The organism is Sporosarcina sp. 6E9 (assembly GCF_017921835.1).
GTDB lineage: Bacteria > Bacillota > Bacilli > Bacillales_A > Planococcaceae > Sporosarcina.
In genome coordinates this window covers 459,055-1,381,800 of record NZ_JAGEMN010000001.1, presented here as the reverse complement: position 1 = coordinate 1,381,800, position 922,746 = coordinate 459,055, and the positions used below count along the sequence as shown (strand labels likewise).

942 protein-coding genes, 3 tRNA genes, 2 other RNA genes, 15 pseudogenes, 9 riboswitches and 7 other annotated features (2 of these 978 cut by a window edge) are annotated in these 922,746 nt (G+C 39.1%); of the genes and pseudogenes, 538 read left to right on the top strand and 424 right to left on the bottom strand.

Features of this window, described 5'->3' with window-relative positions:
* The 3 genes from tkt to J4G36_RS07220 all read left to right on the top strand — a co-directional run.
* A protein-coding gene (gene tkt, locus J4G36_RS07230; RefSeq protein WP_210469357.1) for a transketolase crosses the window boundary here: on the top strand, window positions 1-1,697 show its 3' portion. The gene continues 307 nt to the left of window position 1, outside the view; only the last 1,697 of its 2,004 coding nucleotides appear in the window; its start codon lies beyond the left edge, outside the window; it ends in the stop codon at window positions 1,695-1,697.
* Window positions 1,698-1,934: 237 nt separating this feature from the next.
* Entirely contained in the window at window positions 1,935-2,378 is a 444-nt protein-coding gene (gene sirA, locus J4G36_RS07225; protein ID WP_246880544.1) for a sporulation inhibitor of replication protein SirA, read from the top strand.
* 84 nt (window positions 2,379-2,462) lie between these two features.
* The gene (locus tag J4G36_RS07220) at window positions 2,463-2,708 is read left to right on the top strand and encodes a YneF family protein (protein ID WP_210469355.1); all 246 of its coding nucleotides are present in this window, start codon (window positions 2,463-2,465) and stop codon (window positions 2,706-2,708) included.
* Between the two features lie 21 nt (window positions 2,709-2,729).
* Here J4G36_RS07220 and J4G36_RS07215 read toward each other — a convergent pair whose 3' ends face one another.
* Both J4G36_RS07215 and J4G36_RS07210 read right to left on the bottom strand, forming a co-directional pair.
* Window positions 2,730-3,671, bottom strand: a complete 942-nt coding sequence (locus J4G36_RS07215) for an alpha/beta hydrolase (protein WP_210469354.1) — start codon at window positions 3,669-3,671, stop codon at window positions 2,730-2,732.
* 16 nt (window positions 3,672-3,687) lie between these two features.
* Window positions 3,688-4,590, bottom strand: a complete 903-nt coding sequence (locus J4G36_RS07210) for a hydroxymethylglutaryl-CoA lyase (protein ID WP_210469353.1) — start codon at window positions 4,588-4,590, stop codon at window positions 3,688-3,690.
* Between the two features lie 83 nt (window positions 4,591-4,673).
* Between J4G36_RS07210 and J4G36_RS07205 the strand changes: the two genes are divergently transcribed.
* The 9 genes from J4G36_RS07205 to J4G36_RS07165 all read left to right on the top strand — a co-directional run bounded on the left by J4G36_RS07205 (window position 4,674) and on the right by J4G36_RS07165 (window position 14,524).
* On the top strand, window positions 4,674-5,858 hold the full coding sequence (locus J4G36_RS07205) for an acetyl-CoA C-acetyltransferase (protein ID WP_210469352.1): 1,185 nt from the start codon (window positions 4,674-4,676) through the stop codon (window positions 5,856-5,858).
* 20 nt (window positions 5,859-5,878) lie between these two features.
* The gene (locus tag J4G36_RS07200; protein WP_210470461.1) at window positions 5,879-6,133 is read left to right on the top strand and encodes a DUF3886 domain-containing protein; all 255 of its coding nucleotides are present in this window, start codon (window positions 5,879-5,881) and stop codon (window positions 6,131-6,133) included.
* 124 nt (window positions 6,134-6,257) lie between these two features.
* On the top strand, window positions 6,258-7,250 hold the full coding sequence (locus tag J4G36_RS07195; RefSeq protein WP_483315884.1) for a M23 family metallopeptidase: 993 nt from the start codon (window positions 6,258-6,260) through the stop codon (window positions 7,248-7,250).
* Window positions 7,251-7,479: 229 nt separating this feature from the next.
* Window positions 7,480-8,478: an ABC transporter ATP-binding protein gene (locus tag J4G36_RS07190; RefSeq protein ID WP_210469351.1), complete on the top strand. Its 999-nt coding sequence runs from the start codon at window positions 7,480-7,482 to the stop codon at window positions 8,476-8,478.
* The gene (locus J4G36_RS07185) at window positions 8,471-9,502 is read left to right on the top strand and encodes a dipeptide ABC transporter ATP-binding protein (RefSeq protein WP_246880542.1); all 1,032 of its coding nucleotides are present in this window, start codon (window positions 8,471-8,473) and stop codon (window positions 9,500-9,502) included. Before J4G36_RS07190 ends, J4G36_RS07185 begins: the two co-directional genes overlap by 8 nt.
* An 87-nt stretch (window positions 9,503-9,589) precedes the next feature.
* A complete protein-coding gene (locus tag J4G36_RS07180) occupies window positions 9,590-11,419 on the top strand; it encodes an ABC transporter substrate-binding protein (protein WP_368668732.1) in 1,830 nt (609 codons plus the stop codon).
* Between the two features lie 74 nt (window positions 11,420-11,493).
* A complete protein-coding gene (locus tag J4G36_RS07175) occupies window positions 11,494-12,459 on the top strand; it encodes an ABC transporter permease (protein ID WP_210469349.1) in 966 nt (321 codons plus the stop codon).
* An 11-nt stretch (window positions 12,460-12,470) separates the two neighbouring features.
* A complete protein-coding gene (gene opp4C, locus J4G36_RS07170) occupies window positions 12,471-13,394 on the top strand; it encodes an oligopeptide ABC transporter permease (RefSeq protein ID WP_483315883.1) in 924 nt (307 codons plus the stop codon).
* 101 nt (window positions 13,395-13,495) lie between these two features.
* Entirely contained in the window at window positions 13,496-14,524 is a 1,029-nt protein-coding gene (locus J4G36_RS07165) for a DUF2332 domain-containing protein (protein ID WP_210469348.1), read from the top strand.
* 59 nt (window positions 14,525-14,583) lie between these two features.
* On the opposite strand, the gene J4G36_RS18830 is transcribed toward J4G36_RS07165, so the two are convergent.
* Entirely contained in the window at window positions 14,584-15,531 is a 948-nt protein-coding gene (locus tag J4G36_RS18830) for a polysaccharide deacetylase family protein (protein ID WP_210469347.1), read from the bottom strand.
* A 254-nt stretch (window positions 15,532-15,785) separates the two neighbouring features.
* Between J4G36_RS18830 and J4G36_RS07155 the strand changes: the two genes are divergently transcribed.
* Window positions 15,786-16,928 carry an MFS transporter gene (locus tag J4G36_RS07155; protein WP_210469346.1) on the top strand — a complete coding sequence of 381 codons (1,143 nt, stop codon included), beginning with the start codon at window positions 15,786-15,788 and terminating at the stop codon, window positions 16,926-16,928.
* 55 nt (window positions 16,929-16,983) lie between these two features.
* Here J4G36_RS07155 and J4G36_RS07150 read toward each other — a convergent pair whose 3' ends face one another.
* On the bottom strand, window positions 16,984-17,358 hold the full coding sequence (locus J4G36_RS07150) for a VOC family protein (protein ID WP_246880430.1): 375 nt from the start codon (window positions 17,356-17,358) through the stop codon (window positions 16,984-16,986).
* 2 nt (window positions 17,359-17,360) lie between these two features.
* Entirely contained in the window at window positions 17,361-18,110 is a 750-nt protein-coding gene (locus J4G36_RS07145) for a metallophosphoesterase family protein (protein ID WP_210470456.1), read from the bottom strand.
* A gap of 827 nt (window positions 18,111-18,937) precedes the next feature.
* Here J4G36_RS07145 and J4G36_RS07140 point away from each other — a divergent pair.
* The 3 genes from J4G36_RS07140 (at window position 18,938) to J4G36_RS07130 (ending at window position 21,102) form a co-directional block, all read left to right on the top strand.
* Window positions 18,938-19,528, top strand: coding sequence for a YdeI/OmpD-associated family protein (locus J4G36_RS07140; RefSeq protein WP_210469345.1), 591 nt, complete (start codon window positions 18,938-18,940; stop codon window positions 19,526-19,528).
* On the top strand, window positions 19,525-20,151 hold the full coding sequence (locus J4G36_RS07135; protein WP_210469344.1) for a hypothetical protein: 627 nt from the start codon (window positions 19,525-19,527) through the stop codon (window positions 20,149-20,151). The genes J4G36_RS07140 and J4G36_RS07135 overlap by 4 nt, the downstream gene beginning before the upstream one ends.
* A 78-nt stretch (window positions 20,152-20,229) precedes the next feature.
* On the top strand, window positions 20,230-21,102 hold the full coding sequence (locus J4G36_RS07130; protein ID WP_210469343.1) for a DMT family transporter: 873 nt from the start codon (window positions 20,230-20,232) through the stop codon (window positions 21,100-21,102).
* 257 nt (window positions 21,103-21,359) lie between these two features.
* Here J4G36_RS07130 and J4G36_RS07125 read toward each other — a convergent pair whose 3' ends face one another.
* Window positions 21,360-21,695, bottom strand: coding sequence for a L,D-transpeptidase (locus J4G36_RS07125; RefSeq protein WP_210470455.1), 336 nt, complete (start codon window positions 21,693-21,695; stop codon window positions 21,360-21,362).
* 413 nt (window positions 21,696-22,108) lie between these two features.
* On the opposite strand from J4G36_RS07125, the gene J4G36_RS07120 reads away from it, so the two are divergent.
* Window positions 22,109-22,678, top strand: a complete 570-nt coding sequence (locus J4G36_RS07120; protein WP_210469342.1) for a DUF4256 domain-containing protein — start codon at window positions 22,109-22,111, stop codon at window positions 22,676-22,678.
* Between the two features lie 113 nt (window positions 22,679-22,791).
* On the opposite strand, the pseudogene J4G36_RS07115 reads toward J4G36_RS07120, so the two are convergent.
* Window positions 22,792-23,160: pseudogene (locus J4G36_RS07115) on the bottom strand (iron chaperone).
* Window positions 23,161-23,447: 287 nt separating this feature from the next.
* Between J4G36_RS07115 and J4G36_RS07110 the strand changes: the two are divergent.
* The 3 genes from J4G36_RS07110 to J4G36_RS07100 all read left to right on the top strand — a co-directional run bounded on the left by J4G36_RS07110 (window position 23,448) and on the right by J4G36_RS07100 (window position 27,523).
* Window positions 23,448-24,401, top strand: a complete 954-nt coding sequence (locus J4G36_RS07110; RefSeq protein ID WP_210469341.1) for a calcium/sodium antiporter — start codon at window positions 23,448-23,450, stop codon at window positions 24,399-24,401.
* A gap of 204 nt (window positions 24,402-24,605) precedes the next feature.
* Window positions 24,606-25,166: an AAA family ATPase gene (locus J4G36_RS07105; RefSeq protein WP_210469340.1), complete on the top strand. Its 561-nt coding sequence runs from the start codon at window positions 24,606-24,608 to the stop codon at window positions 25,164-25,166.
* A gap of 233 nt (window positions 25,167-25,399) precedes the next feature.
* Entirely contained in the window at window positions 25,400-27,523 is a 2,124-nt protein-coding gene (locus J4G36_RS07100) for an ATP-dependent Clp protease ATP-binding subunit (RefSeq protein WP_210469339.1), read from the top strand.
* A gap of 46 nt (window positions 27,524-27,569) precedes the next feature.
* Here the strand turns inward: J4G36_RS07100 and J4G36_RS07095 are convergent, their stop codons facing one another.
* The 6 genes from J4G36_RS07095 to J4G36_RS07070 form a co-directional block, all read right to left on the bottom strand.
* The gene (locus J4G36_RS07095) at window positions 27,570-27,878 is read right to left on the bottom strand and encodes a cytoplasmic protein (protein ID WP_210469338.1); all 309 of its coding nucleotides are present in this window, start codon (window positions 27,876-27,878) and stop codon (window positions 27,570-27,572) included.
* A 17-nt stretch (window positions 27,879-27,895) separates the two neighbouring features.
* A complete protein-coding gene (locus tag J4G36_RS07090) occupies window positions 27,896-28,588 on the bottom strand; it encodes a GTP pyrophosphokinase (protein ID WP_483315882.1) in 693 nt (230 codons plus the stop codon).
* A gap of 243 nt (window positions 28,589-28,831) precedes the next feature.
* Window positions 28,832-28,993 (bottom strand): sporulation histidine kinase inhibitor Sda, encoded by a 162-nt coding sequence (gene sda / locus J4G36_RS07085; protein WP_210469336.1) that lies wholly within the window; start codon window positions 28,991-28,993, stop codon window positions 28,832-28,834.
* Window positions 28,994-29,182: 189 nt separating this feature from the next.
* A complete protein-coding gene (locus tag J4G36_RS07080; protein WP_210469335.1) occupies window positions 29,183-29,467 on the bottom strand; it encodes a phospholipase in 285 nt (94 codons plus the stop codon).
* 345 nt (window positions 29,468-29,812) lie between these two features.
* Window positions 29,813-30,616: a VLRF1 family aeRF1-type release factor gene (locus tag J4G36_RS07075; RefSeq protein ID WP_210469334.1), complete on the bottom strand. Its 804-nt coding sequence runs from the start codon at window positions 30,614-30,616 to the stop codon at window positions 29,813-29,815.
* A gap of 122 nt (window positions 30,617-30,738) precedes the next feature.
* Entirely contained in the window at window positions 30,739-30,891 is a 153-nt protein-coding gene (locus J4G36_RS07070; RefSeq protein ID WP_210469333.1) for a YfhE family protein, read from the bottom strand.
* A 124-nt stretch (window positions 30,892-31,015) separates the two neighbouring features.
* Between J4G36_RS07070 and J4G36_RS07065 the strand changes: the two genes are divergently transcribed.
* The gene (locus J4G36_RS07065) at window positions 31,016-31,246 is read left to right on the top strand and encodes a group-specific protein (RefSeq protein ID WP_210469332.1); all 231 of its coding nucleotides are present in this window, start codon (window positions 31,016-31,018) and stop codon (window positions 31,244-31,246) included.
* 53 nt (window positions 31,247-31,299) lie between these two features.
* Here the strand turns inward: J4G36_RS07065 and J4G36_RS07060 are convergent, their stop codons facing one another.
* On the bottom strand, window positions 31,300-32,214 hold the full coding sequence (locus J4G36_RS07060) for an urea transporter (protein ID WP_256439561.1): 915 nt from the start codon (window positions 32,212-32,214) through the stop codon (window positions 31,300-31,302).
* A 219-nt stretch (window positions 32,215-32,433) separates the two neighbouring features.
* On the opposite strand from J4G36_RS07060, the gene J4G36_RS07055 reads away from it, so the two are divergent.
* The 5 genes from J4G36_RS07055 (at window position 32,434) to J4G36_RS07040 (ending at window position 35,598) form a co-directional block, all read left to right on the top strand.
* On the top strand, window positions 32,434-32,631 hold the full coding sequence (locus J4G36_RS07055; protein ID WP_210469330.1) for a hypothetical protein: 198 nt from the start codon (window positions 32,434-32,436) through the stop codon (window positions 32,629-32,631).
* A 240-nt stretch (window positions 32,632-32,871) separates the two neighbouring features.
* Entirely contained in the window at window positions 32,872-32,994 is a 123-nt protein-coding gene (locus J4G36_RS18700; RefSeq protein WP_256439560.1) for a hypothetical protein, read from the top strand.
* A 266-nt stretch (window positions 32,995-33,260) separates the two neighbouring features.
* Complete coding sequence (locus J4G36_RS07050) at window positions 33,261-34,433, top strand: hypothetical protein (RefSeq protein ID WP_210469329.1); 1,173 nt, start codon at window positions 33,261-33,263, stop codon at window positions 34,431-34,433.
* Between the two features lie 29 nt (window positions 34,434-34,462).
* The gene (locus J4G36_RS07045; RefSeq protein WP_210469328.1) at window positions 34,463-34,687 is read left to right on the top strand and encodes a hypothetical protein; all 225 of its coding nucleotides are present in this window, start codon (window positions 34,463-34,465) and stop codon (window positions 34,685-34,687) included.
* A gap of 20 nt (window positions 34,688-34,707) precedes the next feature.
* A complete protein-coding gene (locus J4G36_RS07040; protein WP_210469327.1) occupies window positions 34,708-35,598 on the top strand; it encodes an aminoglycoside phosphotransferase family protein in 891 nt (296 codons plus the stop codon).
* A 51-nt stretch (window positions 35,599-35,649) separates the two neighbouring features.
* Here J4G36_RS07040 and J4G36_RS07035 read toward each other — a convergent pair whose 3' ends face one another.
* The 4 genes from J4G36_RS07035 to J4G36_RS07020 form a co-directional block, all read right to left on the bottom strand.
* Window positions 35,650-36,480, bottom strand: a complete 831-nt coding sequence (locus J4G36_RS07035) for a S1C family serine protease (protein WP_210469326.1) — start codon at window positions 36,478-36,480, stop codon at window positions 35,650-35,652.
* 130 nt (window positions 36,481-36,610) lie between these two features.
* Window positions 36,611-37,135, bottom strand: coding sequence for a type 1 glutamine amidotransferase domain-containing protein (locus J4G36_RS07030; protein ID WP_210469325.1), 525 nt, complete (start codon window positions 37,133-37,135; stop codon window positions 36,611-36,613).
* 74 nt (window positions 37,136-37,209) lie between these two features.
* Complete coding sequence (locus J4G36_RS07025; RefSeq protein ID WP_210469324.1) at window positions 37,210-38,565, bottom strand: tripartite tricarboxylate transporter permease; 1,356 nt, start codon at window positions 38,563-38,565, stop codon at window positions 37,210-37,212.
* Entirely contained in the window at window positions 38,562-39,008 is a 447-nt protein-coding gene (locus tag J4G36_RS07020; protein ID WP_210469323.1) for a hypothetical protein, read from the bottom strand. The genes J4G36_RS07025 and J4G36_RS07020 overlap by 4 nt, the downstream gene beginning before the upstream one ends.
* Before the next feature lie 168 nt (window positions 39,009-39,176).
* On the opposite strand from J4G36_RS07020, the gene J4G36_RS07015 reads away from it, so the two are divergent.
* The gene (locus J4G36_RS07015; protein ID WP_246880540.1) at window positions 39,177-39,392 is read left to right on the top strand and encodes a transcriptional regulator; all 216 of its coding nucleotides are present in this window, start codon (window positions 39,177-39,179) and stop codon (window positions 39,390-39,392) included.
* Entirely contained in the window at window positions 39,392-39,730 is a 339-nt protein-coding gene (locus J4G36_RS07010) for a YolD-like family protein (protein ID WP_210469321.1), read from the top strand. Before J4G36_RS07015 ends, J4G36_RS07010 begins: the two co-directional genes overlap by 1 nt.
* A 42-nt stretch (window positions 39,731-39,772) precedes the next feature.
* On the opposite strand, the gene J4G36_RS07005 is transcribed toward J4G36_RS07010, so the two are convergent.
* On the bottom strand, window positions 39,773-40,306 hold the full coding sequence (locus tag J4G36_RS07005) for a hypothetical protein (protein ID WP_210469320.1): 534 nt from the start codon (window positions 40,304-40,306) through the stop codon (window positions 39,773-39,775).
* A 55-nt stretch (window positions 40,307-40,361) separates the two neighbouring features.
* Window positions 40,362-41,153, bottom strand: a complete 792-nt coding sequence (fdhD, locus tag J4G36_RS07000; RefSeq protein WP_210469319.1) for a formate dehydrogenase accessory sulfurtransferase FdhD — start codon at window positions 41,151-41,153, stop codon at window positions 40,362-40,364.
* Between the two features lie 129 nt (window positions 41,154-41,282).
* Between fdhD and fdhF the strand changes: the two genes are divergently transcribed.
* The 4 genes from fdhF (at window position 41,283) to J4G36_RS06980 (ending at window position 46,768) form a co-directional block, all read left to right on the top strand.
* Window positions 41,283-44,216 (top strand): formate dehydrogenase subunit alpha, encoded by a 2,934-nt coding sequence (gene fdhF / locus J4G36_RS06995; RefSeq protein WP_210469318.1) that lies wholly within the window; start codon window positions 41,283-41,285, stop codon window positions 44,214-44,216.
* A gap of 6 nt (window positions 44,217-44,222) precedes the next feature.
* Window positions 44,223-44,705, top strand: a complete 483-nt coding sequence (locus J4G36_RS06990; protein WP_210469317.1) for a helical membrane plugin domain-containing protein — start codon at window positions 44,223-44,225, stop codon at window positions 44,703-44,705.
* Window positions 44,706-44,790: 85 nt separating this feature from the next.
* Window positions 44,791-46,227 (top strand): DEAD/DEAH box helicase, encoded by a 1,437-nt coding sequence (locus J4G36_RS06985; RefSeq protein WP_210469316.1) that lies wholly within the window; start codon window positions 44,791-44,793, stop codon window positions 46,225-46,227.
* A 79-nt stretch (window positions 46,228-46,306) separates the two neighbouring features.
* Entirely contained in the window at window positions 46,307-46,768 is a 462-nt protein-coding gene (locus J4G36_RS06980; RefSeq protein WP_210469315.1) for an alpha/beta fold hydrolase, read from the top strand.
* A 67-nt stretch (window positions 46,769-46,835) separates the two neighbouring features.
* Here the strand turns inward: J4G36_RS06980 and J4G36_RS06975 are convergent.
* Together J4G36_RS06975 and J4G36_RS06970 are read right to left on the bottom strand one after the other, a co-directional pair.
* Window positions 46,836-47,216: pseudogene (locus J4G36_RS06975) on the bottom strand (MGDG synthase family glycosyltransferase); the annotation flags it as partial.
* 21 nt (window positions 47,217-47,237) lie between these two features.
* On the bottom strand, window positions 47,238-47,378 hold the full coding sequence (locus J4G36_RS06970; protein WP_210469313.1) for a hypothetical protein: 141 nt from the start codon (window positions 47,376-47,378) through the stop codon (window positions 47,238-47,240).
* 732 nt (window positions 47,379-48,110) lie between these two features.
* On the opposite strand from J4G36_RS06970, the gene J4G36_RS06965 reads away from it, so the two are divergent.
* The 7 genes and pseudogenes from J4G36_RS06965 to J4G36_RS06935 all read left to right on the top strand — a co-directional run.
* Entirely contained in the window at window positions 48,111-48,329 is a 219-nt protein-coding gene (locus tag J4G36_RS06965) for a hypothetical protein (protein ID WP_210469312.1), read from the top strand.
* A 58-nt stretch (window positions 48,330-48,387) separates the two neighbouring features.
* Window positions 48,388-49,104, top strand: a complete 717-nt coding sequence (locus J4G36_RS06960; protein WP_210469311.1) for an ATP-binding cassette domain-containing protein — start codon at window positions 48,388-48,390, stop codon at window positions 49,102-49,104.
* Complete coding sequence (locus J4G36_RS06955; RefSeq protein ID WP_210469310.1) at window positions 49,061-50,437, top strand: hypothetical protein; 1,377 nt, start codon at window positions 49,061-49,063, stop codon at window positions 50,435-50,437. The genes J4G36_RS06960 and J4G36_RS06955 overlap by 44 nt, the downstream gene beginning before the upstream one ends.
* Entirely contained in the window at window positions 50,434-50,718 is a 285-nt protein-coding gene (locus tag J4G36_RS06950) for a hypothetical protein (RefSeq protein ID WP_210469309.1), read from the top strand. Before J4G36_RS06955 ends, J4G36_RS06950 begins: the two co-directional genes overlap by 4 nt.
* The gene (locus J4G36_RS06945; protein ID WP_210469308.1) at window positions 50,708-51,079 is read left to right on the top strand and encodes a metalloprotease family protein; all 372 of its coding nucleotides are present in this window, start codon (window positions 50,708-50,710) and stop codon (window positions 51,077-51,079) included. Before J4G36_RS06950 ends, J4G36_RS06945 begins: the two co-directional genes overlap by 11 nt.
* Before the next feature lie 21 nt (window positions 51,080-51,100).
* A pseudogene (locus J4G36_RS06940) lies at window positions 51,101-51,385 on the top strand (DUF899 family protein); the annotation flags it as partial.
* 20 nt (window positions 51,386-51,405) lie between these two features.
* Window positions 51,406-51,723, top strand: a pseudogene (locus J4G36_RS06935) (DbpA RNA binding domain-containing protein); the annotation flags it as partial.
* Between the two features lie 127 nt (window positions 51,724-51,850).
* Here J4G36_RS06935 and J4G36_RS06930 read toward each other — a convergent pair.
* Complete coding sequence (locus J4G36_RS06930; RefSeq protein ID WP_210469305.1) at window positions 51,851-53,053, bottom strand: AI-2E family transporter; 1,203 nt, start codon at window positions 53,051-53,053, stop codon at window positions 51,851-51,853.
* 326 nt (window positions 53,054-53,379) lie between these two features.
* Here J4G36_RS06930 and J4G36_RS06925 point away from each other — a divergent pair, with 326 nt between their 5' ends.
* From J4G36_RS06925 to J4G36_RS06905, 5 genes and pseudogenes are all read left to right on the top strand, one after another.
* Window positions 53,380-54,276 carry a DUF899 family protein gene (locus J4G36_RS06925; protein WP_210469304.1) on the top strand — a complete coding sequence of 299 codons (897 nt, stop codon included), beginning with the start codon at window positions 53,380-53,382 and terminating at the stop codon, window positions 54,274-54,276.
* Window positions 54,277-54,308: 32 nt separating this feature from the next.
* Window positions 54,309-54,476, top strand: a complete 168-nt coding sequence (locus J4G36_RS06920; RefSeq protein ID WP_210469303.1) for a zinc ribbon domain-containing protein — start codon at window positions 54,309-54,311, stop codon at window positions 54,474-54,476.
* Between the two features lie 3 nt (window positions 54,477-54,479).
* Complete coding sequence (locus tag J4G36_RS06915; RefSeq protein ID WP_210469302.1) at window positions 54,480-54,893, top strand: hypothetical protein; 414 nt, start codon at window positions 54,480-54,482, stop codon at window positions 54,891-54,893.
* Window positions 54,894-54,996: 103 nt separating this feature from the next.
* Window positions 54,997-55,104, top strand: a riboswitch (SAM riboswitch).
* 71 nt (window positions 55,105-55,175) lie between these two features.
* Window positions 55,176-56,236, top strand: a pseudogene (locus tag J4G36_RS06910) (LLM class flavin-dependent oxidoreductase).
* A gap of 14 nt (window positions 56,237-56,250) precedes the next feature.
* On the top strand, window positions 56,251-57,192 hold the full coding sequence (locus tag J4G36_RS06905; protein ID WP_210469301.1) for an ATP-grasp domain-containing protein: 942 nt from the start codon (window positions 56,251-56,253) through the stop codon (window positions 57,190-57,192).
* Window positions 57,193-57,260: 68 nt separating this feature from the next.
* Here J4G36_RS06905 and J4G36_RS06900 read toward each other — a convergent pair whose 3' ends face one another.
* The gene (locus J4G36_RS06900; RefSeq protein WP_210469300.1) at window positions 57,261-58,217 is read right to left on the bottom strand and encodes a polysaccharide deacetylase family protein; all 957 of its coding nucleotides are present in this window, start codon (window positions 58,215-58,217) and stop codon (window positions 57,261-57,263) included.
* Window positions 58,218-58,281: 64 nt separating this feature from the next.
* Entirely contained in the window at window positions 58,282-58,614 is a 333-nt protein-coding gene (locus J4G36_RS18825) for a DUF5658 family protein (protein ID WP_368668731.1), read from the bottom strand.
* Window positions 58,615-58,810: 196 nt separating this feature from the next.
* Here J4G36_RS18825 and J4G36_RS06895 point away from each other — a divergent pair, with 196 nt between their 5' ends.
* Window positions 58,811-59,335, top strand: coding sequence for a DUF420 domain-containing protein (locus tag J4G36_RS06895; protein ID WP_210469299.1), 525 nt, complete (start codon window positions 58,811-58,813; stop codon window positions 59,333-59,335).
* Between the two features lie 69 nt (window positions 59,336-59,404).
* Here J4G36_RS06895 and J4G36_RS06890 read toward each other — a convergent pair whose 3' ends face one another.
* Window positions 59,405-60,121, bottom strand: a complete 717-nt coding sequence (locus J4G36_RS06890) for a 3-ketoacyl-ACP reductase (RefSeq protein ID WP_210469298.1) — start codon at window positions 60,119-60,121, stop codon at window positions 59,405-59,407.
* 90 nt (window positions 60,122-60,211) lie between these two features.
* Window positions 60,212-60,511, bottom strand: coding sequence for a DUF3219 family protein (locus J4G36_RS06885; RefSeq protein ID WP_210469297.1), 300 nt, complete (start codon window positions 60,509-60,511; stop codon window positions 60,212-60,214).
* A 142-nt stretch (window positions 60,512-60,653) separates the two neighbouring features.
* Here J4G36_RS06885 and J4G36_RS06880 point away from each other — a divergent pair, with 142 nt between their 5' ends.
* From J4G36_RS06880 to J4G36_RS06815, 14 genes are all read left to right on the top strand, one after another.
* Window positions 60,654-61,133: a metal-dependent hydrolase gene (locus tag J4G36_RS06880; RefSeq protein ID WP_210469296.1), complete on the top strand. Its 480-nt coding sequence runs from the start codon at window positions 60,654-60,656 to the stop codon at window positions 61,131-61,133.
* Between the two features lie 91 nt (window positions 61,134-61,224).
* Complete coding sequence (locus J4G36_RS06875; protein WP_210469295.1) at window positions 61,225-61,719, top strand: GNAT family N-acetyltransferase; 495 nt, start codon at window positions 61,225-61,227, stop codon at window positions 61,717-61,719.
* A 193-nt stretch (window positions 61,720-61,912) separates the two neighbouring features.
* On the top strand, window positions 61,913-62,359 hold the full coding sequence (locus J4G36_RS06870; RefSeq protein WP_210469294.1) for a GNAT family N-acetyltransferase: 447 nt from the start codon (window positions 61,913-61,915) through the stop codon (window positions 62,357-62,359).
* A 92-nt stretch (window positions 62,360-62,451) separates the two neighbouring features.
* Window positions 62,452-63,006, top strand: coding sequence for a GNAT family N-acetyltransferase (locus tag J4G36_RS06865; RefSeq protein ID WP_210469293.1), 555 nt, complete (start codon window positions 62,452-62,454; stop codon window positions 63,004-63,006).
* A gap of 176 nt (window positions 63,007-63,182) precedes the next feature.
* Entirely contained in the window at window positions 63,183-64,109 is a 927-nt protein-coding gene (locus J4G36_RS06860; RefSeq protein WP_210469292.1) for a hypothetical protein, read from the top strand.
* Window positions 64,102-64,545 (top strand): ASCH domain-containing protein, encoded by a 444-nt coding sequence (locus tag J4G36_RS06855; RefSeq protein ID WP_210469291.1) that lies wholly within the window; start codon window positions 64,102-64,104, stop codon window positions 64,543-64,545. The genes J4G36_RS06860 and J4G36_RS06855 overlap by 8 nt, the downstream gene beginning before the upstream one ends.
* 157 nt (window positions 64,546-64,702) lie before the next feature.
* A complete protein-coding gene (locus J4G36_RS06850; protein ID WP_210469290.1) occupies window positions 64,703-65,569 on the top strand; it encodes a mechanosensitive ion channel family protein in 867 nt (288 codons plus the stop codon).
* 59 nt (window positions 65,570-65,628) lie between these two features.
* The gene (locus J4G36_RS06845) at window positions 65,629-66,279 is read left to right on the top strand and encodes an SIMPL domain-containing protein (RefSeq protein ID WP_210469289.1); all 651 of its coding nucleotides are present in this window, start codon (window positions 65,629-65,631) and stop codon (window positions 66,277-66,279) included.
* Between the two features lie 163 nt (window positions 66,280-66,442).
* Window positions 66,443-67,591 carry an acyl-CoA dehydrogenase family protein gene (locus J4G36_RS06840; protein WP_210469288.1) on the top strand — a complete coding sequence of 383 codons (1,149 nt, stop codon included), beginning with the start codon at window positions 66,443-66,445 and terminating at the stop codon, window positions 67,589-67,591.
* 22 nt (window positions 67,592-67,613) lie between these two features.
* On the top strand, window positions 67,614-68,192 hold the full coding sequence (locus J4G36_RS06835) for a histidine phosphatase family protein (protein ID WP_246880429.1): 579 nt from the start codon (window positions 67,614-67,616) through the stop codon (window positions 68,190-68,192).
* A 218-nt stretch (window positions 68,193-68,410) separates the two neighbouring features.
* The gene (locus J4G36_RS06830) at window positions 68,411-68,608 is read left to right on the top strand and encodes a hypothetical protein (RefSeq protein WP_210469287.1); all 198 of its coding nucleotides are present in this window, start codon (window positions 68,411-68,413) and stop codon (window positions 68,606-68,608) included.
* Between the two features lie 120 nt (window positions 68,609-68,728).
* A complete protein-coding gene (locus J4G36_RS06825) occupies window positions 68,729-69,484 on the top strand; it encodes an exodeoxyribonuclease III (protein ID WP_210469286.1) in 756 nt (251 codons plus the stop codon).
* A 24-nt stretch (window positions 69,485-69,508) separates the two neighbouring features.
* Window positions 69,509-69,982 carry an SRPBCC family protein gene (locus J4G36_RS06820; RefSeq protein ID WP_210469285.1) on the top strand — a complete coding sequence of 158 codons (474 nt, stop codon included), beginning with the start codon at window positions 69,509-69,511 and terminating at the stop codon, window positions 69,980-69,982.
* A gap of 112 nt (window positions 69,983-70,094) precedes the next feature.
* The gene (locus J4G36_RS06815) at window positions 70,095-70,538 is read left to right on the top strand and encodes a YusW family protein (RefSeq protein ID WP_210469284.1); all 444 of its coding nucleotides are present in this window, start codon (window positions 70,095-70,097) and stop codon (window positions 70,536-70,538) included.
* Between the two features lie 45 nt (window positions 70,539-70,583).
* Here the strand turns inward: J4G36_RS06815 and J4G36_RS06810 are convergent, their stop codons facing one another.
* Window positions 70,584-71,612, bottom strand: a complete 1,029-nt coding sequence (locus J4G36_RS06810; protein WP_210469283.1) for a multicopper oxidase domain-containing protein — start codon at window positions 71,610-71,612, stop codon at window positions 70,584-70,586.
* Between the two features lie 328 nt (window positions 71,613-71,940).
* Between J4G36_RS06810 and J4G36_RS06805 the strand changes: the two genes are divergently transcribed.
* The 35 genes and pseudogenes from J4G36_RS06805 to J4G36_RS06635 all read left to right on the top strand — a co-directional run bounded on the left by J4G36_RS06805 (window position 71,941) and on the right by J4G36_RS06635 (window position 107,562).
* Window positions 71,941-73,035: a GerAB/ArcD/ProY family transporter gene (locus J4G36_RS06805; protein WP_210469282.1), complete on the top strand. Its 1,095-nt coding sequence runs from the start codon at window positions 71,941-71,943 to the stop codon at window positions 73,033-73,035.
* A gap of 27 nt (window positions 73,036-73,062) precedes the next feature.
* Complete coding sequence (locus tag J4G36_RS06800) at window positions 73,063-74,517, top strand: spore germination protein (protein ID WP_210469281.1); 1,455 nt, start codon at window positions 73,063-73,065, stop codon at window positions 74,515-74,517.
* On the top strand, window positions 74,514-75,656 hold the full coding sequence (locus J4G36_RS06795; RefSeq protein WP_210469280.1) for a Ger(x)C family spore germination protein: 1,143 nt from the start codon (window positions 74,514-74,516) through the stop codon (window positions 75,654-75,656). The genes J4G36_RS06800 and J4G36_RS06795 overlap by 4 nt, the downstream gene beginning before the upstream one ends.
* A 119-nt stretch (window positions 75,657-75,775) precedes the next feature.
* On the top strand, window positions 75,776-76,489 hold the full coding sequence (locus J4G36_RS06790; protein ID WP_210469279.1) for a DUF2161 domain-containing phosphodiesterase: 714 nt from the start codon (window positions 75,776-75,778) through the stop codon (window positions 76,487-76,489).
* A 306-nt stretch (window positions 76,490-76,795) separates the two neighbouring features.
* Window positions 76,796-77,740 (top strand): 1,2-phenylacetyl-CoA epoxidase subunit PaaA, encoded by a 945-nt coding sequence (paaA, locus tag J4G36_RS06785; RefSeq protein WP_210470453.1) that lies wholly within the window; start codon window positions 76,796-76,798, stop codon window positions 77,738-77,740.
* Between the two features lie 18 nt (window positions 77,741-77,758).
* Entirely contained in the window at window positions 77,759-78,106 is a 348-nt protein-coding gene (gene paaB, locus J4G36_RS06780) for a 1,2-phenylacetyl-CoA epoxidase subunit PaaB (RefSeq protein WP_210469278.1), read from the top strand.
* A complete protein-coding gene (paaC, locus tag J4G36_RS06775) occupies window positions 78,103-78,912 on the top strand; it encodes a 1,2-phenylacetyl-CoA epoxidase subunit PaaC (RefSeq protein ID WP_210469277.1) in 810 nt (269 codons plus the stop codon). The genes paaB and paaC overlap by 4 nt, the downstream gene beginning before the upstream one ends.
* A 26-nt stretch (window positions 78,913-78,938) precedes the next feature.
* On the top strand, window positions 78,939-79,439 hold the full coding sequence (gene paaD, locus J4G36_RS06770; RefSeq protein ID WP_210469276.1) for a 1,2-phenylacetyl-CoA epoxidase subunit PaaD: 501 nt from the start codon (window positions 78,939-78,941) through the stop codon (window positions 79,437-79,439).
* 11 nt (window positions 79,440-79,450) lie between these two features.
* Complete coding sequence (locus tag J4G36_RS06765) at window positions 79,451-79,756, top strand: EthD family reductase (protein WP_210469275.1); 306 nt, start codon at window positions 79,451-79,453, stop codon at window positions 79,754-79,756.
* Complete coding sequence (locus J4G36_RS06760) at window positions 79,753-80,529, top strand: enoyl-CoA hydratase/isomerase family protein (protein ID WP_210469274.1); 777 nt, start codon at window positions 79,753-79,755, stop codon at window positions 80,527-80,529. The genes J4G36_RS06765 and J4G36_RS06760 overlap by 4 nt, the downstream gene beginning before the upstream one ends.
* 11 nt (window positions 80,530-80,540) lie before the next feature.
* Window positions 80,541-81,314: an enoyl-CoA hydratase-related protein gene (locus tag J4G36_RS06755; protein WP_210469273.1), complete on the top strand. Its 774-nt coding sequence runs from the start codon at window positions 80,541-80,543 to the stop codon at window positions 81,312-81,314.
* 12 nt (window positions 81,315-81,326) lie between these two features.
* A complete protein-coding gene (locus tag J4G36_RS06750) occupies window positions 81,327-82,844 on the top strand; it encodes an aldehyde dehydrogenase family protein (protein WP_210469272.1) in 1,518 nt (505 codons plus the stop codon).
* Between the two features lie 72 nt (window positions 82,845-82,916).
* Window positions 82,917-83,765, top strand: coding sequence for a 3-hydroxyacyl-CoA dehydrogenase (locus tag J4G36_RS06745; RefSeq protein ID WP_210469271.1), 849 nt, complete (start codon window positions 82,917-82,919; stop codon window positions 83,763-83,765).
* An 83-nt stretch (window positions 83,766-83,848) separates the two neighbouring features.
* Window positions 83,849-84,664, top strand: a complete 816-nt coding sequence (gene paaX, locus J4G36_RS06740; protein WP_210470452.1) for a phenylacetic acid degradation operon negative regulatory protein PaaX — start codon at window positions 83,849-83,851, stop codon at window positions 84,662-84,664.
* A 221-nt stretch (window positions 84,665-84,885) separates the two neighbouring features.
* Entirely contained in the window at window positions 84,886-85,320 is a 435-nt protein-coding gene (locus J4G36_RS06735) for a thioesterase family protein (RefSeq protein WP_210469270.1), read from the top strand.
* On the top strand, window positions 85,321-86,463 hold the full coding sequence (locus J4G36_RS06730) for a Leu/Phe/Val dehydrogenase (protein ID WP_305792221.1): 1,143 nt from the start codon (window positions 85,321-85,323) through the stop codon (window positions 86,461-86,463).
* 21 nt (window positions 86,464-86,484) lie between these two features.
* Window positions 86,485-87,537 carry a pyruvate dehydrogenase (acetyl-transferring) E1 component subunit alpha gene (gene pdhA / locus J4G36_RS06725; RefSeq protein WP_210469269.1) on the top strand — a complete coding sequence of 351 codons (1,053 nt, stop codon included), beginning with the start codon at window positions 86,485-86,487 and terminating at the stop codon, window positions 87,535-87,537.
* A 5-nt stretch (window positions 87,538-87,542) separates the two neighbouring features.
* On the top strand, window positions 87,543-88,562 hold the full coding sequence (locus J4G36_RS06720) for an alpha-ketoacid dehydrogenase subunit beta (RefSeq protein WP_246880425.1): 1,020 nt from the start codon (window positions 87,543-87,545) through the stop codon (window positions 88,560-88,562).
* A 12-nt stretch (window positions 88,563-88,574) separates the two neighbouring features.
* A complete protein-coding gene (locus tag J4G36_RS06715) occupies window positions 88,575-89,774 on the top strand; it encodes a dihydrolipoamide acetyltransferase family protein (RefSeq protein ID WP_210469268.1) in 1,200 nt (399 codons plus the stop codon).
* Window positions 89,775-91,193 carry a dihydrolipoyl dehydrogenase gene (lpdA, locus tag J4G36_RS06710; RefSeq protein WP_210469267.1) on the top strand — a complete coding sequence of 473 codons (1,419 nt, stop codon included), beginning with the start codon at window positions 89,775-89,777 and terminating at the stop codon, window positions 91,191-91,193.
* Between the two features lie 178 nt (window positions 91,194-91,371).
* Complete coding sequence (locus J4G36_RS06705) at window positions 91,372-92,364, top strand: ABC transporter substrate-binding protein (protein WP_210469266.1); 993 nt, start codon at window positions 91,372-91,374, stop codon at window positions 92,362-92,364.
* A gap of 18 nt (window positions 92,365-92,382) precedes the next feature.
* Window positions 92,383-93,429 carry an ABC transporter permease gene (locus tag J4G36_RS06700; RefSeq protein ID WP_210469265.1) on the top strand — a complete coding sequence of 349 codons (1,047 nt, stop codon included), beginning with the start codon at window positions 92,383-92,385 and terminating at the stop codon, window positions 93,427-93,429.
* Window positions 93,404-94,201: an ABC transporter ATP-binding protein gene (locus J4G36_RS06695; RefSeq protein WP_210469264.1), complete on the top strand. Its 798-nt coding sequence runs from the start codon at window positions 93,404-93,406 to the stop codon at window positions 94,199-94,201. The genes J4G36_RS06700 and J4G36_RS06695 overlap by 26 nt, the downstream gene beginning before the upstream one ends.
* 116 nt (window positions 94,202-94,317) lie before the next feature.
* Window positions 94,318-95,430, top strand: a complete 1,113-nt coding sequence (locus J4G36_RS06690; RefSeq protein WP_210469263.1) for a mandelate racemase/muconate lactonizing enzyme family protein — start codon at window positions 94,318-94,320, stop codon at window positions 95,428-95,430.
* The gene (locus tag J4G36_RS06685; RefSeq protein WP_210469262.1) at window positions 95,427-96,119 is read left to right on the top strand and encodes a GNAT family N-acetyltransferase; all 693 of its coding nucleotides are present in this window, start codon (window positions 95,427-95,429) and stop codon (window positions 96,117-96,119) included. The genes J4G36_RS06690 and J4G36_RS06685 overlap by 4 nt, the downstream gene beginning before the upstream one ends.
* 198 nt (window positions 96,120-96,317) lie before the next feature.
* Window positions 96,318-97,130 (top strand): basic amino acid ABC transporter substrate-binding protein, encoded by an 813-nt coding sequence (locus J4G36_RS06680; RefSeq protein ID WP_246880424.1) that lies wholly within the window; start codon window positions 96,318-96,320, stop codon window positions 97,128-97,130.
* An 83-nt stretch (window positions 97,131-97,213) separates the two neighbouring features.
* Window positions 97,214-97,912 carry an amino acid ABC transporter permease gene (locus tag J4G36_RS06675; protein ID WP_483315881.1) on the top strand — a complete coding sequence of 233 codons (699 nt, stop codon included), beginning with the start codon at window positions 97,214-97,216 and terminating at the stop codon, window positions 97,910-97,912.
* Window positions 97,913-97,916: 4 nt separating this feature from the next.
* A complete protein-coding gene (locus J4G36_RS06670) occupies window positions 97,917-98,639 on the top strand; it encodes an amino acid ABC transporter ATP-binding protein (protein ID WP_210469260.1) in 723 nt (240 codons plus the stop codon).
* A gap of 177 nt (window positions 98,640-98,816) precedes the next feature.
* Window positions 98,817-101,804: an efflux RND transporter permease subunit gene (locus J4G36_RS06665; protein WP_210469259.1), complete on the top strand. Its 2,988-nt coding sequence runs from the start codon at window positions 98,817-98,819 to the stop codon at window positions 101,802-101,804.
* Window positions 101,805-101,976: 172 nt separating this feature from the next.
* Window positions 101,977-102,516: a GNAT family N-acetyltransferase gene (locus J4G36_RS06660; protein ID WP_210469258.1), complete on the top strand. Its 540-nt coding sequence runs from the start codon at window positions 101,977-101,979 to the stop codon at window positions 102,514-102,516.
* Window positions 102,517-102,590: 74 nt separating this feature from the next.
* A pseudogene (asnB, locus tag J4G36_RS06655) lies at window positions 102,591-104,436 on the top strand (asparagine synthase (glutamine-hydrolyzing)).
* A gap of 22 nt (window positions 104,437-104,458) precedes the next feature.
* Window positions 104,459-105,916, top strand: a complete 1,458-nt coding sequence (locus J4G36_RS06650) for an amidase (RefSeq protein ID WP_210469257.1) — start codon at window positions 104,459-104,461, stop codon at window positions 105,914-105,916.
* 68 nt (window positions 105,917-105,984) lie between these two features.
* Entirely contained in the window at window positions 105,985-106,554 is a 570-nt protein-coding gene (locus J4G36_RS06645; RefSeq protein ID WP_210469256.1) for a YdcF family protein, read from the top strand.
* 27 nt (window positions 106,555-106,581) lie between these two features.
* Entirely contained in the window at window positions 106,582-107,112 is a 531-nt protein-coding gene (locus J4G36_RS06640; RefSeq protein ID WP_210469255.1) for a hypothetical protein, read from the top strand.
* A 3-nt stretch (window positions 107,113-107,115) separates the two neighbouring features.
* On the top strand, window positions 107,116-107,562 hold the full coding sequence (locus tag J4G36_RS06635) for an SRPBCC family protein (protein WP_210469254.1): 447 nt from the start codon (window positions 107,116-107,118) through the stop codon (window positions 107,560-107,562).
* Between the two features lie 53 nt (window positions 107,563-107,615).
* On the opposite strand, the gene J4G36_RS06630 is transcribed toward J4G36_RS06635, so the two are convergent.
* A complete protein-coding gene (locus tag J4G36_RS06630) occupies window positions 107,616-108,344 on the bottom strand; it encodes a glycerophosphodiester phosphodiesterase (protein WP_210469253.1) in 729 nt (242 codons plus the stop codon).
* A 212-nt stretch (window positions 108,345-108,556) separates the two neighbouring features.
* Here J4G36_RS06630 and J4G36_RS06625 point away from each other — a divergent pair, with 212 nt between their 5' ends.
* The 9 genes from J4G36_RS06625 to J4G36_RS06585 all read left to right on the top strand — a co-directional run bounded on the left by J4G36_RS06625 (window position 108,557) and on the right by J4G36_RS06585 (window position 116,620).
* Window positions 108,557-109,330, top strand: a complete 774-nt coding sequence (locus tag J4G36_RS06625; RefSeq protein WP_210469252.1) for a 3-hydroxybutyrate dehydrogenase — start codon at window positions 108,557-108,559, stop codon at window positions 109,328-109,330.
* A 45-nt stretch (window positions 109,331-109,375) separates the two neighbouring features.
* Window positions 109,376-110,659: a GntP family permease gene (locus tag J4G36_RS06620; protein ID WP_210469251.1), complete on the top strand. Its 1,284-nt coding sequence runs from the start codon at window positions 109,376-109,378 to the stop codon at window positions 110,657-110,659.
* Window positions 110,660-110,772: 113 nt separating this feature from the next.
* A complete protein-coding gene (locus tag J4G36_RS06615; RefSeq protein WP_210469250.1) occupies window positions 110,773-111,894 on the top strand; it encodes an NAD(P)/FAD-dependent oxidoreductase in 1,122 nt (373 codons plus the stop codon).
* 92 nt (window positions 111,895-111,986) lie between these two features.
* Complete coding sequence (locus J4G36_RS06610; protein WP_210469249.1) at window positions 111,987-112,670, top strand: Crp/Fnr family transcriptional regulator; 684 nt, start codon at window positions 111,987-111,989, stop codon at window positions 112,668-112,670.
* A gap of 326 nt (window positions 112,671-112,996) precedes the next feature.
* The gene (locus J4G36_RS06605) at window positions 112,997-113,146 is read left to right on the top strand and encodes a cytochrome c oxidase subunit 2A (protein WP_210469248.1); all 150 of its coding nucleotides are present in this window, start codon (window positions 112,997-112,999) and stop codon (window positions 113,144-113,146) included.
* 12 nt (window positions 113,147-113,158) lie between these two features.
* Complete coding sequence (locus tag J4G36_RS06600) at window positions 113,159-113,626, top strand: cytochrome c oxidase subunit II (RefSeq protein ID WP_210469247.1); 468 nt, start codon at window positions 113,159-113,161, stop codon at window positions 113,624-113,626.
* Between the two features lie 15 nt (window positions 113,627-113,641).
* The gene (locus J4G36_RS06595; RefSeq protein ID WP_210469246.1) at window positions 113,642-115,351 is read left to right on the top strand and encodes a cbb3-type cytochrome c oxidase subunit I; all 1,710 of its coding nucleotides are present in this window, start codon (window positions 113,642-113,644) and stop codon (window positions 115,349-115,351) included.
* 78 nt (window positions 115,352-115,429) lie between these two features.
* Window positions 115,430-116,059, top strand: coding sequence for an SCO family protein (locus tag J4G36_RS06590; protein ID WP_210469245.1), 630 nt, complete (start codon window positions 115,430-115,432; stop codon window positions 116,057-116,059).
* 3 nt (window positions 116,060-116,062) lie between these two features.
* Window positions 116,063-116,620 carry a hypothetical protein gene (locus J4G36_RS06585; protein ID WP_210469244.1) on the top strand — a complete coding sequence of 186 codons (558 nt, stop codon included), beginning with the start codon at window positions 116,063-116,065 and terminating at the stop codon, window positions 116,618-116,620.
* A 698-nt stretch (window positions 116,621-117,318) separates the two neighbouring features.
* Here J4G36_RS06585 and J4G36_RS06580 read toward each other — a convergent pair.
* Complete coding sequence (locus tag J4G36_RS06580; protein ID WP_368668730.1) at window positions 117,319-117,885, bottom strand: thioredoxin family protein; 567 nt, start codon at window positions 117,883-117,885, stop codon at window positions 117,319-117,321.
* Between the two features lie 206 nt (window positions 117,886-118,091).
* On the opposite strand from J4G36_RS06580, the gene J4G36_RS06575 reads away from it, so the two are divergent.
* The 6 genes from J4G36_RS06575 to J4G36_RS06550 all read left to right on the top strand — a co-directional run bounded on the left by J4G36_RS06575 (window position 118,092) and on the right by J4G36_RS06550 (window position 122,286).
* On the top strand, window positions 118,092-119,174 hold the full coding sequence (locus J4G36_RS06575; protein WP_210469243.1) for a branched-chain amino acid aminotransferase: 1,083 nt from the start codon (window positions 118,092-118,094) through the stop codon (window positions 119,172-119,174).
* A 168-nt stretch (window positions 119,175-119,342) separates the two neighbouring features.
* The gene (locus J4G36_RS06570) at window positions 119,343-119,804 is read left to right on the top strand and encodes a DinB family protein (RefSeq protein ID WP_368668764.1); all 462 of its coding nucleotides are present in this window, start codon (window positions 119,343-119,345) and stop codon (window positions 119,802-119,804) included.
* 11 nt (window positions 119,805-119,815) lie between these two features.
* A complete protein-coding gene (locus J4G36_RS06565; protein WP_210469241.1) occupies window positions 119,816-120,130 on the top strand; it encodes a thioredoxin family protein in 315 nt (104 codons plus the stop codon).
* A 100-nt stretch (window positions 120,131-120,230) separates the two neighbouring features.
* Window positions 120,231-121,370 (top strand): YeiH family protein, encoded by a 1,140-nt coding sequence (locus J4G36_RS06560; RefSeq protein ID WP_210469240.1) that lies wholly within the window; start codon window positions 120,231-120,233, stop codon window positions 121,368-121,370.
* 62 nt (window positions 121,371-121,432) lie between these two features.
* A complete protein-coding gene (locus J4G36_RS06555; RefSeq protein WP_210469239.1) occupies window positions 121,433-121,588 on the top strand; it encodes a hypothetical protein in 156 nt (51 codons plus the stop codon).
* Window positions 121,589-121,701: 113 nt separating this feature from the next.
* Window positions 121,702-122,286: a YhcN/YlaJ family sporulation lipoprotein gene (locus J4G36_RS06550; protein WP_210469238.1), complete on the top strand. Its 585-nt coding sequence runs from the start codon at window positions 121,702-121,704 to the stop codon at window positions 122,284-122,286.
* A 64-nt stretch (window positions 122,287-122,350) separates the two neighbouring features.
* Here J4G36_RS06550 and J4G36_RS06545 read toward each other — a convergent pair whose 3' ends face one another.
* On the bottom strand, window positions 122,351-123,253 hold the full coding sequence (locus tag J4G36_RS06545) for an aldo/keto reductase (RefSeq protein ID WP_210469237.1): 903 nt from the start codon (window positions 123,251-123,253) through the stop codon (window positions 122,351-122,353).
* A 71-nt stretch (window positions 123,254-123,324) separates the two neighbouring features.
* Here J4G36_RS06545 and J4G36_RS06540 point away from each other — a divergent pair, with 71 nt between their 5' ends.
* The 12 genes from J4G36_RS06540 to J4G36_RS06485 all read left to right on the top strand — a co-directional run bounded on the left by J4G36_RS06540 (window position 123,325) and on the right by J4G36_RS06485 (window position 133,670).
* Complete coding sequence (locus J4G36_RS06540; RefSeq protein WP_210469236.1) at window positions 123,325-123,867, top strand: NUDIX hydrolase; 543 nt, start codon at window positions 123,325-123,327, stop codon at window positions 123,865-123,867.
* A 57-nt stretch (window positions 123,868-123,924) separates the two neighbouring features.
* Window positions 123,925-124,440 carry a hypothetical protein gene (locus J4G36_RS06535; protein WP_210469235.1) on the top strand — a complete coding sequence of 172 codons (516 nt, stop codon included), beginning with the start codon at window positions 123,925-123,927 and terminating at the stop codon, window positions 124,438-124,440.
* A gap of 91 nt (window positions 124,441-124,531) precedes the next feature.
* Window positions 124,532-124,984 carry a ferric iron uptake transcriptional regulator gene (fur, locus tag J4G36_RS06530; RefSeq protein WP_210469234.1) on the top strand — a complete coding sequence of 151 codons (453 nt, stop codon included), beginning with the start codon at window positions 124,532-124,534 and terminating at the stop codon, window positions 124,982-124,984.
* A gap of 59 nt (window positions 124,985-125,043) precedes the next feature.
* Window positions 125,044-125,946 carry a site-specific tyrosine recombinase XerD gene (gene xerD, locus J4G36_RS06525; protein ID WP_210469233.1) on the top strand — a complete coding sequence of 301 codons (903 nt, stop codon included), beginning with the start codon at window positions 125,044-125,046 and terminating at the stop codon, window positions 125,944-125,946.
* A gap of 22 nt (window positions 125,947-125,968) precedes the next feature.
* A complete protein-coding gene (deoB, locus tag J4G36_RS06520; protein ID WP_210469232.1) occupies window positions 125,969-127,171 on the top strand; it encodes a phosphopentomutase in 1,203 nt (400 codons plus the stop codon).
* Complete coding sequence (locus J4G36_RS06515; RefSeq protein ID WP_210469231.1) at window positions 127,168-128,472, top strand: pyrimidine-nucleoside phosphorylase; 1,305 nt, start codon at window positions 127,168-127,170, stop codon at window positions 128,470-128,472. The genes deoB and J4G36_RS06515 overlap by 4 nt, the downstream gene beginning before the upstream one ends.
* A 224-nt stretch (window positions 128,473-128,696) precedes the next feature.
* Window positions 128,697-129,050, top strand: coding sequence for an anti-sigma factor antagonist (locus J4G36_RS06510; protein ID WP_210469230.1), 354 nt, complete (start codon window positions 128,697-128,699; stop codon window positions 129,048-129,050).
* The gene (gene spoIIAB / locus J4G36_RS06505; protein ID WP_210469229.1) at window positions 129,040-129,486 is read left to right on the top strand and encodes an anti-sigma F factor; all 447 of its coding nucleotides are present in this window, start codon (window positions 129,040-129,042) and stop codon (window positions 129,484-129,486) included. The genes J4G36_RS06510 and spoIIAB overlap by 11 nt, the downstream gene beginning before the upstream one ends.
* A 3-nt stretch (window positions 129,487-129,489) precedes the next feature.
* Window positions 129,490-130,269, top strand: coding sequence for a SigF/SigG family RNA polymerase sporulation sigma factor (locus J4G36_RS06500; protein WP_210469228.1), 780 nt, complete (start codon window positions 129,490-129,492; stop codon window positions 130,267-130,269).
* 15 nt (window positions 130,270-130,284) lie between these two features.
* A complete protein-coding gene (locus J4G36_RS06495) occupies window positions 130,285-131,733 on the top strand; it encodes a spore germination protein (RefSeq protein ID WP_210469227.1) in 1,449 nt (482 codons plus the stop codon).
* Window positions 131,734-131,803: 70 nt separating this feature from the next.
* Window positions 131,804-133,132 (top strand): diaminopimelate decarboxylase, encoded by a 1,329-nt coding sequence (gene lysA, locus J4G36_RS06490; protein ID WP_210469226.1) that lies wholly within the window; start codon window positions 131,804-131,806, stop codon window positions 133,130-133,132.
* 175 nt (window positions 133,133-133,307) lie between these two features.
* Window positions 133,308-133,670, top strand: a complete 363-nt coding sequence (locus tag J4G36_RS06485) for a GNAT family N-acetyltransferase (protein WP_210470447.1) — start codon at window positions 133,308-133,310, stop codon at window positions 133,668-133,670.
* A 32-nt stretch (window positions 133,671-133,702) separates the two neighbouring features.
* Here J4G36_RS06485 and J4G36_RS06480 read toward each other — a convergent pair whose 3' ends face one another.
* On the bottom strand, window positions 133,703-134,215 hold the full coding sequence (locus tag J4G36_RS06480) for a DUF309 domain-containing protein (protein ID WP_210469225.1): 513 nt from the start codon (window positions 134,213-134,215) through the stop codon (window positions 133,703-133,705).
* A gap of 49 nt (window positions 134,216-134,264) precedes the next feature.
* On the opposite strand from J4G36_RS06480, the gene J4G36_RS06475 reads away from it, so the two are divergent.
* The 12 genes from J4G36_RS06475 to J4G36_RS06420 all read left to right on the top strand — a co-directional run bounded on the left by J4G36_RS06475 (window position 134,265) and on the right by J4G36_RS06420 (window position 146,441).
* Window positions 134,265-135,050, top strand: coding sequence for a segregation/condensation protein A (locus tag J4G36_RS06475; protein WP_210469224.1), 786 nt, complete (start codon window positions 134,265-134,267; stop codon window positions 135,048-135,050).
* Window positions 135,043-135,654, top strand: coding sequence for an SMC-Scp complex subunit ScpB (gene scpB, locus J4G36_RS06470; protein WP_210469223.1), 612 nt, complete (start codon window positions 135,043-135,045; stop codon window positions 135,652-135,654). The genes J4G36_RS06475 and scpB overlap by 8 nt, the downstream gene beginning before the upstream one ends.
* Window positions 135,651-136,649, top strand: coding sequence for a D-alanyl-D-alanine carboxypeptidase family protein (locus J4G36_RS06465; protein WP_210469222.1), 999 nt, complete (start codon window positions 135,651-135,653; stop codon window positions 136,647-136,649). The genes scpB and J4G36_RS06465 overlap by 4 nt, the downstream gene beginning before the upstream one ends.
* A gap of 142 nt (window positions 136,650-136,791) precedes the next feature.
* Window positions 136,792-137,523 carry a pseudouridine synthase gene (locus tag J4G36_RS06460; protein WP_210469221.1) on the top strand — a complete coding sequence of 244 codons (732 nt, stop codon included), beginning with the start codon at window positions 136,792-136,794 and terminating at the stop codon, window positions 137,521-137,523.
* A gap of 100 nt (window positions 137,524-137,623) precedes the next feature.
* The gene (gene resA / locus J4G36_RS06455) at window positions 137,624-138,169 is read left to right on the top strand and encodes a thiol-disulfide oxidoreductase ResA (RefSeq protein WP_210469220.1); all 546 of its coding nucleotides are present in this window, start codon (window positions 137,624-137,626) and stop codon (window positions 138,167-138,169) included.
* A 12-nt stretch (window positions 138,170-138,181) separates the two neighbouring features.
* Window positions 138,182-139,831 carry a cytochrome c biogenesis protein ResB gene (gene resB / locus J4G36_RS06450; protein WP_210469219.1) on the top strand — a complete coding sequence of 550 codons (1,650 nt, stop codon included), beginning with the start codon at window positions 138,182-138,184 and terminating at the stop codon, window positions 139,829-139,831.
* The gene (gene ccsB, locus J4G36_RS06445) at window positions 139,831-141,015 is read left to right on the top strand and encodes a c-type cytochrome biogenesis protein CcsB (RefSeq protein WP_210469218.1); all 1,185 of its coding nucleotides are present in this window, start codon (window positions 139,831-139,833) and stop codon (window positions 141,013-141,015) included. Before resB (J4G36_RS06450) ends, ccsB (J4G36_RS06445) begins: the two co-directional genes overlap by 1 nt.
* 153 nt (window positions 141,016-141,168) lie before the next feature.
* Window positions 141,169-141,882 (top strand): response regulator transcription factor, encoded by a 714-nt coding sequence (locus J4G36_RS06440; RefSeq protein ID WP_210469217.1) that lies wholly within the window; start codon window positions 141,169-141,171, stop codon window positions 141,880-141,882.
* A complete protein-coding gene (locus J4G36_RS06435; RefSeq protein WP_210469216.1) occupies window positions 141,879-143,648 on the top strand; it encodes an ATP-binding protein in 1,770 nt (589 codons plus the stop codon). The genes J4G36_RS06440 and J4G36_RS06435 overlap by 4 nt, the downstream gene beginning before the upstream one ends.
* Window positions 143,649-143,699: 51 nt before the next feature.
* Complete coding sequence (locus J4G36_RS06430; protein WP_210469215.1) at window positions 143,700-144,206, top strand: RNA polymerase sigma factor SigX; 507 nt, start codon at window positions 143,700-143,702, stop codon at window positions 144,204-144,206.
* Window positions 144,207-144,212: 6 nt separating this feature from the next.
* Complete coding sequence (locus tag J4G36_RS06425) at window positions 144,213-145,448, top strand: hypothetical protein (RefSeq protein ID WP_210469214.1); 1,236 nt, start codon at window positions 144,213-144,215, stop codon at window positions 145,446-145,448.
* A 78-nt stretch (window positions 145,449-145,526) separates the two neighbouring features.
* Window positions 145,527-145,660: riboswitch (FMN riboswitch) on the top strand.
* Between the two features lie 196 nt (window positions 145,661-145,856).
* Window positions 145,857-146,441: an ECF transporter S component gene (locus tag J4G36_RS06420; protein WP_210469213.1), complete on the top strand. Its 585-nt coding sequence runs from the start codon at window positions 145,857-145,859 to the stop codon at window positions 146,439-146,441.
* Between the two features lie 52 nt (window positions 146,442-146,493).
* On the opposite strand, the gene J4G36_RS06415 is transcribed toward J4G36_RS06420, so the two are convergent.
* Window positions 146,494-146,745, bottom strand: coding sequence for a 4Fe-4S domain-containing protein (locus J4G36_RS06415; RefSeq protein ID WP_172369422.1), 252 nt, complete (start codon window positions 146,743-146,745; stop codon window positions 146,494-146,496).
* A gap of 111 nt (window positions 146,746-146,856) precedes the next feature.
* On the opposite strand from J4G36_RS06415, the gene J4G36_RS06410 reads away from it, so the two are divergent.
* The 37 genes from J4G36_RS06410 to J4G36_RS06230 all read left to right on the top strand — a co-directional run bounded on the left by J4G36_RS06410 (window position 146,857) and on the right by J4G36_RS06230 (window position 179,757).
* Entirely contained in the window at window positions 146,857-147,918 is a 1,062-nt protein-coding gene (locus J4G36_RS06410) for a YpbB family protein (RefSeq protein WP_210469212.1), read from the top strand.
* Window positions 147,894-149,333, top strand: a complete 1,440-nt coding sequence (locus tag J4G36_RS06405) for a RecQ family ATP-dependent DNA helicase (protein WP_210469211.1) — start codon at window positions 147,894-147,896, stop codon at window positions 149,331-149,333. The genes J4G36_RS06410 and J4G36_RS06405 overlap by 25 nt, the downstream gene beginning before the upstream one ends.
* 77 nt (window positions 149,334-149,410) lie before the next feature.
* The gene (locus J4G36_RS06400) at window positions 149,411-150,142 is read left to right on the top strand and encodes a LysM peptidoglycan-binding domain-containing protein (protein WP_210469210.1); all 732 of its coding nucleotides are present in this window, start codon (window positions 149,411-149,413) and stop codon (window positions 150,140-150,142) included.
* Between the two features lie 145 nt (window positions 150,143-150,287).
* Window positions 150,288-151,013 carry a metallophosphoesterase gene (locus J4G36_RS06395; protein WP_210469209.1) on the top strand — a complete coding sequence of 242 codons (726 nt, stop codon included), beginning with the start codon at window positions 150,288-150,290 and terminating at the stop codon, window positions 151,011-151,013.
* Window positions 151,014-151,025: 12 nt separating this feature from the next.
* Window positions 151,026-152,015 carry a YpdA family putative bacillithiol disulfide reductase gene (locus J4G36_RS06390; RefSeq protein ID WP_256439559.1) on the top strand — a complete coding sequence of 330 codons (990 nt, stop codon included), beginning with the start codon at window positions 151,026-151,028 and terminating at the stop codon, window positions 152,013-152,015.
* A gap of 19 nt (window positions 152,016-152,034) precedes the next feature.
* On the top strand, window positions 152,035-152,712 hold the full coding sequence (gene prsW, locus J4G36_RS06385) for a glutamic-type intramembrane protease PrsW (RefSeq protein ID WP_210469207.1): 678 nt from the start codon (window positions 152,035-152,037) through the stop codon (window positions 152,710-152,712).
* Window positions 152,713-152,820: 108 nt separating this feature from the next.
* Entirely contained in the window at window positions 152,821-153,606 is a 786-nt protein-coding gene (sleB, locus tag J4G36_RS06380) for a spore cortex-lytic enzyme (RefSeq protein ID WP_210469206.1), read from the top strand.
* Window positions 153,607-153,679: 73 nt separating this feature from the next.
* The gene (locus tag J4G36_RS06375) at window positions 153,680-154,966 is read left to right on the top strand and encodes a PepSY1/2 domain-containing protein (protein ID WP_210469205.1); all 1,287 of its coding nucleotides are present in this window, start codon (window positions 153,680-153,682) and stop codon (window positions 154,964-154,966) included.
* A gap of 92 nt (window positions 154,967-155,058) precedes the next feature.
* Entirely contained in the window at window positions 155,059-155,736 is a 678-nt protein-coding gene (cmk, locus tag J4G36_RS06370) for a (d)CMP kinase (RefSeq protein WP_210469204.1), read from the top strand.
* Complete coding sequence (locus J4G36_RS06365) at window positions 155,733-156,314, top strand: lysophospholipid acyltransferase family protein (protein WP_210469203.1); 582 nt, start codon at window positions 155,733-155,735, stop codon at window positions 156,312-156,314. Before cmk ends, J4G36_RS06365 begins: the two co-directional genes overlap by 4 nt.
* Window positions 156,315-156,394: 80 nt before the next feature.
* Window positions 156,395-157,537, top strand: coding sequence for a 30S ribosomal protein S1 (gene rpsA / locus J4G36_RS06360; protein ID WP_210469202.1), 1,143 nt, complete (start codon window positions 156,395-156,397; stop codon window positions 157,535-157,537).
* Between the two features lie 135 nt (window positions 157,538-157,672).
* On the top strand, window positions 157,673-158,983 hold the full coding sequence (der, locus tag J4G36_RS06355) for a ribosome biogenesis GTPase Der (RefSeq protein WP_210469201.1): 1,311 nt from the start codon (window positions 157,673-157,675) through the stop codon (window positions 158,981-158,983).
* A gap of 30 nt (window positions 158,984-159,013) precedes the next feature.
* Window positions 159,014-160,036 (top strand): NAD(P)H-dependent glycerol-3-phosphate dehydrogenase, encoded by a 1,023-nt coding sequence (locus J4G36_RS06350; protein ID WP_210469200.1) that lies wholly within the window; start codon window positions 159,014-159,016, stop codon window positions 160,034-160,036.
* Window positions 160,037-160,132: 96 nt separating this feature from the next.
* Complete coding sequence (locus J4G36_RS06345) at window positions 160,133-160,336, top strand: DUF2768 domain-containing protein (RefSeq protein WP_210469199.1); 204 nt, start codon at window positions 160,133-160,135, stop codon at window positions 160,334-160,336.
* Window positions 160,336-161,061 (top strand): hypothetical protein, encoded by a 726-nt coding sequence (locus J4G36_RS06340; RefSeq protein WP_210469198.1) that lies wholly within the window; start codon window positions 160,336-160,338, stop codon window positions 161,059-161,061. The genes J4G36_RS06345 and J4G36_RS06340 overlap by 1 nt, the downstream gene beginning before the upstream one ends.
* A gap of 190 nt (window positions 161,062-161,251) precedes the next feature.
* Entirely contained in the window at window positions 161,252-162,730 is a 1,479-nt protein-coding gene (gene spoIVA / locus J4G36_RS06335) for a stage IV sporulation protein A (RefSeq protein WP_210469197.1), read from the top strand.
* Window positions 162,731-162,911: 181 nt separating this feature from the next.
* Entirely contained in the window at window positions 162,912-163,184 is a 273-nt protein-coding gene (locus tag J4G36_RS06330) for an HU family DNA-binding protein (protein WP_210469196.1), read from the top strand.
* Between the two features lie 178 nt (window positions 163,185-163,362).
* Window positions 163,363-163,932 (top strand): GTP cyclohydrolase I FolE, encoded by a 570-nt coding sequence (gene folE, locus J4G36_RS06325; protein WP_210469195.1) that lies wholly within the window; start codon window positions 163,363-163,365, stop codon window positions 163,930-163,932.
* Window positions 163,933-164,000: 68 nt separating this feature from the next.
* The gene (gene mtrB / locus J4G36_RS06320; protein ID WP_210469194.1) at window positions 164,001-164,234 is read left to right on the top strand and encodes a trp RNA-binding attenuation protein MtrB; all 234 of its coding nucleotides are present in this window, start codon (window positions 164,001-164,003) and stop codon (window positions 164,232-164,234) included.
* A 40-nt stretch (window positions 164,235-164,274) separates the two neighbouring features.
* A complete protein-coding gene (locus J4G36_RS06315; RefSeq protein WP_210469193.1) occupies window positions 164,275-165,012 on the top strand; it encodes a heptaprenyl diphosphate synthase component 1 in 738 nt (245 codons plus the stop codon).
* 18 nt (window positions 165,013-165,030) lie between these two features.
* Window positions 165,031-165,726 carry a demethylmenaquinone methyltransferase gene (locus J4G36_RS06310; RefSeq protein ID WP_210469192.1) on the top strand — a complete coding sequence of 232 codons (696 nt, stop codon included), beginning with the start codon at window positions 165,031-165,033 and terminating at the stop codon, window positions 165,724-165,726.
* A gap of 27 nt (window positions 165,727-165,753) precedes the next feature.
* Entirely contained in the window at window positions 165,754-166,728 is a 975-nt protein-coding gene (locus J4G36_RS06305; protein WP_210469191.1) for a polyprenyl synthetase family protein, read from the top strand.
* 84 nt (window positions 166,729-166,812) lie between these two features.
* Window positions 166,813-167,259, top strand: coding sequence for a nucleoside-diphosphate kinase (gene ndk / locus J4G36_RS06300; protein ID WP_210469190.1), 447 nt, complete (start codon window positions 166,813-166,815; stop codon window positions 167,257-167,259).
* Window positions 167,260-167,480: 221 nt separating this feature from the next.
* The gene (gene aroC, locus J4G36_RS06295; RefSeq protein WP_210469189.1) at window positions 167,481-168,662 is read left to right on the top strand and encodes a chorismate synthase; all 1,182 of its coding nucleotides are present in this window, start codon (window positions 167,481-167,483) and stop codon (window positions 168,660-168,662) included.
* Between the two features lie 2 nt (window positions 168,663-168,664).
* Window positions 168,665-169,765 carry a 3-dehydroquinate synthase gene (aroB, locus tag J4G36_RS06290; RefSeq protein WP_210469188.1) on the top strand — a complete coding sequence of 367 codons (1,101 nt, stop codon included), beginning with the start codon at window positions 168,665-168,667 and terminating at the stop codon, window positions 169,763-169,765.
* Window positions 169,762-170,127, top strand: a complete 366-nt coding sequence (aroH, locus tag J4G36_RS06285; RefSeq protein WP_210469187.1) for a chorismate mutase — start codon at window positions 169,762-169,764, stop codon at window positions 170,125-170,127. Before aroB ends, aroH begins: the two co-directional genes overlap by 4 nt.
* 29 nt (window positions 170,128-170,156) lie before the next feature.
* Window positions 170,157-171,257: a histidinol-phosphate transaminase gene (gene hisC / locus J4G36_RS06280; protein WP_210469186.1), complete on the top strand. Its 1,101-nt coding sequence runs from the start codon at window positions 170,157-170,159 to the stop codon at window positions 171,255-171,257.
* Complete coding sequence (locus J4G36_RS06275) at window positions 171,254-172,354, top strand: prephenate dehydrogenase (protein ID WP_210469185.1); 1,101 nt, start codon at window positions 171,254-171,256, stop codon at window positions 172,352-172,354. The genes hisC and J4G36_RS06275 overlap by 4 nt, the downstream gene beginning before the upstream one ends.
* Before the next feature lie 15 nt (window positions 172,355-172,369).
* Complete coding sequence (gene aroA, locus J4G36_RS06270; protein ID WP_483315880.1) at window positions 172,370-173,668, top strand: 3-phosphoshikimate 1-carboxyvinyltransferase; 1,299 nt, start codon at window positions 172,370-172,372, stop codon at window positions 173,666-173,668.
* A gap of 57 nt (window positions 173,669-173,725) precedes the next feature.
* On the top strand, window positions 173,726-174,991 hold the full coding sequence (locus J4G36_RS06265; protein ID WP_210469183.1) for a tetratricopeptide repeat protein: 1,266 nt from the start codon (window positions 173,726-173,728) through the stop codon (window positions 174,989-174,991).
* A 2-nt stretch (window positions 174,992-174,993) separates the two neighbouring features.
* Window positions 174,994-175,548 carry a ReoY family proteolytic degradation factor gene (locus J4G36_RS06260; RefSeq protein WP_210469182.1) on the top strand — a complete coding sequence of 185 codons (555 nt, stop codon included), beginning with the start codon at window positions 174,994-174,996 and terminating at the stop codon, window positions 175,546-175,548.
* A gap of 49 nt (window positions 175,549-175,597) precedes the next feature.
* On the top strand, window positions 175,598-176,041 hold the full coding sequence (locus tag J4G36_RS06255; protein WP_368668729.1) for a DUF2487 family protein: 444 nt from the start codon (window positions 175,598-175,600) through the stop codon (window positions 176,039-176,041).
* Window positions 176,042-176,266: 225 nt separating this feature from the next.
* Window positions 176,267-176,770, top strand: a complete 504-nt coding sequence (locus tag J4G36_RS06250) for a QcrA and Rieske domain-containing protein (RefSeq protein WP_210469181.1) — start codon at window positions 176,267-176,269, stop codon at window positions 176,768-176,770.
* Between the two features lie 23 nt (window positions 176,771-176,793).
* Window positions 176,794-177,468, top strand: coding sequence for a menaquinol-cytochrome c reductase cytochrome b subunit (qcrB, locus tag J4G36_RS06245; RefSeq protein ID WP_210469180.1), 675 nt, complete (start codon window positions 176,794-176,796; stop codon window positions 177,466-177,468).
* 53 nt (window positions 177,469-177,521) lie between these two features.
* Entirely contained in the window at window positions 177,522-178,295 is a 774-nt protein-coding gene (locus J4G36_RS06240) for a menaquinol-cytochrome c reductase cytochrome b/c subunit (protein WP_210469179.1), read from the top strand.
* A gap of 115 nt (window positions 178,296-178,410) precedes the next feature.
* Complete coding sequence (gene lhaT / locus J4G36_RS06235) at window positions 178,411-179,013, top strand: lipoprotein heptaprenylglyceryl N-acetyltransferase LhaT (RefSeq protein ID WP_210469178.1); 603 nt, start codon at window positions 178,411-178,413, stop codon at window positions 179,011-179,013.
* A gap of 69 nt (window positions 179,014-179,082) precedes the next feature.
* Window positions 179,083-179,757 carry a zinc metallopeptidase gene (locus J4G36_RS06230; protein ID WP_210469177.1) on the top strand — a complete coding sequence of 225 codons (675 nt, stop codon included), beginning with the start codon at window positions 179,083-179,085 and terminating at the stop codon, window positions 179,755-179,757.
* A 61-nt stretch (window positions 179,758-179,818) separates the two neighbouring features.
* Here the strand turns inward: J4G36_RS06230 and J4G36_RS06225 are convergent, their stop codons facing one another.
* Window positions 179,819-180,691, bottom strand: coding sequence for a YitT family protein (locus tag J4G36_RS06225; protein WP_210469176.1), 873 nt, complete (start codon window positions 180,689-180,691; stop codon window positions 179,819-179,821).
* Between the two features lie 143 nt (window positions 180,692-180,834).
* On the opposite strand from J4G36_RS06225, the gene J4G36_RS06220 reads away from it, so the two are divergent.
* The 15 genes from J4G36_RS06220 to J4G36_RS06150 all read left to right on the top strand — a co-directional run bounded on the left by J4G36_RS06220 (window position 180,835) and on the right by J4G36_RS06150 (window position 195,348).
* Window positions 180,835-181,167, top strand: a complete 333-nt coding sequence (locus tag J4G36_RS06220) for a nucleotide pyrophosphohydrolase (RefSeq protein ID WP_210469175.1) — start codon at window positions 180,835-180,837, stop codon at window positions 181,165-181,167.
* 3 nt (window positions 181,168-181,170) lie between these two features.
* Entirely contained in the window at window positions 181,171-181,971 is an 801-nt protein-coding gene (dapB, locus tag J4G36_RS06215; protein WP_210469174.1) for a 4-hydroxy-tetrahydrodipicolinate reductase, read from the top strand.
* Between the two features lie 24 nt (window positions 181,972-181,995).
* Window positions 181,996-183,129, top strand: a complete 1,134-nt coding sequence (gene bshA, locus J4G36_RS06210) for an N-acetyl-alpha-D-glucosaminyl L-malate synthase BshA (RefSeq protein ID WP_210469173.1) — start codon at window positions 181,996-181,998, stop codon at window positions 183,127-183,129.
* Window positions 183,126-184,316, top strand: coding sequence for a CCA tRNA nucleotidyltransferase (locus J4G36_RS06205; protein ID WP_210469172.1), 1,191 nt, complete (start codon window positions 183,126-183,128; stop codon window positions 184,314-184,316). The genes bshA and J4G36_RS06205 overlap by 4 nt, the downstream gene beginning before the upstream one ends.
* Window positions 184,306-185,274, top strand: coding sequence for a biotin--[acetyl-CoA-carboxylase] ligase (locus tag J4G36_RS06200; RefSeq protein ID WP_368668728.1), 969 nt, complete (start codon window positions 184,306-184,308; stop codon window positions 185,272-185,274). The genes J4G36_RS06205 and J4G36_RS06200 overlap by 11 nt, the downstream gene beginning before the upstream one ends.
* Window positions 185,275-185,517: 243 nt before the next feature.
* Complete coding sequence (gene panB / locus J4G36_RS06195) at window positions 185,518-186,360, top strand: 3-methyl-2-oxobutanoate hydroxymethyltransferase (RefSeq protein WP_210469170.1); 843 nt, start codon at window positions 185,518-185,520, stop codon at window positions 186,358-186,360.
* 3 nt (window positions 186,361-186,363) lie between these two features.
* Window positions 186,364-187,239, top strand: a complete 876-nt coding sequence (panC, locus tag J4G36_RS06190; RefSeq protein ID WP_210469169.1) for a pantoate--beta-alanine ligase — start codon at window positions 186,364-186,366, stop codon at window positions 187,237-187,239.
* On the top strand, window positions 187,217-187,597 hold the full coding sequence (panD, locus tag J4G36_RS06185) for an aspartate 1-decarboxylase (protein ID WP_210469168.1): 381 nt from the start codon (window positions 187,217-187,219) through the stop codon (window positions 187,595-187,597). Before panC ends, panD begins: the two co-directional genes overlap by 23 nt.
* A gap of 162 nt (window positions 187,598-187,759) precedes the next feature.
* Complete coding sequence (gene dinG / locus J4G36_RS06180) at window positions 187,760-190,543, top strand: ATP-dependent DNA helicase DinG (RefSeq protein WP_210469167.1); 2,784 nt, start codon at window positions 187,760-187,762, stop codon at window positions 190,541-190,543.
* Window positions 190,544-190,581: 38 nt separating this feature from the next.
* A complete protein-coding gene (locus J4G36_RS06175; protein ID WP_210469166.1) occupies window positions 190,582-191,061 on the top strand; it encodes a cell wall elongation regulator TseB-like domain-containing protein in 480 nt (159 codons plus the stop codon).
* 13 nt (window positions 191,062-191,074) lie between these two features.
* The gene (locus tag J4G36_RS06170; protein WP_246880422.1) at window positions 191,075-192,268 is read left to right on the top strand and encodes a pyridoxal phosphate-dependent aminotransferase; all 1,194 of its coding nucleotides are present in this window, start codon (window positions 191,075-191,077) and stop codon (window positions 192,266-192,268) included.
* 34 nt (window positions 192,269-192,302) lie between these two features.
* Window positions 192,303-193,598 (top strand): asparagine--tRNA ligase, encoded by a 1,296-nt coding sequence (asnS, locus tag J4G36_RS06165; RefSeq protein WP_210469165.1) that lies wholly within the window; start codon window positions 192,303-192,305, stop codon window positions 193,596-193,598.
* Between the two features lie 43 nt (window positions 193,599-193,641).
* Window positions 193,642-194,349, top strand: a complete 708-nt coding sequence (locus J4G36_RS06160; RefSeq protein ID WP_210469164.1) for a DnaD domain-containing protein — start codon at window positions 193,642-193,644, stop codon at window positions 194,347-194,349.
* A 9-nt stretch (window positions 194,350-194,358) separates the two neighbouring features.
* Window positions 194,359-195,012 (top strand): endonuclease III, encoded by a 654-nt coding sequence (nth, locus tag J4G36_RS06155; protein WP_210469163.1) that lies wholly within the window; start codon window positions 194,359-194,361, stop codon window positions 195,010-195,012.
* On the top strand, window positions 195,013-195,348 hold the full coding sequence (locus tag J4G36_RS06150) for a YpoC family protein (RefSeq protein ID WP_210469162.1): 336 nt from the start codon (window positions 195,013-195,015) through the stop codon (window positions 195,346-195,348).
* 124 nt (window positions 195,349-195,472) lie between these two features.
* Here J4G36_RS06150 and J4G36_RS06145 read toward each other — a convergent pair whose 3' ends face one another.
* Window positions 195,473-198,016, bottom strand: coding sequence for a penicillin-binding protein 1A (locus J4G36_RS06145; protein ID WP_210469161.1), 2,544 nt, complete (start codon window positions 198,014-198,016; stop codon window positions 195,473-195,475).
* 9 nt (window positions 198,017-198,025) lie between these two features.
* Complete coding sequence (gene recU, locus J4G36_RS06140) at window positions 198,026-198,646, bottom strand: Holliday junction resolvase RecU (RefSeq protein ID WP_210469160.1); 621 nt, start codon at window positions 198,644-198,646, stop codon at window positions 198,026-198,028.
* Between the two features lie 175 nt (window positions 198,647-198,821).
* Between recU and J4G36_RS06135 the strand changes: the two genes are divergently transcribed.
* The 11 genes from J4G36_RS06135 (at window position 198,822) to J4G36_RS06085 (ending at window position 213,714) form a co-directional block, all read left to right on the top strand.
* Complete coding sequence (locus J4G36_RS06135; RefSeq protein WP_210469159.1) at window positions 198,822-199,193, top strand: YppE family protein; 372 nt, start codon at window positions 198,822-198,824, stop codon at window positions 199,191-199,193.
* Window positions 199,190-201,472: a DEAD/DEAH box helicase gene (locus tag J4G36_RS06130; RefSeq protein ID WP_210469158.1), complete on the top strand. Its 2,283-nt coding sequence runs from the start codon at window positions 199,190-199,192 to the stop codon at window positions 201,470-201,472. The genes J4G36_RS06135 and J4G36_RS06130 overlap by 4 nt, the downstream gene beginning before the upstream one ends.
* A 16-nt stretch (window positions 201,473-201,488) precedes the next feature.
* Window positions 201,489-202,712, top strand: a complete 1,224-nt coding sequence (locus J4G36_RS06125; protein ID WP_210469157.1) for a ribonuclease H-like domain-containing protein — start codon at window positions 201,489-201,491, stop codon at window positions 202,710-202,712.
* Between the two features lie 105 nt (window positions 202,713-202,817).
* Window positions 202,818-203,114, top strand: a complete 297-nt coding sequence (gene gpsB / locus J4G36_RS06120) for a cell division regulator GpsB (protein ID WP_210469156.1) — start codon at window positions 202,818-202,820, stop codon at window positions 203,112-203,114.
* Between the two features lie 58 nt (window positions 203,115-203,172).
* An RNA gene (gene rnpB, locus J4G36_RS06115) (RNase P RNA component class B) lies at window positions 203,173-203,565 on the top strand.
* Window positions 203,566-203,805: 240 nt separating this feature from the next.
* Complete coding sequence (locus J4G36_RS06110) at window positions 203,806-204,933, top strand: THUMP domain-containing class I SAM-dependent RNA methyltransferase (RefSeq protein WP_210469155.1); 1,128 nt, start codon at window positions 203,806-203,808, stop codon at window positions 204,931-204,933.
* A gap of 64 nt (window positions 204,934-204,997) precedes the next feature.
* Complete coding sequence (locus tag J4G36_RS06105) at window positions 204,998-206,905, top strand: ATP-dependent DNA helicase (protein WP_210469154.1); 1,908 nt, start codon at window positions 204,998-205,000, stop codon at window positions 206,903-206,905.
* 174 nt (window positions 206,906-207,079) lie between these two features.
* Entirely contained in the window at window positions 207,080-208,579 is a 1,500-nt protein-coding gene (locus J4G36_RS06100; RefSeq protein WP_256439557.1) for a carboxypeptidase M32, read from the top strand.
* Window positions 208,580-208,679: 100 nt separating this feature from the next.
* Complete coding sequence (locus J4G36_RS06095) at window positions 208,680-212,288, top strand: dynamin family protein (protein WP_210469153.1); 3,609 nt, start codon at window positions 208,680-208,682, stop codon at window positions 212,286-212,288.
* Window positions 212,289-213,110, top strand: coding sequence for a sulfurtransferase (locus tag J4G36_RS06090; protein ID WP_210469152.1), 822 nt, complete (start codon window positions 212,289-212,291; stop codon window positions 213,108-213,110). It abuts the gene before it with no gap.
* 13 nt (window positions 213,111-213,123) lie between these two features.
* A complete protein-coding gene (locus tag J4G36_RS06085; RefSeq protein ID WP_210469151.1) occupies window positions 213,124-213,714 on the top strand; it encodes a metallophosphoesterase family protein in 591 nt (196 codons plus the stop codon).
* 27 nt (window positions 213,715-213,741) lie between these two features.
* On the opposite strand, the gene J4G36_RS06080 is transcribed toward J4G36_RS06085, so the two are convergent.
* Window positions 213,742-214,131, bottom strand: coding sequence for a reverse transcriptase-like protein (locus tag J4G36_RS06080; protein ID WP_210469150.1), 390 nt, complete (start codon window positions 214,129-214,131; stop codon window positions 213,742-213,744).
* Between the two features lie 111 nt (window positions 214,132-214,242).
* Here J4G36_RS06080 and J4G36_RS06075 point away from each other — a divergent pair, with 111 nt between their 5' ends.
* Entirely contained in the window at window positions 214,243-214,431 is a 189-nt protein-coding gene (locus tag J4G36_RS06075) for a zinc-finger domain-containing protein (RefSeq protein WP_210469149.1), read from the top strand.
* A gap of 45 nt (window positions 214,432-214,476) precedes the next feature.
* On the opposite strand, the gene J4G36_RS06070 is transcribed toward J4G36_RS06075, so the two are convergent.
* Window positions 214,477-214,689 carry a cold-shock protein gene (locus J4G36_RS06070; protein ID WP_210469148.1) on the bottom strand — a complete coding sequence of 71 codons (213 nt, stop codon included), beginning with the start codon at window positions 214,687-214,689 and terminating at the stop codon, window positions 214,477-214,479.
* A gap of 144 nt (window positions 214,690-214,833) precedes the next feature.
* On the opposite strand from J4G36_RS06070, the gene J4G36_RS06065 reads away from it, so the two are divergent.
* Window positions 214,834-215,490 carry an HD domain-containing protein gene (locus J4G36_RS06065; RefSeq protein WP_210469147.1) on the top strand — a complete coding sequence of 219 codons (657 nt, stop codon included), beginning with the start codon at window positions 214,834-214,836 and terminating at the stop codon, window positions 215,488-215,490.
* Between the two features lie 135 nt (window positions 215,491-215,625).
* The gene (locus J4G36_RS06060) at window positions 215,626-215,844 is read left to right on the top strand and encodes a hypothetical protein (RefSeq protein WP_210469146.1); all 219 of its coding nucleotides are present in this window, start codon (window positions 215,626-215,628) and stop codon (window positions 215,842-215,844) included.
* Window positions 215,845-215,961: 117 nt separating this feature from the next.
* On the opposite strand, the gene J4G36_RS06055 is transcribed toward J4G36_RS06060, so the two are convergent.
* Window positions 215,962-217,335, bottom strand: a complete 1,374-nt coding sequence (locus J4G36_RS06055; protein WP_246880421.1) for an amidase — start codon at window positions 217,333-217,335, stop codon at window positions 215,962-215,964.
* 184 nt (window positions 217,336-217,519) lie between these two features.
* Between J4G36_RS06055 and J4G36_RS06050 the strand changes: the two genes are divergently transcribed.
* Both J4G36_RS06050 and J4G36_RS06045 read left to right on the top strand, forming a co-directional pair.
* A complete protein-coding gene (locus tag J4G36_RS06050; protein ID WP_210469145.1) occupies window positions 217,520-218,077 on the top strand; it encodes a GNAT family N-acetyltransferase in 558 nt (185 codons plus the stop codon).
* A 22-nt stretch (window positions 218,078-218,099) separates the two neighbouring features.
* Window positions 218,100-218,336, top strand: a complete 237-nt coding sequence (locus J4G36_RS06045; RefSeq protein WP_210469144.1) for a TFIIB-type zinc ribbon-containing protein — start codon at window positions 218,100-218,102, stop codon at window positions 218,334-218,336.
* A gap of 24 nt (window positions 218,337-218,360) precedes the next feature.
* Here the strand turns inward: J4G36_RS06045 and J4G36_RS06040 are convergent, their stop codons facing one another.
* Window positions 218,361-218,897: a transcription repressor NadR gene (locus J4G36_RS06040; RefSeq protein ID WP_210469143.1), complete on the bottom strand. Its 537-nt coding sequence runs from the start codon at window positions 218,895-218,897 to the stop codon at window positions 218,361-218,363.
* A gap of 84 nt (window positions 218,898-218,981) precedes the next feature.
* Entirely contained in the window at window positions 218,982-220,274 is a 1,293-nt protein-coding gene (locus J4G36_RS06035) for a replication-associated recombination protein A (RefSeq protein ID WP_210469142.1), read from the bottom strand.
* Between the two features lie 127 nt (window positions 220,275-220,401).
* On the opposite strand from J4G36_RS06035, the gene cymR reads away from it, so the two are divergent.
* From cymR to mtnN, 15 genes are all read left to right on the top strand, one after another.
* A complete protein-coding gene (gene cymR / locus J4G36_RS06030; protein ID WP_210469141.1) occupies window positions 220,402-220,821 on the top strand; it encodes a cysteine metabolism transcriptional regulator CymR in 420 nt (139 codons plus the stop codon).
* A 12-nt stretch (window positions 220,822-220,833) separates the two neighbouring features.
* Window positions 220,834-221,976 carry a cysteine desulfurase family protein gene (locus tag J4G36_RS06025; RefSeq protein WP_210469140.1) on the top strand — a complete coding sequence of 381 codons (1,143 nt, stop codon included), beginning with the start codon at window positions 220,834-220,836 and terminating at the stop codon, window positions 221,974-221,976.
* 22 nt (window positions 221,977-221,998) lie between these two features.
* Window positions 221,999-223,120, top strand: a complete 1,122-nt coding sequence (mnmA, locus tag J4G36_RS06020; RefSeq protein ID WP_210469139.1) for a tRNA 2-thiouridine(34) synthase MnmA — start codon at window positions 221,999-222,001, stop codon at window positions 223,118-223,120.
* Window positions 223,121-223,133: 13 nt separating this feature from the next.
* Window positions 223,134-223,793: a tetratricopeptide repeat protein gene (locus J4G36_RS06015; protein ID WP_210469138.1), complete on the top strand. Its 660-nt coding sequence runs from the start codon at window positions 223,134-223,136 to the stop codon at window positions 223,791-223,793.
* Window positions 223,794-223,808: 15 nt separating this feature from the next.
* Window positions 223,809-226,268 (top strand): SF1B family DNA helicase RecD2, encoded by a 2,460-nt coding sequence (gene recD2 / locus J4G36_RS06010; protein ID WP_210469137.1) that lies wholly within the window; start codon window positions 223,809-223,811, stop codon window positions 226,266-226,268.
* A 328-nt stretch (window positions 226,269-226,596) separates the two neighbouring features.
* Entirely contained in the window at window positions 226,597-229,227 is a 2,631-nt protein-coding gene (alaS, locus tag J4G36_RS06005) for an alanine--tRNA ligase (protein ID WP_210469136.1), read from the top strand.
* Window positions 229,228-229,306: 79 nt separating this feature from the next.
* Window positions 229,307-229,579, top strand: a complete 273-nt coding sequence (locus J4G36_RS06000; protein WP_210469135.1) for an IreB family regulatory phosphoprotein — start codon at window positions 229,307-229,309, stop codon at window positions 229,577-229,579.
* The gene (ruvX, locus tag J4G36_RS05995; RefSeq protein WP_210469134.1) at window positions 229,576-229,998 is read left to right on the top strand and encodes a Holliday junction resolvase RuvX; all 423 of its coding nucleotides are present in this window, start codon (window positions 229,576-229,578) and stop codon (window positions 229,996-229,998) included. Before J4G36_RS06000 ends, ruvX begins: the two co-directional genes overlap by 4 nt.
* A 10-nt stretch (window positions 229,999-230,008) precedes the next feature.
* Entirely contained in the window at window positions 230,009-230,305 is a 297-nt protein-coding gene (locus tag J4G36_RS05990) for a DUF1292 domain-containing protein (protein ID WP_210469133.1), read from the top strand.
* A 98-nt stretch (window positions 230,306-230,403) separates the two neighbouring features.
* Window positions 230,404-231,546, top strand: a complete 1,143-nt coding sequence (mltG, locus tag J4G36_RS05985; protein ID WP_210469132.1) for an endolytic transglycosylase MltG — start codon at window positions 230,404-230,406, stop codon at window positions 231,544-231,546.
* Window positions 231,543-232,226 carry an O-methyltransferase gene (locus J4G36_RS05980; protein ID WP_368668763.1) on the top strand — a complete coding sequence of 228 codons (684 nt, stop codon included), beginning with the start codon at window positions 231,543-231,545 and terminating at the stop codon, window positions 232,224-232,226. Before mltG ends, J4G36_RS05980 begins: the two co-directional genes overlap by 4 nt.
* 56 nt (window positions 232,227-232,282) lie before the next feature.
* A complete protein-coding gene (udk, locus tag J4G36_RS05975; RefSeq protein ID WP_210469131.1) occupies window positions 232,283-232,945 on the top strand; it encodes a uridine kinase in 663 nt (220 codons plus the stop codon).
* A gap of 78 nt (window positions 232,946-233,023) precedes the next feature.
* Window positions 233,024-233,500: a transcription elongation factor GreA gene (gene greA, locus J4G36_RS05970; RefSeq protein WP_210469130.1), complete on the top strand. Its 477-nt coding sequence runs from the start codon at window positions 233,024-233,026 to the stop codon at window positions 233,498-233,500.
* 117 nt (window positions 233,501-233,617) lie between these two features.
* Window positions 233,618-234,280, top strand: coding sequence for a YrrS family protein (locus J4G36_RS05965; protein ID WP_210469129.1), 663 nt, complete (start codon window positions 233,618-233,620; stop codon window positions 234,278-234,280).
* Between the two features lie 30 nt (window positions 234,281-234,310).
* Entirely contained in the window at window positions 234,311-235,003 is a 693-nt protein-coding gene (mtnN, locus tag J4G36_RS05960; RefSeq protein WP_210469128.1) for a 5'-methylthioadenosine/S-adenosylhomocysteine nucleosidase, read from the top strand.
* Window positions 235,004-235,194: 191 nt separating this feature from the next.
* Here mtnN and sigK read toward each other — a convergent pair whose 3' ends face one another.
* Complete coding sequence (gene sigK / locus J4G36_RS05955; RefSeq protein ID WP_210469127.1) at window positions 235,195-235,896, bottom strand: RNA polymerase sporulation sigma factor SigK; 702 nt, start codon at window positions 235,894-235,896, stop codon at window positions 235,195-235,197.
* Window positions 235,897-236,076: 180 nt separating this feature from the next.
* On the opposite strand from sigK, the gene J4G36_RS05950 reads away from it, so the two are divergent.
* From J4G36_RS05950 to J4G36_RS05900, 11 genes are all read left to right on the top strand, one after another.
* A complete protein-coding gene (locus tag J4G36_RS05950) occupies window positions 236,077-236,592 on the top strand; it encodes a YqeG family HAD IIIA-type phosphatase (RefSeq protein WP_210470441.1) in 516 nt (171 codons plus the stop codon).
* A gap of 2 nt (window positions 236,593-236,594) precedes the next feature.
* The gene (gene yqeH, locus J4G36_RS05945) at window positions 236,595-237,692 is read left to right on the top strand and encodes a ribosome biogenesis GTPase YqeH (RefSeq protein ID WP_210469126.1); all 1,098 of its coding nucleotides are present in this window, start codon (window positions 236,595-236,597) and stop codon (window positions 237,690-237,692) included.
* Window positions 237,693-237,704: 12 nt separating this feature from the next.
* Complete coding sequence (gene aroE, locus J4G36_RS05940; protein ID WP_210469125.1) at window positions 237,705-238,547, top strand: shikimate dehydrogenase; 843 nt, start codon at window positions 237,705-237,707, stop codon at window positions 238,545-238,547.
* The gene (gene yhbY, locus J4G36_RS05935; RefSeq protein WP_210469124.1) at window positions 238,534-238,824 is read left to right on the top strand and encodes a ribosome assembly RNA-binding protein YhbY; all 291 of its coding nucleotides are present in this window, start codon (window positions 238,534-238,536) and stop codon (window positions 238,822-238,824) included. Before aroE ends, yhbY begins: the two co-directional genes overlap by 14 nt.
* A 12-nt stretch (window positions 238,825-238,836) precedes the next feature.
* A complete protein-coding gene (locus J4G36_RS05930; protein WP_210469123.1) occupies window positions 238,837-239,421 on the top strand; it encodes a nicotinate-nucleotide adenylyltransferase in 585 nt (194 codons plus the stop codon).
* On the top strand, window positions 239,396-239,968 hold the full coding sequence (yqeK, locus tag J4G36_RS05925) for a bis(5'-nucleosyl)-tetraphosphatase (symmetrical) YqeK (RefSeq protein ID WP_210469122.1): 573 nt from the start codon (window positions 239,396-239,398) through the stop codon (window positions 239,966-239,968). Before J4G36_RS05930 ends, yqeK begins: the two co-directional genes overlap by 26 nt.
* The gene (gene rsfS, locus J4G36_RS05920; RefSeq protein WP_210469121.1) at window positions 239,968-240,315 is read left to right on the top strand and encodes a ribosome silencing factor; all 348 of its coding nucleotides are present in this window, start codon (window positions 239,968-239,970) and stop codon (window positions 240,313-240,315) included. The genes yqeK and rsfS overlap by 1 nt, the downstream gene beginning before the upstream one ends.
* Window positions 240,312-241,052, top strand: a complete 741-nt coding sequence (locus J4G36_RS05915; protein WP_210469120.1) for a class I SAM-dependent DNA methyltransferase — start codon at window positions 240,312-240,314, stop codon at window positions 241,050-241,052. The genes rsfS and J4G36_RS05915 overlap by 4 nt, the downstream gene beginning before the upstream one ends.
* 46 nt (window positions 241,053-241,098) lie before the next feature.
* Window positions 241,099-241,773, top strand: coding sequence for a helix-hairpin-helix domain-containing protein (locus tag J4G36_RS05910; RefSeq protein ID WP_210469119.1), 675 nt, complete (start codon window positions 241,099-241,101; stop codon window positions 241,771-241,773).
* A 41-nt stretch (window positions 241,774-241,814) separates the two neighbouring features.
* Window positions 241,815-242,378 (top strand): ComE operon protein 2, encoded by a 564-nt coding sequence (locus J4G36_RS05905; RefSeq protein WP_210469118.1) that lies wholly within the window; start codon window positions 241,815-241,817, stop codon window positions 242,376-242,378.
* A gap of 173 nt (window positions 242,379-242,551) precedes the next feature.
* Window positions 242,552-244,663: a DNA internalization-related competence protein ComEC/Rec2 gene (locus J4G36_RS05900; RefSeq protein WP_210469117.1), complete on the top strand. Its 2,112-nt coding sequence runs from the start codon at window positions 242,552-242,554 to the stop codon at window positions 244,661-244,663.
* 55 nt (window positions 244,664-244,718) lie between these two features.
* Here the strand turns inward: J4G36_RS05900 and J4G36_RS05895 are convergent, their stop codons facing one another.
* Window positions 244,719-244,853, bottom strand: coding sequence for a YqzM family protein (locus J4G36_RS05895; RefSeq protein WP_172369321.1), 135 nt, complete (start codon window positions 244,851-244,853; stop codon window positions 244,719-244,721).
* Between the two features lie 161 nt (window positions 244,854-245,014).
* On the opposite strand from J4G36_RS05895, the gene holA reads away from it, so the two are divergent.
* Window positions 245,015-246,031, top strand: a complete 1,017-nt coding sequence (gene holA / locus J4G36_RS05890) for a DNA polymerase III subunit delta (RefSeq protein ID WP_210469116.1) — start codon at window positions 245,015-245,017, stop codon at window positions 246,029-246,031.
* A 53-nt stretch (window positions 246,032-246,084) separates the two neighbouring features.
* On the opposite strand, the gene rpsT is transcribed toward holA, so the two are convergent.
* Complete coding sequence (gene rpsT / locus J4G36_RS05885) at window positions 246,085-246,339, bottom strand: 30S ribosomal protein S20 (RefSeq protein ID WP_210469115.1); 255 nt, start codon at window positions 246,337-246,339, stop codon at window positions 246,085-246,087.
* A 217-nt stretch (window positions 246,340-246,556) separates the two neighbouring features.
* On the opposite strand from rpsT, the gene gpr reads away from it, so the two are divergent.
* The 10 genes and pseudogenes from gpr to J4G36_RS05840 all read left to right on the top strand — a co-directional run bounded on the left by gpr (window position 246,557) and on the right by J4G36_RS05840 (window position 258,142).
* Window positions 246,557-247,594 (top strand): GPR endopeptidase, encoded by a 1,038-nt coding sequence (gpr, locus tag J4G36_RS05880; RefSeq protein ID WP_210469114.1) that lies wholly within the window; start codon window positions 246,557-246,559, stop codon window positions 247,592-247,594.
* Between the two features lie 50 nt (window positions 247,595-247,644).
* A complete protein-coding gene (gene spoIIP / locus J4G36_RS05875; protein ID WP_210469113.1) occupies window positions 247,645-248,502 on the top strand; it encodes a stage II sporulation protein P in 858 nt (285 codons plus the stop codon).
* A gap of 190 nt (window positions 248,503-248,692) precedes the next feature.
* On the top strand, window positions 248,693-250,516 hold the full coding sequence (lepA, locus tag J4G36_RS05870; RefSeq protein ID WP_210469112.1) for a translation elongation factor 4: 1,824 nt from the start codon (window positions 248,693-248,695) through the stop codon (window positions 250,514-250,516).
* 70 nt (window positions 250,517-250,586) lie between these two features.
* Entirely contained in the window at window positions 250,587-251,720 is a 1,134-nt protein-coding gene (gene hemW / locus J4G36_RS05865) for a radical SAM family heme chaperone HemW (protein ID WP_210469111.1), read from the top strand.
* A 95-nt stretch (window positions 251,721-251,815) separates the two neighbouring features.
* Window positions 251,816-252,775, top strand: a pseudogene (gene hrcA / locus J4G36_RS18930) (heat-inducible transcriptional repressor HrcA); the annotation flags it as partial.
* Window positions 252,761-253,303: a nucleotide exchange factor GrpE gene (grpE, locus tag J4G36_RS18925; protein WP_483315889.1), complete on the top strand. Its 543-nt coding sequence runs from the start codon at window positions 252,761-252,763 to the stop codon at window positions 253,301-253,303. The pseudogene hrcA and the gene grpE, both read left to right, overlap by 15 nt.
* Before the next feature lie 43 nt (window positions 253,304-253,346).
* Window positions 253,347-255,179 carry a molecular chaperone DnaK gene (dnaK, locus tag J4G36_RS05855; protein ID WP_210469109.1) on the top strand — a complete coding sequence of 611 codons (1,833 nt, stop codon included), beginning with the start codon at window positions 253,347-253,349 and terminating at the stop codon, window positions 255,177-255,179.
* A gap of 138 nt (window positions 255,180-255,317) precedes the next feature.
* Window positions 255,318-256,436: a molecular chaperone DnaJ gene (dnaJ, locus tag J4G36_RS05850; protein ID WP_210469108.1), complete on the top strand. Its 1,119-nt coding sequence runs from the start codon at window positions 255,318-255,320 to the stop codon at window positions 256,434-256,436.
* A gap of 15 nt (window positions 256,437-256,451) precedes the next feature.
* Window positions 256,452-257,396 (top strand): 50S ribosomal protein L11 methyltransferase, encoded by a 945-nt coding sequence (gene prmA, locus J4G36_RS05845; RefSeq protein ID WP_210469107.1) that lies wholly within the window; start codon window positions 256,452-256,454, stop codon window positions 257,394-257,396.
* A gap of 5 nt (window positions 257,397-257,401) precedes the next feature.
* On the top strand, window positions 257,402-258,142 hold the full coding sequence (locus J4G36_RS05840) for a 16S rRNA (uracil(1498)-N(3))-methyltransferase (protein ID WP_210469106.1): 741 nt from the start codon (window positions 257,402-257,404) through the stop codon (window positions 258,140-258,142).
* A gap of 443 nt (window positions 258,143-258,585) precedes the next feature.
* On the opposite strand, the gene sspO is transcribed toward J4G36_RS05840, so the two are convergent.
* The gene (gene sspO / locus J4G36_RS05835) at window positions 258,586-258,720 is read right to left on the bottom strand and encodes a small acid-soluble spore protein O (RefSeq protein WP_368668727.1); all 135 of its coding nucleotides are present in this window, start codon (window positions 258,718-258,720) and stop codon (window positions 258,586-258,588) included.
* Between the two features lie 384 nt (window positions 258,721-259,104).
* Here sspO and J4G36_RS05830 point away from each other — a divergent pair, with 384 nt between their 5' ends.
* The gene (locus J4G36_RS05830) at window positions 259,105-260,112 is read left to right on the top strand and encodes a hypothetical protein (RefSeq protein WP_210469104.1); all 1,008 of its coding nucleotides are present in this window, start codon (window positions 259,105-259,107) and stop codon (window positions 260,110-260,112) included.
* A gap of 114 nt (window positions 260,113-260,226) precedes the next feature.
* Here J4G36_RS05830 and J4G36_RS18455 read toward each other — a convergent pair whose 3' ends face one another.
* Together J4G36_RS18455 and J4G36_RS05820 are read right to left on the bottom strand one after the other, a co-directional pair.
* On the bottom strand, window positions 260,227-260,388 hold the full coding sequence (locus J4G36_RS18455) for a hypothetical protein (protein WP_368668726.1): 162 nt from the start codon (window positions 260,386-260,388) through the stop codon (window positions 260,227-260,229).
* Between the two features lie 288 nt (window positions 260,389-260,676).
* A complete protein-coding gene (locus J4G36_RS05820; RefSeq protein ID WP_210469103.1) occupies window positions 260,677-261,891 on the bottom strand; it encodes a sugar diacid recognition domain-containing protein in 1,215 nt (404 codons plus the stop codon).
* Window positions 261,892-262,055: 164 nt separating this feature from the next.
* On the opposite strand from J4G36_RS05820, the gene J4G36_RS05815 reads away from it, so the two are divergent.
* The 3 genes from J4G36_RS05815 to J4G36_RS05805 are packed head-to-tail and all read left to right on the top strand — an operon-like array spanning window position 262,056 to window position 265,796.
* Window positions 262,056-263,033 carry an ornithine cyclodeaminase family protein gene (locus J4G36_RS05815; RefSeq protein WP_210469102.1) on the top strand — a complete coding sequence of 326 codons (978 nt, stop codon included), beginning with the start codon at window positions 262,056-262,058 and terminating at the stop codon, window positions 263,031-263,033.
* 44 nt (window positions 263,034-263,077) lie between these two features.
* Complete coding sequence (locus J4G36_RS05810; RefSeq protein ID WP_210469101.1) at window positions 263,078-264,238, top strand: NAD(P)/FAD-dependent oxidoreductase; 1,161 nt, start codon at window positions 263,078-263,080, stop codon at window positions 264,236-264,238.
* Window positions 264,239-264,287: 49 nt separating this feature from the next.
* Window positions 264,288-265,796 (top strand): sodium/proline symporter, encoded by a 1,509-nt coding sequence (locus J4G36_RS05805; protein WP_210469100.1) that lies wholly within the window; start codon window positions 264,288-264,290, stop codon window positions 265,794-265,796.
* Window positions 265,797-265,945: 149 nt separating this feature from the next.
* On the opposite strand, the gene J4G36_RS05800 is transcribed toward J4G36_RS05805, so the two are convergent.
* From J4G36_RS05800 to J4G36_RS05785, 4 genes are all read right to left on the bottom strand, one after another.
* Window positions 265,946-266,284, bottom strand: a complete 339-nt coding sequence (locus J4G36_RS05800; RefSeq protein ID WP_210469099.1) for a hypothetical protein — start codon at window positions 266,282-266,284, stop codon at window positions 265,946-265,948.
* A complete protein-coding gene (locus J4G36_RS05795) occupies window positions 266,268-268,178 on the bottom strand; it encodes a recombinase family protein (RefSeq protein WP_210469098.1) in 1,911 nt (636 codons plus the stop codon). Before J4G36_RS05795 ends, J4G36_RS05800 begins: the two co-directional genes overlap by 17 nt.
* Before the next feature lie 210 nt (window positions 268,179-268,388).
* Window positions 268,389-268,904 (bottom strand): ImmA/IrrE family metallo-endopeptidase, encoded by a 516-nt coding sequence (locus tag J4G36_RS05790; RefSeq protein WP_246880416.1) that lies wholly within the window; start codon window positions 268,902-268,904, stop codon window positions 268,389-268,391.
* A 114-nt stretch (window positions 268,905-269,018) separates the two neighbouring features.
* Window positions 269,019-269,378: a helix-turn-helix domain-containing protein gene (locus J4G36_RS05785; RefSeq protein WP_210469097.1), complete on the bottom strand. Its 360-nt coding sequence runs from the start codon at window positions 269,376-269,378 to the stop codon at window positions 269,019-269,021.
* Window positions 269,379-269,650: 272 nt separating this feature from the next.
* On the opposite strand from J4G36_RS05785, the gene J4G36_RS05780 reads away from it, so the two are divergent.
* The 29 genes from J4G36_RS05780 to J4G36_RS05640 all read left to right on the top strand — a co-directional run bounded on the left by J4G36_RS05780 (window position 269,651) and on the right by J4G36_RS05640 (window position 297,444).
* Complete coding sequence (locus tag J4G36_RS05780) at window positions 269,651-269,818, top strand: hypothetical protein (RefSeq protein ID WP_210469096.1); 168 nt, start codon at window positions 269,651-269,653, stop codon at window positions 269,816-269,818.
* 116 nt (window positions 269,819-269,934) lie between these two features.
* A complete protein-coding gene (locus J4G36_RS05775) occupies window positions 269,935-270,864 on the top strand; it encodes a transcription termination/antitermination NusG family protein (protein WP_210469095.1) in 930 nt (309 codons plus the stop codon).
* The gene (gene recD2 / locus J4G36_RS05770; RefSeq protein ID WP_210469094.1) at window positions 270,861-273,077 is read left to right on the top strand and encodes an SF1B family DNA helicase RecD2; all 2,217 of its coding nucleotides are present in this window, start codon (window positions 270,861-270,863) and stop codon (window positions 273,075-273,077) included. Before J4G36_RS05775 ends, recD2 (J4G36_RS05770) begins: the two co-directional genes overlap by 4 nt.
* 7 nt (window positions 273,078-273,084) lie before the next feature.
* The gene (locus J4G36_RS05765; RefSeq protein ID WP_210469093.1) at window positions 273,085-273,732 is read left to right on the top strand and encodes a MarR family transcriptional regulator; all 648 of its coding nucleotides are present in this window, start codon (window positions 273,085-273,087) and stop codon (window positions 273,730-273,732) included.
* Window positions 273,733-274,717: 985 nt separating this feature from the next.
* Window positions 274,718-275,488 carry a hypothetical protein gene (locus J4G36_RS05760; protein ID WP_210469092.1) on the top strand — a complete coding sequence of 257 codons (771 nt, stop codon included), beginning with the start codon at window positions 274,718-274,720 and terminating at the stop codon, window positions 275,486-275,488.
* A 509-nt stretch (window positions 275,489-275,997) separates the two neighbouring features.
* Complete coding sequence (locus tag J4G36_RS05755; RefSeq protein ID WP_210469091.1) at window positions 275,998-276,450, top strand: metal-dependent hydrolase; 453 nt, start codon at window positions 275,998-276,000, stop codon at window positions 276,448-276,450.
* A 19-nt stretch (window positions 276,451-276,469) separates the two neighbouring features.
* Complete coding sequence (locus J4G36_RS05750; RefSeq protein WP_210469090.1) at window positions 276,470-277,531, top strand: ParM/StbA family protein; 1,062 nt, start codon at window positions 276,470-276,472, stop codon at window positions 277,529-277,531.
* Window position 277,532: 1 nt separating this feature from the next.
* Window positions 277,533-277,901: a hypothetical protein gene (locus J4G36_RS05745; RefSeq protein ID WP_210469089.1), complete on the top strand. Its 369-nt coding sequence runs from the start codon at window positions 277,533-277,535 to the stop codon at window positions 277,899-277,901.
* Between the two features lie 18 nt (window positions 277,902-277,919).
* On the top strand, window positions 277,920-278,294 hold the full coding sequence (locus tag J4G36_RS05740) for a hypothetical protein (RefSeq protein ID WP_210469088.1): 375 nt from the start codon (window positions 277,920-277,922) through the stop codon (window positions 278,292-278,294).
* A gap of 15 nt (window positions 278,295-278,309) precedes the next feature.
* Window positions 278,310-278,753, top strand: a complete 444-nt coding sequence (locus J4G36_RS05735) for a DUF5348 domain-containing protein (protein ID WP_210469087.1) — start codon at window positions 278,310-278,312, stop codon at window positions 278,751-278,753.
* Window positions 278,754-278,771: 18 nt separating this feature from the next.
* Window positions 278,772-279,467 carry a hypothetical protein gene (locus J4G36_RS05730; protein ID WP_210469086.1) on the top strand — a complete coding sequence of 232 codons (696 nt, stop codon included), beginning with the start codon at window positions 278,772-278,774 and terminating at the stop codon, window positions 279,465-279,467.
* Window positions 279,468-279,527: 60 nt separating this feature from the next.
* Window positions 279,528-279,749 (top strand): hypothetical protein, encoded by a 222-nt coding sequence (locus tag J4G36_RS05725; RefSeq protein ID WP_210469085.1) that lies wholly within the window; start codon window positions 279,528-279,530, stop codon window positions 279,747-279,749.
* 49 nt (window positions 279,750-279,798) lie between these two features.
* Window positions 279,799-280,947: a conjugal transfer protein gene (locus J4G36_RS05720; protein WP_210469084.1), complete on the top strand. Its 1,149-nt coding sequence runs from the start codon at window positions 279,799-279,801 to the stop codon at window positions 280,945-280,947.
* Between the two features lie 83 nt (window positions 280,948-281,030).
* Window positions 281,031-281,252 carry a hypothetical protein gene (locus tag J4G36_RS05715; protein WP_099670960.1) on the top strand — a complete coding sequence of 74 codons (222 nt, stop codon included), beginning with the start codon at window positions 281,031-281,033 and terminating at the stop codon, window positions 281,250-281,252.
* A gap of 109 nt (window positions 281,253-281,361) precedes the next feature.
* On the top strand, window positions 281,362-282,051 hold the full coding sequence (locus J4G36_RS05710; protein WP_368668762.1) for a TcpE family conjugal transfer membrane protein: 690 nt from the start codon (window positions 281,362-281,364) through the stop codon (window positions 282,049-282,051).
* Window positions 282,052-282,166: 115 nt separating this feature from the next.
* A complete protein-coding gene (locus J4G36_RS05705; protein WP_210469082.1) occupies window positions 282,167-284,752 on the top strand; it encodes an ATP-binding protein in 2,586 nt (861 codons plus the stop codon).
* A 32-nt stretch (window positions 284,753-284,784) separates the two neighbouring features.
* Window positions 284,785-285,330, top strand: coding sequence for a hypothetical protein (locus J4G36_RS05700; protein ID WP_210469081.1), 546 nt, complete (start codon window positions 284,785-284,787; stop codon window positions 285,328-285,330).
* Window positions 285,331-285,425: 95 nt separating this feature from the next.
* Entirely contained in the window at window positions 285,426-287,915 is a 2,490-nt protein-coding gene (locus J4G36_RS05695; protein WP_368668725.1) for a CD3337/EF1877 family mobilome membrane protein, read from the top strand.
* A 55-nt stretch (window positions 287,916-287,970) separates the two neighbouring features.
* On the top strand, window positions 287,971-288,708 hold the full coding sequence (locus J4G36_RS05690) for a hypothetical protein (protein WP_210469079.1): 738 nt from the start codon (window positions 287,971-287,973) through the stop codon (window positions 288,706-288,708).
* A 54-nt stretch (window positions 288,709-288,762) separates the two neighbouring features.
* Entirely contained in the window at window positions 288,763-289,788 is a 1,026-nt protein-coding gene (locus J4G36_RS05685) for a peptidoglycan DD-metalloendopeptidase family protein (RefSeq protein WP_210469078.1), read from the top strand.
* A 300-nt stretch (window positions 289,789-290,088) separates the two neighbouring features.
* Complete coding sequence (locus J4G36_RS05680; RefSeq protein WP_210469077.1) at window positions 290,089-290,772, top strand: hypothetical protein; 684 nt, start codon at window positions 290,089-290,091, stop codon at window positions 290,770-290,772.
* A gap of 270 nt (window positions 290,773-291,042) precedes the next feature.
* Window positions 291,043-292,092, top strand: a complete 1,050-nt coding sequence (locus J4G36_RS05675; protein WP_210469076.1) for a replication-relaxation family protein — start codon at window positions 291,043-291,045, stop codon at window positions 292,090-292,092.
* A 79-nt stretch (window positions 292,093-292,171) separates the two neighbouring features.
* Window positions 292,172-292,378 (top strand): hypothetical protein, encoded by a 207-nt coding sequence (locus J4G36_RS05670; protein ID WP_210469075.1) that lies wholly within the window; start codon window positions 292,172-292,174, stop codon window positions 292,376-292,378.
* A gap of 5 nt (window positions 292,379-292,383) precedes the next feature.
* On the top strand, window positions 292,384-292,878 hold the full coding sequence (locus tag J4G36_RS05665) for a hypothetical protein (RefSeq protein ID WP_210469074.1): 495 nt from the start codon (window positions 292,384-292,386) through the stop codon (window positions 292,876-292,878).
* 150 nt (window positions 292,879-293,028) lie between these two features.
* Window positions 293,029-293,502 carry a hypothetical protein gene (locus J4G36_RS05660; RefSeq protein WP_210469073.1) on the top strand — a complete coding sequence of 158 codons (474 nt, stop codon included), beginning with the start codon at window positions 293,029-293,031 and terminating at the stop codon, window positions 293,500-293,502.
* Between the two features lie 136 nt (window positions 293,503-293,638).
* Window positions 293,639-294,052 carry a hypothetical protein gene (locus J4G36_RS05655; protein WP_210469072.1) on the top strand — a complete coding sequence of 138 codons (414 nt, stop codon included), beginning with the start codon at window positions 293,639-293,641 and terminating at the stop codon, window positions 294,050-294,052.
* A gap of 21 nt (window positions 294,053-294,073) precedes the next feature.
* Window positions 294,074-295,753, top strand: coding sequence for a type IV secretory system conjugative DNA transfer family protein (locus tag J4G36_RS05650; RefSeq protein WP_246880415.1), 1,680 nt, complete (start codon window positions 294,074-294,076; stop codon window positions 295,751-295,753).
* 41 nt (window positions 295,754-295,794) lie between these two features.
* Window positions 295,795-296,637 carry a S1 RNA-binding domain-containing protein gene (locus tag J4G36_RS05645; RefSeq protein WP_210469071.1) on the top strand — a complete coding sequence of 281 codons (843 nt, stop codon included), beginning with the start codon at window positions 295,795-295,797 and terminating at the stop codon, window positions 296,635-296,637.
* A gap of 66 nt (window positions 296,638-296,703) precedes the next feature.
* Window positions 296,704-297,444 (top strand): hypothetical protein, encoded by a 741-nt coding sequence (locus J4G36_RS05640; RefSeq protein ID WP_210469070.1) that lies wholly within the window; start codon window positions 296,704-296,706, stop codon window positions 297,442-297,444.
* Between the two features lie 198 nt (window positions 297,445-297,642).
* On the opposite strand, the gene J4G36_RS05635 is transcribed toward J4G36_RS05640, so the two are convergent.
* The gene (locus J4G36_RS05635) at window positions 297,643-298,422 is read right to left on the bottom strand and encodes a hypothetical protein (RefSeq protein WP_210469069.1); all 780 of its coding nucleotides are present in this window, start codon (window positions 298,420-298,422) and stop codon (window positions 297,643-297,645) included.
* Window positions 298,423-298,966: 544 nt separating this feature from the next.
* Between J4G36_RS05635 and J4G36_RS05630 the strand changes: the two genes are divergently transcribed.
* The 9 genes from J4G36_RS05630 (at window position 298,967) to J4G36_RS05590 (ending at window position 307,527) form a co-directional block, all read left to right on the top strand.
* Window positions 298,967-300,247 carry a RecT family recombinase gene (locus tag J4G36_RS05630; RefSeq protein WP_210469068.1) on the top strand — a complete coding sequence of 427 codons (1,281 nt, stop codon included), beginning with the start codon at window positions 298,967-298,969 and terminating at the stop codon, window positions 300,245-300,247.
* Window positions 300,248-300,249: 2 nt separating this feature from the next.
* Window positions 300,250-301,035: a hypothetical protein gene (locus J4G36_RS05625; RefSeq protein WP_210469067.1), complete on the top strand. Its 786-nt coding sequence runs from the start codon at window positions 300,250-300,252 to the stop codon at window positions 301,033-301,035.
* Between the two features lie 69 nt (window positions 301,036-301,104).
* A complete protein-coding gene (locus tag J4G36_RS05620; RefSeq protein ID WP_210470439.1) occupies window positions 301,105-301,581 on the top strand; it encodes a single-stranded DNA-binding protein in 477 nt (158 codons plus the stop codon).
* 83 nt (window positions 301,582-301,664) lie between these two features.
* The gene (locus tag J4G36_RS05615; protein ID WP_210469066.1) at window positions 301,665-302,372 is read left to right on the top strand and encodes a PD-(D/E)XK nuclease family protein; all 708 of its coding nucleotides are present in this window, start codon (window positions 301,665-301,667) and stop codon (window positions 302,370-302,372) included.
* A 244-nt stretch (window positions 302,373-302,616) separates the two neighbouring features.
* Window positions 302,617-303,063, top strand: coding sequence for a hypothetical protein (locus tag J4G36_RS05610; protein WP_210469065.1), 447 nt, complete (start codon window positions 302,617-302,619; stop codon window positions 303,061-303,063).
* 344 nt (window positions 303,064-303,407) lie between these two features.
* Window positions 303,408-303,656: a hypothetical protein gene (locus J4G36_RS05605; protein WP_210469064.1), complete on the top strand. Its 249-nt coding sequence runs from the start codon at window positions 303,408-303,410 to the stop codon at window positions 303,654-303,656.
* A gap of 15 nt (window positions 303,657-303,671) precedes the next feature.
* A complete protein-coding gene (locus J4G36_RS05600; RefSeq protein WP_210469063.1) occupies window positions 303,672-304,034 on the top strand; it encodes a hypothetical protein in 363 nt (120 codons plus the stop codon).
* A 121-nt stretch (window positions 304,035-304,155) separates the two neighbouring features.
* Entirely contained in the window at window positions 304,156-304,818 is a 663-nt protein-coding gene (gene radC, locus J4G36_RS05595) for a RadC family protein (protein ID WP_210469062.1), read from the top strand.
* Between the two features lie 1,542 nt (window positions 304,819-306,360).
* Complete coding sequence (locus J4G36_RS05590) at window positions 306,361-307,527, top strand: DNA cytosine methyltransferase (RefSeq protein ID WP_210469061.1); 1,167 nt, start codon at window positions 306,361-306,363, stop codon at window positions 307,525-307,527.
* A gap of 153 nt (window positions 307,528-307,680) precedes the next feature.
* Here J4G36_RS05590 and J4G36_RS05585 read toward each other — a convergent pair whose 3' ends face one another.
* Both J4G36_RS05585 and J4G36_RS05580 read right to left on the bottom strand, forming a co-directional pair.
* Window positions 307,681-308,445, bottom strand: a complete 765-nt coding sequence (locus J4G36_RS05585) for a hypothetical protein (protein ID WP_210469060.1) — start codon at window positions 308,443-308,445, stop codon at window positions 307,681-307,683.
* A 185-nt stretch (window positions 308,446-308,630) separates the two neighbouring features.
* Window positions 308,631-309,623: a restriction endonuclease PLD domain-containing protein gene (locus J4G36_RS05580; RefSeq protein ID WP_210469059.1), complete on the bottom strand. Its 993-nt coding sequence runs from the start codon at window positions 309,621-309,623 to the stop codon at window positions 308,631-308,633.
* Window positions 309,624-310,346: 723 nt separating this feature from the next.
* On the opposite strand from J4G36_RS05580, the gene J4G36_RS05575 reads away from it, so the two are divergent.
* From J4G36_RS05575 to J4G36_RS18695, 6 genes are all read left to right on the top strand, one after another.
* Window positions 310,347-311,282 carry an HNH endonuclease gene (locus J4G36_RS05575; RefSeq protein WP_210469058.1) on the top strand — a complete coding sequence of 312 codons (936 nt, stop codon included), beginning with the start codon at window positions 310,347-310,349 and terminating at the stop codon, window positions 311,280-311,282.
* A 323-nt stretch (window positions 311,283-311,605) separates the two neighbouring features.
* Window positions 311,606-311,839: a hypothetical protein gene (locus J4G36_RS05570; protein ID WP_210469057.1), complete on the top strand. Its 234-nt coding sequence runs from the start codon at window positions 311,606-311,608 to the stop codon at window positions 311,837-311,839.
* A gap of 19 nt (window positions 311,840-311,858) precedes the next feature.
* On the top strand, window positions 311,859-313,742 hold the full coding sequence (locus tag J4G36_RS05565; RefSeq protein ID WP_210469056.1) for a hypothetical protein: 1,884 nt from the start codon (window positions 311,859-311,861) through the stop codon (window positions 313,740-313,742).
* On the top strand, window positions 313,732-314,661 hold the full coding sequence (locus J4G36_RS05560; RefSeq protein WP_210469055.1) for a hypothetical protein: 930 nt from the start codon (window positions 313,732-313,734) through the stop codon (window positions 314,659-314,661). Before J4G36_RS05565 ends, J4G36_RS05560 begins: the two co-directional genes overlap by 11 nt.
* Window positions 314,658-315,425, top strand: a complete 768-nt coding sequence (locus J4G36_RS05555; protein WP_210469054.1) for a DUF6339 family protein — start codon at window positions 314,658-314,660, stop codon at window positions 315,423-315,425. Before J4G36_RS05560 ends, J4G36_RS05555 begins: the two co-directional genes overlap by 4 nt.
* A gap of 428 nt (window positions 315,426-315,853) precedes the next feature.
* Window positions 315,854-315,985, top strand: a complete 132-nt coding sequence (locus J4G36_RS18695) for a hypothetical protein (protein WP_256439597.1) — start codon at window positions 315,854-315,856, stop codon at window positions 315,983-315,985.
* 451 nt (window positions 315,986-316,436) lie between these two features.
* Here the strand turns inward: J4G36_RS18695 and J4G36_RS05550 are convergent, their stop codons facing one another.
* The gene (locus J4G36_RS05550) at window positions 316,437-317,039 is read right to left on the bottom strand and encodes a recombinase family protein (RefSeq protein WP_210469053.1); all 603 of its coding nucleotides are present in this window, start codon (window positions 317,037-317,039) and stop codon (window positions 316,437-316,439) included.
* 317 nt (window positions 317,040-317,356) lie between these two features.
* Here J4G36_RS05550 and J4G36_RS05545 point away from each other — a divergent pair, with 317 nt between their 5' ends.
* Window positions 317,357-317,494 carry a hypothetical protein gene (locus tag J4G36_RS05545; RefSeq protein WP_210469052.1) on the top strand — a complete coding sequence of 46 codons (138 nt, stop codon included), beginning with the start codon at window positions 317,357-317,359 and terminating at the stop codon, window positions 317,492-317,494.
* Window positions 317,495-317,751: 257 nt separating this feature from the next.
* Here the strand turns inward: J4G36_RS05545 and resA (J4G36_RS05540) are convergent.
* A pseudogene (gene resA, locus J4G36_RS05540) lies at window positions 317,752-318,259 on the bottom strand (thiol-disulfide oxidoreductase ResA).
* Between the two features lie 253 nt (window positions 318,260-318,512).
* On the opposite strand from resA (J4G36_RS05540), the gene J4G36_RS05535 reads away from it, so the two are divergent.
* The 13 genes from J4G36_RS05535 (at window position 318,513) to J4G36_RS05475 (ending at window position 332,514) form a co-directional block, all read left to right on the top strand.
* Complete coding sequence (locus J4G36_RS05535; protein ID WP_246880414.1) at window positions 318,513-319,874, top strand: sensor histidine kinase; 1,362 nt, start codon at window positions 318,513-318,515, stop codon at window positions 319,872-319,874.
* Window positions 319,875-319,893: 19 nt separating this feature from the next.
* Entirely contained in the window at window positions 319,894-320,571 is a 678-nt protein-coding gene (locus J4G36_RS05530; protein ID WP_210469051.1) for a response regulator transcription factor, read from the top strand.
* 12 nt (window positions 320,572-320,583) lie between these two features.
* A complete protein-coding gene (locus tag J4G36_RS05525) occupies window positions 320,584-321,504 on the top strand; it encodes a F510_1955 family glycosylhydrolase (protein ID WP_210469050.1) in 921 nt (306 codons plus the stop codon).
* A 23-nt stretch (window positions 321,505-321,527) separates the two neighbouring features.
* Window positions 321,528-322,262, top strand: a complete 735-nt coding sequence (locus J4G36_RS05520) for an urease accessory protein UreH domain-containing protein (RefSeq protein ID WP_210469049.1) — start codon at window positions 321,528-321,530, stop codon at window positions 322,260-322,262.
* A gap of 63 nt (window positions 322,263-322,325) precedes the next feature.
* Window positions 322,326-323,036 carry a cytochrome c biogenesis CcdA family protein gene (locus tag J4G36_RS05515; RefSeq protein ID WP_305792218.1) on the top strand — a complete coding sequence of 237 codons (711 nt, stop codon included), beginning with the start codon at window positions 322,326-322,328 and terminating at the stop codon, window positions 323,034-323,036.
* A 304-nt stretch (window positions 323,037-323,340) separates the two neighbouring features.
* Window positions 323,341-324,990, top strand: coding sequence for a cytochrome c biogenesis protein ResB (gene resB / locus J4G36_RS05510; RefSeq protein ID WP_210469048.1), 1,650 nt, complete (start codon window positions 323,341-323,343; stop codon window positions 324,988-324,990).
* Window positions 324,990-326,174: a c-type cytochrome biogenesis protein CcsB gene (gene ccsB / locus J4G36_RS05505; RefSeq protein ID WP_210469047.1), complete on the top strand. Its 1,185-nt coding sequence runs from the start codon at window positions 324,990-324,992 to the stop codon at window positions 326,172-326,174. The genes resB (J4G36_RS05510) and ccsB (J4G36_RS05505) overlap by 1 nt, the downstream gene beginning before the upstream one ends.
* A 435-nt stretch (window positions 326,175-326,609) precedes the next feature.
* The gene (locus J4G36_RS05500; RefSeq protein WP_246880413.1) at window positions 326,610-327,533 is read left to right on the top strand and encodes a plastocyanin/azurin family copper-binding protein; all 924 of its coding nucleotides are present in this window, start codon (window positions 326,610-326,612) and stop codon (window positions 327,531-327,533) included.
* A 49-nt stretch (window positions 327,534-327,582) separates the two neighbouring features.
* The gene (gene spoIIP, locus J4G36_RS05495) at window positions 327,583-328,398 is read left to right on the top strand and encodes a stage II sporulation protein P (RefSeq protein ID WP_210469045.1); all 816 of its coding nucleotides are present in this window, start codon (window positions 327,583-327,585) and stop codon (window positions 328,396-328,398) included.
* Window positions 328,399-328,660: 262 nt separating this feature from the next.
* Complete coding sequence (locus J4G36_RS05490; protein WP_210469044.1) at window positions 328,661-329,236, top strand: redoxin domain-containing protein; 576 nt, start codon at window positions 328,661-328,663, stop codon at window positions 329,234-329,236.
* A 129-nt stretch (window positions 329,237-329,365) separates the two neighbouring features.
* Entirely contained in the window at window positions 329,366-329,653 is a 288-nt protein-coding gene (locus J4G36_RS05485) for a metal-sensitive transcriptional regulator (protein ID WP_210469043.1), read from the top strand.
* 89 nt (window positions 329,654-329,742) lie between these two features.
* Window positions 329,743-329,946, top strand: coding sequence for a copper chaperone CopZ (gene copZ, locus J4G36_RS05480; RefSeq protein ID WP_246880412.1), 204 nt, complete (start codon window positions 329,743-329,745; stop codon window positions 329,944-329,946).
* A gap of 153 nt (window positions 329,947-330,099) precedes the next feature.
* Window positions 330,100-332,514, top strand: coding sequence for a heavy metal translocating P-type ATPase (locus J4G36_RS05475; RefSeq protein ID WP_210469042.1), 2,415 nt, complete (start codon window positions 330,100-330,102; stop codon window positions 332,512-332,514).
* 103 nt (window positions 332,515-332,617) lie between these two features.
* Here the strand turns inward: J4G36_RS05475 and J4G36_RS05470 are convergent, their stop codons facing one another.
* Window positions 332,618-333,007 carry a cupredoxin domain-containing protein gene (locus tag J4G36_RS05470; protein WP_210469041.1) on the bottom strand — a complete coding sequence of 130 codons (390 nt, stop codon included), beginning with the start codon at window positions 333,005-333,007 and terminating at the stop codon, window positions 332,618-332,620.
* 223 nt (window positions 333,008-333,230) lie between these two features.
* Here J4G36_RS05470 and J4G36_RS05465 point away from each other — a divergent pair, with 223 nt between their 5' ends.
* The 7 genes from J4G36_RS05465 to J4G36_RS05435 all read left to right on the top strand — a co-directional run bounded on the left by J4G36_RS05465 (window position 333,231) and on the right by J4G36_RS05435 (window position 340,301).
* Window positions 333,231-334,721 (top strand): multicopper oxidase family protein, encoded by a 1,491-nt coding sequence (locus J4G36_RS05465; protein WP_210469040.1) that lies wholly within the window; start codon window positions 333,231-333,233, stop codon window positions 334,719-334,721.
* 215 nt (window positions 334,722-334,936) lie between these two features.
* Window positions 334,937-335,263: a four-helix bundle copper-binding protein gene (locus J4G36_RS05460; RefSeq protein ID WP_210469039.1), complete on the top strand. Its 327-nt coding sequence runs from the start codon at window positions 334,937-334,939 to the stop codon at window positions 335,261-335,263.
* A gap of 113 nt (window positions 335,264-335,376) precedes the next feature.
* Window positions 335,377-335,940, top strand: coding sequence for a YdhK family protein (locus tag J4G36_RS05455; RefSeq protein WP_210469038.1), 564 nt, complete (start codon window positions 335,377-335,379; stop codon window positions 335,938-335,940).
* 468 nt (window positions 335,941-336,408) lie between these two features.
* Window positions 336,409-337,302, top strand: a complete 894-nt coding sequence (locus J4G36_RS05450) for a DUF6744 family protein (protein ID WP_210469037.1) — start codon at window positions 336,409-336,411, stop codon at window positions 337,300-337,302.
* A 24-nt stretch (window positions 337,303-337,326) separates the two neighbouring features.
* Complete coding sequence (locus J4G36_RS05445; protein WP_210469036.1) at window positions 337,327-337,521, top strand: hypothetical protein; 195 nt, start codon at window positions 337,327-337,329, stop codon at window positions 337,519-337,521.
* An 87-nt stretch (window positions 337,522-337,608) separates the two neighbouring features.
* On the top strand, window positions 337,609-338,775 hold the full coding sequence (locus J4G36_RS05440; protein ID WP_210469035.1) for an AAA family ATPase: 1,167 nt from the start codon (window positions 337,609-337,611) through the stop codon (window positions 338,773-338,775).
* 83 nt (window positions 338,776-338,858) lie between these two features.
* On the top strand, window positions 338,859-340,301 hold the full coding sequence (locus tag J4G36_RS05435) for a VWA domain-containing protein (protein WP_246880411.1): 1,443 nt from the start codon (window positions 338,859-338,861) through the stop codon (window positions 340,299-340,301).
* 135 nt (window positions 340,302-340,436) lie between these two features.
* Here J4G36_RS05435 and J4G36_RS05430 read toward each other — a convergent pair whose 3' ends face one another.
* From J4G36_RS05430 to J4G36_RS05420, 3 genes are all read right to left on the bottom strand, one after another.
* Complete coding sequence (locus tag J4G36_RS05430; protein WP_210469034.1) at window positions 340,437-341,069, bottom strand: hypothetical protein; 633 nt, start codon at window positions 341,067-341,069, stop codon at window positions 340,437-340,439.
* 286 nt (window positions 341,070-341,355) lie between these two features.
* On the bottom strand, window positions 341,356-342,396 hold the full coding sequence (locus tag J4G36_RS05425; protein WP_210469033.1) for a hypothetical protein: 1,041 nt from the start codon (window positions 342,394-342,396) through the stop codon (window positions 341,356-341,358).
* Between the two features lie 405 nt (window positions 342,397-342,801).
* The gene (locus J4G36_RS05420) at window positions 342,802-343,047 is read right to left on the bottom strand and encodes a hypothetical protein (RefSeq protein WP_210469032.1); all 246 of its coding nucleotides are present in this window, start codon (window positions 343,045-343,047) and stop codon (window positions 342,802-342,804) included.
* A 342-nt stretch (window positions 343,048-343,389) separates the two neighbouring features.
* Between J4G36_RS05420 and J4G36_RS05415 the strand changes: the two are divergent.
* Window positions 343,390-344,581: pseudogene (locus J4G36_RS05415) on the top strand (IS110 family RNA-guided transposase).
* Window positions 344,582-344,743: 162 nt separating this feature from the next.
* Here the strand turns inward: J4G36_RS05415 and J4G36_RS05410 are convergent.
* Window positions 344,744-345,106 (bottom strand): YhjD family protein, encoded by a 363-nt coding sequence (locus tag J4G36_RS05410; RefSeq protein WP_210469031.1) that lies wholly within the window; start codon window positions 345,104-345,106, stop codon window positions 344,744-344,746.
* 128 nt (window positions 345,107-345,234) lie between these two features.
* On the opposite strand from J4G36_RS05410, the gene J4G36_RS05405 reads away from it, so the two are divergent.
* The 17 genes from J4G36_RS05405 (at window position 345,235) to recO (ending at window position 359,871) form a co-directional block, all read left to right on the top strand.
* Entirely contained in the window at window positions 345,235-345,681 is a 447-nt protein-coding gene (locus J4G36_RS05405) for a hypothetical protein (protein WP_210469030.1), read from the top strand.
* 335 nt (window positions 345,682-346,016) lie between these two features.
* Complete coding sequence (locus tag J4G36_RS05400; RefSeq protein WP_210469029.1) at window positions 346,017-346,214, top strand: hypothetical protein; 198 nt, start codon at window positions 346,017-346,019, stop codon at window positions 346,212-346,214.
* A 591-nt stretch (window positions 346,215-346,805) separates the two neighbouring features.
* On the top strand, window positions 346,806-348,164 hold the full coding sequence (gene mtaB / locus J4G36_RS05395; RefSeq protein WP_210469028.1) for a tRNA (N(6)-L-threonylcarbamoyladenosine(37)-C(2))-methylthiotransferase MtaB: 1,359 nt from the start codon (window positions 346,806-346,808) through the stop codon (window positions 348,162-348,164).
* 82 nt (window positions 348,165-348,246) lie between these two features.
* On the top strand, window positions 348,247-348,918 hold the full coding sequence (gene deoC, locus J4G36_RS05390; RefSeq protein ID WP_210469027.1) for a deoxyribose-phosphate aldolase: 672 nt from the start codon (window positions 348,247-348,249) through the stop codon (window positions 348,916-348,918).
* A gap of 174 nt (window positions 348,919-349,092) precedes the next feature.
* The gene (gene rpsU, locus J4G36_RS05385) at window positions 349,093-349,263 is read left to right on the top strand and encodes a 30S ribosomal protein S21 (RefSeq protein WP_210469026.1); all 171 of its coding nucleotides are present in this window, start codon (window positions 349,093-349,095) and stop codon (window positions 349,261-349,263) included.
* 205 nt (window positions 349,264-349,468) lie between these two features.
* On the top strand, window positions 349,469-350,800 hold the full coding sequence (locus tag J4G36_RS05380; RefSeq protein WP_210469025.1) for an NfeD family protein: 1,332 nt from the start codon (window positions 349,469-349,471) through the stop codon (window positions 350,798-350,800).
* Window positions 350,800-351,804 (top strand): flotillin-like protein FloA, encoded by a 1,005-nt coding sequence (gene floA, locus J4G36_RS05375; RefSeq protein WP_246880410.1) that lies wholly within the window; start codon window positions 350,800-350,802, stop codon window positions 351,802-351,804. The genes J4G36_RS05380 and floA overlap by 1 nt, the downstream gene beginning before the upstream one ends.
* A gap of 67 nt (window positions 351,805-351,871) precedes the next feature.
* Window positions 351,872-352,345 carry a hypothetical protein gene (locus tag J4G36_RS05370; RefSeq protein WP_210469024.1) on the top strand — a complete coding sequence of 158 codons (474 nt, stop codon included), beginning with the start codon at window positions 351,872-351,874 and terminating at the stop codon, window positions 352,343-352,345.
* Between the two features lie 49 nt (window positions 352,346-352,394).
* Window positions 352,395-352,652: a hypothetical protein gene (locus tag J4G36_RS05365; protein WP_210469023.1), complete on the top strand. Its 258-nt coding sequence runs from the start codon at window positions 352,395-352,397 to the stop codon at window positions 352,650-352,652.
* Complete coding sequence (locus J4G36_RS05360) at window positions 352,642-353,736, top strand: sporulation protein YqfD (RefSeq protein ID WP_210469022.1); 1,095 nt, start codon at window positions 352,642-352,644, stop codon at window positions 353,734-353,736. Before J4G36_RS05365 ends, J4G36_RS05360 begins: the two co-directional genes overlap by 11 nt.
* Window positions 353,729-354,688: a PhoH family protein gene (locus J4G36_RS05355; RefSeq protein ID WP_210469021.1), complete on the top strand. Its 960-nt coding sequence runs from the start codon at window positions 353,729-353,731 to the stop codon at window positions 354,686-354,688. Before J4G36_RS05360 ends, J4G36_RS05355 begins: the two co-directional genes overlap by 8 nt.
* 80 nt (window positions 354,689-354,768) lie before the next feature.
* Window positions 354,769-356,895 carry an HD family phosphohydrolase gene (locus J4G36_RS05350; RefSeq protein ID WP_210469020.1) on the top strand — a complete coding sequence of 709 codons (2,127 nt, stop codon included), beginning with the start codon at window positions 354,769-354,771 and terminating at the stop codon, window positions 356,893-356,895.
* Between the two features lie 20 nt (window positions 356,896-356,915).
* Window positions 356,916-357,386 (top strand): rRNA maturation RNase YbeY, encoded by a 471-nt coding sequence (ybeY, locus tag J4G36_RS05345; RefSeq protein ID WP_210469019.1) that lies wholly within the window; start codon window positions 356,916-356,918, stop codon window positions 357,384-357,386.
* 4 nt (window positions 357,387-357,390) lie between these two features.
* Window positions 357,391-357,741, top strand: a complete 351-nt coding sequence (locus tag J4G36_RS05340; protein WP_210469018.1) for a diacylglycerol kinase family protein — start codon at window positions 357,391-357,393, stop codon at window positions 357,739-357,741.
* A 16-nt stretch (window positions 357,742-357,757) separates the two neighbouring features.
* Entirely contained in the window at window positions 357,758-358,168 is a 411-nt protein-coding gene (locus tag J4G36_RS05335) for a cytidine deaminase (protein ID WP_210469017.1), read from the top strand.
* Window positions 358,152-359,066: a GTPase Era gene (era, locus tag J4G36_RS05330; RefSeq protein WP_210469016.1), complete on the top strand. Its 915-nt coding sequence runs from the start codon at window positions 358,152-358,154 to the stop codon at window positions 359,064-359,066. Before J4G36_RS05335 ends, era begins: the two co-directional genes overlap by 17 nt.
* 25 nt (window positions 359,067-359,091) lie before the next feature.
* Window positions 359,092-359,871, top strand: a complete 780-nt coding sequence (gene recO, locus J4G36_RS05325; protein WP_210469015.1) for a DNA repair protein RecO — start codon at window positions 359,092-359,094, stop codon at window positions 359,869-359,871.
* Between the two features lie 34 nt (window positions 359,872-359,905).
* Here the strand turns inward: recO and J4G36_RS05320 are convergent, their stop codons facing one another.
* Window positions 359,906-361,276: a glycine--tRNA ligase gene (locus J4G36_RS05320; protein WP_210469014.1), complete on the bottom strand. Its 1,371-nt coding sequence runs from the start codon at window positions 361,274-361,276 to the stop codon at window positions 359,906-359,908.
* Window positions 361,277-361,633: 357 nt separating this feature from the next.
* Between J4G36_RS05320 and ccpN the strand changes: the two genes are divergently transcribed.
* The 8 genes from ccpN to J4G36_RS05280 all read left to right on the top strand — a co-directional run bounded on the left by ccpN (window position 361,634) and on the right by J4G36_RS05280 (window position 369,963).
* Complete coding sequence (gene ccpN, locus J4G36_RS05315; RefSeq protein WP_210469013.1) at window positions 361,634-362,263, top strand: transcriptional regulator CcpN; 630 nt, start codon at window positions 361,634-361,636, stop codon at window positions 362,261-362,263.
* Window positions 362,264-362,273: 10 nt separating this feature from the next.
* On the top strand, window positions 362,274-363,089 hold the full coding sequence (locus tag J4G36_RS05310; RefSeq protein ID WP_210469012.1) for a pyruvate, water dikinase regulatory protein: 816 nt from the start codon (window positions 362,274-362,276) through the stop codon (window positions 363,087-363,089).
* Between the two features lie 193 nt (window positions 363,090-363,282).
* Window positions 363,283-365,106, top strand: a complete 1,824-nt coding sequence (gene dnaG / locus J4G36_RS05305; protein ID WP_210469011.1) for a DNA primase — start codon at window positions 363,283-363,285, stop codon at window positions 365,104-365,106.
* Window positions 365,107-365,139: 33 nt separating this feature from the next.
* Window positions 365,140-366,273, top strand: coding sequence for an RNA polymerase sigma factor RpoD (rpoD, locus tag J4G36_RS05300; RefSeq protein ID WP_210469010.1), 1,134 nt, complete (start codon window positions 365,140-365,142; stop codon window positions 366,271-366,273).
* 130 nt (window positions 366,274-366,403) lie between these two features.
* On the top strand, window positions 366,404-367,546 hold the full coding sequence (locus J4G36_RS05295; protein ID WP_210469009.1) for an acyl-CoA dehydrogenase family protein: 1,143 nt from the start codon (window positions 366,404-366,406) through the stop codon (window positions 367,544-367,546).
* 138 nt (window positions 367,547-367,684) lie between these two features.
* Complete coding sequence (locus J4G36_RS05290; RefSeq protein WP_210469008.1) at window positions 367,685-368,056, top strand: c-type cytochrome; 372 nt, start codon at window positions 367,685-367,687, stop codon at window positions 368,054-368,056.
* Between the two features lie 93 nt (window positions 368,057-368,149).
* Complete coding sequence (locus J4G36_RS05285; protein WP_210469007.1) at window positions 368,150-368,848, top strand: tRNA (adenine(22)-N(1))-methyltransferase; 699 nt, start codon at window positions 368,150-368,152, stop codon at window positions 368,846-368,848.
* Complete coding sequence (locus J4G36_RS05280) at window positions 368,845-369,963, top strand: Nif3-like dinuclear metal center hexameric protein (RefSeq protein WP_210469006.1); 1,119 nt, start codon at window positions 368,845-368,847, stop codon at window positions 369,961-369,963. The genes J4G36_RS05285 and J4G36_RS05280 overlap by 4 nt, the downstream gene beginning before the upstream one ends.
* A gap of 39 nt (window positions 369,964-370,002) precedes the next feature.
* Here J4G36_RS05280 and J4G36_RS05275 read toward each other — a convergent pair whose 3' ends face one another.
* On the bottom strand, window positions 370,003-370,974 hold the full coding sequence (locus J4G36_RS05275; RefSeq protein ID WP_210469005.1) for a 4-hydroxy-3-methylbut-2-enyl diphosphate reductase: 972 nt from the start codon (window positions 370,972-370,974) through the stop codon (window positions 370,003-370,005).
* Window positions 370,975-371,042: 68 nt separating this feature from the next.
* Window positions 371,043-371,516 (bottom strand): VrrA/YqfQ family protein, encoded by a 474-nt coding sequence (vrrA, locus tag J4G36_RS05270; RefSeq protein ID WP_210469004.1) that lies wholly within the window; start codon window positions 371,514-371,516, stop codon window positions 371,043-371,045.
* Window positions 371,517-371,632: 116 nt separating this feature from the next.
* Between vrrA and J4G36_RS05265 the strand changes: the two genes are divergently transcribed.
* The gene (locus J4G36_RS05265; RefSeq protein ID WP_210469003.1) at window positions 371,633-372,928 is read left to right on the top strand and encodes a DEAD/DEAH box helicase; all 1,296 of its coding nucleotides are present in this window, start codon (window positions 371,633-371,635) and stop codon (window positions 372,926-372,928) included.
* The gene (locus J4G36_RS05260; RefSeq protein ID WP_210469002.1) at window positions 372,925-373,830 is read left to right on the top strand and encodes a deoxyribonuclease IV; all 906 of its coding nucleotides are present in this window, start codon (window positions 372,925-372,927) and stop codon (window positions 373,828-373,830) included. The genes J4G36_RS05265 and J4G36_RS05260 overlap by 4 nt, the downstream gene beginning before the upstream one ends.
* A gap of 61 nt (window positions 373,831-373,891) precedes the next feature.
* On the opposite strand, the gene J4G36_RS05255 is transcribed toward J4G36_RS05260, so the two are convergent.
* On the bottom strand, window positions 373,892-374,140 hold the full coding sequence (locus J4G36_RS05255) for a hypothetical protein (protein WP_210469001.1): 249 nt from the start codon (window positions 374,138-374,140) through the stop codon (window positions 373,892-373,894).
* Window positions 374,141-374,238: 98 nt separating this feature from the next.
* Between J4G36_RS05255 and J4G36_RS05250 the strand changes: the two genes are divergently transcribed.
* The 3 genes from J4G36_RS05250 to J4G36_RS05240 are packed head-to-tail and all read left to right on the top strand — an operon-like array spanning window position 374,239 to window position 376,282.
* Entirely contained in the window at window positions 374,239-375,009 is a 771-nt protein-coding gene (locus tag J4G36_RS05250; protein ID WP_210469000.1) for a metal ABC transporter ATP-binding protein, read from the top strand.
* Window positions 375,006-375,872, top strand: coding sequence for a metal ABC transporter permease (locus J4G36_RS05245; RefSeq protein WP_210468999.1), 867 nt, complete (start codon window positions 375,006-375,008; stop codon window positions 375,870-375,872). Before J4G36_RS05250 ends, J4G36_RS05245 begins: the two co-directional genes overlap by 4 nt.
* Window positions 375,869-376,282, top strand: coding sequence for a Fur family transcriptional regulator (locus tag J4G36_RS05240; RefSeq protein WP_210468998.1), 414 nt, complete (start codon window positions 375,869-375,871; stop codon window positions 376,280-376,282). Before J4G36_RS05245 ends, J4G36_RS05240 begins: the two co-directional genes overlap by 4 nt.
* Window positions 376,283-376,422: 140 nt before the next feature.
* Here J4G36_RS05240 and J4G36_RS05235 read toward each other — a convergent pair whose 3' ends face one another.
* The 4 genes from J4G36_RS05235 to J4G36_RS05220 form a co-directional block, all read right to left on the bottom strand.
* Window positions 376,423-377,010: a hypothetical protein gene (locus J4G36_RS05235; RefSeq protein ID WP_210468997.1), complete on the bottom strand. Its 588-nt coding sequence runs from the start codon at window positions 377,008-377,010 to the stop codon at window positions 376,423-376,425.
* Entirely contained in the window at window positions 377,007-378,131 is a 1,125-nt protein-coding gene (gene ispG / locus J4G36_RS05230; protein ID WP_246880409.1) for a flavodoxin-dependent (E)-4-hydroxy-3-methylbut-2-enyl-diphosphate synthase, read from the bottom strand. The genes J4G36_RS05235 and ispG overlap by 4 nt, the downstream gene beginning before the upstream one ends.
* 92 nt (window positions 378,132-378,223) lie before the next feature.
* The gene (locus tag J4G36_RS05225; protein ID WP_210468996.1) at window positions 378,224-378,550 is read right to left on the bottom strand and encodes a hypothetical protein; all 327 of its coding nucleotides are present in this window, start codon (window positions 378,548-378,550) and stop codon (window positions 378,224-378,226) included.
* Between the two features lie 58 nt (window positions 378,551-378,608).
* Window positions 378,609-379,109, bottom strand: coding sequence for a DUF1189 family protein (locus tag J4G36_RS05220; protein WP_210468995.1), 501 nt, complete (start codon window positions 379,107-379,109; stop codon window positions 378,609-378,611).
* A gap of 182 nt (window positions 379,110-379,291) precedes the next feature.
* Between J4G36_RS05220 and J4G36_RS05215 the strand changes: the two genes are divergently transcribed.
* From J4G36_RS05215 to J4G36_RS05175, 9 genes are all read left to right on the top strand, one after another.
* Window positions 379,292-380,923, top strand: coding sequence for a Na/Pi cotransporter family protein (locus tag J4G36_RS05215; RefSeq protein WP_210470432.1), 1,632 nt, complete (start codon window positions 379,292-379,294; stop codon window positions 380,921-380,923).
* Between the two features lie 27 nt (window positions 380,924-380,950).
* Window positions 380,951-381,433, top strand: coding sequence for a DUF456 domain-containing protein (locus J4G36_RS05210; protein ID WP_210468994.1), 483 nt, complete (start codon window positions 380,951-380,953; stop codon window positions 381,431-381,433).
* A gap of 84 nt (window positions 381,434-381,517) precedes the next feature.
* Window positions 381,518-382,120, top strand: coding sequence for a superoxide dismutase (locus J4G36_RS05205; protein WP_210468993.1), 603 nt, complete (start codon window positions 381,518-381,520; stop codon window positions 382,118-382,120).
* Window positions 382,121-382,210: 90 nt separating this feature from the next.
* A complete protein-coding gene (locus J4G36_RS05200; RefSeq protein ID WP_210468992.1) occupies window positions 382,211-384,439 on the top strand; it encodes a peptidoglycan D,D-transpeptidase FtsI family protein in 2,229 nt (742 codons plus the stop codon).
* Window positions 384,440-384,546: 107 nt separating this feature from the next.
* Window positions 384,547-384,696, top strand: coding sequence for a 50S ribosomal protein L33 (rpmG, locus tag J4G36_RS05195; RefSeq protein ID WP_075528000.1), 150 nt, complete (start codon window positions 384,547-384,549; stop codon window positions 384,694-384,696).
* 59 nt (window positions 384,697-384,755) lie between these two features.
* Window positions 384,756-385,337, top strand: coding sequence for a 5-formyltetrahydrofolate cyclo-ligase (locus tag J4G36_RS05190; RefSeq protein ID WP_210468991.1), 582 nt, complete (start codon window positions 384,756-384,758; stop codon window positions 385,335-385,337).
* Window positions 385,334-385,525 carry a YqgQ family protein gene (locus J4G36_RS05185; protein WP_210468990.1) on the top strand — a complete coding sequence of 64 codons (192 nt, stop codon included), beginning with the start codon at window positions 385,334-385,336 and terminating at the stop codon, window positions 385,523-385,525. The genes J4G36_RS05190 and J4G36_RS05185 overlap by 4 nt, the downstream gene beginning before the upstream one ends.
* Before the next feature lie 146 nt (window positions 385,526-385,671).
* Complete coding sequence (locus J4G36_RS05180) at window positions 385,672-387,579, top strand: LTA synthase family protein (protein WP_210468989.1); 1,908 nt, start codon at window positions 385,672-385,674, stop codon at window positions 387,577-387,579.
* A 64-nt stretch (window positions 387,580-387,643) separates the two neighbouring features.
* On the top strand, window positions 387,644-388,723 hold the full coding sequence (locus tag J4G36_RS05175) for a YqgU-like beta propeller domain-containing protein (RefSeq protein ID WP_210468988.1): 1,080 nt from the start codon (window positions 387,644-387,646) through the stop codon (window positions 388,721-388,723).
* Between the two features lie 64 nt (window positions 388,724-388,787).
* On the opposite strand, the gene J4G36_RS05170 is transcribed toward J4G36_RS05175, so the two are convergent.
* The gene (locus tag J4G36_RS05170; protein WP_172369255.1) at window positions 388,788-388,964 is read right to left on the bottom strand and encodes a DUF2759 domain-containing protein; all 177 of its coding nucleotides are present in this window, start codon (window positions 388,962-388,964) and stop codon (window positions 388,788-388,790) included.
* A 163-nt stretch (window positions 388,965-389,127) separates the two neighbouring features.
* Between J4G36_RS05170 and J4G36_RS05165 the strand changes: the two genes are divergently transcribed.
* Complete coding sequence (locus J4G36_RS05165) at window positions 389,128-389,766, top strand: MBL fold metallo-hydrolase (RefSeq protein WP_210468987.1); 639 nt, start codon at window positions 389,128-389,130, stop codon at window positions 389,764-389,766.
* A 112-nt stretch (window positions 389,767-389,878) separates the two neighbouring features.
* On the opposite strand, the gene J4G36_RS05160 is transcribed toward J4G36_RS05165, so the two are convergent.
* Window positions 389,879-390,121, bottom strand: a complete 243-nt coding sequence (locus tag J4G36_RS05160; protein WP_172369253.1) for a DUF2626 family protein — start codon at window positions 390,119-390,121, stop codon at window positions 389,879-389,881.
* A gap of 333 nt (window positions 390,122-390,454) precedes the next feature.
* Here J4G36_RS05160 and comGA point away from each other — a divergent pair, with 333 nt between their 5' ends.
* The 11 genes from comGA to fabI all read left to right on the top strand — a co-directional run bounded on the left by comGA (window position 390,455) and on the right by fabI (window position 400,029).
* On the top strand, window positions 390,455-391,456 hold the full coding sequence (gene comGA / locus J4G36_RS05155) for a competence type IV pilus ATPase ComGA (protein WP_210468986.1): 1,002 nt from the start codon (window positions 390,455-390,457) through the stop codon (window positions 391,454-391,456).
* The gene (gene comGB, locus J4G36_RS05150; protein ID WP_210468985.1) at window positions 391,453-392,502 is read left to right on the top strand and encodes a competence type IV pilus assembly protein ComGB; all 1,050 of its coding nucleotides are present in this window, start codon (window positions 391,453-391,455) and stop codon (window positions 392,500-392,502) included. Before comGA ends, comGB begins: the two co-directional genes overlap by 4 nt.
* A gap of 13 nt (window positions 392,503-392,515) precedes the next feature.
* Window positions 392,516-392,827: a competence type IV pilus major pilin ComGC gene (comGC, locus tag J4G36_RS05145; protein ID WP_210468984.1), complete on the top strand. Its 312-nt coding sequence runs from the start codon at window positions 392,516-392,518 to the stop codon at window positions 392,825-392,827.
* The gene (locus J4G36_RS05140; protein WP_210468983.1) at window positions 392,811-393,401 is read left to right on the top strand and encodes a type II secretion system protein; all 591 of its coding nucleotides are present in this window, start codon (window positions 392,811-392,813) and stop codon (window positions 393,399-393,401) included. Before comGC ends, J4G36_RS05140 begins: the two co-directional genes overlap by 17 nt.
* A gap of 11 nt (window positions 393,402-393,412) precedes the next feature.
* Complete coding sequence (locus tag J4G36_RS18690) at window positions 393,413-393,538, top strand: hypothetical protein (RefSeq protein WP_256439552.1); 126 nt, start codon at window positions 393,413-393,415, stop codon at window positions 393,536-393,538.
* A 22-nt stretch (window positions 393,539-393,560) separates the two neighbouring features.
* Window positions 393,561-393,995, top strand: coding sequence for a competence type IV pilus minor pilin ComGF (gene comGF / locus J4G36_RS05135; protein WP_210468982.1), 435 nt, complete (start codon window positions 393,561-393,563; stop codon window positions 393,993-393,995).
* 191 nt (window positions 393,996-394,186) lie between these two features.
* Window positions 394,187-394,702 (top strand): shikimate kinase, encoded by a 516-nt coding sequence (locus tag J4G36_RS05130; RefSeq protein WP_210468981.1) that lies wholly within the window; start codon window positions 394,187-394,189, stop codon window positions 394,700-394,702.
* Between the two features lie 214 nt (window positions 394,703-394,916).
* Window positions 394,917-395,008: riboswitch (glycine riboswitch) on the top strand.
* Between the two features lies 1 nt (window position 395,009).
* A riboswitch (glycine riboswitch) is annotated at window positions 395,010-395,089 on the top strand.
* A 58-nt stretch (window positions 395,090-395,147) separates the two neighbouring features.
* The gene (gcvT, locus tag J4G36_RS05125) at window positions 395,148-396,245 is read left to right on the top strand and encodes a glycine cleavage system aminomethyltransferase GcvT (protein WP_210468980.1); all 1,098 of its coding nucleotides are present in this window, start codon (window positions 395,148-395,150) and stop codon (window positions 396,243-396,245) included.
* A 32-nt stretch (window positions 396,246-396,277) separates the two neighbouring features.
* Window positions 396,278-397,645 (top strand): aminomethyl-transferring glycine dehydrogenase subunit GcvPA, encoded by a 1,368-nt coding sequence (gene gcvPA / locus J4G36_RS05120; protein WP_210468979.1) that lies wholly within the window; start codon window positions 396,278-396,280, stop codon window positions 397,643-397,645.
* A complete protein-coding gene (gcvPB, locus tag J4G36_RS05115) occupies window positions 397,638-399,098 on the top strand; it encodes an aminomethyl-transferring glycine dehydrogenase subunit GcvPB (protein ID WP_210468978.1) in 1,461 nt (486 codons plus the stop codon). The genes gcvPA and gcvPB overlap by 8 nt, the downstream gene beginning before the upstream one ends.
* Window positions 399,099-399,249: 151 nt before the next feature.
* Window positions 399,250-400,029 carry an enoyl-ACP reductase FabI gene (gene fabI / locus J4G36_RS05110; protein ID WP_210468977.1) on the top strand — a complete coding sequence of 260 codons (780 nt, stop codon included), beginning with the start codon at window positions 399,250-399,252 and terminating at the stop codon, window positions 400,027-400,029.
* Window positions 400,030-400,093: 64 nt separating this feature from the next.
* Here fabI and J4G36_RS05105 read toward each other — a convergent pair whose 3' ends face one another.
* Window positions 400,094-400,423, bottom strand: coding sequence for a rhodanese-like domain-containing protein (locus J4G36_RS05105; RefSeq protein ID WP_210470431.1), 330 nt, complete (start codon window positions 400,421-400,423; stop codon window positions 400,094-400,096).
* Window positions 400,424-400,576: 153 nt separating this feature from the next.
* On the opposite strand from J4G36_RS05105, the gene J4G36_RS05100 reads away from it, so the two are divergent.
* From J4G36_RS05100 to J4G36_RS05080, 5 genes and pseudogenes are all read left to right on the top strand, one after another.
* Window positions 400,577-401,413, top strand: coding sequence for a lipoate--protein ligase family protein (locus tag J4G36_RS05100; RefSeq protein ID WP_210468976.1), 837 nt, complete (start codon window positions 400,577-400,579; stop codon window positions 401,411-401,413).
* Window positions 401,414-401,582: 169 nt separating this feature from the next.
* A pseudogene (locus J4G36_RS05095) lies at window positions 401,583-402,374 on the top strand (ribonucleotide reductase N-terminal alpha domain-containing protein); the annotation flags it as partial.
* Window positions 402,375-402,481: 107 nt separating this feature from the next.
* Window positions 402,482-403,468 (top strand): LAGLIDADG family homing endonuclease, encoded by a 987-nt coding sequence (locus tag J4G36_RS05090; protein ID WP_210468974.1) that lies wholly within the window; start codon window positions 402,482-402,484, stop codon window positions 403,466-403,468.
* A 436-nt stretch (window positions 403,469-403,904) separates the two neighbouring features.
* Window positions 403,905-404,525 (top strand): annotated as a pseudogene (locus J4G36_RS05085) (vitamin B12-dependent ribonucleotide reductase); the annotation flags it as partial.
* 279 nt (window positions 404,526-404,804) lie between these two features.
* Window positions 404,805-405,923 (top strand): annotated as a pseudogene (locus J4G36_RS05080) (vitamin B12-dependent ribonucleotide reductase); the annotation flags it as partial.
* 63 nt (window positions 405,924-405,986) lie between these two features.
* Here the strand turns inward: J4G36_RS05080 and J4G36_RS05075 are convergent.
* Entirely contained in the window at window positions 405,987-406,973 is a 987-nt protein-coding gene (locus J4G36_RS05075) for a DUF1385 domain-containing protein (RefSeq protein WP_210468972.1), read from the bottom strand.
* A gap of 128 nt (window positions 406,974-407,101) precedes the next feature.
* Here J4G36_RS05075 and J4G36_RS05070 point away from each other — a divergent pair, with 128 nt between their 5' ends.
* From J4G36_RS05070 to spo0A, 23 genes are all read left to right on the top strand, one after another.
* Window positions 407,102-407,512 carry a hypothetical protein gene (locus tag J4G36_RS05070; protein ID WP_210468971.1) on the top strand — a complete coding sequence of 137 codons (411 nt, stop codon included), beginning with the start codon at window positions 407,102-407,104 and terminating at the stop codon, window positions 407,510-407,512.
* A 78-nt stretch (window positions 407,513-407,590) separates the two neighbouring features.
* Entirely contained in the window at window positions 407,591-408,031 is a 441-nt protein-coding gene (gene aroQ, locus J4G36_RS05065) for a type II 3-dehydroquinate dehydratase (RefSeq protein ID WP_210470429.1), read from the top strand.
* Window positions 408,028-409,095 carry a M24 family metallopeptidase gene (locus J4G36_RS05060; RefSeq protein ID WP_210468970.1) on the top strand — a complete coding sequence of 356 codons (1,068 nt, stop codon included), beginning with the start codon at window positions 408,028-408,030 and terminating at the stop codon, window positions 409,093-409,095. Before aroQ ends, J4G36_RS05060 begins: the two co-directional genes overlap by 4 nt.
* A 20-nt stretch (window positions 409,096-409,115) precedes the next feature.
* The gene (gene efp, locus J4G36_RS05055) at window positions 409,116-409,673 is read left to right on the top strand and encodes an elongation factor P (protein ID WP_210468969.1); all 558 of its coding nucleotides are present in this window, start codon (window positions 409,116-409,118) and stop codon (window positions 409,671-409,673) included.
* Between the two features lie 136 nt (window positions 409,674-409,809).
* A complete protein-coding gene (locus J4G36_RS05050) occupies window positions 409,810-410,016 on the top strand; it encodes a SpoIIIAC/SpoIIIAD family protein (RefSeq protein WP_172369233.1) in 207 nt (68 codons plus the stop codon).
* A complete protein-coding gene (locus J4G36_RS05045) occupies window positions 410,016-410,393 on the top strand; it encodes a hypothetical protein (protein ID WP_210468968.1) in 378 nt (125 codons plus the stop codon). Before J4G36_RS05050 ends, J4G36_RS05045 begins: the two co-directional genes overlap by 1 nt.
* A gap of 16 nt (window positions 410,394-410,409) precedes the next feature.
* Window positions 410,410-411,309 (top strand): stage III sporulation protein AE, encoded by a 900-nt coding sequence (locus J4G36_RS05040; RefSeq protein WP_210468967.1) that lies wholly within the window; start codon window positions 410,410-410,412, stop codon window positions 411,307-411,309.
* A gap of 247 nt (window positions 411,310-411,556) precedes the next feature.
* Window positions 411,557-411,979: a hypothetical protein gene (locus J4G36_RS05035; RefSeq protein WP_210468966.1), complete on the top strand. Its 423-nt coding sequence runs from the start codon at window positions 411,557-411,559 to the stop codon at window positions 411,977-411,979.
* Entirely contained in the window at window positions 411,969-412,508 is a 540-nt protein-coding gene (locus J4G36_RS05030) for a SpoIIIAH-like family protein (protein ID WP_210468965.1), read from the top strand. Before J4G36_RS05035 ends, J4G36_RS05030 begins: the two co-directional genes overlap by 11 nt.
* 151 nt (window positions 412,509-412,659) lie before the next feature.
* Window positions 412,660-413,154 carry an acetyl-CoA carboxylase biotin carboxyl carrier protein gene (accB, locus tag J4G36_RS05025; protein ID WP_210468964.1) on the top strand — a complete coding sequence of 165 codons (495 nt, stop codon included), beginning with the start codon at window positions 412,660-412,662 and terminating at the stop codon, window positions 413,152-413,154.
* 13 nt (window positions 413,155-413,167) lie between these two features.
* On the top strand, window positions 413,168-414,517 hold the full coding sequence (gene accC / locus J4G36_RS05020) for an acetyl-CoA carboxylase biotin carboxylase subunit (protein WP_210468963.1): 1,350 nt from the start codon (window positions 413,168-413,170) through the stop codon (window positions 414,515-414,517).
* A gap of 20 nt (window positions 414,518-414,537) precedes the next feature.
* Window positions 414,538-414,939 carry an Asp23/Gls24 family envelope stress response protein gene (locus J4G36_RS05015; protein ID WP_210468962.1) on the top strand — a complete coding sequence of 134 codons (402 nt, stop codon included), beginning with the start codon at window positions 414,538-414,540 and terminating at the stop codon, window positions 414,937-414,939.
* Window positions 414,940-415,047: 108 nt separating this feature from the next.
* Window positions 415,048-415,437 carry a transcription antitermination factor NusB gene (gene nusB, locus J4G36_RS05010; protein WP_210468961.1) on the top strand — a complete coding sequence of 130 codons (390 nt, stop codon included), beginning with the start codon at window positions 415,048-415,050 and terminating at the stop codon, window positions 415,435-415,437.
* A 15-nt stretch (window positions 415,438-415,452) separates the two neighbouring features.
* Window positions 415,453-416,316 (top strand): bifunctional methylenetetrahydrofolate dehydrogenase/methenyltetrahydrofolate cyclohydrolase FolD, encoded by an 864-nt coding sequence (gene folD / locus J4G36_RS05005; protein ID WP_210468960.1) that lies wholly within the window; start codon window positions 415,453-415,455, stop codon window positions 416,314-416,316.
* Between the two features lie 67 nt (window positions 416,317-416,383).
* A complete protein-coding gene (gene xseA / locus J4G36_RS05000) occupies window positions 416,384-417,739 on the top strand; it encodes an exodeoxyribonuclease VII large subunit (protein ID WP_210468959.1) in 1,356 nt (451 codons plus the stop codon).
* The gene (locus tag J4G36_RS04995; RefSeq protein ID WP_210468958.1) at window positions 417,740-417,985 is read left to right on the top strand and encodes an exodeoxyribonuclease VII small subunit; all 246 of its coding nucleotides are present in this window, start codon (window positions 417,740-417,742) and stop codon (window positions 417,983-417,985) included.
* The gene (locus J4G36_RS04990) at window positions 417,975-418,859 is read left to right on the top strand and encodes a polyprenyl synthetase family protein (RefSeq protein WP_210468957.1); all 885 of its coding nucleotides are present in this window, start codon (window positions 417,975-417,977) and stop codon (window positions 418,857-418,859) included. Before J4G36_RS04995 ends, J4G36_RS04990 begins: the two co-directional genes overlap by 11 nt.
* 96 nt (window positions 418,860-418,955) lie before the next feature.
* Window positions 418,956-420,857, top strand: a complete 1,902-nt coding sequence (dxs, locus tag J4G36_RS04985) for a 1-deoxy-D-xylulose-5-phosphate synthase (RefSeq protein ID WP_210470428.1) — start codon at window positions 418,956-418,958, stop codon at window positions 420,855-420,857.
* Window positions 420,857-421,675: a TlyA family RNA methyltransferase gene (locus J4G36_RS04980; protein WP_210468956.1), complete on the top strand. Its 819-nt coding sequence runs from the start codon at window positions 420,857-420,859 to the stop codon at window positions 421,673-421,675. Before dxs ends, J4G36_RS04980 begins: the two co-directional genes overlap by 1 nt.
* A gap of 55 nt (window positions 421,676-421,730) precedes the next feature.
* A complete protein-coding gene (gene ahrC, locus J4G36_RS04975; protein ID WP_210468955.1) occupies window positions 421,731-422,180 on the top strand; it encodes a transcriptional regulator AhrC/ArgR in 450 nt (149 codons plus the stop codon).
* A gap of 15 nt (window positions 422,181-422,195) precedes the next feature.
* Window positions 422,196-423,887: a DNA repair protein RecN gene (gene recN / locus J4G36_RS04970; RefSeq protein ID WP_210468954.1), complete on the top strand. Its 1,692-nt coding sequence runs from the start codon at window positions 422,196-422,198 to the stop codon at window positions 423,885-423,887.
* Between the two features lie 112 nt (window positions 423,888-423,999).
* Entirely contained in the window at window positions 424,000-424,968 is a 969-nt protein-coding gene (locus tag J4G36_RS04965) for a SpoIVB peptidase S55 domain-containing protein (RefSeq protein ID WP_210468953.1), read from the top strand.
* Window positions 424,969-425,167: 199 nt separating this feature from the next.
* Window positions 425,168-425,959 carry a sporulation transcription factor Spo0A gene (gene spo0A / locus J4G36_RS04960; RefSeq protein WP_210468952.1) on the top strand — a complete coding sequence of 264 codons (792 nt, stop codon included), beginning with the start codon at window positions 425,168-425,170 and terminating at the stop codon, window positions 425,957-425,959.
* A gap of 40 nt (window positions 425,960-425,999) precedes the next feature.
* On the opposite strand, the gene J4G36_RS04955 is transcribed toward spo0A, so the two are convergent.
* Entirely contained in the window at window positions 426,000-426,251 is a 252-nt protein-coding gene (locus J4G36_RS04955) for a DUF2627 domain-containing protein (RefSeq protein WP_210468951.1), read from the bottom strand.
* A gap of 128 nt (window positions 426,252-426,379) precedes the next feature.
* On the opposite strand from J4G36_RS04955, the gene J4G36_RS04950 reads away from it, so the two are divergent.
* The 11 genes from J4G36_RS04950 (at window position 426,380) to meaB (ending at window position 441,417) form a co-directional block, all read left to right on the top strand.
* On the top strand, window positions 426,380-428,413 hold the full coding sequence (locus J4G36_RS04950) for a sigma 54-interacting transcriptional regulator (protein ID WP_210468950.1): 2,034 nt from the start codon (window positions 426,380-426,382) through the stop codon (window positions 428,411-428,413).
* 15 nt (window positions 428,414-428,428) lie between these two features.
* Window positions 428,429-429,352 carry a phosphate butyryltransferase gene (gene yqiS, locus J4G36_RS04945; protein ID WP_210468949.1) on the top strand — a complete coding sequence of 308 codons (924 nt, stop codon included), beginning with the start codon at window positions 428,429-428,431 and terminating at the stop codon, window positions 429,350-429,352.
* A 17-nt stretch (window positions 429,353-429,369) separates the two neighbouring features.
* A complete protein-coding gene (locus tag J4G36_RS04940; protein ID WP_210468948.1) occupies window positions 429,370-430,464 on the top strand; it encodes a Leu/Phe/Val dehydrogenase in 1,095 nt (364 codons plus the stop codon).
* 34 nt (window positions 430,465-430,498) lie between these two features.
* Window positions 430,499-431,581, top strand: coding sequence for a butyrate kinase (gene buk, locus J4G36_RS04935; protein WP_210468947.1), 1,083 nt, complete (start codon window positions 430,499-430,501; stop codon window positions 431,579-431,581).
* A gap of 26 nt (window positions 431,582-431,607) precedes the next feature.
* The gene (gene lpdA, locus J4G36_RS04930) at window positions 431,608-433,035 is read left to right on the top strand and encodes a dihydrolipoyl dehydrogenase (protein ID WP_210468946.1); all 1,428 of its coding nucleotides are present in this window, start codon (window positions 431,608-431,610) and stop codon (window positions 433,033-433,035) included.
* 16 nt (window positions 433,036-433,051) lie between these two features.
* Window positions 433,052-434,059 (top strand): thiamine pyrophosphate-dependent dehydrogenase E1 component subunit alpha, encoded by a 1,008-nt coding sequence (locus J4G36_RS04925; RefSeq protein WP_210468945.1) that lies wholly within the window; start codon window positions 433,052-433,054, stop codon window positions 434,057-434,059.
* Window positions 434,059-435,042: an alpha-ketoacid dehydrogenase subunit beta gene (locus J4G36_RS04920; protein ID WP_210468944.1), complete on the top strand. Its 984-nt coding sequence runs from the start codon at window positions 434,059-434,061 to the stop codon at window positions 435,040-435,042. The genes J4G36_RS04925 and J4G36_RS04920 overlap by 1 nt, the downstream gene beginning before the upstream one ends.
* A gap of 20 nt (window positions 435,043-435,062) precedes the next feature.
* Window positions 435,063-436,364: a dihydrolipoamide acetyltransferase family protein gene (locus J4G36_RS04915; protein WP_210468943.1), complete on the top strand. Its 1,302-nt coding sequence runs from the start codon at window positions 435,063-435,065 to the stop codon at window positions 436,362-436,364.
* 115 nt (window positions 436,365-436,479) lie between these two features.
* Complete coding sequence (locus J4G36_RS04910; protein WP_210468942.1) at window positions 436,480-438,180, top strand: methylmalonyl-CoA mutase family protein; 1,701 nt, start codon at window positions 436,480-436,482, stop codon at window positions 438,178-438,180.
* Window positions 438,167-440,326: a methylmalonyl-CoA mutase gene (scpA, locus tag J4G36_RS04905; RefSeq protein ID WP_210468941.1), complete on the top strand. Its 2,160-nt coding sequence runs from the start codon at window positions 438,167-438,169 to the stop codon at window positions 440,324-440,326. The genes J4G36_RS04910 and scpA overlap by 14 nt, the downstream gene beginning before the upstream one ends.
* Complete coding sequence (gene meaB / locus J4G36_RS04900; protein ID WP_246880406.1) at window positions 440,326-441,417, top strand: methylmalonyl Co-A mutase-associated GTPase MeaB; 1,092 nt, start codon at window positions 440,326-440,328, stop codon at window positions 441,415-441,417. The genes scpA and meaB overlap by 1 nt, the downstream gene beginning before the upstream one ends.
* Before the next feature lie 86 nt (window positions 441,418-441,503).
* On the opposite strand, the gene mgtE is transcribed toward meaB, so the two are convergent.
* On the bottom strand, window positions 441,504-442,496 hold the full coding sequence (gene mgtE, locus J4G36_RS04895) for a magnesium transporter (RefSeq protein WP_210468940.1): 993 nt from the start codon (window positions 442,494-442,496) through the stop codon (window positions 441,504-441,506).
* A 191-nt stretch (window positions 442,497-442,687) separates the two neighbouring features.
* A riboswitch (M-box (ykoK) riboswitch) is annotated at window positions 442,688-442,856 on the bottom strand.
* Window positions 442,857-443,000: 144 nt separating this feature from the next.
* Here mgtE and J4G36_RS04890 point away from each other — a divergent pair.
* Complete coding sequence (locus tag J4G36_RS04890; protein WP_210468939.1) at window positions 443,001-443,441, top strand: BrxA/BrxB family bacilliredoxin; 441 nt, start codon at window positions 443,001-443,003, stop codon at window positions 443,439-443,441.
* A 67-nt stretch (window positions 443,442-443,508) separates the two neighbouring features.
* Here J4G36_RS04890 and prli42 read toward each other — a convergent pair whose 3' ends face one another.
* A complete protein-coding gene (gene prli42, locus J4G36_RS04885) occupies window positions 443,509-443,601 on the bottom strand; it encodes a stressosome-associated protein Prli42 (RefSeq protein ID WP_210468938.1) in 93 nt (30 codons plus the stop codon).
* A gap of 118 nt (window positions 443,602-443,719) precedes the next feature.
* Between prli42 and mce the strand changes: the two genes are divergently transcribed.
* The 5 genes from mce to rnz are packed head-to-tail and all read left to right on the top strand — an operon-like array spanning window position 443,720 to window position 449,007.
* A complete protein-coding gene (gene mce / locus J4G36_RS04880; protein ID WP_210470426.1) occupies window positions 443,720-444,130 on the top strand; it encodes a methylmalonyl-CoA epimerase in 411 nt (136 codons plus the stop codon).
* 4 nt (window positions 444,131-444,134) lie between these two features.
* Window positions 444,135-445,682: an acyl-CoA carboxylase subunit beta gene (locus J4G36_RS04875; RefSeq protein ID WP_210468937.1), complete on the top strand. Its 1,548-nt coding sequence runs from the start codon at window positions 444,135-444,137 to the stop codon at window positions 445,680-445,682.
* Window positions 445,683-445,696: 14 nt separating this feature from the next.
* Window positions 445,697-446,818: a M20/M25/M40 family metallo-hydrolase gene (locus J4G36_RS04870; protein ID WP_210468936.1), complete on the top strand. Its 1,122-nt coding sequence runs from the start codon at window positions 445,697-445,699 to the stop codon at window positions 446,816-446,818.
* Between the two features lie 34 nt (window positions 446,819-446,852).
* On the top strand, window positions 446,853-448,037 hold the full coding sequence (locus J4G36_RS04865) for a DNA polymerase IV (RefSeq protein WP_368668724.1): 1,185 nt from the start codon (window positions 446,853-446,855) through the stop codon (window positions 448,035-448,037).
* Window positions 448,038-448,065: 28 nt separating this feature from the next.
* Window positions 448,066-449,007, top strand: a complete 942-nt coding sequence (rnz, locus tag J4G36_RS04860) for a ribonuclease Z (RefSeq protein ID WP_210468934.1) — start codon at window positions 448,066-448,068, stop codon at window positions 449,005-449,007.
* A gap of 142 nt (window positions 449,008-449,149) precedes the next feature.
* Here rnz and namA read toward each other — a convergent pair whose 3' ends face one another.
* Together namA and proC are read right to left on the bottom strand one after the other, a co-directional pair.
* Window positions 449,150-450,169: an NADPH dehydrogenase NamA gene (namA, locus tag J4G36_RS04855; protein ID WP_210468933.1), complete on the bottom strand. Its 1,020-nt coding sequence runs from the start codon at window positions 450,167-450,169 to the stop codon at window positions 449,150-449,152.
* A gap of 107 nt (window positions 450,170-450,276) precedes the next feature.
* Window positions 450,277-451,086, bottom strand: a complete 810-nt coding sequence (gene proC, locus J4G36_RS04850) for a pyrroline-5-carboxylate reductase (protein WP_210468932.1) — start codon at window positions 451,084-451,086, stop codon at window positions 450,277-450,279.
* Between the two features lie 416 nt (window positions 451,087-451,502).
* Here proC and J4G36_RS04845 point away from each other — a divergent pair, with 416 nt between their 5' ends.
* Together J4G36_RS04845 and J4G36_RS04840 are read left to right on the top strand one after the other, a co-directional pair.
* Window positions 451,503-452,447, top strand: a complete 945-nt coding sequence (locus J4G36_RS04845) for an MBL fold metallo-hydrolase (RefSeq protein WP_210468931.1) — start codon at window positions 451,503-451,505, stop codon at window positions 452,445-452,447.
* On the top strand, window positions 452,434-453,186 hold the full coding sequence (locus tag J4G36_RS04840) for an SDR family NAD(P)-dependent oxidoreductase (protein WP_210468930.1): 753 nt from the start codon (window positions 452,434-452,436) through the stop codon (window positions 453,184-453,186). Before J4G36_RS04845 ends, J4G36_RS04840 begins: the two co-directional genes overlap by 14 nt.
* Window positions 453,187-453,274: 88 nt before the next feature.
* Here the strand turns inward: J4G36_RS04840 and J4G36_RS04835 are convergent, their stop codons facing one another.
* The 3 genes from J4G36_RS04835 to J4G36_RS04825 all read right to left on the bottom strand — a co-directional run bounded on the left by J4G36_RS04835 (window position 453,275) and on the right by J4G36_RS04825 (window position 456,343).
* Window positions 453,275-453,925 (bottom strand): hypothetical protein, encoded by a 651-nt coding sequence (locus tag J4G36_RS04835; protein ID WP_210468929.1) that lies wholly within the window; start codon window positions 453,923-453,925, stop codon window positions 453,275-453,277.
* Window positions 453,926-454,054: 129 nt separating this feature from the next.
* Window positions 454,055-455,176, bottom strand: a complete 1,122-nt coding sequence (locus tag J4G36_RS04830) for a Lar family restriction alleviation protein (RefSeq protein ID WP_210468928.1) — start codon at window positions 455,174-455,176, stop codon at window positions 454,055-454,057.
* Window positions 455,177-455,200: 24 nt separating this feature from the next.
* Window positions 455,201-456,343: an SPFH domain-containing protein gene (locus tag J4G36_RS04825; RefSeq protein ID WP_210468927.1), complete on the bottom strand. Its 1,143-nt coding sequence runs from the start codon at window positions 456,341-456,343 to the stop codon at window positions 455,201-455,203.
* Between the two features lie 145 nt (window positions 456,344-456,488).
* Here J4G36_RS04825 and J4G36_RS04820 point away from each other — a divergent pair, with 145 nt between their 5' ends.
* From J4G36_RS04820 to J4G36_RS18445, 5 genes are all read left to right on the top strand, one after another.
* A complete protein-coding gene (locus tag J4G36_RS04820) occupies window positions 456,489-457,412 on the top strand; it encodes a DUF4349 domain-containing protein (protein ID WP_210468926.1) in 924 nt (307 codons plus the stop codon).
* Between the two features lie 82 nt (window positions 457,413-457,494).
* Window positions 457,495-458,241, top strand: coding sequence for a DUF4097 family beta strand repeat-containing protein (locus tag J4G36_RS04815; RefSeq protein WP_210468925.1), 747 nt, complete (start codon window positions 457,495-457,497; stop codon window positions 458,239-458,241).
* A gap of 132 nt (window positions 458,242-458,373) precedes the next feature.
* Complete coding sequence (locus J4G36_RS04810) at window positions 458,374-459,627, top strand: Y-family DNA polymerase (RefSeq protein ID WP_210468924.1); 1,254 nt, start codon at window positions 458,374-458,376, stop codon at window positions 459,625-459,627.
* 159 nt (window positions 459,628-459,786) lie between these two features.
* The gene (locus tag J4G36_RS18450) at window positions 459,787-459,882 is read left to right on the top strand and encodes a putative holin-like toxin (protein ID WP_246880404.1); all 96 of its coding nucleotides are present in this window, start codon (window positions 459,787-459,789) and stop codon (window positions 459,880-459,882) included.
* A 459-nt stretch (window positions 459,883-460,341) separates the two neighbouring features.
* Entirely contained in the window at window positions 460,342-460,437 is a 96-nt protein-coding gene (locus J4G36_RS18445) for a putative holin-like toxin (RefSeq protein WP_246880403.1), read from the top strand.
* A 182-nt stretch (window positions 460,438-460,619) separates the two neighbouring features.
* Here J4G36_RS18445 and ilvA read toward each other — a convergent pair.
* Window positions 460,620-461,889, bottom strand: a pseudogene (ilvA, locus tag J4G36_RS04805) (threonine ammonia-lyase IlvA).
* 238 nt (window positions 461,890-462,127) lie between these two features.
* Here ilvA and J4G36_RS04800 point away from each other — a divergent pair.
* The 5 genes from J4G36_RS04800 to J4G36_RS04780 all read left to right on the top strand — a co-directional run bounded on the left by J4G36_RS04800 (window position 462,128) and on the right by J4G36_RS04780 (window position 467,375).
* A complete protein-coding gene (locus J4G36_RS04800; protein ID WP_210468923.1) occupies window positions 462,128-463,882 on the top strand; it encodes an ABC transporter ATP-binding protein in 1,755 nt (584 codons plus the stop codon).
* Window positions 463,882-465,669, top strand: a complete 1,788-nt coding sequence (locus J4G36_RS04795; protein ID WP_210468922.1) for an ABC transporter ATP-binding protein — start codon at window positions 463,882-463,884, stop codon at window positions 465,667-465,669. The genes J4G36_RS04800 and J4G36_RS04795 overlap by 1 nt, the downstream gene beginning before the upstream one ends.
* Before the next feature lie 144 nt (window positions 465,670-465,813).
* Complete coding sequence (locus tag J4G36_RS04790; RefSeq protein WP_210468921.1) at window positions 465,814-466,524, top strand: cytochrome c biogenesis CcdA family protein; 711 nt, start codon at window positions 465,814-465,816, stop codon at window positions 466,522-466,524.
* Between the two features lie 22 nt (window positions 466,525-466,546).
* Window positions 466,547-466,876 carry a thioredoxin family protein gene (locus J4G36_RS04785; protein WP_210468920.1) on the top strand — a complete coding sequence of 110 codons (330 nt, stop codon included), beginning with the start codon at window positions 466,547-466,549 and terminating at the stop codon, window positions 466,874-466,876.
* Window positions 466,869-467,375, top strand: a complete 507-nt coding sequence (locus J4G36_RS04780) for a CcdC family protein (protein ID WP_256439550.1) — start codon at window positions 466,869-466,871, stop codon at window positions 467,373-467,375. The genes J4G36_RS04785 and J4G36_RS04780 overlap by 8 nt, the downstream gene beginning before the upstream one ends.
* A gap of 18 nt (window positions 467,376-467,393) precedes the next feature.
* Here the strand turns inward: J4G36_RS04780 and J4G36_RS04775 are convergent, their stop codons facing one another.
* A complete protein-coding gene (locus J4G36_RS04775) occupies window positions 467,394-467,846 on the bottom strand; it encodes a DUF2621 family protein (RefSeq protein WP_210468919.1) in 453 nt (150 codons plus the stop codon).
* A gap of 117 nt (window positions 467,847-467,963) precedes the next feature.
* Here J4G36_RS04775 and J4G36_RS04770 point away from each other — a divergent pair, with 117 nt between their 5' ends.
* The 5 genes from J4G36_RS04770 to J4G36_RS04750 all read left to right on the top strand — a co-directional run bounded on the left by J4G36_RS04770 (window position 467,964) and on the right by J4G36_RS04750 (window position 470,004).
* A complete protein-coding gene (locus J4G36_RS04770; RefSeq protein WP_210468918.1) occupies window positions 467,964-468,182 on the top strand; it encodes a DUF1659 domain-containing protein in 219 nt (72 codons plus the stop codon).
* Between the two features lie 24 nt (window positions 468,183-468,206).
* Window positions 468,207-468,425, top strand: a complete 219-nt coding sequence (locus tag J4G36_RS04765; RefSeq protein WP_210468917.1) for a DUF2922 domain-containing protein — start codon at window positions 468,207-468,209, stop codon at window positions 468,423-468,425.
* 66 nt (window positions 468,426-468,491) lie between these two features.
* Entirely contained in the window at window positions 468,492-468,620 is a 129-nt protein-coding gene (locus J4G36_RS04760; RefSeq protein ID WP_210468916.1) for a YvrJ family protein, read from the top strand.
* Between the two features lie 109 nt (window positions 468,621-468,729).
* The gene (locus J4G36_RS04755) at window positions 468,730-469,323 is read left to right on the top strand and encodes an SCO family protein (protein ID WP_210468915.1); all 594 of its coding nucleotides are present in this window, start codon (window positions 468,730-468,732) and stop codon (window positions 469,321-469,323) included.
* Between the two features lie 18 nt (window positions 469,324-469,341).
* The gene (locus J4G36_RS04750) at window positions 469,342-470,004 is read left to right on the top strand and encodes a lytic transglycosylase domain-containing protein (RefSeq protein WP_210468914.1); all 663 of its coding nucleotides are present in this window, start codon (window positions 469,342-469,344) and stop codon (window positions 470,002-470,004) included.
* Window positions 470,005-470,031: 27 nt separating this feature from the next.
* On the opposite strand, the gene J4G36_RS04745 is transcribed toward J4G36_RS04750, so the two are convergent.
* A complete protein-coding gene (locus tag J4G36_RS04745) occupies window positions 470,032-470,283 on the bottom strand; it encodes a GlsB/YeaQ/YmgE family stress response membrane protein (protein WP_210468913.1) in 252 nt (83 codons plus the stop codon).
* A gap of 92 nt (window positions 470,284-470,375) precedes the next feature.
* On the bottom strand, window positions 470,376-470,921 hold the full coding sequence (locus tag J4G36_RS04740) for a cysteine hydrolase family protein (RefSeq protein WP_210468912.1): 546 nt from the start codon (window positions 470,919-470,921) through the stop codon (window positions 470,376-470,378).
* Window positions 470,922-471,211: 290 nt separating this feature from the next.
* On the opposite strand from J4G36_RS04740, the gene acnA reads away from it, so the two are divergent.
* The 3 genes from acnA to J4G36_RS04725 all read left to right on the top strand — a co-directional run bounded on the left by acnA (window position 471,212) and on the right by J4G36_RS04725 (window position 474,734).
* Window positions 471,212-473,926: an aconitate hydratase AcnA gene (gene acnA, locus J4G36_RS04735; RefSeq protein ID WP_210468911.1), complete on the top strand. Its 2,715-nt coding sequence runs from the start codon at window positions 471,212-471,214 to the stop codon at window positions 473,924-473,926.
* 80 nt (window positions 473,927-474,006) lie between these two features.
* Complete coding sequence (locus J4G36_RS04730) at window positions 474,007-474,432, top strand: acyl-CoA thioesterase (RefSeq protein WP_210470424.1); 426 nt, start codon at window positions 474,007-474,009, stop codon at window positions 474,430-474,432.
* Complete coding sequence (locus tag J4G36_RS04725) at window positions 474,432-474,734, top strand: hypothetical protein (RefSeq protein ID WP_210468910.1); 303 nt, start codon at window positions 474,432-474,434, stop codon at window positions 474,732-474,734. The genes J4G36_RS04730 and J4G36_RS04725 overlap by 1 nt, the downstream gene beginning before the upstream one ends.
* 68 nt (window positions 474,735-474,802) lie before the next feature.
* Here J4G36_RS04725 and J4G36_RS04720 read toward each other — a convergent pair whose 3' ends face one another.
* Window positions 474,803-475,096, bottom strand: a complete 294-nt coding sequence (locus tag J4G36_RS04720; RefSeq protein WP_210468909.1) for a HesB/YadR/YfhF family protein — start codon at window positions 475,094-475,096, stop codon at window positions 474,803-474,805.
* Between the two features lie 37 nt (window positions 475,097-475,133).
* On the bottom strand, window positions 475,134-475,736 hold the full coding sequence (gene plsY / locus J4G36_RS04715; protein WP_210468908.1) for a glycerol-3-phosphate 1-O-acyltransferase PlsY: 603 nt from the start codon (window positions 475,734-475,736) through the stop codon (window positions 475,134-475,136).
* Window positions 475,737-475,973: 237 nt separating this feature from the next.
* Here plsY and parE point away from each other — a divergent pair, with 237 nt between their 5' ends.
* From parE to J4G36_RS04700, 3 genes are all read left to right on the top strand, one after another.
* On the top strand, window positions 475,974-477,947 hold the full coding sequence (gene parE / locus J4G36_RS04710) for a DNA topoisomerase IV subunit B (protein ID WP_210468907.1): 1,974 nt from the start codon (window positions 475,974-475,976) through the stop codon (window positions 477,945-477,947).
* Window positions 477,944-480,376, top strand: coding sequence for a DNA topoisomerase IV subunit A (parC, locus tag J4G36_RS04705; protein WP_210468906.1), 2,433 nt, complete (start codon window positions 477,944-477,946; stop codon window positions 480,374-480,376). The genes parE and parC overlap by 4 nt, the downstream gene beginning before the upstream one ends.
* Window positions 480,377-480,488: 112 nt before the next feature.
* A complete protein-coding gene (locus tag J4G36_RS04700) occupies window positions 480,489-481,709 on the top strand; it encodes an MFS transporter (RefSeq protein WP_210468905.1) in 1,221 nt (406 codons plus the stop codon).
* A 423-nt stretch (window positions 481,710-482,132) separates the two neighbouring features.
* Here J4G36_RS04700 and J4G36_RS04695 read toward each other — a convergent pair whose 3' ends face one another.
* From J4G36_RS04695 to J4G36_RS04685, 3 genes are all read right to left on the bottom strand, one after another.
* Window positions 482,133-483,269, bottom strand: a complete 1,137-nt coding sequence (locus J4G36_RS04695) for an LAGLIDADG family homing endonuclease (protein ID WP_210468904.1) — start codon at window positions 483,267-483,269, stop codon at window positions 482,133-482,135.
* Between the two features lie 153 nt (window positions 483,270-483,422).
* A complete protein-coding gene (locus J4G36_RS04690) occupies window positions 483,423-483,578 on the bottom strand; it encodes a DUF1540 domain-containing protein (RefSeq protein ID WP_172369161.1) in 156 nt (51 codons plus the stop codon).
* A 52-nt stretch (window positions 483,579-483,630) separates the two neighbouring features.
* Window positions 483,631-484,278, bottom strand: a complete 648-nt coding sequence (locus J4G36_RS04685; protein ID WP_210468903.1) for a hypothetical protein — start codon at window positions 484,276-484,278, stop codon at window positions 483,631-483,633.
* 154 nt (window positions 484,279-484,432) lie between these two features.
* Here J4G36_RS04685 and J4G36_RS04680 point away from each other — a divergent pair, with 154 nt between their 5' ends.
* Window positions 484,433-484,816, top strand: coding sequence for a DUF2500 domain-containing protein (locus J4G36_RS04680; protein ID WP_210468902.1), 384 nt, complete (start codon window positions 484,433-484,435; stop codon window positions 484,814-484,816).
* Window positions 484,817-484,969: 153 nt separating this feature from the next.
* Here the strand turns inward: J4G36_RS04680 and J4G36_RS04675 are convergent, their stop codons facing one another.
* From J4G36_RS04675 to mvk, 7 genes are all read right to left on the bottom strand, one after another.
* The gene (locus J4G36_RS04675) at window positions 484,970-485,134 is read right to left on the bottom strand and encodes a hypothetical protein (RefSeq protein ID WP_210468901.1); all 165 of its coding nucleotides are present in this window, start codon (window positions 485,132-485,134) and stop codon (window positions 484,970-484,972) included.
* Between the two features lie 207 nt (window positions 485,135-485,341).
* Window positions 485,342-485,740, bottom strand: coding sequence for a hypothetical protein (locus tag J4G36_RS04670; protein WP_210468900.1), 399 nt, complete (start codon window positions 485,738-485,740; stop codon window positions 485,342-485,344).
* Window positions 485,741-485,886: 146 nt separating this feature from the next.
* A complete protein-coding gene (locus J4G36_RS04665) occupies window positions 485,887-486,072 on the bottom strand; it encodes a hypothetical protein (RefSeq protein ID WP_210468899.1) in 186 nt (61 codons plus the stop codon).
* 139 nt (window positions 486,073-486,211) lie between these two features.
* Window positions 486,212-487,246: a type 2 isopentenyl-diphosphate Delta-isomerase gene (gene fni / locus J4G36_RS04660; protein ID WP_210468898.1), complete on the bottom strand. Its 1,035-nt coding sequence runs from the start codon at window positions 487,244-487,246 to the stop codon at window positions 486,212-486,214.
* Window positions 487,247-487,283: 37 nt separating this feature from the next.
* Entirely contained in the window at window positions 487,284-488,369 is a 1,086-nt protein-coding gene (locus J4G36_RS04655; protein WP_210468897.1) for a phosphomevalonate kinase, read from the bottom strand.
* A 2-nt stretch (window positions 488,370-488,371) separates the two neighbouring features.
* Complete coding sequence (mvaD, locus tag J4G36_RS04650; protein ID WP_210468896.1) at window positions 488,372-489,373, bottom strand: diphosphomevalonate decarboxylase; 1,002 nt, start codon at window positions 489,371-489,373, stop codon at window positions 488,372-488,374.
* A 36-nt stretch (window positions 489,374-489,409) separates the two neighbouring features.
* On the bottom strand, window positions 489,410-490,363 hold the full coding sequence (gene mvk / locus J4G36_RS04645; protein ID WP_210468895.1) for a mevalonate kinase: 954 nt from the start codon (window positions 490,361-490,363) through the stop codon (window positions 489,410-489,412).
* Window positions 490,364-490,542: 179 nt separating this feature from the next.
* On the opposite strand from mvk, the gene J4G36_RS04640 reads away from it, so the two are divergent.
* On the top strand, window positions 490,543-490,896 hold the full coding sequence (locus J4G36_RS04640; RefSeq protein ID WP_210468894.1) for a YuzC family spore coat inner layer protein: 354 nt from the start codon (window positions 490,543-490,545) through the stop codon (window positions 490,894-490,896).
* A 43-nt stretch (window positions 490,897-490,939) separates the two neighbouring features.
* Window positions 490,940-492,079, top strand: a complete 1,140-nt coding sequence (locus J4G36_RS04635; protein WP_210468893.1) for a glycosyl hydrolase family 18 protein — start codon at window positions 490,940-490,942, stop codon at window positions 492,077-492,079.
* A 75-nt stretch (window positions 492,080-492,154) separates the two neighbouring features.
* Here the strand turns inward: J4G36_RS04635 and J4G36_RS04630 are convergent, their stop codons facing one another.
* The 5 genes from J4G36_RS04630 to J4G36_RS04610 all read right to left on the bottom strand — a co-directional run bounded on the left by J4G36_RS04630 (window position 492,155) and on the right by J4G36_RS04610 (window position 496,607).
* Entirely contained in the window at window positions 492,155-492,958 is an 804-nt protein-coding gene (locus J4G36_RS04630; protein WP_210468892.1) for a DUF4097 family beta strand repeat-containing protein, read from the bottom strand.
* Window positions 492,959-493,048: 90 nt separating this feature from the next.
* On the bottom strand, window positions 493,049-493,777 hold the full coding sequence (locus J4G36_RS04625; protein WP_246880402.1) for a YwaF family protein: 729 nt from the start codon (window positions 493,775-493,777) through the stop codon (window positions 493,049-493,051).
* 163 nt (window positions 493,778-493,940) lie between these two features.
* Window positions 493,941-494,342 (bottom strand): MarR family winged helix-turn-helix transcriptional regulator, encoded by a 402-nt coding sequence (locus J4G36_RS04620; RefSeq protein ID WP_210468891.1) that lies wholly within the window; start codon window positions 494,340-494,342, stop codon window positions 493,941-493,943.
* A 65-nt stretch (window positions 494,343-494,407) separates the two neighbouring features.
* Window positions 494,408-495,580, bottom strand: coding sequence for an AI-2E family transporter (locus J4G36_RS04615; RefSeq protein WP_210470422.1), 1,173 nt, complete (start codon window positions 495,578-495,580; stop codon window positions 494,408-494,410).
* Between the two features lie 67 nt (window positions 495,581-495,647).
* Window positions 495,648-496,607: an LCP family protein gene (locus J4G36_RS04610; RefSeq protein ID WP_210468890.1), complete on the bottom strand. Its 960-nt coding sequence runs from the start codon at window positions 496,605-496,607 to the stop codon at window positions 495,648-495,650.
* Between the two features lie 225 nt (window positions 496,608-496,832).
* Here J4G36_RS04610 and J4G36_RS04605 point away from each other — a divergent pair, with 225 nt between their 5' ends.
* Window positions 496,833-496,931, top strand: a complete 99-nt coding sequence (locus J4G36_RS04605) for a YjcZ family sporulation protein (RefSeq protein WP_210468889.1) — start codon at window positions 496,833-496,835, stop codon at window positions 496,929-496,931.
* A gap of 127 nt (window positions 496,932-497,058) precedes the next feature.
* Window positions 497,059-497,589, top strand: a complete 531-nt coding sequence (gene msrA, locus J4G36_RS04600) for a peptide-methionine (S)-S-oxide reductase MsrA (RefSeq protein ID WP_210468888.1) — start codon at window positions 497,059-497,061, stop codon at window positions 497,587-497,589.
* Between the two features lie 59 nt (window positions 497,590-497,648).
* Here the strand turns inward: msrA (J4G36_RS04600) and J4G36_RS04595 are convergent, their stop codons facing one another.
* Entirely contained in the window at window positions 497,649-498,842 is a 1,194-nt protein-coding gene (locus J4G36_RS04595; RefSeq protein ID WP_210468887.1) for an MFS transporter, read from the bottom strand.
* Window positions 498,843-498,956: 114 nt separating this feature from the next.
* Here J4G36_RS04595 and J4G36_RS04590 point away from each other — a divergent pair, with 114 nt between their 5' ends.
* Both J4G36_RS04590 and J4G36_RS04585 read left to right on the top strand, forming a co-directional pair.
* Window positions 498,957-500,552 (top strand): ABC-F family ATP-binding cassette domain-containing protein, encoded by a 1,596-nt coding sequence (locus J4G36_RS04590; RefSeq protein WP_210468886.1) that lies wholly within the window; start codon window positions 498,957-498,959, stop codon window positions 500,550-500,552.
* Window positions 500,553-500,649: 97 nt separating this feature from the next.
* Complete coding sequence (locus J4G36_RS04585; protein WP_210468885.1) at window positions 500,650-501,336, top strand: hypothetical protein; 687 nt, start codon at window positions 500,650-500,652, stop codon at window positions 501,334-501,336.
* 122 nt (window positions 501,337-501,458) lie between these two features.
* Here the strand turns inward: J4G36_RS04585 and J4G36_RS04580 are convergent, their stop codons facing one another.
* On the bottom strand, window positions 501,459-501,662 hold the full coding sequence (locus tag J4G36_RS04580) for a cold-shock protein (RefSeq protein WP_075527843.1): 204 nt from the start codon (window positions 501,660-501,662) through the stop codon (window positions 501,459-501,461).
* 212 nt (window positions 501,663-501,874) lie between these two features.
* A complete protein-coding gene (locus J4G36_RS04575; protein WP_210468884.1) occupies window positions 501,875-502,168 on the bottom strand; it encodes a DUF1033 family protein in 294 nt (97 codons plus the stop codon).
* Window positions 502,169-502,386: 218 nt separating this feature from the next.
* Here J4G36_RS04575 and J4G36_RS04570 point away from each other — a divergent pair, with 218 nt between their 5' ends.
* Window positions 502,387-503,052 (top strand): 5-bromo-4-chloroindolyl phosphate hydrolysis family protein, encoded by a 666-nt coding sequence (locus J4G36_RS04570; protein ID WP_210468883.1) that lies wholly within the window; start codon window positions 502,387-502,389, stop codon window positions 503,050-503,052.
* On the top strand, window positions 503,039-504,235 hold the full coding sequence (locus J4G36_RS04565) for a toxic anion resistance protein (protein ID WP_210468882.1): 1,197 nt from the start codon (window positions 503,039-503,041) through the stop codon (window positions 504,233-504,235). The genes J4G36_RS04570 and J4G36_RS04565 overlap by 14 nt, the downstream gene beginning before the upstream one ends.
* A gap of 88 nt (window positions 504,236-504,323) precedes the next feature.
* Here J4G36_RS04565 and J4G36_RS04560 read toward each other — a convergent pair whose 3' ends face one another.
* The 6 genes from J4G36_RS04560 to J4G36_RS04535 all read right to left on the bottom strand — a co-directional run bounded on the left by J4G36_RS04560 (window position 504,324) and on the right by J4G36_RS04535 (window position 512,745).
* The gene (locus J4G36_RS04560) at window positions 504,324-506,216 is read right to left on the bottom strand and encodes a hypothetical protein (RefSeq protein WP_210468881.1); all 1,893 of its coding nucleotides are present in this window, start codon (window positions 506,214-506,216) and stop codon (window positions 504,324-504,326) included.
* Window positions 506,217-506,235: 19 nt separating this feature from the next.
* Window positions 506,236-507,099 (bottom strand): AAA family ATPase, encoded by an 864-nt coding sequence (locus tag J4G36_RS04555; protein ID WP_210468880.1) that lies wholly within the window; start codon window positions 507,097-507,099, stop codon window positions 506,236-506,238.
* A 57-nt stretch (window positions 507,100-507,156) separates the two neighbouring features.
* Window positions 507,157-507,354, bottom strand: a complete 198-nt coding sequence (locus J4G36_RS04550; RefSeq protein WP_210468879.1) for a DUF6501 family protein — start codon at window positions 507,352-507,354, stop codon at window positions 507,157-507,159.
* A gap of 64 nt (window positions 507,355-507,418) precedes the next feature.
* Window positions 507,419-508,630, bottom strand: a complete 1,212-nt coding sequence (odhB, locus tag J4G36_RS04545; protein ID WP_210468878.1) for a 2-oxoglutarate dehydrogenase complex dihydrolipoyllysine-residue succinyltransferase — start codon at window positions 508,628-508,630, stop codon at window positions 507,419-507,421.
* 28 nt (window positions 508,631-508,658) lie between these two features.
* Window positions 508,659-511,475 carry a 2-oxoglutarate dehydrogenase E1 component gene (locus tag J4G36_RS04540; protein WP_210468877.1) on the bottom strand — a complete coding sequence of 939 codons (2,817 nt, stop codon included), beginning with the start codon at window positions 511,473-511,475 and terminating at the stop codon, window positions 508,659-508,661.
* 193 nt (window positions 511,476-511,668) lie between these two features.
* The gene (locus J4G36_RS04535) at window positions 511,669-512,745 is read right to left on the bottom strand and encodes an undecaprenyldiphospho-muramoylpentapeptide beta-N-acetylglucosaminyltransferase (protein WP_210468876.1); all 1,077 of its coding nucleotides are present in this window, start codon (window positions 512,743-512,745) and stop codon (window positions 511,669-511,671) included.
* Window positions 512,746-512,860: 115 nt separating this feature from the next.
* Here J4G36_RS04535 and J4G36_RS04530 point away from each other — a divergent pair, with 115 nt between their 5' ends.
* Entirely contained in the window at window positions 512,861-514,207 is a 1,347-nt protein-coding gene (locus tag J4G36_RS04530; protein WP_210468875.1) for an MATE family efflux transporter, read from the top strand.
* A 48-nt stretch (window positions 514,208-514,255) separates the two neighbouring features.
* On the opposite strand, the gene J4G36_RS04525 is transcribed toward J4G36_RS04530, so the two are convergent.
* The 23 genes from J4G36_RS04525 to J4G36_RS04415 all read right to left on the bottom strand — a co-directional run bounded on the left by J4G36_RS04525 (window position 514,256) and on the right by J4G36_RS04415 (window position 534,879).
* Entirely contained in the window at window positions 514,256-515,335 is a 1,080-nt protein-coding gene (locus J4G36_RS04525) for a Ger(x)C family spore germination protein (protein WP_210468874.1), read from the bottom strand.
* The gene (locus J4G36_RS04520) at window positions 515,332-516,330 is read right to left on the bottom strand and encodes a GerAB/ArcD/ProY family transporter (RefSeq protein WP_368668761.1); all 999 of its coding nucleotides are present in this window, start codon (window positions 516,328-516,330) and stop codon (window positions 515,332-515,334) included. Before J4G36_RS04520 ends, J4G36_RS04525 begins: the two co-directional genes overlap by 4 nt.
* 17 nt (window positions 516,331-516,347) lie before the next feature.
* A complete protein-coding gene (locus J4G36_RS04515) occupies window positions 516,348-517,784 on the bottom strand; it encodes a spore germination protein (RefSeq protein ID WP_246880400.1) in 1,437 nt (478 codons plus the stop codon).
* 190 nt (window positions 517,785-517,974) lie between these two features.
* Window positions 517,975-518,724: a CAP domain-containing protein gene (locus J4G36_RS04510; RefSeq protein WP_210468873.1), complete on the bottom strand. Its 750-nt coding sequence runs from the start codon at window positions 518,722-518,724 to the stop codon at window positions 517,975-517,977.
* 336 nt (window positions 518,725-519,060) lie between these two features.
* On the bottom strand, window positions 519,061-519,966 hold the full coding sequence (locus tag J4G36_RS04505; RefSeq protein WP_210468872.1) for a CobW family GTP-binding protein: 906 nt from the start codon (window positions 519,964-519,966) through the stop codon (window positions 519,061-519,063).
* 90 nt (window positions 519,967-520,056) lie between these two features.
* Window positions 520,057-521,577, bottom strand: a complete 1,521-nt coding sequence (locus tag J4G36_RS04500) for a lmo1851 family serine protease (protein ID WP_210468871.1) — start codon at window positions 521,575-521,577, stop codon at window positions 520,057-520,059.
* A gap of 129 nt (window positions 521,578-521,706) precedes the next feature.
* Window positions 521,707-522,411 (bottom strand): purine-nucleoside phosphorylase, encoded by a 705-nt coding sequence (gene deoD, locus J4G36_RS04495; protein ID WP_210468870.1) that lies wholly within the window; start codon window positions 522,409-522,411, stop codon window positions 521,707-521,709.
* Window positions 522,412-522,503: 92 nt separating this feature from the next.
* A complete protein-coding gene (locus J4G36_RS04490; RefSeq protein WP_210468869.1) occupies window positions 522,504-522,734 on the bottom strand; it encodes a YozE family protein in 231 nt (76 codons plus the stop codon).
* A 25-nt stretch (window positions 522,735-522,759) separates the two neighbouring features.
* Window positions 522,760-523,179, bottom strand: coding sequence for a peptide-methionine (R)-S-oxide reductase MsrB (msrB, locus tag J4G36_RS04485; RefSeq protein WP_210468868.1), 420 nt, complete (start codon window positions 523,177-523,179; stop codon window positions 522,760-522,762).
* Window positions 523,176-523,706 (bottom strand): peptide-methionine (S)-S-oxide reductase MsrA, encoded by a 531-nt coding sequence (gene msrA, locus J4G36_RS04480; protein ID WP_210468867.1) that lies wholly within the window; start codon window positions 523,704-523,706, stop codon window positions 523,176-523,178. The genes msrB and msrA (J4G36_RS04480) overlap by 4 nt, the downstream gene beginning before the upstream one ends.
* A 12-nt stretch (window positions 523,707-523,718) precedes the next feature.
* Complete coding sequence (locus tag J4G36_RS04475; RefSeq protein WP_210468866.1) at window positions 523,719-524,291, bottom strand: YpmS family protein; 573 nt, start codon at window positions 524,289-524,291, stop codon at window positions 523,719-523,721.
* A 12-nt stretch (window positions 524,292-524,303) separates the two neighbouring features.
* Entirely contained in the window at window positions 524,304-525,119 is an 816-nt protein-coding gene (locus J4G36_RS04470; protein WP_210468865.1) for a GDSL-type esterase/lipase family protein, read from the bottom strand.
* A 38-nt stretch (window positions 525,120-525,157) separates the two neighbouring features.
* Window positions 525,158-525,997, bottom strand: a complete 840-nt coding sequence (locus J4G36_RS04465; RefSeq protein WP_210468864.1) for a DegV family protein — start codon at window positions 525,995-525,997, stop codon at window positions 525,158-525,160.
* A gap of 106 nt (window positions 525,998-526,103) precedes the next feature.
* Window positions 526,104-526,583 carry a dihydrofolate reductase gene (locus J4G36_RS04460; protein ID WP_210468863.1) on the bottom strand — a complete coding sequence of 160 codons (480 nt, stop codon included), beginning with the start codon at window positions 526,581-526,583 and terminating at the stop codon, window positions 526,104-526,106.
* 16 nt (window positions 526,584-526,599) lie between these two features.
* Entirely contained in the window at window positions 526,600-527,541 is a 942-nt protein-coding gene (locus J4G36_RS04455) for a thymidylate synthase (RefSeq protein WP_210468862.1), read from the bottom strand.
* Between the two features lie 78 nt (window positions 527,542-527,619).
* Window positions 527,620-528,195, bottom strand: a complete 576-nt coding sequence (locus J4G36_RS04450; RefSeq protein ID WP_368668723.1) for a YpjP family protein — start codon at window positions 528,193-528,195, stop codon at window positions 527,620-527,622.
* Window positions 528,196-528,466: 271 nt separating this feature from the next.
* Window positions 528,467-529,249: a class I SAM-dependent methyltransferase gene (locus J4G36_RS04445; protein WP_210468861.1), complete on the bottom strand. Its 783-nt coding sequence runs from the start codon at window positions 529,247-529,249 to the stop codon at window positions 528,467-528,469.
* Window positions 529,246-529,683 carry a BrxA/BrxB family bacilliredoxin gene (locus tag J4G36_RS04440; protein ID WP_246880399.1) on the bottom strand — a complete coding sequence of 146 codons (438 nt, stop codon included), beginning with the start codon at window positions 529,681-529,683 and terminating at the stop codon, window positions 529,246-529,248. Before J4G36_RS04440 ends, J4G36_RS04445 begins: the two co-directional genes overlap by 4 nt.
* A gap of 86 nt (window positions 529,684-529,769) precedes the next feature.
* Entirely contained in the window at window positions 529,770-530,567 is a 798-nt protein-coding gene (locus J4G36_RS04435) for an N-acetylmuramoyl-L-alanine amidase (RefSeq protein WP_210468860.1), read from the bottom strand.
* A gap of 113 nt (window positions 530,568-530,680) precedes the next feature.
* Window positions 530,681-531,397 carry an N-acetylmuramoyl-L-alanine amidase family protein gene (locus J4G36_RS04430; RefSeq protein ID WP_210468859.1) on the bottom strand — a complete coding sequence of 239 codons (717 nt, stop codon included), beginning with the start codon at window positions 531,395-531,397 and terminating at the stop codon, window positions 530,681-530,683.
* Between the two features lie 172 nt (window positions 531,398-531,569).
* Window positions 531,570-532,700 carry a conserved virulence factor C family protein gene (locus J4G36_RS04425; RefSeq protein WP_210468858.1) on the bottom strand — a complete coding sequence of 377 codons (1,131 nt, stop codon included), beginning with the start codon at window positions 532,698-532,700 and terminating at the stop codon, window positions 531,570-531,572.
* A gap of 13 nt (window positions 532,701-532,713) precedes the next feature.
* Window positions 532,714-532,974, bottom strand: coding sequence for a NifU N-terminal domain-containing protein (locus J4G36_RS04420; protein WP_210468857.1), 261 nt, complete (start codon window positions 532,972-532,974; stop codon window positions 532,714-532,716).
* A 24-nt stretch (window positions 532,975-532,998) separates the two neighbouring features.
* The gene (locus tag J4G36_RS04415; RefSeq protein WP_210468856.1) at window positions 532,999-534,879 is read right to left on the bottom strand and encodes an ABC-F family ATP-binding cassette domain-containing protein; all 1,881 of its coding nucleotides are present in this window, start codon (window positions 534,877-534,879) and stop codon (window positions 532,999-533,001) included.
* A 240-nt stretch (window positions 534,880-535,119) separates the two neighbouring features.
* Between J4G36_RS04415 and J4G36_RS04410 the strand changes: the two genes are divergently transcribed.
* The 6 genes from J4G36_RS04410 to J4G36_RS04385 all read left to right on the top strand — a co-directional run bounded on the left by J4G36_RS04410 (window position 535,120) and on the right by J4G36_RS04385 (window position 539,899).
* On the top strand, window positions 535,120-535,563 hold the full coding sequence (locus tag J4G36_RS04410; RefSeq protein WP_210468855.1) for a LytTR family DNA-binding domain-containing protein: 444 nt from the start codon (window positions 535,120-535,122) through the stop codon (window positions 535,561-535,563).
* A 12-nt stretch (window positions 535,564-535,575) separates the two neighbouring features.
* Window positions 535,576-535,995, top strand: a complete 420-nt coding sequence (locus tag J4G36_RS04405) for a hypothetical protein (protein ID WP_210468854.1) — start codon at window positions 535,576-535,578, stop codon at window positions 535,993-535,995.
* The gene (locus tag J4G36_RS04400; protein ID WP_210468853.1) at window positions 535,988-536,917 is read left to right on the top strand and encodes an ABC transporter ATP-binding protein; all 930 of its coding nucleotides are present in this window, start codon (window positions 535,988-535,990) and stop codon (window positions 536,915-536,917) included. Before J4G36_RS04405 ends, J4G36_RS04400 begins: the two co-directional genes overlap by 8 nt.
* A complete protein-coding gene (locus tag J4G36_RS04395; protein WP_210468852.1) occupies window positions 536,901-537,755 on the top strand; it encodes an ABC transporter permease in 855 nt (284 codons plus the stop codon). The genes J4G36_RS04400 and J4G36_RS04395 overlap by 17 nt, the downstream gene beginning before the upstream one ends.
* Before the next feature lie 308 nt (window positions 537,756-538,063).
* Window positions 538,064-539,554, top strand: a complete 1,491-nt coding sequence (locus J4G36_RS04390; protein ID WP_210468851.1) for a peptide MFS transporter — start codon at window positions 538,064-538,066, stop codon at window positions 539,552-539,554.
* Between the two features lie 84 nt (window positions 539,555-539,638).
* Complete coding sequence (locus tag J4G36_RS04385) at window positions 539,639-539,899, top strand: PepSY domain-containing protein (RefSeq protein WP_368668760.1); 261 nt, start codon at window positions 539,639-539,641, stop codon at window positions 539,897-539,899.
* Between the two features lie 63 nt (window positions 539,900-539,962).
* Here the strand turns inward: J4G36_RS04385 and J4G36_RS04380 are convergent, their stop codons facing one another.
* Together J4G36_RS04380 and J4G36_RS04375 are read right to left on the bottom strand one after the other, a co-directional pair.
* Window positions 539,963-541,093 carry a glycerate kinase gene (locus J4G36_RS04380; protein WP_210468849.1) on the bottom strand — a complete coding sequence of 377 codons (1,131 nt, stop codon included), beginning with the start codon at window positions 541,091-541,093 and terminating at the stop codon, window positions 539,963-539,965.
* A 133-nt stretch (window positions 541,094-541,226) separates the two neighbouring features.
* Complete coding sequence (locus J4G36_RS04375; protein ID WP_210468848.1) at window positions 541,227-541,469, bottom strand: hypothetical protein; 243 nt, start codon at window positions 541,467-541,469, stop codon at window positions 541,227-541,229.
* A gap of 273 nt (window positions 541,470-541,742) precedes the next feature.
* Between J4G36_RS04375 and J4G36_RS04370 the strand changes: the two genes are divergently transcribed.
* Both J4G36_RS04370 and J4G36_RS04365 read left to right on the top strand, forming a co-directional pair.
* Window positions 541,743-542,165 carry a DUF948 domain-containing protein gene (locus tag J4G36_RS04370; RefSeq protein WP_210468847.1) on the top strand — a complete coding sequence of 141 codons (423 nt, stop codon included), beginning with the start codon at window positions 541,743-541,745 and terminating at the stop codon, window positions 542,163-542,165.
* A gap of 2 nt (window positions 542,166-542,167) precedes the next feature.
* A complete protein-coding gene (locus tag J4G36_RS04365; protein ID WP_210468846.1) occupies window positions 542,168-542,611 on the top strand; it encodes a DUF948 domain-containing protein in 444 nt (147 codons plus the stop codon).
* A 27-nt stretch (window positions 542,612-542,638) separates the two neighbouring features.
* On the opposite strand, the gene J4G36_RS04360 is transcribed toward J4G36_RS04365, so the two are convergent.
* Both J4G36_RS04360 and J4G36_RS04355 read right to left on the bottom strand, forming a co-directional pair.
* The gene (locus J4G36_RS04360; protein ID WP_246880398.1) at window positions 542,639-543,181 is read right to left on the bottom strand and encodes a DUF948 domain-containing protein; all 543 of its coding nucleotides are present in this window, start codon (window positions 543,179-543,181) and stop codon (window positions 542,639-542,641) included.
* A gap of 27 nt (window positions 543,182-543,208) precedes the next feature.
* Window positions 543,209-543,628, bottom strand: coding sequence for a DUF948 domain-containing protein (locus J4G36_RS04355; RefSeq protein WP_210468845.1), 420 nt, complete (start codon window positions 543,626-543,628; stop codon window positions 543,209-543,211).
* A 127-nt stretch (window positions 543,629-543,755) separates the two neighbouring features.
* On the opposite strand from J4G36_RS04355, the gene J4G36_RS04350 reads away from it, so the two are divergent.
* The 5 genes from J4G36_RS04350 to J4G36_RS04330 all read left to right on the top strand — a co-directional run bounded on the left by J4G36_RS04350 (window position 543,756) and on the right by J4G36_RS04330 (window position 548,676).
* Window positions 543,756-544,772 carry a DUF1646 family protein gene (locus tag J4G36_RS04350; protein WP_210470416.1) on the top strand — a complete coding sequence of 339 codons (1,017 nt, stop codon included), beginning with the start codon at window positions 543,756-543,758 and terminating at the stop codon, window positions 544,770-544,772.
* Between the two features lie 96 nt (window positions 544,773-544,868).
* The gene (locus J4G36_RS04345; protein WP_210468844.1) at window positions 544,869-545,618 is read left to right on the top strand and encodes an arylamine N-acetyltransferase family protein; all 750 of its coding nucleotides are present in this window, start codon (window positions 544,869-544,871) and stop codon (window positions 545,616-545,618) included.
* Window positions 545,619-545,642: 24 nt separating this feature from the next.
* On the top strand, window positions 545,643-546,275 hold the full coding sequence (locus J4G36_RS04340; RefSeq protein WP_210468843.1) for a glycerol-3-phosphate acyltransferase: 633 nt from the start codon (window positions 545,643-545,645) through the stop codon (window positions 546,273-546,275).
* Between the two features lie 20 nt (window positions 546,276-546,295).
* A complete protein-coding gene (locus J4G36_RS04335; RefSeq protein WP_210468842.1) occupies window positions 546,296-547,063 on the top strand; it encodes an NRDE family protein in 768 nt (255 codons plus the stop codon).
* 116 nt (window positions 547,064-547,179) lie between these two features.
* Entirely contained in the window at window positions 547,180-548,676 is a 1,497-nt protein-coding gene (locus J4G36_RS04330) for a catalase (RefSeq protein ID WP_210468841.1), read from the top strand.
* A gap of 41 nt (window positions 548,677-548,717) precedes the next feature.
* On the opposite strand, the gene J4G36_RS04325 is transcribed toward J4G36_RS04330, so the two are convergent.
* The 5 genes from J4G36_RS04325 to cyoE all read right to left on the bottom strand — a co-directional run bounded on the left by J4G36_RS04325 (window position 548,718) and on the right by cyoE (window position 553,502).
* The gene (locus tag J4G36_RS04325; RefSeq protein WP_368668722.1) at window positions 548,718-549,716 is read right to left on the bottom strand and encodes a S66 family peptidase; all 999 of its coding nucleotides are present in this window, start codon (window positions 549,714-549,716) and stop codon (window positions 548,718-548,720) included.
* Window positions 549,717-549,874: 158 nt separating this feature from the next.
* Window positions 549,875-551,677, bottom strand: a complete 1,803-nt coding sequence (locus J4G36_RS04320) for a LysM peptidoglycan-binding domain-containing protein (protein ID WP_368668721.1) — start codon at window positions 551,675-551,677, stop codon at window positions 549,875-549,877.
* Between the two features lie 128 nt (window positions 551,678-551,805).
* Window positions 551,806-552,141, bottom strand: a complete 336-nt coding sequence (locus J4G36_RS04315) for a hypothetical protein (RefSeq protein WP_210468838.1) — start codon at window positions 552,139-552,141, stop codon at window positions 551,806-551,808.
* 15 nt (window positions 552,142-552,156) lie between these two features.
* Window positions 552,157-552,393 carry a DUF2249 domain-containing protein gene (locus J4G36_RS04310; protein WP_210468837.1) on the bottom strand — a complete coding sequence of 79 codons (237 nt, stop codon included), beginning with the start codon at window positions 552,391-552,393 and terminating at the stop codon, window positions 552,157-552,159.
* A gap of 164 nt (window positions 552,394-552,557) precedes the next feature.
* Window positions 552,558-553,502 carry a heme o synthase gene (gene cyoE / locus J4G36_RS04305; protein ID WP_210468836.1) on the bottom strand — a complete coding sequence of 315 codons (945 nt, stop codon included), beginning with the start codon at window positions 553,500-553,502 and terminating at the stop codon, window positions 552,558-552,560.
* Between the two features lie 229 nt (window positions 553,503-553,731).
* Between cyoE and J4G36_RS04300 the strand changes: the two genes are divergently transcribed.
* The 4 genes from J4G36_RS04300 to J4G36_RS04285 all read left to right on the top strand — a co-directional run bounded on the left by J4G36_RS04300 (window position 553,732) and on the right by J4G36_RS04285 (window position 556,500).
* The gene (locus tag J4G36_RS04300; RefSeq protein WP_210468835.1) at window positions 553,732-554,469 is read left to right on the top strand and encodes a methionine ABC transporter ATP-binding protein; all 738 of its coding nucleotides are present in this window, start codon (window positions 553,732-553,734) and stop codon (window positions 554,467-554,469) included.
* Window positions 554,469-555,131 carry a methionine ABC transporter permease gene (locus J4G36_RS04295; protein ID WP_210468834.1) on the top strand — a complete coding sequence of 221 codons (663 nt, stop codon included), beginning with the start codon at window positions 554,469-554,471 and terminating at the stop codon, window positions 555,129-555,131. Before J4G36_RS04300 ends, J4G36_RS04295 begins: the two co-directional genes overlap by 1 nt.
* Window positions 555,132-555,148: 17 nt before the next feature.
* The gene (locus J4G36_RS04290; protein ID WP_210468833.1) at window positions 555,149-555,970 is read left to right on the top strand and encodes a MetQ/NlpA family ABC transporter substrate-binding protein; all 822 of its coding nucleotides are present in this window, start codon (window positions 555,149-555,151) and stop codon (window positions 555,968-555,970) included.
* Window positions 555,971-556,200: 230 nt separating this feature from the next.
* Complete coding sequence (locus J4G36_RS04285; RefSeq protein ID WP_483315888.1) at window positions 556,201-556,500, top strand: YunC family protein; 300 nt, start codon at window positions 556,201-556,203, stop codon at window positions 556,498-556,500.
* Between the two features lie 80 nt (window positions 556,501-556,580).
* On the opposite strand, the gene pssA is transcribed toward J4G36_RS04285, so the two are convergent.
* Complete coding sequence (gene pssA / locus J4G36_RS04280; RefSeq protein ID WP_210468831.1) at window positions 556,581-557,114, bottom strand: CDP-diacylglycerol--serine O-phosphatidyltransferase; 534 nt, start codon at window positions 557,112-557,114, stop codon at window positions 556,581-556,583.
* A gap of 60 nt (window positions 557,115-557,174) precedes the next feature.
* Between pssA and J4G36_RS04275 the strand changes: the two genes are divergently transcribed.
* On the top strand, window positions 557,175-557,954 hold the full coding sequence (locus J4G36_RS04275) for a phosphatidylserine decarboxylase (protein ID WP_210468830.1): 780 nt from the start codon (window positions 557,175-557,177) through the stop codon (window positions 557,952-557,954).
* A gap of 177 nt (window positions 557,955-558,131) precedes the next feature.
* A complete protein-coding gene (locus J4G36_RS04270; protein WP_210468829.1) occupies window positions 558,132-558,347 on the top strand; it encodes a hypothetical protein in 216 nt (71 codons plus the stop codon).
* A gap of 174 nt (window positions 558,348-558,521) precedes the next feature.
* On the opposite strand, the gene J4G36_RS04265 is transcribed toward J4G36_RS04270, so the two are convergent.
* The 3 genes from J4G36_RS04265 to J4G36_RS04255 are packed head-to-tail and all read right to left on the bottom strand — an operon-like array spanning window position 558,522 to window position 564,057.
* The gene (locus J4G36_RS04265; RefSeq protein WP_210468828.1) at window positions 558,522-559,511 is read right to left on the bottom strand and encodes a helix-turn-helix transcriptional regulator; all 990 of its coding nucleotides are present in this window, start codon (window positions 559,509-559,511) and stop codon (window positions 558,522-558,524) included.
* 14 nt (window positions 559,512-559,525) lie between these two features.
* Window positions 559,526-560,296 carry a hypothetical protein gene (locus J4G36_RS04260; protein WP_210468827.1) on the bottom strand — a complete coding sequence of 257 codons (771 nt, stop codon included), beginning with the start codon at window positions 560,294-560,296 and terminating at the stop codon, window positions 559,526-559,528.
* Window positions 560,284-564,057 carry a DEAD/DEAH box helicase gene (locus tag J4G36_RS04255; protein ID WP_210468826.1) on the bottom strand — a complete coding sequence of 1,258 codons (3,774 nt, stop codon included), beginning with the start codon at window positions 564,055-564,057 and terminating at the stop codon, window positions 560,284-560,286. Before J4G36_RS04255 ends, J4G36_RS04260 begins: the two co-directional genes overlap by 13 nt.
* Before the next feature lie 291 nt (window positions 564,058-564,348).
* Between J4G36_RS04255 and J4G36_RS04250 the strand changes: the two genes are divergently transcribed.
* Window positions 564,349-565,170: a squalene/phytoene synthase family protein gene (locus tag J4G36_RS04250; RefSeq protein ID WP_210468825.1), complete on the top strand. Its 822-nt coding sequence runs from the start codon at window positions 564,349-564,351 to the stop codon at window positions 565,168-565,170.
* A gap of 232 nt (window positions 565,171-565,402) precedes the next feature.
* Here J4G36_RS04250 and J4G36_RS04245 read toward each other — a convergent pair whose 3' ends face one another.
* The 11 genes from J4G36_RS04245 to hisS form a co-directional block, all read right to left on the bottom strand.
* A complete protein-coding gene (locus J4G36_RS04245; protein WP_210468824.1) occupies window positions 565,403-567,076 on the bottom strand; it encodes an ABC1 kinase family protein in 1,674 nt (557 codons plus the stop codon).
* A gap of 130 nt (window positions 567,077-567,206) precedes the next feature.
* Window positions 567,207-568,085 carry a patatin-like phospholipase family protein gene (locus J4G36_RS04240; RefSeq protein ID WP_210468823.1) on the bottom strand — a complete coding sequence of 293 codons (879 nt, stop codon included), beginning with the start codon at window positions 568,083-568,085 and terminating at the stop codon, window positions 567,207-567,209.
* Window positions 568,086-568,157: 72 nt separating this feature from the next.
* Window positions 568,158-568,844, bottom strand: coding sequence for an LrgB family protein (locus J4G36_RS04235; RefSeq protein ID WP_483315879.1), 687 nt, complete (start codon window positions 568,842-568,844; stop codon window positions 568,158-568,160).
* Window positions 568,837-569,235: a CidA/LrgA family holin-like protein gene (locus tag J4G36_RS04230; protein WP_210468822.1), complete on the bottom strand. Its 399-nt coding sequence runs from the start codon at window positions 569,233-569,235 to the stop codon at window positions 568,837-568,839. Before J4G36_RS04230 ends, J4G36_RS04235 begins: the two co-directional genes overlap by 8 nt.
* 309 nt (window positions 569,236-569,544) lie before the next feature.
* Window positions 569,545-570,777 carry a quaternary amine ABC transporter ATP-binding protein gene (locus tag J4G36_RS04225; protein ID WP_210468821.1) on the bottom strand — a complete coding sequence of 411 codons (1,233 nt, stop codon included), beginning with the start codon at window positions 570,775-570,777 and terminating at the stop codon, window positions 569,545-569,547.
* The gene (locus J4G36_RS04220) at window positions 570,774-571,634 is read right to left on the bottom strand and encodes an ABC transporter permease (RefSeq protein WP_210468820.1); all 861 of its coding nucleotides are present in this window, start codon (window positions 571,632-571,634) and stop codon (window positions 570,774-570,776) included. The genes J4G36_RS04225 and J4G36_RS04220 overlap by 4 nt, the downstream gene beginning before the upstream one ends.
* A gap of 93 nt (window positions 571,635-571,727) precedes the next feature.
* Window positions 571,728-572,759 carry an ABC transporter substrate-binding protein gene (locus J4G36_RS04215; RefSeq protein WP_368668720.1) on the bottom strand — a complete coding sequence of 344 codons (1,032 nt, stop codon included), beginning with the start codon at window positions 572,757-572,759 and terminating at the stop codon, window positions 571,728-571,730.
* Between the two features lie 259 nt (window positions 572,760-573,018).
* A complete protein-coding gene (locus tag J4G36_RS04210; protein WP_210470413.1) occupies window positions 573,019-573,786 on the bottom strand; it encodes a tRNA threonylcarbamoyladenosine dehydratase in 768 nt (255 codons plus the stop codon).
* Window positions 573,787-573,884: 98 nt separating this feature from the next.
* A non-coding RNA gene (gene ssrS / locus J4G36_RS04205) (6S RNA) lies at window positions 573,885-574,067 on the bottom strand.
* A gap of 88 nt (window positions 574,068-574,155) precedes the next feature.
* A complete protein-coding gene (gene aspS, locus J4G36_RS04200) occupies window positions 574,156-575,916 on the bottom strand; it encodes an aspartate--tRNA ligase (RefSeq protein ID WP_210468819.1) in 1,761 nt (586 codons plus the stop codon).
* Between the two features lie 25 nt (window positions 575,917-575,941).
* Complete coding sequence (gene hisS / locus J4G36_RS04195; protein WP_210468818.1) at window positions 575,942-577,216, bottom strand: histidine--tRNA ligase; 1,275 nt, start codon at window positions 577,214-577,216, stop codon at window positions 575,942-575,944.
* Window positions 577,217-577,266: 50 nt separating this feature from the next.
* Window positions 577,267-577,499, bottom strand: a binding site (T-box leader).
* Window positions 577,500-577,615: 116 nt separating this feature from the next.
* Here hisS and J4G36_RS04190 point away from each other — a divergent pair.
* Window positions 577,616-579,139 (top strand): N-acetylmuramoyl-L-alanine amidase family protein, encoded by a 1,524-nt coding sequence (locus tag J4G36_RS04190; RefSeq protein ID WP_210468817.1) that lies wholly within the window; start codon window positions 577,616-577,618, stop codon window positions 579,137-579,139.
* A gap of 122 nt (window positions 579,140-579,261) precedes the next feature.
* On the opposite strand, the gene dtd is transcribed toward J4G36_RS04190, so the two are convergent.
* From dtd to glcT, 9 genes are all read right to left on the bottom strand, one after another.
* The gene (gene dtd / locus J4G36_RS04185; RefSeq protein WP_210468816.1) at window positions 579,262-579,702 is read right to left on the bottom strand and encodes a D-aminoacyl-tRNA deacylase; all 441 of its coding nucleotides are present in this window, start codon (window positions 579,700-579,702) and stop codon (window positions 579,262-579,264) included.
* A gap of 18 nt (window positions 579,703-579,720) precedes the next feature.
* Window positions 579,721-581,919, bottom strand: a complete 2,199-nt coding sequence (locus J4G36_RS04180; RefSeq protein ID WP_210468815.1) for a RelA/SpoT family protein — start codon at window positions 581,917-581,919, stop codon at window positions 579,721-579,723.
* A 173-nt stretch (window positions 581,920-582,092) separates the two neighbouring features.
* The gene (locus J4G36_RS04175; RefSeq protein ID WP_210468814.1) at window positions 582,093-582,605 is read right to left on the bottom strand and encodes an adenine phosphoribosyltransferase; all 513 of its coding nucleotides are present in this window, start codon (window positions 582,603-582,605) and stop codon (window positions 582,093-582,095) included.
* Entirely contained in the window at window positions 582,602-584,956 is a 2,355-nt protein-coding gene (recJ, locus tag J4G36_RS04170) for a single-stranded-DNA-specific exonuclease RecJ (RefSeq protein WP_368668719.1), read from the bottom strand. Before recJ ends, J4G36_RS04175 begins: the two co-directional genes overlap by 4 nt.
* Before the next feature lie 126 nt (window positions 584,957-585,082).
* Window positions 585,083-585,418 carry a LapA family protein gene (locus J4G36_RS04165; RefSeq protein WP_210468813.1) on the bottom strand — a complete coding sequence of 112 codons (336 nt, stop codon included), beginning with the start codon at window positions 585,416-585,418 and terminating at the stop codon, window positions 585,083-585,085.
* Between the two features lie 142 nt (window positions 585,419-585,560).
* Window positions 585,561-587,837 (bottom strand): protein translocase subunit SecDF, encoded by a 2,277-nt coding sequence (gene secDF, locus J4G36_RS04160; protein WP_210468812.1) that lies wholly within the window; start codon window positions 587,835-587,837, stop codon window positions 585,561-585,563.
* A 118-nt stretch (window positions 587,838-587,955) separates the two neighbouring features.
* Window positions 587,956-588,279 carry a post-transcriptional regulator gene (locus tag J4G36_RS04155; RefSeq protein ID WP_210468811.1) on the bottom strand — a complete coding sequence of 108 codons (324 nt, stop codon included), beginning with the start codon at window positions 588,277-588,279 and terminating at the stop codon, window positions 587,956-587,958.
* Between the two features lie 180 nt (window positions 588,280-588,459).
* Window positions 588,460-590,493, bottom strand: coding sequence for a glucose-specific PTS transporter subunit IIBC (gene ptsG / locus J4G36_RS04150; protein ID WP_210468810.1), 2,034 nt, complete (start codon window positions 590,491-590,493; stop codon window positions 588,460-588,462).
* A 243-nt stretch (window positions 590,494-590,736) separates the two neighbouring features.
* Window positions 590,737-591,582 carry a glucose PTS transporter transcription antiterminator GlcT gene (gene glcT / locus J4G36_RS04145; RefSeq protein ID WP_210468809.1) on the bottom strand — a complete coding sequence of 282 codons (846 nt, stop codon included), beginning with the start codon at window positions 591,580-591,582 and terminating at the stop codon, window positions 590,737-590,739.
* 158 nt (window positions 591,583-591,740) lie between these two features.
* Between glcT and J4G36_RS04140 the strand changes: the two genes are divergently transcribed.
* On the top strand, window positions 591,741-593,267 hold the full coding sequence (locus tag J4G36_RS04140; RefSeq protein WP_210468808.1) for a putative polysaccharide biosynthesis protein: 1,527 nt from the start codon (window positions 591,741-591,743) through the stop codon (window positions 593,265-593,267).
* Here the strand turns inward: J4G36_RS04140 and J4G36_RS04135 are convergent.
* From J4G36_RS04135 to J4G36_RS03950, 38 genes are all read right to left on the bottom strand, one after another.
* Window positions 593,261-593,902: a DUF421 domain-containing protein gene (locus J4G36_RS04135; protein WP_210468807.1), complete on the bottom strand. Its 642-nt coding sequence runs from the start codon at window positions 593,900-593,902 to the stop codon at window positions 593,261-593,263. The two genes, J4G36_RS04140 and J4G36_RS04135, sit on opposite strands and share 7 nt — an antisense overlap.
* Before the next feature lie 126 nt (window positions 593,903-594,028).
* Window positions 594,029-594,292, bottom strand: coding sequence for a preprotein translocase subunit YajC (gene yajC / locus J4G36_RS04130; RefSeq protein ID WP_210468806.1), 264 nt, complete (start codon window positions 594,290-594,292; stop codon window positions 594,029-594,031).
* A gap of 38 nt (window positions 594,293-594,330) precedes the next feature.
* Complete coding sequence (gene tgt, locus J4G36_RS04125; RefSeq protein WP_210468805.1) at window positions 594,331-595,473, bottom strand: tRNA guanosine(34) transglycosylase Tgt; 1,143 nt, start codon at window positions 595,471-595,473, stop codon at window positions 594,331-594,333.
* On the bottom strand, window positions 595,470-596,525 hold the full coding sequence (gene queA, locus J4G36_RS04120) for a tRNA preQ1(34) S-adenosylmethionine ribosyltransferase-isomerase QueA (RefSeq protein WP_210468804.1): 1,056 nt from the start codon (window positions 596,523-596,525) through the stop codon (window positions 595,470-595,472). The genes tgt and queA overlap by 4 nt, the downstream gene beginning before the upstream one ends.
* A gap of 18 nt (window positions 596,526-596,543) precedes the next feature.
* Window positions 596,544-597,551, bottom strand: coding sequence for a Holliday junction branch migration DNA helicase RuvB (ruvB, locus tag J4G36_RS04115; RefSeq protein WP_210468803.1), 1,008 nt, complete (start codon window positions 597,549-597,551; stop codon window positions 596,544-596,546).
* A 49-nt stretch (window positions 597,552-597,600) separates the two neighbouring features.
* A complete protein-coding gene (gene ruvA / locus J4G36_RS04110) occupies window positions 597,601-598,203 on the bottom strand; it encodes a Holliday junction branch migration protein RuvA (protein WP_210468802.1) in 603 nt (200 codons plus the stop codon).
* A 456-nt stretch (window positions 598,204-598,659) separates the two neighbouring features.
* Window positions 598,660-599,064, bottom strand: coding sequence for a hypothetical protein (locus tag J4G36_RS04105; protein ID WP_210468801.1), 405 nt, complete (start codon window positions 599,062-599,064; stop codon window positions 598,660-598,662).
* 378 nt (window positions 599,065-599,442) lie between these two features.
* Entirely contained in the window at window positions 599,443-600,165 is a 723-nt protein-coding gene (locus tag J4G36_RS04100; protein ID WP_210468800.1) for a YebC/PmpR family DNA-binding transcriptional regulator, read from the bottom strand.
* A gap of 12 nt (window positions 600,166-600,177) precedes the next feature.
* Window positions 600,178-601,047: an aminoglycoside phosphotransferase family protein gene (locus tag J4G36_RS04095; RefSeq protein WP_210468799.1), complete on the bottom strand. Its 870-nt coding sequence runs from the start codon at window positions 601,045-601,047 to the stop codon at window positions 600,178-600,180.
* A gap of 6 nt (window positions 601,048-601,053) precedes the next feature.
* Window positions 601,054-602,379, bottom strand: coding sequence for a LysM peptidoglycan-binding domain-containing protein (locus J4G36_RS04090; protein ID WP_210468798.1), 1,326 nt, complete (start codon window positions 602,377-602,379; stop codon window positions 601,054-601,056).
* Window positions 602,380-602,511: 132 nt separating this feature from the next.
* Window positions 602,512-603,399 carry a prephenate dehydratase gene (gene pheA / locus J4G36_RS04085; protein ID WP_210468797.1) on the bottom strand — a complete coding sequence of 296 codons (888 nt, stop codon included), beginning with the start codon at window positions 603,397-603,399 and terminating at the stop codon, window positions 602,512-602,514.
* A 19-nt stretch (window positions 603,400-603,418) separates the two neighbouring features.
* The gene (locus tag J4G36_RS04080) at window positions 603,419-603,874 is read right to left on the bottom strand and encodes an ACT domain-containing protein (protein WP_210468796.1); all 456 of its coding nucleotides are present in this window, start codon (window positions 603,872-603,874) and stop codon (window positions 603,419-603,421) included.
* Window positions 603,875-603,901: 27 nt separating this feature from the next.
* Complete coding sequence (gene obgE, locus J4G36_RS04075; protein WP_210468795.1) at window positions 603,902-605,188, bottom strand: GTPase ObgE; 1,287 nt, start codon at window positions 605,186-605,188, stop codon at window positions 603,902-603,904.
* Between the two features lie 11 nt (window positions 605,189-605,199).
* Entirely contained in the window at window positions 605,200-605,718 is a 519-nt protein-coding gene (locus J4G36_RS04070; RefSeq protein WP_210468794.1) for a Spo0B domain-containing protein, read from the bottom strand.
* Window positions 605,719-605,908: 190 nt separating this feature from the next.
* Complete coding sequence (gene rpmA, locus J4G36_RS04065; RefSeq protein WP_210468793.1) at window positions 605,909-606,199, bottom strand: 50S ribosomal protein L27; 291 nt, start codon at window positions 606,197-606,199, stop codon at window positions 605,909-605,911.
* Between the two features lie 12 nt (window positions 606,200-606,211).
* Window positions 606,212-606,541 (bottom strand): ribosomal-processing cysteine protease Prp, encoded by a 330-nt coding sequence (locus J4G36_RS04060; protein WP_210468792.1) that lies wholly within the window; start codon window positions 606,539-606,541, stop codon window positions 606,212-606,214.
* Between the two features lie 6 nt (window positions 606,542-606,547).
* A complete protein-coding gene (rplU, locus tag J4G36_RS04055; RefSeq protein ID WP_210468791.1) occupies window positions 606,548-606,856 on the bottom strand; it encodes a 50S ribosomal protein L21 in 309 nt (102 codons plus the stop codon).
* A gap of 12 nt (window positions 606,857-606,868) precedes the next feature.
* Window positions 606,869-606,943, bottom strand: a sequence feature (ribosomal protein L21 leader region).
* 41 nt (window positions 606,944-606,984) lie between these two features.
* Entirely contained in the window at window positions 606,985-607,599 is a 615-nt protein-coding gene (locus tag J4G36_RS04050) for a site-2 protease family protein (protein WP_210468790.1), read from the bottom strand.
* On the bottom strand, window positions 607,596-608,138 hold the full coding sequence (locus J4G36_RS04045) for a hypothetical protein (RefSeq protein ID WP_210468789.1): 543 nt from the start codon (window positions 608,136-608,138) through the stop codon (window positions 607,596-607,598). Before J4G36_RS04045 ends, J4G36_RS04050 begins: the two co-directional genes overlap by 4 nt.
* A 631-nt stretch (window positions 608,139-608,769) precedes the next feature.
* Window positions 608,770-609,570 carry a septum site-determining protein MinD gene (gene minD / locus J4G36_RS04040; RefSeq protein ID WP_210468788.1) on the bottom strand — a complete coding sequence of 267 codons (801 nt, stop codon included), beginning with the start codon at window positions 609,568-609,570 and terminating at the stop codon, window positions 608,770-608,772.
* Between the two features lies 1 nt (window position 609,571).
* Complete coding sequence (gene minC / locus J4G36_RS04035; protein ID WP_210468787.1) at window positions 609,572-610,246, bottom strand: septum site-determining protein MinC; 675 nt, start codon at window positions 610,244-610,246, stop codon at window positions 609,572-609,574.
* 27 nt (window positions 610,247-610,273) lie between these two features.
* Window positions 610,274-610,798 carry a rod shape-determining protein MreD gene (gene mreD / locus J4G36_RS04030; RefSeq protein ID WP_210468786.1) on the bottom strand — a complete coding sequence of 175 codons (525 nt, stop codon included), beginning with the start codon at window positions 610,796-610,798 and terminating at the stop codon, window positions 610,274-610,276.
* Window positions 610,795-611,688: a rod shape-determining protein MreC gene (gene mreC, locus J4G36_RS04025; protein WP_210468785.1), complete on the bottom strand. Its 894-nt coding sequence runs from the start codon at window positions 611,686-611,688 to the stop codon at window positions 610,795-610,797. The genes mreD and mreC overlap by 4 nt, the downstream gene beginning before the upstream one ends.
* Window positions 611,689-611,772: 84 nt before the next feature.
* The gene (locus tag J4G36_RS04020) at window positions 611,773-612,789 is read right to left on the bottom strand and encodes a rod shape-determining protein (RefSeq protein ID WP_210468784.1); all 1,017 of its coding nucleotides are present in this window, start codon (window positions 612,787-612,789) and stop codon (window positions 611,773-611,775) included.
* Between the two features lie 91 nt (window positions 612,790-612,880).
* Window positions 612,881-613,591 (bottom strand): RadC family protein, encoded by a 711-nt coding sequence (gene radC, locus J4G36_RS04015; RefSeq protein WP_246880395.1) that lies wholly within the window; start codon window positions 613,589-613,591, stop codon window positions 612,881-612,883.
* A gap of 175 nt (window positions 613,592-613,766) precedes the next feature.
* Window positions 613,767-614,420, bottom strand: a complete 654-nt coding sequence (locus tag J4G36_RS04010) for a hypothetical protein (protein ID WP_210468783.1) — start codon at window positions 614,418-614,420, stop codon at window positions 613,767-613,769.
* 216 nt (window positions 614,421-614,636) lie between these two features.
* Window positions 614,637-615,392: a prepilin peptidase gene (locus J4G36_RS04005; protein ID WP_210468782.1), complete on the bottom strand. Its 756-nt coding sequence runs from the start codon at window positions 615,390-615,392 to the stop codon at window positions 614,637-614,639.
* Window positions 615,393-616,115: a hypothetical protein gene (locus tag J4G36_RS04000; RefSeq protein ID WP_210468781.1), complete on the bottom strand. Its 723-nt coding sequence runs from the start codon at window positions 616,113-616,115 to the stop codon at window positions 615,393-615,395.
* A complete protein-coding gene (locus tag J4G36_RS03995) occupies window positions 616,112-616,708 on the bottom strand; it encodes a PilN domain-containing protein (RefSeq protein WP_210468780.1) in 597 nt (198 codons plus the stop codon). Before J4G36_RS03995 ends, J4G36_RS04000 begins: the two co-directional genes overlap by 4 nt.
* Window positions 616,698-617,684 carry a type IV pilus biogenesis protein PilM gene (pilM, locus tag J4G36_RS03990; protein ID WP_210468779.1) on the bottom strand — a complete coding sequence of 329 codons (987 nt, stop codon included), beginning with the start codon at window positions 617,682-617,684 and terminating at the stop codon, window positions 616,698-616,700. The genes J4G36_RS03995 and pilM overlap by 11 nt, the downstream gene beginning before the upstream one ends.
* Before the next feature lie 128 nt (window positions 617,685-617,812).
* Window positions 617,813-618,283, bottom strand: a complete 471-nt coding sequence (locus J4G36_RS18755; RefSeq protein WP_305792216.1) for a prepilin-type N-terminal cleavage/methylation domain-containing protein — start codon at window positions 618,281-618,283, stop codon at window positions 617,813-617,815.
* 92 nt (window positions 618,284-618,375) lie between these two features.
* Window positions 618,376-619,584, bottom strand: coding sequence for a type II secretion system F family protein (locus J4G36_RS03980; protein WP_210468778.1), 1,209 nt, complete (start codon window positions 619,582-619,584; stop codon window positions 618,376-618,378).
* Entirely contained in the window at window positions 619,584-620,624 is a 1,041-nt protein-coding gene (locus J4G36_RS03975; protein WP_210468777.1) for a type IV pilus twitching motility protein PilT, read from the bottom strand. The genes J4G36_RS03980 and J4G36_RS03975 overlap by 1 nt, the downstream gene beginning before the upstream one ends.
* A gap of 13 nt (window positions 620,625-620,637) precedes the next feature.
* Window positions 620,638-622,302: a GspE/PulE family protein gene (locus tag J4G36_RS03970; RefSeq protein ID WP_210468776.1), complete on the bottom strand. Its 1,665-nt coding sequence runs from the start codon at window positions 622,300-622,302 to the stop codon at window positions 620,638-620,640.
* Between the two features lie 19 nt (window positions 622,303-622,321).
* Window positions 622,322-623,659, bottom strand: a complete 1,338-nt coding sequence (locus J4G36_RS03965; RefSeq protein WP_210468775.1) for a VanW family protein — start codon at window positions 623,657-623,659, stop codon at window positions 622,322-622,324.
* A 399-nt stretch (window positions 623,660-624,058) separates the two neighbouring features.
* Entirely contained in the window at window positions 624,059-625,801 is a 1,743-nt protein-coding gene (locus tag J4G36_RS03960; protein WP_210468774.1) for a sensor domain-containing diguanylate cyclase, read from the bottom strand.
* 24 nt (window positions 625,802-625,825) lie between these two features.
* Window positions 625,826-627,529, bottom strand: a complete 1,704-nt coding sequence (locus J4G36_RS03955; protein WP_210468773.1) for a sensor domain-containing diguanylate cyclase — start codon at window positions 627,527-627,529, stop codon at window positions 625,826-625,828.
* A gap of 119 nt (window positions 627,530-627,648) precedes the next feature.
* Window positions 627,649-628,854 (bottom strand): bifunctional folylpolyglutamate synthase/dihydrofolate synthase, encoded by a 1,206-nt coding sequence (locus tag J4G36_RS03950; protein WP_210468772.1) that lies wholly within the window; start codon window positions 628,852-628,854, stop codon window positions 627,649-627,651.
* Between the two features lie 280 nt (window positions 628,855-629,134).
* Here J4G36_RS03950 and J4G36_RS03945 point away from each other — a divergent pair, with 280 nt between their 5' ends.
* The 5 genes from J4G36_RS03945 (at window position 629,135) to J4G36_RS03925 (ending at window position 633,581) form a co-directional block, all read left to right on the top strand.
* Window positions 629,135-629,545, top strand: coding sequence for a type IV pilus modification PilV family protein (locus tag J4G36_RS03945; protein ID WP_210468771.1), 411 nt, complete (start codon window positions 629,135-629,137; stop codon window positions 629,543-629,545).
* Window positions 629,538-630,032, top strand: a complete 495-nt coding sequence (locus J4G36_RS03940; protein WP_210468770.1) for a hypothetical protein — start codon at window positions 629,538-629,540, stop codon at window positions 630,030-630,032. The genes J4G36_RS03945 and J4G36_RS03940 overlap by 8 nt, the downstream gene beginning before the upstream one ends.
* A gap of 2 nt (window positions 630,033-630,034) precedes the next feature.
* Window positions 630,035-631,804: a hypothetical protein gene (locus J4G36_RS03935; protein WP_210468769.1), complete on the top strand. Its 1,770-nt coding sequence runs from the start codon at window positions 630,035-630,037 to the stop codon at window positions 631,802-631,804.
* Window positions 631,805-631,920: 116 nt separating this feature from the next.
* A complete protein-coding gene (locus tag J4G36_RS03930; RefSeq protein WP_210468768.1) occupies window positions 631,921-632,787 on the top strand; it encodes an ATP-grasp domain-containing protein in 867 nt (288 codons plus the stop codon).
* A gap of 59 nt (window positions 632,788-632,846) precedes the next feature.
* Complete coding sequence (locus J4G36_RS03925; protein WP_210468767.1) at window positions 632,847-633,581, top strand: ATP-grasp domain-containing protein; 735 nt, start codon at window positions 632,847-632,849, stop codon at window positions 633,579-633,581.
* A gap of 226 nt (window positions 633,582-633,807) precedes the next feature.
* Here J4G36_RS03925 and J4G36_RS03920 read toward each other — a convergent pair whose 3' ends face one another.
* The 17 genes from J4G36_RS03920 to J4G36_RS03840 all read right to left on the bottom strand — a co-directional run bounded on the left by J4G36_RS03920 (window position 633,808) and on the right by J4G36_RS03840 (window position 655,410).
* Window positions 633,808-635,232: a pilus assembly PilX N-terminal domain-containing protein gene (locus J4G36_RS03920; RefSeq protein WP_210468766.1), complete on the bottom strand. Its 1,425-nt coding sequence runs from the start codon at window positions 635,230-635,232 to the stop codon at window positions 633,808-633,810.
* A complete protein-coding gene (locus J4G36_RS03915) occupies window positions 635,225-635,698 on the bottom strand; it encodes a PilW family protein (protein ID WP_210468765.1) in 474 nt (157 codons plus the stop codon). The genes J4G36_RS03920 and J4G36_RS03915 overlap by 8 nt, the downstream gene beginning before the upstream one ends.
* Complete coding sequence (locus J4G36_RS03910) at window positions 635,691-636,152, bottom strand: prepilin-type N-terminal cleavage/methylation domain-containing protein (RefSeq protein WP_210468764.1); 462 nt, start codon at window positions 636,150-636,152, stop codon at window positions 635,691-635,693. The genes J4G36_RS03915 and J4G36_RS03910 overlap by 8 nt, the downstream gene beginning before the upstream one ends.
* Window positions 636,153-636,381: 229 nt before the next feature.
* Window positions 636,382-637,523, bottom strand: a protein-coding gene (locus J4G36_RS03905; RefSeq protein ID WP_483315878.1) for an IS3 family transposase whose coding sequence is annotated in 2 segments (ribosomal slippage) — window positions 636,382-637,250 and window positions 637,250-637,523 — 1,143 coding nt in all. Because the reading frame shifts where the segments join, the coding sequence is not laid out codon by codon here.
* 121 nt (window positions 637,524-637,644) lie between these two features.
* A complete protein-coding gene (locus J4G36_RS03900; protein WP_210468763.1) occupies window positions 637,645-640,296 on the bottom strand; it encodes a valine--tRNA ligase in 2,652 nt (883 codons plus the stop codon).
* A gap of 51 nt (window positions 640,297-640,347) precedes the next feature.
* Window positions 640,348-640,578, bottom strand: a binding site (T-box leader).
* Between the two features lie 208 nt (window positions 640,579-640,786).
* Window positions 640,787-641,461: a hypothetical protein gene (locus J4G36_RS03895; RefSeq protein ID WP_210468762.1), complete on the bottom strand. Its 675-nt coding sequence runs from the start codon at window positions 641,459-641,461 to the stop codon at window positions 640,787-640,789.
* Between the two features lie 557 nt (window positions 641,462-642,018).
* A complete protein-coding gene (gene hemL, locus J4G36_RS03890) occupies window positions 642,019-643,311 on the bottom strand; it encodes a glutamate-1-semialdehyde 2,1-aminomutase (protein WP_210468761.1) in 1,293 nt (430 codons plus the stop codon).
* A complete protein-coding gene (gene hemB / locus J4G36_RS03885; RefSeq protein ID WP_483315877.1) occupies window positions 643,312-644,301 on the bottom strand; it encodes a porphobilinogen synthase in 990 nt (329 codons plus the stop codon).
* Entirely contained in the window at window positions 644,285-645,052 is a 768-nt protein-coding gene (locus J4G36_RS03880) for a uroporphyrinogen-III synthase (protein ID WP_210468759.1), read from the bottom strand. Before J4G36_RS03880 ends, hemB begins: the two co-directional genes overlap by 17 nt.
* A complete protein-coding gene (hemC, locus tag J4G36_RS03875; protein WP_210468758.1) occupies window positions 645,039-645,974 on the bottom strand; it encodes a hydroxymethylbilane synthase in 936 nt (311 codons plus the stop codon). Before hemC ends, J4G36_RS03880 begins: the two co-directional genes overlap by 14 nt.
* Window positions 645,975-646,001: 27 nt before the next feature.
* The gene (ccsA, locus tag J4G36_RS03870) at window positions 646,002-646,832 is read right to left on the bottom strand and encodes a cytochrome c biogenesis protein CcsA (RefSeq protein WP_210468757.1); all 831 of its coding nucleotides are present in this window, start codon (window positions 646,830-646,832) and stop codon (window positions 646,002-646,004) included.
* 107 nt (window positions 646,833-646,939) lie between these two features.
* Window positions 646,940-648,304, bottom strand: coding sequence for a glutamyl-tRNA reductase (gene hemA, locus J4G36_RS03865; protein ID WP_210468756.1), 1,365 nt, complete (start codon window positions 648,302-648,304; stop codon window positions 646,940-646,942).
* Window positions 648,305-648,619: 315 nt separating this feature from the next.
* Window positions 648,620-649,201, bottom strand: a complete 582-nt coding sequence (gene yihA, locus J4G36_RS03860) for a ribosome biogenesis GTP-binding protein YihA/YsxC (protein WP_210468755.1) — start codon at window positions 649,199-649,201, stop codon at window positions 648,620-648,622.
* Complete coding sequence (lon, locus tag J4G36_RS03855) at window positions 649,188-651,524, bottom strand: endopeptidase La (RefSeq protein ID WP_368668718.1); 2,337 nt, start codon at window positions 651,522-651,524, stop codon at window positions 649,188-649,190. The genes yihA and lon overlap by 14 nt, the downstream gene beginning before the upstream one ends.
* 102 nt (window positions 651,525-651,626) lie before the next feature.
* Window positions 651,627-652,892: an ATP-dependent protease ATP-binding subunit ClpX gene (gene clpX, locus J4G36_RS03850; protein WP_210468753.1), complete on the bottom strand. Its 1,266-nt coding sequence runs from the start codon at window positions 652,890-652,892 to the stop codon at window positions 651,627-651,629.
* Between the two features lie 148 nt (window positions 652,893-653,040).
* On the bottom strand, window positions 653,041-654,327 hold the full coding sequence (gene tig / locus J4G36_RS03845) for a trigger factor (protein WP_210468752.1): 1,287 nt from the start codon (window positions 654,325-654,327) through the stop codon (window positions 653,041-653,043).
* Window positions 654,328-654,435: 108 nt separating this feature from the next.
* The gene (locus J4G36_RS03840; protein WP_210468751.1) at window positions 654,436-655,410 is read right to left on the bottom strand and encodes a tetratricopeptide repeat protein; all 975 of its coding nucleotides are present in this window, start codon (window positions 655,408-655,410) and stop codon (window positions 654,436-654,438) included.
* A 310-nt stretch (window positions 655,411-655,720) separates the two neighbouring features.
* Here J4G36_RS03840 and J4G36_RS03835 point away from each other — a divergent pair, with 310 nt between their 5' ends.
* Window positions 655,721-656,914: a chromate transporter gene (locus tag J4G36_RS03835; RefSeq protein WP_210468750.1), complete on the top strand. Its 1,194-nt coding sequence runs from the start codon at window positions 655,721-655,723 to the stop codon at window positions 656,912-656,914.
* A gap of 51 nt (window positions 656,915-656,965) precedes the next feature.
* Here J4G36_RS03835 and J4G36_RS03830 read toward each other — a convergent pair.
* The 4 genes and pseudogenes from J4G36_RS03830 to J4G36_RS03815 all read right to left on the bottom strand — a co-directional run.
* Window positions 656,966-657,163: pseudogene (locus J4G36_RS03830) on the bottom strand (DUF2935 domain-containing protein); the annotation flags it as partial.
* A gap of 56 nt (window positions 657,164-657,219) precedes the next feature.
* Complete coding sequence (locus tag J4G36_RS03825) at window positions 657,220-657,789, bottom strand: manganese catalase family protein (RefSeq protein ID WP_210468749.1); 570 nt, start codon at window positions 657,787-657,789, stop codon at window positions 657,220-657,222.
* 16 nt (window positions 657,790-657,805) lie between these two features.
* A complete protein-coding gene (locus J4G36_RS03820; RefSeq protein WP_368668717.1) occupies window positions 657,806-658,078 on the bottom strand; it encodes a spore coat protein CotJB in 273 nt (90 codons plus the stop codon).
* Window positions 658,075-658,293, bottom strand: coding sequence for a spore coat associated protein CotJA (locus J4G36_RS03815; RefSeq protein ID WP_483315876.1), 219 nt, complete (start codon window positions 658,291-658,293; stop codon window positions 658,075-658,077). The genes J4G36_RS03820 and J4G36_RS03815 overlap by 4 nt, the downstream gene beginning before the upstream one ends.
* A 332-nt stretch (window positions 658,294-658,625) precedes the next feature.
* Between J4G36_RS03815 and J4G36_RS03810 the strand changes: the two genes are divergently transcribed.
* Window positions 658,626-658,850 carry a hypothetical protein gene (locus J4G36_RS03810; protein WP_210468747.1) on the top strand — a complete coding sequence of 75 codons (225 nt, stop codon included), beginning with the start codon at window positions 658,626-658,628 and terminating at the stop codon, window positions 658,848-658,850.
* Window positions 658,851-658,910: 60 nt separating this feature from the next.
* Here J4G36_RS03810 and J4G36_RS03805 read toward each other — a convergent pair whose 3' ends face one another.
* The 9 genes from J4G36_RS03805 to J4G36_RS03765 all read right to left on the bottom strand — a co-directional run bounded on the left by J4G36_RS03805 (window position 658,911) and on the right by J4G36_RS03765 (window position 669,025).
* Entirely contained in the window at window positions 658,911-659,648 is a 738-nt protein-coding gene (locus J4G36_RS03805; protein WP_210468746.1) for an MgtC/SapB family protein, read from the bottom strand.
* Between the two features lie 76 nt (window positions 659,649-659,724).
* Complete coding sequence (locus J4G36_RS03800) at window positions 659,725-660,336, bottom strand: protein kinase family protein (protein ID WP_210468745.1); 612 nt, start codon at window positions 660,334-660,336, stop codon at window positions 659,725-659,727.
* A 327-nt stretch (window positions 660,337-660,663) separates the two neighbouring features.
* Window positions 660,664-661,182, bottom strand: coding sequence for a hypothetical protein (locus J4G36_RS03795; RefSeq protein WP_210468744.1), 519 nt, complete (start codon window positions 661,180-661,182; stop codon window positions 660,664-660,666).
* 202 nt (window positions 661,183-661,384) lie between these two features.
* Entirely contained in the window at window positions 661,385-662,176 is a 792-nt protein-coding gene (locus J4G36_RS03790; protein ID WP_246880391.1) for a DUF2935 domain-containing protein, read from the bottom strand.
* A 101-nt stretch (window positions 662,177-662,277) separates the two neighbouring features.
* Window positions 662,278-663,900: an FAD-dependent oxidoreductase gene (locus J4G36_RS03785; protein WP_246880390.1), complete on the bottom strand. Its 1,623-nt coding sequence runs from the start codon at window positions 663,898-663,900 to the stop codon at window positions 662,278-662,280.
* Window positions 663,901-664,060: 160 nt separating this feature from the next.
* Window positions 664,061-664,840, bottom strand: a complete 780-nt coding sequence (locus tag J4G36_RS03780) for an alpha/beta fold hydrolase (protein ID WP_210468742.1) — start codon at window positions 664,838-664,840, stop codon at window positions 664,061-664,063.
* A gap of 209 nt (window positions 664,841-665,049) precedes the next feature.
* Complete coding sequence (locus tag J4G36_RS03775) at window positions 665,050-665,790, bottom strand: ABC transporter ATP-binding protein (RefSeq protein WP_210468741.1); 741 nt, start codon at window positions 665,788-665,790, stop codon at window positions 665,050-665,052.
* Between the two features lies 1 nt (window position 665,791).
* Window positions 665,792-667,423, bottom strand: coding sequence for an ABC transporter permease (locus tag J4G36_RS03770; RefSeq protein ID WP_210468740.1), 1,632 nt, complete (start codon window positions 667,421-667,423; stop codon window positions 665,792-665,794).
* Window positions 667,424-667,960: 537 nt separating this feature from the next.
* Window positions 667,961-669,025, bottom strand: a complete 1,065-nt coding sequence (locus J4G36_RS03765) for a Fe(3+) ABC transporter substrate-binding protein (RefSeq protein WP_210468739.1) — start codon at window positions 669,023-669,025, stop codon at window positions 667,961-667,963.
* Between the two features lie 213 nt (window positions 669,026-669,238).
* Here J4G36_RS03765 and J4G36_RS03760 point away from each other — a divergent pair, with 213 nt between their 5' ends.
* Entirely contained in the window at window positions 669,239-669,901 is a 663-nt protein-coding gene (locus J4G36_RS03760; RefSeq protein ID WP_210468738.1) for an endonuclease V, read from the top strand.
* A gap of 55 nt (window positions 669,902-669,956) precedes the next feature.
* Here the strand turns inward: J4G36_RS03760 and J4G36_RS03755 are convergent, their stop codons facing one another.
* Window positions 669,957-671,504, bottom strand: a complete 1,548-nt coding sequence (locus J4G36_RS03755) for an AbgT family transporter (RefSeq protein ID WP_246880388.1) — start codon at window positions 671,502-671,504, stop codon at window positions 669,957-669,959.
* A gap of 424 nt (window positions 671,505-671,928) precedes the next feature.
* Window positions 671,929-672,040: riboswitch (SAM riboswitch) on the top strand.
* 89 nt (window positions 672,041-672,129) lie between these two features.
* On the opposite strand from J4G36_RS03755, the gene J4G36_RS03750 reads away from it, so the two are divergent.
* Genes J4G36_RS03750 through J4G36_RS03730 form a run of 5 tightly spaced genes read left to right on the top strand, consistent with a single transcriptional unit; the run spans window position 672,130 to window position 676,328 of the window.
* On the top strand, window positions 672,130-672,417 hold the full coding sequence (locus J4G36_RS03750) for a hypothetical protein (RefSeq protein WP_210468737.1): 288 nt from the start codon (window positions 672,130-672,132) through the stop codon (window positions 672,415-672,417).
* 34 nt (window positions 672,418-672,451) lie between these two features.
* Window positions 672,452-673,828, top strand: coding sequence for an LLM class flavin-dependent oxidoreductase (locus J4G36_RS03745; RefSeq protein WP_210468736.1), 1,377 nt, complete (start codon window positions 672,452-672,454; stop codon window positions 673,826-673,828).
* Between the two features lie 28 nt (window positions 673,829-673,856).
* The gene (locus J4G36_RS03740) at window positions 673,857-674,672 is read left to right on the top strand and encodes a MetQ/NlpA family ABC transporter substrate-binding protein (protein ID WP_210468735.1); all 816 of its coding nucleotides are present in this window, start codon (window positions 673,857-673,859) and stop codon (window positions 674,670-674,672) included.
* 11 nt (window positions 674,673-674,683) lie between these two features.
* Window positions 674,684-675,685: a methionine ABC transporter ATP-binding protein gene (locus J4G36_RS03735; RefSeq protein ID WP_210468734.1), complete on the top strand. Its 1,002-nt coding sequence runs from the start codon at window positions 674,684-674,686 to the stop codon at window positions 675,683-675,685.
* On the top strand, window positions 675,675-676,328 hold the full coding sequence (locus J4G36_RS03730; protein ID WP_210468733.1) for a methionine ABC transporter permease: 654 nt from the start codon (window positions 675,675-675,677) through the stop codon (window positions 676,326-676,328). The genes J4G36_RS03735 and J4G36_RS03730 overlap by 11 nt, the downstream gene beginning before the upstream one ends.
* Window positions 676,329-676,411: 83 nt before the next feature.
* Here the strand turns inward: J4G36_RS03730 and J4G36_RS18685 are convergent, their stop codons facing one another.
* The 15 genes from J4G36_RS18685 to J4G36_RS03660 all read right to left on the bottom strand — a co-directional run bounded on the left by J4G36_RS18685 (window position 676,412) and on the right by J4G36_RS03660 (window position 686,037).
* Window positions 676,412-676,546 (bottom strand): hypothetical protein, encoded by a 135-nt coding sequence (locus tag J4G36_RS18685; protein WP_256439547.1) that lies wholly within the window; start codon window positions 676,544-676,546, stop codon window positions 676,412-676,414.
* Window positions 676,547-676,672: 126 nt separating this feature from the next.
* Window positions 676,673-676,746, bottom strand: a tRNA-Arg gene (locus tag J4G36_RS03725).
* A gap of 313 nt (window positions 676,747-677,059) precedes the next feature.
* Window positions 677,060-677,797, bottom strand: a complete 738-nt coding sequence (locus J4G36_RS03720; protein ID WP_210468732.1) for a tryptophan-rich sensory protein — start codon at window positions 677,795-677,797, stop codon at window positions 677,060-677,062.
* Between the two features lie 404 nt (window positions 677,798-678,201).
* Window positions 678,202-678,275 (bottom strand) — tRNA-Arg (locus tag J4G36_RS03715).
* 243 nt (window positions 678,276-678,518) lie between these two features.
* Window positions 678,519-678,592: transfer RNA gene (locus J4G36_RS03710), tRNA-Arg, on the bottom strand.
* 74 nt (window positions 678,593-678,666) lie between these two features.
* The gene (locus J4G36_RS03705; protein WP_210468731.1) at window positions 678,667-679,161 is read right to left on the bottom strand and encodes a YfcE family phosphodiesterase; all 495 of its coding nucleotides are present in this window, start codon (window positions 679,159-679,161) and stop codon (window positions 678,667-678,669) included.
* Complete coding sequence (locus J4G36_RS03700) at window positions 679,162-679,770, bottom strand: XTP/dITP diphosphatase (RefSeq protein WP_210468730.1); 609 nt, start codon at window positions 679,768-679,770, stop codon at window positions 679,162-679,164.
* Complete coding sequence (rph, locus tag J4G36_RS03695; RefSeq protein WP_210468729.1) at window positions 679,767-680,528, bottom strand: ribonuclease PH; 762 nt, start codon at window positions 680,526-680,528, stop codon at window positions 679,767-679,769. The genes J4G36_RS03700 and rph overlap by 4 nt, the downstream gene beginning before the upstream one ends.
* 93 nt (window positions 680,529-680,621) lie before the next feature.
* Window positions 680,622-681,416: a glutamate racemase gene (gene racE, locus J4G36_RS03690; RefSeq protein ID WP_210468728.1), complete on the bottom strand. Its 795-nt coding sequence runs from the start codon at window positions 681,414-681,416 to the stop codon at window positions 680,622-680,624.
* Between the two features lie 9 nt (window positions 681,417-681,425).
* A complete protein-coding gene (locus J4G36_RS03685; RefSeq protein ID WP_210470405.1) occupies window positions 681,426-681,833 on the bottom strand; it encodes a MarR family transcriptional regulator in 408 nt (135 codons plus the stop codon).
* Window positions 681,834-681,953: 120 nt separating this feature from the next.
* The gene (locus tag J4G36_RS03680; protein ID WP_172368968.1) at window positions 681,954-682,178 is read right to left on the bottom strand and encodes a helix-turn-helix domain-containing protein; all 225 of its coding nucleotides are present in this window, start codon (window positions 682,176-682,178) and stop codon (window positions 681,954-681,956) included.
* Window positions 682,179-682,250: 72 nt separating this feature from the next.
* Window positions 682,251-682,694: an acyl-CoA thioesterase gene (locus tag J4G36_RS03675; protein WP_210468727.1), complete on the bottom strand. Its 444-nt coding sequence runs from the start codon at window positions 682,692-682,694 to the stop codon at window positions 682,251-682,253.
* A gap of 112 nt (window positions 682,695-682,806) precedes the next feature.
* Window positions 682,807-683,613, bottom strand: coding sequence for a succinate dehydrogenase iron-sulfur subunit (gene sdhB / locus J4G36_RS03670; RefSeq protein ID WP_210468726.1), 807 nt, complete (start codon window positions 683,611-683,613; stop codon window positions 682,807-682,809).
* Window positions 683,614-683,617: 4 nt separating this feature from the next.
* Complete coding sequence (gene sdhA / locus J4G36_RS03665; protein ID WP_210468725.1) at window positions 683,618-685,372, bottom strand: succinate dehydrogenase flavoprotein subunit; 1,755 nt, start codon at window positions 685,370-685,372, stop codon at window positions 683,618-683,620.
* Between the two features lie 56 nt (window positions 685,373-685,428).
* Complete coding sequence (locus tag J4G36_RS03660) at window positions 685,429-686,037, bottom strand: succinate dehydrogenase cytochrome b558 subunit (RefSeq protein WP_305792213.1); 609 nt, start codon at window positions 686,035-686,037, stop codon at window positions 685,429-685,431.
* A 210-nt stretch (window positions 686,038-686,247) separates the two neighbouring features.
* Between J4G36_RS03660 and J4G36_RS03655 the strand changes: the two genes are divergently transcribed.
* Entirely contained in the window at window positions 686,248-686,661 is a 414-nt protein-coding gene (locus tag J4G36_RS03655; RefSeq protein WP_210468724.1) for a YslB family protein, read from the top strand.
* A 44-nt stretch (window positions 686,662-686,705) separates the two neighbouring features.
* On the opposite strand, the gene J4G36_RS03650 is transcribed toward J4G36_RS03655, so the two are convergent.
* The 13 genes from J4G36_RS03650 to zapA all read right to left on the bottom strand — a co-directional run bounded on the left by J4G36_RS03650 (window position 686,706) and on the right by zapA (window position 701,980).
* Window positions 686,706-687,926 (bottom strand): aspartate kinase, encoded by a 1,221-nt coding sequence (locus J4G36_RS03650; RefSeq protein ID WP_210468723.1) that lies wholly within the window; start codon window positions 687,924-687,926, stop codon window positions 686,706-686,708.
* A gap of 89 nt (window positions 687,927-688,015) precedes the next feature.
* A riboswitch (Lysine riboswitch) is annotated at window positions 688,016-688,194 on the bottom strand.
* Window positions 688,195-688,262: 68 nt separating this feature from the next.
* On the bottom strand, window positions 688,263-690,053 hold the full coding sequence (gene uvrC, locus J4G36_RS03645; protein WP_210468722.1) for an excinuclease ABC subunit UvrC: 1,791 nt from the start codon (window positions 690,051-690,053) through the stop codon (window positions 688,263-688,265).
* A gap of 63 nt (window positions 690,054-690,116) precedes the next feature.
* A complete protein-coding gene (trxA, locus tag J4G36_RS03640; protein ID WP_210468721.1) occupies window positions 690,117-690,431 on the bottom strand; it encodes a thioredoxin in 315 nt (104 codons plus the stop codon).
* A gap of 907 nt (window positions 690,432-691,338) precedes the next feature.
* Entirely contained in the window at window positions 691,339-692,313 is a 975-nt protein-coding gene (locus tag J4G36_RS03635; RefSeq protein WP_210468720.1) for an electron transfer flavoprotein subunit alpha/FixB family protein, read from the bottom strand.
* A gap of 34 nt (window positions 692,314-692,347) precedes the next feature.
* Entirely contained in the window at window positions 692,348-693,121 is a 774-nt protein-coding gene (locus J4G36_RS03630) for an electron transfer flavoprotein subunit beta/FixA family protein (protein ID WP_210468719.1), read from the bottom strand.
* 27 nt (window positions 693,122-693,148) lie between these two features.
* Window positions 693,149-693,922 carry an enoyl-CoA hydratase gene (locus J4G36_RS03625; protein WP_210470403.1) on the bottom strand — a complete coding sequence of 258 codons (774 nt, stop codon included), beginning with the start codon at window positions 693,920-693,922 and terminating at the stop codon, window positions 693,149-693,151.
* 29 nt (window positions 693,923-693,951) lie between these two features.
* Window positions 693,952-694,533, bottom strand: coding sequence for a fatty acid metabolism transcriptional regulator FadR (locus J4G36_RS03620; RefSeq protein ID WP_210468718.1), 582 nt, complete (start codon window positions 694,531-694,533; stop codon window positions 693,952-693,954).
* 91 nt (window positions 694,534-694,624) lie between these two features.
* On the bottom strand, window positions 694,625-696,328 hold the full coding sequence (locus tag J4G36_RS03615) for a long-chain-fatty-acid--CoA ligase (protein WP_210468717.1): 1,704 nt from the start codon (window positions 696,326-696,328) through the stop codon (window positions 694,625-694,627).
* Window positions 696,329-696,556: 228 nt separating this feature from the next.
* Complete coding sequence (locus J4G36_RS03610) at window positions 696,557-696,970, bottom strand: DUF350 domain-containing protein (protein ID WP_210468716.1); 414 nt, start codon at window positions 696,968-696,970, stop codon at window positions 696,557-696,559.
* Window positions 696,971-697,039: 69 nt separating this feature from the next.
* Window positions 697,040-699,394: an endonuclease MutS2 gene (locus J4G36_RS03605; RefSeq protein WP_210468715.1), complete on the bottom strand. Its 2,355-nt coding sequence runs from the start codon at window positions 699,392-699,394 to the stop codon at window positions 697,040-697,042.
* 16 nt (window positions 699,395-699,410) lie between these two features.
* Window positions 699,411-701,117, bottom strand: coding sequence for a DNA polymerase/3'-5' exonuclease PolX (gene polX / locus J4G36_RS03600; protein WP_210468714.1), 1,707 nt, complete (start codon window positions 701,115-701,117; stop codon window positions 699,411-699,413).
* Between the two features lie 55 nt (window positions 701,118-701,172).
* Window positions 701,173-701,712, bottom strand: a complete 540-nt coding sequence (locus J4G36_RS03595; RefSeq protein WP_210468713.1) for a CvpA family protein — start codon at window positions 701,710-701,712, stop codon at window positions 701,173-701,175.
* 7 nt (window positions 701,713-701,719) lie between these two features.
* Complete coding sequence (zapA, locus tag J4G36_RS03590; RefSeq protein WP_210468712.1) at window positions 701,720-701,980, bottom strand: cell division protein ZapA; 261 nt, start codon at window positions 701,978-701,980, stop codon at window positions 701,720-701,722.
* 92 nt (window positions 701,981-702,072) lie between these two features.
* Here zapA and rnhC point away from each other — a divergent pair, with 92 nt between their 5' ends.
* The 3 genes from rnhC (at window position 702,073) to J4G36_RS03575 (ending at window position 703,926) form a co-directional block, all read left to right on the top strand.
* Window positions 702,073-703,005 carry a ribonuclease HIII gene (rnhC, locus tag J4G36_RS03585; RefSeq protein WP_210468711.1) on the top strand — a complete coding sequence of 311 codons (933 nt, stop codon included), beginning with the start codon at window positions 702,073-702,075 and terminating at the stop codon, window positions 703,003-703,005.
* Window positions 703,006-703,050: 45 nt separating this feature from the next.
* The gene (locus tag J4G36_RS03580; RefSeq protein WP_210468710.1) at window positions 703,051-703,620 is read left to right on the top strand and encodes a hypothetical protein; all 570 of its coding nucleotides are present in this window, start codon (window positions 703,051-703,053) and stop codon (window positions 703,618-703,620) included.
* A 75-nt stretch (window positions 703,621-703,695) separates the two neighbouring features.
* On the top strand, window positions 703,696-703,926 hold the full coding sequence (locus J4G36_RS03575) for a hypothetical protein (RefSeq protein ID WP_210468709.1): 231 nt from the start codon (window positions 703,696-703,698) through the stop codon (window positions 703,924-703,926).
* Between the two features lie 97 nt (window positions 703,927-704,023).
* On the opposite strand, the gene J4G36_RS03570 is transcribed toward J4G36_RS03575, so the two are convergent.
* Both J4G36_RS03570 and J4G36_RS03565 read right to left on the bottom strand, forming a co-directional pair.
* Window positions 704,024-704,491, bottom strand: a complete 468-nt coding sequence (locus tag J4G36_RS03570) for a DUF6241 domain-containing protein (protein WP_210468708.1) — start codon at window positions 704,489-704,491, stop codon at window positions 704,024-704,026.
* Between the two features lie 293 nt (window positions 704,492-704,784).
* Window positions 704,785-705,393, bottom strand: coding sequence for a CPBP family intramembrane glutamic endopeptidase (locus tag J4G36_RS03565; RefSeq protein WP_210468707.1), 609 nt, complete (start codon window positions 705,391-705,393; stop codon window positions 704,785-704,787).
* Window positions 705,394-705,478: 85 nt separating this feature from the next.
* On the opposite strand from J4G36_RS03565, the gene J4G36_RS03560 reads away from it, so the two are divergent.
* Window positions 705,479-705,745, top strand: a complete 267-nt coding sequence (locus J4G36_RS03560) for a DUF2277 domain-containing protein (RefSeq protein WP_210468706.1) — start codon at window positions 705,479-705,481, stop codon at window positions 705,743-705,745.
* 18 nt (window positions 705,746-705,763) lie between these two features.
* Here J4G36_RS03560 and J4G36_RS03555 read toward each other — a convergent pair whose 3' ends face one another.
* The 5 genes from J4G36_RS03555 to J4G36_RS03535 form a co-directional block, all read right to left on the bottom strand.
* Complete coding sequence (locus tag J4G36_RS03555; protein WP_210468705.1) at window positions 705,764-706,702, bottom strand: MBL fold metallo-hydrolase; 939 nt, start codon at window positions 706,700-706,702, stop codon at window positions 705,764-705,766.
* A gap of 166 nt (window positions 706,703-706,868) precedes the next feature.
* Window positions 706,869-708,050 (bottom strand): MFS transporter, encoded by a 1,182-nt coding sequence (locus J4G36_RS03550; protein ID WP_210468704.1) that lies wholly within the window; start codon window positions 708,048-708,050, stop codon window positions 706,869-706,871.
* A gap of 36 nt (window positions 708,051-708,086) precedes the next feature.
* Window positions 708,087-708,950 (bottom strand): DMT family transporter, encoded by an 864-nt coding sequence (locus tag J4G36_RS03545; RefSeq protein ID WP_210470402.1) that lies wholly within the window; start codon window positions 708,948-708,950, stop codon window positions 708,087-708,089.
* Between the two features lie 115 nt (window positions 708,951-709,065).
* Window positions 709,066-709,974 (bottom strand): formyltetrahydrofolate deformylase, encoded by a 909-nt coding sequence (purU, locus tag J4G36_RS03540; protein ID WP_210468703.1) that lies wholly within the window; start codon window positions 709,972-709,974, stop codon window positions 709,066-709,068.
* 90 nt (window positions 709,975-710,064) lie between these two features.
* Window positions 710,065-710,748: a YjjG family noncanonical pyrimidine nucleotidase gene (locus J4G36_RS03535; RefSeq protein WP_210468702.1), complete on the bottom strand. Its 684-nt coding sequence runs from the start codon at window positions 710,746-710,748 to the stop codon at window positions 710,065-710,067.
* Window positions 710,749-710,840: 92 nt separating this feature from the next.
* On the opposite strand from J4G36_RS03535, the gene J4G36_RS03530 reads away from it, so the two are divergent.
* Window positions 710,841-711,320, top strand: coding sequence for a DUF3888 domain-containing protein (locus J4G36_RS03530; protein WP_210468701.1), 480 nt, complete (start codon window positions 710,841-710,843; stop codon window positions 711,318-711,320).
* Window positions 711,321-711,382: 62 nt separating this feature from the next.
* Here the strand turns inward: J4G36_RS03530 and pheT are convergent, their stop codons facing one another.
* The 3 genes from pheT to J4G36_RS03515 form a co-directional block, all read right to left on the bottom strand.
* Window positions 711,383-713,794, bottom strand: coding sequence for a phenylalanine--tRNA ligase subunit beta (pheT, locus tag J4G36_RS03525; protein WP_210468700.1), 2,412 nt, complete (start codon window positions 713,792-713,794; stop codon window positions 711,383-711,385).
* A gap of 12 nt (window positions 713,795-713,806) precedes the next feature.
* Entirely contained in the window at window positions 713,807-714,844 is a 1,038-nt protein-coding gene (gene pheS, locus J4G36_RS03520; RefSeq protein ID WP_210468699.1) for a phenylalanine--tRNA ligase subunit alpha, read from the bottom strand.
* A gap of 189 nt (window positions 714,845-715,033) precedes the next feature.
* Window positions 715,034-715,271, bottom strand: a binding site (T-box leader).
* A 250-nt stretch (window positions 715,272-715,521) separates the two neighbouring features.
* Window positions 715,522-716,286 carry a TrmH family RNA methyltransferase gene (locus J4G36_RS03515; protein ID WP_210468698.1) on the bottom strand — a complete coding sequence of 255 codons (765 nt, stop codon included), beginning with the start codon at window positions 716,284-716,286 and terminating at the stop codon, window positions 715,522-715,524.
* A gap of 91 nt (window positions 716,287-716,377) precedes the next feature.
* Here J4G36_RS03515 and sspI point away from each other — a divergent pair, with 91 nt between their 5' ends.
* Window positions 716,378-716,590, top strand: a complete 213-nt coding sequence (gene sspI, locus J4G36_RS03510; RefSeq protein WP_210468697.1) for a small acid-soluble spore protein SspI — start codon at window positions 716,378-716,380, stop codon at window positions 716,588-716,590.
* Between the two features lie 54 nt (window positions 716,591-716,644).
* Here the strand turns inward: sspI and treR are convergent, their stop codons facing one another.
* The 14 genes from treR to J4G36_RS03440 form a co-directional block, all read right to left on the bottom strand.
* On the bottom strand, window positions 716,645-717,358 hold the full coding sequence (gene treR, locus J4G36_RS03505) for a trehalose operon repressor (RefSeq protein ID WP_210468696.1): 714 nt from the start codon (window positions 717,356-717,358) through the stop codon (window positions 716,645-716,647).
* A 12-nt stretch (window positions 717,359-717,370) separates the two neighbouring features.
* Entirely contained in the window at window positions 717,371-719,029 is a 1,659-nt protein-coding gene (treC, locus tag J4G36_RS03500; RefSeq protein ID WP_210468695.1) for an alpha,alpha-phosphotrehalase, read from the bottom strand.
* Between the two features lie 32 nt (window positions 719,030-719,061).
* Window positions 719,062-720,468, bottom strand: coding sequence for a PTS system trehalose-specific EIIBC component (gene treP, locus J4G36_RS03495; protein WP_210468694.1), 1,407 nt, complete (start codon window positions 720,466-720,468; stop codon window positions 719,062-719,064).
* Window positions 720,469-720,486: 18 nt separating this feature from the next.
* Entirely contained in the window at window positions 720,487-720,984 is a 498-nt protein-coding gene (locus tag J4G36_RS03490) for a PTS sugar transporter subunit IIA (RefSeq protein WP_210468693.1), read from the bottom strand.
* Window positions 720,985-721,199: 215 nt separating this feature from the next.
* Window positions 721,200-722,939, bottom strand: a complete 1,740-nt coding sequence (locus tag J4G36_RS03485; RefSeq protein WP_210468692.1) for a CocE/NonD family hydrolase — start codon at window positions 722,937-722,939, stop codon at window positions 721,200-721,202.
* Between the two features lie 13 nt (window positions 722,940-722,952).
* Entirely contained in the window at window positions 722,953-723,825 is an 873-nt protein-coding gene (locus J4G36_RS03480) for a glycine betaine ABC transporter substrate-binding protein (protein ID WP_210468691.1), read from the bottom strand.
* Between the two features lie 24 nt (window positions 723,826-723,849).
* Window positions 723,850-724,677, bottom strand: a complete 828-nt coding sequence (locus J4G36_RS03475; protein ID WP_210468690.1) for an ABC transporter permease — start codon at window positions 724,675-724,677, stop codon at window positions 723,850-723,852.
* Window positions 724,674-725,879, bottom strand: a complete 1,206-nt coding sequence (locus J4G36_RS03470) for a quaternary amine ABC transporter ATP-binding protein (RefSeq protein WP_210468689.1) — start codon at window positions 725,877-725,879, stop codon at window positions 724,674-724,676. Before J4G36_RS03470 ends, J4G36_RS03475 begins: the two co-directional genes overlap by 4 nt.
* A gap of 493 nt (window positions 725,880-726,372) precedes the next feature.
* A complete protein-coding gene (locus tag J4G36_RS03465; protein ID WP_210468688.1) occupies window positions 726,373-726,819 on the bottom strand; it encodes a small multi-drug export protein in 447 nt (148 codons plus the stop codon).
* A gap of 3 nt (window positions 726,820-726,822) precedes the next feature.
* The gene (locus J4G36_RS03460) at window positions 726,823-727,314 is read right to left on the bottom strand and encodes a hypothetical protein (protein WP_210468687.1); all 492 of its coding nucleotides are present in this window, start codon (window positions 727,312-727,314) and stop codon (window positions 726,823-726,825) included.
* Window positions 727,304-727,519: a helix-turn-helix transcriptional regulator gene (locus tag J4G36_RS03455; protein ID WP_210468686.1), complete on the bottom strand. Its 216-nt coding sequence runs from the start codon at window positions 727,517-727,519 to the stop codon at window positions 727,304-727,306. Before J4G36_RS03455 ends, J4G36_RS03460 begins: the two co-directional genes overlap by 11 nt.
* A 133-nt stretch (window positions 727,520-727,652) precedes the next feature.
* On the bottom strand, window positions 727,653-728,618 hold the full coding sequence (gene argF / locus J4G36_RS03450) for an ornithine carbamoyltransferase (protein WP_210468685.1): 966 nt from the start codon (window positions 728,616-728,618) through the stop codon (window positions 727,653-727,655).
* A 237-nt stretch (window positions 728,619-728,855) separates the two neighbouring features.
* A complete protein-coding gene (locus J4G36_RS03445; RefSeq protein ID WP_210468684.1) occupies window positions 728,856-729,944 on the bottom strand; it encodes a M42 family metallopeptidase in 1,089 nt (362 codons plus the stop codon).
* A 239-nt stretch (window positions 729,945-730,183) separates the two neighbouring features.
* Window positions 730,184-731,170 (bottom strand): diaminopimelate dehydrogenase, encoded by a 987-nt coding sequence (locus tag J4G36_RS03440; RefSeq protein WP_210468683.1) that lies wholly within the window; start codon window positions 731,168-731,170, stop codon window positions 730,184-730,186.
* Window positions 731,171-731,291: 121 nt separating this feature from the next.
* On the opposite strand from J4G36_RS03440, the gene J4G36_RS03435 reads away from it, so the two are divergent.
* From J4G36_RS03435 to J4G36_RS03420, 4 genes are all read left to right on the top strand, one after another.
* Window positions 731,292-732,455 (top strand): MFS transporter, encoded by a 1,164-nt coding sequence (locus J4G36_RS03435; protein WP_368668715.1) that lies wholly within the window; start codon window positions 731,292-731,294, stop codon window positions 732,453-732,455.
* Window positions 732,456-732,482: 27 nt separating this feature from the next.
* Window positions 732,483-732,526, top strand: a riboswitch (PreQ1 riboswitch).
* Between the two features lie 79 nt (window positions 732,527-732,605).
* On the top strand, window positions 732,606-733,103 hold the full coding sequence (gene queF, locus J4G36_RS03430; protein ID WP_210468681.1) for a preQ(1) synthase: 498 nt from the start codon (window positions 732,606-732,608) through the stop codon (window positions 733,101-733,103).
* A 16-nt stretch (window positions 733,104-733,119) separates the two neighbouring features.
* Window positions 733,120-733,761 (top strand): queuosine precursor transporter, encoded by a 642-nt coding sequence (locus J4G36_RS03425; RefSeq protein WP_210468680.1) that lies wholly within the window; start codon window positions 733,120-733,122, stop codon window positions 733,759-733,761.
* Window positions 733,762-733,816: 55 nt separating this feature from the next.
* Complete coding sequence (locus J4G36_RS03420; protein WP_210468679.1) at window positions 733,817-734,362, top strand: DUF488 domain-containing protein; 546 nt, start codon at window positions 733,817-733,819, stop codon at window positions 734,360-734,362.
* A gap of 77 nt (window positions 734,363-734,439) precedes the next feature.
* Here the strand turns inward: J4G36_RS03420 and recQ are convergent, their stop codons facing one another.
* From recQ to J4G36_RS03405, 3 genes are all read right to left on the bottom strand, one after another.
* On the bottom strand, window positions 734,440-736,221 hold the full coding sequence (gene recQ, locus J4G36_RS03415) for a DNA helicase RecQ (RefSeq protein WP_210468678.1): 1,782 nt from the start codon (window positions 736,219-736,221) through the stop codon (window positions 734,440-734,442).
* Window positions 736,222-736,307: 86 nt separating this feature from the next.
* Complete coding sequence (locus tag J4G36_RS03410) at window positions 736,308-736,724, bottom strand: hemerythrin domain-containing protein (RefSeq protein WP_210468677.1); 417 nt, start codon at window positions 736,722-736,724, stop codon at window positions 736,308-736,310.
* 95 nt (window positions 736,725-736,819) lie between these two features.
* Entirely contained in the window at window positions 736,820-737,647 is an 828-nt protein-coding gene (locus J4G36_RS03405) for a DUF368 domain-containing protein (protein ID WP_210468676.1), read from the bottom strand.
* A 211-nt stretch (window positions 737,648-737,858) separates the two neighbouring features.
* Between J4G36_RS03405 and J4G36_RS03400 the strand changes: the two genes are divergently transcribed.
* Window positions 737,859-738,065, top strand: coding sequence for a helix-turn-helix transcriptional regulator (locus J4G36_RS03400; RefSeq protein ID WP_210470401.1), 207 nt, complete (start codon window positions 737,859-737,861; stop codon window positions 738,063-738,065).
* A complete protein-coding gene (locus J4G36_RS03395; protein ID WP_210468675.1) occupies window positions 738,062-738,544 on the top strand; it encodes a hypothetical protein in 483 nt (160 codons plus the stop codon). Before J4G36_RS03400 ends, J4G36_RS03395 begins: the two co-directional genes overlap by 4 nt.
* A gap of 69 nt (window positions 738,545-738,613) precedes the next feature.
* On the opposite strand, the gene trhO is transcribed toward J4G36_RS03395, so the two are convergent.
* A complete protein-coding gene (gene trhO / locus J4G36_RS03390; RefSeq protein ID WP_210468674.1) occupies window positions 738,614-739,591 on the bottom strand; it encodes an oxygen-dependent tRNA uridine(34) hydroxylase TrhO in 978 nt (325 codons plus the stop codon).
* 284 nt (window positions 739,592-739,875) lie between these two features.
* Here trhO and J4G36_RS03385 point away from each other — a divergent pair, with 284 nt between their 5' ends.
* The 3 genes from J4G36_RS03385 (at window position 739,876) to J4G36_RS03375 (ending at window position 742,962) form a co-directional block, all read left to right on the top strand.
* Window positions 739,876-741,366, top strand: coding sequence for a polysaccharide deacetylase family protein (locus J4G36_RS03385; protein ID WP_210468673.1), 1,491 nt, complete (start codon window positions 739,876-739,878; stop codon window positions 741,364-741,366).
* Window positions 741,367-741,496: 130 nt separating this feature from the next.
* Complete coding sequence (locus J4G36_RS03380) at window positions 741,497-741,859, top strand: GntR family transcriptional regulator (RefSeq protein WP_246880385.1); 363 nt, start codon at window positions 741,497-741,499, stop codon at window positions 741,857-741,859.
* Window positions 741,856-742,962, top strand: a complete 1,107-nt coding sequence (locus J4G36_RS03375) for a DUF1648 domain-containing protein (protein ID WP_210468672.1) — start codon at window positions 741,856-741,858, stop codon at window positions 742,960-742,962. The genes J4G36_RS03380 and J4G36_RS03375 overlap by 4 nt, the downstream gene beginning before the upstream one ends.
* Window positions 742,963-743,009: 47 nt before the next feature.
* Here J4G36_RS03375 and J4G36_RS03370 read toward each other — a convergent pair whose 3' ends face one another.
* The 3 genes from J4G36_RS03370 to J4G36_RS18680 form a co-directional block, all read right to left on the bottom strand.
* Window positions 743,010-743,993 carry an NAD(P)/FAD-dependent oxidoreductase gene (locus tag J4G36_RS03370; protein ID WP_210468671.1) on the bottom strand — a complete coding sequence of 328 codons (984 nt, stop codon included), beginning with the start codon at window positions 743,991-743,993 and terminating at the stop codon, window positions 743,010-743,012.
* A 127-nt stretch (window positions 743,994-744,120) separates the two neighbouring features.
* Window positions 744,121-744,411, bottom strand: coding sequence for a DUF6509 family protein (locus J4G36_RS03365; protein ID WP_210468670.1), 291 nt, complete (start codon window positions 744,409-744,411; stop codon window positions 744,121-744,123).
* 158 nt (window positions 744,412-744,569) lie between these two features.
* Window positions 744,570-744,698, bottom strand: a complete 129-nt coding sequence (locus tag J4G36_RS18680) for a cation-transporting P-type ATPase (protein WP_210468669.1) — start codon at window positions 744,696-744,698, stop codon at window positions 744,570-744,572.
* A 203-nt stretch (window positions 744,699-744,901) separates the two neighbouring features.
* Between J4G36_RS18680 and J4G36_RS03355 the strand changes: the two genes are divergently transcribed.
* Window positions 744,902-746,560 carry a M3 family oligoendopeptidase gene (locus tag J4G36_RS03355; RefSeq protein WP_483315887.1) on the top strand — a complete coding sequence of 553 codons (1,659 nt, stop codon included), beginning with the start codon at window positions 744,902-744,904 and terminating at the stop codon, window positions 746,558-746,560.
* 48 nt (window positions 746,561-746,608) lie between these two features.
* Here the strand turns inward: J4G36_RS03355 and J4G36_RS03350 are convergent, their stop codons facing one another.
* Window positions 746,609-748,288, bottom strand: a complete 1,680-nt coding sequence (locus J4G36_RS03350; RefSeq protein WP_210468666.1) for a formate--tetrahydrofolate ligase — start codon at window positions 748,286-748,288, stop codon at window positions 746,609-746,611.
* A gap of 169 nt (window positions 748,289-748,457) precedes the next feature.
* Between J4G36_RS03350 and J4G36_RS03345 the strand changes: the two genes are divergently transcribed.
* The gene (locus tag J4G36_RS03345; protein ID WP_210468665.1) at window positions 748,458-749,882 is read left to right on the top strand and encodes a tyrosine phenol-lyase; all 1,425 of its coding nucleotides are present in this window, start codon (window positions 748,458-748,460) and stop codon (window positions 749,880-749,882) included.
* 41 nt (window positions 749,883-749,923) lie between these two features.
* Here J4G36_RS03345 and J4G36_RS03340 read toward each other — a convergent pair whose 3' ends face one another.
* The 6 genes from J4G36_RS03340 to J4G36_RS03315 all read right to left on the bottom strand — a co-directional run bounded on the left by J4G36_RS03340 (window position 749,924) and on the right by J4G36_RS03315 (window position 755,556).
* Window positions 749,924-750,907, bottom strand: a complete 984-nt coding sequence (locus J4G36_RS03340) for a zinc-binding dehydrogenase (RefSeq protein ID WP_210468664.1) — start codon at window positions 750,905-750,907, stop codon at window positions 749,924-749,926.
* A gap of 5 nt (window positions 750,908-750,912) precedes the next feature.
* Window positions 750,913-751,845: an ArsA family ATPase gene (locus J4G36_RS03335; RefSeq protein WP_210468663.1), complete on the bottom strand. Its 933-nt coding sequence runs from the start codon at window positions 751,843-751,845 to the stop codon at window positions 750,913-750,915.
* A 29-nt stretch (window positions 751,846-751,874) separates the two neighbouring features.
* Window positions 751,875-752,120, bottom strand: a complete 246-nt coding sequence (locus tag J4G36_RS03330) for a cory-CC-star protein (RefSeq protein ID WP_210470399.1) — start codon at window positions 752,118-752,120, stop codon at window positions 751,875-751,877.
* An 80-nt stretch (window positions 752,121-752,200) separates the two neighbouring features.
* Window positions 752,201-753,943 carry a carbon starvation CstA family protein gene (locus J4G36_RS03325; protein WP_210468662.1) on the bottom strand — a complete coding sequence of 581 codons (1,743 nt, stop codon included), beginning with the start codon at window positions 753,941-753,943 and terminating at the stop codon, window positions 752,201-752,203.
* A 267-nt stretch (window positions 753,944-754,210) separates the two neighbouring features.
* Window positions 754,211-755,047 carry a metallophosphoesterase gene (locus tag J4G36_RS03320; protein ID WP_210468660.1) on the bottom strand — a complete coding sequence of 279 codons (837 nt, stop codon included), beginning with the start codon at window positions 755,045-755,047 and terminating at the stop codon, window positions 754,211-754,213.
* A 23-nt stretch (window positions 755,048-755,070) separates the two neighbouring features.
* A complete protein-coding gene (locus tag J4G36_RS03315; protein WP_210468658.1) occupies window positions 755,071-755,556 on the bottom strand; it encodes a dUTP diphosphatase in 486 nt (161 codons plus the stop codon).
* A 92-nt stretch (window positions 755,557-755,648) separates the two neighbouring features.
* Between J4G36_RS03315 and J4G36_RS03310 the strand changes: the two genes are divergently transcribed.
* Complete coding sequence (locus tag J4G36_RS03310; protein ID WP_210468656.1) at window positions 755,649-756,026, top strand: sigma-w pathway protein ysdB; 378 nt, start codon at window positions 755,649-755,651, stop codon at window positions 756,024-756,026.
* 49 nt (window positions 756,027-756,075) lie between these two features.
* Here J4G36_RS03310 and J4G36_RS03305 read toward each other — a convergent pair whose 3' ends face one another.
* The 27 genes from J4G36_RS03305 to citZ all read right to left on the bottom strand — a co-directional run bounded on the left by J4G36_RS03305 (window position 756,076) and on the right by citZ (window position 780,963).
* Window positions 756,076-756,366: a DUF1294 domain-containing protein gene (locus J4G36_RS03305; RefSeq protein ID WP_210468654.1), complete on the bottom strand. Its 291-nt coding sequence runs from the start codon at window positions 756,364-756,366 to the stop codon at window positions 756,076-756,078.
* Between the two features lie 116 nt (window positions 756,367-756,482).
* A complete protein-coding gene (gene rplT, locus J4G36_RS03300) occupies window positions 756,483-756,842 on the bottom strand; it encodes a 50S ribosomal protein L20 (RefSeq protein WP_210468652.1) in 360 nt (119 codons plus the stop codon).
* 42 nt (window positions 756,843-756,884) lie between these two features.
* Window positions 756,885-757,085: a 50S ribosomal protein L35 gene (gene rpmI / locus J4G36_RS03295; RefSeq protein ID WP_210468650.1), complete on the bottom strand. Its 201-nt coding sequence runs from the start codon at window positions 757,083-757,085 to the stop codon at window positions 756,885-756,887.
* Between the two features lie 31 nt (window positions 757,086-757,116).
* Complete coding sequence (infC, locus tag J4G36_RS03290; RefSeq protein WP_210468648.1) at window positions 757,117-757,620, bottom strand: translation initiation factor IF-3; 504 nt, start codon at window positions 757,618-757,620, stop codon at window positions 757,117-757,119.
* 301 nt (window positions 757,621-757,921) lie between these two features.
* Window positions 757,922-759,853: a threonine--tRNA ligase gene (thrS, locus tag J4G36_RS03285; RefSeq protein ID WP_210468646.1), complete on the bottom strand. Its 1,932-nt coding sequence runs from the start codon at window positions 759,851-759,853 to the stop codon at window positions 757,922-757,924.
* Between the two features lie 115 nt (window positions 759,854-759,968).
* Window positions 759,969-760,103, bottom strand: coding sequence for a hypothetical protein (locus J4G36_RS18675; protein ID WP_256439546.1), 135 nt, complete (start codon window positions 760,101-760,103; stop codon window positions 759,969-759,971).
* A 130-nt stretch (window positions 760,104-760,233) separates the two neighbouring features.
* A complete protein-coding gene (locus tag J4G36_RS03280) occupies window positions 760,234-761,139 on the bottom strand; it encodes a hypothetical protein (protein WP_210468644.1) in 906 nt (301 codons plus the stop codon).
* Window positions 761,140-761,177: 38 nt separating this feature from the next.
* The gene (dnaI, locus tag J4G36_RS03275; RefSeq protein WP_210468642.1) at window positions 761,178-762,128 is read right to left on the bottom strand and encodes a primosomal protein DnaI; all 951 of its coding nucleotides are present in this window, start codon (window positions 762,126-762,128) and stop codon (window positions 761,178-761,180) included.
* A gap of 1 nt (window position 762,129) precedes the next feature.
* The gene (locus J4G36_RS03270) at window positions 762,130-763,488 is read right to left on the bottom strand and encodes a replication initiation and membrane attachment family protein (RefSeq protein WP_210468640.1); all 1,359 of its coding nucleotides are present in this window, start codon (window positions 763,486-763,488) and stop codon (window positions 762,130-762,132) included.
* A gap of 18 nt (window positions 763,489-763,506) precedes the next feature.
* Complete coding sequence (gene nrdR / locus J4G36_RS03265) at window positions 763,507-763,971, bottom strand: transcriptional regulator NrdR (protein ID WP_210468638.1); 465 nt, start codon at window positions 763,969-763,971, stop codon at window positions 763,507-763,509.
* 270 nt (window positions 763,972-764,241) lie between these two features.
* Window positions 764,242-764,910, bottom strand: a complete 669-nt coding sequence (locus tag J4G36_RS03260; RefSeq protein WP_210468636.1) for a DNA alkylation repair protein — start codon at window positions 764,908-764,910, stop codon at window positions 764,242-764,244.
* Window positions 764,911-765,031: 121 nt separating this feature from the next.
* Window positions 765,032-765,373 (bottom strand): NIPSNAP family protein, encoded by a 342-nt coding sequence (locus J4G36_RS03255; protein ID WP_210468634.1) that lies wholly within the window; start codon window positions 765,371-765,373, stop codon window positions 765,032-765,034.
* A gap of 104 nt (window positions 765,374-765,477) precedes the next feature.
* Window positions 765,478-765,843 (bottom strand): hypothetical protein, encoded by a 366-nt coding sequence (locus J4G36_RS03250; protein WP_210468632.1) that lies wholly within the window; start codon window positions 765,841-765,843, stop codon window positions 765,478-765,480.
* A gap of 134 nt (window positions 765,844-765,977) precedes the next feature.
* Window positions 765,978-766,136 (bottom strand): DUF4083 family protein, encoded by a 159-nt coding sequence (locus J4G36_RS03245; RefSeq protein ID WP_210468629.1) that lies wholly within the window; start codon window positions 766,134-766,136, stop codon window positions 765,978-765,980.
* A 286-nt stretch (window positions 766,137-766,422) separates the two neighbouring features.
* Window positions 766,423-766,929: a GrpB family protein gene (locus J4G36_RS03240; RefSeq protein ID WP_210468627.1), complete on the bottom strand. Its 507-nt coding sequence runs from the start codon at window positions 766,927-766,929 to the stop codon at window positions 766,423-766,425.
* 489 nt (window positions 766,930-767,418) lie between these two features.
* Window positions 767,419-768,441: a glyceraldehyde-3-phosphate dehydrogenase gene (locus J4G36_RS03235; RefSeq protein ID WP_210468624.1), complete on the bottom strand. Its 1,023-nt coding sequence runs from the start codon at window positions 768,439-768,441 to the stop codon at window positions 767,419-767,421.
* Between the two features lie 124 nt (window positions 768,442-768,565).
* Window positions 768,566-769,162: a dephospho-CoA kinase gene (gene coaE, locus J4G36_RS03230; RefSeq protein ID WP_210468622.1), complete on the bottom strand. Its 597-nt coding sequence runs from the start codon at window positions 769,160-769,162 to the stop codon at window positions 768,566-768,568.
* 33 nt (window positions 769,163-769,195) lie between these two features.
* Window positions 769,196-770,068: a bifunctional DNA-formamidopyrimidine glycosylase/DNA-(apurinic or apyrimidinic site) lyase gene (gene mutM, locus J4G36_RS03225; protein WP_210468620.1), complete on the bottom strand. Its 873-nt coding sequence runs from the start codon at window positions 770,066-770,068 to the stop codon at window positions 769,196-769,198.
* 10 nt (window positions 770,069-770,078) lie between these two features.
* Window positions 770,079-772,703, bottom strand: a complete 2,625-nt coding sequence (polA, locus tag J4G36_RS03220) for a DNA polymerase I (protein WP_210468618.1) — start codon at window positions 772,701-772,703, stop codon at window positions 770,079-770,081.
* Window positions 772,704-772,824: 121 nt separating this feature from the next.
* Window positions 772,825-773,823 (bottom strand): protease modulator HflC, encoded by a 999-nt coding sequence (gene hflC, locus J4G36_RS03215; protein ID WP_210468616.1) that lies wholly within the window; start codon window positions 773,821-773,823, stop codon window positions 772,825-772,827.
* Window positions 773,823-774,788, bottom strand: a complete 966-nt coding sequence (hflK, locus tag J4G36_RS03210; RefSeq protein WP_210468614.1) for an FtsH protease activity modulator HflK — start codon at window positions 774,786-774,788, stop codon at window positions 773,823-773,825. Before hflK ends, hflC begins: the two co-directional genes overlap by 1 nt.
* 49 nt (window positions 774,789-774,837) lie before the next feature.
* Complete coding sequence (gene pnpS, locus J4G36_RS03205) at window positions 774,838-776,259, bottom strand: two-component system histidine kinase PnpS (RefSeq protein WP_210470398.1); 1,422 nt, start codon at window positions 776,257-776,259, stop codon at window positions 774,838-774,840.
* Window positions 776,259-776,966, bottom strand: coding sequence for a response regulator transcription factor (locus tag J4G36_RS03200; RefSeq protein ID WP_210470397.1), 708 nt, complete (start codon window positions 776,964-776,966; stop codon window positions 776,259-776,261). Before J4G36_RS03200 ends, pnpS begins: the two co-directional genes overlap by 1 nt.
* Before the next feature lie 11 nt (window positions 776,967-776,977).
* The gene (locus J4G36_RS03195) at window positions 776,978-777,454 is read right to left on the bottom strand and encodes a MaoC/PaaZ C-terminal domain-containing protein (protein WP_210468612.1); all 477 of its coding nucleotides are present in this window, start codon (window positions 777,452-777,454) and stop codon (window positions 776,978-776,980) included.
* 66 nt (window positions 777,455-777,520) lie between these two features.
* Window positions 777,521-778,459, bottom strand: coding sequence for a malate dehydrogenase (gene mdh, locus J4G36_RS03190; RefSeq protein WP_210468610.1), 939 nt, complete (start codon window positions 778,457-778,459; stop codon window positions 777,521-777,523).
* Between the two features lie 57 nt (window positions 778,460-778,516).
* Complete coding sequence (gene icd / locus J4G36_RS03185) at window positions 778,517-779,785, bottom strand: NADP-dependent isocitrate dehydrogenase (RefSeq protein ID WP_210468609.1); 1,269 nt, start codon at window positions 779,783-779,785, stop codon at window positions 778,517-778,519.
* A gap of 62 nt (window positions 779,786-779,847) precedes the next feature.
* Window positions 779,848-780,963, bottom strand: a complete 1,116-nt coding sequence (citZ, locus tag J4G36_RS03180) for a citrate synthase (protein WP_210468608.1) — start codon at window positions 780,961-780,963, stop codon at window positions 779,848-779,850.
* 180 nt (window positions 780,964-781,143) lie between these two features.
* Here citZ and J4G36_RS03175 point away from each other — a divergent pair, with 180 nt between their 5' ends.
* Window positions 781,144-782,118: an AI-2E family transporter gene (locus J4G36_RS03175; RefSeq protein WP_210468607.1), complete on the top strand. Its 975-nt coding sequence runs from the start codon at window positions 781,144-781,146 to the stop codon at window positions 782,116-782,118.
* Here J4G36_RS03175 and J4G36_RS03170 read toward each other — a convergent pair.
* The 8 genes from J4G36_RS03170 to J4G36_RS03135 form a co-directional block, all read right to left on the bottom strand.
* On the bottom strand, window positions 782,108-782,491 hold the full coding sequence (locus tag J4G36_RS03170; protein WP_210468606.1) for an FxsA family protein: 384 nt from the start codon (window positions 782,489-782,491) through the stop codon (window positions 782,108-782,110). The genes J4G36_RS03175 and J4G36_RS03170 overlap by 11 nt on opposite strands.
* Before the next feature lie 61 nt (window positions 782,492-782,552).
* Complete coding sequence (gene pyk, locus J4G36_RS03165; RefSeq protein WP_210468604.1) at window positions 782,553-784,313, bottom strand: pyruvate kinase; 1,761 nt, start codon at window positions 784,311-784,313, stop codon at window positions 782,553-782,555.
* Between the two features lie 47 nt (window positions 784,314-784,360).
* Window positions 784,361-785,320 (bottom strand): 6-phosphofructokinase, encoded by a 960-nt coding sequence (gene pfkA, locus J4G36_RS03160; RefSeq protein WP_210468602.1) that lies wholly within the window; start codon window positions 785,318-785,320, stop codon window positions 784,361-784,363.
* A gap of 130 nt (window positions 785,321-785,450) precedes the next feature.
* Entirely contained in the window at window positions 785,451-786,404 is a 954-nt protein-coding gene (gene accA, locus J4G36_RS03155; RefSeq protein ID WP_210468600.1) for an acetyl-CoA carboxylase carboxyl transferase subunit alpha, read from the bottom strand.
* A 1-nt stretch (window position 786,405) separates the two neighbouring features.
* The gene (accD, locus tag J4G36_RS03150; RefSeq protein ID WP_210468599.1) at window positions 786,406-787,263 is read right to left on the bottom strand and encodes an acetyl-CoA carboxylase, carboxyltransferase subunit beta; all 858 of its coding nucleotides are present in this window, start codon (window positions 787,261-787,263) and stop codon (window positions 786,406-786,408) included.
* Window positions 787,244-787,918, bottom strand: a complete 675-nt coding sequence (locus J4G36_RS03145) for a FadR/GntR family transcriptional regulator (RefSeq protein ID WP_368668714.1) — start codon at window positions 787,916-787,918, stop codon at window positions 787,244-787,246. Before J4G36_RS03145 ends, accD begins: the two co-directional genes overlap by 20 nt.
* A 234-nt stretch (window positions 787,919-788,152) precedes the next feature.
* Window positions 788,153-791,233: a DNA polymerase III subunit alpha gene (dnaE, locus tag J4G36_RS03140; protein ID WP_210468598.1), complete on the bottom strand. Its 3,081-nt coding sequence runs from the start codon at window positions 791,231-791,233 to the stop codon at window positions 788,153-788,155.
* A 22-nt stretch (window positions 791,234-791,255) separates the two neighbouring features.
* Window positions 791,256-792,191, bottom strand: coding sequence for a DHH family phosphoesterase (locus tag J4G36_RS03135; RefSeq protein ID WP_210468597.1), 936 nt, complete (start codon window positions 792,189-792,191; stop codon window positions 791,256-791,258).
* A gap of 97 nt (window positions 792,192-792,288) precedes the next feature.
* Here J4G36_RS03135 and J4G36_RS03130 point away from each other — a divergent pair, with 97 nt between their 5' ends.
* Window positions 792,289-792,606: a YtpI family protein gene (locus tag J4G36_RS03130; protein WP_210468596.1), complete on the top strand. Its 318-nt coding sequence runs from the start codon at window positions 792,289-792,291 to the stop codon at window positions 792,604-792,606.
* A 41-nt stretch (window positions 792,607-792,647) separates the two neighbouring features.
* On the opposite strand, the gene J4G36_RS03125 is transcribed toward J4G36_RS03130, so the two are convergent.
* The gene (locus J4G36_RS03125; RefSeq protein ID WP_210468595.1) at window positions 792,648-793,955 is read right to left on the bottom strand and encodes a DRTGG domain-containing protein; all 1,308 of its coding nucleotides are present in this window, start codon (window positions 793,953-793,955) and stop codon (window positions 792,648-792,650) included.
* A 97-nt stretch (window positions 793,956-794,052) separates the two neighbouring features.
* The gene (locus J4G36_RS03120; RefSeq protein ID WP_210468594.1) at window positions 794,053-794,733 is read right to left on the bottom strand and encodes a metal-dependent hydrolase; all 681 of its coding nucleotides are present in this window, start codon (window positions 794,731-794,733) and stop codon (window positions 794,053-794,055) included.
* Window positions 794,734-794,852: 119 nt separating this feature from the next.
* Between J4G36_RS03120 and J4G36_RS03115 the strand changes: the two genes are divergently transcribed.
* Window positions 794,853-795,953, top strand: coding sequence for a M24 family metallopeptidase (locus J4G36_RS03115; RefSeq protein WP_246880383.1), 1,101 nt, complete (start codon window positions 794,853-794,855; stop codon window positions 795,951-795,953).
* Between the two features lie 156 nt (window positions 795,954-796,109).
* Here the strand turns inward: J4G36_RS03115 and ald are convergent, their stop codons facing one another.
* A complete protein-coding gene (ald, locus tag J4G36_RS03110) occupies window positions 796,110-797,228 on the bottom strand; it encodes an alanine dehydrogenase (RefSeq protein ID WP_210468590.1) in 1,119 nt (372 codons plus the stop codon).
* A 236-nt stretch (window positions 797,229-797,464) separates the two neighbouring features.
* Between ald and J4G36_RS03105 the strand changes: the two genes are divergently transcribed.
* The gene (locus J4G36_RS03105) at window positions 797,465-797,920 is read left to right on the top strand and encodes a universal stress protein (protein ID WP_210468588.1); all 456 of its coding nucleotides are present in this window, start codon (window positions 797,465-797,467) and stop codon (window positions 797,918-797,920) included.
* A gap of 46 nt (window positions 797,921-797,966) precedes the next feature.
* On the opposite strand, the gene J4G36_RS03100 is transcribed toward J4G36_RS03105, so the two are convergent.
* Genes J4G36_RS03100 through sppA form a run of 5 tightly spaced genes read right to left on the bottom strand, consistent with a single transcriptional unit; the run spans window position 797,967 to window position 802,313 of the window.
* Window positions 797,967-799,157 carry an acetate kinase gene (locus J4G36_RS03100; RefSeq protein WP_210468586.1) on the bottom strand — a complete coding sequence of 397 codons (1,191 nt, stop codon included), beginning with the start codon at window positions 799,155-799,157 and terminating at the stop codon, window positions 797,967-797,969.
* Window positions 799,158-799,191: 34 nt separating this feature from the next.
* The gene (locus J4G36_RS03095) at window positions 799,192-800,109 is read right to left on the bottom strand and encodes a class I SAM-dependent methyltransferase (protein WP_210468583.1); all 918 of its coding nucleotides are present in this window, start codon (window positions 800,107-800,109) and stop codon (window positions 799,192-799,194) included.
* Between the two features lie 51 nt (window positions 800,110-800,160).
* Window positions 800,161-800,667 (bottom strand): thiol peroxidase, encoded by a 507-nt coding sequence (gene tpx / locus J4G36_RS03090; protein WP_210468581.1) that lies wholly within the window; start codon window positions 800,665-800,667, stop codon window positions 800,161-800,163.
* A 32-nt stretch (window positions 800,668-800,699) separates the two neighbouring features.
* On the bottom strand, window positions 800,700-801,293 hold the full coding sequence (locus tag J4G36_RS03085) for an RDD family protein (protein ID WP_210468579.1): 594 nt from the start codon (window positions 801,291-801,293) through the stop codon (window positions 800,700-800,702).
* 12 nt (window positions 801,294-801,305) lie between these two features.
* The gene (gene sppA, locus J4G36_RS03080; RefSeq protein WP_210468577.1) at window positions 801,306-802,313 is read right to left on the bottom strand and encodes a signal peptide peptidase SppA; all 1,008 of its coding nucleotides are present in this window, start codon (window positions 802,311-802,313) and stop codon (window positions 801,306-801,308) included.
* 105 nt (window positions 802,314-802,418) lie between these two features.
* Here sppA and J4G36_RS03075 point away from each other — a divergent pair, with 105 nt between their 5' ends.
* A complete protein-coding gene (locus J4G36_RS03075; RefSeq protein ID WP_368668713.1) occupies window positions 802,419-803,219 on the top strand; it encodes an NAD kinase in 801 nt (266 codons plus the stop codon).
* 153 nt (window positions 803,220-803,372) lie between these two features.
* On the opposite strand, the gene rarD is transcribed toward J4G36_RS03075, so the two are convergent.
* The 7 genes from rarD to ezrA form a co-directional block, all read right to left on the bottom strand.
* On the bottom strand, window positions 803,373-804,278 hold the full coding sequence (gene rarD, locus J4G36_RS03070; protein ID WP_210468575.1) for an EamA family transporter RarD: 906 nt from the start codon (window positions 804,276-804,278) through the stop codon (window positions 803,373-803,375).
* Between the two features lie 83 nt (window positions 804,279-804,361).
* Window positions 804,362-805,930, bottom strand: a complete 1,569-nt coding sequence (gene mbcS, locus J4G36_RS03065) for an acyl-CoA synthetase MbcS (protein WP_210468573.1) — start codon at window positions 805,928-805,930, stop codon at window positions 804,362-804,364.
* A 114-nt stretch (window positions 805,931-806,044) separates the two neighbouring features.
* Window positions 806,045-806,251, bottom strand: coding sequence for an alpha/beta-type small acid-soluble spore protein (locus tag J4G36_RS03060; RefSeq protein WP_210468571.1), 207 nt, complete (start codon window positions 806,249-806,251; stop codon window positions 806,045-806,047).
* Window positions 806,252-806,403: 152 nt separating this feature from the next.
* Complete coding sequence (locus tag J4G36_RS03055) at window positions 806,404-806,607, bottom strand: alpha/beta-type small acid-soluble spore protein (RefSeq protein ID WP_210468569.1); 204 nt, start codon at window positions 806,605-806,607, stop codon at window positions 806,404-806,406.
* 111 nt (window positions 806,608-806,718) lie between these two features.
* A complete protein-coding gene (thiI, locus tag J4G36_RS03050; protein ID WP_210468567.1) occupies window positions 806,719-807,921 on the bottom strand; it encodes a tRNA uracil 4-sulfurtransferase ThiI in 1,203 nt (400 codons plus the stop codon).
* Window positions 807,908-809,053, bottom strand: coding sequence for a cysteine desulfurase family protein (locus tag J4G36_RS03045; protein ID WP_210468565.1), 1,146 nt, complete (start codon window positions 809,051-809,053; stop codon window positions 807,908-807,910). Before J4G36_RS03045 ends, thiI begins: the two co-directional genes overlap by 14 nt.
* A 102-nt stretch (window positions 809,054-809,155) precedes the next feature.
* Window positions 809,156-810,865 carry a septation ring formation regulator EzrA gene (ezrA, locus tag J4G36_RS03040; protein ID WP_210468563.1) on the bottom strand — a complete coding sequence of 570 codons (1,710 nt, stop codon included), beginning with the start codon at window positions 810,863-810,865 and terminating at the stop codon, window positions 809,156-809,158.
* 185 nt (window positions 810,866-811,050) lie between these two features.
* Between ezrA and J4G36_RS03035 the strand changes: the two genes are divergently transcribed.
* Window positions 811,051-811,530: a GAF domain-containing protein gene (locus J4G36_RS03035; RefSeq protein WP_210468562.1), complete on the top strand. Its 480-nt coding sequence runs from the start codon at window positions 811,051-811,053 to the stop codon at window positions 811,528-811,530.
* Between the two features lie 311 nt (window positions 811,531-811,841).
* Here J4G36_RS03035 and megL read toward each other — a convergent pair whose 3' ends face one another.
* On the bottom strand, window positions 811,842-813,056 hold the full coding sequence (gene megL / locus J4G36_RS03030; RefSeq protein ID WP_210468561.1) for a methionine gamma-lyase: 1,215 nt from the start codon (window positions 813,054-813,056) through the stop codon (window positions 811,842-811,844).
* 341 nt (window positions 813,057-813,397) lie between these two features.
* Here megL and rpsD point away from each other — a divergent pair, with 341 nt between their 5' ends.
* Window positions 813,398-814,003 carry a 30S ribosomal protein S4 gene (rpsD, locus tag J4G36_RS03025; protein ID WP_210468560.1) on the top strand — a complete coding sequence of 202 codons (606 nt, stop codon included), beginning with the start codon at window positions 813,398-813,400 and terminating at the stop codon, window positions 814,001-814,003.
* 198 nt (window positions 814,004-814,201) lie between these two features.
* On the opposite strand, the gene J4G36_RS03020 is transcribed toward rpsD, so the two are convergent.
* The gene (locus J4G36_RS03020) at window positions 814,202-814,456 is read right to left on the bottom strand and encodes a hypothetical protein (RefSeq protein WP_210468559.1); all 255 of its coding nucleotides are present in this window, start codon (window positions 814,454-814,456) and stop codon (window positions 814,202-814,204) included.
* A gap of 221 nt (window positions 814,457-814,677) precedes the next feature.
* On the opposite strand from J4G36_RS03020, the gene J4G36_RS03015 reads away from it, so the two are divergent.
* Window positions 814,678-815,490, top strand: coding sequence for a cobalamin-binding protein (locus J4G36_RS03015; RefSeq protein WP_210468558.1), 813 nt, complete (start codon window positions 814,678-814,680; stop codon window positions 815,488-815,490).
* Between the two features lie 49 nt (window positions 815,491-815,539).
* Here J4G36_RS03015 and tyrS read toward each other — a convergent pair whose 3' ends face one another.
* Window positions 815,540-816,805: a tyrosine--tRNA ligase gene (gene tyrS, locus J4G36_RS03010; protein ID WP_210468556.1), complete on the bottom strand. Its 1,266-nt coding sequence runs from the start codon at window positions 816,803-816,805 to the stop codon at window positions 815,540-815,542.
* A gap of 51 nt (window positions 816,806-816,856) precedes the next feature.
* Window positions 816,857-817,054, bottom strand: a binding site (T-box leader).
* A gap of 109 nt (window positions 817,055-817,163) precedes the next feature.
* Between tyrS and J4G36_RS03005 the strand changes: the two genes are divergently transcribed.
* A complete protein-coding gene (locus J4G36_RS03005) occupies window positions 817,164-820,118 on the top strand; it encodes a transglycosylase domain-containing protein (protein ID WP_246880382.1) in 2,955 nt (984 codons plus the stop codon).
* 68 nt (window positions 820,119-820,186) lie between these two features.
* Here the strand turns inward: J4G36_RS03005 and acsA are convergent, their stop codons facing one another.
* Window positions 820,187-821,869, bottom strand: a complete 1,683-nt coding sequence (acsA, locus tag J4G36_RS03000) for an acetate--CoA ligase (RefSeq protein ID WP_210468555.1) — start codon at window positions 821,867-821,869, stop codon at window positions 820,187-820,189.
* Window positions 821,870-822,047: 178 nt separating this feature from the next.
* On the opposite strand from acsA, the gene J4G36_RS02995 reads away from it, so the two are divergent.
* From J4G36_RS02995 to J4G36_RS02985, 3 genes are read left to right on the top strand one after another with little or no spacing between them, the layout of a single operon-like run.
* Window positions 822,048-822,680, top strand: a complete 633-nt coding sequence (locus J4G36_RS02995) for a GNAT family N-acetyltransferase (RefSeq protein WP_210468554.1) — start codon at window positions 822,048-822,050, stop codon at window positions 822,678-822,680.
* A 23-nt stretch (window positions 822,681-822,703) separates the two neighbouring features.
* Window positions 822,704-823,348, top strand: a complete 645-nt coding sequence (locus J4G36_RS02990) for an acetoin utilization AcuB family protein (protein WP_210468553.1) — start codon at window positions 822,704-822,706, stop codon at window positions 823,346-823,348.
* A complete protein-coding gene (locus tag J4G36_RS02985) occupies window positions 823,321-824,514 on the top strand; it encodes an acetoin utilization protein AcuC (RefSeq protein ID WP_210468552.1) in 1,194 nt (397 codons plus the stop codon). Before J4G36_RS02990 ends, J4G36_RS02985 begins: the two co-directional genes overlap by 28 nt.
* Window positions 824,515-824,588: 74 nt before the next feature.
* Here the strand turns inward: J4G36_RS02985 and ccpA are convergent, their stop codons facing one another.
* The 11 genes from ccpA to J4G36_RS02930 form a co-directional block, all read right to left on the bottom strand.
* Complete coding sequence (gene ccpA, locus J4G36_RS02980) at window positions 824,589-825,584, bottom strand: catabolite control protein A (RefSeq protein WP_210468549.1); 996 nt, start codon at window positions 825,582-825,584, stop codon at window positions 824,589-824,591.
* 70 nt (window positions 825,585-825,654) lie between these two features.
* On the bottom strand, window positions 825,655-826,731 hold the full coding sequence (locus J4G36_RS02975) for a bifunctional 3-deoxy-7-phosphoheptulonate synthase/chorismate mutase (RefSeq protein ID WP_210468546.1): 1,077 nt from the start codon (window positions 826,729-826,731) through the stop codon (window positions 825,655-825,657).
* Between the two features lie 215 nt (window positions 826,732-826,946).
* Entirely contained in the window at window positions 826,947-827,615 is a 669-nt protein-coding gene (locus J4G36_RS02970) for a YtxH domain-containing protein (RefSeq protein ID WP_246880380.1), read from the bottom strand.
* Window positions 827,616-827,655: 40 nt separating this feature from the next.
* Complete coding sequence (locus tag J4G36_RS02965; protein WP_210468543.1) at window positions 827,656-828,102, bottom strand: DUF948 domain-containing protein; 447 nt, start codon at window positions 828,100-828,102, stop codon at window positions 827,656-827,658.
* 161 nt (window positions 828,103-828,263) lie between these two features.
* Window positions 828,264-829,574 carry a UDP-N-acetylmuramate--L-alanine ligase gene (murC, locus tag J4G36_RS02960; protein WP_210468541.1) on the bottom strand — a complete coding sequence of 437 codons (1,311 nt, stop codon included), beginning with the start codon at window positions 829,572-829,574 and terminating at the stop codon, window positions 828,264-828,266.
* A gap of 105 nt (window positions 829,575-829,679) precedes the next feature.
* Window positions 829,680-832,310 (bottom strand): DNA translocase FtsK, encoded by a 2,631-nt coding sequence (locus tag J4G36_RS02955; protein WP_210468539.1) that lies wholly within the window; start codon window positions 832,308-832,310, stop codon window positions 829,680-829,682.
* Between the two features lie 111 nt (window positions 832,311-832,421).
* On the bottom strand, window positions 832,422-833,027 hold the full coding sequence (gene ytpR / locus J4G36_RS02950; RefSeq protein ID WP_210468537.1) for a YtpR family tRNA-binding protein: 606 nt from the start codon (window positions 833,025-833,027) through the stop codon (window positions 832,422-832,424).
* A 4-nt stretch (window positions 833,028-833,031) separates the two neighbouring features.
* A complete protein-coding gene (locus tag J4G36_RS02945; protein ID WP_210468535.1) occupies window positions 833,032-833,844 on the bottom strand; it encodes a DUF1444 domain-containing protein in 813 nt (270 codons plus the stop codon).
* Window positions 833,845-833,922: 78 nt separating this feature from the next.
* Window positions 833,923-834,429, bottom strand: a complete 507-nt coding sequence (locus J4G36_RS02940) for a hypothetical protein (RefSeq protein ID WP_210468534.1) — start codon at window positions 834,427-834,429, stop codon at window positions 833,923-833,925.
* Window positions 834,430-834,514: 85 nt separating this feature from the next.
* The gene (locus tag J4G36_RS02935; RefSeq protein ID WP_210468533.1) at window positions 834,515-835,045 is read right to left on the bottom strand and encodes a DUF84 family protein; all 531 of its coding nucleotides are present in this window, start codon (window positions 835,043-835,045) and stop codon (window positions 834,515-834,517) included.
* Between the two features lie 67 nt (window positions 835,046-835,112).
* Window positions 835,113-836,186, bottom strand: coding sequence for a M42 family metallopeptidase (locus J4G36_RS02930; protein ID WP_210468532.1), 1,074 nt, complete (start codon window positions 836,184-836,186; stop codon window positions 835,113-835,115).
* Window positions 836,187-836,381: 195 nt separating this feature from the next.
* Here J4G36_RS02930 and J4G36_RS02925 point away from each other — a divergent pair, with 195 nt between their 5' ends.
* The gene (locus J4G36_RS02925; protein ID WP_210468531.1) at window positions 836,382-836,696 is read left to right on the top strand and encodes a hypothetical protein; all 315 of its coding nucleotides are present in this window, start codon (window positions 836,382-836,384) and stop codon (window positions 836,694-836,696) included.
* A 56-nt stretch (window positions 836,697-836,752) separates the two neighbouring features.
* Here the strand turns inward: J4G36_RS02925 and J4G36_RS02920 are convergent, their stop codons facing one another.
* Window positions 836,753-837,607 carry a YtnP family quorum-quenching lactonase gene (locus J4G36_RS02920; protein WP_210468530.1) on the bottom strand — a complete coding sequence of 285 codons (855 nt, stop codon included), beginning with the start codon at window positions 837,605-837,607 and terminating at the stop codon, window positions 836,753-836,755.
* 23 nt (window positions 837,608-837,630) lie between these two features.
* Window positions 837,631-838,485 carry a D-amino-acid transaminase gene (gene dat, locus J4G36_RS02915; RefSeq protein WP_210468529.1) on the bottom strand — a complete coding sequence of 285 codons (855 nt, stop codon included), beginning with the start codon at window positions 838,483-838,485 and terminating at the stop codon, window positions 837,631-837,633.
* Window positions 838,486-838,740: 255 nt separating this feature from the next.
* On the opposite strand from dat, the gene J4G36_RS02910 reads away from it, so the two are divergent.
* Window positions 838,741-839,007: a DeoR family transcriptional regulator gene (locus J4G36_RS02910; RefSeq protein WP_210468527.1), complete on the top strand. Its 267-nt coding sequence runs from the start codon at window positions 838,741-838,743 to the stop codon at window positions 839,005-839,007.
* A 37-nt stretch (window positions 839,008-839,044) separates the two neighbouring features.
* Here J4G36_RS02910 and J4G36_RS02905 read toward each other — a convergent pair whose 3' ends face one another.
* Both J4G36_RS02905 and J4G36_RS02900 read right to left on the bottom strand, forming a co-directional pair.
* Window positions 839,045-839,764 (bottom strand): pseudouridine synthase, encoded by a 720-nt coding sequence (locus J4G36_RS02905; protein ID WP_210468525.1) that lies wholly within the window; start codon window positions 839,762-839,764, stop codon window positions 839,045-839,047.
* 10 nt (window positions 839,765-839,774) lie between these two features.
* A complete protein-coding gene (locus tag J4G36_RS02900; RefSeq protein WP_210468523.1) occupies window positions 839,775-841,388 on the bottom strand; it encodes a putative polysaccharide biosynthesis protein in 1,614 nt (537 codons plus the stop codon).
* A 121-nt stretch (window positions 841,389-841,509) separates the two neighbouring features.
* Here J4G36_RS02900 and J4G36_RS02895 point away from each other — a divergent pair, with 121 nt between their 5' ends.
* A complete protein-coding gene (locus tag J4G36_RS02895; RefSeq protein ID WP_210468520.1) occupies window positions 841,510-842,778 on the top strand; it encodes a BaiN/RdsA family NAD(P)/FAD-dependent oxidoreductase in 1,269 nt (422 codons plus the stop codon).
* 136 nt (window positions 842,779-842,914) lie between these two features.
* Here J4G36_RS02895 and leuS read toward each other — a convergent pair whose 3' ends face one another.
* The 4 genes from leuS to J4G36_RS02875 all read right to left on the bottom strand — a co-directional run bounded on the left by leuS (window position 842,915) and on the right by J4G36_RS02875 (window position 848,614).
* Entirely contained in the window at window positions 842,915-845,329 is a 2,415-nt protein-coding gene (gene leuS, locus J4G36_RS02890) for a leucine--tRNA ligase (RefSeq protein WP_210468518.1), read from the bottom strand.
* A 44-nt stretch (window positions 845,330-845,373) separates the two neighbouring features.
* Window positions 845,374-845,595 (bottom strand) — a binding site (T-box leader).
* A 42-nt stretch (window positions 845,596-845,637) separates the two neighbouring features.
* A complete protein-coding gene (locus tag J4G36_RS02885; protein ID WP_210468516.1) occupies window positions 845,638-846,297 on the bottom strand; it encodes a 3-oxoacid CoA-transferase subunit B in 660 nt (219 codons plus the stop codon).
* Window positions 846,298-846,320: 23 nt separating this feature from the next.
* Window positions 846,321-847,007 (bottom strand): CoA transferase subunit A, encoded by a 687-nt coding sequence (locus J4G36_RS02880; protein ID WP_210468514.1) that lies wholly within the window; start codon window positions 847,005-847,007, stop codon window positions 846,321-846,323.
* Between the two features lie 422 nt (window positions 847,008-847,429).
* Window positions 847,430-848,614, bottom strand: coding sequence for an MDR family MFS transporter (locus tag J4G36_RS02875; protein ID WP_210468512.1), 1,185 nt, complete (start codon window positions 848,612-848,614; stop codon window positions 847,430-847,432).
* Between the two features lie 132 nt (window positions 848,615-848,746).
* On the opposite strand from J4G36_RS02875, the gene mnmL reads away from it, so the two are divergent.
* Together mnmL and mnmM are read left to right on the top strand one after the other, a co-directional pair.
* On the top strand, window positions 848,747-849,706 hold the full coding sequence (gene mnmL, locus J4G36_RS02870) for a tRNA modification radical SAM protein MnmL/YtqA (RefSeq protein WP_210468510.1): 960 nt from the start codon (window positions 848,747-848,749) through the stop codon (window positions 849,704-849,706).
* Window positions 849,703-850,275 (top strand): tRNA 5-(aminomethyl)-2-thiouridylate-methyltransferase MnmM, encoded by a 573-nt coding sequence (gene mnmM, locus J4G36_RS02865; RefSeq protein WP_210468508.1) that lies wholly within the window; start codon window positions 849,703-849,705, stop codon window positions 850,273-850,275. Before mnmL ends, mnmM begins: the two co-directional genes overlap by 4 nt.
* A 43-nt stretch (window positions 850,276-850,318) precedes the next feature.
* Here the strand turns inward: mnmM and J4G36_RS02860 are convergent, their stop codons facing one another.
* From J4G36_RS02860 to J4G36_RS02850, 3 genes are all read right to left on the bottom strand, one after another.
* Entirely contained in the window at window positions 850,319-851,041 is a 723-nt protein-coding gene (locus J4G36_RS02860) for an SDR family NAD(P)-dependent oxidoreductase (RefSeq protein WP_210468506.1), read from the bottom strand.
* A gap of 3 nt (window positions 851,042-851,044) precedes the next feature.
* Window positions 851,045-851,590, bottom strand: a complete 546-nt coding sequence (locus J4G36_RS02855) for a DUF4825 domain-containing protein (protein WP_210468504.1) — start codon at window positions 851,588-851,590, stop codon at window positions 851,045-851,047.
* Window positions 851,591-851,849: 259 nt separating this feature from the next.
* On the bottom strand, window positions 851,850-852,653 hold the full coding sequence (locus J4G36_RS02850; RefSeq protein WP_210468502.1) for a 3D domain-containing protein: 804 nt from the start codon (window positions 852,651-852,653) through the stop codon (window positions 851,850-851,852).
* A gap of 121 nt (window positions 852,654-852,774) precedes the next feature.
* Between J4G36_RS02850 and J4G36_RS02845 the strand changes: the two genes are divergently transcribed.
* The 5 genes from J4G36_RS02845 to J4G36_RS02825 are packed head-to-tail and all read left to right on the top strand — an operon-like array spanning window position 852,775 to window position 856,393.
* Window positions 852,775-853,290, top strand: coding sequence for a GNAT family N-acetyltransferase (locus tag J4G36_RS02845; RefSeq protein WP_210468500.1), 516 nt, complete (start codon window positions 852,775-852,777; stop codon window positions 853,288-853,290).
* A gap of 17 nt (window positions 853,291-853,307) precedes the next feature.
* Window positions 853,308-854,408, top strand: a complete 1,101-nt coding sequence (locus tag J4G36_RS02840) for an RtcB family protein (protein WP_210468498.1) — start codon at window positions 853,308-853,310, stop codon at window positions 854,406-854,408.
* Window positions 854,409-854,438: 30 nt separating this feature from the next.
* The gene (locus J4G36_RS02835; protein WP_210468496.1) at window positions 854,439-855,011 is read left to right on the top strand and encodes a VanZ family protein; all 573 of its coding nucleotides are present in this window, start codon (window positions 854,439-854,441) and stop codon (window positions 855,009-855,011) included.
* 47 nt (window positions 855,012-855,058) lie between these two features.
* On the top strand, window positions 855,059-855,670 hold the full coding sequence (locus J4G36_RS02830; protein WP_210468494.1) for a glyoxalase: 612 nt from the start codon (window positions 855,059-855,061) through the stop codon (window positions 855,668-855,670).
* Window positions 855,671-855,730: 60 nt separating this feature from the next.
* Window positions 855,731-856,393: a GntR family transcriptional regulator gene (locus J4G36_RS02825; RefSeq protein WP_210468493.1), complete on the top strand. Its 663-nt coding sequence runs from the start codon at window positions 855,731-855,733 to the stop codon at window positions 856,391-856,393.
* A 316-nt stretch (window positions 856,394-856,709) separates the two neighbouring features.
* On the opposite strand, the gene J4G36_RS02820 is transcribed toward J4G36_RS02825, so the two are convergent.
* From J4G36_RS02820 to J4G36_RS02785, 8 genes are all read right to left on the bottom strand, one after another.
* Window positions 856,710-856,937 (bottom strand): hypothetical protein, encoded by a 228-nt coding sequence (locus J4G36_RS02820; RefSeq protein ID WP_210468492.1) that lies wholly within the window; start codon window positions 856,935-856,937, stop codon window positions 856,710-856,712.
* Window positions 856,938-857,041: 104 nt separating this feature from the next.
* On the bottom strand, window positions 857,042-857,212 hold the full coding sequence (locus J4G36_RS02815; protein ID WP_210468489.1) for a Fe3+ hydroxamate ABC transporter substrate-binding protein: 171 nt from the start codon (window positions 857,210-857,212) through the stop codon (window positions 857,042-857,044).
* Between the two features lie 83 nt (window positions 857,213-857,295).
* A complete protein-coding gene (locus J4G36_RS02810) occupies window positions 857,296-857,487 on the bottom strand; it encodes a DUF6366 family protein (RefSeq protein ID WP_210468487.1) in 192 nt (63 codons plus the stop codon).
* A gap of 96 nt (window positions 857,488-857,583) precedes the next feature.
* The gene (locus J4G36_RS02805; protein ID WP_210468485.1) at window positions 857,584-857,901 is read right to left on the bottom strand and encodes a hypothetical protein; all 318 of its coding nucleotides are present in this window, start codon (window positions 857,899-857,901) and stop codon (window positions 857,584-857,586) included.
* Window positions 857,902-858,030: 129 nt separating this feature from the next.
* Window positions 858,031-858,495, bottom strand: coding sequence for a hypothetical protein (locus J4G36_RS02800; RefSeq protein WP_210468482.1), 465 nt, complete (start codon window positions 858,493-858,495; stop codon window positions 858,031-858,033).
* Between the two features lie 217 nt (window positions 858,496-858,712).
* On the bottom strand, window positions 858,713-860,071 hold the full coding sequence (gene brnQ / locus J4G36_RS02795; RefSeq protein ID WP_210468480.1) for a branched-chain amino acid transport system II carrier protein: 1,359 nt from the start codon (window positions 860,069-860,071) through the stop codon (window positions 858,713-858,715).
* A 195-nt stretch (window positions 860,072-860,266) separates the two neighbouring features.
* The gene (locus tag J4G36_RS02790) at window positions 860,267-863,356 is read right to left on the bottom strand and encodes an AAA family ATPase (RefSeq protein ID WP_210468478.1); all 3,090 of its coding nucleotides are present in this window, start codon (window positions 863,354-863,356) and stop codon (window positions 860,267-860,269) included.
* A 1-nt stretch (window position 863,357) separates the two neighbouring features.
* A complete protein-coding gene (locus tag J4G36_RS02785) occupies window positions 863,358-864,509 on the bottom strand; it encodes an exonuclease SbcCD subunit D (RefSeq protein ID WP_210468477.1) in 1,152 nt (383 codons plus the stop codon).
* Window positions 864,510-864,650: 141 nt separating this feature from the next.
* Window positions 864,651-864,754, top strand: a riboswitch (TPP riboswitch).
* A 107-nt stretch (window positions 864,755-864,861) separates the two neighbouring features.
* Between J4G36_RS02785 and tenA the strand changes: the two genes are divergently transcribed.
* Genes tenA through J4G36_RS02765 form a run of 4 tightly spaced genes read left to right on the top strand, consistent with a single transcriptional unit; the run spans window position 864,862 to window position 868,010 of the window.
* Complete coding sequence (tenA, locus tag J4G36_RS02780; protein ID WP_210468475.1) at window positions 864,862-865,563, top strand: thiaminase II; 702 nt, start codon at window positions 864,862-864,864, stop codon at window positions 865,561-865,563.
* Window positions 865,550-866,299, top strand: coding sequence for an ABC transporter ATP-binding protein (locus tag J4G36_RS02775; protein ID WP_210470392.1), 750 nt, complete (start codon window positions 865,550-865,552; stop codon window positions 866,297-866,299). Before tenA ends, J4G36_RS02775 begins: the two co-directional genes overlap by 14 nt.
* Window positions 866,296-867,036 (top strand): ABC transporter permease, encoded by a 741-nt coding sequence (locus J4G36_RS02770; RefSeq protein ID WP_210468473.1) that lies wholly within the window; start codon window positions 866,296-866,298, stop codon window positions 867,034-867,036. The genes J4G36_RS02775 and J4G36_RS02770 overlap by 4 nt, the downstream gene beginning before the upstream one ends.
* Entirely contained in the window at window positions 867,033-868,010 is a 978-nt protein-coding gene (locus J4G36_RS02765; protein WP_246880379.1) for an ABC transporter substrate-binding protein, read from the top strand. Before J4G36_RS02770 ends, J4G36_RS02765 begins: the two co-directional genes overlap by 4 nt.
* A 115-nt stretch (window positions 868,011-868,125) precedes the next feature.
* On the opposite strand, the gene J4G36_RS02760 is transcribed toward J4G36_RS02765, so the two are convergent.
* The 3 genes from J4G36_RS02760 to J4G36_RS02750 form a co-directional block, all read right to left on the bottom strand.
* On the bottom strand, window positions 868,126-869,388 hold the full coding sequence (locus J4G36_RS02760; RefSeq protein WP_210468471.1) for a hypothetical protein: 1,263 nt from the start codon (window positions 869,386-869,388) through the stop codon (window positions 868,126-868,128).
* Window positions 869,389-869,451: 63 nt separating this feature from the next.
* Window positions 869,452-869,826, bottom strand: coding sequence for a nucleotide excision repair endonuclease (locus J4G36_RS02755; RefSeq protein ID WP_210468470.1), 375 nt, complete (start codon window positions 869,824-869,826; stop codon window positions 869,452-869,454).
* A gap of 76 nt (window positions 869,827-869,902) precedes the next feature.
* The gene (locus J4G36_RS02750) at window positions 869,903-870,748 is read right to left on the bottom strand and encodes a TetR/AcrR family transcriptional regulator (RefSeq protein WP_210468469.1); all 846 of its coding nucleotides are present in this window, start codon (window positions 870,746-870,748) and stop codon (window positions 869,903-869,905) included.
* 381 nt (window positions 870,749-871,129) lie between these two features.
* Here J4G36_RS02750 and J4G36_RS02745 point away from each other — a divergent pair, with 381 nt between their 5' ends.
* Entirely contained in the window at window positions 871,130-874,279 is a 3,150-nt protein-coding gene (locus J4G36_RS02745) for an efflux RND transporter permease subunit (RefSeq protein ID WP_210468468.1), read from the top strand.
* Between the two features lie 194 nt (window positions 874,280-874,473).
* Window positions 874,474-874,749 (top strand) — a binding site (T-box leader).
* A 104-nt stretch (window positions 874,750-874,853) separates the two neighbouring features.
* The gene (locus J4G36_RS02740; protein ID WP_210468466.1) at window positions 874,854-875,714 is read left to right on the top strand and encodes an SAM hydrolase/SAM-dependent halogenase family protein; all 861 of its coding nucleotides are present in this window, start codon (window positions 874,854-874,856) and stop codon (window positions 875,712-875,714) included.
* Between the two features lie 39 nt (window positions 875,715-875,753).
* On the opposite strand, the gene J4G36_RS02735 is transcribed toward J4G36_RS02740, so the two are convergent.
* Window positions 875,754-876,164, bottom strand: a complete 411-nt coding sequence (locus tag J4G36_RS02735) for a YkvA family protein (RefSeq protein ID WP_210468464.1) — start codon at window positions 876,162-876,164, stop codon at window positions 875,754-875,756.
* Between the two features lie 112 nt (window positions 876,165-876,276).
* Window positions 876,277-877,230 carry a threonine ammonia-lyase gene (locus J4G36_RS02730; RefSeq protein WP_210470391.1) on the bottom strand — a complete coding sequence of 318 codons (954 nt, stop codon included), beginning with the start codon at window positions 877,228-877,230 and terminating at the stop codon, window positions 876,277-876,279.
* 85 nt (window positions 877,231-877,315) lie between these two features.
* Here J4G36_RS02730 and J4G36_RS02725 point away from each other — a divergent pair, with 85 nt between their 5' ends.
* Both J4G36_RS02725 and J4G36_RS18670 read left to right on the top strand, forming a co-directional pair.
* The gene (locus J4G36_RS02725; RefSeq protein WP_368668712.1) at window positions 877,316-877,744 is read left to right on the top strand and encodes a PdaC/SigV domain-containing protein; all 429 of its coding nucleotides are present in this window, start codon (window positions 877,316-877,318) and stop codon (window positions 877,742-877,744) included.
* Between the two features lie 9 nt (window positions 877,745-877,753).
* Window positions 877,754-877,927 (top strand): RsiV family protein, encoded by a 174-nt coding sequence (locus J4G36_RS18670; RefSeq protein WP_368668759.1) that lies wholly within the window; start codon window positions 877,754-877,756, stop codon window positions 877,925-877,927.
* Window positions 877,928-877,977: 50 nt separating this feature from the next.
* On the opposite strand, the gene J4G36_RS02720 is transcribed toward J4G36_RS18670, so the two are convergent.
* Together J4G36_RS02720 and J4G36_RS02715 are read right to left on the bottom strand one after the other, a co-directional pair.
* Window positions 877,978-878,697: an NAD-dependent protein deacylase gene (locus tag J4G36_RS02720; protein WP_210468462.1), complete on the bottom strand. Its 720-nt coding sequence runs from the start codon at window positions 878,695-878,697 to the stop codon at window positions 877,978-877,980.
* A 17-nt stretch (window positions 878,698-878,714) separates the two neighbouring features.
* On the bottom strand, window positions 878,715-879,389 hold the full coding sequence (locus tag J4G36_RS02715) for an SOS response-associated peptidase (protein ID WP_210468460.1): 675 nt from the start codon (window positions 879,387-879,389) through the stop codon (window positions 878,715-878,717).
* Between the two features lie 96 nt (window positions 879,390-879,485).
* Here J4G36_RS02715 and J4G36_RS02710 point away from each other — a divergent pair.
* Window positions 879,486-880,195, top strand: a pseudogene (locus J4G36_RS02710) (metallophosphoesterase family protein).
* A 26-nt stretch (window positions 880,196-880,221) separates the two neighbouring features.
* The gene (locus J4G36_RS02705) at window positions 880,222-880,647 is read left to right on the top strand and encodes a protein-tyrosine phosphatase family protein (RefSeq protein ID WP_210468458.1); all 426 of its coding nucleotides are present in this window, start codon (window positions 880,222-880,224) and stop codon (window positions 880,645-880,647) included.
* A gap of 39 nt (window positions 880,648-880,686) precedes the next feature.
* Here J4G36_RS02705 and J4G36_RS02700 read toward each other — a convergent pair whose 3' ends face one another.
* The 3 genes from J4G36_RS02700 to J4G36_RS02690 all read right to left on the bottom strand — a co-directional run bounded on the left by J4G36_RS02700 (window position 880,687) and on the right by J4G36_RS02690 (window position 884,876).
* On the bottom strand, window positions 880,687-882,288 hold the full coding sequence (locus J4G36_RS02700; protein ID WP_210468456.1) for a BCCT family transporter: 1,602 nt from the start codon (window positions 882,286-882,288) through the stop codon (window positions 880,687-880,689).
* A 131-nt stretch (window positions 882,289-882,419) separates the two neighbouring features.
* The gene (locus tag J4G36_RS02695) at window positions 882,420-883,595 is read right to left on the bottom strand and encodes an MFS transporter (RefSeq protein WP_210468455.1); all 1,176 of its coding nucleotides are present in this window, start codon (window positions 883,593-883,595) and stop codon (window positions 882,420-882,422) included.
* A 69-nt stretch (window positions 883,596-883,664) separates the two neighbouring features.
* Window positions 883,665-884,876 (bottom strand): MFS transporter, encoded by a 1,212-nt coding sequence (locus tag J4G36_RS02690; protein WP_210468452.1) that lies wholly within the window; start codon window positions 884,874-884,876, stop codon window positions 883,665-883,667.
* 144 nt (window positions 884,877-885,020) lie between these two features.
* Between J4G36_RS02690 and J4G36_RS02685 the strand changes: the two genes are divergently transcribed.
* Window positions 885,021-885,590, top strand: coding sequence for a nitroreductase family protein (locus J4G36_RS02685; RefSeq protein WP_210468450.1), 570 nt, complete (start codon window positions 885,021-885,023; stop codon window positions 885,588-885,590).
* A gap of 187 nt (window positions 885,591-885,777) precedes the next feature.
* Here the strand turns inward: J4G36_RS02685 and J4G36_RS02680 are convergent, their stop codons facing one another.
* Window positions 885,778-885,987 (bottom strand): hypothetical protein, encoded by a 210-nt coding sequence (locus J4G36_RS02680; RefSeq protein WP_210468449.1) that lies wholly within the window; start codon window positions 885,985-885,987, stop codon window positions 885,778-885,780.
* A 130-nt stretch (window positions 885,988-886,117) separates the two neighbouring features.
* On the opposite strand from J4G36_RS02680, the gene J4G36_RS02675 reads away from it, so the two are divergent.
* Window positions 886,118-887,038, top strand: coding sequence for a ketopantoate reductase family protein (locus tag J4G36_RS02675; RefSeq protein ID WP_210468447.1), 921 nt, complete (start codon window positions 886,118-886,120; stop codon window positions 887,036-887,038).
* 130 nt (window positions 887,039-887,168) lie between these two features.
* On the opposite strand, the gene J4G36_RS02670 is transcribed toward J4G36_RS02675, so the two are convergent.
* Both J4G36_RS02670 and J4G36_RS02665 read right to left on the bottom strand, forming a co-directional pair.
* Window positions 887,169-888,107: a ring-cleaving dioxygenase gene (locus J4G36_RS02670; RefSeq protein ID WP_210468445.1), complete on the bottom strand. Its 939-nt coding sequence runs from the start codon at window positions 888,105-888,107 to the stop codon at window positions 887,169-887,171.
* Window positions 888,108-888,327: 220 nt separating this feature from the next.
* Window positions 888,328-888,912: a histidine phosphatase family protein gene (locus J4G36_RS02665; protein ID WP_210468443.1), complete on the bottom strand. Its 585-nt coding sequence runs from the start codon at window positions 888,910-888,912 to the stop codon at window positions 888,328-888,330.
* Window positions 888,913-889,086: 174 nt separating this feature from the next.
* Here J4G36_RS02665 and J4G36_RS02660 point away from each other — a divergent pair, with 174 nt between their 5' ends.
* Entirely contained in the window at window positions 889,087-890,682 is a 1,596-nt protein-coding gene (locus tag J4G36_RS02660) for a catalase (protein WP_210468441.1), read from the top strand.
* Window positions 890,683-890,741: 59 nt separating this feature from the next.
* Here the strand turns inward: J4G36_RS02660 and J4G36_RS02655 are convergent, their stop codons facing one another.
* From J4G36_RS02655 to J4G36_RS02635, 5 genes are all read right to left on the bottom strand, one after another.
* Entirely contained in the window at window positions 890,742-891,308 is a 567-nt protein-coding gene (locus J4G36_RS02655; protein WP_210468440.1) for a GyrI-like domain-containing protein, read from the bottom strand.
* 214 nt (window positions 891,309-891,522) lie between these two features.
* Window positions 891,523-892,749: a dicarboxylate/amino acid:cation symporter gene (locus J4G36_RS02650; protein ID WP_210468439.1), complete on the bottom strand. Its 1,227-nt coding sequence runs from the start codon at window positions 892,747-892,749 to the stop codon at window positions 891,523-891,525.
* Window positions 892,750-892,893: 144 nt separating this feature from the next.
* Window positions 892,894-893,202: a DUF4870 domain-containing protein gene (locus J4G36_RS02645; protein WP_210468438.1), complete on the bottom strand. Its 309-nt coding sequence runs from the start codon at window positions 893,200-893,202 to the stop codon at window positions 892,894-892,896.
* A gap of 68 nt (window positions 893,203-893,270) precedes the next feature.
* The gene (locus tag J4G36_RS02640) at window positions 893,271-893,660 is read right to left on the bottom strand and encodes a DnaJ family domain-containing protein (RefSeq protein WP_210468437.1); all 390 of its coding nucleotides are present in this window, start codon (window positions 893,658-893,660) and stop codon (window positions 893,271-893,273) included.
* A 22-nt stretch (window positions 893,661-893,682) separates the two neighbouring features.
* Entirely contained in the window at window positions 893,683-893,922 is a 240-nt protein-coding gene (locus tag J4G36_RS02635; protein WP_210468436.1) for a hypothetical protein, read from the bottom strand.
* A 131-nt stretch (window positions 893,923-894,053) separates the two neighbouring features.
* On the opposite strand from J4G36_RS02635, the gene J4G36_RS02630 reads away from it, so the two are divergent.
* Entirely contained in the window at window positions 894,054-895,313 is a 1,260-nt protein-coding gene (locus J4G36_RS02630) for an erythromycin esterase family protein (protein WP_210468435.1), read from the top strand.
* A 2-nt stretch (window positions 895,314-895,315) separates the two neighbouring features.
* On the opposite strand, the gene J4G36_RS02625 is transcribed toward J4G36_RS02630, so the two are convergent.
* Window positions 895,316-895,918, bottom strand: coding sequence for a nucleotidyltransferase family protein (locus J4G36_RS02625; RefSeq protein WP_210468433.1), 603 nt, complete (start codon window positions 895,916-895,918; stop codon window positions 895,316-895,318).
* Window positions 895,857-896,909 (bottom strand): XdhC family protein, encoded by a 1,053-nt coding sequence (locus tag J4G36_RS02620; protein WP_210468431.1) that lies wholly within the window; start codon window positions 896,907-896,909, stop codon window positions 895,857-895,859. The genes J4G36_RS02625 and J4G36_RS02620 overlap by 62 nt, the downstream gene beginning before the upstream one ends.
* A gap of 154 nt (window positions 896,910-897,063) precedes the next feature.
* On the opposite strand from J4G36_RS02620, the gene J4G36_RS02615 reads away from it, so the two are divergent.
* The 5 genes from J4G36_RS02615 to J4G36_RS02595 are packed head-to-tail and all read left to right on the top strand — an operon-like array spanning window position 897,064 to window position 901,857.
* Window positions 897,064-897,939, top strand: a complete 876-nt coding sequence (locus J4G36_RS02615) for a YIEGIA family protein (protein ID WP_210468429.1) — start codon at window positions 897,064-897,066, stop codon at window positions 897,937-897,939.
* Window positions 897,940-897,951: 12 nt separating this feature from the next.
* The gene (locus J4G36_RS02610; RefSeq protein ID WP_210470534.1) at window positions 897,952-898,143 is read left to right on the top strand and encodes a capping complex subunit for YIEGIA; all 192 of its coding nucleotides are present in this window, start codon (window positions 897,952-897,954) and stop codon (window positions 898,141-898,143) included.
* A 32-nt stretch (window positions 898,144-898,175) separates the two neighbouring features.
* Complete coding sequence (locus J4G36_RS02605; protein WP_210468427.1) at window positions 898,176-900,521, top strand: xanthine dehydrogenase family protein molybdopterin-binding subunit; 2,346 nt, start codon at window positions 898,176-898,178, stop codon at window positions 900,519-900,521.
* Complete coding sequence (locus J4G36_RS02600; protein ID WP_210468425.1) at window positions 900,518-901,357, top strand: FAD binding domain-containing protein; 840 nt, start codon at window positions 900,518-900,520, stop codon at window positions 901,355-901,357. The genes J4G36_RS02605 and J4G36_RS02600 overlap by 4 nt, the downstream gene beginning before the upstream one ends.
* Window positions 901,354-901,857 carry a (2Fe-2S)-binding protein gene (locus J4G36_RS02595; protein ID WP_210468424.1) on the top strand — a complete coding sequence of 168 codons (504 nt, stop codon included), beginning with the start codon at window positions 901,354-901,356 and terminating at the stop codon, window positions 901,855-901,857. Before J4G36_RS02600 ends, J4G36_RS02595 begins: the two co-directional genes overlap by 4 nt.
* Before the next feature lie 18 nt (window positions 901,858-901,875).
* Here the strand turns inward: J4G36_RS02595 and J4G36_RS02590 are convergent, their stop codons facing one another.
* Both J4G36_RS02590 and J4G36_RS02585 read right to left on the bottom strand, forming a co-directional pair.
* Entirely contained in the window at window positions 901,876-902,262 is a 387-nt protein-coding gene (locus J4G36_RS02590) for a hypothetical protein (RefSeq protein ID WP_210468423.1), read from the bottom strand.
* Window positions 902,263-902,393: 131 nt separating this feature from the next.
* Complete coding sequence (locus J4G36_RS02585; protein WP_246880377.1) at window positions 902,394-902,882, bottom strand: PaaI family thioesterase; 489 nt, start codon at window positions 902,880-902,882, stop codon at window positions 902,394-902,396.
* A gap of 149 nt (window positions 902,883-903,031) precedes the next feature.
* Between J4G36_RS02585 and J4G36_RS02580 the strand changes: the two genes are divergently transcribed.
* Window positions 903,032-903,475, top strand: a complete 444-nt coding sequence (locus tag J4G36_RS02580) for a hypothetical protein (RefSeq protein WP_210468422.1) — start codon at window positions 903,032-903,034, stop codon at window positions 903,473-903,475.
* A 261-nt stretch (window positions 903,476-903,736) separates the two neighbouring features.
* Here the strand turns inward: J4G36_RS02580 and J4G36_RS02575 are convergent, their stop codons facing one another.
* Window positions 903,737-904,252 (bottom strand): GNAT family N-acetyltransferase, encoded by a 516-nt coding sequence (locus J4G36_RS02575; protein ID WP_210468421.1) that lies wholly within the window; start codon window positions 904,250-904,252, stop codon window positions 903,737-903,739.
* A gap of 36 nt (window positions 904,253-904,288) precedes the next feature.
* Window positions 904,289-905,086, bottom strand: a complete 798-nt coding sequence (locus J4G36_RS02570) for a class I SAM-dependent methyltransferase (protein WP_210468417.1) — start codon at window positions 905,084-905,086, stop codon at window positions 904,289-904,291.
* A gap of 98 nt (window positions 905,087-905,184) precedes the next feature.
* On the opposite strand from J4G36_RS02570, the gene J4G36_RS02565 reads away from it, so the two are divergent.
* Together J4G36_RS02565 and pepF are read left to right on the top strand one after the other, a co-directional pair.
* Window positions 905,185-905,484, top strand: coding sequence for a hypothetical protein (locus J4G36_RS02565; RefSeq protein ID WP_210468414.1), 300 nt, complete (start codon window positions 905,185-905,187; stop codon window positions 905,482-905,484).
* Between the two features lie 139 nt (window positions 905,485-905,623).
* Entirely contained in the window at window positions 905,624-907,441 is a 1,818-nt protein-coding gene (gene pepF, locus J4G36_RS02560) for an oligoendopeptidase F (protein ID WP_210468411.1), read from the top strand.
* A gap of 76 nt (window positions 907,442-907,517) precedes the next feature.
* Here the strand turns inward: pepF and J4G36_RS02555 are convergent, their stop codons facing one another.
* The 3 genes from J4G36_RS02555 to J4G36_RS02545 all read right to left on the bottom strand — a co-directional run bounded on the left by J4G36_RS02555 (window position 907,518) and on the right by J4G36_RS02545 (window position 909,107).
* Window positions 907,518-907,673, bottom strand: coding sequence for a hypothetical protein (locus J4G36_RS02555; protein WP_210468409.1), 156 nt, complete (start codon window positions 907,671-907,673; stop codon window positions 907,518-907,520).
* The gene (locus tag J4G36_RS02550; protein WP_210468407.1) at window positions 907,670-908,539 is read right to left on the bottom strand and encodes a GNAT family N-acetyltransferase; all 870 of its coding nucleotides are present in this window, start codon (window positions 908,537-908,539) and stop codon (window positions 907,670-907,672) included. Before J4G36_RS02550 ends, J4G36_RS02555 begins: the two co-directional genes overlap by 4 nt.
* A gap of 142 nt (window positions 908,540-908,681) precedes the next feature.
* On the bottom strand, window positions 908,682-909,107 hold the full coding sequence (locus tag J4G36_RS02545; protein WP_210468405.1) for a VOC family protein: 426 nt from the start codon (window positions 909,105-909,107) through the stop codon (window positions 908,682-908,684).
* Window positions 909,108-909,220: 113 nt separating this feature from the next.
* On the opposite strand from J4G36_RS02545, the gene J4G36_RS02540 reads away from it, so the two are divergent.
* Window positions 909,221-909,796, top strand: a complete 576-nt coding sequence (locus J4G36_RS02540) for a uracil-DNA glycosylase (protein WP_210468403.1) — start codon at window positions 909,221-909,223, stop codon at window positions 909,794-909,796.
* Between the two features lie 380 nt (window positions 909,797-910,176).
* Window positions 910,177-912,681 (top strand): PIG-L family deacetylase, encoded by a 2,505-nt coding sequence (locus J4G36_RS02535; protein WP_210468401.1) that lies wholly within the window; start codon window positions 910,177-910,179, stop codon window positions 912,679-912,681.
* Window positions 912,682-912,816: 135 nt separating this feature from the next.
* Here J4G36_RS02535 and J4G36_RS02530 read toward each other — a convergent pair whose 3' ends face one another.
* Complete coding sequence (locus tag J4G36_RS02530) at window positions 912,817-913,545, bottom strand: MerR family transcriptional regulator (protein ID WP_210468399.1); 729 nt, start codon at window positions 913,543-913,545, stop codon at window positions 912,817-912,819.
* An 88-nt stretch (window positions 913,546-913,633) separates the two neighbouring features.
* Here J4G36_RS02530 and J4G36_RS02525 point away from each other — a divergent pair, with 88 nt between their 5' ends.
* On the top strand, window positions 913,634-914,338 hold the full coding sequence (locus tag J4G36_RS02525; RefSeq protein ID WP_210468397.1) for a CPBP family intramembrane glutamic endopeptidase: 705 nt from the start codon (window positions 913,634-913,636) through the stop codon (window positions 914,336-914,338).
* 249 nt (window positions 914,339-914,587) lie between these two features.
* On the opposite strand, the gene J4G36_RS02520 is transcribed toward J4G36_RS02525, so the two are convergent.
* The 10 genes from J4G36_RS02520 to J4G36_RS18820 all read right to left on the bottom strand — a co-directional run.
* Window positions 914,588-915,403 (bottom strand): hypothetical protein, encoded by an 816-nt coding sequence (locus J4G36_RS02520; protein WP_210468395.1) that lies wholly within the window; start codon window positions 915,401-915,403, stop codon window positions 914,588-914,590.
* Complete coding sequence (locus J4G36_RS02515; protein WP_210468393.1) at window positions 915,396-915,935, bottom strand: RNA polymerase sigma factor; 540 nt, start codon at window positions 915,933-915,935, stop codon at window positions 915,396-915,398. The genes J4G36_RS02520 and J4G36_RS02515 overlap by 8 nt, the downstream gene beginning before the upstream one ends.
* Window positions 915,936-916,093: 158 nt before the next feature.
* Complete coding sequence (locus tag J4G36_RS02510; protein WP_210468391.1) at window positions 916,094-916,441, bottom strand: hypothetical protein; 348 nt, start codon at window positions 916,439-916,441, stop codon at window positions 916,094-916,096.
* 153 nt (window positions 916,442-916,594) lie between these two features.
* Entirely contained in the window at window positions 916,595-916,804 is a 210-nt protein-coding gene (locus J4G36_RS02505) for a hypothetical protein (protein ID WP_210468389.1), read from the bottom strand.
* Window positions 916,805-916,810: 6 nt separating this feature from the next.
* A complete protein-coding gene (locus tag J4G36_RS02500) occupies window positions 916,811-917,122 on the bottom strand; it encodes a hypothetical protein (RefSeq protein WP_210468388.1) in 312 nt (103 codons plus the stop codon).
* Window positions 917,123-917,610: 488 nt separating this feature from the next.
* The gene (locus J4G36_RS02495; protein ID WP_210468387.1) at window positions 917,611-918,420 is read right to left on the bottom strand and encodes a carbohydrate ABC transporter permease; all 810 of its coding nucleotides are present in this window, start codon (window positions 918,418-918,420) and stop codon (window positions 917,611-917,613) included.
* Window positions 918,421-918,438: 18 nt separating this feature from the next.
* Entirely contained in the window at window positions 918,439-919,392 is a 954-nt protein-coding gene (locus tag J4G36_RS02490; RefSeq protein WP_210468386.1) for a carbohydrate ABC transporter permease, read from the bottom strand.
* A 59-nt stretch (window positions 919,393-919,451) separates the two neighbouring features.
* Complete coding sequence (locus tag J4G36_RS02485; RefSeq protein WP_368668711.1) at window positions 919,452-920,765, bottom strand: sugar ABC transporter substrate-binding protein; 1,314 nt, start codon at window positions 920,763-920,765, stop codon at window positions 919,452-919,454.
* A gap of 60 nt (window positions 920,766-920,825) precedes the next feature.
* Window positions 920,826-921,983, bottom strand: coding sequence for an ROK family transcriptional regulator (locus J4G36_RS02480; RefSeq protein WP_210468385.1), 1,158 nt, complete (start codon window positions 921,981-921,983; stop codon window positions 920,826-920,828).
* A gap of 69 nt (window positions 921,984-922,052) precedes the next feature.
* A protein-coding gene (locus tag J4G36_RS18820) for a family 4 glycosyl hydrolase (RefSeq protein WP_210468384.1) crosses the window boundary here: on the bottom strand, window positions 922,053-922,746 show its 3' portion. The gene runs 590 nt beyond the window's last position; 694 of the gene's 1,284 nt are visible here — the last part of the coding sequence; its start codon lies off the right edge, out of view — the gene reads right to left on this strand; its stop codon occupies window positions 922,053-922,055.

The window sequence follows — 922,746 nt, the reverse complement described above, 5'->3', positions numbered from 1 at the left end:
CAGAGTATGGGCATACGGTCGGTGTTGAAGCAACAACTGGACCACTAGGTCAAGGAATTGGAATGGCTGTCGGAATGGCAATGGCTGAGAAGCACCTAGCAGCAACATACAATAGACCTGGATACGAAGTCGTCGATCATCATACGTATGCGCTATGTGGTGATGGCGATTTAATGGAAGGTGTTGCGGGAGAAGCAATCTCTTTGGCGGGCCATTTACAATTAGATAAATTAATCATTCTTTATGACAGCAATGATATTTCACTTGATGGTGAATTAGACATGTCATTTACGGAGAATATCAAAAAGCGTTTTGAATCATATGGTTGGAACTACATCCGTGTTGAAGATGGAAATGACGTTGAACTTCTATCAAAAGCGATTGAACAAGCGAAACAAAATGAAGGCGGACCAACAATGATTGAGATTAAAACAGTCATCGGATACGGTTCACCGAATAAGTCCGGAAAATCCGCAGCACACGGCGCGCCACTTGGCGAAGATGAAATGAAACTTACAAAAGATTATTACAAATGGACATTTGAAGAAGACTTCTTTGTTCCAGAAGGCGTTTATGAAGCATTCCAAGAAGGAACTGAAAAACTCGGCGTTCAAAAAGAACAAGAGTGGAATGAGCTTTTCAAAAAATATGAAGCAGAACATGCTGATTTAGCAAAACAATTACTGGATGCAATTGATGGAAAATTACCTGAAGGTTTTGCGGAATCTCTTCCAACATATACAGAAGGTACATCATTAGCAACACGTGCAGCATCAGGGGATGCAATCAATGCGATTGCACCGATTCTTCCATCACTTTTTGGCGGTAGTGCGGACCTAGCAGGTTCAAACAATACAACCATCAAGGAATCAGGCGATTTCTTACCATCTGATTATTCAGGTCGTAATATTTGGTTCGGCGTACGTGAATTTGCAATGGGTACAGCGTTAAATGGAATGGCACTACACGGTGGTTTACACGTATTTGGTGGAACGTTCTTCGTATTCAGCGATTACGTTCGTCCGGCTGTTCGTTTATCAGCACTTATGAATGTTCCTGTAACTTATGTATTCACGCACGACAGCGTGGCAGTAGGCGAGGATGGACCTACTCATGAGCCGGTTGAACAGTTAGCATCACTTCGTGCAATGCCAGGATTATCCATTATTCGTCCTGCTGATGCAAATGAAACAGCTGCTGCTTGGAATATGGCGCTATCCTCAAGAAAGAATCCAACAGTTCTTGTCTTGTCGCGCCAAAACTTGCCTGTTCTCGCTAAAACGGCTGAACTAGCACACGATGGCGTTTCAAAAGGAGCATACATTGTATCTCCAGCTACGAAAGAAAAAGCGGATGCAATTCTACTGGCTTCGGGATCTGAAGTAAGTCTCGCAGTAGCCGCTCAAGAAAAATTAAAAGAAGAAAATATTGACGTAAGCGTCGTATCAATGCCTTCATGGGACTTGTTTGAAAAACAAGATGAAGCATATAAACAAAGCGTTCTTCCAAAAGACGTGAAAAAGCGTCTTGGCATCGAAATGGGTGCATCACTTGGATGGCATAAATATGTCGGCGATGAAGGTGATATTTTAGCAATTGACACATTTGGTGCAAGTGCCCCAGGAAATATTGTTCTTGAAAAATACGGTTTCACTGAAGAAAATGTTGTTTCGAAAGTGAAAAATTTACTGTCATAATTAGCAGTTTTAGCTATTCTGAGAGCCGATTTCCAAATACGGCTCACAGAATAGCTTTTTCTTGCATTAAGCAAATCTGTACTAAAGGTGGTTTTTATGGTAAAATGACTGAAAATACAGGAAACAATTTTCTGTTTCAAAATTCGACAAAAATAGTTAGGAACTATTTCACAATGTGACAGTCTTTTCGGAATTAAACAGATACACTTCACTTATGAGGAGGTGGGAGTCGTGCGCATGTACGGAATCTATAAAGTGAAAAAGGAATACGAACCATTTGTAATTGGACGAGAACAACTTTTATACGATTTACTAAAAGGGAACGGAGAGCAAAGTAATGATTTAAAAGAAATTCATTATCTTTGCGATATCATTGAGCCAGAGGTAATCGATGAAGCTATCCTATCGAATCTTAGTAAAGTGTTTGAAACAATTGAAAGAGAAAACGGGGAGTATAAATTGACTCATCCTGTGAAAGGTTCTATTCTAATCTCACTTTCTGCTTATTCTCTTTCAGTTTTTTGTGATGGATCTCGAATGTTGGACTTGGACTTATTTGTCGCGTTGTCCGAAGTGGATAGTCGTTTTTTTGCAGTTATGGACAATAACGGCGAGTGGGGATGGTTGAAACCAATCAAGTTTTCAGACAGTCAAAGAAAAACTGCTGCGATTTTTCGATGAAAAGGTAGTATATCAGTCAATAGTATTGTATAATCCTTCATGGAACCGTAAAAACGGACAACTGAAGTGAAGGAGGTATAGCGGATGATTTGGTGGATATTAGGAATCGTCGTCGCGCTATTAGCTGGTGTGGCCCTCGGATTTTTCATTGCACGTCAATATATGATGAAATACTTAGAAGAGAACCCGCCGATTAATGAAGATATGCTACGAATGATGATGATGCAGATGGGTCAAAAACCTTCACAAAAAAGGATTAACCAGATGATGAGTCAAATGAATAAGGTTAGCGAGAAGGAAAAGAAAGACAAGAAAAAGAAAAAAAAGTAATAGGAAAACACCCGCTAATCACTAGCGGGTGTTTAATTTTGCGATGAAACCAAATCGCTGAAGAAATTCTTTTACGGTCTTTTCATACGATTCGGGATTATCATTAAATGATTTTGCATGGGCCCCTTTTTCGAAAAGTTTCAGCATTTTATCGCCAGGTTTCGCTTGATATAATTCTTTTGTCATATAGGGCAATATAAATTCATCTTTCATACTATGGATAAACAACATGGGCTTTTGAACATTTTCAATTACTTCGCGAGGTGAAACCAGATTCAGTGTGTAACCATCTCTCATTTTCAAAAAAAGATTTGCAATACGTAAAGCCATCGTACTTCGGAGCGGCGTCTCCATTCGTAGAACATGAAGGACCTGTTCTGTAAAATCGGAAAAAGGACAATCTACAATGTGAAAATCTGCGTCATCATCAAATGTTCCGGCGTAAAGAATCGTCGTTGCTGCACCCATTGACTCCCCGTGAATACCAAGCAAAGCATCTTCACCAATCTTCTCGCGAATTGCTTGCACAATTGCCTGTAAATCCAACTTCTCATAATAACCGAAACTGGTCGTTTTTCCACCTGATTCACCGTGTCGTCGATGATCATAAATGACAGAGTTAAAACCCAGGCGTTCAAATAATCGAGCATATTTGATTGAATTCGTTTTATTTTCCGTCACACCATGACATATTATTACAGTGTTCTTTGTATTTAGCGGTTTTAAAAAAACAGTATTTAATAAATAATCATTTGGCGAATGGATCCATAGGCCTTCTTTTCGTACGGTTTCATACCACTTTTCATCGAAACGTTTCGCCAATATTTCACGTTTCATGATTACATCAGGATCCTTCATTTTTAAATACATAAGCCTGTTCGTCGCTAGAAATCCGAATAAAGTAAAGAAAGCAGCAACTACGCTCGAAATAATTCCGGTTATAAAGATAATACGCCGTTTCACAAAATTCTCCTCCTACTTACAGCTGACCATTACTAAACAACCGATACATACCTGTTTCGATCGGTCTGGATATATGCGGCGCAACGAGTGCGACAGCCTCGCAAACTTTTTTAACATCAATCCCAGTTGCAATGCCGAGTGTATCCAGCATATTCACAACATCTTCCGTTGCCACATTCCCGGTGGCGCCGGGAGCGAAAGGACAACCGCCTAAACCGCCGGCGGACGTATCGAAACGATCAATGCCAGCTTGAAGCGCAGCATATATATTCGCCATCGCCATTTTGCGTGTGTCATGAAAATGCGCAGTGATTAATGTGTTTGGAAATGCATCTTTTAAAATTTTGAATAAGGCATAGCTTTCTTGTGGATTGGCCATACCAATGGTATCTGCCACACTAAGTTCATCTGCCCCCATTGCGACGAACTTGTTACATAATTCAACAACTGCATCACTTTCTATTTTACCTTCGTATGGACAGTAAAATGCGGTGGAAATACACGCCCGAATAAAAATTCCTTCCTCTTTCAATCGAGCAAGAACGGGTACGAGTGCATCCATGCTTTCGTCAGTTGAACGATTAATGTTTTTTTGATTGAATGAATTGCTCACACCTACAAACACAGCAATACTACGTGCGCCTGCTTCCAGTGCTAATTCAGCACCCTTTGCATTTGGCGCTAGGACAAATTGCCGTCCGTGAGCTGGTGTATCTTGCAAAATTTCATTGGCATCTGCCATTTGTGGAACCCATTTTGGAGAAACGAAAGAGGTTAACTCCATTTCTTTAATATTTGCCCCTTGTAATGCCCTTATAAACCTTAATTTATCCTTTTTATGAACATGTTTGCTTTCATTTTGGAGCCCATCACGTGGGCCGACCTCGATTATTGTTGCTTTGTTTGGTAAAATAAACATACCATCCCTCCTCATTGTTATTATAATGATGAGATGGAGTGACAAGCAAATTAAGTAAACAATAGTTAAGGGGGAATTTAGAAATGGAAAATGAAGTAGTCATTGTAAGTGCGGTTAGAACTGCGATAGGATCATTTCTTGGTTCATTAAAAGATGTATCTGCAGTTGACTTGGGGGCAACCGTTATTAAAGAGGCACTAGAACGTGCCGGGGTTTCACCGGAGCACGTTGATGAAGTCATTATGGGGAATGTCTTACAAGCCGGGCTCGGACAAAATACAGCTAGACAATCCGCAATTAAAGCAGGACTGCCGGAGACGGTTCCAGCAATGGCGATAAACAAAGTATGCGGTTCAGGATTGAAGGCGGTTCATCTTGCGCGACAAGCAATTGTTTCGGGCGATGCTGATATTATCGTTGCTGGCGGAATGGAAAATATGAGCCAGTCACCTCATTTATTAAAGGGGTCTCGGGAAGGCTATAAAATGGGCGATCAAAAAGTCGTCGACAGCATGATTTCCGATGGTTTATGGTGCGCATTCAATGATTATCATATGGGCGTTACAGCGGAAAATTTATGCGACCGCTATTCAATAACACGTGAAGAACAAGATGAATTTTCAGCGAAATCGCAGAAAAAAGCGGCTGCAGCAATTGAAGCAGGAAAGTTCAAAGATGAAATTGTTGCCGTAGAGATTCCAGTGCGTAAAGGCGATCCAATCATATTCGATACGGATGAGTATGTGAGAGGGAGCTCCACTGCTGAAAAATTAGGGAAACTCCGACCTGCATTTAAACGTGAAGGAAGTGTTACTGCAGGAAACGCTTCTGGTATCAATGATGGTGCCGCGGCATTTGTTATCATGTCAAAAAGAAAAGCGGATGAACTCCGTTTAACTCCACTCGCAACGATTGAAGCGAATGCAAATGCCGGTGTCGAACCATCAGTCATGGGAATCGGCCCGGTTCAAGCAGTGAAAAATGTATTGGCTCGCGCAAATATGGATTTGGCTGAAATTGACTTAATCGAAGCCAATGAAGCATTTGCAGCTCAATCCATTGCAGTCGACAGAGAACTCGAGTTTGATCATGAAAAACTGAATGTGAACGGCGGCGCAATTGCGCTTGGACATCCCATTGGTGCCAGTGGTGCTCGGATACTTGTAACATTACTCCACGAGATGAAACGCCGAGATGCAAAAACTGGACTCGCAACACTCTGCATCGGAGGCGGACAAGGTGTCGCCACAATTGTAAAACGTCCTTGATTGAAGGAAGGTGAATTTTGATGTCAGCAAAAAGTAAAAAAGGTAATCGACAACATGTTGCCAAAATAGAAAATACGACACCAACACTATCTGATGCCCTTGATGATGATCTACTTGCAAAATTAAAATCAGTAAAAACCGATTTAACAAAGGTGGAACGTCAAAACGAAGAAGAGCGTCAAGAAAAACTTCGCCTCGAACGAAAAGAACGTGAAAAAAATAAAAGTTTTGAAGAACTTTTAAATGAATACGGCGATGTCGGTAAGAAATATTAATAGTTCACAAGTTAGTGCCCAAGAAGCATATTCTTGGGCGCTTTTTTCTGAAACGTTTTCCATTCATGTAAAAATTAAAATTGGGAACGCTAAATAATATCATCGAAGAAAGGAGGTTTTTTGTTTGAGTGTTTGTACGCGTATATTGTTTTTCGCATTCGCACTATTCCTCTTTTCAACGCATCAGGCATTAGCTGAAGAGGAACAAACAAGAGAACAAGAATTAGAAGAGAGGATGGCGTATTACGTAAAATACAGCAATCCAATTTTACCTTGGTATTACTTGGCTGCAATCGACCAATTTGAACGAAATATACAATCAGTACGTTCTGATATCCCAAAAAGCGAAGGCCCGATTTCTATATACTATCCGAGTGAATTTTGGAACGGTGCGCTGAACCCAGCAACCGTAGACACGTCTGAGGTTGCCATTACTTTTTTCAATGGATATGGACGTGATGGTAACAACGATGGAGTTGTCGATGTGGAAGATCCTGACGACAAACTCTATACGCTAGCTACATATCTCAGTTCTTATGGGGCCACGGAACAAGGTGTGAAAAAAGCTTTAATGGATTATTATGACCGTAAAGAAACCGTTAAACAGATTATGACGATTTCAACACTTTATAAGCATTTTCAAACATTAAATCTAGACCTAAGAGCTTTTCCTCTGCCCGTTCACGCCAACTATAGTTATCGAAGTACTTGGGGCGTTAGCAGAGGGTGGGGCGGCAGGCGAATTCACGAAGGTACAGACCTATTCGCCGGCTATGGTGTGCCAGTTCTTTCAACTTCATATGGAATTATTGAAGTCATGGGGTGGAATGATTATGGTGGTTGGCGAGTAGGCATTAGAGATATGTACAATACGTATCATTACTACGCACATCTATCCGGTTTTAATAAAGAAGTTAAAGAAGGCGACATTGTTGAACCTGGTACATTGCTAGGTTACGTCGGAAGTTCAGGATACGGTAAAGAGGGAACGTCCGGACGATTTGCACCGCATCTCCATTACGGGATGTACAAATATAACGGAAGAACTGAATGGGCTTTTGATCCGTTTCCTTATTTGCGGCTTTGGGAAAGAGAAGATAAAAATAAAAAACAATAACCATCATCCCCGAAAATGGTACAATCTACCATGGTCGGGGATTTTTTTAGTAAATAAACGTTTTATACAAATTTCGACAAAATATTCAGTATTTTTAAAAAGATTAATCGAAAACAGATTGACAATTTAGATAGTTACAAATACAATGTAGTCAATTGTCGCAATAATGTAACCAAATATAACGTTCAATTTCTTCTGAGAGTAAAATAGTTTCGAATGGAGTGTTCTTATGAGTTTACGGCCTATACTAGACGTCGAAGAATTGAAAACCTATTTTTACTTGAACCAAAATCAAGTTGCCAAAGCCGTTGATGGCATTTCATTTTCTGTTTTTCCAGGCGAGACTGTCGCTCTTGTTGGAGAGTCTGGAAGTGGAAAAAGTATTACCGCATTATCAATCATGCAACTTATTAATAAACCAGGGAAAATTGTTGAAGGTTCGATTTCGATGAATAATCAGGAGCTATTAAAATTAAAACCAAAACAAATGACATCGATTCGGGGAAATGAAATCGGAATGATTTTCCAAGAACCGATGACCGCACTAAATCCAGTATTCACAATTGGAAATCAGATAACGGAAATCATTAGAAAGCATAAAAAAGTGAATCGACGAGAAGCCGAAATTCGAGCAATTAGCCTGTTAAAAGTCGTTGGCATTCCGCGTCCCAAAGAAATCATGAAAGAATATCCACACCAATTGTCAGGGGGGATGCGCCAACGAGTTATGATTGCAATGGCCATATCATGCGATCCGCAGCTTTTAATAGCTGATGAACCCACGACGGCATTAGATGTTACGATACAAGCGCAAATTCTAGACTTAATGGTTGAAATGCAAAAGAAGTTTCAAATGGCACTTTTACTTATCACGCATGATTTAGGCGTTGTCTATGAATATACGGATCGTGTCATGGTCATGTACGGTGGGCAAATTGTCGAACAAGCCCCTACTAAACAACTATTAAAACTTACTAGACATCCTTACACACAAGGTTTATTGGCCAGTTTACCAAAGATAGACGAAGACGTGGAACGCCTGGGGACGATTAAAGGGACGGTTCCACCTTCATATAACTTCCCCAAAGGTTGTCGTTTTGCAACTCGTTGTCCGTTTGTAATGGACAAATGTAAAGAATCAAACCCAGAGTTAAAGGAACTGGATACAGGCCATTTTGTCCGTTGTTATCTTTATGTGGACGGAGGAAGTATAAATGACGATGATTGAACGAAACTTGGAAAGTTCTAATCTAGAAAATAGAACCGATAAAGATATTTTGTTAGAAGTTAAAGATTTAAAAAAGTATTTTCCGATAAAGGGAGGTATTTTAAAAAGAACGGTCGGCCAAGTCAAAGCGGTGGACGGTGTCTCTTTTTCTATTATCAAAGGCGAGACATTGGGTGTCGTTGGTGAATCAGGGTCCGGAAAATCAACATTGGGACGCGTGATTTTACGACTACTTGATCCGACAGAAGGCAATGTGATTTTTGATGATGTGGATATTTCCTACTTAAGCCAACGAAAAATCCGGCCGCATCGAAAAGATATGCAAATCGTTTTCCAAGATCCATTTGCCTCTTTAAATTCAAAAATGAGCGTCGGTCAACTTGTTGAAGAACCTTTAATTGTACAAGGGCTTCTATCTAAAAAAGAACGCATGAAACAAGTCACAGAAATTATTACTAAAGTAGGGCTGCGAAAAGGTGATTTGCAAAAATATCCGCATGAATTTTCAGGCGGACAAAGACAGCGGATAAGCATTGCCCGAGCGCTAGTTGTGAATCCGAAATTTGTCATTTGCGATGAACCAGTATCCGCATTGGATGTTTCTATCCAAGCGCAAGTATTAAATCTTATGAAGGATCTTCAAGAGGAACTAGGGCTTACTTATTTATTCATCGCGCATGATTTAAGTGTGGTCAAGCATATTAGTGATAGAGTGGCCGTTATGTATTTAGGTAGATTTGTAGAACTTGCATCTAAAAAAGCACTCTACAGCAATGCACTACATCCTTATACACGCGCACTTCTATCCTCAATACCTGTGATTGATATTGATAAAGATCCAGCAAAAAAAGTCGAAAAGATTAAATTGCAAGGGGATCTTCCAAGTCCCGCAAACCCGCCGACGGGCTGCACTTTTAGGACAAGATGTCCATATGCATATGAACGTTGTACATCTGAAATACCCGAACTGATTGAGTTGGAGGAAAATCATTTTGTTGCTTGCCACTTATACACAAAGGATTGATTTTTATTACCTTTAGGGGGTGATGTGTGCTTTGCAAGTGTTAAGAAAAATAGAATTTTGAGTAAAAAATGAAGAGGGGGAACTATTTTGTTGAAACGTTATAGGAGTAGCCTGTTTTTGCTTATTTTTGTATTGATGTTCGGTTTAGTGCTTGTAGCATGTAATGCAGAAAACGGTGACAAAGATTCGGAGAAGCCAGACGATGCGGAAACAGAAGACACGTCCACAGATGGCGAGGACGAAGAAGCAACGGATGACGATGGTCCTAAAGAAGGCGGTACGGTAACAGGTGCGATGCATACAGCACCAGCAGGTATGTTCAACCCTATTTTTTATGAAGAAGCTTATGAAGCGAACATTCTTGACTTTACACATGAAGGCCTCACATCACAAAATGAGAAACTTGAATTCATCCCTGGATTAGCGAAAGAATGGAAAACGAACGACGATCAAACCGAGATTACGTTTACGCTAGAAGAAGGCGTCAAATGGCATGATGGGGAAGAGTTTACTGCGCATGACGTAGTGTACACATACACGGCAATCGCAGATCCTGATTACGTATCTGCAGGCGGAGTTCGTACAAACTATGTAGAGCCGCTTTTAGGATATGAGGATTATGTTTCCGGAGAGTCAGATGAGTTTCCTGGTGTTGTAGCGGATAGTGACTACCAAGTTACGTTCAAATTCGCAGAGCCTAATGTAATGCCGCTCTATTACACAGGTTTCCCAATTATTCCAGAACATATTTTCAAAGACATTCCTGTAGCTGATATTCCGGCAGCAGTAGAGTCTACACAACCTGGAAAGGTTATTGGAACTGGACCATTTAAATTTTCGGATATGATTGAGCGCGAACAATATACGCTTGAACGTCACGACGAATACTGGCAAGATAAACCGCATTTAGACAAAATTGTTTGGAAAATTGTCCAGCAGTCCGTTATGACAGGTTTACTTGAAAAAGGAGAAATCGACTTTATCGCTGCTCCAGGCGGAATTAACCCTGCAGACTACGATATGGTCAATGATTATGACAACGTGAAAATTGCCGAACAAGCAGACTTTGGTTACCAGCTATTAGGATTCAAGATGAACCACCGTACTGCAGAAGATGTTGCAGGTGGCGTGATTGAACCAGATAATTGGGTTCCAAACAAAAAAATTGCCGATCCAAAAGTCAGGCAGGCCATTGCCTGGGCAATTGACAGAGAAGGTCTTGTTGGGAAAGGGCATGGTGAAGGATTACTTCATGGTCGCGGCCAACCAATCAACTCGCCAATTGCAGTTCAATTCTGGGCGTATGATGAAAATGCAGGAACAAACTACACATACGATCCGGATAAAGCAGAAGAAATGCTAGATGAGCTGGGCTATGTCGATAAAGATGGTGACGGCTACCGTGAAGATCCAGACGGAAACGAATGGGTTCTAAATATGGAATATCCAGTCGGAAACGAAATCCGTGAAAGATCGGCGCCATTGGTCGTTAAGTATCTTGACGATGTTGGCATTAAAGTTGACCTTCGTCAGCCGAAAGATATGTCAGTCTACGTTGATGGACTTACAAAAGACAATTCAGACTGGGATCTTTACTTGATTGGCTGGAATTTGGGCAGCGCGGATCCTGATCCACTAGGTCTATGGGGCATTAAAGATGCTTATAACTTCTCGCGTTGGAACAACCCGAAATCGGATGAGTTGCTCTACAAAGCAATTAAGGCGCCAGAAGCATTTGACCAGGACTATCGTACAGAAGTTTATCAGGAATGGCAGAAGTACTTCTCAGAAGATTTACCGGCATTCCTGCTTTATGCGCAAAACAGCATTTGGGCATACAATGATCGTATTCAAAACGTCCAAATCTTGCCGCAAACTATGTACAGAGATTCACATACTTGGTGGGTTAACGATTAATAATAACTAGAAGGAAAGAAAATGAGAGTATGCGATTAACCGCATACTCTCCTCCTTCAAGGGAGGATCGTCGTATGTACCAATATATTATTAGAAGAATATTAGTATTTATCCCTATGTTATTAGCGTTGTCCATTATTGTATTCGGCTTGGCTAAGGCAGCACCCGGTGACCCGTTTACTGGAAAGATTTTAGACCCGAACATAAACCCCAAGGTATATGAACAGCAAAGGGAAGCACTGGGTCTTAACAAACCAGTTCCTATCCAATATCTAAATTGGGCCAAGGAAGTATCACGGGGAAACTTTGGTGAGTCAATTACTTTTAACGGTCGTTCCGTTCAAAGTTTGATAAAAGAACGAATCTTGAACACCGTATACTTAGGACTAGTCGCATTAGGCATCACGTTAGTCGTCGCAATCCCGATAGGTATCTATTCAGCCCGAAAACCTTACTCATTATTGGATTACGGTGCAACGACTTTTGGATTTGCGGGACTAGCGATACCAAACTTTTTCTTTGGACTTGTTGTCATTTATCTATTGTCGATAAAAATGGATTGGTTCCCAGCGCAAGGAACTTTATCGTCGAATGACCTTTCAGGATTCGCAGAGTTTAAAGATCGAATTCATCATATGATCCTTCCTGGTTTAACATTAGGGCTTGCTAGTACGGCTTCCTATATGCGCTATATGCGTTCGGAAGTGTTAGATGTCCTTGGCAGTGATTATATACGAACCGCAAAGGCTAAAGGCATGAGTGACCGTAACGTACTCTATAAACATACATTGCGAAATGCAATGATTCCGATTATTACACTGATGGGCTTTGAATTCGGTGCGATTTTAAGCGGTGCGATTATTACAGAACAAGTCTTTAACTTTCCGGGATTAGGGACGTTATTCATCAACGCAATAACGAACCGGGATTATCCTATTGTAATGGCGATCGCTCTTTTATTGGGGGTAGCAATACTCGTCGGAAACTTAATAGCAGATATTTTCTATAGTATTGTAGATCCGAGAATTCGTTATGATTGAGGTGGATATGTATGGTTCAACCGACTCCAATTGATTCAATGAGTGTAGATCCGAACGAAGAAGTGGTTTTAGACCGAAAGCATAGAAGTCCGCTTCAATTGGCGATGCGACGTTTTCTGAAAAATAAATTGGCGATTTTAGGTCTGGTCGTTTTTTTTATCATTATTTGCATGGCTGTATTTGCACCGTTCTTAACGGATCACGATCCTACAGAACCTAATTTATTATTAATTGAACAAAGTCCTACCAGTGAACATATTTTGGGAACAAACAGCGTAGGGCATGATAACTTTTCACGGTTGCTTTACGGCTCTAGAGTTTCATTAATTGTCGGTTTTAGCGCAATGTCATTTACCTTAATAATTGGGCTTATAACAGGTGCCGTAGCCGGCTATTACGGCGGGGTAGTTGATAATATTATAATGAGATTAACAGATTTAGTACTTGCGTTACCGTTTTTAGTATTAGCACTCACAATCATTGCCTTAATGGAAAAGATTACGATTGGTATATTTGTCACAATTATCGCGATTACCTCGTGGCCGACCTTGACCCGGATAGTTAGGGGAACCTTTCTTTCCCTTAGGGAGCAAGAGTTTGTCTTAGGTGCCAGAGCGATAGGTGCAAGCGATACAAGAATAATTTTCAAACATTTCATCCCAAACGCCATTGGTCCAATCATTGTTAACGCGACATTGATGATGGCATCGATGATAATAATTGAATCTGCCCTAAGTTTTATTGGTTTTGGAATACCACAACCTACACCGACATGGGGGAATATGATATCCGAAGCACAAAGTATACGTATCCTCCGCTATCATCCAGAAGCATGGATTCCACCTGGACTAGGCATATTGGTGACCGTACTAGCGATTAACTTTATCGGGGATGGGCTGCGTGATGCATTCGATCCGAAGAGTGATGGCAGATAAGAAACGAATAAAAGTAAGTTGAAAATATACCCCGAGTCCACTCTCTTTGAAAAGAGTTATGGAACGGGGTGTTTGCATTAAAACGATCGGAGGACATTATTGTGGATATTGCCCGATTATCAAATGAGTTTAAGGTTTTTGCAGAAGCAGAATGCAAAGGCTCAAGCATTCTTTATGAATATCTATCCAATCAAATTGCAGGTGATACTGATTTACTAACCCTGAGTTCTTTCGCTAGGGAAGGGCAACCTGTGCCTAACTTATTTTTTGGCGCTGTTCAGTATTTATTACATAAGGGGGTTGAACATTCATTAAGTGACTATTATTCAAGCATGGTAGAACATCCAAAGAATTATAAAGAATCTTTTTCACACTTGAAAGATTTTTGTTTCCACTATCGTGAAGAAATAATTTCACTTTTGAAAGAAAAATTAGTACAAACAAATGAAGTGAAGCGGTGCGGATATCTCTATCCCGTATTTTCGTATGTTTATAATAAAACGCACAAACCATTTGCTTTAATTGAAATTGGAACGAGTGCGGGCTTTCAGCTACTTTGGGATCAATATAGTTATACTTATCAAACGGAAATCATTTATGGTAATCGCCAATCTGATCTCCGTATTCAATCAAAAGTAAAAGGAAATAACTTCCCAAAATTATACATGGAAAGTCCACCAGTCACACACAGAATCGGGATTGATCTACACATTAATGATGCCGCAAATGATGAAGACGCACTGTGGTTGAAATCATTAATTTGGCCGGAGCATGAGGCAAGAAGGGAACTCTTCAACCACGCGATAAACTGCCTGACACAAAACAAACATAAAATTGAGTTCATCGAGGGAGATGGCGTGGAGTGTCTACCGAAAATTGCAGAACAAATTTCGAATGATGCGGTGCTTTGTGTATTTCATACCCATGTGGCCAATCAACTACCAGAGGCTATGAAATACAAACTATTGGATACCATTAAGAAGAGTGGGGAGAAAAGAGATATCTTCCACATCTACAATAATATATGGGATGGAAAGCTTCATCTAGATTACTTCATGAAACAAATCGAATATAAGAATGTAGTTGGTGAAACAGATGCGCACGGTAGATGGTTTACCTGGAATCTCTAGAAAAGATGGAGTGACAAATAAATGCCCCTAAACAAGTCTTGTGATTTGTTTAGGGACATTTATTTATGAACATATTCAACAAACGTATCAAATGTTGTACCTGCTAAAATATTAAACCTCGGTAGTTCATACAGATGGTCATCGGGAGATGCTGCGCGATCTTCAGTTGTAAATGCCATTTTAAACCCTAATTCCTTTACAATACTAATTGTCGAAGGCGCGTATTCGCCATAAGGATAAGCAAATGCAAGATTTTCACCATTCAAATTGTGGATGCTACTTTCAATATCAGTCATCACTTCCTTGTCAGTTCTGGAATTTAAATAAGAAACTTCTATATTTTGCACAATCTTTTCACGTCTATGATAGTTATATGTGTGGCTTTGATAGTCAAAAACATCACATGCCTTAGATAACTCTTTTATACTAAAGTATTGAACATGTTTCGGGGTAAATGGTTGAACTCTTTTTGTGACTGCGCCAGTAATAACGAAGTTTACAGCTTCAAAATCATATTTCTTCAACAAAGGATAGGCTTCAATAATATTATCCTTATAGCCATCATCGAAAGTTAACAAAACACTTTTATCCGGAATATCCAATTCACCTATCAGAAATAAATAGAGTTCCGACAAGTTTATCGTGACGAAGTTATTTTCTTTTAGATAGTTCATTTGTTTTGTAAACTCTTCTTTCGTCACAACCTTTGGATTAAGTACGCCGTCGATATAATGCTGTTTACTAATATTGGACCCTTTGACAATGCGGTGGTACGTAAGAACAGGCACAGTTGAAGCTGGTTTTCCCTCAATTGAAAAAGCTCGCTCTTTTTTTTGTGAACCCGCCTCACAATTATTTAGCGGAAATTGATGACTTGTCGGAAAAAGGCCGGCATGTTCTTTTGATAATAAGTAATAATCCTTAATGATGAATATAGTTATAAAGATAAGTGCTCCAAACAACGTAAAAAGTCCAGATACGAATGTTATTCTATGGAATAGGTTCACATTCTTTTTGGTCAACACACTGTTCCTTTCTTTCGATCTGATTCCACTTCCGAGGAGGAAAAAATACATCCCAAAGACGCTTTCCATTCATTTTTACTTACTATTTATATGAGTTGACAAGCTGACTTATGTTGAAAGTTGAGGAGAACATAGATTTGTCCGACAAAAAGTCCTGCTGTCGCAATTCAATTAAGTTAAAAACTTTTCAATTTCATGTATGATAGAAGGGAAGAATAGTTGAAAGGAATTAGTTCATGACTAGAATGCTTTATTTTATTATTATGGTTTCTTTTCTGGATACATTTATCCAGTTACCAATTATCACACCTTACGCACTACAGTTAGGCGCATCTAATATACTAGCCGGCGGAATTGTGGCAATTTACTCCTTAACAAATATGGTTGGTAATATTATCGGCGGCCATTGGATTGATAGGTTTGGTCGCAAAAGGATGCTATTTATCGGCATGTTTGCGGCATCGATTATATTGCTCCTTTATCCTTATGCTCAGACTGGTGAACAACTCTTTGTGATTCGGTTTCTGCACGGATTGGCAGGTGGGGTATTGATACCTGCGGCGTTTGCATACGTTGGTGATCAAACAAGCAAACGTTCCAGAGGAAAAGCCATGGCGATTACTGGTGCATGCATCGGAACAGCGGCTATTATTGGTCCAGCCATAGGCGGAATTATGGCGGCGCGGTCCGAGGTTGAGTATGTTTTTGTACTCGTAGCGGTATTATTTTTCATCACGACATTATTGTTATTAAAGTTTGTGAAAGAATCATTTTCGGAAACGGAAAGAAGTGCAGTGTCTATTAAACACTTTATGCCGTTGTTGAAAGACCCATTATTGCTCCAAGCGTCTCTGGCGGCATTTGCATTAATGGTCAGTAATGGGACATTGGCATTTGCACTCCCATTAAAAGTCGCAGACATGGGAATGGACTCCGAAACAACAGGCCTGTTATTGAGTACATTCGGCATAGTTGCCTTAATCGTTTTCTTAACGCCACTAAATCGTATGTATGATCGTTTTGAGCCAATCACTTTAGTCGTCATTGGTCTATGCTTAATTGCGTTTGTTCACATCATGTTAAACTTTACAATGAATTCAACAATTGGATATGTCCTAATGTGCGTGTACGGCGTAGGATTTGCATTTGTATTCCCGTCGATGAATAAAATTGTGGCAGATGCTTCGTCGAAGATTGATCGCGGAAAAGCCTATGGTATTTTTTACGCATTCTTTTCTTTCGGGGCAGTCGCTGGTTCATTTATCTCGGGTGCAGCTGCTGAAATCATCGGTTTTCCATTCTCCTCAAGTGCGACAATCATGCTCGCCATTGGATTGTTTTTGCTTTACTTTTCAAGAAAAACAAAGCGATCACTTTAAAAAGTACCAGGTTCATAACGACGATAACTGTCGTCGGAACCCGGTACTTTTTTAGTTAGCTTTTCATGGCAGAATCAGTCGGTTCCCATAGCTCAATCTTATTTCCTTCCAAATCCAAAATATGCGCGAACTTTCCATAGATTTCAACTTGCAATTCCCCAACAACCTCAACACCTTTTGCTCGAATTACCTCAAGATATGAAGCCAAATCATTCACTCGAAAGTTAATCATAAACTCTTTATCTGATGGGCTAAAATAAGTTGTATCTTTGGCAAAAGGCGCCCAAACAGAACTTCCTTCGGTGTCACCCCATAAAAAAGTTTTTCCGTATTGATCCGATGTTAACCCAAGCTTTTCTTGATACCATTCACGCAACTTGTCCGGGTCATTGCACTTAAAAAACACGCCACCTAATCCAGTAATACCCATAATTATTCACTCCTCTTTAGCTGATTCCCGTGAAATGCCTTCAATATAAAATTACGAGTTGGAACTTTTAGTTTTTCATAAGACAGTAGAAACTCCGTGTTATCATACGGCGCTTCAACCAACTCTACTTGGATTTCATTTACTTCAATCGTAACAACCGCATATCTAGCAACTGAATCCTCAGCACAACCTAGAGAACCGGGGTTTAAATAAGTCGTATGCGCGCCCTTAAAAAAATGAACGGGATGATGATGACCAAAGCAGATTAAATCGACATCTTGCGGACCAAACAACTTTTCCATGTTCTCAAGACTCGGCTGAACAATCCTTGCATAAGGATCATCGCTAATATGAGCATCGATCTTCTTGTCCTCCACATGATAATGAGTGAAATAGACCGAATGTCCTAACATGTCTTTTCGAATAAAACGCGGCAACTCATCAAGTTTACTGATAAATTTCTTGTCCATTCCTTTAGCAATCCATTCATGATGTTCTTTCACATGCGGATGACTTAAAGGATGTGGCTCACCTTTAATAATGGCTAGTACCGCTTCATCATGATTGCCTGTAATCATCGAAATATCATCTCGAGAAAATAACAATTCCAAGACAGCGTTCGTATCAGGTCCAATTGCAATCATGTCGCCAAGGGAATAGATATGTTCTATATCCTTGCGGTTATCGATTTCATAAAGAACGGCCTGTAAAGCAGGCGCATTTCCGTGGATATCAGCAAGAACAGCAAACATCAAAAGAATTCACTCCTATCAAAGTTCATAATCGCTTGTTTTTACTGTACTTATTCAATAATAGTTGGTGGAATCCCTTTTTTAGAATATGAAAGTTTACATCTAAAGAAGCCTTCGTTTCTTTCATGACAAAATAAAGTAGCACAATTAATTGAGTGCACTGAAAGAGTGCACTTCTATTTCGCACTTCGCTGATTCCGCGGGAGTCTCAAGACTGCGCACTAAATCGGAGAATAATGATATGAAATACATATTTACATACTTTTACAGTGACCTCCAATTAATTGGAGCAGCATTTTATTTTAGCTTGCGTATTCACAATCCAGGATTTACAGACAAGGCGTTCACAATGACATCCTCCGGTACAAAAACTTCATCAGTATGATTATAATTTGTGAAAATATGTTTGTTCTAATCGATTTGATGGATTTCAAGGATATAATTCGAAGTTGCAACTGTCGTCGATTCTTGGGCAACGACTAAATAGGTGGTACAGGATCCCCCCTAATCTTCAATCAAAAGCTGTGAATTATCAGACAAATGAACTGCTAACTATGGTAGAATGAAAATATCATACAATATCTTACAATTCTCACCAAATTCGAAGACACACTCATCAATCAGCTCGACTATGATCAAGCGATTATTCCGAATGTCGAAGCGATTCAATCAAATTATTATCTATAACGGTAACTTGTTGTGAAGCAGATGGGATTATTAAAAGAAATAATCGGGAATTAGTAGATAATAACGGCTAACAATGAGTATAAGATACGGTGGAATTATGAGAGAAATCGATTTTCAAAAATGACAAGGCGGGTTCCTAGATGACAAATGATAAAACGAATTCCAAGGTTGATCAATATATAAGTAAATCTAAAAAGTGGCAAGAGGAATTTGTAGCTCTAAGAAATATCGTTCTTGACTGCAAGCTGACTGAAGAATTTAAATGGGGCCATCCATGTTATACGTTTGGGGATAAAAATGTTGTTTTAATCCATCGATTTAAAGAGTATTGTGCGTTTCTGTTTCACAAAGGTGCCTTGATACAGGATAACCATGGGATTCTAATCCAGCAAACGGAGAATGTACAAGCGGCGCGTCAGATTCGGTTTACAAATGTTCAAGAAATCCTAGAGATGGAAGTTGTTTTGAAAGACTATATTTATGAAGCGATTGAAGTTGAAAAAGCCGGATTAAAAGTTGAAAAGAAAACAGAAATCATCATTCCAGAAGAACTCCAGAGCAAATTCGATGAAATCCCTGTCTTTAAAACTGCTTTTGAAGCATTGACGCCGGGAAGACAACGAGCGTACGTACTTTACTTTTCACAAGCCAAACAGTCTAGTACCCGAACAACAAGGGTTGAAAGATATATGCAACACATTTTTGACGGGAAGGGGTTAAACGACAAATGACTTCAAACCATAATAAGCCGATTAAAACCCACTCATGGCCGCTGATTATTTTTCTACTAATTATATTTTGGCCGATAGGTGTTTATTTTCTAGTCAGGAAACTTAGCGTTGATAAAAAAGCGTCATTGACTTCCGGACGAAAAATGACGATTTGGGGATGGATCATTGCAGCCATGGGGGTAATCTCATGGACGTCATTGATGGAAGATGGATTCATAGATGGAACACTTGGTATGTTGTTTTTTGTTTTCTTGGGTCTGACTTTAGTCTATCTTGGTAAAAAGTCATCGATAAATGCGGATAAATATAAAAAATACATCGATATAATTGTGAATAAAAGAGTACGATCGATTGCGACGATTTCATCCGCTATTCCCGTATCACATGATATTGCCATTAAGGATATTCAAGAAATGATTCATAAAGGTTTTTTTGAAGATGCCTATATTAATTATAATCAAGATGCAATTGTTTTTTCGACAGAAGATGAAGTTGATGAAAGAGTTAAGAATCATAAAGTAGATATGAAAGTCGTATCTTGTAACGGTTGCGGAGCAAATAGCAAGGTGGAAAAAGGAAACGTTGAAGAATGCCAATACTGCGGGTCGCTCATTGGTGGATGATAAAGTGAAAAATATGTCTGGATCTAGTTTATTGGTATGAAGGTAGGTTGATAAACACCACTTTCACAAGGGGGTAGCATGAATAAATATGTATACGGATTGCTTGTCATTTTAACTACATCATTAATGGGTTCTGCTTTTGCAATAGGGAAAATAGGTTTACTCTATTTTTCTCCTATTTTACTTGTCGCCTTGCGCTTTACGATTGCAGGAATATTGATGGCTATTTTCGTTGTTTTTTGGAAGCGGCCTCATCCTCGTTCTTTACAAGATTGGTGGAAAGTTTTTATTATCGGGTTCTTTCAAACCGCTGGTGTGATGGGTTGTATTTTCGTTAGTTTGAAAACGATAAAAGCCGGTGAATCTTCTATTCTTACATTTACAAATCCTTTGCTTGTCGTCATTTTAGGTACTATTTTTTTGAAGCTTACATACAAAAGATTGCAATGGATTGGTGTTGTGGTCGGCTTTTTAGGGGTGTTTATTACTTTTGGCGCTCACTTATCTATTAAAATCGGAACATTACTAGGGTTTCTTTCGGCAGTTTCCTGGGCGATCGGAACACTATTAATCAAAACATGGGGACAAACAATAAATGTGTGGGTGTTAACTGCCTATCAAATGTTGTTTGGGGGACTGATCCTCTTTGGCGGAAGTTTTATCTTAGAAGAACCATTTTTCGAACCAAATATCATTTCTATTTTTATTCTTTTATGGTTGGCTATTATGGCTTCAGTAGTACAATTTGCAGTATGGTTTTATTTACTTACAATTGGGGATCCAGGAAAAACAAGCGCTTTTTTATTTTTAGCTCCATTCTTTGGTGTCATCTCGGGTTGGCTTCTCTTAGACGAACCAATCCATTGGTATGTAATGCTTGGGGGCGTCTTTATATTTATCGGAATTTTCATGGTGAACTGGGTTCCGAAAATAAATCTTAAACGCATATGAATGTTGGCGCGCGTAGAAATGAGACAAGTCGAAAAATACGAATACCGTGGGTCGCTCACTAGTGGATGATGAATGGCGTAATAGAGGCGGTGTCGATTCATCGGTGCCGCTATACACCGTGCAATTTTAGCAAATGATATTTCCGAATGAAAATAAAAATGGAAGCTAATCAAATTTGATTGGCTTCCATTTTTCGTTAATGCAAGTGTAGTGGAACTCACAATAACGCAGATAAAGGTTGTGGGATTCAAATCCTATCATTTGTGAATATAGACAGTTGTTCCAAGCAACACCCTAGATGCTAAGTCTAATACATCTTTGTTATACATTCGTATACATCCGTGTGACACGTTTTTTCCGATAGAGGAAGGATTATTTGTGCCGTGTATCCCATAATGGGGTTTTGATAATCCCATCCAAAACACGCCGAAAGGGCCGCCTGGATTCAGTTGTTTATTTATAATTTTGTATTTTCCCAAAGGAGTTGATGTCACCATTTTTCCCACAGCGACTGGGTAAGTTTTGATGAGATGTTGATCATTGTATAGTCTTAAACGGTGTTTTCGTGTGGATATATCAATCCAAAGTTTAATAAGATCGCCTCCATACCAAATGATTGTTAACTTATTGTATGGGCGAAAACTTCAGAGAGCAGGGCTTGATGTTCGTGATTTCTTATTATTGTTTTACGATTCGAAAGTTTTATTGCAAGAGAACTTAATTAACGTACCGGTTTTCCAAACCTTAAAGAATACTATTTAAACACAAAAAATAACCCATCATTGAGTTGAAGGCTCAGATGGGTTATCACTAACAGAACAGCCGACACCGTTTATTCAAGTTCTATATATTATACAATTCGAAAATGTCTATTGTAAGTGGAGCTAATTTACGAACCGATTTGCCAAAGTTTCATGAATAATTGGTGCGCAGGTACGATTTTAAAAACGAAAAATGCTATACTTATGGTGTAAATTGAACCGATTTTAATTAGGAGGAAGCTAATATGACAAGCGAAAATAATAAGGAATTATCAATAGAACAACGAGAAGAATTAATCGAGAATTTGAAGGTTCGGTTTGAAAGAAATATGAACCGCCATGAAGGTCTTGCGTGGGATAAAGTCCAAGAAAAGCTGGATGCTAATCCTGAAAAACTATGGTCGCTAAATGAAATGGAGAGAACTGGAGGAGAACCAGATGTTGTGGACTATGATATAAAGAATGAAATTTACGTTTTTCATGATTGTTCGGCGGAAAGTCCTAAAGGTCGTAGAAGTGTTTGTTACGACCGTGAAGCGTTAGAATCAAGAAAAAAACATAAACCAGAAAATAGCGTTATTGATATGGCAACTGCTATGGGCATTGAACTTTTAACGGAAAATCAATATCGAGCGTTACAGGAACTTGGAAAATTCGATATGAAAACATCGAGTTGGGTGCAAACACCATCTAACATTAGAGAACTCGGTGGTGCTATTTTTTGCGATCGTCGCTATGACACTGTTTTTGTGTATCACAATGGGGCCGAGTCCTACTATGCGGCTAGAGGATTTCGTGGCTCGTTAAGGGTCTAGATTTACTGGTGGCCATCATTTCTAGATCCATCCGCAAGTTCATGGCTAGGATGGGGTGTCCGTCAATCGATTTAACGGATCGGCGGACATTTTAGATTAGGCGTGTTTTGTTCCTATCGCCAAAAGCTCGTATAACCGGCCTTATCTTGAATATTAAAATCAATCATCTTCCCAAGTAATTCATAGTTAACGGGTTCATTCCACGGAATTCGAAACAAGCCCTTGGTAGCGCTATAACCAGCTTGTGCAATGTCATCGGAAAATAGCGTTATGCCTACTGGTTCCGGCGAAACGCTTAAATGATGCTTCGCTGTTGAAAAACCGATAATAAATGTGTCTTGGTGCGTAAACATTGGCGTATTCCACTTGATTTGCGGTTCAAGATTCGGAAATTTATCAGCAACCCACGTCAATATTTCCTTTGTTTAATCATGGTGGTCGGGATTATCAATACCTGTTAAATACTTTTCAAAAACCTCCATGACTTCCTCCTTCAATTCAACAAAATAATTGCTTCTTCACATTATACAATTCAGGCATATCTCTTACAAGGGGACGTTCTTTAATCACAATACAGAATGATCTCGAGTGTAGAATGTATTTATTTAACGCATTAATGTTTGAGGTAACTTTAGAAACATTGAGTAAAATGAAATAGATTGTCGACTTTTACATTATCCGTTTTTTTATTGCGTAATAATGTAGTATGTAAGCAAAGTAATCAGAAGATGATAGTAATCATACATGAACCGGATAGAGGTAAAAACCAATGGCATATATTATATTAATTGTTGGATTTGCATTGTTGATCAAAGGCGCTGACTTTTTTGTTGACGGGTCTTCCAATATTGCGAGACTGCTTCAGGTCCCGCCTATTTTAATCGGCTTAACAATTGTCGCATTGGGAACAAGTTCCCCGGAGGCGACTGTCAGTATTATTGCAGCTCTTGAAGGAAATGCAGAAGTTGCAGTGGGAAACGTAGTCGGAAGCAATATTCTTAATACTACGCTCGTTGTAGGCGTGACTGCTTTTCTGTATCCATTGATGGTTCAAAGTGAGACGATTAGAAAAGAAATCCCGTTTACAATACTCGCAAGTGTGGCATTGCTTATTCTTATGAGTGATATTGCATTACAGGGATTCAGTAGCAACATGATAACACGCAGTGATGGTTTGATCCTCTTGTTGTTTCTTTCGATCTTTATGTATTATGTGATTGAGATTGGGCTAAAAAGCCGAAAAAATGCAGCGAACGTACCAGCACCAAAGAATATCAGCTGGGGTAAAAATATATTCATTACGATAGTAGGGCTGGTTGGAATTATATTTGGAGGGAACTTGGTCGTAGAAAACGGCATGGAAATTGCTTTTTCCCTTGGCATGAGTGAAACATTGGTAGGACTAACGATTATTGCAATCGGAACGTCACTTCCTGAACTAGTCACTTCTATTTCAGCGGCACTGAAAAAAGAAAGTGAAATCGCGCTTGGAAATATTGTTGGAAGTAATATTTTCAACATTTTGTTTGTACTCGGTGCCTCGGCTACAATTTCTCCATTAGCGGTGAACGATAAAGTATTTAGTGACGTCGTGTTTATGATTGTACTGACTGTTGTATTATTGATTTTTTCAAGGACCAGTTTCAAAGTTGGAAAGCGTGAAGGGGTGGTGCTTGCCGCCGCCTACATTATTTATTTAGTCTATATAATATTACGAAATTAATGGCGTCAATTATGCCTAGGGATATTGTATATAATTTGACAACTGTGCAAGAAACTAACTCGATTGTTTGATCATTCAAGAATGTTTATTGCACAGGTATGATTTTAAGTTGATAAAGAGTAAAAAATAATGAAATGACTGTGGTATTAGTGGGTGAGAAACTTTTAGTAGTTACTTTAATTTCATCAGAATGGAGTTTAAATTATGCAAAGATTTGCCATCATGACTGTCGGTAAGACCCATAGCGGAAAAACTACATTTTCGAAAGTATTGGAACAACAGTTGCACAACTCATTGGTAGTCGACCAAGATAATCACGCGGAATTCATCAATGCGTATTATAAAACTTTAATGCCTAAGGAAGGGCCAAACACATTCAAGTACGCGATTTCCAAAACAGTTATAGATTATGCAATAGATCAAACTGATTTTCATCTGATCTTAAGTAATGCAAATCGTGGGCTGAAGGGGCGAGTGAGTTTACTAGAATACCTGAAGAGCAAGGGGTTTATCAGCATTATCGTTAATTTCGATATTCCGGATCATGTTCTACTGGAACGCATTTCAGCGAGTCAACGTAGCACAACAATATTTAGAACCGCATCGACATTTGAGGAAGTTCTTAAACGACAACAAGCTGAGACTGAAAAAGATGGTGTGATAGAACCTCGGGAAGGCGAAGCAAATTATTTATTTGGGATTAAAAGCTCCGATGATGTGCCAGCTGTTATTTCAGAAATTGTAAAAGCCGTGCAAAACTTATGAAATCTTTAATAAGTTAGTAGTGGAATTTTGCATTTTAGTTATCTTAAACCGTCTGTAATCTTAAGAATATCCAATTGAAAGTCGCTTGCAGAATGATTTCTGTGAGCGACTTTTTTAATGTAAGCAGGATTCTTGAAAGTCAAACTAGGTCAGTGTATAATAAATGTATAGTCAAAGATAGTCAAAGTCAGACACGGAAGATATATATCAAGATTACCAAGGAGGAAACATATATGAAATGTCAACTATGTGGTCAAAATGGAGCAACGATGAATCTGAGACTCCGGATGAATCAGCAAAATATGCAATTGAACATGTGTCATACATGTTTCGGTCAAATACAAGGTCAATTGAATGCAGGCAAGATGCCGTCATTGGGTAATGAAGGAAATCACTTTTTCCAAGCAAACGGCGGAGGGCAGGCACGAACTCAGACACAACAAGTTGAGGAAAATATAGAGCATGGCTTGTTAGATCAATTAGGGAAAAACATCTCAAACGACGCGAGGGAAGGGCTAATTGATCCAGTTATCGGGCGCGATCAAGAAGTGAAGCGCGTAATTGAAACTTTAAATAGAAGAAATAAAAACAATCCCGTGTTAATCGGAGAACCTGGTGTCGGTAAAACAGCAATTGCTGAGGGCCTTGCAGTCAAAATTCATGAAGGCAATGTACCGATGAAACTGATGAACAAAGAAGTGTACTTGTTAGATGTCGCTTCACTTATCAGTAATACAGGTATTCGAGGTCAGTTTGAAGAAAGAATGAAGGAATTAATCGAAGAACTTCAAACACGGACAGACGTTATTTTATTCATCGATGAAATTCACTTACTTGTTGGTGCAGGACAGACTGAAGGCTCACAAATGGATGCCGGAAATATTTTGAAACCAGCATTGGCACGCGGTGGCTTGCAACTCATCGGTGCGACGACATTAAAAGAATATCGTCAAATTGAAAAAGATGCTGCGCTTGAACGTCGATTCCAGCCAATCATCGTTAACGAACCGTCTGCAGAAGATACGATTAAAATCTTGAACGGGATTAAAAATCGTTACGAAAATTTCCACGAAGTACGTTATTCTGATGAGGCGGTTCAAGCTTTTGTTACATTGTCTGAGCGCTATATTCAAGACCGATTTCTACCAGATAAAGCAATTGATTTGATGGATGAAGTTGGATCACGTTTAAATCTTGAACATGTAGTAGCTGATTCGAACTTGATTGAAACACGTTTGAACGAGGTTATTCGAGAAAAAGAAGAAGCGGCAGATGTGGAAGATTATGAAAAAGCAGCAAATTTACGACATGAAGAAATTAAGCTTAATAAACAATTAGAGGAATCGAAACAAAACGGGGAAGCCGGAATTGTAGAAGTTACTGTTGCTGATATTGAATTGATTGTCGAAGAAAAAACAGGGATTCCTGTCACAAAACTACAAGCGGCGGAACAAGCAAAGATGAAGGGCATCGCTGAAAATCTTGGCAAAGAAATCATTGGTCAAGAAGAAGCGGTCGATAAAATTGCAAAAGCGATACGTCGCAGTCGTGCGGGGCTCAAATCAAAAACCCGTCCAATTGGATCTTTCTTATTTGTGGGGCCAACGGGTGTCGGTAAGACGGAAATTACAAAAGTCTTAGCAGAAGAGCTATTCGGTTCACGCGACTCGTTAATTCGTCTTGATATGAGTGAATATATGGAGAAACATGCGGTGTCTAAAATTATCGGTTCACCTCCAGGTTATGTAGGTCATGAAGAAGCCGGTCAATTGACTGAACAAATTCGTCGTAAACCGTATTCAATTTTACTTCTGGATGAAATTGAAAAAGCGCATCCGGATGTTCAAAATATGTTCCTGCAAATTATGGAAGACGGCCGTTTAACAGATTCACATGGTCGTACCGTCAGCTTTAAAGATACAGTCATCATTATGACGAGTAACGCCGGAACGGGTGAGAGAAAAGTAAGCGTCGGATTCAATCAAACAGAACATGAATCGGTTACGACGCTCGAAACATTAGGTAATTATTTCAAACCTGAGTTTCTCAACCGTTTCGATGCAATTGTATCATTCAATGAATTGACAGAAGAGAATTTACTAGAAATCGTTGACTTGATGCTTGTGGATTTACAAGAAACAATCGAAGAAAATGATATTAATATTACGATTTCGGATGAAGCAAAACAAGTCTTGGTGAAACTAGGCTATGACAAACGATTCGGAGCTCGACCACTTCGTAGAGTGATTCAAGACAAGATAGAGGATCCATTAACGGATCTCATTTTAGAAGAGGAAAGCGTTGAAAAAGTCCATGTCGATGTTGTGGAAGAAGAGATTGTAGTTTCAAAAGTATAAGTAACCCGAAAAACCACTGAAAAACATTATCAGTGGTTTTTCAAATTTATTTTTTTATAGAGGCAACAGCATGATAACTTGCGTAGTTCAGATGGGAAACCTGAACGCTCACAATTACATTTCGGATTGATTTTTGTAAAAATGGTTTGACTCTTCCTGTATAGTCTTCCAAAGACTTACATTCATAGCTTCGCGGAAGAAGCGCTACATACTTGCAAATTGTTTTACCTGGTAAATCATATTCTGAAGGTATTTCTTCTATTACCTCTAGCGCAATCGTTTTCCTCTTAAGTTTCTTGCTAGTCATTTTTTTGTCGTTTGATAAAAACGTCACAACACCGCTTGCATAAATCATTTATTTCACCCTATATTTTAATCATTACTTTTAGTCAGCAATTCCAAAAAGTTAATCGGGAAGTCGAATTCAGTTAGCCCATCCAATGTATGAATAGAATCATCCGTTTGTTTAATTTTTAGGATTTCCTTATGTAAATGCGCCATTTTGTTGTCCAATTCATTAGCAGATTCGGCAGCCTCTGCCAGTTCTTTTGTAATATTTTCAGGAACGGCTTTATTGTATTTATAGAAAATTTTATGTTCCAAACTTGCCCAAAAATCCATCGCAATTGTTCTAATCTGTACTTCGACGAAGACATTTTCAACACGATCAGACATAAAAACAGGGATTTTCAGGATTAAATGCAGACTTCTATACCCATTGGGTTTTGGGTTTTTAATATAATCTTTGCATTCTACTACTTCAATATCTTGTTGCTTTTGAATCATTTCGCTCAATTTGTAAATGTCAGCGTTAAAGGAGCAATTAATGCGAACGCCTGCAATGTCTTGGATGTTTTCTTTAATCGACGGTAAAGATAATTCAATGTTTTTGCGTTGCGCTTTGTTAATAATACTTTCTGGAGTTTTTAAACGGGTATTGATGTGTTCAATCGGATTATAATCGTGGATCAATTTAAACTCTTGTTCTAATATATTAAGTTTTGTACTGATTTCATCTAGAGCAAATTTGTAGGCAAGCATAAAGCGCGTAATTTCTTTTTTCATTGTATTCAGCTGCATATAATTTACTTCATTGCTAAGGGTCATATTAATTCAATTCCTCCATTGTTTCTACTCCCTCTATATTACCATGAATCGCCTAATTAATATAAAAATCCGTGTTGATATAGAAAACAAAAAACACCCCGATTTTATTGAGCGGAGTGTTCCAATGAAATATTTCATTCCTGAACGTCATTTTTCCGATTTAGGTCTTCAATTATTTGTTTATCAAGTATGATAAAATGCCTAAGGGAGCGATTCTTTAGTTTTTTGCTGTACGCCTTTATGTATGTTGATTAGACGTCTATTGAGTGCTGCTTCTAGTTGCTGAATGAATTCAGGATCAAGCCCTAATTCCTTGGCTTGAAAATAAGCTTTTTTTAGCTCTTCATCTGATAATCTTCTCATGTTGATTTACTTTGGTTCTCCTTTCTATAAGCCCATAAACGATTTGTTAGTCAGCGTATTGTGCGGTAGACGCACGACATTGACAAACTAGTTATACCCGAAGCCTATAGGCTATAAACCTGTTATGTGAAGACCTCTTTTCATTGAATAATATCCGCGAATTCTGTTGGGCCACTAAGTTGTTCATAACTACCATTTATTGCAAGAGAAGATTGTTTGCATTTTCATATAATGATAAAGCAGTCGTGCATGCCTTCCTTGTTGCGTATTTGAATTTATACTGGGACGTAGTCGATTGAGAAATTCTTGATCGCATTCACAGCGATGTCTACCTCTTCGGTAACAAGCATCATGCGCTTTACAAGCCGCATCCACTTCGTTTATAGGCGCACCTGGTCCGTTGCAACCTGGTTCACACCAGTTATAACCCGGCAAGACACAAAAACGGAATCTATTATTTCTTTTTTGTGGCATCACCAAAACCTCCTTTACTTTAGGGTATTCAGATTAGAACAAAATTGTATAAGCTGCCACCCATGTATATTACAATTAATTTAAGCAAGAAGTTTGTGATACCATGAAATAAAGATAAGTTTTTTTAGGGGGATTTTAGACGATGTTTGGTTTTTTTAAGACGAAATGTGCGATGTGTAAACGCAGAACGAGGGAGTTTCAAAGTTATCGGAAACCCTCCGAAGAAAATGTAAAATTATGTTTAGCCTGCTCCGAATACGCTGAACGTCGTGCTTACAGAAGAGTTTAAAGTAATAAAAACTAACTACCCAATTTGATGTTGGGTAGTTAGTTTGTCTCGACTTTTTATTTTTCAAAAACCTGATGAATTACATCATTCGCTTTGCTTTTATTTAGATTTTTGTAAATGCAACTCGCTGGTTTTTCTCGTAAAGTTTCGGCAAAAGCATTGGCTAATTCTGTTTCGCCAGATACATGTATTTCGTGCCAGCCGCGTTCCTTCTTTAGCTTTTCAATAACCTTGTCCATTCCTTTAAAGAATCCTTTAATTTGGGTTCTCGGCCGTACTTCTAATGCAGGGCCAGCGGTGGTTTTCTTTCCATTTCCGCGGTCATGATTAGCTGATTCTATTTTCCGGATTTTCCAAGCCTCCACGCCCGAGTCAAATTCATACACAAGTTCATCTTTCACCGCTCCCATGGCGGTATCTAAAATGCGGACTTCCCCATAACTCGGTAAAATAACGCCCGACTCGGGATATGCTTTGTACATGTACTCCATCTCTTCAGTCATGGGAAGATTCTCCCAGTGGAAACTGGTCTTAACGGGGACTTGCACATAGTGGACTGACCATAATTCAGGCTCTATCGCGGCAAAAATTACAACACTTTTGCTTAAGTTATTCTTTTTGCTTTCCACTTCTTCTGTAACTTTCTTCTTGAGTTCATTAAATGCTTTCAATTCTTTTTCATTTTCTGAAGCGGTAATATACTCGCCAATTCGCTTTAATCCTGTCTTTAAATGAATTCTCCACCCGCCGTTTAATTGCTGCGGATCACCGGGATAGGTATTCAAGTATACACTCAATACACAACGGTCGTTCTCACAGTGAAATTGTTTCAAAACCTCAAGCTCTTTACTTAATGACATTTATTAGATATCCCTCCTTAAGTTAAGATACGCTTTTAGTATGCCCATTTTAAGAAAACAATTTTAAAACTGCGATTTTCAGAAACGGAAAATCGCAGTAGCTTGTAAAAGGTAGACCTTGGTTAACTTTTGCGGTTTTGACGTTCTGCTTTTGTATCATTTTTAACGGCATTATCAGCTTTTTTAAACTCGTTCTGGTACGTAACTTCTTGCGCGGAAGATAATCCATTGTTTTTCTCCGTCATTTTTTCATGCGGCATTTTTTTCTCGCTCATCAATAAATTCACCTCTATATTAGCTTTTCCATATCCATGATAATTAGTCATCAATTTGCTGAATAATGGTATGATGAAGTGAGAGTCAGATTTAAAAGTATTTTTTGAAAAGGGGATGATATAAATGAGTACATGTAATTTGAATCATACTTTGGAGGATGTAACAAAGAAGTTATCCGAACAAAAATCATTTCTCCCGGCAGACTTATTTATTGTGAGTAATCAGTTATTGGAGAAAAGACCTAATCAGAATACACTCAATGAGTTATTTCATTTTCTAAAAAAGTATGACTTGGCTTCAAAAGAAGAACAAGCAGAAAGAAATGTAGGGATTAAAAAACTAACCAATAGATAATAATAGTGACTTTACTTGCAAATTCCTTTTGTAAGTGAAGTCACTATTTTTAATCAAGGGGTTATTTTTCGTATGATTAAAAAAATCCAAGTACTAATGATAAAAGGAGATGTCAAAGCAGGCAGACCAATTGGATTGAGAAGAGCATCCATGCCAGCAGTTATTGGGACAGTCATTGCGGCGGCCAATATTCCATAAAGTAAATAATTTCTTTTATCATCAAATAACAATCCTACTGCAATGACTGTCAGTACGGCATTGTAATTATAGAGACCCAAATCCAATGATTCAGTATCAACGCCTAAAGATCGTGCAGTAAGCCATGAAATGAATGTTCCAAAGACGGCATACACCCCGAATCTCCAACCAGCGACAAAAAGAGCGATAAGAATAAACAAACCAGCCCAAAATGAGTCGATAATAAAAACTTCTCCAACGCCTTTGATTAATCCGAGAATGAAATTTGGTTTCCCTTCTGATGGGATATTCCATTTTACCGGTGAACTAGTAATGAATGCCGGATTTTTGTGTAAAAAGTTAATCGGGTATGTTACGAGTAGCCCAATCCAGGTTATCGCGACAAAGGGAGTTGTTAAAACAGGTATCTTCCACCGGATAACTATCATTGATAAAAAGTACATTAAAAAAGCTGAGGAAGCTGCAGCAATTAGAGCGATAATCCACCGCCAATCGCCATGTAAAAACAGCATGGCTGCAACGCCACTCAAGATTGAGTTGAATCCATATATGCCTTTCTTTGCAGTTTCTTTATCCTTTAAAAGTCCAATACTTGTCCCGACGATCGACGAGAGAAGCGCCATGAGACCGAGATATGGAGAGTGTAATATAAGACCTAACAAAATCAACCCACCAGAAAATCTGTTTTCCATTAACATAACCTGCGAAAATCCTTTAAGTGAAAAAAGGATTAAAGGTTTTATTTTTTGGATCTCGAGCCTGTGGCGCATATATTCCACCCCTTCGGAAAAATGACTTTAGCATATACCATATACGTAAAGATACCATTTTACCGCGAAAATTGGATAGTTTTTTATGGGACGATCTATATTCAGCACTTCCAATTTATTATACGCAATATGTTTTTAAAATTAGGCACATTTCTGAATTAGATTTAGTGACTAAGCCATATTAATTAGGAACGAAAACGAAAAAAAGGAGGTTTTATAATGGGAAATCAATTTAAAGGCGCTAGTAGAAATTCTGGTTCTCTGCCACAAACACCAAAAAACCAGAAGATTAAACCTAATAAAATAAAAGAAGAAATTTCAATGGAACTTGCTGAATTGGGGAACCTGAATCCCAAGCACGATCCAATGACGCCAAATCAACGACAAAAAAGAGAATCAGAAAAAACGTATAAGTAAGTTAAGATTTAGCGATAAAGATTCTAAATATAGACCTTCCCAGTCCAGGGAAGGTTTATTCTTTAAATTTTTTTGTAATATAGCGAGGTTACTGATATATAAATCATCCCCAGACTGGTTCTATAGTCTAATTCACTTTGCACTATGGAACACTTGTTCTGTTTGTGTTACACTGTTTTTATGTTAGCTGTTTTGGTAGGGGAGCGGTTGGTCACTTCCTTCATAATGGAGGTGATTCCAATGTCGATTTACGAAACGATGAATCTATTATTTCATCTTGCATCTATATTTATGGCGATTTTTGCAGTTGTAATAACATTGGTGATTTTCTTTGTAAAAAGAAATGACCGTCCCCCCAGCTAAGGTATGACGGTCATCAGTGACTTCAACCGGGCCAACCGCTCCTACTGCGGTCACACAGTTGCTTAGCCGAGTGTTGCATGCACTCGGTCTCCTAAGCCTATGCAATTCTACTATAATTATACCCAGTGAAATATAAAATATCAAACGACCCTCGTGAATATCTCCCAAATTATTTTTAAAAACTATTAATAGTTCTGTCATTGCTCATTATAAGTAGTTATAATTAAAAGTGGATTATTTTGAATATGAGAAGAGGAAAGTAAATTATGTTGGATAGTCCTGTAGAACGAATTTTATTATTTTTGCCCGATGTAAATCGAAACCATCTGGAGATAGAACAAATGGGATCCGATGATAATAGTTATGAAGTTAACGATATTTTAAAAGGAACTACTTTTCTATATTTCGTCATTAATGACGAAAACAACTTAGAATCCTTGTCGGTCGATACGGATTATTTTAATCAGGTGGATACGGTAAAAAAAGAGAGCGTGTTAGAACGCTCACGTAATATCGCCAATGAATTTATAGATGACTGTGATTTGTTACATTTATCCGCAGCAATAGATTTTGACGACTATTGGTGGATTGAATTCATACGTAAAGATCCGTTTATGGGATTGGAACTACCGAATTCTGGTGTGTCAATTCAAGTTGAGAAAAATGGATTGATTTCCTCGGCGACATTTACAAATGAGTCCTTTGTCATCCAGGAACCTATCATTACATTGACAAAGGAAGAAGCGAAACAGATCTATCTAGGAGAACTTATCTTAATGCCTATGATCTGCCAATTCGACACTGATTATATTGGAGCAGATGACGAGTACCATTTAGTTTATGCTGTCGAGGATTTTGTCATGGGTGTTGGGACTGACGGTGAAATCCATACAATTGAAATGTTTGACGTGCAAAAGTTGGAGTATATCGAGCTATCGTCGGTTGACAAATCTCTTGATAAAGATTGTTTAACCGCATGCAATCAGTCAATTTTATTTTTACAAAGTCAATACGAAAATACTTTTGAAAATTTTTGTTTACTAAAAGAGGAATATCAAGATTTAGAGGAGGAAGATTCCCCTTTTCGCTTTACGTTTCAACGATTTGAGCGGGGAATTCGGGTGGGGAATGCTACCATCACAATAGAAGTAAATCCAAATACACTTATTATTACCGAAGTTAATACTGACTCTGAGGTATTACTGGACCTCTCGAAAATTAATAGCGTTTGTACAATTCCACTTGAAGGTGCGATTGAGATTTATGGTAACGCTCTTGAAATGGAACTAACCTGGTCTAAAGAAATTGAAGAGGATCAGGTAACCTATAAGTTGAACTATTTGCCTTCATTCCCGGAAACGGTTGGACATATGCGGGCAATCGATGCGAAAACTGGAAAACCATGGATCATCGATACATCCTATATGGAAGAGTTTTGATAATTATTTAGAATGAGAAGGGATATATTATGTTTTTTAAAAAAATGACTGAAACTGAAATTGTAAATAGTAAGAAAGGTCAAGAGCTTGGATTTTTGTCGTTTGCAATTTTGTTATTAATTAACATTATCTATTACTGGTTTAAGGAAGTTGAGTTATTCTCTAATTTTGTCATTTTATTTGCGGGGTTGGTCATTGCTTTTGGTTACGAATTTATTTTGAATAGAATGGATAGGTCTAGAAACAAAAGATGATTCGATGGGGGGGGCAGTCAATGGATATTCGTTCAATCCCTTTTTTGAAAAATAATTCATCATTTGAATTTATCGAAGAAGGGTTTTCGGCTGATGAGAAATGGTGTGTGGATCATACATATTTAGTGCGAATATCTCCAAATGGTGATCGACAGCGATTAGACTTGCAGGCAAACTTAGTAAAAGCAGCGAATAAAAATGATTCGCATATTCCTTTCGTGCATGAAGTAGGGGTTCATGATGGCAGTCCTTATATGATTTTGGATTATATCAAAGGTGAAAATGGGCGAGTGATGCTACCGAAACTCAGTCAGGAAGCCCAATATCGAAACGGTCAACAGGTTGGACAAACGCTTTACAAGATGCATCAGATTCCAGCCCCGATCAACTATCCAGCTTGGGACCACCGGTGGATTACTAAAGTTGAAAGACTGTTGCCACGATTTTCCAAAATTGCTGTTGAGAATAAACGGTACGAAAAGGTTGCTCGTTTTGTCATGAATCATCTGCATTTAATTTACGGACGCCCAAGTTGTGTTCAGCATTATGATTTTCATCCGGGGAATATATTGATTCATGAAGAACAATTTACTGGTTTGATTGATATGCAAAAAATAACATATGCGGACCCCATTAATGAGTTCTACAAAATGGAGTATTTTAATGTGCCAATAAGTAAAGCTTATTCACGCGGGGTATTGGACGGCTATCATGATAACAATGCCATTCCGACATCGTTTTGGAAATTGCACAGATTGTACGCGGCGATTCACATTATGTCTGCAGAAGTTTGGGCTAACGAAATAGCGTTGGATCAGCAAGAGCGCTTTAAAATATATACTGATTTTACTTTAAGTCAATTTGATGATTTCGATTTACTGATTCCCAAATGGTATGCGGGGGAATCTTAAAGTTCATGCGCCCGAAACAGTGTCCGGGCGCAAGCAGCAATGAGGCTGCTGTCACTCAATCGCATGATAATACTCATCGATCGGCACAAACAAACCAACTTTACCGTGGACTTCGTCTTTCATAGTCGCAAATACAACACCAATTACTTCACCGCTTCGATTGATTACAGGACTGCCACTATTTCCTCGATAAACAGGTGCTTCCATCATAATGACTGGAACGTCCCAATCAGTTAATTGTGTATAATCAATAATTGTTCCTTCATTTGCGATTCCTTTAAAACTCAGTGGATTACCAATGAAGTAAATTGGTTCATGGCTGGTAAATATTGTTTGATCTGCAAGTTCTAAAAACGGTAGGTTTTCGGCATCGACATCCAACACAGCAAGGTCGACTGACGGGTATGTATTTACAACAGTAGCTGTAAAACGACCTTCATCGGGAAACACAACGGTGATTGCGGTATTTCCTTCAATGACGTGATGATTTGTCAGTATTGTTCCATCGCTGGAGATACTAAAACCCGTACCTTTACCATCCTCTGTCACAACTACGACAACAGCGTCTTTATAAGCCGCAATATCCTCTTGTTGCGACAGCTTCATTGATGTTCTTAAAAAGTCAATTGCTGGAATCGAATAGATTTCAAATACGACTGAAAATGTACTAACGAGCATCATGATTGACATCAACCAAAAAATCCATTTCGGGAAGGAATGTCTTGGTTTGGAATTTGGTTGCTCAAGTGATGCCTTGTAAAGCGCCTCCCGCTGTGCTTCTAATACAAGTACCTGTAATTCTTCATCGCTAATTTCTCCGTCAACTTCTTGACTGCTTTCGACTTCAATCTTTTTATCTTCATAATCGTTCTTTGAATCCACGCGCTCACCCCTGGCTACCAACACTTTGCACTATATACAATTATACACAAACAAGAGAAGGAAGGAATTTTTCTTCGTATATCTTAAAAACCCGATTCTGCTAGTAAGCAGAACCGGGTTTGATAATTATCTATTTCGCAGCAAGTACATCTGCAAATGCTTTAACATATGGCGGTAAATCAGGTGGACGTTGACTAGAAACAATATGACCGTCAACAACGACAGCTTCATCCGTCCAGTTTCCACCAGCGTTCATCATGTCGTGTTTTATTCCTGGCGTACTTGTTACATTTACACCTTTCAAAATGTCAGCTGAAATGAGTACCCATCCGGCATGACAAATTTGACCGATCGGTTTTTTAGCATCATTCATAACACGGATGAAGTTCAGCACTTCTTCATATCTTCTTAATTTATCAGGCGCCCATCCTCCAGGCACAAGAATCGCATCATAATCTTCTGCACGAATATCGGAAAACTGATAGTCGGATACTGCTGGAACACCGTACTTTCCAATATACGTTTTTCCTTTTTCTAATCCAACTAAGTGAACAATCGCACCTTCTTCACGAAGACGATAAATCGGATACCAAAGTTCTAAATCTTCAAATTCATCTTCGACAAGGGCAATAACCTTCTTATCTTTTAGTCTCATTCAAATTCCCTCCTTTACGTGTAACCTATAGCTTATCAATAATAGAGGTCTAGTTGAAATGGAAGGCCTTGCAATTAGATTCCGAACATCTTTAACATAATCCAAGCCGACGCATAAAACACCATAAATTGCACGCCTGCACCGATGCCTAAAATACGATTTAACAGGCCACCAACCGCCGCTACTGTAAATGTTAAAACGATACCGACGACTTGTCCTTCATGGAATGCCAAGAGACAGGCTAGCGCTATGAACATTGCGACAATCGCTTCTTGGCTAATAAATTTCATGACCAAGACTGAAGCTTTTCGTGCGTAATTCATTGTAAACGGGTAGGCAATCAATGCTGCTACGATAAGACCAATCGCACCGTATAGGAAAAACTCCCATGACGTTAAATAAGTATGCAAGTTGTTGACGGGGTCTATTGTAAAAATGGGCGGCGCAATAAATAACGGGGAAGCCGGACCCAATGCAACGGGACTTAGCGGAATACCAAAAGCGATTAACGGAATAATTGTTTCCGCAATATATGTAGATTCCGTAACACCATTCATAACGGCTAAGCTAGTCGTTGACTTTTTGTATGCGCCTTTTGTTCGGGAACCGACAATTTCTCCCATTAGAGAAGTCATTCCAACGGGACTAAAAACAAACGTGAGCGATGAAATGAAAGCCGTAATAGCCGTGAATAGTTTTTGTTCTCCTGATAATATTTTCAATGGATTGGGGAAAAAGCCTTTCCACATGTTTGTTTCGGGTGCCAATTGATATTTCTTCGGCTCGCTTTTTTCGATTGCCCGTTTTGCGCTTGAAGAAGTAGCAGTGAGTATATCAGAGAACATCGGGCCAATCGCAATCCCTAAGAAGAAACTAATGACCAAATGTTTGTCTAATATGCTGAAGCTAATCATGTCTAGACTTTTAATGAAAAAAGCAAAAGGGATAATCATTAATACACTTACCCATCTACCTTGAGAAAAGAAAGCGATTAATACGGCCGCGATTGTAAAGATTATGCCTGAAGAAGATTTAAAGAAATCGGCAAACTGGCCAAGAAATTGACCTAATAAGACTGCTGTTGGCAGTGCGATAAAAGCCCCTATAATTCCACCGGAAAGCATCTTTCTTAATGCAATATGCGGCATGCCCATTCTTCTTAAAGTGTTTGCATGATCAATTAGAGGAACTGCCGTAGTGTCACCGGGAATCCCCATCAACGCGGTAGGAACAGCATGAGTTAAGTGTTTTGCTAATACTGCCGCCATAAAAAATGAAAAAACCGCTGCTGGGGGAGTACCTAATAAGACGACCAATAAAGTTAAGGGAACCATTACCGCTGTTTCATCTGTTCCAGAAATCAAACCAATCAAGGAAAAAACAATTGCGCCTATAAAGGCGAATAATATGGCGGTCATAAGTAAACTCATTTTTTATTGTCACCACCCAATGCTTCGAAGTGTTTTAACACGCCAAGGTCTTTTAATTCTTTTTTTATAATCGGATCATTTTCAATCAATTTTAATTCCTCATGGGGATCTAATTGCAAGTCTTCAAAAACTTCCCTCATGCTTTCAATTGAGGTCTCTTCCTCAAGTAATATCCGTTTAGGCTTAAAGATTATTGAACATAACACTAAAGATAATACAGTACCTACAATGCCAAGAAGTAGGGAATATGATGCAACCATATTTTCACTGGCAATTGCGGGAAAAATTCGAAGGCCAATAGTATAGCCACCTAAACTGATGCTGACACTTAATATAATTGCAAATAATAATTGATTGGGAACAATGGTGTCGCCCAATATTTCCAAAAACTTTTTCTGTCCTTTATTTTTTGAATCATTGTCATCTTGTTGCTGACGGGACATTTACTTCACCTCTCTATGTTGACTCTTGTTTAGCCTTGCCAATTATACTATTTTACATCAGCATGTGAAAGATATTCAGCTCTAGTTTCAATTAACTGTATAATTTTCCTAGTTGCAAACCGAACACACATTCCGTATAATGAAAGAAAGGAGGGAACACCCGTGCGCATGAAGCTGGTGAATTCGATGAAGTATAGGGAGCCACTGGACATGATTTATATTGCAAATAACGGAGTAATTAGTAAGCGAAGAGTCAAGGTTATTCAAATTGAAGAGGGGACTTTCCGAGCCTATTGCCATTTGCGTAAATCCACCAGAATTTTCAAAATCGACAATGTGCTTGCGCTAGTTCCTGTGATCCAAACTGAAAGCATGGTGATTTAATGTACAAAAACATTCGTGACCGCGGAACGAAGAAGTGGACCGCAATGATGTTACCCGAGCATGTGGAAGCGTTAAGGGAGTGGATGGCCGAGGATGACTACGTTGAAAAGCCGGAATTTGATGATTGGGAATTGCTTTTAATTCAAGAAGAAATTGAACGTAGCATTCAAAGTGGCAGTCCGGTAAACATCAAAACCTGGAAGGATGGGAAGGTCATCACTTTTGAAGGGGTTATTAGTAGAATCGATTATCGCTTAAGCCAGATATTGTTTACGACCTCATTTGAAAAAATTCGAATATCGGTGTCGGATGTGATAAGAGTTCAGGTTTTGGATTGAGTTTTCATGTGAAAAAGCATCGTATCAAAACGATGCTTTTTGTTATTCTATATTAGGGTTCGTCTGTTCTTCATAATATTTGTTGTATTGTTCAAAGTACTTTCGTTTTAAATCCGCAATTTTATTAACATCCTTTGAAATAATATCAATAACATCGCTACTTACATATAACAGGGATTTATCGTTGAAAAAAGAAATATAAGCTTCATTGTGGCCTTTATAAATTTTTGAGCAATATTTAATTATATCATTACGATTTAAATTCTTTATAGTAGCGTACACAACATCTTCACCAATAGAACTGTCTTTAACGATGGTTTCGTGCCAGTTTTTTATTTCAATAATTTTTCCGATTTTTGGTTTTGAAGAATAACGCTTATTATTAGCGACATACCCTGATAAAAATATAACATTTATATGATCATCTTCTTTAAATATATCTCCAACAATTTTTTGAATCAAAGTGATACTTAAATCTTCCATACCGAACCTAATTCTTTGTTCTGAAGCTACTTGGAAATAAGGTGTATCCTTATTGCAGTCGAAATCGATATTAATCTTATTTAATTTAACCAACTTTTTAAATCTCCTATTCTATTTCATTTCCGCATAGAAGGTACCGGATGGAAATTTATTTAAAAATAATTCGTTCTGGATGTGTATATAAATTGAAAGAGCCATCCCTGATAAAGCCTACTGTCGTGATACCTAAATCCTCGGCGAGTTGTAATGCGAGTTCAGTAGGGGCCGATTTCGACAATACGACTTCGCAACCGATTTTGGCGACTTTCAGCAGGATTTCAGAGGAAATTCGGCCGCTAAACACAATCACTTTATCGCCGACTGGAATGTTATTCTTCAAACAGTGCCCATAAATTTTATCTAAAGCGTTATGGCGCCCGATATCCATTCTTGATAAGACAATGCCGTTCCGATCACATAATGCAGCGTTATGAACCCCACCCGTATCTTGAAACAGTTTTGCCGAATTCTCCATTTCTGCCATTAATGAAAAGCATTCATTGGCTGTCAAAGTGACGCGAGTCTCGGTCATTTTTTTAGCCGTGAGTGCATCATTTGCGAAAACAAATCCTTGTCGGCTCATCCCGCAACATGAGGTGATGTAGCGTTTACTTTGCAAGTTTTCATAAAAAGGATAAAGCTTATTTGTTTTTATGTGCACATATCCCAACTCTTCTTGCACCCAAATCTCTTTAATTTCACTATATTTACCGATTACTCTTTCAGATGCCAAGAAGCCGATTACCATGTCTTCGATATATTCAGGCGTGCAAACGATTGTCATAAATTCTTTATCGTTAATTTTAATCGTCACGGGGTGCTCGATAGCGACATTGTCTTCTTTTTGATGAAAACTCCCTAGTGAAAAACGTATAATATTTCGTTTTTGAATTTTCTTCACAGAAATCCCCCTTTCATTTTAGCTATTTATCTATTCACCTATAATGCTAGAATACATTGTCTATTCTAAAAATATCAACTACAATTATAGTAAAGCTTATTCTGTAGTAGTCAAAGGGAGGGGCATTCAGTGACAATTAAAATTGATGGGGAGAATTTTAACTTTCAAGATGGAATGACAATACTTCAAGTAATCAATGCATTTAAAATTGAACACCCGCAAATTTGTTATTTGCCAGAAGTAGATCCGATTGAAACATGCGATACGTGCATAGTAGAAGTAGATGGCAATCTGTTACGCGCTTGTTCAACCAAAGCCGTTTCAGGAATGAATATCTCACTTTCATCCCGGGCGGCGAAGGAAGCGCAGACAGAAGCGATGGACCGGATTCTTGAAAATCATTTACTCTATTGTACAGTATGCGACAACAATAATGGTAACTGCAAAATACACAACACAGTTGACATGATGGAAATTGAACACCAAAAATACCCTTATGAGCCGAAGTGCACAGAGGACAGTGTCGACTTTACACATCCATTTTACCGTTACGATCCAAATCAGTGCATTGCATGTGGCCAATGTGTAGAGGCTTGCCAAAACTTGCAAGTGAACGAAACGTTGACGATGGATTGGGAAAGGGACCGCCCGATTGTTTTATGGGATAATGGCGCGAAGATCAATGATTCGTCCTGTGTGGGGTGCGGACATTGTGTAACAGTATGTCCGTGTAATGCGCTAATGGAGAAATCAATGCTCGGTGAAGCTGGATTCATGACCGGAATGAAAGAAGAAGTTATGTCGCCATTGATTGATCTAGTTAAAAATGTTGAGCCCGGATACAGTGGAATCATGGCGGTTTCCGAGGCAGAAGCAGCGATGCGTGAGACAAGAACCAAAAAGACTAAAACGGTTTGTACATTTTGTGGGGTGGGTTGTACTTTTGAAGTGTGGACGAAAGACCGCAAGATTTTGAAAATCCAACCCGTTTCGGAGGCACCTGTAAATGCAATTTCCACTTGCGTTAAGGGGAAGTTCGGTTGGGATTTTGTTAATAGCGAAGAACGGCTAACAACACCATTAATTCGTCAAGGTGAGTCATTTGTTGAAGCGACATGGCAGGAAGCACTTGACCTGGTTGCATTAAGACTTGGCGAAATTAATAAAGAGCATGGAAAAGATGGGGTTGGAATCATTTCTTCCTCGAAGATTACGAATGAAGAAAACTACGTCGTTCAAAAACTAGCACGTCAAGTATTCGAAACGAATAATGTGGATAATTGTTCGCGCTACTGCCAATCACCTGCGACAGACGGATTATTTCGTACGGTAGGAATGGGCGGGGATGCCGGCACGATTAAAGATATTTCCGAGGCAGGTCTTGTCATCATTATCGGTGCGAACCCGGCTGAAGGCCACCCTGTTTTAGCTACACGCGTGAAGCGAGCGAATAAATTACATGGCCAGAAATTGGTTGTCGCGGATTTACGGAAACATGAGATGGCCGAGCGTTCAAATATTTTTATCAGTCCGAAACAAGGAACAGACCAAGTGTGGCTCATGGCCGTGACAAAATATATGATTGATCAAGGCTGGCATGATGAAGAATTTATAAAGGAAAATGTTCATTCATTTGATGAATTTAAAGAAGTATTGAAGAAATATACACTAGATTACGCGGAAAAAGTTACTGGCGTCTCAACAACCCAGCTCGTCGAAACCGCAGAAATGATTCATCAAGCGGACGGCACATGTATTTTATGGGGAATGGGTGTGACTCAAAATACAGGCGGTTCGGATACATCCGCAGCTATTTCGAATTTGCTACTTGCTACTGGGAATTATCGTCGTCCTGGTGCGGGCGCTTATCCGCTACGGGGGCATAATAACGTGCAAGGTGCCTGTGATATGGGATCGCTTCCAGGATGGCTACCAGGTTATCAGCATGTAACGGATGAAAAAGCTCGCCTAAAGTTTGAAGCAGCTTATGGCGTCAAAATCGACCATAAACCTGGACTTGATAATATACAAATGCTTCAAGCGGTGGAGGAAGATATGATGAAAGCGATGTATATTGTCGGTGAAGATATGGCGCTCGTCGATTCGAATGCGAATTACGTGCATGATATGCTATCTAAATTGGATTTTTTAGTTGTTCAAGACATATTCTTTTCGAGAACAGCGCAATATGCAGATGTGATTTTACCGGCAGTTCCATCGCTTGAAAAAGACGGGACATTTACGAATACGGAAAGACGCGTACAGCGATTATACAAAGCACTTCCTGAATTGGGACAAGGAAGGGCAGATTGGTGGATTATTCAAGAAGTTGCCAATCGACTGGGTGCGGATTGGAGCTATAGCCACCCAAGTGAAATTTTTGCGGAGATGGCAAGTTTATCGCCACTCTTTAGTCAAGCGGATTATAGCGTGATGGAAAACTGGGATAGTTTTTTATGGGGAAGTTTAGATGGTTCGAGCACACCTTTACTTTTCGAGGATGGGTTTAATTTCCCTGACAGGAAAGCACGTTTTGCATTATCGGATTGGGTAGAGCCAGTGGAGTTTCCGATAGAATTTGACCTCCATATTAATAATGGGCGATTGCTTGAGCATTTTCATGAAGGAAATTTAACAAATAAATCGGACGGGATCCAATCTAAGGTGCCTGAAGTATTCGTGGAAGTCTCTCCCAAGCTGGCAAAAGAGCGCGGTGTGCAAAGCGGTTCCATTGTACGTCTAGTTTCACCGTATGGCGCATTAAGGCTGCCTGCACTGGTAACGGATCGGGTTAAAGAAAACGAACTTTTTTTACCGATGAATTCAGTAGAAAAAGAGTCGGCCATTAACTTTTTGACTGGCCCTGCAGTTGATGAACGCACAAATACACCTGCCTTTAAACAGACGATGGTACGGATGGAAGTGATTCAACGAGCTGGAAAATCTCCATTGCCAAAATCAAATCATCGAAATAAAAAACGCAATCCAAGGCCGGGGATTGAAGTGGAGAAAAAATGGGCGAAACCAGGATATATCCACTTAACGACAAATAATGAGGAGTGATGTTCTATGGCAGCACCAATTACTTCTATTAAACTGAAAGAATTAATAGCGGAAGAAATTCAAAGTGAGAAACTGTTAGAGCTGCAATTATTGCTGACCAAACAAGAACAAGCGATTAACAAACTTCTTGAAATAACTGGTGATTTGGATGACGCTGGCGTGTTGGATGCAGTGAAAGCGATGGTCAAAGCGAAAGATGAAATCGCTGAAATTGCAGTTGACCAAGTATCCCGTGAGCCAGTGACTAATTTGGTCAATCATGTAATAAATGCATCCAGCATGCTGACTGCGATAAGTCCGGATGTTACAGCAAAACTAGCTGCAAGTGTACAAAGTGGGCTGAATGAAGCGGAATTACATGATGGAAACAGTGAAACAATTGGTGTCTTTGATTTGATCAAGTCATTAAAAGATCCTGATGTCAACCGTGCTGTTAAATTCGGATTACATTTCTTGCAAGGGATGGGAAAGGGACTAGATGGGGAATAATAGTAGCATGATACGCCTTAATTCCTTTTCTCTAACTCCCGTATGTGGGATAATGTAAGAAGATGAAAGGTTGGTTAGAAAAAGCATGACATTTAAAGATTATAAATTAAGCACTGAGATTATTCGGGCGTTGGATAAGCTCGGGTATACAACACCTACAGAAGTACAGGGAAAAGTAGTGCCGTTCGCGCTTCAAAGCAAAGATTTAGTCGTCAAATCACAGACGGGAAGCGGAAAGACAGCAGCATTTGGAATTCCAATTTGTGAAATGGTCGATTGGGAAGAAAATAAACCACAAGCTTTGATTTTGACGCCAACGCGTGAACTTGCTGATCAAGTGAAAACAGACATTACGAATATTGGTCGTTTCAAAAGGATTCGTGCGGCGGCTGTGTACGGAAAACATCCATTTAATTATCAAAAAGAAGAGCTCAGACAGAAGTGTCATGTTGTCGTCGGAACGCCTGGTCGTGTATTTGACCATATTGAAAAAGGGACGCTTGTACTTGATGAAGTAAAGTGTTTAGTTCTCGATGAAGCAGATGAAATGTTGAATATGGGCTTTATCGATCAAGTTGAATCGATTATTAATAGAGTGCCGAAAGACAGAATGACGATGTTTTTTTCCGCGACACTTCCGGAAAATGTTGAAAAACTAGGTCGAAACTATTTAAAAGATCCAAAACATATCGAAATTAAGTCGACAGTCACATTGGCCGATAATATCGACCACTCATTATTTATTGTTGACGAACAAAAAAAGTTCGATTTATTGCGTGATGTAACAATCGTTGAGAATCCGGATAGCTGCATATTATTTTGTAGAACAAAAGACCGCGTAGATGAACTGACTACGCAACTCGAAAAACTGCATTACACATGCGATAAGCTTCACGGCGGCATGATGCAAGAAGACCGGTTTGCAGTTATGGATGAATTTAAGCGCGGGGAATTCCGCTATTTAGTTGCGACTGATGTAGCGGCACGAGGAATTGATATTGACAGCATTACGCACGTGATTAACTATGATGTCCCGCTTGAAAATGAAAGTTATGTACACAGAGTCGGCAGAACTGGACGTGCTGGTAAAAAAGGGAAGGCGATTACGTTCGCAACACCTAACGAGGATAGGTTCCTTGCAGAAATAGAAAACTATATTGGATTCGAAATTCCAAGAAGAAAGGAACCATCGCGACAATCCATTAATGATGCGATGGATGCATTTACCCTGAAATTGGAAAGCCTGCCTGAAATTAAAAGAGATAAAAGCGAGTTAGTGAACCAAGATATTATGAAGTTGTATTTCAACGGCGGAAAGAAGAAAAAGCTACGTGCTTTCGATTTTGTCGGTACAATTACAAGTATTCCAGGCATTACCGCTGAAGATATCGGCATCATTAAAATCCAAGACACCGTGACTTATATTGATATTTTAAATGGTAAAGGGAAGTTAGTGTTAGCTGAGATGAAGACGAAGACGGTTAAAGGGAAAATTTTAAAAGTTCATAAAGCGAAGAAATAAATAGTGTCAAGCTCTCTTGAAAATAGAGTGTCTGACCATTTTCTTATATGAAAAATTCAACCAAAAGGTGTAGTTGCAAATGATATTACATACTACGATGGTAGGAGAAGGAAAGCCCATCCTATTTCTTCATACTGGATTACAAACCGGCATGCTAGATTTTGTTTATCAACGAAATTATTTTAAAGAACACAACTATCAAGTCATACTGCCTGATTTGAGAGGCCACGGTATGTCTAAAGTGGATGAAATTAATATCTTAACTTACATTGAGGATTCCGCAGAAGATCTATATGAAACGCTAGATCATCTAGCAATCGAACATGTACATATTGTAGGTGCGTCACTAGGTGCATTAGTCGGTTTGGTATTTTCCAAACAATATCCTGAACGAGTAGCTAGTTTGACACTATCTGGTATCATTCCTGAAAAGCCATATAATTGGATAGAATTGCAAGCTCAAGACCTGAAAATGCAAGCGTCAGTCTTGAAAAATGAAGGAGGGGGAAATCCTTCTGTTTTATCCAGTTATATAACTTAGTATTTTTTCCGAAAAGCACTGTATATTATTTTCCCTGGAGGTTGAAGTGTATTAATAAAGGTTTTCATTAGACCTGTTCCAAGATTTCCACCTGATAGCAATACCGAAAATGCCCTTCTGATTTTTGGACTTTAGGATACTCGTTAAATTGATCATGAATCGGAATCCCCGTAATAAGAACATGGTCAGATTCGACTCCGCGCTCAATCAAAACTTCCTTTATTTCTTTATTCGGGATGAAATGATAATCGATAAATTCTATTCCCCATTTTTGGTTAATGAAATAATCAGTATAGACATTAATAACAGGGATCGATATTTTCACCTGCTGTTTTAAATGATTTAATAAATATGAAGGTAATGCATGTGTACAAATGATAAGTTGAGGATTCTTTTCTATTATCAGCTTTTCCATCCAATATAAAAATAGCCATTCATACATATGAAACCGTTTTTCCTCATTTTTAGTTCATGCTTCTGCAAGACTTTTTTCATCTTTCAATGCTACGTACGACATCACATCTTCCATCACACTGTCATGGATCATCCTCAACAAGTTCATTTTCCCCTCTGTTGCGCCGGCAACTTTCTCACCCGTAGACCAGTGCAAAACGAAACCAATGATTGCACGCCCTTTTTCTCTTCCGTATACCAAACCTTAAATTCTGTATGTTCATTAAGTTCTTCAATAACGCCGTGTTATTTTGAGAACTCTTAACATCCTCTACACCAAAAAGAAACTGCTATTACTTCCAGTGTTAGATTAGGCATAGCCTAATGTTTGGATGATAGCAAGTTTTTTTGAAAAAGTACGATTTTGTACCTATAGAAAAGTAAAAAAGGTACAGTCTTGTACCCTGTTAAAAATGTTTAATTCTCGTCTTTATATTTCCTTCTGGCCAAATAAAAAAATCGTTAATAGACGAATCAAGACTAGTCACTATCAGAGACTTTTTACATAATCCGAGGATCTGTTGAAACATTTTTTTGTTTCAATGGGCTACAGGATTCCAACAACGAAACGAAGTGAAGGCGCTAGAAATACTTTTCATGAGATAACAGGAGAATAACACGCTAAGATTGAAGGTATAGGTGAGGTGATTGGAATGAATGAATGTGGAATGCAAAGGAATTATCTCTAAATTTAGATATAAATACGAAATAAACGCTATTTGCGTCATTTTATAGAAGAAAAATAGGGAAAGATGCCCATTTAGTTCGGGGATGATTTGATATAAGATGAAATTGGAAGAAGACAGAATTTTCCTTCTCTTACTAATGCCATAGTCTTTATGGATTTTTTTCCTCTTCTTCACTTTTACTAGAAAGGAGGTCCTTCACAATGACTGCAGTGTTCACATCTTATCAGCTATCACTTGAAGAGAAGTTTTTAAATGTAATTGAAAACAAATGGTTCTGGTTGGTCTTTGCTTTAATTTTACTTGTTGGTGTGTTTGCATACGCGTTTTATTGTACAAGTCGTGGTTATAGCTTTAACGGAGGTGTTAAACTTAACTGGCCAAAAATTTGGCAAATGGGAATTGCCTGTAAAGCTTCTTAACTTACTTATAGAGGAGTGGGGGTTCTTTGACCCCCTCTTTATTAGGAGACGATTATTCATGTTAGAGATTCAGAACTTATCAAAAAAGTTTAGAAAACAAGTTATCATCGATAATCTAAGTACAAACTTCTCTAAAACAGGAATCACTGTCATCGTCGGAATCAACGGGAGTGGTAAAACCACTTTGTTGAATATGGTTACTAACCTGCTTCAGCCGGATTCGGGTCAGATTTTACTGGACGAGTTAAATCCAGGTAGTCGTGAATATAAATCGAAGTTTTTTTATCTCCCCTCTGATTTTTATTTGCCAGGTTACATGACTGGTAAAGAATATGCCCATTTTGTTTTAAGTCGATATGATACAAGCAATTATGATCAATTACCAATTCTATTAAATATTTTAGATATGACGCCAAGCCAAAACAAGACGATTGAGTCCTATTCTTTTGGGATGAAAAAGAAAATCCAAATTGCAGTTGCGATTGCTGCCAATACTGATTATATCATTGCAGATGAAATCTTGGGAGGACTCGACTTTGATACCGTGATTCTCGTCCAAGAAATTTTCGCTGCAATCAGCAATAAGAAAAAAATTATCATCGTTTCTCATGAACGCAACACCATTGATCGGTTTCCCGAGGATGTGCGCCTCATGCGCAAAGGTACACTGACTTCCTTTACAGGGTCTCCAGAAGAGCTAACAAAATTTATTAAGCAGGAGGGCGTCTTACATGACAAACTCATTGAAATTCAAAAACATTTTATGTATTCTTAAGTTTTTTTATAACGATACGTTCCACGGTTTGTTTAACCGACCATTCTTTAAGAGCAAAGTCAATCGCTATGGATTAATTCTAATCCTAACTCTTCTCTATCTCGGTTACTTTTACTTTAACATGGTTCAACTCGCCACTTTAAGCAAGAACATTCAAGACATTAATAGCGCGGAACTCATGATTTCAGCAAAAATGACACTGAGTAGTTATTTCAATGTCGTCTTAATCTTAAGTGCCTTTCTGTTTATATTAATTAATTCAACGGTCAGCTTGAATAAAAATTCCTTGTTTTTCGCTAAAACGCTCCCGTTCTCCGAAAAAGAAGTTAGTGTCAGCCAAATGATTTTTAAGTTAAGTGTTGCTTTAGCCTTCTTTGAATTGATAATTATCATTGTCGCACCGGCGCTTAAACTTATATCGATGAACATCTTCACAGCAGGCCTTGTACTCATGACGCTTCATACGCTGTTCATTGCTAGTTTTTTTACATTTGAATTGTTATATGCTTTCGTCTTGAAAGATACTACAGGTACGAAAAGACTTTTGTTCACTTTTTCTCTCGATTTTTTGATCATCGTACTCGTTACAGTTCATTTTTTGGTCATCCGCTTTAAAATAGACGCTTGGACCAGTGTGCAAAAAGAATCTATTCTTCAAATGACATCCATCGTCTTCTTCACTAGCCTTATGATTGGGACAATTGTCTATCTATTAAATGCCATATTTTTCGCAAAAGACAATATATATGTACAATCAAATTACTTCAAACTTGGGCTACCGGCGTTTAATATTGGGCTAGCGACCACGATGCCTGCCATTGTGCGGAGTAAAAATTTTCTTTACTTTTGGGCATTGTTGATTGTCATCTCCATAGGTTCATTCATTCAAAATGGACTGAACGGTACGCTCCAACTGTGGCTATTCTTATTACCCATCCTTGGCATCGTAGCGATTACCTATGCAGATGCTACGATTTCCATTCGCAAGTTATTCAGCATCTACAAGATTAGTCCGTTGACAGAACTTGTTTCTTTACTTGGGGTATCCATCATCTTGATGTCCCCAGCTCTATATGTCGGAATCGCAGAGACGCAAAGTCTTGACCCCTATATGTACGGCATCAATATCTTTTTTGTCGCGACAATTACAGGATTTCTATTTCCCAAGTCGCAAAGTAACGTCAATGAGACCATCGCATCCGTATTAACATTAGTCATTGTCATTATTTTATCTGCGCTGATCAGCATTGAAGGAGCCTTGTATCCTTCCCTTCTTATACTACTATGTGTTCTATATTTAATCTTAAAGAAAGAATATGAGGTGGCAAAATGAAAATCACAAAGTACATCGGAATTGGAACGGTAATCTGGTCAATCGTCTTCTTAATCGATTACATTTACGAGCTGTTTAAAATCACTGAAACAAGTGTCGTCACGACTTTTGCAGGATTACGCATCTCAACTGTCATGACTAAGGAGGAGTTGAACACCCACTTCTCACTTACATGGCAGGCTTTAGTCATGTATCTCGGTTTCTTGATTGTTTTCGTTTTGCTCGCAGTACTCATCAACTCAAAAAAACATCAAAACATCAAAAAATCTTATGACAACTGAAACAGTTCTCGTTCTTTTTAACTACGTCTTTATCGTCATTAGCATTGTTGTTCTTCATGAAGCAATTCATTGGGCGTTCGCTCTATTATTTCGGAGAGACCCCACTCTCAAATTCGAACATTTTTTTACGCCAGTGATCACCTACAAAAACAATCAATCGGATACTCAAAACTTGATCATTTCAGCTTCGGCTCCCTTAATTCTTTTCACTGTAGGTCTTTTGATTGAAAGTGATAGCGGGATGCTCGTGATGATCAAATTAATGTGCTTGGCTAACTTTTTTAATTTACTTCCCGTAACAGCGGATGGCCAAATGATATTGTTATCGCTACTTAACATGCTTAAGAAAAAGCAAACATGAAAGACAAACCATTATTATGAGTTTGAGTTAACCAACAATGAGAAAGTCTCTTTATTGAATCCATTTGGTGATAACAATGAATTATTTGTCGTTCATAATATGGGGAAAGGTTGCTCACATTGTACAATGTGTGCAGATGGTTTTAATGGGGTTAATCATCACTTGGCTGACAAGGCAAGTTTTGTCGTTGCTTCTCCAGATGTACCAGATGTCCAAGAGAATTTTGCAACGGAGCGAAAATGGCGATTTTCTATGATTTCAGTAAAAGGTAGTTCATTCACTGAGAATCTAGGTTACCAAAAGTGAAAAAGTATTCTCCCTGACGTTTCGAAATTCCACAAAGAAAAGCGCCTTCAAGACAGTCCGTTGCTGAAGCGATGGAGGATTTTACTAAAAAGTTGGAAAGTCTGCCTGAATTGAAAAGAGACAAAAGCGAATTAGTGAACCAAGATATTATGAAGTTATATTTTAACGGTGGAAAAAAGAAAAAAATACGTGCTTTCGACTTCGTCGGTACAATTACAAGTATTCCAGGCATTTCAGCTGAGGATATCGGCATCATTAAAATCCAAGACACCGTGACATATATAGATATTTTAAACGGTAAAGGGAAAACTTTAAAAGTTCATAAAGCGAAGAAATAAATGAAATGTCAGACCTCCAACAAAATGGAGTGTCTGACATTTTTTTGCTTTAATAATATTAAAATAATTCACCAGATATGTTGCTAGTGAACCGAACCTACCATTGTTAGGTAAAGTCTTTTCACTTTTATTTTTTTCTTTCCCCAATAGCCACTGTCGGTTTAGGGGCTGGATTATAGTCATGCTCATACAAGCCTGAATTCAACTGGTACCATTTAAATAGGTGTTCAAAAATCACTTTTATAACAGCGTACGCTGGAATACCAAGAATCACACCAGGAATACCAAATAATTTACCAGCCGTCAGTAAAACGACAATAATTGTTACTGGATGTATTTTCAAATTACTCCCCAAAATCAATGGTTGTATTAGTCGTCCCTCAAGTGTTTGTTCAATGGCGAAAACAATTATAACTTTAACAAGCATCGCAGGTGAAGCCACTAATGCGATGATTAAGATCGGAATAATTGCCAGAAACGAACCCAAATAAGGAATTAAATTTAATACACCAGCCAGGATTGCTAATAACACCGCATACTCAAGACCGATAATTGCAAACCCAATCCAAAACATTAGTGCAACAAAAAAAGCTACTAATAACTGGCCACGGATATATTGACTAATTTGCGTATTGATTTCTTTTAATAGGTTATACGTACTTAAGCGCATCTTTGTCGGAATGAATTTCATTGTATAGTAAGGTAAATTCCGACCATCTTTTAGCAGAAAGAACAAAATAATAGGCATCGTAATAAGTGCGATTACAATGTTAGTCATTGTTCCTAGCACACTGCCAATTCCAGAAAAGGTTGAATTCACGACACTGTTTGTCTGCTCGGAAACGGATTTTATAATGCTTTGATTCACATCGGCCAATTGATTCTGTAATTGGGAAAATATGTTACTTCTCAATAAATTATCGAATTGAGAAATGACTTTGTCCCAATAAGCCGGCCAGTTTTCAATAAGACGCATTGTCTCCTCACGTATGATTGGAATTAAGATGATAATCCCCCACACAACCAAACCAATAATGACCATAAAGACAATCGCTATTCCAGCAATACGTGGTATTTTCTTTTTTTCCATCCAATCAATCAAAGGATTTACCAAATAAAATAAAATACCCGCCATCAAAATTGGTAATCCAATCACACTGAAAAATCCTTTGATTGGATTAAATACATATGTGATTTTTGAAAGTAGGAGAAGGTTTAGAAAAACCAATAATGAGACCAGTAAAATTGTTACAACTTTATTATTTAAAAACCATTTCCAAAACCAAGTAGCAACAGTTTTTACATTTATTTTGTCTTTTTCTGGCTCCATTTTTTGTGCCTCCTGTTATATAATCATTGTTTACCACATTGTACCATGAGGTTGTGATTCACGAAAAAAAGAGCACTATTAATGCTATCAGTTATTTTCTCATGCACTCATCAAAAAGGTAGAATTCGATTATCTACATAATTTGTCGATAGATGAAACTATATTGTCATTGAAACGTAAAACAGTAAATGGTGTATAAAATATCTCGAAAAAAGAGAGCCTATCAATTTGTTATACTAATCACAAGAGAATAATTGTAGATTACATATTACAAAGGGAAAGGAGTTTAAAGTCATGGTAGATTAAAAATAAGGAGGTAGATAGTTATGGAAAGAAGTAACTTATTAAGTCAAATCGAACAACTGGAAAGAGAAATCTATGAGAAGAAAAAACAACTTTCAAACTTGAGACAGTCAGTCCCTGAACAACAAGTCAGGAACTATGAGTTTGAATTAACCGGTAACAAGAAAGTCTCTTTATTCGATTTATTTGGCGATAAAAATGAGTTGTTTGTCGTTCATAATATGGGGAAGAGTTGCTCGTATTGTACAATGTGGGCTGATGGTTTTAATGGGATTTATCATCATTTGATTGACCAAGCAAGTTTTGTTGTGGCGTCTCCAGATGCACCAGAAGTACAAGAGAATTTTGCAGCGGAGCGAAAATGGCGATTTCCCATGATTTCAGTAAAAGAAAGTTTATTCACTAAGGAACTAGGTTTCCAAAAGGGAAAAAGTATGTTGCCAGGCGTTTCGACATTTCGTAAAGATGATCAAGGTCTTATTTATCTTCATGCACAAGCACCGTTTGGACCCGGGGATGATTATTGTGTTACTTGGTCATTATTCGATCTTCTCCCTTCAGGCGCAAAAGATGTAGAAGTGAAGAATAAAATACTCACCGATTCCGACTTCCAGTTGACAAATAATATTGCAATTGGCGTCACTAATTATGAAGATGCAATTCAATTTTATAAAACGATTTTTGGGATGAAAGTTGAAAAAACCATTGAAAATGAAACAATGCTTTCAATGAGCGGTGTTAATTTCTTCATCGAAAAGGGCGATAGTAATAATGTGTTCTTCGAATTTGCTGTCGGTAATATTGATTCAGCAAAATGTGTTCTACTAGAGAACGGATGCAAAATTACTATGGAATACAATGAAAAAAGTTTAATGATTACCGATCCATTTGGGATGAGGTTTCATTTATTTGAATCATAATCTAAACCTATAAAAAGAAAAGGGGTAATCTTATGAGTTTAAGACCTTGTCCGTCATGCGGAAACAACGTGTCCAAACAAGCAGAATTCTGTCCGAATTGTGGACATACATTTGTAAGTAAAGAAAAGAGTAACGGAATTACATTTTGGGGTATAGTAGGTGCGGTCGTTGTAGCAATCCTCATTATCTCATTTTGTTAAAGGATGCTGAATAAAATCTATCATTTATTCAAAACAAGCAAACTTTTACGATTGAGTTTTTCTGCTGGATTTGGAGCATTTTCACTTTACACATTGAATAAATTTTACTTGAGGGATTTACTAAATTGGTCATTTGGAAAGTATTATTTAAATGACGTACTTGCAGGCCTACTTATTGTGGGGATTGTTAATATACTTTCGATTTATGGAAATCAAAGAAGACTTTTGCTAATTAAATTGCCGCGAATACTCGTATTCACTTTACTTTGCGGCATGTTTTGGGAGTATGTAACTCCAGTTTATTTACATTATAGTGTCTCGGATCCTTTCGATGTTGCGGCGTATATGTTTGGCGGACTTTGTTATTGGATTATAATTCGCATGAACCCAGTAAATAGACCGAACAGTTATAACTAACACTAACTTCTTGTTAATCCAAAGAGTTTAGTGTTTTTTATCTATAACTGTTGACTTAATCCCTAGTTATCATATAGGATTAATTATGAAAACAGAATATATATTCTTATCAAGAGTGGTGGAGGGATAGGCCCTATGAAACCCGGCAACCGTTTGCAAATTGCAATCAGGTGCTAAATCCAACGGAGCATTCTGTTCCGAAAGATGAGATGAAGGTTGCGACCTGCAAAAACTTCTTCTTATCGAAGAGGTTTTTTATTATTTCAAAAGGAGCTGGATGAAATGAAGTATGGATTTTGGTTACCTATTTTCGGAGGATGGTTACGGAATGTAGAGAATGAAGAAATGCCGCCAACATTCGAATATGCGAAAAAAGTAATTCAAGCTGGTGAAAGACTAGGTTTTGATACGACATTAATAGCTGAGCTATATTTAAATGATATTAAAGGTCCAGAAAGTGATAGTTTGGAAGCTTGGTCAACGGCTGCTGCACTTGCGGCTGTGACTGATAAAATAGAAATTATGGCAGCTGTGAGGCCAGCGTTTCACAACCCGGCTGTGACAGCGAAAATGACTGCAAATATCGATCATATAAGTAATGGTCGTTTTACATTAAACGTCGTTTCGGCTTGGTGGTAAGAAGAAGCAAAACAATACGGTGGTAATTTTACGGAGCACGACGAACGTTATGAACGAACATCGGAATTTTTAGATGTTTTAAAAGGACTCTGGACTGAAGAAGTCTTTAATTATGAAGGAAAATATTACACGATTGAAAATGCACGCATGCACCCTAAACCTGTTCAACGTCCGAATCCAATTTTGTATGCGGGCGGGGAAAGTAAACGGGGTAAGGAAACGATTGTTGAATCGTGCGATGCGCATGTTATGCACGGCGGAACAGTTGAAGAAGTCCAAGCAAAAGTAGATGATATGAAAAAGTTACGTTCAGATGCAGTGAAAGAGCCGTTTAGTTCGTTTGGATTGGCCGCTTATGTTGTATGCCGTGATACAGAAGAGGAAGTTCAAGAGGAACTCGCTAAAATCACATCTATAAAAGAAACTAGTGGCTATGCAGGTTATAAAGATTTCACAGGAAACTCCGAACTCGAACAGCAAGTAAAGTTGTATGATTACTCTGTATCGAACCGGGGTCTAAGACCAAATTTAATCGGTACGCCTGAACAAATTGCCGGGAGAATCCTAGAATTTGAGAAAGTAGGCGTTGATTTACTGCTCATTTACTGCTCTTGCAATTTTCTCCTCAACTTGAAGAAATGGAACGTTTTTCGAGAGATGTTATGCCTATAGTGGAAAGAAAAAGACAATTGGTCACAAAATAAAGGGGGTTATTTAAATGAGTAAAATATATATCATTCACGAGAATAGTGAATGGACGACGCATTTAACAAAACGGCTTGAGGAACTTGATGTGCCATACGAAGAATGGCATCTTGATCAGGGCATTGTCAATTTGACGGAAGAACCTCCTGAGGGGATTTTTTATAACCGGATGAGCGCATCATCACATACGCGTGGGCATCGATTTGCACCAGAACTTGCTTCTGCGACATTAGCTTGGCTGGAACATCATAACCGGGTAATCTTTAATGGGAGCAATGCATTGCGACTTGAGTTAAGTAAAGTCCTTCAATACACAGCGCTCAACGCGGCTGGGATTCAGACACCAAAAACGATTGCGACAGTTGGGAAGGAGAATATTTTCCAAGCTGCTGTGGAACTTGGAGAAGGGTCCTTTATAACAAAGCATAACCGGGCCGGAAAAGGACTTGGCGTCCGATTGTTTCATTCTTCGGAAGCGCTGCGTGAGTATGTCGACGGTACGTCTTTTGAAGAACCCGTTGACGGCATTACATTGATTCAGCAATATATCCAAGCGCCTCAGCCATTTATTACTCGGTGCGAATTCATCGACGGTAAATTCTTGTATGCGGTGAAAGTCGATACCTCCGAAGGATTTGAACTTTGTCCCGCGGATGCCTGTCAAATTGATGACATATTTTGCCCAACTGGGGAATCAAATCAGGAAGAAGCGCAGCCGAAATTTGAGATCATAGAAGATTTTAACGACCCGATCATTGAAAAGTACGAGCGATTTCTAATGGATAATAATATTAAAGTAGCTGGCATCGAATTTATTCGTAATGATGAAGGGGAAATATTCACTTATGATGTGAATACAAATACAAATTATAATGCCGATGCTGAAAAAGTTGCGGGGAAATTTGGAATGCTTGAATTGGCAGAAGTGTTAAAAGAGGCTTTAACTAAACCTTAGAAATTAATAGGCCTATTCATAAAAAATACCCTAGAAACTGCAGTTTTCAGCTTCTAGGGTTTTATCTGTTATTGGGGCGTAATTCGTTCCTCACTCATTAATTCAGAAACTGTTCCGAGGACATAACCTTTTTCTTGAATGTCCCGAATCATGCTGTCCAAACCTTCTGCCGTAGGTCTTGTCGGATGCATTAAAATCATCGTCCCATTTTCGACCTGGGAAGTGACGCGCTTAACCATTTCAGCAGTCGAAGGATTCCTCCAATCAACCGTATCGGCCGTCCAAAGAATTGTCATCATACCCAGATTGCGGGCTACTGTAATTGTTTCTTGTTTGAAACTGCCGCTTGGAGGAGCGAACCATATAGGCTTAACGCCTAGCGTTTCTTCAATTACATCATTGGTCTTTTTTAACTCGTTCTCAGTTTCCTTTGGCGATTTATGTTTAAGGTCGGGATGGCTATAGGCGTGGTTGCCGATTTCATGATTTTCATTAAAGATTTGTTTTGCCAAGTCAGGGTTCTTTTTCACCCAGCTGCCATCGAAAAAAAATGTTGCTTTCACCTTATGTTCGTCCAATGTCTTTAATATTTGCGGAATGAATTCGTTCCCCCAAGCAACATTGATCAGTAATGTCACCATTGGTTTTTCTGGATTGCCTCTATAAATCGGGGAAGGTGGCAAATCTGTTAAATGAATTTTTGGAGAAACTTCTTTAAATACAAGTTTTTTAGCATCAAACGTGCTGCTCTCCCACATTGCCAGATAGCTTTCTTGTACATCAATCGTTAATCCATTATAGCCGGGAATTGCTTTCCAAATTCGATCAAGTTTTGCATCGATGGGTTCGGCATTATTCTTGTTGGCATAGGTTCGAATTTCATCTAACAAATTCGGACTTTCATTATGTGTTGTCACCATAGTGGGTCGTTGTAGTTCATTCACGGGAGACGGTTTCGTAATAAATTCAAGGGAAAGAACGACAAGACCAATATATAATACGGAAAGTAGGATTGTTTTTTTCATAATATCCTCCGGCTGTTATTTCCGTATTTATTCCCCAAATTACATATTCAATACGCAATATTGTTTAAGTATTAATTGCCAATGAAATCCAGAAAAGATGGAGGCAAATCACGAAAATATAAAGGAGAACGGTAAAACTAAGTAATACTTTTAAATACTTTTTGGTTTGTATCTTGGATAGAAAAGATAGAAGAAATAGTGGAAGACTGATTTTAAATGCGTAAAAACCAATTACGCTTTTATCATAGAGACCCTTCATAATTGGATTTGCTTCCTGAATATGATTCTGGCGAATACCGATATCGGTGAATAAAGAATCTAAGAAGGCTAATAATATTAGCGATAGTACAACATATTGAAAGTTTATTCGTGTAGGAACTTTGGGACTAGCATCCACAGCGTTACTCCTTTCTTTTTATAGTTACTTCGTTTACTTATGCTGTGTATATCAGTCATTGTTTATTCTTAATCTATTCAAGTCGTGTAGGTAAAAGAATTGACAGCTTTTCGAACTTTCTTTATAAAACGGCAGGAACTAACCATTTGTGATAAAATTTCTTAATAGGATTAGAGAGAGTGGAGTGAAAGTATTTATGAATAAAAAACGTAATTATAGACCGTTAATTATTACACTATCAATCATATTAATTGGAGCTATCGGAGTTTTATCGGGAATGCCGGGGGCTGAGGATTTTGATGCGTTTGATGTTACAATTCTGCCGCTCATGAATGCGATATTTAATACCTTTACATTCTTATTTTTAGTTGGCGCACTGATCGCAATTTTAAAGAAAAATGTAACTGTGCATCGTCGTTTTATCTATGCGGCATTCGTGACAACGTTTCTATTCTTGATTTCATATGTTATGTTTCATTATCTGTCGCCATCAACACCTTTTGGCGGAGAAGGATTTATCGCAGGATTTTATTACTTCATATTAATCACGCATATTATCCTTGCAGCAGCAATTGTTCCTTTAGCGCTAACAAGTGTTGCACGTGCATGGAATATGGAAAATGAACGCCACCGAAAAATCGCGCGTTGGACAATGCCGATTTGGTTATATGTGAGTTTAACGGGTGTGCTAGTTTATATTTTGATTTCACCTTATTATTAATAGGTGAGCGAAAAACTAAACACAAAAACGCCTTCTAGATTTTTCTAGAAGGCGTTTTTTTGTGAAATATTATGGGTTTGTTGACCATAATCCAGCAGATTTAATGAAGACTCGTGGGTGCAGTTTTAACTGAGCAACCATCAATTCAGCAAGATCCTCTGGTTGCATAACGTTTTCTGGATTTCCGTCAGTCAGATTTTCAGCAAATGCTAAGTCGGTAGCAACCGTACTTGGTGTCAATGCAGTTACACGAATATTATGCTTTCGAACCTCTTGCATAAGAGATTCCGTAAGACCTAGCAGTCCAAATTTCGATGCACTGTACGCGCTAGTTACCGCGCCGCCTCTTTCGCCAGCAGTCGATGAAATATTAATAATATCACCTGAGCTTTGTTCAATCATGCCAGGAAGCACAGCTCTGGTAACGTAATAGGTGCCCATCAAGTTTATATCAATCATATTTTTGAAATCCTCGGGGGATTGTTCAAGAAACTTAGCGAACTTCCCGATTCCCGCATTATTAATTAAAATATCGATTGAGCCAAGTTCAGATTTTATGTGATCGACAGCTGCGATGACAGACTCGTTATCCGATACATCAGCAGTCGCCATTGTCACCTGAACATCGTATTCTTCAAGTTCTTTAACAACATTCTCCAAGTTAGCGGGTGTTCGACCAACAAGTCCAAGGTTGATGCCTTCTTTCGCGAAAGCGATTGCTGTTGCTCGCCCGATACCTCTTCCGGCTCCAGTTATTAAAGCTGTTTTACCTTTTAAGTTTTGCATGCTTTATTCTCCTTCGTCTTAAATAATTCACCAGTAATAGTGTACCAAATTCAAGATAGGTAAACTAAACAAGCGTCTTAACAAGCGAAATTACAACCGTTCTATTAGATCTAGTTTGAAATCACCTACTTGATTTTCTTTGTATAGATTCGTGATGGAAGTTGAGTAGGAATGAATGGTTGCAGGAAATTCAAGTTCTTTTTCAGGAACCTTGACATGGAAGTTCATCTGATAGAGCAGTGTAGTGATATCATGATACTCTTCGCTTGTTACCTTGAAATTAAAACTGATTTTCCGAAATTTCTTGCCTGTGACTTTATCGTTAACCCATTCTTCATGAAAATCAGTGATGGAAAAGGATACATCGTTCAAAAATACTTGCTGGACCATAAAATTTTCACCTCACATGAGTTATGAAACATTTTACTATAAATAGCGTGTGGTTTCATTTACCCCGCCCTTGCAATGCTATTATTATCCATTTCGTTTATACTAAGTAAGAACAGATTTTTACTATAAAAGGAGAATAAGCATGACAGGAAAGACACATATCATAGGCGGGATTGCAGCAAGTCTTGCTTATGCACAATTTACAAATCATGATCCACTTATTATGGTTGGGGCAGGAATCATAGGCGCACTGCTTCCAGATATTTGCCACGGAGGCAGCAAAATCGGAAAGAAATTACCGATTTTATCGAAAATCATAAATGCACTATTTGGGCATCGTACATTTACGCATAGCATACTATTTCTAGTTATTATCGCGTGGTTACTAAACTCATTTGTTCCAAGCGATGCAGTAATAGCTGGAGTTCTGGCGGGCATGGTAAGCCATTATGTATTGGATATGGCTACGAAAAACGGGATTAAATTATTTTTTCCGTTGAGCATGACAGTGCGTTTTCCATTGACAACAAGAACTGGGAGCAAGATTGAAGGTCTTGTGTTTAGTATTTTAGCGCTACTATCGTTTTACTATGGGTATCAAGCTTTTAGTTATTATTTATGAAATTAATCCAAGAAAAGTTTGTAAATTAGAACACGTAAATCAACGCTGTGTTCGAATAAATAATCAGCTATTATAAAAGGAAGTGTGAGTTGTGAGTAGTCACCTCGTGTTGGAAGAGTATTCAATTAAATATCAAGATGAAGTAATAGATTTGATACTTGATATTCAGCAAAAAGAGTACAATGTTGCCATAACAAAAGATGATCAACCTGACTTACTAACGATTGAAGATTTTTATAAGACGGGTAATGGAAACTTCTGGGTAGCAATTCTAGACAATACAGTAATTGGTACAATTAGTCTGTTGGATATAGGAAATCAAGAATCGGCATTAAGAAAAATGTTTGTGAAGAAGGAATATAGAGGTCCAAAATATCAAACTGCAAGCCGCTTGCTGGATAATGCTTTAAGATGGGCAAAAGAAAAATCGGTAAATGCAGTATATCTGGGAACAACCCCACAATTTGTTGCTGCTCACAGATTTTATGAAAAAAATGGATTTGAAAGTATAAAAATTGAACAGTTGCATACAAGCTTTCCAGTATTAGTTGTTGACAAAAAGTTCTGCAAATATTTGATTAGTTAACTTTAATCACTTTCGTCAATATTAGAACGGGTGATGTTAGTTAATGCATCCAAAATTGATACCCCAAAAATGATTCGCTGCGTATTTGACGTATGCGGATCATTTTTTTATTTGGTTAAGAATGAAGGTTATTCCGAAGCATACATTGAACATAACTATACAATGGAAATTAAATATAGGGGGTGAAGAAAAGATGGAATTTAAAGTGGAACAAGTGGAAGATATTAATCTGATAGATATATCGCGATTGGTGCAGGAAAGCGAACAAGAAGGGTATCGGTTTTTAACTCGTCTAGTCAATGATTATCAGGATAGCAGTAATACGTTTGATAAACCTGGAGAGGCTTTGTTTTTTATTCAGAATGATTCGGGAGAAGTTGTTGCGATTGGTGGGGTGAATCAATCACCTTTTTCTGATGATAAAGATGTTGCACGATTACAAAGATTTTATGTAGCAGCGGATGCAAGGCGGCAAGGTGTGGGTTCTATACTATTAGAAGAAATTGTCCGTCATTCACGTGATACGTTTCGTGAAATGACTGTCCGAACTGAATCTTCAAAGGCAGATGCTTTTTACCTGGCCAATGGTTTTAAGTTAGATGATTCCACATCAGAGACGACGCATATGATTTCGTTGTAAAGGATTTTTATAAAGAAAGTGGGGCGTTTGTATGTGACTACGCCCCAATTCGAAATAAGCGCTCATACTTCGACGGGAAAGGAATGACTGAAATGATTATTCGTAAAGCTGATAGTAAAGATATCCCAGGAATCGCAAAAGTCCATGTAGATAGTTGGCGAACGACATATAAAGGAATTGTACCCGATACATATTTAAATAATCTTACCTACGAGAGCCGTGAGCAAATCTGGAAACACGGAATTGAAACAAATCATGTGTACATAGCGGAAGATGAGAACGGCCTAATTGTTGGATTTGCGACTGGTGGAAAAGAGTGTACAGGAAAGTATGAGGCATATAAAGGGGAGTTGTATGCCATATATCTATTGGAAAGACAGCAAGGAAAAGGGCTTGGGCAAAAGCTTTTCAAGTCAGTCGTGGACGATTTGAAAGATCATAAGCTGAACTCAATGCTCATTTGGGCATTAGAAGAAAATCCTGCATGTCTTTTTTATGAAAATCTAGGCGGAAAGAAAATAGATACGACTGAAATTGAAATTGATGGTCAGGAATTTAGCGAAATAGCATTTGGTTGGGATGATTTATCTAGAAGTGGGATATTCGGGAAGGATGGGATAAATGAAAAGGTTGAAAAGAATTGTTAAGATCTTTTTTTTGTATCGTTATCAAATTGGCAAGAACTACTTACAGACTATGTCGGTCAACTTGAACGAGGTCGGTATATGTTATTAGATGTTGGACATTATGTCCATGCGTGGGAATCAAAGTTGATTGCAGGCGTAATTGATAAATTTATCAAGGAAAACTGAAGGGGTTTGACATGAGCGTAATTACACAAAAACAAATTAGAAAAAGTAACGACCAATTAAAGCAATTCGTTCAAAAGGTATTTTCGAAACATAGGGATTTGGAACGAAATTTTATATCAAGTATGAACAGCAAGATGAATACTGGCGTATATGCCATCGATGATGAAAGTGGGGTGGTCGTAGTGGCTACTACGCATCAATCAACTTGGCATCCACATTGTGTATACGTCCGACTTGCTTACGATTTCAACCGAGTTAACAACGGTTCGCTTCACTTAATGATTGATAAGTTAAAAGAACAAATTGTTCAACCGTTATTTTTCTTGATTGATAACCGATTTGAAGGTTTGGATGAAGTCTTGTTAAATAAGGGAATGCGGCTTATTAGAAAAACGGAAGTGATTCTGATTAGACCGCGAAAATGTGAGGTACTAACGAATGGCCGTAAGGTTAAAGCGATTTCAGAAATTAGTAATGAGCCTATCCTGATGACTAGTCTATTTGAATTATGTAAAAGAACCTATACAGAAACCCATTTAGATAATCCTGTTGGTGATTTTCCAATTGCTAGTTGGGAAGGCATCATCATGGAAGATATGAAAGAGGACAATAGCTATGTTGTGATAAACGAAAACAAAGTCATTGCCTATAGTTTCATGTATCCAGTAGATGCTCGTAATTGGGAAATAGGTTGGATAGGTACACAGGATCGTACGGAAATGAATTTGTTAGATTTACTCATATCCAAGCAGCTTAAAGATGCTGTTAGGTCGGGCATCAAAACAATCGAAAAAGAAATAGACTCAACCTGTCCCTTCTCTATGCATATTGTGGAGTCCTTAACTTATGAAGCTTCAGAGACATGGTCTGCATTTATGTCGAAAATTGAAGTAATGGAATCATTTACCGCTAAAAAGGAGATTGTTGATCATGAATGAAGCAGCAAAAAGCTATTGGGATGAATATTGGCAGGACGGGGAGAAACCAGTTCATTTTAGCGCATGGATGTTTGGAGTTTCACCAGATGAACTTGCACAACTTGTAATTGAGGGAAAGAAAACTGCAACATGCTCGGGCCATGTTTTTTATGAAATAGAAAATGAGCCATTGCCTATGGTTGGCGAATACAGCATAGTCTTAAACAGTAAGGAACAGCCGGTCGCGATGATCAAAATTGTTGAAGTATCAATTGTACCAATGAATGAAGTGACAGAAGAATTTGCGGTTGCTGAGGGCGAAGGTCCTTATGAAGCATGGAAATCAGCTCATGAGGAATTCTTTACAAGTGAATTACAAACAGTTGGACTTGAATTTAGCGATGATATGCTCCTCGTTTGCGAAAGGTTTACATTAATTGATGTAAAGGATTCGTGAAGAATGAAAATTTGAAAGGAGGCAGTTATGTGAAAATTATTCGAATGAATAAAGTAACATAAGTGGCTGAGACAAGAAGAAATTAGTAGTGGCTTTATCAAACGCAATCATTCATGGTATTATAAATTATTATTAATAGAAAAGGGTTTTGTTTTTGATGAGTAAGTTTTTTGATTCGGTCCAACATTTTTTTGAGGTTGATTTTTCAGGTGTGAAGTCATATTTCATTTCACTAGCATTAACCATTGTTATTACCTATCTTATTATTGTAGCTTTCAGGAAGATTCTGCGGCAAATATTCAAACGCACAACTCTTTTAGAAGAGAAGAAAAAAGAAACGATTGAAAGTGTCGTCAAAAATACGTCTACGTACATATTCGCCATCATTATCCTGATAGCGGCGATTAAACCGTTCGTTGGCGGGTTAAAGGAAGTCGTGTTGGCTGGGGGAATTATTGCCGCTGTTATTGGGTTTGGAGCACAAAAATTAATCAATGATTTAATCAGTGGGATTTTTATTATTTTTGAAGGTACGATTAAACGTGGAGATTTTATTCACGTGAACGGAGAACCAGATGGCGGGACAGTTGAAGAATTAGGGTTCAGAATTGTGAAGATACGATTAATTAACGGGAAGCTATTGACGATTTCCAATGGTGAGATTCTAAAAATGGTCAATGGCTCAGTTGAAAAGAGACGTATTTTTGAAAGCATAATTGTTTCGTTTAACCAAGATCCTAGTGTCGTCAAAGTGCTCTTGCAAGAAGTGTGTGATGAACTCAATGAGAAGCAGTTAGACAAATTATTAGTGGATAAACTTACAGGTGAATTCGTGGAATTGTATAAAATATATGGGTTGCATTCCATTGATACAAGCCCTTTCGGGTATAAATTTTCCATCGTGGCCACTGTTAATGATGTCGATTATTTAGATGCTGCTATGGAAGCGAAAGAAATCTTAGCTCAAAAGCTTTACGATAATAAAATAAAAATGGCAGAGCAATTGATTAATAAAGGCTATTAAAATATTTTTTCCGGACAGTCAGCATACTATATTGAAGTACAACTGGAAGGCGGGAATAAATGTATAACCCAAATACAGGCCAACTAACTTGCCATGAAAAGCGAGTGATGACGGTTACTGGAATCGGAAGTTTTTCAATTGCACCTGATATCGTTCAAATTCAATTGGAAGTAAGAACGGAAAGTAAACAATTGAGTCAAGCGCAACAGGAAAACGCTGAGTTGATGGATCTAGTTATTGATTCGCTTCTTGAATTAGGCATTGCCAGAGAAAACATACAAACTGTATCCTATAATATATCCCCGCAATATGACTATGTTGAAGGTCGTCAAGTTTTTAGAGGGTATGAAGTAATCAATGCCATCGATGTGAAAATAAATAACATTGAACAAGCGGGGATGATAATTGATACAGCTGTTCGGAATGGTGTGAATCAGGTATCGAATATTAGATTTTCCGTTGAAAATGAGCAAATTCCTTACCAAGAAGCTTTAAGTCTAGCATTGAAGAATGCATTGGCAAAAGCGCAAACTATCGCCAATACAATTCACCTGAAACTTAATCCCCATCCGGTTAAAATTGTAGAGACAATGAGAGAAGAACCCATTTTGTTTCGAAGCTTTGCAGCAAATGAATTGAGCGCTACCACGCCAATCGAACCTGGGAAAATAAATATAAAAGCTACAGTAGAGGTGCAGTTCCAATACTGACATTTATAACGCCATTTCAGTTATTGAAGTGGCGTTATTTTCCAATTATAATTGACAGAACCTTCACAGTTGGCGTAATCTTGAATTATGTTTGTTGAGTTTATAATTAATGAATGAATAGCCAATCATTCCTGTAATTGCACACTTTTTAGGAGGGGTTTTAATGGGTAAATATCGGTTTGAAACAGATGAGCACAGTATGTTTAGGGATTCACTTCGAAAGTTTCTAGAAAAAGAGGCGCAACCGTACTATGACAATTGGGAGAAAGAACGAATGATTCCAATTTCATTCTGGAGAAAACTTGGTGAAATGGGTTTTCTTTGTCCACAAGTAGATGAGGAATACGGTGGACTCGGCCTAGATTTTAGTTTTGGCGTCATAATAAATGAAGAGTTAGAACGGGTAGGAACAAGCCTAGTCGGTGTCGGCTTGCATAATGATATCGTTGTGCCTTATATAGAATCGTTTGGATCAGACGAACAGAAGAAACGTTGGTTACCTGGATGTATTACGGCTGATGTTATTACCGGGATTGCAATGACAGAACCGGGTACAGGTTCTGATTTAGCGAATGTTCAAACGACAGCAATCCGAGATGGGGATCATTATATTGTTAATGGTCAAAAGACTTTTATTACGAATGGGATTAACGGCAATCTTTTTCTCGTTGTTGTAAAAACGGATCCAAAAGCGGAGCCGAAACATCGTGGAATTAGCTTGCTTGTTGTAGAGGAAGGAACACCTGGATTCACAAAAGGTCGTAAACTAGATAAAGTCGGGCTCCATGCGCAAGATACTGCTGAACTATTCTTTGAGGATGCTCGAGTCCCTGTAGCTAATCTGCTTGGTGAAGAGGGGAAAGGATTCTCCTACCTAATGGAAAAACTTCAGCAAGAACGACTTGTTGTCGCAATCGGTGCTCAAATTGCATCTGAAGATATGCTGGAAATGACAATCGATTATGTTACATCGCGGAAAGCATTTGGAAAACCAGTATCTTCATTCCAAAATACACAATTCAAGATTGCTGAAATGGCGACAAAAGTAGAGCTTGGTAAATCATTCTTAGAGTCGCTAATCGAAGATCATATTGCTGGAAAAGATGTTGTCACCAAGGTTTCGATGGCTAAATATTGGCTTACTGAAACTGCACGGGATATTTCGGTTGAATGCATGCAATTGTATGGTGGCTATGGCTATATGGAAGAGTATAAGATTGCAAGACGTTACAGGGATATCCCAGTGGCTTCGATATATGCCGGCACGAATGAAATAATGAAAGTCATTATCGCCAAAAACTTAGGATTGTAATTGGTAATAGGAGAGAGTTATATTGGGGGAATCAATTACTACAAATATTTATATGATTCGACATGCTGAATCACCTTTCATTCACGGTGAAGAAAGAACTCGGAAACTATCAAAAGATGGTGAACTTGATGCTGAAAAAGTAGCTAAACTTATGCTTAGTGAAAAAATCGATGTAATTGTTTCAAGCCCTTTTGCAAGATCAATTCAAACAATCGAGCCAATAGCTACGACACGAAACCTAGAAATCGAGTTGTATGAGGAATTAAAAGAAAGGATAATCAAAGGTAATTATAAGTTGCCATGGGAAGAAGTTGAACCAGCGATAAAAAAGTCTTTCGAGGATAAAGACTATTGTTTACCGGGTGGCGAAACAACTAGACAAGCACAGCAGCGTGCTGTACCCATTATTAAACTGTTATTAAAAGATTTTGAAGGGAAGAGTATTGTTATTGGTACGCACGGGAATATAATGACGGCAATAATGAATTATTTTAATGGGAATTATGGATATGATTTTTGGGCAAGTACGTCAAAACCTGATATCTATAAGTTGATATTTGTTGATGGTGTACTAACAGATGTAAAGAGGATATGGGAGTAAGATGATACAACGTGACACAACGTGACACGCATGTATCGGTCATTGATGGGACATGCTGCAATGTAAATTGGTATAATGAACTAAATTCAAACTGATCATGTTAAAGACATTATTAGTAGGGATTGAGGGGTACGAAGTAGGGCCTTAATGATTTTTTGAAACTATATCGTCAATTATTCGTATAGTTAGTCATAGCATTTTGACGAGGAGGATTTCGAATGAATGAACCAAATAACCGTGAACAATCTCTAGAAAAGGAGATAGTCGCATTGAAAACCCGAATGGATCAAATGGAAAAAGAGATGCAGGAATTGGAGTTTTTAGTGCCAAGACCGATAATTTCCCCAGCACAATTTGGACAAATAGGGAAATTCATATTAGGCGCCATCGTCTTAATCGGGATATTCTGGCTGTGAAAAGGAATTGGACGGGAAAATATGATGCTGGAAGGAGGGGAGAAGGTAACTATCTTTCCTCCTATTTGGTATGCTAGATTCATATTTTGAAATAGCTATGTATAAGGGAGTCATATAAATATGAAGTTAGTATCATGGAATGTTAATGGATTAAGAGCTTGTGTACGAAAAGGGTTTTTAGAGTATTTTGAAGAAGTAGACGCTGATATCTTTTCTATCCAGGAGATTAAGTTGCAAGAAGGGCAAATTGATTTGCAGCTAGAAGGTTATTTTCAGTATTGGAATTACGCGCTTAAAAAAGGGTATTCCGGTACGGCTGTTTTTACAAAAGTTGAACCGTTATCTGTTAGATATGGGATAGGCGATTTAAATGTAGAAGAGGAAGGTCGTATTTTGACCTTAGAGTTTTCTGATTTTTACTTAGTGAATGTTTATGCCCCAAATGCTCAACGTAGTTTAGCAAGATTGCCATTTCGACTGGAATGGGAAGAGAAGATGCGTGATTATTTAACGATGTTAGACAAAGATAAACCGGTCATTTTATGCGGAGATTTGAATGTCGCACACGAAGAGATTGATATTCGAAACGTTAAATCGAATATCGGAAATTCTGGATTTACTGTTGAAGAACGTGGAAAAATGACGCAATTATTGGCTGAAGGATTCACAGATACATACCGATATTTTCATCCCGAACAAGAAGGCGCGTATACTTGGTGGTCTTATATGAGCAAGGTTAGAGAACGGAATATTGGCTGGCGGATTGATTATTTTATTGCATCGAATCGTCTGCAACCTTTACTGAAAAGTGCTGAAATCCATGCGGAAGTTCTCGGAAGTGATCATTGTCCGATTGTGTTAGAAGTGGCTTTATAATGAAAAATGAAAGGGGATTCTATGATGATTGCAGATATTAATAAAGTTGATAATGGTTATTTAGTAAAATGGGAACGAAATTTGAATCATTCAGTGGAAGCTGTTTGGGCAATGCTCACGGATAATAACAAGCTAGAAAAATGGTTTAATGAACTCCGAGCAGGAGACCTTCGGCAAGGCGGTTTTATGACGTTTTATATTCCGGATTTTATGGATGAAAAACTTGAAATCATGGTGTATGAACCAAATTCTGTGTTGGAGTTTGACTGGTTCGGGGATGTTATTCGCTTTGAACTACATCCCCAAAACGGAGGATGTGCTTTAATATTATTGGAAAAAGTGAAGACAATAACCGCGCAAACTAAAAAAGATCTCGCGGGTTGGCATGTCTGTTTAGACGTTATTATCACTTTGCTGGACGGGGAGCCAATCCAAAGAGAAGACGAATGGAAACATTGGCATGCAATATATACGGATAAACTTAAAGAACTTGTGTGACGAATTAGGAGAGCATCGCCTTTAGTGGGGATGTTCCCTTTTTAATTTTTGTATAACAAATCCCTTGGGCGGTTAGATTAATGAGGTATATGATTGAGAAGGGATGAGTGCGTTGAAAAAGAGATTTAAAGGAATCTTTATTGTATTATGTTGTGCAATTTTTGTCCTAGCAGCTTGTAGTAACCGTAATATCGTCACGGAAGGTGAAGATGAGAAAGACAAGGATTCTTTGGGAAGCAAGTATGGTTTTACATTTTTGAATGTAGTTGCCGATACGAATGAAATGAAAGAAGCACTGAAAGTCACGTATGATGAGAAAAAAGATAAAACTGAAGCCATGTATGAGAATAAAATAGATGATTTTTATTTGCATGGCAATGCTGCAATGGAGAAACTAGATAAAATATTTGAGGAGCTTGAACTTGATCCTGAAATGGACGATGAAGATATGATCAAGAAAGCATCTGAGGCTTTTGAGATTAACGACTATAAAAGTCTACAGTTAGATGTTAAATTTAAGGGGTTTGACACAAAGAAGTTAAGGATGACTAAATAGTTAAAGGGCTTTCCTCCCCCTGAGGCTAGCCCTTTTGGTAGATTCTTATTCAGCTGTGACTTTTAATATGGCGATTGCACCTTTGTCTGCGTGTTTGAATTGGTGTGTTAGGATTGGGTAATTTCCTTCTTCAGTCACTACGAATTCTACTACAGCACCGCCGCTAGCTGGTAACATGATTGTCTGCATTCCTTTTAAGACATTGGCTGGATTGCCATCTACATAGACATCTTCCATAATTGTTCCGACAACATGGAATGAGCTCACTTCGTTGGGTCCCATATTATTTAAATACAACCGAATTCTTTCTCCAACTTTAGCTTCTAAAGGCTCGTCTTTTAAGCTAAATGTATCCCCGTTTGTGTTGCGGTCTCCGTCTTTCAAAGCTTTAGTTGATAGAACAACATGTTCTGGTTCAGAATTTAGAAAAGCATCGTGGTCATTGTATTTGTACCATTCGTTTTGAATCATTACAAATTCCCGATCAACTAGGTTGTCTGTTGGATAACCATCTGTTGGTTTTACAATAATGACACCGTGCATACCGTTTGCGATATGGGAAAGGATTGGATCTGTGCCACAGTGGTACATGAATACGCCGGGAAAGTTCGCTGGATACGTAAACGTTCCATCTTCATTTGGCATAATATCAGCAAAGTTTTTAGACGGTGCAGTGTGAACTGCGTGCAAATCGATACTATGTGGAATTGCTGGGTCGATATTTACTAATTTGAAGTTTATTGTGTCTCCTTGATTTACAACTACTAATGGGCCAGGTGCTTCACCGTTAAACGTCCATGCTTTATACATTTTCCCTTTAGCAATTTCAATGTCCGTAATTTGAGCAGTCATTTCAACATTCACTTCATGTTCACCAACACGCTCAACTTTTAATGGAACAGGTTCTTGATTTAAATCTTTGTGTGGTCCAAATACTTCAACGGCTTCTTCAGTTCCTGTTGTTGCAGCTACACTTGAATTTTCTTTACTAATATCAACTGAAGCATCTCCACAGCCTGCTAACAACACCGCGACTACAATCCCCGACAACCCAACTGCTAATACTTTTTTCATTTTCCTTGCCTCCTTTTTGTTTTAGGACTCTTTTACTATCTTTAGTATAGGAATAAAACATATTAGAGAATGTGATATTAATCACAAAGTGTATTGAAGTCATAGATTGTTCACAGTGAGGGGGGTTTGTAAGTTTTATAAAAAGTAAATTGATTTTTGTGAAATACGCGGACAGTGAAAAAAAGGACTAGGGGATAAGGAGTGATGAAAAAGAAAAATATCGTGCAGACTATTAAAATCTGCTTACAAGTCACTTTTATAATAGCACTTATAATCTCACCTTTTATTGTCCACACTAAGTTATACAAAAACGTTAGAGGGTCTTTGTATGAATAAGAGCGGATCGATTAGTATTTTACATGTAATTTTCTTGTCGATGACAATGATTGGTTTGAAAAATCATGTGACCATCATTCCATCATTGTTAACTGGGGCAGGTAGAGATGCATGGATATCTATTTTGTTGTCTGCATTTGCGATATTACCTTGGATATTCTTACTACTTTACATCCACACGAAATCAAACCAACAGCCCATTATAGATTGGTTGAAAATGAAAGTCGGAAAAGTTGTTACTAATATATTCCTTTACATGACAGTTATATTTTTACTAATACTAGCGGCATTTACAATGGCAGAGACATTACAGTGGATTATCGCAACCTTTTTACCTACGACGCCTATGCTTCCTATGTTAATTATTTTCACAGTTCTTTGCATCCATCTAGTCACTACAAACATACAAACGATAGCGATGGTTAACGTACTCGTTCTCTTTTGGGTCGTCATTTTTGGTTTTTTTATTGCGTTTACAAACTTGCGCGTTAAAAATTACGAGTTACTCCAACCTTTTTTGGAACATGGCATTCAACCAATTCTTAAAACAGCAGTCTATCCAGCATCCGGATTTGTCGAGCTTCTGTTGTTTCTATTCATTCAACATAAAGTAAAAGACCGCATTCGTTGGTATCATTTTGTCGTTATGTTATTCATTTTAATGGGGTTGACTATGGGACCTACGATTGGTGCCATTACAGAGTTCGGTCCCATCGAAGCTGCGAAACTACGGTATCCCGCCTACGAAGAATGGGGGATTGGAACGATTGGAAGGTATATAGACCACTTTGACTTCTTATCGATTTATCAATGGTTAACAGGGGCATTTATAAGAGTCGGGCTAATTTTGTTCATTGTCGCAGACTTATTGAAAATGACAGGAAAGAAAAAGCGCATTTGGAAAATACTCGCTCCCGTTTTTTTCTTAATATGTTTACCGTTGGCTCTTATGAGTGACCGTGTATTTTTAATGATTAAAGGTGATCCTTTATTAATCATCACCTTTAGCTTCCTGTTTTTAATATCGCTCTTTTTAGTCATCGTTGCATTCTTTTCAAAGAAATCAGTGGAGAAGGTTGGCACATAAAATCTATACAGAAAATGGTGAATCCGTGTGGAACCGACCGACAATAAAATCGATATCAATTCCTTGAGAAAACTGTTTCGAAAGTCCGCGGATGTCCAGTTTCAATCGTATACGTTTAATCAATATCATGTCGTTTTCATTACATGCGATGCGATGATTAATCAGCAGCAATTGAACGAAGTCATCGTCCCACGCGTTCAACAATTCATCGGAAACTTGAAAGAAGAACCTATAGAAAATGTGGTCAACGCACAATTACACATTCCAAGTTTGAAAAAGATAGAAGAAAAAAAAGACATCGGTTCTTTGGTGTACACTGGAAATGTGCTTATATACTTTGAAGATGACGGCCTTCTTATTTCAAGTGATATTGTAAAAAAACCGAATCGAAATCCTGAAGATACAAATTTAAACGCACCCGTCAGAGGGCCCAGAGATAATTTTATCGAAGATATTTCCATCAATATCGCTTTAATCAGAAAGCGAATCCCGACGAACTCATTTTGCGTAGAGAAATTTCAAATTGGAAGACGATCCCAAACGACAGTTGCTCTTCTTTATTTTGACGATATTGCAAGTAAAAAAACTTTGGCTAGTATTCAGAAACAGTTAAACAGTATCGATACTGATGTCGTTGTTAGCGGCGATTTGCTGATGGAAAGCGTGAACAAAAGTGCAAAGCTTTTCCCAAGAACTGATTACACTGGACGAGCTGATCATGCGGTTCAATCACTTGCAATCGGACGCTTTGTTATTTTAGTTGACGGGGTAGCTTACGCCATGATTACACCTGTGAATCTGTTTACACTTTTAAAAACAACTGAGGATAATGAGACACCCGTCCTATATGGTTCCTTTGAGCGATTATTGCGTATTGTAGGGATGACCATCGGTATAGGCTTACCAGCATTTTGGCTCGCCTTAACAACATATCATCAAGATCAACTGCCACATTTATTATTAGCAACAGTCGTACAATCGAATACGGGGCTCCCCTTACCTTCAGTCCTTGAAATGCTCATCATGATATTCATGTTTGAATTGTTTCGAGAAGCTGGTTTACGTCTTCCTACTGCACTTGGCGGAACAATCGGTGTCGTGGGCGGACTAATCATTGGAGACGCCGCCATTCGAGCTGGAATCACAAGCCCAGCGATGATTGTCATCATCGCAACTTCGATGATTGCAACATCTACGGTAGTCAATCAATCAGTTTTGACAGCAGTAAGCATATTACGCCTTTTTTACATTCTCCTAACATCGTTTTTCGGGATGTTCGGATTCCTTATCTCAGTTTTTTGTACAGTTCTTTATTTATCGAACATCCGCATATTCGGAGTTCCTTATATGAATATTAACGCGGATTTAAGCTGGAAAACCATCAAAGAAACGCTTTTCCGCTTACCTTCTAGTCAATACAAAGAACGTCCGAATATGTTAAATCCGACGGACAAAACGAGAAGGAAAGAAGATGAAAAATGAATAAAAAATTACTTGTCATCATGTTACTTACCATCGTCCTTTCTGGTTGTTGGGATGAAAATCAACCCGAAAGGATGCTATATATCAATGGTATCGGGGTTGATTATAAGGATGGTAAATATGATGTATACATGCAGTTCGCTAACTTTGCTAACATTGGGAAAACCGAACAGCCTAATAGTGATGTCCAACAGGCAGAAGTAGGTCATGCCAGTGGTGACACAATGGATGAGGCAATTCACGAATTATACCATTCCATAGATCAAAAGGTTTATTGGGGGCATTTTTCTTATCTCGTTGTCTCTGAAGAAGTGATGAAAAACGGGCGATTGAATCCAGTAATCGATACTTTTATTCGTTTCAAAGATACACGCTATCATATTTGGGTGTATTCGACTAAAGATCCCGTCGAAGATGTCCTTTTAGTAAGACCTGTCCTGAATAAAGCAATTACGTTGTCTAAACTTGGTGACCCACAGAACTCCTTTGAGCAGGAATCTTTTGTCGAGACAGTAGATATTCGAAATCTACTGATTGGATTGGACGAACCAGGCCATGAAGCGATGATCCCCTTAATTTCGGTAGAGGAGAACTGGAAATCGGCAAAAGAGTCAGTTAAAGCAACAGTTTTATCAGGGGTCGGTGTCGTTACGCCAAATACTTTTCGGGGCTTCATCACTGAAGAAGAAGCACGAGGAATACAATGGATGTCGAATGAAACGAATAGAGGGCAAATCACCTTTAAGTTGGATGATGATAATTATTTTACAATGGTGATTGATAAAGTAAAGGTTAAAATAGAACCAATCGTAAGTTTAGGAGACGTGGCGTTTGATGTTGAAGTAAAGTTGGGGGCGACCGTCAGTACGATTGGAGAAAATGTGACAACCGATATAATTCGGAATGAGATAAAAAAAGAGGTTGAAAAAGAAATTATGGCGACTTATGAAGAAGCTTTGAAAAAGGACATTGATATTTATCGTTTTTCAGAAAAACTGTATCGTAAAGATGTGAAAGAATGGAAGAAACATCATAAAGACGGCAAGTTGGAATTGACAAAGGAATCGATTAGAAACCTCAAAGTGTATATCTCAAAACTCGATTCAGATAGAAAATCATTCAAAAAGACCATTGAGTAAAAAAGTTTTGTCCTAATCTGAATATCAGCTAGAATAAGCATTAAGCTACGTTATTCCATAGTCTGGAATTAGGTAGCTTTTTTGTATTCGGATCTAAAAACAAAAAGGATTGATTTGCTATGAAATATGAAGTTGATCTATATAAACCAGTTAAGGATTATTTTACTTCAGAAGGATATGACGTTTACGGCGAAGTAAACGATTGTGATGTAGTTGCGGTAAAGGAAGAAGAACTTATTATTGTGGAATTAAAACTACGATTAAACTTGGATCTCGTCATGCAAGCGACAAAGAGGCAGCGGTTGTCTGACCAAGTGTATGTTGCTATTCCAAAGCCGAAACTAAGTTTTCGTTCCCAAAAATGGCGCGATATTTGTTATTTGATAAGAAGGTTAGAAGTTGGTTTAATCATCGTTTCACCCAATACAGATGGGGAGCAACTAAGAATCATCCATTATCCAACGCCATTTGATCGAAAGAAAAGCATGCAGCAAAGTAAAAAAAGACGGAATCGATTAATAGAAGAAATTAAAGGGAGAACTGGTGATTTTAATATAGGTGGAAGCAATAAGTTGAAAATCATGACTTCTTATAAGGAAAATTGTATTCACATTGCATGCTGTTTGATCCATCACGGTCCGTTATCGGCAAAAGCATTACGTGAAATAGGGACGGGTGAAAAAACCTATCAAATTCTATATAAAAATTATGATGGTTGGTTTGACAGGGTCGGCAGAGGAATTTACACAATAAACGAAACTGGAATTTCTGAAGTGCAAAAATATCCAGACCTAGTTAAATACTATAATGAACGAACCCGATATGAGCGATGAAATTCGCTTGGTATCGGTTTTTTTATGCTGAAATAGCTCAAACGACTATAGCCGCCGTTCAAACGACTATAGTAAGCGATGAAGTGACTAAAGACGCGTCTAAAAGACCATAGCAGCTACCCAAACGACCAAAGCATTCTCGCAAACGACTAAAACACCCCCGCAACGACTTCCCCAAAAAACCAATCATTATCTGAATTAACTTGCAATTGGTATTACTGTAATATATACTGACGTTATAAAAGTGTTATACGGATTAGTTTAGGTGCATACGATAATCGAAGGGGGGAATCTAGTTTGACGAGTATGCTAAATACTGCCGATGATGAACGATTAGCGCATTTTATGGCGCGAATAGAAGCGGATGAGAAGATAGAAGCGGATGACTGGATGCCGGATGAGTATAGATTGACGTTGATCAAGTTAATATCCATGCACGGGATGAGTGAAATCATGGGGGCACTTCCGGAAAAGGAGTGGGTACCTAGGGCGCCATCACTTTATCGGAAATTAGGAATCATGGCGAAAGTACAGGATGAAATGGGGCATGGTCAATTACTACTTCGGGTAACAGAAGATCTTCTTGCACCCTATGGTAAAAATCGCGGAGATTTAATGCAGGATTTGTTTAACGGCGATTTAAAGTTTCATAATGTCTTCCATATGGAAACAAAAACATGGGCGGATGCCGGGATTATTGGCTGGCTCGTTGACGGGGCGGCAATTATTACACAAACAGATATGCTAAGAGCTTCTTATGGACCGTACGCAAGGGCTTTGAAGCGTATTTGTGCTGAGGAAGTGTTTCATGCACAACACGGTGAATCTATCATTCTCGCATTAGTAGAAGGAACCGCCGAGCAAAAAGAAATGATTCAAGAAGCTTTGAATCGTTGGTGGGAAGCATTATTAATGTTTTTTGGACCTGCAAGTAAAGAAACGACAGGCTCATCAAAACAAGATTTAACGATTAAATATAAAATACGCACCAAGACAAATGAGGAATTCAGACAATTGTTTTTTGATAAATACATTCCACGAATTTTATCGCTTGGATTGACGATTCCGGATTCAACGATTCATTTTGATGAAAAAGCTAACTTGTGGTCCTATCAACAACCTGATTGGAGCGAGTTTTTGAAGATAATTCGAAATAATGGACCTAGATCGGAGGCCAGGCTCAATTTGCGTCGGACTTCTTATGAAAATAATGCATGGGTGCGCGATGCACTGAGAGCAACTGTCAGTTAAGAAAGGAGACAATCAGAAATGGCTGAAGAGCAATCTTTTTATCAGGAGTATGAAATTTTTAGTAAACGAACACATAGTTCACCGTTCCAATACCAATTTAGCTTACTAGCGCCTAATGAAGATATGGCACTCGTATTGGCGCAAGAGAATTTTATGAGACGTGAAGCAGTCGTTGATATTTGGATTGTAAATCGTAAACACATTAGAAAAATGAATTCCGATGAAAAATTATCGCTCAGCCGTTTAGATAACAAAGATTACCGCATGACAAAAGGTTATGGTTATTTAAGAAAAAAATGGCGCAAGTACGAACAAGAAATATTAGACGAAAAAGAAATACTGTCATGGGGAGGGAAAAGAAAATGAGTAACGCTGAAACCACCAAGTGTGCGGACTATAAAGATGCATTAACGAGTCTTTTGTTTCAGCTCGCAGACGATGATTTGATGTACGCTTTTCGCGGTTCAGAATGGCTTGGCCTCGCCCCGCATATAGAAGAAGATGTAGCTTCCTCCTCGATTAGCCAGGACAGCATGGGGCATGCAGCGATGTATTATCAACTGCTTGAAGAATTGGGCGCGGGTAATGCTGATGATTTAGCACACGCACGTCCTGCCAGTGATAGAAGAAACAGCGTTTTAACGGAGCGTGCAAATGGCGAAGGGGTATATATGGAAACCCCTTTATATGACTGGGCGTATGCAGTTGTTAGAAGTTACTTTTACACACAAGCGAAAAAAGTGAAAGTCGATTCGCTTTGTAAAAGTTCGCATGCGCCACTGGCAGAAGTAGCGATAAAAGTTAGAATGGAACTTTATTATCATAGACTGCACTGGGAAACATGGTTTAAACAGCTAATGGGCTCGACAGATGTAGCTAAAAAGAAAATGAACGATGCGGTAACGCTCGTAATGAATGATTTCGGGGATATGTTTTCATTTGGTGCGTCTAAACAATTAATTGAAAGTCATCATTTAATAGAATCTGAAGAGGTACTTCTGAAAAACTGGTCAATGAGTCTTGAACCCGTTTTTACCCAGCTTCAAAAGACTTTACCCACAGTTCCGACTCCAAAAATAAATGGTCGAAATGGAGAGCACACAAAGGATTTGGATCAAGCGCTTCGAACACTTTCGGAAGTATATATGGTTGATCCTGTAGCTGTTTGGTGATCGGTATATGAAATGAGGCGGTTTTATTGGAAACTTCGATTGAAATTTCAACAGAAAGAGTGATTGAGGTACTCATGCATGTTAAAGACCCTGAGATTGATTCGGTAAGTATCGTCGATCTTGGTATGGTAGAAACAGTCACGACCGATGGAAATAACGTTAAAGTTGTTTTACTACCAACTTTTTTAGGTTGTCCGGCACTTGAAATTATTAAAAAAAATACTGTTAATGCAGTGAAAGAATTATCGGAAGTAGTGGATGTCGAAGTAGAATTTGTTTTTCACCCACCATGGACATCGGATCGTATTACTGAGCAAGGCCATGTGAATTTACGGAAGTTTGGAATTTCACCACCCCCACGGCATTTCAAAGAAGATGGTTCATGGCATGTGGATTGTGCCTATTGTGGCTCGACTTATGTGACAATGGAAAATATTTTTGGACCTACAGCATGCAGAAGCATTCTCTATTGCAAGTCTTGTAAAAACGTTTTCGAGGCAATGAAACCCGTGTCTACACTAATGTGAGGAGAGATAAAATGGCTAAATTAATCGCGTTGTATAAACACCCTGAAAACAAAGGGGCATTTGACGAGCATTATTTCAATGTACATGGTCCGTTAACAGAAAAGATTCCGGGCCTTCGTGAAATGAAAGTGACAAAAATGACGGGGTCTCCTATGGGTGGAGAGGGAAAATACTACCTGATGTGTGAAATGTTTTATGACGATATGGATTCGTTGAATTCTGGTTTGCGTTCCCCGGAAGGAAAAGCTTCAGGCAAAGACTTAATGGGATTTGCAGGTGATTTAGTCACGTTAATGATTGGTGAAGATGCAAAATGAGTGGTTTTGAGTACATTGAAACTTCTATCGTCGATAATTTGGCAGTCATCGAACTCAATCGGCCGCGGCAATTAAATTCATTGAACCGTAAAATGGTCAGTGAAATTGTTACGGCGATGGAAGGATATGACCGTGATAATAATGTCCGCGTTATTGTGTTGACTGGTAAAGGGCGTGCCTTTTCGGCTGGGGCCGATATCGATGAAATGACTAGTGACAATCCCATTAGTTTAGAACTTCTTAACCAATTCGCGGATTGGGATCGATTGGCATTAATTAAAAAGCCCATTATCGGTGTTGTAAAAGGGTTTGTATTTGGCGGAGGATTCGAGCTTGCGCTTAGTTGTGATCTATTAATCACGGCTAGTGGAACAGAGTTTGCATTTCCAGAAGTAGGACTTGGGGTTATGCCGGGTGCAGGAGGGACCCAAAGATTAACTAAATTGGTTGGTCGCACAAAGGCGTTGGAGTGGTTGTGGACAGGTGAGCGCATCTCAGCGGAAATGGCTTTAGCTCATGGAATCATTAACAAGATCGTCACGCCTGAATTATTAATGGAGGAAACGATGAAGTTCGCGGCGAAACTTGCAAAACAACCGCCTCTATCACTGAGGCTTATCAAAGACTCTGTCAATAAAGCAGTGGATTATCCATTATATGAAGGCATGCAATATGAACGGAAAAATTTTTACTTGTTGTTTGGTTCCGAAGATCAAAAAGAGGGCATGAATGCATTCATTGAAAAAAGAAAACCGGATTACCATGGGAAATAAGGGGGTGCCAAATGTTCGAGACAATTCGTTATGACGTAACTGATGGAGTTGCTTGGGTTTATTTAAATCGACCAGATAAGCTGAATGCATTCATAGCGCAAATGAACCGAGAAATTAAAGATGCAGTAAAAAAAGCTACTTTTAATGATGAAGTTCGTTGCCTTGTCATTACAGGTGAAGGACGGGCATTTTGTTCCGGTCAGGATTTATCAGAAGTCGACGATAATATGGATCATGGGCAAGTGCTTAGAGACCACTACGGCCCGATGATTAAACAACTACGCAACTGTGAAAAACCAATCATTGCTGCTGTCAACGGAGTAGCTGCTGGGGCTGGATTTAGTTTAGCGCTTGCTTGCGATTTTCGTTTAGTTTCAGAAAAAGCTAGTTTTATTAATGCTTTCATTCACGTGGGGCTCATTCCGGATTCGGGCAATCTATATTACCTAACACAGTTGGTAGGTCATGCTAAAGCGGCAGAACTAGCTATCTTGGGTGAAAAAGTTTCGGCTGAAGATGCAGTGGCTATCGGATTGGCGACGCGGAAAATACCAATGGATACATGGCATGAAGATGTGTCTGAATTTGCCACGCGTCTTGCTTCAATGCCTACAAAAGCCATTGGAATCATTAAGCGTTCATTAAGAGCAACGACATTAATGTCCTTTGACGACTATTTAGAACAAGAAGCGCAAGGTCAACGCCTAGCTGGCCTGACAAAAGATCACCGAGAAGGTGTTGCCGCATTTATGGAAAAAAGAAAACCTGTGTATTCAGGACAATAGGGGGTACTATAGATGACTAAAACTAGAGAAACAATCATTGAAAAAGAGCCGATAAAGCGAGATTACTATAAGCTCTTTATTAACGGCGAACAAGTAGATAGCGTGAATGGCGAACGAACAAAAATTTATAATCCTGCAACGGGCAAAGTGATTGCAGAGGTAGCAAAATCTTCACAAGAAGATGCTGAAAAAGCAGTTAAAGCCGCGAGAAATGCATTTGATAACGGAAAGTGGAAACTAACACCACCTGGGCGACGGGCCCGCGTGTTAAATAAAATCGCAGAAATTATGGGAACTCGTTTTAAAGAACTAGTCGAACTTGAAATATTAAATACGGGTAAGTCACTTGCCGCAGCAAAAGGACAGATTGCCCAAGCTATTGAGGATTTCGAATTTTATGCTGGCGCTATTGTCGGGCACGGGGGAACAGTCAATAATGTTCCAGGCCAATTTCATAATTACACGGAAAAAGAACCTGTTGGCGTATGCGCGCAAATTATTCCTTGGAACTATCCATTAATGATGGCGGCTTGGAAAATTGCTCCGGCGATTGCGGCAGGTTGTTCGGTCGTTTTGAAACCAGCTTCCTTAACGCCGTTGACTGCGATTGTGTTAGGCGAAATTTGTCATGAAGCGGGTGTTCCAGAAGGTGTCGTAAACGTCATTCCTGGTTCCGGCTCTGAAATCGGCAACTATTTGGTAGAACATGAGCTTGTGAATAAAGTTGCCTTCACTGGTTCGACGCCAATCGGAAAAGATATTATGGGGAAAGCTTCCACAACTTTAAAGCGCGTCACACTAGAACTTGGAGGGAAATCCCCAAATCTCGTGTTTGAAGATGCTGATATCGATGCAGCTGTCGACGGCTCCCTTTACGGAATCTATAACAATACGGGGCAATCATGCGACGCTCGTTCGCGAATGTATATCCACGAAGACGTTTATGATGAATTTATAGAAAAGTTTATTGCCAAAACCGAAAAGATTCAAATCGGCGATCCGTTTGATAAAGGAACACATATGGGGGCAATCATCGATCAAACACAATTGAATACAATTAAAGGTTATGTACAATCCGCAATCGATGAAGGCGCTGAAATTCTGACTGGTGGAAAAGTATTGAAACCAGAAGGATTTGAAGACGGTTTTTGGTATGCACCGACTGTAATCGGTAATGTAACGCAAGAGATGAAGGTTGTGCAGGAAGAAATATTTGGACCTGTTGTTGTCGTTTCAAAATTCTCAAACGAAAAAGAAGCCATCAAGTTAGCCAATGACTCGGATTACGGTCTCGCTTCTTCAATTTGGTCAACAAACGGTGCGCGTGCGACGCGGGTAGCCAATCAAATTCAGGCAGGTATCGTCATGATTAACTGTCCATTTTCCGCTTTTCCAGGTACGCCATTTGGCGGTTATAAACAATCTGGTTTTGGACGAGAGCTTTCAAAAGAAACACTAGATCTTTATTCTGAAACGAAGAGTATTATGTCGTATTTTGGAAGTCGTCCGATAAATCCATTCGGAATATAATATATTGAATCGCAGACAGGGATTTTAGATTTCCCTGTCTGAATTCATTTAGACGATAAGGAGGCTGTCTTCATGATTAATCACATTGTTGTTGTCGGTTCCGGAGTGATGGGAAGAGGTATAGCCTATGTCGGGGCCCTTGCGGGGTACTCCGTGACTATGGTGGATATTAATGAAGTCGCACTAAAAAATGCGAAGCAAGATATAGCTATTATGTTGGAAAAAGGAATATCGTATGCGAAGCTAACAGTCGAAGATGCCCAAAACGTTCGGAAATACTTGAGTTATGAACATGATTTGGCTAAAGCAGCAGATTCGGCGGATCTTATTATTGAAGCTGTTCCAGAAAATGCATCGATAAAAAAACAGGTGTTTGAAATGATTGAAAAGTATGCGCCTAAACATTGTTGTTTTGCGACAAATACATCAACCATGAGCCCGACTGAAATCGCTTCTTTTGCTAGCCGGCCAGAAAAAACAATCGCGATGCATTTTTTTAATCCTGTACATAAAATGCCATTTGTCGAAATTATTCGAGGGTTGGAAACGAGTGAAAAGACTGTACAAATCATTAAAGAAGTTGCAGAAAGAATGGGGAAAGAAACGGTTGTCATTAATGAGTTTCCAGGGTTTATCACAAGTCGAATTAGTGCGTTAGTTGGAAATGAAGCATTTTACATGCTCCAAGAAGGCCTTGCAACAGCAGAAGAAATTGATAAAGCCATTAAATTGGGACTAAATTATCCGATGGGACCATTTGAACTTGCGGACTTGGTCGGGCTGGATACCAGATTGAATAACTTGAAATACTTACATGAGAAACTTGGTGAAAAGTATCGCCCAGCGCCCCTTCTGGAACAATATGTTCATGCAGGTAGGTTGGGGAGGAAAAGTGGGAAAGGTGTCTATGATTACACATAATAAATGATAATTTATAGTGTACTGCTATACTTATATTGAATGGAAATAGGAAAGAGTGAACTAAATTGACGAATACACGATCGATGATTTTTACGATTTATGGAGATTATATCCGCCATTATGGAAATAAGATTTGGATTGGTAGCTTAATACGTTTATTGAAAGAGTTCGGACATAATGAACAATCCGTACGCGTAGCTGTGTCTAGAATAATGAAGCAGGGATGGCTTCAATCTGAAAAGGTTGGAAACAAAAGCGATTATTTTTTGACGCCTCGCGGTGTAGCGAGAATCGAAGAAGCAGCTATTCGAATTTTCGGGCTGAAACCGAAAGCGTGGGACGGAAAATGGCGCATGCTCATGTACACGATTCCTGAAGAGAAAAGAAAGATTCGCGACGAACTTAGAAAAGAATTAATCTGGAGCGGGTTTGGAAGTATTGCGAATGGGTGCTGGATTTCACCGAATAACCTAGAAAAAGAAGTGCATTTGTTAATTGAAAAATACGGGATTCAAGCTCATGTAGACTTTTTCGTGGCGGAATACCATGGCCCGAAAGAAAACCGAACCCTTGTTGAAAAAGGGTGGCCACTTCAGGAAATTGCTGAAAAACACCAACAATTTATTTCAACGTATAGTGCAAGGTTTGCGGAACATGAAACAATGATGGAAAAAAATTTAATGTCAGATGCAGAATGCTTTATTGCACGAACAATGCTTGTACATGAGTATCGTAAGTTTCTATTTTTTGATCCAGGTCTTCCAAAAGAACTTTTACCGGAAGTGTGGATTGGAAATGACGCAGCAAATTTGTTTGAGAAATATTATAAGTTGCTTGAACAGCCTGCAAGTCGTTTTTTTGAACAAGTACTTCAAGAAGATATTCGGATAAATGAATAATGATGAGAGCTGGGTACATAATTGTAACCCAGTTTTTTTATGTCTTTTGTAAATGATTTTCATTTCCAAAAACATGGAGTATTCTAATTATTCATTGACTATCGTATTACGAATTGGTAATATTACGTTATATATGTGTTATACGATGTGTTAAGAGAATCAGAGATTTCAAGTTTTCATGAAGGCGATTTTAATTCATATATTTTAGAGAGGAGTTAAGGATGAAAAACGGTTTGGAAGTCGGCATGGTCGAATCGTTAAAAATTATCGTTACAAGAGACATGTTTGCTGCATTTGAAGGTAAAATTATACACCCAGTCTATTCGACAGTGGCGATGACGTACCATATGGAATGGGTTTCTCGGAAAATCATTCTCCCTTATTTAGAAAGTCATGAAGAAGGAATGGGTGCGTCTGTGCAGGTGAAGCATATTTCTCCTTCTTTATACGGCTCAGAGGTAACTTTGACAGCAACTATAACAGAGTTGCATGCCAATGGAGTTGTAACTGCAATAGACGTTTATAACAATGACAGATTAATCGGGAAGGGAAAAGTAAAACAAGCTATTTTGCCGATAGATACAATTGCTAAAATGTTTGAAGCTGTGTCGACATCAGATTTGTTTATGAGATGGAATCCTGAGGGGGATTATTAGATGAAGTTTGTAAAAGAAACGGCAATGGAAAATAAGTTTTATCTATTTGACCAGATGGCAGAACACGAACAAGTCGTATTCTGCAATGATCCGTCTACCGGTTTGCGGGCGATTATTGCTATTCACAATACAACGCTTGGACCGGCATTGGGAGGGTGTCGGATGCAACCATATGAAAGTGTTGACGATGCTTTAGAAGATGCGCTGCGGTTGTCCAAAGGCATGAGTTATAAATGTGCGGCGGCAGATGTGGATTTTGGTGGAGGGAAAGCGGTCATTATCGGCGATCCAAAAACAGATAAAAGTCCCGAACTATTCCGTGCATTTGGCCAGTTTGTGGATTCGCTCGGTGGAAGATTTTACACAGGAACTGATATGGGCACGACGATGGATGATTTTATTCACGCAATGAAAGAGACAAATTGTGTTGTCGGTGTACCGGAGGCGTACGGGGGTGGTGGTGACTCATCCATCCCGACGGCAGAAGGCGTTTTATATGGCATTAAAGCTACGAATAAAGTTTCGTTTGGAAAAGATGATCTAGGCGGTGTATCGTACGCTGTTCAAGGATTGGGGAAAGTAGGGTTCAAAGTTGCTTCAGGACTTCTTGAAGCTGGCGCTAATCTATTTGTCACGGATATTAACAATGAAAGCATACGTGCAATCGAAAAATATGCAAGCTCTACACCAGGCACTGTAAAAATTGTCGCGAGTGAAGATATTTATTCGCAGGAGGCGGATGTATTTGTCCCTTGCGCATTTGGCGGAGTGATTAATGACAATACGGTCAATCAATTCAAAGTAAAAGCAATCGCAGGATCTGCAAACAATCAGCTACTTCATGAAAGTCATGGAAAGAAACTTAGGGAAAAAGGAATTTTACATGCGCCAGATTATATTATTAATTCTGGTGGTTTAATCCAGGTAGCGGATGAACTTTACGGTGTGAATCATGAGCGTGTGCTAGCGAAAACAAAACATATTTACGATGCAATTCTAGAAGTTTATCAACTGGCTGCAGCCGATGGGGTATGCACGATGGAATCAGCGAATAAGATGTGCGAGAAGCGGATGGCATCCAGAAGTATACGTAACGGTTTTTATTCGCCTTCAGTGAAACCCAAATGGGCAATCCGTAAATGATAGTGTCAGGAGGAATTGGACGTGGAAAAACATTATCCAATTAAAAGAATAATTGATAATGAAGGTTTATTAATCGATTCATCCTATAAAAGTCAGATAAATGAAAAACTAGTAAAGGATTTTTATTATCATATGGTTCGAATTCGGACATTCGATAGAAAAGCGATTAATTTACAGCGTCAAGGTCGCCTTGGAACCTACGCGCCTTTTGAGGGACAAGAAGCCTCACAAGTAGGAAGTGCATTGGCGCTCGAATCTGGTGATTGGATATTTCCGACATATCGAGATCACGGTGCGACATTAACTTTCGGTGCAGATATGGTAAGAACTTATTTGTATTGGAATGGACGAGTGGAAGGTTGTGTGCCGCCAGAAGGAAAAAACATTTTTCCACCAGCGGTTCCGATAGCAACTCAAATTCCACATGCGGTTGGCGCGGCTTGGGCAGAAAAAATGAAAGGCACTAAGAATGGGGCAATCACTTATTTCGGAGATGGTGCAACCTCGGAAGGCGATTTCCATGAAGGATTGAATTTTGCGAGTGTATTTAAAGTGCCTGTGGTCTTTTTTAATCAAAATAACGGCTATGCCATTTCAGTCCCGATTGAGCGACAAATGAATTCTGCAACAATCGCGCAAAAGTCTATTGCTTATGATATGCCCGGGGTTAGGGTTGACGGAAATGATTGTTTTGCTGTTTACTTTGAAACTAAAAAGGCTTTTGAACATGCTAGAAGCGGCAATGGTCCCACTTTGATAGAGGCCATTACTTGGCGGACGGGTGCTCATACGACAGCTGATGACCCAACGAAATATCGTTCTGAAGATGAGGGAAAAGATTTTGTCGATCCCATTGACCGCTTGGAAATGTTCATGAAAAATTATGGCTATTGGGATGAAGAATGGACATTGGATATAAGAGAAAAAACGGATCTTGAAATCGAAAGTGCAGTGGAAGCGATGGAAGGTTATCCGGCTGCAAAAGTGGAAGATCTTTTTATCAATGTATTTGAGAACATGCCAGCTCAACTAATTGAACAAAAAGATAAATATCTCGCACATTTAAGGAGGTAGATAAAATGGCGATGGAACTGAAAGAATCATCTTATTCGAAACAAACGACTGGGCTTATGACAATGGTTCAAGCAATCAACGACGGTATGAGAACGATGCTGGAAGAAGATGAACGTACGCTCCTATTGGGGGAGGATATTGGTAAAAATGGTGGTGTTTTCCGCGCGACTGAGGGACTTTACGATGTTTTCGGGGACAATCGTGTAATCGACACGCCACTTTCTGAAGCCGGCATTATTGGCACGTCGATCGGACTTGCGGTGAATGGATTTAGACCCGTTGCTGAAATACAATTTCTTGGATTTATATATCCCGCATATGAACAAATCATGACCCACGTTTCTCGGATACGAATGCGAACGATGGGTCATTTTACTGTGCCAATGGTCATTCGTGCGCCTTACGGGGCTGGCATTAGAGCCCCGGATATCCATTCAGATAGTACGGAAGCACTTTTCACGCATATGCCGGGTTTAAAAGTTGTTTGTCCATCTGGACCATATGACGCGAAAGGATTACTGATAGCAGCTATGGAAGATCCAGATCCCGTACTCGTCTTGGAAAATATGAGAAGTTACCGTGCGCAGCGAGAAGAAGTTCCGGTTGGTAAATATACTGTCGAAATCGGAAAAGGAAAGCGCGTGAGGGAAGGCACTGATATTACGATTATTGCTTGGGGAGCAATGGTAGCCGTAGCAGAAAAGGCCGCTGATCATATGGAGAAAAATGAGATCCGTTGTGAAGTGATTGACCTTAGGACGCTTTATCCGATAGACCGGGAGATTATTGCGGAATCAGTACAAAAAACTACGCGGGCAATTGTTGTACATGAAGCCCATTCAACAGGAGGGCTAGGAAACGATATTATTTCCATTATTAATGACACTTCTTTTCTTTATTTGCGGGCGCCTATTGAACGCGTGACGGGTTTCGATGTTCCAGTCCCGCTATTTGCGTTGGAAGATCACTATTCACCGACAGTTGAGCGAGTAATTGAGGGAATCGAAAAGGTAATGGATTTTTAAGGGGGGAATGATGTGCTAGAAGTGAAATTGCATGATATCGGTGAGGGTATGACTGAAGGAGAAATTGTTAATTATTTCGTAAAAGTTGGGGATCGGGTCGTTACCGATCAACCACTAGTCGAAATAATGACGGACAAAATGACAGCTGAACTTCCTTCACCTTGCGTGGGAACGATCCGAAAGATTACTGTGAAACCCGGCGAAACTGTTCAAGTAGGCACGAGTCTGATATTTATAGAAGCGGATAAGGAACATCAAATAATCAGCGAAATAATCACATCGAACAACCCTGTTGCAGCGACAATTGACAAAGGAATTGAACGAATTACCAACCCATTTAAAAGAGTTCTGGCCGCACCTTACACACGCAAAATCGCACGAGATAACAATATCGATTTAGCGGAAGTCCCTGCGATGGATCCGTCCGGCAGAGTTACCGAAGAAGATGTGTATCGATTTATAAAAAAGAATCGGAAGGTAGACGAATTAGCTGGAGGACCAGTGAAGATTAAAGAAGAAACGGCAAATGAAATTCCATTTCGAGGAATACGAAAAGAAATCGCTAAAAAAATGATGAAATCTCTTTTCACGATTCCTCATGTAACCCATTTTGATGAAGTGAATATGACAAAGTTATTTAAAATACGGGAAGAGATGAAAAATATAGGAAATGCAGTATCGGTTCCCGCATTTTTTATCAAAGCACTAACGATTTCATTGAAAGAATTCCCGATTTTTAATGCCGAATTAGATGAAGAAAATGATCGGATATTGCTCAAGAAAAATTATCACATCGGTTTTGCAACAGAAACAAAAAATGGACTTGTAGTTCCAGTTATTCATGATGCAGATAAAAAGTCGATTAAAGACATTCATAATGAGTTAATCGTATTAACCGAAAAAGCAGTCACTGGAAAGCTATCACTTGCCGAAATGCAAAATAGTACATTTTCCATGAGCAATGTTGGTCCGCTTGGAAGTACTGGTGCCACACCAATTATCAATTACCCCGAAACCGCTTTAATCGCATTTCATAAAACAAAAAAACGACCAATTGTAAATGATCAAGATGAAATCGTTATCGGGCATGTCATGACGCTTTCCATGTCCTTTGACCATCGCGTCGCGGATGGTGCGGCTGCTGTATCTTTTACCAACCGATTCATCAATCTTATAGAAGATCCCTATCAACTGCTCTTGGAGATGGTATAAATGGTCGTTGGCGAAATCAGTCAAGAAAGAGATCTAATTATTATTGGCGGGGGCCCGGGCGGTTACTCTGCAGCAATACGCGCGGCACAACTCGGACTGTCTGTGACTTTGATTGAACAAGGAGATATAGGCGGTGTCTGTTTGAATGTAGGATGTATTCCTTCAAAAGTTTTTACGCACGCTGCAGCTAAACTAGCGGCAGAACCACACCTACAAGAATTGGGTATCTCCGGAATTAAAAAAGAATTTAATATTAAACAGCTTCTCGCCTATAAAGCAAAAGTAATTAAGAGGCTTAGGTCTGGCATTGAAAACTTGTGCAAAGAAAATAAGGTGGAAATGATTAACGGAAAAGCGACATTTTTAGCTATCAATCGAATAGGTGTTGAAAATGGGCATCAGTTCGACATTTTCACTTGTAAAAATACAATTATCGCAACAGGAAGTTCACCGGTTATGCCTTTGGGATTGAAAACAACTTCTAGTAGAATTTTATTGGCTCATGAGATATTTAACTTGAGGGAAATTCCAAACGATTTACTAATCATGGGAGATGACTATATCTCCATGGAAGTCGCTTCTGTGTATTCGGCATTAGGCTCGCATGTAACGATTATTCTCGACAATCAACTAGGGTTACAATTTGATGAATCCATAAATAAAGAATTACTTCGGTTATTCAAAAAAAGAAAAATTCGGTTGATTCATAAAGAGAAATTGTTATCAACGAATGAAACGGAAGATGGGGTGACTCTCACAATACAAACGGATAAAAGTAAAGAAGAGACAATCCACGCATCATACCTTTTCGTTTCAGGTACAAGAGTGCCAAATGTTAAAGCCATCGGAATTGAACGTTTTGGAATTGAACAGAATGACCAGGGGTTTATTAAAGTCGATGAAAATATGAAGTCGTCAATCGATTCGATTTATGCAATTGGAGATGTTACTGAAGGACCTACGCTTGCTGTGAAAGCAATTAAACAAGGGAAAGCGGCGGTTGAATCCATTTCAGGGGGGAAGCCAGAAGTCGATCTTACATTTTTACCTGTAATTGTCCACACAATCCCGCCAATTGCCTCGGTAGGTCTGACAGCGCAAGATGTGATGAAATACAAATTGGATGCCCGCATTAGCCAATTTCCTATGCGTAGCAATGGTTACGCCGCAATAACAGCTCATGTAGATGGCTTTATAAAAGTTATTTCGGATTCAAATACTAGTATTATACTTGGGATTCATATGATAGGAGAAGGGGCTGTTGAATTGTCGAGTTCTTTTGTACAATTAGTGGAAATGGCCGCGAAAGAAGAGGACCTAAAGTTTCCTTCATATGCACATCCCGGTTACGGAGAGGCATTACTAGATTCTGTCGAGGGATTGGTTGGACAGGCAATTCATATTATTCCAAGTAAATGATAAGAATTCATTATTTATGCAGAAAAGTTCGATAAAACCATCAATGTAAGCGCTTAATCCCCTTGAATATTCAAAATGTTATTGACTAACTGTTAAAGCCGGTGTAGCATTAAGAAAATTTCACATTTTGAATTAATTAACTAAAAATATAAAATGACTTTAATTAGGGGGAGAATTAATGAAGAATAATTTGAAAAAGATGATGGTTGCACTTTTCAGTGTCGTGCTTATACTTTCAGCATGTGGGGAAAGTGATAAAGCAGAAGAGACTGACAAATCAGGCGCTGACTCGAAAAAATATAAAATAGGTGTCACACAAATTTTAGAACATCCTTCCCTAAATGCAGCTTTTGAAGGTTTTAAAGAAGCATTGGAAGATGCGGGACTTGATGTTGAGTATGATGTGCAGAACGCTCAAAATGATATGGGTAATAATACAACCATCGCTACAAATCTCGTGAACTCTGATGTAGACTTAATCTTTGCCAACTCTACACCTAGTGCACAAGCAGTAGTGGGCGCAACGAAGGATATTCCGGTTGTATTCACATCTGTTACAGATGCAGTAAGCGCTGAATTAATTGAATCAATGGAAAAACCAGGTGGCAATGTAACGGGTACAATCGACTTGCATCCCGATGCAATTCCAAACACCATGAAATTCATGAAAGAGGAATTAGGCGCGAAAAATATCGGCATGGTATTTAATGCAGGAGAACAAAACTCGAGAGCACAAGTAGATTCTGTTAAAGAAATGCTAGAAGAGATGGATATGAAAGTTGTTGAAGCATCTGTATCCACTTCAGCAGAAGTAAAGCAAGCTGCAGAATCGTTAGTGGGTCAAGTAGATGCGTTTTACATTATTACAGATAACACAGTTGTATCTGCACTTGAATCGGTGATTTCAGTTGCGAATGATAATCAAATTCCGATGATGGTCGCTGAATTTGATTCTGTTGAGCGCGGAGGATTAGGTGCATATGGATTTGAATACCGCGATATCGGTTACGAAGCTGGTGAAATGGCTGTTAAGATTTTGAAAGATGGAACAAAACCTGCAGATATACCGGCACAATTCCCGCAGAATTTAAAGTTTGTTGTGAATAAAGATGCAGCAGACAAAATGGGCGTTACAATTAAAGATGAGTGGAAGGCAGAACTTACAGAATAAAATAGGAGATGATTCTAAATGTTTGCTGCACTATTTGGCTCTGTTGAGCAGGGAATCATCTATGCAATAATGGCACTCGGAGTGTATTTATCATTCCGAGTGTTGGACTTTCCAGATTTAACGGTCGATGGAAGTTTTGTTACGGGCGCAGCAGTAGCTGCTACGATGATTCTCTTCGGATATGATCCAATGCTGGCTACTGCAGCAGCTTTACTAATTGGGTTTCTTGCCGGATGTGTTACTGGCCTTTTGCATACTAAAGGAAAAATTAACCCGCTACTTTCTGGAATATTAATGATGATCGCTTTATATTCGATAAATCTAAGGATAATGGGTACGACCTCAACCAGTTCTGTTAGCCGTTCAAATATCCCGTTGTTAAACGAATCAACGTTATTTAGTAAATTTCATGAATTTTGGAGTACGCTCGGTATTGATACTAGCATCAATAGTTTTTTAAAATTGCTAGGTGTTCAATATTTACCTGGGACATGGGGAACATTATTTCTAATGCTCATTATTACCATCATTATTAAATTCATCGTTGATTGGTTCTTGCAAACCGAAGTTGGACTTGCAATTAGGGCAACAGGCGATAATAAAAGAATGATTAGAAGTCTTTCCGCTAATACCGATACGCTTGTTATCCTAGGATTAGGTGTTTCCAATGCACTCGTTGCTTTCTCTGGTGCATTAATTGCTCAATATGGAAAATTTGCGGATGCTGCTATGGGAATTGGAATGATTATAGCTGGATTAGCTTCGGTCATAATTGGAGAAGCAATCTTTGGAACAAAAACGATTATGCGAACAACATTAGCAATTATTGTTGGTGCAGTTATTTACAGACTTGTGCTGGCACTTGCGTTTCGTATTAAATTTTTCGATCCTGGCGATTTAAAAGTAATTACCGCGATTATCGTAATAGGTGCACTAGTTATTCCGCAGTTTATTGAAAAAAGGCGTGAAAGAACTAGGAAAGCGAAACGTCATCTTGAACGAGTAGCTGAGCTAACGATGTCAAAGGAGGAAACTGCAGTTGCTGAAACTCCAACAAATCAATAAGATTTTTAATGAAGCTACTTTAGACGAAAAAATTGCATTGGATGAAGTTAATCTTGAGTTAAAATCAGGAGATTTCGTAACTGTAATTGGGAGTAACGGTGCTGGAAAATCGACTATGCTTAATATGATTTCTGGGGCACTTTCTCCCGATTTCGGCGAGATTATAATTGAGGATACCAATGTAACAAGGTTACCGGAATATAAACGATCTCAGATGATTGGTAGAGTATTCCAAGATCCGATGGCCGGAACCGCGCCTTTAATGACTATTGAAGAGAATCTCGCGATGGCTTATTCAAGGAACAAAAAACGTAGATTTAAAAGAGGCGTGGATAAGAAGCGCAGGGAACTGTTCAAGGAAGCACTAGAAACGCTACATTTGAATCTTGAAAGTCGTCTTAACGCGAAAGTCGGGACGCTATCTGGCGGTGAACGACAAGCTCTTTCGCTTTTGATGGCTACATTTACGCAACCTTCAATTTTACTTCTTGATGAACATACGGCAGCACTGGATCCGTCACGCGCGGAATTAATTACGAATATTACTAAGCTACTTGTTGATAAAGATCAATTAACGACGTTGATGGTAACGCATAATATGCAACAAGCATTAGATCTTGGAAATCGTCTCATTATGATGGATAAAGGTCAGATTATTTTAGAAGTGGAAGCCGAAGAAAAGAAAGATTTGACAATTGCAAAGTTAATGGATGAATTCCAACGTATTCGCGGGGAGAAATTAACGAGCGATAAAGCGTTATTAAGTATATAACTTTTGGAATAGAACAGCTTTGTAGAGCAGTAAGTAATTGCTTTACGGGCTGTTTTTGTTATGCTTTATTGTGAAATGAAATTTAGGGCTTTATATAGGAAAGGACAATAAACATCATGAAAATAACTGAAATTGAAATTTTTGCGATTCATTTGCCGCTTTATGAACCATTTGTCATTAGTTATGCCTCATTTGATTATATGCCGTCAATTATCGTGAAAATCACGACAGATACTGGACATATTGGTTATGGAGAAGGCGTTGCGGATGAACATGTAACAGGGGAAAGTCTAGAAAGTACATATGCGGTATTGAAAAACACAATTGCACTAAAACTGATTGGTGAAAATCCGAAAAATATGGAGCGTATACATGACTTAATGGATGCGACAATTTATGGTGTACCGACTGCAAAAGCAGCAATAGATATCGCTTGTTATGATGTCGTAGGAAAAGCACTTGGTGTTCCGGTTTACGATTTATTAGGGGGAAGGTTTCATAAAGAATTTCCACTCACGCATGTACTAAGCATTGATACGCCTGAAAATATGGCTGATGAAGCAGAAGAACGAGTAGCAGCAGGGTATCGCTCGATGAAAATGAAAGTCGGAACGAATGTTGCTGACGATGTATTACGTATCAATGCGGTGCGTGAACGAGTTGGTGAAGATATCGCTATCCGAGTGGATGTGAACCAAGGATGGAAAAATAGCTCGAACACACTAGGGGGGCTACAAAAATTGGAGGCCAGTGGATTAGACTGGCTGGAGCAACCCGTTCTTGCCGATGATATTGATGGAATGGTAGAAGTGAAAGCTAAATCGTCCACTTCGATGATGATTGATGAAGGACTGCGTGGAGTCAATGAAATGAGAGAGATTATTGCAAAAAGAGCAGCCGACAAAGTCAATATAAAGCTCATGAAATGCGGAGGGATTTACCCTGCGATTAAGCTTGCACATATGGCCGAGATGGCTGGAATCGAATGTCAAATCGGCTCAATGGTAGAATCGTCAATTGGTTCAGCAGCTGGATTTCATGTAGCCTTTTCGAAAAAAGTCTTTACGAGTGTAGAATTAACAGGACCATTAAAGTTTAGTAAAGATGTCGGAAACTTACACTACGACGTGCCATTTATTCGGCTAAATGAAAAAGCAGGACTGGGAATTGATGTTAATGAACAAGTATTACAAGAACTGACAGTGTTCTCAGAGAAGGTAATCGGATGATCAAGCAACTATTATTAAAAAATGGAAAAGAAATTGAGATCAGGCATTTAACTGAAGAAAGTTTACACGAAATCCTATTATTGCAACATAAAGTTATCGATGCTCTGACAACTGATTCTTTTTTGCAACCACTGTCAGCGGAAGAGTTTTCAATTATATTAAACGGAAAAGGACTCATGATTGGTGCTTATTTTAACAACGAGCTAATAGCATTTCGTGCCATGTTGGCGCCTGAATTAGATGAAGAACATTTAGGGAAAGACGCTGGTTTGCCTGAAAGTGATTGGCCACATGTATTATACTCGGAAATCACGAATGTTGATCCCACATTCCGTGGAAATAACTTACAAGTAATACTTGGAAAGATTATTTTGGGGGAAGTGGATAAGACTCGATATCGCTACATTTGCACAACGGTTGCACCGTTTAATATCGCGAGTCTGAAAGACAAATTTGCGCATGGGCTAAGGATTGTTTCTCTTAAAAGGAAATATGGAAACATGCTTAGGTATATCTTGATGAAAGATTTATCGTTGGAGTCGTCGGGAACAAGCACGCTAGATAGTCGGTATGTACCTATGGCGGATACAGAGGAGCAACAACAATTACTTAAGGATGGATGGATTGGATTCGATATAGAAAAAAGAAATGATGGTTGGTTTGTTCGATATAAGAAACCGAAAAACTGAATAATCTAAAGTTGTGAAAACATCTTGCGAAGATCCATTATGCAAGATGTTTTTTTATACAAAACTAGTAAAAAACGCTCAGATGCAATTACTCTATTGTATAGGTCGGCCTATTCATATATAATAATTAGTACTACCTGACTTTTCAGATGATTTTGTATACTGTGAGTGGTGAGGAAAATAAAGGGGGAAATGGCATTGAAGAAAATTACACGTTTCTTTTCTGTAGCACTTTTATTCACATGCGTCAGCATTATTTTGGCCGGGTGTGGAACGGCCGGTAATTCAAGTTCAGAATCAAATACTAATACGAATTCAAATGCTGGAGAGGACGACAAGAAAAGTCTTATTGTCGCAACTGATGCAACGTATGCGCCGATGGAGTATATGGACAACAAGGGTAATATCGTCGGGATTGATGTTGATATTGTGAATGCAATTGCCGAGGCGGCAGGTATAGAAGTTGAATATAAAAACTATGGTTGGGAACCGTTATTTCCGGCAGTAAAGAGTGGAGAAGTCGATTTTGCGGTTTCTTCCATTACGATTACGAAAGAACGACAAAAAGAATTCGATTTTACAGATCCATACTTTAAAGCAAACCAACTCATACTCGTTCCGGAAGACTCGGATGTAACGAAATTTAAGGATTTAAAAGACAAAAGAGTTTCTGCCCAAATTAATACAACTGGACATATTGTAGTTGCTGAATTACTTGGAAAAACAAATAAAAATATTGTAGCAACAGAAACAATGCCTTTTGCAATTACGGAAATGATAAACGGGAATGCTGATGCAGCGGTTGGCGATAATGCGGTAATTATCGATTATCAGAAAAATAATCCAAATGTAAAATTAAAACTAATTGAAGACCCAGATTTTGAAATTGAATATTATGGGCTAATGGTCAAAAAAGGAAATCAAGAAATTATCGATTTATTAAATGAAGGTATTAAAAAAATTAAAGAAAATGGGAAATTGAAAGAAATTACAGGTTTTGATGTAGATTAGATTAATTTGTTTAATTTTTATATTAATATCTACACGTAAACTTGGAGGTGTCTGCAATCGATTTTCCGAACATTAGATTTGATGTGATTTGGGACTATCGGGAATTATTTATTCGCGGGATTGGCGTTACTTTGGCCCTCACATTGGTTGGATATATTGTTGGTTTCCTTTTAGGGCTATTCGTAGCATTAGCGAAAATATCTAAAAAGAAATGGATTCACATACCGGCGAAGCTTTACGTTGATTTTTTCCGTGGAACACCATTATTAGTCCAAATATTATTAATTCATGTTGCGGTCATTCCTACGATATTTGGCCATTCGTTAGGCGCTTTCACATCCGGAATCGTTGCACTTATATTAAATAGTGCGGCCTATAACGCAGAAATAATCCGTGCGGGAATCCAGTCGATTGAAAGAGGACAAATGGAAGCTGCGCGTTCACTCGGTATGCCCAGTGGTGTCGCAATGAAGTCTATCATTTTACCCCAGGCATTTCGAAGAATGATTCCGCCTTTAGGGAATGAGTTAATCGCTTTATTAAAAGACTCTTCTTTAGTTATGGTACTTGCTGTGAATGATATATTGTATGCTGGTAAAGTTGTTGCTGGAGCGAGTTTTCGAACCTGGGAGCCTTACTTGACTACTGCTCTATTATACCTATTCCTCACATATATCTTTTCAACGATTATTTCATATGTGGAAAAACGATTTAGTAATAGTTATGTGCCAGTAAGAAGAAAACGATTATCTTCAATTGGCCGCCAGTCGGGAGATCGATAAAGAAATGATAAAAATTCGTGGGTTATATAAGTCATTTGGTGATCTGGAGGTATTAAGAGGTATTGATTACTCGGTTAAAGAAAAGGAAGTCATATGTGTAATCGGACCAAGTGGATCAGGTAAAAGCACTTTTTTGCGATGTATAAATTTATTGGAAGAAATAACAGCTGGTGAGGTTTTTATTGACGGCGTAAAAGTCAATGACCCTAAAACGGATATTAATGACATCCGAACAGAAGTCGGAATGGTATTCCAACAATTTAACCTGTTTCCGCATATGCGGGTATTGGAAAATATTACGCTAGCGCCGAAAAAAATCAGAAAAATGAATCCGAAAGATGCGAATGAGTTGGCACATCAGCTGCTTAAAAAAGTGGGACTTAGCGATAAAGCCAACGCATATCCAGAACAATTGTCAGGAGGACAACAGCAACGGGTTGCGATTGCAAGATCATTGGCTATGAAACCGAAAATAATGCTTTTCGACGAGCCGACCTCAGCACTTGATCCAGAAATGGTGAAAGAAGTGTTGGATGTAATGAAGCAACTAGCGCTTGAAGGTATGACAATGGTCGTCGTAACCCATGAAATGGGCTTCGCAAGGGAAATGGGAGACCGAGTATTGTTTTTAGACCAAGGTCTTCTTGTTGAGGAAGGGAAACCAAGTCAACTATTTAATCATCCCAAGCATGAGCGAACAAAAGAATTTTTGAGTAAAGTATTATGAAAATTAATGTCCATCCTTTCCGGAGTGCTTTTTGCTCTGTGAAAGGATGGGCTTTTTTTGAAGAGTCAGACCTCGGACCGAGGAGGAGTCATCCCCTAGACTGTTCTATTATTGCCAATTTTCAACTAAGCTGAATATGGATAGAAACTTTCAGAATTTATAGATAGGGGTGTTAATTTGGTACGTTTTTCAAAGTGGGCATTGAAGAACAGAGCTGCGGTTATTTTGTTAGTTGTTTTGACGATGGGGCTTGGAACACTTAGTTATTTTACATTACCAAAAGAATTGTTGCCAGCAGCCGATAATCCGATGGTTACAGTGATTGTCATGGGGCAGGGGGCGGATGCCAAAACTGTCGAGGAGCAAGTAACAAAACCGATTGAAAAAGCAGTTGGATCCGTGAAAGGAAAGAAACACGTCTTTTCAACCGCTGCAGATGGGTATACGTCTGTGGATATCTATCTCGATACATCTGTAGAGATGGATGAAGCAAAAGCTCAAGTACAAGAGGCCCTGAGCGGATTGCAGTTGCCAGAAGGCTATTCATCGCCAATCGTATCACAATTGAACTTTGACATGATACCGTTATGGCAAATCGGCCTTTCATTCCCGAATGGGATTGCACGGGAGGATATGGAAAAGGTCGAGCATGAAATTGTTCCAATGTTTCAAGGAATAACCGGGGTAGCAAATGTCGTTGTCTATGGGAATCAACAAACGCAAGTCACGATAAAACCAGATGTGGAAAAAATGACGAATTATCAAATTCCAGTTCAAAGTTTAATCGGAATACTTCAAGGTAAAAACCTTGCAGTAGCAGTCGGCGAAGAAACAATCAATGAAAAGAAGACTACTATTAAAGTGATTGGTCAAATCAAAGGTATAAAAGAACTTGAAGAATTGCAAATTGCACCGAATATTCAGTTGAAAGACATTGCAAAAGTTGCCGTTACAGATTCGACTGCAACATTTTTAACGCGTGTAAATGGAGAGGAAGCAGTCGCATTACTTCTATATAAAGACTCGAATGCAAACGCGGTTGCGATTGGTAAAAAAGTAACTGAGTCAATCGCACATGTGAATGAAACATTTACATCTACTATTAAAGCATCGATGCTTATCTCATTCTCAGATTTTATTGTCCAGTCTGTTGATAGTATGATGGGCGCGGTACTCATGGGCGCATTATTTGCTACGATTATTATATTTTTGTTTTTACGCCATATACGCATGACATTAATTACGGTAGTAAGTATTCCACTTTCATTAGGGTTAACATTGTTTTTGCTATCGCAGTCGGGCGTTACGCTAAACCTATTGACAATTGGGGCTGTTGCCGTAGCGGTGGGTCGATTAGTTGATGATAGCATAGTTGTTATTGAAAATATTTTCCGGAAAGCACAACATGGTGACTTTTCGAAAGATGTAATCATAAATGCTACGAAGGAGGTTGCTGCGGCAATTACTTCTTCAACTTTAACAACAGTTGCAGTCTTTTTACCGATGGGTCTTGTTAAGTCAATGCAAGACTTATTGTTGCCGTTTGCACTTACGATTACGTATGCCCTATTATCGTCTCTACTCGTTGCGTTAACAGTTGTTCCGCTTATGAGTACGCGATTAATGAAAAAAGGTAAATTGCCAGTTTATAAAAAACCTGCAGTGTATCTTCGTATATTGACATGGTGTCTACGTCATAAATGGGTACCGCTAGTCTTATCGGTGATTGTGTTTTTCGGTTCAATTGGGATGTATGCGATGATGCCAAAAGGGGCTGAAGAGGCGGGGGACAATGACGTAAGCATATTATTGGAATATCCAGATGAAATTCCTCTTAAAACAGTCAAAAATCAAGTATTTGACTTAGAAAAGTATCTAAATGCGCAATCAGAAGTAGAAGAAGTAATACTTTTTTTGGGATCGAATCCTGAAGATGCACAGTTTAGCACTGTAAATTCACAAAATACTGGGCGTTTTCATGTAGTGATGAAAGAAAGTGCGAATACCGAAAAGTTTGTTGAACAAATTAATAGAAGAACTAAGGAATATAGTGATGCGAAAGTAGAAGTTGAGGTTCTAGCTTCATTAATTAGTTTTAGTGATTCGACAATCACGTTAGATATTGTTGGAAAAGATGCTAACAAACTCGTTCTAGCATCGGAAGAAATCATGGAAGTTGTAAAGAATATTAAGGGCGTTGAAAAAGTTTCCACTAACCAAAGTGAATTAAAGTCAGTACACGAAATCGTCGTTGATCAGGAGAAAGCAAATGCAGAAGAAATTGCGAGGCAGGTTAGTTTTATATTAAACCCTTTACCGATTGGTTCAATAAAATTGGATGATAAGGATACTGTCGTCTTGTTGGATAGTACGCTCTCCTTAACTCAGGTAGAAGATATTAACCAATTGCCTGTTGTTGTAAATGAAGAAATCGTGCCACTTTCAGCAATCGCAAAGCTAGAAAGATTAATGAAACCTACGAGTGTTTTACGAAAAGATGGAAATGAATATCTGCGGATTAGTGTCGAAGTGAATTCGGGCGACTTATCAGGGATTGCCAATGAGATAACAATGAAAACGGCTCATCTTACACTGCCAGAAGGGGTCATTTTGGAAGCTGGTGGAGCTGCTAGTGTCCAAAACGAGCAGTTTATGGAGTTATTCCAACTCATGGCTGTTTCGATTGGCCTCGTGTATTTGATAATGGTGCTCACATTTAAAACATTACGTGCACCATTAGTCATTCTCTTCACCCTACCCCTTGCAATGATAGGGGCAATTCTTGGCTTGTTAATCGCAAGAACGCCAATCGATATTGGGGCAATGCTTGGGGCATTAATGTTAATAGGGATTGTCGTAACAAATGCAATCGTACTTTTAGATCGTGTTAGACAAAACGAAGAAAAAATGCCGATTCGCGAGGCGTTGCTTGAAGCCGGTGCAACTCGATTCCGTCCAATAATAATGACCGCTCTTGCTACAATTTTTGCGATGATTCCATTATTAGTCGGAAAAGAAGAAATGGGCAGCATTCTTGTTTCAAAAGGTTTAGCAGTTGTCGTTATTGGGGGATTGGCAGTTGCCACGTTACTCACCTTGGTTGTCATACCGGTTGTTTATGAATTGTTTCACTTTCGGAAAGCGAAGCAACAAAGAGACTTATAATTTAATCCGGACATTCTTAGGATATACGGGTGAACATGCTAAAAGCATATAAGCGGAAAACAGTCGCTTATATGCTTTTTCCTTTGAATAAAAGAAGGGAATTCATTCCGCATTAGAGAATAGTCGTAATAGTTACGTTAGTTGCCCAAAATGACTGTCAAGGAGTGGTAACATGTTTCCCATGTTAGAAACAGAAAGATTAATATTAAGGGAAATTACGAATGAAGATGCCAATGCTGTTTATTCTAGTTTTTCCAATGATGAAGTTACGCGCTATTACGGCCAAGATACTATGAAAGATATTGAAGAAGCAGAAAAAATAATCGATATATTTGCATTAAATTACATTGAGAAGCGCGGCATTCGATGGGGCATACAAAGAAAAGACGATCAAAAAGTTATTGGAACGATTGGTTTTCATGCATGGGTTCATAAACACAAACGGGCTGAAATCGGCTATGAAATTCATCCGGATTATTGGAGAAACGGATATACCCACGAAGCACTACTCAAAATCATCTCATATGGGTTTGAAGAAATGAGGTTAACACGAATTGGCGCAGTCGTATTTACAGAAAATGAAGCATCTAATAAGTTGTTAACGAAAATAGGTTTCCAAAAAGAAGGATTATTAAATGACTATATGTATCAAAATGGTAAACCACATGATACGTATATATATTCCTTCGTTAATAATGATGGTCTTGTATAGTTTTCACAAGATGACATAGTGAATACGAATGACGCATAATATCGAAGCAATCGAGTTAAAAGTAGGATGGTGTTATGACCGGGTTCGTTGGAGTGATATTTTCAGATCAGCAGGAAGTGAATGGAAGGCAAGAACAAATGATTAAAGAAATGACTTCAGCTATATCCCAAAGTAATCCTAAGAAAGAAGTTTATTATTTTGATGAGTATTTCTATTGTGGGTCATGTGGCAATGACGAATCGTTATCCTTTGAAAATGGACGTTATTGGATTTGTTTAACTGGGAAAATATACAATCATCTGGAAATCCGTCAAGAATTAATCGATAAGAACCATGTGTTTTCAACGGATTTAGAGGCTGAAATAATCCTTGCTCTGTATTGTGAATTTAGAGAAGAAGCTGTTCACAAGCTCAGCGGGAGTTTTGGATTTGTCATCTGGGATAAACAAGAACGGAAATTATTTGGAGCACGCGATTCGTTTGGGATTAAACCGATTTATTTTTTGGAACTAGATGATATCGCTTATTTTTCGTCTAGTAAACAAAGCTTGTTATTGATAGAAAATATGGAAATTGATAAGGATGCGGTTCAGCACTATTTTAGTTTTCAATATGTACCGGAACCTAGTACAATGACGCGAGGAATTAGGAAGTTATTGCCTGGCCATTATTTTACTAAATGTGTAGGACAAGAAATGAAACTAGAATGTTATTGGAAACCGAACTTCAATCCTGTTCATTTAGATGAATTCCAATCGATTAATGAAATTCGCGACGTGTTGTCTAATTCAGTGGATGTTCATATGCGTGGTGATTTACCTTGCGGGGCATTCTTGTCGGGTGGAATTGATTCAACGATTATTGTTTCTTTGGCGAAACGGGTGAATCCACAGATTCAAACATTTACGGTAGGTTTCGAAAGAGATGGATACAGTGAAGTGGATGTTGCACAGCAAACTGCTGATAAACTTCAATTGGATAATATCAGTTATATAATTTCTCCAGAAGAATTTATAGAGGAACTTCCCAAAATCGTTTGGCATTTAGGAGATCCAATGGCCGATCCATCAGCAGTTCCGCTTTATTTTGCCGCGCGTGAAGCTAAAAAACATGTTGGTGTTGTTCTTTCAGGCGAAGGAGCCGATGAGTTGTTCGGTGGTTACAATATTTATTTGGAACCCCATTCACTTAGGTTCTTCAATTACATCCCTCAACCGATAAAAGTGATGCTTGGAAAAGTTAGCCGCTTGTTACCTGATGGATTTAAAGGAAAGAGTTTTATTGAACGCGGTATAACACCATTAGAACAACGATATATTGGCAATGCAAAAATATTTAATGAAATTGAAAAACGTGTATTGCTTCAATCATATAATTCCACTATGCATTATACGCATATAACCAAGCCAATTTATGATGATTCGATGGGTTATGACGCGGTTACAAAAATGCGAAATATTGATATTCATACATGGTTAAGAGGGGACATTTTGGTGAAAGCAGATCGAATGTCATTTGCACATTCTCTTGAATTGCGTCTCCCATTTTTGGATGAGAAAGTTTTTGACGTGGCATCAAAATTACGAACAAATGATAAGGTACGAAATAACATGACAAAATATTCACTACGAAAAGCAGCGGAGGGGCTTGTCCCAACGCATGTTCTTGAATCGACGGAAATTAGGTTTTCCTGTTCCAATTCGCCATTGGCTAAAAGACGAGATATATGATTGGGCTGTGCAATTAATTCGTACTAGTGAAACTGATCACATTCTAAATAAACGCTATATCGACAAATTATTAGATGACCATTTGTTGAATAAAAAAGATAATAGCCGAAAACTGTGGACGATTCTTATTTTTATACTGTGGCATCAAATCTATATAGAGGGGACGTTCAAACCTGATTGCGAGAAGTAACTAGGTCAAGGAAAGGCGGGTGATGGATGTGAACGGATTGGAGCAAGTAGATGTAGAAGCAAAGTGGGAAATTCTGTTAGATCTGGATGCGAGTGAACTTGTGCGAATGATTGCTCATAAAGAAATTACCTCACGTGAAGCTACGGAGAGATATATTGAGCATATAAAAAATGTGAATCCCGCGCTCAACTTTTTAGTAGAAGAGAGATTTAAGGATGCACTAGAAGAAGCAGATGAAGCTGACCGGCTGATAGCCGAAAATAAGTCAAACGGAAAACTTTTTGGAGTCCCGATTAGTATGAAAGAGTCCTTTCATGTCGCTGGGATGAAGACGACTGGCGGTTTGTTAGCTAGGAAAGACGCAATCCAAAATTCAGATGCTGAGTTGGTCAAGAAGTTAAAGAGTGAAGGCGCAATCATTTTAGGGAAAACAAATACCCCAGAACTTTGCTTCTGCCAAGAAACAGATAATAAATTATATGGTCGGACGAATAACGCACGAGATACTTCTAGGACGGCAGGGGGCTCTAGTGGCGGTGAAGCAGTCATGATTTCAGTGGGCGGAGCTGCGGCAGGGCTTGGATCAGATATAGGTGGTTCAATACGCTTTCCATGTCATTTTAATGGCGTTATCGGATTTAAGTCGGGCAATAGTCAAGTTTCTTCGGTTGGAAGTTATCCGCCCGAAAGCCATTCGCTTCAATGCAGAATGCTAGGAATAGGTCCGATTACGAAATCGGTAAGAGATGCAAAATTACTCTATAATATTATCGCGAAAACAGAAGTAAATGATAAAGCAGTTGAAGCGTTTACGATAAGTTTTCTATCGGAAACGGAGTATCCGTTATCCACGGTTACTGCAAATTTGATGGATTCCGTATATAGTCGTTTAAAAGATGAATTTAATACAGAAAGAACCATTCCACCTTTTTTCGAAGAATCTTCTCGCCTATGGCAAGAAATTATGTCTATCAATGGTGCCGCAGGTCCTGGAAAAGAAGCATTTGGAGACGAGCCGGTACGGCCACTCCGTGCATATTTGAGTGAATCAGTTAGCGGGAAATCAAAAGTTCATCGATACATGTCGTGGGCGCTAATTGGTGCTTCCTTATTTAAGCCATCTGTAACGCGTGTGAAAGAAATTGAAGTGTTTGTTGCTCGTGGTGATGATATCTTAAATGACTACTTACACGAACGGATACTCATTCATCCCGTTTATCATACAGCAGCCCCAAAACACGGCGTTGTGTATAAGGAAATTTTTTCGATTAGAAAAACATATGAAAAATATATGCCTTATGTCGCGTATGCGAATGTTTGGGGTCTTCCATCGTTAACGATTCCAATCGGAGCTGATGAAGCAGGTATGCCTATTGCAATACAGTTAGTCAGTAAAAATGGAAATGAAGATGCGCTTTTTAATCTTGGAGAATTAATCGAACAAGAATTTCTGAGTTATCAACGCGTTAATTTGGGATAAAGAAGTGGGGACCAGAGTATGGTCCCTAAATTAGTTAAAGGAAACGGGTGATTCTGATTAGTATCTTCATGAAAGCAAGCTTAACGGTCTCTGTTATAGTAATTTTCATCGTTGTTTTTTTGTGGATTCTTACCGGACAATGGATGGTAGATGGCGTGGAGCCAAAAGCAAATGGCTCAAAAGATTACGCAATTATTCTAGGTGCAAAAGTGAACGGTGAAATTCCTTCTCTGTCACTACAGTATCGTATGGATGCCGCATTGGATTATGCAGAAAAATACCCGCATGTATATTTGATATTATCTGGTGGACAAGGGGCAGGTGAACATATTAGTGAGGCAGAGGCTATGAGGCGATTCTTAGTTGAGAATAGTATACAAGAAGAAAGGTTAATGATTGAAGACAGCTCAACTTCTACATATGAAAACTTACTTTATTCAATCGAAATGATTTCCGTTCCAGTAAAAGAAATAACAATTATCTCAAGTGATTATCATCTAGCAAGAGCACAGAATATTGCACGAAGTCTAGGTCTCCGAACTGATGTGATGGCGGCTAAAACGCCGAAAGTCGTGGAACTAAAATTAAGAACTCGAGAACGCCTTGCATTGATTAAAAATGTGATTGTCGGACGGTAAACTACATAAATTAAAGGAGATAATATTATGTTGATCGATGAGGTATTAAATAATAAGGAAATTAAGTCGAAAGTAAAAACGGAGTTATTATCAACTGCGTTATTGGAAAATGACATCACGATTAATCAGATTATGGATTATAGTAAAGAGGCAAAAATATCAATCATGGGAACATGTATGGAAGTGCTTGAAGCCGCAACAAGTGAAAAACCGGGAATTGCTACTCCAAAACTGCTGGAATTTGCAGAAAACAATTTATCTGTACAAGCCCCACGGATTAAATGGGAGTCCGCAAAAGTAATTGGAAACATAGCGCACTTATTTCCAGAGCAGTTGGAAATACCAGTTAAGCACCTACTAGAAAATACTTCCCATGAAGGAACTGTCGTACGCTGGAGCGCTGCTTATGCATTGACTAAAATAGTTAGCTTGCCAAAATACAGTAATTCTAAGTTAGTCGGACAGTTAAAAGAAATCGCTGCGACTGAAGATAAACAAAGTATTAAAACGATTTATGAAAAAGCATTTGTATCAATACAAACAATAGAGGAGCGTTAATTTATGAAAAAGTGGTCGAGAGAGATAGAGATAAATGCGCCAATTGAGGATGTTTGGATGCTCTTCAATGGCTCACTAGAAGAAATGCAAAAAATCATGCCGCAAGTCGTTGAGAACAAACCAATAACCGTAACGGATGATAAGGTCGGAAGTATCTACTTACAGAAATATAAAGAAGGAAAACGAGTAATGGTTTACGAGGTGGAAACGCTAGAATATAAGAATGATTCAAATGAAAAAATGATGAAGGCAGGTTTCACACTTTCGAATATGTTTGAAATTACAGCGAAATATGAGTTAGTTAAACTAGGGGAAGATAAAACCTTTTTTAAATATACAACGACGAATCGACCACTTAAATGGTTCATTAAACCCTTTTTATTATTTGCAAATGATAAAGTAGTCGTTAAATTTGTTCAACGCGTGAAAGATGTAGCAGAATCACAATAGTAAGAAAAAAATCTTCATTTAGGTGGTCAAATGTCTCCTGACCACCTAATTCTTCAATTCATATGATTTTTCATGTACACGTACAACTTCTCGGGATAATCAGTGAAGATAGCATCTACCCCAACTTCCTTTAGCGCGCTTAAATACTTAGCTGTATTAATAGTAAAGACCCGAACAATTACGCCTTCATTGAATAATTGTCGCATGGACGGCCTTAAGGCGGATCGAACTTTAATATGTAAGGCATCGGTCGGGATATTTCTAACATATTCAAGCGGATCTTTTAATGGTTTCATAAACAACGCGCCTGTCTCAATATGCGGAGCAAGTTCTTTTACTGTTCGAATTGCATCGAGATTAAACGATGAAATGACAACGCGGGTATCCAAATTCAAGTTTCCAACTAAATCTAAAACCTTTTCAGTCATTCCTTGGTAATCGATAACATCCGATTTCAGTTCAATATTCAAGTGATGTGATGTTTCTGAAAAGATGTCTAAAACCTCATATAAAGTTGGTATATGTTCCCCTTTAAATTGGGGTGAAAACCAAGAACCGAAATCATAGTTTCTTAATTCCGCGAGTGTCATGTCTTTTACATAGCCTTTGCCATTAGAAGTCCTGTCAATTTTTTCGTCATGTATGATGACAAGTTCGCCGTCTTTTGTCATGTGTACGTCGAATTCTATGCCATGAATAGGAAGTTTCGAAGCATCCAAAAATGCAGCAATCGTATTTTCGGGATGTGTCCCAGAAGATCCGCGGTGCGCGTAAATTTTCATAAATAAACCCCTTTTTTACAGATGTCTTTTGATTACTCTATCATATTCCCAAGCATAATTAAAACGACATTAAAATCATCTAACCATGGATATTAAATTTTATGATATTCCTAATAGAATAATATGATATACTTTGTATTGCGAAATAATTCCACCAAGTCCGACGACTTTGGGGTTATTTACAAATTAATCATTGGGAGGAATGCATTGAAATGAAAAGTAAAGTGGTTTTTATTACGGGTGCTGCAAGCGGAATAGGCTATGAAATCGGTACCGCTTTTGCAAATGAAGGCGCGAAAGTTGTTTTCACAGATGTAAATGAAGAAAAAGTTAAAGAAGTGACGAAAGCACTCATAGAAAACGGAATTGATTGTTACGGGATTAAGTGCGATGTCACGAAAGAAGTAGAAATCAAACTGGCGATTGACGCAACTGTTGAAAAATACGGGAGACTTGATGTTCTTATCAACAACGCAGGTCTTCAGCATATTGACGCGGTAGAAGATTTCCCGGTTGAGAAGTTCGAACTGATGACAAAAATCATGTTAGTCGCACCATTCATTGCAACAAAATATGCATTTCCAATCATGAAGAAGCAGAAATTCGGCCGTATTCTAAACATGGCTTCGATTAATGGTGTGATTGGTTTTGCGGGGAAATCAGCTTATAACAGTGCAAAACATGGCGTGATTGGCTTATCGAAAGTAACCGCACTTGAAGGTGCTGAACATGGCATTACTGTAAATGCAATTTGCCCGGGCTATGTTGATACGCCACTTGTGCGCAATCAAATGGAAGACCTGGCGAAAAACCGCAATGTCACGCTTGAGAAAGTATTGGATGAGGTTCTTTACCCACTAGTTCCGCAAAAGCGGCTATTAGATGTATCTGAAATTTCAGATTTGGCACTATTTCTTGCGAGCGATAAGGCTAAAGGAATGACGGGTCAAGCAGTTGTACTTGACGGCGGCTATACAGCGCAATAATACAGTCTAGTAATCTTTGAATATATAATGTTGGGGGTTGTGTTCATGTTAGGAATTATTCTTGGTCTGGTGGTCCTTATGGTGTTGGCCTATATCGGCTGGTCCATAATCTGGGTTGCTCCGATTGCGGCAGGTGTGGTAGCGCTTACGGGTGGTTTGGACTTGTTAGATGCTTACAAAGATACATATATGGGCGGTTTCGTTGGTTTTGCGAAAGCCTGGTTCCCGGTCTTTTTACTAGGAGCAATTTTCGGGAAGTTAATGGAAGATTCGGGGATGGCTAGATCTGTCGCGGTAGCGCTTACGAAGTTAATAGGAACAAAACGCGCGATACTTGGTGTCGTCGTTTCATCTGCAGTGCTTACATATGGTGGGGTTAGTTTGTTCGTTGTTGTATTCGCGGTATATCCACTAGCTTTGTCTTTGTTCCGTGAAGCAAATATTAACCGTAAACTAATACCAGGGACGGTCGCGCTCGGTGCTTTTACATTTACAATGACAGCGCTTCCTGGAACGCCACAAATTCAAAACCTCATACCGATGGAACATTTCAAGACTGATGCTATGGCGGCGCCAATTATAGGAGTTATTGCAGCCTTAGTTATGGGGGTCGGTGGGTATTTCTATCTTAGATGGCGAGAAAAGCAATTAGCTGCAGCGGGTGAAGTATATACCGATCCTGAAGATACAAAAATTATGGATGCGAGCGATTCAACGCCCCTATTCATACTTTCTGTACTGCCACTTTTGACTGTGCTAATTACATTAAATTTATTTAAATGGGATATTGTAACAGCTTTAATAGCTGGAATTATTCTTATCATGTTATTGAATATTACGAAATTCAAGGGATTTGTAAAAGCGATCAACGGCGGGGCGATTGGTTCTGTGACGGCCATTGTTAATACCAGTGCCGCAGTTGGTTTTGGGACTGTAGTTAAAATTGTGCCTGGTTTTGAGAAACTAACAGATTTGCTCATGAGTATTAAAGGAAACCCACTAATATCCGAAGCTGTTGCTGTTAACGTTCTAGCTGGTGCAACGGGTTCAGCTTCTGGTGGTATGGGCATTGCCCTTGAAGCATTGGGTTCAAAGTATTACGAAATTGCAATTGATACTGGTATGAATCCTGAAGCGTTTCACCGTGTGGCATCTCTTGCGTCTGGTGGTTTAGATACATTACCTCATAACGGCGCGGTACTTACACTTCTGACGATTACGGGAATGAGCCATAAAGATAGTTATAAAGACATTTTTGTCGTTGCAGTCCTCATTCCGATTATTGCGGTAGTTGTCGCAATTTTGATGGCAGCAATAGGCATTAACTAAATGAAAAAAACGTGGGCGATTATTTCTCCCACGTTTTTTCATGTGAAAGATGAGATATCTTATTATATATTGTAAAGTGGAATTATGAAATCTACTCAAGAAAAGGTGTTTATATGAAAGACTTTATTATAATTGGTGCCGGAATATTAGGGGCATCGACTGCATATCACTTAGTTAAAGCAGGAGCTAACGTAACCGTAATTGACCGAGAGGAGCCCGGACAGGCGTCTGATGCGGCAGCAGGAATCATTTGTCCATGGTTATCCCAACGGCGAAATAAGGCCTGGTATGAACTTGCAAAGGGTGGAGCCGCGTATTATGAAAAACTTATACAGCAACTGGAAAATGAAGGCGAAACTAAAACAGGATATCGCAAAGTCGGGGCTGTGAGTTTACATACAGATCGAGCAAAACTGAATAAAATGGAGGAACGAGTCATTGATAGAAAGAAGCATGCCAATGAGATCGGGGATATTCGAAAACTTACATCACTAGAAACATCTGCATTATTTCCTCCATTATCAAATGAATTTGAATCTATCCAGATTAGCGGTGCGGCAAGAGTAAATGGCCGTGAATTAGTAAATGCGCTGATAAATGCAGCGAAAAGACTTGGTGCTAATTTTATTAATGGTTCAGCCGAACTATTGCATTCAAATAATGAAGTAACGGGTGTGCGTGTTGGTAATGAAGAATATCATGCAGATAAAGTGCTGGTTACAGCGGGTGCATGGGCAGGCGAGTTATTAGCGCCGCTAGGAATAAATTTGCAAGTGAAAGGACAAAAAGCACAAATTGCGCATCTTCAACTAGACAACAATAGCACAGAAAATTGGCCTGTCGTCATGCCGCCATCCAATCAATATATACTTGCATTTGATAATGGACGAATTGTAATTGGCGCGACTCATGAAGATGATATGGAATACAATCATAAAGTAACGGCAGGCGGCTTGCATGAAATTTTTGACAAGGCAATATCGATTGCACCAGGGTTAGCAGAAGGAGAATTTATTGAAGCGCGTGTAGGTTTCCGGCCATTTACACCTAACTTTTTACCAATTATCGGGGAAGTGCCTAATATAAACGGACTCGTTCTTGCAAATGGTCTTGGGGCATCGGGACTTACGATTGGACCTTATTTAGGCGCTCAACTATCAAAACTTGCACTTGGTGAAAAACTTGATATTGACCTAGATTTATATGATGTATCCACGGCAATTTCATCTTATTAAGTAATCTTAACTTCAAGATATCCCACTTGGAACTGTAATCTATGTTAAAATGAGTATAGGTAACAGTGAGAATCTAATAGGAGGAGTTTCTATTGGAAAAGCTAGAAAGCGTTATTAGAAATGTAAAGCTATTTAGGGATTTAACAGACGAGGAAATTAAGCCTTTTCTAGAGGTTATGACGAAAAGAACATTTTCAGATAAGAATATTATTTTTTTACATGAAACACCAATTACGCATATTTACATTGTTGCATCGGGTAAGGTGAAGGTATTTAGAAATGACCTGTCGGGAAAAGAACAAATTATTTGCGTGAAACAGCAAGGCGATATGTTTCCAAACGTAGGTTTTTTTCGAAAAGAAAATTATCCGGCTAATGCACAAGCGATTGAAGATACTTCACTTTATTTAATATCGCTTAAGGATTTTGAAAATGTATTAATCGGAAATCCACAGCTATCCATTAAGTTATTTCGGATTCTAGGCGATCTAATTGTTGATACGCAACAACGATTAGAAGAGATGGCTTTACGAAGCACCAAGGAAAGAATTCTGCTTCTATTAATTCGCCTGGGTGAAACCCATATGGCGAATGAGAAGAATGGGTGGATAAAGATAAACACCAAATTCACAAATTCAGATCTTGCCAATATGATTGGAACAACGAGAGAATCCGTAAACCGGATGATTTCACAACTCCGAAAAGAAGAAAAAGTGAAATTGCTTGATGGTCATTTTTATATTTACCCTGATAAGTTAAAAGAAGAAATATACTAAAACGAAAAGTGCTGTTCGAATGAGAATTCTCATTTGAACAGCACTTTTTTTATCAAGCAGTGATTGAAACGCTATCATTCATCAATTTGTCACATTTCAAATTCTGCATCAATTTCCGCTTATTTGTTAAGTAAGAGTTGATTGGTTTGTCTATAAACATTACTGTGGCGATGTTTATATTTACAAGACTCCTGCAAAATTTAAAATTCTTTCGAAATTATTAAAGCGTTTACCAAATTACGATTGGTGAGTGTGATTAATATCACATCGTTGAGAATGATTATCAATTAAGCTGAAAGCAAGAAGAATATAGGAGGTGCTTTCGGATGGTAACCGAAAAAACTGAGGTTAAGAAAGAGGTAGAAGAAAACGAGAAATACTCACTAAAAGGAACCATGTTTTCAGTGGGGGTCGTGGCTGCAGTAATTATTGCCGCATATTTACTTCTATTCGTTTTATACATGATAAGAGTATAAGGAGGAGAAACCATGAAGATGCATCGTTATGAAGAAATTTGGCTTGCTTTAAGTTTTGGAATCTTAATCATATTTATGTTAGTTGTCGGTTATCAAACATTTGCAATGGGAATGGGGCCCCCTAGTCATAAGGAAACAATTGATCCACAAAAAGTCGATGAAACAGCGCCTTTCGATAATCCAGGGGTTTTCCAAACGGGAGACAACGAATATGAAGTCGTGATGACCTTGCAAACTTTTGGGTTCACACCAAGCAATATTGAGGTGCCTGTTGGGGCGGAGGTAACATTTACAATGACTTCAAAAGACGTAGTTCATGGATTCCAGGTTGCTGGCACGAACTTAAATGCGATGGTTATGCCTGGTCATATTCAAAAGATCACGCAAACATTTAAAGAACCTGGTGAATATTTAGTTCTGTGTAACGAGTACTGCGGTATTGGTCACCAAATGATGAGTACGACAATCTTCGTTAAATAAAAGGAGGGATGTAAAATGGAAACAGTCATTAACAAAACAAATTTAAAAAAGACAAATAAAAATAAAACGATGAAAGAAAAAGCGCATCAGATTTTAGGCGTCGTTCCAGAAGATGCAAAACTATCGAAATCTTATATGGCCGTTGCGTTTATCGCATTACTAATAGGTGGATTTTTAGGGTTATTTCAAGGGTTAGAACGTGCAGGGTTATTACAATTACCTTCCTGGTTTACCTATTATCAAGTATTAACAGCACATGGCATCTTATTAGTTCTAGTCCTAACAGCGTTCTTTACAATAGGTTATTTTTACGCAGGCATGTCACATACACTAGGCGGATTATTACCGCAAGTTAGAAAGATGGCCTGGATTGGTTTTTGGATGAAAATTGTTGGTTTTGTCGTTGCGGTAATTCCAGTTTTGATGAATGAAGCAACTGTTCTGTATACATTTTATCCACCAATGGCAGCATCACCATTCTTTTATATCGGATTGGCATTGATTGTACTTGGCGTATGGATGTGCGCATTTGGCGCATTTATCAACGTTGCCAAATGGAGAAAAAGCAACCCAGGCAAGCATATCCCGATATTCGCATTCTTTGCGACAGGCGTATTCGTTCTACTATTTTTCGGGAGCATTGGCGTCACCGTAGAAGTTGTAACATTAATCTTCTGGTCGGCCGGATTACTTGAAACAATAAACGTAATGGTTAGTCGAACGTTATTTTGGGCTTTCGGACATACGCTCGTTAACATTTGGTACTTGACTGCAGTGTCGGCATGGTACGTGATCGTACCAAAAATAATCGGTGGAAGAAGATTTAGTGATACGTTAACGCGTGTAGTCGTAATCTTGCTAGTCGTTACAAACATTCCAGGCGGGTTTCACCATCAAATTGTCGACCCAGGAATGTCGCAGGTACTCAAATTCTTGCACGTGTTTATGAGTTTATCAATCGCATTCCCGTCCTTAATGACAGCATTTGCATTGTTCTATGTGTTTGAACGTACGGGGCGGGCAAAAGGTGGAAAAGGGTTACTTGGTTGGCTTAAGAAATTACCTTGGGGAGATGTCCGGTTCTTAGCGCCATTTATCGCAATGGTAGCTTTCATACCAGCAGGCGCAGGAGGTATTGCACAGACAACAAACCAATTGAACCAAGTTGTTCATAACACATTATGGGTAGTCGGTCACTTCCATTTAACTGTCGGAACATCAGTCATCCTAACGTTTTTCGGAATCACTTATTGGTTAATCCCATACTTATCCAAGCGGGTACTCACGCCAGCAATGAATAAAGTGGGGGTCATTCAAACAATCATTTGGACAGTAGGTATGCTCTTTATGTCCGGTTCCATGCATTATGTAGGATTGCTTGGTTCGCCACGTAGAACTTCATATACAACATACGGGGATCACGTAGTGGCACTTGGATGGGATCCGTATATGTTCTTGCTAGCGATTGGCGGAACGCTACTAATCATCGGTGTACTGATTCAAGTGTACGCAGTATTCCATATGATGTTCTTAGCGCCAAAAGGGGAAACAGAATTTCCGATTGCAGAACCAGAGGAAGCAGAAGAAAAAACACCAATGTGGACAGATCGTTGGGGATTATGGATTGTCATCATGCTGCTCGTTGTTTCAATGGGTTACGTCATACCTCTTGTAGATTTAATCGTAAACGCACCGCCAGGATCGCCGCCATTTAGAACCTGGTAAGGGGCTATCAAAGGAGAGATAGTCTATGGGCTATCTCTCTTGCTGTTAGAAAACTAAACTGTATGGGAAGTGGTGTAGATGAAGAAGCATCGGAATTCATTAGGAATTGTTGTTGTACTGTTGTTCGGTTTCACGCTGTTCTATTTTGGAACCGATGGATTTACTGCATATACTGCTGAAACTGCTCGGGTGAACCAGTTAAAAGAGGATCAACCTAAATTCCCGATTGTAACATTGGAAGATAGCAATCAACGCGTTTATCCATTTTCCGAGTTTCAAAATAAATATGTGCTGGTCACTTTTATCTACACAACTTGTACAACAGTTTGTATTGATTTGGAAATGAATATGTCTGAGGTTTATAAACGAATCCCGGAGGCATACATTGGTGAAGAAATTGTGTTTTTAAGTATCAGCTTTGATCCGACAGTGGATGATCCGGCTAAATTGGATATGTACAAAAATTTTTTTGAGAGTGATGGAGAAACGTGGAGAATGGCCAGAATTGAAAATCAAGCAGAATTAGATTTATTGTTAGATGAGTTTGGTGTAATCGTCATTCCGGATGATTACGGAAACTATGCGCATAACTCGGCATTTTATTTAGTTGATAAAGAAGGCAGTTTGATCGATGTGATGGACTATAAGGATATCGAAGGGTCTGCGTCAAAAATTATTACCATCCTTAATAAAGAAGTGGGGGCGTAATGAATGAAACAAGCTAAATATGGTTTGCTCTTATTCGTTTTCTTGGCGCTTCCACCCGTCGTCAACATCTTGGAATCAATCATGATTATTCATATGCATATGCAAATGCCGCTCCTCATAATCGCAGGAGTTCTAATGGCAAAGTTTTTTCTTCAGCGTTACCCGAAGTTTTTCGAAACGTGGAATCAAAACGGCATCCCAGGCATTCTTCTATTCCTAGTCATATTGCTTTACTGGATGATACCAAGAACTATGGATGAGGCGTTAACACTTACGAGTGTTGAAGTTTTTAAATTCATCAGTTTACCATTCTTAGCAGGCGTGCCGTTGCGTGATAGTTGGAGAAAATTGGGAAGTTTTAAAAGGAATATTCTATTCATCGTTATTACTATTATGTCTTTTGCATTAGGATTGCTCTATGTTAAGTCGCCTGTGCAACTATGCAATAACTATTTATTAATCGAACAAATCACGCTAGGTTGGGGCTACTTAACAATGGCCATTTGCCTCGTTATATATTTGTTGTACATTTCATTTACAGATCAATCTGCTTATGAGTGAAATGTTAATAGTATAGTTATACCTGTATTATTTAAAATAAAATAATTCATTATTCAAGAATCGTTTATTATACAACTCGTTGATTTTCGTTCCGGGCGGACGCTTTCCGGCGGGCGAGCGCTGAGTCTCCTCGTCGCAAAGCTCCTGCGGGGTCTCAGCTGTCTCGCTATTCCCGCTGGAGTCGCCACCCTGCACTACAATCAACTACTTTCACTGTTCAAAGGGAGTTATGTAGTGTTTTCTTATTCACAAAGTTGTTTGAATATCAGTTTTTGTATAAGTACAAGACCCCGATTTGCAAGAAAAATCTTTTTAGTGCAAGCAAACGTCATATAAGTTCAAGGAAAACTCTTTGAAGTGCAAGCAAACCGCTGTAAACTGCAAGCAAATATATTAACAAAAAGTATGCAAAAAAGCCGTCTATCTAGACGACTCTTTCTTCATTTCCATATCACTAACAATAAAGAAAAAATGATCTAGCAAATAAAACTAGCGTAGGCGCCTCCTAAGTGGTAGCCGAAGCAATAAGCCAGACAGTGGTCTTCTGTCTGGCTTATTGCGGGAGGTATCCACCAGCGCCGAAGCGAATTACAATGAACATAACTGATTTATTTATCATGAGATTTACATTATTTATATGACAAAGTATCAACTTATAAAAAAGTACGGGAAATTCTCGTACACTTTTGTGTTCAAACTCACTTAATACTTTCTAACAATGTTTCTTTCATACTCTCATATGCGCCGCTCCAAAGTTGGTTGTCTTCTTTGAATGCTTTGGCGGTGATTCCTATCATCTCTGTAAATTTCTCATCATAATCAGGTGCATCTTTTGCTGGTAGTTTTTCTCTATACTGATCAATGAATTGCTTCGTTCGTTCAGCAATCGGACCCCATTTAGCAACTTCGTTCCCATCATTATCAATGAAGATAAAAATCGGGATGGTTCGAGATTTGCCGTTTGTTAAATACTGGTCCATCAGTTCTAAGTTTTCATCACGAGGAAGAAGTCGAACTGGCGTATTTGTTCTTTCCGCTAGGCGAAGTAATACCGGAATGTTTAACATGCAATGACCGCACCAAGGTTCAGCTAACCCAATTAGGCGCAGTTCTTTTTCTCTGATTGCTTGAAGAAAACTTTCATCTTCTTCTGGTACTGAATAATTGGCATAAATATGTGAAAAACCCGCCTTATGTTTTTCCAAAGATTTAATATACTCGTCTGGTGTAATTCCTTTTTCATACCACTGATTTAAGTTCATCATTTCTCGACCCCTTTTTATGCTATACAGTAAATTGTACCGATAGAAGAACTATTGGTAAACCTTAATGCTTAGAAATTGAATCTTAATAAGGAATATTTGAAATATGCTTTTCTTTTCGGTATATAAGGGTATAATATGGTTATTATTCGCCGATGTAGGTGATTCATATTTATATGAAAATAAGAGTTGAAGGGGATACATTCACCATGACAGTACAATTGAAAAAAATCGACGTTAAATTAAGTGAACAAAAAAAGCAGAAGCCAGAATCAAGTCAATTGGAGTTTGGAAGAGTATTCACAGATCATATGTTTGTTGCTGATTATACCGAAGAGCATGGCTGGAGTGATCATCGAATCGTTCCATACGAGCCGATTATGTTGGATCCTGCGGCGGTTGTTTTTCATTATGGTCAAACGGTCTTTGAAGGGTTAAAAGCTTACTTGTCAAAAGATGGTGCAGTGAGATTATTCCGTCCTGAACAAAATATGCGAAGAATGAATCAGTCGAGTGCGCGGCTATGTATGCCTCAAATCGACGAGGATTTAGCAATCGAAGCGTTGAAAGAACTTCTTATTATCGATAAGGAATGGATTCCAACAGCGGAAGGTACGTCTCTTTATATTCGTCCTTTTATGATTGCGACGGAATCCCATCTAGGTGTATCGCCTTCTAAAAAGTATACATTTATGATTATTTTATCTCCTGTTGGATCCTACTACAAAGAAGGTATCCATCCAGTTAAAATACTTGTTGAAAATGAATATGTTCGTGCGGTTGCAGGCGGAACGGGAACAGCGAAAACAGCAGGAAACTATGCGTCGGGTCTCAGAGCCCAAGAAGTTGCAGGTCAAAAAGGCTATGCACAAGTCCTGTGGTTGGACGGTATTGAAAAGAAGTATATCGAAGAAGTCGGAAGTATGAACATCTTCTTTAAAATTAACGGTGAAGTTATCACCCCGATGTTAAACGGAAGTATATTAGAAGGAATCACTAGAAAGTCAATTATCCAATTATTGAGTCACTGGGATATCCCTGTTACTGAACGTAAAATTTCAATCGATGAAATTCGTGAAGCTACTGAGAATGGAACTTTAGAAGAGGCTTTCGGTACGGGGACTGCAGCGGTAATTTCTCCAATCGGTGAATTTAATTGGCAAGATCATAAATATGTAGTAAACAACGGCAATACGGGTCAACTTTCAAAAAGATTATATGATAATTTAACGGGTATCCAAACGGGTGCGATTGAAGATCCGTTTAACTGGATTGTTGAAGTAGCTAAATAAAAGACATGCAGAAATTAATAACGATGTAAAAGAGTAGCCCTAATCAAGGCTATTCTTTTCATTTACTATTGAATCCATATAAAAACTACCTTTTAGAGCTACTAAATTTCAAAAAACTGTAGAATCATTTACAGTTAAGAGAGTACTTATGAAGGGGAGAGAGTAACAATCGAAACTATACAGCAGCTCCGTTTAGCCCGGATGCATACAATTGGGAGATTGAAAAGGGTTGAAGAGTCCAAGTGGGAAGTTCAACCGAAAGGCTTTAATAATAATATTTTATGGCATGCAGGTCATATTTTTGTTACTGTAGAGCAGTTTGTCCACCAATGTATAAAATCGTATGACCCTGTGGAGCCAGATTGGAATCCATTATTTATCGATGGCTCAAGCCCTGATGAGTGGGAAGGAATCGTTCCTACGGGTGAAGAAGTCCTAGCAGCGTTAAGAGCTCAATTGGAAAGAGTCATCCCGGTTGTCGAAAGCAGACTCGCTGAAAAAGCGGCAGAGCCGTTGATAATAGGCGATGATATAATGACAATTGATAGCATCGAGGGATTCGTGCAATTCTTAAGTTGGCATGAAGGAACTCATTCGGGTGCGATTAATGCGATGAATATTTTTGAGTAGGGAGGAAGAATATGGAAAAGTTACAGTCAATGGAGCAGTTTGAACTACTAAAAAATGAAGAACGCACAATTTTCATGTTTACTGCTGGATGGTGTCCAGATTGTACGGTCATCGAGCCGTTCTTACCAATTCTCGAAGTGGATTATCCTGAATATACGTTCATCTCAGTCGATCGCGATGAGTTTATTGACTTATGTGTAGACCTGGATATTTTTGGGATTCCTAGTTTTGTTGCTTTTAATGATGGAAAAGAATTAGGTCGTTTTGTAAGTAAAAATCGTAAAACTCGGGAAGATATTGAAGAGTTTCTAAACAGTCTATCTTAAATACTTTTTCGAAACTAATGATGACGAAAAATCAGATTTACCACTTATGGTATTTCTGATTTTTTTGCTAATTAGCATCGGAGTAAGGAGTTACATGTTAATGAACTCAAATCGAAACAAAATCGTTCAAGTGCTACCAGGAATTCTTCTATGTTTGATTGTCATTTTGGCTGGGATTTACAGTGCAGATTTAATTGGCCAGTTAATCATCGGCTTCAACATATTGCCTCCTGGAAGTGCAAGCCCTGTATCAGGGATTTTTGTCGCAATTATTATTGGAATTATTATTCGAAATACAATCGGCGTGCATAATATTTTTATGGATGGCGTTAAAATATCGCTAAAATATGCGTTACGAGCCGGAATTATTTTACTAGGTTTACGCTTATCACTAGTGGAGGCAGTCAAGCTAGGCGCATGGGGATTACCATTAATCATTGCCTGCATTTCAAGTGGATTGTTGATGACACTATATTTCACGAAAAAATTACAGCAATCTCAGCGTCTAGGAACGCTAATCGCATGCGGGACTGGAATTTGTGGTGTTACAGCGATCATGGCCACTGCGCCAGTTGTAAAAGCAAAGGACGACGAAATTTCTTACGCTGTAGCGAATATTACAGTATTCGGTTTAATCGGCATGTTATTTTATCCGTATTTGGCGAATTTGTTTTTTGCTACCGATCCTATTAAAGCTGGATTATTTTTGGGCACTGCAATTCACGACACTGCTCAAGTAACCGGCGCGGCGCTTATCTATAGCCAAATGTATGATTATGAAAAAGTTGTCGATGTCGCTACTGTCACGAAATTAACGAGAAACTTATTTATTATTGCAGTTATACCTATTGTTTCTTATTTGTTTTTCAAAGGCAATAAAAACCAAATCAAAGCAGAGCAGACAATGCCCAAATGGTACAAACTAATTCCATTATTCGTCATCGGTTTTTTATTCCTGGCATTAATAAGAACAATCGGCGATTTGACTGTAGCAAATACGGGTTCAGCATTCGGATTTTTTTCGGAGAAAACATGGGAAGGATTCTATAGTTCCTGGAGTTCCTTCGGTTCAACCTATCTGCTCGGTATAGCTATGGCGGGAGTCGGATTATCAACAAATTTCTCTGTTTTTAAAGGTTTGGGAATTAAACCGTTTTACATAGGAATGATAGCCGCAGTATCAGTTGGCATCGTAAGTCTAACATTGATTTCTTTATTCGGTCACTTAATCACGATATAGGTCACTATTTAGCATAATAACTTTTGTCTTGAACAACCTACTCAAGACGGAGGTGACTATATTTGAATACCAATCAAAACGAAAACAAAGAGAAAACAGGTAACAAAAAAGACCGAGAAGAGTATGGATATGGCTACGATCGAAGTGTTGATGATTTAAATGTACTCGGACAAAACAAAGCAGCTAAAAAGCATAATAATAATTTACACAAAAAGTAATCCGCTATAAAAAACGCTGTTCTATTGAACAGCGTTTATTTATTTTATTATGTATACATAAACTTCATTTTTTTGGTTAACCTATCCTTATAATAAATTAGGGAGGAAAAATCATGAAGAAAGTTTCACTACTTTTCACAATCCTGCTTCTATCTTTATCTTTAATGGGGTGTAACTTCAATAAAGATAAGAACAACAACGCAACAAATAATGCTGCAACAGACAATGCAGACACGAACATCGACAACGGTACAAATGATAATGCGAATAATAATAATGGCGAGACAAAACTGGAAATTGCCAAGGATGCGGCAGATCGGATCACGGAATTGGATGGGGTAGAGCGCGCAACAGTTATCGTCACTGATCGAAACGCTTATGCTGCTGTAGTATTAGACGGAGACAACACAGTAAATGACAACGATAATACTGACGGAACCGATGCGAACACAGATACCGAAAATGACAATATGCATAATAATCCGGATCAAGTTTTATCTCCTGATTTGGAAAACAAAATTGCAAAAAAAGTTAGAGAGGCCAATGAAAATATCCAAAATGTATATGTATCATTGAACCCAGATTTTGTAGACCGCATGAGAGGTTATGAAGACCAGCTCAATCAAGGGGAACCGGTAGAAGGATTTTTTGATGAATTCACTGAAGCAATGCGAAGAGTATTCCCGGATGCACATTAATTAGAGAGCGCAAGAAGACAATATCCCGTATTAATTACGGGATATTGTCTTCTTTTATTTTGATTCAAATTAGATGCTCAGTATATCGATGCATTGCTGTTAAGTTTTTAAGGTTGTCCATTTGATCAGTTGAGCATCCTTTTTCGTAAGCGACAATAGAATCAAGTAATTGCGTTGTTGTCCGTGCGCCGACTAATGCAGAGGCAACTGTTTTATTTTGCAGTGCAAATGCGATTGAAGCTGCGTGTAAATCGTCAACTTCCTCATTTAGTGTGTTTACAATTTGTTTCAAATCGGCTGTGTGATAAAGAGCGAAACCATCCGAAGCATTTGCTCTTTTTTGACCTTCCATTGTTAAATATCCTTTTGCTAATGTTCCCCTTGTAATAATAGAAGCGCCTGAACGGCTTATTAATGGGATCCACTCTTCGGGTCTGCGGTCAAGTGGACTATATTGCATCATGACCGAAACAGCAGTGCTCTCTTCGAGGAAACGTTTTATGACGTTCGGTCGTATGGAAGAAATCCCATATTGGCGAATTAATCCTTCTTTTTTCAAGCTTTCAAAAGCATCGATCGTTTCATCAATATTGTCTTCCATCGTTCCGCCATGAAGCTGGTACAAATCAATGTAATCCGTTCCAAGTCGATGTAGACTATGCTTAACTTCTTCCGTGATGTGGCGTTTTGTTGGGTCCCATGTCCACCCTTCGCCATCAGCGTTTAACTTGTTACCGACTTTCGTTGCAAGAACAATATTTTCGCGATGCTCCTTCAGTGCATTTCCGACAATTTTTTCGTTTTTACTGCCAGCATAAATGTTGGCCGTATCGAAAAAATTAATGCCGGCATGAATTGCAGTATCTACAATCTTTTTTGCTTCCACTTCATTATCCGGAAAAGACATTGTTCCAAGTGCAAGTTCTGATACATATAATCCGCTTTTTCCTAATTCTCTTTTTTTCATGGAAACACCACCTTATGACTAATCATGGTACAATGACCTCAACATAATTTCCATACGGAAGGGTTGATACAATGGATAAATTTGAAGAGAAAACATTGTCGAGTGAGACCATTTATGAAGGGAAAGTAATTTCACTTAGACTTGAGGAAGTTGAATTGCCTGATGGGAATCGGGCAAAACGCGAACTGATTCAACATCCTGGTGCAGTCGCTTTAATTCCTATAACAAATGACGGGAAAATTATTTTAGTTAAACAATATCGGAAAAGTTTAAACCGGTCATTGATTGAAATTCCGGCGGGGCGCATAGAAATTGGTGAGGATCCTAAAATTACAGCACTTCGGGAGCTAGAAGAAGAAACAGGCTATGGCGCACGCAAAGTAACCTATATTCAATCTTTTGCAACGTCGCCAGGTTTCGCCAATGAAATCATTCATCTGTACTTGGCGGAAATTTTATATGAAGTGGAAAATCCGGCCGCGGGCGATGAAGATGAATTTATTGAACTTCTGGAAGCGACAATAGATGAAGCAGAGCAAATGGTTGCTACGGGCGAAATCTATGACGCGAAGACCGCTTTTGCTGTAATTTATGCAAAACATCAATTGAAATAGTGAACTATTTTCTAGTGGACGAGCATAGGCTGTATTAAATAAGCGGAGGTGCAGTCAATGATCCGTTCACTCTCATTTACTTATCTTTTTGTCATCCTAGCTGTTGGATACCTCGGAGGAGCGCTATTATTCCGAGAAATGCCTTTAGTATCTGTTGAAAAATTGCTCGTATTATTCGATGGCAGGGTTGTTGAAGGTCACGCAGCGAATTTTATCAAGCCTGTGTTTATGAATGCTGTTTTTTTTCTTGTGGCATTTGGTTTATCATTTGTTAAGAAATTACGCTTTTTGGTTACTTTTATTGGTGCATTAAAATGTGTGTTATTTGGTTTGTCGACGGGTTTCTTACTTTCAACGGGTATGAAAATGCTCGCGTATACAGTTTGGTGGTTTCCCTTCCAACTTGCGATTTGTTTTTTACTGCTGTTGTTTTGCGCGATTTTAAAACCGCCATTTTTTATCCGAACGGTGGGACAGAGAAAACGAAATGATAAGGCTCTTTTATTTTTACTTGGATTGGTACTTCTAATTACTGCAATAGAGTATTCGGTTTTTTATTATATTCTTAAATAAGTATTTCCATAGATTCTGGATTCCTTTTCCTTTCTGTTGTCTTCTATAAACTTCTTTTGATATAATGAAGACAGTTTGAGGGGGGCGTCCTATGGAGAGCCGAATTGATCGGATTAAAAAACAATTACATGGCGCCAGTTACAAGTTGACGCCACAGCGTGAAGCTACAGTCGTGGTCCTCCTTGAGCATGAGGCGGATCATTTAAGTGCAGAAGATGTTTTTTTGCTCGTGAAGAAAAAGTCTCCTGAAATCGGTCTTGCAACTGTGTATCGAACACTTGAATTGCTAACAGATTTAAAGATTGTTGATAAAATCAACTTTGGAGATGGTGTTTCGCGCTATGACTTAAGACAAGAGGGTGCGACACATTTTCATCATCATCTTATTTGCATAGAATGCGGTACCGTTGATGAGATTAAAGAGGATCTTCTTGGAGAAGTTGAGAAAATTGTAGAAAGCCGCTGGGAATTTTCTATTAAAGATCATTGGTTAACTTTTCACGGAATCTGTAAACGTTGTAAAGATAGAGAAGCTGAAAAATGATTATACGAGGACAGCCATATGCTGTCCTCTTTGTCGTTATGGCATGAAGGGGGATTCAAATGGAAAGTACACAATTTGCCCTTGAAGATTATTTACACTTTTTGAAGATTGAGCGACAATTAGCTGTAAACACTATTACTTCTTATCGCAGAGATTTGACAGACTATGTCGAGTTCATAGAAAATACGGAAGTTTATTCTCTCAATGCGGTTACTCGACAAAACATTATCTCCTATTTGCAAGTTATGAATGATGAAGGCAAGTCCTCTAGAACCGTTTCAAGGCATATTTCATCTATCCGTTCGTTCCATCAGTTTTTATTACGAGAAAAGGTAACGTCAAATGATCCAACGGTACACATAGAACTACCCAAAATCGAACAAAAATTACCTCGAGTTTTATCATTAGAGGAAGTGGGACAGTTAATCGATGCACCAGATCAATCGAAACCACAAGGTGTTAGAGACGCCGCGTTACTTGAAGTGTTATATGGAACTGGAATGCGTGTTAGTGAACTAATTAACCTTGACCTAGATCATATTCATTTAACGATGGGTTTTGTACGGGTTTTTGGGAAGGGTGGAAAAGAAAGAATTATTCCATTAGGAAATAAAGCGATTCAAGCTTGCACATGCTATGTGAATGAGGCACGGCCAAAATTTGTTGAAAAAGCAAAGGGCACTCAGGATGCATTGTTTTTAAATATGCGTGGTGGCAGATTGACGCGACAAGGATGTTGGAAGTTGTTAAAGGCTCATGCGCTGAGTGTTAACATTCAAAAGAAAATGACGCCTCATATTTTGAGACATTCCTTTGCTACGCATTTAATCGAAAATGGTGCTGATTTACGAGCGGTTCAGGAAATGCTTGGGCATGCAGATATTTCAACAACACAGATTTATACGCATGTTAGCAGAACGAGATTGAAAGAAGTATATGTACAGTATCATCCGCGAGCGTAAAAATTTAGGAGGAATCCCTAGTATGAAAAAAGAAGAATTTAAACGAATCCATGTAGTGGTACTTGACTCTGTCGGAATTGGAGAAGCGCCGGACGCAAATCTATTCGGAGATGTAGGATCTGATACGCTGGGGCATATTGCCGAGGCGATGAATGGGTTAACTATGCCGAATATGGCCAAGCTTGGACTGTCAAATATCAGAGAGATTGAAGGCGTGCCAGTAGCAAAAGAGCCAGTAGCGATGTACGGGAAAATGCAGGAGGCATCTGTTGGTAAAGATACAATGACAGGGCATTGGGAGATAATGGGGCTGAACATTGATAAACCATTTAAGGTGTATCCCAATGGATTTCCACCTGAACTAATAGGTGAACTTGAAAAACGAGTTGGAAGAAAAGTAATTGGCAATAAGCCAGCTAGCGGCACAGGTATAATTGATGAACTTGGGAAAGAGCATATGGAAACAGGTGCAATTATCGTTTACACATCCGCGGACCCTGTTCTTCAAATTGCTGCTCATGAAGAGATTATACCAATTGAAGAACAATATAAGATATGTGAAATTGCACGCGAACTCACATTATCACCAGAATATTTAGTCGGTCGGGTAATTGCGCGGCCATTTATCGGAGAACCAGGTAATTTCACTCGGACAACGAACAGACATGATTATGCGCTAAAACCTTTTAATCGAACGGTGATGAACGAACTTCAAGATGCGGATTTAGATGTGATTGCGATTGGCAAAATTTCAGATATTTTTAATGGTGAAGGAATTACAGATTCGGTTCGGACAATTAGTAATATGGATGGCGTAGACAAGTTGCTAGAAGTAATGGGACGGGATTTTAATGGCATCAGCTTTACAAATCTGGTCGATTTTGATGCATTATTTGGTCATCGTCGTGATCCAATTGGATATGGGCAAGCACTTCAAGAATTTGACGAGCGGTTAGTGGAAATAATGAATTTATTACGTGAAGATGATTTATTGATCATCACGGCAGATCACGGGAATGATCCTGTTTTTAAAGGTACTGACCATACTCGAGAATACGTCCCATTGCTTATTTATTCACCATCGTTTACTGAAGGTGGTCCAATGCCAATCAATGAAACATTTTCGGATATAGGCGCAACAATCGCAGATAATTTTAACGTGAAGTTGCCTGAGTATGGTAAAAGTTTTCTAACATTACTACAGAAAAAGGTGAATTTACGATGAGAATGGTCGATCTAATTAAGAAGAAGCGAAATGGTGGTTCATTATCGAAAGAGGAGATCATTCACTTTATTAACGGTTATACGAATGACACTATCCCTGACTATCAAGCGAGTGCATTACTAATGGCAATTTATTTTAAGGGTATGACTGAAAAAGAACAAGCCGATTTAACAATGGCCATTGTTGAGTCTGGCGCTCAAATCGATTTATCATCCATTGAGGGCGTAAAAGTCGATAAACACTCGACTGGAGGAGTCGGAGATACGACAACGCTCATTCTTGTCCCGTTGGTGGCTGCTTGCGGCGTTCCTGTTGCGAAGATGAGTGGTAGAGGACTTGGACATACGGGTGGTACTTTGGACAAGTTAGAGGCGATTGAGGGGTTCCATATTGAGTTGACAAGTGACGAGTTTGTCAAGCAAGTAAACGAGTTGAAACTTGCGATAATTGGTCAAAGTAAAAACTTAACACCAGCGGACCAGAAAATATACTCATTACGTGATGTAACAGCAACAGTAGATAGTATTCCGCTAATCGCAAGTTCAATTATGAGTAAAAAAATAGCAGCTGGAGCAGATGCCATTGTTCTAGATGTGAAAACGGGCGACGGGGCATTTATGAAGTCGAAAGAAGAAGCATTGGCGCTAGCGAAATCAATGGTGGCAATCGGAAATCACGTAGGGCGAAAAACGATGGCGATAATATCAGATATGAGCCAGCCGCTTGGAAATGCGATTGGGAATTCTCTCGAAGTCATTGAAGCAATCGAAACGCTAAAAGGTAATGGACCAAAGGATTTGACAGAACTATGTCTGGTTCTAGGAAGTCAAATGCTGGTCGTAGGAGAAAAAGCAGCGACTTTGGAAGAGGGACGCGAAATGCTCGAGCAGGTAATAAAAGACGGTTCGGCACTCGAGTTATTCGGAACGCTCATTGAAGCTCAGGGAGGTAATCGTGCAATCATTCATGATACTACGCTCCTTCCGACAGCCAAGTATAAGATAGAGGTACAGGCTGCACGGTCAGGTTATATTACCAGTATGGGTGCAAATGACATCGGTGTCGCGGCGATGTTGTTAGGTGCTGGACGCGCTGATAAAGATGATGTAATTGATTTGTCCGTGGGTGTCGTCCTGGAAAAGAAAATAGGCGATCCTGTTCAAAAGGGCGACGTACTCGCTATCATTCATGCGAATACTGAAGAAGTTCAGCAATCGGTGACGCTACTCCAAGAGCATATGATCATTGGCGATGAGGCAGTTTTGCCGCCACAACTTATTGGTGAAGTCATTCATGATTAATCGCTAAAGAAATCAAAAGCTATCTTTTTAACCGAGTTAAATCGGTTAAAAGGATAGCTTTTTTTAATTCTATGTGTAAATCAATTCGAAGCGGTCAATACTTATATGGAAAGCAGATTCGTGTCGAAACGTAAGAAGTTTTACCGGTTGATGACTAGTTTTGCTACGTCAAAGGATTCCCCCTAAACAATGTGGAATTAAAGCGCATGAAGGAGGGATTTTCTATGGCGAAAATTGAGATTATTGATAACGGGATTTTAATAGCAACTTTGAGAGGTGAACTAGACAATCATAAGGCAAATCAGATTCGTTCAGACATTTCAGCATCAATCTTTACAGGGCAAGTACGTGCAGTTATTTGGGATTTAGAAGGGCTTGGATTTATGGATAGCGCAGGGATTGGGCTGATACTTGGGAGAATGCGTGATTTATCACCTGTTGGCGGGGAGACTCTTATTCTAAATCCATCCGCTACTATGAACAAAATCTTTGGCTTTTCAGGACTCGGTGAAAATATTAGATATTGTACGATCGAAGAAGCGGTCGGGGAGATTGGAGGGGTTGTACATGAACAATGAGATGACTTTATCTTTTGTTGCGATTGAAGAAAATGAGGCCTTAGCGAGAATGGCAATGACGTGTTTTATTACCCCGCTAGATCCGACAATCGAAGAAATATCAGAATTTAAAACGATTGTTTCGGAAGCGGTAACAAATGCAATACTTCACGGCTACGAAAATGATGGGGTAAGTCTAGTTAAAATTCATGCTAAAATCGATGACCATACAGTATCGATGACTGTCAGTGATGAAGGGGCTGGAATTGATAATTTAGCCCGTGCGATGGAACCGATGTATACCAGTAAACCGCATATGGAACGTTCTGGAATGGGTTTTACAATTATGGAAAGTTTTTCGGATAGCTTGTCCGTCGAATCGGTAATTGGCTCGGGTACAGTGGTCAAATTCGAGAAGAAATTTTCTCCGATTACGGAAACGAGCAGAATGAGGTGACGTATGGACGCATCCGTTGAAAAAAAGCATGCTTTATTGTCCCAGGAGAAGATGAGAGAACTTATAAAAGTTTCGCAGGAAGGTGATAAAGAGGCAAGGAAATTGATGGTCGAAGGAAATACGCGTCTCGTTTGGTCAATCGTTCAACGATTTGCTTCTCGAGGTGCGGATCCGGAAGACTTATTTCAGATTGGCTGTATCGGCCTTATGAAGTCGATTGATAAATTTGACCTTTCTTATGAAGTGAAGTTTTCTACCTATGCAGTCCCGATGATTGTCGGAGAAATTCAACGTTTTTTAAGAGATGACGGTATGGTGAAAGTGAGTCGTTCAATACGCGAACTAAGTTTCAAGATTCGTCATGCAACAGACGACTATGTAAAAAAGACTGGAAGCTACCCGACGCTGGCGGAAATAGCAGAGATATTAGAAGTTAAATTGGATGATGTCATACTAGCTTCAGATGCGCTTAGAGATCCCGCATCACTTCATGAACAATTATATGAAAATGAAGGTGACAGCTTAACTTTAATGGACCAGCTAAGGGATGACCGTTCTGAAAGGGTATTTGACCATATACCTTTACGCGATGTCATTTCAAAATTAAATAAAAGAGATCAAACGATTATTTATATGCGCTATTACTTGGATTGCACACAAAGTGATATTGCTGAAAGAATAGGTATATCGCAGGTTCAAGTGTCAAGACTGGAAAAGAAAATATTAGCCCAATTAAAGTCGTGGATGGGGGCTAATTTAGAAGAAAGTACTGCAACAAAGTGAGGACGGATTAGTGTAATGGAAAAACTCTTCAAATCAATGAAAGAGGGCGAAGACTGGTTTATTAAATGTTTCGGTAAAGATGAAACATTTGATGCAATGGCCCGGTCGATTCATCTTTGGGATATGCCAGCATTACTTCTGTATATTAACGGTCTCGTGGATGGGGATGGTTTATTAACGCTTTTAACAGAAATGCAGGGGAGTAACGGATGGGACGAGTCGAAAGAAGACGATAGCGATCGATTTCTTTCGTTTTTTCCATATCATTCAGTCACAGCTGTAAAAGATCATGATGAACTGTTAACGTCAATCTTAAGCGGACAAGTTGCATTCATTACGCCTAGTGGGTTTGCGTTCTTAATCGACATCAGGTCTTACCCTGGAAGGCAGCCCGAGGAGCCGGATACCGAAAAAGTAATTCGAGGGGCTAGAGACGGTTTCACAGAAAATATCATTACAAACACCGCACTTGTTCGGAGACGCCTTCGTACAGAAGATTTACGATTCGAAATGCATCAAACAACCGTAAACGGTAAAACAGATGTCGCAATTGCGTTTATTCAAGGCGCGGCAAGTGAAGAGCATCTCAATTATATACGGGAACGCCTAGATAAAATCATTCATGATGGGCTTACGATGACCGATAAATCATTGGAAGAATTTCTGTTTAAACAACGATTTCATCCGATGCCATTTGTTCGATTTACCGAACGACCGGATATATGTGCAGCACACTTATTGGAAGGGCATATTGCAATCATGGTCGATACGTCACCATCTGTTATACTCGTTCCGGTTTCCTTATTCCATCACCTTCAACATGCAGAAGAATATAGGCAAGCGCCACTAATTGGTACTTTCGTAAGATTGACTCGCTTTGTGGGCGCTGGTTTGAGCCTGGTTCTTTTGCCGTTTTGGTATTTGGTTGCGACAAAACAACATTATCTCCCAGATTATTTAAGCTATATCGGCCCGAATGATATTGGAGAAATCCCTCTTCTCATTCAACTATTAATGGCGGATATTGGAATTGAAGTGCTTCGTATGGCGGCCATTCATACGCCTACGCCGATGTCTACTGCAATGGGGTTAGTGGCAGCTATCGTCATTGGTCAAGTTGCAATCGACGTCGGGTTATTTACGCCGGAAGTTGTGCTTTATGTAGCTGTAAGTGCAATTTTTACGTTTGCAATTCCTTCGTTTGAATTAAGCATCACAACAAAAGTCTTCAGGATATGCATACTTTTGTCTACAGCAATTTTAGGAGCACCGGGCTTTTTTATGTCAGTGGCAGTATTGTTTTATTATTTATGTTCACTTAGACCGATGGGTGTTCCGTATTTATGGCCGGCAGTTCCTTTCTTTCCGCACGCCATGATGCGAGTCCTTATCAGGTTTCCCATGACTGCCGACGCCCCCCGTCCATATATTACAGATGCCCCTGAACGGGATCGTACAAAATAGAACTTTGCAACTCCTCCACTGTCTATGATAAAATTTAAGATAGTAAATTTTAGAAGGAGGAAAAGCCTCTATGCACCTATATGGAACTCAATCAATTAATGATCGCGGTCATTTAGAGATTGGGGGCGTCGATACAGTCGATCTTGCTAATACACACGGCACGCCTTTAATCGTATATGATATAAAATTATTTAGGGAACGGGCTAGGGCCTTCAAAAAAACATTTCAGGCTGCGGGGATAAATGCACAAGTTGCTTATGCGAGTAAAGCATTTTCTTCAATTGCTATATATGAGGTTGCTAAACAAGAAGGCCTGTCGCTCGATGTTGTTTCCGGTGGAGAGTTATACACTGCTGTTCAAGCAGACTTTCCTAGAGAAAGAATCCACTTTCATGGGAATAATAAAAGTTATAGCGAAATTGAATATGCTTTTGATGAAAAAATTGGTTGCATCGTTGTAGACAATTTTTTGGAAATCTCGATTATTAAAGAGATTGCTGAGTCTAGAAAACAGAAAATGGATGTCCTTATTCGTGTGACACCGGGTATCGAGGCGCACACACATGATTATATTACGACAGGGCAAGAAGATTCGAAGTTTGGTTTTGACTTGAAAAATGGACAAGCTGATGAAGCATTTCGTCAATTGAACAATCATTCATTTATTACAGTTCTAGGAATGCATTGTCATATTGGGTCTCAAATCTTTGAAACGGATGCTTTTCGCTTTGCAGCGGAAGTCTTAATTAATAAAATGGTTTCGTGGCGTGATAATGATGACTTTATATGCCGAGTACTGAATTTAGGCGGAGGGTTCGGGATACGTTATACGGAAAAAGACAATCCGTTGAACCCGTCCGAATATGTTGAAGAAATGGCAAATGTGGTATTATCGATGACGCGTACATTTAATTACCCAATTCCCGAAATATGGATTGAACCAGGAAGATCACTAGTCGGCGATGCTGGGACAACGTTATACACTGTTGGAAGTACTAAAACAATTCCAGGAGTTCGCAAATATGTTGCAGTCGACGGTGGCATGTCAGATAATATTAGACCAGCTTTATACGGGGCGGAATACACGGCTGTCTCCGCAAATCGAATGACTGAACTACATAATGATAAAGTGACAATTGCGGGAAAATGTTGTGAATCTGGCGATAAATTGATTGAAGAGGCCACTATTGCTTTGGCAATAGAAGGAGATATTATTGCAACTTTTTGTACAGGGGCGTACAGTTACTCCATGTCGAGCAATTATAATCGATTACCGAGACCGGCTATTGTATTTGTCGAAAATGGGGAAGAGCAACTGGTTGTGAGACGGGAAACTTATGAGGATATTATAAGACTCGATTTACCTTTACAAAAAGTGAAACGAGGGGGGAAAATATGAGAAGGCGTAACCTGCTTCTTTTCATAGGTATCCTCGTCGTAGCTGTTATTTGGGGAGCAGTATACTGGTTTTTTGTAGTACCTATAATTGATCCCCAATAACAAATAATCATCAAAAAAGCCTTGTCATTTTTATTTGACGGTGTCTTTTTTTAGAAAAGAAGGGATTCACATTGATGCTTATACGATATAAGAAAACCTATGAAAAGATTGCGATGGGCCTACTTTCATATATGCCTGGTGAACATAGTGTGAAAGAATTACAAGAAACAATCCAAATGTATGAAACAGAAGATGATTGGCAGTTATATCTTTGGAAAAAAGGAGAAGACTTTATAGGTCTCCTTGGAATTGAAATTAGCAATGATGCTTATACTTTGCATCATCTATCTGTAAACCCGTCATTTCGAGGCGAGGGGATTGGCAAGGCGATTGTTGAGAGAATACAAGAGCAATTTCCCGATAAGGAATGTTTGAGTACGGATGAGACGAATGATTTCTTAAAAAGATGTATCTCGAAAGAAGGAGGAGCCGACTAAAGTCTGCCCCTCTTTTTTTTAGCGTGTTTGGGCTATATCCTTCTTTGCTTACGCTTTTGTTGTTCAATAAGAATATCCGAGCGATCCCTCAGCATATGTTTATGAATGACGTCATTGCTTCCGTATGGAAGTAAGTCTATTGTTGGTTTTATTTGGCTGATTAGGGATTGGATTTCGGAAGATGTTATTTCAATTGGAAATGATGAAAATGGCCTTTCCATTTCAATTTGTTGATAGGCACACGTACTATTTTTTACTAAACTTTCAATATTAATTCCTTCTGAAAATCCAGGATGCTCTTGGCTAACTTTTTCAAGTCTGGTAATTGCTTTCTTTAAAGACCGGCCGGCGCCAATTGTATTTCCCCTCCGCCAATGATACATTGCGGTTGCTAGTAGAATATATCCGACAAGCGGATGTTCTTTCGTTCTATTGGGTGAATCTTTCCAATACTCCTCAAGAACTTCATGACATTCAAAAAAGTCTTGATTCTCATTGAAATAAACAATAAACTTTACAAACAATGGATTATATAATGGTTTCATAATTTCATTCCTTTTTTTATATTATAAGTTGATAGGCAGGTGAAGCGGTTTGATCTATAAAGTGCGGCTAGATGCTTTTGAAGGGCCGTTGGATTTATTATTACATTTAATCAATCGTTTAGAAATAGATATCTATGATATCCCTATGTCTGAATTGACCGAACAGTACATGGAGCATATCCAAGCGATGCGCGTGCTTCGACTAGACGAACTAAGTGAATATCTCGTTTTGGCTGCGACGCTGATTGAAATAAAGAGCAAAATGTTACTTCCAATCCATGAAGGCGAAGATTTTGGTGATGACATTGATTTCGATATGGAAGAAGATCCGCGTGATGAACTTGTGGCACGATTAATCGAGTACCGAAAGTATAAAGAAGCTGCTACAAGCCTAAAGGAAGCAGCGGAGAATCGATTGGACTTTTTCACGAAATCACCAAGTGATTTTCTCAAAAAATCATCAGGCGATCTTTCGCAGTTTGGTGAAATCGTTTCGGTGGGAGCGGAAGAGAATTTAAATGTATTCGATTTAATTGGCGCATTTCAAAAAATGCTAGATCGAAACCGACTAAGGGCACCTCTCTCTGCTAGTATAACCAAAACAGAGCTATCTGTCGGTGAAAAGATGGATGAAATAATGGGGCGACTGGTTGTTAATGGTGGCCGCTGTGATTTTCATTCACTCTTTGAAGCGGGAGATACTGGTGAACTTGTAGTCACCTTCATGTCAATACTTGAATTAATGTTAAGAGGTGACGTGAACGTCGAGCAAAGTAATAACTTTGCAAATCTAATTGTAACGTACGTGAAAGATGGTGAAGTATCCCATGGATGAAGGGAAATTTTTACAAGGAATGATTGAAAGTTTTTTATTTATAGCTGGTGATGAAGGGTTGACGATTAAGCAACTAACGACAGTCACCGAACAAAGTGAAGTAAATGTTAGGCAAGCACTGGCCAGCTTACTGGAAAATTATGATGGACAAGTTGAAAGAGGCATTACGTTAAAAAAGTATGGTGGTTCGTACAGGCTTGTTACAAAAGCGGAGTTTGCCGACAGTATTAAACGATTACTTGAAAATCCATCACCCCAGTTAATAACAAAGGCATCCCTTGAGGTGTTAGCCATTATCGCTTATAAACAACCCGTGACGCGTGTTGAAATCGATGATCTTCGTGGTGTTAAATCAGAAGGGCCAATACATACACTTATATCAAGGGGGTTAATCATGGAAATGGGCCGCTCGGAAGGTACGGGGCGAGCGATTTTATACGGTACGACAAAATTATTTTTGGATCGATTCGGGTTGGAGTCAATAGAAGGTTTGCCACCTCTAACAGTGGAAGAGGATGAAGATGACGGTAATACTGATTTATTTATGACACAATTTCAAGAAGCATTCAGTGTTGAAAATGATGGAGGAGGAAACACTACTTGAAACGTGCAATTGCAATAATTCTATTTGCAACATTCGTTTTATGTACAGGCGGAAAAGAAGCCAGTGCGCGTGATGCTTGGGTTGTAATTGATGCTGAAACGGGGAGATTGCTTTCTGGTTCGAATGAACATGTTCGTCTGCCTATTGCTAGTTTAACAAAAATATGGACAGCATTTACGGTTTTAGAAAGTGGTGCCCCACTTGGAATGACGACGATTTCACCGGAAGCTGCATCCGCTGAAGGATCGTCCATCTATTTACAACAGGGCGTGACGGCTGACGTTGAAGGACTTTTATATGGGCTAATGCTTCGGTCTGGGAATGACGCGGCTTATGCACTTGCTGAACATGCGGGCGGCTCGCTTGATGGGTTCGTTGACCTTATGAATGAAAATGCAATCGTCTTTGGACTTAACGATACGGTATTCACAAATCCATCTGGGCTACACAATGAAATACACTTATCAACTGCTTATGACACGGCTTTAATGATGTTTCATGCTATGAAAAATGAAAAATTCAAAAAAATTGCGTCAACTCATACTTATAATTATGAGCTAAATAATGAACGGTACAGTTGGGAAAATAAACATCGATTAGTGCGCTCTTCTGATACAGCGATTGCTGGTAAGACAGGTTTTACGAAAGTAGCAGGTCGAACACTAGTCACTTACTTCGAAAAAGACGGAAAAAAGATCATTGTTGTAACATTAAACGATGGGAACGATTGGAATACGCATCGCGAGTTATCAGAAAACGTTTTTTCGAACTATTCGTTAGTGACTGTTGCAAAGAAAGGTAAATATGCAATTCTTCCGGGTATGGAAGGGGAACTTGATAAACCAATTAAACTACTTTTGAAAAAAGGAGAAAAAAATAAAGTTTCACATATTCTCCGTATTCCTCGCGGGGAAAACAAAAATAGTATCGGCCGATGGACCGTCTACTTTGATAATAAGCCTTTGAAAACATCGGAAATACTACTAACTAGATAGAAGTAAAAAGATTTCAATTGAATAATTACGTCGGAAATATGGCGATAGTAGGAAGACTGACTTATTAATAGGTCAGTCTTCTTTTAATTTGGCGTAAAGTATGACATAATTTTTCTCAGTACGTAGGACGGAGTGAAACAATATGGAAAGATTGCAAAAAGTGATGGCCCAAGCGGGAATTGCTTCTAGAAGAAAATCAGAGGAATTAATTGTTAAAGGGAAAGTGAAAGTAAATGGCGTCGTGGTAACTGAGTTAGGAACGCGCGTCTCATCGACCGATCAAGTCGAGGTAGAAGGAATTCAAATCGTTAAAGAAGAAAATGTTTATTATCTTCTCTATAAACCAAGAGGGGTTATTTCAACAGCGAATGATGATAAAGGTAGAAAAACCGTTGTAGATTTCTTCCCGCATATTGAAGAACGCATATTCCCGGTAGGGCGACTCGATTATGATACTTCGGGTGTAATCATCCTAACAAACGATGGGGATTTTTCTTATTTAATGACACATCCGAAATTCGAGATAAAGAAAACGTATATCGCGAAAGTAAAAGGAATCCCTTCTAGGGACAATTTACGCAAACTCGAACGCGGAATTGAACTTGAAGACGGAATGACGGCACCGGCAAATGTGAAAATGCAATCAATGGATAAGAAAGCGCAAACTGCAATTGTTGAAATAACGATTCATGAAGGCAGGAATCGGCAAGTTCGTCGCATGTTTGATGCAATCGGTTGTCCAGTCGATAGTTTGAAACGTGAAGAATTTGCAATTTTATCTACTCGAGGATTGAATGCTGGAGAAGCCAGAGAATTAACGTTACATGAAGTGAAGCAATTACGCGTACTTGCTGAAACAGGAAAAATTGGATAAACGCATCTTTTCTGTTCACAGTTAATTCATTAATAGGAAAAGAATGCAGTCGATCATTTGTTATACTGTTATAAGATTATTGGAGTATGGGGGTTAGAAAATGTCCAAAAATAAACGCCTAGCTGCAAATCGAAAAAAGCGGCTTATCATTCGGACAATCGTTCTTTTAGTCCTAGCAGTTGCAATTGTATTCGCAATTGTAACACGTGATAAAGTAAAAGTATTAGCTGTCGGAGATGTAGCACCTGATTTTGAACTTGTTGATCTAGAAGGGAATAAACATCGCCTATCTGATTATAAGGGAGAGGGAGTATTTCTTAACTTCTGGGGTTCCTGGTGCGGCCCGTGTAAAACAGAAATGCCTTATATGGAAAATCAGTATAAAGAGTTTGACGGCAAAGGTGTTCACATATTGGCAATCAATATAAAAGACACCCGTTTAAAGGCGGAAACATTCAGAGACCAATTTGGATTGACGTTTCCCATCGCCAGGGATCCAGACGAGAGTGTAAGGCGTGCATACAATGTCATGCCGCTTCCAACAACAATCCTAATTAATAAAGACGGGATTATTAAAGATATAATAACGAGGGGAATGTCGGAAGATGAGATTCGCTCATTAATGGAGAGCATTCAACCCGAATAAGGAGTCTATAAAATGAGCAAAATCAAATGCCAGTGCGGTCATGAAAATCCTTTTGGCACAGTGCTTTGTGAGCGATGTGGAAGACCGCAGACTGAAGAGGCTATCAATAGTGAAACTGTGGACATGCGTTATGAAGGTTCTGCTCGCAGATCCCAGACGTATAAAAGATCAATCATTGATAAAATATGGAACTTTTTTTCAAGCGTAAAAATTGGTATTAGTATAATTATCGCAGTCCTTGTAACCTCGGCGATAGGTACGATATTTCCGCAAAAATTATACGTTCCTGTTAGCGACGCTGAATTAGGAGAATATTATGAGCGATTGTACGGCTTTTTTGGGCTCGTCTATTACAAGCTCGGTTTTCATGATATGTATAATAGTTGGTGGTTTATCACGCTAATTGGAATGCTTGGAACTTCTATTATCATTGCAAGTGTTGATAGAGTTATTCCACTTTATAAATCACTGAAAAAACAACGGACGAAGCGCCATCCATCCTTTATGAAACGTCAACGAATCTATGGTATCGGACCGGTTAAGGACGCGGATGAATCTCTGAACAAGGCAGCAGAGAAACTAAAGGATCTTCGTTATAATGTTAAAATAGAAGACGGGGCGATTCTGGCTGAAAAAAACCGTTTTTCAAGATGGGGACCTTATGTTAATCATACTGGACTAATAATTTTCTTAAGCGCAATTTTACTTCGTGGAATTCCCGGGTTTTATGTCGATGAAACGTTGTGGATTCGGGAAGGCGAGACGTTGGAAATACCGGGTGCACCCGGCTATTATATCGAAAATAATGGTTTTACAATGGAAAACTATTCAATAGAGGAAGACGATGAAGTATTTAACACAGCACTTGAACGTGTTGGCATGATAGCTAAAAATTATCAGACCGACGTTACGCTATATAAAAATGCTGACGATGCACTTCCGGGACAAACCGAGAATATAGAATTAGTTAAAGAAGAATCAATCATCGTTAACCACCCATTAACATTCGATGGTTACAGCGTTTTTCAGATGGATTTTCGTCTAGACGAATTAAAGTCGATGACATTTCAACTGACTGAAAAAGCCACGGAAGAATCGCTTGGTGAATTTAAAATTGATCTTATAAATCCTGAGGATAAATACGAACTTGGAAATGGTGCAATTATCGAAATCAAGGAATATTATCCGGATTATGATGGTATCAAGGACGGGGAACCGTATTCGAAATCCCCAATTCCAAATAATCCTGCTTTTATATTTAAGATGATAACGCCAGAAAAACCAGAAGGTGAAATGAGTTTCGTGGCAATTCGACAAACGCTTGAAACTGAAGAAAATGATTATAAGGCAAATTTCTTAAGTGCTGAAACACGGGATATATCTGGTTTGACAATTCGTAAGGACCGCACACTGTATATGTTATTATTCGGTGGAATTGTATTCATGATAGGGGTCTCGCAAGGATCTTACTGGAATCATAGGCGGATTTGGGTTCAAAAAGGAGAAAGAAATGAAATACTCCTTGCCAGCCATACAAATAAAAACTGGTTCGCATTAAGAAAAGAGATTGAGCAAGTACAAGAATACGCGGACTTGCCGCAATATGAAGACCGTGAAGATACCGAGTCCAAATTGGACGACGAGGAAGGGGACTTTAACTAATGGATTTTGCATCATTGAGCTCAAACTTACTTCTAGTCTCATTTATCGCCTATTTAGTTGCAACGCTCTTTTTCGGCGGAGCTGTAAAAGGCGCAAAATCAGAAAAAGCATATAAAAATAGCAAATGGGGAACTATCGGAATTACCATAACAATTATTGGATTTCTAACTCACCTTGGTTACTTCATAACCAGGTGGATTGCTTCCGGGCACGCGCCAGTCAGTAATATGTTTGAATTTGTGACTGCTTTTGGAATGATGATTGTTGGAGCTTTCATATTGCTGTTTTACATGTATAGAACACCATCTCTCGGTTTGTTTGCATTGCCGATTGCTGTTGTTATTATTGGATACGCCAGTATGTTCCCAACAGAAATAACACCGCTTATCCCGGCACTTAAAAGTTATTGGTTAACAGTGCATGTTATCACAGTAGTTATTGGCGAAGCGATTCTCGCAATTAGTGCGGTCGCAGGACTTGTTTTACTGTTGAAAGTGACAGACTTGACGAAGAAGTCCAAACAGCGTTTTTGGTTGGAATCTGTTATATTCACGATAGTATTGGTAGTCGGTTTCATTCTTTCATCTACAGTGTTTTCAGTTATGGGGAATGAGGCTGAATTTACGTACGTTGATAAAAATGGAGCGCCAGCTAAAATTGAATATATTTATCCACCGTTATTCGGTATGAATGAATATGAAGCACTCACACCCGATGCAATGACGCCACTATTTGAAATGCCGGCAATCGTCAACGCGAAAACATTGACTACTTTTGTTTGGTCATTGGCAACAGGAATTGTACTATATCTGCTGTTGCGACTTATTATTCGGCGCCCGATTGCAACATTGTTCCAGCCATTCGCCAAAAAAGCAAATACGCGTTTAATGGACGAGATTGGCTATCGAGCTGTATTAATAGGATTCCCCGTATTTACACTTGGTGCCTTGGTATTTGCGATGATTTGGGCGCATGAGGCATGGTCTAGATTTTGGGGATGGGATCCTAAAGAAGTGTGGGCGCTTATTACTTGGCTCTTTTATGCAGCATTTCTTCATTTGCGTTTATCGCGCGGATGGGAAGGCGAAAAGTCTGCTTGGCTTGCAGTGATCGGGTTTATTATCATTATGTTTAACTTAATTGCTGTAAACTTAATCCTTGCAGGATTGCATTCCTACGCATAAAAAAATATAAAGACTGCATGGATCATTGAAACTCCATGCAGTCTTTTTGCATTCATAAACAGTTGCCAGGGCTGTCTGGGCAACATTCGCTTTTGTTTTTTTAATATTACTGATACACTTATTTGAGTAGGACGTTGAGAGGGGTAAATATCCATGGATGAAAATATTTCGATATTAGTGGTCGATGATGAGGATCGAATCCGTCGACTCTTGAACATGTATTTAACGCGTGAAGGATACACTGTCGATGAGGCAGTTGACGGAGCCGAGGCTCTTGAAAAAATCGCGGAAAATGATTATGCATGTATTTTGTTAGATCATATGATGCCAGAAAAAGATGGTCTTGAGGTATTAAAAGAATTGCGCGAACAAAAGAACATGACGCCGATTATGATGCTAACGGCAAAGGGCGAAGAATCCGACCGCGTAACTGGCTTTGAAACTGGAGCGGATGATTATATAGTAAAGCCCTTCAGCCCGCGAGAGGTAATTCTCCGCGTAAAAGCGATACTTAGAAGGTCTACTACGATTCAAGGTGCGACAGCAACGACATCGAAAGATCTTGTTGTTTTTCCACAATTAACAATTGATAATGATGCACATCGTGTTACTGCGGAAGGTCAGGAAGTGAATTTAACGCCGAAAGAGTATGAGTTATTATACTTCTTGGCCAAATCTCCGGATAAAGTATTCGATCGAGAGCAGCTTCTAAAAGAAGTATGGCATTATGAATTCTTTGGTGATTTGCGGACCGTTGATACACATGTGAAAAGGCTCCGTGAAAAACTTAGTCGCGTCTCTGAAAGTGCTGCAAAAATGATTGTCACTGTATGGGGTGTCGGTTATAAATTTGAGGCAATCGAATGAATCGAATATGGAATTCAATAGTCGGGAAGCTATGGGCAACCATATTGCTTCTCGTTACTTTTATTTTGTTTATTGTTACTGCATTGCTGTTAGAGTTTTTAGGGAACTTTCATAAGGAACAAGCAGAAGATTCACTGGTCAGGGAAGCAACGATGATTGAGAAAATTGTGATGGATCACGATGATCGTCCATTAATACCACTACTTATACACGACATTTTAGATGAAGAAACAAATGCAATTATAACGGATACTAGTGGAACGATCATACATTCTTTTCATAATGGTTTAAACAAAGAGAGAATCGAAAATAAGATTCTTTCTAATTCTTCGTTGACAACTAATTCCCAATCAACCAAACAAGTATTAAAAGAAATGATGCTACCTTCCGTTAAAGAAGAGGGGGCCATTGAGCAATACATTGTGTTAGAAACCTCATATACGACACAATCTGGTGTTCGCGGAACTGTCTTTATTTATCAGAGTCTTGACGCCATAAAGGCAACAATGAAAAGAACGACCAATATTGTTTTTCTTTCAGCTTTTATTGCTTTTATCTTAACGACTATTTTCGCCTTCTTTTTATCGACTAAAATTACTTCCCCACTTCGAAAAATGCGACAAGCAGCATTGGAATTATCTAAGGGCAATTTTGATACACGTCTACCATCTCTCCAAAGTGATGAAATCGGACAGCTAGCAACCGCGTTCAATCAGATGGGCCGACAACTAAAATATCATGTGGAGTTAATCAGTCAGGAAAAAGAACAATTATCAAGTATCTTAACGTCGATGGCTGATGCGGTAATTACATTTAATCGTGACGGTACAATCTTATTAAGCAATCCGCAAGCAGAAAAGTTATTGCAAAAATGGTTTTTCGCCAACGATGCTAAAAATGAATCAGTACCACCAGAACTTTTGCATATGCTAGAGCACTCAATTACGTTTTCAGAAGAAGTAGAGGATGAATTAGAACTTAACAATCAATTTTACATGATATCCATAAGTCCATTGTATAGCGGAGAAGACATTCGAGGTGCTGTCGCAGTTCTACGCGATATGACTGCGCAACATCAGCTAGATAAGCTACGTTCGGACTTTATAGCCAATGTATCCCATGAGCTGCGAACTCCGATATCTATGTTGCAAGGGTATAGTGAAGCGATATTGGATGGCGTGACGAGGGATGACGAGGAACGGGATGAAATGATACAAATTATCCACGAAGAGTCTCTTCGAATGGGCCGGCTCGTTACAGATTTACTTGATCTAGCGAGAATGGAATCGGGTCATATGACTTTATATAAATATGAGGTTTCCGTTATTCCTTTTATTACTCGTATTGCAAATAAATTTACACAAGTTGCACGTGAGTCACATGTGGATTTACAACTCAATTTTTCTAAAAAAGAGATTTTGGCTGAATTAGATGCGGATCGAATCGAACAAGTTGTAACCAATCTTATAGATAATGCAATCAGACATACGCCAGATAAAGGATGTGTGACTGTCCTGGTCGAAGAATTTGGCGGCATGTGCAAAATCACTGTTTCTGATACTGGTCACGGAATTTCAGAAGAAGACTTACCTTTCATATTCGAACGATTCTATAAAGTCGATAAAGCAAGAACCCGTGGGAAAGGTGGTACGGGGCTTGGTTTAGCGATTGCAAAAAACATCATTGATTCGCATGGTGGGGTAATTACGGCTTCTAGGGGAGAAGAAAAAGGAACTGTAATGACAGTTACATTGCCCTTAGAATAAGTGTAACTATTTGTGTAGTTAAACGACTAATAAGATGAACGGGGGGATTTCATGGACGACTCCGTTTTTAACCGGTTATATGAACAGTACCATAACGATGTGTTTCGGTTTCTTATTTATTTGATACGAGACCGCGATCAGGCCGAGGATTTGATGCATGAGGTCTACGTTAGAGTTCTGCGTGCCTATTCCGGTTTCGAGGGGAAAAGTTCTGAAAAAACGTGGCTCTTTTCAATTGCTAAGAATGTTGCGATTGACCACTATAGAAAAAATTCAGTTCGTAGAAAACATTCATTTGACAAATTCGATTGGGAAAAAAGTGAATTGGTTTCAACAGATATACTTCCAGATAATCTGGTGGTGTTAAACGAGGAAATGAAAGAACTTTTGAATGTTCTAGATACATGTACGGGTGACCAAAAGATGGTCATTCATATGAGATTTATACATGATCTCTCGATTGCAGATACAGCTGAAATATTAGGTTGGACCGAGGGGAAAGTAAAAACTACACAACATAGGGCTATAAATGCGGTGCGTAAAAAATTAAGTAGGTGATAATAAGTGACGAATATGTGGGGCGATGAGAAAATACAAAAACTTCTTAATGATTTGCCGGATATCCAAGATACCCGTTCCAAAGAAGATGTATTGTCGCGTCTTAAGCAAGATAGCCGTATGCAGAATCGGCCTAAGCAAAAAACGAATAGGAAGATTAGGCGAAACCTTATACCAGCCTTTGTAGCTGCCGCGGTCCTTCTAGTGTTGACGTTGTGGATACCCTCCATGCTAAAGAATAATCATTCAAATGATGAGGCTAGTAAAATGATTAGCAAAGAGGATAGTAACAATATGTCGGTTTTCAGTGATGATGATTCATCAATTGATGGGGAATCGGAAGAAATGGCCGAAAGCGAAATGGATCAGGAAATTATAATGAGTAATAGGATTGAAAATAGATCATCTAATCCTGCGGTTTATCCAGATGATACAGCAGGATATACGGTGTTTCATCTTGGTCTTGCAAGTGAAGCAGCCGCTAGCATTCCTGTTACTTTTTTAATTCCAAACAGCCAAATTAAAGAAGATTTCGGTAACGTAGAACCGAGCAGTTTAGATATGTATTTGAAATATGCTGGACAAATCGAAGAGGAAGCCCTTGGTTTTTATGATTATCATCCTTATAAAGGCACATTTTCGGTTGATGGAGATGTCCTCGTTCAAACTTTACCTCCAGGGCATGGATATGACATTGCTCCAGGAACAGTTTCAACTTATTTAGGGACTTTACAGGATACATTTTACGGTTTTAATGAAATAAGATTTGAAAATGAAGATGGAACACCCGTCGAGTTTGATCAAGTCGGCGAAACAAGTAAGCCGATGAAATTGAATAGCGGTGTAAACCATTATAATTATTATTCGTTCAAACAGTCCGATGGGCAAGAATTTTTATCTCCGAACTTTTCTGATAGCTATGAAAATCTTGAAAGAGCTCTTCTAGAAATGAAAGTAGATCCGAATGATATTTATGCATCAATCATTCCGCCAAACGTAAATTTTGAAGTCATAGAAAATAAAGAAGTAACTATAGTGAAATTTCTAGAAACTTTGGATCTATTATCTATGACGGAAATAGAAGCGAATCAGTTAATCGATGGCATAGTATTAACCGCCGCAAGCTTCGATCGACAAATTCAGTTTGAAAATATTTTACAGGCAGAATGGAATGGATTTAACCTAAACGAGCCATTACCAATTCCAGTTGGACCTAATGTAATGCCACTTCTAGTAAAGTAAATAAGGACTTGTAAACAATTGAGTTTACAAGTCCTTATTTTTTATGTATGATTAATATGTAACAACAATAAAATATTGATTCATCTTCGGGGCAGGGTGTAATTCCCGACCGGCGGTAATGGAATTCTTAGAGTTCCGAGCCCGCGAGCTGAAAAGCTGATTCTGGTGTGATTCCAGAGCCGACAGTATAGTCTGGATGGGAGAAGGTGAAGGTACGGCCGTCTTTTTTGTGGAATTTACAAAAGAGGTGCCTATTTAATGATGGGAAATAAAGTTATTCCTATCAGTTTATTAAATGTGCCTTATACAACTCCCTAGAGCTTATTTGCTATAGGGAGTTTTTCATTAAAAAATGGCGAACCGTCCTTTCCTCTTTTGAAGAGAATCGAACAAGGAGAGAGGAAACAAATGAATAGTAATAAGTTACGTAGAATGGTTATTATCGCAATGCTTGGAAGTGTGGCAACAGTTTTAATGCAATTCAATTTTCCATTGCCAGCAATACCGCCTTTTTTAAAGGTTGACTTTGGCGAAATCCCTGCAGTTCTTGCAGTCATGACACTAGGTCCGGTTGCTGGAATTACCGTGGAACTTATTAAGAACTTGTTACATTGGTTCTTAAGCGGAAGTCCTACAGGTGTTCCGGTTGGTGAAATTGCGAACTTTACAACAGGTATATTATTCATCTTACCGATTTACTATATTTTCAATAAGTTCCGTACCGCAAAAGGTTTAATAGCGGGGTTAATCGCTGGAACAGTATCAATGGCTGTCGGGATGACATTGTTAAATTACGCTGTATTTTTGCCTATGTACACATACTTTTTAAATATGCCGCCTGTTACAGGTGATGCACTTCACGTTATGCTTTTTTACGGAATTTTACCGTTTAATCTGATTAAAGGCGCAATTTTAATGGCACTAACTATCCTGTTATTTGCCAGGATGAAAACGTGGATTGAAAAACAACGTACTAAGTTAATGCCAGAATGATTTTCATATAAAAAAAGTGCTAAAGCTAGAAAAATCTAGCTTTAGCACTTTTTTAGTCTTCATATTTTAATGCGTCCCCATCAAAAGGAGCATCTGCTACTTTAATTGAATCTGTTGGACATCCTTCAAAGCCGTCTTCCATATCTTCCAGCAGTTCTTCTGGAACTTCAACGGTTCCCGTGTTATCATCGAGGATAACAAATGCGATTCCGTCATCGTCATAGTCGTATATATCGGGTGCTGCTGCCCCACAAGCCCCGCATGCTATGCATGTATCTTGATCGACGATTGTATATTTAGGCATGGTTACTCTCCTCTTTTCTCCGTTCAAACAAATTAAGTACATTCTCTATTCTAATGATATTGATATTTTTTTTCAACATAATACTATTAATTGGAGGGAGGAAGTTTTATATTGGATCTCTCATTTTTACTGTTAACGATTATTAGTCGTCTAGATGGAGAACGGTCAATTTATGCAGGTCTTCATCTATTGCGCGGAAAGCGCTCAGGACAAACCCTACAAGACGTTGAGTATTATAGTTTAAAAGGATTCTTTTGCATATTGCCGAAGTTGCAAACAGAAGTCTTTGACGAAGCAGTGGACGAATTGAACCAAGCCGGGTATATTTCGATTAAAGAGGAGGTCGTTCACCTCACAGATAAGGGGAAAGAAGTGCTTCATACTTTGCCGCAATATCAATTTAATGGATGGGATTATAGAGGCAGAGAACATGTTTTTTTCTCAAGGCTCTCTTTAATCGTTCAAACTTTGTCCCATTTCAGGGCAGGTGTTAAATCATTTATGCCTATGCAAAATGATTACGAAATACAATTATTTGTAAAAGAATTTTTGCTTAAACAAGGACGTCTTGATCAAGCCTTTTCCACTCAATTATTTCAACAACTCCAACAGTCAATCGAACAAAGTGGTATGTCTGATGAGCAAAAAGTAATTTTAGTTCATCGTCTGGGTGGTTATCATAAAGCGGGGTGGACATGGAAGCAGTTATCTGATGAAATGACTATAAAGCCATTTACACTTACTTTGTATTATATTGAAAGTTTACATATGTTACTTGAAACGATTAGCCAATCTTCACAATATCCGATTTTGACAGAGACCATAAAGGATATTAAAGTTTTGACTTACTTGACCGAATCTACTAGTAAAACAAAAGAATTATTTGAACGAGGCATGTCGATGCAAGAGATTTCACGATTACGACATTTGAAAATGAGTACAATTGAGGATCATTTCGTCGAAATCTCTAATAATGATCAATCTTTTCCGATGGAAGAGTTCGTCTCTTCTATTGATGTTGATGCTGTGGTAGCTAAATCTAAAGAACTGGGTACTAAAAGATTACGTTTATTAAAGGCGGAATTCCCGACACTTACTTATTTTCAACTACGGCTCATCTTAGGTGCAGGGTCAAAGGAGGGGGCAGAATGGAAATCAAATCAATCTTGTTGAATAAGTTCGGCTTCAAACAATTTAGACCAGGACAAGAGGAAGTTATAAGAGATGTTGTTTCAAACCAAGATACAATTGCTATTTTGCCTACAGGTAGTGGAAAGTCATTGTGTTATCAACTACCTGCCTATACAAAAAGTGGTACGGTTTTAATCGTCTCTCCTTTGGTCGCCTTAATGGAAGATCAAGTGGCGATTATGAAGAAAAATGGAGAAAAACGTGTAGTCGCTCTGAACTCTTTTCTCGCCTATAAAGATCGACAACGAATAATGACTGAATTGGCGTTGTATAAATTCATCTTCGTTTCACCAGAAATGTTAATGCAGAATAATGTTGCTGAGCAATTAAAGAAAATCTCAATAGCATTTATCGTCGTGGATGAAGCGCACTGTATTTCGCAATGGGGCTTTGATTTTAGGCCGGACTACTTGCGAATCGGGGAATTCTTGCAACAACTTAATCGACCGAATATATTGGCTTTAACTGCAACCGCCGACAACCAAGTTTTACAAGATATCGTGCACTATTTATGTCTTGAAAATCCCACCATTCATAAACAATCTTTGGATCGTAAGAACATATCATATTCGATAATACAAATGAAATCAGAAAATGAAAAGACTGATTGGATTCTTGAACGAACCCAAAAGACCATAGGACCAGGAATTATTTATGTCGCTTCAAGAAGGCGCGCGGATGATTTGGCCCTTCACTTAAAAGAACATGGACTATCAATTTCGTCTTACCATGCAGGAATGGAACAAGAGGATCGCGCATTTATCCAAGAGCAATTTATTACTGGGGAAATTGATTGGATATGTGCGACGACGGCTTTTGGCATGGGTATACATAAAAATGATATTCGGCAAGTTATCCATGAAAATATGCCGTCTACGATTGCAGGATATATGCAAGAAGTTGGTCGTGCTGGTAGAGATGGCCATCTATCTACGGCGACTTTGCTATTTACGTTGGAAGATATCGGAAAAACCCGTTTTATCGTACAAAATGATTTACCGACCGAGTCCGAAGTTCGTCGTTATTCCAATCTGATAAAAGATGGCACTTCAAAAAATGACGCGGCTGAGTTATCGGGAATCAGTGACACTGGAACAAGGATAATCGATTATTATCTTGAAAGGATGCCACTTGATGCAGCAATTTTGAAAATTAGAAACCAAAGAATCGAGAAGGAAAAACAGCTTCAAAATATTATACAAATCATTAATGGAGAAAATTGTATTCGAAAATCACTTTTGGAGTTTTATGGTGAAACTTTAAGTGTTCCGCCAACGTCTTGTTGTTCAGTATGCGGTATAGGTACAGATGATTGGCTTTTCGACAATAATCGAGGAAATTCGACCAGGCAATTAGTCAATTGGGCAGATAGATTAGCAGACCTTCTTGACAGATAGATAGTTCATCCATTTACTTTTGTCGAAAATTTCGTCATAATGTAAAGAGAGCTAGATTGTGATAGGAGAATTTGAAAATGAAAAAAGATGATTATAGATCGGAATTTGAAGAGCACAGACAAAAAATAAAGCTAGATGAGGAACCAACTGTTTTAAAAACTCGTGCAGAACTATATAAGAACAAACGTAAAAGCAAAAAGAAACCAAGACATGTCATGATTAATGTTATTTTTGCAATGTTTACTCTGATACCTATCCTAATTATTGCAGTTGTGGTTTTTAATTGGAATGTTGATAAAGATAATAATACAACCGCAGCCCAAGATTCCCAAGTGAAATATGAGACGAGTACTAATAAAACGAAACCAGAAGATAATAATAGTATTGGGAATGATAAAGAAGAAAAAGATGAAGCGGAAGAAAAAGCTAAGGCAGAGGAAAAAGCTAAGGCGGAAGAAAAAGCTAAGGCGGAAGAAAAAGCTAAAGCAGAAGAGAAAGCTAGAGCTGAAGAAAAAGCTAGAGCTGAAGAACAGGCTAGAGCTGAAGAAAAAGCTAGAGCTGAAGAAAAGGCTAGAGCTGAAGAAAAAGCTAGAGCTGAAGAAAAAGCTAGAGCTGAAGAAAAGGCTAAAGCGGAAGAGAAAGCAGAGCCAAAACCTACGATGAAAACACATACAGTCGCGGTAGGGGATACAATTTACAGCATTTCAGTCCGCCACTATCAATCCGGAAATGGTGTCGAAAAAATTAAGCAGGCAAATGGACTGACATCCAATGAAATTTATGTGGGTCAAGTGCTTATAATTCCATAACTCATGGGAATTCAATAAAATTCATCAATGGATAAAAGGCAAAGCGTTAAAACTTTGTCTTTTTTTATCTGAAATTTAAACAGAAAGGCGGCTGGTTATTACGTATAAAATAATATTTAACACTTTTTTAATTTTAATTCCTTCGATGTTTTTACATATGTTATCAAATGCATTTCAAAGGAATGTCGTACATCACGACGTCACAATCAATACTCGTAATAATAACAAAAAGAGACTCAAGGTATTTTTCATCTCAGATATTCATCGAAGAAAAATTGATAAGAAGTTAATTGATAAAATAGACAAGGATATTGATCTCATTGTGATCGGGGGCGATTTGGCTGAAAAAGGCGTGCGGTTGTCTCGAATTGCTTCTAATATTCGAATCCTCTCTACGTTTAGCCAAACATACTATGTATGGGGAAATAACGATCGCGAGGTTGGAGAACGGGCAATCCGTAATATAATGAGAAAGTTTCGCGTAATCATATTAGAAAACGAAAACATGCCAATTCCCGGACATAGTTCGTGGGGGATTTGTGGAACTGAAGATCCAACGAGTGAAAAAGTTGATATCGAACAAACCTTGAAAGATATTGATGAATATGAACATATACTAGCTGTTTGTCATCAGCCTAAAGTGTTGCGGGAAATAGAACGTGAAATTCTGCCTACAGTAGCATCTGTTCTACTTGCGGGCCATACGCATGGCGGACAAATTAGAATTGGTAAATTTGGATTGTTGGAAAAAGGAAGCTTTCAAACCAATTCCAATCGAACTAAACTAATTAGTAATGGCTATGGTACAACAAAAGTACCTTTACGACTTGGAGCACCATCAGAATGTCATATAATCACGATAACTTATTAGGATAAAAGAATCTTGAAATGTGTAATTGATAGGAGCGGTAAAATGCATTACGAAGATGTCATTGTTATTGGCGGGGGACCTTGCGGATTATCCGCCGCAATTGAATTACAAGATAAAGGATTTAAAGTTCTAGTGATAGAAAAAGGTAATATCGTAAATTCGATTTATAATTATCCCACACACCAGACGTTTTTTAGTTCAAGCATAAAGTTGTCAATTGGTGACATTCCATTTATAACAGCGAAAGACAAGCCGAAGAGAAACGATGCGCTCGTCTACTACCGTGAAGTTGTCAAAATGAAAAACATCCAAGTAAATAATTTCGAATTAGTAAAGCAAGTTAAAAATACAGCCGAAGGTTTTCTTGTTGAAACCGACAAGCAAAACTATTACGCGAAGAAAGTTGTCGTCGCAACAGGTTATTACGACAATCCAAACATGATGGGTGTCGAAGGTGAAAATCTCCCGAATGTTTTCCATTATTTTAAAGAAGGACATCCTTTTTTCCAAAAAAACGTTGTAGTGGTCGGTGGTAAAAATTCTGCAGTCGATGCAGCGCTTGAATTAGAACGGGCGGGGGCAAATGTGACAGTTGTCTACCGTGGATCCGATTATTCGCCAAGTGTTAAGCCGTGGATTTTACCAGGGTTTGAGAGTTTGGTGAAATCTGGAGAAATCAAGATGCACTTTGAATCGCATGTGGTAAAGATTACGGAATCATCCGTCACGATTGAACAAAACGGTGAAATAATCCAAATCCAAAGTGATTATGTATTTGCAATGACTGGTTATCATCCGAATCATACTTTTCTCGAAGAAATGGGCATTGAAATCGATGAACAAAGTGGATGCCCACTGTTTAATGAGGAAACGATGGAATCGTCAATTAAAGGATTATATATTGCAGGTGTTATAGCGGCGGGAAATAATGCCAATGAAATATTCATCGAAAATGGCAGATTTCACGGCGTTCAAATTGCAAATGCGATTGAGAAATCTTAGGTAGGAAGGGGTGCCATTCATGTTTATATTGTTTACCGTAGCAATTGCGCCTGGATTGGCACTGTTCAGTTATTTTTATTTGCGAAAAGAAATAGCTAAAGAACCATCGCGTACATTATTTCAAACATTTTTATATGGGGCGATTATGACTTTCCCTATTTTATTCGCTCAGCATGTATTTGAAGAAGAACATATTTTTTCAAATGAATTTATACGAAATGTCTTATTTACAAGTGGCATAGAAGAGTTTTTTAAATGGCTTATTTTATTTCTAACCGTTTATCACCACGTGGAATTTGAAGATGCATACGATGGAATATTGTACGGGGCCAGTATTTCTTTGGGTTTTGCAACGGTTGAAAATATTTTATACTTATTGACATATGGAACGGATATTGCTTTCTTAAGGGCATTATTACCTGTATCCAGCCATGCATTATTTGGTGTCGTTCTTGGTTATTATTTAGGAAAGGCAAAGTTTGCTGATGAAGCAAATAAGAAAAGGATATTATTCGTTGCTCTCTTAGCCCCGTTTATACTCCATTTTATTTATAATAGTATTTTTCTGATTCAGGAAGTATTTTTATATTTAATTATTCCATTTATGTTATTCCTCTGGTGGTTTGGTCTAACGAGAGTGAAATATGCACATACATTTGCCATGCAACAATTTAAACGAAAAGCGCAATCGAAATAAAAAGATCCAACCATAGAATCCAGCCGAAAGATTCATATGGCTGGATCTTTTTTTATTTTAATAAAATCGAGAAAATTGGATAAGCTTAAGAAAAAGGAGGATTGAATTATGAAAAAGATTATTAGTCATACTCTTATCGCTATGCTTCTCCTCAGTTCAGCGTATGTGTTGTCCCCACTTCCAACAGGAGCATTTAGTTCTCAACAAATACAACGAGGTGCATTTGGCGATGATGTTATCGAGCTCCAGGCTAGGCTCCAATACATTGGTTTATATAAAGGGGCAATTGATGGACAGTTTGGTTATGGAACTTATTGGGCGTTACGAAACTTTCAAGATAAATATGGTCTTCCAGTAGACGGAATAGCAGGTAATACGACGAAAAAGAAACTTGTAGATGTCTCGGATTACAATGAACAGTTTGTAAAAAATAATATTAACAAAGGAAATAAGTTTACCCATTACGGCGGCACCCCCCTTGAAAATCAAGTATCAAAGGGAACTGGTAAGAAAAAAGAAGTTCAATTACCCGCAAAATATTCGGAGCAAGACCTGAAATTGATGGCTAACGCTGTATATGGTGAAGCAAGAGGGGAACCGTATGAGGGACAAGTTGCGGTTGCCGCGGTAATCTTAAATCGAGTTGAGCATCCCGACTTTCCTGACACGGTCGGAGGCGTGATTTTCCAGCCTCTTGCTTTTACTGCTGTAGCCGATGGTCAAATCTGGTTAACGCCGAATGAACGTGCAAAAGAAGCAGTTCTGGATGCGTTAAATGGATGGGACCCATCTGAAAATGCAATATATTACTTCAATCCGATAACTGCTACGAGCAAGTGGATTTGGTCACGAGAACAAATTAAAAAAATTGGTTTGCACGTTTTCTGTATTTAAAGCAAGGTGATTTATCAAATGAGAGGAGGATTAAAAGGTTTCCGGAATCATATGCAATTCCGGCCCCGCTTTTATGAAAAAAATAATATTTGTACTGGTTTATTCGATTGCAGCGCTTTCGATTTTTACTTACGGAAAAACAACTGAAAATAAGCAGTTAAGCTATTTACTAAGCGGACAATATGCGGATAAGATGACAGAGGCAACAAAAAAGCTTGAGGAACTCGATACTGCGGTAAAAAAGACTTTGCTTTTTAACGAGGAAGAAGGTACCACGAATGCACGGGAAGATATTTGGCGCTTATCGTCTGAAATTAAAAATTCAGTTGGCTCTTTACCTCTTGACCGCCAATTTTCGAACTCTTGGATGAATTACCTAGGGAGATTGGGTAATTTCGCCAGAGAATCTGAGCGAAGTGGTAATCATGAAGAATACCACAAAGTGATGTCAGAAGCATCTAAAAACTTGAGGACTATGGCTGACGAATGGGAAGTTGCGACTGTGGGTTTGATTGACGGTAGGATGTCCGTTGATGGGTGGAGAAATCAATTGGAATCGGTTGATTCTACTCATGATTGGGGGGGAATGACCGAAACAGTGAAAAAAAATACGGAGAGTGATTTTCCGTTAACAGCAAGTGAATCAGATTCTCAGAAGAAAAAGGATCTTGAAAAACTGACGGATAAAAACATTTCGGGTGATGAAGCGATTGAACGATTTAAAATACTATTTCCCGAAGTTTCTTCTGGTTCGATTGTAATTGAAACTAGTAAGCCGGGCTCGCCCTATCCCTTTTACCATATTCGTTTCGCAAAAGATCAGTCCGTCGGTTATATTGATATAACAGAAAAAGGTGGGCATGTACTTTCGTTTTTGGCTGAAAGACCATTCACCGAGTCTAGCCTTGAGTACTCTGTTATTCAAAAAAGAGCGGAAGATTTCTTATCTAATTCAGGATATGAAGATACCGTGTATCAGGAATCTAGAGAGAATCATACAGCGTGGCATTTCGTATATGTACGCGTCGAACCCGAGTATGACGCGAAAGTATTTTCTGATGTTATCCATTTGAAGGTGGCAAAGGATACAGGTAATATTCTTGGTATGGATGCAATGGAGTATATTCAGAAAGAAGAAACGAAAAAACAACCAATTAAGAAAATTGATTGGAAAAAGTTTTTCCATTCAAATGTGCAAGTCGTTAATGAAGAGCTTGCATACGTTGAAAATGATCGTCTTGAACAAAGGCTTTCACACTATTTGACGGTCGTGATGGAAAACGATGGAGTCACTGAAACTTTTGTAGTTGTTGTTGATACAGAAACCGGCGAAATAATTGAAACTGAAAAACAACAATAAGTCGAATTTACTTGGAGAAAAGTCATCTAAATGGAGACTTTTCTCTTTTATTTTGATACAATATTGTCGGATTGACCGAAGGAGGTAATTAGATGGTCGGAATACAAATTGCGATTGATGGACCTGCCGCGGCTGGTAAAAGTACGATTGCAAAAATTGCAGCCGAAAAGTTAGGTTATACGTATATAGATACTGGCGCGATGTACAGAGCTCTTACGCATAAAGCCCTTAAACTTGGCATACATATTAATGACGGAAAAAAACTTGAGGAACTACTGCGTGAAACAACAATTGAACTGGCTCCAGGAGTTAAGGGCCAAGTGGTACTTCTAGATGGCGTGGATGTTTCTGAAGAAATTAGAACATTGGAAGTGACAAATTCTGTTTCCGCTGTTTCTGCACATAGCGGCGTACGTAAATTGATGGTTGAAAAACAACAGGTCTTAGGTAGTAAGTCGAGTGTTGTTATGGACGGTCGCGATATAGGGACTGATGTCTTGCCTGGTGCCGAGTTGAAAATCTTTATGACCGCTTCCGTTGAAGAACGAGCAGAGCGTCGGCATATCGAAAATAGTAAACGCGGGATTGAATCATCTTTGGAACAATTGAAATCCGAAATAAGTGAACGTGATCGTTTAGATACTGAACGCGTGACATCACCACTTAGACAAGCAGAAGACGCGATATTAATCGATACAACCTCGATGTCGATTGATGAAGTGGCTGAAATGATTAGTCAACTTGCAAAAGAGAGGTTGAGCAATTCATGAACTTATACCCTTTGGGGAAAGCACTGGTAAGCTTGGTGCTCTATCCGTTATATCGCGTAAAAGTCATTGGGAAAGAAAACTTCCCTAAAACCGGCGGTGTCTTACTTTGTACAAACCATATTGATAATTTAGATCCCCCAGTTGTAGGAATGACATGCCCGCGTCCAGTTCACTTTATGGCTAAACAAGAACTTTTCGAAGCGCCTATATTGAAAAGTGTTCTGCCGAAAGTTAACGCGTTCCCTGTTAAACGCGGAATGAGTGACAGACAAGCGCTTCGAAATGCATTATCAATCCTTAAGTCGGGGAATGTCGTCGGGCTCTTTCCTGAAGGCACTAGAAGTGAAGATGGAAAGCTAAGAAAAGGACTTGCTGGAGCAGGTTTCTTTGCTCTAAAAGGTGACGCGCATGTATTGCCTTGTGCTATCATTGGTCCGTACAAACCATTTTCAAGGCTAAAAGTCGTGTACGGTAAACCGATTGATATGACGGAACATCGAGCTGCCAGAACATCGGCAGAGGATGTTACTGCCATTATTATGGAGGAAATTGGTAAGTTGATAGAAGCAAATAAATAATGTAACAAGTGTAATTTTTTGTTTTTATGTGCCAGTTCGCATATTATAGAAATAAGAGTTTTTATAGAGGAGGACTACATATGTCTGAAGAAATGAATTTGGAAACTCAAAATGAATATAACGAAGGCGATCGTGTTACGGGAACAATAACTAAAATTGAAGAAAAGTCTGTGACAGTAGAAATAGCAGGGGCGCCATTCGATGGTGTTATCCCAATTAGTGAAATCTCAAGTCTTCATATTGAAAAAGCATCGGATATCGTCTCTGAAGGCGACGAGCTTGAATTGATGATTATGAAGGTTGAGGAAGGTAATTATGTACTGTCGAAAAGAAAAGTAGATGCGGCAGATGCTTGGGATTCCCTTGAAGAAAAATACAACAATAAAGAAACTATTGAAACTGAAGTGAAAGACGTTGTAAAGGGTGGACTCGTGGTTGATTTGGGTGTTCGTGGCTTTATACCTGCATCACTGGTAGAAGACTTTTTCGTTGAATCCTTCGAGGAGTATAAAGGCCGTCAGATGACATTTAAAATTGTCGAGATGGATAAAGAGAAAAATCGTCTCATACTATCTCATCGTGCGGTTATCCAAGAAGAAAAAGCGGCTAAGAAAGGCGAAGTACTTGATAGTCTTGAAGAAGGTCAGGTGCTTGAAGGAGTCGTTCAGCGCATAGCTTCATTTGGGGCATTTGTGGATGTAGGCGGGGTTGACGGATTAGTCCATATTTCACAACTTTCTCATAAGCATGTTGAAAAAGTTTCGGATGTTTTAAAAGAAGGCGAAACTGTAAAAGTTAAGGTTTTATCAATAGATCGCGACTCGGAACGAATTTCTTTATCTATTAAGGAAACGTTACCAGGACCTTGGGAGGGAATTGAGGATAGAGTTCCGAAAGGTTCCGTACTTGAAGGTACAGTGAAGCGACTGGTTTCATATGGCGCATTCGTTGAGTTGTTCCCAGGTGTTGAAGGACTTGTACACATATCGCGAATTTCGCATGACCATATCGGAACACCTGAGGAAGTTCTAAAAGAAGGTCAGAAAATCGAAGTAAAAGTGCTTGAAGTGAATCCTGAAGAGGAACGTCTATCACTTAGCATTAAAGATTTAATTGAAAAAGAAGATTTTACTTCATACGGCGATTATGAAATGGGCGAAGAATCTCAAGGATTCTCCATTAGTGACGTAATTGGTGATCAACTGAAGAAATTCTCAGAATAACTCATCAAGGATAGTTTGAAAATTCGATGAGAATTTTTGAACACCTTTTGTACGGGTGGTGGTGCTCTTACGGGCATCATCATCTTTTTTTGTGTATAATATGCAGAAGATAAGCTGGAAGGATGTTTTATGATTATGACGAAACCAACCGTAGCAATTGTCGGAAGACCTAACGTTGGCAAATCGACAATTTTTAATCGCATTGTCGGTGAGCGTATTTCAATCGTTGAAGACGTTGCAGGTGTAACACGTGACCGTATTTATAGTTCGGCAGATTGGCTAGCACACGAATTTCACTTAATTGACACAGGTGGAATTCAAATAGGCGATGAGCCTTTCCTAGAACAAATTAGACTGCAGGCGGAAATTGCAATTGAAGAAGCCGACGTCATTATTTTTCTTGTAAACGGACGTGAAGGGGTAACAGATGCGGACGAGCATGTTGCCAAAATATTATATCAAACAAAAAAGCCAATTGTATTAGCGGTGAATAAAATTGATAATCCTGAAATGCGGGATATGATTTATGATTTCTATTCTTTAGGATTCGGAGACCCTTACCCAATTTCTGGTTCTCATGGATTAGGGCTTGGAGATTTACTGGATGAAGTAGCTGCGAATTTCCCGGATGATGATCACGAGGAAATTGAAGACGATGTTATCCGCTTTTCATTGATTGGACGACCAAACGTTGGAAAATCATCATTGGTAAATGCACTGCTTGGCGAAGAAAGAGTTATTGTCAGTGATATAGCGGGCACGACAAGAGATGCTATCGATACGCCGTATGTATATGAAGGACAAAAGTATAAAATAATAGACACAGCGGGTATGCGGAAAAAAGGAAAGGTGTACGAAACAACTGAGAAATACAGTGCGCTGCGTGCGTTAAAAGCGATTGACCGATCCGATGTAGTCTTAATCGTAATAAACGGAGAAGAAGGCATACGAGAGCAGGACAAGCGTATTGCGGGCTATGCAGAGGAAGCGGGTAAAGGCGTAATGTTTGTCGTGAACAAATGGGATGCAATCAAGAAAGACGACAAAACAATGAATAATTTCACAGATAAAATCAGAGATAATTTCATGTTTCTTGATTATGCGCCAATTGCATATGTTTCAGCGAAAACAAAACAGCGTGTCATGTCTTTGTTTGACAGCATTCGACTGATCAGTGAGAATCATGCGTTACGCATTCAGTCCAGCGTTTTGAATGAAGTTGTCGAAGATGCAATTGCACGAAATCCAGCGCCGACTGATAAAGGGAAACGCCTTCGTATATATTACGTCACACAAGTTGCGGTTAAGCCACCAACTTTTGTTATATTTGTCAATAATCCGGAATTAATGCATTTTTCTTATGAACGATTCTTGCAAAACAGACTTCGGGAATCATTTGGTTTTGAAGGTACGCCAATTCGATTAATTACTCGGGCGCGAACATAATACGCGATTACACAAAAAAGGATTGATTTCATGAAAAAAGTATCTGTTATCGGTGCAGGAAGCTGGGGGACGGCAATTGCATTCGTTTTAGCCGAAAACGGGCATGATTGCTTGTTGTGGGCAAGACGGGAAGAGCAATCCACTGAAATTAACGATAAAAATCAAAACAGTGCCTATTTGCCGAAGGTTACACTTCCGAAAAATTTACATGCAACATCGGACCTGGAACGGGCTGTTGGCCATGGGGATATTCTTATTGTTGCAGTGCCTACAAATGCAATTAGATCAGTTTGCGCTGAGATAAATTCAAGTATTAATGAACCGAAATTATTTGTTCACGTTTCGAAGGGGATTGAACCAGATTCTTTGAAACGCATTTCAGAACTGATTGGTGAAGAAGTTACCGCCGAAAATAGAAGGGGCATTGTTGTACTTTCAGGACCAAGTCATGCTGAAGAAGTTGTGGAGCGTCATCCGACTACTGTCACTGCTGCTTCTACGGATTTATCAGCAGCTGAAGAAATCCAAGATCTATTTATGAATGCATACTTCCGTGTTTATACGAATCCCGATATTGTAGGCGTTGAACTCGGGGCTGCGCTTAAAAATGTTATCGCGTTGGCAGCAGGAATTACCGATGGTCTTGGTTATGGTGATAATGCCAAGGCGGCGCTTATTACCCGCGGACTTGCAGAAATATCGAGACTTGGTGTGAAAATGGGTGCTCACCCATTGACGTTTTCTGGATTGACGGGTTTAGGCGATTTAATCGTTACTTGCACAAGCGTTCACTCTCGAAACTGGAAAGCGGGAAATATGCTTGGCCAGGGACAGAAACTAGAAGACGTTATTTCAGGTATGGGAATGATTATTGAAGGCGTCAGAACAACGAAGGCAGCCCATCAGCTCGCTTCTGAGTATGACGTGTCCATGCCGCTCACAGAAGCGTTACACTCAGTGCTATTCGAGGATGTACCTCCTAAAGAAGCGGTAGATCAATTAATGAATCGAATGAAAAAACAGGAAGTCGAAGATTTATTCGGCAACCAATAATTTTTATTTGCATCGGCAGTGGTTTAAAACGCTGCCGATTAGCCGTAATTACATTTCAGTGTAAGTGATTAAATCGTGAAAGGTGGATGATTTGCTATGTCCGCAATGGATAAAATGTGGCTATCTTTTTATGCCATGGGCTTTATGGTCATATCTATGGGACTTATTTATGCAAGTAGATACAAATTAAAAAATCGAATAATTAAATTCCTATTTGCATTTACTGCATATTCCCTGCTATTAATATCTTTTCTTGCAATGATTTATCTTGTCTTTAATGGCCCTACAGGAGGAGCGTAATGAAATTACTATTTAAAAAACGGACCTTTATACTTCTTCTGTCGCTAGTGTTTTTATTAACTGGGTGTATGTATCCAAGCGACAATCAAGATGTTAGTGGAAATGTTCCCTATGCTGAACACATTGAAAGTATCCAAAAGGCAGTAGATGCTTACCAAGAAAATTCCGGCGGTTTGTTGCCGATTAAAACAACTGAATTAGAGACGGACATCTATATAAAGTATCCGATTGATTTTGCTAAGCTCGTACCGGCGTATACAGAAAAAATACCTTCTACTGCTTATGAAAAGGGAGGGATATTCCAATACGTGCTTCTTGATGTGGAGGAAAACCCTACTGTTAAGCTTGTGGATCTCCGATTAGCTGAACGTATTCGGGAATTAAATTTACGTAAAAATATTAATAATGGGTATATACCGCATGAGCCTAAGGCAATCGGTAATAATGTTTTTGAAATAGATTATAAAGCCATGGGTTTTAAAGAGCAGATCACAGTGAAAAGTCCTTACTCGGAAACTTTTCTTCCACTCATCGTGGGTGGGGACGGTAATTTCTATGTAGACTATTCCATCGACCTACAAAGATTGCTTGATGAAAAAGAAGTAGAAGTAAAGCCGGGCGAAGATATTCGAAGATTATTAGAAGAAATATCTCCGGTTTTACCTGCATACTCACTACCTTATACTGTGAATGAAAATAACGAACCGGTCATTATGGATTGGTAAAGAACAAAAGCGCAAGGCGCCCACTTATGGCCCCGAGGGGCTGGCGCCTGGAGCTAGACGTGAAATCTCTGTGTTAGAACATATCCAAAACTTTGTAGTTTCCTAAGCAAATTATAAAACGTTTCATGCTATCCGCATGAAACGTTTTTCTAATACATAAACTAATATGCGCAGAAAAGGAGGACGATGGATGAAAGAAAGTTTATATGAAAATTTGGCTAGACGAACTGATGGAGATATTTACATTGGTGTCGTCGGTCCTGTTCGTGTAGGGAAGTCGACGTTCGTTAAAAGAGTCATGGAAGAGGTAGTCATTCCAAATATGACCGATGAGGCGGACAAAATACGAGCACAAGATGAACTTCCACAAAGCTCACCAGGACCAGTTATTATGACTTCGGAACCGAAATTCGTACCAGCTCAAGGAACTTCGGTCTCTGTAGGCGATGGGGAACTGCAATTTCATATTCGACTCGCAGATTGCGTCGGATACGTCATTGACGGTGTGAAAGGTTATGAAGATGAGGACGGACCTAAATATGTTCATACGCCGTGGCATAACGAACCAGTGCCGTTTGAAGAGGCGGCCCGGATTGGAACGGATAAGGTAATTAGGGACCATTCGACAATAGGAATCCTCGTCACAACAGACGGAACCGTAAATAATATTCCCCGAGCCGCTGCGGAAGTAGCTGAAGTGGAGATAATCGGAAAATTAAAAGATATCGGCAAACCGTTTGTTATCGTGTTGAATTCCAAAATGCCAGCACACGAAAAGACAATTGCGCTAAGAGAGGAACTAAACGAAAGATATGGTGTGCCTGTCATTGCAATTAGTGCAGACCAATTAAATGCGCAGGAGATTCAGCTGATTTTGAAAGAGGCATTATATGAATTTCCTATTTCAGAAATTGAGTTACAGAAACCAGATTGGATGGATGTTCTTGGGAAAGATCACCCACTGAATGCCTCAATTGACAACGTGATTAGCGAAGGATTTCTTGAAGCTTCAAAAATTAGGAAAGTGCAGGAATTAGCAGCGAAGTTAGTCGATGAGCAACATGTTCGTAATGCCGAAGTCGTTGAGGTGGATGCCGGACAAGGAAAGGCAGCTATTAAAATCGAAATGGATGAACAAGCTTTTCGCGAAATCTGCGAGGATTTTATGGGGCAGGAAATCGGGACGAAAAAAGAATGGTTGCTTTTCATCCGAGATGCTTCGAAAGCAAAAAAATCATATAATATGTATGCCGAAGCAATTGAAACAGCCAAAAGAGATGGGTATGGAGTCGCATTGCCTGTCATTGAAGATTTCAATCCCTCACCCCCAGAACTCATTAAACAAAACGATTTCTTCGGTGTGCGGATGAAAGCTAAGGCGCCATCAATTCATATGATTCGAGTAGATATGGAAGCCGAGTTTTCCCCGCTAATTGGCTCGGAATTTCATAGTCACCATTTACTGAAAGATTTAAAAGAGGCTTATTTACATGACCGGGAAGCGCTTTGGGAAACTCAACTTTTTGGTACACCTTTACATGAAGTTATGAAAGAAAGCATTCGTTTTAAAACTGCGACTGTTCCTGCGAATGCAAGAAAACGACTTCGAGAAACGATTGAACAGATGGTAAATAACGGTGAAAAGGGTATGATTACGTTTATTGTATAACGTTTCGCTCATTGCATGTTCGGCTGAGAAAGACTCGTAAAATACGGGTCTTTTTCTTCATTTTACGAAAAAAATGCATGTTATTGGGAAAACCGTGTAGATATTGTTGCATGGCGCTTTTTCTTATGATACTCTTTCTACAGTATTGTAATAGACATCTCTTTGAGAGGAGGTGAATAGTGTGAACAAATCTGAATTAATTAACTCTGTAGCCGAGTCTGCGGGACTTTCGAAAAAGGATGCAACAAAAGCTGTTGAGGCTGTTTTCGAAACAATCCAAACTACTCTTGGTGAAGGTGACCGTGTCCAAGTGATCGGTTTCGGTACATTCGAAGTTCGCGAGCGTGCTGCTCGTAAAGGACGTAACCCTCAAACAGGGAAAGAAATCGATATTGCTGCAAGTAAAGTTCCTGCTTTCAAAGCGGGTAAAGCGCTTAAAGACGCAGTTAAATAATCGCTATTCTTACATAGGAGCCTACCCGCCCGAATCTGTTTCTAGATTCGCGGGTAGGCTTCTTTCCTTTTAAAAGCATCTCGAATAATAGAATGAGTGCCTGAACTGTACTGTAATGAACGAATATGCTACTATTTTTGAAGAAATGTCTTTTATTTGATTTAGGAGGATTCTTAACATGCATGAAGTTGATTATAATAAAATAGAACAAGCAGTGACAATGATTCTTGAAGCGGTTGGAGAAGATACGGAAAGAGAAGGTCTTATCGATACGCCGAAAAGAGTCGCAAGAATGTACGCTGAAATGTTTGAAGGGTTACATAAAGATCCACGAGCGTATTTTAAAACTGTTTTCAATGAAAATCATGATGAAGTCGTGCTAGTTAAGGATATAGGTTTCCACTCGATGTGCGAACACCATCTAGTCCCTTTTTATGGCCATGCCCATATTGCATATATTCCGAGAAAGGGTGTAGTCGCTGGTTTAAGTAAATTGGCGAGAGCCGTCGAAACAACTGCCAGAAGACCGCAACTTCAAGAACGGATAACATCAACTATTGCTGACACGTTAGAAGAAATGCTGGATCCTGTTGGTGTTTTTGTTGTTATTGAAGCCGAGCATATGTGTATGACGATGCGTGGAGTACGTAAACCAGGCGCGAAGACGTTGACGACAGTTGCGCGCGGAATTTATGAAGACGATGCTGTTAAACGATCTGAAATATTATCACTCATTAAAATGTCCTAACCCTTTTGCCCGCATGTCGTTATTTGTGATATGATTAGGGAAATGATACAGAGGGAAGAGGTGCGAAAATGACACAATCCGACTACATCGTAATAAAAGCCAAAGAAGATGGGGTAAATGTCATTGGTTTAACCCGTGGTGATGATACAAAATTTCATCATACAGAAAAACTAGATCGCGGCGAAGTAATGGTTGCACAGTTTACAGAGCATACATCAGCAATGAAAATACGCGGAGATGCGGAAATTCATACTGCAAATGGTGTCGTATCGAGCGAAGGAAAAAATAACAAAGAAATTTAACAACGCTTTTCGCCTGGACATCTTTGAATGGAGATTGACGATGGAAAGAGAAAACATTAACTATTGTATTAATAATTATATTGATGAATTAAGACTTGCTGTTCGTCAACCTATTCTTGAAAGAGATGTTGGTAGTGTAGACGTTGATAAAGCAAAAGTTTTTTTCATGCTACTTCCGCTATTGAACGGAGAAAGATGGACAGATTCTACTCATGCAGCTGCCGTCGCTGTAGGTGCTGTACACATTGCATTTGATGCCCACGATACAATTCACCATAAAGATGCTACATCGACCTTACAACAGCTTACAGTTCTTTCTGGAGACTACTACAGTGGAATTCATTATAAGATATTGGCTGCATTGCCAGACATCGATTTTATACGGACATTATCCATAACAATCGGCCAAATTAATGAATTGAAAACAAATTTTTATAAGCGTTCACCAATAAATGTAAAAGAACTGCTTGAAACGGTTGAAAGCATTGAAGTAAGCTGTATTAAAGACTTTTTACATGCCTATGGGTTTTACGAGTATATTCCACTTGCATCTACAGCTTTGACAATCCTGGCTTTGGATTCTGCAATGAAGCAAACAACTAGGCGGAAAATACCTGAAATCTTAGAATGGAAACTAGATCAACATGATTTAGACCAAGTGCTGTCTAAGCTGAAAAGTAAATTAGAAAAACAAATTGACGCGGCAGACTTCATGACACCTTTATTAAAAGAGAAAATTCTAGGCATGACTGCACCGCTTCTTGGTAAAATGATCTAAGGAAATGAGGGAGTTGTCTTGGTTTTATCGAAAGAAGAAAAAGTCCACGACGTCTTTGAAAAAATATCGACTGATTATGATAAAATGAATTCTGTAATCAGTTTCAACCAACATAAAAAATGGCGGGACGATATTATGCGCCGCATGGCGGTTCGTAAAGGGGCGTCAGCTTTGGATGTTTGCTGTGGTACCGCTGACTGGACAATTGCCCTAGCTAAAGCGGTCGGCCCATCAGGTAAAGTAACTGGACTCGACTTCAGTGAAAGCATGCTTGAAGCAGGAAAAGATAAAGTAAAACCGTATCCGACTATTTCTTTGGTTCACGGGAATGCAATGGAATTGCCATTTCCGGATGAGACGTTTGACTATGTTACAATCGGATTCGGACTTCGCAATGTACCGGATTATGAACAAGTCCTAAGTGAAATGAAACGTGTTTTGAAACCGGGTGGAATGATCGCGTGTTTGGACACATCTCAACCTGAACTTCCGGTTTATAGACAATTATTTCGTTTTTACTTTAAATTTATTATGCCGGTTTTCGGTAAATTGCTCGCAAAGAGTTACCGCGAGTATTCTTGGTTACAAGAATCAGCAGAAGAATTTCCTGGCATGAAAAAATTAGCTGAATTATTCTCTGATGTAGGTTATAAAAATGTCTCATTTAAATCATATAGTGGTGGCGCAGCGGCAGGCCATGTTGGATTTAAATAATAAATACCGCAGGGGAAGGTAGTCGTTTTGGAGAAATTACAAGTATTATCACTTTATGCTGACTTTCGAAAGGATCTCAATTACATAGAAAAACAACTTGAGCGATCAGTTCAGTCAGCATCCCCCATTATTCGGCAAGCATCGCTACACCTGCTCAGAGCGGGTGGAAAACGCATTCGACCGATTTTTGTGATCTTAGCCTCTGAATTTGGCGAGTATTCGTTGGAAGATGTATCCAAAGTTGCTGTTTCACTGGAGCTTATTCATATGGCCTCACTTGTTCATGATGATGTGATTGATGACGCCGATATGCGGCGTGGATTAAAAACAGTGAAGGCGAAATGGGATAATCGAATTGCTATGTATGCGGGTGATTATATTTTTTCACGTGCATTGCTTTCAATTGGCGAAATTGAGATGCCGGCTGCCCATCGATTACTTGCTAAAACGATGCTCGAAATTTGTCATGGTGAAATCATTCAAATTGATCAACAACGTGAAATGGATCAAACTGTTCGCGATTATTTACGTCGTATCAAACGAAAGACAGCACTTTTACTTTCTTCCAGTTGTGAACTTGGCGCACTCGTTTCAGGCGCAGATGCCTCCGTCGTCAGAAAGTTAAGCCGCTTCGGATATTATGCGGGCATGTCTTTTCAAATTATAGATGATATTCTAGATATCACTTCTACCGATAAAGAGTTGGGCAAACCAGCTGGAAGCGATTTGTTAAACGGACATATCACATTGCCGATTTTATACATAAAAGATCATCCGTCATTTCTACCTTATTTGGAACGTGCATTTGAAGGCACGTTAACAGAACTTGAACGCGAAGATATGTTAACTTTCATACGTCAATCGGGTGCGATACAAAAAGCGACAGAAGTCAGCGATTTGTACCTTCATAAAGCGTTGAATGAAATTAATAGCTTGCCGAACATCCCCGCCAAAAAAGCCCTGGAACAAATTGCAAAGTTTATCGGGCAACGAAATTACTGACAACTTAATAGTTGAAAGGTAATGAAGCGGGTGGTACGATTTACAAGGGGAAATCCCCTATATATTATTGAGGGAGTGTTTGGAATGGAAAGAACTTTTCTAATGGTTAAACCTGATGGTGTTCAACGTAATTTAATGGGTGAAATTGTAAGTCGTTTTGAGAATAAAGGGTTCCAATTGGTTGGCGCAAAACTTATGCAAATTACTGAAGAACTTGCTGAGCAACACTACGGCGAGCATAAAGAACGTCCATTTTTTGGCGAGCTTGTAGAATTCATTACATCCGGTCCAGTTTTCGCAATGGTTTGGGAAGGTGAAAATGTTATTTCTACTGCACGTTTACTTGTAGGCGCAACAAACCCGACTGAATCAGCGCCAGGAACAATTCGCGGTGATTTTGCTGTAACTGTAGGCAAGAACATTATTCATGGTTCTGACTCATCTGAATCAGCAGTTCGCGAAATCGGGCTATTCTTTAAAGAAGAGGAATTAGTTTCCTACGATAAAGTCATGAACAACTGGATTAACTAATTTTTATTTAAAAGCAGCCAGGCGGTTTTCGCACGGCTGTTTTTGTATACATAAAAGTAAAGACCCACTATCCGGATTCATTTCGGGTAGTTGTAACTTATAACTGACGTAACGTGATTATATCAAGCATACGTGGAATAATAGCAAATAAGTAATAATGTATAGTCTAAAGACTAATAATTTGGTATAGTGCTATAAAACATACATAGGGGGAGACGGTATTGAGGTTTTTTACAGCAGGTGAATCACATGGGCCGCAACTAACGGCGATAATTGAAGGACTTCCAGCTCAAATGGAATTGACGACAGAGATGATTAACGGTGAGTTAGCTAGACGCCAAGGCGGTCATGGTCGAGGAAGACGCATGCAAATTGAAACGGATGAAGTCGTGATATCCTCTGGTGTACGTCATGGGAAAACGCTTGGTTCACCAGTAACATTAACTGTCGTCAATGATGATTGGAAACATTGGACGAAAATTATGGGTGTCGAGCCATTGGAAGAAGGAATGGATCCAGCCGACGTTAAGCGTCAAATTACGCGTCCTAGACCTGGTCACGCCGATCTTGTTGGTGGCATGAAATATGGTCACCGTGATTTACGAAACGTCTTAGAACGCTCCTCGGCGCGTGAAACGACTATGCGTGTTGCAGTGGGGGCAGTCGCGAAGAAATTTCTAGAGGAAATTGGCATCAGAACCGTAGCGCATGTCCATGAGATTGGCGGTGTTAAGATTGATCCTTCGTCTTATGAAGGTTTATCGATGGAGGAATTAAGAGAAGTTATTGAAAAAGATCCTGTGTATTGCGCAGATCCGGAGGCTTCTATTCAGATGGTTCAAGCAATTGATGATGCTAAGGGTCGTGGCGACACGATAGGTGGTGTCGTAGAGGTGATTATAGAAGGTTGTCCTCCTGGAATTGGAAGTTATGTGCAATTTGATCGAAAATTAGACGGAAAACTTGCCGGGGCAATGATGAGCATTAATGCATTTAAAGGTGTCGAAGTCGGTCTAGGGTTTGAAATGGCAAGAAAACCTGGCAGTGAGGTGCATGATGAAATTGCTTGGAGTGAAGATAGAGGCTATTACCGGAAGTCGAATCGACTCGGCGGTCTTGAGGGCGGTATGTCAACAGGAATGCCGATTATTATCAGGGGCGTCATGAAACCGATACCTACATTGTATAAACCTTTGGAAAGTGTCGACATCGATACTAAGGAACCATTCGTTGCAACAATCGAACGCTCTGATCCTTGCGCGGTTCCAGCGGCATCTGTGGTTGCAGAACATGTTATTGCCACAGCACTAGCAACGGCCATCATGGAGGAGTTCCGCTCGGATACGATGGAAGGTATTAAAAAAGAAATTGAAGCGCACAGAAGATATGTAAAGGAGTTTTGAGGATGGGTAAATTATCGGTTAACATTGCAGATTCCTCATATGATGTTCATATTCGTTCAGATTCCTACGAGCTTTTCAAAACCGATTATGCCAAGTTATTAAAAAGTGTCGATAAAATTGCAATTATTGCTGATGAGCATGTTGCATCCCTTCATCTGTCTGTTCTCCAAAACTCTTTACAATCAGTAGAGTGTGAAATTGTTGTGAAAACAGTACCCGCGGGTGAAAGCTGTAAAACGACGAATGTTTATACAGATTGTTTATCTTTTTTATTGGAAAATGGCTTTACACGTGATTCGTTATTAATTGCTTTTGGCGGTGGAGCATGCGGCGACTTAACTGGATTTGTCGCTGCGACATTTATGAGAGGAATCCGCTATATTCATTGTCCGACATCAATATTAGCCCATGATAGTGCGGTCGGTGGGAAAACAGCGATTAATATGCCTGAAGGAAAAAATATGGTGGGGTCATTTCATCAACCTATTGGCGTCTTATTTAATGAAAATCTTTTCAGTACGCTTCCACCCCGGGAAATTAGATCGGGTATGGCAGAACTTATCAAACATGCATTTATATCTGATCAGAAATGGACGAAAGCGTTAATGTCTAATACCACTTTTTCCAAACCATCTATGGAATGGCTTGCGCCTGAACTGCTCCGCGGAATTCAAGTGAAAGCCAAAATCGTGGAAGCGGATGAATATGAAAAGTCTGTCCGGAAGTTCCTTAACTTTGGCCATACTTTTGGTCATGCAGTGGAAGCAGTTTGCGGATTTGGCGGATTGAGTCACGGGGAATGTGTCATGATAGGGATGGCATACAGTTTACTCTTAAGTGAATCGAATGGAGAAGTAACCTCCAGTTTAACAAATGAATTCATCCAATTTTCATTGGCGAATGGTTATACATACACGCCCATTCACGAACATTCATTTGAGACTTTTTATTCCTATATGACTTTAGATAAAAAAGCTTCTTTCGGCAAAATAAATTTTGTATTACTTCAAGAAATCGGAATTCCTTATATAAAAGAAATTTCCAGAGAGCAGTTGGAAAAAGCTTTTGAACAACTACAAAATAGAACGGGGGGAACGGCATGACAATTAGAGGAATACGAGGAGCAACGACCGTTGTTCAAGATGAAGGGGAAGCTGTTCTCGTCGCGACTGAAGCATTGGTTAGAGAAATGGCCGAGAAAAATAGATTAGTTCCGGAAGATATTATTTCGGTATTAATTTCCACGACTACTGATATAAAATCGGCATTTCCCGCAAGAGCAGTTAGAAGTATTGAAGGTTGGACGTATGTGCCAGTTATGTGTACGCATGAAATGGATGTACCAAATTCAATGCCGTTTTGCATACGAATTCTCATGCATGCGAATACTTCAATCGTTCAAAAAGAAGTTCACCATATCTATCAAAATGAAGCAATTCAGCTACGTCCAGATTTACGAAAATAGTATACTAGTACTTTACCGGAGGGATAAACATGCATTGGAGAAAAGCATTAAAAGATATGAAACCTTACACACCAGGAAAATCAATTGAAGAAGTTAAGGAAATGTATGGTCTAAATGAAGTTGTGAAATTAGCATCAAATGAAAATCCATACGGCACAGTTCCAGCTGTTCAGAAATATTTTGAAAACATGTCTATTAATTATGAGGTTTATCCGGATGGTTATGCGGGATTGTTACGTACCAAAATGGCTGAAAAGCTAGGTGTTGAAGAAAACCGCCTTATCTTTGGAAGTGGTTCAGATGAACTTATTGTGATCATTGCGCGAGCACTATTAGGACCGGGAACAAATACCATTGCAGCGACACCTACATTTCCTCAATACGCACATCATGCGGAAATTGAGGGCGCACTCGTTAAGGAAATACCACTGGTTGATGGCCAACACGATTTGAATGCATTTCATCAAGCAATTGACGAAAACACATCGGTCATTTGGTTGTGCAGTCCGAACAATCCTACAGGTAGTTTAATCAATCACGAAGAGTTGGTTGTTTTTCTAGAAAAAGTTCCTGAAAATATTTTAGTCGTTATTGATGAAGCGTATTTCGAATATATCACCGATCCAGCATACATAAATACTGTCAACCTAACTGAACAATATAAAAACGTGATTGTGTTGAGAACCTTTTCCAAAGCATATGGACTTGCTGCATTCCGAGTAGGATACGGAATTAGTAGTCCTGAGATTATTACTAATCTAGATACTGTTCGCAGTCCGTTTAATATAACGTCAACTAGTTTGCAACTGGCAGAAGTAGCATTAGAAGACGATTCGTTTATTGCAATGTGCAGAAAACTAAATCGTGAACAAATGGTTCGTATTCAAGAGTTTGCAGCGGAAAACAATCTTCATGTATTTGATTCGGAAGCTAACTTCTTGCTGATTGAAGTTCCAATGAATGCCACAGATGCTACAGAAAAGCTACTTCAACACGGGTATATTGTTAGGAGCGGGGATGCGCTTGGAGTGCCTGGTTATATTCGAGTGACAATTGGGACCGAGTCTCAAAATGACGGTTTTTTAGAAGCGTTTTCGACATTGATTGAACGTGTAGGGCATGAAAGATGAAAGTGAATGTTTCAATAATTGGGCTCGGTTTAATTGGTGGTTCACTAGGCCTTGCGCTTAAGAGGAACCGAGATGTTCATATAACAGGTTTTGACAATTCATATAGTACTATGCAAGAGGCATATCGGCGTGGAATAATTGATACGATTTCAGTTTCCATTGATAGCGTAAGTGAGAATGCTGATGTCATCATTTTTGCAACGCCAGTGAATACCACGGTTCGATTATTAAAAGATGTTCCAAATTGGAAATTAAAACAAGACGTTATCATTACGGATACTGGCAGCACAAAAGTTCCAATCATGAAGGCCGCTGAACCTTTACTAGAAAGCGGCATCACTTTTATCGGTGGACACCCGATGGCAGGTTCTCATAAGAGCGGAGTTACGGCCGCTCGAGAACACCTCTTTGAAAATGCTTACTACATATTGACACCAGCAAGTGAAGCCCAAACCAAAAAGGTTAAAGGACTTCGTGAATTACTAATTCCCACTAAAGGGAAAGTATCAATTCTAGAGGCGAGTGAACATGACCGCATGACAGCGATTGTAAGCCATTTTCCACATCTTGTAGCCTCTTCCTTAGTGGGGAGATTATGCGCGCAACAAAAAGAATTTCCATTTGTTCGCGAGTTAGCTGCAGGCGGATTTAGGGATATTACTCGAATTGCTTCAGCTGATCCAATCATGTGGCGTGACATTACGACCCAAAACCGTGATGAGCTATTAAACCAACTGGACGGCTGGATGCTTGAAATGTCAAATGTCCGCAACATGCTTCTTCAGAATGATTCGGGAAAAATCCAGTCATATTTTGATGAATCTAAAAAGTACCGCGATGATTTGCCAATTACAAGCCAAGGTGCACTTTACATGACGTATGATTTACATATTGATATACCAGATCATCCAGGAGTGATTTCAGAAGTCACAAAGATACTTGCAGATGAACGTATTAGTTTGACGAATATACGGATTGTCGAAACAAGATCAGATGTTTTTGGGATTTTAGTGATTAGCTTTCAATCAGCAGAAGATCGGTTGCAAGCCCAAGTTGCACTCACAGAGGAAACTGATTATAGTTCACACATTGTTTAACTGGAGGGATCTATGATGGAGAACTTAAAAACAGTTCATTATAATAATTCTATAGTATCAGGTAAAATCGAGGTACCAGGAGATAAGTCTATTTCACATCGAGCGATTATGTTGGGATCGATTGCCAAAGGAAAAACGATTATATCCGGATTCTTGAACGGTGAAGATTGCTTGCGCACCATCGACATTTTTAGGTTGCTAGGCGTTTCAATTGATAGACAAGGTACGGATGTTACAATTGATAGCCCTGGAATAAATAATTGGAAAACGCCAACAGAGGAGTTATACGCGGGCAATTCGGGTACAACAGCCCGTCTGATGCTTGGAATTCTCGCAGGTGCTAATATTTCATCCGCTGTATTAACAGGAGATGAATCGTTATCCGTAAGACCAATGAATCGAGTGACAAAACCATTGCACGCAATGGGGGCATCGATTACAAGTGAAATTGATAATGATTTATTGCCATTGAAAATTGAAGCTAGCTCTCTTGCAGCTATCGATTACACAAACCCTGTCGCTAGTGCTCAAGTGAAATCGGCAATTCTTTTCGCAGGTTTACATGCAAAAGGCACAACGATTGTTCGTGAAGATACACTATCCCGTGACCATACAGAACAAATGCTATCCCATTTTGGAGCTGATGTACGTTCAAATAATGGTGAAATAAGTATTACTGGTGGCGGCTCGCTTAACGGAACTACTGTCCATGTCCCAGGGGATATATCTTCTGCTGCATTTTTCATGGTTGCCGCTGCAATGGTAAAAGATAGTTCGCTAACATTTACTAATCTTGGACTCAATCCTACACGTTCTGGCATTCTTGATGTCTTGGGAAACATGGGGGCAGAAATAAATGTGATGGATGAGTCGGCAGAAAACGGGGAACGTACCGGAAATGTAACCATCGCATATAATAAAGTACTCCCTACAGAAATCAGCGGTTCGCTTATTCCGCGATTGATTGATGAACTTCCAATTATCGCTTTACTTGCAACGCAGGCTGAGGGTACTACGATTATTAAAGATGCATCTGAACTTCGCGTGAAAGAAACGGATCGAATTGCTGCAGTGACAAACGAGTTGACGAAACTTGGCGCGAATATTGAGGCAACTGACGATGGGATGATTATTCAAGGACCAACTGTACTTGCAGGCGGTACTATGGACTCTTATGGCGACCATCGTTTGGGAATGATGGCTGCAATTGCCTCGCTAATAACAACTGATCCGATTACGATTAAAGATTCGGCGTGTATTGATATTTCATACCCTACATTCTTTGAAGATTTAGAAAAAGTCGTTGGTAAATAGTTCCTGGACGAATGACGATCAACGGAATGTATACATTGCGAAAGAACAGGTGAAAATATGGAACAGTTACAATTGATTGAACAATTAATCCAAGAAGGTGATGTCGAAGCACTTGAAACCTTACTCGATAAGTTAGCAAGATCTACAGACCTTGATATGCTTTATGAAGCAGCAAGTATTTTTGCGTCTTATGGATTCATGGAAGAAGCGGATTTTCTATACGAAACATTGTTAAATCATTTACCCGATGAAGCCCAATTGAAAATTGACCGGGCAAGTATTTTATTAGAACTAGATAAAGAGGACGAAGCATTACTGCTTCTATCGGAAATAAAATCAACAGACGAAGAATACGTTCAAGCTTTATTAGCACTTGCTGACTATTACCAGATGACAGGATTAGCTGAAACAGCGCTAAGTAAAATCCAAGAAGCCTATGCACTTCTACCAAATGAGCCAGTTATACGTTTTGCTTATGCAGAATTATTGTTAGACGCTGGAAAATTTGGCGAAGCAGCTCGTTTATATTCGGATTTGAAAGAAGAGGTAGAGTATATTGGTCATGTCAGTATTTCATCTCGATTGGCAGAAGCTTACAGTGCTGGAGCCGCGTATGAACAGTCAATACCTTATTATGAAGAGTTGTTGGAAGAGAGCAGATTACCCGATACGCTTTTTGGTGCTGCCTTTGCATACTACCAGCTCGGAGAAGCATCCAAAGCTGTTACATTATTGAATGAACTTATCGACATCGATCCAGATTATTATTCAGCTTATATGCTGGCGGGTCAGGCAATGCTATTGGAAGGAAATGATGAAAAAGCTTACCAGATGTTCCAAAATGGTATCAAAAGAGATGAATTTGATAAAGAGCTTCAGCTTTCTGCTGGTAAATGCGCGCTGAAAATGGGGCAGCCGGAAAAGGCTGAGACACATTTGAAAGAAGCGCTTGCACTCGATCCGGAATATGTTGATGCACTGATTACCCTTGCTTCTCTTTATAATGAAAATGAGCGAGATGACGATTTATTTGAATTGCTTTCACTTGCCACTGAAGAAAGTTTAGATATACCGTTATTAAGTGCGTTTTTAGCATATGCTTATGAGAGAACAGAGCAATTTAAAAAGGCATACGATTCATTTGTCAAGGCATATAATGAAATGAAGGATGATTATGAATTTCTTTCGAAATATGCAAGTTTTCTAAACGAAGAAGGAAAACGCAGTGAAGCAGTAGAAGTAGTAGAGCGGTTAGTAACGCTATTTCCAGAAGATCAAAATTGGAGAGCATTTCTCGAAGCGCAAACTGACGAGGAGGTGTGATAGTGACGGCCATGGTTCCTGTCGCTACGAAAAAGGAGTTTGTCCGGTGGTTTTTAAAGCGGTACAAATTAAAGCGTCGTGAATGTGTATGGATTTTGAATTATCTTCTCAGTCATGAACAAATTTTACAAAATGTTCATTTTACAGACGAAGCACATTATTGCCCGCGTGCTATGATCATTTCGACAACGAAATCAGAAAGTATTCCATTCCGATTTTATAAAGGGAATTTAATGACTGCTGATGCTGAAAAATCATTTCATGATTTACGACTTCACGAAGATGAAAAAATGTATATTCAATTAAATTTCCCGAATAATCATTCGTGTCCACAATATGCAAGTGTTCGGGAAGAAAATCCTTTTCTCCCATCGTATTTGCAAGTGAGTGAAATGGATCGTAAAACTGCTGAAAGACTAGTCGAGGAAAGTATTGCTGCAATGACTAAGGAAACATTGATGAAAGGCATCAATGAAGCGCTTGATACAAATGATAAAGAGCGTTTTATTACCCTTTCAAACTTATTAAATGAATCAAAAGTGAAGGGGAACTTGTGACTCCATCGATTTTGATGGAGTCATTTTCACTTTTTAGGGGGATATAATTGTGAATTGGAATGCAAAAGATATGGATACATACATGCAACAGAAGGAATATATTGATACTCTTCTTGTGCCGCTTCTAAAACTCGAAACAAATCCAGAAAACATGAAGAGCAGTTCGTCGTCAACAGAATTTCTTATGTATCTTTCTACTTTCATGGAAAGTCAATTCAAAGGTCGCATCTTGTTGTTGCCACCGTTTTCATATACGCAATCTATGGATTTAGAGATATTTGCAGAAACTTTACAACAAGATATAAACCTGATGGATTTTAAGCATGTATTTTATTTAACGACGGATTCGAATTGGACGTCAAGTAAGCTCGATGATGTAATTTGGTTGCCGTCTATACCATTGGAAAGTATGGACAAGCAGTTAAGACAAAAAATCATCGAAGATCAACTTAGACAAGTCTTGCCTCTACTGACAAAAAAATGGTCGGACTGAAAAAACTTACGCCATAATTGCTACTAGGAAATTACATAATTCTTGCTAGTGGGCCTAAAAACCGTTAAAGTGAAATAAAATTCGTAAATTGTTCACAAATTTTGTTTTACTATGTCATGTTAGATTGAATTTCCTGGATGATTAAGCTATCATAGAAGTGTCCTAGTATTACATTTAGCAAAAGTTTGTCCGTTGGACTGACCTTTAAGTTAGAGGAGGGAAATGATGAGTAAGAATCGAGTGTCAAGACGCCAATTCCTTAGTTATTCGCTAATGGGGGTCGGTGGTTTCATGATTTCCGGAACATTAATGCCAATGCTTCGTTTCGCAGTCGATCCAGTATTGCAAAAATCCGGCATAGGAGATTACACACCAACACAGTATAAAGTGGACGATCTAACAGAAGAACCTGTTCGTGTCGATTACATGATTAAAGATCGTAAAGATGGTTGGTATGAATCTGATGTTTCATATACAGCATGGGTGTATAAGAATGGCGATGAAATTATCGCGCTATCTCCTGTTTGTAAGCATCTTGGTTGTACTGTTAACTGGGGATCTGAAGGCCATCCAAATGAATTCTTTTGTCCGTGCCATGCAGGCCGGTACACGAAAAATGGTGCCAACGTAAAAGGAACTCCGCCTATTGGGCCACTAGACGAATATGACGTACTAGTGAAAGATGGGTTGCTTTATCTTGGAGGAACGAAACCGAACACATTAGTTTAAAATTGTTAGGGGGTACGACCGAAGTGCTAAATAAAATTTATGATTGGGTTGATGAACGGTTAGATATCACACCAATTTGGCGCGATATCGCGGACCACGAAGTACCTGAGCACGTAAACCCTGCACATCATTTTTCTGCATTCATTTATTGTTTTGGAGGATTGACATTTTTTATAACTGTCATTCAAATTTTGTCGGGGATGTTCCTGACAATGTATTATACTCCCGATATTGAAAATGCATGGAAATCCGTTTACTACCTTCAAAACGAAGTAGCATTCGGTGAAATTGTGCGTGGTATGCATCACTGGGGAGCTTCACTCGTCATTGTCATGATGTTCCTTCATACGCTGCGTGTATTCTTTACAGGTTCTTATAAGAAACCTCGTGAACTGAATTGGATCGTTGGCGTATTAATATTCGTAACGATGCTTGGACTTGGTTTCACAGGATATTTATTACCATGGGATATGAAAGCATTGTTCGCTACGAAAGTTGGAATTGAAATTGCGGCATCCGTCCCATTCATTGGGGAGCAAATTAAGATTCTTCTTGCAGGAGATTCTGAAATTCTCGGTGCACAGACATTAACGCGCTTTTTCGCGATCCATGTATTCTTCCTACCAGCCGCTTTGCTTGGGTTGCTTGCGGCACACTTTGTATTTATAAGAAGACAAGGTATTTCAGGACCGCTATAAGTTTAAACAAATATACATATAGCGTGTAACGATTTAAAAAGGAGGGGACATATATGCAACGCGGAAAAGGGATGAAGTTTGTTGGGGATTCTCGCATTAAGGCAAGTAATAAAATGCCGAACGTCCCAAAAGATTACTCAGAACATCCAGGGAAAACGGAAGCATTTTGGCCAAACTTCTTACTGAAGGAATGGTTAATAGGTGCGGTTTTCTTAATCGGATATTTAGTATTGACACTTGCAGCTCCGGCTCCGCTTGAGCGTCAAGCGGACCCGACAGACACAATGTATATTCCGGTTCCGGATTGGTACTTCTTATCAATGTACCAACTTTTAAAATATGAATTTGCTTCAGGACCATGGAACATCGTAGGGGCTCTTATAATGCCTGGATTAGCAATTGGTGCACTTATGTTAGTTCCTTTCATGGATACTACTAAAGAGCGTCGTCCATTTAAGCGTCCGCTTCCAACAGCATTCATGCTACTTGCAGTTTCTGCACTCATTTATTTGACGTGGGAATCCGTCGCTAACCACGACTGGGAACTTGCTGCAAGACAAGGTGCAATTGTTGAGGAAGTAGAATTCGATATGGATTCAGAAGGTTATCATATTTATGCGGAATCATCATGTATCGGTTGTCACGGGGATTCATTCGAAGGTGGAATGGGTGCACCACTTGTTGATACTGGCTTAACTGCAGACCAAATAGCGGATATCGCTGTTAACGGTACTGAAAATGGAAAAATGGCTCCTGGCTATTGGTCCGGAACTGATGAAGAACTAAAGACACTATCAGAGTTTATATCAGAATTAAAAAATGATTAATTAAAAGAGTCAGGAACTTAACTGCCTTTAAGGTTGTTAAGTAACCAACTCCCTTTAGGGGAGTTGGAAACTGACTCTTTTTTTGTATCCATACTTAAAGTGGAGAGATGTGTATATGATGACATTGTTATCAAGAATCTGGTTGGTGCTTTCGCATAAATCTTTTCTTTGGTTGTTACTATTTATCAATTTATCCGGTACAATTTACGGGTATGATTGGTATAAGTGGCAATTGGTCATTACCGAACCAAAATATTGGATTTTTGTTCCTGACAGTCCAACGGCCAGCTTGTTTTTCACCATCGCAATAATTGGTTGGTTGATCAATCGAAACTTTAAATTAATAGAGGCGTTAGCGCTAATCACGCTTGTTAAATATGGTCTTTGGGCAGTCGTCATGAATTTGTTGACACTCATTGAAACGGGTTCAATTGGTTGGGTCGGATGGATGTTGATCGCTTCACACTTTGCAATGGCCGTCCAAGCAATCTTATATATTCCATTTTATAATTTTGGATTTGGTCATATTGCACTCGCTGCAATATGGACATTGCATAATGATGTCATCGACTATGTATTCGGACAAATGCCGATATATAGTAATCTGATGAAGTACACCGATCAAATCGGTTATTTTACATTTTGGCTTTCGATTACCTGTATCGCCATTGCTTACTTCGTTTGGCATAAAAAAACCCGTTCTACTCCATTTTCATAGCAAATAGTTGCGATGTATCCTATAGCGATATAAAATGAGAATAGAGATAAAAGAGGAGGAAATGCAGAAATGGGTTCTTATTTGATTTACTTGGCGATAATTATTATTTTGCCATTGTACGCACAATTCAAAGTGAAAAGCACATACAATAAATATTCAAAAATCCGTTCGACCTCCGGAATGACCGGGGCTCAAGCTGCTCGCTTAATCTTAGATCAAAACGGTTTGCAAAATGTGAAAGTCGTTGAATCAAAAGGGTTTCTAAGCGATCATTATAATCCGGCTACTAAAACCGTTGCCCTCTCTACTCATAACTACCACGAGGCATCAGTAGCCGGGACAGCCGTTGCAGCGCATGAGGTCGGTCATGCGATTCAAGACCAAGAGGCTTATTCCTTTTTGCGTCTGCGTCACCGCTTAGTGCCGGTTGCAAGCCTTACATCGAATGCTTCATGGGTTTTCATCATGATTGGCTTGTTTTTTCAGAGTATGAACTCGTTACTTGGTGTCGGGATTGCGCTTTTGGCAGTAGGCGTTTTGTTCCAAATTGTTACATTGCCAGTAGAATTCAATGCTTCAAGTAGGGCAATGGATCAGATTGTCACGCTAGGTATCATTCGAAACGAAGAAGAAGGGCATGCGAAGAAAGTACTGAACGCGGCGGCAATGACTTATGTTGCGGCAGCAGCAGTTGCTGTGCTCGAATTGGTTCGTCTACTGTTGATTTTCACAAACAGAGACTAATTGCACGTAAAAAAAGTCTGTCCCTATTGAAACGGGATAGACTTTTTTTGTAGATGAAAACCTATGGATTAATCGGTCTTTTTTGCTCATCAAGTGTAAATCCTTCTCCCAACACTTCATGAACATCTATTAGTGAGACGAAGGCGTGTTCATCGATTGAGGCGATAATGTTTTTCAATCGAACAATTTCGTTTTTGCCAACAACACAATACAGAACTTGTCGGTCTGATTTAGTGAAATGGCCATGGCCAGATAATACGGTTACCCCGCGGTCCATTTGCGCGGTAATTTTAGTAGCTATCTCATTGTGATAACCCGAAATGATTAAAGCACCTCTTGCTGCATATGCGCCTTCTTGAACAAAGTCAATAACACGTGCTCCGACAAATACAGCCACAAGTGTGTACATCATTGAACGAGAGTTAAGATAGACAATCCAAGAAAGCAAGATAACGATTGCATCGAAGAGGAACATTGTTTTTCCCATGCCCCATCCAAGGTATTTATGTCCCAAACGTGCGATAATATCAACACCGCCAGTTGTTCCGCCGTACCTGAAAATTATTCCAAGCCCAATGCCAATAAAAAGGCCTGCAAATAACGCAACAAGCACCATATCTTCTTGCATATGAAAATCAATTTGGTAAATCATGAATACTTTTATAAATATCGATACAGCTATTGTACCGATGACCGTATATATAAAAACAAGTCTCCCCAACAACTTCCATCCGATGACAAACATGGGGATATTTAAAATTAGGTTCATGAGTGCTGGGTCCCAATTGAAAGCAAAGAGCAGGATTAGGGTAATTCCGGTAAATCCGCCTTCTGCTAATTCATTTTGAATATTAAAGTGAACAAGACCAAAACTAAATATTGCCGCGCCTATAAGAATGAAAATAACATTTTTAAACTTAACACCATTAAACATATAAATGCCGCCTTTCGAATGAATTACACTTAAACAGAACTAGTGTCCATTTTGATTGCATTGTTGCAATATTCCTATTATCATCCATATTTATATCTTTGACAACCGCGAAGTAAATTAATACGATAGGAGAGAGTTAACGAATGAAAAATAAGACCTTACATGATTTGCAAGCTGAAATTGATACATACATAAATGGTTTTGAAGAAGGTTATTTCCCGCCCATGGAACTTTTGGCTCGACTAACAGAAGAATTGGGGGAATTATCAAGAGAAGTGCAGCATGTATATGGCATGAAAAAGAAGAAAAGCGGGGAAGCGATTCGCTCATTGGAAGAGGAAACAGGGGATTTATTTTTTGTTCTCGTCTGTTTTGCTAACTCGCAAGGTATCAGTTTGGAAAAAGCACTTACAACGGTAGTAGAAAAATTTAAAGTTCGTGATGCAAATCGTTGGACTAAAAAGGAGGAGCAATAAATCATGACGATTCGAATTGCGATTGCCGGTGCACGAGGGAGAATGGGAACCGCGGCAGTTAAGGCATTAACGGAATTTGAAGATATGAAAGTCGTTGCTGCATTGGATTATAAAGGAGAAGGACTTTTTGTACATGGGGAAAGTTTAACAGATGATGCCAATGGGATTCCGGTTTATACAAATTTTGATCTCCTGGCAAACGAAACAAAACCCGATATCCTTTTGGAATTAACCACACCAGATACGGTATATGAAAATATGCACCGAGCGATTACATATGGAATTAGGCCTGTCGTTGGAACATCGGGTTTATCAATTAAACAAATTGAAGAAATAACAAAATTTGCAAACGACAATCAAGTCGGCGGAATTATAGCGCCTAACTTCTCGATAGGCGCGGTTTTAATGATGAAATTTGCAGCTATGGCATCCCGTTATCTTGGCGATGTCGAGATCATTGAATCTCATCATGATCAAAAAATAGACGCGCCTTCAGGAACCGCGACTAAAACAGTGGATATGATCAAGGAATACAGGAAATCGCATATTCAAGGTCATCCAGATGAGAAAGAACACTTACCGGGTGCCCGTGGTGCATCAATTGACGGTATTAGATTACATAGTGTAAGACTTCCGGGTTTACTTGCACATCAAGAAGTATTGTTAGGCAGTACAGGTGAATTACTCACGATTCGGCATGATTCATTCGATCGTAGTTGTTTTATGCCTGGAATTGTTATGGCGATACGCAATGTCATGGAAAGAAATGAACTGATATATGGACTTGAACATATTATCGAGTAGGATATTATCGAAAGGGAGCTTGACATGAAAAAATTAAAAGTTGGCGTCATTTGCTACCCTTCTTTAGGTGGATCCGGTGTCGTTGCAACCGAACTTGGAATAATGATGGCAAATAAAGGTCATGAGATGCATTTTATTACATCAAGTATGCCTTTTCGATTTCTTAATGCACATCCAAAGATGAATTTTCATGAAGTCACAATCGAAGGGTATTCTGTTTTTAAATACCCACCTTACGATATCGCGCTTGCAAATCGCATCGCGCAAGTAATCGAATCAGAAGAATTGGACTTGCTTCATGTCCATTATGCAATGCCACACGCGGTCTCAGCAGCTCTTGGAAAAGATATGGCCGGTTCAGACATTGGTGTTATTACTACCTTACACGGTACAGATGTCACGATCCTCGGTTATGATCCTGCCCTTCGAAATACTGTCCGATATGGTATTAATAAATCGACAATCGCTACTGCCGTTTCAGAATCCCTTAAGCAAGATACAATTAATCTTATCAATCCAGATAAAGATATTCGTGTCATTTATAATTTTATCGACGAAGAAACTTATGTACCGCAAGATGCTGGGTTGTTGAAATCAGAACTTGGTATTCTGGAAGATGAAAAGGTGATTATTCATATTTCAAACTTTCGTGACGTGAAAAACATTCCAGACATAGTGAAAAGTTTTCATGAAATAACCAAATCGATAGAGGCAAAACTATTACTTGTTGGAGAAGGACCCGAGCAAGAAAACATCATCAGACTTGTTGAGGATTTAAATCTTCAAAACAAAGTTATATTCACAGGAAAACGAAATGATATGTCTGAACTACTTGCAATCAGTGATGTTATGTTCCATTTATCCCGTAAAGAAGCGTTCGGACTTGTTTTACTTGAGGCGCTTGCTTGCGGGGTTCCATCAATTGCTACAAATGTCGGTGGGATACCGGAAGTTATTGAAGATGGGGTAAACGGTTTTATTGTTCCCTATGGAAATATCGATGCCGCTGTTGAAAAAGGATTATTGCTGCTAGAAGATAAAGAACTATATGCAACGTTTAAACGTAATGGTTTCAGAACAGCAAAAGAAAAATTCCATTCGTCGGGGATTGTCGACCAATATGAAGAACTTTATTATGAAGTGGCGGGAACGAAATGAGCAATATCTTTGGTAGCAGTGCGAGTTATGAAGTGATTCGCCGACTTGAAATAGCTGGCCATGAAGCGGTATTCGTCGGAGGCGCTGTTCGCGATCATCTCTTAGGTAAAACTGCAAAGGACATAGATATCGCAACTTCTGCGGAACCTGATGAAGTGAAAGCGGTATTCAATAATACAATCGATGTTGGAATAGCGCATGGCACGGTGCTTGTTATTATTGAGCAAGAAGCAATCGAAGTTACGACCTTTAGAACAGAAGGAACATACACGGATCATCGCCGGCCAGACAATGTCCATTTTGTTAAAACTTTGCGCGAAGATTTATTGCGTAGAGATTTTACAATCAACGCACTTGCAATGACAAAGTGCGGACAAATTATTGACTTGTTTGAAGGTGAAAAAGATTTGAAAGAGCGAATAATTCGCGCAGTAGGAAATCCAACTGAGCGTTTTCATGAAGACGCTCTCCGTATGTTGCGAGCTGTCAGATTCTCGTCTGTACTCGATTTTGATATTGAGGCGGGCACCTTGCAAGCAATCCATGATAATGCGCATCAAATTAAATATGTTTCGATAGAACGAGTCAAAATAGAACTAGATAAACTTTTCACAGGCGTAAATCCATTGAAAGGATTGAACACCTTATTTTCTTCCCAGTTGGGAAAGGAACTTTCACTTTCTACAAATAAAACGGAAGAATTAAAACGTGTGCTTCCATTTCGTAACGCGCTCGAAGGTTGGGCTTTTTTTGCCACGATAGCCGGATCAACGCCTGCTAAATTAGCCAATCATTTTAAATTATCGAATGAAGAACGAAATTTCATAAAAACTGTGCACGAAATTTATTCAAAGCGATTTATAAGTGACTACACATTGAATGATTATTACGTTTATGGTTTACCAGAGCTGAAATGTGCGGAGAAGTTTTATGGTGTAAGCGCTACTGATTCTATGACACGCACTGATTTGGAAATTGAGGACAATAAAAATTCGTTGCCCATCCAATCGAAACAAGACCTTGTCGTAAATGGCAGGGACTTAATAGAATGGACAGGTTTGACCGGTGGACCATGGACAGGCAAGTGGATTGGAAAAATAGAACAGGCCGTATTGCACAGAAAATGTGAAAATACACTGATTGATATAAAGGACTGGTTTATGAATGACTTCAAATATGAAAAATGAGTTATTGAAAAGACTTTTTGAAGCGAACGGTCAACCGGTGTCTGGACAAGAAATTGCAGATGAATTCGGGCTATCGAGAACTGCAATATGGAAATACGTCAAAGACCTTGAAAAAGATGGTTATGAAATTGGATCCATTCGAAAAAAAGGTTATTATTTAATTGCCGTTCCGGATCGGGTAAATGAAGCGAATGTTAAGAAACACTTGAAAAGTACTGTTTTCGGTCAGCGGATTGACTATAAGGAATCATGTCTTTCAACCCAATTCATAGCGCATGAGGAAGCTCAAAACGGAGCTCCGAATGGAACAGTCGTAATATCCGAAGAACAAACAGCGGGTAAAGGAAGGATGTCGAGACCATGGGATTCGGCGGACGGCAAAGGGATTTGGATGAGCGTCATCACTCGCCCCGCACTTACTCCGCAACAGGCGCCTCAAATGACATTGGTGGCGGCAGTTGCGGTAACCCGTGCAATCGAGGAAGTTGCTGGTGTTAATCCTTCTATTAAATGGCCGAACGATATATTGATTGATGGTAAAAAAGTAACCGGAATTTTAACAGAGTTGCAAGCGGATCCGGATCGTGTCAAAGCAATTATTCTAGGTATTGGAATTAATGTAAATCAAAATGAAGAAGATTTTCCGGAAGAGTTGAAATCGATTGCTACCTCACTGAAAATCGTTGGAGGGAAAACGATTAATCGTGCCATACTCATTGCAAAGACGCTAGAATTACTTGAGCATTATACGAATCTCTATGTAGCGCATGGATTTAGCCCAATAAAGCTGTTATGGGAAGGGTATTCAAACACCGTTGGAAAGCGGATTCGCGCTGTGATGTTCAATGAAACGATTGAAGGCATTGCCATGGGGATTACCGAAGACGGCATGTTAAATCTGAAGTTAGAAGACGGTTCTATTCGTGGAATATTCTCTGCGGATATTCACTTTCAATAATAATATGTGTACATAACAATTTCTATTTGGTATAGTAGTTTCGATGGGCGGTATCATTTTTGAACTGCACCTTGCAATTACATTCGTTATGATAAACTTAGTGGATTTAAAAATGTTCTGCCTTGATCTTTACAAAGACAGGGACGGAGGAAACCATCAACCGATGATTACACAACCCTTCTGTCCATTTTTGGATAGAAGGGTTTTTATTTTTGGTTTTCTTCCAGGAGAGGAGAAAAGAAAATGAAAACGACATCAGATTTTATTAAAATGAAAAGAGAGAACGAGAAAATCGCCATGCTTACCGCATACGATTATCCATCGGGAAAATTAGCAGAAGAAGCCGGGGTGGATATCATTCTAGTAGGCGATTCACTGGGAATGGTTGTTCTTGGTTATGATTCAACAGTTGCCGTAACAGTTGACGACATGATTCACCACGGAAAAGCAACCAGGCGCGGTGCCCGGGATACGTTCATCGCAGTTGATATGCCATTTGGGTCGTATCAAGGTTCTTATGATAGAACGCTGCAAGAAGCAATCCGAATATTTCAAGAGACTGGAGCGAATGCGCTTAAGCTTGAAGGCGCAGGAGAAGTCATTAATGTCATTGATCTTCTAACGAATACTGGGATTCCAGTCGTTGCACATTTAGGCTTACTTCCACAACATGCAGGAGTTGTTGGCGGATACAGAGTCCAAGCTAAAACTGCTGAGGCAGCAGAACAGTTAATTAACGATGCGCGGGCTTGTGAAGAAGCAGGAGCGTTTATGCTTGTGCTTGAATGTATTCCATATCAATTGGCCAAAGAAGTCTCCGCAGCTATCTCAATTCCTGTAATTGGTATCGGAGCTGGCGCAGAGACGGACGGTCAAGTACTCGTCTTCCATGACACCATTCAGTACGGCAGTCATCATATCCCTAAATTCGTAGAAAAGTTTGCTGACTCGGGCACTGTCATCAGGGATGGTCTGAAAGATTATGTTGAGGCTGTTAAGGAAGGGTCATTTCCAGCAGATCGCCACCGTTTTACGATGAAAGAAGAAGAGTTGAGTGCGCTATACGGAAGTAATCAAGGTGAGTAAACGATGAAAACGATAAGACTAATTAGTGAATTACAAGAATTAATAGATCGAAATAAGAGAAACCATCAAACAGTAGGGTTTGTGCCGACAATGGGATTTCTTCACGCGGGACATCTTAGTCTTGTAGAACAGGCTAGAAAAGAAAATGATATTGTCGTCATGAGTATATTTGTCAATCCCGCTCAATTTGGACCAGGTGAAGATTTTGAAGCCTATCCACGGGACGAAGCGTATGATTCAAAGCTTGCATCTGAGGCGGGCGTCGATATATTATTTATGCCGAATCGAGATGAAATGTATCCGCACGACGGTGGGATACAGATTTTACCAGGTTCACAAGCTACGTCGCTTTGCGGAGCTAAGCGGCCAGGACATTTCGACGGTGTTTTAAAAGTAGTTTTGAAATTATTTAATATCGTCGATCCCGACAGTTCTTATTTTGGTATGAAGGACGCACAGCAATTGGCTATTATTGAAACATTTGTGCGCGACTTTAATTTGAGAACGAAAATCAAACGAGTGCCCACAGTTCGTGAAAAAGATGGCTTGGCTAAAAGTTCTCGCAATGTGAATCTGTCGGGGGAAGAACGTTTAGTCGCACCAGTCATTCACCAAGCATTGGAAAACGGGAAAGTGTTATTCGATCAAGGTGTTTCGGTAAGAAAAGTAGAGAAAGAAGTTGCGGAGCAGATTACGAACAATAGTTCAGCTCAAATAGACTATGTTTCTTTATTAGCTTACCCCTCGCTTTTACCTTATACGCCTGAAGCTGAAGAAGCCATTATTGCCTGTGCCGTGAAATTTGAAAAAACAAGGTTGATAGATAATATAATTATGTCAACAAAGGGTGAAGAATATGTTTCGAATGATGATGAATAGCAAATTACACAGAGCGACTGTCACGGAAGCGAATCTTGACTACGTCGGTAGCATTACAATTGATAGTGAATTACTCGATGCTGCTGATATGTTGCCAAATGAAAAAGTACATGTCGTTAACAACAACAATGGCGCGCGCTTTGAAACATATATTATTGCGGGCGAGGCGGGAAGTGGCGTTATTTGTGTAAACGGTGCCGCAGCCAGACTCGTACAAAAGGGCGATATCGTCATTATTTTGTCTTATGCATACGTGTCTAATGAAGAAGCAAAAGAACATATACCGACAGTATTGCTGATGGATAAGCGTAATAAAGTTAAGGAAATCATAAAAGAAGAACCTAGCATGACTTTATAAAGTAGGAAGTATAGGGGGAATCCACTCCTATACTTTTTATTTTTTCCTCAATTGCTATGGTTCAAATTTATTTTTACATAATTTTGGTCTGGTAATCGCTGTTATCACGCAGAATATGGTATAATCTCATGTAGCATTGATTAACAGGAAGTTGATGATTTTATGAAAACAAAAACGTTTGCAGTTGTTGATTTGGAAACAACCGGCCACTCGTCACCCAAAGGGGATCGAATCATTCAAATTGCGATTGTATTTATTAGAAATGGTGAAATTGCCGAAAAGTTTGTCCGGTTTGTAAATCCTGGTCAAAAAATTCCCCCATTTATCCGACAGCTTACAAATATTGCAGATGAAGATGTTGAAAATGCCCCGTATTTTGAAGAAATTGCTGAGGAAGTTCGAAATCTTCTTGAGGATTCTATTTTTGTTGCACATAATACTGATTTCGACTTATCATTCTTGCAAAATGAATTCAAACGTTGCGGACTTGCTGAATGGTCTGGAAGAAAAATTGATACAGTCGAATTATCCAAGATAATTTTTCCATCATCCGCTAGCTACAGATTGCAGGATATTGCGGAAGACCTGAATATTTCCTTACCCGCCGCACACCGAGCCGATGATGACGCTGAGGCTACAAGTGAGCTTTTACTTGCTTGTCAAAGAAAACTTCAAACTTTGCCTTCTGCCACAATTGAATTATTGCATAAGAAATCATTTCGCTTAAAAACCGATTTGGCTGCTCTTTTTTATGATGCATTAAAAGAAACTAGGGACAAAAAACTTTCTGCAGAATATTCGGTGTTTCGCGGTATTCCTTATCGAAATATCGAGAGCAAAAACAAAGTTGAAATCAGCCATTTTGACTATCCTGTTGATGACAACCAGAAAACTGAACTACTAACAAAGTCCTTCCCAAAATTCGAGCGGAGAGAGTCACAGTTTAGGTTTATGGATGCTGTGCAGGAAACGTTAAGTGAGCAATCTGAAATAGCAACAGAAGTGCCAACGGGCATTGGGAAAACCATCGCTTATTTAATACCGGCAGCAATTCAATCCATGGAAACGGGAAAGCCAGTTGTCATTAGTACATATACGAATTACTTAGCGGACAAAATTGTTGACGAAGAACTGAAAAAGCTTGATTTAATATTTGGCGCAAAACTAAAGGCAACAGTCTTAAAAGGTAGAGAACAGTATATTTCATTGGGGAAATTCGAAGAACTACTGACGATTTCGGAGCAATCTTATGATGAAACTTTTACAATCATGCAAATCCTCGTATGGCTCACGGAAACAAGGACAGGTGATTTGGAGGATCTAAATGTTTCTGGCGGTGGTCAATTATTTGTTGATCGTATTCGCAAACGCTCCGAGCGAATGGCACCGGATGAATATCAAGCTGATTTTCACCTGAGACTTGTCTCGGAATGTTCAAGTTCAAACTTCATTATTACAAATCACTCGATGCTACTGGCCGATAGTAATCGCTCCAAGCGAATTTTTAATTCGCTTAGTGGGCTAATCGTTGACGAAGCACATCAAATGGGACAAATAGCGCTTAGGCATAATGAAATTGTTTTTTCCTATACGAATTGGAAATATATCATGGGCCAAGTTGGTTCAGAAGCTGAAGGTCAGTTATTACATGGGCTATTTTCAATCAACGATCGATTTGAATTCGCGAATCGTAGTATGAAAGATGGTTTATTAAATTCATTTACTCGATTTGTAGAAGCATTTGATTATGCAACAGCCGTATTATCGAATTATGAACCAAATGCAATTCGGAAACAACAAGGTAATCGAAAAGTTTACCCGTTAACTGGCATGAAGTCCATGAACAAACATTTTAATAAAGTGGCTATAACAATATCGAATTACATTGATCATGCAGAAGCTTTTATTGCCCGTTTAGCTAAACACCAAAACAATATGTCCCGGAGTGAACTTGCTTACTTGTCTGAATGGACTTATTGGATAAGGGAGATAAAAATTAAAGCGGGAGAATGGGTTGAAATCTTCTTAGATGAAGACCTTCAAAATTTTACGGTTTGGATGGAAAAGGATTTACGGAGTGTACCGGGAAGTCTAGTGATTGTTAAAAGCCCTTTAGAAAGCTCGATTCCAATCCGTAAATTAATCCAACAGCTTAATGACGATAAAACGGGAGTCGTATGGACCTCTGGTACGATGTCAATTCCGAATTACAATCGCTATATTCCACAGAAACTTGGGATATCTGATGAAGTTCCTTTGAAAACTTTCGAAGCACCAGCCGATTTTTATGATGGCGCAGAAGTTTACATTGTAGAAGATATGCCTGAAATTCAACGGGTATCGCAAACGGATTACATTGAAGCCGTAACGGATGCTGTGATTCGTACGGTTATGGCTACTGGTGGCAGGTTGTTCGTACTCTTCACTTCACAGGATATGTTAAGAAAGACATATGACCTGATTACAGAAAGTGAACAATTAGAAGACTACGCGCTGTTTGCACAGGGAATTACACCAGGCAGTCGCATGAAATTGTTAAAATCATTCAATCAATATCAACGCTCAGTATTATTTGGTACGAGCAGCTTTTGGGAAGGAGTCGATGTTCCGGGTGACGCACTTTCGGCCGTAATTGTTGTTCGACTGCCATTTACATCGCCTGAGAACCCCTTATTTAAAGCTAGAGCGTCTGTTTTATCTGATCAAGGACTAAACCCTTTCGCCTATTATGCGCTCCCGGAAGCTGTCATGAGATTGCGGCAAGGTTTTGGACGATTGATCCGTTCATCAACGGATAAAGGTTTCTTTATAATTTTGGATAGGCGCATTGATACAAAATCTTACGGAAAGCAATTTTTATCATCACTTCCAGACGTGCCAATAAAAAAAGTGCCGCTTCAAGTAATGGTTAACGAACTCGAAAATTGCTATAATGGATTTGTATGAAAAAAATCGTTTCTACGATTTACAGGACGTGAAAGAATATGCTTAATTGGATTAAATTTATAACCGTCTTTCTTATTACATTGACAACTGTCATTGTCATCACAGTATTTTATAATGCAAACAAGCCATTGACAGTGTCGACAGAAGCCGCCGCAAAAGCAGCGATTGAATCGGGACAATTAGTATCCGTCAATTCCGTACAACCGTATAATGGCACCCAATCATTCATGACCGTTTTCGGTGTCGATGAAAAAGGTGATGAAATTGTGGTTTTTGTAGAGGATTCTGTTGAAGATGGTTATAAAAGCCTGAAAGTCGGCGACGGAATCACGGCTAAAGAAGCGATACAAACCGTTGCGGAAGAACTGACCATTGACAAAGTTCTCCATGTAACGCTTGGGATTGAAGAAGAAGAACCCGTTTGGGAAGTTGCATTCATCGGAGAAAATGGAAAACTGAACTATGTTTATGTGTTTTTTGGAAGTGGGCAGTGGTGGAAAAGAATTTTAAACTTATAAGGGAGAGATATTGTTGACAAAAAGATTAGCTTCCAGAGTGAATACACTTACACCATCAACAACGCTGGCGATAACAGCAAAAGCTAAGCAGATGAAAGATTCCGGCATCGATATAATTGGTCTTGGGGCAGGAGAACCAGATTTCAACACGCCTGACAACATATTAGAAGCCGCAATTAGCTCGATGAAAGAAGGAAAAACAAAATATACACCTTCTGGTGGATTGGTCGAATTAAAAGATGCTGTTATCAATAAATTAAATAAAGATCAACAACTGACATATACGCGAAATGAAGTAATGATTGGGATTGGCGCCAAACATGTTCTATATACGCTATTTCAAGTAATACTTGATCCAAATGATGAAGTCATCATCCCGACACCTTACTGGGTAAGTTATCCTGAGCAAGTCAAACTTGCGGGCGGTGTACCAGTACATATTGAAGCGGATTCGGCTGCACAATTTAAAGTAACTGCTGAACAAATAAAAAATGCAATAACTGATAAGACAAAAGCACTCATCATTAATTCACCCGGAAACCCGACTGGCATGATTTATACTGAAGCTGAATTACGTGAAATTGCAGCAGTCTGTGAGGAAAAAGATATCTGGATTATATCCGATGAGATTTATGAAAAACTTGTCTATGGCAACGAAAAACATATCTCTATCGCTCAACTATCTGAGGACGCAAAAAAACGGACACTGGTTATCAATGGTGTTTCCAAATCGCATTCAATGACAGGTTGGAGAATTGGCTATGTCGCGGGGGATGAAGAGGTAGTGACGGCGATGACTAATCTTGCGAGCCACTCGACATCAAATCCGACAACAACTTCACAATATGCAGCAATCGAGGCATACAATGGTCCGCAGAACACTGTGGAAGAAATGCGTAAAGCGTTCGAATCACGTCTAAACAAAGTATATCCTCAACTAGCCGCAATCCCGGGCTTTGAAGTTATCAAACCGGACGGCGCATTCTATTTACTGCCGGAAGTGACAGAAGCACTAGAGAAAACAGGTTATGCAAATGTAGACGACTTTGCGAAAGCGCTATTGACTGAAGCAAATGTAGCGGTCATTCCAGGTTCTGGATTCGGTTCACCACAGACAATTCGCTTATCGTACGCAACTTCAATCGATTTAATAGAAGAAGCAATCCGTCGAATCGATAATTTTGTGCGAGAAAATTGGAAAGAATAAAAAATACAGTAATGACTATTATTTGGAGGTTCTTATGAAAACAATTATGATTCATGAAATGCCAGACCACGTCGGAGAAACAGTACGCATTGGTGGATGGCTTGCAAATAAAAGATCAAGTGGGAAAATCGCTTTTTTACAATTACGTGACGGATCGGGTTTTGTACAGGGGGTCGTTACTAAGGAAGTAGTCGGAGAAGAAGCTTTTGCAAATGCAAGAGCAATTACACAAGAAAGTTCACTGTATGTCACAGGAGAAGTTGTTGTCGATGAACGATCATCCTTTGGATTCGAACTACAAGTAAGTGATGTGAATGTAATTAGTGCAGCGGTAGATTATCCGATAACACCCAAAAATCATGGTACAGAATTCTTAATGGATAACCGCCATTTATGGATTCGTTCAAGAAAACAACACGCTATTTTAAAAATACGTGATGAAATCATTCGCGCAACCTATGAATTTTTCCATATGAATGGTTTTGTGAAAGTGGATCCACCGATATTGACAGGTTCTTCACCTGAAGGTACCTCTGAACTTTTTGAAACAAAATATTTTGATGAAAATGCATACCTTTCACAATCAGGACAATTATATATGGAAGCGGCTGCTATGGCACTTGGAAAAGTGTTTTCATTCGGACCGACATTCCGTGCAGAAAAATCAAGTACTCGCCGCCACTTAATTGAGTTTTGGATGATTGAACCCGAAATGGCATTTGTTGAACACGAAGAGAGCCTGGAAGTTCAAGAACAATATGTTACGCATATTGTTCAATCGGTTCTTCAAAATTGTTCGCTTGAACTTGAAAGACTTGATCGTGATATTTCAAAACTAGAAAAAATTCAAGCGCCATTCCCTCGTATATCATATGATGACGCAATTGCTTTTCTACATGAAAATGGCTTTGATGATATAAAATGGGGAGACGATTTCGGAGCGCCGCACGAAACTGCGATTGCAGAAAGCTTTGATATGCCCGTTTTCATTACGCACTACCCAATTGGCATTAAACCATTTTACATGCAACCGCACCCTGACCGTGATGACGTCGTATTATGTGCTGATATGATTGCGCCTGAAGGTTACGGAGAAATTATCGGCGGTTCTGAACGAATCTACGACTACGAATTAATGAAAAAACGGATTAAAGAACATAATCTCGATGAGGATGCTTACCAGTGGTATCTTGAATTGAGTAAATACGGAGCAGTTCCGCATTCCGGCTTTGGTTTAGGCTTAGAACGGACAGTCGCCTGGATTTCAGGGACAAGTCATGTTCGTGAAACAGCTGCTTTTCCACGCTTGCTGAACAGATTGTATCCATAAGATTTGACTTGAAGTTTTAATATAGAAAGGAGTCTGGATAACAATGCAAGATAATCGACTCCAAATTTGGATTGAGCAGGGGAATGTAACCATTTCCCAGCTTTTTTTTCACAATTATAAACGTCTTGGCATTAAAGATTTAGATGCAATGCTAATCATGCATATGACAGCTTACAGAGCGGCTGGAAACGAGTTTCCGACCCCAACTGACTTTGCCGAACGTATGCATTTATCTGAAAATGAAGTTTCAACTATCTTGCAAAGACTTATGCAATATGGTCTTCTGCAAATTAATCAGAGTGAAGACGCAAAAGGTGTCTTATATGAATCCTTTTCTTTATATCCGTTATGGAAACGCTTGACGGATGAAATCGTTCTTGAAGAAAAAGAAAAGGTCGAAGAAATGGATAAGAACGAAGAAGGAGAAATCTTTTCATTGTTTGAACAGGAATTTGGTCGATTTTTATCTCCAATGGAATCAGAATCAATTGGCATGTGGTTGGATGATGATGGCCATTCAGTTGAAATCATTAGAGCCGCATTAAAAGAAGCAGTCTTAGCCGAAAAACTAAGCCTTCGGTACATCGATCGAATCCTATTTGAATGGAAAAAGAAAAATGTCAAAACAATTGCAGATGTTGAAAAGCAAACGAAGAAATTTAGGACTGTGGGCAATCGTCCGTCACAAACAGATAAAACGGTCAAAGTAAAACGAGTTCCATTTTATAATTGGCTCGAAGAACGAGATTAGGGGGATACAATGCTAACCAAAAAACAATGGGAATTTTGCTTGGAGAAATTTGCAGAAATGTTTCCAGATGCACATTGTGAATTAGTGCATGAAAACCCATTTGAATTAACAGTAGCAACACTTCTTTCTGCACAATGTACAGATGTTCTTGTCAATCGTGTAACCGCCGAGCTATTTCAAAAATATAAAACGCCAGAAGATTATCTCGCTGTGGACATTGAAGAATTGCAAGATGATATTAGATCGATTGGTTTATATCGTAATAAGTCAAAAAACATTCAAGCACTCAGCCAATTGCTAATTGATAAATTTAATGGGGAAGTACCGGCAAATCGTGATGTATTAATGACTTTGCCTGGCGTTGGAAGAAAGACGGCAAATGTAGTCGTATCAAATGCATTCGGTATTCCTGCGCTTGCCGTAGATACACATGTTGAACGCGTAGCAAAAAGACTCGGCATGAATCGCTGGAAAGATTCACCGCTTGCTGTCGAAGAAAAAATAATGCGGTGGACGCCACTGGATAATTGGACGAATACGCACCACCAAATTATTTTCTTCGGGCGTTATCATTGTAAAGCAAGGAATCCCGGATGCGAGGTATGTCCGTTGCTCTCTATCTGTAGAGAAGGCAAGAAGCGGATGAAAGCGAGGGAAGTATAATTGAATCGTTTTTCCAAAGATCTTCTTGCCCCACATTTTGATAAATGGGATGTAGTGAAAGAGAAAATCGAACACCTTTATAGTTTGAAAAATAAAGAAGCAGTCACATATATGGAACAGGCAATTCTTAATTATATAGAGCTTCTTGAATACGGTGGAAGTGAGCTAAATGAACGCACTGGAAAGCTTGAATTACTTCTGCTTCCTCTAAACGGGACAGAACGACTCCAATTTGTAAAAGATAGAATCGCTAGTCACTATGCTTACATCCAACTGGATGCACTCTACGCAGAAACCAAAAAGAAAGCGGCACGACTTTTCGTTATGAAAAAGTAAAAGCTGAAGTTCAAGCGCCATGTAGCGTTTGAACTTCAGCTTTTTTAATGATTTTGGTTAGACAATATATGACGTTGGTGAAAGAAAAGCCCGATTCATTAAAATAAGAAAGGGAGGGGAAATGTCATTCACCATCATTTCCATCATTTCCGTTGTTTCCGCCATTATTTGTACCTTCAGTTCCTGGCTCAGGTTCCTCAGGTTCCCCTGGTTCTTCCGGTTCACCTGGTTCAGGTTCCACTGGTTCCACAGGTTCTACGGGTTCTTCGGGTTCTTCTATCGGTTCCTCTGGTTCTTCCTCGATTGGTTCCTCCGGTTCTACAGGTTCTTCTGGTTCTTCAATCTCCGGTTCCTCTGCTGCTTCGACCCGTATCGATATCGAGGCAGGGTCACTTGTAAGATCCCCGAGGAAAGCGACTACTTCAAATGTGTATGTTTTACCGCCTTCAATGTTAGGAACAGTAATCTTATTATCTGAAGTTCTCGTTATTTCTTGTTTCTCTCCGCCATCCACACTTGCATACACGATGAATTCTACATCACCTTTAAGTGTTTTTGACTTAGGGGCTTTATGATTCCATTTTAATTTTATGGAGTTTGTCTTCTCATCGAAATCTGCTTTAAGTTTTGTTGGGGCATCAAGTTTGATTTCTTTTGCGATTTCTTTGGGCACTGATCCTTTAACGAATAGTTCTGTGCGCGTCATGCTTGAAGGCGTAGAAGAACTCGCTCTCATTAAAGGATTGGAACCATAAACAATTTTTACTTCTTCCACTGAAGAAGGCCTTTGGAAATTGGCTGTTTCTTTTCCAGCCGAGATGCCTTGCATTACGACATTAAATAAATCCTGTGGCACATATCGCTGACCCTCGTAATTTTCATTCATCGGTGTTCTGTCCTTATAGCCACCCCACGCTGCAATTGTGTAATTCGTAGAGTAACCAGCAAACCATGAATCGACTGCCTGGTTTGTAGTGCCGGTTTTACCAGCAATATCAAGTCCCGATACATTAGCTCTTTTTCCTGTCCCAACTGTTAACACATCTCTAAGCATATCGGTCACCATGTAGGCAGTGGAATCTTTCATAGCAACGACCGGTTCTGGTTTTAAACTTTCTTCTGTCTTTCCGTCACGGTATACAACTTTAGTAACCGCATGCGGTTTTGTATAAACGCCTTTGTTTCCAAATGCGGCGTAAGCACCCGCAAGTTGGAGCGTGGAGAATTCTTCTTTAGTACCTCCCAAAGCATTTGCGTGGTTTTGATCATTAATCTTGATTCCAAGTTTAGCAGCAAAGTCATTTCCTCTTCCAAAGTCAACTTCATCATAAACTTTGGCGGCAGCCACGTTACTTGAAAAATAGAGTGCTTCCCGAATTGTTATCGGGCCTTTAAAGGTAGGATATACGTTATTAACAGGTGTCTTATTCCGATCCTTATACGTATAAGGTTCATCAACCACCGTTTGACCAGTTGACCAATTTAAATATTCTATTGCAGGACCATAAGATAATAATGGTTTAATGGTTGAACCTAATTGACGTTTTTCTTGCGTCGCGAAGTTCCAGTTTCCATATTTGTAATCACGTCCACCGCCGACTGCGACAACTTCTCCAGTTTTCGTGTCAAGTACGGTTAATCCCGCATCAATACCATCCGTAAAGTTAACTGAGTTATATGCATTTTCTACAGTTTCTTGCGCTTTTGGATCTAATGTCGTATGAATTTGTAAACCTTCACTTAAATCTACTCCGGCATTTTCTAGTTCATTGAGAACAAGACTAATATAGGCAGGATATTTTGTCGTTTTATTTACGATTCTATTATCTTCATCACGTAGAGTAGAAGTAATCTCAACTGTTCGTGCCTTTTCCATCTGTTCTCTTGTAATTTTCCCATGTTGATACATTAATCCAAGGACAATGTTACGACGTTTCTCAGCACGTTCTGGGTTATTGAATGGATTGTATCCGTTCGGGCTTTGGGGTAGACCAGCCAACATTGCGACTTCATGAAGTTCGAGATCAGCTAACTTTTTTCCATAAAAGTGGTCAGCTGCTGTTCCAAATCCATAAGTTGTACCCGACATTAATATTTTATTGAAATACATTTCGAAAATCTCTTCTTTATCGTACTCTCGTTCAAGTTGGAACGCCAACCATGCTTCTTGCGATTTACGTTTCAACGTTTTATCAGCGGATAAAAATGAGTTCTTAATCACTTGTTGTGTCAAGGTACTCGCGCCTTGAGAACCGAATCCGTTTCTAAAGTTTGCGAGAACCGCACCACCCAGTCTTTTGAAGTCCATCCCGTGATGGGAATAAAAACGGACGTCTTCTGTTGCTAGAATTGCATCTTCCATTAACTTCGGAATTTCATCATAGTTTACATATTCTCTTTTTTCCGATCCAGTCGTGTGAAAAACTTCCAAGTTTCGATCTAGAAACTCAGATGAAACCGGGTCTCTCAATAACTCTTCATCGAGTTTAGGAGATGAACTAGCGTAAAAAAGAAATAAACCGGCTCCGCCAATTAATATTGCAAACCCAAGAATAACTAGTGTAAGAAAAACTTTTTTAATAACACCTTTTGTATTCTTTGGCTTTTTATTGCGGGCGTTTTCTTGAGCCTTTCGACGCTCAACCCTTGAATTTAGTTTATCACTCATATATATTTCCTACCTTTCAATATTACCTTCATGGTTTACTATATCCGAAATCGCCCCTAAGTAATCGATACTAGGCATAAATCCAAGTTCAATTTCAATCGATTCGCTTTCGAATTCGAGTAGTGCAATAGATTTTCTACCGCCTGCTTTCATTCTCTCCCATTTAGCCTCAATCACGTCATATGGGACGACAAAATGTCGGTTCAACGTAGAGAATTTCACAATAACAAACGCAATCCCTTTTTGCTTTGTAACGTTTTTCATATGAATCATTTGGTGTTCATGAATATTCTGCAAAGGAAATGACGTTTTACTTTTAGTTTCTTTCGCTTCGAAATCAAGATAATGTCCATTCCAAACACCATTATAGTCCGTTGTGGATGGGGTTCGAAAATAAGCTTCCGTGATGACCGCAGCGCTTCTGGAAGGGTAATTTACATTTACTACTTGAATCGGAACTGGTTTTTGATGGATGACAGCAATGTTGTGGGTCAAATAATACTCATTGGAATCATTCAAATCCTCTTCTAATGTTTTTCCACGATTACTAAAAGAATGATTGCTTATTTTTTGAGGGTTTGTTGTTCGAACGGGCACATATTTTTTACCGTTCGGATACCTAATTGTCATTTGTACCACCTCGCATTTATTCATCATACCATAAGCATTGGACGGACTAGCAACAAGAAAGTTTCCGTTGCTTCGTAATAAATATTATTTCCAAGAATATGTGTTCGCTAGATATTGGTTAAGGGATGACTAATCTGGTAAAATAGAAGAAAGAATTCGAGAGGCTGATTAATATATGAATTTAGAAGAAAAATGTAAAATACTCCTTTCTGTTTGCCAAGAATGTCTAGAACGTCATACAGAGATGAGACGTTTAGATAGAGATCCTGACTTTTTTGAAGAAGTAAAACCATATGCAGATAAATATCACGCGATGTTAGATGAATGGGCGGAGGAGTCTTATGCTTGGATTAAAGTCGCAAGACCGAAATATGTCCATCCATCCCAGATTGACACATTAACTGACGGGATGAAACAATTTATCGTTCAGTCTTTTTATAAGAAAACTGGTTTAAAAAGATTCGTGCTAACGATTCGTTCTGCCGAATATACGTTAAAAACGTTTATAGATGCAATCGAAGAGGAAAGGAAGAGGGAATTGAGATGACTCGAAATACTTCAGTTAGTTCAGTTCTGTCTAAACTACAATCGGATTCCTCGTTCTCGGAAAATATTATTCATTACAGAAAAATTGAAGGTAAATCTGCGACTTACGCAAAGTTTCCAGCAGTACTTCATTCATCAATTATTAAAGCTTTAAAGACAAAAGGCATTGAGCAGTTATACAGTCACCAAAGGGACGCGTTCGATTCAGCATACAATGGTGAATCGATTACTGCGGTAACGCCTACTGCATCCGGAAAATCTCTATGTTATCATTTACCTGTTCTTCAAAGCATTTTAGAAAATGAATCATCAAGAGCAATCTATTTATTTCCAACGAAGGCCCTTGCACAAGATCAATTGAGCGATCTGCATGGCTTAATCGAAGCAAGTGAAGAAACTATTCTAAGTTACACTTATGACGGCGATACGGCCCCGGGACTTCGTTCTAAGGTACGAAAATCGGGCCATATCGTTTTAACGAATCCTGATATGTTACATTCTGGAATTTTGCCTCACCATACAAAATGGGTATCGTTATTTGAAAATCTGAAATATATTATTATTGATGAATTACACACCTACAAAGGCGTGTTTGGTAGTCATGTAGCGCATGTTTTACGACGTTTAAAAAGAATTTGCAATTATTACGGCAGTGATCCTGTATTTATCTGCACTTCCGCGACTATTGCCAATCCAGGAGAATTAGCTGAATCTCTTACAAATACAGAAATGCGTTTAATCGATAATAACGGGGCACCTGCTGGAAAAAAACATTTCATTTTTTATAATCCACCAGTTGTCCATCCGACATTCGGCATTCGCCGGAGCGCGTTATTGGAGGTAAGGGATATCGCTTCCTTACTATACCGCGAAGGCATGCAAACCATCATATTTGCCAAAAGTCGGGTACGAGTTGAAATGCTTGTGACTTATATGCAAGAACTAACAAAAAAGAAACTGTTCGATTCTTCTGTGATGGGATACCGCGGCGGGTATTTACCCTCGGAACGAAGAAAAATTGAAAAGGGTCTTCGCGATGGCTCGATAAAAACGGTAGTCAGTACGAATGCACTTGAATTAGGCATTGATATCGGGCAATTACAAGCATGTATTATGACGGGGTATCCAGGTAATATCGCAAGCGCTTTTCAACAGGCTGGTCGTGCTGGAAGGCGGCAAGAAGACGCCTTAATTATTTATGTTGCGCAGTCAGTTGCACTTGATCAATATATTATTGAGAACCCCGATTATCTTCTGGGCCAATCGCCTGAAGAAGGAAGAATTCACCCAGATAATATGTTTATCTTAATGGATCACTTAAAGTGCGCATCATTTGAATTGCCGTTTTCCTTAACGGAAACATACGGGGAGTTTGAAGTGCAACAGCTTCTGGAGTTTCTTGAAGCTGAAGGCGTCCTAATCAAAACTTCGGATCGGTGGCACTGGATGACTGACCGTTTTCCAGCAAGTGAAGTGAGTTTGCGTTCGGCAGCTCAGGAGAATGTCATCATTATTGATAAAACAATCCCCAAAGGAACAATTGTCATCGGGGAGATGGACCGATTTAGCGCGATGACACTACTCCATGAAGAAGCGATTTATATCCATCAAGGTACCCAGTACCAAGTTGAGAAGCTTGATTGGGAAGAAAAGAAAGCCTACGTGACTGAAGTGGATGTCGATTATTTTACAGATGCGAATTTAGCAGTAGAGTTAAAAGTTATGAACGAAGATGAGACGAGTTCGGCGAAAAATGGTATTTGTTCATATGGAGATATTGCAGTTCTCGCTATCCCAACTATATTTAAAAAGATTCGGTTTGGGACTCATGATAATATCGGTTCCGGTCCGATTTCTTTACCAGCAACTGAGCTACACACATCATCGACTTGGTACTCATTTGAAGTGCCTAAAGGTTGGTCTGAATCTGAGTTGACGGATGCAATGACAGGTGCCGCGTATGCAATTCAGTCTTTTATCCCCTTGTTTGTCAGATGCGATCGAAGTGATATTCATGTAGTACCACAAGTCAAAGCGGTTCATACCGATAAACCGACATTCTTTATTTATGATAGCTATCCTGGTGGCATTGGTTTGAGCGAGAAAATTTATACACGTTGGGATTCTTTGTTTCAACAAGCCAAAGAGCATATTAAAGCTTGTAGTTGCAAAGGTGGTTGTCCAATTTGTATCGGCGCTCAGGAAGCCGGTACTGGAATGAAAAAGGACGTTGAATCTCTTCTTAACGCCCTGGTAAGGGGAGAAAGAAGTGTCCTATGAGAAAAAGTTAATGGAAATGAGAAAACTTGTAAAAAAAACCAAGACAGAAAAGCCGAGAATAGAAAGGGAAATAGTTTTACCACCTTCACCATTCTACGAGGATGAATGGTTAGCCGCGGGTTTGACGAAAGAAGAAAATAGTCATGGGATTGTTTATAAACGCATAGTTAGTTTTGATAGTGCGTATAAACATGGAAATATTTATTTGTCCGACTTAAATCATGCTTTGGAAAAATGGGAATCGCTTGATAAAACTCACCCATTAGCACCCGATTTGGAAAAACGATTAGTCTTTTTTGATACTGAAACAACCGGTCTTAAAGGTGCAGGCACCCTCATTTTTCTTCTCGGATTTATTGAGCAAACTAAAAACGCGTTCAAACTTACGCAATATTTACTGCCTGGCCCCGATCATGAGCGCGCTTTCTTATACGCATCTGGACTTTGGAAACATAATATAAATCTTGTGACGTATAATGGTAAAAGTTTCGATATTCCTCAAGTAGAAACACGGTGGACGATGAATCGAAACTCGCTGCCGCCGCTCATTTCTCATGCACATATAGATTTACTGCATGGCTCACGGCGAATATGGAAAGAAGAGGTTGATTCGTTTAGTTTAGTAAATATAGAAGAAAAGAAAATCGGTTTTTTTCGAGAAGATGATATTCCAGGACATTTAGCCCCGATTATTTATCAAGACGCTGTTAAAAGCGGGCGGATTGATCCATTGATGAAAGTGCTAAAACATAATGAGTGGGATATTCTTTCACTTGTCACACTTTATATCGAGACAACGGATTTGCTCTTTGAAACATCTACCCGCGGAACCGCAATTTCACAAACGAATATCGGCAAATGGTTTTCAGATTTGAAGTTGTATGACCGTAGCAGCCAAGTTCTCGAAGCAGTTATTCTCGAATATGGACTTGAACATCCAGTAACCCACTTCCACTTCGGGTTTATTATGAAAAGAAAACGCCACGTTGAAGAAGCGATAGCTTCTTTCGAGATAGCCGCCGACCGACTAGTTGGTCGGCAAAGAATAATTGCCTTAGAGGAATTAGCCAAGTTGCATGAGCATAAAGTAAAAGGGTTTGAGGGAGCGCTATTATATACGAGGAGGGCACAACAGCTGCTGACGGAAGACCCGGACTTGACTGAGCGATTTCGTTTAAGACAACGGGAAATGTTTCAAAGAAGGGAAATAAGACTATTAAGAAAACTATTTCCCGGGTAAGCGCAATTAACGACAAGGACTGAGTTTAAGTGTATTTAAACAGACAAATTCAGACAAGATATGGTATAATATCGCATAAGAAAGATAGATGGAAGGACGAGTTTCATGGAAACTAAATTAGATGCGAAAATAATACTTGAAAAAGAATTTAAAACGGGTATGCGTGGATATAATCAAGAAGAAGTCGATTTATTTTTAGATGATGTCATTCAAGACTACCAATTATTGAAGAAACGAATTGCGGAGTTAGAAGCCGAAAATAATAGAATTAAAGAAGAACTTGAAGCTGCGGAAAAGCGACCTTCTGCTGGAAATACAGGCGCAACGAATTTTGATTTACTGAAACGAATCTCCAATCTTGAAAGACATGTATTTGGAAGCAAGTTACATGATCAAGAATAACTAAGTCGCTTCGTTGAAATTTAATGCGAAACATAGTATACTAAATAGACCATAGCGTGTATTCAGGTAATCGCTGCAAAGCTTGACTTTGTAGAGGAAAGTCCATGCTCACACGGTTCTGAGATGTCCGTAGTGTTTGTGCTCGGTGAATTAATAAGCCGGGGCTTCGCGCATTGCGCGTTGACGGCGGGAATAAATCCTACGTTTACTTCTTGTAAATATGGATGAGGTTCCCCGAACAGTGCCACAGAAACGTAGTCGGTTCGGAAACGGATCGAATGGAACGCGGTAAACCCCACAAGTGAGAAACCCAAACTATGGTAGGGGCATTCTTCCGAAGGAATTCAACGGACGAAGAGACGGGTATTTTTACTCGTAGATAGATGATTACCACCCAGCGTACGAGGCGTGAGCCGTTTGAGTACTAGGGAACAAAACATGGCTTATCGAATTACCTATGGTTTTTATCAAAGACAACAGCTCTCCGATATAAAGGAGAGTTTTTCTTTTTGAACTGAAAAATAATGAATACATAAAGAAACCCTATATCGGATTTATGATTTATTTGTAATGAATTGTTTTTGGGTATACTTATTTGACATAATGTATATTTTACTAATTAAAAACGTATGAATTTCTTAGGTAACTTAAGGGTATGGATTATTGAATTGAGAACTGGGAGTTGAGGAAAATGAATGAATTTAAATTAGTCGCCACATCTGCAATGGGATTGGAATCGATTGTTGCGGATGAAGTAAAAGCACTTGGATATGAAACTAAAACTGAAAATGGGAAGATTTACTTTAGCGGTGATACAACCGCGATTGCCCGTGCAAATATGTGGTTACGTGTTGCTGATAGAGTTCGAATCATCGCAGGCGAGTTTCATGCGAAAACTTTTGATGATTTATTTGAACGTACAAAAGCAATACCTTGGGAGATGTACTTGCCGGTAGATGCGGCTTTCCCGGTTGCGGGAAAGTCAGTTAAATCAACATTGTTCAGCGTTCCGGACTGCCAAGCTATTGTGAAAAAAGCAATTGTTGAGCGGTTGAATTTAGCCTATAAACGAAGCGGTTTTTTACCTGAATCTGGACCATTGTTTAAGCTGGAAGTATCCATTCTAAAAGATAAGGTTACGTTGACGATTGATTCAAGTGGAACAGGACTTCATCGACGCGGGTATCGGATTGGCCAGGGGGATGCCCCTATTAAAGAAACGCTTGCAGCTGCATTAGTAAAATTGACTCGTTGGAGTCCTGAGCGTCCATTTGTGGATCCGCTATGTGGTTCAGGAACACTTCCAATTGAAGCTGCAATGATCGGGCAAAATATTGCGCCAGGTACCAATCGTGAATTCCTAAGTGAACAGTGGCCGTGGATTGAGGAAGCTGTTTGGGATCGTGTTCGTGAAGAAGCGGAAGATTTAGCGAAGTATGATCAACAACTAGAAATATCAGGGTCGGATAGTGATTCGAGAATGGTTCGAATTGCGCAAGAGAATGCGGCAGAAGCCGGTTTTGTTGATCTGATTAACTGGGAAGTCAAAGACCTGCGAGATATAGAGATTCGAGGAATAAATGGTGTGATGGTCGGAAATCCTCCTTACGGCGAAAGAATCGGAGAACTTGAAGAAGCCGAAGAAATAACAAGAATTCTTGGAGACGTCATGAAAAACCATCCTTCATGGTCAGTCTATATGATTTCACCTTTGGAAAACTTTGAAACTTTGTATGGTAGAAAAGCAACGAGGAAACGAAAACTCTTTAATGGTTTTATCCGAACAGATTATTACCAGTATTGGGGTAAACGTCAATAATCTTTGCGTGTTGAAGAGGTGTGAAGTCTCTTCTTTTGCACCACTATTGGGAGGAGTTCACTGCATGAAAAGAAGAATGCCATTTCCTTTATCGAAAGAAAAGTCATTTTATGATTCGCTAAATGACTGGATAGGGGATACGCTATATGATGATTTAACAGAAAAAGGGTTTGAATGCCGCGATGAACAAATTTTTATGGCATTTCAAATTGAAAAAGCATTAAAAGAAAAGAAAGTTCTTTTCGCAGAGGCTGGTGTTGGTACCGGAAAGACAATTGCCTATCTACTTCCCGCGATTGCCTATGCGCGTTATACGGGAAAACCGGCACTTATATCATGTGCGGACGAAACACTCATTGAACAGCTAGTTAAAGAAGATGGTGATATTCGTAAGATAAGTGATGCACTTGACCTCGATATAGATGTACGACTAGCAAAAGCACGCAACCAGTATTTATGCCTTAAACGACTAGATGAAGCATCTAATCGATTAGACGAAGAATATATTGAAGATGTTGAAGTGAGCCTTCCAGACTTTGTTTACGGTTCGGGATCGCTGCAATCAATAGTGCCGTACGGTGAACGTTCGGATTATCCTAATTTAAGTGATGAAGAGTGGAATACAGTAAATTTTCATCCGATACAACAATGTTTAGCATGCGATTTAAGAAATCGATGTGGGCAAACAATTCATAGAAACCATTACCGCGAAGCGATTGAAATCATTATCTGCTCTCATGATTTTTATATGGAACATATTTGGACGAAAGATTCTCGTGAAAGACAAGGACAGTTGCCATTATTGCCAGAAGTGTCAATGGTTGTATTTGATGAAGGTCATCTTCTTGAGTACTCCGCACAAAGAGCACTCACGTATGAAGTTCAAAATAGTACTTTGCTGAATTTATTGGAAAGAATCATGGTCAATGATATTAGAGAACCTACTTTGCAGATAATGGAATCTTTAATTGAAACACATGCCGAGTTTTTCGATTTGCTTAGCGCACATGCCGAACAATCAGATAATGAAAGAAAAGCGATTAATAAAGTAAAAGATATTATCGATGTAGGAAAAAAAGCAGTCGAGTTATCAACCTCGCTTCTTGAGGAATTGGTGTTCGAGGGTGAACTTTATATAATTCCCGAGTATGAGTTGAAAATGGTCGAAGAATATCTTGATCAATACATTTTCTCGATGACATTATTCATCACGGATAGTGATGCTGTAGACTGGATTGAAGAACCTGAAGGCGAGTTAACGCTTGTCGTCATGCCAAGATTGGTTACTGATATTCTTCGTGAAAAGCTTTTTTCATCGCGTATCCCGATTGTATTTTCGTCCGCGACACTTTCTATACAAGAAGATTTTTCTTATTTAGCTGACGGACTTGGAATACAGGAATATCTATCATTCTCGGTGGAATCGCCATTTGACTATGATGAAGTGATGGAAGTTCACGCACATGACCTTACTATGAATGAAAAAGCGAATAAAGTCATGGAACTTTTGGAGAATGGCCAGCAGACACTTATTTTGTTCAAGTCGGAGTTTGCGATGAGACAGTTCAAAAGTCAAATCCCACTGAGTTATCAATCGCAAATGGCATTTGAAGGCGAAAGGGAATTATCATCAATTATTAAAGAATTCCAGCATAAAGAGATTCAAGTATTATGTTCCTTTAAATTATGGGAAGGGTTGGATATTCCAAATGACGCTTTAACTCAAGTAATTATTCACGACTTGCCATTCCCACCGGCAGATCCATTATTTGAAGCAAGGCGGCAACATGCAACAGACCCATTCAATGAAGTCGATTTACCATTTATGTTGTTAAGACTTCGTCAAGGTGCGGGAAGGTTAATCCGAACATCAGCGGATTCCGGAACGGTGCACTTATTATTAGACCCTATTGAACAAGAAGTTAGGAATGAAATCGAAAGATTATTTCCAGTAAACGTTGTTTTTAATTAACCATAGCGAGTCCTTTAACAGTTTTTTGTTAAAGGACTCGTTTTTTATATTGCGTGCAGGGAAATAAGATACCGGAATGCAGTGTCATCTCTTTTGTCACTGAATTAAATCGATTATTCGGCCATACTTGTGCTACTATAAAATAGAACTTTATCATGGGAAGGGGATAATAAGTTGACTACTGAAGACAGGTTTTTGGCTTTACTTAAAAAGATGCGTGCCTACTCGGAAGCGATTTCAATCATGTATTGGGATATGCGAACTGGGGCGCCGAAAAAGGGAATTGAATCGAGATCGGAAGCAGTTGGTACCTTGTCAGCTGAAGTTTTCAAATTGAGCGTTTCAGATGAGATGGCGACACTATTAGAAGAGCTAGAAGCGAAGAAAGAGTCACTTGATCCGGTTTTGTTAAAAACGTATGAAGAAGTGAAAAAAGAATATGATTTAAGTATAAAAATTCCAGCAGAAGAGTACCGTGAATTTGTGGTTCTTACTTCGCAGTCTGAGTCTGCATGGGAAGAAGCGAAAGAAAAAGCAGATTTTGAAATGTTTCAACCCTACCTTGAAAAAATTGTTGCTACGACAAAGCGTTTTATCGGCTATTGGGGTGAAAAAGACGGGAATCCTTACAACACGCTCCTAGACCAATATGAGCCAGGACTAACAACCGAAATCATAGATGAAGTCTTTGCTGAACTTAAAAAGACGATTGTCCCACTTGTAAAAAAGATATCTGCGTCAGACATCAAACCAGAAACATCGTTTTTATTTAATCAATTTGCAAAGGACGCGCAAGAAAAATTCAGCCTTGAAATTCTAAGACAACTCGGCTATGACTTTGAAGCGGGAAGACTTGATGAAACGGTTCATCCGTTTGCGATGGGCATCACGATTGGTGATGTGCGACAAACGACAAAGTATGATGAACATGATTTCAGGTCTGCCGTTTTTGGAACAATTCATGAATGTGGCCACGGGTTATATGAGCAAAATATCGACAAAGAACTAGAGGGGCTTCCCGTAGCTGATGGGACTTCAATGGGGATTCACGAATCGCAGTCGCTATTTTACGAACAATTTGTTGGGCATCATGAAAACTTTTGGAAATATAATTTCGATTTACTGAAAAGTCATTCACCAAAACAATTCGAAGATGTTGAGTTAAACGAATTTTTACGAGCGATCAATGCTTCTAAACCGTCCTTCATCCGCATTGAAGCGGATGAATTAACATATCCACTTCATATCATGATCCGGTATGAAATCGAAAAAGAATTATTCAATGGGGATTTAGAAGTTCAGGATTTACCGCGCGTCTGGAATGAAAAATACAAAGAATATTTAGGTGTGACGCCAGAGAATGACGGTGAAGGTGTCCTTCAGGATGTTCACTGGTCGGGTGGGTCATTTGGCTATTTCCCATCCTATGCATTAGGGTATATGTATGCTGCCCAACTAAAAGTCGCGATGTTGAAAGACCTTCCGAATTTTGATGAATTGCTATTGAAGGGAGAGTTTTCACCAATTTTGCACTGGTTGACTGAAAATGTCCATAAACATGGCAAGATGAAAAAACCGCTTGAAATTATTCAGGATACGACCGGTGAAGGTTTAAATGCAAAGTACTTAGCTGATTATTTATCTGAAAAATACAGCAAACTTTATAATTTATAAGAAAAGTGTCTCTTGGCCATCTATTTGGTGAAGGGACGCTTTTTTTGTCGAAAGAAATGGTACAATGTAAATAGAAATTGATGAAGGGATCGAAAGTTTAATGCCGAAATTTCAACATGAAATTACTGAACTAATAACGACAGCCGCGACATATGGTGAGTTATTTAAAAAGAATGAAGACAGTGAACGATATGATAAAGCCATGCTATTTGGTAAAAAGTTGGCAAGAGAAGAGTACATGATCGGATTTGCAGGCCACTTTTCTGCTGGAAAGTCATCGATGATTAATGCGTTAACTGGCGGAGATTTATTGCCTTCCAGTCCAATCCCGACAAGTGCAAATATCGTGAAAGTCAAAAAGTCTGATGCAGATTATGCGGTCATTCATTTAATGGATGGAAAAGCGCTTAAATATGAAGGTCATGATTTCCCGAATGCCGTAAAAACATACAGTAAAGATGGATTTTCTGTATCATTAGTAGAAATAGGCCATAAAGATTCTACGTTACCAAAAGGCATTACAGTTATGGATACGCCTGGTGTAGATTCAACCGATGATGCTCATCGACAGTCGACAGAATCCGCGCTTCATTTGGCTGACCTGGTATTTTATACGATGGATTATAATCACGTCCAATCCGAATTGAACTTTAGTTTCACGAAGGAATTAATGCGTCACAATCCGAATGTCTATTTAATTATTAACCAAATAGATAAACATCGAGAAAGCGAATTGTCATTTGAAAAGTTTCAGCAATCAGTTGAAAGTTCGTTTAAATTATGGGGAGTAAAACCTAAAGGTGTTTTCTATACTAGTTTAAAAGTGAAGGATCACCCGCATAATGACTTTTCCAAAGTGCAAGAAATAATTACTGGTTCGATGCGTAATTGGAAAGACTTGTTCATAGAAAATGCAAATAATACGATACTTCAACTAAAAGAAGAACATAAAAGTTTCTTAAAAGAGAAGATTGTCGAGGAAAAAGATTCGAATTCTTCACTGGTTACGGAGGATGAGTGGACTAATTATGAATCCCTTCAAAGCGAATTGAATAAAATGAAAAAGGCACTTGCTCTTCAAACGGAAGAGAGTTTCTTAGATTCATTTGATCAGGGATTATCCGCCCTAATTGAAAATGCAGCCGTTACCCCGTATGAAACCAGGGAATTATTAAAAAACTATTTGGAATCGCTCTCCCCAAATTTTAAAGTCGGTTTTCTTTTTGGAGCTAAAAAGACTGCTGAAGAGCGTGAAAAACGAAAAGATTCTTTTCGAGAAAATATTAGCAAGCTTATTCACACGCAAATTGAAGTCCATGTAAAAACTTTTATGAAGAGACTATTAAAAGATTCGCATCTATTAACGGATGATCGTTCACTTGCTATCGATTCTTTAAATCTAGTCATTCCATTTGAAGAACTGGAAAAGCACTTCAATGCTTCAGATATTATGACAGGTGATACAGTTATTAATAATGCAAACCAAATGAAAACAAATATCATTTTGGCATATAGGCGTTTAACTGAGGATTGGAAATTGGAGGTTTCTGAATTTATTCGTACAAATGGAAGTGAGAAAAGTGACCGCTTTCATAAAGATATAGATACTCTTGAAGAAAAGCTAGAAGTAATTAATCATGTTAGCGTGTTGGAAAATCTTTTGACTTCGATTGACGGAGAAGTTGAAAACCCATCTTCAATCGTGATTGGAAATCGGAACAAGCTCATAAAAACTTGGTGTATAGAAGAGGTCCTCCATATTACGGAATTTGTTGAGGAAAAAAAGACAGAAGTATTCACTGAGCACACAACTTTCAATGAATCAGAAGGTCAAAATAATCAAGTCCAGTCGTCTGGAAGTGAAGCTGTGTGCCGAAACGCGTTAAATGTAGCACAGGCTGTTGAGAAAGTACCTGGATTTAGAGACATGGCACATTACTTACGCAAAAAAGCAAACCGCTTGGATGAACAAGAATTTACCGTAGCTTTATTTGGTGCATTTAGTGCAGGTAAGTCTTCATTTTCCAATGCATTAATCGGGGAGAATATTCTTCCGGTTTCGCCAAATCCGACAACCGCAACGATAAACCGCATATGTCCGGTAGGTCCTGGTAGGGAAGATGAGACGGCTGATGTTGTCTTGAAAACGGTAGAGCGAATGACAGAGGATGTTAAACGCTCATTTGAAGCTTTTGGAACATCCGTGGAAACATTGGATGAAGCTTTTGTTAAAACCGACGAGATTTTGAATACAAAATTGACAGATGACAAACTTCATATTCATAAAGCGTTTATTGAAGCATTTAAACAAGGGTATCCGACTTATAAAGATGCGTTGGGGACTGTGTTGAGGGTGCAACGAGATGAATTCGTTAAATTTGTTGCAGAAGAAAATCGAAGCTGTTTTGTGGAGTCTATTGATTTTTATTATGATTGCGACATAACACGAAAAGGAATAACGCTTGTTGATACACCGGGCGCTGATTCTATAAATGCTCGACATACGGATGTTGCATTCGATTATATTCGAAATGCTGATGCAGTGCTTTTCGTAACCTATTACAACCACGCGTTTGCCAAAGCGGATCGGGAGTTTCTGATTCAATTGGGCCGCGTAAAAGATGCATTTGAATTAGATAAGATGTTTTTCATCGTTAATGCAATTGACTTGGCTTCCAGTAATGAAGAAGCAGAACTCGTGCAATCGTTTGTTGGGAATGAACTACAAAAGTTCGGCATTCGAAACCCCCGTGTGCATGGTATTTCTAGTTTACAAGCGCTGCAAGCAAAAAATGAAAAACATAGTAATAAAATGATGGATTTGTTCGAAAATGACTTTCATCATTTCTTGGAACATGACTTAAGAGGACTGGCTGTACAATCACTAGACGAGGAAACAATAAAAACGACGAACCGGTTAGCCTCTCTCATTACACGTACCGAAAACAACATGAAAAGAAAATCAGCGCGGCTAACCGAATTGGCAGATTTAGAAGAAATCATTCAAAGGAAATATGCGGACAGTTTTATTGAAGTATTTCAAACGAGTACCAAGAACGAATTGAATGAACTTGTTTATTATATTTTACAGCGTGTGTTTTTGCGTTATAGTGATTTCTTTAGAGAAGCCTATAATCCATCTGTTTTTTCGGCTAAATCATCTAGTGAAGCATTAAAGATTGCACTTGATGAAACAGTTTATATGATTGGTTTTGATCTAACACAAGAATTAAAGGTAACAAATTTACGTATCGCTAACTTTTTGACAAAGCAATTGCTTAGCAGACAACGGTCAGAAGTTCAATCACTAAAAGAAATCGATGATGTATTTGAACCAACCTTATTTGAACCAAAAGAAACAGATATATTATCTTTTGACTTTCCATTTTCAGACTCCGCAGCGTATAGCAGTGTCAATCGACTGTTCAGAAATGAAAAATCATTTTTTGAACGAGGCGATCGTGATAAGCTGAAAAATCGTCTTGAGGAACTATTAAGAAAGGATACTGAACGTTATCTTGATAGTGAAAAGAATCGACTTGAAGTATGGGTAGTTCAATTAATTGAAGAAGAAGCGGAAGCACTCAGAATCCACTTATTAAAGGAATGCCTAACACAAATTGAATCTGAACGAACGCTACTAACAGAAACTGAAAAAATCGATGAATGGCGGAACTTATACAATTCATTGCAAAAGGAGTTGGTCTAGTTGAATAACGTTTTTGTTTCAATTAAAGATGTTAATGCGAGTGATGTAAAATGGATAGATGCACGTTTTTCTTTGGCTGATGCTAATGAAGGTAAGCGATTATACAATGAAAGTCATATTACCGGTGCGGTGCATTGGGATTTGAATGAGGATTTGTCCGATTTAACAAAAAAAGACGGAAGACAACCTATGCCGAGTAAGGAATCACTAGGTGACCTTTTTAGGAGAAGTGGTTTGAATTTAGATGATAATATTTTTGTATATGATGACGGGGGGAGTCCATTTGCAACGCGTGCATGGTGGTTCCTTCAATACGCCGGATTTGAAAATGCATTTATCGTCATAGAAGGCTTCGAAGAAATGAAGGCGTCAGGTTTACCTGTTGATAATGAAACAGCTCTGCCAAAGAAATCGTCTGTCAACCCTCGTTGGAATGAATTGATTTACGCTACACGGGACTTTGTTGAGAAAACCGTTGCAGGCGAAACGGCTAATCAACTAATCGATGCACGTGCTCCCAATCGATATCGCGGAGATGTCGAACCGTTGGACAGAGTCGCGGGTCACATCCCAGGTGCGTTAAATTTTGATTGGGAACAGTTGAAACAGGATGGGAAATTTCGATTTGACGAATCGATACAAGAAAAAATATCAAATTTGGCGAATTCCAATCAACAAGTAACCGTGTATTGCGGGAGTGGCGTTACAGCATCTCCACTCTTTGCAATGCTCTCGCACTATGGACATGAAAATATCCGTCTGTATGTGGGAAGCTATAGTGATTGGGTTTCAAAAGAGGATGCAAAGGTCGAAAAAGGATAGAGTGGTGAGATAGATGAGGTATGTATTGCTTGGAGATATTCATTCTTCGAAAGAAGACTTAGAAAAAGTACTTAGCCATATCGAAGAGATTGAGCCAGGAGTGACGGTGTTTGGTACTGGTGATCTATATGAATGTATAATTAGTAAAAAAGATATTACTGAAGATAAATTTACAAAACTTGAGCAGGTCATGCTTAACCCGAAAGGATTTACTGAGCTGTTGGATTTCCAGTCGGTAAGAGGGAATCAAGAAGAACGAATTCTTTATATAACTGAAACAAGCGAATCCTTGCGCGAGTTCTTAAAGTCCATGCCAGAAGTCATTGAGCTCGAAAAAGCGCAGATTATTCATGGCCATCAGTGGAAATGGGGTGGCAAACCATGGACGCTTCTAGAGGCAAAAGTTGAAAGGCCACTGGTTTTTTATGGTCATAGTCATCATTCAGCGCTTTCGATTGATGGAGAATCTAAAAAAGTAAAATTCGGAATTCCTTATGATCTGACCGGGGGAAATGCACTAGTTAATGTCGGTTCAGTTGTTGATAATCGGGAATGGGTTGTTTATGACAGTACTGAAAATACAATCACATTTATGAAATCATGAATAAAAGACTGGATGGGAGAAAACCATTCAGTCTCTTTTATGTATACCTTCACGCGCAAGCGCATCAGCTGTTTTGTTTTCAATACTTGGAATCCATTTTATAAAGAAGAACTCAAAAGACCTTGTCAGCTCTATTATTTCTGATAAAATTAGTTTATGCGCTTCATTTTTAACGAATTCTCTCTCGACTGCGGTTACAACTGCTTGAGAATCTGAACGAACGGATACAATTCCTTGGGATATTTTCGCAACTTCTTTCACACCGCGGAGTAAAGCTAAGAATTCAGCTGTATGATTATTTGTAGGTTCGATACTCTCTGAAATCTTAATAAGATGCCCTTCACCTTTGATAAAAACACCAATACCGCTTTTTCCTGGATTACCAGCACTAGCCCCGTCCGTATATAATTCGATCAAGCGAATCACCCTAACTTTTGTTTATATTTCGGCATATTGCATACCCTAATTGTCGACGATACTTGCATCTCCCGCCCATCGACATTAAAATGAACGTGAATGGAGGTTCTTATGGATAAAACAATCATTATGTTAGAAATCGATACTGTTATTGATACTTTTTGCAATGGTTGTTTCCTGAAAAGCCAACTTGCAAAAGACAAAGGGAAGACGGCAGCGCATCGATTTTGTATAGATGGCTGTACAGTAGGTGACCAACTAAAATTTTTGGGCAGTCAATTGAATAAAATTTCAAAATAATATCCCGCGAGCAATATATATGCTAGCGGGATTTGTAGTTGACAGTTAGTCGTGATTTCCTATTTTTGAGACATTGGCCGCCTGAGGTCCGCGATTCCCATCAGTGATTTCAAAAGATACTATTTCACCTTCATCAAGCGTTTTAAACCCCTCACCAACAATGCCAGTAAAGTGAACAAACACATCTTCTCCGTCTTCCGCTTCAATGAAACCGTATCCTTTTTCATTGCTGAACCATTTCACTTTTCCTTGGTACATATACGCCCCTCCTCAGTCCTTCAATGTCCTTCCATTATGCAACATGGATGATATTACTATACACGAATCGACAAAGGACGTCAATGATGTGCCGGAATTATCTGAAATGTAAAGGGTAGTTATAAAAATAATTTAGAAAAGGTGATGGAACTGGAACAATTATATCGAAAATGCCGGGCAACGGCTGAAGAAATCTATCGGAAATTTGATGCGAGTCATGACTTGGATCATATCAATCGGGTCATGAAAAATGCGATTGATATATCAGTGAGAGAACCATTAGCAAATGAATTTATTATTAAATTAAGCGTCTTGCTTCATGATATTGAAGATGCGAAATATAAGTTAGAAGATACTTTATCGGTAAGAGAAATCCTTGAAATGCACGAAGCCGATGAAATATTGATTGATAGGGTAATTGCTTGTATTGACAGCGTATCTTTTAGTGGGGGAAATGAAAAAGCGATTACGTCAATTGAAGGGGCAATTATTCGCGATGCAGATCGTCTAGATGCAATCGGTGCAATTGGAATTGCTAGGGCTTTCACATTTGGAGGGGCCAGAGGAAGAAAATTATACGATGCAAATGAAGAGGCACGTGCGAAAATGTCGGAAGAAGACTATCGTAAAAAGAGGACTGCTACGGTAACGCATTTTCATGAAAAATTATTGTTACTGAAAGAATTAATGGTGACGGCTGAAGGTAAACGATTAGCTAAAGAACGCCATGAATTTATGGTGGCGTTTTTGGAACAACTTGATCGAGAAATAGGCATGGGGAAAGACTCTGTTTGGACTTAATAACTAACTAACTAATGAAACAGGTTAGTTTCATTTCGAACGAAGACTTCCTACATTATTATTAACTATGAGCTATGATTGATTAATATAGTGTTGCTGACCAATAATAATTTAAACAAACTTGGAGGTGGAAAAATGATAGCTAAATTAAAAGCATTGCCTGAAAAGGTGGCATTTGGTATAGGCTTAACCTTAATACTAGGAATTGGTTTATTGTTATTCTTGTATTCACTTTTTTTTCCTATCGACATTTGGACTACGCTTTTTATAGAAGGCATTGTTTTTGGTATTGCTATGTTGTTTGTATTAAGTGCGGCTGACAAAAGACATTCACGTATTGGTAAGAAAAAATAATCCTTTATTTTAGTTGGCGATTTGTTGTTGTAATAATCGTGATCTATGGCAAAAAAATTTAGACCGCTACTTCATATGCGAGGTAGCGGTCTATTGCGTAAATTTTTTCAGTAATTTTTACGATTTAAGTACGCGTTTTTCTCGTTCCTTATAAAATGATTCTAAAAATGCCTGTTCATATGCGTATCCGGCACGTAGTATTGTTCTCTCGTTAAATGCTGAACTAGCTAATTGCAGACCGACTGGCAGTCCATTAGGTGCAATCCCACAAGGAAGTGACAGCGCAGGTTGTCCGGTAAAGTTGAATACAGCGGGAAGTCGTATCATCGCATTAAATGTACTATCCATCACGCCGTTAATTTCAAATTTCGTTTCTCCAATTTTCTTTGTAGTATCGGGCATTGTTGGAGTTGCCAATAGATCCACTTTCGTATATATATCTTCGAAACTTGAAAACACTTCTTTTTTTCTTTTTAAGGCTTTGATATAATCTAACGCCGGTATCGAGTGACTGAATTCGAGAGAGGCTTTGACATCTTTACCATACAAATCAATCGATTCTGCTAAAAATTTCTCATGGACATAGCCAGCTTCTGCAATTCCGATACTTAGTGAATAGGCCAAATCGGCTTGTGAAAAAGGAATGTCAACTTCGATTAAAATGGCGCCTAATGTCTCAAGGTTTGTAAGTGCTTCTGTATATAACGTAGCGGTGTTACTTTCTATCAAATCATTGAAGTAGTTTTTCGGTACGCCGATTCGCAGACCGCGAATGTCTTCTGACAATGAACTAGAATAATCATCACCTGTCATCGCATCCATCATGATTCCTAAATCGCTCATATTCTTTGTTAGCGGACCAATATGATCAAGCGACCAAGATATATGTCTAACATTTGTATCAACGATTAAACCATGAGTGGGTTTCAGCCCGACGATACCTGTAGACGCGGCCGGAATCCGAATGGAGCCTGCGGTGTCTGTGCCGATTGACGCAGCGCATAATGAAGCTGCTACAGCCGCACCCGAACCACCGCTAGATCCGCCTGGTGTGTACGCAGTATTCCATGGATTTTTAACAGATTTATAAAAAGGGTTTTCGGAAGTAATTCCAAAAGCGTACTCATGCATATTCACTTTCCCCAGATTAACTCCGCCTTCACGTTGGAGTTTCGAGACGATACCAGCATCGACATCTGGTATGAAATCTTCTTCGATTTTGGAGCCACTTGTTGTGCGAATTCCTTTTGTGTACAGATTATCCTTATAGGAGATTGGAACGCCTTCTAAAATTCCCGTTGGCTCACCAGCTAAGTATCTTTGTTCTGCAATGGCTGCCTGTGTTAATGCAATTTCCTTATTTACAGTGATGTAAGCATTTAATTCGTTAAATTCTTCAATTCGTTCCAAATAATCATGGGTGACTTCCACGGGTGAAAAGTCTTTATTACTAAATCCAGCTTTCATTTCTTTAATTGTTAGGTTTCTCAATGTTATTTAATTCCCCCATACAGAATATTCGTGATGCTTGGGATTAGCGTAGCATATTTATATTGTTCGAACAATTTGAGTTGAAGGGAAAAGACATTCCTCTCTGATTTTGAATTCCGGAATTCACACCAAATACTGCAAATCTTAGTTATAATAAGGTTATGTAAATGCAGGAGGTAATTGAATGACAAGATTAATGATAGAAACAGAGAGGCTAATACTCAGACCGTTTCAAAGTAGCGATTATGAACAATGGTCTATCGGGTTTGATAATAGATTGCCCTCAACTTATAAATACGATGATGGTTATGAAGATTCAACGCCGTATACAAAAAAATGGTTTGTGGACTGGATTAAAGGGTTTCAGGAAACCGCGGATCAAGATGACGTGTATATTTTAGGAGTTTTCAGAAAAGAAGACGGTGCGAATATAGGCAATATTGAAGTGGTTAAAATTCTAAGACAGGATTATGATTGGGCCATGATGGGGTATTCCATTCACAATCAATTTTTCCGGCAAGGTTACGGGAAGGAAAGTGTTCAAGCGGCAACAGAGTTATTTTTTTCTGAACTGAACTTTCACCGCATTGAACTGCAAATTAACGTTGATAATGAGCCGTCTCAAAAACTTGCCGAATCTGCAGGGTTTCAATTTGAATGTGTGAGGAAGGATTTTTTCTATGAAGGTGGAAAATGGATTGATCAACTCATTTATTATAAAAATCGTAATAATAGTTGGTAGATAAAACAGGGGAGTGTTGCACATGTTATGTCCGACTTGCGTTGATATGAAATTACAAGAAATAAAAAAAGGGTCTGTATTAATAGATGTTTGTCCAGCTTGCAAAGGCATCTGGCTAGACCGCGGGGAACTCGAAATGATTGTGCGGGAACTGAAGAAAGAACATACGAATAAATCTAAAGGTCAATCTTCGAAAGATAAAGATAAAAAAGAAACAACGATGCTTGATATATTAAGTGATTTAATCGTATTTTGGTAGTGAAACGAAGGAAGCGGATTGCCGTCATTCGACGAGCATATCCGCTTTTCTTAATGCATCTTCAGCGTTTATAATTTCTTGTTCATTTTTGGCAACAATCGTATGAAGGTGTATGCCTTCAGTCAATTCCAATAATAATGATGCATTTGTTTGTTTAATATTATCGATGAAGTTCTTCACTTCGTTTCGATTGGAAACCATAACAGATGCTGTTAAGTCTCCATAAATGGGATGTTCAACTTTTACGTCCTTGACGGTGATTCCGTGATCAACCAATATATTTAATTCTTCTTCCGTTTGCTGCGACGTATGGTTGCAAACGATCACCTTTTCAATCATATTTTGTTCAATCATTGGATGCATATAGACATAGCCGCGACTCGTCGCGATTATCGGTTGGCCTTTTGCTTTTAACAATGTGATATCACTAGAAATTACTTGTCGGCTAACGTTGGTTATTTCACCAAGTTCTCTGCCAGGTATGGGGGTGCTCGCTTCCTTTAATAATTTCACAAGTAAATTGCGGCGGTCGCTACCCAAAATTTTTTCACTCGAAGTCACATAATCATCTCCAAAATCACTCTATTATTATGATTTCATCCAAAATGAGTTTCACATAAATGTATTATGTAAACATCCTTTGGTTTACTTTTTTTTCTTTTTCTTAAAATCATTCAAACGGTCATAGATTGCCGCTAACTTAACTTCTTCACCTGCGAGAACAGGCCTATAAAACTCCGTGCCCTCAACTTTGTCGGGCAGATATTGTTGATTAACCCAGCCGCCAAAGGAGCCGATAGGGGAGTCATGTGGATATTGGTAGCCTACATGACCAAGTTCAGCGGCACCCGCATAATGCGTATCACGCAAATGGTGTGGGATGTCTCCCGTATTCCCGGTATTTATCGCATTAACAGCAGCGTCGAATGCTTTATAAGCAGAATTTGATTTGGAAGCTAAACACATGTCAACCACTGCATTCGCCAGCGGAATCCGTGCTTCTGGCATTCCAAGTCGAACTGCCGCATCTGTCGCTGCAAGAACACGAGGTCCGACTTCCGGTGAAGCAAGTCCGACATCTTCATATGCCATGACAAGGAGTCGTCTAGAAACAGCGATGATATCGCCCGTTTCCAATAAATGCGCCAAGTAATACATTGCCGCATTGACGTCACTACCACGAACAGATTTTTGCAAAGCAGATAATAAGTTATAAAAATGGGAACCTTTATTATCGCCAAATAAGCCGATCCGGCCTAACAGATTTTTTATTAACCAGTCTTCTACAATCGTTTCATTATTAACCTCATCACTTGCGATAACGGTGGACTCCAGGACATTTAGCGCTTTTCGAGCGTCTCCGTTCACGCCTTCTGCAATCATTTGAAGTTGTTCATCAGTTATAATAATCTTTTTATTACCAAGTCCTCTATCTTTGTCCGCCAATGCTCGCCGAAGCACACCTAATAAATCATCAGGTTCCAATCGAGTTAGTTGCCGGATTTCCCCGCAGCGCGACCGTATCGCAGGATTCACGTCGTGGAATGGATTTTCTGTCGTTGCACCGATTAAAACTATTGAACCGCCTTCTACATGCGGAAGTAAGGTATCTTGCTGCAATTTATTGAATCTATGAATCTCATCTAAAAACAATAGAACTTTTCCAGACATACGTGCTTCGGCAACAACATCTTCAACATCTTTTTTTCCCGAAACCGTCGCATTCAATGCGATAAAGGGTAAGTTGCTGGTTCCTGCAATTGCATGGGCGAGCGATGTTTTACCGATTCCAGGTTCACCGTATAACAACATTGACGGGACATGCCCTTTTTTTATCAACTTATAAAGTGCGGTTTGTTTCCCGATAATTTCTTCTTGGCCAGCGATTTCATCAATCGTCTGCGGCCTCATTCGATAAGCTAATGGTTCGTTTTGCAAAAGTATCACTCCTAGTACAGCTGTTCTTCTATTATACACATCAAACCGATTGAAATCATTTTAGGGAAGCGTTGGAGCAGTTATGTTATAATATTTTGAAGCAACACGCAAAGGACGGGGTTATTACATGAAAATTTCGACAAGAGGACGATACGGGTTAACAATCGTTGTTGTGCTCGGTTCAAAATACGGAGATGGTCCTATTCCACTTCGTCAAATCGCTGAAGAACAATCATTATCGGAAGCCTATTTGGAACAATTAATACCGCAACTGCGCAATAATGGAATTGTGAAAAGTGTGCGCGGGGCTTATGGAGGCTATATGTTGGCCAAACCTCCGACAGAAATCACATCGGGGGATGTCATTCGTGTTTTAGAGGGACCAATTCAACCGATTGAAGGACTTGGCGATGCGGATATCCCCCAACAGGAATTATGGAAGCGAATTGCAGAAGCAGTTCGAGACGTTTTAGATACAACAACAATCGCCGATCTCATCAAATCAAATGATGAATCGAAAACTGATAGTTATATGTTTTATATTTAAAGGAGATTTTCAATGAAGACTATATATCTTGACCATGCGGCGACTACGCCGGTTCACCCAAATGTTGCTACAAAGTATGCCGAAATGCTAGGCTCATTATTTGGAAATCCTTCAAGCATTCACAGTTACGGCAGGGAAGCCCGTAAATGGTTGGATGAAGCAAGGAAAGTAATGGCTCAATCCATTAACGCGAAACCAGCTGAAATCATTTTCACTTCTGGCGGGACAGAGGCAGATAATATCGCTATTTTCGGTACAGTTAACGCGATGAAGCACAAAGGAAACCATATTATCACGACTACTATCGAACATCACGCTGTTTTAAATACTTGTAAACAACTTGAATTAGATGGATATGAGGTTACTTATTTAGAAGTAGATAACAATGGAAGAATTGATGTTGAGCAAGTTAGAGAAGTACTCACTGAAGAGACAATTCTGGTGACAATCATGTTAGGCAATAACGAAGTGGGGACATTACAACCCATAAGTGAAATTGGTGAACTTCTAAAAGAACACCAAGCTATTTTTCACACGGACGCTGTACAAGCCTACGGTATTCTGCCAATTGACGTTAAAGAGATTCAGGTCGATCTACTATCTGTCTCCGCCCATAAATTAAATGGTCCAAAAGGCGTCGGCTTCCTATATGAACGGACCGGGTTGACTACGAAACCACATTTGTATGGCGGAGAGCAAGAACGTAAACGACGTGCCGGCACCGAAAATGTTCCAGCAATTGTCGCATTTTCAGATGCAGTAAAAATTGCGCTTGACTCAATTGAAGAAAACACGAAGAAATATCTTGATTTTGAAAAAATATTAACTGCTATATTCCAAGAGGAAGACGTAAACTTTTCTGTTAACGCGATAGGTACAGAAAAGTTGCCACATATCGTAAACGTTAGTTTCCCTGGAACTGATATAGAATCACTGCTTGTTAATCTAGATATGGCGGGGATTTGTGTCTCGAGTGGTTCAGCTTGCACAGCGGGCTCACTTGATCCATCGCACGTTTTAACGGCAATGTATGGCGAAGGTTCGCCTGAACTTCGAAATTCTGTCAGATTTAGTTTTGGACTCGGCCTGGATGAAAATCATATAAAAACAGCCGCATTAAAAACAGCTGATATCGTAAAGAGATTAGTAAAATGAAAATTAAAGGATTGATTGGAAAATGAATACAAAAAAAGCTCCATCAGAAACACGTGTCGTCGTTGGGATGTCAGGTGGCGTAGATTCATCTGTCGCTGCATTACTATTAAAAGAGCAAGGCTATGACGTAATCGGTATCTTTATGAAAAATTGGGACGATACGGATGAATTCGGCGTATGTACAGCAACTGAAGACTACGAGGATGTCATTAGCGTTTGTAATGATATCGGTATTCCTTATTACGCGGTTAATTTTGAAAAACAGTATTGGGATAAAGTATTTACGTACTTTTTAGACGAATATAAAGCAGGAAGAACGCCAAACCCCGATGTCATGTGCAACAAAGAAATCAAATTCAAAGCGTTTCTAGAACATGCAATGAGCCTTGGCGCTGATTATTTAGCGACTGGCCATTATGCACAAGTCGTCCAGGTTGAAGGCGGCGTTTCTATGCTACGCGGAAAAGACAATAATAAAGATCAGTCGTACTTTTTAAATCAGTTGACGCAGGAAATGTTGCAAAAGGTAATGTTCCCAATCGGTCATCTTGATAAAGAAGTTGTTCGTGAGAAGGCGCTAGAAGCGGGATTATCAACAGCGAAGAAAAAAGATTCAACAGGAATCTGTTTCATCGGTGAACGCAATTTCAAGGATTTCCTTGGAGAATATTTACCGGCTCAACCTGGCCGCATGACTACGATGTCAGGAGAAACGGTGGGAAAACACGACGGGCTAATGTACTATACAATTGGTCAACGTCACGGTTTAGGTATTGGCGGTGCAGGAGATCCATGGTTTGTCATCGGAAAAGATTTGAAAGAAAACGTGTTATTGGTCGGGCAAGGTTTCGATCATGATGCACTTTACTCTGATAGTCTAACAGCAATAGATGTTAGTTTTTCAACTGCGCGCGAGATGCCGAAAACGTTTAGCTGCACGGCTAAATTTCGCTACCGTCAACCCGATACGAATGTTACCGTCGAATTATTAGAAGGCAATAAAGCAATTGTGAAATTTGAACAACCCGTACGTGCAATTACGCCTGGACAAGCGGTTGTTTTTTATGACGGCGAAGAATGTCTCGGCGGTGGGACGATCGATACGGTGATTAAAAATGGCATTGAACTTGATTATGTTGGGTAAGGTGGAATCGATTATGAATTACAATGAAACAGGAATTGCCGCGCTCCAAGAAGGTAAGTATGAAAAAGCGGTAGAGTCATTTGTGAAAGCGATAGAAGAAGAACCGAAAAATGCTGTCGGCTATATTAATATGGGAAATGTGTTCGCTTCACTGGGTGATCCAGAAAAGGCGGAACCTTTTTTTCAACAAGCAATAACGCTTGATGAAGATGCTGGAACTGCCTATTATGGCCTCGCAAATCTTTATTTTAATAACGAAAGATATGAAGAAGCATCTAAATTGTATGAGAAGGCAATACAAAAAGGCGTTAATGAAGCAGACGCTTACTATATGCTTGGGAAAAGTTTAGAACGGTCAGATCAAACTAAACTTGCGTTGCCTTATTTACAACGAGCTACCGAATTAGCCCCAAATGATTTGGAGGCAAGATTGTCTTACGGAATACTTCTAGCAAATATGGAGTTATTTACGCAAGCCGCCGAAGAGTTCAAATTTGTCCTTGAAAATGAAGAGGAAAATGCGGATGCACACTATAATTTAGGATTTTTATACGCAGTATCAACCGAGCGAAAAGAAGATGCATTAAACCATCTGAAACAGGCATTTACGATTAATCCCGATTATGAACAAGCACGTTATATTTACGATATGATTCAACTTGACGAACGGTAAGGAGGCGAAAAGGCGATGGAAGGATTAACCGAAGAGCTTTTTATACTCGGGAGACCGCTTGTAACGATATTCCATAATCCGGATAATCTATTTACAATTGCAAGATTAAAAATCAGTAAAACAAATTGCGATTATGAAGAAAAGGAAATTATCGTTAAAGGGAACTTTCCACAACTTTCCGCCGATGACGATTATAAATTTACAGGCAGACTCGTTAATCATCCGACATACGGCGCTCAATTTGATGTGCATACTTTTGCCAAAGAAATGCCGGGTACAGAAACCGGGCTTATTCATTATTTGTCGGGTGACTTATTTCCGGGGATAGGCATGAAAACCGCAGAATCAATTGTTGATGTACTCGGAACAGACGCCATTAAAAAAATACTGGACGATTCAACGGTTCTAGATACAATTCCCAGACTTTCTGACGAACGAAAAGAAACGTTAATCTCCGTACTTGAACAAAACATGGGGCTTGAAAGAACGATTATTCAACTGAATGAATGGGGATTCGGTCCGAAAATCGCGATGCGAATTTATCAAACGTATCGAGAAGATGCGATAGAGCTGCTCAGGGAAAATCCATACCGTTTAACTGAAGATATTGAAGGGGTAGGCTTTCAGACTGCAGATGAACTGGGTCGTAACTTGGGCATTACCGGCAATCACACATTTAGAATAAAAGCGGCAATCTTACATTCGATGAACGAAGCTGTTCAATCAGCAGGGCATGTTTATATAGAAGGAAAGATTCTGCTGCCCGGGGTTAAGCATTTGCTTGAAATGATTCAGCCTGTTGAAATTCCTTTTAGCAGCATATCACAATCGATTATTGAATTAATAGAAGAAGGTAAATTAATAGCGGAAAATCAAAGATTGTATATTCCATCACTTTATTATTCGGAAATCGGATTCGCCTCAAAGCTTCGATTACTGTTAGAAAATGAATTGGATAACCAATTTCCTGTATCAGAAATTCGAAGTGCAATCGGAGAAGTAGAAGAGCGACTAGAAGTCAATTATGCAGAAACGCAAGTCTCTGCTATCGAAACAGCGCTACATTCCCCGGCAATGATTCTTACAGGGGGACCCGGCACTGGTAAAACGACGGTTATACGAGGATTTGTTGAAGTCTATGCGGAGCTTCACGGGCTATCCCTTGATCCAAAAGAATATGCCAAGAAAAAAGAACCATTTCCAATAATTTTAGCGGCACCTACAGGCAGAGCGGCAAAAAGGATGTCTGAATCTACTGGACTTCCTGCAATGACAATTCACCGTCTATTGGGCTTTACTGGTCAAGAAAAAGAAGAAGAGACAGAGCGAGAAATTGAAGGCAGTCTCGTTATTATCGATGAAATGTCAATGGTTGATACATGGCTTGCTCATCAATTGATGAAAGCACTGCCAAATGACGTTCAAGTTTTATTTGTCGGAGACCAAGATCAGTTGCCATCGGTCGGCCCCGGTCAAGTATTAAAAGATATGCTCGACTCAGGTGCAATTCCTGTTATCGAACTAACCGAAATTTATCGTCAAAGTGCGGGTTCTACGATAATTGAAATGGCCCATATGATTAAACGTTCAGAGTGGCATGACAATATAATTGGTAAGACTTCTGATCGTTCATTTATTAAAGCCAGCGGAAATCGGATACTCGAAGCAGTTGAGAAAATTGTGCGTAACGCGATTTCAAAAGGACATGAAATTAAAGACATCCAAATTCTAGCCCCCATGTATAGAGGCCCGGCAGGAATCGATGGTATTAATAAAATGATTCAGCAAATGGTCAATCCTCCCGGTCCTAAACGCAAAGAAGTTACGTTTGGCGATGTCGTGTATCGAATTGGAGACAAAGTCCTTCAACTCATCAACCAACCCGAAAGCAATGTGTTTAATGGCGATATGGGTGAGGTCATTGCAATAATAAAAGCGAATGAAACAATAGATAAAAAAGAATTGCTCGTTGTTTCTTATGACGGCATTGAAGTCACCTATGAGCGCAGTGATTTAAATCAACTTACATTATCGTATTGCTGCTCCATTCATAAATCGCAAGGAAGCGAGTTTCCAATTGTAATTATGCCAGTCGTAAGAAGTCAGAGAAAAATGTTGAAACGAAATCTTCTTTATACTGGCATCACTCGCGCGCAAAAGTTTCTAATATTATGCGGAGAACCCGAAGAATTTAAAGCGGGAATCGCCCGAACAGATGAATTATCGCGGCAAACAACATTACAAGAACGTTTAGGCACTGAAAATGAGTTGAACGAAGGAATCGAAACTGAAACGCATACAAATTCCAAAAGCCAAAGCCAAACAGCAAGTCCGTCATCTAATGAAAACACGATAGATAGTGCAGAGGATAAAGAACCTGGCATTTATAAATTAACGATGGAAACATTCATTACAATTGATCCGATGATTGGGATGAACGGAATTACTCCTTATAATTTGGAAGGTGTTGATTGACACCGATGACGAAGTTTTCTATACTAAACTCATTATAGTGAATACGATGAAGGAGAAAGTAAGTATATTCGCTTGACCAGAAAGGAACCCCTAGGCTGAAAGGGTCCCCAAGTCGATGTGTTGAAAGCTACTCCTGAGTGCAGCTTATCCCTGCCGTCAGCCGCGTTAAGGCAACCAGAGATGCCGCGTACATTTGTATTCGGTAATTAGGGTGGTACCGCGAGACTAACATCTTCGTCCCTTGTTTAGGGGCGGAGTTTTTTTGTGTCTAGCTAGACAGGCGCCTTGCGCTTTTGTTCTGTCTTGGTAAAGAAAAAGGAGGATTTATATGAAAAAGTTATCTTCATCAGAAATTCGAAGTATGTTTTTGGAGTTTTTTAAAGAAAAAGGCCATAGTGTTGAGCCATCAGCCCCGCTTGTGCCCATCGATGATGCATCTCTGTTATGGATCAACAGCGGCGTTGCAACATTAAAAAAGTATTTTGACGGTCGTGTGATTCCAGATAACCCACGAATTGTAAATGCGCAAAAATCGATTCGAACGAATGATATTGAAAATGTGGGAATCACAGCACGCCATCACACTTTTTTTGAAATGCTAGGAAATTTTTCTATCGGTGATTACTTCAAGGAAGAAGCCATTATTTTAGCGTGGGAATTTTTAACAGATAAAAAGTGGATTGGTTTTGATCCAGAACTTTTATCGATAACTGTTCATCCAGAAGATGAAGAGGCGTATGGTATTTGGAAAGATAAAATTGGAATTCCAGAGGAACGCATTATTCGACTCGAAGGAAACTTCTGGGATATCGGTGAAGGACCAAGTGGACCAAACTCGGAAATATTCTATGATCGCGGTGCTAGCTATGGAGATGATTTCACGGATCCAGAACTATATCCAGGCGGAGAAAATGAGCGCTACCTTGAAATTTGGAACCTTGTCTTTTCAGAATTTAATCATAATCCGGATGATACATATACACCGCTCCCGAACAAAAATATTGATACTGGATTAGGTCTTGAAAGAATGGCTTCTATTATCCAAGGCGTTCCAACAAATTACGATACGGACTTATTCATGCCAATCATCAAAGCAGTCGAAAACTTCTCCGGTGAAAAGTATGGCATGGATGCAGAAAAAGATGTGGCATTTAAAGTAATTGCTGATCATATTCGAACTGTATCATTCTCAATCGGTGATGGTGCATTACCGTCAAATGAAGGACGCGGCTATGTACTTAGAAGACTATTGCGCAGAGCCATTCGTTTTGCGATGAAGCTTGGTATAAATGCACCGTTTATGTATGATTTAGTTCCCGTTACAGGAGAAATCATGAAAGATTATTATCCGGAAGTGAACGAAAAGAAAGAATTTATTATGAAGGTTATTAAGAACGAAGAAGTACGTTTTCACGAGACTTTGTCAGATGGAATGGCGATTCTTTCCACTGTTATCGAAAAAGCGAAGTCCTATGATACATTTATAGTGAGTGGTAAAGATGCATTTCAACTATACGATACCTATGGATTCCCGATTGAACTAACGGAAGAGTTTGCAGAAGAAGCAGGAGTTCGTGTAGATCGCAAAGGTTTTTCTGAAGAAATGCAAAACCAACGAAATCGTGCGCGTGCAGCTAGACAAGAAACAGATTCCATGCATGTACAGTCTGAAGTTCTTGGAAAAATAAATGTTTCGAGCGAATTTATCGGGTATAGTAAATTAACCACCGAGGCGAAGGTTGCAGTGCTACTGCATAATGGACAGCATGCAGACCAGGCTGCAGAGGGGGACGAGATTCAATTTATCCTAGATCACACACCGTTTTATGCTGAGAGCGGTGGGCAAGTTGCGGATAAAGGAACAATTTCAAATGAATCTTTTGTTGCCGATATAACTGAAGTTCATAAAGCACCAAATGGACAAAATCTGCATACAGCAATTATTCGTTCTGGGGAACTTTCTGTCGGAACAAATGTTATTGCAAAAGTTGACGCGAATGCTAGAAAGTTAATCATCAAAAATCACACGGCCACGCATTTGTTGCACAAGGCATTAAAACAAGTTCTTGGTGAACACGTTGCACAAGCGGGCTCATATGTTGGTCCGGATCGATTAAGATTCGACTTTTCTCATTTTGGACAAGTGACAAAAGAGGAACTTGAGGAAATAGAGCGAATTGTAAATGATAAGGTTTGGGAAGACCTTGTTGTCAATATTGAACAAAAACCGATTGACGAAGCGAAAAAACAAGGTGCAACAGCTTTGTTTGGTGAGAAGTACGGGGATATCGTTCGTGTCGTTTCGATTGACGATTATTCGATTGAACTCTGCGGTGGCTGTCATGTCGATACAACAGGATCTATTGGTTTGTTCAAGCTAGTATCAGAGAGTGGAATAGGGGCTGGAACACGCCGAATTGAAGCATTAACGGGGCCCAATGCTTATCGTGCATTTAAAGAAGAGGAAGCATTGCTTGAGCATACTGCGGAACTACTAAAGTCGAATCCGAGAGATCTCGTGAAAAAAGTCGAATCTTTACTTGGTGAACTAAAAGCATTGCAATCTGAAAATGAATCCTTATCATCAAAACTTGCGAACAGCCAACTTTCAGAGGTCTTTGAAACTGCCGAGCAAATCGGCGATGTCACAGTTGTTGCATCGCGTGTAGAAGTAAAGGATAATAATGCATTAAGACAGATGATGGATGAAATGAAACAAAAACTGTCGAAAGGTGTCATTGTCTTAGGTACCGCGGTCAATGGAAAAGTCATGCTTGTTGCAGGAGTTACCAATGATTTAAAGGGAAGCTATCACGCAGGTAAGCTTGTGAATCATGTAGCGATGCAATGCGACGGCAAAGGCGGGGGTAGACCAGATTTGGCGATGGCAGGCGCGAAAGACGAATCAAAACTTGATGATGCCTTAAAATCGGTGTATGATTATGTGAAATCTGTTTAATTGATGTCACAAATTGGGTATAATGGAACCCTGTATGATTCTATGTTAATTAGGCAAATTTGAAAGTGGGGTGTCAGTTATGAATTCATACGATAAAACGATGAAATTTAACTTTCCTGAAGAATCGATGGAGGAAGAAGTAACACAAGTGATGCTTCATGTACACAAAGCGCTTGACGAAAAAGGCTACAACCCGATTAATCAAATAGTGGGTTACCTTCTTTCAGGTGACCCGGCTTATATTCCAAGGCATGAAGATGCGCGTAATATGATCCGAAAGCTTGAACGTGATGAAATTATCGAGGAACTTGTGAAGTATTACATCCGGGAAAACGGAGGTAACCTCAAGTGAGAATTATGGGTTTGGATGTGGGAACCAAAACAGTAGGCATTGCAATTAGTGATGCATTAGGTTGGACCGCCCAAGGAATCGAAACCATCCAAATTGATGAGAATGCGGGCAACTTCGGCATGAAACGAATTCGTAAACTTGTCGCTGAATATCAAGTCAGTAGTTTTGTAGTTGGGTTTCCGAAAAACATGAACAATACAGTTGGTCCAAGGGGCGAGGCTTCTGAAAGATATGCCCGCCTTCTCGAGAAAACATTCGGTTTACCCGTAACGCTTTGGGATGAGCGGTTGACAACCATGGCTGCGGAGCGAATGCTTATTGAGGCAGACGTTAGCCGTAAAAAGAGGAAAACTGTTATCGATAAGACGGCTGCGATTATGATCTTACAGGGTTACTTAGATTTAAATAATAATAAATGAGGTGATTAGAATGGAACACGGACAAGACACAATGACAATCGTTGATGAAAACGGTGATGAGCATGTATGCGAAGTTATCCTGACATTTGAATCAAAGGATTTCGGTAAATCTTACGTACTGTATCATATTCTAGGACAGGATGATACGGATGATTCCGAAGAAATAGAAATCCATGCATCTTCCTTTACTCCGAAAGAAGACGGGGAGGAAGACGGAGAACTACTTCCAATTGAAGATGATGCTGAATGGGAAATGATTGAGGAAACATTAAATACATTTTTAGACGAAGAAGAGGAAGACGAGTAAGTCAATAATTAGGAAATGAGCGGGACGGTGCAAAACCGTTCCGTATTTTTAAGTTTTAAATGTTTTATATGCATTTGAACGAAAGAGGTGGCAATCGCATGGATAAAGATTCGAAGACACAATTGATGTTCGAACGGATGCGTGAAAAAAAGAAAGAAGTTAGAGTGGTTAGAAGAATTGTTCTGGCAATCGTACTCCTTATACTTATTATTGGGTTCTTCATAGGAAAGTCTGTTTATCAATACGTGGTAAGTGGATTACAACCCCTTGATCCAGAATCTGAAGAGATCATAAATGTTGAAATTCCGATTGGCTCCGGATTGAATTCAATTGCAGCGACGCTTGAAAGTAAAGGAGTTATAAAAGATGCAAGACTCTTTAAATATTATGCGAAATTTAACAATGAATCCCAGTTTCAAGCGGGTACATACGACTTAACGAAAGCCATGACGCCAGATGAATTAATCCAAAGTTTGAAATCAGGGAAATTATACCGTGAGCCGGTATTTACGATGACTGTACCAGAAGGGTTAACCATAAAGGAAATTGCGCTTGTTGTTGAAAAAAGAACGGATATTACTGCAGAAGAATTTGAAAACTACGTGAACGATGAAGAAACGATAAATATGTTTATAGGAAAGTTTCCAAACGTTATCACAGAGGAAATTAAAGGCGAGAAAATTAAATTTCCGCTTGAAGGCTATTTGTTCCCTGCGACGTATCCATTCTATGAAGAAAAACCAACTGTCGAAACAGTAGTTGATGAAATGATTCAAGCGACAGTATCGAATGTATCGTCTTATTTAAATTACTTAGAAGAAAATGAAAAAACAGTTCATTGGTTATTGACATTCTCTTCACTTCTAGAAAAAGAAGCGACTCAGAAATCAGACCGTGCTACGATAGCAAGTGTATTTAATAACCGGATGCAACCTAAGAATCCTAATCAAGAAGTTATGCCACTTCAAACGGATCCAACTGTTGCCTATGCACATGGTCAACATTTAAGCGTGACATCTTATGCTGATCTTGAAATCGATGATCCATACAACACTTATAAATATAAAGGTCTACCACCGGGACCGATAGCAAATGCTGGAAAGGAGTCAATTGACGCAGTCATTGATCCTGAGAGTACCGATTATTTATATTTCCTTGCAGATAAAGATGGCGAAAATCATTTTTCGAAAACATATGAGGAGCATTTGGCAAAACGCGCAAAATATATCGATAAAAAATAATTTATTACGTTGACAAGGAATACCGAACAGGAGTTGAGACGACTATTACTACGTACGATTCTTATATTGCCGGTCTTCTTAAAGAAAAGGATCCTTTTCTAACCGAAATGGAAAGTTATGCCGAGCAAAATCATGTACCGATTATGGACAGCGGTGCTATCGAAACTTTATTGGGATTATTATCGATTCAGAAACCGAATCGAATTCTAGAAATCGGCAGCGCAATCGGGTATTCGGCAATCCGGATGGCTCAATCATTACCCGATACTTTCATCACGACGATTGAAAGAGACCAGGCCCGTTATCTAAAAGCCGTCGATTATATTGAAGCAGCAGGCCTATCGAATCGAATTCAAATTATTGAAGCTGATGCGTTATTACTTGACGATCAACGAATTGTTGGAGAAGCGTATGATGCTCTTTTTATAGATGCAGCGAAAGGTCAATACAAGCGTTTCTTTGAGAAATATGCATCCTTTATTTCATCCGGAGGTGTTATTTATTGCGATAACATGTTCTTGCATGGTATGGTTTTGCGGGAAGATAAAGAACTGCCTAGAAGAAAACGCACGATGGTTCGAAATTTGAAGGAATTTACGCGATGGGTGTTGAATCATCCCGATTATGTAACTTCGCTATTTCCGCTAGGCGACGGGATATTAATTGCAATTAAAAAATAACGATAGCTACAAACATTATGTTGAAAGATATCTACCGATAAAGGGGTAAAGAAGAAATGAAGACCACTAAACCACTTGTTATCGGAATCGCTGGTGGTTCTGGTTCAGGTAAGACAAGCGTTACAAACTCAATTTATAATGTTTTTAAGGACCATTCAGTTGTTGTGATTGGCCAAGATTTTTATTATAAAGATCAATCACATTTGGAGTTTGAAGAACGACTTGAAACGAACTATGATCATCCATTTGCATTCGATACTGATTTATTAATCACTCACTTACACAAGCTGTTAAAGCGTGAAAGCATCGAAAAACCGATTTATGATTACTCTATGCATACGAGATCCAAAGAAACGGTAATCATTGAACCTAAAGATGTTATTATTGTCGAGGGTATTTTAGTGTTGGAAGAGGTCGAACTTAGAAATTTGATGGATATTAAGTTATATGTTGATACGGATGCCGATCTTCGCATTATTAGACGTATCACACGTGATATTAATGAACGTGGCAGGACTGTCGATTCAGTCGTTGACCAATACCTATCGGTTGTTCGTCCAATGCACAATCAATTCATAGAACCGACAAAGAAATATGCTGATATTATTGTGCCAGAAGGTGGGCACAATAAAGTTGCAATTGACTTAATGGTCACAAAAATAAAAACAATTCTTGAAAATGGAACGGATCTATATTATGATAATGACATAAAATCATAGAGATTAACCACTATGTCGCATACTCAAAAATAAAGCGGCATAGTATTTTTATGAATAGTATTATGAGGAGTGATGGGAATGATTACGGAAAAGAAGTTTCCGATGACTGCTGCTGGTAAACTTAAGCTGAAGGAAGAACTCGAACATTTAAAAATGGTGACACGAAGAGAAGTTGTCGAACGTATTAAAATCGCCCGGGATTTCGGTGACTTGTCAGAAAACTCGGAGTACGATTCAGCGAAAGAAGAGCAGTCATTTGTTGAAGGAAGAATATCTACACTTGAAAAAATGATTAGAAATGCAGTAATCATTAAAGAGTCGGAATTTAATACGGATGAAGTGCATTTGGGGAATACGGTTACTTTTAAGGAACTTCCAGATGGAGACGAAGAGACTTATACAATTGTCGGTTCTGCTGAAGCGAATCCAATTGAAGGTCTCATCTCGAACGATTCACCGATTGCGAAAGGGTTACTGGGCCGAGCAAAAGGCGATGTTGTTAGTATTAATACGCCTGGAGGAGAAATGTCGGTTACGATTCTTGAAATAAAATAATCGTCCGATAACCGCCTTCACATGAAGGCGGTTTTTTCGCTTAATGGAACAAAGCTACCTCGTGCTCGTCTAATATAGAGTAGAAGCAATAAAATTAAAAACGGGAGATGAAAAGTTATGAATAAACCCGATAATAATTACTCTAGACTAAACCGTAAAAGAGGACGCAATCGATCAGATAAGATTTTAAACATATTAATTGCTGTTGTTGTTCTCGCAATTATCATTACGGCGTCAATCATATTTTTGGGTGGAGACAATAAAAATAAAGCGGATGAAAAATTACCAGACGCGAATGAAGAACAAAGCGATGACGATGATGCCCAGGGAACGGATAATAATGACGCGGCAAGTGACGATGATTCTGGTGCTGAAGACGAAACGGATGAACCAGATGAATCAACAGAAACTGATGAAGAAAAGAATCCAGGGGTTGTTAAATATGAGTCGCCAGACGATGCAGTTGTAAATGAATCAATCATTAAAACTGGATGGGAACCGATTGGCACCAAACAAACTGGTGAACATGTATCACTATATGACGGTAAGTCCGTGGATTGGCAGGAAAAAATCTCTGCAATTTCATATGCAACAGACTTAGCAGAAGATGCACTAATTATTTGGAAAATCAAAAATGGCGGAAGTCCGCAGAAGTCGATTGGAATTGTTTCTACAAAGGATAAAGTCGAAAAATACAGAGTGTATTTAGAATGGATTGACGAAAAAGGTTGGAAACCCGTCAAAATGGATGTCCTTAATACGCTTGATTTTGATTATTAATTTATTATTTGTAATGGTGGAGGTTTATTGATGAAAATTGCAGTTATCGGGGCAATGGAAGAGGAAGTTGAATTATTAAGAGAAGCTATCTCATCGCCACAAACAACAGTGATTGCGAATATTGAATATATTAAAGGCGCAATCGGGAATCATGAAGTGATTTTAGTGAAAAGCGGCATCGGGAAAGTGAACGCTGCAATGGCAACGACAATTCTTTTAGAAAAGTTTAGGCCAGATGTTGTGTTAAATACCGGATCGGCAGGCGGTTTTGGGGAGACACTTGAAGTCGGAACCATTGTTATATCAAGTGAGGTCAGACATCACGACGTAGATTTGACTGCATTCGGTTATGAATATGGACAGGTAGCTCAATTGCCAGCAGCTTTTGTTGGAGATGAAAAACTTGTGAAACTCGCTGTTGCAGCCGTAGAAGAAATAGGACAACATGAACATGCGATAGGGCTTATTGCTTCAAGCGACACCTTTATGAGTAATCCGGATCATGTAGAAAAAGTTCGAAATCTATTTCCGCAGATTATAGCTGCAGAGATGGAGGCGGCCGCGGTTGCGCAAGTGTGTTATCAGTTCGAGACGCCGTTCGTTGTCATCCGCGCGTTGTCTGATATAGCGGGGAAGGAAGCGACAATGAGTTTCGAAGAATTTCTACCGGTTGCAGCGCTTCATTCAACACAAGTAATTTTACGGGTAATCTCGAATCTTTGAGCACTTCATGATAATATATAGGTAGTGAATGTTTTAGGGAGGGATCTCAGTATGTTTTTTCTAATGGCTGGTGTTTTTATGTTTGCAGTAATTGTATCTGTTGTTATTTTACGTGAAATCGGAACTGAGTAATCAGTAGAAAGAGGCGTTTCCGTTTAGGATAATACTCCCAAACGGAAACGCCTCTTTAATTACTCGTTGTATTCGTGTTTAAACAACTGATATAACTTTACGATTGCGCGCTTTTCAATTCTGGAAACATAGCTACGTGAAATGTCGAGTTGCTCGGCGATTGCTTTTTGAGTCATTGGCTTGTCATCCAAAAGACCATATCGGCGTTGAATTATTTCTAACTCTCTGCCGTCAAGTTTTCCAAGATGTTTATAAAGCCTTTCTTTTCGTTCGTTCTGCTCGACAGTATCGATTGGAGACTCATCGTCGGTTTGAAGTAAATCAGCAATTTGTAATGATTGACCATCATTATCCCCGCCGATTGGTTCAAAAAGCGAAACGTCTTTTTGTACTTTTTTTTGTGTGCGAAGGTACATTAATATTTCGTTTTCGATACAACGGGCTGCATAAGTTGCTAGTTTTGTTTTTCGGTCTGGTGTAAATGTATTTACCGCTTTCATTAGGCCGATTGTTCCAATTGAAATGTAATCATCCAGTAGTTCATGTTTTGGATGAAACTTCTTAACGATATGTGCCACTAAACGCATATTACGTTCAATAAGCTCATCCCTTGCATCGAAGTCTCCTTCCGCGAACCTTGCTAGACATGCAGTTTCTTCCTCTTTAGATAGGGGGCGTTTAAACGCTTGCCCTCGGATATAGCCGAGCACTGCAGGAATTTCAAGCCACAGCTGAACAATCGACAATACAAACCCGCTCATCGGGCCACCTCCTGTGTCGTTGTATGACAGCATATGCGGTCGGGTTATGACTAATGATTGATTTTTTAGTCGGACAGGCGCTACAGTATGTCCTTTTTTATAGGTCAGAACAATTCAATATCCTAAGGTTGTTATGTTATAATATTTTTTAGAATCTAGTTTTGAATCGGAGTGAATAGGTTGTATAAACGCTTTTTACCAGATGAGTTCGTGAAAGATGTTTTCCATATAAAGCCTGAAAAGTTGGTTGAAAAGGGTATTAAAGGAATTATTACAGATTTAGATAATACGCTTGTAGAATGGGATCGTCCTGATGCAACTCCTGAAGTAATCGAATGGTTAAAAGGGATGCAGGATGCTGGCATACAAGTTACAATTGTTTCAAATAATAATGAAGGTCGAGTGAAAGTTTTTTCGGATCCTTTAGGTGTTCCTTTCGTTTTTGATGCGCGAAAACCACTTGTGAAATCGTTCGTGAAAGCCCGTAAACTTATGGGAATCGAAAAAGAAGAAACCGTTGTCATCGGAGATCAACTTTTAACTGATATACTCGGAGGGAATCGTAAAGGATTACATACGATACTAGTCGTGCCTGTTGCAACTTCAGATGCATTTTTTACGAAGTTTAACCGCATGATTGAAAGAAGAATTATGGCAGGCCTAAAGCGCCGCGGTCTTATTACTTGGGAGGAATAACTGTGGACGACATTAAATGTATTGGTTGCGGCATTACAATTCAAACTGAAAATGCTGAAAAAGAAGGTTATGCGCCAGCAAGTTCATTATCAAACGAAGAATTGGTATGCCGACGTTGTTTCCGTCTTCGGAATTATAATGAGCTTCAGCCCGTTTCATTGACTGGCGATGATTTCTTAAATATCTTGAATGGCATAGGGCAGAAAAAAGGGATCGTCGTTAAAATTGTTGATATCTTCGACTTCAATGGTAGTTGGATTTCAGGCCTTCACCGCTTTGTCGGTAATAAGGATATTTTGTTAATCGGTAACAAAGTGGATTTATTGCCTAAATCGATTAACCCTAATCGAGTGATTAATTGGATGAAAGCGGAAGCGTCTAAACTTGGTTTGAAACCAGTCGACGTACTGCTTGTATCAGCCTTTAAAGGTCAAGGGATGGAAGAGGCTCTAGCGGCAATTGACTCTATCCGGAAAGGGAAAGATGTCTATGTGGTCGGATGCACGAATACTGGAAAGTCGACTTTCATTAATCGAATTATAAAAGGTGAAACCGGTATCGGCAATGTGATCACGACATCACATTTTCCTGGAACGACGCTTGATCTTGTAGAAATTCCGTTCGAAGATGGTCGAGCAATTTATGATACGCCGGGCGTTATTAATGATCACCAAATCGCTCATTATCTTGACGAAAAAGATTTGAAAGCAATTACGCCTAAAAAAGAACTTAAACCGAAAGTGTTTCAACTGAATGCGGAGCAAACATTGTTTCTTGGCGGGTTAGCTCGTTTCGACTTCATATCAGGAGAACGCTCATCGTTTATGGTTTATGTTTCGAATGATATTGAGATTCACCGGACGAAATTATCTAATGCAGACGCATTGTATGAAAAACATGTGGGTGTTATGTTAACCCCGCCATCGGAAAAATCGCTGGAAAAGCTTCCGCCATTTGTTCGACATGAATTTTCTATTAAAAATTCGAAAACGGATATTGTGATATCGGGTCTTGGCTGGATTACCCTTCAACGACCTGGCGTTATCGCGATTCACGTTCCTAGAGGCGTAGATGTAGTTCTCCGACCATCACTCATCTAAGGGGGGCTAATAATGAAGAAGTGGTACGCTGTAATTGGCGATCCAATCGGTCAATCGATGTCGCCAAGTATGCATGATGAATGGTTTGAAAAAAATGAGTTGGCGGCAACTTACATTCCAATCCATGTTAATGAAGAAAAACTTGAAAAAGCGGTTCATAGTTTAAAATGTCTAGGGTGCAGTGGGTGGAATGTGACCGTCCCGCATAAAAGTTCGATTATCCAATATTTAGATGAAATCGATCCGTTTGCTAAACAAATGAATGCAGTCAATACAGTAGAAGTGCTTCCAAACGGTTTACTGCGTGGTTCAAATACGGATGGACTCGGGTTTGTGCGGTCACTTGAAGAATTGTATGGGGAGCGCTGTAAAGGGAGCGAAGTGTTAATAATCGGTGCGGGTGGGGCAGCACGTGGAATTAGTTATGCCCTTCATAAAGCCGGTTATGGGCCAATTACTTTTACCAATAGAACGTTAGAAAAAGCCCTAAATTTATGCAACGAAATACCAAAAGCAAAAGCCCTTGAAATAGCGGAAGCAGAAAGATCATTATCGACTTATCGTTTGATTATCCAGACAACTTCAGTCGGTATGAACTTTGCGCAAAAAGGCGTGCCATTAAACCTCGGAAATATTGCTTCTGGTTCAGTCGTTGCCGATATTATTTATAATCCACTCAAAACCGAGTTTCTCTCAGAAGCTGAGAAAAGAGGCGCATCTTTACTTAATGGCACCGGAATGTTTGTTCATCAAGGCGCACTTGCATTTGAAAAGTGGACGGGTATTCGTCCAAATACAAAAGAAATGAATGAAAAAATTACAGATACACTTGGAGGTACTTATGTTAACAGGTAAACAAAAAAGATTTTTGCGGAGCGAGGCAAACCAATTACAACCCTTATTCCAAATTGGGAAGAATGGTTTAACGCAATCCGTTATTGAACAAATAGAAGAAGCATTAGAAGCGAAAGAATTAATCAAAGTTAATATCCTACAAAACTGTGGCGAAGATAAAAATGAAATTGCACAAAAACTTTCAGAACAAGATGGAATGCATGTTGTTCAAGTGATTGGCAATATTATTGTTTTATATAAAGAATCAATTGAGAAAAAAAGAATCGAACTTCCGTAAGGGGGATTCTAGTTGAAACGAATCGGAATTTTAGGGGGCACTTTTAATCCTCCCCATATTGGCCATTTAATCATTGCAAATGAAATTAAGTATGCGCTCGACTTAGATGAAGTTCGCTTAATACCGACAGCCTCGCCTCCACATAAGGCGGCTGACAAGGACGTAACAGCCCATCAGCGCCTGCGCATGGTGGAGCTCGCGACAGAGGGTGCTGAGGGGCTTATGGCTTCATCGGTTGAAGTTGAAAAAGGTGGCGTATCATATTCCTACGATACGATATCTGCATTAAAAGAGATGGAGCCAGAAGCTGATTTCTTTTTCATCATTGGTGCTGATATGGTTGACTTGCTTCCGACTTGGCATAAAATAGATGAACTTGTTCAACTCGTAACTTTTATCGGTGTGAATAGACCAGGGTCACTGGGAGAAACACCGTATCCTGTAAAGTTTGTTTCCATCCCGGAAATTGATTTGTCGTCGACGTTCCTGCGGGCAAGATTAGCGGAAGGCGGAACGGTAAAGTTTTTGACCCCTCCCAATGTGGAATCTTTTATACGTGAGGAGGGCTTGTATGGTTCTAGCGCGGTTGAGAACTGAACTTTCAAAGCGATTGTCAACTGATCGGTACAACCATGTAATCAGGGTTACTGAAACTGCAAAACGTTTAGCGACACTTCATGATGTTTCCGTAGAACAATCAGAACTTGCCGCATTATTGCATGACATAGCAAAATGTATGGACTCAACATCTCTTCACAGATTGATGATAGAAAATAATGTGGATGAACGGTTGTTTTTATACCACCATGAACTATGGCATGCGTCCGTAGGTGCTATAATCGCGGAAAGAGAATTTAATGTAACAGATACAGAAGTATTAAATGCAGTTAAATACCATACTACTGGTAGGGCAGGGATGTCAAAAGTAGAAAAGATTATATACGTAGCAGATATGACAGAACCGGGACGGAATTTCCCGGGTGTCGTGCAGTTACAGGAATTAGCAACAAATAGTCTTGATGAGGCAATGGGAGCTTGCATACAACAGTCAGTGCAATTCCTTGTCACAAAAGGAGTCCCTGTATTTCCAGATTCAATTGACTGTTATAATGAGCATGTTATGAAGAGAGGAATCGTGAACTAATGACTACTACATTGTTAACAACAGCATATAAGGCTGCAGATGATAAAAAAGCATTGGATATTGTCGTATTAAATATGGAAGGTGTTTCAGTTATGGCTGACCATTTTATTATTTGCCATGCGAATTCTGAAAGACAAGTTCAAGCTATTGCAAGAGAAGTTATAGACCAAGCAACAAAGGAAGGGTTTCCAATCAGACGAATGGAAGGGTTTGAAACAGGGAGATGGGTATTGGCTGATCTTGGCGATGTTGTTGTCCATGTTTTCCATAAAGATGAACGCGACCATTACAATCTAGAAAAACTTTGGGGAGATGCGCCGAAGATTGATATGGCAAATGCTTTATGAATCGGTCATACGCGGAGTTTGCCTCCGTTTATGATGAACTCATGTCCGAAATCCCATACGATACATACGTGGAATTAATTGATCTTGCCGCTAATGGGATAGCGGGCAAGAAAATTTTAGATGTCGGGTGTGGAACAGGGTTATTATCAGTGAAATTAGCAAAATTAGATGGCCTCGTAACTGGGGTCGATCTTTCGCCTGATATGTTAAGTATCGCAACGGATAGAGCGAAGTCATTGAATCTACCAGTAACATTTGACCAACAACCAATGCAACAACTTACTGGTTTCACGGATTTTGATATAGCAATTATTGCGATTGACTCATTAAATTATGTTGTTGAAGAAGAAGATGTACGCCAAACATTTAGAAATATTTACAACTCGCTAGCAGTGGGTGGGGTATTATTATTCGATGTTCATTCAACATATAAAATGGATGTAATTTTTATGGAAAGTCCCTTTATCTTTGATAATAAGCGCATTTCATATATTTGGCATACTGAAGCTGGGGATGACCCTCATTCCGTGTATTCGGAGTTAGCTTTTTTTGTTCGTACTGAAAATGATTTATATAAGCGATTTGATGAAATCCATTACCAAAGGACTTTTTCTGTTCTGGAATATGTCGATATGTTAAGTGAAGTGGGCTTTTCAATTGAACGAATTTTTTCAGATTGGGAAGATTTGCCCCCGAATTTTGATAGTGAAAGAATATTCTTCCAAGTTCGTAAATAACTCTTTTAAAATGGAGGATTTTCATATATAGTAGAATTGACTCCATATGGATACCTTACTAGAAAGGGTGAAAGTGCTGTTTCTATCATTTGTATCCGATAATTGGCGCAAGTTTCTATTCCCTATGGCAGCAATCGCTGTAATCGTCGCTTTTTTGCTCATCCCCCATGGGCAAGCAGACAATGGACAACTTGTCTTGAGCGATTCAAATCCAAATCCTTTAAAAGAATTAAACGAAGTAGAAAACAAAGAAGTGAATGAAACAATAGTTAAAGTGCCTGCCGTTATTATGGTTGATGTCAAAGGTGCAGTTCGGCATCCGGGTGTCTACACAATGGATGAAGGAGATCGACTTATCGATGCGATAACTGCGGCAGGCGGTTATTTACCTGACGCTGACTCTCGTTTGTTAAATCACGCTATGAAACTAACAGATGAACTACTTGTTTATGTACCTCTGGTAGGTGAAGAACTGGTAGATGCTGCAATGAGTTTAGTTTTGCAGCAAAATCCGCAAAATGATAACAATTTAATAAACATAAATACAGCAGATGAAAGTTTATTGGTGACGATTAATGGAATCGGTCCAGCGAAAGCTTCGGCTATTATTAATTATCGAGAAGAGCATGGGCCATTTATTTCACTAGAATCAATTATGGATGTTTCGGGTATCGGACAAAAGACATTCGAAAAACTCGAACACCAAATAACAGTTGACTGAAAAATCAGGAGTTTACTAATACTATTTTCGGAGGCATTCATATGGAGCGAATTACGTGGGATCAGTTTTTTATGGCCCAGTGTCATCTTTTAGCATTAAGAAGTACATGCACCAGGCTCGCAGTCGGCGCAATAATTGTTAGAGATAATCGAATAATTGCGGGTGGTTATAATGGTTCAATATCCGGAGGCGATCATTGTATTGATCATGGGTGCTATGTTGTTGAAAATCATTGTATTCGGACCATTCATGCAGAAATGAATGCGCTGCTACAATGTTCAAAATATGGTATACCAGCCGCCGATTCGACCTTGTATGTCACTCATTTTCCATGTTTGCAATGTTCGAAAGCAATTATCCAAGCTGGTGTTAAAAATGTGTATTATGCAGCGGATTATCGAAATCATGAGTATGCGATTAAATTATTTGAACAGGCGGGCGTTTTAGTTCATCATATCCCTTTCGATGAAACAAAAATAGATTTTTCGGGCGACGCCAAAATTAATTTAATTAACGATATGCTAAAATCCTTAAATGATCTGGGAGCAGATGAAAAAGACTTGATGCCCTTACAGAAGCGGGTGGATGAACTATTCGGGAATTAATCTTTCGAATACGATTTATTTATGTTGCCATACCGGTTGCCGTATCCGCGTTTGCGGCATACGGCTCGGTTTATCTTTTGTTCATTAACGTTATATTTCTCCCAATCTTTTTTCGTAGAAGAGAAGATTTCCTCACACCTATCCTCGCAGTTATAGCTGCTTTTTTTTCATATATGTATATTTCAGCGACACTACCCGTGGTTATTGATAGCGGAATTGAAACGGAAACACTGACGTGGTCTGACAATGCAAAAATTGATGGCGGTTCCATAAAAGGATTTGCTAAAACCAAACAGGGAAATTCAGTCTATGCAATTTACCGATTTGATACAGAAGACGAAAAAGATAATTTTAAAAAGCTTAATTTACCATCTGTTCAATTTACATTGACAGGCGAATATATTAAGTCTGATATTCCTTCACATGCGTATTCTTTTAGTATGGATAAATATCTAAGAATGTATGGTGCAACTGGAATTTTCGAATCGGATGCCATTTTACAATCTAAAGTTAAGGACACGATTTTTTCTCGTTTGGCTGCTCACAGACGTACAGTTAAGGAGCATATTCAAAAGACATTTCCAGAATCCCTGATTAATGAAGCAGAAGCTCTGTTGATCGGGGATCGATCTGGGATGACAGATGATGAGGGTGCGATATTAAGACGCCTTGGTATTACGCATTTGTTTGCTATTTCCGGTCTTCATGTCGGATTATTAACTTTCATGATGCGGGAACTTTTATTGCGCTTAAAAGTACGCAGAGAATCTCTGGATTTGTTACTGGTATTTTTACTTCCGATTTATGCAATATTGGCGGGAGGCGCGCCTTCAGTGTGGCGTGCAGTATCTGTAACTGTTTTTATCTTAATGACAACTTTTGGTCGTGTAAAAGTAAGACTGGATAATGCTATCGCATTAAGTGCAATTTTTTTTATTTTATATGAACCCTATATTCTTTTTCAACCCGGCTTCCAATTATCCTATTTGGCGGCATTTTCACTCGTTTTATCTTCAACAATTCTCTCCAAAATGAAATCCGCGATAAAGGTAACGTTTTTTGTCACTTTAATTAGTCAATTATCTCTTTATCCGGTTTTGTTGTTTCATTTCCATGAACTATCCTTATCATCATTTATTGTAAATCTGTTTTATGTTCCGCTCTACTCGATAATTATTTTACCGATGAATATTATTTTGCTGATTACGACTGCTTTTTTCCCTGTAATTGCGCATTTCTTGTTTTCCTTTTACGTACCTATCAGGGAGATTATAAACCTATTGACTAGTTGGATTGCATCAATCCCATATCAAATGTGGACACCTGGTAAGCCTAAAGCAATTGAAAGTATTTTTGCTGTCTTTGGCGTGTTCTTATTTTTTATACGGTATGAAGCTGGTAAGAACTTTTTTCGTTCTATGGTATATGTCCTAGTTCCTGCACTTCTAATTCACTTCCTGCCATATTTTGATAGCACGCTACGTGTAACCTATCTAGATGTCGGGCAAGGGGATAGCATCGTCATTGAACTGCCATACAGACGCGCTGTTTATGTAATTGATACCGGAGGATCAGTTGCATTTGGGGAAGCTAACTGGAAAACGCCGGGCACTCAGTTTGAAGTGGGGCGTCAAATTGTGGTTCCTTATTTAAGGGGGCGCGGAATTGCAAAAATTGATAAACTAATTATCTCCCATGCACATGCGGATCATATGGAAGGTGCTGATGAATTGCTTGAAGAAATCGGTGTCGGGGAAATTGATATATCTCCAGGTAGCCAAACAGAACTTGAGATGGAGGACCTAAATCGTATAGCTGATAGAAATAATGTACCTTTCATTGAAGTATTGGAAGGCATTTCATGGGCGGAGAATCAAGTGGTTTTTGAATATGTCAACCCACCGAAAAGTAATTATGTCGGAAATAATAGTTCACTCGGTTTATTAATGAGAACTGCTGGTCCGTCGTTTTTATTCACCGGTGATATGGAGGTTGAATCGGAAGACAAGTTCTTAAGAAGGTATAAGGGGGTTGATTTTGGAGAGATAATTTTAAAGGTAGGGCACCATGGCAGTAAAACATCAAGTTCGGATCAATTTATAGATTATTTACGGCCTGAATTAGCCGTTATTTCCTCGGGGCGAAAAAATATGTACGGACATCCCCATTCTCGTGTAATTGATACGTTTTCAAAATATAATGTTGCTGTCTTAGAAATTGCCAAAAATGGTTCGATTGTTGTTTCGGTGAAAGATGGTGGGTATTCGGTCAATTTATCGCAATAAAAAACAGACATGCATTTCCAAAAAGGAAAGCATGTCCGTTTTTCACGTGATCATATTAACTTGCTATAAAGTCAATAACTGTAGCAATAACAAAAATAGCAGAGAAGGCTACAAATGCTACGACAAAGCCAACGGCCGAATCCACGAAATCATTTCGTTTTGACTGTACATCATGTTCAAACTCATTCATTGCTACACCTCCCATATATCATTTATAGTATAATTGATTCCGTGGGAAAAATCTATGTTAATCATCTTTTATCTAACAATCCTTGGGTATTGACACAAATTGTTCAAACAGCTACTTATAATAATGTATACTGATACTACATAGTTACTAGAGGTGAAAATATGGCAAATGCAACATGGAAAAATATTGCTTCAGGAAAAGTTGATCCAGTCTATTTACTTATGGGGATTGAACAACATATTTTTGATTCGACAATTGAGCGATTAACTAAAGCGATACCGGATATCGATGAAAATTCAATTATCCGATTCGATCTCGAAGAAACGGAAGTGGAAACGGTTATTGAGGAAGCTGATACATTGCCTTTTTTGCAAGAACATAAATTGATAATCGCAAGCAATGCATCATTTTTAAGCGGACAAGATAAAAAGAGAAACGCGGTAGAGCATAATATAGAATTGCTGGAAAATTGGCTTGATAATCCATCACCAACCGCAACTGTCGTTTTTATAGCGCCATTTGAAAACTTAGATGGCCGAAAAAGAATCACAAAGAAAATGAGAAAAGCTGCAACAGTAATTGAAGCCAACCGTTTGCAAGGAAGAGACTTATTAACCTGGATACAACACCAAGCTAAAGTGAATGGTGTTCAGATTACTTCTGAAACAGCGGGCAGCCTCGTTAATATGGCGGGTGATAGTCTTTTGGCCTTGTCAGCAGAGATTAGCAAAATGACGACATACTTGGGCGGGACAGGCGAAATAACGGAAGATCTAATTGAAATGCTAGTTCCTAGAACACCTGAAATGGATGTTTTTAGATTAACAGATTCATATGTGTCGGGAAATATCGGAAAAACCATTTCGATTTACCATGACTTACTGCGTAATGGTGAAGAACCCATCATGTTAACATCATTAATTGCCGGGCATATTCGGCTGATGATACATGTTCAATCATTACGAAAAAAAGGATACCAACAACAGCAAATTGCGAAAACCCTGCAAGTTCACCCTTACCGTGTCAAGCTGATGATGGAAAATAGAAATATACCGAATGAGAATCGTTTGTTATCAATTATCAAAGAACTTGCTGTCATTGACTTTAAGTTAAAATCGACAGGCGGAAGACGAGAGCGTGTATTGGAACTATTTTTAATGGATCCTTTACGGGTTTAGGATTAAGCATAAGAAAAGACCGTCCAGTTTGTAGGACGGTCTTTTTCATATGATTACTGTGCTGCTTTTTTTGTAAGGCGTGCTTTTTGGCGTGAAGCATTATTTTTATGGATAAGGCCTTTACGTGCAGCAGTGTCCATTAGTTTAATAGCTTTTCTTACAACTTCAGTAGTGTTTTCTTCATTGTTTTCAATTGCTAGTTCAGCTTTACGAACAGCAGAACGCATAGTTGCTTTAGCATGTGAGTTACGTTCGTTTTTACTTGCGTTTTGTTTTACGCTTTTAATTGCTGATTTAATGTTTGGCAAATCATTCACCTCCAATTTCAGGTAGGGCAAAAGCATTCATTCATAAGATCGAAGCCTCTTCCATAACATCAGTAATTTTAACAAATCGGGCGATAAATTGCAATAAAAAAATCTGATGATATAGCATCATAGTTAAAAACATTAAATTCACACCCAATAATTCATGGAAGAGAATATTTGCGACACACTTCGTACAAACTAACAATGAGGTGATTTAATGAGTAAACTTGATTATTATCGAACAGATCTTCTCGTTGAAAATGAAGAAATGGTTCGTCATCAAACGGAATCGGAATCGAATCGACTTAAAGAAGCTGATGGCATTGATTTTAATGAATCACGACAAGGAAGAATTATTATAACGGAAGTAAAAGTGGATGATGTAGGTGAAAAAAGAATAGGAAAGAAAAAAGGTACATACGTTACCTTAACTGTACCAACCCTAACTACTGAAGATGTAGATGAGATAAAAAACTTATCTGATTTATTAATTGAAAAACTTGACGATATACTCAAACATGAACCTTCTATCGTTAAAGGAAAAATTCTGTTTATAGGATTGGGAAATCGAGATGTTACCCCCGATGCGGTGGGGCCTTTATTGATTGATAAGTTACAGGAAATCGTTCCTGATTATTATTCAGAGGATGGAAGTGAAATCTACGTTTATGCTCCGGGCGTTACAGTACAGACAGGGTTAGAGACGGCCGATTTTGTAAAAGCAATCGTGAAAGAGGTTAAACCGAGTCTGCTGATTGTCATTGATGCACTTGCCGCCAGGGATTCGTCGCGACTTTGCAAAACTATTCAATTGACGGATACAGGAATTCATCCGGGATCTGGTGTGGGAAATAGCCGTAAGGAACTTTCTAAGGAAACCCTTGGGTTACCGGTAATTGCAATTGGAATCCCGACAGTTGTAGACGGCCCCGTAATGGTAGCGGATGCAATCGATCGAATGTTTGGCTATATAGCTTCGAAAATCGAAGAGGAAAACAGCCCTTCATCACGACTATCTGTTACACCGTGGTTACATGCTGAAAATAAAGACGCAGATCGCTCAACATTGCGACCGATATTCGGCGACTGGTCAGAATGGACACATGAAGATCGTGTACAATTATTTGAAGAAGTTTTAACAACCCATGAATTAAGAACATTTATTTCGCCGAAAGAAATTGACTCTTGGGTAACTATGTACGCCGATGCGCTAACGGGTTCATTATCTAGTTGGGTTAAACGCATTAAAAAATAGGCATTGATTCGTTTTCCAAAGCATATAGTTGGAGAACGGAGGGATGCAATTTGAAAAAAACATTGAAGATTTGGAGCTCACTTATTCTATTTTTATTCTTATTCCCGGTAATTATACAGTTCCTCCCTAACGGTGAATCGACAAAAACTTCGAAGCTTATAAACGAGCCTGTTATCGTTTATGCATCCAATGTTTTTGAAGGAAATAAACCAGGACCAGAAACTGTAGCCGCGGAAAAGAAGGAAAAGAAAGAAAAGAAAGAAAAGAAAGAAAAGAAAGCACTCGTCTATTTTACGCATAATCACGAAGCTTACAAGCCAGTGACTAAAGAGAAAAACGGAAAGATTTCAGTATCCCATCAATCAGAAAATATTGCCAAGTTCGGTGAAAAACTACAAACCCAGCTCGCCGTTAATGAAATACAAACTGATATTTTACCCATTGATAATATGGCGGAACTTAATAGACGCGGTATGTCTTTTAGTCAAGCGTATAAATCAATCCGCCCATTCGTTCAAGAAAAAATTAAAGAAGTCGATTATGATTTAATTATTGATATGCACAGGGATTCGGTAGATGCGGATAAAACAACTGCAATTTATCAAGGTGAAAAGTATGCAAAAGTGGCATTCGTAGTCGGGTTGGAGCATCCGAACCATAAACAAAATCGTGCGTTAGCACAACAAATAAAGGATGAAATGGAAAAACTGGTTCCTGGAATCACACGAAGTATCATTCCAAAAGGCGGGGCGGGTGTCGATGGTAAATACAATCAAGATTTACATCCATCAATTGTCCTCGTTGAACTAGGTGGAATCGGAAATAGTGAAGCGGAATTGAATCGCACAGTAGCTGTGATTGCTTCGGCTATAGCTACGATATTATCGAGTGACAAAAGTCAAGATTAAATAATATATTATATAACCAATTAGACTTGTTGGATTTTTGACCGCGGTATACGCGATCAAAGAAACAATCGTGTCTGATTGGTTTTTTCATGTCCAATTTTCAAATAATATTATAAAAATTAATGTCCTAAAATTGAACAAATCACCGTTCACTGGTATAATCCTAATAGCAGAAATAGGAGTGAACTTAATGAATTTAGAACAAAGACTAGCACGTCAAAAAAACATTAGAAACTTTTCAATTATCGCCCATATTGACCATGGGAAGTCTACGCTAGCGGATCGAATATTAGAAAAAACAAACACAGTATCGTCAAGAGAGTTGAAAACTCAAACATTAGATTCGATGGATTTAGAACGAGAACGCGGAATTACAATTAAATTGAACGCAGTACAGTTGACGTACCTAGCTAAGGATGGCGAGGAGTACATATTCCATTTAATTGATACGCCGGGACATGTCGACTTTACATATGAGGTATCCAGAAGCTTGGCAGCATGTGAAGGGGCAATTTTAGTGGTCGATGCTGCACAGGGTATTGAAGCGCAAACATTGGCTAACGTTTATTTAGCGTTAGATAATGATTTAGAAATTTTACCCGTCATCAACAAAATCGACTTACCAGCCGCTGATCCAGAACGTGTAAAAAAAGAAGTTGAAGACGTTATCGGACTAGATGCATCAGAAGCAGTATTAGCATCAGCTAAGTCAGGAATCGGTATTGAGGATATATTAGAGCAAATTGTAGAAAAAGTACCTGCACCTACAGGAAATCCTGATGCGCCATTAAAAGCACTGATTTTCGACTCGCATTATGATCAATACAGAGGCGTTATTGCATATATTCGAATACTGGATGGTTCGATTAAACCAGGAGAAAAAGTTCGGATGATGGCAACTGGAAAAGAGTTTGAAGTTCTAGAAACAGGAGTTTTCACACCACATGAGACTCCAGTAAAGGAATTAAATGTAGGGGATGTAGGTTTTCTCTCAGCATCGATTAAAAATGTCGGAGATACCCAGGTCGGAGATACAATAACAAAAGTTGAGAATCCAGCTTCAGAAGCACTGCCAGGTTATCGAAGAATGAATCCAATGGTGTTTTGCGGTTTATATCCAATTGACACATCTAAATACAATGACCTCCGAGAGGCTCTTGAAAAACTAGAATTGAATGACTCGGCACTTGAGTACGAGCCTGAAACTTCACAAGCCCTCGGGTTTGGTTATCGTTGCGGTTTTCTAGGACTACTCCATATGGAAATCATTCAGGAACGGATTGAACGAGAATTCAAAATCGATTTAATCACGACTGCGCCTAGCGTAATCTACAATGTCGTTAAGACTGATGGCACCAATTTTAAAGTAGACAACCCAGCAATGATGCCATCTGCTCAAGTCATTGACTACGTTGAAGAACCGTACGTTAAAGCATCAATAATGGTTCCTGAAGATTATGTAGGATCGGTAATGGAGCTTTGTCAACGTAAAAGAGGAAATTTTGTTACCATGGATTATTTAGCTTCATCTCGTGTCAATATAATTTATGAGCTTCCACTTGCAGAAATTGTATTTGATTTCTTCGACCAATTAAAATCCAATACAAGAGGGTATGCATCTTTGGATTATGAAATGATTGGTTATAAACAATCGAAACTTGCGAAAATGGATATTTTACTGAACGGGGAACAGGTTGATGCACTGAGCTTTATCGTTCATAATGATTTTTCATATGAGCGTGGAAAAGCAATTGTTGAAAAACTACGCGAACTTATCCCTAGACAACAATTTGAAGTTCCTGTTCAGGCAGCAATTGGCCAAAAAATCATCGCACGTTCAACCATCAAATCAATCGGTAAAAACGTTCTTGCCAAATGTTACGGTGGCGACATCTCACGTAAACGAAAGCTGCTTGAAAAACAAAAAGAAGGTAAAAAACGCATGAAACAAGTAGGTTCTGTCGAAGTTCCGCAAGAAGCATTCATGGCGGTTTTGAAGATGGACGAAGATTAAGGTAACCTGTTTACTAAACTAAAGGGGGCGTCGATGCCTCCTTTTTTCCGTTGCGAAAGGAGTGTTCGAAATGAAAGGAATTTATATTCACATCCCGTTTTGTCATCAGATATGTCATTACTGCGATTTTAATAAAGTATTTTTCAAAAACCAGCCGGTCGATGAATATATTGAATCGATTGGCATGGAATTTGCCATAATGAAAAGAGAAGGTTTTACATTTGCTAACGTTGAAACCGTATTTCTTGGCGGCGGAACACCAACGTCATTGTCTGTGAAACAATTAGATCGATTGCTGGCGATTATTAATGAGTACGTCGAAGTTTCTTCATTAAAAGAATTTTCTACTGAAGCAAATCCTGACGAGTTGACATTCGACAAATTATTGGTGTTGAAAAATGGGGGCGTCAATCGTTTAAGTATTGGCGTCCAATCATTTGATGAAGATTTATTGAAAGCCATCGGTAGAACGCATGATCCGCATGACGCAATCCGTGTAGTGAATGAAGCACGGAAAGCCGATTTCACAAACATTAGTATTGATCTTATCTATGGATTGCCGAACCAAACGCGAGAACAGTGGGAAGACACGTTAAACAAGGCTACAGATTTAGAGCTGCCGCATTACTCGGGTTACTCATTAATCGTTGAACCAAAAACCGTATTTTATAATTTAATGAACAAAGGTAAATTACCTTTGCCAGGTGAAGACATGGAAACAGTAATGTTTGAAATGCTAATCGAACATATGGAAAGCAAAGGTCGTATGCGGTATGAGATTAGCAATTTTGCCCGACCTGACTACGAATCGATACATAATCTGTTATATTGGGAAAATGAAACATATGCAGGAATTGGTGCTGGCGCACATGGCTACGTTTCGGGAAACCGGTATTCCAATATTGGTCCGATTAAGCGGTATATGGAGCAGGTAGGTAATGGCATTCGGCCGATTCAACAATCTCATATCGTGACCCCCGTGGAAGCGATGGAAGAAGAAATGTTCCTTGGTTTACGAAAGACAGACGGAATTTCAACAGCCTTATTTCATGAAAAGTTCGGACAATCTTTAACTAGTGTCTACGGAGAAACAATTCAAGCTCTAATAGATAAGGAATTGATCGAAGTAAATGGCGATAGAGTCCAACTGACTCGAAACGGAGTTTTTAGAGGCAACGAAGTATTTCAACAATTTTTAGCGTAACTTCGAGTCAATTCGTTGACAGCGACAATTCCTTTTGATAAATTATGAGTAGTATTAGCACTCTCTCTTGATGAGTGCTAACAGGAGTGATGATCATGTTGACAAACAGACAGTTACTCATTTTACGACTGACGGTCGACGATTTCATTAAATCCGCACAGCCTGTCGGTTCTCGGCAACTCTCTAAGAAACCTGAGGCACCTTTTAGTTCAGCGACAATTCGTAACGATATGGCTGATCTTGAAGAGTTGGGGTATCTTGAGAAAACACATACATCTTCAGGCCGCGTTCCATCTGAAAAAGGATATCGATTTTATGTCGATCATCTTTTGAAAGAGGAAAAACTAAATCGAGAAGATAGCAATCAGCTGCGTTCTATTTTTCAAGAGAAAATAATGGAAACCGAAGAGTTAATACGGAAATCTGCAACAATTCTTTCCGATTTAACGAATTATACTTCCATATTACTCGGCCCGGATTCGTCAATGCATGTCGTAAAGCGATTTTCGATTGTGCCGCTTGACAAAGATACCGCAGTCGCTATTATAGTGACTGATAATGGTCATGTTGAAAACCGTTTATTTAATGTCCCAACAGGCTATACAGCTTCGGATATTGAAAAAATGGTCAACATATTGAATGAACGTTTAATTGGTACGCCGCTAATTCATCTTCAAAAAACACTAGTTCAAGAAACGAAAATGATTCTTGAACGCCATATTGATAAAGCGGGAGAACTGTACGCTTCTTTTCAAGAAGCGATTGCAATCGCACCTGAGGAACGTTTGTATTTCGGTGGAAAAATGAATATGATGACTCAACCTGAATTTAATGATGTCCATAAAATGAAAATGTTTTTGGATCTTATTGAAAAAGGAGCACCAAGGGCGACATTTTTTAATGATGTCCGAACAGGGATTGCCGTCAGAATAGGTTCCGAGAATAACCATTATGCGATGGACGATTTCAGTGTGATTACAGCAACATATTCAGCGGGTGAAATAATGAAGGGATCAATTGCAATCGTTGGTCCGACTCGTATGGATTATGGACGATCAGAAGAAGTAATAGAAGAGAATGAAGAAGTTGTTGAATCTTCCGACAACGAAGAAGTTGAGACACCCGAAGAGGAAAAAGACGAAGTTGAACAATTAAAAGAACAAATCGAAGAGGAACAGAACAAATATCTTCGATTACTAGCTGATTATGACAACTTTAGACGAAGAGCCACACTTGATAAAGAAGCTCTTCAAAAATATAAATCTCAAAACGTCTTAACTAATTTAATACCTGTCCTTGACAACTTCTCGCGGGCTATTGCCGTAGAAGCCAAATCAGATGAAGCGCGCACGATGATGGAAGGAATGGATATGATTTACAGGTCACTCGTTGATGCTTTAAAATCAGAAGGTTTGGTTGAAATTGAAGCGGTTGACCAGGAATTTGATCCAAACTATCATCAAGCAATTATGACAGGAAATGAAGAAGATAAACCATCGGGCGTCGTTCTTGAAGAAATGCAAAAAGGCTATATACTAAAAGATCGAGTGCTTAGACCTTCGATGGTTAAAGTGAATGAATAACTAATTATAACTATTATGTGATTATTCTAGGAGGAAATTGATTATGAGTAAAATTATCGGTATTGACTTAGGTACAACAAACTCAGTAGTAGCAGTATATGAAGGCGGAGAGCCGAAAGTAATTCCAAATCCGGAAGGTAACCGTACGACTCCATCAGTTGTTTCATTTAAAAATGGTGAAAGACAAGTTGGGGAAGTTGCAAAACGTCAAGCGATTACAAATCCTAATACAATCATGTCCGTAAAACGTCATATGGGTTCGGATTTCAAAGTAAAAGCTGAAGATACTGAATACACGCCACAAGAAGTTTCTGCTATGATTCTTCAATATATGAAAGGTTATGCAGAAGAATATCTTGGAGAAAAGGTTACAAAAGCAGTTATTACAGTTCCAGCATACTTTAGTGATGCACAGCGACAAGCTACACAAGATGCGGGTAGAATTGCTGGGCTAGAAGTCGAACGTATCATTAACGAGCCAACTGCAGCTGCACTTGCTTATGGACTCGATAAAACTGATGAAGACCAAACAATTCTAGTTTATGACCTCGGTGGTGGAACATTTGACGTTTCTATTCTAGAGCTTGGAGACGGTGTATTCCAAGTACTGTCAACAGCTGGAGATAACAAACTAGGCGGAGACGATTTTGACGATGTAATCATCGATTATCTTGTTCAAGAATTCCGTAAAGAAAATGGCATTGATCTTTCTCAAGACAAAATGGCGATGCAACGTTTGAAAGATGGCGCTGAAAAAGCGAAGAAAGATCTTTCAGGTGTAACATCAGCTCAGATTTCATTACCATTTATTACAGCTGGAGAAGCTGGTCCATTACACTTAGAAGTTACGCTGTCACGTGCGAAATTTGATGAGTTAACAAGTCACCTAGTAGAGCGTTCAATGGTTCCAACACGTCAAGCAATGAAAGACGCGGGTCTCTCTGCATCTGAAATCGACCGTGTAATTCTTGTAGGTGGATCAACACGTATTCCAGCAGTACAAGAAGCGATTCAAAAAGAAACAGGAAAAGAAGCATATAGAGGCGTTAACCCGGATGAAGTTGTCGCAATGGGTGCTGCAGTTCAAGGTTCAATCCTAAGCGGTGACGTGACAGACGTTGTTCTACTAGACGTAACGCCACTTTCACTTGGTATTGAAACAATGGGTAACGTGTTCACGAAGCTGATTGAACGCAACACAACAATTCCAACAAGTAAATCTGAAGTATTCTCGACTGCTGCAGATAACCAACCAGCTGTTGATATTCATGTTCTACAAGGTGAGCGTCCAATGGCTGCTGACAACAAAACGCTTGGCCGTTTCCAATTAACAGACATTCCACCAGCACAACGCGGAGTTCCACAAATTGAAGTTACATTTGATATCGATAAAAACGGTATTGTTAACGTTAAAGCGAAAGATCTCGGTACACAAAAAGAACAAAACATTACAATTCAAGCGAGCTCTTCACTTTCGGACGAAGATATCGAACGTATGGTGAAAGAAGCAGAAGAAAATGCTGAAGCAGATAAAAAGCGTAAAGAAGAAGCGGACTTAAGAAACGAAGCGGATCAGCTGATTTTCCAAGCTGAAAAAACTGTTAAAGATCTTGGTGATAAAGTTTCTGAAGAAGAAACTAAAGAAATCGAAGATGCTTCTGCAGAGTTGAAAACAGCTTTAGAAGAAAATAACTTCGAAGACGTTAGCACTAAGAAAACAGCACTAGAAGAAATTGTTCAAAAACTAACAATGAAACTATATGAACAAGCAGCAGCGGAAGCGCAAGCTGCCGAGGGCGCTGAAGGTGCCGGAGAAGCAGAGGACGATGTCGTTGATGCGGATTTCGAAGAAGTAGATGAAGACGAGAAAAAATAATTAACTAGTTGACGGAAAAGTCAAAGTCCGATATTCCGGCTTTGACTTTTTCATTTTTTATCGATAATTGTTCGTCTACGTATAAATTTAAAAGCATGTTACAATAGCAACAGGAAATGTTTTTGGGAGAGTGAAATGATGAGTAAGAGAGATTATTATGAAGTGCTCGGTGTTTCGAAATCAGCGACAAAAGATGAAATTAGACGCGCTTATAGAAAGTTATCAAAAAAGTATCACCCAGACCTAAATAAAGCAGCAGATGCGGAAGAGAAGTTCAAAGAAGCAACCGAAGCATATGAAACCTTAAGTGATGAATCTAAAAAAGCGAATTATGATCAATTTGGTCATGCGGGTCCAAATCAAGGATTCGGCGGCGGTGGTTTTGGCGGTGACGGTTTTGGATTTGAAGATATATTCAGTTCGTTTTTCGGAGGTAATACACGTCGACGAGATCCGAATGCACCAAGAAAAGGTAATGACTTGCAATACACGATGACCATTGATTTCATGGAGGCTGTATTCGGTAAGGAAACTGAAATTGAAATACCGAAAGAAGAAACATGCGGGAATTGTAATGGATCAGGTGCTAAAAAGGGTACTTCTGCGAAAACCTGTACGCATTGTAGCGGAACTGGTGAAATCAGTATAACCCAAGACACACCACTTGGTAGAATGGTTAATCGTAGAGCCTGTCATCACTGTGAAGGTACAGGTAAAATCATTCCAGAAAAATGTTCAACATGTCACGGTTCGGGTAAAGTAAAGAAAATGAAGAAGATTAAAGTTTCAATTCCCGAAGGTGTGGATGATGGTCAACAATTGCGTGTTTCAGGGCAAGGGGAACCAGGCGAAAATGGCGGACCATCAGGTGATTTGTATATTGTATTCCGCGTAAAAGCGCATGAAAAATTTATTCGTGATGAAGATGACATCTATTTAGAACTAGGGTTATCCTATCCACAAGCTGCACTTGGCGATGAAATACAAGTGCCGACTGTTCATGGAGATGTCAATTTAAAAATCCCAGCCGGAACGCAAACCGGAACTAGATTTAGATTAAGAGGCAAAGGCGTGAAAAATGTTCATGGCCGCGGTATTGGTGACCAACATGTTGTTGTAAAAGTTGTCACGCCTAAAAAAATGTCAGAAAAACAAAAAGAATTAATGCGAGAATTTGCAGCAATTAGCGGCAATAGCCCAGAAGAATATTCTAGTTCACTTTTCGATAAAATTAAACGAACAATCAAAGGCGAATGAAGGAGATGAAACAATTTGAAATGGTCAGAAATAGCTGTTCATACAACACATGAAGCAACGGAATCTGTAGCGAATATTTTGCATGAAGCCGGGGCAAGTGGTGTAATTATCGAGGACTCGGAAGAGCCGGATCGAATTCGGGAGGATCAATTCGGAGAAATCTATGAACTTGATAAAGAGGATTACCCTGCGGATGGCGTAATTGTAAAAGCATATTTACCTGTTAATAGTTTCTTGATCGAGACGATGAGCGAAATCGAACAATCTATTGCTGAACTTCCAGGTTTCGGTCTAAACGTCGGACGTAACGAAATTAAAACATCAGAAGTTGACGATGAAGACTGGGCGACAGCATGGAAAAAATATTACCATCCTGTTAAAGTTTCTGGCCGTTTTACAATTGTTCCAACTTGGGAAGAATATAATCCTGTAGCCTCTGACGAATTAATCATCGAACTTGATCCTGGTATGGCTTTTGGAACAGGAACGCATCCAACAACCGTTTTATGTATCCAAGCTTTAGAGAAATATATCAAAACGGATGATATCGTAATCGATGTTGGGACTGGATCAGGTGTATTATCAATTGCGGCTGCGATGCTTGGAGCAAAAAAAGTTGAAGCGCTCGATTTAGATTATGTGGCAGTTAAAGCTGCAATGGAAAATATTGAATTGAACAAAGTTGAGAAAATAGTCGAGGTAACACAGGGTAATCTTTTAGAAAAAGTCGATAGTAAACCAAATCTGATCGTAGCGAATATTTTGGCGGACGTTATCATGTCCTTTTCAGCTGATGCTGCTTCAATCTTGCAAGAAGACGGTCTCTTTATTGTTTCGGGTATTATTGGAGAAAAACGAGACGAAGTAAAAGATGATTTAGTTAATAAAGGTTTTGAAATAATAGAATCAGTCTTAATGGAAGACTGGGTCGCAATTATTGCTAAGAAAAAGGGTGTGTAACGCAGTTGCAACGCTATTTTCTTAACGAACCATTTGATGAAAACGGGATAGCAGAAATCACCGGAGAAGACCGCAAACATATCGTTCATGTCATGCGTATGGGCGTTAACGATAAACTTATCGCGGTTTCGGCTGGTGAAGCCTATCCTGCTTTGATTACTAAAATAGGCACGGATTATGTTGTTATCCAAAAGCATGGGGTAGCACTTTCAAAAAATGAACTACCAGTAATGATTACCATTGCATCCGGATTAGCTAAAGGTGATAAACATGATTTAATCGTTCAAAAAGGTACAGAGCTCGGTTTATTTTCCATGATTCCTTTTAAAGCGGAACGATCTATCGTTAAATGGGATGATAAAAAAGGTGGCAAGAAAATTGAACGACTGCAAAAAATTGCGAAACAAGCAGCAGAACAATGTCATCGAACCGTCATCCCTAAAATTGAACATCCGAAAACATTGCGCCAGCTTATAGCAAGCTCGGGTGACTATGATGTGCTTTTATTTGCAGATGAAGAGGATGCAAAGAGTACAGATCCACATCGAACACGGGACCGAGTCAGTGGCATAACTGATCAACAGAAAGTGCTAATCGTCTTTGGACCGGAAGGCGGAATTTCTAGAACAGAATCAGAGGAATTACTTTCAGCGGGTTTTCTTCCAGTGGCACTCGGACCGCGTATTTTACGTACCGAAACAGCACCACTATATTTTCTATCGGCTATCTCTTATGAATTTGAATGAAAAGGTGACTACCTTGTCAACCGTTGCATTTCATACTTTAGGATGTGCGGTAGTAAACTTAAATATGATTGCGTCTGAAACCTTTGGCAATAAGGGATTAGAAGCCTGGCAAAAACCACTTAAAATCAACATTTTAAGTGGTTTTTTCATTGTAATTATTGAGCGTCATAGTAGATTGAACTATTTTCAAAACTAGCCTGCGCTCGATTAATTAGGTCAATAGTTTATAAACGTAAGCGTACAATAGCCCCCATCTTACTATAGATAGGGGCTTGCTGTATCATTTTGATAACTGGGATTTATACGAATACCTGAAGAAACTTTTTGCAGATGTAAGCGGAATATAGTAAATATATGAAGTAATCAGTGTGAATGACCAAAAGATGCACTTGTTTTAAAATTCGGTCTTTCATTATTTTAGCTCATTGCCGCTTCTTCGTTTTCTAATTATTATGTCTTTCTAGCGGTGTCAAGGGTTTGTTTGCAAGTTCATGATCAAACTCCCTTGATAAATTCTTCCTAGCTGCTTGCTCATCACTAGCGTTACCACTTGAATTGTTCTTCGGGCTGTTGCTCACTAAATACACCTCCTCGACTTTAGTTTGCCACGTGGTGTCTTTAGTATGCATATCTGTTAAATCTTACATATAAAAAGCTGCTATCTAATCGTTGCATTGGCTTAGACGAACGAGCTTTAGGATGAAGAAATCATTCAACATGCAAGTGAGGATGCTACTTCAATATTGAACGGTAACTATGAATATCATTCTAGATGGTTATTGTCGTGACACTAAAGAAGTAGCCTTCTAGTAAAGAATGATTCTATATTGCAGAAATTTTGAAACAACCATACGGTGAATTTTTAGTAGACTTGTGTCATCAAAGTATTTGCTGGTAGTTTTTTTGGTTGTATTTTAACGTCTGTTTGATATGGTGGTGGAAGGATGGTTATGGAGGGAATTATGACAAACATCAAAGAATTAGCTGGGCTTTTAGTTTTGGGTTTATTTTTCAGCCTTTTCACTTGGATAATGATCGATACTTATCTGGATGAGTACGATTTAGCTTCAATTCAATCAGCAGAAGCGACAGTCATTGATAAAACAGCAAGCAAAGGGTTATTCACCCCTCCTACCTATTTTGTTAGGGTCGAACTCGCCGGTGGAGAAGAGATTAAATATCGCAACCGTGTTTCCAAAAGTCAGATAGAGAACATTGAAATTGGCGATACGATTAATGGTTATTTGACAGGTGCTACGACCTTTTCGACACTTCGCGATATACTCATTGATAGCTTTTATTACTTTATTGCCATTATCGTTTTTGCGTTTATCTCTTTCTGTTTGCTTGTGGCCTTTTTCTTCTCCATTCCTGCATTGGAGCGTTTAGAAGAGAAAGTAACCTCTAAGCGATTTGAAAAATGGAAAAGAATGAGGAAAAAGAAACGAAAGAAAAAGAATCGACAGAAAAAAGTAGATTCTAGACAAAGGGCTTGGAGAAATGCAGGTATTGTCATTGTAATTTTTCTATTCATTGCCCAGAATTTTGTAGTGAACCTGATTCGAACAGTACAGCCATTCGGAAAGACAAAAACGGAAGCTACTGTCGTTGACCGATTCGAGTATACGACCTATCGGCGATACGAAGACTCGATTTGGGAATTAACCATCTCTTATAAAAATCATGCGGGCAGAACGATTGAAATGGCCAAAGACGTAACGCGGCACACTTATCCGCAATATGGAATAGGGAACCAACTACCGATTAGCTATCGAAATGCCGATTTGTATGATGTGTTTGTGCGAGGGAATTCTATATGGGATTATCTTCTGTTATTTACTTACAAGGAATTGCTTGTTTATCTTGGTTTGATTGCTGTAAGTGCATTCGTTATTTGGGCTTTTCTCGATAATCATAAAGACAAAAAAAGGTTTTGGCAAAAATTTAAAAGGAAAGGCGATAAAAAGTAAGGTAGGGAAATGGATAGGATGCGGACATACTGGTTTAACCATGCATGTCTTTTTTGAATATTCCATGCATGTGCAAGAAACTGTTATGACAGTTTTAATAAATGCGATTTGTTTTTAGCGTAGTGGATAGTCAATATAGCAAGTATATTTACTTAAATATGTAAGTCTAACGTTATCCTTTTGATCAACTGTTTCCCATAGTGCATTTTCAAGAATGACAATATCATCAACTTTTACAACTTGCCTTCGGTTTATCAAAGCCTTCGCTTGAAGCACAGAGAGAGACTGTTTAAATCGTCTGTCAGATGGACGGATTCTTCATCACGTAATTCATTACGGATTTTTGAAAGCGTGTCATAAACCTCATCGGGAATTGTAACCATGTCAGTAAAAAACTGAAGTTGAAACAACTCATCCATTGTCATAGACCGAAAATTTACCCGACTGGATGATTTATTAATTTGGAGAGAAAACGAATGAATGGTTAACTGAACAAAAGACAGGTCCCGCGAAACTTATTCGACCCCGTTTTCGGGGTCGAATCATATTATTATCAATATTAATTTACTGCAGAATAAGTTTTTCGAATTTGTGGACATGTTCATGTTGTTTTAAAACCAAGTAAAGAAGCATGCATTGTTTGAATGAATGCAAATCGATATTCAATAATTGTTGCAGTTGTTGCAACCTGTATGACAGAGTATTGCGGTGAATGTACAGTTTCCTTGCGGCTTGGCTCATGTTCAATTGTTCTTCGCAATAGACAAGGAAACTTTTGATGAGTGCAGTTCCATTTGGATGACTGTTTAGTTTTTCAATGTAACTATCAAGCGTTTGTTTAGCAGGTAGTTTTATTTCCTCAACAAGGGCAAGAGATAGTAGATTCCAATCGTCGATGGAGACAATTGATTGTTGGAAGTTATTCCTTCTAGCAATCACCAAAGCTTTCCTCAATTGTTCATAGGACTGTAGAATTGCCCCTATTGTTGAGGAAGATCCGCTATATGATAACATAAACTTGCTGTCCAAATCTCTGTTTCTTAAAAACATCCTTAACGAATCGGATGCATAATTTAATCTTTCTTTTAATGAAATCATATCATCTGAATTGACATGTTTTAAAATTAGCCATTGCCCCGTCGTTAAGGGGGCAACGATATCCTGTTCATTATCAATAAATAACTTTGTTAAGCATAAGAAAAGATCCTGTTCTGTTTGGTTAAACGTTTGTGAATTTTCGTTAGAAGGAGTTTGATCAATTCTGAACGGGATATCCAATAAAATACAGCACCTTGATACCCCTAGTGCGAATCCGTGCATTTCACAATAGTTTTGAATTCTTCTGAAGTTCTCATCATCCTTATAAATTAGAAGACGTTGAATAAAATCGCGAATCGTTTCCATTTGAGAGGCAACTATTTTAGAACGGAAATTTTTTATTAGAAGCATTTCAATATGGGATTGGACAAATTTTACGTACCGTTCGACTGTCGCAGGGTCACCTATCAGTCCAAGTACACCGACTGTTTCTTGTTGGAAGCTTAGAGGGGCAGCAATTCCTGGTAAGACGTTGACAAGTCCAGCAGTTTGTTCTTTCGAGAAGAACATGATTTTACCTGACTTGGTGACTTCCATAGTAACGATGTGATGCGAACCAAGTCGGTTAATGTCCGTACTTCCTATAATCATTCCCGTTTTATCTGTGATACTAATCGGAATGTCTAGTATTGAAGAAAACTGTTCTACGATTGATTGTGCATAGTGCCCAATGTCTGGCAATTCCATCCCTCCTTACTTTAATTCCACATTTACAATTAATTGTATTTTCAGAAGACTATCTATTTATTATTATACCAGAAGATTGTGCACATTGGACATTTTCTTTAGAATTTATGAGCGTATAATAGAAGAAAGGTTAATTCAGTTGATGGGAGGAAAATCATATGTTGGTGTTGAGTGGGAAAGATCAAATGAATTTAGCGGATATGAAAGAAATTTTACAATGTGTAGAAGTGGCTTTGAAAGAGTTCTCCGCATCAAATACGGATACGCCAATTCGAACGATTCTTCCGTTTGGCAAAGAGAGTTCTGGAGTCATTATGCCGTCAGTTGCGGAAGGTTTACATGCAATGGGACTAAAGTATGTGACAGTTGTACCGACTAATAAGGACCTTGAAAAAAAGGTGATTCATGGGGTTGTTTTACTTTCGGACATAACAACGGGGGAGCCGCTTGCATTACTAGAAGGGTCTTATTTGACACTCATTCGAACAGGGGCATTGTCGGGTGTTGCAACAAAATATTTAGCGCGTCCAGACGCCAAAATCTTAGGGATTATCGGTACTGGAGAACAGGCGAAAGGACTGTGTGAAGCGATTCTAGCGGTGAGGGATATCGATACAATCTATCTATACAATCGAAGTGTAGGGAAGGCAGAAGAGTTTTCGAAATTTATGGAAAGCAAGTTTCAAAAGGAAGTTGTTATTTGCAAAGATCCAAATGAACTTGTTCGAAAATCGGACGTTCTTGTCACGGCTACAACTTCGATGTCGCCGGTGTTTTCGGATAATTTACAGCCGGGGATCCATGTAAATGCAGTCGGCTCATTCCGACCCACAATGCAGGAGCTACCGACATCTGCTATTTGCGATGCGTCTAAGGTGGTTGTTGAAGCAAGAGAAGCGGCATTGGAAGAAACAGGGGATTTACAAATCCCGATACAAGCGGGTGTGTTTTCTGAATGTGAAATTCACGGGGAACTTGGGCGAATTGTAAGTGGAGAACTAGCGGGAAGAGAAAATGAGCAGGAAATAACAATATTTAAATCGGTCGGACTTGCCATCGTCGATATTGTCGTTGCAAAATACTTTTACGATAAAGCGTGCAAAAATAAAGTCGGGGTTACTGTTGATTTATCGTGAAATATCCGGAGACAGACTATATTTTTTGAGAGGAGAATAACAACTTGAAAAAAGCAGATATCATTATTGTTGGTGGGGGAGTAATGGGTTCAAGTACTGCTTATTCATTGCGTAAGAATGGCTTTGAGGGGAGTATTCTCGTTTTTGAAAAAGATCCAACGTATGAATATTCATCGACAGCGCGAAGTGCAGGCGGTTTCAGACAATTATATTCAACGTCTATCAATATTCAATTAAGCCGGTTCAGTTTAGAGGTATATAAAAACTTTGCAGATGATATGGAAATTGATGGAGAAAAAGCTGAAATTGATTTCAAACAACGAGGTTATTTATTTTTAGCGACTGAACAGATGTTGCCTGCATTTACAAAACAACTTGCGTTGCAAAATAAGCTTGGTGTTCCTTCTGAAATACTTTCATCCGTGGATTTAACGAATATTATACCGGAGCTGGAAATAGGTGACCTTATAGGTGGATTGTACTGTAAAGAGGATGGTTATCTTGATCCGCACTCTGTCATGCAGGCTTATCGTAAAAACGCGCAAGCAATGGGAGTAGAGTATATTTCTGCAGAGGTCGCTTCGTTAATTGCGGAAGGTGGACGAATGACTGGTGTTCAATTAGTTGATGGGACAACTTATTCCGCACCAATTGTTATTAACTGTGCAGGTGCTTGGGGAGCTGAGTTAAGCGGAGCGATTGGATTGCCATTACCGGTTGTGCCACTGAAACGTCAAATGTACATCTTTGATTCTACTAAAAAATTAGAGAAAATGTTACCGCTTACAATTGATCCGACGGGGGTCTATTTCCGCCACGAAGGTGATAAAGTATTAGCTGGATTTTCGGAAGATGTGAAACCCGGTATTGACTTTAATTGGAAACGATCATCATTTGATTATTTATGGCCCATCTTGGCGCACCGAGTCCCGAATTTCGAAAGACTCAAATTGGAATCGGGTTGGGCTGGAATGTATGACTATAATACGGTGGATCAAAACGCCATTATCGGAGAACATCCATTAATGGAAGGTTACTTTGTTGCACTTGGATTTAGCGGTCATGGAATGCAGCAGGCGCCCGGGGTAGGGCTTGGATTGGCTGAGTTAATTTGTAAAGGGAAATATGAAACGCTAGATTTAATGCCACTTCGTGTGGAACGATTTGCAGAAAATGATCTAGTGTTGGAAGATGCAATTGTGTAACTACCGGGCATATGAATTTTATTCACAAAACTAAAGGGGGATGGGTTCATTGCATACGATTATAATGGTTGAGTTTATATTGTATCTTGTGATCATGCTCATTGTCGGTTATCTCGTAAGTCGGCGTTCAAAAGGTCATGCTGATTTTCTCCTAGGTGGAAAGCAATTACCTGGTTGGGCGTTGGCATTTTCTGAACGTGCCACTGGAGAATCTGCCTGGCTTTTGTTAGGATACACAGGTTTTGTTTTTGCTACAGGTTTATCGGGAGTTTGGGTAGCTGTGGGAATTGCTTCTGGTATTATTTTTGCTTGGTTATTCTTAGCGAAACGATTTATGGAGGAAGCAGAGAAAACCGGCGCGCTGACGTTACCTGGCTATTTGGCATACCGTTTCGGAAACCATGGGAAAATCATTCTTTGGCTTTCTACTATTCTTATATTTAGCTTTATGATGTTTTATTTTGGAGCACAAATTGCCGGAGCCGGTAAAACATTATTTGCCGTATTTAATATTCCTACACAGGTTGGGGCGGTGTTAAGTTTTGTTGTCGTTATTATACTTGCTTATATAGGTGGATTCGTAACGGTTGTTTGGACGGATATGATACAAGCAATCATGATGCTGGTAACGCTAGTCGTATTACCGATTGTAGCTCTCGTTCATATTTCAGCAGCCGATTTGTCTATTAGTGCGGCTCTAGTAGCAGCTGGACCTTCGATGGATTCGTGGACTGGCGGGGCGATTGGCTTCTCATTAGGGCTATTACTTTTTAATAACTTTGCTTGGTTTTTCGGTTTCCTAGGTGGACAACCACAACTAAGTGCTCGGTTTATGGCCCTTAGAAGTAAGAAAGAAACAAACCAAGGAAGTTTCGTTGCAATTACTTGGACGATATTGGCATATGGTGGTGCGTTCATGATTGGGATTACGGCGCTCACATTGTACCAAGGTCAAGTGTTCGATGATGTCGAAATGATTTTACCTTTCATGATTCTTGACTTGATGCCGCCGTGGATTGCCGGTATTTTACTTGCTGGTATACTTGCCGCAATCATTTCTACGGCAGATTCACAGTTACTTGTCATTACGAGTTCGGTCAGTGAAGATATTATACGACATGCCATGAACATGGATCTATCTGAAAAGAGACTAGTAGCCATCTCTCGACTTGCAATTGTTGGTGCAGGAATCGTGGGCTTAATCATCGCCTTGACCTCTAAGTCTCTAGTCTTTCTTGTCGTTAGCTGGGCATGGGCTGGAGTAGGGTGTACGTTGTCGCCCGCAGTCATCTTAACGTTCTTCTGGAAACGATATTCCGGTATCGGTGTCATCGCGACAATTGTCTCTGGATTCGTTAGTACAGTTATCTGGATCTCAACTCCACTCGATGCGATTGCGACTTCTCGTTTCACAACGTTTTTTATCGCAGCGGCATTCGGTATTGTTTTCAGCTTACTGTTCCCAGATAAAAAAGATGAAGTATTAAAAGATGAAGAATTAAAAGAAGAAGAATTAAAAGAAGAAAATAAGACGTCAGTTCCTCTGGAAGTTAACTAATTATCGTTTCTAGATGAGAATGTATGAAAGACACGGATTTTATAGTCCGCGTCTTTATTCAATCAAGTAACTTATTGTCGCATAAATGCAATACTAATGCTGGGTTGAATAATAAATAACTCTGACAATCGCCTAAAGGTAGATCTACCTTAAGGCGATTGTTTACTATTTAATGTGCTCACCGGAATATCGACTAACAAGCAGGACTTTTTTGAAGTGAGCAGAACGTTTTTTCTTTCTAGTAAGGTTGCGTTATGCTCATTACGGGCAATTGTGATATTATAGGATAAGTCATGATTTTTATTGAGCGTAATGAAAGGATGATAAATAAATATGAGTAACAACGAGCCTACGAAAACCGTAGCTTTCCACACGTTAGGATGTGCGGTAGTAAACTTAAATATGATTGCGTCTGAAACCTTTGGCAATAAGGGATTAGAAGCCTGGCAAAAACCACTTAAAATCAACATTTTAAGTGGTTTTTTCATTGTAATGATAAAGCGTCATTGTAGATTGACCTGTTTTCGTGACAAGCCTACGCTCGATTAATTCGGCCAATAGTTTATAAACTCCATCGCGAGAAATGTTGGTAGCCTCTTGCAAATTGGATCTAGAGGTAGGTCCATTTTCCTTCAAGTGTTGCAACACAGCTCCCTCATAATTCCTGTACTGCATCCTGGCTGGTGCAGTAGATTGGCTTTGCAAAAGAGACGTATACGCAAATGTGTGCGTGATACCGTTTTTAAAAGTAATGGATTGCACGCGCTTATCCAAAACAATGATATTATCGATTATCGTGTGAACAAAATCAGATAATGCCTCGCGGCCGACTATATCCGATAGGGCCCGATGATCTACTTGGCGAGCTTGCTGCATCTCCTTAGTGATTAAAAAATGTTGAGCGTTATCAACGAAAACCTCGCTTGTTGTATCGCCAACTTGTTGTTGTAATGAATTAATCTCAGTTTCGATTTCTTCTAATTGCTCCTGAAGATCACGCTTCTTAAAAATATAATCCTTCTGACTGATACCGTCCTCCCCGAATAAGTATAATTCCTCCAAACGAGATAATGCAGTTCCGAATTTTTTCGCTTCTCTTTGCAATCGCTCGGCTTCTAAATCTGGCATAATTAATTCATCATCCGTGGCCAAAATGTATTCTTGACCCGGCATACCGTTCGTAAGCGCAAAATACGTTTCTTTTAATGCGGTGTTATCTACACCCACTACATCAATAAAAGTATTCCCACGCAAAAGTGCACGCTCCATGTCACGCGTTGAATGTTTTGGTGTCATTCTCTCTTGTAAGCGAATCAAGTTAGAAACGTAGTTAAAGATAAATGGTCCAATAATAATATCGCTTACGTAGTTGCTGCATCGCTTCGCGCCACCGGAGGTAATGCAAGTGTAGCGAGATGGCCGATACCCGTCTTTTCGTGCTGAGTCTAGTCCAGAGATAAGTAGCGCGTTACAATTACCGCAGTAAATCATTTTTGAAAAGATGTGTTTGTGAATATCAGCACGTTGCACATCGGTCAACCCCCGATAATTATCTGACAGCAGCTGATTAACGCGTTCGGATTGCTTCTTGTCGATGATTGCCGGGTGATTATCTTCGACTACTACCCATTCGTCTTTATTTTTCAGGCGTCTACTGCCACCACTCTCTCGCATGTTGTAACGATACGTACCGATATAAAACAGATTTCTTAGAATGTCGCGTATTGTTTTTGCCGTCCACCGACCACCACGCTTGGTTTTAATCCCCTCATCGTTCAAACGATACGCAACCTTCAATGTCGATTGTAAAGACTCGTACAAATTATAAACGTATTGCACAACTTTTGCTTCCTCGGGATCAATGACTGGGAATTTCATTTCATCTGACCATACGTAACCAAGGGGAACAGTTGCGCCGTTCCACAAGCCCTTTTCCGCACGCGAGAGCATGATTGAAAATACACGTTCAGCAGTTATTTTTCGTTCGAGTTCGGCAAACACCAGAATGATTTTCAACATTGCTTCACCCATTGCACTAGAAGTGTCAAATTGTTCATTCCTTGAAACGAAAGTCACTTTGTAGTCCTTCAATTCCTCGTACATTTCAGAAAAGTCTTTAAGGTTACGAGAAATCCTATCAATCTTATAGACGATCATATGTGAAAACTCACCATGGCGTATGCGCTTCATCATTTTTTGGTACTCGGGCCTCTCTGTATTCTTTGCGGAGTAACCCGCGTCCTCGAATATTTCAAATTCATTTATACCAAGCACGTATTTTGCGTAATTTTCGAGCTCTTGACGTTGAAACGGCAAAGAATCTTTGTCGATTTGGTGCAGAGTACTTACACGGACATATAATGCCGCTTTTTTCAATGTCATTTCAAATTCTCCTTTACAATAAAATTTTAATCTGCAGTGTCATATGATTTTAAAATACTAGGATAGGTTAGGGAACTAATGTTCTCATGATGACATGGAGATACACGAGAGGGGAATCCCCCAATGGATATGTGCTTTATTGGGATTGATAAGGTTGAAGGAGTTTGATTTTGTACTTGGGGAATTTCTAACCATTAATACCCGTACCCTTCAATTAAATGACTTTAGCCTATCCAAATAAAAAACTTCTTGATTCAGTAACCACTTTTCCAATCTAGCATTTGCAAACGTGGGTTCAACATTGAATAAAGTTGAAATAAATCCAACTGCTTCGCATTTAAGTCTTGGTAACTCTAATTGATTTAACATAAACGTTGGTATGCAGAAGTGAAATGCAAATTGTTCTGCCTGCCATTCCTGATAATCCCGGAAAGGCTTGTTCATTGCCGACTGATATCCTTCATGGCGCAAGATATGAGCCAATTCATGAGCAAAGTCTTGCCAAATTGCCTGTTTGGATTGGTTTACATTTAAAAAAATCCGATAAACTCCACCTAAATTATTTGCTTCACTCGATTCATCAAAGTAATAAATTTTTATTTTAAGCATTGTAGAGACATGTTCGATAAGATCAACATGATAAATTTGGGCAGGTTCGGAGATTTTTAGCGACTGATAAATCGAACAAACCTTTTCTTCTAATGAAGATAGATATGATGATTTCAAATTTTATTCAACACCTTCGTCACGTTTTGAGAATGTATGTTCGTATGTTGTTTATAATAATACCCTATCTCGAATAAAAAGATAGGGTTAGTAACTCGAATTTTAAAAGGTGTTTCATTTATCCTCATTTTTAATAATATCCCACATTTTCCTCAATTTACGTAAATCTTCCTCATCAGAGTTAGGTAATTCTGAGTACCAACGTTTTAAGTCGGGATCGGAAATAGCCTTTTTGAATTCTTCTTCATCAATATCAAGAGTGGAAGGGTTATCAGTGTTTCCCAGAAGGTAATCTATAGATACCTCAAAGAAGTTAGCTAATTTTTTAGTTGCTTCATGATCGGTTTCTCTTTGGTTAGTTGAGCTTTCGTAATAACCATATGCTTGTCTAGTTATGCCCAATAGTTTGGCCATATCCTCTTGTGTTAGCTTCTTTGATACTCTAAGCTTTTTTAATCTTTCTTGAAAACTCATAACGTATCTCCTCAGAAAGTAATATTAATTTCATTATAGCGCAACAAGATGTTGCTTTGTACTCATTGAAACAAAAAGTTGCTATTATGTATTGACAGAAACAAAATGTTGCGTATAATACAAAGTGAGAAGAGAAACAAAATGTTGCTATTAGGAGGTGGAATTGAATATTTACCGACTTATATTTGAAAATCTTAATATAAAACAAAAATCAACTTTTTTTTGGTTTTTGAGGCAACAAAACGTTGCTTAATGGGGGGGCGGGGAAGCTAATGAGGCAAGAAGAACTTCAAAAGATTTGGAAAGCGTTGTCTAAATATGGAATCCATACAGAAGAAGAATTGAATACAGCGATTAAACTGATGAAGCCCCTCAATATTGGATGCATGGTTTCACCAGTAAAGAATTTCGAAAATGAAAAAACTGTGATGGTAAAGTGAATCTTTTTATCGAGAGGAAGAGTGCGATATTTGACAGCAACAGTTGTAAGAATAGGACAGGAAGAAGAGGGGCAAATCGCTTAATTAGAGGATCATTAGAAGGGAGATAGGTAGAAATGGCTTACTTTGTAATTCAAGTTCGTAGCGGAGCGGAAATTGAAGTAAAAGAGATGTTGAATACTGTTTTGAATAGAGCAGGCGATTCAATGGTTAAAGCTATCTATGCAATGGAAACATTCACAGAAATTATTCGTGAAGACAGTACTGCTGTAGATCTTTCCGAGTTAAATACAAATGATATTTCTGAACACTTGTATGTGAAGAGAATTCAAGCAGGTTTAAATAACCTTCGCATCGCTTGCGACAAGCTGAAAGAATACAAAGATGCCAACTCTCTTGTCTTACTTGATACGTATAAAGACAATATCCGAGAGCTATCTAAGGAATTAAGAGAAGTTCGAATGAATACGAAGAAAATAAGTAGCGTAATTAGCGGATATATTTTAATAGAGTTAAATGTAGATTTTTATTATTTCCCAGATAATTTGTGGCATTTAGTAAAATCCGTGCCCAATGTAACTGGAATTCCAAGTAAGTACAATGTTCCACAAGAAGAAGTCGATGTTTTCTTCCAACAAGTAGATATTACACCAGAAGTGGAAATGCAATTTGAAGAAATTCTATCAAGTGAAGAGTTTGTTGAAGCAAGAAACGAAATCCTGCATGAAGCGAATAAAGTAGTTGGTACTGTTGAAGAAAAAGTTTTACTCGAAAAAATTGATATTATTGCAACTAAAGTTGTTGATTCTGTAAATGAAATGAAAAATGACATTGATTCCTCCAACCCAATTATGAGAAACGTAGAACGATGTAAAGCGTTTATTCGTCGTAAACGTCAAACAGTAGTGATGCCTATTGATTTATTCTTGGTTCTTTATAATGATATTGAAATACAAAATCTTATCCCAGCCCAAAGTTCTTTTGCATTTCTTAAACGCTTTAGATCCATATTGTATAGAGACGATAAGATGGTGAGTTTGGAATGAATGAATTCATTGGAAAAATTGTAAAGGTTCTTTATAGAAGTGAGGATTTTCTGATTGCTAAGTTGCAAACAGATACTGAAGAACTCACAATTAAAGGGAGCATTTACGGGGTAAATAAAGGTGAAGAAATTAAAGTTCGTGGGACATGGGAAAATCACACGCATTTTGGGAAACAGTTTGTTGTAGAGTTTTGGGAAAGGCCGATTCCGCAAACAAAAGATCAAGTGATTGCATTTCTAGCATCGCCCCTTATAAAGGGATGTGGGCCGAAACAGTCAGTGGTAATTGCTGAAAAGTTGGGGGAAGACACTCTGATGATAATCAGCGAACAGGGCGAGGCCAGTTTACAAGGGATTAAAGGAATCGGAAAGAAACGCGCTAGTAACATTGTAGAAAGCGTCAGGTCTACGTTTGAGGTACAGAAAATCATTTCGGAATTACTTGTGTTCGGAATATCTGCTCGTATGGCGATGCGCTTGTATAAAGAGTATGAGTCTAATACGGTAGCAATTGTTACAGAAAATCCATACAAGCTAACAGAATTAAACCTGATAGGATTCTTAAAGGCAGACGAAATTGCTCAGAAGATGGGTATATCACCAATATCAGGATATCGCATAGATGCATGTGTGAACTATGTCTTGAAGGAAACATGCTTTAGTTCAGGCCATTGTTATGTGATGGAGGAAAGTCTGCTTGCAGAAGCTGCACGTGCATTAAACCATAATACGATTGAAGAGAACAAAGTTTCGATGGATGAATTAGCGCAAAGTATATACCGTTTAGAAGAGAAACATATCGTTATTGAAAATAATTGCGTTTACCCAAAGTTTTTATTCACATATGAAGATAGGTTAGCTCGGAAACTTTCAGAAATGAGGGGTTCACGGGATGGCGTAGCATTGCCTTCGTTAGAAAAACATATAACCAACTATCAAAAGAAGCAGGGAATCATCCTAGCTGAGAAGCAACGTGATGCGATTAGGCGGTTATTTGAAGAACAGATGTTAATACTCACTGGTGGTCCTGGAACAGGTAAGACAACCGTTATACGTGCCATGATTGACGTGTATAAAGAGTTGCATCCAGAATTGGTTATATGCTTAGCGGCCCCGACAGGAAAGGCGAGTAGACAATTGTCAGAAGTAGCTGGACATAACGCATCTACAATCCATAGGCTCATTGGGTATCAGCAAGGTGAAATACCTACCTACAATTGGGAAGATAAACTTCCTTGTGATTTGTTAGTCGTTGATGAATTGTCGATGGTGGATGTTCAGTTAGCCAGTTTACTAATGGACGCACTTGAAAATGATACGAAAATTCTCTTTGTAGGTGACACGGATCAATTGCCATCGGTTAATCCGGGTAATGTTCTTAGCGACATGATTCAATCGGGATTACCAACAGTGGCTCTTACAGAAGTATTTAGACAAGCACAAGAAAGCCAAATCATAAGTAATGCCCATAGGGTTAATCAAGGTAAATCACTTCTTATCGATAGCGATAAAGGTGATTTTTATTTTATTCATCAAGAAGATCCAAAACGAATTGCAGCATTGATCGTTAAAAGTGCTTTACGCTTTCAAGAATTAGGTTATTCCATATCTGACATCTTGATATTAAGTCCCATGAAAAAGGGACCTGCTGGAACAATTGTATTGAATGATCAGTTGAGAGATGCATTAAACCCTGCTGACTCAACCAAAAATGAATGGAAGATAGGTAAAAACCTATTCCGACTGGGTGATAAAGTTATTCAAATTAAAAATAATCAATCTAAAGGCGTTTTTAATGGCGATATTGGTGTGATTACTAATATTTCAAAAGAAGTAAATGAAAATAGTGAGACCGTTGAGAAAATGACATGTGATTTCATGGGAATAAAAGTATCATACGAAAAAAGCGAAACCAAAGAATTAGAATTGGGTTACGCAATCACAATTCACAAATCGCAAGGCGGTGAAGCACCTATTGTCATCATCCCTGCTACGACAAGCCACTACGTTATGTTGGCTCGGAATTTAATGTATACAGGCATGACTAGGGCAAAAGAAAGACTCGTTTTGATAGGTACAGAAAAAGCGATGGAGATTGCTATAAGAAATAATAAACTGACAGATAGAAACAGCTGCTTATCAAATCGTATCACCTCGTATACCGAATATAACAACCGATTCAGTACGGGCAATGCAAGCGGTGAGAGGGGGTGATATAGAAATGGACATGCAGAACGCTTTAGAAGCAGCAGAGAAGCATGCTAGACTTCGTGATGGTGAGAAGTTAGTTGATGTAGCTGCTGTCGCAATAGAAGAACAGAAGGCGAATGGGCAAGGTTACGCTCTTTACAAGTTGAAAAATAAAAACAAGGCATTATTTGTTCAAACAATTCAAGAAAACCTCGATGTGCTTATCAGGAAAGAATTCCTGACAAACGCAGAGTTAGGTTTTCTTTTTTCATTGATGCCGTTGGTCCAGCTGCATTCAAATGGCATTACTGATAGAGAAACGGGGCAATTTATGACAGTCTCAGAAATTGCAAAGTATTTAAAACGTGATCGAACAGGAATTAGTGCAACAATCCAAAGTCTTTTAGTAAAAGGAATATTATTTGAACTTGTAGATTCACAAGAGATTAAGGAACATAAAAGAAGCGTTACTCGAAGACCATTATTTATGAATCCCGAAATTATTTATGCCGGAGATCGGAATAGAATAAATGCTACATTATCAAAATTGGTTATCGAATTTGATAAACTGGAAAGAAAGAAGGCATTGCTTTCCTGGAAGTTATGGATAAAAAATGGAGAAGAGTTCGGAAGGTTGTATAGCAGGAAAAGTTATTTGGAATTCAAAAAACTGAAATGAGTTAGCGAGGTGTCGAGAAAATACGACACCTATTATTGTTGATTTATATAGAGTTTCAACACTTCTTTTAGAGGGTGTCGAAAAAAATCTACACCTTCTATACGCATATTGAAGGGAATAATATGAAAAAGGGGTGTCGAAAAATATCGACACATGTGTAGATAAATCTCTACACGTAAAAGTCTGTGTAAACGTTGTTGTGAAAGGGTTTTTGGGGGATTTCAGGAAGGCTCTCTATCTCACTCTTATATATACAACTGCCATACTAGAATTTTCACCTGTATCTTGAGCGAAAAGTTCGGAGGAAAGTAGTTGTAATTTAAAGCGTATGATATGTCAGTATGTTTTTTATAAAAGATTGCAAACCCTATTATTTTGCAGTAGTTTTGGAAATATTAAAATCTGGGCTGAAAAAAAGTGAGAGATTACGATGTCTGCTCTTTTAGCTCTTCAATTATTCAGCCCATGTTTTAACGCATTCAACGCCATGATCCAAATTTATTATAGTGAATATTTATGTGAATCAAAACCGTTCAGTTGAGTGGTATAAAAGTTGAAGTAACGATTCAATTACATCAAATTTAGAATACTTTGCTAGAATGATATTGAGTATTAAAAAAGTTCTTGAAGTTCAACAATCAGGCTAGATATTTTATAATAAATTATGTGAATATTGTATAATCAGACTAGTTATTGTATAATAAAATGTGCGAATGTAGTAAAATAGGTCTATGTTTAATAAATTATGGTTGGAGGTTGATAAATATCTTGAAAAAGAGCGAAACTTAAATGGAAGTGGTTTTGCTATAGGTATAAGATTAGGTGACAGTAACGGTTTAACTTTAACTATGATTTGAAAGTTTATTTGTTTTATAGTTGTTATGGCTTGCCCTTCTTTAAATATCAGTTTTAATAAAACTGGTTAACCCATATTATATTAGATGTTTTAATAAAATAATTTAGCGAAAGTTAAAGGAGTAGGATTATGAATTCTATCAAAATCACTAACAAAAGAAATATAATTATAGGATTGTTTCTCTCGTCTTTTATCTTATTATCAGCTTGTGGAAATGACTCGAGCGGATCTACAGAAGATACTAAAAACAAAGTACACAAAGTTGAAAACACTACAAAGGATAAACCCGAAGAGGAATTAGCACCTTTGGATATTTTGAATCAACTTGCAACACTGTCTACCCAAACAGAAGAGCTTTATGTTACAGGCGATATAGTAATTGGCGAAGACGAAGAAGTTAAACCTGGTATTTATGATTTAGAAATTACAGGAGGTTCTGGAAATATATTTGGTGAACGTTCTTCTGTTTCTTCACTATTCATAAATTGGGTTGGAGAAGCAAAAGGTGGAGACTATCCTTCAAAAATACGAATGATACTTTTTGAAGGCGACACTCTTGAATTTAGCGATATCTCTAAAGTTAAATTTAATGCAGTACCTGAAAAGGTTGAACCTTCTAATGAATTAGGCATAGGTGAGTTTGTAGTTGGAAGAGATATCATGCCTGGAGATTATAAACTTTCAACAAATGCTAAATTAAATCCTGAATTTGAGAACTTAGGATGGAACATTACAATATATAACGATGAAAATGGTCAGAGCAGAGATCAAATGTATACTGCTACTAATGATGATGTAGCTGTCAGTTTAAAAGAAGGTGAAATTATTTCAATTTCTTACGATAATACTGACTATGGTTCTTCTTCAGATGATGCAAAACTAATATTTACAGAATTATAATAAAAGTGTTATTCGATTGGGTATTTTCATGCGAAAAAGTTTCAATAAATAATTCTTGTATGTTTTACGTTTGGCTTCCTTAGATTAAAAGGCGCGTTTGTTTAATAAGCGATTGTAACTATATCGCAATCAAGCTATTTTTTAGATGAAGAAAACAGTAACAAAAAAAGCAAATGTTGTACAAACAGGTGCAATTGTGAAGAAAAAATATAAAATAATGGTTGAAAAAACGCTGAATTATTTTCAGTGTTTTTTTGTGCGGAAAAATTACATGTTTTCCATCTTCAATTCACCTCAAGCCGTCTTTTATGTGTATTGAACTACTTTTTCGACAATATATCTGAAGGTTTTATATGTAAAGCGTAACCACTTTTGTACCTATCAAAAGCAATCAAAATGTTTTGGTTGTTTTTAAGAGGAACAAAATCATTAATTGGAAGAAAGGGGATAAAAAATGGGATATGAAAAAATGAAGGAAGTAAACGATAATTTAGAATCGAGGTTGATTCATGGAATGGTCCACACACGCTTTAACAGGAATGGTAGCCGGATTTACAGTTACAGGGGGTGATTGGCAAGGAGCGGTGGTAGGAGGAATTGCAGGTGTGCTACCGGATCTCGATGAACCGAAGTCTAAGTTTGGAAAGTTGTTCTTCGTTATAGCTATACCACTTAATTCTATATTTGGTCATCGGACTTTTACACACTCCCTGCTATTTACGTTATTAGCAGGGATTTTTATATACCCATTTACAGAATTATGGGTGGCTTTGTCAGTAAGTGCAGGGATACTTGCCCATATTGCAGGAGACATGTTAACCGGAAAAGTGAAACTCTTCTATCCGTCAGCTAAATCTGTCGGGATTGCAATTCCATCATTCAGTTTTATGTGGATAGACAGAATCACGAGACTGTTGCTTGTTATAGCAATAGGTTGGGTTGTACTTAAAAAAGTAATTTGAACTTATAGGAGGTCAAAAATTGGAAAACGTTGCAGTGGATTTAGGTTATGGATACGTCAAAGCGATTTCATCATCAGGAAAGAGAATAATATTTCCTTCGTTGGTTGGGAAAGGATACGACAGGGGAATTACAAATATCCTCGGAGATACGCCAAATGACTTAGCGAATATACATGTATCAATCAAAGGTGAAGATTATTTTGTGGGAGAACTAGCAAATGAATCACGTTCTTTATCTCGTATCTTTGAACGTGAACGCTTTAATCATATGTACACACACATTCTACTTAATACGGCTATTCAACTTGTCACCGACGGAAGAGGGGGTTCGGTGAATTTGTCAACGGGACTTCCATTGGATTTCTACCAAGCACAGGCAAAGGATTTTCAAACGTCTATTACGGGGGTCCAATCCCTAATTGAATGGAAATCAGGTCCACTAAAAGATGGAGCTAAACAAGTAAATATTGAACGTGCCTTAGTGTTTCCACAAGGTGCGTCAGCTATCTTTTCAGCATTGATTAATCATGATGGAAAATATACCTATCCTCATCTAATGAATCAAGGAATGCTTATCGGATTGGTTGATATCGGATTTAGGACAACGGACTTTGTTGTAGTTGAGATTCAACGGAACGGTTCATTTGTTCCTAAAGCAAAGTTATCTGGAACTGTGGATGACGGTGTAAACAATCTATACAGGGATATCCGTCAAGCCTATAAAACAAAAACAGGTGGTGCTGATTTAAGTGAGCATTACATTTCCCGAATATTAAAAGACGAACAATTGACGTACAAAGGAAATAAAATTGATTTTAGTAATATCATTCAGTCGAGTAAGAAATCCATAGCCACTAATATTGTTGACCGATTAAAAAATGTATGGGCTGAAGAATCTGATCTATTTGACGCGATATTCTTGGCCGGTGGTGGCGGAGAACTCTTTGAACCATTCATCCAGCCTCACTTTGATAATCGATTGGTTAAGATTACTGAAAGTCAGTTTGCAAACACAATCGGTTATTTAAGATTAGGAAAATCAGTATTTGATCAATTAGAGCGTCGAAATTCAGTGATTTGATATGAGTGTTAATTGGGAGAAGCGATATAGCTTTCGTTTGCAAGAAGAGGATAAAGAAATTTATAAATTACTTCAACAAGTCCCGGATAATAAACGAAGTGAAACAATTCGGCAGATGCTGAGGTTCGCCTTTCGTACGATGTCGGAAGGAAAGAAAACGGAGCAAGGAATCCAAGATCTTTTGGCTGAAATAAAGTCATTAAAAGAAAATCAAGAATTGCAACACCAAGAGTTGCTAGTGAAGATAGGGAATGCTGTAGCAATTAATAATGAAGAAGTATACAAACTTGACGACAATAAAATGAATGAACAGGCGATTGACGATAGCGCGAGTGCGATGCTATCGTCTTTTGGTGTTAATTTTGATTAATTAAAGGGAGGTGTTGAAATGGGTAGGACAAAAGGGGAATTGCGTGAAAGAAAAAAGAAAAAGTTTTTAAAAGTATCTGAAACGCTAAGAGTGTGTGACTCCTGTGAATATAGAAGTTTAGTAATGACGGGGGATAGCTCACAAATCAAGGCACTTGTCGAAACAATTTGTGGTGGCTGTCCCAACTATAAAAGAATGCGGAGCGTAGGTGATGAGCTATGGCATACAGATACGAATATTGAAGCGATACTGGAAAAGAAACAAGAGATTACAACTCAAGAAATACGAATGCTGCTTGAAGAAGGTGTAACAAAAAAGAAAATTAGAGAGGCATTAGGGTTCCACTCAGTTATTGAATTTAGGGAGTTCATCTTAACGATTGCGAATAAATAGGAGGGGAATTTTTAAATGAAGTTAGTAGAAGATACCGTAGAAAGTTACCGCAAAGCAGGTAGTACAATAAAACGGCTTTTGAAGGAAATGGATGAACTGATGGATAACATCAATATTTTCGATATTAATTCGGAAGATGTGCAAAGGTATTTCACGCTGTATAAAGCTAAATTAGCACTTGAAGAAGCATATACATCAATTGTTGATTTGAGTAAGGAAATTCAACTTGAAGGATATTTGCGTAAAAATGAACGAGGCCGGTATGAATTAAACGGTTTTGAGTTAACAAGTGGCGGATTGATTGATATTTGGCGTGAAGATCTAGAAATGAAGGATGGAGGTTATTATGTTCTTAGCAGGATTGAACACCATGCAACGGATTATTACTGTGTTGATATGCCTGAGGCGATGTTGGAAGGATTGAAAGCGCGTTACAGGGTATCACCGTTATCAATTTAAATAGGAAGGAGGGTTTTCATGCTACTTAATTTAGAAGAAACCTATAGAACTGTGTTACTAAAAGAGATGTTAGAAAATGAATTAGAAGAATTAGAATCAGCTTATAAATGTTCAGTGGACGAAAAGACAGTAAGTAAAGCAGCAATCAGTAAAACGATAATGCATCTTTTCGTCTGGGTGCCGATTTTCATGGTGCTTGTAAATTATATTCGTAATGGTGTTGATCTTTTTATTTTCATCTACACACCTGTTTTTCTGTTCTATACAGCAATTTACACTGGGGTAATTGTTCTGTTTATTTTTCCCTATAACTTTATTGTTAGGAAATATAACAAATACAGAGTAGGAGCAAATGAAACATCACTTTTCTTTGAGCAAAATAAAGTGGCGATTCAAGAAAATATTAAAACGGTTGATGATGCGTTGATGACTAAATCTACTCTAATTCCTATGTATCATTCAAAAGCGAAGTTAGGAAAAATGATTGAGTATATGAAAAAAGGACGAGCGAGAACAGAAGAGGACGCTATCTATTTATTTGAAAAGGAACACCCTAGATATAGCCAGCCAGGTTCTGCCAAACGAAAAAAACGTTTGATCAATAGAGAAAGGCTAATAAATAAAATGAACCGATTTGGTCGTTTCATAAGTATGGTGTTTTTTGCCTCCTTAGTAGCAAAGAGTCTAAATAGATCAAGTTCTCCTAGAAGATAAGCTGTCTATCCATTAATAGAAGGTTGGTTTCATCGTTTTTTTTTGAAGGGAGGTGAATTCGTGTTTAAAACCATTATCGGAGTAATCCTAATGATATTCTTGATTGCAGTTGTGGGAAGTCTATTATTAGAACAGTTTCCAACCCTAGTCCCGTTGTGGGAAGAATTGAAAATGCACATCGGCACTCTTTATGAATCATCCCTCGTTAAATATGGCACAATCACTACACTACTTTTAATTGTTGCTATTTTTATTATGGTGGGAAGTTCAAAAAGAATGTGATGAACAGTGCAAAATCTGAACAAAAAAGAAAGAAGGAGGTTAACAAAACTTGAGGAAAAAGTTAGGGAAATCTACCGATAAAAGAGATGGAATTGTAAAAAAGTCAATGGATGTATTAAAAAAGTCATCTGAAAATGAAAAACGAAAAAAAGATATGCGAAAACTTGAAAAGAAAAGCAGACCGAAGGGATATCGAGCTAAAAAGCTTGGTGCATTTACTTTCTGGATGCTTTTTTTGTTTATGCTATTAATTGTTTTCGTAAATATATTTTCATCCAGTGGGAATTCAAATGCTAGCGATAAAACAGAGAGTCTACAAGTGAATAAAGCTTTAGCGGCTGAGGGAGTAGAGTTTTCCAAAGACTTTGTTTCGGAATACTTCACATGGAATATAGGTGACGAGGATCGAGAACAACGAGTAGAAAAACTAAGTTATTATTTACCGAAAGAGATAAATGCTCAAGCTGTAATAGCCGATAAACAGTGGAAATCTACGATTGCAAGGGAAGATATAATTTTAAAAGAAGTTGAAGATATGGCTGATAATCGAGCACGAATCACCTTTCAAGTTAAAATCCATTTCGAAAACTTTGCTGCTGGACAAGAAAAAAAGGAGGATGATAAAAAGTCGGGAAAAGTTATTCCAGAAAAGATTGAAACAGTGAAATATATATCTGTTCCAATTTTTTATGATGATGAAAAAAGGCGTTTCGCGGTTTATGAACTGCCGAGCTTTACGTATTTGGATGAACAAAAAATAGATGAAAGTATTGAATCTGAAACGGAAGGATTGAAACCCATTAAGGATGGAAGTACTCAAAACGTTCGTGCTTTCATGGAAACATTTTTTGAAGCATACGCAAACGACTCAAGAGATAAGTTGACTTATATCATTGACGACCCTCAACATCAAAATGGTCTAAATCAAACAATGAGTTTTGTTGGTTTAAAGAACACCGAAATATTCGAAGGTAAGAAAGCGAACGAAAAAATTGTAAAAACGGACGTCGTGTTGGCCGAACCAAAAACAGGAATTGAATTTACATCTACTTACATCCTTGTATTGGCTGAAAGGGAAATGCGTTACACCGTTTTATTCGTCAACAATAAACAATACATTGATGAGTTAAAGGACAAGGAAATAGCAAATGTAGAAAAAGAAATGGATATGGAAGGCGAGAAAGATAATCAGGAATAATACAGCGATGATGGAAAATGAATAGCGGTATGTAGGTACAGACAGTTGTGTCTGTATTTTTTTATTTTAGGGAGGTGAATTGTATGAGTTTGGAAGGATTATTTACTTGGTTCTCACAAGAAATCAAATGGGCATTATTCATCGTTCTTTTTGTTGCATTGATTGTGACTGCGTTTAAGAGAGCATGGATTGCAATGATTGGTGTTGTTATCGGTCTTGCGTTCATTGGAATCTTTATTGTACAACCAGATATTTTAATTAACATATCCGAGTTTATAGCTGAGAAATTGAATTTAGGTAACTAAATTTGAAGACTTTAATGCAGGGGGGCTTGTACATATGTAGCCCCTCTTGTTATTCATTTGGAAAATTTCAGCTTGGAGGTGAAAAGACATAAATAAGATTCCGTTGTATGTGCTTAATAACTTCATTCGTTTTGAACGTCAGCTCTATCAAATATTCGGGTTAGAACTAGGTAGGCCAATTCGTTTAAAAGCGGTTATGTATTTCTTTGTGATAACGATAGTGGAGGCAACTATTTATTTAACGCCGGGAATTGGAAGGTTAATTAATTGGATACCTGTTGGGATATTAATACTTATTCCAATAGGGCTTGCATGGTTGCTTGCAGATGTTGGAACGGAAGGTAGATCACCCGTACACTTCTTCCGTTCTTTTATTTTATATCAAGCAAGAAAAATAAAAGATAGCACGATTTATAGAGGTAGAGAAGTGGAGAAAGAAAAGGATTACCAATTTCATAATTACTTTACCTTTAATGAATATGTTCATCCGGTGGGTGAGGACATATCTATTGCAACAGAGGTTGAAGAAAAACGAAAGAATGCCATTGACTATATAAATCGAATTTCAAATAGGGGGGAAGTAGCTAGTGAAAAACAAGTCGGTTATAAAAGTAATGAAACCGAGGTGGTTAAGCAAGTGGATGATGAAAAACTGCTGGAAATAGAAACGGAACAATTGCAAAGAGAAACGAATCCCAAAAAAACTAAAGCACGAACAAATCGAACCCCTCTTGTGGTAATTAGTGTTGCTGTTCTTTTCACATTTTTACTAGGCATCACTCTGATATTCGGTCATTAACACTAGCCCTTTGAACCCTTAGATCCAGAAGTAGCAACGGAGCCGAAGGGCTGACAAACCCCTACTAATTCGGAGCATCTATTGTTCCAATAAATTATGAAGGAAGTGGTACACATTGAAAATTGAGTTTCCTGTTAAGCATATAGAAAACAATCTAGTATTTGCACATGACGGGACAGTATGGGCTTATTATAAAATAGAGGGATTCAATTATGATTTCTTAGAAGATGATGAAAAAATAATTCCATTTCAACAACAGATGTCATTTCTAACAAACATCGGTCTTGATTTGCATTATTTAGTGGTTCCTAATCCAACGAATATTACAGGTATTTTGAACGCTACAATTGATGAAATGAATATGAAAGATTATCCGTTAAGAGAAAATGGAATTCAGTATATAGAACAAGTCAAAAGGGCTTTAGAAAACGAACGCGAATTGAATGAGTCCAGTGAGTATCATCACTACATTGGTATTCAGTTAGATCCTGAGAAAAATAAATATGCTTCAGGTAACGCTGGTATAGGTGCCCTAACATCTGTTAAAAAGTTTATTGAAGGCTTCAGTTCACCATTATATCAAGCGGTAGGATTGTACCCCGATGACATTTTAGAAAGCCAAATCAAAGCTTTTCAAAGCCAATCAGTTTCAATCGAATCAGCAATATCGAATTCATTCGGTTCACGGATTCACAAAGTAACGACGGAAGAATTAGTATATATAATTGAGAAAAGTTTCAGCACGAGAAATAACAATACAGACGTTCAGCTTCGTAATTCTTATGAAATTGGTAAAGCTGTTGAAGGGATTGATATGCAAGGAAATAAACATAAAGCGATTCGCAATAATAAAAAGGAATTCTTTGATGTACAAAATACGAATATCAAAGAACTTGGCCCGAAAACATTGATGTTGAATCGAATTACTGATGCCAACGAAATTGAAAGTCTCTACTGCCAATACTTAACGATTGAATATATGGATGATGTTCAACATCATCCCGGCAGTGAATGGCTCTACAGGATTCAATTGCGTATGCCTTTCCCGTTAACCGTTTCGATTCGTGCGGAAAATCAACCAAATGAAATAATTAAAAAGAAATTAAGTAATGCAAAACTGGAATTCAGAGACCAACGTAATGAAGCACAAAAGGGTGGTCAAGATCTAGATATGAGTGTCGATATTTCACAAAGTGGGACGATTCAAATGGAAAACTATTTTAAACAAACAGGATTTCCTGGGTTTGCTGTTTCGTTCGTCTTTAAGGTAACTGCTGAAACCGAAGAACAATTAAAGACAAGAGTTGGATTGCTGCGAAATGAATTATCAAAGTACGGCTTAAAAATTGTCGCCCCTTATGGTGAGCAAGTTCATTTCTTATTGGAAGCTATTCCAGGTTCGAAAAAGTATCACGATGATTATAAGATGGAGGTTGCCCCTGGTGTGTTAGCTGGAATGATGTTCGGTGCTACAACAAACATTGGAGATAATCGAGGGTTTTATATCGGTCATACTTCGCAGTTTTCTAAGCCGGTCTTTATCCAGCCTGATTTAGCAGCCAAAGCATTTGATGGGCTTGGTAACGTAGTAGATTCAATTTCAGTTCTAGTTGCAGGAATGACGGGACGAGGAAAATCCTTCTTCATGAATCTGTTTATTTATCTTGCGACACTTACCGGCTCCAAAGGGTTAATCATAGACCCTAAAGGAGATAGAACAGGATGGGATAAGGGACTTCCGTTTATTCCGAAAGAATTCATAGAAGTTTGGACACTTGGTTCTGATCCAGAAGATGCCGGTTCACTTGACCCATTTAGAACAAGTACAAGCATCGAAGAAGCCAAAGATATTACGATGGATATACTTTCGTATCTGGCCAACATTAATTTGAATGAAGATGCGTACAACATTTTGAGCGAAGCAGTTGAAGAAGTGGCAAATGAAAATGACCCGTGTATTGGTAGAGTTCTGACCTATTTAAACGAGCTGTATGATCGTCGGCCAGAAAGCATGTCGAATAGTCGCCATGAAGCATTGGAGCGGTTGAGAGGTACGCTAGAGACATTGAAACGTAATCAACTATCCATGTTGCTGTTCGGGGAAGTGGGCCAAAACTTTAAAGTGCTGGAACAGGACAAACCGATTCAGGTACTCATGATTCAGAACCTTAACTTACCCTCGTCCAGTGAGAAGAACGCAAGAAATATTCACAAGATATCAGAAGCAATTATGATTTCAATCACTGCATGGACAAAACAGTATATGTTTAAGGGTGATAGGGGCACACATAAGTTCATTCTCCAAGACGAAGCAAGTGCAATTGAACGAAGCCCAATTGGGGCTGAATTAATGGACTTCACCGTGCGAATGGGCCGTTTCTATAATACGACACTGATAAAGGGCTCACAAAATGCCTCTGACCATGGGAATGATGTTGCAAATATGGGGATGAAATTTAGTTTCGGTTTGCGAAAAACGAGTGAAGCTGAAGAAATGTTAGATTACCTGAATCTTCCACAGACGAATGCAAATATTGAAACGTTAAAAGCATTGGATCGAGGCGAAGCGTTATTCCAAGATATTTACGGTCGTTCTGCAGTCGTTAAAATTAATCCAGTGTTCGTTGAATTATTAGATGCCTTTGATTCTTCCACGTCATCAGAGGAGGAAAGGGAGCGTGAAAAAGATAGAGTAATATGATAATATACAAAACAACGAAAGGGAGTGTAACGTTGAATAAAAAACGTATTTTAAGCCTAGCAGTTGTGTTTGGTATGGCCTTTCTAATTGCAGGCTGTAATTTCAATGTAAGTGAAACAGTAAACGAAAAAGAAAATGACAATGCAAAGAAATATGAAGAAGTTTTTAAAGAAACAGATGCGGTAGCCCATGACTTTATGGTGGTAAAGATAGAACAAAATTATCCTGAGATTCTTAAATATTTGTCGTCAAAAGGTATTGAAGAGTTAAAAGAGAAAAGAGATTACCTGTTAGATAATCATGAATACCCGAATGGCTTTGAAAAACTCGATGGGAAGTATGAACTTAGAAGATATGACAACTTTTATAGTGATGATAGCGATGAAGTCTATTATAGATATGTCTCTCCTGATGATAAAGGTAAGTTAATAAATAGTTGGATAATCCTAGAGAAGGGTAAAGAGAAAGAGTGGAAAGTAAAATCATATTACGGAAAAAGACCAGATGAAATCAATGATTCTAATGCAGAAACTGGTACGGTACTACACGAATTACCTGTAGAAGATGACGATGATTAAGGATTCGATTTTAAAAGTTTAATACGGAAGGAGGTAATAGGCTCTGAGTAACCCTTGCTATGTGCAAAGGGTTATTTTTTATTGCCTAAAATCATATGAATTCAAATTACAAAAGAATATTTCTTTTATTTATGATGATATTTCTGTTCTTCGGTATGGGTCTATCTCATTTGGGATTTGCAGACGATGGCGAAGAAACGAAAAAAATGACCGATATTATGGATATAATTACAGACCAATACGGTGAGTTTAAAGAGGGAGGGAAATCCTATTATCATTTAGATGCAGTTTCGGATAAAGATGTAGAGTCTTACGATGATGGAGAGAAGTTTTGGGCGGACACATACGATAAATTATTTGGATGGGCTGATGTTAAAGAAAATGTTGGAAACAAATTGAGCGAAATGGTCAATTTGGTCAACAATATTGTCTTTGATATTAATATATTTTTATCCTATACCATGTTGGTTATGTATGACTTAGCTTATACTGCTGATTTTACTGGAAAGATTATAATGGAACTTGAAAAACTAATGTCTAATCTCACTGGTATTTCAGGAGGTAAATTTAGTATAGGAAACGGCCTTTTTGGAAACCTCGTAAAATTAATAGCGATTATTACTGGTATGTATGCTTTGTACGTTTTTATAGTAAAACGTGCTTTTTTTGATTCCTTTTCTTCGGTATTCCAAACAATTATTGCAATGACAATAGCAATTCTAATGTTTGCTAATTACACGACACTTTTAACAGGTGCTAATAAAATAACAACAGAATTAAGTGGATTTGTTGTTAGTCTTCCAAGTCAAAGCGGTGATTCTGATTTAGTTGTAGATGATCCAAGAACGAAAATGAAGGATAGTATTTGGGGAATGTTTGTAGATAGACCTTACTTATATATGCAATACGGCACACACGACGTGGAAACACTTGGGGGTGGGGACAGAGATGAAGGTGTAAAACGAGTTAAACATATATTAAAAGAACCTGTTGGAGAAGATAGACTAACCAAGGTGATAGAAGAGGAAGCATCAAATAGCGGTAAAGGAAACAACATGATGAAATACTCTGCGGTGAATAGTCGACTGGCTTTCTCTTTTTTCTACATGGTTATTAATGGGCTTGTGTCACTTCCCATATATTTATTGTCGCTTTGTTTAATTCTATTCCAGTTCTGGTTTATGGTCATTGCGGCTCTAGCACCATTTGCCTTACTGATTGGTGCAATTCCGGGACAATTTAATGTCTTAAAAAGATATTTCATTGAGTTGGGTATTCCATTAGCTTTGAAGATATTTGTTTCATTCATAGCGTTAATTGTATTTGTAATTTCGGATATTATTTACGCTGGAGATTTTAAGTCAATAAGTGGGGGCTCTAATCCGTTTTATAGTTACGTGGGTGCAGCAACGTTCAATCTATTATTATTCGGAACAATTTTCATCCTACGGAACAGAATCAAAGATATATTCTCGTCCGGATCAAATGCAATTCGTGACCTAAGAGAAAGTTCAGGGACGTTTACAGCACCATTCAAAAAAGGTGTACAAAATGTTGCTACGGTTGGTGGTGCTGCTGCGGGTGCTGTAGTAGGAGGTCCTGCTGGTGCTTTGACAGGTGCTGCAATTGGCGGGTCCGTTGGTAAGGTCGCAACAGGAGAAGGTGGCATTAGTGACGTTGCTGGCTCTGCAATGAAAGCCCAACATCTTGCCCACTTGAGTAAGATGACAAAATCACAACAAGCCGCAAAGCTATCTGTTACTGATAAAGGTAGGTTAGACAGCTTTTTTGATGACAAAAATCTAACTCCTGAAATGAAGGTGGAGACGATGGAAGCACTCGAAAAAGAAGGTGTAACTAATTTAAGTGATGAAGAACTGAATGAGCAATTCGAGAAAATTAGTAGTAAAGGTGATTTGAATGATAACTTTGCTCAAATATTTGCTAAAGGTATTTCAGATGACCGAAGAAGCAATGTAATCGAAAAAGAAAAGAATTTATTGTTTGCTGGAAGAGAACAAAAACGTGAACAAACAAAAGCGATTCTGTCTGACAAAGGAATCCCATCAGAAATGGTTGATGAAACGATGACTGCATTAGATCAACAAGGATTGCACGATGTAAGTCCGAAAGAATTGCATACTCAACACGACAAATTGATGGAGCAAGGCGACTTGAATGATGATTACGCTACAACATTTGCAAAAGGAATTTCGGATGAAAGAAAATCTATTCAATTACAGAAGGAGAAGCAAGATGTATACGGTGAAGTGGAATATGAACTTCATTTGAATAAATCAATGGTGACAAATGAGCTTGCGAATAAAGGGGTGCCACCTGAGATGATTAATCAAGCCCTAGATACATTAAACCAGCGTGGTTTAAACAATGTCAGTCCAGGTGAAATGAACAGACATTTTGATCTAGTAGTTGAACAAGCTGAGAAAGGAGAATGGAAAAACGGTTTCGCTGACACGTTTGCTAGCAACATTGAAAATGAAAGAAGAGCAATCGAATTGGAAAAAGAAAGAAAAGCAATTTTGGAAGGAAATAATCTAAAATCGTTTGACAAGTTTATACAGTAGTAAAAGGCTTTTGTTAAACGAACATAATAACTAGAAAAAGGGGTTGAGATTTCTTGTGAGTGAGAAAACAAAAAGAATAGTTTCTTATGGCGTGATGGGGTTAGCCGTCACGCTTTTATTGTTGGGTTTTATTATCGGTTTTGTCGATAAAGGAAAAAAGAACAATGAAGATGATAATTCGAAAGAAACACCTAATGGAAATGCGGAAGAAAACATATGGCAATATACTCCAAAAGAAGAGAGCAAAAAAGAAAAATTAGTAGTAAATGTGGGAGCTGATTCCAAGGTAGAAGGAAGTGGAGATATTGATGTTGTAGAAGAGAAGGCCGAAAAAAACTATTTGAAAGTACCTGAAGAAGTTTCAAAAACTCCGACTCAAAGCGATATGTTCAGCAATAAGGATTTGGAGAAAACAATGGAAATTGCAAATGAATTTGCTTTAAAGTTTCATGAATTTGATAAAGCATCCCCTGTTAAACATTTAGAGTCCGTTGAGGGACTGTTGGATCAAAGTTATATCAGCTACCTTATGGATAACGAAGAAGAAAAGATTACGGGATTAAAAGATGTCAAAGGTATTGTTTCAAGAAAAGTTCTTTCAGTGGAGATTAAAGAACCTGTTGCCCCGACATTAATTGCTATTTCATGGGATGCCGTAGTTATTAGTAAGGTGATAAATCGTGATGGTAAAACCAGAAAAGATACGGATGTTTACAGTTTGATGTTTGAAAAAGATGAAGGCAGCGAATTCCAAATTGTTGAGTATTACTTAAATTACGATGACAAAAGATAAAGAGGAGGGAACGAACAAAACCTCTTTTAAGAGCAAGTAGTTCGTTGAATGATTATGAAAAAGTTGTTGTGGATTGTACCGGTTATAGCCAGCCCGGTTTTACTATTAATATTTTCACTCCTCGCCCTTCTTCTTTTCTTTGGGATATTTGTAATTTTTACAGAAGAAGACGATGAACAGATGAACTTTGGCGGTGGTGCAATATGTCGTGCGGATGGTGAAATTAGTGAAACTGTATTCTTCTCGCAATTTAATGATGCTGGTAAATTTACAGGTAAAGGGCAAGTGTTTATCGATGTTGCAGAAGAGTATGGCATAGATCCGGTATTGATGTCAGCGGTCGCATTTCATGAAACAGGATTCGGAACATCGGCGGCGGTTATTTTAAAAAACAATCCCGGCGGTTTGATGGACCCTGCAACAGGAAGTAAGTATTTATATTCATTTGCAACAATTGAAGATGGTTTAAGTGCAATGGGGAATACGCTACACAATCGAATTATCAAAGATGGATTAACAACGATAGCTGATTTAGGCAGTGTGTATGCGCCAATTGGAGCAGACAATGATCCAACTGGTTTAAATAAACACTGGGTTCCGACTGTAACCAAACTGGTCGCTCAATTCGGCGGTTTAACGATGAATTGTGAAGTTAATGTCATAGGCGAGTGGATGTTGCCTGTATTAAATGAATTACATGTTACGAGTCCGTTTGGTTATCGTGTACATCCCGTCCATGGCGATGTAAGACTGCATACTGGTGTAGACCTTGCCTGTGCAAATGACGATCCTATCCTTTCAGCTCAAAGTGGCAATGTTATTTTTGCTTCTGGAACTGGTTGGTCAAATGGGTACGGACTACATGTAATTGTCAATCATGGCGAAGTCACCACTTTGTATGCCCATTTAAATTCCACGAAAGTAAAAATAAACGATGTGGTTTCTCAAGGGGATGTGCTCGGTACATGTGGTTCAACTGGAACATCAACCGGAAATCATCTACATTTTGAAATAATTCGCGCCGGTGGAAAAGAAGATCCGATGCCGTATTTAACGGAATATACGACTGTTAGTGAGTAATAAATATACGGAAATGATTTGTCCGACGTTAATGTCGGGTGTAAACGTTGATAGAACAGTGTTTTCCGATTACCAACGTCGGACGTCAAAGAAAATGAACGTCAGACGTGAAAATACTCCGTAAACATTGTTGGTATAAGGTTTCTATTTCCTAACGTCTGACGTTGGGATATTCGTGTTGGAAAAGGTTGATTAACGTCCGACGTTGGGTTTTAAGATTACAGATACATCAAGGGATTGACTGGTGAATTAACGTCCCCAAAAAAGAAAGGAATGAAGTTGATGGAATCTGAAAGGAACATGCTTTTCGAGCAATTAAAAAGCCTAGAGGAAATGAAGGTTTATTTAATGTCACAAATAAATAAGTTAGGGGGAAATAATGCTGCCATTAAGATGACATCAGTCTACCCAATGGCGAAAGTGAAACCAATGATTATCAATGGTTATCCAGTTTTCCAATTTTCATATGAAGGTGCTTTACCGCTTTATAAAGAATCTGATAGGGATTATCTAGCAATGATAAGACATTATTATTTTCGTGCAACCCATGATGCATATGACTTTTCAAAGGTTGATTATCAATTTGATGAGTCTGTAATTATCCTCGCTCAACATTTTGAAAATAAGATTATCCGTGATTTAGATAATCGAAATCGAAAGCTTATTCAAGATGCAATACGGCATACGGGACTTATCGGAGACGATAGCTGGTGGAGGGTATGGAACTTTGATATCGGGTTTCTAGATACAAGGGGAAATCATGTGCAAGTCTTTGTAGTATCGCAGGATAATTTCGAGGATTTTTTGACCTATCTGAAAGAAAAGTATTTCCATTTAGCAAAAATCCCTAAATCAACATTAAAGGAAGAAATATTTGAAGAATATAGAGCAAGAGTAAAAAGGGAAAAGAAAGAAAAAGTGAGCAAGGAGAAAGAACGGTTGAAGAGTCTATCAAATACTAAATCAGAAGATTTTTGGGGTTAATTGTTTCTCAGCATTCGAATATTGTACCCGAGCAAAAGCCTCATATTTTAGGTGCAATATAAAGGGTTTTTCGGAACCCCTATGTTGTACCCAACATGGGCCCTAAATTGTACCCAGTATTAAAAGGTTAAATGTAAGTGGCTATTGGCATTATTAAATTCTAGACGAATTGGACAAAACGGAGAGGTTTAGTTGAATCAATTCGTAACAGCGTGTAGAAGTGACCGAAAATAAACAGCCGAGGCGAACAATCTAAAAGGAGGGAAACGCATGTCGAAGACGGGCAAGAAACAGGTGGTGAAGGTTCTGCAGGCTCGTGATATTGAGATACTTCGTGGCCTGTACGAACATCGTGTGTTGAGTACGGAGCAGATCATGCGACGCTACGTAATGTCACGGTGGTATACGTATAAGAAATTAAGAATCTTGCGTAATTCAAGACTAATCAGCACACACCCGATAAGTGGGTATCTAGCGAATCAAAGTAGACAAGGTTCGTATCACCGAATTAGTGAAATAGGTATCTCCTGCTTAAGAGAGCAGGGGGTGCCTGTTGAGCGAAGAGCCGATGAATTGCGAGTGAATATCCGACGTTTGCCGTTTCTACTATCCACCAATGATGTGATGATTGATTTGGAAAGGTACGGATGGGAAATGAAGGACAGCAGGGATGTAAAAGAGAAATTACAGTTAAACCGCGGTGCCAATGTACAGGGTATGTTGACAAGTCCAGGCGGCTCGAATTACTTGTTCTACATGTTCATGCATGGAGTGGGGATGAAGAATCTGATGAAGACAACAAAGGAATTAAGCGATTTCGGAAATCCAAACTATATACTATTCGCTAAAAGTGCCACCAGTTACAGTACAATTGTTCAGCAACTCTCAACAAATATTTCCGTAATCGTTAAATGTCAAAGCTTGAAAATCTTCCCCTATACGTTTGCAAAATACTATTTACGCTTATTTGAAGATGAAAATAACGTCATGAAGTTTCTGGAAGACTACGAAATCTATGACCTGTCCTTTAAAACGTCTTCTGTAAGCGGAAGTAATAAGCAATACGATGGTTTGGAGCGTGTGGTTCGACATAATGGCGAAGAAAAGTATCTTGTGAATCTGCTCGACACGGATCTAGTTAAAATTTATAACATCAAACAGTACCGCAGAGAAATGTATGAATTGGACGGACGGAAAGTACTAGTGGTAACTACTCCAAATACACGGGATATGCATGAGCAGCTTTTAGAAGAGATTCATCATGTCGATTACCTTGAAATTGATTCCGGGGATCTTGTGGATTATCTGACATCAATCTAAACAACTATTTAATAGAAGGAACTGTTCTTCAAAAGATATTTTAAATCCAAATATTAAAAATAGGAAAGGGGAAAAATTAATGCAAAATACAAATCAAGTTATACCTGAACTACTGGAGATGACAAAACTAACGGCACATGAAAAGGGGCTTAATAATGAGATAGCCGTGCATCTAGGAGAAGCAGAGCAAAGGAGAATGTACCGGACTATGCGTGAACTACTCGCTGATGAACTTGTATTTGTGTTGAATCTGGAAGTGTCGAGTGCCCGAAGTAGAAAGGGGTGATCTAGTTGCAAGTAATTATAGTGGTGATTAGCTTTCTATCGGCAGCGTTGGGCGTCACTGTCATGTACAACGCTGTCTATATCCCCTCGGTAAAATTAATTCTGATTACTGGACTGATCGCTCTGGTCACCTACTTCACCATCAAGCAGCTGCAGCAGTCGAAAAATAAGAAGTTGGACAAACTAATGTCAATCAGTATGACGTTGTTCGGAGCAATGTTCATAGCTAGTCTCGTCTATTCTACTTGGGACATAGAAAAGTTTCTATCACGATTTACAATGATGAAACTCACATTGATATTATTTGGTATAATCGGAGTATATCTGAACGTAGTCTTCATCCGTGCAGAAATATCCTACAAGAAAAAGCGTGGGAACCAAAGAATCGAAGAACAGCCAAACAAAAGCTATTTTGAAAAACGCAAGGAAGAAAAAGAAAGAATTAAACGTGGAGAAGTAAGGATTATTCTGGGTGGATCTACCGATAATGACGATCTTTGACAAGTATTGTTCAGTAAAAGGGCCAGATTGTTGCACGACATAGTAACTTTATTTTGGGCTTATAATAATAGTACCATTTATGGATGTACCTCTTTAACTATGGATTATTGTTCAAACAAACATAAAAACTTAAAAAGAGGGGGTAGATACATGTTACTGTTCTTGATTTTTTATTTTATAGTTGCGCCTATTTGTGTCTTATTACATGAAATAGGACATGGAATCGGCGCTGCCTTTGCATCGAAAAAACATGTGCATATTTATCTTGGACCGGGAAGTGAAAAGAATAAAGAGAACTTCAGACTAGGAAGGATTCACTTTCATATATTTTGGTCCTATACAGGTCTTACCTATTGGGGGAAAGACTTTAGTGAAAGACAGAAAGCGATTGCATTGGCCGGTGGACCTTTAATGTCTTTGTTACTGGCCTTTTTATTTGGACTGCTGACGCTGTTTGCCCCTCAAGGTGAGGTGCATTCATTGTTTTGGTGGACAACAATGTTATTTTTTCTTCAGTTCATTGGTACAATAATTCCTGTGACCTACCCTGGTTGGATGGGAGGACTTGGTGGTTACCCATCTGATGGTTTACAGCTGTTACGAATTTTGAAGAATCGAAATTAACAACATGATTTGGAAGTATTAGCTTACTTTATAAACCAACAACTATATTTTTAATCTACACAAAACACGTCTCATTCAGTCATTGAATGAGACGTGTTATTTTTATTGTTGTTTTACGGAAGGGGGAAATCAAAATATGATTTTCAAAACTAAAGTCAGTAAAAACAAGCTGTATATCTACCCTGAAGTCGAAGTTTATGTAGGAAAGCAAGATCCAGCTAAATTAATCGAGTTGGGCTTTCTTGTACTTGGCACATCTCTCTTATTTTTGAGAATGATGGATACCCAAATCAGCAAAAAGAATATGAGGTTTTGGATAGAGCGTATATCGCGAAATGCTAATTCGTTATCCGAACTACTATTGAAGGAAGGTGAACGATTAAATCAATTGATGATAAGCAAACAGAATAAAGAACAACTACAATTACTCAGATATAAAATATCGAGAACTACTCAGACGTTGTTTAGCTTTGAAGAAAATAATCTGGCTCCATTTAAATTGAATCCGATACATGTGCATTTCGGCAAGTGGGGTTGGGCAAGGAAATGATAATGAAAGGAGGTGAGGCAGATGGGGATGCCAATTGTATGGCAAGGAAGCGACTGTTTTACACACATGCTTGCCGTAGGTCCTACACGTTGCGGAAAGACAGCAACGATATTGAAACCGATGATATACCAATTACTGCTCCAAAAGAAACGTGGAGTCCCTTTAGGCATATCTGTTGTAGAACCCAAAGGCGATGTGGCAGCGATGGTAAATGAAATGTGTTTAGAAATGGGTATTCCGTGTACTCACGTTGATCCCGATAAACCAGATTCAGCAAGATTCAATCCAATGGAAGGTGACACGGATACAGTAGCGGAAGCAACAGTCGTTGTATTAAAAGGTTTGTTCGGAAAGCAAGATGCGTTTTTCGCTACTGTTCAGGAACTTTCGGCACGTAACGTTACGAAGCTACTCAAAGAACTACACGGCAACAACATGGATATTATCGATGTGATGAATACGCTTCGTGATCAAAATGTCTTACAGCAGAAAGTATCCGAACTAAAGCATAGAGATGGCATGACGGACTTGGTCCATTTCTTCGAAGCGGAACTACTTGGTAGTATGCGTGAGAAATATCAGCAATTCGTTATTGGTCTTAGAGCGCAACTCGAAAACATCGTTAGTAATGAGGCCTTGCGAACAATCATGACTGGTAGAAGTGATGTGAACATTGATGAACATCTGGAAACGGGCGGTGTTCTCGCGGTCAATACGGCTCTTGGAAAGTTGCGTAAAGCAGGGGATGCCTTCGGCCAATTCATGATTATGCACTTACAAAACGGTACATTCAGGAGACCAGGAACAGAGGATACACGGATTCCACATTTTTTGATAGTCGATGAATACAGCCGTTACATTAATCCAGATGTAGAGATTTTCTTATCACTCGCTGCCGAATATCGGGTAGCGGGCATTTTTGCGACGCAATCTCTTGGCCAACTTGAAATCGAATCGGGTAGTCTTGGTCCAAAGGCGATGAAACAAGCGATTCTTACATCATGTCGAAACAAAATCTGTTTTGGCGGCATATCCGCACAGGATGCACAAGATTTTGCGGATGAATTTGGTAAAGATAAAGTCATTATGCGGCAAAGCACGTATAAGAATCGAATATTGTTGCCACGGCTATTTCCAGATTCCTATCGGGACACAGAGGATGAAGAATACCGTTTTGATCCTACGGATTTAATGGACGGCATACCGAAATTTAACTTTGTCCATAAACTCCTGCAAGATGGGTCACCACAGAAGCCTGCATTGGCAAAAGGTCAGTTTGTCCCTCGTAATTGGAAAGAGTTGAGGGAATGGGAAGATGGAACGTCTTTTAAAAAGTTGAAGAAGAATAGTCTGCTCAAACGTTTTCAAAAGCGAAAGAAAAAAGAACAGGTTGCCGGGCTTGAACAGGCTAAACAAATGGAGGCTGAGTCACTAACTGAACCAATTACCCAGCCCGAAATCGAAACGTTAAATTCTTTTGTAGCAAATCCTAATAAAAAGACATCGAGTGTTTCTGAGCAAAATGAAACAAAACAGGAAGCGGAAAAGAAACATGTTCCTGAACAGAAAAAGAAATCAAAGAAGCCGATAAAGCCCATCGTTCAACAATCACAAGCAGTGGTTGAACAGTCATTAGGTACAAAAATAAAACCAAAAGAAACGAACAATGTAGTGAGGTCCAATGACGGATTTTGGGATTAGCAAAATGAAACGAGTGTCAATGTCTCACAAAAAATAAACTAATGAAATGGAGAGATTTTAAAATGACTGAAAACAACATGCAAGTTCTAATTGAAGGTTTTGATCCATCAAAAGTACAAGAGGTAAATAATTTTGATAAGGATTGGAAAGAGGTATATAGTGCTTATCAAAACAATTCAATCTTACAAGCGCCAATCATCGGGATTGAAAAGCTGCTTGATAAGCCATGTGCGGTTGTCGGTGTTGGAAACATTCGTGGGTTCATTCCTTTGGAGTTTACAGGTGCCGATAACTTACGTCAGCTTCGTGCCATGACAGGTCAGTCAGTTGCGTTCAAAGTATTGAATTATGACCGGGAAGCAGAAGTATTTACTGGTTCACGTACAGCTGCTTTGGATCACATGGCATCTATCACACTAAAGAAAATTGATGTAGATGATGAAATCATTGCTGTTGTCCGCAGTGTCAGCCCCTCACTTGTTCGGGCAGATATCGGTGGAATCGAAGTTAAAATTCCGCTAGAGGAAATCAAATATGGTTGGATTGACGATTTAACAGAAGAAGTTAAACAAGGCGATCACCTGAAAGTGAAAGTTTTAGAGATTGATCAAGACGAGAAAAAAGTTATCGTAAGTGCAAAGGCGACACAAGAGAACCCGTGGTTGCGTTCGATTGGTCGATACTCTTCTGGGAATGAATACGTCGGTACAGTTTCGGGTGTGCGTGAATATGGAGTCTTCGTCAATCTAGAAGCCGGTGTCGATTCATTGGCCCGTCACTTGAAGTTTCAAAACGTAAAAAGAGGAGACCGGGTATTGGTCCGAGTGTTAGAAACGGATGCTAAAAAGGAGCAGATTCGTACACGTATTACTCGTGTACTGTAAAAAGCTAGGGGGTTGCGTCAAAATGATGTGACCCCTTGGTAAATCTAATATAAGGAGGAGAAATCCATGTCAACCAGTCCATTTTCTTTATCACATCAATGGAGCTTGCACTGGACACGAATACCATCAAACATAAAACGTTCAGATCTTGTCAACGGAGAATCACCGAAAGAACGGAATGCGTTGGAAGCACTTGCGGCAGTGGGCGTAATCGGGGGAGCACAACTCTTTCGATTATTTTCTTTGGATAAGAGACGTTTAAAGCGAATGGCAGCGGAAAAGAAGATAGTACGGCATGAAATCCATCGAAACCAGCAGGTTGTACCAATTTACACAATAGGAATAAATGGTGCCGTTATCGCAGGGCTGAATGATTGTTATGAAAGTAATTACTGGGTTGAATATAAAATAGAGGATGTTTTGAAACGTCTTCTATTTTTCCAACTGTTGAAGCAGTTTCCTGAATCAAAAGTTTTGCCAGCACAATTACCGTTCAATGGTGCGATTCAGTTTCAAGGCAAGCCAATCTACGTATATGTGGTACGTGGAGATGTAAATGATTTGCTTATGTATTTAAAATGGAGCGGCAAACACTTTAACGAGCGTCTAATCATTATTACAGAATCAATTAAGCACTTGCAACCGCTAAAGATCTCTGCCGAAACTTTGAAAGTAAGAGTGGCCCTGGATCAAGATTTACATGATCACATTGAAGACCTTCAAAAGATCTTTTATTTCTTGGATGAATCCGGTAAGTTTGCTAGCGAAGTAGAAAAGGGAGGGAGAGCTAACCATAAATTAGTATAGTGATGATGTATGGAACAAAAAATAATACAAACGTAGAAAGAGGCAAGAAACCCCTTGTAAGAAAGCAATTAAATCTTCAATTGGATTTCACAAGGGGTTATACACTTTAATCCAAGGAATAAAATCATGGCTTGGCACGCTGGAAGTATTGTTTTATCATTTTAGTGACTGAAAAATAGTTTGCAATTGTTTTATTATCTACAAAATCTTGGCGGAAAAAATACCTAGTAAAAAGATTATTAAATTAAATAACCAATTTTCTCTTATTGCTTCGAATATTCCCTGTGGAGTAAGGCCATATTTTTTATACCATTTGGTTTCAGTTTTAAGGCTTCTCTCAATCATCTTCTCCGCAATTGAATGCATTACATTAACCTTTCTTAAAGTCGAATGATGCAACTTTACGTATTCTTTATTTTCAAAAGCAGCAACTTCTTCTACGCCATTCATAAAATCTTTCATTGAAATGTCATTTTTCTTTGCTATTTTTTCAAGTCTGGGATGATCGATATAATCTTGTCCGAAAATAGTTTTTAGTTTATCGGCTAAATCAAATTTGTTTTCATCTGGTATACTCGTTGGCTTTCCCCCTAAAACGTCAAATCTATGATTTATTGCTTGAAAGCCAAAACCCATATCCCTCATATTCCAATGAATCCACTTGAATTTTAAATGAGCTTTTAAAAACTTGAAGAAGTCTTGGAGCATAATTTTTTCTAGTTTGTCGTAATGCGCTTCAATTCCACTTAACAAATCCTCTTTTTCAGCTGTTTTATGAATAGAAAAACTTTCCGATTGACCAGTATTAAAAGATCTAACTGCAATTGAAGTAATACGAGCACTTCTTCCATCTGCTTTATCGTAAAAACTCTCGCTCGAATAATGAATAAGTAAAACATTTGAAGTGTTTTCAACTAAATTATCAAATTCTCTTAATGCTTTTTTACTATTGTGAAGCCTCCGTTGTATACTTACCATGCAAATCCCCCCAATCGCTTATTATAAGTATAAGTGAAAGGTTAAATTTAAACAGTTTAATTATATAAGATTTGCTTATCAACCCCAAAATGGAAGGGTATATTTCCATTCAATTGCGGAATACTTTTGAATTGGATATAATATATACATATTTCATTAGTTTTCACGTCACCATTTTTCATAGGTGAAAGTCGTTAAGCCTTTGTTTCATTACTAAAGGAGATTCGACACAAATGTTTAGCCTTTGTATTTTCAGACTCTTTGAGAAATGTTAGGCAGACGAATTACGTCACAAAACTGCTCTTCGCACACTAGATACTTACGCATTATTTGCGTGATATATATTTTAAAAGCCGATTGATCCCGCTACGGGTGACATCGGCTTTTTTTATTTTAAAAATTTGAAAGGAGTGCTGCAATGAAATGATATGAAAACAAAACAACTTTCGTTATCTGTTGCAATGGGTTACATAAAAGTCGATTGATCCCTTATGGGTGAAATCGGTTTTTTTATTTATTAAAAATACAAAAGGAGATGGTTTAAGTGGAAAAAGTATTGACGTTTACAAACGAACAGAAGTCGTTGATTTGGAATCGATTTGTTCAGCCAGCAAAAGGAACACAAGAAGAGGCGAACCATTTTATTGAAGTGTGTGAAACGTTTGGCCTGAATCCTCTGCTTGGTGACATCGTTTTTCAACGTTATGAAACGAAGAATGGACCGAATACATCTTTCATTACTACTCGTGACGGGTTGCTTCGTGTAGCTACTACACAAGAAGGCTATGTAGGGCCTCCCAACGCTAACGTGGTTCGAGAGGGAGATACATTCGAGTTTATCCCTTCAGAAGGAAGTGTTCGACATGAATTCGGTCAGAAACGTGGCCCTATCCTTGGTGCCTATGCAGTGATGCATCATAAACGTTTTAGACCTGTAGCCGTATTCGTAGATTTTCAAGAATACTTTCAAGCGAATTCAGGAGAAATTAACTCGCGGTATAACAATAAAAACGTTTGGGATAAAATGCCCTCGGCTATGATCCAGAAAATAGCTGAAGTCTTCGTCCTTCGTCGTCAGTTCCCGCTGGGTGGTTTGTACACTCGTGAAGAAATGTCGCTCGAAGAAAACGATAACGGTAATAGTGGAAATGCAGACATTCCGAACCAGTCTAATCCAGCCCGAGAAAAACAAACCGAAGTGGCTGAGCAGCAACAAACTCCAGTAGCACCTGCTCAACAGCCAAAGGAAAACGCTGTCGAAGGGGTATTCATCCTACAAAGTTTTGAAAAAGGCGTAAGTCCACAAAATGTTCCGTTTGCAAAATTGAATGTAATGAACAAAGCAAGCAATGAAGTAAGTCTTGTTTTGGTAAAAGAGAACGAAGAAACAATCGATTCTCTGACTTATGTTCAATTGGGAGCAGAATTATCAATGGTGATCAAAAATGAAAGTGGCTTTAATTTTCTTGAAACGTTCACTCTGATTCAAACGGACGAGCAAAATATTCAAGTTGAATCAGCGCCCGAACAAACAAAACCTATTCCAAAGGAAGAGCAATTAGTTTCTGATTCTGCTGAACCACTAGAAGCATTCATTATGGAAAAATACGAACCAGGTACAACACCAGCTGGCGTAGCTTTCGCAAAAATGTATGTAAAAAACATTGCGGATAATAAGCAATCTATGGTTTTTGCACAAGGTCAAGAAGCGGTTGAAAAAACGAAGCATCTTTCCAAAGGCAGCGAATTTGCAATGGAGACTCGAATCGAAAATGGATTCACGTTTTTCGTGAAATTGGAAGATGCAGATAAAAGGAGTGCTTGAATATGCTCCCAGAGATCTTAAAAGTTGCCGAGGAATATGGACTAACGTTCAATCCCCGGTATCACGGTAAAAAAGAAACGCTTTGCAAATGTACATTTTGCGAAGCGGATAATCGGCCCGGTAAAGGTCATAAGTTTTATCTATCTTTAAATACACAAGATCAAGTATATAAATGTTGGTATTGCGGTGTTTCCGGTGGTGTCATAGACTTCGAAGCAAAGTTGTCAGGTCTTCCTTACAACGAAGTGCGTGAAAAATACTTTGGTAAAAGGAAGAAACCTGTACATCCAGCCGAAAGTTTGAATGCACGTCAACTTCGGTTAATCGGATGGGCTGAATACAAACGAAAAGGCCGTCACGATTTTAAAAAGAATCGAGAGTCGGTTTTGAGAGATTGGAAAAGTTATGAGCATGAAGAGTTGGTAAAACACTTTGCCTTGTTTATGGTGATTGCTCACATTGAAAATCAAGCGGACCGGCAAAATGAACTTCTTCAATATGTGATTCGGTCATGTCATGAAACGCAAATATACTTGTTGTTCAATCGACTGTTGGCTGAATACGTGAAAGATGAAGAGGAACGTTCTGGCTGGGCTAAAGAAGGCACAAATATAGGGCGGGCAGCGTGGAAAGTATCGCTATCAACCTATGACTTCGGAATGGATAAAGTCGTGTATAACGTCGTTTTTCTTTATCACATGCTAGTAATGGAAGAAACGCAAACGCCCAAAAAAGGTACTCACAAAAAGGAATCAATCATGAATGACAAACTGTCTTTCGCTAATTAAAATATCCGTAACCCTATACGGAGGAGAAATAGGGACGTGACTGTAAATCAGTTACGAGAAAAGGAGAAAATTATGAATAACGTGAGCTTAGTAGGACGTTTAACAAAAGAACCAACACTTAAATTTACACAAAGCGGTGTTGCTGTTTGCAATTTTACATTAGCTGTGAATCGTCCGTTTAAAAATGCTAATGGTGAAAATGAAGCGGATTTCATCATGGTACAGGTTTGGAGGAAGCCTGCCGAAAATGCGGCAAACTTCCTTAAAAAAGGTAGTCAGGCCGCTGTGAGTGGAAGAATCAATAGTCGTCATTATGAAAATGATAAAGGGGATCGAATATATGTTACAGAGGTTGTAGCTGACTTTGTACAGTTTCTAGATCCAAAACCTCAAGGTCACGGCAATCAACAACAGCAAGGACAGGAGGGCTATCAGAAACAACCGAATCCTTATGGTGGTACCAGTAATACTCAAAATCAAAATAGTAATCACTTCGAAACGAGTGGAGGTTCCATTGCCGTAAGCGATGATGAACTGCCGTTTTAAAGCGTAAGATTTAATGAAAGGAGATTGGGCATCCAGCCTCCTTTTAATTATTGGGAAACAAAAAGAAGAAAGGAGAGATCATATTGATTTACTCTTTTTCACGTTTAAATCTTTACACAACCTGTCCTTATCGATTCTTTAAGAAATATATCGAGGGATATGAAGAACCGACCACCTATCCTTTAGCTTTGGGTAAGGGGGTCCATAAAGCAGTCGAAGATAAAATTAATGGGGTATCTCATTCAGAAGCTGTTTTAAACGGGATGATTGAAGCTGAATTTCATCCGGAAGTGACAATGGATGAACTGTCAGAGTTGGTTAGTCATGCACCGATTAAAGAGGACATGGGTGAAACGGAGATTCATTTTCAACTACCTTTATCCGATGAAGATTCAGCCCCGATGTTGCAAGGGTATATTGATCTTGTTTCACCAGATGGAAGTAAAATATTTGATTGGAAAACGAATCGTGTGAGATACGATGTTCGGGACAATCATCAAATAGGACTGTATGCGTGGGCTATTGGTCAATTAAAGAACAGAACAGAGGTTGAAGGCAACTTATATTTTCTTCGATTCAGAAGAGCGAGCAAACACGTTTTTAATCAGTTAGATATGGATAGGTCAAGGCAGTGGGCTTTAAGTGTTGCGAATGAAATCAATTCCAAGCGGGAGACCTTAGACTTATTACCAGAAGAAGCGGAAAAGTTGTTCCCATCAACACCTTCTAGCTATTGTAGGCATTGCCCGTTTGTCATTGAATGCTATCGCAAGTTCAGTTGTTATTATTAGGGAATTACATAGGTAATACTATTTTTTTGATACTATGAAAACTCTATTTACAATATTGTTTATTCCCTAATGATAAACATTTTTGAGGAGTTACTAAGATTCTTTGGAGCTTATGTTATAATTGCGGTATCAAATGGATTCTATATATTATAGACTTGTAATAATTTAAGTTTGGTCATTCAAGACTATTTGGAGAAAAGTGTTAAAGTACAATTAAATATTAAATGAAAAAGGTGATGATACTATGAAGGTTATTAAAGATTTTATGAATCACTTACAAAGTTTAGATGATGGTAAAATGCATAATAGTTTATTTATTCCAGAATTTGTGAAGCTATCAACAAGTACGGGAAACTATGGTTTACGAATCTATAATGAGTTAAAAGATGAAGTGATTTATGAAGGTGATAACTATAAAGTTGCTTTAGATGCTGCTAGACATGATGGAGTTCTATGGCAGTCTAATACGATTGAATCAAATTGTGTCAAAGAGGTATATTTAATACACGACAATATATTTTTCAGTAAAGAAAATGCAAACAGCATACAGGACGGAAAAGGACATTTAATAAAGACGTTTATTATTATTAAAGCAGGCGAATTAGTAGCGGATGGATGCTCTTCAGAAGACTATTCACTATTTAATTCAATGGAAGAAGCATTAGAGGAAATGGAGTTATTGTATAATTAGCAGTTGATTTATTATATTCAAGTTTTCCGAAGTGTTGCGACTGCTACTTTGATTTGATAAAATTAATCTATATTCTATTAGTTTTTAAGTCATCGTATTTTGATGAAAGTCGTTATACCTTATCATTATACAAAAGGAGATACGACACAAATGTTTTAGCCTTTTAATTCTCGTTTCGAGAAAAGCTAGGTAGATGTAATTGTACGTCACAAAATTGCTTTCGGGCGTAATCACATGGGGTATTTACGCATTTTTGCGTGATATATATTAAAAGTCGATTGAATCCTTCGGGATATGATCGGCTTTTTTTGTTTTCAAAAATACAAGGGAATGGAGTGATTTAAATGGATGGAAAACAATTAGATGGTCTAATTTCCGATGTTAAAAGGGGAGGTACAAAGAAATCTTTCATCTGTTATATGAATGAAAAGAAAGAAAGAAAATTCCTTGTATTTAAGTTTGGCGGTATCTACCAACTTGATGGCAAAGGAGAAGTTAGAAAACTGAACATGGTTACCGACATTCAAGATATTTTCTTGTCCATTGAAAACGGTGATGTAAAAGTTATTGGTAGTGGAAATATTGGAATCTAAAGGAGGAAGTTCATAATGGTACTTGCAAAAACTGAAGTCATCGAAAGTATGGATCATGCAATTAAGTTAGGAAGAGAAATTGAGAGAGTTGAATCAGCCCTTAAAGCAATGAAAGCAGAGTTGAAAGCATTTGTTGAAGTAAATGGTCCTGTTGATACTGGTGACGTGATTTGGGATTATAGCATATCCGCATCGTGGAGTTTCAATGAAGACGGGCTTAAAGAATTAGCACAGAACATGGTTCTTGAAGGTGTCAATCCATGGAAAGTGTTAAACATTACTGCTTCAAATCTAAAGAAATTGGGTTGGGATGACACCGTTGTAGCAAAAATGGGCGAAAAAAAGGAGACAAGAAGATTCTCGTCTCGTAAAAAGTGATTCTTTAAAACAGTGTAGATTAATTGTAACATAAAAATAAGCCTTCCACCAGGCAAGGAATGAGTGGCACATGAACGCTAGTGCCACTTGGCGCTAGTTTTGTGTGGAGAGGACTATCAAAATGATGACAACAAAATATATTACATCTGCTCGTGAAGCAGTCGCAACATACAATGCAATAGGTTCTGAAGCGGTCATAGAGCTACAGGACATCCTAGCTGTCTTAATCGGCCCATCTTCAACTCCTGAAATTACAGGCCGTTTAGCGAGTCGTGGGATAAGGAGTTTAGTAGAAATGACGGTTGCTGAATTGGAAAAGGAAGGCATGACGCATAATGAAGCCCTGAAGGTTCATTCGGGAATGCTTTTAGCAAAAAAAGTACGTAATGCTGGAAAGAATGAAAAGCGTTACACAATAAGGTCTCCGGAAGATGTAGCATCTTATCTAATGGTAGAAATGACGTCACTAACGCAAGAGCATTTCGTAGTTTTATATCTAAATGTAAAGAATGATGTTCTTCATAAAAAGACAATCTTCATTGGTTCATTAAATTCATCAATAGTTCATCCAAGAGAAGTGTACAAGGAAGCTGTGAAACATAGTGCGGCATCTATAATATGTGCACATAATCATCCTAGCGGTCAGCCCAATCCTTCACAGGAAGATATTGAAGTGACGAAAAAACTGGCTGAGGCAGGTAGTATGATGGGGGTCGGGCTGTTAGACCATATAATTATTGGGGATCATCAGTTTATATCACTTAAGGAAAAAGGCTATATGTAAAGAAATTTGACGGAGGGCGTATTAATTTACGCTCTTTTTTTGTTTGAAAATTTAGGATGATGATTTGTGTGAAGTGTGACTCCACCCTATTTCCATGGTATATCAGCCGACTCTTAAGACAATGGGAAAGGTATCGGGGAAAAGCCAGTCTTACTTGTTTTTGTAGGATGGTAGGATAGATACAGAGACGAAAGCAACAAGAACCAACCTAAATTCATATGGTAACATCATAGTTAAGCCTGCTACTGGTGTTCTAATTAAGTAAGCCTTATAGATTTAGTGGACTGAAATTGACAATGTTATTGGGGTAACGAAATGTAACATTGTGTTTCAACATACAAATTAACAGTGGTATTAACACATACATTTGCAGATCTACAGTAGAAAATGTAATACCGCTAATAGGCTTGTCAATAGGGTGTCTAAAATAGGTGTGTTTCATCCGCAAACGTTGTTACATAGGTGAAAGGATAAGGCCCGATTCGTATGCGAAGTCGGGACTCTAATAGTGTGTTTATTTGATGTTTTGTACCACTCAACTGAACGGTTGCCTTTTTTAATTGTCTAAACATCAAGGAGTATTCAGTTCCAATGTCGGGCGTAATGCGATTTAAAAAAGAGATGGATTTAAAATGGTTATAAAACTTAACCAAACAATATTAGATGAAACGTAGAAAGAGTAGCATCTAGAGATTAATCAGTGAGTAAAAATTACTAACCAAAAGCTAGATTCCAACAGTTCCACATTATTTTTTAAACGGGAATTCCGTTAACTCTTAACTGTATGACCATTTAGACGAACCTAACAAAAATATGATAGAATATTCGAGTTATATGCTGATCAGTTCCAGTTCTTTTAATGGCTCGAAATGGGATAGAAATACTTTATTTATTGGGAAGAGGAATAATGTACTTTCTGCTTTCAAACGGTTACAGAAAGATTGAAAGTAAAAGGGAGGAAAATAATAATGGATAAATCTTTTAGGCCACTGCTCCCAAATAAGTAAAAGGATTAGTTGAAAAGAACACAATTACCGAAAAAACAATCGCAAAAATGTTCGAAATTGCAAAGGTGCCTTATGAAAAAAGACTATTTTATCTCTTATCTCATTTATAAAGGAAGCCAATAAAGTTAAGATAACAGATGGTAATGATACCATCTTCGCGGAAGAGGATATTGTAAAAATGAACATTCCAGAAGACATTTGGTCGGTAACCGACGAATATGGCAATGAGCTAGTGTGTACAGCAATGTTGCCTAAAGAGTATTAAAGTTTGGAGTAAGTGATTTACCGATTACAACTTTGATGAAATAGTCAATCAATATTCAGATCTTATGAACACCCCCAACATACTCCCTCATTACGCGTAGACTTCTTCGGGAAATTATTATTTAAAATACTTCTAAAATTTATGTTTGAATTATTGAATAATAGTTCAAAGCTGCAATTTACATTTGAAAGGTGTATAGTAAGAAGCATAGGAGTATGCAAGAACACATATTCTTACGTGTAGTTAAACCGTTAAGGAGCGATGTATAAAATGATATTTAAAAAAGGTGAACTGTTTAATGGCCCTGGTGGACTAGCACTTGCAGCGAAAAATGCTAGAATAGAGCATCCAATTACCGGTGAAATTTGGGGAATTGAACATCAGTGGTCAAATGATTTTGATTCCACATCTTGTGAAACATATCGTTATAATATTTGTGGTGATATAGAGGACCAAACTGTTATTTGCGGTCCGGTTGAAAATTTACAAATAGGAAACAAGGAAGTGCTAGGTGAAATTGATTGCTTTGCATTTGGATTCCCGTGCAATGATTTTAGTGTAGTCGGAAAAAAACACGGATTAGATGGTGAGTATGGTGGACTTTATTCATACGGAGTAAAGGTGCTGAAAGAATATCAACCTAAGTTTTTTGTGGCTGAAAATGTAGGGGGCCTTCAAAGTGCTAATGGAGGACAGGCATTTATTCAAATTCTATCTGAGCTCGAAGAATCTGGTTATCAAATAACACCACATCTTTACAAATTTGAGGAATACGGAGTACCGCAAGCAAGGCGTCGAATAATTATTGTAGGTATAAGAAATGACTTGGCTGATAAAGGAATTAAGTTCAGAGTTCCAGCACCTACCACTGCTACTGAATTCGAAACAGCATCTAACGCGATAATGAATCCAGAAATAGAGGAGGATGCCCCCAATCATGAGTATCCAAGACACATGGAGAGGGTTAAGAAAATGCTTAGTTATATACCCCCAGGTGAAAACGCTTGGTACGCCGGTATTCCAGAAGAACTGCGCTTAAATGTGAAAGGAGCTCGAATTAGCTCTATTTATAAAAGGTTGGATCCGGATAAGCCTGCGTATACGGTAACCGGTAGTGGCGGGGGCGGAACTCACATGTATCATTGGGAGGAGTTACGTGCACTGACAAATCGTGAACGTGCAAGATTACAATCATTTCCTGACGATTTTATATTTTTTGGGAATAAAGAAGCGGTGCGAAAACAGATTGGAATGGCGGTTCCGCCGCGTGGAGTACAAACAATTTTCGAAGCAATATTAAAAACGTTTGCTGGTATTGATTATGAATCGGTTGAACCAGCGGCCAATCTCCAACTGGAAAATCTCAAAGGTAATCAGAGTATTCACTCTGAGGATATCATATCTAAAAAAAATGATTTGGCTAGTATATTGTCATAAAGTATAGGTAAAGTTGGTATCTCTTAAAACTATATTTTCTTTCATTTATCAAATTGAAAATTAATTCGATAAATGGCGTGTCATTTCATTTTGTATTCGAAAAAAACAACAGGCATAGTATAAGGTTTTTACTATCCCTGTTGTTTTTTATATTTAACGAAGTAGAAGTGCATCAAAATCCTTGCTTAACCATTTGATAGGCATACCTAAATTCAAAATTGCATCTAGTTTAGGGCCTATATAAATACACGTGGCTTGCTTACTGTCTTTCAACTTATTAATATAGTTATTTAAATGCTTGATATCATCAGGATAACTTAAAGTTCTTGGTAGGAATTGAGAATGTATCAATCTCTCTCCTCTTTTAAAGCTGAACCAAGGTGCATTATCTTTATTGGAAATAAAATCTGTGTGTTTTGCCCATCCTACGATTTCCCCGCTTACTTGTTCAAGAGTCAAAATATGTTCCGGATTTTTACGCAACATAGGATTTGAGGGCATTTCATTTGAAAATTTCACCATTACATATTGATCAGCCATAGGTTTTCCACTTTGTAAATCCCAAAACTTATGCCGTTCAACTAATAGCCATTGAGCTAAATTTGAAGATCCTTTAATATCTAATCGAAGAGGTGAAGGCAAACCATTTTCAATGATAGTAACATCTCCGTTATCAGTATGCAATGGGTCCAAGTAGTGTTGAAAGTCTAAATGTACTGCTATCCCAGTATATTTTTGTTCTATTTCTTTTTTAAATAATAGTTCGGCCAACTTACCTGAAATTTGATCAGCTAAAAATGCTTCTCTTGTGCGTGCTTCATCTGTACCGAACTGTTGCAAGCTTTGACTTCTGTTTTCCCATGCTTTTTCAGCAAAACTATAACAAGTTCTGATCTCATTTTTACTAATAACTGGCATTTCGAACATCGCCTTTCCGCGTTTATAGTATAACTGGAATTAACTATATTTTATTAAATTGGAGTAGATAACAAAACGTCAAGATGTTAGGGAAACGTAAGTTATGTTAATAATTTAAGGTCAAGAAATGCTCACTAGTAGTAATAAAAAAGATTAATGTAAAATAGATAATAAATTATGATTGATCAAACTTCAGTTAATCCTGTATCTATTCCAAAGTCCATAAAGTAAGTCTCCGAATCGATTTTGTAAATTCTAACAGATGTTCGTGAGTAGTTTATGAGATCTTGTGAATCTACTCTAGCACCGAGGGAAACACCTAACCTTCTTCTAAAATATTTACCCATTATGCTATTATTTTCGGTTGTATGAATAGCTTTTCGATTTTGCTGTGCCATTTTACATATAAGTTGTTGACCATCATCTGTTAGCATAGTAAATGATTCATCTAAAGAAGGGAAGAAATCAGGATTATGCCGATTGAAAGGCGTTGGGACAGGTATATATGCCTGATTTGGCTCTCTACCTTCTCTTTGTCCCCAGTTTAAACCCGCTCTTTCGTGAATAGCTGAATCGTTTTGAAGAAGAAGTGAGAGATCGACGAAATCTAAATCATGAAGAAACATCTTACTGGAATTATCCTCATATTTAATCTCCATGTCTAATTGAACTTCTTTCGCTTTTGTTTGTATTCTTTGTATTCTTAAGTTATAGAAATTTATATGGTTTTCTATATCTTCATCTGTGCAATCAATAGTCTCAGCAACATTGAATACCTCATTTACATTTGAATAGTTTACCTCTGCTAATAATTCGTTTTGAGTTCGAAAACCATTCCTTGAAAAGTTGGAGGAACCGATAAATGTTAAGCTATTATTCAAGTGGTGATCGGTCCATGAATAAATCTTGGTATGAATTACCGGGTAAACTTTATGATAGCTAATACTAATTCTTGGGTTCCTGTTGGAAATTTCCTTGTATTGTTCATGATCCCATCTTTTGATTCCATCCTTTTTACCCATTCCGATAATTAGATCAATTTCTATATCGGGGAATCTAGTAATAATGTGAGTTAGAAAAGCAGAAGATGCATAGCCCGATAAAATCCGGATTTTCCGAAAACCATTAATGTAAGGTGTTTCAAAAACGTGTTTCTCCAAGTCTTCTATAAGAAGCATTAATCATCCACCCAATCTTAATGATTTATTAGCCTGAAAATTCAGCGCTTCAATTCAATTGTAATAGGTATTAGGAAATAAATCAATGGGTAGTTAATTAGGACTGATAAATGTTATATAAAACCAATAGTTCCATTTAATTTAATAGGAATTACTTTATTTCAATTAAATATTTAACAAATGTAATGATTAGTACAATCTGTACGTCCTTAATAAAAGCGCTAATAAATATTTATCTGTAAAATATAATGAAAACTCAACTTAATAGGCTTCTGATTATTATAACTTATAAATCGAAATGATATATTTTCGTTATGCACAAAAATACGCGTTTTAAAGGCTTATTTATTCATATATTTAAAATAATTGAACTAGCTAAGCGTGCTTTATCGAAACAGATATGGTATCGTGTGGCGAAATGATAGTTGTGATTTTCTAACTATGAAACAAGGATTGTCCAATTGAATACAGATTCTGTTGAAGTGATTGTAATTACTTTTTTCGAGTTGTGAGGTCACGAATGGAAATAGATATACAAATTTCATTTTCGTAACTGTTCCACGTTGAATAGCAGTATATGGATGGTATATGTTGCGTCTAAATAAACACAAACAAAGTATATTCTGAGTTTCTTTTATTAAAGGATTCTACTTGTTCTGTCTTTATCAGAGAAACCGGAAAACTCTTGTGGTATGTATATCTAATGCGAAAAGAGGAATAAATATGATAATTGAGGATGTTCACCAAGGCGTTTTACGTAAATTCGATGCTTTAAAAGGTCAGACCTTAGTTGGAAAAATTCCAATTAAGGGTGTAAGTAAAGAACAGCGTGTACCAGCAGATGAATTTGTAAGCGAAAGTCATATCCTGCATGACTTAATTCGTGGTTTCTATAAACCTGCTGGGATGCCCTATTTAATTTCATATCAAGCAACTGAATCAGTTGAAAATTATGGTCAACAAATTACTTGGAAAAGTAAAGTTAATAATCAATTTGAGACGATTGAAATGAGACCTCCTAACAGCCCCAAAGATAACAGGAAAAAGAGTGATATTGCGGCTGCACGTTATAATTTAAAAAACCAGATACCTATTGGCATATTACTTAAAGTTAAAAAAGGCGTTAATACTATCTTAGGATTAGGAATAATTATAAAGGAAAATGAAAAGGGTATATTTATTGTCAAACCTTATACTTTAACAACGGTAGTTTTTAAAACAGAGTTAGAAAAGTTTGCTCATCAAATTATAAATAATGATGATTTCGATCAGGAACTTGTTACAGAAATATTACAAGAAGTGAAACAACGTAAAGGACAAGCGAGGTTCCGTAAATTACTGCTGGCTAATTTCGATGTCTGTCGATTATGCGGCGTAAAAGCAGAACATACGCGTGCTAGTCATATTAAGCCATGGTCATCTAGTACTGATAATGAGCGTTTGGATGAGCATAATGGCATTTTATTGTGCCCAAATCATGATTATTTGTTTGACAAGGGTCTGATTACATTTGAAGAAAATGGGGAAATATCGATTTCCAGTCTACTTTCATCAACACAGAGAATGAATTTTAACGTAAACTCAACGTTAAGGATTCGAATTAGTGATGAAATGAAAAAATATATGGAATATCATAGTAAGTTTATATTCGTAAAATAAGAACTTTTCACTTATAAAAAAGAATGAGCTTCTACTTGTCTTGGATGTAAAACCAAAGTAAGTTAGATTTGTATCTTGAAGTTTTACTGAAATCTATATAGTAAGTTTAGTATGTTTTTTACAACTGCATCTATTATTAGAATTACAAATTGTACGCATATAGTTAATGAAGTTTAGAAAAGGGTTTTTTAAATAAACAAAGATTATATACGCTACATTTTCACTATGTAGTAAAAATAATCTTTTTTTTCGTTGTATTTCGACTATAAATAGAATATAATTTTTATAAGTTACGTATAACAGCGAAAATGGAGGTGCACGCAGTGGTTACCAATAAAAAAATGGAGAAGTTTGAGGAGTTAGCCGAAAAAAGAGTTAGCGAGACTTTAAAAAAGTTCAAATTAATAGGTAATTTATCCAATAAAAATAACTATGATTATACTGACGACCATATTAAACAAATATTTGACAACTTGGAAGCAGAAATAAAAGTGCTAAAAGGGAGATTCTCAGAGGAAAGTAAAAGCCGTGATACAGAATTTAAATTCATTAAATAAGAAGTTGGAGGTTCTACTAATGACTATAACTCTAGAAAAAAAAGATTTAATAGGTTGGGAATTCCCTAAAACTGATTGGGGATCCGAAAGTGGGAAAAACGATCCAGGAATTGAAACGTTTAGAGGTAATCCTTATCCATCTATCGCGAGAGAAACAATACAAAATTCAATCGATGCAAATAATAAGAAAGGAAATCCAGTCCGTGTAGACTTTTCGGTCTTCAATTTACCAATTGATGAATTTCCAGGACTTAAAGAGTACGTTTCAATTCTCACTAAATGTCTAAACGAAAGTAAGAAAGATTCTGATACATATAAGGAATTGCAAAATGCCTTAAATATATTAAAGCAAGATGAGATATATTTCATGAAAATCAGCGATTATAATACAACCGGATTGGCGGGATCTGAGAAACTACGTGGTACTGATTGGCATCGGTTAATCAAAGTTGTAGGAGAATCGGATAAGGAAGATACATCTGGAGGGGCATTTGGGATTGGTAAATATGCAACTTTTGTTTGTTCAGATTTGAAAGCTGTTTTCTACTCTTCTTTGGATGAGAGCGGTAAATCGGCATTTCAGGGTGTTGCTAAGCTTATCTCGTTTGAAGATGAAGAAGGAGAACCGCGTCAGGCAACGGGATTCTTTGGTGAACGTGATAAAAAACAACCACTTAAAAATATGGAAGATGTAAACAAAAAGTTCGTTCGAAGTAAAATAGGTACGGATCTTTACATTGCAGGATTTGATTTTCGTGAAACTTGGGTTGAGGAAATTAAAGAAGCTACTGTTACTAGTTTCTTCTCAGCCATTCACCATGGGGATTTGGAGGTAATTGTTAATGGTGATGAAATTAATTCTTCTAATCTAGCTTCAGAATTTCAAAAGATGAAAGAAGAGGGATCGAAATCAAGTGCTATCAACTATTATGAAGTGTTGACTTCCGAAGACAGTCATTATTTTGTTGAGGAAAACTTCTGCGGTCTTGGCGAAGTAAAGATGTATGTAGGCGATAGTAATCGTTATAATAAGAAAACAGCAATGATCCGTAAAACTGGCATGCTAATTAAGGAAAAACCAAATTACCATATCCCAATTAAATACGCAGCTGTACTTTTGATTAATGGTACGGCTTTTAACAAAGAACTCAAAAGAGTAGAAAACCCTACTCATAGCGATTGGGAAACTAAGCGTAAGAAGGATGTCAAAGTAATAAGAAATGCGCTAAAGGAACTCAATGACTGGATGAATTACCATATCAAATCAATTTCGCCGTATGAAGATATTATGAAATTTGATGTTGATGAATTATCGGAGTTTCTTCCAGACAATAATGATGAAGTAGACATTAATCATGCAAATGACGAAGGTGTTAGTGGGATGCCTCTTGAAGCAAAAGTAGAAAAAAATAAGAAACCCAAAAAGCGAAAGAAAGCCAGTAATCCTTCTGATAAGGACCCTGTAGATGAAGGAACTACTACAGAACCGGGATCCAATCCAAACCCAGACCCAACACCGAATCCGGATCCAACACCAAACCCAGACCCAGACCCAGACCCAACACCGAACCCGGATCCAACACCGCAGGGGGGTACTTCTACAGGTGAAATCAAGGCTAGTGTTTTAAAGTACAAAATGTATTGTACTGACCCGCATGCAGCAACTTACAGAATTAAGTTTGATTCGAAAAATGAAGGTGTGCTAACGATTGACTTAGAAATACAAGGTGAAGATTCAGATGTACCGGCTAGTATAGCTAAGGCGAAAATGGATGAAAAAAAACTTCAAGTTATTAATTCTAAAATTGGTCCTTTTAAGGTAAGAAAAGGTAGTAATCGAATTGAATTTGAACTAGTAGAAAAGGTTCGTGTAGCGTTAGGAGTGAGTTTTAATGGTAAGTAAAAACTATCCTCACCCTGTTCTGAATAAATTTACGGACGATTTTGATCACGCCAATGCAAAATTTGAAATTCAAATCGTACAAAGAATTGAAGGTTCAAACTACAATTTCGATTGTGAAGTTGACTTATTCGAAGAAGAGCTAGAGCAATTATTGCGAGAAGACAAGATTAAATTTGTTGTTAAGGTTGCATGTTCTTCAACTAGATATAGATCTGTATTTGAATTTGACAAAGCACAAAAATCTATAACACTTCCGTCATCACAAATAGAAAACTCAATTACATTTGAGACTTTCATTGTTGCAAGGACATATATAAGTTCTTATTCTAGCAAATCTTTTGATGACGATTATGAGGATGCTTCGTTCAGTATCTTCCCTGGTGATATTTTAGCCGAAGGCTCTGTATATGATGTAAATATAACAAAGCTAATTGATCCCTTGGTAAAGCTTCCGTCAATATTCAATATCGTCTTCAATGAGAATAAAGAGGCTCAACCAATTGATGTTAGGTATCCGGATCATAAAATCATTATTTCCCTAAACAAGAAAAACTTTAATCAATATAGGAGATTGAAACAACTACATGGTCAGTATGGCCAATTAGCGGCTCTTACATCTTCGATATTCATCACTCCTGCGCTTGTAGTAGTGCTGGAAGCGTTATTTAAACAGTTATCCGCTTTTCAACATGATTTTGAAGCAATTAAAGAATATATCGCAGAGCAAGAAGACGAGCATCGCTGGTTCAAAGTCATTAATGCAAAACTTATAGATCAAGGCATAGATTTACATGATCCTAGGAACATCTCAGACAGCGCTTTAATTTTGGCACAGAAACTCTTAGGCGATCCATTATCTAATGGGTTAGAATTCTTTGAAGAATTTTTTAATGCACAAGGGGAGGAGGAGAACAATTGAAACTTCACTATTTAAAAGAAGTTGCTGTTAATCAACTAAGAGAGAATATGATGAGCAACGTAGAACATTATAGAAATGCCGATGATTGGATAGGCAGTTATTTAGCCAACTACCTTGATAGTGAGACTTGGAGTTTAGAGTCTAATATCTCGTATCGAAAAGCTGACTTAATCATTCCTATTGGTAGTAGTACAGAAGCAAGTAAAACAGATGCAGAAAATGCAAAAAGAATTCACCGATCGTTAAAAAATCTGACACCAGTACAAGCTATGGATTCTAGGATATGGACGTATCTAACACATCATGTTTTTCAAGAATATATGTCTGCACGATGGTTACTTACCAAACAAGAAGTAACCAAAGGGGCTTTAGATAGATATTTTGCTAATACTAAGCGTGAAGTAATTCGTAATGGAATTGCGCGCTTATGGTGGTATGGATATCTAACATATGATCCGACCAAGGAGAATCCATATGAATTGACAGATTTCCTACTTTCTACACAGAATCTTCCCCATGGATTATTAGAAAGAACTGTAGGGGATAACAAGGAATGGCTGATGGGTATGCTAGAAATCCTAATGAAGTATAAAGATGAGTACCCCGATATTATGATGAAGAAATACATTGACAAATTTGTGGTGTATCTCAATTTTGTAGGTGGTGTAACAGTATTGGATTGTGTGAAAAATGAGGATCTAGATAACCTTTTCTTACAATGGATTCAGAAAGAAAATATTAAAAGTGCTTTAATACAGGTTTAAATATTTCATCTTAATGACTGTTATTTTTTCATTTTACTTATGTAGCATATCCTTTTGAGAATTGAGGTCTAAACATTGGATGCTGAATTATCAATGTGTTAGACTATGCGATGACTTTGGATAATTAACATTAGGATGTTCATAACTAATTATAAAAATGCGTATTTGGGGGAATGGGATAAGTTTTTAGAGGATAGATGTCCTGTATTCAAATAATAATACTGCCCTGACGAATTAGAAAGTATATATATAAACGTTCACAGTAAATAATAGTGAGCGTTTTTGTTTTACTACATAATTTATGTGAATATCGGTGTTAAAATCCTCAATAATAACGGTTTAAAATTCCCCAATCTTCACGGATAATCTATTTCAGATAGAGATAGATTGGAAGTGTGGGAATGACGTTACTGTTGGAGGATTTTTTTATGATAAGAGAATTGAAACAGAAAGGCTGCACGATTAGTGCAATCGCAAGGGAAACCGGATTTGACCGGAAAACTATCCGGAAATATTTAGAGGCTGAATCAGCCCCTGAGAAATGGTATACCTACATTTAATTATGAATGAACGGGCCTATGACAGATTATGAATTTCAAAACACAGAATCTGTTACAGTTGCTTACTTAATGCTTGAGTGTAGAAACCTTAGGACATGGTTTCTTTTCCAGCGTGACTATATTCAGAAATCATATTAATTCATATTGTAACCCCCCTTGTTGATCAGTGGCCACTGAAAAAGTCCGATTTGCTTTAATCACGTTAATATCCGTTCCAATCGGACGCTTTCCGGGGGCACGGCTTCAGTCTCCTCGTCACGAAAAGCACGCTCCTGCGGGGTCTTCAGCTCGCGCTGTTCACGCAGGAGTCGCCGATTTCCACTCCAATCAACTAAGTTCCATTGTATAAAGGGAGATTTTCAGGGCCTGGTTGATCATCTTTGTGGGACTACAAAATTTTTAATCATCGTATTCCAAATTTTAAATGGTTGTTATGGGTTCTATAATATATTTACAAACTTTGATATTCGTTCACCATCTTATAAAATGATGTTTTCTTCATATCCGCTTCCTTCATCGCTTTAACTGCTGTAATATCTCCGGACTGCCATTTATTATAAGCTTGAATGAATTCATCCGTAATTTTGATTGCTGGGCGTCCAAATTTCACACCACTCCTCAGGGCTGAATCAATACCTTCGCGCTGACGAGTCCTAATTCTATCTCGTTCATCTTCCGCGAGCCAAGAAAGAACTTGAAGGATAAGATCTGAGATAAAATTACCAATACTGTCTTTATATTTTGTAGTATCCAACAATGGCATATCAAGAACCACTATATCAGCCCCGATTTCCTTCGTAAGTTCTTGCCACTCGTTTAGAATATCATCCTTGCTTCGACCAAAGCGATCCAGAGAATGAATATAAAGAATATCTCCTTTTCTAATCATTCGTTTCATTAATTGATATTGTTCGCGGTGAAAGTTTTTCCCTGATTGCTTATCGAGAAAAATGTCACGATTATTAATATCAATCTTTTTCATTGCTTCCATTTGCCGGCTTTCGTTTTGGTCTTTTGAACTTACCCTGATGTATCCGAATTTTCGTGCTTCCAAAATAAAACACTCCCTTTAAGAACATTTGTTTCTTTAAGTATATATTTCCGTTCGAAAAGTTGCAAAGGAATGGTTGAACGTTCGGTAATGGATTATACACTTTTACGAACTGTTTTTCGCTATGTTTTTGTTACTTGGAAGAGCGTTCGTTAAAGTGTACTTTTATGAACGGAATGAATTGGTCTAGAAAGAAATCAAATGTCACTTTCGAAATTTGGAGAAGCGTGTTCAGAAAAGGACGAGTTTTGGAACGCAAATTACCAAGTAGCTAAAGGTAACTTTTTTTATTTTGTTCTGCAATCGGGCGATTTAAAGTAATGGTGTATATTAATAAAGATGAAATTATAACGGCGCTGCCATTAGGCTCACCGATTGCATCTATATTCTTTTTTGGTTCGGAGTTGACGTATAAAAAGTTAGAAATAAAGCGAAGTGGAAAAGTAATGAAAATTTAAAAAGAGAAAGGGAAAGGGTTAGGTAGGTAATTTATAAAGCAAAGGTGGATTCATCCTTGCTTTATAAATTAACGGACTATTCCAATCCAATAATAGGGCAAGATTGCAGAATAATGAGCAGTCAAGGGAATCTCGAACTAGCGTATATTTAAGGAATTGATAATAAAAGAAAGAAGGAAGGCAATCATTCGGCTGATGGAATGATTGCCATTTTCATAATATCTAGTGCCATAATCTGCATAAGTCTATTGCCTGTTTTAACTAGGCTTTATTTGCTCCATATAATCCTTAATATCGTTTTCAGACATTTCACCTGTTATAATCTTTATAATCTTGCCGTCTGGATTAATTAGAAAAGTTGTAGGTAGTGGCTTAATATTATAAGTTTGCATTACACCTTTTGTTTTATCAATTAACGTAGGAAAAACCATTCCGTATTGGTTGGCAAATGCTCGGACTTTTAAATCAGACTCAGCAATGTTAACCGCTAGCACTTGAACCCCTTGATCTTTATAAATCTGGTATTGTCTTCCCATTGCAGGCATTTCTTTTTTACATGGCGCACACCAAGTTCCCCAAAAGTTTAAGAAGACACCTTGACCTTTATAAGAGGAGAGTTGATGGCTTTCGCCGTTTAAGTCGACCAATAAGAAATCAGGGGCATCATCCCCAACTTTCAATACATCGTGTTTTTCTTTTATTGAGCTGTTGTATATTGAAAAAAATAATAGCACTGGCCAATACTATTAAAACAATTAATCGCATAATGAAACGATTCTTCTTTTTGTTATTCAACCTACTGCTTTCTCCTTTCAAGAACATGCAGGATATGAACGGCATACCTGAACTGTTTTTATTTATGATTATACTTTACTAAAGATATATCAAAAAACTATGCAGTCACAAAGCTGTCATGATTGTGTATAAAAATATTTTTTTATTCATGTACGGAGCTTTCTGCATATTTAATTCATATTTATTCTTTATACTAAAAATCAGAAGAGGGGCGAATGTTCAATTGAACAGAATCTCGGCCAAGTTAACGGCCTATTTTTTCATTTCGGTACTAATAATGGAAGTATCTCTTATTGTTTATCTCCATCAAAGTATCATTCATTCAAGAATTGATGAAGAATTTTCCCGTCTATTGGCAACCGGTTCAAATCATCGTTACGTGCTTGTCGAATATTATTCAGATACAACAATGAAACATATTGTATTAATGGAAAAAGACAGTGACCGGGAAGTCATCATTACAAATAACCAGGGCGATATTATCCATAGCTCGGGGGAAAATATAGGAACCCTAGAAAAATATCTTCCTACAGCAAAAGATATGCATTTGAGGAATGATAAGATTCTAGCATCAGACTGGGAGGGGTTGCCGTATATCATTAGTGCACATCCTTATAAAGTAGATTCAAGCCATTCAGGTTATGTAATCATGTTTCAAAGTACACGTGCTATCGAAAAGTTAGTCGGGAAGTTGAACTTGCATTTTGGGCTGGCGGGTGTAACGAGCGTTGTGGCCTTATTTATCATATACGCTGTTCTATCCAAATTTCTTACACGCCCCTTAATACGTATGAAGGAAGCGACGGAGAAATTAAGCAAAGGAGATTTCGATGTAAGTCTTCCGTTCATTGGCAATGACGAGCTTGGAGAATTATCAGGTTCTATTCAAAAGCTTGCGGATGATTTAGAACGCTTAAAGACGGAAAGGAATGAATTTTTAGCCTCGATTGCCCATGAATTAAGTACGCCATTGACATACTTAATCGGCTATTCAAAAGTGGCTATAAGACAAGGAATCGACGAATTGGATCGTGATCACTATCTCGCTATTATTGCAGAAGAGTCGGACCGCATGAAAGAACTTGTTAAAAACTTATTGGATTTAGCAAGAATGGATGAAAATACTTTCACAGTTTCGAAAGAATATTTTAATGCACGTCTGTTCTTTCAGGATATCTTCAAGCTCATTGGCCCTTCTTTTAATATGAAGAAACTTGGCTTGGATTTAATTTGCGAAGAGGATGTCGAAATCCATGCAGATCCATTGCGATTAGAGCAAATAATGTTGAATTTAATGGACAATGCATTGAAATATTCAACGGAGAAATCAATTGTCAAAGTGAAGGTTTCAAAGAGCGGTGACAAGTCAGTTATTTCCGTTACCGATTTCGGAATCGGAATCCCATCCGAAGAGACCCCTTTCATTTTTGAAAACCTTTACCGGGTGGAAAAATCCCGTTCGCGCACATCTGGAGGATCAGGCATTGGTTTGGCAATCGTCAAAGAACTTGTCGAAGCCCACGGTGGAAGCGTTGAAGTGGAAAGCAGATTGGGAATAGGTAGTACTTTCACCATTAAGATTTAAAGGGGGGGTAGAAGCCTATATGAGAACAATCCTACTAGTTGACGATGAGCAGAGGATGTTAAATCTTATTGAATTATTTATGATCCCTCACGGCTTTAGATGCATCAAAGAGACGAGTGGAAAGAAAGCATTGGAGATACTTAAGAAGGAAAAAGTTAGCCTGGTGCTTTTGGACGTTATGATGCCGGAAATTGATGGATGGGAAGTGTGTGAAAAAATCCGTGAGTTTTCCAATGTCCCCGTCATAATGTTGACGGCCCGAACCGACAAGCTTGATGTGGTGAAGGGGCTAGATAGTGGTGCTGATGATTATATAACGAAACCTTTTGATGAAAGGGAGTTGTCAGCAAGGGTACACGCACTATTGCGCCGTATGCCCGAAGAAGAAAAAGAAACAGAAATGATTATTTATGGTGATTTTAAGCTGGATAAAGAAACGTATTCATTACAATGGACTGACTCGAAAGTTCCGCTGACACTAAAAGAATTTTATATTATTGAAGCCTTGATTTCGCGACCAACCAAGACTTTCACGCGGGAACAGTTATTACATGCTGCATGGGACTATAACACTTATACGGATATCCGAACAGTTGACTCGCATATACGTAATTTGAGAGATAAATTAAAAACCGCCGGATTTCCCATTGAAGAATTCCTGAAAACGGTATGGGGAATCGGATATAAATGGAATTAAAGGAGAAGTAGAATGATTAAAAAAATGAGCATTTTCACGGGACTATTAACATTGATCATTGTCATGTCAGCGTGTAGCAGTGAAAGTGAAACTTATTCGTTTGGAAAAGTGAAAAATAATAAATTTGATCACTTACATGGATTGGGATATATAAATGGTGGACCTGAAATTGTTATTTCGACTCATGAGGGACTTTACGAATATGACAAAGACGGTTGGAAAGAAGCAAATAGCGAAAAGCATGATTATATGGGCTTTCAAGCCGTACGTGAAGGTTTTTTCTCAAGTGGTCATCCAGAACCAGGATCCGACTATAAAAATCCGCTTGGCCTTGTCAAAAGTACAAATCGGGGTGCGAGCTTTGATAAATTAGCATTTTACGGGGAAATTGATTTTCATTACCTTGCAGCGGGCTATGACTCAAACGCCATCTATGTACTCAATGAAATGCCAACGGAAGAGATGACAGGGGGGCTACATTATACTTTGGATGAGGGAACCACTTGGAATAAGACCACGATGAACGGATTCAATTCGGAATTCATCTCAAATTTGGCTGCTCATCCGTCGCAGAAAGAGATGATTGCAATCGGGAGTAAAGATGGCATATTCCTTTCAAGGGACTACGGTGAAAACTTTGAACTTTTTAATAACGTAAACATGGTTCTATCTGTGACTTTGACTGAAAATGGCGGGTACTATTCAAGCTATGAAAATGAAACAGTACAACTCAAAACATTTACATTTGGTAACAATCAAGAAATGTCTATTCAACTTCCCAATGAAAAAATGAATCCAATTGTCTTTATAGCAGTTAATCCGGATGATAAAAAAGAAATTGTCATTGCAACAGATAATAATGATATTTTCCTGACAAAAGATGTAGGGGCTAATTGGGATGCACTTGCTAAAAACAGTGAATTGAAGAAATAATCAAAACGGATGGTGCTTATTAAATGTATGGATTGATGTCGAAAATCAGTCAAGCAATAACTGAACCAGTGACTATCCTTATACATTCCTTTGAACAATACCCTATTGTTGTTGCGCTACTTTTAGGCTTGGTAGGAGCGGTTGCTCCTTGCCAACTTACTGGAAACATGAGTGCTATAACGTTATATGGAAACCGAACGATTCAAATGAAAGATGACATGGGTGAAATTTTATTCTTTATTATTGGGAAAGTTGCTGTATTCAGTTCTCTAGGGTTACTCGTATGGTTCTTTGGTGAAACATTTGAAACCTCACTAACAGACTACTTTCCTTTGTTTCGTAAAGTAATAGGCCCGCTTATTATTGTTACCGGTCTTGTATTAATAGGAATTCTTAAGCTAGATTTCCTTCGAAAATTAACGATGCGAATTCCTATACGCTTACGAAATGGGAAATTAGGTTCTTTCATGTTGGGTGCAAGTTTTTCCCTCGCCTTCTGCCCAACAATGTTTGTGCTCTTTTTCCTATGGTTAATGCCATTGGTTGTAACAACTTCTTATGGTTTTGTATTACCTGCTGTTTTCGGTGTAGCAACATCGCTGCCACTTATTGTCCTATTTTTCTTCATATGGTTCTTTGATGCGAAGCGGATCATTATGAAGAGAAGCATAAAGACTGGCAGAATTGTGCAACGTTTGGCTGGTGCTCTTCTTATTATTATAGGAATAGCTGATACAATCACTTTTTGGGGAATTTGACTTATAAAACTTATCAAGGCTTTTATATTGTTTTTTTATTGTGTTGAGAGGGGATTACTATAGATGTTGGCAGATTTGAACTTGTTTCTTGCATTTGGTGCAGGTTTATTAAACTTTTTATCTCCGTGTACATTACCGCTATATCCAGCTTTCATATCTTATATTACGGGAATGTCGCTCGATGAAATTAACACGGATAAAGGGAAGTTTCGGAAAAGCGGAATCTTCCATACGATTGTTTTCCTAATCGGCTTTTCGGCTATCTTTATCTTTCTGGGATATAGCTCATCGCTTATTGGTACGTTTTTTTATCAGTACCAGGATTTGCTCCGACAATTAGGCGCGATTTTTATTGTCATATTTGGGTTGATGATTCTGGGTGTCTTTACACCGAGTTTTCTTATGAAGGAGAAAAAATTACAGTTTAAGAATAGACCAGCCGGCTATTTTGGTACGTTCCTCATTGGGCTTGCCTTTGCAGCTGGATGGACTCCATGTACAGGACCAATCACGGGTGCTGTTTTCATGATGGCGGCACAAAATCCTGGATCTGGAATGTGGTATATGCTTGTCTATGTTTTAGGGTTTGCAATTCCGTTTTTCCTACTATCGATTTTTATCACTCGCGTCAAATGGATACAAAAATACAACCGAGTAATAACGAAAGTCGGGGGCTACCTTATGATTGCACTAGGTATTCTTCTTTTCTTCGATGGATTAACATATATTATTATTTGGCTAAGTCCATTTTTTGGCGGGTTTATGGGATTCTGATGTATTAAGCTTAATATTTGAAGAACAATGTAAAAAAAGTCACAACCAATTACGTGAATGTTTTCATTTCATGCCCGCCCTAATCAGCGGGCTTTTTTTATTGGGTTTTAATTATAAAATGTAGAAAAAGGTAACTCATTAAACATCTTCAATAATAGGGTCGTTCACATACTCGTCTTATGCGCTCCATAAATATTGCATAATTACTATGTACAATTCAATGTAGGAGAATTTATGGAGTTTTGATGTAATGCTAGATGCTTTCATCCATAAATATTAATAATGATGAAGGAGTCAATTCAAAATGAGTAAAATTACATGTCAATGTGGTCATGAAAATCCATTTGGCACAGTTCTTTGTGAACGGTGTGGCAGGCCGCAAACAGAAGAAGCGAAGGAAAGTAAGCTTATTGACATGAGATACGAAGGTTCTGCCAGAAGATCGCAAACCTATAAAAGATCTATTATAGATAAGATTTGGAACTTTTTCTCTAGCGTTAAAATAGGCGTCAGCATTATTGTTGCGGTTCTTGCCACTTCGGCAATCGGGACGCTATTTCCGCAAAAGTTATTTATTCCTGCCACAAGGGATGTGGACATAGCGGCCTACTATGAAAAGCATTATGGTGTTGCCGGTGTATTATATTATAAACTTGGTTTTTATGATATGTACAACAGCTGGTGGTTCATTACGCTAATTGGAATGCTTGGCATTTCCATCATCATCGCCAGCATTGACAGGGTTGTACCTTTATACAAATCATTGAAAAAACAACGCACGAAGCGCCATGTCTCATTTATGAGAAGACAACGTATTTACGGTTTGGGTACGGTTGAAGATGTGGATTCGTCAATGGCTAAAGCGGAAGAGAAACTAAAAGCACTGCGTTACAATGTGAAAACGGAAGACGGGGCGATATTAGCAGAAAAAGGTCGATTTTCAAGATGGGGTCCATACGTCAACCATACTGGGTTGATTATCTTTCTTCTCGGTGTTCTACTGCGAGGCCTTCCAGGTTTTTACGTTGATGAAACGCTTTGGCTTCGTGAAGGCGAGACACGTGCCCTCCCAGGTGCACCGGGATACTATTTAAAGAATAATAAATTCATTCTTGAGACTTATTCGAAGGAAGATGACGAAGTATTTAGTGAAGCGATCGACCGTGTTGGTGCAATCGCAAAAAATTATCAATCAGATGTCACATTATATAAAGATGCGGAGGGCGGACTTCCTGGTGGGTCCAACCAGTTGGAATTTGTCAAAGATTATTCAATCATCGTTAACAAACCGCTTAATTTTGATGGATTTAATGTTTTTCAGATGGATTTTCGTCTCGATGAACTGAAGTCGATGACATTCCAACTAACAGAAAAAGAATCGGACACTTCACTTGGTGAATTCACGATTGACCTTATCAACCCCGAGCCAATTTATGAACTGGGAGAAGGCGTGTATGTGGAACTGAAGGATTTTTATCCGGATTTTGACGGCATTGAAGATGGTGAACCGAAATCAAAATCTCCAATACCGAACAATCCCGCATTCATTTTCAAAATGGTGACACCTTCGAAGCCGGATGGTGAAATGAGTTTTGTAGCGATACGACAGACACTTGAAACGGAAATGAACGATTATAAAGCAACGTTTATCAGTGCTGAGACACGTGATGTTACCGGACTTGTTATACGAAAAGATAAGACATTGTACATCTTGTTGTTTGGAGGAATTATTTTTATGATTGGGGTCGCTCAAGGATCCTATTGGAACCATAGAAGGATTTGGATTCAAAAAAGTGAAGGAGATGAACTAGTTCTTGCCGGCCATACAAATAAGAATTGGTTTGACTTGAAAAAGGATCTTGATAAAGTGAATGATTTCGCAAACTTACCGCCATACAAGGATAGGCAAGATGCGGAGTCCAGTTCGGATGAAGTGAAAGGGGACAACTCATAATGGAACTTGCGTCTTTAAGTGCAAATTTACTACTTATCTCATTTATCGCGTATCTAATTGCGATGATGTTTTTTGGAGGGGCGGTAAAAGGTTCAAAGTCGGAAGCCACATATAAATACAACCGATGGGGAAATATTGCAATTGTTATTACAATCATCGGTTTCATATCGCATTTGGGGTACTTTGTTACACGTTGGATTGCTTCTAAGCATGCACCGGTAAGTAATATGTTTGAATTTACGACTGCATTTGGAATGATGATTGTAGGGGCATTTATTTTATTGTTTTTCCTTTACAGGACACCATCACTTGGCTTGTTTGCTTTGCCGCTGGCGGTCATTATCATTGGATATGCAAGTATGTTTCCAAGGGAACTCTCACCGCTAATCCCGGCGTTAAAAAGCTATTGGTTAACGGTGCATGTGATTACCGCAGCAATCGGTGAGGCGATTCTTGCCATTAGTGCAGTTGCAGGTCTTGTTTTCCTGTTGAAAAGTATCGATTTAACAAAAAAATCGAAACAGCGTTTCTGGTTAGAATCGGTCATGTTCACACTAATTCTCGTTGTCGGTTTCATTTTGTCATCGTCAACGTTTGCTGTCATGGGATATGAAGCAAAATTTACCTATATTAATCAAAAAGAAGAACTAGCTCAAATTATATATAATTATCCGCCGTTATTCGGCATGAATGAGTACGAATCGCTTACGACGGATAAAATGACACCGATTGCTGAGATGCCTGCAATCATCAATGGAAAGACATTAACGACACTCGTATGGTCAATTGCAACGGGTAGCGTTCTCTATTTATTGCTTAGACTTATTTTGCGTCGTCCAGTTGCAACGCTATTACAGCCGTTCGCGAAAAAGGCGAATTCTCAAGTCATGGATGAAATTGGTTACCGTTCAGTCTTAATTGGATTCCCAGTATTCACACTTGGAGCACTAATTTTCGCAATGATTTGGGCACATGAAGCATGGTCTAGATTTTGGGGATGGGACCCGAAAGAGGTGTGGGCACTTATTACATGGTTATTCTATGCAGCCTACCTCCATCTAAGGCTCTCCCGTGGATGGGAAGGCGAGAAATCGGCATGGCTTGCGGTTATTGGTTTCATCATCATCATGTTCAATTTAATTGCGGTTAACTTGATTATTGCAGGCTTGCATTCATACGCATGACAGGATTATTAAAGGATTATGCAATTGAATAGAAGCATACAAAAACTCCATGGAGAATTTCCCATGGAGTTTTTGTTTAGGAAGATGCTATTCAATAATCATCAACACATCAAGCTTTCAACAAACGTGCATTTTAATGATTTCGATAACCTTAGGGATATCAATGTAGCTCCGACTGCCGGGGCTAGAAAAATTTTGAATTTACGGAAAGTCCTCGAGCCAATGAGATTGCAAGAATATTATAGCCAGCAGCCCACAAAAGAAATAGGCTTGAACTATGCAAAGTCTAAGTTGTTTCTATACTAAGGAACATAGGATTATACTCACATATTAGTAATTTCGATTCTACATATTACATACCCTTATAAGGTATATAACCATTTGTTGCAATACGGAAAATAATTCTACTTTGAGTATAAAAAAGGCGGGGGATTGATGGGGAACTATGAATTATTTATATTAGGTTCACTAGGCTTGTTAACATTTGTAGTCGTTATATTAGCGGTCATTTGGAAAAAAACATTTCGAAATATGCAAGGAATGATGATTTCAATGTTCTTTGGGATGAATGTAGGTTTGACTGCCGGTGTTCTGTTAGGTGTAGCCTATCAAGGTGATTTATATTTTTCCACAATACTATCAATGGTTATAGGCGTACTTGCGGGTTCTTTATGCGGGGCATGTTTCGGGATACTCTCCGTATTAGAAGGAGTAATGGCCGGTTTGATGGGCGGTATGATGGGGGCGATGGTAGGCGAAATGATTAATGTTAACCAGTCAATAAATTTGATACAGATATTTTTATTTTTTTCTATTAGTACAATTTTTGTTATGGCCATTTTAAAAACTTCGAAAAAAACTAAAATAGAAAATAAAAGATGGTTATTAAAACCACTCTTACTTTCAATCTTAATCGCAGTATATTTAATAGCAGGAAATTCATTGGCGGAAAAAAACGAGAAAATGATGAATTCGGAAACGCAACATAGCGATCACTTACCGACAATTAATAATACAGAAGAATTTAATAAGAATAGCCAAGTTATTGCTATAGAAACTGCTAAAATGAAGTACTCAAAAAATGAAATTATTGTTGAGAAAGATAAATCAGTCACATTAACTCTCAAAAATCTGGATACGGTTGAGCATGACATTGAAATCCGAACTTCCTTCTTTAACATGATAAAGGGATCCAAACATAATCATGGGGGAGAAAATAACTTGTTACATTTGCATGCAGCTCCTAAAAAAACGGAGACGCTAACATTTACCGTAACTGAATCTGGCGTCTATGAATTTTATTGTACTATTCCTGGACATAAGGAATCAGGGATGATTGGACGATTTATAGTAAGTTAAATTCTTTAACTAAACTAGGTCACATATATTGGCAGACGGAGGGTTGTCCATGAAAAAATCGTTGAAAATTTGGAGTTCACTCATCTTCATCCTTTTTATTATACCTATCATTTTGGAACAGATTCCAAGAGCAATACCTAAAGATACAGCAGTTGTTCCAATCGATGAGCGAAAATTAGTTTATGCAGCAAATATCATCGAACCGGAACCTGAAGTCCAGATAGGAATGCGTGCACTTTTATACACTACACATTCGCAGGAAGCATTCGAACCCATAACACTAAAGCATAACGGGAAAATTGCGGTTTATCATTCGGAAACAAATATTATGAATCTCAGTAAAACGATAAAATCTCAGCTGGAGCTAAATGATATAAAAGCTGATATTATCGACGTCGACATTACAGCGGAAATGAATAAGGCAGGAATCCCTTTTCACAAATCGTATGATATTGTAAGGCCGTATGTAGAGAAAACGTTGAACGATGTGAATTATGACATCATACTCGACATTCATCGAGATTCACTTAAAGCGAATAGGACGACAATCACTCATAAAGGGGAAAAGTTTGCGCAAGTCGTTTTTGTTATCGGTGGTGATCATGCTAATTTCAAATTGAATCAACAATTAGCTGAGAAACTGATGGCCGGCATGGAGCAGATAGTGCCAAATATAACTAAAAGTATCGTATTCAAATCAGGTCATGGCGTGGATGGGAAGTATAACCAGGATCTTAGTAAAAGACTTCTTCTCGTTGAAATAGGTGGCATTGGAAATGATGAAGCGGAACTAAACAGGACATCGGCTGTACTTGCGAAAGCTGTTTCTCAGATATTAAAAAGCGAAGCGCAATCTAAAAAATAATTGTGCTTGGGCTATGCAATAAAAAATAAATTCAAAAGAAATGAATGAGAATAATGACTTGGGTTGTAAACAGTAAAGCCTTTAGTAACTTCAAAAGGAGTTACTAAAGGCTTTAATTAGATTAATCGCATGAGCGGCGTATTTATTTTGATATTAAGATAACCATAAGTACTGAGTAAACACAGATTTTAGTTAGGGAAATATATTGCTTTTCGCAAATATAACAGCGGGTTGATGAATACGACTAACCGGAGGGACAATTGTGAGTAAACGAACTGTAAGTATGGTTTTAACAACTTTAATTATCGGTATGTTGATTTTGATTGTTAACTCGAATATGGAAACAACAGGGCTAATCGACACAATTGTTGTTGGGGCGGATAGTACAACAATTGAGTATGAGTCTGGACTTGAAAAAGGAAATACACCGCCTGATTTTGAACTTTCTACGCTTTCAGGTGACATAATAAAGCTGACGAACTATAAAGGAAAAAAAGTTGTTCTAAATTTCTGGGCGTCGTGGTGTGGTCCGTGTAAGGCAGAAATGCCGCATATGCAAAATTACTATGTAAAATATAAGGATTCTACGAACGTAGAAATTATTGCGGTTAATATGACGACGGAAGAGCGAGGGCGCAAGAGTATCGAGAAGTTTATCGATACGTATGGGTTAACATTTCCGATTCCGCTTGATAATGATGGTGAAGTAATGGATAAGTATAAGATTATGACAATACCTACGACGTATATGATTAGCACGGATGGGACAATTAAGCAAAAGATTATTGGGCCGATGGACGAAAAAACGATAAAAGAACTTGTTGATAATCTCGATTAGATGAAGCTAGGTCAATGATATTTCTAGTAGTAGAAGCGTAATTATATAAATTGACCTTCAAAAAGAAAAATGCTATTATAGGGTTACGGGGTATATGTAAGAAGAAGTATTCGTGAAGGAGGGAGATTCATGCAAGAAACACCGAAAACAACTGTCCAGCCAAATAAACAACAGCTTCTCAACCGTTTAAAGCGCATTGAAGGGCAAGTGAGAGGTATTCATCAGATGGTCGAAAATGACCGCTATTGTGTGGATATTTTACATCAAATCAGCGCCATTCAATCAGCGATGAATAAAGTTTCTTTGGCCTTGCTTGAAGATCATACACACCATTGTGTCGCAAATGCGATTAAAGGGCAAGATGGTGAATCAGCTATTAAGGAATTAATGGCTGTCATGAAAACGATGACGAAATAAACGACTAAAAAAAATTTTTATTTATTACTTGACATACGGTACGGGGGTACTGTATGGTTGAGGTGAAAGCTGAATAGGAGGTCGTCAAAATGATAGAAACATTAAAAGTACAAGGAATGTCATGTAATCATTGCGTCAAGTCAGTCGAAGGTAGTGTGGGCAATCTTACAGGTGTTTCTTCCGTGAAAGTGGATCTTGGAAGTGGTGATGTTTCAATAGAGTTTGATAGTGAGAAAACATCATTAGATCAGATTAAAGAAACAATCGAAGAGCAAGGGTATGACATCGTTTAATTTCGGACATTATGAATCAGAAGGTTTAGTTAACAAATAATCTGCCGCTTATAACACATGGGGTTAGAAGGCGGCGGATAAGATCGTACCTTCAGGTATGGTCTTTCTTTTCCAAATGAAATATACCCCCACTATGTATCGGAGGGATAATAAATGGCAAACACCGAAAAAACGTTGAAAATTAATGGAATGACTTGTTCAGCGTGTGCAAACCGAATTGAAAAAGGTCTATCAAAAATAGAAGGCGTCGAAAAAGCAAATGTCAACTTTGCAATGGAAAGCTCCACGATTGTTTACGATCCAGATAAAACGAATGTGAATGAATTTAAGAAAAGAGTTGAAAAGTTAGGCTTCCATGTTGTCCAAGAAAAAGTGGACTTCGATATTTCCGGCATGACATGTGCGGCATGTGCCACGAGAATTGAGAAAAGAATTAATAAGATGGAAGGTGTCTCTAGCGCAAACGTTAACTTTGCATTAGAAACGATTGCCGTGGAATATGACGACAAACAGGTTGAAACAGCTGACATGATGACGGCTGTTAAGAAAATGGGGTATGAATTAATTCCCAAGCAAGACGGTAAAGACAAAATGGATCATAAAGTACATGAAATTAGCAAGCAGCAGAGAAGGTTCATTTTTTCGGCCATTTTGACACTGCCGCTGTTATGGTCGATGGTTGCGCATTTTGAATTTTTATCGTTCATTTATATGCCCAATATTCTGATGAACCCATGGTTACAGCTAGCGCTTGCAACACCGGTTCAATTCATCATTGGTGGTCCATTTTACAGAAGTGCTTTTAACGCGCTGAGAAATAAAAGTGCAAACATGGATGTCTTAGTTGCACTTGGTACGAGTGCGGCATACTTTTACAGTATTTATTTATCGGTTGAATGGATGAACACGGGAGGCATTGGACATCCCGAGCTTTATTTTGAAGCAGCAGCAGTTATTATCACACTCATCGTACTTGGTAAGTTATTTGAAGTTCGTGCGAAAGGGAAAACGAGTCAGGCCATTCAAAAGCTCCTTGGTTTGCAGGCTAAAACAGCCCGTGTTCTGAAAGACGGTATTGAAAAAGAAATACCTATTGAGGAAGTCATAACGGGAGATATAATCTTGGTAAGGCCGGGGGAGAAAATTCCGGTGGATGGAGAAATTATCGAAGGGCGCTCCGCAATCGACGAATCGATGATTACAGGTGAAAGTATTCCCATTGATAAAGTTGCGGGTGACACAGTCATTGGCGCAACGATTAATAAGAATGGTTCATTGCAAATCAAAGCGACAAAAGTTGGAAAGGATTCGGCATTAGCACAAATTGTGAAAGTGGTTGAGGAAGCGCAAGGGTCCAAGGCAGATATTCAGCGTTTGGCGGATCGAATATCCGGTGTTTTTGTTCCAGTTGTTGTCGTCATCGCGATTGCGACATTCTTTATTTGGTATTTTGCTGTGACACCGGGTGATTTGCGTTCCGCATTAATTCCAACCATTTCGATTTTAGTTATAGCTTGCCCATGTGCACTTGGTTTGGCGACACCGACTTCGATTATGGCGGGTTCAGGTAGGGCTGCTGAAATGGGACTTCTCTTTAAAGGCGGAGAACATTTGGAAAACACGCAGTCAATTGATACCGTAGTCTTGGATAAAACGGGGACAGTTACAAAAGGTCAGCCTGCTTTAACAGATATTTCAGTGACATCGGGCTTTACAGAAGAAGAAGTGCTACAGTTGATTGCAACAGCTGAAAATCAATCTGAGCATCCTTTGGCGCAGGCAATTGTTAATGGCGTAAAAGAAAAAGGTATTACACTTCTTGATGCATCTGATTTTGAAGCTTTTCCTGGTTATGGAATTCGGGCCGAAGTAAGCGGAAAAGAAGTATTAGTTGGCACAAGAAAATTAATGAAAGAGCATAAGATTGCAACCTTGGATTCAGAAGCATCTATGGAGAAGCTAGAGAGTGAAGGGAAAACGGCGATGCTTATTGCCGTGGATCATAAACTTGCCGGTGTCGTCGCGGTTGCTGATACAGTGAAGGATACATCTAAAGAAGCGATTGCAAGAATGAAAAAGCTTGGGTTGGATGTCATCATGCTTACAGGCGACAACCAACGTACCGCAGAGGCTATTGCCCATCAAGTCGACCTGTCAAACGTAATCGCGGAAGTATTACCGGAGCAGAAAAGTGAAGAGATTAAAAAGCTTCAGGAGCAAGGTAAAAAGGTAGCGATGGTCGGGGACGGGATTAATGATGCACCCGCACTTGCCATGGCCAATATCGGGATGGCAGTAGGTACCGGAACGGATATCGCCATAGAAGCAGCTGACATTACGCTGATGCGTGGAGATTTAAATAGCGTTGCTGATGCGATTATCATGAGTAGAAAAACAATGCGGAATATTAAGCAGAACTTGTTTTTCGCATTCATTTACAATACGATCGGGATACCGATTGCGGCAATTGGTCTATTAGCTCCTTGGGTTGCCGGTGCGGCAATGGCGTTTAGTTCGGTATCTGTTGTGTTGAATGCGTTACGTCTACAAAAAGTTGATTTGAAATAATAAATGAGGATAATTTGTACGATTGAAGTCAGTAGAAATATAAACTCAAAAACGAGTAGGATCGGGTGATTATCCCCGATCCTACCCGTTTTTAGAAATCAAATCATGTGACAATCAGTGTTGACTTCATATCGGCATGTCCTGCCCCACATGGAATATTACAGTAGATTGTATATTCTCCCGGCTCTGTAGGAGTGAAAGTAGCCTCTCCATCTCCTTTAATGTCTATATCGAGGCCATCGATAGCAATTCCGTGCATTCCTTCTTCGTTTTTATATGTTATTTTAACCGTCTCGCCAGCCTTGACAGTATATTCTGCTTGGTCAAATTCGAAGTTTGTTCCTGTAATATTGATTTCATTGTTAGCGGTTGCATCTTCCGAAGAGCCAGTATTATCTACCTTCTCCGTTCCGTCACTCGTATCTTTTCCGCCGCAAGCAGCAAGTACAAGCAAAACACTTAATAAAACTGATGCCAATAACCATTTTTTCAAAATGATTACCTCCTATTTGTTTGGGGATTCATTTCCTTGTATCCCTCTTATACATAATGATAGCTATCAAATATCCATTATCTATGGAGAAAGTAAGTCGAAATGATGAACGATGATTATTGAGTTGTAAGTTCCACATTCGTTCAATATCGTTTGCATATTTTTTTCATATTTTCTTGTTACACTACAAAAGAAATAATCAAGAGAAGAGGGGAAATACTCAATGGGATTAAAAATTAAGATTACCGCATTGGCGATAAGTATATTGGTTATCAGCGGTTGCAGTAGCACTAATTCGGAACCAGATGAGGAAATGGATCATTCAATGATGAGTGACGGAAAGATGGATCATGGCATGATGATGGAAGGTCATATGAGTCATGATGAGGTTGTAAGTTTAAACGACTCGACAGGGGAAAATGAATTGAAAATCCCCTCACAGCTAAAACGTGATAATGAGGACGATGTGGCATACACGGTTAGCGCACAAAAAGGGAAAACTGAAATATTCGATGGAACAGAAACAAATACGTTTGGGTACAACGGATCTTTTTTAGGGCAAATGCTTCGTTTTGAAAAAGGTGAAAAAATTAAAATCAGGACAATCAATGAGTTGGATGAGGAAACAACATTTCATTGGCATGGTTTGGAAGTATCAGGGGATGCAGATGGCGGGCCACATGATGCACTTAAACCGGGTGAGGAAAAGGTAATTGAATTTGAAGTGACACAAGAGGCGTCGACTTTATGGTTCCATCCACATCCAGAGGGGAAAACTGCTGAACAAGTTTATAATGGACTGGCGGGCCTAATCTATATTGAAGATGACAATTCGAAAAGTTTAGGGCTGCCAAGTGATTATGGGAAGAATGACATTCCATTAATTTTTCAAGATAGAACATTTGATGAAAAGAATCAGTTGAATTACAGCGCTGCGATGAATGACGATGGGACAATCGGTGATACGCTATTAATCAATGGGACATTGAATCCGAAGTTGACTGTAAACAAAGAAAAAATACGTCTACGTCTATTAAATGGATCCAACGCAAGAAATTATACATTCAAATTGAATACTGGAGATTCCTTTGTTCAAATTGCAACAGATGGCGGTTTCTTGAATGAACCGGTACTTTTGAAAGAAGTCACACTAACGCCTTCGGAGCGGGCAGAAATCGTGATTGATTTTTCACAGCTTAATACAGAAAATGATTTGGCATTAATCAGCGAGGATGGGTCTGTCCTGTTATCATTTGAAATTTCTGATCAAAGCGGCGCGATTAGCAAAATTCCAGGGAAGATGAATAATTTTGCATTGACAGAAGAAGAGTTGGATTTACCAGTCACAAAGAAAGTTGAACTTTTTGGAATGATGGACATGGTAACGATAAACGGAAAGAAATTTGATCCAGAACGTATTGATTTCACGCAACAACAAGGGGTCACTGAAGTTTGGGAAATTTACAATAAACCGGATATGATGGGTGGCATGATTCATCCGTTTCACATTCACGGAACGCAATTTAAAATAATCTCCAGAGATGGTGAAGAGCCACCGGAAAATGAACGAGGTTGGAAAGATAGTTTTTCTATAAAGCCAGATGAGACCGTAACAATAGCTATACAATTTAAGCATAAGGGCGTGTACATGTTCCATTGTCATATACTTGAACATGAAGACAACGGCATGATGGGACAAGTAAAGGTGGAATAAACTTAATTCAATAATTTGTGGAAGTCCGTTTTAGTTAAATGCCGGAATACTCTATTGAAACAACCAGTGCGAATACGTTCATGCTGGTTGTTTCAATTTCAATAAAGAAAATGAAAGGAAAATAAGGATTTTTTAAGGAGTTTCTCCTTTTTAGTTTTAAAACGTCTCTTAAGGGAAAAATATCACTGATTGCAAAAATAGCAGGAGGTGAGTCCATGAATACGAAATATGAAGAATGCCTAAAAGCATGTTTGGAATGTCTAGAGGCATGTAATGTCTGTTTTGATGCGTGCTTGAAAGAGGAAGATTTGAAGATGATGGCTGATTGTATCCGCTTGGACCGTGAATGTGCAGATATATGTGCGTTTGCAGCACAAGCAATGACGCGAAATAGTCCATTTACTAAGCAGATTTTAGAACTTTGCGCAGAGATTTGCGAACGTTGTGCGGAAGAGTGTGCGAAACATGATCACGATCATTGCCAACGCTGCGCTGAATCTTGCCGAAAGTGTGCCGAGGCATGCCGGAAAATGGTAGCTTAAGCGTTATACCAAAAATGTAGCCATCAATGGAGCTGTTTCAAGAAGTGAAAAAAGTATTTCTCGGAACAGCTTCTTACTATTTGTGAATTATCCAGATAAGGAGCGTTATTCAGATGAAAAAGCAATTCCTTTTATTAAGTGCGGCTATAATTATTGGTTTAAGTGGATGTGGAAACAATACAAGCAATGAAAAAAGCCCAACCACTAATAATACATCCAAACAGGAAGACATGAAGATGGAAATGAACCATTCCGGCTCAGGTGAAGTCCCTAAAAACTTGGAAGAGGCGGAGAATCCAACCTATCCAGTCGGAAGCGAAGCAATTATTAAAACAGACCATATGGAAGGTATGGACGGTGCAGTGGCAACAATCGTGGGTGCTTATGATACTACGGCATACGCTATTTCGTATACCCCGGTAACTGGCGGAGAAAGAGTGGAAAATCATAAATGGGTTATCCAAGAAGAAATTAAAGATGCTGATGACAAAATATTAGAACAAGGAACTGAAGTAACCATAGAGGCAGACCATATGAAAGGGATGGAAGGAGCAACAGCTGAAATTGATTCAGATGAAAAAACTACCGTCTATATGATCGATTACACGCCGACTACCGGTGGGGAAAAGGTTACAAATCATAAATGGGTAACTGAAAGTGAACTATCTGCCCAATAAATATTGAATAAAGGTGAAAATCTTTAATTAAGCCGTAGTTTCCGCTGAAGTTGCTATCAGCCCCAGGTTTTGTTAAAGTGATAGTATATTCTTTATGTTGTTAAGTCACAGTTCTACTAGTGAAAGTCGTTACACTTTTTGCATATGCAGAAAGAGATACGGCACAAATTCTTAGCCTTCGTATACCTTATTTGAGGATAAGTTAGGCAGACGTATTGACGTCAAAAGTTGCTTAGGCATATCAGAAGAGATACTTACGCATTTTGCGTGATATATATTAAAACCGATTTTTCCATTCAAGGGGAGATTGGTTTTTTTGCTTTCAAAATGGAATTGAAAGGAGATGGAAGTGGATTTATTTAAACTGAATGAATTGGGTTATTTTAAAACGCATTTACTTAGCAATTGCTAGGTTAAGTGCGTTTTTTTTATTTACTTTAAATACAAAAGCAGAAAGGGTTGTTAGGTATGTCAATTAATCTTGATAATATGACGGCTGTTCAAAACAAACAGCAAGACGGTATTCTCGGACACCTTATGTGGTTTTCGGTCGGTAAGCAATTAGTTAAAATGGATGATTTGGAGAAAAGTCTCGTTCAATCAGGATTACCCGTTGAATGGATGCCGAATGCAATTCGTCCAGCTGATGCTTTCCGCAGAAGTACCAAGGAGATAGAAACGAGAAAATCTACTGGACACGCTGGCGTATTCGAGAACTTTCTTATTCGGGAAGTATTCTCGGATAAGAGCCACGTGCAAAGAAACATTGTAGTGGAGACTGTAGATCAGGCTGGTAAACGTCTTGACTACAACAGTAAAGCTGGAGTAATCACGCTTGATAAGCATAATAGTTCTCTGATTTTTATAACGGAGAACAAAATTGCAAAAGAGCTGTGCTTTGAAGCAGAGCGTAATTTCAATATTTATAAAGACCATTATTCAGCCCAGCAAGTAAGGGTAATGGTAAGTAAAATACTTCAATCGCTTGCACCCACACCGGTGCGACCAAACGGCGGCGTGTACTTTGTACCTGATTCACATACGGAAGGATTAAATCAACTCGTAAACTTCACCTCATCCCTTGAAAATAGTGAGGGATTTAAGATCCCAGTCGTTAACACATTCGACAACCGGCAAATGGTGAACACGAAGCTAAACGATCATTTAGAATCCATTTTGAATGATTGTAAATCGAGTTCTGGGCTGAAAAAAGGACAAGTGAAAGAGATTATTGAAAACGCCAAGTCTGTAATTGCGAACTATCGAAATTACAAAGGTATTGTCGCAAGTGAAGCAGATACGCTAGAAAATAAAATCATGACGATTCGTGCAGCGGTTACTAAGATGGTTGCAGAACTTTAATAATAGTGGAATGGAGAGATTAAAATGACTGAGTTTTATCAAACTATATTGGGAAGAAAATTCTATGAACGAGATGTAGTGGACTGTGTGCAATATGTTAAAAAGATTGCCCACGAACTCGAACGTTCAAATGAGTTGAAAGAGCAGGAGTTGCAGATGAAAATGCGGGAACTATCGATAAGAGAACAAGAATTGTTTGTTCTTTCGGCAAAAAACTGATCAGGGTTCTTATAAAGGGAAGTACGGTTGCACTAATGGCCGACTTCCTTTTTCTATTTAAACTACAAATCAAAGGGGTTACTTAAAATGACAAACACCAATTTCAAGAAGTTAGAGGAAATCAGACAGGCACTTAATTCAAAGTTTTACGAACGTGAGAATGAGGTCGAGGGAATTCTTGTCGCTCTACTCTCTAGGCAGCACATGCTCATGATTGGACCTGCAGGAACTGCGAAATCCGCATTGTCGGTTGAGTTAGCCAAAATCGTGCAGGGAACAGCGTATTTTCAGTGGTTGCTGACAAGGTTCAGTACACCTGAAGAAGTGTTTGGTCCGTTGTCGTTAAAAGACCTTGAACAGGGTGTATACAAGCGGAATACAGCAACTAAAATGCCTGAAGCGAATCTTGTTTTTCTAGATGAAATATTCAAAGCGAACTCGGCTATCTTGAATAGTTTGCTAACACTAATAAATGAAAGGCTCTTCTATAATAATGGAACGCCGGCAAAGGTTCCTTTGATGTCAGTCATTGGAGCTTCGAATGAATACCCGGAAGAGGGAGAGGGACTTGAAGCTCTTTTCGACAGGTTTTTACTTAGGTTCGAATTAGATTACATTGCAGATGAAATGAATTTTGTTTCCATGATGAAGGGCACCGGTCAAAATCAGGTTATGCCTTCCATGACGATGGATGAATTGGTTCAACTTCAGTTTTTTACTGACATGGTTACAATTCCTGACGAAGTATATGAAACTCTTTCAAAAATCCGTAATGAATTGCGTGATGAAGGAATCCGTCCTTCTGACAGGCGGTTTAAACAGTCACTTTCAGTTCTTCAAGCGAAAGCATTGATAAACCAAAGACAAGTAGTAAAAGTTGATGATATTGTCATCCTTGAAAATGCCCTTTGGGAAACAGTGGATCAAAAAGATAACGTTTCCCTGATTGTTCGCAGTCATGCACAGGATGTGGTTACTCGAAAACTTGATACGATTCAGGAAGAGGCAAGGGAAGTATTTTCTTCGATGCAGACGGATGCTTCTACTGACGCTGGAATGGAAGCTACCCAAAAGTTGAAATCGTTGGTTGCTGACTTAAATAAGTTGAAAACGCATAATCAAAATAGAGATACGGATATTGACTCTTTACTTGATAAACTGAAAGCAATGCAACAAGAAATACTTGACAGTATTTTGGAGCCGATGGATTTTGGCACCACAAATGAAAAGTCAACAGTACAAATACCATTTTAAAAATACATTGACGGATGCTATTGGAATGCTAAGGAACTAATCCTTGGCATTTCTTTGTTTAAAATTGAGAGGGAGTGTTTTATTTGAAACCAATAAGCGGAAGAAATGAAAATCATTCTGTGTTAAATGCAGATACATTCGATAAAAGACGTTTCAAAGAAATTTATAATATGTCGCAAGGACTTCAAAAGTTAAGCATTGATGGGGAACTACCTGAGTTTGAACCGTTACTCGGTGACATATGGGCTTCTTTATACAAGATGAAACCCGAATTAACTGAAGATGAAGTCCCTGATGATTTGCAAGTTAACAAATCGTTTATGGAGAAAATCATGAATGATGATTCGTTTGAAAACTATCGAAAATTTACTCGATTGGATGACATATCTTCAGCCATCGGAACTGTGAAATTCGGGGAGAAAACGAATGAATGGTTAATTGAACAAAAGGAACGGGATGAAAGCTTACAAAAAAAGATGCAAAGGATTCAGGCGATGCAAAGACAGCTTCAAAAGCAGGAACAACAAAATGGGGCTGGAAATGGTAACGGGAAACTAGAAGAAGACTTGAAATCAGCAATGTCAGACTTGGACAGTCAACTTCAACAGACGTTACAGAACAACAGTCATAGTTTTTCACAAGCGATGTCACAAGCTATGCAGGAAACGAAACAGACGAAAGATAGCTTGAAATCATTACTGGGAGGCACGGGTGCTGGTAGTGGTGACGCAGAACTGAAAAAAGTTCCTTTACGGGATCAAATTTCATTAGCTGAAAAAATCGCATCAAATAAACAGATGAAAGAAATTGCAGATTGGGCTGGTCGATTTAAACAGATAGCCCGTAAAAAGCAAAAATCTAAGCATAGTAATTCAATGGAAAGAAGCGGAGTTACGTTAGGAAGTGATATTGAGCGATTGTTACCGATGGAATTGGGCTTATATACACATCCAATAACGAAGAACGACTTCTTACGTCGCTTTGTCGAAGGCCAGACGATGATGTATGAACAGAAAGGGCAAGAGGTATTGGGGAAAGGGCCAATCATACTTTGTTTAGATCAGTCAGGCAGCATGAACAAGCTAGATACCCAATCCAAGGGATTTACATTAGCCCTTATGTCAATTGCAAGAAAACAAAGAAGGGATTTTTGTTTGATATTATTCTCTACTCGTACACAAATCATTAAATATGAGAGAGGAAAAATGGAAAGTTCAGATATGATCAAGTTAGCTCAAACCTTCTTAGGGGGAGGAACGGACTTTGCACTTCCTCTTGACGGAGCATTGAAAGTAATAAACGAAAGTCGGTTTAAACAGGCGGATTTAGTTTTCGTTACTGATGGTGAAGACCTAGTAAAGGATTCGTTTTTAGAAACTTTCAATAAAAAGAAAAAAGAAAAGGAATTTAATGTACTATCTCTATTAATAGGAAATAACACAAAAACAGTAGAGCGGTTTTCAGACAAGATAGTTAATATTAAGGATTTTGATGATGCAGGAAGTTTTACTGCCTTTGAAATATAGAGTAGATGCTAGAAGCAATAGTGTAAATAGCACACAAAAAAGCTCAGACTAAATCTGAGCTTTTTTAAGTATATCAAGGTATTTTTTGTTCCACAATCGCACCCGATTGTGATAGATTTAGGATATGTATACTGATTATACACTTTCATTATTGATATATTCATCAATATATTTATTTAGTAATCCTTTAGCTTCATATATTCCATAAAGCTTGTTTTTCGGTTCGCCTTTTGGGTACTTATCTAAATGCCCTAAATGGTTGTTTGTAAGAACACTGAATTCTTTAGCCCAATTATGAAATGAATAGGGCTGACGTTTGAATAAATATGCTTTTCTTCTATCAGTTCCAATAGTATGATAACCCTCTAAATTAATTCGATTTTCCCCATATAAATACTTTAAGGCCTCTCCTTTCACCCCATAAAGTTCAGTTTTTTCCTCTTTCAATTTTGAAATCTTCGATTTCTGACTATTATCCATTTTATTCCTTTCGATATATTCTGAAATACCTTTGGCACGGTTATTGATAACGTATATTGCATTTAATAATTGCTTGCAACATAATAAATTAGCAAACATATTTTGATTCATCTCTGGTAAGTCCTGTGCCATACTTACCTCGTAAAGTTTAAATTCAGTTAAGGACCTATTTGTCCTTACAGTATGTACATACTCTATATCATTAGGTAGATATAATCCCAGATCCAAAATTTGCCCTCTTGTAGCAAATTTTGGACCAATATTCTCCCATTCCAAAAAAGTAGTCATTAATAAACCTCCAAAGGTAAAGTTTTTTTACATTTATTAAATTTTATCATAAGAACTTAAAGATAGTGCATGAAACTGAGGTATTAGTAGTTATTATTCAAAAATCCGGTCCATTGCGGAAGACATAATTGTTATAACTGCCGTTAGTTTAGTTTCACAATGGATTATTCTCATTCGAGTTATATGTAGTTCGCTGCCTTCGATAGTTTCATGAATTGAGCATCTACAAGCTGGAACTCTTAATTAGTTTACTTCTGGCTATTTATTATCTTACTCTTTATTCTTACTATTCTTCCAAGTTGGGGTCATAGAATTGCAGATCCTCAGATATCATTCCTTGCTCTTTCAATTTTTCTATTACAGGTTTTGGATCTAAAAAGCCTTTAGTGTTTTTGGGGAAGACGTTAAGATCAACCTTTTTACTGGCATTCAATAGCCCTGCTTTATCAAGTAAATCGGCTATATAGTTCCTAGCATTTACGTAGGCATCATATGCATCGTAACCTTCATTTCCTGAAACGTGTATTCGTCCACTATGTACGATTTCATTTCGGAGCCTATATAGCTTCTCATACCATTCAGGAATTGGACCATTAGGTTCGTTAAACTTTAAATTCTCCCCCAAAACTCTACCGATATGATCCTCTATGACATTCCTAAAGGCTATAGAGGAAGCCTTTTCAATCTCTTCTTGACCGGCACCATTATGGAGTAGAAGTAGCTTATGAGTATTACGAATGAATATTTCGAAAGAGGTTTGTAAATCAATTACTGCTTCAATCATCTTCTCTTTATGGAGGTGACTTCGGGCAGTTGCAAAAAATTTCTCAACGAGAACAACTTCGGGGTGGATGTCCCACATCTGTAAATAACCACCCACATTTGAAAGATCCTTTAGAGATAGTTGCTGAGTGGGTGGAATAATATCGTGTGGACGTGTTATGTACTCAAAAGACTCTTCATCATCGATAATAAAGGTCAATAGAACTGGTAAGTCGTTAATTGTAATGTTGTAGATGTGGCTAAGGCCATAATTAATACGAAGTACATCGATATAACTATTCAGGAAATCAATGGCGTTTATAACAGTTAATCTTAAGATTTCATTCTTTTTTAGCCCTGTTATCATAATTTCGTGAGGCATAAAATCTACCGTAACATAAGTACAATCGATTTCATCTAGTAAATAACGCTGGTCAATTACTGAACCACGACTATAGGAGTGATAGGTCAGCATGAAATCTGCATTAGGATATCCATGAATTGTTTTGATTCCATCTTTGATCGGAAATTTGAAAGGCAAATACATATCAAAACTTATTTTCATATTATCGCTCCTTCTTCGGCTCGGAATCTCATTAACAAAGAACTAATGTCCCTAGGTTAGTTTTGGATCCAAGTAGGCTTGTCCATTTGCGAACCTAATACTACCTAATTTCTATAGTTCAAAATTCTAAATCCTTACTCTAGTTAAATCCATTATATTGAGTAAGTTCTTTTCAGCTTTGAAAAATTATCGTATACAGAATCATGCCATAAATTGCGGGTACATTCGTGAGAAGGTATCGTGCTATCCTGCCCGTTAGTACAATATCTACTTATTCCACAATTTGCTCCTTTAGCTTAATAAAGTCGTTTCAATTTGGTCAATCCAGTCTTACTAAAGAAGTTTTTCAAATTAAGGGAAAAGGACATTGATGCCCCTATATAGTAGGTAGCGGCTTTTATTTTATCATTGTATCTCTCCCGTCTTTTCAAGATATTTTATATACCGCTCAATTGTAGGTTTATAGTTTTTCATTGAGTTCTCACTGTATTCCCTTTTTAAAGCAGCTAATAGACTAGGGGTAAGGGTACATTCCCCATTGTATAGTCCTCTATTTATAATTCCTTTTAACCGACCTACATATTGGTTAGCAGATGTTTCCCCCATTTTATATTCTTTCAATAGGTATTCTTTAAAGTTCTCGAAATCCATATTACTCCCTCTTTCCCCCGAGTCAATCAGATAAACTGAATCATTAATTAATTATACATAAACAAAGGTTAATCCTTCTTTAACATAATGGCCCGTTCGTATTATAAGGTTAACCAGTCATTTCTGGTTGACCTATTTTTTATAGGTTTTATGCTTATGGTAGCCGGGGTAGGACGAAATGGCCCGTGGGACAATGATCCCGTCCGCAATACTGTCCTCCCTCTCCTTGTATAAACATGTTTGAGGCTGGTTGGGACTTGATCCCGTATAACAAGCGAAGCTATGACACTATAAGTGAAGCAGAGGCGTACCGGCAAATATAATAAAGGAGTCGTGATGAATATGGACCCGGTAATAGGCTTGGATGTCGCTAAAGGCGAGAGCCAAGTACAAGCTGTTTTAGAACGAAAACAACCCTATAAAGAAAGTTTTAAATTTACTCACGATCTACCAGGACTTCACATGTTTTATCGTTTTTATCAAGAAGTAGAAGAGGCCTCTGGCTATAGTCTTTGAATCTACTGGACATTACCATGAGCCTGTTCTTCAATTTCTTGAGGATCAAGATATAGCGTACTATTTGATTAATCCAGTGATTTCTTTTGAAGCTAGAAAAACAAGCTTACGTCAAGTGAAAACAGATAAGGCAGATGCGTTTCATTTAGGGCAGCTTTACTACAAAGAAGACCTTGAGATTTATCAAAGAAAAACAGACAAAGCCCTTAATTTACGCCTTTTAACAAGACAGCACAGTGCTTTGACGGAAAGTTATGTTGCGATTAAACTTCAATTTCAGGTAGCTTTGGATTGTATTTTTCCTGAGTATCATCACGTGTTTAGTGATCTCTATGGAAAAATGTCATTAAACACTTTATTGAACTATCCAACTGCTTTGGATATTCATAAAGTTTCCCAAGAGACGCTAGCAGAAGAAATGAGTCAATACGGGGCTAGACGTTCTCAATCGTGGTTTTTAAGTAAAGCAGCCCAATTGAAAGAAGCAGCAGAGCGCAATCCATTTCAATCTCAAATTAGCCATGAACAACTTGTGAGTTTGTGTATGTATATTCAACTTCTCTTTCAGTACAAAGAACATTTATCAGAATTACAGAAAGAAATAAACGTGTTAGCACAGTCTTTTGAAGACTATGGGCTAATCCAATCCGTTCCCGTAATCGGCGATAAAATTGCGGCAACAATCTTATCTGAAATCGGAGACGTAACGCTGTTTAAAAACCCTGAAAAGCTTGTAGCCTACGCTGGATTGGATCCATCTGTCTTTGAATCAGGCAAGTACAAAGCTTCAATTAATCGCATTACAAAGAGAGGCTCATCGCGACTGAGACAATCTCTATACATGGCTGTGCAATGTGGTTTAGCAAGAAATAGAAACAAGAAACTCATTGCTTTTTATAAGCGTAAACGCGACGAAGGAAAGCCACATAAAGTCGCTGTAATCGCTTGTGCAAATAAGCTTGTTCATTGGATTTATGCGATGTTAAAACATCAAGAAGTCTTCGTAGATCAAAATTAAAGCGTATTGGTCTTTAATTATTACTTTTTTGCCTTTTATATAAAAGGCTATTTAGCTTGCCTATTTTTAGTGTAACATGAATTTTAAGTTATTTTCAGCGATTAGTATTGACAACTATTAGCTGGTATTGTGGAAGTGCCCTTTTACAAATACATCTTTACTTCACTTTATTACAAATTTAGCAAGATATTCGCCTATTTTTTCTTCAGTACGATTCTTCAAATCTTCACTCGAATATTTTACAAACTTTTCGTATGCCCCACTTGATAATATGAATTCCGTAAACTCTTTGTTGCTATTACGTTTTATCAGTTGCATGTTATTTCGCAGTAGATAAATATTTGTTTTCTTTAAATCAGCCCGAACACTGTTCAACACCTGTTTAATCATTTTTGTATATGGTCGCTTAAATTTAAGTTGAGTTTCTTCTAAAGTAAGCATATCTTTTTCGAGGATTGTGATTAACATTGGTAAATATATTGCGTTATTAAAATGCTTCAACGCATCTGGTGGAATAGATGTCATCTGTTAACCCTGCTTTCTTTTTATAACTACTACAAAAATAACTATATCATTATTTTCTATTAATGATAGTACATAAATGATTAAAGGTTTTGAATATATAAACAACGGAAGGGAGTGTAGATAACCAAATGCAAGTTTATCAGAGTGACGACAAATTCGTGTTGGCCGTCGAAGGAGGACAGTTCCGCGAATTCGATAGTGCACCAAAAGCAATAATCACTAACAATAGACCTGTGCCTACAAGAATGTGGCTAATGCCAGAAGAAAAAGATATTGATCCATTTAAAGATACTTTCTGGCTATACAACTATGAGTTTCGAGAGTTTTTGTGTGACGGTAATTTGATACATATTTTAAAAATTGATTATACACGAGAAAAACCTTCATACGCTGCCGGTGAAGCAACCTTCTTTTTAGACGCCGCATATGTACACGATAAAATAGAGGAGTTACGCGAGAGAAGCATGTTAGCAGAGTACCACTGGGATGCAAATGTCCCGACCTGGATTGAAATTGAACGTGGATTTAAGTATGACGATGAAGATGAAGAAGTGGATGACGAGGAATATCAATAAAAAAGACGACCGCTTATAAGTAAATGAGTGGTCGTCTTTTAAAATCAATTATTACAATTCATGTCTTTCGCATGGTTCATTACTTCACTAGTCGGACTAAATATGTACTTAGAAACTAAAGTAATTATAGCGAATAAATTTGCAATGTTAACAGTTATCATAGCAGAAGTTATTATCAGGAATAGATATCTTCCAAAAGGTGCTCCAGCTGTCATAAATCAGTGTATATGCACTATTGTTAATTACCGCACGATTTTAGTGAGGGCCTTTTGATTCTTTTGATTGTAACCTTTATTATAGAAGGAACAGATCTTATATCGAAAGAGGTGGCGAACATGGCGATTATAATACCTTTTAAAACTAGACAGCAATTAGAAACAGAAAATGCTGTTAAAGTGATGCGTGAGTGGGAAGCACATTTAGAATGGGAAGAGGCGAATTGGCAGAAGGTAGTAGATAGGGAAGTAAAAGAAGAAAGCTTGTCTAAGGAGGAAATTAAGTGGTTGAATGACTGGGTGAGCGAGAAGAAATGATTAGCATAGAAGATAACCAAGACAAGTCAAGAAAGCTTACTCTAACGAAAGAGTAGGGGGGGAAAATATACACTTAAATGATTTCACGAAAGTTTTACACAATGATTGTTCGAAGTGTTGGTTTAACCGTGTCTATGGAAGCAAATCGGCCTAGGACCGATGCCGTGGTCACGAATCTAGGTCCTCCCAGACGTTTGTACAATGTTGCACAGGGATGGAATGTTCCCTTTTAAACTACTTGCCGGAGGATAAACAATCTTAAGTTGTGTGTGTTACTTTGACAAGTAAATCGTCCCGTTTTCCACACTAGTAAGTAATTGTTTTTTGAACATGATCCATACCACACCGGAATCGGATATAACCAATTTCCTATTTTGGATAATTGGATTCTTTACAACTTTCCCCTCGAAGAAAACCGTATTCATACGTTCGCTACTCTCTTATAATATCGACTAACAAGCAGAACTTTTTGAAGTTGGCAGACGATTTTTTCTTTCTGGTAAGGTTGCGTTATGCTCATTACGGGCAATTGTGATATTATAGGATAAGTCATGATTTTTATTGAGCGTAATGAAAGGATGATAAATAAATATGAGTAACAACGAGCTTCCGAAAACCGTATCTATGTATACGTTAGGTTGTAAAGTAAACCATTATGAAACAGAAGCAATTTGGCAACTTTTTAAAGATGCTGGCTATAATCGTGAGGAATTCAATAAAAATTCCGATGTTTATGTCATTAACACATGTACCGTAACGAATACGGGAGATAAAAAAAGTAGACAAGTGATCAGGCGTGCAATACGAAATAATCCGGATGCAGTTATTTGTGTGACGGGATGTTATGCACAAACATCACCAGCAGAAATAATGGCAATTCCGGGTGTTGATATTGTCGTAGGAACACAAGACCGTTCAAAATTATTGGGGCTCATTGCTGAATACCGGGCAGAGCGCAGGCCGATAAATGCAGTTCGTAATATTATGAAGAACCGTGTTTATGAAGAATTAGATGTCCCTACATTTACTGACCGGACACGCGCTTCTCTTAAGATTCAAGAAGGCTGCAATAACTTCTGCACATTTTGCATAATTCCTTGGGCACGTGGGTTAATGCGTTCACGTGATCCCGAAGAAGTCGTTCATCAAGCGCAGCAATTGGTCGACGCTGGTTATTTGGAAATCGTTTTGACTGGTATCCACACGGGCGGATACGGAGAAGACTTAAAGGATTATAATTTGGCTGCATTATTGCGTGACCTTGAATCGAAAGTCAAAGGATTAAAACGTCTTCGTATAAGCTCCATCGAAGCAAGTCAATTGACCGATGAAGTGATTGAAGTCTTAAATAATTCATCAATCATTGTTCGCCACCTACATATTCCGATCCAATCTGGTTCGAACACGGTGTTAAAGCGGATGCGCAGAAAGTACACAATGGAATTTTTTGCAGAACGTCTTGACCGTCTCCGAGAGGCATTGCCTCATCTTGCGATTACTTCTGATGTCATCGTTGGATTTCCTGGTGAGACTGAAGAAGAGTTCATGGAAACGTATAACTTTATCCGTGACCAACAGTTCTCAGAACTTCATGTTTTCCCGTATTCTATGCGAACAGGTACACCTGCTGCACGGATGACCGATCAAATCGATGAGGACATTAAAAATGAACGTGTACATCGATTAATCGAATTGAATGACCAACTTGCAAAACAATATGCATCTTCATTTGAAGGTGAAGTACTGGAAGTCATTCCGGAAGAGAAATATAAGTTAGATCCTGAAAGTGGTCTTTATGAAGGTTATTCGGACAACTATTTAAAAGTTGTTTTCCCGGCAGATGAAACGATGGTTGGGAAAATTGTTCGTGTAAAATTAACAAAAGCTGGTTACCCTTATAATCAGGGGCAGTACGTTCGAGTTATCGAAGAACAGAAAGCAATTGTGTAAAGACAGAAAATAGCTGTACTCCACATTAATAGAGTACAGCTTTTGGCTTGTCGATGATATTCAATAACAGGGAGGAATTTAAATGAATAAGGACTTTGCTAAATATATAGATCATACCTTACTAAAAGCAGATGCTAAAAAAGAAGAAATACTGGAACTTTGCGAGGAAGCGAAAATGTACTCGTTTGCTTCAGTATGTATTAATCCTACTTGGGTTCAAACAGCGGCAACTTCGCTTGAGGGATCACAAGTAAAAGTATGTACGGTGATTGGTTTTCCGCTAGGTGCATCGACTTCAGCAGTAAAAGCGTTTGAAACGAAAAACGCGATTGAAAATGGCGCGACGGAAATCGATATGGTGATTAATATTGGTGCATTGCGCGATGGTGACGACGAAACAGTCAAAAATGATATTGCTTCCGTTGTAGAAGCTGCAAAAGGAAAAGCAATCGTTAAAGTAATCATTGAAACAGCTTTATTAACTGATAATGAAAAACGTACTGCGTGCGAACTAGCTGTCGTAGCGGGTGCAGACTTTGTAAAAACTTCAACTGGTTTTTCTACAGGCGGGGCTACTGAAGCCGATATTAAATTAATGCGAGCGGTAGTAGGACCTGTAACTGGTGTGAAAGCATCTGGTGGCGTTCGTAGTTTCGAAGATATGCAAAAGATGATTAATGCGGGGGCGACAAGAATAGGTGCGAGCTCTGGTGTTCAAATCATGAAAGGTTTGAAATCAGAAACAGATTATTGATACCTAGTGATTCACATTTGCTATTGTTGAAAATTCGACACAATCATATTGATGTATGAATTATGATTGATTTAAAGATTAATATTGACCACCACAATATAATAAGGTATAATATCTAGGTACATGGCACTTGGCCGTGTTATCCAAGTGTGTTCGGAGGGAGGGACAAGAGATATGTCAAAAACTGTCGTTCGTAAAAACGAATCGCTTGAAGACGCTCTTAGACGTTTCAAACGTGACGTTTCCAAAAGTGGAAAAATACGTGAATCACGAAAGCGTGAGTATTATGAAAAGCCAAGCGTGAGACGCAAATTAAAGTCTGAGGCTGCAAGAAAGCGTCGCTAATACTTCCTTGTGTATGTCTCTACTTTTAAGTTGTAAATTGATCTTGAGATTTCAATGCTAAACCGGAAAATCCAATTAGGGTTTTCCGGTTATTTGTCTACGTTTGAAATAAAATAAATACTTTAGTTTATATAAAGTGAAACTTTTAGCCTTTTCATCCGTATTAAAGCTATAATTAACTATAAGAACAGAGGGGAGGTTTATGATGAATATATTAATTAGGAGATTGATCCTCTTCGTTATTCTTGTCACGGCTGTAACGCTACCTTTCATAGAATCCAATGCCAAAACTACAAAAGTGTATCAAGTTCCGATTGAGGATGCAGTTGAGAAAGGACTATATAAATTTTTGCAAAGATCCTTTTCTGAAGCTGCAGCAGCTGACGCGGATGCAATTATTCTCGATATTAATACACCTGGCGGTTTTGTAGATGCGGCAGGTCAAATCGCAAAACTACTCGATTCTTCGGAAATGGAAATAATTGCGTATATCAATGATGATGCATTATCTGCTGGCGCATTCTTGGCACTTCATGCGGATAAGATCTATATGTCGCCCAATGGACGTATCGGAGCAGCAGCAGTAATTGATTCGGGTGGAAATGCGGCGGATGATAAAGCTGAAAGCGCTTGGCATGCGGCTATGACAAATGCTGCCAAATCTTCCGGTCGTGATCCTAAATATGCCTTGGCGATGGTAGACGATTCTTATGATTTTCCAAAATATCGTGCGGGCGTTGGAAAATTACTAACACTAACTGCAAGTGAAGCGATAGAAGTAGAATATAGTGAAGGAACTGTCTCTTCATTTAATGAGTTATTAAAAGTAAATGGTTATGAAAATGCTGAAGTTATTTCAACACAAGAGACAATATCAGAGAGTATTGCAAGATTTATTACGCATCCAGTAGTTGTTCCGATATTGCTTTCATTGGCAGGTCTAGGACTCGTAGTAGAATTGTATTCACCAGGTTTTGGTGTACCGGGAACAATGGGAATTGTTTCTTTGTTACTCTTTTTCTATGGTCATCTAGTGGCTGGGCTTGCAGGTTTTGAGTCGATTATTTTATTAGTTGTAGGAATCGGTCTCATTGTCGCAGAGTTTTTTATAGCCGGCGGAATTGCGGGCATACTTGGCGCGATGGCAGTAATTGGAAGTATTATATTAGCAGGTGGCAATCCAATGAATATGGCTATTTCCGTATTAATTGCGCTTGTCGTTGCTGCAATAGGGACGGTGATTATTATCAAATTTTTCGGGAAAAAATTACACCTGTTGAATAAAGTTGTCCTTATGGATGCGACAGATACTGAAAGCGGGTATGTTTCTAATATTAACCGCACAGAATTAGTTGGACGTATTGGCAAGACTTCTACGCCATTGAGACCAGCGGGTACGGTAGAGTTAGATGGAGAAAGAATTGACGTTGTTTCTAACGGAAGTTACATTGACAAAGGAAAAAGTGTTATCATTATAAAGGTTGAAGGTTCTCGAGTAGTAGTAAGAGAATCAGAAGAGAAGGGGGAAAATAAATAATGGATATAGCTATTAATGCAGGATCAATTGGAATAATCGCTATTGTATTTGTTGCAATCATAATCTTAGCGATATTTTTCACACTTGTTCCAGTAACACTATGGATCTCGGCGATGGCTGCCGGTGTTCGTGTAAGTATTTTCACGCTGATAGGAATGCGTCTTCGTCGGGTAATTCCGAATCGAATTGTCATTCCATTGATCAAGGCTCATAAAGCAGGTTTGGATGTTGGCATCAGCCAGCTTGAAAGTCACTATTTAGCAGGTGGAAACGTTGACCGTGTTGTAAATGCTCTAATTGCTGCTCACCGTGCAAACATCGAGTTAACGTTTGAACGTGCAGCTGCAATTGACCTAGCGGGCCGTGACGTGTTAGAAGCTGTTCAAATGTCAGTTAACCCGAAAGTCATTGAAACGCCATTTATTGCGGGTGTTGCAATGAACGGGATTGAAGTTAAAGCGAAGGCGCGTATTACTGTTCGTGCTAATATTGATCGTCTCGTTGGTGGTGCAGGAGAAGATACGGTTATTGCGCGCGTTGGGGAAGGGATTATTTCAACAATTGGTTCATCTGTGGACCATGCGAAAGTTCTTGAACACCCAGATATGATTTCACAAACAGTTTTATCTAAAGGGCTCGATTCAGGTACTGCATTCGAAATTCTTTCAATTGACATCGCAGACGTTGATGTCGGAGAGAACATTGGTGCAAATCTTCAAACTGAACAAGCTGAAGCAGATAAGAAAATTGCACAAGCCAAAGCGGAAGAACGTCGTGCAATGGCTGTTGCAAACGAGCAAGAAATGAAAGCAAGAGTTGAAGAAATGCGTGCTAAAGTTGTTAGTGCTGAAGCAGAAGTACCAATGGCGATGGCAGATGCACTTCGTTCGGGCAATATTGGCGTTATGGATTACATGAATTACAAAAACGTCCAATCAGACACAAGCATGCGTGATTCAATAAGTAAATATGGTACTGAAAACCCAGATACCGAAAATCAATAATGCATTTGCATAAGTGATTGCAGTGTAGAACTGATAAGTATTTAATTCCCGGAAAGGGGATGTTATAATGGAAAGCTTGATTCCATTAATTATAATGATGGTCCTCGGGGCGATTATGAGCGGTAAACGGGGTGCCAAATCATCCGGTGAAGCAGAAGCAAAGCCTTTCACTGCCGGACAAAAAAAGTCTGAAAGTCCTATGAGGAAATTTAAAGAAGTGTCTACTGAAATGTATAAAGAGATACAACGTGAATTTCAACAGGAAACTAGTGAAAGGCAACAAACACCGCAAAGATCACAAATGACTTCACCTACTGTTCAACCAAAATCTACGGTAGAGGTTTCAAAGAAAACAACAACTGGAAGAGACCGCCGTGAAACATTTAAAGGAAGAACGTCTACCAGAGGTCAAGCCGAAAATACGGACGAAATTGTCAAAAAAGAAATAATGCTTGAATCGTTAGTGCCGAAAAGCAAAGATGATTTAATTAAAGGTGTTATTTTTTCTGAAATTTTCGGACCACCAAAGTCTAAACGCTAATCATTGATCCCCTGTATATATCATAAGATATGTACAGGGGGTTTATTATTTGAAAAAATTATTTAATACAGGCTCTTTAATTACGATTAATGAATTTTCTTCAATACAAATCAACGGCCCTTGTGAACTTGTGACACTAGGACCTGATTTTGCGAAAGTGAAAAGTGGGAATTATGTTATTGAGGCAACCGGTGATGAATTATTAATTGATTTATTATCAGAGGAAATTGCAATCATCTCATTCGATTCGATACATTCAGTTACAATTGCCAAATTGGATAATGAGGTAAATCGTTATGATCTCTAAGCGATATACAATACGTATTGCGAAAAACAAAAATGTATCGGCCTTTCTAACAAAACTTAAATCGTTGGGGACAACGATAACATTACTGACAATCATGGATGGCGTAGTGGATTTTCGTACAGACCACAAAGGTGTCCGAAATGTCCGTAAGTATCGCAGGCGATATGGATTGAAGGTGAAAATCACAACAACCGATCGTGATCCCGGATTAGCCGCGCTTTTTAGTTCATATCGGTTTTTAGTTGCACTTTTTATCCCTTTAGTGCTTTCGTTTTTTCTATGGTCCGTGAGCGTGGAATCTGATGTACCAGAAGTGGCAGAAAGAATTGAAGTGAAATTAAACGAAGCTTCAATCATTCGTTTCCGTCCTCTTTATCTAATTCCGAATGAAGATGAAATCCGACGTAATTTAATGCAGGATGATCCATCATTATCATGGGTTAGATTTAAGCGACGCGGGGTATCATTAACCATTATCCCAATGCTATCACCAGCATCTGATATCGATTCCCTAGAGGAGGGGCCGCCTTCTGACCTGGTAGCCCGAACTGGCGGCATGATTACCCGTTTTGCCTTAACGCGGGGAGAACGTATAGGGCATACTTATATGACTGTTAAAAAAGGGGATATATTGGCGACGGGTATACTTGAACAAGGCGAGAAAGAAGTGCTAGTTGGTGCTGAAGGTGCGGTATTTGCAGATTTTTGGGTAGAGTATAAATTTAGTTTGCCAAAAAGGGTTCAGTACACAGTGCAAGGTGAAGAAGAAGTTGAATTTATATTTCATAACCCGTTAAAAAACAAAAATCCAACTGAATTTTGGAAGTTGTTCACTACAAATAGAACCATAAGCGAGGTTAGCACGGAGTTTGAGTTGGTTGAAGGAATGGAAACGACGATCATCTTGGAACTGATTAAAAGTCAATTATTAGCTGAATATGGACATGAGGCGACGATAAAAGATAATAAAGTTTTGCACGTCTCATTCGATAATGATAAAGTTAAAGGGACTATATTGTTTCTTATAAATGATAATATCGCAATGAAAAGACCGATAGCCAAGGAGACTGAGGCAAATGACTGAACGATTAATCCAACTGCATGTTGAAGACACCAATGAAGCGGTAATGCTGCTCGGGAATTCTGATCAAAACATGAAATTGATTGAAGAGGAGCTTGGTCTTTCGATAATGACGAGAGGCGATTCGATAACTTTAAACGGAGATGCAGAAAATCAAGAAATGGGTCGTGCATTGATTGAACAACTAATTAAGGTTATCCGAAAAGGGATCAATATAAACCAACGTGATGTCGCGACTGCCATTGAAATGGTGAAGGGCGGGACAATTGAATACTTTTCTGAACTTTATGATGAAGAAATTTCGAGGGACGTCAATGGAAAAGCGATTCGTGCAAAGACAATTGGGCAAAGAGAATATATTCAAGCGATTCGTTCAAGGGATTTAGTGTTTTGTATCGGACCGGCCGGGACTGGGAAAACTTTTCTCGCAGTCGTATTGGCAGTGCATGCAATGAAGTCAGGATCTGCAAAACGTATTATATTGACGAGACCAGCTGTTGAAGCAGGTGAGAGTCTAGGCTTCCTTCCAGGAGACTTAAAAGAAAAAGTGGACCCGTACCTCAGACCGTTATACGATGCATTACACACTGTACTAGGCGCTGAGCACACGGAACGTCTTATGGAGCGGGGCGTAATTGAGATTGCGCCGCTTGCTTACATGAGAGGTCGCACCTTGGATGATGCATTTGTTATACTTGATGAAGCGCAAAATACGACGAAAGCGCAAATGAAAATGTTTCTAACACGATTGGGTTTCGGCTCTAAAATGATTATAACCGGAGATAAAACGCAAATTGATTTACCACGGGGCATGGATTCTGGCTTAATAGCGGCAGAAACTATCTTAAGAAATGTCTCTGATATTCGTTTTCAATATTTGGAGGCAGGCGATGTTGTGCGACATCCACTTGTTGCTAAAATAATTGAAGCTTATGATGAGGAACAAACATCGTAAGCACTGGGGTTTTTAGTTCAAATATAATAAATAAAAAATGAGCTAAGTGTCTATAGCGTGATTTCGGGGGATGAGATCTAATGATGCGGCCGATACGTGACTTTATCAATGCCTTAAAATTCAAATACTTTTCACTGTTTTTAATCGGTCTATTTTCGCTCGCCCTCTTTTTTATCATGTACGGAATTGTACAAAAAGAGACGTATGAAATCAAACGTTTTCAAATTGCATCCGAAGCGATTCGATCTATTAAAACAGTAGAGGATACGACTAAAACAGAACTAGAAAAAGAACGTGCGGCAAATGAAGTAACGCCTGTCTATCAATTTTCTGAAGATGTTGCAAAAAATCGACAGGCAATTGCTGAAAATGTTTTTAATTTTTTTATTGAAGTAAAAAAAGGTATTGAGACTGATGATGTTGAACCTAAAGCACCTCAGGTTATCCAGAAAAAGTCCATTGAAGAAGTTCGTGAGAAACTATCTTTTTTAGAGGAAGAGGAACCAGAATTACAATTAGATGAAGAATCTATCATCAGTCTTTTAAGTCAAGAAGTGGTTATTCTTGAAAATGTTCGGGATTTTATCATTGATGCAATCGGCTTTGAATTGATGAACAAAATACGAACAGATGACTTGTCGATTAAAAAATATGATATTGAAAATAAAATTCGAATAGCGAATATTGTCCCATCAACGATAAAGCAACCTGTTATTACCATAGGTCGGACATTAATTGTTGAAACAGAAATAATAAATGAAGACTTGACCAAAGCTAGAATCGAAGAAGCGAAAGCTGCAGTTGAACCGATTCGAATATTGCAAGGACAGGTTATCGTTCGAGAAGGTCAAGTGATTGATAATGAAGTATATCGTCAATTAGAAATCGCTGGACTATTAACGAATCAGTCGCCTGTAAAACCGTTGGCAGGCATTATATTATTCATCTTTGTAATTAGCGCTGTTATTTTCATGCATTTTAGCACGTGGAAAGAAAATACGTTAGCGAAGCGGAAATCACTAGTTATTATTCTAGTTGTTCTTTTTCTGCAAGTGGTCATGATGAAGTTAATTTCTCTTGTCGAGCCAGAATTTGATTTGTTAATCGCTTTCTTATTTCCAACCGCACTCGCAGCCATGTTGGTTAAGTTGCTGACAAACGAACGACTGGCGCTCACAGTAACGATAGTGACTGCAGCAACAGCGGGCATAATTCTACAAGATGGGTATGCTGCCATTATCCAAATGGAAATTGCCTTATACATATTATTTGGCGGGCTCACTAGCCTTTATTTACTTGGTAATGTTAGTCGCAGGTCTACTATATTGGGGACTAGTTTAGGAGTAGCTGTATCAAATCTACTGTTTCTAGCTTTCTATTTACTTATGACTCAAACTTCTTATACCTTATCGGAATTAATCTTTTATGCGGTTGCCGCCATTAGCTCAGGCGTAATTTCAGGTGCATTAACAATCGGTTTATTGCCATTTTTCGAAACGGGTTTTGGCATATTATCAGATATTCGCTTAATTGAACTTTCAAACCCAAATCATCCGTTGTTGAAAAGAGTCCTTACAGAAACACCAGGTACCTATCATCATAGTGTAATGGTTGCTAATTTAGCAGACGCCGCCTGTGAATCTATTGGCGCAAACGGACTCTTAGCACGTGTTGGAAGTTATTATCACGATATCGGAAAAACTGTTAGACCGGGTTATTTTATCGAAAATCAACATACTGGAAAAAATCCGCATGATTTGTTGCCGCCTGAGAAAAGCCGGGACATAATTATTGCGCATGCTGAAGACGGGGCAAAGCTATTGGAAAAGCATAAAATGCCACCAGAAATTATTGCGATAGCGAGACAACATCATGGAACAAGTTTATTGAGATTTTTTGTATTTAAAGCACGTGAATTAGGCGATGATGTAAATGAAGAAAACTATCGATATCCAGGACCCAAACCGCAAACGAAAGAAATTGCCATTATTTCAATTGCTGACAGTGTTGAAGCCGCAGTCAGATCGATGAAAGAGCCAACATCTGAAAAAATTGTTTCCCTTGTGCGCTCAATCATTTCAGAAAAATTAAATGATGGCCAATTTGATGAATGCGATTTATCGATGAAAGAACTTAAAAAGGTCGAATGTGCAATATGCGAAACATTAAATGGTATTTTTCATAACCGAATTGAATACCCGGAATAGGTGCGAGAGGAGGAACTAAAATGCTTGATATTTTTATGGATGATGAGACCGGCTCAATAAATAACGATATACAACAATTAGTATCGGATATATTGAAACATGCAGCGGGTGAAGAAGGGGTGTCAGGAGAAGCTGAAGTGTCAGTGACTTTTATGTCTGACGATGAAATAACAAAAGTAAATGCTGAATACCGCGGTATCAATCAACCGACTGATGTCATTTCTTTTGCTTTAGAGGAAATGTCTGAAGGTGAAGTGGAAATCATTGCACAACAAGGGATTCCGGTTGCACTTGGCGATATCATTATTTCGGTCGATACTGCCGTGCGTCAAGCGGAAGAATATGGGCATGACTTGAACCGTGAGATTGGATTTTTAGCACTGCATGGTTTTTTACACTTGCTCGGTTATGATCACTTAACAAAAGAAGATGAAGTGAAAATGTTCGGTAGACAAAAAGAAATACTTCATTCCTTTGGGTTGGAGAGATAGTCGCATGCAGAATTTTATCAAATCATTCCGCTATGCATTTGAAGGGATTATTCACGCAGTCAAGACTGAGCGCAATTTTAAATTCCATCTAATGGCTACCGTTATCGTAATATCTACAGGATTATTGTCGGATTTATCATATACTGAATGGTTTATAATCCTTATGTTAATTGGCGGAGTGCTTGCATTAGAATTGCTAAACTCCGCGATTGAAAGAGTAGTTGATTTAGTGACTATGAAGCGTATGCCGCTCGCTAAACAAGCGAAAGATCTTGCTGCAGGGGCGGTTCTAATATTTGCGATTATGAGTGCGATTATCGGTCTGCTAATTTTTATTCCAAAATGGATAACTTAAACCAAGGAGTGGTTTTATGACTAAAGAAAAACTTATTATAGAATCGAAAACAGCAAGAGAAAAGGCTTACGTACCCTATTCAAAATTTCCGGTAGGGGCGGCTTTACTCGGAGAAAACGGGATTATCTATCAAGGTTGCAATATTGAAAACTCATCATTTGGATTGTCGAACTGCGCAGAACGAACTGCGTTTTTTAAAGCTATATCCGAAGGGGTGCATTCGTTTAAAGCGTTGGCTGTTACAGGCGATACAGAAGGTCCAATATCGCCTTGTGGTGCTTGCAGGCAAGTAATCGCGGAATTCTGTGAAGGCGAAATGCCGGTATATTTAACAAATTTAAAAGGTGATGTAATGGAAACAACTGTCGCAGAATTGCTTCCAGGTGCATTTACAAAGGAGGATCTTGCATATGCAAGAAAGAAGTAACACATTCAAATCGGGGTTTATCGCAATTGTCGGTAGACCTAACGTAGGTAAATCAACATTTTTAAATCATGTAGTTGGGCAAAAAATAGCCATTATGAGCGATAAGCCGCAAACTACTCGAAATAAAGTTCAAGGGGTCGTAACAACAGATGATTCGCAACTCATTTATATCGATACGCCCGGCATACATAAACCAAAACATAAATTGGGCGACTTCATGCTTAAGGTGGCTCGCAATACATTAAGAGAAGTCGACATAATTATGTTCATGGTAAATGCAGAAGAAAAAATCGGACCAGGTGATCGGTTCATTATCGAAATGCTTCAAAATACAGAGACCCCTGTTTTCCTGATTATTAATAAGATTGACAAGGTTCATCCTGATAGCTTGTTGGAGACCATTGTTTCGTATAAATCGGAGTATGATTTTGCTGAAATCGTACCAATATCAGCATTGAACGGTAATAATACAGATCGTTTACTAGAAACGTTAAAAAAATACTTGCCTGAAGGGCCTCAGTATTATCCAGAAGATCAAGTGACAGATCACCCTGAACGCTTCATCATTTCTGAATTTATCCGTGAAAAGGCGCTCCAATTAACTCGAGAAGAAATTCCGCATTCAATTGCGGTTGTCATTGAAAAAATTGAGCGCGATAAAGATCGCGATATGGTTAATATCATGGCTACGATAATTGTTGAGCGTGATTCGCAAAAAGGAATTGTGATAGGAAAAAGAGGCGCGCTTCTTAAGGAAATCGGAACAAAAGCTAGGCACGACATTGAAATGTTATTAGGATCAAAAGTTTTTCTTGAACTATGGGTAAAAGTGCAAAAGGATTGGCGTAATAGGCCGGGTCGTTTGAAAGAATTTGGATTCGACGACGATGAATATTAAGAATATCTAAAAAGGGGTGGGTCGCTTGCTAAATAAATGGGAAGGCATCGTTTTACGATCAATTCCATACGGCGAGTCCAATAAAATCGTCACTTTGTTCTCAAAAGAAGCCGGCAAAGTGACGGCAATGGCCCGCGGCGCAAAAAAACCTAGAAGTAAACTGGCAGCTGTTACCCAACCATTCACTCACGGGTCCTATCTTATCCGTAAAGGGCGGGGGATGGGAACGCTCTCCCAAGGCGAACAAATTGAATCCATGCGTCATATTCTCCAAGATTTAGAAGTGACTGCCTATGCCAGCTATGTCGTTGAAATTGTTGATAAGATGACAGAGGAGAATGAACGTGTACTGGGCGTCTATGAATTATTATATGATGCACTTCATGCAATGAATGAGGGGTTTGATCCAGAGGCAATATCGCTGTTTGTCGAATGGAAGATGTTGCCCGTTGGTGGTATCCATCCGGTGCTTCATGAATGTGTCAACTGCCGTGCGACTGAAGGAGAATTTGGCTTTTCTTTCAAGGAGATTGGTTTTATTTGTCACCGTTGTTTTTCTGTAGACCCGTATTTGGTTCGTATTACACCGAATCAGTTGAAACTCATTCGTACATTTTATACAGTGCCAATCAATCGTGTAGGGAATTTAACGTTGAAAAAAGAGACGAAAAAATTTATGAAGAAAATAATTCAAACAGTCTATGATGAGCAACTCGGAATTTGGTTTAAGTCAAGATCGTTTATTGAACAACTTGAATCTACTCCTGAATTATTACCAAAAAAAGAATCCCGTGAAGGAAGTTGAAAAAACTTCGCTCACGGGATTTTCTATTTTTAAATTAAAACTCTAAATGTTTCGCAATATAATCCTTGACCTCGTCAATAGGCATACGGATTTGTTCCATTGAATCACGGTGTCTCACTGTCACTTGTTGATCTTCTTCTGAGTCGAAATCATAAGTGATACAGAACGGAGTACCAATCTCATCTTGTCTACGATATCTTCTGCCAATCGACTGTGACTCATCGTATTGTACGACGAAATGTTTACGCAAATCGGCATAAACTTTTTCCGCACTTTCCGAAAGTTTTTTAGATAAAGGCAACACACATGCTTTGACAGGTGCGATTGCCGGGTGGAATTGTAGAACTGTACGCTTGTCATCACCTTCAAGAGTTTCTTCTTTGTATGCGTCAGTTAGGTAAGCTAGCGTTACCCGGTCAGCACCTAGTGATGGCTCGATGCAGTAAGGTACATACTTTTCATTCGTTACAGGATCTTGGTAATGGAAATCTTCGCCTGAAAATTCCATATGACGTTTTAGGTCAAAGTCCGTGCGGTTCGCAATGCCCCATAGTTCGCCCCAACCGAATGGGAATTTATATTCAATATCGACGGTGCCTTTTGAATAATGGGATAGCTCATCTTCAGTATGTTCGCGCAAACGAATATTGGATTCAGTCAAGCCTAAGCTTAATAACCAGTTTTTTGAGAAATCGCGCCAGTATTCGTACCATTCGTTATCCTCGCCTGGTTTACAGAAAAATTCTAATTCCATTTGTTCGAACTCGCGTGTGCGGAATGTGAAGTTTCCTGGCGTTATTTCATTACGGAAACTCTTCCCGATTTGTGCGATTCCGAAAGGCATTCTCTTTCTCATTGAGCGCTGAACGTTTTTAAAGTTTACAAAAATACCTTGTGCTGTTTCCGGACGTAAAAATATTTCGTTTGCTGAAGAGTCCGTAACGCCTTGGGATGTTTTGAACATTAAATTAAACTGTCGAATTTCAGTGTAATCCATCGCGCCGCAAGTAGGGCATACAACATCGTGTTCAACAATCAATTCGTTCATTTTTTCAAATGACAGACCATCAACAATAATTTCCATACCTTTTGCATCCAATGCATCTTCAATTAGCTTGTCTACCCGGTGACGCGTTTTGCATTTTTTACAGTCAATCATAGGATCATTGAAATTTCCAGTGTGTCCAGAAGCTTCCCATACTTTAGGGTTCATCAGTATAGCTGCGTCAAGACCAACGTTATGTGGTGATTCTTGAACGAACTTCTGCCACCAAGCTTTTTTAATATTGTTTTTTAGTTCTATTCCGAGCGGACCATAATCCCAAGTATTGGCTAGTCCACCATAAATTTCGGACCCAGGAAATATGAATCCTCTTGTTTTTGCTAAGTTTACTACTTTTTCCATAAAATTAACATTCCTTTCAAATAAAAATAAGCACTCATCCCCGGACATAAAGTCCGGGGACGAGTGCATAATGACCCGCGGTTCCACCCCGTTTGGCTGAAAAACCCATCAGCCCTCTTGGAAAGTACATAGCTCAAGGTTGCCTATTCATGTCTTTGTTGGCTCTCACTATCCCAACTCGCTTTTTGTAGACATTACTTTAATACCTCTCAACGCTTATTTAGTTCACTAATAAGTATACCATGATTCCGATTTCTTCGCAATAGTGGTCGTCTTCATATATAATAAGCAAGTAGATTATATTACATAGTGACGTTAATTTTACATTCATGAATTATACCTGTAAGGCGGTGACCTATGGAACTTAATAAGCGTCAGACCGAAATTCTTGAAATCGTTAAAGAAGATGGTCCAATAACCGGCGAGCAAATAGCCGTGCGATTAAATCTAGTCAGAGCAACAATCCGTCCCGATCTTGCAATCCTAACGATGGCTGGTTATCTTGATGCGCGACCAAGAGTCGGGTATTTTTTCTCTGGAAAAAAACCTGTTAAATCTCTAAACGATAGTATTAATGCAATGAAAGTTAAAGATTTTCAATCCAGACCGGTTGTTGTGACTGAAGAATTATCCGTTTATGATGCAATTTGTCAAATGTTTCTAGAAGATGTCGGCACCTTGTTTGTCGTTGATAAGTCTTCCTATCTTACCGGAATCCTATCCAGGAAAGATTTACTAAGATCTTGCCTTGGAAACAATGAAATCGATAAAGTGCCTGTTCATATAATCATGACTAGAATGCCGAACATAACTTATTGCAATAAGTCCGATACTTTACTCAAAGCAGCTGGAAAAATGATCGATAAACAAATTGATTCACTTCCAGTCATAATTGATAAAGGGACGGGTCTTGAAGTTGTTGGCCGAATTACAAAAACAAATATTACCGCAGCTTTTCTATCGCTTGCGGATGACCATGAATTATGAGGGTGATAGCATGAAGAAACTTACAATGTTCATTGTCTCTGACTCAGTTGGAGAAACCGCTGAACTCGTTGCGAAAGCCGCTGCAAGCCAATTCGGGAGAGGATTAGATTCAGTTGTATTAAAACGTTTCTCACATATTGAAGATGAAACACAGTTGGAGGAAATTGCCTTTTTGGCACGGCAACAAGATGCGGTAATTGTTTATACGCTTGTTAAAAGCGACATGCGTGAAAGAATAAAAATTGAGTGTCAAAACCAAAGCATTAAGTGTATCGATTTGCTTGGACCTATCGTGGAACAACTCAGCATTCAACTTGACGAGAAACCGCTAGAAGAGCCTGGACTAGTAAGGAAACTAGATGATGATTATTTCAAAAAAATCGAGGCGATTGAGTTTGCCGTAAAATACGATGATGGTCGAGACCCCCGCGGTATATTAAAAGCAGATATTGTATTAATAGGTGTCTCCAGAACATCTAAAACACCATTATCGCAATACTTGGCACACCAACGGTATCGAGTTGCTAACGTACCGCTTGTTCCAGAAGTCGATCCACCAGAAGAATTATTTATGATTGATCCTAAAAAATGTTTTGCGCTAATTATCTCACCAGATAAATTAAATACAATCAGAAAAGAACGGCTAATCGCACTTGGCTTACGTGATGATGCTAATTATGCCCGCCTTGAAAGAATCCAAGCAGAAATCAAGCATTTTAGGGAAATAACCGATAAAATAGGATGTACTGTGGTTGACGTTACTACCAAAGCTGTTGAAGAAACAGCAAATGTTATTATTGGTGAACTATCCAATAGAAGTGAATAAATGAGAAGAACCTTCCGAAATGGATAGGTTCTTCTTTTAGGGACAATATTAATCTATAGTTGTTTAATGAAATGTCACAGAGAATAGTGTAGAATAATAGTTTCGGAGTATTATTAAGAAATTTGTCGAATAAAGAAGGATATTCAAAAGAACGTCACGAAAGATAGTATACAGAGTAGAAGATGGTGATATCATGACACGAATATCAGAGGAAATTATTGAAGAGGTACGTACTAAGACCGATATAGTTGATCTTATTGGTGAACATGTACAACTGACAAAAAGAGGCAAGAATTGGTTTGGTCTTTGTCCTTTTCATGGGGAAAACACACCTTCATTTTCCGTTTCTGAAGACAAACAACTTTTTCATTGCTTTGGATGCGGGGCAAGCGGTAATGCAATTACATTTGTTATGGATATCGAAAATCGACAATTCACAGATGCAGTTATTAAACTTGCAGAACGTACAGGAATTGAAATTGACCCCTCATTTAGCCAAGCGACTAATGATTCCAGACCGCTTGATGAATTTAAACATATGGTTGAAGCGCATTCGCTCGCCGCGAATTTTTACAGCCATCTACTCTTAAATACAGTAGAAGGGGAAAAAGCACTAGAATATCTAGAAAATAGAGGATTTACGAGACTCGATATCGAAAAATATGGAATTGGATGGTCCCTTGATGAATTTGATGCACTATCAACATTACTCCATCGTAAAGGTTTTAATATGATGGAAATGGAAAAAGCTGGCCTTTGCATAATGAAGGATGATGGAACTGGTTTCTTTGACCGATTTCGCGGACGTATTATGTTTCCACTTCATGACGATAATGGTAACGTAATTGCCTTTTCAGGTCGGACATTGGTGGAAGGAAAGGAAGTCGCAAAATACCTTAATAGCCCTGAAACACCAATTTTTGAAAAAAACAAAATGTTATACAATTTGCACAATGCACGTCTTAATGTACGAAAAACGGGTAAAGTAATACTGTTTGAAGGTTTTATGGATACTATTTCGGCTGATCGCGCGGATATAAAAAACAGTGTGGCACTTATGGGAACCGCATTATCAGATGCGCATCTCATAAAAATGAAGCGAGTTGCAAAAGAAGTAATCATATGCTGCGATGGAGATGATGCTGGATGGGAAGCTGCTAAAAGATTTTCCGGTATGATCTCACGCAATGGGTTTGATGTGCAAATCGCAATATTACCGACAAATATGGATCCTGATGATTATATTATGGAGTTCGGCGGACAAGCCTTTCGCGATCAAATTATCGGAAATCCACATTCGTATATGTCATTCATTATGGCATATGCTAAACGTTCTAAAAACTTCTCTTATGAAAATGATGTTTTGCAATTTATACACGAGGTTCTTGAAGAATTAGCAAAACGCGTATCGCCTGTAGAGAGGGATATGTACATTCGACAACTCTCAACCGAGACAAACATATCGGTTGAAGCAATCACGCAACAATTCATGAAAATGGCAGGAAATCGGGCAAGGCAGGCGAAAGCAGAGCCTGTAGAATTTGTAAACGGCGGTAATATTTCTGAAAAAGTTGTACCAAAACGAAACAAAACAGGGACCCAACGAGCAGAGCGATTATTATTATACCATTTGTTAAATGACGGATCCCTATTTGATCGCTTTCAAAAAGAGCGAAGAGATGTTTTTATTGGCGATGATTATTCAGCAATATTCGTTCGTCTTGCCGGATTTTACGAAGAACATGGAATGCCTGATTTTCATAGGTTTGCGGAATCGTTAGAAGATCGCAACTTAAGGAAAATTGTCCTTGAAGCTGCGATGACTGAACGTGATCCTGAACATACCGAACAAGAAATTGAAGACTGCGTCAAACATTTGGAGAAATATCGAATTAGGTTAACAATTCAGAAGAAATTGCATGAGTCTAAAGAAGCTGAAAAGAAAAATGATCATACCCGGGCGTTGGAGCTGGCCAGGGATATTATACAGCTCCGGAAATCATTATCGGCTAAATAGCCACATCCGGTGTTAGGAGGAGGAACGGGTTAGATGACTAAAAAAGAATTATCTGCAGGAATGAAAGAAGAACTTACAATTAAAGAAGTTAAGGCACAATTATTAGAAGCTGGAAAGAAAACTGGTGAAATAACACTTGATGAGGTGACTGAAAAACTCTCCCCATATGAGATAGAACCAGAGCAATTTGAGGAATTCCTTGATTTACTAGAAGCGCAAGGCATTGAAATGGATCGAAAATCAGAAGATGAAGAAGAAGAGGCTGAAAAAACGACGACTAAAGAAGTCGTGGATGATTCTAAGCTCGATTTAAATGATCTAAGCGTCCCACCTGGTGTGAAAATTAATGATCCGGTTCGAATGTATTTAAAAGAAATTGGCCGTGTAGAATTACTTACGGGTGACGAAGAAGTTGCCATAGCCAAACGCATAATAGAAGGTGACGAATCTGCAAGCAAAGAACTAGCTGAAGCTAACCTTCGATTAGTTGTTAGTATTGCAAAACGTTACGTTGGACGCGGAATGTTGTTCCTTGATCTAATCCAAGAAGGAAATATGGGACTAATTAAAGCTGTTGAGAAATTTGATCATACAAAAGGCTTTAAGTTCAGTACGTACGCAACGTGGTGGATTCGACAAGCAATCACCCGCGCAATTGCTGACCAAGCTAGAACCATTCGAATTCCAGTTCATATGGTTGAGACAATCAACAAATTAATTCGTGTTCAAAGACAATTATTGCAAGACCTGGGCCGTGAACCTTCACCAGAAGAAATTGGAGAAGAAATGGAACTAACTGCAGATAGAGTACGCGAGATTTTGAAGATTTCCCAAGAACCTGTATCCCTTGAAACACCTATTGGTGAAGAAGATGATTCTCATTTAGGCGATTTCATCGAAGATTCTGAGGCTCAATCACCTTCAGATCACGCAGCGTATGAACTATTGAAAGAACAATTGGAAGATGTCCTTGATACATTAACCGATAGAGAAGAAAATGTACTTCGTTTACGTTTTGGTCTAGACGATGGCAGAACTAGAACGCTCGAGGAAGTCGGAAGAGTATTTGGTGTTACGCGTGAACGAATTCGACAAATCGAAGCGAAAGCACTTCGTAAACTAAGACATCCATCAAGAAGCAAGCGCCTAAAAGATTTTCTAGAATAAGACTTACCAGCATCGGCGAAACTCGGCCGATGCTTTTTTATATTGAAAATTTTTGTGAATAAGTTGAGATTCTATCTGTCTATTCGGTATAATCATAGATGTAAGCGTTTACGAAAAGGGGATGGATATCTTGAACTTTGATTTGACAGAAGAACAACAGATGATTAAGAAGATGATTCGGGCATTCGCGGTTGAGGAAGTGGCACCAGGGGCAATCGATCGTGATCGAACAAAAGTCTTTCCTGTTGAAGTGTTTAAAAAACTTTCGGAAATGGGCTTAATGGGGTTGCCGTTTTCCGAGAAGTACAGTGGTGGAGGGGCAGATACAACAAGTTTTGCAATTGTGACGGAAGAACTGAGTCGTGCATGCGCATCGACCGGGATTACATATTCCGCACATATTTCACTAGGTGGAGCTCCAATTCATCTATTTGGCACCGAAGAACAAAAGGAAAAGTACTTAACACCTATTTGTACAGGCGAATCCTTTGGCGCATTCGGGTTAACGGAATCGAATGCCGGTTCGGATGCGGGGGGGACGCAGACGACTGCTGTAGAAGATGGTGATGACTTTATCATAAACGGTTCAAAAGTATTTATTACAAATGCAAGCTATGCAAAAAATCTTGCGCTGACTGCGATCACAGGTGTGAATAATGGCGAAAAAGAAATTAGTGCGATTATAGTACCAACTGATGCAGAAGGTTTTACGATAATCGACAATTATGAAAAAATGGGTCTAAATGCTTCAAATACCACCGAATTAATCTTAGATAATGTTCGTGTTCCGAAAGAGAACCTTCTAGGAGTCCGGGGGAACGGATTTAAGCAGTTCCTAGTCACATTGGATGGTGGACGTATTGGGATAGGCGCAATGGCTGTGGGGATAGCCCAGGCGGCATATGATCGTGCATTACAATACTCCAAAGAACGAAAGCAGTTTGGTAAATCATTATCCCAGTTTCAAATTACACAATTTAAACTAGCTGACATGGCATTGAAAATCGAACTGGCTCGAAATATGGTTTATAAAGCAGCTTGGTTAAAAGATCAAGGCCGTCCATTTTCTAAAGAGGCAGCAATGTGTAAATTGTATGCATCTGAAATTGCAATGGAAAATGCGTCCGAGGCTATTCAAATACACGGCGGATATGGCTATATGAAAGAATATGAAGTGGAAAGATATATGCGGGATGCGAAGCTCCTAGAAATAGGAGAAGGTACTTCTGAGGTTCAACGAATGGTTATTGCTAGACTGATTGGCTGCGGATAAAACCCATTTTTGTCGAAATTGTCACAAAGAGAGAAGGAAATACAGTAAATTACTTTCAGTTTTCCGAGTGATACAGTACAATGTTAGTTGTGTATTGTTATCATCACAGAATTGATTTTGAAGAAGGAGGGTAATTCAATGAAAAATCCTATTATTCCTTTTCTCCTGATTTTCTCACTTGGAATTGGTCTTATTTTCTTTATGTCTCTTTATGGAATTGAGCAAAAAGAAGAAATCGCTAAAGAAGCTGAAGGAGATACTACTGAAGAAGAAGCGGACGTGGCGAGCTTCGATCCAGACGTCGCTATCGGTCAATGTGTTAGCTGTCATGGTGGGGATTTAACTGGTGGAATGGGCGGAGCAGCTCCAGGTTTAGTTGGAACTGATCTATCTAAAGAAGAGCTTGTAGATATCATCCAAAATGGTATTTCTGGTACAGCAATGCCGGGGAACCTAGTACCAGCAGAACACCTTGATGAAATGGCAGAATATATTTTATCACTTAAATAATTCATGAAATTGAAAGAGCCATCTGTCTGCAGAACCTTTTCTGTTGGCAGTGGCTTTTTCTCTTTTGGTAACACTGGGAAGGAGCTGATATTGATGACAACCATAAAATTATCGAAAAGACTGATAGCTGTTGCTTCTTTTGTAGAACAAGGCGCTATCGTAGCTGATATCGGAAGTGACCATGCATATTTACCAACCTATTTAATTCAAAAAAAGGTCATACAAAAAGCGATTGCGGGAGAAGTTGTAATCGGGCCTTATGAAACTGCAAAAAACTCTGTTTATCGACATGGGGTGAGTGACAAAATAACAGTTAGGCTAGCAGACGGTCTTTTTGCAATTGAAGAAGAGGACGAAATTGATACTGTAACAATTGCAGGTATGGGTGGATCTTTAATTGCTACAATTTTGGAACAGGGAAAAGAACGGCTTCACCATGTAAAGCGACTGATTGTTCAACCGAATCTACATGCAAAAGCGATTCGAAAATGGGCGGTTACGAACAACTGGCAACTTGTGAATGAACAAATTCTCAAAGAGGATGGGAAAATTTATGAGATTCTGGTCCTTGAAAAAGGGGTTAGTTCCTATGATGACCTTGAACTTTTAGTTGGCCCGATTCTACTTGTTGAAAAGAACAGTATTTTCCGAGAAAAGTGGGAAAATGAAATCGACCAACGGATCCAAGTGTTGGGATCCCTAGATAATGCGGTTGAAACCCCAGCGCTAGTTAATAAAAAGGAACAATTGTCCCATGATATTAATACTCTTAGAAAGGTGTTGGAAAAATGAAAGCTGTGAATGGTCATGAAGTAATCGGGTTATTTGAAAAATGGTCTCCGAAAAGATATGCGCTTGAAGGCGATCCAGTGGGTTTACATATTGGGCAATTGAACCGGACTGTAGAAAAAGTGCTTGTGACATTAGACGTCAATGAAGCAGTTATTGATGAGGCGATAGAGGTTGGCGCAAATCTTGTTATTGCACATCATCCACCGATATTTCGCCCGTTGAAAAATATTGCAACAGATACTCCGCAAGGCCGAGTCATTGAAAAATGTATTAAAAATGACATTACGGTTTATGCTGCGCATACAAATCTTGATGTAGCGCCTGGCGGGGTTAATGATTTACTCGCGGCGCAGCTTGGCCTAAAAGAAACGAAGGTCATGTCGCCAACGTATTCTGAAGCCTTGTATAAATTTGTAGTATTTAGTCCGGTTACGCACGCTGAAGTAATACGAAAAGCAATGGCATCAAGCGGAGCGGGTGCGATTGGTGAATATGAAGGATGCAGTTTTACCACAAGTGGAACTGGCCGGTTTACACCGGTTGACCAAGCGAATCCATATATAGGAGAAGTTGGGATAGAGGAAGAGGTAGATGAAGTAAAAATCGAAGCGATTGTACCAGAGACATTGCGTGATAAGGTGCTTCGCTCAATGCTTAAAGCTCATCCTTATGAAGAGCCAGCTTATGATATTTTTCAGCTAGATCTGGAAACGAATAGTCTGGGCCTTGGAAGGATTGGAGAATTGGATGAACAAGTCAGACTCGGACAATTTGTTGACCGTGTAAAAAAAGCTTTCAATGTTCCAGTAGTCCGTTTTGTAGGAAATCCTTCTAAGGTTATTAAAAAGGTAGCCGTATTAGGCGGAGACGGCAATAAGTATATTTACGATGCCAAAAGAAGCGGGGCTGATGTTTTTGTAACTGGCGATCTTTATTATCATGTCGCCCATGATGCAGAAACGATTGGTCTATCGATTGTAGATCCTGGACATAATATTGAAAAAGTAATGATCAAAGGTGTGGTAGATTATATGACAGCCGCATGCCAGGAAGAAAAATTCGCGGTTTCATTCATCCAATCAAAGGTTAAGACAGAACCCTTTCAATTCAGGTAAATAAAAATCGGTCCCTTATGATAAAGGGACCGATTACGATTAAACATATGGTTCGATTCGTTCGACTGGTGTCGGGTTTTTAATTCTTGGGAGAATTTTTTCTAACAAGAATTTCTTTTCCGGGTGATGTGTCGATGAATCTTCTGGATCAAATTTCTCGAGAAATGCGATGACTTCACGTACGACAATTGTTGGCGTAGAGGCACCGGCGGTAACTGCAACAGTATTTATACCTTTTAACCACTCGATTTCAATTTCTGATACATCAGAAACACGGTAAGAAGGTGTATTGGCAATTTCTACGGAAACTTGCGTTAATCGGTTCGAGTTATTACTCAATGGATCACCGACTACAATGAGCAAGTCAGCTTCTCCGGCTTGTTCCGCCACGGCTTCTTGCCTAACTTGTGTAGCGAGACATATTTCTTGTACGGCTTCTATATGTGGATACTTAACTTTTAAAGCTTCCATCAGATGCGCAACATCCCATTGACTCATTGTTGTTTGATTCGTGACAAGTAATTTTTCGTTGTTGATGTTGAGTTTATCGACATCATCGAGTGTTTCAATGAGGTGGACTTGTTTTGGCGCTACGCCGATTGCGCCTTCAGGTTCTGGGTGATGGCGTTTTCCGATATATACAATGTCAAATCCTTCTGCTGCTTTTTCTTCTATTAAATCATGTGTCACCGTTACATCAGGACAGGTAGCATCTATGGATACAAGTCCTTTTTTTCTAGCAAGCTCTCGAACTTCTGGAGAGACACCGTGCGCAGTGAAAATAACTGTGCCTTTATCTGCTTTTTCAAGAATTTCCAAACGATCTTTGCCATCTAATGTGATAATACCATCTTGTTCAAATGCTTCTGTTACGTGTTTATTGTGTACAATCATTCCCAGGATATAAATGGGTCTTGGTAATGTTTTGTCGAGTGCCGCGTTTCGTGCAATGATCATTGCATCGACAACCCCGTAGCAATAGCCTCGTGGGGTAATCTTCAACACTTTCATCCAATTCACTCCTCTAATAGGATTCTGTAATCTATTATAACGGAGTCAAGTCGCTTGTTCAAAGTTTATCAGTCTGGTTGAAAGATTCTTGGTACTGAAGGTCGCGGACCAGCAGGCGGGGTAAAAGCTTCCGCGGCTCTAGGCGCTGTTCTAGATGGGCCACTTGCAGCACCGCCGATAGCTCCAGCATCGGCACCTTCTCCAGCGGATGGCATCGATTGGAAACCTTTATATAATTTCCACATTGCAGGTAGATTGCGCATCATTGGTGCAAACTGCTGAACAACAGGCGCATACTGTTGGGCAGTATTTAAAAACCGATTGGCTGTTTCCATATAACCGTTTATTTTTGAAGGTCCTTCACCGGCTGGAATTCTTCCGGGACCTTGTCTAGGATCAATGAACGGATTGTTTGGCCTTCCGAACTGATTTGGTTGTCCGGGCGGCTGTGCCGGTCCAGGAAATGGACGCATACCAAACCCCTGCGGTCTTTGAGGTGGCGGTTGGTTTCGAGAGAATGGATAAAAAGATTCGTATCTCAATGGTTAAACTCCTTTCCTTTAATCAAAATAAACTTTCATATTGTATCGTATGCGAAAAGAACATACGGCGGCACGGAATCATGGTACAATATAGATATATTAGGAGGCAGATTTTTATGTCAAAATTCACAGATTACAAATTTCAGCCATTTCTTCGAGAAGCAATTCGAGAACTTGGCTTTGAAGGTCCAACACCCATTCAGAAGGAAATGATTCCCCTAATCCTTCGTGGTAATTCTGCAATTGGACAGGCACACACTGGTACGGGGAAATCGCACAGTTTTCTTATTCCAATTGCTGAAAGAACTGATAGTTCTACAGATAATGTACAAGCAGTTGTTGTAGCACCGACGCGAGAGTTGGCTACTCAGTTATTTGATGAACTTGCAAAATTAACGAAGGAAACTGATATTCGATCATCGCTTCTTATAGGTGGTACGGATAAGGATCGGTCGGCTAGTCGATTGAAATCTAATCCACATATTGTGGTTGGAACGCCGGGAAGAATTAATTATATGGTCGAAAATGGCGCTTTATTAATTCATACCGCTAAGATTCTCGTGATTGATGAAGCTGACTTGGCATTTGATATGGGCTTTGTTGAGGATATTGATAAGTTCGCTTCAAAAATGCCGTCGAATTTAGAAATGTATGTATTCTCCGCGACAATTCCAGAAAACTTAAAACCATTTCTAAATAAGTATATGGAATCGCCTGCGCATGTGAAGATTGGTAAACGTAAATCTTTAACAGAGGGTATGCGTTATTCACTTGTTCCAGTTCGGGGAATGCAACGCGAGAAAAAATTGTTGTCAGTTCTTGAAGGAATCACGCCGTATCTGGCTATTATTTTTACAAATACCCGTAAAAATGCAGATGCATTAGCAGACTTTCTGGCGGAATCCGGGATTAAAGTGGGGAAGATTCATGGTGACCTATCACCACGTGAACGAACACGCATGATGAAAAGAATTCGCGACTTGGAATTCGAATACATTGTCGCGACTGATTTAGCAGCCCGCGGTATTGATATTCCTGGTGTTAGTCACGTTATCAACTACGAATTACCCGATGAATTAGAATTTTTCATTCACCGTGTTGGACGTACAGCACGAGCAGGTCTCGAGGGAACTGCAATAACCTTATATGATCCATCCGAAGAGGATAAAATCATTCGAATCGAAGCAATGGGGATTCCATTTATTCACGAAGAAGTTAAAAACGGCCAATGGGTTGAAATTAAAGAAAGACATGCAAGAAAAAAGAGAACAAAGCAATTAGACGATATTGACCGAAAGGCCATTGCATTTGTTCGTAAACCCAAAAAGGTTAAACCGGGCTATAAGAAAAAAATGGCCCAACAAATAGAAAATATTAAGAAACGTGAAAGGAGAATTAAGCGTAAAAAATGACAGATGTGAAACCTTTATTACTTGGATCTCACGTTTCAATGAGTGGGAAGAAAATGTTATTAGGCTCAAGTGAGGATGCACTTGATTATGGTGCAACAACATTCATGATTTACACCGGAGCACCACAAAACACGCGCAGAAAGCCAATCGAGGAATTAAATATCGAGGAAGGCTTGAAACATATGAAAGCCAATGGCATTTCAGACATTGTCGTACATGCTCCGTACATTATCAATATTGCAAACACTACCAAGCCAGCTACCTTTCAATTAGGCGTCGATTTTTTACAAAAAGAAATTGAACGGACAGCTGCACTTGGGGTGAATCAAATCGTTCTTCATCCGGGTGCTCATGTCGGTGCCGGCGTTGAAGCTGGAACTGCGAAAATAATTGAAGGATTAAATGAAGTGCTATCACAAGATTATCCAGTTCGAATCGCACTGGAAACAATGGCTGGCAAAGGAACAGAAATTGGCCGTAACTTTGATGAAATAGCCAGAATTATCGACGGCGTGACACATAATGAACGTTTGTCTGTCTGCTTTGATACTTGTCACGTTCATGATGCTGGTTATGACCTAGTGAACGATTTCGAAAGCGTGCTCGATGAATTCGATAATATTGTAGGCAAAGATCGTATCTCCGTGATCCATGTGAACGATAGCAAAAATGAACGTGGCGCAATGAAAGATCGACATGAAAACTTGGGCTTTGGTTATATCGGTTTCGAAGCATTAAACTTCATTGTCCATCATCCTGAATTTCAAAGTATTCCTAAAATCTTGGAGACGCCTTTTGTTGGATCTGATCCAAAGAAAAAAGTCGCGCCTTATAAATTTGAAATTGAAATGCTGAAGTCGAAAACGTTCCAACCAGATAAAATCGAACTTCTAAAAGTATAAAAGATAACCCGTCAACAGGCTAGTCGATGTTGACGGGCTTTTCATTGCCTTATTGCGCGTATTATTGTTTTGCGTCGAAATACATTTTTAGTAATTGTTCTGCTTTACGATCACCAATTGCAATTCTAATTTTCTTTATGAAGACTTCAGGTATTCCAGTAAATATCCAGTGAAATGAAACCTCATCTAATAAAGGGCGCAGTGCCCTTATTTCCGAAGTCGTTAAATCAATTCCATAGGAACTGGCAAAGGCTTTCGCTTCATAATCACTGCTCGTTTTCAACTCATTTAATAATTGAACATAATCCATTCACTCATCCTTCTTTCTTTAATGGTTGTATCCCAAGTAACCTTGTATTATAATTAATAAATCGTAATCATTCCTATTAGGAAGAAAGGAACCGCCCTATGAAAAAAAACCTTATAAATTTGGATGATGTTTGTTTTAGTTATGAGCAAACAACAGTCCTTGACAATATAGACTTAACTGTAAAAGAAGGCGAGTTCTGGGCGCTAATCGGGCCAAACGGGTCAGGAAAATCAACACTTATCAATATTATTCTTGGACTTTTGAAACCGAATAGCGGTTCAGTATTGTTATTCGAAAAAGATGTAGAGCGATTTCAACATCGGGAACTGATTGGCTATGTCTCCCAAAAATCTAATTCATTTAACTCCGGGTTCCCCGCAACAGTTATGGAAGTTGTACGAAGTGGCTTGACAAGAAAAACTGGCTTATTTAAAAGCTTTGCTAAAAAAGATGAACAAAAAGCAATTGACGCACTCAGCGTTGTTGGTATGGAAGATTATGCAAAACAAAACATCGGAGAATTATCGGGTGGTCAACAGCAACGCGTTTTTATAGCGCGAGCACTTGTGGGCAATCCAAAGCTCTTGGTAATGGATGAACCGACCGTAGGCATCGATCAGCAAAATGTGAAATCGTTTTATTCTATGCTAAATAAATTGAACCGTGAACATGGCATTGCTATTTTACTAGTCACTCATGAAATTGATTTAGTTACAGATTTAGCAACGCATGTGGCTTGTTTAAATCGATCGATTCATTTCCATGGGATGCAATCAGACTTTAAGAAAATGGAAGATAAAGATATATCAAAATGGTATGGTCATCCAGTTAGACGTGTCCATCAGCATACAGAGGAGACGGAATCATGATTAATGCGCTACTTACTTATGAATTTTTACAAAACGCGTTTATATCTGGAATAATTATTGGTGTGATTGCACCGCTTCTAGGACTTTTTATAGTTGTTCGAAGACTGGCTTTAATCGCGGATGCATTAAGCCATGTTGCGCTTGCGGGAATTGCAGGGAGTCTATTTTTGAGTCAGCAAGTTTTGTTTTTCGCTGCACTAAATCCCGTGTATCTTGGAATCGCCTCCGCGGTTGGTGGATCTCTTTTAATAGAAAAGTTGCGAGGCATGTATGAGCATTATGAAGAATTAGCCATTCCAGTAATTTTGTCGGCTGGAATCGGGTTTGGTGCAATATTTATTTCCCTGTCTAAGGGGTTCGGCGCTGATTTAATCGGTTATTTATTTGGCTCGGTTTCAGCTGTAAGCCGACAAGATTTAGTCATTGTAATCGTGATTGCAATTATCGTAATCGGGTACATTCGATTTTTATATAAGGAACTTTTCGTACTTTCATTTGACCCAGAATACTCGAAAGTGTCCGGTATTAATGCTCGTTTTATTCAAATGTTTTTTATGATCATTACAGCGCTCGTTATTGGTGCATCGATGCGAATTGTAGGCATATTGCTCGTTTCTTCATTGATGACTGTACCAGTTGCTGCAGCAATGCAAATCGCGAAAAGTTTTAAAAGCGCTATGATTTATTCCATCATTTTCGGTGAGGTTGCTGTGATTATTGGTCTGTTTTCTGCCTATCATTTGGACATCGCGCCCGGCGGAACAATTGTTGTCACATCAATTCTATTGTTGTTAATTGTCTTAGCTTGGAAAAAAATCCGTGGTGATCGGAAAACTTTTAGCGTTAAGGGGGAGCTTGTATGACGATTGATGAAGCATGGCGTATCCTAGGAGAAAATCAATTGAAGCGAACTAAAAATAGAGAAGTACTACTAGATTTATTTTTGGAGAATGATTGCTATCTAACAGCCGGAACGATCAAAGACTTTATGGAATCAGAAAATCCGGGAATCAGTTTTGATACAATATACCGCAATTTATCGACATTTACTGAATTAGGAATTTTAGAAGAAACCGAATTATCCGGCGAAAGACATTTTCGAATGCATTGTGAAGCAGGTGTCCATCATCATCATTTCATCTGTACAACATGCGGTAAAACGCAAAACATTCCAGATTGCCCAATGGATTTAATTGCTTTAAATTTACCGAATTACGAAATTAAAGGTCATAAGTTTGAAATATACGGAAAATGTCCGTTATGTGTCGCATGATAAACGAGTAATTGAATAATTTACGAGTACTCAATTTCAGAAGCGGCGAGACGTTTTTTAACAGGTTTTTGATGTAAATTAAAAGTATGGAAGGAGTTGTTTTAATCAACTCCTTCCATACTTTTTTGGTTTTTAGATATTTATTTCGTGATGGCTGTTTCTATTGGAAATAATCTTTGAATCCATTTATTGGCTTCTTGCCAGTCATATACACGAATCACGCTTTCGGGAATTGGTTTTCTATTATAGGGTGTGTCGAATAGAATAACCGGAATATCGAGTTCTTCACTGATATCGACAGCATTGTCATGTTTATCCTCGAAAAAAGCATGAACATTATGTTTTTTTGCAGCTTCTATCTTATAATGACTTCCGATTAACTCGATATGATCGTATGGAATCTCTTCACGATTGAACCAATCAAAAGTTGTGTCAAGTACATTTTCACCACGTGCCGAAATGTAAAACAACTCATATTGCGGCAACCAACTTTCCAAAACTTCTTTTGCAAATTCTTGTGGTGGGGAGGTATCATAGATCATTGCTTCTGCAGTTTTATACCACTCATAAAATTGCTTAGGGTCTACAGAAAAAGCTTTTGTTAAATCATATTCTTTAATGTCGTCGAGCACAAGCTCTACTTGATATTCCTTATTGATATGCGGTAAGAGAGCAGTAGGGCAAGTTACAGTTCCATCGATATCGATTCCAAAGCGATAACTTCTCATTTTGCGCCTTCAGTTTCAAGTAGTAATTCTTCTTGACGTTTCTTTTCGAAATATTCTTCCGCAAGCTTGTCGATTTCGATTTTTAATTCTTCGACCATAGTTTCTTCAGGAACTTTTCGAACAGTTTTACCTTTCATGAATAAAAGACCTTCACCGCGTGCTCCTGCTATACCGATATCAGCTTCTCTAGCTTCCCCAGGACCGTTTACCGCACAACCAAGTACAGCCACTTTGAGGGGGGCTTTGATGTTTGAAATATAATCTTCAACTTCATTTGCAATTGAGATGAGGTCGATTTCAATTCGTCCACATGTCGGACAAGAGATGAGTGTCGCTGCATCGGAAGAAAGACCGAACACCTTTAATAGTTCGCGACCGACTTTAACTTCCTCGACTGGATCTGCGCTAAGCGATACGCGGAGCGTGTTTCCAATACCTGCTGAAAGGAGTGTTCCAAGGCCTGCAGAGCTTTTAACCGTTCCAGCAAATTGAGTTCCAGATTCAGTAATACCAAGGTGAAGGGGATAATCGAAAGCAGCTGCAGCCTTCATATATGCTTCCACAGCGAGATTCACATCGGATGCTTTAAGTGAAACGATAATATCATGAAAATCTAGATCTTCTAATATTTTAATATGATGAAGGGCACTTTCAACCATTCCATCAGCAGTTGGATAGCCGTATTTTTCAAGAATTTTTCTTTCTAGCGATCCAGCATTTACGCCAATGCGAATTGGAATACCTTTTTCCTTTGCAGCATTAACAACTGCCTCGACTTTTGCTTGTCTGCCGATATTACCTGGATTAATCCTGATTTTATCCGCGCCTTGTTCAATAGCGATTAATGCTAGTTTGTAATCGAAATGGATATCAACAACTAGTGGTATATTAATTCGCTTTTTGATAGCACCAATGGAGAGTGCTGCACGTTCGTCAGGACATGCGACTCTAATGATTTGAACTCCAGCTTCTTCAAGACGTAGTATTTCTTCTACAGTTGCATCTACATCGTGTGTTTTAGTTGTTGTCATACTTTGTATGAATAATTCATCACTACCGCCAATGGTTAAATTACCGACTCGCACTGGACGCGTTTTGGAACGGTGAATAATTTCACTCATTTATAATTCACTCCTTAGGTTTTTAAAGCCAGTCTGTTGTTTATATTTTATCAATCTATGTAGAGAAAAGGCAAGAGAATGCCTTATATTGCTTATTCTACGCAATTAGTCGTCTGGATGCTAGACATAGGAAGCTTTATTTTTTCTCCGCCAACAATTTCTTGTTTTTGTAAATGCGGGTTTAATGAATAAAACTTGGTCAATCGATCGAGCAGGGTTGTTTCGTGATCAGGGTAGAGTGCAAATAGTGATTGGATGGTATCGTTATCAATTGACGTTACAGTAATAGAATAAGTTTCATCTTCACATGCTTGTGGTTCTTCTATTAACGGTCTGCTAGGGATTGTCCCTTCGACGAGGTCAATGCGAATAAAATGGATGAGCGTGAAAATGATAGCTGCGATTAGTAGTACTCTCATTAAAATTCCCCCTTTCGCCACTGTATGCGCGTAAGGGGGAAATATTCATTGGTTTTTATTATTGTTGTTTAGGGTAATACTTAATAGCAGTTAAAATATAAAGCAAATGAACTATTGAAGTGAATAAAAATCCATTCGCTGCAATTTCAGGAAAAAAATCAAATCCAATTGTTAACAGCATCGGAACTGTCACTGCTATTGCGGATGTTCTCCAAATCTGAAGGTAGTTACCACGCTTTTTTCTTAAATTAAGAAATAAAGACCCTATGTAGGCGAAGATGGTAATTCTAATAAAGACATAAAATGTACTAATGACTAACTGCAAAAGCAATGCCATCGGATAAATAAGCCAACCTATTTTTCTTCCATGCTCAATTAAATCGGGGGTTTGTCCCAACAACAATTCATCATTCAAGTAAAAACGTCCAAATGAAATTACAGTGAATAAGAAAATGAACATAAATACGTATTTAAAGACTCTACCGATTGGAAGGAGTCTAAATGCAGCTAGTTTCTTCGGTTCGTAAATGCCCGCTAAGAATAGTTGATGAAATTTCATGATTACGCCTCCTAACTATATTGTAGTCTATCAAACAATATCCAATTTCGACATATTGATGACTTTTTCGACACCGATTGTAAAGGTAATGTAAATTTTCACGTTTTCTATTTACATTAAAGGATCTTGGCAAGCATAATAGGGTGAATTGTTTATATTGAATGATTGGGGATGACTATTTAATGGAATTGAACTGGCAAGAAATGATATTCCAATTTCTTGGTGGACTTGGAATCTTTTTGTTTGCGATAAAGTATATGGGAGACGGCCTTCAAAAAGCAGCCGGAAACAGGCTTCGGGATATTTTAGATCGATTTACGACGAATCCATTTATGGGTGTTCTTGTTGGAATCATAGTTACTGTTTTAATACAATCAAGTTCCGGAACAACTGTAATCACCGTAGGACTTGTCAGTGCTGGTTTTATGACGTTACGCCAAGCAATCGGAGTCATCATGGGTGCGAATATCGGAACGACCGTGACAGCCTTTATTATCGGTCTTGATGTTGGTGCTTACGCCCTTCCAATTATGGCAATCGGCGCATTCCTAATATTTTTCATCAAGAAAAATCAAATTAAAAATATTGGAGAAGTCGTTTTTGGGTTCGGAGGTCTTTTTCTAGGGCTCGAGTTAATGAGTGGTGGAATGAAGCCTCTACGGGAACTTCAATCATTTACTGACTTAACGCTTTCGATGAGTGATCATTCGATACTTGGTGTTGTTGTGGGAACGATTTTCACGCTAATTGTACAAAGTTCAAGTGCAACAGTCGGAATTTTGCAGGGATTATATGCTGAAAACCTAATCGATTTGAAAGCGTCCTTGCCTATTTTATTCGGGGATAACATTGGTACGACGATTACTGCAGTGTTAGCTTCGATTGGTGCATCTGTAGCAGCTAGAAGAGCTGCTGCGGCACACGTACTCTTTAATGTTATCGGTTCTGTTGTATTCATTATATTACTTGTTCCTTTTACGGCATATGTTGAGTGGATATCATCAGTATTAGCACTCGAAAGTAAAATGCAAATTGCGTTTGCGCACGGTAGCTTTAACGTCGCAAATACAGTCATTCAATTTCCGCTAATCGGCGCGTGGGCATGGTTGGTAACTAAATTAATACCGGGTGAAGATGTAACAATTGAGTATCGCCCAAAACATTTAGATTATCATTTCATCCAACAATCTCCAGCTGTCGCGATTGGACAAGCTAAAGAAGAAGTTATTCGTATGGGGGATTTCAGTGTTCAAGGATTATCAGTTACGTATGATTATTTAAAAACTGGTGAGAAGAAACATGCTGAAACAGGTTACCAGATTGAAGATGCTATAAATAACCTGGACAGGGAAATTACAAATTATCTAATTCAAATTTCGTCGGTTAATATCTCTCCCGATGAATCAGCTCATCACGTTACATTAATGGAAACGGTGAGGGACATTGAACGAATTGGCGACCATTTTGAAAACATCATCGAATTAATTGATTATCGGGATGTAAATCGAGTGACGCTCTCAGAAGACGCAATGAATGATTTATCTGAGATGTTTACATTAACAATTGAAACCGTTCAGAAAGCTGTTCAATCACTGGATACGAACGATATGGATTTAGCAAGAACAGTCACTCAAAAAGAAGATTTGATAGACAAGATGGAGCGTAAATTCAGAAAGAATCATATTTTACGTCTAAACGAAAGAAGCTGTTCTCCACAGGCAGGTATGGTGTTCGTCGATATCGTTTCCAATCTTGAACGAATTGGCGACCACGCAGTAAATATTGCAGAGGCCATTCTCGGAAAACGAGGATAATACAGTAATTAAAAAGGAAGATTTCAAATGGAGATAATTGGTTGGGTTATAGCGATTCTGTTTTTTGTCGTAGCTTTTCTGGGGCTTGTTTATCCAATTATCCCCTCCGCCCTCTTTATACTGGGTGGGTTTCTTCTTTATGGATTGATTGTTTCATTTGATGGAATGAATTGGCTGTTTTGGGTTATTCAAATTCTGTTCATCATACTTTTGTTCGGTGCCGATACGTTATCCAATCTCGTTGGCGTGAAAAAATTCGGTGGATCCAAAGCGGGGATGTGGGGAAGTACGATTGGACTTCTTATTGGTCCTTTTGTTATTCCCGTGTTTGGAATATTGCTTGGCCCGTTTTTAGGCGCGATCATTTCAGAATTAGTTGTTTCCAAATCAGGATTTAAACAAGCTTTAAAAACAGGTTTTGGTTCGCTAATCGGATTTTTGACCTCCGTAATCACGAAAGGATTTCTGATGTTCGTTATGATTGTAATATTTATCTTCTTTGTCAAATAGTCCATTTTATTTGAACGGTAATCTAATTTTTGCTATTGTTAAGTGTGTAGCAATCATACGAATTATCTGAGGAGGAATGGAATAATGGCTTACAAACTACCAGAACTACCTTATGCATACGATGCACTAGAACCACATATTGACAAAGAGACGATGAATATTCATCACACGAAACATCATAATGCATATGTTACGAACTTAAACAATGCACTTGAAGGAAACGAAGAGTTACTAAACAAATCAATTGAAGATTTAATCGCGAATTTGGATGCTGTACCTGAAGACAAAAGAACTGCTGTCCGTAATAACGGCGGTGGACATGCTAACCACTCCTTATTCTGGGAACTTTTATCTGCTGATGGCGGCGGCGAACCAACAGGTGAACTAAAAACAGCAATTGACGCTAAGTTCGGTAGCTTCGATGCTTTCAAAGAACAATTTGCAAATGCAGGAGCTACTCGTTTCGGTTCAGGATGGGCTTGGCTTGTATTGGCTGATGGAGAGCTAGAAATCATGTCTACTGCAAACCAAGATTCACCTATTATGGAAGGTAAAACACCACTTCTAGGCCTTGACGTTTGGGAGCATGCATACTATCTAAACTATCAAAACCGTCGTCCAGACTACATTTCAGCTTTTTGGAATGTTGTTAATTGGGACGAAGTTGCAAAACGTTACGGTAAGTAAAAAAAATCTTTTGTAAATAAGGAACAAAGCACATACCTTGTTCGTCAAGGTATGTGCTTTTTCTTATTTAAATGTTATAATTCTATAATAATGAAGGAAGGGGGAATTTTTTTGGCAAAGAGAGCTAGAAGAGCTGAACAACCCAAGGTTAGACAACGAAAACACATCGCATTTCGCATGAACCTCCTTTTCTTTTCGGTATTTGTTCTTTTTTCGATACTTATACTTCGACTCGGTTATTTGCAAATTGTAAAAAGTGATGACTACGTACGAGCCTTGGAAAGAAAAGAAGAAGTTTCTGTAAATACGAGTGTGCCGCGCGGTAGAATTTTCGATCGGGATGGTCGCATTCTTGTTGATAATGAACCGAAGAACGCAATCACGTATACGAAAACAACCTCAACAACTACAGAAGAAATGTTAGACATAGCAGAAAAATTGGCGGTATTAATTGACCAAAACACAAATCGAACAACCATTGGAGATAAACGAGACTTTTGGATTCTACATAATAGAGACAAGGCTGCAAAAAAAGTCACTCAAAAAGAGATTGATAAACTTAAAGGTGATCCATCTCAAATCCAAAGAGAAATTAACCGTTTAACCCGTGAACGTGTAACAGAAGAAGAATTAAATTCATTTAACAAGCACGAACTTGAGGTCTTGGCTATTTACCGCGAGATGATGTCAGGATACGCCTTTTCACCCCAAATCATTAAGAGCGGCGACGTCACGGATGAGGAGTTTGCAGCTGTATCCGAGCGACTCAGTGAACTTCCAGGTGTGAATACAACTACCGACTGGGAACGGGTCAGAAAGTCATACAATACAATTTTGGGTACTACAACTACGCCTGATCAGGGAATTCCAAGTCAGGATCTGGATTATTATTTAGCACGCGATTATTCCAGAAATGACCGTGTTGGAAAAAGCTTCATTGAACAATACTATGAAGAACTTCTGCAAGGACAAAAAACAGTCGTGAAAAATGTCAAAGATCGTACTGGTAAAGTGGTAGAAACGAAAACAATCCAAGAAGGAATACCTGGTAAAGATTTAATATTAACAATTGATAGCGAATTAAATGCGGCGTTGGAGGACATTGTTTCAGATAAGTTACTGGAATTGAAATATGGGCCGAACTCGCAAGCTTTAAATGAAGCATTTCTTGTGATGATGAATCCGAAAACAGGAGAAGTCTTATCACTCGTTGGGAAGCGTGTAAATCGAAACAAAGATACAGGAAAATATGAAATAAGTGATTACTCATTCGGTACATTTGCAGGCGCTTATATGGCGGGGTCAACTGTAAAAATGGCAACGCTCTTAACTGGTTATCAAGAAGGCGGTGCTCGGATTGGTGAATACAAGATGGATGAAATGATGCAAATTGCAAAAGACCAACCGAAGAGTTCGGTATTTAACCGTTCATATAACCGAATTCCGGTAAATGATATTGAAGCGATAGGTCGTTCTTCCAACGTTTATATGTGGAAAACCGCAATTGGAATTGGAAATGGAAGTTATCAAAGAGGAAAGTCATTATCTTTGGAGAGTTCAACTTTTGATATTATGAAAAATTCATTTGAATCATTTGGTCTTGGAAGTCTCACTGGTGTAGATCTACCGGGCGAAGTAAGTGGATATTCATCCAAAGCGAATACAAGTGATATCTTAGACTATGCCATCGGTCAGTTTGCCACATATACGCCGCTTCAACTTGCCCAATATGTTTCGACGATTGCAAATGATGGGTATCGAGTAGCACCTAAGGTATTAAAAGAAGTTCGTGAACCTTCTCCCGACGGTGAGATATTCGGTCGTGTAGCAGAAGAAACGCCCGTCCGTGTATTAAATCGTATTAAAAATACGGATGAAGAAATCGACAGAATCAAAAGCGGCATGTATTACACGTATTACGGATCTAGGGGGACAGCTAGAACGCTTTTTGATGGAGCGGATTTCAAAGCTGCAGGGAAGACTGGAACGGCACAAGCAAGTACTAGTATTCCCGATCCTAATGATCCGGAAGGGAAAAAGTATATATATTATAAAAATACGATTAACTTATCGCATGTTGGCTATGCACCTTTTGATAATCCGGAAATCGCCTATGCAGTCATCATTCCAAACGTTTCTACTAACCCGGGAAGATATCCAGCCGCTCAAAATGATATTGTTGAGGCAGCCGTGACGAAGTATTTCGAGTTGAAGGAAAAAAGAGAGAAAAACGCGAAATCTGATGATGTTTTTAAAATACAGAATCCGTTTAATAAAGATGATGTACTAGAAGAAGATGATGAAGTAATAAATCAATAACGATTGTTTTTATTACTGGACATCTGGGTGGTTCATGTTATAATTAATAAGTCGTATAAATCATGCTCATATTTATTTTTATAGTCTGATGAGTGGGAGGGACAAATATGCGCGTAAACATTACACTTGCTTGCACCGAATGCGGTGAGCGCAATTATATTTCAAAGAAAAATAGACGTAACAATCCGGAACGTCTCGAAATGAAAAAATACTGCTCACGTGAAAGAAAACAAACTTTGCATCGTGAAACGAAATAATCGCTCAGGCCAAAACCGTCATTGGTTTTGGTTTTTTCATTTGAAATGGGGGTATTACAGTGAAAAAGAGTGTTTTTCGTAACGAAATGATAAAACAATTAAAATCAATGGAAATAGCATTGTATAAGCAAAAGTCTTTATATATTAAAAAGAACCTCTTAAATTCCCCGGAATTTCTTAACGCTTCAATTATAGGGATTACTATTTCTAGATTTCCTGAAGTGAATACTAGACCGATTATCGAAGCGGCTTGGGAACTAGGGAAAAAAATCGCAGTGCCTAAATGTGAAAATAAAACCAGAGAAATGGATTTCAGAATGATTACCTCTTACGATAATTTGGAAACAGTCTATTTAGACTTACAAGAACCAATTATTAAGGAAACGAGATCTATTGAGAAGGATAAAATAAATCTACAAATTGTACCAGGGGTTGTCTATGCCGATAATGGATTGCGGATTGGTTTCGGCGGAGGTTATTACGATAGATATTTGATGGATTACACAGGTGATGTGGTTTCTTTGGCATTTGAAAAACAAACTGGTCAAACAATCCCGTTTGAGGAACATGACATTCCCGTGCAAAAGATCTTCACTGAAAACGGCATAGTTATTTGCGTGAAAGGTGAGAATAATCATTGAAAAATCTACTTAGTATCATTCACTTGCTTAAAAGGTTTGGTATTTATGTTTATACTGGAAATCGGAAAGATGATATCGATTTAATGATGTCAGAAGTCAAAGATCTTTATGACAGCGGTTTGCTTCAACAAGATGAATATTTGAAGGCTATCTTAATATTAAGAACTGAGTCAACAAACAGCCACTAAAGACCTAGATTGTTTAGACTTTAGGCTCAATCTCATCTATAAATGAAACTTTCCATCACTCTGTACGTCTATTATAGAGTGCAATCGCAACACAGTTTATTATAAACATATTCTTAAAGAACTTATATTGAAAGGAAGTTACAGGAATGAAAAATTTTAAATGGCCCAAACATTCCGTACTCATCATTGCAATAATCGCGACATGGATTACCACATATATTGGCTATAAAGCAAGCTTTAATATGAAAATTGATAATATGATGCAGGAATTCATCCTGTTGATGAATCCACTTAGCTTTTTATTATTTGTTTATGGAATCGCGCTATTCATCAAGAGTACGAAACGAAGAAATATATATATATTCACAATCAGTATGCTTACATCGATTGTGATGTTCTCCAATGCAGTCTTTTATAGATTTTTTAATGATTTTATTACCTTGCCTTTATTATTTCAAACGAGTAACTTTAATGACTTGTCTTCATCGATTACAGCCAATATGAATCTAACGGACATCTTTTTCTTCGCAGATGCCATTGTAGTCTTTTTGGCAATTCGATTGTTGCCAAAATCAGGAAAAGAAACGGCGCAAAACGGCATAGTAGCGCGCAAGCTTTATTTTATAATGGCTGCTACAATAATGATGTTGAACTTAGGTCTCGCGGAAACGCAAAGACCGCAACTGTTAACACGTACATTCGATCGGGAACTCTTAGTTAAAAACATTGGTACTTACAATTACCATATTTATGATGTTTTTATTCAATCAAAATCACATGCCCAAAGAGCACTGGCTGATGGTAGTGAATTAGTTGAAGTGGAAAACTATAGCAATGCGAATTACGCTGCACCAAATCCAGAAATGTTTGGCATTGCGAAGGATAGAAATATCATTGCTGTCTCATTGGAATCCCTTCAATCATTTGTAATAAATGAAGAAATGGATGGGCATGTAATTACACCATTTTTAAATGAATTGACAAAAGACCCTGACACATTTTATTTTTCCGACTTCTATCATCAGACTGGGTTAGGGAAAACTTCAGATTCAGAGTTTTTACTTGAGACCTCGCTTTATCCGAGAAATGGAAGTGCTGTGTTTTTCACGCATAGTGGAAATACGTATAATTCATTATCCAAACGTCTTGGAGAAAATGGTTATTTTACAAATGTAATGCACGCGAACAATTCAAGTTTTTGGAACCGTGATATTATGTATAACGCGCTGAATATTAAGAAGTTTTATGATGTTAATAGTTACACGATAAATGAAGGAGATGCCGTTAACTGGGGTATGAAAGATATCCCTTTCGTTGAGCAATCGGTAGATTTAATGACTGAAATGCCGCAACCTTTTTATTCGAGACTGATTACATTAACGAACCATTATCCATTCGTATTAGATGAAGAAGATATGTTGATCCCAAAATACGATTCAAACTCACGTACTTTGAATAATTATTTTCAATCTGTACGATATATGGATGAAGCTATAAAAATCCTTTTTGATGACTTAAAAGAAAAAGGGCTATACGATAATTCAATAATTGTCATGTATGGTGACCATTACGGAATTTCCGAAAATCATAATAAGGCAATGGGCATGTATTTAGACAAAGAAATCACATCTTTTGATAATGTTAAACTACAGAAAGTGCCGCTCTTCATTCATATTCCTGGTTCTGAAAAAGGAGAAGTTATTGATGATGTTGCTGGTCAATTAGATTTAAGACCTACATTGCTTCATTTAATGGGGATTGATACTAAAGGTGACATGCAACTAGGTGCTGATATGTTTTCACCGGATCATGAAGAGTTTGTCGTATTCAGAGATGGTCGATTTGTAACGGATAAATACGTGTACACAAATGATGTTTGTTATGATACGAATACAGGTGAAGAAGTCGAAGGACTCGAATGTGAACCCTATTCGGAACGGACTACAACTGAATTGGATTACTCAGACATGATTATTAACGGGGATTTACTAAGATTTAAAGAGGAAGAAAAAGAAAAAGATTATATGAAACCAAATGAAAACGAAATAAAATAACGGTCATTTAACTCTGCACGGTAACTTCCGTGCAGTATTTTTTTATGAGAAAGGAGAGGAAGCGTTGAAGAGATTTGCATTAGTCATCTGTATAGCCATTTTTTTAGTTGTGAGTTGTGATAATACGACTCAGACACCAGTCGAAAAAGTACTGCCGCCCGAAGAAATAGTCGAGTTAGACATTTTAAAAACTTTGGAAGTAGAAACCTCTAAATTCCATTTTGTAGTCGGTTGGTTAAATAATTTTGAGATTGCATTTGTTGAAAAAGAAGAAAACAATTATTATTTAAAAGCCTTTAATATCAATACTGGTGAAATTGTTACGTTATTCAAAGAATCGATGATAATTGTAGATGCGATCATACATCCAAATAAAGAAATGATTTTATTACATACATCTACTGACTCTACATCAGCTAACGTGAAAATGATTTCTTTGGATGGTATTGTACTAGACGAAATATCAATTGCTTCCTCAGAACTTGCGATAGAATGGAATGACTTAAATCCCGATTTAATTCTATTAACCGCGTTTCACCAGGATTGGACATATGATGTCTTTTTATATAATGGGGCAGAAAAAGAACTTAATACGTTATCTTTGGAAGACCCATTTCCGAAATGGTTGGGTTCACAAATAGTAACCGTACATATCCCTGAACATCCATTAGATGGAGGTTCACTTCATCTGTATGATTGGGCTTCAGAAACAGTTGAACCATTGCCTTACGAAGCTATAGTTCATTACGATACTTATGGAAACACCGTGCTAATTGTACAAATAAGAAACGGAAAAGCTGAATATCAAATTATCAATCGAGATGGAACGATTCTAAACACTTGGACACTTCCCGTGGTTAGTAATTATTCGGAATGGGTTTTCCCAGAATTATCATGGATTGATAATGAAACGATTATTACATTTGCGACAAATAGCGGAGGCGAACTCGATAATTTGAGCGAACCCTTTATGCTTGTGAAATTGGATTCTGGTGGACAAGTTATTCTGAATAATAATCGTAACTTAACTTCATTAAAATGTTCCCCGGATGGCGAGAAATGTTTGACGGGAAATTCGAGTGAACAGCTTATTGATACTTTGAAACAAGAGGAGTTCAATTGGTTACTGTTGAACGAGGATTGATTTTTCGAAATAAAAAAAGCATCCAATTCGTATGGAAATACGAATGTGGATGCTTTTTACTTTTTTACAGTGCAGGTGGGTATCCTTGTGTAACGATTGTAGCAATTGTAAAACCGCCGAAAACGACAAAAGCTCCAAAGTTGAACAGAACACTTAAAACGTTTCTTTCTTTGATTGCTTGTACTGTTCCAATCGCTGCAAAAATACCTACTAGGCCAAAAATAACCATCAATAAATTCATGTAAGAAGACACTCCCTTCAACATTGAAAAAAATGAATGCCGATATAGCAATACTCCTCTTCTATTGTAAGCTGAACAGCTAATTTTGTCGAGTGATATTAATTACAATTATTTGTATTCGATTTTGCATTTGCTTAGACTAGATTAGAAGGAGGAGAATACATTGTATAAAATAACTACATATCCACTAGGTCCCATCCAAACAAATTGCTATATAATTCAAGATGAAATAAAAAACTGTCTAATTATCGATCCAGGTGAGGAAGGGCCGAGGTTAATCTCAGAAATTAAGAAAAATGGGCTCAACCCAATGGCAATACTTTTAACACATGGGCATTTTGATCATATCGGAGCGGTTGATGTTGTCCGTGATGAATTTAAAATACCTGTTTATATTCATGAAATTGAAAAAGATACACTCACAGATCCAGAACAAAACGGTTCAACCCGATATCCGGGATTGCCATTGGTGAGGAATAAAGAGGCAGATTTTCTACTAGATGATGAAGGTGTTAAAAATATAGGTCCCTTTACATTTGAAGTGCTTCATACACCTGGCCATTCCCCGGGAAGTGTAACATTCGTTTTCCCTGATGAGCGATTTGCGATTGTTGGAGATACCTTATTTAATCAAGGGGTGGGGCGAACGGATTTGCCTGGAGGAAATACTGAAACGCTACTGTCATCAATTCATAATAAATTATTAACGCTCGGAGATGACTTTATTATATATCCCGGACACGGTCCTCATACGACACCACGATATGAAATGGACATGAACCCATTTTTAAATGGATTTTAATTATAGTTAATTAGATGAACTCATTTAAAATTAGAGTCCAGTCAATATTGCCTTAGAAAGATTGATTGTACAAAAAAACAGCCTATATAGGCTGTTTTTTTGTAAGTATTAATTAGTGTCCGCCACCTGGTACGTGTATAAACGTTGCGTAATAGCTGAAGCCTACCATGAATACCATTAAATAACTGGCAAACATGTACATATACATACGCTCTGTTAAGTTTAAATACCCTAGAAGTAGGAAGAAAATGGTGCTAGCCACAAACAGAAGTGAAGCAGGATACATATCGCCTGCAAAAAATAGAACTGCAAATATGCCTGTCCACCAGCCCATTAACTTGAACATGTTATCCATGTGTGTGTCCCTCCTTAATTACAATACAATAAGCTCTTATTCATTATAATGGATAAGCGCTCCATATGTAAACTCATATCAATAAAAGATTGTGACGAAGCGGTGTATTTCGATGTAATTCATCTTTTGTTCCTGAATAATTCAATTTTGCCATGAAATTCCGATTGATAATTCAATATTAAGGCCAATTATCCTCTCAAAATTAAAGCTTTCCGGATAGTATTCCTTTTAATGGATTCCTATTGTATACTTTGATTTAGACGGTTAGCAGTCAACCGTCAGCCATAGAAAAATAAGAATGACGCTTCAATTCATTTTAAAGAGGGGTGTTCGATGAACAAACCAGAAAATGTTATTGAAAGAAAATGTATGCAACTTCTTGAGAATGCAATTGCCTATGAAGCAACTGATATCCATCTTGTCCCGTCTGAAGAAGGCTATACCGTATTATTTAAAAAGAATTTAAAGTTATATGAAAACAGTAAAGTTGTACATCAATTAGCGATTAGAATGATTTCTTTTTTTAAGTTTCTTTCCTCATTAGATATAACCGATAAAAGAAAACCCCAAAGTGGTTCCTTCCACAAACAGATACGAGAAGAAAATTATTCTTTTCGAGTATCAACAATTCCAGCGATTCATTTTAAGGAAAGTGTCGTCATCCGATTACAAAAGCACGATCGTATTGTTCCGATTAAACAGTTATGTATTGAAGAAGAATGGTCTAACAAATTAATACGGGCAAGTTCAAAAGAACAAGGCCTAATTTTTCTAACAGGTCCAACAGGTTCGGGGAAAACGACGACGATGTATTCGTTAACAGCGCACTGCGTAAACAATCTTAATCGTCATGTTATTACCTTAGAAGACCCGGTAGAGAATAATCATTCGCATTTACTTCAAATTCAAGTAAATGAACAATCTGGAATGACTTACTCTACTGGTTTAAAAGCGATTTTGAGACATTCTCCAGATGTCATTATGATTGGAGAAATCAGGGATAGTGAAACGGCTAAAATTGCGGTCCAAGCTGCTTTAACCGGTCATTTGGTTTTCTCCACAGTGCATTCAAAAGATCCTGCTGGTTGTTTTTATCGAATGATGGATTTTGGCATTTCAATTGAAGAGTTAAGGCAAACGGTAGTCTGTATATCAGCACAGCGACTAATTAGGCAGCATAGCGGTGACCCAGGCGTAGTATTTGAAATTGTTGAGGGCGAAATGCTAGATGATATGACAGACGCCATCTTGAAAGGAGAGCGAGTTATTTTCCCTTCTGAAAAAAGAATAGCATCAGTAGTAGAAAAATATAGTAGTCCGCAACATTATAAATGATGAAGAGTATACATGAACTCAAAAAAAAGATAAAGCTTAAGAATCCATCAGAGTTCTTATCTAGATTAGCTGTACTTTTAAGGGAAGGTTATACATTTTATGACAGCGTTAACTTATTGCTTCCGCATCATGTAGATGACTATAGGTATTTACTTGAAAAAATTGAGTCTGATTTTCGTGACGGTGAGACTGTGACGCATATTTTAAGTCGATTAGATTTTTCTTCAAGTATCTTACTCCCGGTGGTTATTGCAGAAAGAGATGGTAGATTAGCTGAAACGCTATCAAGCATGGCTGGCCGGCTAGAAAAAACAGAGGAAGCCAAAAAGAAGTTGAAAGGCCTTCTTGCATATCCAGCAGGTTTGTTCATCTTTATATCAATCTTACTGCTGGGATTCAGAAAGTTTTTTCTACCGAATATTGAATTACTTGCATCATCAAGGTCGAATGGAGACAGTGGCATTGTCCAGGCATTACCTACATTAGTCGCGAAAACGCCGGATCTCATTTTTGCGATGCTTATCTTGCTAACGTGCATTCTAGCTGGTTGTATGATTTTTTACAAAAGATTACCGCCAGCGAAAAAGATAAAGTTTTTAATAGCGATTCCTTTTCTAGGCAACCTATTTACAATGTGGAAAACACGCCTTTTTTCCAGCGAACTCGGAAGTTTATTATTATCTGGACTATCTATGCAGGATTCACTCGATGTATTGATTAACCAAAACTTAGATCCTGTACTCAGCGAGATTGCCAACGAAATAAAGAAAAGCGTTATTTATGGTGAACCATTTGATAAGGCAGTAGCAATCACAGATGGATTAACCAAACAATTTTCATCTTTTGTAGAACATGGTACAAATAGTGGTCATTTACCAAAGGAGTTAATTATTTACGGCGAGTACTTGGAAAATAAGATAAGTGAAATTTTAACAAAAGGACTCGCTATTTTGCAACCGCTTCTTTTTAGTCTAATTGCAATTTGTATTTTGGCTGCTTATATCGCATTATTACTACCGATGTACGGAATGATTGATAAAATTTGAAGGGAGCTAGTATATGAGAAGGTTAAATAACGAAGAAGGATTTACGTTAATAGAAATGTTAATCGTTCTTGCGATAATTTCAATTTTAATACTTATAGCGATTCCGAACGTTACGAAACAATCAAAGGTAATTGATGAAAAGGGATGCGAAGCATATGTGCAAATGGTTCAAGGTCAGGTAGAAGCATATAAATTGGAAAAGAAATCTTACCCGACTAATTTTGCAGAGTTAGTCACAGCAGGTTTTCTAAAAGAGGATCCTGTATGTCCGAACGGTTCAGCATTAACGCTTGCAGCGGGTAAAGTTAGTGAGAGTTCCAATTAATCCAGAATCTGGAGAGTCAGGGTTCACTTTAATTGAACTCGTATTTGTTTTATCGATAGCAATCATTTTGAGTGGAGTTATCCTTCCGGTTGGTAGTAAATGGATTCGTACAACGGTTGAAGATGATGCACTCAAGGCAATCGTTATAACGATACAAAGTTTGCAAAGTTATTCAATGGCGAACAACGCATACACACGCTTAAGATTTTCTACAACTGAAACACAAACGATGTATATCGCAGAAGCACCGGGGAAAATTGAGTTTTCCAGAAAGCTTTTACCAGAAGGAATGCGTGTATCGGGTTCTAGCGGTTTGATAGCTGTTGAATTCAACGGAAATGGAGATATTATTAACTTCGGAAAACTAACATTACTTACGAAGCAAGGGAGCAGAACAATTGTTTTTCAAATGCAGCGGGGGAGGATGATCATTAGTGAATCAAAAGGGCTTTTCTTGGCCGGAAGCAATCCTCACCCTCACAATCATAATTATCGTATTTGGTACATTACTTCCACTCGCGACACAAATGATGACAACATTGCATTACAAGAAAATTACTATGCACGCTGTTGAAACGATGTATCATGGTGCAATTTTATACAAGAGCAGCGGAAAAACCGAAGGCAAAAGGCAAAACGATGGGAACGAATTTATCTGGAGGGTTTATGATCATTCAATATGTGTCGTTTATCGTCCTGAAAAAGAGGTGACTGAAAAGTGTCTCGACTACCCATGATAAAAGCAGAAGAAGGCTATACATTCATTGAAAGTTTGTTTCAGTTAATTGTTTTCGTTACATTTGCTCATTTATTTGTATTGTTCCTTTTATGGAAAGCGCCGATTGAACAGCACTATACAAATATGTCTGATGGGGCTTGGGAATTATTCGCATTGGATTTACAAGCTTCTATAATTGATGTTAAAGAATTCAACGTACATCTGGGAGGTCGCGGAATACGATTCATAACTGATAGAGGACAAATTGATATTGGACAAAGTAATTCCGTAGTTAGAAAGATGATAGATGGGCAAGGCCATGTTCCATTTTTGACGGATGTGTATTCAGCCTACTTTACGTTGAACGCTCCGGTTTTATCTGTAACTGTGACAATGCAAGATGGGACGCGGAAGGAGCGAGATTTTGCGGTTGGCTTTAATTCAAAATGAAGAAGGCGCGGTACTAGTAACCGCGATCATTCTACTTTTTTTTGTAAGTACCTTTCTTTTCTCTATCGTTTTGTGGCATGATAGTATATATAGACATTATGATTCTTTAGAAATGTATTATGAGAAAGAAACGATTAAAATCATGAAACAGCATAAATAAGAATCGATTTCATAAAAGGGGGGCATGCAAAGTGAAAAGAGTTTATTTAGTAGGCTATATGGGTTCGGGAAAAAGCGCAATCGGAAAAAGAATAAGCTTTGCAACAAAGCTTCCATTTTATGATATGGATACTGAAATCGTAAAGAAAACGGGGCTTTCAATTCCAGAAATATTTGAGAAATACGGAGAAGACTATTTCAGGCAATTGGAAACTGAGTTTCTTCTTTCGTTTAGGGATGAATATTGTATTATAGCTACAGGCGGAGGCGTCCCCTTAAGAGAACGGAATCGCGAGATAATGAGAAAGACAGGACTTGTGTTTTTTTTAAATGCACCATTTCGAGATATTTGGCGTCGGATTGCGACTGACAAAAATCGTCCCATTGTTCAAAGGTCGACACGTAACGAACTAGAAACTATTTTTATGAATCGCAAACCGATTTATTTGCAATCTGCTCATTTTATTGTAGAAACTGAACGCAGATCATTAAGGGATATCACATCTTATATAGCTTTTCAAATCGGACGTTTGAAAGGCTCTGGATAAAAAACAGGGAATCTATTTGATTCCCTGTTTTTTATATTTAATTGGCTGAATAATTTAGACCGACAACAAATTAACCGAACGTTGTTGGATGGTTTCTTAGTTAAGTTCGTGTTTTTACCTTTTTAATATTAATGATTGCACTTACATAAATCTAATGTTAAGATATGACTTGAAAGCATAGATTTTTAATATAGTGAAAACTGAATAATTGCGAATGATTGTATGAGGAGAGAACGCTAAGGCGTCGCCGAAGGAGCAAGTAACGATTGTTATGAATCTCTCAGGCAAAAAGACTCATTCAGGACGCATCTCTGGAGAGAGTCGGCATTGACTGACCACCAACGAGGAAAGCCGCAAGGTCAAACTTTCAGGTACATGGACAGAGGTTCCCCTTACAGGGGGACCTCTGTCTTTTTTCACGAAAATTAGCGGGGAGGAATGCATGATGACTAAAACATTGAAGAAAACCGTACTTTATGATCGATACAAAGATTATGGCGGTAAAACAATTGATTTTGGTGGCTGGGATTTACCTGTACAGTTTTCTAGCATTAAAGCTGAACACGAAGCTGTTCGAACCAAAGCTGGACTATTTGATGTTTCTCATATGGGTGAAGTCCTAGTAACCGGAGATGGGGCACTTTCATATTTGCAAAAAATGATGACAAATGATGTCTCAAGATTGCAAGTTGGTCAAGCCCAATATACGGCAATGTGTTACGAGGACGGCGGGACCGTTGATGACCTTCTCATTTATAAACGTGATGAAGGAAATTATTTGCTCGTAGTCAATGCATCTAACCTTGAAAAAGACCTTGAGTGGATGAATAGGCATAAAACTTCGGAAGTTGAAATTGAAGATAAATCTGACGATTATGCATTATTAGCTCTACAAGGACCTTTAGCTGAAAAAACACTTCAAAAATTAACATCTCTACCATTAAAGGAATTAAAGTTTTTCCGTTTCCAAGAAAATGTCCAAATATGCGGTCAAAACGTTCTTATTTCCAGAACAGGCTACACTGGCGAAGACGGCTTTGAACTTTATGCATCTCCCGAATCAATCGTTGTTCTTTGGGAAGCGATTTTGAAGGCAGGGGAAAGCGATGGCGTAGTTCCAGCAGGTCTTGGTGCCCGTGATACGCTTCGCTTCGAGTCGGGTCTACCGCTATACGGACAAGAGTTGTCCCAAGATATATCACCATTGGAAGCTGGACTTAGTTTTGTCGTAAAACTAAATAAAGAAGAAGATTTTATCGGTAAACAGGCATTAGCTGGGCAAAAAGAAAATGGCATTCCACGAAAACTTGTCGGACTTGAAATGATCGACAAGGGGATTCCGCGTACTGGTTATAAAGTTTTTCTGAATGAAGAAGAAATCGGCGAAGTAACAACCGGAACACAATCGCCGACATTAAATAAAAATATTGGTTTTGCACTCCTGAAATCTGAACATGCTACAGCCGGAACTGAAGTGATTGTTCAGGTAAGAAAAAGAATGTTAACAGCAGTAATTATCTCTACGCCATTTTATAAACGTTAAACAACATTTAATAAAAAAGGGGACTAATGAACATGAAGCATCGCTTTATTCCAATGACGACAGCTGACCGCGAAGAAATGTTAGATGTAATCGGTGTCGCTACTGTTGATGAATTATTTGAGGCTATTCCAGAAGAAGTTCGTTTTAAAGGCGAGTACAACATAAAGCAGGCAAAATCGGAGTCTTCTTTAACGAAGGAACTCTCAAAACTTGCTGCTAAAAACGCAGATTCGCAAAGATATGCATCATTCTTAGGTGCTGGAGTTTATGATCATTATAAGCCGATTATTGTTGATCACGTGATTTCTCGTTCTGAGTTTTATACGGCTTACACACCTTATCAACCGGAAATATCTCAAGGTGAACTACAAGCGATTTTTGAATTCCAAACAATGATTTGTGAATTAACGGGAATGGAAATTGCGAATTCTTCCATGTATGACGGTGGAACTGCACTTGCGGAAGCTGGAACATTGGCAGCAGGTCATACTCGTAAGAAAAAAATACTCGTTTCTGAAACCGTTCATCCAGAGTCACGTGATGTTGTTTTAACGTATGCCAAAGGGCAATCTATTGAGGTGGTAACAGTTCCTCAAAAAAATGGTGTCACGGACATGGAGAAACTTGAGGAAATGCTAGACGAAAATACGGCGGCAGTTCTTGTTCAATATCCGAACTTTTTTGGACAAATTGAAGATATAGAAAAAATTGGTGAACTCACGCATGCATCAAAAGGTTTGTTTGTCGTATCATCAAATCCACTTGCACTCGGGGTGCTGACACCACCCGGAAAATTAGGTGCGGATATTACCGTCGGCGATGCACAACCATTTGGAATTCCGGAATCATTCGGTGGTCCGCACTGTGGCTACTTTGCAGTGACAAAAAAACTCATGCGTAAATTACCAGGTCGTCTTGTTGGGGAAACAGTTGATGAAGACGGGAAACGCGGTTATGTACTTACTCTTCAAGCGAGAGAACAGCATATTCGACGCGATAAAGCAACGTCTAATATTTGTTCGAACCAAGCACTAAATGCACTTGCCGCATCTGTCGCAATGACAGCATTAGGAAAAGTTGGCGCTCAGGAAATCGCGTATCAAAATATCGTAAAAACTCGCTATGCAAAAGAAGCATTCGAAAAAGCAGGTTTTGATGTAAAGTTCGACGGCGCTCATTTTAACGAGATTGTCGTTAATGTTAAAAAGCCCGTTAAAGAAGTTAATCAATATCTATTCAAGAACGACATTATCGGCGGATATGATCTTGGTTTGAAATTTGGAAAACTTAAAAATCATGCTTTGATTGCAATTACTGAACAACGCACAAAAGAAGAAATCGATGCACTCGTCCAGCATACAGCTGCTATTGTGCAGGAAACGGAGGCCCTCAATGCGTAACGAAGATCAATCATTAATTTTTGAAATAACAAAAGAAGGTCGAATTGGCTATAGCCTACCAGAACTTGATGTACCGGAACTTGATCTTGCTGACCTATTACCGGCTGGTTATCACCGTGAAGAAGCAGCAGAGCTACCTGAAGTGTCGGAACTCGATATTATGCGTCATTACACGGCGCTTTCAAAACGAAATCATGGTATTGACTCTGGATTCTATCCATTAGGTTCTTGTACGATGAAATATAACCCAAAAATAAATGAATCCGTTGCTCGTTACCCAGGATTCGCTAATATTCATCCGCTACAAGATGAATCGACAGTTCAAGGAGCAATGGAATTAATGTATGATCTTCAAGAGCATTTAGTAGAGATTACAGGCATGGATGAAATTACGCTTCAACCGGCGGCAGGCGCTCATGGGGAATGGACAGCGTTGATGATGATTCGCGCTTTCCATGAAGCAAATGGCGACTTCCAACGTACTAAAGTAATCGTTCCAGACTCTGCGCATGGTACAAACCCGGCATCAGCAACAGTAGCAGGATATGATACGATTACGGTTAAATCCGACGAGAGAGGCCTTGTTGACCTAGAGGATTTGAAGCGCGTTGTCGGTGATGATACTGCTGCATTGATGCTAACAAATCCAAATACATTAGGGCTTTTTGAAAAAGATATCGTTAAAATGGCAGAAATTGTTCACGGCGTAGGCGGAAAGTTATATTATGACGGTGCGAATTTAAACGCTGTTATGTCGAAAGCACGTCCAGGAGATATGGGCTTTGATGCTGTTCACTTGAATTTGCATAAAACATTTACAGGCCCTCATGGCGGTGGCGGTCCGGGTTCTGGCCCAGTTGGCGTTCATAAGGATTTAATCCCTTATTTACCGGCACCGGTTCTTGTGAAAAAAGATGATAAATTTACATTCGACTACGACCGTCCAGCAGCTATTGGTCGAGTCAAACCTTTTTATGGAAACTTCGGTATTAACGTTCGTGCGTACACATACATCCGTTCAATGGGCCCAGATGGCTTGAAGGCTGTTACTGAAAATGCAGTCCTCAACGCGAACTATATGATGCGCAGGTTAGAATCTTATTACGATCTTCCTTATACGCAACATTGTAAGCACGAATTTGTTCTATCAGGACGGAGACAGAAGAAATTGGGCGTTCGAACACTAGATATCGCGAAAAGATTGCTTGATTTCGGGTATCATCCACCGACAATCTACTTCCCGCTTAACGTAGAAGAAGGAATGATGATTGAACCTACAGAAACCGAATCGAAAGAAACGCTTGATTCATTTATTGAGGCGATGATCCAAATTGCAAAAGAAGTCGAAGATGATCCAGAAATTGTTCAAACAGCACCGCATACGACTGTCATTAAACGTCTTGATGAAACTCGAGCAGCGCGTCAGCCTGTATTGCGATATACAAAAGAGTAAAATGTATCATGATGAAAAACACAGACTTGCACTGTGTTTTTCATTTTTTTGTGTTAAATTAAGTTTAACATCGTCTGAGATTATGTTACACTTACTTTTAGTACCAGGTGCTAAACTTAAAGTAGTTAATTAATTGGAGGATATGTATATTATGGATGATTTACTTAAAATTAAAGGGAAAAACATTGTGATTATGGGCGTTGCGAATCAAAGAAGTCTTGCTTGGGGTGTCGCAAAGTCACTTGCTAAAGCTGGCGCAAACTTAATTTTTACATATCGAAAAGAACGCTCGATGGACAGAATTACGAAATTGTTGAATGAAAATAACATGGAAGCCAAACTCATCGTTCAGTGTGATGTAAATGAAGACGAAAGTATCAAAGATGCTTTTAAAACAATTGGTGAAAATGTCGGTTCCATATATGGTGTTGTCCATTCTTTAGCTTTTGCACATGCGGAAGATCTTCGTACAGATTTCATCAACACATCTAGAGACGGATTTGCATTCGCTCAAGATACCAGTGCCTATTCGCTCATCGCTGTAGCCAAGGAAGCGAGTCCTTATATGACAGATGGTGGTTCAATCGTTACTATGAGTTACCTCGGGGCTGAACGCGTTCTTGAAGGGTATAACGTAATGGGGATCGCGAAAGCTTCTCTTGAAGCATCAGTAAAATATTTAGCTTCGAGTTTAGGTAAAGACAATATTCGCGTGAACGCAATTTCGGCGGGTGCTGTACGCACACTTTCTGCCAAAGGTGTTCCTTCATTTAATACAATCTTATCCAAAATTGAAGAAACGGCACCTCTAAAAAGAAATATTACACAAGAAGAAGTTGGAGATATGACGCTGGCTGTTCTAAGTAATCTTTCAAGTGGGGTTACTGGAGAAATTATTTATGTGGATGGCGGCTATAATATAATGGGGTAATATCTTTCCAAAATGAAAAGGTTGAGCTTGCAGATACTTTATCTGCTTGCTCAACCTTTTTTGATTACTTACTTCTAATTTTGCCTGTCCATTGACGGAATCCGCCCTGTAGCTGATATAACTTTGTGTACCCTTTTTTCTTTAGAAGCAAGGCGGCACGTGCACTTTTTCCGCCATTCTGGTCATATAAATAGGCCGGTAAATCCGGACGAATTTCTTTATGACGTTGTCTAAACTGCGAGTACGGAATATTTCGCGCACCGAGAATGTGACCAGCTTCGAAATCTTTTGGCTCACGGACGTCAATTAATTGAGCCTTCCGGTAGCCTTGTATAAATTCTTCTTGTGTTAAATTTGTGACCGCTTTTCGTAAGCGCAACATCGTCACAACCATATAAACAATGATAACGACAAGGATTCCTATTACAATATAAAGTGTATCCACAACAACTTTCCCCTTTCTCTATTCAACTCTATTATAAGAGTATGGTGGAACTTGTTCAATAGGGATGCTAAAATGAAGTTCGGCACAAAGGAGGTATAAGTAATGGGGAAGACAATTTGGCATTATATTAATTCGGGTAAATGTACGGCTTCTTTTAATATGGCACTCGATGAAGCGCTGTTGGAATGGCATAGCAAAGGAGAAATTGGTCCCGTTTTACGTTTTTACGAATGGTCGCCAGCAACATTGTCGATTGGCTATTTTCAAAGTGTTTCAAAAGAAATTAATATGGAACAAGTTGAGAGACATGGGCTGGGGTTTGTGAGAAGACCAACAGGCGGCAGGGGGGTACTGCACGAAGATGAACTTACATATAGCGTTATTGTGTCAGAAGACTACCCAGATATGCCAGAAACAGTGACAGAAGCATACCGTGTGATTTCTGGGGGACTTCTAGAGGGATTCCGTAATCTTGGTCTTGATGCTTATTTCTCAATTCCGGACAGCAAGGAACAGATCGATGGACTAAAAAAGCCTCAAAGTGCCGTTTGTTTCGACACGCCTAGTTGGTATGAACTCGTCGTAGAAGGGAAAAAAGTTGCCGGAAGTGCTCAAACTCGACAAAAGGGTGTTATTTTACAACATGGCGCGATTCTTTTAAGTCTTGACGCAGAAAAACTTGTGTCATTGTTCAAGTTTAAGTCAGAAGAACAACGCCAACGTATGAAAGTTGGCATCCGTGAAAAAGCGGTAGCGATTGATCAACTTGCAGGTCGAAAAGTGTCGATATATGAAAGCATTGAAGCTTTTTCAAAAGGATTTGAAAAAGCGCTCGAGATTCAGCTTGAACCTTATGTATTAACTGAAGCTCAACTTCTTTATGTCGAAGAAATCGAGCGAAAAAAGTATGGGAATATCGAATGGACATTTAAAAAGTGACACTAGAACTTTAGATACATTTGGATTTTCAAAAGAGCGACATGACTGCATTTATTAAAAATCTAGCATACTAATATTTGAATCATTAAACCATATGTAGTACATTACTTAATAAGGTAGACACTAGATATTGTGTCTAGTCAAAAAATCTATAAAGGAGGATGCCTCAATGGTTGTTGTTTCAAAGCACCAAGAACCAGTTCTGGATAAGGAACAATTAAACGAAGATATCGCAGAATTTCCGCAAGTGCATCCAATAACAGAAGACATGCATATCGAACACAAGGGAGTGTCGAGGCTTGTAATGATTGACCGGTATTCGTACAAGGATACTGAAAAGAAAACGTTGAAAGTTGGCGATTTCGTTGTTTTAACGGTGAAAGAAGATCCGAAGTTCCCAGCACGCGGACTCGGATACATTACCGCACTTGATGAGAAAAATGGACAAGCCGATATTTGGATTGAACAGGATTATCGTTCAGCGATTGACGATCCTGAAGATCAAGAATCAGGTGTTATCACAAGACCGATTGAAGTCCTTGAAAAGCCACTTGAAATATTCTATGAACAAATTGCCAAGCGAAATGCGACTGGCCTTGCATCCGTGGAAACGACGGAAGAAAGACGCAAGGAATCATTTGAAGACTTTTACAAACAACTTTCGTCATTAAATTTCATACCAGCGGGACGAGTCTTATACGGAGCCGGCGCAGGAACAGATGTAACGTATTTTAATTGTTATGTTATGCCGTTTGTAGCCGATTCACGTGAAGGTATCTCCGACCACCGTAAACAAGTCATGGAGATTATGAGCCGCGGCGGCGGTGTCGGTACGAATGGTTCGACACTACGACCACGTAACACACTTGCGAGAGGCGTGAACGGTAAATCATCAGGGTCTGTTTCTTGGCTAGATGACATCGCCAAATTGACGCATCTTGTCGAACAAGGCGGATCCCGTTAACTTAACACGGCGGGATTAAAATCCTGTGAATTGCTGGAACACCCTTAGAGCCTTATTTACCACAACGTGACCGGTGACGGTGAGCGTGAAGGTTTGAAAAAAATATGGATTGGGCAATCAGCAGCGAAGGGTCTTTGGAAACAAAGATCAACGTTCAACGACTATTGAACCTTCCTAAAGTTTTTATAATTCATTCATACGATTGGACGGTGAATAATTTGGAAGCAAAGGAAGAAGTAAACCATAGCAAGCGGCAACGCCGTTATGGGGCGCAGGACAAAGATGAATTAATATTTAAGATTACTAAACTCCATGAAGAAGGTTTAAGTCAGGTTGAAATAGCTAAAAGATTGGATATTTCGAGAGGCACTATTTTACGTTGGAATAAAGAAGTACAGTTTTTCCAACCTAGGACCCCAGGTGAAGCCGGAAAATTGATAAATAAGATTTATCGATATGATGAAGATTATTTTGAAAAAATTCATACGGTAAACCAAGCCTACTTAATGGGATATATACTCGGGGATGGTGCTATTGTCGATAAGGGAAAGTCCAAACGAGTAGTACTTTGTTTAGCGGAGAAGGACCTTCAATTGCTTGAAGATATTGCACGGGAACTCAACATGATCGAAGCGATTAAGTTCAGAAAAAAGGGTGCCCCAAACGAACAAAATAAATATTCTTTAGTTATTAATTCCACAAAAATCGCGAACGACCTAATTAAACACGGTATTATACCTTTGAAGACTGGAAAAGAGCAGTTTATAGATTTTGTTGACCATGATCTTCAATGGGGGTTCATACGGGGTTTTTTCGATGCAGACGGACACATAAGAGTGTATCAACGTTATGGGTATATTAAAGCTAGAATGGGCTTTACAGGAAATCGTGAAATCCTAATAGCAATTCTTAAGTTATTTAAAACCCAAGGCTTTGCAACGAATGTGAATTCAATAACTAAAAAACAAGGTTGTTACGATGTTTATTTTAGTAGTACAAAAGAATTGAAAGCAATTTTTAACCTTCTATATCAACATGGAGATATAAAATTAAATCGTAAATATAAGATTTATTCATCTTTGATGAGATAGTCTGATCTCATGTGAAAGTATGAGAGTTGGGCAGAAATGACCCAGCCCTCTCTAGTAGAGAGAGTAACAATTAGCGTGGAGCACAAATGATAATGCTAGCGGATTAACAATGCTAGTCCGCGTCGTCCAGACAATAGACGACTAGAAAATCGGGTGAATTGCGAAGAACTCCTTAGAGACCATTAAGCTACAACGTGACTGGAAACGGTGAGCGTGAATGCTGAAAAATTAATGGTATTGGACAATCCGCAGCCAAGCGCCGTATAGGTGAAGGTTCAACGACTAACGAAACCATTCTTTATGAATGGAAGTAGAGTAGGGAAGATCTAGTACTTTCCGAAGCGCCCGACCCCTAACAGATTATGCTGAGGGTGATGATATAGTCTACTCCGTCTGCAATAAGCAGAGAAATATCCTGAAAAGGACGGTATTTAGGTGGCACCCTGACATTCTTGAATTCATCATTTCAAAAATGCAGAATCCAAGAATTCTACGTTATCTTCTAGAACACACGGAAGATGAACTGATTAAAAAACTAGCAAACGAAAAATTGAAATTCAAACCGTTGACTGCACAGGAAGATGCGATGTATCAGAGCATCTTAAACTACCGTAACATCCCTGGTTTAGGCGGCTTTAGTGAAGAAATCATGAAAGACGCTGAAACGAAATTACGCGACGGTGGAACGTACTCCGTACATAATCCAGAATTCCTCACAGGCGCAAACATCTCAGTTACGCTGACAGATGATTTCATGAAAGCTGTCGAGGAAGATGCAGATTATGACCTGAGATTCCCAGCAGTCGAGAAGTACTCTCCGGAAGAAATGACATTCTATAACGAAAAGTGGCATGAAATCGGAGATGTTCGTGAATGGGAACGTCAAGGATTCGGTGTACGAGTTTACAGAACGATTAAAGCGCGCGCACTTTGGGATCTTATCAATATTTGTGCAACGTATTCTGCTGAACCAGGAATCTTCTTCATTGATAATGCCAACAGCGAAACAAATGCAAAAGCTTACGGCCAGCAAGTCGTAGCAACAAACCCGTGTGGTGAAGTTCGCCTCACGTTAAAAATTGCGGGATGAAGCGGGAAAGCTGAGAAATAGTATAATTAGCAAATTATACTTGCCAATCCGAACCGAAGGCTGAAGGTAAAGCTTCAGTCAGGGGCAACGCATACCTAGTGATCCTGTTTTCTATAGGACGAAAACAGACTATAATCTAGGCACGAGACCGCAACACTATACTATTTAGTGAAAATGTATGCTGAACTTACAGAAATACGAACTGTAAGAACTAGAGGATAAAAAACCTTTCTAGGATAACAACTGGAACAACCATTAGCACCATATTCGGTTTGTAACCTTGCTGCAGTAAACCTTGCTGAAGTAGCTGATAAAGAAACAAAAACTGTAAACTATGAAAAATTGAAGGAAATCGTTCAAGTCGGTGTGCGTATGCAAGACAACGTCATCGATGCGACACCATATTTCCTAGATGAAAACGAAAAACAAGCACTCGGAGAACGTCGTGTTGGACTTGGCGTCATGGGACTTGCTGACCTTCTTATCTACTGTGAGAAAGAATACGGTTCAGAAGAAGGAAATGTGCTCGTCGATAAAGTTTTTGAAACGATTGCAACGACGGCATATCGCGAATCTGTGGAACTTGCGAAAGAAAAGGGAAGCTTCCCATTCCTCATCGGCAAAACAGATGAAGAAACAAAAGCGCTACGAAATGCATTTATCAACACAGGTTTCATGAAAAAAATGCCTGAAGATATCCGTGAATCAATCTTGGAACACGGAATCAGAAACTCCCATTTATTGACAGTTGCACCTACTGGGTCTACTGGAACAATGGTTGGAGTTTCTACAGGATTAGAACCATATTTCTCCTTTACGTATTACCGCAGCGGACGTCTCGGTCGTTTTATCGAAGTGAAAGCTGAAATTGTAGAGGAATATTTAACACGTAACCCTGAAGCAGATCCGGATAATTTACCTGAGTGGTTTATTTCATCGATGAGTCTTGCACCTGAAGCACATGCTGATGTACAGTGCATCATTCAACGTTGGATTGATAGCTCGATTTCCAAAACGGTGAACGCGCCAAGAGGTTACACAGTTGAACAAGTAGAAAGCGTATATGAGCGTTTATACAAAGGCGGAGCAAAAGGCGGAACTGTTTATGTAGATGGTAGCCGTGACTCTCAAGTCTTGACACTAAAAGCTGAAGAAAATGAAATAGATTCAGATTATGTTGAAGAAGTCATTGAAGAGCGACCAATTATGCTCGTTGATACGATTCAAGATCTTCGTTCAACGAACGTAACAATCGGCTCTGAAGTGGGTAACACATGCCCGGTTTGTCGCCAAGGAACTGTCCAAGAAATGGGCGGCTGTAACACGTGTACAAACTGTAATGCACAACTAAAGTGCGGCTTATAATATAAAAAGAAAACTGGTTTCCATTCTCAATACGAGAAAGGAGACCAGTTTTTTCTTAAATGATTATTGAGCTGTAAGTGGAGAAGTAATCGTGTTCACATTTTCTTCAGCAGTTTCTACACTTAATGCTGAAACGCCATATTCTTCAACTTCAAGTAATTTTTCAAATGATAAGATGGCTACCTCTACTTGGTCATCTGTTGGTTCTTTCGTAGTTAACAATTGAAGCCATAAACCAGGATACCCCAAATACTTTAATACGGGTATATTACGGACTGCATTCGTTAATTGTAGCACTTCAAATGAAACGCCGAGAACAACAGGGATTAGAAGAATCCTGTTAACAAGTCGTAACCATAGTGGATCCGCGGGAACAAGGAAGTATATAAACATTCCCACGATAACCGTAAACAGAATGAAGCTACTTCCACAGCGATAATGCAGTCTGGATTGGGCTTGAATATTTTCTACGGTAAGCGGTAACTTACGCTCATACGCATTGATTACTTTATGTTCTGCACCGTGATATTGAAAGACCCTTCTAATGAATGGTGTCATGGATATTAACGCTAAATATCCTAGTAAGAGTGTAAGTTTGAAAAAACTCTCAAGTAATATTTGTGCCGTCTTACCGGATGCGATTGAACTAAATAATTCTGCTAAAAAGACCGGTACGAGTGTAAATACAAATTTACTGAACAAAAAAGATAGAACACCAACTGCAGCAACACCTATGACCATCGTCAATTTCGATGTTTCTTGTTCATCTTCTTCTTTTTCCTCGCCGGGTTCGACGTCAAACCGATCCGTAGAGAATGTCAAATGACGAGATCCAATTCCGGCTGATTCAATTAAGGCTACAATTCCTCTAAGGAATGGTATTTTTCTTAATTTCATTGCTAGGTTACTTTTTTTCTTAGGTAGATGAAAGTAATCGATTGAATTATCTTTTCTTCGAATTGCCGCTACTGTATGATCTTTCCCGCCGAACATAACGCCTTCAACGAGTGCTTGGCCCCCATATGTTTGGGGTTGTTGCTCTTTCGCCATTTTTTAACCACGCTTTCTTTCGAGTATATCGAATGTACCTATTATACTAAAAATTATTCATTACCTCCACATAAATGTTTAAAATTATCAGAACGACCCAACACTTTTATTTATATGGAGGGATTCAGATGATTGATAAAACATTTATGTACACATCATTATTTGCTGCATTATTTACGACGCTTGCTTTAAAATTCTTACAGATGTTTTCGTTTATTAATTGGTCGCCGATTGGTTGGACAGATAAATGGTATCAAGTTTCTTCATACCACTACAGTATAAAATGGACGTTACTCTTTATCGGGTTATTTATTATTTTTGCAATCCTTTATATTCTAAGTTCTTTCATGGGCAAAATTCCACCATCGTTATCAGCAATCATCATAGGGGTAATCGGTGTTATTATTGTTGAATGGTTTATTAGCGAACCGAAATCAATAATAGACGTTTTTAAAACCATTTCATATCCGTTTTTAGCGACAATCGCAATTACATTAAGATTTATCACAGGAACAGCGACATTTATGAGAAAAGTTTGAAGAAAAGGATTGAATTAGTTACCGACGAACGTAGGTTGTGATAAAATGAAAAAGAAAATGGAGAGGAATGGTTCGTCGGTGAAATTACTTGTATTAAATGGACCCAACTTAAATCGCATTGGAAAAAGAGAGCCGGAAATCTATGGGTATGAAACGCTTGATGACGTGGAAGAAAAGCTAAGAACAATTGCAAGTGAAAACAAAGTAACGCTTTCTTTCTTCCAATCAAACACGGAAGGTTCACTTATTGATCGGATCCACGAAGCTGCTGACGATAATACGGATGGCATTATTTTCAATCCGGGTGCGTTTACACATTATAGTATTGCATTACGTGATGCGGTAGCTTCCGTGGACATTCCAGTGATTGAAGTGCATATTTCTAACATACATAATCGGGAACCATTTCGTCAGACATCAGTTATCGCGCCAGTTTGCATCGGCCAACTTACTGGTTTTGGTACTAATGGTTACACGCTTGCCATGCAGGCCTTCCTCCTCCAAAGAAAAGGGGAATGATGACTTTGAAACTATCGAATTTAAGAGAACAGTTGAAAAAAGAAGAGATTGATGCGCTTCTCATTACTAACCCGTATAATCGTAGTTACATGACAAACTTTACAGGTACCGCGGGTGTCGCTATCGTGTCAGCAGATGACGCTGTATTTATTACAGATTTCCGTTATACTGAACAAGCCGAAAAACAAATTGAAGGCTATCGAATTGTCCAGCATACTAAGACAATTATCGAAGAAGTTGCAGCCCAAGTTAGCAAGATGAACGTGAAGACACTAGGATTTGAAAAAGATGATATGGCCTTTGGACTTTATGAATCGTACAAAAAAGAGGTGAAAGCAGACCTCACGCCTGTTTCGGGACTCGTTGAAAAATTACGTATGGTGAAAACGCCTGATGAGATAACAATCTTGAAAAAAGCCGCAAAAATTGCGGATGATGCTTACGAACATATTATTAAGTTCATCAAGCCAGGCATTTCCGAACTAGATGTATCGAATGAGCTAGAATTTTTCATGAGAAAACAAGGCGCAACGTCATCCTCTTTTTCTATAATCGTTGCCTCTGGATTGCGTAGTGCGCTTCCGCACGGTGTCGCGACAAGTAAAATTATTGAGACGGGTGATTTCGTCACGTTAGATTACGGTGCTTTATACGAAGGGTATATTTCTGATATAACAAGAACTTTGGCGGTTGGTGAACCAACTGATAAGCTAAAAGAAATCTATGAAGTGACGTTAGCTGCACAAGAACTTGCATTAAAAGAGATTAAACCAGGAATGACAGGTATTGAAGCGGACGCGATTGCCCGGGATTATATCACATCTAAAGGTTATGGTGAGGCGTTCGGACATTCGACAGGTCATGGGATTGGTATGGAAGTCCATGAAGCGCCAAGTCTATCGTTCCGTTCGGAAACTGTACTTGAACCCAACATGGTTGTTACGGTAGAACCAGGAATTTACTTACCTGACGTTGGTGGTGTTCGTATTGAAGATGATATTATCATTACGGAATCCGGAAATGAACGACTGACTCACGCAACAAAAGCGTTACTTATTTTATAATTTGTATTGGAGGAAAAATAATGATTTCAGTGAATGATTTTAGAACAGGTGCAACAATCGAAGTAGATGGTGATATTTGGAGAGTTATGGAATTCCAACATGTAAAACCAGGGAAAGGTGCAGCCTTTGTACGTTCTAAATTGCGGAATTTGCGTTCAGGTAATATTAATGAAAAAACATTCCGAGCAGGCGAAAAAGTAAAACGTGCTCAAATCGACAATCTTCATATGCAGTATTTATACGCAAATGGTGATGACCATGTATTTATGAACAATGAAACTTATGATCAAATTGAAATTCCAGGAAAACAAATTGAATACGAATTAAAATTCCTTAAAGAAAATATGGAAGTCCATGTAATTCAATACCAAGGCGAAATTCTTGGTGTGCAACTTCCAATAACAGTAGAGTTGAAAGTAGTCGAAACAGAACCTGGCATTAAAGGCGATACAGCAAGCGGCGGTTCAAAACCAGCAACAGTAGAAACTGGTTTAACAGTCCAAGTACCGTTTTTCGTAAACGTAGGCGATTCGCTTGTCATTAATACTGAAGAAGCAGAGTACGTCTCGCGCGCATAAAAAAAGAATCCCCCTTGCATTCAAATCGAATGCAAGGGGGATTTTTATTTACGTAAAAAAAATAGCTAACAACGTTTCCCGCACATTCATATACATTGTCAATAATACATAGGTTAATTCATGGGGGGAGTACCGGATGGAATTGAATGACTTGTTACGAATCGCCGGTATCGGTTTGGTCATCGGAATCCTGCATGTGTTTTTTGAACAAACGGGCAAGAAAGAGTTTTCCTTCTTTCTATTTTTCATCGCCTATTTGTATATCACGGCAGAACTACTTCGATTCCTTCGAATATTTTTCATTGAAATAGCTGAGTTTTTCCAATGGCTCGCGATGGTCTAATGTTTATTTTACTACAGATAGTTGTTGTCTTCTTGCTGCTCCTCCTAATTTCATTTGTAGTTCCAAAATTACAACCGTTATTATATACATCTATTTTTTTCATCGTTCTATTTTATTTACTAACAACTGTAATATTTCCGTTTGGGAGGACTTTTTATCGATTGTTTGAGTCGCTCCCTAACCCTTTCGCGAAACTATTAATCGGTAGTGCAGTATTGTTTTTTGTATCCGAAATCATCGCTGATCACATTGAGGAGGCGGGTTATCGCTCACTGGCAATATTATCCCATTTTGTTATTAAAATAACGATTCTTCTTCTCTGGGTGGATCAAACCACTGACTTGATTGAAGTACTCTCATCACTTATTACTAAATGATCGGACGGGTACATTTATGATCCCCTTTATTGATGTACTACTCGGAACTGTGTTAACGAGCTTTTCAATTATAATCCTATCGGCTTTCATGGCTTTGATGACAGACTTTTTGTTTCCATCATTTAAAAAATGGACGAGAATCATTTTATTTTTCATTATTATTACCGTCGCATTAAAGCCAGCTTTTGAACATTTCATCCTAATACGTGATATTGCTTATTCAATATCAATGATGTTTATTGCCGTTTATCCAATTCTTACTGCAACTATGATTGCAGCCGGTGGGGCGTTCAGTTTATTAAACTCTCAACCTGCAATGCTTTTATTTGCAAATGGCGCGGTTGTATTAACCGAAAAGCTATTGATCCCACTTTTGTCAACGGCGCTTCTATTGGATGTTGCAACGAGATTATTACCCGATGTCCCTTTTACTAAGTTAGCCGAGCTCATTCGAACCACTTTAATAGGAATCGTTTCGGCTGTCGTTGCAGCATATTCAATATTTATCACTGTAGGTGGAACGATGTCCTGGGCACTTTCTGGACTGGCCAGCGAACCGTTGAAAGAACTCATCCAACAAAACATCCCGTTGATAGGATCTTTTATGACAGAGAGCCTCGGGTCAATTGGAAGGTATTCATCGGGGGTAAGCGTGTTCGTTGGTGGATGGCTCATTTCAAGTATTTGGACGGTCGCTCTCGTCCCCTCTATGAAAACATTGCTGACAGCGCTTTTTTATAGGTGGATAGCCGCTTTAATCGAACCTTTTGCTGATGAAGACATTACCGGTTTGCTAGATGACATTGGTAAAACGCTATTTGTTTTATGCGCAATTTCATTTTTAATTGCGTTTGCGTTTATTTATACGGCGTTGTTTTCTATCATACTTATTAAATTATTAACAACGATGAAGTGAAGTGAGGTGAGAAGATGGAAGGTTTTTTGGTAGGGGTTCTATCGATAACTGTTTTATCATCCTTGCTATTTTTACTCTTTCCAGGGAACAAAGAGGAAAACTTCTTACCGATTGTCAAGCTAGCTATGGGCTTATGGATAATTCAATCAGTCTTCTCACTGTTTGGTCATAGCTTACAATGAAACTGCATAAAATGAATTATTGATGACGAAGCGAACACGCCTTAACGAACGAAAATGGGGATGCTATGAAAAAAACTTCGAAAAAATTCCAAACCGTTCTATTTGGGTCATTATTAGTTCTCGTTATCATTTCCATGAACTCTGGCATTTTAGGAATCGGAGGGGATAGGGGGCAGATAGAAGAAACCAGCAAAGAATATGGAGACCTTGAAGACGCTCTAATGCAAATCGAAGGAGTGGGAGAGGTCAAGTTATATTTACATTCTAACAATACCGAGGAAAAGAGCCCATTGTCCGATTACTTCTCACTTTCCACAACGAGACAGGACATAAAAGAAAATTCCATCGAAGGCGTCCTCGTAGTTGCCGAGGGCGCAGACAATCCAGGCATCAAACTTGAATTAAAAAGAACTTTATCAACGGTCCTACAGTTGCCAGAGCACCGAATAGTGATCATGAAAAAGAGGGGGAACTTGGATGAAAACTAATAAACGTACAGTATGGTTTTTGACATTACTAAGTCTCGTAGCGGTGATTGCAATCTATTCCATCAACAAAAATCCAATGCCATTTGATGGAATGGCAATCTTTGATAATTCAGGCGACAAAAAAGCAGTGAATAAGGAAGCTGGCGATGGAGATAAGCAAGCGCCTGTCTTTGCAGAAAGTTATTTGTTTGATGACTTGCGGATGGAAGTACTCAATGAACGAAGTCAAATACAAGATCAACTAACGTCTAAAATTAATTCATTAGAAACCCCAAGTGAAAAAAATGAAGTTTTCGATGAAATGGCTATGCTAATCAAACGTAATTCGGTAGAAGCGTTAATGGAAACGCAGATTATCGCACTTGGTTATAAAGATGCTTTCGTCCGAACAGAAGGAAATATGGTAAATGTTACGGTTTTATCAGAAGATGGTCAATCAGCAAAACAAGCAAACGAGATTACGTATCTGGTAATGTCTACATGGGAAGATGCTCGGAAGGTTAAGGTGGATTTTAAAGGCGAGTCTTGAAAGAAACGAAAGCCCTAAGACCCTAAATGGGGTCTTTTTTTTGATTAAACATGGATTTTCATACAATTTAACGATATTTGTTTCATTATGCGATGAAAACGTCTAAAATAGAATAGAACCTAAAAATCACTATAGTCAGGAGCATACGATCATGTTAAAAATTCAAGAAATACGTGAAATTATTAAACTAATTGATCAGTCTTCAATTGAAAAGTTTTCATATGAGGTCGAAGGTGCCAAACTCGTATTAAAAAAAGGCAGCACTGAGCAAGTCGTTACAGCAGTCCAAGCAGAACCTATTACAGAGGCACCTGCAGCACTACCTACACCAGTACAAGAAGTACCAGCAGCGACTTCACAAAAAGAAGCGCCAAAAGCAAGTGTAGAGGAAGTTCGGGACCCATCATTACATGAAATTACTTCTCCGATGGTTGGAACATTTTACTCAGCATCATCACCAGATGCAGCAGCATTTGTTAAGTCGGGAGATAAAGTTTCTGAGAATTCGATAGTGTGCATTGTAGAGGCAATGAAACTATTCAATGAAATCGAAGCGGAAGTTTCTGGAGAAATCGTTGAGATTCTTGCAGAGGATGGACAACTTGTTGAATATGGTCAACCTCTCTTCCTCGTAAAAACGAAATAAGGTGGAATCGTAAATGAAGAAAGTACTAATTGCGAACCGCGGTGAAATAGCTGTTCGAATTATTCGTGCGTGTAAAGAATTGGGTATCGAAACCGTTGCTGTATTTTCAGAAGCTGATGAAGAAGCGCTACATGTCCAATTAGCTGACGAAGCATATTGTATCGGCCCAAGATTATCTACAGATAGTTACTTAAACTTTTCAAATATAATCAGTATCGCGAACTTAACAAATTGTGATGGTATCCATCCGGGTTATGGTTTTCTTGCAGAAAATGCAAGTTTTGCTGAATTATGCGAGGAATGTAATATTGAATTCATAGGGCCTACATCAGATGCGATTTCACGAATGGGAACGAAAGACGTTGCCCGTGAAACAATGCGTAAAGCAGGCGTGCCAATCGTGCCGGGTTCAAGTGGAATCGTTGCAGATGAACACGAAGCACTTGAAATCGCTGAGAAAATCGGATTCCCGGTTATTATTAAAGCGACTGCAGGCGGCGGCGGTAAAGGTATACGTGTTGCTAAAAACAAAGAAGATCTCATAAAGGGCATTAAAATCACCCAAAAAGAAGCGGCAGCTGCTTTTGGCAATCCCGGTGTATATATTGAGAAATACATTGAAATCTTCAGGCATGTCGAAGTGCAAGTGCTTGCTGATAAATACGGCAACACGATCCACTTTGGTGAACGGGATTGTTCGATACAGCGCAGAATGCAAAAATTAGTAGAGGAAGCACCATCCCCAGCTATAACTCCAGAACTACGTGCAGAAATGGGAGAAGCTGCTGTAAAGGCTGCACAAGCTGTTAATTATGAAGGTGCGGGAACAGTGGAATTTATTTTCGATCATATTAATCAAAAATTTTACTTTATGGAAATGAATACCCGCATCCAAGTTGAACACCCGATAACAGAGATGGTAACGGGCATTGACTTAATTCAACAACAGTTGAAAATTGCTTCAGGTGAAAAACTTAAATATAAACAAGAAGATATAAAGATTAACGGATGGTCAATTGAATGTAGAATAAACGCCGAAAATCCAGCGAGAAACTTCATGCCTTCACCTGGTGAAATAACGATGTATATGCCGCCTGGCGGATTTGGCGTTCGAGTTGATTCAGCTATGTACACTGGGTACACAATTCCGCCATTTTATGACTCAATGGTCGCGAAATTGATTGTTCATGCGGATACGCGTGAAGAAGCGGTATCAAGGATGAAACGGGCACTCGATGAATTTATTATCGAAGGCGTTGATACAACAATTCCGTTCCATGCAAGACTCATGGATCATGAAGTTTTTAAATCTGGAGATTTTGATACGAAGTTTCTTGAAAAATACGATCCGATGAACGAATAAAAAAAGGAGGCAATGATAATATGGCTGATAAAACAGTACCTTCTTTTGTTGGTATGGCACCTTCCGGAGATGATGAACTTGGACGTGTCCAATTAGCTCCTGAGGTTCTTGAAGTGATTGTCGGGATTGCGACAACTGAAGTTAAAGGTGTTGCGAATACGCGCGGAAACTTTGCAACTGATGTTGCGGAACGTTTTGGGCGAATTAGACATGGAAAAGGTGTCAAAACGAGCTGGTCTGAAGAAGGCCTCACGATCGATGTATATTGCGTCGTTCAATATGGATTTGCCGTTAGGGATGTCGCATTGGACATTCAAAAACAAATTCGTCATGCGATTTATCATATGACATCGCTTCAAACGAAAGAGGTAAATGTTCATATTACCGGAATTGAATACGAAGCAGACATAGAAACAGTATAATTTAAAAGCATCGTCCAAAAGGATGATGCTTTTAAACTTAATCTAATTAGTTTTGATTTGAAATGTGCTATGATATTGCCCAAGAGCAATAGTAGAGGAGATAAGATTATGAAACGACGAGAGGCACGCGAGAAAGCCATTCAAACGCTTTTTCAGTTAGACAATACGGAATTATCGATAGACGAAGCCATTACTTATATTATTGGTGAAGGTGTAGAAGTCAATCCATTTTACGATGAACTTGTTCGTGGAACTTTAATAAACCAGTCAGAAATCGATACAGCCCTTTCGGGGAAATTAGAAAATTGGTCACTAGGCCGTTTGCCGAAAATTGAACGTACTGTATTGCGGTTAGCTGTTTTTGAACTTCTTTTTGGTAAGGATGCGCCTGAAAGAGTCATTATGAATGAGGCAATCGAACTGTGTAAAACATTTGGCGACGAAAAATCAGGCCGATTCGTGAATGGTGTACTTTCCAAATTTGCAGTAAAAGAATGATTGGAGGATTTATCAATGAGCGAAAAAATTATCGATGGTGTAGCAATCGGAAAAGAAATCAGAGAAGAAATTAAAGCGCGTGTTTCTGCGCTAAAAGAACGTGGATGCACGCCTGGCTTGGCTGTCATCCTTGTCGGAGAAAATCAAGCTTCCCATACATATGTGCGAAACAAACAAAAGTCTAGTACTGAAGTGGGTATGAAATCAGAGTTGGTGAATTTACCAGCAAGTGTAACAGAAGATGAATTACTCAGTCATATTAATAAGTTGAATAATGACGATTCAATTCATGGGATTCTCGTCCAACTTCCATTACCGGATCATATCGATGAAAATCGAATCATCTTAGCCATTGATCCTAAAAAAGATGTCGATGGCTTCCATCCCATAAATGTCGGGAAAATGATGATCGGTCAACGTTCATTTTTATCTTGTACACCATATGGCATCATTAAATTATTGGAACGGACAAATACCCCGATTAAGGGAAAACACGCGGTAATCGTAGGCCGTAGCAATATCGTCGGAAAACCGATGGGACAATTACTATTACAACGCGATGCCACAGTTACATATTGCCATTCTCAAACCGTCGATTTGCCATCATACACAAAACAAGCAGATATATTAATCGTTGCAATAGGAAGAACGAAATTCATCGGCGAAGAACATGTTAAAGATGGTGCTGTCGTAATCGATGTTGGCATGAATCGCGATGAAAACGGAAAGCTTTGCGGGGACGTGGATTTTGAAGCTGTTAAAAACAAAACAACTGCAATTACTCCAGTTCCTGGCGGCGTTGGTCCAATGACAATTACAATGCTTCTGAAAAATACACTCCAAAGTGCTGAAGAAGCAGTTGCTGAAAGCGATAAATAATAACATTGATAAACGCTGTTCAAAAAAACAGCGTTTCTATTCGTTTTGAAGTAAGGGGGTATGACGATTGACGAGGAATCCGTATTTATCCGTTCAAGCTTTAACCAAATATGTCAAACGAAAGTTTGATGCAGATCCTCATTTACGTAATGTCTACGTGAAAGGCGAGTTATCAAATGTCACCAACCATACCAGTGGACATATTTACTTTACATTAAAAGATGAGCATAGCCGCATACGCTCTGCTATGTTTCGTTCAAGTGCTTCGACATTGAAGTTCCGACCGGAAAACGGTATGAATGTTCTAATAACCGGAGATGTTTCTGTTTATGAAGCGAGTGGCCAATATCAGTTATACGTCCAAACAATGGAACCGGACGGCATTGGCGCTTTATATCTGGCATTTGAACAATTAAAAGAAAGTCTTGAAAAAGAAGGATTATTCAATGAAAAGTGGAAAAGTCCACTGCCTAAGTTTCCTCACAGAATCGGTGTTGTAACTGCTCAAACAGGGGCAGCTATCCAAGATATTTGTACAACGATCGGAAGGCGTTATCCATTAGCTGAAACAGTTTTATTTCCGGCAGTTGTACAAGGTTCAGGGGCTGCACCTACAATTGTTAGCGCGATTGAACAAGCGAATCGACTAGGCACTATCGATGTTCTGATTGTCGGTCGAGGCGGTGGTTCAATTGAAGATTTGTGGGCCTTTAATGAGGAAGAAGTTGCTCGAGCTATTTTTTCGAGTCGAATCCCAATCATAAGTGCAGTCGGTCACGAAACAGATACGACAATTGCCGACTTTGTTGCAGATAGAAGGGCACCAACACCAACGGCGGCGGCAGAGTTAGCAGTTCCTGCCCAAGATGAATTAGTAGAGAGATTGTTAGAACGAAAAAGTTCTCTATACCGCTCTTTATCGCAAAAAATAGCAACAGAACAAAAAAGATTGGAAAGCTTGCAATCATCTTATCCGTTACAATTTCCGGAAAGATTATATCGTCCTTTTACTGAGAGATTAGTTACGATTGAAGAAAGACTCCAAAGAAGTGGTCAAGATTTGACAAACCGTGATAAGTTGGCGTTAGAACGTATGACGAATATGCTATCCACATACTCACCGATGAAACAAATTATTGAAAACAAACGTGAAGTGCTGGGGTTATCAGACCGATTAACCCGAACAATTCAACATGATTACCGCGTGCATGCGAACCGTTTTTCAAGCACAGTCCGCATGTTGAATGCACTAAATCCGCTCACAGTCATGGAGCGGGGATACTCAATCGTTTACCACGAAGGAACAATTATCAATAAAGTAGCGTCAATACAAACAGGAATGGATATTGAAATTCAATTACAAGATGGTTCCGCGATTGCAACGATTAATTCGATAAGCCGTGAAGAGAGGGAGGAAGAATAAATGGGAAAACAACCAATCCGATTTGAAGAAGCAATGCTTGATTTGGAAGAAGTCGTGAAGAAATTAGAAACAGGGGAAGTACCGCTCGAAGATGCAATCAGTTTATATAAAAAAGGAATGGAATTATCCTCTTATTGTCATGAAAAACTTCAGAATGCTGAAAAACAACTGATTTCAATTATTGATCAAAATGATAATAAAATAGAATTCGATCCGGTCCAAGGAACCAGTAAAGATGAAGAATAATCTTAATGAATTTATCGAACAGAACGTTCATGAAATTGAAAATAGGATAACAGAACTGCTTTCGCAAATAAACACGCCTAAAACGCTTCATTCTTCTATGATATATTCCGTTCGTGCTGGCGGGAAGAAAATTCGTCCTCTATTGGTTTTAGCGACATTGGAGGACCTCGGCGCATCATCAAAAGATGCCTTACAAGTTGCGTGCGCTGTTGAACTCATACACACATATTCTCTCATACATGATGATTTGCCAAGTATGGACAATGATGATTATAGACGCGGAAAATTGACTAACCATAAAGTATACGGCGAGGCAATGGCAATACTAGCAGGAGATGCGCTACAATCATTAGCCTTTGAAATTTTGACCAATCTTAACAACACTCCGCCTGAAATTGCGATTAAACTCATCCGACTCCTTTCCATTGCATCTGGTGCAGAAGGCATGGTAGGTGGGCAAGTGCTCGATTTAGAGGGAGAAAAAATGGACTTAACTTTAGAGCAATTAAAGCGTATCCATTTGAACAAAACAGGCGCACTACTGTCATTTTGTATCGAGGCAGGCGCATTACTTGCTGGCGTCGATGATGAAAAGATGATCAATTTGCAAGAATTTGCCAAAAATATTGGTTTAACTTTTCAGATACAGGATGATATTTTAGATGTGACGTCGACGACCGAAGAACTCGGGAAAAATGTTGGTAGCGATGTATCTAGTGGAAAAGTTACTTACCCTAGTCTACTTGGACTCGAAAAAGCGAAAGAGCAACTGGATTATCATCATCAGTTAGCAAGGAATTCATTATCGTTTATTGACAATGAAGAATCTTTACTACTTCAATTTGCTGATTTTATTGTGAATCGCAAATATTAATCAAATGAAACCCTTGTGCTAGTTATTCTAGTTGATATAATGTTAACAAGTGGAAATTAGAGTGCGGCAATTAAAATGTGAAGGTGTGTGATTACAGTGAACCTCACTAAAATCGAAAATCCGTCTTTTGTTAAAAAAATGAATAAAGAACAATTGAAAGAACTTGCGGAAGATATTCGACAGTTTCTCGTCGAAAAATTATCTGTAACTGGCGGTCATATTGGTCCAAATCTGGGTGTAGTCGAACTAACGCTTATGCTTCATAAGGTTTTCGATAGCCCAAAAGATAAAATCTTATGGGATGTTGGACACCAAGCATACGTTCACAAAATTTTAACGGGACGCGCGGGAGATTTTGATACACTAAGGCAATACAAAGGTCTATGTGGGTTTCCGAAAATGAACGAAAGCGATCACGATGTATGGGAAGCAGGTCATAGTTCAACTTCATTATCAGCCGCTATGGGAATGGCAGTAGCAAGAGATATTAAAGGTGATGAAAATTATGTCATACCTGTAATCGGTGATGGAGCTCTTACAGGCGGAATGGCACTGGAAGCGCTGAATCATATCGGACATGAAAAAACCAATATGCTAGTCATCTTAAATGATAATGAAATGTCAATCGCGCCAAACGTCGGGGCGCTTCATACGATTTTAGGAAAACTTAGAACTGCAGGAAAATACAATTCCGCTAAAGATGAATTGGAATATATTTTGAAAAAGATTCCTGCCGTTGGTGGCAGGGTGGCATCAGCCGCTGAACGTGTAAAAGATAGCTTGAAATATTTACTCGTTTCTGGCGTCTTTTTCGAAGAGCTTGGTTTTACTTATTTAGGCCCAGTAGATGGCCATGATTTCGCCGATTTGGAAAGAAATCTTCAATACGCTAAAAAAATGGATGGTCCTGTTATTCTTCATGTAATTACCAAAAAAGGTAAAGGATATCGTCCTGCCGAAGACGACAAAATAGGGACATGGCACGGCACTGGACCGTATAAGATTGAAACAGGAGATTTTGTGAAATCATCATCTGTCGCACCGTCATGGAGTGGTCTGATAGCTGATTCATTGAGTGATTTAGCACGAGTCGATAAGAGAATCGTAGCGATAACGCCTGCGATGCCTGTAGGATCCAAACTGGAGTCATTTGCAACAGAATTCCCGGACAGATTTTTCGATGTGGGTATTGCCGAACAACATGCATCGACAATGTCAGCCGGACTTGCAACACAAGGAATGAAACCATTCCTTGCGATCTACTCGACCTTTTTACAACGAGCTTATGATCAGATTCTTCATGATATCTCACGTCAAAATCTAAATGTTTTCATCGGTATTGACCGCTCTGGACTTGTCGGAGCCGACGGTGAAACGCATCAAGGCGTTTTTGATATTGCATTTTTGAGACATATGCCTAATTTGGTCATTATGATGCCTAAAGATGAAAATGAAGGTCAACATATGGTAAAAACAGCAATTGAATATAATGATGGCCCAATCGCTTTACGTTATCCGCGTGGTAATGGTCTAGGCGTGCCATTGGATGAAAGAACCTATTCGATTCCAATCGGTTCATGGGAAGTTTTACGCGAGGGAACTGATGCAGCGATATTAACATTCGGCACATCTATCCCGATGGCGCAGGAAGCTGCGGAGTTATTAGCGGAAAAGGGTATTCAAGTCCGTGTCGTAAATGCGCGCTTTATTAAGCCACTTGATACAATGATGCTGGATGAATTATTTGGTATGAAAATGCCAATCATGACTGTAGAGGAAGGTGTTCTTGCTGGAGGTTTCGGAAGTGCTGTTCTTGAATATGCGCATGATGTATCGTATTCCGAAGCGCCGATTCAACGAATGGGTATTCCAGACAAGTTCATAGAACACGGTGATGTTAATGAATTGTTGGCTGAAATAGGTATGACTGCTGACCATTTAGCGCAAAACGTTCTTTCTATTGCAACGAAAAAGACCGTAGAAAGAGGCGTCGTTTAATGGCTGGTGAAGAAAAAGAACGAGTAGATGTTTTACTTGTAAAAAGAGGATTAATGGAAACAAGGGAACAGGCGAAGCGTTCAATAATGGCTGGAATCGTATTTTCTGCAAATAATCGAATGGAAAAACCGGGAGAAAAGATTCTATCCGACGCGCCATTGGAAGTAAAAGGAAATGCATTGAAATACGTTAGTCGCGGGGGATTAAAATTAGAAAAAGCCCTTGAAGTTTTTGATGTTGATACAAAAGATAAAATTGTTTTGGATATCGGAGCCTCAACAGGCGGTTTCACAGATTGCGCACTCCAAAATGGTGCAGCGCATTGTTATGCCTTAGATGTTGGCTATAATCAACTCGCGTGGAAAATTAGGCAAGATCCACGCGTAACAGTGATGGAACGGATGAATTTCCGTTATGCCACTGAGGAATTATTTACAAATGGAAGGCCACAATTTGCAACAATTGATGTCTCGTTCATCTCGTTAGCACTAATTTTGCCGACATTAAAAAAGATAATTTCTGAAGGTGGAATTGTCATTGCGCTTGTTAAGCCACAATTTGAAGCAGGCAAAGGTAAAGTTGGAAAAAAAGGTGTTATAAAAGAACGTTCCACTCATTTTGAAGTATTGAAAAAAATTGCAGATATGTCTTTAGATGAAGGGTTCACGCTTCGAGATGCATCATTTTCACCTGTGACGGGTGCAGAAGGTAATATTGAATTTTTATTTCATCTAACCGCAGATGAGCGTCCGATTAAGACTTATGATGATGACATGTTTAACACGCTCATTGATGTCGCTTACAAAGAATTGCAATAGCGCGCATTTATTGTGCGCTTTTCAATTTTCACTTATTTTACTAGGAGGTTCACTCTTGAATAAAGGACATAGACATATACGGATACGGGATATCATTTCTAACAATGACGTTGAAACACAGGACCAGCTTGTACAAAGCTTGAAAGATGCTGGTGTAGATGTGACGCAAGCGACTGTTTCACGCGATATAAAAGAAATGCATCTTATTAAAGTTCCGACGAATAATGGGAATTATAAATATAGCTTACCACCAATCCATTCATACAATACCGAAGAAAAATTGCATAGAGCATTGACGGATGCTTTCGTTAGCATTGATGGTGCTGGACATTTCCTTGTCCTAAAAACATTGCCTGGAAATGCACAAGCGGTAGGTTCACTACTTGATCATCTAAAATGGGACGAAATGTTGGGAACGATTTGCGGAGATGATACTTGCTTAATCATTTGCAGAGATGAAACAAAGTTAGCAGACGTAAAAGAAAAATTGCTTGCGATGCTTTGAAAGTGGTGAGTTGACATGTTAAATGAAATTTCAATTAAAAACTTTGCGATTATTGAACAACTCGATGTTCGATTTGAAAATGGACTTACCGTGTTAACTGGGGAAACCGGAGCAGGTAAATCGATAATTATCGATGCCGTTCAATTAATAGCGGGCGGGCGTGGATCTCAACGCTTTATTCGCCATGGGGCAAATAGAGCTGAGCTTGAAGGTCATTTCAGTATTGATGACCCCAAACATCCCGTGATTCAAACGTTGCAGCAATTCGGCATTGAAGTTGAAGATGGCGTCATTATTTTACGGCGGGATCTGAATAGTAACGGGAAAAATGTTTGCCGGATTAACGGTAATCTTGTGACAATTGCAGTTTTAAGAGAAGTAGGCAATCAAATCATTGACATTCACGGTCAACACGAAAACCAAGAACTAATGCATGAACGCAGACATATTCACCTTTTGGATCAATATGCAGGAAGTAAAATGGAAGAAGCGTATGCTAGTTATCTAGAATTATATAATAAGTATTTAAAATTGAAGAAAAAACTAGAAGCCGCTGATGAAAATGAACAGCAAGTTGCCCAACGGATCGATTTATATTCTTTTCAATTAAAAGAAATTAATGAAGCGCAACTTGAAATTGGGGAAGAAGAAAAACTCGAAGACGAACAAAGAAAACTTCAGAACTTCAATCGTCTTTACGAACGTCTAAATACTGCGTATGAATCAATCAGTGGAGATTCTCGAGCACTTGATTGGGTGGGTTCTGCCATGAGTGATATGGAGGACGCAGCGGAAGTTGATCGGGATTTGACCAACCAATTAGAATCGATATCTACAAGCTTTTACACGTTGCAAGAAGCGGCTCACGATCTTCGAAATCGAATAGACGATTTAGAGTTTGACCCAGCCAGATTGGATATTGTCGAAGAGAGACTTGCTTTACATATTACATTAAAAAGAAAATATGGAAATACAACAGAGGATATTTTAATCTACAGAGATAAAATTGCCGATGAACTTGAAAGTTTGATCAATCGTGACGAGAGATTGCTCGTTGAACAAGAAAAACTAAATCAACTTAAAAAGGATTTAGAAATTGAAGCAGAAGAACTTTCCATTATTCGACGGAATTCAGCCAAGCAATTAGAAGTCGCAATATTGGATCAACTCAAACAACTACACATGGAAAAAGCGTCATTCCAGGTGATGATCAATCGTAAACCAGGATTTGATGTAACCGGTTATGATGATGTTGCGTTTCATATCTCCACAAATGTTGGAGAGCCTTTAAAACCGCTTGTCAAGGTTGCATCAGGTGGTGAATTATCTCGATTAATGCTGGCATTAAAAACAATATTTTCCAAACATCAAGGGATTACTTCTATTATTTTTGATGAAGTCGATACTGGGGTGAGTGGACGCGTCGCACAAGCGATTGCAGAAAAAATTGCAATGGTTGCGAGTCATTCCCAAGTGCTTTGTATTTCTCATTTGCCGCAAGTTGCAGCAATGGCGGATCAGCATTATCTAATAAAAAAACAAGTCAAAAATAAAAGAACGACAACCGAAATTGAAAATGTTCATAATAAAGAACGAACAAATGAATTATCGCGCATGCTTTCAGGAGCGGAAACGACGCCGCTAACGTTAAAACACGCAGAAGAACTCCTAAAACTGGCTGCAGAAAGAAAGAAAAATTTCAGATAATTCCACAGACGTGCATTTCAAATTATGCACGTTTTTTTTTTCTTTATTTACCCTCTCATAAGATTCCGTTGAAGGGACATACCAATAGCACCTATTTATGAGGAGGTGAAATATGGGATGGAGTAAGCAGTTCAAGTTGATTGTAACGTTTTCTGTTGTCTTGCTGTTTTTGCCGATCAATACGGGAACGGCATCCGGGAATGATGAATCACTTATTCCGATGGGTCATTCAATCGGCATAAAAATGGATTTGTCAGGTGTTTATATTACGAATGACGTTTTACTTGGCAAAGACGAATGGTTGAGAGCTGGCGATCTTATTGGACAAGTTGAAGATGTTAAAATTTCAAAACTTAAAATTTTGGAACAAACATTATCATCGATTCGCGACAAGGAAGGTGTTAAAGTACTTGTCTCAAGGAACGGAGAAACATTTCAAGTCAGTTCAGATAGCGAAGCAATAAAACGGCTAATTCCATTCCTAAAAGACAGCACAGAAGGAACAGGTACCTTAACGTATGTGGATCCGAAAAAAGGAACATATGGTGCGCTTGGTCATCAAATTATCGATAGTTCTTTAAAATCTCCACCTTCGTTTATATCGGGTTCAATTCATCTTTCGGAAATTGAACAAATCCGAAAAAGTGTCCCAGGGAATCCGGGATATAAAATTTCGTCAATCGTTAAAGATGAGGAAACACTTGGAACTATAAACAAAAATGGGATTTATGGCATTTTTGGTTTATGGAATGGCTCCCATAATGAAGTCTTATCCGAACCACTTGTTATTATGCATCCTTCCGATGTCAAAGTGGGGGAAGCGGAAATCTATACGACGGTAAAAGGCACAACTGTTGAGTCTTTTTCAATTCGAATCACAAGCGTTGAAAAGGAACAATTCCATTTTGTCTTAACGGATTCAAAATTACTGAAAATCACTGGCGGAATTTTGCAAGGGATGAGTGGAAGTCCTGTAATCCAAGACGGTAAATTTGTTGGTGCTGTCACCCATATGTTCGTCGACGAACCGGAAAAAGGTGCGGCGTTATTTTTGGAAACGATGCGTAAAGGGGAAAAATAATGAAAAAGGTCAACCCTTTGGTGGTTGGCCTTTTTTTCAACATAAATTTTGCGGATGCTGTCGAATTTCGTAGAAAACATCCACCAGAAGTTTCATCTTTACATAAATTAAAGGGGAAAAGTAACTTTTGTCGAAATTCTCCTATTAAGCAATCATAGACTGCTCAAATGTTAAATTGATATCAAGAGGGGGAAATGAGATGGATACTATAAAAGTTGCAATTGTAGATGATAACAAAGAACTTGTAAAAACAATGAAGTCATATTTTGAGAAACACCCAGAAATTGAAATTGTTTGGACAGGGCATAACGGGAAGGTCTGTTTGACAATGCTAGAGGAAATCGTACCCGATGTACTCTTACTAGACATAATTATGCCCCATCTGGATGGCATTGCCGTTTTAGAAACAATCGGTGGTAGTTCGAAATATAAAGATGTCCACATTATTATGCTGACAGCATTTGGACAAGAAGATGTCATGACACAAGCCGCGGATTTAGGCGCATCTTATTTTATGCTTAAACCGTTTGAGTTCGATCGCCTAACCAATCAAATATTTCAAGTGGCGGGCACTAAAAAACCGTCCATTCCAATATCACAACCAGGCGGGGGATCATCACCGGGGACTGTTAGTCAAAAAGTACTTGATACGACAATCACTGGAATTATTAAGGAAATTGGCGTTCCCGCACATATTAAAGGGTATGCATTCCTACGGGAAGCAATCCAGATGGTCTATTCCGACGTAGAACTCCTTGGTTCGGTCACAAAAGTTCTTTATCCGGATATCGCATCAAAATTTAACACAACACCATCCCGTGTGGAACGTGCAATTCGACATGCGATTGAAGTTGCCTGGAATCGCGGGAATTACGAGGTCATTTCAAAAATGTTTGGATACACTGTCCACCATTTGAAAAGTAAACCGACCAATAGTGAATTCATTGCAATGATTGCTGATAAAATTAGGCTTGAACATATGGCGAGCTGATTTTTTGCTAGATTCATATAAAAAGATGGATCATGACAGGTTATTGTCGTGATCCATCTTTTTTTACAAAACGTTCTTGTACACGACCATTTTTACGGTCGCGGCGCAGTAGGAACCCGGCGAAAAATGCCAAACCCGCACTGAACATAATGAGGCCAATTAAAAATTGTACCCAACTTGCTGGAAAAGGGAAGAAAAGAATTCCGTATAATGAATCCCTCATCAGCTTTATTCCACCAGCAGCAAAAACTCCTGGAATTAAAAGAACTATAAAAGCCGCTAAGCGTGCCACTCAAAACATCTCCTTTTGTCTAATATAATTTTACCTGCTGAAGATATATTGTCAAGAAGAGGGCAATCGTGTATGATTAAATTGTAATTGCAAAAGATTGCACGCGCCAAAAAGGAGAATGAATATCCTTGCAAAACGTTCTTATTATCGGGGCGGGAACAGGCGGCTTAATCATTCTGGACCTACTTCAAAATCTAGATTTTATGAATGTGAAAGCAATCATTGACACAGATGAAAGAGCACCAGGGATTAGACGAGCAAAAGAACTTGGCATCTCTTATGGAAATGACTGGAGAGAACATCTCTCGCCAAACATAGATATCGTTTTTGATGTATCTGGAAATGAGGCAGTGTTTGCCGAGCTATTAAAGGCGAGATCCAACCATACCGTATTGATACCCGGTTCAGTAGCAAACCTTCTTGTTCGTTTACTTGAAGAGAATGATACATATACAAAACGGATTCGTGCTGAAGTCCATAAACAAAGAATGGTGTTTGACTCTGTTGAAGAAGGCATGATTGGTATTAATAAGCATGGTAAAGTAGACTTTTTTAATAATAGCGCTGCTCGCATGACAGGTACACCAATTGAAGATGCTATTGGAAAAAAGATTACTGAAGTAATCCCAACGTCACGTTTGACCCATGTCTTTGAATCAGCCAGGTCAGAGTTAAACAAAGAATTAGTGCTGCAAAATGGTCTTAAAATCGTTACTTCCAGATATCCGTTATATGATCATAAAGGAAAAATAGTAGGTGCATTTGCAGTATTTAAAGATATGACTGAAGTATTGACACTTGCCGAGGAAATTACTGGCTTGAAAAAAGTACAAACAATGCTTGAAGCAATTATCCATTCAAGTGATGATGCAATCTCGGTTGTAGATGAACACGGGAATGGAATACTTGTTAATCCTGCCTATACGCGTATTACCGGCCTTACAGCAGATGAAGTAATCGGGAAACCCGCTGCCGTTGATATTAGCGAAGGGGAAAGTATTCATATGAAAGTATTGAAAACCAGACAACCAGTTCGCGGCGTAAATATGCGCGTCGGTGAAAATAACAATGAAGTTATTGTCAACGTCGCACCAATTATTGTAGATCGGCAGGTTCGAGGTAGCGTCGGGGTCATCCATGACATTACCGAGATGAGAAGTTTAATGAATGAGCTTGACCGAGCACGTACAATTATTCGCAAACTAGAATCTACCTATACGTTTGACGATGTATATGGAAGGTCTGCGGATATTGAAATTGCGATTGAACAAGCTAGGCTTGCCGCGCGAAACAGTCTTCCAGTTTTGCTTCGAGGAGAAGCAGGAAGTGGAAAAGAACTATTCGCGCATGCGATTCATAGTGAAAGTGAACAAAAGTTCGGCAAGTTTGTTCGGGTTAATTGTACGAATCATCCTGTGAATTTGGAAGAAGAGTTATTTGGCAAGCATGGGGATACAAACACGAATGAATTTAATGACAGCCTGTTTTTACAATCAAAGAACGGTACTTTATTTCTAGACGAAATCGTAGATATGCCTTTGGAGGTACAAAAGAAAATCCTGGTCTATTTACGCGAAGGAATTATTTATCCAGGTGGCGATGAAGAACCAATACGTTTACCTGTACGCATAATTACGGCTACAACAAAAAATCTGGAAAAAGCGATGCATAATGGATCATTTTTGGAAGACTTATATTACTTATTGAATAGGATTTCCATTCAAATCCCTTCACTTCGTTCAAGAAAAGAAGATATTCCGGTCATTGTCGAAAACATCCTGATTAAGCTAAACCAAGAGTTCGGCATGAATGTAAAGGGAATAACCAACGAGGCACAAAACTTTTTAAAGCGCTTCGACTGGCCTGGTAACGTTCGTGAGCTTGAAAATGTGCTAAGTCGAGCAATGATTTACAGTAATCAGGGAAAAACAATGCTAGAACTTGAAGATGTTACAAAATCTCTTTTTACCGAAAATCATGCTGAGAAAGAATCAGTCCTACCTGAGAAAAGCACGCTTGCTTCAATAATGGATGATTACGAGAAAACGATTCTTGAAACAGCACTTCGTGAAAATGATGGCAATAAATCAGTTACCGCGAACAGATTAGGAATTTCTCTGAGATCACTTTATTACAAGTTAGAAAAATTTAACCTCGTTTAATTGGGAGGAATTTGAATGACAACACTTGCTTCAATTGTCGAAAAAGCAGCAATGCAAAATGACCCCATCGTAGCGGTAGCTTCCGCAGCTGATATGGAAGTGCTTACAGCGGTCTATGAAGCAGTAACTAACGAGATAGCGTCGTTTGTATTATTTGATGATGAAGGAAAAATTCATCATTTACTTTCGCAAAATTTTCAAGAGCTGCTTTCCAATGAAAAAATAAAAATCCATCATACGGAGAATCTGACAGAATCCGCTGTTGAAGCAGTAAAATCAGTTTCGAGTGGGCAGGCTCATGTATTGATGAAAGGAAATATTCCAACGTCAGTACTTTTAAAAGAAGTATTAAATGGTGAATACGGATTAAGAACAGGTAAAATACTGTCTCATGTTGCAGTATTTGAAGTTCCAAACTATGATAGACTTTTATTTGTTACAGATGCTGCGATGAACATAGCTCCCGATCTTGATGCGAAAGCGCAAATCGTCAGGAATGCAGTTTCCACTGCCCATGTATGTGGCGTAGATGAGCCAATCGTCGCGCCACTTGCAGCCGTTGAAACGGTTAACCCTGCGATGGCGCCAACCATTGATGCGGCTTCATTAGTTGTTATGAATCAACGCGGTCAAATTAGCGGTTGTATAATTGATGGTCCTTTGGCACTCGATAATGCAATTTCAATAGAAGCTGCCAGACAAAAAGGAATAGCGGGTTCATCTGCTGGAAAAGCGGACGTCTTGGTCGTTCCAAATATTGAAGCGGGAAATATTTTATATAAGTCACTCGTTTATTTTGCAGAAGCGAAAGTTGGCGCTGTTATCCAAGGAGCCAGTGCACCAATCGTATTAACTTCGAGGTCAGATAGTGCAGAAAGCAAACTTTATTCGCTTGCACTTGCAATCCTTTCTACATCAAAGAACCCATCACGTACCTAACTAAGGAGGAATTTTTAATGGAAATTTTCAACTATATGGAAACTGAAGATTTTGAGCAAGTTGTTTTTTGTCAAGATAAAACATCAGGATTAAAAGCGATTATCGCAATCCACGACACAACACTAGGCCCAGCTCTTGGCGGTACACGTATGTGGACGTATGCAAGTGAAAGCGAAGCAATTGAAGACGCGCTTCGATTAGCACGCGGAATGACTTATAAAAATGCGGCAGCAGGACTCAATCTAGGCGGCGGTAAGACAGTAATTATCGGCGATCCTAAAACAGATAAAAATGATGAAATGTTCCGTGCATTTGGTCGTTTCATAGAAGGGTTGAATGGTCGATATATTACTGCAGAAGATGTCGGAACGACTGAAGCAGATATGGACCTCATTCACTTGGAAACGGATTATGTAACTGGAACATCTTCTGAAGGCGGCTCTTCAGGGAATCCTTCACCAGTAACTGCATACGGCATTTATGTGGGCATGAAAGCAGCAGCAAAAGAGGCTTTCGGCACAGATTCGCTAGAAGGTAAGACAATTGCTGTGCAAGGTGTCGGCAATGTTGCTTACACGCTGTGTGAACATTTACACGAAGAAGGCGCAAAATTGATCGTTACTGACATTAATGAAGAAGCGGTTCAACGTGCGGTAGATGCATTCGGGGCGACAGCTGTCGGCATCGATGAAATTTATTCGCAAGAAGCGGATATTTTCGCTCCATGTGCGCTTGGTGCGGTGATTAATGATGAAACGATTCCACAATTCAAGTGTAAAGTAATTGCTGGTTCTGCGAACAACCAATTAAAAGAAAATCGTCACGGCGACCAAATTCATGAAATGGGCATTGTTTATGCACCGGATTATGTTATCAACTCAGGCGGTGTCATTAATGTAGCAGACGAATTAATCGGCTATAACAGTGAACGTGCACTTAAACGAGTTGAAGGAATTTACGACATTATTGGCGAGATTTTCAAGATTTCTAAAGCAGAACAAATACCGACGTACGTTGCAGCTGACCGCTTGGCTGAACAGCGAATTGCGCGTGTCGCAAAATCGCGCAGTCAATTTTTACAAAAAGAAAAAAGTGTTTTAACAGGTCGATAAAAATCGGCTGATTGATGTGGAAGGAGAAATTAATGTGCATGCAACAAAATACAGAGTTTTAGTAATCAATCCAGGATCTACTTCTACAAAAATCGGGGTTTTCATCGAAGATAAATTACTCATGGAAAGCACTATCCGACATTCGGTAGAAGAGGTTGCACAGTATCCTTCCATCATCGATCAATACAGTTTCCGAAAAGACGCGATTTTGACTGCTTTGGAATCGGAAGGCATCAGCATTTCAAAACTGAACGCGGTTTGTGGGCGTGGTGGATTATTACGCCCCATAGAAGGCGGAACATATGATGTCAACGAGAACATGATTGCTGACTTGAGAAAAGGATATTCTGGTCAACACGCCTCCAATCTGGGTGGGATTTTGGCCAATGAAATTGCGAAAGGTTTGAATATACCAGCGTTCATCGTCGACCCGGTAGTTGTCGATGAACTTGAACCTATTGCTCGAATATCCGGATTTTCTTTAATTAATCGAAAATCAATTTTTCATGCGTTAAATCAAAAAGCGGTTGCTAGAAGGTATGCAAATCAAGTAAATAAGAAGTATACAGATCTCCGTCTTATTGTTACGCATATGGGCGGCGGTATTACTGTGGGCGCTCATGCTGAAGGTAAAGTTATCGACGTTAATAACGGATTGCATGGAGATGGTCCATTTAGTCCTGAAAGAGCTGGAACTGTGCCTGCTGGCGATCTTGTCGATTTATGTTTCTCAGGAAATTATTTCCGGAATGAAGTTATGAAATCGCTCGTCGGTGAAGGTGGCTTGGTCGGATATCTCGGAACGAACGATGCCGTTCTGGTTGAAAAAAGAATTGCAGCTGGTGATGAAAAAGCGAAGCTGATTTATGAAGCAATGGCTTATCAAATCGCCAAAGAAATTGGTGGTGCAGCTGCAGTATTGGAAGGTCGCATCGATGCAATTATTTTGACCGGTGGACTTGCATATGGAAATGAATTTATTGAGTTAATTTCATCTAAAGTCGACTGGATTTCTGATGTAGTCGTATATCCAGGTGAAGATGAATTACAAGCACTCGCTGAAGGCGCTATTCGAGTACTTTCAGGCGAGGAGAAAGCAAAGAACTATCCATCTTAACGGATAGTTTCAGGGAGGTAAATGATTTGGGACGAGAGTATGATGTAGTCATTTTAGGCGGTGGTACGGGCGGTTATGTAGCTGCAATACGGGCTGCACAACTAGGACTGAAAACAGCACTTGTAGAAAAAGAAATGCTCGGCGGAACATGCTTGCACAAAGGGTGTATTCCGAGTAAAGCTTTATTAAAAAGTGCTGAAGTCTATGACCTAGCTAAAAATCAAGCTGCAGAATTTGGTGTGGATACAACTGATGTTTCGCTCGATTTCAGCCGTGTTCAAGAACGTAAAAATAAAATTGTTAGTCAATTGCACCAAGGTGTTACTGGGTTAATGAAAAAAGGGAAGATAGATGTTTTTGAGGGATTAGGCAGAATGCTTGGACCTTCTATATTCTCACCGATGCCAGGAACAATTTCAGTTGAAATGAAAAATGGCGAAGAGAACGAAATGCTTATTCTCAAACATTTAATAATTGCGACAGGTTCAAGACCAAAGTCATTACCAGGATTGGAAATCGATGAGGTTGACGTTTTATCTTCTGATGGGGCTCTTTCGATGGAAACGCTTCCAAAGTCAATCGTTATTGTCGGCGGCGGTGTCATTGGAATTGAATGGGCATCAATGTTGCATGACTTTGGTGTTGAAGTAACTGTGCTTGAATATGCAGATCGAATCATTCCTACAGAAGATGAAGATATATCTAAAGAAATGAAAAAGCTTCTATCGAAAAAAGGAATTACTTTCGTAACAAGTGCGAAAGTATTGCCGGAAACGCTTGTAAAAGAGTCGGGTTCAGTTACAATTTCTGCAGAAGTTTCAGGTGAGACGAAAGAATATTCCGCTGAAAAAATGCTCGTATCGGTTGGACGCCAAGCAAATGTTGAAGGTATCGGAGTAGAAAACACTGAAATTGAAATAGTCAATGGTTTTATACAAACAAGACCTACGTTTCAAACGAAAGAACATCATATCTACGCGATTGGTGATGTGATTGGCGGTCTTCAACTTGCACATGTCGCTTCTCACGAAGGTATTGCCGCAGTTGAACATATTGCAGGCTTAAAAAATGAGCCAATTGATTATAAAATGATTTCACGCTGTATTTATTCGAGCCCAGAAGTTTCAAGTGTAGGGATTACGGAACAACAAGCTAAAGAGCAAGGTTTTAATGTTAGCGTAGGGAAATTTCCGTTCATGGCAATCGGAAAATCGCTCGTTAACGGAAATTCTGATGGCTTCGTGAAAATTATTGCGGACAAAGAAACAGACGATATACTCGGTGTTCATATGATTGGTTCTCATGTAACGGAACTTATCTCGGAAGCAGGATTGGCAATGGTTCTTGACGCAACACCATGGGAAGTAGCAAGTACGATTCATCCACACCCATCACTATCAGAAGTAATGGGCGAAGCAGCATTAGCTGTGGATGGAAAAGCGATACACATGTAAAAGGGGGATTTGTAAAATGGCAAAAAATCGTCATGAAGAACTTGGTTTAACCGATCAGGACGTCTTAAACATTTTTGAAACAATGGTACGAGCGCGTCGAGTCGATGAGCGTATGTGGTTATTAAATCGTGCAGGAAAAATTCCTTTCGTTATTTCATGTCAAGGACAAGAAGCGGCACAAGCTGGCGCGGCATATGCACTTGATAAAGATAAAGATTGGATTGCACCATATTATCGTGATATGGCAGTTGTTTTACATTTTGGTATGACAACTAAAGAGCTAATGTTATCCGCATTCGCAAAAGCTGAAGATCCAAATTCAGGCGGCCGTCAAATGCCAGGTCACTTCGGACAAAGAAAGAACCGAATTTTGACAGGTTCTTCTCCAGTTACGACACAGTTACCACATGCGGTCGGCGTTGCATTAGCCGCGAAAATGAAGCAGGAAGACTTTATCACATTTGTCACATTGGGAGAAGGTTCATCCAACCAAGGTGATTTCCACGAAGGGATGAACTTCGCAGGTGTTCATAAATTACCGACTGTTATTATGGTCGAAAACAATAAATATGCAATTTCTGTTCCGATTGAAAAACAAATTGCTGCTGAAAACGTATCAGACCGGGCAATTGGATATGGCATGCCAGGTTTTACAGTAGATGGGACAGATCCACTTGAAGTTTACCGTGTTGTTAAAGAAGCTGCGGATCGTGCGCGTCGCGGAGATGGGCCTAGCCTAGTTGAAACGGTTTGTTACCGATTAACTTCTCACTCATCTGATGATGACCACCGTCAATATCGTTCAGCCGAAGAACTTGAGATTGAGAAATCGAAAGATCCAAATATTTCGTTTGCGGCTTATTTGAAAGAAGTAGGCGTTTTAACGGATGAAATAGAAAAAGATATGGAAGAGCGTATTATGAAAGAAGTAAACGAAGCGACTGATTATGCAGAGAATGCACCTTATGCAGATCCTGAAACAGCGCTCCTTCATGTGTATGCCGAAGAAGGGGGGAACAAATAATGACGGTTATGTCTTTTATTGATGCAATTACTTTAGCTATGAAAGAAGAAATGGAACGAGATGATCGCGTTTTCGTTGTTGGTGAAGACGTTGGTCTAAAAGGTGGTGTGTTTAAGGCGACGCAAGGCTTATACGATCAGTTTGGTGAAGCGCGTGTGATTGATGCGCCTTTAGCTGAATCTGCAATCGCTGGTGTGGGTATCGGCGCTGCGATGTACGGTTTACGTCCAATAGCGGAAATGCAATTTGCCGATTTTATCATGCCGGCAGTTAACCAAATCGTTTCAGAAGCTGCAAAAATTCGTTACCGTTCCAATAATGATTGGTCATGCCCGATTGTTATCCGTGCACCATTTGGCGGCGGCGTCCACGGGGCGCTTTATCATTCGCAATCTGTTGAAGCAATGTTTGCGAGCACACCGGGTTTGAAAATTGTTATTCCGTCGACGCCTTATGATGCAAAAGGTCTTTTAAAAGCAGCGATTCGCGATGAAGATCCTGTATTGTTTTTCGAACATAAGCGTGCTTATCGTTTAATAAAAGGGCAAGTTCCGGATGATGATTATGTGCTTCCAATTGGGAAAGCGGATGTTAAACGTGAAGGTGATGACATTACGATTATCACCTATGGTCTTTGCGTGCACTTTGCTCTACAAGCTGCAGAACGTTTAGCTGAGGATGGTATCTCAGCACATATTCTTGATTTACGGACGGTCTATCCACTTGATAAAGAAGCGATTATTGAAGCCGCTTCGAAAACTGGAAAAGTCCTTCTCGTAACTGAAGATAATATGGAAGGTAGCATAATGGGGGAAGTCGCAGCGATTATTTCTGAAAACTGTCTATTCGACTTAGATGCTCCTATAAAACGTATCGCGGGTCCAGATGTACCAGCGATGCCATATGCACCTACAATGGAAAGATTCTTTATGATGAATCCAGACAAAGTCGAAAAAGCAGCACGTGATCTTGCTGAGTTTTAAAAGAGATGGAGGTAAATGGATTGGCTATTGAAAATATCTTAATGCCACAACTTGGTGAAAGCGTAACTGAAGGTACCATCGAGAAATGGCTTGTAAAACCTGGCGACACAGTTAATAAATATGATCCGCTTGCTGAAGTGAATACGGACAAAGTAAATGCGGAAGTTCCTTCTTCTTTTAGTGGAACGATTACAGAATTAATCGCCGGGGAAGGTGAAACCCTGGAAGTAGGCGCAATTATTTGTGTGATGGAAACTGAAGAAGCTGGGAATGATAATGCAGAACCACAAGTAGCGGCTTCACCGGCGAAGGATGAGCCAGCAAATGAGATGCCGGCAGAAGGTTCACTTCAACCAACTTCGCCGACTAAGCGAGATAAAAGTGAAAGTGGACGATATTCACCTGCTGTCTTGCGTTTATCACAAGAAAATAATATTGACTTATCTCTAGTTGAAGGCTCAGGACGCGGCGGAAGAATTACGCGTAAAGACTTATTAGCTATTATCGAGAGTGGCGAAATGCCGAAAGCTGCACCAGCTAAAGAAACTGCTGCACCAACGCAAGAACCAACAAAATCCTCACCTGCAGGGCAGCCAAAAACTGAAGTGCCGGTCATGGCTGGCGATATAGAAATCCCAGTGACGGGCGTTCGTCGTGCAATTGCCAATAATATGCTTAAATCTAAGCATGAAGCACCTCATGCATGGATGACTGTAGAAGTAGATGTCACAAATTTAGTTGCCTACCGTGATTCATTGAAAAATGAATTCAAGCAAAAGGAAGGCTTTAACTTAACATACTTTGCATTTTTCGTAAAAGCAGTTTCACAAGCATTGAAGGAGTTCCCGATGATGAACTCGATGTGGGCTGGAGACAAGATTATTCAGAAAAAAGATATCAACATTTCGATTGCAGTCGCAACGGAGGATTCGTTGTTTGTTCCGGTTATTAATCATGCCGATGAAAAAACAATCAAAGGAATCGGGCGCGATATTCAGGAATTGGCTACGAAAGTGCGTACTGGAAAATTGAAATCAGCTGAAATGCAAGGCGGAACTTTTACCGTGAACAATACAGGATCATTTGGTTCTGTACAATCAATGGGAATTATTAATCACCCGCAGGCTGCAATTCTTCAAGTCGAGTCGATTGTCAAGCGCCCAGTCATCATGAACGGCGGTATGATTGCCGCCCGCGATATGGTTAACCTGTGTTTGTCACTCGATCACCGAGTACTTGACGGACTCGTATGCGGACGTTTCCTTGCACGAGTGAAAGAAATTCTTGAGAACGTTTCGGCAGAAAACACATCGATTTACTAATAAATTTAACACCCGGAACCTGAATTATCGGTTCCGGGCTTTTTCAACTTACAATATCCGGTATGCTCATGTAAAATAGAGATAAGTTTAGTAGATTGGGGAGGGAATTGAAAATTTGACTATACATAAAATGAAATCAACGAGTTTTGAAGACGTAGATTACTTAGAATGGAAAGAAGTTGCTGTTAAATCATTAAGGGGAAAGCCTTTTGAAGAACTGATTACGAAAACACCAGAAGGAATCGATTTACAGCCGATATACGTTGAGGAACAATTCCATAATACGAACACGATTGCTACAATTAGAGAAGCAAAACACCAACCGGGTTGGATTGTTGCGCAGCAACCATATGCTACTGATGGGCAATCGTTTATCACGGAGCTTACGCGTTCAATTGAACGCGGCAATGAAGCGATTGTCTATGACGGGGCTCATCAACTTGAATGGGATGAAAAGTCTTTGGAGAATTTGGCCAAACTTATTACTTCCTATCCGATATTCATTACAAATACGAATCAGAATGATCAACTACTTAAAGTCTTCGATCTTGTAGCGATGGAAGACCGAAGCAAGGCTCGGGGAGCAGTTGAAATTAGCGGTGGGATTTTACCAGAAGGTTATTCAAACGTTAGGACAATTTCAGCTGATATACGCATTGCGCATTTAAACGGGGCGGACGCTGTCACGGAGTTGGCGCTTGCAATTGCCGAGGGTGCTGAGAAGGCGGTTCATTATCAAACATTTCGTGAATTTAACGACCAATTCTTTGTTCGTTTTGCGGTTGATACGCACTTCTTTATGGAAATTGCTAAAATCCGTGCTTTTCGAGTTTTATGGAATGCGCTTGGAAAATCTTTTGGAGAGACGAAGGTCGCTCATATTCCAATCTTGACCGAAACATCGCTTCGAACGTATTCGAAATTAGACCCTTACGTCAATTTATTGCGTGCAGGGAATGAGGCATTTTCAGCTGTTCTCGGCGGGGCCGATGTGATTACTGTTCATCCACATGACGTGTTGACAGGCGTAACGCCGGCCTCGGTTCGTTACGCACGCAATGTCCAACTTGTGATTAAAAATGAAACACTTGTAGATAAAGTGCTAGATCCTTCAGGCGGTTCCTATTTTATCGACACTTTGACGGACGAACTTGTAGAAAAAGCATGGGATCTGTTTGTTGAAATTGATGCAACTGGAGGTTACCAAGCGTACGTAAATAGCGGGGAACTTGACCAACGTTTGAAAGCAGGCAGAATAGCCAGGGCAGAAGAAGTCGCAAATGGGGAAAAGTCATTAATCGGCACAAATATTTATGCGGATTTAGCTACTTCCAACTTGAATGTAGACGATGGAATAGAGGCAGAAGGACGGCTGGCAGAACCTTTTGAATTGATACGATCCTATTTTCAAGAAGAACAACCGAAAACAGTGATAGTACCATTTGGAGAATTAAAAGACATTAAACCGAGAGCGGATTTTGTGAGTGGATTTTTAGCCACTGGCGGCATTCATTCAGCGTGGAGTCCGCGATTTAAAAATGCGCAGGAAGCAATTGAATGGATTAAGAATGAAAAACTCGATTATATAGTCGTCTGTGCAAAACCAGAGCTAACTAAAGAAGTCATGACAGATTTACTACAAGGGCTCCCTGATGGAATTTTAATCGATGTTGCCGGAAAATATGAAGCAGAAGTCAGTGGGAAATGGCTTGTGAACGGGCTTACTGGATTTATTTTCAGCGGGCAAGATAAAATCGCGAAACTGACAGAGATTAAAAATAGTTGGAAAGGAGACCCGAACGATGAAAAAGCCTAATTTTAGCGAAGTAAATCCATTACAGGATGCTGAAACTTTAAACGAAGCAGCTCTTTTATCAGCAAATCCATTTCTAACGAATGAAGGAATCGACATTAAAACGGTGTATTCAAAAGAAGATGTTGAAAGCGTTTCCCATTTGAATGATTACCCAGGAATTGTACCGAACACGCGTGGTCCGTATCCGACGATGTATGTATCGAGACCTTGGACTGTTCGTCAATATGCAGGCTTTTCAACAGCAGAAGAAAGTAACGCATTTTATAGACGAAACCTCGCGATGGGACAAAAAGGGTTATCCGTTGCGTTCGACTTAGCAACGCACCGCGGTTATGATTCAGACCATCCACGCGTAACAGGCGATGTTGGTAAAGCTGGTGTTGCGATTGACTCGGTAGAAGACATGAAAATCTTATTCGATGGTATTCCGCTTGATGAAATGTCCGTTTCAATGACGATGAACGGCGCAGTTTTGCCAGTGATGGCGTTTTATATCGTAGCGGCAGAAGAACAAGGTGTTACACCAGATAAACTTGCTGGAACTATCCAAAATGATATTTTAAAAGAATATATGGTTCGAAATACATATATTTTCCCGCCGGAAATGTCGATGAAAATCATCGCGGATATTTTTGAATTCACGTCCAAGAAGATGCCGAAATTCAACTCGATTTCAATTTCGGGCTATCATATGCAAGAAGCGGGGGCCACTGCAGATATTGAATTGGCTTATACGCTTGCTGACGGACTTGAATACGTTCGTACAGGGTTAAAAGCTGGCATCGATATCGATTCATTCGCACCGAGGTTATCGTTCTTCTGGGCAATTGGTAAAAACTACTTCATGGAAATCGCGAAAATGCGCGCTGCGCGGAAAATGTGGGCACAGATGATTCAATCATTTGAACCAGGAAATCCGAAATCGTTGGCACTGCGTACACACTCGCAAACATCTGGTTGGAGTTTAACTGAGCAAGATCCGTTTAACAACGTCACGCGTACGCTTATTGAAGCGAATGCTGCAGCAATGGGGCATACTCAGTCACTTCATACAAATGCATTGGATGAGGCAATTGCGCTTCCGACTGATTTTTCAGCACGAATTGCCAGAAACACACAACTGTTTTTACAAGAAGAAACCTTGATGACAAAAATCGCCGATCCATGGGGTGGTTCATATTATGTTGAAAAATTGACGGATGAACTGATGGAGAAAGCGTGGGAACTTATTGAAGAAATCGAAGAATTAGGCGGCATGGCGAAAGCGATTGAAACAGGTCTTCCAAAAATGAAAATCGAAGAAGCCGCAGCTAAACGTCAAGCGCAAATTGATTCTAAAGCTGAGTCGATTATTGGCGTCAATAAATACCAACTTGACGTTGAAGAACCGATTGACATATTGGATATTGATAATACAGTCGTCAGGCAAAAACAAATTGATCGGATCAATCTAATGAAAGCGAACCGTGATGAAGTCGAAGTTAAACGCACACTCGAAGTGTTAGAGGAGACTGCTCGAACGGGTGAAGGAAATCTTCTTGCAAATGCTGTAGATGCGGCCCGTGCACGCGCAACGATTGGCGAAATTTCAGATGCAATTGAATCTGTATCTGGTAGACATAAGGCGGTGATTCGTTCCGTGAGTGGCGTATACAGTTCGAATTTTTCAAACCAGGATGAGATTGATGAAGTGAAACAGATGGCAGAAGATTTCATGGAAAATGAAGGACGCAGACCGAGAATTTTGATTGGGAAAATGGGCCAAGACGGTCATGACCGTGGGGCTAAAGTGATTGCTTCTTCTTTCGCGGACTTAGGTTTTGACGTAGATATCGGTCCGTTGTTCCAAACACCTGAAGAAACTGCACTGCAAGCGGCAGAAAACGATGTTCATGTTATCGGCGTTAGCTCACTTGCAGCAGGCCATAAGACGCTTGTTCCAGAATTAAGAAATGAGCTCGTGAAAATTGGACGTGAAGATATATTGATCGTTGTCGGAGGTGTCATTCCAGCACAGGACTATGAATTTCTTCGTGAGAAAGGTGCTTCTGCTATATTCGGTCCCGGAACAGTCATACCCGTCGCGGCTCAAAAAGTAATCGAGGAGATTTACCGTAGGCTTGGGTACGAGGAAGTGATGGAGTAATGAATCGTAAAGATGAAATTCGTGATGAAAGTGCGATGAACGTCATGGACGGTATTAATTCCACTCATGATGGGATGACAGCTCTACCTCGTAAACGTTTTGTTAAAAAGGAACGAGCGATTTCGATTTCAAATTTAACGACAAATATTACGAACGGGTCGCGTCTCGATCTAGCAAAAGGGATTACGCTTATAGAAAGCATTACACCGTCTGATAAAAAAGCGGGACAAGAACTTCTTCTCAATGTGCTGCCTAAAACCGGGAAAAGTATCCGTATCGGAATTACGGGGGTTCCCGGAGCAGGAAAAAGTACGTTTATCGAAAGCTTCGGGCTGATGCTGGCACAATCTGGCCATAAAGTAGCCGTCCTTGCAATCGACCCGAGTTCTTCGCTTACGGGAGGCAGTATTTTGGGGGATAAAACCCGGATGGAAGCGTTAGCGAAACACCCTAATGCTTTCATCAGGCCTTCCCCGACTGCAGGCACGCTTGGCGGCGTCCATAAAAAATCGCGTGAAACGATGTTATTATGCGAAGCGGCCGGATATGACATTATTTTAATCGAAACGGTCGGTGTCGGTCAAAGTGAAACCGTCGTTCGAGGTATGGTGGACTTCTTCATGTTGCTCGTCTTAACCGGTGCCGGGGATGAATTGCAAGGAATGAAAAAAGGCATTATGGAGCTAGCAGATATGATTGTCGTCCATAAAGCAGATGGCGATAATTTGAAACTCGCCAATAAAACAGTGAGAGAATACAAGCAACTGCTTCATTTCTTACAACCGGCTTCACTGGGCTGGACTTCCACAGCACTGCCAGTATCTTCGCTTGCTAAAACTGGTCTAGAAGATGTTTGGGAGAAAATATTATCTTTTAAAGAAAAGATGGAGGATAACCATTCTTGGAACACGCGTAGAAATTCACAGACGAAAGATTGGTTCCATTCTATGATTAATGACCGCCTTATAGATTCCTTTTTTGCCGAATCTGGGAGGAAAGATGAAGTTGCCCGATTAGAAAACGAGCTTCTTCAAGGTAATCTTACAGTAGCAAATGCGGTTGATCGATTGTTTCGAGAAGAGAGAAAGTAGACGCTGGAATTGTTGCCCAAAGGAATGATTTCACCGAATCTCCAGCCCTAATATAGGTCTTGAGATTCGGTGCCTTGCAATTAAGCCTACATTAACTTGGAAATGAACTTCGTTGCTATACCGAAGTAAATTAACAATGATAAAATATCATTTATTGTTGTAATGAGTGGACCTGAAGCGATAGCTGGATCCATCTTAAATTTATGCAAAATAAGTGGAATAATTGTACCGGCAACGGTTCCGATGATAAGTGTCGCAAGTAGTGATACACCTACTATAAGACCAAGTACGAAACTGCCTTGCCAAAAATAAGCGATAATCGCGATTACAACGGCACAGACAATGCCGATTACAACCCCGACAATTAATTCGCGAAAAATTAGTCTAAGTGTGGCTTTCATGTTAAGTTTTTCTGAAACAAGCCCACGGACAACAACAGCTAGTGACTGGGTACCTGTATTTCCAGTCATCCCTGCAATCATTGGCATGAAAAATGCGAGCGCAACGACAGCTTCAAGTGTTGCTTCAAAGCCTTCTATAATACTGCCAGATAGAAGTCCAATAAATAAAAGAATGATTAACCATGGTAATCGGCGATAAGCAGCGGTAAATGGATTTGTATGAAAATCTATTTCTTTACCAGATGCAAAAAGCTTTTCAATATCTTCATCAGCTTCTTGCCAAACAACGTCTAAAATATCTTCGACATGAATAACACCGATTAGTTGCTTAGCATTATTGACGACTGGAATCGTGACCAAGTCTTCATCCCGGAAAATTTTCGCGGCATCTTCTTGATCTAAATCCGTTGGTAGCGAAATAATGTCTTTTTTCATGATGCTAGTAATCGATTCCTCGCTAGCTGCACCAAGCAATTCTCGAATTGATAGGACACCAGTTAGCTGGTTATCCTCACTAACGATATATAAATAGTGAATATTTGTTTTACCTTGTACATTTTGTCGTAGATGCATAATTGCTTGATCTACAGTATAAGTTTCCAGAAGGGCGATATACCCTTTTTTCATTAGTGTTCCGGTCGTTTCATGTTTGAAAATATGATGATTATTGTTGCCCATTTGAGGACCTCCCCATTTTGTCCACTTGGTGTGCGGATGTGGACTTTTTTAGTAGATTACGTACGCCAATTAACCTTAACCAATCAGGGGGCTCCAGCTTTATCGATTTGCACATCCCCATCACCACCTTTTATAAAAAATTAAAAACACCCCTCTACAAAGAAGGGTGCTCAGCATAAAATATATGTCAAAATAAACCTCCTTTGTAGAGCTTTAGCACTGTATGGCATAGGATAAAAAACATCCAGCTACATTAAAAACCACCTTAAGTCGATGGTTTCTGTTGACCCATTGGAGTCTTTCGACATTTCTGGGCAGCAGCATATCTCCATATAGTAGCCTCACCTAACGAGGGTACAAACATTTAGTTTTTAACTACAATCTCATATAATACGTTTCATTTTGTCGGTTGTCAAACTTCCTTTGAAAATATGATTGCAAGTCCTTTGCATGTCCATAATGCTCCTGTTATGATTACATTGAAGAAAGAAAGGATTGATATGAATGACTATGGATTTTAATCTTTTAATGAATGAAACAGTAACTCGCGCGCGCTCTGAAATGGATGCAATCGGATATGAACAATTAACAACACCTGAACAAGTGGAAAATGCTATGAAACGTCCAGGCACGACGCTTGTCATGGTTAACTCGGTATGCGGTTGCGCAGGCGGAATTGCACGTCCTGCAGCACAACATGCAGTCCACTATGATAAGCGTCCTGATCATCTCGTAACTGTTTTTGCTGGACAAGATAAAGAAGCTACAGCACAGGCGAGAATGCATTTTGGTGAAGATCACTTGCCATCATCTCCATCGTTTGCATTATTGAAAGATGGGAAAATGGTTGCAGAGGTTGGCCGTTACGAAATTGAAGGGCATGACCCGATGTCAGTCGTCGCAAACTTGCAGAGCCAATTCGAAGCGCATTGCGAAGAAGTATAAGGTAATTTAAAAAACTGTTCGGACACATTTGATTGTGTGCGAACAGTTTTTTTGTGCATCTAGCAAATTACATCATGCTTAGACCCATTCCAAGTCCTGAAAGTAACATGGCAGCAATCATAATATAAAGAATCCATTTGCGTACGTTTTTATTGGCCATTTTTTTAATCTCCTTAAAATAGTACTGACTTCTATTTTAACAGAAATTGCGGATTTCACAACAGGTAGCGGATTGTTGTTGAAAAATGTACAATAGAAGGAGGGAGGGGTTTTGTTTGGTGAAAAATGTTGATCATATCGGAATTGCTGTAAAGAATATCGAAGATTCACTTGATTACTACATACATACACTTGGCCTAACGCTTTTAGAAATCGAAGAAGTAGAGAGTCAGAAGGTTCGCGTGGCATTCATTGATGCTGGGAACATTAAACTGGAATTGCTAGAACCAATGAACGAAGGTGGCGCAGTCGCAAAGTTTATTGAAAAAAGAGGCGAAGGTATTCATCATATCGCATTTGGAGTTACAGACATCAGGTCAAGAATGGTTGAGCTTGAAGAGAAAGGCGTCCAATTATTATCGGATAGCCCGAAACCAGGTGCAGGTGGGGCTGAGGTTGCGTTTATGCATCCGAAATCTTCTTTCGGTGTCTTATATGAACTGTGTGAAAAAAGGGATAAAGGGGAATAATTGAATGGACATATACGATAAAATCAATGAACTTTATGATAAGCGCAGAGCAATTGAACTTGGTGGCGGCGATGAACGCATTGAGAAGCAACATGAAAAAGGGAAGTTAACTGCACGTGAACGTATCGATCTTCTGCTCGATAAAGACACATTTGTTGAATTAAATCCGTTCGTCACGCACCGAACACGTGATTTTGGTATGGATATGCAAGCAGGTCCCGGAGATGGTGTCGTGACAGGATACGGAAAAATTGATGGTAGACCTATTTATTTATTCTCCCAAGATTTCACGGTTTTTGGCGGAGCACTTGGGGAAATGCACGCTATGAAAATCGCAAATGTCATGGATTTAGCTGCGAAAAATGGTGCCCCATTTATTGGTTTAAATGATTCGGGTGGCGCAAGAATTCAAGAAGGCGTTGTTTCTTTAGATGGTTACGGGGAAATCTTTTATCGAAACGCGATTTATTCTGGCTTGATTCCGCAAATTTCGGTCATTCTAGGTCCATGTGCAGGTGGCGCTGTTTATTCGCCCGCAATTACGGATTTTGTGTTTATGACAGACAAAACAAGTCAAATGTTTATCACTGGACCGAAAGTGATTGAAACAGTTACGGGTGAAACGATATCATCAGAAGCGCTCGGCGGATCCAAAGTACATAACGCAATTAGTGGGAATGCACATTTCCGCGGAAAAGATGAAAAGACTGTTTTACAAGATGTACGTAGACTTTTGTCTTATTTACCGCAAAATAATGAAGAAAAGCCTACGATTGCGGATTATGCAGACAGCGATGATTATCGTCCAGATCTTGCGGATATCGTTCCATACGAAGGCATACGCCCTTATGATATTCGACGAGTGATTGAACAAGTCGTTGATACGGATTCATTTATGGAAGTTCAACCCGAATTTGCTCGGAATATAGTTGTCGGACTTTCTCGCATTAAGGGTGAAACGGTAGGACTCGTTTGCAATCAGCCACGTGTCATGGCCGGCGGACTTGATATCGATTCATCTGACAAAGCAGCCCGTTTTATTCGCTTTTGCGATGCATTCAACATTCCAATCATTACATTTGAAGATGTAAGCGGATTTTTCCCAGGTGTTAAGCAAGAGCACGGCGGCATTATTCGTCACGGAGCCAAAATCTTGTATGCGTATTCAGAAGCTACGGTTCCAAAAATGACTGTCATATTGCGAAAAGCTTTTGGTGGGGCATACGTTGCATTGAATTCTAAATCAATCGGTGCTGACGTTGTATATGCATGGCCGAATGCAGAAATTGCTGTTATGGGACCTGAAGGCGCGGCAAATATAATTTTCTCACGTGATATTGCAAAATCGGATAACCCGGAAAAAATGCGTGCAGAAAAAATTGAAGAATATCGTGAAAAATTTGCCAATCCATATGTCGCAGCTTCTCATGGTATGGTTGACGACGTTATCGATCCCAGGGAAACGCGCATCAAGCTAATTCAAGCATTAGATATGATGCGGAATAAAAAAGAATCAAGACCTAAAAAGAAACATGGTAATATACCGCTATAAGGAGATGGAATGAATTGAATAAAGAAAGACTATTAGATGAATTTTTTGAGCTCGTGCAAATCGACTCTGAAACAAAAGATGAACGTGCAATCGCAGATGTATTAAAAGTGAAAATGGAAGAACTCGGGTTTACAGTTATTGAAGACGATTCTGCCCAAAGAAGCGGACACGGTGCGGGAAATCTAATTGCTTCGATTAAAGGTACTGTATCTAATGCAGATTCGATTTACTTTACATGTCATATGGATACTGTAGTCCCAGGTCTTGGTATCAAACCTGAACTGCGTGAAGACGGTTATGTCTATTCGGACGGCACGACAATTCTTGGTGCAGATGATAAAGCAGGCATCGCGGCGTTATTTGAAATGATGCGTACCGTAAAAGAAAATAATATTTCACATGGCGATATTCAATTTGTCATTACTGCAGGTGAAGAAAGTGGACTTGTTGGCGCGAAAGAAATGGATGCTTCACTAATCACATCGAAATACGGATATGCAGTAGATAGTGATGGAAAAGTAGGCGGCATCGTTACTTCAGCACCGTATCAGGCCAAACTATGGACGACGATTAACGGAAAAACAGCGCATGCGGGGGTCGCACCTGAAAAAGGGGTTTCGGCAATCAACATTGCAGCAAAGTCAATTTCGGCAATGACGCTTGGACGTATTGATGAAGAAACGACAGCAAATATAGGGAGTTTCCACGGAGGACGCGCGACAAATATCGTCTGCGATGAAGTGACAATCGTAGCAGAAGCACGTTCGATTAATCCGGAAAAACTAAAAAAACAAACAGATCATATGGTTTCAACGTTTGAACGAATAGCAGAACAAATGGGTGGTCAAGCTAAAACTGAAGTTCAACAGATGTATCCAGGATTCAGCTTCGATGAAAATGCTGAAGTTGTTCAAACCGCAGTTCAAGCTATTAACAATATCGGTAGAACGCCGGAACTGTTAACGAGTGGCGGCGGAAGTGACGGCAACGTCTTTAACGGCGCAGGGATTCCAACTGTGACATTATCGGTTGGTTATGAAGAAATTCATACGAAAAATGAACGGATGCCAGTTGAAGAGTTAAATAAACTGACTGAATTACTTATAGAAATTGTTAAAGTAACAGCGTCAAAATAATTTAGTAAATAACTAATAGATGGGGGGGAGTCATGTGGCGACTGTCGGTGAAACACGGGCAAGGGTCATCCTGCATCTTGATATGAATAGTTTCTTTGCTTCAGTTGAACAAGCGCATGACCCCTCTCTAAAAGGGATTCCAATGGCGGTTGCGGGAAATCCGAAACACCGCCGCGGGATTCTTGTGACTTGTTCTTATGAAGCGAGAGCGCTTGGCATTTATACAACGATGACCGTTGGGGAAGCAAGACGAATTTGTCCCGACTTGGTGATTGTCCCGCCTGATTTCGAAAAATATAGAATCGCATCGAAAGCCGTGTTCGATCTATTACGAACTTATACAGACCTTGTAGAACCGGTTTCTATTGATGAAGCTTATATTGATATTACTGATATCGGAGGACTTACCGATGCCATTTCGATTACAGAAGGGATGCAACAACGAATCCTGCAAGAACTAGATTTGCCTTGTTCTATTGGAATAGCACCGAATAAATTCCTCGCAAAAACTGCATCTGATATGAAAAAGCCCATGGGTATAACCATTTTGCGAAAACGTGAAATCGAAACGATGCTTTGGCCTCTTCCAGTCATTGAAATGCATGGAATTGGTAAAAGTACTGAAAAGAAAATGAACGAACACGGAATCTATACAATCGGAGATTTAGCAAAAGCTGATGAAAAAATGGTGAGATTATCACTTGGGAAAAATGGAGAACGACTAAGAGAACGAGCAAATGGCATTGATTACCGACCTGTAGACCCAGAGGCGGCAGAAGAACGAAAAAGTGTAGGGAGTTCAACGACATTACCGATTGATGAAACTGAACTAGATGAATGCTTAAAAACGTTCAAATGGTTAGCCAATAAAGTCGCACTTCGGTTGGATCGTGAACAGCTAGCAGGTACTGTTATTATGATTCAAATCCGCACTGCCGACTGGAAAAACCAGACAAGAAGCAGAACGGTGCTCAACCCTTTATATAAAGAAGATGAAATTTATAATGAAGCCATCGAATTATTCAAATTGTACTGGGACCGAGAACCAATACGCCTATTAGGCATAACGGTATCAAACGTTATCCCGATGAATGAAATATACGAGCAATTATCGATTTATAACTTTGAAAAACATGCGGAGGCAGAACAACTTGATAGCCTCGTGAAAAAAATAGAACAAAAATTTGGACCTGGCTCCATTAAAAAAGGGTACTCCTAACATTACGTAGAAAGGCGGTGGAATTACTATGGAATTGCAATTTTTAGGTACAGGCGCCGGGATGCCGTCGAAAATGCGTAACACGTCATCGGTAGTTCTGAATCTTTCTGCAGAAGGAGAAGGTTTATGGTTGTTTGACTGCGGAGAAGCGACACAACATCAAATTTTACATACTTCATTGAAACCGAGTAAAATAGCTAAAGTTTTTATTACCCACTTACATGGTGATCATATATTGGGGTTACCGGGATTATTAAGCTCCAGGTCATTTCTTGGCGGTGAAGACGCACTTCATATCTATGGGCCGGTCGGTTTAGAGGAATGGTTGACAACAACCTTTCAACTCACTCAAACCCATTTAACTTATCAACTTGTCTTTCATGAAGTTACCGATGGGATTGTTTTTGAAAATGAACATTTTCTAGTCACAGCTAAATCTTTACGTCATGTGATCCCGTGCTTCGGGTATCGTATTGAACAAAAACCACTTCAAGGGAAATTACTGATCGATGAAGCAATTAAAAAGGGTGTCCCTAAAGGACCTCTGTTGAAACAATTAAAGGACGGAGAAGACATCGAATTGCCAGATGGCCGAATCGTCTTAAGTAAAGATGTAACAGGGGAACCTCAAGAAGGATTTACGGTTACAATCCTTGGCGACACGCGTTATTGTGACGAAGCAATTGAGTTGGCGAATAAGGCAGATATTTTAATCCACGAAGCAACGTTCGATATGAATACTGGCGATCTTGCAAAAGACTATGGTCATTCAACAATTGGCGATGCAGCAACCACTGCGAAAAAAGCTGAAGCAAAGACGCTTATCGCCAATCATATAAGTGCACGTTTCATGCCGAAAGACATTACAGGGTTGTTGACGCAAGGGAAAACAATTTTTCCGGAGCTTTATATTGCCGAAGACTTTACGAGATTTGAATGGAAAAACCACAAGGTAATCCAGATAGAGTAAGCAATTGCGGCTAAACCCGTTTTTTCCTTTTTGAAGGGAGAAAACGGGTTTTTTATTATTTTGACTGACAAATTCTTATTGCTATATCATATAAAAACCCCCACGAATGAGAAAATCACTTCGTAGGGGTAAATTTTTCTAGTTAATAGGTCCAACCGCGTGAATATTGTTTGGGTGACTCAATTTCCACACCAAGTTCTTTTGCTGCCGTGTAAGCCCAGTAGGGATCACGCAATAGCTCTCTAGCTAACAATACCACATCGGCCCGGTTGTTTTTCAAGATTTCTTCTGCTTGAATACCGGTAGTAATCAGTCCAACGGCGCCCGTAGAGATATCAGCACCTTCTTTGATGGTTTCAGAAAACTTCACTTGATAACCCGGATAAGCATCGATTCTGGCTGGAACGACCGCGCCGGAGCTAACATCAATTAAATCAACACCTTGAGCTTTCATCCACTTAGCCATTTCAATATAAGCTTCCGGTGTCATGCCGCCTTCCGTATAATCATATGCGGAGATCCGAACGAATAAAGGTCCTTCCCAAACAGAACGTACTACGTCGATGATTTCACGTAAAATACGATATCGATTTTCACTCGTCCCGCCGTACTCATCTGTCCGTTTATTTGATAAAGGTGATAAAAACTCATTGATGAGATAACCATGTGCGCCGTGCAATTCGATAATGTCAAAGTCGGCTTTCTTCGCACGAATCGCTCCGCTTTTGAATGCTTGAATTGTTTCTTGAATATCCTCTATTGTCATTTCAACAGGTGTTTTATAAGAATCGTTGAAAGCAATTGGAGATGGAGCATAAATATCGCCGTCGACTGTCGCTTTTCGACCGGCATGAGCGAGTTGAATACCGGTCTTTGCGCCGTGTTGTTTCATCAAGCGAACCGTTTCAGAGAGACCATCGATATGATCATCACTCCATATGCCAAGATCCTGCGCGGATATACGGCCTTCTGGTTGTACAGCCGTCGCCTCCACTATTATAAGTCCGACTTGCCCAACAGCACGCGTTGCATAATGCGTTTTGTGCCAGTCTTCAATTTTACCATCGGCATTATGACTCGAATACATGCACATCGGTGCCATTACAATGCGGTTTTTAAATTCGACTTCACGTATTTTAAAGGGTTCGAATAACTTTGCCAAATGAATAACCTCCCAAATTTAATTTCTCTACTAGTATAGCAAAGTGGAAGTGTTCAAGGCTGAATAGTGCTTAAGATAGAAAGCCAGAAGCCATACATCAAAATACTTTAACTTTGCGCACCTAGTTCTCGCGACCGTGCCGTCGCACTTTCAATGCAAGCTGAAATCGTTTCTTTAAATAAACGGTCATCCAATGCCTGCAACCCTGCTGCAGTTGTTCCACCTGGACTCGTCACATTTTCTCGCAGTTCAGCTGGCTCCGTCCCAGTTTCTTTCATCATCGCCGCAGCACCTTCAAGCGTTTGAATGATAAGCGAACGTGCAACATCTTTTGTTAGACCTTTTTCTATTGCGGCTTCTTCAAGCGCCTCCGCCAAGTAATAGACATAAGCCGGACCGCTTCCGGACAGGGCAGTCACGGCATGCAAATCATCCTCCTCAACTTCTTTCACTAATCCAATCGCTTCCAACAGACCTAGTAGCTGTTTTCTCATTTTGTCATCCACTGCGGCATTCATCGCTATGCCGGTTGCTGATTTTCCGATTGTTGCGGATGTATTCGGCATCGATCTAGCAATTGGTCTATTACCAAGACCGTTTTCAATCGTGTTAATCGAAACCCCAGCGATTACAGATAAGACCGCGGCATTTTTATTCATGTATTGGCTGATGTCCGCCATTGCTTGATGAATGTCTTTCGGCTTCGTCGCTAGAACGACAAGGTCTGCATTTTCGAATGCTTTTTTCTCCTTACATACAATCGAAACACCATATTTATTTTGCAATGAAATTAGTCTTTCATCATCGGATTTATTCATAACAAACACATCTTGTGGTTGTACCGCGCCTTGCTCTACAATTCCACCGATAATTGCCTCGGCCATCGAACCCGCACCAACAAATATAATCTTTTTCAAAAAAATCGCCTCTTTCAATTTAAAATCAAAAAAAATGCGTTCTCATCCTACTGAAAGGACGAAAACGCATGTTTCCGCGGTACCACCTAGATTTGCCGAATATACGGCACAACTTGTTTCCATCTTAACGCGAAGGATACGGTCGTGTTTCCACAACGGCTCGGAAGGAGGTTCGAAATGGGAGAGGGATATGTGGCTTTCAGCCGGTGACCACACTTTCTTATCTCCATCACCATAACTACTCGTCTTCGTCAACGCTTAAATGTTCCTTAATTAGTCTGATTATTGCATGCCATCTTATGAAAGTCAACCTACAAGAAAATTAATCATTCAATTAAAAGAAATGGTGACCTCGTCTCCTAAAAGATGTACAATGAACTGAATAGCTATTCAGTTACATGAAGGAGATTTTTCATATGATACATAAAATTAGTATCCCCACACCATTTGCTGTTGGGGATGTGAATGCGTTTCTCGTAAAAGGGGATGCGTTATCACTTATAGACGCGGGACCGAAAACACCAGAAGCATATGAAGCGCTTAAGCGCGGATTGAAAGAAGCGGGATATGCATTTTCTGATATTGAGCAAGTTTTCTTAACGCATCATCACCCAGATCATGCGGGTTGGATTGATGCATTTGATAACGCAACAGTGCTCGGACATCCATACAATGATTTATGGTTGAAACGAGACGAAGCTTTTTTTAATTATCACGACAAGTTTTATCTTGACTGCCTAATCGAAGAGGGAGTACCCGATGAACATTTAGGTTGGGTGAAAAAGATGAAAAGATCCGTTGCCCTTATGGGAGATAGACCGCTGGATAAAATACTGATTGAAGGGGATGCGCTACCGGGACATCCAGGTTGGACGGCTCTTGAGACATTGGGCCATGCGCAAAGCCATCATGTATTTTGGAATGAAGACACGCGCCAGCTGATCGGCGGTGACCTTGTCCTACCTAAAGTTGCGTCAAACCCACTTATTGAACCACCATTAGATCCAAAAGATAAGCGTCCGCGTTCATTGCTGCAATACAATGAATCTCTGAAAAGAATTCTTACATTGCCCGTTGAAGTCATTTATCCGGGCCACGGGGATGAAGTAAGAAATGCGCATCCGCTTATTGAAGCCAGACTTGAAAAACAACGAGAACGTGCCATGAAAGTACTTGCCATGATGGACAATGGATCACGTACGATTTTCGAATTAAATAAAGCTCTCTTCCCGGCTGTGTATGAAAAAGAACTCGGGCTCACATTATCCGTAACAATTGGACATACTGATTACCTTGTAGACAAAGAACTTGTTCGCGAAACTCGAGATGAAAGTGGTATTTTACATTATGAAAAAGCGTAAATCCTTCCTAATTACAGGCGCAACAAGCGGAGTAGGGTATGTACTAACAAAAAGATTGGTAAAAGCAGGACACGAAGTTTGGGCAACCGGAAGAGCACCGGAAGTATTATTGGAGCTTAGAAATGAAGGCGCACATACGATTCCTGCGGATTTATCCGAAAAAGGCGGCATTGATTTTGTCATGAAGAAAATCGGCTCCCCAGACGTTGTTATTTTTTCCGCAGGCGTCGGAAAGTTTCAATATGCGCATGAAGTTTCCAACGAAACAATACGTAAAACAATGGACATCAACGTCGTAGCACCAATCGAACTGACAAAACGTCTGCTTCCAGACATGATGGCACGGAATAGCGGCCATTTGATTTATCTTGGTTCACAGGCGGGGAAGGTTGCAACCCCGAAAGCCTCTGTCTACGCTGCGTCAAAGCATGCATTAGTAGGGTATGCGAATGCACTGCGTATGGAAGTTGCACCGTTTGGCATTCACGTAACTACAATTAACCCAGGTCCAATCGATACGCCATTCCTAGATCTCGCAGATGATACCGGGAATTACCGTGCATCATTAAGTAAGCATTTACTGACCGTAGAAACAGTAGTTGATTCAGTTATGCAATCGATTGAAAAACCTGTGAGAGAAGTGAATCTGCCTTGGTATATGGGGGTCACAAGTAAGCTTCACGCGCTTGCACCCACGCTTGTCGAGCGATTGGGCCGTAACTTCTTCATGAAAAAATAACCAAGTATGACATGAAAGGTTAGACAATAAAAAAACCAGCCGATTGATTCTTCTCTGAGGAAGAATTAATCGGCTGGTTTCATAGCTATTAAGATTTCATTTCAGGAAATGTTATGGCCAATTTTTGGTTTATATTTATGACTTCAATGAGTTCATGATCAAAAAGGTAGGGCGTATCGTTTTTATCTTGGGGTGTTATTTCTTCGTATATATTTTTTACTGACAGTACAGGAAATGTAACGGGCATAAAGCGGCCTTGGTTACGAATCGTCATATTGCCCATCAAAAATAGCTCTTTGTTAGAAGCAGCAAAACTTAGATGTCCGACTTCTTTGTTCAAGCTACCCGAAACGATTTTCACGTCCTGCAATAATGAAATCATACAAATAATAAAGTCATTGATAATGTCTAAAGGTAATTTTTCAAAGCCTAGTTGTTGGATTAAAGCGTTGAACCCGTTTCTGATTTCTTTAAACGAGAAGATATTCTCAATTTTTCTACGGTTTTTTTCTTTCCCTAAATTATTTATGATATCCTTACATTCATCCAGATAATCCTTTACATAGCCCGTACTTTTTTCTCTATGTACAATAAAGTCTGCAAGTTCTTTAATCACTTTAATATCGCGCGCATGTTCTTTAATAACCATTAAAAAACTATACACATCTTTTTCATCAAAACTTCTTTCGGAAAACTTTTTGTAGTAGTACTCAACTAATTGTTTTTCTTTTCTGTCCATCATATTCTCTCCTAATCTTGCATGCAAAATAGTTATGCTTCCTCTCAACTATAACATTTTCTATGGTAATTACCCGCACAAACAAAATGGTCAAGAGGGCAACCTCCTGACCGTTTTTAACTACTTAAATTATTGACCAGCAAAGAAAATAATAAAAATAGCAATAATCACGATAGCAACCAACGAGATAATGGTTACTTTCAAAGCGCTAATCGGCGCGTTTCCACTTACTTTTCCAGTCTGTCCATTCACTAAAAATCGGTAAACCTTATGATTGAAATGAAACGATGAAATCCAGATTGGCAATAAAATATGTTTATACGTAATGTCTTTGTAATTGGTAGAGACGCTTGTAACTTGCACAACATCACCATGAACTTGTCGTTCAATCCCATTGACAATCCGCGTATCAATCATCGCTTTGGCCCCATTCCAACCATCTTTTAATGGAATTGAATATCTTTCCGCCAGGAACCCTGATAGAAACTGAGATTTATAGTCAACAAGAGCGTTCAATTGGAAAGGTTCAATTTTATGAATAAGATCGCTAGCTACATTTCGGGAAGCTTTTACGAGAACATCATCAAAAAACTCACTGTAATTTCCGCGCTCTGTCCGCCATCTAATTTTTCGAACTTGTTCTGTTACTCGTCTAGTTTTCCCATCTTCAACGACTGTTCGCGTGACGGTGACATAATAATAGGTACCGATTCGAACGACGAAATTTGAATGCGTCTTCGAGTCGAATGTCCAATAGGGAAGATATGCCCCGGTAATTTTACTTAATTGATACGTTTTTTTAAGTGAAGAAGGCGCGAAATAACGCTTATTGATCCAAACTTTAAATTTCTCAATCGCTTCCTCTTTCGATACTTGAAAGGGAAGAACTAAGGCGGGCTTAATCCCCGCGTGATTTTCGCTGGAAGAAATATGAGATGAGCCACAAAATGTGCAAAAGTCCGCCACTTTGTCTTTATCTAAAACCGTTTCAGCACCGCAGTTCTTACATGAAAAAACACGCTTTTCATCATCCCAACTGTGGTCGTCTTTTTCTAATGCTTGTAAAAAGCTAAGTTCAATTGCATTTTCTTGCGTTTTTTCAATTTCTTTTTCACTTCCGCAAAAAGGACATTTAAGAGCTCCACTGGAAGGGTCAAAAACTGTATTCCCACCACAAGAAGAACATTGATTTACTTCTGTTTCTTCAATACTTACTGCTTCTGTTTGTTCGTTGTTTTCCAAGTTTGTCACGAGCTCACCTCATTTTCCTTCACTTTATAGCGTTTCTCCGCAGTCCCCACAAAACTTCGCATTCGGATTATTTTCATTCCCGCATTTTTCACAAGTTTTTTTGGCAAGCTGATTTGCACCGCATTCACCGCAGAACTTCGCCTCTTCATTTATCTCGGTTTTACAATTAACGCATGGCACTTTTTTCTTTTGCACGGATTTTCCGCATTCACCGCAGAATTTCGCGTTTTTATTAACAAGTGCGTCGCAATGCGGACAATTTACCTTTTCTGACCCAGGAGCCGGGGTCGCTGCATTTTGTTGTTGATTGCCCGAAAATGCATTCGCCATAACGCCGCCAAGTGCTGCACCCGCGCCTAGTCCAGCGCCTGCACCTGCGAGTCCGCCGCCTTCATTTTTTGCAGCATCCCGAAGTGCTTCGGCCGCTTGATATTGTTGATATTGTCCCAGGTTCCCGAGAACGCCCATCGACGTTCGTTTGTCCATCGCTTCTTCGACTTCTTTCGGCAACGACAAGTTTTCGATGTACAAAGAGGTGATTTCAAATCCAAACGCACTAAAACGCTCTTGCATTTTTTCTTTACCTTGTGTACTTAATTCGTCATAGAACATGGCCAAATCTAGCGCTGCAATTTTCGATTCTGCAAATAAATCCGTTAGACCGGAAATAATCATCTTTTTCAACTGGTTTTCAATGCTACTCGTATCATATGAAGCATTCGTTCCGAATAATTCTTTTAAAAAGACAGTCGGTTCAGAAACGCGGTAAGAATAAATACCATATCCGCGCAAACGAATCATTCCGAATTCTGGATCTCTCATCATAATTGGATTCGATGTACCCCATTTTTGGTTTACGAATTGTTTCGTATTGACAAAGTATACCTCTGCTTTAAAAGGTGAGTTAAAACCGGTTTTCCAAGACTTCAACTTTGTCAAAACCGGCATGTTTTGCGTCCATAATTGATGCCTACCTGGACCAAAAACATCTGCAATTTCACCTTCGTTGACAAAAATGGCCACTTGCGATTCCCTAACAGTTAACTCCGCACCCATTTTAATTTCATTATTTTGAACGGGAAATCTGTAAACCATTGTGTTTGTATGACTGTCCGTCCATTCGATTACTTCAATAAATTGACTTTTAAAGAACCCGAAAAGTCCCATATATTTTCGCCCTCCTAGTAGTTTCCATTCATATTTAAACTAATGTCATTATATCATAATACGTTTGAATCTATTTTTAGTTTCAAGTTGTAACTATTTCAAAAATTTACCGTCTACTCCATTAACGAGACAAGGAGGGAAATCGATGAAGAAAAAATTAGTATGGACGTGGTTAATTGTAATTATTTTTGTCTTTATGACAGCTTGTAGCTCAAATGATTTTATGAAAGAAGATAAGGGAAAATATGAAGTTACGGCTGAATCATCTCTTTCAAATGATATGGAGAGCGCCCAAGATAGTTCAGGGGCGGAGAGCGATGAGTCCGGTGCAGATGCTGGGGAAGAATCAGAAATAGAAGCCGGTAAACAAGTAAGCAAAGTTTCAACAAATCGAATGATCATCCACCAAGCGGGATTGCAACTGAATGTAAAAGACTTTGAAAAAGCTGAAAAAAATATAGAAAAAAGAGTACATGAGTACGGTGGATATATCGTGGAATCTAACGTATATCGGGAAGATGATGAATCAGTCAGCGGCCATATGACAGTTCGGATTCCAGAAAAACATTTTCAAAAGTTCTTGACGGCTACTGAAGGAGAAGCGGCCGATATTCTAGAGCGCACGGTAACTGGTCAGGATGTAACTGAACAATACGTGGATTTGGCGTCAAGAGTTAAGTCTAAACGCGCTGTTGAGACGAGGTTGCTTGATTTTATGAGCGATGCAGAAAAGACGGAGGATTTATTGAAAATTTCGTCTGACCTTGCGAGTATCCAAGAGGAAATTGAAGTCATTGTCGGGAAAATGAATTACTTAGAAAACCAAACCTCTTATTCGACAATTGATATTTCAATGTTTGAAAATCGCGTTATTGTACCCGGAATAGATAATAAAGACTTGGATACATGGGATAAAACGAAGAAACAGCTTGCGACAAGTACGAACTTTTTACTTGCTGCCGGTTCAGGTTTAATCGTATTTATCATTGGAAATTTACCGGTATTTGTTCTTTTGCTCCTGGTTGGGTTTGGTGTATATTTAGCTTTTGTCCGAAAACGGGTTAAGTAAATTTGAATTTCTGATATTTTAACGGACACCTGCGAATAGAATGGTTAGGTATAACGATTTTTCTAATAAAGGGGAAAACAAAATGAGTTTGAACCAAATCATCCGCATTGCAGTCATCCTTATTGGAATTATTATTGCGATCAAATTCTTGCTGTTCTTATTCGGAGGATCCAAAGATGAGTTGAGCAAATCCATTGCTGCCGATCATATTGTAAATGTGGATGTGTCCACGGATATCGGAGACATTCAAATTGCACCGCATGACGGGCATGACATACGGGTGCAACTAGAAGGAAAAGCGACGAAAAAACCGTCAAAAAAGTTTAAGTTGACTTTAAAAGAAAAAAACGGCGAAGTAGTCATTAAAGCGAAAACAAAATCCGGATTTTTCTCTTTCCGAAAATTATCTGATGGTTATACCATTTTGGTAGAGCTGCCGACTAAACAATACGATCGTCTTCTGGTCCACGCCGATGTTGCGAATATCTACGTCGATTCAATCTACGCAAATGAATCGCAAACAACCACAAACGTCGGGAATATCAATTTAATCGGAATAGGCGGGGTAGTCGATGCCGAGGCGAAAGTCGGGGATATTACAATCAGCTTGCAAAGTATAGCGAATAATATTCAAGCGAAAACGGAAGTTGGCAATATCGCCGTGAAAACAAAAGAAGCACCGCTCGCCCTTCAAACAGACCTAAATAACAGTGTCGGGAATAAAACGATAAACTTACCGAACGAAGTAGGCGGCTCAATTGGAATCGGTGGACCGAACGTTAAGTTGACAGTAGCTGTAGGGAATATTTCTTTGTCGCTAAGCGATTAATGTAATGAAAAAGCCAACTTTGATGTTGGCTTTTTCTAATTACTTTAGATCACTGTAAAAAATTCTCATTGATTAATGATAGAAAAGTGGGCTATACTAAGGTGTAGAACGTGTGTTCCGGGAGGTGTTAATATGTATAAGGATTTGCCGGATCGAAAAATTATCTGTCTTGATATGCGAAGTTTTTATGCGAGTTGTGCCGCGGTAATAGAAGGACTTGATGTCATGGAGACGCCAATCGCAATTGTCGGAAATAAGGACCGAAAAGGCGGAGTTGTCCTTGCTGCATCGCCGCCATTAAAAGAAGAATACGGGATAAAGACTGGCAATCGATTGTATGAAATACCAGATGACCCATCGATTCATCTTATCGAACCGAAGATGGGTTTTTTTCTCGATGTATCGATGGAGATTACCCGATTGCTGAACCGATACGTCCCAAAAGAGGCGATTCACACCTATAGTGTCGACGAAAGTTTTATTGACTTAAGTGGAACAGAGCGTTTGTGGGGACCTTCAGATACAATTGTCCGCCGTATACGTGAAGATCTGATGAGTCAATTTGATCTGCGGTCTGCAATTGGTATAGGTCCAAACATGCTACTCTCCAAACTTGCGCTTGATCTTGAAGCGAAAAAAACTGGAATTGCTGAATGGACGTATGATGATGTACCTGAAAAATTATGGCCTGTCGCGCCACTAAGTCGAATGTGGGGGATTGGTAGCCGCCTAGAAAAAAATCTTAATGGCATGGGGATTTTCTCCGTAGGCGACCTTGCGAATGCCCCGCTTGAAAGACTTGAAAAGAAATTCGGCGTAATGGGCAATCAGCTGTATTACCATGCGCACGGCATTGACTTATCGGACATGGGTGCACCGCTTGTCGAAGGGCAAATAAGCTACGGAAAAGGGCAAGTGCTATTCCGCGACTATGTCGAACGAGAAGATATTCTTACAGTCATTCTAGAAATGTGTGAAGATATTGGGATGCGGGCGAGGGAAGCGAAGCGGGCCGGTCGTACTGTTCATTTGGCTGCCAGTTATTCAAAGCATGCATTTGGTGGAGGTTTTAATCGATCGCGTTCGATGGCTGAAGCGACGAACGACACATTGAAAATTTACCAACTTTGTACGGCGCTACTAGATGAATTCCATGATGGACGTCCCATACGTCGGCTATCCATCAGCCTGACAAACTTGGAAGAAGAGCATTCTATGCAACTAAGTTTATTTGATGAACGGAAATGGCGAAACCGGCAACTTGGGGAGACAATCGATTCACTTAGAAATAAATACGGTTCGAATGCAGTACTACGCGCAGTATCCTATACAAAAGCAGGAACCGCTGTGGAAAGAGCAAAACTTATTGGTGGACATTTCAAGTAGGAAGATTTCGAGGGTATAATCGTCGTATTTAGAAAATAAATTTCTTTCCTATGGTATGATGGAAGAGGAATAGAATAGTGTGTGTTCATAGGTGGTTGGCACATCTGAAATCCCTATTATTTCATGCGACTTTGCATGAAAGGGAAGGAGGTGTTGCCGATGACAACATTTGAAGCATTGAGCGTAATGATTGGCTTTTCAACGCTAATCGTGACTATCGTTGCGTTGTCATATACTTTTTCAAGAAAAAAGTAAACCGCCTCTGAACCTCTAAGTGAGAGAGCGGTTTACTGCCTCGTGCTGATCGCCTTTGAAGCGATACTATTCTGTGACAGACCGTTTGATGGTGGTACATCAAACGGTCTTTTTTAATGTATGTTAATTCACTTATATTATACGTGTTAGTTATTTTTATTGCAATCACTAGCCATGTAACTATAACTAGTTTTTAAGCGGAGTATCGACCATTATACTGTGGAGAGGTTAGAAGAAAAGGTTAAGAAGGAATCGACTATTTAAAGATAAAATGAAGATAATTTGTTGTTAAGGCGCAGGAACGTGTACTTATTTATTCTGTTATTTACAAATAAAAAAAGAACATATGTGTGGTATAATGAAAGAGGAATAGAATAGTGTGTGTTCATAGGCGGTTGGCACATCTGAAATCCCTATTATTTCATGCGATTTTGCATGAATGGGAAGGAGGTGTTGCTGATGACGACATTTGAAGCGTTGAGTGTATCAATTGGATTTTCAACTCTGATTGTAACGGTCATTGCGTTGTCATATACTTTTTCAAGAAAAAAGTAAACCGCCTTTGAGCCCCAAAGCCTAGAGCGGTTTACTCCGTTGCGCTGATCGCCTTTGAAGCGATACTATTTTATTTCCAGGCCGTTTGATGGTGGTACATCAAGCGGTCTTTTTTAATGTATGTTATTTCACTTATATTATACGTGTTAGTTATTTGTATTGCAATTACTGTAGTTTGTTAGCTATATAAGCAACTCAAATAATGTACTGTCATTGTTAACTTCTTTGTAGGAAAACCCACATTGATTCATCCGCTCGATAAGGCCTTTATAATCTTCACTGTGTTTCAATTCAATGCCGACGAGTCCCGGACCGCTTTCTTTGTTGTTTTTCTTCGTGTACTCAAATGTTGTAATATCATCATCTGGTCCAAGTACTTCGTCCAAAAATTGACGAAGAGCGCCCGCGCGTTGAGGGAAATTGACAATGAAATAATAAAGTAGTCCTTCATAAATCAATGATTTTTCTTTGATTTCTTGCATTCTGCCGATATCGTTATTCCCACCACTAATGACGCACACAATCGATTTCCCTTTAATCTCTTCTTTGTAAAAATCGAGTGCAGCAATTGGTAAAGCTCCAGCCGGCTCGGCAATAATCGCATGCAAGTTATACAGTTCTAAAATCGTTGAACAGACTTTACCTTCAGGAACAGGTACGATGTCCGACACATATTTTCGGCAAATTTCATACGTGTGTTGGCCAACACATTGTACGGCGGCTCCGTCAACAAATTTGTCAATTGGGTCTACTATTGTCGCGCCTTTATTGTCGAATGCTGCTTGCATGCTTGCGGCGCCCGCTGGCTCTACGCCAATCATGCGGGTAGTAGGCGAAACATTTTTAATGTAGGTGCTTAGCCCGGATAGGAGACCCCCTCCGCCAATACTGGAAAAGACATAATCAATGGGTTCTTCGATGTCATTCATGATTTCGACAGCTACAGTCCCTTGCCCCGCGATAATATCGAGGTCATCAAATGGATGGATGAAAATCCTATCATTGTCAGTGGCATATTTCGTTGCACGGGCAGAAGAGTCGTCAAAAGTATCGCCTGTCAAAATAATTTCGACATGATCACGTCCAAACATTTTTACTTGGTTTACTTTTTGTTTTGGTGTTGTTTGGGGCATGAAAATCTTCCCGTTAATTCCTAATTGGGCACAGGCATAGGCGACGCCTTGGGCATGGTTGCCTGCACTCGCGCAAACAATTCCTTTTTCTCGAGCCATTTTTTCGACTTTCATGATTTTATAATAAGCACCGCGTAATTTGAATGAGCGAACATATTGCAAATCTTCTCTTTTTATATACACATGGCAACCATATTTTTCGGATAGCTGTTCATTTTTTTTGTAAAGGTGTGTGTGAAACCACATCTTTTAGTTGTTGATATGCTTTTAGAATGTCTTCTACATGCAATTTTTTTGTTTCTTTTTGTGTTACTGTCATTTGTATTCCCTCCGCTATCATTTACAGATTTCTCAATTATATCATGAAATTTCATTGAGTGTGTAAATATTCACAAATATTAATTCGTGAACAAAGGAAATTGCACAATGAAACAGAAAGCAATTCTTAAGAAAGTATTTCAGTATCCGAATAATTTGGAACTCGGACCTTTTATATTGTTCGCAATTTTGCTAAACTAGTAAAAGGTTTGATTTTAAAGAGAAGTAGGGGGAGTCATGTGAAAGTTTTATTACAACTGAGTTGGTTTTTTAAACAACGAAAAAAGCAATACGCTTTGGGAATTGCAGCACTTGTTCTGGTTTCCATTTTGCAGTTATTGCCGCCGAAAATCATCGGGTATATCGTAGATGCGATTACGTTAAACGAGTTGACAGCACCGAGTTTAACTAAATGGCTTATTATCCTCGGAATTGCCGGAATTCTTATGTATTTCGCTCGTTTTTATTGGCGTGTCATGATTTTCGGATCAGCAGTCCTCTTATCGCGGACGATGCGAGAAAAGTTATTCAATCATTTTACAAGAATGTCTCCTTCTTTCTATCAAAAAAGGCGCGTAGGCGATTTAATGGCCCATGCGACGAATGACATTAATGCTTTACAACAAACTGCCGGAATGGGAATTTTGACATTAGTCGATTCAATCTCAACAGGTGGATTTGTTATTTTAACGATGGCTATTACGATTAACTGGAAATTGACGTTAATCGCGCTTATTCCACTGCCATTCATGATTTTCCTGACGAGTTATTACGGAAGATTACTTCGTAAACGATTCCGGTTTGCCCAAGAAGCATTTTCCAATTTGAATGACAAGACACAGGAAAGCATTACGGGTATTAAAGTAATTAAAACGTTTGGTCAACAGAAGGAAGATATTGAGGATTTCACTGATTTATCAACCGATGTAGTCGGTAAAAATATGCGTGTGGCTAGAATAGACGCGTTATTCGATCCTACGATTACGGGAATATTTGCGGTATCTTATATTTTATCCTTTTACTTCGGAACGAAATACATCATCGCTGGGGACATGTCCATCGGTGACATGGTTGCTTTTAGTACATATCTAGGACTTCTTGTCTGGCCGATGCTCGCATTTGGATTTCTATTCAATATCGTTGAGCGCGGAAATGCTTCATATAGCCGGATTACAGAACTTTTATCCATTGCACCAGAAATTACTGATTTACCTGGAGCTATTGATAAAAGACCAGAAGGTGATTTGGCGTTCAACATTGAAGAGTTTAAATTTCCAGAAGACGAAGCGCTCGCGTTGCACAATGTCCATTTTTCGCTGAAACAAGGGGAAACAATGGGAATTGTCGGTAGAACTGGTTCTGGGAAAACAGCTATTCTTAAGCTGTTGCTACGGGAATTTGAAGGTTATAAAGGCAGCATTGTTTATGGAGGGAATCCAATCAATCAGTACAAACAGCAACGTTTACGCGAATCTATCGGATATGTTCCGCAAGATCACTTCTTATTTTCAACGACAATTGCTGAAAACATCGCATTTACAAATCCAAAAATCGCAAAAGAAAAAATCTATGAAGCTTCCCGTTTGGCGCAGATACATGATGACATTCTTGGGTTTTCGGAAGGGTATGAAACGATTGTCGGGGAACGCGGTGTGTCTTTGTCGGGTGGTCAGCAACAACGGGTATCGATTGCTCGTGCACTAATCATGGAGCCGGAACTACTCATTTTGGATGATTCATTATCCGCGGTAGATGCGAAAACGGAAGAAGCAATATTAGAAGCGCTAAAACAGACTAGAACAGGTGAAACGACTATTATTACTTCACACCGCTTAAGTGCAATACAACATGCGCATAAAATTATCGTTATGCATGAAGGAACGATTGCGGAAGCGGGCACACATGAAGAGTTATTGGCGATGGACGGTAAATATAAAGAGATGTACGAGCTGCAGCAATTAGAAGTCATGGTCGAACAAGGGGGCGAGGTATAATGTCCGTAGAAAAACAACCCAAACTAACAGGGAAAGATCAGTGGAAGGTCCTGAAAAGGCTGTTAAGTTACACCATCCCACATAAAGTAAGTATTACAATCGCACTTGTTTTACTCATAATGACAATAACGGGTAGTATCGTTAGTCCATTGATTATTCAACGTTTCATAGACAACTATTTGACGCCGTTGAATTTTCCAGAACGTGAAGTTACGGGAATTATACTACTGTATATCGGGATTCAAGTATTTATGGTCGTCGTATCTTACTTCCAATTAATGCGTTTCCAAGATATTGCGCTAAAAATAATTCAACAAATGCGAATCGATGTATTTTCAAAAGTACATGGACTGGGAATGCGCTACTTTGATAAAACACCTGCGGGAAGTATCGTTTCCCGTGTGACAAATGATACGGAATCCATCAAAGATATGTTCGTGAGCGTTATTGTTACATTTTTACAAGCAGTATTTATGCTTATCGGTGTTTATATCGCGCTCTTTTCACTTGATGTGAAGTTAGCATTTATATCTTTGTTATTAATGCCGCTATTCTTGGCGATTGTCATTATCTATAGACACTATAGTACTGACTTTTATCAGGATTTGCGTGAGCGTTTAAGCCAACTCAACGCTAAAATCGCAGAATCATTGTCAGGTATGGGAATGATCCAAGCATTTAGACAGGAAAACCGTCTTGAAGAAGAATTTGATGAGATTAACGAGAAACATTACCGCGCAGGGATGCGGAATATCAAATTCGATGGCATTCTACTCAGCCCTGCAATTGACTTGGTGTATGCCGCAGCAATTGTATTCGTACTCGGATACTTCGGTTTTATCTCACTTGAAAGTCCGATTGAGGTGGGTATTTTATATGCGTTCACGACATTAATCGGACGTCTATTCCAACCGGTTCAACAAGTGATGCAGCGACTTTCGATATTCCAACAGGCGATTGTTTCGGCATCCCGTGTATTTAAATTAATGGATGATATTGATATGGAACCTGAACAACAAATTGTGGAAAATGCTGAAATTGGTAACGGCAAAATCGAATTTCGCAATGTCTCTTTTTCCTACGATGGAAAAGCAGATGTCTTAAAAAACATCTCCTTTACAGCGAATGCCGGCGAAACGGTTGCACTCGTCGGGCATACGGGTAGCGGGAAAAGTTCCATTATTAATTTATTAATGCGCTTTTATGAATATGAGCGTGGAGATATTCTTATCGATGGTGTTTCATTGAAAGAATATCCGAAGGAAGAATTGCGTCAGAAAACGGGACTCGTCTTACAGGATCCTTTTATGTTTTATGGAGATATCGAAAGCAATATTCGTTTGCATAATAAAACGATGACGCCTGAAGAGGTTAGGGGAGCTGCGGAATTCGTACGCGCAAATGATTTTATTGAAAAACTACCAGGCAAGTATGCGCATAGAGTGACAGAACGAGGTTCTACTTTTTCAAGTGGCCAACGTCAACTCGTTGCATTTGCGCGTACGATTGCTACGAATCCAAAAATACTAGTTCTCGACGAGGCAACCGCAAACATTGACACGGAAACTGAAGTGGCGATACAAGCGAGTCTTGAGAAAATGAGAAAAGGCAGAACGACAATTGCAATTGCACATAGATTAAGTACGATTCAAGATGCGGAACTTATTCTGGTTCTTCATAAAGGCGAAATCGTCGAAAGGGGGACCCATCAAGAATTACTCACACAAAAAGGTCTCTATCATATGATGTACGAATTACAAAACAGTACAATTGAAGACGCTATTTGAGATTAATCGACTTACAGGGAATCTACTAAAATTCCTGTAAGTCGTTTTTTAATCTATAAGTCACAAAGCTTTCACAGTCATAATAAGCGAAATTATGCGCCACTTTTGTTACGATTGATGTAGTAAATTTAAGGAGGGAAATAATTGGGGACTGATTTAAATCTGTTTTTCGCCTTTGGAGCAGGCTTTCTAAGCTTCATATCGCCATGTACCTTACCTTTATATCCCGCATTTCTTTCATATATCACAGGAATGTCACTTGATGATTTACAATCGAACTCTAAACGAATGAATAAAACGGGAATGCTTCATACACTATTCTTTCTAATAGGATTTTCGCTTATCTTTGTCGCTTTGGGATTCGGCTCATCATATTTAGGTGTGTTTTTCAAACAAAATATGGAACTCTTAAGACAAGTCGGTGCGATATTTATCGTTCTATTCGGTCTTGTAATTACTGGGATATTTACACCAACGTTTTTAATGAAAGAGCGAAAGGTTCAATTTAAAAATAGACCTGCAGGTTATTTGGGAACCATGTTAATCGGACTAGGTTTTTCAGCAGGATGGACACCATGCATGGGGCCAATCATTGGTGCAATTATAGCGCTCGCTAGTACCAATCCAGGGTCAAGTATGGTTTATATGATGGCGTATGTCTTAGGATTCGCAATTCCATTTTTCGTTCTATCATTCTTTGTCACGAAAATTGGGGTCATTCGAAAGTATAGCGGTCCGATTATGAAGGGCGGCGGATACGTGATGATTGCTGTTGGAATTTTATTGTTTTTCGATGGCATGACATACATCATTACATTACTGCAGCCGATCTTCGGAGATTTTACAGGATTTTGATTTGACTATTGGAGTGAGATAAGTGGAACAGATACAATCATATGAAGAGTGGATAGAAATCGCACAAAGCCTAGATTCATTACTTCTTTTCGTGAAAACAGATAATTGTTCTGTTTGTGACGGATTGCTACCGCAAGTGGCGGCACTTCAATCGGATTATTCACTTCCTTTTTACATGGTAAATATAGCGGACGCACCTGAGATTGCAGGACAACTATCGTTATTTACTGCTCCAGTTGTACTGCTATATAAAGAAGGAAATGAATATGCTCGCTTTGCCCGTTTTGTACAGATGAATGAATTGAATAAACGTTTAGGCGAACTTGAAGAATGGGGGAAACATGTTGATTGAAGCCATTTTCACTAAAGTTCCCCCCGTTTATTTAATAATAGGGTCAACTCTCTTAGCACTTTTCATGGGGACAATGGCGGCTATTGTTCGTTCGAAAGCAGCGAAACGGCCTGTATCTGTCAAGACAATTATTTTGCCACCGATTTTTATGTCGACTGGCGCATTAATGTTCATTTTTGAAGAGTTTCGAGTTGCACCGCTACAAATATTGGAAGCGGTTGGCGTAGGGATGGTATTTTCACTTATTTTAATCAAAACAACGAATTTTGAAATTCGTGATAAAGAAATTTATATCAAACGATCTAAAGCTTTTGTCTTCATTTTATTCGGCCTTTTAATTATTCGACTTGTCGGGAAGTTAGCATTAAGCAATACGATTGATGTCGGAGAACTCGGAGGCATGTTCTGGATTCTTGCATTCGGGATGATTGTACCGTGGCGAGTCGCGATGTTTGTTAAATATAAGAAATTGCAAAATACAAAAGGTGTCGGCATTTAAACATGCTGACACCTTTTTTTAACTTGTAGTTTTACCTTTGTCTTTTTGGAATAAGTGTTCATATGGGGTTACATCGAAATTTATTTCGGCAAGTTTTTTGCGTAAGAATTTATAATCGCGTGGAGGCGTGGCAATAATATACCCTCGAATAATAAGATCCATATTTATTTTTTTCGCTTTTTCTTTAAGCGCTATTTCACCGATTTTAGCGCCGATTTTTTGCTTGGCAACAGGACGAAATAATTCGGGAACCGGTTTTGTTAGTTCCTCCAGCATCTCTTTCGCCTCGTCATTCCAAAGATGAATCGACTTATCCACATAATATTCTTCCCAGTCCAAATCGGATTTCCCATCTGCTTTTGGGAATACTTTCAAGAATTTACGGAACATAAAAAATCCGCCTATTGCAAATAACCCAACAAGGACAATCACCCAAAATACGATAAACCAAAGAAACCAACCTTCTAGCATTTCTTTCACCTCTTCCATACTAGATTACATTATAAGAGAAATTATGAAAAAAAACACGGACAACGTATCCCTTTCCATTTATTCCATCTATATAGGTGATGAAAGGGGGTGGGAAATATGGCGACAATCGAATTCAAACATGCAGTTGGCCGTGTGTTTTTTGACGGTGGTATGACGGATGATGGAAAACTCATTCGGAGATCGAAAAATTACCAAAACATTGCAGCAGGTGTCGATGCAAATAGCTTGTATAACGGGCTTGAAAAACTAGCCAGCCTATCATCACTACCGTTTATCGGTGCAGAAAAAGTTGAAACATCAACAGTGAACAACTAATTAAAAATAAGGAGGAGAGAGTAAATGGCAAAAACATTACAACTGAATTTCGCTACAGCGAGCGGCAAAAAATTGATGTTAACTGTCGATGAGCCACGTGAGGATCTTACTTCTGTGGAAGTCGAATCTGCGATGCAAGGCGTAATTAATGCAGGCGTGTTTGGGGTCGATGAATCGCTAATTGCATCAGCAACTAGCGCACGGATTGTCGAACGTACAGTTACCGAATTAATAGAAGGATAAAACGCGGCCGACCTCTTAACGCGAGGTCGGTCTTTTCGGACATTTTTTAAAAAAGGAGGTATAAGTATGGATCAATGGATTAGTCTCGTTCAAGAAATCGGCTTTCCGATAATTGTGTCCTTTTATCTACTGCACCGAATTGAAACGAAACTCATTGCGATCCATGATGCAATTGTCACGGATATTAAGAAGTAAACTTCACAGAAACGTCAGTGTTTCGCCATACTACACGTAGCCCTTTGCTTGTTCAGGAAGGGCTTTTACGTTATGATTAATGCATCATTTAATAGTGAGGGAGAAACGAATGCATAAATTTTTCAGAACATCTTTCATCGTACTTATCGTACTAATTTTGGGTGCTTGTTCCGGGAATGAGTTTAAACCGGATCATAAACTTAAAATCGAACCATTTGCATTTACAAATCAGCATAATGAAGAAGTATCGCTTGATGATTTGAAAGGTCAAGTATGGCTTGCTCAATTCGTATTTTCGAATTGTACAACCGTTTGCGGGCCAATGATGGTCAATATGGCGAACTTACAAGATGAACTTATTAAAGAAAAAGTTGAAGACTATAAAATTGTTTCCTTTACAGTTGATCCTGCTTTTGATACACCTGAAGTATTACAAGGGTACTTGGATGTATTTGCACCGTCGGATGAGTCTAAATGGGAAATGTTGACGGGCTACAAACAAGATGTAATTAGTGAAATCGCCAAAAAGTCATTTGCACAAATCGTTGTTGATGATCCTAATTCAGATCAGGTAACTCACGGCACACGCTTTGCACTTGTTAACCAAGAAGGATTAGTTGTTAAATTATATAACGGAAATGATGATGTCCCTTTTGAAGATATTGTTAAAGATATGAAGGCACTTATTAAACAAGGCGCGTAATAGAGGAGATTTAGGATAATGAAGCACAAAAAAAGTGGAATGTCTCTTAAGACAAAAGCATTGCTCATTGTCCTTTTCATACCAGTAGCGATTACGGTATTTACATTAACGGCAATTATTTGGGCAAGTGTTAACAATACGGATTTACTAAAGAAATCTGCCTATGCACTATTTGATAATCAAAATGAAATTCCACCAGAATATATCCCCGTCTATATGGAAGCTGCTGACGCTTATGATATTCCTTGGACATTACTAGCTGCACATCATCGTATTGAAACAAGGTTCTCTACGATGGACCCGCTTCTTTCACCAGTCGGTGCGGAAGGACATATGCAGTTTATGCCTTGCACATTTGTCGGTTGGACATACCCTGGATGTACAGGACTTGGAAAAGGGGATATTCCGGAGACCGATAAAACCGACCCCGCAGTTATCGAAAAATACGGCGGATACGGCGTCGATGCCAATGGGGATGGAATTGCAGATCCATACGATATCGAAGATGCAATGTTCAGTGCTGCCAAATACCTTGCGAATAGCGGCGCTGCAAAAGGCGAGTATGAAAAAGCAATTTTCAATTATAATCGGAGCGAAAAATATGTTGAAGACGTTCTTTCGTTCTTTACTAAATTTGAAGAATCGCGAAAGGAAATAGAAGCTTCACATGAAAAAAGATGAACCGCTTTAAAGCGGTTCATCTTTTTTTTATGATTTGCGCATCGCTCTTAAAATTAAGCTAACGATAAACACCAGGATTACTGCTCCGATTAAAGCTGGAAAAACGTAAAAGTCCGAAACCTTCCAACCCCATTGTCCTAAAAGCTTGCCGCCTATCCAGGCACCTATTATCCCAGCAATAATGTTACCAATTATGCCGCCTGGTATATCTTTACCTAAAATTACTCCAGCTAACCAACCAATAATACCACCAATGATTAAAAACCAAATGAAACTCATCGGGCATGTCATCTCCTTTATAACAAGTTTTGTAAGTATAACTATGGTTGGTATAACCTTATTCAGTAATTTTAAACATAAAAAACAAAAAATTATTTGATTACCTTAGCGCCCAATGTGTTTTCAAAATGACGAAGTGCCCATTCATGTCCGGCTGCATCGAAACTTGCAACTCCTGGTTCATGTATCACAATTTCAAAACCTCGATTGTATGCATCGACTGAGGTATGTAAAATACAAATATCCGTACATACGCCGACCAGATGCAGTTCAATAATACCACGAGCGCGTAATTGCAGTTCCAAGTCAGTACCTGCAAATGCGCTGAATCTTGTTTTATCTATCCAAAGAATTTCATCTTTACGCTCTTCATAAAGCTCTTGTAATGTTCCGTATAAATGACGGCCTGTAGTTCCACGAATATTATGAGGTGGGAATTGCTTTGTTTCCGGGTGATAAGGATCATCAACATCATGTACATCCACAGGCATTACGACAAAATGTTCTTCATCTAAAAACTTTTTAGTTAGTGCAGTAATATACGCTTCAAGTTCAATACCAGGCTCACCGCAAGAAAGCGCGCCGTCTAATGCTACAAAATCTACCGAGTAATCAATGACGAGTAAAGCTTTTTTCAATTAACCCAACTCCTTACTAGTAATAATTTTATGATGCCATAACAAGTTGAATCTTTCATTACATATGTTCATTTCAATAGTAATGGGGTATAGATAACTAGTCTAAAGAAATGGTTGGAAAAGGGGCTGATATCTTAATTCATTGTCGCCTATGCAACAAGGTCATTACATTTACTTATGATAAACAATAAAGTTATTGTATTTTACTTATGTATGAATCTATCGTATGATTAGGTAGAGAAAAGATGCGCTTAAATCGCCTTTTCATGTAGATACAAGGAGGAAACAAAATGGCTAAAAGCAATTTACACAACAGCCGTACTTCATTTGAGCTAGATGGTAAAACGTATAATTATTACCGTCTAAAAGCAATTGAAGAAGCCGGTGTTGCAAACATTTCCAAACTACCGTATTCAATTAAAGTATTACTTGAGTCCGTATTAAGACAACATGATGGTTATGTCATTAAAGACGAACACGTAGCAAATCTTGCAAAATGGGGGAATGAAGCTGATCCTAACGGTGAAGTACCATTCAAACCATCACGCGTTATTCTTCAAGACTTCACAGGCGTTCCTGTTGTTGTTGACCTGGCATCCCTTCGTTCAGCGATGGCTGAAATGGGTGGAGATCCAGATAAGATCAACCCTGAAATCCCGGTCGACCTTGTTATTGACCACTCCGTACAAGTAGACAGCTACGGAACTGAAGCTGCACTTCAACTAAACATGGATCTTGAATTTAAACGTAACGCAGAACGTTACCAGTTCTTAAGCTGGGCACAAAAAGCATACGACAATTACCGTGCAGTTCCACCGGCAACAGGAATCGTTCACCAAGTTAACCTTGAGTATTTGGCAAACGTCGTTCATGCGGTTGAAAACGAAGACGGCACATTCGAAGCCTATCCTGATACACTCGTTGGTACTGACTCACATACGACGATGATCAACGGTATGGGGATTCTTGGATGGGGCGTTGGTGGTATCGAAGCTGAGGCAGGAATGCTTGGCCAACCATCATACTTCCCATTACCTGAAGTTGTTGGTGTTAAATTGGTAGGAGACCTACCAAACGGCACGACTGCAACTGACCTTGCATTGAAAGTAACACAAACGCTACGTGCACATGGCGTTGTTGGTAAATTCGTTGAGTTCTTCGGACCAGGCGTTGCTGTACTTCCACTTGCGGACCGTGCAACAATTGCCAACATGGCACCTGAATACGGCGCTACATGTGGATTCTTCCCAGTTGATGAAGAAACACTTGACTACATGCGTCTAACAGGTCGTGAAGAAGAACAAATTCAAGTTGTAAAACAATATCTTGTTGAAAACGATATGTTCTTTACAGTCGACAACGAAGAGCCTGTTTACACAGAAGTTGTTGAAATCGACCTTTCTGAAATCGAACCGAACCTTGCTGGACCGAAACGTCCTCAAGACTTGATCCCACTATCAGACATGCAGCGCGAGTTTAATGATGCAGTTGTTGCGCCAGAAGGAAACCAAGGTTTTGGTTTATCTCCGAAAAAACTTTCTGAAAAAGCGACAATCGAATTCGAAGACGGCCGTTCTGTCGAGATTAAAACAGGTGACCTTGCAATCGCTGCAATCACATCATGTACAAATACATCTAACCCATACGTTATGTTAGGTGCTGGACTTGTTGCGAAAAAAGCAGTTGAAAAAGGACTTACACCTCCAGCTTACGTAAAAACATCACTTGCACCAGGTTCTAAAGTAGTTACTGGGTATCTTCAAGATTCAGGTCTTCTTCCTTACATGGAGAAAATCGGATTCAACTTAGTTGGATACGGATGTACGACATGTATCGGAAACTCAGGACCATTACTACCTGAAATTGAGAAAGTTGTTATTGAAAATGATATGCTACTTTCATCAGTTCTTTCCGGCAACCGTAACTTCGAAGGACGTATTCACCCGCTAGTAAAAGCGAACTACTTGGCTTCACCGCCACTAGTTGTTGCATATGCACTTGCTGGAACAGTTGATATCGATCTTCAAAACGACCCAATCGGTCAGGATAAAGATGGATTTGACGTCTTCTTTAAAGACATTTGGCCAACAACAGAAGAAGTTGCAGAAGCTGTTAAATCAACAGTAACACCTGAACTCTTCCGTAAAGAATATGCACGTGTATTCACAGAAAACGAAGCGTGGAACGCAATCGAAACGACAGATGATTCATTGTATGATTTCGATGAAAATTCAACTTATATTCAAAATCCACCATTCTTCGAAGGTCTTGCAAAAGAACCAGAAGATATTAAAGAACTATCAGGACTTCGCGTCATCGGTAAATTCGGTGACTCAATCACAACGGACCATATTTCACCTGCAGGCGCAATCGGAAAAGATACGCCAGCTGGTAAATACTTGACTGAGAACGGCGTAAATCCACGCTACTTCAACTCATACGGTTCCCGTCGTGGTAACCATGAGGTTATGATGCGCGGTACGTTCGCAAATATCCGTATTCGTAACCAGATTGCAAAAGGAACTGAAGGCGGCTATACAACTTACTGGCCAACAAAAGAAATCATGCCGATCTATGATGCTGCGATGAAGTATCAAGAAGATGGCACGGGTCTTGCAATCATTACAGGTCAAGACTACGGAATGGGTTCTTCACGTGACTGGGCTGCGAAAGGTACATCACTTCTTGGCATTAAAACAGTTATCGCTGAAAGCTATGAGCGTATACACCGTTCAAACCTTGTCATGATGGGTGTACTTCCACTTCAATTCATGAAAGGCGAAAGTGCTGAAACACTTGGCCTAACAGGTGAAGAGGCAATTAGCGTAAACATCGCAGAAGGTGTAAAACCACGCGATATTCTAAAAGTCACTGCAACAGCGAAAGACGGTTCAGTGAAAGAATTCGACGTTCTTGCACGTTTCGACTCCGATGTTGAAGTAGATTACTATCGTCATGGTGGAATTCTACAAATGGTTCTTCGCGACAAAATGAAAACTAACTAAGAGGTAATGTAGAAGGTGTCCGAGCAATCGGGCACCTTTTTCAACGTTCCTTTTGTATAATGGATATAGAGGTGAGTGCTTTGTTTATTAGCGAAAAGGAAATTGAAATCAGATACGCAGAGACAGATCAGATGGGTGTTGTCTATCATGCGAATTACTTAGTGTGGATGGAGATTGGGCGAACGAAGATAATTGAGGATTTGGGTTTTACATATGCTGGACTTGAAACAGAAGGCTATTTATCGCCTGTCATTGACCTATCCATCCAATATAAAGCGTCGATGAAATATGGCCAAAAGGCAACGGTTCGAACGTGGATTGAGTCGCACGGTAGATTAAGAACCATATACGGGTACGAGATTGTCCATGAAGACGGCACAGTTGCGGCAACCGCTACATCGGAACACGTCCTGGTGAAAAAGGAATCATTCCGGCCGGTATCTCTTGCAAAAGTAGCGCCAGATTGGGACTCGAAATATAATGAAATTAAACAGAACAAAGATTAATGGCTTTCGGTATTAAGAGAGATGAATTGATAGCTTGGAAAGAAGCCGTTGGTAACGGAGAAATTGCCTTTCTGACTCATTATTGGATCGATGAGCGATTTCCAGGGTGTAAAACAGTAACAAAAGCTGGGTGTTCCGACATTGAAAAACTAAGCCGGTGGGGCGAACGTTACGGATTGAAGCGTGAGTGGATTGATATGCGCGATGATTACCCGCATTTCGATTTATTCGGTGAACATGAGAGAGAAATATTACTAAATGAGGGGTTGTCCGAACAATTAATAAGGTTTGGACTGCTATGAATTCAAAAACGGCTACGATAGCTTCGACAGACTGAATTCAAATGAAAAAAGCGTGAATCGATTGACGATCACGCTTTTTCATATGAGTATGTGAGTTCTTTTAATTTGGGATCGACATTCACATGTAAGTCATGCTCTAGGAAATACCATTTGTCATGACTGTCTATGTAATAAATAGCGCCAGCATGTTCAACTTGAGCGGCAATTTCATCAGGTTGATCCTTTGTCACTCCAAGTGAGAAACCTTCGTGGAGCGGACTTGCACCGCCATATCTTGCGAAAAATCGAATTGCATCTCCTGGGACTACTTCCATTTCATCTTTAAACCAATTGAGTGCTTCGTTTGATACGACAATTTTCAATTGAGACACCTACTTTCTATGGGCTACCTCCATTGTATTATATCCACTTAACTTTTGGCTCGGTTCCTGCTTTGATTCTAGAAATATTTGCACGGTGTCGGTAAAAAATAAAGATCCCGAAGAAGAAAATCAAAATCATTAAATACAAATCACCGGTCCAAAAATAGTAAATCACCGTATAGATTAATGCAATCACAACTACGATCATTGAAGTTAAGGACACCATTTTTGTTAGTTTCAAGACGATAAAGAAGGCGGCTAGTACAATAATAAAGAATGGCCAGTTATATGCCAGTATTACGCCGCCTGAAGTAGCTACAGCCTTCCCACCTTTGAAACTAGCGAAAAGTGGATACATATGCCCGATAACAGCTAAGACCCCAAGAATGAGTGGGTGGACAGTTGTTTCATTGAAAAATGGAAGTAAGGGAAGAAGTGTGGCAGCTGTTCCTTTTAAAATGTCAAGAATCGTAACAGCAAGACCTGCTTTTTTTCCCAACACGCGGAATGTGTTCGTTCCACCAAGGTTTCCACTTCCATGTTCACGAATGTCGATTTTGTAAAATAATTTCCCTACCCACAAAGCGGAAGGGATTGAGCCGATAATATAGGCGAACAATAAAATTAAAATAAGTTCCATGATATACCCCTCTACCATTTTGTGTCGTTCATATGGTCTAAGTTTACCAGAACTACCCGCATGCTACAACGGTCTAATAATCTAAGATTTAGGTAAATATTTTTTCACTTCGTTGCATTTGAAAGCTTTTTTCTATACAATTAATTGAGCGAGCTTCAAGAAACGTTGGTTTGACAACCTTTTTAGGAAGCGGTACGATTATATATATAAGAACAGTCGTTTGATGGAGGCGGGAATTTGACGAAACAACAAGATACTTACAAATATGATGATGATTCAATACATGTACTTGAAGGGTTAGACGCTGTACGGAAACGCCCGGGTATGTATATAGGTTCGACAGATTCACGGGGGCTACATCACCTTGTCTACGAAATTGTAGATAATGCAGTGGACGAAGCACTCGGCGGGTTTGGATCCGAAATCGATGTAACGATTCATAACGATGGTAGCATCAGTGTTCGCGACTATGGACGCGGTATGCCAACGGGAATACACCAAACAGGAAAGCCGACAACCGAAGTTATCTTAACGATTTTACATTCGGGCGGTAAATTTGGACAAGGCGGATACAAAACGAGCGGTGGGCTACATGGAGTTGGTGCTGCAGTTGTAAACGCACTTTCAGAGTGGCTAGAAGTAACAATTTTTCGAGAAGGCCACAAATTTCGTCAACGATTTGAAAATGGTGGAAAACCCGCGACGACTCTAGAAAAGCTAGGGACAACGCGTGAAAGAGGAACGCTCATCCATTTTAAGCCCGATCCAAGCATTTTTTCTACTTTAAAATATCATTATGAAACAATAAGTGAACGACTTAGAGAATCTGCGTTTTTGTTAAAAGGATTAAAAATCGATTTGAAAGATGAAAATACGGACAAACATGAAGTATTTCATTATGAATCAGGTATCGAGGCTTTTGTTGAATATTTAAACGAAGAAAAAGATGTCCTCCATGAAGTAGCCTATTTAGAAGGTGCTTCAGAAGGCATCGAAGTAGAGTTTGCTTTCCAATTTAGCGATGGTTACTCTGAGACAATGCTATCATTTGTCAATAATGTTCGAACCAAAGATGGCGGTACGCATGAAACAGGTGCCAGAACTGCATTGACACGTGTTTTTAATGATTATGCAAGACGGACTGGGTTATTAAAAGAGAAAGATAAGAACTTAGAGGGCGCAGATGTACGTGAAGGAATCTCTGCAATTATTTCGGTCCGTATTCCAGAAGAAATCCTTCAGTTTGAAGGACAAACAAAAGGAAAGCTTGGGACGAGCGAAGCAAGATCTGTCACTGAATCAGTTGTTGCACAAAAGCTGCTCTATTTTTTAGAGGAAAATGCCGATTTAAGTGCATCGCTTATTCGGAAAGCAATTCGTTCTCAACAGGCACGCGACGCAGCAAGAAAAGCGCGTGAAGATGCACGTTCAGGTAAAAAACGAAGAAGATCCGATACGCTGCTTTCTGGTAAATTAACGCCTGCACAGTCAAGAAACGCTGCTAGAAACGAATTATATCTTGTCGAAGGTGATTCAGCTGGAGGTTCCGCAAAGCAAGGGCGCGATCGTGTATTCCAGGCTATTTTGCCACTTAGAGGTAAAGTTATTAATACTGAAAAAGCAAAATTAGAAGATATTATGAAAAATGAAGAGATCAACATGATCATTCATGCGATAGGCGGCGGAGTAGGCGCTGACTTCCAAATTGAGGATGCCGCTTACGATAAAATCGTCATTATGACGGATGCTGATACAGATGGTGCTCATATTCAAGTTCTACTTCTCACATTTTTCTATCGATATATGAAACCGCTAATTGAGGCGGGAAAAGTATTTATAGCACTGCCACCTTTATTTAAAGTTTATAAAGGTGTAGGCAAAAAAGAAGTAGTAGAATATGCTTGGACTGAAGCTGATCTAGATGAGGCCATTGGAAAAATTGGGAAAAATTATTTACTACAACGCTATAAGGGTCTAGGAGAGATGAATGCGGACCAACTATGGGACACAACGATGAACCCGGAAACCCGGACACTTATCCGTGTTACAATTGAGGATGGCGCTAAAGTTGAACGTCGTATAACGACATTAATGGGCGATAAAGTTGAACCTAGACGACTTTGGATTGAAGAAAATGTCGATTTCGGCCAACTTGAAGACCATAATATATTAGATAATGAATTTATTCATGTTGAGGAGGACTATGAATGACAAATATAGAACGATTTCAAGACCTTCCACTTGAAGAGGTTGTTGGTGATCGGTTCGGTAGATACAGTAAGTACATCATCCAGGACCGAGCACTTCCAGATGCACGTGACGGCTTAAAACCAGTACAACGTCGAATTTTATATGCAATGTTTCATGAAGGAAATACACATGAAAAAGCATTTCGTAAATCTGCGAAAACTGTTGGTAACGTAATTGGTAATTATCATCCACATGGTGACTCGTCTGTTTATGAGGCAATGGTTCGTATGAGTCAAGACTGGAAATTACGTCATATGATGATTGAAATGCACGGTAATAACGGTTCAATCGATGGTGACTCTGCAGCAGCGATGCGTTATACAGAAGCGCGTCTTTCAGGTATTGCGGGTGAAATGCTGCGCGATATTGGTAAGAATACGGTAGACTTCATCCCGAACTTTGATGATACTGAACCGGAACCAACAGTTCTTCCAGCAAGATTCCCGAATTTATTGGTGAATGGATCTACGGGTATTTCCGCTGGATATGCGACAGATATTCCACCGCATGCGCTTCATGAAGTGCTGGATGCGGTTCTTTTACGACTAGAGAACCCTGAGGTAACCGTAGAAGAATTAATGACGGTTATTAAAGGGCCGGATTTTCCGACAGGTGGAATCATTCAAGGGACGGATGGCATTAAAACTGCCTATAAAACCGGAAAAGGACGGTTTATCATCCGTGCTAAAACTTCGATTGAACAGTTAAGAGGCGGGAAATCACAAATCGTTGTCACGGAAATTCCATATGATGTTAATAAAGCAAATATGGTAAAACGTATGGATGAGCTTCGAATCGACCGTAAACTCGATGGAATTGCAGATGTACGTGATGAATCAGACCGTTCTGGGCTTCGTATTGTAATCGAGTTGAAAAAAGATACAGATAGTAATGGGATTTTACAATACATGCTGAAAAACACTGATTTACAAGTCACTTATAACTTTAACATGATTGCAATTTCGGGACGCAGACCAACATTGATGTCTCTTCCGATGCTTCTTGACGCATATATTGACCACCAGAAAGAAGTTGTGACGCGTAGATCACAATTCGATATCCAAAAAGCAAAGGATCGACTCCATATTGTTGAAGGATTAATGAAAGCATTATCGGTCCTCGACGAAGTCATCAAAACAATCCGTGGATCTAAAGATAAACGTGACGCTAAAAATAATATTATTGCGAAATTCGATTTTTCAGAAGTACAAGCGGAAGCAATTGTTTCGTTACAACTTTACCGATTAACGAATACAGATATTACCGAGTTGCAAAGAGAAGACGCGGAACTTCGAAAACTAATTGACAAATTGGATGCAATCTTAAAAAGTGATAAAAAACTCTCAAGTGTGATTAAAAAAGAACTAACAGCAATTCGAAAACAATATTCTGAGCCTAGAAGGTCCACTATTGAAGAGAAAATTGAAGAAATCAAAGTCGATATCGATATTCTGATTCCTAGTGAGGAAGTACATGTTTCGGTGACAAAAGATGGCTATATCAAGCGGACTAGCGTTCGTTCCTATAGCGCGTCGAATGGAACAGGTCATGATATGAAGGATTCGGATTATATGTTATTTGAAGCGCCAATGAATACACAGCATCATTTGTTGCTGTTTACATCATTCGGAAACTATCTATATCAACCGGTACATGAACTACCTGATATCAGATGGAGAGATTTGGGACAACATATTTCAAGCATCATTCCACTTGAACAAAATGAAATGATAATCGCTGCGATTGGATTAGAGAACTTTGAGGAAGAAGCTAATATCATTACGGTATCTAAAAATGGAATGATCAAACAATCTAGCGTCGGTGTCTTTGAAGTAAGAAGGTATAATCGCTCATATCGAGCAATGGGAATACGTAAAGGCGATGAAATGGTTGATGCTCAGCTTGTAAAAGGTGATGAAGATGTTATTTTATTCACTAAACAAGCTTTTGCACTGCGTTTCCCGCTTGCTGAGTTATCCGTCACTGGCGTAAGAACTGCTGGGGTCAGAGGTATCAATTTAAAAGATGAGGATCAATTAGTTTCACTGGTAGCCGTTCGTGAAGAGGCAAACGCCTCTCTGGTTCTTGCAACTCAACGTGGTGCTGCAAAACGGATGAATTTAAGAGAATTTGAAACCGCTAAAAGAGCACAACGTGGTGTAGTGGTATTAAGAGAGTTACAATCAAATCCGCATGAAGTCATTGGTGTTGAAAAGGCTACAAATGATGAAATCATCGTATTAGCAACTGAAAAAAATCATAAAATACCAATTCTAGCTGGATCATTAAGGCTAGTAGATCGGTATTCAAATGGAAGTTTCATTGCAGATGAGAAAAAAGATGGTCGAGTGACACATATTTATAAAGATCCAAAAGCCGAATTAGAGTAAAAATTAAGGTCACGGGATAAAATTCCCGTGACTATTTATTTTTTCTATCGTATAATAATTCGGAAGACGAAATATAATGTTATGCGACCATACAAAGAACGGGGATAGGGGCATGTGGAAAAATCGAAATGTTTGGATAATATTGAGTGGGGAAATGATAGCTGGTTTGGGGTTGTGGACCGGAATTATTGGGAATCTAGAGTTTATGCAAGAAAAAGTTCCATCTGATTTCTTGAAAGCATTAATCATGTCTGTCGGCCTTCTAGCCGGCCTGGTTGCAGGACCAATTGCTGGGAAAGTTATTGACCAATCCAGGAAGAAAACGGTGCTTCTAATATCGGGACTAGGACGAATGTTAAGCGTAATATTCATGCTCGTCGCGATTAGTACTGGATCGATTTGGTGGATGGTTGCGTTTATGATTAGTATACAACTGTCGGCCACGTTTTATTTTCCGGCATTACAGGCGACAATTCCGCTTGTTGTAAAAGATGATAATTTATTAACAATGAATGGTTTGCATATGAATGTTGCAACAATTTCACGCGTGATTGGGACTGCACTTGCGGGTATTATGCTTGTCTATTGGACGCTCATTTCATTGTACTGGATTTCGATGATTGCATACGGAGCACTTCTATTATTTACGATGATGCTGCGTATCGATGAGGAAGAGGGAAGGGAAGCGAAGGTAAAAACCGCAGGCAATTCAGGTGGTTTCATGGAAGTTTTTCCTGTGTTAAAAGCTTATCCAGCGGTAGGTATGACTTTAGTTATGACGTTGATCCCATTACTTTTCATTGGATCTTTTAATCTGCTGGTCATTAATATCAGTGAAATTCAAGATTCAGTCTCCATTAAAGGTCTGGTTTATACCGTTGAAGGAATCGCATTTATGGCCGGAGCATTCGCCGTAAAATATATTTCGAAGAAATGGCGAACGACCATGATTTTGTTTTTCTTTGCAACAATGGTCGCCGTGGCTGAATTTATGCTGTTTTTTGTTGAAAGTACTTTTATTACGTTAGCAGCCTTTGCTGTATTAGGGTTCGCTTTAGGTTGTTTTTTTCCGACAGCAATGGTTATTTTTCAAAAACAAATGCCAAAAGAGTATCATGGTCGTTTTTTCTCGTTCAGAAATATGTTAGAACGCGTTATGTTCCAGGTGGTATTGTTAACAGCTGGTGCATTTCTGGATATTATTGGGTTACAATTGATGGTTGTCGTTTTTGGTGTGATTAGCCTAAGTTTGACAGCATTATTTTTTATACAAATGAGAAGAAGAAATATCGTATTGGAAGAACCACTGCAAACTACCGCAGAAAGTATCTAACTTTTTGCGGTTTTTTCATTGGTAAAGTAATAAAGAACAATTCGTTGAGGAAAGAATGATTTTAATACAAATAGGAATTAATAGAGCAGATATAATTAGTGACCACGATGGAAATACATTTGTTATAAACGGTGGCAATCGAACAGATCAAGAAGATCCGCACAAGTTTTATTTAGACAAAGGAATCTTGGAAATGTACAGGTTTTGGATTGAGATCAACTAATTTTTAGTGATTAACAGAAAATAATTAAAAGGTGTGTTTTAAACAAAACTACAAAATAAGTACTTTTTTCGGTTTTATCTCAATATCATGAGTATACTTATTCAATGAAACGTAACTACCGATAATTTATATTATGTAAACCTAAATCTAAAAAACGAAAAGGGGCTGCATCATGTTCAATCCCTTCTAACCTTTATCACTTATTCAACATCATCAATAAACCGTATGCCATATTCAATCACATCATTGATATATATATATTTTTTCTTTGCGAACTCTTTAACTTCCGTTAATAACTTATCATCATACGTTGTTTTAAATTGAATTCGATCCTTCGGTCTCTCGAATTTATTACATGGAATAAATTGTCTCATCAAAACATTTTTCAATCCATTCTCCAGCAAATAATTAATTCGTGTATTCTTTTCAGCGGCAATTTCTCTCAAAGATTCTAGTAGTGATTTACTGATATTTGTTCTAAATGATTTTCTGGACGTCGTTGTCCGATGAATTAATTTACCATTTTTAAGGCTCCACATCGGTACATCAATTAGATCTTCCACGTAAAAAGGTTTACTGGAATGCTGCGACATATACACTCTCTTATATATATGATAATCATCATCTTTTACATTAGTGTAAATTATATCGGCGAGTTTCGAAAGTTCAGATTTTCCACTAACCCATACTCGATAAATAAAAGTACCGGATTTACTTGTAAAGGAAGTAATTTTTGCTGTTAAGCTCCACGAAAGCAGAACGGATAGAAGTCCCTCAGCAAACTCCAAGCTTGCAGAAGTTACATTCATTTCATAGCCTTCTCTTCCCACCCAACCATCTCCATCAATAACGCCTCTAATAAATGACGATAAAAATGCTGTAGGAACGTTTGGAAATGGCATAGATAACGATTTATTAGCTACGATCCCTAACGCTGCAAGATCTTCTTTAATAACTTTTGAATTGATAAGTAATGTAGCGGTAGTCCTGGTCGGTCCTGTGGCAGCTAAAACATAGTCTGCGTCCATATAGGTTGCAATTAATCGTAGAATTCGTTCATCTTTTTGAGAAAAAGAAATGCTGTGATATTTTTTATTAACACAACCGTCCGTAACAAATAAGCCTAATACCCAAGCCATTTCATGCGACCATACTTTAAAAAAATCCTCGTTAACTTTATTTTTTCGAGGTTGTCCTGCATATTGCTCCCTATTCATTTGAATGCCATGTTTATACATCACATTCCGTATCGCACGATCAGAAATTCCAATAATCGGAGCCATTTTTTTAAACGACATCCCGTTTTTGTACATTTGAATAATTATTTCGTCTGTCATACCTGGATTTCTCGCCAGAAATTCCACCTCCTTAATTCATCATCTTATACTTATTATACGAACAAACGTTTTTAATTGCAAGAAAATTGCAATAGAAAAAGAACCCGAAGAGTATGCTATAAAGCTTCTCTTCGGGTTCTTTCTTCAACTTATTTAGTCTCTTGGCACAAACGTCTTACAATCCGTTTCTTCACTGCTTTTTGCTTGTTTTCCTTTTTGGCTAACTACGTAAATAGATTTCGCACTACATTTGTTCCCGTTGCTCCAATATTTACAGTTATTCACTTCGCATAAAATTTCTTGTGCCATGTGCTCCACCTCCTTGCTGTTAGAATGAGCCAGAGGTGCGGATTGATACATGTTATCTGGTACTTTGTTTCCCCGGAAAAATCGTAAACGACCAAGAATATATGAAGTCAATAACAAAAACTAACGTCCATATCATTCCAATTGAATATGCCGCTTCATTTGCATACGGCGATTGTTCAGCTGTTCCTGATTCAACCCATGACATATCTGTTAAGAAATTTAACATCTCATTGAAACTTCCTGTTCCGTAAAACCATAAAATTGATTGTCCAATTAAAAATACAAACAAGTGAATCGACGATGTTAAACGATACTTTGTCGCAACATATTTCGGATCTTTTTGACGCTTTAAAATGGCGTAGTCTCTCTCTGTTAGAAGTTCAATATGCCGCCACTTCCCTACTGTTTTACGCATCCAACGATCCAATTTCAAAAAATCGAAAATCCCAAATGTGCATGCATAAACGACAAAAAGGACGATAATCATTTGGAATGTAGAAATCTCTTTTGTTTCTTGATAAATCAGTATGCCCAGCAATGCTTCGAATAGAAGCAACAAAAGAAACGTAAATATCGCTAATACACTTAACCTTTGTTTATTTAATACATAGCGTAAAAACCCGAAAGTTAGAAGTGAAATGACCGATAATATTTCAATCGTTATAAAAATTTCCCATTGATATGTCACAATAAATTGCAAAACTTCTATCTCCTCCCATATACATACTATCTCTGATACGTTGGAATGAAAGAAAAGTTTCATTCGAAATTATATTAAAATCGGATTCCTAAAGTGAAACCTTTCGTTACAAGAAACGTATAATTGCTAGTCAGAACGATTGGAGGCGCTGCAAATGTACTTTGAACCTGATCCTATTGGAAATGCGATGTTTACGATTGTTCCTATTTTCATAATTGGCATTTTTATTGTTTTTATTTTTATTGTCGTTAAAGGAGTAAAAGAATGGAATTCAAACAATAATTCCCCGAAATTGACTGTTCCTGCTCAAGTTGTTGCGAAAAGAACGAATACTTCTGGAAGTAGCCATCACGCGACGGATCATATGCATTCGTCGACGACAACGTCCTATTATGTAACGTTTCAATTTGAAAGTGGAGATCGAACAGAGTTTTCGTTAAACGGTTCACAATATGGAATGTTAGCGGAAACAGATATTGGAAAACTTTCTTTCCAAGGCACTCGTTATCTTGGGTTTGCACGTAATATTGACACATAGTACGCTCAAACGTTTATCAGTTTAAGAGGTCTAACATTTTTTGAGTTCGACTATCTAATCAAACTAATGGTATATTCAATTAGATAGTCGAACTTTTTATCGTCATTTAAATGAAATAATCTATGGATAAATTAATTCTTTGATGCAATCATTTTAGTATGATTTCTGTCTGCAATTCTTGCACACTTTAACCGTTTCATTGGTTTCCATTTCATACTCATACAATAGTTTTATTCTTTTTCGGAAACAAATCGGACACTCGCCTCTACCTTTTGAAGGTATTCGTTTCAACGCTTTACCTCTGTTACTTTTCCCCATGTCTATCCCCCCGTATACGGATTTCTCTTCTCTTTAGTAAATGATGAACATGGAAAAAGATTGATGATAATTTACATTATATTTTTTCCCCTTTAGTTCGAATAAGATTATATGGAAAATAAAAAAGGTCGTCCGATGTTTGTGCATCGAACGACCAATTGTAATAGCGACTACCTTGGAATAGACTCACCATATCGAGTAGACTTACTAAATAATATCCGATTCTTTTCCAAGATTACCTTCCATATTAAAACCTATAAACACCGCAAATACTACCAATAGAGCACTAATCGGTAGCACGAGTAATGTTCTAAATAATACATCCGCCGCCATCTCTACGCCGTAATATACAAAAGCCCAATGGACCGTCGTAAAAAGTACCGCAAATAATAATCCGGAGACAATAATAAAAGTTAAGCGGTTTTTCGGTGTGATATTCAGTTTTAACAAACTTCCTAGCACAAACGGAACCGCACATAGCAACGATAAATAAGTATAGTTAACGTCCAACAGTCCCCCGTTCAAATAATACTCGCCTATCAGCATCCAATTCATAATTGCAGTCCCATAAACTAATAGAAATGCGGCAATTAGACTTCCAAACACCAAAGATAGTTTTGAGTGCACCTAATGAACATCCCTTCTACTCTTTTTTGGGAAAACTGAACCCAGTTAATTAGTTTATGCCTGTCCAGCGCTTCATTATGACGATTCCGTATTAATTCGAAAAAATAAAAAGCCTAAATGTAGGCTCAATGGATAGTGCTCGTATCATGTTTTTTATTATATACATATGCAATTCCAGACAAGGCAATCACCAATCCAATTGAAGTCAGCCCCATAGCCATCCCCTCTATTGTTAGATTACGAGTAACAGTTGCAGCTAGGATTCCAAATCCTACGCCAGCGGTTATCGCTGCCAGAATGATTCGTACCATTTCTCCATTCCCTTCCAGGATATTATGCGGGATAAATGACCCTATCCGCATATTATTCAAAGTTGAAATAAATGGTTCCGCTTATAAATGACAAAACAAAAAGTAGTACAAACTATATCTTTAGTCTGTACTACTTTTTTTATCTTGACTCTACTCTTAAACGATCTGTTTCTTGTAGTTCTTTAAGGTTCGAAGCCCCAATACCGAACATCGCTAGGCGAAGTTCTAATTCTCTCGTCTCCATGACTTCCATCACATCTTCTAGAGATTGAGTGGCTTCTTTCAATATAGAACGTCCAACACCGACCAGGTCACTGCCTAAGGCAATCGCCTTGGCTGCATCAACACCCGTCTTCACGCCGCCGCTTGCAATCACAGGTTGGCTTTCGATGTGATCTCTAACGGATGTAATGCAATCTACGGTCGGGATGCCCCATTCGCTGAAAGCGTCTGCCGCGTTTCTTTTTACTGGAATTGAAGAACGGAATTTCTCAACTTGACTCCATGAAGTACCACCAGCACCTGCAACATCGATAAAGGAAATACCCACATCACATAATTTTTTAGCTGTCGCACCGTCAATTCCCCATCCGACTTCTTTGACGCCGACCGGAACGCCAACTTCAGCACAAAGTTGTTCGATTTTTAGTAATAAATTCTTGAAATTTGTATTCCCCTCAGGCTGAATGACTTCTTGAATACTATTCAAATGCAGAACAAGTGCATCCGACTCCGTCATTTCGATAATCCGTCTACATTCATCCGTTCCAAAACCATAGTTGAATTGGACTGCGCCTAGATTTGCGATAATCGGGATACTTGGTGCATATTTTCTCACTTGGAAGGAAGAACGAAACTTTTCGCTTTCAATTAATGCACGTGTAGATCCTAATGCTAAGACCCAACCCCTCTCTTCGGCCGCTTCGGCTAAATTTCGATTAATCGTTTCTGCAAATTCAGCGCCGCCAGTCATTGAACTGATTAAAAATGGTGTTTTACATTCATGTTCCAAAAACTTTGTATGAATGGATATTTCGTCAAAGTCTATTTCGGGTAAAGCATTATGAAGAAAATTGACGCGTTCGAATCCGGTTGATATTGAATGCCCCGTTACTTTTTCTTCCAATGCAATTTGAATATGTTCTGATTTCCTTTTATCAATAGGACCAGTCATTTAATCGCGCCCCCTAATTCTTTATGTAGAAAGTGAATCATAATGCACCAAATTTAGAAACGTGCAGGTGTAAAGGTAATATATCTGCTGAATTCCATTCATGATACAAATGCTGTGCATCCAAGTTATTCTGAACAAAAGCAATTCCACAATCGCCGCCGCCAGCGCCTGATGTTTTGCCACTCCCATACTTATCAGCCAACTGAATTAACGCTTTAAGTTTGGGTGTCTCTATATTAACCGCTGCAGAGTCACTTAATAATTGAATCGCTTCACGATTTTCTTTGAGACTTATTATCGCCGTATGGACATCATTTTCCGCGAAACTCTCAATAAGTTTACTGACTGCTTTTTCGCTTCTCTCAATAAAGTTTACGTACTCTGTTGGTCGGCTAACACGCAATTGGTTGATTTTGGTAACCATTGGTGCTGTGGCAGCTACGTTACCTGTCCATCCGACGCAAAGGATCAGATCGTTTGGCGAGGTAATGTTTTCAATTAAAAGACTTGGCCACCTCTGCTCGACGATTTTTCGGATTGGCGTTTCTTTTCGGAGTTCCTCTAATAGCCATGTGGATGTAAAAGCGGCGTATTGAATCCATCCGCCGTAAGTAGAAGCGGCAATATCCGCACAGGATCCATTACCTTGTGTTTTGAAATGTGCGATTGCAGAAAGTTTATAGATCAATTCAGCAGTCGGTTTTAATCCGTAAAACTTAAACAATGATGTAATGGTCGTAACAACTACTGCAGCACTCGAGCCTAAGCCGTATTTTTTACCGGACGAATCATCCAACTCGCTGGTGATCAACAAAGAAAATGTGTGAGGTTGAATCGATTTTTCAGCTATAAATGCATTGAATGTACTGATTGCATTTCGAATAAAGGTCAACTTCGAATCAGAACTACTAAAATTCACTTCCACACCATCGGAATCCCATGTAATATCATTTAACCCCAATTGCGGTAGTGAGAGAAGATTTCGTTCATTTTTCTTTATTTCTGCATTCATATATCGGTTAACAGCAACGACAATTGCTCGCCTGTCGGGTTCCAACACGGAATATTCACCGGCAATCATCAGTTTTCCTGGTACTTTGATATGATGTGTGGTGGTTTTCATAATTAGCAACACGTCTTTCTTTTAGTCTGAGGCAAGTAAGAAATCCCCGGACCTGGGTGACAAGTAAACACATCTTGTACAGAAGACACGGTCATTAACGCTTCTCTGACGTATGCCTCGTCTTTTGGCTGACAAAGAACTTTAACATTCGGACCGGCGTCAATTGTGAAATACGCATGAATCCCCGACTCCCTTAATTCTTGAACTTTCTCCATAACATCGATAGTCGCGCTTTGCCAATACATGAATGGCGGATTGGCTCCTAATGTTGTGGCGTGCATCTTCATGGCATTTCTTTCAAGGACATCCCCTAGCATCTCGAAGTTGCGCTCGGAGATGGCTTCTTTAGCGACAGCCAAATCTTCATCAACAGTATCTAACCAACCTTGATAAAATGGTGATGTGTCAACAGAGCGTTTCATCCCCTCACGACTTAAGATCTTTTTCTCTTTAGGTTCTAAAAGGACGGATAAAATGCTTAGATCCCATTCTTCTTCCGGTAGAATTTGTTCAGCATAGGAGTCTGTCCCGTCAGGTCGCTCACCTTTTTTCCATTCTACATAACCGCCGTATATTGACCGACAGGCAGAACCTGATCCCTGGCGTGCTATTGTGGATAAAGTTTGTTTATCGATATCCATGCCCAATGCTTTTGTTGCCGCGGCGGCTAACGCTGCGAAACCTGATGCCGAAGAAGCGAAACCTGCGGCAGTTGGCACTTTGTTTATGGAATCTACTATTGCATACAATTTCGAGCCTGACATATTTCGTATGATGTCTAATAATCGACTAACCTTTTTTGTTTCATCTTCAGTGGCTAATGTATCATTTAAAAATAATTTGTCCGAAGTCAAGCATTCGCAAAACTGGACAGAAGTTATTGTATAAAACTGGTCCAACGTAATGGACAGATTATTATTCATCGGTAAAAACAAATCTTCATCTCGTTTTCCCCAATATTTAATTAAAGCAATATTCGTATGAGCCTTAGCTGTTGCCTCCAAATTTACATTCCTTTCATAAATGAATTCAAAATCCTATCAATTTTTTCCTGCTTTGAAACTCCAGGTTTGAAAAGCGCCTGCCGCAAGTAATGACGCTTCAAGTTCTTTTGCATGTTGTGGGTCTCTTGCAAGTGCGAGTATGCATCCACCTCGGCCGCCACCTGTTAACTTAGCCCCAAGCGCACCTTTATCTTTTGCTGCTGAAACCAATCGATTGATACCTGAATCACTCACACCTAACAGCGTAAGCTCATGTTGCGCGACGTCGAGGGTTTCTCCTAGAACTTCAATCTCGCCACGAATGAGCGCGACTTTCGCCCTAAATGTATTTTCTTCTATTGCATGAAGAGATTCTTCGGTTTTGGCTTTATTAAGATTATATTTTTCTTTAATACTTTCAACAGCACCGCGTGTATTGCCAATTCGACCTGTATCCGCAACAACTAAATAAAACGAATAGCCTATTTCCAAAGAAGTGATCGGATTTCCCCGTTCAAACCAAATTGGATGGTCATTTGACGACGCCGCCGCATCGATTCCGCTAGGATTTCCATGCGCATAGGTTTCGGCTAGGTGGACAAGTTCTGTCAGCTTTTCATCATGAAGTGCTTGTCTATAATAATTAAACAAGCCCCTTACAATCGAAATTGCAATTGCTGCACTTGAACCTAGTCCACGTCCCAGAGGTATTGTAGATTCTAATGAAATTCTAAGTCCTTCCGGTTTTTGTTTTAGGTATTTAAGGGTTTCAGTGATACAAACCGAAATGCCTTCCATTCTGTCAGGTATTTCATCATAATGACCACTATAATACGGCGATTCAAATAAAATTGTTTTATAATTGTTTAGTTCTTCGATTGTAGCGCGTGCTTCAATCGCTGGAAATGGGAGTGCAATCGCCGGCTTGCCGTAGACAACCGCATGCTCTCCTATCAATATTAACTTACTATGTGCAGTGCCAACTGCAGTTTTACGAGGTATGGCAACCATACAGTGACCTCACTTTCTAAATTAGGTACATGCTCATTGCACCGCATGAAAAATACTTTCCCTTTGATTTTACCATTATTCATGGATTCTTCCAATCATCCTTCTTCGGCTAATCATAACTTCTTCCGGCTCCAATACATAGGATAGGGTATTCGTTAAGTAGAAAGGAGGACTATTTTTTGCACTATGTCTATTATTCATCCTTGAACCCCCATACACAAATTGCCGTGGATCCAAATCCGTTCCCACCTGTTGATCCCCAGCTTCTAAATGTTTCTGCGATAAGGTTTCAGGAACTTATGAAGGAAGCTAATAAATTAGTAGAAAAAATTAGCACGTCTAAAGAATTTGCCTACGAACTAATGAACGAGGCCCAGTTGTCAAATGCTGACAAAGTAGAAGAATTAATAAAATCAACTGGAATTACATTGAAAGTTGAAACATCATTTACCCCAACAGGAATTCGTATTAAACTCGATAACGCTGAAATTCCAGGAAGATGTTGTCAGTTGGCTATGTTACTCCATTGGTGAGTGAATGGGTAATGCATGTAAATGATTAATAAGAGGTGGTAGAATGCAGATCCATGTTGTGAAAAAAGGAGAATCATTATGGGATATATCCCGCCGATTCGGTATGCCGATGGATCAAATCATTAACGTAAATGAATTGGAATCACCTGAAAAACTCTTAGTTGGTCAGGCCATTATCATACCAACAGCAGCGCCTTCAACAGCCAAGCCTGTTATCGATGTCAATGCCTATACAATCAATACAGGAGAAACAGGAGCCTCAGAGATACACGAGGTTGGTAAAGATTTAACGTATTGGATGCCATTCGCCTATCGGATGACAGATGCTGGCGGCCTAGAAGCAATTGATGATTCTGCTATGATTCAAGCATCCATTGAAGAAAAAGTCGTCCCAGTCTTGTGCATCACCAATTTTAGCGCTACAGAAGCTGGTTCAACTTTAGCACATACCATTCTATCAAATACGAACATTCAAGAACGTTTATTAACGAATATAATAACGTTAATGAAAGATAAAGGATACCGCGGAATAAATATAGACTTTGAAAACGTATTACCGGCTGATCGCGTTCTTTACAACCAGTTTTTACAACTAACAGTAGACCGCTTGCACCCTGAAGGTTTTTTTGTATCCACCGCGCTGGCACCAAAAGTTAGCGCCGAACAAAAAGGATTATTATATGAAGCCCATGATTATGAAGCACATGGAAGAATCGTTGATTTTGTCGTGATAATGACGTATGAGTGGGGGTATCGGCTAGGTCCGCCTCAAGCCATTTCACCACTCAATCAAATAAAACGCGTACTTGATTATGCGGTTACTGTAATTCCTAGGGACAAGATTTTTTTCGGCTTTCAAATCTATGCGCGCGACTGGGTGCTCCCGCATGTAGCTGGGACAGAGGCGGAGACATTCAGTCAGCAAGAAGCGGTTCGGCGTGCCGTTCAACATGATGTAGCCATCCAATACGATAAGACAGCCCAGTCCCCTTTCTTTCGATACGCAGATGATCAAGGTCAAACACATGAAGTGTGGTTTGAAGATGCCCGCAGTGCACAAGCAAAGTTTGATGCGGTAAAACAATATAAATTGCGCGGCATCAGTTACTGGGTCCTCGGCTATTCATATCCGCAAAACTGGGCATTACTTGAAGACAACTTTACGATTCGAAAGAGAATGTAATTGACCGACAATAAAATAAAACCGCCCTTAGCTTTTTAGCCAGAGGACGGTTTTATTATTGTGTGCAAGTAAAGATTACTTTTTGTCAACATTGATCCGGCCGTTATCAGACCTTAACTTCATCAAGTTTTCTCCTTTGCCAAACACGGTTAACTCATTATTTTTTCCAAAAACATCGATTTTCCCATTATCTGTTTTCACGTCGATTTTCAAATTAGTCGGTTCGGTTTCGGTGACAATTTCAATTCGACCATTATCCGTAATTAGATCGATGTGGCGATCCAAATTCTCGGTTATCAGCATAATCCGTCCGTTGTCAGTTTTTCCAATAATTTTACCATTCACTTGTTCTATATAAATTTTTCCGTTATCTGATTGAACAGAGGTAGCAACTGCGTCGACGTGCTTCAATTCGATATTTCCGTTATCAGTTTCAAATGAAACTTCTTTTACTACCAAGTTTTCTGCCGAAATTTCACCATTATTATTTTTCACTTGAATGGATTCATATTGTTTTTCAGGAACTTTAACTAATAACTCCATTTTGGAAAATGATAAATCAAAACGCAAGAAATTCCATCTCTTTTCCTTAAAATTTATGACCAAAGTTTCGTTTGTTACATTTGCATCGAAATCAAATTTCGCGTTTTTTCTTTTCTTTCCGGTGTATTCGATGGTCGTGGTTTTACTCGTGGTCGGCATAATTTTAACTTTCGCATTGTCGGATAAAACGTTGATCGTTGTAAATGATTCATCTTCAATCTTGATGTTGTTCGAATCCTCTACGAATTTATTCCAGGCCTGCCAAAAGAAAGAACCTCCCAACACAACGAAAAGTATAATCGACAATACAATAAGTAATCCCCTATTTTGTTTCATCGTCCCAACCTCCATATAAATGATTTCTTGTAATTCTTATTATATTGGTGATGCGGTTCCATTTGAATAGACTTGGGAGGTGGTTTCATCTCAGCCATTGGTCGTAGTTTTCCACTTTCTGAAAGCCAACCATAATAAGACGAAAATTATGAACGCTACTGCTTCAAGAGATAAAATATACCAGGGGTAGGGACCTAAAACATCTAGTAAACTCTCATTTTCCGGTTTCATGCGTAAAAACATATAATTCGCATCGAAGACTTGATTCACGAAAAATATAAATGGAAGTAATATATTCAATACGATTATCGTACTTACTACCCCTCTAAAAGTTGGTTTGTAGCCTTTAATCCATGTAAAATAGAGCGCTGTTAAGATAATTCCGATATGTGTATAGAAAAAGTGGAAGTATCTAAAATGCGGAAATCCCACGTCCAGAACGGGTGTTCCGACCGCTTGAATGGCACCCCCAATGCCGGCAAAGAACACGAACGTGTAAAGACGCTTATTACCCGTCCATAGAGTAGCAATCGCCACCAGTAAGCTTATGCTGCATAATTCAAGCGGTAACGAACTCGTTAAATGCCAACGTTCGGTCGTAATCATCCAAATATGATAAAGGATTTCCATTGCCAATAGAGACAAAGCGAAAAGTCGTTCAATTACTCGTAAGGTTTCTGGCCTATTCAATAAACGCTTTTTCGTTAGAAACAATAGAAGAATAGTGAAGAATAACATGACTATCGCCATGACATGTTCATTTGAAAAAATTGTGAACGAAGGCTCAATCCTATGTGCCACCAAATCATCCCATTTCAATTAAGATACTTGTGGATATTATAAACTAGTCTACGTTAAAAATGTGATGAAATATTCAAATTATATCGATCTAAAAAAACACTTGTATAATACAAGTAAGTGCAATGATAATAATTTGCATTATGCAACTATTGGGCATGCGGCTAGATTACGTCTACGTCTGCTATAACTTTTCACAAAATAGATGCAAGGATCTGATGACTGTCTCTCTTTCAAATTCGTTCATTGAGGAGAGTGAATCCCCCATTATTTCGGCGATACGGTTATTAATTGTTTCGATTAAGTGATGACCCGATTGAGTGAGAGATAATAATAGAATCCTTCGGTCATTGCTATCTGGTGTTCGAATGATTAACTGTTTTTTTGCTAACGTTCCAATCTGCCTAGAGAATGTTGTTATGTCCATTCCGATTGCCTCAGCAACTGTGTGCATTGATGGATTGTTATGCAATGTAACTTCATGCAGTATCGAGCTTTGAATAGCTGTAATCTCCTCACAACTACTTTTATGAATCTTATTCAAGTTTTTTGTTAATGCGTGAAATATCGAAATGTTTTTTTCCAATGTAAGATCCCCCAATACATGGATATTATGAAAAAACGCGCTCAAAGTAACGAAGCGCGTTTTTTTCATTCTGGTAGTTCATATTGATATTTTTTTTCTGGAATATGCTTATTATACCGTACTTTGTATAATTTAAATAAATGAGTGATGGCTACCTTTAGTAGTGCGTAGCCTGGAATTCCTAGAATAACTCCTGCCACACCGAATAACGAGCCCGCGGTTAGTAATACGAATATAATGGTAATTGGATGAATGCTTAATGATTTTCCCATAATCTGAGGAGATATAAACTTGCCATCTATCAATTGTACGATTGTCCAAACAATAGCAAGTTTAACCAACATAAATGGTGATGTGACAATCGCAATAATCACGGCCGGCGTAATAGCGATTAAAGGACCTAAATAAGGTACAACACTTGTAAACATGGCTAGTACACCAAGAAGTAATGCGTACTCCATTCCTATAATATAAAACCCAATCGTCACCATTATTCCGATGCAGATTGCGACGAGGATTTGCCCCTGAATATACGAACTAATTTGATGGTCAGCGTCTTTGACGATTTCTTCTGCATCATCCCGCATACTTGGCGGCAACATGTTGATAAAAACCTTCGGTAGTTTTTCGCCATCTTTCAATAAATAGAATAGGATGAATGGAACCGTGACAATCGCTAATACGAAACCCGTTAGCGCACTGACAAATGATGTTAAACCGACGGCAATCCCGCCCACAGTTTCAGTGAGAAATTTACCAACATTGTCCGGTGCTGATTCAACGATTGACATCACGTTAATATCGAGCTTTTCATAAAATGATGAAAATATGGAAGTACTTAAAAAGGTATCAATGTCTAATGTTAATTTTTTAAAATATGTTGGGAATTCATCTACGAGATTATTAACTTGTGATTTTAAAAAAGGTAGAACGAGAAATACTAGTAATGTAATAAGTCCGGCTGCACCTAGAAATATAATAAGTATTCCCCATGGACGAGGAATACGAATTCTTTCCAATAAGCGAAGAATCGGGCGGAGTAAATAATAGCCGATTGATGCTAATATAATTGGCAAGACGACAGTCGAACTAAATACTTTAATCGGGTAAAATATAAACGAAACTTCTTTGTATACGACAATGATTAACCCTATGAGTAAAATTGAAACTAAAACAAATAATGTGCTTTTTCCGCCGAGAAAGTGAATGATATTAACTTTCGAATGATCTTCATTTATTTGCTCGGCTTCTTGGTTAGAAAATGATTTTCGCTTCAAATTAATCCCTCATTTCAAATCCTTTGGTTTAATCGAGTTTCATATTCAAAAACTTTGAAATCGCTTCTTTATTTTTTTCAAGATTTATTTCTATAACCGACCCTGCATGACTATAGGAATTAAAGCCATAAGATCCTTCAATCGGGACGGTCATCGTTTCGATGTCAGCGCCGCCCTTTAACGCGAATGAAAGTGCTCGTGAGATTTCATCTTTAGTCGTTAAATCGGAATGGATATAACCTGATAATGCGCCAATCGTTTTTGGTATGTTCGCAATTACATTAGGCGAAAAAGCCTCGTTCTTTATGGAAGATATTACTTCCTGCTGTCTAGCAACCCGTCCGAAGTCCCCTTCGGAATCAGCACGGAATCGGGCATATCCCAATAGTTCTTTACCATTTAAATGCTTTTTCCCTTTTTTTAATGTTACGCCGATTTCTTTTGACATCTCTTTTTTTACATCAATTTCAACGCCATTGGGAAACGCAATATCAACAATAGACTCAAAATTATCAAAGTCTATTATCGCATAATGATGAATCGGAATTCCAAACATTCCGGTGATTGTGTCTTTCGTTAGTTGCACGCCGTCCAAATAATAAGCGGTGTTTAGCTTGTACGACTGATAACCTGGTATTTCCGCGTAGATGTCTCGCATCAATGAAACAATGCGCATTGTCTTTTCGCTTTTATTCCACGATAATACCATCATCGTATCGGACCTCGATTTGCCACTACTATCGTCATCAATACCCAATAGTAAATAGTTTTCAATAGATGAATAATTTGGGTGGATGCTATCGCCTTTAAACGGACCGGGATTAATACCATTTCCTTCTGCTAAAGATTTACCGGATTTATATTGAATGATTGAATACAGACCAATGAGTATAAATAGTAATGCCAGAATTGTAAATATCACTCTGCCAATACGAAGTTTTCTTTTTCTAGTTCTTCTTGAGATGTTGATATCATCATGATTTCCCACTAATATTCCTCCATAAATTATTCTTTTTAAAAGGACGTCTAATAATCTTTATGGTTGCATTTTTCTCCATTATCATATCATGATAAACCATTTCTCTCTCGTTTATTGTATTAAAACACTGTTAATATTTCGAAAGTTATTTTCTTACCACGGCATTCCCCCACTTCTAATAAAAGTGATAGTCATATACTACAAATAGACTTATATAGAAGGGCGGTGTTTTTTATGGGGTATGAACAAGGTAGAGGAGCAGGTTCTTCTTTTGCTTTAATAGTCGTACTTTTCATCCTGTTGATTATTATTGGTGCCAGCTACATTTATTAATCAGTTGAAAAAATACGAATGAATTCGCTCAGTGGCACCCAATGTAGATTAGAGCGCTTAATACGCGCTCTTTTATTATTCCTTTGTTATACTAGCTTCATATAGAATTGAAAGGAGTCGAGGGTGAATGATAGAAAACAAGTTAGAAAGAGCAGCATTTGCTGGCGGCTGTTTTTGGTGTATGGTCAAGCCATTTAAAGAGTGGGACGGTATACAGGATGTGGTCTCAGGATATATGGGCGGACATATCGACAATCCTACATATGAAGATGTGAAAAAAGGCGATTCCGGGCATCTGGAAGTCGTAGAAATTACATATGATCCCGCTCTATTCCCTTACGAAAAATTAGTAGAAGTTTTCTGGCAACAAATTGACCCAACTGATGCGGATGGTCAATTCCAGGATCGTGGCCATTCCTACTCAACGGCGATATTTTATTATACGGAAGAGCAGCGGCAAATTGCCGAACAATCAAAGAGTAAATTAGATGCAAGCGGCTTATTCGCCAAACCAATCGTCACCCCTATTCGTCCTGCCGAAACATTTTACCGTGCGGAGGAATATCACCAAGATTATCATGTAAAAGAAAAAGCGCATTATGAGGAAGACCGGGCACGTTCCGGTCGTGATAAGTTTATTTCTGAGCATTGGTCCTAAATGAGAAAATGGATAGGTAAATCGAATTTATATCTTCGATTTTCCTATCCATTCTTTTATTAGAAGCTTCCTTTTTTATCGCTTATCTTAACCGTTAATGCGAACATAACGAGATACATCGTTATCAATATAATAAAGGTGTATGTATGATTGCTTGTCCGATCGAAGATAAACGCAATCAGAAGCGGCAAAATTCCCGCCATTATAAAACCACCCGTTTGCATCATCGCCGTCCATGAATTCGTTTCGTCTGCGTTATCTGTTTCATCTAACGGCAACAGTAACGCCACAGGAAATAACCCACCAAGTGGAATCCCCATGATAACAGCACCTACCCACATGAGGGGATGAAATCCGGTCCAAAATAAAATGGTGGCTAATAAGCCCGAAGCTAACATAAGATTAATCCAAAATTTTCGAGCCGGATATTTTTCCATCATAAGCGGAAGAAGAATATTTAAAAATATTTGCACGGTTGTCATGACACTCAGCAGCGTCCCTGCTTGCAGTAATGTCATACCGGCGGAAGAAGCAATCGGTGCAAGCCACGTAATTATCGAAAAGAATAAAGATGACTGCAATCCGAAAAACAAAAGAAATAACCACGCTTTTCGTGTTTTCCAAGGTGACTTCCCTCTTGCTTTCGCTTGCACGACTTTGGGAGCCGTTTGACGTACCTCAATATTATCTCTCATCATAAAGAACCAAGAAACTAGCCCAATAATTACTAAAACTGACCAAATGCTTAGTGCAAAAAAATAAGACCCAGTCGTTTCATAAAAGAGACCTGTCAGGCCTGCACTTGCAGCGGAGCCGACGCCCATACCAAAAGAGTAGACGCCGATGACGGAGGCGGCCCGGTCTGGAAAGTGTTGTTTAATCATCGCGGATAGTAGAGGACCAATCACGGCGATAGAAATGCCGATAATAAATGCAGTTCCAATCAAAATTGGAAATCCTGAAACAACCCCTCTTAATGCTGTCATTACTCCTATAAGGATAAGCATGATATACATGGTGCGCTTTAGCCCAAGCTGACGATTAAAAATTGGGGCTAATGATGCAAAAACACCCATACAGAAAACGGGGATTGCTGTTAGCAAACTTACATGAACATTTGTTAAAGATAATTGTTCACGTATTGTCTCGAGCATCGGGCCAATTGACGTAATCGCGGGTCTAAGATTTATCGAAAGTGCGAATATTGTAAATAAAATAAGTATAGAACCTTGTTTCTTAAATTGTGTAGACAAGAGACATTTTCCTTTCCTGGCGTATATATATAAATGGAAATCATTGCTTTGACATTCCAATCTTAACCCATTTCGTGTTATACTAATAGCATTGAGAATTTTAGGAGGATATCTATGATAGCAGTAAATAATGTGAGTCTTCAATTCGGAGATCGCAAACTCTTTGAAGACGTTAATATACAGTTTAACCCTGGCCATTGCTACGGGCTAATTGGTGCAAATGGTGCAGGAAAGTCAACTTTTATCAAAATCTTATCTGGTGAACTTGATCCACAATCAGGAAACGTAATTATGAATCCGAATGAGCGCCTCGCTATCCTTAAACAGAACCATTTTGAATATGAGGAAAATGAAGTGTTGGAAACAGTCATTATGGGACACACACAACTATATGACATTATGAATCAAAAGAACGCAATTTACATGAAAGAAGACTTCTCGGATGAAGACGGAATGCGCGCAGCTGAGCTCGAAGGCGAGTTCGCAGATTTAAATGGATGGGAAGCTGAATCAGAAGCAGCAATCCTCTTGCAAGGTCTTGGTATCGGAGAAGAATTACATCATGCGAAAATGGCCGAGCTAAAAGGGGCCGATAAAGTAAAGGTTCTTCTTGCCCAAGCTTTATTTGGCAAACCAGACGTTTTACTTCTTGATGAGCCTACGAACCATTTAGATATTCAAGCAATTCATTGGCTAGAAGAGTTCTTGATCAACTTTGATAATACAGTCATCGTGGTTTCCCATGACCGTCACTTCTTGAATAACGTTTGTACGCAAATTGCAGATTTGGATTTTGGTAAAATACAAATTTATCCTGGTAACTATGAGTTTTGGTACGAGTCAAGCCAACTTGCATTAAGAATGGCTCAAGACCAAAACAAGAAAAAAGAAGAGAAAATTAAAGAACTTGAAGCCTTTATTGCACGTTTTAGCGCAAATGCTTCCAAATCGCGACAAGCGACATCACGTAAGAAAACGTTAGATAAGATTGAACTGGATGATATTCGTCCTTCATCAAGACGTTATCCTTATGTAAATTTCCAAATCGGGCGCGAAATTGGAAATGATGTTCTAACGACTAGAGATCTATCTATAACGGTTGACGGTAATAAAATGGTTGATAATGTTTCATTTAATATAGGTAGAGAAGATAAAGTAATCCTTCTTGGAAATCCACTTGCAAAATCAGCTCTTTTGGATGTTTTAGCGGAAGAAACTGAACCAGATGCAGGGTATATCAAATGGGGTGTGACAACAACACGTGCCTACTTCCCTATTGATAATAACAAGTTCTTCCAGGGCTCTGAAAATTCTTTAGTTGAGTGGTTACGTCAATATTCACCTGAAGATCAAACAGAAACATTTTTACGCGGTTTCCTTGGCCGTATGCTCTTCTCTGGTGAAGAAGTTAACAAAAAGCCAGCAGTTCTTTCCGGTGGCGAAAAAGTTCGCTGTATGTTATCAAAAATGATGCTTACAAGTGCGAACGTACTTCTTCTAGATGAACCAACAAACCATTTAGATTTAGAGTCTATTCAAGCATTGAATGATGGTTTAATTGCATTTAAAGGGTCAATGATCTTTACATCACATGACCACCAGTTCATTGAAACAATTGCAAACCGAATCATTGAGATTAATGACGACGGAACAATTACTGATAAGCTTATGACTTACAACGAATACTTGGAATGGAAAAACAAAAAATAAATAAGATGAAAAACGTCCTTTTACGTAAAAGGACGTTTTTTCATGATTTAAAAACTAGCATCGGTGGTATACTACCTGTACAAAAGGAGTGATCGTCATGAAGAAAAATAAGCTATTGATAATGCTTTTTTCTGCCCTGTTCCTAGTTGTTGGCTGCACACAAAAAAACACCATTGATCCTCCAGTTGACAAAAAAACCAATCAAGATTCTGAAAAAGAAGAGAAAGTAGACGATCAAACTACGGACGCTGATGATAAAAAAACTTTAGAAGTTGCGATGATTAATTTCTTTTTGCCTGACGGGTCTAGCGCACACTACGAAGGCGATGGAAATGAATTTGCCGAACTAAACATTGAGGTCACCCATATTGACAGCAAATATGTAGTGATAGATGAAAACAACGGCGGGACTTTAATACGAAAAATATTCCAAGTCGAAAATGATAAAATCGAAACACTGGCCGAGGATGCCATCGACAATGATGAGCCATTCCCCTCAAAAGAAGCAATTAGTAAATTAACTGCAAAAGAAATTTATTTACAAAAACCTTTAGAAGTAGGCGCTACATTTAATCAATGGACAATTGTGGAAACTGACGCAACAGTTGAAACACCCTATCAGTCCTTTGAACATGTATTAGTTATTGAAATGAAAGAAAATGATTTTACAAATCGAAAATACTTTGCAGAAAACTTTGGAGAAATCAAAAGAGAAGCAGTTATGGTAACTGAAGATGAAGAAGACTTTATTGTTACTTCGACTTTAGAATCGGTGCGTAAGTAAAAAGTCGAAGCTGATATTTCTTGATGATGTGGGTTATGGAAGAATTTTCAAAGGAGCTTTGAAAATTCTTTAATGAAAAAGAGGCATCCTCTTGTGGGAGGATGCCTCTTCTAATACTTAGATTAGACTAATTTAACAACGTTCGCAGCTTGTGGGCCGCGGTCACCTTCAACAACTTCAAATTCAACTTGTTGACCTTCGTCAAGTGATTTGAACCCTTCTCCTTCAATTGCTGAGAAGTGTACAAATACGTCGTCTTCGTTTTCAACTTCAATGAAGCCGAAACCTTTCTCTGCGTTAAACCATTTTACTGTACCTTGTTTCATGTTAATACCCTCCAAATAATAAATACTTATAATATGGAACTTTCCTGAATAGAAAAATTCACATATTACAAAAAGTACCGTAAACGCCGATCACTTTTTGTAATATGTGAATACGTTAGTCGGGTGTTCCCTGCTTTTATTGTTGTATCTATTATAACATTATAAATAAATTTGTCAATTAGAAAAAACAAATTATTCTAATTTCTATTCCTTCACCTACTATATGGTTTACCCTTAAACAATAAAATAATTCCATGATAAATTTGTAAATCATCGCTACATGCTTCACAACTTAGTTTTTCGTTTTCTGACCAAAAAGCAAAAAAACAATTCTTTTTTACAGATTCATTTTTATATTTTACCCGAAGAGTAGATAGTGTTTCTTCTAGAAAATTAATCGCGTGATACTCATCAGAAAATGTTTGTCTTGAAAGAACCTCTTCTTCCCAACCTTCAAACATCCACCATGGTTCAAAATCTGCTTTCATATAGATTACTTCATACATAGTCTGTCCCCTCCAATTTAGGAGATAATCTCTCAATTTAATAGTTCCATTCAAGAACGTCTTTAATTTTAGCAAATTGGGTAACAAAGTCCATTTAATTGCTTATGATCAATCAAAAGGAATGTGACCAAGAGGAATATAAGGTATAATTAACATCAAGAATGAAACTTTATCTGTTTGAATTCGTATTAAAGTATATGAGTAAAGGGGGCCTGAAAGTGAAAGAAATAAAAAACTTCTTCATACGACAAACTATATCAACACCAATAAGTATTGCTACATGGTTATATTTAATACTAGGTACCGGTTTAAACATCTTTGCAGCAACAGGCCTTGGAATTGCGCTATATCTGGGTAGTACATTTACAATAAAACAAATCCAAATAACATCAACGATTAAAAAAGTAGGATTGAATCGGTCCGAGTACAATTATATTAATGGCCAAATGAATGATGCAAAACAAAAGTTAAAACGGCTAAATAGCTATTATGGTAAGGTACGATCCGTACAAGCATTTAAACAGCTTCATGAAATAAATACGATTTCCAGAAGGATACTTGGCATCATTCGAACAAATCCCGAAAAGTTTTATCATGCCGAGAACTTTTTCTATGCGCATCTAGATTCGGCGGTTGAATTAACATCCAAATATTCAATCCTTGTTAACCAACCATTAAAAGATAAAGAACTCCAGATAGCACTTCAGAATACTAGAAACACATTAGCTGATGTGAATCAACAACTTGAGCAAGATTTGCGCAATCTACTTGCATCAGATATGGAAAGACTACAAATGGAACTCGACTTCGTCGATGTGACGATGAATAAGAATAAGCCGCTTTTAGAAATGGAAGGAGACGACACAACAAATGACAGAAAATAATAGCATGACAAATAATGTTAAATCAATGGATGATCTACTGGATAACCCATTTGACATGAATGAACCCCTACTACCGAAGGAAATGCAAACAGATAATCAACAGGCCGGCACCGCAGTAAAATTATTGGATCGTTTAACACCCGCGGAGCGGGAAAAGGCAGTTCAATTAGCTGAACAGATCCCTGTTGGAAATTATGAGGCGATAATTACTTACGGTGCAAATGCACAAAGCGAACTTTCCCACTTCTCCCATCAGATGCTCGATCATGTTCAGAGCCAAGACATTGGACCTGTTGGAGATGTGCTTAAAGAGTTAATGGATAGATTGGGAGAAATAGATCCTGATGACTTAAGTGAAAAGAAACAATCTGCAATCAGTAGATTATTCGGAAGGGTTTCCAAGTCAATTCAAGAAATGATGACTAAATATCAAAAGTTGAGCACACAAATTGACCGTATCGGTGTCCAACTTGAACACTCTAAGCGTGGTTTAATCGAAGATGTAAAAATGCTTGATAATTTATATGAACAGAATAAAACATATTTCCAAGCACTTAATGTGTATATAGCTGCAGCGGAGATTAAGCGTGACGAGTTAACGTACGAAATCATACCGAATATGCGACGTGAAGCCGAGTTATCAAATGATCAAATGGCCTTTCAAGAAGTAAATGACATGGTGCAATTTTTAGATAGACTTGAAAAACGCTTATATGATTTACAGTTATCCCGCCAAATCACTATTCAAAGTGCACCACAAATACGTATGATTCAACAAACAAATCAAACGCTTGCGGAAAAGATTCAATCATCAATCATGACTTCGATTCCACTTTGGAAAAACCAAATTGCAATCGCGCTCACATTAAATCGTCAAAGAAAAGCAGTTGAATCGCAAAAATTAGTTACGAAAACGACGAATGATTTATTACTCAAAAACTCGGAAATGCTTAAAATGAATTCAATTGAAACTGCAAAAGAAAATGAGCGCGGCATAATTGAAATCGATACTTTGAAGAAAACACAAGAGAATTTAATTCAAACAATCGAAGAAACTTTACTTATCCAAGCGGATGGACGTGCTAAACGCAAAGCTGCAGAAATTGAAATTGGTCGCATGGAAGAAGAATTGAAACAGCGACTCATCGCAGTTCACGAAAAAACAGAAAACCGCTCACAATAACTTACGGTTGTTTTGTGAAGATAAAAACATGTGAAAAGGGACGAAAAACCACAATGGTTTTTCGTCCCTTCTTTTGCTCAGTTATCTATCACGTATTTCGGATTACAATTGTAAAAAGTTTTCTTAATATCCGCAGCGTCTGATCTGTAAAGTCTTCAACATTACTTGACGATGCGGTTTTATTGCCAAAAATCATTGAAAATAACTCTCTTTGTTCTTCTAAGGGTTCTTCAGAAGATAAAAATAAATGGATTACGGAAATCCCTCTTTTTTCAACTTCCATTACCGCTTCTGCAGTATCAAGAATACCATTTCTATCATAACCATAGGCGGATGGTTCTCCATCGGAAAAAACTAATAAAAATTTATGCTTCTCCTGTCGGGCTGAAAGTCTTTCGCCCATCCACCTGATTGCAAATCCATCACGATTATCCTCATTCGCATCAAAAGATAAGATAGACATTCCATTATCCCGATTTCGATCCATAAATGTATGCATGAGACCAAATACATTCGGTTGAATTTCAGCTGATGCTTTTTCTGCTTCCTCATAATACAAGGATATTTCATGAATCACTTTTAACTCATTGAGCACATCGTGGAATAATAAAACTGCCTGTTTTGTTTCATCTAGTTTATCAATCATCGATGCTGAACCATCTACCAACAAGCCAAAAACAGCATCTAAATTAACGGAAGGTGCATTTTTACGATAAAAGGGCTTAGGACGTTCATCAACAACAAGCGTCGTTAACTTCGATGATAATCTCCCTTTCATTAATCGTTCTCGCTTTGAGTCCTCTTTTAAATCGATTCTCTTTTTCATTTCTTCGATAAAAGAGCGGACAAACGGTCTTTGAAGTTCACGCCAACTCATTAACTTTTGACGGTTTTCCATTTCATTGATTGGTTCAATACGTTGTTCTTCATAAACCACATGCAAATGCTCTTTTCCAAATAACTTTCCTGCTTTTTTTTTGGAGTCCCTTACTTCAATTTCCTCGTGCTCTTCCCCGTCTGAACTTTTACTTACGTCCCCTTCAGATTGTCCAAATCCTATTTCTTCAACTTGAGCATCTTCATTTCCAGGTGTTTCACCACTACCATCTGATTTACCTGAACGTCCATGCTCCAGTTCGTATTCAAGATGCACTCCTGCCTCACGTTCATTTTCTTCGTGCCAAGATCTAAATACTTCTTCAATGGTCTCCTTCTTGCCTTCTTCACCTTCATCAGTCTCCCCTAACCCTTTATGGTAATGGAATTCAGCAAGCTGTTCGGTAATCGAATCTCCGATTGAATAGTATTGATGGAATAAGTCTTGGTGGAGTGATTGCGCAACAATACCAGTAATTCTTTCGACAATAAATACATTGTCTTGTGTATTTCTGGTGTCGTATGCATTTTCAAGGACCGATTTAATTAAATCTATCGGGATAGGACCCCAGTCCACTTCGGAGCCCGCAAACATGCCTTCGTGTAGCAATATAAATAATTCGTTAAGCAATGCATCAGCTAACAGGCCTTTTTGCATATTGGGATGCACACTATTTCTATGAAAATTGACGTAAGCATGGCGTCTAGTATTAAAAGCTGTCGTTGTTCCAGGTCGATTCTGCATAACTTTGTCCATTAGTCGAAATTCCTCTAATAAAAGAAGAAGTTCTTTCGAAAACTTCTGGAAAGGATCTAATTCAATCTTGCGTGTAAATCGACTCCAAGCTGGTACATTAAAATGCTTCCAAAAACCAGCAGTTAATAAATAAACATCAGACAGGCGGCCTAAATGCATGACTTCTTCAGATCTATGACGCCAGAAAACACTCATCGATATGATGCTTTCCTTTGGACGAAATTCCAGTAACTTTCTTTCCGTTAATTCAAGAAATTGTGCATCCGCAAGTGCCCGACCGAGTCTTTCATAAAGTAAAAGCGTTTGGGTATCGACCGTTTCATCATTAAATTGAATAAATCGATTCATTTTCACCATTAGTATCGCCTCATTCTACCCAAGTGTCTACGAGTTCCATGACTAATTTCCGCTCAACTTGATCATCTAACTTCTCCGCGATTGCATAACGAATAGCTCTTTTAACTGGGATATGTTCTGATAAACTAATCGCATCCAATAAGCTTCGGATTGATGCGGCTTCATCGGATAATAAACCATTCATGACCTGTTTCCTTAAATCATTACCAATATTTAATATCGTATCAACTAAACCTTGTGGTGCATTAGGATGTTCAGCTGCAATCAAAGTCTTCAACGCCTCACCTGATAAATACGGAATTGTAAATGAAACAAATCTATTTTTTAGCGCCTCATTCATAGGCGATGTTCCTACATATCCTTCGTTTATAGCAGAAATAATAGTGAAATCCTCATGAGCGTAGATGACCTCCCCTGTAAAAGGGTTTGTAAGCATGCGACGATGGTCTAAGACGCTATGTAAAATAGGCAATGTTTCGGGTCTAGCCATATTAATCTCATCGATATATAAAATATGTCCTTTTTTCATTGCTTGTACAACTGGACCTTCTACGAAATCAATCACTGTTTGGCCTTCTTTTTGAATGATCGTTTTAAAGCCAAGAAGTGATTCAGAATCAAGATCTACAGAACAATTTATACTATGCATGGGTTGTCCGAAATAGCTAGATATTGACTGAGCCAACCTAGTTTTTCCAGATCCGGATGGACCCTTGAGCAATACAGGTTTTTTTAAGACCACACTGACGAGAATATCTTCCCATAAGTGATTATCAGGAGAAATATACCCACCTTCCTGTATTAACAATTCTGCTTCGGTTGTGTAATGGTTTTGTAATCGCTTTGTTTGTTCGTTTTCAACTAGTTGATGCATTCGTTACCCTCCTAATAAAAAAACCGATTCACCAAGAAGGGAATCGGAAAATACTTATTACTCAAAATAAGTTTTATAATAGCCTCCAACTTTCCCTGTATTATCCACTACGAAAATGAATTCATCTGTTTCATTTTTCACTTCATACTCTTTACCAGGTGTTAGAACTTTATTCACTACATATTTTTCAGCATCGGCATGCTTGCATACGACAGTGCGAGTTGCAGGTGCCGTTTTCCAAGTTTTGAAATTCACATTACACACTTCCTTTTTGTATAATGAAAAACCGACCCGCCCATAAGGCAGGCCGATTCACTTATTATGAACCTAGCAGTAAATCTTCTGGATTTTCAATAAGTTCTTTAACCATTTTCAAAAATCCAACAGAATCTTTACCATCAATTACGCGATGGTCATAAGAAAGTGCAATGTACATCATTGGACGAATTTCGATATTATCGCCGATAGCTACAGGGCGTCGAACGATTGAGTGCATACCGAGTATTCCTACTTGCGTACCATTTAAAATTGGCGTTGACATTAATGAACCAAATACGCCGCCATTTGTAATTGTAAAGGATCCGCCTGTCATATCAGCAATTGTAAGTTTGTTATCACGTGCTTTTAATGCAAGTTCACGGATTGCCCCTTCGATTTCAGCAAAGTTTTTACGATCTGCATCAACTACGTTTGGTACTACGAGACCGCCTTCAGTGGAAACAGCAATACCGATATCATAGAAGTTTTTCAGTAGAATCTCGTCGCCGTCGATTTCTGAGTTTACGTAAGGATATTTTTTAAGTGCTGCTACTACCGCTTTCGTGAAGAATGACATGAAACCAAGACGCTGGTCATATTGATCGAAAAACTCGTCTTTTTTACGTGAACGTAGTTCCATAACTTTAGTCATGTCAATTTCATTGAAAGTTGTCAGCATTGCAGTTGATTGTCTAACTTCTAACAGACGTTTTGCAATCGTTTGACGACGACGCGTCATTTTCTCGCGTGTAATCCGGCCATCATCCGCCGCTTCTACTTTCGATGCAGGTGCTGTAGCTGGTTGTGCTTTTGGCGCAGAACCGTGTGCTTCAACATCTTGTACTTTTATGCGTCCCATTGGATCTACTGGATTTATCGCAGCAAGGTCAATTCCTTTTTCTCTTGCTAGTTTGCGTGCCGCTGGGCTTGCAAGTGTGCGGTCTTCTGCTCCTGATGATTCATCAACGGCAGGTGTTTCTTCTACTTTTTCTGCTGGTGTTGCATCTGCTTTTGGAGCTGATGCAGCAGGAGCTCCGGAACCTTCCCCTACGATTGCAATGACTTGACCTACTTCTACTGTGTCACCTTCAGCTGCAAGATGTTCTTGGATAATACCTGCTTCTTCTGAAATGATTTCAACGTTTACCTTATCAGTCTCTAACTCAACGATAAATTCCCCACGCTCTACATTTTCACCAGGCTGTTTAATCCATCGTGATATTGTTCCCTCTGTAATCGATTCTGCTAGTTCTGGTACAATAATTTCTGCCACTTTAATTTCCTCCTTAAGTCATTCCGCTTTAAGCTTTTAATGCTTCTGCAATAATACGTTTTTGTTCAATAGAATGAGACGCTCCGTCACCTTCAGATGGACTTGAACGGTGAATTCGACCAACATATGAAACTTTCTTATTGCCTGCGATTTCTTGAACATATGGATATGCATAGGACCACGACCCCATGTTTTTCGGTTCTTCTTGCACCCAGACAAGTTCTTTAACTTTTGGATAACGAGCAACGATATCACTGATTTTCTCCGATGGGAATGGATATAATTGTTCAACGCGAACAATATGCAAATGATCGAAACCTTTCCCGTCTTTTACTTGTTCAGCCAAATCGATTGCCATTTTACCGCTTGCGAACAAAATACGTTCCACTTTTGTTTTCTTAGTCCCAGTTCCAGGTTGTTCAAGAACAGTTTGGAAACTTCCTTCAGTTAAATCATTTACATCCGCACCGACTAATGGATGGCGAAGTAATGATTTCGGTGAAACAATAACTAGTGGACGCATGGATGGTTCTCCGAGCATTTTTGCTTGCCTGCGTAAAATATGGAAGTAGTTTGCAGAACTTGATAAGTTTGCAACCGTCCAGTTATTTTCGGCAGATAATTGTAAGAATCTTTCAAGTCGCGCACTCGTATGTTCGGGTCCTTGGCCTTCATGGGCATGTGGTAGTAATAACACCAGACCAGACTTCTGACCCCATTTAGATCTGCTTGCTGAAACGAATTGGTCAAACATGACTTGGGCCATATTTGCAAAGTCGCCATATTGCGCTTCCCAAATTGCAAGCGCCTTCTGGTTTTCTAAGTTATAACCAAATTCATATCCGACAATTGCAGCTTCTGTCAGCGGACTATTATTAACGGTGAACGATGCCTTAGCGCCTGAAATATGATGTAAAGGAACTAATTCTTCCCCAGTTTTTTCATCGTGTATCACTAAGTGGCGTTGCGCGAATGTACCGCGTTGAACGTCTTGACCGGAAAGTCTGATCGGGTTCCCATCTTGTAATATTGAACCAAAAGCAAGTGTTTCGGCATGTGCCCAATCAATTTTGTTTTTCCCTTTGAATGGTTCTTCACGTCTTTTTAAAATACGGACGAGTCTGCCAAAAACATCAAAATCTTCCGGAAATGCTAGAAGGTCTTCGTTTAAAGTTCTAAGCCTACTCTCTTCAATACCAGTTTCCAAATCTCTAGGATACCCGGCAAGTACTTCTTCTGGAATTTCCAGTGGACCTTGTTTTTTATCTTTTGAAGCTGGATGGTCTCTGACAACATCGTGCGCTTTTTGCATAATTTTAAATACATCGGCGTCAAGTTGATCAACTTCTTTTTTGGTAACGACGTTTTCAGAAACGAGTGTATTCCCATATATTTCTCGAACAGTTGGATGTTTATGAACAGAATGATACATAACCGGGTTTGTTACTAGCGGTTCATCCATCTCGTTATGTCCATAGCGACGATATCCAAGTAAATCAATCACGATATCTTTCCCGAACTTTTGTCGATATTCGAATGCAAACGACGCGACAGCGATGACAGATTCAGGGCTATCGGCATTTACATGTATAATCGGAACTTCAAATCCTTTTGCTGGATCAGAAGAATAATGTGTAGATCTGGAATCGTAATGTTCAGTCGTAAAACCAATCATGTTATTGGCAATAACATGTACTGAACCGCCTGTTCGGAATCCACGAACTCGGCTGTAGTTAAATGTCTCAGGAACGATGCCTTGACCTGGGAATGCTGCATCTCCGTGTACAAGTACTGCATATGCAGAATCAGTGTCTTGTTCCGGTAAACCAACATTATTTTGTTGTTCTTGAGCAGCTCTTGTTTGCCCTGTGACAACTGAGTTGACGACTTCCAAATGTGACGGGTTGTATGCCAAGAAGCGCTTCATTCCAGATTTCCCTGTATATGTTGCACCTAAGTGATAGACGACATCTCCGTACCAGCCGCGAGACGTTTCTAATGTACCGTCTTTTGGTATGAACGGTTCATCTGAAACGCCAGCAAATAATGCGAAAAACATTTCGTACGGATTATTCAAGACATGCGTAAGCACGTTTAAACGTCCGCGGTGTGCCATGCCTATAAGCATTTTATCAGTTTTGTTTTCTTCTGAACGACGAACAAGTTCATCGAAAAGAACGACGAGTGTATCCAGACCTTCTATAGAAAAGCGTTTGGCGCCTACAAATGTACGGTGAATATACTTTTCGAATCCTTCGATCTTAGTAAGTCTCTCGAGCAACTCTTTTTTACCATCTTTTGATAGATTCGCGGCTACGTTACCGCTTTCAATATTTGATTGGATCCATTCGCGTTCTTGTTCATCGATTACATGATCAAATTCAAAAGCTATTTTTCCTGTGTATAAAGATTTCAAGTAGTTAATTGCATCAAGTCCATTTTCAACAGTGCTTGGCACATTCTTTAAAAATAGGGATGCAGGCATTTCTTCTAAGTCGCTTTCAACTAAATTATAATATGACAGCTCAATTCGAGTTGAATCAGTTGGACGATCGTTTAGCGGATAGATATCGGCTGCAAGATGTCCGTATGTACGGATTGCGTCTTGCAATTTAAATGCTGCAATGACTTTTCCAATATTACTTGCCGGTAGCGCTTCTGCTACTGTATCGTGTGCCCCATCCTGTTGGACTGGCGACCCGAAACGGCTAAACATTTCTGCAAGTTCAGGTTCGACCAATTCCGGGGACGACTTGAACAAATCATACATTTCCATTACATACCCAAGGTTAGGTCCCGTAAAAGCATCGTAAGGGGATCGATGGGCATCTGAATTTTTTGACATGAACAATGACCTCCACATTTGCCAATGGCATATTGTGTTTTTGTTATTTTTTTATCCTTGTTAATTTTACCATGCAAAGACTAGAACTTAAAGGGTTTCGCACGAACAACTAGACTTTTCTTTCCAAATATTGATTTTATAGTCGAAATGTGAATAGATATTGGAGTTTAGTGGTAGTGAATATCAATTTCTATTAATTCCTCTGTGCCATTATCAAGGCGACCATTTCTTCAGGTGTTTTCGGCATTTCGGTTTTCAACATATTTCCAATCAAATAATCTTTCTCTTGATTAAATTCTACTAGTTCTTCTGAAAATGGCCGTAGTGAGATTTCTTCTTCCTTCAAGACACGTGCAGTGCCAATTGATTTAAAGAATGCAGCATTTAATAACTGGTCCCCCCTGCTTTGGGCAGCGGAAAGCGGAATTAGTAGCATTGGAATTCGTAGTGCAAGTAACTCAAATATAGCATTCGACCCTGCACGCGATACAGCAAAATCTGACGCTGCCAATAAATGCGGTAAACTATCCGTTACATATTCAAATTGTTTATATCCCGGGAAGTTCTCGCTAGCGTTATCAAGATTTCCTTTACCGCATAAATGGATAACATCAAAAGTATTCGTAATCGATTGAAGGTCCTTTCGAATTGCTTCGTTTAATATCGCCGAACCTTGACTACCGCCCATAACAATGATGATAGGTTTATCTCCGTTAAATCCCGTTATTCGCAGACCTTCCTCTTTTGCCCCCTGGAATAATTCAGGACGAATGATTGCACCAGTACAAGTTGCTTTTCCTGATGGAACATATTCCAATGTTTGTTCAAATACCGTGAAAATATGATTTGAAAATGGCAATGACATTTTATTGGCAAGCCCTGGCGTGACATCAGATTCATGTATAACGACAGGAATTTTAGCAACTCTTGCCGCTAAAACGACGGGAACGGAAACAAATCCCCCCTTGGAAAAGATAATCTCAGGTCTTAGCCTGCGAATAATCGATAGTGCTTGTATGAATCCAGTCCCGACTCGAAAAGGATCCGTGAAGTTTTTCATTGAAAAATAACGTCTTAATTTTCCGCTTTGAATTGCATGGTACGTAACGTCGGGCTGATTATCTCCAATGAGTTCTTTTTCAATTCCGTCGTGAGACCCGATATAATGGATTTCGTACCCGCGCTCATGAAATACGGGGATCAGCGCTTCATTCACAGAAACATGACCAGCAGTGCCGCCGCCCGTTAGTAAAATAATCGGCCGTTTCATAAGGCCTTCACCTCTTCTATTCTAAATATGTATTCTATACGATTGAACACCCCTTATTATAGCAAAGAATTCATGGTACACTACTATCTAATCGTCAAGTAAAGGGTGGAGATATATGAACAATGCGTTAACTTTAAGAAATAAGCCATGGAATATGGCGAAAATTATCATGCCGATTCTAATTACGCAGGTCGCCATGTATATGATTACGTTCTTCGATATACTTATGACAGGACGATATGATACATACCATCTAGCAGGCGTAACAATCGGTTCTTCCTTTTGGGTACCAGTTTATACGGGGTTAGCCGGAATATTGATGGCGCTAACACCGATTATTGCCCAGCTAGTTGGAGCCCGTCAAAAGGAAGACGTGCGACCAACAGTACAACAAGGACTATACGTGTCGGTAGCGCTTTCTGCAATTGTTTTTTTAGTTATACTATTCGCAGTTGCTCCAATTTTAGAGGCTATGCCGCTTGAAGAACAAGTCCGTACAGTTGCTTCTGATTACTTAAAAGGCATGAGTTTTGGCCTTCTTCCTTTATTCGCTTACACAGTGTTACGTTCTTTCTTTGATGCACTGGGAGCAACGCGTGTTTCAATGTCAGTTATTCTGTTAGCTGCCCCGATAAATATTTTATTAAATTATCTTCTGATTTACGGACAATGGGGTTTTCCTGAACTCGGCGGCGCTGGAGCTGGTTATGCTTCTGCCATTACTTATTGGCTTGTGTTCTTTATAGCCTGTGCGATTGCTTGGGGATGGGGTCCGTTCGTTGACTATAAGCTATTCGCACAATGGGGAAAAATCTCTTTTGCCAAGTGGAGGGAAATTCTATTCATCGGTGTGCCAATCGGGATTTCGATTTTCGTTGAAATTAGTATTTTCTCCGCAGTTACATTATTAATGGCGAACTATTCTACAGCCGTCATATCAGCACATCAAATTGCGCTTAATTTCACTTCGCTTTTGTATATGATTCCGCTGAGCATTTCAATCGGAACGACTATTCTAGTCGGGCAAGAAGTTGGCGCCGGACGAATGCGAGACGCGAAACATTACAGTTATCTAAGCGTCGGGTTTGCTATTTTATTTAGTTTACTATCAATTTCAATTTTGTTGTTATTCAGAGAGCAGATTGCGTCAATTTACACAAGCGATTTGAACATCGTGAAATTGTCAGTGCATTTCTTTATTTATGCTGCGATTTTTCAACTTTCCGATGCAATCCAAGCGCCGGTTCAAGGCGCGCTTAGGGGATACAAAGATGTGAATATCACATTTATCATGGCAATTGTTTCGTACTGGGTTATAGGATTGCCTATTGGATACCTAATGGCCACGTATACAAATCTTGGTCCGTATGGTTATTGGGTTGGCCTAATTGCCGGGTTAACGGTGGGCGCGATCACACTTACAGTACGTCTACGCCATATTCAAAAAAAGAAATTTAGTTAAAAATGAAACCCGCGATGCCACACATAGGTCTCGCGGGTTTTATAGTATTCAATTCAGTATGCCGGTCCGCGTAATTTCCGCCTCTACTTTTACATTTATGTCGAGCCCCGAAAACGTGTCACTCCATTTCCCTTGGTTCCATAGTTTTGGATGGAATGCACGAACTGTTCTACCGAAACCAACGGCGTCACTCTTGGCATCTTGCAATTTCTTGATCACCTCGTTGAAATCCTTCGTCAGTTCTTTCGAAAGGAATTCCTCTAACTCTTTCCTTATTTCATCTACATCCAGGTGATCGTATGCAAATTCTTCAACCCCGAATTTCATTTTATAAGTTGCATTGATTTTGCTGTCCCGAATGTCCCAATTCCTTTTGTAGGTGGCGAGTTGAACTGAAAGTGGATACGATTTACCTTCTTTTTCCCACATATAGGTGAACAACGTAAACTTTCCAGGCTTCTTCTTAAGAATCTGAACGATTTTGGATGCCTTCTTGTCCAATGTGTGCCCCGTGAAAACTTTATCACTGAACAAGGCCACCCCCATAACTTCGGGTGTACCGGTCGTTTCGGATATTTTAAGGAAAGGCAATGAAAGTTCAATTGCATCGTCATTTTGTAATTCAGCAGTTTGCTGAATGTCGGTGTCCGGAATAATAGAGAACGATATGGCAGATTCCAACAAGTCAATATAGTACTGGGGTAGCTCAACGGCCACCTCTTCGTTCTTCTTCATATATGAAGCCATTTCACCTTCTACAACCGCAAATCTACTACTCAACGGGTTAGTTGGCGCCCTTAAGTAGACATCGAAAGTATTTATGACATCCGATTTCACAGTATCCTCTGAAAGAAGTATAACTTGCAATTGTGTAACACTGAGCGTTTCATTCGTTTTCCGATTTGCATCAAGCCGTGTCTCCCTTGGGGATACACCACTTCCTTCAACAGTCGAATAACTGGCGGTGCCGTCAGTTACTTCAAGCTTCGTGAAGTATCCCTTCATTTCCCCGGGTTCCCCCTCAAAACCAACAAGCGGAACGATGGTAAGTTCTTTGTATAATTGTTCATCCCAACATCCTGCCAATAGGATAGAACATGCGATGAAAATAAGAGCGGTTTTTTTCATTTTCCTTTCCTCCTGTTCTTAATGATGACGATGGCCGGAATGAGGATGGTAAACAGGAGGTGGACATAAATGATAAGATCAGCCATTTTTACTACATCCTTTTTTGACACAAAGAATAAAGGCAACAAAACGAGCAGTACATGCCAAATAATGGTATCCCTTTTGTGATGCTCTTTTGCATGAAGACGGTGGACATACAAAGCGGAAAAGGAAACAATTGCCACAGTAATGATGCTCCAAATCATCCAAATATATAGGAAAAACAAGTCGAGCCGCTCGACAAAAGTAACTTCCTGGGATTTCAAAATCAAAAGAATTGGTTCCGGAATCTCTTGCAACCCGGTGAGCGTGAAATATAAAGTTGTTAGAAGTACGGAGAAAAAGAAGAACGAAAACCACGCCATTTGGTAGACGAATAATGGAAGTCCTTTTATTTTCATCTTTACATCGACATGTCTTCTGTAAAACAAGTATAATTCAACGCCTATGAAAGCAATCTGCGCCTTTAAAAGACCGTTAAACCATTCCGTTCCAGTCGATTCTCCTATTGGGAAAATGTTCGTCCATACTAGATCGCCCCAAGCAAACTGTATAATTATAAGAAAAATGAAAATGAGTGGGATTAAAATAACAGATAAATTGATGACTGTTTCAGCCCTACTCAAGTTCGCATAGAGCGAGACACTAACTAGCGCAGCAATCACGATAATTTGAGGTGTTTCCGGGAACCCCCACACCGCTAATGTATAGTCGATGTATGAAAGAAATGTCACTGCAACAAAAAGCCAGTACCCTTTATACAACCACCCGACAAAAGGACCAAAAGTAAACCGCATATAATACCGTTCATAAAAGAGTAGTAACATGTAGTGAAGAATACCAGCAACAAGAAAAACCAGCCATGCATCCCTGCCGATAACATTTATGAACTCCGATGGAAAGGCAAAGAACGACGACCCTGTCTGTACAATGAAGAGAAGTAAGAAAAACTGGATTCTTGATAAATTGAAATTCAGGTTTCTTCACCATCCTTCTTATTGTCCCCACCGTGTGTAAATGTTTGTTGTTGCTTATGATTTTTATAATAAGGGACCCTGAAGATTATATTTTTAAAACGGGAAGGATCGAATGGCACGACCGGTGACAAATAGGGTTGATTCAGTGAAGACTGATTCAACAAATGGATAAATAGAATAAGTGTCGCGATAGCGATGCCGAAAAATCCAAAAAGGGACGCTGCAAGCATGAAGGGAAATCGAATCATTCGTATTGTCATGTTCATCTCGAAAGATGGCACGACAAAACTTGCAATTGCGGTCATCGCTACGACGATAACCATTAAATTCGACACCAGTCCTGCATTGACAATCGCATCGCCGATAACAAGACCGCCAACAATCCCGATTGTCGGACCAATTGGTGTCGGTAACCGTATTGCAGCTTCCCGGATAATTTCAATGAAAACTTCCACAATAAGCGCTTCAATAAGCGGACGGTAAGGGATATCTTGCACTGCAACTTTCACTTTTTGACTAATTTCAAACGGCAAAATTTCCGAATGGAAACCGACCACCGCAATATAAAATGCAGGCAGGAAAATGGCAATCATGAAACTAAGAACCCTGAGAATACGATAGAATGTTCCGACCAAGACTCGTCCATTAAAATCGTCCGGAGACTCGTAAAATGACAAAAATGATACAGGTGCAATGAGCGCAGTAGAAGATTGGTCGGTAAAAATAACGATTTTCCCTTCCAATAAATTCGCGACGACGCGGTCAGATCTTTCCGTGTTAAGGAACTGCGGGAAAGGGGACCAAACCGAATCTTCCAAGTAATCTTCGATTTGTCCAATGCTGTATATTTTAGGTGCATTGATATTTTCCAGACGATATTTAACTTCCTGAACAACTTCTTTATCAGCGATTGACTCAATATAGATATAAGTGACTTTCGTATTCGTTACATTCCCAAGCTGTAGATTCTTTACGACTATATCCGGGATTGCAAGATGCTTTCGAATTAGAGATATATTTTTATCATTGCTTTCAACGAAACCTTCATGGGCACCGCGAATGACAGTTTCATTGGCCGGCTCATCTGGGGAGCGCACAGTAATGTTCGGTATCGTAATCTTTAGTAGTTGGTTCGTTTTCGGAAAAATTACCGCGACTGAACCAACACATACTGCATCAACCATTGTCGACATCGAAAAAGGAAGAACTTTTGACGCTCCTGTCTCACCCCAGTCTGGAAGTCCGTCTTCAGCTCTTTTCCTTAGGATTTCAATCTGTTCATTCAACGTCGAACCTTCAGTTAAAACTGAAAAATAACAAATAATCGCAGATTCGCCTTTCCATTCCATTTCCTCAACAAAAAGATCTGCAGTATTATGAAATCGTTCTTTTATGTATAAAATTAAACTACTTGTCGAAAGCTTCTCTGTCATACCTTCACCCCATGCTTAAAGTATGCACACGGCGGTAACCATCTAAACGTAAAAATAAATAGGTTAACATAACAATATTATGTATAGCGTGTTAATATAGTTTCCTATATTAGCTATCGAAAATTTAAAAAGCGATTCTCCCAAGCCATTTAAGATTGGCTTGGAGAATCGCTTTTTCAAAGTTTATATTTTATTTAGTAATAAATTGTTGTGTCCAGTAGTTACCGTTTGAATCATAACCGATTCCGATATGAGTAAAGCCGGGTTTTAAAATGTTTTCTCTATGTCCTGGAGAATCCATCCAAGCTTTAACAACTTCTGCAGGAGTACGTTGACCCATTGCAATGTTTTCGCCTGCTGCGCTATATGAAACGCCAAATTGTTTCATTTGATCAAATGGGCTGCCATATGTAGGGCTCGTATGTGAGAAATACCCTTTTGATGACATGTCTTTAGATTTTGCACGGGCTGAATCCATTAATTTACTATCTGATTGTAATGGTTTTAGACCTGCTTTTTGTCTTTCGGCATTTGTTAAATCAATAACTTGTTTCTCAATTGCTGAAACCGAAGCGTTTGGTGCAGCCTCAACTGGTTTAGCTGGTTTTTCCGGTGTTGGTGCAGGTGTAGTTGGTGCCGGTGCTGGCTTAGCTTCTGGAGCTGGCTTAGCCTCCGGTGTTGGCTTAGCTTCTGGAGCTGGCTTAGCTTCTGGAGCTGGCTTAGCTTCTGGAACTGGCTTAGCCTCCGGTGTTGGCTTAGCTTCTGGAACTGGCTTAGCTTCTGGAGCTGGCTTAGCTTCCGGTGCTGGTTTAGCTTCTGGAGCTGGTTTAGCTTCTGGAGCCGGTTTAGCGTCAGTAGGCTTTGTTACCTCCAAATATTTTGCGAAACTTTTCATCAAATTTTCTTGAAGAGCTTTATAATCGTTTTCTTTCAGTTTCATATTACTGAAATCAAACGTTTTGCCCTCCCAGTCTATACAATTAACAAACTGTACTTTTTGCACCTGTATATTGTTATTTGAATATGAAGCTTCTACACTATTGTTGTTCGGCAGTAAGAGTGCCGAACCGAGTAAGATGACCGCAATCGATTTTTTCATCTCTTAACTCCTCCCTTCGCAATCTATCATAACGTCTATGAGACTCCGAATTTCGGAATTTCCTACCAGTAAAGCCAAACAAAGTATAAATACGATTGCTATGGGAAAATTTTCAGCAGGAATTGGATACTTTTGGAGAACTATGATTTTATTACAACTAATTACGGGTTGACTGCATCAGTATTTTGCTGATTTATCATAGTCTATCTCGTCAATTCCTTCACCAATTATGACTAGTCTTGGATCCATTTTTACATATTCCGGCATCCAATTAACCATTCCATATGCATATTGGAATAAATAAGGGTTTTTCGTTCCGACTACAGGGACGAATCCTTTCATGCGATAAACTGTATCCGGTAAAGATTTCACCCAGTTTTCAAACTCATCCATTTTCACACTATCCGAAAATGTAATCAGTTTTGAGGACAATGGAAGACCTGCGCCTGACACGATAGCTTCTGTTGTTCTTTTTTTCTCTGACTGCAGGACATCTTCTATATAAGAGAAGCCTAGTCTCGCATTTACGGTTTGAATGATTGGGACGAAACTATTAAAATTAGATAACTCCATTGTGACCGTTGCGAGTTCATCTGGAGTTAATAAGTCCGTTTTATTCGCCAGTAATAAATGCGCGTGTTTTATCTGTTCCATATAAAGGGCACGGATTCTCGGTGATAATGTATCACGGTTAAGCCAGAGCTTGCTGTCAACGACCGTTACAATACCTTTTACTTGCAATCGATCAGCAAATAACGGTGAATAAACCGCATCAAGTGCTTCCACAGGATGGGCCGCTCCGGTTGTTTCGATAAGAATGACATCGATATGGTCATTTTCCTCTAATAGGCCCTGAAGCTGCGCCTCCGTCTTCTCCGCGCCTGAACAGCATATACAACCATCTAGTAACTCTTTCAACGGAACATCGCCTTCTATGGCATTCGAATCAACTTTTAAATTTCCAAATTCATTCATAAAGACTGCAGGTGTTTTTCCTGCTGCTTTTAATTCTTGAATCACATTTAATAATAGAGATGTTTTTCCACTTCCAAGAAACCCGCTAAACAAATAAACATCAATCATATCTTTCACCTCAATATAATAATTAGGAAAGCGCCCATCCCTGTTTATTAGGAAGGACGCTTTCTCTGTTCACTTACGATTATGCTAATTTTACTCAGTTAGTTTTTCTAGTAATATTTCTTTCGCCTTTAATAATTGAGGATCATCTTCATCGATTTTAGTTCGTAACTTGTCCATGAGACCAATTGTAGAATCACCGACAAGAATCCCAGAAGGTTCAATATCGAGATCCTTTTGTAGTTCTATTACAGCCTCTTCAGTTACTTTATCGAATAACCCATCTACTTCTCCAGGATTATAACCAACCGCTTTTAACATTTCTTCCGCTGTTTTTACGGTTGAAGAAAGTAGACCTTCCTTCATTTCGTCAGCTGGATTTAAATACGGCAACATCGCATAGGAAGGATAAGGGACTTCATAGTCAGGTTTTATGCCTTTCTCATGAATCCAATTACCTTCTGGCGTTAGCCATTTAGCGGTGGTAATTTTAAGGTTTGATCCATCATCCAAATCTTTCGGAGATTGAACAGTTCCTTTACCGAACGTCGTAACGCCAATAAGCGGAATTCCTGAAGACTCACTTAAGGCAGCCGCAAGTATTTCAGAAGCAGATGCACTGCCATCATCAATGAGTACAGTAACAGGCACCTTCACTTTACGTCCATTAGTTGCTCGATAAACCTCTGGATTCTGACCTTTTTCTTGCGATTGCAGTAAGTTTTTACCTTTTTCTACAAATAGGTCTGAAATTTCCAATGCACCATTAAGGATTCCGCCTGGATTTTGACGTACATCGACTACCAAACCTGCCATGCCGTCTTTCTCCATGCTATCGAGCGCTGTCAACAACTCTTTATAGGTACCCATTGAAAAACTCGTAATTCTCACATAGCCTATTTTATCGGAATCCATTTCATAATAGACAGTTTCAATCGGAATAACGTCGCGAATGATTTTCACTTCAATCGGTTCATCTGTTCCTGTTCGCTTTATAGTTAGTATAACTGGCGTCCCTTTTTCGCCGCGTATCAGCAGGACTGCTTCGGATGAAGACATACCTTGAATACTTTTACCATCGACTTCAGTAATCATATCTTTAGGTAACAATCCAGCTCGTTCTGCTGGCGAGTTCTTAATCGGTGAAACAACAGCTATATACCCATCCTGCTCCTGGATTTCTGCACCAATTCCTTCGAAACTTGAAGAAATGCTTTCATTCAATTGACGTGCTTCATCTTCATTTAAATAGTCTGAGTATGGATCACCCAAAGCATCGACCATCCCATTAATTGCGCCATCAATTACCGCCGTTTCATCTATATCTTGAAAGTAATCATTTTTCAAGTTGTCATAGGCTTCATACAACTTGTTGAACTCTTGTCTGTCAGAAGGCTGTTGTGCTGGCTTGACAACCTCGACGACTTTATCTTCTCCCGCGGTTAAAATGAAAAAAGTGATTCCGGCTGTAATAAGAATTAGGCCGAATATGAGCATAACGAAGGAAAATGGCTTTAATTGTATCGAACGAGTTCCTGGTTTGTCAGGAACAGGTGTAAACTCGGAACCATTATCATCGTTATGGTTTTGAAACTCTTTCTCTTTTTCGTCCATCCTATTCCCCACTTTCCCTTAAAGTGAAATATAAATAAGACAAAAAGACCGCGCATATGCCTAACCCCCAGCAGCCAGACTCTCTGGTCATGAACTGCTGTGGCATTTCACAAAGCGGTCTTTTTCAACTTATTTTTGTATAGCAGCATCCAACGCGACAACAATCATATCATTGAATGTTAGTTGACGTTCTTCAGCAGATGTCACTTCACCCGTCAAAATATGATCACTAACTGTAAGAATCGTAAGCGCTTTGCGTCCGAATTTAGCAGCCAATGTATAAAGAGCAGATGCTTCCATTTCTACCGCAAGAACACCATATTGGGCTAGTTGTTCGTGGTTCGAAAACTCATTATAAAATAAGTCTTCTGTGAAAACATTACCGACACGTAAATTCAACCCTTTTTCAACGCCCGCGTTATAAGCTTTTGTTAATAAACCAAAATCGGCAATTGGTGCAAACTTGATTTTATCGAAAATAATATCATTCATGTTGGAATTAGATGTTGCACCTTGAGCAATGATGACATCCCGAAGTTTCACATCTTTTTGGATAGCTCCGCATGTGCCGACACGGATTAGGTTTTGAACATTGTATTCTTGCATGAGTTCTGTCACGTAAATGGAGATAGAAGGTACACCCATTCCAGTTCCTTGAACAGAAATACGTTCACCTTTATAAGTTCCCGTGTAGCCGAACATATTTCGAACATCATTATATTGTGTTACATCTTCTAAAAATGTTTCCGCGATGTATTTGGCACGAAGGGGATCCCCCGGCAATAAAACAGTTTCAGCAATGGCACCTTTTTCAGCATTAATATGTATACTCATTAATTTTTCCCTCTCTTTCAAATTCTCTTGTTTAATCATACATTTATTGGTCGATAGATGCAAAGAAGTACATAACGTGAATTCATTTCAGGTTAGACGGATGGTTTAACCCGGTCAAAGTAAATGCTATATAATTCATCAAAGACGACCGGACGCATTTCTTCTTCGGCTTTCTCTTCGATATACCGCGATAATGGGTCATACTTAGTTTCTTCTTTGGGAAAGCTTAGGTCATTAAACATGCCTTCTGCAAAAATGGCTTTCTCATCATTTTTTCCGCCCCCGCGATACGATAATGCAAATTGATAAAAGGTTCGATTCATGTCCTTTGACTCCTTTAATGTGCGGTTAAAACAACTTTTTATACTCGCTGTAGCCTTCTTTTTCAAGATCAGTAACAGGAACAAATCGCAGTGCAGCCGAATTAATGCAATAACGAAGTCCGTCTGGTCCAGGTCCATCAGGAAAAACATGTCCTAGATGGGAGTCGGCTGTTTTACTTCTAACTTCAGTACGTCGCATGCCATGACTTTCATCAAAGTGCTCACTTACCTCTGTTTCTTCAATTGGTTTCGTAAAGCTCGGCCATCCACAGCCAGCGTCATATTTATCTTTGGAGCTAAATAAGGGTTTTCCTGAAACAATGTCCACGTAAATCCCTTCCTCATAATGACTATCATATTCATTGCGAAAAGGCTGTTCTGTGCCGTTTTCTTGTGTTACGTGATATTGAATATCGGTCAATCTTTTCTTTAAATCTTCACTCATAACTCTTCCCTCCAATGATTACGCTTAAATTGCTCCCTACCCGATCCAATTGAATATCTTTGATAATGTCCCGGATTTTTCATGTAATAATTTTGATGGCCTTCCTCTGCCGGATAAAAAGTTTTAGCGGGTAATATCTTGGTGGCAATCGGTTTGTCGAACTTCCCTGATGCCTCAAGTTCCTTTTTAGATTTCTCAGCAAGTAGCCTTTGTTCTTCAGAGTGTGTGAAAATCACGGTTTCATAAGATTCACCACGGTCAAAGAATTGTCCGCCAGAATCGGTTGGATCGATTTGTCGCCAAAAGATTGATAATAATTCCTCATACGATATGAGTTCCTCATTAAATTTAATTTGTACAGCTTCTCTGTGGCCAGTTGTATTTGTGCAAACAAGTTCATACGATGGATTTTCAACATCTCCGCCTGTGTAACCGGAAATGACGGAGTCTACCCCCTCGTATCGGTCAAATGGTTTGACCATACACCAAAAACAACCACCTGCGAATGTTGCTAATGCTTCGGACATGTAATAACCCCTTCATTTTGGAATTGTTATTTCAAGAATAATTTCATCTTTATCAAGATTAAACTCTTTCGCGCGCACTTCTAAATCACCAGAAATAGGCAATGCCCGTAAATCTATAAATAATTCTTCTTCTTTTGGACGCACAACCATCCATGGCGGCAAATCAACAGAGTCTTTCAATATCTTCAATACCGTTGCGGGTTGAATATTTAACTTCCCAATTTCAAGTTTCGACTGTTTCAATGTTAAATTACCGTCCTCACGAACAATCGGATCAAAATGCATTTTAACGGGAAGCGTGTAGGAGAAAACAGTAAGTTCCGATAACAGAATGATATCATCCTCCACCAGCATAGTTACCGGCAAAGGCTCCTTATTTATCGCTTTTTGTATATAAGTATTTGCAATGCCTTCAAAGTCCTTCTTTGTTGCTCGAACCGTTAAGTAATTTGCTGCTTTAATCGTATCATCTGCCTTTGGGATGGGCGCGGAGTCATCGTGTTGCCCTAGTAGTATAAATAGATACACTACAGCAGCAATGACTATACCAGCTAGTCCAAAAAATGCGATTTTCCAAAGATTCATTTAATCAGCCCCCTACATGTCCAATTCCCCATCCGATAGTTGGTATAACCCGCATTCATCAATTTTCTCAAGAAAACGATTTGTCATTTCCTCGTATCCTTTTGCATTCGGGTGAAAGAAATCGGTATGGTAAACCATATTCGAATTAGAATTGAACAAATCAGTCACAGGTACGAAGCATGATTTTCCATCCAACTCGGTCTGAACTTCAATTGCATCGTTCCAATCGTTTAGTATCGCCTCAAACCCTGTTTCTTCATCCGTCACAATTGTAAACGGATTATATAACCCGCCGACAAAGATAATTGCGTCTGAATTTAACGTTCTGATAATCGTAAATATTTCATTTAAACGATTGGTAAACTGCTCAAGCTCATCATAGAAAGCTTGCTCTTTCAAGTTAAATAAATCCCTCTTTACAACTTTCATTATGTCATTGCCGCCTATTGTAAATACAACTATATCTGCACTTTTGATTGCGTCTCGCGTTTTCGACTCTTCAAGTTGCTTTAAAAGACGATCGCTTCTACGGCCACTTACTGCCAAATTCGTCACTTCCACGTCTTCCACGCCTTGCCATTCAGTCATTGCATTGGTTAATCGTGTGAAATAACCACCTCTTTTGAACTCGTCTCCAAGGCCAACCGTAAGAGAATCTCCTAGTCCAACAATATAGATGTCTTTTAAAATGAAGGTGCCCGGAATATTCCAATTGTCAAATTCCGTATTCATTCTTTCCGCGATGGGTTCTGTAGAATTGATTAACGGTGATTTACAACCAGACATGAATAATGAGAAGACCAATGACAGTATTATAATCCTTCTCATGCGTATAGTTCCCCATTTCTTATATAAAGAATCACTTCTTAATCATAATAATACATAAAACCAATTGCGCCTTCCCCGGTATGCGTGCTGATTACTGGTGTCGTAAATGTTAGTCTGACATCCTTAATCCCAGTATCTTCAATGAGTTTTTTTAATGGTTCGGCCATTACCAAGCCATTTGCATGGGAAATTCCGACACCTCGAATAATTTTACCCGCGGTTTCTTCAGTAAATACTTTAAATAAATGTGCAATGACTTGGCGATGACTTCTTACTTGCGCCACGGGTGTATAGACACCATTTTGTAAAGTGGCAATTGGTTTGATTTTTAATAATGAACCAATTAGTCCTCGACCTCGACCAATGCGCCCGCCTTTGACTAAATTATCTAATTTATCCACAACAACAAAAAGCGTGGTTTGCTTTCGAACTTGTTCAATCCTTGTTACGATTTCTTCCATACTCTTTCCGTTAGCAGCCATTTTCGCAGCTTCTAATACTTGAAAAGTTAATGCGTGTGATATAAACATTGAATCGATTACGGTTACGTCAGCCTTCGCCATTTCAGCGGCTGTTTCTGCCGACCGTACTGTTCCGCTCATGCCGCCAGTCATATGAATCGAAAGAATCTCGCTTCCATCTTCCGCGAGACGTTCATAAAGTTCTTTAAATACTCCAGCAGCTGGTTGTGAACTCTTTGGTAGTTCGTTCGCATTTTTCATTAATCCTATAAATTCAGCAGGCTTTAAATCAACACCATCGATATATGAATCATTATCAATTTGAATGGTTAATGGCACGACATGGATTCCATATTTTAAAATCTCTTCTTCTGTTAAATCAGCAGTAGAGTCCGTCACAATATGAATTTTCTTCATAAAAACGCCGCCTCTTTCTAAATAGTAATAGTTTGAATTATACGGTTACAAATATTTTAGTAGTCTACTATTCCTTATGCGTAAATAACTTCATTGTATACCGTTTTTATTTTTTATCGTAAATTTGGTAAACAAAAGATGTTCCGTTCTTTGATATGATTTCTTCGGAAGTTGACTTCAATGACCACTCATTTTCATAAGACGGAAAATAAGTATCGCCTTCGAATTCGGTTTGAATCAATGTAATGTAAAGTCGATCCGCGATGTCCATTACCATATTAAAAATTTCAGCACCGCCGATAATCATGACCTCCGAGGCATACTCTTTTGCCTTTTCAATCCCCTCATTTAAATCATGGACCACGACTACGCCTTCAGCCGTATAGTCGGGATCTCTAGTAACAACAACGCTTAATCTACCCGGCAACGGCCTTCCAATAGACTCATACGTTTTTCTGCCCATAACCATCGCTTTGCCCATCGTCATTTTTTTGAAATACGCTAGGTCTTCCGGCAAATGCCAGGGCAAATCATTATCTTTTCCAATCACTCGGTTTGGATCATGCGCTACAATTAACGAAATCATATTAATGTCACCTTCCTTAAACTGCAATGGGAGCTTTTATTCTCGGATGCGGATCATAATTCTCAATTTCAATATCAGCTGTTTCCAATTCGAAAATCGATTTATCTTTTGCATTTAATTTTAAAGTTGGAAGTTCCTTCGGTTGACGTGAAAGTTGTTCTTTAACTTGTTCGATATGATTCGAATATATATGAGCGTCACCCAGTGTATGTACAAATTCTCCAACACCAAGGCCGCATTCTTTTGCAATTAAATGAACGAGTAATGCATAGGAAGCAATATTAAATGGCACACCTAGAAAGATATCTGCACTGCGTTGATATAATTGGCAAGAAAGTTTCCCATCAGAAACATAAAACTGGAAAAGTGCGTGACAAGGCGGCAATGCCATATCTTCAACTTCAGATGGGTTCCAAGCAGTTACGATATGTCGGCGTGAATCTGGATTATTTTTTATACCTTCAATTAGATTCGCGATTTGGTCAATCGAGCCCTTTCCTGTAGTCCAAGAACGCCATTGTTTCCCGTATACAGGTCCAAGGTCACCATATTTTTCCGCGAATTCAACATCTTCAACGACACGGTTTTTAAATGCTATCATTTCTTCTTTATAAACTTCTGCAAACTCGGGATCTTTTGTCGCTCTAAGTCCGAAATTTGTCATATCCGGTCCTGTATACTCTTCGCTTGTTACCCATTGTTCAAATGCCCACTCATCCCAAATCGGATTCTTTTCATTTATTAGTGTCCGAACGTTTGTATCGCCTTTTAAAAACCATAATAATTCCGAAGTGATTAATCGGAACGCGGTTCTTTTAGTCGTCAATAACGGAAATCCTTCGTTCAGATCGAACCTCATTTGATAACCAAAGGTGCTATAAGTACCTGTACCTGTGCGATCTTCTTTTTTTGTTCCATTTGATAATACATATTCACAAAGCTCTAAATATTGTTTCATGTTGCATCCTCCTAACAGTCAAACTTAGTATACCAATAACGACAGTTACACACCAAAAAAACACACCGCATAAACGGTTTATGATAACCATTTTGGCGGCGTGTCTTTTGACCAGTAAATATCTCCGATTGTGTAATGCGAGTTAAAACCATCATCCACCACATGGTAATGGAAATTAAAGAAATAACCATCTTGTGGGCGCTTGTCCGTTCTTACGTGAAAACGGATCAAATCTTTTTGACTATCCTTGTCATAGACGTTGAAAATTTTTTCGGAGTAATTCCCTCCAGGTTTTTCACTAATCGAAAGTCTTCGGTGTTCATTTTCCGTGTTTAATGTCATACGAATCGCTTCATCAATTTTCGGGAAAATAACTTGATCAAATTCATCCGAGATTACAGGTCCGATTTTTGTACCAAACTTTTCATAAGCTAATGTCTTCGCGGAATCAATAAAAGATTCTTCTATTGATTCAACAACTTCAGTGGGTGACTCATCCAAGGCAATCCGATAATCAGAATCATTGGAAGGTCCTTCTTCATGTTTTGAATCACTTTTATCTTGAAAGTTACTCCAAATATCATGAGCTGGTGTAATTACACCGAATGTAAGAAGAGCAACGGCGATAATAAGTGATTTTTGCAACCATTTCATCAACGGCTTCACCTACAATTGTGTCGAATTTTTAAATCTTCTTTCATAAGACTAGACGAAACTAATTTGTAAAGGTTTCTTCTTTCTCTCTTTCATTGTACAATAGAACTAGAGAAATGTAAGCCCTTTTTTTGAAGGAGGTTTTTTACCGATGGATGTTGTGCTACTTGCGGGACTAGGAATGTTTGGGTTACTTATTTACTTAAGCTCCTTAAACTTCACTCACTAATTAAAAAATGTCCTACGATGCATGCGCATCGTAGGACATTTTTTAATTCTTTTGAAGAAAACCAAAATGAAACTTCGTATTTAATCGAATCTGCTTTGTTAAATTAAATTGTTCAAATACTGGTGATTGGTAATGGTCTTTCACAACTACACGGCATTTGCAAACGCGTTCCGCCTCCCACATCCACTCTTCAGTTAGCATCCCTTGCAAACCGACTTGGCGTAATGGTGTGAAATTCGTCGATTCTTGAATTGGCAAGCTGAACATGGGGTCTATATAGACGACATCCCAGCTTTCATTCGGTTGACTTTGTAAAAAAGTAACTGCGTCTTGTGAAATGACTTGAATACGCTTCATTGCATCAGTTAACTGTTCAGATCCCGATGTATAGGAACGCAAACCTTCCGATGTAATAAAAGCAATATCAGCATCTCCTTCAACACCAAGGACTTTTCCGCTTTCTTTTGTAATATAAGAAGCGATTATGCTATCTGTTGCCAAACCAAGCGTACAATCCAAAAAAGAATCGCCGATCTGTAATTGTGTCGCTTCAATAAATGGATCCGTTTCACCATTCATCAATCGTTTAAGCCGAAACGCTGCTGTATCCGGATGAAAGAAAAACGGCTTGTCCATCCCTATCCGGTACAATTCATATCGATTGGCACTAGCTACTAGAACAGCGCTATTATATTCATCTTGCATGCGAGTGATTGACCGTTTGCGTCGATCCACAATTTCATAGCCTAAAGCGCCAGCCGCATGAGAGGCGTTCGAAAATGATTGCTCGCTTGGTCTACCGTTTGTCGTTATGATGGTATTCATTGGACGATGAATTGTTCAAGTACTTCTGTTAGATGCGTTTTAATCGTTTCCATTTGTGAAATTTCAATTTGCTCTCTTGGTATAAAATACGCTAGTGCGCCGTCTTTCCATAAAGCAATTGAAGGTGAGCTTGGTGGAACTTCCGGAAAATATTCTCTCATCTTTTCAGTAGCTTCCCTATCCTGTCCCGCAAACACCGTGAATAAGTGATCAGGTTTAATTTGCACCTCGTTTAATGCTTCTTTGACTGCTGGACGAGCTTGCCCCGCTGCGCAACCGCAGACTGAATTAACAACAATAAGAGCTGAACCTTCAAGGTTATCCATCGTTTCCGTAACATCTTCTTGAGTTGTTAATTCTTTAAATCCGACTTGTACCAGGTCTTCTCGCATCTGCCTATAAATACTTTGCATATGTTGATTGTAAGCGTTCATGTTGATATCCCCCTCCATAGAATCCATATTTCACATTTCATTCTACCTTGTAGAGAAAGTTTTTTCATTCATATGCGTTTACAAATTCACACTTTCTGTAGTTCGAGCTTTTCCTTAATTTTCGCTTGTGTCAACGGACCTATGTAACCATCTACTGCGAGTCCATTATGTTTTTGAAAGTCTTTAACTACCGCTAATACTAAAGGACCAAAACTTTGATCGACAACGAGCTTGTACCCGAGCCTGTTAAAGTTTTTCTGTAAAGTCCCAATTGCCGGACCTGTATCTCCGTATTTATAAATAACCGCTGTTGAAACGTCTACTTTCGGTTTTAAATTTAAATAAACGGCAAGTCCTGTTGCAATGGCTTCTCCTTGTTTTTTTAATTTCTGTTCATTAAGTAGTGCGACAATGTCTGTTGTAGAATCCATGAATCCACCTTCAATAAGTATAGCGGGCATTTTTGATTCACGAAGCATATGCAAGTTTAATGTTTTATTCCCACGATCGCATAATCCCATCGCTTTTACCACAAGCGGTTGAACAACCGCAGCAAGGTCACGCGATTGTTGACTGGCTCCAGGTAATGTGTATGTTTCAATTCCTCCGTGAGGACCCCAAACACCCAAATAGGCATTATGATGTATCGAAATCAGTACATCTGCACGCCACGCGTTTGCTCGGTTCGTTCGCGTCTTCAGCTCAACGTCGACTGTTCCGGTTGGATCATCCAAACGGAGGAGTTGAACATTTTGAAACGTATGAAGTCTGCTAATTACGGCAAGCGCCACTTTGTTATTAAACATCCATTCACGTTCCCCTGAAGGGGCGCGCTTTCCAGGGGTATTCAATCCATGACCTGCATCGATTGCAATTTTTATCAAATTCCTCATCTCCTACATTATTTTGAGTACACATATTTAGGTACCCTTGACAATATATGTAGACTTTCACTTCCATCTAGTGGACTAGTTGGCGTGTTTTGATATAAAACTGTTTACCTCGTTAACCAGTTATGAAGCACTACGTACAATAAACCAATTGCATCCGAGTCTGTAAGCGTTCCTTCATGAATACTTTTCAACCATTTTTCAGGAATGACCCCTTTTCTGTCTGATTCGAGATGCTGCAATACAATTGTCGCGGCCGAAACAAGATCTTCCGACATTGGTTTAGATGATTCAACTTTATCATTCTGGGGAGCTGTAGCACCTGTCATTGTGCCGGGTTGTAGCTTTATATAGGCGGCAAGTCCTTCAGCAATCGCTTCACCTTCTGCTCGCAAAAAACTTTCGTTACATAATCTTATTATGTCAACTATAGAATTCGAAAATCCGGCACCTGTAAAAATTGCAGGAAACTCAGTATCACGTAATACGTGAAAACTTGTATGTTTTAAGCCCCCCTCCCTATCTCCCATAGCCTTTACAATTCTAGGCGTAAAAGCTGGAGTGATTTCTTTAGGTTTCAAATTCGATCCATACTGAATCGAAACATATATATCAGCATTCCATTCGTTTGCCCTCCTGGCCCGTTCCGTCATTGAAACAACATTTTCACCAGATGGATCATCAATACGTATTACTTCGACCTCTTTATAGGTCTTTAATTTCTCAATCGCCGCTCTCACGACCTCATTATTACAATTCCACTCTTCGTTATTCTCAGCGATACACTTCAAACCATTACTAGCATCAATCACAATCTTAACCATAAAAAAACTCCTTTTCGTGAATGAAGAACAAAGCTTCAATCACTTTTACATCTATACTATTCGGAGTTTTGGTTGTCATAAAGGCTTTTGTCAGTTTTTGACTGAATTAAGATTAAAAAACCGTTATTTGAATGAAGAATATTCATCAAATAACGGTTCATATTTATGTTTTTTATTCGGAACCTAATCGTGCTTCTGTCATTTGTCTCCAAACAGAGCCTTGTGCTTCTTCACCCTCACCGATTCTCGCAATCGCCATGCGAATTTGAAGTTTCACTTCGAATTCAGGATCGTTCTCGGCTTCTTTTAATGCCGGGAGTGCCTTTTTGGTACCTGTTTCATAAAGGAACATAGCTGCGCGCCAACGAACAAGCTTGTTGCGGTCTGTAAGTAAGCGAATTGCAGCATCTTCAAATCCTTCGAAACCAAGATCACTCATGCAGTCCCCGGCAGTCCGTCTAACCGCCCAACTTTTATCTCTTAATGCTTTTTCAATATAAGGAATCACAGCTGTATCTTCTATCATGCCGAGATAAACTGTGGCAAGTCTCCGAATCGACATTTTTTCGTCATCAAGTGCAAAGTCAAGGAGCGCTACGTCCGTCATATCCGGATCCGGCATTTGATCAAGCATCTGGAAGCGTTTTTCCCACTCATCAACAGCAAACTCTTCAAGCGTTACCTTTCTGCCGCGATGAACGACGTCTCCCTGTCCTTCTCTTGATTGAAGGATGATTTCTTGTAACCGTTCATCTGGATAAGCTGCCTCGACTTCTTGCAAGACGATTTCACCAATCTCCGTTTTTTCGCCATAACGAATTCCATAATCTGCCCATTTCCTAAGCAAAATATAATTTTCGACTTCGGCACCATGCACTTCATCCATCGCTTGAAGGAATCGTTCACTTAGTCCAAAACGTTCTTCAGATTCGCTATCAAATACTTTCACTTGAAGCGGTATATCTTTATACGTTTGCACGTGGACATACACTTCACCATAGCTATCGTCAGCTTTTTCTTCAACTGGTGCCTCGTGATCATTCGACTCTTCATTGATGACTTTCTGAATATCAGCAAGTATGGCTTCCCATGCTACATTACCGGCACGTTCTACCGCCATAAAGTTCATCACGTGATAGATGCCGCGGACACCGTTTATTGCTAGCAATGCTGACATTGGGTGAGGCGCTGTTTCTGCGTCACTTTTTTTATAGTTAAAACTAGTGCCTGCAGGCAACTCAGTATTGAGTACGATTTTCATTGAATTAGGACTTGGTGTCGGTTCAACAGTAACAATCTTCAATTCATTCGCCTCCTTATTGCTTCGGAATGATAGCTTCTACTTTGGCAAGGATTTCTTCCCATTCAACACTAGGATCTTTTTCGATTGCCATGAAATTCATTACATGATAGATACCGTTTATACCCTCCACTTTTAAAAGTGATGCTGCAGGTTCTGATGCAGTTTCGGCATCGCTTTTTCTATAATTATGACTAGTTCCAGATGGTAGTTCGGTATCAAAAACGACTCTCATCGAGTTTGGATTTGGCGTTGCTTCGATTGATATTATTTTCATTAAAATTGCCCCCTATTAAAAGTGTTATGTTTCTTGAAATTCTTGTAAATAAGACCAGCGTTCAAATAATTTTTCGTATTGTGCATTTAATTCCGCAAGTGTTGCTGTTAGCTCTCTTAGTTTATCGTAATCAGAGCCCGCAGACTCCATTTCTGCTTCGGTCTCTTCGATAGTTGTTTCTACTTTTTCCATATCTGCTTCAATTGTTTCCCATTCTTTTCTTTCTGCATAAGACATTCTTTTCTTTTTCTCATGTTGTTCCACTTTCGGTGTTTCAATTACAGGTTTGACTGGTACTTCCTCTGTCGCAACATATGATTCAAGATAATCGGAATAGATTCCCAGCCAAGTATCCACTTTACCAGAACCATCCAACACCCATAGTTTTTTTGAGGTTCGATCTAAGAAAAAGCGATCATGGGAAATCGTTATGACGACGCCAGGAAATGTTTCGATGAATTCTTCTAAAATCGCTAATGTTTCAAGATCCAAATCATTTGTCGGCTCATCTAAAAGAAGAACGTTTGGTTGCTCCATTAAAAGCTTTAACAAATGAAGTCTTTTTCGTTCTCCACCCGATAACTTCCCGATGAGCGTACCATGCGCACGTGTAGGGAATAAAAAACGTTCTAGCATTTGTGAAGCGGATATTCGATTGCCGTCAGCATCCTCAATATCATTTGATGTTTCTCGGATGTATTCGATAATCCTTTTATTGTCATCCATCGTCGGTAGATGTTGATGGAAATGTGCGATTTTCACTGTTGACCCTTTTTCAATTATACCTGCGTCCGGGGGAATTTCTTCTGAAAACAAATTCAGCAAAGTCGTTTTCCCGACACCGTTCGGTCCAACGACTGCGATGCGATCACCCGATTGAAGTAGACATGAAAAATCTTCAATTACTTTTTTATTCCCAAATGATTTGGAAACATTTATTGCTTCAATTACTTTTCTACCTAGTCGAGTCGTTTTTAATCCGACATCCATTTCGTCACTCGTATTATCTTTCTTTACTTGTTCTGCAAGTTCTTCAAAGCGGCCGATTCGTGCTTTTTGTTTCGTCGATCTAGCCCTAGCGCCTCGTTTTATCCACTTTAGTTCTGAACGATATCGATTTTGAAGCTTTTCATCCGTTGCAGCTTGCATTTCATCGCGCAATGCCTTCGACTCTATATAGTCGCCGTAATTCCCAGTGTGCGAATAAAGTTGCGCATTGGAAAGCTCGTAAATATGCGTGGATACTGCGTCTAGAAAATAGCGATCATGTGTAACGAAAATTACTGCACCTTGTTCATGTATTAAATATTCCTGTAGCCATGTAATCGAATTGACATCTAAATGGTTTGTCGGCTCATCCAGTAACAATAAATCAGCGGGTTCAATAAGTACTTTCGCAAGTGCAACCCGTTTTTGTTGCCCACCTGAAAGTTCGCCCATCTTTTTCTCGAATGTATCGATGCCGAGTCTAGTTAAAATCGTTCTCGCTTTCGAATTTACATCCCAGCCTGCCATTCCATCCATTTCGTTTTGAATTTCCGCAAACCGTTCCTGATTCTTTACGGACTCAGGATTTGAAGTCAATGCTTTTAATGCATGCTCATATTCCAAGTTCATGCGTATAATCGGTGCATCACTCATAAATACCGTTTCCATAACCGACAATTCCTGATCAACCTCAGGCTCCTGTGGTAAATATGCAATTCGGTAATTGTTTGGATGGTCCATAGAAACTGAATCGGCATCCCCGACACCTGCAATAATCGACAAAAGCGTAGATTTGCCTGTACCGTTAATACCAATCAATCCTACTTTTTCGCCACTTGAAATGGTGAAAGCGATATTATCAAATAATGTTTTTGCTCCTACTGTATTCGTTAAGTTTTCAACGATTAATTGGCTCATTCATTCACTTCCGTTTCTAAAGCTGTACATGTCTCTATCATAGCTGATTTGGGAGGAAATTTGAAACACTTCGAGTTAATCATGTTGATAGTTTAGTCTTTCAACACCATTTTTCAATCTACATGCATCTTAACAATGAAAATATGCAACTTACCTTATATGTTATTGTCTGCAATTCTCACGAGTGTTACGATTCAGATAACTCAATTCAGTAGAAGTTTACAATTCAATAAGGATGTGATGAACATCGATATCAAAATTGACGAATGTGAGGACTACGAAAAAATCGAAGTATTAATTAAATGTCCTCAAATAGATGATAGGATTTTAAGACTGATTGAACACCTTAAGAAAAATGAAATCCTAATTACCGGTAAAAGAAATGGTCAGGCCTATTCCCTACTTACTAAAGATTTGTATTACATCGAATCTGTAGACAATAAAACTTTTCTTTATCAACAAAAAGAAGTCTATGAAAGTGATCTAAAACTATACGAGATTGAACGAATAGTAGACGGAACAAGTTTTATCCGCATTAGCAAGAACTTAATTGTAAATACGTCGCATATCGAAAGTGTTCGCGCATTATTTAATGGAAGATTCGAAGCAACATTGATGAACCACGAAAAAGTAATTATCAATCGGCATTATGTCAAAGGTTTTAAATCGAAATATCTTACATAGGGAGGAAAAAACTTGATAAATTTCATGCGTTATATCTCAGCAAGCTCCATATCATTCACATTTAGCACCATTTTTTATCTTTTCTTTAGTTATCAAAATGTTTTCCCACCTCTAACCGAAAAATTGATTGTCGATATGTTAGTTATTTCAATCGCAATTATCCTAATGATGTATATGGTGCATTTATTGCCATTTGACAATCCATTACTTTTTAGACTGTTAGAGCTTTTTTCCGTCCTTTTGGTTCTGATTCTTGCAGGAAGCTTTTTTTCAATCTATCCTTTTACTTCTTACTACACTTTCTTCGTCGTTATCATAGGCATATTTACGTATATAGTAGTAATTACCGTAATTTTCTTAGGAGAACAAGCGAGTGCAAGAAGAATTAATAAGGTAATCCAAAAACGTAAAATGGAGGGTTTCAATGAATAAAGTTATCGAAGTAAATGGCTTGTCAAAATCATATGGAAAAGTGCAGGCGGTAAAAGACATATGCTTTTATGTTGAAGAAGGTGCCTTATTCTCATTTCTAGGAACAAACGGGGCCGGAAAGTCAACAACCATTTCGATATTACTTACGTTACTGAAACAAGATAAAGGCGAAGTTAAAGTGAAAGGATACACAGTCGGAAGACATGACAATAAGATTCGTCAGGAAATCGGAGTCGTTTTCCAAGATAGCCTTTTAGATCCTCTATTAACAGTTAAAGAAAATTTAGAAATTCGCGGTTCATTTTATGGGATGTCAAAAAAAGAAAAGAGTAAAGCGATTAAACGGGTAACAACTTTGACAGGTTTGCAATCATTTGTAAACAGGCCCTACGGGAATTTATCGGGCGGTGAGAGAAGAAGAACAGATATCGCTCGAGCGCTTATTCATAACCCATCAATCCTAATAATGGATGAACCGACAACTGGACTCGATGCACAAAGTCGTAAAAACATTTGGAACACAATTATCCAGCTACAAAATGAAACAAAAATGACGGTTTTTCTAACAACGCATTACATTGAAGAAGCTGCAAATTCTGATTATGTAGTTGTCATGAAAAAGGGAGAAATCATTGCGAAAGGGACCCCCGAACATTTAAAAAATGAGTACGCTTCGGATAAGTTACTACTGACGGCCATTAACGATATTGATATGAGAAAAATTCTGGATGCGGAAAAAATCGAATACTCAGTAGAAAAATCTTTCTTCTATCTTCCTCTCCAAGAAACAAAGTCAGCAATTCCATTTCTAGCGAAACATGTAGATTTAATCTCTTCATTTGAAGTGAGAAAATCAAGTTTGGATGATGTATTTCTTGCCATTAATGGAAAGGATGTGGAATTAGATGATCGCCTTCACTAAACGTAATATTTTATTATATTTCCGCGATAAAACGGCTGTTTTCTTCTCTCTTCTGGCAGTCATCATTCTAATCGTCTTGTACGTTTTATTTTTGGGCGATTTGACATCGAAAGGATTACCCGACTTTCCTGCAAAAAAACAATTACTTACGTCTTGGTTCATCTCGGGAATTTTAGCGGTCGCTTCTATGACAACCACTTTGGGTTCTTTCGGGATTCTAGTTGAAGATCGAGCTAATAATCGTATCATGGATTTTTACTCTTCACCTATTTCACGGACTAAGTTGGTTGGGGGTTATATTTCAAGCGCATTGTTTATTGGTTTATTCATGTGCACGTTTACTTTCGTTGTGGCAGAAATTTTTCTTTTACTATCTGGAGAACCTCTACTGACATTTGATAAATCAATCTTGTTAGTAGGTGTAATCCTATTAGCAGTCGTTTCAAGTGCCTCAATGGTTCTTCTAGTCGTCTCTTTTTTCAAGTCATCCAATGCATTTGCCGCAGCAAGTACCATTATCGGGACGCTTCTTGGATTTTTAGCGGGTATCTATATTCCGATAGGTACATTACCAGACTATCTTCAAACTATCGTAAAATTTTTTCCTGTCTCCCATTCTGCCGCTTTGTTTAGACAAATCCTAATGGAAAATTCAATTGTTGATGCTTTTTCAAATGCACCAATGACCCTCAGAGAAACCTTTCTTTTCGATATGGGGGTTACTTATAAAATTTACGGAGAACCATGGACTAAGTTATTTAGCGTTTTTTATTTAATCGGGACGACCATTCTGTTTTTTATTCTTTCGCTTCTTATAATCAATCGTAAACGAAAATAGTAACAGGCAGGTACTTATTTATCCAAGTACTTGCTATTTTTTGTATACATACTTAAAATCGATTGGTTTGGGTATGTCTTTGAAGCGTTGACACAAACTTAATTGAAAGAATCAGTAAGAACATTAAGATAATTCTGTTTGCAATAATTATGTTACAATATCATTATTCTAACATTGAAAAAACGACCATTTTCCAAAAACCTTTAAGAATCAGTATTATAAGACATTAACTAATGGTAAAATTTAATTTTGACTTTTGAAAACGATAACATGTATTATGAATGAATAACAATATGAGGAGGTTTAATGTGTCTAAGTTTACGAAGCAAGAAATTGTCGAAAGTGTCCCACAAAAAGGTTTTTTTGGACACCCCAGAGGTTTATTCACTTTATTCTTTACTGAGTTCTGGGAACGCTTCTCATATTATGGAATGAGAGCTATCCTCGTATTCTATATGTACTATGAAGTGACGAACGGCGGACTTGGATTAGATAGAACAGTTGCCTTGTCAATCATGTCTATATATGGATCACTCGTCTATATGTCTGGGATCATCGGTGGTTGGCTCGCCGACCGGATATTTGGTACTTCGAAAGCTGTATTCTACGGTGGTATTTTCATTATGTTGGGCCACTTAGTACTTGCAATTCCCGGTAATATTACAATGTTTTTCATATCAATGGTATTAATCGTAATTGGAACAGGTTTATTAAAACCGAACGTCTCAAGTGTTGTTGGCGATATCTATTCTGAAACCGACAACCGACGCGATGCAGGATTCAGCATCTTCTATATGGGTATTAACATGGGTGGATTCATAGCCCCACTTATCGTTGGTAGTTTGATGAAGACAAGCTTCCACCTCGGTTTCGGTGTGGCAGCATTAGGTATGTTCTTGGGACTTGTCATGTTTGTCTTGACAAAGAAAAAGAATCTAGGACTCGCTGGAACACAAGTTGCAAATCCATTGGCACCTGGTGAGAAGAAAAAAGTGTATACAACTTTCGCAATTTCGGCGATTGTTCTTGCAGTGCTTATTGCAATTTCAATTCCTCTTGGCTGGTTAACTTTCAATTCGTTTATCGCAATTGTCGGAATCCTTGGTTTTCTAATTCCAGCGGCATATTTTGTTGTTATGTACAGAAGCCCGAAAACGAACGATGTGGAACGTTCACGGATTATTGCATTTATCCCACTCTTCTTAGCATCTGTTATGTTTTGGGCTATAGCGGAGCAAGGGTCAACAATTCTTGCACTTTATGCGGATACACGAACGAACTTAAATGTTATGGGATTCCAAATTTCCCCGGCATGGTTCCAATCGTTTAACCCGCTATTCATAATTACACTTGCACCATTTTTCGCTTGGTTATGGGTAAGACTCGGTGATCGACAACCTTCAATTCCACAAAAGTTTTCATTAGGATTACTGTTTGCAGGTTTGTCGTTTATTGTTATCTTGCTACCAGGTTATTTAGGCGGGTCGGATGCACTTGTTAGTCCACTTTGGCTAATCCTTAGTATTTTCATGGTCGTGTTAGGTGAATTATGCTTATCACCTGTTGGATTGTCTGCAACAACAAAACTTGCACCAGCGGCATTCTCGGCACAGACGATGAGTCTTTGGTTTTTATCGAATGCAGCTGCACAAGGTTTAAACGCGCAACTTGTTAAATTTTATTCACCGGAAACTGAAATGTTGTATTTCGGTATTATCGGAGGAACTGCAATTGCACTAAGTATCTTGCTGTACTTCATTTCTCCATTGATCCAGCGCTATATGAAAGGTGTACGTTAATATCAAATAATACAGCTACCCTTAATTGGGTGGCTGTTTTTTATTGGATGAACAATATTCCCTTCCTTGAATATACTTAAGAGAATGTGTTTGACAAGAAAGGGGAATAGTATGACGAACAATTACTGGAATCATCAGCCATACAATCGGTATAGTAGAATTTCTATTGAGGATGCAATGAGTATTGCTATGTCACAAATACAGGGCGAAATTGTGAAAGTTGAACTGGATACTGAAAATGGCAGGCTGGTATATGAGGTAGACGTTGTTACTATGCAAGGTATTAAGTATGAACTAGAGATTGATGCTCAAACAGGCCGAATTACAAAAATAAAACGTGATTAGATAAAAAAGGTCAGTTCAGTACTGTTGGGCAAAGTGAATTGCCTGCAGACTGACCTTTTTCGATTAACGGGTTAAATAATTCTTAATCACATGATATGTTTTCATCTTTAAGTGAAGGAACGATTCATTCATGGATTCTTCTCCTGTAACGCCTTCCCCTACGACCGAATGAACTTCAGTAAATATAGGTTTCAATAATTCCCTACTTTCTTCATCCACAAGTCCGGAAACCAAAATTACCGGTTTGTCATGCGTATTTGCAATTTCCGCTATGCCGAATGGGGTTTTCCCCGAAAATGTTTGTGCATCTGTCTTTCCTTCACCAGTTAATATTAGGTCAGTATCCTCAATATGGCTTTCAAAAGATATCGCTTCCAGAACCACATCAATTCCACGCTTCATTTCAGAAGGGAAAAATGCTTGAAACGCCCCGCCCGCTCCTCCGGCGGCTCCAGCACCAGATTTATCACGCAAACTAATTCCGGTCATCTTTTCAGTGATTGTCGAAAAATTCCTCAGGTTATCATCCAGTATTTTAACAGTTTCGCTGTTTGCACCTTTTTGTGGTCCAAATACATAAGAAGCGCCATTATGTCCAACAAGTGGATTATCAACATCTGAAGCAATGATAAAATTACACTCGGCTATTCGCCTATCAAAAAAGTTAAGGTCAATGCTATGTAGTCCACCTAATGCGCCGCCTCCTTGAGGTAATTCATTGCCTGTCCGGTCAAGAAATTTCATGCCTAATGCTTTCAACATCCCTGTTCCTGCGTCATTGGTGCTACTGCCCCCAAGACCAATGATGAACCTTCGATAACCTGCATCTAGTGCATGAACGATCAACTGACCCGTTCCGTAAGAGGATGCAAGAAGCGGATTACGTTCATGCTCACCAACTAACATCAAACCGGATGCTTCAGCAAATTCAATGACGCATGTTTCTTCGTCACCAAGGACACCATAATCGGCATGGATCATCTTTCCCAATGGACCAAATACGCAGTGGGTAGTTATTGTTCCGGAAGTAGCCCCGATTAAACTATCCATCGTCCCTTCCCCGCCATCAGCCGCAGGCAATACCTTTATATTTATCGAAGCATCATATAGATGAATTCCTTCCTTCATCGCATTCGCTGCTTGCATTGCCGTTAAACTTCCTTTAAACGAATCTGGTGCGATTATGATCTTCAAAAATCCATCTCCTAACTAAAAACATTTATACATAGAATTATAGTGAAAGGTAGAATTTTTTGCATTATAAATAAAATTCAACTAACCTCTCACGATCAAGTAAGAGGTTAAAATAGCGTATCATTAATCGATACTACGCCTCCTTTTCCAATATCGCTTTACCGCCTGAATACATTCCACTTGCGGACAATCCCATTAACAACCCGATAAGAATTCCCTCTTTCACATTATATGGATGAACGTAAATCACCCCGGCCATCACGCCGAATAGTAACGATGCTAGCGGCAAAAACCACTTTTTTCTAAAACCAGCATACTTCAGCACCTGGACTAATCCGATAATGAGCGGAATAAGCGCGACATCGTAAATTTGCATAAGACCTTCCTTTCTTGATATATATGAAGAGAATATAAATCTTTATTTTTATACACGGATATAGTAATTTATGCAATGGGAATGGGGATATGAAAATATCGTGGGATAGGTGAGTGTCAGGAGATATATCCTTTCCTTTGTATTATTATATTCATCTCGTCTGGTTTCGCCCGTTTTCTTAAAAGTTACTTCATGTTTAATAAACAACTTTAAGTGGAACTTTATAGGTATACTGAAAATGTGTATACTAGAATTATTATGGAGGTGTGCTTAATGGATTTATTATTGTACGCAAGCGCGCTCATCGCCGCTCTCTCTTTATTATTAATCGCAATTTTTGTCGTGATTACTTTAAAAAGCGCTAAGCAAACGATGGGCGAAGTATCTGAAACATTAAAGCGAGTAGAAAATAAAATTGGCGGGATTACCAAACAGTCAGAACAACTACTTGAAAAAACCAACAAAATTGCTAATGATGCAGAAGTCAAAATGGCAAACTTTGAAACACTATCGACTACGGCAAAAGATTTAAGCAAAACAACAAATCATATGAACCAATCATTTAGACAGATTTCGGATCAGGTTGCAACCCCACCGAAAAAGTATTCAGAGCTCATGCAACAAACGAATGCGATTACCGAAGTAGCAGCGCGTCTGTATTATGGATTTAAACGCGAAAAAGAAAAGAGGCGATAAATATGGGCTTGTTGGAAATTGGCGTACTTATTATCGGTATAGCATTTGCGGTTCTTGTGCTATTTCTAATAAAACCGATAAAAAAACTGACCGATGTACTGGATAATTTGAAAAAGACTACAGAAAAATTACCAGAGTCTTTTGTTACGATTACCGATCAAACGACTTCAGTTTTGCAAGAAGGGAACAAAACAATTGAAAATGTGAATGATCAAGTAAAAGAATTAAGACCGATTTTTGAAATTGTAGGAGATGTCGGTGAAGCATCACAAGAGTTATCGCATAGCACCCTACAAAAAACAATTGCATTAAAACAAAAAACGTCCAATGCCGTTGAATTTGCAAATCGAAAAAAATATGAAGGGTTATTTGGATTATTATCTATGATTTATTATTTGAACCAGAATAAGAATATCCTGAAAGAAAAAATTTCAAAAACAAAATAAAATAACGTGTAGTGGATGATAATCCGACTACACGTTATTTTTTGTGTTCTCCAATCTGGATTGTACTTTCATTTGTTCGATTTCCATTGCCTTTTTCTCGCCTACATCATATAGTTTTCGTGTGGACTTTTTAGGTATTTCACGTTTTATATCATTGCGTCTTTGAAACAAATAATAACCAAGCGCAACGGTACCGTATACTCCGCCTAATCGTTTATTTTGAATCTCTGGGTCCACGTTCTCCAACTTCTTTTTTGCTGATTTAGTAGCATCTACAAGAGACGATGATAATGTACGTGTTGATTCACCTACATCTCCTACTATCTTGAAATAGGGTGTTAAAGTTTCCAGCTTTTCATTAACATCAGCTAATGTATCGTTGCTATTGTGAAGTAAATTCCCACTTTCATGGAGTATTTTATCAAGTTGATTTGGAAGTTGATCAACTGTCTTATCTACACCGCGAATCACGCCAGCTAAATTATTTAATACGCGCGAAAAGTAAATGGCTAATACTAAAAAAGCAATTCCTATAAGTAATACGCCGATTCCAACTAAATCCATTTCCATATTAGGTCCCTCATTTCAATATTGTCATCATAATGATGCTTCCTTGCCTTTTCTCCAAGAGCGAATAAGACCAAAACTAAATTCTCCATATTGTATTGCGCGTACGAACGGCTTTGTTCCGCGTAAAGATTTATCAGTTGCATATTTATCGGTTCTAGATTCCAACGCCCCGGTTATAGTTGCAGTAGTATCCCCTACATCTTGAATCGCCAGAAATAATTCATTCGTAGAGGCAAGTTTTTGATCAATATCAATTGCCGTCACATTCATCTCTACAATTGTCGCTTCCATCTCAGTAATCATTTTATCCAACTTTGTTTCAACTTCAGCGGTTGTTGATCCAAGCGTAGAAATAACTGTAGATGTTCTTAAGAGAAGCTTTGCGACATAAATTGCAACGAGTAGAAACGAAATTGCAATCAGAAATACGCCAATATTAACGAGCATAATAAAACAACATCCTTTCGTTTCCGAGTATATAACCCAACCAATAGCTTCATTGTAAAGTTTTCTTTGGAAATGGGCAAACATATACGCGCCCATTATTTATTAATAAACTGTAAAGGTTGTGTAAATAATGGTTAGTTTAATTATCGTTTTGATCCTTGTGTTATTTGTTCCGTTTTTATCGAAAACTGTTGAGCGCAACTTGGAAGTTTTTTTGTTTCTTATGGGCGTAGCCGCAGTACTTGTCAGTCATGTCCTGGACTCAACTTTGCTTATTAAAGTTTTCAACGATCCATTAAAGATATCGTTTGCAGTTCTAATTGCCGGTTTTTTATTTAAGTGGTTTCAGGCACCTATTGAAAAAGTTATTCTAGGTTTAAGTAAAGCAATGCCGTTAAGGTTGTTCCTCCTATTAACAGTAATCACGCTCGGACTTGTTTCGAGTGTAATTACCGCAATCATTGCCGCGATTGTACTCGTAACGATTGTTAGCGTTCTACGTCTCGATCGAAAATCTGAAGTACGCTTTGTCGTATTAGCTTGTTATTCTATCGGTCTTGGCGCGGTGTTAACACCCATCGGAGAACCTTTATCGACAATTGCAACGAGTAAGTTAGAAGAAGACTTTTTCTATTTACTGCAATTGATTGGTCCTGAAGTTGTTCCAGGCGTTATTGTATTCGGAGTGCTTGCCGCGGTCCTCATTAAACCAAGTAAAAAATTCAACAAATCCTTCATAAAACATAAAACTGAATCCTACTCGGATATAATCATTCGCGGTTTTAAAGTGTATTTATTTGTGATGGCTTTAACACTGCTCGGAGCTGGTTTCGAGCCATTTATCGAAAAATACTTACTGAACTTAAACCCGCTTGTTCTTTATTGGATTAATATGATCTCAGCTGTTTTGGATAATGCGACTTTGGCAGCTGCTGAGATTAGTCCCGCTATGGAAGTTCCAACTATACAAGCAATTCTATTAGGACTGCTAGTAAGCGGTGGGATGTTAATACCTGGGAACATTCCAAACATTATTGCTGCTGGGAAGCTATCGATTACAAGTATTGAATGGGCGCGTTTCGCCGTTCCAATTGGTTTACTAACAATGGTTGCTTATTTCATTGTCATTCTTACAATTGCCTAATTATACAAAAATGAAACGTACTGAAAGGTGTTTGGTAACAATGGCTAAGTTTTCATCTCCTATCCATTTACGATATAATTAATAGGGGTGATAAAAATGGATATTAAACTTTACTTAAAAAGGTTTCATGCAGGTTCTTTTACAGAAGTTTCACTTCAAAATTTAAGTGAACTCCAAAATTCCCATTTACAGCATATACCTTTCGAAAACTTAGATGTGATTCGGAATAGACCCATCTATTTAAATCTGAAAACAATTTACGAAAAAATTGTGTACCAACATCGCGGCGGATATTGTTATGAAGTGAATGGTTTATTTCATGCATTATTATGTGATTTGGGCTATGATGCGCACCTCGTTTCCGCGACTGTATTAAGACAAACAGGTAAATGGGCCAAAGCGGATACCCATGTAGCCATTCTCGTTAATCTGGAAGATGAACCTTACTTAGTTGATGTTGGATTTGGCGCAGCCACGCCTCGCCTACCGATACCGCTGAACGGTGATAAAAAAACGGATGTAACTGCTACGTATTCAATTTCAAAATTTGACGATGGGTTATTTGATTTGGTCTATGAAGTCGATAACGAGAAAAGGATATTGTATCGATTTAATAATGAGCCTAAAAATCTACTGGACTTTCATGAGGGATGCATATTTAACCAAGTTTCAAAAGACTCTACATTTACGCACCAGGATATTGTTACAAAAGCGACACCAACTGGTAGGGTTACGCTAACAAATCACACAGTAACGATTATTGAAAATGATCAGCGGGAAAAAGTTAATCTGTCTGAATCTGAAAAACTGCAAGCTTTAAAGGATTTATTTAATATACAATTATGATTTGTTTATTTAGGGGGAAAAACAATGTGGGTTTGGCTCACTATTATTTTAAGTGGGGGTTATTTACTAGGATGTCTGCATGGAGCTCGCATTGCCCAGCTTATTTCTGGCGTTAATCTGAAAACTGAAGGCGTTAAAAACTTTGGTGCATCAAATGCAACAATTGTACTTGGAAAGAAGTACGGCGCCCTTGTTGCGGCAGTTGATATTGGAAAAGGCGTACTTGCAGTAGTTTTCGCTGGTACGATTGCATTTCATACTAATTTATCTGATGAAAATAGCTTTGTCATAGTTTTTGCCGCAGGGGCCACGGTCGTTCTAGGTCATACTTTTCCGTTTTATATGAATTTTAATGGAGGCAAAGGAACTGCAACGGTCATTGGCATCTTATTCGGGATTGATTGGCGTTTCGGTTTAATCGCTTTTGTTATCTTTGTTGCTGTCGCACTAGTAACAGACTATCTCGTATACGGTGTTTTGATGCTTTATGTTTCATTATTTATTTTCGCGATTTGGTTTCCATCCGGAGTCTGGCCCGCAATTATCGCATTTGCTTTATTCGCCGTTGCCGTTCTTAAACATGTAGAGAATATACAACGGATGAAGCGTGGCGAAGAAAGTCGAATCTCTGCTGTTTTCAAAAAGGGACAGAAATAATAACTAGGAGAATAATGATAATGTGTTTAATAAACTTCCATCTACAAAATCATCCAAACTACAAATTGATTGTTGCGGCAAATCGCGATGAATTTTATGCGCGCCCTACCCGACCTGCACAATTCTGGGAAGACGAGCCCAATCTCTTAGCTGGGCGCGATTTAGTGCAAATGGGCACATGGTTGGGCATTACAAAAAGCGGGCGATTTGCGGCTTTAACAAATTACCGCGACCCAGCTCAATTTGGTGTAGTTAAACGGTCACGCGGCGAGATTGTCCAGAACTTTTTAGTTGAAGATACTTCCCCGTTAGACTATATACAACAGCTAAGCGAAAATAAGGATCTATATAATGGATTTAATATTGTTATCGGGAACACAGATAGACTACATTATTATAATAATATTAACCATCAAGTAATGGACATTCCAAAAGGTACACATGGTCTAAGTAACCACTTTCTCAATACGCCTTGGCCGAAAGTAACAAAAGGAAAAATAATGTTGAAAGATTATGTAACAAAGAATGAAATAGTCGATGCCGATGAACTCTTCACTATTTTACTGAATGCGGAACTAGCTGAAGATGAAAATTTACCGAATACGGGTGTCGGACTAGAACTTGAACGGCAATTATCCCCCCTATTCATTCAAACGCCCGATTATGGTACTCGGTGTTCTACTGTATTATTCGTTGATCACGATAATAATGTGACATTCATTGAACGAACATATGAAAACGGGCAATTAAAACTTGAAAACAACTATTCTTTTCAAATCTCTTATTAGTATTCATGTAAGTAAACTAATAATATTGACATTTCCAATCTATTTATTGGTACAGAATTCTTTTATTTGTTATGGTTACTATGTAAGCAACATTATAATCTGGGGAGTGAGAATGAATGAGTAATAATGAAAATCAAAAAAAATTCACTACAGCTGCCGGTGCTCCGGTTGTTGACAATCAAAACTCAATGACAGCGGGCCCAAGAGGTCCTATGCTACTCCAAGATGTATGGTTCTTAGAAAAGATGGCTCATTTCGATCGCGAGGTTATTCCTGAGCGACGCATGCACGCCAAAGGTTCCGGCGCGCATGGTACATTTACGGTTACGCATGATATCACAAAGTACACAAGCGCAAAGGTTTTCTCCGAAGTTGGTAAGAAAACAGATGTCTTCGCTCGTTTCTCCACAGTTGCTGGTGAACGCGGTGCTGCAGACGCTGAACGTGATATTCGCGGGTTTTCACTTAGATTTTATACGGAACAAGGAAACTGGGACGTTGTTGGAAATAATACACCTGTATTCTTTTTCCGAGATCCATTACAATTCCCTGACTTGAACCATGCTGTTAAACGTGATCCGCGGACAAACATGCGAAGTGCAAATAATAACTGGGATTTCTGGACATCATTACCTGAAGCACTTCACCAAGTAACAATTTTGATGAGTGATCGCGGTATTCCAAAAACGTATCAAAATATGCACGGTTTCGGAAGTCATACATTTAGTATGATTAACGCTGAAAACGAACGAGTTTGGGTTAAATTCCATTTCCGTACACAACAAGGTATTGAAAATTTAACGGATAAAGATGCTGCTGAACTTGTCGGTGTCGACCGTGAAAGTCATCAACGTGATTTATATGAATCTATCGAAAACGGCGATTTCCCGAAATGGAAAATGTACATCCAAGTGATGACAGAAGAAGAAGCAGCTAACATGCCGTACAACCCATTTGATTTAACAAAAGTATGGTATAAGAAAGATTTTCCACTTATTGAAGTAGGAGAATTCGAACTAAATCGAAACCCGGACAACTATTTTGCGGAAGTAGAACAACTGGCAGTTACACCAGCCAACGTCGTACCAGGCATCAGCTTCTCACCTGACAAAATGTTGCAAGGTCGCCTGTTCTCATACGGCGATGCACAGCGTTATCGTTTAGGCGTTAATCACCATCAAATTCCGATTAACCAACCTAAATGCCCGGTTCATAGCTTCCACCGCGATGGCGCCATGCGCGTTGACGGAAACTTAGGAAGTACGCTTCATTATGAACCAAACAGCTACGGCGAATGGCAAGAGCAACCACAGTATAAAGAACCTGCCCTTGATATTCATGGTGCCGCGGACCGTTGGGATTTCAGAGAAGATGATGATAACTACTTTGAACAACCAGGAAAACTGTTTAACTTAATGAACGATGAGCAGAAACAAGCGCTATTCTTAAATACAGCTGCTAATATGAGCGGTGTCGATAAACATATTAAACTTCGTCATATTACACATTGCTATAAAGCGGATCCTGCATATGGTGAAGGTGTAGCAGAAGCACTTGGCATTCCGTTGAATGAAATCGAAGCTGCTGCAGCCGCATCATTCGAACCAAAATAACAAGTAAAAACAGAGTAGCGATTCGCTACTCTGTTTTTATATCAAACTAATTTAGTAGTCATAATTCCCTTACCATCTGCCACGCTTAGCTCCCCAAAAGCGCCGTTCACAAAAGTCATTTGCGGTGGAACATGTCCAATATCTGCATCATAAACAACAGGGACGTCCGCTAACTCGGCAATTCTTTCTAAAGCTTCGATATAAGTAAAGTCCTCTTCTGCTGCGCCTGCATCGGTTCGACCAAATACTATTCCTGAAGCGTCATCAAACCATCCGGCATAGTAAAACTGTAAGAGCGAACGGTAAAAATCGGGCGCATCCATATCGCAATTCTCCAGTACCCATATGATTTTCTCATTCGGTATAAATTTCTCGCGAAACGATTTAATATCCCCGAAAGGCGTTCCGATAAGGTGTCGAATCGTATCGATACAACCGGACAAAATTCTACCCTCTACTTGCACGGGAGTATTCCCGATTGTCTTCCATTCAGTTTGCGCATCTAATTTAAATACATATGGTTCAGGAGGCGCAAAATGTTGCCACTCTGTTTGATACATTTCGGATGAATATTGAGTAATTATATCCCCTTTCGCTGCAGATAAGACTTCCATGAATTTGGCAGTGACGGGATCCCACTCATCACTTCTCAAATCGACGAAGTTTGTCCCGTGAACCGTAGCAATCCCTGTTAATAATGTGATTGGCAAAAGCAGCGTACTAGTATCTGAGTAACCCATGAGCCACTTTGGTTGTAGTTTTTGAAAATCGATAAGCGGAAGCGTTTCAGATAGAAATTCACCACCCCATGGTGGAATTATTGCACCTACTTCATCTTTCATCATCATTTCCCTAAATTCTAACACTCGAATTGCTGGTGAAGCGGATGTAAGTTTTTCATTCGACCATGCGGTGTCCCCGAGTTCAACAGCATATCCACGCTGTTCAAATTGATGAGCCGCTTTCCTTAGAATATGATGAAGTTCACTATCAACCCCAGCTGACATAGCGCAAACGCCTATTGTCTGTCCTTTCTTCAAAGGACTTGGATAATGAATCATAGACACACTTCCCTTTTACCTTCAATTTTACATTCATCTAAATCTTACCATACCAGGAAACTAATTCCCCAAAAATTTAAATGGAAAACAGTTTAAGCAATTCTGCATTGCTTATCAGTTTTCCATTATAGAAAAGCTCAAGGTAAAAATAATAGCGTCGAGGAAATCCTATCAATATGGTCTTTGTCTGCCCATAAGATAAAATAATTATACGCGTTTCCATTAAGTTGGATTGGGTCAGGATACTTTACAATATAAGCCGCCTGCCCATTCATGTCTGCAGGTTGATCGGCCGAAGGTAAAATCGTGCATGCTTCTATTGTTTGATTTTCGGAAGGTATAATTATTGGCGTTGAGCCATAGGGCTTCAACTTTTGAAAAGCTTCATCGTGACAGATGTCCTCAATATTATCGGAACCAAAAATCGCCGATATTTGAAAAAAACCGTCGGTACCGATATAATTTTCATCATTAATTTTCATCCAACTTGCAGGATATTGGAAATTAACATCAAAAGCCTCATTTGTATAATCCTGTTCAGCTAAATCTAAAAGTGGTTCAGGCGACCAATTCAATGACATGATTGTGAACCCTTCAAGAAGTCGGGTAGGCGCTGGGTGAGCAAGTTCAATCAGCCACATCTCTTTTGCAAATTCATTTTCAGTACATCCCGATAAATAAGCTATTTTTAATCCGTCAGGTGACCATGTTACTGGAGTGGAGTAGCAATTTGAAACGCCCCAGATATGATCATCGCCACCTTTTCGGTCTACAGATCTAATTTGCGAGAAATATGAATTGTTCGCAAAGTTAGTTGCGCTATAAGCAATCTTTAGTGAATCTGGTGACCAGTCAGGATAATAGTTTTTTGCCTCAGGTCCCCCTTTTATTTCATATACTTTCTCAGTTTCTAGTTCTAGCGTATTGATGATTGAAATACTTGCACCTGGGGTTGTATATAATACAAAACTTCCATCGGGTGATAATCGAACGTTTTGTAATAACCCATTTTCATTATGTGTAATTTGTTCCTTTTCGGTTCCAAAAATTCGGCTTCGATACAGTTGACTGACTCCGGAATCATCTAAGGCTTGAAACAATAATTCCTCTCCATCTGGAAACCAGTTAATCTCGGATGCACCTAGTTGTTCCACTACTGTCCCAACATGTAATGTCGTATTATATACTTGAATGATGCCGCGGGCTGCATAAGCCAAATGGACGCTATCTGGTGACCAATCTAATCCGAAATCACCCCCTTCAGTTAATTGATCAATTGCCCCAATTGAACCAGAAGCAACATAAATAACATAAACCACTCGATTTTTTCCTACAAATGCGATTCTGCTGCTGTCAGGCGACCACATCGGAATCGTAAAAGTGTCACCCAACCCATTCGTTAATTGTATAGTTTCTCCGTTCCGAAAGTTATATGTCCAAATATCAAATTGTCCACCTTGATTGGAAGTATAAGCAATAAAGCCAGAACCTCCTGGCGAGCCATACGGAATTTCCAGCCTCATGCCAGGACTTATTGTTTCGTTCGGCAACTTATTTTGTTTTTGAATAGCATCTGTATCAATTCCGTATTCCGTTACGACATTGTAACGCTGCGCAATTTTATATAATGAATCTCCTGGTTGAACAACATAATATAAAACACCAGGGGGAATCTTTAATACTTGGTTTACACGTAAAAGATAAGGTGATGTTAATTTGTTGGCCTCAACAATAACAGATATCGGAAGCCCAAATAATTGTGCAATCCGATAGACAGAATCACCGGATTGTACGTGGTATTCAATAACACCGGAAGGGATGGATAATTGCTCACCAACTGAAATTGTATAGGGGGGTTGTAAATTATTTGAAGCGACAATAGCAGCCAGGGGTAGCTGCCATCGTGTAGCAATGTTTTTCAATGTCTCATTGTGGCGCACGGTATAAAAATACTGCAAAAAAACACTTCCCTTCTATATTAAGGACAGTATTCTACCCATAGCTATGTTATTCGTCCATGGGTAAAAAAGTTCGCTAATAAGAGAAGTGTAGTTTATGCGTAAATTGATCAATTGGTCTTTGAAACATACTTTTGAGCGTCTATATATAGACTTGCCATTCCACCATATAAACAATGAAAAAAAGCATCAGGAGCATTTAATGAAAATGAATTATAATTCTTTGGATTAATGTCCAACATCGTTTCAAATAAGTTGGCACTGTTGTCAAAAGCATAGAAACAATAATAGGTATAGTTGAATTTGGGCATTTGTTCAAAAGTCGTAACGATTTCATTTGCATATTTATCAATATTATTCGACGCTTTTTGGACCATTGAAACCGCGTCCTCTAAAGTCAACTCGATATTCACGGTATTATCGTTAATTATGTTGACTTTTACCATTGCAAAAACCCCCTTTTATTTCAGCTTTGTAATTTTCACTTGAAATGTGGTCGGACCTCGTTCAATATATTCCCAATCGAATTTCCCTTCATGTGTTGATTCTAATTGGAAACGCAGTGGAATAGGATCATGATCATTGACGATTAACATCGACTCGGAAGGTTGTAAACTCTCGTATGTTTCGTAAATTGTTTTGTGTTTTAGATGCGGCGGATACTCTGTCACCTTTATTACTGAAGTGTAGTTTGTCATTGGTGTTTCCTCCTTTATATTTTCACCTTAATTAAAGTATAAGCTTGTATGATAATTAGCGCTGTGATTCAAGTCACAAAATAGGCATTTCAATAAAAAATCCCGCATTTACAATTAGAACTGTAAATGCGGGAAAGGTTTTTTCCAGGTACTCAAAATGTAACCTATCTACTAAAAACCGGCAGTGCAATAAATATCATCATAAAGAAAATGATTGTTAAATAATTTACGGAGTAAAGGAAAATAACACGCGCCCATTTCACATCGTTTTTTATATAAAATCCAGCAATGCTTAATCCTAAAAAAACGATGTTCAAAACCGTTGCGATAATAATAAAAGTAAGTCCTAATGCCGGTAATAAGAAAGGTAGCGGAAGTAAGCAAGCAACGTAAACTGCGATTTGTCTTTTCGTAATGCCAAATCCACGCACTACTGGCAACATCGCAACACCTGCAGCCCTATATTCTTCGCATCTTCTAATTCCAATCGCAAATGTATGCGGAATCTGCCAAATAAACAAAAGAAGGGCTAAAACGATTGGAACAATATGATAACTAGGTGCAATTGCAGCCCAACCAATTAATGGCGTCACCGCTCCTGAAATACTGCCTATTGCTGTATTTAGTGTATATTTACGCTTCGACCAAAAAGTATAAAAAACAACATATGTGATCCAGCCTAAAAATGCATAAATTAACGTTTCTATCGTTGTGAAAAACAAAACGAACAAACCAACTACCGATAATATAATACCAATTAATAGAACTGTCTTCATAGAAAAGTTTCCAGTAACGGTCGGCCGCTTTTGAGTTCTGGCCATTTCTCGATCAAGATCGACTTCATACCAATTATTAAGTGTCAGCGCACCAGCAACTACTAATGTACTGCCAATGATTGTAATTAAAAACAACTTCCAGTGTTCCCCAAAAGATGCATTGGTAAAATACAATGCCAAACAAAAGCCTGTTAATACAGGAAGTATATTCGTTAATAATACAAGACCTTTAAACAAAGAGATTAAATCCAGAATAATCGTAGAGACTTTATTTTCTTTCTCTAGATCTTTAGTTTTAAAGTTTTGCATTGTCGTGAATTCAACTTTGTCCATCAGCGTCTCCCCTTAAATCAACCATTGATCAAAAAAACCTATGTAACTTCATATAGTAATTAATTTTACTACCCCTTTCGTAGTAAAACAATGAATATGACACATTTTAAGATAGGCGAAAGGTTCTGAATTATCACTAGTACTAAATAGGCATCAAAGTTGAAGTAATTTATTTCACCTGATTGCTTTTCATGATATAGTAATCTGTGGAGAAATGGAGGTCCCCTACATGATTGAACTCAATAATGTTGAGAAAGCTTTTGGAAATGTGAAAGCTGTACTCCCCTTATCCTTAACAATTAAAAAAGGTGAAATTCATGGCATTGTTGGAACGAGCGGTGCCGGAAAATCAACTTTAGTTAGGATGATGAATTTATTGGAAAGACCAGATAATGGAACAGTGCGAGTGGGAGATCAATTACTGACAAGTCTTTCCGACAAAGAGTTAAGAAAAGCTAGGCAAAACATTGGAATGATTTTTCAACAATTTCAATTGGTTCTTAATCGAACTGTCGCTGAAAATGTCGAAATGCCGCTCGAATTGGTGGGAATGCCAAAGCAGAAACGATTAAAACGTATTGAGGAATGTCTTCATTTTGTTGGCATTTTAGACAAGAAAGATGCATATCCAGCCCAACTAAGCGGTGGACAAAAACAACGCGTTGCAATTGCAAGATCGTTAGCCAACAACCCGGACGTTCTATTATGTGATGAACCAACTTCTTCGCTGGATCCCAAAACAACAACCGAAGTCTTGCAAGTTTTACGTCACATTAAAGAAACATTGGGTGTCACAATTGTGATTGTCACACATGAGATGGATGTCGTTAAAAGTATTTGTGAACATGTTTCCATCATGAAAGATGGACGAATTGTTGACAGTTTCGCAATCGAACCACAAGGCCTACATGATGATGAAGATCATTACATAGAAGACTTAAGAAGAATCGCGGTGGTTAAACCTTAATGGATAAAATCATCGAGTATCAAGCAGAGATTTGGCTATCTATCGGACAAACTTTTGTTATGGTCGGGATTTCGATTCTTGCGGCCATTCTGGTAGGTTTACCTTTAGGTACCTATCTATATTTAAGCAGACAAGGTAATTTGTATGAAAATAAACTATTATTTACCATCTTGGATACGTTCGTAAACATTGTTCGTTCATTTCCATTTCTGCTTCTCGTCGTATTTTTAATTCCGTTCACTCGTTTTGTGATTGGGACGGCATTAGGAACCATGGCGGCTACTGTACCTTTGTCCATCATTTCCATCGCTTACTATGCGCGACTGGTCGAACAATCGTTGTTGGATGTACCGAAAGGGATTATCGAAGCAGCGATTTCTATGGGTGCTTCTAAAGTGCAAGTGATATTTAAATTCCTTTATCGAGAGGCAAGATCTGGTCTCATTTTCGGTTTAACGACAGCAACGATTAGTTTTATTTCCTATTCCACCGTCATGGGAATTGTCGGCGGTGGCGGCGTCGGCGATTTTGCTATCAAATACGGTTATCAACGTTTTGAAACCGAACTCATGACTTTTACCATCGTAATCATGATAATTCTCGTTCAAGCTATTCAAATTATCGGTACTAAAACTTCAAAAAAACTAGATAAAAGATCGTAAAAAGGAGATTTTTATTCATGAAAAAATTAATAGCGCTTTTATTTGCTACCGTTCTCGTACTTGCTGCATGCGGAACGGGTAAAGAAACCATAGGAAATTCAACAGAGCAAACTGAAAAAGAAACAAAAATTCGTGTTGCATCCCTTATTCCGCCGATGACGGATATGTTGGAAATTGCCAAACCATTACTTAAAGAAGACGGCATTGAGATGGAAATTGTTGTTTTATCCGATAACGTACAGCCTAATAGCGCTTTGGCAAATAAAGAAGTAGATGCAAACTTTTTTCAACACCCTCCTTATATGGAACAATTTAATGAGGCGAATGATGCTAATTTAGTCGTTATCCAACACGTTTATCATGCAATTTTGGGTGCCTATTCAAATAAATTCGACAGTATAGACGAGTTACCAGACGGTGCAAAAGTAGCTATTCCGAATGATTCCTCGAATATGGCTCGTTCTTTACAGTTGATCGAAAAAGGCGGATTAATCAAATTGAAAGACGGTGTCGGGCTTGATGCAAGCGTAAAAGATATCACGGAAAATCCTAAAAACCTTAAATTCGTTGATGTTGACTTGTTAATGCTAGCAAGATCAATGGATGATGTCGATTTAGTAACGATGCTTCCTGCCTATGCAAAAGAACTTGGTTTGACGCCAGTAAATGATTCACTAATTGACGAAGGCGAATCAGCATTCCCTATCTCACTTATTGCGCGTGAAGACAACAAAGATTCCGAAGCAATCAAAAAATTAGCCGAACACTTATCTGGACCAGAAGTGCGTGCATTCTTAGAAGAAAACTTCTCTGACATCGCATTCCCGGCATTTAAATAATTATTATTTAACTAAATCAGTACAGCAGGAATTTTAAAAAACCTGCTGTACTTTTTTTATTAATAATTTTAATAAAACGACACTACTTTTTCCTTATTTAATGGATGTAGTTAATCAGAGTGGAGGATGGAGACTCACCGGCCCCGCAGGAAATATTCATCTACGCAGCTTTTTATCACGATTTCCCTTTCCATCACATATCGTGAATGGAAAAGGAGTGATGAAATTTGATGAGTTTATATCCCGTAACCATTGAAGACCAAGTATTTCTGGCCATTTCAGTTATATTGCCGAAAACGAATTTACTTGTTGTAACGAATGACAATGGATACATTATGTGCGGGGCTCTAGATGTTGCGCTACTAAACGAAAAACTGGCTGATCGGAAAGTCATTGCGGGGCGAGCTGTCGGAGTCAAAACAATCGATCAACTTCTTGATGCACCACTCGAATCGGTCACCTATGAAGCTGAAAATTTGGGAATTAGCAAAGGGATGATTGGCAGAGAAGCACTCTTGAAAATGGTGTAATAAAAAATCACCAAGCAACTTCACTTTGATGTGAGAAAAAGTTGCTTGGCGATTTTTTAGATGTGTTCCCTACTTCTATTTTATACTTTTGCAATCCGTATATTACTAACCATCAAATAAGCTAGAATAGATAAGATGAAAATAAAAGTATTCGCCGATACATACGGGTATAAGAAATAACTGAGTGCCGCAAGGACGCCGGCAGCCGTTATAGGTACACCATAAAAATTGCCGTCAAACTCCCTAACATTAAACCTTGCCAATCTCACTGCTCCAGCTAATACATACGTAATGGTGACTAAAATACCGACCCATAGCGTTTCATTCAAAGCAGTACCGTATATTAATAACGCAGGCGCAATGCCAAATGAGACAAGATCGCATAAAGAATCCAGTTCTTTTCCAAAGTCGGATTCAGAATTGAAATAACGGGCGCACATGCCGTCAAATCGGTCGAAGATTGCTGCCAAGAAAATAAATGTTGCACTTAAATTACCATGACCGTTAAAAATAAGTATAATAGATAGTATGCCAAAACTTAGATTCATTAATGTGATCATATTTGCCAATTGTGCTTTTATTCTAGTAGCATAAAAATTTTTTGCTAAAAACATAGCATCACCGTCCTACTCATATTATTATTTTAAATTATATAGGGAAAATGAGGAAATGTCATGAAGAAAAAAATATTTCGCCTTTTTGTCGAACTAACTGGTAATCCAACATCATCAAAGATATTAAAATTCATTACACAATCTAGGATGAGTCGACTGCTAATTCGACCATTCGCCAATACATATCAAATTAACCAAGATGAGATGGAATACCCACTTGCGCATTATAAAAGTTTGCAGGATTTATTTACACGTAATTTAAAAGTCGGCGCAAGATCCATTGATACATCTTCAAACAGTCTAATTTCTCCTGTCGACGGTTGTTTAAGTGCTGTTGGAAAGGTAGATGAACAGGATACATTTATTATAAAAAACCAATCCTACAGTTTAGCTAAAATTTTTGGAGACGATAAAAAAGCATCGACTTATAAAAATGGAAGCTTTTTCATCTTGTACCTCTCCCCAAGTCATTATCACCATTTTCATTATCCTATATCGGGCACAATTTTTTCACGTTATGCATTAGGTTCAATTTCATATCCAGTCAATAATTTAGGTTTGCGTTTAGGTAATCGCCCTTTTTCGACAAATCACCGTTTAATTTCAGAAATACAAACTGAATTTGGGAAAGTCGCCATCGTTAAAGTGGGCGCACTTAATGTCAATAGTATTCATTTGAACAGTTCTTCCAAAGAATGTATAAAGGGTGCGGAGTTCGGTCATTTCTCATTCGGATCTACCGTTATTCTTTTTATAGAAGATCATTATACTTTTACGCCTACGGTTCCAATGAATAGCGAAGTAAAGGTAGGACAACCGATTGCTGAATGGATCAAGTGATAATTTCCCAAGATTTATAAACAACTAAAGCCAGCTTGATGCTCTTTTTAAGAGCGTCAAGCTGGCTTTTTGTCTACTATAAGAAATCATTAAATATTTTTTGTAACCCCTTTTGCCACAATGTCCTAACACTCATATAAAGCTTGTACATATATTGGATATAAGGAGGTGTTTAAATTGTCCAATAACTATGATAAAGGGTATGCGTCTCTCTACTTTTTTGGCATCCTGGCAGCATATGCTATTTTGGGCCTGATTGTTTTTGTACCGGGCCTTCTCACTGGTGCTCCAACATTACTGTTCATCGGGATTGTCCTAGTTGTTATTGTTGTGCTGATTTTTGCCGCAGCAATAATATTAAAAGGGCTGTCTAAGCTTTTTAACAAGTTTTAAAGTTTAACAGGTTACTTGGAATTTAGTTTCTAGGTAAGTGATTAGCCTCTCCTACTGTAAATAATTTGGGGAGGTTAATTTACATTCTATTGGATGTCATATGTCTGTACATTATTTTTCCAATAACTTTTTAAGGATTACTTTTTCAACGGTTGAGTTGATCAAACCCTATTATCACTCCTTATAATTTTCATAAAACTTTATCGCCTCTTCTTTCATTTGATTCACTAATGTTTCGGGATGAACCACTTTTACACGGTGCCCAAATCGCATCAGCCATTGTACGAGCCCATCACTCATTATCGCTCGTGTTTTCAAAACAAAAGTATCTGGACCATGCGCTTGAATATTTGCATCGGTTCCGAATCGATCAATGACTACATTGATCAGCTTATTCGAAAATACTGCTTCCAAAGTTAGTGGTTCACCGCCGTACATATGAAACATTTTCGATACGTGATCCTTTAGATTAAAGTCTGGATCCGGCACGAAGCTTTCATCCGTCACTTGGACTGAACGCATTCGATCAACGCGATATTGCCGAATATCACCTTCAGCAATATATTCTCCTACCAAATAATAACGATCGCTATTCCACACAAGTCCATGCGGTTTGACCCAATAATTATCCTCATTATTACTAAGATGGAATTTTAAATCGATACCATAACGACCATATTTGAAAGCAATCAATTTCTGATCTTGAATTCCAGTGTGTAATTGTTCCACAACTTTTGTAACTTCCCCTAAATCATATTTAGCGTCGTTCACGACATAAAGTTCATTGTTTAATTGTTTTGCCAATCTTTTACTTGTTAATTTCCTAATTTTCATCAATAATCCATTAGTTTCTGATTGTGGGATAAACTTAGCTGCGCTAATTGCATCCATCAGCAGCCGAAGCTCATGTATTTCAAATAATCGCCCGTCGTAATGGTAATGTTTTTGTAAACCAACTTTTTCTTGCACGGATAATATTGGATATATATTAGAATCTTCGAGGGTTAGCAAATCCTCTCTAACCGTACCTACACCAACATTGGCGTGTTCGGGTAACATGGCATGTATTTCATGCAATGTTTTCATATCTTCCTTATCTGTATTTCTTTCAAGGATCGAGATGACTTCAAGTAGCCTTTCTCGTGCGTTTATTGACTTTGGCATCAGTCTGCACCCTCCTATGACTCAATTTGGTCATCCACAATATAAGTTGCACGCCATTGTTTTCGTTCTTTTTCATTCAATTGTGCTTCAATCGTTTTATCCCAATGGCCTAATAGCGTATTCCAAACACGTGCATAAATCGTATCTTCTACTTTATTGTATAAGCGAAATTCAATGCAAAATGCCGACATTTTTTTAGTAACCGATGTTGACTCAATAGCTGTTACAACGGTTTGTACATTTTCATTATTCGATTCAATTCCCGCGTCTTTGACCGCCTCAAACAATTTAACTTCTTCAAGATAAGCGACCTCCCACTCGGGAAAGTCATCCTGATACCGATACATACTTTTCCCGGAAAAACGATTGTCAATTTCCCCTTTTAGAAAAGACTGATGACAGGGACTATAAATTCTTTCTACTGCATCTGTTTCGGGTTCATGCTCATAAATGCCTGTTTCAAGTTGTCCGACACCTATATCGGTTAATGTGAAACTCGACTCAGTTTTTTCGATCATACGCGATCTAAGCATTTTGTCAATCAAATCTTGGATGAATAATGGCTCGACTAGAAGAATATCCCCTAGTTCGTCTATAGTGGCATGCTTTGTCTTTTGAAAAGTAAGTAACATCATCTTCATCAAAATATCCATTTTCGTTCGTGAAACTTTCTCAAAGTTAATCGAAACGAGTTGGACGGGCAGTGTCCATGAAACAGAATCCAAAACTTTTACGTTGAAATCCTGTTGCAGTTCTCTTGTTAAGCGAATTTTTAAGTCTTCCAAACTGCCGCCCCCTCTTCAAGCTTCCTGAATCCATTTTTCTTTTTAATCTCTTCAACTAATCGGCCATACATTTTTCTGGCTTTGACATCTTTTGTTCTCACAGCAAACATTTCAGCGCTTCCGACAATGATTAATAATTCCCGGGCTCGTGATAATGCCACGTTCAGTCTTCTGTAATCACGCGCAAAACCGATATCCCCGCTCTTTTCATTATGGTTTCGAACAAAGCTCAATATGATGATATCCATTTCCATACCTTGAAACTTATCCACAGATCCGGTTCTGCAATGTAAATGCTGCAGCATTAATTCCTGTTGGATTAACCGGTCAATACGCTTTACTTGTTCACCGTAGAAACTAATGACGCCAACACTTTTCTTGAAATCTAGGTTAACTTTACCTTGCTGCTTGTTTTTTTCGATGGTCTTATCCAAGTCTGTCAATAAGTTCTTAACCTTGTTTAACTCGGATTGATTATATCTGCTCGTTCCACCTACCACTTTATTTTCGAAGTAGTTCGGTTCATTTGGCATATCGAACCATAGTAGATGGTCACTTCGTTTTATATATTTTGATTCAATACCATGATCGCGCTCATTATCCGAATCTACTACCCCGCACTGTAAACGATAATCGCCGTCTTTATAAAATGGTGAAATGGTTTCCATAATGGATTCATGCATGCGGTATTGAATACCCAGCATGGTCTTATTTTGTTTGGGCAACGTTCTAAATAACCGTTCAAAAAGCGATTCCTCTAATAACTTTTTCAGTTCGTTTTTTTCTTGTCGGTCTTCACTTTCTTCTAGAAATTCTTCTAGCGTTTCTTGTCCTACCAATGGTGGTAACTGATGATGGTCACCCACAAGTATGATTTTCTTCCCCTTCAACATTGGGAGCAGCAATTCCGGCGGTGTCGCTTTAGAAACTTCATCAATGATAACGACGTCGAAAACTGGATACTCTTCCATGAAATCGCGCCTAGCCGATGCAACGCATGTTGTTCCTATTACATTTGCGTGTTGCACATACAGCTTTCGAATTTCATTTAAATCATGTTCATTTGCATCCTTTAAGAGTGATAACCATTCTTCTTGAAGGGCATTTGTTATCGGCAAACGTTCTTTCTCTAACTGTTTACTGTCAATTGCCTTAGATAACTCAGCCATCGCAATCAGTGTTAGATCATACTGTTCTTTCGGATTTTGATCGACGATTTTTTCCAATGATAGGATTCGTTCTTCCATCTCTGAACATTTTTTTGTGATTGTTTCTGTAACCTCAATATTTAATTCCAGTTCTTTGGCGTTTTTCTTCAAATTGTGAACTTCTGTCTCCATAGAAACCTTGTTATGTTCCAAGTCTTGCATATATTGCTGATTGGTGAATAGTGTTTCTTCAAGACGTGTGTATGTCGTTTTCAATCCAATCAGTTTCTCTTCTATCGTTTCGATTTCAACGGTTTCATCGACTGTTCCTTGCCAGTTTTTTAATTGTGAGCATTTTTCTGTGAGGTCGGTAATCTCGTTTTCAAGATCTTGTTTTCTTTTCGTAAAGTCATTAACCTCATCTATCCTGGTTGAAATGGTTTGCTTCACAGTCTCAATCACGTCGATTTTGATGGATTCAAATAGCTTTTTTGACATCTCTACATTTTTTATTTGAGAATATGCATAATTCCGTCTTCTAGAAAGCACATCTAAAGCAGCGCTCAACTTTTCTAGATATTCGTATCTTTCTGCTGAATAATGCCTTGTCTGTAACGCTTTTTTAACGGATGGATCAATTAAAAAATGTCCCACTTTATCAATCTGAGTATGTATATCGTTTACTGAACAAGGCTTGCTCATTCCTTGGTAACTATGTGGTTGTTTCAGAAATCCATTCTCAGATAATTTTTCAACGACAGTTTCAATTGCTTTATTAAGCCGGGTAATCAGCTCGGTCCAGTCTTGATAAGTGTCAGTGGACATGCTTGATTTAATCGATTCAATCAGATGATTTAGTTCAGTGAGTTTTTGATGCAACATATTTGATGGAACGAAGCCAATCGCTAGTAGATTGTCTTGTAATTCATTTAGTTTAGTAATGGAACTGGCATCCTTCAAAAATGTCTGCAAATCAGTCAATACAGTTTCTTGCTTTTTCTGTTCATGATGAACGCCAGTAAGTGTTATTTTTGATTCATCTATCTTCTGAAGGATATGGTGATGGCTAATGTAATCCTGATAGAGTGTAATTTGTTTTTTAATATTCGCTATTTGTTCAATGAGATTGGATTCATGATATGACTGAAGAACTTCTTCGATACCGGAATTTTTTTCAGTTAATTCATCAATCACCTTATTCAATAATTCACGCGTTTTTTCTAATTCTTGTTGCTTGGTTAGGTAATTTTCTTTTTCCAAATTCAACTTTTTTAGTTCATTGGTATGCGCCGCGTGCTCGGCTACGGCTATTTCTCTAAGGCGAATTTGCTCTTCTAAAGTAGTCAATTCCCGTTCATATGCCAACATTTTTTCATGATCGAGTTTCAATTCCTGTTCCAGGTCTTTTTCAATTTTTGCACGCATTCTAAGTTGCTCAGAAACAGCCTTTTCAGTTTGTTGCTTCCAATTAAGTGCGACGTTTTCCTCGATGAACTTTTTACCTTCTTCTTCAATACTTTCCGTTCTACCGTAACGTAAAATCCGGATATCTTGATGGGATAATAATCGACCTAGTGCATTGTCGACCGCTAGATTTGCTTGGGATGCAACAAGCGTACGAAGACCTGCCTTTACATTTTGATGGCAAATTTCAGAGATTACCGTCGTTTTTCCTGTACCAGGAGGACCTTGAATCACGTATAAATCATTTGATGTCATTGCCCCTGTAACTGCTTCTTGTTGAAATTCATTGAGTCGATTATGAAAAACGAGGTCTTTCTGTTGTTTTGATATCCTCACGACAGGACGTTTTTCAAATAGGACTTTTTCTAAATTTGCGTTAGCGGCTAGTCCATCTTGTAAATCTTTAAATCCTTTGCGCAGCCTCTTCACTTGACTCAGTTCGGAAAAATTACTGAAAATGACTTCTTTGAAAGTCCAAGGTTGCCACTCATTCTTTCTGGCTAGCTCTTGATACTTTCGGTTTAATTCGATTTCAACGATTTTCTTAGATCGATTCGTGTTAATTACTGCGCCAATTTCATTTTGAATTCCTTTCAATCTGACAGAAAAATTGTTGATAGCCTTCCATTCATTACTTTTCAATCCAGTACAGATGACTTGAAGCTTATTAAAATCCGCATTAAGGCTAGCGCCAGAAAATACGGAAGTTATATCTGCAATATCAGCATTTCTTTCTTGAATCGCTAAATAGCCTTCCCAGCTGGAAATTCTTTTCCGAACATATTCTGAACGTTCCTCTGCGATTGGTAACTCGCGGAGGCGTGTATACAATTCAATTGGCATTGGAACACCATGGCGTTGATTTACTAGAAATTTAAGTCGTACGGGTAAGCGTCGATTTGTTCGAACCGGCTCTCTCCTACCCCGTACATGAAAACCAGTTGCCAAGAATCCTTCATTCTTATAGATACACTCCATAACCGCTACTCGATTATCGATTTTTTCCGCTAACACAGTATTTGTTTCATTATCAAAGAAGATGGAAAATGACATATTGCCGTGTCTGTTTTCCGGTCTTTTTTCAATATATATATCAAAAGCTTCCTGCATTGAGAATAAGCTTTGCTCATTTTTAACAAATTTCATCATTCCGTTACGGGCATTATTTGTAATCCCTAGCGTGCACTGCATTGTTTGTAGGGGTATTCCTTGTATCATTTGCATCCAACTTTCTAAAAACGATAAAAGTCAGTATCCCGTATTGGGATAACTGACTTTTATATACTCTAGTTCAATTATAGTGTACTTTTACAATGTTGTTAAGCATATTAACAATATGGGTAGACATTCTGATATAATGAGTAAATAGACAGTAATATTGAAAATTTCTACTAACTTCAACTGCAATCGTGAACAGCAAAATTGAGAGGGGTAATCGATTTGAGTCCAGAAGCTAAATTACTAAAAGAAGCCATGCATGTATTAAAGTTAACCAGTAGGACCTTCTACATTCCAATTAAATTATTAAATCCTACCTTGCGCAATATTGTTGGTTCTGCATATTTATGTATGCGCGCTATCGATGAAATTGAAGATCACGAAGAATTGCATTCTGATACCAAACAACACTTATTGCGAACTACGAGCAAATTATTGCAAACAAATTTTGACAATGTTGCATACAAGCAACTTTTACAACCTTATGAAAATGTATTACCAGAAGTTACATTGCGACTTGGCGATTGGCTCTCAATATGTCCATCAGTTTTTCTTGATAAGGTTCAGGAGTCGACAAGCCTCATGGCAGACGGAATGGCCAAATGGGTTGAAAAAGACTGGCTTGTAAAAACGAAAGAGGATTTGGATGAGTACACTTACTACGTTGCTGGTTTGGTAGGTGTGATGTTATCTGATATTTGGCAGCTATTCGATGGGACAAAAACTGACCGCGAATTAGCGATTGCATATGGACGTGGTCTGCAAGTCGTCAATATGTTGCGAAACCAGGAGGAGGATGCCAATCGCGGCGTTCATTTTATTCCCGATGGTTGGACGCGTGCAGATATGTTTCAGTATGCTGAATTGAATTTACATCAAGCTGAAGGCTATATTGAGTCGATTAAGACTAAAAACATTCTTCTATTTTGTAAAATCCCGCATACTTTGGCTAAAAGAACGCTCAATGCATTAACTGGGGGAAAAGAAAAAATGAACCGTAATGAAGTTGAAATGACTGTAAACGAAATTGTAAAAAGTCTATAAGGACAAATCGGACAAGGTAGACCGAGTGTGTCAGCACTCGGTCATGCAATCTACAAAGCATCTATCCGACTAGCTCCATAATATAAGTAACAAATATTCCCAGAATGATGCCAATGACAATGGTACCTCCAAAAATTACTGTTCGCTTCAATTCCCCATCCTTTCGAATTTGTTTGCTACTACTAGTCTATTGACAAGCTATGCAACCTATTCGTTAGATGAAAGAAACGCATTACATCCGGCCCGATCGAAAGATTGAAAACAACAAAAATACAAACATAAGCGTTGCTATGATTGATCCAGCTTCAATAATCGGGAAACTCCAAAGTAAATTGGTCTGTCCCGCGATTGCTGACCCAATAATTAACCCAACCATCAAAATGCTAAAGGCCAGCAAGATAATGCTAAATGATAATCGATTACTGATTCTATCCAATCTGCCTAATATTGTTTGTATCTGTTGCACATTTATATCTAACCGTAGTTTCCCTTTCCCCACAGTAGATGTAATCTTTTTAATATCCTTCGGCAAATGCAAAAGAATTTCCGCATTTTCAACGAGATCTTTCCATGAATTTTGAAGAATGGTTTTCGGATGATAACGCTCCAACATCAGCTTCCTTCCAAACGGCTCCACTGCTTTCATAACGCTAAACGTCGGATCTAAAAGACTTACTGTGCTTTCCAATGTTAGAATTGCTTTTCCAAGGATTGTAATTTCCGTTGGTATTTGAATTTTGTGTTGAAATGCAACTTCAAACAATTCGCTCATAATTCCACCAAGACTTATTTCATCCAACGAAACTTCATAATACACTTCAATCAAATCATCGAGATCACGTTGAAAATCAGCCTTATTTGTGTCCTCATTTAGCAAGCCCATGTCTGAGAATACTTTCATCATGCCATTTGTATCGCCTTGCTTCAGATTGATGATTAGAGAAGCAAAGTGAAATTTCAATTGATCATTGATTCGCCCCATCATGCCGAAATCTAAGAAACAGATTCGGTTATCTGGTAGAATGTAAATATTCCCGGGATGAGGATCCCCGTGGAAAAAACCTTTCTCCAAGACTTGAAAAAACATTGCATCTACCACGCGTTCAGCAATTAGTTTCCGATCATATCCCCCATCATCTAATTGTTTAATATCATTGAGACGTATGCCCTGTACCAATTCCATCGTCAATATTTTAGTTGTTGAAAAGTCTATATATATATTCGGTATTTGAATGTTTGGTTGCTCTTTAAACTGTTTTGCAATTCGATTAGCACTTCTGCCTTCTACTTTATAATCTAATTCATCCCGTAATGATTTCGAAAACTCCTGAATGATTTCCTTGATATGATAAGTCTTTGCCCATACTGAATTCTCTTCTAGAAACTTCGCAATCTCGTATAATATTTCCAAGTCTGTTTCAATGGTCTGCTTTATGTTTGGCCGTTGTACTTTAACCGCCACTTCTTCTCCAGTCGGCAAACGTGCAACATGTACTTGTCCGATTGATGCTGCTGCTAAAGGAGCCTCGTCAAATGAGTCAAACAGATTTTCAAGCGTCCCCCCTAACTCTGCTTCAACAATCATCCGTATTGTACTGAACGGAACAGCGTGTACATGTTCCTGCAACTTTTCAAGTTCATGGATAATTTCGGCAGGAACTAAATCCCGTCGTGAACTTGCGATTTGTCCCAATTTAACGAATGTCGGTCCTAATTCTTGCAGTGTATATCGTAATCTTTTCCCAACATGCTGGCCTTTTATATTCCAGTCTTCATTTTCATTTGTTTTTTTCAAATCGCGCTCAGTAAGTCCCAAACGAAAAAGAAAATGGCTGAATCCATTTTTTAAAAACGCATTTATGATTTCTTGAAAACGACGCGTATGCCGTATTCTTTTTTTAAACACAACGCTTCCTCCCTTTGAGCCTATTTATGTAGACTTCCTTTGTCTTTACCCGTTTGCTTCAAATATATTCAAAAAAGTGGCCACGGCAATGTGAGTTAAAATTATTTACCTTGGCCAATAATTAAATCTATCACCATGAATTTAAAAATAACGTTGTTCGCTCACGTCCAATTTCTAACAGCTGTCTTTTTGACTCTTCATCCATATCAAATTGCGTTGCACTATAGTGATCTACCGGAATAAAAACAATGTTTTTCTCGTGTTTTCTTGAAATGTATTTTTCATCATGGGCATTTTTCATGGTTGAAAATAAGGCTTCAAATAGATTTATCGCATTATTAATTTGCCGACCTTCAATTTCTTCCTTTCTTCGACTTAATTTCAAGCCGAGTACCGGCCGTTCTCTTTTTCCTACATCATTGTCAAAAATCCACAAGGGAAAATTACTTAATACCCCACCATCAACAACAATTGTATCGCCCGAACCAATTTTTAATCTTACCGGCTCAAAGAAGAAAGGTATTCCGCAACTCATGCGCACCGCACGTGCCACTGGAAAGGTCTCCTGGGCGATACCATAGCGTTCCAAGTCATCTGGCAGAACAATCATCCTCCCATTCGTTAAGTCTGATGCAATGAGTTTTAATGACCCTTCTGGTAAATCAGCGAATGAATAAACACCTTTGTCGGCTAACTTTTCTAAAAACCAATTTTCTAATGCTTTCCCTTGATAAAGGCCTAATCGCCAATAAATCTGAAGCCATTTTAAAAACGGAAAAGGAAGTATCGTTAATCTTGAATCTAAGAGCGAGGTTAGATCTAGCTCGTCGAATAAAAGTTCGATTTCTTTGGCTGTATACCCAGCGGCTATAAAGCTGGCTAAAATGGCTCCGGCACTTGTACCGGCTACACGTTTAAATTGATAACCCTTTTCTTCTAACACTTCGTAGGCACCAACTAGCGCAAATCCCTTCAAACCTCCACCTGAAAACACCCCATCAATTAACAAAGACTACCTCTCCTTTTGTGGTGGTAGTCTAATGTAAGTGTCATTCAATTATAGTAGAACCTAGGACATGCTTCATAATAACAATATAAATAATGGCCCGACGACAGAACCGGCAATGGCACTTAACGTCATCGAGACTGATGCCATCGAAAGTGATAATTCACCGTACTCCGTGGACTTTGCTACGCCTAATGCATGGGATGCGCTACCCAATGCTAATCCTTTTGATAAAGGGCTTTGTATGCGCGTATATTTCATCACCAATGGCCCCAAGATGACACCGCTAAAACCCGCAATCATCACAAATGCTGCAGTCAAAGATGGGATGCCCCCAAGCGCGGCACTTACTTGAATAGCAACAGGGCTTGTTATTGATTTTGGAATAATTGAATGGATCATTTCGTTTTCAAACCGAAATAGTTTAGCAAATAACAGAATGCTTCCCATAGCGGTCAGTAATCCTGATGCTACACCCAGTAAAATCGCATTTCGGTATTTCAACACGACTATGCGCTGTTTATAGAGCGGATACGCAAGCGCCACGACAGATGGTCCCAAAAACATTTCAAGCCATTCTCCACCCACCATATAACTGTCATAGGAAACGTTAAGTACGAGGAGGAGTAATATAATGATTGTCGTCGACGTCAATACTGGATGCAGTACAGCGATTGGAAAACGCGCATATGTATATCGCATCGTTAAATAAAGCATGACCGTTCCGAATACAACGATGAGTAGAAGCAATAGGTTACTCAAGCCTTGACGCCTCTCTTTCCTTCATCTTAATTTCAACTCGTTGACTACTATAACCCGAAATAATCATCGTCATGAATGTGCTAATCATAACAATGCCTATTAAGATTGCGCCCTTACCTGATAAAAAATCTGGGTACTGAATAATACCAACTGTCGCTGGAATAAAGAATAAAGGTAACATAACAAGTATAAAACCAGCACCATCTTTAATATATTTTTCTGGTACAACCTTAGTATGCAAACATAAAAACAATAACAGTAACCCGACAATACTTCCCGGAATAGGTAATTTCAATAATGAAGAAATCAAGTCACCCACATACGAAAATATAAAAAGCACAATAATTTGTCCAATCAGAATAGCCAATTTGCGTCTAGAATATTTCTTCACTTTTTATTACCCTCCCTTCACCAAAACGATTTCATTTCATTGCTTAACTTTACCAATATTGAAGTCTTTCGTCTAGAAATCATTTAATCTTGATAAAATATAAAATCAGTTTTGTTCAATAATATCCGGTTGTAATAAATTTGCTTGCACTGGTTAGTGATTTGCTTGCACTTATGCGGCATTTGCTTGCACAAAAATGCTTTTGCTTGCAAATCGGGACCTTCTGCTTATGAAATTATTCTTTAGCGCAACAACAGTTAAAATTAAAAAAAGCACCTGAATAATGATCTATTCAGGTACTAGCTACTATTATTCCTTTATAAGCTCTTTTTCTAAATCAGTAGCTTCAGTAGAATCATCGCCATTATCATCTATTAAACTAGCCAATACATGGACCCTTAATATGATTCCTTGGATAAGCCCTGCTTCATCAACAACTACAATCGGAAATTTTGAATCCAACACTTTCGGAATGATATCTTGTACATAATCTGCTGGCGAAACCGTATTTACGTCTCGCTGAATAACTTCCTCTAATGTTTTACGCTGTTTCAATCCATCAATTGCGTCATCAATTGTAACGATGCCCTGGAGGTGTCGCTTTCTATCAGTAACGAAAACACTGGACAGTCCATTTTCTTGCATCGTTTTTATCGCTACATTCAAACCATCTTTAAGCGACAACAACCCATGCGGGCGAATCATAATGTGTTCAGCCTGTAAGATCTTCGAACGATCAATATCACGGATAAATTCGCTAATGTATTGATTGGCTGGTTGCTCCAAAATTTCTTCGGGTGATCCCACTTGCTCAACTTTACCGTCTTTCATGACAGCTACACGATCCCCAATTTTAAAAGCCTCATTCACATCATGAGTAATAAAGACAATTGTTTTTTGCAAGCGGTTCTGCAAGTCAATCAGTTCTAACTGCATTTCACGTCGTATTAGTGGATCAAGCGCACTAAATGGTTCATCCATTAATAAGATGTCAGGATCATTTGCTAGTGCCCGTGCAATACCTACGCGTTGCTGCATACCACCGGATAACTCGTCAGGATATTTGTCCTCATAACCTTTTAAACCAACTAACTCCAAATGATGTTGAGCAATTTTTTGACGTTCCGATTTTTCTAGCCCCTTAATTTCAAGGCCGTATTCAATATTGCTGATTATCGTACGATGACTAAATAACCCGAAATGTTGAAAGACCATCGCAATTTTATCTTGACGATATTTCTTTAATTGTTGTGCGTTGTATTTCGTAATGTCATCGCCGTCTACATAAATTGAGCCTGCGGTCGGTCGATTTAACATGTTTAAGCATCGTATAAGTGTTGATTTTCCGCTCCCGGAAAGCCCCATTATGACAAAAGTTTCGCCTTCCATAATGTCCATCGAGGCGTTATAAACCCCTACAGTATGTCCGGTTTTCGCCAGAATATCTGTTTTGGTCTCCCCTTTTTCCACCATCGGTATGATCCGTTTTGGACGCGGACCGAAAATTTTAGAAATGTTTTCAACCTTCATTTTTATTGTCATGCTGCATTCCCCCTTTGTTTCTGAAGACGGTCTGCAATCCCACCGGTAATCCGGTCAATAATTATCGCTAAAAATACGATACTGATACCTGCCTCAAATCCCAATGAAATGTCGATTCGGTTAATCGCATAAAGAACCCGTTCACCCAAGCCTTGTGCACCAACCATAGAACCTACAACGGCCATTGCAAGTGCCATCATTGTCGTTTGGTTAACGCCCGCCATAATTGTTGGAAGCGCTTGCGGCAATTGGACTTTTGTTAGCATTTGCATGGTTGAAGAACCGAAAGATTGTGCGGACTCAACAACTTCCTTATCGACATTTCGGATTGCTAATTCTGTCAGTCTCATAACAGGAGGCATTGCATAGATTATCGTGGCAATCACTGCCGGCACGTTACCTAATGGGAAAAAGAAGATAACGGGAATTAAGTAAACGAATGTTGGCATCGTTTGCATTGCGTCTAGTATTGGACGCATAACGACTGATAAAATATTATTGAAAGCCATTAATACACCAAAAGGAATTCCAATTGCTAATGAGAGTATAACGGAGATTAATACGATGGAAATCGTTGTCATTGTTTCTGGCCATAAATCAAAAGAACCTACTAAAAACATGAAAAACCCGAAGAGTATTCCACTCGATAATTTTGTAAAATACCAACCTAATAAAATAACAACAATAATTAGCACCCACCATGGAATTGCTATTAAAGCTGACTCTAATCCTTTAATAGAAGAAGATGTCAAGACAAAAATGAAATCAAAGAACGCTTGAAAATTTGCAGCTAAAAAATCTATAAAACTTTCTACGCCGTCACCTATAGGTAGACGTATATCTGGAAATTCTTTCATAAGCATGGACTGCAATTGCAGTCGCTTCTTCACCCCAATTAATATATAGTTTGGAAAGTGAGCGTGAACACTCACCTCCCATCTATTTATGTTTTATTTTAATGCTGCTTTTACCTTCTCGGCTACTTCTTCAGAAACCCAAGCTGTCCAGATATCTTCATTCTCTTGTAACCACCATTTAGCAGTTTCATCTTGATCAGCTTCTGTCTCCTCCATATATTCAAGCATGTCTTCGGTTAGTGCATTACTTGTTTTATAGTTTTTTAAGAATTCAACGACGTCATCTGCCTGTGTTATTAAATCCTTATGAACTGCAATAACGACATCATTTGGTGCAAACTCTGTCCCTTTGTTTTCGTTCCAAATATCTTCATCGTATGGATTATCCTCAAGTAACGTCAAATCATATCTTGCAGTTACCCAAGTTGGAGACCAATAGTATCCAACCCATGGCTCACCTTTTGAATAGGCACCTACTAAAGATGCGACAATCGCAGAATCGGAACCCGGTGCTAAGTAGTTAAATGTTTCATCTAACCCGTAAGTTTCAATTTTTTCAGCTAAATGTTCACTTACAGCCCAGCTAGAGGGTGCACCTACGATACGTCCTTTTTCTTTATCCTCGGGGTCTTGAAAGAGTTCTGGGTATTTTGCCAAATCTTCAACAGTCTTCAGATCTGGTGCGACAGCTTCAATCCCTTTTTCATCATCACCTTCAATTACATATGTTGGTGCATATAGTCCTTGTGAATTATCATCAAAATTCGTGGAGAGTTTAACGATTTTTTCTTTTTCAATCGCTTCTTCATAGACATCTTTCACGTTATCTGTCCAAATTTCCATGTAAACGTTAACATCGCCTTTTTCTAAAGCTTGTAAAGTTGCGGCAGTAGTGCCGTTAGTTACGTCTGTATCATAGCCGTAACCTTCTTCTACGATAAGTTGTGCGATACTATTATGAACACGAATGCTATCCCATCCTGCATCCGCAAATGTAATCACATCAATGCTATCTTTACTTGTTCCTGCTCCGCACGCTGATAGTAATATAACTAAACTAATTGAGAATATGAGCGCTATTTTGCGCATATCAAATCCAAACCCCTTTTTTTTTTTCCGAATCAATGACTGAACAACGACCTCCCCCCTGTTAATCTTAGAGTCATTAAATTCAGATATGTTTTTCATCCTACCAGACTATAAAAACCATATCAAACCGCGATGAGACAGAGTTTTGAGAAAACTACTCATAGAATCCCATAGTTATAGGTAATAGCTGTACACCCCAATTGGTAAAAATTAATCAAACTTTTTTAAAAAACAATATTTTCGACGCAAAAAACCTTCATTTTATTAAAAATGAAGGTTAAATCAGATAGCACTATTAAACTTTGTCTTTTACACGCTTAATCGGAATATCAGCTACAATATCATTCATGACCCAGCTTGCGCAAACAAGTCCAGCAACCGATGGGACAAACGCGTTTGAAGCAGGCGGCATTTCGGCTTTACGAATCTCTGCATCTGGCTTCCCGACAGTTTCAACAACATCTTCTCGAATCACAACTGGACTTTCATCTGTAAATACAACTGGAAGTCCTTTGGATATACCAGCTTTTCTCAAACGCAGTCGTATAACTTTCGCTAATGGATCCGTATGCGTTTTAGAAATGTCAGCTATTTGCAATCGCGTTGGATCCATTTTATTAGCTACGCCCATGCATGCAATTATTTTAATATTTCTTTCGATACATTGTTGTGCAAGATGAATTTTATAACTAATGGTATCCGAAGCATCGATGACATAATCAGGTTGATAACTAAAGAAATCTTCCGCTGTCTCTTCTGTATAAAACATTTGGAGTGAAATAACTTCGCAATCTTTGTTAATATCAGCAATTCGTTCTTTCATGACTTCTGATTTTGACCGACCGACTGTCGAAAGATATGCAACAAGTTGCCGATTCACATTTGTAATATCGACATCGTCTTTATCGACAAGAATAATGCGACCAACCCCGCTTCTCGCACAAGCTTCTGCAGCAAAAGAGCCCACGCCGCCGATGCCTAAAATAGCGACCGTCATACCCCGCATGCGTTCGACGCCTTCTTTACCAATTGCTAATTCATTTCGTGAAAATTGATGCAACAAAAGAAACTCCGCCTTTCTATAAATAACAATTAAATTAATTTTCGCCAATAAAAAACCTCTCCGCAATTTCACCAGAGAGGATTAAGTTCTTCAAAAGGACGAATCCCAAATATGCCGTCTTTGAAGTTATCGTTTTGAGCCCGCACTCGGCAGGTGGGTGTCCTATCCAACTGTTTTGACTTCCCCTGAGAGGCATGTCATCCGAATCGGAATGTGAACTCCCTACGATAGAAATGTTCGGTCAAAACTTAAAGGTCAAATAACGAACACTTCAGGATTCGTATTAATGTAAGATTACCATACTTAATAAAAGAGTTCAATCATTTTACTAGATTAAATTTTTACTAATGTAGGTATATTTTTGAAATATTACTTTTTGACGGTTTTTATACCAAGTTCCGCGAGTTGACTTTCATCAACACTATCAGGTGCAGCTGTCAACAAGTCGCTTGCGCTCGCTGTTTTAGGGAACGCGATTGTATCTCTTAAGTTCGTCGCGCCGGATAAAATCATGACAATTCGGTCAAGACCGAATGCAATTCCGCCATGTGGAGGTGTTCCAAACTCAAATGCATCTAACAAGAAGCCAAATTGTTCTCTTGCAGCTTCTTCTGTGAACCCAAGCGCTTTGAACATTTTCTCCTGAAGTTCACGTTGATAAATGCGCAACGATCCCCCACCTAATTCATAACCATTTAGCACCAAGTCATAAGCTTGCGCCTTCACTTGGCTCGGATTGCTTTCTAACTCTTCTTCATTTGCCGGCATTGTGAATGGATGATGCGCCGCATAATAACGACCTTCATCTTCGTTATATTCAAACAATGGCCACTCCGTCACCCAAAGGAAATTGAATTTCGACTCATCGATGAGTCCGCGTTCTTTTCCGATTTTAACGCGCAGCGCGCCTAATGCATCTGCGACAACATTCTTTTTGTCAGCGACGAATAATAGAAGGTCGCCCGCTTCTGCATTTGCAGCTTGTTGCAATGAATTAGCTAGCTCGCCTTCGAAGAACCTGGCAATTGGCCCTGTAAGTCCTTCTTCAGTTACTTTCAACCAAGCAAGCCCTCTCGCTCCGTATAGTGCTGCATATTCGCCCAACCCATCAATATCTTTACGGGAGTAGCTATCCGCTCCATTTTTCACGTTAATCAGTTTAACTTGTCCTCCTGATTCAATAGCCCCGCTAAACACTTTAAATGGCGCATCCTGTACGACATCGGAAACATCCGTTAGTTCCATCTCAAAACGTGTGTCAGGCTTGTCTGAACCATATCTAGCCATCGCTTCGTCATAGGGAATCCGTTTAAAAGGCGTTACAACTTCAATTCCTTTAACGTCCTTCATCACTTTTTTCATAAGTCGTTCATTCAATTCAATAATTTCTTCAATTGACATGAAACTCATTTCCATATCAATTTGAGTGAATTCCGGTTGACGATCTGCTCGTAAATCCTCATCGCGGAAACAACGCGCAATCTGGTAATAGCGGTCAAATCCAGAAACCATTAATAATTGCTTAAATAATTGTGGAGATTGCGGCAGTGCATAAAACTCTCCCTCATGAACCCTACTTGGAACTAAATAGTCTCTCGCTCCCTCAGGCGTCGATTTCGTCAGGATTGGTGTTTCCACTTCTAAGAATCCTTCATCGTCCAAGAAATTACGAACAGTCCGTGTAATATCAGAACGCATTTTGAACGTACGTGCTAGTTTTGGACGTCGCAAATCTAAATAACGGTATTTTAATCGGACTTCTTCCGCCACATCTGTCTCATCTTCTATTTGGAATACAGGTGTTTTAGCCCGATTAATAATTTCAACGTCATTTACTTTAATTTCAATCGAACCTGTATTCATGTTTGGATTCTTTTGTTTTTCTTCCCGCTCAATTACCTCGCCCGTCACACTAATCACATATTCACTACGAATAGTTTCAGCAATTTCTAGTGCTTCTTGTGAAAATGCGGGATTGAATACGACTTGAATAATTCCAGAGCGGTCTCGAAGATCAATGAAAATTAATCCGCCAAGATCACGTCTAATTTGCACCCATCCATTTAATGTTACCGTGCTACCTATATCCTGTTCTGTTACTTCGCCGCAATAATGTGTTCTTCGTTGCATTACCGTCATCCGCCTTCCATTTACATTAAACTTTTAGAATTTCATTTAACTTTTGTACTAAATCTTGAGTAGCAACTTTTTCTTGAGCGCGATCTGCCATATTTCGAAGCATGACTACATCTTCAGCTACTTCGTTTTCACCTATAACAATAACTGTTTTCGCATTTAGACGATCCGCTGATTTCATTTGCGCTTTCATTTTGCGACCTAAATAATCCGTATCAGAACGAATTCCAGCTGCTCTTAATTGACCAAGCAGTTTAACACCAATACGTTTTGCTTCATCGCCTAGCGTCACGACATAGACGTCAAGCGCTGATTCATCATCAAATGATTTACCTTCCGCTTCCAATGCTAGCAGCAAGCGCTCAATACTCATCGCGAAGCCTATGCCGGGTGCTGAAGGACCACCGATGTCTTCTGCCAACCCGTTGTATCTCCCACCGCCGCATAAGGTCGTAATCGCACCAAAGCCTGCTGATGTGCTCATGATTTCAAATGCCGTGTGATTATAATAATCGAGCCCTCGAACCAGCGTCACATCGACTTCGTAATCGATGCCGGCATCATCCAAATAACTTAATACATCCTTGAAATAAGTAGCCGATTCATCATTTAAATAATCCGCAAGTGATGGAGCAGAAGCGATGAGTGGATTTTCGGCATCTACTTTACAGTCTAAAATTCGAAGTGGATTGTTTTCTAGTCTTGACTTGCAGTCCGAACAAAATTCTTCAATATGTGGATTAAAATGTGCAATCAGTGCTTTTTTATGTGAAGCTCTGCATTCAGTGTCACCAAGTGAATTTATTACAAGTTTTAACTCGGTTAATCCAGCACGTTTATAAACGTCCAACGCTAATGCAATCACTTCTGCATCAATTGCTGGATCATTACTTCCAATGGCTTCTACGCCAAATTGTACAAACTGACGATATCTGCCTGCTTGTTGACGTTCATAGCGGAACATGGGTCCCGTATAAAACAGTTTTACAGGTTGGTCCGGATATCCAAACATTTTGTGTTCAACGTAAGAACGAACAACCGGTGCAGTTCCTTCAGGTCGTAATGTCATCGAACGATTTCCTCGGTCTGTAAATGTATACATTTCTTTTTGAACAACATCAGTTGTTTCCCCGACCAAACGTTGGAACAACTCTGTTTGTTCAAACATTGGCGTACGGATTTCTTTATACTGATACGTTTCGCACACTTCATCAATTAATTTTTCAACCTTTTGCCATTTCCAAGTTTCAGAAGGCAAAATATCCTGAGTTCCTCTAGGCACTTTAAAATTCATTTGTATGCTCCTTTCGAAAAATAAAAAAAGACCCCCATCCCTTGCATTATGCAAGGGACGAGAGCCTTATAGCTTCCGCGGTTCCACCCTAATTGGCACAATATGTGCCCACTCGTAGATCGAATAACGGCCGATTCCCGTCTTTACCTACTGAAATAACATTTTTCAGTAAAGAACCTCGGTGGTGTTGTTCATTGCATTCGTTTGTAGGATGGATTACAGCCACGTCCGTCCCTCTCTGGTCAAACTGCTATACAATTACTTTCCACGTCATAAGTAAATTTATTGTTAATTACACATTAGCTTAATGATTATCGCAATGTATGTCAACCTTTTCGCAAAGATTGTAGTTTTTTGTTAACATTTACCTTATACTAGATTAAAAGAGGAGATGATGATTTGAGTAGATTTGGAAAAATTGCATTCATATTCGTTTTAATTTTTGTTCTTGCATCGGATTTTTCTAAAACTGAAGCGCAATCTGATGTAGCGATTATCGAGTCTGATCGCCTAAATATTCGTTCCGGTCCAGGTCTTTCATACGGAGTGATTTCTACTTTAAGTAAAAATGATAAAGTAAATATATTGTCGACTCAAGGCGATTGGTACGAAGTAAAATTCAAAAACAAAAAAGGTTGGATAGCTAAATGGTACACGACTAACGGAAATGAGAAAAAAGGCATTTCAACAATCGTTTCTCAAGTTAATCAATTGAACGTACGTGCCAAGCCTTCCACCTCTTCGTCCGTACTAAAACAAATGAATACTGGCGACATGGCGACGAAAACCGGAGAACAAGGTGAATGGACAAGCGTTAATGTAGATGGGATTAAAGGATGGGTATATACAAACTATATTTCTACTTCATCACCAGAAAAAGTAAACCAGTCTAGTAGCCCCTCAAAAGAACTTAATTACTTTACAGTCGCAGTAAACGGATTGAATGTTCGCAGTCATGGCGATTTATCTTCCAAAAGGATCGACCTTATTAATAAAGGCGATACATACAAAGTAATCGAAAAAAGTGGCAATTGGATAAAAATTGATCTTGGTAAAGGAAAAAGCGGTTGGGTTTACTCTTTCCACGGAAAACTTACCAATACAAAATCGACTCATACAGATGTAAAAACAACACCCAAAACCGTGCATATCCTATCAGATGGAACAAACCTTCGTAAAAATGCTTCCACTTCTTCGGGAGTGATTATGCGCGCAAACGCAGGCAAACAATTTCCGATTGTCTCTGAAACAAAAGATTGGTATGAAGTAAGATTACCATCCGGAGAAACTGCATTTGTAGCTGGATGGGTTGTTTCTGTCAATGACGAACCAGCAGCAACGGTAAAAACAGTCAATAAGAATCGTGTAGCGGGGACTTTAAATGGATTAACCATTGTCATCGATCCTGGCCACGGAGGAATTGACACTGGTACGATTGGCGTCAATGGAACACTTGAAAAAAGTGTGACACAGCGGACAGCCGAGATATTAGAAAGAAAGTTAAAATCAGCGGGCGCAAATGTCGTTCTTACGCGTAATATGGATACATATATTACACTTCAAAAACGTGTATCAATTAGTCAGCAATACAACGCAGATGCTTTCATCAGCTTGCATTATGATGCTTCAATTGATTCATCAATCAATGGCTTTACGACGTATTATACGCACAGCTATCAGAGAGAACTCGCAGTGGCGATAAATAACGGATTAGCATCCACTATATCGCTTCGCAACCGCGGCGCACAACCGGCGAATTATCTAGTTTTACGAGAAAATAGTCAAAATGCGATTTTACTAGAACTAGGATTTTTATCCAATCCAATGGAAGAAAGAAACGTCAACACAGAAAGTTTCCGTGAACAAGCGACACAAGGTATTTATCAAGGACTTATTACATTCTTTGATAATCAATTAAAATAAGTACAAGAAAAAAGTGTATGGGAAAGTTCTTCCCCATACACTTTTTTCATCTCTGCTCAAACGCGAAAAAGACCCGCAAAAAGCGAGCCTTGTCAAATTACGTATATCTTTGATAACCAGTTCTATTTCGAATCAATAATAATCGTCACAGGGCCATCATTCACCAGATTAACATCCATCATAGCGCCGAAAATGCCAGTTTCAACTTTAAGACCTTCTTGTTCAAGTAGCCCATTAAATGTATTCCATAACTCATTCGCTTGATCAGGTCGAGCTGCATCAATGTAACTTGGACGTCTTCCTTTTGAAGTATTGGCATACAATGTGAATTGCGACACAGAAAGTATGTCGCCGCCTACTTCAAGAATCGAATGATTCATCTTCCCATCATCGTCTTCCCATAAGCGAAGATTGGCTACCTTACCGGCAATGTATTTTGCATCTTCTACTGTATCTTCATGTGCTATGCCGACAAGAAGCACATACCCTTTTTCAATTGACCCTGTAACCTCCCCGTCTACATTGACCGAAGCAGGACCTGACCGTTGTAAAACAACCCTCATCTAGTACCCCATCCTAACTTAATTAATAACACGTTCAACAGAATATATATCAGGAACTTGCTTAATTCGATCTACTATTCGATGCAAGTGCGCGATGTTTGTAATTTTTATCGTCATATTGATTTTTGCTATGCTTTCTCGATCTGCTTTTCCACTTACTGCAACAATCGGTGTTTTTGTTTCCGCTACTACCATCATGACTTCATTCAACAAACCTTGGCGATCGAAAGCAGAAACCTCAATATCCACTTGGAATTCTTTTCGTTCTTCCGCTTGTTCTACAGCCCACTCAACTTCAATAATTCGGTCTGAATCTTCATCGGCAAGAATATTTGGACAATCCGTTCGGTGAACAGAAACGCCCCGTCCTTTTGTGATGAATCCTGTAATGTCATCCCCTGGAACTGGATTGCAACATTTCGATAAACGGATTAATAAGTTATCGATACCTTTAACGATGACACCTGATTCAGTGGTCTGCTTCTTTTGCGCGGTATTTTGTATGTCCGTCACAATTTTATCAATTGTTTTTTGTTCTTGGCGCTCTTTTCTCAACTTTTCCGATAAACGATTCACAACTTGTTCAGCAGTAATTCCATTAAATCCAACCGCTGCACACATATCTTCTTCTGAAGCAAAATTGAATTTATCGCAAACACGTTCAATATTTTGAGTTGAAAATACCTCTTTAACGTTAAAATCTTGTGCTTTTATTTCCTTCTCTATTAAGTCCCGACCTTTAACAACATTTTCTGCTCGTAGTTGTTTTTTAAAATATTGTCGAATTTTATTTTTCGCTTGAGATGAATTAGCGATTTTCAACCAATCGCGGCTCGGTCCAAACGACTGCTTAGAGGTTAATATTTCGATAATATCTCCTGTATGAAGTTCGGTATCAAGCGGCACCATTTTTCCGTTTACCTTAGCGCCGATTGTCCTGTTCCCGATTTCTGAGTGAACGCGATATGCAAAGTCGATAGGCACCGAACCAGCCGGTAGTTCGAGTACATCACTTTGCGGTGTGAACACATAAATCATATCTGAAAACAAATCAAACTTTAAGGATTCCATAAATTCTTCAGCATCCGACGATTCATTTTGGAATTCAAGAATTTCTCTGAACCATGTCAATTTGGAATCGAGATCTTTTGGATCATTGGATAGTGCTTTACCTTCTTTATAGGCCCAGTGCGCGGCAACCCCGAACTCAGCAATTTTATGCATTTCTGCCGTTCGAATCTGCACTTCCAATGGGTCTCCACCCGGTCCAACAACTGTTGTATGAAGAGACTGATATAAATTCTGTTTAGGCATGGCAATATAATCTTTGAATCTACCTGGCATTGGCTTCCAAAGTGTATGAATAATTCCAAGGACCGCATAGCAATCTTTTATACTCGAAACAGTTATTCGGACGGCTAGTAAATCGTAGATTTCATTAAATTCTTTTCCTTGAATAACCATTTTACGATAAATAGAATATAAATGTTTTGGTCGACCTGAAAGTTCGGATTCAATATTCATCTTGCCGATTTCATTTTTAATTTCACTCATGATATTGGCTAAATAATCTTCCCGCTCTGCACGTTTTCGGTTCATCAAGTTGACGATTCGATAATATTGTTGCGGTTTTAAATAACGAAGCGCAATGTCTTCAAGTTCCCATTTAATCGCGGATATACCAAGTCGATGTGCTAATGGTGCGAAAATTTCAAGCGTCTCAGCCGCAACTCGGCGTTGTTTTTCCGGTGCTACATGTTTTAAGGTACGCATATTATGTAAACGATCCGCAAGTTTAATCAGAATGACACGTATGTCCTGCGCCATTGCAATGAACATTTTCCGATGATTCTCGGCTTGTTTTTCTTCTTTGGATTTAAATTTCAGTTTTTCAAGTTTCGTTACACCGTCTACAAGCATGGCGACTTCTTCCCCGAATTCACGAATAATATCTTCACGGGCAATGTCAGTATCTTCGACGACATCATGAAGAAAACCAGCTGCAACAGTTGATGGATCCATTTGCAACTCAGCAAGAATCCCGGCTACTTGAATTGGGTGCAGAATATACGCTTCGCCTGAGCTTCTAAATTGTCCTTCATGGGCAGATTTCGACGCTTCGTACGCTTTTTTCACAAAGTTCACATGTTCTTCATTCATATATGAAGAGACCAGTTCAAATATTTCTTCTGCCGTCATGTCACGATCTTTCGCCATAATAATACTCCTCCAAATAGATCAGCAATGAGAGCTAAAAAAGGTTACAACATTTCTGCTCCATTCCTACATAGTACGAAAAATGATAATACTCTTATTGTATGTATAAACGCATGCAAATGTAAAGCGGAGCGTACAGAAAAATCCCCCGCAACCTAAGCGGAGGATCTTAATTAGTATGTCATTAATGCACGCATGTCATATCCAGATAGTTTTTCTCGGCCACCTAAATAAGACAATTCAATCAAAAATGCACAACCTGCAACTACGCCACCAAGTTTTTCAACTAGCTCAATGGTTGCGCCAATTGTTCCGCCCGTAGCGAGTAAATCATCTACGATTAGCACGCGTTGGCCTGGTTTAATGGCATCGCTATGAATCGTTAAAGTATCTGTTCCATATTCCAAATCGTAATTGACGCTTATTGTTTCACGCGGTAATTTTCCTGGTTTACGCACAGGCGCAAAGCCGATTTCAAGAGCATAGGCAACGGGACAACCAATGATAAATCCGCGTGCTTCAGGCCCTACAATAATATCAGTTTCGACTTCTTTCGCAAACTTTACAATTTCATCCGTTGCAAATTTATATGCCTCGCCATTATCCATGATTGTCGTGATATCTTTAAAACTGATACCTTCTTTTGGATAATTTGGGACAACTGTTACATAATCTTTTAAATTCATGAGTGAATTTCCTCCCCGACATTTGTGCCGCTGCGTATTGTATCAAACCATGACTTCAATTCCATGTATGGTGCATAAAGTAACCGTTCTTCGAGTTCCATTTGCCTTTTTCTCTCTTTATAAGCCGGCGCTTCTTTCAAATCACGTTTTTCGGTCGATTCAGCAATGGATATTAAGCCATCCTTAATAGTAACAAATCCTAGTTCAGAAAACACCTTTGACATGAAATTAATCGAATCATTTCTCCAGCCTTTATGTTTTGCAAGTTTTTCACCATTTTGCAAAAAGTCGAAATTTCCCCGACTTTTGATAAAACTATAATACCAGCCGAATTGTTCTCGACTTGGCAACCCGTCGAAGTAACGTGATTCGGGAACATGAAAATGCGCATAAATCCGTTCTGGACTGTATTCCTTAACGATTTCTTCTAACAATGTCACATTCGTCGGTATATCCAACAAAACAATATTCGCTGGCTTTGATGCTGGCTCTTCACCATAAAGATGAATCGGATTGCCGTTTAATACAGGACGGAATAGTTCAATGGTTGGTTTCTGAAATGCAATATAAATAGTATCGACCATTGGAATCGTATGTAACCACCTAGAAGCTTCTCGTATTCCACGTAGATCAAACAACTGCCATTCATCCGATAAGATATCACGAACGAGTAGTTGCGGTTTTTTGTTTCCATTCCATTCATTCACCTGTAAATCACCGACAACAGATAATTTTACATTCGGCGTAATTTGATCGGCAATGTCACCAATGCCAAAACCGATTGTGTCGAGCGACAATCCCCCGTCGGTCAAATCAAGTTTCATATGGTTTTTTGCTGCGCCGATTTTTCTGACGGAACCAGCAACTAAATCTTCAAGTAAATAGGTCGGTTTTTCAAAACCCATACCGAAAGGACGGAGTAACTCCAGTTTCTCGAGCGTTGGCACATCGATTTCATCTAGGGTTAACGGAACGTCAATCGAAAGTTTTGGTATGAGTTGCTCTTTGCTCAAAACAGCATCAGCTTGACGATTTAGATTTTCACGCAACAATGAAAGATTTTCAGTGGATACAGTCATCCCTGCAGCCATCGGATGTCCACCATATCCGGCGAGTATAGTTGCATTCTCAGTTAGTTCCTTATACATATTAAACCCATCGATGCTTCTTGCCGAACCTTTTGCAATTCCCGCTTCGGAATCTATCGACAAAACAATAGATGGACGATAATATTTCTCCGTTAAGCGTGAAGCCACAATTCCAACAACACCTGAATTCCAATTTTCTTTCGCGATTACGAAAACCTTAGGAATTTCATTGCCGTACATCTTCGTAATAATTGCTTCGGCTTCTTTGGTGATTGTAGATACAAGGGCCTGTCTTTCTTTATTTAAAGCATCAAGTTTTTCTGCAAGCCCAGTTGCAATTCCGACATCACTTGTTTTCAATAAATCAACTGCAGGTGAGGCATCACCAAGTCGACCTACCGCATTTAAACGCGGTCCAATCATAAAACCGATTGTCTCTTCTGTGAGTTGGGATTGTTCCGTTCCAGCTATCTTTGTTAACGCTTGTATAGCAGGTTTTCTCGACGAGCGAAGACGTCTTATGCCTTCTTTCACAAAGTATCTATTTTCACCTCTTAGAGGCACTAGGTCGGCAACTGTACCAATCGCAACAAATTCCAATAACTCAAAAGGAATTTCTTCGAGTAGTGCACAAGCAAGTTTAAAGGCAACCCCGACACCCGCAAGGTCTGTAAATGGATAGTTTCCGCCTGGATGACGTGGATGAATAATAGCATCTGCATCCGGCCAAGCTTCACCCACCTCGTGATGATCTGTAATGATAACCTTCATACCTAAAGTCTTAGCAAATGCAACTTCATCTACGCCAGAAACGCCGTTATCGACTGTAACAATAACCGATGCACCCTTATTGTATATTTCTTGGAATAAATCCTTGTGCGGTCCATATCCATGTTCAAATCGATCTGGAATCACGAAAAACACATCCGCTCCAAGTTGTTCCAGTGCCGTTGATAAAACAGCGATACTGGTCACACCGTCTGCGTCGTAATCTCCGTAAATAGCAATCTTTTCTTTATTTTCTATCGCATTTTTTAGTATCGTAACTGCCTTTTCCATGTCATTCATCAAATATGGGTCGTGCATAGCCGATTCATCCATATGTAAAAATAATTTTGCTTCTTCTGGATCAGTAATTCCTCTAGAGGCAAGTATTTTCGCATGCACTGTCGGAATTGCTAATGCAGATGCCAGTTTTTCAACAACAGTTTCATCTGGACGTTCAATCATCCATTTATTTTTCGATTCAATCAACACGTTCACATCCTCAACTCCATTATAACGGATGATTGTGTTTGTGAGTAATTATTTGGTTGAGATAAAAAAACAAAGAAAAAGTATGGAAGGAAAAATCTACTATTCCTTCCATACTAATATTTTAATTTGAAATTATGATCCTTTTTCATCTTCAAAAGGATCGTCGGCCGGTACAAGTTTTTGCAACTCCATGATTTGATTTTGTTGCGCTGCGATTGTTAATTCTTTTGCATTCATTTCTTTTAATAATTCCTTGATACGGTGTTTCGCGAGAACCGATCGGAACATCGCCACAATACCACTGATAGCTGCGCCTAGTAATGCTGAACATAAAATAATAAGTACGAGCGGCCATTCAGATGTGCCAAATGCATAATTCACAGGAACAGAATCTACATTTAGTACTGAAAAGATCGCGATGATAATAGCAAATAAAAGACCGAGTAACCATGTCCATTGAAACTTCATAAATATTCCCCTTTCCATCCAAAAATAGGATATATATATAAGTATACCCTGTTTCAATTAGTTCTGAAACCATTTATATACCATAAACAAAAAACAGGATATACATAAAGTATATCCTGTCTCTGATCATTAAGGGATTAGTTTATACAACAGGTTCGTCTGATCCCCATTGCTTTTTCTCTTTATCCACTTTAATGGCGCCTTTTTGAATGATTTCACGTTTTTTCAATACAAACCAAATTTGTGCCGAGATGAAAATCGATGAATATGTTCCAGCAAGTAGCCCGATTAACAGTGCAATCGAGAAGTTTTGAATCGATTCTGCACCTAAGAACATTAAGGCCACGACAACTAAAATTACGGTTAGAACTGTGTTCACAGAACGACCCAATGTTTGTCGTAATGATTTATTCACTACATCTGCAAGCGCATCTGCGTTATCTATTTTTCCAATTCGTTGCAAGTTTTCCCGAATCCGATCAAATGTAACAATTGTATCGTTGATAGAGTAACCGATTATCGTTAACACAGCAGCGACAAAAGTAATGTCAACTTCGAGTCGAAGGATACTAAATACGGCAATCATAAAGAATGCATCGTGTAACAGCCCAATAATCGAAGCAAGACCCATTCTCCACTCAAACCGGAATGCTACGTAAATGATAATACCGATAGCTGCAAATAAAAGTGCTTTAATCGCATTTTTAACAAGTTCTTTTCCGACCGTGGAGGATACGGAGCTAACATTCGGCTCAGCACCGTAAACGGAAGAAACTTCAGCTTTCACTTTATTTATTTCTTCTTGTGAAAACTCTTCTGCGTATCTGACAACTCCAATTGATTTATTCTCCCCAGAAATGACAATATCTGTAGATGGATGCCCAATCGAACTGATATATTCAGATACTTCTTCAGTTGTTATCGGTTTGTCCGCAAGAATTTCAACGCGTGTACCACTTGAGAAGTCGATTCCAAGATTCAATTTAAACACGCCGAGCATAATTGCTCCAGTGATTAGTAAAAGGATTGAAATTGTAAAGTAGCGTTTTCTGGTACGAACGAAGTCAAATCGATCAAACTTCGTATCGAGGTCAAGCGTATCCACTTCATCTTCAAGCGGATTGACGCGGCTTTTCGCAATTCCGAATAAACCTGGCTTGTTATCTAGTTTTCCACTTCTAACAAGAAGTCCTAGAAGCAAGCGCGCTCCCCATACCGCAGTCAAGAAACTGACCAAGATACTAATAATGAGCATTAACGCAAAGCCTTTAACAGAGCTTGTCCCGAAGATGAAAAGAACGATTGCTGCAATAATCGTTGTAATGTTCGCATCCAAAATTGCGGTGAATGCTGATTTGGCACCGGATTGGAATGCATCAAATACAGATTTACCGACACGTAATTCTTCTCGTATTCGTTCATACGTTAAAATATTGGCATCGACGGCCATACCAACTCCAAGCATAAGTGCTGCAATCCCTGGTAGCGTCAGAACCGCGTTGATGCCTGTAAAGACGACTAAGATTAAATAGATATAGACAGATAGCGTAATAACCGCGATAAGACCCGGAATGCGGTAATACAGTACCATAAATATAAAGATTAAAGAAATACCGATAATACCAGCTAAGATTGTTTTATTCAGTGCTTGCTCACCAAATTGAGCACCCACTGATGTTGAGTAAATTTCTTCAAGTTTCACAGGCAAGGCGCCCGCATTTAATATACCTGCGAGATCCTTCGTTTCTTCCACTGTGAACGAACCACTAATCTCTACGTTTGCAGAATGAATCGGTTTGTCAACATGAGGTGCGGAGACAAATGCTGGATCTGGTTTCATGATTTCTTCTTGGTAAGAATCGACACCCTCTTCAAAATCCAACCAAATCACTAATATGTTTTTGCCTTGCGGTTTTAATTTTGAAAGTTCAGTTGTGACCTCGCCGAATTTATTCGGATCTTTCATTTCAAGCGTAACGACCGGCTTTCCATCTTGGCGGAAATCAGGTTTCGCTTTCCCTTCTTTCAAATCCGTACCGTCAAGAATAAGATTGTCATCTGTATCCCTAAAAGTTAGATTTGCTTGTGTGGAAAGTAGTTCTCGAGCCGCTTCTTGGTTTTCAACACCCGCTAGCTGTACCCGAATACGATCCGTCGATTCAATTTGTATCACCGGCTCACTGACACCGATGACGTCAATACGTTTTCGTAATGCGCCAGCCGTATCACTGACCATACTTTCCGTTACTTTTTGATCATCTTTTTTTAATGGTTCAACTTGATATAAGACTTCAAAACCGCCTTGTAAATCTAGTCCGAGTTTTACATCTTCTAGTATCGGTTTGACTGTCGTTCCAATCGTCGCGGTGAAAATGACGAGAAGTAGTAAAAACGACACAATCCGCCCTCTGATTTTCATAGTGAAAATTCCCCCTCATTCTGATGAGTGGCACTTCTTTTTATGTACACACTCAAAAAACACAATAACCTTATTATGAAACACAGGACACTACGTGTCAATTAGACATGTTCATTTCTTATTCTTCTTTTTCAACATCTTTTTTGGGATTTAATAGAATTTGCAAATCTGCGTTGTTTAAATCCGAAAACCAATCCGAATTACGTTGCGCTTCGATTTGTGTGTATGTCATGAAAGCCGCGGGTAATATTTGTAAAATGTCATTCGTAATTTGATAAGTTCTCATCTCGCTCACATCTTTTTTGCGCCACACTTTGCGTACACAGTAGATCCAAATGTCTTCATGCGTCACTGTTGTATAGCCATACAAATGAAATTCGTTCAGTTTGCTTTGAAGTGCAGGAAGCATTTTCGTGAATATAGGATCCTTTTCTGTAGTCATTCTTCTTCAACCCTTTCCCTACCATTCCTTATGTACGTATTTACCACTAAACTCAGTATATCAAATATTACACTTTATGTAACATTTATATTTCCGAATTCTCCATCTTTTTATATAAATTTACAAATAAAAACAAACTGCTCAAATTTTATATATGAGCAGTTTGTTTAATTTGCTTAATTATTTCTTAATAGTAATGATATTTTCTTCTTGTCGATCAACATGGCCTAACTTATTGATACCAATTTCTTCACCTTCAAACAAATTCGTGAAAATGATTGGTGTAATAATTGATGTTGCATGTTCTTTAATATAATCAAGATCGACTTGTAGTAATGGTTGACCGATTTCAATACGGTCATCTTGTGCAACAAGCGCTTCAAAGCCCACGCCTTCTAACTTCACTGTATCAATACCTACATGTATCAAAATTTCTCTACCCGAATCAGCTAGAATACCTATCGCGTGTTTTGTCGGGAATAAACTGACGACTTTACCGTTTACTGGTGAAACAATTGTACCTTCAGAAGGCACGATTGCAAATCCGTCACCCATCATTTTTTCCGCGAATACGGCATCCGGAACGTCAGATAATGGCTTGAGTTCCCCTTGAATCGGTGAAACAAATTGATCTGTTGCGTTATTTACAATTACAGCATCAGTTGTCGCTTGCTCAGCAATTACTTCTGCTCTTGGACGTTTGCCACTGATAACATCTTGAATTTGTCCTTTAATAATTTCAGAACGTGGACCGAAGATGGCTTGAATATTGTTTCCAACTTCTAGCACACCTGCTGCACCTAGATTCTGCAATTCTTTTTTATCGACATTTTTGACGTCTTTGACAGAAACACGAAGTCGTGTAATACAAGCATCTAGCGTTGCAATGTTTTCTTGTCCGCCCATTGCTGCAAGAATGTCATAAGGAAGATCGCTTGTGCTACCTGCTTTTTCATTATCTTCTCCGTCTTCATCATCTTTCTCACGGCCTGGTGTCATAAGATTGAACTTGCTTATCATGAAGCGGAACAAGAAATAATAAATTACCGCGAAGACAAGACCAAGTAAAATCACAATCCACCAAGATTCCCTGCCCGGTAATATTCCAAATAGGAAGAAGTCAATGGCCCCCCCTGAGAACGTATATCCGACATGAACGCCGAAAAACGTCATCAAGACAAATGATAAACCATCTAACACTGCGTGAATCAAGAATAGAATCGGTGACAAGAATAAAAATGAGAATTCAAGTGGTTCCGTAATACCTGTTAAGAAAGATGTCAATGCACCTGAACCTAATAAACCAGCAACCAGTTTTTTTCTTTCTGGACGAGCTGCATGGTACATAGCAAGTGCCGCAGCCGGTAAACCAAACATCATAATCGGGAATTCCCCGCCCATGAAATTACCAGCAGTTAATTGAACCCCATCTTTTAATTGTGCAAAGAAAATCGTCATATCGCCGCGAACAACCGCACCTGCAGTCGTCGTGTACGTTCCGAATTCATACCAAAATGGTGCGTGGAAGATATGATGCAAACCAAACGGGATTAAAAGACGTTTGATGAAACCAAAGAAAAATACAGCAATATACGTTCCTTCTTCAAGCAACCAAAGTGAAGCATTGTTCATGCCCGCTTGCACAGGTGGCCAAATTACAAGAAGCGCCAATCCCACGACGAATGCAATTCCAGCCGTTGCAATCGGAACGAATCTTTTACCTGCAAAGAACCCAAGGAATGAAGGCATTTCAATATCATGAAACTTTTTATAACTGAATGCCGCGATTAGTCCAACTAAAATCCCGCCGAACACACCGGTTTGCAATGTTGGAATACCGAATACTAATGCATAACTAGGATCATCAGCCAACATTTCTGGCGTGATTCCCAACCAAGAACTCATCACTTGGTTTAACACCAAGTAACCTACGAGCGCCGCTAATGCAGCCGCCCCGTCTTTCGCAAGCCCGATTGCAACCCCAACCGCAAAAACAAGCGGTAAATTACCGAATATAATTCCACCTGCATCTTCCATGACCGATGCAGTCAATTGAATCCAATCTGCTGACAAAAACGGCAGGAAATTGAGCATTGTTTCTTGTTGCGCGGCATTACCAATACCAAGTAATAACCCCGCAGCGGGTAGTAAAGCAACCGGCAGCATTAACGCTTGGCCGACTTTTTGCAATACGCCAAAAGCATTCTTAAACATTTTATATACCTCCTATTTAATTATGTGTCATTAGAAATCAAAATAAAAAAAGGCATGAGAAAAAGAAATCGAAATAAGTTTTAGAATCTATCCAAAACTCAAATTCAATCATCTTTTTACTCATGCCTGATCGTATCAGTAACACGTATAAAGATTAATATTAAATTAGTAAACTACGTGGTGAATTCAATGACTTTATAAAATGATTTTAGCATAATATTTTCGACTTGGCAAGCTTCCAGTCTATGAAGATTTCTTGGAATGTAAGCGCTGCAAATGAAGGGTTAAATAAACAGCCTCCGCATCATGAATATCCTTTTGAAGTGATTGTTGCATCACTTTAATCAATTTCCATGCGAGATTATAACACACCGGATATTCGGCTTTTAGCACTTCTGTTATTTTTAATGGTTCATTCACTTTTTCTCCACGCACCATTCGCTCAATTGCATAACGTAGATGACGAATTAAACGTGTGTAGTCAATACTGCTTTTATCGATTTCAAGATCAAGTTGTTCTTCAATAATATTGATCAATTTAACTATTAGCGCTGAGTGCGCGGTTAAGTCGCCGACATTCTTATTTTCAATGGCACTATGTATGTGTAAAGCAATGAAACCTACTTCACCTTCAGGCAAGTCGATGCTAATTTTTTCATTGACCATCGACCTTACTTCCTCCGCAATTTTATATTCATCCGGATATAGCGCTTTCGTTTCCAACAAAAAAGGATTTCGAATCATTAATCCTTGTTTCATCCGATTAATGGCAAAGGCTAAGTGGTCAGTTAATGCGATGTGTATATTTTCGTTTAACGGCATGCCAGCTCTTTCCCGAATGACTTCAACGACTGAAATCAACATTTTCAATGTTTCTCCATCAATCGTTGAAAGAAGTTGTTTGTATTGTTCTTGTTTTTCAGGATCATTCAAGACAAACATCTTCTCCACTTGCTCGTAATTAATCGGTTCCCCATTTTTTTTGCCGAACCCTATCCCGCTTCCGATTAACACAACTTCATTTCCGTCAATATCAGACGCAATCAAGACGTTATTATTCAATGTTTTTTGCACTTCATATTTTTTCATAACTTATCCCCTAAGATTTTCTATCTCTATAATACCACTTATCTTTACAGATGCTACTGTCTCGATGTAATAACAATTATTAAAAAGCATAGAATTGTAGAAGGCTTAAATTACTTACTGCTCTCTACATTTCTTGAATCTAGAAGGAGTTGTTGTATTTGTCTTCATTCATCCGCGGAACAGCTGTCTTAATGGTCGCTGTATTTATGTCCAAACTATTAGGATTTGTATTCCGAATTCAGTTTATGCGCATTGCGGGCGAAGAAGCTGTCGGTATCTATATGACAGCGTATCCCGCATTTATCTTTTTTCTATCCCTTGTTCAACTCGGCATACCGGTCGCAATTGCCAAAGTAATCGCCGAACATAAAGCAAAAGGCGAACTTGATAAGATTTCAGCTGTTATGAAAACAGCGGTTTTCATGACATTTTTAACAGCTATTGTTTTCATACCTGCTTCCATCGCATTCGTCCCTTATTTAGCAGGTACTTTGTTGGGAAATCCTGCATCAGCATCAGCATTATATGCTGGAATAGCGATTGTACCGATTGCGGCAATCGGCGGTTTAATACGCGGTTATTTTCAAGGGATTACCCGCATCGAAGAAACAGCTTGGTCTCAAATTATTGAGCAGTTTTTTCGAATTTTATTAATTACGTGGATGTTGCCATTTATTCTGTCACCTGACGATATGGCTATGAATGCCGCGTATGCAATGCTTATCACGATGCTGGCGGAAGTTACATCTGTTCTCTATTTATTATTCAAATATCGGCAACATCGAAAACGAAAAGAAAACGAAACTATACAGAAAAAACAAAAACGTTATCCTTTTGAACCGATTTTAGAAATCGCATTGCCTTCGTCTGGTAGTCGATTATTTGGGACGTTTACATGGTTTTTAGAACCAATCATTTTTTTGCGTGCGCTTTCAATGTCAGGAATTACAGCGATTGCCGCCACTTCATTGTATGGAATCATTTCGGGTGTGCTCATTCCGCTATTATTATTCCCGGCATTCATACCGTACGCATTATCTGTCGTATTAGTTCCTGCAGTGAGTGGAGCCGCAGCTTCTAGTAATAAGAAAAAGTTAAAGGAACGCATTCATTTAGCACTTCGTTTATCCGCACTTACCGGCACATTCGCAGCTGCCGTATTTTTCGTGCATGGTCAGGTGCTTGCGGAAAAGCTGTTTCATATTACAGAAGGCGGATCTTATATGACGATATTGGCACCTGTGTTTTTCTTTTATTATATCCAGGGTCCGTTATATTCCATTCTTCAATCGACTGGAGAGGCAAAGGCGGGAATGATGAATTCCGTATACGGTGGTATTGCAAAACTAGCCGTCATGTTCGTGCTCGCTTCTCAACCTGGCATCCAAGAAACCGGGGCAGTGTTAGCAATCGGCTTTGGCGTATTAATAACGTCATTTCTCCATATCGCTACACTTCGGAAAAATAAAGCCACGGCCACTGGTTTTACCATGTTTGCCCTACCCTACTTCTCTTTTATCTTAACAGCAATTATGCGACCGATTTTCATACCTCTCGGAAAGTTCGGTGTTTTCACAGATTGCCTCATAACGACGCTATTTTTAGTGGTGATCTTAATCTTAACGCGCCAGTTACGATTAAATGATTTTATGTTATTCAAAAAGCTCTTGAAACGGAGTTATTGAAATTCCTCTTTTAATTGATACTGAAATTTGCCTTTCTCGTAGGAACAATAAAAAATATGTTTAATGTCGTTGATGCCTAATTTAGTTAATTCGTCGATTAATTGTTGTTCACCAATGCCGACGATTGCAATATGTCGATACTGAATGACGCCATCGCTAATAAGGGCCAATACAGGTTGTGTATCTTCTTTAGTAAATACGGAAAGATTGCCGGATGGTTCTAAAAACGCAAAAGTTACTTCGCGGACAGAACCAATTTGTTGCTCTCTCAGTTGTTGGAATAAGTCATCAAGATTATAGCGTTGTCGTCTCATTTCATCTTCCATTATGATTCCATTACGAATCATTACAGAAGGATCACCATCAACTATATCGCGGAACCTTTTACTTTTTAATGAAATATAAGATGTAATTAGTTGAATAACCAGCAGTAGTAGTATTGGTAAAACCGTATGGAATAGTTTGTTCTTTGGATCCTCAATTGCCATTGCTGCGACCTCAGCCATGATTATAAAAACAACAACATCTAATATTCCAAGTTCGCCAACTTCTCGTTTCCCCATTACCCGTAAGACAAGTAATATAAAAAAGTATAAAAAGATTGTTCGAAAGCCTATTATTAGTAAATCATTCACAAAAATCTCCCTCCACTAAAGAGGATACCCAAATAGATTCTTCCAATATACAAATAATGCGCAAAATAAAAAGACGGGTATAAGAAATGGATCCTTCCATATCTTTAACCGTCTTTATTATTTTAATTATGCTTGTTCAGTAACGCGACCTACAGCTTGTCTATCAAAGCGCAGTGTTGTTCCATCTGCAACTTTTAAGTACACCGTCAATTCGTCTACTGCGTCAATCGATCCGTGAATGCCACCGATTGTAATAACTTGGTCCCCGCGCTTCAGCTGGCTCTGCATCGATTTTGTTTCTTTTTGACGCTTTTGAGCTGGTCTGATGAGAAAGAACCACATGATTGCAAACATTGCTATGAATGGTAAAAGCCCCATTAGTGTTTCCATTATAATCCCCCTTTCAACCAAAATATATTATACAAGATTTAGAAGTTTTTTGCATTAGGTTTATTAAATCCATAACGCTCAAAAAATTCTTCGCGGAAATCGCCAAGACTATCTGTGCGAATTGCATCCCGTACTTGCTCCATCAAATTTAATAGAAAGTACAAGTTATGATAAGACGTTAGTCGAATTCCAAAAGTTTCTTCAGCCCGAATTAAGTGATGAATGTACGCACGGCTATAGTTTTTACACACGTGACAGTCGCAATTCGGGTCAAGTGGACCAAAATCTCGGCTGTACTTTGCATTACGTACAACGAGTCTGCCTTCGCTCGTCATTAGTGTACCATTACGAGCGATACGTGTTGGCAATACACAGTCGAACATATCAATTCCACGAATTGCACCGTCAATGAGTGAACCCGGCGAACCGACACCCATTAAATAACGCGGTTTATCATCCGGTAGAAGCGGAGTTGTAAACTCCAATACCTCGTTCATGACTTCTTTCGATTCCCCTACCGATAAACCACCAATAGCATAACCAGGGAAATCCATTGAAACGAGGTCTTTAGCACTTTGTTTACGAAGTTCTTCAAACTCGCCGCCTTGAACGATACCGAACAACGCCTGATCATTCGGACGTCCGTGCGCCGTTAAGCAACGTTCTGCCCATCGTGAAGTTCGTTCCACACTGGCTTTCATGTACTCGAATGTCGCTGGATACGGTGGACATTCATCGAATGCCATCATAATATCCGCACCGAGTGCATTTTGTATTTCAGTTGCCTTTTCAGGACTTAAAAAGAGCTTGCTGCCATTTAAATGATGGCGGAAATGGACGCCTTCTTCTTCAATGGTTCTAAATTTACTCAAAGAAAAAACTTGGAAGCCGCCTGAATCTGTTAGGATTGGCTTGTCCCAATTCATGAATTTATGTAAACCGCCTGCTTCTTTTATAATATCATGTCCTGGACGCAACCATAAATGGTACGTGTTGCTTAAAATGATGCCAGAACCAATCTCCTTTAATTCTTCTGGAGACATCGTTTTTACGGTTGCTTGCGTTCCAACCGGCATAAATGTCGGTGTTTCGAAAGAACCATGTGGCGTGTGGACAATCCCGAGACGAGCGCCGGTTTGTTTACATGTTTTTATATGTTCGTAAGTAACTGCTGGTGTCATTGATCTGAATCCTTTCTGTTTGGAGGCTTTATGAACATCGCATCACCAAAACTGAAAAAGCGATAGTTCTCCTCAATTGCCGATTTGTAAGCAGCGAGTATGTGTTCTCTTGACGTGAGTGCCGAAACGAGCATTAACAATGTCGATTTTGGCAAATGGAAATTTGTTAATAAGCCGTCGACAATTGTAAATTGATAGCCCGGATAAATGAAAATCGATGTCCATCCACTAGAGGCGATGATTTTACCCGCGTGCTCAGTCCCAATTGTTTCTAGTGTACGAGCCGAGGTTGTCCCAACTGCAATAATTCTTCCGCCGTGTTCTTTCGTTTGATTTATCGCAGCAGCTGTTTCTTCTGTCACATGATAATATTCGGAATGCATTGTGTGATTTTCAATCGTATCGACGCTGACCGGACGAAATGTTCCAAGTCCGACATGAAGCGTGATAAATGCAATGTCCACACCTTTTTCACGGATTTCATCTAAAAGTTCATCTGTGAAATGCAAACCTGCCGTTGGAGCCGCGGCCGAGCCACGTTCTTTCGCAAAAACAGTTTGGTACCGTTCTTTATCGTCGAGTGTTTCTGTAATATACGGAGGCAACGGCATACTCCCAAGTTTATCAAGAATTTCATGAAAAATCCCGTCATAAGTAAACTTGAATACTCGTCCGCCTTGTTCAAGTATCGCTGTGCATTCTGCTTTTAACAAACCATCGCCAAATGTGACGGTATTTCCAAGTTTAATACGTTTCGCAGGTTTTACAAGTGTTTCCCACTCGTCTTCCCCATTTTCTTTCAAAAGAAGAACTTCAATCGCCGCTCCAGTTTCTTCTTTCACGCCCATTAACCGCGCCGGTAGTACACGCGTATCATTTAAAACGAGCAAGTCGCCTTTTTCTAATTCATCTAAAAAACTAGAGAAATGCCGATGTTCGATTGCACCGGTTTCTTTATCTAGAACCAATAGTCGGCTTGCCGTACGGTCTTTCAATGGCGTTTGCGCAATTAATTCTTCAGGTAAATGAAAATCAAAATCGTTTACGTTCATCTTGTTGCCACCTTAATTTCAAATATTATGTTCGGGAATATCGTAACCAAAATGCGTATACGCATAATTTGTTACAACTCTACCACGCGGCGTGCGTTGAATGAAACCAATTTGCAATAAATAGGGTTCGTAGACGTCTTCAATCGTGACAGATTCTTCTCCGATGCTGGCCGCAATCGTATCGATTCCGACAGGTCCGCCCCGGAATTGCTCAATCATTCCCGTAATCAGTTTGTGATCTATATGATCCAGTCCAAGATCATCGACTTGGAGCATTTCAAGCGCATTTTGTGCAGTATCAAGTGAAATCTTTCCGTCTCCGCGGACTTGCGCAAAATCACGCACGCGTCGCAATAACCGATTGGCGATTCGCGGTGTTCCGCGTGAACGTTTTGCCATTTCAACCGCGGCTTCACGGTCGATAGAAACATCAAAAACAGACGCACTTCTCACGACAATCTCCGTTAGCGGTTCCTCCTCGTAAAACTCCAACCTTAACGGAACCCCAAAACGGTCCCTGAGAGGTGCTGATAAAGCGCCTGCACGCGTCGTCGCACCGATTAAGGTGAACGGGGGCAGGTCGAGTCTAATAGAACGTGCGGATGGTCCTTTGCCGACAACGATGTCTAAACAAAAATCTTCCATCGCAGGATACAGCACTTCTTCGATTGCCCGATTCAACCTGTGAATTTCATCAATGAATAAGACATCACCTGGTTCGAGGGAAGAAAGGACCGCGGCCAAATCCCCCGGACGTTCAATCGCGGGCCCGCTAGTCATTCGAATGTTGACGTTCATTTCATTCGCGATGACGGTTGCAAGCGTCGTTTTCCCGAGTCCCGGCGGTCCGTACAATAGGACGTGATCCAGGCTTTCGCTTCTGCCCTTTGCCGCTTCGATAAAAATGCTTAAATTGTCCTTCACCTTTTCTTGTCCAATATATTGGTTTAGGATTTGCGGTCTAAGCGACTGTTCAAACCCCTCATCAAATTCTGTTGTTTCCCCTGTTATGACACGGTCCTCCATCGTACACCATCCTCTCTATAGGAAATTATTTTCTGTTGAAAATAAACTGTTATTTTTTCAATAAAAGTTGAAGGGCTTTTTTCATATAGCCTTCTGTATCGAGTTCTTCTCTTTCTAATGCGGGTTTTACTTTGTTTAATTCGCGTTGTGAATAGCCTAATGCTTCAAGCGCTAATATCGCTTCGTCGAGCGCGCCGTTTTCAGCCATTGTCAAGAGTGATTGTTCCTCATCTCCATAATCAATTTCAGTGAATAAGTCATGCAGCTTTCCTTTTAAATCGAGAATCATTTGGCGTGCAGTCTTTTTGCCGACACCTGGGAACTGAACGAGAAATGTTTCGTCTTCGCGTTCGATAGCACCGATGACTTGTGATGGAATACCGCTTGCTAGTATCGCAAGGGCTCCTTTTGGTCCGATGCCGGAAACCGTGATTAGTTTTTTAAATAATTCACGTTGTTCAAGAGATTTAAAACCGAGTAGTAACTGGACATCTTGGCGCACATGCAAATAGGTAAACACTTGTTGAATTTCATCTGTTATATGAAATGAGTACGGATTTGGCGTCATGATGAGCCAACCTACTCCGTTTTGGTCAAGTGTTATGTATTCGGGCGTGACACGCGTGACATGTCCTTTTATGTAATCATACAAGCAAATATCCCCCTTAAATTAGCTATCTTCGATTATACCATACGAACGCACTTTCTACAGCGGTTTGTGGTGTGGGGAATTAAATATCTTGTTTTTGGGAGTATTAACAAAACTAAATTTGTTGAATGAAGAAACGAATTGTTGTTTTCAACAGTTGTATATTTGTTTGAAATCGTTGATTTTCGTTTCGGGTGGACGCTTTCCTGCGGGAGAGCGCCGAGCCGCTTCCCTCGCTACGCTCAGTCCAGGGTCTCGGCTTTCTCGCTGATTCCGCTGGAGTCGCCACCCTACACTACAATCAACTATAGATTACATTATATAAGACTGTTAATCAGTAATACATCATACGTAACGATGATGTATTACTGATTAAGCTGGAATTTAAAATGTCCATCCTAAAACACAGGATGGATAGTTATTATATGGATATTCTACGGTAACCTGAACTACCTTTGCTTACTTGCAGGTCAAATGAACTTCAATCGCTTCTTCTACCCACTCGTCTATAAGCGATTCGCAGAAGGCTATGTTATTTTCTTCGTTTACAACTATGCTGTTTTTGTATTTCAGTATTGAGAGTAGTTCAGCTGAATCAGGTTGTATCTTAACCACTTGTATCGTGAGGACTTCTTTGACAAATCTAATGCCGTTTTTCTCAAGGTTGAATTCAATAATCTTACCATCATTAATATAGCTAATACGATCCTCTAGTAATTTCATTTCATTCATCAAGCTCAAGTTTAAGTCATGAAAATATGTCTGTATTTCTGTCCATACTACATTTATTTCTTCCGCAGCAATCATACTGTTTTTATAGAGGTTACTGATCTTATTAGCCAGTTCGTGCTTATAATTCATCATTGTACACTCCCTATCTAAAAGAATGATTATTCTTGTAAATCTATTATTCAACAGGTTGTCTCAAAAGCCCTTTATACTTTTTAAATTTAATCGCATCCAACAACAAAATAGAAGAAAGCGCCTTAAAAGTGCAGTTGGACGGAAATACTCAGTAAATGGGAGGTGAAGTTTAGTTTTCTACATGTTTTTGTCCGGGAGTAAAGTCATGTTTTGCGGATATATATCGTAAATGTGCGGATATAATGTGTTTTTTGTCGGATATACCTTGCTAACCTGCGGAGATTCATCTTATATGTGCGGTTATAAACCAAAAACCACGGATATATTCAAAAAACAAAAATCCACCCTTAAAATATCAAGGATGGATCTTCCAAAAGCTTATTCTTCACTCGCATTATGATAAACATCTTGAACGTCGTCATCATCTTCGAGGATTTCGAGCATTCTTTCGAATTCTTCTTCGCTGCCTTCTGGAATTGGTGTGTAGATTGATGGGATCATTTCGATTTCGGCAGAGATGAATTCGATGCCGTCTTCTTCCAGCTTTTCTTTTACTTCTAAAAAGTCGCCGGGTTCTGTAACGATTTCGAAACCATCTTCAGTTGACTCGATATCTTCAGCGCCTGCTTCGAGAGCAGCCATCATGATCATATCTTCGTCGGTATCTTCCGTACGTTCAATGAATAAACGTCCTTTACGGTCGAACATGTAACCGACAGATCCGCTTGCGCCAAGATTTCCGCCATTTCTGGAAAATGCGTAACGGACATTTGGGGCTGTTCGGTTTCTGTTTTCAGTTAAACAATAAACGAGAACAGCAATGCCGCCTGGGCCGTATCCTTCATAAATGACTTCTTCATAGTTTTCATCTGCCCCTGCGCCAGTTGCCTTATCGAGCGCACGTTTTACAACATCGTTTGGAACGTTTGCACTTTTTGCTTTTTCAATCGCTAGCCGTAAACCAGGGTTCATATCTGGATCTGCACCTGATTTCGCCGCCATATAAATTTCTCGTGATATCTTTTGAAAGATTTTCCCGCGTTTTGCGTCTTGTGCGCCTTTACGGTTTTTAATATTATTCCATTTGGAATGCCCTGCCATGATGCAGCCCCCCTAATTTTTCATCCGTTCTACATTATACCATAATTTTGGCCAATGTGAGAGTGCGGATTCAGTAAAAGGGACGAGATTTTTCACTTGTCTTTCTTGTGAACGCTTTGGCAGTGTAAACAAATGCAGCCATTCTCGAAGTATTTCATTTGGATAGAGAAGTAATGTTTTCGAGCTATCATCTAAATTTTGCAAAGATGGTTGTTCATTGACAAGAAATTCAATATCATAATCGATTTGTGGAAGCACACGATGAATCCACAATGCGATTTCAGTTCCAGGCGGTCCTGTACATGTTAAATCGAAGTCGATAAAGCGGATGATCCCATCTTTGTCACGCAGGATATTATGGTGAACCACGTCGCCGTGAAGAAGGGTTTCGGCTTGTTCGGATTTCCCCGCTTTCCGTACATGCCGAAGGGCATTCTTCGCGTAAAAAAGGATATCATTAAAATTACTTCTTCCGATGTACTTCTCGCACTCTTCCCGTATATTTTGAAAACGATTTATCCGCTCTTCCCATTTAGCTTCCAATGGGTACTGATGCAAATAAGGTTCTCCGGGCCAATTAATGATCGAACCTGTTTCGTGTAAGGTCATTAAGGCTTCGAGAGAGTCGGTTCGATCTGCTCTTCTTTTGAAATTCACGGATCTGGCGCCCTCTAACCATGGTTGCATAAATGTTAATTGGTGTTCATTTGGCAGTACAGGAACGATATGCGGAAATGATATTGAACGCAACGTTTCATGCACTGTTTTCACTTTTAAAGCGATAGCTGAAAAGTCATACTGCTTTACAGAATAAAATAGCCCATCTCGCTCAAGTTTCCAGACATTGCTATTTATTTGCTCTAACTTCCCATCTAGTTTCATAGCTTCCTAATAATTCCCGTGCCAATTATTGTACGGGTACGGCATCATCTGTTGGTGGTGATGCGATTGGTGGTAAGGCATTGCCTGGATTGGCTGGCTACATGAATTGCAATAGTTCATATGCTGAACGGGAGCTACTGGATACATTTGTCCTTGGCCGCAACCACATGGTGGCATTTGTGGATACGGTTGAGCACATCCACAATCGTGTTGACAGCCACAAGGTGACATTGGATAAGCTTGATAACCTGGATATTGTCCATAAGCACCCATACCTTCAGGAGGTGTTGCGGACATCATCATTGGTGGCTCTTCACAATTAGGCGATTCTTCAACCATGCTTTCAACTTTTTGCTCTGCTATAGATTCAACAGCTTTCTCCATTTCTTTGTATTCTTTCATCGGAGATTCCTCAAAATGGATATTCGGCATTTTCTGGAATTTAATGTCTTCTTCGAACTGGATATTCGGTGACTCGATCATTTGCCATTCTGCGCGTTGTGGCATAGACATATTGGGTTGCATAGGCATATTTGATGACATAGGCATATTCGTCATAGGCATGTTTGATTGCATTGGCATATTCGGCATAGGTATATTTGGTTGCATAGGCATATTCGGCATCATTGGTGAAGCTTCCATTTCCATCGGCATCTGCTGTGGTGGCATATTAGGCATTGGTTGATGCATTTGAGCTGGATGGATGAATGGATAACAATCCGCGTCATAAATCGGCATCCAACCACATGGGACCCCGAAAAATTGCATCGGTTGTTGCGGCATTTGATAAGGCATCGCCTGCATTTGTGGCATGGGTTGTTGCATTTGATAAGGCATTTCCTGCATTTGAGGCATCGGTTGTTGCATCTGCGGAGCCATTTCCGGCATTTCTCCCTTTTCCGTTTTTGTCGCTTTAGGCATCACGGGTGCTTTTGGCACCTCAGGCATAGGCATCACCGGCTTTTCCACTGCAGGTTTTACTTGTACTGGTGGAGCTGGAGCTGGTGGTGGTGCCGGCTTTTTCTCTACTGGAGCCGCTTGAATAGGCGCTTTCTCCTTTTTTACTGGAGCCGCTTGAATCGGTGCTTTCTCCGTTTTTACTGGAGCTGTATGAACCGGTGCTTTCTCCATTTTTTTCTCGGCTGCTACAGCAGGCTTTTTCACCATAGCATGTTCCTTTGACATTGCTGGTATAGTAATCTTCATCCCAGGGACAATATAATCAGGATTGGCTAGATGTGCATTCACCCTTTTTAATTCATCAAAAGAAACGCCGTATTTTCTTGAAATCTTCCAAAGTGTGTCACCTTTTTGAACTACATGAAATTCCACTAAAAAACTTCCCCCTTCCATCAACTCATCGTATGAGCAGACACTCGCCTTTGTGACCTTAATTTAGGCGGCAGTCCCTTGCTGTCATTTATATGCGAGCGGGGCTTAAATATGCGAAAAACCGCTACATCCTTAGTCGGACATAACGGTTTTATCTTCGTATGTATAATAGGTGCCGAATGAGCGGACGGAGCATCCAAGCGCCGCTAATTCTTCCATTGCGCCTTTCATCATCGGTGTTTCCTCTGATTCTACTACATCAATAATGAAAAAATAATTTCCGAGACCCGTTTTTAATGGACGTGATTCGATTTTACTTAAATTCAATTTACGCCAAGAAAAAACAGATAACACTTGATGAAGCATACCCGAACGATCATCTTTAGGGAGTTTAACCATCAAAGTTGTTTTAGGCGTTTCTGAATGATTCGGGATTTCCAGCTGACCTTTTCGCAATGACAAGACGACAAATCTTGTATGGTTAAAATGGAAATCATGTATATTTTCTTCTGCAATATGTAAGTCATATTTTTCAGCAGCAAGACGGTTCGCAATCGCTGCAATTTTTTCATCGGGATTTTCAGATATATATTTTGCAGCCGCTGCTGTTGATGTCGTTTGAATGAGCGGAACGCGTCTGTATTGATACAACAAATATTTATGACATTGCGCAAGCGCATGCGGATGAGATTGAACGGATTCAATTTCCGCAACAAATTCCGCTTGTTTTTTATTGACCATTAGATGTTGTTGGATTGGAATCGAAAGCTCCGCGTTAATAAACAACTCTCTGTCATTGTGCATATAATCGATTGTTAACGGAACAGTTCCTTCCAACGCATTTTCCAAAGGTACAATTGCATAGGTTGCTCGCCCGGCGCTCACCGCTTCAATGCAATCTGGAATGGTTGGCTGCGGCGATAATCCCGAATTTCCAAATAAATAAGTAGCCGCTACATGTGTAAATGAAGCTTCAGGTCCTAAATAGGCAATAATTGGCGTGAAGTTTTCATGACTCAATTCCTCATTTCCCCCTTCATTATAGTGCTCCAGAACTTATGACCGAGACTGACTCGACAAAATCCGGTGATTTTAATTGTTGAATAAAGGTATCCATCTTGACTTCCATCTGCGTTACATCTAGCGATAGCGTAATATTCGCTCTCGCTTGGACAGGAATCGTTTGGTGAATTGTGAGCACATTGCATTTCGCTTCCGAAACAATGCCTAGCAATGTAGCAAGGGATCCTTTTCGGTCTTCAAGCTGGATGAAAATTGTTAAAATACGTTCACGAGCAATCGACTCGAAAGGAAAAACTGTGTCGCGATACTTATAAAAAGCACTCCGGGAAAGCCCAACCTTTTTCACAGCTTCCTGAATGGTTGTCGCCTCCCCGGAAGAGAGTAATTGTTTTACTTCAATCGTTTTTAGCATTGACTCTGTCAGGACATCTTCCCTCACAAGATAAAAACGGCCGTCGCCTAACCGCTTCATAAAATCTCCCCCATGCTTTACCCGTTATTATTCGATAAACTCGAATTCGAAACCAAGAAGTCGAACGATGTCTCCATTTTTCGCACCGCGTTCACGTAATCCATCATCGATACCCATCGCGCGCATTTGACGAGCAAATTTCCGTACAGAAGCATCGAAGTTAAAGTCTGTCATTTTGAATAGACGTTCAATCGTCGTACCGGATAGGACATATGCCCCGTCGTCGTCGCGAGTAATTTCGAAGTCAGAAGCTTCACCTTCATGTTTATAAAGAACTGTATTTTCGCTTTCCTCTTCGAAGTCCGTTAGTGGGAATTCAGGCGTTGCATCTATCAAATCAGCAACCGCGAAAATAAGTGGATCGAGTCCTTTTCGAGTCACAGCAGAAATTGGAAAGACTTGTACATCATCTTCTAGTTTTTCTTTGAATAAACGAAGATTTTCTTCCGAATCAGGCATGTCCATTTTATTGGCTACAATAACTTGCGGTCGCTCTGTCAAGCGCAAATTATATTGTTTCAGTTCTTCATTAATCGTCACGTAATCTTCGTACGGGTCGCGACCTTCCATTGCTGACATGTCAATCACGTGAACAATGACGCGCGTTCGCTCAATATGCCGCAAGAATTGATGTCCAAGGCCGACACCTTCATGTGCGCCTTCAATTAATCCTGGCAAATCAGCGATCGCAAAACTACGGCCGTCTTCCGCTTCAACCATTCCAAGATTCGGAACGAGCGTTGTGAAATGATAATCCGCAATTTTCGGTTTTGCTGCCGAAATGACAGAAAGGAGCGTGGATTTTCCAACACTCGGGAAACCAACAAGTCCAGCGTCCGCCAGTACTTTCAATTCCAAAACGATTTCTTTTTCGACGCCAGGCTCTCCCTTTTCAGAAAGTTCAGGTGCCGGGTTTTGGGAGGATACAAAACGGCTGTTTCCGCGCCCGCCACGGCCGCCGCGAGCAATGACTGCTGTTTGCCCATGTTCGACCAAATCCGCGATGACAGCGCCCGTCTCGCTGTCTGTAACGACTGTTCCAGGCGGGACCTTGACCACCATATCTTCCGCATTTCTACCATGCATATTTTTACCCATCCCGTGGGCTCCACGAGGTGCTTTAAAGTGACGTTGATAACGGAAATCCATTAATGTGCGTAAGCCTTCTTCAACAACAAAAATGACATCCGCGCCGCTTCCACCGTCACCGCCTGCAGGACCGCCAAACGGAATGTACTTCTCGCGACGGAACGCAACCATTCCATCACCACCGTCACCGCCTTTTACATATATTTTAACGTGATCTACAAACATATAACTTCCTCCTATTGTCCAATTAACTTGAACACCCATAAATTATGTGAAATCATTTCTTCAATTTTAACGTCATCTGGACCGATTCGCGTCTTTTTAGTTGCTGGTAATTCGCCTTTTATCGTTATCGTCATGGACCACTCATTTTCATCAGCGAAAATGTCAAAGTGAACGTCATAATCTGATAGCGGATCAAGCTCATCTTCAACTTCAGTGAAAATAGCCTCTAAATAGGCAACAATTGTGTCATCACTTACGCTTCGACTCGCTTTTTTAATCGCGCAAGACAATGTACTGCGAAATGCAGTATAGACCCAGTCGAATGTTAATAACCATTGTTGTACTTTTGGCAAACCAAATCCCGAAAGTACAGCGCGTTGGCCCATCGCTTTTGTCGTCTTTAAAATTGTATTTCTTGCTTCTGAAGGATTCCCAAGATCGAGATGCATTAAAATGATTTGGAGATCATTGAGAAAATCGTGGCGTGCAAACGCCAATAGTTCCGTTTGTGATAATTCCTTTTTACCCATTTCCCACACTCCATCATTTCTATGTATACATAACAGTATAGCATTTCTACCGGAATTTACGATATAGAACGAAAAAAAGTATGGTTGAAAGTGGAATAACTTATTTCACGGAATCGCAAAACATTTCAAAAACAAAAAAGAGGACTGCTTGAAATTCTGCAGTCCTCTCAATCTATTAATTGGTTATAAATTAAGCTTCTTGAGCTTCAGCATATACGCTTACTTTCGTTTTCGTGCGGCCGTAACGCTCAAAGCGTACGACGCCGTCGATTTTCGCGAACAAAGTATCGTCGCTGCCGAGACCAACGTTTTCACCTGGGTGAACTTTTGTTCCGCGTTGACGGTAAAGGATTGATCCGCCTGAAACGTATTGTCCGTCAGAGCGTTTTGCGCCAAGACGTTTTGACTGTGAGTCACGACCGTTTCGAGTTGAACCTGCTCCTTTTTTCGATGCGAAAAACTGGAGATCTAATCGTAGCATGTGTGCCACCTCCTACTTTTTGAAGATGATTTTTATATGTTGCCCGTAGTCTGATTCAATCGTCTGTAAAGAAACAATCATCGCTTGTACAATTAATTGAATATCGGCATCACTTTCCACGTTTTCAGGAAGTAAGACTTTCAAATACCCGCCGTCATCTCCTTGGAGAATCCCGGGTGTAATGCCTGTAAGTGCGATGATAGCATTCACAGCACCAAATGATACTGCTGATGCACCTGCACATACAAGATCTTTTCCATGTTCCGCGAAATCGGCATGACCTGACATTTCAAATGCTTGTATGCGGTCCAATTGATCTTTCGTTATCGTCACTGTAATCATAATGGATTATGCGTTAATTCCATCGATAACTACTTTTGTGAACGGCTGACGATGACCTAGTTTTCTGTGATAGTTCTTTTTTGGCTTATATTTGAAAACAGTAATTTTTTTACCGCGGCCTTGTTCAACGACTTTAGCTGTAACAGTAGCGCCTTCCACGAATGGAACGCCAACTTTTACGTCGTCTCCACCTACGAATAAAACTTTGTCAAAAGTAACAACATCGTTTACATCGCCTTCAACTTTCTCAATGAAAATTTCTTGGCCTTGCTCAACTTTAACTTGTTTTCCACCAGTTTCAATAATTGCGTACATACTTGCACCTCCTCATAGACTCAGACTCGCCTTCAAAGGTGACCCTCATCGGATTCTTGAACCTTTTCAGTGCGGTTGTAGCACAGGTGCGCTACAAACAATAACATTAAAATATTACCACGTAGAAATCATTTCGTCAACACATTTATTTTTAATTTAATAAAGGCTTGTTCATATCTCCGAAAACGGAATGAAGTATAGTTTTGAATGAGCAGAAATACCGCCAATAAAAGGTACGGAACTGTATTTGGTAAATGAAAAGATAATGCAATCGACGTGACAGATAACATGCACATCGAATAGATGAGTATGATTGATTTTGCGCGCGCTTCAAAACCCTTTTTTTCCAATACTGCACTTAGCACATGCCCACCGTCCAGCGGTAAAATCGGTATCAGGTTAAGGCCCAGTAAAAAAAATTGAATTTTAACGACTAAATCATCTCCAGGGAATTCTAGTACCAACGCCAAAAAAAGAAGGAGTAACGTTGCGACAGGTCCCCCGAGAGCAAGATAGATGCGATGTTTCCTGCGCGCCGTCAACCTGCCCGGTATAACCAGTTCTCCCCCGTAAGGCATAATTGTACAAGATCGGACACGTAGTCCTAGTATGTATGCGCAAACGAGGTGACCTGCTTCATGAATTAAAAGCGAAATGAAAATTAACGTATAGACCGATAAATCTCCAGATATGATTAAAAATAAAAATACCGGGAGAAGTATTGGATGCAAACGAAACTTCATTCAACCGAACCCGATAAATAAGTTGGGAGTAAAGAAGAATCCATGTGAATGCCGTCGCGCTTCACCATAATGTATATGGCCTCGTCATCCATTAATGCGAGCGTGTCCCCTTTTTTCACAGAAGTATAAGGAAGTTTTTCAAATGTACCCACAAAACCATACGTCACTTCATCCCCATCGTCATAAAGAACGGTCACGGTTTTTCCTGTGTCTCGTGTAGATCCAGTGAACACAACGAGTCCATTTGCCTGCGCTTGAATTGCAATTGGAACGGTATAAGACACTAAAACGCCGTCCTTAAAAGGCTGCATCGACTCATAAGCCGGCAGTAAACCTTCTTCATGACTGACAACTGTCGTCTCGTCTTCGGGATCCTTTATGATAGAGGATACCCATTTTTTCATCGTTAAAAAGTCTTCCCCTGTTGTGACATATTGAGTGACGGGCTTTCCAATCGTTCCCGCACCCTCTAATTTGGCCACACCAATGACGCCGATCGTAAATGTTATCGCGATGATCCACTTCACACGCCATTTCATCCACACACACCACCCATTTTTCTCAGTATATGTAGCGTAGGGGTAAAATAGTAATGGGCGCTGGGAAGATTATTATTTTCGAAGTAAAATTAATAGACAAAGAATAAAGTAAACATTAAAAATCTCATTAAATAACGCTTCGGCGCTGGTGGATGCCTCCCGCAATAAGCCTGATAGAAAACCACTATCAGGCTTATTGCTCCGGCGACCACTGGCAAGGCGCCTTCGCTGGAATAGTCTTGGTAGGTTGTTAACGGTTCTTTACTTAGTGTGTGTCACTTGTACAAAATCATCACTTTTTAAGTTTGAATTATATCAGGATATGTTCAACTAAGATTCATTTCAAACACACATTCAGTTCATATATCAATACTTGTAAAGAGATCAATAAAAAATTTCTCTATACAGTGAAATCTACAGTTGATCGGAGTGGAGGGTGGCGACTCCCGCGGAATAAAGCGAGACAGCCGAGACCCTGGACTGAGCGTAGCGAGGGAAGCGGCTCGGCGCTCGCCCGCAGGAAAGCGTCCGCCCGGAACTCCAATCAACGGTATCGACAGATGCCACCTTTTCAGAAACAAAAAATAGTACAGAAGGCATATAAAGCACCTCCCATACTATTAATAACAAATCATACCTTAGAAAATATCGACTTAATTCGACCAAAAAATCCTTTATTACTATTATCAAACGACATCAACGCAACAGATTCTCCGAGAATTCTGCGTGAAATATTCCGGTAGCCAATAGCAGCCGGATTGGTTGGATCCATAACGACAGGCTCGCCTTTATTGGACGAACTAATCACATTCTCATCGTCCATGACAATACCCAAAAGATCAATAGATAAATGCGTAGTAATATCATTGACATCAAGCGCATCACCAGAATTCATCAGATGGCGCTTAATACGATTGATAATAAGTTTCGGCGGTTCGATATCCTCTTGTTCAAGCAACCCGATAATACGGTCCGCATCGCGAACTGCAGAAATCTCCGGCGTCGTTACAACAATCGCGCGGTCCGCACCAGCCACCGCATTTTTATACCCCTGCTCAATTCCAGCCGGGCAATCAATTAAAATATAATCATAATCGCGTTTCAACTCAGTGATTAATGCCTTCATTTGTTCTGTATCTACTGCATTTTTATCTGTAGTCTGTGCAGCAGGTAATAAAAAGAGACCATCTTCAAAGCGTTTATCCTTCACAAGCGCTTGTTGAACTTTACATCGTCCTTCAACGACATCAACCAAATCATAAATGATACGGTTTTCAAGTCCAAGAATGACGTCAAGATTTCGTAAGCCGATATCAGTATCAACGAGACAAACTTTCTTCCCTTGAAGTGCCAATGCAGTCCCAAGATTCGCAGTTGTCGTCGTTTTACCAACACCGCCCTTACCAGATGTTATTACGATAGCTTCTCCCAAACTAGATGCCCCCTTTGAATGTAGATAGTTGTGGTCGGAGGATCCGGAGCTCCTGCAACCGGTCAATCGCTATGAATCCTTTCGGATGAATATATGCACATTCCATTTCCGGTTGCTCAGACAAAATGGTGATTTCATCCGTCATCAACTGCATTTCTTCAGCGATTAATAAATGCGTCGCTTCCAGCCAAGAGGCCGCAATAACAGCATCGCGATTACCCTTTGACCCCGCGTGAGCAATTCCTTTTAAACGGCCAAGTACATAGATACTACCCGCCGCTTCAACGCGACCGCTTGGATTGACATCGCCTATAACGACTAGGTCGCCGTCCGCTTTCACGATTTGCCCCGAACGAACGATGCCAATAAAGGTCTCGGATTGTTTTTCTTGTATTCTATTATTGCACTCTTCCATAGTGATTACATCACTTTGAATCCTTGAAACTCTTAAATTGGGCGATTCATGAATAATATTCATGATTTCCCTTAACTCATTTTCGTTGCAGTACCGATTGCCTGTGTCGACACGCACTTCCGCAATGCCTTCTAAACCATCTTCGGCTACTTTGTTACGAAGCTCGGCAAGTAAATCCGAATAGGAACATTTATCATCGAGACGTAAAACGAGACCGTCCTTCGTCCCTTTGATTACTACATACTGTTGCTGTTTCGTCATTTGCGTCACCTCGTATTTCTCCTCTTTTTAAAGAGCTTCACTTCCTTTGAGCAAAACTCGATTATCAATTAATTTCTTAAATATCCACCCGAACATAATGACAAATAGTGAATTTGCAATCATCGTCGGAATTAGCCGAGTCGAAATGAATACCTCTGGCTCGATTGATGTCAACGCGATAATACTAACGAATGTATACGATAAAACATCTAATAAGGCTACGAGTAATAAAGTTAAGATCATAACTGTAATAATATGCTTATGAACATAGCGAATAATTCCTGCAGCGATAAAACAAATCAATGGATATAGAAATGCATATAATCCTATAATATCAATGTAAAACATATCATACAAGAGACCAAAGACAATTCCGTAAATGATTGCGCGCTGTCGGCTATAATAAATTGCGATAAAAACAAGATAAACGATGACAAAACGCGGCACTAGAATATAAAGAGTCCCGCCAACTTCTATGGGTGAATATAGACTAAATACGGGTTCCAGGAAAAAGAGTAAAATGGCAATAAGAGGGATGACAGACCTAATCATGATCCATCCTCCCCCTCCGTACCTGCTGTCCCGTCGCCATCCGCTCCATCTACTGTTTCTGACTTCCTAATTGCGACAATGACGTGGTCAAGCATTGAAAACGTTGCAGCCGGTCGAATGTAAGCGAGTTTCGTCAGCCCGTAATCATCGGTTGATACTTCGGTTATTTCGCCGATGGAAAGCCCTTTTGGAAAAATTCCGCCAAGCCCCGATGAAATTACTTTATCGCCTTCTTTAATCTTAAAACTGGAGTCAATGCGTTTCATAATGAGTTCTCCACGTGCTTGGTCATAGCCTTCTATCAGTCCAAATGCAGGTTTTTTACCTGGAACAACAGCCGAAACGCGGAAATTTTGATTTTCCGTTGACAGCAATTCAATTGTCGAAGTCGTCGATGAAGTATTAATCACTTTTCCGATTAAACCGCTAGCCGTGACAACTGCCATGTTTTTCTTAATTCCTTGTGCTTGTCCTTTATCAATAATAATCTTTTCTTCCCATTGATCCGGATTTCGTGCAATGACAGTTGCGTGAACAGGATCATAGGCTCGCAAATTCTCTTTTTTATCGATGATTTCACGAAGATTATTATTTTCCGCTTGCACATCTGCAAGTTCGGACTGTATCGCCGCGTATTCACTTAGACGAGATTTCAACTTCTTATTTTCTGCATATGTATTCAAAACACCGTCTACATTGCCAATGACACCTGTTATGTAATGCGCGGGCTTAGAGAAAAATGATTGCCCGAAGCCTACGACATCTTTTACAATTTGTTCCGGTAAGGAGGCGTTTTGCCGATCACGCAGGGAGAATGAGATTAAAGCTACAAGGACAATTACGCCCACGAGCAGTAAAATCAATCGTTTATTTGAAAAAAATCGCGGCATTGCCTTTTTCCTCCTCAAGCATGCTTTTAGGCGATGCAAATCTCTCTATTCGTTATAAATAGAGAGATTCCCCGCCAAACCTTTTTATCTAGCTTGCATTTTTTTAATAACATCAAAATTATCTAACGCTTTACCAGTACCTATTGCAACACAATCTAATGGTTCTTCTGCAATGAATACAGGCATATTTGTTTCTTCTGAAATAACTTTTTCGATATTTCTTAGAAGCGCGCCACCACCAGTAAGAACGATTCCACGTTCCATAACGTCTGACGATAATTCAGGTGGAGTAGTTTCCAAAGTTTTACGAACGCCTTCAATAATTTGCGTAATCGACTCTCGAAGTGCATCCGCAACTTCATCTGAAGTGATTTCAAGCGTTTTTGGCAACCCTGTAAGTAGGTCTCGTCCACGAATTTCCATCTTTTCAGTTTTAGTCGTCGCATTTGCTGAACCGATTTCCATTTTAATCGCTTCTGCTGTACGTTCACCAATTGTTAAATTATATGTTTTACGGATATAACTTGAAATTGCAACGTCCATCGTATCGCCACCTACACGGATTGATTCGCTTGTGACAATACCTCCTAGTGAAATGACCGCAACTTCAGTCGTTCCGCCACCGATATCAACAACCATGCTACCTGTAGGTTCCCAAACTGGAAGTCCCGCACCGATTGCAGCTGCAAATGGCTCTTCAATCGTATACGCGTCTTTCGCGCCAGCTTGACGAGATGCGTCAATTACAGCGCGCTGCTCGACAGATGTAATTCCGTAAGGCACACAAACCATTACGTTCGGCTTTTTAAATGAACCACCTGAAGCTTTCATTGCTTCTCTCATATAATGTTCAATCATCGCAGTCGTAATTTCATAATCAGCGATAACGCCGTCTTTCATTGGTCTTGTTGCTATAATTGAACCAGGTGTACGTCCAATCATGTTTCTCGCTTCGCTACCAACAGCGACGATTTCACCTGTATGTGTGTTTTTTGCCACAACGGAAGGTTCGCGTAACACGATCCCTTTCCCTTTTACAAAAACTAACGTATTTGCTGTTCCTAAATCAATTCCTACATCTCTTGCTCCAAATCCAAACAAATTTGTTCTTCCTTTCTTCTGAACCGCTCATATACGGCATTCATCAAATCATACACCACATTATAGCGGAAAAGCGAAGAAAGTGATAGTGTCACATGTACCCTTTTTCTTTCAAGCTGATGAACTGATGGTCCCCAATAATGACGTGGTCTAGGACTTCAATCCCCATTAAAGCGCCAGCCTCACTCAATCTCTTAGTCACTTCGATGTCTTCCGGTGACGGTGAAGGATTACCTGAGGGATGATTGTGCGCACAAATAATGGAAGCCGCAGATCGTTTTACTGCTTCGCGAAATATTTCCCTTGGGTGTACTATGCTGGAATTCAATGATCCAATAAAAATCGTTTGCTTATGAAGCACTTCATTTTTTACATTTAAAAATAAGACGACGAAATGTTCTTGCGGAAGCGAGGACATGTCCGTCATTAAGTAAGCCGCTGCGTCTTCTGGTGAGCGAATGGTATAACGACCTTCTGAATGCTTTTGATACAAACGTTTGCCCAATTCAGCGGCCGCGAGCAGTTGCACGGCTTTCGCATTGCCAATGCCGTTAATCTTTGTAAACTCCTCGACCGTCGCGTCCCGTAAATCTTGAATTTTATCGAAAGACGATAACACGCGATTCGCTAGAACGAGAACCGATTCATCCTTGGTCCCGGTTCGAAGTAAAATCGCAATCAACTCTTGATTTGATAAACTAGGCGCACCTTGTCTCACGAGTCGTTCGCGAGGCCTGTCCGCAATATGGACATCACGAATCATTATTTTGGGTTCAAGGTCCAATTCCAAGTTAATGGTCATTTCCCGCAACACCCCCATTCACCAACAAGGGTTATGTAGGTCGATGCAAGTACAACATTGCTATTTCGATTAAGCTTCATTAAATCTCCTCCCTGCCAATAATTCTAGCGGAGAACATTCAATGAGAAAAATGCGTATAAATCTAGATAATGGAATCTTGCCATGTTAATCGACGTCAAAAATCAATTTTTACACAGTCCTTCTTGCTTGCATAATGGGCAAGTAGATGCAGTCGAACGACTCGAATATCGTCTGTAAATGCCGTAATTGCGGTCAATTGTTCATTGAAAACCTTCACAGTTTCCCCTGTATTTTCAGCTTCCAATATTTTTATTTTCGCCACTGTATCAGCCACCAACGAATCACGCAACAATTTAGCGCCAACCGCTTCGCAACTTCCTATATTGACAGAGACTTCTTTGCGAAATGTTTCCTCACTATCACTATCCATGATTTCCGCATCTGACAAACCAATCGACGACCAAATGTAATACTTCCCTTTAGAATCACCATCACCTGGAATAATAGCAGCTGAAGCTAATGACGGATCAGCCGCTTGAAAAGTTGCAGCAGATTCCGCACTTGAAAAAACACCGTGCTGTCTCGCAAACAATTTAAGTGGAACGACTTCTGACTCTACTGGTTTTTCGCCTTCTGATGCGGCTGGACCAGTCGTCGGAATTTCCGTCTTTTTAGGTTCGTTTCCAAGTTTTTCGTTAGCCCCGACAATGATGAATCCGACCACTGCCACAGCAGCAATCCCAATAATAACCCCTTGAATAATTGCCATTACATAAGTGCCTTTTTTAAAGTTTCTGCCGAATTTCATTTTCCTTCACCCCGTTTTGTCCTGCTTTAACGGAAAGTATATCCACCAATCCACTACTTTAAAGCGGCTGGTATGATTTCTGATCCCATTAAGCCCGATTCGTTCAACCATCATTCAATAATTATCCGCGAATGAAGTATCCCTACTGTAAAGGTAGCAGAACAAAGGTGAAAAAAAACATGAGGGCTGTCAGAGACCCCATGAATATTTATCGACTTATGTAAACATCGTCATATACCATTCGACAAGGTCGGCCCCCCAGAAATAACAAAGGACAGCCGCAAGCGCGATGGAAGGTCCAAATGGGACGGGTGTTTTTCTTCCCTTGCCCGCTCGCCGTAAAATAATAATGCCGATAATCGAGCCGATAAACGCAGCCACAAAGAGCGTCAGTAACGTATTGACGGTGCCGAGAACAAGCCCGATGACAAAAAACAATTTAATATCCCCACCGCCCATTCCGCCTTTCGACACGACCGCGATGAAATAAAGCACCCCAAAACCGACTACAGCACCCAACAAAGCGTCCCACCACGGCGTTAGCGGGATTAATACCCGGGAAATGAACAACACGACAGCGAACGGTAGAAGCACTTTGTCGGGAATGAGCATATAAGCAATATCCGATACCGTAATAATGACAAGAAGAGACAAAAATAACAACGCGACAACTAATTCCCCACTAAATCCAAGCATGAAATACGCCAACGCAAATAATACACCCGTCGCAAACTCCATAAATGGATAGATAAAACTAATCTTCGTTTGGCATCCCCTGCACTTTCCTTTTAAGAAGATGTAGGAAAAAACCGGAACAAGGTCGAGTACCCCAAGTTTCCGGTTACAGTTTGTACAATGCGATGGCGGTGAAACAATGGATTCCTTCTTCGGCACCCGTAAACCAACGACGTTGAAAAACGAGCCGAAAACGATGCCGTATATGAAAAATAAAAGCCCCATAACAATATCCATTTAATCCCCCATATCTTCAGAGAAAAACGTTGTAAGCTGAACCGTTACATCCAGTCGTTTATCCGGATCTTTCTGCGCCAATTCAAGTTCGCCAGGTTGATAGAAATCCACTTCATCAATCCGAACGACCCGGTCAATCCCTTCAATCTCTTGTAAAAACTTCAATAGATGATCATAATCCAACACTTGTAACTCGATACTCAAAGAAATCAGCTTTAATTCTTCCGGCAATAAACTGATATCGATTGGCGTAATAGGTTTTACAAGTTCTACATCTGACTCTTCGTCTTCTGTTTCAACATCTTTTTCTTCATCAGCAGATTCCGTTTCATCTACGTCTTCCGTAGACTCCTCAATTTCAGGCGTTGTAATGGTTTGCGATACTTCGGCATCATAATTATTAAAGGAGATGGAAATAATTTTAGACTCACTCATCAACTCAACTTCTTGAATCGTATGCAGCAAATTATCCAATTCACGGCTGACAGGAAGTTTTTTCCGCAAATCATATTCATTCGCATCATCTGCTTCGACGACACTCAATACAGCCACTTGATTTTGTAATTCGCTATTTTCAATTTTTAATTGTTGGATTGCATTTTTTATCCGAGACTCTTCTTCACCTTTTGGTAAAATCACATAGTAATAAGCAACGCCTATTAATAGAAAAGCGATTAAGCCCAGAAGTGCAACCAACACTTTATTTTCACCTGTTTGTTTCATTCCGCGACACCGCCTGTCCGTATATAGTACGGATCAATCTCAACCGTCAATTCATTCGCAAAACGCTCGACCTTCTCAAAGCTTTTCGTTTCTTCTCCCGGTTCATCGGTACTCGAAGCTGGGTCAAATGTGTAAATTTGTTCAACTTTTACATCTTGGAAATAAGGACTACTCGATAAATCACCGACATACGCAACAACTTCAGCGAGTGTTTCGAAATCAACCGCAAATTTAATCGTACTTTCAGAAAAAATATAGTTTCGTAAATATGTATTTTCATTCACGTATTTATTCACTTCCACAAGTAAAGGAGATACAGCATAAGAAACACTTTCAACAAATTCAACTGAAGTCGCAAGGTCAATCTTTACCGGCGTGTCTAATACAATAATCGATTCTTCTAACTCTGCTTTTTCCGCTTGCAATTGTTGCTCCTCGGTTTGAAGCGATTGGATTGTTTTATTCAATGAAATATATTGAAATGAAAGGTAAATTACTAGTAACAGAAAAGCTATACCTAGGACAATCGTTAGTGATCGCCTACCACGTGATGGCCGCTCTATATGCGGGAGCAGGTTAATCTCAGGAGCCAAGTGCATCTTCCTCCTTTAATGAAAGACCAATCAACGCGACATGTTTTCGGTTTAATTCGTTATAATGTCGTTTAACGAAAGCATCATCAATAATGTTAACAGGCATATCAATGGTAGCTTCTAATAGCTCTTGAATATAAGGCATCTCCGGATTATCACCGACGAGCACAATCTGATCCACAGACTTTTCACCTTTATTTAGTGAAAATCGATAAAAGTTTAAAATCCGTTCAACTTCCAATACTTGTTCTGATAACGACATCTTATATTCTTCAATTTCACCATCATATGTAAACAAATTTACATCCATTAAATCAGGTGCATACGTCCAATTCCGGTCCGGCGTCTCTACTGAATGGTACCGAAGGAAGTCCACGTTTTCGTTGGAATAAATACTAATAGACAATGCATTTATCGACCAATCCGCAACCAAAAAAGTTCGATTAGTAGTTAAATAACCTACATTTTTTAAGAACCGTATGATCGATAACATACGTACATCCAACACTTTTGGATGTAAATTAAGATCATGATAAAGTTGCATCACTTTAACGACTTCCTCAGAAGAAGATGCATAAATAACCGCTTCACCATCACCCTCAACATGGTCATAAACATCAAGAAGCGGATCCTCAAAAGGCAAATGAATTGTACGTCCTAGTTCCATTTCAACATATCCTTTTAATTCATTCGACGCCAATTCTTTCGGGTGGTCAAATGTTCGCATCATGACAGAATGATCTGGAACAAAAAAACGCAAGTCATGACGTGAAATATTCCAATCCTTCACAAGATTTTTAAGAAGCTCAAAAAACGCAAGTTCATCTACGAGAACTTCATCAACGATAACCCCAGGCGGCAATGCATATTCATAAACTTTAGCCGTTTCCAAATCGCCATCTTGCGTAATAAGTCCCCGAATCACATAATCATTCATTTCTATAGAAACGACTCTATTTTTATTTCTACGAAACATTCCATGGGCCCCCTTAAAAAGAAACATTCATTTCGTTTATCATCGAAGGAAACGAATAATGGGTCGTTTGCTTGGATGGTAAATGAAAGGAAAGACTACAGCAGCGGTGGGCTGCTGTAGTTCGTATATTAATTTTTACCCATTGCAGCTAATAACTTTTCCTCTGTTAAAGTATCAGATGTAGTCGTACCGTTTGATTGAGTCAAGCCATCAACGGTGATTTTTTTAATTTCTTTAAAGTTAGCATAATGGATTGTATACTCATTAGTCTCTGTTTCTTTAACTACTTTATCACCAGTTGTATCGTTGCCTGTGACAATATCTTTTTCCACGTAGCTTTTAAGTACAGTTGCATTACAAGTAATTGTTTTTGCAGTTTTATCTTCTTTACATTCGTTGTTTGCGATAGCAAGTTTTGCTCCTGATAATACAGTTGAAGCGTCAGCTAAAATTGCACGGTCATTAGATTTAGCAATAATATTCCCAATCGCCGGCACCGCAATCGCCGCGATAATCGCTAAAATAACAATAACCGCGAGTAATTCAATTAGTGTCAACCCTTTTTCGTTGTTCAGTTGTTTCTTCATATTTTTAAACATTTTTATTCCTCCAATTTTCTAATATATTAAGTACATATTGATAAATCCGGTCGAGCAGCTTTTTGCATCACCTCCTTTAATGAATGGATTTGTTAAATCTGTTCGTACAAGCTGAACATTGGAATCATGATTGCAAGGACGATTGTTCCAACGATTGCCGCTAAAAAAACAATCATGAGTGGTTCGATTAAGGATTTTAATGTGTCGACAGTTCGATCAACATCGTCTTCGTAAAACTCTGCAATTTTTTCTAACATATAATCAAGTGAACCTGTCTGTTCACCAATTGCCGTCATTTGTGTTACTAGTGGTGGAAAAATCCAACTCTTTTCGAGTGGTGCTGATAGTGTACTTCCTTGTTCTAAACTAGTTCTAGATTCCAAAACTACTTTTCCAATTACCGGATCGCCAATTACCTTCTCAACAATTGTTAGTGCATTTAAAATTGGTACTGAACTACTAAATAATGATGACAATGTACGTGTCATTCGTGCAATCGCTGATTTCTGGAGCAATTTACCGAAAATCGGCATTTTCAGTAATAAATAATGAACTTGGTAATGAAATGATTTGTTATTCTTAAATAAATAATTAAAGCCAAATACAGGTATCAAGATTAGTAGTAATAATAACCACCAAAATCCTCGAATAAAGTCACTAATCGCCATGACGAATAAGGTAATGAACGGTAATTCTGCACCGAAATCCGCAAACATGGCTGTAAAAGTCGGCACAATCGTCAACATGAGGAAGATAACAACAGCAATTGTAATAATGAATAATACTAGCGGATACATCATTGTCGATTGAATCTTCTTTGTTAACGCATGTTGTTTCTCGTAATAGAATGCTAGCCGGTCCAAAGTTTCATCCAAGTTTCCCGTTAATTCCCCAGCGCGTATCATATTGACAAAAAGGGGTGGAAAGACTTTACTTTCTTTTGCTGCGGCAACGGAAAAAGCTGTACCCGATCGAACATCTTCTTCTACCGCGAATAAAGCACTTTTCAACACCTTACTAGTGGATTGGTCCGCCAAAATGTTAGTAGATTCAACGAGCGTGACACCTGCACGAATAAGCGTTGCAAACTGTCTGCAATAGATGACAAAGTCCTCGTTTTTAACTTTTCCCCCAAGAGAAACCTGCTTGTGTAAAATATTTGTTGACTCCGCAATTTCCCTTGGATTTATGCCTTGTCTTCTAAGCTTTGCGATTGCCGCCGCTTCCGTATCTGCGGAAACGACACCTTTTTTAAATGCGCCCGTCGACGATCGACCACTATATTTGAAAACTGTTGACATTAATAATCACCTACAGTCAAAAACTCTTTCGCTTCACTGTAGTTAATGATGCCGTTTGTAATCAGTTGTTGAATAGAGACTTCTAGTGTGTGCATGCCTAAGCTTCTGCTCGTTTGAATCACGTTTTGAATTTGGTGTACTTTTTCTGATCGTATTAAATTCGCGATTGCTGCTGTTTGGATTAATATTTCGGTAGCCGCTACTCGACCACTGCCGTTTTTATTGATGAATAGTCTTTGTGAGACAACCCCTTGCAAGACGTTCGCGAGTTGAATTCGCACTTGGCTTTGTTGATGGGGTGGAAAGACGTCGATGATTCGGTCAATGGTTGTTGCTGCACTGCTCGTATGCAAGGTCGCGATTACTAAGTGACCTGTTTCTGCTGCAGTGATAGCAGTTGATATTGTTTCAAGATCACGCATTTCCCCCACTAGAATAATTTCCGGGTCTTGCCGAAGCGCTGCACGCAGACCATCGGCAAATGAGTTTGTATCTACCCCGATTTCACGTTGATTTACGATGGACTTTTTATGTTCATGTAAATATTCAATCGGATCTTCAAGCGTAATGATATGACGCGCCGCGTTTGTATTTATATAATCAATCATCGATGCAAGCGTCGTTGATTTTCCTGAACCGGTAGGACCTGTCACTAAGATGAGTCCTTGTGGTTTATTGGCTAAATCATAAAGAATAGGCGGCATACCCAATTCTTCAAACGTTGGAATCTTTGTTGGAATTAATCGAGCAGCGATTGAAATTTCACCACGTTGATGAAATGCATTGACTCGAAAACGGCAGATGTCACCGAGTGCATAGTTAAAATCGGTTTCACCTTTATTTTCAAACTCAGTAAATTTATCTTTCGGAATGATTTTCCTAGCCATCTTTTCCAAATCGATAGAGGTGAAAATCCGATCGTCTAATTGCCGTAGTTGCCCATCAACTCTGTAAACCGCTGGAATCCCGTAGGAAAGATGTAAATCAGATGCGCGTTCTTCATGTGCTTTTTCTAATAAATTGTCAATTGTGTTTGGCATTTCATCACATCCTTTATTCTGATGTCGCTACGCGTAGTACTTCTTCGATTGTTGTTAGTCCTGCTGCAATCTTATCAATACCATCTTCGACTAGCGTTTTATACCCTTGACTTTTTGCATACTGACGAATGAGGCCTGGGTTTTCTTTATTCAAGATTTGCGTTTTGATTGTGTCGTCAATCGATAAGATTTCGTGAATGGCGAGTCGCCCACGGTAGCCAGTATCATTACAAGAAGGACAACCTTTTCCTTCGCTAATCGTCTCCAACGTCACACCATATGACTCGAAAAATTTCACCTCATGTTCAAGAAGTGCTCGCTCCACGCGACAATCACGACATACTTGTCGCACAAGCCGTTGCGCCATAATTCCAAGGAGTGATGAAGACAATAGGAATGTCTCGATTCCCATATCGATTAATCTTGAAATGGATTCAATCGCGTTATTCGTATGTAATGTGCTTAAGACTAGGTGACCGGTTAATGATGATCGAATGGCAATTTGAGCCGTTTCAATATCCCGGATTTCACCGACCATGATTACGTCCGGGTCTTGGCGAAGTATGGATCGCAATCCAGCTGCGAAAGTTAACCCCACTTCTTCCCGAACTTGTATTTGGTTAATCCCTTCGAGTTGGTATTCGACTGGATCTTCTACCGTGATAATGTTTACTTTTTCATCGTTCAAGTAATTCAATCCTGCATATAACGTAGAGGACTTACCCGACCCTGTTGGACCTGTTATTAAAATGATGCCGTTCGGTTTTTCCAGCATGGAATGAAATAGCTTATAATTCCTATCGGAAAACCCAAGTCTATCCAAATCGTTTAATGCGTTGCCTAGGTCGAGAATTCGCATAACGATTTTTTCACCATAAATAGTTGGTAAAGTGGATAGCCGAATGTCTATCGGCCTGTTATTGACTACCGATTTTATTCGACCATCTTGTGGAAGTCTGTTTTCGGTTATATTTAAGTTCCCCATTATTTTCACTCGAGCAATAATGATATTTTGCATATTTTTCGGTATTGAGCGATCGTTTCGTAATATGCCATCTACACGATAACGAATCTTCAATTCTGTATCTTGTGGGTCGAAGTGAATATCGCTTGCCTGCTGAGCTACGCCGCTTGCGATAATTTGGTTAACAAGACGTACTATTGGCGAATCATCATCTGTTATTTGTGTATCATCTTCCTGAACCACTGGTATATTATCCTGAATGACTTCATCCATTGATTCTTGCAGATCATAATACTTGGTAATCGCCCTGAAAATATCATCCTTCGCAGCAATACTCGTTTCAATTTGGTAACCGGTGGCCATTCGAACTTCTTCGATGACGAAATAGTCCATTGGATCATCCATGGCGATTAATAATTTGTGACCATTTTTTCGCACCGGCATAATATTTGCACGTTTCGCTAATTCCTTCGGTACGATATGCATCAGTTCTTGGTCAATCGTTTCTTGACTTAAATGGATACGCGGAATACCGAGTTGCATTTCAAGAATCAGTAATAACTGCTGCTCTGTTATGAGCTTTTGTTTTATTAAATAATCTCCGATTTTTTCGTCTCGCTTTTTATCGTTTAAAGCTCTTTCCAATTGCGCTTCAGTGATAATATTCGATTCAATTAGCAAATCGCCAATTCGTTTACGTGTGGGACGTTTCACATGATGTACCTCCGCTTCTTTATTTGTTGTCGGAAGTAATTAGGTTTCCGCCTTTATCGTATTCAACGCTTTCATCTGTTTTATCATCTTTATCATTTGTGTTTTTATTGGTGTCTGATTTAGCATCGTTATTCGTTGGTTCTTGCGTTGAATTCTTGCCTGAATCTTCATCTTCCACCTTGGAATCCGTTGCCTCTTCGCTCGTGGACGTTTCCACTGGCACCGCTGAAGATACTAATATCACCCTATTCTTAGGGGGATAAAAGTCACGACTAACGAGTACGTCATCTTCGAATGAAGAATTCAATTCAGAAACTTTTTTAAATACTTGAAGGCGTAAACCATCCTTCCCTTCTTCTAAAACTTTTTCTGTACCCATCGCTAGGTCAGCAGAAAGTCTATAAATTGTTCTTGGTTTGACAAGCTCTTTTTCAGAAATATAATAAGTTATCTCGTATTCAGATTTGATTGAGTAAAATTCGACCATTAACTTGCCTTCCTTTAATGTGGCAGAAATCATGAATGGAAATTCTGTTTGGTTAAGGAATTTGAAGTCCTGATTTCTTGCCTGATTAACTTTCGCTTCAATACCAGGCTCCAAATATTTCGGCATCGTATTTTGGGAATGTCTTTCTAGTATCGTTAAGTCAGTTTGCAAGACTGCACTATATAGAGTAGATGCAACGAAATTGGCTGTCTCTTCACTATAGAACTCACCTACTTCTTCGAGCGTTTTCAGTAATGAGAACTGCTCATCATTGATAATTGTTGTCTCATTCAGCGCTTCAGCAATGGCTTGTATGCCTGTCCCATCTACAGAAACATCCTGAATTTCAAAAGAAACGCGTTCTAAATTATCAATAGAAAGGGATACTTCTGTTGCTGCCACAGAACCTTCTTTTAAGAATTCTGCATGCTCCATAATCGAATGGATTGTTTCCTCTACATAAAATAAAGGCGCTTCTTTCAATAACTCATTAATATTTTCATCGATGACAACATCAATTGGTAATTGTGTACTTTTATCATCCGCCCAAAACTTATACCAAGGCGTTTCGGTTAGCGTTATAAACTGATCAACTGTTTTACTAATATCAAAAGTAAAATAAGAGCCAGGTACACTAATTTTGCCAGTAGCACCTTCTACAAGAATGTCATTACTTTTCCATTTTTCAACTTCTGAAGCAACCTGTGCCTGGATTGCTACTTTTTTCGTTTCAGTAATTTCAATGCCTGCAATTGTAGCGTTTGCCGAACCATCTTTAGCAAATGCTTGTAAACTAGGATTAACGATTTGATAGGTTAGAAATATAATCGCTATTAAACATAATATTGGTAAAAAGGACTTTATTTTCATTGATAAACCCCCTCAATTCGACAGTTTTATCGAACAAACTACTAATTTATTTATTAATCGCTATTTTTTTATGATGAATTTAATTCCTTATTTTCAGTTTATACATTGAAATAGTAAATAGCAACTAGTTTTTACAAATTTCATCAAACATTGGAATAGTTATCCTTCTGGCATAGTGCATAATACACTATAAAAACACAAAAGGATAGAACTTTTGAAGTATGAACTTTTCTTCATAAGCTCAATTCTAATTACCGCTAGGCACTTACGCCCAATGCCGTTTATCATTGATTGACTTCGAGTACCGCTTCATTCCCTCCTTCTCGGTGGAAGGAATTGGATTTTCGTTATTCCCGACAAAAAAAGAACCAGCCAGCGCTGATTCTAATTCGTAACAATTTATAATCTTGTACCGGCTGCCTCGCCGTCTTCATATACGCCTACCAAATTCCTACCTGACTGTTTTCCACCAATATAAAGCGCACGGTCTGCATTTCGAAGCAAATCTTTTGGATGGTCTGCATCTTCTGGGGCTGTAGCTACACCTAAACTAATCGTGATATTGACTTCAATCGATATTCTGCCCAATGGTTTTTCTTCCGATAAATCTGGCGTTATAACGAAATTTGTTTTTTCCACTTCAGCGCGAATTTCCTCTGCAAGATTGGCAGCTTCCTCTTTTGTCGTATTCGGTAATAGGAATACGAATTCTTCCCCACCGTACCTCGCCAATGTTGTGCCAGTTGTAGTAAATTTTCTGAGCAACTCCGCCAACCTCACCAATATGACATTACCGCATTCGTGTCCATAGGTATCATTAATACTTTTAAAGTGATCAATATCCAGCATAATGACGGACAGGTTCGATAACTTCGCCTCTTGGAGTTCTTTCATATTTTCTCCTAATTTAAGTTCTAAATAGGAAAAGTTATGAAGTTTCGTTAACCCGCATCGCTCGCCTTTTTCGATGGTACTTTCATAAAACCTAGCTTTCTCCAATGAAATCGCAAAAAATCCGGTTAAAATATTAATAAGATGAACACTTTCTGTTTGAAACATATTTTTATGTAGAGAAGTCATGATGAGAAAGCCTTCTGTAACTCCATCCCGAATAATCGGGGCCGTTAATACACTTCGAACGTTAGCGTCAAATTCAAGTGTCGATAATTTTTTTATGTCCTTTTCATTAAAATAAATTCTTGTAAATAAAGCATCCAGTCCATCATCCGCCTTTTTAATATCGCGAAATATTAGACCTTTCACTTCACTTGTTAACCCATTTGGCCCGTTTCCCATAAGCGGAACAAAGTTAATTCCACTCCGAAGATCTACCACATACGCGTTATCATATGGAACTACCTCTTTTAATTTCACTAGAAACGTTTCAATAACTTCATCAAATAAAAGCCGATCCGCTAGTTCATGACCGATTGCAGAAGCACTCGATAGCTGATCTTTCAATGTAGTGGAACTGTTATACATTCTTAATACAATCAAAACAATTACGAAAGGAATCCCGATTAGTAGCAATGATTTATTGCTTAAATGTACATTTAGAAAGTATAAAGCGACTCCAAACGGTACCATGATTATTGTCGATGCGTAATCCCATAGCGCGCCTTTCGAGGTTAAAGAAAAAATATGTGCGTTGAAATGAAAATATACTTTTATCAGTAAATTATTAATAAGTGAATAAGTAATTGCGTAAATCAATCCAAAATAAAACACATTCGAAAAATCCATTGACCCTATGGTACCGCCCAGAGCATGATAAATTGTCCCGCTTAATAGTGATGTAAATGCGAAAATCGTAGAATTCACAAAAAATTTATGTGAAATTGGTAACGTACTTTTTTCCGTGAAAAGTATAAAAAACATCGCAATTTGTATAAAGATTATTTCAACGAAGAGCCCATACTGCAAAAAGATTGTCAACGTAATCCAACGTTCCAAAGATATCGTCATATTTTCAAAATGAATCGGGAGTAACATCGTTAAAAACATGATAAATAGTAAGATGACAATATTCATCCAATCAAGTTCTTTTGCAGGAAAATAAGCTTTTGCTAACAAGAAGGAAGCCGGAACGACAAGCAGCCAAATACAAAACATAATTATCTGCTGTTTTTTTGAAACATCCATTGTCATTCCCTTCCTTCCTTTTTACTATTTAATATAACCCGCGACACGATTTCGTCCCGCTTGTTTTGCGCCCATATAAAGTGAACGATCCGCATTCGATAATAAGATTTTTGCCTCATCAGCATCCTCAGGCGCATTCGATACGCCAATACTTACAGTAATCGAGAGTAGGACTGGGGCACTCTGATTATTCAAGCTCGGGTACACTTGAAATGCATAACTCTCTACTTCCGATCGAATTTGTTCCGCCAATAACTTTGCATCACGCTTAGACATGCCTGGAAGTATGAAAACAAATTCTTCTCCCCCATACCGACCAACAATTCCAGTTCGAGGAACATTTTTCTTTAAAATTCGGGCTAGCATTTGAAGTACTTCGTTCCCACTTTGATGGCCATATGTATCATTTACTGCTTTAAAATGATCGATATCCAATATTAATAAAGACAGTTCATCTATTAATCCTTCATTCACAAGTTTCATCTCATATAGAAGTCGTTCTTCCAAAAAACCAAAGTTATATAGATTAGTAAGTGCGCAACGTTCGCTCTTAATGACTTTTTCTTCGACATTGCGTGCTTTTTCTACAGATACCGTAAAATATGAACAAAGAATATCTAAAATTTGAAGATGATACTCTTTAAATGCCGATTTTCTTTGGGTTGAAAGAAAAAGCACTGTTTCAATACTTTGATCGCGTGAGATAGGTAAACAGAGAACACTTTGCATATCATCAGGGGCATAATCATTAGATACTTTCCCCCACTCTTCACGATTGGAATAAATTATTGGTTTATTCCACAGTACAACAGATCCAGCAATCCCTTGACCCGGTGAAAGTCGGTCAAAAATGAATTCAACGAATTCTCCATTCTCATAAGTGCGCACTAGTTCTAGCCAACCAGCCTGATGATCGAACAAATACACATACTCGGCATTAAACATTTTTGAAACCTTTTCAACAAATTGGTCCATGACCTTTTTTTCAGTTACATTATTCGAAAGTTGGTGACCTATTTCACCAGCCTGTTGTAAATGCTGATTTATTACTTCTGTATTACTATAAATCCGAAGCATATATGTCATAAGTAAAAATGGAATTCCAAGTAGGAATACCGCTCCAAATCCAACGTATTCGGATAAAAAATATACCGTCAATGCGAAAGGAATAATGCCAATACCAGATATATAGTCAAATAATGTTTTATTATATATATAGTTCCGAGGTATTTTTCTGAAATGTGCATCAATCTTAAATACTAAATCCCTTACCGATACATGGGAAAACTGATAACAAAAAACAACAATGATAAGCGGCCAGAAATCCAATAAACCAATTTCTCCGCCCACTAGTGTAAATACCGCGGCACTTACAATTGATAATACAAAAAATAATGTGGAGTTTAGCAAAAAGCGATTTAATAAGGAGATTGAATTGTTAAATGCAAATAAAATGGCAAGCACTGATAACTGCATCACGATAATTTCAGCGATTATCCCATATTTCAAGAAAACAGGTATTGTTACCCACATGATCAAAAAAAGAGGTTGGCCATTTTTTTTAATTGGATACAACAGCGTAATAAAACCAAATACAGTATATAGGGATAGATGTAGCCAATTGATTTCATAATCATTATGATTTAAAAATAGATAGATTAGCCCAGGCGGAACTATGACAAACCACACGATAAAAGTCCAGAAAGTAGTTCTATTATATGCTTTCATCATAATCCGCCTTTCATAACTTAGTATCTACTATCTCGCTGAATATACTGAAATGTTAACAAACTAAAAGAACTTTGTCACTTACACATTCGTATAAACCCTCAAATAAACATTAGTGCCTATCGGTATTTAAGGCTTGCTAAAAGATAGAGTGAACCTGTGACTATACACTTATTATTGATTTTCCTGCATAGTTCTATAGTATTACCTCGTGCGACTAGTACTTTCTTGTTCTCAAAATTACATTTAGCCATTAATTCATCTCCACTTGCAGCTTCTTTATGTGGAAATGTGATAAAGGTAAAAGATTCCGCTACTGGAATGAGTTCGTCCAATGTACCTTTAATGTCTTTTCCTTTCAACATCCCAATCACGAAATCTACCTTCTCATTTGGAAACTCACTTTTAATAGTATTTACAAGCACTCTCGCCGCTGCCGGATTATGTGCGCCATCCAAAAAGATTCCAGGTTCTATTTCCTGGAATCGATGCGGGATCGACGTATTTACAATTCCTATTCCGGTATCATCTTCTGAAAGTGGGACGCCAGCAATAAGCAGCGCCTGAATAGCAATCGCTGCATTGATACCTTGATGTTCACCTTTCATTTTACGACCACGCAACTTGATGTTTTGTTGACCTTTAAATCGTTCATCGTTTTCCATACTGAAGTCTTTCCCGTAAATTTGAAGCAAACTCCCCTTCTCCGCTGCTACTTGTGAAACAACTTGCATGGCTTCGGTTGGTAAAGGACCAGTAACTACCGGAATTCCTTTTTTGATTATCCCCGATTTATGAACTGCGACCTCATGTAAAGTACTTCCTAGAAATGCTGTATGATCAAGTGCAATCGATGTAATGACAGATACTATTGGCGTGATTACATTTGTACTGTCTAGTAACCCCCCCATGCCAGTTTCGACTAATACATAATCTGGTTGAAATCGTTTAAAAGAAATAAAGGCCGCAACCGTCAACAATTCAAAATCCGTTAACATGCCGCTTAGCTCTGTCATTTCATTAAAAGTTTGATTCAATTCTTTTTCTGAAATCGGAGTCCCATTCAATCGAATTTGATCATGAATGTCGAAAATTGCCGGAGACGAAAATACGCCAGTTGAATACCCATGTTCTTTCAAGACTGATTCCATAAAGGCTATTGTAGATCCTTTGCCATTCGTCCCCGATACATGAATAACATTTAATGTCTTTTCTGGATTCCCTATTAATTGCAGGACTTTTTGTATAGCTTCAAGACCGGGTTTTATCGCATCATCGCTAATAATTCCCCATCGTTCTTTGTATTCTTTCATTTTTGGAATCAATGTCTACCCCTCCGAAATAAAAACCATTTTGTTTCAGTATATCATGTCAATTGTTAAATTCGCTGTAGCGATGACGCTTACGAAGATTAATGTTGAATAATGTAAAAGTTACGGTTTTTCTATATAACTTTATGCCTGTTTATGGATAAATAATTATTAAATTACAAAATCGGTTGATTCTTTCGGCTTACTTATCTACAATGATGATAAGTCAAATTGACTGAATTTATTAAAATAATATATTTCTACCATAATTCAATTCTTCTTGGAGGGTCCATTTATGGAAAATGAAAAAGGTTTTTCACTCATCGAAGTTATCGCATCGATACTTTTGCTTACAATCGTGCTAACTTCTTTTTTTACATTTTTTATTCAAACGAATAAAGCGGCCGTTACAAATAATGAAAAATTAGTCGTCATTAATTTAGCAGATGCTGTTTTGGAACGTTTGAAATTAGATCCAACTTTGGACGAGCCCGAGTATGCTGAAAAACTTGTGAACACCTTAAACACCGGGAATCCATTTATATTTGACCTTGAGGAAATGAATGGAAAAGATTATAACGCTTCGATAAAAGTTACGCAAGATGTTGATGAAGCGTCTATTAAACTATTTAATGTCATTGTTACTGTAACCGCACAGAATGGCCATACTAAAAGTTCCGTAGAAGGGTATGTTTCTTATGACTAAATTCCTGAAAAACGAACGCGGTCTGACACTCATCGAATTATTGGCCGCTGCATCATTAACAGCTATGATTTCAGTGTTTGCAATTGGTTTACTGCTCAAGGGAATGAATCATTATAACGTTATTTCAACAGATACAGCATTCCGGGATGAGGCAGATATACTTATGGTTTCATTGGTAAAAGAGCTGTACACGACGAAGGAATCCGATATTCTTACGCGTCCAAGTGAAAATTGTACGGAGAATTGTTACTTTTTGATGAAAGGTGAAAAGAAGAGTGGGTTCGTTGGCAATGATCTGTTGATACAGGATAAAAGTATTTCAACAACGAATTCTAAAATCAATATTTCAAGTGAGTCAAAAATTGAACAGAGTAGTTACGGAGTTTATCAAGTAAAGCTTGTCCTAGAAATGCCCATAAAAAATCAAGATGTTACATTTGAAAATGAAGTTCGTACGATTAACGATGTAAAGTCGGAGGCGGATTGACTATGAAATTGGCTAAGCGGCAAGACGGTTATACACTACTTATCACACTAGTTTTAATACTTTTGTTTGTCGTCCTAGGTATGAGCTTAATGTCCCTAACTTCCAGCGGTATTGCAAAAAATGAAGTGCGGCAAGACATAACTCGCTCTGCTAGTCTTTCAGATAAAGGGATTGATCGGATTACAAGTGAGATTAATCACGAGCTAACAATTGCGCTAGACAGCAATAATGGACTTCCCCGCGATGAATTTATAAGCAAACTTAGACAAACCCTAGATAAATATAAATGCGATGGCTCTGGTGTTTTGAAATCTGAGTCAGGTGAAACAGGAGATTTTGAAGTATGTATTGAGAACATTGATGACACAAAAGATCAAAATGATGTTGTAAATCCACTTCGAAAACTCGTAACATTTGTAAGCGTTGGTCAATCAGGGAACAAAGAACGTACATTAGTAAGCAAGATGGAAATTGGAGCCGATAATGCACCGGAAATATTAAAATACGCGATTGGTACGAATATTGACCCTAAAGATGGTTTACAGGATGGCGAAGGTAATTTACTTCTTCACGGTGGCGTCCATGTTCAAGGAGATATGAAAGTTGACGGGAATATCATTTCACGCAATAAAGGATACGCTTACTTAAATGGTGAAAAGTGGATTGATAGTTTGTATCCATCGACCAAGCCAACTCCAGGTGCCGAAACCGCTAGATTAGTCCTTGGAAAAAAAGCATATACTTTTAATTCAAACCTTGGATATAGTAGCCATATATCCCGTAATGATTTTAATAGTAATAGGAACTACAGCAATCAAACAAATAACATTAATGCCCTTTTTCGGACAGGATTTGCACCTGTAGTAGTCACACGAAATCCGGTTAGAAGTCCTATAGGGATTAGTGATAAACAAAGTGTTTATAAATATGTGCGCTCGGGTGCAGCGCATGTTATTAAAACTAACTCTAGTAGAGTGATTACTTCGGCGGACTTTCCAAATTTAAAAGTGTTTCCTTCTTATGCATGGAGCAATAACGGCTATACTGATACAGGCACCTTTGAGTTAAGAGGCGATAATAAGTTCAAACAATTTTCGACATTGGGGAGCTTAAAAGTCGCGAATAATAATACGCATATTACAGTTTCAGATGGGCTTTACATTGATAAGAGCTTATCTATTGGAAACGGAAAAGAAAATGTAAACGAGTTTGCAGATATTTCATTAGAAGGGACCATGTTTGTTAATGGAGATGTAACGATTAAAGGCGCTGCATTGAAGAGTAATGTACTTATGTATGTTAACGGGAATGTCGATATACAATATTCGACAATGAATGGTAAATCTCTCAGCAACGGTAAAACAGGTACATTTATCATTTTTGCAAAAGGAAATGTGAAAATTTCCAACAACTCCATAAACCAGGATGCGCCTAGTCTAATTAAAGGCTTCTTCTATTCAGAAAAAGATTTGGAAATGTTTGGCGTAGGATCAAACATCAAAATTGAAGGCGGTATTTCAGCTAGAAGAATTGTATTAAATGCTATACGAGGACAAGCCAAAAGTCAGCGCTTTAGTGGATCTCAAAATTTTTCATATGGATCACGGGGACATTATTTCGAGGGTGAATCGGGACAAGGCAAAAATGGTGTAAAATCACGACTTCAAGTTTTATACGACCCCGATATTATTTCAACCTATTCCGACTTAAGACAACAAGAACCAATAATATATAATATCAATCCTCCCGTTGAAAGAGATCGTTCTTATTAGCGAAAAGGTTCATGGTCAACATTAGGCTATGAACCTTTTTCATTTTAAAATCACTATTCCCCCTTCGTATGGTAAAATTAGTGCAAGTATAGAAAATCATGACCGGAGGAATCTTTGTGTATAGTTGTTGGGTAGTTTATAACGGAAGTTTAACGAGTGATAAGTTCAAAGATCAAGCAGTTCTTATTAAAGAAGCCGCAGAACGTGCAGGTGTCCAAGCAGAGTTAAAGAAAAATTATGAAGTAATGATGGACCTTTCAAATAATTTTGCCGAACGACCAAGTTTTGTTGTCTTTCTAGATAAAGATATTTTACTTGCAAAGTTTTTGAAAAATAACGGTATTCGAGTTTTTAATGATCCAGACGTTATCGAAACTTGTGATAATAAGGCAAATCAATATTTGGAGTTATCGCGGAATGAGATCCCTATGCCCAAAACAATTATTGCGCCAAAAGTGTATCCATCATTTACAATAGCTGATTCTGGTTATTATGAAAAAGTTCTAAGTTATTTAGGACTTCCAATGATTATTAAAGAAGGTCACGGTTCTTTTGGCATGAGGGTGTATTTGATTGAGACTGAAGATGACTTTTATTCAAAAGTAGATGAATTGCGTGGGGTCGATTATATATTTCAACAGTTTATCGAATCAAGTCGTGGGCGTGATATTCGAGTTAATATTGTCGGAGGTGAAATTGTCGCGGCCATGTATCGTCACTCCGAAACAGATTTTCGCGCAAATATTACGAATGGTGGCGTAGCAGAAGTTATAGAGTTAACAGAGGCACAAAAAGCACTAGCAATACGAGCTGCGGATGCTGTAGGTGCTGAGTTTGCCGGTGTCGATCTGCTATTCGGAGAAAATGAAGAACCACTGGTTTGTGAAGTAAATGCAGCAGCCCATATCCGAAACATTTACAACGTCACAGGCATAAACGTCGCGGATGCGATGATTACATATATATTGAGGGAAATTCAGTGATAGCTTATCTTTATTACTCAAAAAAAGAAGCAATACGAAATTGTGCGTTCATAGAAGATTTGAAAAATGAAGCAAAGAAAATCGGCATAGATCTTCGATTAATAGTGGATGACGAAATACCAGATAAGAATTTAGATTTCATTTTGTTTAGAGACCGAAATCCAGAAAAAGCAAAAGCATTCGAACGAGAAGGTTTCCGAGTTTTCAATCGTGCCGAGGTAAACAGGATTGCGAATGATAAGCGGTTAACGTATGAATTAGCATTACTCCTTGGAATTCCTACTGTACCGACAACAAAAGTTTCAGATATAGCTGATTTACCCCCTTTCCCTATTGTCCTGAAAACAGTGGATGGACATGGAGGCTCGGAAGTAGAACTATGCAATAATGAATTTGATGCTAAAACATTTCTTTCAACCTATAGCAGTCGTCAAATTATTGCGCAGCCCTATATAGAAACTAAGGCACAAGACGTAAGAGTTTTCATGATTGGTGAAACGGTGATTGGCGCAGTAAAGCGCACCGGCAAGGGGACATTCAAATCCAACTATACACTGGGTGGATCTGTTGAAAAGTATACTCTTTCCAGCTGGCAGGAAAAAGAAGTATCAAAAATTGCCCGTGCACTGAAAAGTGACTACATTGGTATTGACTTCCTGTTATTGCCAGACGGTCAGTGGTTATTGAATGAGATTGAAGATCCTGTTGGTGCAAGATCGTTGTATGAAACGCATGACTTTTCTGTAGCGGAGAAATTGATGTGCTACATCACCGGCATATATAACCAGTTATAAAAATGAAATTCCATTTAAAAAGAAGTCCACCAAAATCTCGAATGACTTCTTTTTTCATTATAAATATTAAACGGGTTTTAAATTAATTAATCTTGCGCGAGTGTACGACTATAAAACTAACTTTAAAACTATCTACTATCGTTCCATAGATTCTACCAAAAAACTATATTTTACAACTCTTGGACTTTCACTGAATTCCTAATTAATACACCAATCTTATATAATTTTATTTTGATACTTCTTTTAAAGTTTGTTTTGTGAATGTGGCTTTTCCAGCACTATTACTTCCTGGAAAAAACGGGGTATCTCCCAAATCTATATCTTTAGTAGTTACTTTAGCGCCCCCAGTAATTTTAAATATATTAGATATAACTGAACCAGTTAAAGCTCCACTTCCGCTTAATTCCACAACTGCATTAGGTGCATAGACTACGTAGCCTTTTGAAGTTGTAGCACTCGAATGTCCTGATAACTTTACACTTTTGCCACCTGTAACAATGTGCGCGCTTTTACCCAAAGAGCCTGCTAGCTCAATATTCGCATCTATAGCATAAATAGAAGCTTTAAATACGCCATGGTCGGAACCTTTTATTGTTTTTGGGTTCGTTGGCTCATTAGATTTTCCAATATAAATAAAGGTATTATCATTTCCATTCAGATTAAAATTTCCGCTTATAGCGATGTTGTCTTTTAAATAAATTGTTAAACTTCCACTACCTTTGACTTCGATATGACCTGAACCTTTGATACTATTAACTACAATTGATATATCTTTACTTCCAATATCTAATGTTAATGTAGAGTAACTACTAATCACAATATTATTAAATTGGTAATTCGAATCTAAAATCAACTTTTGCGTTATCCCACTACTAACATTCCCTAGTTGGTCTACTTTTGAATGTAACATCTTTGGATACTCTGGAAAATCAGGAAATGGTGGAAGTGGAAATTCTAGTACTTGACTATGTTTCTCTATTACCGGTTTTTTGTTGTTTCTCCACCATTCAGGAGCTTGAAAACCATCAGAGCATCCATTTTGGGGTATTATTATTTTACCTTTAATAGTAGGATCTCCATCCACAATTATAGAATTGCAAGTATTATTAAATCCTAGCATAATATCTCCGAGAATTTCACCATTAGTTAATTGCATTTTATTCGCAGAATAGACTGCAATACCCTTTGGAACAGATATTCCATTTTCACCTTTTTCGAAACTTACAGTAAAAGTACCTTCTACTTTTCTTGATTTACTTCCAATTTTTCCAGTGGAAATAATATGATATTCCGGTGAATTCTCCAAATTAATTTCCACTTCTGCAATGGCTTGGGTCTTTGGAAAATCGACATTTTTATCTAACTTTCTCATATAATCTTCCAGTTTTTCAAAAAACTCTGCTTCGGATGGTTGTTCCGCGGATAAAAGCTGAGTTTTTTTATCTATAATCCCCAGTATTTTTGTTGCTCCACCTTCAGCAATATAAAATGCGGATTGATCATCACGTTCACTTATAGAAACTTGCATTATATTTGACGTTGTTGCAATAACGCCGACCCCAAGTATTGATAATACAATCAGTACCATTAACACTCCTAAAAGTGTAAAGCCTCGTTCATTTTTAATTGGAGTGCAACTTCGTTTATTCATTTAAGTTCTCTCCTCTAATAAATATTTCTGTTGTTATTTCTTCTGTTGACCTTTTACCTTCTAAATACTTCCCTTTAATTGTAAGTAAAAGTATGTTTTTTTTATCTACGGTAGATCCTTTAGGATGAACTATAAATTCCGATATTTCCTTAACTATTGGACTACCATTCATCACTAGCGATGTACTTTGTTTTTTAAATACAATCTCATTTTGCTTGCCACGATTTAATGTTAAAATATCGCCTTCAGCATTAACGGTTTCTGCCTTTCTAACCTCTTTAGTAATCATTTTTGCTGCATATGAAACGTCAAATAGATTCTTTGAATTTTCTGATTGGTCATTACTTTGTTTATGTCCAAATATATGTATATTACTAATTAATATTAGCATTAATGATCCAATAACAATAACGGCGAGTAATTCAACAAGTGTTATTCCACGATCATTTTCCAGATATTTATTCATCCACATCCGCCTCCCAATATAAAATTGTTTCCATTTGGGCTTGGACTTTTTCATCATTTTGACTTTCTCGTACAACCACAATAATACCTATTAAGTCGTCAATTATTTTTTCTTCTTCCAGCTTTACATCCTTAAATCTAACTTCAATATACATATTATTTTTATTCGTATAATAATGTTTTTTTATTTCATCAAATTGATATAGCGATTTCATAGCCGTTTTCCTATCGATAAAATCTGGATTTCTACTAACAGCATATATATTTTCCATTTCCGTCTGTGCAATATAAGTTGCATCTATGATTTCTTCTGACTTTTTATTAGTTTTGGCTGATTGGACAAACATCATTAAAAAAGTGGTTAATAGTAAGGTTAATATAACGATTGAAGCAAGCACCTCAACTAAAGAAATTCCTTTTTCATTTGCTTTCCACTTTAATTTGAATATTCCCATATTTACCATCCTTTTCTCCAATATGTACAAATTTCTAATCTATTACTTTCATGTCAGACCGATTATATTTAACTAATATAAGTAAACTGTATCACAGAATAGTAATTTTTAGCAAAAAGGATTCACTATGGTATTCCAACAACTTTGATAATACGACAAAAATCACACAAAAACACCCTATTGAAAATGGCACTGACTAACTTTTTTGAGACATTAAGAAAACACCTTATTATGCAGCCAGTTGACGGAATTGTACCGGTGACTGGCTGTTTAGTTTCGTTTGAATTCGGATATTGTTATAATAGTCAATGTACTCTTCGACGATTTGTATCACTCTTGCATTGGTTGTGCGAAAGATATCGTCGAGATAGAACGTTTCAGACTTTAGCGAGGAATGAAACGTTTCAATTGGGGAATTATCTGCTGGCGTGCCTTTTCTGGACATGCTCATGGTAATTCCTTTTTTTTTGACTGCCCTCTGATAGGCATAAGATGTGTAAACCGAACCTTGATCACAATGCAATATACAGTCTTCCGGCAAGTCAGGTAATTGATTTAAGGTATCAAGGACAAACGCGGTGTCCTGAGTGAACCCAACGATCCGCGCCACGATCTCTCCATTAAAAACATCAAAGATACTTGAAAGATACATCATTGATTGCCCGAAGGGCAAGTACGTAATATCAGTAAGTAGCTTTTCTAGTGGCCGAGTCGCGGAAAAGTCACGCTCCAACAAATTCGGTGCGACATATGCGGGTTGCCCGGTTCGCTTGCGTTTTTTAACCTTCACTCGGCATTGCCAACCGTATTGTTGCATAACTCGCTGAACCGTCTTCTTACAGGCTCCAGGGTACAAGTCAGCTATCTTCCGGTATCCATATCTAAATTTGTGTTTCTTGCATAAGAAGCCAATTTGTTGGTTGCGTTCCTCCTTTGGTGTCAGTTTGTCTGCATCTTTCTTCCACCGATAATACGATGAGCGACTTACGCCCAAATGATGACATACTTCACCTATTGGCATAGATCCTTTTAATTCATCCACTAATCGTAAAACTATTTTTGGTTCCACCTCCTTTCCAATTCCGCGTACTTTTTTAATACTTCAATCTGTTGTTTCAAAAAACGGTTTTCTGCCAGTAGACTGGCTGTTTCATTTTCATATTCGGGTCCTTTGCCGTAGGCATATTGCTTACCAACAGGTTGCTTAAGACGGAATAGTTCTCCGTTTCGATACCACCGCATCCATGTTTTAAGCTGCGTATAATTTCTAATATTTAATTCATCCATAACTTCTTTTACGGGCACTCCAGCTAACCGCATTTCTATCGCCTTCATTTTTACTTCAATGGGATAACTTACTCTTGTTCCCATAGAAAAAACACCTCCACGTTGTTTAGTTGGGTATCTATACCCGTTTTTCAACGAAAGGTGTTTTATTTTGTCTCATTTTTTTAGGTCAGTGCAAATTCCAATAGGGTGTTTAATGTCGATATTAAATCTCTTTCAATTCTTTCATACGCTTCTCAACAGTCGCGTATTTTTCGAGATAATCTTTTTCTTTTGCACGTTCTTCCGCTACTACAGCTTCTGGTGCATTGTTGACGAAGCGTTCGTTCGCGAGTTTGCCTTGGACAAGTTTGACTTCACTTTCCCATTTCTTCAACTCTTTTGCTAAACGTGCTAGTTCTTCGTCAATATTCAACAAGCCTTCAAGTGGTAAGAACAACTCAGCACCTGTAATGACTGCTGACATTGTTTTGCCTGGTGCTGCAATTCCTTTACCGATTGTTAATGGTTTAGGATTACAGAAACGCTCGATGTATTTTCGGTTCGTTTCGAAAATCTCAGCTGTTTTATCGTCTCTTGTTGAAATATAGAGCGGAACTTCTTTGCTCATTGGCGTATTCACTTCTGCACGGATGTTTCGAACAGAACGAATGATGTCCATCAGCAATTTCATGTCAGATGCACGCTCTTTATTCGACAAGGACTCATCAACTGTTGGCCACGGCGCGATTGTAATTGATTCGCCTTCGTGTGGTAGGTTCTGCCAGATTTCTTCGGTGATGAATGGCATGAACGGGTGTAGAAGACGCATTGTATTGTCTAGAACATACGCGAGTACTGAACGCGTCATCTTTTTCGCTGCTTCATCTTCGCCGTATAATGGCAGTTTCGCCATTTCGATGTACCAATCACAGAAATCATCCCAAATGAATGTGTAAAGTGCACGGCCTACTTCGCCGAACTCGTACTTATCAGCAAGATTTGTTACTTGCTCGATGGTTTCGTTTAAACGCGTTAAGATCCATGTGTCTGCAACGGATTTTTCGCCTGATAAATCGATTTCATCATAGGTCATTCCGTCCATATTCATCAGCGCGAAACGGGATGCGTTCCAGATTTTATTGGCAAAGTTCCAGTTGGATTCAACTTTATCCATGGAGAAGCGGATGTCTTGCCCTGGTGATGCGCCTGTTGAAAGTGTATAACGAAGTGCGTCTGCACCGTATTTCTCGATGACTTCCATCGGATCGATTCCATTGTCGAGTGATTTCGACATTTTTCTGCCTTCAGAATCTCGAACGAGACCATGGATTAACACATCTTCAAATGGACGTTCTCCTGTAAATTCGAGTGCTTGGAAAATCATGCGTGACACCCAGAATGCGATAATATCATATCCTGTAATAAGTGCATTTGTCGGGTAATAGCGTTTGAATTCTTCGTTGTCCAAATCAGGCCAACCCATTGTTGAAAATGGCCATAACGCAGATGAGAACCAAGTATCTAGGACATCTTCATCTTGTTTCCAGTTTTCTATGTCCGCTGGAGGTTCACTTCCAACGTGAACCTCGCCTGTCTCTTTATGGTACCAAGCTGGAATTCTGTGTCCCCACCAAAGTTGACGTGAAATACACCAGTCGTGGATATTTTCCATCCATCTGAGGTATGTGTTTTCAAAACGATTTGGAACGAAATTAACTTTTCCTTCTCCTTTTTGAAGGTCAATTGATGCATCCGCAAGTGGTTTCATCTTAACAAACCATTGCGTTGATAGATACGGTTCAACTACCGCGCCGCTTCGTTCAGAATGACCGACTGAGTGGAGATGTTCTTCGATTTCAAACAGAACACCCATTTCTTGAAGGTCTCTGACGATTTCTTTTCGACATTCAAAACGGTCCATGTCTTTATATTTACCAGCGAGCTCATTCATCGTTCCGTCCTCATTCATCACGAGAACGCGTTCTAAGTTGTGACGGTTTCCGATTTCAAAGTCATTCGGATCATGCGCTGGCGTGATTTTAACCGCCCCGCTTCCAAATTCCATATCCACATAATCATCGGCAATAATTTCAATTTCACGTCCAACGATTGGAAGTGTCACTGTTTTACCGATTAAATGTTTATAACGCTCATCTTCAGGGTGAACCGCAACCGCAGTATCGCCGAGCATCGTTTCAGGACGCGTCGTCGCAATTTCAATGCTGCCAGTGCCATCTGTTAGTGGGTAACGCATATGATAGAATGCACCCTGCACATCTTGGTGGATAACTTCAATATCAGATAAAGCCGTTTTTGTTTTCGGATCCCAGTTAATAATGTATTCACCGCGGTAAATTAGCCCTTTATTGTAAAGTTTGATAAAGACTTCTTGAACCGCTTCTGATAATCCTTTGTCTAATGTGAAACGTTCGCGCGTGTAATCAAGACCAAGACCTAGTTTCGCCCATTGTTCACGGATATGGGAAGCGTATTCTTCTTTCCAATTCCATGTTTCTTCGATGAATTTTTCGCGTCCTAAATCATAGCGTGATTTTCCTTCTGAACGAAGACGTGCCTCAACACGTGCTTGCGTCGCAATTCCTGCATGGTCCATTCCTGGAAGCCATAAGGCATCATACCCTTGCATGCGTTTCATGCGCGTTAAAATATCTTGGAGTGTCGTATCCCAGGCATGCCCGAGATGCAATACACCTGTTACGTTCGGAGGCGGAATGACGATTGTATAAGACTCTTTCCCGCTTTCTGGTTGGGCTTCAAAGTACTTTCCTTCTAGCCACCATTGGTAACGACCATTTTCAATTGTCCCGGGTTCGTATTTAGTAGGCATTGATAATTCTTTATCTTCAGTTGACATGATTAGTTCCTCCTCAATATTTTTTGGAACAAAAAAACTCCATTCGTCTTAAAAAAGGACGAAGGAGTTGTTCGCGGTACCACCTTTATTTGTGCACAGCAAAAAAATGTACACCTCATACTTGTATAACGGCTTCAAACCGGTTTCCACTAATGAAGATCAATCCTGTTCATGGAAACTGCTCACGGGGGACATTCTGTGCATCGTTTACAGGGCCTCTCACCATTGGCACCCTCTCTTTAGAAAATTATGTCACGTACTATTCCCGTTCATCGCATCAATATGCAGTTGAATTGATTATATAGGAATACTGGCGTGTACGTCAAGTAAATCACGAAAGGATTGTGTTATGAGAAAAGGGTATAATCCATATTTACTGCCACCCTGGCTACGGAAATGCAGGTTTTACGCGAAAACCATTATTATTCCGATCGCCGTTTTTCAATTAATTCGCATGTTGATCGTCCCGACTGCCGGCGATTTTCTATTACTATGCTTTCTCGGAGGAATAGCTTTCGCTTTGCACCGGAACATTATTTGAACGGAAAAGCGTTGTTGAAACGCCGTCTTCTAGTCCAGAGAAAAATGAGAGTGTTTCATCGTCTTCATCGTCTGGAATCGAGACGTTTTCATATTTCACAGCGTGTTCTGGTGCAGGTTTTTCTTCAACCACTTCTTCTGTTTCGGCAACTTCAACATTTGAAGGTGATTCTGCCTCGTTAGCCTCGATTTGTTCGCGGCTAGCACTTTCCTCTTGGACAACTATGACTTCTCTGTAAGAACATTGCACTTCCCAAATAACTGCAACCCCGCCTTGTCCTTCCATCTCGCATTGCGCATTGGCGGTTACGATGTTTAAAGGATCATTTGCCTCGGGCGGTAAATCAATATTAAAGGGTACTGCATATTCGAAATAGCCTAAATTTCCATTAAGCTCGACGTCGTCAATTAATATTGTAGACTCTGCTTGTTCAGTTCTAGGTGCTTCTAGGTCAAATTGGACATTCACTGCTAGATGGTAGATGCCAGTCATTCGGACCGATGCTTCGTTGGAGCGATCAATTGTGAACCTCGGCGTTACTCTGACCGACTCTGTACCTGTTGGAGTTCCCGTCGCTTCTGGAAATACAAAGTCCTCTTTCATTTGCCATTGTACAGTTTTCATATTTTTCTCCTCCTATTCCCTCACAAACAATTGTATGCGTGATGATTGGTTGTTAGAAGATGATTTTGGGGAAGTTTATTAAATAAAGTTAAATTCTATTATATATTGACTGCATTTATAATCTTCTTTGAAAAACACTTCGTTGCTTGTGGATGCCTCCCGCTGGATCTTTTTGAAGATTATTAAAGTTGATTGGAGTGGAGGGCGGCGACTCACGCGGAATCAGCGAGACAGACGAGACCCTGGACTGAGTGTAGCGAGGGAAGCGGCTCGGCGCTCGCCCGCAGGAAAGCGCCGCCCGGAACGGAAATCAACGGTATAGGTGAGATTAAAAACCGGTGATTTTTAGTCACTTTAGTCGTTTCGATGATGGTTATAGTCGTTTGAATTTGTTTATAGTCGTTTCATTTATCGCTTTAGTCGTTTGACTATGTGCTTTGGTCGTTTCAACCGTTTTATTGATCGTTTGATGAAAAGGAGCGCAAATTAACGGTATCCATGAAAAAACCGGGTATTGGAACAATAAATTGTCCAAGCACCCGGTATCGATTTAATTATTATCGCGCTAGCTTTGCAAACACTGTATGGAATGCTTCAATCGTTTTCGCAATATGTTCCTCAGTATGCGCAGTTGAAATGAACATACCTTCGAACTGTGATGGTGGTAAGAAGATACCTTCTTCCGCCATTAAGCGGTAGTAATCCGCAAACAACTCAAGATCTGATGTTTTAGCTGCATCGTAATTGATAACTTTTTCATTGGTGAAGAAGAAACCAATCATCGAACCTGCACGGTTTACTGTGTGCGGGATATTATACTTTTCAGCGGCCGCGCGGAAACCTGTTTCAAGTTGGTCACCTAGTTTCATGAAATGATCATAAGATGCTGGCGTCAATTTTTTCAACGTTTCAATACCTGCAGTCATCGCAAGTGGGTTACCAGACAATGTACCTGCTTGATACACAGTTCCTGCTGGTGCAACGTTTTCCATGATTTCTCTAGAAGCACCATACGCACCAACTGGTAGTCCACCGCCAATTACTTTTCCAAGACAAGTAATATCCGGTTGAACATCAAAATGACCTTGCGCACAGTTATATCCTACGCGGAAACCTGTCATAACTTCATCAAAAATAAGCATGGAGCCATTTTCTGTAGTTAATTCACGGAGACCTTCTAGGAATCCTGGCTCTGGTGGGACAACGCCCATATTTCCTGCAACAGGCTCTACAATGATTGCTGCAAGATCGTCTCCGAACTCCTCAATCGCTACCTTCACGCTTTCAAGGTCGTTATAAGCAACCGTTACCGTATTTTTCGCAACTGATTCGGGAACACCTGGGCTATCCGGAAGTCCAAGCGTCGCTACGCCAGAGCCTGCTTTAATTAGTAGAGAGTCGCCGTGTCCGTGGTAGCATCCTTCAAACTTCAAAATGATATTGCGTCCTGTAATGCCTCGTGCAAGACGAAGTGCGCTCATTGTCGCTTCTGTACCCGATGATACCATGCGTACCATTTCAATCGATGGTACACGGTCAATAACGAGTTTCGCAAGCTCATTTTCAGCCAATGTCGGTGCACCGAAACTTGAACCCGTTTCTGCAACACGTTTAATACCTTCAACAACATCTGGATCCGAGTGACCTAAAATTAGTGGGCCCCACGACAGCACGTAGTCGATGTATTCATTGCCGTCAATATCCGTAATCATTGCACCTTTACCGCTTTCCATGAAAATCGGATCCATATTCACCGATTTAAACGCACGTACCGGCGAGTTCACGCCGCCCGGCATTAAGTCTACTGCTTTTTCAAACGCTTGTTTCGAGTTCGTATAATTTTTCTCCAATTATTTTCCCTCCAACCATTTCGCTGCATCTTTTGCATGGTACGTCATAATTAAGTCCGCACCTGCACGCTTCATACTTGTTAGTGTCTCAATAACAATTTCTTGTTCGTTAATCCAACCATTTTGAGCTGCCGCTTTCACCATCGCGTATTCCCCGCTCACATTGTAGGCAACGACTGGCAATGTGAAGTTGTTTTTCACGTCGCGCATGATGTCGAGATATGATAGTGCCGGTTTAACGATTAAGAAATCTGCACCTTCCTCAACATCCGCTTCTGCTTCACGAATTGCTTCCAGTCGGTTTGCCGGGTCCATTTGATACGTTTTACGGTCTCCTGATTGTGGTGATGAATGAGCCGCATCGCGGAATGGGCCGTAATAAGCTGATGCATATTTTACTGCATACGACATAATCGGAATGTTCACAAATCCTGCTTCATCGAGGCCTTTACGAATTGCCGCGACAAATCCATCCATCATATTGGATGGCGCGATAATATCAGCGCCAGCTTTCGCTTGGCTAACTGCTGTTTTCGTCAATAATTCAAGCGACTGGTCATTTAATACATAGCCGTCTTCAAGAACACCGCAGTGCCCGTGGTCTGTATATTGGCATAGACATGTGTCTGCAATCACGACGAGATCCGGATGACGTTCTTTCACAAAACGAGTTGCTTGTTGAACGATTCCTTCCTCTGCATACGCTTGTGTTCCTACTGCATCTTTCACTTTTGGCACACCAAACAAAATAATCGACGGGATACCTAGCGATACCACTTCATCCACTTCAGCAGCTAGATGATCTAGCGACAATTGATAAACGCCTGGCATCGATTCTACTGCATTTTTAATATCATCGCCCTCGACGACAAAAATCGGGTAGATGAAATCTTCTTTTTGTAAAACTGTTTCTCTTACCATTGAACGAAGTGTTCCAGAGTTTCGTAAACGTCTATTGCGACGGAATTTTAAATTATCCAAACGTAACATCCTTTCGGCTCGCCAATTTATCGACGAGGTGTTTTAAAGTATAGGTGTCAGGTCGTACATGAACCGGAGCGCCAGCTTCTTTTAGCGCTTTTTCAGTGACATGTCCAATTGCCCCAATCGTATAACCTTCCCAACCGGTTTTCGGTGCCACTTCTTCCGCGAAAATCTCGACAGCAGATGGGCTCGCAAACAATACCGAAACAGCCTTTTTACGTTGCAATAAATCCACGAGTGCTTCTGTGTTTTCATCGGCTTTTTCGGTTTTATAAATTGTCCACTCATCAACTTCGAACGGCAATTCCTCACTGATTGTAGGTCCTGCAATCGACCCACGCAAAAATAATAATCGACGTATATCATTTTCTTGCGGTTTAAATTCTTTCACAAAAACATCCGCGCTAAATACTGTCGGGATAAATTGCACTGAAAAACCAATTTTCTCTAGTGCCGCGGCGGTGCGTGTGCCAATTGCTGCGACATTTGATGGAATCGAGTCTACAGATAAACCGTGGCGTTTCATTTTCGCATCAAATGCCGATACAGCAGTTTGACTCGTAAATATTAACCAGTCATACGTAGGACTGGCATCCAGTCGTAATTTATCGGTTGGCCCTATTAATTCCGAAACTTTTATGAGCGGAAGAGAAACTGGTTCTCCTCCGTAATGTCTTACTAATTCAAATACATCTTCTGACTTCAGCGTTCCGGTAAAAACGATTTTCTTCCCTTTTAACGGTTCACTTTCCTTCATCCATCTCGGCCATCACTTTCTCAATGACTTCCCCTGCACCTTCAGCTCGCAAAGTTTCGGCAACTTGCCTCCCTGCTTCAACTGGATCTGCGCTCACAACGGAATCTTTAAATACTTGCGTTGCGTCTGGTGAAGCAATGTATCCAGTAAAGTGAATATTTTCCCCGTCATACTGAGCATATCCAGCGATTGGAACTTGGCAAGAACCGTTCATTTCCGTTAAAAATGTACGTTCTGCTTCAATTTCTTTCCATGTTTTATCATCCGAAACTTTTGCAAGTTCAGCTAATAGTTCTTTATCGTCCGAGCGACATTCAATCGCTAATGCCCCTTGACCGACTGCTGGAATGCAATCCTCGACGGACATATATTCAGTGACTACATCGTCTTTCCAGCCAACACGTTTCATTCCTGCAGCAGCAAGTAAAATCGCATCGTATTCGCCATCGCGTAATTTTTTCATGCGCGTTTCAATGTTTCCGCGGATCCATTTAATTTCCAGGTCCGGACGAAGCAATAATAATTGCGAGCTACGGCGTAAGCTTGATGTGCCGACAACCGCGCCGATTGGAAGGTCCAAAAATTTCACATGGCCATTTGAAATGAAAGCATCGCGTGCATCAACACGTGGTGGAATGCAGCCGATCATAAGTTCTTCAGGCAATTCTGCCGGCATGTCTTTTAAGCTATGTACAGCAAAGTCGATTTCTTTATTGATCAGCGCTTGTTGAATTTCTTTCACGAAAAGACCTTTGCCGCCCACTTTAGATAGCATGACATCTAGGATTTGATCACCTTTGGTCACAATTTCTTTGATTTCAAATTCGAATGGCGCGCCTGCCTCTTTCATTTGTTCAATAAACCATTTTGTTTGTGTCATGGCAAGATTACTTCTTCTCGATCCAACGATAATTTTTCTCATTCAACTCAACCTTTCATATGGGGTTTTTTAAACCCAAAAATGGAATCCGGACAATGTGCTGCCCAGAAAGAAATTAATAATAACAAAAAGGAATGCAAATATATTCGCCCATGCGCTATTATTTCCTCTTAGTCTACCTGTGTGCATGGCCAATAAAACCAGGATATATAAAGTTAAGATTAAAAACGAACTGATAATCTTAAAATCAAAGAATGACCATTCACTTAAAACGAGATGCGCCCATTGTGTTCCAAGAATTAAACTGATCATAAGTAGCGGAATACCGATGATGACGCCGACTTTCATGCCGGTTGCAGTTTGTTGTAGCGATGGAAGTCGGACAAATTGTTTCGACCATTTCCGCTTTTTTAATATTTTATATAATAATAAATACAAAATCGCATACACAAATGATATCGCAAAAGCGACATAGGACAAAATCGCGAATGTAATGTGAATGAAAAGAAGTTCAGATATTAAAGCATCTCCAATAGGCGATTGCTTGATTTGCGTACTAGCAAATGTATGTATCGTCATGAAAATAAAGCCGATCACATTCAGAAAGAACACCATATAACTCGGTTTAGAAAATAAATGCAGCAAAATGGATACGGTTATTAATAGCCAAGCGTAGAAATAGATACCTTCAAATAATGATAAAATCGGAAAACGTTTCGTTTCAACAATATACAAAACTAAAGAAGTTGTTTGCATCGTGTAAACAACAATGAGAATCCAAAAAGCGACTCGATGTGCAATTTTATCTTTATTTAAATAGTCGATGAAATAAAAGACAAGACTGAATGCATACAAGATGACCATCCACTCGTGCAGCCTTGTCATCGTAATATCAGCCAAAATGCCTCAGCCCTTCCTGAAATAAAATTCAGTTTAAACGATATAAAAAGGCGTTTCCCCATTTACAGTGTATCATTTGTAATGAGGAAAAGCCCTTTTAGTAATCGTCAAAATGACAAATCAGGTTCCGAGGAAAGGTTGTTTTTCGACCGTGCTGCTAGCCGCTCTTGTGCTAATCTCGCCAATTCCTCTTTTTCCTTTTCAACTTCTTCATCTATCCCGAAAATCTGTTGGAATAACGCTATTTTTTCAGCTGATTTAGAATCCATTGCCATTTCTTTCACTTGCAATATTGGATCTCTTAACAGTTGATTGATGATCGATTTTGTATGCTTACTTAATACTTTTTTCTCGCGTTCGGTCAAATCTGGAATTTTGTTCAACATACTCTCCATCGTTGAACCTTGTATGCGGAGTGCTTTTTCACGTAGAGCCGTAATTACTGGAACGACACCAAGCGTCGCAAGCCATTCATTAAACTCGACAATTTGCCCTTCAATCAATAACCCGATTTTCTCTGCAGCTTTTTCACGTTCCGCAAGATTCGCATCGACTATTCCTTGTAAATCATCAATATCATAAAGAAACACATTTGGAATTTCGCCGATTTTGGGATCAAGATCTCTAGGCACTGCGATATCGATTAAAAATATCGGATTGCCTCGACGCATTTTCTCCACGTTTTTCATTAATTCGTAATCAATAACGAAGTTTGTCGCAGATGTTGAAGTAATTAGGATGTCCGCTTCCAATAATGCGCATTGCAACTCGCTAATTGGCTTCGCGACACCACCAAATTTCTCGGCAATCTCTTCGGCAGTAGAAAATGTCCGGTTCAGGACAGTGACTTTTTCAGCACCGCTACCTTGTAAGTTTTGAAGTGCCAGTTCGCCCATTTCACCTGCACCGAGAATGGCGATATGTTTGTGATTCAATGAACCGAAAATTTGTTTTCCAAGTTCAACAGCCGCATAAGAAATTGACACGGCATTCGCACCGATATCCGTTTCTGAGTGCGCTCGCTTGGAAAATGTCACAGCTTGCTTAAATAACTCATTAAAAACTGTGCCCGTCGTTCCAATAGACTGCGCTTCAAGAAAACTATCTCGGACTTGTCCTAAAATTTGTGTCTCGCCGAGAACCATCGAATCCATTCCCGCTGACACTTTCAATAAATGCTCGATTGCTTTATCGTTCTCATTTATCACAAGATGCGCTTCAAATGATTCGATTGGCACATTGAACCAATCCGCTAAAAAGCGTTTCACATAATAACGTCCTGTATGCAATTGATCGACCACTGCATAGATTTCAGTTCTATTACAAGTCGATATGATTATGTTTTCTAATATGCTTTTTTGTTGTTGCAACGTTTGCATGGCTTCTGCCAATTCTGTTTCAACAAACGCCAACTTCTCTCTTATTTCAACAGGTGCAGTTCGATGGTTAACACCTACTACGATTGTATGCACTTGGCGCTCACACCTTTCACGTTCCATATTCGTTATTACTATTATAACATATTACGTCGTATATTTGATTTCCAATTGTGAACAGCCTATGACTGACACTCGTTTGCTCAACTGATACAAAACTATTCTAAATTAACTTTAACAAGGAATATCATCAAAAACAATGGATGTGCCTATTTTGTCGATATTTGCCAAACGACCAATAAAGCGAGGGAAACGACTAAAGGAAACTACGAAGGGACCATAAACACACACATTCTATTAAACAACAAAAACTCGATTGACAATACATCATCAATCGAGCTATATCAACGATTACATTCTTTTCTTAATTTCTGCCCATGCCTCATCCATCCCAATACCTTTTTCAGATGAAAAGACAATTAGTGGATCTTCGGGACGCATGTTTAGGTTCTCGCGAATGATCTTTTTATGTTTGTTCCAACTACCTTTTGGAATTTTATCGGCTTTCGTTCCAATAATAATTGCTGGTAGTTCGTAATGAACTAAAAACTCATACATGATTTTGTCATCCTTGGTCGGCGGATGACGCAAATCGATAATTTGAACAACAGCTTTCAAGATTTCTCTCTCTGTCAGATATTGATCAATCATTCTCCCCCACGCTGCACGTGAAGATTTAGATACTTGGGCGTAACCGTACCCCGGCACATCGACGAAAAACAATTGTTCTTCTATTTTATAAAAATTCAACGTTTGTGTTTTTCCAGGTTTAGATGACGTGCGCGCAAGGCTTTTACGTCCAATCATCTTATTTATGAATGATGACTTCCCTACATTTGAACGACCCGCGAGTGCAAATTCCGGATAACCTTCAGTCGGATATTGTTCCGGTCTGACTGCACTCATGATCATTTCAACATTATTCACTTTCATTTACTGACGCCTCCAATGCAATTTTAAGCACTTCTTCAACGTCACTAACGAATACAAACGATAATTCCGCGCGAACACTATCAGGAACATCTTCAACATCCCGTTCATTATCACGCGGCAATATTATCGTCGTTAATCCAGCACGATGCGCACTTAATGTTTTTTCTTTTACGCCGCCAATCGGGAGTACCCGACCGCGAAGTGTAATCTCGCCCGTCATGCCAACTTCTCTGCGAATTTTCCGCTTGGTTAACGCTGATACCAAAGCTGTCGCGATTGTAATTCCTGCAGACGGACCATCTTTAGGAACAGCACCTTCTGGAACATGAATATGAATATCACATGTTTCATGGAATAAAGGATCGATGCCGAAATCCTCTGTTTTCGAACGTACGTATGAAAAAGCCGCTTGTGCAGACTCCTTCATGACATCGCCCAATTTCCCAGTAAGTATTAGATCTCCTTTACCCGGAGACAATGACACTTCAATTTGCAATGTATCGCCACCGACTTGCGTATAAGCTAGTCCGGTCGCAACACCAACCTGATTTTCAGACTCAGCCAGTCCATATCTGAATTTCTTTTTACCTAAAATGCTTTCCAGCGTGTTCGCAGTAATAATCACACGTTTCTTTTCATTCGTGACAATTTGTTTTGCCGCTCTTCTGCAAATCGCCGCAATCTGACGCTCCATGCTTCGAACGCCAGCTTCACGTGTGTAATAACGAATAATATTTAAAATCGCTTCATCATTAATGCGAAGCTGCGAACCCGTCAGTCCATGTTCTTTCATTTGCTTCGGAATTAAATGATTTTTTGCAATCGAACTTTTCTCGATTTCCGTATAACCTGCGATAGTGATAATTTCCATCCGATCGCGTAAAGGTCCCGGTATCGGCCCCAAATCATTCGCAGTTGCGATGAATAACACATCCGATAAATTATACGGTTCTTCAATATAATGGTCACTGAAAGTCGCATTTTGTTCAGGATCAAGCACCTCAAGCATCGCTGATGATGGATCGCCTCTAAAATCATTCGACATTTTATCAATTTCATCGAGTAAAAATACAGGATTGATTTTACCGGCTTTTTTCATCCCTTGAATGATTCGACCCGGCATTGCCCCGACATAAGTACGTCGATGTCCGCGTATTTCAGATTCATCACGGACACCGCCGAGTGAAATTCGAACGAATTTGCGGTCTAGAGATTCCGCGATTGAACGTGCAAGTGAAGTTTTACCCACACCTGGAGGTCCTGCCAAACATAGTATTGGCCCACGCAAGGAATTTGTTAATTGACGAACCGCTAAATATTCAAGTATCCGTTCTTTAACTAATTCAAGTCCTTCGTGATCGCGATTTAATATTTCTTCGGAATGATTAATATCGAGCTGGTCTTTTGTCGCATCTGACCAAGGCAAGTTAACAAGCCACTCTATATAATTTCGAATAACGCCACTTTCCGCCGATGCAGCTGGAACTTTTTCATATCGATCGAGTTCTCGCTCTGCAGCTTCCTTTACGCCGGCTGGCATATCCGCTTCTTCAATACGCGCTTGAAGTTCGGCGACTTCCAATCCTTTGCCGTCTTTATCTCCAAGCTCAGTTTGAATCGCTTTCATCTGTTCCCGCAAATAAAATTCTTTTTGCGTTCTTTCCATGGCTTCTTTAACGCGCGCATTGATTTTGTTTTCTAATTCAAGAACTTCCTGCTCATTATGTAATTGGCCAATCAGCCATTCATAGCGTTTTTTCACGTCGAATAGTTCTAGAAGTTCTTGTTTCGCCTCGATTTTCAGCGGTAAATGAGATGTAATCGTATCCGCAAGTCGTCCAGGTTCAATGATTTTAGCTACTGAGTCATACGTTTCTTTTTTGATTTTTCTTGATATTTTGGAATACTTCTCAAAATAGGAAAGCAGCGTTCTCATTAATGCTTCCATTTCAAAATCTATTTCAACACTGTCAGCTATACCCGTTATGCTTGCGACAGAAAAATCTTCTTTTTCTTCATACTTAGTCCATTCAGCACGTTCGACACCTTCGATTAAGACACGATACGTCCCATTCGGCAACTCGGTCATTGATTTTACATAAGCAAGTGTTCCGACATCATAAAGATCTTCAGGGGTTGGATCTTCAACAGTCTCATCTTTTTGCGTCGCAAGAAAAATTAGGCTGTCTTGTTCTATAGAATATTCTATCGCCGCAATGGAGCGCACTCTACCAACATCGATATGTAAGATCATTGTTGGATAAACTAGGACACCGCGAAGTGGCAATAATGGTATTTCATTTTTTGTAGTCGTTGTTGTCACGTCCATGTCACCTCCATAATTAACTAGTTAGATGGCAAAAAGCCGGCACCAGAAAAGCGCAAGTGTACATACGCATTTGGTGCCAGCTTCAACCTTTTTGCATTACGCCGAGGTTTTACCATTCATTAAAACAAATTCAGAGCCATCGTCCCGCAGTAAAGTTGGACTTCCTTCTCCGATGACTGAATCGCGCGTAATGATGCATTCAGTTACTTCTTCAAGAGATGGCAGTTCGTACATTACATCCAGCATAATATTTTCAATTATCGAACGTAATCCACGAGCACCCGTTTTCCGTTCAATTGCAGCTTTTGCAATTTCAAGCAATGCATCCTCTTCGAATCGAAGCACGACATCATCAAGTTCAAGCATTTTTTGGTACTGTTTTACAATTGCATTTTTCGGTACCGTCAGAATTTGATAAAGCGTCTCCTCATCTAAAGGTTCTAAGCTTGCGAGAACAGGCAAACGACCGATGAACTCTGGTATCAAACCGAAGTTTTGAAGGTCTTCTGGAATTAGTTTCGATAATATCGAATCTTGTTCCTCGATCGTGTTTGGTTCTGAACCAAATCCGATGAGTTTTTGACCCATTCTCCGTTTGATGATTTCATTAATCCCATCGAATGCGCCTCCTACAATAAAGAGGATGTTCGTTGTATCGATTTGAATGAATTCTTGATGCGGATGCTTACGTCCGCCTTGTGGTGGAACGCTTGCAACTGTCCCTTCAAGAATTTTGAGAAGAGCTTGTTGAACACCTTCACCAGAGACATCACGTGTTATCGAAGCGTTCTCTGATTTACGTGCAACTTTGTCGATTTCATCGATGTAAATAATACCACGTTCTGCTTTTTCAACATCATAATCAGCAGCTTGGATTAACTTCAGTAGGATATTTTCAACGTCTTCACCAACATACCCTGCTTCAGTAAGTGATGTTGCGTCAGCAATCGCAAACGGGACATCAAGTATGCGTGCAAGTGTTTGTGCTAGTAAAGTTTTACCGCTCCCAGTTGGACCGATTAGAACGATGTTCGATTTCGCTAGTTCCACGTCATCGACTTTACTACCAGAATTTACACGTTTATAATGATTATAAACAGCGACAGATAGTGACTTTTTGGCTCTATCCTGTCCAATTAGGTATTCATCAAGTATGCTTTGTATATCTCTTGGTTTTGGAACGTCTTTTAGCTCGAATCCTTCTTCTAAGCCAACTTCCTCTTCCACGATTTCAGCACAAAGTTCAACACATTCATCACAAATATAAACCCCTTGCCCAGCGACAAGTTTACGGACCTGCTCCTGAGATTTCCCACAAAACGAACAGTTTAAGTTGTCTTTTTCATCATTAAATTTGAACATTATGCTCACCCCTATTCAAGTGACAATATTACAAGACTCCAGAAGTATAATCAACTAATTAGTATTCAGTATAACTTTAAGTTAGAACCGAATTGCCCCTATGTAAAACAAGGTACGGTATACCGTACCTTGTCCTTATTGCTAAATATTATTCAGTAATCTTTGCATTTTCTACAAGCAATTCAACTGTTTTATTAAAACGAAGATCGTTTTCTAAAACGCGTGTACCGCCAAGTGCTGTTTTAATTTGTTCAATTTCCATGCCGAACTGATCAGCCATTTTTTGAAGTTCTACATTAATATCTTCTTCAGCAACCTCAACTTTTTCAGCTTCGCCGATTGCTTCAAGCGTCAATGAAACGCGAACACGGTTTAAAGCGTCGTCTTGCATTTGTGCGCGAAGTGCTTCTTCGTCTTGACCAGAGAACTGGAAGTATAGCTCAAGGTTCATGCCTTGTTGTTCTAGACGTTGACCGAATTCTTCCATCATGCGTTCTACTTCAGATTCAACCATTACTTCTGGAATATCGATTTCTGCGTTACGAGTTGCAGCTTCTACAAGGTCATCGCGAAGTGCAGTTTCAGAAGCGCTAAGTTTTTCCTGAGTCGTTTTTTCTTTCAATTTCGTGCGAAGTTCGTCGAGTGTTTCAACCTCTTCGTCAATTTCTTTTGCAAGCTCATCATTGAGTTCAGGAATTTCTTTACCTTTGATCTCAGTAACTTTTACTTCGAAAGTAGCAGGTTTTCCTGCAAGCTCTGCTGCATGGTATTCTTCAGGGAATGTTACTTCGATTTCTTTCTCTTCTCCGACTTTCATGCCGATCATTTGTTCTTCAAATCCTGGGATGAAAGATCCTGAACCAATTTCTAGGTCGAAGTCTTGTGCTTCTCCGCCTTCGAATGGCTCTCCGTCAGAGAATCCTTTAAAGTTTAGTTTGACGCTATCGCCGTTTTCCACTTCACCGTCTTCTTTAACAACGAGTTCAGCGAATGCTGTTTGGCTATCTTTTAATTGTTGTTCAATTTCTTCGTCTGTAACTTCTGTGTCTTGACGTTTAACTTCAAGGCCTTTATAGTCGCCAAGCTTCACTTCAGGTTTCACTGTAACAACCGCTTTGAAAATAAGGGCTTTCCCTTTTTCCAATTGTTCAATATCGATTTCAGGACGATCTACAGGATCAATTCCTGCTTCTTCAACCGCTAAACCATAAGCTTCCGGTAAAATGAAATCGAGTGCTTCGTTGTAAAGTGATTCCACACCATACATTTTCTCAAACATTTGACGTGGCATTTTTCCTTTACGGAATCCTGGTGCTGCAACATCCTTAACTACTTTTTTAAACGCTTTATCAAGACCTTCTTTTACTTTTTCAGCAGGCACCTCTACAGTAAGTGTACCTTTGTTACCTTCTTCTTTTTCCCATTTAACTGACATATTAAAAACCTCCGAATCTTATTGGTGAATCTATTTTTGCTCGTATATTCTTTTTTAACAACTCTTTCAGTATAGCATACTGACCTCATCTTTCAACAATTTTACAAATTACTCAAAGTTAGATAAGTCGTCTATTTCTTTGATGAATGCGTGAAGCGATGTATTCGGTAATTCTTCCCCCGTGAAAAGGCATTCTATGTATTGTACGTATGCAATTGCGACTTCTTCTTCATCATATTGTCCCCAACTAAATGGAAAGGCGGTGATGGCGAATTTCTCAATTAAACTTTTAGCCATTTCAAATCGTGATGGATCTTTAACTAGGTATTCTTCTACTGTCGATAATACGTTGATCGTGAATGGGTCTTGACCAGGCAATGGCATTCCTGCGGGCACAATGGCTAATTCATCCCCAAACTTTTTGATGGTTACCTCTTTCGAATAACCGGATTGTTGAAGGAGTGTTATTGCAAATGTAACAATAAGCGGCGATAAATGCACGCTTTCCACAATATCTTCTAATACTGGAATCATTGCGCGAAGATCTGTTCCTTCTAATGATGCAAGTGTATGTTGTTGCGTATAGATATCCATTTCCAGAAAATCTTCGAATGTGAAGATTGCTTCTGCAGGATTGGTTTCGTCGGGCGTATAGCGCGAAGACAATCGACTATTTAACTCTCTCAGGTAAGTAAATTTCGTTAGTAATTCATGCGGAATAATGCCTTCTTCCAAGAGTGTGTCGATTGTCATTTCAACTTCTTCATATTCTTGAAGTTGAATGCTAATTGTTAAATACAGTTCCATCGCATCGATATAGCTGGTGGTGCCACTATGAAGAAGCCTGGCTGCGATTTCCCGCGCACGCTCGAAATCTTTTGTTTCATACAGCGCGACTGCATACGGTCCCAGGAACTCAGGATAATCGGGTTCATAAATAATCGCTTGGTCAAATGCCTCAACCGCTTTTTCAAATTGTTTATGTTTTACGCAGTCGATTCCTTTTGCTACTAACCTTTCAAAGGTTCCAGGAAATACGATAACATTTTCACTTTTACGAAGCCTACCGTACTTTTTGCGCATAATCACTCACCTCAATCTAATATTACTTCTTGGACATCGTTGATTTCCATTCCGGGCGAACGCTTTCCTGCACATCAATCAACTCTTTTGAATCAATATGTATAACCATTGTCTAAATCGAAACTACGTATGTATTTACAACGGTAAATTCTTTTTTAGTATATCCATTAACAGCCATATTATCAACTAACCCACAACTATTGATCAAGCAGATGTTAAGTCTTTGTAAATATTTCTTTATTTTGGTCAAGACAAATCAAAATAATGTTATAGTGTCTAGAATTACTATTTATAGATAAGGGAGTTATCAGTGAAAAATAATAATAATAAAAGGTTCAAATCACTTTGGGAACTATTCTTAATTTCAACGCGACTGGGATTGACGTCGTTCGGTGGACCTACAGCCCATTTAGGTTATTTTCACGAGGAATACATACGAAGAAAAAAATGGATGGATGAAAAAACTTATGCGGATTTAGTCGCCTTGGCACAATTCCTGCCCGGTCCCGCAAGTAGCCAAGTAGGAATCGGGATAGGTGTCATGCGCGCTGGGATCCTTGGTGGAATCGTTTCCTTTATAGGTTTTACATTCCCTTCCGTAATTGCACTCATTCTTTTTGCTACTTTATTAACAAACTATGATGTTGCAGATGCTGGTTGGATTCATGGATTAAAAATCGTTGCAGTTGCCGTAGTAGCGCATGCGATTTTGGGGATGTCAAAGAACTTAACACCCGATCTTAAACGGAAAGCAATTGCATTACTTGCGCTTATCGGGACACTGGTAGCGCAGTCAGCAATTACGCAAGTCGGTGTTATTTTGGTCGCTGCAGTTATTGGCTTCCTTCTATATAATAAGCAGCTGATTGCTTTGGACAAAACAAAATCGAATTTCCCGATTTCCAAAAAAATCTCTGCAATTTGTATTGCATTGTTTTTTGGTTTACTTTTCCTTTTACCGGTTATTAGAGAACAAACTGGTTCTTATTGGATAGCTATGTTCGACAGCTTTTATCGATCCGGATCACTCGTATTCGGAGGCGGTCATGTCGTTTTGCCGTTATTGGAACAAGAATTTGTCCCAACTGGCTGGATAACAGAAGAAGCATTTTTAGCTGGTTATGGTGCTACCCAGGCCGTGCCGGGGCCGCTATTTACTTTCGCAGCATATTTAGGAACTGTCATGAAAGGCTGGGTTGGTGGTTTAGTAGCTACAATCGCTGTATTCCTCCCAGCATTTTTATTAATTCTAGGCGCATTGCCATTTTGGGATCAATTACGCAATAATCCTAAAATTAAAGGCGCGATAATGGGTGTAAATGCCGCTGTTATCGGAATACTAATCGCGGCGCTTTATCATCCGATTTGGACGAGTTCCATACTAACACCCATGGACTTTGCATTGGCAGCCTTATTATTCAGCATGCTGTCCTATTGGAAACTACCGCCGTGGATGATTGTCGTAACAGGCGCAATCGGTGGGATGTTAGTAGTTATTCAATAAGTATAATAAATAAAAGGTTAAGAAATTATTACATTTCTTAACCTTTTTTCATTAAGATTTTACACGTGGTTTTGTCGGATCATCTATTGGTGCAGGTATGTCTGTTGTCTCAGCCAGCTTCATTAGATAATAAGTCTCTTCACGTGCCATATGATCAGCCATCAGTGGCGTCAGCGTTCCGAGCATTTCTTTATTAAGACCCATTTCCTCCAATTCATTTAAAAAGACTTTGAAAAGCTTCATTTCCAAAAAGTGTAGTTCAAACAACGCTTCCTTTTGAAACGTTTTCGGCAAAAAAATTCCTCCTAAAATATCTTCTTGCGATCACGTTCATCTTTAAGTAATTCTACAGATTCTCTGAATCGCAATGAGTGAATATTTTCGCGTTCTCGTAAAAATCTAAGCGAATCATTTATTAAGACATCGTCAGAGATATCAATCAGCCACTGATAAGTCGCGCGCGCTTTTTCTTCCGCTGCAATATCCTCATACAAATCGGCAATCGGATCTCCTTTTGATTGAATATACGTTGCAGTAAAAGGGACACCGCCGGCATTTTCATAAAAAAGAGAATGACCGTGATTTACGAAATGTGCGCCAAGTCCTGCCTCTTCTAATTGTTCAGCAGTGGCGTCTTTAGTCAATTTGTAAATCATTGTTGCAAGCATTTCAAGATGCGAAAACTCCTCTGTTGCGATATCCGTCAGAACACCAATAACTTTGGTTGGCACTGTATATCGTTGATTCATATACCGTAGAGCCGCTGCAAGTTCCCCGTCAGCTCCCCCGTACTGTTCCATTATATATTTAGCAAGCTTTGGATTGCATTCGCCCACTTCTACAGGATATAAAAGCTTCTTTTCATATACCCACATTACTTTTTCCCCCTTCTCATCGTTGCCATGGCCACGGTGCTTGATTCCATCGCCAGCCCATTTCAAGTGCTTCTTCGGAAGGAATTGAATAAAGTGACAAAGGTCCATACCGCTTTTCGTATTTCCGTCGAATTTCAGCTGCTTTTTTGATTGATTCACGCCACTGCTCCAAAGCTTCCTCATCATCTGGGTGCGTATCGGTGTATAGCGTCAATTCAACGACAACAAAATCGGCTTCTTGAACAAGCAACATCATTTCCCGTTCTGCTTCAAACGCGCTTAGGTTCACGAAATTCCCTCCTCCCGTGAAAATCCGTCTGCAAGAATTGGCCAAAGTGTTCCCATCATAAGTGCTTCTCTTGGCGAAACCTGTTCAAGACCAGGCGGTTGAATGTTCATAAAAATTGGCGGTGGCAAAACAAACTTTTTCACCCTCATTGGCGGACATGGATCTAATGGGGACACATAGGGTTTATAACTTCCCCGGTACCTTGACTGCTCCAAACTCATCACTCCCTCGAATCAGTTTATGAATGAATTATAAATCTGACACTTCGTAATATCATTTCACCCTAAATATATTGGGCTTAGGGAATACGAGCGAGGTTATTTGTAAAAGATTCTGCTTTGCGGCAACAATTGATCATAACGCTAACCTGACAGTCTATCGTTATGATTAGTATCCACCAATAATAAAATATCAAAAAGCAACTCTTGTATTTATTTGATGGAAAATAGCGATTTACTGTTTAAAAGGATTGATAATATCGAATCGGGGTAGATGTAAAGTGTGCACGATAGAAGAGTAGTTAAATTTTCACTAGGAGGAGATTGTAATGGTTACAAACAAATCTAAGTTGTTGAAAGTTGGCGCAGCTGCAGTTCTGTCAGTCGGATTACTCGCGGCATGTGGTGATGACGGTGATGACGATATCATCATTGATGATCCTGACAATGGTGAAGTTGAGCCGAATGATGGAACAGATAATGATGTAGATATTGATATGGACGATGCTGATGACAACCCGGATGAAGATGTAGACACTGACGATAAAGAATAAAATTGATGGACAAGTTTAAAACATAAAGGGCAATAGCGAAACCGCTATTGCCCTTTAATATTAAATAATTTCAATTTCAATTGATTCAATATACGGTAGTGCGTCTAAATCGTTATAAAATTGAATGATTGGTTTTTCCGAAGTAGTCGATAACCGTAACTCCATCTCATGTTTAATTAACTTATCTTTATTGATGATTTGCCTAATTTTCATATGTTCGACGGTCATCTTAATTTCATCAAAATAAGCAATCACATCGGCTATATTTGATTTGTCGGCAAGAATTATCGTGCAAGGAACTTCTTTAGAACGTAATCTCTTTGGTCCAAACTTACTTAAAATAGGCGCAAGCACTTCTACAACAAACATAACGCTAATAACAGCGAATGCTGCCTCAATGTAAAAACCAGCCCCCACTGCGATGCCAATACTCGCCGCGCCCCAAATCATCGCGGCTGTTGTTAAGCCGGTTATTGTGTCATTATCTTTTCTTAAAATCGCACCAGCCCCAAGAAAACCAATTCCACTTACAACTTGGGCAGCAAGACGAAGTGGATCCATTGTCACGTTAATATCATTTCGTGCAGGAACCAGATAGGCCGATTCAATAGAGACGATGGTCAATAGACAACTGAATGTCGCGATGACTGCACTCGTCTTTAATCCAATTGGCTTCTTTTTTATCTCTCTTTCTACACCAATTATTAAACTTAAAAGTAATGCTAATGTAATTTTTATTAATACTTCGGGATACATAGCCTCGTCCGCAATCCATTCCAATACAATCCCCACTTTCATTGAAGTGATAACCTACTATTACCGTTAATCGAATATCTGTAACTTATTTTATGAATTAGTTTAGAAAATAAGTTATTCAAACCCAACTATAAGATGGAAAAAGTCCTTTTTTATAAAGGAATGCAACAATATTTAAGTAAATTGTGGAAATTTTCTTTGGGAAAAAACGTTTAAGGTAAAGCCGATAATATGTTTTCTTCAAATCATGCCATTGCCTGCATTTTTTATTTTGTCGAAAACGTGCCACGTCAATGATTATTATTTCGTCATTTTTAGAGATAAATAGGTTTCTTAAATGAATATCGGAAGGATTTAATCCCTGCTCTATTGCCAATGAAAGTGCATAATCGATTTCTTTAATATGCGTTGGTTGGATGAATTTTCCTTGCGAAACACATTCGAAAAGTGTAGACCCCTCAATATAGTCTATAACAATATAATTCAATCCAGCATCATAAATTGAAGGATAGTAAGCGATATTTTGAAGCATTTGGTATATTTCAGCTTCTTCCTTTGCAATATCTATAAATTCAGGGAAAAATACTTTTATCGCCTTATTACATGACTTTATTTTAAATACAAAGGCACTTCTCCCCGTCCCGATATGCTTTAATGAGTCATCATGACTTACTAAACGATTTTTCTTGTTAATGATGACTGAATTTGCCAGTACTTGATAGTTATTCAAAGCTTGTCCTCCAATATAATAAAAGAAATAAAAAAAAGACGTCATAACCAATAATTGGCCATAAACGTCTCAAAGATACAAAAGACCTCACCAAATAATCGGTAAGGTCTCGCAAACAACTTCAGTTGCCAACAAAACCGAGGGATAATTCCCTGTACTGACGGCTTTGCTGTATTAGCTACTCCCCTTAAAGGAAGATAATATAGTATTTTATTGTAGCCTTAGTATAATCGTTGACTGTTTCGGAGTCAATTTTTGGGGTTGATTTTTGTAACGATTTTTTAGCTGCGCCTATACGCACTAAAATACAAGGTTATTTTGTTGATTTTATCGGTGATATTGGACCCCGAACACGGGATACATGTAATGAGGACATCGCCAGTAATAAGGAGTCATTGCTTGGTTGTGATTTCCCCCCTGCGGCCAATTGCCAGTCCCCATGTTTTGGCTGGGATCTTGATGCATTGGGCTACTTCCTGTACCTGGGCTCTGGCTATGAGGCCACGGGTATGCTGGAACTGCATAAATCGGACCGAAACCGTGGTTCATTTGATTTTGATCGAATAAGGCGGGGTGCGTATCCTGCTGTAACCCTTGACTTTCCGTGCTTTGGTCCAGGTTATAATCCGGCGGGAAGGGTGGAACTGCATAAACCGGACCATGACCATCTTCAAGTTGATTTTGATCAAACAGTGCAGGGTGAGTATCTTGCTGTTGCCGTTGATAATTCCCCATGTTTTGATCACCGTCATATTGTCCGGGAATGGTAAAGTCTGGACCTATAGCATTTAATGATTGACTGTATTGTTGTTTTTTTGGTAATTTACCTTCATTAAAATTATTCATATTCATTTCCTTTCCTGTATATCACCTAATTAATTCACCCGAGTTTTTAGACAAAAGGGAATCTCTTCTTTTAGTGTTTGTTGATAACATCACTATAAGAAGAGAACTTTTTTCATTCAAATAATCTAACATGCTTTCGCTTGGCATCCTGTTTTAACCAGAATACTGGGTCTAGTCCCAAATAATTATTTAAGTCGATTGATTATGTTATCCGTTCTTCCTCCAGATTTCTCCACAGATGATGGGCCTCCCTGGCAATATGCTCCAACAAATCCGGCGGCGCAGTTGTAATAGCAGCACATTTTTTAACTAAATCATCTAATTCCAATTTAAATTTCTCCAATTCCTTTACTTCAGGAATTAGCATATTTTTGAATTGATTTAGAGCCGGGGACACCTCATTACGCGGTGGACGGATCATCGTTTGCAATGCATTTGCTTGTAAAAGTAGACGTTGAAATTTATCGGTCATCTGCTGGATTTGAAAATGTAGGTCATAATTGGATATATCTACGTAATGGCGTATATAACCCAAGTGATCTGCCATTTGTCTTAACCAAAAGACACTTTCATGGATGATTGCGTCTGCCTTGGAAACCTTTTTACCGCTTTCGATATATTTAAAGATTCTTTGAGACTCTTCCGCTTCTCTTACCATATGGTCTAGAAGCGATACTGGTGTGGCAATGATAACATCACAATGCAAGGATTTATCCATCGTATAGGCAAGAAGGCTGTGAAATTCACTGGTGGCGTGCTGTGCCTCATTAATGAGCGTACCAATGTCTCCCTGCTTTTTATCAGCCTTTTCCCATATTTTTCCGAGACGCTGAATATTATTCAGGTTTGCACGTGCCAATTCCGTTTCATAATGACTTATTTCTCTGTCGAAAAAACGACCATGGTCATAATCATTACGTAAATAAAACGCGATAATACCATAGGTATCCCTTTCATAATTATCCGTGTAGGCCATCTCAACACTCCATTCCAAATTAATCAGTACATCCCCATGATATGTTAAGCGAAAACTAAGAGTGACTAATGCCTAAAAACAAAAAACCCTACCAAATAACGGTAAGGTTTGTACATTCATCAATAACCGGAGTCTTCAGACGTCAAATTATCCATCATTGTATAATCATATTTCTGTAGAGGTTTTTCCGCGGGGCCTTCAATTACTTCGCCAGTAAATGAAAATCTGGACCCGTGACAAGGGCAATCCCAAGTGCGATCACCATTATTCCACTCAACTTCACATCCAATATGCGTACATGTTGTATCAACAATATGAAGTTTACCTTCGTCGTCTTTGTATGCACCTTTTCTATGACCGTCCAGCGTAATGACTGCCCCTTCCCCTTTGGATAACTCTTCAGGGTTTGTTTTCGACCATTCAAGCTTTCCTTTGATTAATTGACCGACAACATTGGCGTTTTCTTTTAAAAAGTTCATCATACTCGGATGTGCATAGAATCGTGAAGGCGAATACAACTTTTGAAAATTGTTTTCCTTACCTAAAACCATATCCCGGAACAAAAGTGCGGCCGCAGTTCCATTGGACATTCCCCATTTACGGAATCCTGTAGCTATCAAAATATTCGGTTGTCCGGATGTTAATTCACCAATATAAGGCAATTTGTCTAGCGTTATTAAATCCTGGGCAGACCATCTATAAACGACCTCTTCTATTCCCAGGACTTCTTCGCCAAACTTCTCCAGTGCCTTGTAATGTTCCATCGTTTCAATTCCTTGACCAGTCTTATGATTTTCGCCAACAATGAGTACCATTTCTTCACCGTCAACGGTCACTGAACGCAAGGAACGGGTTGGCTCATCGGCGCTGATATAGATGCCTTCTGGAAACTTCTTTTTCGCTTTGACAGCAAGTGCATACGACCTATCCGCATGCATCCTAGTCGAATAAAGCCCAAGCCCCTCATAAAATGGAAAATGAGAACAAGCGAGCACATGTTTCGCTGTGATTTTGGGCGCCAATTCTCCGCGAGTCAGAACGACAGGTTTTTCACCAGTTTCAATATTCACAGCAGTTGTATTCTCAAAAATCAGCCCACCTTTTTCCGTGATGTGTTGAATGAGGTGGACTAAATACTTGGTCGGGTGAAACTGCGCTTGGTTTTTCATGACTAACACATTTTGTATATCAATATCGAAAGGAAAATTATCGACTAGCTCCCCATCAATCCCCAATTTTTTATAAGCTTCCGATTCTTTCTCAATCTTCTTTGCGTATTTCTCGGAAGTAGCGTATATGTACGCGTCTTGTGTGCTCAAATCGCAATCAATATGATGCTCTTTCACGGTGTCTTTGATAAAGTTCAACGCTTCGATATTCGCTTCGTAATACAAACGCGCGTTGCTTCTACCAATATTACGAATAAATTCATCATAGATTAAATCATGTTGAGCTGTGATTTTTGCGGTCGTGTGTCCAGTTGTCCCATTCAACACTTTCCCTGCTTCGATCACCGCGACTTTCAAGCCTTCATTGACCAAAAGATATGCGGAGGTAATTCCAGTAATCCCCGCGCCGACGATTACAACATCCACTTCTAAATGATCCTCTAAACTTGGAAACTTCGGAAAATCAATATCCGTCCGCCAATAGGACTCAGTATGCTTAGGTAACTTTCCAATTTCATTATTGGTCACTATATATCCTCCATTTCGATACTTGGATAGTAGAAGGATTCCCATTCGCCAACGGAACTATACAGGGACCTATACTCATACTCACACTCACTTAAACAGAAGCTACTCAATATGATATTATCAATTATTATGATCTGTTTGGTTAGCCGTTAAAGGCCATGGGAAGTTAAGCAGAATCATTTATGTTCGTCAGTATAATAATATTTTACTTTATTATTACTACATCTTGTGGTGATGTACCTTCCTGTATCCACTTTCCTATCATTTGGTTAAAGAAATCAGGATTCGCCAAAGATATTCCGTGACCCGCGTTAGGAATAATTATCCCAGTGCAACTTGAATTACTCGAAACTATTTCTATCGCGGAATTTTTCATGACTGATTTTTCTTTCTCACCAACAGTAACCAATATCTTACTCTCTACTTTTTTAAAATCGTTGGGAATTTCAAACGACATATTTTCTTCTAGTATTCTAATAAGTGTATCTGATTTCATTTGAGTGCTTTCCCTATAATATGTTTCAAAGTATTCTTCATCAATGAAGAGTGTTTTCGCTTGAAGTTTTGAGAACGATCTAACTTTAACTAAAGGATAAGTTAGTTTTATGGACGGTTTTATCATTTTCCTAAGAATTGAATTGGGCCTAACCAATGCACTGTTAATGAACGCATAATCAATCAAGCTGGGATTAATACTTAACATTTGAATAGCTATTTGTGCACCTAATGAGAAACCAATAACAATTACTTTCTTACCGTTTGCTATTTCTTCTATCAACTCATTTATTTTCTCTGCACTGAATTGTATTGTAAAATTTTCTGTATGTTTACTTGCCCCATGTTCAGGTAAATCGATTGTCATGCAATGATAATTACTGAAGTATTGAATTTGTTTATCCCACATCCAGCTACTTACTCCGCCTCCGTGTAAAAACACCATTAACGGAGCGTTCTTATCCCCATACTCTCGATAAAATAAGCCCAAACAATTCACCCCTTCGATAGTTGAATAAGAGTTCATTAAATATTTGGAATGGACAACCTACATCTTCTAATAATCATACCACACGTTTTATCACTGGATTACTTCGATAAACATATTAAAAAAAGCATTGCTAAAAAGCAATGCTAAGTTAAATAAGTTTTGTACTACTCAACTGAACGGGTTACGTATAAAGGATAAGGCTTTTTTGATCAAACACCAATTAATTCTTCGTAAGTAATTTCAACCATGCCGGGTATTTCCGTCGGTGAAACACCGAGCAGGTCACAAGGACGTCCGATTTTATCGATTTTGCCGTCTTTAATTTTTACGATGCGGTCTGCGAGTGCATGAGCGTCATTTTGATTATGCGTGACAAAAATAGCAGTTGTTTTCGCTTTCTTTAAAATCCGTCTGAGATCTCCGCGAATTTTCACTTGCAAATCTGTGTCCAGGTTACTGAAGGGTTCGTCAAGAAGAATTAGTTCAGGTTCGGGTGCCATCGCTCGCGCAAGCGCGACACGTTGCTGTTGACCACCACTTAATTGGTGTGGGTATCGTTTTTCGAACCCAATAAGTTCAACCAGTTCAAGAACCTCTCTAGCCCGCTTAACTTTATTTTTACGACTCATTTTCGGGAGCCCGAATATTATATTATCTTCAACACTCATATGCGGAAAAAGCGCGTAGTCCTGGAATACCATACCGATTCCTCGCTTTTCAGGCTGGATAAATGTCTCTTCGCAAAACATTTTCTTGCCATTCAGCATAAACGAACCTCCTGACGGCATTTCCAATCCCGCAATTAAACGCAGGAATGTGCTTTTTCCACTTCCGCTGCGTCCAAGCATTGAAATAACTTCCCCTTTTTCTACTGTGAAGGAAAAATTGTCAACCGTTCGTGTGGAAGAATTAGAATAAGAAAAATTTAAGTTACTAATTTCCATATACATATTATTTCGGCTCCTCTCTAAGTAACCTATGGAAAACGAAAATTGCTAGCGTACTCACGCCTACAATCAATAGTGAGGCTTGAGATGCTTCCATAATCTTTTCATCGCTGGCATATTGGAACGCCTTTGTGGCGAGCGTGTCATAATTGAATGGCCGTAAGATCAACGTTAAAGGAATCTCTTTTAGTATATCTACAAACACAAGGATAAATCCACTAATAATTGCACCTTTCATCATCGGAACATCAATTTTGAAAAAAGTTCGAAGGCTGTTGGCGCCTAGCATACGCGAGGCATCACGGAAATTTGTACCGATTTTATCGAAACCAGATTCAATCGAATTATAACCGATTGCGAAAAACCGGATGACATAAGCGCTAATCAGCATGAACAGATTGACGCTAAGAACAAGTTCCGAGTCGACACCAAAAATTTGGTAGACAGGCGCTAAGAATCGATCAAGCGCAATGAATGTCGTTATAACAGCAACTGCCACAACGACACCGGGTATCGAATAACCAAGAACCGTCAATTTCGGTAATACTTTCGCCAACTTGTGTTTGACGGATCGACTAAAGTTTCCGACAACCAATGAAAATACTATTATCAAGAACGCACCTAACCCTGCCACGATAATCGAGTTTTTCGTGTAAAGCAATACATCCTCCATCGGTACTTTTCCAATTGTGAGAATGACCCAATCAATCAACTGCAAAATTGGAACGAGAAACGCTACGCTAAAAATAGCAACTGTGTATAGCGTCGCAAAGGCTGCTTTTTTCCCTTTTAGTTTTACGAGTGGAAGCGGTCTGACTTTTGTCGTCGAATAACTGTATTGCTTTCCGCCACGCAATAAGCGTTCAATCATCAAAATGAAAATGACAATGACCATAAGCGAGGCCGCTAGTTTGATAGATGACGCCAGATCACCAAGTCCGAACCAAGTTTGAAATATCGCTGTACTAAAGGTCTGGATACCGAAATACTTCACTACCCCGTAATCGTTTAAAACTTCTAATATGACTAAACTCGCACCGCCAATAATTGAAACGCGAGAAATCGGAATAACAACTCTAAAGAAAATTTCCAAAGGGCCTTTCCCTAAAGTACGCGCACTTTCAATTAAGGATGCCGATTGATGAGATAGAAAAATTCTTGTAATCATATAAACGTACGGATAAAGAACCAATGTATAAATGAAAATCGCGCCCGGAATATTCATAATGTCAAAGTAGGCAGGATTCGGTGTTATATCAAAATGATTACGTAGCGTCTTTTGAATGACCCCCGTGTAATTTATGATGCCATGGTATGTATAAGCACCAATAAAAGGAGGAATCGATAAAGGAAGAATCAGCGCCCATTTCATGAAGTTCCGAAGTGGAAAATCATATTGTGCAATAAGCCAAGCAAGACTAAGCCCGATTGTAATTGTGAACAGCGCTGTAAAGAAAACGAGTGTGAGAGTCGTTTTTACATAGTTTAAAAGCATGAACTCTTTAATATGCGTCCAATTTTCACTTGCTGGAGCAAAAATGCCTAATACGATCGACAAATTCGGTAAAAACAGCAAGATGATAATTAGTACGGCAGAAATTGTCCACCCATTGACATTAGCGAAACGCTTGTTCATAGCAAAATCCATCCTTTATCCCGCATTAACGTACCGTAAGCCCCACCACTTCAAGATTTCCAAGTGACTTAAATATTAGTGGGGCAACGGTTCGTAAATGCCCGATTGGTTCAACTAACAATCATTTGAGAAGAATTGAGATGCATTCTACCCAAATGATTGAAGTTTCACTTTATCCCGCATTAACGTACCGTAAGCCCCACCACTTCAAGATTTCCAAGTGACTTAAAGAATTAGTGGGGCAACGGTTCGTAAATGCCCGATTGGTTCAACTAACATTCATTTGAGAAGAATTGAGATGCATTCTACTCAAATGATTGAAGTTTCACTTTATCCCGCATTAACGTACCGTAAGCCCCACCACTTCAAGATATCCAAGTGACTTAAATATTAGTGGGGCAACGGTTCGTAAATGCCCGATTGGTTCAACTAACATTCATTTGAGAAGAATTGAGATGCTATTCTTCTAAAATAATAGAAGTTTCACGTTACCATTTCCGCAATCCCTTCCGAAGAATTTCGGAAGGGGTCCAACTTTTATTTCCAGCCGACTTCGTTAAAAATCATGATTGCTTTCGCATTGTTTTCACCGAGTGTCGATAATGGAATATCTTGTTCTTTAAAGTCTCCCCATGACTGAAGGAGTTCTGAAGGTTCTACATTTTCATTCACTGGGTATTCATAATTTGCAGAAGCAAACTTGCTTTGAGCTTCTTCGTCTGTAAGGAATTCAAGGAGTTTAATTGCATTCTCCGCATTTTTCGAACCATTGACGACTCCTGCACCACTAATATTTACATGTGTACCCGTTGTCTTTTGGTTTGGGAAGAAAACACCTAGGTTCTCAGCTACTTTCACTTCTTCAGGTTCTGAAGAATTCAGCATTTGTCCGAAATAGTATGAGTTCATAATAGCGACATCACCTATACCTGCTGCGATTGCTTTCGCTTGATCGCGATCTCCGCCTTCAGGATTTTGTGCAAAATTATTAACGAGACCTTGCGCCCATTCTTTCGCTTTCTCTTCACCATCTATTTCGATGAACGAAGCGAGGAGTGACTGGTTATAGACACTTTCTGATGAACGAACGAGCACACGGCTTTTCCACTTGTCTTCTGTAAGTGCTTCATATGTGGAAAGTTCCTCAGGTTTTACTTTATCCTTATTATACACTAGAATACGCGCACGTTTAGTCAAACCGACCCACATATCGTCAACATCACGCAATTTTCCTGGGATTTGTTTCGATAATTTGTCACTTGACACGCTTTGAAGGAGTCCTTCTTCTTTCGCACGGTAGAGCCTACCAACGTCAGCAGTTAATAATAAATCCGCTTTTGTTGCAGTTCCTTCACGTTTAATCCGTTCGATGAGTACGTCTGCTTCGTCTTTGATAACGTTTACTTTTATGCCAGTTTCTTCTTCAAATTTTTTGTATAATTCATTATCCACGTCATAATGACGGCTCGTATACAAATTCACTTCCGACTTTTCGGATTTCTTTGCACCTGTATCTGTGCCACTTTCTTTTTTGGAAGCACTTGTGCATGCTGAGAGTACGAGCATCATGGCGATAACAATTAAGAATAAACTCTTTTTCATATTTTCCAACTCCAGACTTTGTTTTGATTGAAAATGATTCTCAATATCATGAATAAATATATAATGAGATCATATAGAAGTCAATTTAATGTATATGTAGTTGCTAATAAATAGGGCCCTTCCCTAGTGATATGTTTCACCAAATATGGCGGTGCAATTATTTCGAATAATTCATGTTGTGTTAGGAAAAGATTACATCGAGAAGGTGCATAAATGATTATTGAAAAATACAAAGCCATACAGACCGAACTCGCACGCGATATCTGCTTAAAAAATAGATTTCATAGGATTAAATTCTGTGCTGGCGTAGACATCGCTTATAAGGAGTTAGATGAGGCAGAATGGGGAATCTGTAGCATTGTCGTTATCGATTATGCGTCGAAAGTGGTTGTTGAAAAAACCTCCAGTGCCGGGAAAATCACCGTTCCATACATTCCGGGATATTTAGCTTTCAGGGAACTTCCCCTCGTTATTGAGACCGCTAACAAACTCTCTATAGCACCGGATTTATTTATATTCGATGGTAATGGTTATCTACATCCCCGCCATATGGGGATTGCAACACATGCTTCTTTCTTTTTCAATAAACCCACAATCGGCGTCGCGAAAAATTACTTTAAAATAGACGACGTGGATTTTATGATGCCTGACAATGTTTCGGGCTCTTATGAAAATATCATCATAAAAAATGAAGTATGCGGCAGAGTCTTGCGATCCCATGAAAATGTGAAGCCTATATTTATCTCTTGCGGAAACTATATCGACTTGCAAACAGCTACAGAAATCACGATGAGCTTAATTAACAAGGAAAGTCGAATTCCGATTCCAGTTAGATTGGCTGATTTAGAAACGAAGCGGTTGAGAAAACAACTTTAAAACAAGATTTCGTTGCATAAAGCCAAAAAAGCACCCCGTAGGATGCTCTTAAAACTTACTTAGGATTCAAAAATAATTCGCCTTCTGGGCCGAGTGGAATACCGAGTAAATACCATGCCGCGAACAAAATAATCCACATAATCGAAAAGGCAATAGAGTACGGTAGCAACGACGACATAAGTGTCCCAATCCCCATTTTCGGATCATACTTTTTCGCGAAAGTTAAGACAATCGCGAAATAGGCAAGCATCGGCGTTATTGGATTCGTAATGGAATCCCCTATTCGATAGGCCATCTGCGTCAACGCCGGACTATATCCCAATAACATAAACATCGGTACGAACACTGGTGCTAGAATCGCCCATTTAGCTGAAGCGCTGGCGATTAAGAAGTTAATAAGTGCTGCCACAATAATAAATCCTATTAATAACGGAAGCCCTTTCAACCCAATAGATTCTAAGGTTTCGGCTCCTTTGATTGCAACAATCGGACCTAAATTACTCCAATTGAAGAAGGCGATCATTTGTGCCGCTACGAATGCAATAACGATATACATACCCATTCCAGACATTGCTTTTGCCAAATGATTCGCCATGTCTTTTGAATCGTTAATGACCTTCACGACTTTCCCAAAAATAATTGACGGTACTAGAAATAAAATCATCATTAATGGCACTAGGCTGTCCATTAAGGGAGAAACAGTTAAGGAGCCAGTCTCTGGATGCCTAAACAACCCATTTTCGGGAATTGATAGACTGAGGATTACAACAGCCATTACCGCTACTGAAACTCCAGCCCAAAGTAGCCCCTTCTTTTCTGCTGTTGTCACTTCATCCAACGTCTCGATTTCACCTTCATATTTTCCAAGACGTGGTTCAACGATTTTAGTTGTGATAAAAACAGCTGTCGGAACTAAAAACAATGTCGAAACGACTAGGAAATAATAGTTCATCGCTGGATTTGCGATGTACTCTGGATCAATCATCTGAGCACCAGTCTGCGTGAAGCCCGAAACTAACGGATCCAAAACACTTAATATCAGATTTGCACTAAATCCACCGGCAACTGATGCATACGCGGCTGCCAAGCCTGCAATGGGATGTCGGCCCAATGCAATAAATATCATTGCAACGATTGGAGGCAACACAACCATTGCAGCATCTGCAGCTGCGTTTCCAACGATAGCTACCAACACAATTGTTGGTAGAATTAATTTCTTAGGCGCGTTTAATATGGTTGTTTTCATTACGGCCCCAATAAGTCCCGTTGACTCTGCCAGTCCAACACCTAGCATTACTACCAGAACCAAGCCTAGCGGAGGAAAACTAGTGAAATTCGCTACGAGATTCGTTAATATCTTGATGATTCCTTCGCCATTAAGCAAATTAACAACGATAATTTCTTCACCGTTACCCGGGTTTATCGCTGTTACACCAAGTAAGGAAAAAATAGTAGAACAGATTAAAATTAGGCCTGCAATATACACAAATAACATAACTGGATCGGGTAATTTGTTTCCATATTTCTCAATAAGGTCTAGAAACTTATTAAAAAAACCGTTCTTTTTATCATTTTTTCCACTACTAACTTTTTGCGAATTCAATTTTATCCCCCTTTATTGTCATCCTTTTTCAATATACGTTTAAAATAGATTACTATAGTTTTCCAATTTGTCAAACCATTTTAAATGATGCATCAATAAACTTCTATCTCTTGAAAAACAATCAATCTCGCGCATATTCAGTATCATCAGTGCACAATTCATGGTCCATTAATCCTATATCCTCAGTTGGTAAGTTCATCCAATAACACGTCAAGATTTGCATAACTCGTCACTATCACTACATCTCCATGTTTTTTCTGTCACCATATTTTGATTCAAGTTAAATAACGAGACTTTTCACTCATATCCGATTATTCTATGAAAACCTCTTGACTCTTTCGAAAAAGGTAGATAGAATCCAATCTAACGTTCGAACAGACAAATCTAGCTATTCGATCGGCGATTAAAAATTGAATAAGTAAGCTTCTTATCAAGAGAGGTGGAGGGACTGACCCTTTGAAACCTCAGCAACCAGCAATTTTCAAGTGTATGGTGCTAAGTTCAGTAGAATACATTCGTATTCTTCGAGATGAGACGGCTGAAATTACAGCTAATTTTTGTATTTCGCCCTCTTCTCATCTTGAGAAGGGGGTTTTTTATTTATTCGTATAGGAGGTGTTATTTGATGACCGTGGATGTTCATTTGCCGGATCTTTCATTCGTCCGGAAGGTTGAAGCGACTTTTCACATCAACCGGGGTGTATACAATACAATCGACGCATGGTTTTATGATCACGAAATCGTACATATCACAGAAAGAAGAATGAATATCCTTAAGTTTTTGCAATACACAACAGCGAATCTGTCGGAAGAACAATCGACAAAGCGACTCCACTTCCCTGCTGGATTAACGAATATGTTGGAAAGTTATGTGGAACGCCAAGAAATTGGAAACGAATCAGTCTTTGCATAGTTAAAACGCAACAAAAAATTAGGAGGAATTTATAATGACAAAAAAAAGAATTTTATTAAACGCATTTGATATGAACTGTCCGAGTAACCAATCTCCTGGACTCTGGTCCCATCCAGACAGTGAAGCACATCGCTATACGGATATAAACTACTGGATTGAGTTTGCAAAGTTATTGGAAGACGCACAGTTTGACTCCGTTTTCTTAGCAGATGTACTAGGTCCGTATGATGTTTATGAAGGTAAAAGAGACGCTAGTTTAAGGCAAGCAGTGCAATCCCCTATCAATGATCCACTGCTGATTGTTCCAGCAATGGCTGCAGTTACAAAAAAATTGTCATTCGGCATTACCGCGTCCGTCACCCATGAACATCCTTATACATTTGCACGTCGCATGTCGACATTAGATCATTTAACGAAGGGCCGGGTTGGTTGGAATATTGTAACCTCCTATTTGAAAAGCGCAGCATTAAATATGGGCCTTGCGGAACAAATTGCACATGATGAACGATATTCAATCGCTGAAGAATATTTAGATGTTTGTTATAAATTATGGGAACAAAGCTGGGATGAAGATGCCGTCGTTCGTGACACCAAAAGAAAGATGTATGTGGATCCAGACAAAGTGCACGACATTCAACATAAGGGTAAGTATTTCACAGTTCCAGGTGCTCATTTATGCGAACCATCCCCTCAACGAACACCAGTCATTTTTCAAGCTGGATTATCGCCAAGAGGAAGTGCATTTGCTGCAGAACATGCGGAAGGTATTTATGTTTCCATGCCAACAACTGATATTGCACGAAAGTTTGTCGATAAAATACGCGGTCAGGCAGAACAGTTTGGCAGAAAAGGCGAAGACATAAAAGTGTATAGTCTTTTCACTCCGATTGTTGGTCGAACACAAGAAGAGGCGGAAGCCAAGTATGAGGATTACAAACAACATATTAGCATTGAAGGCGCGATGAGCTTATTTAGTGGATGGACGGGAATCGATTTATCTGAATACGACCTAGATGAAGATTTGCAGTATGTTGAAAATGATTCAATGCGTTCACGTGTTGAAATTTTCACGAAAGTGGACCCAAACAAAAAATGGACCATTCGAGAAATTGCTGAATTTGTGGGTATCGGCGGGATTGGCCCGGTAGTTGTCGGGACACCTGAAAAAATCGCAGATGAAATGGAGCGCTGGGTTAACGAAGCTGACGTCGACGGGTTCAATATCACATACGCAATTAAACCAGGATCCTTTAAAGATTTTGCAGAATTGGTCACGCCTGTTCTACAAGAACGTGGATTAATTCGTAAAAAAGGTGATGTATCAGCGTCGACAATGCGCGGAAATTTATTCGGAAATAATCAATTGCCGATAAATCATCCAGGGAAAAAGCATTCAAAGGTCACTGTTTAATTCATTGATAATATAGGGGGGAAATAACATGAAAAAAATAATTAGTTTTTTGCTAGTCTTGTCCACTTTGCTCATCCTTGCTGCATGTTCATCTGGCGAAGCAAGCGGAGATAAAAAAGAGTTAAAAATCGGGGCGACATCAGGACCCTATGCAGACCAACTGAAAGAAAGCATTATTCCATTACTGGAAAAAGACGGTTACAAAGTAAAACTCGTTGAATTTAATGACTATATACAGCCTAATCGTGCACTAGAAGAAGGCAGTATCGATGCAAACGTCTTTCAAACGTCTGTCTATTTAGAGGCTTTCAATAAAGAACATAAGACGAATTTGGCAATCGGTCACGCCGTCCCTACCGCACCAATTGGTTTGTATTCAGAAAAGCATAAAGATGTTTCTGACGTAAAAGAAGGTATGAAGTTAACATTGTCAAACGACCCGGTTAGTATGGCGCGAGCCCTTCAAATGTTGGAACGTTTCGGATGGATTACGCTTGCAGGTGAAATTGATCAAACTCGTGCTTCTGAAAAAGACATCGTTGATAACAAATACAAATTAGATATTGTGGCAATGGACGGCGCACAACTTCCACGGTCTTTAGGTGATACTGACTTTGCATTCATTAACGGAAATTTCGCAATCGCCTCGGGCTTAAACTTAGAAGATGCTGTTCTCTTGGAGGATACACCACCGGAATTCATGAATAACATTGCCTATCACAAAGACAATTTGGACGAAACGTTCGCAGCGGCTATCAAAAAAGCTTATCACTCTGAAGCATTTTTAAAATATACAAACGAAAATAATGCTGGATTCACAAAACCCGATTATCAGACAGAATAGGAGGTGCTACAGTGATTGAACTTGTGAATGTCACAAAAAGGTATCATAGTGTAACGGCCGTTGATAATGTCAATCTTACCATTCCGAAAGGTGAAATTTTCGGCATTATCGGTTACAGTGGCGCTGGAAAGAGTACATTACTCAGATGTTTAAATTTGCTGGAAAAACCAACAGAAGGTCAAGTGCTCATCAATAAAAAAGAATTGACGACAATGTCTAAGATAGAAGTACGAAAAGAGCGCTTAAAAATTGGAATGATTTTTCAACACTTTCACTTAATCAGTTCCGCGAAAGTATATGACAACATTGCCTTTTCCATGTTAGCGGCTGGAAAAACAAAAACTGAAATTCAGCAACGCGTTCCGGAGTTGCTAGAAATGGTCGGCCTTGCCGATCGTGCCGATTATTATCCAGCTCAACTTTCAGGTGGCCAGAAACAGCGTGTCGGGATTGCCCGCGCGCTTGCAAACGATCCAACTGTCCTACTTTGCGATGAAGCAACGTCTGCACTCGATCCTAATACGACAGCATCTATTTTGAAATTGTTAAAAGAAATAAATCAAAACTTAGGGATTACAATCGTACTCATTACGCACGAGATGGAAGTTGTACAACAAATTTGCCACCGGGTTGCTGTGATGGAAGATGGCAAAGTGATTGAGGTAAATGAAGCTTATGAATTGTTTGCTGACCCACAAACACCGCTGGCCAAGCAATTTGTTCAAACCGTTCATTCTTTAACATTGCCAGAACGATTACTAGAGGCTAGGACAGGATCAATTGTACAAATCACATTCCGCGGCGACTCTGCAGAAGAAAGTATTATCTCGGAAACAATCCATCGTTTCAAAGTCATTGTAAATATTTTACATGGCCAGATCAGCTATATACAAGATCGTCCTCTAGGTATTCTAATCGTTGAAATTAAAGGCGAACAATACGAAATCGACCGCGCAATCGAATATATTACGATTCGCACAAACCGTTTGGAGGTGCTTGCTGATGTCTCTTAACTTGCTAAATGAATTTGGTGTCGCGTTTTTGGAAACAGCTTGGATGTTAACCATTTCAGTGACGCTGGCAGTGCTAATAGGAATTCCGCTTGGCATAGGACTGTTTGTTACGAGTGAAGGCATGTTTTGGCAAAATCAAGTTCTACAAAGTATATCTGGCACGATTATTAATATTATTCGGTCCATTCCATTCGTCATCTTACTCGTCGTACTTCTTCCATTGACGACACTTATTCTCGGGACGTCAATGGGACCTACTGCGGCAAGCTTATCGCTAACGGTAGCGGGCATTCCATTTTACGCTCGACTAGTGGAAAACTCTTTACGTGAAATCGACAAAGGTGTCATTGAAGCAGCTGAATCTTGCGGCGCTTCCCCATGGCTAATTATTCGAAAAGTATTATTGCCTGAATCGAAATCAGGACTCATCGCAGGATTGACAGTAACAATTATTAGTTTGTTAAGCTATTCCGCAATGGCAGGAATGATCGGCGGCGGCGGTATCGGCGACTTGGCGATTCGTTTCGGATACTACCGCTACCAAAATGAAGTGATGGTCATCACCGTCGTCTTCTTAATCTTCCTTGTTCAACTTATTCAATTTATCGGCGACCGTGCGTCACATGCGGCTGATAAAAGGTGATTTAACAACCAAAAAGCCCTACATGCGCTGATAATACAGCATGTGTAGGGCTTTTTTATTGAGGAAGAAATATCTGAACTACTTTATTTATCTGCTTGTTGTTGCTTTCTCTTCAAATACTCCGTACGTATCTTTTCAAGATGTTGCTTTTTATCAAATTTGGCAGGCTTGTTTTTTTCATGATACTTTGTCACAGCCGCCTTACCTTTATTATCCAATTGATATTTCCCCACATTGTTCACCTACTTTTCTTGTCTTCAAATAGAATCTATTCAACAATAGTTATTTTCAATCAAAAAATGAAAAGCCTTGTAAACATTAAGTCTACAGGCTTTTTCATGATACGTCCCAGGAGGGATTCGAACCCCCGACCCACAGCTTAGAAGGCTGTTGCTCTATCCAACTGAGCTACTGAGACAATTTTATGTATTGGTCATGGAATGTTTTCAAACCAAAATATGTCTACAAATTATGATAACACATTCATTAGGTTCTATGAAGGATTTATTAAATTTATATCTATTTACACTATTCCCAACAATATCATAATAGAAAGGTTGCATTTTTCAGAGAAGATAACTAATGATTAGCTATAAAAAATTCACTATTCAATAAAAAAGGGTTACTGATTAATAACCCTCTTTGGTATGAATTTGATTATTTATTTAAAAATGGATAAGCTTTATAGCCTTCGGAACTGCCACCATAAAACGTACTACGTTCTGCATCTTTCAATGTTCTGAATTAGTTCTGCTAATTTTTGAAAAAACTACATATAAAACAGTGACACTCATAATAATGATACAATTCAGTGTGACCAAATTTATAATCTCTTCCTGATCTTTAACGTAAATCGCGATATAGGACCATATAAACACAAGCGGATACAAGGCATCCTGATTAATAAGTGAGAACGATACAGCCAGAGCGCATCCGAAAATGAGCATAATAACCGTCCAGTCTAGTTCTCCAATCCCAAGAAATGTTTCGATATCATTGCGAACAAATAACGTAAAAACATTTACAATACTGGCTATAGAAACCCATCCTAGATAAATTGAGAATGGGACAAGATCAAAAAGACCCCTGTTTACATTTTGTTTTATTTTTCTATAGATTAAAATGATCGAGAGTAATAAAAGAAGAATAATAACCGTAGACAAAAGAATCTTTTGTTGCGTAAAAGCTAGAATCCAAGCCCCGTTTAATAGAAAGTTTATAGGTATAAGTCTTTGAGTGTCGATGTAGACACTTACTTTTTTACCGCGAACAAAAAAACCTTTTACTATCCATAAAAACAAGAGAAAATAAATGAGTATCCAAATTGAAAAAGCATATCCTGCTGGCTGAATTAGTGCAGTCTTTTCATTTGCTATACTCCCCACATTTGATCCTGCGTAATAATTAATGGCTATCATCAAGATAAAAAAGATCAGATTAACAATGGCTATTCTACTTGATACTTTCACCATTCCACCTCCTAAAGTATCGGTACCCGTGATTTTTGTGTTGATTTCCCACACAGGTATCTGACAATTTTAACCCATACTGAAAGTCGCCGGAATACCAAATAGTATTCCTACTAGTTTCGTAATAGCAAAAATCATTTCCCGTTTCAATACTCTACCCTTTCATTTGCTTGATAATCTAAGTTTATTAAACAACATTGCTATATATACAAAATAGGGTTGGATGATTATCGCCAATAAAAAACCACTTTTAGCTACTACAAAGTGGTTTAATGTATTAATAAAGGAATAAGGCTCGTTTTCATTCGTATTCTTACAGAAATAAAAAAGCGCCAGAAACATTTACCTAACAATGTTTCTGGCGCTTTATTTAGGTTTTTATCTTTGCAGATTTCACCTTGTTACGTCCCAGGAGGGATTCGAACCCCCGACCCACAGCTTAGAAGGCTGTTGCTCTATCCAGCTGAGCTACTGAGACAAGTTTATGCATTGGTCAAACAATGCTTTTCAACCAAAATATGGCTACAACTTATAATAACATATTCAATAAGTTCTTTGAAGCCTTTATTAAATTTGTATCTATTCACACTATTCTCGACAGCTTTTTAATAAAAATATAGCATTTTTAGAAAAAACTGTAAAACAAAAAGCGCTTGAACATTGTATAACCAATGTCCAAGCGCTTAACTGTTCGTTCAACATTTCTCATTTTAAGCCTATACGTCCCAGGAGGGATTCGAACCCCCGACCCACAGCTTAGAAGGCTGTTGCTCTATCCAGCTGAGCTACTGAGACATGTCTTAGCAACATATGGTATTGTTGCGACAAGTACTATTATAGGCAGGACAAAATGGAAAGTCAACACTAATTTAAATCTTTTTTATTTCGACTGTTTCAACCACTTCATGATCCATGTTTTTGAAGGTGACGACTGGGGTTTCATCCCACTCAACAACCGCATATGTAGCGGAATTTCCGCCTCTCGGCAACAACGTGCTACCTGGATTGACAAATAATATACCATCTTTCATTTCCGCGCCATATAAATGAGAATGGCCAAATAATACTATATCGGCAGCTTTTTCCTTTGCGCGGTAATACAATTCCATCAATGAACTTTTCACATTATGTTCATGGCCATGAACTGCTAGAATCATTTTACCTTTAATTTCTGTAACGACTTCACCCGGATATTTCGAATCTATATCGCAATTTCCTCCGACTCGAAACATCGACGACAATGTTTCATCATCGTATGGAAACTCACTATCCCCGCAGTGGAAATGTGCATCTGCCGGCAATGAAGAAACGGCTTTCACCGTTTCTTTATCCCCATGATTATCACTCATAACGATTAATTTCATTTATAAACCAACTTTCTGTATTAATTGTGGTAATTTCACACGAAGTTTTGCAAGCGCATCTCCTCTATGTGAGATTAACCCTTTTTCCTCAGGCGATAGTTCCGCCATAGAACGTTTTTTACTTGGGACATAAAAAATTGGATCATATCCAAATCCATTCGTTCCTTGTCGTTCCTTTAAAATAATACCTTCGCAACTTCCAGAGAAAGTTTCAGTCTCGAGTCCTGGCCCCGCGATTGCTAGCACGCAACGAAATCTTGCAGTACGTTCGGGCTCTTCCACTCCAGTGAGTGCGCCTAATGCTTTATCAATGTTTTTATCGTCAGTACTGCCCGGCCCTGCATAACGCGCTGAGTAGACGCCAGGCGCGCCGTCTAGCGCATCGATTTCAAGCCCGCTGTCATCGGCAATAACAGTTTTCCCGAGAAGCTTGGAAACTTCTTCCGCTTTTAATATCGCATTTTCTTCAAAGGTCTTACCCGTCTCTTCAACATCTATTTCTTGTTCAATGTCGTTTAATGTTAATACCTTTATTCCAAGCGGGGTGAACAATGCTTCAAAGTCTTTTCCTTTCCCCGCATTATTTGTCGCGATTATAACTTCTTTCATAGTGTCTCACCTTCTCCTTTGCCAACCAAGTCTGCAATTGGTCCGAGTGCATTTTTCTGATAACCGATCAGTTCTGTAATTCCTTTTTCTGCAAGTGACACAAGGCCATTCATCTCATCTTTTGTAAAGGTCGCTTCCTCGCCTGTCCCTTGTAATTCAACAAAAGCACCAGCACCTGTCATAACGACGTTCATATCGACAGCTGCGGAAGAATCTTCAACATAATCCAAGTCTAGAATAAGTTCATCTTCCATTGATTTCCCGACACTAGTCGCGGCTAGAAACTGCGTAATCGGGAATTTAGTCAATTCTTTTTCTTCATGAAGTTTAGCTGCTGCGATCGTCATGGCTACAAACGCGCCTGTAATCGATGCAGTTCTCGTTCCGCCGTCAGCTTGAATAACATCACAGTCAATCCAAATTGTACGTTCGCCGATTGCTTCAAGATCAATTACTGTGCGCATAGCTCGTCCAATTAGTCGTTGAATCTCCATCGTCCGCCCGCCTAACTTGCCACGCGTCGCCTCACGCTGCGTCCGCTGCCCTGTAGCACGTGGTAACATGGAATACTCTGCCGTGACCCATCCTTTCCCGCTCCCCCGCAGGAAGTGCGGCACGCGGCTTTCTATCGTAGCTGTACAAATTACTTTTGTGTTTCCTACTGTAATCAGCACCGATCCTTCTGGATGAATCAAATAATCTGTTTCGATTGTAACCGGTCTAAGTTCCCCAGCATTTCTTCCATCATGTCTTGTCATAAAATTGCCTCCATCATTAATATAATCTTATTTTTATCATAGCCTAATTCATCAATGCAAAAACCCGGACGTCCAAAAAGGACATCCCGGGTTTTATAAGGTTAAATGTCGTACATCAGGATTTTCTATGAATAACCAATCACAAACAATTTCATGAAAGGCTGTTCGTAAACCCGTCGTATAAAAAATAGGTTCAACAGATTGCTTCGATTCATTTAATATATTTCGTTCTTTCAGTTCTCGTTCTATATCATGAACGGTTTCAACCGCCGAAGAAATAACTTTCACATTCGCTGGAAGACTCTTTTTAATATGGTCTTCAAGAAGAGGATAATGCGTACAACCTAAAATGGCTGCATCGAAATCCTTTCCAGCTAAATTACTCAATGTTCGATCGACAATCGTACTTGCATAGTCAGATTTATATTGGCCGCTTTCAACAAGAGGAACAAACTCCGGACATGCAAGTGGGAAAACCGTTGCAGATGGGGATTGCTGTGCAATCTCCATACTATAAGCACCGCTCTTAATCGTTCCCAGCGTTCCCAGAACAGCAATTTTCCCAGTTGTTGAAGCCGTTACTGCTGCGCGAGCACCTGGAACAATTACACCGACAACCGGAAAATTGAATAATTCGCGAATGTCATCTAGCGCGACTGCTGTGGCTGTATTGCAAGCAATAACGAGCATCTTAATACCCATTTTTGAAAGTGCAGATGCCATTTCAATCGTAAACTGCCGCACTTCTTCGGCAGGACGCGGTCCATATGGACAACGTTTATCATCACCAATATAGATGATTGATTCATTAGGCAATTTGTTTCGTAATTCTTTGACGACGGTAAGTCCGCCGACACCCGAATCGATAATTCCGATTGGTCCTTCCACTTTAATCCCTCAATCCCACTTCATCTCTTTGTGCAGTTTTGTTAGCAGGTTAGAGAATTGTTTAACTTCGTCTTCTTCAAAATTGGACAACACTGAATTTAAATAATCACGTCTTTTATCAATAACTTCTTCAATCACACGTTTTCCTTCATCTAGAAGATGAATTCTGACAACGCGACGATCTTTATCGTCACGTACGCGTTTCACAAGATTGTTTTTCTCCATGCGATCGACCAAATCCGTCGTCGTACTGAAGGCAAGATACATCTTATTCGATAAGTCGCCTATTGTCATATCTCCGTGTTCGAAAAGCCATTGTAACGCAATAAATTGCGGTGGTGTAATTGTATAGTTTTTTAGTATTTTACGGCCGCTATGTTTAATAATCGCTGCAATATATCTAAGTTCTTTTTCCATATGTGCTACTTCAATTACATCATGCGTCTTTGCTGTCGTCCGTTCCGACAAGTTAACCAACTCCCTGATAACAATTACTACTTCTATTGTCGCCTTTTTCCCCCGGTATGGCAACTTATTTTAGCGCAAATGCAATTCTCCAAGCCTTAATAGCTCGATAATCGCCTGCGCTCTACCCGAAACCCCAAGCTTCTGAATGGTGTTGGAGATGTGATTTCGAACAGTCTTTTCGCTAATACCGAGCCGTCCTGCGATATCTTTTGTCGTAAAGTCATTGATGAGCAAGTTAAAGATCTCTCGCTCCCTACCCGTTAACAACGAGCGATGTTTTGGTTCATCTGTCAAGACGCGCCCCTCCTATCGACTTTCACTTTAAAATATGTCAGGAAGGACAATGACGTGACGGCTCTAACCCATTCAACCGACAAAAAGCGACTTTTCTTTTTCCGACCAAGGCGTTCCTTTGCCGCTTTTGCGATTAATCTGCACTAAAGTACCACGTCCTGTAAAGACAATTTCACCATTTCCGTTTTTTGCCATGTAATGAAGGTCAACCGAAGAATTTCTTATAGAATTTGATTTTACGAAGATATCTAGATTTTCATCATATGTAATCGGCTTCACATAATCGCACTGGACATCTGCTACGACGGGTATTTTCTCGCCCTTCGGATTCATCCAATCGCTCATTAATCCAATATGTTTAAAGTATTCAATCCGTGCAAACTCCATATACGAAATCGTAATAGCGTTATTAACAATTCCGTAGAGATCGATATCAGAAAAACGAACTGTTAATGGTGCCGAAAACTTAAATGCTTCTGCCCATGTATCAAAATCCTCAATATAATTAGCTCTCATTCCATAAACCCCTTTTCAACCTTCATTTTCTATTCATTATTCCATAATAATGAAATACAATCAAAAAAAATCCTACTTCGTTAAAATAACGAAGTAGGATTTTTTAAATATTTTAGTCTACCATGTGGTCGCTTCCGAAGAAGTTTTTGAACATTTGAACGGATGTTGCACGGTTCATCGCTGCAATAGAAGTTGTTAATGGAATGCCTTTAGGACAAGAAACAACACAGTTTTGCGAGTTTCCGCACTCTGCAATCCCACCGTCACTCATAAGTGCCGCTAATCTTTCATCTTTGTTCATCGCACCAGTTGGATGCGTGTTGAACAGACGAACTTGTGAAAGAAGTGCTGGACCGATAAAATTCGTTTGATCGTTAACGTTTGGACATGCTTCTAAACAAACACCGCATGTCATACATTTTGAAAGCTCATAAGCCCATTGACGCTTGCGCTCAGGCATACGAGGTCCTTCACCAAGATCATACGTACCATCAATCGGAACCCATGCTTTAATCTTCTTCAACGAATCAAACATGACATTTCGGTCAACGACTAGGTCGCGCACGACTGGAAATGTTTTCATCGGTTCAAGTTTTATCGGTTGTTCGAACTGATCAACTAATGCAGTACACGATTGACGTGGACGGCCGTTAATAACCATTGAACAGGCTCCGCAAACTTCTTCAAGACAAACCATTTCCCAACTGACTGGCGTAGTTTTCTTGCCATCAGCATTTACCGGATTACGTTGAATTTCCATTAAACCTGAAATAACGTTCATGTTAGGTCTATATTCGATTTCAAAGCTTTCCCAATATGGTTTTGAGTCACTCGTATCTTGACGAAGAATTTCAAATTGGACAGTTTTTTGCGCTACCTGCTCAGTACGTTCCTGTACGGCGGTATTTTGTTCGCTCATTATGTCAATCTCCTTTCGCCGCAGAATAATCGCGTTTACGTGGCGGGATTAAGGAAACGTCAATATCTTCATAGTGAATAATAGGTGCTGACTTTCCATCAAATTTCGCCATCGTAGTTTTCATAAAGTTCTTGTCATCACGCTCAGGGAAATCCGGTTTATAATGCGCACCGCGACTTTCATTACGCTGTAGCGCCCCGATAGTGATTACTCGAGCCAAGTATAACATGTTTTTAAGCTGACGTGTGAACGTCGCACCTTGGTTTGACCATTGCTGTGTATCAGTAATATTGATATTTTCATATCTTTCAAGAAGCTCAAGAATTTTAGCATCAGTTTGTTCTAGACGATCATTGTAACGAACGACTGTAACGTTATTCGTCATCCACTCACCCAGCTCTTTGTGTAGAACGTAAGCGTTTTCCGTACCGTCCAATTTGAGTGTGTCGTCCCATTTCTGTTGCTCTTCTTTAACAGCCGAATCGAATACCGATGAAGGAATTTCTTCAGCAGTTTTCTTAAGGCCTTTCATATATTTCACAGCATTAGGACCCGCAACCATTCCACCGTAAATAGCAGATAGAAGTGAGTTAGCACCTAAACGGTTCGCACCGTGCTGTGAATAATCACATTCGCCGGCAGCAAATAATCCAGGAATATTTGTATGCTGATCATAATCAACCCATAGTCCGCCCATTGAATAGTGAACAGCCGGGAAAATTTTCATTGGAAGTTTACGTGGATCATCACCAGTAAATTTCTCGTAGATTTCAATGATTCCACCAAGTTTAATGTCTAGCTCTTTTGGATCTTTGTGAGATAGATCTAGGTAAACCATGTTTTCTCCATTAATACCAAGCTTCTGATTCACACACACGTCAAAGATTTCGCGTGTTGCAACATCACGTGGAACCAGGTTCCCGTATGCTGGGTATTTCTCTTCCAAGAAGTACCAAGGTTTGCCGTCTTTGTATGTCCAAACACGTCCACCTTCACCGCGTGCAGATTCACTCATAAGACGTAGCTTATCGTCCCCAGGAATCGCTGTCGGGTGAATTTGGATAAACTCACCGTTTGAGTAGTATGCACCTTGTTGATAAACAATAGATGCTGCTGACCCTGTATTAATAACTGAGTTCGTCGATTTTCCGAAGATAATTCCCGGTCCGCCAGTTGCCATGATGACAGAGTCACCTTTAAATGCATGAATCTCCATCGTGTGCATATTTTGTGCTTTAATTCCGCGACATACGCCTTCATCGTCAAGAACCGCACCAAGGAATTCCCAGTTTTCATACTTTTGTACAAGTCCTTCAACTTCGAAACGTCGAACTTGTTCATCTAATGCATATAAAAGCTGTTGTCCTGTTGTTGCGCCTGCGAAAGCTGTACGGTGATGAAGCGTTCCGCCGAAACGTCTGAAATCTAGTAAGCCTTCAGATGTACGGTTGAACATAACGCCCATCCGGTCCATTAAGTGAATAATTTCCGGTGCTGCGTCTGTCATCGCCTTTACAGGTGGTTGGTTCGCTAAAAAGTCTCCCCCGTAAACAGTGTCATCGAAGTGGATTGCAGGTGAATCGCCTTCTCCCTTCGTGTTAACCGCACCGTTTATGCCTCCTTGAGCACATACGGAGTGGGAACGTTTTACCGGAACAAGTGAAAACAAGTCAACTGAGACGCCTTCTTCTGCTGCCTTGATTGTTGCCATCAAGCCTGCAAGACCTCCGCCGACAACAATCATTCTGCCTTTAGCCATTAATGTTTCACTCCTCAAAGTGTAAATAATCTCATAAAAACTTTAACTATCGTAAATTAAGTAAATGCAAGTAGGGCTTGTACACCGATTACAGAAAGGATTACAAATACTCCGCCTGTAATGTACGCCACAATTTGCTGTGAACGAGGTGATTGTGTAATTCCCCAAGTTACTAAGAAACCCCATAATCCGTTCGAAAGATGGAACGTCGCTGCGATAACACCTGCAATATAAAATGCAAGCATGAATGGGCTAGCTAAAATGTCAGCCATCATATCGAAGTTTACGTCAGCCCCAAGTGCTTTCTGAATTCTTGTTTCCCAGATATGCCATGCAATGAACACAACTAAGAAAACACCCGTCACACGTTGCCAGAAGAACATCCAGTTACGGAATGTACCATACTTCTTGACGTTACTTTTAAATGTGAATGATATGTAGACACCGTAAAACGCATGAAGCATCAATGGGATATAAATAATGAACCATTCAAGAAAAAGCACAAATGGTAAATTCCCCATGAAATCTGAAGCCGCGTTAAACGCATCAGCACCGCGCGTTGCAAAATGGTTGATCACCAAATGTTGTACGACAAAAAGTCCAACTGGAATGATTCCAAGCAACGAATGTAGACGGCGAATGTAAAAATCCGATTCTCTCAACAAATCTTTTACCCTCCCTTATTACTGAGGACTCCAGCTCGTGGTCGACACCAAAAGTTCATGAAGAACCGTTGACCGAATCCCTCTTCATGTTACAATAATATGACATGTCTATTGTACTCCTCCAATTTGAAGAGGTCAAGATGTGCCTTAATTCTAAACAATTAACTTCTCTAGTTAGCTACCACTTTTTTGGAAGGATTGCATGCAAAAATGAAAACTATCAATAGCGGAACGCCGACTCGATTCGGCTATGAAATTATTCGTGATCATGTCTTGCCTAGCATTCTAGGTAATAATGAAGCAGAAATACTTTATTGGGCTGGGAAAGAAATTGCGCGGAAGTTCCCGATATTCACAACTGATGAACTCCCCTCTTTCTTTGTAGAAGCCGGATGGGGTACCCTGACACTTGAAAAACTTTCCAAACACGAAGCCTTTTACAAACTAACAAATGAATCCTATTCATTGAAAATTCAAGAACGAACCTATCATCTAGAATCTGGTTTTATTGCCGAGCAGTATCAAAAAGTAAACGGCGTTCTCACCGAATGTTTTGCCGAACAAATCCATAAAGGCGAATATGTACAATTTCATGTAAAATGGGACTTGAAAACAAAAATATGAAACAACAAAGGCAGCATCTCATTGTAGATGCTGCCTTTTATCATTTAATATACATTTGCCAGACTGAATTCTTTATGTAAAACAGCAACAGCCTTTTCCGTATCTGATCCTGGAATGACGACAGAAATTTTAATTTCCGATGTGCTGACCATTTTTATAGGAACGGACGCATTACGTAATGTGTCGAACATTTTGGCTGCGACGCCTGGATTTGACACCATTCCACTTCCGACAATCGATACTTTTGCTAAGCCGACTTCAAAATCAGCACGGCGATAACCGAGTTCATGTTTGTTCATTTCCAAAACATTTACTGCCTCTGCAAAATCTTCGTTTTTAATCGAAAAGGAAACTGAAGGTTGCTCGCCCTCCATGATTGTTTGTACGATAATGTCAACATTAATATGATGTTCTGCGAGCTTCGTGAAAACATTCGCAAGTGATCCGTTGTATGGAACATCATACATCACTGTAATGCGAACAATTTCATTTTCAAAAGCGACACCACGCACGATAAGATTGTTTTCCAATTCGATTTCCTCCTTAATCACAGTCCCTGCCCCGTCAACATGTGCTGGACGTACTCTTAGTGTCAAATTATGATTTTTAGCGAATTCTATCGCTCTTGGATGAAGCACGCCTGCCCCTAAATTAGCGAGTTCAAGCATTTCATCATATGATATTTCAAGAAGTTTTCGTGCATCGCTAATTACTCTTGGGTCTGTCGTAAAGACACCTTCAACGTCTGTATAAATGTCACAACATGATGCCTCAAGCGCAATTGCAATCGCTACTGCACTTGTATCGGAGCCCCCACGACCCAGCGTTGTCAACTCGCCTTCTTGATCAATTCCTTGAAAGCCTGTAATGACAGCAACGCCGCCAGATTCAAGAATTTTGTTTACTTTTTTGGGTTCCACGTTTTCAATTCGCGCATTTCCATGCACCGATTCAGTTTGCAAACCTGCTTGCCAGCCTGTAAACGAGTTCGCGGGAATTCCTTTAGCCGAAACGGCCATGGCTAGTAAAGAGGCAGTCACTTGTTCGCCCGTCGATATTAACATATCAAGTTCCCGACGCTCGGCATTGGCATTGACGCCTTTTGCTAACGCTAATAAATCATCCGTCGTTTTGCCCATCGCAGAAACGACGACAGCTACTTGTTTACCCCGCCTGACTTCGTCAACAATTAACGAAGCCGCCCGTTCAATTCGTTCTTCATTTGCAACTGATGTTCCGCCAAATTTCATAACAATACGTTCCAAAACTCCACCGACTTTCTCCTGTACGCAAAAACAGCCCCCATATGTATATGAGAGCTGGTCCGATTTGGGATACGCCTAAGAAGCGTCTCCGTCGGGATAGCTCTCCAGGTAATATATTTCCTGACAAATTTCCGCTTATTCAACGAAAATCCAGTAGGCAATCGCTAACAGGCAATCACATACTTCGGCAAATACACCTTTCCATCCCAATCATTAGGCTGTCACCTTCATGGAATATACTCTTTGCATCCGCGCCTCTATCCTCACTAAGAGGGTTATTCTATTGTGAATAAACTTCAACTAGTGAAAGAAATTCAGTGAATTCACTTTATCACATTATTTTTCACTTTGCAATTCTTCTTGAAAATAGGTTTCTATCGATTCTGCTAAACTTTTTGGCATACCCGATTCTTGCAATTCTGAAGAAGAAGCTTCACGAATCTTTTTCACCGATCCAAAATGTTTTAGCAATTGTGTTTTTCTTTTTGGACCAACGCCTGGAATATCATCGAGTACTGAAGTTATTGAATTCGCCCCTCGTCGTTGTCTATGGAAGGTAATGGCGAAACGATGCACTTCATCTTGAATACGTTGCAATAGATAAAATGCTTCGCTAGTACTCTTTAGCGGAACAACTTCAATCGGATTCCCATATAAAAGTTGTGAAGTTTGGTGTTTATCATCTTTTGCAAGTCCGGCAATCGGTATCGATAAACCAAGTTCATCCTCAATCACGCTACGCGCAACTTCCATATGCCCTTTCCCGCCGTCAATAACAATTAAATCCGGTAATGGCAATTCCTCTTTTAATACTCGCGTATATCTGCGTCGAACGACTTCGCGCATCGCAGCATAATCGTCATGCATCGCGGCAGTTTTCGTTTTATATTTTCGATAATCTTTTCGGTTCGGTTTGCCGTCTACAAATGAAACCATTGCAGATACTGGATCTGCTCCGTACGTATGTGAATTATCAAAAGCCTCGATACGGAAAGGTACTGCAATGTTCATCGCTTCACCAAGATCCTCACACGCTCCAATTGTACGCGACTCTTGGCGCTCAATCAGCTGGAACTTTTCAGATAACGATATTTTCGCGTTTTTAGTCGCAAGATCCACAAGGCTTTTCTTTTTCCCACGTTGCGGAATATAGACATTAATATCAAGTAACTTTCGTACAATTTCCGCATCGACGGTCGTTGGAAGTAATATCTCCCTAGGTTTTATATGATTGGACACGGAATAAAACTGGCCGATAAATGTTAGCATTTCTTCATCTGGATCTTGATACAGCGGGAATATCGAAACGTCGCGCTCGATCAACTTTCCTTGACGAACAAAAAATACTTGAACGCACATCCAACCTTTATCAACAGCGTAGCCAAAAATATCACGATCCGTAAAATCATTCATCGTCATCGTTTGTTTTTCCATGACCATTTCGATGTTTGTAATTTGATCCCGATATTCTTTTGCGCGTTCAAACTCAAGGGCTTCTGCGGCCAAAGTCATTTTCTCGGTCAAGTCTTTTTTCACTTCTTTATATCCGCCGTTTAAAAACCGGGTTATATTGAGCGTCATTTCTTTATAGGTATCTTCTTCGACCTCGTTAATACACGGTGCAAGACATTGCCCAAGATGGTAGTAGAGACACGCCCGATTCGGTAATACTTCACATTTTCGATAAGGATAAATACGGTCGAGTAGCTTTTTTGTTTCGGTTGCCGCGAAAGCGTTCGGATACGGACCAAAATACTTCCCTTTACCTTTTTGGACACGTCTCGTAATTACTAATTTCGGATGACGTTCTGCCGTTATTTTCAAATATGGATATGATTTATCGTCTTTTAACATGACGTTATATTTAGGGTCATATTGCTTAATTAAGTTTAATTCAAGAACGAGCGCTTCGATATCTGAAGAAGTGATAATCGTTTCAAAATCGACTATTTCAGTGACAAGTCGCTGTGTTTTCCCGTCATGACTTCCCGTAAAATAACTACGAACACGTTGCTTCAATACCTTTGCTTTTCCAACATAAATAATAGTCCCTTGGCGATCTTTCATTAAATAACAGCCAGGGTGATCAGGAAGAATGGCTAATTTTTCTTTTAGATAATCATTCATTTATATTTCACCTACTAAAAAACTGGGAACCTATAGAGGAACCCAGTTTTGAATACTTTCATGTTACGCGTGTTTTTCGATTAGTTGTGCTAGCGCTTCTTTTGGTTGGAAGCCGACAACTTTGTCAACGACTTCGCCGTCTTTGAAAAGGAGTAGCGTCGGAATTGACATAATGCCATATTCTCCAGCAGTTCCTTGGTTTTCATCAACGTCTACTTTTACAATCTTCGCTTTACCTTCAATTTCTCCGTCAAGTTCTTCAAGAACCGGAGCAATCATTTTACACGGTCCGCACCAAGGTGCCCAGAAATCTACAAGTACTACGCCTTCTTTAACGTTTTCTGCGAAATCTTTATCGCTTGCATTAATAATAGCCATTTAAAAAATTCCTCCTTTTATCTACAACTTCTATTTAATTGTAACACGCGACAAAATTAGACTCGAAATATATGCCTATGTAGGGAAATTTGTACTTGGGAATTTTTATTCAGTTATATGCTTTGAAATTCACTACGGCGCTAGGAAAAGATTGAACTGTATCTTTCCGCACTTGGTTGATGACTTCCGCAAGAAGCCTACACTGGATTGTTGTTTGTAGTTAATTGACGTTTCTATTGTTGTAGATTTTTAATCTTAAAATTCTATCAATACCTGTATAGCTAAGATTTTTTTATTTATACGTATTCAATACAAATGAATTTCCACATTTGAAAGTGGGGACTGAGCATCCTTCTTTATATAATGATATTAGTTGATTGGAGTGCAGGGTGGCGACTCCCACAGAAACGGATCTAATAAAAAAATGGGGACATGAATAGTGCAGCATTATCTACGTTATTATTTTGCTTGCACTAATTACCGGTTTGCTTGCACTCAGACGGGTTTTCCTTGCACTTGAAAGGGTTTTGGTTGCACTTACACGACATTTGCTTGCACACAAATGATTTTGCTTGCAAGTCGGGACCTTCTAACCACATAAAAACTGATGACTAAGCAACTCGTTAATTAGACATCGTTAATTAACTGGCCCAATTCAATGAAATTAGTTGATTTGCGTGGAGGGCGGCGACTCCAGCGGGATGAAGCGGGACATATGGAGAAAGAAGTTCATTTCTCCTTTGGTGAGACCCCGCAGTGGAGCGCTAGCGACCGAGCAGGCTCACCGCCCGCCCCGTGGAACGCGTCCGCCTGGAACGCAAATCAACGGTTCAATTAAAAAACCTGTTACTTGAATAGTGAACCATTCAAGTAACAGGTATAGGTATAATAATTTAACTAGCTAATCTTAATTCGCTTTCAATTTCTTAACTTCTTCAATCATCAACGGAATTACTTCGAATAGGTCGCCGACGATTCCGTAATCTGCTACTTTGAAGATCTCAGCTTCTGGATCTTTATTGATTGCAACAATGATTTTAGAGTTTGACATGCCAGCCATATGTTGGATTGCACCTGAAATTCCGACACCGATATAAAGATCAGGCGTGATTACTTTACCTGTCTGACCAATCTGCAACGAATAGTCACAGTAATCCGCATCACACGCACCACGTGAAGCACCAATTGCACCGCCAAGCAGATTAGCAAGCTCTTGCAGCGGCTCAAAGCCTTCTGCACTACGCACGCCACGGCCACCTGCAACAACAACTTTAGCCTCTGACATATCAACGCCCTCAGTTGACTTCCGAACAACTTCCGCAATAATCGTACGTAAGTCTTTGACATCTACTTCCACAGAAGAAACATCACCCGTGCGGCTTTCATCTTTTTCAAGTGTAGCAATGTTATTCGGTCGAATTGTCACGAATAACAAACCTTCCTTAGTTTTCACTTTTTCAAATGCTTTACCAGAATAGATTGGACGAATGAAAACTGAATCGTCGTCTTCCCCTTCGATCGCCGTAACATCTGAAATCAGTCCCGATGATAGTTTACTAGCAATTTTAGGAGAAAGATCTTTCCCTAAAGCTGTATGACCAAAGACAATTACGTCTGGATTTTCTTGTTCATAGACCGCCATAAAACCTTGACTATAGCCGTCTGATGTATATTGTTTTAAATTAGCATGTTCTACCGTTACAATTCGATCCGCACCATATTGAATCATTTCTGCTGCGACGGATTGAACTGAATCGCCCAGTAAAACTCCGACGACTTCCCCACCGCCAGAAATTTGTTTGGCTGCCGCAATCGCCTCAAATGATACATTTCGTAGAGCACCTTCGCGTGTTTCCCCAAGAACTAAAACTTTTTTAGACATTTCCTGTCCCTCCTAATTACGTTATCTCTATCGTTTAGATTACTTTAGCTTCATTTTTAAGCAGATCTACAAGTTCTTTTACTTGGTCCGCAATTTCACCTTCAAGAACACGTCCCGCAGCTTTTTCAGCCGGTAGGAAGATTTCAATCGTTTCAGTTTTCGCTTCCACATCATCTTCATCAAGATCTAAGTCATCAAGTTCAAGTTCTTCAAGCGGCTTTCTTTTCGCTTTCATAATTCCTGGAAGTGATGGGTAACGCGGTTCATTCAAACCTTGTTGTGCCGTCACAAGGAGTGGTAGAGACGTTTCGATCATCTCGGAATCCCCTTCAACGTCACGAACAATTTTCACGTCTGTTCCGTCAATTTCTAGTTTCGTGATCGTAGTTACATAGTTGATATTCAACAACTCGGCAACACGTGGTCCGATTTGTCCAGAACCACCGTCAATTGCTACGTTACCTGCGAGAATTAAATCTACATCTTTATCTTTTAAGTACTCGCCAATGATTTTCGCAGCAGAAAATTCATCCATTTCGTCTAAATCATCTTCGGTATTAATAAGCACTGCTTTGTCTGCGCCCATTGCCAACGCCGTACGTAGTTGTTTTTCAGCATCTTCATTGCCGATAGTCAAGACTGTTACTTCACCGCCGTGTTCGTCACGAACCGTAATGGCTTCTTCAATTGCATACTCGTCGTAAGGATTAATGATGTATTCTGCACCATCATCTGCAATTTCACCATTTTTAATCGTGATTCTTTCCTCGGTATCAAAAGTACGTTTAACTAATACATAAATGTTCATGTGTAAGTACCTCCTCAGCTTTTTTCATCATTTTCCTGTAAAAACAGGTTCGCGTTTTTCTAAAAATGCTTGAATCCCCTCTTTTGCATCATCGGCAACAAATACCTCGCCAAATGAATCCGCTTCCGCTTTCACCCCTGCATAAAACGATTCTGGTTTAGCAAATTGCAGCATTTGCAATGCCGCTTTCACCGCTACAGGGCTTTTCTTCGCGATTTTACCTGCAAGCTCCATCGTTTTAGCTAGAAGTTCCTCTTCAGGATAGGCTTGATTCGCTAAACCGAATTGAACGGCTTCTAAGCCCGTAATCGGTTCGCTTGTCAGTAGCATTTCCGCAGCTTTAGGCATACCGACGTATCGCGGTAATCGTTGCGTTCCAGCGAAACCAGGTATGAGTCCAAGTTGCAATTCTGGCAATCCGAGTTTAGCAGTTTCTGAGACAATTCTCATATGGCAACCCATCGCCAATTCAAGTCCCCCGCCTAGCGCCGCACCATGGATAGCCGCGATGACTGGTTTATGGAAGCGTTCCAAACGCTCAAAGACTGCTTGACCGCTTGCAGCGAGTTTGGAAAACTCTTCACCTGAGGTAACGGCCGTAAACTCTTTAATATCCGCCCCCGCAGAGAAGAATCGCCCTTCCCCATGCAATACGACGACTCTCACAGAATCATCATCTTGCACTTTATCCATAAGCGCATCCACTTCCAAAATCAAAGCCCGAGATAATGCATTTGCTGGCGGTCTATTAATTGTTGCAACAGCTACGCCATGTTCAACTTTTACCGTTAGAAATTCCATTTCTCCCATTCCCCTTTACTAACAATGATTTACGCTTTCATCCCTTTTAAAAGAAGTCTATGTACTTCAGGGGATAATTTCATTAAATCATACTTTTGATCATTCATCACCCACGAAGTGATTGTTTCATCAATTGTGCCAAATACCATTTGACGTCCCAGTCGGATATCAAGCGTACTAGACAACTCACCGCTCTTAATTCCTTCTAATAAAACGATGTCTAACAAATCCAGGTATTCCTTCAATACTTCATTTATTCGAAGGCGGAGTTTCTTACCTGACTGCCTTAGCTCCAATTGGGTCACAATCGCTAGATGGCGATCCTCGTGAAGAACGCGGAAATGGTTTGTGATCATTCTCAGCAAACGTTCAGAAGTATCCAAGTCTTTATCTAATACGTCTTGCAGATTTGTTGTAAAAATCGCCATTTTTTCTCTGAATACGGATATTAAAATATCTTCTTTATTTTTAAAGTAGAGATAAATCGTTCCGTCAGCAACGCCTGCTTCTTTTGCAATTTTTGATACTTGCGCCTGATGGTAACCGTTTTCAGCAATTACGATAACTGCGGCATCAATAATTTGTTTATATTTTGGACGATCACGTTTCACTATTTTTCATCACCACCAAAAAAAGAATATGAATGATGATTCATTCATATTCTTATATTAATATTTATATTCAGTTTAGTCAAGCTTTACATTATGAGCTAATCAATTCTTCACTCGTTTTATTTTTTTCTTCTTCAATCAAAGTTCTTCTTAATATTTTTCCGACTGCGGTTTTCGGTAACTCTTTCCTGAATTCATAGGAGCGTGGAACTTTGAATGCCGCGAGTTCTGCCCGACAGTACTTATCTAACTCTTCTTCAGTAATTGAAGCCCCTTCTTTTAACACAATGTATGCTTTCACAGTTTCACCTCTATATGGATCCGGGACACCTGCTACAACACATTCCAAAATTGCTTCATGTTCATATAATATTTCTTCTATTTCCCTAGGATAAATATTAAAACCACCTGCAATAATCATATCCTTTTTGCGGTCAACAATGTAGAAATAACCTTCTTTATCCATATAACCTAGATCGCCTGTTAAAAACCAACCATCGCGGAATGTTCTTTCCGTGTCTTCAGGCTTATTCCAATACCCCCGCATCACTTGAGGACCCTTAATCGCAATTTCTCCAATTTCACCTACAGCTAACGGTTCATTCGACTCCGGACCTAAAATACATGAATCTGTATCCGGCCACGGAACACCTACAGAGCCTTTGACACGATCATCTTGGCGTGCCCAGACGAAATTTGCATGAGAGACTGGGGAAGTTTCAGTTAAACCGTATCCTTCTACAAGTTTACCGCCTGTAACTTTTTCAAATTTTGCTTGAACATCAACCGGTAGTGCTGCCGAGCCGCTAATACACGCTTTAATGGATGATAAATCATATTTAGCTAGGTCGGGATGGTTTAACAGACCGATATAGATTGTCGGAGCACCCGGGAACAATGTCGGCTTTTGTTTATCAATCGTTTTCAATGCCGAATCCACATCAAACTTCGGCAATAAAACCATTTTATTAGAAAGCATTACCGTCAATATTAAAACTGTCGTCATGCCATACACGTGGAAAAAAGGTAGTATTCCCATAACCGTTTCTTCGCCTTCTTCAGTATTGTAAAGCCAGGCTTGGCACATCGTCGCATTTGATATTAAATTTTTATGCGTTAACATAACCCCCTTCGGCGGGCCGGTTGTTCCACCCGTGTACTGAAGGAGTGCGACGTCTTCATTGAAATTGAACGTTGTACGAATTGGATCTGCTTTTGCAATTTTCATGATTTCCGTATACAAATGATTGATGCCTCGATGTTCAACTTTTACCACTAATCCGTATTCTCTTTTTTGGATAAATGGGTAAATCAGATTTTTCGGGAATGGAAGATAATCTTTTATTCCTGTTACAATGACATGTTCTAATGATGTTTCTTGAACTATGCTTGAAACTCTTGGATACAGAATATCTAGTGTAATGATAGCTTTAGCACCCGAGTCACTCATTTGGTATTTCAATTCGCGTTCAGTATAAAGTGGATTGGTTTGGACAATTACAGCACCGCTGTAAAGGATGCCGAAATAAGCAATTGCATTTTGTGGACAGTTCGGCAACATGATGGCTACCCGATCTCCCTTTTCAATTCCAATAGAACGCAAGTAGTTAGCAAACTTTAAAGCAGAATCATAGAATTCTTTGTATGAAATATCTTTACCTAAAAAATGAATTGCAGTTTTATCTGGGTGCTTTGTACCAGCCCTTGTCAAAAACTCCTGAAGCGGAATCTTTTCATAGTCTAGCGTTTTCGGTATTTCCGGTGGATACAAATCTAACCAAGGCTTTGTCGTCATAGAAAAACCCCTTTCTGTTTCTAGTTTAGAATATTCGTATATATCTCATTATAGACGTTAACGGAAGCGCTTACAAATACATTATTCTAGTGATAGTAAAAAATGCCTTGATCAAAATTCGATGATCAAGGCATGCTTTTATTTAGATAACCAATAAATCCCTACAATGATGAATAAAACACAAGCTACAATTAATATTTTTGATAGTTTCTCCATTTTTCTTGGCTCCTATGAAATACTTGCCCCAATAACAAATGATAGTCCAACTGAAATTGTTAAGGATATGAAGCCAACCGATCGATTGTCGGCTTCAATTTCCTTGTCTACATTGAACTTCGGTGTTAGAAATTCGAATAGTATATATGCGAAAACGAGTAAGGTAAATCCGAAAAATCCCCATCCTATCATTTCACCGAGCGAGTTATGTCTTGAAATGGAATAGTGAAAGATATTCGCGACTCCGAAAATTTTGCCGCCAGTTGCTAGTGCGACTGCGATATTTCCTTTTTTAATCTGTTCCCAGTTGTTATATTTAGTCACAAGTTCAAATAATACCATCGTAACAATAATACAAAGAACGACAACACTGAAATACCCAGCCGTTTCTACGAGCGGATTGCTCCAGAACCCAGATTTTTGCATGATTATGGCCCCTTTATAAATGCTTTCTCTCGTATACGGATATAGAGTGAAAAGGTTTCGATTTATTTATTATTTTAATTCCACGACGGTAACGCCGAAACCGCCTTCTCCGGCTTCGCCAAATCGATAACTTTTAACACGAGAATGCTTTTTCAAATATTGTTGAACCCCTTGTCTTAAGGCACCTGTTCCTTTTCCATGGATAATGGAAACTTGATGATAATTTGATAATAATGCATCATCAATATATTTTTCTGTTTTATAAATGGCGTCTTCATAACGCTCCCCGCGCAAATCCAGTTCGAGTTTTACAGCACTGCGTCCTCGTATGGATGCAGTAGCGACAGGTTGTTTTTCTTTTTGGGGTTTGACATATTCAAGTCCGGATTCTTTAATATTCATTTTCAAAATGCCGATTTGAACAATCCATTCTGTATTTGAAGTCTTTTCAAGAAGCGTTCCTTTTTGGCCGAATTGCAAGACCTGGACTTCATCACCAACATTTAGCCGTCGCTCAGTTTTTTTCGATTGGGTCTTCACATTCTTCTCTTGTGCTGGCGATGCGTCTTCTAATCGCTTACGTGCATCTATAAATTCATGTTCTTTTATAGTTGCTTGTGCATTCAGTTGCATCGCGCGCAAATCAGAAATGACTGCCTCCGCCTCGCGTTTTGCATCGTCAACAAGTTTCCTCGCTTTTTCTTTGGCCTTTTCCTCGAGCTTTTCTTTCATTTGATCAAAGTTCGATAACTCTTCCTCGAGTTCTTTTTTCAACCGTTCTGTTTCAAGTAAGATTTCATGCGTTTCATCAGCATCCCGTTCGGACCTGATTCGGCTGTCTTCAAGCGACGCAATCATTGACTCGACTTCACCTCGGTTGGTTCCTGTAAATGATTTGGCGCGTTCGATTATATGGTCGCTTAAACCGAGTCGCTGGGAAATTTCGAATGCATTGCTTCGCCCTGGCACGCCGATCAACAGACGGTACGTCGGACTTAATGTATCGATATCGAACTCCACGCTCGCGTTAGCGATGCCTGGACGGTTATAGCCATACGCCTTCAATTCGGGATAATGTGTAGTTGCCATTACGCGAGCGCCGCTGCCGTGCACTTCATCCAATATTGAAATCGCAAGTGCTGCCCCTTCTTGTGGATCTGTTCCAGACCCAAGCTCGTCAAATAAAATCAATGATCGATCATCATATTTTTTCAAAATATCGACGATGTTGACCATTCTTGAGGAAAATGTACTCAGACTTTGTTCAATTGATTGTTCATCGCCAATATCTGCGTAGACTGAATCGAATATGGCTACTTCTGAACCGTCCAACGCCGGTATCGGTAAACCAGCTTGCGCCATTAATGTGCATAAGCCTACAGTTTTTAATGTGACGGTTTTCCCGCCTGTATTCGGTCCTGTAATGACGATTGTCGTAATATCCGTGCCAAATTCGATGTTATTGGCAACAGCCTCGTCAACCGGAATTAATGGGTGTGTGGCTTGTGCTAGTCGTATTCTGCCTTCGTTATTCACTTCGGGTTTTGTGTATTTATGGGCTGTACCGTATTTCGCTTTTGCTAGAATAACATCAATTTCCGATAAGATTGCAACGAGTAGAAATAAATCATGTGCAACCTCTTGAACTGAAGCCGATAATTCGAGTAATATCTTTTCAATTTCCTCTTGTTCTTGCATCTTCAGGTTTCTGATTTCATTATTCGCCTGGACAACTGCATCAGGCTCTATAAAAAGTGTTTGTCCTGATGAAGACATATCATGAATGACGCCGCCGTAATGCGAACGATATTCGGATTTAACTGGAATCACAAATCGGTCGTTACGAATCGTGACAATCGCATCCGAAAGCATTTTCGACGCATTTTTTCCACGCGTATAGCTCTCAAGTCGCTCCCGAACTCGACTTTCCTGCGTGCGCAGTCCTTGTCGAATAGAACGAAGTTTACTTGATGCACTATCGATTACATGGCCATTATCATCAATCGCCTGGTTAATACTATGTTCTAAAGCCGTTACTATCGGCATCGCTTCTTTTTTGTCAATAAAATGCGGAATGGTGATATCTTCATCTGAATCGACTGACTCTATAAATTGGCGAAGGATTCGACTTGCCCGAATCGTATTCGAGACTTCCATCAATTCATATGCACTCAGCATGCCACCCATTTGCGCACGCTTTGCATGAGGGCGTATGTCTTTAATGCCGCCCATCGGCACATTCCCGCGCACGCGTAAAATGGCCAGTCCTTCATCAGTTTCTTCCAATAGCCGTACGACCTCATCGTAATTGCTCACTGGCGTCAATTTATCAATTTCAGAACGTCCAGCGGTAGAGGTACAATGTCCAGCTACTAATTCCCGTATTTTATCGAACTCAAGTGTTTTTAAGACACGGCTTTCCAATGTCTAACACTTCCCTTCACTTTTCAATTATTTCAGAAATAAATTTCTCCAATGACCAAGTATTCACGACTGTTTCTTTCTTCAGCCATGCTTTTTGTCCGTAATTTACGCCTGTTTCCATAAACCTTAATGTATCTATCGCATGCGCGTCTGTGTTAATCGCAATTTTCACGCCCGCCTCTTGTGCTTGGATCAGATATTCAGTTGCAAAATCAAGTCGATGTGGATTTGCATTTAATTCTAAGATTTTATTATACTGCTTTGCCCATTTAATTAACTGTGGAACGTCAGGATTATACCCCTCTCTCTGTCCGACTATCCGTCCGGTTGGATGTGCAATCATATCGACATGCGGGTTTTTCATAGCCGTATGAAGACGCTCCATGATTTGCTCCTGGGGTTGATTGAAGCTTGAATGAATTGACGCAATCACAAAATCGAGTTCACTTAATAATTCATCATCAAAATCAAGTGATGCATCAGGCAAGATATCCATTTCTGTTCCGCAGAAAATCTCAATATCGTCGTATTCTTTATTTAACGAGCGAATTTCCTCGATTTGTTCCCGGACTCGTTGAGGCGTTAAGCCATTTGCTACTCGTAAAAACTGCGTGTGATCCGTAATAACGATATGCGAGTAACCAATTTCCCGGCACGCATCGACCATTTCACGAATCGAATGCGCACCATCAGACCAAGTCGAATGCATATGCAAATCCGAGCGAATATCGCCAATCGCAACCAGGCCTGGTATTTCATCAACACGGTCTAACTCTTTACCGTTTTGTCTTAGTGTCGGTGGAATGAATGGCAATCCGAAATGATTGAAGAATTGTTCTTCAGTTTCAAACGTAGTCATATTTCCTTCTTCGTCTTCAACACCGTATTCGCTAATTTTAAGTCCTTTCGACTTAGCCAGTTGACGAAGGGCCACGTTATGGTCTTTAGATCCTGTAAAATGGTGAATGGCCGTTGCGAACTGTTCATCTTTCATAAAACGAAAGTCAGCGTCAATCGGATCTTCCATATCTATTGTAACGGAAAGCTTCGCATCACCTGCCGCAATTGTTTCTAAAATCGGCAATGATGAAAGTAATTTTTCGCGAACAATCGAAGGCTCATCTGTAACGAGTATGAAATCGACATCGCTACTTTCCTCTTCGGTTCTGCGGTAACTTCCTGCAACAGAAAATCGAGTAATCTCAGCAATTTCTTCAAGTATTGCTTCCACTAGCTGAACGACTTTTTCCATTTTCCAATGCGGAAATTTACCTTGTCGCGTTCCAAAGGCTTCGATTGCGGCTAATATGTTTTCTTCAGTCTTTTTTCCGAATCCGGGCACTTTGCGTACAGCACCTTCAAGGCAGGCCTCGTGAAGTGTCTCGATTGAGTCAATTCCAATTGTTTCTCGTAGTTTCGCGATTCTTTTACCGCCAAGACCTGGAATTTTCAAAAGCGGGACAAGTCCCTTTGGAACTGTTTCCTCTAACTCATGTAAAAGGTCAGATGCCCCTTTTTCCATTAAATCAGTGATGACAGCACCCGTTCCTTTTCCGATACCTTTTAGCTTTAAGATATCATCCATTTCAGATAAGCTTCGTGAATCAAGTTCTAGAACATTTGCTGCTCTTCTAAATGCCCCCACCTTAAAATGGTTTTCACCGAGTAATTCCATGTACATCGCAATCTTTTCAAATGTTTGAATGATTTTCTTCTTATTCATAAGTATTCCTCCGCTCCCTGAAAAAACTTCCCTCCTATTTTGAAGGGGGAAGTTTTTAGCTTTTATATATATACCACCATTTTTTCACGGTTTCTGAAAACCACGGCGTATGTTCGAACATCGCGTCTGCTAGAATTGATTTATCGATTACGTTTTGGATAAATTCAACTGGTATCATAATAGCTAAGTAAATTACTAGGAAGATAAGTATATAAAACTCAACAAATCCTAATACTGCACCTAAAAGTCTTGCGACAAAACCAAGTACAGGTAGAAACTTTAAAAAGTCGAACATTGACGCGATAAGCTGTAAACCGAATTTAACAACAATAAAAATAAGAACGAATGCAAGCAAGTTATAAAATGTCTCATCTAAATCTAGCTCACCCACAACAAATGAAACTTTTGAATCTGCGTTAACACCTGGATATGGAATCCACAGGACAAACTTTTCAGCAAGTTTTTTGTAATACAGAAACGCGATGACTAAGGCTGCGATAAAACCTGTCATATGTATTAATTGGACGATTAGACCACGGCGAAACCCAGTGATCAGACCTCCCAACAAAAGAAAAACAATTAGTAAATCTAGCATGTAGCAGTCAACCCTTCAATTTTTTCAATTGGATTTCCATTTGTTCAACTTGCTCTTTTAATTTAAGATAATCATGTACACTATTAACAGCGGCTAGCACCGCAATCTTTGTACTGTCGAGCGTTGGATTATGCGAACTTATTTCTCTCATCTTGTCATCAACGATTGAAGCAACCTGCCGCATATGAATACTTGTTTCTTTACCAACCATTTTATACGTTTGACCATAAATATCGACGGCAATCCGTGTTTTTTCTTTATCTGCCAAGGACTGGACACCCCCTGAGAAACTCTGTTTCTAATCATACCATGAAATGCGTTTATTTGTGAATTAAGTCGACGAAAGGAAGAAGAAATTATATGGGTAATCAAGTAATTCTTATTAGTAACGAAGATATGAAGAAGGTTATGAATCATTATGCTACCTCGAAAATTACACGCAATGCGCCTGGCGTTATCTTTGCTGCGAAAATCTCTGATACTGCAATCACTGCGTATAAATCCGGAAAAGTATTGTTTCAAGGCGCGGGTGCTGATCGAGAGGCGGCACGATGGGGCCCTCTCACTGCTGCCAAAAAAACAACTACCACTTCCAAAGGAGATAAGTTGCCTGCTAATTTTGCCGAACTCTCTGTTGTAGGATCTGACGAAACAGGCACGGGCGACTTTTTCGGACCCGTTACAGTTGCTGCTTGCTATGTTCGGGCGGATCAAATTGAACTCGTTCGTGAACTTGGCGTAAAAGATTCCAAGCAATTAACGGATGATTTAATGCGAAAAATCGCCCCTGATTTACAAGCGACACTTATTCATAGTGTTCTTACCCTTGGAAATGTGAAATATAATGAAATACAAGAACAAGGAAATTCTCAAGGTAAAATTAAAGCGCTCCTCCATAACCAAGCATTGAAACATGTTCTTCGAAAAATGAATGGAGAAAAACCTGATTATATATTAATTGATCAATTTGCCGAGCGTGGTGTCTATTATAATTATTTGAAATTAGAACCCGAAATTATTCGTGAAAATGTGTTGTTGTCGACAAAAGCGGAAGGACTCCATTTATCAGTCGCAGCTGCCTCTATCATTGCACGTGTCGCATTTCTAGAAGAAATGGATCGACTTAGTACCTTCGCAGGCGTTACCTTACCTAAAGGTGCTGGACCTCGGGTTGATGAAGTAGCCGCTCGTATTTTACTGAAAAGTGGCGCTGAATCTTTGAAAAACATGACAAAATGGCATTTTGCGAACGCGAGAAAAGCACAACAAATTGCAAATAAAAAAAGAATGTAACTATTTTCCTTCATAGTCGAACTAATCAGTAAGGAGGTTTGATTTATGAAAAGAATGATGAGTTTGCTTGCACTTGTTTTTATATTAGTTGCTTGTGGAACGACAAACAACGGTAGTAGTTCGGATATTAAAGATTCCCTTCCCCCGTCAGAGAATAATGTGAAAGAAGGTGATTTTGTTTATCGCTTGTTCTCGGAAAAAGATGTTTATGATGAATTTGATGATTTGGCTGTTTTCGCCGAACTAACATATGTTGGTGATGAAGAATCGATCGAAATATACCACGCTGCATCCGCCTTTCACTTTCCTCTCAAAGAGAGAACTAGGGAATTTGAAGTCGGTTATGCGATGAACGAACCGCTTCTTATGACAAAGTTATTAAAGGATGAACCTTATCGGGAAAAATACGCTTTTGCTGGTGGATACAGTGATGATGATACGGTAGAATATCGGCAGTTTGTCCAGACAATCATTGAAAAGGGGTGCCCAGAAGGTGAGTATATTATGAATGGGTCAGCCCAGTTTGATACTATAGATCCATCTGTAGCGACCGATGATCAAAAATTCAATATGAATGCTTCGATTGGTTTCACCGTTATGAAAGGTGTCCAATAAAAAGATCAGAACGAGACAAATAGCTAAAGACTTGCTTCAGGGGGAATTGGAAATCTTATAAATGGGGGTGAAAAAATGGATTTGTTCTTTTGGTTAACAGTTAGTTTCATCGTGATCGGATTTGTTGTTTTTGCTTCTACGGCAAAAGGTATGGAAAGGAAGGTAGCTTTAATAAGAGAAAACGAGGAAAGTATGGTGGGTAAACAGATTTCAAATAAACCCGTTATCTGGTGGATAGTGGGAGCCACGGCATTTGGACTAGTAAGTATGTTTTTAGTCGTACGGTCTTTTTCTATTTTTATGTAAAAAGGTTGGTGTATAAGCAAAAAAGAGTCCAATTCAAATGAATTTGGACTCTTTTTATGTGTTGAATTTAATTTTTGTACCAGCCCGAATCGTTTTTTTATTTATTCTCCTCTAACCAAACGGTCAGCACGTCTTCTTTAAAGTTTTTAATGATAAACCATCTTTCCTCTTCCGCTGACATAATTCCGTAAGCCTTCCCGATTGATCCACCTTGCAGTTTCCAAATCGCGTTGTGGTCTTTGTCTACCTGATTAAAGTTTCCATCCTTCCACCTAATAATAATCGGAAGAAGCACATCTTTTTTCTTGAAGTCGTTGGATTCAATAATATCGTAAACAACATTAATATTTTCTTGAATCATCGGAATGGCACCCCATTTTTCATTGGCCCGGATTTTCTGGTGTGTCATTTGATGCATGACGGCCATGACTTCTGATTGAGGAGATGCATGCGTGATAAGTAATTCAGTTTGAGCGCCTGATATCTTTTTTGAATGAGTCGAATTTCCTTTCGCAATCTCTTCCTCACTTGCTACAACTTTTTCATTTTTAATGTCTTTTTTCAAATACCAATTGCCGCCTGCAACGACTCCTCCTAGAATGAGAATTACAGCGAATGAAATTATGAATTTTTTAATGGTTATCTTCCTCCGAATGAACATATTAGTGCACTTAATCTTCAAGCCAAGTATTGCCGATTATAAACTAGTTTATGGGCATATGAAATACTTTCTATACTCTTTCTTATTCTTCGCCAAAACGTGTTCTCCTTTTATTAATCCAATATTCTTCGATTAAATCTACCAACACATTAAAAATAAGCCGCCAGGACCTTCTGACGGCTTACTTTCATAATGAATTATAGAATGGCGAAAATATAAACGCCTGCAACATTTGCAAGAAAATGAGCGAGTGTTGTGATATAAATATTTTTCGTTTTTACAAATAATATGCCATATAGAATACTATTTATAAAAATAAAGCCAATATCATACATAACGACAACTACTGGCCCATTGGAAAGATGTCCAACTGCGAAGAGAAATGAAACGATAAGGATAGCAATTCTAGGATTCATTATATTTGATAGTTTTTCCTGTGCGAAACCACGAAATGCCAGCTCTTCACCAAAAGCCAGTATCAATAGCTGCGGAATCAGTATGATTATAGTACCAATCTGCAACATCGGCGCAACCCTGGCCATCACGTGTTCATTAAAAGTTGGCATTGCAAAATGAGCAAATAGTATTTGACCCATACCTAATGCTAGTGGTAACAAAACTAGCCACCAATACTTCCGAATATCTCCCTTCGTTTTTTCCCACTGAAATTTAAAAACTGAATTACCAGTTTTCTCTTTACGCCTTTCATAGATCATATAAAAAATCGCAAAAATAATCGCCAAACCGCTTAACGGTGATAATGCTAATATTGCAAAAACCATGAGTACTACTAGTCCATTCCCCATTACCAACCTCCATATCGAATTTTAGTCTGTCCATACAAGATTATGTTACAATCAAAAAATAACGATGACGAAAGTGGTGTACACTATGTGCCGAAACATTAGAACATTGTATAACTTTGAACCCTCAGCTAGCGAAGATGAAATCTATGCGGCATCCCTCCAATATGTTAGAAAGGTTTCCGGATTTAATAAACCTTCGAAAGCAAACGAGGACGCTTATAATCGCGCAATTGAAGAAATCGCTTCTTCAACAAAACTATTACTCAACTCATTAATCACAAACGCTGCCCCACGTAATCGAGAAATTGAAGCCGAACGTGCTCGAGCTAGAAATGAAAAGAGATTTGGCTAAAGTAAATTCTGTTGTATTTTATTTCCCTAAATAATCTAGTATGCCCATCGCACTCACTTGCATATCCAGTTCAATTAAACCATACACGTCATGGTCATCAGGTACATTTTTTCCCCTAAGATGATTTCGTGCTCTGTCCAATAATCGTCCCGTAAGTATTTCGTGACAATTGCTCGCTTCACCAATCTTTTCGGCTTCTTCCATAAATACATCGAGCCACTCAGCTACTTGATGAAGAGCTATGTTCGGATTTCTTGTCATGCCAAAATGACCAAAGTAAATAAAATCAAGATCAAGCATAAGCATTCGATCAATCTGTTGTCGCATTGCATCTGGATTAAATTGATTTGGCGAAGTGGATGGTAAAAACAAATCGACACCATCGCGGATCAATTGTTCATAACGAATCCCCACAGTATCTCCAGTAAACATACCGTTGCTAACTGGATCATAAATACTAAAATGGTGCTTTGCATGACCTGGCGTATCCAAAAATCTTACTTTACAAGTTGGCCCAATTTCTAAATTCTGACCGTCTTCTTTAATAAGAAGACGCCCTTCTGGGATTGCCACAACTGGCTCGAATAGTTCAGAAAACTTTTCCCCGTACACCATCTTAGCACCTGCTACCAATCTAGTAGGATCGGTCAAGTGCCTAGCGCCCCTTGGGTGGACAACAACTTTAGCATTCGGGCATTCCTCAAGAAGTAAACCTGCCCCACCTGCGTGATCGAGATGGATATGCGTCACAATAATATATTTTACTTCTTCCAACGAATAGCCAAGTTTTTCCAACCCCTTTTTCACATGTTTCACTGACGGGCTCGGTCCAGTATCAACCAATGTCAATGCTTTCTCAGCGATAACATATGTCCCAGTTCGTTCCGGTACACCTAAATCAAAGCCATCAATCAAAAAGATTCTTTCATGTAATTGAATCGGATCTTTAATAATCACTCATTTCCCCCCTCGATTTATTGATTCAAAAGAATTTCTCTATATTGTATCAGACTTAATCAGAATCATCGCGGTAAATTTTAAACTTTCTGTAAATTGTTTGTTATAAACGCAAAAAAAAGAGGGACGACCGATTCGTTGGCGTCCCTCTTCTTAACATATCGATTTATTCCATAAACATAAGTTCCTTATCTTTCTTTCCGTGTAAAAGATAGTATATCGGAATCATTAGTACTATCAAGGCAACCATGGACAAATACAACCCACTATAACCAATTAAAGGAACTAAATATCCCAGTATGAAAGGACCTAATCCCAAACCAAGTTCTAAGAAAATGAAATAAGTCGAGTTTGCTAATCCCATTCTATGTGGTGGTGTCAGTTTGATCGCAATTGCTTGTGTACTTGATTGAAAATTACCATAACCTAATCCGATGATTGCAGCGGCAACTAAAAAGATGATGCTAGATTGAGCCTGGCTAAGTACGAACATTCCTATGGCGAATAATACCAAACCCGGGTAAATAACACTGTTTCCGCCTTTCAAATCCAGTAACTTACCCGTAAATGGACGAGAAACTAACATGATAATCGCGTAAACAAAGAAATAAAAGCCGCCAGCTTGAACTAAGTTTAATTCCTTCGCATACGCCGTAATAAACGAAAGAATTCCGGAATAAGCAAAAGCACCCACTAACATGACAATTGCGATTGGCATAGCCTTTGGTTCAAAGTAATTGGACAACTTAAATCCTTTGTTATCAGAACTTGTTTTATACTTAATTTGAGGCGCTTTAATCGGGAGCCCAATGACGAAACTAACAATTCCCATTGCCAAAGTAAAAACAAAAATACTTGAATATCCGATAGAGTTAATTAATGCAATCCCGATTAACGGTCCAATGGCTGTAGATAGAACTGCACTTAGACTAAAATAACCTATCCCTTCACCACTTCTGGTAGAAGGAATTACGTGTGCCGCGATTGTTCCGGTAGCTGTAGTCGCAAACCCAATCCCTATCCCATGGAAAAAACGAATCGCGATTAAACCGTAAACATTGGTTGGGAGGAAATAAAATAATGTCACAATGATAAAAAACAGGGTGCCACCCAATAATATTTTTCTGCTTCCCAGTTTCTCCATTTGTTTTCCAGCGAAAAATCTACCGGTTAACGCACCTAATATGAAAATACTTGCAACTAAGCCAGCAGTGCTTGAAGAAGCTTGATATTCTTCTGTCGCGTATGTTGCCATAGTCACTAATAATAAATACATCGATAACATCAGAAAAAAGTTCACAACTGATATTGATATAAATTCCTTTGTCCATAATTTTTCTTTATTCATAAAACCCATCCTCGTTAGTTGCTTGTGTAGCTGCATTTATCGCTCTTGAAAAACATCTTTCTCTTGCTGAACAATTGTATAAACAATCCCGCCGAAAATGAGCAGGATGCCAATCGCTTGTAAGTATGTAGGTTTAAAATCCAAGAGTATCGTGTCTAGAATAATTGCTACGACTGGATCTACAAACACCAATGCTGAAATGACGACAGTCGATAACTTGCGCAGGCTATTGAAAAATAAATAATATACAAATCCGGTATGTATCAAGCCCGTGCCAATTATGTAGAACCAATTCGAATCGCTTAACCCAATGAAAACACTGAAGTTCATAAACGGAAATAGCATAAGAATCCCGATAGATGTTTGTACAAATGTCATCGCGTACGCACTAAGGCTTGTAATCCCTTTGCCAATCAGCATCGTCATTGCAAAGCAAATCGCAGAGAGGATTGCCCAACCGAATCCAGAACTTACAAATTCAGTTAACGAATTGAAATTATGAATGCCAATTATAAATACACTGCCCACGAAACAAGTGACAATTGCCAATATTGACGTCACTGTCAACTTCTCTTTTAAAAACAAACCACCTATCATAATGACAAAAATTGGCGCTAAATTATACAGTGTAATCGTGATGGTAATCGACATAATTTCAAATGCTTTGAATAAAAATACCCAATTTAAAACTAAAAAGATGCCACATACAATCGTTTGCACGACCTCCCGCTTTTGCCAAACTTCGACCTTATGGAGACCGGAGATTAACCAGATTGCGCCTAAAAAAATTGTCGCAAAAATGCACCGCACAAAAACTAATTCCACTGCTGGTATTCCCGTCTGTATGGTGAAAAAACCGATTGAACCAAAAATCGCCATTGCCAACGCCATTTGCAACATGGGTATTCTATTCAAACAATTCACTTCCCCGCTATGCGTACTACTATATGATAATAAAACATCAACATCTTATACAATTATGAATTGTAATGATGTTGATGTTTTAAAGCTTTTATTAATGAAACACAATCGTTTTGTTATTCTCAACAATAATTCGATTTTCAAGATGCCATTTTACAGCTTTCACAAGAACGCGACGCTCGATTTGACGGCCAATCTTTTTCAAGTCAATGACATGATCACGATGATCCACCCGTTCTACATCCTGCTCAATAATTGGACCTTCATCAAGATCATTCGTCACATAGTGAGACGTCGCGCCAATCAGTTTTACACCACGGTCATATGCACGTTCATATGGCCCTGCACCGATAAATGCTGGAAGGAAAGAATGGTGAATATTAATAATTCTATTCTCAAAACGACTCACAAAATCTGGCGTCAATATCTGCATATAGCGCGCAAGAATAAGTAAGTCAACATTATATTCTTCCATTAAACGAATTTGTTCAGCCTCGACTTGTTTCCGTATATCTTTGTTTGCCGGAATATAATGAAATGGAATGCCCAACGCTTCCACCATATCTCGTGCTTCTTCATGGTTACTAATGACAACAACAATATCTGTATCTAAGTCGCCATTTTGCCATTCCCATAAAAGTTCTACTAAACAATGCGGTTCCTTTGAAACAAAAATAGCTGAACGTTGTCGTTCATTCGCATAGGTAAATTGGAAATCCATTGAATGTTGGTCCGCAATTCCCTCAAAATCCTTCTCAATCTGTGTGGCTTTCTCCAATAGATTTTCACAATGAAACTCAATTCGTATAAAAAAGGTTCCATTCTCTGGATCACTTGAATACTGGCTGGATTCAACAATATTTGCATGTTGATTATGTAAAAATGTCGACAATACCGATACAATTCCTGGTTTGTCTGGACATTTCACTAATAGTCGACCTAGATTCTCTAGTTTATTGCTTTGTTTCTCTGAATTTATATTCACTTCTGTACGAATTTTCATTTGCACGTGCCCTCTATTCTTAAAGATTTGAACATCCTATTATGCAGTAACTGGACTTGTTTCTCAACCAATACCCACTCACTTACGCTTTCAATTGATGATTTTTAATAGATCCGTCAACTTACGGATTTCATAAGTCGGCGCAATTTCCAGATTGTTTTCTTTCAGATGTGGATTAAACCAGCAAGTGTCAATTCCGTAGTTAATACCGCCTTGTATATCTGAAGTCAAAGAATCCCCCACTATCAACACTTTGGCGCTATTCGTAAGTTGTAGCTTAGAAAACGTGTGATCGAAAATTTCCTTTTCAGGCTTCTGATATCCAACCTCTTCAGAAACTATCATATGCTCAAACATATTGCATAAAGGAGAACCTTCAATTCTTGATTTCTGCACTTCTGTAAAACCATTTGTTATAATCGCCATCCGATAGGCTGAAAGATTGTCACATAATTCTACAGCTCCCTCTACGAGATGTGTTTTATTACCCAAATTTTCGAGATAAGCACGGCTAAATACTTCTGCATCAATATCTAGTTCATTTGAAAGAAACAATCTCTTAAATCTTTCTATTCCCAAATCAGTTATCGTGATAAGTCCTTGTTCCAAGTCTCTCCATAACACTTTGCTGATTTCTTGGTAATCAACTTCATAATCAACCAAGCCTGTTGGTAATCCAAACTCTGTAAAAGTTTTGTACAAGGCAAGCTTTTCCGACTTACCAAAATCGAATAACGTATCATCAACGTCAAATAATATCATTTCGTATTTCATAATTCCCTCCATCATTGCAAAACAACCATCTACTACTGATTAATAGATGAAAAATCCGAGTATAAATCATTCGTTTTTGAACAAAGTAAAAAATGAAAGTTGGTGTGTACTTGAGAAAACTAATTATTATTCCCGCCATTTTAATGTTAACATTCTTGACTGCGATACCCACTCATGCCAAACAAGATTATTATCAACCAGCTGAAAAGTCTACAGAAGAACTTGTAATGGACTTATTTTTCTCATTATTGTCTCCGACTATTGATCAGGTGGTTTGGGAATATTACACGGATTATCTTAATGAACGCCCTACAGTTTATCCTTATCAAATAAACATAATAAACATGAAAAGAATTGGCGAATATCGTTCTTTCGAATTTTTAATTACGATTGAAGTTACGCCAGTCGTTGGTCCACACATCGCAGTTGGTAAAGATCATTTAACTTTTTATATATCATCAGGTTCCGTAAAACTCGATAAATTTCAGCATATAGAAACCTATGAACTTCCTCCGAATTGGCAACATATCAAAAAGCCAACATTGGGAGGTTCTGGTTTGGAAACTTATTAATTCAAAAAACTAACCAATCCATTTCGCAATGAATGGGATCGGTTAGTTTTTATTTTAAAATATTATCCGCGAAGCTGTGCCCCGGCTTCACTCGTCAAAGCAGCCAATACTTTTTCATGCGCCTTGACAACTTCTTCGTCTGTTAATGTTCTTTCTGGGTCTTGATACTTCAAAGAGAATGCGACTGATTTCTTGCCGGCTTCGACATTTTCGCCTTCGTACAGGTCAAACAACTTAACGCCAGTTAACAATTTGCCTCCTGCGCGTCGAATGACGTCTTCAAGTACGCCAGCCGATGTATCACTCGAAACAACTAGTGCGATGTCTCGTGAGATGGACGGGTGGCGTGGAACAGGTACATAAAGTAATGCATCCGTCTCGATAGAAAGGATTTTATCAAGATTCATTTCTAAGACATAAGTCTCTTTCAAGTCACGCTTATTTTGTTCCGTCGGATGAACTTGACCGATGAAACCAATGCGTTTATTGTCGTGATAAATATTTGCTGTTCTTCCAGGGTGCATGCCTTCCAGAACTGCCTGTTCGAATGTTAATCCGTCAATAATTCCCAGACTATCCATCAGTCCTTCGACAATCCCTTTCAATACGAAGAAATCAACTTTTTTCGTATCTGCTTGCCAAGCATGGTCCACCCAGTTGCCAGTGATGACCGCGGCAACATGAGCCGTTTCCTTTGGAAGACCATCTTCCTCTTCATCAAGGAATACTGAACTGATCTCATAAAACCCTACAGATTCGTTACGACGGGCTACGTTATAGGTCGCTACTTCAAGTAAATGTGGAATGATACTTTGACGAAGCGTGCTTCGTTCTTCACTAATCGGCATCAGCAAGTTCGTAACCGGTGCTGTTTCAAGTGCATAGGTTTGTGCTTCTTTCGCTGAAGTTAATGAATAGGTTAATGTTTCATATAAACCCGCGCCTTCAAGAAATGCTTTTACAGTTCTGCGTTTTTGCTGATAAGGCGTTAGTCCGCCTGGGTTAGATTCAGTAATTGGAAGTGTCAATGGGATATTGTCATATCCGTACATTCTCGCAATTTCTTCAATGATATCTTCTTTAATACGGATATCTTGTCTTCGAGTAGGCGCATTAATTACTAGTTTTCCATTAATCGCTTCGGTTGGAAACTTCAATCTCCCCAATATTGAAAGCATTTCTTCCAATGAAATTTTCATGCCAAGTCGGCTGTTAATGTAATCTGGTGATATCGTTATTTGAACCGGTGTTTTGTCGAGTTCATCAATCATGACAGAACCTTCAAGCACTTCCCCATCCGCAATTTCAGCGATAAGTTGTGCTGCACGTTCTGCAGCGGCGACAACTCGCTCCGGGTCCACACCCTTTTCAAAACGTGTACTTGCATCACTATGGAGACCATGTTCCTTAGACGTTCTGCGTACAGTAGCCGGCGTAAAATATGCAGACTCGATAACAACCGTTGTCGTAGTATCGTGAACTTCAGAATTTGCTCCGCCCATCACACCTGCGATCGCAACCGGTTCTGAACCGTTCGTGATGACTAATTGATGCGATTTTAAAGTGCGCTCGGCTTCATCAAGCGTCGTAATTTTCTCGCCTTCTTCTGCAAGTCGAACGACTATTTCACCTGTCTCAAGTCGATCATAATCGAACGCGTGAAGTGGTTGACCGTATTCAAGTAGTATAAAGTTCGTAATGTCTACAACATTATTATGCGGACGAATGCCAGAAGCCATTAAACGATTTTGCAACCATAATGGAGACGCCGCAATTTTAACGTTTTTGACAACTTTCGCAACATACATCGGATTTTCTTCTTTCGCGTCGATGCTTAGTTTAAGCAAGTCTTCCGCTTTTTCAGTTGATTCTTCATAAGTAATTTCCGGTAGTTTCACTTCTTGTGATAATATCGCCCCTACTTCATAAGCGACACCTAACATGCTTAGCGCATCCGAACGATTCGGTGTTAAATCAAATTCGAGAACTGTATCGTCTAACTCGAGTATTTTAAGCGCGTTTGATCCAACAACCGCGTCTTCCGGAAGAACATAAATCCCTTCTGCATATTCTTTCGGGACAAGTCTTCCTTCTATACCAAGCTCTTGCAGCGAGCAAATCATTCCATTTGACTCTTCTCCGCGGAGTTTAGCTTGTTTAATCTCGAATCCGCCTGGTAACACTGCTCCTGGTCTTGCGACAATCACTTTTTGCCCTTCAGCAATGTTCGATGCGCCGCAGACGATTTGAGTCGTTTCCATACCGATATCAACTTGACAGACGTTCAGTTTATCAGCATCAGGGTGTTGAACACATTCCAGCACATGTCCTACCACAACATTCGTCATGCCCTTTGAACGTTCAATTATCGCATCTACTTCAATTCCTGATCGTGTAATACTTTCCGCCAATTCAGGAGCGGGAATTCCATCTATATTAATATAATCTTTTAGCCATTCTGTAGAAACTAACATGTATTTTCCTCCTTATGCTTCTGTCCGGTGAAATTGCGATACAAAACGAACGTCATTCGTATAGAAATGACGAATATCTTCCACACCGTATTTCAACATTGCAATTCGCTCAGGTCCCATTCCAAATGCAAAACCAGTAACAACAGACGGATCATAGCCTGCCATCTCCAACACATTCGGATGCACCATTCCAGCACCTAAAATTTCAATCCACCCTGTCTTTTTACAGACGTTACAGCCGTCGCCGCCGCATTTGAAACAAGAAATATCCATTTCAACAGACGGTTCCGTGAACGGGAAGAAACTTGGGCGTAAACGAATTTCACGATCATCTCCGAACATTTTCTTTGCGAATAAAGAAAGCGTACCTTTTAAATCACTCATTCGAATATCATCGCCGATGACAAGTCCTTCAATTTGCGTGAACTGGTGAGAGTGTGTCGCGTCATCGCTGTCACGACGGTATACTTTCCCCGGGCAAATAATTTTAATCGGCGCACCGCCTTTTGCTTCCATCGTGCGTGCTTGAACAGGTGATGTATGCGTGCGAAGGAGAATGTCCTCTGAAATATAAAACGAATCCTGCATATCACGCGCTGGATGGCCTTTCGGCAAATTAAGTGCTTCGAAGTTATAATAATCTTTCTCAACTTCAGGCCCTTCCGCAACTTCGTAACCCATGCTGATGAAGAAATCTTCTATTTCCTCGACCACGCGTGTCAACGGATGGTGATTTCCAGTACGTGCAGGTCTACCTGGTAATGTAACATCGATAGATTCCTTTGCAAGTTGTTCGTTAATCGCATCTTCTTCAAGTTTAGCCATGCGTTCTTCGAGAACTTCAGTCACAGAAGCGCGAATGACGTTCACGAGCGCACCCATTTTAGGACGTTCCTCGGCTGGTAATTTCCCCATACCTTTCAAAGCATCTGTAATCGGTCCTTTTCTTCCTAAATAAGCAACACGGACCTCATTTAATTCTTTCACATTCGTCGCTTCTTGAATTTTAGCTAGTGCTTGTTCTTTTAATTCATTCAACTGTTGTTCCATTTTTCATGCTCCTTTCAAATTCAGCAAAAGTGTTGGGCGTCCGCTTAGACGCGACAAGCACAAGTCGAGCCCGCAGTGCGGTGCGTTTTGCCCAAGAGGGATGAAGTTCAATCCCTCCCTAGCGGGATCGACTTGTGACCTCGAGCGTCTGGCGCCCATAAACTAGATGCAAAAAATCCCCGCCCCTATAAAAGGGACGAGGACGTAATTTCGCGGTACCACCCTGATTACCATACGATACATAAATCCGTATGATCTCTCAAATCGGTTAACGGTCCGGTGCCGGCACGCCTTTATAGATTTCTCTAGTCCCGGCGGCAGCTCATGGGGTGAACATAAACAAACAAAACCTATCTGCGCTTTCAATCAAGGCGCAAACTCCCTTTTGGTTCATCAATCATTTACTTTTCCCAATCAAAGCTTTTTTTATTTCAATTATCTTTAAGTATACCCGAATGGCTGAGGTTATTCAACAACATATCCTTCATAAAACACGTTTGGATGGTTTTGCTTGCAGTTGTGGATGTTTTGCTTGCACTAAAATGAATTTGCTTGCAAGTCAGGACCATCTGCTCACATAAAACTGATATCCAATCGATAAAACGGTAATCAACAGTTCAACAAGATAATAATCACTTGCATAATGAACTTTTCAACTATTCCCTATTAGCTATTACTTACTTCATACTATAAGCATACAAAAGTATCCCCGTCGCAACAGCAACATTCAACGATTCAGCTTTCCCGTACAAAGGTATTTTCACAACTTTATCAGTCAATGCTAATAAATCAGGACTGACTCCACTTCCTTCATTTCCCATAATAAGTGCAAACTTAGAATCCATCTCAACATCCGAATAATTCGATGCATTCGTCAGCCCAGTTCCCAAGACTCGAATTCCTTCATCTTTCAAGTTTTGAATCCACTGCACAAGATCCCCTCTTACAACTGGAATGTTGAAGTTAGATCCTTGCGCAGCACGCACAGTTTTGGGATTATATGGATCTGCGGTTCCTGAACCAAGAATAACTGCATCCATTCCTGCCGCATCTGCTGTCCGAATCATCGTTCCGACATTCCCCGGATCCTGCACAGAATCGATTAACAGTAACTTTGTCCAAGAAGAATACATTTCTTCATCATATTCCGGTTGACGGCAATATGCGAAAATACCTTGCGATTGTTCGGTTTCCGCAATCTCTTTTGCTACTGCTTGATTGACTTCCACTATCTCTACTTTATCAGTATTCCAATTATCCGGAATTACTACGCCTTCACGAACAATCAATGAAAGAACCGTATTTTCCACTTTTAATGCTTCTTCAACAAGATGAAACCCTTCAACTAGAAATTCTTTCGATTTATCTCGTTCTTTCCTTGTTAAAACAAGTTTTTTCCAATGTTTCACAAGTGAGTTTTGGATTGATTCAATGCGCTTCATAAATATATATCCACCTTTTTCTTTTCAGTGTATCAAATGACCGTATAATTGGCGATAAATGTGTACAAAATGATATCGGGAGGCTGATGCTATGGATTTTCAAATTAGAGATGCAATCACAGCAAACATGACAAACAACTCAGCTGAAGATATTCGCGGAGTTGTCGAAGATGCCATCAAGCGAGGCGAAGAACACTTGTTACCTGGACTTGGAGTCTTTTTTGAAAAACTCTGGAATAGTTCAGGTGAACAAGAAAAATCACAAATGACCAACGAACTCGCGAAAGTATTTCAAGCCGGTTAAGAACATAAAAGTCCATTCCATCAATTGAAAGTAAATTGACGAAATGGACTTTTTCTAATTCCGCGTTCTACGTGCAAAATCTACAAATTGAAATTTATCAGGACGGTGGCGAGATTCGGTATATTGAAATAAAGTCGTATCATCCAAAAATACCATGCTTTTAATAATGACGATATTTGAATGACCGTCTAAATCCAGTAGGTCCCGATCCTCTTTTGTCGGTTCTTCAACTGTAATTTCTTTTTGTGCATAACTGATTGTTAAGTTCAACTTATTTTCCAAGTATTCATAAATAGAATCTTCACAAACTCCCTTTGTTAATACAGGAACGATGCTTTTATTAAAATAATCTTTATCCAAGATTACTTTTTCACCTGCTATTTCACGGATGCGGGCTACTTTCCATACTAATTCTTTTGGAACTAGATCTAATTTCACTTGTAGTTTTTCATCCGCCTCCACCAGAGACAACTCATTTACGATCGTATTTGTCTCAATTTGCAAGTTTGTTGCAAGCTCTTTAAAACTTACGATTCCAGAAACGGGAAAGTCGAATTTATTTACATTGAGAATAACTGAACCTTTACCGCGAACTTTTTGAATATAGCCGTTTTGCGCAAGCAAATCCAACGCTTTTCGAATGGTTTCGCGAGATACATCATATTTCTCTGTTAAACTATTTTCGGAAGGAAGCATTTCTGCATCCCCCCAATAGTTACTTTTCGTTTTATCGACCAAGTCGTGATAAATAGCTAAATATTTTTTCATTTTACAACCTCATTATCTAACGTAATACACAACTGATTCATAAGGTCTCAATGTCAATTCATCCAGATTACGCTCGGAATCCTTGTAATTTGAATTCAGTATTTCAACTTCTTCGGAGACGTTTAAATCAAAGCCGACTGTTACTTCTTCACCGTAAAAGTTATTTACGACAAGAACGGTTTCATTTCCCCAATTTCTTGTATAGGCAAACACGCTTTGATGATCTTCCAAAAGCATTTTAAAGTCGCCGTGGACAATTATCGGATACTGCTTTCTCAGCGCTATCAATTCTTTATAGTGGTTAAAGATTGAGTCTGGTTCTGATAATGCTTTTTCAGCATTTATTTCTGGATAGTTGTTCGCAACTTCTATCCACGGTGTTTCTGTAGTAAATCCAGCGTTTTTCTCCGTTGACCACTGCATTGGTGTTCTTGCATTATCACGAGATTTTTGCTGCAAGATTCCGATGATTTCTTGTTCTGATTTACCATCGTTTTTCATTATCTCATAGGCATTTAATGATTCAACATCACGATAATCACTAATGTCGTTGAAATTAGGGTTCGTCATGCCGATTTCTTCACCTTGATAAATATAAGGCGTTCCATTCATCATATGGATGGTTGTTGCAAGCATTTTTGCTGATTCAGCGTGATATTTCTGATCATCGCCTAGTCTTGACACAATACGTGGTTGGTCATGGTTGCACCAAAACAGCGCATTCCAACCATTTCCTTCATGCATCCCGACTTGCCAATGCGCAAGAATTTCCTTAAGTTGAATAAAATCAAATGGCGCTTTTGTCCATTTCTCTCCTTCAGGATAGTCCACTTTCAAATGGTGGAATTGGAATGTCATGTCTAATTCTTTTCGTTCTTCTTGCGTATACAGGATACAACTCTCGAGCGTTGTCGAAGACATCTCGCCTACAGTCATGAGCTGATTAGGTGAAAGAACTGCCTCATTCATTTCATGTAAATACTGATGAATTTTAGGTCCATCCGTATAGAACCTGCGTCCATCACCAATATCATCATTCGGGAATTCTTGATTTTTGGAAACCAAATTGATAACGTCCAGACGGAAACCGTCGATACCTTTATCTGCCCAGAATTGAATCATTTCATAAAGCTTTTTACGGACTGTTTCATTTTCCCAATTCAAATCGGCTTGCGTTTTGTCAAATAGGTGTAAATAATATTGTTCTGTGTTTTCATCATACCCCCAGGCAGATCCACCAAATTTGGACTGCCAGTTATTCGGTTCTTTTCCGTCAACAGGGTCTTTCCAAATATAGAAGTCTCGGTATTCACTGTCCTTGGAGCTAGCGGATTTTTTAAACCATTCATGTTCTGTTGATGTGTGATTAATCACAAGATCCATAATTAGTTTCATGCCGCGATTATGGGTCTCTTCGAGCAACTCTTCAAAGTCTTCCATGGTACCGAATGACTCATCTATGGAATAATAATCGCTGATATCATAGCCATTGTCATTTTGTGGAGATTGGTAAACCGGTGTTAACCAAATAACATCCACGCCTAATTCTTTCAGATAATCTAATTTTGTTGTGATTCCTTTAATATCACCTGTTCCGCTTCCCGTTGTATCCATAAAACTTTTAGGATAAATTTGATAAACTACCGTCTCTTTCCACCATGTGTTATTCATTTAACAAGCACCTCAGTAATCTAGTTGTATAATTAGTCTTTCTTCCGTTTTGCAATCACAAATGTTATGACAAATGGAACGATGATAACAATGACCATTCCGATGATGAATGAAACCCAACCGCTCGGAATTATCGAGAATATTCCAGGGACCCCGCCAACGCCAATGGAAGTGGCAAGGACTTTCTGGAATGTTATAAATGCCGCAGCAATTGATGAACCGATGATAGCCGCAATAAATGGATATCTATATCGCAAGTTGACGCCGAACATCGCTGGTTCTGTAATACCGAGCCATGCGGAAATTCCAGATGTTCCAGATAATCCGCGTAATCTTTCATCTCTTGTTGCGAGCATCATCGCAAACGCCGCAGATCCTTGCGCGATATTTGATAAAGCTAGAATCGGCCATAAGAACGTCGCCCCTGTGCTACCGATTAACTGTAAATCTACTGCTAGGAATGTATGATGCATGCCCGTAATAACTAAAGGTGCATAAATTGCTCCGTATACTAATCCACCAATTAACGCATATGAATCAAAGATTGCTACTAAGCCATCTGTAATAAAATTACCAATAACGAATGTGATCGGACCAATAATAATAAATGTTAAAACACCTGTTACAAGTAACGCGATTGGTGCAACAACCAATAATTGCAATGAATCAATAACTCGTTTTCTAAGCCCGATTTCCAACTTAGCGAGTATCCAAGATGCAAATAATACAGGTAATACCTGACCTTGATAACCGATTTTATTAATTTCTAAACCGAATAAATTCCATGTCGGAATGCCTTCTCCAGCTAGCGCTTCACCGTAAGCCCACGCATTCAGTAAGTCAGGATGGACTAAAATCAGCCCTAACACAACGCCTAATATTTCACTTCCGCCAAACCGTTTAACCGCCGACCAACCGATTAAGGCAGGTAAAAAGACGAAGGCCGTATTCGCGATAATATTAATCATATCCGCTACGCCGACCCATTGCTCATGGACATCAATAATAGATTGTGTTTTATAGAATATCCCTGGATTCGTGAGAATGTTGTTGATTCCCATTAATAAACCAGCTGTAACAATGGCCGGTAAAATCGGGATGAATATATCCGCTAACGTTTTGATAGCCCGTTGCAATGGATTTTGTTTTTTAGAAGCAGCCTCTTTCACTTCTTCTTTTGATGATTCGCCTATCCCGCTTTCTTTATTCATTGCCGCAAATACTTTATCGACTGTTCCTTGACCGATAACCACTTGATATTGTCCGTTCGCCGAGAAGGTCCCCTTGACAATTTTCAAGTCGCTCAATGCTCCTGCGTCTACTTTTGACTCATCATTTAATGCAAATCGCAGTCTTGTTACACAATGTGTAACGGCTGCAATATTATCTTTACCACCAACAGCTTCGATTATCTGTTTGGCTTCTTTCGAGTACTCCATTCTAATTCCCCCAACCGTTTATTTTATTTTTACGCGTATTAATGTTGTTTCACCGGCAACAACGGATGATTCCTCGGTGACTGTAAAGTTTTCTACGACTTCACCATTAGTTAATGTAATTGGCGTAACAAGACTGTTTGCATTTTCATTAACATAGTCCATGTCGAACTTGACGAGTTTATCCCCTGCCGAAACTTTATCTCCTTGTTGTACAAATGTTTCAAATCCTTCTCCATTTAAGGCAACCGTTTCCAATCCAATATGAATCAAAACCTCAAGACCAGACTTCCCACGTAGACCAATTGCGTGTTTTGTAGGGAATACTTGAACAATTTCCGCTTCAAACGGGGCTACTACAGTGCCATCTGTAGGCATAATCGCAATCCCATCCCCTAGCATTCTTTGAGAGAATACAGGGTCCGGTACCTCCTCGATCTGAACGACCGAGCCAGTAAGTGGAGCTAAGATTGTTTCTTCTTTAATAACTTCTTTTTTTCCAAATAGTTTTTTCAACATTAATATCTCTCCTCTACTTGTCTATACATGCATTGATTTTATTATAACTTGTATATACATGTTTTGCAACCGCTTCCAACGAGATTGCAAGATATACATACATTTTACTATTTCCTTATTTAAGTTTTCATAAACAAATCAGACTACCAACGAGCCATATGCAAAAAAGCAAACCATTAAACACGGTTTGCTTTTTGCATCGTTCTTCTATTCAACTATTCAGGTATAACTGGAAGTACCATATGAGAAGGATACATGGCACCATGATAGATCGTTTGTTTCGCAGGGATCATTTCAACTGTATCCAGCGTCGTATCCCCAGTATTTGGATTCACATCAAATCTTGGAAAGTTACTTGATGCGATTTCGATACGGATGCAATGGCCTGGTAAAAACACATTGCTTGTTGCCCACAAATCGATTTCATATTGAACAACTTCCCCATTCAAACTCTTTTCTTCTGAATCTTCATTGCGATACTTCGCACGAACAATTCCGTCTGTTAGGTTATAAGCAGTACCATCGGGTAAAACATCTACAAGTTTTGCCGTAAAATCAGTATCCGTAGCATCAGATGACGCCCACAGATTAACTTTCACCCAGCCCGTCACTTCTAAAGGTTCGGTTAAAGGTTCGGATGTATAAACAACGACGTCTTCTCTTTTTTCAATCTGCCGTTGATCACGCGGGCCATTATTTCTCCCTTTGAAAAATAAAGTTCCCCCTCCAAGACTAGGAACGGGATTATTCGGATTATGAATGTAGTAATCTTTTTGTGTTGCTTCAGCAGGTTTCGTTAGTAATCGACCAGAATTCATATCCGTATTTGCCCGACCATCACTTTGAAAGTAAAAAGGCGTATAAACGGTTCGTTTCAGCGGCCATTCTTTTTCAGAACGCCATTCGTTAATACCCATTACAAATAATTTCACCGGATCCTCGTCGACATCGATGCTCGTATTGTTACCTTTGAGCCAATGGTTAAACCATTCGATATGAAGAGTCGTAATATCAACTTCCCCTTCAATTGAATTTCCAGAGCTATTGACACCGAAGGAACGTTCTCCAATATCCGAGTCAAATTGGCCATGCGCCCATGGTCCAATAATCAGTTTTTGATTATTTTTTGCACTTTGCATTTCCTCGTAATTCATCAAAGTTGGCGCCAAGTGACTGTCATACCACCCTGCTAAATGATAAGCAGGAATTTCGATATTCCTGCGTTTTTCATTTTCCGCAACTTTTTCCGCAAGTAGTTCATTACCTAATTCTTGATTTAAATACTTATTAATGAGTGTCTCTAATTCTGGGTGTTTACTAATTGGTGGCCACTTTTTAAATGGTTTATGTTTATACCACTCATCAATATTATTTAAATCATGGCTAATTTCGTCCATTGTTTCTTTGAAATCGCCGCTTCCCACTCTTTTCAAATAATCAGGTGCAATCGAGTCAAGCATCCAAGTTTCAATAAACGCCAATTCATAAACACCGTCTCTATAAAACAGATCATTCCGTGACAAGCTTCTAGTCTGTGCAGGAAATATTGCCTTCAAAGAAGGCGGACGTTCAAGTGCTGCATATAGTTGCGTAAATCCGTAATAAGATAAGCCGAACATCCCCACCTCACCAGTGGAATAAGGCAGTTTGGCTGCCCATTCTACTGTATCGTAGCCATCTTCGAGTTCTTGTATATAGGGTTCAAACACACCTTCTGAAGCAAAACGTCCACGTACGTCTTGAATAATGACAATATACCCATTCATCGCGATTCTAATCGGATCGATATATCGATGGGAAAACTCTGGAAGGTTTTTATTATAAGGTAGTCTAGATAATAAAACAGGAAATTTTCCTTCACCTTGGGGTCGATAAATATTAGCATATAATGTAACCCCATCTCTTACTGTGCAAGGTACTTCCCTCTCAACGATTATTTCTCTGTACTCACTCATGAAAACACTCCTATTATTTGCCAATCATTTCATTTACTTTGTCTTGGTTGTTATCGATCCATTCGCGCGCGACAACTTCTGGCTCTGCACCGTCTTCAATTGCTACAATCATCGCTTCAAGGTCGTCTATGTCGATACTCCAGTTGCTTAAAAATTCATATGCTTCCGGTGCTTCTTCTTTAAGACCTGCGTTCGTGATTACGTGGATATCTGGAATACTGAAGTAACCTTTCGTATCTTCGATTACTTTGATGTCCATTTTGTTAAACATCGTATGAGGACGCCATCCGTAGAATACAACTGGCTTTTTCTGTTCCATTTGACGTCTTCCTTGCGCGATCATGCCGCCTTCAGAGGAATTGACTTGTTTCATATCTAAACCATAGCCTTCAATTAATGAATCAATGATTTTAGCAGCATTTCCGCCTGCTTCAACACCGTATATTTCATTGTTAAACAGGTCTTCCTTGCCAATTAAATCTTCAATCGAATTAATATCTTCCATGTAATTGGGTACAACTAAACCTGATGCAGCACCTGAAAAGCTTACAGCAGTGTCTTCAACTTTCCCTTCATACTTTTCTAAATGCACTTCATGGCTCGGCATCCATGAGTCCATATAAGCATTAATATCGCCGCGTGACAGTCCAATGTAAATACTGCTTACATCCGCATTCGTCTCTTCTACCTTATAACCCATATCTTCTAAAATAAGACGCGCAATTTTAGTCGGCGGCACCGTACTTGTCCATGGTGTTACACCGAATGTAATTGTTTGATCTTTTTTAGCTGATGATTTTTCATCATTTTTCTTATCGCCGGAAGAACATGCGGCCAATACTACGATCAGTAAAACTGTCATCAAACCGAATAAAAACTTTCTCATCAAAATCTCCCCTTAACATAATGATTATTTTTGCCCTAACTTTTGCGTGATTCTATCCAAGATGATTGCCAATACAACAATTGCTAATCCACCTGTCAAACCAAGTCCAACGTTTACTGTTGAAATCCCCGTTAATACTGTCGTACCAAGCCCAGGCGCTCCAATCATCGACGCAACAACTGCCATGGATAAAGCTAGCATGATGGATTGGTTCACTCCTGCCATAATTGTAGGAAGTGCAAGTGGAAACTGAACTTTAAATAATAGTTGCCTGGATGTTGTACCAAATGCTTTGGAGGCTTCAATCACATCTTCTGGCACTTGTTTAATTCCCAATGCAGTCATACGAACTGCGGGAGGGGCTGCGAAAATGAAGGTTGCAATTACAGCCGGCACATTTCCCAAACCAAATAATAGTATTGCCGGAATCAAGTAAACGAAACTAGGCAATGTCTGCATAAAGTCGAGAATCGGCCGAATAATTTTATTTGCTGTATGATTTAGTGCACTAAAAATACCGACTGGAATCCCAACCAATACTGAAATGACTGTTGACACGATTACAATTGAAAATGTTTGCATTGACTCGACCCAGAGATCAACCGATCCAATGAAAAGTGAACCGATCAACGTAAATAGTGCCATACCTCTACCAGCTATTTTCCATGACAATAAAATCAAAACCAGTACAATTAGTTCAGCTGGAATCCATATGAGTAAGTTCGTGACGCCATCTACAAAAGAACTTAATATACCACTGATTTGATCAAAAAATCCGCTTAAATATGGCAATAACCAATTATCAACAAAACTGTTGGTCCATTCTTCTAGTGGAAAATCAAAATAATTCATTTCGCTTCCACCCCACTTCCTCCACTTTCTTTTCCGAGTACGAGTCCGGAAAGAATGGAAACACGTGAAATGATACCAAGCAACTTACCATCTTCAACCACTGTGAGCGGATACTTTGTTTGCGCAGCAATTTCAATCAGATCGCTTAACGGCGTATCAGGTGTAGCTCTATATAGGTCTTCAATTAATAAATCTTCCACTAATATATCTTCTTTGTAGGCTTTAATCGCATCATCAACGGTTAAGAGACCTTTAAGGTTATTATCTCCATCGACTACAAATATGCTTGATGCACCGATTTCCTCCATTTTACGAACAGCCACTTTAGGACCGTCTTTCTGTGTCATGAGTACTTCTGGCTTTTTCATAACATTGGATGCTTTTAAAACTTTAGAGCGGTCTACGTCTTGAACAAACTTCGATACATATTCATTTGCCGGATTTTCTAATATTTCTTCCGATGTACCAATTTGAACAATCTGGCCTTCTTTCATGATGGCGATGCGGTCGCCGAGCTTTAATGCTTCATCTAAATCATGCGTAATAAACAAAATTGTTTTCCCAAGTTTACTTTGAAGGTTAATTAGCTCATCTTGCATTTCTTTACGAATGATTGGATCGAGCGCACTGAATGCTTCATCCATCAATAATATATCCGTGTCGTTCGTAAGCGCACGCGCAATACCAACACGTTGTTGCATTCCGCCACTTAATTCACTTGGATAGCTAGATTCATAACCTTTTAATCCAACATCAGCAATTACTTTCAGCGCTTTCGCTTCTCGTTGTTCTTTGTTCACTTCTTGGATTTCCAAGCCATAAGCGACGTTGCTTAAAACGGTCCGATGAGGTAATAAACCGAAATTCTGGAACACCATTCCTAGTTTTTTCCGTCTGGTTTCAATAAGCGATTTAGAATCCATTTTCGTTAAATTTTCTCCGTCTATCAGGACTTCGCCGCTAGTCGGCTCGATTAAACGATTCACTAATCTTATTAATGTCGATTTCCCACTTCCGGATAAACCCATAATGACGAAAACTTCTCCGTCTTGCACCGTGAATGAAGCATTATCCACACCAACGGTCATCCCCGTCTTCTCAAGTATCTCATCTTTTTTCGCACCCTCATCCAGAAGTTTTAGACCTTGCTGGGGTTGGGCACCAAATATTTTCGTAAGATTATTAATTTCTATCTTAGGCATATTTCTTCTCCTTTCTTGGTAATTATCTTATTGAGCGATTTCCGGCGAGTATCATCTACAGCCATAATTGCGCAGCCACTTGAAGTTTTTCCCCTATATTTGCTTCTTATAAATAACATAAGTGGATTTCAAAACGAAATAATCGTATAGGCATACCTTTCGCGCGCTACTTCAGCTAATCCTATAAAATCCATAAATGCGTTTGCTGCAAGACAAAACATCATGCAGAAGCAGCATCATCATTCATATATCCTTTATAACCAAATAATAGATTCCCTTCTCAGCAACAGTAGTAGGTGCGTCATCAAGAATGACTATTTTCCTAGGTGGCCCCTTCATTCTGCTACCCTCCTCTAATGCATATCTATACATTATACCCATCAGACTGCCTTTATTCAATTTTTAGTTTATCGGCAACATTCCAAAATCTTAAATCGCAGTACAAAAAAAGCCCTAAGGACGCCCATTTTAGTGGGTTGACTTAGAGCTCACTTTAAAAGTTTCGCGTAAAAAGATCAAATCCGAGCGCAGTGGCAATTCCAAATACTAATGACCAAAGTGCTATGCTAATTGTCATCCAAACAGTAGCATTTTTTTTATTTGCCCCGAAAAGCAATCCTATGAAAGCCGCAATATGTGTTCCAATTACAATGGGTCCTAGTAACGCAACACCAGGCATGCCATACTTATTCCAAATACGTTTACCTCGCTCTGTTCGTTTCGATTCCGCTTTGCCTTTCTCACGATTTCTAGACTCCATCCATTCTTTCACTTTTTGGAATCCAATAATTACGCCTAGAACAGTCAACATATTACCAATGAACGCAGTTAAAATTACCCAAACTGGAGACAATCCACTTATTATGCCTAATGGTACTACCAGTGCAATTTCTAACCATGGAATTGCTGCACCCAAGAACACTAAAAAATACTCTAACATCTACTATTCCTCCGTGACATACTTTCTGATTTCCAAGTAATATATTAAGTACTGCATGAATCCCAATAACAATATTCCAATAACCATCCACATCTTCCCAATTGGCAAGACAAGATATAATACTGCAAGAATTGGTATGGCTGTTACAAAGAATGTATACACTTTTTTTGTCGCATGCCCAGTTGACTGCTGAAATAATTCATCGTCTTCTAAATACTCAGGTGGCTTTAAGTATAATGGGGAAAGTTTTTTATCAGGATATATCCGGTTATGTTTCAACAATTTGATGATAAAGCTAATTAGGGTTCCCCATATAAGAACAAGCAAAATAGCAAATAGAGTTAAATTGGATTCCATGCTAATACTAAATGTAAATTCATCCGCCCCATGCCCCTCGATAAGCGCGGTCGTCCCGATAAGATAAATAGACATGGCGATTAATAGAATAAAGCACATCATCCATAGTGGAAACGTAACCCTCATATCACTTTTCATCTTCTTCCTCCCCTTCCAACCAAAATAATTCGTTAATACTACAGCCGAGTTCACGAGCCAGTTTCAAGGACAATGTAACGGAAGGTGAAAATTCTCCTTTTTCGATAAAACCGATTGTCTGTCGCGTAACCCCAACGCGCTTCGCAAGTTCAATTTGCGTAAAATCATGTCTGGCGCGTAATTCCCTCACTCTGTTCTTCAGCATTACGACATCACCTCACATTAATAATGTACACTAAACTTAACCCAATGTAAAGTATTTCTAACACTAGGTTATGTTTACCGAACAAAAAGAGCCTAGGCTAAGCTCCTAGACTCCAAGTGTTTATATTATTATTTTATTTGAGTAGTGTCGCTAATACAGCTTTTTGTGCATGCAATCGATTTCCGGCTTGTTGGAATACATAAGAATTCGGACCGTCAATGACTGATTTCGCGACCTCTTCTTCACGATGCGCTGGCAAGCAATGTAAAAACATATAATCATTTTTAGCATGTGCCACAAGTCCATCGTTAATTTGAAAGTCTTTGAATGCTTCAAGTCGAAGAGCTGCTTCTTCCTCTTGCCCCATACTGGTCCAAACATCAGTATAGATAGCATCCACTCCCTTTACAGCTTCAACTGGATTCGTTGTTTCTGAAACACTACCTCCATTATATAAAGCTAGTTCCTCAGCCTTTTGAATTACTTCATGGTCACATGTGTATCCTTCAGGCGTTCCGATTGTTACATGCATTCCCGCATGGGCGGCCGCAATGACTAAGGAGTGCGCAACATTATTCCCGTCACCGATATACGCCAACTTCTTGCCTTTTAATGATCCTTTTACTTCAATAATTGTGAGTAGATCTGCTAGCGCTTGGCACGGATGAAAAATATCCGTTAACCCATTGATGACTGGTACAGATGTATGTTCAGCTAACTCTTTTACCATTTCGTGAGAATTCGCACGGATCATCACCCCGTCCAAATACTCCGACAGAACTTTCCCTGTATCAGAAACTGATTCACCACGCCCGATTTGTAAATCGCGCGCATTCATAAAGATCGCATGCCCACCTAAATGTATCATCCCGACTTCAAATGAAATACGCGTTCTGGTTGAATGTTTCTCAAATATCATCCCCAAAGTTTTCCCCGCCAAAACCGGTTCAAGTTTACCTTCAGCTGTATCTTTTTTAAGTTTGATTGCCTTATCTATTAAATATAAAACTTCCTCGCTCGTTAAATCCAACAAACTTAGTAGATCTCTTCCTTTTAACCCGGCCTCTAGTTCCATATCATTTTCAGCTAATTTAATCATTAATTACTCAGCGCCTTCCATATTTTTTGAATGTATATTTTAGTATATGTATGTATAATTATTAAGTCAAGCGTATTATTATAATTAATTAGAAAGTTAGGTGTTTAGGATCAAGGAAGATTTTGACCTATATTGTTTATGGAAATATACGTGGGAGTAGCAACTCATTTTAAACGTGAGCAAACAAAAAAGCCTTGTTATCCCAATACGGGATAACAAGGCCACTCATTTTAAATTTCATTCAAAAGTAATTGTATTAACTGTTTCGCGGTCTAACTTTTTAATCACTTCAATAATCAGCTTTACTGTGTTTTCGTAATCATCACGGTGCAAGATACCTGCGTGTGAATGGATATAGCGTGTTGGAATACAAATAGCTAGGGATGGAACACCGCTTCCTGAAATATGGATGGCGCCAGCGTCTGTACCACCGCCTGGGATTGTTTCGAACTGATACGGAATTCCGTTTTCTTCTGCTGTATCGACAACTAAGTCACGTAAGCCTTTATGCGAGACCATTGATGCATCGAAGAGTAATATTTGCGGACCATCGCCCATTTTCCCAGTGGCTTCTTTCGATGTAATTCCTGGTGTATCTCCCGCAATCCCAACGTCTACTGCAAATCCGATGTCTGGTTTGATTTTTGTTGCAGCAGTGCGTGCACCGCGAAGACCGATTTCTTCTTGAGCAGCCCCTACACCAAATACTACGTTAGGGTGATTGATATCTTTCAAACCTTTTAAAACATCGATTGCAATTGCGATTCCTATACGATTATCCCACGCTTTTGCAAGCAACAACTTTTCATTGTTCATCACGGTAAATTCAAAATATGGCACAACCATATCTCCTGGTGAAATTCCCCAATCCGTTGCTTCTTCCTTGGAAGTTGCACCAACGTCGATAAACATGTCCTTAATATCAACTGGTTTTTTTCTCGCTTCTGGAGAAAGAATATGCGGGGGCTTTGATCCGATGACACCCGTTACCGTATCCCCACTGCGTGTAACAATTGTGACACGTTGGGCAAGCATAACTTGCGACCACCAACCGCCAACTGTTTGGAACGATAAGAATCCTTTATCGTCAATCTTGGATACCATGAAGCCAACTTCATCTAAGTGACCTGCAATCATTATTTTAGGCCCATTTTCATCACCAGATTTCGAAGCAATTAGAGAACCTAGTCCATCCTGCTCAATTTTATCACTGAACGGTTCGATATACTTTTTCATAACTTCCCGCGGTTCACGTTCATTCCCCGGAATTCCTTTCGCGTCCGTTAATTCTTTGAGCATCGTTAATGTTTCGTCAAGTTTTGTCAATTTACTTCGACCTCCTAAATATAGTGAAACTTCAATCGGTGGGGTTTTCCACCGATTGTTAGTTGAACCAATCGGGCTTTTACGGGCAGTTAGTCTCCCAGCTACCCCTATCGCTTTACTAAATCTTTGGGTGGGAGGCTTACTGCCCGTTAATGCGGGATAAGTCATACATAAGTAGTATATTCTAATTGGTGATAGTTTTCAAAACATTTTATATTCTAATGAGAAATCCCTTTCTGTCAAAGCATTTCTTTTCGTAAATCTGCTGCAGTTTTCTTTGATAATAGACCTGGTGCAATATCAAAAACAGTTTTCGCACCAAATTCACCGTTTTGGTTTAATCGATAAGCTGCGCGTGCATATGCAACCAGAACACTAGATGTAAATTCAGGGTTACTATCAAGTTTCAAGGAATACTCCATCACTTGATTGGTATCATTACCTGTTTTACCGCTTCGAATGACAAACCCACCGTGCGGCATCGCAGCATGATCTCGCTTTAGCTCATCCTCTGTAATAAAATTCACTGTCGTATCATAATCTGAAAAATAATTCGGCATCGATACAATTGCTCTCTTCACTTCAGTTGCATCCGCTCCGTCTTCGAGGACGACATAACATTCGCGGGTGTGCTTCTCACGAGTTGATAGTTCCGGTAGTGCCCCACTGCGTACTCGATTCACAGCGTCTTCGTTCGGAATTGTATACTGAACGGCTCCTTTAACACCTGGAACTCTTCTTACTGCATCGGAATGGCCTTGGCTTAGCCCCTTTCCCCAAAATGTATAAGTTGTTCCTTCTGATAAAACCGCTTCGCCGTAAAGACGATTAATCGAAAACAATCCTGGATCCCAACCAACTGAAATGATTGAGGTATTTTCGTTTGGTTTCGCTGATTGATCCACTGTTTCGAAATAGTTCGGGATTTCTGCATGTGTGTCAAAACTATCAATGGTAGAGAAATGTTTTGCTAAGGCAGGTCCTTGTACCGGCAAATCATTTTTGGATCCCCCGCATAAGATTAATACATCAACTTTTTCTTTGTAATCCAGAATTGTGTCATGTGCATATACAGGGACATTATCGTCAAGTAATGTAAGCTCATCAGGATTTCTTCTTGTAAAAACACCGATTAATTCCATATCATCGTTTTGTGCAATTGCAGACTCGACACCTCTGCCTAAATTTCCGTATCCGGCAATGCCAATTCTAATTTTCTTAGTCATTTAATCTCGCCCTTCCAATTATATATTTGTCATGAATTGTTCACAGTCAAAGCAGTCCCTCTCTAGTATAAACAATGGTATTGTAAAAGTATTGTTCGAAACTATGAAAAGAGGCTTTCAAATGCGAAACTTTATTTATCTCATTGTATTTATCTCCTTCTTCGATTTATTTTCCCAGCTTCCGATCATGAGTCCATTCGCAGATTCCTTAGGTGCTACCCCTTTTGTTATCGGACTTGCAGTTGGAATTTATTCCTTTTCTAATATGATTGGCAATGTTATTTCTGGCTTTATGACAGACAAACGCGGTCCATTTCTAATTTTGGTTTTTGGTTTATTTGCGTCAGCAGTTTCGTTGCTATTATATTTCACAATCACCGATCCAGTCAGTTTGTTGGGCATCCGTTTCCTTCATGGTTTTATGGAGGGGCTAATCGTTCCGGCAGCATTTACATTTTTAGCGAACCGTACGGAAGTAACAAATCGCGGAAGGAGTGTTGCCATTTCAGGCGCATTTGTTGGATTGGCTGCCATTATAGGACCTGCATATGGGGGAATTGTCGCTGCAAAATCAAGCCCGGCTTTCGTCATGGCGATAAATGGGATCATGATGTTCATAATCGCGATTGCCGCGTTCTTCGTTCTCCGTTCATTTAAATACGTCAGGAAAGAGCAAACTTCAAAAAACAACACTCGAGTCAGACATCTATTTCGCTCGCCTGGGATGGTGCGTTCGTTTGCCGGTGCATTCTTCCTCATGTTTTCACAAGGTGTTTTAGCACTGGTCTTGCCGTTAAAAATTGTCTCACTTGGTTTCGATGCCAAAACAAGTGGCATGTTATTAAGTGCATTCGGCGTCACAGCGGTCCTGATATTTTTACTTCCGGTCAATCGCATATTCGACCGCGTTCGTCCGATTATCACGCTCGCATTCGGGTTGTCAATGATGGGCATTAGCATGCTATTCTTAAGTCAACTGGAAGCATTAAACTTCTTATATTTTGCAATGATTATTTACGGTATTGGATTTGCCTTTTTATTCCCATCTATTAACTCTTTACTGATTGACTCATCTTCGCCTGACTTTCGCGGAAAAGCATATGGATACTTCTATGCATTCTTTTCAATTGGTGCAGTCGTCGGATCCAGCGTGATCGGTTTCTTGGATTTGACGTTCTCAAGTTCTTTCATGTTGACAGGTGTTATTTTAATTGTCGTCGCTGGTTATTCGCTCATTGGGAATACGAAAAAAAATTCGTTTGACAATGCTCCGCCCATCAGCTAAAGTCTTAGATGGAAATACACATATTGTTCGAGAGAGGTTCATAGCGACCCTCTATAAAAAACTATGGATGCTGAAAAATGATTTCCAATCGATTTCATTGTTTCCACATTTATGGACCTCCCTCGACATAATAAACGGGAGGTTTTTTTATTGGCTGGAAGAGATGAATCTACATTGACGGGTTTAACATTGTTAGGAAATCAACATACGGAGTACAAAGACACCTATAATCCTGGTGTCTTAGAAGCGATTGACAATTTGCATACGAAACGTGATTATTTCGTGAAGTTCAATTGTCCGGAATTTACATCATTGTGCCCGCAAACAGGTCAACCAGACTTTGCAACGATGTACATTAGTTTTATACCTGATCAAAAACTTGTAGAGAGTAAAGCATTGAAATTATATTTATTCAGTTTCCGTAATCATGGCGATTTTCACGAGGACTGCGTCAATATCATTATGAATGATTTAATCGAATTGATAGAACCAAGATACATAGAAGTATGGGGCAAGTTCACGCCGCGTGGTGGACTATCCATTGATCCTTACTGCAATTACGGGAAGCCGGGAACGAAGTACGAACAGATGGCCGAGCATCGGATGCTGAATCATGATATGAATCCGGAAAAAATCGATAATCGCTAATGGAGGCTCTTAAACCATGTTATATTATTTAAACGGTCTATTTGTCGGATTATTGATTTTATCTAATGTGTTGGCAGTAAAACTGTTCAGTATTGGCGATTGGATTGTGTTGCCCGCGGCTGTCATCATTTATGTTTTTACTTATCCAATCCTAGATGTCATCACAGAAGCATACGGAAAAGAAGCAGCTCGGCGCACTGTACTGACAGGTTTTCTGGCACAAATTTTGGCAATCGGATTCATATGGATTGCGATCAAATTGCCTGCCGCTTCTTTTTACGAAAACCAACAATCATTTGAATTAATCTTCACTGCTGGCTTCCGTGTTACAATCGCAAGTCTGGTCGCTTATCTGGTTAGTCAGAATTTAGATGTGACGATTTTTGATAAGCTGAAAAAACGACACGGCAAAAAGAAGTTGTGGATTAGAAATAATTTATCAACGATGGCGAGTCAACTTGTCGATACGGCCATTTTCATCTCGATTGCTTTTTACGGCACAATGCCATTGGGTGTACTAATCGGGATGATTTTCAGCCAGTATATTTTCAAGTTCATCGTCGCGATCATCGACACACCGGTTGTTTATGCACTCGTTGCAATATGCAGAAGAACTGAGAAGAAAGAACAATTGAATGCAGCAACTGCTCGAACTTGAATTTAATGTTTGCCCCTCCCCCTTTCAAGGAATTAATGAATGAGGGAGGTTTTTTATGGATATTTTTACAGTGGGTCACTCTACACATACAAAGGAAGAATTTTTACAATTGCTTCAGGATGGAAATATTGATTTCTTAGTTGATGTGCGTGCGTTTCCAGGAAGTCGGAAGTTTCCACATTTTCATAAAGACCGCATGAGTATTTGGTTACCTGAATCAGGAATCGACTACGTCCACATTAAAGAACTTGGCGGTCGTCGCAATAAATCCAAAACCATTGATAACAACATTAATGATGCATGGGAAAATCGATCGTTTCACAATTATGCAGATTATACGCTTGAAGAGGGTTTCCAGATAGGTCTTGGGAAATTAAAGGAAATTGCCGAAAACAACTCTGTAGCTTATTGTTGTTCCGAACGCCATCCTGCTAGATGTCACCGATTATTGATTAGCAATTGGTTATCACTTAACGGTTGGACCGTTCGTCATATTCTTGATGGTCCAAAAGGATACACTAAAATCGAAGCGCATATTCCTGGCCAATGGGGTGCCCCACCAGTTTTGAATAAAGATGGTACAGTAATGTATCCAAAATGAAATGACATTAGGATTTGATCGCCAATTAAATACATAAAGGCATATAAAAAAGGGTAGCGATTGCTACCCTCTTTTTCTCATGTTGTTTCAGTTTGTTCTGGTTGAAACGCGCGTATCTCATCCAAAAATGCTTCCCCGTACCGCTCCAGCTTTGCCAGTCCGACACCATTTACTTCAAGGAACTCCTCTTCTGTGACAGGCATCTTACTAATTATGTCTTGCAAGGTTTTATCCGAGAAGACAACAAAAGGTGGTACCCCGGCTTCTTGAGCTAATTGCATGCGTAGTGCGCGTAGTTGTTCGAATAATGGATTGTCTTTTGTAATTTGTTTTGTGACAACCGATTTCTTCCTGAACACTTGTATTTTTCCAGTCAGCACGTCTTTCCCAAGTTCACTAACATAAATGGTTGGATATTGACCATTTTCAACGCCTAAGTAGTTTTCCGAGATGATAAATTCTATGAAATCCGAAACTTCTTTGGCGCTTTTGTCTCTCATGATCCCATATGTTGTTAATTTTTCAAAACCGAAATCAAACATTTTCTTACTACGTGATCCTGTTAACACTTGCGCAATCATCGTTTTTCCAAAGCGTTGCCCCATTCGAATGACACAAGACAATACCATTTGAACCTCTGTAGTGACCTCAGAACTTTCACGCGTGTCCGTACAGTTAGCGCAATGTCCGCAATCTTTTGTTTCCAATTCACCAAAATACGTAATGATGAATTTTTGAAGACATGCTTCCGTATGGCAATAGTCAATCATTGACTGCAACTTCTCGAGCTCCATCGGTATGCGCGTTTCGTCTTGCGATAAATCTATTAAAAACCGTTGCGTTTGAACGTCTTGGGATGAAAATAATAATGTACAATCACTATCAAGTCCATCACGACCCGCACGGCCTGCCTCCTGGTAATAACTTTCCATTGTTCGAGGCATTTGATAATGAATGACATAGCGTATATTCGATTTATCGATTCCCATTCCGAATGCATTTGTCGCAACCATCACAGAAATTTCATCATTTAAAAATCTTTCCTGTCCAATACTGCGTTCATCATCAGATAATCCAGCATGATATTTAGCGACAGGAACCCCTTTTTTCTTAAGTGTTTCGTAAACTTGATCAACCGCTTTTCGAGTAGCTGCATAAATAATTCCAGCTTCGCCCTCATTCTTTTCCACATAGTCGACTACATATTTATCACGGTTTTGTCCTTTTACAACCGAAAAAGTTAAGTTCTCTCTTTCAAAACCGGTCATCACTGTATTCTCTTCAGTGATTCCAAGCTGATCGCAAATATCCTCGCGTACCGCTGGAGTTGCTGTGGCAGTCAATGCCAGAACGACTGGTTTATCATGAAATAATGAAATCATATGCCGGATATTTCTATAACTCGGCCTGAAATCATGCCCCCACTGCGAAATACAATGCGCTTCATCGATTGCGACCATCGGAACGTTCATCAGTTGCAAGCGATTCGTAAATGACGGCGAATCAAGACGCTCCGGAGCAATGTATAAAAGATTATATTCACCGCGAATCGTCGCATCCATAGTCATTTGGTATTCTTCGTTTGTCATCGTACTGTTAATATACGCGGCCGATATTCCCGCTTCATGGAGCGCATCAACTTGGTCCTTCATCAAAGAAATGAGCGGTGATATTACAATGACAGTACCTTCCATAACAAGTGCAGGAACTTGATAACAAACCGATTTCCCACCACCAGTAGGCATTACACATAGTGAATCTTTGCCTTGTAGCACATTCTCAATTACATTTTCTTGGCCTTTACGAAATGAATCATATCCAAAATAGTCTCTTAGTGCAGATGTTGCTCCAGCCAGCAAAATTATTCCCCCTTATCAAATAAAAAACGCCTATTCGTAGGCGTTTTCATTTTTGGGTCTCGTCCTCCAAATGGAAAACAAGACCATTATTCAGTAAATAACAAACGCTCTTCATCACGGCTGTGAATTTCATTAACAACTTTTAAAGCATGAAATTTATGTAAAACACTTGGGCTTAACCCCTCTTCCACACGTAGCTCTTCGATATCTTTCACAATAATTCGAAGTAAATCATGATCACGAGTCAATTTGGTTATCGCTTCTTGGAGTTGGGGGTTCTCCATGGCGATTTCCTTGTAAAAGCCACTTTCTTCTGCATCAGCATGACTGATTACGCGTGTCTTCCAATAATCAATTAAATCATCAGCTGCTAGATTGGCAGTTTCAAGCTCGCCTTGCCGCAAATAATCCATCATATCTCTCGTTTTCGTTACTGCCCCAGATAATCCACCTTCGTGAATCGCTCGGTGTGCATGAAGTTGACGTAATGCCGGTCCTGACATAATAAATCATCCTTTCCAGTTGTTCCTTCTAGTAATAAGAATACCAGATTCGTTCACCTTTTGAAATGGAATACAGCTTTAAAAGAATACGTTCTTTATTCGTTAATAATTGTTGCTTTCCCAGGTGAACTAAATAGACTCGCAACGAGTAACCCGATGAAAAATGTGAGAATGCTCATTACGAAATAGCTTCCGTCCTTTGGAAACCCTGGGTACACGACAAATACCGAACCAATGATCAATCCAATAATTACTGCAAAAGTGACATATGTAAAATGAGTTAGTAAATAACTAATGATTTTACTACTCACAACAAAACCAACGACAACACCTGCTCCAATTACTGCAATGATAGGTATATTCAAATTTGATAATGCCCCGATAGCTGTTGAATAAACGCCTAACAATAATAATACAAAGGATCCACTTATTCCTGGTAACAACATTGCCATACTACCAGCCCATCCTGCAATAAATAATCCTAGCGCGTTAGATGCTGTTAATGTCGTAATGGGTGCGGTATCCTGCGGATTAATAAATGCTAATGAGGCAAGTGCTGCACCAACAATTAGAATCACTAAAAAATGTCCTAGCCTAAAATTCTTTTTTACTTTTGCCTGACGTGCGATAAACGGCAGTACACCAATTATGAGCCCTAAAAAGAAAAACTGTGTCTGTGCATGGTAATTTTTAAGTAAAAATTCAATTAGTCTACTAAATAAAAGTAAAGTTGCGCCCATTCCAATTGCGAGTGGCAATAAAAAACCTATATGTTTTCTCCAATCACGGCTGAAAAAACCGCTAATTGACACTAACAATTCATCGTAAATACCAAGAATGAACGCGATAGTACCACCGCTCACTCCCGGTATTAGATCGCTAATTCCCATAAAGAAACCGCGATATAAATTTCTCCATTGCATAAATTTTGTTCCTCCATTTTAAATTGAATGTCTTAAGTATACCATCTTACATCTATTTGTTACGCATAGAAAGTGTCTATTTTTTTAAGTTTAAATATTTACCGTTGATTTCACACGAAAATGTAAAGTCAATTAAACAAAATGTATAATTGACTTTACAAATAGATTAGTTAACTATACAATTTAGGTAAGTAATAAGTAAGGAGGGCCTATTTTGTTAACAAATCGAGTACGGGAACTTCGAGCGCGTTTTAATTTTACCCAAGGCGAGTTAGCTGAACGGGTCGGTGTAACCAGGCAAACAATCGTATCTTTGGAAAAGGGTAGCTATACACCTTCCCTACTTCTCGCGATGAATATTGCCGAAGAGTTTAAAATGCCAATCGAAGAGATTTTTACAAAGGAGGATGAAAAATGAGGATTTACATCACGATATTTTTAAGAATAATGTTTTTTGTTTCACTTGCTTTCCTAGTTTTTGAATATTTAAGAGTTGAACAATTGTTTATTCAAATGGAACGTGGCTTTATTGATGAGATTTCTGTGGATATTATTAAGTGGCCAGTTTATGTTTTTATCGTAGTTGTTGTTCTTTTAATGGCCAATGAGATCATTCAATTTCTTCAAGTCAAGAAAAACAAAAACTCGATTTTGAGTGCTTATTTAACCGCTGAATATGATGTTTCTGATGAGCGGGCCGTTGAAAATACACAAAAAGCAGTCAGTTTGTCCTTTGTTGTGATACTTTCCTATTCATTCTTCATGATTGGATCTTACTTATTTATTCCAAATTATTTCATCGACCATATTTGGTTCCCATTGTTCACAACGGCATCTATTCCAATTGTCGGTCTGCTTACCTATTTAATTACTTATAAAGGTTTAGCGAATCATTAATATACATGAATCATTTAAATTAAAAAACTCGTCTAGACGATATTAAATCCGTCTAGACGAGTTTACTATTCATGAACCTACATGCGTTTCATTTCGATATTTTTCAATTGCAGCCATTCGTTCATCAAATTCCTCAACGGTCATCTTATGTTCGGTGAAGTAGCGGTTTCTCGGGTGTACGCGACATTCGTCTGTACAACTGCGCATGTAGAAATGCTCATTTTCCTCTGAACATAAGATTTGTGCATTGCATTCCGGATTTGCACAGTTTCTATAGCGTTCGCATGGTTCTCCGTCGAAATGATCGCGCCCTACGATGACGTGTTCTACCTGATTGATAGGAACTGCTAGACGTTCATCGAATACATAACATTGTCCGTCCCATAATTGCCCTTTCGCAACTGGGTCTTTTCCGTAAGAGACGATTCCGCCGTGTAATTGACCAACGTCTTCGAATCCTTCACGAACGAGCCAACCGGAAAACTTCTCACACCGAATCCCGCCTGTGCAGTATGTTAGTACTTTTTTACCTTCTAACTGCTCTTTATTATCCCGGATCCACTGCGGCAAATCCCTGAAGGTTCTGATGTTTGGACGAATAGCGCCGCGGAAATGTCCTAGGTCGTACTCATAATCATTTCTCGCATCGATTACAACTGTGTCTTCTTCTTGCATCTGTTCTAAAAATTCTTCAGGACTTAAGTAATTCCCCGTCAATTCATTCGGATCAATATCATCCTCTAAACTTAGGTTAACGATTTGATTTCGCACACGAACGTGCATTTTTTTGAATACGTGGCTCGCGGCATCATCGACTTTATATACTATATCTTTAAATCGCTCGTCATTTTGCATCATTGCAATATAAGCATCGGTTTGTTCTATTGTTCCTGAACATGTTCCATTAATACCTTCAGTGCCGATAAAAATACGACCTTTTAATCCAATTTCCTTACAAGCCTTCAAATGGCTTGCAACTAAGGTCTGTGGATCCTCGATATGAACATATTTGTAAAATAAAAGAACCCGAAATCGTCCCTTTTCCATTACTACTTCAACCACCTTGTTTGATTTGTTCCATTATTTATTTCCATAGCAAATATGTTGTCAGTATATCATAAAAAAATGGTTGGAAAAAGAGTTATTGCTTACGTTTTTGTGTCGAAAATCAAATTCGACACAAACATTAAAAGACTTTTTGCCCACTAGCGCGACTGGCTCTATTCATCTATAATGAAACTAGATGAAAATTGTAGATTACTAGATTATTATGTAACTATTTAGAGTTTAGTCGCGTCTACTAGATAAAGAAGCTTAAAGGAGCCAGTGTTATGAGAAAAACCCATAAAAAACGTCGTTCGGTCTGGATTGACCTGATATTTTCTACCATTGTCTTTTCTATTGTTTTAGCAGGAATAACTATAATATTTACTTCAACCAAAAATAAAGCGACTTCTCCTCCTATAAATACAAGTCCAGCTGTAAATAAAGTATATCCGATTTTAACTGAAACGAACGCTTCTACTTATCCAGGCATTAAAATCATTACCAGGATTTCCAATGACCCAATTGCTCCTTTCGCGCTTCAATTTCCGCAAAGCAGTCATGTTTCATTTAATACTAAAGTTCTAAACTATACGACAAGCATAAGAGATCGTTATTTAGCGCAAATAGCTAGTTACAATGCACATGACGACGAGCAAATTGGAGAACTGAACATTTCATTTGAAACATTTCCACACCATTCAGGATTGTATTCTTTTGTTTTCTTAAGTTCAACTTATATTGGCGAAGCTAACAGGAGTACTGAAATTAATTCATTTCGATTGAATCCCGAAACCGGTAACGAACTCACTATTGAAGATATATTTGAAGGCGATCAAAAACGGCTGAATGTGGTTTCTGAATTTGTTCGTGAAATTTTATTTAGCGATGAGTCATATAAAGATAAACTGTTTATAGAAGAAGCAACTTCACACACCGAGCCTCATTGGGATAATTTCCAAAACTTTGCACTTACGAACGAATCTCTAGTTTTTTATTTTAATAAATATGATATCGCTGAAGAAACAGCCGGAATTCCAATCGTCTCCGTTCCACTAGATCGATTAAATAAATATGTTGCAAAAGAATTTAAATTAAAAGTAGAAAATGACGATAATGGCTTAACAATTGATGATGAGACAAGTAATGACTATCCTGATACAAACGAAAACCCTGTAGGTTCAAAACCAGATGATGATAAGGAAGAGAAGAAAGAGATTCCTCCTGTGAAAAAAGTTGCGTTAACTTTTGACGACGGACCAGATCCGAAAGTGACCACACAGATTCTGGCTTCATTAAAAAAATATGATGCCAAAGCTACGTTTTTCATGCTTGGAAGCCGGGTTGAATATTATCCTGAAATCGCGAAGGATGTTGCGAATGCAGGGCATGAACTTGGAAATCATACTTGGACACATCCCAACCTAACCAATGCTAGCATTAAGAAAATAAAAAGCGAGATTACAAGAACTTCTGCTATTATTGAAAAAGTCACCGAAACAAAAGCTGTTTTGTTTCGCCCACCCTACGGCGCAATAAATAAAACAGTTCGCCAACAAACGGATCTACCCGTCATTTTGTGGGACGTAGATACCCTTGATTGGAAGCATCGAAATGCAAACCAACTACTTACCGAAGTTAAGAAAAGTACACGAGATGGTAGTATCATTCTCATGCACGATATTCACCAATCAACTGCTGACGGACTTGATGCAGTTCTCGCTTATTTAGATGGTAAAGGCTTTACTTTCGTGACAGTATCCGAATTGGAAGACTAAAACTATTAAACCCCCATCAACAATTTTTTCATTGTTGATGGGGGTTTTGTTATAGATAAGGTAGAACAGGTTTGTTATACTAAATATAGCACAGAATGGAGTGATGATTCGAATGTTCATCAATATTGAAATGGATTCTGAGATTCCTATCTATACACAATTAGCGAATGGATTAATCGAAGGAGTCGCCAATGGATCTCTTCAACCAGGTGATTCTCTTCCATCCGTTCGTTCACTTGCCAGTGATCTTGGCATTAATATGCATACCGTCAATAAAGCATATCGTGAACTAGACAACAAAGGTATTATTCAAATCATACCGAAGTCTGGCGCTGTTGTGAGCATATTATCGCCAGATGATGTTTCCAGTTCGAGAGTTGAAACTGCAATGCGTCCCGTAATTGCGGAAGCACTGGCAATCGGTTTATCAGAGCGTGCAATAGCTGAAATGATGACGGGACTTATTTCTAAGATTAAGGAGGAACGTCAATGACAAGTTTTTTAATGATTGGTATCGCTATTTTTATCATCGCTATTCAAGCGGCTATACCGTATTTATTGAAGCTGACAATCGTTTTCGGTGTTACCATTCCCCATACTTATACGAAAAACCCTACCCTATTTTCTTATAAGAGAATCTACTCATTAATTACTGCTGGGCTGGGCTTAGTAATCATTACAGCTTTTCTAATTTGGGTCACCGTTTCGAATGCAAGTGAAGAGAACATCGTATTGTTTGGCGTTGTGGCACAGTTTTCACTTTTATTTTTCAGTATGATCTTATACTTTTTGTTTCATGCGAAAACGTTACGGTTAAAACGTGATAATAAATGGGGAGCCAATTTAAAACAAGTTCGCGTAACAGATCTTGCTGTTCGAACAGCTGATGAAATGCTACCTTGGTATATTTATTTAGTTCCAATCGTAATAACAATTGGTTTAAGTGCATATACAGCAATCCAATACGAAAACTTGCCTAACTTAATACCTACACACTGGGGAATTGATGGCCAACCCGATGCTTTTAGTGAGAAAACTATTATATCAGTTATGGCACTTCCTATCATTTTACTGATTATGCAAGGTATGATGCTCGGTATAAACGAAATGACAAAAAGGTCCGGCATTAAAATAAATGCGACGAACAGAAAAAGATCACGTGCACAACAATTGTCATTCAGAAAATATACGAGTTGGTTTTTATTCGCAACTACGACTTTAATGACAATCCTATTCGTTTTTCTCCAATTGAGCACGATTCATACTGATATCGGAAAGCCTTCACTTCTATTTACATTGCCTATCGGCTTTCTTATCATTACTTTTACCATGACTGGCATTTATGCTTTCAAAGTCGGTCAGAGCGGCTCTCGACTTGAAGTTGACGTTGTTGATGAGGATGTAGAAGGAATCACAAACTATGATGATGACCAATATTGGAAAGCGGGTATTTTCTACGTTAATAAAAATGATCCATCTATTTTTGTAGAAAAGCGATTTGGCGTCGGTTGGTCGATAAACTTTGGGAATCCGAGAGGTTATTTTATCCTATTCCTACCGATTATTATTATCCTAATCATTTCATTTCTATTGTGAAAAATAGTAAAGGCAGCAAACATTTTCATGTTTGCTGCCTTTTATTATTAACTGAAAACGCTAGTACTATGAAGTGGTTGTAATCTAGCTTTAGGGTCTATATGTGCTTTGGCATGGTTTACCGCGATTGGTGCTTCACCAAGTCCAACGGCTATGAGTTTAACTTTACCGTCATATGTCGTGACATCGCCGGCTGCATAGATTCCTTCAATATTCGTTTCCATGCGGCTATTGACAATAATCGAGTTGCGATCCATGTCTACGCCCCATTCTTTCAATGGTCCCAATGAGGAAATGTTCCCGTAGTTGACGATTAGATGATCTACGCTTATTCGCTCCTCGCTACCATCTCTAGATGCAAGAACAAGTTCTTTAACGTTACCGTCTTCTCCTTCAATTGCTTTCACATTCAATGAAGTTTTTACATCTACTTTAGATTCCATCAGTTGGTTAACGCTTGTCTCATGCGCTGTAAAACGTTCTCTACGGTGAACGAGCGTTACGTTTGAAGCAATATCCTCAAGCATCAATGCCCAGTCAACTGCTGAGTCTCCCCCACCACAAACGACAACATTTTTGTCTTTAAAAATAGAAAGATCTTTTATACCATAATGGAGCGTCTTTTCTTCAAATTCAACTTCTTCTTTCAAACCAATTTTCCTAGGACGAAAAGCGCCTATTCCAGCTGTTAGAACAATCGTACGTGTCAAATGGACACCTTTATCTGTTTTAAGTATGAAATGATCTCCATCACGTTCCACTGAAAGCGCAGTTTCACCAAGCAGAATTTCCGGTTTGGCATAATGAGCTTGTGTCACTAAATTCGCTACAAAATCTTTTGCAAGTATTTTAGGAAATCCACCGACATCATATATATATTTATCCGGATACAGTTCGATCAACTGCCCGCCAAGTTGCGGTAAGCTATCGATAATTTTTACTGACATCTCGCGCATGCCGGCATAAAACGAAGCGAAAAGACCAGTTGGCCCGCCTCCGATAATTGTAATATCAACAATTTCGTTATTCATAAATTAAACACTCCAATTAAAATAGTAAGTGACGAAATACGTATTATTTACCCCATAAATACATTATCTACTAAGAGGACGAAAAAAACACATATTTTGTTTCCATCTATTAGAATATTATTCTCATTTACTCAATACTATTATAATGCTGTTTGCAAAATTTCTCGACTTCCAAAAGTTCGTCTTCATCCAATTCAAAATCAATGAAAGCGTCTGTTTCTCGCTCGAAAAAATGAGCAACAACAACCCGTTCCCCTGTTTCATCCACAGCAAAAATAGTACGGACGCCAATGCCGCCTTCTGTATACAGTTCGTCATCCTCTTCAAGCGTTATATATAACCGGAATTCATAGCGTTCACCTTGGATCAAACCTGTTGGGTCAACAAGTTGTTCTACAATGTATTCATTTATTTCCATTTAACCATCATCCTCACATTCAATTAACTATTCTAACACGAATCCCATTCTGAACATAATACAATGAATGAACTAAATTCAACGTTTAATTAATTTCACAATTTCATTTACCGATACAATTGTAATTTTTAGTCCAATCCATAATAATATCGAATAAATCAAGAATTTATTATTGAATCCCGTTTAGACCCACTTAATTTGTTTGGACCAAATTCTTTTAACTTTTGAGCCGCTTCTTCTTCATTTAATCCAACCGTTGGATTTGTTTCAGGTAACGTATTATGCACTTAAATTACCTCCTATTTCATTGCTTTTACTTTATCTACTAATTATTATTTATTTAGATCATATAGCCGGAAAAACAACTATTAAAAAGTATTGCTTTTTTCAGTAAAGTGATGAAGAATAGTAATAGTGTAACATTTTTATAAACACTTAGGGGGTAGTGCACTTGCTGAAGTTTGAAGATTTTCAGTATTCCAGACCGGACATGAACAAAATTAAAAATGACTTTACAATTTTTCTAGAAGAATTCCAAAAAGCAAACTCTTTTGAACAACAAAACGAAGTCATCGAAAAAATTAATGCCATTGGAAATGACTTTTCAACACAATCCAATCTCGTTTATATTCGTGCCTCGATTAACACGAACGATGAGTTTTACCAAAAAGAGCGGGATTATTTCGATGAAATTGAACCTGAATATCAAGAACTAAGTACTGCTTACTACAAGAAACTAATATCCACGCCATTTAGAGAACAACTTGAGAAAAAATGGGGTTCACAATTATTTGCACTTGCGGAAAATGCAATAAAATCATTTTCTCCGGAAGTTTTACCGCTTTTACAACAAGAAAACAAATTAATATCTGATTACTCAAAACTCGTTGCATCCGCTCAAATTGAGTTTGACGGTAAAACGCTTACACTCGCACAATTAGAACCTTACACGGAGTCAACTGATCGTGCTGTACGGAAAGCAGCTATGGAAGCAACATATAAATTTTATGAAGATAACGGCGATAAATTTGATGAAATCTACGACAAACTCGTAAAGTTACGTCATGAAATCGCTACAACTTTAGGATTTAAAAACTTTGTTGAACTGGGCTATTTACGCATGAACCGAATTGGTTATAATGCTGAAATGGTAAAAAACTTCCGCAATCAAGTTAGGGATCATATCGTTCCCCTAGCGAATCGTTTATATGAGCGACAAGCGGAACGAATTGAAGTTGATAAATTGAAGTTTTATGATCAATCGCTTAATTTCTTATCAGGAAATGCAACTCCACAAGGTAGCCCAGAGTGGATTATTGAAAACGGTAAAAAAATGTATGCCGAATTATCACATGAAACAAATGAGTTTTTCCAATACATGACGAATAAGAATTTGATGGACCTTGAAGCGAAAACAGGAAAAGAAGCGGGCGGTTATTGTACCTTTATCGATAATTATGACTCACCTTTTATCTTTTCAAACTTCAACGGAACTTCTGGAGATATCGATGTATTAACTCATGAAGCTGGACATGCATTCCAAGTCTATAGTAGTCGCAATATCGGAATTCCAGAATACATGTGGCCAACTCATGAAGCTTGCGAAATCCACTCTATGAGTATGGAATTTTTCACTTGGCCTTGGATGGAATTGTTTTTCAAGGAACAGACCGAAAAATATAAATTCGCTCATTTAAGTAGCGCACTTCTATTTTTGCCGTATGGTGTTTCTGTTGATGAGTTTCAACATGTTGTTTATGGGAAACCTGAAATGACACCTGCTGAACGGAAGGCTGCATGGAAAAAAATTGAAGCGACATATTTGCCTTCCCGCGATTATGATGGAAATCATTATTTGGAGTCGGGTGCTGTGTGGCAACGTCAAGGTCATATTTTCCATTCTGCTTTTTATTATATCGATTATACACTTGCTCAAATTTGTGCGTTCCAGTTTTGGAAACGTTCGCTAGAGGATCAAGAGAGCGCATGGGAAGATTACTTGCATTTATGTAAACTCGGAGGTTCTAAGCCATTCACAGAACTTGTTGCAGAAGCTAATTTGATTTCACCTTTTGAAGATGGGTGTGTTGAATCAGTCATTGGAACGATTGAGTCTTGGTTAGACGCTGTGGATGATAAAGCATTATAAGAAAACAATGGGACTGTCAATATTTATTGACAGTCCCATTGTTTTCGACTACATTAATCCAATCGCATTTCCATTTTCATCGACATCCATATTAAGTGCCGTCGGTGATTTTGGTAAACCCGGCATCGTCATAATATCACCCGTTAAGCAGACCAAGAAACCAGCGCCAAGTTTAGGAATGATTTCGCGCACTGTAATTGAAAATCCTTCAGGTCGTCCCATAAGTTTAGGCTCGTCTGAAAATGAATACTGCGTTTTCGCCATACATATTGGCAATACATCCCACCCATTTCGTTCGATGTCTTTCATATTACGTTGTGCCTGGTCAGTAAAGACGACATCTTTACCGCCGTAAACTTGCTGCACAATTTTAAGGACTTTATTATATATGGATTCTTCCACATCGTATAAAGTAGCGAAGTTATTCTTTCCATTTAACACATGTAGCACTTCTTTTGCCAACGCGATGCCGCCTTCCCCACCATCTTCCCACACATTTGCAATTGCTACGCGAACACCTTTCTCCTTACACCAATTCAGAATGGCATTTATTTCAGACGTCGAATCTTTGATGAAACGGTTGATTGCAACAACGGGCTCTACCCCAAAAGTACGAATTGTTTCAATATGTTTTGCTAAATTTGGAAGCCCTGAAATGACAGCTTCTTCATTCTCAATAGCTAGTTCTTTTTTCGAGACACCACCTTGCATTTTAAGGGCTCGAACGGTTGCTACGACAACAACCGCATCGGGTGAAAAGCCGCCTTGCCTCGCTTTAATATTCATAAACTTTTCTGCACCAAGATCCGAACCGAATCCTGCCTCGGTAACGACATAATCCGCAAGTTGTCTTGCGGTATTTGTTGCAATTAAAGAGTTACAGCCATGCGCGATATTCGCGAAAGGTCCCCCGTGGATTAAAGCTGGTGTGCCTTCAATCGTTTGAACTAAGTTGGGCTTAAATGCCTCCTTAAGCAATAATGTTAATGCACCTTCAACGCCAAGATCAGCGACTGTAACCGCTTCCCTTTTATACGTGTAGCCGATGACAATACGTGAAATACGTTCCTTTAAATCAAATAAGTCTTTTGCTAAACAAAAGACTGCCATGATTTCCGAGGCGACCGTAATATCAAATCCGTCTTCTCGCGGAATACCCTGTGCAGGACCACCTAAACCTATCGTCACATGACGCAACGCACGATCATTCATATCAAGAACGCGCTTCCACGTGATTCTACGCGGATCTAATTGCAACTCATTACCCCTATGTAAATGATTATCAATGAGTGCACTTAATGCGTTATTTGCTGTGGTAATTGCATGAATATCGCCATTAAAATGAAGATTGATTTCCTCCATTGGAAGCACTTGCGCATACCCGCCCCCCGTGGCTCCGCCTTTCATACCCATGACAGGACCAAGTGACGGTTCACGCAAAGCAATTATCACTTTCTTGTTCAGTTTTGTAAAAGCATCAGCCAGTCCCACAGTTACGGTTGATTTCCCTTCACCTGCTGGCGTCGGGCTTATTGCGGTAACGAGGATGACTTTGCCTTGTGTAGTTGTTTTATTTAATTTTGTGACATCGATTTTTGCTTTATATCTGCCAAAGGGTTCAACTGCCTCCTCTGGAATACCTGCCGTGAAGGCAATATCCCAAATAGATTTCATTTTGGCGCGTGTTGCAATTTCCAAATCAGTGAGCGGTTCAACTTTTCTCGTCATTTCCATCCCCACTTTCCCTTTTCTTCTATTATATCGCTCATTTCATAGGATAGACAGTCATATTGTGAAAATATAGCAATAAAAATAAGAAGGCTCTGATAATTGAAATAAGTTAATAATATATATATAGTTAAAGAGATTAATAATTTGAAAAAAGGGGCTGGGGAACTTGGGAAGAAGAACGGCTGAACCTTACAAAATTAAAAGCGTAGAAACACTTTCGATGTTATCTTATGAAGAACGAAAAGAATCTTTGAAACGAGCAGGCTACAATACGTTTCTGATTGATTCCGAAGATGTTTATATCGATCTTTTAACGGATAGCGGAACCACAGCAATGAGTGATGAACAATGGGGAGCACTTATGACCGGAGACGAAGCATACGCGGGGAGTAAAAGTTGGAAAAAGCTTGAAAAGGCTGTGCAAGAATTTTACGGTTATCAATTCGTATTGCCAACCCATCAAGGGCGTGGTGCTGAAAATATCCTTTCTCAATTAAAAATAAAAGATGGCGACTACGTTCCAGGGAATATGTATTTTACGACGACGCGCGCACATCAAGAAATGAACGGCGCAAAATTTGTTGATATTATTATTGATGAAGCCCATAATCCGACAATTGACCATCCGTTTAAAGGTAATATCGACTTAACGAAACTCCAGAAATTAATAGACGAAGTTGGCGCTGAAAAAATTCCATACGTTTGTTTAGCTGTTACTGTCAATCTTGCAGGCGGACAGCCGGTTAGCATGCGAAATATGAAAGAAGTATATGAACTTTGCCAAACTTACCAAATCGATGTTTTCTTTGATGCGACGCGTTGCGTTGAAAATGCTTTCTTTATTAAAGAACGTGAAGAAGGTTACGCGGAAAAGCCGATTGCCCATATCTTAAAGGAAATGTTATCTTACTCAGACGGTTGTACAATGAGTGGTAAAAAAGATTGTTTAGTTAATATCGGTGGTTTTCTTGCCATGAATGACGAAGAACTTTACATTCGGTCACGCGAGCTTGTTGTCGTGTATGAAGGAATGCCTTCTTACGGCGGAATGGCAGGACGAGACATGGAAGCGATGGCAATCGGTATTCGCGAGGCTGTGGATGATCATTATATTGAACATCGTATTGGGCAAGTTCGCCATCTTGGCGATCAATTGATCGAAGCGGGTGTACCCATCGTACTGCCGATTGGTGGCCACGCGGTATTCCTAGATGCAAAATCCTTTCTTCCACATTTAAAACAAGACGAGTTTCCAGCACAAGCCTTAGCCGCCGCACTCTATCTCGACTCGGGTGTTCGCAGTATGGAAAGAGGAATTATTTCTGCGGGACGTAATATCGAAACGGGTGAAAATAATAGACCGGAGCTTGAACTCGTTCGATTAACGATTCCTAGAAGAGTTTACACAAATAATCATATGGACGTTGTTGTAGATTCAATCGTTGACTTATTTAAAAAACGCGATGAGATTGGTGGGCTAAAAATGGATTACGAACCACCAACACTAAGATTTTTTAACGCGCGATTCTCACCTTTAGCAACTAGCAATGAACTAATCAGTGAGCAAAACAAAAAAGTTTCGATTGAATAAAAGTAAACCCTCCCGCGAAAAAATTAACGGGAGGGTTTTGCTTATTCACTTATTTTAAATGCAACTTTTCCAAAGTTTTTACTCTGTTCCAGATAATCAAAAGCTTCAACTGCATCATCAAGTGTGAATGTCTTATCAACAACCGGACGTGTTTCATATTTCTCAATATGGGCAATCATTTCTCGCAACTCTTCCCTGCTACCCATAGTGGAACCGAGTAATTGAAATTGACTGTAGAAAAAGTTTCGTAGATCCAACTCTACAGTATCCTCGGTCGTAGCTCCAAAAACAACGATACGTCCACCTTTCTTCAAGACCTCTAATGAACGATTAAATGTCGCTCTTCCAACACTTTCAATGACTAAGTCTACAACTTCTCCGTCCAACTCTTGTTTCCAATCGCCACTCGTATCAAGCGCAATATCTGCACCTAATTCAAGAGCTTGTTGACGTTTTTCTTCACTGCGCGAGGTGACGATTACGCGAGCACCGATATTTTTAGCAAATGAAATTAAATAAGTTGCCACACCACTTCCAGCACCAGGAATTAAAACAGTTTCCCCCGCTTTCAAATTTCCTTTTGTAAACAATGCACGGTAACCGGTTAATGCGGACAATGCCAGTACGCCAGCCTCTTCCCAAGTTAGGTGCTTCGGTTTTAATTCAACTTGCTCTGAAGAGATGACGATCTTTTCAGCAAATGTGCCGTTATCTGGCATGCCTAAAATATCAAATCCTTCTGGCGGAGCAACACTATTTGTCTCCCACCTTAAAGCCGGGTTGATGATGACTTCATCGCCAATTGAAAAGTCCGTTACACCTTCACCAACTGAATCGATAACGCCAGCGCCATCAGAACCTAATACGAGCGCATCTGCCTCTTCACCGCGACGATTAGGTATGTATAAATCGCGTCGGTTCAAGCCTGCCGTGTGGAGTTTAACGACTACCTCCCTTTTACTTGCTACTGGCTCATGCACTTTCCCAATCTTTAATTTTCCTGATTCATGTATAAATGCTTTCATCTTAATCATCCTTTTCCAAAGTATTTACTGAATGCTGCGAGTTGCTTTTCACTAATGATATCTTGTGAGAATAAAGGGACGAAAATGAGTTGTTGTTTATTAAATGATTCATTTATCAACTCAATATATTGTTTTTCATGTTTTTTCCGCTCCATAATAAAATCACCATCCGCCTCTTCAGGCAGTACTTTATTAATAATTAACGTAGATACGACTAAATCGTATTTGTTTAATAGCTCGATTGCTTTTTTCGTTTCCAATATTGGCAAACGTTCTGGGTTCAGAACAAAGATAAAGCCTGTTTGCTTCTGATCGAGCAGTACTTCTCTCGCTTTTGAAAACCGCGATTGTCTGATGCGTAAAACATCGTATATTGGATCCTCAACTGGTTCGCCGTCATTGATAAGTCTTGAATAATTTTCATTGGTCGTTCTTCGCTTGTCCAGCAACCCCTTAATCCATACACCCATTAGTTCTGGTAATGAGAGTAAACGAATGGTGTGGCCAGTTGGCGCGGTGTCGAAAACGAGCTTATCGAAATTTGCACGTTCTTCTAATATAATACTAATCAATTTATCAAATAGCGCTGCTTCATCTGCGCCAGGTGATGCTTTGGCCGTGTCCAATTGGCGATGAACTTCTTCCATCATGCCCGAATGAACAACACCACGTAAATTTTCTTTCACACTTTTTATATAATTATCCGTTTCGATTTCGGGGTCTATTTCTAATGCATATAAATTATCGGCAATTTCCTTTGTTTTACCGCCAATTTCCGTACTGAAAATGTCCCCGACATTATGCGCCGGATCTGTTGAAATGAGCAATGTTTTAAATCCTTGTTCTGCAGATTGCAAAGCGATTGCAGCAGCTGATGTAGATTTTCCTACGCCTCCCTTACCACCTACAAAAATAATGTTTTTAGTTAAGACTTCCATCGTGATAGCCCACTCCCCCCTAATCTATCTCAACAACATCGAAACCCTGATAATGGTGATTTTTCCATGCCCATCCGTAAATGCCAGTCATGAAATTTCTCCATCATATAGGGGTACAACTCAAGTGTATAATAATAAGCAGGATTCGGAATCCCAATCATTTCAGAATATAAGAGTAGTAGAAATAAATCATCCTCATCCCGTAACTCGCTTGCAACTTCTCGGCGATGCGGCATACTTAAAACTTCTTCGTACCAATTCACAAGCGCTTTCATTTTACTCCGCAAATGATTCCCCCCTCTTTGATAATATGTAAAGAAGGAGCCCTGCTATAGCAGGATCCTTCCCATTTCAATCACTCGTCTTCTATTATTATCTTATCATCATATTTGCCTGATAGGGCGGAAAATGCGGTCAGCATAATCCAAATCGCGAACACGAAGATGATTGCACCAAAGATAAACAGTAACATATTTGAGTTACTACCGAACCATGACCATTGGAAAATGACTTGCTGGAACATCGCCCACAGCGTCATAAACATGACGAATACCATCGGAATTATGGTAACAAGATAATTCCTGCCGAGTCGCTTCAGCCAGATCGAAATGAGCAACAAGCTTATCCCCGCCAATAGCTGGTTTGCTGTTCCAAATAACGGCCATAGCAGATATCCGCCAGAACCTAACCCTTGTGGACCTTTTGGAAGTAATACCAGTGCCGCACTCGAAAATACTGCAAGCGATGTTGCGACATGTTTTTTCTCCAATACTGGCATTTTGTATTCGACACCTAGTTCCGCAATGATATATCGCATTAAACGAAGGGACGAGTCAAGCGTAGTAGCCGCAAAGCTAACGACGATGATTGAAACGATTGTTGTTGAAATACTTGCCGGGATACCGAGTCCAGATGCTAGATTACTAGCGCCTTTAATAAAGACTCCAAGTCCACCCGAACTTGCAGCACCGAAACTTGAATACGTCGCAAGAAATTCTTCTTTACTTGGAAAGAATGTAATCGCTGCAATAATCGCTATTAAAGCTAATACGCCTTCACCTACCGCACCCAAATATCCGACAAAACGAGCATCAGTTTCTTTATCAAGTTGTTTGGAGGATGTTCCCGAAGAAACAAGCCCATGAAAACCTGAAATCGCTCCACATGCAATCGTTATGAAAAGAAGCGGAAACCATGAAACATCGCCTACTGCTGTATTGGTTATCGGTGCCGTAATTTTTGGATTTACAAATATTAATCCTATATATAAGATTCCTAATCCAACAACTAGCTGATGTGAGTTTATAAAGTCACGCGGTTGTAAAAGCTTCCATACAGGTAAAACCGATGCGATATATACATAAATCATTAATACGACAATCCAGATGAAGAAAGCCGTAGATACCGCGCCGAGTCCAAATAACCCTGTACCGGCATCACCGCCCATATACCTTACCAAGTCAATTTGAAGAAAACTGTATTGACTCGAAAATATGGCTGCAATATACATGACTGCAAGTGCAATTAGTGATGGTACAAGCATCTTTTGTTTCTTTTTATATACGATATGGCCAATCCAAAGAGCTAGTGGAATCTGTATAAATACCGGAAGTACACTTGCCGGGAATTGAATGAACAAATTTGAAATAACCCATGCAAAAACAGCATTGACCATCAATACTAAAATCAAAATGATAAATAAGAATAATATTTTTGCACGCTGACCAATCAATCTATGCGCTAATGTACCGACAGATTGTCCTTTATTTCGAACAGATAATACGAGTGTTCCAAAATCATGGACTCCTGCTGCAAACACTGTCCCTAAAATAACCCACAGAAACGCTGGTAGCCATCCCCAATAAACAGCAATTGCAGGACCAACGATCGGCGCGGCACCCGCGACAGATGTAAAGTGGTGCCCCCATAACACAAACTTATTTGTAGGAACAAAGTCCACATCGTCTTTGTAGCGATGTGCTGGCGTAATGTAATTCGGGTCGAGACGAAAGATTTTTTCTGCCACAAATTTCGAATAGTAACGATACCCTAATCCCAAAATAATCATTCCAATTAGCGCTAGTACAATTGCATTCATAAACTTTTCTCCTCCCCCATTATTTAATCTCCCAATCAGACACACTACATTTTTCACATCACCTCCGTCTTAGTGCTCAATTTTTAGTTTTCCATCCATCATATGAAGAATTGACTTCAAGAAGAATGGAACAATAGAATTCAATATTCACTCAATTAAACTGATTAGACACGTAATTTAGAATTAAACATATACCTTTGTTGAACTTTGTAAAATTGGGCATAGAAAAAGGCATTAACTTGTCTAAATAAACAAGTTAATGCCGCTTTAATAATCTTTTTTTAACGTCACGACAACAATTTCAGGCTTGTTAAATACTCGAACTGGAAAAAGACTATTTCCAATTCCACGACTGACTACTAGTTGGCTGCCTTCTTTTTCATGGATTCCAGATGTCAGCTTAGGAAATATTCCTTGACCAGGTGAAATCACTCCGCCAATACCAGGAATTCGAATTTGTCCGCCGTGTGCATGGCCACTGAAAGTTACATCAACTTCATTTTTCACATAAACATCAAAGTATTCTGGGCGATGAGATAGCAATATAGTAAAAGTTTCTTTTGGAACCTCGTCAAATGCCTTCTCTACAGCTCGTTCTACTGTAACTTGTTCGTCACTCGCACTGCTTAACGGATCTTCAATTCCTCCAATTGCCATCACTTCACCTTCAGCGGAAGAAATAATTTTCCTGTCATCGGACAGAACTTGAACGCCTAACTCTTGTAAAGAACCCTTAATTCTATCAACATCGTTTATAGATATTTCATGGTTTCCAGTTACATAATAAATGGGTGCCACATCTTTAATCGCCTCAACAAGAAGCAAACTTTGCTCTAAGTCATAACGATTTCTATCTATGAAATCACCAGTTATATAGATGGCGTCAGGTGCAATCTTCACGACCTCATCCACAATATCCGCGTGATTTTCACCAAACATCGCGTCATGTAAATCGGATAGCTGGATGATTGTATAACCGTCAAAATTAGCTGGCAGTCGTTTCGATGTCAGCGTATAATTTGTTGTTCCTACGGTTGTATTTCCTTTATAGATAATGAAACCGATAATCCCAAGAGCAACGACGGCTAGCAATAATTTGCGCATTTTTTTATCCTTTCTACAGGCGTTTAATAGCCTACTTTTTGGCGTTTATAATTTTCCTCATTTTTCATGATATAAGCTTGGATAATAGCATCATGTGTAAAGCCTAGTTTATCCGCAATAGAGCCATAATGAACCCATACATTGCGATATGATTCCAAAGTGAGTTCCTTTAAAAAGTATGTAATCGACTCTGTCGTTTTCAAAAATAATTCAGTTAGTTCGCCTTCGACTTTTCCTTCAGGCCAATTAGTCATTTTTTCGAAGCCTAGTTCAATGCCAAGTGATAATAAAAAATGAATCGAATCGACATATTCTTCAAGGATAACTTCTATATCAGATGGACCTTTTGTACTCCAAAATTTAAAACTCCGCGTTTCATTTGCCAATTCTGCAAGTTCTACAAGAAGCGCAAGACCTTTTGATTGAAAGACATTTTCGTTTGTAACCCGTTGTTTTTGTATAAACGCGTCTAATTCTGTTTGCATTTCAAATAGTTTTGTCAGTTTCATGAAAAAACCTCCGATTTATTTTAATTAAAGTGAAACTTTTTGCAGAGTTAATCGTATAGAAGAGAAGTATATATTTGATAAGGGGGATCTATATGGGACTCGTGATCCGCTTTTTGATCATTGCATTTATAATTTATTTATTTTACCGGGGGATTCGTTATTTATTCGACCCGAAGCGTAAACTGGATGATGCTTATGAAGAGGAACGTTATTATTTCTATGATGATGTAAGAAATGTGCGTAAAAACTTCTTCATTACTTATAAAGGTGCAATGTTTGAAGGTGAAAAATATTTAGGTACGACAGAAACCTCATTCGATGTTGTCTCTATTTTTGTTTGGGTAAAAAACGAAGCTAAACTTCAAGGTTTTACTAAAGATGATTTTAACTTCCTAAAAGCTGAAATTCTATCCAATTATCCGACTGCAAAAATTAGTTGGAAAAATCCAATCGAAAAATTAATGAATTAATCGTATTAAACGCTGTCAGGCATGCTACCTGCATTCTTTGACAGTTTTTTTATACAAAAGAAGTAGTCGGTAGCGTCACGCCAAATAAATAAAGTATTAGCACCCCATAAAGAATCGCTAACATTAGAAAGCCGATTCGAAATGATGTGTGTCTAGTTTTATGGCGGAACAGTTGCATGCCAAAATAAGCACCGATTCCTCCGCCAAGCATCGCAAGCAACCACAAGTTTTTTTCAGGAACCCGCTGTCCTTTTCTCTTCGATTGGCGTTTGTCGTAACCCATCGCCGCGAACGTCCAAACCGACATAACTGCAATACAAATGAGTGCCACTGTTTGCATTCGCACTTCCCCCTTTCCTATAGTTTACACTTAAATTATCCCATTGGGGAATTAAAAATCAAAAACCGCCTACACTTGAATTTCTTCAAGCGATCAGGCGGTTTAGTTTTCATTACTTATTTTGCAACTGCTTTTTTCGCTGCATCTGCAAGTTGAGTGAACGCTTGTGCGTCAGACACTGCAAGGTCAGCAAGCATTTTACGGTTGATGTCAATTCCAGCTACTTTTAAGCCGTGCATCATATTGCTGTATGAAAGACCATTCATACGAGCAGCCGCGTTAATACGTGTAATCCATAGTTTACGGAAATCACGTTTTCTCTGACGACGGTCTCTGTATGCGTAGTTAAATGATCTCATTACTTGTTCGTTTGCTGTTCTATAAAGTCTATGTTTAGAACCATAGTAACCTTTTGCTAATTTTAAAACGCGATTACGGCGTTTACGTCTTTCTACTCCACTTTTTACACGTGGCATAGTAATAACCTCCTGCTTTTCTGTTCGAATTTAGTATTTTTATTATTTTAGGTATGTGATCATTTCACGAATGCGTTTGTAGTCTCCTGAAGAAACAAGTGAAGCTTTACGCAGGTGACGTTTTGCTTTTGTCGTTTTGTTTGCAAAAAGGTGACTTGTGTAAGCACGGCCACGTTTTACTTTTCCAGTGCCTGTCTTTTTGAAACGTTTTGCTGATCCACTATGTGTTTTCATCTTAGCCATAAATGGTTCCTCCTAAATCTTTCATTGTACCTTATTTCTCGACAGTCGGTGCAAGCACTAAGAACATGCTTCGGCCTTCCATCTTCGGTCTCTGTTCAATTGTTGCTAACTCTTTACATTCTTCAGCAAACCGGTCAAGTACTCGTTGCCCGATTTCCTTATGCGTAATCGCACGTCCTCTAAAACGAATCGATGCTTTTACTTTGTCCCCATTTTCTAGGAAACGAATTGCGTTACGAAGTTTCGTTTGAAAGTCATGTTCATCAATAGTCGGGCTTAATCGCACTTCCTTGAGAAGAATAACTTTCTGATTTCTTCGTACTTCACGTTCTTTCTTTTGTTGCTCAAACTTGAACTTTCCATGGTCCATAATTCTAGCAACTGGCGGTTTTGCTTTCGGTGCTACGAGAACTAAGTCCAAGTTAACACGCGTTGCAATTTCCAGTGCTTCGTTACGAGTTTTGATTCCAAGCTGTTCGCCATTATGATCAATCAGACGAACCTCGCGGGCACGTATGCCCTGATTTACGTTCATGTCTTTGCTAATAGTAATCCACCTCCGGGTAAACTTGTCTCAAGAATAGATAGTTTGGATATAACCAACTGTATAGGAAATAAAAAAGCGAGTAGACAAATTGGATTTGTCTACCCGCATATGTGTACGCACATCAACATGTACGATACTTCATAAATGTGCTGACCTGCTAACAACGTTTTCGCGTCAATCAGGTGAGAAGCGGGTAGCCTCTTCTTATACCACAAACTATATTCATTAATTAACTTACCTTAATCATCTTACCATCCTGAACAACAGATGTCAACCATTACATTTAAGTTTACTTCGATACTTCTGCTGATACTATTTTAATAAAGTCTTCAAACTGCATGCTTTCGGATTGCTTCTCGCCGTATTTACGAACGTTTACTTCACCGGATTCAATTTCTTTATCTCCAAGAACAAGCATATACGGTACCTTTTGCATTTGAGCTTCGCGAATTTTATAGCCGATTTTCTCATCCCGCTCATCAAGTGCTACTCGGAATCCAGCTTCCACTAGCTTCTCACGAACATCATTCGCATAGTCGAAATGTGCATTTGGTGAAACTGGAATGACTTGAACTTGTACTGGTGCGAGCCACGTTGGGAATGCGCCTTTATATTCTTCAATTAAGTACGCAACGAAACGCTCCATTGTTCCGACAACACCACGGTGAATAACAACTGGTCTGTGCTGTTTGCCGTCTTCGCCGATATAAGTTAAGTCAAAACGCTCCGGTAGAAGGAAATCAAGTTGAACTGTGGATAGAGTTTCTTCCATACCAATTGCTGTTTTCACTTGAACATCCAACTTCGGACCATAAAATGCCGCTTCGCCTTCAACTTCAATGTACTCAACATCAAGTTCATCCATCGCTTCTTTCAGCATTTCCTGTGCGCGTTCCCACATTGCATCATCATCGAAATATTTCTCTGTATCCTCTGGATCACGATAAGAAACACGGAACGAGTAGTCTGTGATATTAAAGTCTTTATAAACATCGATTATTAATTGAACGACTTTTTTAAACTCATCTTGGATTTGATCCGGACGAACGAAAAGATGCGCATCATTCAATGTCATTCCGCGTACACGTTGTAATCCAGAAAGTGCTCCTGACATTTCATAACGATGCATTGTACCAAGCTCTGCGATTCGCAGTGGCAAGTTTCGATAAGAATGAATCCCGTTTTTATAAATCATCATATGATGCGGGCAGTTCATCGGACGAAGGACTAAATCTTCATTATCCATCTTCATGACCGGGAACATATCATCTTGATAGTGATCCCAGTGACCACTTGTTTTATACAGTTCGGAACTACCAAGAACTGGTGTATAGACATGATCATAACCCAGTCTTTCTTCTTTATCTACGATATAACGTTCAATGATACGACGGACAGTCGCTCCTTTTGGCAACCACATTGGAAGTCCTTGCCCAACTTTTTGTGAGTTCATAAATAAGTCAAGTTCTCTACCTATTTTTCGGTGGTCTCGTTCTCTAGCCTCTTCAAGCATTTTCAAATGCGCCTTAAGATTTTCTTTTTTGAAAAAAGCAGTTCCATAAATACGTTGTAGCATTTTATTATCTGAATTACCGCGCCAGTATGCGCCGGCAATGCTTAGCAGCTTGAATTCTTTTAGTTTTGCAGTTGACGGAAGGTGCACACCGCGACATAGATCAACGAAGTCACCTTGTTCATAAATTGATACTTGTTCATTTTCAGGTATCGCTTCAATCAACTCTAATTTGTACTCGTCACCAATTTCTTTAAATAGTTCAATTGCTTCTGAACGTGAAACATCACGACGAACAATTTCAATATTTTCGTTGACGATTTTCTTCATTTCTTTTTCGATTTCTGGCAAGTCATCTGCAGTGATTGGAACGGATGAGTCGATATCATAGTAAAACCCATTTTCAATTACTGGACCCACACCGAACTTTGCATCTTTAAATAGACGTTTTACTGCTTGTGCAAGAACATGAGCCGAGCTATGGCGCAAAATTTCTAATGCTTCTGGTGATTCAGGTGTAATAATCGCAATTTCTCCGTCAGTTGAAATTGGCGTTTTAAAGTCAATCAATGTACCGTCTAACTTTCCCGCAAGCGCATTTCTGCGAAGCCCTGGGCTAATTGATGCCGCGACCTCTTCCGTAGTTGTACCTTTTGGAAATTCTTTTACTGCTCCATCTGGAAATTGAAGTTTAATTTCATTTGACATTTTCAAACACTCCTTTTAAATTAAAAAACAAAAAAAGCCCCATCCCTGGAAAGGGACGAAGCTTTAGCTCGTGGTTCCACCCTTCTTCTCTTAATGAACAGATTAAACTCTGCCATTAAAGAAGCTCTGCTTCGGCTAACGGGCCGGATCCGTCATTGGCTACTGTAAGTTCGCCAATGCTGCTCAAAGGTGGTAAATTGTGCGTCACACCTACAGGGCTTCCAGCCAAATTCGGAAAGATACAATTCAATCTTTCCCTCAATGTCCCCGTTCTCTGGCGGTTAACGAAACAATTATTGTCCTTGTCTATGCATTTAAATACTTATTAGAGATGAGTATACGACGAATCAAAATGAATTGCAAGTAAATTCTTTGAAACTTTATTTAACATCGAATTCATGAACTGTTGTAATGTTGTTCACATGGTGAGCTTTTACTATATACTTTCCTTTTTTCACAGGTGTAAAAGTAGTATATGCATTGACTGTATCGCCTGACTGTAAATTGAATTTGCGATTTGCATCTTCACATGGACCATAGGTTTCCGGTAATTCAATGACTTCATTATCTACTGTCACTGTAAATTCGATATCTAATTGGCAGCTATTTTCACTCAAGCTAATATAATTGTCGCCTGTATTCGTAAGCGCTCCGGATACATATATTGGCTTGCCGGTTTCGAATTTGCTTTCAGTAACGATGTTTAGTTGAAGTGATCCTAGGTTAGATGAAGATTCTTTCACATCAAACTTCTCATCAGTCCCAACTGTCACTAATTTCTTTACTAATGGCATATTTGCATAGTAAGCAGAGACGATATATTTCCCATCTGTCGCTGCCGTGAATTGCGCCTTTGTATCAAGTGAATCGCCTACCAAAACTTCGATATCCTCTGTTAAGTCTTTACACTGTGGCGGCGATTGTCCTTCTTTATATTCTTCGAATGGTGTTAAAACCAACGTAACTTCTTCAGTACATTTACTGCCTGCTTTTAACGTAACCGGCCCATTATATGTATTTTTCAGAGATGCCTCAACTTCAAATGGCTTATCTGCCTCCAATTGCTCGCCCACTGCCATCGTTAATGTGAATGGCTCAAATGTAAATGAATCCGTATTATCGTTCTCAGTATCTGTTTCCCCTGAATCGGCTTCTTCATTATTATTATTATTCGATTCAGTAGTCGATTTTTCAGGTTCGTTAGTCTGGTCTTGATTGTTGAATAGAAAAGTTCCCAATACAATCAGTGCAATTACGCTTACTAAAGCGACGATTAACCTTCTCAAAAAAAATCCCCCATTACCCTTATGAATGATACAAAAGTTTATTTGTTTCGTCTGTTTTCTCCACTTAACTTTATATCAGTCGAAACCATTTGAATTCTTTCCATGATACGCCTTGCTTTCACAACATCTTTATCGCCCCGTTGCGTATACGTTAAGTGATTCTCTAGTTCATCGTAGCTCAAGTTCGACGTGAAAAAAGTTGGAAGTTGTTCAGCCATTCGATGTTGCAATATCGTGCCAAGCACTTCATCACGCGTCCAGGCAGACATTGCTTCAGCTCCAAAATCGTCTAAAATTAGTACTTGCGCTTTTTTAACAAAGTCTATTTTTTCATTTAATGTTTGATCTTGTATCGATTGCTTGATTTCGCGTAAAAATTCAGGAACATACACGACAATCGTTTTAACACCACGATTTGCAAGTTCATTTGCCAGTGCCCCTAGAATAAATGACTTTCCGATTCCAAAAGGCCCGTAAATATATAATCCACGTTTCGGCAATTCTCCAGTTTCATCAAAGCTTTGTAAAAACTCATTTGTAGCCTCTACAACGGAGATTCTGCTCTCATCTGAGGTTGCAGTCAAATCGATATCATGTAATCGTGCCTCCATCACATCTTTTGGCATATGCATACTCTCAATCATTCTAGCTGTTTTCCGTTGATTTTCATCAACTAATTTAGATGGACACTTGATATATTCAATTTCAATAAGGTCACGTTTAATGACTAGTTTTGGTTCAAACCCGTTCATGATATTTGTACAGTTGGATAAATCCGAGCACTTATCGCAGCCATGCGAAGCAGTTGAATACTCATAAAGTTTCCCTAAACTCCGATCAACCATCTGTTCATTGACCACAGTTGAATGTTCAGATAAAAATTCTTGAACACCTGGGTTCCCCATAATTTCAATCCGCAAATCATCATAGCGTGCCGCAAAGTTTGGTGCATTGACCACGCGTTTTAATGCATCTCCAAGTGGTTCCATTTCACTTCACCTCAGTCCTTCTAGCATTCAAATTTTCAAGCAATTTACGTCGACGTTCTTCCACGTCTGGGTCCATCTTTTTCGGTTGTTCTTTCTTTTCATCTTTTTTGAAAAACCATTCAGGAACCATGGCTTCACGACCAGATCCCCTTCTATTCTTAGAAGCTGGTTTTTGGCCTTCATTTTTCCACTGCATATATTTGTCATGTTCTTTTCGAGAAAATTCCAAAGCTTCTTTCGCAGTGCTGACTTTTTTGTTCATCCAATGCGAAGCGATTCGCTCTACATAATTATTTGTTATTTTCCCATCATTACGGATATGCACATATTGCAGGAGAACGTTAACGACGCCTATTGGCAAGTCATGCGTATTAATGAGTCGTTCAGCTAGTTGAACATCCACAGAAAGTGGTTCTTTATCATTTAAATCACGCAACATATCGACAGGTGGCGTGTTCTCAAGATAATGCAGCAATTCGTCTTCACGGGAAAGAGTTTCCTTTTGCACCGTTTCTGGTTGTGGTTGTACATAAACTTTTTGCAATACGGGTGCTTCTTTTGAAATGCTCATTTTATAATAATCTGCAGCCGCGCGTCTAAGCCTGGCATCAGGTAATGCCAAATCCTCATCCAACGCCATCATTATCACTTTCTGCATATCGAGCGGTGTTAAAGAATAAAGAAACGCTAATTTCGAAATTGTTTCTTTCGGTACAGATGCCAGTGCAGCTTGAGGCACCATTTGTTCGGACAATCCAGATTTCAAGAGATTGAAATCGAAATCATAATTGACGAATGGGACTCCCTCTGATTGACTCCGGTCAATAATTTCTGTGCTCTCGTCTATACCAGAACCATTGCTAACTGGTTTGTAAACGTCAAGAAATGTTCGTGAGACGTCTTTAAAACTTTCATCTTCTGCCGTTGTGACCGCAAAACGCGCTCTTAAATTTCTGTATGGTTGTTCACCAATTTTACTAAATAAAAATGTCGATAATAATGGGTCATTAAAAAATTCTTTTGCACCCAGCGGTGAGTATAATTTATAAATAAATGACCGTGCATCTCCATCTCTTTTCACATATGTACGCAATAAACCAATTGCTTCGAGTGAAATCCGAGCTTCAAAAATAGGTTCCAAAGGCATCGATAATAGATTCATAAGATAATAGTGCGTATATTCTCTGTCCCCATCGTATTCGGCGTCAGCCCAAAGCGTCATGAACAAACTCATTGCATCTGAACCGATTAACGGTTGATAAAATAATGTTAGAAGTTGCCGATCATAGTCCGATATTGGGTGCGACAACTGTATTTTGAATGAATCCACTGGCTGTAATTCTTTATAGAGCGCAACCATTTAAACCTACACCTTCCATTAATTCTCTACCGATTTAGTTTGAAGATTTTTCAACTCATCAATAAATACGGTAATATCCTGGTAATCACGGTAAACAGATGCAAATCGAACATAAGCAACTTCATCGACATTTGCGAGTCTTTCCAAAACCAATTCGCCCAAATCACCTGAATTCACTTCCGCAACACCTGAACTTCTTAAGTCTTTTTCGATTTCATAAACAATATCTTTTAAATCATCAAGGTTTACAGGACGCTTCACACAAGCACGAATTAGTCCGCGAAGGATTTTATCCCCATCGAATTCATCCCGCGAACCATCTTTCTTTACGACAATAAGAGGTGCTTCTTCATTTTTCTCGAATGTTGTAAATCGAAAAGCGCATGACTCGCATTCCCTACGCCGCCGAATTGACGTGTTGTTATCAGCAGGTCGTGAATCAACAACTTTTGATCCATTAAACTGGCACGCTGGGCATTTCATAAGATACTCCTCCACTTTTCCCTATTATAGTATATTAATTATAACAGAAAAAGTCGGTAAACAGAACAAAAGCATTGATTATGGATGATTAATGGGAATCCAACAAAAAAGTTCCTATAGTTCCTGTATATTAGGATTTGCTATAAAAAACTTAACATATCTCCAAGAAGACCTAAAAGCGTTTAAAAAAAGTATTATCTTGAACGAGGAATTAGACTTATGACTTTATTGAGGCTTCTGCATCAAACCACACTAATTTTACGTAGGTAACTATTTATTCTGTCGTTTGTTAACCTCAATCGTTATGAACTCAGGCAAATAGCTAGGCGTACATCCTCTGGATACTTTTTCATCCTTGTAAAGACCCGTTTTCTCACCAATTTTAATACAACGTACACGATTCTCTTCATCATAAACGCCGATCCAACCTGCGGTGAAATTCATAGCCCATTGAACTTCCGGTTCTTCCTGCGAAATCTTAGCTTCTATTGCAGTTAGCAAATCTTCAGTGTTATCAGGAGGTGTTTGTCCAGTCCATCTCAATCGCCCTTGATAATACCAGTAAGTTCGTCTTTGAAGAGTAAAAGGACTATTTTCCCAAGACTCCATCATCGCAATTCTCTTCTTGTCTTTTGTGAGCTGATTTGCCATTAACCAATCCATTAAATTATTTCGTTCATCAATTTTGTGTATCTGCATATCCTCAGTAAGCTTATTTAGCACATCTTGTGAAAGAAGACTTTTGTCCATTATTAAGATTGCTAATAATCTGGGCAAGAACGCTTCTGTTGACCAAAGTTCCAGAGCTAGTTCATGATCTTTTTTAATGTCCTTCGCTATTTTTCGTAAGTCGCCTAACATTGTTTTACTATTGATCTTAGATAAAATGTTTTCTGCTTTTGAAGAATGTTTTATTTCTGTTCCTCTACTTTCGTTCATTTTATACAACTCCTTTTATTATGCTCAGTATATTTATTATAGCTCTTCAGCAAAATCGGTCCAATTGACGCACATCCTTATTCAATAAACGCACCCGATTCTTGAAGAAAATCAGTTAACATTACTCCATCAAAGTTGTTTTTATTTCTTCGTTCCTAACTTCTAATAAATAGTTATTAATGACGTAATCCCTTCCACCATGCTTATCATACCAATCCTGAACTCGTTGCACGTGCGCTTCGTCACTTCTTACGCTATTTTCAATTTCAACGTAATCCTCGTAGCTGTCATATTTCCAAATAGCGAATATCTCGGTTGTTTTTTCACCTTTTGGGATCATCCATCTGCCGATTAATTGAGCACCATGCTTTAGCTGATTAGGTAAGTTATTCTCATTGAAATGAGCATTAAATACATCAACAAATTCATTCTTTACAATGTAAAATTTCCTTCTATAAAACAAATTTACACACCCCATTCCTCTGTAATAGTACTTAGACTAAATGGCCTGTTAATGGCATAAAGTTTGTACAACAATCGTGCCGGTTAGTTGAAAAAAGAAATTTTCTATCCTTCAAGTAATGCATGGTATACAATTTCTTCGTTTTCCAATTCAATGATCAACATATAGGTATCATCATCATTTGCCATATATACTTTCGTACCTACGGGTAATTGAGTAGCTGCACCGTCTTTAAACAACCATTTATTACCGGTTTGTCTGATGATTTCACCGAGTTCTTCACCTTTTCTAAGTCCTAATTCTTGAACCGACACTGTGTTGGAAGCATTCGAATAGACCAGACCTTCATTCCATTGAAAGATATCCGCATCTCCATTTTCTTTTAGAATATCACGTGCTGTTGGATTACCTAAACTTTGACAACCAGTTAGAAAAGCCAAAAATATTAGACTAATAGTAATGTTTCTCATAAATACCTCCTGTTAATCATACGGAAAGTACTCTTCACTTGTTTCATCATTTCATATCTTATTGAACTAAATGGCCCATTAATAGAATATGATTTGTTCAACAATCGCACCCGATTGTACGAAGATTTCTCTTCTCACTTGTTGCTGTTTTCTTTATCTAACAAAGTGATTAACTTATCTAATTTCCGTTCTATCCTCTTATTGCTCTGAATTTTCTTCTGTTGATTACTCAGTAATAAACTAAACATTAACGCAAGAAAACAAACAAATGTGACGCCTAACAACACTTGCATATTTATTCAACTCCTTTTAGCTACTAGCGAAATAGCTATAGTTTTACGGAAATTTTTCCTAGCAACTAATCGAATTTCTAGACAGTATCTATACAAGAATTTGGCACGTTTACGTGATCTGGACGCAATCACTTTTTAAGCAATCGCACCCAATTGTTTAATGACACTTCATTACTTTTCACACCGTCTAGCAAGACAAAACCAAAGACAGCTATTGTTTGGACTGTCGGATTACCAAGAAAAATCTCTTGTGATATAAACGGCAGTATACTTATAGGTAAATATTTTAATCGCTTTTTAATTGCTTAAATTCAGGCGTATGCATTATCTTACTGAAGAAATTATTTTTCGCTCCCCTATAAACTTCCATATCTTTTCCATCAAATTTCTTTTTTAATTCATCATACTCTATTCGATATTGATCATTTTGTAGTAAAACATCTCGAAACTTCCAGAAGAAATCAAATTCTGAGCCTATAATAGTCAGCTGTATGCCTAAAGGTAGTGTTTTTGTATCATCTTTAAATGCCCTAAACTCATTTGTTTTTATACTTCCATCGTTGAGTTCATACACAGTAGACAGTGCTTTGACAGCCTCATTAAATTGAGTTTCTGAAACACGTACTTGTATATCCAAATCTCCTTTAGTAAGACTGTTTGGTACAGCCGTACTACCAACGTGTTGTACATCAGCGTTAGGAATTAGCTCTTGGATGAGATTCCTTTGGGAGATGAAGGTCCCCTCAGCATCGCGTTTAAAGTTTCCTTGATCATTAAAGTTTACACATTCCATAAAACCCCTCTTTTCCTCTCTAGAATGCATTTTGACTCAATAAAAAAAAAAGCAAATGCCTCATTTTCACCTTTTAGAAAGTAGCCACAATACTTACCCCTCATTATTTACAAATCCTTATTCAACAAGTTTGTTGAATAAAGTACTTATTAAAAAATCCAAAATTAGTAAAACAAGTATAGCATTTATAATTGAACGAGGTTTGAATTTTCACATTAATTCCCTGCGAGGTGGTATTAGTTGATAGGAGTGGTGGGCAGCGACTCCCGCGGAATTTGCGGAGTTGGCGAGATAATTGGAAAAAAATTCATTTTTCCTTTGGTGAGCCCCCCCAGGTAGCGCGGCAAACGAGGACGCTCACCGGCCCCGCCCGCAACGGAAATAAACCGCCCAAGTACAAAACATGTACTTGTTCAAGAATATAAAAAAAGTACAGAAAGGAAATTGTATAACTTCCCTTCCATACTTATAAATTTAACTCTTAATTACTCAAGCACTTAATCTCAAACTTAAAGCATAGCCAACTCTTTTCGCCAAATCCACAACCCGTGCAGAGTAGCCCCATTCATTGTCATACCAAGCAAGCACTTTTACTTTTCTTGTGCCCATGACAATCGTAGAAAGTCCATCAACAATCGCAGATTCCGTGGTCGTATTTAAATCTACAGAAACCACAGGATCTGTTGTATATGCAAGAATTCCTGACATATTTGACTTTGCTGCTTTTTTGAATGCATCATTTACCATTTCCACAGTTACATCTTGTTTTAAATCAACAACCAGATCAACAAGCGAAACATTCGGCGTCGGTATACGCAGTGCCATACCATGAATCTTTCCCTCTAATTCTGGAAGAACCAATGACAGCGCTTTCGCAGCACCCGTCGAAGTCGGAATGATAGACTGGGCGCATGCTCGTGCTCGACGTAAATCTTTATGTGGGTTATCTAAATTATTTTGATCTGTCGTAAATGCATGAACAGTCGTCATCAATCCGTTCTCTATTCCGAAAGCATCATTCAGTACTTTGGCAACTGGTGCAAGACAGTTTGTCGTACAACTAGCATTTGAAATAACCTCATGTTTATCAATATCAAGCTTTTCATCATTCACGCCCAGGACAATCGTGATATCTTCATTTTTACCCGGTGCTGTTAAAATCACCTTTTTAGCACCCGCTTTTAAATGAAGAGCCGCCTTGTCACGCGCGTTAAATTTACCTGTCGCTTCTATAACGATATCGACACCTAGCTCTTTCCAAGGAAGTTTAGCAGGATCTCTTTCCGATACAAGTTTCACTCGTTTCCCATTGACAACAAGCGCATCTTTTTCACAAATGATTTCACCCTTAAACGTCCCGTGATTTGTGTCATACTTAATTAAGTGAGCAAGTGTTTCCGATGGATATGATGCATTTACCGCAACAACCCTAACATCATCCTCCAAAATCATCTGACGGAAAACCATTCGTCCAATTCTTCCGAACCCGTTAATCGCAATAGAAGTAGTCATAGATAAATCCTCCTGTAAGTATGTTATACTTTATGCACTCATTTCGTCTATTAGTATAACATATAATATATGAGGAAAACACATTTAAATGACAAATCCAGCTGTTCTAATCTTCTGTAAACAACTACAATTTCAAACCCCAATCTTCTAGTAGGGTTTCTACCTGCCTTTTGGTTTCTTCGACCGTACCGTTGTTATCGATAATCGCATCTGCACCGCTCTCCTTTTCACTCATTGGAAGTTGAGAAGTAATTCGGTCTGTGGCTTCTCGTTCGGTCAAGTCATTTCTTGCGATAAGTCTTTGTTTTTGAATCTCTGGCGTTACTGAAACGACAATGATTTTCTCAACAAAAGATTGTAGTTTACTTTCAAATAACAGCGGAATATCCAAAATGACTGTTTTGGCTCCATCTGAAATCCATTGTTCTTTCTGGCGGATCATTTCATTTCGAATGGCTGGATGAATAATAGCGTTTAACTTATTACGCTCTTCTCCGTTCTTAAATATGCGTTCGCCAAGTTTTTCACGATTCAAAGACCCGTCCTCATTCAAAATTTCATCGCCAAAGTGTTCGGCAATTTTCTTAATCACCGGCGTGCCCGGTTCAACGACTTGACGCGCGATTTTATCGGCATCAACGATTGGAAAGCCCCTTTCCTTTAGCATATTGGATACAGTACTTTTTCCACTCGCAATGCTTCCAGTAAGACCAATAATCATATGAACCTCCACCTCCTTCCTTCATTCGAATACTCATCGTTGACATTTCGGACAGTACACCGACGTTCTACCCGCAATCCTTACACTCTTCGTGTCCGTTTCGCAATTGAGGCATACTTTTCTACCGTACATTTTCAAGCGATTCTGCATGCCGCCTGATTCACCGTTAATATTTCGATAATCAGAAATCGTGCTACCACCAGCATCAATGCTTTCTTGTAATATGTCGACAATGACATAAAATAGCTCAGTCTTTCGTTTTAAACTTATTCGTCTGGCTTTTCGCGTTGGATGTATCTTCATTTTAAACAGCGCTTCTGTAGCATAGATATTCCCGCAACCAGAAATAACTTGTCCGTCCATGATGACTTCTTTTATCGGTTTTTCAGCATATTTGGGAAGTTGCGCTAAATCTAGAAAATGGCTGTGTGCAATTTCATCAAACGGCTCGGGTGCCATTTTAAGTAGCGGCGGATGATCCGCTTCCACATTTAGTAACCGAAGTTCGCCGAAACGCCGAATGTCGGAATAGACAAGCAGTCCGCCGTCTTCCATCGTAAAAATCACATGAATATGTCTACGAAACTTTAGTTCTGAAACTTCATCAATGGAATTGACAACGAACCACGCCCCCGACATGCCAAGATGGCTGACGAGGAGGTAGTCGTTATTCCCTTTTTGTAAGTTCATGTAAATATATTTACTGCGCCTGGTAACATTCACAATCGTCATTTTTTTCATTTGTTGAATAAAGTCAGCTGTGGACATTCCTTTAATAATCGCTTCTCTTCCCTGCGCTTTCGACTCTATCACGATATCTGAAACCGTTATATCTGATACAGTTCGTCCGATTGCCTCAGGTGCAAATGCACGAACTACGCCTTCAACTTCTGGTAATTCAGGCATTTAATTCCCCTCACTTCATATCGTACCAAGATTTTCCGTATGAAGACTCGACTTTTAGTGGTACGTCGAGTTTAATTGCGGATTCCATAACTTCAGGTACAATTTTCTTTAATATTTCAATTTCATCGGCAGGCGCTTCAAAAATTAGCTCATCGTGCACTTGAAGTAACATGCGCGTTTCTAAACCTTCAGCTTCTAAACGTACTGCCATATCAATCATCGCCTGTTTGATAATGTCCGCCGCACTACCTTGGATCGGCGTATTCATCGCGGTTCGCTCCGCAAAACTGCGCAAATTGAAGTTAGAACTTTTTATTTCAGGTAAATAACGTCTTCTGTTCATTAAGGTCGTTACATACCCATTCACTTTCGCTTCCGCTACTGAATCGTCCATATACTTTTTAACACCCGGGAAACTAGCCAAATACGTTTCAATAAATTGAGCTGCTTCTTTACGAGTGATATTTAAGTTCTGCGACAATCCATAATCGCTAATGCCGTAAATAATTCCGAAGTTAACTGCTTTTGCGGCATTACGCATATCCGCTTTTACCTCATCAATCGATACGCCAAAAACATCTGCTGCCGTTTTCGTATGAATATCTTCACCTTGATGGAAAGCTTCCATTAACTTTTCATCTTGGGACATATGTGCCAGCACTCTTAATTCAATTTGAGAGTAGTCTGCCGCAAATAGTAACCAATCTGGTTCTGACGGAACGAATGCTGCTCGAATTTTACGACCTTCTTCAAGACGTACAGGGATGTTTTGCAGATTCGGATTGATCGAACTCAATCTTCCGGTTTGCGTTAAGGCTTGTTGAAAACGCGTATGAATTTTTCCATCTTCATGAATTTCTCTTAAAAGCCCTTCAATATACGTCGAATTGAGCTTAGCCAATTGACGATACTGTAAGATTTCACCGATGATTTCATGTTCACTTTCTAACTTCTCCAGTACATCGGCCGCTGTTGAATAGCCCGTCTTGGTCTTTTTTATTGGGGTTAAGCCGATTTTCTCAAACAATATCACACCGAGTTGTTTCGGAGAGTTGATATTGAATTTATCTCCTGCCATTTCATAAATGGACGTTTCAAGTTCTTTTATTTTCACGGATAATTGCGTTCCAATCTCCGCCAAGGCTTGTTTGTCCGTTTTAACACCTGTGGATTCCATCTTTCCAAGAATGGTCGCTAGCGGCAACTCCAACTCACGGTACAAATCAAACTGCTCGTTTTCCTTTAACTTCTCTTCGATAGTCGTACGTAATGTCCAAACTGCTAGGCTACTGCGGCTAGCATGTTCTGCGACAATTTCATCAGATGGAGCCGCTTTTTTAGCGCCTTTTCCATAGATCAGTTCATTTTGTTTAACATCTGTATAACCGAACTGTTTTACAATGGATGCAATATCCGTATAGGAAGTAGAAGGACTCACTATATAGGCACCAAGAAGTAAGTCAAATTCAATTCCTCCTAGTTCAATTCCGTATCTGGCCAAAGATGCCAGTGCTGCTTTCGAATCGGAACAATATTTCTTTTTAGTCTCATCTTGAAGCCATTGCTTGAATAAATCCGAAGACTCCACAACTGAAAAAGGCAGATAGATTGTCCGGCTTTCATCAGCTAATGCAATTCCTAGAATGTCTGCATTTAAATAGTTCCCGTCCATCATTTCAACATGAAGCGCCATTACATCCGACAAATGTTCTTTTGTTAATTCCTTTACAATCGTAACTTCAATATCTTCTTGTGGCACTTCGCTTGCGCCTGGCGAAATTTTTTCAAGTAGTGTATTGAAATTTAATTTTTGAAAAATACTCGTGAGTGCATCAGTATCTGGGCCACTGTATGATAGTTCATCGATTTTCACGGTTATCGGTGCATCAACGACAATTGTCGCTAACTCGCGACTCATATAGGCGATATCTTCATTCGCTGTTAAATTTTCATTGAGTTTTTTTGCAGTTATTTTATCAAGCGATTTATACACATTTTCAATGGAACCGTACTCTTTTAATAGTTTAATCGCTGTCTTTTCTCCAACCCCTGGCACGCCAGGAATATTATCGGATGGATCTCCCATGAGGCCCATCATATCAGTCATCTGGGAAGCTGTAATTCCGTATTTTTCTACAATATGTTCCGGTGTATATTTCTCCGTATCTGTTATACCTTTGCGCGTAATTAGCACTGTCGTATGTTCAGTCGCTAGTTGTGTTAAGTCTTTATCACCGGTGAACACAACAACTTCTACGCCAGCTTCATTCCCTTCACGGCTCAATGTACCGATGATATCATCTGCTTCGTATTGATCTAATTCATATTGTTTTATGTTATAGGCATCCAGCAAGTTTCGAATATAAGGAAACTGCTCCGACAACTCTGATGGCGTTTTCTGACGACCACCTTTATATTCTCCAAACGTTTTATGTCGAAAAGTTGTTTTTCCTGCATCCCAAGCCACGAGTATATGCGTCGGTTTTTCTTCTTGCAAAATATTTTGAAGCATCATTGTAAATCCGTATACCGCGTTTGTATGAATCCCGTGATCATTCGTCAGTAAAGGCAATGCAAAAAATGCTCTATACGCAAGACTATTTCCATCTATAAGAATTATTTTCTTTTTCGTCAAGTACATCCGCTCCTATTCATAATAAAAAAAGTCACTATAAAACCGTCATCTTCATCTATCTTACCACGTGGGGTAGGATAATTGAAAACGACGGCTATCTAAAACGACACCTGCTACTGTTTTACTCGAAATAACCGGTCAAAATTTTCGCATAAGGGGAATCTGCTGGGATAATAATCATTGTATCTTCACCAACAGTTTTCGTATACGTTTGCAGTGTCCGGTATAGTTTATAAAACTCCGGGTCTTTTGAAAATGTATCATTATAAATCTTAGCAGCTTCCGACTCACCTTCTGCATGAATGATAGCAGCCTCTTTACTTGCCTCCGCCAACATTTCCGTCACTTCACGGTCTGTTTCTGCTTCAATTCTACTTTTATCTGCATCTCCTTCAGATAAATACGTCTGTGCAGTAGATTGACGTTCAGATATCATTCTCGTGTAGATGGATTGTTCGTTTTCTTCAGGAAGGTCAATTCGTTTCATACGCACATCGACAATTTCAATTCCGAAATTTCCCTCATCTAAAAATTCATTCACACGTTCGGTAACTCGGTCGTTCAATGAACCACGTTCAGAGTTTTCATCATTGACGACATCCACATAATCAAGCTGACCAAGTTCCGTACGTACAACAGAATAGATGAATTCTGACATGCGCATTTCCGCATTAACAATGTTACGTGCATTTGAAATCATTTTTCTTGGATTTGTTATTTTCCAAACTGCATAATTATCTATCATAATTCGTTTTTTATCTTTCGTGTTAATCTCAGCTTCTGATACATTATACGTCATTTGGCTTTTCGGTAGTGTCATGACACTTTGGATGAAAGGCACTTTAATATTGATACCTGGTTCTTTAATGAGTCTTTTAATTTCCCCAAACTGTGTGACAACACGATACTCATTCTCTTTGACTATGAAGATATTAGCAATTAAAATGATAATTATCGCAAAAATAGCTGTTAAAACAAGCGTTAATTTAAGATATTTTTTAACTTCTATTGGCGACTTGGGATTTCCCGGATTTTTTGTGCCACCTTTAGATTTTTGTTTTTGTTGCTTTTCAAAAAGTCTTTCTTCAAAACTTTTGAAAGGATTATTATCGTTCGGCATTATTCATCATCCTCCTCTTCGTCTTTAGTCGGGACTGGAGGTGAAGTGTTCTCCAATTGTTGCAATGGTAAATATTTAACTGTTTCACCGTTGTCATTCATAATATAAATTTTAGCTTTCGGCAACACCTGTTCAAGCGTTTCCAAGATTAAACGTTCACGAGTTATTTCTTTATTGTCTTTGTATTCTGCATGTAGTTTATTGAAAAGAGATACGTCACCACGCGCTTGTTCAATACGGGCTGTTTTTTGACCGGTTGCACGGGAAATGATTGCATCGCGCTCACCGATTGCTTCACTACTTTTTTGGTTTTCGTATTTTCTAGCTTCGTTAATTTTTGTGTTTTTCGTTTCACGAGCATCTGTAACCGCTGTAAATGCAGCCCGTACCTCAGCGTTGGGTAATTCTACATCTTGAAGTTTCACACCTTGGATAACTATACCGATATCATACTTATCAACTAAAGTAGCTAGAAGCTCTCTGGTTTCTGCCTCTATTTCCGCTTTTCCATCCGTTAATGCCGCATCAATCGTAGAGCTCCCGATAATTGACCGAATCGAAGCGGATGTTGCATCATGCAAAATCTCCTTGGGATTCTCAGAATGAAATAAATACTTGGTTGGTTCTGTAATTTTCCATTGAACAACCAAATCGGTTAATACGATGTATTCATCTCCTGTAATCATTTTCGTTTCAGGATCAAAGTCGACAACTTCCCCGTCTTCTTGCTTATAACCAAATTTCAAACTGAAAGTCTCTTTAGATAAAATTTCAACATGCTGAATTGGCCAAGGAAGTTTAAAATGTAATCCTGAATTTGTGACTTCCGTGTTCGCTTTACCGAATGTAATCACAACTGCCTGTTCTGATTCATCGACTGTGTACCAGGTTGTAAAACCAACTATGAGGAGCAAAATTCCTAAAATACCCATACTAATCATCGTGATTATTCTTTTAACACTCATTGATAATCCCCCTTACGATTTGCTTCCTCTCTCTATACGAACCTAATGGTTAATAGTTTCGTTTCTGCCTCGGAATCCTTAATGTGAAACAAGTTCCCACATTAAGTTCACTATCCACTTGTATCGTTCCTCCATGAACTTCTATCAAATGTTTTACAATCGCTAGTCCTAGTCCCGTGCCACCCGAATCACGACTTCTAGCGCGATCTACTCGATAAAACCTTTCAAACAGTCTTTCTAACTCCGATTCTTTAATTCCTATCCCTTCGTCTTTAACACTAATGACAACATCTTCTTCAAGTTCTATAACTTTTATCGTTATCGGCTTAGCTTTCATGGAGTAACTGATTGCGTTTGACAGCAGGTTAACCATCACTTGTATTAAGCGGCCTTCGTCACCGTCAATGATAATTTCAATGGGCATATCAAAACTAACAACCATTTCCTTCTCTTCAATACGACCACTTACAACTTGTATAGCTTCTTCAATCATTTTCCTTAACCCGACTTCACTGTATTGTAGCGTGAAACCTTCTCGCTCAACGTCTGACAATACTAATAATTCATCGATCAATCGCTTCAGTCGATTGCTTTCCTTTTGTATGATTTCTAGAAACTCTTTCATAACCGTTTGATCGTTCATGGCACCGTCAAGTAAAGTTTCCGCAAATCCTTTAATCGAAGTTACAGGGGTTCTTAGTTCGTGAGAAACATTTGCTACAAAGTCTTTTCGAATTTTTTCAAGCCTTACTAATTCAGTGATATCATGAATGACAACGACAATCCCCAACCAATTACCGTAATTTCCGATGACTGGCGCCCCGTATACCTTCACGGCAGAAGACATGCCATTAACTTGTAAATTCAATTGGGTTTCGCGAGATTGTTCAGTCATATAGACATCCTCAATAAGACGATCAAGTTCTCTAGGTAGGTCAAGAGAATTCACTGTTTTTCCAATTAACTCCTCATCAACCTTAAACCCAAATGTTTTTCTAAAAACACCGTTAACGAGATTAAGCGTCCCGCCTCTTCCGAACATTAAGAGGCCGTTTCCCATGCTTTCAATTAGCGTATTTAATCGTTCTTTTTCCATTTCTTGTTCTTTCGAAATTTTTTGCATCGATTGTGAAATCGTGGAAATTGCTAATGAAAGATCATTTTTTCGTTCTTTTTCAATAATTGCAGTATGTATAGAATAATCCCCATCCGCAAGCTTAATCGCATTGGCGGTTACTTCATCAATCGGTTTAATATATTGCAATAATAAACGCGTAATTATAAAGAGCGAAACGAATAATGCGGTCAGTAATACAATCAATAGAAAAAGTAAATAATCACGTTTAATAATTGGGTCGGCGCTTTGATTGAATAAGGGAAAAAACTGGCCCAGTACAATTCCTAGGCCAGTTAGTAGAACCGATAAAAATAATATGTTTGCAAGTACGAGACGGCCGTATAGACCTTTCATCACAAATCCAGCTCCTCGAATTTATATCCGATGCCTCTTACCGTTTTGATAAATTGCGGTTTTTTGGTATCTTTTTCTACTTTTTCTCTCAAATGACTTACATGGACATCGACAATTCGCGTATCACCTGCAAAATCATAATTCCATACAGCACTTAATAATAAGTCGCGTGAGAGGACACGATTTTTATTTTGAATAAAATAAGCTAGTAGTTCAAATTCCTTCGGTGTAAAATCCAGTTTTTCTCCCTGCAGATAGACTTCATATCGATCCAGATATACTTTAAGCGGACCGGAGCGTAATGTCTCTTCAACCTTTCCATTACCACTCTCTACCTGGGTTCTTCTGAGAACTGCTTTGATACGGGCAACGACTTCTCTTGGACTAAAAGGCTTTGTCATATAATCATCCGCGCCGATTTCTAATCCATGTACTTTGTCAAATTCATCGCCTTTTGCAGTAAGCATGATGATTGGAATGTTAATCCCCTGCGAACGCAGGTTTTTACATACTTCTATCCCATCTAACTTAGGCAACATGATGTCAAGGACAATTAAGTCGGGCTGTTCACTTTGCACCAATTCAATCGCATCTTCTCCGTCTGCTGCGCTAATCGTTTCATATCCAGATAGCTTTAAGTTATATTCCAGTAACTTTCGAATCGGCAGTTCATCTTCAACGATAAGTATTCTTTGCATTAACGCCATCACCCATCCAATCAGAAATTCTCCATCGCTTCAGAAATAAGTCGATCTTCAACAATAGGAGGGATTACTTTGACCTCTCCCGCAACTACAACATCTTTGTCTCCATCTGACGCTTCCACTTTAACGATTATTTTGTTAGTCGAGTGGTCGACTTCGATTACTTCCAACAGAAAATCTATCGTTGCATAATGATATACAGGCTTAGGAAATTCGAGATGTTGTTCCACAATATGTGAACCAGGACCCGGTAAATATTTTGAAATAGCGGAAGAAATAATGCCCGTCAACATGATTGTTGGAACGATAGGATTTTCGTACGGCGTTTGCGATGCATAATCATGTTGAATGTAAAGTGGATTTCCATCATTCGTTAGCCCAAGATATAAAAGTAAATCTTTGTCTTCTATCTTTTCCGTGAGCTTTAACTTTTCTCCAACTGTTATCTCTTCGATTTTCCTGCCTAGCCTTCTCTTTTTACCTAGAATCAATCTGAATTCCTCCCTAAGTATCATTAAAAGTTAAAAAACGAGCAGCTCTCGCTACCCGTGTGTTATTTACGCCAATACTTTCATTACGGCTCTCACTGAATCTGCAGATTTGGATAGAGCAATTTTTTCATCTTCTGTTAAGTCGAGTTCAATAATCTTTTCAATGCCTCTAGCACCCAAAACAGTTGGTACGCCTAGGTATATTCCATCAAGATCATATTCGCCTTCCAAATAAGCAATTGCAGGGAGAACACGTTTTTGGTCTTTTAATATTGCTTCAGCCATTTCGACTAGTGAAGCTGCAGGTGCATAATAGGCAGAACCATTGCCTAGAAGGTTTACAATTTCCGCTCCGCCGTTACGCGTGCGATCAACGATTTCTTCAAGACGTTCTGGTGAAATTAAAGTTTCTAATGGAATTCCGCCTGCATAAGAATAGCGTACAAGTGGAACCATATCATCCCCATGCCCACCAAGAACAAATCCTGTTACATCTTTTACGGAAAGGTTAAGCTCCTGCGCTACAAACGTACGGAAACGTGCAGTGTCCAATACGCCCGATTGTCCGATTACACGTTCTTTCGGGAAACCGGATGCTTGATAAACAGTATATGTCATCGCATCAACAGGATTCGTTAAAACGATGATTGTTGAATTTGGAGAATACTTCACAATTTCACTTGTTACGGCTTTCATGATCTTTTGGTTAGTCTGCACTAAATCATCACGGCTCATGCCTGGTTTACGTGCAATCCCTGCAGTAATGATTACAATATCAGAATTCTGCGTATCCGCGTAATCTGAAGTGCCAATAATGTTTGCATCAAATCCTTGAACAGGACCTGCTTCAAGCATATCAAGTGCCTTCCCTTTTGTTGGATTCTCCATTTGAGGAATATCAACAAGAACAATGTCAGCTAATTCTTTTTGTGCCAAAAGAAATGCAGTTGTTGCGCCAGTGAAGCCGGAACCGATAACCGATACTTTCTTGCGTGTCATTGTCATGAGGTTACTCTCCTTTTATTCATATGTATAGGGGGAACAAGTCCCCCCCTTATTATATTATAGATTTTTGATTAACTCATCCGCAAACTCGGAAGTTTTAACTTTAGTTGAACCTTCCATTAGGCGTGCAAAGTCATATGTGACAACTTTAGAAGCAATTGTCTTTTCAATCGACTCTTCAATCATTTTCGCTGCTTCATTCCATCCAAGGTGTTGAAGCATGAGTACACCTGATAGTAGGACTGATGAAGGGTTAACTACGTCTAGTCCAGCATATTTTGGTGCTGTACCGTGAGTTGCTTCGAAAATAGCATGTCCTGAAACATAGTTGATGTTCGCGCCCGGTGCAATTCCGATTCCGCCAACTTGTGCAGCTAGTGCATCAGAAATATAGTCACCGTTTAAGTTCATTGTTGCAACAACATCATACTCTTTTGGACGAGTAAGGATCAACTGCAAGAAGATATCAGCGATTGCTTCTTTGATGATGATCTTGCCTGATGCTTCAGCGTCTTCTTGTGCTTTGTTTGCGGCGTCAGTACCTTCCGCGTCTTTAATCTTGTCGTACTGTCTCCATGTAAATACTTTGTCTGCGAATTCTTGTTCAGCAACTTCATAACCCCAAGTTGCGAATGCGCCTTCAGTGAATTTCATAATGTTTCCTTTATGAACAAGCGTCACTGATTTACGTCCTTCATCAAGTGCGTAATTGATCGCAGCGCGAACCAGACGTTTTGTACCATCTTCTGAAACCGGCTTAATACCGATACCTGATGTTTCTGGGAAACGTATGTTTTTAACGCCCATTTCATCTTGTAGGAAGTTAACTAATTTTTTAACTTCGTCTGTTCCTTTTTCATACTCGATACCTGCATAAATATCTTCTGTGTTTTCACGGAAGATAACCATGTCGCAATCTTCAGGACGCTTAACTGGTGAAGGAACACCTTCAAAGTAACGCACTGGACGAATACATGTGTATAGATCAAGTTCTTGACGAAGTGCAACGTTCAATGAACGGAAACCTCCGCCGATTGGCGTTGTAAGTGGTCCTTTAATAGCGATTAAATACTCTTCAATTGTATCTAGTGTTTCTTGTGGTAGCCATTCGCCAGTTTCGTTGAATGCTTTTTCTCCTGCAAGAACTTCTTTCCACACGAGTTCTTTCTCGCCGTCATACGCTTTTTCAACTGCTGCTTCTAGTACACGTGAAGCTGCATTCCAAATATCAGGACCTGTACCGTCACCGATTATAAATGGGATTACTGGATTGTTTGGAACGTTCAAAACACCATTTGATACTGTTATTTTTTCACCGTTTGTCATTAAAAATTCCTCCTAAATTCAAAATCATAGGGCTAGGCTATTAAAGAAGCCACCAAGTTTTTTTATCGTTCGTTAATTGGAACATATTTCTGCATGCCTGGACCAGTATAATCCGCACGTGGACGGATTAAGCGGTTGTTTGCATATTGCTCGCGAATATGCGCAATCCAACCTGATACACGCGAAACTGCAAAAATCGGCGTGAACAAATCATGATCAATGCCAAGAGAATGATAGACAGATGCAGAATAGAAATCTACGTTTGGTGGTAGATTCTTTTCAGCTGTAAAGACTTCTTCAATCTTAACAGACATCTCGTACCATTTTTCCTCACCGCGTAATGCCGTAAGTTTTTTGGACATTTCACGAAGATGTTTCGCACGTGGATCACCTTTACGGTAAACACGGTGGCCGAATCCCATAATCTTTTCTTTGTTTGCAAGTTTATCTTTAATATAAGCTTCTGCCTTGTCTACCGAACCGATTTCCGCAAGCATTTTCATGACTTGCTCATTCGCTCCGCCGTGTAAAGGACCTTTTAGAGCACTGATTGCTGCTGTTACGCCCGAGTACATATCCGACAATGTTGCTACACATACGCGTGCAGTAAATGTAGATGCATTCAATTCATGGTCTGCATGAAGTACAAGCGCTTTGTCGAAAGCTTCAACTTCAATTGCATCAGGCTCATTTCCAGATAACATGTATAAGAAGTTTGCAGCATAACCTAAATCTGCTTTTGGAGCGATTGGTTCTAACCCTTTACGGATTCGACCGAATGCCGTTACCAAAGTAACAATTTTGGCTTGGATTTTAATCGCTTTTTCATAGTTTGCTTCATCGGACATATCTTCTGATTTTTCATCGTATAATCCGAGAAGGGAAACTGCAGTGCGCAAAGCCGACATAGGATGTACTTTGTCAATTGGATACATTTTAAAGTGATCGTATACTTCCTGAGGAACTGTCATATTTGAAATTAGTTGATGTTTAAGTTCAGCAAGCTCGTCCTCTTTTGGTAATCGCTGATGCCAAAGAAGATAGATAACTTCTTCAAAACTGGCATTATTAGCGAGGTCGTCAATGTCATATCCGACATATGTAAGAGTATCATCAATAATTGAACTGATGGCAGACTGTGTCGCGACGACTCCTTCTAATCCCTTGGTTGATGTCATGTAAATCGCTCCTTTTGTTTATGGGGCCATACTTCGCACAATCGTATTTAAAGTGGTGTAGCGGCCTTTCAACATTTATCTTCTTATTCTTTTTTTGCTTACATAATTCATTATAGTCAACTTTGTCATCTTTGTGAATGAAAACGCTTATTTTTATAATAATTAGTAAAGGAGTTTAAGATGTCAATTCATAATAAAAATCAAAAAACTGCTAAAGTTTTTTTGGTAAAATGGCTGCCAATCATTCTAACAATCATTGTTATTTTTCTATTTCCGCCAGTGGCGTTTGCAGTTATCGCGGCTTATTTTACTGCACCTCTTCTGACTGCAGTCAATTCATTGACAAGATTACCATTAACGCTTGCAACAATTTTCGTTATTCTTATTCTATTCTTTCTTACCGGCTCGTTTATATATGTCGGCATTCATGGAATAATGGAGCTCGTTCCAGCAGTTGAGCGACACCTCACGCCCTTAACATTAAATACCAATATGATTAGCAAAGTGCTTTCTTTCCTCGAAAGTAAGATCATTCAATATGGACAGGCAATTCTTGAATATACACTCTTGATGATCCAAACCTTGTTCCAACGGCTCATTAGTTTTTTCATTTTCCTTTTGGCTTTCTTTTTTGCGTTACGAGAGTCCGGAAAAAACCGGTTTTGGTTTCTCGTTTATTTTCCAGTAGAAATGCGCAAACAAGCTAAAAAATCACTTTCGGAAGCAAGTAGCGTAATTGGCACATTTGTTTCTGTTGAAGCACGATTGATTTTTTTAACATTTATTATTTTATCAATTGGATTTTCCGTCTTGAAATTCAAATCGCCATTTGGAATCGCGTTCCTAATTTCACTCGTAGACGGATTGCCTTTTCTAGGAATAGGAATATTCTTGATTCCAATGATTGTATTTTTCATACACACGGGAAATTTATACATTGGAATATCATTAGCTTTCCTTTATTTATTGACAATAACGACGCGACAATTTACCGAATCCTATATGTGGGCCTCAACCTTTCAACTTAAACCAGTTCATGCATTTTTAATCATGGCTTGTTCGGTTTACTTGTTTGGTTTTGTAGGTATTCTATTATCGCCTTTTCTCTTATTTGCTGCCTATAAAGTTAAACAACATCCACTTTTCACCGAATAACAATTCGACCGCTTTTCATTTTCTTAGCCAACCAACTAATAATAAAAGGCCTTAGTAGATTTCTCGGACCCTTAAACAACAAAAACAGGCCGACTGCATCGGTGATAAATCCCGGCATCAGTAACATAAGTCCGCCAATAAATATGCAAACACCGTCTATTAATGCAGTTCCCGGTGTCTCCATTGTTGTCATTTTGTGTCTAAACTCGTTCCACGCTTTTGTTCCTTGTTTTTTTGCTAAGTAGCCACCGCCGATTCCAGTGAGTAAAATAATCCCGATGGTTGGTAATAAACCCAAAGTATTTCCCGAATAAATAAGTAACGCCAACTCCGCTGTTGGGACGACAATAAATAATAGGATGAGCCATCTCATATATGCAAAAACCTCCTAAAAAAGGCTGCTAACCGATGATTCGGAAGCAGCCATGATTTTTTTAAAGTACGCTAGCGTGACCTTTATAAATTACGCCGGATTCAGCATCCATCGTAATGTCTTTCCCGTCTTCAATTACAGTAGTTGCATTTTCTACACCGACAATAACCGGAATGCCCAAGCTAAGTCCCACAACTGCAGCATGGCTTGTAAGCCCGCTCTCTTCCGTGATTAGCCCCGCACATTTCTCGATCGCCGGCATCATGTCACGGTCAGATCCCATTGTGACAATAATTGCGCCATCAGTGTCTTTTTTCAAGGCTTCTTCTGCATTATTAACAACAACTGCGCGTCCGTGAGCAACAGTACGGCCAATTCCTTGACCGCGAGTTAGTAAATCACCAATAACATGGATTTTCATCAGATTCGTTGTGCCTACTTCACCGACTGGAACTCCAGCTGTGATAATGACAACATCTCCATGAGTGACGTACTGATGTTTAACGCTTTCCTCAACCGACTCTTGTAGTATTTCATCAATCGATTTCACATCTTTTCCGACAATCGGATAAATTCCCCAAACGAGTGAAAGTTTTTTCGAACATTTCTCTGACGAAGTTAAAGCAATTACCGGACAACCTGGACGATATTTTGCAATCATTTTCGCAGTGTGACCGCTTCTAGTCGGAGCAAGAACAGCCTTAACATTAAGATTTAAAGCGGTATAAGCTGCGGATTGACCTATCGCCTCTGTCAAGTTGCCTTGTTTTTCGCGTCTGCGTGTTGAAACGAGTGAGCGATAGTCCACTGCTTCTTCCGTATGAAGTGCGATTTTAACCATTGTTTTTACTGATTCTACCGGATACAAGCCTGCAGCAGTTTCACCTGACAACATGATTGCGTCTGAACCGTCTAATATTGCGTTTGCAACATCGCTCGCCTCGGCACGAGTTGGACGCGGATTATGTTGCATGGAGTCCAACATTTGCGTAGCCGTAATTACAGGCTTTCCTGCTTGGTTACATTTTTCGATAAGCTTTTTCTGAATTAAGGGTACTTCTTCTGAAGGAATTTCAACACCCAAATCACCACGAGCAACCATCAGGCCATCAGATACCGTAATGATTTCATCGATGTTATCGACACCTTCTTGGTTTTCAATCTTTGGTATGATTTGTAGATCTGCTCCATCATTTTCTTCGAGAAGACTTCTAATTTCCATCACATCTGAAGCACGTCGAACAAATGACGCCGCGATAAAATCGACACCTTCTTTAATGCCAAATAAAATATCGTTTGCGTCTTTTTCTGTCATTCCAGGTAATTGGACTTGAACACCTGGGACGTTTACGCCTTTTTTGTTTTTAAGGGTACCTGAGTTAATTACAAGTGTTTTAATTAAGCCGTTATCTTCATCTTTTCCAATCACCTCAAGTTGAATAAGCCCATCATCGAGAAGAATGGTCGATCCAACCCCAACATCTTCGATTAGCTTATCGTATGTAACCGAAAACACATCGCTATTTCCTTCGACTTCAGTCATAGAAATGTTAAGATATTGTCCTGTCACAAGGTCAACTCGTCCATCTTTCATAGAGTGAGTTCGAATTTCAGGGCCTCTTGTGTCAAGTAAAATCCCGACTACTTTCCCTTTTTTCCTTGCCGCTTCGTTGATTCTGTCAATTCTTGCTTTGTGTTCGGCATGATCTCCATGGGAGAAGTTTAATCGGGCGACGTTCATCCCCGCATCTATCAGCTCTTCAAGTATTTCTGGTGTTTCGCTTGCCGGACCAATTGTACAAACAATCTTCGTTTTTCTCATCTAGTAGTTTCTCCCTTTATAAATAAAATAGTGTTAGTACTGTACTTTTAAATTGAAAGTTCTTGAGATAATTTATACATCGTCATATCTGTTTCGTGATGATCAGCAAAGACGTCTTCTAAGTTATAGTCTACCACTTGATTTTTTTGCATGCCAATCGCTTTGCCTCCATGACCTTCCAATAATACCTCTACTGCCCTGGCCCCAAATTGACTTGCGATTACACGGTCTCTGACGGATGGCGAGCCGCCACGTTGAACATGACCGAGTACAGAATATCGGTTGTCGATATCGGCCGTGTCTCGTAATATCTTGGCAAGTTCATTTGCGGACATCACACCTTCAGCAACAATGATGATACTGTGTTTTTTACCCCTGCCTGTTCCACTAGCCAGACGCTCGACAATGTCGTCAATATCAAAGTTTTCTTCCGGAATCAGAATCGTTTCTGCACCGCCGGCCAGTCCAGCCCATAGCGCTAAATCTCCCGCATCGCGTCCCATCACTTCAATAATGAAAGTCCGCTCATGCGAAGTTGCCGTATCCCTGATTTTATCAATTGCATCGACAATCGTATTCAGAGCTGTGTCGAAACCAATCGTGAACTCTGTCCCATTAATGTCATTATCAATCGTTGCCGGCACACAAACGCATGGGATACCTAACTTGGTTAATTCGTATGCGCCTCTAAATGAGCCGTCTCCACCAATAACAACTAGTCCTTCAATCCCGTGCTCTTTAATTTGTTCTACTGCTTTATCCCGACCTTCATCAGAAAGAAATTCGGGACATCTTGCGGAACGAAGCATGGTGCCTCCGCGTTGGATGATATCACCCACCGACCCAAGTTCCATATTCTTAATTTTACCGTCAATTAAGCCTTGATAGCCATTATAAACTCCGGCAACCTCAAGACCATCAAAAATAGCTTTCCGAACAACAGCACGTACTGCTGCATTCATCCCAGGTGCATCTCCACCACTTGTTAAAACAGCAATTTTCTTCATAGTATTCTCTCCTATTCGAATAATATAAGCTGTCGAATAAATATAAAAAGTAGATTTTCAACGCATACAAGCACACTTAAAGTGTGCTTGTATTACTCTTATGCTATTCGTTAAACAGCGTTAAATTTATTTACTCTCCAAATATACCAATTTCACGGAACTTTTCATAACGTTTCGCAATTACTTCCTCTTCATTCAGCAAAGTTAACGCCTCTAAAGAGGTTCTTATCGCATCGCCAATGTAAACAGCTTGTTGCTTTAAATCGCGATGTGCACCGCCCAATATTTCAGGAATAATCTTATCAATAATTCCAATCTCTTTCAAATCTGGTGCAGTGATTTTCATGGCTTCAGCCGCTTGTTTGGATAAACTGGCATCTTTCCATAAAATTGAAGCAGCACCTTCGGGCGAAATAACCGAATAGGTAGAGTGCTCTAACATATGAATATGGTTGGCTACACCAAGTGCTAAAGCGCCACCACTTCCACCTTCGCCAATGACGATAGAAATTACCGGTACAGTTAACCCGGCCATTTCAACTAAGTTTCGCGCAATTGCTTCACTCTGCCCGCGTTCTTCTGCTGCCTTCCCAGGATAAGCACCTTTTGTATCAATAAAACAAATGATTGGTCTGTTGAACTTTTCCGCTTGTTTCATTAAACGAAGCGCTTTACGATAGCCTTCCGGATGTGGCATCCCGAAATTCCGTCGAACGTTTTCTTTGGTATCTTTTCCACGTTGGTGTCCAATTACGGTAATCGGCCTAGAATCGAATGACGCAATTCCGCCAACGATTGCTTCATCATCACCGTAATTACGATCCCCATGCAGCTGAATGAAATCTTCAAAAAGTTGAGCTATATAATCCAATGTAGTTGGGCGTTGTGGATGTCTCGCGACTTGTACGCGATCCCAAGCTTCCATATTACCATAGATATCTTCTTCTAGATTCTTCAAACGTATTTTCAGTGTCTCAATTTCTTCTGATAAATTCACGTCCGAATCAATCGTGAATTGTTCAAGTTCCTCGATTTTTTCTCGAAGCCTAACGATTGGCTCTTCAAATGCTAATGTTTTACCCAATTCATTTAGTCTCCTTTACGTGAAGTTTAACAATATTAGAAAGAACATCTTTCATATGCGAACGATGAACAACCGCGTCTAGCTGACCATGTTCGAGAAGAAACTCGGCCGTCTGGAAATCATCAGGGAGTTTTTCCCTAACAGTTTGCTCGATTACACGTCTACCCGCAAAACCAATGAGTGCTTTGGGTTCAGCAATATTAATGTCGCCTACGGATGCAAAGCTTGCTGAAACGCCACCCGTTGTCGGATAGGTCATAATTGAAATATAAAGCAAACCGTGCTGTGAATGACGATTTAACGCCACGCTCGTTTTCGCCATTTGCATTAGGGATAGAACACCTTCTTGCATTCTGGCGCCGCCGCTCGCTGTAAAGATGAGCATCGGGATTTTGCGTTCTGTTGCCATTTCTATTGCACGCGTTATTTTCTCACCTACAACTGAGCCCATTGACCCCATTCTAAAATGTGAATCCATAATTGCAACTGCGACCTCGCGTCCGTCAATCTTTCCAGTTCCTGTTAATACAGCTTCATTTAAACCCGTCTTTTTTGCATCTTCTTCCACCTTTTCGGTATAGGCAGGGAAGTTTAACGGGTTTTGGGTTTTCAAATGATCATCAATAGATATAAAACTGTCCTTATCAAAAAGGATAGCTACTCGTTCTGCAGCTGTCATTCTAAAGTGATGATCACAATTAGGGCATACTTTCAATGCATTTATGAGTTCTTTTGTCAAAGTGACTTTTTTACATTCCGGACACTTTGTCATGATCCCTTCAGGAACATCATTTTTATTATTAGAAGGCATCGTTGCCTCTTTTTGCGTACGATTTCTTTTAAAAATGTCGCGAATCATTACTCTCTTCCCTTCTCTCTCTTTCAACTACATCAATCCATTTCTTATATGCCGCTAGTGCCGCCTGTTCATTTCCTAAGCGGACTGCTTGTAGCATTTCTTTAACTAATGGGTTTTCCACTCCATGCGTCATGGCATCTAATCGAACCATGCTGTATTGTTTTAATAGAAACCAAATTTTTAATGAAAGTCGATTTCCAGTCGCTATGATCATTTCTCTGATTAAATCTTCACGTAGGATTTCTCCATTGTGTTCAATCTTCGAGAGTAGGCTTTCCCATACTGGCAATTCACGAAAACTGCTATTTCGGCTAACCGCTTTGATCGCGCTGATTTCATGAATCCTTCTCGTTTCATGTACATCAACAACTGAATCTGGCTGTTGCATGATGAAGTCGGCTAAGACTTCGACGAATTGATGTTTTTGAAAATCGGCTAAAAATGTTCCTTCGCCGCGCTTCGTCTCGATAAGTCCTAGAAGTTCTAAGCTACGGAGCGCCTCGCGAATGGTTGATCTACCTACTTGTAATCGTTCAGCCAATACACGTTCAGAAGGAAGTTTCCCACCTGTTTTAATACCTTCATTTTTAATAATGTATCGTAATTCATGAACGATATCTAAATACATTTTTGATGGTGCTTTATGAATTTCCACTTCTGTGCTCCTCTGGAAACAACAATTTTTTCGGTGGTCAGACCACTGCTGTCTTTAAGCATACAGAAAATTTTGCTGAACGTAAAGTGAAAGTAGGAAAAGGTGAAAATTCAAACTCTTATCATATATATAGTTTATAATTGAATCGCTGATTTCAGTTCCGATCGGACGTATTCCACGCACATCCACAGGCTCCGAAACATTTTCAAGTGAAAAAACTTAGTTCTGTTTAATTCAAACCTTATAGGCTTTTTGAACGAGAATTTGAGGTTTGCCTCTTCTGGTTTCAACAGTTCCCTCTACTCGTATCATGGCCATTTCAGTTAGGAGTAAGTTTGATTCGGCATAGTTTCTTGGGAAGAATGTGCAGGACACTGTCCCCGTTTCGTCTTGGACTGAAACGAATGCCATTGACTCCCCTTTTTTCGTGCGTATGCGCTTCACTTCTGTAATCAGGCCGATGATGATCATATGTTCTCTGTCTCGCATCGTTGATATAGAAGATGCATTCATGAATTTTCCTTCATAGTTTTTCTTTAGTTGTAGTGCAGGATGTTCGGATAGATAGAAGCCAAGCACTTCCCTTTCGTATTCCAACATGATCATTCGCGGCATTTTTCCGCCGATTGTGTATTTGGGATTGGCGATTGACGGTATTATGGGAGTAAGTAAATCTTCACTGTCATTCGGCCCTACAAACATTGCGTGTGAAATTGCGGCATCTATTGAAGCTAATAGTGTGGCACGCTTCTCTCCAAACTCGTCAAATGCGCCAGCTTTAATTAGCGGGCTTATGACTTTTTCGGTGAAAACGTCACTTCCGAGATTAGCGGCGACATCAAACATCGTTTTCCAGTTCGATCCATTACTTCTTGCTCTGAATAATTCAGTATAAAAGTTTTTCGTTACCCCTCGGATAGAACCTAGTCCGATTCGAACTGCATTTTTTTCAACAGTATATGCATACTCACTTCTTTTGATCGAGGGTGGTAGTATTTGAATTCCATAAGCTTTGGCTTCTTCAATTAGTTCTATCGTTTTTTCGTTGCTTCCCATCATCGACGACAGAAGTGCAGCATAAAAATAGGCCGGTTCATTCGCTTTTAAATAAGCGAGCCGATAAGAAATGAGCGAATACGCGACAGCGTGACTTTTTGGAAATCCATAATCGGCAAACTTCACGATTAATTCGTAGATAGAGATTGCATCCTGTTCTGGGACGCCATGCTTCACGGCACTTTGTATAAATTTATTTCTTTCGTGTTGCAAAACATCGTGATTTTTCTTACTGACAGCACGTCTGAGCAGATCTGCTTCGCCCATTGTATAGCCGGCAAATTTCACTGCGATTTCCATGATTTGTTCTTGATAGACAATAACCCCGTATGTTTCTTTCAAAATCGGTTCGAGCGATGGATGAATATAAGTAATCTGTTCTTTACCATGTTTCCTATTATTGTACAAAGGAATATTATCCATTGGTCCCGGCCGATACAAAGCGTTAATCGCGAATATATCTTCAAAACGATTTGGTTGAATTAATCGCAAGGTATCTCTCATACCATCGGATTCAAATTGAAATACACCTGTCGTATCGCCTCGTCTAAACACGTCAAAAGTTTTGGCATCATTGAGTGGGATTTGTTCAAAATTAATGAAAACACCTTTATCTTTGTGAATAAGTCTTCTAATTCTGTCTAGCAAGGTCAGATTTCGCAAACCCAGAAAGTCCATTTTTAATAACCCTTGTTCTTCGACATCGCCCATTGGCCATTGGGTCAAGTAAATCCCGTCTCCCCCGTCTTGAAGTGGGACCGTGTCGACGAGTGGCTTTGGCGATAACACAACGCCCGCTGCATGTGTTGATGCATTTCGCGGAAGACCTTCTATGGAACTCGCAGCATCGAACCATTGACGCCGAAATAGATCCACTGCAATCCAATCCCGAAGTTTGGAAGATTCTTCGAATGCTTTTTCAAGCGTCATTTTAGAACCACTTGGAATCACACTCGATAAATAGGCCATTTCTTCGGTCGAAAAACCGAAAACACGCGCGACATTTCTTGCTACTGATCTGGCGGTAAGCGTTCCAAACGTTATGATTTGTGCAACATGATTTTTACCATATTTTTCAGCGACATAATGCAGAACTTCCGCTCTGCGATTATCAGCAAAATCAATATCGATATCGGGCATTGATTTTCTTTCAGGGTTTAAAAAACGTTCAAAAATAAGTCCATACTGTATAGGGTCGACATCTGTAATGCGAAGGGCAAACGCAACTAAAGATCCTGCTGATGACCCCCGACCCGGTCCAGTCAAAATATTATTTTCAGCTGAAAATCGAATGAAATCTTCAACGATTAAAAAGTAATCTGTAAAACCCATTTCCTTTATGACAGACAGCTCATAATCCAGCCGTCGTAAATAAACATCTTCAGTTTTCCCGAGTCTTTCGGTTAACCCTTTTATACATTTCTCTCGTAAATACGTTTTTGAATCTTGATTTTCCGGCAAAGGAAATACAGGCATTAATGATTTTTCTTTCGTTATTTCAACATTGCACGACTGAAGCAACGAAGAAGCATTCTGAAGCCAATGTTCTTTTCCGCTAAACCATTGGTTAAGATTTTCTTCTGTCGGCATATAGAAATATTGAAACTCATTTTTATTCTGATCTGTCATCTCACTTATTTTCTCGCCAGTTCGTATTGCCGTCGCAACTTCATAAGCGAATGAATCTTCTGGGCGAATGAAACGCGATTCGTAAACAGCTGTAATGGATATTGCTGTTGATTCGGCAATATTCTCAATGGTATTTTCATCACCATGTATTTTACCGCCTGGCCGTGAGATGCCAATAAAAACATTAGACTGCTTACACTGCTCTTTTATTAAACGGATAGATTCCTCACTGCGTGATCCTTCCCACGAAGAATCCGTCATCGGACAAATAATGCTACAACCAGCGCCATATGCTTTAAGCCATTGCAGAGGCAGAATTACAGTCTCCCCCACCGAAATAGCACTGCTAATTTTCATGAGGTTTTGATAACCGATATCGTTTTGGGCATAAATATAAACTAAAACATCTCGTTCTTCTCCAATGTTCAAGTTGACTGATAGTCCAATAACCGGTTGGATTCCATGGCGTTTTAATACTTTGGAAAATGTGCGAACACCGTATAATTTTGAGTTGACAATGGCCGCAACTGTAGCCCCTCTACTTTTCAGAAGCGGGGCTAATTCATTTAACTTTATGATTCCACGTAATAGGTCTGCACCCGTTACTAATTGCGGATAGACTAGAGTCACTGAATTCCCTCCGCTCCATTTTTCATTTACATAGTTGTTGCAGTTTGCTGATCAATTCATCCGCTTCTTCCCAAGAATAAACCGAAGCACCCGAAGCAAGTGGATGGCCCCCGCCATTAAATTGAGCAGCGAGCGTATTTATAATTGGTCCTTTAGAGCGTAAACGTACACGAATTTGTTTTTCTTCTTCTATTAAAATCGCCCACGCACGAATACCTTTCACTTCTCCCAATGAACCACCAAGTTGCGATGTTTCAACTGGTGTAACATTAAACTTATCAAGTATCTCTTTATCAAGTTTGATAAAAGCGGCCCCGTTTTCATCAATTTCGAAGTTTTGATAGATGTAGCCTTGGAGATGAAGGATTTTACGATCCACTTCATACATGCCAGCAAAAAGATCTTCTCGACTAAATTCGTATTTTATAAGTTCGCTTGCCATATCAAACGTTTTGACGGTAGCACTTGGAAACATAAATCGTCCCGTATCCCCAACTATTCCTGCAAATAGCAATCGTGCCGATGTAACCGGCAATGTCCAATCTCTCTTTTTCTTTCCGTATTCAAATAATGATGTAATCATTTCTGATGTCGAACTAGCACTTGTATCTACCCATTTAATATCGCCATATGGATCTGCATCTGGATGATGATCAATTTTCATGAGAAGAGCGCCTTCTGTGTAAAACTCTCCATCGATTCTTTCGGTGTTGCCGGTATCCGTAACAATAACGAGCGCATCCTTATACATTGAAAGCGTCACAACGTCCGGCGTACCCAAGTATGTTAGCGATTCTTCATGTTCGCCGGCTGCATAGACTTTTTTATCAGGATAATTTTCTACTATTAATTCTTTCAAGCCCATTTGAGAACCGTAAGCATCCGGATCCGGCCGAATATGGCGATGGATAATGATTGTTTCGTACTTCTCAATTGTGTCTATGATTTGTCTTTTCATCCTAAATTCCTCCGTGTATAAATATATTCCAGTCGCATTCCATGACAAAAATCGATACAATAAGAGTTAGATTGTTAGTTATGGAGGGCGAACTTACATGTTGAATTACATATTTGTATTTTTAATTATTGTCTCTGTTGTATATTATATCTATTTTAAGATGCGGCAATTCCGAACATCACATATGCATCCTATCCGAAAGAAAATGTATGCGAGCATGGCGGGTGCCTCACTTGGTGGTTTTCTTTTGTTTTTCGGCATAAACCAAGTCATCTTATTTGATCAGATTGCAAATTATATTGTAGCTGCAGTGTTTATTGCACTTGGCTTATATGTATTAATCGTGAATTATCGCGGTTATGCACATTATAAAAAATTCGTTATTGAAGAGGCAGAAATAAATCCAATTAACTAATGCATTCGTGCATTAGTTTTTTTGTTCGAAAAAGTAAAGCCTTATCTTTCGAATAATTGATACATGACCATCGCTTTGGCAACTAATTCATCATCTGCAAATACATCAAAGTCGACTTTAACAAATCTGCGACTCATTTGTAGAATTCTGGGATTCACACGCACGATTGTACCGAGTTGGACGGGTTGAATAAAATATAAAGAAACGTTTTCCGCGATGCCTTCGCCGCGTTTTTGCATTTTAATCGCCCGGTTTCCGGCTTCTGTCAATAATGTCATCATAGCACCGCTTGATAACGACCCAAACTGATTCGTCAATTGTGGAATAACTGTAAATTCAATTGAAGGGATATCACCTTTAACGACTTTAATTTGTTTTTTAACAATGTCATCGATGGTTTCACCCTGGTGGGGTTGCCGTTGTGCAGTTTGAAATGATTTAAGAACATCCTCGCGCGAAACGATTCCTATGAACTCACCCGTTTCATTTACAACGGGCAATAAATCTATCCCTTCCCAAATCATACTATGCGCCGCAGCAGCTACACTCGTATTTTCAGTCACCGTAATCGGATTACGCGTCATTACTTTCTCAATTTTTTCATCATCGGCATTCCCAATGATATCCCTTGAGGTAACAATACCGACTAATTTATCTTTGAGATTAACTACAGGATAACCTAGGTGGCCAGTATTCTTATTCTGCTTATTAAAATCCTTCACTGTATCTTTAATCGACAATACGACTGTTTCGGATAAAGGCGTTAAGATATCAGCTGCTAACAAGATTTCTTTTTCAATCAATTGATCATAGATTGCCCGATTCAGCATCGTTGCCACTGTAAACGAATCATAACTAGACGAGATAATCGGTAGCTCCAATTCATCCGCCAACTTTTTCACTTCATCGGTTGCCTCAAAACCGCCCGTTACCAGGACGGCCGCTCCGGCCATTAGCGCAATTTCATGGGCTTTCATACGGTTCCCGACAATCAGGAGACTCCCCGCTTCTATGTAGCGCATCATATCTCCTAATTGCATGGCCCCGATAACGAATTTTGTAAGTGTTTTATGTAACCCCGCGCGTCCGCCGAGTACTTGTCCATCTACAATATTCAGCACTTCAGCATATGTTAAACGCTCGATGCTTTCTCTTTTTTTCTTTTCAATGCGGATTGTACCGACACGTTCAATCGTATTGACTAATTTTCGATTTTCCGCCTCTTTGATTGCACGATAGGCAGTTCCATCACTGACAGAAAGTTCCTTTGCAACTTGGCGAACAGATATTTTTTCGCCAACTGAAAGTTCTTTAATATAACGAAGTATCAATTCATGTTTGGTCGACATTTCTTCACCTTTTCTATGGTGGTATCTATTGTCTATTCTACCACAAAATAATATAAAAACGATCCGGCCACTTCATTATAAGGGCCGGATCGAAAACTTAGCATTCGAATACTTCACCTGGCGTCATTATCTTCACCTCATGCTTGAGCACAAGTGCTTTAAAGACTTCAGGATTTTGTTCAATGGGCGGAAATGTATTGAAATGAACTGGAATTGTTAATTTTGGATTTAATAATTTAACCGCATAGGCCGCATCCTTTGGTCCCATTGTAAAATTATCGCCAATCGGTAGAAAGGCAACGTCGATAGGATGTCGTCTACCAATCAGTTCCATATCTCCAAAGAGCGCCGTGTCTCCGGCATGATAAATTGTTTTCCCTTCAGCCGTGAATAAAATCCCTGCAGGCATACCCGTGTAAATAAATTCATCATCTTCTGTTTGGTAGGATGAACTATGAAAGGCTTGTGTGAATTTAACAGTTCCAAATTCAAACTCTTTCGCGCCACCCAAATTCATGCCATGCGTACGGAGACCTTGCATACCCATATAAATTGCCAGCTCATTCGGAGCCACAACAAGCGCATCGTTCGCTTTTGCAATTTCCACAGTGTCGCCGACGTGATCATTATGTCCATGCGTTAGCAATATCACATCGGGTTTCTCGTTTTCAACAACGAGGTCCGTTAACTTATTCCCATTTATGAATGGATCGATTAGAATCGTAAATTCACCTGTTTTTATTTTGACAATTGAATGACCATGATAGGATATTTGCATCTAAATTCCCTCCAATTAATAATTCGAGATAAATAGCATCACTCTCTTACCTTCTATAATATTGTCGGAAACACCTCTTTTTTGGTATGATTAAGCTAGAACATAAGGAGGCTACTACTTTGACTAACGTAACAGAAATTCAAAAGTATTTACAAGAACAAGACATTGACGCGGCATTTATTACGACACCTGATAATGTTTTTTACATATCTGGATTTGACAGCACCCCACACGAACGACTTTTAGGCGTCATGCTATTCAAAGACGCAGACCCTTTTCTCATCTGCCCATTGATGGAAGTTCCAGATGCAAAAGCAACAGGTTGGCCACATGAGGTAATCGGCCATGTTGACACTGAAGATGCGTGGGATGTCGTGTTAAAGGCGGTTGAAAACCGCAAAATTGCTCCTGCATCAGTCGCAATCGAGAAATCCCATTTGACGGTTGAACGACTAGAACGCATGACGGAATTATTCAAGGGGGCGACCTTTCACCGACTTGACGAAAAATTAAACAGCATGAGAGTTATTAAAAATGAAGAGGAACTCGCTAACTTGCGCATTGCAGCTGAACTTGCCGATTATGCAATTGAAGTAGGCTGTCGTGAAATTGCGGAAGGTAAAACAGAGCTTGAAATCCTCATGGCGATTGAATTTGAAATGAAGAAAAAAGGCGTTCAAAAAATGTCTTTCGAGACGATGGTACTTTCCGGTCCAAAAACCGCCTCACCGCACGGAGTTCCTGGAGATCGCAAAATCGAGCAAGGCGATTTCATACTGTTCGACCTTGGCGTTGTTTACAATGGTTATTGTTCTGACATCACAAGAACTGTCGCTTTCGGTGAACCGACTGAGGCGAAACGAGAAATTTATGAAACTGTCAAAAAAGCTGAACAAGCAGCTGTCGATTTAGTTCGACCTGGTGTTAAAGCGAAGGAAATCGACGAGGCAGCGCGAAACATTATCGATGATGCCGGATTTGGTGAGTATTTCACACATCGAATCGGACATGGTCTCGGAATTTCCGTTCATGAATACCCGTCAATAACAGGTGCAAATGAAATGGCGTTGGAAGAAGGCATGGTCTTTACAATCGAACCTGGAATCTATAAACCAGATGTTACAGGCGTTCGCATTGAAGATGATGTTGTTGTTACAGCTAACGGAGTAGAAGTCCTTACGAAGTTTCCAAAAGAACTTCAAATTATTGAACCGAAATAATCGTAGAGAAAAAATAAATCAAAATCTGTCTGAGTACTTGAATGATTTTTCGTTCAAGTACTCGTTTTTCGTTGTTTGACATTTTCATACAGGAGATCCTGCTTTATAGCGATAGTCCAGAAAATAAAAAGGCTGCCAATTGAAGGCAGCCTTTGTTTATTCTTTTAATAATTTTTCAACAGGAACATATTCAAGGTTTTGCGCTTCTGCTACAGCTTTATAAGTTACAAATCCGTTGTATGTGTTGATTCCTTTTTGTAGCGCAAGATTGTCAAGACAAGCTTGCTTTACACCTTTATTGGTAATTTGAAGCGCGTAAGGTACTGTATTGTTTGTTAAACCAATTGTAGATGTTCTTGGAACAGCACCGGGCATATTTGCAACCGCGTAATGAACAACGTCGTGTCTAACATATGTTGGTTCATCATGAGTTGTAACCCGATCAGAAGTTTCAAATATACCGCCTTGGTCAATTGCAATGTCGACAAGGACGGATCCCGGACCCATTGATTTCACCATTTCTTCCGATACTAACTTCGGGGCTTTAGCGCCGGGGATTAGTACGGCTCCAATAACAAGATCCGCATCTTTTACAGCTTTCGCAATATTAAATGGATTTGATACAAGTGTTTGTACATCATAACCGAATAATTCCTCTAACTGACGAAGTCGCTCTATTGAGAGGTCAATGACAGTTACTTGAGCGCCCAATCCAATCGCAACACGCGCAGCGTTAGTACCCGCAATACCTCCACCAATTATGACTACTTTTCCGCGAGGGACCCCGGGAATTCCGCCAAGCAGAATACCTTTACCACCATTTGTTTTCTGTAGATATTGCGCACCAATCTGGGTCGCCATACGACCGGCAACTTCACTCATCGGTGCGAGTAATGGCAAGGTATTATTTGGTAGTTGTACAGTTTCATAAGCAATTCCCGTTACTTTTTTCTCTAGTAATGCTTTTGTCAATTCAGCTTCTGGTGCAAGGTGAAGGTACGTAAAAATAATTTGCCCTTCACGAAAATAGTCGTACTCGGCTTTTTTAGGCTCTTTAACTTTCATAATCATGTCGGTATTCCATGCTTCTTTTGCACTTAAGACGATTGTTGCTCCAGCCTCAACATAGTCAGTGTCTGTAAAGCCTGACCCAAGGCCAGCACCTGTTTCTATGAACACTTCATGACCAGCTGATGTTAATGTATAGGCACCGGCTGGAGTCATTGCAACGCGGTTTTCATTGTTTAGTATTTCTTTCGGAACTCCAATACGCATTAACGTACCCCTTTCTATGAAAAGCAACTTACTGTCTTTCCTATGTAGACAACTGCTTTTTATAGTAACAGAAATAATCGAATAATGCTTGTATCTTACTAATTCTTAGGCAAATTCGATCATATCTTATATTATTCACAAATTTGTCATGATTTTATGAGAAATTCCTTAATGAAAAGGGTTTTATTTTTATTTGTAGAAGGTATATATAGTATAAGGGAATGGAGGAGTTAGTTATGACATTACAATACAATCAAATCATTGTCGCAGTAGACGGTTCAAAGGAATCTGAGTGGGCTTTTAAAAAGTCAGTAGGGATTGCCGGTAGAAATAATGCGACATTAAATTTAGTGAACATTATCGACACACGTTCATATGCAGCTGTCGAAGCCTATGATCGTTCAATCGCAGAACGCGCTCAATCATTTGCGACTGAACTATTAGAAGAATATAGGTTAAAGGCTTTAGCCACCGGACTAGAAAATGTAAATATCATAGTTGAGTACGGTTCACCAAAAACGATGATATCAAAAGATCTATCTAAAAAAATTCAAGCAGATTTAATCATCTGCGGAGCAACCGGGCTAAATGCAGTGGAGCGTTTCTTGATTGGTAGTGTTTCTGAGAATATTGTTCGTTCCGCAAAATGTGACGTGTTAGTTATCCGAACACCAGAAGATGAATTGAAATAATAATAAAACGAGTTGTTCCGTTTTCGGGAACAACTCGTTTTATTTTTTACAACCCAGCTACACGCATTGTATCACGTGCAAGCATTACCTCTTCGTTCGTTGGGATGACGAGCACTTTCACTGGTGAATATGGGTGGCTGATATATACTTCTTCTCCACGGATATTATTTAAATCCGGGTCGCAGTATACGCCCATAAATTCCAATCCTTCAATAACTTTTGCTCTGATTGTGTCTGAATTTTCACCAATTCCAGCTGTAAAGATGATTGCATCGACACCGCCCATTCGCGCTGCATAGGAGCCGATATATTTGTGTATGCGATCCGCAAAAACATCGAGCGCAAGTTGGGCACGCTTATTGCCCTTGTTAGCTTCGATTTCGATATCTCGAAGATCACTTGAGAATCCGGACATGGCAAGCATACCTGATTCTTTGTTTAATACATCTAGTACTTCTTCCACCGATTTCCCTGTTTGTTCCATAATGTAAGGAATTAACGCCGGGTCGATATTCCCGGACCGTGTACCCATTGTTACTCCCGCTAGCGGCGTGAACCCCATTGATGTGTCTAAGGACTTCCCACCTTGAACCGCAGCGATACTGGCACCATTTCCGAGGTGACAAGAAATAAGTCGTGTCGTATTAAGTGGCCGATTTAACATTTCGGCCGCCCGCTCAGTTACATATTTATGGCTGGTTCCGTGAAAGCCGTATTTACGAATCCCATACTTTTCATAGTACTCATATGGTAGTGGATATAGAAATGAACTTTCCGGCATTGTCTGGTGAAAAGCTGTATCAAAAATGGCAACTGCTGGCACCATCGGCAAAGCTTTTTTAAATTCTTTAATACCGACCATATTCGCCGGATTATGTAACGGCGCTAAATGAGCTATCGTTTCAAGCTTCTCTAGAATTTCGTCAGTGATTAAGACTGAATCACTAAACATTTCTCCACCATGAACGACACGGTGTCCCACACCATCAATTTCATCATAAGATTTTACAATCCCCTCTGAAATTAACATATCCAACAGTAATTTTACTGCTGCTGCGTGATCTTTAATCGGTTGTTCTGTCTCTGTTTTTCCAAAATCGGATTTAATGGAAAACGTTGAATCGGTCATACCAATTCGTTCAATTTGACCTTTCGCAGTTACAACTTCGGATGGCATATCTAGAAGTTGATATTTTAATGAAGAACTCCCTGCGTTGATTGCTATAATAATCGGCATAATAAAACGACTCCTTAATTGTTTCTAAACTTTTTCACTTTAAATCTTTTTCAGCCCACTCGTCAATCTTTTGAAGAAAACGAGCCATTGCATTTTTATCTGACATGTTAGGCACTTGGGCCAATAATACATCTTTTAAGGGTTTTGTTTCAAGAAATGGCTTTTGTAGGACTAAGATGCTTTTTTCATGGGCAACATTTTTAAATAATGTCGCTGGCAGTTGAATGAGCGCTCGAATAATTGCTTTTTGCTTGAAAAATGGATGTAGTTTCGCAGCTTGTTCTGATTCGAATAAGTTCGCCGGAATGACAAAAATTCCGTAGCCACCTGGCTTTGTATGATTCATGGACTGTTCAATAAACAAATGATGGGCAAACGCATGCCCTTCTTCAGCCATTAGTTCATAATTCAAAGCATTATCATCATCTGGATAATAACCGACCGGCAAATCACTAATCGCAATATCCACCGGATCGATTAATAGCGGGCGTAAAGCATCTTGAACTAAATATACAACCTGTTGTTCAAGTAGTTCTGCAAGAACAGCTGAAAGTCTCACGAGCAATTCATCAATTTCTACTGCGCTCGCTGAAACATTTTTATCTAATGTATTCATGACTGAAAACAGCAAATTACCTGTTCCGACCGCGGGATCTAACAACGTAATATTTTCTTTATCACCTGCAAGTTTGCTCGCAATATGTCCGATTAATAACCCAATTGAATCTGGTGTCATTTGATGGTTCGGTTGAGCATGTTGTTTCATTCCTTTTAATACAGCTAATTGTATTCCTCGCCTAATTTCTTCTTTTGATACATTGTTCGTTAAAGCCGGTGCATGAGTGCCTTCAATCCATTCGTTGCACGCTTCGATGATCGCTTCCAAGTAAAGCATATCCGCTTTTTCGGCATATCGATCTATAAAATTGAATATATTCTCTGTATTCGTCATATTCTATCCCTCTACTTACAAAACCCACCCGTCTCCGAGTGGGTTCGTGAATTATTTTGTAGCGGCTTTTACAGCTTCAAGTGCTTTTTCGTAATTCGGGTGATCAGTTACTTCTGATACATATTCAACATAAGTCACTTTATCATCTTGATCGACTACGAAGATTGAACGTGCAAGTAATCTAAGTTCTTCGATTCCTACACCATACGCTTCTCCGAATGAAAAATCTCGGTGATCGGAAAGCATTTGTAGAGAGTCAACTCCACCTGCTTCGCTCCAACGTTTTTGTGCAAACGGCAAGTCTACTGAAATAGTCAGTACTTCAACGTCTTCTCCAAGTGATGATGCTTCTTCATTAAATTTTTGAGTTTGTTTCGAACAGACACCTGTGTCAATTGAAGGAACAACACTTATAAGTCTAATCTTACCTTTGGAATCTGCAAGTGTTACCGGATTGAGATCAGTACTCAATACTGTAAAGTCGGGTGCGTTGTCACCAACTTTAACTTCATTTCCAATTAATGTAACAGGATCGTTCTTAAATGTAACTTTGACCATTAATAAACGCCTCCCTTTCTTCATTTATCTTACTAAATGATAGTCCCGTCTGGCAACTGTTCGCCCCTATTTTCCACGAAATTGTGTAATTGTGCTTTTTTTTCGTAAGCATCTTCATGAATCACATTCGTATCTGCAAAGATATCGTGCAACGCTTCTTTTTTGGGTGTAAACGCTACAAGCAAGTAAGGAATGACTAATAGTTTTGAAATAAACCTTCCGATTATTTCACGAAAGATGATTGTATTCCAGGACAGTTGTGAATGATCATTCGATACTACTTTAATTCCCATAATTATTTTACCAACGGTTTGCTGCAAATACTTTGTCATTAATGCAAAGTAAAGAAGTAAAACGATGAGTATTGTCGCTTTATAAGTTGTAAAGAACAAAAACGATGGATTCTCTATAGGTAAATTGAATGCTCTAAAAATCGGTTTAATCATGATACCGCTTATGGCATATAAAACAATAATGTCAATCGTATAAGCCCAAAACCGCGTCCAAAAACCGGCCAATTTCTGTTGATACGCATTACTTTCTATTATTCGTTCTTTTTCCGGTGCGAGCTCATTCAATGGGGCTTCGACAACCGGATTTGTATCAAACTCGCTTTTTTCCGACATGCCTAGCCCTCCTTATTTTTCACCATATAAATACATCATTCTTGGTGCATTATAATCGGATAATAGTTTACCGATTAGTTCTGATTCGAGATTTCCGCCAAATAAATTTTTTGCTTTAAGTCCGAATAATGAACTCCAGCTCTCATTCATCGTGTATTCAAAAACAGTTGCTTTTTCTAGATTATGATCTTCCTGCATTGCAGCAATCACATCTCCAGCTTTACCGTATTCATCCGCAAGTCCGTTTTCGATTGCTTGTCGGCCATTCATAATCCGGCCATCCGCTACCTTTTTCACGTCAGCTACACTCATTCCGCGACCATCAGCGATAATGTCTACAAAGCGTTCATAAGAATCATTGATCATTTCTTGTAGCATTTCGTGTTCTTCATTCGTCATTTTACGAGAACCACTCATAATGTCTTTATAGGGTCCCGTTTTAATTGTATTAAATTCAATCCCATATTTTTCAGCAAGTCCCGCGTAGTTTACACTTTCCATAATGACACCAATTGAACCCGTAATGGTTTCATGGTTCACGTATATTTTGTCAGCAGGAGCCGCTACGTAATATCCTCCAGAAGCAGCCATTCCGCCCATTGAAACATAAACAGGTATCTCACGATTTTCTTGGATTGTTCGAATGGCATCATAAATTTCCGCCGATTCGACAACACCGCCACCTGGGGAGTTCACTTTTAAAATCACCCCTTTGATTGAATGGTCTTCATTTATCTCGTATAATTGGTTGAGAAAGAATTGGTGATTGTAACCATCGAAAAAAAATGGGGATCCGTTTCCTGTGTCTTGAATAACGCCATCCAATGAAAGAACGGCGATTTGATCATTCCCGCCTTCCTCAATTATGAGTTGACCATAGCCCGTAGAAGACGTTGCAGACAATTCCTCAAAAAACCCCGCCACATCTTTCGAAAAAATGTACGATAGCGTATTAATACCGATTGAGACGACTAACAGTGCTGATGCGACGATGATAGCAATCCATCGTTTTGTTGTCATATTAATTTCCTCCCTTTTAATTACATAACTCTATACGTGTATGTACGCCAAAATGTTTCATTCATGCTAGAATAATCATAGCTTAAATTAAAGGAGTTGTACAAGGTGACGAATAGAATGAATGCTTATATTTATAGTAAACATGATAATGACTCGCGTAGTAAAAAATCAATGGTGGAAGATTCCCTGACCCATGAAGGTTTCACAATAACTGATGATTTTAATACCGCAAATATTATCATTAGTATTGGTGGCGATGGATCATTTCTACAAGCGGTTCGGAAAACCGGATTCAGACAAGACTGCCTTTACGCAGGGATTTCAACAAGTGGCAAACATAGTTTGTATTGCGATTTCCATTACAATAACCTGTATGAAATGACGCAAGCCATCCGAGATACAAAAATTGAAGTAAGAAGATATCCACTAATCGAAGTGACTATTGACGAACACCGTCAATTTTATTGTTTAAATGAGTTCAGTATACGCTCGAATATCATTCGGACATTTGTCCTTGATGTGATCATTGATGATAAACTTTTCGAGACATTCCTTGGGGACGGGCTAATCATATCGACGCCAACAGGAAGTACTGCCTACAATAAATCCGTTAAGGGCGCTGTCGTTGACCCGTTATTAAATTGTTTTCAAGTGACTGAACTTGCTTCAGTGAATAATAATAAATATCGAACACTTGGGTCACCGTTTATTTTAAGTGGCGACCGAAAATTGAAACTGCATGTTCATCAAGATGGAAATGACTTTCCTCTTATGGCCGCGGATAACGAGGCACTCGGTGTTCGAAAAGTTGAAAACCTGAAAATCGAATTAAGCGATAAAACCATTAAAACGGTTAAATTAAAAGATAATTCATTTTGGGAAAAAGTACAGCGAATCCACCTATAGAACAAAAATTACAGTGCGCCGTTTTTCCCCGACAGGCATACCGTGCGACATGGCGATATTCGCCAAGGAAGAACGCAGTTCAATTCTTCCCAGCACGATTGCTTATGACCCGAGGGGCTGGCGCCTGGAGCTAGATGAGAAAAAGCCGTCCAATTATATGGCGGCTTTTTTCATCTTCACCATTTCAATTACTTTCGAATATGTGAACAGAATCAATCCAATCCAAATGAATATAAACGAAATTAAGTCAACTTGGCCAAAGCTTTCTTTATAAATGATTACACCAAGAAACAGCATCATGGTGGGTGCGATAAATTGTAAAAACCCTACCATATATAAGGGAATTCTTTGTGCGCCTTTTGCAAACAATACGAGGGGTAGCGCTGTTGCTACACCTGTAAAGATGAGTAATGTATCTGTTTTAACATCTGAATGAAGAAAAACTGCTTGGTTGTCTAGGAATAACCAAACGTAATAACTTAAAGCAAGTGGCGTAATAAAGAACGTTTCAATTGTCAGTCCGCGCAATGCGTCTAATTTAATTTGTTTCTTTAGTAGCCCATATACAGCAAAACTTATGGCAAGCACGAAAGAAAGCCACGGAAATTGGCCATAAGAAAATGTTAGGATGAAAACACCAATAGTTGCAAGGATAAATGCAACTTTTTGGGCATTAGAGAGCTTCTCTTTCAAGAAAAAGACGCCTAGCAAGACTGAAATTAATGGGTTTATATAATAACCAAGGCTTGTTTGAACAAGGTAGCCGTTATTAACGGCCCATATGTAAAGAAACCAGTTCCCAGAAATTAAGACTGAGGCCAGAAATAGCAACCAAAAGTTGAGCTGGGATTTCCAAAGCTTTTTAATATCTTCAAATAAGTATCGACCGTTTTTCAAAAGTAATATAAGCAACAGTGTTGAAATAAAAGCCCAAACAACACGACTGACTAATATTTCCGCACTTGGTACGTTGTCGATGCTTTTCCAATACACCGGTAATATACCCCATATTAAATAAGAAGAAATAGCCAACAGGATGCCACTTTTCTCATTTCCCATTTGACCATTCACCTCGCGTTATGAAATCCACTATTGCCATCCTCCACTACGACTTTCCCCATAGCCTCAATAGCAACCAGAAATTATTGCTCTTTTTTACGTAGTTCAACCCTCATAATTTTACCTGATGCTGTTTTTGGCATCTCGTCGATGAATTCGATTTTACGCGGGTATTTATATGGCGCGGTTAGTGATTTTACATGGTCTTGAATTTCTTTTGCAAGGCCCTCTTCGTTTTTTCTGCTTGGGTCCCGCAGGACAATGAAGGCTTTTACAATGTTTCCTCGTGTTGCATCTGGGCTTGCTACGACTGCGCATTCTTTTATGGCTTTATGTTGCAGCAATGCTTCTTCTACCTCAAATGGTCCAATCGTGTAACCGGAACTAATGATGATGTCGTCGCCGCGTCCTTCGAACCAAAAATAGCCATCTTCGTCCATTTTTGCACGGTCGCCTGTCACGTAATAATCTCCGCGAAATTGCATGCTCGTTCTTTCAGGATCGTTTAAATATTCCTTAAACAAAGCTGGTGTCGATACATGAACCGCAATGTCGCCTACCTCACCTACAGCTGCCGGTTTTCCTTGATCATCGATAATTTCCACTCGATTCCCGGGTGTTGGTTTACCCATTGAGCCCGCTCTCGCTTCCATGCCGACCATCGTTCCGACAAGTAAAGTATTTTCGGTTTGTCCATAACCGTCTCTCACTTCCAATGAAAAATTATCTTGGAATGTATTAACGACTTCCTGGTTTAGCGGTTCGCCCGCAGATACAGCGTTTCGAATCGATGATAAATCATGACTACTCAGATTTTCTACAATGGCCATGAAGCGGTATTCAGTCGGTGTGCAACATAAGACATTAACATTGTTTTCTTTAATTAATGTAAAATACGTTTCTGCATCGAACTTGCCGTCATAAACCAATCCAGTAGCACCGCTCCCAAGAACAGAAAGAAATGGTGTCCAAATCCATTTTTGCCATCCTGGTGCCGCAGTTGCCCACACGACGTCGTTCTTTTCAATACCAAGCCAACTCGCTCCGGTCGTTCTTAAATGGGCGTAGGCCCAAGCATGTGTATGTACAACACCCTTTGGCGCTCCTGTTGTTCCTGAAGTATAGGATAGGAATGCCATATCCGAGCTTTTGGTTTCTGGTTGCGCAAAATCAGTTGAGGCCAGTTTTAATAAATCTGTTAACGATTTTTCATCGTTATTTGCTTTTCCAATAACGAAGTGTTGAACACCATCCATATTTTCTACTTCACTAAATTGACTTGAAAATGCATCATACGAAACGATTGCCTTCGCATTACTATGGACCAAACGATAATCAATGTCCGAAGGTCTTAGCATTTCGGAACTTGGGATTACAACTAGACCTGCTTTTAACGCACCTATATACGTAACGTATGCTTCGATTAAACGAGGCACCATGACTAACACGACATCACCCTTGTTCAGCCCATTCTCCATAAACACGTTCGCGGCTTGATTGGCTAAATTCATGAGCGCTGCATAAGTAATTTCTTTCTTTTCACCTTTTGAGTTTATGTAAATAAGGGCTTTTAAGCTTTCATTTTTTGCATACTTTTCAAACTCACTCACAAGATTATATTGTTCAGGTGCAACTAGTTGTTCTCGATTCATAATATTTCCCCCCTTCGTAATAATCTAAGTATACTAAGAGTAGCTAGATATTTCAAAAAAACTTTAAAAACCGCCTCGGAATAAATTCCGAGACGGCTTTCATTTTATAAATTATTAGTATTGTTGTCCGTTCATTTGTGATTGGGCTTGACGGACTAATCGCTTTGTAATTTCTCCGCCGACGGATCCGTTGGCACGCGATGTCGAATCTGGTCCCAGTTGAACTCCGAACTCTGATGCGATTTCGTTTTTCATTTGATCAATTGCCTGTTTTACACCTGGTACTAGAAGTTGGTTTGAGTTACCACCACTGTTTGGCATGACTAACACCTCCTTGTGAAATATAGAATGCACCGAAATGAAAAAATCATGCACAACATTTGATAAATATTTATAGAAAATGATCCACAAAAACTTTAAAAGCCGCCCCGGAATAAATTCCGGAACGACTCTCATTTAATTTTTTATTAGTTTTATTTCCCGCTCATTTGTGACTGGGCTTGACGGACTAATCGCTTTGTAATTTCTCCGCCGACGGATCCGTTGGCACGCGATGTCGTATCTGGTCCCATTTGAACACCGAATTCTGAAGCGATTTCATTTTTCATTTGATCGAGTGCCTGTCTAACTCCTGGTACTAGAAGTTGGTTTGAGTTCCCGCTGTTGTTGTTTGGCATGACTAACACCTCCTTGTGAAATATAGAATGCACCGGAATGAGAAAATCATGCGCAACAATTTAATGGTAATTTATTCATTAAAAAAACCAACTAAAAAATGGACAAGCTTATTATAGAAAGTCTGCAAACACGTCTTTCTCTTGTCGTGGTAAATTATAAATTTTTCGTTCCTTAATTGCAGCTTCAATTAATGGATCAAAATCGACGAAGCTTTCGTAGTGCCTAACCTTCTCTAACTTCGGTTTTGTTTTAGGTTTAGCTGGCGTAAAAATTGTACAACAATCTTCATAGGGACGAATGGAAATGTCATATGTGCCAATTTTGGTTGCTAAATCGATAATTTCAAGCTTATCAAATGAAATTAACGGGCGTAAAACAGGTGTTGACGTGACCGCGTTAATAGCGGTTAAGCTATCGAGCGTCTGACTAGCTACTTGGCCCAGGCTTTCACCCGAAATTATACCAAGGGCATCAGCTTCAACTCGGACTTTATCAGCGATTTGCATCATTATTCTTCGAGTTGTTGTCATTAACTCACCATCTGGAATTTTGTTCACAATTAATTGTTGGAGTTCGGTAAAAGGTATTACATGAAGCTTAACTGAAGCGCCGAATGAACTTAATTTTTCAGCAAGGTCAATTACTTTTTGTTTTGCAAGTTCACTTGTAAACGGCGGACTTTCAAAGTGAATCGCGTCAATTGCAACACCGCGTTTCATCAGTAAATAACCAGCTACAGGACTGTCAATGCCACCTGATAACATAAGAAGTGATCTTCCATTAGACCCAACCGGCATTCCCCCAGCACCCGGATAGACTTTGGACGTCAGGAATGCCCCTTCTAGTCGAATATCTACAAATAATAGGATATCTGGGTTTTTCATTTGCACGGTAAGTTCCGGGAAGTTCCGAAGTACATGCGAACCAATTTTTTGTTGCAATTCATTTGTTACAAAAGGAAATGATTTGTCAGTCCTTCTAATTTCAACTTTAAATGTTTTACCTTTTGTTTCACCTGAACCAACAACATCAAGTGCTGTTTTCAAAATATCTTCCATAGTTGCTGAACATTTCGCAACTGGACTGAATGATTGGATCCCGAAAACGAACGGCAATCGTTTTATCGCTTCTTCCATATCATCCTGTCCGTCGGCGTAGAGAAACATACGGTCACGTTCAGATTTAATTTCAAATGAACTTAAATCACTTAAGGCCGTTTCTATATTATTTTTTAACTTTCGAATAAAATATTTACGATTTCTCCCTTTTAATGAAAGTTCACCGTAACGAATTAATAACTCATTCCATTTCATTTGACTTCCCCCTCTGTAAAATACGGGCGAAACTAGAAAATACTTCTTCAAATTTCACCACATCGGATAATTCATTATTTTCGCCGAAACTAATGCGAATGACGCCTTGTTTATACGGTTCAGTTAATCGAATCGCATCAATTACATGTCCCGCTTGTCCGTTTTTTGATGAACAAGCACTGGATGTAGAAACAGTAATCCCATTTTCTTGAAAATGATTCACAGCGACTTCCCCTCTAATTCTAAAAAAGGCGATTGATAATATATGGGGTGCGCTATTTTTTTCCGCGAGTATGAGGACGTCTTTTGTATCTTTTATATAATTCACCAAACGTTGTCGCCAGTTGGAATAATTTGCAGCCATATTTTTCTCGGTTGTGAGCCGCATAGCTAATGCAAGTGCTGCCGCATCAGGGACAGAAACTGTTCCACTACGGACACCTAATTCTTGTCCGCCGCCAAAGTTTATCGATTCTGGAAGAAGACCTTTACGCGTGATTAATGCACCAGAGTTTTTTAATCCATGAAATTTATGCGCAGATACTGTAATTGCATCTAGACCTATCTTAGCCATTGAAATTGGTAAATTTCCCATACTTTGAACCGTGTCAGAATGAAATATTGCACGAGAATGCTGTTTAATAATTTTTGCGCACTCTTCAATAGGTTGAATTGTTCCAATTTCATTATTTACATGCATAATGCTTACAACTGTAGTATCATCTCTGAGTTTTTCGGTCAATTCATCCAATGAAATCATGCCGAATTCATTAACCGATAAATAATCGACAATAAATCCTTCTCTTTCAAGTTGTTTAGCAGCATTCATAATTGAAGGATGTTCAATTGACGTCGTAATAATATGGTTTCCCTTAGATTTATATTTACGCGCAAATCCTAATAGCGCTAAATTATTCGCTTCTGTTCCGCCCGAAGTATAAATCACCTGACCGTCAGGCGCACCAATGATCGACAGTATTTGTTCGCGCGACCTGTCAAGAAGTGCTTCCGCTTCTTTCCCAGCAAGGTGTAATGATGCTGCGTTTGCATAAAATCTTTTATTCACTTTGATAAAAGATGATAGCACTTCCTCGTTTGGAGCCGTCGTTGCACTATTATCTAAATAAATCATGAAAAACCATTCCTTATTTTTATTTGCCCAGATTCTGGACAGTTATTCACTTCTATTCGTGACAAAGCCACCTGCACAACAGATAAGTGTGCGGTGGCTGAGTTACTTCACAACTTCATTTAAATTATTTTCTTGTACAAGTTCTTCAATTCGATTCATCGCGCCAGGTTCAACATCCTCTACAGCAGTCGCAGCTTCCTCAAGCGCTTTTTCATAACGGAACTCTCTGAAGGAATTCTCGGCTTCTAACAGGCGTCTATGTACTTCTTGGTTTGATGTTCGATAACGGTTTCCATATTGGATTATCCGTTCTATAAGCATGACATTTTCCAAAAGTTCACGTACTTTATCACTAACAATATCTACTGATTGCTTTGCGTTCTCTAAATAATTATTGACTAAATTCATATTTAAAGGAACTTCTTCCAAACTTTGGTTAACGATATAGATTTGCTCTTCAGCTTCTTCCAAGCGCGCGTCCATTTCATCAGGAATTCCAGGAATATTTCCTTTATAAAGAGAACGTTCGACATCTTGTAATTTCTTTGTTAACCGATCAAGTTCTTTACGCACAGTGTTTTCGTCGATTCGCAAGCTCTTAATCCGTTCTGCAAAACTTTCTCTGGTAATGGCGATTTGATCTAGTTCGGACTCAATCGATTTCAATTCTTCTTGTAAACTTGACGCAGCTGAACCTTCGTCCTCAATGCGCATTGTTAATAATTCAAAACGTTTGTTTAACTTTTCGAGTTGTTCCATTGCTTCAGTGGGTATTTCTGAATCTTCCTCATTTAAACGATAACTCTGTTGGACTAATGCCGCTTCATCATATGTGGCTTTCGTTAAATTGGTAACATCAGCCAGTTTTTCTCCAATTAGCATATAACGACCATCAACGAATTGTTTTGCTACGACTTCATTTTCAAGTGCATCGTAATATGAATCGATTTTTTCGTTGATAGCGTCTATTTCTGATTGAATGGTGTCAATTTCAAGCTTTTCTATTTTACCAATTAATGTTTCAAGTGTCTTTTCAATCTTATTGAATTGTTTCGGAAGCTCCAAATGTTGCAAGTAGTAGGATTGATCTTCCATTCCTTGCGATCCGATTCGAAGTTCACGGATTGAAGCTGGAATTTTGTTTTGAAGCTCAACAAGTAATGATGGGATACGATCAATTAATGTAAATAGATACTCGCCTTTACCACTTTGCGCGATAACAATTTCACGTGCTTGTAAGTAGTTGCCATTTGCAGTTAGTTCGTCGTATTCGGCGAATTTCGGATTAAATGATTCAAGCCCTTCTTCAAGCGGTTTAACCGCCATTCCATAGGAGTGTTGGTGAGCTAACACTTTTTTCCGTGCAGCGCGATGCTGTTCTTTTAATAGTTCCATTTCAACGCGATTCTTCTCTTCGCTACCAACTAGCTCATTTAATTCAGCAAGAATGTTAGTCATTTGCTTGTCGCAGGACTGAATTTTCTCTTCAATTTGCCCTTCGACTTTAGTCGCTTTTCCGAACTGGAATCGATCGACGTAATCTTCGGCATCGAATAATAATGAATCGATTTCAATCATATGTATGTCCATTACTTCGGTCCACTCATGTCGCCAACGCTCGAAATTCTCTTCTGTTTCGCCTGTCATATTTAATTGCTTTATTTTTGTCATTTCTTCAAATATAGGTTCATGTTGAATCCTCAGCTTTTTCTCCTCTAGTTTAGTGATTTGACGAATATGTTTCCGCCTATATAAGAAGGTGATGATTATTAAAGTTATAAGTGCGATAATTGGAATGATTAAGTATTTCATCGTCGTCCTCCTGTTCAATTAACTATACCCTTACATTATCCCATATCGTATCACGTTTGAATACTATTTACTCGAAAAATGATATAAAAGTTCTTTTTCAGTCGAATGGATTTACGTTTTTTGTCTTTTCGTGCCGACAATTGTATACTAAACCTTAATAAATTAATTGAATAGGAGTGTTTTTATTGAATTCAACTGTAGAAACGAACCATGCGATTTCTAAAGCGTATACGCAACTTTCCAACCAATTGGATGCACTTCTCACTGGCGAAAGTAACTTATATGCAAATTTAAGTAATGCTTCTGCCTTATTGAACCAATTTTTCGATCGCATTAACTGGGTTGGGTTTTATTTAATGGAGGACGGAGAACTTGTTCTCGGGCCTTTCCAAGGACTTCCGGCTTGTGTGCGCATTAAGGTTGGAAAAGGCGTGTGCGGAACTTCTGTTGAAAGAAGAGAATCGATTGTTGTACCGGATGTAAATGCGTTTCCAGGTCATATTGTCTGTGACGCTGCTTCACGTTCTGAAATTGTTGTTCCAATTATTAAAGATGATGTCGTATTGGGTGTGCTTGATATTGACAGTCCGGAATTAAACCGTTTTACTGAGGAAGATCGTGTGGGACTTGAACTGGTTGTTTCTAAGTTGGTAAAGCATTTATAAAAATAACTTTTGCGAGTACTTGAATGTTTCATTATTCGGGTACTCGTTTTTAGTAAGACCGTTGATTTCCGTGGCGGGCTGCGCTTTCCTGCGGGCGAGCGTCGAGGGCGGAAAGATATAGTTCAATCTTTCCCTGCCGCTTCCCTCGCTGCGCTCAGTCCAGGGTCTCGCCTTTCTCGCTATTCCCGCGGGAGTCTCCGCCCGCCACTCCAATCAACTACCTTTTTTATAGAAAGAAAGTTATTTGGTGCTGTCTTAAACATTAATAAAGTAAGTGGAGGTTATGTCGACTCCACTTACTTTTAGATTTGTTATTTGTTTGAACTCACTTCAGTTACTTTCATTTTATCAAAAGCGCCTGCCAGGTCTGCTAGTAAATCATCTGCATTCTCTAGACCTACTGATAGGCGTAATAATGAATCTGTGATTCCCATGGCCAGGCGATTTTCTTCTGGTACCACGGAATGCGTCATTGTCGCTGGGTGTTGGATGAGCGTTTCGGCATCCCCTAAACTAACAGCGATTTTAATAAGAGATAAGCTGTCCATGAAGTGTTGCGCACCTTCCCGACCGCCTTTGATGGTAAATGAAATGAGTCCCCCGCCTGCTGACATTTGGCGTTTTGCAATTTCGTATTGTGGATTGTCTTTATCGAATGGATAAAAGACTTTTTCAACTGAAGGATGACTCTTTAAATAAGTGAGAAGTTTTTCAGCGTTCGAAGTGTGTCGTTCCATTCGGACATGTAAAGTCTTTAATCCACGAATTAATAGCCAAGCATCAAATGGAGATATGATTCCGCCGTAATCCTTTTGAACACTCATTCTAATTTGATCCATTTCTTCTTTATCATTACCAACAAGCAATCCGGCAATGACATCCCCATGTCCGTTAATATATTTAGTTGCACTGTGTAGGACAAAATCTACCCCTAGCGTTAATGGGTTTTGTAAATAAGGCGATGAAAATGTATTATCGACAACGACTTTTAAACCATGGCGCTTTGCAACGTTCACAACTGCATGAAGATCGACGAGTTCCATCGTTGGATTAATCGGTGTTTCGACATAAATACAAACCGTTTCTGGTTTAATCGCTTTCTCAATTTCATCTTCGGTACCCATCTGGATTAAATCATGTGTGATATTATACTTTTCTTCCATTATAGACAACAAACCAAAAGTACATCCGTAAATACCGCGTGTACAAAGGATATGATCACCCGTTTTTGTTAAATGTACAAGAATTGTACTTACCGCGGCCATTCCTGAACCGAATGCAAGAGCGCCTTTACCGTTTTCCAACATCGTCATTCTTTCTTCGAGAACATGCACAGTCGGATTCCCTAATCGTGAATAAATCGGTCCAGCTTCTTCGCCGGCAAAACGTTGCTCGCCTTGTTTTGCTGATTCAAACGAAAATGTTGAAGTTTGATAGAGTGGCGTTGTTAAACTTCCATGATGAGCTTTATCGTCATAACCTTCATGAATAACTAGCGTGTCTTTGTGCAATTTATTTTCCGTCATTGTTTACACCCCTTCTTCACTTGAAAGTCCTTCACTTGTCACCTATACTATAGACCTCTTTCTTTAAAAGGAAAAGAAGAAATTATGAGATTGTACTAGAGTAAATGAAATCGTACAAAAGTGCTTGACTCTGCGGATGTAACTTGTTATGATAGTCGTTGTGTAAAATAGTTGCAGCAGTTATGTGTTTCGGTCTGTTCAGTCTATTCCTTTTAAGAGGTGCACCGCGTAACCTTCAGGCTGCGAAGGCGAAGTTGCAAGATTATAGAATGGCAATCGAATTGAACATATCTGGTCTTATTTTACAACAAAATAAAACCAAATTAGAGGAGGAGTCTACTATGGCTCGCTATACAGGTCCAGCTTGGAAATTATCTCGCCGTCTTGGCATTTCACTTTCAGGTACAGGAAAAGAAATCGAAAAACGTCCATACGCACCAGGACAACACGGTCCAACTCAACGTGTTAAACTTTCCGAATACGGAATGCAGTTACAAGAAAAACAAAAACTTCGTTTCATGTTTGGTGTAAACGAACGTCAATTTAGAACTCTATTTAACAAAGCTGGTAAAATGCCTGGTAAACACGGTGAAAACTTCATGATTCTTCTTGAAACTCGCCTTGATAACCTAGTATACCGCATGGGTCTTGCACGCACACGTCGTGCTTCACGCCAACTTGTTAACCACGGCCACATTTTGGTTGATGGAAAACGCGTTGACATCCCATCATTCAGCGTAAAACCAGGACAAGTTATTTCTCTTCGTGAGAAATCTCAAAACCTTGATGTTGTAAATGAAGCACTTGAAGTGAACAACTTTGTTCCTGAATATGTTTCATTCGACAAAGACACTAAAGTTGGTTCATTCGTTCGCATGCCTGAACGCAGTGAATTAGCAGCAGAAATTAACGAAGCACTCATCGTTGAATTCTACAGCAGAAAGTAATATTTCGGAAAAAGAGTCCTTTATGGGACTCTTTTTTTGGTTTCGGAGTAGGTCGAAAGTTACGTTTTGCGGATATGTGTGTAAAATGTGCGGATATGTTGGTCTAAGTGTCGGATATGCATCTCATATTGTCGGATAAAATCATCGAACTGTCGGATATCTGATCCAAACCTACGGAAATCCATGGCCGTCTACTTTTCATTGTTCCAAACCTCTATTTTTAAACTTCAATATTGAAACCTTATAATCAATATATGCACCAATGAACCCAACAGGTATACCGCCTGCAGACACCGATAGTAAAATAATGAATAAATTTATTTTCTCTACCTTTTGATACAAAATGAAAAAGACTAGGGCAATTCCGATTACCATGAATATCATTGTGAAATAATATGTAATTTGGGTAGTCTTTTTTACCTCTTGTTCCTCCCCTGCCAACCTTTCAGTCATATCATGCCCTCGTTTCTTGGAACGATAGTAATTTATATCATTATTTACTCAACAGTATCGTTTCAAACAACTTTCATTATAATTTTGAAAGTTAGCAGGGCAGTTTTCATCTGTATGAACCACTTAACTGTCGGATATCCACTTTAAACTTACAGATATCCCAATGCACACTCCCCCTCCTTCTGCTAAACTTAAGTAAATAAACGTGAGGTGATGTTCCATTGAAACTAATTTCAATTTGCCCGAGTAATACCGAGCTTCTGGCCTATCTTGGTATGATTGATCATTTAATTGCTGTCGATGATTTTTCGGATTGGCCTGAATCTATTAATACCCTTCCCCGCCTCGGTCCAGATTTATCAATTGATATGGACAAGGTAGAATCGTTTAAGCCAGATTTAGTATTGGCTTCCTTAAGTGTTCCCGGAATGGAAAAGAATATTGAAGAACTAAAAAAACGTGAAATTCCACACATCGTATTAGATCCACAAAGCCTAAATGATATTGCGAATGACTTGTTATTAGTTGGAAAAGCCTGTGGGATTGAGGAAAGAGCGAATATTGTTCACAAAGAATATTTGGAGTTTATTGTTGAAATGAAAAAACGGGCTTCGAAGGTGACGAATACACCCACACTTTACTGGGAATGGTGGCCAAAACCGATATTTACGCCTGGTCGGATTAATTGGTTAACAGAAATCAGCGAAATTGCGGGTGGAGCAAATGAATTTCGCGACGTAGAACTTGCCAGCGTACAAACTGACTGGGAAGATGTATTGCAAAGAAATCCTGATTACATACTGCTTGCATGGGTGGGCGTTCGACCTGAAAAAGTGAATAAAAACGTGGTTTTAAAACGACCTGATTGGAAGGACTTAATGGCTATTAAAGAAAATCGATTTTCTATTATGGAAGAGGAGTTATACTGCCGCCCTTCCCCGCGTCTATTAGAAGGTGCTTTAAAGCTCGGGAAATTGATTCATCCTGACATTTACAATGATTTGCAACTACCGAAATGGGTTACAAGCGTATAAATAGAAAAAAGGCTATTTTCCTCAATATAAGGAAAATAGCCTTTCCAAATTAAACGAACTTAACCATCGTGTAATTGCGTCTGCCTCTGCGAACGATTGTAAACTCATCTTCCAATCGATCAGCAGCGCCGACTACATATTGCGTATCCGTGATTCTTTCACCGTTAAATGAAATCGCACCGTTCCCCACGTCTTCCCGACCTTGTCGTTTAGATGATGAAATACCCGCTTCAACGATGAAGTCGACGATATTTTTATCTTCTTTCGGCATTTCGGAAGAAGGGACATCTTTGAACGCGTCTTTCATTTCATCCGCGGAAAGCGATTTTAAATCTCCGCTGAACAAAGCTTTTGAAATGCGGATTGCATTGTCCAATGCTTCTTGACCGTGAATAAGTCGCGTCATTTCTTCCGCTAATGCTTTTTGTGCTTTACGCAAATGCGGTTCTTCTTTAACCGTTACTTCAAACGCTTCAATTTCTTCGCGCTCAATAAACGTGAAGATTTTCATGTATTTAATTACATCTGCATCGGCTGTGTTAATCCAGAACTGGTAGAACTCATAAGGTGAAGTTTTTTCAGCATCTAACCAAACTGCGCCACCCGCTGATTTACCGAATTTTGTTCCATCCGCTTTTGTAACCAATGGAATCGTAATCCCGTAAGCTTTCGTTTCTTCATCATGCATTTTTCGAATGACTTCAAGTCCCGTCGTAATATTCCCCCACTGATCCGATCCGCCAATCTGTACTCGGCAACCGTAATTGTCATATAGATGGTTGAAGTCAATTCCTTGAATTAGCATGTAAGAAAACTCGGTAAATGAAATCCCACTGTCCAGTCGTGATGCAACATTATCTTTTGCGAGCATGTAGTTAACACCTAAATGCTTCCCGAAATCACGTAAAAATTCAATAATTGTCATCGAGCTGATCCAGTCATTATTATTGACCATCTGCGCCCCGTTTTCGGAATTGAAATCAAAAATTTGTTCCATTTGCTTCTTGATGCCGTGTACGTTTTTGTCAATTTGTTCTGTTGTTTGCAGCTGTCTTTCTTCTGAACGGCCAGATGGATCACCGATCATTCCTGTTGCCCCACCGACTAGTAAAATTGGGCGATGTCCGTGCATTTGAAAACGACGCAACGTTAAAAGCGGCACGATATGACCAATATGCATACTATCTGCCGTAGGGTCCACTCCGCAGTACAGAGAAATCTTTTCTTTGTTCAATAAATCCTCAAGACCTACTTCATCAGTTTGTTGATATAGCAGGCCTCTCCATTTCAAATCATCCAATAATGTGTTTGTCATTTGAACTCCTCCTAAAATTAAAAAATCCCCACATGATTTAATAAAAAATCATGCAGGGACGTTAATTTTTATAATAACGCGGTACCACCCGGCTTGAGAATAAATTCTCCGCTCGAAATCGCTTTAACGCCGCGAACGCGCCACACTCCAAAGCTGTAATTCGTATGCGGTGTACCGAGCAACTTTCACCATCCGTTGCCTCTCTATACGGTCCCACAGCCACTACTTCGGCTCTTTCAATGTGTAGATTTAGTATATATTTATTAATAATAACTTATTAAATAATAATGTCAATAAAAGTTGTTTGATAGCTATACAATTGTGCTATAATAGGAACGATTTAAGGAGGTCGATCAGATTGAGTGAAAAACAAAATAAACCAATCAAAGAACGGTTAAAACAAATAGAAAACAAGCTAGATTCACTGACAAATACGAAGTGGGCGAAGAATTTAAGAATCACATCAGGCGTTTTTTGGAATTTATTTCTTCTATCTATCATTTTCGGAATCACACTTACCATATTCGCAGCTTCAGTGGGTGCTGGATATTTTGCATCTTTAGTTGCAAAAGAACCGCTTCGTTCGAAAGATGAAATGCGTTCTACAATTTTTTCATACGAAGAAACTTCCGAAATATACGCTGGCGATGTCTATATTGGCCCCGTTAGTGCAGACATAACAAGAAAAGAGATTAAGCTTGAAGATGTTTCTCCCTATGTCATCGACGCCGTTTTCGCAACTGAAGATGAATACTTCGAAACGCATGAAGGAGTCGTGCCAAAAGCAATTTTCCGGGGATTATTTCAAGATGTAACAAATGCTGATAGCCAAACTGGTGGTTCAACATTAACCCAGCAATTGATTAAACTTCAGATTTTAACAAACGAAGTTTCATATGAACGTAAAGCAAAAGAAATTTTACTCGCGATGCGACTTGAACATTTCATGGACAAACATGAAATATTGGAAGCGTACTTAAATATTATTCCTTACGGCCGAAACTCCAATGGCGATAATATCGCTGGAATTGAAGCAGCTGCGGAAGGCATATTTGATTTAAAGGCAAAAGATTTAAACCTTGCTCAATCAGCTTATATAGCCGGGATTCCACAAGCGCCGTTTGCCTATACGCCCTTTTACAATCAAAATCAGGGTATAAAAGAAGATGAAAATTTGAAACCCGGTATTAATCGTATGAAAACAGTGCTTTTCCGTATGAAAGAAACAGGATACATCACGGAATCAGAATATAATGAAGCAATTACTTATGACATTAAAAAAGATTTCCGCAAGGCCCCATTACGCACAAATGAACGCTATCCTTATTTGACGCAAGAAATCCAAAATAGAACTGTAGATGTTCTTGCGAAGGTATTAGCCGAAAAGGACGGAATCGATCCAGATCGTTTAGATAATGAAGGTAAACTAAAAGATAAATATATAATTTTAGCACGTCGAGAAATGACAAGCGGAGGCTATCGAATTTATTCGACGATTGATTTGAAACTGTACAATCACTTTCAGAAAATAAAAGATGAATATAAACTTTATGGACCAACATTCACTAAAAAAGCTAAGGATAAAGAAACCGGAGAAGAAATAGAAGTACCATACCCGGTTCAAGTTGGCTCAATGGCCATTGAAAATAGCACAGGTAGAATCCTATCTTTTATTGGCGGTCGTGATGGTCACCAAGACAACTGGAATTTTGCTACACAAGAATTTAGACATAATGGTTCATCTATAAAGCCACTACTGGTATTCGGACCTGCGGTAGAACTTGGTGTAATAGGCGCTGGTAGTCCTGTAGCAGATGTTTGGTTTCAAACAAGTAAGTATGGTCCTGGTGCTGATGGTGGGCCATATTCGCCGAAAAACTTTATTACTAGCGAACAAATGGGTGTAATTCCAGCGCGTCAAGCATTGGCTTCATCTCAAAACGTTGCCACCCAGCGATTATACGAACAAATTATTGATAAAAATCCCGCCCAGTATTTAACAAAGATGGGATTCACAAATACTGCAGTCGGTGGTATTGCTGATGCTTTAGGAACAGTTGAAACATCAGTAGAAGAAAATACGAATGCTTTTACAACGTTTGCTAACGGCGGAAAATTCATCGATGCTTATATGATTGATCGGATAGAAGACATGGAAGGAAATATTGTTTATCAGCATGAAGTTGAGCCAGTCGACGTATTTAGTCCACAAACGGCTTATATTATTACTGATATGTTACGCGATGTTCTAACTAACCGACGAGGCACTGCGCAAGTCATGAAACAAAACTTGAATTTCAATGTCGATTTAGCGGCTAAAACAGGTACAACGCAAAGTTATGGAGACGTATGGCTTGTTGGCTACAACCCGAATATAACACTTGGTGTTTGGCTCGGTTATAAATACCGAAATGATAAACTAAGTGAAGGGCAAAATACGTATGGCCCACCAAGTAATCGCGTGAACAAACTATTTGCTAATTTAATGAATGGCATCAACGAAGTCAGACCTGAAATCCTTAAGGCAGAAACAAAATTCAAAGTGCCTGAAGGTGTCGTTACACGCTCAATGTGTGGTATTTCTGGACTTGCTCCATCAGCAGAATGTTCAGCTGCGGGATTAGTCACTTCGGATTTATTTAACGCAAATGTATTTGTACCAACAAAACCAGATGATAGTCTCACTTCTTCTTCCTATGTTCAAATGAATGGGAAAAAGTACAGAGCACTTCCATCAACACCTAGGGAATTCGTTGTTTCTAAAGGCGGAATTGGCGTAACTCAAGATTACATCGACTGGATACTGCGCCCTTTCGGAGGTAATCCTGAATATCTATTCCCTAATAATTCATCGTTCTCTCAGAATGTAATTTCAGAATCAAATTTTAATGCTGATGATGCTGCACCGGCTGCAGTGAGCCTAACGTTAACAGACAAGAAAATAACTTGGGCGGCATCTGCATCAAAAGATGTTATCGGTTATTATGTTTATTCAGGTGATAAAAAGATTGCAACAATTCACGATGGTGCGTCCTACTCTCACTCGATTGGACCTGGTTCTTATAGCGTAAAAGCCGTTGATATTACAGGTAAATTATCTGCAGCTTCTAACATCGTCAAGTTAGAAAAGGAAGAGCCACCTGAAGAAAAACCGGAAAAACCAGAGAAACCTAAAGATCCACCGAAAGATGAAGACCCAGAGAAGCCTGAAAAGCCAGGAAAACCGGAAAAACCAGGAAAGCCTGGAAAACCGGAAGATCCACCGGAAGATGAGGATCCTCCTGGTACTGATCCACCTGAAGATGAAGAATGAAAAACATAATAAAAAGCTTGCTCTTACGTGTAAAAACGTAGAGAGCGAGCTTTTTTACTTTCTATAGATCATGCATGCAATTCCCATGATTTCAATACACTCCGCATTATTTTACCACTGCGGGTTTTCGGCAGTTTATCCTTAAATTCGATTTCTTTCGGAGACGCATACGCGGCTAGTCCTTTTCGAACAAAACTTTTTATATCCTCTTCGAGTTCACTTGACGGATCAAAACGTTCTTTTAATACGATATATGCTTTGATGATTTCCCCTTCCACAGGATCCGGTATTCCGATTACACCGGCTTCTTGAATCGCTTCGTGTTCAAGTAATTTTGCTTCGACCTCAAAGGGACCGACCCGTTCCCCACTGGTCATAATAACATCGTCTACACGGCCTTGAAACCAGAAGTATCCATCTTCATCCATAAAAGCAGAATCGCCGGTAATATACCATTCATCATTAATGAAGCTTGAATCGAATATTTCTTTATTATTCCACACACTGTGCATCATCGCAGGCCAACCTTTTTTAACTGCAAGATTGCCCATTTCATGTGGCGGTAATTTATTCCCTTGGTGATCAATGATAGCAATTTCGATTCCTGGTACGGCTTTCCCCATTGAACCGGACTTTATTGGCAAGCACTGGAAGTTCGCAATCATTTGTGCACCGGTTTGAGTTGTCCACCATGTATCATGAATCCGTAAGTTAAATGAATCGACTCCCCATTGAATAATTTCAGGGTTCAATGGTTCTCCTACTGAAAGAATATGCCTTAATGATCCTAAATCGAATTTTTTCATAAGACTTTCTCCGGCACCCATCAGCATCCGGAAAGCAGTCGGGGCACTATACCATACGTTGACACTATATTCTTCAATTACCTGGTACCAACGCTCCGGAGAAAACCGATCGCCTAGAACAACTATCGTTGCGCCGGCAAGCATCGGCCCGAACATGCCATATACAGTACCAGCTACCCAACCCGGATCCGCTGTGCACCAATAAATATCCTCATCACTTAAATCGAGTACCCAGCGCGTCGTTTGCAGTTGCTGAACCATCGCTCTTTGAGTTAGGACAACACCATTCGGTTTTCCCGTAGCCCCCTCAGTATAATGCAGAAGTGTTGCATCTTCTTTTGTTAACCATATTGGTTGGAATTTTGGTGATGATGATTTTAAGTGCTTCAGAAAATCAATTGTCTTCCCATCTTCTTCTATATCTTCGCCAACAACAAAAATCGATTCCAAATGCGGCAATTTATGCACTGGTATTTGATTGAAAAGTTCTGGTGTTGTGACAATTGCTTTTGCTTCACTGTCTAAGAGTCGTTCATAAACAGCATCTTCCTTAAATACATCAAATAATGGCGCGACGATTGCCCCCAATTTTAATGCCCCGAAAACGGAAAAGTAAAGTTCAGGCGAACGCGGCATGAAAACAAACAGCCGATCACCTTTTGATAATGAAGACTGATTATGAAAAACATTCGCGGCTTTATTCGTCATCTTTTTCATTTCAAAATACGTATACGCTTCTTTTCGTTGACCGTCTTTATAATAAAGCGCTACTTTATTTTTCCGATAAGACGTTGCATGACGATCAATTGCTTCATAAGCGATATTTATTTTTCCACTCTCATACCAACTAAATTCCTTTTCAGCATCTGCCCAATTAAATTCAGCGTTTGTTTGATAATAATCTTTTAACTGATAGTCCCCTTTTACGACTGGAAGCGTTTTCATAAAGTATTTCCACCCTTTCAAAAACTAGTACACATTCATTCTACAACAGATACACTGAAATGTGTAAATAATTCTTCATTTCCATTTGTTTTCAGTATGTCACAGTAAATAGGCTTGCACGAGAACTTTATGTTGTATACTATTATTATAGTTATTTATAAGTGAGGCGGTGGCAAATATGAAACACAAAAAAACCTATAATGCAATGGAAATTAAACATAAGAGCGGCGATATAATTATCGAAGGCCCTATATCTTCGGAGAAATTAGCCAATCTTGATTTTCATGAGGATTTGACGGCATTTCGAGCAGCTCCCCAGCAGCATGAAGCGCTCGTGAATATTGCGAAACTACCTGAAGGGCGAATTATTATTGCCCGTGAATTGAATGAAGTTGTCGGTTATGTAACGTATGTGTACCCTGATCCAATGGAAAGATGGTCAGAAGGCAATATGGATAATCTAATCGAACTAGGTGCCATTGAAGTGATTCCCAAGTTTCGAGGTGGCGGTGTAGGTAAAGCGCTTCTAGCTGTGTCGATGATGGATGACGCGATGGAAGATTATATCATACTAACTACTGAGTATTACTGGCACTGGGATTTAAAAGGTACGGGGTTAAACGTTTGGGAATATAGAAAAGTCATGGAAAAGATGATGCAAGTCGGCGGACTCGAATATTATGCGACAGATGAACCCGAAATTAGTTCTCATCCGGCAAACTGTTTAATGGCCCGTATCGGAAAAAGAGTTGACCCGGAATCTGTGCAACAATTTGATAATTTACGATTTCAAAATCGCTATATGTACTAACTCTCTCGAAAGTAGGTGTAGTCATGTTAATCGAAGAAATCATGAAACTAGATGTAGTCACGCTTTTTCCATCAAATACAGTGAAAGATGCGCTTGAAATTATGTTAGAAAACAAAATTCGGCATCTACCAATTATTACAGAAGACCAGGCAGTCGTCGGAATCATTACCGATCGTGATTTAAAGGAGATTGTTCCCTCAACGATGTCTGACAGTATCGATAAAAATGTTTATGATATTAAGTTATCCGAGGTAATGACCAAAAATCCAATCACAGCTCACCCGATGGATTTCGTTGAAGAATCTGCAGTCGTGTTTTATACCAATCAAATAGGTTCATTACCGATTGTTTCAAATAATAAGCTCGTTGGCATCATTACGGAAACAGACTTACTTTATAAGTACATTGAACTTACCGGGGCACATCAGCCAGGTTCGCAAATCGAGGTACGCGTCCCAAATATACCAGGTATTCTATTCGAAGTATCCAAAGTATTTTACGAACATAAAACAAATGTATTAAGCGTCCTTGTTTATCCTGATAAAGAGAATTCGGCCAACAAAATACTAGTCATTCGAATTAAAACGATGAATCCGCTTCAAGTCATTGACGGACTTAAAACGGCGGGATTTGAAGTTCTATGGCCGAATGTACCGGGAATTTCGTGATGAAGAAAAATGCTGTGTTCATTTATTCAAAAGAACAACTTGGATACTCTTTTTCTGATTCACATCCATTTAACCAAAAAAGAATCGTTTTAACGTTGGATTTGCTAAAAAAGTCTGGAGCCATAACCGATTCTGATATTATTGCGCCGCGAACCGCAACGGATGACGAACTCTTTCTTGCACATGATGCAAAGTTTATCGATGTCGTAAAAAAAGCGGGTAAAGGTGAAATAAAAGAAGCAGCTTGCGAAATGTACGGAATCGGTACAGAAGATACGCCGATTTTTCCGAACATGCATGAAGCTAGTGCAATGCTTGTTGGTGGGACCTTAACCGCAGTTGATGAAGTTATGAGTGGACGCGCTCGACATGCCCTGAATTTAGGCGGTGGGCTCCACCATGGCTTCAAAGGACGGGCTTCAGGATTTTGCGTATATAACGATAGCTCTGTTGCGATTAAATACATTCAACAAAAATACGGAGCGCGGGTTCTCTATATTGATACAGATGCACATCACGGTGACGGAGTTCAATGGAGTTTTTATGATGATCCTGACGTTTGTACTGTATCGATTCATGAAACCGGCCGTTATTTATTCCCCGGGACAGGTAGCATTACTGAACGTGGAAATGGAAAAGGGTACGGTACGTCATTTAATTTTCCTATCGATGCTTTTACCGAAGACGAATCATTTCTTGAGGTGTATCGAACAGCGATTAAAGAAATAACAGAGCACTTTAAACCCGATGTCATTTTAACTCAAAACGGGGCTGATGCGCATTTCTTCGACCCCCTCACCCATCTCTATGGAACAATCAATATTTTTCACGAAATTCCGCGTCTCGCACGTGAAATGGCAAATAAGTATTGCGAGGGTCGATGGATTGCTGTTGGCGGTGGAGGTTATGATATTTGGCGAGTGGTCCCTCGCGCATGGGCGCATCTATGGATTGAGATGAACGGTCTTGATGCACCTACAGGCCCTTTGCCTACCGACTGGGTAAAGAGGTGGCAAAGTGAGTCACCTGTGTCGTTAATCGAAACTTGGGAAGACCCTGTTCCCTTATATAAACCTATTCCGCGTAAAGAAGAAATCACAGAAAAGAATGCTCAAATGTTGGAGCAGGCATTGCAAATTATTCGAGAAAAACGCGAAAGTTGTTAGTCAGGCTAAATATAATTAAAAGAACAGCTCTTAATTCGGAAGAATATCCGGGGTAAGAGCTGTTCTTAATATTATTATTTAAGGGAATCTCGATCTTCAAATCGATAAGGGAGTTCAACTTTTTTATCTTCAACTTCTTCATTATTCATTAACTTCGTTAATAAACGCATAGCAACTGCACCTAAATCATAAAGCGGAACAGCTACTGTGGAAAGTTGCGGTCTGACGATTCGTGCGAGGTTTGAATGTTCGAAACAAATTAGTTCATAATCATTTGGAACTGACAACCCGTCATCTCGAATACCATTTAGTACACCGACTGCTAGGGTGTCATTCGTTGCAAATATTCCAGTTGGTTTAGTTGATAATTCCTTAATGTCGCGCCAACTTTCATATCCAGTGTCATATGAATTTTCAATTTCAATAATTAAAGATTCGTCTATATCGATGCTCGCTTCTTTCAACGCACGTTCATAGCCGAGTTTCTTCGCACCGTTAATATCGCGGGTAAGAGGACCCGTTAGGAAAACGATGCGTTTATGGCCATTTGCGATTAGTTTTGAAACCGACTCGTAAGCTGCTTGCTCATAATTGATATTAACCGTTGCAAATTGACCGGCTTCATCTAGTGTGCCCGCCAAAACGACTGGGACGCTACCTCTTGACATTTCAGTTCGAACTTCGTCAGAAAGTGCATCACTCATAAAGATTAACCCATCAACTTGTTTCCCGAACAGATCCATCAGTAGTTCGACTTCTCGATCAGGGCGCTCATCCGAGTTTGAAACAATAATATTATATTCGTACATGGTTGCGATGTCTGCAATTCCGCGGGATAGTTCCGCATAAAAACTTATTGAGATATCTGGAATGATAACACCGACTGTCGTTGTTTTTTTACTTGCTAATCCTCGCGCAACAGCATTTGGTCGATAACCAAGCTCTTCAATGACGCCTAGAACTTTTCTTCTTGTAGACGGTTTGACATTGGGATTTCCATTAACGACACGTGAAACTGTTGCCATTGAAACATTAGCTTCTCGTGCTACATCATAAATTGTTACTGCCATTGAAGCCTTACCTTCCTTTCCTATTAAAAACGCCGGAACCACGAATGGCCCGGCGCTCAGTTAACTAACATTACTTGTGAGTTTTCATGAAGTCCATCATAGATGCATAAAACTCATCGAACTGGTTAAGGTCCATTTGCTGAGCTGCATCAGATAGCGCTACTGCTGGGTCTGGATGTACTTCTGCCATAACACCATCTGCTCCCACAGCAATTGCGGCTTTCGCAGTTGGTATTAACAGATCGCGTCTACCAGTTGAGTGAGTGACATCCACAAATACCGGTAAATGTGTTTCCTGTTTCAATATTGGAACCGCTGAAATATCAAGCGTGTTTCGCGTTGCACGCTCGTATGTACGAATTCCGCGTTCACAAAGGATGATTTGATCATTTCCTTGCGAAATAATATATTCGGCTGCATTGATAAACTCGTCAATTGTTGCAGAAAGTCCGCGTTTCAGAAGTACTGGTTTATTGACAGAGCCAGCTTCTTTCAGCAATTCAAAGTTGTGCATGTTACGAGCGCCAATTTGAATGACGTCAACGTATTCAAGTGCTTCTTCAAGATGTGAAGGCGTAATAATTTCACTAATTACCGCAAGGCCTGTTTCATCAGCTACTCTTCTTAAGATTTTCAAACCTTCTACACCTAGTCCTTGGAAATCGTATGGGGAAGTACGTGGTTTATAAGCCCCGCCTCTTAATAGCTTTTGTCCTTTTTCTTTCATAGCTAGTGCTACTGCCAAAACCTGCTCGTAAGATTCGACGGCGCAAGGTCCGAATATAAATGATGGTGAACCGTTTCCGATTGCAACGCCATTTACATTTACAATTGTATCTTCTGCTTTCCTTTTTCGTGAAACTAGAAGTGCATTGCGCTGTTCATCTTCTTGAATTTCTAATGCTGACATGAAAATCCCTTTAAAGATTTGATCCATTACGCCATTAGGAAGCGGCCCTTGGTTATATTCTTTTAGGAAATTAAGCATTTCACGTTCTCGGATCGGGTCATATCGATTGACACCTTGCTTTTCTTTTACTTTCCCAATTTCTTGAACAAGTTCAGTGCGCTCATTGATCAGATCTAAAATTCTAGTATTCAATCCATTTACCTGGTCTCTTAATTCTTCTAGATTAAGGTGTCCCATATGTCCATCTCCTCCCCATACAATTCATTCGTTGTTTATTTATATGAACTGAATGATTGTAAGAATTTTTGATAATAGACTTATTATAGAGAAGACTTTCGGAAAAGTCACGCATAATCTAACTATTTCTAACATCATTCGCTTTTAATCGCGTTTTTATAACCAAAAAATAAAAAATACCCCTAAATCTTAAAATGATTTAGGGGCTCCATCTTTTACTTGTTCGACGTTTCAGTATTTGTTACTGCCTCTTTAATGGCTTCTGCAGTCGTTGTGACGACATCTTCGTCACCTAGTTGTTCTGTAGCCTGATCAACGAACGTAGTAGGCTCTTCTCCTTCAGCTGACACTGTTCCGTCATCTAATGGAATCGTGGTTTTCGATTTGATAGATTTTACTTTATCGACTAGTTGACCGGATTGCTCTTGAATTGTCTTTGAAACTTCCCCAGTCTTCTCTTTTGCAGCTGCGGAGAATTCTGTCGCCTTCTCTTTCGCTGCTGATGAATATTCAGTTGCCTTATCTTTTGCCACTGAAGAGTATTCCGTCGCTTTATCTTTTGCGATTGTTGTATATTCTGTTGCTTTGTCTTTTGCTACCGTGCTGATTTCAATCCCTTTGTCCTTCAATTGACTTGCTTGGGTTGTAAAATCTTCACGCATTTCCTTCCCGGTTTTCGGCGCTAGGAATAGAGCCGCGGCTGCTCCGATAACGCCGCCAACAATTGCACCGACTAAAAAGCTTCCTGCCCCTGAATCCACGTATTCATATTCATCATAAAATGAATCTGTGTATCCACGGTCGTTATAGTCATATTGGTTTGGCATATACGATTGATCATTTTCTGATTGATGGTTAATGTTTGTTTTTACGTTGTTATTCATAGTGATTCCTCCTAATTAGTTATCAATGTTATTATATAATCTACTTTGGATTATAACTTTTCCAACCTCGCGAGCCCGCGCGTCGTTCATTCAACTTATCTACTACCCCGATTGCAACTTGACTCCACTGAATCACTTGGGCAACTTTGTCGCTATTGCGTTCAGCTTCTAGTGTTACGGAATCTGTTACACGACGTACTGACGTATTAATGCCAGTAACTGATTCACCTACTCCTTTTACAGCTTCAACAACTGAGTTCAGTTTTTCAGATTTTTGACTGATATCATCAGCGAGATTATTCGTCCGCTGAAGTAGTTCCGTCGTTTCAGTCGTTACACCTTCAAGTTGAACAGATAGGCCTTCCATTGTTTCAGAGACGCTTTGTAACGTGCCTTTTAATGAGAACAATGTCATCGCCAGACTTACGCATAATATTAAAAATGCGATTGCAGCGACAATAGCCGCTATGTACAACAAAACTTCCATGGCATGTCCTCCTTAATATTATTTAATCATAGTGTTGTTTTACCCTACTTCCCCGGGGATTAAACGTTATGACATAGTATACTTTCGACATTCTCCATGATAACCCTTTAATTTAATAATAATCCTATTGATTTTTTAAAAAAACAGCTTGATCAGAAAGATCAAGCTGTCTCTTCACTAACTATTTCTTTAAATGCATTTAAATATTTTTGAACGTCTCCGGCACCCATGAATAAGTAAACTGCATTACCGTGTTGTTCTAGCTCCACGATGTTTTCTAGTTCCAAATGTTTTGCACCCGGTAGCTTTTCAAGTAATTCATTGATTGATATCTCGCCTGTTTTTTCACGAGCCGAACTGAAAATATCACATAAATAAATGTGGTCGGACGTTTCTAAACTATGCGCAAATTCGTCTAAGAGTGCTGCGGTACGAGTAAATGTATGCGGCTGAAAAATGGCGACAATTTCTTTGTTCGGGTATTTCTGTTTAGCAGATTGCAAAGTCGCTTTAATTTCAGTTGGGTGATGTGCATAATCATCGATAATTACGCGGCCTTTACTTTCCATTACAGTAAATCTTCTTTTCACACCATGAAAAGTCGAAAGTCTCTCTTGAATGACAGAAGCTGGAATTCCTTCATAATGACATAATGCAATTACGCCAAGCGCATTTAAGATAGCATGGTCCCCTGTCAACGGGATTGTGAATGTATAATACAATTCACTTCGCACGTAAACATCAAATGTGCACCCCTCTGAATTTTTAACGATATTCTTCGCTGCAAAATCATTTGACTCGTCGAAACCATAATATACAACGGGTACACTTGCTTGGATTTCCTGTAAGTGGTTATCATCCCCGCATGCAATAATTGCTTTTTTCACACGTAAAGCCATATCGCCAAAAGCATCAAGGACGTCATCAAGATTTTTAAAATAATCAGGATGGTCAAAGTCAATATTTGTCATAATTGCATAGTCCGGATTATAGGCTAAAAAATGGCGCTTATATTCACAAGCTTCAAATGTAAAGTACTCAGCATCTTCCAATCCTTTACCCGTTCCGTCCCCAATTAGGTATGAAGTCGGTGCGTGACCAGAAATGACATGTGCAAGGAGTCCTGTCGTTGACGTTTTCCCATGTGAACCCGTAACTGCAATCGAAACAAACTTTTGCATATAATCTCCGAGAAAATCATGATAGCGTACAACTTCAAGACCAAGTTCATGTGCTTTTTCAATTTCGGGATGACTATCGGGAAAAGCATTCCCCGCAATAACTGTCATGCCTTCTTTTATATTATTTTCATCAAATGGATAAATCGGTATATTTCTCTCATGCAAAGCATCCTCTGTAAAAAAATACTTTTCCACATCGGAACCTTGTACTTTATGAGCGGAATCATGAAGGATTTGAGCAAGTGAACTCATGCCGGATCCTTTAATTCCAATAAAATGAAACAATGTCATATGGTAACCTCCTGGGACCTTTTTGGTACCCTTTATACTCGTTTAATTATTCCCGTTTCACCTGTAAATTATGCACAATATATATAGGTTGGTTTAATATATTCTTTAAAAAGTAACATCCGAAAGCCGTTCCAAATCAGTTTCCGTAATGAAGACATCACGCGCGCGACTTCCTCTTTGCTCAGATATGAAACCATGCTTTTCAATGCTGTCCATCAATCTTGCAGCCCTGTTATAACCAATACTGAAATTACGTTGCAAGAGTGACGTAGAGGCACTTCCTTGTTCATAAATAAATAAACAAGCCTCCTCAAATAAAGGATCCGTTTCCTCTTCTTCCACCGCTGTTTTCAACAACTCTTCTTGCCCAAACAAATATTCAGGCGATGCTTCACGTTGAACGTGTTCTATTATACGTTCAATCTCGTCATCCGTTACAAATGTCCCCTGCAGACGAACAGAGGCTGATTGACCATTTCCTAGATACAACATATCCCCTTTACCTAGAAGGCGCTCTGCACCTATTGTATCGATAATTGTTCTAGAGTCAACCTGCGATGAAACTGAAAATGCAATTCGCGTCGGTATATTGGCTTTAATCGTACCCGTAATTACATCGACAGACGGACGTTGGGTAGCGATGATCAAATGAATGCCGCAAGCACGCGCTTTTTGAGCGATTCGAATAATTGACACTTCCACGTCAGCAGGCGACATCATCATCAGATCCGAAAGTTCATCGATGACGATTAAAAGATAAGGCATTTTCAATGAATACTGCTTATTTTCCTCGACAACTTTGTTATAGCGTTCAATATCGCGAACGCCCATATGCGCAAGTAATTCATAACGTCTTTCCATTTCAGTAACTGCCCACTTCAATGCAGCCGTCGCCGCTTTCACATCTGTAATAACAGGACTAATCAGATGCGGTATGCCATTAAATGGCGCCAACTCTACCATTTTCGGATCGATAAGCATCATTTTCAAGTCCGAAGGCTTCGCCTTATAAAGAAGACTTACAAGAAGCGAATTTATGCACACGGATTTACCAGAACCTGTAGCTCCGGCAATTAATCCATGAGGCATTTTTCGCAAATCAAGTGTTACAGGCTCGCCAGTTAAACCGAGGCCTAGAACAGCCTCGAGCGGTGAAGTTGAAGTTCGAAATTCTTCGGATTTAATCACTTCTGATATTCGAACCGGTCTCGTATTCCGATTCGGTATTTCTATGCCGATTGAACTTTTACCAGGAATCGGCGCTTGAATGCGTATTTCTTTGGCAGCTAATGTTAGTTTCAAGTCATCCGTCAAATTTCGAACGCGGCTAACTTTGGTCCCCTGCCCTACCGTCAATTCAAAACGAGTTACTGTAGGCCCTTGAACGGCATCAATCACTGTGGCCTTAACGCCGAAATGGGACAATGACTCTTCGAGTTTACCAGATTGGGATTCTAGCCAATCCGTGTCTTCGATTTGTAATTCCGGCGCGATTAATAATTGCGGCGATGGAAACACATAATGTTCTTCAGCAACGCTTTCTGAATGATTTTCAATTGCTTTTTCAACAATTTCTGGTTTTGTAACTTCTGGTTCTTTATTGATCTGGACTGATTGTTTAGTAGATAACTTAGCTTTATCACTTTTCAACATAAGTACATTAAACGGAACGATGCGTTCTCTTTTCTCTTCAATAATCTCTGGCTGTTGTTCAATCTCGTCAATCGAATCGATAATCGGTTCCGGTTCATTATCAATAAAGTTTGTTTCTTGCGCTGTAGAATCTTCAGTCTTTATTTCTGGTTCCAAAATAGACTCTTGGGTCGACTCTAAAATGGGTTGTGTATCTACTTTATTGGATTCATCTGGTTTGTCCAGCGAAAGTTCGACTTCCTCTTCAACGATGGCTTCTTTTTCAGTATCAATAAAGTGCGCATCTTCTTCAATACCGCTGAATTCCATAGAATCTTGATGTTGTTTCTCTACTGAAGTAGCTACATCGGTAGTGTCCAAGGTGAATTTATTTTCTACAGGCTCAGGGTCAGATTTGATTTCTTCATTAATTTGATTCGTTTCTTCTTCATATGATTCTTCTACTGTTGCTTCCGTTTCTAATATAGCATCTTGATTAGAATCTAAAAAAGTCTGTTTATCTTCTATAGTAGATACATCTAAATTTTGTAAGGTCAATTCGTCTTCCATTGGCTTTTTGGGTTCAGTGGTAATTTTTGATTTTTCCTCAACGATTTCGACTTCTTTTTTAAATCCTACAGTCGGTTTGCGATTTGAAAAGCCATATATCGGTGATGGTACATGCGTTGGATTGAAACTCCGCGTCGACTTAATTGACGGTTTACTTTCTATAGGAATATCGATTGTTTCTGTTTCAATCGTACGCTTTTTTTCCGTTTGTTTTCTTGCCCTATGAATATTCGTCGTAACATCTCTTCCAGGCCATCTTTCGTTTTGATACAATGGAACCGTTTCAAATTCATCAATCGTTTCATTTGTTTTTTCTGGTACATTTTTGGTTTTTTCAATTTGTGTAGTCGCTTCGTCTTCGTCCCAACCATAAATCTCTGCATCTGTAATGATTGGAAAACGAAATGTTGGACGTTCTTTTACTTCCTGTTTTACAGTAGCGTTAGCATTTTCAGCATTTTCGTTGAATGCCTCTTCGCTATCTTCATCTTTTTCAGTAACTAATCGGTCTATAATTCTTTTAAACCAACTCAAACAAATCACTCATTTCATGTCGATTAGTCTATTTTAGCAGTTTAACAAAGCTTAAATCAAATTTTATACTAAAATAAGAAAAACGTACCAGAAGGCACGTTTTCTTATTTGTTACTTGATATATGGCTGTCCAACAACACTATTTTCATCTAAAACTAGTATCCCTGCACCTTCCTCAGCATCGGGCAAGGCTAATTCAGATGCAGAACAAATCATTCCAGAGGACGGAACTCCGCGAAGCTCAGCATCTTTGATGACTAATCCGGAAGGCATAACCGCTCCTACTTTGGCAACGACTACTTTTTGATTAGCCTCTACATTTGCTGCACCGCAAACGATTTGTAGCGTTTCGTTTCCAACGTCTACCTTACATACATTTAGTCTGTCTGCATTGGGGTGCTTATCTTTTTTAATAACGTGGCCGATAACAAACTTTGGCGATAGATCGACATCGAGTTCCAATTCCACACTATTCTCTCGTAGCGCAAGTTGAACTTTCTCGATCAACTCTTCCGTTAATTCAACTTCACCGTTAGCTTCCACCGCTACATATTTCGAAGCATTGAATAGATTAAAAGCCACGATTTGCTGTGTTTCTACATTTTTAATCACGGTAATATCACCGATACTTTCACTCATTGTCTCTTTTGGTTTTTCTAATTCCAGCTGGGCCAATAATACATCCCCAACACCTTTTTCATTGTAAAAAATATTCATTTTATTATTTTCCTTTCTTTCGTGTAACACGATTTTTCGCCATGATAAAAATAGGCTCTAATTGTCCGTTTTCATATATAAACGATAGTGATGTAACAGGAACAGTTCCTTTGGTAAAGAAATGCATCGTCATTTGCGCAAGAACATCATAACCTGTTTTATTTCGAATATCACCAATAATTAGGACATCCTGATGCGGGACTGAAACAGTCATATCACCTTGGATTTTCTCTTCCATTTCTTTTAGGAATGCGCTATTCAAGATACGGCTTGCATCGTACCCATCGTTATTGTTAATGAAGTAATAACTATTGCCATCGACTTCATCTTTTTTCATAGCTGTCGGTAATGATCTTACGCGGAAAAGCGCCGCCTCCATTAGTTCATTTGCGGATTGACCAAGCGCTTCCAGCATTCCTTCATCTATTAGGCGATATGTTTTTCCTAAATCCAATGCATAATAAATTCTAGTTTCAGCCGTATGGTCTTTCATGATAAACCGTTTTCCTTCGGCTGTTTCCTCTGGAAATGAAGTAGATCTAATGACTGGGTAAATCGGGCGATCAGCATTAAAGCCTTCAGCATGTTCAAGTTCCATCGCTTGGAATGTCGCTTCAATCGTATAAACGATTTCATCTATTGCAACGTCTTTTTTCTCTGTATACCTCGATAAAATCTCGGGCAATGAAATATCCATCCCTTTGTTTAAGACTTTATGATCAAGACGAACTCTATCTGCCTTCGCATCAAATTTCCACACGAAGTTCTCTGAAGGCAGACGTTTTTTCAGAATGTTTACAAGTTCATTCGATTTCATTATTTAAGAGCCTCCATTAAAAAGAACGGTTTCCGTAAATACCCCGGCATACCGTTCGTTATTTTTTTGTTATAAGTTTTACTGAATAGAACGCAAGATTTCCATCATAACTGATAAATGATTCTCAATGTCCTTTTTAGTCGAAAGTGTTGTGATTTTCGAACCACCAACACTCGTTATAAGTTCGACAGTCTCGTCATTTTCAATCACTGCTGCAAAACCAAATGTGTCGCCTTCTGTAAATGACTTCTCTTTAATAATCTTTTTTGTTTCATCGGCTTTCAATAAATCATAAAAAAGGTGACTATCTTTCTCTTCATTTGGATTATTGAACAAGATAAAGGTATCGTTTTTAGACGTAAAAATGATGTTTTGTGAATCTGAACCTTCTTTTATCGCAAAGCTACTAGGTCTGTAAAATTTTACGCCATCGATTTCCTCGTTTGCAAATTTATTGTTTTCATAAAATACTTTTTCAGCAGATCTCAATCCTTCACCGACTCTGTCTTCTAAGGATTTACCACATGCTGTAAGTAATAATACTGATATGATTACAAGGATTTTGAATTTCCATGAGCGGAACATTCGATATTCTCCAATCTGTATAAGGTTTGTTCTTATTTTAAGGTTCTTTCGTTGTACTTGCAACCCTTTAGACTGTACGCAAGAACTACTTCGTTTGTTCTATTCCAGTCGAATATTGCCATTGTCCGATTAACAGATGTAAAACGTGGGCAAAAAGCTCAGTTCTACTAACTGCACCATTCGTCAATATACCGATTGCCCCTTCATTATGACGAACATTTTTCTTACTAAAATATTGATCCACGACGGGTCCGAGTTCTTTCCCGTTTTGAACTTCCCTTGCAAGGTCATCCGGCAATAGAATTTGTGCGCCGCCTGCTGTGAATTGATTTCCGTCTGGTAGATGTAACGCACCCCAATTGCATATGTATAGCTTGTCGTTGAGTAATCGAACGCCGCCTTCTAAACCGATGCCAACAGCATTTCGTCCAAAACCACTGGCTTTTCTGGCCCGGTTCAACGCCCCTTCTTGCGTTTCTTCATCACCATAGGGTTGATCTGGGACATCTGAACTGACACTTCTGCCAGTTATTTTCGATTGTGGATAGTACGCTTTCAGTACTTCTTCACATGCTTGCAGTTTAGCTTTATTTGTTGTTCCGATTATAAAGTCCATTTCATTTTCACACCTTCACTTGATTGTAAAATCCGTCTTGCACGCGACGTGCAAGACGGCATCCGAATTACACGTTACTTTTGATTGTCTCAAGTGTCGTTTTATCGCATGTTGTTACCAGTTTAACAAGTAACTCTTTCGCTGCAGCATAGTCGTCTGTATGGATGATGGAAGCCGCTGTGTGAATATAGCGGGAACAAATACCGATAACAGCACTTGGAACCCCTTCATTGGCCATGTGTACGCGCCCTGCGTCAGTTCCCCCTTGCGAGATAAAGTACTGATAAGGAATATTATGTGTCTCAGCAGTATCAAGTATGAATTCTCGCATTCCACGATGTGTAACCATTGACCGGTCCATAATACGTAAAAGTGTCCCTTTACCTAGTTGGCCAAATTCATTTTTATCACCGGATGCGTCATTTGCAGGACTTGCATCAAGCGCAAAGAATAAATCAGGATCAATCATCGTTGCTGCCGCTTGTGCACCACGAAGTCCCACTTCTTCTAAAACGTTTGCGCCGGAATATAATGTGTTCGGTAATTCATTCCCGTGAACTTCTTTCAACAATTCAATCGATAGACCGCAGCCGTAGCGATTATCCCATGCTTTTGCGAGAATTTTCTTATCGTTTGCCATGGGTGTGAACGGACAAATTGGGACAATTTGCTGACCTGGTCGAATGCCGATTTTTTTCGCATCTTCTTTATCGTCAGCGCCTATATCAATCAACATGTTTTTTATATCCATTGGTTTATTACGAATTTCATCACTGAGTAAATGTGGTGGAATCGATCCAATAACGCCGATGACCGGTCCATTATCCGTAATGATTTCTACACGTTGTGCGAGTAGTACTTGGCTCCACCAGCCGCCAAGCGTTTGAAATCGAATCATGCCGTTGTCTGTAATGCCACTTACCATGAAGCCAACCTCGTCCATATGCCCAGCAACCATGATACGCGGACTATTTTCGGAACCTTTTCTAACCCCGAATATGCCTCCAAGATTGTCTTGAACAATTTCATCTGAGTACTTCGTAAGTTCTTCTCGCATATAGTTGCGCACCGCATGTTCGTTACCTGGAGCACCCGGTAGTTCGGTTAGTGTTTTAAACATTTTTAAAGTTTCGCTTTTCATTAACAATACCCCCATTTTTTCAGTAAAAGTAGTGCCGCCCTTAAATATGTACACTATTCAGTGTAGACGATTATTCAGAAATATTCCATCTAAAATTTAGGGAACCGAAATATTTTTTTGCAATTCAACTATTATTAAAGATTTCCGTATAATTTGTGATACACTAAAGCAAAGACTTATTGGGAGGGTAATCCTATGAAATTTAAAGATTTTCTAGCTGGCATTTTAACAGGCATCGCAGCTGGTGTTGTCGTTGGTAAGGTTATTGACCGTGTCGATCCGAATGTTCCTGCTGATTCCGTATTAAAAACAATTAAAGACTCTTTTAAAGAAGAAGGCCCGATTGATGGCTCATGGATTGTTATGAAACCTGAACCATTTCAAAATAACGTGATTAAAATGACTGTTTACCGCGGGGGCATCTCCCGCATCAAAAATGGTGAGCTTGAACAATTCGAGTTTGCTGCCAATTCCTCAACAGGCACTGTGGTTGAACTTACTAAAATATAAAAAGAAAACCGTTACCCACCGGGGATTTCCCAGAAGGTAACGGTTTTTCGTTCTATTTATTCATGAAACTTCGATTTTTTTAAGCATTCGACAATTTTTTTGCCGGACTCGTCCCATTTCACAAGTCTGTAAACTGCATCGTGGTAGAAACTGAACCAGTAATTCCCTTCCAGTCCTTCCTTCATGAGTTTTTCTTTTGCATAAATGGAATCCATTGGATAATCGTCATACGCCAGTACCCAAAGTGGATTACTATGCGCGTGCGTCGGCATTAAATCGCCCATATGTAGAATCGCTTCATCGTTTTGGGTTAATTTTATGACAGAATGTCCGTTACTGTGGCCGCCCGTATGAATCATTTCAATCCCCGGCAGTATTGTTAAATTACTTTCGAACGTTTTAACTTGTTCCTGAACGGGATCCCAATTCTCTTTCCAATATGTGTTTCGAGAACGAATATTAGGGTTTCGCATTTCATCCCATTCTACTTGAGATGTGTAAATGATTGCATTAGGAAATACAGAAACAAGCTGGTCGTTTTCCCACTTTGTCAGCCCTGCTGCGTGGTCATTATGTAAGTGCGTCATAAGTATAATATCAATATCTTTTGGCGTAAGACCGAGTTCACTTAGGTTGTCCTCGACACGCGATTCAGCAGTCACACCAAGATTGCGCTTCATTTTCTTATTAAGTTTTCCATTCCCCAAACCAGTATCTATTAAAATGTTTTTATTTTCATATTGAAGTAAAATTGGATCCGTTCGCAATTCGATCAAGTTGTTTTCATCCACATTATATCTGCGCGACCACAAAACTTTAGGTACAGGACCAAACATTGTTCCCCCGTCTAAAAAGTTTAGCCCACCATTTAACCAGTTCAATTTCATTTCATGGAAAATAAATTCATTCAATTAGTTCTCCCCCAATAGTTGTTTTAGATAAACCCCTTTAATGGCTTCGGTATTTGTGTAGAAAATGCATCTTGCAATTTTTTAGTAATCAAACCCCGTTTACCGTTTCCGATTTCACGTCCGTCAATGATCGTAACCGGCATGACTTCCGCCGTTGTCGATGTGTAAAAGAATTCATCCATTTCAAATGCTTCGTCCAGTGTAAAAGCCTCTTCTACCACCGGAATATCGAGTTCCTTACACAAGCCTAGAACGACGTGACGTGTTATGCCTTCTAAGATTAAATTCGATACAGGGTGCGTGTAGACGACACCATCTTTTATGCCGAACATATTTGTTGAGGAGCCTTCTGTCACCAGTCCATCACGGTGAAGAATCGCTTCTGGACAACCAGCTTCACGCGCTTCTTGTTTTGCTAGGACGCTTCCCAGTAAATTCAAACTTTTTATATCGCAACGCAACCATCGAATATCATCAACAGACTTAACCGCTACCCCATTTTCCATGTCTTCCACTGGTCTTTGGGCTTCTATCGCATATGCCGTTACGACAGCAGGCACCGCTGGATCAGGAAAATGATGTGTTCTAGGTGAAGAGCCGCGCGTTACTTGCATATAAATATGGCCGTCCGATATTTTATTAACCTTTATTAATTCTTTGGCAACGTCGATTAGCTGTTGTTCGGAAAAAGGAATTGTCAATTTTATTTTCGCCGCACTTGAGAACAATCTTTGAAAGTGTTCTTTCAATGTGAAAAATTCATCATTATAAACTTTAATGACTTCGTATACGCCATCTCCAAAATAATAGCCTCTGTCGTCAATCGAAATTCTTAACTCATCACGTTTTGTAAACTGCCCATCAATAAAATAAATCATTTAGTCCATTCCTCTTTTCATTTTCATAACGTCTACTATTAGTATATTCTATCTCCTCTTCTATTTTCACATGTTTACCTAGTAAAATAAAGCACATTCTGTTATTACTACTATTTCATTGAATTGCCGTGCAATTTGTTAAAGTATAAGGTATAATTATATTAGCAGAACATTCCAACCAACTAGACGATTAACTAAGGGAAGGAAGTGCGGCTCAGAAACAATTTTCAATGTATAGCAACATTCACGGATCTCATGACCAATGGCTTCTTGGAGTATGATGAAAAAGGAGTGTTTTATCACTTGAATATTACAACAACTGATCGTATGCTTACCCGGGTTAAAGATGTCTATCTGTATGTACGTGAAAAAGGAACAGTGACAACACAAAACATTGTCGACGAATTTGATATCACTTCCCGAACTGCACAGAGGGATTTAAATGTTTTAAAATATAACGACCTCGTCACAAGTCCAGTTCGTGGAAAATGGACGACCACATCTAAAGAAGTAATTTATTAAAAAAAAGGCCGATACGCAAATGCGAACGGCCTTTTTCTTATGCACCTGTTGTTGAATATAATCGTTCTACTTCTTCTTCGGTCAATTCCCGATAAGCGCCTAGCGGTAATGTTTCATCAAGCTGTAACGGCCCCATAGAGAGCCTTTTTAAATAGACAACTTTCTTGCCAACTGCTTCGAACATTCTTTTCACTTGATGAAACTTTCCTTCTGTAATCGTGAGTTCGATTTCAGATATTTCACCCGCCGAGATTATTTTCAATATGCCCGGCTTAGTCTCATAGCCGTCATCTAATGTCACTCCAGCCGAAAAACTTTCAATATCCGCTTCTGTTACGACACCTGAGACTTTTGCGAAATACGTTTTGGGAATTTCCTTTTTAGGTGATAGTAAGTTATGAGCCAGTTTACCATCATTCGATAGAAGCAAAAATCCTTCTGTGTCTTTGTCGAGTCGACCAACAGGAAACGGTTTAAAATGACGAAATTCAGCATCTAACAAATCGACGACCGTTCTATCATGTCGATCCTCTGTTGCCGATAAAACGTCCTGTGGTTTATTCATCATAATATAAATGTATTTCCGATAGACAACGGGTTCTCCCATAACGGTGACTACATCATTTTCAGTATCAATGTTTACGCCGGGCTTTTTTTCCGTTTCACCATTGACACGTACAGCGCCATTCTTCTGTAACTGACGCACTTCTTTTCGTGATCCGAATCCCATATTTGATAATAATTTATCTAAACGCATTTTCTTCCTCCTAAAACCCTAACTTATCTGTAAATCTCGTGAGACGTTCACCAAACAATTTTTGCGCAAGGCCTGTTTTTAACGATAAATAACCGTAAATAGCCCCGCCGACACCTGTACAAATCAGAATATAGAAGAGCGCATGCATTTTACCATCAACCGCGCTGAATGCAGTTAAACCTTTTAGTGTGAAATATACGCTGACGAACATGACTAAGTTCAAAATACCGATCAGAATAATTCTTCTGAAGACCATTCGTGAACGGTATTGAAGAGCTTTTGTTATTATCCCGATATTTAAACCTACAGCAATCGTATAGCCGATAGCTGTCGCTAAGATTGCGCCATTCGTTTCAAATAATTTTATGAGTGGAATGTTAATCACTAATTTAACAAGCAAACCGACCAAGGAGTTGAAGATAATCCATTTATGCCGATCGATTCCTTGTAGAATTGCAGCTGTTACCGTAAACAATCCAAAAAGAATAGCGACCGGCGCATAACTCGCAAGGATTTTCGCGCCCATTGCGTCTTGTTCATATAGTAATTGATAAAATTCATTTGACAGAACCATGAGCCCAATAACAAGTGGAATCGTTAAGAACATCATAATTTGATATGTTTGATCAAGTGAGCGTGTAATTCCCTTTTGGTCATTTTTCGTGAAATAGGTTGTTAGTACAGGAATTAGCGCCATGGAGAATCCTGTTGCAATCATTACTGGTATCATAACGAATTTATGAGTTAGTAAATTTAACATTGCCAAGTAAACATCCGACACAGTTGAACGTCCTATCGATTTCATAGCATCGTTAAACGTGACCATATCAACGAATTGATATAAAGGATTTATGACTCCAACCAAAATAAATGGCAATAAATATGAGAATAACTCTTTGTACATCGAGAAAAATGAAGTTTCTTCTTCAGGTTGGATACTATTATCCAACAAAGTATTGAATTCTTGTTTATACTTTTTCCAATACCAATACAAAACACCAAGTCCTGCAATTCCACCGATAAATGCTGCGAACACAGCAAAGTTAATCGCTTTTTCAGGTGATTCATGCATGAAATTGACTACGAAATAGGCGCCAATCAGGACTGCAATTATCCGAACAATTTGTTCGACTAATTGTGAAATAGCTGTCGGTTCCATTTTGTTATACCCTTGCAAGAAACCTCGTACGATACTCATTAATGGGACGACGAGCAATGCGTAACTTACCCAGCGAATGACAGATGTAATTTGTTCTATGGAAAATATTTGTTCTTCATCTCTAATGACGAGATGAGCAATTGGTTCAGCTAAGAAAAACAATGTTAAAAATGCCAAGATTCCCGAAATTGTCATAACGAGCATTCCGGATTTCATCAATTTTCTTCCCGTCGCATAATCCCCAAGCGCGTTATATCTGGCAACAAACCTTGAAACTGCTAACGGCGCACCTGATATAGCGATTGAAAGCGCGATATTATACGGGATATAAGCATATTGGTATAACCCCATGCTTTCCTTCCCTACGATTGCATATAAAGGAATTAAATATAATAGCCCGAGCGCTTTGGAAAGAAAAAGCCCGATGGTTAAAATGGCAGTACCTTTGACAAGTTTAGACGACATAGTTTTAATCCTTCCAATCTATCTTAAATCTACTCTTAATAGTTTACCCCCGAATATCGTATTTAACAACGAATATCCGCGAAATGTGTATAATAGAGGAAAACGAAAGCGTGGTCTATATATGTATGATGTAATAATAATTGGTGGTGGGCCATCTGGCTTAATGGCTTCCATCGCCGCGGCGGAAAGCGGACAAAATGTCCTTCTGCTTGAAAAAGGAAAAAAACTTGGCACTAAGCTCGCCATTTCCGGTGGCGGTCGTTGTAATGTGACGAATCGATTGCCTCAAGAAGAAATTATTAAAAACATTCCGGGTAATGGCAGATTCTTATACGGACCGTTTTCCGTATTCAATAACGATGATATTATCAACTTTTTCGAAGGACTTGGTGTTGCTTTAAAAGAAGAAGATCACGGGCGCATGTTTCCCGTTTCCAATAAAGCACGTGATGTAGTCAATGCAATGCTAACTGAAATGGACCGGTTACATGTAGAAAAAAGACTTGAAAATCGGGTTGCCAAGCTTCTAATGGACGATGACAAAATACTCGGCGTCCGATTAACAACTGGTGAAGAAATCCGCACAAAAGCTGTTGTTCTCGCTGTCGGCGGTAAAGCAGTACCACAAACTGGAAGCACGGGTGACGGATATCCATGGGCAGAAAAAGCTGGCCACACGATTACAAAGTTATTTCCAACCGAAGTCCCTTTATTGTCGAATGAACCATTTATCGTTGCAAAAGAATTGCAAGGACTCGCACTTCGCAATGTAGCGGTTTCCGTTTTGAACGGGAAAGGCAAAACATTGATTACGCATCAAATGGATATGCTATTTACCCACTTCGGATTAAGTGGACCTGCCATTTTAAGATGCAGCCAGTTTGTAGTTAAAGAACGAATGAAAAACGGAAATGTTCCCGTTGACATGAAAATCGACTCTATGCCATCTATGAATGAAGAACAAGTATTTCAACTACTGAATACGACAGTTAAAGAAGATCCGAAAAAACAAGTAAATAATACTTTGAAAGGCTTAGTACCCGAACGATGGTTATTCTTTTTATTTGACCGCGCAGGCATTGAGCAATCCGATATTGGCGCAACAATGTCCGCAGATAAACTTCGGGCACTCGCAAAGCTACTGAAAGCTTTCACGATGACTGTGAACGGCTCACAACCGATGGAAAAAGCATTTGTTACCGGCGGCGGTGTTTCCGTTAAAGAAATCGTTCCGAAAACAATGGCATCTCGCAAGAAAAATGGTCTGTACTTCTGCGGTGAAATAATAGACATCCACGGCTATACGGGTGGTTATAATATTACATCGGCATTGGTTACAGGTAGAATAGCAGGTATGAATGCTGGCGAGTATGCCGTTGAATTAGTATAGGCGATATCGCGCAAAGTCCTATTTTCTTCTCGACGCAATGCGGCTTACTCTCGTATATACCTAAACAAAAAAGTGCGCTTTCCTTATGGAAGGCGCACTTTTTTTAATGGTCACTTACTTTTACAAGATTGACCAATTACGGAGCAACGATATTCACCAGTCTGCCCGGAATTCCGATTATTTTCTTCACTTCTTTACCATCGATGAACTCTTGCACTTTTTCGTCTTGTAGCGCCAGTTCTTCAAGCTCTTCTTTCGTGCTATCTTTCGCAACGACAATTCTCGCGCGAACTTTTCCGTTAATCTGAACGGCGATTTCTACCGTGTCATCGACAAGTTTCGATTCATCATATGTTGGCCATGGTTCGTAAGTAATTGTATCCGTATGGCCAAGCTTTTCCCAAAGTTCTTCTGCAAGATGCGGCACAATTGGCGAGATTAATTTAACAAAGCCTATTGCATACTCAGTCGGGACTGAATCGGCTTTGTAGCACTCATTGATAAATACCATGAGCTGAGAAATTGCCGTGTTATTATGCATCGCTTCAAAATCATCAGTCACTTTTTTCACAGTCTGATGATACACTTTCTCGAGTGGTCCAGTTGATTCTCCACCAATTTTCTCGCCTAATGAACCATCTTCATTTACATAAAGACGCCAAATTCGATCCAGGAATCTACGTGAACCATCAAGGCCATTCGTATTCCATGCTTTAGATGCATCAAGTGGACCCATGAACATTTCATATAAGCGAAGGGAGTCGGCACCGTGTGAATGGACAATATCATCAGGATTAATGACATTCCCAATCGATTTCGACATTTTTTCATTGCCTTCACCTAAAATCATGCCTTGGTTAAACAGCTTTTGGAACGGTTCTTTTGTTTCAACTACGCCGATATCATAAAGAACCTTGTGCCAAAAACGCGCGTATAACAAGTGCAGCACGGCATGTTCCGCCCCACCCACATAAATATCGACAGGCAACCAACGTTTTGCAAGTTCTGGGTCTATGATCATTTCATCATTATCTGGATCGATGTAACGTAAGTAGTACCAACAGCTTCCAGCCCACTGCGGCATCGTATTCGTTTCGCGTCGACCTTTCATTCCAGTTTTCGGGTCAACTACGTTAATCCACTCTTCGATATTCGCAAGTGGCGATTCACCAGTTCCGCTTGGCTTAATATTATCAGTTACCGGTAGCGTCAATGGCAATTCGGATTCGTCAAGCGCTGTCATGGTGCCATCTTCCCAATGAATAATTGGAATCGGCTCTCCCCAGTAACGTTGTCTTGAAAATAACCAATCGCGTAATCGATACGAAATTTTCTTTTCGCCTTTGCCTTGCTCAACAAACCATGCAATTGCTTTTTCGATTGCATCATCTTTTTCAAGTCCATCTAAGAACCCGGAATTAATATGTGTTCCATCACCAATATACGCTTCTTTTGAAATATCGCCGCCGGCCACTACTTCGATAATCGGCAGGTCAAACTTTTCGGCAAACTCATAGTCGCGTTCATCATGTGCAGGTACAGCCATAATTGCGCCTGTACCGTATGACGCAAGTACATAATCCGCAATCCATATCGGCATTTTCTCGCCGCTTGCTGGGTTTATTGCATAAGCGCCTGTAAATACGCCTGTTTTTTCATCCGCAAGATCAGTTCGTTCAAGATCGCTCTTTAGTTTCACTTCATTCAAATAATTAGCAACTGCTTCTGTTTGTTCATCAGTTGTAATTTGTTTCACCAATTTATGTTCTGGTGCGAGTACCGCATAGGTTGCGCCGAAAATCGTATCTGGACGCGTCGTAAAGGCTTCAAAAGATAAGTCAGTTCCCTTAATCTCAAACTTCAATTGCGCACCTTCAGAACGACCAATCCAATTCCGTTGCATATCTTTTAAGCTTTCCGGCCAATCCAGGTCATCCAAATCTTCAAGTAAACGGTCAGCGTAATTCGTAATTCTAAGCACCCATTGGCGCATCGGGCGTCGCTCAACCGGATGTCCACCACGCTCGGACAAACCGTCGATGATTTCTTCATTCGCTAAAACCGTTCCAAGCGCTGGGCACCAGTTCACATCAACTTCGTCTACATACGCTAATCCTTTATTATAAAGTTGGATGAAAATCCACTGTGTCCATTTATAATAAGAAGGGTCTGTCGTATTGATTTCGCGGTCCCAGTCATAGGAAAACCCTAAATCATTCATTTGACGCTTAAAAGTCGCGATATTTTTCGCAGTAAATTCAGCCGGATCATTTCCTGTGTCAATCGCATATTGCTCAGCAGGTAAGCCAAACGCGTCCCACCCCATCGGATGAAGAACGTTATATCCTTGCTTCCGTTTAAAAGAACTTAAAATATCCGTTGCGATATATCCAAGTGGATGCCCAACATGAAGGCCCGCACCTGACGGATATGGAAACATATCTAGACAGTAAAACTTCTCTTTGGAAGGATCATCGACCATTTTATATGTCTTATTTTCTTTCCAATAATTTTGCCATTTCTTTTCAATTTGACCATGATTATAACTCATGTCTTTTTCCTCCTTCAAAATAAAAAATCCCGTCCCTTAAAAATATAAGGGACGAGATTTGTTTACAAACTCCCGCGGTGCCACCCAAATTGACGGATAACCGTCCAACTTGTTTCCTTAACGCGGATAACGGTAAGCGCTACTACGATTCGCGCTTACTGGCTCCGAGGCGAGTTCACCTAGCTATATCACGTATCGACTTGCACCAACCGCCGACTCTCTAGTTGTGATATAAAAAGACTACTGCTCCTCTTCAATGCCGTTACTATTGGTTCTAGCTTACCCGAATTAAGTAAATTAAACAACTATTATTTTACATTTTCGATAACATTTTTCACAATCAATGTTGCCTCTGTTGAATCGATGACGTCTTGAATCGTAAATCCTTCGAAGACTTCTCTCAATTCCAATCCGTCCGGTGTGACATCGATTGCCGCACGTTCGGTAATTATCTTATGGACAACTTGCTTACCCGTTAGTGGAAGCTCGCACTCTTTTTTAATTTTCGCTGAACCATCTCTGGCCACATGATCCATGATAACGATGATTTTCTTCGCACCGTGAACCAGATCCATTGCGCCGCCCATTCCTTTAATCATCTTTCCTGGAATCATCCAGTTAGCTAAATCGCCCTTTTCAGAAACTTCCATTGCACCAAGAATCGCTACGTCAACATGACCGCCGCGAATCATTGCAAACGATTCGGCACTCGTAAAGTATGCAGAACCCGGGATGGATGTTACGGTTTCTTTTCCGGCATTGATCAAATCAGGATCCACTTCATCTTCTGTTGGATACGGTCCAATTCCAAGCAATCCGTTTTCAGATTGAAGGACGACTGTCTTATCGTCAGAAATATAATTTGCGACTAATGTCGGCATACCGATTCCAAGGTTGACATAGTTGCCGTCTTTAATTTCTTTTTCAGCGCGTCTTGCGATTCGTTCTCTATAGTTAACTTTCCCCATTTTCAACTATCCCCTTTCCGTCGTTACCGAGTCGTTAATCGCTCGATGCGTTTTTCTTGGTCCGCTTGCAATAGCCCTTGCACGTAAATGCTCGGTGTATGAATTGTCTGCGGATCCAAATCGCCCGTTTCGACAATTTCTTCGACTTCTGCAATCGTCACAGCACCAGCAGCCGCCATCATCGGATTGAAGTTTTGGGCAGTTTTGTTATAAATGAGATTGCCGAATTTATCTGCCTTTGCTGCGCGTATCAACGAGAAGTCCGCTCGAAGTGATTCTTCAAGGACATAGTCTTTCCCATCGAATTCTCGTATTTCTTTCCCTTCCGCAACAGTTGTTCCAACACCAGCTGGCGTAAAGAACGCTGGAATCCCCGCACCACCTGCGCGGATTTTCTCAGCCAGTGTGCCTTGTGGTGTCAATTCGACTTCAATTTCGCCTGATAACACCTGGCGTTCAAACTCTTTGTTTTCTCCCACATATGAGCCAATCATTTTTTTTATTTGTTTATCTTTTAATAGTAATCCAAGTCCCCATTCATCGACTCCGCAGTTATTCGAAATAACCGTTAAGTCTTTAACCCCTTTTTCAACGAGCGCTAGTATTAGTTGTTCAGGAATTCCCACAAGCCCGAATCCGCCGACCATAATCGTAGCGCCGTCCCCGATGTCTGCAACCGCTTCCTTCGCAGATGAATAAATAGGTTTCATCATGCATCCCCCTTTGAATCTTTTATGATTAATATTCAATCTATCTATCCAATTAAATCAAAGTTTACGTAATCTTGCAATGAAAGTTAGTTTCCATTAATAAGAAAATTATTGAAACGGTTGATTTTTCGCGGTCTTTAAGGAAGTTTAGAAGGATTTTTTCAATCACTGAAGTTATTTTTTTTTGCTTGCACCTACAAGCTGTTTCCTTGAAGTTGGCAGTGGTTTGCTTGCAGTTATATACCGTTTGCTTGCACTAAAATGATTTTGCTTGCAAGTCGGGACTTTTCACCTGTACAAAAGCTGAGGAAATACCGTGAAAAAATTCGAATAACTAACTGGAATGAAAAACAACTTACCGCAGAATAATACGAGTACTCGAATGGATCATCCTAGTACCCGCTAAAGTTATATTCAATCTTTCAGTATTCCCGCACCTCATAACCAACCTTCTTAATCGGCCGATCATAAAATAACGTCGTGAAAATCGATAAACACGTGAGCGCTGTTAATATAATTAACATCATTTGCATTCCATATAAATCAACAAGTATACCACCAGCCAATGGGCCAATCATACGACCGATTGTAGCCGCGGAATTAACGATTCCCTGATAGAAACCTTCACGGCCTTTTGGCGCGAGTTGGTTAGCGATTGTGGGAATTGCTGGCCAGACAAACATTTCACCAAAAGTTAAGATGGCCATAGAAACGATGAACATCTTAAACGAACCAGCATAACCGACAACAATAAATGAAATAATGAATATCCCAATGCCGATTAACATTTGTGCTTTAAGTTGATGTTCAAGCCTTTTAATAATCGGTTTGATCAAAGGTTGTCCTAGCACAATGAGCAACCCATTCAATGTCCAAATGAAACTATATTGCTTTAATGTTATTCCCAAGTCTAACGCATGCGTCGAAATTGTCGTTGACCATTGAGAATAGATGAGCCATGTTAGTAAATAGCCAGCACATATAATCATCAGTGCATAAAAAGGTGCTTTATGCTGTATCTTTTTCCTTTGCATCATAACATTTGTGTGCTGTGTAGGTTCGATAATCATGTTTTTATAACCAAAATAAGCAATAAAGAAAAATACGGCATAAAAAAATAAGTTCGCAGAAAAAATATAGTGGATATTAACTGAAGCGACTAAACCAGCAAGTGCCGGACCAATCGCTACACCAAGGTTTTGAGCAAGGTAGATAGAATTGAACGCTTTCCTTCCGCCATCAGGCCATACGGTGCCGACCATCGCATACATACTCGGAAAAACAATTCCGCCACTAAAACCAAGTATCGTCAGAAATACAACGTATTGCGGCCAATCATGCCAGAAGACTAGACACACTAAAGCAATCAGTGAAATGACGATGCCGCCAATAATTGATTTAAACCCGCCAATCCGGTCAAATAAAAAGCCACCCAACAGATTTCCAAAGACACCAGCCCCTGCGTTCAACATTAAAACAATTCCAGCAACCGTCAACGATTTACCTAAATAGTCGTGTATGTATATTGTATTCAGCGGCCATAAAAAAGAGTTCCCTGTCACATTGACGAGCATCCCGATGATCAATAACCAAACTGCTTTTGGCATATGTGTGCCCCCTCTCAAAACCCAATTCCCCTAATTATATTCTTTATGCAGTGAATGAACAATACTATTTAATATTTGAGGAATACGTTATTCTAAACATGGTATAATTTTTAATATAAGGAGTGAACAAATATGAATTCTTCAGCGCTTCCGTTCCCTACAGAAGGGAAAAGGTATTATACATGGTCCAGGCATTTAAAAGATGAATTTGGTTTTAAAGTATTTAAAGTTGCGTTAGACGCAGGATTTGATTGTCCAAACCGGGACGGCACTGTTGCTTTTGGGGGCTGTACATTTTGCAGTGTTGCAGGATCGGGAGACTTTGCGGGGGACCGAGTGGATCCAATCGATGTTCAGTTTGCTGAAATCAAAGCACGCATGCACAAAAAGTGGAAAGACGGCAAACCAATGGCGTATTTTCAGGCTTACACGAATACCCATGCGCCGCTTCCGAAACTAAAAGAAAAATTCGAAGCTGCATTAGCACAAGAAGGTGTGATCGGTTTATCTATCGCGACCCGTCCAGACTGCCTTCCCGATGATGTTGTTGAATATTTAGCGGAATTAAACGAACGCACTTATTTATGGGTTGAACTTGGTTTACAAACCGTTCATGAAAAAACTGCTAACCTTGTGAACAGAGCACATGATTACGCTACATATGTAGAGGGGGTCGAAAAGCTTCGTAAGCACGGGATCCGCGTTTGTACACATATTATTAACGGACTTCCTATGGAAGACTATGACATGATGATGGAAACCGCACGCGAAGTTGCAAAACTCGATGTCCAAGGTATTAAAATCCATTTGCTACATCTATTAAAAGGAACACCAATGGTAAAACAATATGAAAAAGGCGTACTGGAATTCCTTGAAAAAGACGAATACATTAATCTTGTCGCAGATCAACTTGAAATACTTCCACCTGAAATGATTGTTCATCGAATCACAGGAGACGGCCCGATTGAACTAATGATTGGACCGATGTGGAGTGTTACAAAATGGGAAGTATTAAACGGTATTGATAAGGAATTAGAAAGACGAAATAGCTGGCAAGGAAAACATTATAAAGGAGCACTCAATTTACTATGAAACTTCTTCGCGTACTTCCGATGGCAAAGCAATTGCTAACGGAGTCCGTAAATTCGGGGGAAATTGTCGTCGATGCCACAGCGGGAAATGGTAACGATACGCAATTTTTGGCAGGACTTGTCGGTGAACTCGGACATGTCTATGCTTTCGATATTCAACAAGCCGCTTTAGATTCTACAGCAAAGCGCTTAGGCGAATTAAATAGCCGCGTATCTCTTATTTTAGATAGTCATGAAAATGTTGATCAATACGTAAACAATGAAATTGGCGGGGCTATGTTCAATTTAGGTTATTTGCCACACGGTGAAGATTTATCAATCGTTACAAAACCTGATTCTACAATTGATGCGTTACATAAATTGCTTAACCTATTGAAAGTTGGGGGCATTGTTTCAATAGCTGTTTATGATGGTCATGAGGGCGGGGCTGACGAACGAGATACTTTACTAAACTTTGTTCAATCGCTTCATCAAGCAGATTTTCAAGTCATTAAATACCAGCAACTCAACCGAATAAATAATCCACCGTTTCTAATTGTTATAGAAAAAATGAGGGGTTTATCCCAATAAAAAAAGTAGGCGTCCACTGAAGACTCAGTCGGACACCTACTTTTTATAAATTACGAACATCTGCAATCGGACCAATTGTTTTAAAATCATCCCGTTCCAAAACCGCCATAAGCTTTTCGGCTGTTTCTTTTGCGCTACTCAGCATCCCTTGTTCTTTGTATGTAACAAATTGATCAAGGAGTGGAAAAGATTCTTCATCACTCGAACGAATTGTTTCCTGCATCCCCGTGTCAATAATTCCCGGAGCGATTGAAACAATTTCGACTGGATATTTTTCTTTCACTTGCTCCATTGCCACAACACGTGAAAAATGATCGAGTCCAGCTTTCGTGGTACAGTATGCACCCCATCCTTCGTACGGATTACGCCCGGCCCCTGATGAGATATTTAAGATTCGTTTCACCTTATTTACATCACGTAATTTATCAATAAACGTATTTGAAAGAACAATCGGTGCGGTTAAATTAACTGCAATCGACCTTTCAACTTCGGCTACATGTAAATTACCTACCAAACCGATTGGATCTACAATACCGGCATTATTAATGAGTGTAAAGGATGTAGCTTCCTCACTATTTTCATCAATAATTGAGGATAAGATGTCTTCAAGAAGATTTGTATTTGCCAAATCAGCTGTTACAAAATTCGTCGCATCATGATTACCAGTTCTGGCAATCCCAATCACTTTCTTACCCAGTGCTTGCAATTGCTTTGATAATTCCAGACCAATACCTTTCGATACCCCTGTTACAATAACGACTTCCACCAATTATTCCCCCTCCGTATAAGCCGATACCCATTTATCAATATCATCGGTCAATTTTTGTTGAATCTTTTCCTTAAATATCTTCGGGTCTTTAAAATCTACTAATGTCGTGCCAAACCACTTTTCAACGTTTTCACGTGTCACAGTATATGATTCATCATCTATTAGTAATTTAATCTCTTGTAAGTTTCCAATAAGCGTAAAGGCAGCAGTTGTGTTATATATTACCGCCTGCTTCATTGTTTCTGTAGACACATCTGCATCCAAATTATAATCGACGATAAGCGAAAAGTTTTCCGGATTCATTTCCAATGGGCCTCTATAATTATTTAACGGCAAGGCACTAAATAGCCCGACCATATTCGATGCATCCCCCATATATGGATCTGCATATGATGTTACTTTTTCAAATTCATGTGTTAATGGATCCTGCTGTATTTTTTCTTCACCAATTTTAACCTTGTTTGGCACCTCAAAAAATTGAATCCAAATAAATAACGGAACCACAAATAGTACTACTAGGATTAACATAAGTCTACGTTTATCCATTTCCCCACCACTTTTCCAACAAGTTTGTTTCAATTGTTACAAGCATATCATTTTCATTACAAAAATCAAAACCTCTTTTTACACGATATGTTATTACAATAATAAAAACAATATTACAATAATAAAAACAACTATTCTATGAAAATATAATTAATTATATTCGCAATTGAAATAAAGTTCCGATGCAAACTGTTGGGTTTTATCTTATAATCTAAAAAAAGCTTGTTAACCATATCGGTTAACAAGCTCTTACTATTTATTAATCTAGCACTTTTATTTTTACTTGTTTACGTCCCCATTTGAGCGCTTCGCTTTGCGTCGGGATGAACACATCGATTTTGTTTCCTTTAATAGCACCGCCAATATCTCCGGCTACCGCATAACCATATCCTTCTACATGAACTTTAGATCCCAGTTTGATAACCGATGGATCGACGGCGATTACTTTTAAGCCTGGATTTTGTTTCAAATTAATACCCGTTTTCGTTATTCCTGAACATCCGTTACAATAAGCTGTATAGGCAGTTGCTGTTACCGTAAATTCTTTGACCGCTTTTTGTGAAGTTGAACGGGATGGCGTTTCTACTTTTTTGCTCGCTTTTGCTTTTGTAGATTTAGTAGGTGCCGTTGTTTTAGCCTTCGCAGCAGATGTTATAGACACGTTTGCAATTGAACCTACTTGAAGCTTTTGTTTCGGGTAAATCACGGTTGATTTCAAGTTATTTTTCGCCATTATATCAGCGACAGAAACGTTATGCATGTTGCCGATTCTATACAACGTATCCCCTTTTTCAACCGTATATTCTTTCGTTTTGGATGCTTTTGATACTATCAATCCTTCCGAAATTGTAAGTTTCTGGTTTGGATAGATGATTGTTGACTTTAAATCATTCCATTCCGTTAAGTCACTTACGCTCACATTATGCGAAACAGCAATTTCGGATAATGTATCACCTTTTTCAATCGTATATGTCGAGGATGATGCCGAGCTATTACTCGCACCAAATGTCACTAAGCCTGCAGAAACAACAAACATTGTAAAAATCTTTTTCAAAAACTTCATCTCCTAGTTTTTTAATCTATGTTCATATTAACAGGCCCAAATTACAGGCATATTACAGATCGTCGTTTTTCTAATTACAAATATCTGGTGAAGTATTACAGGGTGGAGGCGGTGAATATTCATGGATAATCTGGTCATTAGACAAGCAACACACTATGATACAAATGCTGTAGTTTCGGTATTAGTCAAGAGTCAATGGTTTACGTACAACCAACTTTATTCAAAAAGTTATATTCAAAACTTAGTTGACCAATATTACAATGAACAAAGGATTAAGAGTGAAATCATGTTAATAAGCGATAAATGGAGTGGATATTTCCTTGCTGAGAAGGATGGCAACGTTATTGGTGTCATAGGAGGTGGTATGATTAACAGTACGGCGGCTGAAGTTTATGTTTTTTATATGGATCCGGACTATCGTGGGTTAGGAGTCGGGACACGATTACTCAACTTTTTTACTAAAGTACAAAAACATTCGTATGGCGCCACTGAACAATGGGTTGCTGTCGCAAAAGGAAATGATTACGGCATCCCCTTCTATGAAGCACGTGGATTTATTTTTCAACACGAGGAATTAGCATACGGAACTTCAGTAGATGATCAAGATATTTCATTAAAATACAAAAGACAAATCTAAAGAAAGAGGGTTTATCAATGATTGAAATTAAAGGAAGACATAATACAGCGATTGTTTTTACAGATGAAATTGAGGAAAGTGCTAAGCAACAAGTTTATGATTTATGTAATCAAGAATTTCTGCAGGACGCAAAAATTCGAATGATGCCCGACTTGCATGCCGGAAAAGGCTGCACAATCGGAACAACAATGACCATTAAAGACAAAATCGTCCCGAACTTTGTAGGTGTCGACCTTGGTTGTGGAATGATTTGCATCGAATTGGATATTAAAAAGGAAGATATCGATTTCAATAAACTCGATAAAGTGATTCGGCGAAATGTGCCGAGTGGGATGAACATCAGAAAAAAAGCACACCGCAATGCTTCAGATATTCCGTATGATGAAATTATTGCGCCTATTAATGAAGGAAGAGCACGAGGAAGTATCGGAACCCTTGGTGGCGGAAATCACTTTATCGAGATAAATGAGGGTGAAGACAACAGCGTATACTTGGTCATTCATTCTGGCAGCCGTAATCCTGGGAAACAAATTTCAGATTACTATCAACAAGTAGCGATTGAAACAAATCAGGATCCGAATGTATCAAGAGATATGGCGTACCTCGAAGGTCAAAACATGCAAAATTACTTACATGACGTGAATATCGCTCAGAAATATGCAGCCTGTAACCGAAAAACAATGGCGGAAGTCATTATGAGAGGCATGGATTGGCATACAATATCTGAATTCGATACGATTCATAACTACGTCGACATTGAGAATATGATTCTACGAAAAGGTGCTATTTCAGCCGGGGATGGCGAAGTTGTCATTATCCCGATGAACATGCGGGATGGGTCGCTCATTTGTCGTGGGAAAGGAAACCCTGATTGGAATTATTCAGGTCCGCACGGCGCTGGAAGAATTATGAGCCGTTCTCAAGCTAGACGCGAAGTGAACTTAGCAGAATTTGAAGACACGATGAAAGATGTCTGGAGCACCTCCGTTACCAAGTCAACTGTCGACGAGTCCCCTTTCGCCTACAAAAAGATGGATGATATCTTGAAGCATATTGGAGATACAGTTGAAGTATTAGAGGTGATTAAGCCGCTATATAATTTTAAAGCAAGCAGATAACCATGACTAAATTAGAACTAGGTGATCCTTTTGACTGCAATTTTGGGATATATTCAGGCAATGCTACCATTTATGATGGTAGCATTGCCCATTATCATTTTTTTCCGCTTTATCTATCATAAAATCCGCAAGTTTGAAAGGCCAAATTTCTTTCATGAAGTGGGCGTTGTTATTTTCTGTTTGTTCCTGATTGCTTTGTTTTCTCAAACGATCATGACGCGTTTTTACACTGGACCTGTTGTGACTCGCTCATTTTCTAATATTAATCTTGTCCCCTTTCGAGTTTTTCGGGATAACTACTATGCCATTACTGAACTGAATTATTGGCAACCGTTTATCATTAACTTTTTGGGTAACATCTGCATTTTCATGCCAATTGGATTTCTTGTCCCATTATTATGGGGCAAGTTCAACCGTTTTTGGAAAGTGGCCTTAATTGGGCTGGCGACCTCTCTGTTTATCGAAGTCACTCAACTTTCACAAGTCCGAAGTAGTGATATCGATGATTTATGGTTGAATACTTTGGGGGGCATGTTAGGATACGGGTTTTATTATTTTTGGAATAAAAAATATCCACAACTAACACAAAAATTTAAGAGGTGATTTCTATCTTTAAAGCCGTGACTTTGTATACGAATCGATTGAGCGAGTTGAAAAGTTTCTATCAAAACATTTTAGAAATGCATTTAATTGAAGACGGCATTGAGCGCTTTACATTACAGATTGGAAGTTCTACATTAACTTTTAAGGCGAGCCACCTTCCCGCCTCCTATCATTTTGCCTTCAATATTCCCGGCACTCATATGGCTGAAGCCAAAAAATGGCTACAAGCACGGGTAGAGTTGAACCACGAGGACGGTAATGATGAAATCTATTATAAAAGATTCGACGCTGACGCAGTGTACTTTGACGATCCAGCTGGAAATGTTGTTGAATTTATAGGTAGAAGATCGAAAGTCGGTGTTGGTCATTTTACGTCCAATTCCTTAATGAATATTAGCGAGATGAGCATAACGACTTCGTTTGTATCCGATGTAGCGATGAAACTAAAAGAAGCCGGCGTGACAAGTCGCAACAATGTTCCGATTGAACCGGACTCACTAAACTTTCTAGGCGAAGATGATACCTTAATCATTCTCGTTCCACCGAAGAGGAGATGGTACTTCTCCGATAAGTTTAGTGAAGTCTATCCACTAAAGATTGAGCTTGTTAATGGACGTTCGCTTTTGATGGATGAAAAAGGATTCATCTCAAATAGGTAGATAGTTCGACTATTTAACATGTATACTATAAGAAATGTATGAACTGGATGGTGCTAAAAAATGCCGATACCTTCTGATTACTCAAAACCGAAACGAAAGACAGCGAAAGAAACTGCTTTTAACCAAATTCAACAGTGGATTATTGACGGGACATTACATCCTGGTGAAAAGCTTTATGATACTGAACTTGCGAAGGCGTTAGGTATCAGCAGGACGCCTGTCCGTGAGTCACTGCAAATTTTAGAAACGCAAGGATTTGTAGAAATGTTTCCAGGGAAAGCGACGCAAGTAACGGCGGTTGAGAAAGAATCGATTACGGATCTTCTCCCCCCTCTTGCTGCACTGCAAGCATTATCTGCGGAACTTGCGATCCCTAATCTGACCGAAGAACAGTTAACTCTACTTGAAGATACAAATAGTCGTTTTGCAAAAGTGATTGATTCCGAGGATTACTTTAAAGCGTTGAAAATCGATGAAGAGTTCCATCAAATCATTGTAGATGCAGCAGACAATCCATATATTTTTTCAATAGTCGACTCCCTACAAGCCCATGTTCGAAGATTATTTTTCCATAATTCGATTGTTTTAACTAGAAGTTCAATCGATGAACATAATGATATTATTAAATTAATGCGAGATAAAGACGTAGAAAGTGTTTCAACCCTAATGCGCAAAAACTGGTTACGCGCGATTGAAAAGTTTCGTATGTTAAATGCAGAATGATCTATGAAAACGAGATATTGAACCTTCACTCTAAGTCGCCTAGCATTAGGCGGCTTTTTATGATTCTTGATAGGTTGTTCTAAGTTTGCTTGCACTTAAAAGATTTTGCTTGCAAGTCGGGACCTTCTGCCTGTATAAAAAAGAGGCGATAATAAAATTTCAATTAATAAATGAGGCCCTGTTAAATAATATTGCTGATAAGACTAATAAAGAAAAAAGGACCCAAAAACAGGTCCTTTTTTACGATAATCTTCTTCTAGTGGCCTCTTTTAATGATGAGGATTGTTAAACAATCGCGCCCGATTGGTGAATTCTATTATTCTTTTACTGAATCAACGATTTCTTTTGCATCTATTATTGATAAACCATACTTTTCTCTCAATGATTTAATAGTCTTTATTTCTGGAGTGATTTTCAACATCTCCTTCGCGTCAGCTTTCATATCTTTATATTCACCAGTCTTTTTCATAAGCCTCGTATTTTCCTCTTTTAAACGACTATTTTCACGCATCAAACTAAAAGTCCAACCTAAAAGTAGAAGCATAATTAAGATTGAACTTATTTCTGTCCATTGAATTTTAACCACATCCTTTTATTTAATTCTGGCACGATTGTGTTCCATTATTGCACCCGACAGCTTGCCTTTGTTCACTCTTTTTGTTTAGAACAATCTATACAAAAGATTTTGCTCTCGTTTTTCAAATATGCTTTAATTTCTACCATCCCTGCATATTGTGGCACTTTCATTTTTGCATATATTACTTCTCCTGGTTGAACTTCACGATTACAATTAGAACAATACAACTTACGTTTAAACAATTGACTACCTCCTCACCCTGCAAGTAATTCCTTTGCAATTGGGCCCGAATATAGCGTAACCCTTATACATTAATCGCACCCGATTAACGAAAGAAGGTGGCGTATATAATAAATCCAAATATCAATAAAAGAATCATCAGTCCTGTGCCTTTCCAACCTAAGCCACCTACTAAATCAGAAAGTACGCTTCCGTGAATACTGCTTGCGGGATGCTTTAATTCCTTCTGCCTTAATCTTTCACTTCTTTCTTCAGGAGTTTCGTTATCTCTACCCATTTTACCACTCCTTAAATTTCTTTAGTGTGCTTCGAACTGGCCGGATTGAGGCACTGTCCTTATCCCGCAAACGCACCCGTTTCTGGAAGACAGTTATTATGAATAACTATCTTCCTTCTTGCTAAAAATTTCATAAGCAAAGTATCCAAATAACATACCTATTCCGGGTCCCCAAGTAATTGCAGATAGAAAGGAAAAGAGTTTAAATATGCTAAGTATTATAGCAACAGCCAAACCAATCATCATTCCGAATGGTATTAAGCTATCTAATATATTTTGAGCACTTACTGTTTTTTTCTTACCTAGAGTTCCTTTCTTAGACTTATGTTTCATTCTTAGAATTACAAACACTCCAATCGCACCCACTGTTACAAGTGGCAGTACAATACGCGCAATTTCCAAAGATAAATCCATACTATAACCCCTCCTTTCTTTCGCTTTTAAGTTGATTAATTTTCAACATAGTTTATTCCGTTAAATGCCCGCTAGAGGTACAGTTCTTATTCAACAACTGCACCCGATGACGGTATAAGATCTACTGGCTCATCTTATAGTTAATCGACTCTTTTTCAGAAAGGTGTTTTTAACAACAAAGTAAAAAAGTGCAGCAAACACAAGTGCAAATGGAACAAATAAAAGTTGAGACATATTACCAGCAGGAGCATCAAATGCCCAAGCCAAAACATTATTTAACGCTAACATTGACGTTAATAACACTAACTGAATGACGACATAACTTAAAAATAATGGTCGATATATTTTTATGAAGATCATTGCGATGCCCACAAGTGATAATACTAAAAATACCATTTCAAAAATTAAGGCATAGCTAGATAGTGTTGCAAGTTTGGTGAAGGTCAACTCTGTTATCTCGGTATTTTTAACTAATGAATTACTAAATTGAGATTTATAAATTTCAATTGACACATAAACCATATTAGAAATTAACATTAATAAAATAATAAAACGAAATACACCACTCTTTTGAAAAACATTCTCTATTTTCATTTTATCCCACCTCTCATACAATTACGGTTTTGCCACTACTAAAGTTTCACAATCTGGCTGTTTGTTGAACTATGAATCTCAACTTACTTTACCAAAAGTATAGCAGAATTGTTAGGAAAGTTCCCATAAATCTAATATCAACAGAGCTATTTAACAGAGCCATAAATAAAAAGTCTGAGAGGAAAATAAGCATCCCTCTCAGACTTTTATTTTGAATTTATTGAGCATGCACCGGTGAAGGCTTAAGCAAACGGACAAGTACGCCAGTCACAAACATGATTGCCAATACAGGTAGTAACCAGCCTAGACCTTCATCATAGAGTGGCAATACTTGCTTATAGAATTTAATAATTGGATTCATCCAACCGAAGTTTTCTATTTCCAATAATGTACAAAGCGTTTTTAATCCATCAATGACACTAATCATGAATGCAACAACAGTCGCCGCAACATAAACAATACGTGAATGATTAAACAACGACGATGTAAATGTCAGTAGCATTAAAACTACTGCAAGTGGATATAGGAACATTAATACTGGAATCGAATATGTAATAATATTCGACAAGCCAAAGTTCGCAACTACCAAACAAAATGTCGTGAAAAACGTAACAAACATTTTATAACTGACTTTCGGGAATAAAGTATGGAAGTATTCACCGCAAGCCGTCATTAGCCCAATACTCGTCGTCAGACATGCCAGTATAATTATAACGCCAAGAATGATTGATCCGAAAGTCCCCATATAATGCGTTGATGCACCGCTTAATACCGGTCCCCCGTTTTCCATCAACCCAAGAACCCCAGTACTCGTCGCGCCTAAGTATGCAATTCCAACATAGAGAATCGCTAGAAAAGTTGTCGCAACTGCACCGGATTTTGCCGTAGCCACAAGAATCTCTCGTTTATTCGTAACACCCATCGCACGGATCGCGTTAATGACAATGATTCCGAATACAAGAGACGCAAGCGCATCCATCGTATTATACCCTTCCGTAAAACCTTTCATAAACGGTCCGCTAATATAAGTATCCTGCGGTGATCCGATAGCGCCCATCGGATTCACGATAACCATGACAAGCATGACAAGAAGTAAAATAATGATGCCCGGAGACAGGTATTTCCCTATTCGGTCAACAATTTTAGCGGGATTCAATGATAGCCATAAGGTAACGCCAAAAAATATTAATGTGAAGATCATTAAAGCAATCTTCATATTTCCTTCACCAATAAATGGTGCAATCCCGATATCAAACGCAACAGCGCCTGTACGCGGAGCTGCAAAGAAAGGTCCGATTGTTAAATATAAAAGTGATGTGAATATAACTGCATAAAGCGGATGAACTCTACTCGCAAGGTCTTGTAAATTGCGACTTCCCGAGAATCCCATCGCTAGAATACCTAGAAAAGGCAGCCCCACGCCAGTGATTAAAAAGCCAATTATCGCAGGCCAAAGATTTTTTCCAGCATTTTGACCAAGTTCGGCTGGAAATATTAGATTCCCTGCGCCAAAGAATAACGCGAACAACATGACCCCAATGAGAAGATATGATGAAAATTTCAGTTTCGTTTGCATAATAGTAGTTCCCCCTATGTTTTAATCTAGTTGTATGCAATATATCGCTGAAACCAATACTACTCTCCTTTGTGAAAAAATTCAATATGTTAGTGATAATTAATCTATACCAATTTTCTCCTCTCAATTAATAATTAACCAAAAAAGCCCATTTACAGCCGTTTTGAACTGTAAATGGGCTTTTTCGCTATTTAATTATTTTAATAGAAACTTTGTATTACTATGGCCCTCTCTTGATTTTCGAACTTCGAGAATCGCTGGGAATGCCGCTTTTAATTCTTCAACATGTGAAATAACGCCGATAACACGACCCGACTTTTGCAAATCAATCAATGTATCAATTGCTTTATTCAATGACTCTTCATCTAGAGAACCAAAACCTTCATCGATAAACATCGTATCGATGGAAACCGCACCTTGGAAACTTTGAATTACGTCCGCCATACCAAGTGCTAAACATAAGGAAGCGTTAAACTTCTCTCCACCAGAGAGTGTTTTGACATCGCGCGTTTGGCCCGTATAAGCATCATATACATCAAGACCTAATCCACTTTGCCTACCCCGAACTTCTTGGCGATCACTGCGAATTAACTGGAATTGACCATTTGACATCTCTCTAAGTCTTTCATTCGCCGATTGAATGATTTGCTCCAAATATTCGATTTGAATATAGCGTTCGAATGATAATCGCAAATTGTTATGACCCCGAACAACGTCGTAAAGATTTGAAACTTCACCATATGTTTGATCAAGTTTAGCTATTTTTTTTGTTGATTCATCAATATTATCTTTCAATCTTGTAATCGTTTTTTCAAAATCCAATGAACGATTATATTCTTTATAAGCAGTTTCATAGGCTTCTTTTAATTCAGCTAAGGTTTTGTCTAGCGCACTTAAATCTGTCTTTTCTTGTCCCTCAAGCTGCTGTGATGATTCTTTCATTGACTCCCGAACAGCATAATATTGTTGTTTGAAATTATCAATTTCATTTTTCAATCTTGTCCGTGATGGCTCATCCAGTTTCGATGCTTGATAAGCTTCTTCAGTTGGAAATTCAGACTTGTCCAATGCTTCAACAAATCTTTTCTCTGCGTTGACTTTCTTTTCCTCAGCTTCAGAAAGCGATGTTTTCGCATGTATTTCAGCAGATTTACTAGAAGAGAGTTGCTCGCGTCCTTCTTCACGTAGTTTTTGAATGGCTTCCCATGCAAGATCCATTTCACTTTTCTTCGTATTAAGCGCGTGGATTCTTTGTTCCAATACATTCAACTCTCGAACCTCTTCAGGAATTGTATTTAGTTCATGATTGAAGATCGCTTGTTTTGTTTCGAGCGATGCACTACTTTCAAGAAATGCCCGTTCTAATTCATGTTTAGCTAATAATAATTCTTCTGTTGCATTGGTTTGAACGGCTAGTTTCTCCTTGAGTGTGGATAGCTGATTTCGAGCTTCGCGAAGTTCTTTTACTTCATCATTCAAATTGTTTTTCAACGTATGCAGTTGAACACTAGATTCATTAATCGTTTCAGCGTCTAGTTCAAGGCGAACAAGCTCTTCATTCTTTCTCGTTAACTGGTTCAGCATGCTTTGGTAGTTTGCATCTGAAGTTCGGAAGTTACTTTCAATTTTCGCCAATTGTTTATTTGCCGCATCAAGCGCTTCTTTTGTTACAGCATTTTCTCCACGATGTGCTTTTTTAGGATGTTCATTGCTTCCGCATACAGGACAATTTTCGCCGTCGTGAAGCATTTCTGCCAGTGTGACAGCTTCATTATTCAACCAATCTTTTGCCATTTCATCGTATTTTTCCCGGGATGATACATAAGCAAGTTCATGTTGGATTTTCTCTTTTTCCAGCGTAGAAGCCTGCTCATTCATTGCAATGAATTCATCAACGACGCGGCATTTTTCTGTTGTACTCGTTAGCAAATCCACTTTTTCATCATATGGTATTAGTTGTTTTTCTAATTCTGCAACATTATTTTTATATAAAGTTACTTTTTCAATTTCGCCTGTTGATTGATCAACGGTTTCATTTAATTTAAGTTGTAGTACGTTATGTTCCTTCTTACTATCCGAAAGCGCTTTTTCTTTAGTCGCTAATTCCGTCACCTTTGGAAGTGTATCATTTAGCCGTATAAGGTTTTCGGTTATTTTTTCTCGTTCAGGCTTCTTAGCTTCTTCGGCATGATATTGACTTTCAATTTCTACAAGTTTTTCTGAAAGGTTTTTAACGAACATAGATGCTTTTTCAAGATGCTTGGTCTTGTCCGCGACTTCTTTTTTCAGTTCCGCATACTGCACTTCGATTGGTTCAATAGAAGATGCACGCTCTGCATCGCCAAGCTGTTTCGACTTCTTTTCTAAAACCGGAATTTGTTGTGTGAGTTCCGCGTAACGTTGCTTTCTTTTTTCCAATTCAACAAATTGATCATTAATACTTTTCGCTTTATGGAATTGCTCTAGCATTTTTGCATGTTTTTTATTGGCTGTTACGTATAAGTTTTGATCATGAACCGTTTTTTCATTGTAATATTTTAACTCTTCTTCTAATCCGCCTATAATTTGATTTGCATTATGGTGCGCTGTTTTTAACACCCCAAAAATAGTTGATTCCCGTTCTGGTAATAATGAAGGAATTTGTTCTATGAAACTTGCTCTTTTTTGTTCTTCAGTTTGTAACATCGTCTTCGCTTCATCTTGTTTACCTTTTAGGCGCACAACAATCTCTCGATAAGGTTCCGTCCTGAATATTTTCCGCATAATCGTTTCTTTATTTTCTGTATCAGAAGTAAGGAACTTCCTGAATTCTCCTTGGGGCAACATGACAATTTGACTAAACTGCGCCTGCGTAAATCCAATCAATTCTTCCGCTTTCTTATTAATTTCCGAAACGATTTGCCGATCAACAATTGGGATTTCCCCGTTCGCGGTCTGTTCATAAAACTCGCAATTGGCTATCGTTTCGGTTTTGTTTCCTTCCTTTGTATAAGGAATTTGCCGCATAATCCGATAAGTCCGGCTATGAATTTCAAATATTAACTCGACTGTAGTTTGTGTATCATTATCGGCAAAGTCACTTCTCATTGCACGGATGTCCGTGCGGTCTTCCCCGCTTGCTTGTCCGTATAACGCAAAACAAATACCGTCAAAGATGGTTGTTTTCCCGGAACCTGTCGCACCGGAAATAACGAATAAGCGATTATCCTCAAGCTCTCTGAAATCGACAATTTCCGTTTCTTTATACGGTCCAAACGCGGTCATGGTCAATTTAATTGGTTTCATGTCACCCCTCCTCCCTATTCATGACTTCGTATAGTACTTCTTCAAATAAGCTTTTCGTTTCTTCATCAACCGTTTCGCCCATCATTTCTTTATAAAATCCAGTAAAGAGTTGGATATCGTCCTTCTTGCCTTGCTCTGTTTTCGTCCCTGTTTCAATGGTCGACTTCGGCACTAACATCTTCCGTTCTACATGCATCGCATTCGGATAGACCGATCGAATCTTTTCCATTGGAAATAAAACCGGCGTCTCGTCAAGAAGTTTTACAAAAACGTAATCCTCGCTAATTGGATGTTTCTGAATTTCTTCGATGGTTCCTTCGACTGTTCGCATATCCCGATTTGGAATCAATTCACGTTTTTCAACTGTGGCATTGCCTCCACCGTCTAATTCAACGATGAAAAATCCTTTATTATGATGTTCTTCTGAAATTGAATATTTAAGTGGCGATCCTGCGTAACGAATGGTTTCATTCAGTACGTAATGGGCTTGGTGTAAATGGCCGAGCGCCGTGTAATGGAATGGCTCAAATAAATGTGCGGAGACGTATTCCGCTCCTCCAATCGCGATTGGTCGTTCTGAATCACTCGTATTCTCTTCACTTTCTCCGCGCTTTGTAACAAAAGCGTGTCCAACAAAGATATGACGTGCTTTGTCATCCATCTTTTCGAAAATACCCTCGGTAATTTTCTTCATGGCATCCTGGTGATTTGAGATTGTTTTATCTTCGTGAAGATGCCTAATCACAGATGGATCCGCAAACGGCACCAGATGAAAATGGACCTCGCCGAACTCGTCCTGTAAAACGACAGGATCAATTTCTCTCGAAACTTGTCCAGCAATGTAATATCCGTTCTTCTGCATAAGCGTACTTCCGAAATGGAGACGCCCCGGGCTATCATGGTTTCCACCAATTGCAATGACAGGAATTTTCATATCCATCACAATTTTCTCAAGAACTTCATCAAGTAGTGCCACCGCTTCTGTTGGCGGAACTGCTCTATCATACAAATCACCAGCAATGACAATCACATCTGGCTTTTCTAATTCTATCGCTTCGATGAATTGATTTAATATATAACGTTGTTCGTCAGTCATATAAACACCTTGAACGAGTTTCCCTAAATGCCAATCTGCCGTATGGAAAAACTTCATAGCTTACATCCCCCTTTGGTACTCTTTCTTACTACTTTACAGCAAATTTGATATTCCTTCTACCTTTCTTCCTATTTCTGGTGAATCATTTGACCTTCTAAATTCTATATGCTTATACTTAAGTGAATCCAATTTAATATGATCCACCACTAGGGGTGCTCGAGAAGAGCTGAGACTGGCATATGCCTAAACCCTTTCAACTTGAACCAGATAATGCTGGCGTAAGGAAGAGGTGCTGACGAATAAATTCTACCCGTCTATTTTCGGCGATTATATTCGACTGTCTTCAACCCACTTCTTCTTCAAGGAGTGGGTTTTTTATTTGGAAAATTTCTTAGGGAGAGTGTTCTACATGAAATTCACTGACCGCTTGCATGGGAAGACATTACCAATTTGGAGACAGAATCATAATCATCCATTTGTAAAAGGAATTGGCGATGGAACTGTTGATCAAGAAAACTTCCGATTTTACATGGTGCAGGATTACTTATATTTGATTGATTACTCAAAAGTATTCGCAATCGGTGCTGTGAAAGCCGACGATGTCGAGACGATGGGGAAATTTGCGGGACTGCTTGAAGGAACTTTGAATACGGAAATGGAACTTCACCGCAAATATGCTGCAAGATTCGGCATTTCCCAAGAAGAGCTTGAAAACGCGAAGCCCTCCCCTATTGTCCTTGCCTATACGCATTACATGTTGCATGTAAGTCAAAAAGGAACGCTCGCGGAAGTTGTCGCAGCTGTACTGCCATGTGCTTGGAGTTATTGGGAAATCGGGAAAGAATTAAACGCCATCCCCGGGGCTGCAGATCATCCACTCTACGGCGACTGGATTCGCATGTATTCATCCGACGCATTCGGTGAGTTAGCAGGATGGTGCATCGATTTGATGAATGAAGTTGCTGATGGAAAACCTGAACACGAGCTACAAAAACTTGAGGAAATCTTTTTAAATACAACACGTTTTGAATACATGTTCTGGGATATGGCAAATAACCAGCAAATGTGGCCAGGCGTTGTAGGCGTTGAAACTGCTAATGTTGAAGTTTAATAATGTTTCGTTTGGCTATGAAGAAAATAATATGATACTAGACGAACTTTCATTCTCAGTTCGTCCAGGTGAATTCATTTCCATCTTAGGAGTTAGCGGGTCCGGTAAAAGCACGATTTTCCGCCTTGTCACCGGTCTAGATAACCCATCGACTGGTGACATCACACTGGAAGACGAGGTAAATGGACACCGGCTTGGCAAAGTGGGCTATATGCCTCAACAAGATTTGCTACTACCTTGGCGAACGATTTTGGAAAACGCATATTTACCACTCGAAATCATTGGCGTTGATAAACAGACTGCTTACAAACAAATAAGACCTTTATTAAAAGAGTTTGGGTTAGCAGGAACAAATGATAAATACCCTTCCGAACTATCAGGTGGCATGAAACAGCGCGTTGCATTTTTGCGCGCTGTTCTTTCCGGAAATCCGCTTCTCTTACTCGATGAACCCTTTTCTGCACTCGATGCAATTACTAAATTATCGATGCAGGAATGGCTGCTTGAGCAATGGGAGAAAAGACAGTCTACGATTCTATTCATCACGCATGATGTAGATGAAGCGCTATTTCTTTCAGACCGTATTTTCTTATTGAAAAATAAACCTGTTACCGCTATTGAGGTAATCACAATTCCACTAGGACGAGAGCGAACGCGCAAAGATTTGCACCGCCCTGATATATTGGATTTGAAAGAGCGTTTGCTTAGTACGCTGCGGAATGAGGTTACATTATGAGGAATACGGCATCTTCATTGATTGTGATAATGTTCTTAGTCCTATGGGAATTTAGCGCAAGGTTAATTGATAAAGCATTCATACTTCCTTCTCCATCTCAAATTTTAGTTCGCCTCTGGGAATTAAAGGACGTGCTATTTTTAATCCACTTGCCGGTGACTTTATTGTCAATCATCATTGGGCTAACGCTTTCAATCATTTTAGGAACAACAATTGCAGTTTGGATGTCTCTAAATACTAGTGTTCAAAGAGCAATCTATCCGATTTTAATTGCATCACAAATGGTCCCGGTGATTGCGCTAGCACCCATTTTCGTTTTATGGTTCGGCTACACAATTTGGAGCAAAGTCGCTGTAGCCGTTTTGATCACGTTTTTCCCAATTACAGTGAACGCCTTTGATGGATTGTCTTCCGGAAAGAAGGATACTAAGGAGTTATTTTTAACAATGGGTGCTACGAAAAAAGATATATTCTTAAAATATTCCGTACCCATTGCACTTCCCCACTTCTTTTCAGGATTAAAAGTAGCCGTAACGCTAAGCGTAATCGGTGCAACAATTGGTGAATGGCTAGGCGCACAAGCTGGACTCGGTTATTTTAGCCGTCGCATGATGACGCAATTCGACGGAGCGGCAGTATTTGCACCGATTTTCGTTCTATCCTTTGTTGGGATTCTATTATTTGTTTGTGTGACATTCATTGAAAAACGCATGTTAAAATGGAGGACAAAAAGTTGAGAAATATTAAAGTAATTTTAGGAAGTATCATGCTTTTATTTGCATTAAGTGCCTGTAATAAAGAGGAAACAGAAAAAGTAAGCATTATGCTCGATTGGTATCCAAACGCAGTACATAGTTTTCTTTATGTTGCTGAAGAAAAAGGCTATTTCGAAGAAGAAGGAATTGAACTGGATATTCAATTCCCAGCTAATCCAACAGACCCGATTAACTTAGCTGCGGCTGGGAAAGTGACGATGGGTATTACCTATCAGCCAGATGTCATCATCGCGAAAACGGAACAAGATATTGCAGTGAAATCGGTCGGCGTACTTGTTCGATCCCCGCTTAATCATTTAGGTTTTTTAGAAGAGACCGGCATTAAGTCTCCTAAAGACCTTGAAGGAAAAACAATTGGGTTCACTGGAATCCCACTTAATGAAGCAATGGTCGAAACGATGATGGAAACGGACGGTGCAGATTTCAATTCGGTTACAATGGTCGATGTCGGATTCGAATTAAGTTCATCAATTGTTTCTGAAAATGCAGATGCAGCTGTCGGAATGTTTATCAATCACGAATTTCCAATGTTGGAATACGAAGGCTATAATCCCGGACATATTGACCCAACAGATTACGGAGTCCCCTCTTTTTATGAACTCGTAGTCGTAACAAGTGATGACACTTGGAATAAAAAGCAAGCGAATATCGAAGCATTTTGGCGCGCGGCTAGAAAAGCGTTCGACGACATGGAAAAAGATCCAGATGAAGCACTCGCGACCTTGTTAAAGCATCAGGATAAAGCGAACTTCCCGCTTATTGAAGAAGTCGAAAAAGAATCGTTATCAATTCTGCTTCCAAAGATGAAATCTAGCGGTAAATTTGGCTATCAGGATGCGGAAGTATGGGAAGTCACTGCAGATTGGATGACAAAAGCAGGTTTACTCACAAAAGAGCCAAGCTTGGACGGGATTTTTGTTAATCTGGAAGACTGAATCAATAAATTACATCAAATTCCGTGTTCGATTTTCGATAATTCTTCGCTATAAACGTTGCTCGATAGTTTAAAAACTGGCAACCACTATTACACGGTGGTTGCCAGTTTCGTCATTAAAAATCAGTTAAAGGTACAATTTCCCCAGTTACCGCATGAACGCCTTCTGCGGCATCCAATAATCCGCATAAAGTATATTTTTCCGTAACGGAATCGTATACGTATGTTGGGGTGAGCGAAATATACGACACTAACTTTTCAAACGCCTCTTCATGGGATACAACTGCATTTTCAGCGGGTTCGAATGTGTCGAAGATCTCGAACACTTCCCCGTTATCTACGTAAATTAGTAAGGTCATCGTTTCTGGATTGATTAACACGACGAGTTTACGATTAAAGACAGACCTGGCCATTTCATCCATGCTGCAAGTCGCTTTGATAAAATGTTCAAGTCGTTGTAGTGTGTCAAGTTTCCACATACCTGATTCCTTTGGAAACTCTGATTGAAAGACATCACGAACAATATCTTTAGATTTTTCGATTTGATCTGATGTCATCACTAGTTTTTCTTCAATGCCTTTCCCTTCAAAAGCATCTTCAACAGTGGCTTCAGAAACTAAATCGATTTGTTCGCGCACCAATTCTCCAGTGAACGGCTGAGTCCATTCGATTACTTCATCCACTTTCACTTCTTCGCGCTCATGATCTAAGAATGGTATAACGCGAGAACCGTCCAAAGTGACATAAACTTCTTCCATTGCATAAATAGGGACGAATTTCTTTTCTGCTTCTAGAGGAAAGTTGACTAATTGCAGTTGTTTTCTTACAAGTGGTTCGATTTCCTCGAGCGTCAATGTGAACTCCGCCCACTCAAGGTCTCCGCTAGATGGAATTGGATCATATAAATTATAAGACGTCAGTTTCCCGTCGTTATCAAACTCTACCTCTATCATTCCAACGGGTGTTATTTCAACTCCCTCGATGTTTGGGCTAAATTGAAAACCGTTTTCTAGAACTTCTGTCATCACAAAATCTTTACCATATGTTAAGCCTGTTTCTGACTCAATCCAATACCCGACCTCTTCTTCTGTTTTCCCTGGAAAATGAGTCATCGTTGAGAAAGATTTATCTTCTACAAAAATAACACTTTCCACAATTTCTTTTTGGATATTATAATCAACTATTGCTGTTCCTTCAGGATTTAAATCTTCCACAAGCTCGCCTGAAAACTCATTCGGAAAAAATTCGATATTAAATTTATAATATGCTTCCCCTAAACTATTACGTTCTTTATGTATTGAATAGGTTTCCAGTTTGTAATCATCGAGTCCATATTTCACTTTAATATCATCAGCAATCTCCTGTATACGCTGGTCCATATCGTCACCTTTTCCATATATAGTTGAAAAAAGCTGAGTGCATAGAGCAATCAGCTTTTTCCTTTATTTATAATATACTTTATCTACATTGTATTTCGCAAATTGCGTGTTAATAATATACGTTTCTAAAATATCGCGTTCCATAGGCTCTTCCACTAACAGAATCTCTATTTTATTTACTTCATCGCGGTGGTTCTTAAGCGGTGAGACATTGTCATTAAAATGCTTGCTCACACGTTGACGAAGTTTGCGCGCTTTGCCCACGAAAAGTAATTCATCTTTATGATTATAAAATAAAATGAGACCGCCTTTATCGCGTGGAATTTCATGAAGATCGATAAAACCATAAACAGGCTTTATCTTCGGTGCATCGGTATTCTCATCTTGTTTTCGTTGAACGATTGTAATATCAGGATTTGGTACTTTGATTGTAATCAATTCACTTTCACGTCCTCTTCTATTCTAGAGCTAAATATTACCACAAAATACTGGAAAAAGCGAAGGACAGCAATCATTAACACATGCTTTTTATAAAAAGGTTTAATTTACCTAAAAGCGCTTCAGTTCCTGCATGGTTTTTCAAATTCGACATCATCCCTTGTATGACCGGTTTCCGATGATTTTTTTCCGAAAGTTCCTCTTTAATTACATCTAAACTAATTAACAAATCCTCATCTTTCACTACATGTTTGAATAACTCGATGTCTTTCAATAACTCATCGGCAGTTATCATCGTGTTACTACCGTTAACACGATAACCTATTAGCTGGTCAGACTTCAAGAATGGTTCGGATAAACCTGCCACAATTGAATCCGTTCGTTCCACAATATAAGCCCCTAGTTCGACATAGTTCAATTCATCTTTATTAAATATGATAATTTCAATATACCCTTTAATAAGCCCACTTAATAAAACGAGGAGATCAGGCATATGTTTACGAATACCATCCCCATAGACTTCAAGCAGTAATCTTTCCTGCACCTTATATGTTCTTTGGCGCAATTCATTGATTAACGCTAACATTTCGGCGTTTCCGGGGCTTGTCTGTTCTCGCATTTGCATCATAATAAAGTCCGAGTAACGTGCAATCTCTTCAAATTGGACACTGAAGAATAATTCGAATCTTTCCCTAGTACCGATTTCCAAGTCCAATAAACCGCCCATTCTGGCAATTAGTTTATCACTAAAGTATTCGAAGATTGAAAACAACAGATTTTCCTTCGATTTAAATGAGAGATAAAAAGCACCTTTCGAAATTCCACAGGCATCTGTAATATCTTGTACTGAAGTCGCATCAAAACCGTTCTCCGCAAATAGTTCAGATGCCTTTTCTATTATTAATACTTTTCTTTTCGTCAAGTTAAACAGCCCCTAAGCCTATTGATGATCTAAAATATCGTTATGCTAGCCCTCCTGACTGACTGGTCAGTTACCGTAATAAAGTATGTTTGATTGCCGGTGAAAAAATTAGTCTTTAAAGAAGTTTAATCATTGACAATTGACTGACTGGTCATTTAATATGAGTGAGTACATCATTAGAAGAATATAAAAGTTAGTTTGGAGGTATCGAATTATCTAACACTGCATTTCATCATTTATATATGTGGAAAATATAATAGTTTTCTAGATTGTTAATAGTAGACATATTTGCTTTATACGCGCGTCGAATGACTGACTGGTTAGTTATTATGATATCGTAATAGAACGAAATAGTCAAAAAATCATTTATTGGAGGGTATTATGAAATCAATTGTAAACTTTGTTATGAAAAATAAGTTAGCTATCTGGCTTCTTACATTCATTATAACAGCTGCCGGTCTTTATTCGGGGACGCAGATGAAATTAGAAACAATACCGGATATTACGATTCCAATCGTTAGTGTCACAACAATTTACCCAGGAGCGACTCCTGAACAGGTTGATCAGGATTTATCGGAACCGCTGGAAAAAGCAGTATCTGGTCTAAGCGGACTCTCTTCCGTAAGCTCTACTTCCTATCAAAATGCATCGTCACTTCAAATTGAATTTAACTATGGTACAGATATGGATAAAGCAACAAGTGAAGTTGAAGAGGCGTTAAAGAATGTCAACTTACCTAGTAATGCAATGGATCCAAGTGTCGGTAGAATAAGTATTAACGCATTTCCAGTTCTCGCAATTAGTGTTTCTGATAAAGATGCGAATCTTGAGGAGTTAACGAAGAAAGTAGAAGATACTTTAATTCCGAGTATCGAAGCCATCGAAGGTGTCTCAAGTGCAACTGCATCTGGACAGCAAATTGAAGAAGTTAGTCTAACTTTCGATCACGAAAAAATGGCTTCACTGAATTTGGATGAAGAAACGGTAAAAATGATTATAAAAGGCTCAGACGTGAAGATGCCTTTAGGACTTTTCCAATTTGGCGATCAAGAACAATCAGTAGTTGTTGATGGAAACATTACAACTGTTGACGATTTGAAAAACATTTTAATTCCCGTGATGCCTGCAGAAATGCCGGGTCAAGGTACAATTCCTGGTATGGAAGGAATGCCTGGCCAAGATGAGATAGGCACCGAGCCTTCAGCGGCGGCAGGACAAAGTGCTGAACTCCCTACTGTTAAATTAGGAGAAATTGCAACGATTGAACTCATCGGAAAAGCAGAATCTATTTCAAGAACAAACGGTGAAGAAGCGATTGCACTTCAAATTATTAAATCACAACAAGCGAATACAGTTGACGTTGTCAATGCTGTGAAAGAGCATGTTGAACAGTTTGAAAAAGAAAATAAAGGTGTAACAATTTCTACAACGTTGGACCAAGGTGAACCTATCGAAGACTCTGTAAATACGATGCTAAGTAAAGCCCTCTTCGGAGCACTTTTTGCTGTACTTATCATCATGTTGTTCCTTCGTAATTTCAAATCGACAATCATTGCAATAGTATCCATCCCGATGTCGTTACTCATCGCGATTATTCTTTTGAATTTGATGGATATTACATTAAACATGATGACACTTGGTGCAATGACCGTAGCAATTGGTCGTGTAATCGATGATTCGATTGTAGTTGTCGAAAACATATTCAGACGAATGAATCTAGCAACCGAAAAACTGAAAGGTAGAGCGCTAGTACGAGAAGCGACACTTCAAATGTTCAAACCAATAACGTCGTCTACACTCGTTACAGTTGCCGTATTCATCCCTATCGGATTAGTTGGTGGAATGGTCGGCGAATTGTTCATGCCATTCGCATTGACAATTGTATTCGCACTAATGGCTTCATTACTTGTAGCTGTTACAATTGTGCCAATGCTTGCACATTCATTATTTAAAAAGCAAATCTATTCAAACGAAGTTAGTTCAAAGGCTGACAAAGGCAAAGGGAAAACAGCTACTGCTTATGAAAAAATATTAAACTGGACATTGAATCATAAACTGATTACATCAGTCATTTCCATTGCTTTACTCGTCGGAAGTTTATTTTTAGTTCCGATTATCGGCGTAAGTTTCTTACCAGAAGAAGAGCAAAAAATGATGTATATTACGTACACACCTGAACCTGGCGAAACACTTGAAGCTGTAAACGAAAACGTTGAAATAGCTGAATCGTATTTAATGGACTTAAAGGACGTTGAAACAATCCAAGTATCTGTTGGCGGTGAAAACCCTATGGCACCAGGCGCCTCTAATGGAGCGCTGATGTTTGTGACATTCAATTCGGATACTGAAGAGTTTACAAAAGTAACAGAAGATACAATACTTGAACTCCAAGACTTATCAACGACAGGTGAATGGAAATCTCAAGACTTCGGTATGGGTGCGAGTAACGCATTAAGCTATTATGTTTACGGAAATAGCATTGAAGATATTGAACCAGTTATCACTGATATCGAAAATATCTTGAAAAATGAAACAGAATTAAAAGATGTTAAAACGAGTCTAGCAAGATCGTATAAAGAATATACACTGGTTGCAGACCAAGAAAAACTAACACAGTTTGGTCTAACAACAGCCCAAATCGGAATGAAACTAAATCCGATGCAACAACGTGAAGTACTTACAAAAATTGCAGATGGCAACAAAACATTTGACGTTTATATTGATGTTGAAGAAACTGAACAGAAAACAATCGATGATTTACTAAAAAATACTGTACAATCTCCTTTCGGCATGGAGGTTCCAATTTCCGAATTTGTTAAAGTGAAAGAAGGAACAAGTTCAGATACAGTTTCCCGTAGAAATGGAAAAATCTTCGCAAGTGCATCCGCAACTATAACAGCAAAAGATGTAACTAAAGTTTCCGCGGACATTCAAAAAGAAATTGACAAACTAGACATCCCTTCAAATGTTGAAGTGAATACTGCCGGTGTTACCGAAGATATCGCAGAAGCCTTTACACAGCTTGGTCTAGCAATGTTAGCTGCAATTGCAATCGTGTATCTCATTTTAGTTGTTACTTTCGGCGGTGGACTCGCACCATTTGCAGTACTATTCTCACTTCCGTTTACAGTAATTGGCGCACTGGTTGGCTTACTCATTGCTGGTGAAACAATCAGTGTTTCATCTATGATTGGCGTTTTGATGCTAATCGGAATCGTCGTCACAAACGCGATTGTCTTAATTGACCGAGTGATTAATATGGAAAAAGAAGGCCTATCAACTAGAGAAGCTATCTTAGAAGCTGGAACGACAAGACTTCGCCCGATCCTGATGACAGCACTCGCAACAATTGGTGCCCTTATTCCATTAGCCATTGGTGCAGAAGGAAGCGGACTTATCTCCAAAGGTCTCGGCGTCACGGTTATCGGTGGGCTAACAAGTTCTACATTACTCACGCTGATATTCGTACCTATTGTTTATGAGTTCTTAGGAAAGTTCCGTAAAAAGAAAGTTGAAGTAGAAACAGAGTAAAATGAAAATGCGTGTCACGATGATTCAGTCGTGACACGCTTTTTGTTTGTAATTGTTGTTAATCGAGTAATACGATTAATGTAGGCTCCCCTTCCCCTCTTACATTCTGCAACGAACGCAAAAACACTGTTTAAAATTAATATTCAAAAACGTTTGACAATCTGAATATTATCATGTAACTTAATAATCAATACTTAAAAGCGTTGAAGAGAAAAGTAGAATGGTCGATTTTTTAACAGAAAGCTTCGGTAGCTGAAAAGAAGCAAAAAATCTTTCATTTGAACAATGGCCTCTGAGCTCTGAGTTGAACATGCAGCGACCTGCATAAGTAGATGTCAGCGGGAGTTGGTTCCCGTTACCAAAACCACAGTCTAGAATTCATCCATATAGAATTCTGTACTTGTTGAGGTTGCTTACGAGAGTTCGCAGCGAATAAAGGTGGTAACACGAGAGATAATCTCGTCCTTTTCAATCTTAGGATTGATTTGGGCGGGATTTTTTTGCACCCTTTTTTACTCCACAAGACTGTTCAGCAGGTTTTTAAGTAAAAAATAACAACGAGGAGTGTTTGGAAATGACAAAAGGTTTATTAGTTTTTCAATCGGATTTTGGTAATAGCGATGGTGCCGTGAGCGCAATGCACGGGGTGGCAAACACAGTTCAACCTGGACTCTCTATTTTTGAAATTACGCATCAAATTCCACAGTACAATTTATGGGAAGCGTCTTATCGATTGCTCCAGACAATTAGATATTGGCCAGAAGGAACTGTATTTGTATCGATTGTCGATCCAGGGGTTGGTTCAGACCGTCGTGCTGTTGTTGCAAAAACCACGAACGGCCAATATATTATAACGCCGGATAATGGTACGCTGACACATGTAAAACAATTCATCGGAATAACTGAAGTTAGAGACATTGACGAGACCGTAAACAGACTACCAAACTCAGGTGAATCTCATACATTCCATGGTCGAGACATTTTCGCTTATACGGGCGCCCGACTCGCTTCAGGCGTGATTAACTATGAGAATGTTGGACCAGCATTCAATACGACTGAAATTGTATCATTGCCACTTAAAAATTCATCAATTGAAGATGAAGTTATTACAGGCAATGTTGACATTATCGATAGACCGTTCGGAAATCTATGGACGAACATTAGCCGGAAACAATTTATTGAAATTGCAGAGCAACATGGAGATTCATTTGAAGTGACAATTACAACGGACGGACGCACAATTTACAACAACATCATGACATACGGTCGCTCGTTTGCAGATTTGCATATCGGTGAACCACTTGTCTATGTAAACTCACTAGACAATATTGGGATTGCGATCAACCAAGGATCTTTTGCAGACGCATATCGTATTGGAACGGGAACGAATTGGGAAGTTGTCATTCGTAAGGCACCGCGTATTGTTTATGAATAAAAAAAGCTTTCGCAGGCATCCAGATCCCGCGAAAGCTTTTTAAATTTCAATAGCGGATGTATCCCCGAAAAACTCGCTATACTTTTGCTTAGTTTTATTTTTAATCTCATCATCAATATGCTGAACTACTTTATAAACGGCTGCCGCAATTACAGTCGCATCATCAGCTAGACCTACTACAGGTATGAAATCCGGTATGAGGTCGACTGGGAAAATTAGATAACCTAACGCTCCGACAATAATCATTTTAGAAGAGTTGGGTACTCTCGGATCTTTAGCTGTGTAAAATAGAAGCAAGCTATAATAGACTGTCTTTTGCCCTGCTTTTTTGCCAAACTTCTTCAATTTATTCCAAAATTTCTTATCAGAATAATGTTTGTCCATATTTTGAATCGCCTTCTCAGAATCCATTGTTCTTAATACTTCCTCATAATCTTTTTTCTCCGACATTTCGAAACCTCCCTGTCCATCATTCTTTTTATTAATCTTACACCGAAATTTGCACCCTGTCATTCGATAGCATTTAGTCGTTAATAGAGCATTCAATGCATCTTCCCGCTGATTATTTCTTAGACATAAAATCATTTATCTGTCGCAAATCAACATTGCCTCCAGATAAAATAGCAACAATATGTTTGTCCTCGACATTTAACTTCCCTGAAAGAATCGCTGCAATTGTCACCGCACTGGACGGCTCGATGACCTGTTTTGTGCGTTCTACTATAAAATGAAAAGCATTTTTTATCTCTTCCTCTGATACAAGTACAAGGTCATCTAGATATTCTTTCACGATAGGAAACGTCAAATCTCCAGGTTGAGATGTACGAAGGCCATCCGCTATCGTTGTTGTTGCAGGAATCGCAGTGATTTCACCCGTTTGGAAAGACAAAAAAGTATCGTTCGCGGTGTCTGGTTCAACCCCGACGACTTTTATCTTCGGATTAAGTTGCTTCACCGCTGATAAAATCCCACTGATTAATCCCCCGCCGCCAACAGGCACGACGATAATCTCAGCATTGGGAACCTGTTCTAATATTTCAATTCCCACCGTTCCCTGTCCCGCAATTATATATGGATCATCATAAGGCGGGATAAAGACGCCATCATTTTGTGCTGCAATTTCCATCGCTTTTGGAATCCGTTCAGCTGAAGTTGTTCCGCATTTAACGATTTTCCCATTGTACGCTTCAATCGCTGCAATTTTCACTGCATTTGCATCTTCGGGAATGACGATGGTCGCTTGAATTCCTAATTTATTTGCCATATATGCAACTGCTTGTCCGTGATTTCCAGAGGACGCCGCCGTAATATATTGCGCTCCCTGTCTCACAGCTTCCTGAGCCTTATTCGCAGCCCCTCGAATTTTGAATGAACCCGTCTTTTGCAAATGCTCCGCTTTCAAGAAAACCCGGTTCCCACAAAGATCATCTAATTGTGCAGAAGTCAGCATCGGCGTGTAATGCACAAATTCTTTATTTCCAAGCTGGGCTTTCTTTACATCTTCCAATGTCACCATCAATAAGGTCCCCCGTTCCCTAAGTACTTATTATACTGGTTCAACATATAATTCTTTATCACGCTCGAATGAAAGGATGTTGTTAGTGAAGTTTCCTGTTCGAATTATTACTAAAAAGATTCCACATAACTCACCGAATGTAAATGTCTATTTTCCCGCCGTTACCAACTTAAATAATCCGGATGCCCAAGCTAAAATCAATCACGGAATCATGACGTTATTAAATGAAATCCTAATCGAGCAAAGTTACTATAAACCCGAACTAGTTGAAATGGTAGCTTACTACGAGATTAAAAATAATCAACGGGGCATTCTTAGTTTAAACCTGATTGTTTACTCCTTTACTGGCGGCGCACATGGCATGACAATTATTAAATCGCTGACATTTGACACCGCCACAGGAAAAAAATATACATTAAAAGACTTGTTTAAAGACGGTAGCAATTACGTAGAACAGATATCTGCGATTATTAAAGTAGACATCAAGAAATGGAAAATTCAATTGCTCGACTAATTCAAAGTCATTCGTCCCGAACATGATTTCTATATTGCGGATACATCCCTAGTTGTTTATTTCCAACTCTATGAGATCACGCCTTATTACTTAGGTTTCCCTTACTTTCCGATACCTATTTTAGATGTCGCAGATATTATAAAACCCAATAGTCCGCTAGATACAATGATTACATTTACCTGATTTTAATATGCGTCGGATATCCATCCCTAGGACAGATATCCGACTTACACTTATTTCTTCACTAAATGACGATCGATTTCAGCGAGGACTTCTCCTATTTTCTGATCATTAATCACAACATCCGCTAAATCGTCGAAATGTGTCGGATCCATATTAACGATTAATAGTTTAGCACCGTTTTCTTTTGCAATTAACGGAAATTGATTTGCCGGTGTGACCGTCAACGAAGAACCTAGCACAATAAAAAGATCCGCTTTTTCACTTTCCTCGACTGCTTTCATGAACGTTTCTTCTGGAAGTCCTTCGCCAAATAATACAATAGAAGGACGTAATTTACCGCCGCATCCGCAATAGAAAGTTTCAGATTCGTACATCTCACTTCCGTATTCTTTCTTACATGTCTCACAATGTACTTTCTGCAATGTCCCGTGAAGCTCCATAACATTCTCAGATCCTGCCTCTGAATGAAAACCATCCACGTTTTGTGTGATAATACTTTGGATTAATCCATCTTTTTCCCATTTCGCTAAAATGTCATGCCCATTATGTGGCTTGCAATCTTTCACGCCGATTACGCGTTCTCGATAAAATTGGAAGAACTTTTCCACGTCGCGATTCAAAGCTTCCGTACTCGCAATTTGTGTAGGATCTTCCTTTTCCCAAAGCCCTGTGTTAGCCGAACGAAAATCTGGCAACCCACTCTCAGTGGACATGCCCGCACCCGTGTACACGACAATATAATTTGATTTCTCTAGTAAATCTACTAACAATCGAATCCCCCTATCCTTTATTTCACTTGAATTATCAATGATTCATCGTTATTTCTTGGAGAATTAACAGAAGATGATACTGGATACGCATCCATTTTCCCTTCATCAAACGGTACAAGTAAATTGCCCAGGAAATCGAAATCTTCTAAATTCGGCGACAACCATGCCGCTTCATCCTCAGGCCTTAAAATGACTGGCATTCTATTATGGACCGGCTTAACCAGTTCATTTGGTTGTGTCGTTATAACAGTGCATGTATGGATTGTTTGTCCTTCAGCCGATTTCCATGATTCCCATAAGCCTGCTAAAGAAAATATATCGTTTGATTTTAATTTAAAACGCATCGGGATTTTTCCATTTTCTGTATTTTTCCATTCATAAAATGAGTCGGCTGGAATAATACATCTTTTCTTTTTAAATGCATTTTTATAACTAGGCCTTTCCGATACTGATTCCGCTCTAGCATTAATCATTTTATAACCAATCTTTTCATCTTTCGCCCATGGCGGTATTAACCCCCAGCGTAAATGACCCAACCTATTTTTCTCACCATCATTCACGATGGCGACCACTTGTTGCGAAGGCGCGATATTATAACTTGGCACATAATCGCTTTCATCGAACGCCGACTCAATATCAAATCGTTCGACAATATCATAATACGGGGCGAATAAAGTAAATCTTCCGCACATAAAATCCACCTCTCACTTTTCGCATGTTTACATTAGTTTATCATTGATATACGCTAGAGTCACAAGAACTGCAATCCGAAAGGACGTCGGCATTAGATGAAACGCATACTTGCAATAAGCGATATTCATGGAGAATTGGAGTTATTAAAAAGATTACTCTCAGAAGTAAACTATGATTCATCGCAAGATCAACTTATTCTCTTAGGCGACTTTGTAGACCGGGGACCAAATTCAAAAAAGTCCTGGAGAAAGTGATTGAATTGAAATCAGATGGAGCGTTAGTGCTTAAAGGGAATCATGAAGACATGATGATTAAAGCACTGACTACGGACGAGGAGCGTTCTTGGAAGAACTGGATCAATCGAAACGGCGGCCGTGATACATTGAAAAGCTATGGATTTAAAGAAAATGAGTTTGTAGTGCCGGATGAAGCGGAGTTTATTAAACCTATGCTAAAAGACGAAACATTAGCTAGGCACCTCAACTTTATTGAAAACCTTGATCACTTTATCGAGTTAGATGAATACATATTTGTTCACGCTGGAGTCGATCCCAATCAGCCGCTTGAAGAAACAGATCCATACACTTTAATGTGGATTCGCAAAGAATTTCACAAAGCATATTCCGGAGATAAGACGGTCATTTTTGGTCATACACCGACAAAATATTTACACGACAATCATTCAATCTTTTTCGGGGAAAATAATATCATCGGCATCGACGGCGGTGCGGTTTTCGGCGGCCAATTAAATTGTCTCGAATTACCTAGTCGAGAAGTCTACTACGTGAAATCCTTAACAGAATGATATACTAAGGGCCAGGGGGTGATTTTATGACAACTAAAAAATATGAAGCACTCGTACCTGGCCGAATTTTCGTAGGGGGTATCGATGCGATTGATGAACTACTTGAGAATGAAAAGATTGATGTAATCTATGATTTGCGTGCAGAGGTAAAGGGGTCTCTCTCAAGCGACGTAAGTGTCCTTCAGCCAATTGTCGATGAGGCAGACAATCTGGATGAATCGATTAAAGCAGCAGTAACAGCCGTAATGAATGCCTATCATTCCGATAAAAATGTTTTTTTCCATTGTAATACTGGTCGCGGTAGAGCTGGGACTATTGCTACAGCAACCTTACTCGAACTCAGACAAGCAGATACTGTCGATGAAGCTGAACACAAAGCGAAAGAAATTCGACCTCAAATTAAAGTTCGACCCCAATTCAAAGAAGCATTAAAAAGAATATATAAAGATTGAAAAAAATGCCGAGTCCCATGGGATCTCGGCATTTTATTATTATTTTCTTTTATTCAAATCTTTTTCAATCGCTCTTTTCTTTGCTTCCTTTTCAATTCGAGTAAAGCGTCGAACATCAGATGAGCGAACCGTAATCGGTTCTCGCTTTAGCAGTTTCCCCATTGAGAAAACTAAGAGCAATAATAATAATGTGAACGGCAAAGCGGATACGAGCGAAGCTGATTGCAATGCCTCCAAACCGCCTGCATACAAAAGAACAACAGAAATTGCTGACATAAGAACTCCCCAAACCATCTTAACGACTAGCGGTGGTAATAAACTTCCCTTTGTCGTCATACTCGCTAATATATAAGTAGCAGAATCTGCTGACGTCACAAGGAAAGTAAAAATTAACAAGATTGATAAAGCGGAAATCAAACCTGAAAACGGAACATATTCAAAGGTTGCAAAGATTGCAGACGTGATATCCGCATCAACTGCTTCAGCAATTTTAGTCCCATTATTCAAATCATTATATAAAGCCGTCCCTCCTAAAGTCGCGATCCACATGCAAGCAAAGACAGGTGGAATCACCATTACGCCTGCTATGAATTCCCGTATCGTCCTACCTTTCGATACGCGAGCAACGAATGCGCCGACAAATGGAGACCAAGCAATCGTCCAAGCCCAATAAAATATTGTCCAATCACGTACCCACGTACCACCTTTATATGGTTGCAATCTTAAGCTATATTGAACGAAATTCGAAATAAAATCGCCAATCGCCAACGTAAATGTATCTAAAATGAAAACTTTAGGTCCAACTGCAAAAATAAAGAGCAATAACGCGATTGCCATTCCTAAGTTAAAATTCCCCAAATAGCGAATCCCTTTGTTTAAACCTGTTGTGGCTGAAATCATATACGCGATGAAAACAATTAGCGCAATCATTAATTGGACACCGAATGTATTTCCAATTTTAAAAACAGATTGCAACCCACCGCTCATCTGTAAAATTCCAAGACCGAGCGAGGTTGCTACCCCCATTACAGTCGCAATAACTGCTAATGAATCGATTGTTGTTTTTACTGTTTTGTTAGAGCCCATCAGCGGCTCCAATGCCGTAGATATAAGTCCATCTCTTTTCTTTCGGAACTGTAAAAAACCAATTACAAGTCCAACAATTGCAAAGATTGCCCATTGAGAGATTCCCCAATGAAAAAATGAATAGCTCATTGCAATTCGCGCTGCTTCTTCAGTCTGCGGTTCTACACCATCAATTGGTGAAGTGAAATAATGGCTCATCGGTTCTGCGACACCCCAGAAAACCAATCCAACACCAAATCCCGCTGAGAATAACATACCAATCCAAGTGAAAAATGGATAATCCGGCCGTTCATCATCTCCGCCAATCCGAATAGCGCCATACTTACTAATCGCCAGTGCGACCAGAAATACAATTACGATAAAAACCGCTAGTAAATAAAACCAACCAAAATTAATCGTTGTGAATCCGTAAAGCTTCTCGGCTACAATTCTGAACTTATTAGGATTAATTGATCCGAGAATAACTAAAACTAAAACGACTGTTGCTGATATTGAAAAAACTGGATTCTTCCAAAACTTTTTATCCAAAACACACCGACCCCTATTTTTATTCATTCATATTTCACTACCCTACCGCATTTAAACTTAAACCTAAAATCATGTTTTTAGTTTTTTCTAACGATTATACGCTATAGTTATTAATTCATAAAAAAAGGCTATCCAATTAAATTTGGATAGCCTGTTCATTATGAAATTATATTTTTTGGCGCTTTCCACCGCATCGACCCAATCGTTGTTAATACAAGAACGATTAGCCCTAAAATAAATGGATAAATAATATTAAAATCAAACAAAATACCAGCAAGTACTGGTCCTAAAACATTACCGATACTCATATATGCGTTGTTCATACCCATCGCAAACCCTTGTTCATTCCCTGCTAACTTGGATATGAGTGTGGTCAATACTGGACGCAACATCGAGGTGGAAAGAAAGATGATTAACGTAACTGCAAAAAACATCACATATGTTGTAGCAAATATTGATAATAAAAAGCCAACTGCAACTACGCCTAGAAAAATTGTCAACACAGCTGGTTCACCAAACCTACGAACAACCCGGTCCACCGCAAATAATTGGATGATTGTACTCACAATACCAGTGGACGTCACAAGAATGGCAATATCTTTTGGCGATGCACCGAATTCATTGTCAACAAACAGCCCGAGCACCGATTCATAAGCCATTAATCCGAAACTCATAACAAGCGTAATCAAAAGCGGGACAAAAAATGGTTTACTAAACGATTGAATAATTTCTTTCACCATCGGTTCCGAATTGACCGCATTCAATTCAACTTCTTCATCGCGGCTTTCTTTTAGCATGACCCAAGAGAAAACGACTGCCGCTAAACCTACAATCGCCGAGACCAATAAAGGCATTTTCAAACCGAAATCCGCAAGAAATCCACCTATTCCCGGTCCGATAACAATTCCAAGCGACATCGCAGCTGATATCATACTATTGCCTTTTGCACGCTGATCCATCGTTGTAATATCAGCTACATAGGCAAATATCGCGGGAATTAACAGCGCAGCTCCTATCCCGCCGATAACTCTAGATAAATACAATACTGTAATTGAATCTGAAAAATAAAAAACGAACATAGAAAGTGCTAGTCCACTAAGGCCCGCAATTATCATGATTCTCCGCCCATACTGATCCGCCCATTTCCCAGCAATCGGCGACATGACTAATTGTGCACCAGCAAATATCGCAATCATTAGGCCAGCAGCTTTTCCACCCTCACCAATTGAAAGTAAATAAGCAGGTAAAATCGGAATGATAATACCGAAACTTCCTACAGCAATAAACATATTTATCATCAATATCAATAACTTTTTTTGTTGATCTTTAGACAACTTATTCAACCTACCTTCATAAAAATGACAACACTTCATTATAGTAAAATTTTGTTGAATAAGCAATCATTATTTAGCTGCAACAACTTTTTGATCTCGTGGCAACGCTAAACCTACAAGACCAATAATCGGAAGGAAAGAAATAACAATCATTGTGTTGTAAATTCCGATATGGTCCATTAATATTCCGATCACTACCGACCCGATAGCCCCCATGCCAAAAGCAAGTCCTACAGTTAATCCAGCCATTGTCCCTATTTTACTTGGCACAAGCTCCTGTGAATAAACGACCGTGACTGAAAAGCTCAACATAATAAAAAAGCCAATGATGCTCAGCAATACGATAACCGCCCACAACGGAACATATGGCAACAAAATACTAAATGGAATGGGCAATAATAGTGAAAGAACAATAACGTTTTTTCGTCCAATTTTATCTGCCATCGGTCCGCCAAAAAACGTTCCTGCCGCCCCAAGCGCTAAAAACAGAAAGATGCATAACTGCCCTTGAGAAATGGAGAGCCCGTAAGATTTTATTAAATGAAATATGTAAAAGTTCGTAATGCTGATCACATAAAATGACCTTGCAAATATAATAACCAACAATAAGCCGAGCGCGACACCCACTTGTTTTTTCGTTAAGTTCGCCATTGTAGATAAAATGACACGTTTGCGATTGTTCAACTTTTCTTGGACAAGTTGCTCTTTATACCAGGCAGATATTTTCATCAATATAAAGATTGCTAGTGCAGCAACCAATATAAATATCGCGGCACCCTTTTGTCCAAGTGGCACCAATATGAATGCACTGATTAACGGTGCAAGAGCTTGACCTGAATTACCGCCAACTTGATAGATGGATTGCGATAGTCCCCTCTTCGATCCCGCCGCCATGAATGAAACACGGGAACCTTCCGGATGAAAAACTGCCGATCCAAATCCAAGTAATATCACGAATACAAGAATCATCCAATATTCCGGAGCAAATGCAAGTCCGGCTATTCCAACGAGTGAAAAGGTCATCCCAACCGGAAGTGCATAGGGTCTAGGTTTCCGATCACTAATATAACCCACGACGGGCTGTAGGACAGATGCAACCATATTTAATGCAAATGCGATCAGGCCTAATTGAGTAAAAGACAATCCCATGCTTTCTTCAAGTATCGGGAACATGGCAGGAATAACTGCTTGTAATGAATCATTAAGTAAATGAACGCCACCGATTGCAAACATAACTGGATAAACTGGATTACCAACGATCGATTTTGTTTTTGTAGACATAATTAAATTCACTTCTTTCATTACTCTCCAATTATTTCATATTCTCTTAGTATAACCTATAATTCAGTACTCTTGGTAAACTTTCAACTAATCGCTATACTTAATAGAGATAGAAAGTATTATTAATAGAAAGAGGTCATTTTTTTGAACATACATGAAGCGATTAAGACACGAAGAAGTGTCCCATTATTGGAAGATAAAAAGGTCCCAACTGAACTAATTGAACAAATTATTGAAGCAGGTACGTATGCTCCCAATCATTTCCGAACAGAACCATGGCGATTTTTTGTTTTATCAGGTGAAGGCCGAACAAAGTTGGGAGATGTCTTCGTAGACATTACAAAATCTGAACTAGAAGAGTTAGAATCGGATGCTAGTCAGACAAAAATTGAACGTAGCCAAAATAACCCGCTTCGTTCCCCAGTCATTATCGCAGTAGGCGTTGAACCGAGCGACCGAAATAGAGTAATTTTAAAAGAAGAATTTGCTGCAGTAAATGCTGGCGTCCAGAATATGTTGTTGACTGCACATGCACTCGGTCTTGGTGCAATCTGGCGCACAGGCTCAATTTGCTACAACAAAAAAGTGGCTGAATTTTTCGGCCTCTCACAACAAGGGGAAATCGTCGCATTTATTTATTTAGGCTATCCCGATATAGAACCCGCCCCTAGAAATCGTACAGATGCAAAAGAACTTACAACTTGGATAGGTTAACTCAAAAAGGATGCTCCGGCATCCTTTTTATATTAGGTATAATTCATTTTCATATAGCGCTATATTTCTGCCGGTATTTCGAATATCCTTCTTTCCGGATCACTTATTGACAATCCAACTAGAAAATGAGCAGCACGTGAGAAAACAGCGCCATTTCAAGCCTTGTTGATTATTTTCCTCCGAATTATTAAAAACGATTAAATCTACCGTGGTGATGTTCCGTATGTCCATGATGACCTACATTTTGCCCCCCTTGATAATGAACTGGACGGCCATAATGTTGTCCCGGATGGTGGCTCATATGTTGGCCCATATTATGGTGATAATGATGGTGATGATGATGTTCATGTCTGTGTTCATGCCGATTTTCCCGACGAAATTCTTCTGGATTTCTCATAGTATATACCTCCTTTTGAATTATTGTATGTAAAAGTAACAGTAAACCTTAGACTCTGTCCCAATTCACGGTTAGTATATAATTGTAGCGAGTATATTAAGTATTCTAATTTGCGAAAGGGGTTTTTCATTTGAATGTTCTAATCGTAGGGGCTGGTGCAATCGGCGGCTATTTTGGGGGAAGACTTTTGGAAAAAGGCCGAGATGTTACTTTTCTAGTAAGAGAAAGCCGAAAAGCGAGTCTCGAAAAAAATGGTTTGAAAATTGTCAGCAACCATGGAAACTCCGTACAAAAGCCAAAACTTATTACGACATCAAATCAAACGGAAGAAACTTATGATTTGATCATACTTTCCACTAAATCCTATCATCTCGAGCAAGCCATCAAAGATATCCAACGATTTACCAATGAAAACACAATGATTTTACCGCTATTAAATGGAATTGCACATATTGACCGGTTAACCGAATCTTTTGGCGATGATGCAGTCATTGGTGGTCTTTGTTTTATTGAAACTACACTGGACGATAACGGGACCATTATCCAAAAAAGCCCGATTCACCACTTGGTTTATGGTGAACTGACGGGTAAAATAACACCAAGAATCAAAGCACTTCAATCTCTCTTTGAAGGCGCTAATGCATTTTTCGAGCCAAGTGAAACGATTAAACAAGATATGTGGCAAAAATACTTATTTATCACGACATTGTCCGGCATCACTTCACTCATGGAATCACCTGTTGGACCCATTATGGAAATAACGAACGGCCGCAAAACGGTTGAGTCATTACTGAATGAAATCGCTACTGTTATGTACAAAATCGGAGCACCAATAGAAGACACAATTGTAAATGATTTAGTAGGAAAAATTGGCAGTATGTCGTACGATATGAAATCATCTATGCAAAGAGATATGGAAAAATCACTCCCATTAGAAGCAGACCATCTACAAGGTTATTTGTTGTATCACGCCCACAAGCAAAACATACCCGTGCCAATTCTAGAAACGATTTATACCAAACTAAAATTATATGAAAATAATAGAACTTAAATTAATAAAGCTCCCTAAATCTGGGAGCTATTTTCATCTATTCATCTCGGTCTTTCAATGTCAAATGTTTCCCCGATTTCCCATAGCTACTTCCTACTAAACGCATGAAGTCAATGAATTCCCCCTTCATTCACTTTAATTCTCTAACCTCTACAGGAATCAATATATTTTCAAGTTCTTCTCTTTCATCTTCAAATTGTTTTGGGAGCATTAGTTTTTCACCCATCGTATCAAGTGACTCATCACGGGCAAATCCAGGTGGATCCGTAGCAATTTCAAACAACGTGCCGCCGGGTTCTCTAAAGTAAATCGCTTTGAAGTAATTCCGGTCTTTTACTGGAGTCACCTTAAACCCATTCTCCTCAACAAAACTCTTCCATGCCAACTGTTCCGTATCATCCTTCGTTCGCCAAGCGATATGATGCACAACGCCAGGGCCCTGTTGGCCTTTGCCAAATGAAGTCGTCTTGATATCTATGACGTTCCCCAATTCACTTGCCGATTTAAACCGAATATAATCGCCTTCTTCGCCAACAAGTTCAAGCCCTAATACATTACTCAAAACTTCTGCTGTTTCAGCTGATTTCGCGGAATACAGTGTTGCCCCGCCTAGGCCTTTGATCGCAACGTCTTCAGTAACGCCTCCAAATTCCCATTTGTTAGGTGAACCTTCTTCACGTTCCACTATTTCCAAAAGAAGACCGTGGGGATCTTGAAATTGTAAATATTGTTCGCCAAACCGCTCCGTTTCAGTGTACGGAATTTCAAATTTTTCAAGTCTATTTTTCCAAAACTCAATGGCACCTACTGGAACTACATAGGAGGATACACCAACTTCACCATCGCCTACTTTACCGTTCTCAGCACCTGGCCAAGCAAAAAATGTTATTAGTGTTCCTGGAGACCCTTCCTCATTTCCAAAATACAAATGATATCTTACTTTATCTCCAAAGTTTACGGTTTTCTTTACTAATCGTAACCCCAATACACTTGCATAAAAATCGACGTTTTCCTGTGGATCGCCTACAATCGCTGTAATATGGTGGGTCCCCATTGTTTTTTTAGACATTATCATTCACTCCTTTGTAGGTTATACTATCTCGAATTCAAGGTATTTTGTCAAAATGAATGCTTGGTGCTGTACCGTATTTTCGTTATATATCAATTTATTTGTTCCTATCGGATTAATGATAAACACTCACCCCTAGACCATCCCCCCTTGTTTCTACAAAAAAACACGGGATTCATTATAGGTTCCTAATGATTCCCGTATTTGGATAATACTAAACTTATTCAGATTTCTGCAAGTGTTCCATGCAATTAAAAAGTTCGCAGTAATTCGTTTCGTCTTGAAGCTTAACAACAGTGACAGACGTATTCCCCAAACTTTCATTTAGCTTCTCATCGGCTACAAGTTCGCTCACAAGTCTACGAATAAAACTTCCGTGACTTACGACTAATACTCTTTCATTCGGATGTTTTGCCTTTACGTCCTCAATAAAAGCCAGTCCTCTAGCGATGAGGTCCTCATGCAATTCCATGCCCAAATCGGCCTCACGCCATGATTCTCCCCATCTTTCAACTCTTTCCGCTAACGTAGTGCCTTCAACTTGCCCACCACTTATTTCACGTAGACGATCATCCACGAATAATTCGATACCAGGTTTTCTTTTTGCGATAATTTCTGCTGTCTTTTTAGCACGACTTAGTTGACTTGAGTAAATGACATCCCATGGTTCAGTTGCCAGTCGATTTGCAACATGTTCTGCCATTTGAATTCCTTCGTCATCAAGCGGGATATCTGTACTCCCCTGCGCTCTGCCTGCTTTATTCCAAGCTGTCACACCATGCCGTACAAAACCGATTGTTGTCATACCACACACATCCTTTTAATAATACCTTGTATATAGTATACAGAGATAGAACGCATTTCGCACAAAATTGCCGTGTTATAAATAAGTATGAATTATTTTCATTTAAATAGAGAAGAGTGTATATGGCGCCCAACTAACTATGGAAACACTCAGTTTGGACAGGAGGAAATAGATATGACCAAAGATCAATCCAAGATTGATATGAACGCAGAAACAGATAACACATTAACAAACAGGCAAGGACATCCCGTCACGAACAATCAAAACCTGCGTACCGTGGGAAATCGAGGACCCGCTGTTTTAGAAAACTATGATTTTCTGGAGAAAATTAGCCACTTCGACAGAGAGCGTATTCCCGAAAGAGTCGTTCACGCACGCGGAGCTGGTGCGCATGGTTATTTTGAAACTTATGGGACAGTAGGAAATGAACCGGTTTCGAAATATACGCGAGCCAAACTCTTTCAAGAAAAAGGAAAACAAACGCCCGTCTTCGTCCGTTTTTCAACAGTTATCCACGGAGGTCATTCCCCCGAAACTCTTCGTGATCCGCGCGGATTTGCAGTGAAGTTTTATACTGAAGACGGAAACTGGGATCTTGTCGGAAATAACTTGAAGATATTCTTCATTCGCGATGCGATTAAATTTCCCGATATGATTCATGCATTCAAACCAGATCCGATTACGAATATCCAAGACAGCGAACGTTTTTTCGATTTCTGCGCCAGTTCGCCCGAATCGTTCCATATGGTCACGTTTATCTATTCGCCGTGGGGCATTCCTGCGAACTACCGCATGATGCAAGGTTCTGGTGTCAATACGTATAAATGGGTCAATAGCGAGGGCGAAGCTGTTCTTATAAAATATCATTGGGAACCTAAACAAGGGATTAAAAACTTAACTCAAAAAGAAGCAAGTGAAATCCAGGCCGAAAACTTTAACCACGCCACTCAAGATTTATATGACGCGATTGAGAAAGGCGAATATCCCGAGTGGGAGCTCCTCGTTCAAATTATGAGCGACGATGAACATCCTGAACTTGATTTTGATCCGTTGGACGATACGAAATTGTGGCCAGAAGACCAATTTCCATGGTTACCTGTCGGAAAAATGGTATTAAATAAAAATTCCGAAGATTATTTCACTGAAGTTGAACAAGCTGCATTTGGAACAGGTGTCCTTGTTGATGGTTTGGACTTTTCCGATGATAAAATGCTGCAAGGGAGAACTTTCTCTTACTCAGATACACAACGGCACCGCGTCGGCGCGAACTATTTACAATTGCCGATTAACGCACCAAAAAAACGAGTCGCGACAAATCAAACCGGCGGGCAAATGCAATTTAAATTAGACCGTTCCCAAAGCCAAAATCCGCATATTAACTATGAGCCATCGATTCTAGGCGGATTAAAGGAATCGGAACAAAGCAGTAAAGAACATGCCCCTCACGTTGAAGGTAATTTAGTTCGGGAATCAATTGAACGACAAAGCAATACAAAGCAAGCCGGCGAAACGTATCGCATGTTTAAACAATGGGAAATAGACGACTTAATTTCTAACTTGGTCGCTGATCTTTCGAATTGTGACCAGCGTATCCGAGATAAAATGATTGCACTCGCTGAAGCAGCGGATGCTGAATACGGGCAACGTCTGCGCGAAGGACTCGAGAAGTCCTCCAAAGGCGGCTATAGTCATAAACCTCTGGGTAACCGAGACGGTGATGATGCACCGGATGAAGCAATTCGAAAAGGGCACGATGCTGAGCCATATTAAAAAAACAAACCTCCCAATCACTAGAGTTTCCTGGTGAGTGGGAGGTGTATCTTATTTGTTTACTCTTTAATCTTAACAGCAATTTCAATTGACCATTTATTAAGGTCCGGCTCTATAGCTGGATCCGTTAAATAATACTCGAAACGGCCGCCCCAAAATTCTTCATTATCCGCTATCTTTTTATCTAATGTTAACCCACGATTATCCGACCAATCCTCAAGTAGATTAAATGTCTCATGGATCTGGTCTGGATGTCCTTTATGGTCCAGAATAACGTATTTACCTTCTGGCGTAGTCCCCGCGATTACCCGCTCATCGCCAAATGTTGCATTTACAACAGGAATACCAACTTCTAATTTGAATTTCTCCTTATTATCGCCGAGTACCCAATATCGAAAAAATGGGGCACCATTGGGTTGTACGCCTTTTTGGGTCAACCATTCAAAAAGTTCTGCAAATAGCGCATTCACTTTATCCCATTCAGTCAAAGTGACTTCGATTGGAATAGCGATATAAGAACGCTTAGCACGCGCTTCAATTCTGGGTTCAACTATACCTTGAATATTTTCGGTTGGATTGTCCTGTAGAGGTATATGTTGTGAAATTTTTTCATCAATTTTATTCATGACAAGTTTACCTCCTATGGCTAATTTATTTCCATCAGTTACTATTCCCATAAAAGCCGATTAAATAACTAAATAAGGTGTTTCTTTATTCTACTACATTTATTTGACGCCAAAGTTCCGAACTTCTTCTTTTAAAATAACTGCACTGAAAGACAGTTTATATTTTCAGGAACTGGAGAAGACTAGGCATTCCAGTTCCCGCTATTTCACATAATTATTCTGTCGATCCGAGAGGGCCTTTTTCAACTTTTTCAGTACCAGCTACAATAACTGCGGCGGATGCATCACCGACAACGTTGACGCTCGTGCGCATCATATCCAATATGCGGTCAATACCGGCAATCAGGGCAATTCCTTCAAGCGGCATATTGACGGAGGTTAAAACCATCGCCAACATAATCATACCAGCGCCAGGAACTCCTGCCGTCCCAATCGACGCTAATACAGTCGTTAATACAACTGTTACCAGCTGTAGAAACGTAAGGTCTAAACTATAGAACTGTGCGATAAAGACTATTGCAACTCCTTGGTAAATGGCCGTTCCATCCATATTTATCGTTGCACCGAGTGGCAAAACGAAACTTGATATCTTATTTGGAACACCAAGGTTTTCATTGGTGTTTTTAATGGTCACCGGCAAGGTGCCCGCACTACTTGCAGTACTAAATGCAACAAGTGCAGCTGGTGAAATTCCTTTAAAAAACTTAAGCGGACTCATTTTCCCCCATGTTTTAACGGCCGCGGAATAGACAAATACCGCATGAAGTATACAAGCCAGATAGACGGCAATAATTACTTTAAGTAAAGGCAATAGTACGGAAACACCATACTGCCCAATAATCGGTGCAAGTAAACCCAGAATACCGATTGGTGCCACTTTCATCACGATACCGGTAATTTTATACATAACTTCCGAAAACCCTTCAAAAAACCGATAGACGGGTTGCGCTTTTTCACCGACAAATGTTATAGCTAATCCGATAAACAAAGCAAAGAAAATAATTTGCAAAATATTTCCTTCTGCTAAAGCGGTAAAAGGGTTTGTAGGAATGATGTTTAGTATCGTTGCAATTGCACCTTCTGTTTCTTGTGCTGCAGCTTCCGGAACTACGAGTCCTTCAGTCGATATATCTAAGCCTTTCCCCGGTGAAATCATAAACGCAACAGCCAAACCAATGATAATTGCGATTGCTGTTGTGCCCAAATAGTAAGCGATTGTCTTTAAACCGATTCGCCCTAATTGCTTCGGATCTGATGAGCTCGCTACCCCCACTACGAGCGTTGATAAAATAAGCGGTGCAATAATAAACTTAATTAATCTTAAAAATAAATCCCCTAATGGCTTTAAGAAATCTATGGAACTGCCGAAAATGCTTCCTAAAATAATGGCTAGTACAAATGCGATGAAGATTTGTGTCACTAAATTAAATTTGAGCTTCATATTAATACCCCCTTTTGTTGTTTTGAATTTCCCCCATTTCTACTATACTAACATATTCAAATTATTCTATATACATGAATAATTTTTCGAAGTAAAAAAACGCACCGCTTAATCATTCGCGGAATGCGTTTATTGAGATATATATTATTGAACCCATCTTCCGACAATCGGATAATCATACCCTTCGTTTTGAAGCGCTTTGGCGATACCGATAATTGGAACGACAATCCACATGACACCAAATCCGATTACAAATGGAATACCAATTAGAAATATAGACATAAATGCAGATATTGTAATTAATAAGCCAATGACAAGTTGAAATAGGACTGCCTGAATGGATAATTTCTTAATTTCATGATCTTCACTGATTAAGAACATTAAAATGGGCACTAAAAAGGGTGCGAAAAAAGCACTTGCATGGATCAACACTTTCATTCCTGTATGCTCCATATTAAAACCTCCATTTTCTTCTTGTATATACTATACGATTAGAAAAGCAGAAAGTTTCATTTTGCAATTCACCAATGCTTTAATGCAGCGGTTATAGTCTGTGCTGATACTTGACCTTTTTGTAGGGGCGGCGGACAAGCTTTATTGTAATTGTTAATTTTTGTGTTGATATTCATAATAAGTTTGTTTATCTCGTTATCGGGGCGCAAAGAAAGAACATCCATAACAGAAAGGAGATCATCCCGTATTTCATGACGTAGATTTAGCCAATAAGGTTTATAACCAGCATCTTGTGCAATCCGCTGAAAATGTTGAAATGTATCCCCAGAAAAATATTCTTTTGAAAGTGGTTTTCCAGTGCCTCTTAGATTATCCATGCCTCCGTCAGCGGTGTGTTTTTTTAAGATGTCCCCGATTAAATCATTGTACTGAGGAGGATTAAGTTTATCTTTGTCCATATCAACAAACCTCGCTTAATCTTTATATTTTCATGATTTCGTCTGGATTTGGTGTGAAATCTAATTTCATTTTTTCGAGTTCTATTTTCATTTTTTCAGTTTCAATTACAAAGTTTTGTTGTTTAAGCTGTTCAAGTTCGATTTGTTCACGTGTTAATTCAATGGAAATTTTCGCGATTTTTCTTTTATGTTCTGTAATGATTGCTGTTATGGGAACGCACATGACAACTGCAACTATACCAAACGCTAATAGCAACTCCATCACCCCTGTTTGATTTTTCTGTCAGTTACATTGTACCTTATTTAACATCCCTGTCGCTACTTTTTCTTTTAGAATGACTTAAGTTTGGGCATACTTAGACAATACGTTAATTCATAAAAGGAGTTTTTATAATGACTATTTCACTACTGAAAGCCATCCAGGATTATTCAATTCCTTTCAATCAAAAAGATGATCTTTCGACTATTCTTGAGTCGGTTGGAGATGCGAAAATTGTATTATTAGGAGAAGCAAGCCACGGGACATCAGAGTTCTATTCGGTCCGTGCGGAGTTATCGAAGAGGCTTATCGAAGAAAAAGGTTTTTCTATTATAGCGGTCGAGGGCGATTGGCCGCCGTCCCGCCAAGTGAACAAGTATATTAAAGGCTATGAAGATACGAAAATGACAACAATAGATGCCTTGAAATCTTTCAATCGTTGGCCCACTTGGATGTGGGCAAATGAGGAAGTGGTTAAGTTGGTGGACTGGTTAAAAAAACATAATGATAAACAGGACACAAATCAAAAGGTCGGTTTCTACGGCATCGATTTGTACAGCCTATTTGAATCCATCGAAGAAGTCGTTACTTATTTAGTAGACGCAGATCCAACTGGTGCAGATTATACATGCGCGAAAAATGTCGCCGATTGTTTTGAAGGTTTCAATCATTCCACCGAACATTATGCCATGGCTACGGCACACTTCCCAGAAAGCTGCACAGCTCAAGTGGAATCACTATTGACTTCAATCCGAGCAAATGAACAACTTTATCCGATTGAATTCGAGCAACGTCTAAATTTGAAAATGAACGCTTTAGTTGCACATAATGCAGAGAAGTATTACCGAACTTCATTCAAGAGCGATTCACAGTCTTGGAATGTTCGTGATGAACATATGGTCGAGGCGATCAATGAAATCCGCAAGTTTCACGGGGATAATGCCAAAGTAATTGTCTGGGAACATAATACCCATATCGGAGATGCCAGAGCGACGACGATGAAAGACCATGGCATGGTCAATGTCGGGCAATTGATTCGCGAGCAAAATAACAAAGAGAATGTTTACGCAATCGGTTTTGGCACCTACCAGGGTACTGTAATTGCTGGTGAACAATGGGCCGCTCCTTTTGAAATCATGAATGTTCCCCCCGCAGCAAAAGATTCATGGGAATATGCGCTCCATAAAGCCGGCTCGTTCAATAAAATGTTGTTATTTAATAAAGAAAACCGAGAAACTTTTGCAAGGTGGTTTGGTCACCGAGCGATTGGTGTGGTTTATCATCCCGAATATGAAGCCCAAGGCAATTACGTGCCCACAATAATCAGTGAGCGGTATGATGCCTTTATTTTCATTGATGAAACAAAGGCATTGACACCGCTTCAGTTGGAATGAAACTAGGATAATACTTTCTTATAATCTTCTGCCGTGTCAACGTCAAAAACAAATCTTTTATCTTTACATGGAATTTGCCTTCCCTTATTTCGAGGGATTCCACGTAAAATCGCCCGTGCGCCTCTGTCACCTTCTAAATCCAGCAAGGAAGGATACATCGACGCAGAAAATAGGACAGGCGGCATTAATAAATCTACATCGGCCGTCGCGACATACTTGCAAGTCGGATTCGTTTTCATGCAATCGATTAGTTCATCCAACATTAAAGTCGTGATAAAAGGCTGATCTGCAAGGATGACCATTGCAGCATCCGCCTTTTCATTTGCGGCTTTTTCAATACCGCATCGAAGTGACTCAGCCTGCCCCAAATGAGCAGATGAACATTTTATGATTGCCGCTTTGGGGTTCGTTAACATATCGGGTGCAATCCAACTTGCGTCATCTTCTTCCCGAATAATGATGAATACTTTAGATAGCATGGAATTCAATGCGGTATCCAATGCCAAACTGCCCAATGACATCTTACCGACAGGAAGCGCTAATTTATTGGGCGTACCCATGCGCCGACTTTTCCCCGCTGCCAAGTAGATTCCTACTACTTTCATCTGTTATTCCCCCATTCTTTATAGAAATCATTTCAGCTAGTATACTAACCGCTATTTCAGCTGGACCATCAGCCCCAATCGACAATCCTACCGGAGAATGGATCCAGTCCGGGATTTTCCCGCCAATTAAGCGTTCAGTTCGTTTTTTCGACCCCAAAATACCGAAATAAAATAACGGAACTTTGATCAAGTTTTCTACAATTGTTTTATCGCGTTGGAAATCATGCGTCATGATGACAACGGAATCCAATGAGCTAAACGAAGTACTGGCTATTAATTCGCTAAAACCACCAACTTGGCGCGTTTGAACAGAAGGAAAATATTCCTCAGTTACAAGGCCCTCTCTCCAATCCAATAAGTTCACGGTATACCCCGCACTGCCCGCTAAGTTTGCAAGGGGACGAGCATCCTCTCCTGCGCCGAAAATATATAATTCTGGTGTCGGCCATATTAGTTGAACGAAAAAAGGTTGCCCATCAATTATCCGTTGTTCAGCGACCTTTCGAAATGGTGAAGTTGAGTGAAGTACGCTATTAATCTCCAATGGAATGACACTTTTAAAACTCCCAATTCGATCACCACTTCGGCTGATAAATGCATATGAGTCCATGTCTTTCATTGATTGTATAAAAAGCACTGGGCTCTTATTCGAAAGGTGTCTGGTTATAGTCAGGAGCGATATCCGAAAACAACAATCGATATTGCGAATTAATACAGAAACGATACCATTACAACCAGCTCCGAGTCCCCAGCCAAGATCATCTTCCGCGCTTAGATCATACTCGAAAACTTTTGAGTGTCCAGAAACGAATATTTCCTTTGCACGGAAATGCAAATCTTGTTCAAGACAACCGCCGCTTAACACGCCCACGTGCGAATCATCTGCTTTGATAATCATTGAAGCACCTTCTTTTCGATAAGCAGATCCTTTTACATCAACGATTGTCGCAAGTGCAGAAGGTTCTTTGTCTTTTAAAACTTCTAAAATCAATTGCTGGAAATCCTTCATTCTATACCACTTCCTCTCACAGTTAGTTTTCACCATAAATGTATCGCTTTATTCTTTAATCAGCACGGTTAGAAAGCGCCATGTTTTGGTTAAGCTAGACAAATAAGCTTTAATTTCAGTGAATAGGAGAGGGATAATGGATAACAATTATTTGGTGGCAGTCGTGATTGGGATATCTTTTGGATTTATTTCTCGTTTTACATTATTACGTACCGATTTCCGACAATACCCGACTTACCCACAAGGACGAATTATTCACCTTTCATTTGGATTTATCGCTGCTTTCATCGGGGCTGTTGCGATTCCGGCATTTCTCGAATCAGATTGGACAGCAGTCACCTTTCTAGGATTAGCTGCCACACAGTTTCGCGAAGTTCGTAAAATGGAAAGAGATACGCTTGAAAAAGTAGATACGGAAGAATTGGTGAAACGCGGTACGCCATTTATCGAAGGAATGGCGCAGGCGTTTGAGAGCCGGAATTACCTGGTTATGTTTACTGGTTTAGTGACTACGTTGTTTTCCGTCATCAACATATTCTTAGGAATCATTAGTGGTATCGTAATGCTCTTTGTCGTTAAGAAGAACATGTCCGGAAAGTTATTGTTATCCATCGCTGATATTGAAGAAGGTGAAATTCGATTCGAGGGACCTACACTATTTGTCAGCGATATTTTAATGAAGAATGTCGGGCTAATCGACTCTCGTAAAATCATTCAAGAAAGAGCGATCGGGGTTATTGTGACACCGAATAACAAAAATAGTATCGTAACGCTTTCGCATCTCGGTCAACGTCAGGCGATGCTACACCACGTCGCAAATATATTAGGTTCATTTTTGGATTCAGGGGAACCTGCACTTGTTCCGATGGCCAAGAGAGATATGGAAGATGGAAGAATCGCGCTATTCATCATGCCGCGCGAAAAAGATTTTGAACAAATCAAAACAGTATTAGAGCATGTTCCTGTACTTGATAGTGCGCTTCGATTACCAAGCACAGCAAATACGAAATAGGAGTTGGGTCGATTGTCAGAACAGCATGCCATGATTGTAGCGGTTATCACTACGAAACAAGGAAATATACAAGGCGGAGGCGCTCCATTTTTTATCACATCAGACCGGGACACGCTTCAAAAAGTCAGCATGACATTGGAAAAAGTATTAGATGCATCTGCGCATGAAATCGATGAAGATACGCTAGTTATCGTCGCCCGATAAATGTATCAACAAAAACTTTGGAGGCTTTGATTATGACAAATAATGTATGGACAACTGTTGGCAAATCTGAACACCGGATTGATGCGCTTGAAAAAGCGATGGGCAGGGTGAAGTACGTGGGAGATTATTCTACGCCTGGATTACTGCATGCGAAACTAGTTACAAGTACGGAAGCTCATGCTTTAATCAAATCCATTGATACAACTGAAGCTTGGAAAATGCCGGGTGTACGTGCAATTGTCACGGGCGATATATTCCCTTATCATATTGGTCCTATATTAGCAGATCGACCACCGCTCGCTTTCGAAAAGGTACGTTACTTCGGCGAACCTGTTGCCATAATTGTCGCAGACCTTGAACATCAAGCAAAAGCAGCGACACAAAAAGTGTTGATCGAATATGAAGCTTTGCCAGTAGTCAATTCGGTTCAGCAAGCTTTTCAAACCGACTCCCCTCTCGTCCATGAAAACCCGGAACAATATACCAAGTTAATAAGCGATGTGCATCCAAAAAACGGAACGAATATCGGAAGCCATATTAAAATTCGTAAAGGCGATTTTGATTTGGCTATGGCAAATTGCGAAGAAACAATTACAGCTACCTATTCCTTTAATCTTTCAGATCATGTCGCATTAGAAACGAGGAGCACGCGAGTAGAAATCAACCCAGTCGGCAGAGTCGTCGTTCATTCATGCACCCAATCTCCTTACACGATTAAAAAAGTGCTCAATCAGTTCTTTAATGTTCCAGTCGGAAATATTGTCGTCCATGTTCCCATGGTCGGAGGCGCATTCGGTGGGAAAGGAACAGTCCAATTGGAACCACTTGCGTATCTAGCATCGAAAGCAGTTGGTGGGAAATTAGTGAAACTTGAAATGTCTCGTGAAGAGGACATGATTACATCTCCGTGCCGAATTGGTTTCGATGCAACAGTAGAACTTGGGGCGACAAGAGAAGGGAGATTAATCGCAGGAAAATACACTTATTTAATTGACGGCGGCGCTTACACTGACCAAGCAGCTGGGATTACGAGAGCGGCTGCGATTGATTGCACGGGGCCCTATAATATTCCGAATGTCTGGTGCGACTCATATTGCGTGTATACAAATCATCCATTTGGCACGTCATTTAGAGGATACGGCCACCCCGAATTGACATTTGCGGTAGAAAGAACGATGGACCAACTAGCGCAACAACTGAATATCGACCCGGTAAAACTGCGCAAAATAAATGCCATCAAACCTGGCAACACGACACCAACACAGACTAGATTGACAGCGAATAATATCGGGGATGTTGATAAATGCATCATGCGTGCGAAAGAACTTATTAAGTGGGATGAAGGACAAAGAGTTGAAGTCGGAAAAAATAAAGTTCGAGCCAAAGGATTAAGTTTGTTTTGGAAGACATCCACGACAGCGACTAATGCGCAAGCGGGAGCCATCTTAACATTCGAAGCTGACGGAAGCGTTAATCTAAACTGCGCGGCCATCGAGTTAGGACAAGGGACCAAAACAATTCTCGGACAAATTGCCGCTGAAAAACTCGGCATGGAAATGAAGGATATTCACGTAACAATGGAGATTAATACGCAATATGATCCGCATCAATGGCGAACCGTCGCGAGCAGTACAACTTTTTTAGCAGGTAGAGCGGTCATATCCGCAGCAGAAAACGCCATTAAACAATTAAAAAAGACAGCTGCAATTGCTTTGCAATGTTCGGAAGAAGACTTAGCTGTCGGTGGCGGACGCGTATTCCTAAAGCCGGATCCTACATTCGGGATTGAGATAAAAAAATTAGCCCTAGGTTATAAGTTTCCTAGCGGACATTCAGTCGAGGGACAAATCGTTGGTGTCGGAAAGCATATTCAAAGACATTTAACGCCGATGGACAAAAAAACCGGGTTTGGTAAACCAGGGCCTTGGTGGTCTGTCGGGGTCCAAGCCGTGGAAGTTGAAATCGATACGCGAGATTTTACTTATCAAATTTTAACTGGCGTAACGGTTCTTGATGGCGGAACAATTATCAATCCCGCGACTGCATCACAACAAATGCGCGGCGGTATGTATATGGGCTTAAGTTATGCGACGAGCGAAAAGTTCGTCTTTAATGATAAAGGAATCGTTCAAAACGCCAACCTTCGAAATTATCCAATATTGCGGTACGGCGAACAACCCGCACAATATTTGGTCGACTTTATTGAATCGCCTTCGATAGATGGTCCCTACGGAGCGCGCGGAATTGGAGAATATGGCGTTATTGGGTCTCCTGCATGTCTTGCTAACAGCCTTTCCATTGCCATCGAAGCTGAACTAACCCAACTGCCGCTAACTCCAGAATATATTTGGAAAACAAAGAAGGTGAAGAATCAATGATTGCATTCGATTTTGCTTATTATAAACCCGAAACAATATTAGAAGCATTTGAAACATACGCAACAGAAAACGATCAAGGTAAAAAGGTTGTCTATTATGCCGGCGGTACAGAATTTATTACTTTTGCTCGCGTCAATAAACTCGATGCGAACGTCGTCATTGATATTAAGGGGATTTCTGAATGCAATGTATTGGAAATCAAAGACGGGCAGTTAATAATAGGCTCCGCGGTTTCATTGAATAAAATATCAGATTCTAATTTATTCCCTTTATTGGGGCAAACTGCGAAAAAAATTGCGGATCATACATCAAGAAACAAAATTTCAATTGGTGGAAATATGAATAGTCGATTGATGTATCGTGAATGCTTATTGCCGTTGTTGGTCGTAGAAGCTAATGTGGTAATTTTTTCGAAAAACGAAACTAAGATTGTTCCTGTGGCACACTTATATAATGGGACAGTAAAATTAACTGCAGGTGATTTTTTAGTCCAAATAATTATCAATACATCTATGATTGACTTGCCCTATGTTAGCTTCAAAAGGACAAAACTTTCAAAAGTTGGCTATCCCGTTCTTTCGCTAGCCGCCATACGCACGGACAGCGAGAAAATTCGCGTTGCATTCAGCGGTATTTGCGAAAATCCATTTAGATCTAAGAAGATCGAAAAGATAATCAATGACACTGCATTAACCATCGATGAACGCGTCGAACAAGTAGCCACTTCACTACCTATACCTGTTATTAGCGATATCGAAAGTTCTATGGAATACCGAGTGTTCGTATTGAAAAACGCATTATCCGATATGATTGCAGAATTGGAGTTGGCAAAATGATTACATCGAATAACACATCCAAAGCTTTAATTCGTTTACATGTTAACGGAGATATGAAAGAGGCAGTCGTACGGTCAGCGGACACGCTTCTTCATGCACTTCGTGATCAGCTCGGGTTAACCGGCACGAAACGAGCATGCGGCGATGGAGATTGCGGGGCTTGTACAGTCCTCATTAACGGCGAACCGCACCATTCTTGTCTATCCTTGGCGATTGAAACAGAAAACCAACCAATTACCACAATTGAAGGATTGCCACCAGATTCCCCCCTTCAACAAGCGTTCGTCGACAAGTTTGCGATTCAATGCGGATTCTGTACGCCAGGGTTCATCTTAAATTGTCATGCGCTTTTGAACGAGCATCCCGACGCAAATGATGAAATGCTAGAGGAATGGCTTCAATCCAACCTGTGTCGATGTACCGGTTATCAAGAAATTAAAGAAGTTATGAAACACGCTTTGGCAATAGAATTATCCAAAAAAATGCCCCCGGCTAATTAAATAGTCGAGGGTTTCGTTTTATCCTTTTTTAAAACTGTTATTGTTGCTATTCAACGATTGGATTAACTGAAGCGATTGTGCTGCTTGTTCGATTTGCTGTTGGACCTGCTCCAATTGTAATTGCTCCGCGGATGTCGATTGGGTAATCGAAATCCCTTGCATATAATTTAGTTGCTGCACCGCTTGCCCTAGTTGTTGCCCGGCCTGCTGCAATGATTGCAAATCGGCCATCGATGTCATTTGTTGAATCGTTTTCACGGCTTGTTGCATCGCTTGTAAAGCCATTTTCTTCTTTGATTCGAATTGCAATTCCATCTGCGACTGATTTTCCTTTAATTGCTGCTGTTGTTGTTGAATTTGTTGTTCCATGAAAGTTTGGGCTTGTTGTTGACTTTGTTTTTTCATATCTAACTACTCCTCTCTCTTTATAGTGTTGCTGATATCTTGGCTTTTTATCCTTCAGACTAAAAGTTATTTTTTGCTTGTAGAATCTGGATCAAAAAAAGCCGACATTTTGTCGGCTTTTAATAATGTCATTATTTATTTCCAAAGGATGTAGGCATGACCACTCCGACAACTTCCCCAGTTGCGACAAGTGTATCATCTGCAAAAACTTCTACAGATACCTTCCACTTCTTTGGGTGAATCTCTTCTACTGTTCCAACTGCCTTCAACAAAGCACCTTGTGGAGTAGGCTTCACATAATTGACATTCAACGATGCCGTCACAAATCGAGGCGGTACTTCCCCGCTGCCTGGTTCATGTCCATTTTTTCGATGTAATGCAAGTGCTGCCGATCCAGTCCCATGACAGTCTACGAATGAAGCAATTAATCCACCATATACAAATCCAGGGATCGCAATATGTTTCGAAGTCGGTTCATAATAGGTAACCGTATGTTCCCCATCCCAACCGGTTCTAAAATGATACCCATCTTCATTCAAACGTCCGCAGCCAAAGCACCAAGCAAAGTCATCTGGATAGTCATCTTGAATTGCATGACTTACTTTACTAATCACCGTCATTCAAATCACCCCTTCACAATCTTCCCACAATTGTAATTATACCATTCTATAAATATTTTTCACTATTCCTTCATAGTTAATTGACAAGTACAATTCATAGGTTGTCGCAATGCGTATACTATATTAACAAGTTGTAGGAGGTATCACAGATGAGAATAAGAGCATTTCTACTAATCGCTTTGATGATTGGCGGAACCTTTGCGATGCTGCAGTCTTATCAAGAGTATGAAGAAAAGGAATTCGCAGAAATTCTTACTCCGATGAACGCGCATTTCAGTTCACTCATTTTTACAAAACCAGCTTTGGCTGGTACCGATTCAAAGTCGTGGATTGTGGATGACCCTAGTGAAATCGAAAGCTTGCTATATTTTCTTCAAAATTATCATGTCCGTAAGCTCTCACCCGGAGAAATCGATCCCTTTGATGACGTTGAACAATTTAGCATCAGTCTAAAAGACGAAAACGGAAACACGTTAAGTATCATCGTAACGGAGGACTTAATTATCCAGAATTCATTATTGTATTATGAAATCGTGGATGGCCCGTTAAATGTTGACTGGCTAGTTCAGTTTTTTATAAGCAATCAAACTTAATTGGACATAATCGAATCCGAAGAAATTGGGATGACATTCCTCTGGATTGAGCAGACATAATCGAGTTTTTTTGACGATTGCGAGGACATAATGATGGATTCAGCGGACATCTTTGAGTCCGAAGAAATTGGGATGACATTCCGCTGGATTGAGCGGACATAATCGAGTTTTTTTGACGATTGCGAGGACATAATGATGGATTCAGCGGACATCTTTTATAAATAAAAAAAGAATACCAACATGGCATTCTTTCAATTAATATTATAGCCTTATCCAATGCCTTTTTACGATATTTCCATGCGATTCAAGAAAATCGTCATCCCTAATGCCGCCATTTTTAATTATCGCCTTTTCCGAACCTACATTATCTTCATTGCATGAAACAAGCGCCTTCGGAATACCGAGTGCTCGCATTTTATCTAATGCCAACTCGAGGATTTTCGTCGCGTACCCGTTCAGACGTTCGGAAGGCCGAATGCCTGCACCGATATGCCCTTCTGTATTGAACATTCTTTCCGTTAATGAATGCCGGATTGTGACCGCACCTAAAATGCGGTTCTTTTCATTTACAAGAAAGTAGACGGATTCCGGGACTTCTCTTTCCTTATTATCTAATTCGATTTCATGAAGAGCCTTCACCATGTCTTCAAATCGATCAGGATTCATTTTCCTAAGGATGCCCGGATTTATCTTCTCCCCCGTCTCTTTCCATTCCATATAATAATTTATATATTGCTCTTTCATGTCAACAGACAAATTTACCAATCTAACATCCAATTTTATTTCCCCCAAGTTAACATTTAGTCTTATCACTCATTTTAAAGACGAAAGAATTGCATAGGTACCTGGCAGCCGGTTTTCAATATTATTAGGAGAATTCCTTGGAAAAGCCCATCTGATCCCTTTGTCTTCATTCATTTTCCGTATCGATAATCCAGAATTTATTAATGCATTGATCGTTCCGGATATCGTCCATCTTCGAATGACATTATTCTTTAAATCCCGGCGTTGTTTCTCTGTTAATAAATGCGTATAGGCTACGGCAACTTCAACGCAATCATCGTTAAAGTAGTCTCTTTCAGCTGCAAGAGTGCCATTTTCAAAATCCAACACTTTAGAAATAAAAGGATGATAATCCCTCAATATAAATATGCTGGTTTCATCCATAAGTTTTGCTACTTTATAAAATAACGGGTGAAGATCAAGAAAATAATGGAGCACACCCATTTCAAGAATAATGATATCAAAGGTTGAAAGTTCGTTTTCATCTATATCAAGTGCGTCGCTTACAAGATAAGAAATGAAAACGCCAGCCTCATCTGCAAGTTCCAACGCATACCTTTGATTTTCTGGTGAAATATCGACAACTGTTACGTCCGCACCTAACAATGCAAAACATACTGCTTTATTCCCTTTTGATCCCAGTAAATTCAAAATCCGTTTACCTCTGACTTCCCCGACCTCATCTAGATAATATCGAATAGGCTTCTCCGGGTTTTCTTTTAGTTTTTTCGCGTATTGCTTGGGTGATCCATGCCTCCTTTTCCAAGCCTCATAAGTAAATTGGCTCCACCCAATCCTGTTTTTTTCGCTCATTTCCTTTTGATTCATATTTTCACACCTTTCTAAAAGACGTCAGCTGAGTTCCCCTTAACTACTTGGTTTCATATATACTTATAGTAACAGTAGTAAAAAAGGAGTTAATAATCATGGAGTTTAAAAGTATTGATGAACAAGTGATTCAAAAATACCAAGAAGATGAGCAGTTGATGATTCAATTATTTGTACAGTGGTGCGTTAATCATGAACTTGATCCGAATGAGTTATATGCACGTGCTTATCCTGAACAACAGGAAAATGCATCATTACAAAAGGTTTTGAAAGATATGGACGATTCCGACCCTCTTGAAATTGATAATGAAACGATGATGGATGTGCTACAACTTTTCGGGAATTTCGACTTGGCCTTTGTTCTTTCGGAAGAAATTGCTCGTCTCTCTAAAAAGTAAATATATCATTAGTATCTGAAAGTTGCCAAAGTGTAGATTCGTTTTTACATTTTGGCTATTGTGCTATATACTAGTAATTAGTTCGTTTACCGTAATAAATATAAGTTCACAAAGTTGGACTATCCAGGGAGAGATGAGAATGGTTAAAAGTTTACCGCCACGTTCAGAAGTTAAAGTAGAAGAAACTTGGAACTTGGAAGATCTATTCAAAACTGAAGAGGATTACAATGCTGCAGTCATTGAACTTGAGAATGAAGTAGACGCTTATGCTGAAAAGTTTAATGGAAAAATTACAGATGCTGAATCAGTTAATGAAGCACTAAAAGGTTATTTGGCTGTATTCGAAAAAATTGTTCCTGTGGGCACATATACAAGTCTTGCAACCAGCACTGATCAGACGAATGACGAAGCACAAATGCGTTCAAGTAAATTTAGTTCTACATCCGCAAAAGTGAATAGTAAACTATCGTTTGTTAACAGTGAGCTTCTTGAGCTACCTGTAGAAACACTTGAAAAAGCGATGGAACTTTCTCCTGACTTTAAAAACTATTTGGAGAAGTTAATCAAGAAAAAAGAATATCAACTGCATCCTGAAGTCGAAAAAACATTGGCTGCATTCTCCTCAACATTCAACGCACCTTACGGATTGTACAATACGACAAAAATGGTTGATATGTCGTTCGATGATTTTATTGTGGACGGACAAAGTTTCCCATTAAGCTACGTTTCATTTGAAGGCGACTGGGAATCCGAAACCGACACGGCTAAACGTCGAGCTGCATTCGATGCGTTTTCAAAAAAACTAAGAGACTATCAACATACAACTGCTAAAACATATGATATGCAATTGCAAACTGAAAAAACGACGGCTGATGTACGTGGCTACGACTCAGTTTTCGATTATTTATTGTTCAATCAAGAAGTCGATAAATCCATGTACGACCGCCAAATTGATTTAATTACAAAAGAACTTGCGCCGCATATGCGCAAATACGCCAATCTACTTAAAAAAGTTCATGGATTAGATAAAATGACGTTCGCGGATTTGAAGATTTCGCTTGACCCTGCTTATGAACCGAAAATCACTATTGCAGAATCCAAAAAGTATATTGACGACGCGCTTGCAATTATGGGTGCCGACTATATCAATATGGTCGACCGTTCATACGAAGAGCGTTGGATTGATTTTGCTCAGAATAAAGGAAAATCTACCGGTGCTTTCTGTTCAAGTCCTCACGGCTACCACCCGTACATCCTGATTTCTTGGACAGGCAGCATGGAAGACGTTTTCGTTCTTGCACACGAACTTGGACATGCGGGTCACTTCTACAATGCAAACCGTGAACAAAATGTATTTAATGCACGTCCGTCTATGTATTTCGTTGAAGCGCCGTCTACGATGAATGAAATGCTAGTGGCGAATCACTTACTGAAAAACTCGGATGATCCGAAATTCAAGCGTTGGGTGATTTCATCGATTGTGTCACGGACGTATTACCATAACTTTGTCACACACTTACTGGAAGCAGCTTACCAACGCAAAGTCTACGACCGCATTGACGCAGGTGGAAGCGTAAACGCGACTGTATTAAATGAATTAAAACGCGGCGTTCTAGAAGATTTCTGGGGTGATGACGTTGAAATTAACGAAGGTGCCGAGCTAACGTGGATGCGTCAGCCTCACTACTACATGGGCTTATATCCATACACGTATAGTGCGGGACTTACCATCTCTACTCAAGTATCTAAACGGATTTTGGATGAAGGTCAACCAGCTGTCGATGAGTGGCTAGAAGTTCTGAAAGCCGGCGGAACGAAATCCCCTGCCGAACTTTCACAAATGGCAGGTGTCGACATCACAACAGAAAAACCATTACGCGACACAATCGCTTATATCGGTGAATTAATCGACCAACTTGTTGAATTAACCGAAGAGATTGAGTCTGTGAAGTCCTAAATAACAACATTTAAAGAGAGCATTCCTATGCCTAATATGGCGAGTGGAGTGCTCTTTTTAACATCTCGGAAAATATTTATAGTCCCATTCCCACCAACATAGCTAATTGGAAGATAAATATTGCCAATGGAATAATCGATAAAAACGTTAACCATCTTTTTTTAGTTATAAATCCAAGCGCTAACATTACAACACCTATTATTAGCACCGCAGTAATTCCGAGCATCGTCATATTTTCTCCCCCTTCAAACTCAACTCAAACCCGAGCTGAACTGAATCCACTATTTTTACATATCCTATTTCTTTATATATTTTATTCGAAGTTGGATTCATCATATCCGTGTAGAGGACGCAAAAATCGTAATCTTTTAGAAGTTCCTTAGAGATTGTAGCTACCAGTGTCCGCGCATACCCTTTTCTACGTTTACCCTTTGGCGTGTAAACCAATGAAACTGTGACACCATGCGCTGTTGGTCGTGATTTTTTCATCATGGATACAACTTCCCCATCATCTTCCCAAAGAAACACTTCTTGTTGATCTACCATTCTTACTATACTTTTATGAATAACATTCCTCGATGGTATTGGAAGAACCGCCTCAACTGCGAATAGATAATACCATTCTTCGATCAACTCACAGTCTTCCCTGTTAGCAAAACGCCAAGAACCCGAACTTTCTTCCAACTGTTCATTTACTTGATCAAGTCGATACAATCCTTGATCCATCACAAGTTTGGTTGTCATTCCCGTTACAACTTCCCACTTTTCGGCAAAGCGATAAGCCCATGGTTTCGAACTAATTATTGACGGAAGTTCAATCTTAATATTCAACAGATTTTTGATTAATAAATCCATACTTTCTTCCAGATAATTTTCATCAACGAAAAAAAGATTTAATGGGTGCGGCGGTGTCATTTGAAATAATGCGACCACGCTATCTTCTACTTCAATTGTTGACATAAAAGCATTTTTATAATTGCCTGATTTAACACCTTGTAAAACGGCCAGAAATAGACTATTAACATCTTCCTTCTGGTTCAAAATAGGTTCAACCTTCAACGAGAATACGTTTACATCCTTATAAATCTTGAAGTCCATCGTAATCATCCCCTATGACTATAGTAAATAAAGATTACAGAACTTTTCAACTATCGTCTATAGGGAGTGGCTCCTAATTGTTTCAGTCAACAAATTAAAAAGAGCAAAGAAAAATCCTCTGCTCTACTGTAGTACAGTATTTTCACATTTCCTGAACTTCTTCATGACTAAATTGCCATTCGATTCCAAACTTGTCCTTTAGACTGCCGTAGCTCTTGCTCCAAAACGTTTCCTGAAGTTCCATGCGAACGTTACCGCCATCGGAAAGTTTACTAAATGCGGATTTGATTTCATCCTGATCATCACTGACAAACGCAAGACTGATGTTATTTCCCGCGACAAACGGCTGACCTGGAAAAACATCCGAAAACATGACGTTGCTTCCGCTAATGTTTAGTCGCGTGTGCATTACTAAATTTTTCGCTTCTTCTGGAAGTTGGTAGTCAGGGTTGGGCGGTGTTTCTCCAAAAGTCATAATTTCTGGTTTCCCTGTTTCAAATACTTCCGCATAAAATTCAACAGCTTCACGACAATTCCCATTAAAATTCAAATAAACATCTACAGCCATTTCATCACTCCTTCGAATTAATGAACTACGTACCTAATTATATCAGTTATCTGAAAAGATTAATAATTCAGCTGTACTTGGAGACCCTAAGTTATAAAAGGAGATGAAAGTCTATGTCCGATTTTTGCCCAGTAGCTTGGCCGGAAGAGCTCACTCCCGAAAATTATAGAGATTGTTGTGAATGCGGACTTTATAAACACGGAACACGAATGGTTTGGGGCGAAGGCAATCCAAATGCACCAATCATGATCATTCTAGATAATCCTGGAGCACGTGAGGATCGTGAAGGTAATTCAATTGTATGTGGGACTAGACAAACTTTGCAGGAATCGCTAAACAAAGTCGGTCTGAAAGAATCGGATGTATATGCTACCTACATTATCAAAAGAAAACCAACGCGTGCGTACGATAAAGAGCAAACGAGGAAAATTTGCATGCAACATTTGCATGAACAACTGGAAGAGAAAAAACCAAAACTAATTATTTGCCTAGGAAATGTCGCTGTTCAATCTTTCTTTGAAAACGAAGAAGTTGATGTGAAAGGCCTTCGCGGTGCATGGCATAGCGTTAAGGGGTATTCAACTACAGTGGCTTATCATCCCTTAGCTATCCGACGTCGTCCAAATTTAAAACAGCTATTTCTTCAAGACTGGGAGTTTGTTGCGGAACGTTATCGACGATTAATTTGATTATAATTTATCAATAACTTAAGTATCTAGGATTGGAGCAGACTTTGTGCGTTTATTGCTAGATGTTGTATAGTATTAGCTTGTGGAATCTATTTCAGTGAGGAGGAAGTATCTACCTCCTCATTGGAATAGATCTAAGAAGATGTAAAACAACCTATCACCAAAGACTTATTCCCCTTTATTTCGCTAACTTAAAGGGATTTCCCCACCGAATAAATACAACTTTTGCAACATTTACAATACACAGACAAATCTATAGAGTGGATTATAAGCGAATGATAACAGCTATTTAGTTAGTTATCCTTACTAACTAAAAAGAAATGTTTATCATCTATTGTACGATTTCATTTGCTAACAAAAAAATGAAAGGGGTTACAATAATGAGGAAAATATTTAATTTACTGACGTCCCTAATGTTGCTGCTGTCAATGGCCCCCCTCTCCGGGATAAACAACGCACCGGCCAGTCCAGACGTGGATTTATGGAATGCAGTAAAGCCGCTGAGTACAACCGTTACATTTCTAAATACTGGCGCACATCCAGATGATGAGCGAAGCGACTTACTCGCCTATTTATCCAGAGGGCTTGGTGTCAAATCAGCCAGTGTCATTGCCAATCGCGGTGAAGGCGGCCAGAATGAAATTGGTACAGAACTTGGCGACGGACTTGGAATCATAAGATCCAACGAAATGATTGAGGCAGCCAAAATCACTGGCGTGAAGGCTTATCATTTAAGTGAAACAACTTCAGATGCAATCTATGATTTCGGTTTTTCCAAATCACCTGAAGAAACACTAGAAAAATGGGGAGAAGAAATAACTTATGAACGATTAATTAGATTCATCAGAACGTATCAACCGGATATTGTGATGCCATCCTTCCGCGATGTCGATAATCAGCATGGACATCATCGCGCAATGACAATATTAAGTGAACGAACCTTTGAAGACGCTGCGGATCCATCCGTCTTCCCAGAACAGTTAACTGAAGGGTTAGCCGTCTGGCAAATCAAGAAGGTTTATCTGCCGGCAGAATCGGAAGACACTGCCACAACATCTATTGAAATTGGCGATTATGATCCAATCTATCAAATGACTTACCCACAACTTGGGGAAGCATCGAGGTACTTGCATAAGAGTCAAGGAATGGGTAGAGATCTTCCTGCGGAACCTAGACAAGCACATCTAGAACTCATCAAGGATTCGGTTGATGCCAAGAGCAATGAGCTCTTCGCAGGTATTCCCTATGACTTGAATGATTGGGCACAACTTGTTCCAAAAAATAATTTACGTGTTCATTTACAAAAACTACAAAATAAACTGGATGGTATTATTGACCTTTATCCTGAACGCAATTTGATTTTATTCGAATCGCAAAAGGCTTTAAAAGATATTCGTAAGCTAATCGCAGATACGAATAAGGCAAAAATGGATGCATCACTGAAAAATGACTTACTTCATAAACTTGCATTGAAAGAAGAACAGTTACAGGAAGTCAGCTTTGTTTCTTCAAGCTTGAAAGTTGAAACGACAATTAATTCAGACGTATTGACTCGAGGAGAAAGTACGAATGTCAGTATGACAATCACAAACGAAGGTGGCGATATGATTAAGCATATCGAACCCACGCTCTTGGCACCTAAAAAGTGGAAGATTAGTACAAAGGATAAAATAAAGCATTTAAAACCGAATGAGTCAAAAACAATCACTTTTAATGTGACAGTACCAAACGATGAAGAATATTTCCATCCATATAACGAATCAAGTCTTCAATCCAAAATCACGTTTAAAGAAAATGGAACTAAAGCCGAAAGCATTATGGAGCTTGATAACACAGTGGCCGTGCTTCCAGAAATTAGCCTTTCATCCAATCCAGTCAACTTGATGATTAATACGGCTGATGTACAAGAACAGGTTCCTGTAACCGTAAGCGTCAAGAATTATTCCAAAGGAGAAAATATTGCATCTGTTTCTCTTAACCTACCTGATGGATGGACAAGCAATCCAGAGCAAATTGATGTCAGCTTTTCAGAACGTTTCGACGAAAAAGAAATAGATTTTATTATCCACCCTGCCCGGCAGGTTGAAGAAGGTAATTTTTCTATCGATGTCCTTGCAACATCTCATGGAAAAACATTCGATAACACTGTACAGGAAATTAAGTATAACCATATAAATGATGCTTATTTCCTTTATTCTTCAGCTATTAATGGCGTTGCATTCGAACTATTGAAACCGGATAATCTGAAAGTAGGTTATATCGAAAGTGGATTTGATACAATTGCAGACGATTTAATAAATGCAGGAGTTGACATAACTAAACTAACTGAGGCAGATCTTGCTTCAGCAGATTTATCTGTATATGACTCGATTGTCACCGGAATCAGAGCCAATCTATCGCGGGCAGACCTTGTCCAAAATAATGAACGATTGCATGAATACGTAGAGAACGGTGGACATCTGGTTGTTCAATACCATAAACCTGGCGATAACTGGGATAAACAGACAACTGCTCCGTATCCACTAGAAATTGGAACGCCGTCAATCCGTTGGCGCGTAACCGATGAAAACGCCGAAGTGACCATGACACAGCCAGAACATAAGCTGTTCAACTATCCGAATAACATTACAAACAGTGATTGGGATAATTGGGTACAAGAACGCGGACTCTACTTCCCGATGAATTGGGATGAGCGTTATGAAACATTTGTGAGCATGGCCGACCCAGGCGAAGATCCATTCACAAGTGGTATTTTAATGGCTGAGTACGGTGAAGGTACCTACCTTTACACAAACCTGGTCTTCTATCGTCAAATCGATAATCAAGTCCCTGGCGGCTACCGAATTTTCACGAATTTAATCAGCTATGGGATGGAAGAGAACTAAGTATATCGAGTCTAACTTGTTCAGTTGAGTGGTACAAAAACTAAATTAGACACACAAAAGAGTCCATTTGAATTGGACTCTTTACTTTTGCCTATATATCAACGTTTGTGAATGATACCTATTTTGGACATCATATTAACTTTCTACATAAGTAATGCTTCGTTCAGCAAACTCTAGTACTTCTTCTGAAATCGAAAATAGCCCTGTTTCCTCGGATGGTAGTTTTCTAATCTCCCAGAATTTCTCCATTAATTTCGTATCTCCCTGGAAAGTGTCATTTGACAATTCAATCAATTTTGAAGCGATTTCAAATCCTTCGTCTGATTCAGGCTTAATACTTCGTTCCAAACACCATTCAATTCGACGCAACAAAGACACATATTGCTGTGTTGCCTCATCATTATTGCTGAGATTTGGAATCGTCTTTTGTAAGAACTCCTGTTCATCATCATGAAAATAGTCAATCCATTTTTTAGAACTATTTTTTTGTGATTGATGAATAAGTTCATTAACACGCTCCCAAGATAATGTTTCTTCCAAATCTATCATATTGATTAATGAAGTTGTATTAGAGATGCTTTTTTGTAGTATCAAGTGTTGTTCTTGCAGGTAATTATAGTGAGAAATCAGGATTTGTTTATATGTAAGCTTTTCCAACACTTCACGAATATCCCCCAATGGAAGTGAAAGAGATTTTAGAATGATTATTTTTTCTAGTTTAAATAAGTCATCTTCAGAATAAAATCTTTTTCCGTTATCATCCCTGAAACTTGGTGTAAGAAGATTAATCTGATCATAATAGCGAAGTGTACGAACGGAAATGTTTCGCTGTTTAGAAATCTCTCCAGTAGTCCATTTTTTCATTTCATTCCCCCTAAAAATAATACTTGCAGGTGACGTAACGTCATCTATTATATTTGAATTATATCATATATAGGAAGAGGGAAGATTAATGGAAATAAATCAAGTAAACTGGAGAAAAAATGACAGTTGGGGTATGAAAGAGTTTATTTTGTTAATGTTGCTTGAGTTTGTATTTATAATTGGATTTATCAAGTTTTTTGTTCAACCGGTTTTTTCCCGATGGTTTGATAATGATCTATATGCTGGAACATTAATGGGATTAACGATGGCAATCATTCTAATCTCGGGTGTATATTTTATTGCTCTTCGTCCGAAAAAACTTTCTTGGGCTGAAGTGGGGATAAAATCATTCACTGTGAAGGATTGGAAACTCATTGTTTTATACTCGATTATCATAATGGTTGGTGTTGTATTCATTACAGTGCTCACTAGTTTTTTTGGGAATACGTGGGAGAATAGTAAAACGGAGGCAATGCAGCAAGACGTTTCTTTCTTTAAAGTTCTTATTGCTATTATCTCTGCAGCAATTATCTCTCCGATATACGAAGAGATTTTTTATCGAGGTTTCTTGTTTCGTTGGTTTCGTACACGCGTAGGATTGATTGGATCTATTTTATTTAGCTCATTAATTTTTTCAATTGTTCATATTCCAACATATAATGTAATTCCAGTAGCCTTTTTTAGTGGTGTCATCTTTGCTTTAGCATATGAACGAACAAACTCAATCTGGCCTTCCGTTATTATCCACGGATTAACGAACGGAATTATGGTTTTGTTAACGATTACGGGATAAAGATACTATTATGAAAAGCCTAAATTAAACACACGATTAGAGTCCAAATTCACGTACGAATTGGACTTTTTCCTTTTACCTATGTAACCAGGATTACAAGTTCTATTGTAGGTCTGCTAATGTATATTGTATGTCAAAACACAATAATACATTTCGCTACCCCAATAAAAAAGGACTATAAGGCCCTTTTTCACTTTTACTATTCCATTAATGCACCCGATTGGTGAACATTGGTTATGGCTATAATTCTCATTTTAACACATCAAAAACCTTGTTTTCACCATATTCATACTGACAAATAACGATTTGCAGATTTTTCATATTCCAGTCTAGAGAGCGTAGATAGATAAACGAATTACCCAATTCTACAATTTTGTCACCCGTAAGATATTGTAAATCGAAATATTTATCGTATTGCTTATTGTAACCAGGTGTCTCGATATTTATAGGACTATACAAGCTTGATGGCTGTTGTGTTGTTTTTTTGATTACTCTCGTACTAATATTGTATTGATGAGTATATATAAATTCATTAAACATATCATCATTTCCAATAAAGATTGTTGTACCATCTTGCGATACAGATGCCAACATCTTTGTAATGCCATGTGACTTAATTTGCTCATACGATATGCGATTTGTAACTATTGAATCTTGCATATTATATACGACTACTCCAAATGCACCCTGCATAACCGCTATTTTGTTATCGGCATATAAAAGTCTGGGCATTTCAGAACCAATATTCATTTGTTCAATGTCAGACATGTCTACCGCTAACTTTTCACCCTCGGGTACAATGAAATTTTCATTACCAGAACCTTGTCTAGCAAGTTCGTTGTCTATACCCACAATTGGACCTTTTAGAAAAGATAAGCTTAATATGAAAAAAATAATCGCAGCAGAAGCCAAAACTGTCCAATATAACGGATTAAACTTTCTTGATTTATGATAACCCTGATGAATTCTCAGATGAATCCTTTCGCTTTCTTCAGTCGAAAATTCAACATTTTCATCCAAATAACTTTTCACTTTATCTGATATCTTCTTATCAAAGTTATTCAAGTTGACTACCCCTTTCAAGTTTACTTTGAAGAGTTACTTTTCCGCGTAACAGTCTTGATTTAACCGTATTTATACTAATATTTAGGACTTCACTAATTTCCCTCATATTCATTTCCTGATAGTAATAAAGAATGAGAACTTCTTTGTATTTTCCTGAAAGACTAGCGATTTGTTCTATAACTTCACTGGAATGTTGTTGCTTAAAATACACATTTTCGGACGATTGACTTGTATTCGATGGATAAATTTCTGGTTTATAAATTAGGTTCTTAATGCTCCATCGCTTACGATGATCTTTACATTTATTGATTGTGATTCGAATAAGCCAAGTCTTATAACTGGCTTCATGCCGAAACTTGGATAAGTTTTCATAACATGTTATAAAAACTTCCTGAATTATATCTTCACATTCAACTTGATCGTTTACATACAAATAAGCAATCCGTTTTAACTCCGATCCATACTTCAGCATTAACTGATGCAAAAGGACATCTTTAGTAATTTCTAATTCATTACTATGGTGAATAAACACTGCTTCCCCCTCCCTTCAAAAGATTAGACGATTGTAAAGATGGCATTGACCCGTTTCTTCTATTGATCTTTCTTTTATCGTAACCTAACTAGTTTACTGAAGACAAAAAACGCCATGTTTGTTTTCTTTTTCGAAAACAACACGGCGTATTAATTTGCTTATGGTAATGCTTTTACATACCGTTTTGCTCTTTCATAAATGCGACAAACTGGATTACCGAAATTGATTTGGCAAGTATTGTTATATCGGAAACATACCCAAATCTGGAATAAGTAATTAACGATTAGCGTTTTTGTTAATTCAGCTATCCTTCTTAGACTTCCAGTTATTTTCACTTTATTATTTCGAACATCCACAATTACAGATAAATATTCTTTTCCATCATATTTTACTAAACCCGTGACTAGCTTTTTCTCTAAATCTATATTTATATATTCGGGTACAATCCTTAATGGTGCAATAGTAGTCAAACCTACCGAACTATGTTTTGATTTCCATCTAATCATAGAGTTAAGATAATTAACGACTTTTTCGAATTTAGATATCATTTTACTCCCCTAACTAAAAAGGATTATTTTATTACGCCTAAGTTAATGGGCTTATATAGTAATAGAGAACAGATCCTTCTTCTAGAATCGCACCCGCGCGCTGAAAAGTTTTCATAGATTTTCATCTTTTCGTTTGGACCTTTTATTAGAATAAACAATTAGAAATAAAACAACTGTCAGTGTAATAAGATATTTAATGAATTGAACTACATCTTCTTCCAACACACTATAATAGGCAAATAATAAAACAGCAATAATGCCAACAATTCTAAGTGTGAGATAGAATGTTTTTTTATTCAAATCCTCCACGCCTTTCTTCAAAATGAGTTATTGTTCCAATATCCTTTTTAACTCATTCGTTTGTTCCATGGTAAGAGCAGTATAAATATCGGCACCATCACTGTATAAAATTGAGCTAGCATCATCTTGATACCAAACATATCTTTGTATTTCAGATATACTTTCTTTGAGTCTGTTAAGTGAGAAGAAAGTGTCTGCTACTTCCCCTAAGTCTTTTGGTTCTTCAATATTAACTTCATCTTTAATGATTTCTCTTAATGCCTCAATTGATGCTGAATCTGTGATGTCACTATGAATTTTGACTCCTTCGATTCCATTTTCATTAAAAGGAGTACCCACTCTAAGAACCTCTTCTTTTGTACACCCAACGACCAATACCGACAATATTAATACGAAAAAAATAAAAAATAGCTTTTTAATTTAAATTACCTTCTCTCAATAAATACTTGTAATCAGCTGACAATTCACGATTCTTTTAGTTTTCCCCTTTAAAATGAAATAAGGAAGAACTACCAATTTACTTATTTGATTAAATGGTCCTATTTTTGAATACACGTATATCATATGCTTGGAGCGGAATACGACCGACTCCATAGGGATCAGCGTGCGCCTGGAGCGCAAAGCAACATTTTACAGACTGCATAATGGGCCGTTTATTGAACATTAAATATATACTTAACTTACTGCTATCATATCATAATTACCATAAAACTCCTTTTAAATATAAAAAAAGCACCGCTATTTGCGATGCTTATCGTTGTTCTAAACTAATGTTATTTAGCTTGTTAATTCATATAAAAACCTTAGCGGCTTTTTTTTACGATAGCTTATTTCATTCCAGTCAAAGTAATTCCTGATATGATATGGCGTTGTAAAAGAATAAACACGAGGATTAATGGAATAACCGCAATAGTTGAACCTGTCATGATTAAATGCCACTGCGACTCCGCTTCTCCCGATGAGAAGAACGATAAGCCGACAGGCAGCGTTCGGAGTGCCTCAGACTCGATAACGATCAACGGCCATAGGAATGCATTCCAGTTGCCTAGAAATGTAAAAATACTTAAAGCAGCGAGTGCTGGCCAAACCTGTGGAATGGCAATCTTGAAAAATATCATAAATTCATTCATACCGTCAATCCGAGCCGCGTTCAACAAGTCATCGGGTATCTGCTCCATGAATTGTCTCATTAGAAATACACCGAAACCAGTCATTAACCCCGGAAACAAGATTCCCCAGTACGAATCCGTCCATCCGAAATCCGAACTCATCATATACCACGGAATAATAAGCATTTCCGTCGGAACCATTAATGTACTCAAGATAAGAATGAACAACACGCCACGACCTACAAAGGAGAACTTGGCGATGATATAACCGACGAGCGTATCAAAAAACGCTACACTTATCGTCGTGACTGTTGCGATTATCAAGCTATTCACAAACCACTTAGCAAACAAACTTTCTTCCATAACTTTAATATAGTTACTGAAGGTGATATTTTCCGGTATAATATCCAGACTAAAGATATCAATCGGTGACTTCAATGAGGTAGAAACCATCCAAACAAAGGGAAATAGCATAATAATGGAACCGAGTATCAAAGCTAGGTATGTTAAAATCTTTCCAAGTTTCATTCTTCTGCATCCTCCTCTCTAGTAATCAAATTTCCTAGTCAGGACCTTCATTTGGAATAAGGTCAGGGCTAAAATGAATAGAAACAGCAGTACGGTCGCTGCCGAAGCAAGTCCCATATCAAACTTCCGGAATGCCAATTGATAGATATATACCACAACTGTCATTGTGGAATTCAAGGGGCCACCAGTGCCATCTGAACTCATATTGATGACTTGGGTAAAGGATACTTGAATGAAGTTGATACTTCCTATTACTGCCGAGAATACAATTGTGGGATTTAACAGCGGAACCGTCACATGCCAAAACTTTTGCCAAGGACTTGCACCGTCAATCTCTGCAGCCTCATAAAGCATCTTGGGTATATTCTCCAAACCAGCTAAAAACAGAACCATTTGAAAGCCTAAAGCCTGCCAAATCATCGCGCCGATGATGACGTATATTGCCTGATCCGGCGAGTTCAAAAATGGTTGTGGTGATAAACCGATTTTGATTAATAAATCATTGATAATTCCATTTTTCATCAATATCCACTGAAAAACCCAGCTGATTGCAACGATACTAGTTACATAGGGGATAAAATAGATGACCCTGAAAAACCCTACGAAACGATTTATTTTATGTAGTAATAGCGCAACGATAATTCCAAAAAATAATTGCCCCGAAACACCTATCACAATATAAATCAATGTGTTCACTGCAGATTTGATGAAAACTTTGTCCTGTATTAATGCCTGGTAATTTTGAAGTCCAATAAATGGTTTTGCTCCGGTCGCCAACAAATTCCAATCCCGAAAACCCACGTTAAATGTGAATAACGTAGGAAGAATGCGAATGCCAAGAAAAAATAGTATTGGAAGCAACAGGCAAGTGTAGACAAAAAGATATTTTTGATACTTTACATTTCCTCTGAACTTCTGTATCAACGATGTCTTATCCACTTTCTTGCTCGATGCAGAATGATTCTCCTTCATTTCGCACCTCCTGATAGTTGATAGAACCAAAGGCTATAAAAGCCTTTGGTTCTTATTTTTTACTTATCGCTCCAATATTTTTCGTGCAGTTTCTTTGTCTCTTCTACTAATTCTTTATAAGCTTCTTCTACGTCCATGTCCTTCAGCAATACTTTGTCTGCTGCGTCGATGACAAGTTGGCGTTCTTCAGTTTCATCTACAAAGAAATGCGCATTTGCAAATGGTAATGAGTTGATAAATTCCCCGTAAACTTCATCGTTGACATATTTATCCTGCATTGCAACCGCTTCTTTTGCTGGTAGTTCACCAGTTGCATCAATCCATTTTTCCATCGTTTCTTTGCTTGTTAGGAATTTCAGGAATTTAGTTGCTGCTTCTAGTCTTTCCCCTTCAACTTTCGAAGTAATTCCATTCGTCCAGAATGATGCGTTGGTCGATTGCTCTTTATTTCCAGGAAGTGGCGCTACAGCGTAATTCAGGTCTGGTGCATCACTTTTAATGGTACCGATACGGAAAGAACCATCAACATTCATTGCTGCTTTTTCTGTCAGAAAAGCTGTTACATCATCTGTATAGAAACCAACTTCAGATGTACCCAAATCAGTTGGAAAGCTCAACCAGTATTTAAATGCTTCTAGACCAGCAGGATCGTCTCCCCAAACAACCGATTTCTTGTCCGCGCTTAATACTTCTCCACCGGCCTGGCGTGTTAAACCGTCGCGTAGCCACTGATGCCCTTGCTGTGAAGGTTCCCAAGCCATTCCAGATTGCTCAATTCGTCCACTGCCATCAGCTTTCGTTAATTTGTCAGCATATTCCTGCAACTCATCCCAATCTTTAGGCGGAGAGTTTGGATCTAGTCCAGCCTCTTCAAAAAGATCCTTGTTGTAAAATAATGCTAGTGTTCTTACTGCGGTAGGAATTGTCCAATATTCACCGTCAAGCTTTGTCGCTTCAACTAACGGGAAAAACTCACTTTCAATTTCTTCATGTGGGAATGCGTCTTGTGGTAGAGGCTGTAAATATCCAGAATCAACATACTTAGGAACCCATCCGTAGAATAGGTTGATGACATCAGGACCTTTCCCCGCCGGTACTTGCGCAGCTACTTTTTCGTTATATTGATCATACGGAAAATTAGTCTGCTTTACTTTAATACCAGGGTTATCCGCTTCGAATTCCTCAATTAGCTCGTCCATCAATTTAACCTTTGCGTCAAATGCGTATTGCCAATAATCCAATACGATTTCCTCGCCCGCCCCTTCCTTATCTTTTGAGTCTTTGTCAGTTGAATCTTTGTCATCTGAGCAAGCAACCATCAATACGGATAACAATCCAAGTGCCACTATACCGAGCCACCATTTTTTCACCACTGTAAATCCCCCTTTTTATTAAATTATTTTAAAGGACATAAAGTCACTTTAATAACCAGTTCAAACCTGCAAAATAGAATCATGTTCTTTTAAAACCAGATATGCCGCCCCTAAAATCGCTACATCTTCTAGCGTCGTAATTGTGACCGACGCTTCTATCGGCAGATGCTTATCGATTGTTAACTTGATATCCGGTAGAAAATGATGCATGGACTTTGATAAGCCGCCACCAATGATTACACATTCTGGGTTAACAATTGAAATGACATTAATCAAAGCAAATCCAAGATGGGACAAAGCATCTTGTACGATGTTCAGCGCATTTTCATCGCCTGCAATCGCCATTTCGAAGATCTTTTTGGCCGGCCAATCATCTGATTCTTCATCGCCCGTTCCCAAGTGCTTCAACATTCTTTTGGTAATAGAAGGTCCGCCGACATGGCTGTCGAGAAAGCCGTATCCGGAAAAGATGCTGTCATAGGCTTCCTCAGCGGCATGCCTATCAGTCACCATATAGCCGATTTCTCCGGCGGCAAATGATGATCCACGATACAACTGGCCATTTATAATCATTCCGCAACCTACCCCTGTACCGAGTGTAATCTGCAGAATATTTCTCTTATCTTTCCCAGCCCCTTTCCATTGCTCACCAAGTGCGGCAACATTTACATCATTGTCGACGTAAACCGGAAAAGATAGAAGTTCACCCAATTTCTTGACCAAGGGATATTGTTTCCATCCCAGGCTCGGCGCATCGAATACAAGTCCTTTTTCGACGTCTGTTATACCTGGCACACCAAGTCCCACCCCGAGGATTTGACTATTATCTAAACCACTTTTAGTGATAAGTGAGTGGATATGATTGGCGATTACCTGAACAAGGTTTTTTGATAAATACTTTTGGGTTGAAAAAACCACTTTCTCTATTAAGTCACCTCTTAAGTTCATGATAGCCATCTCAACTGATGTTCCGCCGATATCTACTCCGACAATATATTTAGCATTATGTTTGAAGTAAATCTGGAAAGCTCTTCTACCGCCAGATGAACTTGAACTTGTACTTTCTTTTTCACGAAACCAACCTTCATTGATCAATTCATCAACAAGTTTGGAAATCGTCGGCTTACTAATTGACAATGCCTTTGCAATTTCTGTTCTAGAATGACCGGGATTCTCTTGGATATAATGTAGAATCTTTTTCTTATTGATAAATTTCATATACTGTGGATTTGCTTGAATATGGCTGACGGTGATTACAATCCTCCCCCTTCTAATAATGGATGGGTATCAAGAAAATTGCGGCAGGTAAGGTTTGTTGATTTCCATCAGTTCATGATATATTTTCAACGCGGCATTCGCACTTGGAATATTTGGATCTGTTAACAATGCTTGAATGACAAGCCCACGATCGCCTCTGACACCAGCATCTACAACAAGATGCTGTACATCTACCTGTGTTCTGCACATCGCCGCAATGCCCCGAGGCAGTTCCCCAAGAGCAAGCCCATTCACGCCGTTGCCACTTATGATTGCCGGTACTTCTACAATTGCATCCGCAGGCAGATTTGAAATGTAGCCATCGTTAGGTATATTTACCGAATCCAACAACTCATTTGTGTTATGCACGATGCCATTGATGATATTAAAAGCCTTCTCACCAGAAGGTGCAATCAGCTCATCATCGATGGAAACCTTGCCGCTGATGACGCCGTCCAGGACGCTAACAATACTTTGACGACGCTGTTCGTATTTTTCAAAATCATATCCTTCGTCTGGTATGAACTCATGTGCATATGGGAAAAACTCACCTAGATGACCGTCACCCGATGTCGGGAATAACCCGTAATGACGGAATATGAAACGTGATAGCTTCTCGTACTCCGGATTGTATGTTGCTTCTTTTTCACGAAACAGCGGATACAGATCATCCCCGGATCTTTTGTCTCTTATATCGACAATCCATGTAAAATGGTTGATGCCC

Coding starts and splice junctions, on each gene's coding strand:
- rpsU (WP_210469026.1), top strand. CDS start 349,093: ATGTCAAAAACTGTCGTTCGTAAAAACGAATCGCTTGAAGACGCTCTT.
- J4G36_RS06495 (WP_210469227.1), top strand. CDS start 130,285: ATGGAAAAACTCTTCAAATCAATGAAAGAGGGCGAAGACTGGTTTATT.
- J4G36_RS04000 (WP_210468781.1), bottom strand. CDS start 616,115: ATGAAACAAACAGGTGAAAATAAAGTGTTGGTTGCACTTCTGGGCTTA.
- J4G36_RS05410 (WP_210469031.1), bottom strand. CDS start 345,106: ATGACATCTATTCCACCAGATGCGTTGAAGCATTTTAATAACGCAATA.
- J4G36_RS06930 (WP_210469305.1), bottom strand. CDS start 53,053: ATGGAGCCAGAAAAAGACAAAATAAATGTAAAAACTGTTGCTACTTGG.
- J4G36_RS04690 (WP_172369161.1), bottom strand. CDS start 483,578: ATGGCACAAGAAATTTTATGCGAAGTGAATAACTGTAAATATTGGAGC.
- J4G36_RS05200 (WP_210468992.1), top strand. CDS start 382,211: ATGAAGGAAGGGGGAATTTTTTTGGCAAAGAGAGCTAGAAGAGCTGAA.
- accD (WP_210468599.1), bottom strand. CDS start 787,263: ATGATTCGCGACATTTTTAAAAGAAATCGTACGCAAAAAGAGGCAACG.
- J4G36_RS06635 (WP_210469254.1), top strand. CDS start 107,116: ATGAAAAAGTGGTCGAGAGAGATAGAGATAAATGCGCCAATTGAGGAT.
- J4G36_RS03565 (WP_210468707.1), bottom strand. CDS start 705,393: ATGGGGAATGGACTAGTAGTACTCATGGTTTTTGCAATATTAGCATTA.
- recD2 (WP_210469094.1), top strand. CDS start 270,861: ATGAATGAATTCATTGGAAAAATTGTAAAGGTTCTTTATAGAAGTGAG.
- dnaK (WP_210469109.1), top strand. CDS start 253,347: ATGAGTAAAATTATCGGTATTGACTTAGGTACAACAAACTCAGTAGTA.
- J4G36_RS03465 (WP_210468688.1), bottom strand. CDS start 726,819: ATGTTAGAGTATTTTTTAGTGTTCTTGGGTGCAGCAATTCCATGGTTA.
- J4G36_RS05990 (WP_210469133.1), top strand. CDS start 230,009: ATGGAACACGGACAAGACACAATGACAATCGTTGATGAAAACGGTGAT.
- J4G36_RS04450 (WP_368668723.1), bottom strand. CDS start 528,195: ATGAAATGGTTGCAAAAATCACTTATTATCGCCGTTGCTCTTCTTACA.
- J4G36_RS04500 (WP_210468871.1), bottom strand. CDS start 521,577: ATGGACGAAAAAGAGAAAGAGTTTCAAAACCATAACGATGATAATGGT.
- J4G36_RS03975 (WP_210468777.1), bottom strand. CDS start 620,624: ATGCCAAACACAATTGACAATTTATTAGAAAAAGCACATGAAGAACGC.
- ccsB (WP_210469218.1), top strand. CDS start 139,831: ATGGATTTTGCATCATTGAGCTCAAACTTACTTCTAGTCTCATTTATC.
- J4G36_RS06645 (WP_210469256.1), top strand. CDS start 105,985: ATGAAAGCAAGCTTAACGGTCTCTGTTATAGTAATTTTCATCGTTGTT.
- J4G36_RS02745 (WP_210468468.1), top strand. CDS start 871,130: ATGAAATCAATTGTAAACTTTGTTATGAAAAATAAGTTAGCTATCTGG.
- J4G36_RS07070 (WP_210469333.1), bottom strand. CDS start 30,891: ATGAGCGAGAAAAAAATGCCGCATGAAAAAATGACGGAGAAAAACAAT.
- J4G36_RS06845 (WP_210469289.1), top strand. CDS start 65,629: ATGTATAACCCAAATACAGGCCAACTAACTTGCCATGAAAAGCGAGTG.
- J4G36_RS06670 (WP_210469260.1), top strand. CDS start 97,917: ATGATAAAAATTCGTGGGTTATATAAGTCATTTGGTGATCTGGAGGTA.
- mtrB (WP_210469194.1), top strand. CDS start 164,001: ATGACACAATCCGACTACATCGTAATAAAAGCCAAAGAAGATGGGGTA.
- J4G36_RS06920 (WP_210469303.1), top strand. CDS start 54,309: ATGAGTTTAAGACCTTGTCCGTCATGCGGAAACAACGTGTCCAAACAA.
- J4G36_RS04330 (WP_210468841.1), top strand. CDS start 547,180: ATGAGTAATAATGAAAATCAAAAAAAATTCACTACAGCTGCCGGTGCT.
- J4G36_RS03920 (WP_210468766.1), bottom strand. CDS start 635,232: ATGAATAAACGAAGTTGCACTCCAATTAAAAATGAACGAGGCTTTACA.
- J4G36_RS04475 (WP_210468866.1), bottom strand. CDS start 524,291: ATGAATCTTTGGAAAATCGCATTTTTTGGACTAGCTGGTATAGTCATT.
- J4G36_RS04365 (WP_210468846.1), top strand. CDS start 542,168: ATGGGCTTGTTGGAAATTGGCGTACTTATTATCGGTATAGCATTTGCG.
- grpE (WP_483315889.1), top strand. CDS start 252,761: ATGGATTATGGACGATCAGAAGAAGTAATAGAAGAGAATGAAGAAGTT.
- queA (WP_210468804.1), bottom strand. CDS start 596,525: ATGAACGTAAACGATTTTGATTTTCATTTACCTGAAGAATTAATTGCG.
- J4G36_RS03760 (WP_210468738.1), top strand. CDS start 669,239: ATGATTATTGAAAAATACAAAGCCATACAGACCGAACTCGCACGCGAT.
- J4G36_RS06705 (WP_210469266.1), top strand. CDS start 91,372: ATGAAGAATAATTTGAAAAAGATGATGGTTGCACTTTTCAGTGTCGTG.
- J4G36_RS05895 (WP_172369321.1), bottom strand. CDS start 244,853: ATGAATGAGTTTGAACATGATGTACAGTCAAAACGAAATGATTTCGTG.
- J4G36_RS02585 (WP_246880377.1), bottom strand. CDS start 902,882: ATGACGGTGATTAGTAAAGTAAGTCATGCAATTCAAGATGACTATCCA.
- J4G36_RS04220 (WP_210468820.1), bottom strand. CDS start 571,634: ATGAAAGAATTTCCAGATATACGTCTACCTATAGGTGACGGCGTAGAA.
- J4G36_RS05335 (WP_210469017.1), top strand. CDS start 357,758: ATGACTAAAGAAAAACTTATTATAGAATCGAAAACAGCAAGAGAAAAG.
- J4G36_RS06315 (WP_210469193.1), top strand. CDS start 164,275: ATGGAAAGAGAAAACATTAACTATTGTATTAATAATTATATTGATGAA.
- infC (WP_210468648.1), bottom strand. CDS start 757,620: ATGAACGTAAATCAGGGCATACGTGCCCGCGAGGTTCGTCTGATTGAT.
- tpx (WP_210468581.1), bottom strand. CDS start 800,667: ATGGTCAAAGTTACATTTAAGAACGATCCTGTTACATTAATTGGAAAT.
- J4G36_RS02705 (WP_210468458.1), top strand. CDS start 880,222: ATGACAACTAAAAAATATGAAGCACTCGTACCTGGCCGAATTTTCGTA.
- mutM (WP_210468620.1), bottom strand. CDS start 770,068: ATGCCTGAATTACCAGAAGTTGAAGGCGTAGTTCGTGCATTTGCACCT.
- J4G36_RS04100 (WP_210468800.1), bottom strand. CDS start 600,165: ATGGCAGGGCATTCCAAATGGAATAATATTAAAAACCGTAAAGGCGCA.
- J4G36_RS03485 (WP_210468692.1), bottom strand. CDS start 722,939: ATGAGTGAGTACAGAGAAATAATCGTTGAGAGGGAAGTACCTTGCACA.
- J4G36_RS06045 (WP_210469144.1), top strand. CDS start 218,100: ATGTTATGTCCGACTTGCGTTGATATGAAATTACAAGAAATAAAAAAA.
- J4G36_RS06750 (WP_210469272.1), top strand. CDS start 81,327: ATGACTAAAACTAGAGAAACAATCATTGAAAAAGAGCCGATAAAGCGA.
- J4G36_RS05800 (WP_210469099.1), bottom strand. CDS start 266,284: ATGAAAAAACCACTTAAAATGTTGATTTTAAGTGGTTTTTGCCAGGCT.
- J4G36_RS03785 (WP_246880390.1), bottom strand. CDS start 663,900: ATGGGAATCCTTCTACTATCCAAGTATCGAAATGGAGGATATATAGTG.
- gcvPB (WP_210468978.1), top strand. CDS start 397,638: ATGCGTAACGAAGATCAATCATTAATTTTTGAAATAACAAAAGAAGGT.
- yqiS (WP_210468949.1), top strand. CDS start 428,429: ATGACAACACTTGCTTCAATTGTCGAAAAAGCAGCAATGCAAAATGAC.
- J4G36_RS06565 (WP_210469241.1), top strand. CDS start 119,816: ATGGAAAAGTTACAGTCAATGGAGCAGTTTGAACTACTAAAAAATGAA.
- J4G36_RS05905 (WP_210469118.1), top strand. CDS start 241,815: ATGGAGCGAATTACGTGGGATCAGTTTTTTATGGCCCAGTGTCATCTT.
- J4G36_RS07150 (WP_246880430.1), bottom strand. CDS start 17,358: ATGGGTATTACTGGATTAGGTGGCGTGTTTTTTAAGTGCAATGACCCG.
- rsfS (WP_210469121.1), top strand. CDS start 239,968: ATGACTACTACATTGTTAACAACAGCATATAAGGCTGCAGATGATAAA.
- J4G36_RS07200 (WP_210470461.1), top strand. CDS start 5,879: ATGTCAGCAAAAAGTAAAAAAGGTAATCGACAACATGTTGCCAAAATA.
- J4G36_RS04375 (WP_210468848.1), bottom strand. CDS start 541,469: ATGCAAATTTACGATGTCGCGCTTATTCCGCTCATTATCGGATTAGTC.
- J4G36_RS05265 (WP_210469003.1), top strand. CDS start 371,633: ATGTCAAAATTCACAGATTACAAATTTCAGCCATTTCTTCGAGAAGCA.
- J4G36_RS05450 (WP_210469037.1), top strand. CDS start 336,409: ATGTCAATTAATCTTGATAATATGACGGCTGTTCAAAACAAACAGCAA.
- J4G36_RS03405 (WP_210468676.1), bottom strand. CDS start 737,647: ATGCAATGGAGAAATTTATATCGCGGTTTCTTTATGGGAATTAGCGAT.
- secDF (WP_210468812.1), bottom strand. CDS start 587,837: ATGAAAATCAGAGGGCGGATTGTGTCGTTTTTACTACTTCTCGTCATT.
- J4G36_RS05765 (WP_210469093.1), top strand. CDS start 273,085: ATGGACATGCAGAACGCTTTAGAAGCAGCAGAGAAGCATGCTAGACTT.
- J4G36_RS03475 (WP_210468690.1), bottom strand. CDS start 724,677: ATGAATTATTTTGATTTTCCACTAGAAGAATGGACCAACAGTTTTGTT.
- J4G36_RS05170 (WP_172369255.1), bottom strand. CDS start 388,964: ATGAATTTATTGATGGTTATTTTTGGCCTAGTAGGTATTTTTGCAGCG.
- mnmL (WP_210468510.1), top strand. CDS start 848,747: ATGAATTCTTCAGCGCTTCCGTTCCCTACAGAAGGGAAAAGGTATTAT.
- J4G36_RS02990 (WP_210468553.1), top strand. CDS start 822,704: ATGTTAATCGAAGAAATCATGAAACTAGATGTAGTCACGCTTTTTCCA.
- ispG (WP_246880409.1), bottom strand. CDS start 378,131: ATGAGTGAAATTATTCACCGTTCCAAAACGCGTCCAGTGCGAGTCGGT.
- J4G36_RS07075 (WP_210469334.1), bottom strand. CDS start 30,616: ATGTCATTAAGTAAAGAGCTTGAGGTTTTGAAACAATTTCACTGTGAG.
- J4G36_RS03675 (WP_210468727.1), bottom strand. CDS start 682,694: ATGAGAGCTAATTATATTGAGGATTTTGATACATGGGCAGAAGCATTT.
- megL (WP_210468561.1), bottom strand. CDS start 813,056: ATGACGGAAAATAAATTGCACAAAGACACGCTAGTTATTCATGAAGGT.
- rpoD (WP_210469010.1), top strand. CDS start 365,140: ATGACTAAAAAAGAATTATCTGCAGGAATGAAAGAAGAACTTACAATT.
- J4G36_RS03260 (WP_210468636.1), bottom strand. CDS start 764,910: ATGAACGAAAGTAGAGGAACAGAAATAAAACATTCTTCAAAAGCAGAA.
- J4G36_RS02805 (WP_210468485.1), bottom strand. CDS start 857,901: ATGGATTTATCTTTGGAAATTGCGCGTATTGTACTGCCACTTGTAACA.
- J4G36_RS04630 (WP_210468892.1), bottom strand. CDS start 492,958: ATGAAACAAAATAGGGGATTACTTATTGTATTGTCGATTATACTTTTC.
- spoIIP (WP_210469045.1), top strand. CDS start 327,583: ATGAAAAAATCGTTGAAAATTTGGAGTTCACTCATCTTCATCCTTTTT.
- J4G36_RS04515 (WP_246880400.1), bottom strand. CDS start 517,784: ATGACAGAGAAGCTTTCGACAAGTAGTTTAATTTTATACATAAAAGAA.
- J4G36_RS02965 (WP_210468543.1), bottom strand. CDS start 828,102: ATGGAAGTTTTGTTGTACATAGCGGCTATTGTCGCTGCAATCGCATTT.
- J4G36_RS03840 (WP_210468751.1), bottom strand. CDS start 655,410: ATGCGCAAAAAGTACGGTAGGCTTCGTAAAAGTGAAAATGTTATCGTA.
- J4G36_RS06550 (WP_210469238.1), top strand. CDS start 121,702: ATGAAGAAAGTTTCACTACTTTTCACAATCCTGCTTCTATCTTTATCT.
- J4G36_RS06225 (WP_210469176.1), bottom strand. CDS start 180,691: ATGTTTAATGGTGTTAAGTTTAAAAATGTTATTTTCATTCTTATAGGC.
- J4G36_RS05425 (WP_210469033.1), bottom strand. CDS start 342,396: ATGAAAATAAGTTTTGATATGTATTTGCCTTTCAAATTTCCGATCAAA.
- fni (WP_210468898.1), bottom strand. CDS start 487,246: ATGACTGGTCCTATTGATAAAAGGAAATCAGAACATATTCAAATTGCA.
- J4G36_RS05350 (WP_210469020.1), top strand. CDS start 354,769: ATGATGCGGCCGATACGTGACTTTATCAATGCCTTAAAATTCAAATAC.
- J4G36_RS04665 (WP_210468899.1), bottom strand. CDS start 486,072: ATGGTACGAATCATTCTGGCAGCGATAACCGCTGGCGTAGGATTTGGA.
- J4G36_RS05500 (WP_246880413.1), top strand. CDS start 326,610: ATGGGGAACTATGAATTATTTATATTAGGTTCACTAGGCTTGTTAACA.
- J4G36_RS06620 (WP_210469251.1), top strand. CDS start 109,376: ATGTTAGGAATTATTCTTGGTCTGGTGGTCCTTATGGTGTTGGCCTAT.
- J4G36_RS06825 (WP_210469286.1), top strand. CDS start 68,729: ATGAAGTTAGTATCATGGAATGTTAATGGATTAAGAGCTTGTGTACGA.
- J4G36_RS04505 (WP_210468872.1), bottom strand. CDS start 519,966: ATGATTGATGTTTATTTGTTTAGCGGGTTTCTTGGAAGTGGAAAAACA.
- J4G36_RS06130 (WP_210469158.1), top strand. CDS start 199,190: ATGACTCGAAATACTTCAGTTAGTTCAGTTCTGTCTAAACTACAATCG.
- J4G36_RS05260 (WP_210469002.1), top strand. CDS start 372,925: ATGACAGATGTGAAACCTTTATTACTTGGATCTCACGTTTCAATGAGT.
- nusB (WP_210468961.1), top strand. CDS start 415,048: ATGAAACGACGAGAGGCACGCGAGAAAGCCATTCAAACGCTTTTTCAG.
- J4G36_RS06795 (WP_210469280.1), top strand. CDS start 74,514: ATGAATAAAAAATTACTTGTCATCATGTTACTTACCATCGTCCTTTCT.
- J4G36_RS07040 (WP_210469327.1), top strand. CDS start 34,708: ATGGATATTCGTTCAATCCCTTTTTTGAAAAATAATTCATCATTTGAA.
- dtd (WP_210468816.1), bottom strand. CDS start 579,702: ATGAGGGTTGTTTTACAACGGTCAGGTCCTGCTTCGGTCAATGTAGAC.
- J4G36_RS04005 (WP_210468782.1), bottom strand. CDS start 615,392: ATGGATATTGTTATGGGGCTTTTATTTTTCATATACGGCATCGTTTTC.
- J4G36_RS06790 (WP_210469279.1), top strand. CDS start 75,776: ATGAAATATGAAGTTGATCTATATAAACCAGTTAAGGATTATTTTACT.
- J4G36_RS04155 (WP_210468811.1), bottom strand. CDS start 588,279: ATGACTACAGAAAAGGATCCTATATTCACGAAAATGCTTCCTGCACTT.
- mtaB (WP_210469028.1), top strand. CDS start 346,806: ATGAGTAACAACGAGCTTCCGAAAACCGTATCTATGTATACGTTAGGT.
- J4G36_RS06175 (WP_210469166.1), top strand. CDS start 190,582: ATGCTTAATTGGATTAAATTTATAACCGTCTTTCTTATTACATTGACA.
- treR (WP_210468696.1), bottom strand. CDS start 717,358: ATGAAAAAATATTTAGCTATTTATCACGACTTGGTCGATAAAACGAAA.
- rpsD (WP_210468560.1), top strand. CDS start 813,398: ATGGCTCGCTATACAGGTCCAGCTTGGAAATTATCTCGCCGTCTTGGC.
- argF (WP_210468685.1), bottom strand. CDS start 728,618: ATGATTAAATTAGCTGAAAATGATATGGAACTAGAGGCCGGGTTAAAA.
- J4G36_RS03940 (WP_210468770.1), top strand. CDS start 629,538: ATGACTAAATTCCTGAAAAACGAACGCGGTCTGACACTCATCGAATTA.
- obgE (WP_210468795.1), bottom strand. CDS start 605,188: ATGTTTGTAGATCACGTTAAAATATATGTAAAAGGCGGTGACGGTGGT.
- opp4C (WP_483315883.1), top strand. CDS start 12,471: ATGGTTCAACCGACTCCAATTGATTCAATGAGTGTAGATCCGAACGAA.
- J4G36_RS06900 (WP_210469300.1), bottom strand. CDS start 58,217: ATGAAAAAAACAATCCTACTTTCCGTATTATATATTGGTCTTGTCGTT.
- J4G36_RS05780 (WP_210469096.1), top strand. CDS start 269,651: ATGAGGCAAGAAGAACTTCAAAAGATTTGGAAAGCGTTGTCTAAATAT.
- J4G36_RS03125 (WP_210468595.1), bottom strand. CDS start 793,955: ATGTCGACCAAACATGAATTGATACTTCGTTATATTAAAGAACTTTCA.
- J4G36_RS04275 (WP_210468830.1), top strand. CDS start 557,175: ATGAAGAAAAAAATATTTCGCCTTTTTGTCGAACTAACTGGTAATCCA.
- ptsG (WP_210468810.1), bottom strand. CDS start 590,493: ATGTTTAAGAATGCTTTTGGCGTATTGCAAAAAGTCGGCCAAGCGTTA.
- J4G36_RS03380 (WP_246880385.1), top strand. CDS start 741,497: ATGGATTCTGAGATTCCTATCTATACACAATTAGCGAATGGATTAATC.
- J4G36_RS04295 (WP_210468834.1), top strand. CDS start 554,469: ATGGATAAAATCATCGAGTATCAAGCAGAGATTTGGCTATCTATCGGA.
- J4G36_RS02630 (WP_210468435.1), top strand. CDS start 894,054: ATGACTATTTCACTACTGAAAGCCATCCAGGATTATTCAATTCCTTTC.
- J4G36_RS06540 (WP_210469236.1), top strand. CDS start 123,325: ATGGATAAATTTGAAGAGAAAACATTGTCGAGTGAGACCATTTATGAA.
- J4G36_RS05405 (WP_210469030.1), top strand. CDS start 345,235: ATGCAAGTTTATCAGAGTGACGACAAATTCGTGTTGGCCGTCGAAGGA.
- J4G36_RS03105 (WP_210468588.1), top strand. CDS start 797,465: ATGACATTACAATACAATCAAATCATTGTCGCAGTAGACGGTTCAAAG.
- rnz (WP_210468934.1), top strand. CDS start 448,066: ATGGAATTGCAATTTTTAGGTACAGGCGCCGGGATGCCGTCGAAAATG.
- J4G36_RS06230 (WP_210469177.1), top strand. CDS start 179,083: ATGGGTTCTTATTTGATTTACTTGGCGATAATTATTATTTTGCCATTG.
- J4G36_RS02665 (WP_210468443.1), bottom strand. CDS start 888,912: ATGACAACAATCGGTTTTGTACGGCATGGTGTGACAGCTTGGAATAAA.
- scpB (WP_210469223.1), top strand. CDS start 135,043: ATGGATGAAGGGAAATTTTTACAAGGAATGATTGAAAGTTTTTTATTT.
- J4G36_RS04725 (WP_210468910.1), top strand. CDS start 474,432: ATGGCTTTCGGTATTAAGAGAGATGAATTGATAGCTTGGAAAGAAGCC.
- J4G36_RS03085 (WP_210468579.1), bottom strand. CDS start 801,293: ATGTCGGAAAAAAGCGAGTTTGATACAAATCCGGTTGTCGAAGCCCCA.
- rpmI (WP_210468650.1), bottom strand. CDS start 757,085: ATGGCTAAGATGAAAACACATAGTGGATCAGCAAAACGTTTCAAAAAG.
- J4G36_RS05565 (WP_210469056.1), top strand. CDS start 311,859: ATGACTATAACTCTAGAAAAAAAAGATTTAATAGGTTGGGAATTCCCT.
- J4G36_RS04555 (WP_210468880.1), bottom strand. CDS start 507,099: ATGCATCAACTAGTTGAAAACGAACAAACAAAGCGATTACAAAACCAT.
- J4G36_RS04445 (WP_210468861.1), bottom strand. CDS start 529,249: ATGAATACCATCATAACGACAAACGGTAGACCAAGCGAGCAATCATTT.
- yihA (WP_210468755.1), bottom strand. CDS start 649,201: ATGAAAGTGAATAATGTTGAAATGATCATGAGTGCAGTCAGACCGGAA.
- J4G36_RS02570 (WP_210468417.1), bottom strand. CDS start 905,086: ATGAATCAAAAGGAAATGAGCGAAAAAAACAGGATTGGGTGGAGCCAA.
- J4G36_RS04575 (WP_210468884.1), bottom strand. CDS start 502,168: ATGTATGAAGTAATCTATATGAAAGCAGATTTTGAACCATGGTGGATG.
- J4G36_RS04420 (WP_210468857.1), bottom strand. CDS start 532,974: ATGAAAATAATATCAATCGAAGCAACGCCAAATCCAAACTCGATGAGA.
- J4G36_RS04940 (WP_210468948.1), top strand. CDS start 429,370: ATGGAAATTTTCAACTATATGGAAACTGAAGATTTTGAGCAAGTTGTT.
- J4G36_RS03630 (WP_210468719.1), bottom strand. CDS start 693,121: ATGAACATTTATGTATTAGTTAAACGTACTTTTGATACCGAGGAAAGA.
- lysA (WP_210469226.1), top strand. CDS start 131,804: ATGCACCTATATGGAACTCAATCAATTAATGATCGCGGTCATTTAGAG.
- J4G36_RS03235 (WP_210468624.1), bottom strand. CDS start 768,441: ATGACTACTTCTATTGCGATTAACGGGTTCGGAAGAATTGGACGAATG.
- sdhA (WP_210468725.1), bottom strand. CDS start 685,372: ATGGCTAAAGGCAGAATGATTGTTGTCGGCGGAGGTCTTGCAGGCTTG.
- J4G36_RS03575 (WP_210468709.1), top strand. CDS start 703,696: ATGGATTTGTTCTTTTGGTTAACAGTTAGTTTCATCGTGATCGGATTT.
- J4G36_RS02535 (WP_210468401.1), top strand. CDS start 910,177: ATGAGGAAAATATTTAATTTACTGACGTCCCTAATGTTGCTGCTGTCA.
- J4G36_RS03655 (WP_210468724.1), top strand. CDS start 686,248: ATGAAAACTATCAATAGCGGAACGCCGACTCGATTCGGCTATGAAATT.
- hemW (WP_210469111.1), top strand. CDS start 250,587: ATGAAAGGAATTTATATTCACATCCCGTTTTGTCATCAGATATGTCAT.
- dnaI (WP_210468642.1), bottom strand. CDS start 762,128: ATGGAACCACTTGGAGATGCATTAAAACGCGTGGTCAATGCACCAAAC.
- J4G36_RS06600 (WP_210469247.1), top strand. CDS start 113,159: ATGAAGATGCATCGTTATGAAGAAATTTGGCTTGCTTTAAGTTTTGGA.
- J4G36_RS03805 (WP_210468746.1), bottom strand. CDS start 659,648: ATGAAAGTGGGGATTGTATTGGAATGGATTGCGGACGAGGCTATGTAT.
- J4G36_RS02840 (WP_210468498.1), top strand. CDS start 853,308: ATGATTGAAATTAAAGGAAGACATAATACAGCGATTGTTTTTACAGAT.
- J4G36_RS04695 (WP_210468904.1), bottom strand. CDS start 483,269: ATGACAGACGAAATAATTATTCAAATGTACAAAAACGGGATGTCGTTT.
- J4G36_RS03775 (WP_210468741.1), bottom strand. CDS start 665,790: ATGTATATGGAAATTAGTAACTTAAATTTTTCTTATTCTAATTCTTCC.
- J4G36_RS07175 (WP_210469349.1), top strand. CDS start 11,494: ATGTACCAATATATTATTAGAAGAATATTAGTATTTATCCCTATGTTA.
- J4G36_RS05030 (WP_210468965.1), top strand. CDS start 411,969: ATGAAAACTAATAAACGTACAGTATGGTTTTTGACATTACTAAGTCTC.
- J4G36_RS05530 (WP_210469051.1), top strand. CDS start 319,894: ATGAGAACAATCCTACTAGTTGACGATGAGCAGAGGATGTTAAATCTT.
- J4G36_RS06720 (WP_246880425.1), top strand. CDS start 87,543: ATGGCGATGGAACTGAAAGAATCATCTTATTCGAAACAAACGACTGGG.
- J4G36_RS03370 (WP_210468671.1), bottom strand. CDS start 743,993: ATGAATAACGAAATTGTTGATATTACAATTATCGGAGGCGGGCCAACT.
- J4G36_RS05275 (WP_210469005.1), bottom strand. CDS start 370,974: ATGAAAGTGTTGAAGATTACCCCACGAGGCTATTGCTACGGGGTTGTC.
- J4G36_RS03240 (WP_210468627.1), bottom strand. CDS start 766,929: ATGGAATGTGTAAACTTTAATGATCAAGGAAACTTTAAACGCGATGCT.
- J4G36_RS05445 (WP_210469036.1), top strand. CDS start 337,327: ATGACTGAGTTTTATCAAACTATATTGGGAAGAAAATTCTATGAACGA.
- pepF (WP_210468411.1), top strand. CDS start 905,624: ATGGTTAAAAGTTTACCGCCACGTTCAGAAGTTAAAGTAGAAGAAACT.
- J4G36_RS04995 (WP_210468958.1), top strand. CDS start 417,740: ATGGGAAAACAACCAATCCGATTTGAAGAAGCAATGCTTGATTTGGAA.
- comGC (WP_210468984.1), top strand. CDS start 392,516: ATGAGAAGGTTAAATAACGAAGAAGGATTTACGTTAATAGAAATGTTA.
- J4G36_RS05585 (WP_210469060.1), bottom strand. CDS start 308,445: ATGCCAGTTATTAGTAAAAATGAGATCAGAACTTGTTATAGTTTTGCT.
- J4G36_RS02565 (WP_210468414.1), top strand. CDS start 905,185: ATGGAGTTTAAAAGTATTGATGAACAAGTGATTCAAAAATACCAAGAA.
- recN (WP_210468954.1), top strand. CDS start 422,196: ATGTTAAATGAAATTTCAATTAAAAACTTTGCGATTATTGAACAACTC.
- J4G36_RS02940 (WP_210468534.1), bottom strand. CDS start 834,429: ATGTTCCGCTCATGGAAATTCAAAATCCTTGTAATCATATCAGTATTA.
- J4G36_RS05050 (WP_172369233.1), top strand. CDS start 409,810: ATGGAATTGAATGACTTGTTACGAATCGCCGGTATCGGTTTGGTCATC.
- J4G36_RS03325 (WP_210468662.1), bottom strand. CDS start 753,943: ATGAATGCAATTGTACTAGCGCTAATTGGAATGATTATTTTGGGATTA.
- J4G36_RS03685 (WP_210470405.1), bottom strand. CDS start 681,833: ATGGAAAAAGAACTTAGATATATTGCAGCGATTATTAAACATAGCGGC.
- J4G36_RS03200 (WP_210470397.1), bottom strand. CDS start 776,966: ATGGCGTTAATGCAAAGAATACTTATCGTTGAAGATGAACTGCCGATT.
- J4G36_RS06515 (WP_210469231.1), top strand. CDS start 127,168: ATGAGAATGGTCGATCTAATTAAGAAGAAGCGAAATGGTGGTTCATTA.
- J4G36_RS02550 (WP_210468407.1), bottom strand. CDS start 908,539: ATGGACTTCAAGATTTATAAGGATGTAAACGTATTCTCGTTGAAGGTT.
- J4G36_RS06850 (WP_210469290.1), top strand. CDS start 64,703: ATGAGTAAGTTTTTTGATTCGGTCCAACATTTTTTTGAGGTTGATTTT.
- J4G36_RS05730 (WP_210469086.1), top strand. CDS start 278,772: ATGCTACTTAATTTAGAAGAAACCTATAGAACTGTGTTACTAAAAGAG.
- J4G36_RS04180 (WP_210468815.1), bottom strand. CDS start 581,919: ATGGCGAAAGATCGTGACATGACGGCAGAAGAAATATTTGAACTGGTC.
- J4G36_RS05675 (WP_210469076.1), top strand. CDS start 291,043: ATGTCGAAGACGGGCAAGAAACAGGTGGTGAAGGTTCTGCAGGCTCGT.
- J4G36_RS04225 (WP_210468821.1), bottom strand. CDS start 570,777: ATGACAATAAAAATGAAGGTTGAAAACATTTCTAAAATTTTCGGTCCG.
- J4G36_RS03315 (WP_210468658.1), bottom strand. CDS start 755,556: ATGAAACTGACAAAACTATTTGAAATGCAAACAGAATTAGACGCGTTT.
- J4G36_RS03915 (WP_210468765.1), bottom strand. CDS start 635,698: ATGAATAAATATCTGGAAAATGATCGTGGAATAACACTTGTTGAATTA.
- J4G36_RS06905 (WP_210469301.1), top strand. CDS start 56,251: ATGAGTAAAATATATATCATTCACGAGAATAGTGAATGGACGACGCAT.
- pilM (WP_210468779.1), bottom strand. CDS start 617,684: ATGTTTCGTAGAAATAAAAATAGAGTCGTTTCTATAGAAATGAATGAT.
- J4G36_RS05355 (WP_210469021.1), top strand. CDS start 353,729: ATGACTGAACGATTAATCCAACTGCATGTTGAAGACACCAATGAAGCG.
- J4G36_RS03375 (WP_210468672.1), top strand. CDS start 741,856: ATGACAAGTTTTTTAATGATTGGTATCGCTATTTTTATCATCGCTATT.
- J4G36_RS03305 (WP_210468654.1), bottom strand. CDS start 756,366: ATGCAAACAGTGGCACTCATTTGTATTGCAGTTATGTCGGTTTGGACG.
- J4G36_RS07050 (WP_210469329.1), top strand. CDS start 33,261: ATGTTGGATAGTCCTGTAGAACGAATTTTATTATTTTTGCCCGATGTA.
- J4G36_RS04370 (WP_210468847.1), top strand. CDS start 541,743: ATGGATTTATTATTGTACGCAAGCGCGCTCATCGCCGCTCTCTCTTTA.
- murC (WP_210468541.1), bottom strand. CDS start 829,574: ATGACATTGTTTCATTTTATTGGAATTAAAGGATCCGGCATGAGTTCA.
- J4G36_RS06685 (WP_210469262.1), top strand. CDS start 95,427: ATGATCAAGCAACTATTATTAAAAAATGGAAAAGAAATTGAGATCAGG.
- J4G36_RS06405 (WP_210469211.1), top strand. CDS start 147,894: ATGGAAATCAAATCAATCTTGTTGAATAAGTTCGGCTTCAAACAATTT.
- J4G36_RS06575 (WP_210469243.1), top strand. CDS start 118,092: ATGACAGTACAATTGAAAAAAATCGACGTTAAATTAAGTGAACAAAAA.
- rplU (WP_210468791.1), bottom strand. CDS start 606,856: ATGTACGCAATTATTGAAACTGGTGGAAAACAAGTTAAAGTTGAGCAA.
- tig (WP_210468752.1), bottom strand. CDS start 654,327: ATGTCAGTTAAATGGGAAAAAGAAGAAGGTAACAAAGGTACACTTACT.
- dapB (WP_210469174.1), top strand. CDS start 181,171: ATGACGATTCGAATTGCGATTGCCGGTGCACGAGGGAGAATGGGAACC.
- J4G36_RS02740 (WP_210468466.1), top strand. CDS start 874,854: ATGACAAAAGGTTTATTAGTTTTTCAATCGGATTTTGGTAATAGCGAT.
- J4G36_RS05220 (WP_210468995.1), bottom strand. CDS start 379,109: ATGAAATTTCATCAACTATTCTTAGCGGGCATTTACGAACCGAAGAAA.
- glcT (WP_210468809.1), bottom strand. CDS start 591,582: ATGAAAAAATATGAAGTGCAAAAAACATTGAATAATAACGTCTTGATT.
- J4G36_RS04535 (WP_210468876.1), bottom strand. CDS start 512,745: ATGAAACGGCCGATTATTTTACTAACGGGCGGCGGCACTGCTGGTCAT.
- J4G36_RS04605 (WP_210468889.1), top strand. CDS start 496,833: ATGGGGTATGAACAAGGTAGAGGAGCAGGTTCTTCTTTTGCTTTAATA.
- J4G36_RS07105 (WP_210469340.1), top strand. CDS start 24,606: ATGCAAAGATTTGCCATCATGACTGTCGGTAAGACCCATAGCGGAAAA.
- J4G36_RS06590 (WP_210469245.1), top strand. CDS start 115,430: ATGAAGAAGCATCGGAATTCATTAGGAATTGTTGTTGTACTGTTGTTC.
- J4G36_RS05580 (WP_210469059.1), bottom strand. CDS start 309,623: ATGCTTCTTATAGAAGACTTGGAGAAACACGTTTTTGAAACACCTTAC.
- rplT (WP_210468652.1), bottom strand. CDS start 756,842: ATGCCACGTGTAAAAAGTGGAGTAGAAAGACGTAAACGCCGTAATCGC.
- J4G36_RS07090 (WP_483315882.1), bottom strand. CDS start 28,588: ATGAAAAAAGAAATTACGCGCTTTATGCTTGCCTACAAATTTGCTCTA.
- nrdR (WP_210468638.1), bottom strand. CDS start 763,971: ATGAAATGCCCAGCGTGCCAGTTTAATGGATCAAAAGTTGTTGATTCA.
- J4G36_RS07110 (WP_210469341.1), top strand. CDS start 23,448: ATGGCATATATTATATTAATTGTTGGATTTGCATTGTTGATCAAAGGC.
- J4G36_RS03880 (WP_210468759.1), bottom strand. CDS start 645,052: ATGAAGGAAAGTGAACCGTTAAAAGGGAAGAAAATCGTTTTTACCGGA.
- sleB (WP_210469206.1), top strand. CDS start 152,821: ATGAAAAAGATTATTAGTCATACTCTTATCGCTATGCTTCTCCTCAGT.
- J4G36_RS06420 (WP_210469213.1), top strand. CDS start 145,857: ATGAATAGTAATAAGTTACGTAGAATGGTTATTATCGCAATGCTTGGA.
- J4G36_RS06980 (WP_210469315.1), top strand. CDS start 46,307: ATGATATTACATACTACGATGGTAGGAGAAGGAAAGCCCATCCTATTT.
- J4G36_RS03615 (WP_210468717.1), bottom strand. CDS start 696,328: ATGACGACAAAGCCTTGGTTAGATTTGTATCCACCGGAAATACCGAAA.
- J4G36_RS06435 (WP_210469216.1), top strand. CDS start 141,879: ATGAATCGAATATGGAATTCAATAGTCGGGAAGCTATGGGCAACCATA.
- J4G36_RS03545 (WP_210470402.1), bottom strand. CDS start 708,950: ATGTTGCAAATGGCGTTGGCAATGGCGATTTTTGGTTCAATCGGTTTT.
- rarD (WP_210468575.1), bottom strand. CDS start 804,278: ATGGGAAATGAGAAAAGTGGCATCCTGTTGGCTATTTCTTCTTATTTA.
- J4G36_RS03515 (WP_210468698.1), bottom strand. CDS start 716,286: ATGAAGCGCATTGAATCAATCCAAAACTCACTTGTGAAACATTGGAAA.
- J4G36_RS03095 (WP_210468583.1), bottom strand. CDS start 800,109: ATGACGAATACAGAGAATATATTCAATTTTATAGATCGATATGCCGAA.
- J4G36_RS04820 (WP_210468926.1), top strand. CDS start 456,489: ATGAAGAAAAAATTAGTATGGACGTGGTTAATTGTAATTATTTTTGTC.
- paaC (WP_210469277.1), top strand. CDS start 78,103: ATGAGTAACGCTGAAACCACCAAGTGTGCGGACTATAAAGATGCATTA.
- J4G36_RS05280 (WP_210469006.1), top strand. CDS start 368,845: ATGAAAGCTGTGAATGGTCATGAAGTAATCGGGTTATTTGAAAAATGG.
- J4G36_RS02730 (WP_210470391.1), bottom strand. CDS start 877,230: ATGGTGACATTGGAAGATGTAAAGAAAGCCCAGCTTGGAAATAAAGAA.
- fabI (WP_210468977.1), top strand. CDS start 399,250: ATGGATGATTTACTTAAAATTAAAGGGAAAAACATTGTGATTATGGGC.
- J4G36_RS03900 (WP_210468763.1), bottom strand. CDS start 640,296: ATGTCAACTGAAGATAAAGAATTATCAATGCCTACTAAATACGAACCC.
- mltG (WP_210469132.1), top strand. CDS start 230,404: ATGGATAAAGATTCGAAGACACAATTGATGTTCGAACGGATGCGTGAA.
- J4G36_RS03355 (WP_483315887.1), top strand. CDS start 744,902: ATGAACAAAATTAAAAATGACTTTACAATTTTTCTAGAAGAATTCCAA.
- J4G36_RS04580 (WP_075527843.1), bottom strand. CDS start 501,662: ATGAAACAAGGTACAGTAAAATGGTTTAACGCAGAGAAAGGTTTCGGC.
- J4G36_RS03320 (WP_210468660.1), bottom strand. CDS start 755,047: ATGCGCAAATTATTGCTAGCCGTCGTTGCTCTTGGGATTATCGGTTTC.
- J4G36_RS04105 (WP_210468801.1), bottom strand. CDS start 599,064: ATGATGAATTATAAGCACGAACTGGCTAATAAGATCAGTAACCTCTAT.
- J4G36_RS05485 (WP_210469043.1), top strand. CDS start 329,366: ATGCAAGAAACACCGAAAACAACTGTCCAGCCAAATAAACAACAGCTT.
- J4G36_RS03175 (WP_210468607.1), top strand. CDS start 781,144: ATGTCAATTCATAATAAAAATCAAAAAACTGCTAAAGTTTTTTTGGTA.
- J4G36_RS03625 (WP_210470403.1), bottom strand. CDS start 693,922: ATGGAATTTCTAACGGTAAAAGTTGAACATGGCGTAGCTGTTGCAACA.
- J4G36_RS04060 (WP_210468792.1), bottom strand. CDS start 606,541: ATGATTACAGTGACGATAACGAAAGATCAATTGGACCGCATACAAGCA.
- J4G36_RS02785 (WP_210468477.1), bottom strand. CDS start 864,509: ATGAAGTTTTTCCATACGGCAGATTGGCATTTAGGGAAACTCGTTCAA.
- J4G36_RS03705 (WP_210468731.1), bottom strand. CDS start 679,161: ATGAAATTAATCGTTATGAGTGATAATCATGGGGATAAAGAAACGGTG.
- J4G36_RS06890 (WP_210469298.1), bottom strand. CDS start 60,121: ATGCAAAACTTAAAAGGTAAAACAGCTTTAATAACTGGAGCCGGAAGA.
- cmk (WP_210469204.1), top strand. CDS start 155,059: ATGGTCGGAATACAAATTGCGATTGATGGACCTGCCGCGGCTGGTAAA.
- J4G36_RS06015 (WP_210469138.1), top strand. CDS start 223,134: ATGAATTACAATGAAACAGGAATTGCCGCGCTCCAAGAAGGTAAGTAT.
- J4G36_RS04590 (WP_210468886.1), top strand. CDS start 498,957: ATGATAGCAGTAAATAATGTGAGTCTTCAATTCGGAGATCGCAAACTC.
- lhaT (WP_210469178.1), top strand. CDS start 178,411: ATGATGACATTGTTATCAAGAATCTGGTTGGTGCTTTCGCATAAATCT.
- paaX (WP_210470452.1), top strand. CDS start 83,849: ATGATTTTTACGATTTATGGAGATTATATCCGCCATTATGGAAATAAG.
- J4G36_RS06945 (WP_210469308.1), top strand. CDS start 50,708: ATGACAACTGAAACAGTTCTCGTTCTTTTTAACTACGTCTTTATCGTC.
- J4G36_RS04750 (WP_210468914.1), top strand. CDS start 469,342: ATGAAGCACAAAAAAAGTGGAATGTCTCTTAAGACAAAAGCATTGCTC.
- mdh (WP_210468610.1), bottom strand. CDS start 778,459: ATGACAATGACACGCAAGAAAGTATCGGTTATCGGTTCCGGCTTCACT.
- J4G36_RS05440 (WP_210469035.1), top strand. CDS start 337,609: ATGACAAACACCAATTTCAAGAAGTTAGAGGAAATCAGACAGGCACTT.
- J4G36_RS03365 (WP_210468670.1), bottom strand. CDS start 744,411: ATGGAAATAAATGAATACATTGTAGAACAACTTGTTGACCCAACAGGT.
- J4G36_RS03810 (WP_210468747.1), top strand. CDS start 658,626: ATGGTTACAAACAAATCTAAGTTGTTGAAAGTTGGCGCAGCTGCAGTT.
- J4G36_RS03395 (WP_210468675.1), top strand. CDS start 738,062: ATGAGGATTTACATCACGATATTTTTAAGAATAATGTTTTTTGTTTCA.
- udk (WP_210469131.1), top strand. CDS start 232,283: ATGAAGACCACTAAACCACTTGTTATCGGAATCGCTGGTGGTTCTGGT.
- J4G36_RS06250 (WP_210469181.1), top strand. CDS start 176,267: ATGAGTAAGAATCGAGTGTCAAGACGCCAATTCCTTAGTTATTCGCTA.
- J4G36_RS02820 (WP_210468492.1), bottom strand. CDS start 856,937: ATGCTTCTACTTTTAGGTTGGACTTTTAGTTTGATGCGTGAAAATAGT.
- J4G36_RS05235 (WP_210468997.1), bottom strand. CDS start 377,010: ATGAGAAGTTATCGCTTTGGAATCGATATCGATGGAACTGTAACTTGC.
- J4G36_RS04745 (WP_210468913.1), bottom strand. CDS start 470,283: ATGAGTTTCATTTGGTTTTTAATCATTGGTGGTATTATTGGTTGGTTA.
- J4G36_RS18755 (WP_305792216.1), bottom strand. CDS start 618,283: ATGTTTAAAAATATGAAGAAACAACTGAACAACGAAAAAGGGTTGACA.
- J4G36_RS02650 (WP_210468439.1), bottom strand. CDS start 892,749: ATGAAGCTCAAATTTAATTTAGTGACACAAATCTTCATCGCATTTGTA.
- J4G36_RS06985 (WP_210469316.1), top strand. CDS start 44,791: ATGACATTTAAAGATTATAAATTAAGCACTGAGATTATTCGGGCGTTG.
- J4G36_RS07145 (WP_210470456.1), bottom strand. CDS start 18,110: ATGTTTGCTGTTCTTGCTGATATCCACGGAAATGCGCCTGCTTTACAG.
- J4G36_RS04925 (WP_210468945.1), top strand. CDS start 433,052: ATGGCAAAAAATCGTCATGAAGAACTTGGTTTAACCGATCAGGACGTC.
- J4G36_RS03455 (WP_210468686.1), bottom strand. CDS start 727,519: ATGCTGAAGAACAGAGTGAGGGAATTACGCGCCAGACATGATTTTACG.
- J4G36_RS02545 (WP_210468405.1), bottom strand. CDS start 909,107: ATGGCTGTAGATGTTTATTTGAATTTTAATGGGAATTGTCGTGAAGCT.
- parC (WP_210468906.1), top strand. CDS start 477,944: ATGACAAATATAGAACGATTTCAAGACCTTCCACTTGAAGAGGTTGTT.
- J4G36_RS06145 (WP_210469161.1), bottom strand. CDS start 198,016: ATGAGTGATAAACTAAATTCAAGGGTTGAGCGTCGAAAGGCTCAAGAA.
- J4G36_RS04680 (WP_210468902.1), top strand. CDS start 484,433: ATGTACTTTGAACCTGATCCTATTGGAAATGCGATGTTTACGATTGTT.
- mbcS (WP_210468573.1), bottom strand. CDS start 805,930: ATGAATCGAGAACAACTAGTTGCACCTGAACAATATAATCTTGTGAGT.
- J4G36_RS03100 (WP_210468586.1), bottom strand. CDS start 799,157: ATGCCGATTATTATAGCAATCAACGCAGGGAGTTCTTCATTAAAATAT.
- gpsB (WP_210469156.1), top strand. CDS start 202,818: ATGGAAACTAAATTAGATGCGAAAATAATACTTGAAAAAGAATTTAAA.
- J4G36_RS05160 (WP_172369253.1), bottom strand. CDS start 390,121: ATGGATAACATGTTCAAGTTAATGGGCTGGTGGACAGGCATATTTGCA.
- J4G36_RS06950 (WP_210469309.1), top strand. CDS start 50,434: ATGAAAATCACAAAGTACATCGGAATTGGAACGGTAATCTGGTCAATC.
- treC (WP_210468695.1), bottom strand. CDS start 719,029: ATGAATAACACATGGTGGAAAGAGACGGTAGTTTATCAAATTTATCCT.
- J4G36_RS06510 (WP_210469230.1), top strand. CDS start 128,697: ATGGCGAAAATTGAGATTATTGATAACGGGATTTTAATAGCAACTTTG.
- mtnN (WP_210469128.1), top strand. CDS start 234,311: ATGAAAATTGCAGTTATCGGGGCAATGGAAGAGGAAGTTGAATTATTA.
- J4G36_RS06870 (WP_210469294.1), top strand. CDS start 61,913: ATGGAATTTAAAGTGGAACAAGTGGAAGATATTAATCTGATAGATATA.
- J4G36_RS05400 (WP_210469029.1), top strand. CDS start 346,017: ATGGCGATTATAATACCTTTTAAAACTAGACAGCAATTAGAAACAGAA.
- aroA (WP_483315880.1), top strand. CDS start 172,370: ATGGAGAACTTAAAAACAGTTCATTATAATAATTCTATAGTATCAGGT.
- J4G36_RS04050 (WP_210468790.1), bottom strand. CDS start 607,599: ATGAAGTTTCGTTTGCATCCAATACTTCTCCCGGTATTTTTATTTTTA.
- J4G36_RS06840 (WP_210469288.1), top strand. CDS start 66,443: ATGGGTAAATATCGGTTTGAAACAGATGAGCACAGTATGTTTAGGGAT.
- J4G36_RS02540 (WP_210468403.1), top strand. CDS start 909,221: ATGTCCGATTTTTGCCCAGTAGCTTGGCCGGAAGAGCTCACTCCCGAA.
- ybeY (WP_210469019.1), top strand. CDS start 356,916: ATGCTTGATATTTTTATGGATGATGAGACCGGCTCAATAAATAACGAT.
- J4G36_RS03610 (WP_210468716.1), bottom strand. CDS start 696,970: ATGCAAAAATCTGGGTTCTGGAGCAATCCGCTCGTAGAAACGGCTGGG.
- J4G36_RS04795 (WP_210468922.1), top strand. CDS start 463,882: ATGTCCGTAGAAAAACAACCCAAACTAACAGGGAAAGATCAGTGGAAG.
- asnS (WP_210469165.1), top strand. CDS start 192,303: ATGAAAACAATTATGATTCATGAAATGCCAGACCACGTCGGAGAAACA.
- J4G36_RS07210 (WP_210469353.1), bottom strand. CDS start 4,590: ATGTTTATTTTACCAAACAAAGCAACAATAATCGAGGTCGGCCCACGT.
- aroH (WP_210469187.1), top strand. CDS start 169,762: ATGACAATTAGAGGAATACGAGGAGCAACGACCGTTGTTCAAGATGAA.
- deoB (WP_210469232.1), top strand. CDS start 125,969: ATGAAAAAAGAAGAATTTAAACGAATCCATGTAGTGGTACTTGACTCT.
- J4G36_RS03410 (WP_210468677.1), bottom strand. CDS start 736,724: ATGTCAGGACCGGCATTACGTCAACTTCATGCACACCGAGCGATTCAC.
- J4G36_RS07135 (WP_210469344.1), top strand. CDS start 19,525: ATGACTTCAAACCATAATAAGCCGATTAAAACCCACTCATGGCCGCTG.
- folE (WP_210469195.1), top strand. CDS start 163,363: ATGCATGAAGTTGATTATAATAAAATAGAACAAGCAGTGACAATGATT.
- J4G36_RS06345 (WP_210469199.1), top strand. CDS start 160,133: ATGTCCGCAATGGATAAAATGTGGCTATCTTTTTATGCCATGGGCTTT.
- J4G36_RS05560 (WP_210469055.1), top strand. CDS start 313,732: ATGGTAAGTAAAAACTATCCTCACCCTGTTCTGAATAAATTTACGGAC.
- J4G36_RS07205 (WP_210469352.1), top strand. CDS start 4,674: ATGGAAAATGAAGTAGTCATTGTAAGTGCGGTTAGAACTGCGATAGGA.
- J4G36_RS06615 (WP_210469250.1), top strand. CDS start 110,773: ATGAAAGACTTTATTATAATTGGTGCCGGAATATTAGGGGCATCGACT.
- pnpS (WP_210470398.1), bottom strand. CDS start 776,259: ATGAAAGGTCTATACGGCCGTCTCGTACTTGCAAACATATTATTTTTA.
- mgtE (WP_210468940.1), bottom strand. CDS start 442,496: ATGGGCAACAATAATCATCATATTTTCAAACATGAAACGACCGGAACA.
- J4G36_RS04490 (WP_210468869.1), bottom strand. CDS start 522,734: ATGAATCGAACCTTTTATCAATTTGCATTATCGTATCGCGGGGGCGGA.
- J4G36_RS05685 (WP_210469078.1), top strand. CDS start 288,763: ATGAAAAAGTTGTTGTGGATTGTACCGGTTATAGCCAGCCCGGTTTTA.
- J4G36_RS02800 (WP_210468482.1), bottom strand. CDS start 858,495: ATGAAAATAGAGAATGTTTTTCAAAAGAGTGGTGTATTTCGTTTTATT.
- J4G36_RS04760 (WP_210468916.1), top strand. CDS start 468,492: ATGGATCAATGGATTAGTCTCGTTCAAGAAATCGGCTTTCCGATAATT.
- J4G36_RS02930 (WP_210468532.1), bottom strand. CDS start 836,186: ATGAAAAGCGAAACTTTAAAAATGTTTAAAACACTAACCGAACTACCG.
- J4G36_RS06400 (WP_210469210.1), top strand. CDS start 149,411: ATGAAAAAAGATGATTATAGATCGGAATTTGAAGAGCACAGACAAAAA.
- J4G36_RS06160 (WP_210469164.1), top strand. CDS start 193,642: ATGCAAGATAATCGACTCCAAATTTGGATTGAGCAGGGGAATGTAACC.
- J4G36_RS04835 (WP_210468929.1), bottom strand. CDS start 453,925: ATGGACAGAAAAGAAAAACAATTAGTTGAGTACTACTACAAAAAGTTT.
- J4G36_RS04770 (WP_210468918.1), top strand. CDS start 467,964: ATGGCGACAATCGAATTCAAACATGCAGTTGGCCGTGTGTTTTTTGAC.
- J4G36_RS02555 (WP_210468409.1), bottom strand. CDS start 907,673: ATGACGATGCTCGGAATTACTGCGGTGCTAATAATAGGTGTTGTAATG.
- J4G36_RS02810 (WP_210468487.1), bottom strand. CDS start 857,487: ATGGGTAGAGATAACGAAACTCCTGAAGAAAGAAGTGAAAGATTAAGG.
- J4G36_RS05590 (WP_210469061.1), top strand. CDS start 306,361: ATGATATTTAAAAAAGGTGAACTGTTTAATGGCCCTGGTGGACTAGCA.
- J4G36_RS02895 (WP_210468520.1), top strand. CDS start 841,510: ATGTATGATGTAATAATAATTGGTGGTGGGCCATCTGGCTTAATGGCT.
- msrA (WP_210468888.1), top strand. CDS start 497,059: ATGATAGAAAACAAGTTAGAAAGAGCAGCATTTGCTGGCGGCTGTTTT.
- J4G36_RS04290 (WP_210468833.1), top strand. CDS start 555,149: ATGAAAAAATTAATAGCGCTTTTATTTGCTACCGTTCTCGTACTTGCT.
- J4G36_RS07155 (WP_210469346.1), top strand. CDS start 15,786: ATGACTAGAATGCTTTATTTTATTATTATGGTTTCTTTTCTGGATACA.
- J4G36_RS06760 (WP_210469274.1), top strand. CDS start 79,753: ATGAGTGGTTTTGAGTACATTGAAACTTCTATCGTCGATAATTTGGCA.
- J4G36_RS06205 (WP_210469172.1), top strand. CDS start 183,126: ATGAGCAATATCTTTGGTAGCAGTGCGAGTTATGAAGTGATTCGCCGA.
- J4G36_RS05625 (WP_210469067.1), top strand. CDS start 300,250: ATGCTCCCAGAGATCTTAAAAGTTGCCGAGGAATATGGACTAACGTTC.
- J4G36_RS05715 (WP_099670960.1), top strand. CDS start 281,031: ATGAGTTTGGAAGGATTATTTACTTGGTTCTCACAAGAAATCAAATGG.
- pheT (WP_210468700.1), bottom strand. CDS start 713,794: ATGTTAGTTTCTACAGAATGGCTAAAAGATTATATTAATATAGATGGA.
- J4G36_RS03425 (WP_210468680.1), top strand. CDS start 733,120: ATGTTATATTATTTAAACGGTCTATTTGTCGGATTATTGATTTTATCT.
- trxA (WP_210468721.1), bottom strand. CDS start 690,431: ATGGCTATTATTAATGCAAGCGATAAAGATTTCGCAGAAAACGTTAAA.
- J4G36_RS04980 (WP_210468956.1), top strand. CDS start 420,857: ATGGCTGGTGAAGAAAAAGAACGAGTAGATGTTTTACTTGTAAAAAGA.
- J4G36_RS05310 (WP_210469012.1), top strand. CDS start 362,274: ATGAAGAAACTTACAATGTTCATTGTCTCTGACTCAGTTGGAGAAACC.
- J4G36_RS03635 (WP_210468720.1), bottom strand. CDS start 692,313: ATGTCTAAAAAAGTTTTAGTTCTTGGGGAAACACGCGAAGGTGCTCTA.
- rpmG (WP_075528000.1), top strand. CDS start 384,547: ATGCGCGTAAACATTACACTTGCTTGCACCGAATGCGGTGAGCGCAAT.
- ruvB (WP_210468803.1), bottom strand. CDS start 597,551: ATGGAGGACCGTGTCATAACAGGGGAAACAACAGAATTTGATGAGGGG.
- J4G36_RS05455 (WP_210469038.1), top strand. CDS start 335,377: ATGAAAAAGCAATTCCTTTTATTAAGTGCGGCTATAATTATTGGTTTA.
- recU (WP_210469160.1), bottom strand. CDS start 198,646: ATGACAATTAGGTATCCGAACGGTAAAAAATATGTGCCCGTTCGAACA.
- J4G36_RS03120 (WP_210468594.1), bottom strand. CDS start 794,733: ATGCAAATATCCTATCATGGTCATTCAATTGTCAAAATAAAAACAGGT.
- spoIVA (WP_210469197.1), top strand. CDS start 161,252: ATGAAAGAAAGTTTATATGAAAATTTGGCTAGACGAACTGATGGAGAT.
- J4G36_RS03560 (WP_210468706.1), top strand. CDS start 705,479: ATGTGCCGAAACATTAGAACATTGTATAACTTTGAACCCTCAGCTAGC.
- resB (WP_210469048.1), top strand. CDS start 323,341: ATGAGTAAAATTACATGTCAATGTGGTCATGAAAATCCATTTGGCACA.
- deoC (WP_210469027.1), top strand. CDS start 348,247: ATGAATAAGGACTTTGCTAAATATATAGATCATACCTTACTAAAAGCA.
- J4G36_RS06240 (WP_210469179.1), top strand. CDS start 177,522: ATGCAACGCGGAAAAGGGATGAAGTTTGTTGGGGATTCTCGCATTAAG.
- J4G36_RS02790 (WP_210468478.1), bottom strand. CDS start 863,356: ATGAAACCAATTAAATTGACCATGACCGCGTTTGGACCGTATAAAGAA.
- J4G36_RS05320 (WP_210469014.1), bottom strand. CDS start 361,276: ATGGAAAAAGTAGTAAACTTAGCAAAAACAAGAGGATTCATATTTCCT.
- J4G36_RS07130 (WP_210469343.1), top strand. CDS start 20,230: ATGAATAAATATGTATACGGATTGCTTGTCATTTTAACTACATCATTA.
- J4G36_RS03910 (WP_210468764.1), bottom strand. CDS start 636,152: ATGGGAATATTCAAATTAAAGTGGAAAGCAAATGAAAAAGGAATTTCT.
- resA (WP_210469220.1), top strand. CDS start 137,624: ATGTCCAAAAATAAACGCCTAGCTGCAAATCGAAAAAAGCGGCTTATC.
- J4G36_RS02905 (WP_210468525.1), bottom strand. CDS start 839,764: ATGCGTTTAGATAAATTATTATCAAATATGGGATTCGGATCACGAAAA.
- yqeK (WP_210469122.1), top strand. CDS start 239,396: ATGGTTCTAGCGCGGTTGAGAACTGAACTTTCAAAGCGATTGTCAACT.
- J4G36_RS04455 (WP_210468862.1), bottom strand. CDS start 527,541: ATGAAACAATATTTAGAGCTTTGTGAATATGTATTATCAAATGGAACA.
- J4G36_RS05070 (WP_210468971.1), top strand. CDS start 407,102: ATGATTGATAAAACATTTATGTACACATCATTATTTGCTGCATTATTT.
- mvk (WP_210468895.1), bottom strand. CDS start 490,363: ATGGTTGCCATACCTCGTAAAACTGCAGTTGGCACTGCACATAGTAAG.
- tenA (WP_210468475.1), top strand. CDS start 864,862: ATGAAATTCACTGACCGCTTGCATGGGAAGACATTACCAATTTGGAGA.
- J4G36_RS18695 (WP_256439597.1), top strand. CDS start 315,854: ATGATAAGAGAATTGAAACAGAAAGGCTGCACGATTAGTGCAATCGCA.
- J4G36_RS05650 (WP_246880415.1), top strand. CDS start 294,074: ATGGGGATGCCAATTGTATGGCAAGGAAGCGACTGTTTTACACACATG.
- J4G36_RS18690 (WP_256439552.1), top strand. CDS start 393,413: ATGGTGCAATTTTATACAAGAGCAGCGGAAAAACCGAAGGCAAAAGGC.
- paaB (WP_210469278.1), top strand. CDS start 77,759: ATGGCTGAAGAGCAATCTTTTTATCAGGAGTATGAAATTTTTAGTAAA.
- brnQ (WP_210468480.1), bottom strand. CDS start 860,071: ATGCAAACGAAACTGAAATTTTCATCATATCTTCTCATTGGGGTCATG.
- J4G36_RS04385 (WP_368668760.1), top strand. CDS start 539,639: ATGTGTTTGACAAGAAAGGGGAATAGTATGACGAACAATTACTGGAAT.
- J4G36_RS05670 (WP_210469075.1), top strand. CDS start 292,172: ATGCAAAATACAAATCAAGTTATACCTGAACTACTGGAGATGACAAAA.
- J4G36_RS03795 (WP_210468744.1), bottom strand. CDS start 661,182: ATGAATAATTTTAATGAAGGTAAATTACCAAAAAAACAACAATACAGT.
- J4G36_RS04990 (WP_210468957.1), top strand. CDS start 417,975: ATGAAGAATAATCTTAATGAATTTATCGAACAGAACGTTCATGAAATT.
- treP (WP_210468694.1), bottom strand. CDS start 720,468: ATGGAGTACTCGAAAGAAGCCAAACAGATAATCGAAGCTGTTGGTGGT.
- hemC (WP_210468758.1), bottom strand. CDS start 645,974: ATGAGAAAAATTATCGTTGGATCGAGAAGAAGTAATCTTGCCATGACA.
- J4G36_RS03700 (WP_210468730.1), bottom strand. CDS start 679,770: ATGAAAGAAGTTATAATCGCGACAAATAATGCGGGGAAAGGAAAAGAC.
- J4G36_RS18450 (WP_246880404.1), top strand. CDS start 459,787: ATGACAACATTTGAAGCATTGAGCGTAATGATTGGCTTTTCAACGCTA.
- J4G36_RS03055 (WP_210468569.1), bottom strand. CDS start 806,607: ATGCCAAACAACAACAGCGGGAACTCAAACCAACTTCTAGTACCAGGA.
- bshA (WP_210469173.1), top strand. CDS start 181,996: ATGAAAAAATTAAAAGTTGGCGTCATTTGCTACCCTTCTTTAGGTGGA.
- msrB (WP_210468868.1), bottom strand. CDS start 523,179: ATGAGTGAAGATTTAAAGAAAAGATTGACCGATATTCAATATCACGTA.
- J4G36_RS04465 (WP_210468864.1), bottom strand. CDS start 525,997: ATGAAGAAAATTCATATTGTGACGGACTCTACTGCTGATTTAACAGAA.
- J4G36_RS02640 (WP_210468437.1), bottom strand. CDS start 893,660: ATGGACAAAGATAAACTTAATCCTCCTCAGTACAATGATTTAATCGGG.
- J4G36_RS03960 (WP_210468774.1), bottom strand. CDS start 625,801: ATGGATGTTTCAAAAAAACAGCAGATAATTATGTTTTGTATTTGGCTG.
- J4G36_RS03350 (WP_210468666.1), bottom strand. CDS start 748,288: ATGACGAGAAAAGTTGAACCGCTCACTGATTTGGAAATTGCAACACGC.
- J4G36_RS04395 (WP_210468852.1), top strand. CDS start 536,901: ATGATCGCCTTCACTAAACGTAATATTTTATTATATTTCCGCGATAAA.
- J4G36_RS06220 (WP_210469175.1), top strand. CDS start 180,835: ATGAAAAATAAGACCTTACATGATTTGCAAGCTGAAATTGATACATAC.
- acsA (WP_210468555.1), bottom strand. CDS start 821,869: ATGAAAACGCTTCCAGTCGTAAAAGGGGACTATCAGTTAAAAGATTAT.
- J4G36_RS04440 (WP_246880399.1), bottom strand. CDS start 529,683: ATGAACGCTTACAATCAACATATGCAAAGTATTTATAGGCAGATGCGA.
- J4G36_RS03740 (WP_210468735.1), top strand. CDS start 673,857: ATGAAAAAAATAATTAGTTTTTTGCTAGTCTTGTCCACTTTGCTCATC.
- spo0A (WP_210468952.1), top strand. CDS start 425,168: ATGGATACTATAAAAGTTGCAATTGTAGATGATAACAAAGAACTTGTA.
- hflC (WP_210468616.1), bottom strand. CDS start 773,823: ATGCCGAACGATAATAATCCTTTCAAAAGTTTTGAAGAAAGACTTTTT.
- J4G36_RS04530 (WP_210468875.1), top strand. CDS start 512,861: ATGAACAATGCGTTAACTTTAAGAAATAAGCCATGGAATATGGCGAAA.
- J4G36_RS06365 (WP_210469203.1), top strand. CDS start 155,733: ATGAACTTATACCCTTTGGGGAAAGCACTGGTAAGCTTGGTGCTCTAT.
- J4G36_RS06545 (WP_210469237.1), bottom strand. CDS start 123,253: ATGAAAAAAAGAGAATTAGGAAAAAGCGGATTATATGTATCAGAACTT.
- J4G36_RS06460 (WP_210469221.1), top strand. CDS start 136,792: ATGGAAAGATTGCAAAAAGTGATGGCCCAAGCGGGAATTGCTTCTAGA.
- J4G36_RS05760 (WP_210469092.1), top strand. CDS start 274,718: ATGAATTCTATCAAAATCACTAACAAAAGAAATATAATTATAGGATTG.
- J4G36_RS06805 (WP_210469282.1), top strand. CDS start 71,941: ATGAATAAGAGCGGATCGATTAGTATTTTACATGTAATTTTCTTGTCG.
- hemB (WP_483315877.1), bottom strand. CDS start 644,301: ATGTTACGTTTGGATAATTTAAAATTCCGTCGCAATAGACGTTTACGA.
- J4G36_RS05910 (WP_210469119.1), top strand. CDS start 241,099: ATGGATACCTTACTAGAAAGGGTGAAAGTGCTGTTTCTATCATTTGTA.
- J4G36_RS03480 (WP_210468691.1), bottom strand. CDS start 723,825: ATGAGAAAGTTTTTATTCGGTTTGATGACAGTTTTACTGATCGTAGTA.
- deoD (WP_210468870.1), bottom strand. CDS start 522,411: ATGAGTATACATATTAATGCTGAAAAAGGTGCCATTGCTGAAACTGTT.
- J4G36_RS05100 (WP_210468976.1), top strand. CDS start 400,577: ATGGGGAAGACAATTTGGCATTATATTAATTCGGGTAAATGTACGGCT.
- ezrA (WP_210468563.1), bottom strand. CDS start 810,865: ATGAAATACTTAATCATTCCAATTATCGCACTTATAACTTTAATAATC.
- J4G36_RS03490 (WP_210468693.1), bottom strand. CDS start 720,984: ATGTTGAAAAAACTATTTGGAAAAAAAGAAGTTATTAAAGAAGAAACA.
- J4G36_RS05040 (WP_210468967.1), top strand. CDS start 410,410: ATGATCCCCTTTATTGATGTACTACTCGGAACTGTGTTAACGAGCTTT.
- J4G36_RS04700 (WP_210468905.1), top strand. CDS start 480,489: ATGTGGAAAAATCGAAATGTTTGGATAATATTGAGTGGGGAAATGATA.
- mnmA (WP_210469139.1), top strand. CDS start 221,999: ATGAATACAAAAAAAGCTCCATCAGAAACACGTGTCGTCGTTGGGATG.
- lpdA (WP_210469267.1), top strand. CDS start 89,775: ATGGTCGTTGGCGAAATCAGTCAAGAAAGAGATCTAATTATTATTGGC.
- J4G36_RS05290 (WP_210469008.1), top strand. CDS start 367,685: ATGAAAAATCCTATTATTCCTTTTCTCCTGATTTTCTCACTTGGAATT.
- J4G36_RS05900 (WP_210469117.1), top strand. CDS start 242,552: ATGTATATTTCAGCGACACTACCCGTGGTTATTGATAGCGGAATTGAA.
- J4G36_RS05090 (WP_210468974.1), top strand. CDS start 402,482: ATGGATTGGGCAATCAGCAGCGAAGGGTCTTTGGAAACAAAGATCAAC.
- aspS (WP_210468819.1), bottom strand. CDS start 575,916: ATGCAACGAAGAACACATTATTGCGGCGAAGTAACAGAACAGGATATA.
- J4G36_RS04510 (WP_210468873.1), bottom strand. CDS start 518,724: ATGAAACTGAAAGAAAACGATTATAAAGCTCTTCAAGAAAATTTGATG.
- J4G36_RS02600 (WP_210468425.1), top strand. CDS start 900,518: ATGATTGCATTCGATTTTGCTTATTATAAACCCGAAACAATATTAGAA.
- J4G36_RS04265 (WP_210468828.1), bottom strand. CDS start 559,511: ATGCCAAAGTCAATAAACGCACGAGAAAGGCTACTTGAAGTCATCTCG.
- paaA (WP_210470453.1), top strand. CDS start 76,796: ATGCTAAATACTGCCGATGATGAACGATTAGCGCATTTTATGGCGCGA.
- J4G36_RS02690 (WP_210468452.1), bottom strand. CDS start 884,876: ATGTCTACAAAAACAAAATCGATCGTTGGTAATCCAGTTTATCCAGTT.
- J4G36_RS03470 (WP_210468689.1), bottom strand. CDS start 725,879: ATGCCTAAGATAGAAATTAATAATCTTACGAAAATATTTGGTGCCCAA.
- J4G36_RS04655 (WP_210468897.1), bottom strand. CDS start 488,369: ATGAAAACCACCACACATCATATCAAAGTACCAGGAAAACTGATGATT.
- J4G36_RS06925 (WP_210469304.1), top strand. CDS start 53,380: ATGGAAAGAAGTAACTTATTAAGTCAAATCGAACAACTGGAAAGAGAA.
- J4G36_RS05745 (WP_210469089.1), top strand. CDS start 277,533: ATGAGTGTTAATTGGGAGAAGCGATATAGCTTTCGTTTGCAAGAAGAG.
- J4G36_RS04815 (WP_210468925.1), top strand. CDS start 457,495: ATGAGTTTGAACCAAATCATCCGCATTGCAGTCATCCTTATTGGAATT.
- pheS (WP_210468699.1), bottom strand. CDS start 714,844: ATGGAACAACAGTTGAATGAATTAAAAGAACAAGCACTAGCTAAAATT.
- efp (WP_210468969.1), top strand. CDS start 409,116: ATGATTTCAGTGAATGATTTTAGAACAGGTGCAACAATCGAAGTAGAT.
- scpA (WP_210468941.1), top strand. CDS start 438,167: ATGAAAAAGCCTAATTTTAGCGAAGTAAATCCATTACAGGATGCTGAA.
- J4G36_RS06915 (WP_210469302.1), top strand. CDS start 54,480: ATGCTGAATAAAATCTATCATTTATTCAAAACAAGCAAACTTTTACGA.
- J4G36_RS02825 (WP_210468493.1), top strand. CDS start 855,731: ATGCCGATACCTTCTGATTACTCAAAACCGAAACGAAAGACAGCGAAA.
- J4G36_RS05205 (WP_210468993.1), top strand. CDS start 381,518: ATGGCTTACAAACTACCAGAACTACCTTATGCATACGATGCACTAGAA.
- J4G36_RS06395 (WP_210469209.1), top strand. CDS start 150,288: ATGTTTTTACATATGTTATCAAATGCATTTCAAAGGAATGTCGTACAT.
- J4G36_RS02925 (WP_210468531.1), top strand. CDS start 836,382: ATGAAATTTAAAGATTTTCTAGCTGGCATTTTAACAGGCATCGCAGCT.
- J4G36_RS05600 (WP_210469063.1), top strand. CDS start 303,672: ATGGTACTTGCAAAAACTGAAGTCATCGAAAGTATGGATCATGCAATT.
- meaB (WP_246880406.1), top strand. CDS start 440,326: ATGAATCGTAAAGATGAAATTCGTGATGAAAGTGCGATGAACGTCATG.
- J4G36_RS02775 (WP_210470392.1), top strand. CDS start 865,550: ATGTTGAAGTTTAATAATGTTTCGTTTGGCTATGAAGAAAATAATATG.
- J4G36_RS06415 (WP_172369422.1), bottom strand. CDS start 146,745: ATGCCTAAATATACAATCGTCGATCAAGATACATGCATAGCATGCGGG.
- leuS (WP_210468518.1), bottom strand. CDS start 845,329: ATGAGTTATAATCATGGTCAAATTGAAAAGAAATGGCAAAATTATTGG.
- J4G36_RS03980 (WP_210468778.1), bottom strand. CDS start 619,584: ATGTCAACAGTTTTCAAATATAGTGGTCGATCGTCGACGGGCGCATTT.
- J4G36_RS04525 (WP_210468874.1), bottom strand. CDS start 515,335: ATGAAAAAAACCGCTCTTATTTTCATCGCATGTTCTATCCTATTGGCA.
- J4G36_RS06095 (WP_210469153.1), top strand. CDS start 208,680: ATGCCGAAATTTCAACATGAAATTACTGAACTAATAACGACAGCCGCG.
- J4G36_RS03135 (WP_210468597.1), bottom strand. CDS start 792,191: ATGAAAAGACAAATCATAGACACAATTGAGAAGTACGAAACAATCATT.
- der (WP_210469201.1), top strand. CDS start 157,673: ATGACGAAACCAACCGTAGCAATTGTCGGAAGACCTAACGTTGGCAAA.
- alaS (WP_210469136.1), top strand. CDS start 226,597: ATGAAAAAGTTATCTTCATCAGAAATTCGAAGTATGTTTTTGGAGTTT.
- floA (WP_246880410.1), top strand. CDS start 350,800: ATGGATATAGCTATTAATGCAGGATCAATTGGAATAATCGCTATTGTA.
- sirA (WP_246880544.1), top strand. CDS start 1,935: ATGTACGGAATCTATAAAGTGAAAAAGGAATACGAACCATTTGTAATT.
- dnaJ (WP_210469108.1), top strand. CDS start 255,318: ATGAGTAAGAGAGATTATTATGAAGTGCTCGGTGTTTCGAAATCAGCG.
- J4G36_RS05815 (WP_210469102.1), top strand. CDS start 262,056: ATGTTGGTGTTGAGTGGGAAAGATCAAATGAATTTAGCGGATATGAAA.
- J4G36_RS05640 (WP_210469070.1), top strand. CDS start 296,704: ATGTCAACCAGTCCATTTTCTTTATCACATCAATGGAGCTTGCACTGG.
- J4G36_RS02680 (WP_210468449.1), bottom strand. CDS start 885,987: ATGAGAAATCCAGAAGAATTTCGTCGGGAAAATCGGCATGAACACAGA.
- J4G36_RS05240 (WP_210468998.1), top strand. CDS start 375,869: ATGACGATTGATGAAGCATGGCGTATCCTAGGAGAAAATCAATTGAAG.
- thrS (WP_210468646.1), bottom strand. CDS start 759,853: ATGTCAAATGAAATTAAACTTCAATTTCCAGATGGAGCAGTAAAAGAA.
- J4G36_RS05515 (WP_305792218.1), top strand. CDS start 322,326: ATGTTGGCAGATTTGAACTTGTTTCTTGCATTTGGTGCAGGTTTATTA.
- J4G36_RS06700 (WP_210469265.1), top strand. CDS start 92,383: ATGTTTGCTGCACTATTTGGCTCTGTTGAGCAGGGAATCATCTATGCA.
- J4G36_RS05645 (WP_210469071.1), top strand. CDS start 295,795: ATGAAATGGAGAGATTTTAAAATGACTGAAAACAACATGCAAGTTCTA.
- J4G36_RS02985 (WP_210468552.1), top strand. CDS start 823,321: ATGGCCGAATGTACCGGGAATTTCGTGATGAAGAAAAATGCTGTGTTC.
- J4G36_RS04315 (WP_210468838.1), bottom strand. CDS start 552,141: ATGGTAAAAGTCAACATAATTAACGATAATACCGTGAATATCGAGTTG.
- J4G36_RS04095 (WP_210468799.1), bottom strand. CDS start 601,047: ATGAAACTAGATGGGAAGTTAGAGCAAATAAATAGCAATGTCTGGAAA.
- J4G36_RS04890 (WP_210468939.1), top strand. CDS start 443,001: ATGACTATGGATTTTAATCTTTTAATGAATGAAACAGTAACTCGCGCG.
- J4G36_RS04540 (WP_210468877.1), bottom strand. CDS start 511,475: ATGTCAAAAAATTCAGATGCCCATCGATCCCCTTACGATGCTTTTACG.
- J4G36_RS02490 (WP_210468386.1), bottom strand. CDS start 919,392: ATGAAGGAGAATCATTCTGCATCGAGCAAGAAAGTGGATAAGACATCG.
- era (WP_210469016.1), top strand. CDS start 358,152: ATGCAAGAAAGAAGTAACACATTCAAATCGGGGTTTATCGCAATTGTC.
- J4G36_RS02945 (WP_210468535.1), bottom strand. CDS start 833,844: ATGAAATCGAATGAACTTGTAAACATTCTGAAAAAACGTCTGCCTTCA.
- J4G36_RS03250 (WP_210468632.1), bottom strand. CDS start 765,843: ATGAGAAACATTACTATTAGTCTAATATTTTTGGCTTTTCTAACTGGT.
- J4G36_RS07140 (WP_210469345.1), top strand. CDS start 18,938: ATGACAAATGATAAAACGAATTCCAAGGTTGATCAATATATAAGTAAA.
- J4G36_RS05360 (WP_210469022.1), top strand. CDS start 352,642: ATGATCTCTAAGCGATATACAATACGTATTGCGAAAAACAAAAATGTA.
- J4G36_RS03245 (WP_210468629.1), bottom strand. CDS start 766,136: ATGCAAGTGTTGTTAGGCGTCACATTTGTTTGTTTTCTTGCGTTAATG.
- ccpA (WP_210468549.1), bottom strand. CDS start 825,584: ATGGCAGTAACAATTTATGATGTAGCACGAGAAGCTAATGTTTCAATG.
- J4G36_RS05610 (WP_210469065.1), top strand. CDS start 302,617: ATGAAGGTTATTAAAGATTTTATGAATCACTTACAAAGTTTAGATGAT.
- J4G36_RS05915 (WP_210469120.1), top strand. CDS start 240,312: ATGAATCGGTCATACGCGGAGTTTGCCTCCGTTTATGATGAACTCATG.
- aroB (WP_210469188.1), top strand. CDS start 168,665: ATGGGTAAATTATCGGTTAACATTGCAGATTCCTCATATGATGTTCAT.
- J4G36_RS06990 (WP_210469317.1), top strand. CDS start 44,223: ATGGCAGCACCAATTACTTCTATTAAACTGAAAGAATTAATAGCGGAA.
- J4G36_RS04585 (WP_210468885.1), top strand. CDS start 500,650: ATGAAGAAAAATAAGCTATTGATAATGCTTTTTTCTGCCCTGTTCCTA.
- J4G36_RS06500 (WP_210469228.1), top strand. CDS start 129,490: ATGGACGCATCCGTTGAAAAAAAGCATGCTTTATTGTCCCAGGAGAAG.
- J4G36_RS04845 (WP_210468931.1), top strand. CDS start 451,503: ATGATACATAAAATTAGTATCCCCACACCATTTGCTGTTGGGGATGTG.
- J4G36_RS05695 (WP_368668725.1), top strand. CDS start 285,426: ATGAATTCAAATTACAAAAGAATATTTCTTTTATTTATGATGATATTT.
- pyk (WP_210468604.1), bottom strand. CDS start 784,313: ATGAGAAAAACGAAGATTGTTTGTACAATTGGTCCGGCAAGCGAAACA.
- J4G36_RS06660 (WP_210469258.1), top strand. CDS start 101,977: ATGTTTCCCATGTTAGAAACAGAAAGATTAATATTAAGGGAAATTACG.
- J4G36_RS06810 (WP_210469283.1), bottom strand. CDS start 71,612: ATGAAAAAAGTATTAGCAGTTGGGTTGTCGGGGATTGTAGTCGCGGTG.
- J4G36_RS06480 (WP_210469225.1), bottom strand. CDS start 134,215: ATGAAACCATTATATAATCCATTGTTTGTAAAGTTTATTGTTTATTTC.
- J4G36_RS06955 (WP_210469310.1), top strand. CDS start 49,061: ATGACAAACTCATTGAAATTCAAAAACATTTTATGTATTCTTAAGTTT.
- dinG (WP_210469167.1), top strand. CDS start 187,760: ATGAAAACAAAAACGTTTGCAGTTGTTGATTTGGAAACAACCGGCCAC.
- J4G36_RS03340 (WP_210468664.1), bottom strand. CDS start 750,907: ATGAAAGCATTTATACATGAATCAGGAAAATTAAAGATTGGGAAAGTG.
- J4G36_RS06075 (WP_210469149.1), top strand. CDS start 214,243: ATGGATAAAACAATCATTATGTTAGAAATCGATACTGTTATTGATACT.
- msrA (WP_210468867.1), bottom strand. CDS start 523,706: ATGTCCGAAGCATTAGCAACATTCGCAGGTGGTTGTTTTTGGTGTATG.
- plsY (WP_210468908.1), bottom strand. CDS start 475,736: ATGGAACTTATTTTAATTTTATTGTTCGCCTATATTATCGGCTCAATC.
- yajC (WP_210468806.1), bottom strand. CDS start 594,292: ATGGAAACACTAATGGGGCTTTTACCATTCATAGCAATGTTTGCAATC.
- J4G36_RS05035 (WP_210468966.1), top strand. CDS start 411,557: ATGAAAAAAACTTCGAAAAAATTCCAAACCGTTCTATTTGGGTCATTA.
- J4G36_RS02635 (WP_210468436.1), bottom strand. CDS start 893,922: ATGGAGTTGCTATTAGCGTTTGGTATAGTTGCAGTTGTCATGTGCGTT.
- J4G36_RS06085 (WP_210469151.1), top strand. CDS start 213,124: ATGAGGTATGTATTGCTTGGAGATATTCATTCTTCGAAAGAAGACTTA.
- J4G36_RS03530 (WP_210468701.1), top strand. CDS start 710,841: ATGAAAGTTGGTGTGTACTTGAGAAAACTAATTATTATTCCCGCCATT.
- J4G36_RS02605 (WP_210468427.1), top strand. CDS start 898,176: ATGACAAATAATGTATGGACAACTGTTGGCAAATCTGAACACCGGATT.
- J4G36_RS03825 (WP_210468749.1), bottom strand. CDS start 657,789: ATGTGGGTATATGAAAAGAAGCTTTTATATCCTGTAGAAGTGGGCGAA.
- ccpN (WP_210469013.1), top strand. CDS start 361,634: ATGGAACTTAATAAGCGTCAGACCGAAATTCTTGAAATCGTTAAAGAA.
- J4G36_RS06440 (WP_210469217.1), top strand. CDS start 141,169: ATGGATGAAAATATTTCGATATTAGTGGTCGATGATGAGGATCGAATC.
- J4G36_RS05965 (WP_210469129.1), top strand. CDS start 233,618: ATGAATAAACCCGATAATAATTACTCTAGACTAAACCGTAAAAGAGGA.
- sspI (WP_210468697.1), top strand. CDS start 716,378: ATGGATTTTCAAATTAGAGATGCAATCACAGCAAACATGACAAACAAC.
- ccsB (WP_210469047.1), top strand. CDS start 324,990: ATGGAACTTGCGTCTTTAAGTGCAAATTTACTACTTATCTCATTTATC.
- J4G36_RS04415 (WP_210468856.1), bottom strand. CDS start 534,879: ATGAGCCAATTAATCGTTGAAAACTTAACGAATACAGTAGGAGCAAAA.
- J4G36_RS06535 (WP_210469235.1), top strand. CDS start 123,925: ATGATCCGTTCACTCTCATTTACTTATCTTTTTGTCATCCTAGCTGTT.
- J4G36_RS07020 (WP_210469323.1), bottom strand. CDS start 39,008: ATGTCCCGTCAGCAACAAGATGACAATGATTCAAAAAATAAAGGACAG.
- thiI (WP_210468567.1), bottom strand. CDS start 807,921: ATGAAATGGAATGAGTTATTAATTCGTTACGGTGAACTTTCATTAAAA.
- J4G36_RS04300 (WP_210468835.1), top strand. CDS start 553,732: ATGATTGAACTCAATAATGTTGAGAAAGCTTTTGGAAATGTGAAAGCT.
- gcvT (WP_210468980.1), top strand. CDS start 395,148: ATGACTAAAACATTGAAGAAAACCGTACTTTATGATCGATACAAAGAT.
- J4G36_RS03335 (WP_210468663.1), bottom strand. CDS start 751,845: ATGGAAGTCTTAACTAAAAACATTATTTTTGTAGGTGGTAAGGGAGGC.
- clpX (WP_210468753.1), bottom strand. CDS start 652,892: ATGTTCAAATTTAATGATGAAAAAGACAACTTAAACTGTTCGTTTTGT.
- J4G36_RS03045 (WP_210468565.1), bottom strand. CDS start 809,053: ATGATTTATTTAGATAATAGTGCAACGACGGCTCCAAACGAGGAAGTG.
- J4G36_RS02660 (WP_210468441.1), top strand. CDS start 889,087: ATGACCAAAGATCAATCCAAGATTGATATGAACGCAGAAACAGATAAC.
- panC (WP_210469169.1), top strand. CDS start 186,364: ATGAAAACGATAAGACTAATTAGTGAATTACAAGAATTAATAGATCGA.
- J4G36_RS04010 (WP_210468783.1), bottom strand. CDS start 614,420: ATGAAATTCGGCAGAAACTTTAAAAAAGGCACTTATGTAATGGCAATT.
- hflK (WP_210468614.1), bottom strand. CDS start 774,788: ATGAGTGTTAAAAGAATAATCACGATGATTAGTATGGGTATTTTAGGA.
- J4G36_RS05075 (WP_210468972.1), bottom strand. CDS start 406,973: ATGGCGAAAGAGCAACAACCCCAAACATATGGGGGCCAAGCACTCGTT.
- acnA (WP_210468911.1), top strand. CDS start 471,212: ATGGCTAAAAGCAATTTACACAACAGCCGTACTTCATTTGAGCTAGAT.
- J4G36_RS03330 (WP_210470399.1), bottom strand. CDS start 752,120: ATGAAAGCGCTTGTGAATTGGTACGAAGAAGTTTTAAGTATGCCGCAT.
- J4G36_RS02970 (WP_246880380.1), bottom strand. CDS start 827,615: ATGAATAACAACGTAAAAACAAACATTAACCATCAATCAGAAAATGAT.
- pssA (WP_210468831.1), bottom strand. CDS start 557,114: ATGTTTTTAGCAAAAAATTTTTATGCTACTAGAATAAAAGCACAATTG.
- purU (WP_210468703.1), bottom strand. CDS start 709,974: ATGAAAATTCGTACAGAAGTGAATATAAATTCAGAGAAACAAAGCAAT.
- ndk (WP_210469190.1), top strand. CDS start 166,813: ATGGAAAGAACTTTTCTAATGGTTAAACCTGATGGTGTTCAACGTAAT.
- J4G36_RS06820 (WP_210469285.1), top strand. CDS start 69,509: ATGATTGCAGATATTAATAAAGTTGATAATGGTTATTTAGTAAAATGG.
- J4G36_RS07220 (WP_210469355.1), top strand. CDS start 2,463: ATGATTTGGTGGATATTAGGAATCGTCGTCGCGCTATTAGCTGGTGTG.
- J4G36_RS06485 (WP_210470447.1), top strand. CDS start 133,308: ATGCTTATACGATATAAGAAAACCTATGAAAAGATTGCGATGGGCCTA.
- J4G36_RS04965 (WP_210468953.1), top strand. CDS start 424,000: ATGGGATGGAGTAAGCAGTTCAAGTTGATTGTAACGTTTTCTGTTGTC.
- xerD (WP_210469233.1), top strand. CDS start 125,044: ATGGAAAGTACACAATTTGCCCTTGAAGATTATTTACACTTTTTGAAG.
- panD (WP_210469168.1), top strand. CDS start 187,217: ATGTTTCGAATGATGATGAATAGCAAATTACACAGAGCGACTGTCACG.
- radC (WP_210469062.1), top strand. CDS start 304,156: ATGATGACAACAAAATATATTACATCTGCTCGTGAAGCAGTCGCAACA.
- J4G36_RS04310 (WP_210468837.1), bottom strand. CDS start 552,393: ATGACAAACTACACTTCAGTAATAAAGGTGACAGAGTATCCGCCGCAT.
- J4G36_RS02580 (WP_210468422.1), top strand. CDS start 903,032: ATGAGAATAAGAGCATTTCTACTAATCGCTTTGATGATTGGCGGAACC.
- icd (WP_210468609.1), bottom strand. CDS start 779,785: ATGACAAACGGTGAAAAAATAACAGTATCAAATGGTGTTTTGAACGTT.
- J4G36_RS05370 (WP_210469024.1), top strand. CDS start 351,872: ATGGAAAGCTTGATTCCATTAATTATAATGATGGTCCTCGGGGCGATT.
- J4G36_RS06105 (WP_210469154.1), top strand. CDS start 204,998: ATGAAAAGAAGAATGCCATTTCCTTTATCGAAAGAAAAGTCATTTTAT.
- J4G36_RS04165 (WP_210468813.1), bottom strand. CDS start 585,418: ATGAAGTTTCAATGGACATGGTTACTCGGTCTTTTATTTGCTATTATC.
- J4G36_RS03895 (WP_210468762.1), bottom strand. CDS start 641,461: ATGAAAACTGTACAATGGCAAATGAAAGAGGACTTTGTATTTCCAGAA.
- gpr (WP_210469114.1), top strand. CDS start 246,557: ATGAGTAAACTTGATTATTATCGAACAGATCTTCTCGTTGAAAATGAA.
- J4G36_RS07010 (WP_210469321.1), top strand. CDS start 39,392: ATGTACAAAAACATTCGTGACCGCGGAACGAAGAAGTGGACCGCAATG.
- J4G36_RS06765 (WP_210469275.1), top strand. CDS start 79,451: ATGGCTAAATTAATCGCGTTGTATAAACACCCTGAAAACAAAGGGGCA.
- panB (WP_210469170.1), top strand. CDS start 185,518: ATGAAAACGACATCAGATTTTATTAAAATGAAAAGAGAGAACGAGAAA.
- yhbY (WP_210469124.1), top strand. CDS start 238,534: ATGTTAACAGGTAAACAAAAAAGATTTTTGCGGAGCGAGGCAAACCAA.
- sigK (WP_210469127.1), bottom strand. CDS start 235,896: ATGAGCGGGTTTGTATTGTCGATTGTTCAGCTGTGGCTTGAAATTCCT.
- J4G36_RS06065 (WP_210469147.1), top strand. CDS start 214,834: ATGGAACTGGAACAATTATATCGAAAATGCCGGGCAACGGCTGAAGAA.
- J4G36_RS02590 (WP_210468423.1), bottom strand. CDS start 902,262: ATGAAAAAACAAAGTCAACAACAAGCCCAAACTTTCATGGAACAACAA.
- J4G36_RS07190 (WP_210469351.1), top strand. CDS start 7,480: ATGAGTTTACGGCCTATACTAGACGTCGAAGAATTGAAAACCTATTTT.
- J4G36_RS03935 (WP_210468769.1), top strand. CDS start 630,035: ATGAAATTGGCTAAGCGGCAAGACGGTTATACACTACTTATCACACTA.
- J4G36_RS02760 (WP_210468471.1), bottom strand. CDS start 869,388: ATGGACCAGCGTATACAGGAGATTGCTGATGATATTAAAGTGAAATAT.
- J4G36_RS06200 (WP_368668728.1), top strand. CDS start 184,306: ATGAAAAATGAGTTATTGAAAAGACTTTTTGAAGCGAACGGTCAACCG.
- J4G36_RS05830 (WP_210469104.1), top strand. CDS start 259,105: ATGACAAACATCAAAGAATTAGCTGGGCTTTTAGTTTTGGGTTTATTT.
- trhO (WP_210468674.1), bottom strand. CDS start 739,591: ATGGAAAAGGGACGATTTCGGGTTCTTTTATTTTACAAATATGTTCAT.
- rpmA (WP_210468793.1), bottom strand. CDS start 606,199: ATGCTACGATTAGATCTCCAGTTTTTCGCATCGAAAAAAGGAGCAGGT.
- J4G36_RS05655 (WP_210469072.1), top strand. CDS start 293,639: ATGATTTTCAAAACTAAAGTCAGTAAAAACAAGCTGTATATCTACCCT.
- J4G36_RS06690 (WP_210469263.1), top strand. CDS start 94,318: ATGAAAATAACTGAAATTGAAATTTTTGCGATTCATTTGCCGCTTTAT.
- mreC (WP_210468785.1), bottom strand. CDS start 611,688: ATGCCGCGATTTTTTTCAAATAAACGATTGATTTTACTGCTCGTGGGC.
- J4G36_RS02880 (WP_210468514.1), bottom strand. CDS start 847,007: ATGAAACCTATTTATTCATCTGCGAAGGAAGCGGTTGCAGACATCGGG.
- minC (WP_210468787.1), bottom strand. CDS start 610,246: ATGACGAAACAGCAACAGTATGTAGTAATCAAAGGGACGAAGGACGGT.
- ald (WP_210468590.1), bottom strand. CDS start 797,228: ATGCGTATTGGAGTTCCGAAAGAAATACTAAACAATGAAAACCGCGTT.
- J4G36_RS07095 (WP_210469338.1), bottom strand. CDS start 27,878: ATGATTTATGCAAGCGGTGTTGTGACGTTTTTATCAAACGACAAAAAA.
- J4G36_RS06640 (WP_210469255.1), top strand. CDS start 106,582: ATGTTGATCGATGAGGTATTAAATAATAAGGAAATTAAGTCGAAAGTA.
- J4G36_RS05245 (WP_210468999.1), top strand. CDS start 375,006: ATGATTAATGCGCTACTTACTTATGAATTTTTACAAAACGCGTTTATA.
- J4G36_RS02875 (WP_210468512.1), bottom strand. CDS start 848,614: ATGCCAAAAGCAGTTTGGTTATTGATCATCGGGATGCTCGTCAATGTG.
- dnaG (WP_210469011.1), top strand. CDS start 363,283: ATGACACGAATATCAGAGGAAATTATTGAAGAGGTACGTACTAAGACC.
- J4G36_RS07055 (WP_210469330.1), top strand. CDS start 32,434: ATGGGAAATCAATTTAAAGGCGCTAGTAGAAATTCTGGTTCTCTGCCA.
- J4G36_RS04765 (WP_210468917.1), top strand. CDS start 468,207: ATGGCAAAAACATTACAACTGAATTTCGCTACAGCGAGCGGCAAAAAA.
- rph (WP_210468729.1), bottom strand. CDS start 680,528: ATGACAAGACATGATGGAAGAAATGCTGGGGAACTTAGACCGGTTACA.
- J4G36_RS07025 (WP_210469324.1), bottom strand. CDS start 38,565: ATGAGTTTACTTATGACCGCCATATTATTCGCCTTTATAGGCGCAATT.
- J4G36_RS05430 (WP_210469034.1), bottom strand. CDS start 341,069: ATGACTACTTTTTTGGAATGGGAGAATATTGGTCCAAAATTTGCTACA.
- J4G36_RS04920 (WP_210468944.1), top strand. CDS start 434,059: ATGACGGTTATGTCTTTTATTGATGCAATTACTTTAGCTATGAAAGAA.
- J4G36_RS04080 (WP_210468796.1), bottom strand. CDS start 603,874: ATGAAGCGGTTAGGCGACGGCCGTTTTTATCTTGTGAGGGAAGATGTC.
- J4G36_RS05680 (WP_210469077.1), top strand. CDS start 290,089: ATGCTTTTCGAGCAATTAAAAAGCCTAGAGGAAATGAAGGTTTATTTA.
- J4G36_RS02885 (WP_210468516.1), bottom strand. CDS start 846,297: ATGGGGAAAGTTAACTATAGAGAACGAATCGCAAGACGCGCTGAAAAA.
- J4G36_RS03965 (WP_210468775.1), bottom strand. CDS start 623,659: ATGAAAATAAAGTCCTTTTTACCAATATTATGTTTAATAGCGATTATA.
- J4G36_RS04810 (WP_210468924.1), top strand. CDS start 458,374: ATGTATAAGGATTTGCCGGATCGAAAAATTATCTGTCTTGATATGCGA.
- J4G36_RS07185 (WP_246880542.1), top strand. CDS start 8,471: ATGATTGAACGAAACTTGGAAAGTTCTAATCTAGAAAATAGAACCGAT.
- J4G36_RS03550 (WP_210468704.1), bottom strand. CDS start 708,050: ATGAATAAAGAAAAATTATGGACAAAGGAATTTATATCAATATCAGTT.
- J4G36_RS02995 (WP_210468554.1), top strand. CDS start 822,048: ATGAAACACAAAAAAACCTATAATGCAATGGAAATTAAACATAAGAGC.
- J4G36_RS04840 (WP_210468930.1), top strand. CDS start 452,434: ATGAAAAAGCGTAAATCCTTCCTAATTACAGGCGCAACAAGCGGAGTA.
- J4G36_RS03535 (WP_210468702.1), bottom strand. CDS start 710,748: ATGAAATACGAAATGATATTATTTGACGTTGATGATACGTTATTCGAT.
- J4G36_RS07015 (WP_246880540.1), top strand. CDS start 39,177: ATGAAGCTGGTGAATTCGATGAAGTATAGGGAGCCACTGGACATGATT.
- ytpR (WP_210468537.1), bottom strand. CDS start 833,027: ATGAATATTTTTTACAATGAAAAAGGTGTTGGGGATGTATTATTGGCC.
- polX (WP_210468714.1), bottom strand. CDS start 701,117: ATGAATAAGAAGAAAATCATTCAAACATTTGAAAAGATTGCGATGTAC.
- J4G36_RS02645 (WP_210468438.1), bottom strand. CDS start 893,202: ATGGAGCATACAGGAATGAAAGTGTTGATCCATGCAAGTGCTTTTTTC.
- J4G36_RS05105 (WP_210470431.1), bottom strand. CDS start 400,423: ATGGTTGTGACGATGTTGCGCTTACGAAAAGCGGTCACAAATTTAACA.
- J4G36_RS02615 (WP_210468429.1), top strand. CDS start 897,064: ATGGATAACAATTATTTGGTGGCAGTCGTGATTGGGATATCTTTTGGA.
- fur (WP_210469234.1), top strand. CDS start 124,532: ATGGAGAGCCGAATTGATCGGATTAAAAAACAATTACATGGCGCCAGT.
- J4G36_RS04755 (WP_210468915.1), top strand. CDS start 468,730: ATGCATAAATTTTTCAGAACATCTTTCATCGTACTTATCGTACTAATT.
- J4G36_RS03765 (WP_210468739.1), bottom strand. CDS start 669,025: ATGAAAAAGAGTTTATTCTTAATTGTTATCGCCATGATGCTCGTACTC.
- J4G36_RS04560 (WP_210468881.1), bottom strand. CDS start 506,216: ATGAATCGATTTATTCAATTTAATGATGAAACGGTCGATACCCAAACG.
- J4G36_RS03730 (WP_210468733.1), top strand. CDS start 675,675: ATGTCTCTTAACTTGCTAAATGAATTTGGTGTCGCGTTTTTGGAAACA.
- J4G36_RS05545 (WP_210469052.1), top strand. CDS start 317,357: ATGGTGTATATTAATAAAGATGAAATTATAACGGCGCTGCCATTAGGC.
- hisS (WP_210468818.1), bottom strand. CDS start 577,216: ATGAATTTTAAAGTGCCTAGAGGAACTCAGGATATTTTGCCTTCTGAA.
- J4G36_RS02495 (WP_210468387.1), bottom strand. CDS start 918,420: ATGAAACTTGGAAAGATTTTAACATACCTAGCTTTGATACTCGGTTCC.
- comGA (WP_210468986.1), top strand. CDS start 390,455: ATGAACAAACCAGAAAATGTTATTGAAAGAAAATGTATGCAACTTCTT.
- J4G36_RS06585 (WP_210469244.1), top strand. CDS start 116,063: ATGAAACAAGCTAAATATGGTTTGCTCTTATTCGTTTTCTTGGCGCTT.
- J4G36_RS02715 (WP_210468460.1), bottom strand. CDS start 879,389: ATGTGCGGAAGATTTACTTTATTCGCCCCGTATTATGATATTGTCGAA.
- J4G36_RS02525 (WP_210468397.1), top strand. CDS start 913,634: ATGGAAATAAATCAAGTAAACTGGAGAAAAAATGACAGTTGGGGTATG.
- J4G36_RS05180 (WP_210468989.1), top strand. CDS start 385,672: ATGAAAAATTTTAAATGGCCCAAACATTCCGTACTCATCATTGCAATA.
- J4G36_RS04400 (WP_210468853.1), top strand. CDS start 535,988: ATGAATAAAGTTATCGAAGTAAATGGCTTGTCAAAATCATATGGAAAA.
- J4G36_RS04635 (WP_210468893.1), top strand. CDS start 490,940: ATGCAGATCCATGTTGTGAAAAAAGGAGAATCATTATGGGATATATCC.
- J4G36_RS05475 (WP_210469042.1), top strand. CDS start 330,100: ATGGCAAACACCGAAAAAACGTTGAAAATTAATGGAATGACTTGTTCA.
- spoIIAB (WP_210469229.1), top strand. CDS start 129,040: ATGAACAATGAGATGACTTTATCTTTTGTTGCGATTGAAGAAAATGAG.
- rnhC (WP_210468711.1), top strand. CDS start 702,073: ATGGGTAATCAAGTAATTCTTATTAGTAACGAAGATATGAAGAAGGTT.
- J4G36_RS02910 (WP_210468527.1), top strand. CDS start 838,741: ATGACCAATGGCTTCTTGGAGTATGATGAAAAAGGAGTGTTTTATCAC.
- cyoE (WP_210468836.1), bottom strand. CDS start 553,502: ATGGACAAAGTTGAATTCACGACAATGCAAAACTTTAAAACTAAAGAT.
- J4G36_RS03060 (WP_210468571.1), bottom strand. CDS start 806,251: ATGCCAAACAGTGGTGGTAACTCAAACCAACTTCTAGTACCAGGTGTA.
- holA (WP_210469116.1), top strand. CDS start 245,015: ATGGCAAATGCAACATGGAAAAATATTGCTTCAGGAAAAGTTGATCCA.
- J4G36_RS06025 (WP_210469140.1), top strand. CDS start 220,834: ATGAAGACTATATATCTTGACCATGCGGCGACTACGCCGGTTCACCCA.
- J4G36_RS05285 (WP_210469007.1), top strand. CDS start 368,150: ATGACAACCATAAAATTATCGAAAAGACTGATAGCTGTTGCTTCTTTT.
- radC (WP_246880395.1), bottom strand. CDS start 613,591: ATGACCATTAACTTGGAATTGGACCTTGAACCCAAAATAATGATTCGT.
- J4G36_RS03310 (WP_210468656.1), top strand. CDS start 755,649: ATGGGACTCGTGATCCGCTTTTTGATCATTGCATTTATAATTTATTTA.
- J4G36_RS06855 (WP_210469291.1), top strand. CDS start 64,102: ATGAATGAAGCAGCAAAAAGCTATTGGGATGAATATTGGCAGGACGGG.
- J4G36_RS06830 (WP_210469287.1), top strand. CDS start 68,411: ATGAATGAACCAAATAACCGTGAACAATCTCTAGAAAAGGAGATAGTC.
- J4G36_RS05215 (WP_210470432.1), top strand. CDS start 379,292: ATGGAATTGAACTGGCAAGAAATGATATTCCAATTTCTTGGTGGACTT.
- J4G36_RS04875 (WP_210468937.1), top strand. CDS start 444,135: ATGGACATATACGATAAAATCAATGAACTTTATGATAAGCGCAGAGCA.
- comGB (WP_210468985.1), top strand. CDS start 391,453: ATGATGAAGAGTATACATGAACTCAAAAAAAAGATAAAGCTTAAGAAT.
- J4G36_RS03955 (WP_210468773.1), bottom strand. CDS start 627,529: ATGAAAGCATATAATAGAACTACTTTCTGGACTTTTATCGTGTGGTTT.
- J4G36_RS03435 (WP_368668715.1), top strand. CDS start 731,292: ATGCGAAACTTTATTTATCTCATTGTATTTATCTCCTTCTTCGATTTA.
- copZ (WP_246880412.1), top strand. CDS start 329,743: ATGATAGAAACATTAAAAGTACAAGGAATGTCATGTAATCATTGCGTC.
- J4G36_RS06605 (WP_210469248.1), top strand. CDS start 112,997: ATGGTAACCGAAAAAACTGAGGTTAAGAAAGAGGTAGAAGAAAACGAG.
- J4G36_RS05520 (WP_210469049.1), top strand. CDS start 321,528: ATGTATGGATTGATGTCGAAAATCAGTCAAGCAATAACTGAACCAGTG.
- J4G36_RS03770 (WP_210468740.1), bottom strand. CDS start 667,423: ATGAACAAGCGTTTCGCTAATGTCAATGGGTGGACAATTTCTGCCGTA.
- J4G36_RS02595 (WP_210468424.1), top strand. CDS start 901,354: ATGATTACATCGAATAACACATCCAAAGCTTTAATTCGTTTACATGTT.
- J4G36_RS05735 (WP_210469087.1), top strand. CDS start 278,310: ATGAAGTTAGTAGAAGATACCGTAGAAAGTTACCGCAAAGCAGGTAGT.
- J4G36_RS05775 (WP_210469095.1), top strand. CDS start 269,935: ATGGCTTACTTTGTAATTCAAGTTCGTAGCGGAGCGGAAATTGAAGTA.
- J4G36_RS06340 (WP_210469198.1), top strand. CDS start 160,336: ATGAAATTACTATTTAAAAAACGGACCTTTATACTTCTTCTGTCGCTA.
- accC (WP_210468963.1), top strand. CDS start 413,168: ATGAAGAAAGTACTAATTGCGAACCGCGGTGAAATAGCTGTTCGAATT.
- J4G36_RS02900 (WP_210468523.1), bottom strand. CDS start 841,388: ATGTCGTCTAAACTTGTCAAAGGTACTGCCATTTTAACCATCGGGCTT.
- J4G36_RS05575 (WP_210469058.1), top strand. CDS start 310,347: ATGATAATTGAGGATGTTCACCAAGGCGTTTTACGTAAATTCGATGCT.
- J4G36_RS02850 (WP_210468502.1), bottom strand. CDS start 852,653: ATGAAGTTTTTGAAAAAGATTTTTACAATGTTTGTTGTTTCTGCAGGC.
- J4G36_RS06070 (WP_210469148.1), bottom strand. CDS start 214,689: ATGTACCAAGGAAAAGTGAAATGGTTCAGCAATGAAAAAGGATACGGT.
- J4G36_RS05210 (WP_210468994.1), top strand. CDS start 380,951: ATGGAGATAATTGGTTGGGTTATAGCGATTCTGTTTTTTGTCGTAGCT.
- J4G36_RS05045 (WP_210468968.1), top strand. CDS start 410,016: ATGTTTATTTTACTACAGATAGTTGTTGTCTTCTTGCTGCTCCTCCTA.
- J4G36_RS06595 (WP_210469246.1), top strand. CDS start 113,642: ATGGAAACAGTCATTAACAAAACAAATTTAAAAAAGACAAATAAAAAT.
- J4G36_RS06060 (WP_210469146.1), top strand. CDS start 215,626: ATGATAGCTAAATTAAAAGCATTGCCTGAAAAGGTGGCATTTGGTATA.
- J4G36_RS04825 (WP_210468927.1), bottom strand. CDS start 456,343: ATGGGACTTTTCGGGTTCTTTAAAAGTCAATTTATTGAAGTAATCGAA.
- J4G36_RS05465 (WP_210469040.1), top strand. CDS start 333,231: ATGGGATTAAAAATTAAGATTACCGCATTGGCGATAAGTATATTGGTT.
- J4G36_RS05605 (WP_210469064.1), top strand. CDS start 303,408: ATGGATGGAAAACAATTAGATGGTCTAATTTCCGATGTTAAAAGGGGA.
- J4G36_RS05755 (WP_210469091.1), top strand. CDS start 275,998: ATGGAATGGTCCACACACGCTTTAACAGGAATGGTAGCCGGATTTACA.
- J4G36_RS04355 (WP_210468845.1), bottom strand. CDS start 543,628: ATGCTCGTTAATATTGGCGTATTTCTGATTGCAATTTCGTTTCTACTC.
- comGF (WP_210468982.1), top strand. CDS start 393,561: ATGATAAAAGCAGAAGAAGGCTATACATTCATTGAAAGTTTGTTTCAG.
- J4G36_RS06860 (WP_210469292.1), top strand. CDS start 63,183: ATGAGCGTAATTACACAAAAACAAATTAGAAAAAGTAACGACCAATTA.
- J4G36_RS06865 (WP_210469293.1), top strand. CDS start 62,452: ATGATTATTCGTAAAGCTGATAGTAAAGATATCCCAGGAATCGCAAAA.
- J4G36_RS06730 (WP_305792221.1), top strand. CDS start 85,321: ATGAAGTTTGTAAAAGAAACGGCAATGGAAAATAAGTTTTATCTATTT.
- J4G36_RS06755 (WP_210469273.1), top strand. CDS start 80,541: ATGTTCGAGACAATTCGTTATGACGTAACTGATGGAGTTGCTTGGGTT.
- J4G36_RS04775 (WP_210468919.1), bottom strand. CDS start 467,846: ATGCTAGAAGGTTGGTTTCTTTGGTTTATCGTATTTTGGGTGATTGTC.
- J4G36_RS05460 (WP_210469039.1), top strand. CDS start 334,937: ATGAATACGAAATATGAAGAATGCCTAAAAGCATGTTTGGAATGTCTA.
- J4G36_RS03170 (WP_210468606.1), bottom strand. CDS start 782,491: ATGAGATGGCTCATCCTATTATTTATTGTCGTCCCAACAGCGGAGTTG.
- recD2 (WP_210469137.1), top strand. CDS start 223,809: ATGGAAGGATTAACCGAAGAGCTTTTTATACTCGGGAGACCGCTTGTA.
- J4G36_RS07120 (WP_210469342.1), top strand. CDS start 22,109: ATGACAAGCGAAAATAATAAGGAATTATCAATAGAACAACGAGAAGAA.
- J4G36_RS05380 (WP_210469025.1), top strand. CDS start 349,469: ATGAATATATTAATTAGGAGATTGATCCTCTTCGTTATTCTTGTCACG.
- citZ (WP_210468608.1), bottom strand. CDS start 780,963: ATGACATCAACCAAGGGATTAGAAGGAGTCGTCGCGACACAGTCTGCC.
- J4G36_RS03745 (WP_210468736.1), top strand. CDS start 672,452: ATGACAAAAAAAAGAATTTTATTAAACGCATTTGATATGAACTGTCCG.
- prsW (WP_210469207.1), top strand. CDS start 152,035: ATGTTTATATTGTTTACCGTAGCAATTGCGCCTGGATTGGCACTGTTC.
- sdhB (WP_210468726.1), bottom strand. CDS start 683,613: ATGAGCGAACAAAATACCGCCGTACAGGAACGTACTGAGCAGGTAGCG.
- J4G36_RS06110 (WP_210469155.1), top strand. CDS start 203,806: ATGAATGAATTTAAATTAGTCGCCACATCTGCAATGGGATTGGAATCG.
- J4G36_RS07045 (WP_210469328.1), top strand. CDS start 34,463: ATGTTTTTTAAAAAAATGACTGAAACTGAAATTGTAAATAGTAAGAAA.
- J4G36_RS06885 (WP_210469297.1), bottom strand. CDS start 60,511: ATGGTCCAGCAAGTATTTTTGAACGATGTATCCTTTTCCATCACTGAT.
- J4G36_RS05660 (WP_210469073.1), top strand. CDS start 293,029: ATGTTACTGTTCTTGATTTTTTATTTTATAGTTGCGCCTATTTGTGTC.
- J4G36_RS02700 (WP_210468456.1), bottom strand. CDS start 882,288: ATGAATAAAAATAGGGGTCGGTGTGTTTTGGATAAAAAGTTTTGGAAG.
- J4G36_RS03020 (WP_210468559.1), bottom strand. CDS start 814,456: ATGACTGAAAGGTTGGCAGGGGAGGAACAAGAGGTAAAAAAGACTACC.
- cymR (WP_210469141.1), top strand. CDS start 220,402: ATGAAAATTTCGACAAGAGGACGATACGGGTTAACAATCGTTGTTGTG.
- J4G36_RS06960 (WP_210469311.1), top strand. CDS start 48,388: ATGTTAGAGATTCAGAACTTATCAAAAAAGTTTAGAAAACAAGTTATC.
- J4G36_RS07100 (WP_210469339.1), top strand. CDS start 25,400: ATGAAATGTCAACTATGTGGTCAAAATGGAGCAACGATGAATCTGAGA.
- J4G36_RS06350 (WP_210469200.1), top strand. CDS start 159,014: ATGAAAAAAGTATCTGTTATCGGTGCAGGAAGCTGGGGGACGGCAATT.
- J4G36_RS05060 (WP_210468970.1), top strand. CDS start 408,028: ATGATGACTTTGAAACTATCGAATTTAAGAGAACAGTTGAAAAAAGAA.
- hisC (WP_210469186.1), top strand. CDS start 170,157: ATGCATTGGAGAAAAGCATTAAAAGATATGAAACCTTACACACCAGGA.
- mreD (WP_210468786.1), bottom strand. CDS start 610,798: ATGATTAGGTCTGTCATCCCTCTTATTGCCATTTTACTCTTTTTCCTG.
- J4G36_RS02510 (WP_210468391.1), bottom strand. CDS start 916,441: ATGATTAGATGGAAATCAAAACATAGTTCGGTAGGTTTGACTACTATT.
- J4G36_RS06265 (WP_210469183.1), top strand. CDS start 173,726: ATGGAACAGTTACAATTGATTGAACAATTAATCCAAGAAGGTGATGTC.
- J4G36_RS18445 (WP_246880403.1), top strand. CDS start 460,342: ATGACGACATTTGAAGCGTTGAGTGTATCAATTGGATTTTCAACTCTG.
- J4G36_RS02670 (WP_210468445.1), bottom strand. CDS start 888,107: ATGTCTAAAAAAACAATGGGGACCCACCATATTACAGCGATTGTAGGC.
- tgt (WP_210468805.1), bottom strand. CDS start 595,473: ATGACACCAGCAGTTACTTACGAACATATAAAAACATGTAAACAAACC.
- J4G36_RS02655 (WP_210468440.1), bottom strand. CDS start 891,308: ATGAATAAAATTGATGAAAAAATTTCACAACATATACCTCTACAGGAC.
- J4G36_RS03580 (WP_210468710.1), top strand. CDS start 703,051: ATGAAAAGAATGATGAGTTTGCTTGCACTTGTTTTTATATTAGTTGCT.
- J4G36_RS06560 (WP_210469240.1), top strand. CDS start 120,231: ATGAACTCAAATCGAAACAAAATCGTTCAAGTGCTACCAGGAATTCTT.
- J4G36_RS03460 (WP_210468687.1), bottom strand. CDS start 727,314: ATGAAAAGTGATATGAGGGTTACGTTTCCACTATGGATGATGTGCTTT.
- J4G36_RS04175 (WP_210468814.1), bottom strand. CDS start 582,605: ATGAATTTAAAAGATTATGTAACAGTTGTCCCAAATTATCCAAAAGAA.
- J4G36_RS18700 (WP_256439560.1), top strand. CDS start 32,872: ATGTCGATTTACGAAACGATGAATCTATTATTTCATCTTGCATCTATA.
- uvrC (WP_210468722.1), bottom strand. CDS start 690,053: ATGAATGATTATCTAAAAGAAAAATTAGCCATTCTTCCTGATCACCCT.
- J4G36_RS02855 (WP_210468504.1), bottom strand. CDS start 851,590: ATGGATAAACGTAGACTTATGTTAATCCTAGTAGTACTATTTGTGGTT.
- aroE (WP_210469125.1), top strand. CDS start 237,705: ATGAAGAAGTGGTACGCTGTAATTGGCGATCCAATCGGTCAATCGATG.
- J4G36_RS03750 (WP_210468737.1), top strand. CDS start 672,130: ATGACCGTGGATGTTCATTTGCCGGATCTTTCATTCGTCCGGAAGGTT.
- J4G36_RS06630 (WP_210469253.1), bottom strand. CDS start 108,344: ATGAAAATTTACGCGCACCGCGGATCTTCTGGGACACATCCCGAAAAT.
- J4G36_RS04335 (WP_210468842.1), top strand. CDS start 546,296: ATGTGTTTAATAAACTTCCATCTACAAAATCATCCAAACTACAAATTG.
- J4G36_RS03130 (WP_210468596.1), top strand. CDS start 792,289: ATGTTGAATTACATATTTGTATTTTTAATTATTGTCTCTGTTGTATAT.
- J4G36_RS05420 (WP_210469032.1), bottom strand. CDS start 343,047: ATGGATTTCGAGAACTTTAAAGAATACCTATTGAAAGAATATAAAATG.
- J4G36_RS03945 (WP_210468771.1), top strand. CDS start 629,135: ATGGAAAATGAAAAAGGTTTTTCACTCATCGAAGTTATCGCATCGATA.
- J4G36_RS02935 (WP_210468533.1), bottom strand. CDS start 835,045: ATGGACTTTATAATCGGAACAACAAATAAAGCTAAACTGCAAGCATGT.
- J4G36_RS04460 (WP_210468863.1), bottom strand. CDS start 526,583: ATGATTTCGTTAATTGTAGCGCATGATCCAAACCGAGTGATTGGAAAA.
- J4G36_RS06050 (WP_210469145.1), top strand. CDS start 217,520: ATGACAAGATTAATGATAGAAACAGAGAGGCTAATACTCAGACCGTTT.
- resB (WP_210469219.1), top strand. CDS start 138,182: ATGAGCAAAATCAAATGCCAGTGCGGTCATGAAAATCCTTTTGGCACA.
- J4G36_RS03440 (WP_210468683.1), bottom strand. CDS start 731,170: ATGACTAAGAAAATTAGAATTGGCATTGCCGGATACGGAAATTTAGGC.
- J4G36_RS04045 (WP_210468789.1), bottom strand. CDS start 608,138: ATGAAATGGCGTGTGAAGTGGATCATCGCGATAACATTTACGATCGGC.
- J4G36_RS06430 (WP_210469215.1), top strand. CDS start 143,700: ATGGACGACTCCGTTTTTAACCGGTTATATGAACAGTACCATAACGAT.
- J4G36_RS06735 (WP_210469270.1), top strand. CDS start 84,886: ATGAAAAACGGTTTGGAAGTCGGCATGGTCGAATCGTTAAAAATTATC.
- J4G36_RS07060 (WP_256439561.1), bottom strand. CDS start 32,214: ATGCGCCACAGGCTCGAGATCCAAAAAATAAAACCTTTAATCCTTTTT.
- mnmM (WP_210468508.1), top strand. CDS start 849,703: ATGAAACTTCTTCGCGTACTTCCGATGGCAAAGCAATTGCTAACGGAG.
- J4G36_RS04470 (WP_210468865.1), bottom strand. CDS start 525,119: ATGAGAAGGATTATAATACTGTCATTGGTCTTCTCATTATTCATGTCT.
- J4G36_RS04255 (WP_210468826.1), bottom strand. CDS start 564,057: ATGATGAAATTTGTTAAAAATGAGCAAAGCTTATTCTCAATGCAGGAA.
- J4G36_RS06625 (WP_210469252.1), top strand. CDS start 108,557: ATGAAAAGTAAAGTGGTTTTTATTACGGGTGCTGCAAGCGGAATAGGC.
- J4G36_RS02480 (WP_210468385.1), bottom strand. CDS start 921,983: ATGAAATTTATCAATAAGAAAAAGATTCTACATTATATCCAAGAGAAT.
- J4G36_RS03270 (WP_210468640.1), bottom strand. CDS start 763,488: ATGGTTGCGCTCTATAAAGAATTACAGCCAGTGGATTCATTCAAAATA.
- J4G36_RS05225 (WP_210468996.1), bottom strand. CDS start 378,550: ATGAGAGTACTACTAATCGCAGCTATCATTTTCACGCTCATCCATTTT.
- J4G36_RS06895 (WP_210469299.1), top strand. CDS start 58,811: ATGAATAAAAAACGTAATTATAGACCGTTAATTATTACACTATCAATC.
- J4G36_RS02845 (WP_210468500.1), top strand. CDS start 852,775: ATGGATAATCTGGTCATTAGACAAGCAACACACTATGATACAAATGCT.
- J4G36_RS06000 (WP_210469135.1), top strand. CDS start 229,307: ATGAATTCATACGATAAAACGATGAAATTTAACTTTCCTGAAGAATCG.
- J4G36_RS07080 (WP_210469335.1), bottom strand. CDS start 29,467: ATGCCACAAAAAAGAAATAATAGATTCCGTTTTTGTGTCTTGCCGGGT.
- J4G36_RS04070 (WP_210468794.1), bottom strand. CDS start 605,718: ATGGGTAAAAAGGAATTATCACAAACGGAACTATTGGCGTTTGCACGC.
- gcvPA (WP_210468979.1), top strand. CDS start 396,278: ATGAAGCATCGCTTTATTCCAATGACGACAGCTGACCGCGAAGAAATG.
- J4G36_RS07030 (WP_210469325.1), bottom strand. CDS start 37,135: ATGAGACTAAAAGATAAGAAGGTTATTGCCCTTGTCGAAGATGAATTT.
- dat (WP_210468529.1), bottom strand. CDS start 838,485: ATGATTTATTTTATTGATGGGCAGTTTACAAAACGTGATGAGTTAAGA.
- J4G36_RS05015 (WP_210468962.1), top strand. CDS start 414,538: ATGGCTGATAAAACAGTACCTTCTTTTGTTGGTATGGCACCTTCCGGA.
- J4G36_RS06580 (WP_368668730.1), bottom strand. CDS start 117,885: ATGATGAACTTAAATCAGTGGTATGAAAAAGGAATTACACCAGACGAG.
- tyrS (WP_210468556.1), bottom strand. CDS start 816,805: ATGACAAACACATTATTGGATGATTTGAAATGGAGAGGCCTGCTATAT.
- J4G36_RS05785 (WP_210469097.1), bottom strand. CDS start 269,378: ATGAGTTTTCAAGAAAGATTAAAAAAGCTTAGAGTATCAAAGAAGCTA.
- J4G36_RS06965 (WP_210469312.1), top strand. CDS start 48,111: ATGACTGCAGTGTTCACATCTTATCAGCTATCACTTGAAGAGAAGTTT.
- accB (WP_210468964.1), top strand. CDS start 412,660: ATGTTAAAAATTCAAGAAATACGTGAAATTATTAAACTAATTGATCAG.
- J4G36_RS06880 (WP_210469296.1), top strand. CDS start 60,654: ATGACAGGAAAGACACATATCATAGGCGGGATTGCAGCAAGTCTTGCT.
- J4G36_RS06135 (WP_210469159.1), top strand. CDS start 198,822: ATGAATTTAGAAGAAAAATGTAAAATACTCCTTTCTGTTTGCCAAGAA.
- J4G36_RS04360 (WP_246880398.1), bottom strand. CDS start 543,181: ATGGAAATGGATTTAGTTGGAATCGGCGTATTACTTATAGGAATTGCT.
- J4G36_RS05740 (WP_210469088.1), top strand. CDS start 277,920: ATGGGTAGGACAAAAGGGGAATTGCGTGAAAGAAAAAAGAAAAAGTTT.
- J4G36_RS02735 (WP_210468464.1), bottom strand. CDS start 876,164: ATGTCGGAGAAAAAAGATTATGAGGAAGTATTAAGAACAATGGATTCT.
- J4G36_RS05340 (WP_210469018.1), top strand. CDS start 357,391: ATGCAGAATTTTATCAAATCATTCCGCTATGCATTTGAAGGGATTATT.
- rpsA (WP_210469202.1), top strand. CDS start 156,395: ATGTCTGAAGAAATGAATTTGGAAACTCAAAATGAATATAACGAAGGC.
- J4G36_RS04410 (WP_210468855.1), top strand. CDS start 535,120: ATGAACATCGATATCAAAATTGACGAATGTGAGGACTACGAAAAAATC.
- J4G36_RS04565 (WP_210468882.1), top strand. CDS start 503,039: ATGACAGAAAATAATAGCATGACAAATAATGTTAAATCAATGGATGAT.
- J4G36_RS04340 (WP_210468843.1), top strand. CDS start 545,643: ATGTGGGTTTGGCTCACTATTATTTTAAGTGGGGGTTATTTACTAGGA.
- J4G36_RS04285 (WP_483315888.1), top strand. CDS start 556,201: ATGAGTTTATATCCCGTAACCATTGAAGACCAAGTATTTCTGGCCATT.
- folD (WP_210468960.1), top strand. CDS start 415,453: ATGAGCGAAAAAATTATCGATGGTGTAGCAATCGGAAAAGAAATCAGA.
- J4G36_RS02770 (WP_210468473.1), top strand. CDS start 866,296: ATGAGGAATACGGCATCTTCATTGATTGTGATAATGTTCTTAGTCCTA.
- J4G36_RS05255 (WP_210469001.1), bottom strand. CDS start 374,140: ATGGATTATGTTCAATTATTAAATGAGTTGAAAACGAGCAGTGATTAT.
- lepA (WP_210469112.1), top strand. CDS start 248,693: ATGAATTTAGAACAAAGACTAGCACGTCAAAAAAACATTAGAAACTTT.
- greA (WP_210469130.1), top strand. CDS start 233,024: ATGATTACGGAAAAGAAGTTTCCGATGACTGCTGCTGGTAAACTTAAG.
- J4G36_RS02975 (WP_210468546.1), bottom strand. CDS start 826,731: ATGGGACACCTTAATCTAGAAGAATTAAGAGACCAGGTAAATGGATTG.
- J4G36_RS07065 (WP_210469332.1), top strand. CDS start 31,016: ATGAGTACATGTAATTTGAATCATACTTTGGAGGATGTAACAAAGAAG.
- coaE (WP_210468622.1), bottom strand. CDS start 769,162: ATGATTATTGGTCTTACTGGAAGCATTGCGAGTGGAAAAAGTACTGTA.
- J4G36_RS04675 (WP_210468901.1), bottom strand. CDS start 485,134: ATGGGGAAAAGTAACAGAGGTAAAGCGTTGAAACGAATACCTTCAAAA.
- J4G36_RS04430 (WP_210468859.1), bottom strand. CDS start 531,397: ATGGTTAAGATTGTGATTGATGCTAGTAATGGTTTGAAGTGTATCGCT.
- J4G36_RS03385 (WP_210468673.1), top strand. CDS start 739,876: ATGAGAAAAACCCATAAAAAACGTCGTTCGGTCTGGATTGACCTGATA.
- J4G36_RS03595 (WP_210468713.1), bottom strand. CDS start 701,712: ATGCTAGATTTACTAATTGTTTTTCTTTTGTTGGGAGGTCTGATCACT.
- nth (WP_210469163.1), top strand. CDS start 194,359: ATGCTAACCAAAAAACAATGGGAATTTTGCTTGGAGAAATTTGCAGAA.
- J4G36_RS06275 (WP_210469185.1), top strand. CDS start 171,254: ATGAAAGTGAATGTTTCAATAATTGGGCTCGGTTTAATTGGTGGTTCA.
- J4G36_RS05250 (WP_210469000.1), top strand. CDS start 374,239: ATGAAAAAAAACCTTATAAATTTGGATGATGTTTGTTTTAGTTATGAG.
- J4G36_RS06125 (WP_210469157.1), top strand. CDS start 201,489: ATGAGAAAACTTGTAAAAAAAACCAAGACAGAAAAGCCGAGAATAGAA.
- J4G36_RS06745 (WP_210469271.1), top strand. CDS start 82,917: ATGATTAATCACATTGTTGTTGTCGGTTCCGGAGTGATGGGAAGAGGT.
- pfkA (WP_210468602.1), bottom strand. CDS start 785,320: ATGAAGAAAATTGCTGTTTTAACAAGTGGTGGAGATGCACCTGGGATG.
- J4G36_RS06375 (WP_210469205.1), top strand. CDS start 153,680: ATGAAAAAAATAATATTTGTACTGGTTTATTCGATTGCAGCGCTTTCG.
- J4G36_RS04345 (WP_210468844.1), top strand. CDS start 544,869: ATGGATATTAAACTTTACTTAAAAAGGTTTCATGCAGGTTCTTTTACA.
- J4G36_RS05795 (WP_210469098.1), bottom strand. CDS start 268,178: ATGACATTGAAAAAAGCGGCATTATATGTCCGTGTAAGTACTCTGCAC.
- prli42 (WP_210468938.1), bottom strand. CDS start 443,601: ATGGCCAATAAAAACGTACGCAAATGGATTCTTTATATTATGATTGCT.
- J4G36_RS05635 (WP_210469069.1), bottom strand. CDS start 298,422: ATGGTAAGTATACAACGGAGGCTTCACAATAGTAAAAAAGCATTAAGA.
- sda (WP_210469336.1), bottom strand. CDS start 28,993: ATGAGAAGATTATCAGATGAAGAGCTAAAAAAAGCTTATTTTCAAGCC.
- sppA (WP_210468577.1), bottom strand. CDS start 802,313: ATGACAACAAAACGATGGATTGCTATCATCGTCGCATCAGCACTGTTA.
- J4G36_RS06650 (WP_210469257.1), top strand. CDS start 104,459: ATGGATGTGAACGGATTGGAGCAAGTAGATGTAGAAGCAAAGTGGGAA.
- J4G36_RS03420 (WP_210468679.1), top strand. CDS start 733,817: ATGGATATTTTTACAGTGGGTCACTCTACACATACAAAGGAAGAATTT.
- J4G36_RS05525 (WP_210469050.1), top strand. CDS start 320,584: ATGATTAAAAAAATGAGCATTTTCACGGGACTATTAACATTGATCATT.
- J4G36_RS02530 (WP_210468399.1), bottom strand. CDS start 913,545: ATGAAAAAATGGACTACTGGAGAGATTTCTAAACAGCGAAACATTTCC.
- J4G36_RS02625 (WP_210468433.1), bottom strand. CDS start 895,918: ATGAAAGTAGTAGGAATCTACTTGGCAGCGGGGAAAAGTCGGCGCATG.